711 protein-coding genes, 8 tRNA genes, 1 rRNA gene, 1 other RNA gene and 3 pseudogenes are annotated in these 778,340 nt (G+C 67.2%); 388 read left to right on the forward strand and 336 right to left on the reverse strand.

All coding sequences use genetic code 11. The features are described from left to right. The 17 genes from rrf to der form a co-directional block, all read left to right on the forward strand. A 5S ribosomal RNA gene (gene rrf, locus ASC66_RS09750) occupies positions 1-88 on the forward strand; the annotation flags it as partial. A gap of 110 nt (positions 89-198) precedes the next feature. After that, positions 199-2,523, forward strand: a complete 2,325-nt coding sequence (locus ASC66_RS18320) for a dermokine domain-containing protein (RefSeq protein ID WP_200944800.1) — start codon at positions 199-201, stop codon at positions 2,521-2,523. Continuing rightward, positions 2,498-3,598, forward strand: coding sequence for an HAD-IIA family hydrolase (locus ASC66_RS09760; RefSeq protein ID WP_055838531.1), 1,101 nt, complete (start codon positions 2,498-2,500; stop codon positions 3,596-3,598). The genes ASC66_RS18320 and ASC66_RS09760 overlap by 26 nt, the downstream gene beginning before the upstream one ends. After that, a complete protein-coding gene (locus tag ASC66_RS09765) occupies positions 3,595-3,798 on the forward strand; it encodes a hypothetical protein (protein WP_055838534.1) in 204 nt (67 codons plus the stop codon). The genes ASC66_RS09760 and ASC66_RS09765 overlap by 4 nt, the downstream gene beginning before the upstream one ends. Further along, positions 3,798-4,610, forward strand: coding sequence for a TlyA family RNA methyltransferase (locus ASC66_RS09770; RefSeq protein WP_055838537.1), 813 nt, complete (start codon positions 3,798-3,800; stop codon positions 4,608-4,610). Before ASC66_RS09765 ends, ASC66_RS09770 begins: the two co-directional genes overlap by 1 nt. 4 nt (positions 4,611-4,614) lie before the next feature. Then, the gene (locus tag ASC66_RS09775; protein WP_055838539.1) at positions 4,615-5,535 is read left to right on the forward strand and encodes an NAD kinase; all 921 of its coding nucleotides are present in this window, start codon (positions 4,615-4,617) and stop codon (positions 5,533-5,535) included. Continuing rightward, a complete protein-coding gene (gene recN, locus ASC66_RS09780) occupies positions 5,528-7,243 on the forward strand; it encodes a DNA repair protein RecN (protein ID WP_055838542.1) in 1,716 nt (571 codons plus the stop codon). The genes ASC66_RS09775 and recN overlap by 8 nt, the downstream gene beginning before the upstream one ends. Before the next feature lie 14 nt (positions 7,244-7,257). Next, entirely contained in the window at positions 7,258-8,949 is a 1,692-nt protein-coding gene (pyrG, locus tag ASC66_RS09785) for a CTP synthase (protein WP_082492235.1), read from the forward strand. Between the two features lie 18 nt (positions 8,950-8,967). Further along, positions 8,968-9,651 carry an NUDIX domain-containing protein gene (locus tag ASC66_RS09790; RefSeq protein ID WP_055838553.1) on the forward strand — a complete coding sequence of 228 codons (684 nt, stop codon included), beginning with the start codon at positions 8,968-8,970 and terminating at the stop codon, positions 9,649-9,651. 32 nt (positions 9,652-9,683) lie between these two features. After that, a complete protein-coding gene (gene xerD, locus ASC66_RS09795) occupies positions 9,684-10,625 on the forward strand; it encodes a site-specific tyrosine recombinase XerD (protein ID WP_055840242.1) in 942 nt (313 codons plus the stop codon). 123 nt (positions 10,626-10,748) lie between these two features. Beyond that, positions 10,749-11,663 (forward strand): ParA family protein, encoded by a 915-nt coding sequence (locus ASC66_RS09800; RefSeq protein ID WP_082492315.1) that lies wholly within the window; start codon positions 10,749-10,751, stop codon positions 11,661-11,663. Continuing rightward, on the forward strand, positions 11,647-12,486 hold the full coding sequence (locus ASC66_RS09805) for a segregation and condensation protein A (RefSeq protein ID WP_055838557.1): 840 nt from the start codon (positions 11,647-11,649) through the stop codon (positions 12,484-12,486). The genes ASC66_RS09800 and ASC66_RS09805 overlap by 17 nt, the downstream gene beginning before the upstream one ends. Beyond that, positions 12,479-13,156, forward strand: a complete 678-nt coding sequence (scpB, locus tag ASC66_RS09810) for an SMC-Scp complex subunit ScpB (RefSeq protein WP_082492316.1) — start codon at positions 12,479-12,481, stop codon at positions 13,154-13,156. Before ASC66_RS09805 ends, scpB begins: the two co-directional genes overlap by 8 nt. Next, positions 13,143-13,988: a pseudouridine synthase gene (locus tag ASC66_RS09815; protein ID WP_055838560.1), complete on the forward strand. Its 846-nt coding sequence runs from the start codon at positions 13,143-13,145 to the stop codon at positions 13,986-13,988. The genes scpB and ASC66_RS09815 overlap by 14 nt, the downstream gene beginning before the upstream one ends. After that, a complete protein-coding gene (locus ASC66_RS09820) occupies positions 13,988-15,118 on the forward strand; it encodes a prephenate dehydrogenase (RefSeq protein ID WP_055838563.1) in 1,131 nt (376 codons plus the stop codon). The genes ASC66_RS09815 and ASC66_RS09820 overlap by 1 nt, the downstream gene beginning before the upstream one ends. A 3-nt stretch (positions 15,119-15,121) precedes the next feature. Beyond that, a complete protein-coding gene (gene cmk, locus ASC66_RS09825; protein ID WP_055838566.1) occupies positions 15,122-15,826 on the forward strand; it encodes a (d)CMP kinase in 705 nt (234 codons plus the stop codon). A gap of 109 nt (positions 15,827-15,935) precedes the next feature. Continuing rightward, on the forward strand, positions 15,936-17,444 hold the full coding sequence (der, locus tag ASC66_RS09830; protein WP_055838569.1) for a ribosome biogenesis GTPase Der: 1,509 nt from the start codon (positions 15,936-15,938) through the stop codon (positions 17,442-17,444). A gap of 298 nt (positions 17,445-17,742) precedes the next feature. On the opposite strand, the gene crcB is transcribed toward der, so the two are convergent. The 5 genes from crcB to ASC66_RS09855 all read right to left on the reverse strand — a co-directional run bounded on the left by crcB (position 17,743) and on the right by ASC66_RS09855 (position 20,419). After that, the gene (crcB, locus tag ASC66_RS09835) at positions 17,743-18,120 is read right to left on the reverse strand and encodes a fluoride efflux transporter CrcB (RefSeq protein WP_055838572.1); all 378 of its coding nucleotides are present in this window, start codon (positions 18,118-18,120) and stop codon (positions 17,743-17,745) included. Beyond that, positions 18,117-18,572, reverse strand: coding sequence for a fluoride efflux transporter FluC (locus ASC66_RS09840; RefSeq protein ID WP_200944801.1), 456 nt, complete (start codon positions 18,570-18,572; stop codon positions 18,117-18,119). The genes crcB and ASC66_RS09840 overlap by 4 nt, the downstream gene beginning before the upstream one ends. Then, positions 18,569-19,090 carry a universal stress protein gene (locus tag ASC66_RS09845; protein ID WP_055838575.1) on the reverse strand — a complete coding sequence of 174 codons (522 nt, stop codon included), beginning with the start codon at positions 19,088-19,090 and terminating at the stop codon, positions 18,569-18,571. Before ASC66_RS09845 ends, ASC66_RS09840 begins: the two co-directional genes overlap by 4 nt. A gap of 129 nt (positions 19,091-19,219) precedes the next feature. Beyond that, positions 19,220-19,732 carry a hypothetical protein gene (locus ASC66_RS09850; RefSeq protein WP_055838578.1) on the reverse strand — a complete coding sequence of 171 codons (513 nt, stop codon included), beginning with the start codon at positions 19,730-19,732 and terminating at the stop codon, positions 19,220-19,222. A gap of 87 nt (positions 19,733-19,819) precedes the next feature. Continuing rightward, a complete protein-coding gene (locus ASC66_RS09855; RefSeq protein ID WP_055838581.1) occupies positions 19,820-20,419 on the reverse strand; it encodes a GNAT family N-acetyltransferase in 600 nt (199 codons plus the stop codon). Between the two features lie 253 nt (positions 20,420-20,672). Here ASC66_RS09855 and ASC66_RS09860 point away from each other — a divergent pair. Continuing rightward, positions 20,673-20,749, forward strand: a tRNA-Pro gene (locus ASC66_RS09860). 404 nt (positions 20,750-21,153) lie between these two features. On the opposite strand, the gene ASC66_RS09865 is transcribed toward ASC66_RS09860, so the two are convergent. Next, positions 21,154-22,587 carry a CCA tRNA nucleotidyltransferase gene (locus ASC66_RS09865; RefSeq protein WP_157509746.1) on the reverse strand — a complete coding sequence of 478 codons (1,434 nt, stop codon included), beginning with the start codon at positions 22,585-22,587 and terminating at the stop codon, positions 21,154-21,156. Between the two features lie 442 nt (positions 22,588-23,029). Here ASC66_RS09865 and ASC66_RS18125 point away from each other — a divergent pair, with 442 nt between their 5' ends. After that, a complete protein-coding gene (locus ASC66_RS18125; protein ID WP_157509747.1) occupies positions 23,030-23,989 on the forward strand; it encodes a hypothetical protein in 960 nt (319 codons plus the stop codon). A gap of 158 nt (positions 23,990-24,147) precedes the next feature. On the opposite strand, the gene ASC66_RS09880 is transcribed toward ASC66_RS18125, so the two are convergent. Continuing rightward, positions 24,148-24,609: an SRPBCC domain-containing protein gene (locus ASC66_RS09880; RefSeq protein ID WP_055838591.1), complete on the reverse strand. Its 462-nt coding sequence runs from the start codon at positions 24,607-24,609 to the stop codon at positions 24,148-24,150. Between the two features lie 351 nt (positions 24,610-24,960). On the opposite strand from ASC66_RS09880, the gene ASC66_RS09885 reads away from it, so the two are divergent. Then, positions 24,961-26,403 (forward strand): glycosyltransferase family 2 protein, encoded by a 1,443-nt coding sequence (locus ASC66_RS09885; protein WP_235496844.1) that lies wholly within the window; start codon positions 24,961-24,963, stop codon positions 26,401-26,403. Further along, positions 26,400-26,627 carry a hypothetical protein gene (locus ASC66_RS09890; RefSeq protein ID WP_235496846.1) on the forward strand — a complete coding sequence of 76 codons (228 nt, stop codon included), beginning with the start codon at positions 26,400-26,402 and terminating at the stop codon, positions 26,625-26,627. The genes ASC66_RS09885 and ASC66_RS09890 overlap by 4 nt, the downstream gene beginning before the upstream one ends. On the opposite strand, the gene ASC66_RS09895 is transcribed toward ASC66_RS09890, so the two are convergent. The 3 genes from ASC66_RS09895 to ASC66_RS09905 form a co-directional block, all read right to left on the reverse strand. Then, a complete protein-coding gene (locus ASC66_RS09895; RefSeq protein ID WP_162243502.1) occupies positions 26,619-27,521 on the reverse strand; it encodes a WD40/YVTN/BNR-like repeat-containing protein in 903 nt (300 codons plus the stop codon). The genes ASC66_RS09890 and ASC66_RS09895 overlap by 9 nt on opposite strands. Positions 27,522-27,607: 86 nt before the next feature. Beyond that, positions 27,608-27,829: a hypothetical protein gene (locus tag ASC66_RS09900; RefSeq protein ID WP_157509750.1), complete on the reverse strand. Its 222-nt coding sequence runs from the start codon at positions 27,827-27,829 to the stop codon at positions 27,608-27,610. A 23-nt stretch (positions 27,830-27,852) separates the two neighbouring features. Continuing rightward, entirely contained in the window at positions 27,853-28,200 is a 348-nt protein-coding gene (locus ASC66_RS09905) for a hypothetical protein (RefSeq protein WP_055838601.1), read from the reverse strand. A gap of 338 nt (positions 28,201-28,538) precedes the next feature. Here ASC66_RS09905 and ASC66_RS09910 point away from each other — a divergent pair, with 338 nt between their 5' ends. Genes ASC66_RS09910 through ASC66_RS09930 form a run of 5 tightly spaced genes read left to right on the forward strand, consistent with a single transcriptional unit; the run spans position 28,539 to position 33,534 of the window. After that, on the forward strand, positions 28,539-29,579 hold the full coding sequence (locus tag ASC66_RS09910) for an ABC transporter substrate-binding protein (protein ID WP_235496848.1): 1,041 nt from the start codon (positions 28,539-28,541) through the stop codon (positions 29,577-29,579). Further along, a complete protein-coding gene (locus ASC66_RS09915) occupies positions 29,576-30,397 on the forward strand; it encodes an ABC transporter ATP-binding protein (protein WP_235496850.1) in 822 nt (273 codons plus the stop codon). The genes ASC66_RS09910 and ASC66_RS09915 overlap by 4 nt, the downstream gene beginning before the upstream one ends. After that, entirely contained in the window at positions 30,390-31,241 is an 852-nt protein-coding gene (locus ASC66_RS09920) for an ABC transporter permease (RefSeq protein WP_082492239.1), read from the forward strand. The genes ASC66_RS09915 and ASC66_RS09920 overlap by 8 nt, the downstream gene beginning before the upstream one ends. A gap of 56 nt (positions 31,242-31,297) precedes the next feature. After that, positions 31,298-32,653 carry an NtaA/DmoA family FMN-dependent monooxygenase gene (locus tag ASC66_RS09925; protein WP_082492240.1) on the forward strand — a complete coding sequence of 452 codons (1,356 nt, stop codon included), beginning with the start codon at positions 31,298-31,300 and terminating at the stop codon, positions 32,651-32,653. After that, entirely contained in the window at positions 32,653-33,534 is an 882-nt protein-coding gene (locus ASC66_RS09930) for a ribokinase (protein ID WP_055838607.1), read from the forward strand. Before ASC66_RS09925 ends, ASC66_RS09930 begins: the two co-directional genes overlap by 1 nt. On the opposite strand, the gene ASC66_RS09935 is transcribed toward ASC66_RS09930, so the two are convergent. Beyond that, positions 33,524-34,144, reverse strand: a complete 621-nt coding sequence (locus ASC66_RS09935; RefSeq protein WP_055838610.1) for a PadR family transcriptional regulator — start codon at positions 34,142-34,144, stop codon at positions 33,524-33,526. The genes ASC66_RS09930 and ASC66_RS09935 overlap by 11 nt on opposite strands. Before the next feature lie 105 nt (positions 34,145-34,249). Between ASC66_RS09935 and ASC66_RS09940 the strand changes: the two genes are divergently transcribed. The 5 genes from ASC66_RS09940 to ASC66_RS09960 all read left to right on the forward strand — a co-directional run bounded on the left by ASC66_RS09940 (position 34,250) and on the right by ASC66_RS09960 (position 37,172). Beyond that, the gene (locus ASC66_RS09940) at positions 34,250-34,753 is read left to right on the forward strand and encodes a flavin reductase family protein (protein ID WP_055838613.1); all 504 of its coding nucleotides are present in this window, start codon (positions 34,250-34,252) and stop codon (positions 34,751-34,753) included. After that, on the forward strand, positions 34,750-35,178 hold the full coding sequence (locus tag ASC66_RS09945) for a riboflavin kinase (RefSeq protein ID WP_082492241.1): 429 nt from the start codon (positions 34,750-34,752) through the stop codon (positions 35,176-35,178). Before ASC66_RS09940 ends, ASC66_RS09945 begins: the two co-directional genes overlap by 4 nt. A 15-nt stretch (positions 35,179-35,193) precedes the next feature. Continuing rightward, positions 35,194-36,009, forward strand: a complete 816-nt coding sequence (locus ASC66_RS09950; protein WP_157509751.1) for an HAD-IIB family hydrolase — start codon at positions 35,194-35,196, stop codon at positions 36,007-36,009. A gap of 170 nt (positions 36,010-36,179) precedes the next feature. Continuing rightward, the gene (locus tag ASC66_RS09955) at positions 36,180-36,488 is read left to right on the forward strand and encodes a hypothetical protein (RefSeq protein ID WP_055838620.1); all 309 of its coding nucleotides are present in this window, start codon (positions 36,180-36,182) and stop codon (positions 36,486-36,488) included. A 237-nt stretch (positions 36,489-36,725) separates the two neighbouring features. Beyond that, complete coding sequence (locus ASC66_RS09960; RefSeq protein WP_055838623.1) at positions 36,726-37,172, forward strand: hypothetical protein; 447 nt, start codon at positions 36,726-36,728, stop codon at positions 37,170-37,172. 5 nt (positions 37,173-37,177) lie between these two features. Here ASC66_RS09960 and ASC66_RS09965 read toward each other — a convergent pair whose 3' ends face one another. From ASC66_RS09965 to ASC66_RS09975, 3 genes are all read right to left on the reverse strand, one after another. Further along, positions 37,178-37,702: a VOC family protein gene (locus tag ASC66_RS09965; protein ID WP_082492242.1), complete on the reverse strand. Its 525-nt coding sequence runs from the start codon at positions 37,700-37,702 to the stop codon at positions 37,178-37,180. 84 nt (positions 37,703-37,786) lie between these two features. Beyond that, complete coding sequence (locus ASC66_RS09970) at positions 37,787-39,202, reverse strand: MFS transporter (RefSeq protein ID WP_055840270.1); 1,416 nt, start codon at positions 39,200-39,202, stop codon at positions 37,787-37,789. A gap of 223 nt (positions 39,203-39,425) precedes the next feature. Continuing rightward, entirely contained in the window at positions 39,426-40,802 is a 1,377-nt protein-coding gene (locus tag ASC66_RS09975; RefSeq protein WP_055838630.1) for an NAD-dependent succinate-semialdehyde dehydrogenase, read from the reverse strand. 327 nt (positions 40,803-41,129) lie between these two features. On the opposite strand from ASC66_RS09975, the gene ASC66_RS09980 reads away from it, so the two are divergent. Next, entirely contained in the window at positions 41,130-41,750 is a 621-nt protein-coding gene (locus tag ASC66_RS09980) for a hypothetical protein (protein ID WP_055838633.1), read from the forward strand. Beyond that, entirely contained in the window at positions 41,747-42,517 is a 771-nt protein-coding gene (locus ASC66_RS09985) for a PspA/IM30 family protein (protein ID WP_082492243.1), read from the forward strand. The genes ASC66_RS09980 and ASC66_RS09985 overlap by 4 nt, the downstream gene beginning before the upstream one ends. Positions 42,518-42,578: 61 nt before the next feature. Here ASC66_RS09985 and ASC66_RS09990 read toward each other — a convergent pair whose 3' ends face one another. Continuing rightward, positions 42,579-43,490: a cation diffusion facilitator family transporter gene (locus tag ASC66_RS09990; protein WP_055838636.1), complete on the reverse strand. Its 912-nt coding sequence runs from the start codon at positions 43,488-43,490 to the stop codon at positions 42,579-42,581. A gap of 85 nt (positions 43,491-43,575) precedes the next feature. Beyond that, positions 43,576-44,244, reverse strand: coding sequence for a GAP family protein (locus ASC66_RS09995; protein ID WP_055838638.1), 669 nt, complete (start codon positions 44,242-44,244; stop codon positions 43,576-43,578). A gap of 278 nt (positions 44,245-44,522) precedes the next feature. Between ASC66_RS09995 and ASC66_RS10000 the strand changes: the two genes are divergently transcribed. The 3 genes from ASC66_RS10000 to gadC all read left to right on the forward strand — a co-directional run bounded on the left by ASC66_RS10000 (position 44,523) and on the right by gadC (position 49,163). Beyond that, on the forward strand, positions 44,523-45,833 hold the full coding sequence (locus tag ASC66_RS10000; RefSeq protein ID WP_055838642.1) for an ion channel protein: 1,311 nt from the start codon (positions 44,523-44,525) through the stop codon (positions 45,831-45,833). 345 nt (positions 45,834-46,178) lie between these two features. After that, positions 46,179-47,519, forward strand: a complete 1,341-nt coding sequence (gad, locus tag ASC66_RS10005; RefSeq protein ID WP_502691616.1) for a glutamate decarboxylase — start codon at positions 46,179-46,181, stop codon at positions 47,517-47,519. 12 nt (positions 47,520-47,531) lie between these two features. Continuing rightward, a complete protein-coding gene (gene gadC, locus ASC66_RS10010; RefSeq protein WP_055838648.1) occupies positions 47,532-49,163 on the forward strand; it encodes a glutamate/gamma-aminobutyrate antiporter GadC in 1,632 nt (543 codons plus the stop codon). A gap of 9 nt (positions 49,164-49,172) precedes the next feature. On the opposite strand, the gene ASC66_RS10015 is transcribed toward gadC, so the two are convergent. Further along, entirely contained in the window at positions 49,173-49,850 is a 678-nt protein-coding gene (locus ASC66_RS10015) for a TetR/AcrR family transcriptional regulator (protein WP_055838651.1), read from the reverse strand. A gap of 106 nt (positions 49,851-49,956) precedes the next feature. On the opposite strand from ASC66_RS10015, the gene ASC66_RS10020 reads away from it, so the two are divergent. Next, positions 49,957-51,591, forward strand: coding sequence for an amidohydrolase (locus ASC66_RS10020; protein WP_055838654.1), 1,635 nt, complete (start codon positions 49,957-49,959; stop codon positions 51,589-51,591). Between the two features lie 74 nt (positions 51,592-51,665). Continuing rightward, on the forward strand, positions 51,666-53,132 hold the full coding sequence (locus ASC66_RS10025) for a Na+/H+ antiporter NhaC family protein (RefSeq protein WP_055838657.1): 1,467 nt from the start codon (positions 51,666-51,668) through the stop codon (positions 53,130-53,132). 86 nt (positions 53,133-53,218) lie between these two features. Here ASC66_RS10025 and ASC66_RS10030 read toward each other — a convergent pair whose 3' ends face one another. After that, positions 53,219-54,958, reverse strand: a complete 1,740-nt coding sequence (locus ASC66_RS10030) for an L-aspartate oxidase (protein ID WP_055838658.1) — start codon at positions 54,956-54,958, stop codon at positions 53,219-53,221. A 70-nt stretch (positions 54,959-55,028) separates the two neighbouring features. Here ASC66_RS10030 and ASC66_RS10035 point away from each other — a divergent pair, with 70 nt between their 5' ends. After that, positions 55,029-55,973 (forward strand): LysR family transcriptional regulator, encoded by a 945-nt coding sequence (locus ASC66_RS10035; RefSeq protein ID WP_082492244.1) that lies wholly within the window; start codon positions 55,029-55,031, stop codon positions 55,971-55,973. Here the strand turns inward: ASC66_RS10035 and arr are convergent. The 3 genes from arr to ASC66_RS10050 form a co-directional block, all read right to left on the reverse strand. Continuing rightward, the gene (arr, locus tag ASC66_RS10040) at positions 55,960-56,382 is read right to left on the reverse strand and encodes an NAD(+)--rifampin ADP-ribosyltransferase (protein ID WP_055838661.1); all 423 of its coding nucleotides are present in this window, start codon (positions 56,380-56,382) and stop codon (positions 55,960-55,962) included. The two genes, ASC66_RS10035 and arr, sit on opposite strands and share 14 nt — an antisense overlap. A gap of 49 nt (positions 56,383-56,431) precedes the next feature. After that, positions 56,432-56,968, reverse strand: a complete 537-nt coding sequence (locus tag ASC66_RS10045; protein WP_055838664.1) for a dihydrofolate reductase family protein — start codon at positions 56,966-56,968, stop codon at positions 56,432-56,434. Between the two features lie 166 nt (positions 56,969-57,134). Next, a complete protein-coding gene (locus ASC66_RS10050; RefSeq protein ID WP_055838667.1) occupies positions 57,135-58,583 on the reverse strand; it encodes an MFS transporter in 1,449 nt (482 codons plus the stop codon). A gap of 286 nt (positions 58,584-58,869) precedes the next feature. Here ASC66_RS10050 and ASC66_RS10055 point away from each other — a divergent pair, with 286 nt between their 5' ends. Continuing rightward, a complete protein-coding gene (locus ASC66_RS10055; RefSeq protein ID WP_055840273.1) occupies positions 58,870-59,826 on the forward strand; it encodes a DUF8832 domain-containing protein in 957 nt (318 codons plus the stop codon). Between the two features lie 48 nt (positions 59,827-59,874). After that, positions 59,875-60,111 carry a YHS domain-containing protein gene (locus ASC66_RS10060; protein WP_055838670.1) on the forward strand — a complete coding sequence of 79 codons (237 nt, stop codon included), beginning with the start codon at positions 59,875-59,877 and terminating at the stop codon, positions 60,109-60,111. Positions 60,112-60,216: 105 nt separating this feature from the next. Here ASC66_RS10060 and ASC66_RS10065 read toward each other — a convergent pair whose 3' ends face one another. From ASC66_RS10065 to cls, 3 genes are all read right to left on the reverse strand, one after another. Continuing rightward, complete coding sequence (locus ASC66_RS10065) at positions 60,217-60,558, reverse strand: hypothetical protein (RefSeq protein ID WP_502691598.1); 342 nt, start codon at positions 60,556-60,558, stop codon at positions 60,217-60,219. Between the two features lie 103 nt (positions 60,559-60,661). Next, positions 60,662-61,330 carry a GAP family protein gene (locus tag ASC66_RS10070; protein ID WP_055838676.1) on the reverse strand — a complete coding sequence of 223 codons (669 nt, stop codon included), beginning with the start codon at positions 61,328-61,330 and terminating at the stop codon, positions 60,662-60,664. Between the two features lie 17 nt (positions 61,331-61,347). Continuing rightward, complete coding sequence (cls, locus tag ASC66_RS10075) at positions 61,348-62,820, reverse strand: cardiolipin synthase (RefSeq protein ID WP_055838679.1); 1,473 nt, start codon at positions 62,818-62,820, stop codon at positions 61,348-61,350. A gap of 264 nt (positions 62,821-63,084) precedes the next feature. On the opposite strand from cls, the gene ASC66_RS10080 reads away from it, so the two are divergent. The 5 genes from ASC66_RS10080 to ASC66_RS10100 all read left to right on the forward strand — a co-directional run bounded on the left by ASC66_RS10080 (position 63,085) and on the right by ASC66_RS10100 (position 69,445). Further along, positions 63,085-65,226, forward strand: coding sequence for an MMPL family transporter (locus ASC66_RS10080; RefSeq protein ID WP_055838682.1), 2,142 nt, complete (start codon positions 63,085-63,087; stop codon positions 65,224-65,226). Continuing rightward, the gene (locus ASC66_RS10085; RefSeq protein WP_055838685.1) at positions 65,189-66,463 is read left to right on the forward strand and encodes a sensor histidine kinase; all 1,275 of its coding nucleotides are present in this window, start codon (positions 65,189-65,191) and stop codon (positions 66,461-66,463) included. The genes ASC66_RS10080 and ASC66_RS10085 overlap by 38 nt, the downstream gene beginning before the upstream one ends. Positions 66,464-66,465: 2 nt before the next feature. Next, positions 66,466-67,086: a response regulator gene (locus ASC66_RS10090; RefSeq protein WP_055838689.1), complete on the forward strand. Its 621-nt coding sequence runs from the start codon at positions 66,466-66,468 to the stop codon at positions 67,084-67,086. 89 nt (positions 67,087-67,175) lie between these two features. Then, complete coding sequence (locus ASC66_RS10095) at positions 67,176-67,718, forward strand: PadR family transcriptional regulator (RefSeq protein WP_055838692.1); 543 nt, start codon at positions 67,176-67,178, stop codon at positions 67,716-67,718. Positions 67,719-67,723: 5 nt separating this feature from the next. After that, positions 67,724-69,445: an AarF/UbiB family protein gene (locus ASC66_RS10100; protein WP_082492246.1), complete on the forward strand. Its 1,722-nt coding sequence runs from the start codon at positions 67,724-67,726 to the stop codon at positions 69,443-69,445. 32 nt (positions 69,446-69,477) lie between these two features. Here the strand turns inward: ASC66_RS10100 and ASC66_RS10105 are convergent, their stop codons facing one another. Beyond that, a complete protein-coding gene (locus tag ASC66_RS10105; RefSeq protein WP_055838698.1) occupies positions 69,478-70,125 on the reverse strand; it encodes a DUF2461 domain-containing protein in 648 nt (215 codons plus the stop codon). An 83-nt stretch (positions 70,126-70,208) separates the two neighbouring features. On the opposite strand from ASC66_RS10105, the gene ASC66_RS10110 reads away from it, so the two are divergent. Then, positions 70,209-71,903, forward strand: a complete 1,695-nt coding sequence (locus ASC66_RS10110) for an MFS transporter (protein ID WP_055838701.1) — start codon at positions 70,209-70,211, stop codon at positions 71,901-71,903. Positions 71,904-72,056: 153 nt separating this feature from the next. Then, a pseudogene (locus ASC66_RS18435) lies at positions 72,057-72,395 on the forward strand (DUF2652 domain-containing protein); the annotation flags it as partial. A 116-nt stretch (positions 72,396-72,511) separates the two neighbouring features. Here the strand turns inward: ASC66_RS18435 and ASC66_RS10120 are convergent. Next, positions 72,512-73,528: a methyltransferase family protein gene (locus tag ASC66_RS10120; RefSeq protein ID WP_082492248.1), complete on the reverse strand. Its 1,017-nt coding sequence runs from the start codon at positions 73,526-73,528 to the stop codon at positions 72,512-72,514. Between the two features lie 130 nt (positions 73,529-73,658). Between ASC66_RS10120 and ASC66_RS10125 the strand changes: the two genes are divergently transcribed. Further along, the gene (locus ASC66_RS10125; protein ID WP_055838707.1) at positions 73,659-74,039 is read left to right on the forward strand and encodes a YybH family protein; all 381 of its coding nucleotides are present in this window, start codon (positions 73,659-73,661) and stop codon (positions 74,037-74,039) included. A 40-nt stretch (positions 74,040-74,079) separates the two neighbouring features. Here the strand turns inward: ASC66_RS10125 and ASC66_RS10130 are convergent, their stop codons facing one another. Both ASC66_RS10130 and ASC66_RS10135 read right to left on the reverse strand, forming a co-directional pair. Beyond that, positions 74,080-74,634: an RNA polymerase sigma factor gene (locus ASC66_RS10130; RefSeq protein ID WP_235496851.1), complete on the reverse strand. Its 555-nt coding sequence runs from the start codon at positions 74,632-74,634 to the stop codon at positions 74,080-74,082. 4 nt (positions 74,635-74,638) lie between these two features. Then, entirely contained in the window at positions 74,639-75,325 is a 687-nt protein-coding gene (locus tag ASC66_RS10135; protein WP_055838710.1) for a DNA alkylation repair protein, read from the reverse strand. 201 nt (positions 75,326-75,526) lie between these two features. Here ASC66_RS10135 and ASC66_RS10140 point away from each other — a divergent pair, with 201 nt between their 5' ends. Beyond that, positions 75,527-79,681 carry an SdrD B-like domain-containing protein gene (locus tag ASC66_RS10140; protein ID WP_055838713.1) on the forward strand — a complete coding sequence of 1,385 codons (4,155 nt, stop codon included), beginning with the start codon at positions 75,527-75,529 and terminating at the stop codon, positions 79,679-79,681. A gap of 49 nt (positions 79,682-79,730) precedes the next feature. Here the strand turns inward: ASC66_RS10140 and ASC66_RS10145 are convergent, their stop codons facing one another. Then, positions 79,731-80,912 (reverse strand): hypothetical protein, encoded by a 1,182-nt coding sequence (locus ASC66_RS10145; protein WP_055838716.1) that lies wholly within the window; start codon positions 80,910-80,912, stop codon positions 79,731-79,733. 231 nt (positions 80,913-81,143) lie between these two features. On the opposite strand from ASC66_RS10145, the gene ASC66_RS10150 reads away from it, so the two are divergent. Beyond that, positions 81,144-82,016: a pentapeptide repeat-containing protein gene (locus tag ASC66_RS10150; RefSeq protein WP_055838719.1), complete on the forward strand. Its 873-nt coding sequence runs from the start codon at positions 81,144-81,146 to the stop codon at positions 82,014-82,016. Positions 82,017-82,025: 9 nt separating this feature from the next. Here the strand turns inward: ASC66_RS10150 and ASC66_RS10155 are convergent, their stop codons facing one another. Next, positions 82,026-83,369: an MFS transporter gene (locus tag ASC66_RS10155; RefSeq protein WP_055838722.1), complete on the reverse strand. Its 1,344-nt coding sequence runs from the start codon at positions 83,367-83,369 to the stop codon at positions 82,026-82,028. 163 nt (positions 83,370-83,532) lie between these two features. Here ASC66_RS10155 and arfB point away from each other — a divergent pair, with 163 nt between their 5' ends. Then, complete coding sequence (gene arfB, locus ASC66_RS10160) at positions 83,533-83,955, forward strand: alternative ribosome rescue aminoacyl-tRNA hydrolase ArfB (RefSeq protein WP_055838725.1); 423 nt, start codon at positions 83,533-83,535, stop codon at positions 83,953-83,955. On the opposite strand, the gene ASC66_RS10165 is transcribed toward arfB, so the two are convergent. From ASC66_RS10165 to ASC66_RS10195, 7 genes are all read right to left on the reverse strand, one after another. Then, on the reverse strand, positions 83,952-84,479 hold the full coding sequence (locus tag ASC66_RS10165) for an O-acetyl-ADP-ribose deacetylase (protein ID WP_055838727.1): 528 nt from the start codon (positions 84,477-84,479) through the stop codon (positions 83,952-83,954). The two genes, arfB and ASC66_RS10165, sit on opposite strands and share 4 nt — an antisense overlap. Then, positions 84,476-84,970, reverse strand: coding sequence for a P-loop nucleotide/nucleoside kinase family protein (locus ASC66_RS10170; RefSeq protein WP_200944802.1), 495 nt, complete (start codon positions 84,968-84,970; stop codon positions 84,476-84,478). Before ASC66_RS10170 ends, ASC66_RS10165 begins: the two co-directional genes overlap by 4 nt. 10 nt (positions 84,971-84,980) lie before the next feature. Beyond that, positions 84,981-85,946: an alpha/beta fold hydrolase gene (locus ASC66_RS10175; RefSeq protein WP_055838731.1), complete on the reverse strand. Its 966-nt coding sequence runs from the start codon at positions 85,944-85,946 to the stop codon at positions 84,981-84,983. A gap of 144 nt (positions 85,947-86,090) precedes the next feature. Further along, complete coding sequence (locus tag ASC66_RS10180; protein ID WP_235496852.1) at positions 86,091-86,813, reverse strand: response regulator; 723 nt, start codon at positions 86,811-86,813, stop codon at positions 86,091-86,093. Then, a complete protein-coding gene (locus ASC66_RS10185) occupies positions 86,774-88,003 on the reverse strand; it encodes a sensor histidine kinase (protein WP_055838735.1) in 1,230 nt (409 codons plus the stop codon). The genes ASC66_RS10180 and ASC66_RS10185 overlap by 40 nt, the downstream gene beginning before the upstream one ends. After that, entirely contained in the window at positions 88,000-91,599 is a 3,600-nt protein-coding gene (locus ASC66_RS10190) for an efflux RND transporter permease subunit (RefSeq protein ID WP_055838738.1), read from the reverse strand. Before ASC66_RS10190 ends, ASC66_RS10185 begins: the two co-directional genes overlap by 4 nt. Positions 91,600-91,726: 127 nt before the next feature. Further along, complete coding sequence (locus ASC66_RS10195) at positions 91,727-94,132, reverse strand: ATP-binding cassette domain-containing protein (RefSeq protein ID WP_055838741.1); 2,406 nt, start codon at positions 94,130-94,132, stop codon at positions 91,727-91,729. Between the two features lie 128 nt (positions 94,133-94,260). On the opposite strand from ASC66_RS10195, the gene ASC66_RS10200 reads away from it, so the two are divergent. Both ASC66_RS10200 and ASC66_RS10205 read left to right on the forward strand, forming a co-directional pair. Continuing rightward, entirely contained in the window at positions 94,261-95,184 is a 924-nt protein-coding gene (locus ASC66_RS10200; RefSeq protein WP_055840280.1) for a pseudouridine synthase, read from the forward strand. 201 nt (positions 95,185-95,385) lie between these two features. Further along, positions 95,386-97,275 carry an FAD-binding monooxygenase gene (locus ASC66_RS10205; RefSeq protein WP_055838743.1) on the forward strand — a complete coding sequence of 630 codons (1,890 nt, stop codon included), beginning with the start codon at positions 95,386-95,388 and terminating at the stop codon, positions 97,273-97,275. Between the two features lie 59 nt (positions 97,276-97,334). On the opposite strand, the gene ASC66_RS10210 is transcribed toward ASC66_RS10205, so the two are convergent. Beyond that, entirely contained in the window at positions 97,335-100,196 is a 2,862-nt protein-coding gene (locus ASC66_RS10210; RefSeq protein ID WP_055838746.1) for an FAD-binding and (Fe-S)-binding domain-containing protein, read from the reverse strand. A 161-nt stretch (positions 100,197-100,357) separates the two neighbouring features. After that, entirely contained in the window at positions 100,358-101,071 is a 714-nt protein-coding gene (locus ASC66_RS10215) for an IclR family transcriptional regulator (RefSeq protein WP_055838748.1), read from the reverse strand. Positions 101,072-101,252: 181 nt separating this feature from the next. On the opposite strand from ASC66_RS10215, the gene ASC66_RS10220 reads away from it, so the two are divergent. Further along, entirely contained in the window at positions 101,253-101,783 is a 531-nt protein-coding gene (locus ASC66_RS10220) for a hypothetical protein (protein ID WP_055838751.1), read from the forward strand. Positions 101,784-101,810: 27 nt separating this feature from the next. Here ASC66_RS10220 and ASC66_RS10225 read toward each other — a convergent pair whose 3' ends face one another. From ASC66_RS10225 to ASC66_RS10235, 3 genes are all read right to left on the reverse strand, one after another. Then, positions 101,811-102,212, reverse strand: a complete 402-nt coding sequence (locus ASC66_RS10225) for a hypothetical protein (protein WP_055838754.1) — start codon at positions 102,210-102,212, stop codon at positions 101,811-101,813. A gap of 17 nt (positions 102,213-102,229) precedes the next feature. Continuing rightward, positions 102,230-104,596 carry an arylsulfatase gene (locus ASC66_RS10230; RefSeq protein ID WP_055838756.1) on the reverse strand — a complete coding sequence of 789 codons (2,367 nt, stop codon included), beginning with the start codon at positions 104,594-104,596 and terminating at the stop codon, positions 102,230-102,232. Between the two features lie 165 nt (positions 104,597-104,761). Continuing rightward, complete coding sequence (locus ASC66_RS10235) at positions 104,762-105,151, reverse strand: SHOCT domain-containing protein (protein WP_082492250.1); 390 nt, start codon at positions 105,149-105,151, stop codon at positions 104,762-104,764. Positions 105,152-105,400: 249 nt separating this feature from the next. Between ASC66_RS10235 and ASC66_RS10240 the strand changes: the two genes are divergently transcribed. Continuing rightward, on the forward strand, positions 105,401-105,721 hold the full coding sequence (locus ASC66_RS10240) for a carboxymuconolactone decarboxylase family protein (protein WP_055838760.1): 321 nt from the start codon (positions 105,401-105,403) through the stop codon (positions 105,719-105,721). A 12-nt stretch (positions 105,722-105,733) separates the two neighbouring features. Here ASC66_RS10240 and ASC66_RS18555 read toward each other — a convergent pair whose 3' ends face one another. Next, complete coding sequence (locus ASC66_RS18555; protein ID WP_055838762.1) at positions 105,734-107,977, reverse strand: winged helix-turn-helix domain-containing protein; 2,244 nt, start codon at positions 107,975-107,977, stop codon at positions 105,734-105,736. Positions 107,978-108,160: 183 nt separating this feature from the next. Between ASC66_RS18555 and ASC66_RS10250 the strand changes: the two genes are divergently transcribed. Next, entirely contained in the window at positions 108,161-110,014 is a 1,854-nt protein-coding gene (locus tag ASC66_RS10250; protein ID WP_055838776.1) for a glycoside hydrolase family 15 protein, read from the forward strand. Positions 110,015-110,105: 91 nt separating this feature from the next. Beyond that, complete coding sequence (locus ASC66_RS10255) at positions 110,106-110,480, forward strand: VOC family protein (protein ID WP_055838779.1); 375 nt, start codon at positions 110,106-110,108, stop codon at positions 110,478-110,480. Positions 110,481-110,524: 44 nt separating this feature from the next. Here ASC66_RS10255 and ASC66_RS10260 read toward each other — a convergent pair whose 3' ends face one another. The 3 genes from ASC66_RS10260 to ASC66_RS10270 form a co-directional block, all read right to left on the reverse strand. Next, a complete protein-coding gene (locus tag ASC66_RS10260; protein WP_082492252.1) occupies positions 110,525-111,673 on the reverse strand; it encodes an alpha/beta hydrolase family protein in 1,149 nt (382 codons plus the stop codon). Positions 111,674-111,844: 171 nt separating this feature from the next. Further along, the gene (locus ASC66_RS10265) at positions 111,845-113,347 is read right to left on the reverse strand and encodes a S8 family serine peptidase (RefSeq protein WP_055838785.1); all 1,503 of its coding nucleotides are present in this window, start codon (positions 113,345-113,347) and stop codon (positions 111,845-111,847) included. A 250-nt stretch (positions 113,348-113,597) separates the two neighbouring features. Next, on the reverse strand, positions 113,598-113,987 hold the full coding sequence (locus tag ASC66_RS10270; RefSeq protein WP_055838787.1) for a DUF1622 domain-containing protein: 390 nt from the start codon (positions 113,985-113,987) through the stop codon (positions 113,598-113,600). A gap of 127 nt (positions 113,988-114,114) precedes the next feature. Here ASC66_RS10270 and metH point away from each other — a divergent pair, with 127 nt between their 5' ends. After that, complete coding sequence (metH, locus tag ASC66_RS10275; protein ID WP_055840282.1) at positions 114,115-117,729, forward strand: methionine synthase; 3,615 nt, start codon at positions 114,115-114,117, stop codon at positions 117,727-117,729. Positions 117,730-119,016: 1,287 nt separating this feature from the next. On the opposite strand, the gene ASC66_RS10280 is transcribed toward metH, so the two are convergent. The 5 genes from ASC66_RS10280 to ASC66_RS10300 form a co-directional block, all read right to left on the reverse strand. After that, positions 119,017-119,877: an ECF transporter S component gene (locus tag ASC66_RS10280; RefSeq protein ID WP_055838790.1), complete on the reverse strand. Its 861-nt coding sequence runs from the start codon at positions 119,875-119,877 to the stop codon at positions 119,017-119,019. Then, complete coding sequence (locus tag ASC66_RS10285; RefSeq protein ID WP_055838793.1) at positions 119,874-121,823, reverse strand: ATP-binding cassette domain-containing protein; 1,950 nt, start codon at positions 121,821-121,823, stop codon at positions 119,874-119,876. Before ASC66_RS10285 ends, ASC66_RS10280 begins: the two co-directional genes overlap by 4 nt. Next, positions 121,824-122,369, reverse strand: coding sequence for a hypothetical protein (locus tag ASC66_RS10290; protein WP_055838796.1), 546 nt, complete (start codon positions 122,367-122,369; stop codon positions 121,824-121,826). Positions 122,370-122,482: 113 nt separating this feature from the next. Then, a complete protein-coding gene (locus ASC66_RS10295; RefSeq protein ID WP_055838798.1) occupies positions 122,483-123,439 on the reverse strand; it encodes an intradiol ring-cleavage dioxygenase in 957 nt (318 codons plus the stop codon). 154 nt (positions 123,440-123,593) lie between these two features. After that, positions 123,594-125,342, reverse strand: a complete 1,749-nt coding sequence (locus tag ASC66_RS10300) for a 2-isopropylmalate synthase (RefSeq protein ID WP_502691602.1) — start codon at positions 125,340-125,342, stop codon at positions 123,594-123,596. Positions 125,343-125,522: 180 nt separating this feature from the next. Between ASC66_RS10300 and ASC66_RS10305 the strand changes: the two genes are divergently transcribed. Further along, positions 125,523-126,209: a FadR/GntR family transcriptional regulator gene (locus tag ASC66_RS10305; RefSeq protein WP_055838804.1), complete on the forward strand. Its 687-nt coding sequence runs from the start codon at positions 125,523-125,525 to the stop codon at positions 126,207-126,209. Between the two features lie 984 nt (positions 126,210-127,193). On the opposite strand, the gene ASC66_RS10310 is transcribed toward ASC66_RS10305, so the two are convergent. Further along, positions 127,194-129,002, reverse strand: a complete 1,809-nt coding sequence (locus tag ASC66_RS10310; protein WP_055838807.1) for a DEAD/DEAH box helicase — start codon at positions 129,000-129,002, stop codon at positions 127,194-127,196. A gap of 197 nt (positions 129,003-129,199) precedes the next feature. Here ASC66_RS10310 and ASC66_RS10315 point away from each other — a divergent pair, with 197 nt between their 5' ends. Then, positions 129,200-129,577, forward strand: coding sequence for an MmcQ/YjbR family DNA-binding protein (locus ASC66_RS10315; protein WP_055838810.1), 378 nt, complete (start codon positions 129,200-129,202; stop codon positions 129,575-129,577). A gap of 12 nt (positions 129,578-129,589) precedes the next feature. Here ASC66_RS10315 and ASC66_RS10320 read toward each other — a convergent pair whose 3' ends face one another. After that, positions 129,590-131,287 carry an ABC-F family ATP-binding cassette domain-containing protein gene (locus ASC66_RS10320; protein WP_055838813.1) on the reverse strand — a complete coding sequence of 566 codons (1,698 nt, stop codon included), beginning with the start codon at positions 131,285-131,287 and terminating at the stop codon, positions 129,590-129,592. Positions 131,288-131,668: 381 nt separating this feature from the next. Between ASC66_RS10320 and ASC66_RS10325 the strand changes: the two genes are divergently transcribed. The 3 genes from ASC66_RS10325 to ASC66_RS10335 all read left to right on the forward strand — a co-directional run bounded on the left by ASC66_RS10325 (position 131,669) and on the right by ASC66_RS10335 (position 134,591). Further along, positions 131,669-133,102, forward strand: coding sequence for a trimethylamine monooxygenase (locus ASC66_RS10325; RefSeq protein ID WP_502691604.1), 1,434 nt, complete (start codon positions 131,669-131,671; stop codon positions 133,100-133,102). A gap of 104 nt (positions 133,103-133,206) precedes the next feature. Continuing rightward, on the forward strand, positions 133,207-133,779 hold the full coding sequence (locus ASC66_RS18130) for a hypothetical protein (RefSeq protein WP_157509752.1): 573 nt from the start codon (positions 133,207-133,209) through the stop codon (positions 133,777-133,779). Positions 133,780-133,793: 14 nt separating this feature from the next. Then, positions 133,794-134,591 (forward strand): hypothetical protein, encoded by a 798-nt coding sequence (locus tag ASC66_RS10335; RefSeq protein ID WP_157509753.1) that lies wholly within the window; start codon positions 133,794-133,796, stop codon positions 134,589-134,591. On the opposite strand, the gene ASC66_RS10340 is transcribed toward ASC66_RS10335, so the two are convergent. Continuing rightward, positions 134,548-135,249 (reverse strand): HAD-IA family hydrolase, encoded by a 702-nt coding sequence (locus tag ASC66_RS10340; RefSeq protein WP_082492255.1) that lies wholly within the window; start codon positions 135,247-135,249, stop codon positions 134,548-134,550. The genes ASC66_RS10335 and ASC66_RS10340 overlap by 44 nt on opposite strands. 69 nt (positions 135,250-135,318) lie before the next feature. Between ASC66_RS10340 and ASC66_RS10345 the strand changes: the two genes are divergently transcribed. The 4 genes from ASC66_RS10345 (at position 135,319) to ASC66_RS10360 (ending at position 138,377) form a co-directional block, all read left to right on the forward strand. Beyond that, on the forward strand, positions 135,319-135,822 hold the full coding sequence (locus ASC66_RS10345) for a nitroreductase family deazaflavin-dependent oxidoreductase (protein ID WP_055838821.1): 504 nt from the start codon (positions 135,319-135,321) through the stop codon (positions 135,820-135,822). A gap of 459 nt (positions 135,823-136,281) precedes the next feature. Continuing rightward, entirely contained in the window at positions 136,282-137,214 is a 933-nt protein-coding gene (locus ASC66_RS18325) for an aggregation-promoting factor C-terminal-like domain-containing protein (protein ID WP_055838824.1), read from the forward strand. Between the two features lie 146 nt (positions 137,215-137,360). Continuing rightward, positions 137,361-137,837, forward strand: coding sequence for a VOC family protein (locus ASC66_RS10355; RefSeq protein ID WP_055838827.1), 477 nt, complete (start codon positions 137,361-137,363; stop codon positions 137,835-137,837). Between the two features lie 39 nt (positions 137,838-137,876). Further along, positions 137,877-138,377 carry a glutathione peroxidase gene (locus ASC66_RS10360; protein WP_055838830.1) on the forward strand — a complete coding sequence of 167 codons (501 nt, stop codon included), beginning with the start codon at positions 137,877-137,879 and terminating at the stop codon, positions 138,375-138,377. A gap of 103 nt (positions 138,378-138,480) precedes the next feature. Here ASC66_RS10360 and fliW read toward each other — a convergent pair whose 3' ends face one another. The 4 genes from fliW to flgN are packed head-to-tail and all read right to left on the reverse strand — an operon-like array spanning position 138,481 to position 141,651. Next, positions 138,481-138,855, reverse strand: a complete 375-nt coding sequence (fliW, locus tag ASC66_RS10365; RefSeq protein ID WP_055838833.1) for a flagellar assembly protein FliW — start codon at positions 138,853-138,855, stop codon at positions 138,481-138,483. Further along, entirely contained in the window at positions 138,852-139,736 is an 885-nt protein-coding gene (gene flgL, locus ASC66_RS10370; protein WP_055838836.1) for a flagellar hook-associated protein FlgL, read from the reverse strand. Before flgL ends, fliW begins: the two co-directional genes overlap by 4 nt. A gap of 3 nt (positions 139,737-139,739) precedes the next feature. Further along, positions 139,740-141,155 carry a flagellar hook-associated protein FlgK gene (gene flgK, locus ASC66_RS10375; protein ID WP_055838839.1) on the reverse strand — a complete coding sequence of 472 codons (1,416 nt, stop codon included), beginning with the start codon at positions 141,153-141,155 and terminating at the stop codon, positions 139,740-139,742. Between the two features lie 10 nt (positions 141,156-141,165). Further along, entirely contained in the window at positions 141,166-141,651 is a 486-nt protein-coding gene (gene flgN, locus ASC66_RS10380; protein ID WP_055840287.1) for a flagellar export chaperone FlgN, read from the reverse strand. A gap of 306 nt (positions 141,652-141,957) precedes the next feature. On the opposite strand from flgN, the gene ASC66_RS10385 reads away from it, so the two are divergent. From ASC66_RS10385 to ASC66_RS10465, 17 genes are all read left to right on the forward strand, one after another. Continuing rightward, complete coding sequence (locus ASC66_RS10385) at positions 141,958-142,770, forward strand: sigma-70 family RNA polymerase sigma factor (RefSeq protein ID WP_055838842.1); 813 nt, start codon at positions 141,958-141,960, stop codon at positions 142,768-142,770. 123 nt (positions 142,771-142,893) lie between these two features. Next, complete coding sequence (locus ASC66_RS10390; protein ID WP_055838845.1) at positions 142,894-143,730, forward strand: flagellin N-terminal helical domain-containing protein; 837 nt, start codon at positions 142,894-142,896, stop codon at positions 143,728-143,730. A 143-nt stretch (positions 143,731-143,873) separates the two neighbouring features. Beyond that, the gene (gene fliD, locus ASC66_RS10395; RefSeq protein WP_055838848.1) at positions 143,874-145,250 is read left to right on the forward strand and encodes a flagellar filament capping protein FliD; all 1,377 of its coding nucleotides are present in this window, start codon (positions 143,874-143,876) and stop codon (positions 145,248-145,250) included. Then, complete coding sequence (locus tag ASC66_RS10400; RefSeq protein ID WP_353612522.1) at positions 145,247-145,777, forward strand: flagellar export chaperone FliS; 531 nt, start codon at positions 145,247-145,249, stop codon at positions 145,775-145,777. The genes fliD and ASC66_RS10400 overlap by 4 nt, the downstream gene beginning before the upstream one ends. Beyond that, positions 145,770-146,129, forward strand: a complete 360-nt coding sequence (locus ASC66_RS10405) for a hypothetical protein (RefSeq protein ID WP_157509754.1) — start codon at positions 145,770-145,772, stop codon at positions 146,127-146,129. The genes ASC66_RS10400 and ASC66_RS10405 overlap by 8 nt, the downstream gene beginning before the upstream one ends. A gap of 149 nt (positions 146,130-146,278) precedes the next feature. After that, a complete protein-coding gene (locus ASC66_RS10410) occupies positions 146,279-146,620 on the forward strand; it encodes a flagellar basal body rod protein FlgB (RefSeq protein WP_055838854.1) in 342 nt (113 codons plus the stop codon). 14 nt (positions 146,621-146,634) lie between these two features. Further along, positions 146,635-147,024, forward strand: a complete 390-nt coding sequence (locus ASC66_RS10415; protein ID WP_055838857.1) for a flagellar basal body rod protein FlgC — start codon at positions 146,635-146,637, stop codon at positions 147,022-147,024. Further along, a complete protein-coding gene (fliE, locus tag ASC66_RS10420) occupies positions 147,024-147,350 on the forward strand; it encodes a flagellar hook-basal body complex protein FliE (protein WP_055838860.1) in 327 nt (108 codons plus the stop codon). Before ASC66_RS10415 ends, fliE begins: the two co-directional genes overlap by 1 nt. Continuing rightward, positions 147,350-148,936 (forward strand): flagellar basal-body MS-ring/collar protein FliF, encoded by a 1,587-nt coding sequence (gene fliF, locus ASC66_RS10425; RefSeq protein ID WP_055838863.1) that lies wholly within the window; start codon positions 147,350-147,352, stop codon positions 148,934-148,936. The genes fliE and fliF overlap by 1 nt, the downstream gene beginning before the upstream one ends. Continuing rightward, on the forward strand, positions 148,933-149,955 hold the full coding sequence (gene fliG / locus ASC66_RS10430; RefSeq protein WP_055838866.1) for a flagellar motor switch protein FliG: 1,023 nt from the start codon (positions 148,933-148,935) through the stop codon (positions 149,953-149,955). Before fliF ends, fliG begins: the two co-directional genes overlap by 4 nt. Next, entirely contained in the window at positions 149,939-150,598 is a 660-nt protein-coding gene (locus tag ASC66_RS10435; protein WP_055838869.1) for a FliH/SctL family protein, read from the forward strand. The genes fliG and ASC66_RS10435 overlap by 17 nt, the downstream gene beginning before the upstream one ends. A gap of 2 nt (positions 150,599-150,600) precedes the next feature. Then, on the forward strand, positions 150,601-151,953 hold the full coding sequence (locus tag ASC66_RS10440) for a FliI/YscN family ATPase (RefSeq protein WP_055840296.1): 1,353 nt from the start codon (positions 150,601-150,603) through the stop codon (positions 151,951-151,953). After that, complete coding sequence (locus tag ASC66_RS10445; protein WP_055838874.1) at positions 151,950-152,399, forward strand: flagellar FliJ family protein; 450 nt, start codon at positions 151,950-151,952, stop codon at positions 152,397-152,399. The genes ASC66_RS10440 and ASC66_RS10445 overlap by 4 nt, the downstream gene beginning before the upstream one ends. Next, positions 152,396-153,076 carry a C40 family peptidase gene (locus ASC66_RS10450; RefSeq protein WP_235496853.1) on the forward strand — a complete coding sequence of 227 codons (681 nt, stop codon included), beginning with the start codon at positions 152,396-152,398 and terminating at the stop codon, positions 153,074-153,076. The genes ASC66_RS10445 and ASC66_RS10450 overlap by 4 nt, the downstream gene beginning before the upstream one ends. Beyond that, entirely contained in the window at positions 153,073-154,464 is a 1,392-nt protein-coding gene (locus tag ASC66_RS10455; RefSeq protein ID WP_157509755.1) for a flagellar hook-length control protein FliK, read from the forward strand. The genes ASC66_RS10450 and ASC66_RS10455 overlap by 4 nt, the downstream gene beginning before the upstream one ends. An 11-nt stretch (positions 154,465-154,475) precedes the next feature. Beyond that, on the forward strand, positions 154,476-154,943 hold the full coding sequence (locus ASC66_RS10460; protein ID WP_055838881.1) for a flagellar hook assembly protein FlgD: 468 nt from the start codon (positions 154,476-154,478) through the stop codon (positions 154,941-154,943). A 30-nt stretch (positions 154,944-154,973) separates the two neighbouring features. Further along, positions 154,974-156,143, forward strand: a complete 1,170-nt coding sequence (locus tag ASC66_RS10465; RefSeq protein WP_055838884.1) for a flagellar hook protein FlgE — start codon at positions 154,974-154,976, stop codon at positions 156,141-156,143. 87 nt (positions 156,144-156,230) lie between these two features. Here the strand turns inward: ASC66_RS10465 and ASC66_RS10470 are convergent, their stop codons facing one another. Next, complete coding sequence (locus ASC66_RS10470; protein ID WP_082492256.1) at positions 156,231-157,661, reverse strand: DUF1254 domain-containing protein; 1,431 nt, start codon at positions 157,659-157,661, stop codon at positions 156,231-156,233. Positions 157,662-157,838: 177 nt separating this feature from the next. Between ASC66_RS10470 and ASC66_RS10475 the strand changes: the two genes are divergently transcribed. Next, positions 157,839-158,240, forward strand: coding sequence for a DUF7144 family membrane protein (locus ASC66_RS10475; protein ID WP_055840302.1), 402 nt, complete (start codon positions 157,839-157,841; stop codon positions 158,238-158,240). Positions 158,241-158,293: 53 nt separating this feature from the next. Here ASC66_RS10475 and ASC66_RS18330 read toward each other — a convergent pair whose 3' ends face one another. Continuing rightward, the gene (locus ASC66_RS18330; RefSeq protein ID WP_200944803.1) at positions 158,294-158,455 is read right to left on the reverse strand and encodes a hypothetical protein; all 162 of its coding nucleotides are present in this window, start codon (positions 158,453-158,455) and stop codon (positions 158,294-158,296) included. Position 158,456: 1 nt separating this feature from the next. Further along, entirely contained in the window at positions 158,457-158,915 is a 459-nt protein-coding gene (locus tag ASC66_RS10480) for a DUF6325 family protein (protein WP_055838887.1), read from the reverse strand. Between the two features lie 188 nt (positions 158,916-159,103). Here ASC66_RS10480 and ASC66_RS17855 point away from each other — a divergent pair, with 188 nt between their 5' ends. The 15 genes from ASC66_RS17855 to ASC66_RS10555 all read left to right on the forward strand — a co-directional run bounded on the left by ASC66_RS17855 (position 159,104) and on the right by ASC66_RS10555 (position 172,197). Beyond that, on the forward strand, positions 159,104-159,433 hold the full coding sequence (locus tag ASC66_RS17855; RefSeq protein ID WP_082492257.1) for a flagellar FlbD family protein: 330 nt from the start codon (positions 159,104-159,106) through the stop codon (positions 159,431-159,433). After that, positions 159,433-160,197 (forward strand): motility protein A, encoded by a 765-nt coding sequence (locus ASC66_RS10490; protein ID WP_055838890.1) that lies wholly within the window; start codon positions 159,433-159,435, stop codon positions 160,195-160,197. Before ASC66_RS17855 ends, ASC66_RS10490 begins: the two co-directional genes overlap by 1 nt. Beyond that, positions 160,194-161,087 carry an OmpA/MotB family protein gene (locus ASC66_RS10495; protein WP_055838893.1) on the forward strand — a complete coding sequence of 298 codons (894 nt, stop codon included), beginning with the start codon at positions 160,194-160,196 and terminating at the stop codon, positions 161,085-161,087. The genes ASC66_RS10490 and ASC66_RS10495 overlap by 4 nt, the downstream gene beginning before the upstream one ends. 125 nt (positions 161,088-161,212) lie before the next feature. Further along, a complete protein-coding gene (locus ASC66_RS10500) occupies positions 161,213-162,118 on the forward strand; it encodes a flagellar motor switch protein FliM (RefSeq protein ID WP_055838896.1) in 906 nt (301 codons plus the stop codon). Then, entirely contained in the window at positions 162,115-162,888 is a 774-nt protein-coding gene (fliN, locus tag ASC66_RS10505) for a flagellar motor switch protein FliN (protein WP_235496854.1), read from the forward strand. Before ASC66_RS10500 ends, fliN begins: the two co-directional genes overlap by 4 nt. Next, positions 162,889-163,350 carry a FliO/MopB family protein gene (locus tag ASC66_RS10510; protein WP_055838902.1) on the forward strand — a complete coding sequence of 154 codons (462 nt, stop codon included), beginning with the start codon at positions 162,889-162,891 and terminating at the stop codon, positions 163,348-163,350. Continuing rightward, entirely contained in the window at positions 163,350-164,147 is a 798-nt protein-coding gene (fliP, locus tag ASC66_RS10515) for a flagellar type III secretion system pore protein FliP (RefSeq protein WP_055838906.1), read from the forward strand. Before ASC66_RS10510 ends, fliP begins: the two co-directional genes overlap by 1 nt. Next, positions 164,147-164,422 (forward strand): flagellar biosynthesis protein FliQ, encoded by a 276-nt coding sequence (gene fliQ, locus ASC66_RS10520; protein WP_055838910.1) that lies wholly within the window; start codon positions 164,147-164,149, stop codon positions 164,420-164,422. Before fliP ends, fliQ begins: the two co-directional genes overlap by 1 nt. Continuing rightward, entirely contained in the window at positions 164,422-165,183 is a 762-nt protein-coding gene (locus ASC66_RS10525; protein ID WP_055838912.1) for a flagellar biosynthetic protein FliR, read from the forward strand. Before fliQ ends, ASC66_RS10525 begins: the two co-directional genes overlap by 1 nt. Further along, positions 165,184-166,302, forward strand: coding sequence for an EscU/YscU/HrcU family type III secretion system export apparatus switch protein (locus tag ASC66_RS10530; protein ID WP_055838915.1), 1,119 nt, complete (start codon positions 165,184-165,186; stop codon positions 166,300-166,302). It begins immediately after the preceding gene. Continuing rightward, entirely contained in the window at positions 166,299-168,341 is a 2,043-nt protein-coding gene (locus ASC66_RS10535) for a flagellar biosynthesis protein FlhA (protein WP_055838917.1), read from the forward strand. Before ASC66_RS10530 ends, ASC66_RS10535 begins: the two co-directional genes overlap by 4 nt. Before the next feature lie 82 nt (positions 168,342-168,423). Then, a complete protein-coding gene (locus tag ASC66_RS10540; RefSeq protein WP_055838921.1) occupies positions 168,424-169,326 on the forward strand; it encodes a hypothetical protein in 903 nt (300 codons plus the stop codon). Further along, positions 169,326-169,574 carry a carbon storage regulator gene (locus tag ASC66_RS10545; protein ID WP_055838923.1) on the forward strand — a complete coding sequence of 83 codons (249 nt, stop codon included), beginning with the start codon at positions 169,326-169,328 and terminating at the stop codon, positions 169,572-169,574. The genes ASC66_RS10540 and ASC66_RS10545 overlap by 1 nt, the downstream gene beginning before the upstream one ends. Before the next feature lie 60 nt (positions 169,575-169,634). Continuing rightward, positions 169,635-170,681 (forward strand): LLM class flavin-dependent oxidoreductase, encoded by a 1,047-nt coding sequence (locus tag ASC66_RS10550; protein WP_055838925.1) that lies wholly within the window; start codon positions 169,635-169,637, stop codon positions 170,679-170,681. A gap of 100 nt (positions 170,682-170,781) precedes the next feature. After that, positions 170,782-172,197 (forward strand): glyceraldehyde-3-phosphate dehydrogenase, encoded by a 1,416-nt coding sequence (locus ASC66_RS10555; protein ID WP_235496903.1) that lies wholly within the window; start codon positions 170,782-170,784, stop codon positions 172,195-172,197. Between the two features lie 214 nt (positions 172,198-172,411). Here ASC66_RS10555 and ASC66_RS10560 read toward each other — a convergent pair whose 3' ends face one another. Both ASC66_RS10560 and ASC66_RS10565 read right to left on the reverse strand, forming a co-directional pair. Beyond that, a complete protein-coding gene (locus ASC66_RS10560) occupies positions 172,412-173,212 on the reverse strand; it encodes a lysophospholipid acyltransferase family protein (protein WP_055838930.1) in 801 nt (266 codons plus the stop codon). A 51-nt stretch (positions 173,213-173,263) separates the two neighbouring features. Continuing rightward, on the reverse strand, positions 173,264-173,641 hold the full coding sequence (locus ASC66_RS10565) for an RNA-binding S4 domain-containing protein (RefSeq protein WP_055838932.1): 378 nt from the start codon (positions 173,639-173,641) through the stop codon (positions 173,264-173,266). 118 nt (positions 173,642-173,759) lie between these two features. On the opposite strand from ASC66_RS10565, the gene ASC66_RS10570 reads away from it, so the two are divergent. From ASC66_RS10570 to ASC66_RS10595, 6 genes are all read left to right on the forward strand, one after another. Continuing rightward, a complete protein-coding gene (locus ASC66_RS10570; RefSeq protein WP_082492258.1) occupies positions 173,760-174,317 on the forward strand; it encodes a hypothetical protein in 558 nt (185 codons plus the stop codon). After that, positions 174,314-174,796 carry an NUDIX hydrolase gene (locus ASC66_RS10575; protein ID WP_055838935.1) on the forward strand — a complete coding sequence of 161 codons (483 nt, stop codon included), beginning with the start codon at positions 174,314-174,316 and terminating at the stop codon, positions 174,794-174,796. Before ASC66_RS10570 ends, ASC66_RS10575 begins: the two co-directional genes overlap by 4 nt. Positions 174,797-174,806: 10 nt before the next feature. After that, positions 174,807-175,388, forward strand: a complete 582-nt coding sequence (locus ASC66_RS10580; protein ID WP_055838938.1) for a CDP-alcohol phosphatidyltransferase family protein — start codon at positions 174,807-174,809, stop codon at positions 175,386-175,388. 109 nt (positions 175,389-175,497) lie between these two features. Beyond that, positions 175,498-175,953: an FHA domain-containing protein gene (locus tag ASC66_RS10585; RefSeq protein ID WP_055840306.1), complete on the forward strand. Its 456-nt coding sequence runs from the start codon at positions 175,498-175,500 to the stop codon at positions 175,951-175,953. After that, positions 175,953-176,651, forward strand: coding sequence for a transcriptional regulator FtsR (gene ftsR, locus ASC66_RS10590; RefSeq protein WP_055838942.1), 699 nt, complete (start codon positions 175,953-175,955; stop codon positions 176,649-176,651). Before ASC66_RS10585 ends, ftsR begins: the two co-directional genes overlap by 1 nt. Positions 176,652-176,764: 113 nt before the next feature. After that, positions 176,765-177,316, forward strand: coding sequence for a MerR family transcriptional regulator (locus ASC66_RS10595; RefSeq protein ID WP_055838944.1), 552 nt, complete (start codon positions 176,765-176,767; stop codon positions 177,314-177,316). Positions 177,317-177,772: 456 nt separating this feature from the next. Here ASC66_RS10595 and ASC66_RS10600 read toward each other — a convergent pair whose 3' ends face one another. Continuing rightward, a complete protein-coding gene (locus tag ASC66_RS10600) occupies positions 177,773-178,585 on the reverse strand; it encodes a ParA family protein (protein ID WP_055838948.1) in 813 nt (270 codons plus the stop codon). 76 nt (positions 178,586-178,661) lie between these two features. Between ASC66_RS10600 and ASC66_RS10605 the strand changes: the two genes are divergently transcribed. The 3 genes from ASC66_RS10605 to def (ASC66_RS10615) are packed head-to-tail and all read left to right on the forward strand — an operon-like array spanning position 178,662 to position 183,984. Continuing rightward, positions 178,662-182,066, forward strand: a complete 3,405-nt coding sequence (locus ASC66_RS10605) for a pyruvate carboxylase (protein ID WP_055838951.1) — start codon at positions 178,662-178,664, stop codon at positions 182,064-182,066. Between the two features lie 41 nt (positions 182,067-182,107). Next, positions 182,108-183,484: a MinD/ParA family ATP-binding protein gene (locus ASC66_RS10610; RefSeq protein ID WP_055838954.1), complete on the forward strand. Its 1,377-nt coding sequence runs from the start codon at positions 182,108-182,110 to the stop codon at positions 183,482-183,484. 8 nt (positions 183,485-183,492) lie between these two features. Beyond that, entirely contained in the window at positions 183,493-183,984 is a 492-nt protein-coding gene (def, locus tag ASC66_RS10615; protein WP_055838957.1) for a peptide deformylase, read from the forward strand. A gap of 63 nt (positions 183,985-184,047) precedes the next feature. On the opposite strand, the gene ASC66_RS10620 is transcribed toward def (ASC66_RS10615), so the two are convergent. Then, positions 184,048-185,877, reverse strand: coding sequence for an AMP-dependent synthetase/ligase (locus tag ASC66_RS10620; RefSeq protein ID WP_055838961.1), 1,830 nt, complete (start codon positions 185,875-185,877; stop codon positions 184,048-184,050). A gap of 174 nt (positions 185,878-186,051) precedes the next feature. On the opposite strand from ASC66_RS10620, the gene ASC66_RS10625 reads away from it, so the two are divergent. From ASC66_RS10625 to ASC66_RS10635, 3 genes are all read left to right on the forward strand, one after another. Beyond that, a complete protein-coding gene (locus ASC66_RS10625; RefSeq protein WP_055840309.1) occupies positions 186,052-186,996 on the forward strand; it encodes an ROK family glucokinase in 945 nt (314 codons plus the stop codon). Positions 186,997-187,026: 30 nt separating this feature from the next. Beyond that, on the forward strand, positions 187,027-187,716 hold the full coding sequence (locus tag ASC66_RS10630; RefSeq protein ID WP_055838965.1) for a lysophospholipid acyltransferase family protein: 690 nt from the start codon (positions 187,027-187,029) through the stop codon (positions 187,714-187,716). Between the two features lie 127 nt (positions 187,717-187,843). Further along, entirely contained in the window at positions 187,844-189,178 is a 1,335-nt protein-coding gene (locus ASC66_RS10635; protein ID WP_157509756.1) for a class II 3-deoxy-7-phosphoheptulonate synthase, read from the forward strand. A gap of 278 nt (positions 189,179-189,456) precedes the next feature. Here the strand turns inward: ASC66_RS10635 and pknB are convergent, their stop codons facing one another. Further along, entirely contained in the window at positions 189,457-191,412 is a 1,956-nt protein-coding gene (gene pknB, locus ASC66_RS10640; RefSeq protein ID WP_055838971.1) for a Stk1 family PASTA domain-containing Ser/Thr kinase, read from the reverse strand. A gap of 100 nt (positions 191,413-191,512) precedes the next feature. Then, on the reverse strand, positions 191,513-192,775 hold the full coding sequence (locus tag ASC66_RS10645; protein ID WP_055838974.1) for a LysM peptidoglycan-binding domain-containing protein: 1,263 nt from the start codon (positions 192,773-192,775) through the stop codon (positions 191,513-191,515). A gap of 238 nt (positions 192,776-193,013) precedes the next feature. Here ASC66_RS10645 and ASC66_RS10650 point away from each other — a divergent pair, with 238 nt between their 5' ends. Then, positions 193,014-193,355, forward strand: a complete 342-nt coding sequence (locus ASC66_RS10650) for an Rv2175c family DNA-binding protein (RefSeq protein ID WP_055838977.1) — start codon at positions 193,014-193,016, stop codon at positions 193,353-193,355. 103 nt (positions 193,356-193,458) lie between these two features. Here the strand turns inward: ASC66_RS10650 and ASC66_RS10655 are convergent, their stop codons facing one another. Further along, complete coding sequence (locus ASC66_RS10655) at positions 193,459-194,583, reverse strand: polyprenyl synthetase family protein (RefSeq protein ID WP_055838979.1); 1,125 nt, start codon at positions 194,581-194,583, stop codon at positions 193,459-193,461. Positions 194,584-194,659: 76 nt separating this feature from the next. On the opposite strand from ASC66_RS10655, the gene ASC66_RS10660 reads away from it, so the two are divergent. From ASC66_RS10660 to dnaE, 21 genes are all read left to right on the forward strand, one after another. After that, positions 194,660-195,037 (forward strand): SCO2097 family morphological protein, encoded by a 378-nt coding sequence (locus ASC66_RS10660; RefSeq protein ID WP_055838982.1) that lies wholly within the window; start codon positions 194,660-194,662, stop codon positions 195,035-195,037. Positions 195,038-195,310: 273 nt separating this feature from the next. After that, positions 195,311-195,742, forward strand: a complete 432-nt coding sequence (gene mraZ, locus ASC66_RS10665) for a division/cell wall cluster transcriptional repressor MraZ (RefSeq protein WP_055838986.1) — start codon at positions 195,311-195,313, stop codon at positions 195,740-195,742. A gap of 99 nt (positions 195,743-195,841) precedes the next feature. Continuing rightward, entirely contained in the window at positions 195,842-196,837 is a 996-nt protein-coding gene (gene rsmH, locus ASC66_RS10670) for a 16S rRNA (cytosine(1402)-N(4))-methyltransferase RsmH (protein ID WP_055838990.1), read from the forward strand. Then, positions 196,834-197,481, forward strand: coding sequence for a cell division protein FtsL (gene ftsL, locus ASC66_RS10675; RefSeq protein WP_055838993.1), 648 nt, complete (start codon positions 196,834-196,836; stop codon positions 197,479-197,481). Before rsmH ends, ftsL begins: the two co-directional genes overlap by 4 nt. Positions 197,482-197,529: 48 nt before the next feature. Then, positions 197,530-199,332, forward strand: coding sequence for a peptidoglycan D,D-transpeptidase FtsI family protein (locus ASC66_RS10680; RefSeq protein WP_235496855.1), 1,803 nt, complete (start codon positions 197,530-197,532; stop codon positions 199,330-199,332). A 13-nt stretch (positions 199,333-199,345) separates the two neighbouring features. Then, positions 199,346-200,884, forward strand: coding sequence for a Mur ligase family protein (locus tag ASC66_RS10685; RefSeq protein ID WP_055838996.1), 1,539 nt, complete (start codon positions 199,346-199,348; stop codon positions 200,882-200,884). Continuing rightward, positions 200,884-202,290 carry a UDP-N-acetylmuramoyl-tripeptide--D-alanyl-D-alanine ligase gene (locus tag ASC66_RS10690; protein WP_055840314.1) on the forward strand — a complete coding sequence of 469 codons (1,407 nt, stop codon included), beginning with the start codon at positions 200,884-200,886 and terminating at the stop codon, positions 202,288-202,290. The genes ASC66_RS10685 and ASC66_RS10690 overlap by 1 nt, the downstream gene beginning before the upstream one ends. After that, positions 202,284-203,381 carry a phospho-N-acetylmuramoyl-pentapeptide-transferase gene (gene mraY, locus ASC66_RS10695; RefSeq protein ID WP_055839000.1) on the forward strand — a complete coding sequence of 366 codons (1,098 nt, stop codon included), beginning with the start codon at positions 202,284-202,286 and terminating at the stop codon, positions 203,379-203,381. Before ASC66_RS10690 ends, mraY begins: the two co-directional genes overlap by 7 nt. Continuing rightward, the gene (murD, locus tag ASC66_RS10700) at positions 203,363-204,895 is read left to right on the forward strand and encodes a UDP-N-acetylmuramoyl-L-alanine--D-glutamate ligase (protein ID WP_055839003.1); all 1,533 of its coding nucleotides are present in this window, start codon (positions 203,363-203,365) and stop codon (positions 204,893-204,895) included. Before mraY ends, murD begins: the two co-directional genes overlap by 19 nt. Further along, entirely contained in the window at positions 204,870-206,180 is a 1,311-nt protein-coding gene (ftsW, locus tag ASC66_RS10705) for a putative lipid II flippase FtsW (RefSeq protein ID WP_082492260.1), read from the forward strand. The genes murD and ftsW overlap by 26 nt, the downstream gene beginning before the upstream one ends. Then, positions 206,181-207,290, forward strand: a complete 1,110-nt coding sequence (locus ASC66_RS10710) for a UDP-N-acetylglucosamine--N-acetylmuramyl-(pentapeptide) pyrophosphoryl-undecaprenol N-acetylglucosamine transferase (RefSeq protein WP_055839006.1) — start codon at positions 206,181-206,183, stop codon at positions 207,288-207,290. Between the two features lie 64 nt (positions 207,291-207,354). Further along, entirely contained in the window at positions 207,355-208,767 is a 1,413-nt protein-coding gene (murC, locus tag ASC66_RS10715; protein ID WP_055839009.1) for a UDP-N-acetylmuramate--L-alanine ligase, read from the forward strand. A 19-nt stretch (positions 208,768-208,786) separates the two neighbouring features. After that, positions 208,787-209,971 carry a cell division protein FtsQ/DivIB gene (locus ASC66_RS18140; RefSeq protein WP_157509757.1) on the forward strand — a complete coding sequence of 395 codons (1,185 nt, stop codon included), beginning with the start codon at positions 208,787-208,789 and terminating at the stop codon, positions 209,969-209,971. Positions 209,972-210,155: 184 nt separating this feature from the next. Then, entirely contained in the window at positions 210,156-211,340 is a 1,185-nt protein-coding gene (gene ftsZ / locus ASC66_RS10725; RefSeq protein WP_055839012.1) for a cell division protein FtsZ, read from the forward strand. Positions 211,341-211,347: 7 nt separating this feature from the next. Beyond that, the gene (locus tag ASC66_RS10730) at positions 211,348-212,052 is read left to right on the forward strand and encodes a YggS family pyridoxal phosphate-dependent enzyme (protein ID WP_055839014.1); all 705 of its coding nucleotides are present in this window, start codon (positions 211,348-211,350) and stop codon (positions 212,050-212,052) included. A gap of 48 nt (positions 212,053-212,100) precedes the next feature. Continuing rightward, positions 212,101-212,574: a cell division protein SepF gene (locus ASC66_RS10735; protein WP_055839017.1), complete on the forward strand. Its 474-nt coding sequence runs from the start codon at positions 212,101-212,103 to the stop codon at positions 212,572-212,574. Positions 212,575-212,581: 7 nt separating this feature from the next. Next, positions 212,582-212,884 (forward strand): YggT family protein, encoded by a 303-nt coding sequence (locus ASC66_RS10740; protein WP_055839020.1) that lies wholly within the window; start codon positions 212,582-212,584, stop codon positions 212,882-212,884. A 184-nt stretch (positions 212,885-213,068) separates the two neighbouring features. After that, positions 213,069-213,731, forward strand: a complete 663-nt coding sequence (locus tag ASC66_RS10745) for a DivIVA domain-containing protein (protein WP_055839023.1) — start codon at positions 213,069-213,071, stop codon at positions 213,729-213,731. Next, positions 213,721-214,320, forward strand: coding sequence for a signal peptidase II (lspA, locus tag ASC66_RS10750; protein ID WP_055839026.1), 600 nt, complete (start codon positions 213,721-213,723; stop codon positions 214,318-214,320). Before ASC66_RS10745 ends, lspA begins: the two co-directional genes overlap by 11 nt. 2 nt (positions 214,321-214,322) lie before the next feature. After that, on the forward strand, positions 214,323-215,240 hold the full coding sequence (locus tag ASC66_RS10755) for an RluA family pseudouridine synthase (RefSeq protein ID WP_055839029.1): 918 nt from the start codon (positions 214,323-214,325) through the stop codon (positions 215,238-215,240). Between the two features lie 102 nt (positions 215,241-215,342). Further along, entirely contained in the window at positions 215,343-218,819 is a 3,477-nt protein-coding gene (gene dnaE, locus ASC66_RS10760; RefSeq protein WP_055840317.1) for a DNA polymerase III subunit alpha, read from the forward strand. A gap of 89 nt (positions 218,820-218,908) precedes the next feature. On the opposite strand, the gene ASC66_RS10765 is transcribed toward dnaE, so the two are convergent. Both ASC66_RS10765 and ASC66_RS10770 read right to left on the reverse strand, forming a co-directional pair. Continuing rightward, on the reverse strand, positions 218,909-220,330 hold the full coding sequence (locus ASC66_RS10765; RefSeq protein ID WP_055839032.1) for an HNH endonuclease signature motif containing protein: 1,422 nt from the start codon (positions 220,328-220,330) through the stop codon (positions 218,909-218,911). A gap of 676 nt (positions 220,331-221,006) precedes the next feature. Continuing rightward, positions 221,007-221,567, reverse strand: coding sequence for a flavin reductase family protein (locus ASC66_RS10770; RefSeq protein ID WP_082492261.1), 561 nt, complete (start codon positions 221,565-221,567; stop codon positions 221,007-221,009). 91 nt (positions 221,568-221,658) lie between these two features. Here ASC66_RS10770 and hisD point away from each other — a divergent pair, with 91 nt between their 5' ends. After that, on the forward strand, positions 221,659-222,963 hold the full coding sequence (gene hisD, locus ASC66_RS10775) for a histidinol dehydrogenase (RefSeq protein ID WP_055839035.1): 1,305 nt from the start codon (positions 221,659-221,661) through the stop codon (positions 222,961-222,963). 37 nt (positions 222,964-223,000) lie between these two features. Here the strand turns inward: hisD and ASC66_RS10780 are convergent, their stop codons facing one another. After that, positions 223,001-223,678, reverse strand: a complete 678-nt coding sequence (locus ASC66_RS10780) for a hypothetical protein (RefSeq protein ID WP_157509758.1) — start codon at positions 223,676-223,678, stop codon at positions 223,001-223,003. A gap of 44 nt (positions 223,679-223,722) precedes the next feature. On the opposite strand from ASC66_RS10780, the gene nrdR reads away from it, so the two are divergent. Together nrdR and ASC66_RS10790 are read left to right on the forward strand one after the other, a co-directional pair. Then, positions 223,723-224,196, forward strand: a complete 474-nt coding sequence (gene nrdR, locus ASC66_RS10785) for a transcriptional regulator NrdR (RefSeq protein ID WP_055839041.1) — start codon at positions 223,723-223,725, stop codon at positions 224,194-224,196. 56 nt (positions 224,197-224,252) lie between these two features. Beyond that, positions 224,253-225,290: a quinone-dependent dihydroorotate dehydrogenase gene (locus tag ASC66_RS10790; protein WP_055839044.1), complete on the forward strand. Its 1,038-nt coding sequence runs from the start codon at positions 224,253-224,255 to the stop codon at positions 225,288-225,290. Between the two features lie 22 nt (positions 225,291-225,312). On the opposite strand, the gene ASC66_RS10795 is transcribed toward ASC66_RS10790, so the two are convergent. Beyond that, complete coding sequence (locus ASC66_RS10795) at positions 225,313-226,383, reverse strand: App1 family protein phosphatidate phosphatase (protein WP_055839046.1); 1,071 nt, start codon at positions 226,381-226,383, stop codon at positions 225,313-225,315. A 143-nt stretch (positions 226,384-226,526) separates the two neighbouring features. Between ASC66_RS10795 and ASC66_RS10800 the strand changes: the two genes are divergently transcribed. The 5 genes from ASC66_RS10800 to ASC66_RS10820 are packed head-to-tail and all read left to right on the forward strand — an operon-like array spanning position 226,527 to position 230,329. Further along, positions 226,527-227,147: a TetR/AcrR family transcriptional regulator gene (locus ASC66_RS10800; protein ID WP_055839049.1), complete on the forward strand. Its 621-nt coding sequence runs from the start codon at positions 226,527-226,529 to the stop codon at positions 227,145-227,147. A 44-nt stretch (positions 227,148-227,191) separates the two neighbouring features. Beyond that, on the forward strand, positions 227,192-228,004 hold the full coding sequence (locus ASC66_RS10805) for an ABC transporter ATP-binding protein (protein ID WP_055839052.1): 813 nt from the start codon (positions 227,192-227,194) through the stop codon (positions 228,002-228,004). Beyond that, positions 228,001-228,639 carry an ABC transporter permease gene (locus ASC66_RS10810; protein ID WP_055839055.1) on the forward strand — a complete coding sequence of 213 codons (639 nt, stop codon included), beginning with the start codon at positions 228,001-228,003 and terminating at the stop codon, positions 228,637-228,639. The genes ASC66_RS10805 and ASC66_RS10810 overlap by 4 nt, the downstream gene beginning before the upstream one ends. Beyond that, the gene (locus ASC66_RS10815; protein ID WP_055840321.1) at positions 228,636-229,355 is read left to right on the forward strand and encodes an ABC transporter permease; all 720 of its coding nucleotides are present in this window, start codon (positions 228,636-228,638) and stop codon (positions 229,353-229,355) included. The genes ASC66_RS10810 and ASC66_RS10815 overlap by 4 nt, the downstream gene beginning before the upstream one ends. Positions 229,356-229,372: 17 nt before the next feature. Further along, positions 229,373-230,329 (forward strand): ABC transporter substrate-binding protein, encoded by a 957-nt coding sequence (locus ASC66_RS10820; RefSeq protein ID WP_055839058.1) that lies wholly within the window; start codon positions 229,373-229,375, stop codon positions 230,327-230,329. Between the two features lie 31 nt (positions 230,330-230,360). Here the strand turns inward: ASC66_RS10820 and ASC66_RS10825 are convergent, their stop codons facing one another. From ASC66_RS10825 to ASC66_RS10835, 3 genes are read right to left on the reverse strand one after another with little or no spacing between them, the layout of a single operon-like run. After that, positions 230,361-231,077, reverse strand: a complete 717-nt coding sequence (locus tag ASC66_RS10825; protein ID WP_055840326.1) for a DedA family protein — start codon at positions 231,075-231,077, stop codon at positions 230,361-230,363. Between the two features lie 41 nt (positions 231,078-231,118). Next, entirely contained in the window at positions 231,119-232,108 is a 990-nt protein-coding gene (locus tag ASC66_RS10830) for a M56 family metallopeptidase (protein WP_055839061.1), read from the reverse strand. A 17-nt stretch (positions 232,109-232,125) separates the two neighbouring features. Further along, positions 232,126-232,503 (reverse strand): BlaI/MecI/CopY family transcriptional regulator, encoded by a 378-nt coding sequence (locus ASC66_RS10835; RefSeq protein WP_055839064.1) that lies wholly within the window; start codon positions 232,501-232,503, stop codon positions 232,126-232,128. Positions 232,504-232,596: 93 nt separating this feature from the next. On the opposite strand from ASC66_RS10835, the gene ASC66_RS10840 reads away from it, so the two are divergent. The 5 genes from ASC66_RS10840 to ASC66_RS10860 are packed head-to-tail and all read left to right on the forward strand — an operon-like array spanning position 232,597 to position 239,976. Further along, positions 232,597-234,009, forward strand: a complete 1,413-nt coding sequence (locus ASC66_RS10840; RefSeq protein WP_055839067.1) for a cytochrome ubiquinol oxidase subunit I — start codon at positions 232,597-232,599, stop codon at positions 234,007-234,009. A gap of 9 nt (positions 234,010-234,018) precedes the next feature. Further along, on the forward strand, positions 234,019-235,059 hold the full coding sequence (gene cydB / locus ASC66_RS10845; protein ID WP_055839071.1) for a cytochrome d ubiquinol oxidase subunit II: 1,041 nt from the start codon (positions 234,019-234,021) through the stop codon (positions 235,057-235,059). Between the two features lie 11 nt (positions 235,060-235,070). Beyond that, positions 235,071-236,738 (forward strand): thiol reductant ABC exporter subunit CydD, encoded by a 1,668-nt coding sequence (gene cydD / locus ASC66_RS10850; protein ID WP_055839074.1) that lies wholly within the window; start codon positions 235,071-235,073, stop codon positions 236,736-236,738. Continuing rightward, positions 236,731-238,470, forward strand: a complete 1,740-nt coding sequence (cydC, locus tag ASC66_RS10855) for a thiol reductant ABC exporter subunit CydC (protein WP_055839079.1) — start codon at positions 236,731-236,733, stop codon at positions 238,468-238,470. The genes cydD and cydC overlap by 8 nt, the downstream gene beginning before the upstream one ends. Before the next feature lie 39 nt (positions 238,471-238,509). After that, the gene (locus ASC66_RS10860) at positions 238,510-239,976 is read left to right on the forward strand and encodes an anthranilate synthase component I family protein (RefSeq protein WP_055839083.1); all 1,467 of its coding nucleotides are present in this window, start codon (positions 238,510-238,512) and stop codon (positions 239,974-239,976) included. On the opposite strand, the gene ASC66_RS10865 is transcribed toward ASC66_RS10860, so the two are convergent. Continuing rightward, positions 239,960-240,658: a potassium channel family protein gene (locus ASC66_RS10865; protein WP_055839086.1), complete on the reverse strand. Its 699-nt coding sequence runs from the start codon at positions 240,656-240,658 to the stop codon at positions 239,960-239,962. The genes ASC66_RS10860 and ASC66_RS10865 overlap by 17 nt on opposite strands. Beyond that, positions 240,651-241,925: a TrkH family potassium uptake protein gene (locus ASC66_RS10870; RefSeq protein WP_235496904.1), complete on the reverse strand. Its 1,275-nt coding sequence runs from the start codon at positions 241,923-241,925 to the stop codon at positions 240,651-240,653. The genes ASC66_RS10865 and ASC66_RS10870 overlap by 8 nt, the downstream gene beginning before the upstream one ends. Positions 241,926-242,106: 181 nt before the next feature. Between ASC66_RS10870 and ASC66_RS10875 the strand changes: the two genes are divergently transcribed. The 5 genes from ASC66_RS10875 to holA all read left to right on the forward strand — a co-directional run bounded on the left by ASC66_RS10875 (position 242,107) and on the right by holA (position 250,324). After that, positions 242,107-243,384: a low temperature requirement protein A gene (locus ASC66_RS10875; protein ID WP_235496858.1), complete on the forward strand. Its 1,278-nt coding sequence runs from the start codon at positions 242,107-242,109 to the stop codon at positions 243,382-243,384. Positions 243,385-243,478: 94 nt separating this feature from the next. Beyond that, the gene (gene leuS, locus ASC66_RS10880) at positions 243,479-246,010 is read left to right on the forward strand and encodes a leucine--tRNA ligase (protein ID WP_082492264.1); all 2,532 of its coding nucleotides are present in this window, start codon (positions 243,479-243,481) and stop codon (positions 246,008-246,010) included. 119 nt (positions 246,011-246,129) lie between these two features. Beyond that, positions 246,130-246,828, forward strand: coding sequence for a ComEA family DNA-binding protein (locus ASC66_RS10885; protein ID WP_082492265.1), 699 nt, complete (start codon positions 246,130-246,132; stop codon positions 246,826-246,828). Further along, entirely contained in the window at positions 246,825-249,260 is a 2,436-nt protein-coding gene (locus tag ASC66_RS10890) for a ComEC/Rec2 family competence protein (RefSeq protein WP_055839096.1), read from the forward strand. The genes ASC66_RS10885 and ASC66_RS10890 overlap by 4 nt, the downstream gene beginning before the upstream one ends. Before the next feature lie 26 nt (positions 249,261-249,286). Then, entirely contained in the window at positions 249,287-250,324 is a 1,038-nt protein-coding gene (gene holA / locus ASC66_RS10895; protein ID WP_055839099.1) for a DNA polymerase III subunit delta, read from the forward strand. Between the two features lie 489 nt (positions 250,325-250,813). On the opposite strand, the gene rpsT is transcribed toward holA, so the two are convergent. The 4 genes from rpsT to ASC66_RS10915 all read right to left on the reverse strand — a co-directional run bounded on the left by rpsT (position 250,814) and on the right by ASC66_RS10915 (position 253,873). After that, positions 250,814-251,074: a 30S ribosomal protein S20 gene (rpsT, locus tag ASC66_RS10900; RefSeq protein ID WP_055839103.1), complete on the reverse strand. Its 261-nt coding sequence runs from the start codon at positions 251,072-251,074 to the stop codon at positions 250,814-250,816. A 121-nt stretch (positions 251,075-251,195) separates the two neighbouring features. Then, positions 251,196-251,954 (reverse strand): alpha/beta fold hydrolase, encoded by a 759-nt coding sequence (locus tag ASC66_RS10905; RefSeq protein ID WP_055839105.1) that lies wholly within the window; start codon positions 251,952-251,954, stop codon positions 251,196-251,198. Positions 251,955-251,963: 9 nt separating this feature from the next. Then, positions 251,964-252,608 carry a response regulator gene (locus ASC66_RS10910; RefSeq protein WP_200944804.1) on the reverse strand — a complete coding sequence of 215 codons (645 nt, stop codon included), beginning with the start codon at positions 252,606-252,608 and terminating at the stop codon, positions 251,964-251,966. Beyond that, complete coding sequence (locus ASC66_RS10915; RefSeq protein ID WP_235496860.1) at positions 252,605-253,873, reverse strand: sensor histidine kinase; 1,269 nt, start codon at positions 253,871-253,873, stop codon at positions 252,605-252,607. Before ASC66_RS10915 ends, ASC66_RS10910 begins: the two co-directional genes overlap by 4 nt. A 132-nt stretch (positions 253,874-254,005) precedes the next feature. On the opposite strand from ASC66_RS10915, the gene lepA reads away from it, so the two are divergent. The 4 genes from lepA (at position 254,006) to hemW (ending at position 258,843) form a co-directional block, all read left to right on the forward strand. Then, positions 254,006-255,856 (forward strand): translation elongation factor 4, encoded by a 1,851-nt coding sequence (gene lepA, locus ASC66_RS10920; protein WP_055839111.1) that lies wholly within the window; start codon positions 254,006-254,008, stop codon positions 255,854-255,856. 3 nt (positions 255,857-255,859) lie between these two features. Beyond that, positions 255,860-256,396, forward strand: coding sequence for a DUF1990 domain-containing protein (locus tag ASC66_RS10925; RefSeq protein ID WP_055839114.1), 537 nt, complete (start codon positions 255,860-255,862; stop codon positions 256,394-256,396). Between the two features lie 564 nt (positions 256,397-256,960). Next, positions 256,961-257,608 carry a DUF1990 domain-containing protein gene (locus ASC66_RS10930; protein ID WP_055839117.1) on the forward strand — a complete coding sequence of 216 codons (648 nt, stop codon included), beginning with the start codon at positions 256,961-256,963 and terminating at the stop codon, positions 257,606-257,608. Between the two features lie 5 nt (positions 257,609-257,613). Then, a complete protein-coding gene (gene hemW, locus ASC66_RS10935; protein WP_055839120.1) occupies positions 257,614-258,843 on the forward strand; it encodes a radical SAM family heme chaperone HemW in 1,230 nt (409 codons plus the stop codon). 11 nt (positions 258,844-258,854) lie between these two features. Here hemW and ASC66_RS10940 read toward each other — a convergent pair whose 3' ends face one another. Together ASC66_RS10940 and ASC66_RS10945 are read right to left on the reverse strand one after the other, a co-directional pair. After that, positions 258,855-259,229: a DUF4870 domain-containing protein gene (locus ASC66_RS10940; RefSeq protein ID WP_055839122.1), complete on the reverse strand. Its 375-nt coding sequence runs from the start codon at positions 259,227-259,229 to the stop codon at positions 258,855-258,857. 75 nt (positions 259,230-259,304) lie between these two features. Next, positions 259,305-259,775 carry a DUF4870 domain-containing protein gene (locus ASC66_RS10945; RefSeq protein ID WP_055839126.1) on the reverse strand — a complete coding sequence of 157 codons (471 nt, stop codon included), beginning with the start codon at positions 259,773-259,775 and terminating at the stop codon, positions 259,305-259,307. A gap of 136 nt (positions 259,776-259,911) precedes the next feature. Here ASC66_RS10945 and hrcA point away from each other — a divergent pair, with 136 nt between their 5' ends. The 13 genes from hrcA (at position 259,912) to leuA (ending at position 273,211) form a co-directional block, all read left to right on the forward strand. Beyond that, positions 259,912-260,934: a heat-inducible transcriptional repressor HrcA gene (gene hrcA, locus ASC66_RS10950; RefSeq protein ID WP_055839129.1), complete on the forward strand. Its 1,023-nt coding sequence runs from the start codon at positions 259,912-259,914 to the stop codon at positions 260,932-260,934. Between the two features lie 72 nt (positions 260,935-261,006). Further along, positions 261,007-262,116, forward strand: a complete 1,110-nt coding sequence (gene dnaJ / locus ASC66_RS10955) for a molecular chaperone DnaJ (protein ID WP_055839132.1) — start codon at positions 261,007-261,009, stop codon at positions 262,114-262,116. 4 nt (positions 262,117-262,120) lie between these two features. Continuing rightward, entirely contained in the window at positions 262,121-262,861 is a 741-nt protein-coding gene (locus tag ASC66_RS10960; RefSeq protein WP_055839135.1) for a 16S rRNA (uracil(1498)-N(3))-methyltransferase, read from the forward strand. Positions 262,862-262,880: 19 nt separating this feature from the next. Next, complete coding sequence (locus ASC66_RS10965) at positions 262,881-263,261, forward strand: HIT domain-containing protein (protein ID WP_055839136.1); 381 nt, start codon at positions 262,881-262,883, stop codon at positions 263,259-263,261. Further along, a complete protein-coding gene (locus ASC66_RS10970) occupies positions 263,248-264,351 on the forward strand; it encodes a PhoH family protein (protein WP_082492266.1) in 1,104 nt (367 codons plus the stop codon). The genes ASC66_RS10965 and ASC66_RS10970 overlap by 14 nt, the downstream gene beginning before the upstream one ends. Before the next feature lie 13 nt (positions 264,352-264,364). Next, positions 264,365-264,826, forward strand: a complete 462-nt coding sequence (ybeY, locus tag ASC66_RS10975; RefSeq protein WP_055839138.1) for an rRNA maturation RNase YbeY — start codon at positions 264,365-264,367, stop codon at positions 264,824-264,826. Next, entirely contained in the window at positions 264,827-266,134 is a 1,308-nt protein-coding gene (locus tag ASC66_RS10980) for a hemolysin family protein (protein WP_286145591.1), read from the forward strand. Then, the gene (era, locus tag ASC66_RS10985) at positions 266,131-267,060 is read left to right on the forward strand and encodes a GTPase Era (RefSeq protein ID WP_055839141.1); all 930 of its coding nucleotides are present in this window, start codon (positions 266,131-266,133) and stop codon (positions 267,058-267,060) included. Before ASC66_RS10980 ends, era begins: the two co-directional genes overlap by 4 nt. Beyond that, positions 267,061-268,308, forward strand: coding sequence for a sensor histidine kinase (locus ASC66_RS10990; RefSeq protein WP_055839144.1), 1,248 nt, complete (start codon positions 267,061-267,063; stop codon positions 268,306-268,308). Continuing rightward, the gene (locus tag ASC66_RS10995) at positions 268,305-268,967 is read left to right on the forward strand and encodes a response regulator (protein WP_055839146.1); all 663 of its coding nucleotides are present in this window, start codon (positions 268,305-268,307) and stop codon (positions 268,965-268,967) included. The genes ASC66_RS10990 and ASC66_RS10995 overlap by 4 nt, the downstream gene beginning before the upstream one ends. An 80-nt stretch (positions 268,968-269,047) precedes the next feature. Continuing rightward, entirely contained in the window at positions 269,048-269,809 is a 762-nt protein-coding gene (locus ASC66_RS11000) for an ABC transporter ATP-binding protein (RefSeq protein ID WP_055839150.1), read from the forward strand. Continuing rightward, a complete protein-coding gene (locus tag ASC66_RS11005) occupies positions 269,809-271,206 on the forward strand; it encodes an ABC transporter permease (RefSeq protein WP_055839153.1) in 1,398 nt (465 codons plus the stop codon). Before ASC66_RS11000 ends, ASC66_RS11005 begins: the two co-directional genes overlap by 1 nt. A gap of 217 nt (positions 271,207-271,423) precedes the next feature. Next, positions 271,424-273,211, forward strand: a complete 1,788-nt coding sequence (leuA, locus tag ASC66_RS11010; protein ID WP_055839156.1) for a 2-isopropylmalate synthase — start codon at positions 271,424-271,426, stop codon at positions 273,209-273,211. 659 nt (positions 273,212-273,870) lie between these two features. On the opposite strand, the gene ASC66_RS11015 is transcribed toward leuA, so the two are convergent. Both ASC66_RS11015 and ASC66_RS11020 read right to left on the reverse strand, forming a co-directional pair. After that, complete coding sequence (locus tag ASC66_RS11015) at positions 273,871-274,530, reverse strand: trimeric intracellular cation channel family protein (RefSeq protein WP_055839159.1); 660 nt, start codon at positions 274,528-274,530, stop codon at positions 273,871-273,873. Positions 274,531-274,571: 41 nt separating this feature from the next. Further along, on the reverse strand, positions 274,572-275,306 hold the full coding sequence (locus ASC66_RS11020) for an SDR family oxidoreductase (RefSeq protein WP_055839162.1): 735 nt from the start codon (positions 275,304-275,306) through the stop codon (positions 274,572-274,574). A gap of 87 nt (positions 275,307-275,393) precedes the next feature. Between ASC66_RS11020 and recO the strand changes: the two genes are divergently transcribed. Both recO and ASC66_RS11030 read left to right on the forward strand, forming a co-directional pair. Continuing rightward, positions 275,394-276,128, forward strand: a complete 735-nt coding sequence (gene recO / locus ASC66_RS11025) for a DNA repair protein RecO (protein WP_055839165.1) — start codon at positions 275,394-275,396, stop codon at positions 276,126-276,128. Beyond that, entirely contained in the window at positions 276,125-276,928 is an 804-nt protein-coding gene (locus ASC66_RS11030; protein ID WP_055839168.1) for an isoprenyl transferase, read from the forward strand. Before recO ends, ASC66_RS11030 begins: the two co-directional genes overlap by 4 nt. A gap of 1 nt (position 276,929) precedes the next feature. Here the strand turns inward: ASC66_RS11030 and ASC66_RS11035 are convergent, their stop codons facing one another. Next, complete coding sequence (locus ASC66_RS11035) at positions 276,930-277,550, reverse strand: HEAT repeat domain-containing protein (RefSeq protein ID WP_055839172.1); 621 nt, start codon at positions 277,548-277,550, stop codon at positions 276,930-276,932. A gap of 74 nt (positions 277,551-277,624) precedes the next feature. Here ASC66_RS11035 and ASC66_RS11040 point away from each other — a divergent pair, with 74 nt between their 5' ends. The 3 genes from ASC66_RS11040 (at position 277,625) to ASC66_RS11045 (ending at position 279,166) form a co-directional block, all read left to right on the forward strand. Further along, the gene (locus ASC66_RS11040; protein ID WP_055839175.1) at positions 277,625-278,299 is read left to right on the forward strand and encodes a DsbA family oxidoreductase; all 675 of its coding nucleotides are present in this window, start codon (positions 277,625-277,627) and stop codon (positions 278,297-278,299) included. Continuing rightward, on the forward strand, positions 278,296-278,418 hold the full coding sequence (locus ASC66_RS18560) for a hypothetical protein (RefSeq protein ID WP_286145592.1): 123 nt from the start codon (positions 278,296-278,298) through the stop codon (positions 278,416-278,418). Before ASC66_RS11040 ends, ASC66_RS18560 begins: the two co-directional genes overlap by 4 nt. A 352-nt stretch (positions 278,419-278,770) precedes the next feature. Next, positions 278,771-279,166 carry a VOC family protein gene (locus ASC66_RS11045; RefSeq protein ID WP_055839178.1) on the forward strand — a complete coding sequence of 132 codons (396 nt, stop codon included), beginning with the start codon at positions 278,771-278,773 and terminating at the stop codon, positions 279,164-279,166. Positions 279,167-279,170: 4 nt separating this feature from the next. On the opposite strand, the gene ASC66_RS11050 is transcribed toward ASC66_RS11045, so the two are convergent. After that, positions 279,171-279,587, reverse strand: coding sequence for an immunity protein CdiI family protein (locus tag ASC66_RS11050; RefSeq protein WP_055839181.1), 417 nt, complete (start codon positions 279,585-279,587; stop codon positions 279,171-279,173). Positions 279,588-279,591: 4 nt separating this feature from the next. Further along, complete coding sequence (locus tag ASC66_RS11055; RefSeq protein ID WP_055839184.1) at positions 279,592-280,086, reverse strand: aminoacyl-tRNA deacylase; 495 nt, start codon at positions 280,084-280,086, stop codon at positions 279,592-279,594. 42 nt (positions 280,087-280,128) lie between these two features. Here ASC66_RS11055 and dusB point away from each other — a divergent pair, with 42 nt between their 5' ends. Genes dusB through ASC66_RS18335 form a run of 3 tightly spaced genes read left to right on the forward strand, consistent with a single transcriptional unit; the run spans position 280,129 to position 282,781 of the window. Further along, complete coding sequence (gene dusB / locus ASC66_RS11060) at positions 280,129-281,289, forward strand: tRNA dihydrouridine synthase DusB (protein WP_055839189.1); 1,161 nt, start codon at positions 280,129-280,131, stop codon at positions 281,287-281,289. Further along, on the forward strand, positions 281,279-282,553 hold the full coding sequence (locus ASC66_RS11065; RefSeq protein WP_235496861.1) for a deoxyguanosinetriphosphate triphosphohydrolase: 1,275 nt from the start codon (positions 281,279-281,281) through the stop codon (positions 282,551-282,553). Before dusB ends, ASC66_RS11065 begins: the two co-directional genes overlap by 11 nt. 57 nt (positions 282,554-282,610) lie before the next feature. Next, complete coding sequence (locus ASC66_RS18335) at positions 282,611-282,781, forward strand: hypothetical protein (protein ID WP_200944805.1); 171 nt, start codon at positions 282,611-282,613, stop codon at positions 282,779-282,781. A 21-nt stretch (positions 282,782-282,802) separates the two neighbouring features. Here ASC66_RS18335 and ASC66_RS11070 read toward each other — a convergent pair whose 3' ends face one another. Next, entirely contained in the window at positions 282,803-284,461 is a 1,659-nt protein-coding gene (locus ASC66_RS11070) for an amidohydrolase (protein WP_157509759.1), read from the reverse strand. A gap of 95 nt (positions 284,462-284,556) precedes the next feature. Here ASC66_RS11070 and ASC66_RS11075 point away from each other — a divergent pair, with 95 nt between their 5' ends. From ASC66_RS11075 to ASC66_RS11125, 11 genes are all read left to right on the forward strand, one after another. Then, positions 284,557-285,450 carry a hypothetical protein gene (locus tag ASC66_RS11075; RefSeq protein ID WP_055839197.1) on the forward strand — a complete coding sequence of 298 codons (894 nt, stop codon included), beginning with the start codon at positions 284,557-284,559 and terminating at the stop codon, positions 285,448-285,450. Continuing rightward, positions 285,450-285,845, forward strand: a complete 396-nt coding sequence (locus ASC66_RS11080) for a GntR family transcriptional regulator (RefSeq protein ID WP_055839200.1) — start codon at positions 285,450-285,452, stop codon at positions 285,843-285,845. The genes ASC66_RS11075 and ASC66_RS11080 overlap by 1 nt, the downstream gene beginning before the upstream one ends. Positions 285,846-285,854: 9 nt before the next feature. After that, complete coding sequence (gene dnaG, locus ASC66_RS11085) at positions 285,855-287,735, forward strand: DNA primase (RefSeq protein WP_055839203.1); 1,881 nt, start codon at positions 285,855-285,857, stop codon at positions 287,733-287,735. A 202-nt stretch (positions 287,736-287,937) separates the two neighbouring features. Next, positions 287,938-289,584: an ABC transporter substrate-binding protein gene (locus ASC66_RS11090; RefSeq protein ID WP_055839207.1), complete on the forward strand. Its 1,647-nt coding sequence runs from the start codon at positions 287,938-287,940 to the stop codon at positions 289,582-289,584. A 112-nt stretch (positions 289,585-289,696) separates the two neighbouring features. Beyond that, positions 289,697-290,785, forward strand: coding sequence for an ABC transporter permease (locus ASC66_RS11095; RefSeq protein WP_055839211.1), 1,089 nt, complete (start codon positions 289,697-289,699; stop codon positions 290,783-290,785). A gap of 1 nt (position 290,786) precedes the next feature. Then, positions 290,787-291,887: an ABC transporter permease gene (locus ASC66_RS11100; RefSeq protein ID WP_055839214.1), complete on the forward strand. Its 1,101-nt coding sequence runs from the start codon at positions 290,787-290,789 to the stop codon at positions 291,885-291,887. Then, a complete protein-coding gene (locus ASC66_RS11105; RefSeq protein WP_055839217.1) occupies positions 291,884-293,572 on the forward strand; it encodes a dipeptide ABC transporter ATP-binding protein in 1,689 nt (562 codons plus the stop codon). Before ASC66_RS11100 ends, ASC66_RS11105 begins: the two co-directional genes overlap by 4 nt. Positions 293,573-293,577: 5 nt before the next feature. Next, positions 293,578-294,399 (forward strand): ATP-binding cassette domain-containing protein, encoded by an 822-nt coding sequence (locus ASC66_RS11110; protein ID WP_055839220.1) that lies wholly within the window; start codon positions 293,578-293,580, stop codon positions 294,397-294,399. Continuing rightward, complete coding sequence (locus ASC66_RS11115; RefSeq protein ID WP_055839223.1) at positions 294,389-294,715, forward strand: TfoX/Sxy family protein; 327 nt, start codon at positions 294,389-294,391, stop codon at positions 294,713-294,715. Before ASC66_RS11110 ends, ASC66_RS11115 begins: the two co-directional genes overlap by 11 nt. Then, the gene (locus tag ASC66_RS11120; protein WP_235496862.1) at positions 294,712-295,713 is read left to right on the forward strand and encodes a D-isomer specific 2-hydroxyacid dehydrogenase family protein; all 1,002 of its coding nucleotides are present in this window, start codon (positions 294,712-294,714) and stop codon (positions 295,711-295,713) included. The genes ASC66_RS11115 and ASC66_RS11120 overlap by 4 nt, the downstream gene beginning before the upstream one ends. Before the next feature lie 116 nt (positions 295,714-295,829). Then, a tRNA-Asn gene (locus ASC66_RS11125) sits at positions 295,830-295,902 on the forward strand. Between the two features lie 656 nt (positions 295,903-296,558). On the opposite strand, the gene ASC66_RS11130 is transcribed toward ASC66_RS11125, so the two are convergent. Next, positions 296,559-297,839, reverse strand: coding sequence for a TetR/AcrR family transcriptional regulator (locus ASC66_RS11130; protein ID WP_055839227.1), 1,281 nt, complete (start codon positions 297,837-297,839; stop codon positions 296,559-296,561). A 138-nt stretch (positions 297,840-297,977) separates the two neighbouring features. On the opposite strand from ASC66_RS11130, the gene ASC66_RS11135 reads away from it, so the two are divergent. The 8 genes from ASC66_RS11135 to ASC66_RS11170 all read left to right on the forward strand — a co-directional run bounded on the left by ASC66_RS11135 (position 297,978) and on the right by ASC66_RS11170 (position 305,938). After that, entirely contained in the window at positions 297,978-299,285 is a 1,308-nt protein-coding gene (locus ASC66_RS11135) for an MFS transporter (protein ID WP_055839229.1), read from the forward strand. A 4-nt stretch (positions 299,286-299,289) separates the two neighbouring features. Then, complete coding sequence (locus ASC66_RS11140) at positions 299,290-301,119, forward strand: glycoside hydrolase family 3 protein (RefSeq protein WP_055839232.1); 1,830 nt, start codon at positions 299,290-299,292, stop codon at positions 301,117-301,119. Positions 301,120-301,557: 438 nt separating this feature from the next. Further along, on the forward strand, positions 301,558-302,772 hold the full coding sequence (locus tag ASC66_RS11145) for a sensor histidine kinase (RefSeq protein WP_055839242.1): 1,215 nt from the start codon (positions 301,558-301,560) through the stop codon (positions 302,770-302,772). Next, positions 302,769-303,431 carry a response regulator gene (locus ASC66_RS11150; RefSeq protein WP_055839246.1) on the forward strand — a complete coding sequence of 221 codons (663 nt, stop codon included), beginning with the start codon at positions 302,769-302,771 and terminating at the stop codon, positions 303,429-303,431. Before ASC66_RS11145 ends, ASC66_RS11150 begins: the two co-directional genes overlap by 4 nt. Positions 303,432-303,600: 169 nt before the next feature. Then, complete coding sequence (locus ASC66_RS11155; protein ID WP_157509760.1) at positions 303,601-303,903, forward strand: SHOCT domain-containing protein; 303 nt, start codon at positions 303,601-303,603, stop codon at positions 303,901-303,903. A 114-nt stretch (positions 303,904-304,017) separates the two neighbouring features. Beyond that, positions 304,018-304,923 carry a sensor histidine kinase gene (locus ASC66_RS11160; RefSeq protein ID WP_055839249.1) on the forward strand — a complete coding sequence of 302 codons (906 nt, stop codon included), beginning with the start codon at positions 304,018-304,020 and terminating at the stop codon, positions 304,921-304,923. Then, complete coding sequence (locus ASC66_RS11165; protein WP_055839252.1) at positions 304,920-305,636, forward strand: AzlC family ABC transporter permease; 717 nt, start codon at positions 304,920-304,922, stop codon at positions 305,634-305,636. Before ASC66_RS11160 ends, ASC66_RS11165 begins: the two co-directional genes overlap by 4 nt. Next, a complete protein-coding gene (locus ASC66_RS11170; RefSeq protein WP_055839255.1) occupies positions 305,633-305,938 on the forward strand; it encodes an AzlD domain-containing protein in 306 nt (101 codons plus the stop codon). Before ASC66_RS11165 ends, ASC66_RS11170 begins: the two co-directional genes overlap by 4 nt. 199 nt (positions 305,939-306,137) lie before the next feature. Here ASC66_RS11170 and def (ASC66_RS11175) read toward each other — a convergent pair whose 3' ends face one another. After that, on the reverse strand, positions 306,138-306,704 hold the full coding sequence (gene def, locus ASC66_RS11175; protein ID WP_055839258.1) for a peptide deformylase: 567 nt from the start codon (positions 306,702-306,704) through the stop codon (positions 306,138-306,140). 40 nt (positions 306,705-306,744) lie between these two features. On the opposite strand from def (ASC66_RS11175), the gene ASC66_RS11180 reads away from it, so the two are divergent. From ASC66_RS11180 to ASC66_RS11200, 5 genes are all read left to right on the forward strand, one after another. Then, on the forward strand, positions 306,745-307,662 hold the full coding sequence (locus ASC66_RS11180) for a DMT family transporter (RefSeq protein WP_200944806.1): 918 nt from the start codon (positions 306,745-306,747) through the stop codon (positions 307,660-307,662). A gap of 151 nt (positions 307,663-307,813) precedes the next feature. Beyond that, positions 307,814-309,073, forward strand: coding sequence for a glycosyltransferase (locus ASC66_RS11185; protein ID WP_502691608.1), 1,260 nt, complete (start codon positions 307,814-307,816; stop codon positions 309,071-309,073). A gap of 27 nt (positions 309,074-309,100) precedes the next feature. Next, positions 309,101-309,174, forward strand: a tRNA-Ile gene (locus ASC66_RS11190). A gap of 171 nt (positions 309,175-309,345) precedes the next feature. Further along, on the forward strand, positions 309,346-309,582 hold the full coding sequence (locus ASC66_RS11195) for a helix-turn-helix transcriptional regulator (RefSeq protein WP_055839264.1): 237 nt from the start codon (positions 309,346-309,348) through the stop codon (positions 309,580-309,582). Next, a complete protein-coding gene (locus tag ASC66_RS11200; protein WP_055839266.1) occupies positions 309,582-310,769 on the forward strand; it encodes a tyrosine-type recombinase/integrase in 1,188 nt (395 codons plus the stop codon). Before ASC66_RS11195 ends, ASC66_RS11200 begins: the two co-directional genes overlap by 1 nt. Positions 310,770-311,050: 281 nt before the next feature. Here the strand turns inward: ASC66_RS11200 and ASC66_RS11205 are convergent, their stop codons facing one another. The 11 genes from ASC66_RS11205 to ASC66_RS11255 form a co-directional block, all read right to left on the reverse strand. Next, on the reverse strand, positions 311,051-317,161 hold the full coding sequence (locus ASC66_RS11205) for an ATP-binding protein (RefSeq protein ID WP_157509761.1): 6,111 nt from the start codon (positions 317,159-317,161) through the stop codon (positions 311,051-311,053). Positions 317,162-317,757: 596 nt separating this feature from the next. Further along, positions 317,758-318,324, reverse strand: a complete 567-nt coding sequence (locus tag ASC66_RS11210; RefSeq protein ID WP_502691617.1) for a hypothetical protein — start codon at positions 318,322-318,324, stop codon at positions 317,758-317,760. Between the two features lie 8 nt (positions 318,325-318,332). Continuing rightward, complete coding sequence (locus ASC66_RS11215) at positions 318,333-318,791, reverse strand: single-stranded DNA-binding protein (protein ID WP_055839272.1); 459 nt, start codon at positions 318,789-318,791, stop codon at positions 318,333-318,335. A 97-nt stretch (positions 318,792-318,888) separates the two neighbouring features. After that, positions 318,889-320,700: a type IV secretory system conjugative DNA transfer family protein gene (locus ASC66_RS11220; RefSeq protein ID WP_055840345.1), complete on the reverse strand. Its 1,812-nt coding sequence runs from the start codon at positions 320,698-320,700 to the stop codon at positions 318,889-318,891. 29 nt (positions 320,701-320,729) lie between these two features. Beyond that, positions 320,730-321,725, reverse strand: coding sequence for a DNA-processing protein DprA (gene dprA / locus ASC66_RS11225; RefSeq protein WP_235496866.1), 996 nt, complete (start codon positions 321,723-321,725; stop codon positions 320,730-320,732). A 53-nt stretch (positions 321,726-321,778) separates the two neighbouring features. After that, complete coding sequence (locus tag ASC66_RS11230; protein WP_055839277.1) at positions 321,779-323,266, reverse strand: putative type IV secretion/conjugal transfer ATPase; 1,488 nt, start codon at positions 323,264-323,266, stop codon at positions 321,779-321,781. Continuing rightward, positions 323,263-323,703, reverse strand: coding sequence for a hypothetical protein (locus tag ASC66_RS11235; protein WP_055839280.1), 441 nt, complete (start codon positions 323,701-323,703; stop codon positions 323,263-323,265). The genes ASC66_RS11230 and ASC66_RS11235 overlap by 4 nt, the downstream gene beginning before the upstream one ends. A gap of 273 nt (positions 323,704-323,976) precedes the next feature. After that, positions 323,977-325,128: a hypothetical protein gene (locus ASC66_RS18145; RefSeq protein WP_235496867.1), complete on the reverse strand. Its 1,152-nt coding sequence runs from the start codon at positions 325,126-325,128 to the stop codon at positions 323,977-323,979. A 296-nt stretch (positions 325,129-325,424) separates the two neighbouring features. Beyond that, the gene (locus ASC66_RS11245; RefSeq protein ID WP_055839286.1) at positions 325,425-326,888 is read right to left on the reverse strand and encodes an SCO6880 family protein; all 1,464 of its coding nucleotides are present in this window, start codon (positions 326,886-326,888) and stop codon (positions 325,425-325,427) included. Between the two features lie 2 nt (positions 326,889-326,890). Next, positions 326,891-328,273 carry a TrbL/VirB6 family protein gene (locus ASC66_RS11250; RefSeq protein ID WP_055839289.1) on the reverse strand — a complete coding sequence of 461 codons (1,383 nt, stop codon included), beginning with the start codon at positions 328,271-328,273 and terminating at the stop codon, positions 326,891-326,893. Between the two features lie 25 nt (positions 328,274-328,298). Then, complete coding sequence (locus ASC66_RS11255; protein WP_055839292.1) at positions 328,299-328,592, reverse strand: DUF6112 family protein; 294 nt, start codon at positions 328,590-328,592, stop codon at positions 328,299-328,301. Positions 328,593-328,857: 265 nt separating this feature from the next. On the opposite strand from ASC66_RS11255, the gene ASC66_RS11260 reads away from it, so the two are divergent. The 3 genes from ASC66_RS11260 to ASC66_RS11265 all read left to right on the forward strand — a co-directional run bounded on the left by ASC66_RS11260 (position 328,858) and on the right by ASC66_RS11265 (position 330,599). Next, entirely contained in the window at positions 328,858-329,400 is a 543-nt protein-coding gene (locus tag ASC66_RS11260) for a hypothetical protein (RefSeq protein WP_055839294.1), read from the forward strand. A gap of 302 nt (positions 329,401-329,702) precedes the next feature. Continuing rightward, positions 329,703-329,879 (forward strand): hypothetical protein, encoded by a 177-nt coding sequence (locus ASC66_RS18150; protein ID WP_157509763.1) that lies wholly within the window; start codon positions 329,703-329,705, stop codon positions 329,877-329,879. A 75-nt stretch (positions 329,880-329,954) separates the two neighbouring features. Next, complete coding sequence (locus ASC66_RS11265) at positions 329,955-330,599, forward strand: uracil-DNA glycosylase (RefSeq protein WP_055839297.1); 645 nt, start codon at positions 329,955-329,957, stop codon at positions 330,597-330,599. Positions 330,600-330,827: 228 nt separating this feature from the next. Here ASC66_RS11265 and ASC66_RS11270 read toward each other — a convergent pair whose 3' ends face one another. Genes ASC66_RS11270 through ASC66_RS11280 form a run of 3 tightly spaced genes read right to left on the reverse strand, consistent with a single transcriptional unit; the run spans position 330,828 to position 332,925 of the window. Continuing rightward, entirely contained in the window at positions 330,828-331,094 is a 267-nt protein-coding gene (locus tag ASC66_RS11270; RefSeq protein WP_055839299.1) for a DUF6112 family protein, read from the reverse strand. Between the two features lies 1 nt (position 331,095). Beyond that, on the reverse strand, positions 331,096-332,262 hold the full coding sequence (locus ASC66_RS11275) for a M23 family metallopeptidase (protein WP_055839303.1): 1,167 nt from the start codon (positions 332,260-332,262) through the stop codon (positions 331,096-331,098). A 9-nt stretch (positions 332,263-332,271) separates the two neighbouring features. Then, the gene (locus tag ASC66_RS11280; RefSeq protein ID WP_055839307.1) at positions 332,272-332,925 is read right to left on the reverse strand and encodes a hypothetical protein; all 654 of its coding nucleotides are present in this window, start codon (positions 332,923-332,925) and stop codon (positions 332,272-332,274) included. Between the two features lie 192 nt (positions 332,926-333,117). On the opposite strand from ASC66_RS11280, the gene ASC66_RS18155 reads away from it, so the two are divergent. After that, complete coding sequence (locus tag ASC66_RS18155; protein WP_157509764.1) at positions 333,118-334,029, forward strand: hypothetical protein; 912 nt, start codon at positions 333,118-333,120, stop codon at positions 334,027-334,029. A 14-nt stretch (positions 334,030-334,043) separates the two neighbouring features. Here ASC66_RS18155 and ASC66_RS11285 read toward each other — a convergent pair whose 3' ends face one another. The 6 genes from ASC66_RS11285 to ASC66_RS11310 form a co-directional block, all read right to left on the reverse strand. After that, positions 334,044-335,123, reverse strand: a complete 1,080-nt coding sequence (locus ASC66_RS11285) for a ParB/RepB/Spo0J family partition protein (protein WP_055839310.1) — start codon at positions 335,121-335,123, stop codon at positions 334,044-334,046. After that, a complete protein-coding gene (locus ASC66_RS11290; protein WP_353612523.1) occupies positions 335,120-335,815 on the reverse strand; it encodes a hypothetical protein in 696 nt (231 codons plus the stop codon). Before ASC66_RS11290 ends, ASC66_RS11285 begins: the two co-directional genes overlap by 4 nt. 182 nt (positions 335,816-335,997) lie before the next feature. Then, positions 335,998-336,405 (reverse strand): hypothetical protein, encoded by a 408-nt coding sequence (locus tag ASC66_RS18160; RefSeq protein ID WP_157509765.1) that lies wholly within the window; start codon positions 336,403-336,405, stop codon positions 335,998-336,000. Continuing rightward, positions 336,398-337,069, reverse strand: coding sequence for a DUF2637 domain-containing protein (locus ASC66_RS11300; RefSeq protein WP_235496868.1), 672 nt, complete (start codon positions 337,067-337,069; stop codon positions 336,398-336,400). The genes ASC66_RS18160 and ASC66_RS11300 overlap by 8 nt, the downstream gene beginning before the upstream one ends. Further along, positions 337,057-337,983 (reverse strand): bifunctional DNA primase/polymerase, encoded by a 927-nt coding sequence (locus ASC66_RS11305; RefSeq protein WP_055839317.1) that lies wholly within the window; start codon positions 337,981-337,983, stop codon positions 337,057-337,059. The genes ASC66_RS11300 and ASC66_RS11305 overlap by 13 nt, the downstream gene beginning before the upstream one ends. Further along, positions 337,983-339,044, reverse strand: coding sequence for an ArdC-like ssDNA-binding domain-containing protein (locus ASC66_RS11310; protein ID WP_055840349.1), 1,062 nt, complete (start codon positions 339,042-339,044; stop codon positions 337,983-337,985). Before ASC66_RS11310 ends, ASC66_RS11305 begins: the two co-directional genes overlap by 1 nt. A gap of 323 nt (positions 339,045-339,367) precedes the next feature. Here ASC66_RS11310 and ASC66_RS11315 point away from each other — a divergent pair, with 323 nt between their 5' ends. From ASC66_RS11315 to ASC66_RS11345, 7 genes are all read left to right on the forward strand, one after another. Next, positions 339,368-339,805, forward strand: a complete 438-nt coding sequence (locus ASC66_RS11315) for a hypothetical protein (protein ID WP_055839321.1) — start codon at positions 339,368-339,370, stop codon at positions 339,803-339,805. Between the two features lie 64 nt (positions 339,806-339,869). Next, positions 339,870-340,334 (forward strand): ImmA/IrrE family metallo-endopeptidase, encoded by a 465-nt coding sequence (locus ASC66_RS11320; protein ID WP_055839324.1) that lies wholly within the window; start codon positions 339,870-339,872, stop codon positions 340,332-340,334. Further along, on the forward strand, positions 340,331-341,353 hold the full coding sequence (locus ASC66_RS11325) for an MAB_1171c family putative transporter (protein WP_055839327.1): 1,023 nt from the start codon (positions 340,331-340,333) through the stop codon (positions 341,351-341,353). Before ASC66_RS11320 ends, ASC66_RS11325 begins: the two co-directional genes overlap by 4 nt. Positions 341,354-341,481: 128 nt before the next feature. Beyond that, positions 341,482-342,513 carry an alpha/beta hydrolase family protein gene (locus ASC66_RS11330; protein ID WP_235496869.1) on the forward strand — a complete coding sequence of 344 codons (1,032 nt, stop codon included), beginning with the start codon at positions 341,482-341,484 and terminating at the stop codon, positions 342,511-342,513. 250 nt (positions 342,514-342,763) lie between these two features. Beyond that, positions 342,764-343,696 carry a hypothetical protein gene (locus ASC66_RS11335; RefSeq protein ID WP_055839335.1) on the forward strand — a complete coding sequence of 311 codons (933 nt, stop codon included), beginning with the start codon at positions 342,764-342,766 and terminating at the stop codon, positions 343,694-343,696. 436 nt (positions 343,697-344,132) lie between these two features. Further along, entirely contained in the window at positions 344,133-347,681 is a 3,549-nt protein-coding gene (mobF, locus tag ASC66_RS11340; protein WP_055840351.1) for a MobF family relaxase, read from the forward strand. 107 nt (positions 347,682-347,788) lie between these two features. After that, entirely contained in the window at positions 347,789-348,199 is a 411-nt protein-coding gene (locus ASC66_RS11345) for a sulfate permease (protein WP_200944807.1), read from the forward strand. Between the two features lie 393 nt (positions 348,200-348,592). Here the strand turns inward: ASC66_RS11345 and ASC66_RS11350 are convergent, their stop codons facing one another. Then, complete coding sequence (locus ASC66_RS11350) at positions 348,593-349,573, reverse strand: LacI family DNA-binding transcriptional regulator (RefSeq protein ID WP_162243504.1); 981 nt, start codon at positions 349,571-349,573, stop codon at positions 348,593-348,595. Positions 349,574-349,741: 168 nt separating this feature from the next. On the opposite strand from ASC66_RS11350, the gene ASC66_RS11355 reads away from it, so the two are divergent. The 6 genes from ASC66_RS11355 (at position 349,742) to ASC66_RS11380 (ending at position 357,739) form a co-directional block, all read left to right on the forward strand. After that, positions 349,742-351,262, forward strand: a complete 1,521-nt coding sequence (locus tag ASC66_RS11355) for an ABC transporter substrate-binding protein (protein ID WP_055839346.1) — start codon at positions 349,742-349,744, stop codon at positions 351,260-351,262. Positions 351,263-351,314: 52 nt separating this feature from the next. After that, positions 351,315-352,256: an ABC transporter permease gene (locus ASC66_RS11360; RefSeq protein ID WP_055839349.1), complete on the forward strand. Its 942-nt coding sequence runs from the start codon at positions 351,315-351,317 to the stop codon at positions 352,254-352,256. 62 nt (positions 352,257-352,318) lie between these two features. Then, entirely contained in the window at positions 352,319-354,058 is a 1,740-nt protein-coding gene (locus ASC66_RS11365; protein WP_055840353.1) for a dipeptide/oligopeptide/nickel ABC transporter permease/ATP-binding protein, read from the forward strand. Further along, positions 354,055-354,885, forward strand: a complete 831-nt coding sequence (locus tag ASC66_RS11370; RefSeq protein WP_055839351.1) for an ATP-binding cassette domain-containing protein — start codon at positions 354,055-354,057, stop codon at positions 354,883-354,885. The genes ASC66_RS11365 and ASC66_RS11370 overlap by 4 nt, the downstream gene beginning before the upstream one ends. Before the next feature lie 29 nt (positions 354,886-354,914). Continuing rightward, entirely contained in the window at positions 354,915-356,135 is a 1,221-nt protein-coding gene (locus ASC66_RS11375; protein WP_055839354.1) for a family 1 glycosylhydrolase, read from the forward strand. After that, positions 356,132-357,739 carry a DUF5597 domain-containing protein gene (locus tag ASC66_RS11380; RefSeq protein WP_055839359.1) on the forward strand — a complete coding sequence of 536 codons (1,608 nt, stop codon included), beginning with the start codon at positions 356,132-356,134 and terminating at the stop codon, positions 357,737-357,739. Before ASC66_RS11375 ends, ASC66_RS11380 begins: the two co-directional genes overlap by 4 nt. A gap of 78 nt (positions 357,740-357,817) precedes the next feature. Here the strand turns inward: ASC66_RS11380 and ASC66_RS18165 are convergent, their stop codons facing one another. Together ASC66_RS18165 and ASC66_RS11390 are read right to left on the reverse strand one after the other, a co-directional pair. Further along, positions 357,818-358,054: a hypothetical protein gene (locus ASC66_RS18165; RefSeq protein WP_157509767.1), complete on the reverse strand. Its 237-nt coding sequence runs from the start codon at positions 358,052-358,054 to the stop codon at positions 357,818-357,820. 524 nt (positions 358,055-358,578) lie between these two features. Continuing rightward, on the reverse strand, positions 358,579-359,538 hold the full coding sequence (locus tag ASC66_RS11390) for a LacI family DNA-binding transcriptional regulator (RefSeq protein ID WP_055839365.1): 960 nt from the start codon (positions 359,536-359,538) through the stop codon (positions 358,579-358,581). Between the two features lie 110 nt (positions 359,539-359,648). Here ASC66_RS11390 and ASC66_RS11395 point away from each other — a divergent pair, with 110 nt between their 5' ends. From ASC66_RS11395 to ASC66_RS11425, 7 genes are read left to right on the forward strand one after another with little or no spacing between them, the layout of a single operon-like run. Next, positions 359,649-362,093, forward strand: coding sequence for a glycoside hydrolase family 2 TIM barrel-domain containing protein (locus tag ASC66_RS11395; RefSeq protein WP_055839367.1), 2,445 nt, complete (start codon positions 359,649-359,651; stop codon positions 362,091-362,093). Positions 362,094-362,130: 37 nt separating this feature from the next. Continuing rightward, positions 362,131-363,453: an MFS transporter gene (locus ASC66_RS11400; RefSeq protein WP_082492271.1), complete on the forward strand. Its 1,323-nt coding sequence runs from the start codon at positions 362,131-362,133 to the stop codon at positions 363,451-363,453. A 9-nt stretch (positions 363,454-363,462) separates the two neighbouring features. After that, positions 363,463-365,754, forward strand: coding sequence for a glycoside hydrolase family 3 N-terminal domain-containing protein (locus ASC66_RS11405; protein ID WP_055839370.1), 2,292 nt, complete (start codon positions 363,463-363,465; stop codon positions 365,752-365,754). After that, the gene (locus ASC66_RS11410) at positions 365,741-367,801 is read left to right on the forward strand and encodes a hypothetical protein (protein WP_055839372.1); all 2,061 of its coding nucleotides are present in this window, start codon (positions 365,741-365,743) and stop codon (positions 367,799-367,801) included. The genes ASC66_RS11405 and ASC66_RS11410 overlap by 14 nt, the downstream gene beginning before the upstream one ends. Further along, positions 367,792-369,039 carry a glycoside hydrolase family 1 protein gene (locus ASC66_RS11415; protein WP_055839377.1) on the forward strand — a complete coding sequence of 416 codons (1,248 nt, stop codon included), beginning with the start codon at positions 367,792-367,794 and terminating at the stop codon, positions 369,037-369,039. Before ASC66_RS11410 ends, ASC66_RS11415 begins: the two co-directional genes overlap by 10 nt. Then, positions 369,036-369,533: a glycoside hydrolase family protein gene (locus ASC66_RS11420; RefSeq protein WP_055839380.1), complete on the forward strand. Its 498-nt coding sequence runs from the start codon at positions 369,036-369,038 to the stop codon at positions 369,531-369,533. The genes ASC66_RS11415 and ASC66_RS11420 overlap by 4 nt, the downstream gene beginning before the upstream one ends. Before the next feature lie 39 nt (positions 369,534-369,572). Beyond that, the gene (locus ASC66_RS11425; RefSeq protein WP_055840360.1) at positions 369,573-370,586 is read left to right on the forward strand and encodes an SDR family NAD(P)-dependent oxidoreductase; all 1,014 of its coding nucleotides are present in this window, start codon (positions 369,573-369,575) and stop codon (positions 370,584-370,586) included. A 178-nt stretch (positions 370,587-370,764) separates the two neighbouring features. Here ASC66_RS11425 and ASC66_RS11430 read toward each other — a convergent pair whose 3' ends face one another. Further along, positions 370,765-371,754 carry a LacI family DNA-binding transcriptional regulator gene (locus ASC66_RS11430; RefSeq protein ID WP_082492272.1) on the reverse strand — a complete coding sequence of 330 codons (990 nt, stop codon included), beginning with the start codon at positions 371,752-371,754 and terminating at the stop codon, positions 370,765-370,767. A gap of 57 nt (positions 371,755-371,811) precedes the next feature. Further along, complete coding sequence (locus tag ASC66_RS11435; protein WP_157509768.1) at positions 371,812-372,447, reverse strand: TetR/AcrR family transcriptional regulator; 636 nt, start codon at positions 372,445-372,447, stop codon at positions 371,812-371,814. A 123-nt stretch (positions 372,448-372,570) separates the two neighbouring features. Here ASC66_RS11435 and ASC66_RS11440 point away from each other — a divergent pair, with 123 nt between their 5' ends. Next, positions 372,571-373,833, forward strand: a complete 1,263-nt coding sequence (locus ASC66_RS11440; RefSeq protein WP_162243505.1) for an MFS transporter — start codon at positions 372,571-372,573, stop codon at positions 373,831-373,833. Between the two features lie 231 nt (positions 373,834-374,064). On the opposite strand, the gene ASC66_RS11445 is transcribed toward ASC66_RS11440, so the two are convergent. From ASC66_RS11445 to ASC66_RS11495, 11 genes are all read right to left on the reverse strand, one after another. After that, the gene (locus ASC66_RS11445; protein WP_055839391.1) at positions 374,065-374,961 is read right to left on the reverse strand and encodes a dihydrodipicolinate synthase family protein; all 897 of its coding nucleotides are present in this window, start codon (positions 374,959-374,961) and stop codon (positions 374,065-374,067) included. Further along, a complete protein-coding gene (locus tag ASC66_RS11450) occupies positions 374,958-375,308 on the reverse strand; it encodes an antibiotic biosynthesis monooxygenase family protein (RefSeq protein WP_055839394.1) in 351 nt (116 codons plus the stop codon). The genes ASC66_RS11445 and ASC66_RS11450 overlap by 4 nt, the downstream gene beginning before the upstream one ends. Positions 375,309-375,313: 5 nt before the next feature. Next, the gene (locus ASC66_RS11455; protein ID WP_235496870.1) at positions 375,314-376,186 is read right to left on the reverse strand and encodes an EamA family transporter; all 873 of its coding nucleotides are present in this window, start codon (positions 376,184-376,186) and stop codon (positions 375,314-375,316) included. 14 nt (positions 376,187-376,200) lie between these two features. Further along, positions 376,201-376,956, reverse strand: coding sequence for a B3/B4 domain-containing protein (locus ASC66_RS11460; protein WP_353612524.1), 756 nt, complete (start codon positions 376,954-376,956; stop codon positions 376,201-376,203). After that, positions 376,922-377,527, reverse strand: a complete 606-nt coding sequence (locus tag ASC66_RS11465; RefSeq protein WP_055839400.1) for a helix-turn-helix domain-containing protein — start codon at positions 377,525-377,527, stop codon at positions 376,922-376,924. Before ASC66_RS11465 ends, ASC66_RS11460 begins: the two co-directional genes overlap by 35 nt. Positions 377,528-377,871: 344 nt before the next feature. After that, positions 377,872-379,089 carry a MalY/PatB family protein gene (locus ASC66_RS11470; RefSeq protein WP_200944808.1) on the reverse strand — a complete coding sequence of 406 codons (1,218 nt, stop codon included), beginning with the start codon at positions 379,087-379,089 and terminating at the stop codon, positions 377,872-377,874. Positions 379,090-379,582: 493 nt separating this feature from the next. Then, positions 379,583-380,758, reverse strand: coding sequence for a glycoside hydrolase family 1 protein (locus tag ASC66_RS11475; RefSeq protein WP_055839409.1), 1,176 nt, complete (start codon positions 380,756-380,758; stop codon positions 379,583-379,585). A gap of 7 nt (positions 380,759-380,765) precedes the next feature. Next, complete coding sequence (locus ASC66_RS11480) at positions 380,766-382,346, reverse strand: DUF5597 domain-containing protein (RefSeq protein ID WP_055839412.1); 1,581 nt, start codon at positions 382,344-382,346, stop codon at positions 380,766-380,768. Positions 382,347-382,393: 47 nt separating this feature from the next. Further along, positions 382,394-383,200, reverse strand: coding sequence for a carbohydrate ABC transporter permease (locus ASC66_RS11485; protein ID WP_157509770.1), 807 nt, complete (start codon positions 383,198-383,200; stop codon positions 382,394-382,396). Between the two features lie 44 nt (positions 383,201-383,244). After that, positions 383,245-384,081 carry a carbohydrate ABC transporter permease gene (locus ASC66_RS11490; RefSeq protein ID WP_055839415.1) on the reverse strand — a complete coding sequence of 279 codons (837 nt, stop codon included), beginning with the start codon at positions 384,079-384,081 and terminating at the stop codon, positions 383,245-383,247. A gap of 98 nt (positions 384,082-384,179) precedes the next feature. After that, positions 384,180-385,487 carry an ABC transporter substrate-binding protein gene (locus ASC66_RS11495; protein WP_055839417.1) on the reverse strand — a complete coding sequence of 436 codons (1,308 nt, stop codon included), beginning with the start codon at positions 385,485-385,487 and terminating at the stop codon, positions 384,180-384,182. A gap of 156 nt (positions 385,488-385,643) precedes the next feature. On the opposite strand from ASC66_RS11495, the gene ASC66_RS11500 reads away from it, so the two are divergent. Continuing rightward, entirely contained in the window at positions 385,644-386,258 is a 615-nt protein-coding gene (locus tag ASC66_RS11500; protein ID WP_055840366.1) for a TetR/AcrR family transcriptional regulator, read from the forward strand. Positions 386,259-386,408: 150 nt separating this feature from the next. Here ASC66_RS11500 and ASC66_RS18620 read toward each other — a convergent pair whose 3' ends face one another. Next, complete coding sequence (locus tag ASC66_RS18620) at positions 386,409-386,786, reverse strand: hypothetical protein (RefSeq protein WP_353612525.1); 378 nt, start codon at positions 386,784-386,786, stop codon at positions 386,409-386,411. A gap of 1,187 nt (positions 386,787-387,973) precedes the next feature. Here ASC66_RS18620 and ASC66_RS11505 point away from each other — a divergent pair. The 4 genes from ASC66_RS11505 (at position 387,974) to ASC66_RS18170 (ending at position 398,576) form a co-directional block, all read left to right on the forward strand. After that, positions 387,974-391,531 carry a hypothetical protein gene (locus ASC66_RS11505; protein ID WP_055839419.1) on the forward strand — a complete coding sequence of 1,186 codons (3,558 nt, stop codon included), beginning with the start codon at positions 387,974-387,976 and terminating at the stop codon, positions 391,529-391,531. Between the two features lie 240 nt (positions 391,532-391,771). Beyond that, positions 391,772-392,572 (forward strand): inositol monophosphatase family protein, encoded by an 801-nt coding sequence (locus ASC66_RS11510; RefSeq protein WP_082492275.1) that lies wholly within the window; start codon positions 391,772-391,774, stop codon positions 392,570-392,572. A 562-nt stretch (positions 392,573-393,134) separates the two neighbouring features. Continuing rightward, entirely contained in the window at positions 393,135-394,889 is a 1,755-nt protein-coding gene (locus ASC66_RS11515) for an ATP-dependent nuclease (RefSeq protein WP_055839422.1), read from the forward strand. Positions 394,890-396,509: 1,620 nt separating this feature from the next. Beyond that, on the forward strand, positions 396,510-398,576 hold the full coding sequence (locus ASC66_RS18170) for a hypothetical protein (protein ID WP_157509771.1): 2,067 nt from the start codon (positions 396,510-396,512) through the stop codon (positions 398,574-398,576). A gap of 839 nt (positions 398,577-399,415) precedes the next feature. Here the strand turns inward: ASC66_RS18170 and ASC66_RS17860 are convergent. Then, a pseudogene (locus ASC66_RS17860) lies at positions 399,416-399,610 on the reverse strand (helix-turn-helix domain-containing protein); the annotation flags it as partial. Positions 399,611-399,828: 218 nt separating this feature from the next. Between ASC66_RS17860 and ASC66_RS11520 the strand changes: the two are divergent. Together ASC66_RS11520 and ASC66_RS11525 are read left to right on the forward strand one after the other, a co-directional pair. Next, positions 399,829-400,218, forward strand: a complete 390-nt coding sequence (locus tag ASC66_RS11520) for a DUF8051 family protein (RefSeq protein ID WP_157509772.1) — start codon at positions 399,829-399,831, stop codon at positions 400,216-400,218. Next, on the forward strand, positions 400,215-400,820 hold the full coding sequence (locus ASC66_RS11525; protein ID WP_055839427.1) for a TetR/AcrR family transcriptional regulator: 606 nt from the start codon (positions 400,215-400,217) through the stop codon (positions 400,818-400,820). Before ASC66_RS11520 ends, ASC66_RS11525 begins: the two co-directional genes overlap by 4 nt. A gap of 808 nt (positions 400,821-401,628) precedes the next feature. On the opposite strand, the gene ASC66_RS11530 is transcribed toward ASC66_RS11525, so the two are convergent. Continuing rightward, positions 401,629-402,612, reverse strand: coding sequence for an AraC family transcriptional regulator (locus tag ASC66_RS11530; protein WP_055839431.1), 984 nt, complete (start codon positions 402,610-402,612; stop codon positions 401,629-401,631). Between the two features lie 1,161 nt (positions 402,613-403,773). On the opposite strand from ASC66_RS11530, the gene ASC66_RS18175 reads away from it, so the two are divergent. From ASC66_RS18175 to ASC66_RS11535, 3 genes are all read left to right on the forward strand, one after another. After that, positions 403,774-404,520, forward strand: coding sequence for an SGNH/GDSL hydrolase family protein (locus tag ASC66_RS18175; RefSeq protein WP_157509773.1), 747 nt, complete (start codon positions 403,774-403,776; stop codon positions 404,518-404,520). A 295-nt stretch (positions 404,521-404,815) separates the two neighbouring features. Further along, positions 404,816-404,941 carry a hypothetical protein gene (locus ASC66_RS18565; protein WP_286145593.1) on the forward strand — a complete coding sequence of 42 codons (126 nt, stop codon included), beginning with the start codon at positions 404,816-404,818 and terminating at the stop codon, positions 404,939-404,941. After that, the gene (locus ASC66_RS11535; RefSeq protein WP_055839433.1) at positions 404,938-405,663 is read left to right on the forward strand and encodes a Type 1 glutamine amidotransferase-like domain-containing protein; all 726 of its coding nucleotides are present in this window, start codon (positions 404,938-404,940) and stop codon (positions 405,661-405,663) included. The genes ASC66_RS18565 and ASC66_RS11535 overlap by 4 nt, the downstream gene beginning before the upstream one ends. A 21-nt stretch (positions 405,664-405,684) precedes the next feature. On the opposite strand, the gene ASC66_RS11540 is transcribed toward ASC66_RS11535, so the two are convergent. After that, positions 405,685-406,161 carry a nitroreductase/quinone reductase family protein gene (locus ASC66_RS11540; protein ID WP_286145594.1) on the reverse strand — a complete coding sequence of 159 codons (477 nt, stop codon included), beginning with the start codon at positions 406,159-406,161 and terminating at the stop codon, positions 405,685-405,687. Positions 406,162-406,357: 196 nt separating this feature from the next. Here ASC66_RS11540 and ASC66_RS11545 point away from each other — a divergent pair, with 196 nt between their 5' ends. Further along, on the forward strand, positions 406,358-407,311 hold the full coding sequence (locus ASC66_RS11545) for an NAD(P)-dependent alcohol dehydrogenase (protein WP_055839440.1): 954 nt from the start codon (positions 406,358-406,360) through the stop codon (positions 407,309-407,311). Here the strand turns inward: ASC66_RS11545 and ASC66_RS11550 are convergent. Both ASC66_RS11550 and ASC66_RS11555 read right to left on the reverse strand, forming a co-directional pair. After that, a complete protein-coding gene (locus ASC66_RS11550; RefSeq protein ID WP_157509774.1) occupies positions 407,298-407,567 on the reverse strand; it encodes a DUF5652 family protein in 270 nt (89 codons plus the stop codon). The genes ASC66_RS11545 and ASC66_RS11550 overlap by 14 nt on opposite strands. A gap of 187 nt (positions 407,568-407,754) precedes the next feature. Next, positions 407,755-409,200 (reverse strand): DUF1254 domain-containing protein, encoded by a 1,446-nt coding sequence (locus ASC66_RS11555; RefSeq protein WP_082492326.1) that lies wholly within the window; start codon positions 409,198-409,200, stop codon positions 407,755-407,757. A 211-nt stretch (positions 409,201-409,411) separates the two neighbouring features. Here ASC66_RS11555 and ASC66_RS11560 point away from each other — a divergent pair, with 211 nt between their 5' ends. From ASC66_RS11560 to ASC66_RS11575, 4 genes are all read left to right on the forward strand, one after another. Continuing rightward, the gene (locus tag ASC66_RS11560) at positions 409,412-409,882 is read left to right on the forward strand and encodes a DUF6325 family protein (protein ID WP_055839446.1); all 471 of its coding nucleotides are present in this window, start codon (positions 409,412-409,414) and stop codon (positions 409,880-409,882) included. 375 nt (positions 409,883-410,257) lie between these two features. After that, on the forward strand, positions 410,258-410,635 hold the full coding sequence (locus ASC66_RS11565; RefSeq protein ID WP_055839450.1) for an SHOCT domain-containing protein: 378 nt from the start codon (positions 410,258-410,260) through the stop codon (positions 410,633-410,635). Positions 410,636-410,660: 25 nt separating this feature from the next. After that, positions 410,661-411,095 carry a DUF6325 family protein gene (locus tag ASC66_RS11570; protein ID WP_055840371.1) on the forward strand — a complete coding sequence of 145 codons (435 nt, stop codon included), beginning with the start codon at positions 410,661-410,663 and terminating at the stop codon, positions 411,093-411,095. 75 nt (positions 411,096-411,170) lie between these two features. Then, the gene (locus ASC66_RS11575; protein ID WP_200944810.1) at positions 411,171-411,485 is read left to right on the forward strand and encodes an SHOCT domain-containing protein; all 315 of its coding nucleotides are present in this window, start codon (positions 411,171-411,173) and stop codon (positions 411,483-411,485) included. A 132-nt stretch (positions 411,486-411,617) separates the two neighbouring features. On the opposite strand, the gene ASC66_RS11580 is transcribed toward ASC66_RS11575, so the two are convergent. From ASC66_RS11580 to ASC66_RS11590, 3 genes are all read right to left on the reverse strand, one after another. Beyond that, on the reverse strand, positions 411,618-413,294 hold the full coding sequence (locus tag ASC66_RS11580) for a SulP family inorganic anion transporter (protein ID WP_055839455.1): 1,677 nt from the start codon (positions 413,292-413,294) through the stop codon (positions 411,618-411,620). A 215-nt stretch (positions 413,295-413,509) separates the two neighbouring features. Further along, positions 413,510-415,747: a LuxR family transcriptional regulator gene (locus tag ASC66_RS11585; protein WP_055839458.1), complete on the reverse strand. Its 2,238-nt coding sequence runs from the start codon at positions 415,745-415,747 to the stop codon at positions 413,510-413,512. Positions 415,748-415,926: 179 nt separating this feature from the next. Beyond that, the gene (locus ASC66_RS11590; RefSeq protein ID WP_235496871.1) at positions 415,927-416,973 is read right to left on the reverse strand and encodes an ion transporter; all 1,047 of its coding nucleotides are present in this window, start codon (positions 416,971-416,973) and stop codon (positions 415,927-415,929) included. Positions 416,974-417,066: 93 nt separating this feature from the next. Here ASC66_RS11590 and ASC66_RS11595 point away from each other — a divergent pair, with 93 nt between their 5' ends. The 4 genes from ASC66_RS11595 (at position 417,067) to ASC66_RS11610 (ending at position 419,048) form a co-directional block, all read left to right on the forward strand. Continuing rightward, positions 417,067-417,549: a YciE/YciF ferroxidase family protein gene (locus ASC66_RS11595; RefSeq protein WP_055839464.1), complete on the forward strand. Its 483-nt coding sequence runs from the start codon at positions 417,067-417,069 to the stop codon at positions 417,547-417,549. Positions 417,550-417,598: 49 nt separating this feature from the next. Then, complete coding sequence (locus ASC66_RS11600; protein WP_157509775.1) at positions 417,599-417,775, forward strand: hypothetical protein; 177 nt, start codon at positions 417,599-417,601, stop codon at positions 417,773-417,775. A gap of 138 nt (positions 417,776-417,913) precedes the next feature. Then, on the forward strand, positions 417,914-418,633 hold the full coding sequence (locus ASC66_RS11605; RefSeq protein ID WP_353612526.1) for a histidine phosphatase family protein: 720 nt from the start codon (positions 417,914-417,916) through the stop codon (positions 418,631-418,633). A 34-nt stretch (positions 418,634-418,667) separates the two neighbouring features. Then, positions 418,668-419,048 carry a DUF5655 domain-containing protein gene (locus ASC66_RS11610; RefSeq protein WP_055839473.1) on the forward strand — a complete coding sequence of 127 codons (381 nt, stop codon included), beginning with the start codon at positions 418,668-418,670 and terminating at the stop codon, positions 419,046-419,048. A 7-nt stretch (positions 419,049-419,055) separates the two neighbouring features. On the opposite strand, the gene ASC66_RS11615 is transcribed toward ASC66_RS11610, so the two are convergent. Together ASC66_RS11615 and ASC66_RS11620 are read right to left on the reverse strand one after the other, a co-directional pair. Then, positions 419,056-419,931, reverse strand: a complete 876-nt coding sequence (locus tag ASC66_RS11615; RefSeq protein WP_055839476.1) for a carbon-nitrogen hydrolase family protein — start codon at positions 419,929-419,931, stop codon at positions 419,056-419,058. A gap of 2 nt (positions 419,932-419,933) precedes the next feature. Further along, on the reverse strand, positions 419,934-421,499 hold the full coding sequence (locus tag ASC66_RS11620; RefSeq protein ID WP_082492278.1) for an APC family permease: 1,566 nt from the start codon (positions 421,497-421,499) through the stop codon (positions 419,934-419,936). 145 nt (positions 421,500-421,644) lie between these two features. Between ASC66_RS11620 and ASC66_RS11625 the strand changes: the two genes are divergently transcribed. Beyond that, entirely contained in the window at positions 421,645-422,241 is a 597-nt protein-coding gene (locus ASC66_RS11625; protein WP_055839479.1) for a TetR/AcrR family transcriptional regulator, read from the forward strand. A gap of 90 nt (positions 422,242-422,331) precedes the next feature. Here ASC66_RS11625 and ASC66_RS11630 read toward each other — a convergent pair whose 3' ends face one another. Together ASC66_RS11630 and ASC66_RS18450 are read right to left on the reverse strand one after the other, a co-directional pair. Continuing rightward, positions 422,332-423,063 carry an NADPH-dependent F420 reductase gene (locus ASC66_RS11630; protein ID WP_055839482.1) on the reverse strand — a complete coding sequence of 244 codons (732 nt, stop codon included), beginning with the start codon at positions 423,061-423,063 and terminating at the stop codon, positions 422,332-422,334. Between the two features lie 23 nt (positions 423,064-423,086). Beyond that, the gene (locus tag ASC66_RS18450; RefSeq protein WP_235496872.1) at positions 423,087-423,407 is read right to left on the reverse strand and encodes an ArsR/SmtB family transcription factor; all 321 of its coding nucleotides are present in this window, start codon (positions 423,405-423,407) and stop codon (positions 423,087-423,089) included. Positions 423,408-423,847: 440 nt separating this feature from the next. Here ASC66_RS18450 and ASC66_RS11640 point away from each other — a divergent pair, with 440 nt between their 5' ends. Next, on the forward strand, positions 423,848-424,312 hold the full coding sequence (locus ASC66_RS11640; RefSeq protein WP_502691611.1) for an MmcQ/YjbR family DNA-binding protein: 465 nt from the start codon (positions 423,848-423,850) through the stop codon (positions 424,310-424,312). A 55-nt stretch (positions 424,313-424,367) separates the two neighbouring features. Then, on the forward strand, positions 424,368-425,681 hold the full coding sequence (locus ASC66_RS11645; protein ID WP_055839497.1) for a replication-associated recombination protein A: 1,314 nt from the start codon (positions 424,368-424,370) through the stop codon (positions 425,679-425,681). A gap of 25 nt (positions 425,682-425,706) precedes the next feature. On the opposite strand, the gene ASC66_RS11650 is transcribed toward ASC66_RS11645, so the two are convergent. From ASC66_RS11650 to ASC66_RS11670, 5 genes are all read right to left on the reverse strand, one after another. Continuing rightward, a complete protein-coding gene (locus ASC66_RS11650; protein ID WP_055839500.1) occupies positions 425,707-426,375 on the reverse strand; it encodes an SDR family oxidoreductase in 669 nt (222 codons plus the stop codon). A gap of 83 nt (positions 426,376-426,458) precedes the next feature. Continuing rightward, positions 426,459-427,568, reverse strand: a complete 1,110-nt coding sequence (locus ASC66_RS11655; RefSeq protein WP_055840375.1) for an NADH:flavin oxidoreductase/NADH oxidase — start codon at positions 427,566-427,568, stop codon at positions 426,459-426,461. Between the two features lie 16 nt (positions 427,569-427,584). Then, positions 427,585-428,010, reverse strand: coding sequence for a VOC family protein (locus tag ASC66_RS11660; protein ID WP_055839503.1), 426 nt, complete (start codon positions 428,008-428,010; stop codon positions 427,585-427,587). A gap of 90 nt (positions 428,011-428,100) precedes the next feature. Next, the gene (locus ASC66_RS11665) at positions 428,101-428,460 is read right to left on the reverse strand and encodes a hypothetical protein (RefSeq protein WP_055839506.1); all 360 of its coding nucleotides are present in this window, start codon (positions 428,458-428,460) and stop codon (positions 428,101-428,103) included. Positions 428,461-428,680: 220 nt separating this feature from the next. Next, positions 428,681-429,628: a GlxA family transcriptional regulator gene (locus ASC66_RS11670; protein ID WP_055839509.1), complete on the reverse strand. Its 948-nt coding sequence runs from the start codon at positions 429,626-429,628 to the stop codon at positions 428,681-428,683. Between the two features lie 103 nt (positions 429,629-429,731). Here ASC66_RS11670 and ASC66_RS11675 point away from each other — a divergent pair, with 103 nt between their 5' ends. Further along, positions 429,732-430,388, forward strand: coding sequence for an isochorismatase family protein (locus tag ASC66_RS11675; RefSeq protein WP_055839512.1), 657 nt, complete (start codon positions 429,732-429,734; stop codon positions 430,386-430,388). Here ASC66_RS11675 and ASC66_RS11680 read toward each other — a convergent pair. The 3 genes from ASC66_RS11680 to ASC66_RS11690 all read right to left on the reverse strand — a co-directional run bounded on the left by ASC66_RS11680 (position 430,375) and on the right by ASC66_RS11690 (position 432,938). Then, positions 430,375-430,977 (reverse strand): TetR/AcrR family transcriptional regulator, encoded by a 603-nt coding sequence (locus tag ASC66_RS11680; protein WP_055839515.1) that lies wholly within the window; start codon positions 430,975-430,977, stop codon positions 430,375-430,377. The two genes, ASC66_RS11675 and ASC66_RS11680, sit on opposite strands and share 14 nt — an antisense overlap. 102 nt (positions 430,978-431,079) lie before the next feature. Continuing rightward, positions 431,080-431,934: an alpha/beta fold hydrolase gene (locus ASC66_RS11685; RefSeq protein WP_055839519.1), complete on the reverse strand. Its 855-nt coding sequence runs from the start codon at positions 431,932-431,934 to the stop codon at positions 431,080-431,082. Then, on the reverse strand, positions 431,931-432,938 hold the full coding sequence (locus ASC66_RS11690) for an NADP-dependent oxidoreductase (protein ID WP_055839522.1): 1,008 nt from the start codon (positions 432,936-432,938) through the stop codon (positions 431,931-431,933). Before ASC66_RS11690 ends, ASC66_RS11685 begins: the two co-directional genes overlap by 4 nt. A gap of 241 nt (positions 432,939-433,179) precedes the next feature. Here ASC66_RS11690 and ASC66_RS11695 point away from each other — a divergent pair, with 241 nt between their 5' ends. Next, positions 433,180-434,229 carry a LacI family DNA-binding transcriptional regulator gene (locus ASC66_RS11695; protein WP_055840377.1) on the forward strand — a complete coding sequence of 350 codons (1,050 nt, stop codon included), beginning with the start codon at positions 433,180-433,182 and terminating at the stop codon, positions 434,227-434,229. Between the two features lie 28 nt (positions 434,230-434,257). On the opposite strand, the gene ASC66_RS11700 is transcribed toward ASC66_RS11695, so the two are convergent. Beyond that, entirely contained in the window at positions 434,258-435,367 is a 1,110-nt protein-coding gene (locus ASC66_RS11700; RefSeq protein WP_286145595.1) for a LacI family DNA-binding transcriptional regulator, read from the reverse strand. A gap of 176 nt (positions 435,368-435,543) precedes the next feature. Between ASC66_RS11700 and ASC66_RS11705 the strand changes: the two genes are divergently transcribed. The 7 genes from ASC66_RS11705 to manA all read left to right on the forward strand — a co-directional run bounded on the left by ASC66_RS11705 (position 435,544) and on the right by manA (position 444,447). Then, the gene (locus tag ASC66_RS11705; RefSeq protein ID WP_055839529.1) at positions 435,544-436,863 is read left to right on the forward strand and encodes an ABC transporter substrate-binding protein; all 1,320 of its coding nucleotides are present in this window, start codon (positions 435,544-435,546) and stop codon (positions 436,861-436,863) included. A 79-nt stretch (positions 436,864-436,942) separates the two neighbouring features. Further along, entirely contained in the window at positions 436,943-437,926 is a 984-nt protein-coding gene (locus ASC66_RS11710) for a carbohydrate ABC transporter permease (protein ID WP_082492280.1), read from the forward strand. After that, on the forward strand, positions 437,923-438,741 hold the full coding sequence (locus tag ASC66_RS11715; RefSeq protein WP_055839534.1) for a carbohydrate ABC transporter permease: 819 nt from the start codon (positions 437,923-437,925) through the stop codon (positions 438,739-438,741). Before ASC66_RS11710 ends, ASC66_RS11715 begins: the two co-directional genes overlap by 4 nt. A 32-nt stretch (positions 438,742-438,773) precedes the next feature. After that, complete coding sequence (locus tag ASC66_RS11720; protein ID WP_055839536.1) at positions 438,774-441,233, forward strand: glycoside hydrolase family 2 protein; 2,460 nt, start codon at positions 438,774-438,776, stop codon at positions 441,231-441,233. Next, positions 441,230-442,198 carry a glycoside hydrolase family 113 gene (locus tag ASC66_RS18460; RefSeq protein ID WP_502691612.1) on the forward strand — a complete coding sequence of 323 codons (969 nt, stop codon included), beginning with the start codon at positions 441,230-441,232 and terminating at the stop codon, positions 442,196-442,198. The genes ASC66_RS11720 and ASC66_RS18460 overlap by 4 nt, the downstream gene beginning before the upstream one ends. Further along, entirely contained in the window at positions 442,195-443,139 is a 945-nt protein-coding gene (locus ASC66_RS11730; RefSeq protein WP_235496875.1) for an N-acetylglucosamine kinase, read from the forward strand. Before ASC66_RS18460 ends, ASC66_RS11730 begins: the two co-directional genes overlap by 4 nt. A 27-nt stretch (positions 443,140-443,166) precedes the next feature. Further along, a complete protein-coding gene (manA, locus tag ASC66_RS11735; RefSeq protein ID WP_082492282.1) occupies positions 443,167-444,447 on the forward strand; it encodes a mannose-6-phosphate isomerase, class I in 1,281 nt (426 codons plus the stop codon). A gap of 161 nt (positions 444,448-444,608) precedes the next feature. Here the strand turns inward: manA and hxlA are convergent, their stop codons facing one another. Further along, entirely contained in the window at positions 444,609-445,232 is a 624-nt protein-coding gene (hxlA, locus tag ASC66_RS11740) for a 3-hexulose-6-phosphate synthase (RefSeq protein WP_055839542.1), read from the reverse strand. Positions 445,233-445,272: 40 nt separating this feature from the next. Further along, complete coding sequence (gene hxlB / locus ASC66_RS11745; RefSeq protein ID WP_055840382.1) at positions 445,273-445,857, reverse strand: 6-phospho-3-hexuloisomerase; 585 nt, start codon at positions 445,855-445,857, stop codon at positions 445,273-445,275. A gap of 99 nt (positions 445,858-445,956) precedes the next feature. On the opposite strand from hxlB, the gene ASC66_RS11750 reads away from it, so the two are divergent. Further along, a complete protein-coding gene (locus ASC66_RS11750; RefSeq protein WP_055839545.1) occupies positions 445,957-446,787 on the forward strand; it encodes a helix-turn-helix transcriptional regulator in 831 nt (276 codons plus the stop codon). 27 nt (positions 446,788-446,814) lie between these two features. Beyond that, the gene (locus ASC66_RS11755) at positions 446,815-447,177 is read left to right on the forward strand and encodes an iron chaperone (RefSeq protein ID WP_055839548.1); all 363 of its coding nucleotides are present in this window, start codon (positions 446,815-446,817) and stop codon (positions 447,175-447,177) included. 1 nt (position 447,178) lies between these two features. Here ASC66_RS11755 and ASC66_RS11760 read toward each other — a convergent pair whose 3' ends face one another. Beyond that, positions 447,179-448,180, reverse strand: coding sequence for a LacI family DNA-binding transcriptional regulator (locus ASC66_RS11760; protein WP_235496880.1), 1,002 nt, complete (start codon positions 448,178-448,180; stop codon positions 447,179-447,181). 140 nt (positions 448,181-448,320) lie between these two features. Here ASC66_RS11760 and ASC66_RS11765 point away from each other — a divergent pair, with 140 nt between their 5' ends. From ASC66_RS11765 to ASC66_RS11780, 4 genes are read left to right on the forward strand one after another with little or no spacing between them, the layout of a single operon-like run. After that, positions 448,321-449,667, forward strand: a complete 1,347-nt coding sequence (locus tag ASC66_RS11765; RefSeq protein ID WP_082492283.1) for an MFS transporter — start codon at positions 448,321-448,323, stop codon at positions 449,665-449,667. After that, complete coding sequence (locus ASC66_RS11770; RefSeq protein WP_055839554.1) at positions 449,664-452,183, forward strand: glycoside hydrolase family 78 protein; 2,520 nt, start codon at positions 449,664-449,666, stop codon at positions 452,181-452,183. Before ASC66_RS11765 ends, ASC66_RS11770 begins: the two co-directional genes overlap by 4 nt. After that, complete coding sequence (locus ASC66_RS11775; protein ID WP_055839557.1) at positions 452,180-454,486, forward strand: glycoside hydrolase family 3 C-terminal domain-containing protein; 2,307 nt, start codon at positions 452,180-452,182, stop codon at positions 454,484-454,486. The genes ASC66_RS11770 and ASC66_RS11775 overlap by 4 nt, the downstream gene beginning before the upstream one ends. Positions 454,487-454,536: 50 nt before the next feature. Beyond that, positions 454,537-455,352: an alpha/beta hydrolase gene (locus ASC66_RS11780; RefSeq protein ID WP_235496906.1), complete on the forward strand. Its 816-nt coding sequence runs from the start codon at positions 454,537-454,539 to the stop codon at positions 455,350-455,352. Here the strand turns inward: ASC66_RS11780 and ASC66_RS11785 are convergent. Next, positions 455,342-455,707, reverse strand: a complete 366-nt coding sequence (locus ASC66_RS11785; protein ID WP_157509777.1) for a hypothetical protein — start codon at positions 455,705-455,707, stop codon at positions 455,342-455,344. The genes ASC66_RS11780 and ASC66_RS11785 overlap by 11 nt on opposite strands. 128 nt (positions 455,708-455,835) lie before the next feature. Next, entirely contained in the window at positions 455,836-457,284 is a 1,449-nt protein-coding gene (locus ASC66_RS11790) for an MFS transporter (RefSeq protein ID WP_055839564.1), read from the reverse strand. Between the two features lie 173 nt (positions 457,285-457,457). Between ASC66_RS11790 and ASC66_RS11795 the strand changes: the two genes are divergently transcribed. From ASC66_RS11795 to ASC66_RS11805, 3 genes are all read left to right on the forward strand, one after another. Beyond that, the gene (locus tag ASC66_RS11795; protein WP_157509778.1) at positions 457,458-457,667 is read left to right on the forward strand and encodes a hypothetical protein; all 210 of its coding nucleotides are present in this window, start codon (positions 457,458-457,460) and stop codon (positions 457,665-457,667) included. 58 nt (positions 457,668-457,725) lie between these two features. Beyond that, positions 457,726-458,334, forward strand: coding sequence for a GNAT family N-acetyltransferase (locus tag ASC66_RS11800; RefSeq protein WP_055839571.1), 609 nt, complete (start codon positions 457,726-457,728; stop codon positions 458,332-458,334). Between the two features lie 90 nt (positions 458,335-458,424). Beyond that, complete coding sequence (locus tag ASC66_RS11805; RefSeq protein ID WP_055839573.1) at positions 458,425-459,531, forward strand: hypothetical protein; 1,107 nt, start codon at positions 458,425-458,427, stop codon at positions 459,529-459,531. Here the strand turns inward: ASC66_RS11805 and ASC66_RS11810 are convergent. Further along, complete coding sequence (locus ASC66_RS11810) at positions 459,528-460,547, reverse strand: NAD(P)-dependent alcohol dehydrogenase (RefSeq protein ID WP_055839575.1); 1,020 nt, start codon at positions 460,545-460,547, stop codon at positions 459,528-459,530. The genes ASC66_RS11805 and ASC66_RS11810 overlap by 4 nt on opposite strands. 130 nt (positions 460,548-460,677) lie before the next feature. Between ASC66_RS11810 and ASC66_RS11815 the strand changes: the two genes are divergently transcribed. Genes ASC66_RS11815 through ASC66_RS11825 form a run of 3 tightly spaced genes read left to right on the forward strand, consistent with a single transcriptional unit; the run spans position 460,678 to position 463,201 of the window. Beyond that, the gene (locus tag ASC66_RS11815; RefSeq protein ID WP_082492284.1) at positions 460,678-461,385 is read left to right on the forward strand and encodes a DUF2306 domain-containing protein; all 708 of its coding nucleotides are present in this window, start codon (positions 460,678-460,680) and stop codon (positions 461,383-461,385) included. Positions 461,386-461,405: 20 nt separating this feature from the next. Further along, positions 461,406-462,533: a sensor histidine kinase gene (locus ASC66_RS11820; RefSeq protein WP_157509780.1), complete on the forward strand. Its 1,128-nt coding sequence runs from the start codon at positions 461,406-461,408 to the stop codon at positions 462,531-462,533. Further along, positions 462,530-463,201, forward strand: coding sequence for a response regulator (locus ASC66_RS11825; protein ID WP_055840390.1), 672 nt, complete (start codon positions 462,530-462,532; stop codon positions 463,199-463,201). Before ASC66_RS11820 ends, ASC66_RS11825 begins: the two co-directional genes overlap by 4 nt. Positions 463,202-463,229: 28 nt before the next feature. Here the strand turns inward: ASC66_RS11825 and ASC66_RS11830 are convergent, their stop codons facing one another. Further along, a complete protein-coding gene (locus ASC66_RS11830) occupies positions 463,230-464,153 on the reverse strand; it encodes a PfkB family carbohydrate kinase (protein WP_055839581.1) in 924 nt (307 codons plus the stop codon). Then, on the reverse strand, positions 464,150-465,145 hold the full coding sequence (locus tag ASC66_RS11835; protein WP_055839584.1) for a LacI family DNA-binding transcriptional regulator: 996 nt from the start codon (positions 465,143-465,145) through the stop codon (positions 464,150-464,152). The genes ASC66_RS11830 and ASC66_RS11835 overlap by 4 nt, the downstream gene beginning before the upstream one ends. 174 nt (positions 465,146-465,319) lie before the next feature. On the opposite strand from ASC66_RS11835, the gene ASC66_RS11840 reads away from it, so the two are divergent. The 5 genes from ASC66_RS11840 to ASC66_RS11860 all read left to right on the forward strand — a co-directional run bounded on the left by ASC66_RS11840 (position 465,320) and on the right by ASC66_RS11860 (position 469,159). After that, entirely contained in the window at positions 465,320-466,420 is a 1,101-nt protein-coding gene (locus tag ASC66_RS11840; protein WP_055839586.1) for a substrate-binding domain-containing protein, read from the forward strand. 88 nt (positions 466,421-466,508) lie between these two features. Then, on the forward strand, positions 466,509-467,555 hold the full coding sequence (locus tag ASC66_RS11845; RefSeq protein ID WP_055839589.1) for an ABC transporter permease: 1,047 nt from the start codon (positions 466,509-466,511) through the stop codon (positions 467,553-467,555). Then, positions 467,552-468,361, forward strand: coding sequence for an ATP-binding cassette domain-containing protein (locus ASC66_RS11850; protein ID WP_055839592.1), 810 nt, complete (start codon positions 467,552-467,554; stop codon positions 468,359-468,361). The genes ASC66_RS11845 and ASC66_RS11850 overlap by 4 nt, the downstream gene beginning before the upstream one ends. Further along, positions 468,358-468,681 (forward strand): putative quinol monooxygenase, encoded by a 324-nt coding sequence (locus ASC66_RS11855; protein ID WP_055839595.1) that lies wholly within the window; start codon positions 468,358-468,360, stop codon positions 468,679-468,681. The genes ASC66_RS11850 and ASC66_RS11855 overlap by 4 nt, the downstream gene beginning before the upstream one ends. Positions 468,682-468,781: 100 nt before the next feature. Further along, positions 468,782-469,159 carry a hypothetical protein gene (locus tag ASC66_RS11860; protein WP_162243507.1) on the forward strand — a complete coding sequence of 126 codons (378 nt, stop codon included), beginning with the start codon at positions 468,782-468,784 and terminating at the stop codon, positions 469,157-469,159. A gap of 24 nt (positions 469,160-469,183) precedes the next feature. Here ASC66_RS11860 and ASC66_RS11865 read toward each other — a convergent pair whose 3' ends face one another. Beyond that, a complete protein-coding gene (locus tag ASC66_RS11865; RefSeq protein WP_055839600.1) occupies positions 469,184-469,666 on the reverse strand; it encodes an ATP-dependent zinc protease family protein in 483 nt (160 codons plus the stop codon). A 24-nt stretch (positions 469,667-469,690) separates the two neighbouring features. On the opposite strand from ASC66_RS11865, the gene rimK reads away from it, so the two are divergent. The 4 genes from rimK to ASC66_RS11885 all read left to right on the forward strand — a co-directional run bounded on the left by rimK (position 469,691) and on the right by ASC66_RS11885 (position 474,392). Then, positions 469,691-470,881 carry a 30S ribosomal protein S6--L-glutamate ligase gene (gene rimK, locus ASC66_RS11870; protein WP_055839603.1) on the forward strand — a complete coding sequence of 397 codons (1,191 nt, stop codon included), beginning with the start codon at positions 469,691-469,693 and terminating at the stop codon, positions 470,879-470,881. Between the two features lie 26 nt (positions 470,882-470,907). Then, a complete protein-coding gene (locus tag ASC66_RS11875) occupies positions 470,908-471,678 on the forward strand; it encodes a nucleotidyltransferase domain-containing protein (RefSeq protein WP_055840392.1) in 771 nt (256 codons plus the stop codon). A gap of 89 nt (positions 471,679-471,767) precedes the next feature. Continuing rightward, positions 471,768-472,610, forward strand: a complete 843-nt coding sequence (locus tag ASC66_RS11880) for a class II glutamine amidotransferase (RefSeq protein ID WP_055839606.1) — start codon at positions 471,768-471,770, stop codon at positions 472,608-472,610. Positions 472,611-472,655: 45 nt separating this feature from the next. Continuing rightward, positions 472,656-474,392, forward strand: coding sequence for a threonine/serine exporter family protein (locus ASC66_RS11885; protein WP_082492285.1), 1,737 nt, complete (start codon positions 472,656-472,658; stop codon positions 474,390-474,392). A 5-nt stretch (positions 474,393-474,397) separates the two neighbouring features. On the opposite strand, the gene ASC66_RS11890 is transcribed toward ASC66_RS11885, so the two are convergent. Both ASC66_RS11890 and ASC66_RS11895 read right to left on the reverse strand, forming a co-directional pair. Next, positions 474,398-475,522, reverse strand: coding sequence for an aminopeptidase P family protein (locus ASC66_RS11890; RefSeq protein ID WP_055839612.1), 1,125 nt, complete (start codon positions 475,520-475,522; stop codon positions 474,398-474,400). Positions 475,523-475,591: 69 nt separating this feature from the next. Next, complete coding sequence (locus tag ASC66_RS11895) at positions 475,592-476,359, reverse strand: putative protein N(5)-glutamine methyltransferase (protein ID WP_353612527.1); 768 nt, start codon at positions 476,357-476,359, stop codon at positions 475,592-475,594. 153 nt (positions 476,360-476,512) lie between these two features. Between ASC66_RS11895 and ASC66_RS11900 the strand changes: the two genes are divergently transcribed. Beyond that, a complete protein-coding gene (locus ASC66_RS11900; RefSeq protein ID WP_055840394.1) occupies positions 476,513-478,267 on the forward strand; it encodes a bifunctional 3'-5' exonuclease/DNA polymerase in 1,755 nt (584 codons plus the stop codon). A gap of 8 nt (positions 478,268-478,275) precedes the next feature. Here the strand turns inward: ASC66_RS11900 and ASC66_RS11905 are convergent, their stop codons facing one another. Then, on the reverse strand, positions 478,276-478,824 hold the full coding sequence (locus tag ASC66_RS11905) for a PadR family transcriptional regulator (protein WP_055839616.1): 549 nt from the start codon (positions 478,822-478,824) through the stop codon (positions 478,276-478,278). Positions 478,825-479,065: 241 nt separating this feature from the next. Here ASC66_RS11905 and ASC66_RS11910 point away from each other — a divergent pair, with 241 nt between their 5' ends. After that, the gene (locus ASC66_RS11910) at positions 479,066-480,997 is read left to right on the forward strand and encodes a PKD domain-containing protein (RefSeq protein ID WP_055839619.1); all 1,932 of its coding nucleotides are present in this window, start codon (positions 479,066-479,068) and stop codon (positions 480,995-480,997) included. Positions 480,998-481,112: 115 nt separating this feature from the next. Further along, positions 481,113-481,634: a DUF3145 domain-containing protein gene (locus tag ASC66_RS11915; protein ID WP_082492287.1), complete on the forward strand. Its 522-nt coding sequence runs from the start codon at positions 481,113-481,115 to the stop codon at positions 481,632-481,634. 96 nt (positions 481,635-481,730) lie between these two features. Here ASC66_RS11915 and ASC66_RS11920 read toward each other — a convergent pair whose 3' ends face one another. From ASC66_RS11920 to aceE, 6 genes are all read right to left on the reverse strand, one after another. Further along, entirely contained in the window at positions 481,731-482,966 is a 1,236-nt protein-coding gene (locus ASC66_RS11920) for a beta-ketoacyl-[acyl-carrier-protein] synthase family protein (protein WP_055839621.1), read from the reverse strand. A gap of 93 nt (positions 482,967-483,059) precedes the next feature. Next, positions 483,060-483,308, reverse strand: a complete 249-nt coding sequence (locus tag ASC66_RS11925) for an acyl carrier protein (protein ID WP_047410294.1) — start codon at positions 483,306-483,308, stop codon at positions 483,060-483,062. Between the two features lie 68 nt (positions 483,309-483,376). Next, on the reverse strand, positions 483,377-484,381 hold the full coding sequence (locus tag ASC66_RS11930) for a beta-ketoacyl-ACP synthase III (RefSeq protein WP_055839624.1): 1,005 nt from the start codon (positions 484,379-484,381) through the stop codon (positions 483,377-483,379). Between the two features lie 37 nt (positions 484,382-484,418). Continuing rightward, on the reverse strand, positions 484,419-485,336 hold the full coding sequence (locus ASC66_RS11935) for an ACP S-malonyltransferase (RefSeq protein ID WP_055839626.1): 918 nt from the start codon (positions 485,334-485,336) through the stop codon (positions 484,419-484,421). A 93-nt stretch (positions 485,337-485,429) separates the two neighbouring features. Further along, positions 485,430-486,647: a PucR family transcriptional regulator gene (locus tag ASC66_RS11940; RefSeq protein ID WP_055839629.1), complete on the reverse strand. Its 1,218-nt coding sequence runs from the start codon at positions 486,645-486,647 to the stop codon at positions 485,430-485,432. Between the two features lie 6 nt (positions 486,648-486,653). After that, on the reverse strand, positions 486,654-489,380 hold the full coding sequence (aceE, locus tag ASC66_RS11945) for a pyruvate dehydrogenase (acetyl-transferring), homodimeric type (protein WP_055839632.1): 2,727 nt from the start codon (positions 489,378-489,380) through the stop codon (positions 486,654-486,656). A 221-nt stretch (positions 489,381-489,601) separates the two neighbouring features. Here aceE and ASC66_RS11950 point away from each other — a divergent pair, with 221 nt between their 5' ends. Then, entirely contained in the window at positions 489,602-490,066 is a 465-nt protein-coding gene (locus tag ASC66_RS11950) for a peroxiredoxin (protein ID WP_055839635.1), read from the forward strand. Here ASC66_RS11950 and ASC66_RS11955 read toward each other — a convergent pair. Further along, on the reverse strand, positions 490,063-490,785 hold the full coding sequence (locus tag ASC66_RS11955; protein WP_055839638.1) for a DUF1345 domain-containing protein: 723 nt from the start codon (positions 490,783-490,785) through the stop codon (positions 490,063-490,065). The two genes, ASC66_RS11950 and ASC66_RS11955, sit on opposite strands and share 4 nt — an antisense overlap. Before the next feature lie 100 nt (positions 490,786-490,885). On the opposite strand from ASC66_RS11955, the gene ASC66_RS11960 reads away from it, so the two are divergent. Then, positions 490,886-490,958, forward strand: a tRNA-Val gene (locus tag ASC66_RS11960). 136 nt (positions 490,959-491,094) lie between these two features. Beyond that, complete coding sequence (locus tag ASC66_RS11965) at positions 491,095-492,009, forward strand: CHAD domain-containing protein (RefSeq protein WP_055839641.1); 915 nt, start codon at positions 491,095-491,097, stop codon at positions 492,007-492,009. A gap of 19 nt (positions 492,010-492,028) precedes the next feature. Here the strand turns inward: ASC66_RS11965 and ASC66_RS11970 are convergent, their stop codons facing one another. Next, positions 492,029-492,673, reverse strand: coding sequence for a GyrI-like domain-containing protein (locus ASC66_RS11970; RefSeq protein WP_200944812.1), 645 nt, complete (start codon positions 492,671-492,673; stop codon positions 492,029-492,031). Beyond that, positions 492,673-492,909: pseudogene (locus ASC66_RS18645) on the reverse strand (AAA family ATPase); the annotation flags it as partial. The pseudogene ASC66_RS18645 and the gene ASC66_RS11970, both read right to left, overlap by 1 nt. A gap of 232 nt (positions 492,910-493,141) precedes the next feature. Here ASC66_RS18645 and ASC66_RS11975 point away from each other — a divergent pair. The 4 genes from ASC66_RS11975 to ASC66_RS11990 all read left to right on the forward strand — a co-directional run bounded on the left by ASC66_RS11975 (position 493,142) and on the right by ASC66_RS11990 (position 498,829). Further along, the gene (locus ASC66_RS11975; RefSeq protein ID WP_055839648.1) at positions 493,142-494,479 is read left to right on the forward strand and encodes an HNH endonuclease signature motif containing protein; all 1,338 of its coding nucleotides are present in this window, start codon (positions 493,142-493,144) and stop codon (positions 494,477-494,479) included. A gap of 181 nt (positions 494,480-494,660) precedes the next feature. After that, positions 494,661-495,347, forward strand: coding sequence for a hypothetical protein (locus ASC66_RS11980; protein WP_162243508.1), 687 nt, complete (start codon positions 494,661-494,663; stop codon positions 495,345-495,347). 126 nt (positions 495,348-495,473) lie between these two features. After that, a complete protein-coding gene (locus ASC66_RS11985) occupies positions 495,474-497,123 on the forward strand; it encodes an AbgT family transporter (RefSeq protein ID WP_055839654.1) in 1,650 nt (549 codons plus the stop codon). A 50-nt stretch (positions 497,124-497,173) separates the two neighbouring features. Then, complete coding sequence (locus ASC66_RS11990; protein ID WP_200944813.1) at positions 497,174-498,829, forward strand: MFS transporter; 1,656 nt, start codon at positions 497,174-497,176, stop codon at positions 498,827-498,829. Here the strand turns inward: ASC66_RS11990 and ASC66_RS11995 are convergent. Further along, positions 498,813-499,178, reverse strand: coding sequence for a hypothetical protein (locus ASC66_RS11995; RefSeq protein WP_055839657.1), 366 nt, complete (start codon positions 499,176-499,178; stop codon positions 498,813-498,815). The genes ASC66_RS11990 and ASC66_RS11995 overlap by 17 nt on opposite strands. 85 nt (positions 499,179-499,263) lie before the next feature. On the opposite strand from ASC66_RS11995, the gene ASC66_RS12000 reads away from it, so the two are divergent. The 4 genes from ASC66_RS12000 (at position 499,264) to rnpB (ending at position 503,196) form a co-directional block, all read left to right on the forward strand. Next, positions 499,264-501,078, forward strand: a complete 1,815-nt coding sequence (locus ASC66_RS12000; RefSeq protein ID WP_055839660.1) for a lipase family protein — start codon at positions 499,264-499,266, stop codon at positions 501,076-501,078. A 26-nt stretch (positions 501,079-501,104) separates the two neighbouring features. Beyond that, a complete protein-coding gene (locus ASC66_RS12005) occupies positions 501,105-501,929 on the forward strand; it encodes a Nif3-like dinuclear metal center hexameric protein (protein ID WP_055839663.1) in 825 nt (274 codons plus the stop codon). 87 nt (positions 501,930-502,016) lie between these two features. Next, a complete protein-coding gene (locus ASC66_RS12010; protein ID WP_055839669.1) occupies positions 502,017-502,763 on the forward strand; it encodes a zinc ribbon domain-containing protein in 747 nt (248 codons plus the stop codon). Positions 502,764-502,805: 42 nt separating this feature from the next. Next, an RNA gene (gene rnpB / locus ASC66_RS13295) (RNase P RNA component class A) lies at positions 502,806-503,196 on the forward strand. Between the two features lie 27 nt (positions 503,197-503,223). On the opposite strand, the gene ASC66_RS12015 is transcribed toward rnpB, so the two are convergent. The 9 genes from ASC66_RS12015 to map form a co-directional block, all read right to left on the reverse strand. After that, positions 503,224-503,919, reverse strand: coding sequence for a response regulator (locus ASC66_RS12015; RefSeq protein ID WP_055839673.1), 696 nt, complete (start codon positions 503,917-503,919; stop codon positions 503,224-503,226). Then, positions 503,916-506,417 (reverse strand): DUF4118 domain-containing protein, encoded by a 2,502-nt coding sequence (locus ASC66_RS12020; RefSeq protein ID WP_055839675.1) that lies wholly within the window; start codon positions 506,415-506,417, stop codon positions 503,916-503,918. Before ASC66_RS12020 ends, ASC66_RS12015 begins: the two co-directional genes overlap by 4 nt. Beyond that, entirely contained in the window at positions 506,417-507,040 is a 624-nt protein-coding gene (gene kdpC, locus ASC66_RS12025) for a potassium-transporting ATPase subunit KdpC (protein ID WP_055839678.1), read from the reverse strand. The genes ASC66_RS12020 and kdpC overlap by 1 nt, the downstream gene beginning before the upstream one ends. Positions 507,041-507,078: 38 nt before the next feature. Next, positions 507,079-509,244 (reverse strand): potassium-transporting ATPase subunit KdpB, encoded by a 2,166-nt coding sequence (gene kdpB / locus ASC66_RS12030; protein ID WP_055840400.1) that lies wholly within the window; start codon positions 509,242-509,244, stop codon positions 507,079-507,081. Between the two features lie 18 nt (positions 509,245-509,262). After that, entirely contained in the window at positions 509,263-510,939 is a 1,677-nt protein-coding gene (gene kdpA / locus ASC66_RS12035) for a potassium-transporting ATPase subunit KdpA (RefSeq protein WP_055839681.1), read from the reverse strand. Continuing rightward, positions 510,940-511,029: a K(+)-transporting ATPase subunit F gene (kdpF, locus tag ASC66_RS18185; protein ID WP_157509782.1), complete on the reverse strand. Its 90-nt coding sequence runs from the start codon at positions 511,027-511,029 to the stop codon at positions 510,940-510,942. Positions 511,030-511,292: 263 nt separating this feature from the next. Beyond that, a complete protein-coding gene (locus tag ASC66_RS12040) occupies positions 511,293-512,726 on the reverse strand; it encodes a serine hydrolase domain-containing protein (protein ID WP_055839684.1) in 1,434 nt (477 codons plus the stop codon). Continuing rightward, the gene (gene ppgK / locus ASC66_RS12045; protein ID WP_055839686.1) at positions 512,726-513,511 is read right to left on the reverse strand and encodes a polyphosphate--glucose phosphotransferase; all 786 of its coding nucleotides are present in this window, start codon (positions 513,509-513,511) and stop codon (positions 512,726-512,728) included. The genes ASC66_RS12040 and ppgK overlap by 1 nt, the downstream gene beginning before the upstream one ends. A gap of 24 nt (positions 513,512-513,535) precedes the next feature. Next, positions 513,536-514,411 (reverse strand): type I methionyl aminopeptidase, encoded by an 876-nt coding sequence (gene map, locus ASC66_RS12050; RefSeq protein ID WP_055839689.1) that lies wholly within the window; start codon positions 514,409-514,411, stop codon positions 513,536-513,538. Between the two features lie 12 nt (positions 514,412-514,423). Here map and ASC66_RS12055 point away from each other — a divergent pair, with 12 nt between their 5' ends. Then, positions 514,424-514,609: a hypothetical protein gene (locus ASC66_RS12055; protein ID WP_055839692.1), complete on the forward strand. Its 186-nt coding sequence runs from the start codon at positions 514,424-514,426 to the stop codon at positions 514,607-514,609. 83 nt (positions 514,610-514,692) lie between these two features. On the opposite strand, the gene panB is transcribed toward ASC66_RS12055, so the two are convergent. Continuing rightward, the gene (panB, locus tag ASC66_RS12060; RefSeq protein ID WP_055839694.1) at positions 514,693-515,547 is read right to left on the reverse strand and encodes a 3-methyl-2-oxobutanoate hydroxymethyltransferase; all 855 of its coding nucleotides are present in this window, start codon (positions 515,545-515,547) and stop codon (positions 514,693-514,695) included. A 100-nt stretch (positions 515,548-515,647) separates the two neighbouring features. On the opposite strand from panB, the gene glnA (ASC66_RS12065) reads away from it, so the two are divergent. Beyond that, on the forward strand, positions 515,648-516,985 hold the full coding sequence (glnA, locus tag ASC66_RS12065; protein ID WP_055839697.1) for a type I glutamate--ammonia ligase: 1,338 nt from the start codon (positions 515,648-515,650) through the stop codon (positions 516,983-516,985). 15 nt (positions 516,986-517,000) lie between these two features. Further along, positions 517,001-520,030, forward strand: coding sequence for a bifunctional [glutamine synthetase] adenylyltransferase/[glutamine synthetase]-adenylyl-L-tyrosine phosphorylase (locus ASC66_RS12070; RefSeq protein ID WP_055839700.1), 3,030 nt, complete (start codon positions 517,001-517,003; stop codon positions 520,028-520,030). A gap of 46 nt (positions 520,031-520,076) precedes the next feature. On the opposite strand, the gene ASC66_RS18340 is transcribed toward ASC66_RS12070, so the two are convergent. After that, positions 520,077-520,226 carry a hypothetical protein gene (locus tag ASC66_RS18340; protein ID WP_199677186.1) on the reverse strand — a complete coding sequence of 50 codons (150 nt, stop codon included), beginning with the start codon at positions 520,224-520,226 and terminating at the stop codon, positions 520,077-520,079. 226 nt (positions 520,227-520,452) lie between these two features. Here ASC66_RS18340 and ASC66_RS18190 point away from each other — a divergent pair, with 226 nt between their 5' ends. Together ASC66_RS18190 and ASC66_RS18195 are read left to right on the forward strand one after the other, a co-directional pair. Further along, complete coding sequence (locus ASC66_RS18190; protein ID WP_157509783.1) at positions 520,453-520,623, forward strand: hypothetical protein; 171 nt, start codon at positions 520,453-520,455, stop codon at positions 520,621-520,623. Between the two features lie 45 nt (positions 520,624-520,668). Then, positions 520,669-520,845 carry a hypothetical protein gene (locus ASC66_RS18195; protein ID WP_157509784.1) on the forward strand — a complete coding sequence of 59 codons (177 nt, stop codon included), beginning with the start codon at positions 520,669-520,671 and terminating at the stop codon, positions 520,843-520,845. A 69-nt stretch (positions 520,846-520,914) separates the two neighbouring features. Here the strand turns inward: ASC66_RS18195 and glnA (ASC66_RS12075) are convergent, their stop codons facing one another. Beyond that, positions 520,915-522,339, reverse strand: coding sequence for a type I glutamate--ammonia ligase (gene glnA / locus ASC66_RS12075; RefSeq protein WP_055840402.1), 1,425 nt, complete (start codon positions 522,337-522,339; stop codon positions 520,915-520,917). Between the two features lie 137 nt (positions 522,340-522,476). Here glnA (ASC66_RS12075) and ASC66_RS12080 point away from each other — a divergent pair, with 137 nt between their 5' ends. Beyond that, the gene (locus ASC66_RS12080) at positions 522,477-522,929 is read left to right on the forward strand and encodes an RDD family protein (protein ID WP_055839704.1); all 453 of its coding nucleotides are present in this window, start codon (positions 522,477-522,479) and stop codon (positions 522,927-522,929) included. An 86-nt stretch (positions 522,930-523,015) separates the two neighbouring features. On the opposite strand, the gene ASC66_RS12085 is transcribed toward ASC66_RS12080, so the two are convergent. Then, positions 523,016-523,723 carry a DUF4191 domain-containing protein gene (locus tag ASC66_RS12085; protein ID WP_055839707.1) on the reverse strand — a complete coding sequence of 236 codons (708 nt, stop codon included), beginning with the start codon at positions 523,721-523,723 and terminating at the stop codon, positions 523,016-523,018. 146 nt (positions 523,724-523,869) lie between these two features. Here ASC66_RS12085 and ASC66_RS12090 point away from each other — a divergent pair, with 146 nt between their 5' ends. Beyond that, a complete protein-coding gene (locus ASC66_RS12090; RefSeq protein WP_055839710.1) occupies positions 523,870-525,387 on the forward strand; it encodes a serine/threonine-protein kinase in 1,518 nt (505 codons plus the stop codon). A 38-nt stretch (positions 525,388-525,425) separates the two neighbouring features. Here ASC66_RS12090 and lipA read toward each other — a convergent pair whose 3' ends face one another. The 5 genes from lipA to ASC66_RS12115 form a co-directional block, all read right to left on the reverse strand. After that, on the reverse strand, positions 525,426-526,415 hold the full coding sequence (lipA, locus tag ASC66_RS12095; protein WP_055839713.1) for a lipoyl synthase: 990 nt from the start codon (positions 526,413-526,415) through the stop codon (positions 525,426-525,428). Next, the gene (lipB, locus tag ASC66_RS12100) at positions 526,412-527,056 is read right to left on the reverse strand and encodes a lipoyl(octanoyl) transferase LipB (protein ID WP_055839716.1); all 645 of its coding nucleotides are present in this window, start codon (positions 527,054-527,056) and stop codon (positions 526,412-526,414) included. The genes lipA and lipB overlap by 4 nt, the downstream gene beginning before the upstream one ends. A 91-nt stretch (positions 527,057-527,147) precedes the next feature. After that, positions 527,148-528,584: a 2-oxoglutarate dehydrogenase, E2 component, dihydrolipoamide succinyltransferase gene (gene sucB / locus ASC66_RS12105; protein ID WP_055839719.1), complete on the reverse strand. Its 1,437-nt coding sequence runs from the start codon at positions 528,582-528,584 to the stop codon at positions 527,148-527,150. Between the two features lie 62 nt (positions 528,585-528,646). Then, a complete protein-coding gene (lpdA, locus tag ASC66_RS12110) occupies positions 528,647-530,020 on the reverse strand; it encodes a dihydrolipoyl dehydrogenase (protein WP_055839722.1) in 1,374 nt (457 codons plus the stop codon). Between the two features lie 159 nt (positions 530,021-530,179). Further along, positions 530,180-531,745, reverse strand: a complete 1,566-nt coding sequence (locus ASC66_RS12115) for a leucyl aminopeptidase (protein WP_055839725.1) — start codon at positions 531,743-531,745, stop codon at positions 530,180-530,182. A 107-nt stretch (positions 531,746-531,852) separates the two neighbouring features. Here ASC66_RS12115 and ASC66_RS12120 point away from each other — a divergent pair, with 107 nt between their 5' ends. From ASC66_RS12120 to ASC66_RS12140, 5 genes are all read left to right on the forward strand, one after another. Further along, a complete protein-coding gene (locus tag ASC66_RS12120; RefSeq protein ID WP_055839727.1) occupies positions 531,853-532,782 on the forward strand; it encodes a proteasome assembly chaperone family protein in 930 nt (309 codons plus the stop codon). Positions 532,783-532,804: 22 nt separating this feature from the next. Beyond that, positions 532,805-534,136, forward strand: coding sequence for an MFS transporter (locus tag ASC66_RS12125; RefSeq protein ID WP_055839730.1), 1,332 nt, complete (start codon positions 532,805-532,807; stop codon positions 534,134-534,136). Positions 534,137-534,364: 228 nt separating this feature from the next. After that, positions 534,365-535,687 (forward strand): RNA polymerase sigma factor, encoded by a 1,323-nt coding sequence (locus ASC66_RS12130; RefSeq protein WP_055839733.1) that lies wholly within the window; start codon positions 534,365-534,367, stop codon positions 535,685-535,687. 4 nt (positions 535,688-535,691) lie between these two features. Beyond that, entirely contained in the window at positions 535,692-536,966 is a 1,275-nt protein-coding gene (locus tag ASC66_RS12135; RefSeq protein ID WP_055839735.1) for a MurT ligase domain-containing protein, read from the forward strand. After that, positions 536,963-537,724, forward strand: coding sequence for a type 1 glutamine amidotransferase (locus ASC66_RS12140; protein WP_055839738.1), 762 nt, complete (start codon positions 536,963-536,965; stop codon positions 537,722-537,724). Before ASC66_RS12135 ends, ASC66_RS12140 begins: the two co-directional genes overlap by 4 nt. Positions 537,725-537,746: 22 nt before the next feature. On the opposite strand, the gene ASC66_RS12145 is transcribed toward ASC66_RS12140, so the two are convergent. After that, a complete protein-coding gene (locus ASC66_RS12145; RefSeq protein WP_055840404.1) occupies positions 537,747-537,983 on the reverse strand; it encodes a DUF7455 domain-containing protein in 237 nt (78 codons plus the stop codon). A gap of 174 nt (positions 537,984-538,157) precedes the next feature. Between ASC66_RS12145 and ASC66_RS12150 the strand changes: the two genes are divergently transcribed. Next, positions 538,158-540,242 (forward strand): DNA gyrase/topoisomerase IV subunit B, encoded by a 2,085-nt coding sequence (locus ASC66_RS12150; RefSeq protein ID WP_200944814.1) that lies wholly within the window; start codon positions 538,158-538,160, stop codon positions 540,240-540,242. A 157-nt stretch (positions 540,243-540,399) separates the two neighbouring features. On the opposite strand, the gene ASC66_RS12155 is transcribed toward ASC66_RS12150, so the two are convergent. Both ASC66_RS12155 and ASC66_RS12160 read right to left on the reverse strand, forming a co-directional pair. After that, a complete protein-coding gene (locus ASC66_RS12155; RefSeq protein ID WP_055839744.1) occupies positions 540,400-541,401 on the reverse strand; it encodes a hypothetical protein in 1,002 nt (333 codons plus the stop codon). Positions 541,402-541,639: 238 nt separating this feature from the next. Further along, positions 541,640-544,123: a DNA gyrase/topoisomerase IV subunit A gene (locus tag ASC66_RS12160; protein WP_055839747.1), complete on the reverse strand. Its 2,484-nt coding sequence runs from the start codon at positions 544,121-544,123 to the stop codon at positions 541,640-541,642. A 66-nt stretch (positions 544,124-544,189) separates the two neighbouring features. On the opposite strand from ASC66_RS12160, the gene ASC66_RS12165 reads away from it, so the two are divergent. Continuing rightward, the gene (locus ASC66_RS12165) at positions 544,190-545,332 is read left to right on the forward strand and encodes an alkaline phosphatase family protein (RefSeq protein WP_235496883.1); all 1,143 of its coding nucleotides are present in this window, start codon (positions 544,190-544,192) and stop codon (positions 545,330-545,332) included. Between the two features lie 62 nt (positions 545,333-545,394). On the opposite strand, the gene ASC66_RS12170 is transcribed toward ASC66_RS12165, so the two are convergent. Continuing rightward, on the reverse strand, positions 545,395-545,982 hold the full coding sequence (locus ASC66_RS12170) for a DUF3043 domain-containing protein (RefSeq protein ID WP_055839753.1): 588 nt from the start codon (positions 545,980-545,982) through the stop codon (positions 545,395-545,397). 37 nt (positions 545,983-546,019) lie between these two features. Between ASC66_RS12170 and ASC66_RS12175 the strand changes: the two genes are divergently transcribed. From ASC66_RS12175 to ASC66_RS12200, 6 genes are all read left to right on the forward strand, one after another. Then, positions 546,020-547,474 carry a dipeptidase gene (locus ASC66_RS12175; protein WP_055839755.1) on the forward strand — a complete coding sequence of 485 codons (1,455 nt, stop codon included), beginning with the start codon at positions 546,020-546,022 and terminating at the stop codon, positions 547,472-547,474. 79 nt (positions 547,475-547,553) lie between these two features. Beyond that, positions 547,554-547,910 (forward strand): iron-sulfur cluster insertion protein ErpA, encoded by a 357-nt coding sequence (erpA, locus tag ASC66_RS12180; protein WP_055839758.1) that lies wholly within the window; start codon positions 547,554-547,556, stop codon positions 547,908-547,910. Positions 547,911-548,118: 208 nt separating this feature from the next. Beyond that, on the forward strand, positions 548,119-549,006 hold the full coding sequence (gene ctaC / locus ASC66_RS12185) for an aa3-type cytochrome oxidase subunit II (RefSeq protein WP_055839761.1): 888 nt from the start codon (positions 548,119-548,121) through the stop codon (positions 549,004-549,006). Positions 549,007-549,009: 3 nt separating this feature from the next. Further along, on the forward strand, positions 549,010-550,737 hold the full coding sequence (ctaD, locus tag ASC66_RS12190) for an aa3-type cytochrome oxidase subunit I (RefSeq protein ID WP_055839764.1): 1,728 nt from the start codon (positions 549,010-549,012) through the stop codon (positions 550,735-550,737). Continuing rightward, the gene (locus ASC66_RS12195; protein WP_055839774.1) at positions 550,738-551,154 is read left to right on the forward strand and encodes a cytochrome c oxidase subunit 4; all 417 of its coding nucleotides are present in this window, start codon (positions 550,738-550,740) and stop codon (positions 551,152-551,154) included. A gap of 29 nt (positions 551,155-551,183) precedes the next feature. Then, positions 551,184-551,945 (forward strand): GNAT family N-acetyltransferase, encoded by a 762-nt coding sequence (locus tag ASC66_RS12200; RefSeq protein ID WP_162243509.1) that lies wholly within the window; start codon positions 551,184-551,186, stop codon positions 551,943-551,945. Here the strand turns inward: ASC66_RS12200 and ASC66_RS12205 are convergent. The 5 genes from ASC66_RS12205 to ctaE form a co-directional block, all read right to left on the reverse strand. Continuing rightward, positions 551,932-552,789 carry a putative RNA methyltransferase gene (locus tag ASC66_RS12205; RefSeq protein WP_055839779.1) on the reverse strand — a complete coding sequence of 286 codons (858 nt, stop codon included), beginning with the start codon at positions 552,787-552,789 and terminating at the stop codon, positions 551,932-551,934. The genes ASC66_RS12200 and ASC66_RS12205 overlap by 14 nt on opposite strands. 104 nt (positions 552,790-552,893) lie before the next feature. Further along, positions 552,894-554,525 carry a cytochrome bc1 complex cytochrome b subunit gene (gene qcrB, locus ASC66_RS12210; RefSeq protein WP_055839782.1) on the reverse strand — a complete coding sequence of 544 codons (1,632 nt, stop codon included), beginning with the start codon at positions 554,523-554,525 and terminating at the stop codon, positions 552,894-552,896. Then, positions 554,522-555,601, reverse strand: a complete 1,080-nt coding sequence (gene qcrA, locus ASC66_RS12215) for a cytochrome bc1 complex Rieske iron-sulfur subunit (RefSeq protein WP_055839785.1) — start codon at positions 555,599-555,601, stop codon at positions 554,522-554,524. Before qcrA ends, qcrB begins: the two co-directional genes overlap by 4 nt. 37 nt (positions 555,602-555,638) lie before the next feature. After that, on the reverse strand, positions 555,639-556,451 hold the full coding sequence (gene qcrC / locus ASC66_RS12220) for a cytochrome bc1 complex diheme cytochrome c subunit (RefSeq protein ID WP_055839788.1): 813 nt from the start codon (positions 556,449-556,451) through the stop codon (positions 555,639-555,641). 23 nt (positions 556,452-556,474) lie between these two features. Continuing rightward, positions 556,475-557,149, reverse strand: a complete 675-nt coding sequence (gene ctaE / locus ASC66_RS12225) for an aa3-type cytochrome oxidase subunit III (protein WP_082492290.1) — start codon at positions 557,147-557,149, stop codon at positions 556,475-556,477. 124 nt (positions 557,150-557,273) lie between these two features. On the opposite strand from ctaE, the gene trpD reads away from it, so the two are divergent. Then, positions 557,274-558,326, forward strand: coding sequence for an anthranilate phosphoribosyltransferase (gene trpD, locus ASC66_RS12230; protein ID WP_055839793.1), 1,053 nt, complete (start codon positions 557,274-557,276; stop codon positions 558,324-558,326). A 20-nt stretch (positions 558,327-558,346) separates the two neighbouring features. Here trpD and glpK read toward each other — a convergent pair whose 3' ends face one another. Continuing rightward, positions 558,347-559,861: a glycerol kinase GlpK gene (glpK, locus tag ASC66_RS12235; protein ID WP_055839796.1), complete on the reverse strand. Its 1,515-nt coding sequence runs from the start codon at positions 559,859-559,861 to the stop codon at positions 558,347-558,349. A gap of 118 nt (positions 559,862-559,979) precedes the next feature. Further along, positions 559,980-560,756 carry an MIP/aquaporin family protein gene (locus ASC66_RS12240; protein ID WP_082492291.1) on the reverse strand — a complete coding sequence of 259 codons (777 nt, stop codon included), beginning with the start codon at positions 560,754-560,756 and terminating at the stop codon, positions 559,980-559,982. 220 nt (positions 560,757-560,976) lie between these two features. Here ASC66_RS12240 and dhaK point away from each other — a divergent pair, with 220 nt between their 5' ends. The 8 genes from dhaK (at position 560,977) to ASC66_RS12280 (ending at position 565,892) form a co-directional block, all read left to right on the forward strand. After that, positions 560,977-561,978, forward strand: coding sequence for a dihydroxyacetone kinase subunit DhaK (gene dhaK, locus ASC66_RS12245; protein WP_055839803.1), 1,002 nt, complete (start codon positions 560,977-560,979; stop codon positions 561,976-561,978). Then, positions 561,978-562,625 (forward strand): dihydroxyacetone kinase subunit DhaL, encoded by a 648-nt coding sequence (gene dhaL / locus ASC66_RS18470; RefSeq protein WP_055839814.1) that lies wholly within the window; start codon positions 561,978-561,980, stop codon positions 562,623-562,625. Before dhaK ends, dhaL begins: the two co-directional genes overlap by 1 nt. After that, a complete protein-coding gene (gene dhaM / locus ASC66_RS12255; protein WP_055839819.1) occupies positions 562,622-563,344 on the forward strand; it encodes a dihydroxyacetone kinase phosphoryl donor subunit DhaM in 723 nt (240 codons plus the stop codon). The genes dhaL and dhaM overlap by 4 nt, the downstream gene beginning before the upstream one ends. Positions 563,345-563,410: 66 nt before the next feature. Further along, entirely contained in the window at positions 563,411-563,737 is a 327-nt protein-coding gene (locus ASC66_RS12260) for a hypothetical protein (protein WP_055839822.1), read from the forward strand. 32 nt (positions 563,738-563,769) lie between these two features. After that, positions 563,770-564,066 (forward strand): hypothetical protein, encoded by a 297-nt coding sequence (locus ASC66_RS12265; protein ID WP_055839825.1) that lies wholly within the window; start codon positions 563,770-563,772, stop codon positions 564,064-564,066. Positions 564,067-564,153: 87 nt separating this feature from the next. Beyond that, positions 564,154-564,912, forward strand: coding sequence for a YidC/Oxa1 family membrane protein insertase (locus ASC66_RS12270; protein ID WP_055839828.1), 759 nt, complete (start codon positions 564,154-564,156; stop codon positions 564,910-564,912). Between the two features lie 26 nt (positions 564,913-564,938). Then, on the forward strand, positions 564,939-565,388 hold the full coding sequence (locus ASC66_RS12275) for a MarR family winged helix-turn-helix transcriptional regulator (protein WP_055839833.1): 450 nt from the start codon (positions 564,939-564,941) through the stop codon (positions 565,386-565,388). A gap of 63 nt (positions 565,389-565,451) precedes the next feature. Then, positions 565,452-565,892, forward strand: a complete 441-nt coding sequence (locus ASC66_RS12280) for a DUF1801 domain-containing protein (RefSeq protein ID WP_055839836.1) — start codon at positions 565,452-565,454, stop codon at positions 565,890-565,892. 235 nt (positions 565,893-566,127) lie between these two features. Here the strand turns inward: ASC66_RS12280 and ASC66_RS12285 are convergent, their stop codons facing one another. The 6 genes from ASC66_RS12285 to ASC66_RS12310 all read right to left on the reverse strand — a co-directional run bounded on the left by ASC66_RS12285 (position 566,128) and on the right by ASC66_RS12310 (position 572,511). Beyond that, positions 566,128-567,549: an HNH endonuclease signature motif containing protein gene (locus tag ASC66_RS12285; protein WP_055839839.1), complete on the reverse strand. Its 1,422-nt coding sequence runs from the start codon at positions 567,547-567,549 to the stop codon at positions 566,128-566,130. A 369-nt stretch (positions 567,550-567,918) separates the two neighbouring features. Next, positions 567,919-568,977 (reverse strand): YihY/virulence factor BrkB family protein, encoded by a 1,059-nt coding sequence (locus ASC66_RS12290; RefSeq protein WP_082492293.1) that lies wholly within the window; start codon positions 568,975-568,977, stop codon positions 567,919-567,921. Between the two features lie 51 nt (positions 568,978-569,028). Next, the gene (locus ASC66_RS12295; RefSeq protein ID WP_055839846.1) at positions 569,029-569,250 is read right to left on the reverse strand and encodes a helix-turn-helix domain-containing protein; all 222 of its coding nucleotides are present in this window, start codon (positions 569,248-569,250) and stop codon (positions 569,029-569,031) included. Then, on the reverse strand, positions 569,250-569,729 hold the full coding sequence (locus ASC66_RS12300; protein ID WP_055839849.1) for a DUF2975 domain-containing protein: 480 nt from the start codon (positions 569,727-569,729) through the stop codon (positions 569,250-569,252). The genes ASC66_RS12295 and ASC66_RS12300 overlap by 1 nt, the downstream gene beginning before the upstream one ends. Positions 569,730-569,797: 68 nt before the next feature. Continuing rightward, the gene (locus tag ASC66_RS12305; protein ID WP_055839852.1) at positions 569,798-571,312 is read right to left on the reverse strand and encodes an FAD-dependent oxidoreductase; all 1,515 of its coding nucleotides are present in this window, start codon (positions 571,310-571,312) and stop codon (positions 569,798-569,800) included. Positions 571,313-571,323: 11 nt separating this feature from the next. Beyond that, positions 571,324-572,511 carry a zinc-dependent alcohol dehydrogenase gene (locus ASC66_RS12310; RefSeq protein ID WP_055840406.1) on the reverse strand — a complete coding sequence of 396 codons (1,188 nt, stop codon included), beginning with the start codon at positions 572,509-572,511 and terminating at the stop codon, positions 571,324-571,326. A gap of 180 nt (positions 572,512-572,691) precedes the next feature. Here ASC66_RS12310 and ASC66_RS12315 point away from each other — a divergent pair, with 180 nt between their 5' ends. The 5 genes from ASC66_RS12315 (at position 572,692) to ASC66_RS12335 (ending at position 575,966) form a co-directional block, all read left to right on the forward strand. Next, positions 572,692-573,756: an iron-containing redox enzyme family protein gene (locus tag ASC66_RS12315; protein ID WP_082492295.1), complete on the forward strand. Its 1,065-nt coding sequence runs from the start codon at positions 572,692-572,694 to the stop codon at positions 573,754-573,756. A gap of 20 nt (positions 573,757-573,776) precedes the next feature. Further along, entirely contained in the window at positions 573,777-573,986 is a 210-nt protein-coding gene (locus tag ASC66_RS17880; protein ID WP_353612530.1) for a CDGSH iron-sulfur domain-containing protein, read from the forward strand. Positions 573,987-574,007: 21 nt separating this feature from the next. Continuing rightward, positions 574,008-574,574, forward strand: a complete 567-nt coding sequence (locus ASC66_RS12325; RefSeq protein ID WP_055839858.1) for a dihydrofolate reductase family protein — start codon at positions 574,008-574,010, stop codon at positions 574,572-574,574. A 100-nt stretch (positions 574,575-574,674) separates the two neighbouring features. Further along, positions 574,675-575,370, forward strand: coding sequence for a hypothetical protein (locus ASC66_RS12330; protein WP_055839862.1), 696 nt, complete (start codon positions 574,675-574,677; stop codon positions 575,368-575,370). Between the two features lie 53 nt (positions 575,371-575,423). After that, positions 575,424-575,966, forward strand: a complete 543-nt coding sequence (locus ASC66_RS12335; RefSeq protein WP_055839865.1) for a putative immunity protein — start codon at positions 575,424-575,426, stop codon at positions 575,964-575,966. A gap of 282 nt (positions 575,967-576,248) precedes the next feature. Here the strand turns inward: ASC66_RS12335 and ASC66_RS12340 are convergent, their stop codons facing one another. After that, positions 576,249-576,689 (reverse strand): iron chaperone, encoded by a 441-nt coding sequence (locus ASC66_RS12340; RefSeq protein ID WP_055839867.1) that lies wholly within the window; start codon positions 576,687-576,689, stop codon positions 576,249-576,251. Between the two features lie 203 nt (positions 576,690-576,892). Here ASC66_RS12340 and ASC66_RS12345 point away from each other — a divergent pair, with 203 nt between their 5' ends. Further along, a complete protein-coding gene (locus ASC66_RS12345; RefSeq protein WP_055839870.1) occupies positions 576,893-577,498 on the forward strand; it encodes an HdeD family acid-resistance protein in 606 nt (201 codons plus the stop codon). 73 nt (positions 577,499-577,571) lie between these two features. On the opposite strand, the gene ASC66_RS12350 is transcribed toward ASC66_RS12345, so the two are convergent. Next, on the reverse strand, positions 577,572-578,330 hold the full coding sequence (locus ASC66_RS12350; protein WP_055839874.1) for an SDR family oxidoreductase: 759 nt from the start codon (positions 578,328-578,330) through the stop codon (positions 577,572-577,574). Between the two features lie 194 nt (positions 578,331-578,524). Here ASC66_RS12350 and ASC66_RS12355 point away from each other — a divergent pair, with 194 nt between their 5' ends. The 4 genes from ASC66_RS12355 (at position 578,525) to ASC66_RS12370 (ending at position 581,245) form a co-directional block, all read left to right on the forward strand. Continuing rightward, positions 578,525-579,004, forward strand: a complete 480-nt coding sequence (locus ASC66_RS12355; RefSeq protein WP_055839878.1) for an NfeD family protein — start codon at positions 578,525-578,527, stop codon at positions 579,002-579,004. Beyond that, positions 579,001-579,984, forward strand: coding sequence for an SPFH domain-containing protein (locus tag ASC66_RS12360; protein WP_055839880.1), 984 nt, complete (start codon positions 579,001-579,003; stop codon positions 579,982-579,984). The genes ASC66_RS12355 and ASC66_RS12360 overlap by 4 nt, the downstream gene beginning before the upstream one ends. A 44-nt stretch (positions 579,985-580,028) precedes the next feature. Then, complete coding sequence (locus ASC66_RS12365; protein ID WP_235496884.1) at positions 580,029-580,748, forward strand: glycerophosphodiester phosphodiesterase family protein; 720 nt, start codon at positions 580,029-580,031, stop codon at positions 580,746-580,748. A gap of 131 nt (positions 580,749-580,879) precedes the next feature. Beyond that, entirely contained in the window at positions 580,880-581,245 is a 366-nt protein-coding gene (locus ASC66_RS12370) for an RNA polymerase-binding protein RbpA (protein ID WP_055839886.1), read from the forward strand. A 15-nt stretch (positions 581,246-581,260) separates the two neighbouring features. Here the strand turns inward: ASC66_RS12370 and ASC66_RS12375 are convergent, their stop codons facing one another. The 11 genes from ASC66_RS12375 to ASC66_RS12425 all read right to left on the reverse strand — a co-directional run bounded on the left by ASC66_RS12375 (position 581,261) and on the right by ASC66_RS12425 (position 592,204). Further along, complete coding sequence (locus ASC66_RS12375; protein WP_055839887.1) at positions 581,261-582,016, reverse strand: polyprenol monophosphomannose synthase; 756 nt, start codon at positions 582,014-582,016, stop codon at positions 581,261-581,263. Then, positions 582,009-583,589, reverse strand: a complete 1,581-nt coding sequence (lnt, locus tag ASC66_RS12380; protein WP_235496885.1) for an apolipoprotein N-acyltransferase — start codon at positions 583,587-583,589, stop codon at positions 582,009-582,011. Before lnt ends, ASC66_RS12375 begins: the two co-directional genes overlap by 8 nt. A 9-nt stretch (positions 583,590-583,598) precedes the next feature. Continuing rightward, entirely contained in the window at positions 583,599-586,037 is a 2,439-nt protein-coding gene (locus ASC66_RS12385) for a DEAD/DEAH box helicase (RefSeq protein WP_055839891.1), read from the reverse strand. A 4-nt stretch (positions 586,038-586,041) separates the two neighbouring features. Next, complete coding sequence (gene tatC, locus ASC66_RS12390) at positions 586,042-586,839, reverse strand: twin-arginine translocase subunit TatC (RefSeq protein WP_353612528.1); 798 nt, start codon at positions 586,837-586,839, stop codon at positions 586,042-586,044. 3 nt (positions 586,840-586,842) lie between these two features. Further along, on the reverse strand, positions 586,843-587,052 hold the full coding sequence (tatA, locus tag ASC66_RS12395; protein WP_055839897.1) for a twin-arginine translocase TatA/TatE family subunit: 210 nt from the start codon (positions 587,050-587,052) through the stop codon (positions 586,843-586,845). Beyond that, positions 587,045-587,386: a hypothetical protein gene (locus ASC66_RS12400; RefSeq protein WP_055839900.1), complete on the reverse strand. Its 342-nt coding sequence runs from the start codon at positions 587,384-587,386 to the stop codon at positions 587,045-587,047. Before ASC66_RS12400 ends, tatA begins: the two co-directional genes overlap by 8 nt. Before the next feature lie 2 nt (positions 587,387-587,388). Next, positions 587,389-588,381 (reverse strand): helix-turn-helix transcriptional regulator, encoded by a 993-nt coding sequence (locus ASC66_RS12405; RefSeq protein WP_055839903.1) that lies wholly within the window; start codon positions 588,379-588,381, stop codon positions 587,389-587,391. Beyond that, the gene (locus tag ASC66_RS12410; protein ID WP_055839906.1) at positions 588,378-589,394 is read right to left on the reverse strand and encodes a helix-turn-helix transcriptional regulator; all 1,017 of its coding nucleotides are present in this window, start codon (positions 589,392-589,394) and stop codon (positions 588,378-588,380) included. The genes ASC66_RS12405 and ASC66_RS12410 overlap by 4 nt, the downstream gene beginning before the upstream one ends. A 5-nt stretch (positions 589,395-589,399) precedes the next feature. Continuing rightward, positions 589,400-590,365, reverse strand: coding sequence for an FKBP-type peptidyl-prolyl cis-trans isomerase (locus ASC66_RS12415; protein ID WP_162243510.1), 966 nt, complete (start codon positions 590,363-590,365; stop codon positions 589,400-589,402). Positions 590,366-590,432: 67 nt separating this feature from the next. Then, positions 590,433-591,518 carry a tRNA (adenine-N1)-methyltransferase gene (locus tag ASC66_RS12420; RefSeq protein WP_082492299.1) on the reverse strand — a complete coding sequence of 362 codons (1,086 nt, stop codon included), beginning with the start codon at positions 591,516-591,518 and terminating at the stop codon, positions 590,433-590,435. Beyond that, a complete protein-coding gene (locus ASC66_RS12425; protein WP_235496886.1) occupies positions 591,515-592,204 on the reverse strand; it encodes an HAD family hydrolase in 690 nt (229 codons plus the stop codon). Before ASC66_RS12425 ends, ASC66_RS12420 begins: the two co-directional genes overlap by 4 nt. A 68-nt stretch (positions 592,205-592,272) precedes the next feature. Between ASC66_RS12425 and ASC66_RS12430 the strand changes: the two genes are divergently transcribed. Together ASC66_RS12430 and ASC66_RS12435 are read left to right on the forward strand one after the other, a co-directional pair. Next, positions 592,273-593,259 carry a proteasome assembly chaperone family protein gene (locus ASC66_RS12430; protein WP_055839912.1) on the forward strand — a complete coding sequence of 329 codons (987 nt, stop codon included), beginning with the start codon at positions 592,273-592,275 and terminating at the stop codon, positions 593,257-593,259. An 18-nt stretch (positions 593,260-593,277) separates the two neighbouring features. Continuing rightward, complete coding sequence (locus ASC66_RS12435) at positions 593,278-594,117, forward strand: alpha/beta fold hydrolase (protein ID WP_055839915.1); 840 nt, start codon at positions 593,278-593,280, stop codon at positions 594,115-594,117. 7 nt (positions 594,118-594,124) lie between these two features. Here the strand turns inward: ASC66_RS12435 and ASC66_RS12440 are convergent, their stop codons facing one another. Beyond that, a complete protein-coding gene (locus tag ASC66_RS12440) occupies positions 594,125-594,979 on the reverse strand; it encodes an undecaprenyl-diphosphate phosphatase (RefSeq protein WP_055839916.1) in 855 nt (284 codons plus the stop codon). 18 nt (positions 594,980-594,997) lie between these two features. Beyond that, positions 594,998-596,326 carry a M20/M25/M40 family metallo-hydrolase gene (locus tag ASC66_RS12445; RefSeq protein WP_055839919.1) on the reverse strand — a complete coding sequence of 443 codons (1,329 nt, stop codon included), beginning with the start codon at positions 596,324-596,326 and terminating at the stop codon, positions 594,998-595,000. A 131-nt stretch (positions 596,327-596,457) separates the two neighbouring features. On the opposite strand from ASC66_RS12445, the gene ASC66_RS12450 reads away from it, so the two are divergent. From ASC66_RS12450 to ASC66_RS12465, 4 genes are all read left to right on the forward strand, one after another. After that, a tRNA-Leu gene (locus ASC66_RS12450) sits at positions 596,458-596,541 on the forward strand. 156 nt (positions 596,542-596,697) lie between these two features. After that, the gene (gene imuA', locus ASC66_RS12455) at positions 596,698-597,405 is read left to right on the forward strand and encodes a DnaE2-dependent mutagenesis accessory factor ImuA' (RefSeq protein ID WP_055840416.1); all 708 of its coding nucleotides are present in this window, start codon (positions 596,698-596,700) and stop codon (positions 597,403-597,405) included. Positions 597,406-597,431: 26 nt separating this feature from the next. Further along, positions 597,432-599,087: a DNA polymerase Y family protein gene (locus tag ASC66_RS12460; RefSeq protein ID WP_055839922.1), complete on the forward strand. Its 1,656-nt coding sequence runs from the start codon at positions 597,432-597,434 to the stop codon at positions 599,085-599,087. 15 nt (positions 599,088-599,102) lie between these two features. Beyond that, entirely contained in the window at positions 599,103-602,543 is a 3,441-nt protein-coding gene (locus ASC66_RS12465) for an error-prone DNA polymerase (protein WP_055839926.1), read from the forward strand. 3 nt (positions 602,544-602,546) lie between these two features. On the opposite strand, the gene ASC66_RS12470 is transcribed toward ASC66_RS12465, so the two are convergent. Continuing rightward, entirely contained in the window at positions 602,547-602,957 is a 411-nt protein-coding gene (locus tag ASC66_RS12470) for a VOC family protein (protein ID WP_055839929.1), read from the reverse strand. Positions 602,958-603,040: 83 nt separating this feature from the next. On the opposite strand from ASC66_RS12470, the gene ASC66_RS12475 reads away from it, so the two are divergent. The 3 genes from ASC66_RS12475 (at position 603,041) to ASC66_RS12485 (ending at position 605,043) form a co-directional block, all read left to right on the forward strand. Beyond that, positions 603,041-603,877 (forward strand): DUF3097 domain-containing protein, encoded by an 837-nt coding sequence (locus ASC66_RS12475; protein WP_055839931.1) that lies wholly within the window; start codon positions 603,041-603,043, stop codon positions 603,875-603,877. A 286-nt stretch (positions 603,878-604,163) separates the two neighbouring features. Beyond that, positions 604,164-604,622, forward strand: coding sequence for a helix-turn-helix transcriptional regulator (locus tag ASC66_RS12480; protein ID WP_055839933.1), 459 nt, complete (start codon positions 604,164-604,166; stop codon positions 604,620-604,622). A gap of 10 nt (positions 604,623-604,632) precedes the next feature. Beyond that, the gene (locus ASC66_RS12485) at positions 604,633-605,043 is read left to right on the forward strand and encodes a VOC family protein (RefSeq protein WP_055840418.1); all 411 of its coding nucleotides are present in this window, start codon (positions 604,633-604,635) and stop codon (positions 605,041-605,043) included. 16 nt (positions 605,044-605,059) lie between these two features. On the opposite strand, the gene ASC66_RS12490 is transcribed toward ASC66_RS12485, so the two are convergent. Continuing rightward, a complete protein-coding gene (locus ASC66_RS12490) occupies positions 605,060-606,181 on the reverse strand; it encodes a VIT1/CCC1 transporter family protein (RefSeq protein WP_055839936.1) in 1,122 nt (373 codons plus the stop codon). Between the two features lie 154 nt (positions 606,182-606,335). Continuing rightward, complete coding sequence (locus ASC66_RS12495) at positions 606,336-606,818, reverse strand: hypothetical protein (RefSeq protein WP_055839940.1); 483 nt, start codon at positions 606,816-606,818, stop codon at positions 606,336-606,338. 45 nt (positions 606,819-606,863) lie between these two features. On the opposite strand from ASC66_RS12495, the gene ASC66_RS12500 reads away from it, so the two are divergent. Next, positions 606,864-607,697, forward strand: coding sequence for an MBL fold metallo-hydrolase (locus tag ASC66_RS12500; protein WP_055839942.1), 834 nt, complete (start codon positions 606,864-606,866; stop codon positions 607,695-607,697). Here ASC66_RS12500 and ASC66_RS12505 read toward each other — a convergent pair. Continuing rightward, a complete protein-coding gene (locus tag ASC66_RS12505) occupies positions 607,687-608,169 on the reverse strand; it encodes an Lrp/AsnC family transcriptional regulator (protein ID WP_055839946.1) in 483 nt (160 codons plus the stop codon). The two genes, ASC66_RS12500 and ASC66_RS12505, sit on opposite strands and share 11 nt — an antisense overlap. Positions 608,170-608,288: 119 nt before the next feature. Between ASC66_RS12505 and ASC66_RS12510 the strand changes: the two genes are divergently transcribed. After that, positions 608,289-609,539, forward strand: a complete 1,251-nt coding sequence (locus tag ASC66_RS12510; RefSeq protein ID WP_235496887.1) for a trans-sulfuration enzyme family protein — start codon at positions 608,289-608,291, stop codon at positions 609,537-609,539. On the opposite strand, the gene ASC66_RS12515 is transcribed toward ASC66_RS12510, so the two are convergent. Next, the gene (locus ASC66_RS12515) at positions 609,495-611,309 is read right to left on the reverse strand and encodes a DEAD/DEAH box helicase (protein ID WP_055839949.1); all 1,815 of its coding nucleotides are present in this window, start codon (positions 611,307-611,309) and stop codon (positions 609,495-609,497) included. The two genes, ASC66_RS12510 and ASC66_RS12515, sit on opposite strands and share 45 nt — an antisense overlap. 60 nt (positions 611,310-611,369) lie before the next feature. Between ASC66_RS12515 and ASC66_RS12520 the strand changes: the two genes are divergently transcribed. Next, on the forward strand, positions 611,370-612,272 hold the full coding sequence (locus tag ASC66_RS12520; protein ID WP_082492302.1) for an SGNH/GDSL hydrolase family protein: 903 nt from the start codon (positions 611,370-611,372) through the stop codon (positions 612,270-612,272). 534 nt (positions 612,273-612,806) lie between these two features. On the opposite strand, the gene ASC66_RS12525 is transcribed toward ASC66_RS12520, so the two are convergent. Both ASC66_RS12525 and ASC66_RS12530 read right to left on the reverse strand, forming a co-directional pair. After that, entirely contained in the window at positions 612,807-614,036 is a 1,230-nt protein-coding gene (locus tag ASC66_RS12525) for a D-alanyl-D-alanine carboxypeptidase family protein (protein WP_055839951.1), read from the reverse strand. A 9-nt stretch (positions 614,037-614,045) separates the two neighbouring features. Further along, on the reverse strand, positions 614,046-614,867 hold the full coding sequence (locus ASC66_RS12530; RefSeq protein ID WP_055839954.1) for a TrmH family RNA methyltransferase: 822 nt from the start codon (positions 614,865-614,867) through the stop codon (positions 614,046-614,048). Between the two features lie 141 nt (positions 614,868-615,008). Between ASC66_RS12530 and ASC66_RS12535 the strand changes: the two genes are divergently transcribed. Both ASC66_RS12535 and ASC66_RS12540 read left to right on the forward strand, forming a co-directional pair. Beyond that, the gene (locus ASC66_RS12535) at positions 615,009-615,791 is read left to right on the forward strand and encodes a Sir2 family NAD-dependent protein deacetylase (RefSeq protein ID WP_235496907.1); all 783 of its coding nucleotides are present in this window, start codon (positions 615,009-615,011) and stop codon (positions 615,789-615,791) included. A gap of 39 nt (positions 615,792-615,830) precedes the next feature. Then, complete coding sequence (locus ASC66_RS12540; protein ID WP_055839959.1) at positions 615,831-616,403, forward strand: histidine phosphatase family protein; 573 nt, start codon at positions 615,831-615,833, stop codon at positions 616,401-616,403. Here the strand turns inward: ASC66_RS12540 and ASC66_RS12545 are convergent. Then, positions 616,393-617,463, reverse strand: a complete 1,071-nt coding sequence (locus ASC66_RS12545) for a glycosyltransferase family 4 protein (protein ID WP_055839962.1) — start codon at positions 617,461-617,463, stop codon at positions 616,393-616,395. The two genes, ASC66_RS12540 and ASC66_RS12545, sit on opposite strands and share 11 nt — an antisense overlap. Beyond that, positions 617,460-618,389 carry an alpha/beta fold hydrolase gene (locus ASC66_RS12550; protein ID WP_055839966.1) on the reverse strand — a complete coding sequence of 310 codons (930 nt, stop codon included), beginning with the start codon at positions 618,387-618,389 and terminating at the stop codon, positions 617,460-617,462. The genes ASC66_RS12545 and ASC66_RS12550 overlap by 4 nt, the downstream gene beginning before the upstream one ends. Before the next feature lie 69 nt (positions 618,390-618,458). Here ASC66_RS12550 and treS point away from each other — a divergent pair, with 69 nt between their 5' ends. Then, the gene (treS, locus tag ASC66_RS12555) at positions 618,459-620,168 is read left to right on the forward strand and encodes a maltose alpha-D-glucosyltransferase (protein WP_055839969.1); all 1,710 of its coding nucleotides are present in this window, start codon (positions 618,459-618,461) and stop codon (positions 620,166-620,168) included. A gap of 40 nt (positions 620,169-620,208) precedes the next feature. Then, entirely contained in the window at positions 620,209-620,901 is a 693-nt protein-coding gene (locus ASC66_RS12560) for an exonuclease domain-containing protein (protein WP_055839971.1), read from the forward strand. A 1-nt stretch (position 620,902) separates the two neighbouring features. Here ASC66_RS12560 and ASC66_RS12565 read toward each other — a convergent pair whose 3' ends face one another. The 4 genes from ASC66_RS12565 to glgA all read right to left on the reverse strand — a co-directional run bounded on the left by ASC66_RS12565 (position 620,903) and on the right by glgA (position 623,947). Beyond that, positions 620,903-621,487 carry a dihydrofolate reductase family protein gene (locus ASC66_RS12565; protein WP_055839974.1) on the reverse strand — a complete coding sequence of 195 codons (585 nt, stop codon included), beginning with the start codon at positions 621,485-621,487 and terminating at the stop codon, positions 620,903-620,905. 83 nt (positions 621,488-621,570) lie between these two features. Further along, positions 621,571-621,822 (reverse strand): type B 50S ribosomal protein L31, encoded by a 252-nt coding sequence (locus tag ASC66_RS12570; protein WP_047410596.1) that lies wholly within the window; start codon positions 621,820-621,822, stop codon positions 621,571-621,573. 130 nt (positions 621,823-621,952) lie between these two features. Continuing rightward, the gene (locus ASC66_RS12575; RefSeq protein WP_055839977.1) at positions 621,953-622,735 is read right to left on the reverse strand and encodes an ABC transporter ATP-binding protein; all 783 of its coding nucleotides are present in this window, start codon (positions 622,733-622,735) and stop codon (positions 621,953-621,955) included. Between the two features lie 30 nt (positions 622,736-622,765). Beyond that, positions 622,766-623,947, reverse strand: a complete 1,182-nt coding sequence (gene glgA, locus ASC66_RS12580) for a glycogen synthase (protein ID WP_055839979.1) — start codon at positions 623,945-623,947, stop codon at positions 622,766-622,768. An 80-nt stretch (positions 623,948-624,027) separates the two neighbouring features. Between glgA and ASC66_RS12585 the strand changes: the two genes are divergently transcribed. Then, positions 624,028-625,269: a glucose-1-phosphate adenylyltransferase gene (locus ASC66_RS12585; RefSeq protein WP_055839984.1), complete on the forward strand. Its 1,242-nt coding sequence runs from the start codon at positions 624,028-624,030 to the stop codon at positions 625,267-625,269. Next, entirely contained in the window at positions 625,266-625,910 is a 645-nt protein-coding gene (gene serB / locus ASC66_RS12590) for a phosphoserine phosphatase SerB (RefSeq protein ID WP_055839987.1), read from the forward strand. The genes ASC66_RS12585 and serB overlap by 4 nt, the downstream gene beginning before the upstream one ends. A 22-nt stretch (positions 625,911-625,932) precedes the next feature. On the opposite strand, the gene ASC66_RS12595 is transcribed toward serB, so the two are convergent. Beyond that, positions 625,933-626,643 (reverse strand): beta-ketoacyl-ACP reductase, encoded by a 711-nt coding sequence (locus tag ASC66_RS12595; protein ID WP_055839989.1) that lies wholly within the window; start codon positions 626,641-626,643, stop codon positions 625,933-625,935. A gap of 107 nt (positions 626,644-626,750) precedes the next feature. On the opposite strand from ASC66_RS12595, the gene ASC66_RS12600 reads away from it, so the two are divergent. Genes ASC66_RS12600 through ASC66_RS12610 form a run of 3 tightly spaced genes read left to right on the forward strand, consistent with a single transcriptional unit; the run spans position 626,751 to position 628,094 of the window. Then, positions 626,751-627,023: a DUF3099 domain-containing protein gene (locus ASC66_RS12600; RefSeq protein ID WP_082492304.1), complete on the forward strand. Its 273-nt coding sequence runs from the start codon at positions 626,751-626,753 to the stop codon at positions 627,021-627,023. Next, entirely contained in the window at positions 627,016-627,252 is a 237-nt protein-coding gene (locus tag ASC66_RS12605) for a hypothetical protein (RefSeq protein ID WP_055839992.1), read from the forward strand. Before ASC66_RS12600 ends, ASC66_RS12605 begins: the two co-directional genes overlap by 8 nt. Further along, positions 627,249-628,094 (forward strand): SURF1 family cytochrome oxidase biogenesis protein, encoded by an 846-nt coding sequence (locus ASC66_RS12610; protein WP_055839995.1) that lies wholly within the window; start codon positions 627,249-627,251, stop codon positions 628,092-628,094. The genes ASC66_RS12605 and ASC66_RS12610 overlap by 4 nt, the downstream gene beginning before the upstream one ends. Here the strand turns inward: ASC66_RS12610 and ASC66_RS12615 are convergent. Next, positions 628,091-628,714, reverse strand: a complete 624-nt coding sequence (locus ASC66_RS12615; RefSeq protein WP_055839997.1) for a nitroreductase family protein — start codon at positions 628,712-628,714, stop codon at positions 628,091-628,093. The two genes, ASC66_RS12610 and ASC66_RS12615, sit on opposite strands and share 4 nt — an antisense overlap. 130 nt (positions 628,715-628,844) lie before the next feature. On the opposite strand from ASC66_RS12615, the gene ASC66_RS12620 reads away from it, so the two are divergent. Then, positions 628,845-631,367, forward strand: coding sequence for a transglycosylase domain-containing protein (locus ASC66_RS12620; protein WP_055839999.1), 2,523 nt, complete (start codon positions 628,845-628,847; stop codon positions 631,365-631,367). A gap of 1 nt (position 631,368) precedes the next feature. On the opposite strand, the gene ASC66_RS12625 is transcribed toward ASC66_RS12620, so the two are convergent. Next, positions 631,369-631,980 carry a response regulator transcription factor gene (locus ASC66_RS12625; protein ID WP_157509786.1) on the reverse strand — a complete coding sequence of 204 codons (612 nt, stop codon included), beginning with the start codon at positions 631,978-631,980 and terminating at the stop codon, positions 631,369-631,371. A 91-nt stretch (positions 631,981-632,071) separates the two neighbouring features. Between ASC66_RS12625 and ASC66_RS12630 the strand changes: the two genes are divergently transcribed. Beyond that, positions 632,072-632,584: a GNAT family N-acetyltransferase gene (locus ASC66_RS12630; RefSeq protein ID WP_055840005.1), complete on the forward strand. Its 513-nt coding sequence runs from the start codon at positions 632,072-632,074 to the stop codon at positions 632,582-632,584. A 6-nt stretch (positions 632,585-632,590) separates the two neighbouring features. Here the strand turns inward: ASC66_RS12630 and ASC66_RS12635 are convergent, their stop codons facing one another. Beyond that, positions 632,591-634,189: an ABC-F family ATP-binding cassette domain-containing protein gene (locus ASC66_RS12635; RefSeq protein WP_055840008.1), complete on the reverse strand. Its 1,599-nt coding sequence runs from the start codon at positions 634,187-634,189 to the stop codon at positions 632,591-632,593. Positions 634,190-634,328: 139 nt separating this feature from the next. On the opposite strand from ASC66_RS12635, the gene ASC66_RS12640 reads away from it, so the two are divergent. Genes ASC66_RS12640 through ASC66_RS12650 form a run of 3 tightly spaced genes read left to right on the forward strand, consistent with a single transcriptional unit; the run spans position 634,329 to position 637,086 of the window. After that, positions 634,329-635,438: a winged helix DNA-binding domain-containing protein gene (locus tag ASC66_RS12640; RefSeq protein WP_082492330.1), complete on the forward strand. Its 1,110-nt coding sequence runs from the start codon at positions 634,329-634,331 to the stop codon at positions 635,436-635,438. A gap of 15 nt (positions 635,439-635,453) precedes the next feature. Beyond that, positions 635,454-636,479, forward strand: coding sequence for an FUSC family protein (locus ASC66_RS12645; protein WP_353612529.1), 1,026 nt, complete (start codon positions 635,454-635,456; stop codon positions 636,477-636,479). After that, on the forward strand, positions 636,472-637,086 hold the full coding sequence (locus tag ASC66_RS12650) for a TMEM175 family protein (protein ID WP_055840016.1): 615 nt from the start codon (positions 636,472-636,474) through the stop codon (positions 637,084-637,086). Before ASC66_RS12645 ends, ASC66_RS12650 begins: the two co-directional genes overlap by 8 nt. On the opposite strand, the gene ASC66_RS12655 is transcribed toward ASC66_RS12650, so the two are convergent. From ASC66_RS12655 to ASC66_RS12665, 3 genes are all read right to left on the reverse strand, one after another. Continuing rightward, on the reverse strand, positions 637,087-638,022 hold the full coding sequence (locus tag ASC66_RS12655) for an endonuclease/exonuclease/phosphatase family protein (protein WP_055840019.1): 936 nt from the start codon (positions 638,020-638,022) through the stop codon (positions 637,087-637,089). It lies immediately after the preceding gene. An 84-nt stretch (positions 638,023-638,106) separates the two neighbouring features. Continuing rightward, the gene (locus ASC66_RS12660; protein ID WP_055840022.1) at positions 638,107-638,667 is read right to left on the reverse strand and encodes a YceI family protein; all 561 of its coding nucleotides are present in this window, start codon (positions 638,665-638,667) and stop codon (positions 638,107-638,109) included. 98 nt (positions 638,668-638,765) lie between these two features. Continuing rightward, entirely contained in the window at positions 638,766-639,983 is a 1,218-nt protein-coding gene (locus ASC66_RS12665) for a glycoside hydrolase family 3 N-terminal domain-containing protein (protein ID WP_055840024.1), read from the reverse strand. Positions 639,984-640,040: 57 nt separating this feature from the next. On the opposite strand from ASC66_RS12665, the gene ASC66_RS12670 reads away from it, so the two are divergent. Together ASC66_RS12670 and ASC66_RS12675 are read left to right on the forward strand one after the other, a co-directional pair. Next, a complete protein-coding gene (locus tag ASC66_RS12670; RefSeq protein ID WP_235496888.1) occupies positions 640,041-640,853 on the forward strand; it encodes an oxygenase MpaB family protein in 813 nt (270 codons plus the stop codon). Further along, the gene (locus tag ASC66_RS12675; RefSeq protein ID WP_286145596.1) at positions 640,850-641,941 is read left to right on the forward strand and encodes an NAD(P)H-dependent flavin oxidoreductase; all 1,092 of its coding nucleotides are present in this window, start codon (positions 640,850-640,852) and stop codon (positions 641,939-641,941) included. Before ASC66_RS12670 ends, ASC66_RS12675 begins: the two co-directional genes overlap by 4 nt. Before the next feature lie 15 nt (positions 641,942-641,956). Here the strand turns inward: ASC66_RS12675 and ASC66_RS12680 are convergent, their stop codons facing one another. After that, on the reverse strand, positions 641,957-642,487 hold the full coding sequence (locus ASC66_RS12680; RefSeq protein WP_157509787.1) for a hypothetical protein: 531 nt from the start codon (positions 642,485-642,487) through the stop codon (positions 641,957-641,959). 185 nt (positions 642,488-642,672) lie between these two features. Continuing rightward, positions 642,673-644,094, reverse strand: a complete 1,422-nt coding sequence (locus ASC66_RS12685) for an HNH endonuclease signature motif containing protein (RefSeq protein WP_055840030.1) — start codon at positions 644,092-644,094, stop codon at positions 642,673-642,675. 443 nt (positions 644,095-644,537) lie between these two features. Between ASC66_RS12685 and ASC66_RS12690 the strand changes: the two genes are divergently transcribed. Beyond that, positions 644,538-645,290 (forward strand): putative endonuclease domain-containing protein, encoded by a 753-nt coding sequence (locus ASC66_RS12690; protein ID WP_055840033.1) that lies wholly within the window; start codon positions 644,538-644,540, stop codon positions 645,288-645,290. Here ASC66_RS12690 and ASC66_RS12695 read toward each other — a convergent pair. Beyond that, positions 645,265-646,551 (reverse strand): MFS transporter, encoded by a 1,287-nt coding sequence (locus ASC66_RS12695; RefSeq protein WP_082492307.1) that lies wholly within the window; start codon positions 646,549-646,551, stop codon positions 645,265-645,267. The two genes, ASC66_RS12690 and ASC66_RS12695, sit on opposite strands and share 26 nt — an antisense overlap. Before the next feature lie 90 nt (positions 646,552-646,641). Between ASC66_RS12695 and ASC66_RS12700 the strand changes: the two genes are divergently transcribed. Next, positions 646,642-647,325 (forward strand): GntR family transcriptional regulator, encoded by a 684-nt coding sequence (locus ASC66_RS12700; RefSeq protein ID WP_055840035.1) that lies wholly within the window; start codon positions 646,642-646,644, stop codon positions 647,323-647,325. On the opposite strand, the gene ASC66_RS12705 is transcribed toward ASC66_RS12700, so the two are convergent. The 10 genes from ASC66_RS12705 to paaA all read right to left on the reverse strand — a co-directional run bounded on the left by ASC66_RS12705 (position 647,322) and on the right by paaA (position 657,075). Beyond that, positions 647,322-649,367: an ABC transporter ATP-binding protein gene (locus ASC66_RS12705; protein ID WP_055840037.1), complete on the reverse strand. Its 2,046-nt coding sequence runs from the start codon at positions 649,365-649,367 to the stop codon at positions 647,322-647,324. The genes ASC66_RS12700 and ASC66_RS12705 overlap by 4 nt on opposite strands. Before the next feature lie 2 nt (positions 649,368-649,369). Beyond that, positions 649,370-651,106 carry an ABC transporter ATP-binding protein gene (locus tag ASC66_RS12710; protein WP_055840039.1) on the reverse strand — a complete coding sequence of 579 codons (1,737 nt, stop codon included), beginning with the start codon at positions 651,104-651,106 and terminating at the stop codon, positions 649,370-649,372. A 77-nt stretch (positions 651,107-651,183) separates the two neighbouring features. Beyond that, a complete protein-coding gene (locus tag ASC66_RS12715; protein WP_082492308.1) occupies positions 651,184-652,032 on the reverse strand; it encodes an endo alpha-1,4 polygalactosaminidase in 849 nt (282 codons plus the stop codon). Then, positions 652,029-652,529 (reverse strand): MepB family protein, encoded by a 501-nt coding sequence (locus tag ASC66_RS12720; protein ID WP_055840041.1) that lies wholly within the window; start codon positions 652,527-652,529, stop codon positions 652,029-652,031. Before ASC66_RS12720 ends, ASC66_RS12715 begins: the two co-directional genes overlap by 4 nt. A gap of 63 nt (positions 652,530-652,592) precedes the next feature. After that, on the reverse strand, positions 652,593-653,384 hold the full coding sequence (locus ASC66_RS12725; protein WP_055840043.1) for an enoyl-CoA hydratase/isomerase family protein: 792 nt from the start codon (positions 653,382-653,384) through the stop codon (positions 652,593-652,595). A 14-nt stretch (positions 653,385-653,398) separates the two neighbouring features. After that, positions 653,399-654,517, reverse strand: a complete 1,119-nt coding sequence (gene paaE, locus ASC66_RS12730) for a 1,2-phenylacetyl-CoA epoxidase subunit PaaE (RefSeq protein WP_055840045.1) — start codon at positions 654,515-654,517, stop codon at positions 653,399-653,401. Continuing rightward, positions 654,517-655,035, reverse strand: a complete 519-nt coding sequence (gene paaD, locus ASC66_RS12735) for a 1,2-phenylacetyl-CoA epoxidase subunit PaaD (RefSeq protein ID WP_055840047.1) — start codon at positions 655,033-655,035, stop codon at positions 654,517-654,519. Before paaD ends, paaE begins: the two co-directional genes overlap by 1 nt. Next, positions 655,029-655,796 (reverse strand): 1,2-phenylacetyl-CoA epoxidase subunit PaaC, encoded by a 768-nt coding sequence (gene paaC / locus ASC66_RS12740; RefSeq protein ID WP_055840049.1) that lies wholly within the window; start codon positions 655,794-655,796, stop codon positions 655,029-655,031. The genes paaD and paaC overlap by 7 nt, the downstream gene beginning before the upstream one ends. After that, on the reverse strand, positions 655,793-656,101 hold the full coding sequence (paaB, locus tag ASC66_RS12745; protein WP_055840050.1) for a 1,2-phenylacetyl-CoA epoxidase subunit PaaB: 309 nt from the start codon (positions 656,099-656,101) through the stop codon (positions 655,793-655,795). Before paaB ends, paaC begins: the two co-directional genes overlap by 4 nt. Beyond that, the gene (paaA, locus tag ASC66_RS12750) at positions 656,098-657,075 is read right to left on the reverse strand and encodes a 1,2-phenylacetyl-CoA epoxidase subunit PaaA (RefSeq protein WP_235496891.1); all 978 of its coding nucleotides are present in this window, start codon (positions 657,073-657,075) and stop codon (positions 656,098-656,100) included. The genes paaB and paaA overlap by 4 nt, the downstream gene beginning before the upstream one ends. A 115-nt stretch (positions 657,076-657,190) precedes the next feature. Between paaA and ASC66_RS12755 the strand changes: the two genes are divergently transcribed. Next, positions 657,191-657,820: a TetR/AcrR family transcriptional regulator gene (locus ASC66_RS12755; RefSeq protein WP_055840054.1), complete on the forward strand. Its 630-nt coding sequence runs from the start codon at positions 657,191-657,193 to the stop codon at positions 657,818-657,820. A 231-nt stretch (positions 657,821-658,051) separates the two neighbouring features. Here the strand turns inward: ASC66_RS12755 and paaZ are convergent, their stop codons facing one another. Genes paaZ through ASC66_RS12775 form a run of 4 tightly spaced genes read right to left on the reverse strand, consistent with a single transcriptional unit; the run spans position 658,052 to position 662,947 of the window. Continuing rightward, positions 658,052-660,118, reverse strand: a complete 2,067-nt coding sequence (paaZ, locus tag ASC66_RS12760; RefSeq protein ID WP_055840056.1) for a phenylacetic acid degradation bifunctional protein PaaZ — start codon at positions 660,116-660,118, stop codon at positions 658,052-658,054. Further along, positions 660,118-661,008, reverse strand: coding sequence for a 3-hydroxyacyl-CoA dehydrogenase family protein (locus tag ASC66_RS12765; RefSeq protein WP_055840058.1), 891 nt, complete (start codon positions 661,006-661,008; stop codon positions 660,118-660,120). The genes paaZ and ASC66_RS12765 overlap by 1 nt, the downstream gene beginning before the upstream one ends. Beyond that, positions 661,005-661,763: an enoyl-CoA hydratase/isomerase family protein gene (locus ASC66_RS12770; protein ID WP_055840061.1), complete on the reverse strand. Its 759-nt coding sequence runs from the start codon at positions 661,761-661,763 to the stop codon at positions 661,005-661,007. The genes ASC66_RS12765 and ASC66_RS12770 overlap by 4 nt, the downstream gene beginning before the upstream one ends. After that, positions 661,763-662,947, reverse strand: a complete 1,185-nt coding sequence (locus tag ASC66_RS12775; RefSeq protein ID WP_055840063.1) for an acetyl-CoA C-acyltransferase — start codon at positions 662,945-662,947, stop codon at positions 661,763-661,765. Before ASC66_RS12775 ends, ASC66_RS12770 begins: the two co-directional genes overlap by 1 nt. 155 nt (positions 662,948-663,102) lie before the next feature. On the opposite strand from ASC66_RS12775, the gene paaI reads away from it, so the two are divergent. Further along, positions 663,103-663,501 carry a hydroxyphenylacetyl-CoA thioesterase PaaI gene (paaI, locus tag ASC66_RS12780; protein WP_055840065.1) on the forward strand — a complete coding sequence of 133 codons (399 nt, stop codon included), beginning with the start codon at positions 663,103-663,105 and terminating at the stop codon, positions 663,499-663,501. Between the two features lie 14 nt (positions 663,502-663,515). Then, positions 663,516-664,838: a phenylacetate--CoA ligase PaaK gene (gene paaK / locus ASC66_RS12785; protein ID WP_055840067.1), complete on the forward strand. Its 1,323-nt coding sequence runs from the start codon at positions 663,516-663,518 to the stop codon at positions 664,836-664,838. Here paaK and ASC66_RS12790 read toward each other — a convergent pair. The 12 genes from ASC66_RS12790 to rplU form a co-directional block, all read right to left on the reverse strand. Next, a complete protein-coding gene (locus ASC66_RS12790) occupies positions 664,817-666,298 on the reverse strand; it encodes an MATE family efflux transporter (protein ID WP_055840069.1) in 1,482 nt (493 codons plus the stop codon). The genes paaK and ASC66_RS12790 overlap by 22 nt on opposite strands. A 112-nt stretch (positions 666,299-666,410) precedes the next feature. Then, positions 666,411-666,486 (reverse strand) — tRNA-Ala (locus ASC66_RS12795). 136 nt (positions 666,487-666,622) lie between these two features. Beyond that, positions 666,623-666,698 (reverse strand) — tRNA-Ala (locus ASC66_RS12800). A gap of 75 nt (positions 666,699-666,773) precedes the next feature. After that, a complete protein-coding gene (gene rsfS / locus ASC66_RS12805) occupies positions 666,774-667,151 on the reverse strand; it encodes a ribosome silencing factor (RefSeq protein WP_055840071.1) in 378 nt (125 codons plus the stop codon). Between the two features lie 53 nt (positions 667,152-667,204). Next, positions 667,205-668,116: a hypothetical protein gene (locus ASC66_RS12810; protein ID WP_055840073.1), complete on the reverse strand. Its 912-nt coding sequence runs from the start codon at positions 668,114-668,116 to the stop codon at positions 667,205-667,207. A gap of 38 nt (positions 668,117-668,154) precedes the next feature. Beyond that, positions 668,155-668,757, reverse strand: a complete 603-nt coding sequence (nadD, locus tag ASC66_RS12815; protein ID WP_157509788.1) for a nicotinate-nucleotide adenylyltransferase — start codon at positions 668,755-668,757, stop codon at positions 668,155-668,157. 11 nt (positions 668,758-668,768) lie between these two features. Continuing rightward, positions 668,769-668,984: a hypothetical protein gene (locus ASC66_RS12820; protein WP_055840077.1), complete on the reverse strand. Its 216-nt coding sequence runs from the start codon at positions 668,982-668,984 to the stop codon at positions 668,769-668,771. 56 nt (positions 668,985-669,040) lie between these two features. Beyond that, on the reverse strand, positions 669,041-670,327 hold the full coding sequence (locus ASC66_RS12825; protein ID WP_055840079.1) for a glutamate-5-semialdehyde dehydrogenase: 1,287 nt from the start codon (positions 670,325-670,327) through the stop codon (positions 669,041-669,043). 9 nt (positions 670,328-670,336) lie between these two features. After that, entirely contained in the window at positions 670,337-671,143 is an 807-nt protein-coding gene (gene proB / locus ASC66_RS12830; RefSeq protein ID WP_055840080.1) for a glutamate 5-kinase, read from the reverse strand. Between the two features lie 2 nt (positions 671,144-671,145). After that, entirely contained in the window at positions 671,146-672,708 is a 1,563-nt protein-coding gene (obgE, locus tag ASC66_RS12835; RefSeq protein ID WP_055840082.1) for a GTPase ObgE, read from the reverse strand. Between the two features lie 128 nt (positions 672,709-672,836). Next, positions 672,837-673,094, reverse strand: coding sequence for a 50S ribosomal protein L27 (gene rpmA / locus ASC66_RS12840; RefSeq protein WP_047410683.1), 258 nt, complete (start codon positions 673,092-673,094; stop codon positions 672,837-672,839). Between the two features lie 20 nt (positions 673,095-673,114). Beyond that, a complete protein-coding gene (rplU, locus tag ASC66_RS12845; protein ID WP_047410686.1) occupies positions 673,115-673,423 on the reverse strand; it encodes a 50S ribosomal protein L21 in 309 nt (102 codons plus the stop codon). A gap of 329 nt (positions 673,424-673,752) precedes the next feature. Here rplU and ASC66_RS12850 point away from each other — a divergent pair, with 329 nt between their 5' ends. Beyond that, a complete protein-coding gene (locus ASC66_RS12850; protein ID WP_055840086.1) occupies positions 673,753-674,025 on the forward strand; it encodes a DUF4031 domain-containing protein in 273 nt (90 codons plus the stop codon). Positions 674,026-674,060: 35 nt separating this feature from the next. Here ASC66_RS12850 and ASC66_RS12855 read toward each other — a convergent pair whose 3' ends face one another. Beyond that, positions 674,061-676,655, reverse strand: a complete 2,595-nt coding sequence (locus ASC66_RS12855) for an Rne/Rng family ribonuclease (RefSeq protein WP_055840088.1) — start codon at positions 676,653-676,655, stop codon at positions 674,061-674,063. A 278-nt stretch (positions 676,656-676,933) separates the two neighbouring features. Between ASC66_RS12855 and ASC66_RS12860 the strand changes: the two genes are divergently transcribed. Beyond that, positions 676,934-677,533 (forward strand): vitamin K epoxide reductase family protein, encoded by a 600-nt coding sequence (locus ASC66_RS12860; RefSeq protein WP_055840090.1) that lies wholly within the window; start codon positions 676,934-676,936, stop codon positions 677,531-677,533. Positions 677,534-677,546: 13 nt separating this feature from the next. Further along, positions 677,547-678,095, forward strand: coding sequence for a GNAT family N-acetyltransferase (locus ASC66_RS12865; RefSeq protein ID WP_055840092.1), 549 nt, complete (start codon positions 677,547-677,549; stop codon positions 678,093-678,095). 33 nt (positions 678,096-678,128) lie between these two features. Here the strand turns inward: ASC66_RS12865 and ndk are convergent, their stop codons facing one another. The 4 genes from ndk to ileS are packed head-to-tail and all read right to left on the reverse strand — an operon-like array spanning position 678,129 to position 683,676. Further along, on the reverse strand, positions 678,129-678,548 hold the full coding sequence (ndk, locus tag ASC66_RS12870) for a nucleoside-diphosphate kinase (RefSeq protein ID WP_055840094.1): 420 nt from the start codon (positions 678,546-678,548) through the stop codon (positions 678,129-678,131). Positions 678,549-678,596: 48 nt separating this feature from the next. Beyond that, a complete protein-coding gene (locus tag ASC66_RS12875; protein WP_162243511.1) occupies positions 678,597-678,965 on the reverse strand; it encodes a DUF4233 domain-containing protein in 369 nt (122 codons plus the stop codon). Beyond that, on the reverse strand, positions 678,962-680,335 hold the full coding sequence (locus tag ASC66_RS12880; protein ID WP_055840099.1) for a bifunctional folylpolyglutamate synthase/dihydrofolate synthase: 1,374 nt from the start codon (positions 680,333-680,335) through the stop codon (positions 678,962-678,964). The genes ASC66_RS12875 and ASC66_RS12880 overlap by 4 nt, the downstream gene beginning before the upstream one ends. After that, positions 680,332-683,676 (reverse strand): isoleucine--tRNA ligase, encoded by a 3,345-nt coding sequence (gene ileS, locus ASC66_RS12885; protein WP_055840101.1) that lies wholly within the window; start codon positions 683,674-683,676, stop codon positions 680,332-680,334. Before ileS ends, ASC66_RS12880 begins: the two co-directional genes overlap by 4 nt. Before the next feature lie 609 nt (positions 683,677-684,285). On the opposite strand from ileS, the gene ASC66_RS12890 reads away from it, so the two are divergent. Further along, positions 684,286-685,692 (forward strand): HNH endonuclease signature motif containing protein, encoded by a 1,407-nt coding sequence (locus ASC66_RS12890; RefSeq protein ID WP_055840103.1) that lies wholly within the window; start codon positions 684,286-684,288, stop codon positions 685,690-685,692. Positions 685,693-686,292: 600 nt separating this feature from the next. Here the strand turns inward: ASC66_RS12890 and ASC66_RS12895 are convergent. Continuing rightward, positions 686,293-687,231 carry a DUF1648 domain-containing protein gene (locus tag ASC66_RS12895; protein ID WP_162243512.1) on the reverse strand — a complete coding sequence of 313 codons (939 nt, stop codon included), beginning with the start codon at positions 687,229-687,231 and terminating at the stop codon, positions 686,293-686,295. Between the two features lie 71 nt (positions 687,232-687,302). After that, on the reverse strand, positions 687,303-687,653 hold the full coding sequence (locus ASC66_RS12900) for a GntR family transcriptional regulator (RefSeq protein WP_055840107.1): 351 nt from the start codon (positions 687,651-687,653) through the stop codon (positions 687,303-687,305). Positions 687,654-687,790: 137 nt separating this feature from the next. On the opposite strand from ASC66_RS12900, the gene ASC66_RS12905 reads away from it, so the two are divergent. From ASC66_RS12905 to ASC66_RS12935, 7 genes are all read left to right on the forward strand, one after another. Further along, positions 687,791-689,458 (forward strand): ABC transporter substrate-binding protein, encoded by a 1,668-nt coding sequence (locus tag ASC66_RS12905; protein WP_055840109.1) that lies wholly within the window; start codon positions 687,791-687,793, stop codon positions 689,456-689,458. Next, positions 689,436-690,398, forward strand: coding sequence for an ABC transporter permease (locus ASC66_RS12910; protein WP_055840111.1), 963 nt, complete (start codon positions 689,436-689,438; stop codon positions 690,396-690,398). Before ASC66_RS12905 ends, ASC66_RS12910 begins: the two co-directional genes overlap by 23 nt. Next, the gene (locus ASC66_RS12915) at positions 690,395-691,243 is read left to right on the forward strand and encodes an ABC transporter permease (protein WP_055840113.1); all 849 of its coding nucleotides are present in this window, start codon (positions 690,395-690,397) and stop codon (positions 691,241-691,243) included. Before ASC66_RS12910 ends, ASC66_RS12915 begins: the two co-directional genes overlap by 4 nt. After that, complete coding sequence (locus ASC66_RS12920) at positions 691,240-692,862, forward strand: dipeptide ABC transporter ATP-binding protein (RefSeq protein WP_200944815.1); 1,623 nt, start codon at positions 691,240-691,242, stop codon at positions 692,860-692,862. The genes ASC66_RS12915 and ASC66_RS12920 overlap by 4 nt, the downstream gene beginning before the upstream one ends. A gap of 69 nt (positions 692,863-692,931) precedes the next feature. Further along, positions 692,932-695,523 (forward strand): valine--tRNA ligase, encoded by a 2,592-nt coding sequence (gene valS, locus ASC66_RS12925; protein ID WP_055840115.1) that lies wholly within the window; start codon positions 692,932-692,934, stop codon positions 695,521-695,523. Between the two features lie 10 nt (positions 695,524-695,533). Further along, entirely contained in the window at positions 695,534-695,995 is a 462-nt protein-coding gene (locus ASC66_RS12930; protein WP_055840120.1) for a GNAT family N-acetyltransferase, read from the forward strand. Next, positions 695,995-696,276, forward strand: coding sequence for a hypothetical protein (locus ASC66_RS12935; RefSeq protein ID WP_055840122.1), 282 nt, complete (start codon positions 695,995-695,997; stop codon positions 696,274-696,276). Before ASC66_RS12930 ends, ASC66_RS12935 begins: the two co-directional genes overlap by 1 nt. 67 nt (positions 696,277-696,343) lie before the next feature. Here ASC66_RS12935 and ASC66_RS12940 read toward each other — a convergent pair whose 3' ends face one another. From ASC66_RS12940 to sufB, 6 genes are all read right to left on the reverse strand, one after another. Continuing rightward, positions 696,344-697,192 carry a class I SAM-dependent methyltransferase gene (locus ASC66_RS12940; RefSeq protein WP_235496894.1) on the reverse strand — a complete coding sequence of 283 codons (849 nt, stop codon included), beginning with the start codon at positions 697,190-697,192 and terminating at the stop codon, positions 696,344-696,346. 82 nt (positions 697,193-697,274) lie between these two features. Continuing rightward, the gene (locus ASC66_RS12945; RefSeq protein ID WP_055840124.1) at positions 697,275-697,604 is read right to left on the reverse strand and encodes a metal-sulfur cluster assembly factor; all 330 of its coding nucleotides are present in this window, start codon (positions 697,602-697,604) and stop codon (positions 697,275-697,277) included. Positions 697,605-697,608: 4 nt separating this feature from the next. Next, the gene (gene sufC / locus ASC66_RS12950; protein WP_055840126.1) at positions 697,609-698,373 is read right to left on the reverse strand and encodes a Fe-S cluster assembly ATPase SufC; all 765 of its coding nucleotides are present in this window, start codon (positions 698,371-698,373) and stop codon (positions 697,609-697,611) included. Positions 698,374-698,437: 64 nt separating this feature from the next. Next, on the reverse strand, positions 698,438-698,764 hold the full coding sequence (locus ASC66_RS12955; RefSeq protein WP_055840128.1) for a non-heme iron oxygenase ferredoxin subunit: 327 nt from the start codon (positions 698,762-698,764) through the stop codon (positions 698,438-698,440). Continuing rightward, positions 698,764-699,960, reverse strand: coding sequence for a Fe-S cluster assembly protein SufD (sufD, locus tag ASC66_RS12960; protein WP_082492331.1), 1,197 nt, complete (start codon positions 699,958-699,960; stop codon positions 698,764-698,766). Before sufD ends, ASC66_RS12955 begins: the two co-directional genes overlap by 1 nt. Before the next feature lie 30 nt (positions 699,961-699,990). Continuing rightward, positions 699,991-701,409 (reverse strand): Fe-S cluster assembly protein SufB, encoded by a 1,419-nt coding sequence (sufB, locus tag ASC66_RS12965; protein WP_055840131.1) that lies wholly within the window; start codon positions 701,407-701,409, stop codon positions 699,991-699,993. Between the two features lie 284 nt (positions 701,410-701,693). Between sufB and ASC66_RS12970 the strand changes: the two genes are divergently transcribed. Further along, positions 701,694-702,632 (forward strand): COX15/CtaA family protein, encoded by a 939-nt coding sequence (locus tag ASC66_RS12970; protein WP_055840433.1) that lies wholly within the window; start codon positions 701,694-701,696, stop codon positions 702,630-702,632. A gap of 80 nt (positions 702,633-702,712) precedes the next feature. Here ASC66_RS12970 and ASC66_RS12975 read toward each other — a convergent pair whose 3' ends face one another. Together ASC66_RS12975 and ASC66_RS12980 are read right to left on the reverse strand one after the other, a co-directional pair. Further along, positions 702,713-703,285 (reverse strand): P-loop NTPase family protein, encoded by a 573-nt coding sequence (locus ASC66_RS12975; protein ID WP_055840133.1) that lies wholly within the window; start codon positions 703,283-703,285, stop codon positions 702,713-702,715. Between the two features lie 7 nt (positions 703,286-703,292). Beyond that, complete coding sequence (locus tag ASC66_RS12980) at positions 703,293-704,213, reverse strand: heme o synthase (protein ID WP_055840135.1); 921 nt, start codon at positions 704,211-704,213, stop codon at positions 703,293-703,295. A 269-nt stretch (positions 704,214-704,482) separates the two neighbouring features. On the opposite strand from ASC66_RS12980, the gene tkt reads away from it, so the two are divergent. Genes tkt through pgl form a run of 6 tightly spaced genes read left to right on the forward strand, consistent with a single transcriptional unit; the run spans position 704,483 to position 712,613 of the window. Further along, the gene (gene tkt / locus ASC66_RS12985) at positions 704,483-706,576 is read left to right on the forward strand and encodes a transketolase (protein ID WP_055840137.1); all 2,094 of its coding nucleotides are present in this window, start codon (positions 704,483-704,485) and stop codon (positions 706,574-706,576) included. Between the two features lie 25 nt (positions 706,577-706,601). Further along, positions 706,602-707,714, forward strand: coding sequence for a transaldolase (gene tal, locus ASC66_RS12990; protein ID WP_055840139.1), 1,113 nt, complete (start codon positions 706,602-706,604; stop codon positions 707,712-707,714). Then, positions 707,711-709,315 carry a phosphoglucose isomerase-related protein gene (locus tag ASC66_RS12995; RefSeq protein ID WP_055840140.1) on the forward strand — a complete coding sequence of 535 codons (1,605 nt, stop codon included), beginning with the start codon at positions 707,711-707,713 and terminating at the stop codon, positions 709,313-709,315. The genes tal and ASC66_RS12995 overlap by 4 nt, the downstream gene beginning before the upstream one ends. Before the next feature lie 36 nt (positions 709,316-709,351). Continuing rightward, positions 709,352-710,893, forward strand: coding sequence for a glucose-6-phosphate dehydrogenase (gene zwf / locus ASC66_RS13000; RefSeq protein ID WP_055840142.1), 1,542 nt, complete (start codon positions 709,352-709,354; stop codon positions 710,891-710,893). After that, a complete protein-coding gene (locus tag ASC66_RS13005; protein WP_055840144.1) occupies positions 710,890-711,846 on the forward strand; it encodes a glucose-6-phosphate dehydrogenase assembly protein OpcA in 957 nt (318 codons plus the stop codon). Before zwf ends, ASC66_RS13005 begins: the two co-directional genes overlap by 4 nt. Continuing rightward, entirely contained in the window at positions 711,843-712,613 is a 771-nt protein-coding gene (gene pgl, locus ASC66_RS13010) for a 6-phosphogluconolactonase (RefSeq protein WP_055840146.1), read from the forward strand. Before ASC66_RS13005 ends, pgl begins: the two co-directional genes overlap by 4 nt. 83 nt (positions 712,614-712,696) lie before the next feature. On the opposite strand, the gene ASC66_RS13015 is transcribed toward pgl, so the two are convergent. From ASC66_RS13015 to coaE, 12 genes are all read right to left on the reverse strand, one after another. Then, entirely contained in the window at positions 712,697-713,065 is a 369-nt protein-coding gene (locus ASC66_RS13015; RefSeq protein ID WP_055840149.1) for an RNA polymerase-binding protein RbpA, read from the reverse strand. A gap of 74 nt (positions 713,066-713,139) precedes the next feature. Then, positions 713,140-713,391, reverse strand: coding sequence for a preprotein translocase subunit SecG (gene secG, locus ASC66_RS13020; protein ID WP_055840151.1), 252 nt, complete (start codon positions 713,389-713,391; stop codon positions 713,140-713,142). Positions 713,392-713,512: 121 nt separating this feature from the next. Then, complete coding sequence (gene tpiA, locus ASC66_RS13025; protein ID WP_055840153.1) at positions 713,513-714,301, reverse strand: triose-phosphate isomerase; 789 nt, start codon at positions 714,299-714,301, stop codon at positions 713,513-713,515. Continuing rightward, positions 714,295-715,506: a phosphoglycerate kinase gene (locus tag ASC66_RS13030; protein ID WP_055840156.1), complete on the reverse strand. Its 1,212-nt coding sequence runs from the start codon at positions 715,504-715,506 to the stop codon at positions 714,295-714,297. Before ASC66_RS13030 ends, tpiA begins: the two co-directional genes overlap by 7 nt. A gap of 11 nt (positions 715,507-715,517) precedes the next feature. Continuing rightward, positions 715,518-716,525 carry a type I glyceraldehyde-3-phosphate dehydrogenase gene (gene gap, locus ASC66_RS13035; protein ID WP_055840158.1) on the reverse strand — a complete coding sequence of 336 codons (1,008 nt, stop codon included), beginning with the start codon at positions 716,523-716,525 and terminating at the stop codon, positions 715,518-715,520. A gap of 96 nt (positions 716,526-716,621) precedes the next feature. Next, positions 716,622-717,248: a superoxide dismutase gene (locus ASC66_RS13040; protein ID WP_055840161.1), complete on the reverse strand. Its 627-nt coding sequence runs from the start codon at positions 717,246-717,248 to the stop codon at positions 716,622-716,624. A gap of 104 nt (positions 717,249-717,352) precedes the next feature. Next, positions 717,353-718,333 carry a DNA-binding protein WhiA gene (whiA, locus tag ASC66_RS13045; RefSeq protein ID WP_055840163.1) on the reverse strand — a complete coding sequence of 327 codons (981 nt, stop codon included), beginning with the start codon at positions 718,331-718,333 and terminating at the stop codon, positions 717,353-717,355. A gap of 58 nt (positions 718,334-718,391) precedes the next feature. Further along, positions 718,392-719,267 carry an RNase adapter RapZ gene (gene rapZ, locus ASC66_RS13050; RefSeq protein WP_055840164.1) on the reverse strand — a complete coding sequence of 292 codons (876 nt, stop codon included), beginning with the start codon at positions 719,265-719,267 and terminating at the stop codon, positions 718,392-718,394. Between the two features lie 62 nt (positions 719,268-719,329). Continuing rightward, complete coding sequence (gene uvrC, locus ASC66_RS13055) at positions 719,330-721,207, reverse strand: excinuclease ABC subunit UvrC (RefSeq protein ID WP_055840167.1); 1,878 nt, start codon at positions 721,205-721,207, stop codon at positions 719,330-719,332. 16 nt (positions 721,208-721,223) lie between these two features. After that, complete coding sequence (gene uvrA, locus ASC66_RS13060) at positions 721,224-724,130, reverse strand: excinuclease ABC subunit UvrA (protein ID WP_055840168.1); 2,907 nt, start codon at positions 724,128-724,130, stop codon at positions 721,224-721,226. A gap of 78 nt (positions 724,131-724,208) precedes the next feature. After that, positions 724,209-726,275: an excinuclease ABC subunit UvrB gene (gene uvrB / locus ASC66_RS13065; RefSeq protein ID WP_055840170.1), complete on the reverse strand. Its 2,067-nt coding sequence runs from the start codon at positions 726,273-726,275 to the stop codon at positions 724,209-724,211. A 9-nt stretch (positions 726,276-726,284) separates the two neighbouring features. Next, on the reverse strand, positions 726,285-726,908 hold the full coding sequence (coaE, locus tag ASC66_RS13070; protein ID WP_055840173.1) for a dephospho-CoA kinase: 624 nt from the start codon (positions 726,906-726,908) through the stop codon (positions 726,285-726,287). A gap of 51 nt (positions 726,909-726,959) precedes the next feature. Here coaE and ASC66_RS13075 point away from each other — a divergent pair, with 51 nt between their 5' ends. Beyond that, positions 726,960-727,568: a DUF4126 domain-containing protein gene (locus tag ASC66_RS13075; RefSeq protein WP_055840175.1), complete on the forward strand. Its 609-nt coding sequence runs from the start codon at positions 726,960-726,962 to the stop codon at positions 727,566-727,568. Here the strand turns inward: ASC66_RS13075 and ASC66_RS13080 are convergent. From ASC66_RS13080 to polA, 6 genes are all read right to left on the reverse strand, one after another. Then, the gene (locus ASC66_RS13080) at positions 727,522-728,274 is read right to left on the reverse strand and encodes a class I SAM-dependent methyltransferase (protein ID WP_055840177.1); all 753 of its coding nucleotides are present in this window, start codon (positions 728,272-728,274) and stop codon (positions 727,522-727,524) included. The two genes, ASC66_RS13075 and ASC66_RS13080, sit on opposite strands and share 47 nt — an antisense overlap. Before the next feature lie 125 nt (positions 728,275-728,399). Continuing rightward, positions 728,400-729,854 carry a 30S ribosomal protein S1 gene (gene rpsA / locus ASC66_RS13085; protein ID WP_055840178.1) on the reverse strand — a complete coding sequence of 485 codons (1,455 nt, stop codon included), beginning with the start codon at positions 729,852-729,854 and terminating at the stop codon, positions 728,400-728,402. Between the two features lie 129 nt (positions 729,855-729,983). Continuing rightward, a complete protein-coding gene (locus ASC66_RS13090; RefSeq protein ID WP_055840180.1) occupies positions 729,984-731,027 on the reverse strand; it encodes a DUF2207 family protein in 1,044 nt (347 codons plus the stop codon). After that, positions 731,024-731,989 carry an epimerase gene (locus ASC66_RS13095; RefSeq protein WP_055840183.1) on the reverse strand — a complete coding sequence of 322 codons (966 nt, stop codon included), beginning with the start codon at positions 731,987-731,989 and terminating at the stop codon, positions 731,024-731,026. The genes ASC66_RS13090 and ASC66_RS13095 overlap by 4 nt, the downstream gene beginning before the upstream one ends. A 275-nt stretch (positions 731,990-732,264) precedes the next feature. Further along, positions 732,265-733,938: a DUF885 domain-containing protein gene (locus ASC66_RS13100; protein WP_055840185.1), complete on the reverse strand. Its 1,674-nt coding sequence runs from the start codon at positions 733,936-733,938 to the stop codon at positions 732,265-732,267. Positions 733,939-733,983: 45 nt separating this feature from the next. Beyond that, positions 733,984-736,662, reverse strand: a complete 2,679-nt coding sequence (gene polA, locus ASC66_RS13105; protein ID WP_055840187.1) for a DNA polymerase I — start codon at positions 736,660-736,662, stop codon at positions 733,984-733,986. A gap of 70 nt (positions 736,663-736,732) precedes the next feature. Between polA and ASC66_RS13110 the strand changes: the two genes are divergently transcribed. Further along, on the forward strand, positions 736,733-737,158 hold the full coding sequence (locus ASC66_RS13110) for a hotdog fold thioesterase (RefSeq protein WP_055840189.1): 426 nt from the start codon (positions 736,733-736,735) through the stop codon (positions 737,156-737,158). Positions 737,159-737,236: 78 nt separating this feature from the next. Here ASC66_RS13110 and ASC66_RS13115 read toward each other — a convergent pair whose 3' ends face one another. Next, entirely contained in the window at positions 737,237-737,842 is a 606-nt protein-coding gene (locus ASC66_RS13115; RefSeq protein WP_047410793.1) for an ANTAR domain-containing response regulator, read from the reverse strand. Between the two features lie 38 nt (positions 737,843-737,880). On the opposite strand from ASC66_RS13115, the gene ASC66_RS13120 reads away from it, so the two are divergent. Next, positions 737,881-737,961 (forward strand) — tRNA-Leu (locus tag ASC66_RS13120). Positions 737,962-738,000: 39 nt separating this feature from the next. Here ASC66_RS13120 and ASC66_RS13125 read toward each other — a convergent pair. Continuing rightward, complete coding sequence (locus ASC66_RS13125; protein WP_055840191.1) at positions 738,001-739,290, reverse strand: DUF222 domain-containing protein; 1,290 nt, start codon at positions 739,288-739,290, stop codon at positions 738,001-738,003. A 101-nt stretch (positions 739,291-739,391) separates the two neighbouring features. On the opposite strand from ASC66_RS13125, the gene ASC66_RS13130 reads away from it, so the two are divergent. Continuing rightward, entirely contained in the window at positions 739,392-740,558 is a 1,167-nt protein-coding gene (locus ASC66_RS13130; protein ID WP_055840193.1) for an epoxide hydrolase family protein, read from the forward strand. Here the strand turns inward: ASC66_RS13130 and ASC66_RS13135 are convergent. From ASC66_RS13135 to pyrR, 31 genes are all read right to left on the reverse strand, one after another. Further along, positions 740,555-742,129 carry an AMP-binding protein gene (locus ASC66_RS13135; RefSeq protein ID WP_055840194.1) on the reverse strand — a complete coding sequence of 525 codons (1,575 nt, stop codon included), beginning with the start codon at positions 742,127-742,129 and terminating at the stop codon, positions 740,555-740,557. The genes ASC66_RS13130 and ASC66_RS13135 overlap by 4 nt on opposite strands. A gap of 143 nt (positions 742,130-742,272) precedes the next feature. Further along, positions 742,273-743,718, reverse strand: coding sequence for a pyruvate kinase (gene pyk / locus ASC66_RS13140; protein ID WP_055840196.1), 1,446 nt, complete (start codon positions 743,716-743,718; stop codon positions 742,273-742,275). An 88-nt stretch (positions 743,719-743,806) separates the two neighbouring features. Then, positions 743,807-745,264 (reverse strand): glutamate synthase subunit beta, encoded by a 1,458-nt coding sequence (locus ASC66_RS13145; protein WP_055840198.1) that lies wholly within the window; start codon positions 745,262-745,264, stop codon positions 743,807-743,809. Further along, complete coding sequence (gene gltB / locus ASC66_RS13150) at positions 745,257-749,834, reverse strand: glutamate synthase large subunit (protein WP_055840200.1); 4,578 nt, start codon at positions 749,832-749,834, stop codon at positions 745,257-745,259. The genes ASC66_RS13145 and gltB overlap by 8 nt, the downstream gene beginning before the upstream one ends. Positions 749,835-749,946: 112 nt before the next feature. Further along, positions 749,947-750,915: a prolipoprotein diacylglyceryl transferase gene (gene lgt, locus ASC66_RS13155; protein ID WP_082492311.1), complete on the reverse strand. Its 969-nt coding sequence runs from the start codon at positions 750,913-750,915 to the stop codon at positions 749,947-749,949. A gap of 44 nt (positions 750,916-750,959) precedes the next feature. Beyond that, a complete protein-coding gene (trpA, locus tag ASC66_RS13160) occupies positions 750,960-751,745 on the reverse strand; it encodes a tryptophan synthase subunit alpha (RefSeq protein WP_055840201.1) in 786 nt (261 codons plus the stop codon). Then, positions 751,742-752,992, reverse strand: a complete 1,251-nt coding sequence (gene trpB / locus ASC66_RS13165; RefSeq protein ID WP_055840203.1) for a tryptophan synthase subunit beta — start codon at positions 752,990-752,992, stop codon at positions 751,742-751,744. The genes trpA and trpB overlap by 4 nt, the downstream gene beginning before the upstream one ends. Further along, complete coding sequence (gene trpC / locus ASC66_RS13170) at positions 752,993-753,763, reverse strand: indole-3-glycerol phosphate synthase TrpC (RefSeq protein ID WP_055840205.1); 771 nt, start codon at positions 753,761-753,763, stop codon at positions 752,993-752,995. A gap of 3 nt (positions 753,764-753,766) precedes the next feature. Beyond that, positions 753,767-753,997, reverse strand: coding sequence for a DUF6704 family protein (locus tag ASC66_RS13175; protein ID WP_055840207.1), 231 nt, complete (start codon positions 753,995-753,997; stop codon positions 753,767-753,769). A gap of 93 nt (positions 753,998-754,090) precedes the next feature. Continuing rightward, entirely contained in the window at positions 754,091-754,681 is a 591-nt protein-coding gene (locus ASC66_RS13180; protein ID WP_055840209.1) for a Trp biosynthesis-associated membrane protein, read from the reverse strand. 2 nt (positions 754,682-754,683) lie between these two features. Next, positions 754,684-756,207, reverse strand: coding sequence for an anthranilate synthase component I (locus ASC66_RS13185; RefSeq protein WP_055840211.1), 1,524 nt, complete (start codon positions 756,205-756,207; stop codon positions 754,684-754,686). 26 nt (positions 756,208-756,233) lie between these two features. Continuing rightward, the gene (hisI, locus tag ASC66_RS13190; protein WP_055840213.1) at positions 756,234-756,602 is read right to left on the reverse strand and encodes a phosphoribosyl-AMP cyclohydrolase; all 369 of its coding nucleotides are present in this window, start codon (positions 756,600-756,602) and stop codon (positions 756,234-756,236) included. Beyond that, positions 756,599-757,363 (reverse strand): imidazole glycerol phosphate synthase subunit HisF, encoded by a 765-nt coding sequence (hisF, locus tag ASC66_RS13195; protein ID WP_055840215.1) that lies wholly within the window; start codon positions 757,361-757,363, stop codon positions 756,599-756,601. The genes hisI and hisF overlap by 4 nt, the downstream gene beginning before the upstream one ends. A gap of 10 nt (positions 757,364-757,373) precedes the next feature. Next, entirely contained in the window at positions 757,374-758,213 is an 840-nt protein-coding gene (gene hisG / locus ASC66_RS13200; protein ID WP_055840437.1) for an ATP phosphoribosyltransferase, read from the reverse strand. A 68-nt stretch (positions 758,214-758,281) separates the two neighbouring features. Then, entirely contained in the window at positions 758,282-758,545 is a 264-nt protein-coding gene (locus ASC66_RS18200) for a phosphoribosyl-ATP diphosphatase (RefSeq protein ID WP_055840216.1), read from the reverse strand. Between the two features lie 12 nt (positions 758,546-758,557). Further along, on the reverse strand, positions 758,558-759,226 hold the full coding sequence (rpe, locus tag ASC66_RS13210) for a ribulose-phosphate 3-epimerase (RefSeq protein ID WP_055840218.1): 669 nt from the start codon (positions 759,224-759,226) through the stop codon (positions 758,558-758,560). Positions 759,227-759,474: 248 nt separating this feature from the next. Beyond that, positions 759,475-759,777: a GIY-YIG nuclease family protein gene (locus ASC66_RS13215; protein ID WP_055840220.1), complete on the reverse strand. Its 303-nt coding sequence runs from the start codon at positions 759,775-759,777 to the stop codon at positions 759,475-759,477. Positions 759,778-760,373: 596 nt separating this feature from the next. Next, on the reverse strand, positions 760,374-761,804 hold the full coding sequence (locus ASC66_RS13220) for an RsmB/NOP family class I SAM-dependent RNA methyltransferase (RefSeq protein WP_082492312.1): 1,431 nt from the start codon (positions 761,802-761,804) through the stop codon (positions 760,374-760,376). Next, a complete protein-coding gene (gene fmt / locus ASC66_RS13225) occupies positions 761,801-762,718 on the reverse strand; it encodes a methionyl-tRNA formyltransferase (RefSeq protein WP_055840223.1) in 918 nt (305 codons plus the stop codon). Before fmt ends, ASC66_RS13220 begins: the two co-directional genes overlap by 4 nt. Beyond that, positions 762,719-764,734 carry a primosomal protein N' family DNA-binding protein gene (locus ASC66_RS13230; RefSeq protein WP_055840225.1) on the reverse strand — a complete coding sequence of 672 codons (2,016 nt, stop codon included), beginning with the start codon at positions 764,732-764,734 and terminating at the stop codon, positions 762,719-762,721. A 2-nt stretch (positions 764,735-764,736) separates the two neighbouring features. Further along, on the reverse strand, positions 764,737-765,930 hold the full coding sequence (metK, locus tag ASC66_RS13235; protein WP_055840227.1) for a methionine adenosyltransferase: 1,194 nt from the start codon (positions 765,928-765,930) through the stop codon (positions 764,737-764,739). A gap of 83 nt (positions 765,931-766,013) precedes the next feature. Next, the gene (coaBC, locus tag ASC66_RS13240) at positions 766,014-767,234 is read right to left on the reverse strand and encodes a bifunctional phosphopantothenoylcysteine decarboxylase/phosphopantothenate--cysteine ligase CoaBC (protein ID WP_055840229.1); all 1,221 of its coding nucleotides are present in this window, start codon (positions 767,232-767,234) and stop codon (positions 766,014-766,016) included. An 8-nt stretch (positions 767,235-767,242) separates the two neighbouring features. After that, the gene (gene rpoZ, locus ASC66_RS13245; RefSeq protein ID WP_047410830.1) at positions 767,243-767,500 is read right to left on the reverse strand and encodes a DNA-directed RNA polymerase subunit omega; all 258 of its coding nucleotides are present in this window, start codon (positions 767,498-767,500) and stop codon (positions 767,243-767,245) included. A 42-nt stretch (positions 767,501-767,542) separates the two neighbouring features. Continuing rightward, positions 767,543-768,466, reverse strand: a complete 924-nt coding sequence (gene gmk, locus ASC66_RS13250; protein ID WP_502691619.1) for a guanylate kinase — start codon at positions 768,464-768,466, stop codon at positions 767,543-767,545. Between the two features lies 1 nt (position 768,467). Next, entirely contained in the window at positions 768,468-769,343 is an 876-nt protein-coding gene (gene pyrF / locus ASC66_RS13255; RefSeq protein ID WP_082492314.1) for an orotidine-5'-phosphate decarboxylase, read from the reverse strand. Then, complete coding sequence (gene carB, locus ASC66_RS13260; RefSeq protein ID WP_055840231.1) at positions 769,340-772,627, reverse strand: carbamoyl-phosphate synthase large subunit; 3,288 nt, start codon at positions 772,625-772,627, stop codon at positions 769,340-769,342. The genes pyrF and carB overlap by 4 nt, the downstream gene beginning before the upstream one ends. Further along, entirely contained in the window at positions 772,627-773,829 is a 1,203-nt protein-coding gene (gene carA, locus ASC66_RS13265) for a glutamine-hydrolyzing carbamoyl-phosphate synthase small subunit (RefSeq protein ID WP_055840233.1), read from the reverse strand. The genes carB and carA overlap by 1 nt, the downstream gene beginning before the upstream one ends. Further along, on the reverse strand, positions 773,826-774,377 hold the full coding sequence (locus ASC66_RS13270) for a PH-like domain-containing protein (protein ID WP_055840235.1): 552 nt from the start codon (positions 774,375-774,377) through the stop codon (positions 773,826-773,828). The genes carA and ASC66_RS13270 overlap by 4 nt, the downstream gene beginning before the upstream one ends. After that, the gene (locus ASC66_RS13275) at positions 774,374-775,729 is read right to left on the reverse strand and encodes a dihydroorotase (RefSeq protein ID WP_055840237.1); all 1,356 of its coding nucleotides are present in this window, start codon (positions 775,727-775,729) and stop codon (positions 774,374-774,376) included. Before ASC66_RS13275 ends, ASC66_RS13270 begins: the two co-directional genes overlap by 4 nt. Then, positions 775,726-776,679, reverse strand: a complete 954-nt coding sequence (locus tag ASC66_RS13280) for an aspartate carbamoyltransferase catalytic subunit (protein WP_055840238.1) — start codon at positions 776,677-776,679, stop codon at positions 775,726-775,728. The genes ASC66_RS13275 and ASC66_RS13280 overlap by 4 nt, the downstream gene beginning before the upstream one ends. Then, on the reverse strand, positions 776,676-777,215 hold the full coding sequence (pyrR, locus tag ASC66_RS13285) for a bifunctional pyr operon transcriptional regulator/uracil phosphoribosyltransferase PyrR (protein ID WP_055840240.1): 540 nt from the start codon (positions 777,213-777,215) through the stop codon (positions 776,676-776,678). The genes ASC66_RS13280 and pyrR overlap by 4 nt, the downstream gene beginning before the upstream one ends. A 399-nt stretch (positions 777,216-777,614) precedes the next feature. Between pyrR and ASC66_RS13290 the strand changes: the two genes are divergently transcribed. Next, positions 777,615-778,340: DUF222 domain-containing protein (locus ASC66_RS13290; RefSeq protein WP_157509790.1), on the forward strand; the 726-nt coding region annotated here is incomplete at its 3' end.

The following is a 778,340-nucleotide window of genomic DNA, read 5'->3' on the forward strand; positions in this document are numbered from 1 at the left end:
CGGTTACATTCCGAACCCGGAAGCTAAGACTCTCTGCGCCGATGGTACTGCAGGGGGGACCCTGTGGGAGAGTAGGACACCGCCGGACTTACTTTGGAAAATGGCCACCCCTCACAGGGTGGCCATTTTTCGTTAAGTCATAATTGCCTAGGGATGCCGCGTTTCGCGGCGCCCATTAACAGAGAACAGGAATGCACCGTGAGTGATTCTTCATCCCAGGGTCAGGGACCCGAGCGCGAGAAGCGTCCTTCGCGGGACACCCGAAGCAATGAGACACGAGGCGGTTCCGCACGTCCGCCGCAGCGCGATGGGGCGCAGCAGAAGCCGTGGGAGAAGCGCGATTCCGCACCGAGCGGCGACCGTCGCCCAAGCAGCTCTGGCGACCGCAAGCCGTGGGAGAACCGCGGAGGTTCCTCCTCCGGTGGCGACCGTCGCCCGGCCGGCTCAGGTGAGCGTCGACCGGCATCCTCTGGCGACCGCAAGCCGTGGGAGAACCGTGGAGGTTCCTCCTCCGGTGGTGGTGACCGTCGTCCGGCCAGCTCCGGTGAGCGCAAGCCGTGGGAGAACCGCGACAGCGGTGACCGTCGCCCGGCATCGTCCGGTGAGCGCAAGCCGTGGGAGAACCGCGACAGCGGTGACCGTCGCCCAGCATCGTCTGGCGACCGCAAGCCGTGGGAGAACCGTGGAGGTTCGTCCTCCGGTGGAGACCGTCGCCCGGCCGGCTCTGGTGAGCGCAAGCCGTGGGAGAACCGTGACGGGGGAGACCGTCGTCCGGCCAGCTCTGGCGACCGCAAGCCCTGGGAGAACCGTGACGGCGGTGACCGTCGTCCGGCGTCGTCCGGTGAGCGCAAGCCGTGGGAGAACCGTGGAGGTTCGTCCTCCGGTGGAGACCGTCGCCCGGCCGGCTCTGGCGACCGCAAGCCCTGGGAGAACCGTGACGGCGGAGACCGTCGTCCGGCATCGTCCGGTGAGCGCAAGCCGTGGGAGAACCGTGGAGGTTCGTCCTCCGGTGGCGACCGTCGTCCGGCCAGCTCCGGCGACCGCAAGCCGTGGGAGAACCGCGACAGCGGTGACCGTCGTCCGCCGCGCGATGGCGACCGTCGACCCCCGCGTGCCGGTGGCGACAAGCTGTGGACCCGTGATGGCGCTCCGGCGCGCAACGACCGTGAGGCCGAGCGCGAGGCACGCTACGACGAGGAGATGACCGAGGAGCAGCGGAGGCAGCACGAGCTGCGCATGGTTCGCCCGCGTCACGATGACCCGGAGCTTCCCGATGACGTCTCGAGCTCCGACCTCGATCGCCTTGCACGCAACGAACTGAAGACGCTCACCAAGGACAACGCCGAGTGGGTGGCCAAGCACCTCGCCATGGCCGCCCGACTGATCGACGAAGACCCCGAACTGGCGCACCGCCACGTGACGTCGGCCGCACGCCGTGCCGGCCGCATCGCCATCGTGCGCGAGACGCTCGCCGTGACCGCGTACGCGACCGGTGACTTCGCGCTTGCTCTGCGCGAGCTGCGCACCTACCGCCGGATCTCGGGCAAAAATGACCAGATCGCGCTCATGGTCGACAGCGAGCGTGGAGTCGGACGCCCTGACCGCGCCCTTGAGCTCGGCCGCAGCATCGATCGCAGCACCCTGCCCGACTCCGTGCAGGCCGAACTCGCCATCGCGATGTCGGGTGCACGCCTCGACCTCGAGCAGCCCGAGCTCGCACTCGTGGAGCTCGAGATTCCGCAGCTGAACCCGAACACGGCGTTCAGCTACAGCCCGCCGCTCTTCGCTGCCTACGCCGAGGTGCTCGAGGAGCTCGGCCGCGACGCCGACGCCGCCGAGTGGCGCGCCCGCGCCAACCGCGCTGCCGCAGCGCTGGGTGCAGCGTACGGCGACGACGGCACCGAGACCATCTCGGTGTACGAGGAGGACTACGACTACATCGAGCTCGGCGACGAGAGCGTTGCCGAGGGCATCGTGCTCGAGGATGACGCCAGCGACGACAGCGGCCACAGCGAGGCCGACGCCGTTGACGAGGTGTCGTCGGATGACGCCGCGCCCGCCGAGGCCGAGCCGGCCGCTGACGCCGACGTGACCGTCGACGTTGTGGACGAGGCCCCGGCCGAGGACGCACCGACGAAGGCTGCACCGAAGAAGGCTGCACCGAAAAAGGCCGCGAAGGCGGTCAAGGAGCCCAAGGCCGAGAAGCCGGCGAAGGCCGCAGGGGCAGTCAAGGCTGCCAAGGCTGAGAAGCCGGCGAAGGCTGTCAAGGCTGAGAAGCCGACGAAGGCCGCCAAGGCCGAGACGAGCGAGACCGCCGAGACCGCCGAGAAGCCCGCCAAGGCTCCGAAGGCCGCCAAGGCCGCAAAGAGCGAGAAGCCCGCAAAGATCGAGAAGGCTGAGAAGCCCGCGAAGGCGGCGAAGGCTGCCCCGGTCGAGGAGTCCGCGCCCGCCGTCGCGAAGAAGACCGTGAAGAAGGCGAAGGCCGAGTTGGTGGACGATGGCGCTGTTCAGCCGGAAGCCTAAAGCCGTGGCATCCGCAACACCGCTCGACGGTGTCGACGTGCTCCTCGCCGACCTGGACGGCGTCGTTTACGCCGGCCCGCACGCGATTCCCCACGCCGTGGAGAGCCTCAACCGGGCGAGTGGCTCGGCCAGGGTCGGCTACATCACGAACAACGCCTCGCGTTCTGACCGTTCCGTCGCAGAGCACCTCAGCGAACTCGGCCTGAACGTGCAGCCGGACGACGTCGTGACCTCGCCGCAGGCGGCGATGCGTCTGCTCTCCGGGCTCATCGGGCCCGGCGCGCTCGTGCTCGTCATCGGTGGCGACGGGCTGATCGTCGAGGTCGAGAAGGCCGGATACCGCGTCACGCGCTCGGCCGAGGACCTTCCGGATGCCGTCGTGCAGGGTTTCACGCCCGAGATCGGTTGGACCCAGCTCGCTGAGGCGGCGTTCGCGCTCGCCCCGACCGGGCCCGGCGCCGACATCCCGTGGGTGGCCACCAACACCGACTGGACGATCCCCGTCGCCCGCGGTATCGCGCCGGGCAACGGCACGCTCGTCTCCGCCGTGCACACCGCCGTCGGGCGCCTGCCGCTCGTCGCCGGCAAGCCGGAGGTGCCGATCTTCGAGGTCGCCCAGGACCGCTTCGGCGCGCACAAGGCGCTCTTCATCGGCGATCGCCTCGACACCGACATCCTCGGTGCGAACCGGGCCGGCATCGACTCCGTTCTCGTGCTCACCGGCATCGACAAGGCCAAGCAGGCACTGGCGGCCGGCGCCGACATGCGCCCCCGCTATCTCCTGAACGACCTGCGCCAGCTGCACGAATCGTACCCGGAGACCGTGCTCTCGGCCGATGGTGGCCAGGCGAGCGTCAACGGCGCCGTGGTGCGCCTCCGCGGAAACGACGTGCAGATCGTGAAGCCGGGCGACGGCGGGATCGACCTGCTCCGCGCCGCCTGCGCCGTGATCTGGGCCTCGGGCCGCGCGATCTACGGCCTGAACGTTCCGGAGTCGCTGTACACGGATGCCGCCGTCAGCGATGGGAGCGCCTCGGCGCCCGTGTCGGTCGCCGGCGGTAACGTGGCCGTGTGAGCACATACGACGAACAGCAGGGCGAGCGCGACGAGTCGGCGACCACACCGGCGACTCCCGCCGATGACGCCCTTCTTCCGCGCCTGCGCGTGATCGAGCACCAGCCGCTGGCGCAGCGCGCAGACGCATACGTGCAGCTCCACGATGAGATGCGCGACCGACTCGAGGGCGGCGACGCCCCGCGAACGCAAGGCCGGTAATGACCGATCACAACGCAGGCATCCGTCTGGATGCCGCTCTGGCGGAGCGCGGCATCGCTCGTTCGCGCACCCACGCGGCGACGCTCATCGCCGATGGGCTCGTCACCGTCAACGGCAAACCGGTCATGAAACCGGCCACCAAGGTGTTTCCATCGCAGCGCATCGAGGTTGCCGGCGCGGACCACTACGTGAGCCGCGCAGCGCACAAGCTCATCGCAGCACTCGACGCCTTCCCCGTCACGATCGACGGTGCCACCGTGCTCGACGCCGGAGCATCCACCGGGGGATTCAGCCAGGTGCTGCTCGAACGCGGCGCGGCCAAGGTGCTGGCCGTCGATGTCGGCCACGGCCAACTCGCGCCTGAGCTCGCCGAGGAGGAACGGCTCACCCTCGTCGAGGGCTACAACGTGCGCTACATGAGCGCCGAGTCACTCGCCGCAGCCAGCCGCTGGCCGGAACGACCGAGCGTCGTGGTCGCCGACCTCTCCTTCATCTCGCTGCTCACCGTGCTGCCGGCCTTCGTCGAGACCGCCGAGCCGGGCGCCGACTTCGTGCTGCTGGTCAAGCCGCAGTTCGAGGTGGGGCGCACCGGCATCCGTGAGGGTGTCGTGAAGAACCCCGGCCTCCGCGCGGAAGCGGTCAACGGTGTGCTGTGGGCAGCCCACGATCTCGGGCTCCGCACGGCGGGTCTCGTGGCTTCCCCGATTGCCGGCGGATCGGGAAATCACGAGTATCTGGTCTGGTTGAGCGCCACAGAGGGCGCTGATCCGTCAGAATGGATCGACCGAGTAACAGCCACGACGGGAGCATGACGTTATGACGCCTGTGCAACGCCCCATCCTCGTCGTTGCGCACACCGGGCGCCGTGACGCGCTCGAGGCCGCCGTTGCCACCTGCGAGCAGCTGCGCGCGGCCGGTGCCACCCCCGTGATTCCCGCGGACCAGGGCGACGACCTGCGCGACTTCTTCCCCGATCACGGCGGCTCGCTGCTGCTGCTCGGCGTCGACGTGCAGCCGCAAGACCTCGAACTCGTCGTCGTGCTCGGCGGCGACGGCACCATCCTGCGCGCGGCGGAGCTCGTGCGCGGGGCCTCGGCGCCGCTGCTCGGCGTGAACCTCGGCCACGTCGGCTTCCTCGCCGAGAGTGAGCGCGACAACCTCAGCGAGGCGATCGCCCGGGGCCTCCAGCGCGACTACCTCGTCGAGGAGCGGATGACGCTCTCCGTGCGGGTCAAGGTCGACGAGACGGTCATCTACGAGACGTGGGCACTCAACGAGGCCACAGTCGAGAAGGCGAGCCGCGAACGCATGCTCGAGGTCGTCATCGAGGTCGACGGCCGCCCGCTCTCCACCTTCGGCTGCGACGGGGTCGTGATGTCGACCCCGACCGGCTCGACGGCGTACGCCTTCTCGGCCGGCGGGCCGATTGTCTGGCCGACGCTCGACGCCATGCTCCTCGTGCCGCTCAGCGCGCACGCCCTCTTCGCGCGCCCCCTCGTCGTCGGCCCGGATTCCTCGCTGGCCGTCGAGGTGCTGGCGCGCACCGATGCCTCCGGCGTGCTCTGGTGCGACGGGCGCCGCGCCCATGACCTGCCGCCCGGCGCGCGCGTCGTCGTGCGCCGCAGCCCGGTTCCCGTGCGCCTGGCCCGGCTGCACCAGGCGCCGTTCACCGACCGCCTCGTGAACAAATTCGAACTGCCGGTCACCGGCTGGCGGGGGCCGATCGGCCGTGATTGAAGAACTGACGATTCGTGACCTCGGCGTGATCGCCGAGGCGACCCTCCCGCTCAGCCCCGGCTTCACCGCAGTCACCGGCGAGACCGGTGCGGGCAAGACCATGGTCGTCTCCGCGCTCGGCCTGCTGCTCGGCGAGCGGGCGGATGCCGGCGCCGTACGCCAGGGGCAGCCACAGAGCTGGGTCGAGGGACGCTGGCTCGTTCCGGAGAACGGCGCCGTCGCCGAGCGCGTGCGGGAGGCCGGGGGAGACCTCGACGGCCCGGAGCTGCTGCTCGGGCGCTCGGTGTCTGCCGAGGGACGCAGCCGTGCCATCGTCGGAGGGCGTTCGGCGCCCGCCGCCGTTCTCGCCGAGCTCGCCGACCACCTCGTCGTCGTGCACGGGCAGTCCGAGCAGATGCGTCTGCGTTCGGCCACTGCGCAGCGCGAGGCGCTCGACCGTTTCGCCGGCCCGGACTTCGCCGCCGTGCTCGCCGACTACGGCCACGCCTACCGGCGCTGGCAGGCCAACCACGAGCAGCTCGAGCTGCTCCTGACCGAGCGGGACCGACGCGCCCGCGAGGCCGAGGAACTGCGAGCGGCCCTCGCCGAGATCGAGACCGTTGCGCCCCTGCCCGGCGAAGACGTCGAGCTGGCCGAGCGCGCCGAACGCCTCAGCAACCTCGAGGAGCTGCGCCAGGCGGCCATCATCGCCCGCGAGCACCTCTCGGCCGAGAACGAGGGCGGCAGCGACGACGCCCCGGACGCCGTCGCGCTGCTGAACGCGGCCAGACGCGCCGTCGAGCGCGTCGCCGCGCACGATGCGGCACTCGGCCCGATCGCCGAATCCATCGCGAACATCGAATTCCTGCTGGCGGATGCCGCCGGCGAACTCTCCAGCTACCTGGCCGGCCTCGACGCCGACGGTGCCAGGGAGCTCGAGATCGTGCAGGAACGGCGCGCGGAGCTCGCCCTGATCGTGCGCAAGTACGGCAGTTCCCTCGACGAGGTGATCGAGGCGCTCGAACTCGGCAGCAACCGGCTGTTCGAACTCGACGGCGACGCCGAGCGCATTGCAGAGCTCGAGGCCGATGTCTCGGCCGACAGCGATCTGCTGCAGCGGCTGGCATCCGACCTCAGCTCACGCCGCGAGAGCGCAGCAGAACGACTCGGCCGCGAGGTCACCGCGGAGCTCGGGGCCCTGGCCATGCCGGACGCCGCCCTCGTGGTGGAGGTGAGCCGGCGCGACGCGCTCGGCTCCAGCGGCGGCGACGCCGTCTCGATCCTGCTGAAGCCGCATTCCGGCGCAGAACCCCGCCCACTCGGGCGCGGGGCCTCCGGCGGCGAACTCTCGCGGGTGATGCTCGCCATCGAGGTCGTCGTGGCCGGAACCGATCCGGTGCCGACCTTCGTCTTCGACGAGGTGGATGCCGGCATCGGCGGCGCGGCCGCCATCGAGATCGGGCGCCGACTCGCCCGGCTGGCGGAATCCGCGCAAGTCATCGTTGTCACACATTTGGCCCAGGTCGCCGCCTTCGCCGAGAACCACCTGCGCGTCGTCAAAGACGGCTCCGGGTCGGTCACGGCGAGCAGCGTTCAGCTGTTGCAGGGCCAGGAGCGGGAGGCCGAGATGGCCCGCCTGCTCTCTGGACTGCCCGACTCGGAGAGCGGTCTCGCTCACGCCAGAGAACTCATTGAACTCGCCCAGGCTGCACAGCCTGCAAAGCACTGATAGGATGGAAGCCCGTGGTGGATATTAGCGCGGACAACTCGAACGGCACGACTCGGCATATCTTTGTGACCGGTGGTGTCGTTTCTTCTTTGGGCAAGGGCCTCACGGCCGCGAGCCTGGGCAACCTTCTGACGGCGCGTGGTTTGCGCGTCGTGATGCAGAAGCTTGACCCCTATCTCAACGTGGATCCGGGCACGATGAACCCGTTCCAGCACGGCGAGGTCTTCGTGACCGACGACGGGGCTGAGACCGACCTGGACATTGGTCACTACGAGCGTTTCCTGGACATCAACCTGAGCCAGGCCGCCAACGTGACGACCGGCCAGATCTACTCGACGGTGATCGCCAAGGAGCGTCGCGGCGAGTACCTCGGTGACACCGTGCAGGTCATTCCGCACATCACCGACGAGATCAAGCGCCGCATGCGCCTGCAGGCCACCGAAGAGCCGCAGCCCGACGTGATCATCACCGAGGTCGGTGGCACGGTCGGTGACATCGAGTCGCAGCCCTTCCTCGAGGCCGCACGTCAGGTGCGCCACGAGCTCGGCCGCAAGAACGTGTTCTTCGTGCACGTCTCCCTCGTGCCGTTCATGGGCGCCTCCGGTGAGCAGAAGACCAAGCCGACGCAGCACTCCGTGGCAACGCTGCGCTCGATCGGTATCCAGCCGGATGCCCTCGTGCTCCGCAGCGACCGCCCGGTGACGGAGAGCAACAAGCGCAAGATCGCGCTGATGTGTGACGTCGAAGAGGAAGCCGTCATCAACACGCCGGACCTCCGCAGCGTCTACGACATCCCGACCGTGCTGCACGCTCAGGGCCTCGACGCCTACATCATCGAGCAGCTCGGCCTGAACAAGGCTGGCGATGTGAACTGGGATGGCTGGCAGACGGTGCTCGACGCCGTGCACGAGCCCAAGCACGAGGTGACGATCGGCCTGGTCGGCAAGTACATCGACCTTCCGGATGCCTACCTCTCGGTGACCGAGGCGCTGCGCGCCGGCGGATTCGCCCAGCAGACCAAGGTCAACATCAACTGGATCCCCTCCGACGAGTGCGAGACGGAGGAGGGTGCCGCGCGCAACCTCGCCGAGCTCGACGCCATCTGCGTGCCAGGCGGCTTCGGCGTGCGCGGTATCGAGGGCAAGCTCGGTGCGCTGAAGTTCGCGCGTGAGAACGGCATCCCGACCCTCGGCCTCTGCCTCGGCCTGCAGTGCATGGTCATCGAGTACGCCCGGAACAAGGTGGGCCTCTCGGGTGCATCGTCGACGGAGTTCGACCCGGAGACCGCGTTCCCCGTGATCGCGACGATGGAGGAGCAGGTCGAGATCATCGCAGGGGGAGACCTGGGCGGAACCATGCGCCTCGGCCTCTACCAGGCCGCACTCGCCGAGGACTCCCTGGTCGCCGAGCTCTACGGCTCGACGCTCATCACCGAGCGCCACCGTCACCGCTACGAGGTGAACAACGGTTACCGCGAGCAGATCTCGGCCGCCGGCCTCTCGTTCTCCGGTACCTCGCCCGACCGCCAGCTCGTCGAGTTCGTCGAGCTGCCGCGCGATCAGCACCCGTTCTACGTGGCCACCCAGGCGCACCCCGAGCTGCGGTCGCGCCCGAACAACGCGCACCCGCTGTTCCGCGGCCTCGTCTCCGCCGCACTCGACCGCCAGCAGGCCAGCCGCCTGTTCGAGGTCAAGGACGCCGAGTAAGACGAGGGCGCATCGCGCATGACGAACAACGATGAGCACCGCGAACCGCCTGCCGCCTCGGCAGTGGCCGCTTCGCCGCTGGCTGACACGCCGCAGGCGGTCGAGGTGCTCTCGTCCAGCACGGTCTTCACCGGCCGTGTCTGGGACGTGCGCCGCGAGAGCTTCGAGTACAACGGCGCGGTCATCGAGCGCGATTTCGTCGACCACACCGGTGCCGTCGCCGTGCTCGCGATCGATGAGGCGGAGCGGGTGCTGCTGATCAAGCAGTACCGGCATCCGGTGCGCACGCGGGAGTGGGAGATCCCGGCCGGGCTGCTCGATGTGCGTGGCGAGAGCCCGCTCCTCGCCGCACAGCGTGAGTTGGCAGAGGAAGCCGATCTCGAGGCGAGCGAGTGGAGCGTGCTCAGCGAGTTCTACACCTCGCCGGGCGGCAGTGACGAGGCGATCCGGATCTACCTCGCCCGTGGCTTGAGCGCCACCGCCGAGGCCTTCGCGCGCAGCGACGAGGAGGCAGACATCGAGCTGCGCTGGGTCACGCTGGACGAGGCCGTCGACGCCGTGATGGCCCGCGAACTGCAGAACCCGTCGCTCGTCGTCGGCGTGCTTGCGGCCACGGTGGCCAGATCCCGCGGATGGCGGGGCCTGGAGGCCGGCGACGTGATCTGGCCCCGGCATCCGAAGAGTGAGGCGTTCGGCGCGTGACGGCCGAGCCGGAATCCGCGGCGACCGCCGTGATTGCGGTTCCCCACACAGCCCCGGCGACCCCGCCGAGCGACGTCGAGCGCGCCGTGCAGAACTACCTGCGCCACGTCACCGTCGAACGCGGGCTCTCTGCCAACACCGTCGCCGCCTACCGCCGCGACCTCGCGCTCTACACGCGCTGGCTGGCCGATGAGGGCATCAACGACCCCTCCGCCGTCACGAGCAACCACGTGAGCGACTTCGTGCGCCACCTCGGCACGCGCGAGGAGGAGCCGCTGAAGGCCTCCTCGATCGCCAGGGTGCTCTCCTCCGTGCGCGGCTGGCACCGCTTCCTGCTCGATGAGGGCACGACAGAGACGGATGCCGCCCACGAAACGAAACCGCCCAAACTCGGCAGCCGGCTGCCCAAGGCCATCACGATCGAACAGGTCGAGGCGCTGCTGGATGCGACCCGCGGCGACGAGGTGCAGCAGCTGCGCGACCACGCACTGCTCGAGCTGCTCTACGCGACCGGGGCGCGCGTCTCTGAGGCGGTGGACCTGAACGTCGACGATGTGATCGACCGCGAGGTCGTGCGGCTGCTCGGCAAGGGCGGCAAACAGCGCATCGTTCCCGTCGGCAGCTTCGCCAGGGCGGCCATCGACGCCTACCTCGTGCGTGCCCGCCCCGTGCTCTCCCGGCGTGGCACCGCGACGCCTGCCCTCTTCCTCGGTTTGCGCGGCCAGCGCGTGTCGCGGCAGAACGCCTGGCTCATCATCCGGGCCGCCGCCGCTCGCGCCGGGCTCGAGGTCGAGGTGTCCCCGCACACGCTGCGGCACTCCTTCGCGACCCATCTGCTGGCCGGTGGCGCTGATGTGCGCGTCGTGCAGGAGCTTCTCGGTCACTCCTCTGTCGCCACCACGCAGATATACACATTGGTCACAGCCGATACACTCCGCGATATGTACACGAGTGCCCACCCTCGCGCTCGCTAGAATCGAACACGTGCTTCCGGCGACTCCGGTGGCACCGTCGGGTCCACGAATTCACCGGGCACGATGTTTGTTGGGCAATGTTTGATGGGCGCAGGCCCAGACCAGGAGATCAGCGTGGCGAGTATGCGAGACAACTCGGCGGAACTTCCCCTCGCTGAACTTTCCGCCCTGGGCCGACCGGCGGCGGGTGCGGCAGGTGCAGGCCTCGGCCCGACCAACCGCCCGCAGACCGATTTCCCGGTTCCGGCCCCGCTGAAGGGCCACGGACCGGCCAGGGTCATCGCCCTCTGCAACCAGAAGGGCGGCGTCGGCAAGACCACGACGACGATCAGCCTCGGTGCCGCACTGGCCGAGTACGGCCGCCGCGTGCTCGCCATCGACTTCGACCCGCAGGGCGCCCTCTCGGCCGGCCTCGGCGTTCCCACGCACGACGTGCCCACGATCTACGACCTGCTGCTCTCGCGCTCCGTCGACCCGCGTGACGCGATCCAGAAGACCAAGGTGCCGGGGCTCGACGTCATCCCGGCCAACATCGACCTGTCTGCCGCCGAGGTGCACCTCGTTAACGAGGTCGCCCGCGAGCAGATCCTCGCCAGCGTGCTGCGCAAGGTCAGCGACGACTACGACGTCGTGCTGATCGACTGCCAACCGTCCCTCGGCCTGCTGACCGTCAACGCCCTCACCGCCAGCCACGGCGTGCTCATCCCGCTGGAGTGCGAGTTCTTCGCGCTCCGCGGCGTTGCACTCCTGATCGAGACCATCGACAAGGTGCGCGACCGCCTGAACCCCGCCATCGAGCTCGACGGCATCCTGGCCACCATGTACGACTCGCGCACCCTGCACTCGCGCGAGGTGCTCGAACGCGTCGTCGACGCCTTCGGCGACAAGGTGCTCGAGACGGTCATCGGCCGCACGGTGAAGTTCCCGGACGCCAGCGTCGCCGGTGCCCCCATCACTCAGTTTGCGCCGGAGCACGCGGCAGCGCGCGCCTACCGGCAGCTCGCGCGGGAGCTGGTCAGTCGTGGCGCAGTCGCCTAGCGCGGCCGCGCCCGCTCAGCCCATCGACGCCGGCTTCAGCGTCGCCCTCAGCAACTTCTCCGGCCCATTCGACCTGCTGCTCAGCCTCATCTCGAAGCACGAGATGGACATCACCGAGGTCTCGCTCAGCCGGGTGACCGACGAGTTCATTGCCTACCTGCGCGGCCTCGACTCCGAGAAAGAGCTCGACCAGGCCAGCGAGTTCCTCGTCGTCGCGGCCACCCTGCTCGACCTCAAGGTCGCCGGGCTGCTTCCACAGGGTGAGCTCGTCGACGCCGAGGACGTGGCCCTGCTCGAGGCCCGCGACCTGCTCTTCGCCCGCCTGCTGCAGTACCGCGCGTTCAAGGAGGCCTCCGCCTGGTTCGGCTCCCACCTCGAGCTCGAGTCCAGCAGGCACGCCCGCACGGTGCGCCTGGAGGAGAAGTACCGCCAGCAGACCCCGGAACTCGTCTGGACGCTCTCCGCGGCCGACTTCGCGGCGATCGCGACGCTCGCGTTCACCCCCCGCGACATCCCCGTCGTCGGCCTCGACCACCTGCACGCCCCGCTGGTGAGCATCCGGGAGCAGGCCGCCCACATCGTCGCGGTGCTGCGCGGGGGAGAGCCGACGACCTTCCGCCAGCTGATCAGTGGCCTCGACCACGAGTCCGGCAGCCAGAAGGGCATCGTCATCGCCCGCTTCCTGGCCGTGCTCGAGCTCTACCGGCACGCGGCGATCGCCTTCGAGCAGCTCGAGCCGCTCGGAGAGCTCACCCTGCGCTGGACAGCGGAATCCTGGACCGACGACAGCCTCGCCAACCTCGGAGCCGATTATGATGCCTGAAACTGAGACCGTGCCCGACACCGACGCGGAGACGTCGACCGACACCGCGCCCGAAACCGAGACAGCGACGGCGACTGCCACTGTGCGCGAGCTCGACAAAGACATCGACATTGAGCGCGCGCTGGAGGCGATCCTGCTCGTCGCCGACGAACCGCAGGGCCTCGTACACCTCGCCACCGCGCTCGGCCGCCCCGTCGCCGAGACCGCGGCCGCCGTCGCCCGCCTCGTCAACGACTACGACGGGCTCGACGAGAACGGCCAGCCAGCCGGCATCCGGCGCGGCTTCGAGCTGCGCGAGGTCGGCGGAGGCTGGCGGTTCTACGTGCGCGCGGAGTATGACACCGTCGTCGCCGATTTCGTCGTCACCCAGAACCCCAGCAAGCTCTCCCAGGCCGCGCTGGAGACGCTCGCGGTCATCGCATACAAGCAACCCATCAGCCGCGGCGCCATCGCCTCCATCCGGGCCGTGAACGTCGACTCCGTCGTACGCACGCTGCTCGGCCGCGGACTCATCACCGAAGCTTTCACCGACGCCGAAACCGGCGCCATCAACTACGCCACGACCGATCTGCTCCTGACGCAGCTCGGCGTGAACTCCCTCGACGAACTGCCGCCGATTTCTCCTCTGCTCGAGGACGGCGCGGAAGGATTCAGCCATGACCTACGATGACGACTTTCCCCCTCTGACCCCGGATGCCGGCCCCGACGGCGTTCGTCTGCAGAAGCTCCTCGCCGCAGCCGGCATCGCCTCCCGGCGTGTGATCGAGCAGTACATCGTCGAGGGCCGCATCGCGGTGAACGGCGTGACGGTGACCGAGCTCGGCACCCGCGTCAACCCGGAGACCGACCTCGTGTCGGTGAATGGTCTCGGCGTGCAGCTGGACGCGACCAAGCGCTACATCATGCTGAACAAGCCGACCGGCGTCGTCTCCTCGATGAACGACGAGCAGGGCCGCCCCGACCTCAGCTACTTCACGAAGGACTTTTCCGAGCGCCTCTTCAACGTCGGCCGCCTCGACGCCGAGACGAGCGGGCTGCTCATCCTCACCAACGACGGCGACCTCGCCCACACCCTCGCGCACCCCTCCTTCGGCGTGACGAAGACCTACGTCGCCAAGGTCCGCGGCAAGATGACGGCACAGACCGTCGCACTGCTGCAGCGGGGGATCGAGCTCGACGACGGCCCGATCAAGGCCGACAAGGCCCGAATCCTCTCCGACCCGGCCGGCTCGCAGACGCACAGCGTCGTCGAGATCACCCTGCACTCCGGGCGCAACCGCATCGTGCGCCGCATGCTGGCCGAGGTCGGCCACCCCGTCGTCGACCTCGTGCGCCGCCAGTTCGGCCCGCTCAGCCTCGGCACGCTGCCGATCGGCCAGATGCGTGAGCTCACCAAGGCCGAGCTCGGCCAGGTGCTCACCATCTCGCGCGACGGCGCGGAGGCGCAGCAGAGCCACGCCGTGCGCACCGCGGACAAGAGCCCCAAGCGGAAGGGACTCTGATGGCGGCGGATCCCACGGCAGAGACCACAGCGCAGACCCCGACGCCGGAGCTGGAGAGCCGGCTCAGCGGCCCGGTGCGCATCGTAGGCGTCGGCCTGCTCGGCACCAGCATCGGCCTCGGGCTCCGCGCCCGCGGCATCGAGGTGCTCCTGGCGGACGCGTCGCCGACGGTGGTCAGCATCTCCTCCGACCTCGGCGCCGGGCGCGCCGCGGCATCCGGAGACCGGCCGCAGCTCATCGTCGTCGCCGTCCCGCCGGACGTCACGGCCGAGATCGTGGCCCGCGAACTGGCCGACTTCCCGGACGCGATCGTCACCGACGTCGCCAGCGTGAAGCTGCAGATCCTGCAGAGCCTGCGCGAGCGCGGTGCCGACATCTCCCGCTACATCGGCTCGCACCCGATGGCCGGCCGGGAACGCGGCGGCCCCCTCTCCGGGCGCGCCGACCTCTTCGTCGGCCGCCCCTGGGTCGTCGCGGCACACGACGCCATCTCGTACAAGCGCGCCAGCGCGATCGATGACCTGATCCTCGACCTCGGTGCGACGCTCGTCGAGATGAGCCCGGAGGAGCACGACCGCGGTGTCGCGCTGATCTCGCACGTTCCTCAGGTCGTCTCGAGCCTGCTGGCCCGACGCCTCGTCGACGCCCCGAGCTCCGCCGTGAACCTCGCCGGGCAGGGCGTGCGCGACGTGACCAGGCTCGCCGCGAGCGACGCCGAACTCTGGGTGCAGATCCTCGGCGCCAACGCCGCGCCGGTGCGCGAGATCCTCTCCGCCTACCGCGAGGACCTCGACCGCTTCATCGACGCCCTCGACGACGTCGACGCACCGGGCGCGCGCCGCCGGGTAGCGGAGGAGATCGCCGGGGGCAACACCGGTGTCGCCCGGCTGCCAGGCAAGCACGGCATCGACAAGCGTTTCGCGACCATGATCGTGATGGTCGACGACAAGCCGGGCCAGCTGGCCAGACTCTTCAACGAGATCGGCGAGATCGGCGTCAACCTCGAAGACGTGCGCCTCGAGCACTCGCCGGGTGTGCAGGTCGGCCTCGCCGAGATCTCCATCGTTCCTGAGGCCGTCGAGCGCCTCACCACCGAGCTGGTCGCCCGCGGCTGGCGGATTGCAGGCTGAAGCATGACAGAGTCCACCCCGAACCCCACGGTGAACAGGCCCGTCCTCGTGGCGATCGACGGCCCGGCCGGCAGCGGCAAGTCCAGCGTGAGCAAGGCCGTCGCCACCCGGCTCGGCTACGGATTCCTCGACACCGGCGCCGCCTACCGTGCGCTGGCCTGGCTCGTGCTCGAGCGCGGCATCGACCAGAACGATGCGGATGCCGTCATCCGCGCCCTCGCCGACTTCGACTACGAGATCGGCACCGACCCGGCCGGGTACTACGTGCGCGTGGGCGAGAACGACGTCACGGACGCGATCCGCGAGCCCCGGGTGAGCGCTGCGGTCAGCGCGATCGCCCGCGTTCCCGAGGTGCGCAGCCACCTCGTCCAGCTGTTCCGGAGCATCGCCGCCGGTGTCGACGCACCCGGCGTGGTGGTCGAAGGCCGCGACATCACGACGGTCGTCGCACGCGATGCGCCCGTGCGCATCCTACTCACAGCATCCGAAGAGGCTAGAATGGCCAGACGGTCTGCCGAGCTGCACGATGACGCCGCCGCAACCGCGGGAGCCGAGCTCAAGAAGCGCGACCAGGCCGATTCGCGCGTGGTCGACTTTCTGAATGCCGCAGAAGGCGTGACCACGGTCGATTCGACCGACCTGAACTTTGCCGAAACCGTCGATGCCGTCATCGCGGTGATCGCCGCCACCGACACCACCGCTGATTGATCAGCTACGTAAAAACCGCTGATTGATCAGCAACGCAAAAGCCGCTGATTGAGCAGCCACAGCCAGAACCGCTGATTGAGCCTGTCGAAATCAGCACGAGGAGACATTCATGACTGATATCGACACCGACGAGTTCGACGCGAACGACGACCTCGCCGAGCGCATGAACACGCTCGACGAGGACCTCGCCGTCCAGCGCGCGCACTCGCTGCGCGCCGGCCTGGCCGACTACGAGCTCGAAGACGAAGACTTCGACGTGCTCGACGCGGCGACCGAAGACCCCGACGCCATCAAGTACCTGCCGGCCCTGCCGGTGATCGCCGTCGTCGGCCGCCCCAACGTGGGCAAGTCGGCGCTGATCAACCGCATCCTCGGCCGCCGTGAGGCCGTCGTCGAGGACACCCCCGGCGTGACGCGTGACCGCGTCTCGTACAAGGGTGAGTGGAACGACCGCCGCTTCACGCTCGTCGACACCGGCGGCTGGGAGCCCGACGCCAAGGGCATCGACGCCTCCGTCGCCGCCCAGGCAGAGGTCGCAATCGACCTCTGCGACGTCGTGCTCTTCGTCGTCGACTCCAAGGTCGGCGCCACGTCGACCGACGAGCAGGTCGTGCGCATGCTCCGCAAGAGCGGCAAGCCCGTCTTCCTGCTCGCCAACAAGGTGGACGACTCCCGCCAGGAGCCGGATGCCGCTGCACTCTGGTCTCTCGGTCTCGGCGAGCCGTACCCCGTCTCGGCCCTGCACGGCCGTGGCGTCGCCGACATGCTCGACGAGGTTCTCAAGAAGCTTCCGCTGATCTCGGCCGTCGCCAAGGAAGAGGTCGGCGGACCGCGCCGCGTCGCGATCCTCGGTCGCCCGAACGTCGGCAAGTCCAGCCTGCTCAACAAGGCGGCGGGCGAAGAGCGCGTCGTCGTCAACGAGCTCGCCGGCACCACCCGTGACCCGGTCGACGAGCAGGTTGAGCTCGGCGGCAAGATCTGGCGATTCGTCGACACCGCCGGCATCCGTCGTCGTGTGCACCTCGCCCAGGGCGCCGACTTCTACGCGTCGCTCCGCACCAGCACAGCCCTCGAGAAGGCCGAGGTCGCCATCGTCGTCCTCGACGTGAGCGAGAAGCTCAGCGAGCAGGATGTGCGCATCATCGACCTCGTGCTGGAATCCGGCCGCGCGCTCGTGCTGGCGTTCAACAAGTGGGACCTGCTGGACGACGACCGTCGCCGCTACCTCGAGCGTGAGATCGAGCAGGACCTGGCCCACGTGGCGTGGGCCCCGCGCGTGAACATCTCCGCCCGCACCGGCCGCCACCTCGAGAAGCTCGTTCCCGCGCTGGAACTCGCCCTCGAGTCGTGGGACACCCGCATCGCGACGGGCAAGTTCAACGCCTTCCTGGCCGAGCTCACCGCGGCACACCCGCACCCGGTGCGCGGAGGCAAGCAGCCGCGCATCCTGTTCGGAACGCAGGTCTCCAGCCGTCCGCCGACATTCGTGCTGTTCACGACCGGATTCCTCGACCCGGGCTACCGCCGCTACATCCAGCGCCGCCTGCGCGAGATCTACGGCTTCGCCGGAACGCCGATCTTCGTCAACATGCGCGTCCGCGAGAAGCGGGCCCGCTAAGAGCCCAGCGCAAAGACGCTCCTGCAACGCGTCCGGCCCTTCGGTCGGGCGCGTTGCGTCGTTAACGGCCACTCCCGCCGGTCGAGTAGCGAGGAACGAGCGTATCGAGGCCTCACGGGCTCGAGCCTTCGCACGGACCTCGGTCTCGATACGGCCGCAGGCGGCCTACTCGACCAGCAGAGTTCTGGCAGTTTGCCGCTCGAGCTCGTCCGGCGGGAGTGCCCGCACAGTTTGCCGGTCGAGTAGCGAGGAACGAGCGTATCGAGACCTCGCGGGCACCGTCGTCAGCGCAGGCCGCCTACAGCGAGCTCCCGAGCCACAGCCCGAGGCTCGCGGCCGCCACGCAGAGCACGAGCATGAGCAGCCCGCTGAGCAGCGAGGCGCCGTAGCGCCCCTGCCGGATCAGCTGCACGGTCTCGTAGCTCGCCGTGCTGAAGGTGGTGTACCCGCCGAGGAAGCCGGCGCCGAGCACGACGCTCAGCTGCTCCGGCAGCAGGTGCGCGGCGGTGAGTCCGGTCAGCACGCCCAGCGCGAGCGATCCGGATAGGTTGATCACCGTCGTCGCCCACGGGAAGGCCGTCTTCAGCCGGCTGCGGATCACGCCGTCCAGGATGAAGCGTGCGGCGGCTCCGGCCCCGCCCGCAAGCGCCAGCAGCGCGAACAGCAGGGGAGTCACGACGTCGCTCCCTGCTGCGCCGCGGCGTGCGGCATCCGGGCGGCGATGGCGTGGCCAAGTGCGATGCCGCCCCAGGTGGCGCAGGCGCCGAGCAGCACGGTGCCGAGGGCGTAGCCGGCGGCAATCCTCAGCTGCCCGTCGCCCAGGAGCAGCGCGGTGTCGACGGCGAGTGCGCTGTACGTCGTGAAGCCGCCGCAGAAGCCGGTGCCGAGCAGCAGGCGGAGGGTGCGGGCAGCGGGACGCTCGCCGTCGGGGCGGGTGAGTGCCTCGTAGAGCACGCCGAGCAGGAAGGCCCCGAGCAGGTTGACGAGCCCGATGGCCAGCGGCAGGGCGCCGAGCGACGGGACGAGGAGCGTGAGCGCCTCACGGGCGGCGACGCCGACGGTCCCGCCGAGCGCGACCAGTGCGATGGGCGCCGCACGCAGGTGTGGCGGCCGGATGCCGGGCGTCACTCGGTCGGCCGAGAGTGCGAGCCGGCTTCGTCGGCGGTGTGGGTGGGGATGACGACGACGGGGCGTGACTGGCGGCGGGTGAGGGCCAGTGCGACGGATCCGGTGAAGAAGTCCTGAAGGCTGCCGCCGAGGGTGTGCGGGTGGCCGCCGACGATGATCATCGACGCGTCGAGGGTGTCGGCGAGGTGGGAGAGGGCCGTCGGCACGTCGCCGGCGAGGGCCAGGGTGCGCCAGTGGATCCCGCTGCCATCGAGCAGCACGGCCAGCCCGGCGGCCAGACGGGCGTCGAACGCGGCATCGCGCTCGTCGGCGAAGTCGGGATCGAGCGGCGCCGTCAACACCGAGCCGTCCGGGGACTCCGCCGTGTCGAAGCGCCCGGGGTTCACATGCGCGCAGACGAGCTCCGCGCCGAACCGGGCCGCGAACTGCGCGGCCTGCTCGACGACCTGCGGCGGCTGTCCGGCGGAGACACCGACCACAACCGGGTGCGGCTGCTCAGATTGTGCGTGCGTGCCCATGCACCGACCATACTCCCGCGGCATTCGCGACGCGGAACGCCCCTCCGAAAATGACTCTGGCGCCGAACGGCGAGGCCGGTCGGCGCCAGAGCGCGGGTCACAGCGCTGTGCGCACTGCTGTGACGGGAATTAAGAAGCGGGCGTCGCCGGCTTGGTGTCGGCGGCCGGGGCCTCGTCGGCGGCATCCGCCACGACGATGACCTCTTCCTCGACGACCTCAACGACCTCGACGACCTCAACGGGCTCGGCAACAGTGGCCTTGGCGGAGGTCGCGTCGGCCGGGGTGCTCGTGCTGTGCACGATCTCGGTCTCGTCGAAGTCGGCGCCGAACTCGTCGAAGTCGTCAACCATGAGGGCGGCCTGGGCCTGGGCGAGCGCGAAGTTGTGCGCGTGCACGGCGAGGGCCAGCAGCAGGCCCAGCACGCCGACGCCGATGAGCGTCGTGCCGAGCGTGGCGCCGGACTGGCCGGTGAGCATGGCGTGCACGTCCTGTGAGCCGGCGGCGTAGAGCTCGGCCTGGGCGTTGATCGAGTTCGTCATGATGAGGTAGCCCACCGCGGCGGCGGCAAGCGAGGCCACCCATAGCAGGATGACGGGGAAGTTGGTGGCGCGAGTGGCGCGGGGTGCAGCGGTGCTGGACATGATTTCCTTGCGTTCGGGGTGCCGGAGCGGTCGATTGACACTACCGGCGATTGCTATGAACGAGCTATGAGCTGGCGCGGCGTTGTCTCAGTCGCCGACTCGTAGCTGCACCACCGAGCGGTCCGGGCTCGGCCGCGCCACCTCGGCGAAGCCGGCCCCGAGGAACAACGAGAAGGTGCCGTGATAGAGATCGGCCGAGCTGGTCTTGCCGCGCACGGCCACGTCGACCGGGTAGCCCTCGATCACGCGGGCGCCGAGTGTGCGCGCCTGCTCGACGGCGCCCCGCAGCAGCGCGCCGCCGATGCCGCTGCGGCGGTGCCCCACCCGCACGACGAAGCAGGTGACCGCCCACACGCCGTCGTCGTCCGGATCCTCCGGGCTTCCTCCGGCGACCACGCGGCTCCGCGCCAAGCGGCTGTAGTTCGGGCGCGGCTCCACGGCGCACCAGCCCACCGCCTCGCCGTCGCGGTAGGCGATGACGCCCGGCGGGGGAGCGGCGGCCCGCACCTGCTTCTCAAGCAGGGTCTTGCACTCGGCGGGCTCCGCGTCGGTCCACGCGGCGTTGGACAGCTTGAAGTACTGGCACCAGCAGCCCGCCGGGTCACCGCGCGTGCCGAACACGCGCTCGACGTCGCCCCAGGGCGCGTCGGAGACGGACACGATGCTCACCTCGCCGAGTTCGCTCATGAGAAAACACTAGGTCGCGGCACCGACCCGGCGCTACAGATGCCGCGATCTCGCCGTTGATCCGGGCTTTGCCAGCGGCGCCACGCGTCGTGGTCGTGCGGACTATTGCGCGGCGGCATCCGGAATCCGAGCGGAACACGCCCGGCGGATTCAAAGTGGCAAGCGGCAGCCGAACTTCGCGCTATTATTGACAAGTTGTCTTCGGGCGAAGCGCCAGCTGAGGTTACTCACGCTGGCGGCCAACCAGAGACTACGGGCTGTAGCGCAGCTTGGTAGCGCACCTGACTGGGGGTCAGGGGGTCGCAGGTTCAAATCCTGTCAGCCCGACCAGAAAGTCCCGGAAACCTGAGGGTTTCCGGGACTTTTTAGGTTAAGAGATTTGATCCTCCCATCGAAAACCCATCACTTTCACTTCTGCAGCACCTCTGATCCGGACTTCCCATCTGAGATGGCCGTGTCGTCATCGGATCAGGGGCTTTTGGCGGTGGTGGCGAATCGCCGCCACCACGTGATCAGGGCTTTTTCTCTTCGAGGAGCAATCGTTAACCGAACTGCGCTGCCTGACTTGGACGGCATCGTCGAGACGACGAGTACGGCCCGGATCTTTCCCATAACAGATAGGTGTGTATCCGCTCCCTCGTGATCCTCTTCCGGTGAGAGGTGCTCACGCCCTGGATCCCGCGAGCAGCGATGTGAAGACGTACCTAGTCCATGCGGGTCAGGATTGGAAGCGGCTATCTCTCGATGTGATTCGCTTCGTACTCGTCGAGCCAGGCGAGTGCGCTGGCTTCGTCGTGGATCGAGCCGTCGTCTTGGGCGTCAAGCGCGGCGGCGAGCAGTGGTGTGAACTCGGGTCCGGGAATGTATCCACGAGCGATGAGGTGCTCGCCGGTAAGGATGCCTTTGCGTGGCGTGTCGCCGACGGTCGTGTTTGCGGCGACGTCCAGCCACCGGTTCGCCGGGCTCGGCTTCGCGGACGGTCCGCGGCCGGCGCAGTCGGCATCGACGACTCGGGCCCAGTCGTGAATGGTCGCACCGGCTCCGTTGGCGTCGAGTCGACGGATCAGCCGGCGTACCTGGGACGGGGTCGGCTGATCGATGCCGATGTGGGACATGTGCTCGCGCACGATCGGGGCGATGCGGGTGATCAGGTAGTGCGGGGCGCCGATGCTGCGGAGGAACGCGGTCGCGGGGGCCACCCCGGCTGCGGCGTGACCCCGGCTGGTGATCCGCCCATCGGTGTTCTGCGTGTGGGTGACCTTTCCGAGGTCGTGCACGAGGGCGCCGAGCACGGCCACCTCACGGTCTGTTCCGGACAGGCAGTCGCGCTCAGCGTTCAGCGCTGCCTGCTCAGCGGCGAGGGCGAGGTGGGTCCATACGTCGCCCTCCGCGTGCCAGCCTGGATCCTGCTCGACGCCGCGGGTGGCGGCCAGTTCCGGGTAGAACTGGATCAGGCCGGTGTCGACGAGTGCGTCCATCGCATTCGTCCAAGCTAGGCCGCGACGCGCGAGCTTGCGCCATTCCTGCCAGACCCGCTCAAACGACACAGCGTTACGCAGTCCTCCGCTGCGGGCGATCGCAGCGGTGATGTCGCAACACTCGACGACCGTTTCCGGGGCGAGAACGAACCGGAACCGGCCAGCGAATTGAACCGCGCGAAGCACGCGCAGTGGATCATCCCGGAACGAAGCTGTGGTGTGGCGGAGGATCCCGGCACGGAGGTCGGCTGCGCCGTCGTACGGGTCGATGAGCTCGCCGGTGAGTGGGTCCCAACCCATCGCGTTGATGGTGAAGTCGCGACGACCGAAGGCTTCCTCCACGGAGATGTTCGGGTCGACATCGATCTCAAACCCGCGAGCGCCCGCGCCGGCAATCGAGTCCCGGCGCGGGAACGAGATGTCGAAGTCCTGACCATCGACCTTGATCGCCAGCACGCCGAACGCCTGGCCGCGGTGATCGACATGACCGAGGACCGAGAGTCTTCCCGTGACCTCGGCGACACTCGTGTGTCCATGAACCTCAAGGTCGACGTCCTTGCCCCGACGGTCCAGAAGGGCGTCGCGAACAGAGCCGCCAACCACCAGTGGACGACCGCCGGCCGCGGCGATGGCTTCGACCACTGCGATCGCTGCGGGCGTCAGCGATACGAGGCTAGTGCTGTCCGTCACCACGGTCTCCTGATGTCTCTCGTCACGACACTCAGCGCCTACGAGACGCTGGCCCCGGCGAACAGCCAGTGCGCCAGCTTAGAGCACGCCAGGCCCAGCGAATAGTCCGCAGCCACGGTGGTGCCGGTTCGCGCCGCACCGAATTGAAGATCGCTCGGAAGCGCGGGACTTGTCTAAGCGGCGCTACTCTTGCGAAGAACCCGCCCAAGGCGCATCTACCCGGTAAGGATGCGTCCTGCCCGCAGTCTGGTGAGGGTGGCCGCCCGTTCGAGCCGGGCCGGGTCCGGGAAGCTCACCGCGCTGCGGGCGCGATCGGGGCTTCCACCAGCGCGGACAGCGTTGGTGCGCTCAGCGATCCTCGAGCGGGCGACGGCGTGATCAGGGGTGCTCGTCGCGGGTGGCCCTTTGAAGCGAGCGCAGCCCGAGGCCGACGATAGAGTTTGTGGATGCAAGGTATCCCGAGCTACCGCCGGTGACAAGTGCGTTCGGCGTCGGCTCCCGTAAAAGTCTCGAATTGCATGAACTCGCCGGGATACGGGTGAAGCTGACGCGCGCGCTCCGCGCTGGCAAGAAGTTGCAGCGTGATTTTTCACGCTGGCGAGCAGAAACCACGCTCGCAACGATCGCTACACGAGTCCCCGGTGACGACCGCCGGCTATCGGTTTCGGTCTCGAGCACCAGGTTGTTTCCGCACGACGCTGGGTCAGCTTCGCTTGGCGAACTCACCCTTAACACCCGCAGCGCGCTGAATCAGCTCAACCAGCTCATGTTCACACGATTCGGCGCGGCCGACTTCGACGCTCGCCGAGTAGAGTTTCCACTGACCGACAACGGCAAGGACTGGCGGAGCTGGAAGCAGGGGCATCGGGCTGCCCCAGAATGGCTACGCGATCGATACGAGCGAATTCAGCCGCTCCGCGGTCCTTATCGAGGGTTGCTCGGGCTTCGTGAGCTCAATGACGAAGACAAGCATCGCGAGCTCTCTTCAATACACGTTGCTCTGGTCGGCTCGCTCGGCGCGGGCAGCATCACCGTCGACGGCCCGAACCGGGAGATTCGTCCGAAGCTGGATGCGGGTGACAACTTATTGCATCGCGACACGAAGTCCGTCCGCGTCGGGACGATGACTTGGCCGACTAGGGTCATCGACTTCGAGGCAGAGATAGTAAGCAAGGCTGAGGTAGAGCTTCAGTTCGATATCGGCGACGGCTTCTACGCCATCGTCGGCGCGAGCGCGCTCGGACCGGTCCCAAAGCTGGCGGCTCAGCCACGCGATACTGCTCAAGCTCGTAGCGCGCTAGTGGCCGCCAAGCGGATCGTGGAGGAGCAGGACACCTTTGCGGTTCCGCGCGCGGGTCGTGCGCGTCCGCAGGTGATACCCAATGACCGCAACAGGCTTTAATGGGCGTCCTGGCGGGTTGTTCCTGAGGCCCACAGGCCGCTTGAATCACTGGACGATTTTTCGGGACTTTCGCGCACACCCTCTGCGCCCTGCCAAATAGTCCTCTACCGGCCGAGCAAGGTGGCCAACTCGTCGAGCGACTCCCTCGTAATCGTGAACTACTCGGTGACACCCTTGAACAGGAGTGCGAGCTCGTCGAGTTCGACGTCCCAGCCCTCTCGGTTCTGCTCAAGACGTTCGCGACGGTAGCGGGTACCGCCGGGGAGTGTGTCGAAGCCCGATTCGATCACCGTGACATCGGTCCCGGTGCCAGCGTCGGAGATGGTGAAGCGTACATGCGTCGAGTACTCGTCGAGCTCCTCGGCGGGGATTCCCGACCAGCGGAAGCCGAACGAGCTTTCGGGCACCACTTCGGTGATTTCGATCGGGAAACTGCCGTAGCCATCCCAGTCGATGCTGCCAGTAGCACCGGGCTCGAGCGCGGCGAACCTCACACCGTCTCCGAACCACTTGACCATCACCTCGGGGTCGGTCAGAGACTTCCAGACGCTCGCGCGTGAGGCCTCGAGGCGCACGGTGCGGGTCACGATGTGGCCTTTGATTCTTGCGCGATCAGACACGGTGTTTCCTTTTCGTTCGAGCTGAGTGCGACGGGTCACTGCCCGCCGAGCGGCACGTCAAATGCAATGCGCCTCAATGAGCGTACCCATCATTGCGACTCGCGTTCGGGCGAGAGAACCCTTGCCGGGACTTTCTGTTCCCGGGGAGTCGTTGAGATTGACTCGACGGCGCATCCGGGCTGGCCACGCCCGCGCGCGGCGACACGCCGGCCGGCTGGGCCGCTAGGCTACTCAGGTGCCACGCAGACTGCAGCGCACCTAGCCAGATTTCTCGATCTGATGCGAAGAGATGCTGGCCGAAGATGACAACACGCCACGTGAACCCGATCACGATCTTTCGAGGGTTCAATTGTGAAGAAGTGGAACTTTAGCCGCTGGGCTGGCCTCAGCATTGCCGCGATAGTGAGCCTGGCTGGCGTCCTGCTGTGGTTCGCTGTGGCAGCCGAGGTGCAGGACGACGGAGGGGCAGCGACGTCCGAAGGGCTGCTTCTCGGCCTCTGGAGTGTCCTCTACGACACTCAGGCCCCCAGCCTGAGCGCGATGCTCGCGGCTGTCGCGTTGGCCCTGTTGCTGGCGGCCGGTATCGCCATCATCGAGCGGCGCATCACCTCTCGCTATCGGCGCTCAACTGATCAGACGTCGACGCCGCTGGCGCCCAAGATCATCATGGCCGCCACTCGCGGCGTCTTCGCCGGTCCCATCACCATCACGGTGCTGATTCCCGCGCACAATGAGGAGGCATCGCTCCCAGACACGCTGGCTTCGCTGCTCTCCCAGTCGCAACCACCGGACCGGGTGATCGTCGTGGCAGACAACTGCACCGACGGCACCGAGCACATCGCTGCCGCCCATGGGGTGGAGGTCCTCAGATCCGTTGGGAACGCCAACAAGAAGGCCGGAGCGTTGAACCAGGCCCTGGCCATGCTCCTTCCCGGCCAAGGGGACAACGACGTTGTGATGATCATGGACGCCGACACGCAGCTCGACGCTGGCTTCCTGGCAGCAGCGGCTTCACGATTCGCGAACGACCGGGCGCTGATGGCCATCGGCGGCCTGTTCTACGGGGAAGCGGGCCATGGGCTGATCGGGCAGTTCCAGCGCAATGAGTACATTCGGTACTCGCGCGAACTGAAGCGCCGACGCGGCCGGGTCTTCGTTCTGACTGGCACCGCGTCATTGTTCCGCGCGGTCGGGCTTCGGACCGTGGCCGCCGCCAGGGGAGGGTCGTTGCCCGGAATCCCCGGAGACGTGTACGACACCGCTGCACTGACCGAGGACAACGAGCTGACGATCGCCTTGAAATCGCTCGGTGCCTTGGTTATCTCCCCGTCGGAGTGCACCGTGGTGACGGAGTTGATGCCGACGTGGCGCACCCTGTGGAACCAGCGCCTGCGCTGGCAACGCGGCGCCCTGGAAAACCTCGGGGCCTACGGAGTCAAACCGCAGACCGCGCGCTATTGGGCGCAGCAGTTGGGCATCGGCTACGGGGTCATCGCGTTGTTCGGCTACCTTGCGCTACTGCTCGTCATGGCCCTTTCTTTGGACAGCTGGGTGTGGTTCCCATTCTGGCTGGGGATCGGGGCAGTGTTCACACTCGAGCGCGTGGTCACCGTCTGGAAAGGCGGATGGCGAGCCAGAGGGCTGGCCGTGCTGCTGATCCCCGAACTGTGCTTCGACATGTTCTTGGACTTTGTGTATCTCAAGGGCATTTTCGACAGCGCCGTCGGACGTCGCGCAGCGTGGACACACTTGCAACACGAAGCACAACCTGACCCGGAAGAGGTGGGACGTTGAGCGCTTCCCTGCCCAGTGGCCTTCTCCTGCCCGAAGCGGTGCTCTACAGTGACTGGTTCGCCGTGTGGGCCACCTTCGTCGCGATCAACACTCTGATGTACGCGGCGCTGTCGGTCGCGAAGATCCTGCCGAAGATCTACCCGTCGGACTTGACCCACAGGCGAAACCGCCGCACCGAGACCCGCGGCATCTATCCCGATGCGGAGACTGGTCGGTCAGAGTAACTCGAGGCGGGCGACCCGCCCGTGCTCGCCCGAGGCCCAGAAGGTGCCGTCCGGCGCGACCTCAACGGCATCGAAGCCGTCGCCGAGTGCGTGCCAGCTTCCTCCACCATCGGTGGTGTACTCGCTGCCGCCGGGGCCGACGACGACAATCGTATCCGGATCGATCGGGCTGAACGCCGCCGCGGAGCGGAACCCGCACGGCAACCCTCTCGACTCCTCTAGGGTCGGGATCGTCCACTCCTGGCCGCCCGTCGTTGTGAACGCCACGGCGGAGTGCGAGGCGCCTTGGTCGTTGTGGTTGCCCCCGACGGCGATTCCTCGCTCCGCATCCGCAAACGCGAGACCGAAGATTCCGGTCATGACGCCGGACGGGAGCCCGGTCTCGTGCGATTGCCACGACGATCCGCCGTCGGTTGAGCGCAGAACGCGTGCGTGCTCGGCGCCGCCCGTGCCGATCCAGACAACGCCGTCCGCGACAACGAGGCAGCTGCCGCTCGCCGCGAACAGGCCGTCACCGATGAGCGCTGTCGGCGCAGAGGCGCCGGTGTCGCTCCACGTTCGTCCGCCATCCGACGTTCGCACAATCGCGAAGGCGCCATCAATGGGGTCGCCGACGGCGAACCCGGAGTCGGGGTCGAGGAACGCGACGGTGTTGAGGAAGAGCTCCGGGTCGGTCGCCTGAAAGCTCAGGTGCCAGCTGCTTCCGCCGTTGTCTGTGCGATAGACGCGGGCGCCCTCTCCCGGACCGCACGCCATGGCGTGCGCGGTGAGATCGTCGAGCCCGACGATGCTTCGAAACTGCAGTCCCGCGGTGTTGGGTGGAGACACGTCGACCCAGCTGTCGCCTCCATCGGCGGTGCGGATGACGGTGCCGTCGCATCCGCCCAACCACACGGTCGTCGAATCGACTACGCAGAGCCCCCGGTACCGGTCGGTTGTGCCGGTTTCGATGTGGCGCCAGGCGGAGCGCAGCGTCTCAGTCAGCGGGTGCTCCTTGAGCTCGATGGGCCGTTCGCTTGCAACTGCGGCAGGCCGGCGATGAAGCGCTCAGGCCCGAACTCGAATGCAGCCTCGTTCTCGGATGCGACCTCTCCGTCGGTGAGGGCGAGAGCTGACCCCCGTGCCGCGATGTTGATGAAGTCGAGGATCTGGTCGGCGAATGCCACGGGAACACCCCACCTGCGCCCGCGTGACAGCATCATTCGGTTAGCTTCTCACGATCGCGTCACGTGCCGGCGAGGATTTGGATGACCTCGACGGGCGGCTGAGGTGTGGGATGCTCCTCGGGGAAGGCTACCCACACGATGCCGTGCTCGTCCTTGCGCATTCCTGAGCTCAGAGCGCCGATCGGCTCGGCGAGGTTGAGCGCCACATCTCGGGCGTATCCCTCGATGGTGCCGTCCGCGTCGCCCACATGGAAGCGGAGTTCGCGCCCGAGGGTCACCGTGGGATCAATGGTCCGGCGGTACACCACGCATGCTGTGGCCGGCCCCTCCTCCCACGTGCCGAGCACCCGCACGTCCTCGGCCCAGTAGCGGTTGACGGTGTCCTGTATGTGTCGAGCCAGGCTCATGGTTCACCCATCCATTATCGGATTTGCGCCGTCTTCAGCACAGCGCCCGGCTGATCCCGAAGCACCTCTGTCTTCTCGAATCGTGCCACAGCACGGCCGCGTACCGAGCGTTGACGCTATTTGGTGACCCGCAGAGGGCGGACATCACCGACCGAATCCGTTCCGTGACCGAGACGTTACATTCACCTCTTGGACTAGTCGTTGTGTAATCAATCAAACTTGACTACTCTTTTGAAAACCAAGCCATCAATGACGAAAGGCGAATGATTTTGATCAATCGGAAATCGAGAGGGCGTCGCACTGCGGCCCTCGTCAGCGCTGTTATCGGAGCGACCGTATTGGCCGGCTGCAGTGGTGCAGACGTCGGATCGGCACCCGACTACGACGAGGCTGCGATCAGCAAGGCGGCCTGTGACGCCAACGCTGCGGCCGGCCCCATCACGTACATCTCCGGGTACGGCTACTCGGCCAGCGCCGGCCAGTTGGACGTGTTCATCGCGGACGAGCTCGGCTACTTCGATGACCTCTGCCTCGACGTGGAGATCAACGCCGCGGGCGGCAACGGCCAGCAGCTCGTGTCGTCCGGCAAGGGGCAGTTCACGGAACTCGGCTCCGCGGAGGACGTGCTCATGGCGGCAGCCAACAGCAAGAACCTGACGGCCGTCGCCACCTACGGAACCACGTCGCCGTTCTGCATCTTCGCGAACAAGGACATCAAGAGCCTGAAGGATCTCGAGGGCGGAAGCCTCGGATACTTCATCAACCTGACGCCGACCGCTGGCGCGATGCTCGACGCCGCCGGCGCAGACGTCGACCAGATCGAGTTGATCAAGATGACCAACTACGACCCGACCGTCGTGCTCCGTGGCCAGGTCGACGCTGTCGTCGGCTACGCGTCCAACCAGTGCGCGACTCTCGAGGCGATGGGGGAGGAGTTCTCCCAGTTCCTGCCGTCTGACCTGGGCGTGACGGGCACCTACAACGTCATGGAAACCAACGCCCAGTTCCTGAAGGAGCACCCGGAGGCGGCATCCGCCTTCATGCGTGCAAGCCTCAAGGCCCTCGAGCACTGCCTCGCAGACGAGGACGACTGCGTGGACATCATCACCGAGCTGGCTGAAGAGGGCGGGCAGGGCAAGGCATTCCCGCGTGAGCAGCAGGCACGCACCTGGGCGATTGAATCGCAGTGGGTGCGCGACAGCCAGGCGGGTCCCCCCGGCGTGCAGACGATCGCGCAGTGGCAGGGCGCGTCCGACATCGTGAAGCAGTTCGGAACCGTCACGGAGATTCCTCCGGTCGAGGACATCATCGACATCGACATCGTCGCCGACCTCTACGACACGAACGGCGAGCTTATCTGGCCCGGAGACGCCAAGTGACCGCGCTTCTCGCCGAGAATGTGAAAGCGACCGGGCACGGCGTCGAGATCTCGCATCTCGTGAAGAAGTTCGGCCGGCCCGGGCAAGAGATGCTCGCTCTGGATGACGTCAGCCTCACCGTTGCGCCTGGCGAGTTCGTCTCGGTCATCGGCCCGAGCGGCTGCGGGAAGTCGACGCTGCTGAAGGTGGTCGCCGGCCTGCTGGAGGCCGACGGCGGCTCCGTCACGATCGGCACGGACTCCGTCCGCGAGGCGACGAAGCGCAAGCTCATCGGGCTGGTGCCGCAGGCGCCCGCGCTCCTGCCGTGGCGCTCGGTTCGCGACAACGTCAGGCTTCCCCTGCAGATCAACCCGGACGCCAATGCCGGACGGGCGCTGCGCGACCCGGACGAGCTGTTGACGTCCTTCGGCCTCGGCCACGCGCTGGAGAAGTTTCCCAAGCAGCTCTCCGGCGGGATGCAGCAGCGGGTCGCGATCGCGCGTGCGTTCGCGTTCGATCCGGCGCTGCTGTTGATGGACGAGCCGTTCTCCGCGCTGGACGAGATCAACCGCGACCAGCAGCGCCTCGGCCTGCTCGATTTCTGGCAGACGCACCGCAAGTCGGTCATGTTCGTCACGCACTCGGTGCCCGAGGCGATCGTGCTCTCGGACCGCATCGTGCTGATGGCGGCACGCCCCGGGCGGATCGCGGAAATCATCGACGTCAACCTTCCCCGCCCGCGCACCGAAGACGACTACGCGAGTGACGCCTTCCGCGAGCTCGAGGGCTATGTGCGACGGCGTCTCTCCGAGGTCATGCAGGAGGTCTCCAATGACTAGCCACACCGAAGTCTCGGCAACCCGGGCAATCGCCACCCAAGAGGCGCGCAACTCACGTGCGTCCACGAGCAGCGTCGCCCGCTGGCTGAACCCACGCGTGTGGGGGCCGACCGCGATCGTGTTCGTGGTCGTGGCGGTGCTCTGGCAGATCATCGCCTTCACCAACCCGTACATCCTGCCCTCCCTCGGCGAGGTGGCCGCAAGCCTCCTCGAGGATCCGGCCATGTACTGGCAGAACTTCCTGATCACCCTGCAGGAGGTTGTGGTGGGCGCCGGGGCAGCGATCGTGCTCGGCTACCTGCTCGCGGTGATCATGAGCGAGTTCGAGATCGTCGAGCGGGCGATCATGCCGCTGATCATTCTCATCATGGTCACGCCGGTCATCGCGATCGCGCCTGCCCTTGTCGTGGCCTTCGGCTTCGGCATGATGCCGAAGTACATCGTCACCGGAATCGTCGTGTTCTTCCCGGTGCTGGTGAACTCGCTCGCCGGGCTCCGCAGCGTCGACCCGCGAGCGATGGACGTGTTCCGTACCCTGCACGCCACCCGGTGGGAGACCTTCCGCAACCTCCGGTTCCCCGGTTCGATGCCGTACTTCTTCGCCGGATTGCGCATCAGCCTGCCGCTCGCCGTCGTCGGCGCGGCCGTCGCGGAGTTCGTTGCCGCGGGTACGGCGGCCGGCCTCGGATCGCTGGTCACCACCTCTGCGGCGCAGGCGAACCTGCCGGTCACGTGGGCAGCCATCTTCATGCTCTGCCTGATGGGAATCCTGCTGATCGTCGTGCTCGCGATCGTGCGCAAGCGCGTCCTCTGGTGGAGCGACGGAGAAGTCACCGCGCGATAGCGCGCGGCCAACACAGTATTGCGGCCCTCGGAGAGGGCCAGAGAAAGGAAAGCATCGTGAAGCAGCTTCACTTCGGACTGTTCGAGAACGCACAGGCCAACGACACCGGCAGGGCAACCTGGCGCCACCCCGACAACGAACGCGTCAACTACGACACCCTCGAGTACTGGACCAAGATCGCCGAGGTCTGCGAGACCGGCGGCCTGGACTTCCTGTTCCTCGCGGATGCCTGGGGCTGGGCCGAGGTCGACGGCGTCCGTCCGGACGTGGCCTCGATCGAGGGGCTCGACCTGCCTCGCCTCGATCCGTTCATCGTCGCCTCCGCCATCCTGGCGCGGACGAGCTCGCTCGGCGTCGTCATGACCGGCTCCACCTTGCTGGAGCAGCCGTACGCGTTCGCGCGGCGCATGGCGACCCTCGACCAGCTGTCCGGTGGCCGGATCGGGTGGAACATCGTCACGACGGGCACCGCCGACACCGCGGTCAAGGCCTTCGGCGTCCCGATGGTCGCGCACGACGAGCGCTACGCCATGGCCGATGACTTCGCAGAGCTCGTCTACAAGCTGTGGGAGGGGGCCTGGGAACCCGACGCCCTGACGAAGGACAAGAACGGCAACTTCGCCGACCCGGCCAAGGTGCACACCATCTCGCACGACGGCCCCTACTTCAAGAGTGAGGGGTACGGAAACTCCGCGTACTCGCCCCAGGGCACGCCCGTGCTGTTCCAGGCCGGGTCCTCTCCCGCCGGACGAACCTTCGGTGGACGTCACGGCGAGTGCATGTTCGTCGGCGGTGGCTCGGTCGAACAGCTCGCCGAGCACAGCCGCGCCATCCGCGCCGCCGCCGTCGACGCCGGCCGGAGCGCGGACTCTGTGAAGGTGATGGCCGAGTTCCGCTGCGTCGTCGGCGAGACCAAGGAAGACGCCGAGCGCCTCTACCAGGTGGTGCTTGACTCGCAGACCCCCGACGTGACGGTCGCCTCCTACGCCTGGTTCACCGGCCTGGACCTCTCGTCCTACGACCCGCAGACCCCGATGACGGATCTGCACACCGAGCTCTCGCAGTCGCAGGTGTCGCGCTTCGCCGGCAAGACCGTCGGCGATGTGCTGAAGGATTGGCACGAGCACGGCGCCGGATCGACGGCCTTCCTCGGGAGCCCGGAAGAGATCGCCGACCGGATCATCGAGCTGGCCGACGGCGCCGACCTTGACGGTTTCCTGCTCGCGCCCGTGATCCAGCCGGGGTCGACGATCGACTTCGTCGAGCGGGTCCTGCCCATCCTGCGTGAGCGCGGGGTCGTTGGTGAGAGCAACGGCGGCTCGCTGCGGGAGCGGCTCGTCGGCTCGGATCGCGCCACCCTGCCCGACAATCACCCGGCGGCACGCTACCGGGCAACGGTGGCCGTCGCGTAATGACGACAGCAACCGTCTGCGTCGTCGGCAGCATGAACGCGGACCGCTACCTCGGTCTCGCCCGCGTACCTCAACCGGGCGAGACCATGCTCGGCTCGAACCTCGGCCTGTACCCGGGCGGCAAGGGGCTCAACCAGGCGGTTGCTGCGGCGCGGTGCGGAGCCAGCGTGCGCTTCTGCGGAGCCGTCGGCTCCGATATCGAGGCGGAGTTCTTGCGCGACGCCCTCGCCGTCGTCGAGATCAGCGGCGAATATGTCGCGACCGCCGCGGGCCCGAGCGGTGCGGCCTACGTGTTCTCACTGCCGGGCGGCGAGAACAGCATCGTGGTGGCGCAGGGGGCGAACGCGCTGCTGGCCGCTTCGGATGTCGTCTCGGCGGTGCGCGGGGCGAGCGTCGTGCTGACCCAGCTCGAGATCAATCCGGATATCGCGGCGACCGCGCTCCGTGAGGCGAGAAAGTACAGCGCCACCACGGTGCTGAACGCGGCGCCCGCCCACCCGGCGACCTGGGAGATGCTTCCGGATGTCGACATCCTGATCGTCAACGAGACCGAGGCGGCCTCCCTGGGAGGCTTGGACGCGCTGCGGCCACATGTGACGGTCGTGTACACGCGCGGCGCCGACGGCGTGACCGTTTACGAGCGTGGCGGGGGAGCGATCGAGGTGGCCGCATTTGTGGTCGATCCGATCGATACGACGGGGGCCGGCGATGCCTTCTGCGGCGGCTTCGTCGCGGCGGTGGCCCGCGGCGCGAGCCTCGAGGCGGCGGCACGCGAGGGCGCGGCCGCCGGAGCGGTCGTTGCCGAGCACCGCGGCGCGCAGACCGCCGCGCTCAGCCAGGAGGCCGTGCGTCGGCTGGTGGAGCAGCGGGTCAGCGCGTAGCCACGTTCTCCGCGTCGCTGGTGCCGGCATCCCCGTCGGCGCCGGCTTCGCCGGCGAAGTGGTACTCACCGGCCTTGACGCGCGAGACCAGCTGTTGTGCCCACTGCTGCTCGGCACGGAGCCGCGCCGAGGCCAGTTCGAACACCTCGCGCACGTACTTCGGGGTCGTCTCCGAGCGCATCGTGTCCTCAATGTGGAAGCTGTTGCTGGTGACGAGTGCATCGATCTTGCTGATTCGATGGGCCAGGCCAGCCACAACCTCTTCCCTGCTGAGGAAGAACATGAACGAGGTGAGCGCCAGGGCGGCCCTGGTGTCGAAGGTCTCGACCTCCCACAGGGTGTCACGCAGCATCCTGAGCAACTCCACCTCGCCCGTTGCCGAGATGCTGTACCGGGTGCGCGCCGGGTAGCTGCCCTCGGATTCGGTGTCGACCTCGGTGATGTAGCCGTCGCGAACGAGCGTCTTCAGGGCGTTGTAGATCGAGCCAGGACGCGTGTTGGCCCACTCGTCGGCATGCCAGGTCGCCAGCTCCCGTCGCAGGAAGTAGCCGTGAACCGGCTGGAACTGTTTGACCGCGCCGAGAACCATCAGCGTCGTATAAGTGCGCATGCCCCCATGCTACGGAGCAAGCGGCACGAACTGCTGGTGAACCAGTCCACGGCGTGTTAGTTTTCATCTAGACAAGTTTGACTAATCAAAGAAGGAGGATCGACGATGATCCGGAATGACTCGATTGACATCGCCATGGACGTGCGCCTGCGCCGCGCGTTCTCGACCTTCCCGACGGGAGTGGTGGCCGTGTGCGCACTGGATTCCGATGGTGTGACGCCTCTCGGAATGGCGGTGAACTCCTTCACCTCGATCTCGCTCGAGCCTGCACTCGTGGCAATCAGCGTCGCGAACACCTCCCGCACCTGGCCGGGACTCTCGCGTTCGACATCCCTCGGCCTGAGCGTTCTCGGCAGCGGCCACGAACAGGTGAGCCGTTCCCTGTCCGCGCGAGACGGTGATCGCTTCCAGCAGCTGTCCTGGGTGGCGGAGGACAGCGGCGCGATCCACCTCAACGGCTCGACGCTCTGGCTCAGCTGCCACCTCGAGCAGACGATCGAGGCCGGCGACCACTCGATCGTGCTTCTGGCGATCGACGATCTGGTGCACTTCGATGACGTCGAGCCGCTCGTCTTCCACCAGAGTCGCTACCGCTCTATCGGCGCATGACCGTGTACATCGCGTGGTTGTCTGGGGTCGTCATCCACGGTGACGGGCGCGGCAACGCTCTCGGCTTCCCGACGGCGAACCTCGACGTGCCCGCGAGCGGATGTGCGGATGGCGTGTACGCGGCGTGGGCCCGCATCGGCGATGAGCCGCGGTGGCGGCAGGCGACTGCCAGCATCGGCGACAACCCCACCTTCGGTGATGTCACCGAGACCAGGGTCGAGGCGCACATCCACGATTTCGCCGGCGACCTCTACGGGATGCGGGTGGAGCTGGCGCTCGTTGCTCTGATTCGTGAGATGACCGCTTTCGACGATGTCGAGACGCTGATCTCGCGGACGGCGGATGATCTGATCGTCTCCGAGCGCCTGCTCGCGACGATCGCACCCCCAGCGCGCGCCGCTACAATCAGTGACTCTGCGAACTGAGGAGTGATCGACCCCGTGACGAAGCCCGTGGCGCCCCTGTTGGTGGCGACCGACCTGGACGGCACGCTGGTGCCGAACGCGAGCATGGGTGTGCCGGAGTTCACCGCGCGGGTCTTGAGGCGGCTGGATGACGCGGGAGTTCCGGTCGTCTTCGTGACCGGCCGGCCGCTGCGGTGGATGAGCCCGTTCTGGCCGCACGTGGGCAAGCACGGCCTCGCGATCGTCTCCAACGGTGCCATCACCTTCGATGCGCACGCGCAACGGGTGGTCACGATCGCGGGCATCGACGCGGAGCCAGGGCTCGAGCTCAGCCGGTCCATTGCCGCGGCGGTCCCCGATGCGAACTTCGCGATCGAATGCGTCGATGGCATCCGCTTCGACCCGGACTTTCCGGAGCGCGGCGCGTCACGAGAGGGTGTGCGCCGCGGCGCGTTGGCCGAGATATGGGACCAGCCGGTCGCAAAGCTGCTTGTCCGTCACTCCGCGGTCGAGTCCAACGACATCTTCCAGGAGCAAGTCACGGCTGCTGTCGGTGATCGGGCGACGGTGACCTGGTCGGTTCCCGGGCTCGCCGAGATCAGCGCGGCGGGAGTCACCAAGGCCTCCGCTCTGGCCCGGCTCTGTGAACGTCGCGGCATCCTGCCACGCGACGTGATCGCCTTTGGCGACATGCCGAACGACATCGCGATGCTCGGCTGGGCCGGCACGGCCTACGCGGTGGCGAATGCGCACGAGAGCGTTCGCGCGATCGCCCACGACGTGGTGCTCTCGTGCATGGAGGAGGGCGTCGCGCACGCCCTCGACCGCCTGGTGCCCGCCCCCGAGGCATGATCGGGCACCGGTCAGCAACGAGCCGCTGAGTCGCTGACTTAACCCCCCAATCGGGGGGTTATCGTCACGCGGGCCGAGGAGTACCTTCGGGGGCGTCGGTGGCCTTCGGTCGCCTTGCGCTCGACGGCTTCGATACGAAACCCGAAATACACCACAGAGAGGTGGAGCGTATGAAAAGAGCGATCATTGGATGCCTCATCGCATCCGGTCTTGTACTCGGCGGCGCCGGAGCGGCGTTCGCTGGCGAGACCAACGGCAATGGAGACCCCATTCCCGGTGCGCAGAACGCCAGTTCGGCGTGCGCCTTCTCGGGTCAAGACCTGCCCGACTCCATTGAAGGCAACCCGCCCGGGTTCGATGACGACTTCGTCACGAATGGGCATGTGCAGAGCTATGGCAAGTACGTGAGCCATGGGTTGAAGGGCGTCGTGCCGTCGCCGGGCATGGCCTGCCGCGGCAACGCAGGATTCGAAGAATAGTCGACCCGCATTCCGATTCGCCCGAATCGCTCCTGATCGGAATCAGGGGCGATTCTCATTGTTGGCTGCGGCGAGCGACCACGACGACTGCGAGTGCCATGCCACAACGTAGACCGCATCCACCTTGTCAAGCCGTACCGGCAGAATCGATCAGGATTCGAGAAGTGCGCCCGGGCTGCGAGTCGTATCGTGATCGTAGGCCGGGAACGGTCACCATACATCGACAAGGAGCAGGACATGGCTGAGAAAACCGCTGGGCTATCTACCGAGGAGCGCGAGGCCGTCAAGCAGCGTGCTGCCGAGCTGCGAGCACAGGAGAAGGCCGGCAAGAGCCGTGCCGCGGGGGAGCAGGCGGTCCGGGAGGCGATCGCCGCACTCCCGGATGATGATCGAGCTCTCGCCGAGGGGATCGATCGGATCGTCTCCGAGGTTGCCCCGCATCTCATTCCGAAAACCTGGTACGGGTTCCCGTCCTACGCCGACGCGGATGGGAAGGTCGTCGTATTTTTCAAGGCCGCCTCGAAGTTCACCACGCGCTACGCAACGCTCGGGTTCGAGGAGTCAGCACACCTTGATGACGGCGACCTCTGGGTCACGTCATTCGCTGTGGTTGCACTGACTCCGGAGACGGAGCGAACGATTGCAGAGCACATCCGCAAGGCAGCTGGCCTGGAACCAGAGTAATTCGGTCAGCGGGTTGGGCGCTGTGGCGCGCTCGCTACCCCCGTGTCGCGACCGCTGAGCTCGACATCCAGGGTTTCTTGGGCCATGCGCATTGCAGCGGCGTACTTCGGCTCGGACATCCGCTGCCAGGCACGTTCTGGTGTGACCGACTCGGCCCGGCTCATCACCCACCAGATGTTACCGAACGGGTCGCGGATCCGGCCGCCGCGGTCGCCCCAGGCGGAGTCAGCAGCCTCGGTCACAATCCGTGCGCCGTGCGCAACGGCGGCGGCCATGGCAGCATCCGCGTCCGGCACATAGACCCGCAAGAGTGAGGGGATCACCGGCCAGTCGGGTCGCCGGTCAAAGGCCAGCACCACAGTGTCACCGACTCGGATCTCCCCGTGACCAATAGTGCCGTCCTCTACCGCCACTCGCGCAAGCTCCACACCGTCGAACGCGGCCGTAATGAAGTCGAGCAGCGCACCGGTGTCGTCGGTAACAACCCACGGCGCGACGCTGGTATATCCCTCGGGTGCAGAGTGATTCATCGGTCTCATCCCTTCTCATGATTTCCTGTGATCGATCGACACCAGGATCCGTCTAGGACGGATCCAGTCGAAGAGCCCGCCGGTTCAACCTCGCAGCTGCGCCTCCGTCGTCGAATCCTCAGCGCCCTCAGCCGGCACCGACTCGCCCTGGTCGAGGTACTGCGCCGAGATGCGGCGGTACGACCTCGTGAAGAACGCACCGATGGCCGCGACAACCATCACGATTCCCGCGATGAGGAACACGAGCGCGATGCCCCGCGCGTCGCCGTCTCCCAGAAGCCAGCCGAGGCTTTGACGTCCCGCATCCGAGTTCATGAACGGGATGATGATGAACTCGGCGATCGGCGCGATCAGGAACGCGGTGATGGGGGCCGCCCCCGACTCGAATGCTGCAGCGAACCCGAACACGCGCCCCTGCTCGCGGAACGGCACCACCTTCTGGATGACCGTCTGTTCCGACGCCTCCACGGCAGGGATGAGCATCATGTAGAGCCAGATGCCTCCGGCGTACAACCACCACCAGTCACGAATCGTGAACAGCGCGCCGAGCGCACCCATGAGGATGACGAACAGCAGCATTGTGCGGACAGGGTTGCGTCCGAGTCCGAACTTCGCGATCAGCAGGCCACCGATGATGAACCCGGTCGACGTGACACCGAGCACAATTCCCCACAACTCGACGGGGAAGAGCTCGAGGCCGTACGGGTCCATCAGCGCCAGGTAGACGCCGCCGATGAAGTTGTTGAACGTCGAGAAAATGATGAGTGCGAACAGCCCCGTTGCCGCCTTCACTGCCGTAATGCTGCCGCGCAGGTCGATGAGCGGACGCCGCTCGCCATCCTGCTGTGGTTGTTCCTCTGGGATGCGTAGGAACAGCAGGTGCAGGAGGGCCGCCGCCGAGAGGGCGGTCGCAATGACGAGCGTCCACCCCATGCCCAGAAGCCCGATCGCGAGTCCGCTGAACACGCTCGTCACCATGAAGGCGAGTCCCTGCACCGTGCCGACGAGACCGTTCGCATTCGCATGCCGCTCGGTCGGGATCAGTAGCGTGACGATCGTCGACAGTGCAATGTTGCGCATGTTCTCAATGACGGCCCCGAAGAGGATGACTCCGCTGAACAGCCAGAACATTGGCGCACCGATGTCGAGCAGCGTGGACTCCGGGAACAGAAGATACAAGCCGCCCCCGATGCTGAATGCGATCAGGGTTACCACGCCCGCAAACACCATCACGAGGTGCTTGCGGTGCCGGTCCACGATCGTGCCGAACGCCATCGAGAACACGGCGACGAGCAGCATGTACGCTCCGCCGATGACGCCGGTCGCGAGCACCGAGCGCGTTTCCAGATAGACCCAGAACGTGAGGGCAAACCAGAGGAAACTCGTCGTGACATTCGCGACCGCCGTGTTCACAAGCACCTGCGCGAACGTGCGTGAGCCACCGGGTGGCGGAACGTGGTGAGACCGGGATGCGGCTGGGTCGTTGCTCGTGCTGCTCACGTGATCGCCCTTCCCCGGGACGCTCAGAGTCGCCGTCGCGAATCCGAAGGGTCGCCGCTCCAATCGACAGTCTCAGCCAGATGAAGGCCGTTGGCTCCATTGTATGAAGACACAGCGGACATGTCGGGGGTGATCGTTCCGTGCGAGTACGCGCATGCGCGCCGCGCAAGACAGAACGAGGGCCGCAGGAATCCTGCGGCCCTCGAACTCATACCGCTGCCGGTTATGCGGAGACGAAGAACAGTCGCTTGTTGGCGAACTCGCCGATTCCGATCGGACCCATCTCGCGACCGAAGCCGGACTGCTTCACGCCGCCGAACGGCAGCTCTGCCGACTCCGCGGCGATCGTGTTCACGTGCGACATGCCGACCTCAAGCCGGGATGCGACGCGTGCCGCGCGTGCCTCATCGGTCGAGAAGACGGAGCCGCCGAGGCCGAGAGCGCAGTCGTTCGCGAGCTCCAGGGCTTCCTCATCACTCGACACCTTGTAGACGGTCGCAACCGGCCCGAAGATCTCCACACCGTACGACTCCGAGTCGCGCGGCACGTCGGTCAGCACGGCCGGCGAGTAGTACGCGCTCGGTCCGTCGGAGAGAACGCCGCCCGCCACGAGCGTCGCTCCCTCGGACACGGCCTTCTGCACCTGGGCATGAACCGTCTCGGCTGCGGCGCGCGACGAGAGCGCAACGAACTCGCCCTCGGCGAGGTTGAACTGATCGCCCGGCACCAGACCCGTGGCCAGCTTCTTCAGCTCTGCGACGAACTCGTCGTAGATGTCGTCCATGACGATCAGGCGCTTGTTCGAGTTGCACACCTGGCCGACGTTGTAGACGCGGAAATCCCACGCCTGCTTGGCCACGGCTGCGACATCGTCGGAGTCGAGTACGACCATCGGGTCGATGCCGCCGAGTTCCAGGACAGCCTTCTTGAGGTTGGCGCCTGCCTGCGCACCGATGATCGCGCCGGCGCGCTCGGATCCGGTGAGCGAGATGCCCTGCACGCGGGGGTCCGCGATGATCGTGGCGATCTGATCATGCGAGGCGAAGACGTTCTGGTACCCACCGACGGGCACACCTGCCTCCTCCATGATCGCCTGGATGGCGAGGGCGGAGCCAGCGCAGATGTCTGCGTGCTTGAGCAGGATCGTGTTGCCGAGCACGAGGTTCGGCGCGGCGAAACGGGCAACCTGGTAGTACGGGAAGTTCCACGGCATGACGCCGAGCAGCGCGCCGACCGGGCGGTGTTCGATGTATGCCTTGCCCGGGACGGTGCTCGGGATCTCATAGTCGGTGATCAGGCTCGGGCCGTGCACCGCGTAGTAGTCGATGATGGATGTCGCGAACTCGACCTCGTCGATGGACTCGGCGAGTGACTTGCCCATCTCGAGCGCGATGAGGCGCGCAAGTTCTTCCTTGCGTTCCTCAAAGAGCTCGGCAACTCGTTTGACGACGGCGGCGCGCTCCTGCACGCTGCGCTCGCGCCATTCTTGGTACACGGCATTGGCGCTGGAGAGCGCCTCTTCGATCTGCGCATCGGTCGCGTTCTCGAACGTCTCGAGAACTTCGCCCGTGGCAGGATTCTGCACCCGGTACTTGGACATGCTGTATCTTTCCTCCAGTTAGGGAATGGCGGCACGCGTGACAGGGGACGCACCGTGACTGTCACCGTCGCGGCCGCTTCTCTGCGGCTGCACATGCTGGGCGTGCCGGTAGCTCGAGATTAGCGTGGAGAACCGCCTCGGCTCCGCAACCGCCGCCTCTTTCCTCACCCACGTTCGCTGAGGATCTGTCGAGACTGCTTTCCTTGGGGCGCCTGCGAGCGTAACTTGAGTTATATCGCGTTTGCGGCGCTGGGGCCGCGGCGGAGACTTCACGGAGGTGCAGCTCATGGATTTGACGCTCACGACGAGGTGCGGGAGGTGGCGGACATGGACGTCCTGTTCGGCGTGCTGATCTCACTCGCCGCCATCGCCGCCCTCTCGGTGGTCACCTTTTTCCTGATCGTGCGGATGCTGTATCGCCGCGTTCGGCGCAGTCGCACGGTGAACGGGGCGGTACTGAAAAGCCGCGCACAGTTCAGCCGGGGTCCACGACGCCAGGTCTTCGCGCTGCAGTCGAAACTCGATGAGGCCATCGACAGCGGGCGGGCCGCGATCGACCTCGCCGTCCGCAGCAACGGCCGGCGCGGCGACCTTCCCCGCCTGTTCCGCCGCATCGAGGCGGAGGCGACTGTGCTGCGGGCGCAGCTGCACCTGATGGAGAGCGAGACGGATCCCGGGGCACTGAACGACGCTTTGCCAGCGGCTGGCTTGGCGGTCGACCAGATCTCCGACATGATCCGCGACGTGCGGGCATCCGTCGCCGACGGACTCGGGGACCCCACCGGGGCCGCGCTCTCCTCCCTTCATGCCGAAGTCGACCTCGAGGTGGCAGCCCTGCACGCTGGACTGGTGGAGCTCGCGCACCTGAACGGCGGCGACCGACGCGACGTCGCCACAACCCGGTACAAGTCAAATGATCGCTTCCAGACCAGAGGAGTTCAGTCATGAGCGACAACACCGCACGGATCCGCACCATCTTCCGCACCAAGACCTCCAAGGCGCTCAGCCACATGGAGGACCCGCGTGACGCACTCGACGACAGCTACGAGCAGCAGGTGAAGCTGCTCCACCAGGTGCGCGAGGCCGTCGCCGAGGTTGCAACGGCGAAGAAGCGCATCGAGCTGCAGGGCGAGGAGATGGGTGCGCGCTACGGGCGCCTGGGAGCGCAGGCCCGTGAAGCCATGGAGCAGGGCCGGGAGGATCTCGCTCGCGCCGCCCTGGAACGCCGCGCCGCCCTCGAGAGCCAGGTGGGCAAGCTGCAGGCGCAGCACGATTCCCTGCAGAAGCAGACGGCGCAGCTGCAGGAGCGCGAACGTCGGCTGGCCGAGCAGATCGCCGCCTTCCGCATCGAGAAGGAGACAATGAAGGCCACCTACAGCGCCTCCGCGGCGCAGGTGCGGGCGAATGAGGCCGTTGCGGGCATCGGTGCGAACATGAACGACATCGGCGTCAGCCTCGACCGTGCACGTGATCGTGTCGCCCAGATGCAGGCCCGCGCGCAGGCCACCGACGAGCTGCTCTCCAGCGGCGCCCTGCAGGATCTGACGGCCGCGCCGGACGCGGACATCGAACGCCAGCTGGCCGAGTTGGCGTCGAGAGCCGACATTGAGCGGCAGCTGAACGCGATGAAGTCGGATGGCACTGCCGGCACCTCGGGCGCATCGGGTGGCGGGGCAGGATGGCTCAGCATCGGTCAGGTGCCGCCGACGTCGTGACGCCGGTCCGTGGACGATGGGCGTCCGGCATCCGTGGGTGCCGGCGCCGACCTCCTACCCGCTAGTCGACGAGGTCGCGGTCCGTGGTGAGCGCGACCGCGGCCCACACCTCGAAGCCGAGGGGTGCGAGCCCGTCGATGACGGCGTGCCGCACGGCGTCCTCCTCGCTCACGTCCCACTGCGCCGCGGCGACGACGAAGTCGACCTCGACGTAGAGCTTCCGACCCACCTTGCTCGACCGGATCGTCGGCTCACTGAGCAAGAAGCGCTCTTGGACCGCCCCGACGACTCGCGCGATCTCCTCCGTGGTCGCTTGCGGCGGTGCTCCCTCGAGCAACTCGTTCAGCCCGGACCGGACCAACCGGACAGGGATCGGCGCGAGGATCGCACAGGCGATGAGCACGAGGGCCGGGTCGATGTAGCGGATGACGTCGCGAAACTCGGTCAGCTCGATCAGCAGGGCGGCGATCGCCCCCGCCGTCATGACGATGCTGAGCACCGCGCCCGCCCGCCATTGGGCGGATTCGGCCGCGACCAACTCCGAACGCGGGGCGACGCGCGGCAGCCACCAAGCGACGGCCGACCCGACCACGGCAGTGAGACTGCCGTAGATCGCGATGACGACGGGGTTCACCTCCGTGCCACCGTCGCGGATGATCACGAGGGCGTCGCCGGCAGCGAACAGCAGTGTGCCGGCGATCGCGACGCCCTGGATCGCGACCACGAAGGGAGCGAGGGCGTCTCGCCCGAACGGGAACCGACGCGTGGGTCCGGCGGCCATGGCGGTGGACGCCCGCAGAGACGCCCACGAGAGAAGGAGGCCAATGAGCATGTATGCGCCGTCGAAGATGACGATGCGTGTGCCGGAGACGACGCCGACGAGGAGAGCGATGACGGCCAACGCGATGGAGAACACGATCGACAGGCGCAGGCTGCGCAGCTCCGCCCGTTCGTGGTCTCCGGTCCCGGTCATGGTCTGGCCCGCTGTCGATTCCGATCACCGAGCGCTAGCGGTTCACGGTGTCGGGCGTCCATCGCACTTCGCATGCGCCCGCGCCTCAGAACCGTGCCAGGCCGCTGCCGATCACAGCGAATGCGACGACGAGCAGAATGAGGCTCGTCATCGCGCTGCCGTTCGACCTGAGCCACGCATGAGCGGAACGGAGACGTGGCTCCATCCGACCCGGATCAGCCACCGCCGCGATGATCGGCACGACAACGGTTGAGGCGGCGATCGCCGTGTAGATCGCGATCGTGATGACCGACTCGTCGAAGGCGAGGCTTTCGGCGTGGAGTGCCAGACCGGCCGCGACGGCGAGCAGGATCGCCTTGGGACGGACGTTCAGGAGCAGCCCGAGACCGAAGACCGCTCCGGGGTGGAGCGTCCCGACCTTGTTCAGCCACTTCGGCGTCTCCGCCTCCGGCTCCCTGCGAGCGCGCCGCCACGACAGGACAGCGACGACAGCGAGCGCGAGGCCGGCCACAATCTCGGCGACGCCCACTGCGTCATCCTGTTTGCGAGGCCCGGCGGGTGTCGGCAGCAGCTGCGCCGCGATCGTGCAGACGGACACGACAACGGCGATCCCGACCACCCAGGAGATCAGGTACGGAATCGAGGTTCGCGAATGCTCTGGCGACAACAGGATGACGAGCGTGGCCAGAATCGGCACCGAGCTGATCGCAGCAGCGAGAGCGATCGGGAGGATGTGACCGATCGCTTGGAGCATCCGTCGCCTCGCTTTCTACTCGAACCCAAGGGGCGGCGAGCGACTCCGTCGAGCTGCGCAGCCGATGCCCGTCGCCGATGCCGGTGCACGCCGGAGACCCCGTCTTCTGACGATATGGGCCACCGGCCGTCATGCATCACATGAAGTGAGTGAATTGTCGGCGATCGTGGGGCGGACTGGTCGTGCACTGATCTCAGGCGCTACGATCATCGCGGACGACGGGCGAGCTGGGCCCCATGGATCGTGGCGCGCTACTCCCCGTCTGGGAGGAGCCCACGATGAGCCTTGCGAGAACACCGTCCGATGGCCCGGCCTCACCCCGCCAGATGCCGTTGCTCGCGATCCCCGCGATCCTGCTCGGTGCCTTCGCCGCACTGCTGCTGTGGGCGCTGGAGCAACTCGCCGACCTGCTGAGCGGCGTGCTCTGGGACACGCTCCCCGGCGTGCTCGGGGTCGACCCCTCCGGGTGGTGGATCGTGCTGATCCTCACGCTCACCGGGCTCGCGGTCGGCATCGGGCTTCGCTACCTCCCCGGTCACGGCGGGCCCGATTCGGCGACCACCGAGCTGATCTCCCCGCCGCTCAGCCTGCGGGTGCTGCCCGGCCTGGCGGTGGTGACGGTGTTGAGCCTCGCGGGCGGCGTCAGCCTGGGCCCGGAGAACCCGATCATTGCGATCAACGTGGGCATCGCGGTCACGCTGTTCGCGCGGTTTCTCCCCGGCGTCTCTCCGCAGATCGCGGTGCTGATCGCCGGTGCCGCGACGGTCGGAGCGTTGTTCGGCACCCCCGTCGCCGCGGCCCTGCTCTTCACCGGGATCGTGGCTGCCGCCAAGGGCGGCGGCTCGCTGTGGGATCGGTTGTTCCTTCCGGTTGCCGCCGCCGGCGCCGGCGCGATCACGATGCGCCTGCTCGGCTCGCCGTCGATGGAGTTCGACCTGCCCGCGTATGGCAGCCCGCACGCCATCGACGCGCTCACCGGCGCGCTCGTCGCCTGCGGTGCCGTCGGCATCAGCCTGGCCGCGCTCGCCGTATTCCCCGTGCTCTGGCGCGCGCTGCATGCGCTGCGGCATCCGATCCTCATCCCGCTCGTCGGCGGCTTCGTGCTTGGCATCCTCGGCCTCATCGGCGGCCCGATCACCATGTTCAAAGGCCTGGACCAGATCGGCGAGCTGCTGCAGGACCCGGACGGCTACGATGGCACTCAGCTGGCGGTGATCGCTGGGATCAAGATCCTGGCGCTGCTCGTGGCGGCCAGCGCGCTCTTCCGCGGCGGCCGGATCTTCCCGGCCACATTCATCGGCGTCGCCCTGGGCATGCTCGGGCACGTGCTGATCCCCAGCCTGCCGCTCGGGCTCGCCGTGGGCTGTGGCATCCTCGGCGTGGTGCTGGTCATCGGCCGCGACGGATGGCTCGCGATCTTCCTCGGTGTCGCGATCCCCGGCGACATCACGCTGCTCCCGATGCTCTGCCTGATCATCCTCCCGGCCTGGCTGCTCGTCTCCAGGGCGCCGGAGTTCCGCATCGTTCCGCCCGCGACCGAGCCGGCATTCGCGCCGCCCTCGCACGCGCCCGATGGGACCGCGCGGTAAGAGCCGCGGCAGGACCGTCGGGCGGCCGACTCTCGGTTTCGGCGAGCTGCTCGAGCCGCCGCCCGCCATTGGCGCAGTGAATTCTTCATGGAAAACGGATGATTGCATCGCTTTTCGCTTGCCACCGCGATGCACGCGGTCCACACTGGTCAGGTTGAAGCGCCCGAAGCCCGGAAAGTTCCGCCAGAGGATCGGCCTTACGCATTCCGGTTCGCACGCTCCGTTCATAAATCAGGGGTAGGAGCAGGATCAATGACCGTTTCCCAGCCGAAGAGCACAGCCCTCAAGCCCAGTGAATCGCCCAGTGGGTTCACCGGGACGAGCGACCGAAATCAGCTCAATCCGATGTTCGCCCGAGCGGGTGAGGCGACGGACTTCCCGACCGACCGGCTCCCAGACCAGGAGTCACTCGCCGAGACCGCGTATCAGATCGTGCACGACGAGGCGATGCTCGACGGCAATGCGCGGCTGAACCTGGCGACCTTCGTGGGCACCTGGATGGACCCGTACGCCGCGAAGCTCTACGCCGAGTCCGCCGACAAGAACATGATCGACAAGGACGAGTACCCGCAGACCGCGGCGATCGAGACGCGCTGCTGGATCATGATGGCGAGCCTCTGGAACGCCCCTGACCCCAAGAATGCGATCGGCACCTCGACCATCGGCTCCTCCGAAGCCTGCATGCTCGGCGGACTTGCGCTGAAGCGGCGCTGGCAACTCGCCCGCAAGGCCGAGGGCAAGTCAACGGAGAAGCCGAACCTCGTGCTCTCCAGTGCCGTGCAGGTGTGCTGGGAGAAATTCTGCAACTACTGGGATGTCGAGGCACGCTACGTGCCGATCACCGACGACCACAAGGTGCTCGACGGCTTCGAGCTGGAGAAGTACGTCGACGAGAACACGATCGGCGTCGTCGCGATCATGGGCGTGACGTACACGGGCATGTACGAGCCGGTGGCCCAGATCGCCGCAGCGCTCGACAAGATCCAGGCCGACACCGGCCTCGACGTCAAGATCCACGTCGACGGTGCATCCGGCGGCATGATCGCCCCGTTCCTGCAGCCTGACCTGGAGTGGGACTTCCGCGTCGAGCGCGTCGTCTCGATCAGCACCTCGGCTCACAAGTACGGCCTGGTCTATCCGGGCCTCGGCTGGGTGGTCTGGCGCACCGTCGAAGACCTGCCGAGCGAGCTCGTATTCGACGTCACGTATCTCGGCGGCCACATGCCGACCTTCGCCCTCAACTTCTCCCGCCCCGGCGCACAGGTGCTGCTGCAGTACTACCTGTTCCTCCGACTGGGCTGGGACGGGTACTACAAGGTGCAGAAGGCCTCCCAGGATGTCGCGGTGTTCCTCTCGGGCGAGATCGCGAAGATGCCGGCATTCGACCTGTGGAATGACGGCACGGATATTCCCGTGTTCGCGTGGCAGCTGACGCCGGGCCACACCGAGAACTGGAATCTCTACCACCTCTCTGAGCGGCTCCGCCTCAAGGGTTGGCTCGTTCCGGCCTACCCGATGCCAGACAACCTCTCGGACCTCACCGTGCAGCGCATCGTCGTGCGCAACGGACTCAGCCGCAACCTCGCCGAGTCGCTCATCGAGGACATCAAGGAGGCCGTCGATTACCTCGACCTCCTCGAGTCGCCCATGCCGACCGAGGGCCAGAAGTCCTCCTTCACCCACTAAGAGGAGGGCGCCATGACGTCCATCGACGATCGGCCGGCGGCCTCGGCAGCCGCTCCCAAACGGGCGGACGGGACCGTTGCACCGACCCCGGAACATGTGAAGCCGCATCCGTTCGATGCGGTGCCGCACAAACCGGCCATCGGTTCGCCGGGAACGACGGCCAGCAAGTTCATGAGCCTCACGCAGCTGGCGATCCTCACGGTCGTCGCGGTTGCGTCACTCCGCAGCCTGCCGGCCATGGCCGGCTTCGGCCTCGGCGCCATCACCCTGTTCATCATTCCGGCGATCTTCTTCCTCGTGCCGACGGCGCTCGTCGCGGCCGAACTCGCCACCGGGTGGAAGGGCGGCGTCTTCACCTGGGTGCGCGAAGCCTTCGGCGAGCGCTGGGGGTTCCAGGCGATCTGGCTGCAGTGGGTGCAGAACGTGGTCTGGTATCCCACGCAGATCGCCTTCATCGCTGCATCGCTCGCGTTCGTGTTCCTCAACCCGAACCTGGCAAACTCCGGGCTCTACACGGCGATCATCATCCTCGTGCTGTATTGGTTCTCGACCTTCATCACCCTGAAGGGCGGCAATCTGTTCGCCAAGGTGGGGTCGTGGAGCGGCCTCGCCGGCACGATCTTCCCCGGCCTGCTGCTGATCATCTTCGGTGTCTTCTGGGTCGCGAGTGGGCAGCCGAGTCAGATTCCGCTCACCGCGGCGTCGGTGATCCCACCGTTCACCGGGCTGGCGTCGATCGTGCTCATCGTCTCCAACGTGTTGGCGTACGCCGGCATGGAGGTCAACGCGGTTCACGCAAACGACCTGAAGAACCCGGGCAAGCAGTATCCGAAGACGATCCTCATCGCCTCGTTCCTGATCCTGGGCATCTTCATCGTGCCCACGATCGCGATCGGCCTCGTGGTTCCGAGCGACCAGCTCGGGCTCACCACCGGCATCAATCTCGCCTTCAAGGCCTACTTTGATGCGTTCGGGGTGTCGTGGCTCACGCCGGTGCTCTCGCTGCTGATCGCCCTCGGCGCCTTCGCATCGGTCGTGACCTGGATCGCCGGCCCGTCCCGCGGCCTCCTCGCCGCAGCGCGCAGCGGCTACCTGCCGGTGTTCCTGCAGCGGAGGAACAAGGCGGGAGTGCAGGTCGGAATCCTCACCGTGCAGGGCATCGTGGTGACACTGCTCGCGTCGCTGTTCATCTTCGTGCCGAACATCAACACGGCGTTCATCCTGCTCGTCGACATGGCGGCCGCGCTCTACCTCATCATGTACATGATGATGTTCGCGGCGGCCATCCGACTCCGCTCGAAGCAGCCCCACGTGGTGCGCTCCTACCGGGTGCCGGCCATGACGCTGATCTCGAGCGTCGGCTTCCTCGCCTGCCTGGCCGCGTTCTGCCTGGGCTTCATCCCGCCCGATGGGTTCGGCGGCGGCGCACCCGGCTGGGTGTATCCGGTGCTGGTCGGAGGAGTTGTGCTCCTGCTCGGAGTGCCGCCGTTGATCTTCTACGCGCTGCGCAGACCCGGATGGGATCAGCGCACAGCGGAGGAGAAGGCGACGTTCAACAATGTGCTCGTGAACCCGCCGGCCACCGCCGGGACGCCAGCGCCCCCGCCCGCGGCCCCACCCGCGGTTCCGCCCACTGCCGTGTGACGGTCGGCCCTACGACAGGCCGGCCGTGCCGCGAAGGCCGGTCAACAGGGCACTGATCCCGACGGAGAAGGCGTGGTCGCTCGCACGGATGTCGCGCTCTGCGGCGTCGCGCACGCGACGAGCTTCCGCCCGGGCGAAGTGCGGGGCGTCGGCTGCGCTGGCCCCCGGGGACATGATGTCCTCGGGGGCCAGTGCGTCGAGGGCCGAACCGAGGATGTACGACTCCATCACCACGATCGCGTCGACGATGAGGCTCTCCGGCCAGCCGTCCCTGAGGAAGGCGACCGTCATGGCCTCGTAGTTGGCCACGGAGCGTTCCTGGCCGTCGATCGCTGTTGTCGCGAGTAACGCGATGCCCGCCGGGTACGAGAGGAACGCCCTCCGGTACGAGTGCGCCCAGCGGAGTACGGCGTCGGTGAATGCGGCGGATCCGTCGGCCGGTTCGGTGGTGAACCCGCTGACGTCGATCATGTCTGCGATCCGCCCCCGCATCGCGCGCACGACCTCGTCTTTGCCCGTGAAGTAGTGGTAGAGCGCGGGTGGCTGCACGGAGAGTGCGCGCGCGAGCCCGGTCATCGTGAAGCCGGTGGGTCCAGCGGTCCGCACCAGGTCGAAGGCCGCGTCGATGATCTGCTCCGCGCTCAGCACGCTGATGCGCGGCCGTCCTGCGGTGCGGGGGGAGCTCACGATGTTGGCCTCTCGGGATTGTGCGTGAATCGTCTCGGGTGTAGCTTAGGCCCAGCTTATTTAATGGCATTAAATAAATGTCGCTTCGCCTGAAAGGTCATCGCGCATGGATCGCGTGTTCGCCGACACCATTCTCGTCAATGCGCGCGTCATCACGCTCAACCCACGCCAGCCATTCGCCGAAGCGATCGCCGTCAGGGGCGGCCGGATCATCGCCGTCGGAGAGGCGTCGTCGATGGCGGAGTATCGCGGCGCGTCGACGCGGATGCTCGATGCCCGGGGCGGGGTCGCGACACCGGGCATCATCGATGCCCACATGCACCCGATCCAGGGCATCGAGCTCGCGGTCGGTGTGGACGCCGGGGGAGTGAAGGCGCCAGAGGCGTTCCTCGCGCTGCTGCGCGCCGAGGCCGAGCGGGTGCGCACGGAGGAATCCGGCGACTGGGTGCGGGTCTGGAACGTCGACTACGACGTCTTCAGCTCACTGCCGATGACCGCTACGGCGATCGACGGCGCCGTCGGCGGACTCCCCGCGCTGCTGATGTTCTTCGACGGCCACACCGCGCTGGCGAGCAGCGCCGCGCTCGCACGGGCGGGGATCACCGGCGCGCGAACCTTCACAGACACCTCCGAGATCATCGTCGACGAATCCGGTCGGCCCACCGGGGAACTCCGCGAGGACTCCGCCTTCGACATCGTGCTGAAGGCGGCGCCCCAGCTCACGACCGCCGAGACGGCCGCGGAGGTGCAGCGCATCCTGGGCTCGCTCGCGGCGACGGGCATCACCGGCGGCTGCATCATGGACGGCAAGCTGGCGTCCCTCGACCTCCTCGACGAGATCGACGCCACTGGCGCTGGGCTCCCGGTGCGCATCGTGTCGGCCCTCGCCCACAATCCAGGCTACGACGAGGAGACGACGCAGTCCTACCTCGCCCAGCTGGGCAGGCGCGGCGCGCGCTGGCGTGGCGACCTCATCAAACTCTTCAACGACGGCGTGATCGACACCGGAACGGCCTGGCTCTACGAGCCCGATCTGCAGGGCGACGGCGGGGTCTCCTTCTGGCAGGATGCCGGCGAATTCGAGCGGGTCGTGGAGCGCTACAGCTCCGCCGGTTTCCAGATCGCCACGCACGCGATCGGCGACCGCGCCGTCGGCACCACGATCGACGCGTACACCAAGGCGGGCGTGCACTCGCGGCGCGGCGCCCCGCACCGCATCGAACACCTCGAGCTCGTCGCGGACCGCGACGTGGCCCGGCTGGGCCAGGCGGGCATCACGGCGTCCATCCAGCCCCTGCACCTGCAGTGGCGCAAGGCGGATGCGAGCGACTTCTGGGCGGCCCGGCTGGGGCCGGAGCGCGCCGCACGCGGATGGCGGGTGCGCGACATGATCAACGCCTGCGCACCCATCGCGCTCGGCTCCGACTGGCCGGTGGCGCAGCTGGATTCGCGCATCGGCATGGCCTGGGCTCGCCTTCGGCGGGAGCCCGGCAATCCGGACGCCCCCGTCTTCGACCCCGGGCAGATCCTCACCCCGCTCGAGGCCCTGCTCGGCTACACGCGCTGGGCCGCCGAGGCCCAGGGCGACCGCGATCTCGGGGTCATCGCCCCCGGGTATCGAGCCGACTTCGTCGTCTGGGAGGACAACCCTCTCGACGTCGGCGCCGACGAACTGTTGCAGCTGCCCATCCGCACGACGGTCATGGACGGCAATCCCGTGTACGAGGCCGCATACTCCTGACCCGGGAGTGCCACGCACGCGAACCTTCCGCGCCCGTCGGGCCGGGATCACCGTCCTACCCCCCTGAGGAAAACATGCAAGACGTAGGCGCTTGGGCGCTCCTTCCCGTCGTCACAATCCTGGTGGTCGCCGTCGCGACGCGACGCACCCTGTTCGCCATGCTCTGCGGAACCATCGTCGGTGCCGTACTGCTCGGCGGCTGGGCCTTCTTCGATTCGTGGGTCGAGTACCTCGGTACGGCGATGGCCGACGCGACGCTGCAATGGCTCGTGCTCGTCGTCGTGCTCTTCGGCATCCTGATCACCCTGTTCGAGCGTTCCGGCGCCGTCAGCGAGTTCGCGTCCTGGACCGAGCGGTTCGTGAACTCCCGGCGCAAGTCGCTGGTGCTCTCCTTCGTGCTCTCGGTCGTGCTGTTCGTCGATGACTACCTGAACGTGCTCACCGTCGGCACCTCCATGAAGAGTGTGACCGACCGCTACCGGGTGCCGCGCAGTCAGCTCGGCACGATCATGAAGATGACCGCGGCTCCGATCGCCGTCATCGTGCCGTTCTCGACCTGGGCACTGTTCTTCTCCGGCCTCCTCGAGGCGCAGGGTGTGACCGTCGACGGCTCCGGTTTCGGCGCCTACCTGCAGGCCATCCCGTACATCTTCTTCGGCTGGATCGCCATCATCATCGCGATCCTGCTCTCGATCGGCGCCTTCCCGAAGCTCGGCTCATTGAAGAAGGACATCCGGCGTGCCGAGGAGATCGGGGACGTGTTCCCCGCCGGAACCAGCGATGAGGAACGCGAGGCCGAGGGCGGCCTGCCGCTGCAGCCCGAGATCGTCGAGATCGCCGAGATCGGCATCCAGGGGGATGACGGCACCCTCGCCGTGGCCTCCCCGGTGGCCGTCGCGACGCGCGCATCGAGCATCGCAACGCCGCGCCCGTACAACTTCCTGGTGCCGATCGTTGTCATGATCGCGGTCACCATCCTCACCGAGGTCGATGTGCTGAAGGGCACAGTGGCCGCGCTGATCGTGGCGATCATCATGTATGTCGCGCAGCGACGGATGCGCATCCGCGAGGTGTTCGACGCCGCGTTCGCCGGTGTGGGCAGCATGATGTTCGTCATCGTGCTCACCGCGCTCGCCTTCATGGTGCAGCACATGAACATCGACCTCGCGCTGGCCGACTTCGTGATCGCCTCGACCCAGCCGTACATGAGCGGCGCGCTGCTGCCGGCCGTGGTGTTCCTCGTCTGCGGCGTCTACGCCTACGCGACGGGCTCATTCTGGGATCTCGCCGCCGTCATCACGCCGATCGTCATCCCGCTCGCCTTCGCGATGGACGTCGACCCGATCATCGCCGCAGCCGCGGTGTTCTCTGGCGCGGCGCTCGGCTCGACGACCTGCCTCTACGGCGACGGCATCATCCTCGCGTCGCGTTCGACCGGCATCAAACCGCTCACGCTGATGAGCGCGATCCTGCCCTACGCGGGGATCGCCGCCGGGCTGTCGTTCGTGTTGTACCTGATCGTCGGCTTCGTCTCGCAGTAGCCGACCGTCTCGGTAACCAACCGCGGAGCGCGCCGCCCGAGCTCGGGCGGCGCGCTCGTGTTGCCTGTAGAGATCGGCGGCCCCGGCTACTCGACCAGTTTGCCCAGCGTTGAGACCTCGGTGATCAGCTCCGCGATCTCCTCTGGAATCTCGGGGATCGACTCGCGAACGACGCCGGCGCTCGGCGACCACACGAGGTTCAGCTGCAGCGCGGGGTCCATGTCCGGGTAGTCGCTGCGGTTGTGGCATCCGCGTGTCTCTCGGCGTTCGACCGCCGTCTCCAGCGTCGCCCGGGCCGCGAGTGCCGAGGCCTTGAGGTCGAAGGCGTGCGCGAGGTCGTGGTAGCCGGCGATGTCGGGGTGGATGCCGACGCGGAGCATGCGCTCCTCGATCACGTCGAGCTTCGCCAGGCCGGCCAGCAGGCCGTCCTCGTCGCGCACGACGCCGGCATGCTCGGTCATCATGTTGCGGATGGCGCGCTGCAGCGCACGCACATTCTCGTGCCCGTCCGCGGCGAGGAGGTCGTCGATCTCGGCTCGCGCCCGAGCCAGGGCGTCGGCTGACCGCGGCTGTGCCTCCAGCGATGCCGAGAACGCGGCCGCCGCGTGGGCAACGATGCGGCCGAACACCATCAGCTCGATCAGCGAATTGCCGCCCAGGCGATTGGCGCCGTGCAGGCCGCTGGATGCCTCGCCGATGGCGTAGAGGCCGTCGACATCCGTGCTGTGATCCTCTGGGCGAACCCAGACTCCGCCCATCGAATAGTGCGCGGTCGGCGCGATCTCGATCGGCTCCGTAGTGATGTCGAGCATCTGCGCCTCCATCATGGTCTGGTAGACCCGGGGCAGCCGGTCCATGATGACCTCGCGCGGCAGGTGCGAGACGTCGAGCCAGACGCCGCCGTTCGGCGTCCCGCGACCCTCCTTGATCTCGGTGAACGCGGCGAGCGCCACCCGGTCGCGGGTGGAGAGCTCCTTGCGCACCGGGTCGTAGCGCTCCATGAAGCGTTCACCGAGAGCGTTGCGCAACACACCGCCCTCGCCGCGTGCGGCCTCGGAGATCAGGGTGCCCGCGGCGTTCTCCGGCTCGATGATGCCGGAGGGGTGGAACTGAACGAGCTCGGGGTCGCGCAGCCGGGCGCCGGCGTCCACCGCCAGGCGGAAGGAGTCTCCCGTGTTCTCGTCGCGGCGGGAGGAGGTGCGGCGCCAGATGCGGTTGTGGCCGCCCGCGGCGAGCACCACGGCATCCGCATGGATGAGGTAGCGGGTGCCGGTGTTCAGGTCGAAGCCGTACGCACCGAACACCTGGTTGTTCTTCACGAGCAGACGGGTGATGTAGACCTCGTCGAGGATGGGGACGTTCAGCTGGTGGGCTCTGGCGACGAGGCTGCGCTGAATCTCGAGGCCGGTGTAGTCGCCGGCGAAGGCTGTGCGGCGAAACGTGTGCGCCCCGAAGAAGCGTTGCGAGATGCGCCCGTCCTCCTCGCGTGCGAATCCCATTCCGTAGCGCTCCAGATCGTGGATGCCCTGGGCCGCCCCGCGGGCGACGATCTCCACGGTGTGGGGGTTGGCCAGGAAGTAGCTCTCCTTGATCGTGTCGGCGGCGTGCTGCTGCCAGCTGTCGCCCTCGTCCATGGTTCCCAGTGCGGCGTTGATGCCGCCGGCGGCGAGCGACGTGTGCGCGTCGCTGCGGGGACGCTTGCCCACCGCGAGCACATCCACGCCCATCTCGGAGAGTTCGATGGCTGCCCGGAGGCCCGAGCCGCCGGTGCCGATGACCAGGACCGTCGTGGAAATCTGCTTCTCAACTGTGTGCGATGCGCTCATGCCTCCACGCTAAGAATGAGAGCGCGATTAGTCCAATGCATCATCCGATTCATTTCAATGCGGATACGCTATGCACATGAACCTGGAACAGCTCCGCAGTTTCGTCGAGGTCGCCCGCATCGGCCACTTCACGCGCGCGGCCGCGCAGCTGCACCTGGCTCAGCCGTCGCTCAGCCGGCAGATTTCGGCGCTTGAGTCGGATCTCGGTGCCACGCTGTTCCACCGGGCGCGGGGCAACATCAGCATGACAGCAGCCGGCGAATCGCTGCTTCCGCTGGCCATGCGCATGCTCGCTGACGCCGAGACCGTGCGCTTCGAGATGCAGGAGCTGGCCGGGCTGCGGCGAGGGCGCGTTCGTCTCGGGGCGACGCCGACACTCTGCATCAGCCTGGTCGCCGAGGTCTTGACGGCGTTCCACGCCGCCCACCCCGGAATCGAGCTGCACCTGACCGAGAGTGGATCCCTGGGCCTGTTGGAGGAGCTCGCGGGCGGCACTCTCGACCTGGCGCTGATCACCACCGCCGATGACGGCACCGCGCCCACCGCAAGTCTCAAGCGGCTGCCGATCCTGAGCGAGGAACTCGTCGTCGTCGCCTCGGCGAAGAGCGCCGTGTTCGACGGCGTCGACGCGCTCTCGCTCGCGCAGCTGGCCGCGCTGCCGCAGATCACCTTCCACGAGAGCTACGAGCTGCGGGCAACGACGATGCAGGCGTTCCGGGATGCCGGCCTGACCCCGACGATCGTGCTCGAGGGTGCGGAGATGGATGCGGTGCTGCGCTGCGTGGAGCGCGGGCTGGGTGTCGCCGTGGTGCCGGCCATGGTGATGGTGGACCGACCAGGGCTGCGCTCGGTCCGGCTCACCGCGCCACGACTGGCCCGTTCAGTCAGCCTCGCCCATCGCAACGACGTCGCACTGACGCGTGCCGCCCAGGCGATGCAGAATCTCATCATCGAGACGGCGGACATCCTGTCCTCCGCCCATGTCGGAACGGACAGCCTCATCAGTCGTCGATGACGTCCAATCCGCGCGTCGAGAGCTCGGCGAGTGATCGCCGCATGGCCAGAATCTGCTCCGGGCTGTGACCGTCCCAGTCGATGAGTTCTCCCACCACCCGAACGGGCTCACGGGTCCGGTAGGACAGTGTCGGATTCCCCGGGAAGCGCTTGTCGGTCACGTTCGGGTCATCCTCGAGCGGGCCGGTCGGCTCGACGAGGTAGATGTGGCCGCGCCCATCGCCCGCGGCGAGTTCGGCGCCCCATGCCGCCGCGTCGAGGGTCCTCGTCACGTAGATGTGGTTGGCGGTGCGGTCATCGCCGTAGTTCGATCGCCGGCCGGGCTGCAACACGTCGCCAACGCGCAGCTCCGCCTTCGTGCCGTGGAGCAGGGCACCGGATTCGTGGGCCACGAAGGGGATGGGCGTCATCCATGCCCCCGGGCCACGCCATGGTGATGCCGGATGCCGCGGGCCGCGCTCATCGGATCGGCGCGTATCTGGCCGCGATCACGCCCGACTCGTAGCGCTGCACGCCGAGCAGGTGGAGGCCGAGCAGGTGCGGTGTGCGCAGGCGGATCTCGGCGTCGCCGACGATGAAGGGGTGGATGCCCACGTGGATCGAATCGACCAGGTCCGCGTCGATGAGCGTGGCTGCCAGCTCACCGTAGCCGTGCGAGATGATCGAGTCGTGGCGCTCGCGCAGCCCGCTGACCGCCTCGGCGACGTCCCCCTCGATCAGCGTCGCGTTCCAATCCAGCGGTCCGGAGAGAGTGCGGGATGCGACGTACTTGGGGAGCGCGTTGTAGTACGCGGCGAATCCCCGGTCGTCGCTCTGTGCTGGCCAGTACTCGCGGAAGAACTCGTAGCTCTCCCGGCCGAGCAGCACGGCGTCTGCGCCGAAGACGAGGTCGTCGGAGGCGCGCTGCACCCCCGGATCGTCCGGGTTGAACCACTGCTCCATCTGGTCGAATACACCGTCAAGCGTCATTTCGAATGAGATCGTGAGCTGTCCCATGCGCCCAGTATGCGCCGTCGTCCGCCGGATGTCACTGCCAGAGGGCTCCGGAGCGCTGCCTCTGAGTGCGCGGAGGTCGGTGGACTGTGTGTGGCGCGCCGCTCGGTCCGGGTACGCCGACGAGCCCCTCGGTCTGATGCTCCGAGGGCCCGCCGGGCCGGTCGCCTTAGTGCGTGCCCACCGTCTCTCGGCCAATGGAAGAATCGGATGCCGATGCGGATGCCCGAGGCGTCGTCATGGCAATCGCGGTGACGATCGCTCCCAGCAACGCGAGGATGCCCGCGCCGATGAAGGCGGCGGAGTACCCCGCGGTCAGCTCGACCGCGGAGGCGTCGGCACCGGAGATGCCGTAGACGATTGCCGTGAGCACCGCCAGGCCGAGTGCGGATCCGATCTGGTAGCTGGTGCTGACCAGTCCGGAGGCGACGCCGGTCTCTGCGGGCGGCGCCGCGCTGATGGCGGTTCCCAGAGACGGGACGAAGGCGAGCGACATCCCGAGGGCGGCGACGAGGGACGCGGGCAGTACGTCGACCACGTAGTTGCCGTCGGGGCGGATGAGGGAGAGCCACCCGAGCCCGGCCGCCAGCACGAGCAGTCCGCTGACGATCAACGCCTTCGCGCCGAACCTCGCCTGCAGTCGCGGCGCCACGGCGATCATCACGAGAACCACGAGACCCGTCATGGGCAGGAGCGCGGCGCCGGCGGCGAACGCGCTCACGCCGAGTACCTGCTGCAGGTAGAGGTTGAGGAAGAACCACATCGACACCCAGGCGGCGCCCAGTAGGAGCTGTGCGCCATTGGCGGCGCCGAGCAGCGGCTCGCGCAGCAGACCGAGACGCAGCAGCGGGTTGCGGCTGCGGGCCTGAATGATGAAGAAGATCACCAGCAGAATGATGCCGGCGGCCAGCACGCCGAGCGTTGCCAGGGTGAGCCAGCCGACCTCGGGAGCGTTGACGATCGCGTAGACGATGGCGGCGAGCCCTGCGGTGACCGTGACGGCGCCGGCGATGTCGATCGAGCCTGACGCCTTGCGCGTCGTGCGGGGGAGTGCCGTCGCCGTGAAGGCGAGAACGATGAGTGCGATCGGGATGGTCACGTAGAACACCCAGGGCCAGCTCGCGTATTCGGTCAGCACCCCGCCCAGGAACACCCCGGCGGTGCCGCCGATGGGTGCTGCGGCGCCGTAGACGGCGAAGGCCTTGGGCAGATCGGATGTGCCGCCGAAGATCATCATCAGCAAGGTCAGCGCCGCCGGTGCGATCAGTGCGGAACCGGCGCCTTGAACTGCGCGCCCGGCGAGCTCGAGCGCGACGCTGTCGGCAGCCCCGGCCAGCAAGGATCCCGCAATCAGGATGATCCAGCCCAGCGCGAAGATCTTACGCGCGCCGAATGCATCCGACAGGCGTCCGCCCAACAGCAGCAGCCCGCCGAAGGCGACGACGTAGGCGTTGAACACCCACGAGAGAGATTCCGGCGTGAAACCGAGATCGTGCTGGATGTCGGGGAGGGCCACGCCAATGATCGAGGTGTCCATGATGACGACGAACTGTGCGGTAGCGATCAGCGCGAGGCCGAGCCACCGCTTCGCCGGCGAGAGTGGCGGATGGGTAGACATGTGATTTCCTCCTGAGAACACGGCCGGGGATCCCCCGGCGGAGCTCAGCGTATACCCCCGGGGGGTATCTGTGTCAAACGCGACCCTCGGGGCGCCGTCGCCGATCACCACGCGCTTGTCCACGAGGTTGCGGTATACCCCATAGGGGTATACGTTGAATCCGGTACATACCCAGTGGGGGTATTCCAGCGCGAAAGGCAGTGGCGATGATCGCGAACGAGGATCCGATGGCCGGAGTGCCCTGCGGGGCATGCGTGGGAGCGAAGCACTCGATGGTGCAGACCGCATGAGAACCGGCGCACGTCTCGCCCTCTATGGGCTCGGACTGGTGCTCGTATTCGGTGGCGCGTTCGGAATCGCCGGCGCGGTCGCGCCAGCCGGCACAGCAACAGCGTGGGTGAAAGGAACCGAGATGAACGATCATGACCAGGGCCACAGCTCCGCGAGCGCCGCTCCAGCGGCAACCGCGGCGGACGCGGTGAAGGGTCTCGCGTCGGCGAGCGGCGGCTATCTGCTCTCCCCGGTAGCGGCGCCGTCCACCGTCGGTGCAGCCGGCGAGCTGAGCTTCCGGATTCAAGACGCGACGGGCGCTGCGGTGACGGAGTACGCGAGCTCGCACGAGCGCGATCTGCACCTGATCGTCGTGCGAGCGGACGGCAGCCGGTTCCGTCACGTCCACCCGGAGCTCGATGGTGTCAGCGGCACCTGGTCCATTCCGTGGGAATGGGCGGAAGCCGGCAGCTACCGCGTCTTCGCGGACTTCACACCGGCCGGCGCCGGGGCGCCCGCTCTCACACTCACGAGCACCGTGCACGTGACGGGGCAGTTCGGTGCCGTGACCCCCGAGCCGACACGGAGCGATCTCATCGACGGCTTCACCGTGTCCGTCGACGGCGAGCTGGTCGCGGGCTCGTCGAGCGAACTCACCATCTCCATCACCCGGGACGGCAAACCGGTCACTGCGCTCGAGCCCTATCTCGGAGCGTTCGGGCATCTCGTCGCCTTGCGCGAGGGCGACCTCGCGTTCCTGCACGTGCACGCCGACGGTGATGACCCGCGGGCCGGAGAGACGGCGGGCCCGACGATCCGGTTTGCCGCGGAGGCACCAACGCCCGGCCGCTACCTCCTCTACCTGGATTTCAAAGTCGACGGCGCGGTCCACACCGCCGAGTTCGTGCTGGACGCCGCCGAGGGCGCGACGTCGGCGGGCGCCGGGAGCACGCCGCATCCGGCCGGGCATTGACACCCAGATCTCACACCCGAGAGCACACAACGAAAGGAATCATTCACCATGACCAACACGCCAGAGGCACCCGTCAGCTCCTGCAGCTCCGCAGCAGCATGGCAGGGTGCGAGTGACGACATGACCACCTGCCCGGTCATGGCGGGCAGCCCCGTCAACAAGGCGGCCGCTGAGGCGGTCGGACTCTACCGCGACTACGAGGGCGAGCGGTATCACTTCTGCTGCGCGGGGTGCGGGCCGGCGTTCGACTCCGACCCTGCCAAGTACGCCGCCAGCATGGCCTGAGCGCGCATGGGACGGGCCCGCGGCGCTTCGGCGACGCGGGCTCCGTTCGTCTGACCGGACGCCGTCGACTGACCGCGGCGCTCATGCATCTCGGTTCGGAGCCGCTCAGGCGTCGAAGAAATCCACCTGAAGCACGCCGGCATCCGCGGCACTCATCAACCGCAATGAGGCCGGTGCGGGGAACGGCAGGGAGAAGTAGCGCTGTGGTGCACCGATGTCGCCGAAGTCGTCCTTCTTCACGGTGATGCCGGCCGGGCTCACCTCGGCGATGCGGACGCGGAGGTCACTGCCGTTCTCCAGAGTGAGCACGTAGATGTCGGCGAGGTATCCGATGCCGAGCGCGTCGAGCGCCTCCTCGGCGCCGAGCCAATCGACCGGGCCTCCGCGCTCGCGGCCGAGCAGATCGACGACGACGAAGTCGTCACCACGCGGGATGATCCATCCCACACGCTCGCCATCGCCACGTCGATGCTCTATCCACTCGTTCCCCACCATGGCGACAGGGTAGCAGCGGGGGAGCGCCGCCTCGGAATCGCCTCCGGGCCGGGCGTCAGAACCGCGCCAGGCCGCTGCCGATCACAGCGAACGCGACGACGAGCAAGATGAGGCTCGTCACCGCGCCGCCGTTCGCGATGAGCCACTCCTGAGTGGAGTGCAGGCGGGGCTCCATCCGTGCCGGTGACGCCAATGTCGCGATGATCGGCACGACAACCGTTGACGCGGCAATCGCCGTGTAGATCAGGATGGTGATGGCGGACTGGCCGACAGCGAGACCTTCGGCGACGACCGCGAGGCCGGCCGCGACGGCGAGCAGCAGGGCCTTGGGGCGCACATTCAGCAGCAGGGCGAGACCGAACACCGCTCCCGGCCGGAGCGTCCCGACCGTGTTCAGCCACTTCGGCATCGCCGCCGCTGGGTTCTTGCGGGTGCGCCGCCACTCCAGCACGGCCATCACGAGGAGCGCCAGGCCGGCCACCAGCTCGGCGACGCCGACCGCGTCATCCTGTTTGCGGGGACCGGTTGGGGTGGGCACCAGCGTCGCGCCCAGCGTGCAGACCGACACGACGACGATGATGCCGATCACCCAGCCGATGAGGAACGGGATCGCGGTTCGCGAGCGTTCCGGCGACAACAGGATGACGACGGTGGCCAGGATCGGCACCGAGCTGATCGCCACGGCGAGCGCGATCGGGAGGATGTGACCGATCGCCTGCAGCATCCCTCGCCCCCCGCCGTCTACTCGAGCGCCGAGGTGAGCCGAGCGACGCCGTCGAGGAAGGTCGCCGAGGCCGGCTGACGTTCCCATTCCTCGAGGGTGAGCTCGCGACCGGCCGAGCGGTACCCGTCTTCGACCTCCCGCATCGCGGTGACGAACGTCTTCCCGTACACCAGCAGCGAGATCTCGAAGTTGAGGTTGAAGGAGCGGATGTCCATATTGCTCGAGCCGATGACGGCGACCTCGTCATCGATCGACAGGTGCTTGGAGTGCAGGATGTAGGGCGCCGGGTACATCCAGATGCGCACACCCGCCCGTAGCAGCTGGCCGTAATAGGAGCGCTGCGCGTGCCAGACCATGCCCTGGTCGCCGATCTCGGAGACGAACAGCTGCACGTCGAGGCCCCGGAAGCGCGCCGAGGTGATCGCGTAGAGCATCGCCTCGTCTGGAACGAAGTACGGGCTGGTGATGATCACCTTCTCCTGTGCGGCGTTCACCAGGCCGAGGAAGAGCCGGAGGTTGTTCTCGAGCTCGTACGCCGGGCCGCTCGGCACGACCTGGCAGACCAGGGCATCCGGAGACAGATCCTGCGGAACCTGGGCGATGGGCAGGTGCTCTGCGGTGAGCAGGTTCTCGTCCGTCTCGGAGTACCAGTCGGAGAGGAAGACCGCGTTGATCGCAGCGACCGCCGAACCGGTCACCCGCGTCACCAGCTCCTGCCACATCAGGCCGCGCTTGAGGTTCTTCGGTGAGTCGTAGCTGCGGTGGATCAGGTTCTGCGACCCGGTGTAGCCGACCAGCCCGTCGATCACGACGAGCTTCCTGTGATTGCGGAGGTCTGGCCGCTGGTACTTCTTCTTCAGCGGCTGCACCGGCAGCAGGTAGTTCCACGCCACGCCGATCCGATCAAGCTCCGCGATCGTCTCCTTGTGGATCGGGACCTTCGCCGAGGAGATGTGGTCCATGAGCAGCCGCACCGTGACCCCGCGCTGCACCGCCCGTTCCATGGCGGCGAAGAATCCGCGGGTGGTCTCGTCGAAGGCGACGATGAAGTACTCGACGTGCACGAAGTGACGCGCCGTGTCGATGTCCGCGGCGATCCGGTCGATCGACAGCTGGTAGTCACCGATGAGTTCGGCGCGGTTGCCGCCGGTGGCGGGCAGCGCGCCGAGCACCCTGTTCTGCTCGGTGAGTGTGCGGAACCAGGTCGGCCATGCCGCGCTGTCCGTTCCGAGGTCGACATTCTGAGCGCGCTGCTCGATCATGGCGTTGATCTCGCGCTGCCGTTCCATCCGCTTCTTCGGCAACTTCACATTGCCGATGACCAGATACAGCAGGATGCCCACGAAGGGGATGAGGAAGATCGCGAGCAACCACGCCATCGCGGCCGTTGGCTTCCGTTCCCGCGGGATGATGATCAGGGCCACGATCCGGATCGTCAGATCCGCCAGGATCAGAATGACCCCGAGCAGATTCGCCAGTTCGGCGCTCACAGCAGGTCACCGGTGCAATGCCACATGTATTCTCCAGACGACGAGGAACGATCAGGCTCTCGATCTCAAGCGCACGGAGGCGGCCACGCCGGACCCCGTCCTCTGAAGATAGGGGCATTGCGGGCCGAGCGCACCACGTTATGTACGTGATTCTTCCGGCGCGTCGCCACTTTCTGCGCTCGCCTCCTCATCAACCAAAGGGTTGAGACGAAGTTCAACCACCCGCGCGATTCTCCGGCACCGCCTCGATGCTGAAGTGGAATCATGTCTGATTCTCGGCCTCGTCCTTCCCTACCAGAGCGCCTGACCTCGCGTCGCGGCGCCTGGGTGTCGCTCGTCCTCGTCCTGCTCGCCATCGTGGCCGCCTTCGGGCTGCTCCGCGGAGTGGAGGCACCGGGAGGCAACGCCATCGCACCGTCCACCTCCGAATCGGCGGAGGTCACGGCGCTGACGGATCAGTTCGCCGGCAGCGACGAGGGCTCGGTGCTGATCATCGCCACCCGCGACGACGGGGCCGAGCTGACGGATGCCGAGCTGGCATCCGTCTCGGCACTCGTGCCAGAGATCGACGCCACGACGGGCCACACCGCCTCGCAGCCTTTCTCCAGCGAAGACGAGCAGGCTGCCGTCATCCAGACCGGGATCGCGCTCGGTGACGACAACACGGCCACGGCCGACGAGGTGAAGGCGCTCCGTGCCACGCTGGCGGAGAACCCGATCGATGGCATGACCGTGCTCGTCACCGGCGGCTCCGCGTTCGGCGCCGACATCGCCGGTGCCTTCGAGGGCGCCGACTTCACCCTGCTCATGGTGACGATCGGCATCGTCGCACTGCTGCTGATCCTGACCTACCGCTCGCCGATCCTCTGGATCATCCCGTTGACCGTGGTCGCCATCGCCGACCGTATCGCCAGCCTCGCCACCAATGCGGTGGGCGGCGTGCTCGGCCTGCGGTTCGACGCCGGCATCATCAGCGTGCTCGTGTTCGGCGCCGGAACGAACTATGCCTTGCTCTTGATCTCGCGCTACCGCGAGGAGCTCCTGACCACCGACGATCACCGCCGCGCACTGGCGACGGCCTGGCGCGGCACGGCCCCGGCGATTCTCGCCTCGAACGTGACCGTCGTGCTTTCCCTGCTGACGCTGGTCTTCGCCGTCATCCCCGGCACCCGCGGCCTCGGTATCTCCTCGGCGATCGGCCTCATCATCGCCCTCCTCGCCGTGCTCTTCGCCCTGCCGCCGCTCCTCGCGGTCTGCGGTCGCGGCATCTTCTGGCCCTTCGTCCCGCGACCCGGCCAGCCCACGGGCGGCCGCCGCGTGTGGGGCACTGTCGCCGGCCGCGTCGTGCGTCGCCCCGTCGTCGCGCTCGTCGCCGGCGGCTCGCTGCTGGCGATCATGGCCCTCGGCCTGTTCGGCACCTCGATCGGCCTGACCCAGACCGAGAAGTTCCGCGTCGCATCCGAGTCGGCCACAGGGCTCGACACTCTCTCGGAGCACTTCCCGGCCGGCGAGTCGCAGCCCATGATCGTGATCGCGGGCAGCGACTCGGTCGACGAGGTGGCCACGGCAGCCGCCGACATCCCCGGGGTCGTGCGGGTCACGCCGCTCGGCGAGTCGGAGGACGGCGAGCTCGGCAAGCTGATGGTCACCGGTGAGCCCGGCCCGGGAACGCCCGAGAGCCTGGCCCTCGTCGAGGAGCTCCGCACGGTCGTGCACGGGGTCGACGGTGCGGATGCCCTGGTCGGCGGCGCCGTCGCGGAAGACGTCGATGCCCGCGCCGGAAATGTGCAGGACCTGCTGCTGATCGTTCCGCTCGTGCTTTCGGTGAGCTTCATCGTGCTGCTCGTGCTGCTGCGCTCCCTCGTCGCCCCCGCCCTGCTGCTCGTGGTGAACGTCGTCAGCGCCGTCGCGGCGATCGGCGCCGGGTCGTGGCTCAGCCGCGTGCTGTTCGGCCAGGACGCGCTCGACCTGCAGGTGCCGCTGCTCTCGTTCCTGTTCCTCGTCGCGCTCGGCATCGACTACACGATCTTCCTGGTGCACAGGGCCAGGAGCGAGGCGGCCGCCCACGGAACGAAACAGGGCATGGTGCGTGCCGTCGCCAACACCGGCGGCGTGATCACGAGCGCCGGGATCGTGCTGGCCGCGGTCTTCGCCGCCCTCGGCATGCTGCCGCTGGTGACCCTCGGCCAGCTCGGACTGATCGTCGGACTCGGCGTCATCGTCGACACTCTCGTCGTGCGCACGGTGATCGTGCCCGCACTCTTCAGCCTGCTGGGCGACCGCATCTGGTGGCCGTCGAAGGCGCCGAAGGCCGGGCCGCCCAGCGGTGCACCGCACGAAGACGGGCCCCAGGGGAGAGAATCGGAGCATGACGCGCCCCACTCCGATCCCGTCCTCGTCGGTTAGCGTGGGGGAGAAGGGTGCGCGGCGCACGCCGCGCACCCTCAGCGCGACCATCCGCTCCATGCAGATCGGGCTGCACATCATCACCGCGGCGCTCGTCGTCGTCGCCGCGGCCCGCGCCATCATCGACGAGGTGCCGCCGGCGCTGGTGCTGAGCTGCGCCGTCGTCTTCTCCGCCTGGTACCTCGGCGGGGTCATCCTGAGCGGCCGCGTGCAGAACCGTCAGCTCTCCGGCTGGTGGCTGGCCGGGCTCGCCGTGATCTGGGTCGGGGCGGTCGCGGCATCCGCCGAGTTCGTCTGGCTCGCGTTCTCGCTCTGGCTGCTCGCCGGCTACATTCTGCGGCTGCGCTGGGCGGTACTGTTCTCGGTCGCGGTGTTCGCGGTGGTCATCGCCGCGCCGATCCTGCAGCACGGCAGCACGAGCTACGCCAACGTGATCGGCCCGCTGATCGGCGGCGCCTTCGCGCTCAGCATCGCGCGCGGCTACGTGCAGCTGGTCCGCGACCTGCAGGAACGCCAGCGCCTCGTCGCCTCACTCGTGCAGGCGCAGGCTGAGATGGCCGAGCTGCAAGACGAGCTCGCCAACACGCAACGGCTCTCGGGCGCGGAGGAGGAGCGCACCCGGATCTCGCGCGACATCCACGACACCATCGCCCAGGGCTTCTCGTCGATCTCGCTGCTCGCGACGGCGGCCATCGAGCACGGGCAGGCCGAGCGGATGCCGCGCACCCTGCGGCAGATTGATGCCCTGGCCAGGGAGAGCCTCGTCGACGTGCGCCGGATCGTCGCCGCCTTGGCGCCGTCCGAGCTGGAGGAAGGCGCACTCGCCGGTGCAATCAGACGCATGCTCGAACGCCTGACCGAGGAGAGCGGGATCGACACGGAGTTCCGCGTCGACGAGAGCGTGCCTGCACTCGCGACGACCGTCGAGGTCGCCCTGCTGCGCACGGCGCAATCGGCGCTGGCGAATGTGCGGCAGCACGCCGGGGCCAGCAGGGTCGTGGTGAACCTGGCGGATGCCGGCGACTCGGTGCGCCTGGACATCGTCGACAATGGCAGCGGCTTCGATGCCGGCGCGTGGGATTCGGGGCCCGGCACTGCTGGCGGCTACGGGCTGCATTCGATGCGCGCTCGGCTCCGTGAGCTCGGCGGCGGGCTCGACGTGGAGAGCGCACCGGGCGAGGGCGTGGCGCTGTCCGCGCATGTTCCGCTGGCGCGGCAGCCGAGAGAGGGCAACTAGACATGCAGATCACCGTGCTCCTGGTGGACGACCACCCCGTCGTGCGCACCGGCCTCCGGGCCCTGTTCGAGCGCAACGACGACGTTCTGGTGGTGGGGGAGGCGGCCTCCGGTGAGGAGGCGATCGCGCTGGCCGAGCACCTGCATCCGGATGTCGTGCTCTGCGATCTGCGGCTCGGCGGCGGCATCGACGGTGTCGAGACCACGGCGGCGCTCCGAGCGCAGCGGCCGGCCCCGGCCGTGATCATCCTCACCACCTTCGACCGCGACGTCGAGATCCTGCGCGCCATCGAGGCCGGTGCGGCCGGCTACCTCCTGAAGGACGTCTCGCCGGCGACCATCGTCTCCTCGTTGAAGGAAGCCGCGCGCGGCGGCATGGTGCTGGCCCCCGAGATGGCGCAGCGCGTTGTCGACGGCATGCGGCAACCCCGGCCGAGGCTCACCGATCGCGAACTGGAGGTGCTGCGGCTGCTCGACACCGGGGCGTCGAACCGCGAGATCGCCCGCGAACTCGTCGTCACCGAGGCCACGGTCAAGACGCACCTGGTGCATATCTTCAGCAAGCTCAACGTCGAGAGCCGCGCCAAGGCCGTGACGCTGGCCCGCGAGACGGGACTCATCTAGGTGCGGATGCTGACCGGATTTCCGGCGAACACCCCTATCGTTCACGGCCATCGCGATATATCGTTGAGTATCGTTCGAAGGAGGACATCATGGGTGGTTCATTTCCGGCCGGCGGGTTCGGCGCCGGCAACCACGCCGAGGGCGTGTGGCAGATGATGGAGCAGTTGCGCTCCGGTTTTGAGAAGCGGGCCGGCACTCGCGTGAGCCGCGGAGATGTGCGGGCAGCGGTGCTCGCGCTGCTCGCCGAGCAGCCGATGCACGGCTACCAGATCATCCGCGAGATCGAGGAGCGCAGCGGCGGGAGCTGGAAGCCCAGCGCCGGCTCGGTCTACCCGACACTGCAGTTGCTCGCCGATGAGGGGCTCATCAGCGCGGAGGAGTCGAACGGTCGCAAGACCTACGCCCTCACCGAGGATGGCACGGCCGAGGCTGCCAAGGCAGGCGCGGCGCCCTGGGCGACAGCGGGCGCGAGCGAGAACAGCGCATTCACGGCGCTTCCCAAGGCGGGCATCGAGCTCGCCCAGGTGGCGGCGCAGGTGGGCCGAACGGGGTCGCCGGAGCAGGTACAGCAGGCCGTGGCCGTGCTCGATGAGGCGCGTCGGCGGCTCTACTCGATCCTCGCTCAGGACTGACGAGGGTGGCGTCGCGTCAGGACCGTCGTGGAGGCCACGGGCGAGCATCGGTGCCGGGCGCGGGCAACACCCGCGCCCGCTACCGCCGCATCCTGCGTTTCGCCGCCTGGCATCTCACGGTGACGTGGTGGTTTGAGCTGTTCCTGCCGCGCATCGGGCTCGCGAGCCTCGCGAGCCGTTCGCGATCGAAGCGAATGCGGCAATTCGCGGAGCGCTTCCACCGGCTCGCGGTGGAACTCGGCGGGCTGATGATCAAGGTCGGCCAGTTCATGTCGTCGCGACTCGACGTGCTGCCGCCCGAGATCACCTCAGAGCTCGAAGGGCTGCAAGACGAGGTGCCGCCCGTGCCATTCGCCGCCATCCGAGTGCTCGCCGAGGCGGAACTCGGCGTGCCACTCGAGCACGCCTTCGCGACGGTCGACGAGGACCCGGTGGCAGCGGCATCCCTCGGCCAGGCCCACCGTGCCACCCTGGCACCGCTCGCCGCCGCCGACACCGGCCTGCACGCGGTGGTGATCAAGGTGCAGCGGCCGGGCATCGACGAGATCGTCGATGTCGACCTGGCCGCGCTGCGCAAGGTGGGCGGTTGGCTGAGCCGGGTGCGCCTGGTGTCTGACCGGGTCGACATGCCGGCCCTCGTCGAGGAGTTCGCGCACACGAGTCTGGAGGAGATCGACTACCTGCACGAGGCAGCCAGCGCCGAACGCTTCGCTGAGGACTTCGCCGGCGACGAGCGGGTGGCGGTTCCCGCCGTCGTGTGGGAGCGCACGACGCGGCGCGTGCTCACCCTCGAAGATGTCACCGCCATCAAGATCACGGATGCCGATGCCCTCCGCGCGGCGGGCATCGACCCGGCCGAGGTCGCTCCGGTCTTCGCCGCGGTCATGTTCGACCAGTTGTTCACTCGGGGCTTCTTCCACGCCGACCCGCACCCCGGCAACATCTTCGTCACCCCGCTCGCCGAGCCCGACGGTCGGCCGTGGAAGCTGACGTTCATCGACTTCGGCATGATGGGGGAGATCTCCACCAGCACCCGCAGCGGGCTGCGCAAGCTGCTCATCGCCGCGGCGTCCCGCGACGGCAAGGGCCTGGTGGACGCGATGCGCGACGTCGGCGTGCTGCTGCCGTCGGCCGAGACACAGGAGCTCGAGCGGGCGATGGTGCAGCTGTTCGCCCGCTTCGGCGGAATGGGCTTCGCGGAGCTGCGCGATGTGGATCCGCGCGAGTTCCGTGACTTCGCCGTGCAGTTCGGTGAGGTGGTGCGCTCGCTGCCGTTCCAACTGCCCGAGAACTTCCTGCTCGTCATCCGGGCGATGTCGCTCACCTCGGGTGTGTGCAGCGCGCTCGACCCCGAGTTCAACGTCTGGGACTCCATCGAGCCCTACGCGGCGCAGTTGCTGCGCGACGAGGGCGGCAACGCGGTGAAGGACTTCGCGCGCGAGGCGGTCGACATCGCCGCGGTGGCGTTGAGGCTGCCGAAGCGCGTGGATGCCGTCGTCACCCGGATCGAGGACGGCTCGGTGGCGGTGCGCAGCCCGGAACTTGAACGGCGGGTCACGCGCTTGGAACGGACCGCCAGACGGCTCGTGTCGGCCATGCTCTTCGGCGCGCTGCTCATCGCCGGCGCCGTCGTTCTGGCCGAGGACGCTGTGCTCGGCGCGGTGCTGATGATCGGCTCGATCGTGCCGCTGCTGCACGCGCTATTCGCCGGCGGCCGGGGCCGCTAACCGGGGCCGCCGCTGACCGGGGCGGCCGCCCCTCAGCGCCGACGTTCGAGGGTCGAGTCGCCCACGTTCGCATCGAGCCACTCGACCAGCGATTGTGAGGCGCGCAGCGCCCCGACGATGTGCTCCTTCGCGGCCGCGCTGTGCAGCCACGGCTCGGTGGCGGGCCACTGCCTCCACGCCGCGAGGTCTTTGTTGCGCAGCAGTTCGACCCGCGGGTGCTCCGTGGAGTAGCCGCGGGGTGCGGTCTTCAGGTGGTCGTGCGTTGCGATCCCGATGCCGGCATCCGCGAGCGCCGCGATCACGCGCAACAGCTCCGCGCCGCGTGCATCGTCGGCGACGGCGATCCGATAGCGCTCAAGCTGGTCGGGTGCCATGGTGTGGCAGCCAGCTCCGACGCCGATACCCTCCGCGGAGAACTGTACGCAGCCACGGCCGAGCAGCGCGCCGATCGCGGTCTTGTACGGTGACTTGTCTGCGCTGAAGCGGATGTCGCGATGCGGCCGGAAGATCTTGCCTTCACCGAATTCGTCGCTGAGTTCGCCGAGCAGTGCCTGCATCGGTGCGAGCACGGCCTCGGCATAGACAAGCTTGTTCTCGCTCCAGTAGGCCTTCGAGTTGTCGGCTTCGAGGCCGCGGTAGAACGCCACCGCCGCCTCCGGCCACCCGGTGAATGTCGACATGGCTGCTCGCTGACCCTTCTTGCCCCTGGCGTCACAGTACGCCTGTCTGTCCGTCGGCGGCATCCGCCACCTAGAATCCCCTCATGGAAGGCGACGGACGCCGGAACAGGCTCGGCCAGGCGGTCGCCGCCTTCACGAGCAACGCGCGCAACCCGAACCTGCGGCGCGCCCAGCTCAGCTTCCTCGGCGCCTGGACGGCGGAGTGGGCCTTCACCGTCGCGCTCGGCATCGTGGCCTACCGTGACGGCGGCGCGGCCGCCCTCGGCCTGGTCGGACTGCTGCGCATGGTTCCGTCCGCGATCCTCGCACCGCTGCTCTCTCCCATCGCCGACCGTGGGCGCCGGGAGCGCGTGTTGATCCTCGTGTCCAGCGTTCGGGGGATCGCGACGGCCGCTGCCGCCCTGGTTGCCGCGGTGGCGGGGCCGCCGATGATCATCTACGCGCTCGCCGTGTTGTCGACGATCGCCGCGACGCTCTATCGCCCCGCGCATTCCGCCCTGCTGCCCTCGCTCTGCCGCTCGGGTTACGAGCTTGCCAGCGCCAACGTGGTGCGTGGGCTGCTCGACTCGGCTGCGACGCTCATCGGCCCCCTGCTGGCGGCGGTGTTGCTGCAGTTCACCGGCGTGTCGGTCGTGTTCGCGGTCGCCGCGGCCGCCTCCTTCTGGGCGGCCGCGTTGCTCGTGCGCCTCCGCTACGAGGCCGCACCGCGCCCCGCTGCGCCGACGCGGCCCAATCTGCTCAGCGAGGCGGCGGAGGGGATTCGGGCGGTCGCGCGGGATCGTGACCTGACCCTGATCCTCGGCTTGGCCGCCGCCCAGGCGCTCACCCGTGGCGCGCTCACCGTTCTCTCCGTGGTGGTGGCGATCGAGTTGCTCGGCACCGGGGAGCCGGGGGTCGGTGCGCTGATGGCCGCCGTCGGCGTCGGCGCGGTTCTCGGATCGCTCGCGGCGTCGCTGCTGGTCGGCTCCGGTCGGCTGGGCGCCTGGTTCGCCGTCGGTGTCGGGCTGTGGGGGCTGCCGCTGACCCTCGTCGGCCTCGTTCCACAGGAGTCGGCCGCGCTCGGGATGCTCGCATTCGTCGGGGTCGGCAACGCGCTGATCGACGTCGCCGGTTTCACGCTGATCGGCAGGAAGGCGCCCGACGAGGTGCTGGCACGGGTCTTCGGCGTTTTGGAGAGCCTGGTCACCGTCTTCATCGGCATCGGCGCGATCGTCGCCTCGCTGCTGGTGGGGTGGTTCGGCATCCAGACCGCGCTCGTGGCGATCGGGCTGCTCTGCCCGGTGCTCGCCGCCGCCGCGTGGCGGCGCTTGCGCGCGCTCGACCGCGCCGTCGACGTGCTGAACACGGATGCCGCGCTACTGGGGGGCGTGCCCATGTTCGCCACCCTGCCGCTCCCCGCCGTCGAGCAGCTCAGCCGGGGCCTCGTGCCCGTGACGGTGGCAGCGGGCGCGGCGGTGTTCCGGCAGGGTGAGGTGGGCGATCGCTACTACCTGATCGTGTCCGGCGAAGCCGAGGTGCTCGGCGACGGCCGGCTCATAGCGACGCTCGGCCCCGGCGAGGGTTTCGGCGAGATCGCCCTGCTCCGCAGCTCCCGCCGGACGGCCACGGTGCTGGCCAGGAGTGAGCTCCAGCTGCAGTCGCTGGACTCCGACCGCTTCCTCCCGGTCGTGCTCGGCTACACGCCGAGCGCCAGGCAGGCGGGCGTCGTCGTCGACGCCATGCTGCACCGGTACGAGCCGAAGGAGTCATCCGGCGAACCGCCTGCGGAATCTGCTTAGTCCAATCGGTTGAGCGCAGACTGTTCTGGTGACATCCTTGGCCCCATGGAATCTGGGCGTGCGGTCCTGTTGATTGCGGACATCGGTGGGTACACCGACTACATGAGTTCCCATCGGATGAGCCTCGCGCACGCCGAGGTGAACACCGCCAGGATGCTCGACAAGATGATCGACGCCGCGCCGGGGTACGAGCTGATCGAGATCGAGGGCGATGCGGCGTTCCTCTCGCGGCAGGCCGATGGGCGCGAGGCCGACACGGCGGTCACAGGGATCCTGCAGATTGCCGCCGCCATGCACCGGGCCTTCCACCTGGAGCGGCAGAACGTCGCGACGAACCTCTGCCCGTGTTCCGGCTGCAAAGAGGCAGGCAACCTGAAGCTGAAGTTCGTGGCGCACATCGGCGACGTGGCCTCCCAGACCATCCGTGACAGGCGCAAGCTCGTCGGGATCGACGTCATCCTCGTGCATCGCCTGCTGAAGAATCCGGTGACCATTCCCGAGTACGTGCTGCTCTCCGAGGAGCTCTACGACACCGGCACGGCCGCGCTGCCCGGCCCGGTGGAGCAGATCTCCGACGAGCTCGAGGGCATCGGAACCGTGCGCGCGTACTACCTCGATGTGGGTGATCTCGACGGCTCGCTGCCACCGCTGCCCGCACCGAAGTGGTCTGGGCGTCTCGGCCGCACCTTCGCGGCAGCGGGCCTGGGGCTGCCGTACATGTTCGGCTGGCGCCAGCCTCGCGGCGAACGCGGAACCCAGCAGCGCACCGCGTCGCGGTAGCGGCGGAAGTCGGCGCCGAAGCGCCGTTCGAGATCGGCCTCCTCCTGCGGTCGGATGGCGTAGTTCCACACGAGCGAGCCGACGACCGCGTAGACGATCACGAGCCACGACGACAGGATCAGCCCGACGGCGATGCCCTGGGCAATGCCGGAGACCGCCATCGGGTTCCGCACCCAGCGGTAGGGGCCGGCGACCACCAGGCTGTTGGGCATCGCCGTCGGCAGCGGCGTGCCCCGCCCGTGCGTCGACATCACGACGGCCGAGGCGATGCCGAGCGCACTGGCGGCGACGAGGATGACGACGCCGAGCGGCCCGGCGAACGCCGGGAACGGCAGCGCAACAGCCCACCGTTGCTCCAGGGCCGAGATGACGAGCGGGATCACCACCAGACACATGCCCCAGAAGACCACGATCTGCCCGAACGTCGCGGCCAGATACGTCGAGGTGGCCGAGAGCGCGGCGGGGCGGAAGACGAACGGGCCGCGGACGATCCACTCGGTCGGCACCCGCCCCAGCACCACGAGGCTCGCCGCACCGGCGGAGCCGAGCGCCGCCGCAACCATGATGAGCACGCCCCAGCCCGCTTCGGTCGTGACCGTGGCGTAGAGGGCCAGTGCGGCGGCGACGAAGGTCGTCCAGCACGTGCTGAGCACAGCCGCGCTCGTCACGCCGAATGCCGCGACCGCCGAGGCGACGACGAACAGTGGGATGTCGAGGCTGGCGACGACGACGGGGTCGAGGCTTCCGAGTGTCAGCTCGCGCACACCGGGAACGGTGAACACGGCGATCCACCACAGCGCTCCTGCTATCGCCTGCACGGCGAAATATGTCTGCCCCCATCGCATGTGCTCACCCTAGCGGCGGCCGAGCGCCGACATCCCTTCGCCGGTGTTGTCACACTTTCTCGTCGGCGACGTCTTCCATAGTGAGGCCCACGATCCGGGCCACACTCCACCCCGTGAAAGGACACCCGCGATGACTTCCATCGTCACCGAACTGAACCAGCTGAACGCCGCATTCGCAGAGCGCTTCAACGCCAACGACCTCGACGGGCTCATGGCGTTGAACACCGCGGAGGTCGTGTTCGTGCCGGCACCCGGGCAGCCCGTCACCGGTCAGGCCAACGTGCGCGCGGCGCTCGGGCAGTTCCTCGCGCTCAAGCTGCCGATCAGCATGAACGTGCGCACCGTCTTCCAGAGCGGCGACACCGGCCTCGCGGTCGCCGACTGGACGATCACCGGCACCGGCCCGGACGGCAGCGAACTCGCCCTCGCGGGAACCACGGCGGATGTCGCGCGCTTCGACGAGGAGCACGGCTGGCGCTACGTGATCGACAACCCGTTCGGAACCGCGTAGTCGCCGAGCGCGGGGCCGGCCTCGTGTGAGGCCGGACCCGTCAGGCGTGGGCGTCGGCCGACATCCCCGAGTGCTTGCACGCGGCGAGCGACCTGCGCGCACGCGCGATCCGCTGCCGGACCGCGCCCGGGGTGCTGCCGAGCCTCGCGGCGATCTCGTCGGTGGAGAGCCCATCCACCACGCTCAGCAGCAACGGATCACGCAGGCTCGCCGGCAGTGCCCTGATCGCTTCGAGGGCGCCATCGAGCACGTGGCGAATTTCGGCCTCCGAGGCGACATTCGCCGAGTCGGCGGTCTCGCCGTCCAACTCGTCGGCCGGGCGCCTGATGCTCTGGCGCGCGAGGTCGGTCGCGGCATTGCGGGCGATCGAGTCGAGCCAGGAACACATCTGCCCGGGCTCGGGCGATTCGAGCTGCTCGATGGACCGCCAGGCGCGCAGCAGAGCGTTCTGGGCGACGTCATCCGCATCGCTGAACGGCACACCGAGCGACAGGCTGCGGCGCCGTAAACGCTGTGGGTCGTCGCCGATCATCTGGGTCAACCGGGCGCGGCGCCCGTCATCAATCGGCGGCTGCATGGCGATCTCGATGCTCATCGGTTCAGGCGAGGCTCTGGCGCCGCACGATCTCGTTGATCCAGATCGGCGCGAACGGCGAGGTGCAGTTCGGGGGAGTCGGGTAGTCCTTCAGCACCTCCAGGCGCTCACCGATGTCGAGGGCGCGGGCACGGAGCGCCGGGTGCGAGATGCCGATCTGCGCCAGGGCGTGATTCATCTCCCACTGCAGACGATCGGGGGCGTCCTTCATCTCGGCCTCGATGATGTCGAGCAGCCCGGGAAGGTCGAGGCCCTCCGGCTTCTTGGCCACGCGGTCGGTGGTCAACACCCAACCGGCGCTCGCCACGATGGGGTCGGGGTCGGAGAACCACGCGAGGCGGAGCGCCTCGGCATCCGCATGCTTCTTCACCACGTAATTGACGAGCCAATCCTGCACCTTGGGCGTGCGGGCATCCCGCAGCATGGCGTCGAGCTCGTCCCGCTCGAAGTCCTTGGGGCGGCAGATGAGGAGCGACAGCAGCCGGGCAGCCGTGACCTCGGTGCGCCACAGCTCGCGCGAGAGCTCCTGCTGGGTCTTCAGGCGTTTGGCGATCGCGCGCAGCTTGCCGAGATTCACACCGAAGTCGTCGCCGTGTCTGGCATTCACCTCCCGGGCGCGTGGCTCGTCGAGCGCGTCCAATTCGGCCAGCAACTCCGTCACCGTTGCATCGGTCACCGTCGTCTGAGTCACTTCGACCTCCCGCTCATCGTGTCTGCCACCAGCCTACGGCGAAGAGCATCCGGGCGGACGGCAGCCCGCGGTGCCCTCGAACGGGGACTGTTTGGCGGAGTCAGGACGATGCTACTTTCGCAGAATGCCGGACTGCGTCCAGATTTTTCCGCTCGCCGTGCACTGAGTTTTGACCCGAACGACAACGAAGGACATATCTACGTGAAGGCATCGAAGCGCTTGGCGCGTTCTCTGGGCGCGGGGGCTCTCGCTCTCGCCGTTGCTGCAACCACCATCGTGGCGACCGCCCTCCCGGCCGAAGCGGCGGTCGTGCGAGCATTCACGCTGAACTACAACGCCGAGGTGTTCGGCGACTTCATCCTCGCGGGCAATGGCAACTCGGCCTGCCCGGGAGCAAGCAATCCGACAGACCCCTTCGGAGAACCGAAGACCGGATGCGCTTCCTCGCAGGATCGCACAAACGGCACGCCAGTGGGCATCAACGATTCCTACTACATGACGTGGGCAGACGTGGACTCCAGCGTGGCCACCTACAACTCCAGCGCGGCGTCGATCACCATCCCGAGCGGGGCAACCGTCGCATCCGCCCGCCTGACCTGGAGTGGTGACACCGGAACGATCCGGCTCGCGGACGGCACGGTCTCGGCGCTGGCCGGGTGCAACACGCGCCAGTTTCTAGCGGGTGCCGGCACAGCCGTGTTGCCGGCGGGCACCCCCGAAAGCACCTCGACCCGGTTCTCCGTGGGCGGGGCGGCCGCCGTCGCGGTTGCGCCGCAGGTGATCTCCCGCGACGCGCTCGCGAACGTACCTGCCTCCCAGCCACAGTTCTATGCCGCACACGCCGATGTCACCGGCCACTTCGCCGGGGCGGCGACCGGTGCCCCGCTTGCGCTGACCCTCGGGAACGTCTGGACGCCGCAGGGCTTCGGATGCTATTCGGGTTGGTCGCTCGCGCTCGTTTACAGCTACGCCGAAGCCAACGTCAACGCGCCGGCCAAGAAGAAGGTCTTCATCTACGACGGCCACGTGCGGCAGTCGTCCATTGACCCGACCACGACGATCAACCCCTCTGGGTTCCGCGCCGCGGGTACCGCCGCCCGCGTCGGCGTCACCGGTTTCGAGGGTGATTTCAACATCGCTGGCGACCAGTTCCTGGTCAACGGCGCGAGCGTGGTGGAGCCGAACACGGGGTCGGCAACAAACTTCTTCAACTCCAGTACCGACTTGGCTGTGAACCCGGCTGTGCCGAACAACATGAGCATCGACGCGAAGACGGTTGACGCGGCTATCCCGGCTGGGGCGACGTCGGCGACGCTGTCTTTCGCGACCAGCGGCGACACGTTTCTGGCCGCGAACGTTGCCGTCTCAGTACCGATCGCCTCGCTGAACGTGACCGCGACGGCGAGCCCGATCGGGCCGTACCGGGTCGGCGACGCGATCACGCACACGGTCACGGTCGACGCGCTCGGAAGCGCGGCAACGGGTGTCACGGTGGACAGCACGCTCGACGCGTGCGACCGGAGCCTCGGCAACTTCGCGACTGGCGGTCAGCAGCAATACACCTGCACCGCGATAGCCGGCAGCGATGACGAGACGGTCACCATGAGCGTCAGTGGTGTGGACGCGTTCGGCCAACCGCTCGGCTCCACGGCCACGACGACGATCGATGTCATCAACCCGGCGGTCGAGATCATGACGACAGCCGACCGACCGAGCTACTCGGTCGGTGACACGATCACCTTCACGATCCGCGTCGAGAACACGGGCGATACCCCGCTCGCGAATGTCGTCGTCACTGACGCGACCGTCCCGTTGTGCGACCGCACCACTGCCACCCTTGCGGTGGGGTCAGTCCCGATCGAGTACACCTGCACGGCTGTGGCTCCCATCGTGGGTGATTCGAACACCGCGAGTGTCGTGGCCAACTACTCGGCCACCAGCACGGTGAGCGACTCATCGACGGTGTCCGTTCCGACGTACGGCGTCGTCAGCGGGCGGGTGTTTGCCGACAGAAACAACAACGGGGCAGTCGATTCAGGCGAGCACGGCATCAGCGGGGCGGCAATCGCGCTGGTCGGCTCGACGGCGGGCGGCAGTGCGGTGACCCGCTCAACCACCACGGACGCACTGGGCGACTACTCGTTCACCGACGTTCCGGCCGGCAGCTACCTTGTCTCCGAGACTCAGCCGGCGGACTACGACGACGGCATCGACACGGCGGGCAGCAACGCGACCGGCGCAGGCAACGATGCCGTCTCGGTCACGCTCTCCCCGGCCCAGAGCAGCACGGGTACCCTGTTTGCCGAACGGCCGACGTCGAGCCTCGCTGGCGCGGTGTACCTCGACGCCAACGCAAACGGTGCCCGCGACGCCGGTGAACCCGGGCTCGCTGGTGTCACTGTGACGCTCGGCGGGCAGGACTCAGACGGCAATTCGGTCTCGTACACCGCGGTGACAGCAGCCGGAACCGGTGCCTACGTCTTCTCTGGGCTTCGACCGGGCACGTACGAGCTCGTCGAGTCCCAGCCGGCCGGTCACGGTGAAGGAACCGACAGCATCGGCACGGCCGGCGGCGTTCTGGCATCCGCCAACACCGTCACCGACATCGCTCTTGCCGCACACACGAACGCCACCGGATACCTGTTCGGTGACACCGTCGGGGCGCTGTCCGGCGCGGTCTACGCCGACCTCGACGGCGATGGCGCCCGCTCCATCGGCGAGCCGGGCATCGGCGGCGTCGTCGTGACGCTGACGGGAACCGATGCGAGCGGGGCGATCACCCCCGTCGCCACGTTCAGCAACAGCGACGGCAGCTACGCATTCGCTGGGTTGCTCGCCGGCGAATACACCATCACCGAGACACAGACACCCGCCTATGGACCCGGGACAGGCACCGTGGGTACGGCCGGGGGAACCGCGGGGGCGAACTCCTTCTCCGCTATTCCGCTGGCGGCCGGAGCCTCTGCGTCCGGCTACCTGTTCGGTCAGACGCCGGCGCGCATCAGCGGTGCGGTGTTCCACGACGTCGACGCGAACGGCACACGCGAGGCGAGCGATCCCGGTCTGGGTGGTGTGACCATCACACTGACGGGCACCGACCTCCACGGCAACGACGTTGAGCACGCGTCGACGACGACCGCCGACGGCGGCTTCGCCTTCTCCGGCCTGCTGGCCGGCGACTACACTCTCACCGCCGCCCAGCCGACCGGCTTCGCCGACGGCGTCGAGATCCTCGGCTCGGCCGGCGGTGTGATGAAGGCCCCGCGCTCGATCGCCGACATTGAACTGGATGGCGGAGAGAGCGCGTCCGGATACTTCTTCGGCGCTGAGCGCGGTTCGCTCGGCGGTCGGATATGGCTGGACGCCGACGGCAATGGCATCGCGGATGCCGGCGAACCGGGCGCGAGCGGCGTCACGGTGAACCTTCACGAGGACGGGGCGCTGATCGCGAGCGTCCAGAGTTCCGCCGATGGCGAGTATGCCTTCGGCGACCTGCCCTCCGGCACGTACCAGATCGGTGTCGACCCTGGCGCGGGACGAGTGCTGACGACGCCCGGTCAGGGAACGGGCGAGACCGGGTCGGACGTCGACTGGTTGAGCGGGATGAGCGGCGGCCTCGTGGTCGACATGACGGGCGGCACGAGTACCAGACACACGCATGTGGACGCCGGCATCCTCGAGCGCGAGGATGACCTGGCCGTCGCGTTGCGCGCAGGGAACACGCGCGTCACCGTCGGCTCTGCCGTGCAGTTCACCGCGACGGTCACCAACCGTGGCAATGCTCCGGTGGCGGGTGCCGGCGTGGCGATCACGGTGCCGGATGGAGTGCGGCTCGACTCGATAGATGGCGTGCGGCTCGAGTCGCGGGCCGGCGTGCAGTTCGGCGCACGGGGCGGCGCCGGCTGGCGCTGCACGACGTCGGCACAGACCGCCACATGTGTGTCATCGGATGTGGTTCTGCCCGGGGCCTCCTTCTCCCCGGTCACCGTGTCGGGAGTGGCGTTGGCGGTGGGCAGTGGCTCGGCATCGGCCGTGGTCACGTTCGCCGACGGCACGATCGACGGCGGGCAATCGGACAACACAAGCAGCGAGTCGATCACCGTCGATGCGGTCGTGATTCCGCCGACGATTCCACCGACGATTCCGCCGACGACCCCACCGAGCTCGTCGCCGACGACGCTGCCGACCACTCCGCCGAGCTCGTCGCCGACGGGAACGCCGTCGGCGTCGAGCGGTGCCCTGCCGACGACGGGGTTCGGTCTCGGGCCGGCAGTGGGCCTCAGCGTGCTGCTGTTGCTCGCCGGCGGACTCGTCCTGGCCTTCCGCCGTCGCCGCGGCGATCAATCGGCACACTGACGGAAGCCGCACACGGCGGATAGGGGAGTAGCGAACGTCGGCGACCGGGTCAGCCGGCCTGGATCCGGAGCACCTCGGAGATGATGCCGGCGGCGAGTAGCACCGCCATCGGCAGGAACCAGATGAGGAAGCCGCGGAGCCTGCCGGGACGGAGCCGCCTTCCAGCTTTCGCGACGCCGCCGGGGCCTCGGCCGTGCGCCGAGGTGTTCCCGGCGGTGGTCCCGGCGGTGGCCGCCGGCCAGAGCGCGCTGAGCTGTGGCGGGGAGGCCGGTGTGCGCACCGGCTGATCGACGCGGTCATCACGCCAGCGTTCCCAGCGGTCCAGCTTCGCACCGAGAGCCGCCACGGCATCCAACACCCCGACCCAGTCCGTCGGATCGAGGGTGACGACCTCGGTGTTGTTGACGAGGAACAGCCAGTCGTCGATGATCTCAACGTCGAAACCGTGGACGTCGTCTATCAGGCGCGCCATCACGTCGGGAGTGAACAGGTAAAGCGCGTCCCGCTCGTAGCCCTCCGGGCAGTACAGCGAGAAGTGCTCGTCGAAGTCGCCCTCGAGTGGGAGACCCTGCGCGCTCGCCGGCACGGCAAGCCCGGTCAGCGCGCGCGGAGTGCCGGTGCGTGCGAGCACGACGATGTGCGGCAGAGGCGCCTCGAGCCGCACCGCGCAGTAGCCGCCGAACTGGGTGTCCTGGCTTCCCCATGGCCCGTATCGGAGCCGATAGTTCGCGAATTCGACCGCGCGCTCCGACGCGGGGCGGATGACGCTGCTGAGCGTGAGCTGCCCGCGATCGGCCCACGGCGCGACGTGGTCCCCGTCGACGGGCCCAGGCTCGTAGCTCATTCCGTTGTCGGCCGCGAAGTGCGCCAGCCGGTAGTGGCGCAGCGGGGTGCCGCGGCGAACCGTCACGCGGATGAACACCCAGAGGATCACGATCGCAGCGAAGAGCATCAGGCCACCGACGGCGCACATGCCGATCAGCTGGGCGACCATGTCGGGGGCGCCCTGCGTGATCTCCTGGACGATTCCGAATCCCATGGCGAACAGGCCGATGACCGTGACCACGACCACAAGGCCCCACGCGAAGCGCTGCGCGGGCTCGAGGCGGCTGCCGACTGCCGGGTGCTCAACGGAGAAGGCGCGGAAGAACGTCTTCACATCGCGCCGTCGCACTCGCGACGTCAGCGCATCGGTGTTCAGGCTCTGATCAAGCCCCATCGTCATCTGCATGCGCAGCCCCCTTCGCGGGGCACACGAAACTCGACCCCACTAGAGGGTAGGTGCTTCGGCGTGGGTTAGCCTGATGGCAGTGATTCTTCATACATCTCTGTGACCCAGAGCGCTTCTAGCGATTCCAGTTCGCTCCGCATCCGAGGAGCGGTGATTCAGTGCGCCCGCGCAGGGAACTCCACCGGGAGTTCCCCTCCACCGGCCCACCATCGGACTCACCACTGGAGACTCATGAACACCGCACCAAACCACTCAGGCGACCCGTCGTCGCCCGCGCAGGATCGCCGTTCGCTGCGCGCGGACTGCGGCAACTGCTTCGCCCTCTGCTGCACCGCCTTCGGATTCGCGCGCTCGGCAGACTTCGCCGTCGACAAGCCGGCGGCTACGCCCTGTCAGAACCTCGCCGCCGACTTCTCGTGCACCATCCACGACCGTCTCAGACCGCGCGGCTTCCGCGGCTGCACGGTGTTTGACTGCTTCGGAGCCGGCCAGCATGTCTCGCAGCAGCTCTTCGCGGGGCGCAGCTGGCGCGAGCACCCGGAGACGCGGGAGGAGATGTTCGCCGCCTTCGCCGTGTCACGGCAACTCCACGAGGCACTCTGGCACCTCACCGAGGCCGAGCGCCGCAGCCTCGACCCGGATCTCGTCGAGCAGGCCGGCCAGCTGCGGCTCGCCATCGGGCAGGCCGTCGATGGCGAGCTGTCGAGCCTGCTGGTGCTGGATGTCGCGGCACTCCACGCGCGTGTGCGGGAGGTGCTGATGGAGGTCAGCGCCGAGGTGCGCGCGTATCACTCGGCGTCCGGCGACGGCCGGTTGGAGTCATCGCTGCGCCCAGGGGCTCAGCTGATGGGCGTGAATCTGCGCGCGCGGCTGTTGTGCGGGGCCGAGCTCCGCGGCGCATACCTCATCGCCGCAGACCTGCGGGGGAGCGATCTCGCCGGGGCGGACCTGCTCGGAGCCGACCTTCGTGATGCGCGGCTCGACGGTGCCGACCTCTCGCGGGCGCTCTACCTCACGCAGCCGCAAGTCAACGCGGCCATCGGCGACAGGGAGACACTGCTGCCGCCCGACCTCGCGGTGCCGCCGCACTGGGAACCGCGCTGAGGGAGGGGCCTAGCCGGGCTCGGCGGCGGTGAGGGCGGACGCGAGTTGTGGGTGCGCCGGTGTCGTCGGGACGCCGGCCGTCGGAATGCCCGCGGTGGTGGCATCCGTCACACGGGACGTGATGAACCAGTTCGCCACGCCGGCGCCGAGCACGATGAGTGCGGCGCAGAGCGGTACGAACAGGGCCAGCTGGGCTCCCGCGTTCTCGGCGATGAGCCCGGCGGTCGCCGAGGAGATGGCCTGGCCGACGATGATCGCCGAGCCCGCCATCGTCATGGCCGTGGCCGAACGGCCGTGCGGGGTGCGTGCCGCGACGAGCGCGTAGGCCGTCACGAGGGTCGGCCCGACACCGATGCCGGCGACGGCGAGCGCGAGGAGCATGACGGGGATCGTCGTGGCGGACGCCGCGAGGGCGGCTCCGGCTGTCAGTGCGCCGGCGAAGACGAGCCACCGGGCGCGGAGCGAGAAGCGCGGCGAGAACGCCGCAACGCTGAGCGCGAGGATCGCGGAGCCGATGCCGAGCACACCGTAGAGCAGCCCGGCCTCCTCTGCGCGCGCCACCTCGCCCATGAACGCGGTGAGGGAGGTGAGCATCGAGCCGAAGAAGAGACCCATGCCGAGCACGCCGAGCAGCACGACGAGCATCCGCGGGCGCAGCAGTGCGCGCAGCGGCGCCGGCGCGGCCGTTTCGGTGGCGTGGTCGGGTGCGACGCGCGCGCTCCTGTGGAAGGCGAACGCGGTCACGAAGATCATGGTCAGCACGGCCGCGCCGACGATCGGTGCCGCCGGGTTCATGGTCGTCGCGAGCAGCCCGACGATCACGGGTCCGAAGACGAAGACCACCTCGTCGGCCGCCGATTCGTAGGCCATCGTGCCGTTGAGGGTCTTCGCCCGGATTCCGCGGGGCAGCCGGGACGAGATGATGCCGACCAGGCGGCTGCGGGAGAGCGGCGAGACCTGGGGTGCCGTGGCGCCGACGAGGAAGGCGACGCCCAGCAGGACGAGGTCGGAGACGGGCGCGAACGCGGCCCAGGCGAAGGCGAGGAGGGCCAGGCTGTTGCCGATGGCGGCGACGAGTACGACGCGGCGCTGGCCGAAACGGTCCACGGCGAGGCCGAGCAGCGGCCCGACGAGTGCCGTTCCGAGGCCGACCGCTGCGGAGGTGATGCCGCCGAGTGAGATCGATCCACGTGCCGCGACCACGAGTGTCAGCACGCCGACCACCATCATCGCGAACGGCAGCCGGGCGACGAATGCGATCGGGAAGTACGAGACGCCCGCGGCGTGGATCAGTCGGGTCGGCTCCGGTCGTGCCGGTGCGTCCGTTTCGAGTTGTGTGTTCTGTTCTGCCATGGTGGCTCTCCTCCCGGGCGGCCGAGCCGCGACGGTTCGTGCCGCCGTTTTCGCCGGAGAGCGAATGGTAGATACACCTCATTTCGTGCCGTTCCGTGAACGACACATCAGAGCATTTTACGCCATGGATGCTGACAGCGGCCTGTCGTGCGAGTCTTGAGGCATGGATCTGGAGGTGTCGCCCGCGCTCAGCATCCCGGCATCCGAGCTCGCCTGGCGTTTCTCGCGCTCCTCCGGGCCGGGCGGCCAGCACGTCAACACCTCCGACAGCCGCGTCGAACTCTCGTGGGATCTCGCGGGGTCGGCTGCGCTCTCCGAGCAGCAACGCGAGCGCCTGCTGGAACGCCTCGGACGGCGGCTGGTCGGCGGTGTGCTGACCGTCACCGCCTCCGAGCAGCGCTCTCAGCTGCGCAACCGCGAGATCGCCCGGCGCAAGCTCGCGCTGCTCATTGCGGACGCTCTGGCCCCGGATGCCGCCGCCCGGCGCGCCACCAAGCGCACCCGTGGCTCCGATCGCCGCCGCCTGGACGCGAAGCAGCAGCGTTCCGCGACCAAGCAGCAACGGCAGCGGCCCTCCGCGGACTAGGCGGTGGCCGGCCCCTGCCCGACCTGGCCCTCCAACCGCCGGCGCACCGCCTCATAGTTGTCACGGCCGAAGGCCACGATCCGCACCTCGGCGACCCGGGTGTCGGCCGCGGCGATCGTGTCGACGGCCGCCGCGATGGCGTCCTCGCGCGGCCAGCCGTAGACGCCGGCGCTGATGAGCGGGAACGCGACGCTTCTCGCGCCGAGCTCATCCGCGATCTGCAAGGAGCGGCGGTAGCAGCTCTGCAGCAGCGAGCGATCCCGCTGCCCGGCCGCGTAGTTCGGCCCGACCGTGTGGATCACCCAGCGCGCCGGAAGCTCGCCAGCCGTTGTCCAGCCGGCGTCCCCGGCGGCCAGGCCATCGGGGAAACGATCGATGCACTCCCGCAGGATCGACGGGCCGCCCGCGCGATGGATCGCCCCGTCAACCCCGCCCCCTCCGCGCATTGCGGTGTTCGCGGCATTGACGATCGCGTCGACCCGTTGCCCGGTGATGTCTCCGAGCACGGCGGTGATGGCGGTCACGAGCTCAGTCCGCTGCTCGCGCCTCCGCGGCCGTCGATGACGCGCAGGGGACCCTCCTGAGTGCTTGGCACCTCGAATCTGTCAAAGTATGTGGCGGCAAGCGCTTCGCTGAGTCGAACGTCGTTGGCGGCGCGACCTGTCCGCATGCGGACGCGGGCAAGCACGACTGCGCGCGGCGTGGCGAGATAGAACGTCTCCGGCTCGATCCCGAGCGGGCGGAGCAGCTCGCGATACTCGTCGCGCATCCGTCTCGACCAAAACGAGTAGTCGAGCACAACATCCGTTCCGGTCAGAACCAGGTCAAGCAGTCGTACTCGCAGCGCTTCCTCGATCTGTCGGCGGGTGTCATCGGCGAGGGGTTGTTCCCGGATGCCGCGTCGCCACGCCTCCTCGTCGAAGGACAGCCGCGTGATGCCGGTCGACTCGAGCTCACGCGCGATCGTCGACTTGCCCGATCCGGCGGGGCCGCACATGAAGATCACCCGAGTCATGGCGTTGATTCTAGAAGGAGTCGGGTGCGGGCGCCGCGACCGGGGGGAGCTCGGAGAGGAACCGCGCGGTGTCCACGGCGATCTCGCTCGAGCGCGTGTGGTGCAGGTAGTGGCCGGCGTCGAGGAAGACGACCTCGCCGTGCTCGACGCTGGCCGCCTGCTCCTCGTGCAGCTCGGCCCACGTGGCGATGTCCGGGCTGTCCGCCTGCGCGAAGAGCAGCACAGGGAGGTCGTGCGGGAACGTCGTATCGGCGGCCGCGGCGAAGTTCTCCGCGATGTGCTCCATCTCGCTCACGTAGCTGGCGGAGAGGGAGTTCTGGAAGGAGAGCATCGTCATTTGCTCCCGTGTGGTCTCCTCGAAGTCGAGGCCGGCATAGGGGTCGCCGATCGAGCTGAGCACGCGCATGAGGCCGAGCGCCTTCGCGGTCTGCATCGCGCCGACCGGCAGCTCCTCATCCATGCCCGGCTGACCGGGCACGCTGCTGTCGATGCCGACGAAGGCGGTGACCTCGTCGCGGTACCGCTCGGTGTAATCGAGGGCATAGATGCCGGCGATCGAATGCCCCATCAGCACGTAGCGGTCGATGTCGAGGGCCTGCAGCGCCTCGTGCACCTCGCTCACGATGTTCTCGGTGGTGCGTGGCGTGTCTGCGCCGTCGCTCAGGCCGTAGCCGAACGGTTCGACCGCGACGACGCGGTAGTTTGCGGCGAGCTCGGTGATCAGCGGCGTGAAGTCGAGGGCGGGTGCGGCTGTGCCGAAGCCGGGCAGGAGCACGATGGTCTCATCGCCGGACCCGCTGACCAGCACGTTCATCTCCTTGCCGTCGACCGGCACACGCTGGCCGTAGCTCTCGATGCGCTCGGCCTCCGCACTCGTGGCCGCGACGTTGACGACGGCCGTGGTGGCCAGGGCCAGCGCGAGCACCGCCACGATGACGCCGATCGTCTTGAGGGTGACTCTGAGGAACTTCTTCATGACTGTCCATTTCTTGGGTGGATGGTGGATGCCGGCGCGCCGTGTGGGCGCGCAGACGGAGCGAGTGGGCGTGGCGCCGACACGGGCGCCGAGGCAGCACGGAGCGACCGCCCCTGGCCCGGGGCGATGGGAATGGGGGAGCGGCTAGATCACACCGCTGCGGAACGCGAACACGACGGCCTGCACGCGGTCGCGCATGCCGAGCTTCTGCAGGATGCGGCCGACGTGGGTCTTGACCGTGGACTCCGAGAGCCAGAGCTGCTGGGCGATCTCCGCGTTGGAGAGACCGAGCACGAGCGCGTCGAACACCTGCCGCTCGCGGTCGGTGAGCGCCCGCAGTCGTTCGAGCGCCGACAGGCGCTCGGCTGCGCGCCGCGCCTCGGCCCCGGCGTCCGGCACCTGCTTGAGCTCGCCATAGCGCCGCAGCAGCTCCGACGTCACGCGGGGCGCGAGCACGGCGTCGCCCGCCGCGACCGCGCGCACGGCCGCGAGGATGTCGGCGCTCTCCGAGTCCTTGAGCAGGAAGCCGCTCGCGCCGGCCTCGAGGCCACCGAAGGCGTAGGCATCGATGTCGAAGGTCGTCAGGATGATCACCCGGCTGCTGCCGCTGTGCCCGGTGATCTCCCTGGTTGCCTCGAGGCCGTCCATACGCGGCATCTGCACATCCATCAGCACGATGTCGGGATTGAGTGCCGCGGCGAGCGCCACCGCCTCGATGCCATCGGCGGCCTCACCGACGACCTCGATGCCGTCGCTCGCGCCGAGCACCATCGAGAGCCCCGTGCGGATGAGGGCCTGGTCATCGGCGATCAACACCCGGATGCCCGTCATCGGCCAGCCCCCGGAAGAATCAATCGGACTGTCCATCGTCCTTCTCCGTCTGGGCCGGCCGCGAGCGATCCGCCATAGAGGGCGGCGCGCTCGTGCATCCCGACGAGGCCGCGGCCGACGTGGCCATCGGGCTGGATGGTCGGCGGCGCCCCGTCGTTCTGCACCGTCACGCCCACGTCGTCGTCCGTCTCGACGAGCACGCTCACGGTCGTCGGCGCCGATGCGTGGCGAAGCGCGTTGGTCAGCGCCTCCTGCACGACGCGGAACACCGCCACCTGCACGCCAGGCTGCGGCGGGGCGTCACCGCTCAGCTGCAGCTCCACGGGAAGGCCGATGCCCCGGTAGACCTCGATGAGGCGGGGGAGATCGTCGAAGCCGGTTCCGGCCTGTGGCGCGGCCGAGTTCGGTGTCGATTCCAGCACTCCGATGACGCGCCGCATCTCGGTGAGGGAGGAGCGGGCGACGCCGCCGAGCTGGCCGATCGCCTCCTTGGCGCGCTGCGGTTCCCGGTCGAAGACCGCGCTGGCGCCGTCGGCCAGGCGCACGATCACCGAGAGGGAGTGCGAGACGATGTCGTGCACATCACGGGCGATGCGAGATCGCTCGGCGAGCGCGGCGAGTTGAGCCTGCTGATCGCGCTCGCGTTCCAGGTGCCTGGCATGTTCGAGCAGTCCGGCGATGTAGCGTCTGCGATTGCCCGAGTTCTGCCCCCAGAGCAGCGCGACCAGCAGCACGAGCAGGCCGGTGACCGCGTACGCGATCACATCGCCGATGCGGGAGGTGCCGACGCCGGGCATGGAGAGCGGCGGGTCGACGAACAGGTACGTCACACTGACCAGCACGGTCACCGAGGCGGATGCCGCCGCCGCCAGCCACGCCCTCCGCACGGAGTCGTACACGGCGATCGCGAACACGCAGTAGGCGGCGGCGAGATTGAGCAGGTCGGGGCTGACCACGGCCAGCGGCAACGTGATCACGAAGGTGACCCAGAAGGCGAACAGTGGGCGGCGCCGGCGGAACAGCACGAGGCAGACCGCGACGAGGATCACGACGCTTCCGAACGCCACACCGGCGACCCAGCCGAAGGTGGGCGTTGACGCGGTGAGGAGCAGCGTCGGCGTCGTCATGAGCACCCAGCTGACGGCGACCAGGACATCGACGAGCCGCGGGTGGCGTTGCCCGTAACGAGCGGCCACCCCGAGACTGCGCGGCATGGTCGTGGTCACGGTGCCAGTCTCCCATGTGTCGTCTGCACCACATCATCGTCGAGCCCGTTCTCGTCCACTGCCGCGTCGAAGAGATCGGCGGCGCTCGCCGCGTCATCCGCGTCCGAGTCATCCGCGTCCGTGGGCTCGGCGCGTGCGCCCCGCTTCGCCGCGCGCCGCTCGATCCGGCGTTCGTGCAGCACGTACAGCGCGGGAACGAGCAGCAGCGTCAGCAGCGTCGACGACACGAGACCACCGATGACGACGATCGCCAGCGACTTCGAAATGAAGGCGCCACCGCCGGTCAGCCCGAACGCCATCGGCAACAGGGCGAAGATCGTCGCGCAGGCCGTCATGATGATCGGCCGCAGGCGCAGCCGCGCCCCGTGGGTCACCGCCTCATCGATGCCGGAGCCGTTGCGGCGGTACTCGTTGATGAGGTCGATCAGCACAATCGCATTCGTCACGACGATGCCGATCAGCATCAGCATGCCGATCATCGCCGGGATGCCGAGCGGGGTCCCGGTGATGAGCAGCGCGAGAATCGCACCGGTCGCCGCGAGGGGGATCGAGACGAGCAGCAGCAGCGGCTGCACCAGTGAGCGGAAGGTGCCGACGAGCACGATGTACACCAGCGCGATGGCGATCAGCATGGCCAATCCGAGCTGGGCGAAGGACTCCGTCTGCTCAGCGGCCGCTCCGCCCTGGTCCAGGCTCACGCCCTCCGGCAGATCGATCTCCGCGACCGCGGTGTCGACGGCGAACGCCGCGGCGCCCAGGTCCCCGCCCTTCGGCGTGGCGGCGATGGTGACGGCGCGCACGCCGTCGATGCGGGTGATCGTGGCGGGAGCATTCACGACGGCGATGGTCGCGACGTCCCCGACACTCACCGCGCTCGCCCTGACGTTCTCAATGTCGCGCTGAGCCTGCGCGAGCCGCTCGGACTCGGCCTGCTGCGTCGCCCCCTCGGCGATGGCGTCGCGGGCGGCGGCGATCTGCTCGTCCATGGCGGTCAGGCCGGCCTCGGCGCCGCTGACCGCCGCACCGAGCTCTGCCACCATTTTCTGGTGCTCGATCGCGCCGAGCACGCCGCCGGTCACGGGGCTCGGGTCCGCCGGGGGCGGGCTGGCGATCAGCGCGGCGAGCTGCTGTCGGAGTCCAGCCAGATCCCGGCCGGATTGTTCCCGCGCCTCCACGAGCTTGGAGACCTGGTTGTCGGCGGAACGGTTCGCCTCGGCCCTGGCGTCGTCGGCGAGTGCCTGCTGCTCGGCGGTCAGTGCGTCCACCGCGCTCTTCTGGGCGCGTTGCTGCTGCAGGGCGGTGACGGGCAGGGGGAGGGCGGCAATCGCCGCCGGATCGCTTGCCGTGGTCTGCGAGCGGAGCACGAGGTCGTGGCTCGCACCGTCGACGGTCACGGAACCCAGCCGCTCGCCCTCGACGGCCGCGGCGATCGCCGACCCGACCTCGACAACGCTGAAGCCTTGTGCGGCCGCAGCGGTCTGGTCGACAGACACGGAGAGCACCGGCTGCTCCGCGGCGAGATTGCTCGTCACCTCGGTGATCTCCGGCAACGCGTCGAGCTCGGCGGCGATCGCGTCGGTGGCGCTGGTGAGCGCGGCCTCGTCACTGCCCATCACGATCACATCGATCGTCGAGCTCGTGGTCTGGGTGGCCTGGGTGGAGACCGTGATGTCCTCGCTGCGGGGAAGATCAGCGACGGCGTCGCGGATGCCGGCCAGCGCTGCATCCGGATCGACGTCCGTCTTCAGCACGAGGTCGAGCCGCACCGGCACACCGTGGGCCCCGACCGTCGTCTGGTATGACTCGACGTCGTCGACGGCAGCGACCGCCTTCTCGAGCACGACGGCCGCGGCATCCGCGGACTCGAGGGTCGAGCTCATCGGCATGGTCTGCTGCAGTTGCACGGCCCTGGCATCGGCAAAACTCCCGAGCATGTCGGTCTTCAGGAATCCGGCCGCGAACAGCGTTCCGGCGAAGACCACGACGGCGACGAGCACCATCGTGACCGGGCGGCGGAGCGCCAGCCCCAGCGCGGGCAGGTACGAGCGCTGCATCGTCGTGAGGCGCTCGGCCTCCTCCGTCTGCGTGTCCGCTCCGGCTGCGCTGCCGTGGAGGGCGGATTTCGACGGCTTGCGCATGAACCAGTAGGCGAGCACGGGCACGATCGTCAGCGACACCACGAGGGAGGCGAGCAACGCGACGGAGACCGTGACGGCGAAGGGGCGGAACAGCTCGCCGGAGACGCCACCGACGAAGGCGACGGGCAGGAACACCGCGACGGTCGTGAGGGTGGATGCCGTCACGGCACCGGCCACCTGCGCAACCGATTCGCGCACGCCATCGACCGTGAGTCCGCCGGACCCGCGGCGCCTGGTGATGTTCTCGATCACCACGATCGAGTCGTCGACCACCCGGCCAACGGCGACGGTGAGGGCGGCCAGCGTGAAGATGTTGAGGGTGAAGCCGCCGAGGCGCAGTGCGATGACGGCGATGAGCAGCGACATCGGGATCGAGATCGCCGTGATCACCGTTGCCCGTGGCGAGAGCAGGAAGATCAGGATGACGAGCACGGCGAAGAGCAGGCCGAGGCCGCCCTCGACCGAGAGGTCGTGGATGGACTGCTCGACCATCGTCGACTGGTCGAAGATCGTGTGCATCGCCGCGCCAGCGCCGAGCTGGGCGAGCGTCGCCTCGACGGCGGCCGACACGGCGTGGGACACCTGCACCGCATTCGCATCGGGAACCTTCGTGATAGTCAGCCCGATCGACGGCCGACCGTCGGCGCGGGAGAGCGAGGTCTGGTCGACGGGGAGCAGCTCAACGGCCGCAACGGCGGAGAGCGGCACCGGCCCGGCGAGGGTGGGGATGGGGATCGCCGCGATGTCGTCGATGCCGGCGCTCTCCTGGCCGACCTCGATCGCCAGGGACTGCTCGCCGTCGACGCTGGTGCCTGCGGGCACGACGGTGCCCGCCGTGCGGAGCAGGGCGCCGACGGTGGCCTGATCGATGGAGTGCTCCGCCATGGCAGCGGGGTTGGCCGTCACCAGCACCCGCTGTTGGGTCTTCCCGGCAAGCTGCACATCGCGCACGCCGGGAACGTTGGTGATGGCGGGCAGGAGCACGGCGTCGACACGCTCGGCGAGGGCATCCGGGTCGGCATCACTCGTCAGGGCAAGGGCCAGGACGGGGATGTCGCTGGTGTTGCCCGCGAAGACGTTCGAGACGACGCCGTCCGGCGCCGCAGCCAGCGCGCTCGCCGTCGCCGCCTTGATGTCCGCGAGGATCTTGGCGCTGTCGGCGCCGAAGCCCCACATCACGCTGAGTTCGGCCGAGCCGCTTGAGGTGTTCGAGCGCACCTCGTCGACGCCCGGGATCGCCGACAGTGCATCGGAGAGTGGCACGACAACCTGGCGGTCAAGCGTCGCCGAGGACGCGCCGGGCTTGGCGAGCGCCACGACGGCGGCCGGTTGTTCGATCGCGGGCAGCAGCTCCTGTTTCATCGAGCCGGTGGCCCAGAGGCCGATCGCGACGATGAGCAGGCTGAGCAGCGCGACGATGGCGCGGTTGGCCAGGCTCAGGCGGGTGAGCAGCGACATGGCGGGGATTCCTTCGATCGGCAGTCTTCGAGCGTTTCCACGCTAGGAGAGTGCCCATCGGCCGCGCGTCCCCACGATGGCCCATATGCGCGGCGCGCATATGGGCCTCAGGTACTACACGGCCTCGTTAGCCGGCGCTGCCGACGTAGCCGGCGAGGTGCTGGCCGGTGAGGGTGGCCCGGCTCGCGACGAGCGCGGCCGGGGTGCCTTCGAAGACGATGCGCCCGCCATCGTGACCCGCGCCGGGGCCGAGATCGATGATCCAATCGGCGTGTGCCATCACGGCCTGGTGGTGCTCGACGACGATCACGGACTTGCCCGAATCGACCAGTCGGTCGAGCAGGCCGAGGAGGTGCTGCACGTCGGCGAGGTGTAGGCCCGTCGTCGGCTCGTCGAGCACGTAGATCTCGCCCTTCTCGGCCATGTGCGTGGCCAGCTTGAGGCGCTGGCGCTCCCCGCCGGAGAGCGTCGGCAGTGGCTGGCCGAGGCGCAGGTAACCGAGCCCGACGTCGACCAGGCGGTGCAGAATCGCGTGGGCGGCCGGCGTGCGGGCGTCGCCGACGCGGAAGAACTCCTCGGCCTCCGCCACCGACATCGACAGCACCTCGCTGATGTCGCGGCCGCCGAGGTGGTAGTTCAGCACGGATGCCTCGAAGCGCTTGCCCTCGCACACCTCGCAGGTCGTGGCGACACCGGCCATCATGCCGAGGTCGGTGTAGATCACGCCGGCACCGTTGCAGTTGGGGCAGGCTCCCTCGGAGTTGGCGCTGAACAGGGCGGGCTTGACGCCGTTGGCCTTGGCGAAGGCCTTGCGGATCGGCTCGAGCAGGCCGGTGTAGGTGGCCGGGTTGCTGCGGCGGGAGCCACGGATGGCGCTCTGGTCGATCGACACGACGCCGGCACCCGCGGGGATCGAGTCGTGGATCAGCGAGCTCTTGCCGGAGCCGGCGACGCCGGTGACGACGCAGAGCACGCCGAGCGGGACCTCGACATCCACATTCTTCAGGTTGTGCGAGGTCGCGCCCCGGATCTCGAGCGTGCCGTTCGGCGTGCGCACCTTCGGCTTGACGGACACGCGGTCGTCCAGGTGGCGGCCGGTGAGGGTGCCGCTTGCGCGGAGCGCCGCCACGGTGCCCTCGAAGCAGATCGTGCCTCCTGCGGTCCCCGCACCGGGGCCGATGTCGATCACGTGGTCGGCGATCGCGATCATCTCCGGCTTGTGCTCGACGACGAGCACGGTGTTGCCCTTGTCGCGGAGGCGCAGCAGCAGCTCGTTCATCCGCTGGATGTCGTGCGGGTGCAGCCCGATGGTGGGCTCGTCGAAGACATAGGTGACGTCGGTGAGGGCCGAACCGAGGTGGCGGATGAGCTTGGTGCGCTGCGCCTCACCGCCGGAGAGCGTGCCGGACGGGCGATCGAGCGAGAGGTAGCCGAGCCCGATCTCGACGAAGGAGTCCAGGGTGCGCCGCAGAGTGGAGAGCAGCGGGGCCATCGACGGCTCATCCAGGCCGTTCACCCACGCGGCCAGGTCGCTGATCTGCATCGCGCAGGCATCCGCGATGTTGACGCCATCGATGCGGGAGGAGCGGGCGGCCTCGCTGAGGCGGGTACCGCCACAGTCCGGGCACGCCGTGTAGGTGACCGCGCGGTCGACGAAGGCACGGATGTGCGGCTGCATCGCCTCGCGGTCCTTGGAGAGCATCGACTTCTGGATCTTGGAGACCAGGCCTTCGTAGCTCATGTTGATCGACTGGACCTTGACCTTGGTGGGCTCCTTGTACAGGAAGTCGTGGAGCTCGGTCTCGCTGTAGTCGCGGATGGGCTTGTTCGCGTCGAGGAAGCCGGACTCGGTGTAGATGCGCACCATCCAGCCGTCGGCCGTGTAGCCGGGGATCGTGATCGCACCCTCGGCGAGAGATTTGCCGTCGTCGAAGAGCTGGGCCAGGTCGATGTCGGTGACCATGCCCATGCCCTCGCAGCGCGGGCACATGCCGCCGGTGACCGAGAACTCGCGCCGCTCCTTCACCGTCTCCCCGGCCTTCTCCATGGTGATGGCGCCGGCGCCGCTGACCGAGGCGACGTTGAAAGAGAACGCCTGCGGGGAGCCGATGTACGGCTGGCCGAGCCGGCTGAACAGGATGCGCAGCATCGCGTTGGCGTCGGTGACCGTTCCGACCGTTGACCGTGGGTTGGCGCCCATCCGCTCCTGGTCGACCAGGATCGCCGTCGTCAGGCCTTCGAGCATGTCGACATCCGGCCGTGCCAGCGTCGGCATGAAGCCCTGCACGAAGGCGCTGTAGGTCTCGTTGATCATCCGCTGGGATTCCGCGGCGATCGTGCCGAAGACGAGCGAACTCTTGCCGGAGCCGGAGACGCCGGTGAAGACCGTGAGCCGGCGCTTCGGGATGACGACGCTGACGTCCTTGAGGTTGTTCACCCTGGCGCCGTGGACGCGGATCAGGTCGTGGCTGTCCGCGCTGTGCCTGCCCTCGTCCTGTGCCGAGCTCGCGTGCGTGTCCGTCGTCATGGTCATGAGATCTCCAACTGTCGTGCGGGGTGCCGCGCCGCTGCAGGCGTCGCTGGTCGCGGCCGGTTTCGAGCTTACTTCGGAGCACTCGGCGCCGTCACGGCATCCGCAGTTCTGGCGCGTACGATCAGGTGGTGCCCCCACGTTCCCCTCTGCCGCAACGAAACGGGCTGGATGCCGCCTGGCTGCGCACTCCGGACCGGAACCCGGCATGGCCGGAGCCGTGGCCGCACATGGGCGCATGGCTGCACGAGCGGCTGTCCGAGCACATCGACGTCCCCGACTTCCTGAACCAGGGGCGGATCGTCTACGAGTCGGGGGAGCCGGCCCGCTGGGGCGACGACTACCGCTCGCACACCTTCGTCTGGTTCCACCGCGACCTCTCGGAGGAGAAGGTCGTTCCCGGGCAGATCCACGTCGTGCACCGGGACGAACGGATCGTCGTGATCGACAAGCCGGCGTTCCTCTCGTCGATCCCGCGCGGCAAGCACGTGCAACAGAGCGTCGTCGTGCGGCTCCGCGCCGAATTGGGGCTGCCCGAGCTCTCTCCGCTGCACCGGCTGGACCGGGTGACCTCGGGCCTGCTGGTGCTGGCGACAGAGAAGCGCTGGCGCGCCGCCTACCAGACGATGTTCCAGCGCGGCGAGATCGACAAGGGCTACCGCGCGCTCGCGCCCGACCGGCCGGAACTCGCCGAGGCGGTGACCGTGCGCAATCACCTCGCAAAGGAACGCGGGAAATTGCAGGCCGAGGTCGTGCCGGGAGCCCCGGTCAATGCCGAGTCGAGGATCGAACGGGAAGCGGTGCTCGGTGACTCGGCCGTGTACCGACTGACGCCGAAGACCGGGCGCACACACCAGCTGCGGATGCACATGCTCGGCCTCGGGGCGCCGATCGACGGCGATCCGCTCTATCCGGTCGTTCGCGGGGTGGGCGTCGATGACTTCTCCACCCCGCTGCAATTGCTGGCCAGCGACGTGGTGTTCACCGACCCGATCGACGGCGGCGCACGGCGCTTCGCCAGCGTGCGCACCCTCCCGCTGTACTCCGAGGCCTGAGCCCCGCGGCGCCGCGCCGCGCGCCCTGTCGGCGCCGAGCGGGGGCGTGTGCACAGTCGCGCGCTCGAACACGGCGCAGAGACCCCCCGCTCGGCGCCCGCTTGTCGCACGGCGTGCGCCGACGTATGATTCATCGAGCGATAGTTGAATCGCCAGTTCTATAATCGAACACCAAGCACCGCACAGAGAAGTGAGGAAGCCGTGCAGTTCCACCACCACGGATACGTGTCAACCGACCCGCGCGTCGAGCCGGCCGCAGGGGTCGGCATCGAGCGACCGGATGAGCTGCCGGACTACGTCGACGTGCTCATCGTCGGGACCGGCCCCGCCGGCGTCGTCGCCGCCGCGCAGCTGGCGCAGTTCCCCGGCGTCACCACCCGCATCGTCGAGCGCCGCGGTGAACGCCTCGCGATCGGGCAGGCCGACGGCATCCAGGCCCGCAGCGTCGAGACGTTCCAGGCCTTCGGCTTCGCCGAGCGCATCATCGCCGAGGCCTACCGGATCACCGAGATGGCGTTCTGGAAGCCGGACCCCGAGACGCCGCGCAACATCGTGCGCGCGGCTCGCACCGTCGATGACCCGACCGGGATCAGCGAGTTCCCGCACCTGATCGTCAACCAGGCCAGGGTGCTCGACTACTTCGCCGAGTTCGCGGCCAATTCGCCCGCGCGCATTCGGCCGGATTACGGCTTCGAGTTCCGGGGGCTGGAGGTGACCGGCGAGGGCGAGTACCCGGTGACGGTGACCCTTGAGCACAGCGCGGGCGAGCGTGCAGGGCAGCAGAAGATCGTGCACGCCAAGTACGTGCTCGGCGCCGACGGCGCCCGCAGCGCGGTCCGCGAGGCGATCGGGGCGCAGCACATCGGCGGCCAGGCGTTCCACGCCTGGGGCGTCATGGACACGCTGGCCGTCACCGACTTCCCCGACATCCGCACCAAGTGCTCCATCCAGTCCGAGGCGGGCAACATCCTGCTGATTCCGCGCGAGGGCGGCTACCTGTTTCGCATGTACGTCGACCTCGGCGAGGTGCCGGCCGAGGATCACGGGGCGATCCGTGCGACCAGCCTCGAACAGATCATCGCGAAGGCGAACGAGATCCTGCACCCCTACGTGCTCGACGTGAAGAACGTGCCGTGGCACAGCGTCTACGAGGTGGGTCACCGCGTGACCGACCGCTTCGACGACGTGCCGGTCGAGGAGGTCGGCACGCGCACGCCCCGCGTGTTCATCGCCGGCGATGCCTGCCACACGCACAGTGCGAAGGCCGGCCAGGGTATGAACGTCTCGATGCAGGATGGCTGGAACATCGCCTGGAAGCTCGGCCACGTGCTCTCGGGGCGCAGCCCGGAGAGCCTGCTCGCCACCTACTCCGCCGAGCGCCACGTCGTGGCCAAGGACCTGATCGACTTCGACCGCCAGTGGTCGACGCTCATGGCCAAGAAGCCGGAGGAGTACGACAGCCCGTCGGAGCTCGAAGACTTCTACGTGCGCACCGCGGAATTCCCCGCCGGCTTCATGACGCAGTACGCCCCGTCGATGATCATTGCCGAGGACACCGAACAGGGCCTCGCGACCGGTTTCCCGATCGGCAAGCGCTTCAAGTCGGCGCCCGTGACCCGGGTCTCGGACACGAACCCCGTGCAGTTGGGGCATCACCACCGTGCAGACGGCCGTTGGCGCATCTACGCCTTCGCCGATGCCGCGCGAGCCGGCGAGAGCTCCCGGCTCGCCGACTGGGCGGAGTGGCTGCGGAGCGCGCCGGAATCACCGCTGCTGGTGCACACGCCGGAGGGCGGCGACATCGACAGCGTCTTCGACGTCAAGGTCGTCTATCAGCAGCCGCACACGGAGGTCGACCTCGGCGGCGTGTCACCGGTGTTCCTGCCACGAACCGGTCCGTTCGGGCTGATCGACTACGAGAAGGTGTACGCGACCGATCCGGAGCACGACATCTTCGAGCTGCGCGGCCTCGACCGAGGCGGTGTGGTCGTGGTCGTGCGCCCCGACCACTACGTGGCGGATGTGCTGCCGTTCGGCGCAACGGCGGAACTGGCCGCGTTCTTCCGGCAGAACCTGCTGCCGGCCACCTGACGCGCCGACCCGCTGCCCGGCCGATGAACAGGTCGGGCAGCGGCTCGCTCAACGCTCACTCAGCGCGTCGCGCGTTCCAGCAGCTCCAGGATGTGCACATAGGACTCGCCGGTGGCGCGCGTCATGCCGATCTCGCAGGTGCGGTTGCAGGAGGCGTGTGCGTCGAAATCGCCGCCGGCGATCTCGGCCGCCTCGGCGGCGGTGGCCGAGGCGGTGAGCTCCGGGTGCAGCATCCCGCGATCACCGGCGAAGGCGCAACAACCCCAGGCATCCGGCACGACCGCCTCGACGGCGACGGCTCCGGCGAGCTCCCGCAGGTGATCGTTGGAGCCGAGCCGGGTGCTTGAGCACGTCGGGTGCAGCGCCAACGAGGCGATCTGTTCCGTCACGTCGAGCCCCGGCAGCAGACGCTCGGCGGCGAAGTCGACGGCGTCGATGATGCTGAGTGACACCGGGTGACCGTCGAGCTCCGTCACGTTCTCCAGCGCGTGCACCAGACCCTCCGTGCACGAGGAGTTGTCGCAGACGATCGGCAGGACGCCGCCCCCGGATGCCGCGAGCAGCGCCCGCACGGTCTTCTCGATCGCCGTGCGGTAGCCGTCGGCGAGGCCCTTGGACTTCCACGGCGTGCCACAGCAGAGCGAGTCGATCCGCTCGGGGGTCACCAGCCGAACACCGGAACGCTCGCAGAGCAGGCGGAACGCCTCCGCGGCACCGATGCCGCCATCGGCCGGGCCGAACATCGATCCGACGCACGCGGAGAAGAACACGGCATCGCCGGTCTCGGGCGAGCTGTGGGCGCGCTTGGCCCCGCCGCGCGGCAGGTCCCCGCTCCACTGCGGCACGACGTCGCGGCCGAGCACCGCCCGCCCGGCGGCGCTGGCCATGGTTGCGACCGGCGGCGCGAGCTTCGCCGCGCTGAGTGCGACGGATGCGCCGCGGCTGACGCCGCCCCAGATGCTCGCAACCCCGGCCGCGATCGTGCGCGTCGGCGCGTTGGCGTCCTGTTCGCGCAGTCGGCGCACCAGGTCACCGGTGTTGATCAGCACCGGGCACGCGGTCTGGCACATGCCGTCGGCGGCGCAGGTCTGCACCGAGGAGTACTCCTCCGCGGCGGCGAGCGTGGCATCCAGGGCCGCGTCGCCGTCGGCGCGGGCCGCTGCCCGCGCCCGGCGCACGGCGATGCGCTGCCGGGGCGTGAGCGTCACGTCCTTGCTCGGGCAGACCGGCTCGCAGTAGCCACACTCGACGCAGCGGTCGACCTCCGGCTCCACCTCCGGCGTCAGCTTCAGGTGTTCGAGGTGGGAGGTGGGGGAGTCGGTCAGCAGCACGCCCGGGTTCAGCACGCCCAGCGGGTCGCACAGCCGCTTCACCTCGCGCATGACCGCGTAGAGCTCGCCGCCGAACTGGCGCTCGACGAACGGCGCCATGATCCGGCCGGTGCCGTGTTCGGCCTTCAGCGTGCCACCGGCGCCGAGCACGAGCTCGACGAGGTCCTCGGTGAAATCCGCCTGGCGCGCGATGGCGCCGTCCGCGGTGAAATCCTCGGTGAGCAGGAAGTGGATGTTGCCGTCCTTGGCGTGCCCGAAGATGACCGCATCGTCATAGCCGTGCCGCCGGAACAGCAGCTGAAGCGAAGCGCACGTGTCGGAGAGCCGCTCGACGGGAACGGCGATGTCCTCCAGCAGTGCGGTGGTGCCGGGCTTCCTGGCGCCGGCGATGGCCGCGTACAGGCCTTTGCGGAAGTGCCAGAGGCGAGCGCGTTCCTTCGCATCGCGGGTGATGGCAAGGGCGGGTGCTCCGGCATCGGCAATGGCCAGCCCGGCGCTCTCGATCTGTGCGGCGAGGTCGGCGTCATCCGCGCCGTGGTACTCCACCAGGAGCGCGGCGTGCTCGGCGATCACGACGTCATCGATGATGCCGGCCGCCGTCGGGTCGGCCTGGACGACGCGGAGCGAAGCCGCATCCATCAGCTCGAGCGTTGCCGCGCCGGTGGCGACCAGGACGGGCAGGATGCCGGTCGCCGCGTCGAGGCTGTCGAACACGAGCAGGGCGGTGCCGATCGCCGGCGCGATCGGCACAGTGTCGAAGACGGCCTCGGCGACGAAGCCCAGAGTGCCCTCGCTGCCGACGAGGAGGTGGGCGAGGATCTGTACCGGCTGGTGGAAGTCGAGGAAGGAGTTCAGGCCATAGCCCATCGTGTTCTTGCCACGGTACTGGCGCTCGATCTCGGCGACGAGGTCGGCACGGCCACGGATCTCGTCGCGCAGCCGCTTCAGTCCGGAGTGCAGGGCGGGCTCCGCGGCGGCGAGCCGTGCATCGGCGTACGGCAGCGCGGTGTCGACGACGGTGCCGCTCGGAAGCACGACGGTCAGCGCGGCGAGCGTGCGGTAGCTGTTGTGATGCGTGCCGCAGGCCATTCCGCTGGAGTTGTTGGCGATGACGCCGCCGATGGTGGCCGCGATCTCGCTGGCCGGGTCCGGGCCGAGCTTGCGGCCGTGCCGGATCAGGCGGGCGTTCACCTGGCGCACGGTCGCGCCGGGCTGCACGCGCACCCTGGCGCCGCCGTCCTCGACCGTGATGCGCCGGAACGCCGAGCGCGTGTCGAGCAGGATGCCGTCGCCGGAGGCCTGACCGGAGAGGCTGGTGCCGCCGGAACGCACCGTCACGTGCCGGCCCGTACTCGCCGCGTACCGGAGAACGGCGGCGACATCGTCCGCATTCTGCGGCGTGACCACCGCCTCTGGCGTGAGCAGAACGTGCGAGGCGTCGACGCCGGCCACGATTCGATCGAACTGGGCGACCGTCACGGTGCGGTCGCCCTCGCCGCGCTGGCCGCCGAGAGCGCTCCAGAGTCCGGTTGCGAGCGACTCGTCGCCGGGGGAGACTGCGGATCGGGCGGCGGTTGCTGATGGAGTCATGCGCGGGGGATTCCTGACGTGTGGTGGTGCCGCGGCGCGGGGCGGACTCCGTTGAACACGCAGTGGACGACCATGAGGTGGGCGATCCTGCCCCGAGCGGTGCATGTAACTTTGTTACAGGAATAGCCTACATGGTGAAACTTTATGCCCCACCGGGGTGCTCAGACGCCGTAGGCGCGTGCCACGCTCTGCGCGCCGAGCTTCAGCCGCTCGGCGATCTCTCCCTCGGTGCCGGGAATGACGACGTGGATCACCGCGATCGACGCCGGCGGCTGTCCGGGCAGCATCAGCGGCACGGCGACCGACTTCAGCGAGGGCACGACCTCGTCGTGGCTGGAGGCGTAGCCGCGCGCCCGGCTCTCGGCCAGCTCCGCCCGCAGTTCCGCGCTCAGTTCGGCCGGCCATGCGCTCTCCGGAAGGCCGAGCAGGATCGCCTTGCCGGGGCCGCCGCGGCTGATCGGGTGCCGGTAGCCCGGGCGGTACGCCACAACGGCGACGGTCTGGCGCGGGGCGGCGCTGACCAGCGTGACGGCCTCGCCGCTGTCGAGCATCACCGCGAGCAGGCAGGTCATGCCGAGCTCATTTGCGATCTCGTTGAGCACGGGGAGCGCGGCCTGCTGCAGATTGCGCGCGACCCCAGAGTTCAACGCCGCAAGGCCCGCGCCCAGGCCGACGTGGCCCGCACCGTCCCGTGTGACGAGATCGTGTTCCTCGAGAGTGCGCAGCAGACGGTAGGCGACAGAACGGTGCACATCCAGCGCGCTGGCCAGTTCGGCGATCGAGAGATTGCGGTCGGCGCCCGCGAGGATCTCGAGCAGTCGGATGCCGCGACTCAGCGTTTGCGAGCCGGCCTGCGGAGCAGCCAGTTTCTCCATCGCTCGTCCAGCCTCTCTGCTCGTTTCCACGCGGCGGCACGGCATGTGATCACCGTGTTCGATATTAGGACACAATCGGCATTTTCTGGAGGACCGGGGTCTGTTCCCCGGCGCCGTTCCGTGTGATCCTGAAGCACCGAGCCTGTCGCCGCGGGTGACTCCATCGAGGAAGCGAGTGGCCATGAGTGAGCGTGAGGAGGTTGCCGCCCCGGGCGAGATCCGGCCGTGGTGGCGCCGTCGGCGCGAACTCGTCACCCCGGAGCTCATCTCCGGCACCGTGCTCGTGAGCGCAGTCATCGCCGTTGCCGACGAGAGCGGGCACGCCATCAGCACGACGGGGGTCACCGTCATCACCATGCTGGTGCTGTGGGTCTCGCAGTTCTACATCGTCGCGATCGCTGCTCAGGCCCGCCGGCCGGCGGGGGAGCCCGTGCATCCGGCCCGCTCGATCCGTGTCGGGCTCGAGGGCTCGGTCGGGCTGTTGATCGCGACCCTCCCGCCGCTGCTGCTGCTCCTGCTCGGCGACCTCGGCCTGCTGTCGGTGAACGTGTCCTACTGGTCTGCGCTCTGGGCGGGCGTGGTCGTGCTGGCATTCCTCGGCTGGATCGCGTTCAGCGGGCGGCGGGTCGCGTGGTACTGGCGGCTGTGTGGCACCTGTGCCACCGCCGGATTCGGCGTCGTCGTCATCCTCCTGCGGATCGTGATCGACTGAGGCAGTGACGGGGCCGGCGGCGGGGACTCAGTTGCGGAAGAACGCGTTCGATCGCCGCAGATAGAGCAGCACCAACGCGGTGATCGACAACAGGATGCTGATCACCGCGAGCCAGAGCAGCCAGGGCGCCGTGATCGACAACACGATCGCGGCCACGATCGACAGGCATTGGAACACGGTCGCGACCACTCTGGCCCCGTAGCTGCCACCGAACAGCCCTCCGGCGACGATCAGTGTGACGGCGCCGAGGATCGCGATGGCGACGGCGAAGACGATGAGCGGGCCGCCGCCGCCGATTCGCTGCACCAAGTCCTCGTTGCCCGTCTGGAAGAGCAGCAGCACGCCGGTGATCACATTGAGCGCCCCGGAGACCCAGAGCGTGATGGCGACGGCCGTGACGCCGCCGGGGCGGGGGTTCTCTGTGGACACGGTGTGCTCCCGTCGCTTCACTGCCTGGCCATGATGACGCGCAGGCGCTCCGCCGGGTCGATGAGATGGTCGTGATCGTCGTCGCCGATGTCGATCTGCACCCACTGGATCGTGCCGGTGAAGCGACTGGTCTGCGGCGTGTATCCGGAGGCGACGGCCGTACCGGACTCGAATCCCACATCGGTGGTCTCGTCGGCGGAGAAGATCATCGCCTGGGTGGCGCCCACGCGGCCGGTCCCCGCAGCCGTGCCGTCGTAGTACAGCGTGACGTCGCCGCCCTTGCCGAGCCCGCCGCCGTCGTAGGCGAACTCCATCCGCACCTGGTGCCTGCCGGCCGGCACGGGTGAGCCCGCCGTCGTCGTGAACTCCTGGATGCCGAGCACGTTGTAGGTGAACACCGCCGCACCGTCCTTGAGGTAGAGACTCCACCCGCCGAAATGGCCGCCCTGGGCGATGATGACCCCGTCGGCGCCGCCATCCGGGATGTCGATCTCGGCGGTGACAGAGAACGACTTGTTCTTGATGCTGACGACGCTGTTCTCCGACAGTCGGCCCATGCCCGCGTAGAGCAGCTGGCTGGTGCCGTGGATCAGCGTCGGCCGGCCGGCGACCTCGGGCGTCGCACGTTCGATGCCACGATCGTCGATCGGCAGCACGTTGTACTTCGTCGCCTCGATCAGCCAGAGCCGTTGGAGTTTTGCCAGCATGGTCGGATTCGCGGCGGCGAGGTCACGTGCCTGGCTGAAGTCGCTGCCGCCGTCGTAGAGTTCCCAGACGTCGTCGTCGAAGGCGCGCAGGGTGCCGCCGACCATCTCCCACGGCGTACGGTGTTTCGTCACCGCGCTCCAACCCTTGTAGTACAGGCCGCGGTTGCCGAACATCTCGAAGTACTGCAGATCGTGGCGCTCGGCGGCATCCGGCTCGGTGAAGGTGTAGAGCATGCTGGTGCCCTCCATAGGCGACTGCTGCACGCCGTTGACCATGGTCGGTTCCGGCAGCCCTGCCGCCTCCAACACGGTCGGCGCCACGTCGATGACGTGCGTGAACTGGCTGCGCAGCGCGCCCTTCTCGGCGATGCCGCGTGGCCACGACACGATGGCGCCGTTGCGGGTTCCGCCCCAGTGCGATGCGACCTGCTTCGTCCATTGGAACGGGGTGTCCATCGCCCAGGCCCAGCCGACCGCGTAGTGGTTGTATGAGCTCGGCGTGCCGAACTCGTCCATCCTGGATACCAAGTACTCCGGGGTCTCGAGGGCGGCCATGCCGTTGAAATTGGCCATCTCGTTGAACGCGCCGTTGAGGGTGCCCTCTGCGGACGCCCCGTTGTCGCCGATGATGTAGTAGATCAGTGTGTTCTCCAGGGCGCCGAGCTCCTCGATCGTGTCGAGCACGCGGCCGACGTGGAAGTCGGTGTGTTCGAGGAATCCTGCGTACACCTCCATCTCGCGCTCCAGCACGGGCTTGAGCTCGGCCGGCATGTCATCCCATGCGGGGATCTCGGCGTGCCGCGGGGTCAGCTCGGCATCCGCCGGGATGACTCCGAGTTCCTTCTGCCTGGCGAAGGTCTTCTCCCGCTGGGCGTCCCAGCCGTCGGCGAACGCGCCCTTGTACTTGTCGGCCCACTCCTGCGGCACGTGGTGGGGCGCGTGCGTGGCTCCGGGAGCGAAGTACACGAAGAACGGCTTGTCGGGCATGAGCGCCTTCTGGCTGCGGATCCAGTTGCAGGCGTGATCGGCCAAGTCCTCGGTGAGGTGGTAGCCCTCTTCGGGCGTCGCCGGGGGTTCGACGGGCGTCGTGCCGTCGTAGAGCGCCGGATCCCACTGGTTGTTCTCGCCGCCGATGAAGCCATAGAACTTCTCGAAGCCGCCGCCGGCCGAGGGCCAGGCGTCGAACGGCCCCATCGGGGAGGACTGCCAGACCGGCACCTCGTGGCACTTGCCAAACTGGGCCGTCGAGTAGCCGTTCAACTTCAGGGTCATCGCCAGCGGTGCCTTGGTGTTCGGGCGCAGCGAGCTGTTGCCAGGCGCCGACGTCGCCGTCTCGGTGATGCTGCCCATGCCGACGGAGTGGTGGTTGCGCCCGGTGAGCATCGCCTGCCTGGTCGGTGCGCAGAGTGCCGTCGTGTGGAAGCGGTTGTAGCTGAGGCCGGCGGAGGCCAGCCGCTCGGCGTTGGGCGTGGCGCAGGGCCCGCCGAAAGCGCTCGACGCCCCGAAGCCCACGTCGTCCAGCAGCACGATCAGCACATTGGGTGCTCCGGCCGGCGGGAGCAGCGGTTCGATCGGCGGATACGCGGTGTCCGGATCCTTGGCGTCATAGGTGGTCAGTGTCGGCGCCGGACGGTCGGGGATCGGAAGCATTGCGCGTGCGTGACGATCGGGGTTCATGGCTGCTCTCTCTGCTCACTGGGTCTGCTGGTGCACGCTAACCCCGGAGCAACCTGCTCGCCTCACCCGATCTGCGTGATGCCGCAACGTGCCGGCACGTCGGCGCACGAACGAGGCGGGGCACGGCCACAATGGCCGGGCCCCGCCTCGGGAGCTGCGTCGTGCTCAGGCCGCGGCCAGAGCCTTCGCCTTGAGCGCCTCGAACTCGGCCGGGCTCAACGCGCCGGAGTCGAGTAACTGCTTCGCCTTCTCGATCTCGGCGGCCGGCGAACTGCTGCTGCTGCCTGCGACGCCGCGGATGTACTCGTCGTTCTGATAGCGGGCCTGACGGTACTCGTCCATGCGCCGCTCCGACATCTGGCGCCCGCGTGCGATCAGATAGACGAAGGTGCCGAGGAACGGCACGAACACCAGGAACAGCACCCAGATGGCCTTCATCCAGCCGTTCAACGTGTGGTCGCGGAACACATCGACGATGACGGTGATGAAGATCCAGATGCACGCGATGGTGATGTAGACCCAGAACAACCAGATCAGATAATCCCAGAAACTCATGCTCGTTCCGCCTTCCAGCATGCGGTGTGCCCATCACCCCGCGGTCGAGTCGACGCTATTGCCCGGCTCGTGCGCCGACATCATCCCGATGGCATGAACTCCGCACACCGTACGCAGAGCGGTGTTCACCCCATCCGCGTGAGGCGCTTTCCCCGCGGTTGTCGTCCACTTGGAGGGAAGGACAGGCCCCGGGTTGCCGCCGCAGTGCGGGCAGACCGATTGGGGCTCGCCTGCGGAAGGGGTGGTGTCGTGGATTACAGGCAACGGCTGCGCCGGATGGCGATCAACGAACAGGGAGTCGTCGAGAGCGAGGCCGGCCTCAGCGAGCTCGGCGTACTCGATCCCAAGACCCTCGCGCTCGCTCGTCTGGCAGCGTTGGTGGCGATCGGAGGCGCTGGACCGTCGTTCGGTGAGCAGGCGACGGCCGCCGTGAGCGCCGGAGCCTCCGCAGACGAACTCGTCGACGTCATCGTGGGAGTGGCCTCCATCGTCGGTGTCCCGCGTGTCGTTGCCGCTGCACCACGGCTAGCACTGGCGCTCGGATTCGACGTCGAAGACTCCGTCGACTGACGAGACTGGCGCTCAGCCGCCCAGCAGCCCGATGGCCATCGCCCGCTCGACGGCTTCCGCCCGAGACGAGACGCCCAGCTTGCGGTAGATCGACCCGACCTCGGTGCTGACGGTGTTGCGCGACACGAACAGGCGCGCTCCGATCTCCGGCACGGTCAGGTGCGTCTGCAGATAGGGCAGGAGCCGCAACTCGGCCGGGCTGAGCGGCGAGGCCCCGACGGCGCCGGTCGTCGGTGAGGAAATGATCGATTGGAGCGCGGCGATGTCGTCCAGCAGAGTGCCGAGCTCTGGTCGATGAAGCAGGATGTCGTCGATCTCCCGCATCAGGTGCCTGGCCGTTGCGTGGTCGCCGAGCGCGAAATGCGCCTGAGCCAGCTGTAGGCGCACCCGGATCGCGAGGGCGGGAAACGCCCACGTGCAGACCGGGCGGGCGCGCATGGCCCTGGTGAGGTCTCGCTGGGCGGCTTTCAGATCGCCACGATGCAACGTCAGCCTGGCCGCGCCCGCCAGCGCGAGCACGGCGGTCGCGTAGTCCTCAAGGTGCTGCTCGTCAACCGTGCGCAGCGCCGACGCGAGGAGGGCGTCGGCCTCCGCCCAGAGACCGCGATCCATGGCGATGATCGCGCGTTCGGAGTCGCAGAGGACCTGACCGTCGCTGTTGCCTACGCTCGTGGCCAGCTCGGACGCCTCGGCGAAGTGGCGATCGGCCGTGTCGGCGTCCCCGAGCAGCAGCTCTGCCTCCCCGGCCAGACTCAGGGCCCGGTCCCGCCACGTACTCCACACGGGCTCCAGGTCCAGCGCCAGCCGGGCGTCGGCGAGTGCGCGCTCTGGCCCGGCCGCGCACATCACCGACCGCAACATCGCACGATCGGACTCGAATGACGCTGAGCCGTCGAACGGCGCGGAATCGAAGGATGCCGCCTCGAGCGTGGCGGCCAGCCGCTCCGCGGCGCTTGCCTGCCCGGAGATGACGGCGATCCACCCGGCCAGTACCCCGAAGGGTGGATGGCTCTCGATCGCGGAGCCTCCGAGCTTGGTGATCCACCGCTGCACCGTGTCCAGCTGCCCGGCTTGATAGGTGGGCAGGGCCAGCTCAGAGACCAGGCGCACGGATTGCTCGCGTGCGGGGGTCTGCAGCAGGTGTTCGATGGCGTTCGCCGCGCTCCCATTCGCCTCGTACCACTCGGCAGCCCTGAGATGCAGCCCGTCGATCAGCTCTGGGTTGACGCGGCGAAGCTCGCTCAGCAAGAACTCCCGAAACAGTGGGTGGTAGCGAAACCATTCCCGACGGCGATCGAGGGCGATCAGAAAGACGTTGGACGCCTCCATCTCCCGCAGCCGCGCCTGCGAGCCCGCCTCGCCGAGCAGCGCGTCGCAGAGCCCGGCAGAGAACTGCTCGAGCACGGCCGTGCACCGCAGGAAGTGCTGGGCGTCGTCGGAGAGTGTCGCCATCGACTCGCGGTAGAGGTAATCCGAGATGTAGCGGTCGTCTCCAGAGACGGCGGCCACGCCGCCGTGACTGTCGCGGGCAATGAGCGCGGCCAGGTACAGCCCGACCGGCCAGCCCTCCGTACGTTCCGTGATGTCGGCGGCCAGATCCGCGCTCAGGGGCACCTGAGCCTGCGTGAAGATCTGCACGGCCCCGCTCGCGTCCAGAGCGAGGCTCTCGGCGGAAATCTCCAGGACCGTGCCGTCTGCGCGGAGTCGTGCGAGGTCCGAATGTTCGTGCCGGCTCGCCGTCACGATCTGGGAGCCAGGCGGGACACCACCCAACACAACACCCAGTACGTCCTGGCAGCCGGGCGAACTGATCACGTGAAGGTCGTCGACAAGGATGACGAAGTCGACGGGGCTCGTCCGCAGCGCCATGGCCAGGCGCGGGGCAGCGCGGCCGAGCGCCGAGGCGCCGTGTCCGTGCATGTTGGTGATCAGGGCGGGATCCGCCCCGGTCGCCTGTACGAACGCCGAGGCGAGAAGGGTGAGCAGCGTTACGGCGTCATCGTCGAAACGATCTAGCGTCACGTAGGCGACGGCGCGGTCCTCCGACGCGGCCCACTGGGCCAGCAGACTCGACTTGCCGTATCCGGACGGTGCGGTGACGGCCACGATCCGGCACTCGCTCTTGCGGGCAGTACTGATGAGCGCTGAACGACTGACGAACCCGGCCCTGGGGGCGGGGATCGCCAGCTTTGTTTCCAGAAGCAGCCGATCCAGCTCGAGTACGCTCGGGGCTGCGACCTGAGGTGACTCGGCCACGATCGCATACTAGGCCCGCCGATGCCAGACACTCAAGCGCCACGCACGCGTGTGCGCAACTGTGACGTCATCTGCACGGCGGTGGGGTGGACAGCGGAACGCCGCCGTCGTAGCGTGCACAGTAGGCCCGGCATCCCTCGCCGTGCGACAGCAGCTGGACAACTCGCAGCAGGGAGCATTCCGATGACCTTCCCCCCGATTGCCGACTACGCATTCCTCTCCGACTGCGAGGTGAGCACCCTGATCGCGCCGGATGGGGCCGTCGAGTGGCTGTGCCTTCCGCGCCCCGACGCGCCGAGCGTGTTCGGTGCATTGCTCGACCGGGCGGCCGGGAGCTTCCGTTTCGGGCCGGCGAACACCGCCGTTCCGCAGCAGCGGCGTTACCTGCCTGGAACGATGGCTCTGGAGACGACCTGGCACACGGCAACGGGGTGGCTGACGGTGACCGATGTGCTCGTGCTCGGCGCGGTCGATGACGCGCGTCGCAGCGCATCGCGGCGCTCGCCGGGGGATGCGATGTCCGGGCGAACGCTGCTCAGGATCGCGACGTGCTTCGATGGCAGGGTCGAACTCGATCTCAGTTGTTTCCCGCTCTTCGACTATGGCCGGGTGCAGGGGGAGTGGGCGTACGAGGGCTCCGGATTCGCTCAGACGAGCGTCACGGCCGGCGATGTCACTCTGACGCTCACCAGCGACATCCCACTGGGTCTGATGGGAGCCCGTAGCTATGGCAGGAGGACTCTGACCGCCGGGGAGTCCGCGTTCGCGGCGCTGAGTTGGGGCGAGCACGTCACGGCGGATCTCGATGAGGCTCGCGAGCAGCTGCGATTCACCGAGGAGTTCTGGCGGGAGTGGATCAGCATGGCCACGATTCCCGACCATCGCTTCCGCCCGTACATCGAACGCAGCGCACTGGCGCTCAAGGGGCTGAGCTACGCGCCGACCGGGGCGATCATGGCCGCCGGGACGACCTCGCTGCCTGAAACACCGGGGGGAGAGCGGAACTGGGACTACCGCTTCACCTGGATCAGGGACACGGCGTTCATGCTGCGTGCGTTGCACAGTCTCAGACTCGACTGGGAGGCATTCGAGTACTTCGCCTTCATCATCGACGCCGTGTCGGAGACCGACCCGTCGATCCCGTGGTCACTGCAGATCATGTATGGGATCGGCGGCGAGCGGGACCTGACCGAGCACACTCTCGACCATCTCTCCGGCTACCGCGAGTCTCGCCCGGTGCGCACGGGCAACGGCGCGTTCGACCAGCACCAGCACGATGTGTGGGGGATGCTGCTCGACGCCGTCGAAGAACACCTGCAAGGCGGCGGGCAGCTGGCCCCCGCGATCTGGGGCCGCCTGTGCACGCTGGTCGACACGGCGATCGAGCGGAGCAGCGAACCCGATCAGGGGATCTGGGAGATGCGGGGCGCTCCGCAGCACTTCGTCGCGTCCAAGGTGATGTGTTGGGTGGCCGTGGATCGCGGCATCCGCATTGCGCGCGGCCGGGGCGACACGGAACGCGCCGCTCGGTGGCAGAGCGCTGCGGACGAGTTGAAGACCGAGATCTGCACGAGGGGCGTCGACGAGCGCGGGGTGTTCACCCAGCACTATGACACGACGGAACTCGACGCCTCGCTGCTGCTGTTGCCGCTGATGGGCTTCCTGCCGCCGGACGACGAACGGGTGCGGGCGACGGTGCTCGCGATCGCCGACGAACTCACCGAGCAGGGGCTGGTGCTGCGCTACCGGGTCGACCGTACCGAGGATGGCCTGAGCGGGGAGGAGGGCACCTTCTCGATCTGTTCATTCTGGCTCGTGTCGGCGCTCGCCGAGATCGGCGAGCTCGACGCCGCCTCCGCCCTGTTCGAGAAGATGCTGAGCTTCGCCGGCCCGCTCATGCTCTACGCGGAGGAGATCGATGCGACGACGGGGCAGCACCTCGGCAACTTCCCGCAGGCATTCACCCACCTCGCCCTCATCGATGCGGCGAATCGGCTGATCGCCGCCGAGCAGTCCGTGCGCCGTCGGAATCCCTGACCTGGGGCGTGCCGCCGTCGATGCAACACCTGACGCAGCAGCACAGAAAGCAATCAGCACAGAAAACAACCAGCACAGAAAGCAGGACAGCATGGACCTCGGGGCATTCTCCGTCAGCCTGAGCGTCGCGGATCTCGCGGCCTCCCGTGCCTTCTACGAGACGCTCGGCTTCGAACACGTCATGGGAGACCAGGCGGAGAACTGGCTGATCCTCCGCAATGGCCAGACGACGATCGGCCTGTTCCAGGGCATGTTCGAGGGCAATCTGCTCACCTTCAATCCCGGATGGTCGCCCCTCGCCGAGCCGCTCGCCGATTTCGAGGATGTCAGGAGCCTGCAGAAGAGGTTCGCGGCAGACGGGCTTGAGCTCCTCGCCGAGGTCGACGAGACGACGAGCGGGCCGGGCAGCTTCATGCTGCGCGATCCGGATGGCAACGTCATCCTGTTCGATCAGCACGTCGGCTGAGCGCCCCGGCGGTCCCACGCGGTGGTGCCGGCCGAACGAGCCGCTCAGTCGGCCTGACGCGACGAGAACTGGCCGATGAAGTCGCCGAGGTGCTTCTCATAGGCGGCTGGGTCGACGTTCCAGCTCTGGATGTGGCCGGCGTCGGCCACAGGCACGTACAGGGCGTTCGGCAGCGACGCGGCGAAGGCGGCGCTCTCCGCCGGCGGAACCAGTGGGTCGGCGAGCCCCTGGAACAACAGGATCGGCAGCGTGTCGAATGGGCCCGTCTGGTCGAGCTCGTCGAGTACGCCGAGGTCGATGTCGCCGCGCCAGGACACCGCCGACTGCAGCGCGCCGCCCAGGAAGCCCAGGTGGAAGCGGTCGGCCTGCCCCTGGAGCACACCGGCCCAGTCGAGCACGGGCGCGTCGAGCACCATGCCGAGTACCTTCGACGCGTGCGGTGATTCGTGCATGAAACGCGTGACGATGCTGCCGCCCATCGAGTCGCCGTAGAGCACGAAGCGGGTGGCGCCCTGGCTCAGCGCATAGTCGGCCGCCGACTCGAGGTCTCGCCACTCCGTCTGGCCGAGTGAGATCAGGCCGGTCGGGCTCTGCGGGGCGTCGGCGTCGTTGCGGTAGGTGATCAACAGCGTCGGCAGGCCTGCGTCGACGAGCGTCGGCAACGGCCGGAGCCCGCTCTCACGCATGCCGTCGATGCCGTGCACGAACAGCACCCAGGTGGAGCCGTCGCCATCGACCTGCCAGGCCGGCATCGGGCCCAGTTCGCCGTCGACGGCCACGTTCGTGAACGGGATGCCGAGGCTCGTCTGCGGGTCGCCGTCGTAGATGTTGGGGTTGAGCTGCACGGCGGTGCCGGCGCTGAGTTCTCCGGAGATGTTCGAGATGGGGCGGATGACGGTGGAGCCCGTGGTTCTGACGGTCGGCCCGATCGTCGCAGTGCCCGTGCCGGCATCCGTATTCCACACCAGGCCGTAGGTGCCGACGCGTTCGGTGGCGGCCATCTTCGTGAGGGTGATCTCACCGTCGGCGACAGCGACGACGTCGCCGGCGGGGGTCGACGTATTGTGATGCGGCGTGAGGAGGAGTTGTGCGCCGCCGAAGACGACGAGACCGCATCCGAGTACGGCGATCAGCACGATTCCACCCAGTGTGATCCAGGGCCACCGGCGGCGTGTTCGAGGTCGTCGTGCCATTCGGTCACTTTAGCGGGCGCCGTGGTGCAGGCCGGTGCGGCGCGGGTCAGCCCGCCGCGGTCGACGCGGAGACGACTCTGGGGCGTGCCGGCAGCGCCGACACGCCCCAGAGCGGTGTTCACGTCAGGTGAGTGACGTCAATCAGATCCGTTCAGTTCAGATCGGTCCCGATCAGTTGACTGCCTCGAGCGCGTCGACCAGACCTTCGCCGAAGAAGGCGTTGTCCGTCGCCGGTCCGGTGCACAGCGCCGATCCGGTCGGGCAGGCAACATCGTTGGCCTGTGTGTAGAGCACATCGCCGAGTGCGAGACCGGAGTACTCCGGGTGCACCGACTTCAACAGAGCGGCAACGCCGGCGACGTGCGGGGACGCCATCGAGGTGCCGGAGGAGGTGCCATAGCCGCTGCCGGTGACGGTCGAGAGGATCGCCGAACCGGGCGCCGCGATGTCGATGACGTTGAGGCCGTAGTTGGAGAAGCCCGACTTGGCACCCGTCGACGTGGTGGAGGAGACCGTCACGACGCCGTCAAGCTCGGCGGGGATGTCGTGGCAGCTCGCATCGATCGGCCGTGTGACCGGGACCGTGTCGTTGGGGCTGGCCGAATCGACAGTCTTGTTGGCGAGGTCCAGCGCGGAGTTGCCCGCGGCTGCCACGTTCAACACGCCCTTGCCCTGCGAGTACTGCACGGCACGGTTCACCGCGGTCTTCACAGCGCTCTGGTCGGCGTTGTTGTCGCACCAGAACTCCCACGGGTCGATGTAGTAGCTGTTGTTCGTGATGTCAGCGCCGGTTTCCGTCGCGTGCATGAAGCCACAGATTGCCGCCTCCGGGTAGATGAATCCGTCGTCGTTGACGACCTTCACCGCCGACACGCGAACGTTCGGCGCGACACCGACGATGCCGACGCCGTTGCGGGCTGCGGCGATCGTTCCGGCAACGTGCGTGCCGTGGGAGCTGGTGGTCGGCTGCCACGATTCGTAGCTCGTGTCGGCCACGCCGCTCAGGCAGCTCGCCGAGGCGTCCACGTCGATGTTCGCGGCCAGGTCGGGGTGGTCACCCTGGATGCCGGAGTCGATCACGGCGACGAGCACGTCGCGGCTGCCGTCGGTGATCTCGTGCGCTGCGACCGCACCGATCGCCGCCATGTCCCACTGGCGGCTCTCCGACGGGTCGGGGATGACGGTCACTTCGGCTTCGACGCCGGAGTCCTTGGTCGTCGCGGCGGCGGCGGAGCGACGGTTGCCCGACTCGCCGGGCGCCAGCGGGTCGCTGACTCCGAACGTGGCATCGGTCTCCGCGACGGGGGCGGTGCGGGTCGCGCCGACGGAGAGCACGGCCTTCTCCTTCGCCACCGATGCGGCGAACGCGGCGTTGTCGGACTGAGCGAGTACGACGCCGATCTCGGCGTACGACTCGATGACGCTACCGCCCGCCGCGGCAACGGCACGCTCGACCTTGAGCGTCTGTCCGCGGTTGACGATGCCGACGTTGATGGCGTAGTTCATGAGCGGGCCGGGAACGACCTCGACCGAGGCGGGGCCTGCGGCGTTCGGTGCGGCCATGGCGGCGCCGGGTGCGAGAACTGCGGCGCAGAGGGCCGCCGATATCGCGATCCCTGCTGTGACGGCGCGTCTGCGCGGAATGCCGCTCGTGCTTGTACGGAGAGTGAACATCGTGCTCCTGATTCTCTGTGGCTTCGATTAAGCCGGTTCGGCTCCGTGCCCCGCACGCCGGATTGTGGTGCGACGGCGAGACACGAAGCGAGGGCGGAATGAGTGCACGGCCCAACCCCGATCGATGCAGTGATGTGAAGCGACCGAGGTCTGATGTGCATTCCGCCCTCTGGCTCCGAAGCCTATGAATGCGCCGTCGGAGGCGATAGTCGGCATAAAGGGGGACACCCCCCGCTCGGGGGAGACTGAATCAGGTGACGGATGCGGGAGACGCGTCATCCACAGCGTCATCCGCAGCGGCATCCGGTGCCTTCTGCCACGGCCAGCGCCCGGTGATCTCCAATTCGAGCGAGAAGCTGAGGAAGGTACGGATGAGCACGATGCCACCGAGCACCGCGACGTTCTGCAGCGTCGGGGTCAGCGCAACCGTCTTGATGATGTCGGCGGCGACGAGAAGCTCAAGCCCGAGCAGGATCGAGCGCCCGAGCGAGCGGCGGAAGGGCACGTACACCGGGCCGGTGCGCTTGGCGATGCCGTACAGGGCGATCACCGTCGCCGCGAGCGCGCCGATCACGATCGCCGCGACACCTGCGATGTCGATGATGGTGCCAATGAGCTCGATCACTGCGTGGAAGTCCATGCTCTGTTAGTACACTGCGTGGCAAGCCGTGGCAAGGGTGCCGCTCGCCCCTGCAGCGGGGCGTCATGCAGGCGCCATGGCCGAATCTGCTCGGTACGATGAGCGGGTGACTGACGCGCCCGCACCGATCGACACCCCCGCACCCACCGGCACCGACATCTCCGCCGCGGTACGCCCGGCGCGTGCGCAGGCGCTGCTGGATGCGCTCGCCTCTCGGGTCGTGATCGCCGACGGCGCCATGGGCACGATGCTGCAGGAGCACGAGCCGACGCTCGAGGACTACCGCCAGCTCGAGGGCTGCAACGAGATCCTCAACGTCAGCCGCCCCGACATGATCGGCGCCATTCACGACGCCTACTTCGAGACCGGCATCGACGCCGTCGAGACGAACACCTTCGGCGCCAACTGGTCGAACCTCTCCGACTACGACATCGACGACCGCATCGAGGAGCTCGCCCACGCCGGCGCCGCGATCGCGCGCGAGCGGGCGGAGGCCTGGGAGGCCCGCGACGGCCGACTGCGCTGGGTCCTCGGTTCGATGGGGCCGGGCACCAAGCTGCCGAGCCTCGGCCACACCACCTACGCGCACCTCAAGGCCACCTTCGCCGAGCAGGCGCTCGGTCTCATCCGCGGCGGCGCGGACGCCTTCCTGATCGAGACCTCGCAGGACCTGCTGCAGACCAAGTCGGCGGTGAACGGATGCCGCGCCGCAATCGCGTCGAGCGGCATCCGCCTGCCCATCTTCGTCGAGGTCACCGTCGAGACCACCGGAACCATGCTGATGGGCAGCGAGATCGGCGCGGCCCTGACGGCGCTCGAGCCGCTCGGCATCGACGCCATCGGCCTGAACTGTGCCACGGGACCGGCCGAGATGAGTGAGCACCTGCGCCACCTCTCGAAGTTCGCAACCGTTCCGGTGATGTGCATGCCGAATGCCGGCCTGCCCGTGCTCGGCGCGAACGGCGCCAGCTACCCGCTCACCCCGGTCGAGCTCGCCACCGCGCACGAGCAGTTCGTCAAGGAGTTCGGTCTGGGCCTGATCGGAGGATGCTGCGGCACGACGCCGGCGCACATGCGCGCCGTCGTCGAGCGCCTGCAGGGTGCTGCGCCCGCCGAGCGCGCCCTGGAGAGCGACCCGGGCGTCGCCAGCCTCTACCAGCACGTCAGCTTCGAGCAGGAGAGCTCCTACCTCGCGATCGGCGAGCGCACCAACGCGAACGGCTCCCGCGCCTTCCGGGAGGCCATGCTCGACGGCCGGTGGGACGACTGCGTCGAGATCGCCCGCAACCAGGTGCGCGACGGTGCGAACCTGCTCGACGTCTGCACCGACTACGTCGGCCGCGACGGCGCAGACGACATGCGCCAGATCGTCTCGCGTCTGGCCAGCGCCTCCACGCTGCCGCTCGTCATCGACTCCACGGAGCCCGCCGTGTTGCAGGCCGGCCTCGAGCTGATCGGCGGCCGCCCCGTCGTCAACTCCGTCAACTTCGAGGACGGCGAGGGTGGGACCAGCCGCTTCGCCCGCATCATGCCGCTCGTCAAGGAGCACGGTGCGGCCGTGATCGCGCTGACGATCGACGAGCAGGGCCAGGCCCGCACGACGGAGAGCAAGGTCGCCATCGCCTCCCGCCTCGTCGACACCCTGGTCGACGAGTGGGGCATGCGCGTCGACGACATCATCGTCGACGCGCTCACCTTCCCCATCGCCACCGGGCAGGAGGAGACCAGGCGCGACGCCATCGAGACGATCGAGGCGATCCGCCAGATCACCGCGAAGTACCCGGGCATCAACACCACGCTCGGCGTCTCCAACGTCTCCTTCGGGCTGAACCCGGCTGCCCGCTCCGTGCTCAACTCCGTGTTCCTGCACGAGGCCGTCGAGGCGGGTCTGACGAGTGCGATCGTCGACGCCGCGAAGATCGTGCCGCTGGCATCCGTGCCGGAAGACCGCCGCAAGGTCGCGCTCGACCTCGTCTGGGACCGTCGCGAATACGATGCGGACGGCACGCTCGTCTACGACCCGCTGTCGACCATGCTCGACCTCTTCGCCGGGGTGGATGCCGCTGCGCTGAAAGATCAGCGGGCCGCCGAGCTCGCCGCGCTCCCGGTTGGGCAACGCCTGGAGCGCCGCATCATCGACGGTGAGGCGAAGGGCCTCGAAGCCGATCTCGACCTGGCCCGTGCCGGCGGTCTGAGCGCGATCGAGATCATCAACCTGCACCTGCTCGAGGGCATGAAGGTCGTCGGCGAACGCTTCGGCGCCGGCGAGATGCAGCTGCCGTTCGTGCTGCAGTCGGCCGAGGTCATGAAGAACGCCGTCGCCCTGCTCGAGCCGCACATGGAGAAGTCGGATGCAGCGGGCAAGGGAACCATGGTGATCGGCACCGTGCGCGGCGACGTGCACGACATCGGCAAGAACCTCGTCGACATCATCCTCTCCAACAACGGCTACACGGTCGTGAACATCGGCATCAAGCAGACCATCAACGAGTTCATCGCCGCGGCGGAGGAACACAACGCCGATGTCATCGGCATGAGCGGCCTGCTCGTGAAGTCGACGGTCGTCATGAAGGAGAACCTGCTCGAGCTGCAGAATCGTGGCTTCGCGAAGCGGTGGCCGATCATCCTCGGCGGTGCCGCCCTCACCCGCAGCTACGTCGAGGACGACCTCGACTCGCTCTTCGACGGCACCGTTCGCTACGCCCGCGACGCCTTCGAGGGCCTCGCGCTGATGGAACCGCTCGTCGCGATCGCCCGCGGCGCCGACCCCGACAGTGTCGGGCTCCCGGCGCTGAAGAAGCGCATCCACCGGCCGAGCCAGCTCATCGTGACCGAGCCGGAGAACCTTCCCGCCCGCTCGGATGTCGCCAGCGACAACCCCGTGCCCGCCCCACCGTTCTGGGGCACCCGCATCGTCAAGGGCATCGCCCTGGCGGAATACTCGGCGTTCCTCGATGAGCGCGCGACCTTCCTCGGGCAGTGGGGGTTGAAGCCCAGCCGCGCCGAAGACGGTGCCAGTTACCAGGAGCTCGTCGACACCGAGGGTCGCCCGCGGCTGCGCTACTGGCTCGACCGGATTCTCGCGGAGGGCATGCTCGATGCATCCGTCGCCTACGGCTACTTCCCGGTGGTCGCGGACGGCAACGACATGGTGGTGCTGCACCACGGCGACGACCCCAGCGGCACACTCGGTGCTCCCGGGCTGCTGGCACCGGACGGCGGCTCCGGCGGCGCGGTCGGAACCGAACGCCTGCGCTTCGCCTTCCCGCGGCAACGGCGCGACCGGCACCTGTGCCTCTCGGACTTCGTGCGTGCCAAGGACTCCGGACAGGTGGATGTGGTCGCCGTGCAGCTCGTGACCGCAGGGCAACGGGTGAGCGAGACCACGTCGAAGCTGTTCGCCGAGAACAAATACCGTGACTACATGGAGCTCAACGGGCTCGCGATGCAGCTCACCGAGGCACTGGCCGAGTACTGGCACTCGCGGGTGCGCGACGAGCTCGGTCTCGGCGCCGAAGACCCGACGGATGTCGCCGGGCTGTTCAAGCTCGAGTACCGCGGCGCGCGATTCTCACTCGGCTACCCGGCGTGCCCCGAGATGGAGGACCGGCGCAAGGTGGTGGAGCTGCTGAAGCCGGAGCGCATGGGAGTGGTGCTCTCCGAGGAGCTGCAGTTGCACCCGGAACAGTCCACCGATGCCTTCGTGTTCCACCACCCGGAGGCCAAGTACTTCTCGGTTTAGCCCCACCTCGCCGGTCGAGCGTGTCGAAACCCGCCCCCGTTGGTTGAGCGCCCCCGGTTGAGCCTGTCGAAACCCGCCCCCGCTGGTTGAGCGCCCCCGTTGGTTGAGCCTGTCGAAACCCGCCTCCGTTGGTTGAGCGCCTCCGCCGGTTGAGCCTGTCGAAACCCGCCCCCGTTGGTTGAGCCTGTCGAAACCGCGTCCGTGCGGGCGGGCTCGGTGGGTTCGCTCCTCAGCTCAAACAATGACGTCGCTGTTCGGGCCCCGGAACTGCAGACCGGGTTGCGCTTTCTGATCGGTGGGGCCCAAACAGCGACGTCATAACTCGACACCCCGCGAACCCACCGAGCCCTCTGCGGTCACTGCGCTTCCCACGCTGGCTTGAGCGAGCGAGTCGACGAGGAACGAGGAGGCTCGCCCGCGAAGCCCCGAGCGGTTCCGTTGACACGTCGGCCGTGCCATCCGGGGCGACTCGATCCTGCTGACGCTCAGGGCTTCGGGGGCGGCCTCGTTCCTCGGCTGCTCCCTCGAGCCCCCGTGCATAGGCACGTCGGCTGAGGTGGCGCCGGTACGCGCGCGTGCNACGCTCAGGGCTTCGGGGGCGGCCTCGTTCCTCGGCTGCTCCCTCGAGCCCCCGTGCATAGGCACGTCGGCTGAGGTGGCGCCGGTACGCGCGCGTGCTCGAGTCGGCGCATCGCGTCTGCTCGCCGGCTTGAGCAGGGCCACCGCATTTGCACGCTGGCTCGAGCGAGCGGCGCCGCGACGAAGGAGCAGCGACGCCCGCGAAGCCCTGAGCGGATCCGCCGACTCTGCAGCCGCGACATCCGGGGCGAGCCGATCCGGTCGGACGCTCAGGGCTTCGGGGGCGGCCTCGTTCCTCGGCTGCTCCCTCGAGCCCCCGTGCATAGGCACGTCGGCTGAGGTGGCGCCGGTACGCGCGCGTGCTCGAGTCGAGCCCGCACATCGTCGATGAGCTCGGCCGCCACCTCCAACGCAACGGTCACNCGCTCAGGGCTTCGGGGGCGGCCTCGTTCCTCGGCTGCTCCCTCGAGCCCCCGTGCATAGGCACGTCGGCTGAGGTGGCGCCGGTACGCGCGCGTGCCCGAGCCGGCGCATCACGTCTGCTCGGGGGGCTTGAGCAGGGCCACCGCATTTGCACGCTGGCTTGAGCGAGCGGCGCCGCGACGAAGGAGCAGCGACGCCCGCGAAGCCCTGAGCGGATCCGCGAACGCTGAGCCCGCCGAAACTCCGCTGATCGAGTAGGCCGCCCGCCGCGGGCGGCCTACTCGATCAGCGAGACCGAGATGCGTGAAGCTCGCCGGATCGGCGTCGCGCCGGCAGCTTCGCGCGGCGGAGCGCGGCCAGCACAGCGGGGCCCAGCAGCAGGATGCCGACGAGCGTCGTCACGGCCCGAACCGTGTCCCAGGTGAGCGTGGAGCTCACAAGCGAGTAGAGCGCGAACGAGGCGAGGTTCGTGCCGATCGGCGCGCCGGGCTCGTACGAGATGCCGGTTCCGGTGCCCACAGCGAAGGGCCAGAACCAGATGTTCATGAGCAGGCCGAACACGTAGGCGGCGACCACGCCGTAGCCGGCGAGCATCACGATCTCCAGCCGCGCAGCGCGTCTGGCGGCGCGGGTGGCAATGGCCGCTGAGAGCTCGGTGGCCGGATCCGTGCGCACCCTGGGCCGGATCCGCGGCAGCAGCGCGGCGCCTGCCGCGACCCACGCGCAGCCGAACATCTGGAAAGCCGTCCACGGGCCCAGACCGCCCCAGAGCAGCGAGGAGACGGCGATCGTGAGCAGCCCCAACAAGAACCCGAAGCGGGCTCCGTATGCGCGGCCGGCGAGGATCAGCAGGATGAACACGGCCTCGATGCCGCCGACACCGGCACCGGCGATGCGGATACCGGCGCCGATCGCGGCCAGCACGCCGAGCAGGGCGACCGCCTTCGCCGAGTGCATCTCACGGTCCAGGGCCAAGGCGAGCGCCACGATCACGGCGGGGACGAGCGCCATGGCCACGATGGGAGTCGCGGCCTGGGCGTCGCTCGGAACTGCGCTGGCGAGCAACGGCCACGTGAAGCCCGCAAGGGCCACGAGGCTGCCGACCGTCAGCGCGAGCGGGGCGATCAGGGAGCGTGAGAGGTTCATCGGCTCACCCCGGTGGGGGAGCGCGTGCCGTCGTCGAGAGTGCCATCGGCCAGCGTGAGCGTGCGCCCCGCGTAGCGCCGGGCGAACTCGGCGTCGTGGGTCGCGATCAGCACCGCGCGCCCACCGGATGCCGCCGCGGTGCGCAGTGCGGCGCCGACGAGTGCCCGGCTCTGCTCGTCGAGGCCGCGTGACGGCTCGTCGACGAGGAGCAGTGCGGGCTCCGGCGCGAGCTGGATCGCCAGCGCCAGGCACAGCTGCTGCCCGGCCGAGAGATCGCGCGGGTGCCGCAGCAACAACGCGTCGAGCTCACGGCCGCCGCCGAGCAGGGCTGCGAAGGTCTCCACCGTCGGCCGCTCCGGTCGGTCGGCGCGGTCGGCCCGCAGACACTCCGCCGCGACGGTGGTGTGGAAGAACAGCTCGTCGACGCGCTCCGGCACCAGCGCGACGTGGCTGCGGCGGGCGCGGGCGGGCAGCCGCGCCACGTCCTCGCCCCGCACGACGAGGTGGCCGGCGGCATCCGGCATCGCCATCGCCAGCAGCAGGCTCGACTTGCCCGCTCCGTTGCGGCCGGCCAGCGCCACGAGTTCCCCCGCGTCGAGCGTGAGGTGTGCGTCGCGCACGACGGCGGTGGCGGCGTGACTCACGGTGAGGTTGCGCAGTTCGGCCAGTGGATGCCGCGCCGCCCCGCTCACGAATTCCGCGGGCGCCACACTGTCGACGGCCACCGGCGGCGGTGGTTGGGCGGAGGCGAGTGCGCGTCCGCCGTCGAGCGCGAGCCAGCGGTCCGCGAATGGTTCCAGCGGAGCACTGTGGTGCTCGGCGACGACGACGGCCAGGCCGTGCTCGTGCGCCAGGGCGTCCAGCGTGCGGCAGACCGTGTCGCGGGCGGCGTCGTCGAGTTCGGCCAGCGGTTCGTCGACGAGCAGCAGTGCGGGGCGACCGCTGATGGCGGCGGCGATGGCGACAAGGGTGGCCTCTCCGGTGGAGAGCGCGTCGATGTCGCGGCTCAGCAGGGCGCCGATGCCGAGAGAGCGCGCGGTCTCGGCGACTCGCTCGGCAACGACGTCGGCCGGGAGGCCGCGCACAGCCAGCGCGAATCCGATCTCGTCCTGCACGGTCTGGGCGGCGAAAGCGATGCGCACATTCTGCGCGACGGAGCCGACGATGGCCGCGGTGTCCCGCGGCGGCGTTGCGGCGCGGTCGACGCCGGCGACGGTGATGCGGCCACGCTGGCGGCCGCCGTCGAAGTGCTGGAAGAGACCGTCGATGGAGCGGAGCAGGCTCGATTTGCCGGACCCGGTCGGTCCGGTCAGCACGGTCAGCGTGCCGGCATCCAGTGTCAGGGTGAGCGAGCCGAGGATCTCGGCGCTGTCGTGGGCCAGCGCGGCATCCGTCATCGCCACAACGGGCTGCGTGGCATCAGCGACGGCCGGGTGCGTCGAGGCGAAACCGCGCACCTCCATGGAGGCGGCGAGTCCGAGGGCGCGCTCGATCGTCTGCTCGAACACCGGGACGAGCAGGGCGGCGGCCCCGCGTTCTCCACGCAGCGCCGCGGCCCGGCGCACACGGCGCACCGCGTGCGCGAGAGCCGGCGCGGTCGACCATGCGATCACGAGGGAGCGGCTGATCGCGCGCAGCGGGCCGCGCGTCGAGCCGCGCACGAAGAGACGCTGCATATCGACGACGGAGCTGAGCAGGCCGAAGGCCAGGATGACGGCGGCGAAGGGCAGGGCGCTGACGGCGGCATTCCAGAGGCCTCCGCTCGTCACCGGCCCGAACAGGCTGACATGGGCGAACGGCCCGGCGAGCTGGACGCTGGGCAGATCCAGTAGCAGGATGCCGCCGCCGGAGGCCCCGCCGAACACGACGCGGTAGACCACGCGGGTCGCCACGAACACGGCGGCGACGATCGCCGCCGTGCGCAGCGGAGCCGCGTGGAATCGCACCTATTCGGCCGTCGGCGGCTGGGGGTCGGTCCCGGTGCCGGTCGTGTAGACGAGGCCGATGCTCTGGCCGGGCTCGGCCTTGAGGGTCTCGAGGCCCTCCATCGCGAAGCCCCACTCGGCGTCGGCGGCCGGCTTCACCCAGAGCGCCCAGAACGCGTAGGCGGGCGACATCGAGCTGCACGGCTCGATGAAGGGTTCCTGGCCGTCGACGGTGACCGTCTCGTCGGCGGCCGGGCGGCCGTCGACGCGGCAGACGACGGCATCGCCGTAGTCGGCGTTGCCCTCGGTGGTGATGCCGGCGGTGGCGATGGCCTCGCTCGCGAGGATTGTCCCGCTGCTGTCGACGCAGACGTCGACGGCGGGGGCGTCGAGGATGCCGAAGTCGGCGACGACGCTGACGCCGGCGCAGCCGTCATCCGAGGTCGACGCCGCATCGGTGCTGGTGCTCGTCTCGACGGGCTCAGGGGTTGACGTGGGGGAGCCGGCGGTACAGCCGCTCAGCAGCAGCGCGCCGAGGACGGCCGCGGTCAGGAGGGGGAGCTTCATGGCATCCAGCGTAGCGAGCGCGGCAGCGCCCGCCCGCCGCATGACGGCGCGTGAAGCCGGCGTGCAGCGGCGGGCGTGTCGCGGGCCTTCGGCGCCGGGACACGGGCTCCGAGTCAGGCGCTTGGCTGAGTCCCGCCCGGCCCGCCTGCGCCACCAGTCGGAGGCTGGCCACCTGATCCCTGGCCACCGGGCGCCGATCCGGCCGTTGGCGCCGTGCCCGTGTCGACGCGCACCGTGAGCGAAACCTGGTATCCGGAAGTCGCGTCCCCGGTCACGGTGGCCAGCTGCTGGGCGCCGCCGTCGTCACCGAAGACGTTGTCGGAGGCGAGGCTGAGTTGGGCGAGGTTGGCGGACCCCGAGTACTCCGAGCGTGCGTACACCGCGTCGGAGACGCCCTGTGGCAGCGCGAGCTGCGAGGTCGCGATGGCTTTCGTGGAATCGGTGATCGCGGAGACGTCGGGGTAGACCTCGAAGTGCACATGCGGCCAGCGCCCGGGGTAGCAAGCCGGGAAGATCGAGGTGAACGAGACTTTTCCCGCACCGTCGGCGACCTGCACGCCGCGGAGATACGTCTCATTCTCGAGGCCGGCGGAGTACATGGAGTAGCCGCCGGCGCTGTCGCAGTGCCAGACATACACCGCCACATCGGCGAATGGGGCGTTGTTTCCGGCCATGTCGAGGATGGTCAGGGTGAGCGCCATCGGCACCCCGCTCGCCGTTGCCCCGCCTTCGAGGCTCGAGCGGATGTCGCTGCGCACGATTCCGGACTGCTCCAGCACGTCCACGCCGTTCGATCCGTCGCCGGGGTAGGGGCCAGCGGTCTCGTCGGGGATCTCGCCGCCGGATGTCACCGCGGACGAGCCGGTCAGCGGGGTCGTCGGCGTGCAGGCGGCGAGGGCCACCGCGCCGACGCCGAGGCCCACGATGGTGAGCATGCTCCGCCGCGTCATCAGCGTGCGGATGTCGAACGCGACTCCCTGATCGACCACCTCCTCGTCGGCCCGGTCGAGCAGGCGTCCCTCGTAGCTCGGGCCGTCCGGTGTCGATTCGGGTTCTGGGATACGGATCATGATGACCTGTTTCGGGTAATGGCTGCCAGGGTGACTACCTCGAGTATTGGTCGCCACCCCATTCTTCGGCTATGAGCAGGCTGGGATTCGCCGCTGAAGCGCGCTGGCGGGCGGTGGATTCTTCGCGCGCCGCTCAGCGGCGCGCGAAGAGGTCTCAGCCAGCGGCGCGCAGCACGGCTCGAAGCGAGGACTCCATGACCGAGCCGCTGATGCCTGCGCTCCAGCCGACACCGGCGCCGGCGCGGTACTCGAGGAGGGTGAGTGCTTTGGCGGCGTTGCCATCGTCCAGCGATTGCTGGTGGAGACCGAGTATCTCGACAGGGCGTCCAACGCGGCGGAGTGCGTGTGTGAGCGCCTCGATGGGGCCGCAACCCCGTTCCTCATGGTGCGAGGACGATCCCGAAACGCCGAGAACGAGGCGGGTGCTCTCGGCGTCGTCACGCAGTTCGTGCTCCCATGACTCCAGCGTGACTGTCGGCTCGATCTCCCCGTCGATGTAGACGGTGCGGAAGATGTTCAGCAGAGCGGCCGCAGTCACCTCCTGACCGGTCTCGTCGCTGTGTTTCTGCACGTGCCTGGCGAAATCGATCTGCAGCCGACGGGGGAGTTCGATGCCGTGCTCGGCGTGCAGAAGATAGGCGATGCCTCCCTTACCCGACTGGCTGTTGACCCGGATCACCGCATCGTAGCTGCGGCCGACGTCCGCCGGGTCGATCGGCAGGTAGGGCACTTTCCACTCCAGCGCCTCCTCGGCGATCCCGAGATCGATCGACCGTTGAGCGTGCTCGGCGAAGCCCTTCTTGATCGCGTCCTGATGGGTGCCGGAGAAGGCCGTGTAAACGAGGTCACCGACGTAGGGATGGCGCTCATTGATCGGTAGCCTGGTGCAGTGTTCGACGGTCCGACGGATCGCGTCGATGTCTGAGAAGTCGATCATCGGGTCGATTCCCTGCGCGTGCAGATTCAGCGCGAGCGTCGCGATGTCGACGTTGCCGGTGCGTTCGCCGTTCCCGAAGATGCATCCCTCCACGCGTTGCGCACCGGCCAAGACGGCGAGCTCGGCGCAGGCGATCCCCGTGCCTCGGTCGTTGTGTGGGTGCACGGAGAGGATCACGGAGTCGCGCCGCGCCAGGTTCTTGTGCATGTACTCGATCTGGTCGGCGTACACGTTCGGGGTGGCGATCTCGACGGTGGCGGGCAGGTTGAGAATCACCGGACGCTCCGGCGTCGCCCCCCATAGCTCGGTGATGCGGTTGCAGATGTCGAGCACATAGTCCGGTTCGGTGAGGTTGAACACCTCGGGCGAGAACTCGAAGCGCACCCCTGGCAGGTGTCCGGCGAACTCGAGCACATCGCGACCGCCCTGCAGAATGAGCTCGGTGAGTTCGTCACAGTTCTTACCGAGAACCGTGTCGCGCCACATCGGAGCGGTCGCCGTGTACATGTGGATGACGACAGGATTTCGGATGCCTCGAATCGACTCGACCGTTCGCTCGATCAGCTCCCTCCTGGCCGGTGTGAACACGACAATGGTCACGTCATCCGGTGCCAGGTCGGTCTCCGCGATCAATCGCACGAAATCGAAGTCGGTCTGGGACGCGCTCGGGTAGCCGACCTCGATCTCCTTGTATCCCATGGTGACCATGAGCTCGAAGAATCGCCTCTTGCGTGCCGGGTCCATCGGCTCCGCCAGAGCCTGGTTGCCGTCGCGCAGGTCGACAGGCACCCAGAGCGGTGCAGCGCTGAGCGTACGACTGGGCCATTCACGCTCGGTGAGCGGAATGTCGACCCGCTCGTGCGCGCTGCGGTAGCGATGCGATGGCATGGACGAGGGGAGCTGGCGGTTCCAGCGGCTGTGGACGGTGGAGGTGGGTGGCGTTGTGGACGGTGTCATGGCTGTCATCGCTTCCGGTGAGCTGATTGATGACCGGCGCGGTCGACCGACTCCACGGCGGGGAGCCGGTCTGATCAGGCCCCGCCGTGGCAGCGAAGAAGTCGCGTGCTCCATGACATGTTCGCTAGGCTAGCCTCATTCAACTCCTCAGACAAGCTGAGGAGTATCACGGCGGCGGGAGGCATCGGGATGGTGGCGATCATCAGGCGTCTGCCGTTGGCCGAGCAGACCGCGGCGGCGATCTTGGCCGGCATCCAGTCAGGCGAATGGCCGCTCGGACACAAGCTGCCTGGCGAGACGACGCTGGCCGGGGTGCTCGGCGTCGGTCGGTCGACGATTCGCGAGGCGATCCGCGAGCTTGCGGGCAGGGGTGTGCTCGAGAGCAGGCAGGGCTCCGGAGTCTTCGTGACGGCGCTCGAGCCCCGCGAAGACTGGGACGGCGTGCTCCGTCGGGCCGGGATCGTGACCGTGATCGAAGCACGTATCGCGATCGAGACCGAGGCGGCGTCTCTCGCGGCCGGGCGACGGACGCGTTCCGACATCGCAGCCATGCGGCGGTGCCTGGACGCGCGCACGGAGCATTCCACAGATCTCGTGGCTCTCGTCGACGCTGACGCTGCGTTTCACCGAACCGTCGTCCTCGCGGCTCACAATGACCTCCTCACCGAGCTCTTCGACGGATTCATGCCGCGCACGCGCACGGCAATGATCGACATGCTCCGCATGAAGCCAGACGGCGAGCACAGCGACCATGCGAGCCATGCTGAACTTCTCAATGCCATCGTCGACGGGGATGCAGAGCGCGCATCGGTGGCGAGCCGCTCTCACCTGATGCTGCTGCGTTCCAGGCTTTCCCTCACGCGCGCTGCTCCCTGAGCGTCCTGCCGGATCGGGGCGCCCAGGTCTCGATACGGCCGCGGGCGGCCTACTCGACCAACGAGTCTGTTGATCGAGTAGCGAGGGACGAGCGTATCGAGATCTCACGGGCTGGAGTTTTCGCGTGGGCGGGGTCTCGATACGGCCGCGGGCGGCCTACTCGGCCAAACGGGAAGGACTGTGTCTGGCATGCGCTCGGGCTTCGCGTGCGTCGCTGCTCCTTCGTCGCGGCGCCGCTCGCTCGAGCCAGCGTGCATTCTCACGCTGGCTTGAGGGAGCGCCAGCGACCGAAGCCCTGAGCGTCTTGCCGGATCGGGKCGCCCWGGTCTCGATACGGCCGCGGGCGGCCTACTCGACCATCGGGAAGGACTGTTTCTGGCATGCGCTCGGGGCTTCGCGTGCGTCGCTGCTCCTTCGTCGCGGCGCCGCTCGCTCNGGTCTCGATACGGCCGCGGGCGGCCTACTCGACCATCGGGAAGGACTGTTTCTGGCATGCGCTCGGGGCTTCGCGTGCGTCGCTGCTCCTTCGTCGCGGCGCCGCTCGCTCGAGSCRGCGTGCATTCTCACGCTGGCTTGAGGGAGCGCCAGCGACCGAAGCCCTGAGCGTCTTGCCGGATCGGGTCGCCCTGGTCTCGATACGGCCGCGGGCGGCCTACTCGACCATCGGGAAGGACAGTGTCTGGCATGCTCGGGGCTTCGCGTGCGTCGCTGCTCCTTCGTCGCGGCGCCGCTCGCTCGAGCCAGCGTGCATTCTCACGCTGGCTTGAGTGAGCGCCAGCGTGCATTCTCACGCTGGCTTGAGGGAGCGCCAGCGACCGAGGCCCTGAGCGTCTTGCCGGATCGGGGCGCCCAGGTCTCGATACGGCCGCGGGCGGCCTACTCGACCAACGGGGTCGCGCTGGCACGCGAAAGGGCGGGGTGTGCGGCATCCGCACACCCCGCCCTCAGCGGTGAATCAGTTGAACGTCACTTCAGCGCGACGGCTCAGTAGCGCTCGCGCGGCTTGCGCGGCGGGCGGTCGTCGTAGCTGCGGTCGTCACGGCGCGTCGGGCCGTTGTCCGGGCGCAGCTCGATCAGCTTGCCGCTGATGCGGGTGTTCTCGAGTCGGGCCAGCGTGTCGTTGCTGAGGTTCGCCGGAAGGTCGACCAGCGAGAAGTCGGGGCGAATCTGAATCGCACCGAAGTCGTCGCGGCTGAGTCCACCCTCGTTGGCGAGAGCGCCGACGATCTGGCGCGGCTCCACCTTGTGGCGCTTGCCCACTGCGATGCGGTAGGTCGACAGGCCCTCGTTGCTGCGCGGGCGGCGCTCGGGGCGGTCGCCACGGTCACCGCGGTCGCCACGACGGTCATCGCGGCGGTCGTCACGGCCGCGCTCGTCGCGGGAGCCTCGGTCGAAGCGCTCCTCGCGGTCGAAACGCTGGGCGCGGGCGTCCTCGGGGGAGAGCAGCAACGGCGTGTCGCCCTGGGCGACGAGTGCCAGCGCTGCGGCCACATCGGCTTCCGGCACATCGTGGTGCTTGATGTAGTGGTTGACGATGTCGCGGAACTCGGAGACCCGCTCGGTCTGGCTGAGCGCCTCGGTGATGGCGCCGTCGAAGCGGGCCAGACGCGTGACGTTGACGTCATCGACGCTCGGCAGCTGCATCTGCGTGATCGACTGGCGGGTTGCCTTCTCGATCGAGGTGAGCATGCGACGCTCGCGCGGGGTGACGAAGCTGATCGCCTCGCCGCTGCGGCCGGCACGGCCGGTGCGGCCGATGCGGTGCACGTACGACTCGGTGTCGATCGGCAGGTCGTAGTTGACGACGTGGCTGATGCGCTCGACGTCGAGACCGCGCGCGGCGACATCCGTTGCCACCAGGATGTCGAGCTTGCCCGACTTCAGCTGGTTGACGGTGCGCTCGCGCTGCACCTGGGCGACGTCACCGTTGATCGCGGCGGCGGAGTAGCCGCGGGCGCGCAGCTTCTCGGCGAGCGTCTCGGTCTCGTTCTTGGTGCGCGTGAAGACGATCATGCCCTCGAAGTTCTCGACCTCGAGGATGCGGGTGAGCGCATCGACCTTCTGCGGGTACGCGACCATGAGGTAGCGCTGCGTGATGGTCGCAGAGGTGGTGGTCTTGGTCTTGACCGTGATCACCTCGGGGTCCTTGAGGTACTGACCGGAGATGCGACGGATGCCGGCAGGCATGGTGGCCGAGAACAGCGCGACCTGCTTCTCGTCGGGGGTGTCGGCGAGAATCGTCTCGACATCCTCCGCGAAGCCCATCTTCAGCATCTCGTCGGCCTCGTCGAGCACGAGGAACTTGAGCTCGGAGAGGTCGAGGGTGCCCTTGGCGAGGTGGTCCATGATGCGACCGGGCGTGCCGACGACGATGTGCACACCGCGGCGGAGCGCGGAGAGCTGGACGCCGTAGCCCTGGCCACCGTAGATCGGCAGCACGTGGACACCCTTGAGGTGCGCGGCGTACTTCTCGAAGGCCTCACAGACCTGCAGGGCGAGTTCGCGCGTGGGCGCGAGCACGAGCGCCTGCGGCGTCTTCTGCGAGATGTCGAGCTGGGAGAGGATCGGGAGCGCGAACGCGGCGGTCTTGCCGGTGCCGGTCTGGGCAGTGCCGAGCACGTCGCGGCCCGCGAGCAGCGGCGGGATCGTGGCGGCCTGGATGGCGGAAGGCGTCTCGTAGCCGACGTCCTTCAGTGCTTTGAGAACTGCGTCATCGAGCCCGAGCTCGGTAAAAGTCATAGTCGCGGGGGCAATTTCTGCCTCGCCCGTCGTGGTGGTGTCAGAAGACGTCATACTCCTAACGGTAGTCGCTCGCGGGCCGCGAGATTACAGGAACTTCGACGAATCTGCGGCATCCGGCGAAATCGACGAGAATGTGGGCCGATGTGCACCGGAACCGTGCACCGGAACCGTGCACCGGAACCGCACACCGGAACTGCTCGCTCTGCGGCGGCCGCTGCCCTGGCATCTGGAGTGTCTAGGCTGTCGTCATGACCCCGGACGAGCTCGCCGCCTTCTGCCTGAACCTTCCCCAGGCGATCGAGACGTACCCCTTCGGTGAGCAGACGACGGTGTTCAAGACCAGCGGCGCTGACCGCAATGGTGATGGCAAGATCTTCGCGCTGAGCGTTCTGGACGCCGAGCCGCTGACGGTGTCGCTGAAATGCGACCCGGAGGAGGGCAAGGCGCTGCGCGAGGAGTTCCCGACGCACATCAGCCCTGGCTACCACCTCAACAAGAAGCACTGGCTCACGCTCGTGCTCGACGGAACACTCGACGACGCGCTGATCGAGCAGCTGCTGCGCGACAGCCACGCGCTGGTGCGCCCGAAGGTGCCGCGGGCGCCGCGCGCGGCGTCGACGGCCTAGCCGCCGCCGCATCTAGGCCTCCAGACGGTCCCGCAGCTCACGGAGGCCGCCGTCGGCATCGAGTTCGAGAACCCGGTCGAGCCCGATCCGGTCGAGGAACGCATCGTCGTGGCTGACGATCAGCACGGCGCCCCGGTAGCTCCGCAGCGCGGCGACGAGTTGTTCGACGCTCTGCAGGTCAAGGTTGTTGGTCGGCTCATCGAGCACGAGCAGCTGGGGCGGCGGTTCGGCGAAGAGCAGGCGCGCCAGGGCAACACGGAAGCGCTCCCCGCCGGAGAGTGTCTGCACCGCTCGGTGAACACTGTCGCCGCGCAGCAGCAGACGGGCCAGCCGATTGCGGATGTCGCCAGGCTCGACGTTCGGCGCGACACTGCGGATGTTGTCGATGCTGTCTGAGGCACCGTCGAGCCCGTCCAGGCGCTGGCTGAGATAGCCGACGCGGCTCGTGTGCAGGATGCCGCTGGCCCGGTCGGCGGGCGCGGCATCACCGCTCACCAACTGTTCGAGCAGCGTCGTCTTGCCCACGCCGTTGGCGCCCACGATGGCCACGCGCTCCGGCCCTTGCAGGTAGAAAGTCTCGCCGCCCCCGCAGTCGGCTCCGTCGTCGTTCGCGCTGTCGCCACGGCGCAACTCGCCGCTGTGCAGCTCGGCGATGCGCTTGCCGCGCGGCACAGCGGGGTCTGGCAGCTCGAGGTGGATCGCCTCGTCATCGCGCAGGCGCGCCTCGGCGGCATCCAGCGCGTTCGTCGCCGCGTTCAACCGCTCGTCGCCTCCGCTGCGCAGTTTGCCCGCTGCGACCTGCGCGTTGGAGGCCTTCTGATTCATCACGATCTTCGCCGCAGTGCGGTTCTCGTAGTTCTTCTGCGCTGTGCGGGCGCGGCGGGCGAGCTTGGTCTCTGCCTCCGCCTTCTGCCGCTTCTCGGCGCGCACCGCCTGCTCCGCGGTGCGCACGGCCTGCGCCGCGGCGGACTGCTCCTGTTGCCGGTGCTCGAGCCACTCGCAGTAGGGCCCGCCGAATACGCTGAGCCGCCCACCGTGCAGCTCGGCGGTGGCGTCCATACACTCGAGCAGCGCGGTGTCGTGGCTCACGACGATGAGGGTTCCGTACCAGCTGCGCACGAGGTCGCGGAGGCTCGCTCGTGCTGCGCGGTCGAGGTTGTTCGTCGGCTCGTCGAGCAGCGTGATCGCCGTGCGCTGCAGCCTCAGCCCCGTGATGGCCACGAGCATCGCCTCGCCGCCGGAGAGCTCGGCGACGCTGCGATCGAGGTCGACGGCGGAGAGTCCGATCGCGCGCAACGCCTCGTCGGCGCGGGTCTCCAGATCCCAGTCGTCGCCGAGCGTGTCGAAGTGGCGCTCATCGACGTCACCGCTCTCGATGGCGTGCAGCGCGTCGAGCTTGTCGCGGATGCCGAGAAGACCCGCGACGGTGTGCGCGGCATCCAGCGTCAACGTCTGCGGCAGATACCCGACGTCGCCGTTCGTGATGATCTGCCCAGATGACGGCGTGAGCCGCCCCGCGAGCAGGCGCAGCAGCGTGGACTTGCCCGTGCCGTTCGTGCCGACGAGCCCGGTGCGGCCGCCACCGAAGCTACCGGTGAGGCCCGAGAGCGCAGGAGTGCCGTCTGGCCAGGCGAACGAGACGTCGTTCAGCGTGACGGAGGAGCGGGTGCCGGACGGGCGAGAGATGGACGAGTGTGAAGCGGATGACATGAGACTCCAGAGTGTTCAGCGGATGCGCTGAAACCGGAGCCGAGAACGGCAAGTCGACGATTGTCAGCGCACAGAGTGCGGCGCGAAACCCTCGATTGTCCTCATGTCATGACCCTTTCCTCGGCAACAAGACATCTGCAGTCTGCCAAAGGCTGCACACCGAATGCAAACTCGCTCGCGCGTGATCAGAGGCGGCTGTGTGCGCGCACAGGCCCGGAATTCCGGCCATGCTAGGGTGAAATTGTTGGGCCGCGTCTACCACGCGGTAGTCCCATTCGGCATTGGTGTTGCACATATTCTGCGACTGGCCGTCGGTGACCAACGTGTCGTTCAGCGACATCTCACGGGGAGCAGGCGATTCTGCCTGCCCATTTTCTGCCCGTGGTTAAACGAAGGCCGCAGGCCGGAGAGGAACATTTGCAGAAGCGCATCGCAATCATTGGAGCCGGACCGAGCGGCATGGCCCAGCTCAGGGCATTCGAAACGGCCAAGGAGCAGGGCCGGTCGATTCCCGAGATCGTCTGCTTCGAGAAGCAGGATGACTGGGGCGGCCAGTGGAACTTCAACTGGCGCACCGGCACCGACGCGCACGGTGAACCCGTGCACTCCAGCATGTACCGCAACCTGTGGTCGAACGGGCCCAAAGAGGCCCTCGAGTTCTCCGAGTACACCTTCGACGAGCACTTCGGTCGGCCGATCAGCTCGTACCCGCCCCGCGCCGTGCTCTGGGACTACATCAGCGGTCGCGCCGAGCAGAGCGACGTGAAGAAGTACGTGCGCTTCTCGACCGTCGTGCGTTGGGTGCAGTTCAACGAGGACACCCAGACCTTCACCGTGACGGTGGAGGATCTTGCCCGGCACACGACGGAGTCCAGCGAGTTCGACCACGTCATCGTCGGCTCCGGGCACTTCTCCTTCCCCAACGTGCCGGATTTCGCCGGCATCGAGACCTTCCCCGGCGCCTTGCGCCACGCGCACGACTTCCGCGGGGCAGAGAGCCTGGCCGACAAGGACGTGCTGCTCATCGGCGCGAGCTATTCGGCCGAAGACATCGGCGTGCAGGCGTACAAGATGGGCGCGCGCTCCGTGACGCTCAGCTACCGTTCCAAGCCCATGGGATTCGACTGGCCCGAGGACATCACCGAGGTTCCGCTGGTCGAGCGCTTCGACGGGTCGACCGCCCACTTCGTCGATGGCAGCTCGAAGCGCTTCGATGCCGTCATCCTCTGCACCGGCTACCTGCACCACTACCCGTTCCTGCCGTCTGAGCTCTCACTCAGCTCGCCGAACAACCTCTACCCGGACACCCTCTATAGAGGAGTGGTGAGCGAGGCCAACAACAAACTCTTCTACCTCGGCGCACAGGACCAGTGGTTCACCTTCAACATGTTCGACGCGCAGGCTTGGTATGTGCGCGACGTGATCCTGGGGGAGCAGACGCTTCCGGATGCCGCTGCACAACGTGCAGACATCGACTCATGGCTCGAGCGTTTGGCCGCGCTCGACAGCGCATCGGCCGAGATCACCTTCCAGGCCGACTACATCCGCGACCTGATCGAGGCCAGCGACTACCCGCTGTTCGACCTCGACGAGGTCGTGCGCATCTTCCTGGCGTGGAAGAAGGACAAGCAGCGGAACATCCTCACCTACCGCGACGCGGTCTACCCCTCTGTGATGACCGGGACAATGGGTGCCGCGCACCACACGCCGTGGCTGCAGGAACTCGATGACAGCCTCGAGCGGTACATGGCCCATCCGAAGACCGATGTCATCAAGGTGATCGTCGACGGCAGCCGGGAGGCTTCCGCGGTCTAGGAGCACGATCGGCGACGACGGGGCCCGGCGAAGTCGGGCCCCGTCGTCGTGCTCGCTGTGGATAACTTTGACGCGAGCCGCCCGTTGTGGCCTACGGTGTTCGCATGCGGAGTCTGCGGGCGCGTGTGGTGCGGGTGATGCTCGGCGCGCTCGTCGTGGCCTCACTCGCGGGCTGCGCCGCCTCGCCGGTTCCCGCGCCGACAGCGCCAGCGACGCCGGATGCCGCCGCACCGCTGTTCGCCTCGGACGAGGAGGCGCTTGCCGCGGCCGAGGAGGCGTATGGCGCCTACCAGGCGGCGTTCGACTCGGTATCAGCGTCAGGTGGGGCCGAGGTTGATGCCTTGGAAACCGTCGCCTCAGGCGTGGCCTTGGAACGCGCGCGGTCGAGCGCAGCTGATCTCTTAGCGGCTGGTGCGCGAGGCATCGGGGACACCAGCTTCTCAATTCACAAAGTCCAATCCATGGAATATGCGTCGCCTGCTGAGACCCGAATCGCATTGTACGTCTGTGACGATGTGTCGGGTGCGGACCTGTTGGACGCGAAAGGTGACTCCTTAGTGCTCCCGGATCGGCCGACTCTCGTGCCGTTTGAGATTGTGCTCGCCGCAACCGAACGTGGACTGCTCATTCTTGCGGAGAAGAACTTCTGGGCGGGCGAGAGCTATTGTTCTGGCTGACATCGACGCTGACGGTGGCTTTCTTGCTGCCCCTATTTGTAGCGACCGAGCCGGGCGCAGAGTCTGCTTGCCCAGAATGGGCCGCGGTCGCAGGCGTTTGCCCGATCGATGTCGGCGCGGAGCTTTCGCCCGGTGGCGTCGACCTGAGTGCCGGCGGCAGTTCAGGCGGCGGAGCGGGGGAGTCCGACGGCGGTTCCGAGGGCGGCGGCGCGCTGCCGCTGCCTCCCGCGCCGCCGGCGCCGCTCAGCCCGGAGGAGACAGACCCGAACGACAACCGCCCGCCGACGCGCTGCACAGACGCGCCCGATGTCTGTGATCCGCAGCTGGTGCTGACGTGGAGCGACATCGCCTCGTTCCGTGCGACGCCGCCGGTGCTGACACTGATGGAGCCGGAGGGGTGGGCGGTGAAGGGCCTTCCGATGAATCTGGTGGCCGCGGCATCCGTCGAGGAGATCGCAGGCAGCCTGCTCGGATTCCCGGCGGAGGTGCGCTTCACCCCGACGGCATTCGCGTGGGACTACGGCGATTCCCAGACGGGTCGCACGGCGACGGGTGGGGCGAGTTGGGCTGAGCTCGGCCTTCCGGATTTCTCGGCGACCAGCACCAGTCATGTTTATGGGGCGCGAGGGGAATACTCGGTGACGGTCGGCGTCGAGCTGACGGCCGAGTACCGTTTCGCCGGCGGAGCGTGGCGCCCCATCGCCGGCAGCGTCGGCGTTGCCGGCTCCGCGGCTCCCGTCGTCGTGAAATCGGCGACGACGGTCCTGGTCAGTGGCTCCTGTGTGGAGAACCCGCGCGGCCCCGGATGCTGAGCCGGAACGCGTCGCCGAGCTGCTCAAGCTGCAGCTCCGCGAAGTCGTGCACGCGGGGGAGTGCCGCCGTCTCGGCGCTCTCCAGCCCGCCGACGACGTAGGCGCGCATTCCGGCCGCGCGTGCAGATGCCAGGCCAGCATCCGCGTCTTCGAACACGACGACCTCGGTGGGGTGCAGACCGAGCTGTCGCGCCGCGCTCAGGTAGGGATCGGGCGCCGGCTTGCCGTGTACGACATCTTCCGCGGCGACGATCACCGCAGGCATCGGTGCGCCGATGATGCGCATGCGTGCCTCGGCCAGCGCACGAGGCGCCGATGTGACGAGCGCGACCCTGTCGGCGGGCAGCGAGGCCAGGAAGGCGGCCGCGCCCGGAATCTCAACGATGCCGTCGACAGCCCCCAACTCGAGTGCGACCAGTTCCGCGACGGTGGCGGCGACGTCAATGCCGGCGGACCCGAAGCGGGCGACCGTCTCCTCAGCCTTGCGTCCGTGGGAGACGGAGAGGAGCTCCTCAAGATCGGCTCCGTGCTGCCGCGCGAATCCGGCCCAGGTGGCCTCGACGACCGAGGTCGAGTCGACGAGCGTTCCGTCCATGTCAAAGAGGAAGCCCTTGGCTTCAAGAGTGTGAGTCGCGCCGGCGATCGGGTTATCGGTCATCACCCCATCTTGCCTTCCCACGCGCGCGGCGTACCGGCGGGTGTTCCGCGCAGGCGGCAGAATGCCGGTATGGCCTCCGTTGTGCACCTCGTTCGCAGCCTTGTCTCCCCGCTCACCCGCACCCGTCTGTTCCGTTGGGCGGCCCCGATCGTGCTGCCGGTTCTCGAGCGCCTGGTCACACGGCTCAGCGGCGGCCGCGCACAGCTGAGCGGCCTGCTCGTACCATCGCTCGTGCTGCACAGCATCGGCGCGAGGTCCGGTGTCGAACGCGATACCGAGCTCATGTACACGCCTGACGGGAGCGGCAACGCGATCATCGCGGGCACCAGCTTCGCGCGTGACCGGCACCCGGCATGGAGCTACAACCTGATCGCGCACCCGGATGCCGCAATCACCGTGCGCGGGCGTCGCCGGCCGGTGCGCGCCGAGCTGCTCGACGCCGCCGAGCGCGACGCGGCCTGGCGGCTGATCGAAGCGCAGTGGCCCGGCTACCGCGGATACGAGCGTGAATCGGGCCGAATCGTGCGTCTGTTCCGGCTCCGGCTCCAGCCCCACACGGCGTCGCGGAGCTAGCCTCAACCTCCGAATCGCATCAATGTGTGGTTTTCGGGCCGAATCGTCACGACGACGAATCACCTCGTCGGCCTTCGAAACTGTCCCGCGTGGATGGCGGCCGGCCACTGCGCAGGACTTCCGGCCGCGTTAGACGGCCAGCTCCACAGAGGGCGGGCAAGGTAAGCCCCGGTCAGTGCTGGTTTTCATCGTCACAGGACTGCGACCGTTTCCGCTCCACACGGTGCGCACGATGCCCCGGCGGCGTTCGCGCGAAACGCGCTCAAGCCGGCATCCGCATCGCTCGCATGCCCCCTCCCGACCGTTGTCGAACTGTGATGACATTCACAGCCAATGCGGAGGACTTGTGCAGACGCCGTCTGCATACTGTCAACTTCGCCCGCGGGGACCCCCGCCCGAGGGCCAGAGAATAAGAGTCGCTCTGTGCACGATCTCGAGCGGCTCGCTTTTGTGAAAGTCATGCCTAACTCAAATTCACCAACGATTCGCCCATCTTCTCCCTCGACCAACGGCGCCACCCGCGTTCAGAGACTGAAACGCCGCCGGGGTCGCAGCAAGATCCTCGTAGCCGGAGCAGTCGTCGCCATCAGCGCGGTCGCCGGAACCGGATTCGTCCTGCAGTCCACGGTCGTCGCCCACGCCGAGAGGGTCGCGGCCACCGCAGCCCTGAACGCCTCCACTGGGCTCGCGAGCGAGCAGCTCTCCGCGTACACCACGGTCGCAGAGGCCCACGCGGCCCGCGCCGCCTCGATCACGCTCGACCAGGCTGGCGCAGTGCTCGCCGCTGCCGAAGGCAAGACGGATGCCGGCGACCTCGCCTCCTCCGTTGCCGCCCTCAGCAACTTCGAGCTGCTCGCACCCGGCCGCGTGTTCACCCTCGTGGACTCCACGAAGGACAAGGTCGCAACCGTTCAGGCCGCAACCGCCGAGGTCGACCGCGTCGCCGCCGAGCATGCGGCCGCTGAAGCCGCAGCCGCGGCAGCAGCCGCCGCGGCCGCCGAAGCCGCAGCCGCCGAGGAGGCAGCATCCGCAGGGAGCGGCTCGTCCGGCTCCTCGTCCGGTTCCCGTCCGTCTGCCCCCACTGACCCGAGCGGCGCCCAGGCGATCGCCCGCGATCTGATGGCCGCTCAGTACGGCTGGGGCGAAGACCAGTTCGGTTGCCTCGTGGCGCTCTGGAACAAGGAGTCCGGCTGGAACGTGAATGCGTACAACGCCTCGAGCGGCGCCACCGGCATCCCGCAGGCGCTGCCGGGCAGCAAGATGGCCTCGGCCGGTGACGACTGGGCGACCAACCCGGCGACCCAGATCACCTGGGGCCTCGGCTACATTGCCGGCCGCTACGGAACGCCATGTGGCGCGTGGGACACCTCGCAGTCGCAGGGCTGGTACTAAGCGGCATCCGCTCGACACAACTCTGGGCGTGACGCCCACACTGCGCCGTCTCGATCGGCCGACAGGAATTCCTGCGGGCCGCATCGAGGCGGCGTAGCCTGTTTTGCGGGGGATTGACCATCACTTTCGATGTGAGAGGGAAAGCCATGCAGAACATCACACCCTGCCTGTGGTTCGACGATCAGGGCGAGGATGCCGCGAAATTCTACGTCTCGATCTTCGAGCGTTCGCGCATTCTCGGCGTCTCCCGCTACGGCGAGGGCGCGCCGGTTCCGGCCGGGACGGCGATGGTCGTCGAGTTCGAGCTCGACGGCCTGAGGCTCCAGGCGCTGAACGGCGGGCCGGCGTTCAACTTCACCGAGGCGATCTCGCTCTCGATCGCGGCGCCCACCCAGGCCGACATCGACCGGCTCTGGGATGCGCTCACGGCCGACGGCGGCGAGCCGGGCCAATGCGGCTGGCTGAAAGACAAGTACGGACTCTCATGGCAGGTCGTGCCGCCGCGGCTCTCTGAGCTCCTCAGCGATCCAGACCCGGCCAAGGCCGGGGCGGTCATGCAGACCATGCTGCCGATGGGCAAGCTCGAGCTCGCCGCCTTGGAAGCCGCATACAACTCCGCGTGATTCGGCCGTTCCCGCCCGAAATCCGCGTACGCTGAACTCGTGAACATTCGAGAGATTCCTCTGACCACCATCGACGGGCACAGCACGACACTGAATGAACTCGGCGACGGCGCCGTGCTCGTCGTGAACGTCGCATCGAAGTGTGGCTTCACACCGCAGTACGCCCAGCTCGAGGCACTGTACGAGAAGTACGGCCAGGACGGGCTCACCGTCGTCGGCTTCCCGTGCAACCAGTTCGCCGGCCAGGAGCCGGGCGACGGCGAAAAGATCCAGGATTTCTGCACGATCAACTACGGCGTGACGTTCCCGCTGTTCGACAAGGTCAAGGTCAACGGCAGGCACATGCACCCGCTGTACGAGGCGCTGCACGATGTCCCGGATGCCGCAGGCAAGTCCGGTCGCATCAAGTGGAACTTCGAGAAGTTCGTGATCGGTGCCGACGGCACCATGACCCGCTTCCGCTCGGCGGTCAAGCCCGATGACCCGGCCGTGATCGCGGCGATCGAGGCCGGTCTGCCCGCGAAGCGCACCGCCAACTAGCTCGCGGGACGTACGCTCGGCCGGAGATTCGGGAGAATCGCCGGCCGAGTTGCCGTCTGGGGCAGCGTGTCGCCTGGATCTCCGGCCGACGGTATGCGGGTCGCTAGGCGCCGAGCGGCGCCTGCAGCGGCCAGTCGCGGTCGTCGAGGATGACCTGGGCGGCGGCGTTCGTGGCGGCGTTCACGACGATCGGCGCGAGCAGGTTCACCGTCGTCCCGGATTCCGCGGGGTTCGCGACCACGTAGACGCGGGCGTCGTCGCCGGAGGCGAGGCCGAGCGACTCGCTCTGCGCCTGGCTGAGGCTTGGCGTGTACTCGGGCAGGTAGATCGCGGCATCCAGTACGAAGACGCGCCGAGAGTCGCCGTCGACGGCCGAGAGCGTGAACAGCCCGACGGTGTCATCGACCGCGGTGAAGCCGAACTCGATGCTGGGCTCGAAGCCGGGCGGCGGGGCGATGAAGCTCAGCGTCGCGCTCATCGCAGGAAGTCCATCAGCGTCGGCTGCAGCACGCGTGCGGTCACGCCGAGTGCCGCCTGGTAGCTGATCTCCTGGGCCTTGAGGTCGAGGATGATGCGGCTGAGCTCGATGTCCTCAACTGAAGCGCGTTGCGCTTCGAGCGATCCGGTCTTGTCCATCACTGTCTCCTCGGCGCGCATGATGAGCGCGTGGCGGCTACCGACCGCCGACTGTTCGGTGCGGAGCGCGTTCATGCGCTTGTCGATGTCGCCGAGGCTGGCGCCGATGTTGGTGCCGCCCCGCAGATCGGCGGCGATCTTCTCGACGAGGGCGAAGACGGAGTCAACGCCCTCTCCGAAGGCCGCGGCGCCGTCGCCGTCGACGCGCACGGTCGTGTCGGCGCCGATGCGGCGTTCGACGGTGCTGCCGGCCGCGCCGGTGAAGCTGAAGTCGGGGTTGAACGCGACGCCATCGCTCGAGTTGCCGGCGAAGACGCTGCGGCCGAGGTACTGCGTGTTGGCCAGGCCGAGCAGCTGCTCCTTGAGGCTGTCGAGCTCAACCGCGATCGCCTCTTTGGCCGTGGGGGAGAGGCTGCCGTCGTTCGCACCCTGCACCGTGAGGTCCCGCACGCGCTTCATGGCGTCGTTGATCTCGGTGAGCGTTGAATCGATCGTGGTGACCCAGCCGAGCCCGTTGTCGATGTTGCGGCTGTACTGGTCGTTCGCCCGCTGCTGGGCACGGATGCGCATCGCATCCGCCGCGCCGCTCGGGTCCTCGGATGCACGCGAGAACGCCTTCCGCGTCGTGGCCTGATCCTGCAGCTTGGCCAGCTGCGCGGCGCTCGACTGCAGATTGCGCTGCGCGGAGAGCATCGAGGTTTGTTGGGTGACTCGGCTGATCATTGCTTACCTTCCCACGAGTCCTGTGCGGTTGATGAGCACGTCGAGCATCTCGTCAACGGCGGTCATCACCCGGGCGGCGCCCTGGTAGGCGTGCTGGTACATGAGCAGGCTCACGTTCTCCTCATCGATGTCGACGGATGAATTCGCGAGCTGCATCCCGACGGCCGAGTTGGTTGCGAGCACGGCCAGATCGGCCTGCCTGTTCTCGGAACGGGTCGTCACGCCGAGCGCGACGACGAAGTTCGCCCAATACGAGTCTGGCGAGCCAGAGCCGTCGCCGATCTGCGAGATCGCGTCGGCGATGCTCCCGTCCAGCCCGCCGTTGCCCGGCTTGGCCGCTGCGATGCCGGCGAGGCCCGTCGGAACGATGGTGAGGCCCTGCGCGAGCGGCTTGCCGGCCGTGAAAGCGAAGAAGTCGTGCCCGGTGGTGCCATCGGCGACGGCTCCGGTGCGGTGCACGGTGTTGACGGCATCCGCAAGCTTCTGGGCGAAAGCGTCGAGCGACTCTGCGCCCGCGGCGATCGGTCCGCCGGATGCCGCAGGCGCCAGCATCGACACGGCACCGCCGAGCTCTCCGCCATCGAGGGCGATCGGCGAGCCCGGCCGGTGTGACCACTCGAGGCTCACGGGGCTTCCTGCGGAGCCGGCCATCGTGTTGGACCCGACGACGTTCACCGAGCGCGCCGTCGTTCCTGTGACCAGGGCGTTGCCGCCGATGTAGACGTCGATCGTGCCGTCGCCCGCATCGCGCACGGTGCCGCCGGCGATGGCCGCGATCGTGGTGGCGAGCAGGCTGCGCTGGTCGAGCAGTTCGTTCACCGATCCGCCGGATGCCGTTGCAGAGCGGATACGGCCGTTCAGATCGGCGAGTTGAGATGCGGCACTGTTGAGCTCGGCCGTCAGATCGCGCACCTCGCCGCGCAGCTGCGACCACTGGTTGTCGAACTCGGTGTAGGTGTTCGAGAGTTGCTTGGCGAGTGCTCCGGCCTGTTGCAACAACACGCCGGCCTGTGCGGGTTCGCCCGGGCTGTTGGCCACGTCCTGCCACGAGGCCCAGAAGTTGTCGAGCTGCGCGGAGATGCCCTTGGCACCCGGCTCGTTCAACACCGACTCCATGCCGGAGAACGCGGTCGCTCGCGCCGCACTGAAGCCGGAGACGCCGGCGGCGGCACGAACCCTGGCGTCGAGGTGCACATCGCCGAGGCGGGCGATTCCATCGATGTTGACGCCACCGCCCGGTCGCACGCCGAGCGAGAACTTGCCGGCCATGGCCGGGCCGCCGATCGCTGAGGTGGTCAGGCGCTGGCGGGTGTACCCCTCCGTGCGCGCGTTGGCGATGTTCTGGCCGGCGACATCGATTCCGGCTTTGGCGGCGGAGAGGCCTCGGTATGCGGTGTTCAGGCCGCTGAATGTGCTCACGTGCGCTGGCTCACAGTTTCTCGTCGAAAAGCAGGGAGGATGACTCCGCATGGTGCGCGGATCCGCTGGCGTCATAGGTGCCGGAGACGGTCTCGACTCCTGCAAGGGTCTCTTGCACGCCGCGGACGGCGGTGCGCAGGAACTGCTCGTTCACGTCACGCACCTCCCGGATCTGTCCGGTCAGCTCGGTCATCGCCGCGAGGTGCGCCGTGAAGATGTCCTGCCACGGCCCGGCCGGTGCTGCGCCGATGATCTCGCGCAGCGATGCGTCTTCCGAGCAGCCCCATTCCGTGGCGAGCTCTGCGACCTCGACGGAACGACCGAGCGCGGCATCCCGAAGTCGGTTCATGACCTGCTCGACCTCGCGGCTCGCGTGGCCTACCCAGCGCGATTTGCCTGCGGTGAGCAGAAGCTGCTCCTCCTCGAGCTTGAAGAGCAATAGCTCCAGTAGCTCGCGTTCGCGCCACAACACTGCGGAGAGCTCGTTGACGCCCACTGGCTCGCCTTTCTGTCGGGTGCTGTCGGGGAGGAATGCGGTGACCGTTCGGGTCACAACACACTCTCGGCAGCCTTCTCAATCATGTTAGTGAGACGGCCTTGAATCGGGCTGAAAGGGCCCCTGCCCCGAACGAGGGTCGGCATTGTGGAGGACACTCGCACTGGGGGAGTCCGGTCGCGCGTGTCGGAGGGGCGCCCCGGATACGGTTGAGAAAACCCGAGGAACTGACCCGCCTACCCGAGTCAATCGTCCAAAAAAGGTGCGTGACCCTGCACGCTGCCACAACTGCAGGAATTGATATTTGTGAATCGTGCGGAACGCAATGAACTCGTTGTCGCCAACCTCCCTCTCGTTGGCTACCTCGTCGCCGACGTCTGTGCCAGGGCAAGCCACCTCTCACGGGACGATCTTGCCTCGGCCGGTGCCTTGGCGCTGGTGAGCTGCGCGGAGAACTTTGATGAGAGCCGCGGCATCCCGTTCGGTGCATATGCGCGAACGCGAATCCTCGGCGCATTCGCCGACGAGATGCGTTCCAGCGATTGGGCGACCCGGTCAGCGCGCAAGCGCATCACCGAGGCCGTCTCGGTCCGAGAAACGCTGACCGCCGGCCTCGGGCGCACCCCCAGCGTCGACGAGCTCGCCGCGGCGATGGGCGTCGACCGCGAGACCGCGACCGCAGCGCTCACGGATGCCGCACGCACCGTGAGCACCATCGACGAGACCACCGCCGAGTACCTCGTCTCGGAGATGACCTCGCCGGAGGAATCGCTGCTCATCGACGAGCGGCAGCGCATCGTCCGCTCCGCCGTCGACGCCCTGCCGGAACGCATGGCCATGATCGTCCGCGCCATCTATTTCGACGACCGTTCCGTCAAGGAGGTCGCCGAAGAGCTCGGCATCACGCACTCGGCCGTCTCGCAGCAGCGTTCTGAGGCGATCCGGTTGATCCGCGACGGACTGGGCGCCCACTACTCCGATGAGCCCAACGCGGCAGCGGTGCCGGACGTGCGCCTGAGCGCGGCGCGTCGCACCGCCTACCTCTCGCGCTTCGAGGACCACCTCGCAGCCGGCACACGCGGCCGGCCGGCCGCCGCATTCATCAGCCAGGTCGGCTGACGCTGCCGCCGCAGAAAAACTTCCCAGACGAATCCCTAACGGATGCCGCCGAGCCGCCGATTGTTGTGAGTACTGGCCCACGGATGGGCCGGTGTACACAACCCACTCACGGAGGAATTCATCATGGGTATGCAGATCAACAACAACATCGCGGCGAACAACTCGTACCGCAACCTGTCCGTCACGCAGAACGACCTGTCGAAGTCGCTGGAGAAGCTCTCCAGCGGTCTGCGTATCAACCGTGCGGCCGACGACGCTGCCGGTCTGGCGATCTCCGAGGGTCTGCGTTCGCAGGTCGGTGGCCTCACGGTCGCCGCTCGCAACGCGCAGGACGGCATCAGCGTCATCCAGACCGCTGAAGGCGCCCTGACCGAGGTGCACTCCATCCTGCAGCGTGTTCGTGACCTCGCCGTTCAGTCGGGTAACGACTCGAACAACGCCGACTCTCGTGCAGCCATCGCCAAGGAGGTCACCGCGCTCGGTGAAGAGCTCACCCGCATCGGTGCGTCGACCAACTTCAACGGCATCAAGCTGCTCGACGGCAGCAACGCGACCCTGACCTTCCAGGTCGGTGCCGGTGGCGTTGCAGCGCAGGACCAGATCGCGATCAACCTGAACAACGTCTCGACGATCGGTGGCGTTGTCACCGGTCTTGCAACTGCTGGCTTCGCCGACAAGGCCGCTGCTCTGACGACGATCGTCGCGCTCGACGCGCAGATCACGGCCGTATCGACCGCTCGTGCCGACCTCGGTGCGCAGCAGAACCGCTTCGAGTCGACCATCAAGAGCCTCAACGTGTCGAAGGAGAACCTCTCGGCTGCCGAGTCGCGCATCCGCGACACCGACATGGCTTCCGAGATGGTCAAGTACACCCGCTCGAACGTGCTCTCGCAGGCCGGTACCGCCATGCTCGCGCAGGCGAACCAGTCCAACCAGGGCGTTCTGCAGCTCCTCCGCTAGCCGGCCGCGGCCACAAGCCGCGCCGATTGGCAACAGAGCAACATGACGATGGCCGGTGCCGGGCGCGACAATCCTGTCGTGATCCCGTCACCGGCCCTCGTGCACTCCGTACACGAAGACGATCGAAACACAGGGCAGCACTCATGGGAATCTCGCTTGACGGCCTGGTCAGTGGCCTCGACACCGCGAAGTTGATCGCATCGCTGATGGCGGTCGAGGCAATTCCGCAGAACATTCTGCAGGGCAAGTACACCTCGACGCAGAACTACCTGAAGACGCTGCAGACCCTGAACTCCTCGGTGGCGGCGCTGGCCGAACTCGGCAAGAACGGCATGAAGCCAGACGCGCTCGCCCTCTTCAGCGCCATCAGCTCCGACAAATCGGCCACCGTCACCGTCGGCAAGGGTGCCGGCGCGACGCAGCTCGACATCACCGTCGACACCCTCGCCCAGTCCCAACAGCAGGTGACAGCACCCATGACGGCGTGGCCGAGCGACCCGCCGGTGCTCACCGTCAAGGCCGCCGATGGCACCCTGAAAGAAATCACCGCAGACTCTAGTTCCATCAGCGACGTCGTGCGGGCGATCAACGCCGCGGATGCCGGCGTGCAGGCGACCCGTGTCGCGGCCGGTGTCGACCCCGGCACCGGCGACACCCTGTACCGCCTGCAGCTCACTGCGACAGAGACAGGTGCGGCCGGCGCGTTCACGATGTACGAGGGCAGCGTGGCCCAGGTCACGGCGGGCACCGCCCCGCAGTTGAGCGCCACAACCATCCGTACTGCGACAGACGCCGAAGTCACCCTCTGGAAGGGGACGCCCGCCGAGCAGAAGATCACCTCCAGCAGCAACACCTTCGCCGATCTGGTTCCCGGGGTCTCGGTGACGGTCAGTGCGACAAGCGCAACGCCGATCACCATCACCGTCGCCCGCGACGATGCGGCCATCGGCAAGGTCGCCGAAACGCTGATCGGCAAACTCAACGAGGTCTTCGAATTCATTGACTCCAAGCGCGCGCTCACGACCACGACCGGTGCCGATGGCAAACCGGTCGTGTCAGGCGGCGTCTTCAGCTCCGACAGCACCGTGCGCGAGGTCGAGCAGAGGCTGCTCGACGCGGCATCCGCCCCGATCGACGGCCGCTCGCCGTCGGAGTTCGGCATCAGCATCACTAAAGAAGGGCGGATGACGTTCGACGCGGAGAAGTTCGCCAAGTCGCTCGCCGAGGATCCCGGAGCAACGCAGAAGGCCCTCACAACCATCACGACCAGGCTTGAAGAGGCGGCTCGGCTCGCCTCGGACAAGTACGACGGCGTGATCACGTCGAAGATCACCGGGCAGACCTCGCTGTCAAAGGACATCACCGAACAGATCGCCAACTGGGATCGCCGACTCGCCTCCCGCGAGGAGACGCTCAAGCGCACGTACTCCGCGCTCGAGGTGCAGCTGAGCAAGCTGAACGCGCAGTCCTCGTGGATCGGATCGCAGTTGTCCGGCCTGAACGCAGGGAACTCGCAGTGAAACTGATCGGCATCACCCCAGACGCCACAGACACCCCAGGCACCGCGGCAAGCGCAGAGGTGCAGCCTGCGGCGGCGCCCGTCGCGTTCGCGCCCCAGCGCCCGACCGTGCCGGCCGCCGTCGATCGTGCCGCCCAACTCAACCGCGACGCCGTGCTCTCTGCGACCCCCGTGCGCCTGCTGACGATGCTCTACGACCGCCTGCTCCTCGACCTCGGCCGTGCAGAGCAGGCGCAGCTCGCCGAGAACTGGCCGGCCGCGAGCGATCAGCTTCAGCACGCGCAGGCGATCCTTACCGAGCTCAGCGGATCTCTCCGGCTCGACGTGTGGGACGGAGCAGACGGACTCCTCGCTCTCTACACCTACGTGACGAACGCCCTCGTGCTTGCCAACATCCACCGCGACATCGCCCGCACGCGAGAGGCCATCACCCTGCTTGAGCCGCTGCGAGCCGCCTGGCATGACGCCGCGGCGATCCTGCCGGCACAGCAGTCCGCGCCGAGCACGGGAGCGTTGGGCATTGCCTGATCAACAGAGCAACCCGGCAGAAATGCCCCCGCGCCAGGCCAGCGAGGCAGAACGGCTCTGGCTCGGAGTGCTCACCGAGCTGGAGAGCGCACTCACCCTCGGGGTGAACTCGGCTGAGGACGCAGCGGGCGACGCTTATGCCGGAAGCGGCATGTGGCACGCTCCCTCGCAGCTCCCCGCACTGCCCGATTCCCTGCGCGAGCGCGCGAACGCGCTGCACGAGCGCCAGCTCGAACGCGAGCGCGAACTGCGCAGCGAACGCACCCAGGTGGGCAGGCACCTCGAGGCGCTGCGCGTAGTCCCGCGGCCACGGTCGGCTGCGGCATCCGTGTACCTCGACGTCTCCGGCTAGAGCCGACAGGGCCGCGCGCACGAAAACTGCGCGCACGCACTAACGGATCGCAGGCATCGGCCGAGAGTGGGTAGTGAGCACGGATCGCTCACCTTCTTCGGCCACGGATCGGCCACCTGTCAGCAGCTTTCGCCGTCGTAAGGACGAATGTGTTCGATTCCGTGAGCCTCTCGGCACTCTCCAGTGCTCTGGACGGCCTGGCCATGCGCCAGCGCTCCATCGCCGACAACATCGCCAACGTGAACACACCCGGCTACCACGCCAAGCGGGTCGCGTTCGAGGGAGCGCTTGCCGCATCGATCGCGGGCGGCGACGGGCACACGGATGCGACGGTGGAGCGTTCGCTCGAACCGACGCGTCTGAACGGCAACAACGTCAACCTCGACACCGAGACGCTCTCCAACGTCGACACGGTGCTGCGCTTCCAGTTCGCCTCGCGCGCCATCGAGGGCCAGTTCACGAGCGTTCGCAGCGCCATGAGAAGCAATTGACGAGGGAATGACCCATGACTTTTGACGCAATCGGAATCGCCGGATCGGCGATGACCGTTCACCGCAAGTGGCTCGACGCCATCTCGGACAACATCGCCAACATCAACACCGTGACCTCGAGCGACGGAGCAGCGTTCCAGGAACGCTTCATCCTCGCCCAGGCGGGCGAAGACGGCGGAGTCTTCGTCGCCGGCACGGTGCAGGGTGATGCAGAGGGCCGGATGGTCCACGAGCCGGAACACCCCCTCGCAGACGCCGATGGCTACGTGCGGTACCCCGACATCGATCTGGGAGCCCAGATGAGCAGCCTGATCATGGCGCAGCGCGGCTACCAGGCCAATGCCGCCGTCGTCGACCGGGCCAAGGAAAGCTACCAGGCCGCACTCCAGATCGGTCGTGGCTGATGCCGATCGGAGCGATCGACGCCATTTCCGCGGGTGCAGGCGCCGTGCAGGGCGTTCGCCCGAGCGGCTACATCGACGGCGCAGCCGCACCGGCGGGCACAGGGGGAGCCGGGTTCGCCTCGGCCCTCAGCGGCGCGGTCGAGAACATGCAGCAGCTGCAGTCGACATCGAACGAGCTCGCCCTGCGCGCCGTCACGGGTGACCTCACCGACATCCACGCCGCGACGATCGCGTCGACGAAGGCGCAGGTCACGGTCGAGCTCGTCGCCGCCATCCGCAACAAGGGCGTCGATGCGTTCAACGAGATCATGAGGATGCAGGCCTGATGCCGCGCCAGGTCACCTCCTTCTTCCAACGCTTCACGGCGGGCGTCCGCGAGTTCACCGTCGCGCAGCGCACCCTCGCGCTGCTCGCCGTCGCCGTTCTCGTGCTCGGCGTCGCCGGACTCGGCATCTGGCTCAGCCGGCCCTCGTATGCGCCACTGTTCACCGGGCTGCAGGCGGCGGACGCGAACTCGATCGTCGAGCAGCTCCAGGCCGACGGCGTTCCCTATGAGCTCAGCGACGGCGGCGGCACCATCATGGTCCCGCAGGCCGATGTCTACAACGAGCGCCTCAAGGCGGCGGCCGCCGGCCTGCCCAGTTCGAGCAGCGGCGGCTACTCGCTGCTCGACGACATGGGTGTCACCACCTCCGAGTTCCAGCAGTCGGTCACGTACAAGCGGGCGCTCGAGGGTGAGCTCGCCGCGACGATCTCGGCCCTCAGCGGTGTGAAGACGGCATCCGTGCGTCTCGCCATTCCGCAGGAGACCGTCTTCGCCGACGAGAAGGCCGCCCCGACCGCGTCGGTCTTCATCGAGACCGCCAGGGGCGAGTCGCTCGATTCCGAGCAGGTGCAGGCAATCGTCCACCTGACCTCGGCCTCGATCGAGGGCATGAAGGCAACGGATGTCGCTGTCATCGACTCCTCAGGCACCGTGCTCTCCGCCGTGGGCGGCAGCCCGACGGGTGGAGCGGGCAAGCAGGCCAACGACTACGAGACCCGGGTGCGCACCGCGGTGCAGGCGATGCTCGACACCGTGGTGGGCGTCGGCAATGCGACCGTCGTCGTCGCGGCCGATGTCAGCAGCGAATCGGCCGAACGCACGGCCGAGACCTTTGTCGCCCCCGAGACGGTCACCCCGTTGAACGAGTCGCGCGAAACCGAGAGCTACACCGGGACCGGGGGAGCAGGAGCCGGAGTGCTGGGACCGGACAACATCGCCGTCCCCGGCGGTGCGGAGGGCAACGGCACGTTCAACTCGGAATCGGTGACGAGTAACAACGCCATCGACAAGGTCACGGAGACCCGCACGATCCCGGCCGGAACCCTGGCCAGGCAGTCGGTCTCCGTCGCCGTCAACGACGCCATTCCCGGCGACGTGAACATGGGCAATCTGCGCGCACTCGTGTCGGCGGCAGCCGGCATCGACGTCGACCGCGGCGATACCGTCACCGTCGAGTACATGAGCTTCGACAGCAGCAGCGCCACAGCGGCCGAGACGGCGCTGGCCGATGCCAAGGCGGCAGCGGCATCCGAGCAACTGACCGAGATCGTGCGGATGGGCATCATCGCCCTGGCCGTGTTGATCGCGCTGGTGTTCATCACCGTCATGATCAGCCGTTCCCGCCGGGCCAGCCGTGAAGCCGTCGACGAGGAGGAACTCCTCGCCGCCCGCGCCGCGCTGGAGGCCGCGCAGGAGCAGCTCGTGCTGCCCGCTCCGACCGTGCCGCTGCAACTCGAGACCGAGGTCCTGCCGATCGCGCCCGATTCCGACCGCACGCGTTCGGAGATCGAGATGCTCGCAGCGCGTGACCCGCAGAAGACCGCCGAGTACCTCCGGGCACTCATGGATGACAGGCAGCCGGTATGAACGGGGTCAAGGCCACCGCACTGAGCGGGACGCAGAAGGCCGCCGTCGTGCTCATGAACATGGACCCGCTGCGTGCAGCGGAGGTCATGAAGCAATTCGACGAGCACGAGGCGGAGGAGATCACCGCCGAGATCGTGCGGCTGCGCCGCGTCGACGCCACGGTCGCCGAAGAGACGCTGGCCGAGTTCCACGCGATGGCCACCCGCGGCACCCGGCAGACCCGGGGCGGCAAGGACTTCGCGGTCGGCCTTCTCGAAGCCTCCTTCGGCGCCGAGAAGGCGGCCGGCGTGATGAGCCGGGTCGCCTCATCGATGGCCGGGCGCGCATTCGAGTTCCTGGATGCCGCGGAACCCGGTCAGCTGCAGAGCCTGCTCGCCGCCGAGCTGCCGCAAACCGCTGCGCTCGTGCTCGCGCACCTGCGGCCGGAGCAGGCCTCCGCCGTTCTCGCCGGCTTCGAGGAGACCGTGCGCACCGACGTCGCCCACTGCATCGCCACAATGGGCAGCGCAACGCCGGAGGCCGTGCGGATCCTCGCAGACACGCTCAAGCTGCGCGCGGGCGCCGTCGTGACCAGCAGGGACAGCTTCGAGGTCGTCGGTGGTGTGCAGCCGCTCGTCGAGATCATCAACAGGGCCGACCTCGCCACGGAGCGTGCAGTGCTCGAAGGCCTCGATCTGCGCGACCCCGTGCTGGCCGACGAGGTGCGTTCACGCATGCTCACCTTCGCCGACATCGTGCGCCTCGAGCGTCGCGACGTGCAGCAGGTGCTGCGCGGCATCGACGTGCGCGTTCTCGCGATCGCCATGAAGGGCGCGACCGAACCCGTCGCCGAGATGATCCGCGGCAACATGTCCGAGCGCAACCGCGAGCTGCTGGACGACGAGATCGGAGCAACCGGCCCGCTGCGCCTCTCGCAGGTGGAGGAGGCCCGCGCCGAGGTGGTGCGTGCCATCCGCAACCTGGAGGCCGACGGCCAGATCACCGTTGCGCGTGGAGACGAAGATGCCTTCGTCGACTGATGCCCTCTTCGAGACGCTCGCCTTTCCGAGCGTCGACGGTGCCGGCACCAGCGGCGTGCGCGATCAAGAGAGCCTGCACCGAGCCGTCGAACAGGCAACGGTCCGTGGCCACGCGGCCGGCTACGCCGCGGGGCTGCGCGAGGCGGGCGTGATCGCCGCCGAACGCCTCGCCACACTCGAGGCGGAACACGCAGAGCAGGCCAGGCGGGCAGCCGTCAGGGTCGATGCCGCGTGCGCGACCCTCGCCCTGGCCGCGGCCGCCGTGCAGCGCACGGTCATCCCCGTGCTCGAGCAGAGCGATGACGCGGTGCTCGCCGCCGCACTCGACATCGCTGAGGCCGTCATCGGATCCGAGCTCAGCGACGCGGGTGCCGGAGCCTCCGCAGCGCTCCGCCGCGTGCTCGGCACCCTCGGTTCCGACGCCGATCTCCCCGGCCTGATTCTGCGCCTGCACCCCGATGACGCGGAGCTGCTCCGGATCACGGGCCAGCTCCCGTCATCGCTCAACGTGCAGTCAGACCCCGCCCTCGGCAGGGGAGACGCCGTCGCCCAACTGCCGGACGGCCTCGTCGACGCGCGCATCGGTACCGCCGTGCTGCGCGCACGCCGGGCACTCGGCACTCTCGATGGGCAGGCCCAGTGAGCATCGCAGTGTCGGCGAGCCGGGTCGAGCGCCTACGTGATGCAGCGATCGCCGCCCGCCCGGAGCGCACCGGCATGGTGTCCTCCATCGTCGGCCTCGGCGTCGAGGTCGTCGGACTCGACTGCGCCATCGGCGACCTCGTGCGCCTCGGCCACGACGACTTCCGGCACGACGGCACCGACGGTGCGCCGATCGAGGCCGAGGTCGTCGCGTCGACGCGCAGCGGCATCCGCTGCATGCCGCTCGGGCGCATGGCTGGGATCAGCGTGGGAACGCCGGTGCGTTCGCGCAACGAACCGGTGCGTGTTCCGACCGGAACTGGCCTGTTCGGCCGCGTGCTCGACGGCCTCGGCCGCCCCATCGACGGCAAGGGCCCGCTGGATGCCGACGGATACGTGTCGCTGCAGAACGAGGCGCCGTCTGCCATGCACCGGGCGCGCATCGACACACCGCTGCAGCTCGGCGTGCGTGCCCTCGACACGCTCACCACGGTCGGCAAGGGCCAGCGGATGGGGCTCTTCGCGGGCTCCGGCGTCGGCAAGTCGTCACTGCTCAGCATGATCGCCCGCGGAACCGACGCCCAGATCAGCGTCATCGCCCTGATCGGCGAGCGCGGCCGGGAGGTGCGCGAGTTCCTCGAAGACGACCTCGGAGCCGAGGGCCTGGCCCGTTCCATCGTGGTCGTGTCAACCTCCGATGAGCCGGCGCTGATGCGCCTGCGCGCCGCATTCGTCGCGACCCGCATCGCCGAATCCTTCCGGGACCGCGGCAACGACGTGATGCTCATGATGGATTCCCTGACCCGCGTCGCCATGGCGCAGCGCGAGATCGGGCTCTCGGTGGGGGAGCCCCCGGCAACGCGCGGCTACCCGCCGTCGACCTTCTCCGTACTCGCCCAGCTGCTCGAACGCGCCGGAACGGCCGAACGAGGCTCGGTCACCGGCATGTACACCGTTCTCGTCGACGGCGACGACCACAACGAGCCGATCGCCGACTCGGCGCGTTCCATCCTCGATGGCCACGTCGTGCTCGATCGCAAGCTCGCCGTCGTCGGACACTTCCCGTCGATCGATGCGCTCAGCTCGATCTCCCGCGTGGCGAGCAAGGTCACGCCGCCGGAACGCAGCGAGCAGGCAGCCGTGCTGCGCCGCGCACTCTCGGCCCGCCGCTCGGCGCAGGATCTGCTCGACGTCGGCGCCTACCGCCGCGGCACGAACCCCCTCGTCGACGCCGCTGTCGATCACGAGGGCGAGATCAACGCCTTCCTGCAACAACGTATGACCGATCAATCAACCGCGGATGACGCCTGGGCCGAACTGGCCCGGTTGAGCAGACTGTTGGGAGCACGAGAATGACACGGAATTTCGCACTGGGTGGCCTGCTCCGCCTGCGCCGCTTGGAGCAGGACGAGGCCGCAGGCGGCCTCGCCGCCGCCAACGCGGGAACGCGCGAGAGCGCGGCGCGTGAGGCAGCGGCCCGCAGCCTGCTCAGCGAGACCACGGCGACACCGGGCTCGCTCGGTGCGATGCACGGGATCGCGGCCGCGCGGGCCTCGTCTCGGAGCATGGTCGCAGAGCTCTCCGCGGTGACGGCCGAGCGTCGGCGCCGCGCAGAGGAAGCACAGGAGGAGTATTCCGCCGCCCGCAAGAACACCCTCAGCCTCGAGAAGTTGGCGTTCCGCCACTCCGAGACGGAGGCGCAGCTCGAATTGCAGGCCGAGCAGATCGTGCTCGACGAGCTGGCGGGAACCGCATGGCAGCGCGCGGCCACCCAGCACGGGGCGGAGGAGCACGCCCGATGACCGCGATGATCGAGATGATGGGCCGCGTACAGAGCATCCAGGAGGCCATCGACCAGCTGAACGGAGTCGCGTCGTCCCGCGCGGTCGCCAAGACCGATGCCGGCTCGGCGAGTTCCGCGACCGACTTCTCGAAGCTGCTCGGCAAGGCGCTCGGCACCGCAGACGCCGGCGCGGTGCAGGGCACCGGCACGCCGACAGCCGGGGTCACCGGCCAAGCGGTCACGGATGCCGCCATGAAATACCTCGGCGTTCCCTACGTGTTCGGCGGTGAGGATGCCAGCGGAATGGACTGCTCCGGGCTCGTGCAGCGCGTCTACGCCGACCTCGGCATCGAGGTGCCACGGCTCGTCTCCGGCCAGATGACGGCCGGCACCGAGGTCGACTCCCTCGCGGAGGCCCAGCCGGGCGACCTGATCGTCACGGACAACGCCGAGCACATTGTGATCTACGCGGGAGACAACAAGGTGATCCATGCGCCATACGAAGGCCGAACGGTGAGTCACGTCGAGCGCTGGTTCGACGAGTCCGACATCGTCACGATCCGTCGCATCGTGCCGCCCAACACCGCAGGCACCGCCGCCGTCGGCGCGAGCGCGATTCCGCAGGCCGACCAGGCGGCGCTGAACGAGGCCATGCTCGCCCTCGGCCGCTCCGCGATGTTCGGCGGTGCCCAGTGAGCCTCCCGGTGGCGGTGCTGAGCGCGCCGGCACGCTCCGCGACGACGTCGGCCGGCTCCGCATCCGCCGATCGCGGTGCCGGCTTCGGCGCGGCGCTGGCCGCGGCCGGGTCCGAATCCGCGGCAACGGACACCGCCACCGGGATGGGGCAGGTGGACGTCGGCATTCCATCGTCCGATTCCGGCAGCGATGGCAGCGGCGCGGAGCCGCAGACCGAGGGAACCGGCGTGACGACGCCGTCGCCCGCCGACGCTCAGCGGCCGGCATCCGTCACACCCGGGTGGGCCGCATTCTCCGGATTCGCGTGGAACGCGAACGGTGCGGGCGAGCTCGCGGCACCGGGCACCGCCTCGGCACCCTCAGCACCCACCGCAGCGATCACAGCCGACGGCGCCCACTCGGCGACTCTCGTCACGGCACAGGATGCCGCGCTCCCCGGCCCGGCCACAGCAGCCACTGCGGCGGTGGTGTCGGCATTCGCCGCCGCCGCCCCCGTCACCACCACCGTCACCGCCGCCCGCGGCCGCGGCGATGCCGCCCCGCTTCAGGCCCCGCCCGTCGCCTCGGCGCCGGCGGCGGACGGCGCGCAGCCCTCGCCGGCACCGCTCGGACTGCCGCTCGGGGCAGCGCAGCCGACTCCGGCCGCTCCAACTCCGGCCGCACCGACAACGGCCGCACCGGTCACCGCCGGCACGCGGACGATGCCGACCACGGCATCAACCCCTGTCGCACTCGCGACGACGGCGGACGAGCCCGCCCAGGCCGACACCGCGCGTCCGAACGCGCTGCCGACCGCCGCGGTCGCGACCCCGGCCGGTGCCCAGACAGCTCAGGGTGCCTCGCCGGTCGCCGCATCGCAGGCTCCGGCCCGCCCGGCGGCCGCGTCGCAGCGGCCACCGCTCGCCGGCCAGCTGGCTCGGCCGCTGCTGACCCTGGCCCACGCGGGTGATGGCAGTCACAGCATGACCATCACGGTTGCCCCCGACCGGCTCGGTCCGGTCACCGTGCAGGCGGTGGTGACGGGCGACCAGCTGCGGGTCGAACTGTTCGCTCCGAACGATGTCGCCCGTGACGCCGTTCGCGGTGTGCTCGGCGAGCTGCGCCGCGACCTCGCCGCAACCGGGATTCACGCGACGCTCGGCCTCTCGGCAGACGACGCGCCGACCAAGCAGGGCCAGGGCCAGGGCCAGAACCAGAGCGGCCAGAACGCCGCGCTGGGGCAGCCGGGCGGCCACGGCGGGCGCGAACCGCGCCCCGGCGAGCAACCACCGGCCGGCCAATCCGGCACGCAGCCCGACACCCAAGCGGGCGGCGATTCCACGCAGCCCGCCGAGCCGACGCAGCTCGGCGCGGCATCCGCCCACCCGCACATCGACCTGATCGCATAGAAGAGGACCCCGTGCCGATTGACCCCGTCACCACCGTGAACACCGGCGGCATCTATGCCACCGATCCTGTTCGCAAGCCCAAGCAGGACATGGACGGCGACGTCTTCATGTCGCTGCTGATCACGCAGCTGCAGAACCAGGATCCGAGCTCGCCGATGGACACCTCGCAGATGATCCAGCAGACGACGCAGCTGGCGATGATGGAGAAGATGAACGAGCTTGCCGTCACGAGCGGCGAGAACTTCTCGCTGCAGATGCGAGTGGCCGCCGCGTCGCTCGTCGGCCAGCAGGTGACGTATGTGAACGCGGCGGGGGAGACCATCACCGGCATCGCCGACTCCGTCTCCTATGCGGGAGCGGTTCCCACCATCTCCATCGGCGGCAAGAACATCCCGCTCGACGTGATCGCCAGTGTCACCGCCCCTCCGGCACCCGACACTCCCAAGCCCGAAACCCCCGGCGCAGCCGCCGCCGTCTGATCGCCGACCCCTCCACCGAAAGGCTCACCAATGCTCCGCTCGCTCTACTCCGGAATCTCCGGTCTCCGTTCGCACCAGACCATGCTCGACGTCACGGGCAACAACATCGCCAACGTCAACACGACCGCGTTCAAGGGATCTGCCGTGCAGTTCCAGGACACGCTCTCCCAGCTCACCCAGGGCGCCGGCGGCCCGCAGGCGCAGACCGGTGGAACCAACCCGGCCCAGGTCGGCCTCGGCGTGCAGGTCGCCGGCATCTCGACCAACTTCACGCAGGGATCGGCGCAGGCCACGGGGCGTGCAACCGACATGATGATCGCCGGTGACGGCTTCTTCGTCACAAGCATCGGCGGCGAGACCCGCTACACCCGGGCGGGCGCATTCGACCTCGACGCCGACGGCCGCCTCACCGCGCCCGACGGCTCCCTCGTGCAGGGTTGGAACGCCGTCAACGGCCAGATTCCGACCGGTGGCGGCATCGGCAACATCCAGCTCCCGCTCAAGGGCGTGTCGCCGGCATCCGCAACGACCGCGGCAACCGTCGGGGGCAACCTGCCATCGGATGCCGCCAACGGCACCGTTCTCGTGCGCGACGTCCCGGTCTACGGAGCGGACGGCAAGCCGGGCACGCTGACCCTCACCTTCACCAAGGCGGGCAATGACTGGACCGTCTCCGGCACCGACGGCGCCACCACGCAGACGGGGACACTCACCTTCACGAACGGCGTGCAGACCGCCGGCACGCTTCCCGCCATCGGCGGCATCACCGTCGACCTCTCCGGCGTCTCGGGCTTCGCCACGCTCAGCACCGTCGCGATCGAAGGCCAGAACGGTCGCCAGGCCGGAACCCTCGAGTCCTTCACACTCTCCAAGGACGGAACGCTCATCGGCCTATTCAGCAACGGCCAGAAGCAGCCGATCGCCCGTGTGGCGCTGGCCACCTTCGCCAACCCCGGCGGTCTCGAGAAGACCGGCTCCTCCGGCTACCGCGCCACCGTCAACTCGGGCGGCGCGACGTACGGCGTACCGGGCGGCGACGGCCTCGGCGTGCTGGCCGGCGGCCAGCTCGAGATGTCGAACGTCGACCTCTCGCAGGAGTTCACGAACCTGATCGTCGCCCAGCGCGGCTTCCAGGCGAACGCCCGCATCATCACCACCTCCGACGAGGTGCTGCAGGAACTCACCAACCTCAAGCGCTAACGCCGCGGGAGGCCAACGTGCCGACGGGAGGCCAGAATCGGTGATTCTGGCCTCCCGCCCTGCTTAATACCTCCGCGCTCCGGCGCTCTACTCGACGGGCTCGAACTCGTTCAGGCGCCAGCTCTGGTCGAACCACGGCTCAAGCGGCCCATAGGCCCGGAACAACGGGAACCACGACTTGCCCGGTACCGTCTCGATCCAGTTCGATTCCTTGCCCACCGGTGCGCTCGGACCGAAGTAGAGATCGTACGAGCCATCGGCATTCGCCTGCAGGGTTCCCGTGTTGCTGGCAAGAGCCGGGTACGGCGTGGAGGGGATGACGAGCAGCGAACGGGTCTGGGTGTCGTAGATGTCGATCGCCCAGAAGTTCTTCGCGGGCGCATCGGCGTCCATGCGCAGCCGGTAGCTGCGGCCGCCGTCGAGGAGATCTCCATTCGCATCGTGCACCGTGTAGGCGTAGGCGGATCCAGCACCGACCTGGGCGTGGGCCATCGCCGGGGTGATCACGGTGGCGAGGTAGTGGAACTGCGTGCGGGCGTCGAGCAGACGTGCACCCTCCCTGAGGAACTCGTAGCTGCCGCCGACGAAACCATTGCGCCATGAGCCGTAGAGCACGGCATCGGGGTCGCGCGGCTGATAGGCGATCACCCTCGCGAGACCGGCCGCGATCGGGGCAGCCTTCTCGAGGATCGCCCTGAGCCTGGCATCCGGCGCGAACGGCGCACCATGGGCGATGCCGATGGAGGCGAGTTGCCCGGCCCGCTCAGCATCGAGGGCCTCGATGGGCTCCTCCTGCACGAGCTGCGCGACCTCCTCATAGAAGCTGAAGTCGTTGGCGTGGATCGTGTTGAAGCTCAGCGCTGCCAGATTGATGAACTCGTTCGGTTCCGGATTCTCAGCCTCGGTGAGCGGGTAGATCCGGGTCCGTTTGATCGCCGGGACTCCACCGAGTGCGCGGAACACGGCGAAGTTCGTGAATGTCGGCGTTCGGTAGACGTGATACCCCTCTGGCACCTCACCCTCGTAGCCCGGCGGCAGGTACAGGTACTTGCCGCCTTCCCCACGGTCGGGCCCGGCGATGCCCATGTCGGCGACGTAGCGGAACCAGAAGTCGTCGACGACGCAGAGGGACTGTTCGGGGACCTCGACCACGGTCGGACCCCACGCCTTCAGGTCCAGCATCGTGACGCCGTAGGTGGTCTCAGTGTTCGGCGTGAGGAACAGTGCGCCCGAGTTGGCGCGCGGGTCGGTGAATCCGATCTGCCGCGGTGATGTCAGCCCGACCGAGCGGAGGCCATTGCGGAACGCCACGAGCGAAGCACCGGGCACGGCGTTCAAGAACACCTCGATGCCACGCATCAGGTCCAGCGCGTCGTAGCCGACCTCAACCGACTCCGGCAGCGGCACGCCGTCGAAGAAGGTGAGGTCACCGAACGGCGAAGTCACCGTGTCCGGTGTGCTGAGTGACGCGATTTCCCCCTCGAGTGCGCTGACACCTGCAAGATCCTGAAATGACATGCTGACTCCCCATTGACGACGTCGTTTGCACTCACTCTGGCAGCGAGCCGTCTGGAGTCGCAAGAGCTGCCCCGGGATGCCGCGGAGATCATGCCATCGGCATGATGCGCCCACTGCGGCCGCTCAGGAGTCTGGGCTCGCGGCCGAATGCCGCCGAAGGGGAAAGGTGAGAACAACATGAGTACAGTCAACGAACCAACGGGCTGGGTCGGCTGGATCGGCTTCGCCGGCATTATCCTGATCCTGAACGGCGTCTTCAGCGCGGTGCAGGGCTTCATGGCACTGCTCGGCTCGAACACGTATTACCTCGTCAGCAGTGGAACCCTGTTCCTCTTCGACATCACCGGCTGGGGATGGTGGAACATCATCATCGGCGCGCTGCTCGTTCTCACCGGAATCGCGCTGTTCGGCGGAGCCACCTGGGCGCGGATCATCGCCGTCATCCTGGCCGCTCTGAGCGCTGTGGGGCAGATGTTGCTCCTCCCCGCACAGCCGTGGTGGGCGCTCATCGTCATCGCGATCGACATTCTCGTGATCTACGCCGTCACCGCTCACGGGCGAGAAGTCAAGGCCGCCTGACACGCAACGGCCCCCTGTGCATCGTTCGGATGCGCAGGGGGCCGTTCGTTGCCTCAGATGCGGCGGCGGCGGCCCGGTGTCACGGCCGCGCCAACCACGGCGGCCTTCGCGACCGGCGCCGGCCCTGGTCGAACCGCCGCGGTCACGACGGCAGCCTTGGCTACGGGTGCTCCGATGACGCCAACGCGCCCGATACGAGCTGGTCTCAGTGGCATGTCATTCTCCTGACTTCTCGGCAGCCGCATCGGCCTCGATGGAGGCGATGATCGACTGGATGGGGATTCGTCCGTCGGCGATCAGCTGACCGCCGGCGCGCCTGGCTGCCGCCGCGAACGGAGCGGCCCACAGGTTTTCATACACGAGCACTCCGGCGACGCTGCCCGGATCCATGGCAGCGGCGAGGTGAGCGACGTCTTCGGCGGCGAGAAGCTCGGCAAGATCGGCCTCGATGCGCAGCAGATCACCCAGGTCCCCGGCATCGGAGAGCTCCATCGCGTCGATTGCGCCCTCGTCGTCCTTGGTCAGGATGAGGATGTCGATGACGCGGATGGTGCCGGCATCGACGAGGTTCACCAGTTCAGCGACAATTTCGCCGCTGAAGTTCGCCTCGCCCTTCGGGAACTCAACCACGAGGTAATCGACGGGGCCGAGCGCCTCGAGTTCGTACTCAGTCATAGTGCGGTGTCCTTTCGTCCGAACGCACGCTCCTCCTCGTCGCACGGTGGCGCATCACCCGAACAGGATGATCGGGCGGCTGCCGAGCGGCCCCGATCCGCACCCGGCTTACCGCGCGCCCATCACTGCCGATAGTGCAGCGTGACGGCCGATCGGTCGAGCACCGAGACCGGAAGCGAGGCGAGGCGATGATTGTCGTAACCCGACTCAACGACAGCCAGTTCGCGATCAATCCCGATCTGATCGAGCGCATCCACGAGAGCCCCGACACCACCCTGGTGATGTTGGACGGCGCCAAGTACATCGTGACCGAGTCGCTCGCCGAGGTGATCGCCCGCATCACGGAGTACCGCGCCCGTGTGATCAACCTCGCTTCAGCGATGCAGGACGAGTCCGAATATCAGGAACACGGCCGCCCGCAGCCCGTGCTGCGCCCGGTCGCCAGAGCGCTCGAGCTCGCCCCGGACCCGGTTGACCCGCAGCCCGGCGGTCACAGCGATTCGACGAGGAGCAAGTAATGGATCCCGCCATCCTCATCGGCCTGGTGATCGCCTTCGGCTCACTGTTCGCCATGATGACGCTCGAGGGCACCGCCGTGACGGCGATCCTCATTCCGGCGCCAATGATTCTGGTGCTCGGCGCGAGCCTCGCTGTCGGCATGGCCGGCGGCACCCTGAGCGACACGCTCTCCGCGCTCAAGGCGCTGCCCAAGGCGTTCATCGGCAAATCGGTGAAGCCCAAGGTCACCATCGCCCGTCTCGTCACCCTGGCCGAGACGGCGCGAGCCGAAGGCCTGCTCGCCCTCGAGCAGGAGGCGGAGAACGAGAGCGACCCGTTCCTGAAGCGCGCGTTGCAGAGTGTCGCAGACGGAACCGACGGCGAAGAGCTGCGCATCCTGCTCGAAGACGAGATCCACACGGCCGATCGCACCGCGCGCAACGCCGCCCGTTACTTCACGAGCGTCGGCGGCTACGCCCCGACGATCGGCATCATCGGCACCGTCGTGTCGCTCATCCACGTCCTGGAGAAGCTCGACAGCCCGGCGACGCTCGGCCCGATGATCGCCACGGCCTTCGTCGCCACCCTGTGGGGCCTGCTCAGCGCCAACTTCATCTTCCTCCCCATCGGCACCAGGCTGAAGCGCCTGGCCGAGCTCGAGAACGAGCGGATGACGCTGCTCATGGAGGGCGTGCTCGCCATCCACGCCGGCAGCCAGCCCCGCCTGCTCGGGGAGCGCCTGCGGGCGATGGTCCCGCGTGCGAAGGACTCGGAAGCGGCATGAGCCGCCCAGGCCGCCGCTCGCGCGGCACCGAACACGCCGAGGAGCACGTCGACGAACGCTGGATGGCGTCGTACATGGACATGGTCACCGTGCTGATGTGTCTCTTCATCGTGCTCTTCGCCATGTCGACCGTCGACCAGGAGAAGTTCACGGCGCTCAAGAACTCGCTGGCCACCGGCTTCGGCTCTGTCGAGGAGGGCAAGATCGACACAGCCAGCGGCGTCGTCGTGCCGCCGGACAAGGTCAGCGAGGAGGGCGACGGCTTCACCGACGCCGAGCTCGCCGTGACCGAGGTCGACACCCTGGTGAAGCTGCGCGATCAACTGCGTTCAGCGCTCGAGGCCCAGAACTTGGCCCACGCCGTCACCTTCGTCATCGATCAGCGCGGGCTGACCATCGGCCTCATCGGCTGGGAGACCTTCTTCCAACCCAACAGCATCGATCTGCAGGGGGAGGCCCTCGCCGTCGTCGACACGATCGGGCCGATCCTCGCCGCCTCCGCACACAACGTCTCCGTCGAGGGCCACGCCGACTACCGCGGCTCGCCCAACCCGTTCCCCACCGACTGGGAGCTCTCCGGCGGGCGCGCAACGCAGGTGCTGCGGCGCATGGTCGAGTCAGCCGGCTTCCCCAGCGGCCAGATCTCGGCGGTCGGATACGGCTCCGCCAGGCCCCAGCGCACGGGGGAGACCCCGGAGGACATGGCGTTCAACCGCCGCGTCGACATCGCGGTGCTCTCGCCTCAGCCCGAGGCCGTGCGTGAGCTCATCCCCGATGTGCTCGCCAACGGCGGGAAGGCGCCGGCGGAACCAGCAGCGCCGGCTGAGACCCCGGCCACCCCCGACAAGAAGGCCGACGCCGCGACAAAAGAAGCCGCAGCGAAGCACTAGATCGAAAACAGGCAGTCGGCGCCGCGACCGCCCGCCCGTGCCTGTTTTCGGTGCAACCGCGCCGAATTCACCTGTTTTGACCCCGGCGGCTTACGGCGGCGTCCACGCTGCCGATAGTCGCATTCGTGACGGTCCGAGAGAAGCAACAGCGCGCGGCATCCGCAGGGCCCCGCACCGCCCAGGTCTACGATTTCCGGCGCCCGACCACGCTCGCCCGCGAGCACTCGCGCGTACTGGAGCTCGCCTTCGAGACCTTCGCCAGGCAGTGGGCGACGCAGCTGACCGCGAAGGTCCGCGTGCTCTCGCAGGTGAGCTGCGAACAGGTGCTCATGCACAGCTACGACGAGTACGCTGCCGGGCTCCCGGCGACCACCGCGATGGTGCTGTGCTCGATCGGCTCCAGTGCGGCCAAGGCCGTCGTGCAGTTCCCGGCATCCGCCGGCCTCTCCTGGGTGGCGCGCATGCTCGGCGGCACGGGGGAGACCCAGGCGCCGGAGCGCGTCTTCACCCAGATCGAGCAGGCACTCGTGCGTCGTCTGATGGATGACGCTCTCGAAGACCTGCGCTACTCGCTCGGCGCCCTGTTGACCCATGACATCTCGATCGACGGCATCCAGTACAACTCGCAGTTCGCCCAGGCAGCCCCGACCTCTGAGCTGATGATCGTGGCGAGCTTCGACGTGCGGGTCGGCGACCACCGCTCCCGCGCGACCGTCGCCATCCCCGCCGCCGTGATCCTGCCGCAGCTCGGCGAATCGAATCCGACGAGCCCCGTCGAGAACGCGCGCGGGCTGATCGAGGCCCAGCTCGGAACGGTTCCCATCGACGTGGTGCTGCGCCTCGCACCCGCCCCGGTGCTGCCTGGCACCGTGCTCGGCCTCGCCGTCGGTGACGTCATCCCGCTTCCGCATTCCCAGCACCGCCCGCTCGACCTCGTCGTCGACGGCCACGAACTCGCCGACGCAGCCGTCGGGATCAACGGATCCCGCCTGGCCTGTGTCGTCGTCAGCACCAAGGAGACAGCACGATGACGCCCAGTATGACTCTCGAATCCGGCACAGCCGAGCTTGCTGCCGTGAACGCCCTCCTCGCGGTCCTTCCGCTTCCGGGGGTGAGCCACGCCGCCATCGCCCGCGATCTGAGCGGAAGCGAGGCCGCAGCGGCGGCCGCCGCCATGTCCGGCGCCGCGATGGCGTCGTTCGTCGGATCCCGCTCGGCAGACCTCGCCATCGCGGTGCTCGACGGCGCGGCACTGCAGAGCGCCGGCGGAAGCGACTCACCGCTGATCTCTGCGGCCGATGTGCTGCGCCCGTCGCTCGAGGCCGCGGCCGCAACGCTCGGCAACGGCCTGCTCGGCGCGAGCACCCTCGGTGACGCAGGCGGCCTCTTCGCCGATGACGAGGCCGTCGTCTTCGAGCTCCTGAACGGTGCGGATGACGACGCAGCCGTGCTCGGCTGGTTCGCCGTGCGCGTGCGCGACGCCGTCACGACTCCCGCACACGGCCGAGGCGCGGCCGCGCCGGGCTCAGCGGCATCCGACGCAGAAGTCGTCGGCAAGCTCGGCCGGATCAACAACGTCGAGATGGCGCTGACCGTCGAACTCGGACGCACCAGGATGACCGTGCGCGATGTGCTCTCGATCGAGCCCGGCGCCGTCATCGAACTCGACCGTTCCGCCGGAGCCCCCGCCGACGTGCTGCTCAACGGCCGGCTGATCGCCCACGGCGAGATCGTCGTCGTCGACCAGGACTACGCCGTACGCATCACCCGCATCCTCGACGTGGCAGACGGCGCGCTCTAGGTGGAAACCCTCTTCGTCGCACTGCGCGTCCTGCTCTCCCTCGGTGCCGTTCTGGCGCTGCTGTGGTTGCTGCAGCGACGCTTCGCGCGCGGCGGAGTCGGCTCGGCGGCGAAGGCGCGCGCCGCTAACAACCCCGCCGTCGTCGGGCGGCAGAGCGTCGGTTCCAAGGCCAACGTCGTCGTTGTCGAGCACGACGGTCGGCGCTTCCTGCTCGGCGTCACCGAGCACGGCGTGAACGTGTTGCACAGCTCCCCGATCGAACCGGTGCCCGGGCTCGACCCCGATCTCTTCGCGCGGGAGCTCGCAGCGGCCGAGCCGGCCGATGTGGCCCTCGTCACCCAACAGGCCGCACCGTCAGACACCGTCGGTGACTCACCGCTCGCCGGCTCCATGCTGGCGGGCTCGATCCTCTCCGGCGAGACGTGGAAGCAGGCCGCCGCCGTCGTTCGGAACCGGCGGTGATGCGCCGCTGGGCGATCGCGCTCGGCATTGTCTCCCTCCTCGTCGGCGTCGCCGTTCTCGTCGATGTGAGCAGCGCGATGGCCGCCCCGGTCGACCCACTGCTGCCGACCCCGCCCGCCGAGCCCGGCGGCGGAGTGCAGGTGGAGATCAACGGCCCCAACGGCACGCCCTCGTCGGCCGTCGTCACACTCATCGGCATCACGCTGCTCTCGGTCGCACCGGCGCTGCTGCTCATGATGAGCTCATTCACCAAGATCTTCGTCGTGCTGGCCATGACCAGGAACGCGCTCGCCCTGCCGACGATCCCGCCGAACCAGGTGCTCGCCGGTCTCGCCCTGTTCCTGTCGCTGTTCATCATGGCCCCCGTGCTCACCGCCATCAACGAGCTGGCCGTTCAGCCGTTCATCGCGGGCACGATCGACTTCTCACAGGCGCTCGAGGCGGCATCCGCCCCACTGCAGGTGTTCATGCTCGCCCACACGCGTGAAGAGGACATCGCCCTGATGACGCGGGCGGCCGGGCTGCCGAACCCAGAGAACGCCGCGGCCGTGCCGCTCACCACGCTCATTCCCGCGTTCATGATCTCGGAGTTGCGCGCCGCATTCATCATCGGCTTCGTGATCTTCGTGCCGTTCCTCGTCATCGACCTCGTCGTCTCGGCCGTGCTCATGTCGATGGGCATGATGATGCTCCCGCCGGTGATGATCTCGCTGCCGTTCAAGATCCTGCTGTTCATCCTCGTCGACGGCTGGGGGCTCATCATCACCTCGCTCATCACCAGTTATCGGGGTGGCTGATGGATGCCGCCGCCGTCCTCGACATCGCGATGCAGAGCCTCATCATCTCGGCCAAGCTCGCCGCTCCACTCCTGATCACTGCCCTCGTCGTCGGCTTCACGATCTCGCTGTTCCAGTCGATCACGCAGATCCAGGAGGTCACGCTCTCCTTCGTGCCCAAGGCGATCGCGGTCTGCGCCGCCCTGTTCATCTCGGGCCAGTGGATGATCTCCGAACTCATCAGCTTCACAGAGCATCTCTTCGCCATGATCCCGATGCTGATCGGCAACGCCTGATGTTCGGCGCGAGCCTGAGCCTCGGCTGGCTGGAAGCCGTCGGTCTGGCCACGGTGCGGATGACGGCCTTCCTCATGATCGCGCCGCCGTTCTCGTACCGGGCCATCCCCGCACGCGTCAAAGCGATGCTCGGAATCGGACTCGCCCTCGCCGTGTCCCCGCGGGTCACGCCGGGCTACGAACCGCTCGACACCGGCGCCTTCTTCACGGCGCTCGCCCTCGAGTTGCTCGTCGGCGCCGTGCTCGGATTCCTCGTCGCACTCATCTTCTCCGCCGTGCAGTCGGCGGGAAGCCTGATCGACCTGTTCGGCGGCTTCCAGATGGCGCAGGCCTTCGATCCAGGATCGATGGTCAACGGCGCCCAGTTCACGCGCCTGTTCCAGATGACGGCTCTCGCGCTGATGTTCGCCTCCGGGGCCTACCAGCTCGTGATCGGCGGCATCGTCCGCTCCTACGAGTCCATTCCGCTCGGAGGCGGGCTCGATCTCGGCGTCAGCGCCGAGCTGATGGTGACGGGCGTCAGCCAGATGCTGCTCGCCGCCGTGCAGATCGCCGGACCGCTGCTCGTCGTGCTCTTCCTGGCCGATGCCGGACTCGGGCTGCTGACACGCGTCGCGCCGGCCCTCAACGCCTTCGCCCTCAGCTTCCCGGTCAAGATCCTGATCACGCTCGTGCTGGCGGGGATGGTCGTCACGGTGCTGCCGGAGGTCATCGCCGCACTCACCGACGAAGCCTTCACCACGATGCGGGAGGTGAAGTAGATGTCGGACGCCTCCGAGAGATCCGAGCAGGCGACGCCCAAGCGCATGAAAGAGGTGCGCTCCAAGGGCCAGCTCACCCGCTCCCAGGACCTCGTCGCCTGGCTCGGCGTCGGGGCCGCCGCCGTCATGCTCTCCACGACGATCGCGCGGGGGACAGAGGCGGCCGAATCGCAGATGTTCGGCATCCGCGACGTCATCGCGGCCCCGAACCCCGAGCACGCGCTCGATGAGTTGGTGCAGGGGCTCGGTTCGATGCTCGGCACGCTCGGCCCGCTGTTCGCCGTCGTCGCAGCCGTCGTCCTGCTCGGCGCCGCCGCGCAGGGCGGCATCCACTTCCGCAAGTTCACCGGCCGCTACGAGCAGCTGAACCTCGTCAAGGGCGCCGGACGCGTCTTCGGCATGCAGGCGCTCTGGGAGGGCGCGAAATCGCTCCTCAAGACCCTCGTCGTGGGGCTCGTGCTCTTCCTCGTGATCCAGGGCCTCATGCCGGTGCTCACGAGCGCGGGCGGCCTGCCCGTCAGCGCGCTGCTCGCCGCCGCGGCCGACGGCTCGGCCGTGCTGCTGCAGGCGGCCGTCGCCGCCGGGCTCGTGCTGGCCGCCGCCGACGTCTTCGTGGTGATGAAGCGCAACCGCAAGAAGACGCGGATGACGAAGCAGGAACTCAAGGACGAGAACAAGAGCAGCGAGGGCGACCCGCTGATCAAGTCGCAGCGGCGCTCACGCCAGCTCGCCATGAGCCGCAACCGCATGATCGCCTCCATTGCCGGCTCGGACGTCGTTCTCGTCAACCCGACGCACATCGCCATCGCCCTGCGCTACGAGGCGGGCAAGGCCGCGCCGCGCGTCGTCGCCAAGGGGCAGGGCATCATCGCCACCCGCATCCGCGAGGAGGCCGACGCGACGGGCGTGCCCATCGTCAAGGATGTGCCGCTGGCCCGCGCGCTGCACGCCGAGTGCGAGATCGGCCACGAGATCCCGCTCGAGCACTACAACGCCGTCGCGCGCGTGCTCGCCTTCGTCATGGCACTGAAGAAGCGCGGCTCGGCGCAAGGCATCCACACACTCGTTCCACCGCACTCATCAGCACAGCCTGCAGCACCACGAAGGGCACTCTCATGAATCGAAACCTCGCCAAGCTCGCCGTTCCGATCGGCGTCGTCGGCATCATCCTGCTGCTGGTCGTTCCGATTCCCGCCTGGCTGCTCGACATCCTGATCATCGTCAACATCCTGCTGGCGCTCGTGATCCTGCTCACGACGATGTTCATCCGCAAGCCGCTGGACTTCTCGGTGTTCCCGTCGCTGCTGCTCGCCGTCACGTTGTTCCGCCTCGGCCTCAATGTGGCCTCGACCCGCCTCGTGCTCGGCGAGGGTTACGCCGGCCAGGTGATCGAGGCCTTCGGGCACGTCGCCGTCGGCGGCTCCATCATCATCGGCAGCGTCATCTTCCTCATCCTCGTCATCATCCAGTTCATCGTCGTGACCAAGGGCGCTGAGCGCGTGGCCGAGGTGGGCGCCCGCTTCACCCTCGACGCCATGCCAGGCAAGCAGATGGCGATCGACGCCGATCTGAACGCGGGCCTCATCACCGACATCCAGGCGCGGGAGCGCCGCGCCGAGGTCTCGTCGGAGGCCGATTTCTACGGTGCGATGGACGGTGCGTCGAAGTTCGTCAAGGGCGACGCGATCGCCGGCATCCTGATCATCGTCATCAACGTGATCGGTGGCATCACGATCGGCATGATCCAGCGCGGCATGGAGCTCGGCGACGCGGTGAGCACCTACACGCTGCTGACGATCGGCGACGGCCTCGTCACGCAGATCCCCGCGCTGCTGATGGCGGTCTCCACAGGCATGATCGTGACGCGCTCGACCGCCGACGCCGACATGGGCACGACCGCCGGGACCCAGCTGGCGCAGTCACGCAATGCGCTCATGATCGCCGGCTGCGCTGCCATCGTCATGTCTCTCATCCCCGGCATGCCGATGATCCCCTTCATCGTGATCGGCGCCTTCCTGATCTGGGGCGCCCAGAAGGTGAAGGCGCGCACGCTCCGCGAGGAGACCGCGGCGAAGGTTCCGGATGCCGGCCCGCCGACGCTGGCGGAGACCACAGACGATCTGATCGAACAGATGCGCGTGCACGCGCTGGAGATCCTGCTCGCCCCCGACCTCGTCGATGTCGTCTCCGGCGCATCCGACGACCTGCTCGGGCGGGTGCGCGCGCTCCGCCGCAAGATCGCGATGGAACTCGGCATCGTCGTGCCGCCCGTCCGCACCCGCGACAGCATCGAGTTGCCGGCATCCACCTACGTGATCCGCATCGCCGGAGTCGAGGCTGGCCGCGGCATCGCGCCGGGCGGGCGCGTGCTGGCTCTCGGCGACGCGCTCGGGGCCCTGCCGGGAACGGCGACGATCGAACCCGTCTTCGGGCTGCCGGGCAAGTGGGTTCCGGCCGAGCTGCGGCACAGCGCGGAGATGGCCGGTGCAACAGTGATTGATCGGGTGTCGGTGATCGTCACCCACCTTTCGTCCATCGTCACGGCCAACGCCGCCCGCCTGCTCACCCGAGAGGACGTGCGCGTGCTGAGCGATGGTGTGAAGCAGGTGAATCCGGCGGCCGTCGAGGAACTGACCCCCAGCCTGCTCTCCCTGGCCGAAGTGCAGCGCGTGCTGCAGGGCCTGCTCGCCGAGCAGGTCGCCATCAACGATCTTCCCCGCATCTTCGAGGCACTCTCGCTGCGCGCGAAGGTCTCCGCCGACCCGGAGGGGCTGATCGAGGCGGCGCGCGTGGCGCTTGGCCCCGCGCTCGTCGCCAAATACCTTGACGGGCGCATGCTGCGCGTCGTGATGATCGATCCCGGCCTCGAGCAGAGCATGCTCGAGGGGCTGCGCCCGGCAGAGCTCGGCACGCAGATTCTGCTCGACGCGCACAGCATGGAGCGCGTCATCGACTCGTTGCGCTCGGCGCTCGCGCACGCCGACGCGATCGGAACGGCCGCCGTGCTGGTCTGTGCGCCGGCGCTCCGCCCGGCGATCCACCGCCTCGTCACCCCGCAGACCGGCGTCGCCGTGCTGTCCTACAGCGAGGTCACCTCCGCCAACGTCGAGATCGAGACAGTGGGGGTGGTGCGCTCTGTCACGGCAGCTGCGGCTTGAGGGTCCGTCGCTGAACGCGCTGCATGAGCGCGTTCTGGCCGAACACGGGCGGCACGCGAAGATCGTCTCGGCCGAGCGCGTCGTGAGCGGCGGCATCCGGGGCTTCTTCGCCAAGCAGCATTTCGAGGTCACGGTCGAGCTCCCGGAGTCCGGCAGTCACGGCGTGCACAGCATGAGCCTGCCGACCCGGGTCGGCCTTGCCGCACTGCTGGAGGATGCCGACAGCGCCGAACGGCAACTACTCGACGCACCGCTCGTCGAGCAGCCATCGACGGCCAGGCCGGACTTCGCCGCGCTGCTGGCGCAGATGACCTTCGACACGGCCCAGACGATCGAGAACCCCGTCCCGCGGGCCCCGGTCGCCGGGCTGCTGCCCATCACCGCCGCCGCGTTCTCGCCGGCCTCCCCGGCGGCGATCGGGGCAGCCATCGATGCCGTGCCGGCGGCCGGTCCTCCGCCGCAGCCGCTGCAGAGCCCGGGCGACCTCGTGCTGTGCATCGGCGTGCGCGCGGATGCCGAGCTGCTCGCCCGGGACTGGGCCGAAGGCTCGGGCGCCGAACTCATCCGCTGTGCGCCGCGAGGCACGGGCGTCGTCGAGCCGGTTCCCTCCGAGCCCGTGCTCTCCGATCGCCGCGACGCCGCGGCTGCGCGGGCGCGCGGCGTCCAGCGCGGGGCGGCCTGCATCGCCGTGCTCGGCCTCGCCCCGCTCGGCGCCGATGCCGATGCCACAGCCGTGGACGGCCGCGAACGCCAACTCGGCGTCGCTGCCGGCATCCTGCCCGATCAGCTCTGGCTCGTCGTCGACGTCAGCCGCAAGCCCGAGGACACAGCCGCGTGGGTCGCCGCCTGCCGCGAAGCACTCGATGTGCACGGTGTCGTCGCGATCGGCGGCGCCGAGACCTCCACCCCGCACTCCGTCGAGGCGCTCGGTTTGCCCGTGCTGTGGGCTCACAACTCCAACACGCGAAAGGATAGGCTGAGCTGATGCTTGTCTTGACGCGAAAACCAGGGGAGAAGATCCTCATCGGTGACGACATCGTCATCACCGTTCTCGACGCGCGCGGCGACAGCATCCGCATCGGGGTGGACGCCCCGCGCGGGATCAAGATCCAGCGCTCAGAGGTCGTCCAGGCCGTCGCGGATGCCAATGTCGCGGCCACGACCGCCGGTGCCGACGACGAGCAGCGACTCGTGCAGAGCCTCGGCAAGCTCACCCCGCCACCGGCGGAATAGCCGCGCCGTCCGCGTGGTTCTTGTCGGAGGCGAACGCACTCACGAACCAAGGAGGCACGGATGACGCGGGCACTGGAACTCGGAATCGACACATTCGGCGACGTCACCTTCGACGCCGACGGGCATCCGCTCTCACACGGTGAGGTGCTGCGCAATCTCGTCGAACAGGGTGCGCGAGCCGATCTGATGGGCCTCGATTTCATCGGCATCGGCGAGCACCACCGTGCCGATTTCGCCGTCTCCGCCCCGGATGTCGTGCTCGCGGCGATCGCGGCGAAGACCGAGCGCATACACCTGGGCTCGGCCGTCACCGTGCTCAGCAGCGACGACCCGGTTCGTGTCTACCAGCGCTTCGCGACGCTCGACGGCATCTCGGGCGGGCGCGCGGAGGTGATCCTCGGGCGCGGCTCGTTCACCGAATCCTTCCCGTTGTTCGGCCTCTCGCTTGAGCGCTACGAGGAACTGTTCGAGGAGAAACTCGAACTCTTCGTCGAGCTGATCAAGCAGGGCCCGGTGAGCTGGCAGGGCACCGTCCGATCGGGGCTGAATGAGCAGAATGTGTACCCGCACACCGAATCGGGAACGCTGCGCACCTGGGTCGGTGTCGGCGGGAGCCCGGAGTCCGTCGTGCGCACGGCACGCCACGGCCTACCGCTCATGCTGGCGATCATCGGCGGCAGCCCGGCGCGATTCGCGCCGTATGTCGAGCTCTACCACCGCGCACTCGCTCAGTACGCTCAGCCGGCGCAGCCGGTCGGCATCCACTCGCCCGGTCACGTCGCCGAGACCGATGCGATCGCCCGCGAGCAGCTCTGGCCACACTACTCGGTGATGCAGGAGCGCATCGGCCGGGAACGCGGCTGGCCGCCGATGACCCGCGAACAGTTCGAGGATTCAGCCGGGCCGGACGGCGCGCTCTACGTCGGATCGCCAGAGACGGTCGCGCAGAAGATCGCGGCCGCGGTCACCGTGCTCAGCGCCGAACGCTTCGACCTCAAGTACAGCAACGGCACGATGCCGCACGCGCAGCTCATGCAGAGCATCGAACTGTACGGCAGCGCCGTCGCGCCCCGCGTTCGGGAGCTCCTCGCCGAATCGGTAGACTGAGGGGTATCCCCATCAGGCAACGAGGCCATGCACGGTGACCCCCTGCGGCCGCGCGAAGGAACCCGTGACTCAACAGTTTGACGCCCACCGCACCCACTGGATCGGCCGTGAAGAACGCGCCGAGGCGATGATCCCCATCATCGGCAGCCTCTACCGCGATCACGGGGTGGTGACCTCGGTTCATGGCAGGCGGCTGCTGAATCGCTCGGCCATCGGGCTGCTCAAGGCACACAAGTTCGCGAAGCAGGTCGACGGCGCCGAGCTCGACGTCGACGACACGATGCGGGTTCTCGAGACGCTGCGCGCGCTCCGGCCCGGCCCGGCATCCATCGACATCGCCCGTCTCGTCTCCGGCTTCGCCGAGCGCGGCGACGGGCGCACGCTCGAGGAGTTCGTTCGCGACGAACTCCAGCCCGTCCTGAACGGTGACGGCGCGCCGAGTGGCGGCACGGATGTCGTGCTCTACGGTTTCGGGCGCATCGGCCGTCTGCTCGCCCGCATCCTGATCGCACACGCCGGCCACGGCGATGGCTTGCGCTTGCGGGCGATCGTCGTGCGCAAGGGCTCGGCCAACGACCTCGTGAAGCGGGCGAGCCTGCTGCGCAGGGATTCCGTACACGGCTCGTTCGAGGGCACGATCACCGTCGACGAGCAGAACAACACGATCCTCGCCAACGGCACGCTGATCCAGGTGATCTACTCCAACGACCCGGCGTCGATCGACTACACCGCGTTCGGAATCACCAACGCCATCGTCGTCGACAACACCGGGCGCTGGCGCGATGCGGAGGGGCTCGGCCAGCACCTCGCCTGCCCCGGGGTGTCCCGCGTGCTGCTCACCGCGCCAGGCAAGGGCGCGCTGAAGAACATCGTGCACGGCATCAACCACGACGCCATCACCGCCGATGACACCATCCTCTCCGCCGCATCCTGCACCACCAACGCCATCACCCCGGTGCTCAAGGCTGTCAACGAGCGGTACGGCGTCGTGCACGGGCACGTCGAGACGGTGCACTCCTTCACCAACGACCAGAACCTGATCGACAACTTCCACTCCGGCGATCGTCGCGGTCGATCCGCGGCGCTGAACATGGTGATCACCGAGACCGGTGCAGCGCAGGCCGTGGCCAAGGCGTTGCCGGAACTGGCGGGCAAGCTCACGGGCAGCGCGATCAGGGTGCCGACCCCCAATGTCTCGCTGGCGATCCTCAACCTGCGCCTGGAGACGACGCCGAGCCGCGACGAGGTGAACGCCTACCTGCGCGAACTCTCGCTCGGATCGACCCTGCGCCAGCAGATCGACTTCATCGATTCCCCGGATGTCGTGTCCACCGACTTCGTCGGCTCGCACCGTGCCGGCATCGTCGACGGCCTCGCAACGATCGCGACCGAGAACAACCTCGTGCTCTACGTCTGGTACGACAACGAGTTCGGCTACAGCTGCCAGGTCGTTCGTGTGCTCGAGGAGATGGCTCAGACCCATCCCACCGTGCTGCCGGAGCGTGCCGCGGTCTAGCCGCGACCCCGACGGTCGAGTAGGCCGCCCGCGGCCTCCGCTGGTCGAGTAGGCCGCCCGCGGCCGTATCGAGACCGAGGCCCCTGCGAAAGCTCGTGTCCGTGAGGTCTCGATACGCTCGTTCCTCGCTACTCGACCAGCAAACCGTTCAGAACGGCGGAGCTGCTTCGACAGGCTCAACCAACGGGTGGCGGTTCGAGCGGAGCGGCGCTGCTCAGCTGTGCGGCTTGTGCTTGTCGGCCGCGCGCTCGGCGGCCTCGGCCTCGCGCCGGCGGTCACGCGCGGCGTCGGAGGCTGCGGCTTCCTCCGGCGTCGGGGCTGTTCCGCCGAGGTGTCGCGGTTGCCACCAGGCACCGGTGCCGTCGACCGGGTAGCCGGTCTGCAGCGTGTCGACCATGCTCTGCAGCTTCTGCCGCAGTCGCGTGGTGAGTTCGTGCGGTTCGTCGGTGGGGCCAGCCGTGATCGGCTCGGCAATCGCGAAACAGATCGGCACCTTGTATGCCTCGCGCAGCGTCGGCTTGTGGTTCTTCGTCAGTAGGCGGTGCCCGCCCCACACCGCGACGGGGATCACCGGAACGCCGGCCTTCTGGGCCATACGCATCGCACCGCTCTTGAGCTCACGCACGGTGAACGACGCGTTCACTCCGGCCTCGGGGAAGACGCCGACGAGTTCTCCGGCCTTGAGCGCCGCGACGGCGTTGTCGAACGCGGCGGCGCCCGCCTTCATGTTCACGGGGATGTGGTGCATGCCGCGCAGCAGCCAGCCGACGAGCGGATTGCGGAACGCGCTCTCCTTGGCCATGAAGCGCACGTGTCGTCGCGTGCCGAGGTAGACCACCCACTCGGTCAGCGCGAAATCGAGGTAGCCGAAGTGTGTGATGGCGAGGACCGCACCCCCGTCGCGCGGGATGTGCTCGATGCCGGTGACGGAGCGTCGCAGGCGTAATGCGCCGAAGAGCCCGCGGCCGATGGCGATCATCGTCGAGTAGACGGGTTCGATCCTGTGAGTGGCCATAACTGAACTGTACGGCCGCGCATATGCCGGCCGCGACATGCAGATGGGACGTTACTCCCGTTCGCCACGCAACCGTTCGATCTCACGCCTGTCACGTTTCGTGGGGCGGCCCGCCCCGCGATCGCGAACGGGCAGGAGCGCCAACTCGGACTTCGGCGGGGGAGGTGGGGTGTTGTCGGTGTAACACTCGGCGGCCACATCCGCGCCGACTCTCTTGACGAGTAGGCGTCGAGCGACCACGATCCGGTCGAAGCCGGAGATCCGAATGCGGATCTCATCGCCGATGCGAACGCCCTGCGCCGCCTTGACCCGCTCGCCGTTCACCCGCACGTGACCAGAGCGGCAGGCCGCTGTTGCTGCAGAGCGCGTTTTGAAGAGGCGGACGGCCCAGAGCCAGCTGTCGACGCGCGTCGTGCCCTCCTGTGCCATGACTCGAGCCTAGGGCCATGACTCGAACCGGGGGCCATGACTCGAGCCGAGGGCCGTGACTGGAGCGTCGGATCATGACTGGAGCATCGGGGAGCGTAGCCTTGAGCTGGAGGAACGCATGACCCTGGAATCACTCTTTCTCGCGCTCGACCGCATCGCGGGCGGGCGCACGGCGGGAATCACGATCCCCGAAGACATGAGACAGCACCCGCGCACCCGCCGCAGTTTCGTCTGGATCACGTGGCTCCTGGCCGCAGAACTTCTGATCGGCAGCGCGGCCGTGGTCGTCGCCGTCGCACTCTGGCTCGATGGCATCGAGATTCCTTTCGCCGTGTGGATGCGCTCGCTCGTCGTGCTCGCCATGACGATGACACTGTTCTATTTCGCCTGGCGTGCCCAGCGCGGCTTCTACTGGGCGTACTCGCGGCTGCGCCTGTTCAGCAAGATCTTCCCCGTTGTCACGCTCGTGATTGCGGCGATCCCCGGCCTGTACCCGCTCTGGATGGTGACGGAGCAGATCATCTTCAGTCTGATCCTCATCGGTGTCGCCGACGTCTTGGACAGCGACCACATGCGCGAGGCCTTCCCGAAACCGAAGCGGGCCGTGCAGCGTGCCGGTGCAGAGTTCCTGGGCGCAGGCTCCGCCGGCGCAGATCCCGTGAAAGCGATCGCATGAGTGTGCCGACGCGGCCGCGCGACAGTGGGGACGCCTGGGTGTTCGGGCAGGACGGCAGCAAGTTCTGGGGCCGTTTCGGTGCGGCCGGCCTGCTCGTGTGCGATCAGGCCAGGGGAGTGCTGCTCCAGCACCGCGCCGAGTGGAGCCACCACGGCGGAACGTGGGGTCTTCCCGGCGGGGCACGCCACGACGGCGAGAGCGCGACGCACGCCGCGCTCCGTGAGGCCAACGAGGAGGCCGGGGTTCCGGCTGCCGCGTTGCGCGTGCTCGGTGAATCGGTCTTCGACAAGGGCTTCTGGAGCTACACGACGGTGATCGCGGAGGTGGTCGAGCCATTCGACGCCGTGATCAGCGATCCGGAGAGCATCGCCCTCGAGTGGGTGCACCCGGCGGATGTCGAGCTCCGGCCGTTGCACCCCGGATTCGCCGCGGCGTGGCCGGCGTTGCGCCTCCGGCTTCCGAGGGCGGCTGCTGGATAGACTCGAAAGCGTGACCGGTCAGCCAGAACTCAGCAACCGTGTCTTCACGGTGCCCAACATTCTGAGCTTCGGCCGGTTGCTACTCGTGCCCGTCTTCCTCGTCCTGCTCATGCAGGGGCGGGATGCCGCAGCGCTCACCGTACTTGTCATCGCCAGCCTCACCGACTTCCTCGACGGCTACATCGCGCGCCGCTTCAACCAGATGAGCCGGCTCGGCCAGCTCCTCGACCCGGCGGCGGACCGGCTGTACATCTTCGCCGCGATCATCGGCCTCGCCTCGAGAGAATTGGTCCCGTGGTGGCTGGTCGCCGTCATCGTCGGCCGCGATCTCCTGCTGCTGGTGCTCGGCATCGTGCTCGCCAACTACGGCTATGGCCCGCTGCCGGTGCACCTGCTCGGCAAGGTCGCCACCTTCGCGCTCTTCCTCGGGATGCCGCTGATCATGCTCGGCCTCGCCGTTCCCGCTCTCGCGCCGTTCAGCCAGCCGGTGGCGTGGGCGATCACGCTCTGGGGTGCCTTCCTCTATTGGTGGGCCGGAGCGATCTACCTTATTGAAACGCTGCGTGTCATCAAGCCGGTGCCGGCAAAATGAGAGCCGGCCGTGTGGCACTGCCGCGCCAATCCGATACGCTGGATATATAGGGGAGGTTACCGTGGTTGATTCCGAGCAGGAGAACTCGAGTGATGAGAGCGCTGCGCCGTTGAATCACACTCAGGCGCACCCGAAACTGGTGGACACGACGCTGGCATTCAGCCGCGAGCTGGCCGCACAGCTGGTCGCCATTGATGGCGATATCAGCGAGGAAGAGGCAGAAGCCATTGCGGCGCTGCCCTCCGGATCGGCGCTTTTGATCGTGCGCCGTGGCCCCAATAGTGGGGCACGCTTCCTCCTCGACAGCGATGTCACGAGCGCCGGGCGCCACCCGGATGCCGACATCTTCCTCGACGATGTGACGGTGTCGCGTCGGCACGCAGAGTTCCTTCGCCACGGCACGGCGTTCGAGGTCAAAGACCTCGGCTCGCTCAACGGCACCTACTTCGACGGTGTTCGCATCGAGACCGCGCTGCTCAGCGACGGTGCCGAGGTCCAGGTCGGCAAGTTCCGACTCACCTTCTACGCCTCGCGGCTCGACCTCGCCCAGGCTGCGAGCGAATAGTGCCCGCATCCACGGCCAGGGCGCGGGTGGCTGGGTCTGCTCCGCGACTGAGCATTGGGCAGGTTCTCGCGCACCTGAATCCCGAGTTTCCGGATCTCACACCATCGAAACTCCGCTTTCTTGAGGAGCAGGGGCTCGTCTCGCCTGCCCGCACAGAGTCGGGCTACCGCAAGTTCTGCGCGGCCGATGTCGAGCGCCTGCAGCTGATCCTCTCGATGCAGCGGGACCACTACCTGCCGCTCAAGGTGATCCGCAGCCACCTGGCCGAGATCGATGCCGGGCGCACGCCGAGCCTGCCCGGCGGCGCGGTATCGGCACCCTCGATGCTCTCGGCCGTTCGGCGCTACAGCCGCGACGAGCTGGTGCGGGAATCAGGCGCGAGCGCAGCCTTGCTCGACGACGCCATCGCCGCCTCGCTGGTCTCGCCGTCCGAGGTCTACACCGACGACTCGCTGAGCGTGTTGCGCGCGCTCGTCGAGCTGCAGCGATCCGGCATCGAGCCACGTCATCTGCGTGGTTTCCGCGGTGCCGCCCAGCGTGAACTCGGACTCATCGAGTCGGCACTCGCACCACTGGCACGGCGCAAAGACCCATCGAGTCGGGCGCAGGTCATCGAGCGCGCACAGGACATCGCGGGGCAGCTGGAGGTCGTCCGCGGCAGCCTGATCCGCTCCGCGCTCACCCGTCTCGCACCGTGACCCGCACGACACGCCGAATCATTCGTGCGGATGTCGTTGCCGGGGAGCCCCGCTCTCGGTAGCGTTGCTCTGGTGGGGTGCACACACCCCGTTGACGTTTGAGAGGCAGCCGCATGAGTGAACTCAGTCGAAGCGAGAAAGACCGCTACGACCTCGGTCTGCTCTTCACCGACGGCTTGCCCGAACTCGATGACTCGGCAGGCTATCGCGGCGCCGTTGCGGCCCGCGCGGCCGGCATCAGCTACCGCCAGCTCGACTACTGGGCCCGCACTGAGCTCGTAGAGCCCACCGTGCGTGGGGCAGCAGGCTCCGGATCGCAGCGTCTCTACGGTTTCCGCGACATCCTCGTACTCAAGCTCGTCAAGCGCCTTCTCGACACCGGGATCTCGCTTCAGCAGATCCGCACGGCCGTCAACCAGCTGCGTGAAAGCGGCGTGAACGACCTCGCCCAGACCACGCTGATGAGCGATGGGGCCAGTGTCTACCTGTGCACATCGGATGACGAGGTCATCGACCTGGTCAGCCGTGGTCAGGGCGTCTTCGGCATCGCCGTCGGCAAGGTGCTGCGTGAGGTCGAGACGAGCCTCGTCGAGCTCAACGTGCAGAACGCGGATGCCGGCGACGAACTCGCCGCCCGTCGCGTCAGCCGCAAGAAGATCTCCTGACCTTCAGCGGGTTTTCGACGAAAACCCGCTGGTTGAGCTTGTCGAAACCAACTGCCCGCCACCGATGGCGAAACCCTATCCGTTGGTTGAGCTTGTCGAAACCCTGTTCGTTGGTTGAGCTTGTCGAAACCGTGACCGTTGGTTGAGCTTGTCGAAACCCTGTCCGTTGGTTGAGCTTGTCGAAACCGTGTCCGTTGGTTGAGCTTGTCGAAACCAACTGCCCGCAACCGGCGACTGCACCAGCATCGCTTGCGGCTGCCGGGGTTGCCTGAGTTTGGGCTGCCGCCTTTCGTAACGCTGCGCGTCACGCTGGTTGAGCTTGTCGAAACCGTGTCCGTTGGTTGAGCTTGTCGAAACCAGCTGCCCGCAACCGGCGACTGCACCAGCATCGCTTGCGGTTCCCGGGGTTGCCTGAGTTGAGGCTGCCGCCTTTCGTGACGCTGCGCGTCACGCGCGTTACGCGGGGTTCTCCGCGTACTTCTCGATCTTCGCGGTGCGCAGCACGCGGTCGAGCAGCTGGTCGAAGTAGCGCGAGAGTTCCTGCGCGCTGTCGCCGGGCCAGATGTGCAGCGGCTGGGCAGCGCCCTGCGCCTGCTGCAGCGATGTGCGCTCCGGCAGCTGCGGGCTGAGCACGAGCGGTCCGAACATGTCGCGCAGCTCCTTGATGCGGAACTGGTGCTCGAGGGATGCCGTGCGGGCACGGTTGACGATGATGCCGAGCGGCTGCAGGCGCGGCGAGAGGCCGCGGCGGATCTCCTCGATCGCGCGCAGTGCGCGGTCGGCTGCTGCCACGGAGAAGAGTCCGGGCTCCGTGACGACGGCGACACGGTCGCTGGCCGCCCAGGCGGTGCGGGTGAGCGCATTCAGCGACGGAGCGCAGTCGATCAGGACGAGTTCGTAATCTTTCTCAACATTCGCGAGCGCTTCTTCGAGCTTCCAGATGTCGCGGATGCTCGGGTGCGGCCCGTCGAAGTTGATGGCAGACGGGCTGCCGATCATCACATCGATGACGCTGCCTGCCCTGCCCTTGGTCCAGCCGGACGGCGCGATGGCCGCGCGCACCACCTTTTCCTTGGGAGAAGCGAGCACGTCGGAGACATTGAGGTGCCCCGCGACTTGGATATCCATGCCGGTGGAGACGTCGGACTGCGGGTCCAAGTCCACCACGAGGGTTCGGATGCCGCGCGCGAAGGCCGCCGATGCAAGACCCAGAGTCACTGTGGTCTTGCCGACGCCTCCCTTGAGGGAGCTGACAGAGAGAACGTGCACAAGAAGACACGTTACCTTCACTAGTCTTAGAGAACCTAACCGTTGGCTGAGTGCCCGGGGTGTTTGAAAGGCTTGCATGTTCCAGAAGATCCTTGTTGCCAATCGAGGCGAAATCGCCATTCGTGCATTTCGAGCTGCTGTGGAGCTCGGGGCGAAGACGGTCGCCGTCTTCCCCTATGAGGACCGCAACTCCCTGCACCGACTGAAGGCCGATGAGGCCTACCAGATCGGTGAGCCCGGTCACCCGGTGCGCGCCTACCTCGACGTCAACGAGATCATCCGCGTTGCACTGGACAGTGGCGCGGACGCCATCTACCCGGGCTACGGATTCCTCTCTGAGAACCCGGAGCTGGCCGAGGCCGCCCGTGCCAACGGCATCACCTTCATCGGCCCGCAGAAGGAAGTTCTGGAGATGGCCGGGAACAAGGTCACCGCCAAGGAGCACGCCATCGCAGCCGGCGTGCCCGTGCTGAAGTCGACGCCGCCCTCGCGCGACGTCGACCTGCTCATCTCCCAGGCCGACGACATCGGCTTCCCGATCTTCGCCAAGGCCGTCGCCGGCGGTGGCGGTCGCGGCATGCGCCGCGTCAACACCAAGGCCGAGCTGCGCGGATCGCTCGAAGAGGCGATGCGCGAGGCCGACAGCGCCTTCGGCGACGCCACGATGTTCCTCGAGCAGGCCGTGCTTCGCCCGCGTCACATCGAGGTGCAGATCCTCGCCGACGCCCAGGGTGGCACCGTGCACCTGTTCGAGCGGGACTGCTCCGTGCAGCGCCGCCACCAGAAGGTCGTCGAGATCGCCCCGGCGCCGAACCTCAGCGACGAGAAGCGTGCGGAGCTCTACGCCGACGCCATCGCCTTCGCGAAGTCGATCAACTACGTCAACGCCGGAACCGTCGAGTTCCTGCTCGACACCGCGGGCGAGCGCGCCGGCGAGCACGTCTTCATCGAGATGAACCCGCGCATCCAGGTCGAGCACACCGTCACAGAAGAGGTGACGGATGTCGACCTCGTGCAGGCGCAGATCCGTATCGCGGCGGGGGAGACCCTCGTCGATCTCGGGCTCGAGCAGAAGGACATCAAGCTGCGCGGTGCCGCACTGCAGTGCCGCATCACGACCGAGGATCCGACGGCTGGATTCCGCCCGGACACCGGCAAGATCACGACCTACCGCTCTCCGGGCGGGGCCGGCATCCGCCTCGATGGTGGAACCATCAACCCCGGTGCCCAGATCAGCCCGCACTTCGACTCGATGCTCGCCAAGCTCACCTGCCGCGGCCGTGACTTCGGTGCGGCCGTCGCCCGCTCCAAGCGCGCACTGGCCGAGTTCCGCATCCGCGGTGTCTCCACGAACATCTCCTTCCTGCAGGCCGTGCTCGAGGACCCGTCCTTCGCCGCCGGTGACCTCAGCACCTCCTTCATCGACGAGCGCCCGCAGCTGCTGCGTGGCCGCGTCTCCAAGGACCGTGGAACCAAGATCCTGAACTGGCTGGCGGATGTCACCGTCAACCAGCCCAACGGCAAGCCGATCTCCCTCGTGCACCCGGCCGACAAACTGCCCAAGCTCGACCTCTCGACGCCGGCCCCGGCCGGATCGCGTCAGAAGTTGCAGGAGCTCGGCCCGGTCGGCTTCGCTGCCGCGCTGCGTGCACAGACGGCGCTGGCCGTGACGGACACGACGTTCCGCGACGCCCACCAGTCGCTGCTCGCCACCCGGGTGCGCACCCGCGACCTCGTCGCCGTTGCCCCGTACGTCTCCCGCCTCACCCCGGAGCTGCTCTCGGTCGAGGCCTGGGGCGGTGCAACGTACGACGTTGCCCTCCGCTTCCTCGGCGAAGACCCCTGGGAGCGTCTGGCAGCCCTCCGTGAGGCGCTGCCGAACATCAACCTGCAGATGCTGCTCCGCGGCCGCAACACGGTCGGCTACACGCCGTACCCGACCGAGGTGACCGACGCATTCGTGCGCGAGGCCGCATCGACCGGCGTCGACATCTTCCGCATCTTCGACGCACTCAACGACGTGTCGCAGATGCGCCCGGCCATCGAGTCCGTGCTCGAGACCGGTCACGCCATCGCCGAGGTCGCCGTCTGCTACACCGGTGACCTCCTCGACCCGGCAGAAGACCTCTACACGCTCGACTATTACCTGCGTCTGGCCGAGCAGATCGTCGAGTCCGGCGCGCACATCCTGGCGATCAAGGACATGGCGGGCCTCCTGCGCCCCGCCGCCGCCGAGAAGCTCGTCGGCGCCTTCCGCGAGCGTTTCGACCTGCCCGTTCACGTGCACACCCACGACACGCCTGGTGGCCAGCTGGCGACGCTGTTGGCAGCTGCCCGTGCCGGCGCCGACGCGGTCGACGTGGCATCCGCCCCCATGGCCGGAACCACCAGCCAGCCCTCCGCCTCCTCGCTCGTCGCCGCGCTCGCGCACACCGAGCGTGACACCGGCATCTCGCTGGACGGCATCTCGAGCCTTGAGCCGTACTGGGAGGCCGTTCGCCAGGTCTACCGCCCGTTCGAGTCCGGCCTCGCCGGCCCGACCGGCCGCGTCTACAAGCACGAGATCCCCGGCGGCCAGCTCTCCAACCTGCGCCAGCAGGCGATCGCCCTCGGCCTCGCCGACGACTTCGAGCTCGTCGAAGACATGTACGCGGCCGCCAACACGATCCTCGGCCGCGTGCCCAAGGTCACTCCCTCATCGAAGGTCGTCGGCGACCTCGCCCTGCACCTGGCCGCCGTGCGCGCCGACCCGGCCGACTTCGCCGAGAACCCCGACAAGTACGACGTGCCGGACTCGGTCGTCGGCTTCATGGCCGGAGAGCTCGGCGAGCTGCCGGGCGGCTGGCCCGAGCCCTTCCGCAGCAAGGTGCTCGCGGGCAAGAACATCCGCATCGGCGTCACCGAGATAAGCCAGGAGGACCGCGAGGGCCTCGAGGCCGACAGCGACACCCGTCGCTCGACGCTGAACCGCCTGCTCTTCCCCGCGCCGACCCGTCAGTTCGAGCAAATCCGCGAACTCTTCGGTGACCTCTCCAGCGTCGACACCCTCGACTACCTCTACGGCCTGCGCCCCGGCGGTGAGCACGTCGTCGAGATCTCGAAGGGCGTGCGCCTCTACGCCGGGCTCGAAGCCATCGGTGAGGCCGACGACAAGGGCATGCGCACCGTCATGACCATCCTCAACGGCCAGCTGCGCCCCGTGTTCGTGCGCGACCGCAGCATCACCGTCGAGTCCAAGGTCGCCGAGAAGGCCGACGCCTCTCAGCCCGGCCAGATTGCGGCCCCGTTCTCGGGCGTCGTCACGCTGCAGCTGGAGCTCGGAGCCGAGGTCGCGGCCGGTCAGGCCGTCGCCTCGATCGAGGCGATGAAGATGGAAGCGGCGATCACCTCACCCATTGCGGGCGTGCTTGAGCGCCTCGCGATCCCCAAGACGCAGCAGGTCGATGCCGGTGATCTTCTCGTGGTTGTGCGTCCGCGCTAAACTGGAACGCTAGTTCTACCCGAAATAAGGGGAAATACACCGTGCCCAACACGAAGACGAGCAACGACGAGTACAACAGCGAGCTGCCGCCGGAATCGGTCGACAGCCTCGCCTCGTCGCTGCCGGAGAGCCTGAGCGTTCAGGTTGACCTCCCGGCTGCTCCCGCCCGCGTCATGCCAGCAGATGAGGTCGCCGTTGCGATCGATGAGGTGGCCGTCAATCCGGGCTTCGTCGACTCCACCGAGCCGACCACGACGTCCATCGAGGTAGTCACGCCGCCGCTGCGCCGCTCCAGCTACTCGGCCGTGCCGTCATCCGGAACGTCGAGCGCCTCACCGTACGACGCCCTGCTGGCGACGGACGCCGCGGCGGCAGCCCAGCACTCGCGCCGCGACCGCGTGCGCTCAGAACATGTCGACATCGGCTCGAACAGCGCGTACGAGCAGGTGGCGGAGCAGCGCCGCGGCGACGGACCAGAGGATGCGGGCATGCTCACCTCCGAGCGTCTGCTCGAAGTGAACCGGCGCACCCGCCCGGCCCCCAAGGGTGGCTGGAACCGATTCGTCTACAACGCGACCTTCCACGGCGTGAATCTCGGCGACTCGGCGAAGGTACGGGCCGAACAGGCTCTGACCGACCGCATCGCCAAGCAGTTCAACGGCGGAACGCGCTTCGTGCCGATCCTCACCCGCAAGGGCGGCGTCGGCAAGACCACCGTCACGACCCTGCTGGGCATGGCGCTGGCCGATGCCCGCGAAGACCGCATCATCGCCGTCGACGCCAACCCGGACCGCGGCACGCTCTCCGAGCGCGTCACGAAGCAGACCCGCGCCACCGTGCGCGACGTCGTCACCAAGGCGCACACCATCAACGGCTTCACCGACTTCTCCTCGCTGGTCTCCCGCGATGACACGCGCCTCGACATCCTCGCCTCCGACACGGACCCGATGCTCTCCGAGGCCTTCGACGAGAACGACTACAACGTCGTCGCCGACCTGGCCGCGCGCTTCTACTCCGTCGTGCTGACCGACTGCGGCACCGGCATCGTGCACTCCGTGATGCGGGCGACGCTGCAGCGGGCCGACTCGATCGTGATCGTCTCCGGCGGCAGCGTCGACGAGGCGCGCCTGGCATCCGAGACCCTGACCTGGCTGGAGGCCAACGGCTACGGCGACCTCGTGCGCAACGCGGTCGTCGCCATCAACACGGCGACCCAGGGCACGAACCTCGTCAAGCTTGAAGAGATCGAGTCGCACTTCCAGTCGCGTGTGCGCGAGATCGTGCGCATTCCCTACGACCCGCAGCTGGCCGCTGGCTCCGTCGTCAACTACGCCGATCTGAAGCCGCTGACGCGTCACTCCGCCCGTACCCTCGCCGCGCTCGTGGTCGAGGGGCTCCCGAGCGACAGGGCGCTGTAGGCCAGCATATGACCGTTCGCGAGATCCGCCTCTTCGGCGACCCCGTCTTGAAAACCGTTTCCGACCCGATCCGCCTGGTCGACGCCCGCGTGCGCGCACTCGTCGACGACCTGATCGACAGCGTCAAACTGCCCGGCCGTGCCGGCGTCGCTGCACCGCAGATCGGCGTGAACCTGCGCGCGTTCAGCTACAACGTCGACGGCGAGATCGGCTACATCCTGAACCCCGTGATCGAGGAGCTCTCCGGAGAACCGGAGCTCGTCGGTGAGGGATGCCTCTCGGTGCCGGAACTCTGGCACGACACGATGCGCTATCCCTTCGCCAGGGTGAGCGGTGTCGACCTCGATGGCAACGCCATCGAACTCTCCGGCAACGGGCTGATGGCGCAGGCCCTGCAGCACGAGACCGATCACCTCGACGGGATGCTCTACCTCGATCGGCTCGACAAGGAACGGCGTCGGGTCGCGATGAAGGAAGTCCGCGAGTCCGCCTGGTTCTGACCGGGCGCGGCAACGCAGAAGGGCCGGTCACGATCGTGACCGGCCCTTCTGCGTTGTGCGGAGCTACTGCTGCAGGCTGATGCCCTCAGTCGCCGGTGCTCCGGCGTACATGCTCTCGATCTCTCCCGCGAAGTCCTGCAAGATGATGTTGCGCTTGATGCTGAGCTTCGGCGTGAGGTGGCCACTGGCCTCCGTCAGTTCGAGCGCGAGGACTCGGAACTTGCGGATCGACTCGGCCCGCGAGACGGTCTCGTTGGCCGCATCGACTGCACGCTGCAACTCGGCCAGCACGGCCGGGTTGGCGCACGCCTCGTCGAGGGTCATCGCCGCGTCTTCGCCGTTGTTGTTCAGCCACACCGGCAGCATCTCTGGATCAAGGGTGATCAGCGCCGAGATGAACGGCTTCTGATCCCCGACCACGACGACCTGCCCGACGAGCGGGTTGGATCGGATCGGGTCCTCCAGCGCGGCGGGGGCGACATTCTTGCCGCCGGCCGTGACGATGATCTCCTTCTTGCGGCCGGTGATGGTCAGGAAACCGTCGGAATCGAACGAGCCGATGTCGCCCGTCTTCAGCCAGCCGTCGTTGAACGTCGCCGCGGTGGCCTCTGGATTGTTCCAGTACTCCTTGAAGACGCAGATGCCCTTCACCTCGATCTCGCCATCGTCGGCGATACGCACGGCGTTGCCGGACAGGGGCGGGCCGACGGTGCCGATCTTGGCCTTGGTCGCGAGGTTCACGGTCGCGGGCGCCGTGGTCTCGGTGAGTCCGTAGCCCTCGAGGATTGTGATGCCCAGCGAGTGGTAGAAGTGACCGAGGCGCTGGCCGAGCGGCGCGGAGCCGGAGACGGCGTACTGAACCTTGCCGCCGAGGGCGGCACGGATCTTCTTCAGAACGAGCGTGTCGTACAGCTTGAACTTGAGCGCGAGGCCGAGCGGGACCTTGCCGGCCTCGACCGCCTTCGAGTGGGCGACGGCGATGTCGGCAGCGCGGCGGAAGATCGCGCCCTTGCCGCCTGCCTCTGCCTTCTGCTCCGAGCTGTTGTAGACCTTCTCGAAGACACGGGGCACCGCAAGCAGGAACGTCGGCTGGAAGCTCGCCATCGACGGCAGCAGCTGCTTGGTGTCCGGCTGGTGACCGACGCGCACGCCGGCGTGCACGCAGAGCACCGTGATGAAACGGGCGAACACGTGTGCCGTCGTGATGAAGAGCAGGGTCGATGCTCCGCCGGGAGCGGTGAGCACCTCTTTGAGGGAGACGCCGGCGTTGCGGGAGAGCTCGAGGAAGTTCGAGTGCGTCAGCACACATCCGCGCGGCTTGCCGGTGGAGCCGGAGGTGTAGATGAGCGTCGCCATGTCCTCGCCGACGGCAAGGTTGCGGCGGCGTTCGATCTCGGCATCCGGAACCTCGGTGCCGGCCGCGATCAACTTGTCGAGGTCGCCGAGGTCGATCTGCCAGACATTGGCGACGGCGGGCAGCTCGGCGCGCACCTCGTCGAAACGGGCGAAGTGATCGGCGGTCTCGAGGATCACCGATGTGGCGCCGGAGTCGGTGAGGTTCCACCGCACCTGGCTGGGGGAGCTGGTCTCGTAGACGGGCACCAGGATGGCGCCGGCGAACCACGTGGCGAAGTCGATGAGCGTCCACTCATAGCGGGTCTTGCTCATCAGCCCGATCTTGTCACCGGGCTGGATGCCGGAGGCGACGAGGCCCTTGGCCAGAGCAACGACCCGCGCGTGGAACTCAGCGGTCGTGACGGGCTTCCAGCCCGCACCGTCCGGCAGAGAGAACAACACGAGCTCGGGTGTTGCCGCGACACGTTGGACCAGCAGGTCGGTGATATTCGCCTGAGGATCCGCTGCGACGACAGCGGGCGTTGAAAATTCTTGCACGGCAACTCCTTTGGTACCGGAAATGTATAGAACCCACTCTATCGGCGTGTGAACGCGTCACGCGGCCGAGGCGAAGACCGTCCCGGAATACTGATTGACTTACACTCTAATGTGGTGCGCGCATGCCCTTCGGGACGCCGCCGCCCTGAATTTCACGACGAAAGGCTGTTGCACGTGCACGCGATCGGAATCGACATCGGCGGAACCAAGATCGCCGGCGCCCTCGTCGACGAATTCGGTGTGATCGTGAAGAGCGAACGCGTGCCGACTCCGGCCGGCGATCCGGCGCAGATCGAAGACGCGGTCGTGCAGATGGTGCAGAGCCTCTCCGCGGGGGAGCAGGTGGCCGCTGCCGGCATCGCCGCAGCCGGATTCATCGACGCCGCGCAGTCCACCGTGTATTACGCGCCGAACATCAACTGGCGCAACGAGCCGTTCCGGGCCAAGCTCGAGGCCCGCCTCGACCTCTCCGTCGTCATCGAGAACGATGCGAACGCCGCGGGCTGGGCCGAGTTCCGCTACGGCGCGGGGCGCCTGTACAGCGACATGGTCACGCTCACGATCGGCACCGGTGTCGGTGGGGCCATCGTCAGCGCCGACAAGCTCTTCCGCGGTGGATTCGGTGCGGGTGCCGAGCTCGGCCACATGCGCATCGTTCCAGAGGGTCTGCCCTGTGGCTGCGGCGCGCGCGGCTGCATCGAGCAGTACGGCTCCGGCCGCGCCCTGCTCCGCATGGCCAACGAGTACGCGGATGCCGGCGGCATCGGTCAGACGCTGGCCGATGTGCGTGCCGCCCGCGGTGAACTCCGCGGCGAGGACGTCGCCGCGCTCATCGCCGACGGCGACGGCGGCGCGTTGGCCGCGCTCCGCCAGCTCGGGCACTGGCTTGGCCAGGCCTGCGCGAGCCTCTCGGCCGTGCTCGACCCGCAGGTCTTCGTGTTCGGTGGCGGCGTCTCCAGCGCCGGCGAGTTGCTGCTCGACCCCATCCGTTCCGCCTACTTCGACCACCTCCCGGCCCGCGGCTACCACCCGGAGCCCGAGTTCCTGGTTGCAGAGCTCGTCAACGATGCAGGAGTCGTCGGTGCGGCAGACCTCGCTAGGCTGAGTGCAGCTCAGTAAGTCGGGCCTGAGGCGAAGGAGGCGGGTGCGGTGTTCTACTGGATCATGAAACACATCGTTGTCGGCCCGATTCTGCTGGCCCTGTTCCGGCCGTGGATCATCGGGCTCGAGAACGTGCCGAAGAACGGCGGGGCGATTCTCGCCTCCAACCACCTCTCCTTCATCGACTCCATCTTCCTGCCGCTCGTCGTCGAACGCCGGATGGCTTTCCTCGCCAAGAGTGAGTACTTCACCGGCAAGGGGCTGAAGGGGTGGGCGACGAAGTTCTTCTTCACCGCAACCGGCCAGCTGCCCATCGACCGCTCGGGCGGCAAAGCATCGGAAGCCTCGCTCAACACCGGTCTGGCCGTTCTCGGCCGCGGTGAGCTGCTCGGCATCTATCCGGAGGGCACACGCAGCCCGGACGCGAAGATGTATCGGGGCCGCACCGGGGTCGCGCGCATGGTTCTCGAGGCCGGCGTCCCGATCGTTCCCGTCGCCATGATCGACACCGAGAAGGTCATGCCGATCGGCAAACGACTACCCAAGATTCGACGCATCGGCATCATCATCGGAGAGCCCCTCGACTTCAGTCGCTTCGAGGGAATGGAGGGCGACCGCTTCGTGTTGCGCTCCGTGACGGACGAGCTGATGTACGAACTGCGCGCCCTCAGCGGACAGGTCTACGACGACGTCTACGCCAGCTCCGTCAAGGAGCAGCGGGCCACGCTTTCGCGCTAGGCTGATTTTGCATTCGGCTGCCGTTCCCGGCGGCCGTTCATTCCGGTGTCGTCAGACGCCGCCTCGAGAAAACAGGAATAGTCCCGTGGTACAACCCACCGAACCGGTCGTTTTGGCAGATGCATCTGTGATTGCCGGTCTGGACTATTGGCGTACGCTTCCCATCAAGCAGCAACCGGACTGGCAGGACCCCGAGGCGACAGCCGCGGCATCCGCCGAGCTGGCCGCAATGCCCCCTCTCGTCTTCGCCGGCGAGGTCGACCAGCTGCGCTCGCGTCTCGCGGCCGCGGCAAACGGTCAGGCATTCCTGCTGCAGGGTGGCGACTGTGCCGAGACCTTCGCAGGCGCGACGGCCGATCAGATCCGTGACCGCGTGAAGACCGTGCTGCAGATGGCCGTCGTTCTCACCTACGGCGCCTCCATGCCGGTCGTGAAGATGGGCCGCATGGCCGGGCAGTTCGCGAAGCCCCGCTCGAGCGACAACGAGACCCGTGGCGACGTGACGCTGCCCGCCTACCGTGGCGACATCGTCAATGGCTACGACTTCACCCCCGAGTCGCGCCAGGCCGACCCCAAGCGCCTGATTCAGGGCTACCACACGGCCGCGTCGACGCTGAACCTGATCCGTGCGTTCACGCAGGGTGGATTCGCCGACCTCCGCCAGGTGCACAGCTGGAACCAGGGCTTCGCCGCGAACCCGGCGAACCAGCGCTACGAGAAGCTGGCCAAGGAGATCGACCGCGCGATCGGCTTCATGGCCGCGTGCGGTGCCGACTTCGACGAGCTCAAGCGCACCGAGTTCTACACCGGCCACGAGGGTCTGCTGATGGACTACGAGCGCCCTCTCACCCGGATCGACTCGCGCACGGGAACCCCGTACAACACGTCATCGCACTTCATCTGGATCGGTGAGCGCACCCGTGAGCTCGACGGCGCGCACGTCGACTTCCTCAGCCGCGTCCGCAACCCGATCGGTGTCAAGCTCGGACCGAGCACCAGCACCGACGACATGCTGCGCCTGGTCGACAAGCTCGACCCGAACCGTGAGCCGGGTCGTCTGACCTTCATCACGCGCATGGGTGCAGGCAAGATCCGCGACGCACTGCCGCCGCTGCTCGAGGCGATCAAGGCCAGTGACGCTCTGCCGCTGTGGGTCACCGACCCGATGCACGGCAACGGCATCACCACGCCGAACGGCTACAAGACGCGTCGTTTCGACGACGTCGTCGACGAGGTCAAGGGCTTCTTCGAGGCGCACCGCGCCGTCGGCACCAACCCCGGCGGCATCCACGTCGAGCTCACCGGTGACGACGTCACCGAGTGCCTCGGTGGCAGCGAGCACATCGACGAGGCGACCCTGGCGACGCGCTACGAGTCGCTCTGCGACCCGCGCCTGAACCACATGCAGTCGCTGGAGTTGGCGTTCCTCGTGGCGGAGGAGCTGGCTGCGGCCAAGCGCTGAAGCGTTCGCAACTGAGAAGAATGGATGCCGCGTCCCCTGTGGGGCGCGGCATCCGTCTTTGTGTTTCTGGTGGCGGGTGGCCTGGGCATGCTCCTCAGCTCAAACAATGACGCCTTCAGTCGGACCCCGGAGTTCGAGATGGGGTTGCGTTCCCTTGCGGGTGGGGTCCAACTGAAGACGTCATAACTCGACACCCCGCATACCCAGGCCGCCCTGTGCTCGTTTCACGGGGCTCGGTGAGAACTCCGTTGCGGGCGTCTGGGACTGAACGCTGGGCGCTAGAGGGTTACTTGGGCGGTGATGTGCACCGTGGAGTGGCGCTCGGCCTGGGTGCCGGCGACGGGATCGATCTCGACGACCTTGGCGAAGGGGAACAGCGGCTCGGGGAAGTTGTAGCTGACCTCGAACTCGGCGGCCTTCAGGGTGTCGATGGCCTCCTGCATGCCCATGCCGACCACGTCGGGGATCGCGACGAGGTCTGGGCCCTTGGAGATGGTGAGCACGATCGCGGAGCCAGGGCGGACGGGGCCCTCGTCCTGCGGGGCGGCCGAGATGACCGCTCCGTCCGGCACGTTCGAGTCGAAGACGGGGTCGGTGGTGACGGCATCCAGGTCGACGGCGTCGAGTGCGGCCGTGGCCTCGTCGACGGGGAGGCCGGCGACCTCGGGGATCGCGCCGGCCGAGACGACGAGGGTCATCGCGGCGCCCTCTGGGGCGGTGGGGCCGACGGGGTTGCCATCGGCGTCGATGAGCGCGATGACGGCGCCTTGCGGCTGCTCGGTCGTGAACTGCACGTCGGCGGCGTCCGCGACGGCGAACCGCGCCAGCTGGGCGCGTGCGTCGGCCTCCTGGGCGCCGATGACGGCGGGCACGTCGAGGATCTCCGGTCCCGTGGAGAGGCAGAGCGTCACGGTGCTGCCGCGGGCGACCGAGGAGCCGATGGCCGGATCGGTGCTCGCAACGAGCTCAGGAGCAATGGTGGGGTGCGAGCAGCTCGCCGTGGCGTCGGCGACGGCGAATCCGGCCTCGTCGAGCTCGGCGGTCGCGGCGTCGGCGCTCTGATTGCTGACGTCGGGCACCGTGGACCGCGAGCCGGGACCGGAGCCGAAGTACCACCCGGTTCCGGCGGCGAGCCCGGCGAGCAGAACGATCAGGGCGAACAGCCAGTAGCCGCGGCGCTTGCGTTTGGCGGCCGAGCTGCGCAGCAGTGCTGTGCTGTCTGCGGATGTCGCTTCGACCGGGCCGGTGCGGTGTCTGGCACTGCCGATGATCTGGGTTTCCGCGTCCGAGTCACCGGCGAAGTCGTCGGCTCCACCGGCGAGCACCATCGTCGGCGCGAGCGGGCTCGGCAACACGGTGGTTGCCGCGGTGGCACCTGCCTCTGCGGTGCCCGGCATCTCGGCGGCGATGAGCTGCAGCTGCTCGAGCATCGCGCTGGCGTCCCGCGGGCGACCCTCCGGGTCGCGGGCAGTCGCCCACAGCACGAGCTCGTCGAGCTCGCGGGGGAGCCCGGGAACCTTGAGGCTCGGTGCCGGGACGGAGTCGTTGGCGTGCTGGTAGGCGATCTGCATCGGCGCCTCGCCGACGAAGGGCTGCTCACCCGTGAGCATCTCGTACATCATGATGCCGAGCGCGTAGATGTCGCTGCGGGCATCGGCGACGCCGCGGGTGACGAGTTCGGGGGAGAGGTAGGCGATGGTGCCGAGCAGCGCCTGCCCGGTCGCGGTGTTCGCGCTCGTGGCACGGGCCAGGCCGAAGTCGCCGAGCTTGATGCGGCCATCATCGGCCAGCAGCACGTTCTCCGGCTTCATGTCACGGTGAACGATGCCGGCCTTGTGCGCAGCCGCGAGGCCGCCGAGCACAGCGGTGACGATGTCGATGGTCTGCTCGGGGGTGAGCTTGCCGTAATCCTTCAGCAGATCGCGCAGCGTGATGCCCGGCAGGTACTCCATGACCATGTAGGCCATGTCGGAATCCTGGCCTTGGTCGAAGACGTTCACGACGTTGGGGTGGGCGAGGCGCGCGGCTGAGCGTGCCTCTTGCACGAAGCGGCTCTTGAAGGTGTTGTCGTCGGCAAGGTGGCCGTGCATGATCTTGATGGCGACCCGGCGCTCGAGGCGCAAATCGGTCGCCAGATAGACCGTGGCCATGCCGCCGCGGGCGATGCGGGAGCGCACCTGATAACGGCCGTCTATCAGACGGCCGATCATCGGATCGTTCGGTGTGGAGCTCACCGTTGCAGTCTAGGAAGTCGAGACGGGGAAACACCGATAAAACACCGAGAAGCCGCGCATTGGCAGGGCAGATTATCGCTGGGGCCGATCGGATGCCGGCTCAACCGAGTTCGGTCAGCCAGCTCCGTGCCGAGGATTCCCATTTCGCATAGAAGTCGGGGTGGGCCGAGATCTGCACGGCCTGGGCCGCTTCGGTGACGCTCATGCTCTGCCAGCCATCGATGTCGAAGAGACCGGGCGGAACCACCTCGTTCGTGTTCGGCGCCTGGCCGAAGAAGGCGAGCGTTGCGTAGTGCGGATCCATCAGCTGCTCTGGGGCGCCCCAGCCGGCGCTCGGCCGCTGCTGGAACAGCCCGAGCGAGTCACGGTCGCCGTGGTCGAGGTTCTGCAGGCTGGACTCCTGGGCGGCCGTGGCGAGGGCGACGACGATGGCCTCATCGCTCGCGCCGATCGAGCGCGCAACGTCGATGATGGTGCGCGCGTTCTGCCGCATCTCCGCGCTGAGCGGCACGGTCGTGCTTGTTGCGGCGCCGCCGGGGGAGGCGACGATCTGCTGCACGACGACGGCGACCTCGAGTGCGGGGCCTCCCGGAAGTGCGAGCGTCTGCCCGGGGTAGATGATGCTCGACCAGCCGAGACCGTTCGCGTCCAGCAGCGCCTGCACTGAGACGCCGGCCGCGGCGGCGATCCCGCTGACGGTGTCACCGGTGCTCACGGTGTGCGTTCCGGCGGCGACGGGGCCGGCGGCGACGGCGACTGCCGGTGCGGCCTCCGCAACTGATGCCGTTTGTGCGGCATCCGGCAACACGATCGTCTGCCCGGCGAAGATCAGGCTCTGTGCATCGAGACCGTTGGCACGCAACACGTCGTTGCTGCTCAGGCCGTGCGCCTCCGCGATGCCGCTGATGGTGTCGCCGGCGACGACCGTGTAGCGGGTGATCTCGGCCGATGGCGCGGCGGACGGTGCCGAGACGATGACGGCGGAACCGCCGAGGCTGAGCGTCTGGCCGGGGAAGATGACGGCAGACCAGCCGAGGCCGTTCTGCGCGAGCACGGCGGCCGTGGACAGGCCGAAGCGCGCCGCGATGCCGCTGACCGTGTCGCCATCGACGACGACGTAGCTCGACGGAGCCTGGGTCGCGGCGACGGCGGTCGGGGCGGCTGTGAGCTTGGGAGTCGGAATGGCCGCACGCGGCTTGAGCGACGGCTTTGCCGGGCTGGAGGCCTCAGCGGGTGAGGCGAAATTCAAGGAGACGGCAATGGCGCTGACGACGGCGAGCGGAATCGTGAAGAACGACGAGCGTCGTTTGCGTGACGCCCGCAGCGCATCGCGGCGTGTTGTCGTGCCCTCGATCTCGTTCATCGCCCGATCAATCGCATCGCCATGGCCCCCGTCTGTGCTACCCCGTCAACCGTGGCAGAGAAGTCATCGAGAGTCAACCACCGATGCCCACGTGGCAGAAGTTCATTTCTGTGATCAAAGTGAACAAAGTTGCTGAAGTGATTTGAGTTCATGTGATCGAAACAAACTGGATGCCGAAGCTTCTCGATGTTGCGGCGCGCTGGTTTGCACAGCACGCCTGACGTGGCACTCTTAGTACGTGACCGACGTGTTTTCAGGCCGACAGTGGCTGACCATCCCCGACCTTGTTGAACTCCTCGGCATTGGCCAGAGCCGTGTGCGCAGACTCATCGAAGACAAGCAGTTGCTTGCCGTGCGTGTCGATGGCGTGCTGAAGGTTCCTGCCGACTTCCTCCGAGACGGCGAACCGCTCACCGAGCTGCGGGGCACGCTCTACGTGCTCTCCGACGACGGCTTCAGCGACGACGACGCCATGAAGTGGCTGCTGAGCGTCGAGGAGAGCCTGCAGGCTGCTCCCATCGACGCCCTCCGTGCTGGCCGCAAGGCCGAAGTACGCCGCGTCGCCCAGTCGCTGGGCTAGAACCTTCCGCTGATTGAGCAACCCCTTCCGCTGATTGAGCAACCCCTTCCGCTGATTGAGCTTGTCGAAATCCAGGTTTCGACTAGCTCAACCAACGGTGGCGTCAGGCCGAGCGGGTCGTGACGGTCTCGGCGAGTTCGCTCAGCTGGGTGATGGCACGCCTGCTGAGCGGTGATGCTCCGACGGCGGCGATCGCGGTACGCACATTGCGTGAGATCAGCGCCTCGACCTCGTCGACTGCGCCGCAGTCCGCGATCGTGTTCTGCAGCATCCGCACCTGGGCGTCATCCAGCTCGGCGTCGCCGAGCAGCTCGTCGAGCGCGCGACGGGATCCCTGCGGCATCAGCTCCCTGGCGATCGCAACGAGCACGGTGCGCTTGCCCTCGCGCAGGTCGTCGCCGCTCGGCTTGCCCGTGACCGCGGAGTCTCCGAAGACGCCGAGCAGGTCGTCGCGGAGCTGGTACGCGATTCCGAGTGGCAGGCCGAAGTCGCGCAGCGCGGCCAGCTGGGCCGGCGTGCCGCCTGCGAGCGTCGCGCCGATCAGCAGCGGTGCCTGCACGCTGTACTTCGCCGACTTGTAGACGATCACGCGCTCCGCACGTTCGCGCAGCTCTGCGTCCGGGCGGCGCAGCCACGCGCTCTCCTCGAGCACGTCCAGGTACTGGCCGGCCGTGACCTCAGTGCGCATGTGGTTGAACGCCGTGCGGGTCGCACGCGCCAGAGCCCTGTCCTCGATGAGTTCAAGCCCCTCATCGAGGAGCTCGTCGCTCCAGCCGAGCAGCAGATCGCCGAGCAGAATCGCGGCGGCCCGGCCGAACTCGCCGGGGCTGCCTGCCCACTCCGAATCGCTGTGCAGCCCTTCGAACAGGCGGTGGGCGGATGCCGAGCCGCGTCTGGTGTCGGAGTTGTCAATGATGTCGTCGTGCACGAGGGCCGCCGCATGGAAGATCTCGAGGGCGGCGGCGACGGCGACGATCGCGCTGAGATCCCGCGCCGGCTCCTGGTCATCGGCGAACGGATCGAAGCCGGAATCGACTCCGGAGACCGATTCGAACCCCCAGTAGCAGAACAGTGCGCGGAAGCGTTTGCCACCGCTGAGAAACTGCCGAGAGAAGTCCACAAAGGGGCTCAGTTCGGGGCTGATCGCGCGCACAATGGGAGCACGATCTGCGAGGAAATCTGATATGCGTGAATCGACGAGGTCGACCAGCCGGGTGCTTTCTGCCACCCGCCTAGCCTAGCCATCGAAGCGACGATAGAATGAGTTGATATCTCGACACGATCCCGAGACTGAAGGGAATGAGATGCCACTTTCTGAGCAGGAGCAAAGGCTTCTGGAAGAGATGGAGCGCAGCCTCTATCGCAACGACGCCGATTTCGTCGCCACCGTCGGGGCCTCGCGAGGGCGCCCCAGCTACCGATCGATCGCGCTCGGTGTACTGATCGCCGTTGCCGGCATCGCCGGCCTGCTTGCCGGCGTGATGCTGCATCAGCTCGTGATCGGTGTCATCGGATTCGTCGTGTTGTTCGCCGGCGTGCTGCTGGCGATCAAGCCGTCGAAGAAGATTCCGGTCGAGCCTTCGGCAGAGGCCCGCGGCAAAGCTCGTTCCACGCAGTCGGACTCCGGCTTCATGGACAAGCTGAACGACCGCTGGGACCGCCGCCAGGACGGCCAGCCCTAGTCACTCCACTTTCACCCCGGTGATCGCCTGTAGCGCGCCCAACGCGCCCTAGGCACCGTCTCCATCAGGGGCCGATCCTCACGGATCGGCCCCTTTTTTTGTGCGCTCACGCCTGCGGTGGGGAAATTCCCTCCATTTCACTCCACTGCTCCGATCCCCGTTATTCCGGGGAAGTTTGTTGAGTTTTTCGCGGATTATTCCCGGAATTCGTTGATTGGTGGAGCTTTGTGGAGTAAAGTGGAGTCCACGTAAAGCTTGAGCGGGGGTGATGGCATGTTCCTTGGAAGCTACGAGCCCAAGCTCGACGACAAGGGGCGGCTGATCCTTCCCGCGAAGTTCCGGGATGAACTCGCCGGCGGCGTCGTCATGACCCGCGGGCAGGAGCACTGCCTCTACGTCTTCAGCACGCGCGAGTTCGAGAACCTGCACGAGAAGATTCGGCAGGCTCCGGTCACGAGCAAGCAGGCCCGCGACTACCAGCGTGTCTTTCTCTCCGGAGCCAGCTCCGAGACGCCGGACAAGCAACACCGTGTGACGATCCCGGCCAACCTGCGCAGCTACGCATCGCTCGAGCGCGAGCTCACGGTGATCGGCGTCGGCAGCCGGATCGAGATCTGGGACAGCGCGGCGTGGGATCTGTACCTGAACGAACAAGAAGCCGCATTTGCAAACACGGAAGAGGAGGTGATTCCGGGACTGTTCTAGTTCCTGACGCCTGACTCCCAGCCGATTCGCCCTGGCACACTTCCCCGGTGCCAGGTCGAGCGGATGGGGATCAGGGATCAGGAGCCCTCCCTGGAAACCATGGCACTCAACGACATTCACACCCCCGTCCTGCTCGAGCGCTGCATCGAGTTGCTCGCACCGGCCATCCAGAAGCCCGGCGCGGTGCTCGTCGACGGCACGCTCGGCATGGCCGGGCACGCCGAAGCCTTCCTCACGCGCTTCCCGGACCTCACCCTGATCGGCCTCGACCGCGATCTCGACGCCCTGGCCATCGCCAAGCAGCGCCTGGCGCCGTTCGGCGACCGGGCACGCTTCGTGCACACGGTCTACGACGGAATCGTCGATGCGGTCGCGTCCCAGGGCTACTCCGAGGTCGACGGCATCCTCTTCGACCTCGGAGTATCCTCGCTGCAGTTGGACAGGGTCGAGCGGGGATTCTCCTACTCGCAGGACGCACCGCTGGACATGCGGATGGATGCGACATCCCCGCTGACCGCCGAGACGATCCTCGCGGAGTACCGCGAGGGCGATCTGCGCCGTATCTTCGAGCACTACGGCGAGGAGAAGCTCGCCGCGCGCTACGCCAGGGCCATCATCGCCGCCAGGCAGATCGAACCGATCACCCGCTCCGGCCGCCTCGTCGACATCCTGCAGGAGGCAACGCCCGGCGCGCTCAAGAACGCCGGCCACCCCGCCAAGCGCGTCTTCCAGGCGCTGCGCATCGAGGTCAACCAGGAGCTGTCGGTTCTGGAGCGGACCATTCCGGCCGCGCTCGGCTCCGTCGCCGTCGGCGGCCGCATCGTCGTGATGTCGTACCAGTCGCTCGAGGACCGCCTCGTCAAGCGAGCGTTCGCCCAGGCCTCAGCATCGACGGCTCCGGCCGGCCTGCCGGTGGAGCTGCCGGAGCACAAGCCGGAATTCAAGCTCCTCGTGCGCGGCGCGGAACTGGCCAGTGACGCTGAGAAGGCGCTGAACCCGCGGGCGACCCCCGTGCGCCTCCGCGCCGCGGAGCGTCTGTGGAAGCCCGCCGCACCGAGCGGCAGCAAGCGATCGGCACGGGGGAGCGGCGAATGAGCGACAACCTGGCACGGACCAGCGCACACTACGCGCGCCCCGCCCACCCGGCTGCGCCGTCCGCGCCCACGCGCACCCACATCGAGATCGTCCCGTCCCGCGAGCAGCGGAAGGCGCGGCCGAAGCTCGCATACGGACTCACCGCCGTGCTCGGCATCATCGCCATCATCGCGGCACAGCTGGTGCTGAGCGTCGTGACCTCGCAGGGGGCATACGACATCGCCGCTCTGCAACTGCAGCAGAAGGAGGCGACCCGTGACGCCCAGATCCTCACGGAGGACCTCGACCGCATGAAGTCACCCCAGTTCCTCGCAGCCAACGCGCAGGCGCTCGGCATGGTCACCAACGCCAACCCCGCCTACCTGCAGCTCTCCGACGGCGCCGTGCTCGGCCAACCGTTCGGTGAGCAGGGCACGAGCGCAACCGGTGCATCGGCGCTCGTTCCGAACGCGCTGCTGAGCGGTGTCCCGCTCGTGACCGAGCAGGCACCGGATGCCGCGGCGGCCGAGGCCCCCGCGCTGAAGGCGCCCGTGCTCGTGGCAGGCAATGAGTCGGATTCGGCCACGCCGAGTGCACCTGTCACCCCGCAGAACACCCCGGAGTTACCGTTGCAGAATGGCATCCCAGCGCCGAGCACGCACTAACCAGACCGAGCGACGTCGACGGAATCCCACTCACAAAGGAAACGCCTAGTGGCCCGAACAACCCGATCGAACAGGGCACGCGTCTTCAGCGCCGCCGTGATGCTGTGCGTGCTCCTCAGCGTCTTCGTCGTACGGCTCGTCGACATCCAGGTGGTACGCGCCGATGAGTTGAACGCCGCGGCGCTCGACCGACGCTCGAGCACAACGCCGATCCTCGGTGCGCGCGGGGACATCGTCGATGCGAACGGCGTCGTGTTGGCTGGCAGCGTCGAGCGCTACAACATCATCGTCTCGCCGAAGCAGGCCGTGCTGGCCTCGCGCGAGGGGATCAAGGAATCCGACCCCGAGATCGATGCGAAGTCGCGAGCCGTGCTCTCCGCCGAATCCGATCAGCTCGGCGCGGCCATCGGCCTGCCGACTGGCGCCGTGCTGGCCGTCATCGACGCCGCCATCGCCGAAGACCCGGACTCCGACTTCGCCTATGTCGCCAAGCTGGTCGACACGCGGGTGTTCCGCACGGTCGACGAGCTCGACATCCCGTGGCAATACGCGCAGTCTCAGCCCGCACGCACCTACCCGAACGGCGCCGTCGCCGGCAACCTCGTCGGATTCGTCGGGGCGGAGGGAGAGGCGCAGGCCGGCCTTGAACTCGGCCAGGACAGCTGCCTCGCCGGCGTGAACGGCGAAGAAGCCTACGAAACGGGAGCCGACTACGTGCGGCTGCCCGATACGACGCACGTCATCTCCGAGGCGAAGCAGGGCGGAACGCTCGAGTTGACGATCGACTCCGATCTGCAGTGGTTCGTGCAGCAGGCACTCGCCGAGCAGGCCCAGGCCACCGGTGCCGCGTGGGGAACGGCGATCGTGCAGGAGGTCAAGACCGGCAAGCTGCTCGCCGTCGCCGACTACCCCTCCGTCGACCCGAACAACGTCGACGGCACCGAGGACGGGGACCGCGGTTCCCGCGCATTCGCCGCGTCGTACGAGCCGGGATCGACGTTCAAGGCGCTCACCTCCGCGACCGTCATCGACGCCGGCCAGGCCGATCCGCTTGCCCAGGTCGTCGCGCCCTACCGCATCATTTTCCCCAACGGTGCCGATGTCAACGACTCCTCGTTCCACGGCGACGACCGCCTCACGATGACCGGCGTGATGATCGACTCCTCCAACACCGGCATGTCGCAGTTCGGCGAGCGGGTCAGCGACGAGGTCCGCTACGAGTCGATGAAGAAGTTCGGCCTCGGACGCGAGAGCGAGGTCGCATTCCCCTCCGAGGACTCCGGCGACCTGAACGGCGACGGACCGTCGACGTGGGACAACCAGACGAAGTACGCGACGATGTTCGGCCAGGGCCTGACAACGACGGCGATCCAGCTGGCCAGCGTCTACCAGACCATCGCCAACAACGGCGTGCGCCTGCCCGTCCAACTCGTCAATGGCTGCACTCAGTCGGACGGCTCCGTCGTCGGTCAGCCGGAGACCGCCGGCACGCAGGTCGTCTCCCCGGCGGCCGCCCGTGCGACATCGGACATGCTCGAGATGGTCTACAAGCAGGGCTGGCTCGCCGACCAGTGGAACGTGCCCGGCTACCGCGTCGGGGCCAAGACGGGAACCGCCCAGATGCCGGACGGCAACGGCGGATACTCGAAGGGCTACCTCGTCTCCATCGCAGGATATGCGCCGGCCGATGATGCGCGCTACGTGGTTTCGGTAAGCTTGGCAGACCCGGTGAACATGAACACCTCTGCCGCGCCTGCTCCTGTCTTCCAACAGATCATGAGTCAGGTGCTGAAGAAGTACCGGGTCGTTCCATCCGGCGCCCCGGCGCCCGAGTTACCAGCAAACTGGTGAGAAAGAGGGCCAAGTGACCGGACCCACGGCGCTCCGCCCGCAGCACCCCGTTTCACGATCCCTGTCTGGATTGGTCGACACCTTCGACCTCCACGTGCAGGGCGATATCGACGGAGTCGAGCTCAGCGGCGTCAGCCTGAGCACGACGACGGTGCAGCCAGGAGATCTTTATGTCGGCGTTCCAGGGCGCAATGCCCACGGCGCTGGATTTGCCGAAGCGGCGGCTCGTGCCGGCGCTGTCGCGGTACTGACCGACGAGGCCGGTGCGAGTCTCGCAGCGGCATCCGGTCTTCCTGTGCTGGTCACCCCCGACGCCCGCGCGGCGCTGGGTGATGTGGCCGCCTGGATCTACCGCACGGCAGACAACCCGGCGACCCTGTTCGCCGTCACCGGCACGAACGGCAAGACCAGCGTCGTGTACGTGCTCTACGCGATCCTCAGCCAGCTCGGCGTCGTCGCAGGCCTCACCTCGACGGCCGAGCGCCGCATCGGTGATGTCGCGGTGACCAGCAACCTCACCACGCCGGAGGCCAGCGAGTTGCACGCACTGTTGGCGCGCATGCGCGAGGCGGAGGTGCGTGCCGTCGGCGTCGAGGTCTCTGCCCAGGCGCTCAGCAGGCACCGCGTCGACGGACTCGTCTTCGACATCGCCGGCTTCACGAACCTCAGCCACGACCACCTCGACGACTACGGCGACCTCGAGGAGTACTTCCAGGCCAAGCTCGAGCTGTTCCAGCCCGACCGCAGCCGCCGTGGGGTCGTCACGGTCGACACCGAGTGGGGCGCGAAGCTCGCGCAGCAGTCCCGCATCCCCGTGACCACCCTCAGCACGGTCGCCGGTCAGAACGCCGACTGGCGCATGACCGTGCTCGAGGAACACGCGACCTTCACCCGCTTCGCCCTGGAGGGCCCGGAGGGCCGCCGTCTCGAGACCACGCTGCCACTGCTCGGCTGGTTCATGGCGGCGAACGCGGCACTGGCCATCGTCATGTTGGTCGAGTCGGGCTTCGACCTCGACGCGATCGCCCACGCGCTCGACCGCGACGGCGGCATCGACGTGTACATCCCCGGCCGTACCGAGCGTGTCTCCGGCGATCACGGCCCGACCGTCTACATCGACTACGGCCACACGCCGGACGCGTTCCTCAACGCCCTCGACGCGATCCGGCGCACGACGGCCGGCCGCGTGGTCATGGTGTTCGGCGCCGACGGCGACCGCGACACCACCAAGCGAGCCGACATGGGGGCGATCGCCGCCCGTGGGGCCGATGCCGTCGTGATCACCGATTTCCACCCGCGTTTCGAAGATCCTGCCGCCATTCGGCAGGCCCTGCTCGACGGCGCGCGCGCCGCTGTGCCGGATGCGGAGCTTTATGAAATACCCGACCCGCGTGCCGCCTTCCGTGCGGCCCTCGCCCTCGCAGGCGACGGTGACGCCGTGCTCTACGCCGGCCCGGGCCACGAGGACTACCAGGAGGTTGCCGGCGTGAAGCTGCCCTACTCTGCCCGCGACGACGCCCGCCAGGCCCTCAGAGAGGCCGGGTGGCTGTGATGATCGCCATGACCATCGCCGAGATCGCGGCCGCGACGGACGCACAGCTGCTGCGCACCCCGGACGCCGGCCTCGTCATCACCGGCCTCACCCACACCGACTCCCGCGATGTCACGCCGGGCGACGTCTTCGTCTGCAAGCCGGGCGAGTTCACCGACGGGCACCTCTTCGCCCCGGCTGCCGCCGAGGCCGGTGCCGTGCTCCTCATCGTCGAGCGCGAACTCGACATCGACGTGCCGCAGCTTCTCGTCGACGACGCCGTCATCGCACTCGGCGCCTTCGCGACCGAGCTCGTCTCCCGGGTGCGCGCACTCGGCACGCTCAAGATCGTTGCCGTGACCGGCAGCAACGGCAAGACGACGACGAAGAACCTGCTGCGCACGATCCTCAGCGCCGTCGGCCCGACCATCGCACCGCGTGCCTCATTCAACAACGAGGTCGGCGCACCGCTGACAATGCTCGAACTCACCGAGGACACCGAGTTCCTGGTGGCCGAGATGGGCGCGAGCGGCATCGGCGAGATCGCCAGGCTCATCGCCATGGCCAAGCCGGACATCGGCATCGTCTTGAACGTCGGTCTCGCCCACGCCGGCGAGTTCGGCGGCATCGAGTCCACCGTCATCGCCAAGACCGAGATGGTCAGCGAGCTCACCACGGATGACGTGGCCGTGCTGAACGCCGACGATCCCCGCGTCGCCGGCATGGCCGCATCCACCGCAGCACCCATCGTGTGGTTCGGCCTCGGGCCCAACGCGGCCGTCCGTGCCAGCGAGGTGCGCTCGGATGCCGGCGGAACCGCATTCGTCCTGACGCTCGCCAACGGCGAGAGCCGCCCGGTGCGCTTCCGCGTGCTCGGCGAACACCACGTGATGAACGCGCTGGCCGCAGCGGCCGCCGCGGAAGCGACCGGTGTCGGCATCGACGACATCGTGACCGCGCTGGAGAGCGTCGAGCTCGCCGAACGCTGGCGCATGCAGGTGCTCGGCGGACGTGACGGCGTCACGATCATCAACGACGCGTACAACGCGAGCCCCGACTCGATGGCAGCGGCGCTCAAGACGCTCGCCCAGATCCGCACCCCAGGCCAGCGCACCATCGCCGTGCTCGGCGAGATGAGCGAGCTGGGGGAGTTCTCCGGTGAGGAGCATGACCGCATCGGTCTCCTCGCCGTTCGCCTGAACATCTCGCAGCTTCTCGTCGTCGGCCAGAACGCGCGCCGCATGCACATCAGCACCATCAACGAGGGCTCCTGGGACGGCGAATCGAGCATTGTCGACACGCCCGACGAGGCGTTCGCACTGCTCGAAAAGGCCATCCAGCCGGGCGATCTGGTGCTGGTGAAATCATCGAACTCGGCAGCTCTGCGCTTCTTGGGCGATCGACTGGGAGAATTGTTCTCGTGGTAGCCCTGCTCACCGCCGGCGGCTTGTCGCTCGCGTTCACCCTGTTCCTCACGCCGCTGTTCATCAAGCTGTTCCACAAGCTGCAGTGGGGGCAGTTCATCCGCGACGACGGACCCCAGACCCACCACTCCAAGCGGGGCACGGCCACGATGGGTGGACTCGTCGTCATCGTCGGCGTGCTCGTGGCGTACTTCGTGGCGACCTGGGTCAGCCAGGAGCCGCCGACGCCGTCGGGCCTGCTCGTGCTGTTCATGATGGTCGGCCTCGGCGTCGTCGGATTCATCGACGATCTGCTGAAGACCCGCAAGCAGCAGAGCCTCGGCCTCGGCGGCTGGGCCAAGATCCTCGGGCAGGTGATCGTGGCCGGCACCTTCGCGGTGCTCTCGCTGCAGTTCCCGAACGCGCAGGGCGTCACGCCGGCATCCACGCACATCTCGTTCATCCGCGATCTGCCGATCGACTTCATGGCGCTCGGCGTTGTCGTCGGTCTCGGAGCCTTCGTGGTCTGGATCTGCCTGATCGTCGCGGCGACCTCCAACGCCGTGAACGTCACCGATGGCCTTGACGGCCTCGCGACGGGAGCATCGATCCTCTCGATCGGCGCCTTCGTCGTCATCGGCTTCTGGCAGTTCAACCAGAGCTGCTTCGGCGCCGGGCTCGACGAGGGCGACGCCTACCGCTGCTACGACGTGCGCGACCCGCTCGACCTCGCCATCGTGGCCGCGGCCATCACCGGCGCCCTGATCGGCTTCCTCTGGTGGAACACCTCACCCGCACAGATCTTCATGGGTGACACCGGATCGCTCGCCCTCGGTGGAGCACTGGCCGCTTTCGCCATCCTCAGCCACACCGAGCTGCTTCTCGTGCTGATCGGTGGCCTGTTCGTGATCGAGACCGGCTCCGTCATCGTGCAACGCGCCTACTTCAAGATCACCAAGGGCAAGCGCATCTTCCTGATGAGCCCGATCCATCACCACTTCGAGCTCAAGGGCTGGGCGGAAGTGACCGTGGTCGTGCGGTTCTGGATCATCGGCGGCCTGCTGGTGGCTGCCGGCGTCGGCACCTTCTACCTCGAATGGATCTCTCGCACGTGACACGCTTGGACACACTCACCAGCTGGAACGCCGACTGGCGTGACCTCAAGGTGGCCGTGCTCGGTCTCGGCGTCACGGGTTTCGCCGTTGCCGACACGCTCGCCGAGCTGGGCGCCGATGTGCTCGTCGTGGCATCCGCTGCCGACGACGACAGGGCCCGTCTGCTCGAGGTGATCGGCGCGCGTCTGCTCCAGCACGATCTCAGCACGGTGCCGGATGGGCTGGAGGACTTCGGTGCGGAGCTGCTGATCGCCTCGCCCGGCTTCCATCCCGACCACCTCGTGTTGGAGTGGGCGGCGGAGCGCGGCATCGCCATCTGGGGCGACATCGAACTCGCCTGGCGCCTGCGCGACAAGGTGCCGATGGCATCCGGCGAGCCGGCTCCGTGGATCCTCGTCACCGGCACCAATGGCAAGACCACGACGACGCAGCTCACCGCGACGTTCTTGGCCGAGGCCGGCCGTCGGGTCGCTCCGTGCGGCAACATCGGTGTTCCCGTTCTCGACGCCATCCGTGACCCGCAGGGTTGGGATGCGCTCGTCGTCGAACTCTCCAGCTACCAGCTCCACCACATCAAGCGGGAGGGCGCCGGCTCGCTGGAGCCGCTCGCGAGCGTGTGCCTGAACATCGCGGACGACCACCTCGACTGGCACGGCAGCGCGGAGGCGTACCGTGCGGCCAAGGCCACCGTGTACGCCAACACGCTCGTCGCCTGCGTCTACAACAAGGCCGACGCCGCGACCGAGGAGATGGTGCGTGATGCGGATGTCGCCGACGGCGCCCGCGCGATCGGCTTCGACCTGGGGGCTCCAGGCCCGAGCGACTTCGGCATCGTCGATGGCATTCTCTGCGACAGGGCGTTCCTCGACGACCGCCACCACAGTGCGATCGAACTGACGACGATCGCCGCCCTCGCCGCGCGCGGCCTCGACTCGCCGCACATCGTCGCGAACATCCTCGCGGCCAGCGCCCTCGCCAGGGCCGCAGGCATCGAGGTCGCCGCCATCACGCGTGCGCTCGGCCACTTCGAGCTCGACGCCCACCGCATCCAGACCGTCGCCGTCGCCGACGGCATCCGCTGGATCGACGACTCCAAGGCCACCAACCCGCACGCGGCGCTCGCCTCGCTCAAGGCGAACGATTCTGTCGTGTGGATCGTCGGGGGACTGCTCAAGGGTGTCGACGTCGACGATCTCGTGCGCAGCCAGGCGGAGCGCCTCCGCGCCGCCGTGATCATCGGTGTCGACCGCAGCGCCCTGCGCGAGGCATTCGCGCGACACGCCCCCCAACTGCCGGTGTTCGAGGTCGACGCGACCGACACTGGAGAGGTCATGCCGAGGGCGGTGCGACTGGCCGCGACGGTCGCGGTACCCGGGGACGCCGTTCTCCTGGCACCAGCGGCGGCATCGATGGACCAGTTCGCCGACTATGCGGAACGTGGCGAATTGTTCGCCGGCGCGGTACGAGAATTTCTGGGAGGTGGGGCGGATGAGCAATCCGCCTCGGGTCACTAGCAGGCCCCAGGCAGGCGCGGAGGGTTCTGCCCAGGACCCATCGGCCCGCGCCGCCTTGGCCCGCATCTCGTCGTCGCGCATTTCCTTGGGGCGTGTGTTCCGCGCGGAGGGCACGAACTTCTACCTCCTGCTCGGCACCACCGTCTTCCTCGTCGGCTTCGGGCTCGTCATGGTGCTCTCCTCCTCATCCGTGGAGTCATACCTCGAGAACCAGGGCTTCTTCGGCAGCTTCCTGAAGCAGAGCGCCTTCGCGCTGTTCGGCATCCCGATGATGCTCCTCGTGAGCCGGCTGCCGATCTCGTTCTGGAAGTGGATCGCGCCGTTCGCGATGATCGGATCGTCCTTCCTGCAGGCACTCGTCGTCTTCACGCCGCTGGGCGTCGAGGTCGGCGGCAACAAGAACTGGATCGACCTGGGCTTCGTGCAGTTCCAGCCGTCCGAGCTGATCAAGGTGTCGCTCGTGATCTGGCTCGGCCTCATCGTCAGCCGCAAGGAAGACCTGCTGGACGACTGGAAGCAGGGCCTGGCCCCGATCCTCATCACGAGCGGTGCGGCGATCGGCCTCGTCCTGCTCGGCGATGACCTCGGCACCACCTTCGTGCTGGCGGCCATGCTGATGGGTGGCCTGTTCTTCGCGGGGGTTCGGCTGCGCATGCTCGGCATGCTGGTGCTCGCCGGTGGGGTGCTCTTCGGCATCATGGCGGTGACGAGCCCGAGCAGGGTCACGCGCCTCATGACCTTCGCGGGCGGCTGCGAAGACGTCGCCAAGCAGATGAACGAGTGCTGGCAGAGCACGCACGGCGACTTCGCACTGGCCAACGGCGGCATCCTCGGTGCCGGGCTCGGCAACTCGAAGGCGAAGTGGTCGTGGCTTCCTGCCGCGCACAACGACTACATCTTCGCCATCATCGGCGAGGAACTCGGACTGCTGGGTGCCATCGTGGTGCTGCTGCTCTTCGTCGTGCTCGCCATCGCCTTCGTGCGCATCATGAACTCCAGCGACGACACCTTCATCCGCGTCGCGACCGCCACGACCATGTCGTGGATGATCGGCCAGGCGTTCATGAACATGGGCATCGTGCTCGGCGTGTTCCCCGTCTTCGGCGTTCCCCTCCCGCTGATATCGGCGGGTGGAACCGCCCTGCTGACCACCCTGATCGGCATCGGCATCGTGCTCTCCTTCGCCAGGCACATGCCGGAGGAGCGCGAAGCCCTCGGCATCCCGGCCAGGCGCGGGCTGCTCGGCGCCCGCCGCCCATCATCCAGACCACATGAGAGTTCCTGAGTGACCCGCTATCTTCTCGCCGGTGGAGGCACCGCCGGCCACGTGAATCCCCTCCTCGCCGTTGCGGATGCCATCCGCGCCGCAGAGCCGGACGCCGAGGTCATCGTGCTCGGCACGGCTGAAGGGTTGGAATCCCGGCTCGTGCCCGCGCGCGGCTACGAACTCGTCACCATCCCGAAGCTGCCGTTCCCACGCCGACCGAGCATGAGCGCGCTGCGTTTCCCCGGCCGGCTCCGCAGCACGGTTCGCCGGGTGCAGGCTTTGATCGCCGAGCGCGGCGTCGACGTCGTCGTCGGTTTCGGCGGCTACGTCTCGACACCGGCCTACCTTGCTGCCAAGCGTGCCGGCATCCCCGTCGTCATCCACGAGGCCAATGCGAGGCCCGGACTCGCCAACAAGCTCGGCGCACGGTCGACACCCTTCGTCGGCGTTGCCTTCCACGGCACGCCGATCCGCAACGCGCGCTTCGTCGGGATGCCGCTCCGCCCCGAGATCGAAACGCTTGACCGCGCGGCGGCCCGAGCCGATGCCCTGCGCTTCTTCGGTCTCGACGAGCTGAGGCCGGTGCTGCTCGTGACGGGCGGATCGCTCGGCGCGCGACGGATCAACGCCACGGTGCACGCCAGTGCCCAGCAGATCGTGGATGCCGGCTGGCAGATCCTGCACATCACGGGTGACAAGGCCGAGATCACCGATCCCGGCATCGCGGGCTACACGCTGCTCGCCTACTGCGACCGCATGGATCTGGCTCTCGCCGCCGCCGACTTCGCAGTCTCCCGGGCCGGAGCGGCGACGGTGAGCGAGCTGACCGCGCTCGGTCTGCCCGCCGTCTTCGTGCCATACCCTGTCGGCAACGGCGAGCAGCGTTTCAATGCCGCTGCCGATGTCGCGGCCGGCGGGGCACTCCTCGTCGACGACGCGGAGTTCCTGCCCGACTGGGTGGCCGGCACGCTGCTGCCGGTGCTCGCCGACCGCGCCGAGATTCAGGCGATGGCCGGGCGGGCGGCATCCGTCGGCGTCACAGACGGTTCGGCCAGGATGCTCGCACTGATCCGCGAGTCTCGGGCCGGCCGTGGTGGCGCGCACGAGATCCCCACCGGGGGCGCGTAACCTTGTCGCCGTGCGCGAGCACCGTGAACCAGATTCTTTTTGACGTAATGAGAGGCTCTCAGCCGTGACTATCAAGCCCGACCTCAGCATCACCGTTCCCGCCGAGTTGGGTGCTGTGCACTTCGTCGGCATCGGCGGCTCCGGCATGAGCGGCATCGCGCGTCTCTTCCTCGGCTCCGGCTACACGGTGAGCGGCTCCGATGTGCGCGACAGCGCCAACATCGCCGCGCTGCGCGAACTGGGCGCGACGATCACCGTCGGACACGACGCGGCCAATGTCGGCGACGCCGACACGCTCATCGTCACCGGTGCGCTCTGGCAGGACAACCCCGAGTACGTCCTCGCGCTGGAGCGCGGTCTCCCCGTGCTGCACCGCTCGCAGGCCCTGGCATGGCTCGTGCAGAAGCACCGCCTCGTCGCCGTCGCCGGTGCACATGGCAAGACGACCTCGACGGGCATGATCGTCACCGGCCTGCTCGGCATCGGGGCCGACCCGAGCTTCGTCAACGGCGGCGTCATCGACACGCTGGGCGTGAGCTCGGCTCGCGGTGAGAGCGAGCTCTTCGTCGTCGAGGCCGACGAATCGGACGGATCGTTCCTGCTCTATGACACGGCCGTCGCGCTGATCACGAACGTCGACCCTGACCACCTCGACCACTACGGCTCGCTCGAGGCCTTCCACGACGCCTTTGTGTCGTTCTCGGCGGCGGCGAGTGAGCTCGTGGTCGTGTCGTCGGATGACGCCGGCGCCGTCGGCGTCACAGCCAAGCTCCGCGCGAGCCACCCGGACAAGCGCGTGATCACCTTCGGTCAGGCCGAGGATGCCACCGTGCGCGTGCACTCGGTCGACACCGACGGGCCCGTCGCGTTCAGCGTGAGCTGGCAGAGCGAGGACTACCGCGCCCAGCTGCGCATTCCCGGCCTCCACAACGCCATCAACGCGGCCGGCGCGTTCGCCGTGCTCGTCGGCCTCGGCTTCGAGCCCGCAGCCTCCCTCGCGGCCATCGCCGAGTTCGGCGGAACCGAGCGCCGCTTCCAGCTGCACGGCACCGTCGGCGGCGTGAGCGTCTACGACGACTACGCCCACCACCCGACCGAGGTCGCTGCCGCCCTCTCGGCCGCCCGCACCGTCGTCGGCAATGGCCGCATCATCGCCGTGCACCAGCCCCACCTCTACAGCCGCACCCGCCTCTTCGCGAAGGAGTTCGCCGAGGTGCTCGAGACCTATGCCGACGAGACGGTCGTGCTCGACGTGTACGGCGCCCGCGAAGACCCGGAGCCCGGTGTCACCGGTGCTCTCGTCTCCGAGCGCTTCACCGACGCCTCCCACGTTGCCTTCGTGCCGGACTGGCAGGCGGCCGCAGACCACACCGCAGAGATCTCCCGCGACGGCGACTTCGTGATCACCCTCGGCTGTGGCGATGTCTACCGCATCGTTCCACAGCTGCTCGAGGCGTTGCAGCGCACGAGGGCCTGACGGGCGCCACGCGATCAGCATGAAGCGACCCCAGGGATTCGAACCGCCGGCGGCCCCGGCCGCTTCGGCGCGCCAGCGGGGTCAGGGCGAAGCGAAGGCCGCACCTAAGGCTCCGGCACCCAAGGCGCCGGCACCGAAGGCACCGATTCCCCGGGCGCCGCGCGTGCCGGCGGCCAAGCTGCCGACGGCATGGTGGATGAACAAGCAGGAGCCGGCAGCCGCGCCCGCCCCCGCGGCACAGGGCGGCCGCATTGCCGAACCGGACGCTGTCACGGAACCGATCGCGGTGCAGGGCGTTCAGCCGGCACAGCAGGCGGAACCGGCACAGCAGGCCACAACGGGACCGCTCGCACCGGTGACCGAGATCACCTCGGTGATCCCGGGTGTGCGGGCGGACGCCGAGCCGGACCCGGAGCAGGACGCGGGCCCGGAACCGGAGCCGCTTACACCGAGCAGTGCCCGTGCCAGGCTGCGCGCTGCCACGAAGGCTCGCCGCGCCTACGAGCGAGCGGAGGTGCGCCGCTTCACCCGCCACCTGCGCCGTCGGCGTGCCGCCTGGCTCACCGGGCTCGGCGCGGTGCTCGCACTCGCCATCTTCGTCGCGGTCGGCACGTTCTCGCCGCTGATGGCGCTCACCACGATTCAGGTGGAGGGAACGAACCGGCTGCTCGCGACCGACGTCTCGGCCGCGCTCGACGGCCAGATCGGCACGCCGCTGCCATTGGTGGATCTCGGCGAGGTCAAAACCGATCTGTCCCAGTTCACTCTGATCCAGAGCTTCTCCACCGAGAGCCGCCCGCCGAACACCCTCGTCGTGCGGATCGTCGAGCGCACACCGATCGGCGCGATCGCGGGCCCGAACGGCTTCGACCTCGTCGATCCGGCCGGAGTCGTCATCCAGACCACTCCGGAGCGGCCGGAGGGCTTCCCGCTGGTGGAGGCCGTTGGCGCCGACGGTCTCGCCGCCGCCGGAAGCGTCGTGCAGGCGTTGCCCGCCGAGATTCGCCCGCAGGCCGACATCGTGCGCGCCGCGAGTACCGACGACGTCAGCCTCGTGCTCGTCGGAGGGGCCAGCGTGGCGTGGGGGAGTGCCGAGGAATCGGCGTTGAAGGCCGTCGTGCTCAGCAAGCTGATGGCTGCTGCGCCCCCCGGAACGGTCTCCGTCTACGACGTCTCATCGCCCACGAGCCCCGTCGTCCGCTGACCCACAGCCGGCGACACGCCAGGCATACACGAACGCGGCGATGGATTGCGGGCAGAATTCCCGACACGCGGGCGCGCCTGCCGTGCGAATCCGAGCCTGCGCATAACTTCGAGCTTAGGAATTGCATACTCAGCATAACTTTAAGCTTCGACAAGAAGTTGAGAGTTTCCACCGGAGGCCGGACGTGTCAACAAATCAGAACTACCTTGCCGTAATTAAGGTCGTCGGTATCGGCGGCGGCGGTGTCAATGCTGTCAACCGCATGATCGAGCTCGGATTGCGTGGCGTTGAATTCATCGCCATCAACACCGATGCCCAGGCGTTGCTGATGAGTGATGCGGACGTCAAACTCGACGTCGGTCGTGACCTCACCCGTGGCCTCGGTGCCGGTGCAGATCCCGAGGTCGGCCGCCGTGCCGCAGAAGACCACGCCGAAGAGATCGAGGAAGCCCTCGCCGGCGCCGACATGGTCTTCGTCACCGCCGGTGAAGGCGGTGGAACAGGAACCGGTGGCGCCCCCGTCGTCGCCCGCATCGCCAAGTCCATCGGCGCGCTCACCATCGGTGTCGTCACCAAGCCGTTCGGCTTCGAGGGCAAGCGTCGTCAGGCTCAGGCCGAGACCGGCGTCAGCACCCTCAAGGAAGAGGTCGACACCCTCATCGTCGTGCCGAACGACCGCCTGCTGGAGATCAGCGACCGCGGCATCAGCATGCTCGACGCCTTCGCGACCGCCGACCAGGTGCTCCTCGCCGGTGTTCAGGGCATCACCGACCTGATCACCACCCCCGGCCTGATCAACCTCGACTTCGCCGACGTCAAGTCGGTCATGCAGGGTGCGGGCTCCGCGCTCATGGGCATCGGCTCCTCGCGCGGCGCCGACCGTGCCATCAAGGCAGCAGAACTGGCCGTTGCCAGCCCGCTGCTCGAGGCATCGATCGACGGCGCGCACGGCGTTCTGCTCTCGATCCAGGGTGGATCGAACCTCGGAATCTTCGAAATCAACGACGCCGCCCGCCTCGTCCAGGAGGCCGTCCACCCCGAGGCCAACATCATCTTCGGTGCCGTCATCGACGACACCCTGGGTGACGAGGTTCGCGTGACCGTGATCGCCGCCGGCTTCGATGGCGGAGAGCCGCAGACGAAGTCCTCCGACTCACGTCGCAGCAACTTCGTGACGGCCGGCGTCGGCGCTGCCGCAGCCGGTTCCACCGTCACGGCCGTTGCCGAGGAGCCCACCGCGAGTGACATCGACGCACTGGTCGAGTCCGCGTGGCACAGCGGAGAGGTCAGCGCCACCGAGGCCGCCGTCACCGACCCGGCATTCGCCGAGGACGACAACGACCTCGACATCCCCGACTTCCTCAAGTAGCACCGGCATGAGCGAGCACGGGCGGGCCGGCTCGGCCAGCGGTTCCGCCCTGGCCGAACGGCTGGCGAAGGTGCAGGCCGGCGTCGCGGATGCCGCGCGAGCGGCAGGCCGCGAGCCGAGCAGCGTCACGACCATCGTCGTGACGAAGTTCCACCCGGCATCGCTCGTCGCCGAACTGTCAGCGCTCGGCGTGCGGGACGTCGGTGAGAACCGCCACCAGGAGGCTCAGGCCAAGGCGGCGGAACTCGCCGGTCTGCCGCTCTGCTGGCACTTCGTCGGGCAGCTGCAGAGCAAGAAGGCGAAGCAGGTGCGTGCATACGCAGACGTGATCCACTCGATCGACCGGCCGGCGCTGCTGAGTGCGCTGGCCTCCGACGAGAGCACCATCGACTGCTTCCTGCAGGTCAACCTGACCGACAACGCGGAGAGGGGCGGGGTCGCTCCAGCCGAGTTGCCCGCGCTCGTCGAGCAGACGCTGGCCACCCCCGGCCTGCGTCTCCTCGGCCTGATGGCCGTCGCACCGCTGGGTGAGGAACCGCGCCGCGCTTTCGCCCGTGTGCGGGAGCTCTCCGAGTCCATTCGGGGCATCGCACCGACAGCGACGGCACTCTCCATGGGCATGTCGCAAGACTTCGCCGCAGCCATCGCCGAGGGGGCGACACACCTGCGTATTGGCACAGCCATTACCGGGAATCGCCCCCACCCCGGTTAATGTGAATTAGCCGGCTCAAACAAGACGGAACCGTACACGGAGGTAGTAATGTCCAACCCGCTCAAGAAGACCATGGTCTATCTGGGACTGGCAGACGAAGAGCTCGAGTACGACGAGCCTGCTGCCGCCGCAGCCCCGGTCGCGCAGGCCCCGGCTGCAGCGCCGACCAAGAACGCGGCACCGGTCACCCCGTTGCGCAAGGCCCCCGTTCCCAAGCAGAGCACTCAGGCGGCAGAGATGAATGAGATCCTCACCGTGCACCCGCGTCAGTACCGCGACGCGCAGATCATCGCCGAGAGCTTCCGCGACGGCATCCCGGTCATCATCAACCTCTCGCAGATGAGCGAGGGTGACGCCCGCCGCCTCATCGACTTCGCCAGCGGCCTCTCACAGGGCCTCTACGGCAAGATCGAGCGCGTCACGAACAAGGTCTTCCTGCTCTCCCCATCGCACGTCATCGTGAGCGGTGAGAACGGTGAGACCGACTCCGATGTCGATGCTTCGTTCTTTGCACAGTCATAATTAGTCTGTGACCATCGTTGCCCTGATCGCGGGGATTCTGTATTTCTTTCTGCTGCTCTACTTCTTTGCGATGTGGGCGCGGTTCGTGCTCGACCTCGTGCGCAATTTCAACCGGTCGTGGCGGCCACGCTCATTCGCCCTGATCCTGGTCGAGTTCGTGTACACGATCACCGATCCGCCGATCAAGTTCTTCCGTCGGATCCTCCCGCCACTCCGTTTCGGAGCCGTCGCCTTCGACTTCGGTTGGAGCCTGACCATGCTGCTCGTCATCATCCTGATGCCGATCGTCGGCGCATTCCGCTATGTCTAGCGAGAGCATCGGCACTCGTGCAGCATCCAATGCTGTGTACTCGGTCAGCGTCATCGGCGCTGCTGCGAGTATCCTGAATCGGTGACACCGTACGACGGTTCATCGTGCGTGAGAGCAACGACCTTTGTTAGCGTTGCTCACACGTAACCTTCTGTTCACAACCAAGTTCTAAGGGTGGAAAGCCATGGCGCTAACTCCGGAAGATGTAGTCAACAAGCGGTTCCAGCCGACCAAGTTCCGCGAGGGATACGACCAGGACGAGGTTGACGACTTCCTCGACGAGGTCGTCGTCGAGCTGCGTCGCCTGAACGGCGAGAACGAGGAGCTCCGTCAGCGCCTCGCCGCCGCAGAGAGCGGCGCACCGCAGGCAGCCGCACCGGCGCCCGCGCCCAGCTTCACCGCTCCGGAGCCGACGCCGGCCCCCGTTGCCGCCCCGATCGCTGCTCCCGTCGTTCCTTCGGCATCCGCCGAGGCCGAGGAGCAGGCCAGCACCACGAACCTCCTGCAGCTGGCTCGCCGCCTGCACGAGGAGCACGTGCGTGAGGGTGCTGAGAAGCGCGACGCACTCATCGCAGAGGGTCACGCAACCGCTGCCCGCGTCGTGGCCGAGTCCGAGGCCAAGCAGCGCGCTCAGATCGGCGCACTCGAGAAGGAGCGTTCCACGCTCGAGTCGAAGATCGAAGAGCTCCGCACCTTCGAGCGCGACTACCGCGCCAAGCTGAAGAGCTACATCGAAGGCCAGCTCCGCGAGCTTGACTCCTCGGCCGCTCAGGCGCCGACGGCAGGCTTCGGTGCTGCACAGGGCAACGACGCGCCCGCCCCGAGCTTCCAGGGCTTTGGGGTCTGATTCCCGAGGGAAGGTCAGCGCCGTCGCGCTTGTTGTCCTGGCCCTCGTCGCTCTCAGTGCCTATGGTCTCGACCAGTTCAGCAAGTACCTCGTCGTCTCAAATCTGAGTGAAGGGGAGGTGGTCCCGGTTCTCGGCAACGTTCTGCAACTGCAGTTCGTGCGGAATCCCGGGGCCGCCTTCTCCCTCGCCAGTGGGCAGACCTGGATCTTCACGATCATCGCCTCGGCCGTGATCGTGTTCATCATCTGGTTTGCCCGTCGCATCCGCTCCATCGCGTGGGCCATCGTCTTCGGGCTTCTGCTCGGCGGCGTCATGGGCAATCTCACCGATCGTTACTTCCGTGACCCCGGTTTTCCGGAGGGTCACGTCATCGACTTCATCTACACACCGTGGATGCTCCCGGCGATCTACAACTTCGCCGACATCGCGATTGTCTGCAGCATGGGTCTGTTCATGATCCTCACGCTGCGTGGCGTGGGTCTCGACGGTGTCCGCACCATCGAACCGAAGAAGAACAAGCACGACTCCACCAGCCAGACGGATGACGGCGCAGCCGCAGCATCCACCGACGAAGTACCGGCGCCGTAGACATGGAATCACGTTCTTTTCCCGTACCCGACGGCCTCGCCGGGGTACGCGTTGACGCCGGGCTGGCCAAGCTGCTCGGTTTCTCCCGCAACTTCGCGGCCGAGGTGATCGAGGCCGGCGGTGTCAGCCTCGACGGCTCCTCCGTCGACAAGTCGGACAAACTCCGCGCCGGTTCCTGGCTCGAGGTGAACTGGCAGAGCAAGTCTCCGCTGGAGATCGTTCCGATTCCCGTGCCGGATCTCACCATCGTGCACGACGACGACGACATCGTCGTGATCAACAAGCCGGCCGGTGTCGCCGCACACCCGAGCGTCGGCTGGACGGGACCGACTGTCGTCGGCGCCCTCGCCGCGGCCGGATTCCGCATCTCGACCTCCGGAGCAGCTGAACGCGCCGGAGTCGTGCACCGCCTGGATGCCGGCACGAGCGGCCTCATGGTCGTCGCCAAGTCCGAGCACGCGTACACGGAGCTCAAGCGGGCGTTCCACGACCGCGAGGTGGAGAAGATCTACCACGCCGTCGTGCAGGGCCATCCAGACCCGCTGGCCGGCACCATCGACGCGCCGATCGGCCGTCATCCGCGTGCCGAGTGGAAGTTCGCCGTCACGAGTGACGGCAAGCACTCGATCACGCACTACGAGACGCTCGAGGCGTTCCCGTACGCCTCGCTCCTCGAGATCCACCTCGAGACGGGTCGCACCCATCAGATCCGCGTGCACATGGCGGCCCAGCGCCACCCCTGTGTCGGTGACTCGATGTACGGTGCAGATCCAACGCTCTCCGCGCGTCTGGGGCTGGACCGCCAGTGGCTGCACGCCGTGCAGCTCGGCTTCTCGCACCCGGCCACGGGGGAGTGGGTGAGCTTCACCGCCCCCTACGCGCCGGAGCTGCAACACGCCCTCGACGTGCTCGCCGACTAGGCGGGGCCCAGGCAGACCATCGGCACTTCCAGTTAGTCGGAGCACTACGTGACAACATCGAACGACTCCTTCGTTCACCTCCACGTGCACAGCGAATACTCCATGTTGGATGGCGCTGCGCACATCAAGCCGCTCATGGAAGCCGTCGTCGCGGAGAAGATGCCGGCGATCGCCGTCACCGACCACGGCAACATGTTCGGTGCATTCGACTTCTGGAACCAGGCGAAGGCCGCCGGCGTCAAGCCGATCATCGGCACAGAGGCCTACGTCACGCCGGGTACCGCCCGCGGCGACCGCACCCGCGTCAAGTGGGGCAGCGGAGCGCAGGGCGAGGACGACGTGTCCGGCTCCGGCGCGTACACGCACATGACGCTGCTCTCCGAGACCACGGAGGGCATGCACAACCTGTTCCGGATGTCGTCGAAGGCCTCGATCGAGGGCTACTACTTCAAGCCGCGCATGGACCGTGAGCTGCTCGCCCAGTACTCCAAGGGCGTCATCGCCACCTCCGGCTGCGCCGGTGGTGAGGTGCAGACGCGCCTCAGACTCGGCCAGTACGAGGAGGCCAAGAAGGCGGCATCCGACTACCGGGACATCTTCGGCAAAGAGAACTTCTTCGTCGAGGTGATGGACCACGGCATCGACGTCGAGCGCCGCACGATCAGCGATCTGCTGCGGCTCGCCAAAGAGCTCGACCTGCCACTCGTCGCCACGAACGACCTGCACTACACGCACGCCCACGACGCCACGGCGCACGCCGCCCTGCTCTGCGTCCAGTCCGGCTCGACGCTGGATGACCCGAACCGCTTCAAGTTCGACGCCGACGAGTTCTACCTGAAGAGCGCCGCCCAGATGCGGCACCTGTTCCGCGACAACATCGAGGCCTGCGACAACACGCTACTCATCGCCGAGCGCTGCGATGTGACCTTCGACACGTCAACGAGCTACATGCCGCGCTTCCCCGTTCCGGAGGGCGAGACGGAGGACAGCTGGTTCACCAAGGAGGTCGACGCTGGGCTCGCCGTGCGCTACCCGAACGGCATCCCGGACGCCGTGCGCAAGCAGGCCGACTACGAGACCGGCGTCATCCTGCAGATGGGTTTCCCCGGCTACTTCCTCGTCGTCGCCGACTTCATCAACTGGTCCAAGCGCAACGGCATCCGCGTCGGACCCGGCCGTGGCTCCGGTGCCGGCTCGATGGCGGCGTACGCGATGGGCATCACCGACCTCGACCCGCTGCACCACGGCCTGATCTTCGAGCGCTTCCTGAACCCAGAGCGCGTCTCGATGCCCGACTTCGACGTCGACTTCGATGATCGTCGCCGCGGCGAGGTCATCAAGTACGTGACGGAGAAGTACGGCTCGGAGCGCGTCGCGCAGATCGTCACCTACGGCACCATCAAGGCCAAGCAGGCGCTGAAGGACTCCTCGCGCGTGCTCGGCTTCCCCTTCGGCATGGGCGACAAGCTCACCAAGGCGATGCCGCCGCCCGTCATGGGCAAGGACATCCCGCTCACCGGGATCTTCGACAAGTCGCACCCGCGCTACAAGGAGGCCGCCGACATCCGCGCGGTCGTCGAGACCGACCACGAGGCCAAGACCGTCTTCGAGACGGCGCTCGGCCTCGAGAACCTCAAGCGCCAGTGGGGCGTGCACGCCGCCGGCGTCATCATGTCCAGCGACCCGCTGATCGACATCATCCCGATCATGAAGCGCGAACAAGACGGCCAGATCGTCACGCAGTTCGACTACCCGGCCGCCGAGGCGCTCGGGTTGATCAAGATGGACTTCCTCGGGCTCCGCAACCTGACCATCGTCTCTGACGCCCTCGACAACATCGAGCTGAACCGCGGCCACCGCCTGGTGCTCGAGGAGCTCGCCCTCGACGACGTCGGAGCTTACGAACTGCTCGCCCGCGGCGACACCCTCGGCGTGTTCCAGCTGGACGGCGGACCCATGCGCGGGCTGCTCCGCCTGATGAAGCCCGACAACTTCGAAGACATCTCGGCCGTGTTGGCCCTGTACCGCCCGGGCCCGATGGGCGCGGACTCGCACACCAATTACGCGCTGCGCAAGAACGGTCTGCAGGAGATCACGCCGATCCACCCCGAGCTCGCGGACGCCCTCGAGGAGGTTCTCGGCGGCACATACGGCCTCATCATCTACCAGGAGCAGGTGATGTCGATCGCGCAGAAGGTCGCCGGCTTCTCGCTGGGCCAGGCCGACATCCTGCGCCGTGCCATGGGTAAGAAGAAGAAGTCGGAGCTCGACAAGCAGTACGAGGGCTTCCGCGCCGGCATGCACGCCAATGGCTTCACGGATGCCGCAGTCAAGGCGCTCTGGGACATCCTGCTGCCCTTCTCCGACTACGCCTTCAACAAGGCGCACTCCGCCGCCTACGGCGTCGTGTCGTACTGGACGGCGTACCTCAAGGCCCACTACCCGGCCGAGTACATGGCCGCGCTGCTGACCAGCGTCGGCGACTCCAAAGACAAGATGGCGATCTACCTCAATGAGTGCCGCCGCATGGGCATCAAGGTGCTCCCGCCGGACGTCAACGAGTCGATCGGCTTCTTCGCCGCCGTCGGCACCGACATCCGCTTCGGCCTCGGCGCCGTGCGCAACGTCGGCACGAACGTCGTCGAGGGTGTCAGGGCCGCCCGCGAGGAGAAGGGCCGTTTCGAGGGATTCCATGACTTCCTGCGCAAGGTGCCGATCCACGCGACCAACAAGCGCACCGTCGAGTCGCTGATCAAGGCGGGTGCATTCGACTCGCTCGGCTCAACCCGGCGCGCCCTCGTGGAGATCCACGAGCAGGCCGTCGAGTCTGCCGTGAAGATCAAGCGCGACGAGGAGCACGGCAACGTCGGCTTCGATTTCGACAGCCTGTTCGAAGAGGTCGGCGAGGCTCCGGCCTCCGATGTTCCCGAGCGCCCGGAATGGGCGAAGAAGGACAAGCTGGCGTTCGAGCGCGAGATGCTCGGCCTCTACGTCTCTGACCACCCGCTGGCCGGGCTGGAGGTGCCGCTCGCGAAGCACGCCAGCATCTCGATCGCCGAGCTGATGGCATCCGAGAGCATCGAAGACGGTGAGACGGTGACCATCGCCGGCCTCGTGACGAGCGTGCAGCACCGGACCGCCAAGAACTCGGGCAACCAGTACGGGATGATCACCGTCGAAGACTTCGGCGGCGAGATCACCGTGATGTTCATGGGCAAGGGCTACCAGGAGTTCGCACCGCTACTCGTCTCCGACTCCATCGCGGTGGTGCGCGGCCGGGTGAGCATGCGCGACGACGGCATGAACCTGCACGCGTTCAGCCTGATGACGCCGGAGCTCGGCCAGGACGAGGTCGAGGGCACCGTGATCATCTCGATGCCGGACAACCGCGCGACCCGAGACACCGTGACCGCGCTGGATGAGATCCTCTCGCGTCACGGCGGCGAGAACGAGGTCCGGCTGAAACTGCTGCGCGGGGGAATGGCGCGGGTCTTCGAGCTCCCGCGTCACCGCGTGAAGGTGACCGCGGACCTCTACGGCGAGCTGAAGAGCCTGCTCGGCCCGAACTGCCTGGTCTAGGGCCAAAGTAGCCACAGGAACCGCCACAGATGCTGGCACATCCGGTTCGTGAGGTCTCGATTCCTCGCACTCGACCGGCGGGAGAGTGGCTAGAACGGCGGAGTGTTCGGGTAGCGGCTGGTGGTTTCGACAGGCTCAACCAGCGGGGGTGGCTCGACCGGCAGGGGCGGCGGCTCGGCCGGTGAACCCGGCGGGGGTCTTCGGCTGCTGGGCGGGGCCGGATGCGTGTCGTAGATCCGGCCGGCCGGGCTCACCCAGCGGAGCACACCGTGCCCGAGCTGCGTGACCCGCCAGCGGGAATTGTGCTTGAGCCGGTGATGCTTCTTACACAGCACCGCGAGATTGCATTCCTCAGTGAGGCCGTCGCGCTCGAAGGGGAGGGTGTGGTCAATCTCGCAGCGCTCCGCCTTGCGGGTGCAGCCCGGGAAGCGGCAGACCTGGTCCCGGTACAGGATCCAGCGGCGCAACGCCTTCGTCATCGTGTATTTGCTTGGATCCAGCTGGAGTGGAGTGTTGTCGACTGGGTCGACGAGGATCCGGTGCAGGGTGGGGGCCTCGGCGGCGAGGCGGCGGGCCGTGTCGGCGTCGATCGGGCCGTAACCGTGCAGCTCACCCGGCTGATCGGATGGGCCGATCAGGGTCGCGTACGGGATCGTGAGTTTCGGCACGGCGACGAAGACTTCGGGGCGGGAGAACGCCAGACCCGGCATCCGCGACCTCGCGGCGCCCTCCGCGGTGTCGGAGGGCGGTGTCGGTGGAAGCAGCAGCAGTTCGGCGGCGATGTCCGCCTCCAACTGGGCGTGCGTGCCAGGGCTGAGCGCGACCTCGGTGTCGGCGAGGTGAGCGGTGTCGAGCGCCTCAGCTTGGGCGTGGTCGGCGAGGTGGCTGATCCGTTCGGTGATCGCGATCGCCTTCTCCGCCTCCAGATGCAGGTGCAACCACGCCATCCCGTCCGCGGCGGGTTCGAACCACAGCCGGCGCTCGGTGCGGCCCCTTTCCGCCCGCAGGGTGAGCGAGTCGGGGTGGAGGCGTTCCCGGATCCGGGCCGCCGTGCGGCGGAACGCGGTCGGGGTCTGTGTGGCCGCTTTCAGCAGTGCTTCGGCTTCGAAGCGGGCGTGGAGCTCCGGCGGCAGGGAGATGGCCTGGGCGAGGATCTCGCGCACGTGGCGTTGCCCGACCGTGCCCGCCGCGAGGGCCGCCAGGCTCTTGGTGAAGACGGTGCCGAGTTGCTTGGCCTCGTAGATCAGTCCCGTCATGGTGCGCTCGTGCACCCGGAGCACCAGGGCGAGCTCGGCCGTGATGCTGCGAAGCGCGAACTCCTCCTCGATCCGGCGGGTCCGACCCGTCGGGTCGGCGGTCGCAACGGCGTGGGAGCGGGCCGTTTCGATCAAGCGGTATTGCTCCGCCAGAGTGGACCCGAGCGAGGTTTGGGTGGAGGCGAGACCGGTGAGGCACTCGGTGATGACCGGGTCGGTGGCCGATCCGGGGAGCTGCAACGCTGCTTCGCTCATGTACAAAGCGTCTCACCGACCACCGACACGGAAGCCTGCAAACAAGCCCGGAATCAGGGGTTATCCACAGGAGGAGTGGACCGTGACCTAACCGTGATCAAGTGGTTTCGACAGGCTCAACCCACGGGGTGTTCGGTGGTGTCAGGGCTTCGGTCGCTGGCGCTCCCTCAAGCCAGCGTGGGAGCGGGCGAGCTTCCGGCGGTGTCAGGGTTTCGACAAGCTCAACCAGCGGAGCTGTTTCGACAAGCTCAANCGCTGGCGCTCCCTCAAGCCAGCGTGGGAGCGGGCGAGCTTCCGGCGGTGTCAGGGTTTCGACAAGCTCAACCAGCGGAGCTGTTTCGACAAGCTCAACCAGCGGAGCTGTTTCGACAAGCTCAACCAGCGTGGGCAGGGCGGGGTGTTCGGGCGGGGCAGGGCTTCGGCCGCTGGCGCTCCCTCAAGCCAGCGTGGGAGCGGGCGAGCTTCCGGCGGTGTCAGGGTTTCGACAAGCTCAACCAGCGGAGCTGTTTCGACAAGCTCAACCAGNCGCTGGCGCTCCCTCAAGCCAGCGTGGGAGCGGGCGAGCTTCCGGCGGTGTCAGGGTTTCGACAAGCTCAACCAGCGGAGCTGTTTCGACAAGCTCAACCAGTGGAGCTGTTTCGAGAGGCTCAACCGGCGGGGCGACGGCGGGGTAGGGCTAGACGATCTCGCCGGGGGTGCGGTAGGCGCGCTCGTGGTACAGCAGCGGAGCGTCATCCTCGCCCAGCTCGCCCTCCTCGATCTGCACGACCACCACGGCGTTGTTGTGCACGGAAACTCGCTCCAAGATGCGGCCGCTCATCCATGCGGTGACGTCGTTGATGACGGGCAGCCCGTGTGGGCCGACGTGCCAGTGGTCGCCGATGAAGCGTTCGGATGCGTCCTGCGCCATGATCTGGGCCACCGCGCGGTTGCGGGCACCGAGCATGTGGATCACGACCCGGTCGGTCTCGGTGATGGCCCGCCAGGCGCTGGCCGAGCGCGCCATGTTGAAGGTCGCGAGCGGCGGGACGGCAGCGAGAGACGCCAGGGAGGTCGCAGTGAATCCGACCGGTCGCCCCTCTGGGTCAAGCGCCGTCACGATTGCGACGCCGGCGGCATGCCTGCGGAACGCCTGCTTGAAAGCGTGCAGGTCGTCGGGAACGGCGGGCGAGGAGACGCCCTCCGGCGTCGAGCCGGGGGAGTTCTCGTTCGAAACGGAAGCGGCGGTGATGTTCATACGCCTGTATCAAGCTCCAAACGGGGGCGCATATTCCCGCACGGTGCCCCGCGCCGTGCGCACAAAACCGTGCAGATAAACTGAGCAGATCATGATCCAGACGATTGACCTGCGCGGTCTCCAGCCTAGCCCCGCCGAACTTCTCGCAGTCGTGCCTCGTGCGAGCACCGACGTGACCGTTGCGTTGGAGGTGGCGGCCGAGCTCATCGACGATGTGCGGGCTCGCGGGGAGCATGCTCTGCTCGATCAGGCCGAACGTCTCGACCGGGTGCGCCCTGAGTCGATCCGGGTGCCGCAGGCGCACATCGACGAGGCCGTCGCCGGCCTCGCGCCGGCCGTGCACTCCGCGATCCTCGAGACGATCCGCCGCGTGCGGCTGGCCAGCGCCGCCCAGGTGCCGCCGGCTGCCACGACCGTGCTCGCGCCCGGCGCCGAGATCATGCAGCGTTGGCAGCCGGTCGGTCGTGTCGGCCTCTACGTGCCCGGCGGCAAGGCCGTCTACCCCTCGAGCGTCGTCATGAACGTGGTGCCCGCCCAGACCGCCGGCGTGCGCTCCATCGCGCTCGCCTCGCCGCCCCAGGCGGCCTTCGGCGGCCGCGTGCACCCGACCATCCTCGCCGTCGCCGGTCTGCTCGGCGTCACCGAGATCTACGCGATGGGCGGGGCGGGAGCCGTCGGCGCCTTCGCATACGGTGTCGCGGGCATCGGCCTCGACCCCGTGCAGATGGTCACCGGACCGGGCAACGTCTACGTCGCAGCGGCCAAGCGCCTCATCCGCGGCCAGGCCGGAATCGACGCCGAGGCCGGTCCGACCGACATCCTCGTGATCGCGGATGCCGCGGCCAACGCCATGCTCATCGCCGCCGATCTGGTGAGCCAGGCCGAACACGACGAGCTGGCCGCGACCGTGCTGGTCACCGACGACACCGAGCTGGCGGCATCCGTCGAGCGGGAACTCGTGCGCCTCGCCGCCTCGACGACCCACAGCGAGCGGGTCACCGCCGCCATCACCGGCCCGCAGTCGGCCATCGTGCTTGTCGATGACCTTGCCGCCGCGGCCGATTTCAGCAACGCCTTCGGCCCGGAGCACCTCGAGATCCAGACCGAGAACCCGGAGGGCGTGCTCGAGCTGATCGAGAACGCCGGCGCCATCTTCCTCGGCGAGAACTCCCCGGTCAGCCTCGGCGACTACTCGGCGGGATCCAACCACGTGTTGCCGACCGGCGGCCAGGCCCGCTTCTCGGCCGGCCTCAGTGCTTCCACCTTCCTGCGCCCGCAGCAGGTCGTGCGCTACAGCCGTGAGGCACTGGCCGAGGTGCACCAGAACGTGCTCGCACTCAGCGACGCGGAGGCGCTGCCCGCACACGGCGACGCCATCACGGCCCGCTTCGCCTGAGCACTGCCCGCTGTCAGCTGTCTGGCCCGCCGCGCGATCACTCGATCAGCACGGTGAGGTCGGAGACCTCGATGGCCAGCAGCGCCAGGCCGGTCACGAAGGCCGCCGCGACGAGCAGAGCCGGGTGGGCCAGGCCGATCGTGACCGTGCGCAACCGCGGCCTTCGCAAGAACAGCCGCGCTGGAACGGTCGTGCTCACCGGGTGCTGCGCCCAGCCGCGAACCCGGATCAGGAACCAGGCGCAGCGCAGCATGAAGACGATCCAGAGCACCGTGATGGCCGGCAGCACGATCCCGGTCATGAGTTGGAAACCCAGCCCGAGCACCTCGTCCTCCCGGTCGGCGGCGAGCAGGTTGAGCGATGCCGAGATCGTCGAGCCGACGACGATCGAGGCCGTCCAGGCCAGGAAGCCGGCGATCACGACGAGATAGCGGGAGAAGAAATGCCCGAACACGGAGCCGTGGTTCTCGAGTGAGCGCCGCGGCGTCGCCTCGAGGACGGTGATCATCGCGGCCAGCGATGGCAACGCGGCCAGTGCGATCGCGATCAACCATGCGGGCAGCGGCCAGTCGAAGATCTCGGCGGCGAGCAGCACCGCCGTGAACAGAGCGATCCAGATCCAGCCGGCGATGAGCGGATGCCGCACGAGCCACGCCGGCAGCGCGGCATCCGCGGATCGCACCGGCTCAGAACCCTGCCCGCTTCTCGCGCTCATGCCATCACTGTAGCGGCGCCGCGGCGCGGTAGGCTTGCAGCACGATGTATTGCCCGTTCTGCCGCCACCCCGACTCCCGGGTCATCGATTCGCGCACCAGCGATGACGGGCTCTCCATTCGACGCCGACGCCAGTGCCCGGAATGCGGCCGGCGGTTCAGCACGACAGAGACCGCCAGCCTGGCCGTGATCAAGCGCAACGGCGTCGTCGAGCTGTTCAGCCGCGAGAAGGTCGTCGCCGGCGTGCGCAAGGCCTGCCAGGGTCGCCCCGTCACGGATTCCGATCTGGCCGTCCTCGCACAGAAGGTCGAGGAGACGATCCGTTCCACCGGAGCGTCACAGATCGAGGCCAACGACATCGGGCTCGCCATCCTGGCCCCGCTGCGCGAACTCGACGAGGTCGCCTACCTGCGCTTCGCCAGCGTCTACCAGGCCTTCGAGTCCCTCGACGACTTCGAAACCGCGATCGAACAGCTGCGTACAGAGCACGGCCGCCAGCCGGCCAAGCCCGTCGAATAGAGCCGAAAGCCCGCCGGTGCAGGCCGGCTGGCGCCTGCCGGTATTCTTGGTCAGGCATGTATCCTCTACTCTTCTCCCTCGTCCTGTCCAAGCTTGACCCCGAGCGCGCGCACCACCTGGCATTCGGCGTGATCAAGGCCCTGCCGACCGCCGGATTCGGCCGCCTCGTGCACCGTTACACGCGACCGCGGACCGACCTCTCCGTGCAGGCGCTCGGGCTTCACTTCGACACGCCCTTCGGCGTTGCGGCCGGTTTCGACAAGGACGCCAAGGGAGTCATCGGCCTCGGCCAGCTCGGCTTCGGCCACATCGAGGTGGGCACGCTCACCGCGCACGCCCAGCCCGGCAACGAGCTGCCGCGCCTGTTCCGCCTGGTGCCCGATCGTGCCGTCATCAACCGCATGGGATTCAACAACGGCGGTGCTGATGCCGCACGCGAGCGTCTCCGCCGCGCCAGAGCGACGGGCGGCCGCCCGGTGATCGGCGTCAACATCGGCAAGAGCCGCATCACCGCGGTCGAGGACGCGACGGCGGACTACCTGATCTCCGCGCGTGCGCTCGCCCCGCTGGCGGACTACCTCGTCGTCAACGTCAGTTCGCCGAACACTCCCGGCCTCCGCGGTCTGCAGGAGCTCGAGCTGCTGCGCCCGCTGCTCACCGCAGTCAAGGACGCCTGCGGCTCGACGCCGCTGCTCGTGAAGATCGCCCCGGACCTCCAGGACGATGAGGTCGTCAAGATTGCCGAGCTCGTCGTCGAGATCGGCCTGGACGGCATCATCGCGACGAACACGACGATCTCCCGCGACGGCCTGACGACGCCGGCATCCGTCGTCGAAGCCGCCGGTGCCGGCGGGCTCTCCGGCGCTCCGCTGGCCGCGCGGTCCCTCGCCGTGTTGCGGCTGATTCGCAGCCACGTTCCCGCTGAGCTCTGCGTGATCTCGGCCGGTGGCATCGAGACCGCCGCCGATGTCGCGGAACGTCTGGATGCCGGAGCCACCCTCGTCCAGGGCTACACGGCGTTCCTCTACCGCGGACCGCTCTGGGCGCGACAGATCAACCGCGGCCTGGACGCACTCGCCCGCGCCAAGCGGTAACGAGCGCTGTGCGTACTGGGCGCTAGAGGACGCCGAGCTCGCTGAGCTGGTCGGCCAGGCCGGAACCGTCTGGGGCGTATGCCCACGGCACGCCGCCGTATCCGTCGTCGATCTTGGATCGCCCGCCGGCGAGCACCGCCTCGCCGGGGGAGAGCTGCCGGATGGCGATCGCGGCGACGTTCTCCGGGTGCGCGAGCGCGAACTCCCGGTAGTGCTCCTCGTCGTGCTGCCCATCGTCGCCTACGAGGAGCCAGCGGATGTTCGGGAACTCCGTGGCGAGCCGGTTGAGGTTGTCGCGCTTGTGGTCGCGGCCGCTGCGGAACAAGCGGTCGGTCGTCGGGCCCCAGTCGGTGAGCAGCAGGACGCCGCTCGGGTAGAGGTTGCGTGAGAGGAACCGGCTGAGCGTCGGAGCGACATTCCAGGCGCCGGTCGAGAGGTAGACGACGGGGGCTCCCTCGTGGGAGCTGGCCAGGCGCTCAAGGAGCACAGCCATTCCCGGCGTCGGGATGCGTGCGTGCTCGTCGAGCACGAAGGTGTTCCACGCCGCAAGCAGCGGGCGCGGCAGCATGGTGACCATGACCGTGTCATCGATATCCGAGAGCACCCCGAAGGTCACGGCCGGGTCGATGATGTTCAGCGCCGCCTCGACGGGCTTGGACGTACTCGTGCGCAGGGTGGCGGTGTGCCAGCCGGGGGAGAGGTCGATCTGCACGACCGTGTCGACGACACCGCCGCGGTCGGCGACCACGTCGAAGCTGCGACCGTCGAGTTCGATCGTCACCCGCGCGGAACCGACGGGGACGCTCGTGAAACTGCGCCAGCCGCGCAGCCCCTGTTCCCGGCGACTCTCGCGGCGACGGGCACGTGCCGACTTCGGCTTGGGGTCGGCGGGCCGGGAGAGGAGCACACGGCAGAGAATACGCACCCAGCCATCGCCGCCGTATCCGGAATAGGGGATTACCGTCTCCTGGTGCCCGCGACGGCGGGCACGACGGTCGCGCCTGGCGTGGACCCAGTCCTCGATGCGGGCGGCCCGGTGGGGCGACAATGCCGAGCTCTTGGGCGCTTCATGCGCATCACTGGAGTCGACCACGAGACCAGTCTTTCACGCCCTGAGAGCCCGTCGAGCCGGAACGGGGTACAAGAGGCGCTCGGCGCGCGGATAAAGTAGTTCCGTGTGACCTTCGAGGAGGAAATGTGCCGTTAGCCAAATTGGCCGGAAATGGGGATCCAGGCATGGGGCGGGTAGTCCGTACCGAGCCGATACAGCAGYGAAGCGCCGAGAGGCTCGACGCACTGCTTGACTCGGCTGCGCAGGTAGTCGACGAGGTGGGGTTCGACAGGATCACGACCGCAATGATCGCCGAGCACGCCGGCGCATCCATCGGCACCGTCTACCGCTACTTCCCCGATCGTGTCGCCGTGCTCGAGGCGCTCCGCAGCCGCTCGATGATGCGTTTCCGCACTCGTGTGGCCGAGGACATCAAAGAATCTGACCCCCAGAACTGGTGGCAAGCCCTCGATGGGGCGATCTCGGTGTTCGTCGACCTGTACCGCACCGAGCCGGGCTTCCACATCATCCACTTCGCCGAACGGCAGACCTTCGACGGCAACAGCGACGAGTCAGGCGAGGATTCCTTCGCTGCGCGCCTCGCGACCGTGCTGAGCGACGAGTTCGGTCTCGATGGCGGCGACGATCTGTTGTTCCGCCTCGAGGTCGCTGTGGAGATCGCGGACGGCATCCTCTCTCGCGCATTCCGTCAGGATCCAGAGGGCGATTCACGATTCATCGCGGAAYGCCGGGCCGTGGTGCACGGTTACCTCGTGTCGTACTATGGCGGTCCCGGCCCGCTCTAGAGCTGGACGGGGGTCGCTGTGCCCGCAGGAGAGAGGTCGTCGCTGTGATCGAGTTCCGCTCCGTCGCGAAGACCTTCGACGACGGCACGGTGGCAGTCCGCGACTTCAGCCTCGTCATCCCGTCACACAAGACGACGGTTCTGCTTGGCTCCTCCGGTTCCGGCAAGACGACCCTGCTGCGCATGATCAACCGCATGGTCGATCCGAGCGGCGGCGCCGTCCTCATTGATGACGTGGATGTCGCGAGCCAGAATCCCGTGGCGCTTCGCCGCAGCATCGGCTACGTCATGCAAAACTCGGGGCTCCTCCCGCACCGCACCGTGATCGACAACGTCGCAACGGTCCCGATGCTGCGCGGTGTGCGCACGAGCGAGGCCAGGGCGCGTGCGCTTGAGCTGCTCGACACCGTCGGCCTGGACCGCGCGATGGCCGGACGCTACCCCAGCCAGCTCTCCGGAGGGCAACAGCAGCGCGTCGGGGTCGCACGTGGACTCGCCGTCGACCCCAACATCCTGCTGATGGACGAGCCGTTCGGTGCCGTCGACCCCGTCGTGCGGGCCGAGTTGCAGCAGGAACTCCTGCGGCTGCAGGGCGAGCTGGGCAAGACCGTCGTCTTCGTCACCCACGATGTCGACGAGGCGTTCCTGCTCGGCGACCAGATCGTGCTGCTCCGCACCGGGGGAGAGGTCGCCCAGATCGGTACCCCTGCCGAGATCCTCGCGAAGCCGGCCGACGACTTCGTCGCCAGCTTCATCGGCGCAGACCGCGGCAGGCGCGTGCTGCGAATTCGCGAGGTGGACGGCGCACGTGTCGTCGTCGACGCCCAGGGACGCGCGGCGGGGGTCCTGGAGCCGTGAGTTGGTTCCTGGCCAACATCGGCCTCGTCTGGCATCTCACCCTCGTGCATGTCGGCATCAGTATCGTGCCCATCGTCGCAGGGCTCCTGCTCTCCTTGCCGCTCGGGCTGCTCGCCCACCGCGTGCGGCCCAGCCGCGGCGTGCTGTTGGCGCTCGGCACCATTCTGTTCACGATTCCGTCACTTCCGCTGTTCATCGCGCTTCCCGCCGTGCTCGGCACCGGAATCACCAGCCCGGTCAACGTCATCGTCGGCCTCAGCATCTACGCACTCGCTCTCATGCTCCGCTCCAGCGCCGATGCCTTCGACGCGATCGATCCGGACGTGCGGTTGTCGGCCCGCGGCATGGGCTTCTCGGCATGGCAGCTGTTCTGGCAGCTGGAGCTGCCGCTCGCCGGCCCCGTGCTGCTCGCCGGCCTACGCGTCGTGTCTGCGACGACGGTGAGCCTGGTCTCTGTCGGCTCGGTGGTCGGCGTCACGAGCCTCGGCTACCTCTTCGTCAACGGCTTCCAGCGCGGGATCCCGGCCGAGGTCGTGACCGGCATCGTGGCGACCCTGCTCATCGCCGCCGTCTTCGACCTCGTGCTGGTGCTCGGCGGGCGAGTCCTGATGCCATGGCGGGGGGCCGCGCGATGAACCTCTTCTTCGATGCGATCGCGTGGATATTCAACCCGGCGCTGCAGAGCGCACCGGGCGAGCTCCCACAGCGCATCCTCGAGCACCTCGCATACACCTTCGGCGCGACGGCGATCGCCGCAGGTCTCGCCATTCCCCTCGGCTACTACATCGGCCATACCGGGAGGGGGCGAGACATCGCGGTGGCATTCACCGGCGGCATGCGCGCCCTGCCGAGCTTCGGTGTGCTGATCCTGATCGCTCTCGGCATCGGCATCGGATTCCGCGCCCCGCTGCTCACCTTCGTGCTACTCGCGATCCCGCCCGTGCTCGGCGGTGCGTATGCCGGCCTGCAGGCGATCGATCGCACGGTGATCGACGCCGCTCGCGCCGTGGGGATGACGCCGCTCCAGCTGCTGCTGAAGGTCGAGATCCCGCTGGGCCTCCCGCTGCTGATCGGCGGACTCCGCGCCGCCGTGCTCCAGGTGGTCGCCACGGCGACGCTCGCCGCCTACGTCTCCGGCGGGGCGCTCGGCGGGTATATCTTCCTCGGCTACGCGACCCGTGACTACGTCGAGATGCTGGGCGCCTCGATCGTCATCACCGTGCTCGCCCTGCTGTTGGAAGCGGTCTTCGCGCTGACACAAAAGCTCGTCACACCGCGCGGAGTGTCGGCGCAGAGTGGCAGAATCGTGAGAGCAAGCGCCCCTCGAACGAGGGCGACCGCCTCATCGTGAGAGAGAAGGAAGCACGCATGAACGTCAGCACCACGTCTCACCGCCGCGCAACCCGCCGCACACGCATCACCCTGATCGGCGCCGCAACCGCGGTCGCCATGCTCACACTCGCCGGCTGCGCCTCTGGTGATCCGCTGGACTCCGAGAGTGAGACGGACGGGGGAGCAGCGGCATCCGACACGATCGTCGTCGGCTCGCAGCAGTACTACTCCAACGAGATCATCGCCGAGATCTACGCCCAGGCGCTCGAGGCAAACGGATTCACCGTTGAGCGCACATTCAACATCGGCCAGCGCGACGCGTACATCCCATCGCTCGAGAGCGGTGAGGTCGACCTCTTCCCCGAGTACACGGGAAACCTGTTGCAGTACTACGTGCCGGAGACACCGGCGCGCACCACCGACGACGTCTACGAGGCGCTGACGGAGGCGCTGCCGGAGGGGCTGCGCGCCCTCGACCAGGCCGAGGCCACCGATCAGGACGCCTATTTCGTGACGAAGGAGTTCGCCGACGCGAACAAGCTCACGTCGATCGGCGATCTCGCCGCCGTGACGACGCCGCTCACGCTGGGCGGCAACCCAGAGCTCGCCACGCGCCCGTACGGGCCGGAGGGGCTCGAATCGGTCTACGGCGTCACCGTCGGCTTCACCCCGATCGCAGACAGCGGCGGGCCACTCACCCAGCAGGCGCTGCGCGCCAACGAGGTGCAGCTGGTGGACATGTACACCTCGGACCCCACCAGTCTGGCCGACGACCTGGTGATGCTCGAGGACCCTGAGGGACTCCTGCTGGCCTCGCACGTCGTGCCGCTGGCCGGCGACGGCGTCTCGGATGAGGCGGCCGCCGTCATCAACACGGTGCAGGGCGCGCTCAGCGTCGCCGATCTCGTTGCGCTGAACGGCCAGAGCATCAATGACGAGCTGGCCGCTCCGGAGATCGCCACGCAGTGGCTCGAGGAGAAGGCTCTCTTCTAGGCGGTTTCGCCCTGAGGTGAGCTCGCTGACGTCAGCGCAGTGGGAGGTCGTCCTCGGACGGCCTCCCACTGTCGGTGGGAAGCGTGTCCGTCGCAGCCGGATCGACTGGCTGGTGCTCCATGTGCCGAGCCTCGAAGCGGTGCAGCAGCTTCTTGCCGAGCAGGACCAGCAGCAGGAACGCCACGATGATCCCGACGAAGACGTACCCGGCAAAGTGCAGCCGTTCCGAGAGCTCGCGATAGCTGCCGGCCGCGACGGAGCCGACGGTGACGTAGGCGAAGGCCCAGATGATGCAGGCCGGCACCGTCCAGCGCATGAAGGTGCGGTAGCGCATCGCGCTCATGCCCACGGTGAGCGGAATCAGCGAGTGCAGCACCGGAAGGAAGCGCGACACGAAGACGGCGATGCCTCCGCGCCGCGCGAGGTAGCGTTCAGCCCGCTGCCAATTCGTTTCGCCGATCTTGCGCCCCAGCCAGCTGCGGCGGATGTGCGGGCCGAACCAGCGGCCGAGTGCGAAGCCGATACTCTCGCCGGTCAGCGCCCCGGCCACAACGGCTGCGACCATCGCCCAGTACTCCAGGGGTGTCGAGATCGCGGTGCTGGCGACGATGACGATGGTGTCGCCCGGCACGACGAGCCCGACGAGGATCGATGTCTCGAGCATGATGCCGATGCCGGCCAGTACTGTGCGCAGGAGCGGGTCGACGCTTTCCACGGTGTTCAGCAGCCAGTCGAGAATCTCGTTCACCTGTCCGAGCATAAACGGTCTGGATGCGTGAGCGCTGCGCCTCAAACAGGAGCGGGTGAACCGGCGAGGGCAGGGGCGATTCCGAGGGCGACGCCGAGCAGCACGGATGCCGGAATACTGACGATCAGCGCAGCCGCACTCAGCGCGAGCAGGCGCGCGAACGGTGGCAGCGGTGCCTCGGGCCGGAGAAGCCGGGAGACGCGCACGCCGAGCGGGGTGCGCGCGGCATCCGCCGGCGGCTCAAGGCGGGGCATCGGCTGCTCGCCGAGCTCGCCGCTCGCACTCGGCTGGGAGGTGCCGACCAGGGCGATCGCCCTGGCGAGCGTGTGCGGGTCGCGTTCCTTCTTCGCATCGTCGTCGGCGAGCATCTCGACCAGCAGGCCGACGGCGTTCTCTGCGCGGTTGGCGATCGGGAACCACGGCAGCGCGGCGTGCCAGGCCCGGAACGCCAACAGCACCAGGTGGTGGAACTGGCGCAGGTGCGTCCGCTCGTGCGCGAGCACCGCGTCGAGTTCGGCCGGCTCGAGCAGTTCGATCAGCCCCCCGGAGAGCACGGTGACCGTGTGCACCCCCGGCACACAGTAGGCGATCGGAGTCGGGTGGTCGAGCACGCGGGTGCGGGGTTGTTCCGGCAGGGGAGAGCTGAGCAGTTCGACGGTCGCGCGGTGGCGCCGGCGGCTTCTCTCGGTGCGCACGGCCGTGCTGATGAGGTTGAGCAGCAGGTGCACGCCGAGCAGCACCGCCCCACCGATCGCGACGATGTTGACGATGGCGAACTCGGCGGGGATCGGCCCGCTCGTGAGGCTGGCGATGAGGGCGTGGATGCCGCCGGCTTCTCCGTCGAGGGGGGCGAGCCCGAAGCTCAGCAAGGCGCCGATCATCGCCAGTCCGCCGCCGAGCGCGATCGCCTGCCAGAGGGCCAGCGCCGTGCCGGGAGCACGTGACGGCCAGCGAGCGGCGGAAAGCCAGAGCGGGATCGGCCACGCCAGCGCGATGGCGAGCAGCGCCAGGACGGCTGCGGAGGTGTACACGGCGGCTGGGCTCTGAGTTATCCGCTGGGCCGGGAGCCGAGCAGGGCGCGCAGCGTCTCGGCCTCGCGTGCGCTGACCTGGCCGACGAAACGGGCAAGCGCGGCATCGCGGTCGGGGGCCAGCTCGAGCACCTGGTGCATCAGTGTCGCCGTGTGCTCCTCGCGGCTGTTCACAGCGAAGTAGCGGTGCGGGCGCGAGCTGCGGCTGCGCGAGACGAATCCCTTTGCCTCCAGGCGGGAGAGCACCGTCAGCAGGGTCGTCGTTGCATGCTCTTTGCGGGGAGAGTCCGCGTCGGCGTTCAGCAGGCGTTCACCCAATTCGGGAGCGGACAGTCCGTCATGGGCGTCCCACAGGGCGTTCATGATCGATCTTTCCAAGACCCCGAGAGTGTTCATGATTCCAGATTACCGCTCGTAGCTGAAAATGTTCTACGCTCTGTAGAAGTTGCGAGTTCTACGCAGTGTAGAAGTCCGTTGAGGGGAGCCCCCGTGAACGAGATCCTGGACCCGCTTGCGCTTGCGCGTTGGCAATTCGGCCTGACCACGATCTATCACTTCCTGTTCGTCCCGATCACGATCGGCATGGTCACGACGACCGCGATCTTCCAGACCGCCTGGTACAGGACGGGGCACGTCCGCTACCTCCAGCTGACCAAGTTCTTCGGCCAGCTCTTCCTCATCAACTTCGCCATGGGTGTCGTCACCGGCATCGTGCAGGAATTCCAGTTCGGCATGAACTGGTCGGACTACTCCCGCTTCGTCGGTGACGTCTTCGGCGCCCCGCTCGCGTTCGAGGGCCTGCTCGCGTTCTTCTTCGAAGCGACATTCATCGGTCTTTGGATCTTCGGTTGGGACAAGCTGCCGCGCTTCCTCCACCTGCTCACCATCTGGGCGACCGCGTTCGGCTCCGTGCTCTCGGCGTACTTCATCATCGCGGCCAACGCCTTCATGCAGAACCCGGTCGGCTATGAGATGAACGTCGAGAAGGGCAGAGCGGAACTCGTCGACATCTGGGCCCTGCTGACCAATCCGGTGGCCCTCGCGGCCTTCCCGCACACGATCTTCGCCTGTTTCATGGTGTCGGCAGGCCTCATCATCACCGTCGCCGCCTGGCATCTGGCGCGCAACCAGCACCTCGAGACGATGCGACCGGCGCTCAAGCTCGGGCTCTGGATGATGATCATCGCCGGTGCGTTGACGACGCTCTTCGGCGACCAGCTCAGCCTGGCGATGGTCGCGACGCAGCCGATGAAGATGGCGGCGGCCGAGGCCACGTATCAAACCGTGTGCGGCGCTCAGGCCTCATTCTCGCTGTTCACCCTCGGCACGCCGGACGGCACGAGTGAGCTCTTCTCGATCCGCGTTCCGTACCTGCTCTCGCTGCTGTCGACGCACACATTCGACGGCTGCGTCGAGGGCATCAACGACCTGCAGGCGCAGTACATCGAGGCATTCGGCCCCGGCGACTACACCCCCATCATCTGGATCACCTACTGGGCGTTCCGCTGGATGATCGGTCTCGGCCTGCTGCACGTCTTCGTCGCCGTCGTCGGCCTCTGGCTGACCCGCGGTGGCCGTCACCCCCGGAACAAGTGGGTCTGGAAGGCCGCGATCTGGGCGTTCCCGTTGTCGCTGGCGGCCATGATCGTCGGTTGGGTGTTCACCGAGATGGGCAGGCAACCGTGGCTCGTGTTCAGCCTGCTCAAGACCGAGGACGGCGTCTCGCCGGGAGTCTCGGGCCTCGAGGTGCTCATTTCGCTCATCGCCTTCACGCTGATCTACGGCATCCTCGCCGTCGTCGAGTTCAAGCTCATCAAGAAGGCAGCCCAGAAGGGCCCGGCCGACGCGCCGGAACCGCACCCGGAAACCGGGCGCATCGAACCAGCCACCACGGTCTACTAGGAGACAATCATGGATCTCGCCACACTTTGGTTCTGGATTGTCGCAGCCCTGTTCGTCGGCTACTTCATCCTGGACGGCTTCGACTTCGGCGTCGGCATGACGCTGCCATTCCTCGGCAAGGACGACCTCGACCGCCGGGTCCTCATCAACACCATCGGACCCGTCTGGGACCTCAACGAGACGTGGGTGATCGTCGCGGGTGCCTGCCTCTTCGCGGCATTCCCCGAGTGGTACGCAACGCTGTTCAGCGGCTTCTACCTGGCACTGCTGCTCATCTTGCTCGCACTCATCGTGCGCGGCGTCTCGTTCGAGTACAGGCACCAGCGGCCAGAGTCGCGCTGGAAGGCCTGGTTCGACGGCATGATCATCGTCGGTTCCGCCGTTCCGGCACTGCTCTGGGGAGTCGCATTCGCCAACATCGTGCAGGGTGTTCCCCTGGACGCCAACCACGACTACATCGGCACCTTCTTCGATCTGCTGAACCCCTACGCGCTGCTCGGCGGCCTCACCACCCTGCTGCTGTTCTTCACCCACGGCGCGGTGTTCATCTCCCTGAAGACCGCCGGCGACATCCGCGAACGGGCCCGCAGGCTCGCCGTGCGGTCCGGCGTCATCACGATCGTGGTTGCCGCGTCGTTCCTGGTCTGGACCGCCTTCCTGGCCGAGTTCAACGTCGCCTACCTCGTGCTCGCCTCGCTGGCGGCCGTCGCCCTCATCGGGGCGTGGTTGTTCAACCTGCGGGGCGCGGAGGGCTGGTCGTTCGGCTTCATGGCCGCGACCATCGCTCTGGCGGTTTTGGCGCTGTTCACGGCCCTGTTCCCGGATGTCATGCCTGCCAGCAACGACCCGGCGAACAGCCTCACCATCGCCAACGCCTCGAGCTCCGAGTACACGTTGACGGTCATGAGCTGGACGGCACTCGTCTTCCTGCCGCTGATCCTGCTCTACCAGGGCTGGACGTACTGGGTCTTCCGCAAGCGGGTCAGCCGCGCGAGCATCCAGGCCGCGACGGGCACGGCTCCCGCCGACGCCGCCGCGCAGCCGGCGTGAGCAGCCAGGACATGGCGAGCGTCCGCCCCATCGACCCGCGCCTGCTTCGACGTGCGCGGGCGATGCGCGGCTTCCTCGCCGGGGGAGCCGTGCTCGCCCTGCTGCAGACGGTGTCGATCATCGGCTTCGCCTGGTTCGTCTCGCGCCTGATCACGGGCGCAATCGCCGGCGAGAGCCTCACGGAACTGGCTCCGGCCTTCTGGGCGCTGGCTGCCATGGTCGCGCTCCGTGCGTTCACGGTGTGGGCGATGGACGCGACGGCGGCGGCCGGCGCCGCGCGGGTGAAGAGCCAGTTGCGCGTCGCGGTGCTCGGCGCCGTCCGCCGACTCGGCCCGGATTGGGCCGCGTGGAAGGGGAGCGCGACGGCGGCGACCGTCATCGGCCCCGGCCTCGACGCTCTCGACGGCTACTTCGCCAAATACCTGCCCCAACTCGTGCTCACCGTCGTGGCGACACCGTTGCTGGTGCTCGTCGTACTGGTGAACGACTGGGTGAGCGCGCTGATCGTCGTGATCGCGTTGCCGCTGATCCCGATCTTCATGGTGCTGATCGGACTTGCGACGCAGGCCGTGCAGCGCAAGCAGTGGGAGAGCCTGCAACGGCTGAGCGGTGCCTTCCTCGACGTCGTCGGCGGGCTGTCGACCCTCAAGATCTTCGGCAGGGAGCGCCGCCAACTCGCCCGCATCCACCAAGTCACCGATGAGTATCGGGTCGAGACGATGAAGGTGCTGCGACTCTCCTTTCTCAGCGGCTTCGTGCTCGAACTGGCCGGCAGCCTCTCGGTCGCGCTGATCGCCGTGACGGCCGGGCTCCGCCTCCTTGACGGGCAGCTCGGCCTCGGCGTCGGCTTGTTCGTGCTGATCCTCGCCCCTGAGGTCTTCCTGCCGCTGCGCAATGTCGGGGCCCAATTCCACGCAGCGGCCGACGGGGTTGCGGCCTCCGAGCAGATCTTCGAGATCATCGAGGCGGCCGATGCCCTGCCGGCCGGAGAGCAGGCGGATGCCGTGCACACCGTCGCTCCGCACGGTGCCGCGCTGCGGATCGATGGCCTCGGCATCCGCCGCGGCGACCGCCAGATCGTCGACGACTTCTCGGCCAGCTTCGAGCCGGGCGCCGTCACCGTGCTCTCCGGGCGAAGCGGTGCGGGAAAGTCGAGCATCATCGCCGCCATCCAGGGTTTCCTGCCCTATGAGGGCGAGATCGTGCTCGCCGCCGCGGATGACGGCTCAGGCGCGCGCGCGCTGACCGCCGCCGACATCGCCTGGTGCGGGCAGACCCCGGGACTTGCTGCCGGAACCGTCGCCGACAACGTCGCCCTCGGCAGCCGCCTGAGTGCCCACGACCGGTCTCCACTCGTGCGGGCGAGCCTGGGGCTGGCCTCGGCTGCCGCGATCGACCCCGCCCTCGAACTCGGCGTCGCTGGCAGCGGTCTCTCCGGCGGTCAGGCGCAGCGCGTCGCCATCGCCCGCGCCTTCTACCGCCGGGTGGAACTCGGAACACCCCTGCTCATCCTCGACGAGCCGAGCTCGGCGCTCGACGCCGCGACGGAGGCCGAGCTGATTGCGTCGCTCCGCTCTGCCGCGGCCGACGGCGCCATCGTCATTGTCATCAGCCACAGGGAGGCCGTCATCGCGGCAGCCGACCGCGTGGTGAGTCTGGAAGGGGTGCGACATGCCTGAGAACACGACATCCGAGGCAGCAGCGGTGTTGCGCCGCGCACAGCCTGACGTTAAACGCTTCACGCCCGGGCTGTTCTTCGCCCTGTGCAGTGCACTCTCGGCCGTCGCGCTGATCGCCTGCTCCGGCTGGTTGATCACCCGCGCAGCCGAACAGCCGCAGATCGCCTACCTCTCCGCCGCAGTCGTCGGCGTGCGTGCGTTCGCCCTGGGCCGTGCGGCATTCCGCTACGTCGACCGCCTGTTCAGCCACGACGCCGCGTTCCGCCAACTCGCCGAGCTGCGCGGCGCGGTGTTCGAACGGCTGATCCCGCTCGCACCGGCCGGGCTCGCCAGGACCAAGCGGGGTGATCTGCTCAGCCGCCTCGTCAGCGACGTCGATGAGCTGCAGGATCTGCCGTTGCGCGTCGTGCAGCCGCTGCTCGTATCCGGAATCGTCGCCGTGCTCAGTGTGTTCGGCGTGTGGCTGCTGTTGCCGGAAGCGGCACTCACCCTCGCGATCTGCCTCATTCTGGCGTTCGTGGCCGGCACGGTTCTGCACGCGGCCGTCGCGGCGCGCGCCGAACGACGACTGGCGCCCGGGCGCGGTGCCCTGATGGAGCGCATCCTCGAACTCGTCGGATCGCTCGACGTGCTCACCGCCTTCGGCGCCGTGGACGACCGCATCGAGGAGCTGCGCCGGGCGGATGCCGCTCTCCGCCGTGACGGCGTGAAGACCGCGTTCGGCGCCGGCCTCGCCTCCTCGGCGATGACGCTCGCGGCCGGACTGGCGACGCTGCTCGCGATCCTCGTCGGTGCCCCGGCGCTCGAGGGACCGCAGCTCACGATCATCGCGCTCGTACCGCTCGCCGTCTTCGAGGTGTGCGGAATGGTGCCGCTGGCCGTCGGAGCCTGGCGCCAGGTGCGCTCCAGCGCCGAGCGGGTCGCGCGGGTCGCGCCGGCACGAGTGCCGGCCGGGATCCCGCTCGACACCGAGCCCGCTGCGCAGACGGGAGAGCGGCTCGCGCCGCGCGACGCGGCTCCGACGATCAGCTTCGCCGGGCTCTCGGCGCACTGGCCCGTGTTCGACGCTGCCGACGTGGACGCCGGAGCTGCGGCATCCGGAGCGCCGAGAGCCATCAGCGATCTCAGCCTCACGATCGAGGCGGGCGAGCGCGTGCTCGTGCGCGGCGAGAGCGGGGCGGGCAAGACGACACTGGCGAATGTGCTCGTGCGTTTCATCGACTATGACGGCAGCTTCACCCTGGGCGGCCGCGAGGCCCGCACCATGTCGCCGTCGGAGCTTCGCCGCACCGTCGGCCTCTGCGAGCAGCAACCGTGGATCTTCGACTCCACGCTGCGGCAGAACCTGCTCTTCGCCAGCGAGACGTCGAGCGATGCCGAGCTGTTGCGAGTGCTGGAGCGCGTCGGCCTCGGCGACTGGGCGGCGAGCCGTGGCGGCCTCGACGCCGAGCTGGGGGAGCGCGGAGCTCTCGTCTCCGGCGGGCAGGCCCAACGCATCGCGCTGGCTCGCGCGCTGCTCGCCGACTTCGCCGTGCTCGTCGTCGATGAGCCGACCGCGAACGTGGATGCCGCACAGGCCGCAGCGCTCATGCAGGACATCCTGGCGGCGACGGCCCCCGGGCAGGGCTCAGCTCCGCGCACCGTGATCCTCATCTCGCACGACACCGTGCCGGGCGAGCTGATCGACCGCGAGCTCGTGCTGCAGGGCGGGCGACTGGTCGGCGCCGCCTAGCGCCACGCCGTGTGGGCGGGCACGCCGTAGGCTGGGTGCGTGAAGCGCCAGAACCCCCCGACTGTGTTGCGTTCCGAGCTGGCGGAGTGGGTCGAGCCGGCCGCCGCCTTTCAGGCGCTCCACGGTGGCTCCGCGTACGCGTTCTGGCTCGATTGTGGAACGGATGCCGCCTCCGGCATCAGCTACATGGGCGCCCCGGAACCGGGCTCGCGCATCGTGACCGCCTCCGTGCTCTCCGGCACCGTCGAGGTGCGCCGCCTCGGTTCACCCGAGCCGAGCGAGCCGGCCGACACGATCGACGGCACGGTCTTCGACTTCCTGCGGAACGAGCTGCCGCTCTCAGACCGAGGCGCCACCCCCGATACCGAGCCAGCACGGTTCGAACTCGGCTGGGTGGGCTGGCTCGGCTACGAGCTCGGCGCGCAGACCGTTGGAACGCCGACGCATCCGTCATCGAGCCCCGATGCCGCGCTGCTCGAGATCGACCGCGCGCTCGCATTCGACCATGCCACCCGCACCGTCACGTTGCTCCTCCGCGGCGGGGCCGACGGCTCCGGCGCTGGTGCGCTGCAGCGCTGGCACAGCGAGGTTGAGCACGCACTGGCGGCTGCGGCATCCGCACCCCCGGCCGGCTCCCCGGCAGGCTCCCCGCCGAGAGAAGCCGCCGCGCCCGCCGTGCGCTGGCGGCACGGCCCCGACCGCTACGCCGAGCTGATCGCCGAGTGTCAGGCTGCGATCCACCGTGGCGACGCGTACCAGCTCTGCCTGACCAATGAGATCAGCGTCGACGCGCACCCCGAGCCGCTCGAGGCCTACCTCACACTGCGGGCCTCGAGCCCGACGCACCATGGGGGACTGCTGCGCTTCGGCGAGATCTCGTTGCTGAGCGCGAGCCCCGAGCAGTTCCTCGCGGTCACGGCCGCCGGGCACGTGACGACAAAGCCGATCAAGGGCACCAGGAAGCGCGCCAGTGGCCTCGCCCGCGACCTTGAGCTCCGCGCGGAACTCGAGTCGAGTGAGAAGGAGCGCGCCGAGAACCTGATGATCGTCGACCTGATGCGCAATGACATCGGCAAGATCGCCCGGCTCGGCTCCGTCGGCGTGAGCAAACTCCTCACCGTGGAGAGCTACGCGCACGTGCACCAGCTGGTCAGCACGATCGAGGCCGAGCTGGCGGAGGGCCTCAGCGGCATCGACGCCGTCGAGGCCAGCTTCCCGGCCGGGTCGATGACCGGCGCACCCAAGATCAGCGCGATGCGCATCCTTGACGGGCTCGAAGCCGGCCCGCGCGGCATCTACTCCGGCGCCTTCGGCTATGTCGGGCTCGACGGCGCCGTCGACCTGGCCATGGTCATCCGCTCGATCGTGCTGGATGCCGCGGGCGCCCGCATCGGCACCGGCGGCGGCATCACGGCGCTCTCGATCGCCGCAGAGGAGATCGAGGAGACCCAGATCAAGGCGCGTGCCCTGCTCGCCGTGCTCGGCGTGGCTACTCCAGCTGGCTGAACGCCTCCGCCTTGCGGATCTGCCCGGCGACGAGGATCGTGTCGTCCGCACGGAGCACGGTTTCTGGGGTCGCGTATGTCCACGGTTGGCCGACGCTCTTCACCGCCGTGACGGTGACGCCGAAGCGGGCTCGGATGCGGGCCTCACTGAGTGGGATTCCGACGATGCCGGCGTGCGGCGTGGTCTTGACCAGGGCGAAATCGTCGCTGATCTCGATGTAGTCCTGCATGCTGCTGCGCACCAGGTGGGCGACACGTTTGCCCATGTCCTTCTCCGGGTAGATCACGTGTTGAACGCCGAGCTGTTCCAGGATCGTGCCGTGGGCGTCGCTGACGGCCTTCGCCCAGATCTGCTTGATGCCGAAGCGGAGCAGCAGTGACGCGGTGAGGATGCTCGCCTCGATGTCGTTGCCGATCGCGATGACCACTCGATCGAACTCGGGCACCGAGAGCTGCCGTAGTGTCTCCTCGTTGGTGGCATCGCCACGGACCACGTGGGTGAGCTTGCCGTTCAGGCTCTGCACGATGGGCTCGTCGCCGTCGATGCCGAGTACCTCGGTACCGCTGGCCATGAGCTCAAGCGCGAGGGACTGCCCGAAGCGACCGAGGCCGATCACGGCGACGGAGTCCGCGCTGGCGACACCGGCGGGGTTGGTTCCGCCGAAGAGCTTGAACTTAGCCAATGATGGGCCTTTCTTTCGGGAGTTCATAGGAGAGCTGGCGCGACTTGAGGGCGAGCGCCGAGGCGAAGGTGATCGGGCCGAGGCGCCCGATGAACATCAGGACGATCAGGATGACTTGCCCGGCCTCCGGGAGCTCGGCGGTGATGCCGGTGGAGAGCCCGACGGTGGCGAACGCCGACACGACCTCGAAGAGGAGCACGTCGAGGCTGAAATCGGTGAGGATCATCAGGAGTGTGGTTCCGACTGCGACCAGGGCAACGGCGAAGAGCACGACGGTGATTGCCTGTCGGTGCACCGCCCTCGAGAGTCGCTTGCCGAAGACGTTGACCACGGTTTCGCCGCGCACCTCGGCGAGGATCACGAAGAACAGCACGGCGAAGGTGGTGATCTTGATGCCGCCGGCGGTGCCGGCCGGTCCGCCGCCGATGAACATCAGCACGTCCATGCCCAGCCAGGTCGCGCTGTCCATGGCGCCGATGTCGATGCTGTTGAAGCCCGCCGTTCGCGTCTGCACGGACTGGAAGAAGCCGGCGAGAATCCTGCTCGGCCAGTCGAGACCGCCGAGCGTCCGCGGATTGTTCCACTCCATCATCGTGATGAAGACCGTGCCGATGATGAGCAGCAACACGGTGCCCCACAGCACCAGCCGCGTGTTCATGGTCCAGAGCCGCGGATTGTCGATGTGCTTGCGCAGCTGCACGATCACGGGGAAGCCGAGCCCACCCAGAATGATTGCGACGCAGAGGGAGAGCGAGATGATCGGATCTGAAACGTACTGCATCATGTTGTCGCTGAACAGCGCGAACCCGGCGTTGTTGAACGAGGAGATCGCGTGGAACACGCCGAGCCAGAGCGCCTCGCCGAAGGGTTTGCCATAGCCGAGTAAGAACTGTGCGGAGAGCACAAGTGCGACGGCGCCCTCGATCGCCAGCGACATCTTCAACACGCCGAGCACGAGCGCACGCGTGTCGTCGAGACCCAGCCCCTTGGATTCGGTGACCGCAGTGAGCTTGGAACGCAGCGAGAGGCGCCGAGCCACGGCAAGGCTGATCAGCGAGGCGAAGGTCATGACGCCGAAGCCGCCGATTTGGATGAGGGCGAGGATGATGACCTGTCCGAACCCGGTCCAGTACGTCGCGGTGTCGACCGTCGCCAGCCCGGTCACGCACAGCGCCGACGTCGCGGTGAACAGCGCCTCCATGAATGAGGCGCCGCCGGGCCCGGCCTTCGCGATCGGCAACATCAGCAGGCCGGTACCGACAAGCATGACCGCCGCGAACCCGAGGAACACGATCTGCGCCGGATGCAGGCGACGGGCGCGGGGGGCCTTCGCGTCGGGGTTGGAGCGGGAACGGAGCTGCACCCGCCCGAGACTACGGCAGCATGCGAGCCCCCCGCCATCCGCACGCGCGGGCATACTGGGCGAGTGAAGAGATTGGTGAGCTGCGATGCACGACGATGATGACCCGCGAGATCACGTGGTGAACGACCGCACTCACCGGCTGCGGCCGATGCGGGGCAGGAACCCGCTCGAGGGGCATCGCGCGTCGACGCCACTGGAGTTGCTCTTCGACCTGACCTTCGTCGTGGCTTTCGGTGTCGCGGGCAACGAGTTCGCCCACCTCGTCGCAGAGGGCCACGTCGCCAGCGGGCTCGCCGGATTCGGCTTTGCGATGTTCGCCATCGTGTGGGCGTGGATCAACTTCTCGTGGTTCGCCTCGGCCTATGACACCGATGACTGGCTCTACCGCGTGACGACGATGGTGCAGATGGTCGGCGTGATCATCCTCGCGCTCGGCCTGCCGCAGATGTTCGATTCGATCGACCACGGCGGCGAGCTCAACAACACGGTCATGGTGTTCGGCTACATCGTCATGCGCATCGCCATGGTCGCCCAGTGGGCGCGCGCCGCAGTCGCCGACCCCGCCCACCGTGCGGCGGCGATCAGCTACATTGTGACCCTCGTGGTCGCGCAGATCGGCTGGATCGCCGTGCTCCTCGCGCCGCTCGACGCCGGCCAGACCTTCGTCTTCGGCAGCGCCCTCGTCGTGGTCGAGATGAGCGGCCCCGTGATCGCCGAACGGCTGCAGGGTGGAACGCCATGGCACGTGCACCACATCGTCGAGCGTTACGGGCTGCTCGTGATCATCACGCTCGGCGAGGGCGTCATCGGCACCGTCGCATCGATCTCGGCCGTCGTGGATCACCAGGGCTGGAGCACGGATGCCGTCCTCGTCGCTGTGGCGGGGGTCGGGCTCACCTTCGGGCTGTGGTGGATGTACTACATCATGCCCTCGGCGGAGATCCTCAGCATCGCGCGTGGCCGCTCCTTCGTCTGGGGTTATGGCCACCTGATCGTCTTCGCCGCGCTGGCCGCGGTCGGCGCCGGCCTCCACGTCGCCGCGTACTACATCGAGGGGGAGTCCGTGATCGGGCCGGTCGGCACCGTGCTCGCCCTGGCATTGCCCGTTGGCATCTACACGCTCAGCGTCTTCGTGCTGTACCGCTTCCTCGTCCGGGTCACCGACTGGATGCACCTGCTCCTGCTGCTCGGCACACTGGGCATCCTCGCGAGCGCGCTCCTGATGGCATCCGCCGGGGTGCCGATGAGCTGGTGCCTGCTCGTGGTGATGTTCGCGCCGCTCGTCACCGTGCTCGGCTACGAGAGCGTGGGCCATCGGCACCAGGGCGCGGCATTGCGCATCGAGATGCAACGCGCGAAGTGAGTACGCTAGAGCTTTGGGTCGTGTGAGCATCTGGGCACGCCCTCCAGGGCGATGGCGCTCCAACACACCGCATCCGCAATTGAATGAGAGTCACGTGGCACACGAGCAGGATTCCGCGAGCAGCAGGCACGACGACGCCGAGGTCTACGACTTCGGCGCGCTTCAGAAGAAGTGGCTGCCCATTTGGGATGAGCTCAAGCCGTTCAGCACGAGCGACCCCGACGACACGCGCCCGCGCAAGTACGTGCTCGACATGTTCCCGTACCCCTCCGGCGACCTGCACATGGGCCACGCCGAGGTATACGCGCTCGGCGACGTCGTCGCGCGGTACTGGCGCCAGCAGGGCTACAACGTCATGCACCCGATCGGCTGGGACAGCTTCGGCCTGCCGGCAGAGAATGCGGCCATCAAGCGTGGCATCGACCCGCGCGGCTGGACCTACGACAACATCGAGCAGCAGAAGCGCAGCATGCGCCTCTACGCGGCCAGCTTCGACTGGGAACGCGAGCTGCACACCAGCGACCCCGAGTACTACAAGTGGAACCAGTGGCTCTTCCTCGAGCTGTACAAGAAGGGCCTCGCCTACCGCAAGGAGAGCTGGGTCAACTGGGACCCGGTGGACCAGACCGTTCTGGCCAACGAGCAGGTGCTCGCCGACGGTACCTCGGAGCGCAGCGGCGCCGTCGTCGTCAAGAAGCGTCTGACGCAGTGGTACTTCAAGATCACCGACTACGCCGACCGACTCCTGGACGACCTCGACCAGCTCGAGGGCCACTGGCCATCGAAGGTGCTGCAGATGCAGCGCAACTGGATCGGCCGCTCCATCGGTGCAGACGTCGAGTTCGAGATCGAGGGCCGCGAGGCACGCGTCCCCGTGTTCACGACCCGCCCAGACACGCTCTGGGGTGCGACGTTCATGGTCGTCGCCCCGGACGCTGCCCTGGCGACAGAGCTCGTCGAGGGCACCAGTCCAGAGGTGCAGCAGCGCTTCGCCGACTACCTCACCGAGGTCGGCCACAGCACCGAGATCGAGCGTCAGGCGACCGACCGTGCGAAGACCGGTGTCTTCCTCGAGCGTTACGCCATCAACCCGGTCAACGGGGAGCGCCTGCCCATCTGGGCCGCAGACTACGTGCTCGCCGACTACGGCCACGGCGCCGTCATGGCCGTGCCGGCACACGACCAGCGCGACCTCGACTTCGCCCGCGCCTTCGACCTGCCCGTGCGCGTCGTCCTCGACGTGCCGAACACGAGCGACGACGACGCGAGCAACGACCCGAACGACACGGGAATCGCCCTCGCCGGCTCCGGAACCCTCATCAACTCCGGCCCGCTGAACGGTCTGAGCAAGGCCGAGGCCGTTCCGCGCGCCATCGAGATCCTTGAGGCCGACGGTCGCGGCCGTGCAACCAAGAACTACCGGCTGCGTGACTGGCTGATCTCGCGTCAGCGCTACTGGGGCACCCCGATCCCGATCATCCACGGCGAAGACGGCACCGAGCACGCCGTTCCGCTGGAGCAGCTGCCCGTTCTGCTGCCGGATGCCGCCGGCCTCGACCTGAAGCCCAAGGGCACATCGCCGCTCGGCGGCGCAGCCGATTGGGTCAACGTTCCGAACCCCGTCGACGGCACGCCGGCCAAGCGCGATGCAGACACCATGGACACCTTCGTGGACAGCTCCTGGTACTTCCTGCGCTTCCTCAACCCGACCGACGACACGAAGGCATTCGATGTCGACGAGGCCAAGAAGTGGGCGCCGGTCGACCAGTATGTCGGCGGCGTCGAACACGCGATCCTGCACCTGCTCTACGCACGCTTCATCACCAAGGTGCTGCACGACCTCGGCTACCTCGACTTCGAGGAGCCGTTCAAGGCGTTGCTGAACCAGGGCATGGTCATCCTCGACGGCGCCAAGATGAGCAAGAGCAAGGGCAACATCGTCTTCTTCACCGAAGAGGTCGACAAGCACGGCGTCGACGCCGTCCGCCTGACGATGGCGTTCGCCGGCCCGCCGGAGGACGACATCGACTGGGCCGAGGTCTCGCCCGTCGGCTCCGCCAAGTTCCTGGCCCGCGCCTGGCGCATCGCCAACGACGTCACGAGCGCTCCAGGCGTCGACCCGGCCGGCGGCGACCAGGCCCTGCGCCGCGTCACGCACCGCTTCCTCGCCGACGCCCCGGGCCTGACGGAGGCGTTCAAGTTCAACGTCGTCGTCGCGCGCCTGATGGAGCTCGTCAACGCCACCCGCAAGGCGATCGACTCCGGCGCCGGTGCGGCCGATCCCGCCGTGCGCGAGGCCGCAGAGACGACGGCGCTGGCGCTCAACCTCTTCGCGCCGTACCTGGCGGAGGAGATGTGGGAGAAGCTGGGCTTCGAGCCCTCCGTCGCCCTCGCGCAGTGGCGCACGGCCGATGAGGCACTGCTCGTCGAGGACTCGGTCACGGCCGTCGTCCAGGTCAACGGCAAGGTGCGCGACCGCCTTGAGGTGTCGCCGCAGATCACCGAGGCCGAGCTGGAAGCACTCGCCATGGCATCCGATGCCATCACGAAGGCGATCGGCGACAGCGAGATCATCAAGGTGATCGTGCGCGCGCCGAAGATCGTGAACATCGCCATCCGCGGTTAGCGCCCACTTCTCAGCACCGTCGATGGCGCCTCTCCTGCACAAGCAGGGGAGGCGCCATCGTTGTGCACAGCCGCGACGCCGAGAGCACCGGCGGGCCGGCCGGTTCCTAGGCTGCCAGCATGGAGCCCCCACCAGCGCCGTCGATCGAGCAGGAGCAGACCGCGGCACTGTCTGCGCTGGCTCCATCGGCCAGGGCACCGACCCCGCGCATTCGGCTGGGCGTCGGCGCGGCCATCGTGTTGTTCATCATCGCCTTGCTCGCCGCCGTGGCGATCACGGCCTTCGGCGGATCCGGCGTCGACGAGACGGTTCCGCCCTCGGGGCCCGAGCACTCCACGGGGCCTCCCGCGACGCCGGACGCCGCGGACGACGGCGTGCGCATCTACGTGCACGTGCTCGGTGCGGTCGGCAACGGCGGCCTCTACGAGCTCGCCGATGGGTCCCGCGTCATCGATGTGATCGCCGCGGCTGGCGGATTCAGCGATGATGCCGATCCGGCCGGGGTGAACCTCGCCCGCCCTCTCACCGACGGCGAGCAGCTGCGCGTTCCGCGGATCGGTGAGGCTCCGGCGGCGCCGCCTCCGCAGGCCGGTGCCGCGGGGACCGGGGCGGTCGGCGCGCCGCCCGCCCCGGTCAGCCTGAACTCCGCGACGCTCGCCGAGCTGGAGACGCTCCCGCGGATCGGTCCGGCGCTGGCCCAGCGGATCCTCGACTGGCGTGAGGCGAACGGCGGCTTCGCCACAATCGAGGATCTCCGCAATGTGACGGGCATCGGCCAGAAGACCTTCGACGGTCTGAAGGATCACGTGACGCCGTGACGACCAGCACCGCGACGCCTCGCACGGTGATCGTGGATGCCGTGGCGGCGCGGGCCCTGCTCCCGGCGGCGACGGCGTGGGCGGCGGCGCTGCTCGCGACGAACGTGGCCGCGTGGCCGGTCGCCCTCCTCGGCTGGGCCGGGGCGGCCGCTGCACTCGGGGCGGCACTGATTCTGCGCCGCGGCGCGCTGGTTCCCCGTGCCCAGACGGTGCTGCCGATGCTCGCGCTCTGCCTCAGCGTGCTCGCCCTGGTCGGCACGGCGGTCGCCGTGCAGGCGCCGTACCGCCAGCCGAGCGTTCTGCTGGATGCGGCGGAGGACGGGCGCCTCGTCACGCTCCGGGGCATCGTGATGTCCACGCCGGAGCGGCAGCCGTCACCCTTCTCCTTCTCCTTATCCGTCGCCGGCGACGGCACGGGCAGCGAGGTGCAGCGCGTGCGCTTCGCCCTGCGAGCCGAGAGCACGCAGCTCGGCCGCGAACCACCCGCTCCGCTCCGCGGTGTGCCCGTGCAGCTCTTCGCCGAGCTGGCTACCGACGCCGTGCCGCCCGAGATCGGCAGCGGCGTGCGCGTGACCGCCCGCCTGCAAGCGAACGGACCGGGAGATCCGAGCGCCTTCCTCGCCTTCGGCAGCGATCCGCTCGTCGTCGAGTCACCGCCGCCCTGGTACCTGGCATGGGCCGTTGCGCTCCGCACCGACTTCCGGGCGGCGGCCGAACTGCTGCCGGGCGACGGCGGCGCGCTGCTGCCCGGTCTGGCCATCGGCGACACGAGCGCGGTGAGCGTCGAGCTGGACGCCGCGATGAAAGCCAGCTCGCTCAGCCACCTGACAGCGGTGTCGGGCGCCAACTGCGCGGTTGTCGTCGCCGCCGTCATGCTGCTCGGGGCGACGCTCCGCCTGTCTCGGCGCCTCCGGGTCGGGCTCTCCCTCGCCGCGCTGCTCGGCTTCGTCGTGCTCGTGACTCCCGAGCCGAGCGTGCTGCGGGCAGGGCTGATGGCGGTGATCGTCTTGCTCGGCCTCGCGTCCGGTCGCCCGGGCGGGGGAGTGCCGGCGCTCGGCGCCGCCGTGATCGTGCTGCTCAGCCTCGACCCCTGGCTGGCCTCCAGCTACGGATTCGCACTCTCGGTGCTGGCGACGGTCGGCCTGCTGCTGCTCACCGCACCGCTGGCCGCGGTGCTCGGGCGTTGGATGCCGCGCGGCCTCGCCATCGCCCTGGCGATCCCGCTCGCGGCCCAACTGGCCTGCCAGCCCGTGCTCGTGCTGCTCAGCCCGACCGTTTCCTTGCTCGGGGTCCCGGCGAATCTGCTCGCCGGCCCCGCCGCCCCGATCGCGACGCTGCTCGGCCTCCTCGCCTGCCTGCTGCTACCGATCCTGCCCTCGCTCGGTTTCGCCGTCGCGCAGCTCGCATGGTTGCCCGCCGCGTTCATCGCGGCCGTCGCCCGCATGGTGGCCGGGATGCCGGGCGCGCGGGCGCCGTGGCTCGACGGGCTGCTCGGGGCGCTGCTGTTGGCCGTGGCGACGGCGCTCGCGCTCTGGCTGGTGCTGCGTCGGCCCGCCCGCGGCCGTGGCGGTTCGGCATCCGCCCTGGTCGCGACGGCGGCGTTGCTCGCGCTGGCCGGAGCGTACGGCGGGATGCTGCTCGGAACGGGCGTCGTGCGCGCTCTCACCCGCCCAGCCGACTGGCAGATCGCCCTCTGTGACGTCGGGCAGGGTGACGCCGTGCTCGTGCGCGATGCCGGGCAGGTCGCGCTGATCGACACCGGGCCGGAGCCCGAGCCTCTGCGTGACTGCCTGAGCGAACTCGGCGTCGGCCGGATCGACCTGCTCGTCCTCACCCACTACGACCGCGACCACATCGGCGGACTGAGCGCTGTCGTGGGCGCCGTTGACGCGGCCATTGTCGGCCGAACGTCCGGCAGCGGTGACGATACCGTGCTCGCGCTGCTGCTGCGCGGAGGCGCAAGCGTGCACGTGGCCGCCCGCGGTGATCGCGGCACGCTGGGGGGACTGCGCTGGCGTGTGCTCTGGCCGGCCGAGGCGGAGGGCGAGCTGAGCACGGGCAACCCGGGCAGCGTGGTGCTGGAGACGGAGGGCGGCGGCATCCGGGCGCTCTTTCTCGGTGACCTCGGCGAGGAGTCGGAGCGCGCGCTGCTGGCGCTCGAGCGGCCGGGCCCCGTCGACGTTGTCAAGGTCGCCCACCACGGTTCCTCGGATCAGCACGGCGAGCTCTACGAACGGCTCGCGGCACGGGTGGGGCTGATCGGGGTCGGGGCAGACAATGGCTACGGGCATCCGACCGCGACGCTGCTCGCCATGCTGCGGCAGAGCAACACGCGCGGCTACCGCAGCGATCGGAACGGCCTCGTGCTGGTCTCGCCCGCCGGCACGGGGGACGGGGCACTCCGGGTGTGGACGGAGCGCGACGACGGCTAATCTGGAACAGACGAAAAGGGGCAAGCATGGCAGTTCGGAAGCCCGCGGCGGGCAAGACGGCATCAGGCAAGAGCGCGGTGACGATCCCGCAGCTCGCCTGGAACCAGGTGCGTCCGGCACCGGTCGTGCTCGTCTCCGGAACCGAGAGCTTCCTCGCCGATCGCGCCATCCGTCGGCTCCGCGACTTCCTGAAGGGCGAAGACCCGAGCATCGAGGTCGTCGACGTCGACGCCGACAGCTACGCGGCGGGCGAGCTGCTCACCGTCGCCAGCCCGTCGCTGTTCATGGAGCCGCGCTTCATCCGCGTGAACTCCGTCGAGAAGTGCACGGACTCCTTCATCACCGAGACGCTGGCGTACCTCGAAGACCCGGCGGAGAACACCTACCTCGTGCTGCGCCACAACGGTGGCGTGCGCGGCAAGAAGCTGCTGGACGCGCTCCGCGGCGGCCTCGGCGGCGGCGTCGAGATCGTCTGCGCCGAGCTCAAGAAGGACGCGGAGAAGTACGACTTCGCGGTCGCCGAGTTCAAGACGGCCGGCCGGCGCATCACCCCGGGCGCCCTACGAGCCCTGGTCGCGGCGTTCTCCGATGACCTCGCCGAGCTGGCATCCGCCTGCCAACAGCTCATGGACGACTCCTCCAGCGAGATCACCGAGACCACCGTCGAGCGCTACTACGGCGGTCGAGTCGAGAGCAACGCATTCAAGGTCGCGGATGCCGCCCTCGCCGGTCGCCGCGGTGAGGCGCTCATCACCCTGCGCCACGCCCTCGCCTCAGGGGCCGACCCGGTTCCGATCGTCGCCGCCTTCGCGATGAAGATGCGCACGATGGCGAAGGTCTCCGGGTCCCACGGTGGCTCCGGCCAACTCGCCTCACAGCTCGGCATGGCCCCGTGGCAGCTCGATCGCGCCCGTCGGGATCTCGCCGGCTGGAGCGAGGACGGCCTCGCCCGAGCCATCGAGGCACTCGCCGAGGCGGACGCCGGTGTGAAGGGCGCCTCCCGCGACCCGATCTTCGCCGTCGAGCGCCTTATCGGCGTCATCGCCTCCCGCGGCCGCGCCTAGCCCGCCGCCCGCTCGTTCCCTGGGGTCCCGTCGCGGTACATACGGCGGTTTCGCGGCTATCGTTTCTGGCGCGCACGTGCCGTTTGTGCCGCGCGGCGAGAGGATGTCGGGGCTCCGGTGTACGCGGATCCGCTCAGGGCTTCGCGTGCGTCGCTGCTCCTTCGTCGCTGCGCCGCACGCTCGAGCCAGCGTGCATTCCCACGTTGCCTCGCGACGGCGTGAGAGCGGTCGCCGCACCCACGCCGGCTGGAGGGAGCGCCAGCGACCGAAGCCCTGGTGCGTTCCTGATCGTGTTGCCCCGGCATCCGCACCCCGCTGGGGAGGTGATCGGTGCGACGGGAGGCCCGAAGCGCGAATAGTGGCCTCCCGCGGGCACTATCGCCTCCGCCCGCGCCGCGAGGACCCAGCGCGCCGCCGACCGCACACATGGCCGCAGACGAAGAAAGGGCCCCGTCCGAAGACGGGGCCCTTTCCGAAAAACTGTGCTGGTTAGAGCGCAGCGACCTGCTTGGCGATCGAGGACTTGCGGTTAGCAGCCTGGTTCTTGTGCAGAACGCCCTTGCTCACGGCCTTGTCGAGCTTCTTGCCTGCGGTGCGCAGAGCCGACTCGGCAACAGCCTTGTCGCCGCCGGCGATCGCGGTGCGGGTCGCGCGGATAGCGGTCTTGACCTCGCTCTTGACGGCCTTGTTGCGCTCCTGCGCCTTCTTGTTGGTGCCAATGCGCTTGATCTGCGACTTGATGTTTGCCACGTTCAGTACGTCCTTGCTTAGATGTGTATTCGGAGTGTGCCGCTTGACGGTAGAGGGGCGTCTCGCGGCAATCGTGTGAAGTGGTGGGATACACACGGAAGCCAACAGGCAACTTTACCAGTTATTCGCCCGAGTCGACAATCGAGCGGCTTTCGGCCTCAAGCTCGGCCAGCGCATCGAGCACAATCACGGTGAACCGCTCGGGTTTCACGAGGCTGACGAGGTGCGTCGCACCGGGAATCAGGATGTGCCGGGTGCGCGGATTCGCCCGCACGAAGCGAGCCTCGTCCAGACGGAAGTGGTCGAGCTTGCCGTTCACGATCCAGACCGGGCCTGGATAACGCGCCAGGCCGGCGAGCGGGTCGAGTGACCCGGCCGCGGAGAGCGCGGCATCCATCACCTCGAGCGCGATGCCGCCCGCGCTGAGGTCGACGCTCCCTTCTGGCCCGACGGCGAGTCTGGCCATCGCGTTGTTCAAGGCGAGTCCGCGATCGGGCAGACGCCTGATCGCCGCGGCCAGCCCGCGGTAGCCGGCCAGGCCCACCCCGCGCGGCCTGGTCGAGCAGCTCGCGGCGATGAGACCGGCGACGCCGTTCGGATGCCGCGCCGCATACTCAATCGAGAAGTAGCCGCCGAGCGAGAGGCCGACGAGCAGCACCCGCCCGCCGAGCTCCCGCACCCCGTCATCGATGGCGGTGATCGCCGCGTCGACGCTGAACGGCTCCCCGATGCGCGCGCCGTGACCGGGCAGGTCGATGGCCAATGCGCGGTGCCCCGTCGTGTGCAGCGAGGCCAACTGCCCCCGCCACATGCTGGATGAGGTGCGGATGCCGTGCACGAAGAGCGTCGGCAGTGCGGTGGTGTCGGGTGCCTGACTCATGCGCACAGCTTAGAGAGCGCGGCTCCGTATCGCGCCGGAGGTCTGCGCCGCGGCCACGGCCGCCGTGCGGGAGGACACACCGAGCTTCGTGAAGATGTGCACGAGGTGCGATTTGACGGTCGCCTCGCTGAGGAAGAGCGCCCGCCCGATGTCGCGGTTGCTGCGCCCCTCCGCCACGAGCGCGAGCACCTCTGACTCGCGCAGGGTGAGCGGCGAGCCCGCGGCATCCGCCCGATTCTGCAGCAGCATCTCGATGGCGGGGGAGATGGCGCTCTCGCCGGCTGCGGCGGCGCGCACGGCGGCGATGAGCTCGGTGGGCGGCGCATCCTTGAGCAGGTAGCCGGCGGCCCCGGCCTCGACGGCACCGAGGATGTCGGCGTCGGTGTCGTAGTTGGTCAACACCAGCACGCGGGGCGCCCCGTCGGCGGCGCGGATGACGCGCGTCGCCTCCGCGCCCTGCATCGCGCCCCGGCCGGCCGAACCGAACTGCAGATCCATCAACACGATGTCGAAGCGCTGCTCCCTGCAGAGCTCGACGGCAGCCTCGGCGGTCTCGGCCTCCGCGAGCACCTCGATGTCGCTCTCCGAGGAGAACAGGGCTTTGAGGCCGGCGCGCACGACGGGGTGGTCATCGGCCAGCAGCATGCGGATCACGGGGAAACCTCCAGGGGTAGGGACACGGCGAGGGCGGTTCCCGCCCCGGGGGTGGTCTCGACGCTGAGCCGGCCGCCGAGTCGTTCGACGCGTTCCCGGATCGTGGCCAGCCCGAACGATTCACCGCGGTGCTCGGCTCGGCTGGCGGCCCCGGCCTCGAACCCGACCCCGTTGTCGACGATGTCGAGCGTGACCTCGTCATCCATGAATGTCAGCGTCACGGCGGCGCGTTGGGCCCGGGAATGCTGCAGCACATTGGCGAGCGAGCCCTGCGCGATGCGCAGCAGGGTCGTCTCGTGCGCCATCGGCAGCTCCGTCGGCTCGCCGCTGAGCTGGAAGCTGACCACGGTCGGGGCGTCGGGCCTGGTGGATGCCGATTGCGCCGTGATCGAGGCTGCGAGGCGGCCGAGGGCGGCAGGCAACGACTGTTCGTCGAGCGCCGGGGCCCGGAGCTCGCGGATGAAGCGCCGGGTCTCGGCGAGCCCGTCGGCCGCGGTCTGTCTGGCCTGCCGCACATGTTCGAGCGCCGTCTCGTCGCTGATGTTGCGTTCGGCGGCGTGCAGGAGCAGCTGGATGCTGGAGAGCCCCTGCGCCACGGTGTCGTGGATCTCGCCGGCCAGCCGCTGACGTTCGGCGAGGGTTCCAGCCTCCCGCGCGGTGACGGCGAGCTCTTCGCGGGCGGCAAGGAGGTCGTCGATCAGCAGATTGCGCTCTGCCGACTCCCGAAACATCGCCCGATACGCCAGGCCGAGCACGACGGCGACCGCCGCACCGGTGATCGGCCCGATGAAGATCCCGGCGCTCCAGCCGAGGTGCATGCCCAGGGCGAGGATCGACAGCAGCAGCATCGCGCCGACGACGGGAACACTCCACCGCGGCGGGAACACGTGCAGGGCCAGGAAGAACAGCGGGAACACGATGTACGCGCCGTCGGGGGTGAGCAGCGTCAGCGCCAGCCAGACGATGACGAGCGCGAGGAACCAGAGCGCCCTGGCCCACATCGGCGTGGAACGGCGGGCGAATCGCACACCGAGCGCGCAGACGGCGAGGAGCGCGACGCAGAGCGCGCCGATGAGCCACTGCATCGGCCAGGCGCCGAGCATGGCGCGCACGGCGACGACCGCGGTGAGGCCGACCATGAGCACGTGCAGCCCCAGCTGCATGGTGAGGAAGACCGGGGTCAGCGCAGAGTGAGCGCGACTCGGGGCAGCCGCACTCGCACCATGGGCGCTCATCGGCGCTGCACTCAGCGGATCGGTACTCATCGGCGCCAGCCTAGTTCGGGCCGGAGCGGGCGGCATCCGTCGAAAGTCGGAAGGCATCGGCGGGAGACGCACGCAGGGTAAAAGGGAGGTGGGTCCACCGAAGTGCGCCCGGCATGGGAGAATGGCCACACGATGTCACCACGAGCTTTGAAGGCCCTCGAGCCCGCCGCCACCGACCCCGCGTTCATCCGCAATTTCTGCATCATTGCGCACATTGATCACGGCAAGTCGACCCTCGCCGACCGCATGCTGCAGATGACGGGGGTGGTCAGCGACCGCGACATGCGCGCGCAGTACCTCGACCGCATGGACATCGAGCGTGAGCGCGGCATCACGATCAAGAGCCAGGCGGTCCGGATGCCGTGGGCGCTCGGCTCGCAGAGCTACGCGCTGAACATGATCGACACGCCCGGCCACGTCGACTTCAGCTACGAGGTCTCGCGTTCTCTCGCCGCGTGCGAGGGCGCCGTGCTGCTCGTCGACGCCGCGCAGGGCATCGAGGCCCAGACGCTCGCGAACCTCTACCTCGCACTCGAGAACGATCTGACGATCATTCCCGTGCTCAACAAGATCGACCTCCCGGCCGCCGACCCGGACAAGTACGCCAAGGAGCTCGCCAGCCTCATCGGCGGCGACCCCGACGACGTGCTGCGGGTTTCCGGCAAGACCGGTCTCGGCGTCGAAGACCTGCTCGACCGCGTCACCGAGCGGATCCCGGCACCGCAGGGTGACCCGAACGCGCCCGCCCGCGCCATGATCTTCGACTCCGTCTACGATAGCTACCGCGGCGTCGTCACCTACGTGCGCATGATCGACGGGCAGCTCTCGCCGCGCGAGCGCATTCAGATGATGTCGACCCGCGCCACCCACGAGATCCTCGAGATCGGCGTGAGCTCGCCAGAGCCGACCCCCAGCAAGGGGCTCGGCGTCGGCGAGGTCGGCTACCTGATCACCGGCGTGAAGGACGTGCGCCAGTCCAAGGTCGGCGACACCGTCACCACGCACGCGAAGCCGGCAACCGAGGCGCTGCCCGGCTACACCGAGCCGCTGCCCATGGTCTTCTCCGGTCTGTACCCGATCGACGGCTCCGACTACCCGATCCTGCGCGAGGCCCTCGACAAGCTCAAGCTCTCGGATGCCGCGCTCGTCTACGAGCCGGAGACCTCCGTCGCCCTCGGCTTCGGCTTCCGCTGTGGCTTCCTCGGCCTGCTGCACCTCGAGATCATCACCGAGCGCCTCGAACGCGAGTTCGGCCTCGACCTCATTGCGACGGCTCCGTCCGTGATCTACGAGGTCACCACCGAGGACAAGAAGACCGTCACGGTCACGAACCCGAGCGAGTTCCCGGTCGGTAAGATCTCGGCCGTGAGCGAGCCCGTCGTCAAGGCGGCCATCCTCGCTCCGAAGGACTACGTCGGCGTCATCATGGAGCTCTGCCAGGGGCGCCGCGGCATCCTGCTCGGCATGGATTACCTCGGTGAGGACCGGGTCGAGATCCGCTACACGATGCCGCTCGGCGAGATCGTGTTCGACTTCTTCGACAACCTCAAGTCGAAGACCGCCGGCTACGCCTCGCTCGACTACGAGCCCGCCGGTTCGCAGACCGCCGACCTGGTCAAGGTCGACATTCTGCTCCAGGGCGAGCAGGTCGACGCGTTCAGCGCCATCGTGCACCGCGACAAGGCGTACGCCTACGGCGTGCTGATGACCACGCGTCTGCGTGAGCTGATTCCGCGTCAGCAGTTCGAGGTGCCGATCCAGGCTGCCATCGGCGCCCGGATCATCGCTCGTGAATCCATCCGAGCCATCCGCAAGGACGTTCTGGCCAAGTGCTACGGCGGTGACATCAGCCGCAAGCGCAAGCTCCTTGAGAAGCAGAAGGAGGGCAAGAAGCGCATGAAGATGGTCGGTCGCGTCGAGGTCCCGCAGGAGGCGTTCGTCGCCGCGCTGACGGGCGACGTGGAGAAGAAGGACAAGAAGTAGGCCGTGCGGCGTACAGCGCTCGCTGACCAGCCCCTGACATACGGGCCGGTCGGTGGCACGCTGGCGCCGACGCTGCTTGACTCCCCGCCGGGCGGATATCGCGCCACGGAGAGCAGCGTGCGGATCGGATCCGGTTCAGCGCGCTTCGCCGCGGCATCCGCGGAGCTGATGAGCTGGCAGGTGCTCCGCCGCAGCGGCATCACGGTGACGGATGCCGCAGGCGCCAGCGCACGCGAGGTCACGCTCGGCGACACGGTCGTGCAGTCGCTACCGCTCGCTGGTCTGCGCTTCGCGGCGCCGATCCGCGTCGTGCGGCTGCTCCGGGAACCCCGCCGCACCGGCTACGCCGCGGGAACGCTGCCCGGTCACCCCCTGCGCGGCGAGGAACTGTTCCTGATCGAGCATCGTGCCGACGACTCGGTCTGGCTCGTGATCCGCGCGTTGTACCGCCCGGCAACCCCGCTCTACCGCGTGGGCACCCCCGCCATAGCCTTCGCGCGTCGTCGCTACTCGGCCCGTTTCCTCCGCGCCCTGCTCTAGCGTTTGCGATGGTCCCCGCGGGCTCGAGGGAGCAGCCGAGGAACGAGGCCGCCCCCGAAGCCCTGAGCGTCTGGCCGGATCGGGTCGCAGTGGATGTCGCGCCTGCAGTGTCGACGGATCCGCTCGGGGCTTCGCGGGCGTCGCTGCTCCTTCGTCGCGGCGCCGCTCGCTCGAGCCAACGTGGATTCTCACGCTGGCTTGAGGGAGCAGCCGAGGAACGAGGCCGCCCCGAAGCCCTGAGCGTCTGGCCGGATCGGGTCGCAGTGGATGTCGCGGCTGCAGTGTCGACGGGGCCGCTCGGGGCTTCGCGGGCGTCGCTGCTCCTTCGTCGCTGCTCCTTCGGCGCGGCGCCGCGCGCTCGAGCCAACGTGCGGAGCGCGCGTCGTGCCTGTGCACGCTGGCTTGAGGGAGCAGCCGAGGAATGAGGCCGCCCCCGAAGCCCCGAGCGGTCCCCGTGATCGGGTCGCCAGGGGCTGTTGCGCGGATGCCGAGCGTCGGGGCAGCGCTCTGCCAGAAACGTCGCCTACTCTGTATGAGGGGTTTTCGAGAAAGTAGTGTTTGCGCGTGCGTCGTTCCACATTCACCGATCAACCGGTCAGCTATGGCGCGATCGGCGGCACGATGGCGCCCGATCTCATGAGTTTCCCGCCGGCCGGCTACCGTCCGGCCACCCACAGCACCCAGCTCGGCAGTGGCGCGGAGCGCTTCGCATCGGCGTCCGCGGCCCTGATGACCTGGGGCGTGCAACGCGGCAGCGGCATCGAGGTGACCGACACCAACCAGGGCACGGGCGAGCAGTACCACGGCCTGCTCTTCGGCGCTGACGGCGCCCCGCTGCCCGAGCAGCCGCAGCACCACGGCGACGAGCGCTTCGGCCCGGACGGCACGCCGTACATCACGCCCGGCATGACCGCCGTGCTGCACATCACCGCGTGGAAGAAGACCGTGACGGCGCCGGTTCGCGTCGTCTTCGTCGTCGATGAGCCAGGCTGCGTCGGGTTTGGGTACGGCACCATGGAAGGCCACCCGGAGTCTGGCGAGGTCGTGTTCCTCGTCGAGCACCGGGAGGACGACTCGGTCTGGCTCGTCATCCGCAGCTTCTCGAAGCCGAGCACGCGCGGGTGGCGATTGCTCGCGCCGTTGTTGCGGGCGCAGCAGCGCGCGTACACGAAGCGCTACCTGCGGGCACTGCACCCCGCCGCCGCGGCATAGCCCGGATGGCCAGCGCACTTCCCCTCGGCGACCCGGCCCCCGCAGACGGCCTGCTGCCGGCGAGCGCAGCAGACGGCGCGGCCGAGCGCGACTTCAGCGTCTACCTGCACGTTCCCTTCTGCAGGGTGCGCTGCGGCTACTGCGACTTCAACACCTACACCGCCACCGAACTCCGCGGCGTCAAGCAGAGCGACTACGCCAGCCAGGCCGTGCTCGAGGTCGCGCACAGCGCCCGCATCCTCGAGAGCTCCGGTGTTCCGGCCCGGCCGGCCGCGACCGTCTTCTTCGGCGGCGGCACCCCGACGCTGCTCCCGGCCGAGAACCTCGCCAGGATGCTCGACGCGGTGCGGGAGCATCACGGGCTGGCCCCGGATGCCGAGGTCACCAGCGAGGCGAATCCCGACTCCGTGGATCGCGACTACCTGCAGACGCTCAAGGATGCGGGCTTCACCCGCGTCTCGTTCGGCATGCAATCGGCCGTCCCACACGTGCTCGCAACCCTCGAGCGCACCCACGATCCCGCCCGCGTGCCGCTGGTCGTCGCCTGGGCGCGCGAGGTCGGACTCGACGTCAGCGTCGACCTGATCTACGGCACGCCGGGGGAGTCGCTGGAGGATTGGCGCGCCAGCCTCGAGCACGCCATCGCCCAGCAGCCCGACCACATCAGCGCGTACTCGCTCATCGTCGAGGACGGCACGAAGCTGGCCAGGCAGATCAAGCGCGGCGAGGTGGCCCAGCCCGACGAGGATCTGCAGGCCGACATGTACGAGCTCGCCGACGAGCTGCTCGGCGCTGCCGGATACGAGTGGTACGAGGTGAGCAACTGGGCGCGCGGGGCCGAGCACCGCTCGCAGCACAATCTGGCCTACTGGCGCAGCAACGACTGGTGGGGCATCGGACCCGGCGCGCACAGCCACGTCGGCGGCGTGCGCTGGTGGAACGTGAAGCACCCGTCCGCCTACGCCGATCGCGTGCTCGTTGGTGACTCGCCGGCCGCGGGGCGCGAGAGTCTGGATGCCGCAACGCGCGAGTTCGAGCGCGTGCTGCTGCTCGCCCGCATCCGTGAGGGAATCCCGGTCGACACGCTGAGCTCCGCCGGGCGCCTCGCCGTGGCCGGTCTGATCGCCGATGAGTTGATTAACGCACGAGCCGCCCTTGCCGGATCAGTGGAACTGACCCTGCGCGGGCGGCTGTTGGCGGATGCCGTCGTGCGTCGTCTTCTGGAAGAGGACTAGCTCACGCTCGGTTAGCTGACAAACTTGATCGCGAGCGGGTACTGGTAGGCCAGCCCCTGGTTGGCCTTGACGGCGGCGATGATGCTGAACACGATGATCAGCACGCTGACCGCGGCGAGGATGATGAAGCCGATGAAGACGATCGTCAGGATCCAGCCGACGACATAGGCGATCGCCATCGTGATCTGGAAGTTGAGCGCGGTCGCCGTGTGCAGACGGATGAACGGGCCCTTGTCCTTGAGCACAAGGTAACCGACAAGCGCCGGCACGAAGCTGAAGAAGATCCCACCGACGTGGATCAGCGTCGCCCAGAGCTTCTCGTCGGCCGGGCTCAGCTGCGTCTGGCCCTGGTAGGGAGTGGCGGGGGGAGGAGGTGCGGCTGACATGTGGTGCTCCTTGATTCGTGCGAAAGTGCTCGCGAAAGTGATGCCAGTGTAGTGGGCGGGTGTACTCCGCGTCCGCTATTTGATCATGCGGATGGCGAAGGGGTAGCGGTAGCCGCGCCCGTCCTTCACCTGCATGAAGGCGATGATCGAGAAGATGACGCCGACGACCCAGATGAGCCAGCCGAGGTTGAAGCCGAAGATTCCGAAGGTGATCACGGTCAGCACGACGCTGAGAATCGCGGCGGCAACCTCGGCGATGAGCAGGGTCAACTGGAAGTTCAGCGCCTCCTTGGCCTCGGTGTTCGTGAAGCGACCGCGGTCCTTGAAGACCAGCCAGATGATCAGCGACGGCAGGAAGCTGAAGATGCCGCCGAGGTGCGCGAAGGACGCCCACTGGATGTCGGCTTCCTGGCTGAGCGGCGCACCGGGCGCGGCGGTGTTCGCGTAGGGGTTCTCCGGTGGCGTCGGCGGTGCGGGCGGCGCCGGCGGGGGCGGCGGCTGCTGCGTCGGATCGTACGGGGGAGTCGGAGCTGATGGGTCGCTCATGATTGAGCCTTTCGGTGGGACTTCTGCAGCGCGCATTGCGCTCGTTCCCAAGCTAGTCGCGATATGATTAGCACTCAACGGCAGTGAGTGCTAAGTGGTCGTACGGTCGGCCCAACGCGGTGAGGAGGTTGTGCGCATGGTTTCGGAACGAAGCCTCGAGGTTCTCCGTGTGATCGTGCAGGACTACGTCTCCTCGCGCGAGCCCGTCGGCTCGAAGTCGATCGTGGAGCGCCACTCCTTCGGCGTCTCCGCCGCAACGATCCGCAACGACATGGCGCTGCTCGAAGAGGAGGAGCTGATTGCGGCTCCGCACACCTCCTCGGGTCGCATCCCAACCGACAAGGGCTACCGGCTCTTCGTCGACCAGCTCAGTGATCTGCGCCCGCTGAGCGCCGCCCAGCGCCACGCCATCGAAACCTTCCTCGGCCAGTCGGCCGACCTCGACGACGTGCTCTCGCGCACCGTGCGGCTGCTCTCGCAGCTCACCCAGCAGGTCGCCCTCGTGCAGTACCCCTCGCTCACCCGTGCCACCGTCAAGCACGTCGAACTCGTGCGTCTCAGCACCCACCGTCTGCTCTCGGTGCTCATCACCGACACCGGGCGCGTCGAACAGCGGGTCGTCGACACGACCTCAGAGGTGACAGAGGAGTCCGTCGCCGACCTCCGCACGGTCATCAACGCCACTCTCGTCGGTTTGGGCATGACGGATGCCGCCGCAGCGGCCGGCGGCCTCGCCGATGCCGCCCCGCAGCAACTGGCCGGCGTGGCATCCGTCGTCGCCGAGACGCTCGTCGAGCAGGTGCTCGCCAATCGCGCAGACAAGCTGGTGATGGCCGGCGCCGCGAACCTCGTGCGCACGGAAGAAGACTTCACGGGCAGCATCTTCCCCGTGCTGGAAGCCATCGAGGAACAGGTCGTCTTGCTGCGCCTGTTCGGCGAGATGGCCACAGACCAACACGGCGTCTCAGCGAGCATCGGGCGTGAGAACGCCTCGTTCGGGCTCGGCGAGACCTCGGTTCTCAGCAGTAGCTACCTCTCGGCCGGTTCCGAGCTCGCCCGGGTGGGCGTTCTCGGCCCGCTCAGGATGGACTACTCCAACAACATGGCCGCCGTCCGTGCGGTCGCTCGGTACTTGTCCAGACTCTTGGGCGAAAACTAGTAGGACGAATCGCCTCGAGTTCGCCGTGCTCTGCGCGCGCAGAATGCTCGAGGCCGGAAAGGAACGGCCGGAGTGGCTGACCATTACGAAGTACTCGGCGTCTCGCGTGAGGCGACCACCGACGAGATCAAGAAGGCGTACCGCCGTCTCGCTCGTGAACTGCACCCCGATGTGAACCCGAGCTCTGAGGCGTCTGAACGCTTCAAGGAGGTCACACACGCCTACGACGTGTTGAGCGACGCGAAACAGCGCCAGAACTACGACATGGGCGGGCAGGGCGGCTTCGGCGGCGGCGGGGGAGACTTCGGCGGCTTCGGCGACATCTTCGAGACCTTCTTCGGCGGGGGTGGCGGCGGCGGCCGTCGCGGACCGCGATCCCGGCGCGAGCGCGGCCAGGATGCGCTGTTGCGCGTCGAGGTCGACCTCGACGAGATCATCTTCGGCACCCACCGCGACATCGAGGTCGACACCGCGATCCTCTGCGAGACCTGCCAGGGATCCTGCTGCGCACCGGGCACCAGCCCGGTCACCTGCGACATCTGCCATGGCACCGGCAGCATCCAGCGGGCCGTCCGCTCGCTGCTCGGCAACGTCATGACGTCGAGCCCCTGCGGCAGCTGCCGCGGCTACGGCACGATCATCGCCACCCCGTGCCTCACCTGCCAGGGTCAGGGCCGCGTACGCGCCCGCCGCACCGTTCCGGTCGACATCCCAGCCGGCGTCGACACGGGCGTCCGCCTGCAGATGCCGGGCAGCGGAGAGGCCGGCCCGGCCGGTGGCCCGAACGGCGATCTGTACCTCGAGATGAAGGTGCGCCACCACGACGTCTTCAGCCGCGACGGCGACGACCTGCTCGCCACCCTGGAGGTGGCCATGACCGATGCCATCCTCGGCACGACCACGACGCTGCACGCGCTCGACGGCGACGTCGAACTCGACCTCAAGCCGGGAACGCAGAGCGCAGAGGTCATCACAATCAAGGACCGCGGTGTCACCAAGCTCCGTGGCAACGGCCGCGGCGACCTCCGCATCGGCATCCAGGTCGTCACGCCCAGCAAGCTCAACGGCAAGGAGCGCGAGCTGATCGAACAGTTCGCAGGGATGCACAAGCACCCGAAGCCGGCGCTCAGCCAGTTCCAGCAGGGACTGTTCGCCAAGCTGCGCGACAAGTTCCGGGGCTGACACCGTGAGCTCGCTCTACCTGCGTGAAGACCTCGAGGCCGCGGCCGTCGAGGCCTCCGGCGTCGCCAGCGTCACCGGGACGGAGGCCAAGCACGCCGTCACGGTCAACCGCACCCGGATCGGTGAGCGGGTCTCGATCGGCAACGGCCGCGGTCTCATCGTGACGGGCCCCGTCATCACGGCGGACGCCGGCGAGCTCGCGATCACGGCAGAACTGATCGAGAACGTGCAGGCCGCGAGCCCCCGGATCGTGCTCGTGCAGGCCCTGGCCAAGGGCGGGCGCGACGAGATGGCCGTGCAGGCGTCGACAGAGCTCGGCGTCGACGCGGTGATCCCGTGGAGCGCCACCCGCTCCATCTCCCGCTGGGAGGGTGCCAAGGTCGCCAAGGGGCAGGAGCGCTGGGCCAGCATCGTGCGCGAGGCGAGCAAGCAGTCGATCCGCGCCTGGCTGCCCGACGTGACGGCGCTCTTCTCCGGCAAGGACCTTGAGACGCTCGCCGCCGAGAGCCACATGCTGGTGCTGGAGCCGACGGCCGACACCACGCTGACCGAGTGGGAGCCGAGCGACCCCGCGCTCGACATCGTGCTCGTTGTCGGACCGGAGGGCGGCATCGCCCCGCACGAACTCGAGCGCCTGCAGGCCGCCGGCGCGACCCTCGTGCGCCTCGGACCGACGGTGCTGCGCACCTCAACGGCGGGCGCCGCGGCGCTCTCGGTGCTGAATGCCCGCCTCGGCCGGTGGTAGTGCGCCTTAAGATGGAAGCATGACTTCAGCCGACGATCAGACTCCGACCCTGTTCAGCCGTATCGTCGCGCGCGAGATTCCGGCGCGCATCGTCGCGGAGACCGACACCGTCATCGCCTTCCACGACATCGCGCCCCAGGCGCCGCTGCACGTCGTCGTGACCACGAAGACGCAGCAGTACGCCAACGTCGTCGAGCTGGCCGCCGGTGACCCGGCGCTGCTCGCCGAGCTCGTCGCCGTCGCAACGCAGGTGGCGGAGGAGCTGGCCCCCGCCGGGCATACGCCAGGCCAATTCCGTTTGATCTTCAACACCGGACCAGAAGCCGGACAGACCATCTTCCACGTGCACGCGCACGTGCTCGCCGGAACATTCAAGGAGGGCTCGCTTGTCGGATCCTGAGCAGAGACGTTCAGACCAGAACGGTTCTGAAGAGAACCTCGAGCTGCGGCTCGTCATCGACGGCGTCGCACTGGTTCGCCTCTTCGGCGCACAGGACCGGCTCCTCGGCAGGATCGAGCAGGAGTTCCCGGATGTCGCGGTGCACGCACGCGGCAACGAGCTGACCCTCAGCGGTCCGCGGGAGCAGGTTCGGGCCGTCAGCCGCTTGGTCGAGGAACTGCAGGAGCTGATCCGCGAGGGCCAGGACCTGAGCCCTGGCGAGGTGTCGAGCTCCGCCCGCATCCTCGAAGCCGATCAGGGCGCACGTCTGAGCGATGTGCTCGGGCAGGCGATCTTGACGGCACGCGGTCGCAGCATCCGCCCCAAGACGCGCGGCCAGAAGGCCTACGTCGACGCGATCGACGAGAACAGCATCGTCTTCGGCATCGGCCCGGCCGGAACCGGCAAGACCTACCTCGCGATGGCGAAGGCCGTGCAGGCGCTGCAGCGCAAAGAGGTCGACAAGATCATCCTCACCCGCCCCGCCGTGGAGGCAGGAGAGCGTCTCGGATTCCTGCCGGGAACCCTGACGGACAAGATCGACCCCTACCTGCGCCCGCTCTACGACGCCCTGGCCGACATGATGGATCCGGAGCTCGTTCCGAAGCTGCTGGCATCCGGAACCGTCGAGGTCGCCCCGCTCGCCTATATGCGCGGCCGCACCCTGAACTCCGCCTTCGTCGTGCTCGACGAGGCACAGAACACGACGCCGGAACAGATGAAGATGTTCCTGACCCGACTCGGCTTCGGCTCCAAGATGGTCGTCACCGGCGACATCACCCAGGTCGACCTGCCGACCGGCTCGTCCGGTCTGCGCCTGGTGACCCGGGTGCTCGACGGCATCGACGACATCTACTTCGCCCGCCTGACCAGCGAGGATGTCGTCAGACACTCGCTCGTCGGCCGGATCGTCGACGCATACACCGAGTACGACGCCAAGAAGCAGGCCCAGCGTTTCGAACGCGACGAGGCCAGAGAATTCGCGAACCGTGCGGAACGTCGCGGCGGCGTGCCGCGCGATCGCCAGCCGGGCCGCAGCCCCCGCTCCTGAGAGGTACTGAAGAATGAGTATTGAGATCAACAACGAATCGGCCATCGAGGTCGACGAGAGCGCCATCCAGCGCCTCGCCGTCTTCGCGCTCGACGCGATGCACGTGCACCCAGACGCCGAGCTGGCCATCGTGTTGGTCGACGAGGGCGCCATGGAGCAGCTGCACGTGCAGTGGATGGACGAGCCGGGCCCCACCGACGTGCTCAGCTTCCCGATGGATGAGTTGCGTCCGGGCACCGAGGACGCACCGACCCCGGCCGGTCTGCTCGGCGACATCGTGCTCTGCCCGCAGGTCGCCCAGGCGCAGGCCGAGACGGCCGGCCACTCGACGATGGCCGAGCTGCAGTTGTTGACCACCCACGGAATCCTGCACCTGCTCGGATTCGACCACGCGGAACCCGACGAGGAGAAGGAGATGTTCGGGCTCCAGCGCGAGATCCTCGCCGGCTTCGCGCAGCAGGAGCGCCGTCGCTAAGTGGAGATCTTCTTCTTTCTTCTGGCCTTCGTGCTCGTCGCCTTCGGCGGGCTGATGGCTGCCGTCGACGCCGCGATCACCTCGCAGTCGCGCGCCGACATTGAAGAACTCGCCGTCGGGGCCAAGGCCAGGGTGTCGCTCCTGGCCATCGCCAGCGACCCCGGCGCGCACATCAACACCATCAACTTCATGCGAATCATCGCCGAGACGACGGCCGCGGTTCTCGTGACGCTCGCCTTCGCCTTCACCTTCGACGAGGTGTGGGTCGCCCTCGTGCTCTCGGCGCTGATCATGACCGCCGTCTCCTTCGTGCTCGTCGGCGCGAGCCCGCGCAGCGTCGGCCGCGCGAACCCCGGCGTCATCCTGCGCCTGACCGCGCTCCTGGTGCACGTCCTCCGTGTCGCGCTCGGCCCGATCGCGAACGCCCTCGTCGCCCTCGGCAACCGGGTCACGCCGGGACGGCCGAAGCTCGGAACCTTCGCCACGGAGGAACAGCTGCTCAGCATGGTCGACCAGGCGACCGAACTGGACGTGCTCGAAGAAGACGACCGTGAACTCATCCACTCGATCTTCGAGTTCAACGACACCGTCGTGCGTGAGGTGATGGTGCCACGCACCGACATGGTCACGATCTCCGGCGGGGCCGACCTCGGCACCGCGATGGGCCTCTTCCTCAGTTCCGGCTTCTCGCGGATGCCGGTGATGGCCGGAGAGGTCGACGACGTGCTCGGCATCCTCTACCTGCGCGATGTCGCCAAGCTCAGTTTCGAGCGTTCGCTCGACGCAGAGCAGCTCATGGTCGCCGAGCTCGCCAGGCCGGCGCTCTTCGTCCCCGAATCGAAGAAGGCCGACGATCTGCTGCGTCAGATGCAGCTCGAGTCGAACCACCTGGCGATGGTGATCGACGAGTACGGCGGAATCGCCGGACTCGTCACCCTGGAAGACCTGATCGAAGAGCTCGTCGGTGACATCTCCGACGAGTACGACCGTGAGGTCGTCGAGATCGAAGAACTCGGCGCCGGCCGTTACCGCGTCGCGGCCCGCCTGCCCGTCGACGAGCTCGGAGAACTCTTCGGCATCGAGCTCGACGACGATGACGTCGATTCGGTGGGTGGGCTGCTCGCCAAGGCCCTCGGCCGCCTCCCCGTCACCGGTTCCAGCGCCTCCGTCAGCGGGCTCGCCCTGACGGCGGATCGCACAGAGGGCAGGCGCAAGCGCATCAGTACCGTCATCGTTGAACGTGACCAATCACTCATCGATGCAGAAACAGCATTTCCCCCGCAGCACGACGAAGGAGCACGATCATGAGCGACGCCACCACCCCCAGCGACGCCACAACCCCCGAGGGCTACCGGGCGGGTTTCGTCTCGTTCGTCGGGCGACCCAACGTCGGCAAGTCCACGCTGACCAACGCCCTCGTCGGCGAGAAGGTCGCCATCACGAGCTCGAAGCCGCAGACGACCCGTCGCGCCATCCGCGGCATCGTGCACCGCGAGAACGGCCAGCTCATCCTGGTCGACACCCCCGGCATCCACCGCCCGCGCACACTGCTCGGTGAGCGGCTCAACAGCCTCGTGCAGTCCACCCTCGGCGATGTGGACGTGATTGGCATGTGCTTCCCGGCCGACGAGCCGATCGGGCCTGGCGACAACTTCATCAACACGCAGCTCGACGAGTTCCCCCGCGCCAAGAAGGTGGCCATCGTCACCAAGCTCGACACCACGTCGAAGCAGAAGGTCGGCGAGCAGCTGCTCGCCGTCTCGAAGCTGCGCGACTGGGCGGCGATCATCCCGATCTCGGCGATCAACGACGTCCAGCTCGACGTGCTGAGCGAGGAGCTGCTCAAGCTGCTGCCGATCTCCAGCCAGCCGCTCTACCCCGCCGATGCGATCACCGATGAGGGCACGGAGGACCGCATCGCCGAGTTCATCCGCGAGGCGGCGCTCGAGGGCGTCACCGACGAGCTGCCGCACTCCATCGCCGTCACGATCGACGACATGATCGAGCGCGAAGACCAGGACCTGCTCGAGATCTACGCGAACCTCTTCGTGGAGCGCGACAGCCAGAAGGGCATCATCATCGGCAAGGGCGGAAGCCGGCTGAAGGATGTCGGCGCGACGGCCCGCGCGCAGATCGAGCAGCTGCTCGGGCGCAAGGTGTTCCTCTCGCTGCGCGTCAAGGTCGCCAAGGAGTGGCAGCGCGACCCGAAGCTCCTCGGGCGCCTCGGCTTCTAGGTGTTCCGCGCACTGGCACGGAGACAACGCACGGCCGACCTCGTCGGCGCGTGCGTCTTCTTCGTGCTGTTCGCGCCGATCGTCTCGGCGATCGGAGTCGCGGGCCTCGGCTGGGGGCCGGCGGTCGTCGACCTGCTCATCCTCGCCGTCTACTCGGCCGCGCTGGTGTTCCGGCGGCTGTCCCCGCCGATCGCCCTCGCCCTCGCCTGGATCGGCGCGATCATCCAGATGGCGGCGCTGCGCGATGTGCAGCCGGGCAACTTCGCCATCCTGATGGTGCTCTACGCGGTCGGATGCTACGGCAACCGCATCGTGCGCTGGCTCGGGCTCGCGTCGGCCGGCATCGGCGCACTGCTCGCCGCGGCCTACCTGATGTACCTGCTGCCGATGGGCCGCGGGAGCGATGTCTCGACGGTCAGCGTCGGATCCTTCGTGTTCACCCTCGTGGCCTCGCTCGCCGTGCTGGTGCTGCCGTGGACGCTCGGACTGCTGGTCAATGCGCGCACGGCATCGCGCGAGAGCAAGGCCAGGCAGCTCGAGGCCCAGCGCGAGGCCGAACGCGCCGAATACGCCGTCGTCGTCGAGCAGGAGCGCAACCGGATCGCGCGCGACATGCACGACGTCGTCGCGCACTCGCTGGCGGTCGTGATCGCGCAGGCGGATGGGGCGCGTTACGCCGCCGCCACGAACCCGGCGACCGCTGCGCCGGCCCTCAGCACGATCGCCGCGACCGCGCGCGAGGCACTCGCCGACGTTCGCCTGCTCCTCGCCGAGCTCCGGCACTCGGAGGCCGAGGGCCCGCAACCGAGCATCCACGACCTCGAACGGCTGATCGATCAGCTGCGGGTGACCGGGCTGCAGATCGACGTCTCGTCGACGGGCGCGGTCGTGCCGATGAGCGCCAGCCACCAGATCGCGGTCTACCGCATCGTGCAGGAGGCGCTGACGAACGTGCTGCGACACGGCGACGCCAAGCGGCCGGTGACGCTCGACTTCGCCTGGAGCGCCGACGGCGTCCGTCTCACCGTTGCGAGCTCCCTCCGCCCGGCGCCGGCGGCGTCCGGGGCAACGCTGGGCCACGGCATCCCCGGCATGAGGGAGCGCGCCGTGCTGACGGGCGGCAGCTTCCGCGCCGGCGCGACGGAGGCGGGACAGTTCGAGGTCGCGGCCCGGATCCCGAGCGGGATCGCGCAACGCACACTGGATTCAGACTCGACAGCTTCAGACTCAACAGGGGGACTCTCATGACGCGGATTCGCGTTGCACTGGTCGACGACCAGGCGCTCTTTCGCGCCGGCATCCGGATGCTGATCGAATCGCAGCCGGATCTCGAGTTCGTCGGGGAGGCCGGCGACGGCGCGGCCGGTGTCGCGCTGGCCGCATCCACGGCGGTCGACGTGATCCTGATGGACATCCGGATGCCGGTGCTCGACGGCATCGCCGCAACGGAGGCCATCGTGGCCGCCGCCGCGGCTCCCTCCGGCCCGCCGCGGGTGCTCGTGCTCACCACCTTCGACCTCGACGAGAGCGCGGCACGGGCAATCCGGGCCGGGGCCAGCGGTTTCGTGCTGAAGGACGCCGAGCCGGAGTTCCTGCTCGCATCGATCCGCACCGTCCATGCCGGCAACGCCGTCATCGCGGCATCCGCGACCCGTGAGCTGCTCGAGCACTTCGCGGCGCGCGCGCCGCAGCCGGCCGCACCGGCGAGCTTCGAGACGCTCACCCCGCGCGAGGGCGAGATATTCGTGCTCGCCGCGAAGGGCCTCAGCAACACCGAGATCGCCGCGCGGGAGTTCCTCAGCGAGGCGACCGTGAAGACGCACATCTCGCGGATCCTCGGCAAGCTGGGGCTGCGCGACCGCGTGCAGCTGGTCGTCTTCGCCTTCGAGCATCGTCTCGTCGACTGATCCCAGCGTCATCCCTCCGAGGTATGCGGAGCCATCGCTGGCCTGACGCGCGGGGCCCGCGCGCTTCGTAGCGTTGAATCATGGCAATCAACACGACCGACCTCGGCCTCATCGCCAGGGTCGCACACCTCAGCAAAAGCTACGGAACCGGGCAGGGAACGGTCACGGCCCTCGACGACATCTCCATCGGCATCCGCCGCGGGGAGTTCACCGCGATCATGGGCCCGAGCGGCTCAGGCAAGTCGACGCTCATGCACATCATGGCCGGCCTCGACAGCGCCAGCAGCGGGCAGGTGTGGCTGGGCGACACCGAGATCAGCGGCATGGCCGACAGCCAGCTCACCGTGCTCCGCCGGCGCCGCGTCGGCTTCGTGTTCCAATCGTTCAACCTCGTTCCGACGCTCGACGTCATGGCGAATATCATGCTGCCGTTCGAGCTGGACGGCCGGAATCCGACCGCGAAGGAACAGGCCTGGGTCGACCATCTGATCGCATCGCTCGGCCTGTTGAACCGGCTCAGCCACCGGCCGCACGAGCTCTCCGGCGGCCAGCAGCAGCGCGTCGCCATCGCCAGGGCGCTCGGCACCCGGCCCGACCTCGTGTTCGCCGACGAGCCGACGGGCGCCCTCGATTCCCGGACGGGGCGCGAGGTGCTGACGCTGCTGGCTACGGCCGCCCGCGAGTACGAGCAGTCGATCGCGATGGTGACCCACGATCCGATCGCGGCCAGCCACGCCGATCGCATCCTGTTCCTCGCCGACGGCCGGGTGGTCGACGACCGCCCGCGCTCGTCGGCCGAAGAGATCTCCCGCATCATGCTGGGCATGGAAGCGGCGCTCTGATGGCCGCGCTCGGTGGGAAGACCCGCGACCACGGCTCGACGCTCGTCGTCGCCGCGCTGAGCTCGGCGTTCGGCGTCGTGCTGCTGCAGGCGACGGGCATCATTGCGACGGCCATCCAATCCGATGTGGTGGGGGAGTCGGCATCCGTGCGGCTCGCCCTCTCGCTCGTGACCACGGTCTTCACGGTGATCGCCTTCTACGTCGGCGCCATCGTGACCGCGAACACCTTCGGCACGATCATCGCCGGTCGGGTGCGCTCGATCGCGCTGCTGCGCCTGATCGGGGCCAGGGCCGTGACCGTGCGCAGGGCGGTGGCGACGGAGGGGCTGATCGTCGGCGCGCTCGGCGCGCTGATCGGGCTGGCGCTCGGAATGCTCATCACCCTCGGGGCCGTGGCCATCGGCATCCAGCAAGCCTGGCTGCCGGCCGTCGAGTACGCGCTGATCGAGCCGATCGTCGTGCTGCCGGTCGCCGTCGTCGCCCTCGTCACTTGGGGCGCTGCGTGGGTGGGCTCCCGGCGCGTCGTCACGGTGTCGCCGATGGAGGCGACCGGCGCAGCCGTCGAGGCCTCGCTCGAACAGAGCAGGCACCGCACCGCGCGGAACGTCTTCGCGCTGCTCCTCGTCGTGATCGGCTTCGCCATGATGGCGCTCGGCATCCTCGTGAGCCTCGCCAGCGTCTTCGGACTGCTGATCTCCTTCTTCGGCGGGCTCATCTCCTTCACCGGGATCATCCTCGGCGCCCACCTCGTGATGCCGCCCGTGCTGCGCCTCGTCGGGCGGATGCTGGGGAGTGGCCCGACCGCGCGGCTGGCAGCCGAGAATGCCGTCCGCTTCCCGGACCGGAGCTCGCGCGCGACGATCGGGCTCGTCATCGGCGTCACACTCGTCACGATGTTCGCCGTCACGATGGAGAGCTACCGCACCATGGTCGCCAGCACCTTCGAGGACGACCCGCAGATGGCCGCCGTGATCGACCAGTCCGTGACGCTGAGCACCTCGATCTTCCTCGCCCTGGTCGGTTTCAGCGCCATCATCGCGGCGATCGGCATGGTCAACAACCTCTCGCTCAGCGTGCTGCAGCGCACGAGGGAGCTGGGCTTGCTGCGGGCACTCGGATTCACCGGGCGACAGGTGCGCAGCATGATCCTGGCCGAGAGCGCCCAGATGACGGTCGCCGCGGTCGGACTCGGCCTCGTTCTTGGCATCTTCTACGGCTGGGCCGGCGCCCAGTCGCTGCTCGGATCGATCCAGGGGCAGCTCATGCCGCCGAGCCTGCCGTGGCCGATCCTCGTCTTCACGGTGCTCGCCGGTGCCGCGCTGACGCTGATCGCCTCGGTCACCCCCGCCCGCCGGGCCACGACGGTCTCTCCCGTGCTTGCGCTGGCGGTGGACTGAGCGGCGGACTGACCAGGGGTGAACCGAACACCGTCGGGGCTGCCGATTGGTAACAATCGGCTGGCACCGTCTCGCAAGTCCGCGAGACGGTGCTAGCCTGAAAGTGTGTTGCACGGTCTGCTCCTCCTTAGCTGCCGCGACGAGTCCTAATCTCAGGCCTCCCTCGTCGCGGAGTTTGTCGTTGGCTGACCACCACTCGCGAGGAGATTGAGACACCATGAAGAACAACCAAAAAGCATCCGCAATGCCGGTCCACCGTTACCGTGCGTTCCACGAGCAGATCACCGTCGAACTGCCCGACCGCACCTGGCCGACCAAGCGCATCACCGAGGCACCCCGCTGGTGTGCCGTTGACCTGCGCGACGGCAACCAGGCGCTGATCGATCCGATGAGCCCCGAGCGCAAGCGCGTCATGTTCGACCTGCTGGTCGGCATGGGCTACAAGGAGATCGAGGTCGGCTTCCCGAGCGCGAGCCAGACCGACTTCGACTTCGTGCGCAGCCTGATCGAAGAGAACGCGATCCCGGATGACGTCACCATCCAGGTGCTGACGCAGGCCCGCGACCACCTGATCGAGCGCACCTACGAGTCGATCAAGGGCGCCAAGCAGGCCATCGTCCACCTCTACAACTCCACCAGCGTGCTGCAGCGCGAGGTCGTCTTCCGCAAGGACAAGCAGGGCATCATCGACATCGCCCTGCATGGCGCGCGCAAGTGCCGCGAGATGGAGTCGCTCGTTCCCGGCACCGACGTCTACTACGAGTACTCGCCGGAGAGCTACACCGGCACCGAGCTCGAGTTCGCGCTCGACATCTGCAACCAGGTGATCGAGGTCTTCGAGCCGACGCCGGAGCGCAAGGTCATCATCAACCTGCCGGCCACCGTCGAGATGGCCACCCCCAACGTCTACGCCGACTCGATCGAGTGGATGAGCCGCAGGCTCGCCCACCGCGAGAACGTGATCCTCAGCCTGCACCCGCACAACGACCGCGGAACCGCCATCGCCGCCGCCGAGCTCGGTTACCTGGCCGGCGCCGACCGCATCGAGGGCTGCCTGTTCGGCAACGGTGAGCGCACGGGCAACGTCGACCTGGTCGCACTGGGTATCAACCTGTTCACGCAGGGCATCGACCCGCAGATCGACTTCTCCGACATCGACATGGTCAAGCGCACGGTCGAGCACTGCAACCAGCTGCCGGTGCCTGAGCGCCACCCCTGGGTGGGAGATCTGGTCTACACCGCGTTCAGCGGTTCGCACCAGGACGCCATCAAGAAGGGCTTCGAGCAGATGGCCGCGGATGCCGCGGAGCGCGGCGTCACGGTCGACGAGCTGGAGTGGGCCGTGCCGTACCTGCCCGTCGACCCGAAGGACCTCGGGCGCAGCTATGAGGCCGTCATCCGCGTCAACTCGCAGTCGGGCAAGGGCGGAGTCGCCTACCTGCTGAAGAACGACCACGCCCTGGAACTGCCGCGTCGCCTGCAGATCGAGTTCAGCGGTGTCGTGCAGGCCCGCACCGATGCGGAGGGTGGCGAGCTCACCAGCGAGCAGATCTGGAACATCTTCCGCGACGAGTACCTGCCGACCGCAGAGGCCGGCGCCGATGCTGAGCGTTGGGGCCGCTTCGAGCTGATCTCCACCGTCACCACGCACAAGGGCGATGGCGTGCACCTCGAGGTCGAGCTGCGCGACGGAAACGTCGTCGAGATCGCGCAGGGTTCTGGCAATGGACCGATCGCCGCGTTCCTCTCGGTTCTGGCCACCCGCGGGCTGAAGGTCGACCTGTTCGACTTCTCTCAGCACACGCTCTCGGCCAGCGGCGACGCCCAGGCGGCGTCGTACGTCGAGCTCGACGTCGACGGCCAGCGTCTGTGGGGCGTGGGCATCGACGGTGACACGTCCGTCGCGTCGCTGAAGGCAGTCGTGTCTGCCGTCAACCGCGCACAGCGCACAGCGGCATCCGAGATGACGACGCTCCAGAAGATCGCCGAAGCGGTCAGCGTCTAGCCTCTCGCCTCAGGTGCACGGCCCGGGATTTCCCGGGCCGTCGCCCGTTAACCAGCGCGCAGCGCCCGCCTCACGAGGGGATGTGGCTTCGGGGGCGACCTCGTTCCTCGGCTGCTCCCTCGAGCCAGCGTGCGCGGCGCGCAGCGTCGCGAAAAGCGGCAGCCCTCCTCAGGCAACCTCAGGAACCGCACGCGATGCTGGTGCGGTTTGTCCACCGGGGCGCCCCTGTGCATGCTGGCTCGAGCGGGTGGGTTTCCGGCGGTGTCTCTCGGCACGATGGCTTGAGCGAGCGGTGCCGCGACGAAGGAGCAGCGCCGCACGCGAAGCCCTGAGCGTTTCCGTCGAAACGGTGGCCCTGGCAGCTGCGGCGCCCGCCTCACGCGGGTACGTGGCTTCGGGGGCGGCCTCGTTCCTCGGCTGCTCCCTCGAGCCAGCGTGCGCGGCGCGCAGCGTCGCGAAAGGCGGCAGCCCTCCTCAGGCAACCTCAGGAACCGCACGCGATGCTGGTGCGGTTTGTCCACAGGGGCGCCCCCGTGCACGCTGGCTTGAGCGAGCGGGTCGACGAGGAACGAGGAGTCCTGCACGCGAAGCCCTGAGCGGATCCGCGCACACCGGTGCCCCTGCATCCGCCAGGCCAAGAAATTGACGAGCCGCGCGAGTCAGCTGCGGCGCCAGCGGGGCCAGCTGGCGAGGGCGCGCTGCTCCGGCAGGCTCCAGCCGAAGCGCACGGCGAGCAGCCGGATGATCGTCGTCACGCCGACACAGACGATGCCGGCGATCGTGATCTGCACGCCGACCGATGCGAGGATCACGAGCAGGGTGCAGCCGACACCGGCCGCGACCGCATAGAGGGAGCCGACGTGCATGACCGCGATCGGCAGATTCAGCATCATGTCGCGCAGAATCGACCCGCCGACGGCGCTCAGCACACCGACGAAGGCGGCAGGCACCTCCGGAACGCCGTAGGCGAGTGCTTTGGTGACACCGATCGCGCCGAAGAGGCCGATCGTGACGGCATCCAAGCCGATGATGAGCGGATTCAGTTTGTCGAAGACGCGCACGAGGGCCATGCCGATGAGGGCGGATGCCGTCGCCACCGGCAGGTACCAGTTGCTGGCCAGCGCCGCCGGCAGCTGGTTGATGAGCACGTCACGCAGCAGACCGCCGCCGAGGCCGACGGCGACACCGATGATCGCGACACCGAGCAGGTCGATGCGGCGGTCCTTCATGCGTGCCGCGAACATGGCGCCCTGAATCGCTCCGATGGCGACCGCCGTGAGGTCGAGCCAGAGGGGGATGACGAAGAGGGCGGTGCTCATGCTCCATGTATACCAAGTCGCGGAGCCCCGCGATGACGCCGTCAGCGTGCGGCGAGGAACTCCGCGAAAGTCTGCCGCCCGTACGGCGTGCCGGGAACGAGATTGTGGCCGGCGCGGAAGGCGCGAACCGTGGCACCGGGAATCGACAGCGTGCGCACTGTCCTGCGCCCCGAGTGCGCCTCCTGGTAGAGCCGGCCGAACTCGGCGGCGGTGCGCACCTCGGGGCCGCCGATGTCGGCTGCACGGCCCGTCGCGCCGGTGTGCACCAGCTCGACGAGCCGTTCGGCGACCTCGCCGGCCGCGATCGGCTGCGCGGAGAACGGGGGCGCGAGGAGCACGGGGAGCGCGCGCTGGGTGTGGAAGATCTGCTCGATCAGGGTGTGGAACTGGGTCGCGCGCAGCAGCGCGAACGGCAGCCCTGATCCCTCGATGGCGCGCTCAGCCGCCAGCTTGCCGCGGTAGTAGCCGAGCGGGATCGCGTCGACGCCGACAATCGAGATGTAGACGATCCGGGGCGCTGCGCCTGCTCTGGCTCGTGCGGCATCCAGCAGCGCCCTCGTGATGTCGAGGTCGTTGCGATAGCCCGTCGCCAGGTGCAGCACCGTGTCGATGCCGTCGAGCGCCTCGGCCAGGCCGGCGCCGCTCCGGAGGTCGCCCGTGATCAGCCCTGGCCCCTGCCGGCGGCTGAGGACGCGGGGCTCGATGTCCACGGCGCGAAGTCGTTTGACCACTGCGCGGCCCAGATTGCCGGTTCCCCCGGTCACAAGCACGTTCACGCTGCGACTCTACGCCAGCGGTGCGCCCGTACGACCGCGTGCGGCGAGGGGCGGCCCCGACACGACCGGCGCGGGGGATAATTGACTGTGCCTGTCTATCGTGATGAAGCCGTTGTGCTCCGCACCCACAAGTTGGGTGAAGCGGACCGCATCGTCACACTGCTGACCCGGCGGCACGGCAAGGTGCGTGCGGTCGCCAAGGGCGTGCGGCGCACCGCATCGAAGTTCGGCTCTCGCCTGGAACCGTTCATGGTCGCCGATCTGCAGCTGTACGAGGGCCGCACCCTGGACGTCATCACCCAGGCCGAGACGATCGGTGCGTACGGCGCGCTGATCGCCGAGGACTACCCGAGCTACACCGCGGCGACGGCGATGGCCGAGACCGCCGACAAGCTCACGGAGTCTGAGGGCTCGCTGCAGCAGTACCTGCTGCTCGTCGGCGCGCTGCGCTCGCTCTCCAAGCGTGAGCACAACTCGAGCCTCACCCTCGACTCCTATCTTCTGCGGGCGCTCTCCATGGCCGGCTGGGCGCCGAGCTTCCACGACTGCGCCCGCTGCGGTCTGGCCGGGCCGCACGAGCACATGGTGGTGCAGATTGGCGGCGTCGTCTGCGCCGACTGCTCGCCCCCCGGTTCTCCGCGCCTCGACACCGAGACGATCGGCCTGCTCGGCGCCCTGCTCGAGGGCAACTGGGCCGTCGCCGACGCGGCGCCGGAGAACACGGCATCCCGAGCCAGCGGCGTCGTCGCCGCGTACACCCAATGGCACCTGGAACGCGGGCTGCGCTCGCTCTCCCACGTTTCGCGAGAAAGCAGCGTATGACCCCGAAGCCCTTCACTCACAAGGATGCCGTCGCCTACAAGCCCCTGGATTGGACCGGCATCCACCCGCCGGCGATTCCGGCGAAGGCGGTGCCAGAGCACGTCGCGGTGGTGATGGACGGCAACGGCCGTTGGGCCAACGCCCGCGGCCTCACCCGCGTCGAGGGGCACAAGGCGGGGGAGGCGGCGCTGCTCGACGTCGTCGCCGGTGCGATCCAGATCGGCGTCAAGCACCTCAGCGTGTACGCGTTCTCGACCGAGAACTGGAAGCGCTCACCCGATGAGGTGCGCTTCCTGATGGGCTTCAACCGCGACGTGCTGCACCGCCGCCGCGACCAGCTCAACGAGTGGGGCGTTCGGATCCGCTGGGCCGGCCGGAAGCCCAGACTCTGGGCGTCCGTCATTAACGAGCTGCAGTACGCCGAGAAGCTCACCGCCGGCAACTCCACGATGACGCTCACGATGTGCGTGAACTATGGCGGCCGGAACGAGATCACGGATGCCGTGCGCGCACTGGCCGAGGATGTGGCCGCCGGCAGGCTGAAGCCCTCCGCGATCACCGAGAAGGCGATCGCGAAGAAGCTGTACAACCCGGAGATGCCCGACGTCGACCTGTTCGTGCGTAGCTCGGGGGAGCAGCGCACCTCGAACTTCCTGCTCTGGCAGTCGGCCTACGCCGAGATGGTGTTCCTGGACACGCTGTGGCCGGACTTCTCCCGGGTGGATCTGTGGCGCGCCGTCGAGCTGTACGCCGCACGCACGAGGCGATTTGGCGGGGCCGTCGACGCGCCGAGCGCCTGAGCTACTCCGACTCGGAGTTGTTGACGGTGTCGACGCTCTCGGCGCCGTCGACGGGCTCCGTGTCGGCCGAAGCGGTCGCCGGGCGGAGGCGCTCGCGCAGCACGTCGCGGGCCTGCTGGGCGGCCTGGCGCACGGACTTCTCCGGATCGCGGAGGCGCTGGGCGATCGTCTCGACGTGCTCCTCCGTGCCCTGAGCCGCGAGGGCGTGCAGGGCGGCGGCGCGGACGCGCGGGTTCTCGTCGGTCGTCAGGCGCACCAGCTTGGGCGCGACCTGCAAGTCGCGCAGCAGCACGACCTTGGCGCACATCTCGCGCACGCGCCAGGCCTGGTTGCTGAGGCCGACGACGATGTAGGGAGCGGCCGCGTCATCCCAGACGTGCAGCAGGGCGCGTGCGCCCCAGAGCTCCGGCCAGTACAGGGCGGGTGCGCCGTCGAGGATCCCGAGGGCGTGGCGCCCACCGGCGTAGAGCAGGAAGTCTTTGCCCGCGTTCTTGGCGCGCAGCAGGGCGATGGCGTTCTGGGCCACGACCTCCTCGCCGTAGTGGTCGACGGCGGCGGCGATGCGCTCTCCCGTCGGCAGGTCGAGGGGAATGTCGGGGTGCGGGTTGAGTTTGTTTGCCATGGCACTGCCAACTGTATCTGGCCGAGCTGGGTGCCGAGGGAATACAGCGGCAGCGCCGCCGGTTGGACCCTGTTGTGAGTGAACCCATCAAAATTGACGTCTGGTCCGACATCGCCTGCCCCTGGTGCTTCATTGGCAAGCGCAAGTTCGAGGGCGGTGTCACCGAGTTCCAGCAGGATGCCGATGCCCCAGAGGTGATCGTGGAGTATCACAGCTTCGAGCTGGCCCCCGATACCCCCGTCGACTTCGAGGGCAGCGAGATCGACTTCCTCGCCAAGCACAAGGGCATGCCGGCCGAGCGCGTCGGAGAGATGCTCGAGCACGTCACCGGCGTCGCGGCATCCGTCGGCCTCGAGTACAACTTCGACATCCTGCAGCACACCAACACCGTCAAGGCCCACCAGCTTCTGCACTACGCCAAGGCACAGGGCATTCAGCTGAAGGCCGTCGAGCGTCTGCTCAGCGCCTACTTCACAGAGGGCCGCCACCTCGGCCGGGTCGAGGACCTTGCCGATCTCGGCGCAGAGCTCGGCCTGGACCGCGACGACGTGATCCGCTCGCTGAACGAGGACGAGTACCTCGCCGCCGTGCGCGCCGACCAGGCGCAGGCGCAGCAGTTTGGTATCAACGGCGTGCCGTTCTTCGTGATCGACGGCAAGTACGGTCTGTCGGGCGCGCAGGATGCTGGTACTTTTGCACAAGTTCTGCAGCAGGTGCGGAGCGAACGAACCGAGGAGATTTCCGCATGAGCGAGAACACCATCACCACCGAGTCCGTTACCCGCAAGCCCCTCATTCAGCTGACCGACGTGTCGGCTGAGGCCACGGCCGAGGCCGGCTGCTGTGGCGGCGGTAGCTGCGGCGTCTAGTTCTTGATCTGAAACGGGGCATCGCCGATTCGGCGGTGCCCCGTTTTCGCGCGCGCGGGGCGTGCTCCGGATGCCGCCCGCTCTCACGGCCCGTGCGGTTTTCCCGGGCCTCGACAGGTTTGGCTTCGGGGGCGGCCTCGTTCCTCGGCTGCTCCCTCGAGCCAGCGTGAGAATGCACGTCGGTTCGAGCGAGCGATGCTTTTCCGCACGCTGGCTCGAGCGAGCGGCGCCGCGACGAAGGAGCAGCGACGCACGCGAAGCCCTGAGCGGATCCGCCAAAACCGCAGCCGCGCCTGCCAGTGCGCGCGCGACCGGCGTTGAGGCTGTCGGTGCGCGGGGCTAGCGTTGAACCATGACAGTACGTATTGACCTCATCGGATTCGTCGTCGCCGACATGGCGCGCTCACTCGAGTTCTATCGCCGGCTCGGCCTCGACATCCCGGCGGGCGCCGAGAGCGAGGACCACGTCGAGATCACGCTGCCCGGCGGCATCCGCCTCGGCTGGGACACCATCGACGTCGTGAAGAGCTTCGACCCGGAGTGGACGGCCCCCGTCGGCGGCCACCGCATGGTTCCGGCATTCCTCTGCGATTCGCCGGCCGAGCTCGACCAGCTCTTCGCCGACCTCGTCGCCGCGGGCGCCGAGGCGCACAAGGAACCGTGGGACGCGTTCTGGGGCCAGCGCTACGCGATCCTGCGCGACCCGGACGGCAACTCGGTGGAACTCTTCGCTGCGCTGCCCGAGTAACGGCCTACCCGGCTCCGAATTCCGGAAGGACTTCCGCGAAGTCCCACACCTCGCGCTGCAACCGCGCGCACATTTCCGCGCCGTCGCGCAGCCAGTCGAGCCGGGCCTGCTCCGAGCTCCACTCCGAGGAGTCGAGGCATTCGTCGTCCCAGCGTTGCTGCCAGCGTCGCAGCGCGTCGGCGAGCGGTGTGCTCAGTTCGAGATCGGCGGCGGTCACGGTGTAGTTGCCGCTTCCGTTCTCCCAGAGCGGGTAGTCGCGGCCGTAGTCGGGGAACATGCGGATGAAGCGGAGCCGGCCCGACCGCTTCATTGCGGCACGCCGGATGGCTTGCTCGGCGCTCGCGTACGGCGGCACGGCGATCTCCTCCTGCGTGACCGGGTCCACCACCCAGTGCACGTCCGAGCCGGCCACCGCGCCCATGCCGCTACTCGGGTTCGCTGATATCGGCGACGATCGCGCCGAACGCCTCGATCAGTGCATCGGCGTCGACGAAGGCGCTGAAGCCGTGGGCGCCTGCACCCATCGCCACGCGCTGGCCGGCGATGCCGGCATCCGCGTAGACGGGCCACTCGGTGCTCGAACCGAGCGGAGTGATCGTGCCGCGCTCGTAGCCGGTTGCGGTGAGGGCCTGCGTGGCATCCGGCAACTGCAGCTTGTTCACGCCGACGACGGCACGCAGCTTCGGCCAGGAGATTTTGCGCCCGCCGGGCACGAGAGCGAAGAGGAAGGTACCGTCCGCACGCTTCACGACGAGCGTCTTCACGATGCCCGACGGCTCGATGCCGAGCAGTGCGGCGGCCTCGGCGAGGCTGTTCGCGGCCGGGCGCGTGATGATCTCGACGTCGAGTCCGCGCGCCGCGGCATCCGCAGCAACCCTGTCGGTGCCACTCAGTACGCTCGAATCAGCCTGCTCGGCCATGGAGCCCCCTTCACAGAGAATTGTCTGGGAGAATCGAAGAACATGTCTGCCTCCTCCACACTAAGCCCAGCGCCCCGCCTTGCGATCGGACCGCTCGAACTCGACGTTCCCGTCGTGCTCGCGCCGATGGCTGGCATCACGAACACGGCATTCCGCAGGCTCTGCCGCGAGTACGGTGCCGGCCTCTATGTGAGCGAGATGATCACCTCACGCGCCCTCGTCGAGCGCACCCCGGAGTCGATGCGGCTGATCACGCACCACGAGAGCGAGACCACCCGCTCCATCCAGCTCTACGGTGTCGACCCCAAGACGGTCCGCGAGGCCGTGACGATGCTGGTCGCCGAGGACCGTGCAGACCACATCGACCTGAACTTCGGATGCCCGGTGCCCAAGGTCACCCGCAAGGGCGGCGGCGCCGCGCTCCCGTGGAAGCTCGAACTCTTCCGGCAGATCGTCGAGGGCGCCGTGGAGGCCGCCGGAGACATCCCGCTGACGGTCAAGATGCGCAAGGGCATCGACCCCGACCACCTCACCTACCTCGAGGCCGCCAAGGCCGCCGAGGGTGCAGGCGTCGCCTCGATCGCCCTGCACGCGCGCACGGCGAGCGAGTTCTACTCCGGCCAGGCCGACTGGTCCGCCATCGAGAAGCTCAAGAACACCATCACCGGCACGCCGATCCTCGGTAACGGCGATATCTGGTCGGCCGCAGACGCGCTGCGCATGGTGCGCGAGACCGGCTGCGACGGCGTCGTCGTCGGCCGCGGCTGCCTCGGCCGCCCGTGGCTGTTCGGCGACCTCGCCGCCGCCTTCCGCGGTGAAGACGTGCTGTTCCAGCCGAACCTCGGCCAGGTCGCGGAGGCATTCCGGCGGCACGCCGAACTGCTGGTCGAGTTCTTCGAAGACGAAGACCGCGGATGCCGCGACGTACGCAAGCACGTTGCCTGGTACTTCAAGGGCTACCCGGTCGGCGGCGAGCTGCGCGCCCGCATGGCCACCGTCGAGTCGCTGCAGTCACTCGATGACCTGCTCGGCACGTTGGATTGGGACCAGCCCTACCCGGGTGAGGGCGCGGAGGGCCCGCGCGGTCGCGCCGGAACCCCCAAGACCCCGTCGCTGCCGGACAAGTGGCTCGAGTCACGCGACATCGACGGCATTCAGCGCAGCAACCTGACCGAGGGCGAGGGTGACACCAGTGGCGGTTGAACACCTGCCGGGCAATGCCCTCTTCGGCGGATACAGCGAGTACGACTCCGAGCGCGCACTGCCGGAGCAGCACTCCTCACGGCGCAGCGACTTCGCCCGCGACCGCGCCCGCCTGCTGCACTCCAGCGCGCTCAGGCGCCTCGCCGCAAAGACACAGGTGCTGAGCCCGACCGCCGGTCTCGACTTCGCCCGCAACCGACTGACCCACTCACTGGAGGTGGCGCAGGTCGGCCGCGAGCTGGCATCCAGCCTGGGCCTCGACCCGGATGTCGTCGACACCGCGTGCCTCGCCCATGACCTCGGCCACCCGCCGTTCGGCCACAACGGCGAGAAGGCGCTCAACGTCTGGGCCGACGATGTCGGCGGCTTCGAGGGCAACGCCCAGACGCTGCGCCTGCTCACCCGTCTGGAGCCGAAGGTCTTCGGGCCTGACGGTCAGAGCTACGGGCTCAACCTGACCCGCGCGAGCCTCGACGCCAGTTGCAAGTACCCCTGGCCGGACACGAGCTCCGTCGCCGACCCGAGCGGCCGGGCCAAGTTCGGCTTCTACCGCGACGACATCGGCGTCTTCACGTGGATGCGCGCAGGCGCCCCCGAGCGCCGGCTCTCGATCGAGGCGCAGGTGATGGACCTCTCCGACGACATCGGCTACTCGGTGCACGACTTCGAAGACGCCATCGTCAACGGCTACATCGACGTCAGCGCCCTCGGTGACCGGGTCGACCACGACGCCCTCGTCACCTCAATGTACGAGTGGATCGGCGGGGCACACAGCCACGACGAGCTCATCGCCGCCTTCGACCGGCTCGACTCCCTCGACGGTTGGCCGAGCAGCTGGGATGGCAGCCGCCGCGACCAGGGCCGGCTGAAGAACCTGACCAGCCAGCTGATCGGCCGCTTCGCACACGCAGCCACCGAGGCAACCAGGGCCGCGTTCCCGATGGCCAGCCTGATCCGCTTCGACGCCGACGTCATCGTGCCCCGTGAGATCCAGGCGGAAATCGCCGTGCTCAAGGGCATCGTCGCCGCCTTCGTGATGTCGAAGAACGCCAGACAGCCGATCTACGCGCAGCAGCGCGAGGTGCTCACTGAGCTCGCCACCGTGCTCCACGACAGCGGCGAGCAGCACCTCGACACGGGATTCGCGGGGGACTGGCGCGCAGCATCGGACGATGCCGCCCGCAAGCGCGTCATCGTCGACCAGGTGGCCAGCCTCACCGACCAGTCGGCGCTGGCCTGGCACGAGCGCCTGGTGCAGCACTAGCGCAATATCCGTCTCGTGGCGGAGGCGGCCCGCCGCGGATGCCTGCAGGCTTGGCGTATGAGCCAAGCCTTCTTCACGCCGGGAGCCGAGGTGATCACACCGCGTGGACGCGGCGCGGTCATCGATGTCCGGGCCACTCCCTCCGGCAAGTTCGTCTTCGGGGTCGAGGATGTCACCGGTGAGGTGAGCTACTTCACCGAGAAGGCTCTCCGGCTCGCACAGAGCTGATATCGGCCGCGGCAACACGCTCTAGTCGGATCGTGTCGCGCGGTGGACGGTCACCCCAGCGAGGATCGTCTCCAGCACGGGGATGTCGGCGATCGCGCCGGCCGCGACATCCGTCCCCGCTCCGGCCACCAGCGGCGAGCGGCCCAGCACAACCAGATCGGCAAACTTGCCCGGTGTGATCGAGCCGATCTCGTGCTCGGAGAACAGCTGCTCCGCGCTGTTGATCGACTGTGCGCGCAGCGCCTGCTCGACGCTGATGCGTTGCTCAGGAGCGAGCACGCGGCCGCGGTTGCTGCGCCGCGTCACCGCGATCTCGATGTTGCGCAGCGGCTCTGGCGGCGTCACCTGCCCGTCGTTGTGAAACGAGATGCGCATGCCGGATGCCGCGGCCGACCCCGCCGCCGCCCACGGCGCCCCGTGCTCCGGCCCGAAGAGATCATCGACGAGCACATCGCCCCAGTAGTACAGGTGGTCGATGAAGATGCTCGCCGTGATGCCGAGCGCTGCTGCGCGTTCGAACTGGGCTGCGCTCATCGCGCCGACATGCTCCAGTCGCAGGCGGTGATCGGGCCGAGGATGCCGTTGCAGCAGCGCCTCCCACGCGTCGAGCACCGTGTCGACGGCGGCGTCGCCGTGCACGTGGCAGGCCAGCTGCCAGCCGGCGGCGAAATACGCCTCCGAGATCTCAGCGATCTGTTCCGGCGTGTAGTTGGCGTGGCCGCGGTGGCCCGGCTTCAGGCCGAGGGAGCGCGTGGCGGGCGTGTCGAGGTAGGGAAAGCTCGTGGCGATGTTGCCGACCCACGGTGAACCGTCCGCCCACAACTTGATGCCGACCTGACGCACAAGCTCGTCACCGTCGCCCGGGCGTCCTGCGCTCTGCTTCGCGGCCGTCGACATCTCGTAGAGCCGCAGCCGCACCGTGAGAGCTCCGGCCACTCTGGCCGCCGCGATGCCCGCCGCAGTCCCGGGGTTGTAGCCGAGCTCGCCGGCCGTGGTGATGCCTGCCGCGTTCAACCTCGCCGACTCGGCGCGGATCGCATCGATGAACCCGTTCGGAGTCGGCTGCAACGCCGGCCCGAAGATCATCTCGGCCGCCCCGACCTCGCGCAGGCTGCCGTCGAGCTCTCCGCTTGCGTCACGCCCGAACGAGGCTCCGACCGGGTCAGGCGTGTCGCGGGTGACGCCGACCGCTCTGGCGGCAGCCGAGTTGAAGAACGCCGAGTGTCCAGAATTGTGCAGGATCGCGAGCGGGCGTTCGGGGGAGAGGCCGTTCAACCAGCCCATGGTCGGCTCCGGCAGTCCCGTCTGCAGCAACGGATCCCAGCCATTCGCGTAGACGCCATCGGCTCCCGCGGCTTCGATCGCCGCGTGCAGACGCTCCATGACGGCGTCGGCGCTCGGTGCGACGACGGGGCGGATGTCGACGACATCGGGCCCGAGGAAGATCGCCTCGGAGAGCGGATGCCCGTGCGCCTCGACGAAGCCGGGAAGCAGTGCGGCGTCTCCCAGCTCGGTGACGGCCGTATCCGGGCCGATCAGGCGCGCGAGTTCGGTGCGGCCGCCGACCGCGAGGATGCGTTCGCCGTGCACGGCGACCCCTTCGGCCTCCGGCATTGAGTCATCCATGGTGAGGACGGTTCCGAAGAACACCCGGTCGGCGAAGTCACCCATGACAGTCATGGTCGCAGTCTATGAGCTTGCGCCCGGCGCCCGGACGACCTAGCTTGATACAAGCTTGGTACATAACCCGAGCGGTGAGAGCACGGGGGACCACAATGCCGCAGAACGCCATCTGGATACCGCTCGTCCTGGGTGCCCTGGCGCTCGGATACACGCTGATCCACCGTTCGACGGCCCCGCGGCGTCGTCCGGTTGTGGATGCCCTGATCATGCGACTCGAGTTGCCCGTCGACGACCACGTCATCACCCTGATCGACCGTCGGGTGCGCGACAACATGATCGGCACGTGCGCGGCCGGGTTCATCGCACTCGTTCTGGTCGGAGGGCTCGCTGCGGTCAACGGTGGGTTCCCCGAGGGCCAGGCGTCGACGGTTCTGGGGCTCGTCTTCGTCGCGGCGGCCTCGCTCGGCAGCGCGGCGGCCGGGGTCGGCCAGTTCTCCACGCCATCGTCTCGCGGTGCGCGCATTGCCCGGGCGAACACCCCGCGCGAGGGCGATTACGTGCACCCACTGTGGCAGTGGGCATCCGTCGGCGTGAGTGCGCTGGCCGCGCTCTGCGGCTGCGCGATCCTGCTGGGCCTCGGGCCCGAGATCGGCGGTGTCGTCGCCGGCGTACCGGTCGCCGCTGTCGTGGGCGCGACGTCTGTGGCCGTCGTCGCGCAGCTCGCCGCAGCCCTGCTCGGGCGATGGCTCGTGGACGTGCCGCAGCCGGCCCAGAACGAGCTGGAACTGCGCTGGGACGACGCCATGCGCGGCATGGCACTGCGCTCACTCTGGATCGCGGCGTTCACGCTCGGCTGGGCGGCCTGCCTCCTCGCCGGGCTCTGGCTGCTCGCCCCCGCACCCACCATCACGGCATGGCTCGGGTTCGTTGCCGTCGTCCCGATACTTCTGCTGTCCGTTCCGGCAAGCAGGCGATCCACCTGGCGGCTGTGGCCGGACGCCGCCGACACCGAGCCGGCGGCCGCGCCGGCCGTAGCAACGCCGTGATGCTCCGCATCGACTCGGAATCGGCGGCGCCGCCATTCGAGCAGCTCCGGGCACAATTCGCCGCGGCGATCGCGTCCGGGGAGCTCGCCCCCGGCACTCGTCTGCCGACGGTTCGTCGCCTCGCCGGCGATCTGGGCCTCGCGCCCAACACGGTGGCTCGCAGCTTCCGGCAGCTCGAGGTCGACGGGCTGATCGAGACACGCGGGCGCCTCGGGAGCTTTGTGGCGGCCACCGGAGATGCCCGCGAACGCGGCGCCCACGAAGCGGCGCTCCTGTATCTGCAGCGCCTGCGTGATCTCGGCGTCGACGAGGGCGATGCGGAGCCAATACTGCGCGCGGTGCTCGCCCGAACGGCACGCTCGCAATCGGCGCTCGAGGAGCCCTCGCACGCCTAAGATTGAACAATGGCCGGACGAATTCGACAAGCAGACGTTGAAGAGGTCAAGTCACGCACGAACATCGCCGACATCGTCGGTGAGTACGTCACGCTGAAGTCGGCCGGCGTCGGCTCGATGAAGGGCCTCTGCCCCTTCCACGACGAGCGCAGCCCCAGCTTCCACGTGCGCCCGCAGGTCGGTTTCTACCACTGCTTCGGCTGCGGCGAATCGGGCGATGTCTACTCCTTCGTGCAGAAGATGGACCACGTCACCTTCGCGGAGGCCGTCGAACGCCTCGCCGCCCGTGTCGCCCTTGAACTGCACTACGAAGACGGGGGAGCGGCGACCGATCACGGCAACCGCGCCCGTCTGCTGGCCGCCAACCAGGCGGCATCCGATTTCTTCACCGAACAACTCGGCACCCCCGGCGCCGACCCGGGCAGGCGCTTCCTCGGTGAACGCGGTTTCGACGCCCTCGCGGCCGAGAAGTTCGGCGTCGGCTTCGCGCCCAAGAGCTGGGACGAACTGACGAACCACCTGCGCGGCCGCGGCTTCAGCACCGAGGAGATCAGCACGGCCGGCCTCGTCTCCTCCGGCGACCGCGGCGTCTACGACCGCTTCCGCGGCCGCCTGGTCTGGCCGATCCGCGACATCACCGGGCAGACCGTCGGCTTCGGCGCGCGCAAGCTGCTCGATGACGACAAGGGCCCCAAGTACCTCAACACCCCCGAGACGCCGATCTACCACAAGAGCCAGGTGCTCTACGGGCTCGACCTCGCCAAGCGCGACATCTCCCGCAGCCGCCAGGTCGTCGTCGTCGAGGGCTACACCGATGTGATGGCCTGCCACATGGCCGGCGTCACCACCGCCGTCGCCACCTGTGGCACGGCATTCGGCGTCGACCACATCAAGGTGCTGCGCCGTGTGCTCGGCGATGCCGCCGGCGTCGGCGAGGTCATCTTCACTTTCGACCCGGATGCCGCGGGCCAGAAGGCCGCGATGCGCGCCTTCAGCGAGGAGCAGCGCTTCTCCGCGCAGACCTATGTTGCCGTCGCACCCGACGGACTCGACCCCTGCGACCTGCGCCTCCAGCGCGGCGACGCGGCCGTGCGCACTCTCGTCGACGGCAAGAAGCCGATGTTCGAGTTCATGATCAAGCAGCTGCTCTCCCAGTTCAACCTCGACACCGTAGAGGGTCGCGTCGGGGCCCTGCGCGCCGGGGCGCCGATCGTCGCCGACATCCGCGACCCCTCGATCCGCCCCGGCTACACCCGCGAGCTGGCCCGCCTGCTCGGCATGGAGCTGCACGAGGTCACGCGCGCCGTCTCGGCCGCGGGCGGCCGTGCCCAGCGTGAGAACGCCGCACCGACACGCAGCTCCGAGGCCGCCCCCGCCGCGGAAGCGGTGGATGCCCGGCCCTACTCGATCACCGACCTGCCCGGCGACCCGGCCACCCGCCTCGAGCGAGACGCGCTCATGGCCATGCTCCAGCACCCAGGGCTCGCCGGCCACGCCCTGCTCGGCAGGGCCACCCAGAGCGGCATGACGAACCCGTCGCTCGGGATCGTCTGCGACGCCATGGCCGCCGCCCTGGTGCGCTTCGATGCCACCCAGGACCTGGACACGTCGGCCTGGGCCGGCGCCGTGCTGAGCGAGCTTCCGGAGTCGGTCGTTCCGCTGGCGCAGCAGCTGCTCGTCGCCCCGATCCCCGAGCGCAGCGAGCGAGAACTCACGGTGTACGTGCGCGGCATTGTGACGGCGCTCATCGACCGCGACCTGCTTCGACACAAGGCCGAGCTGCTCGGCCGACTGCAGCGCCACGATCCGGCCGACCGCGAGACCTCGGTCACGCTGCAGCGTGCGCTGATGGCGATCGACGCCGAGCGCAATGCCCTGCGCGCCGAATAACTGCTTCTGGGCCACATTCACGAGAGATTCGTGCGTCCAAACGCATATGCCTGCGCGCGCATGTTTCGGCTCGGTAAAGAATTCCCGCACACCCGCCGCCCGGCCCTCTTCCTGTGCTAAATCTTGTGCAGCACACTGCATCGTCGCAGCGTCATCCGCTGTGCTGTGCAGATCATTCCGCACCAGGAAAGAGGAGAGGGTTATGACATCCGCATCCACGAAGGGCAAACGCGTCCTCGCTGCAGCAGCATTGAGCTCAGCGACCGCACTCATTCTCGTCGGCTGTTCTGCCGGCGGCGGGGGCGGTGGCAGCACGGATGACGCCGGCTCCGGCGGCACCATCACGATCGGCACCACGGAGCAGATCACGGCGCTCGACCCGGCCGGTTCGTACGACAACGGCTCGTTCGCCGTGATGAACCAGGTCTATCCCTTCCTGCTGAACTCCCCGTACGGCAGCCCCGACGTCAAGCCGGATATCGCAGAGTCGGCCGAGTTCACCGCTCCGACCGAGTACACGGTCAAGCTGAAGCCGGGCCTCAAGTTCGCCAACGGCAACGACCTGACCGCATCGGACGTGAAGTTCACCTTCGACCGCCAGCTGGCGATCGCCGATGAGAACGGCCCGTCGTCGCTGCTCTACAACCTCGACACGACCGACGCCGTCGACGACACCACCGTCGTGTTCAACCTCAAGGCCGCGAACGACCAGATCTTCCCGCAGATCCTCTCCAGCCCGGTCGGACCGATCGTGGATGAAGACGTCTTCGCCGCCGATGCGCTCACCAGCGACGACGAGATCGTCGACGGCAACGCATTCGCCGGGCAGTACACGATCGCAAGCTACGACTTCAACAACCTGATCCAGTACAAGGCGAACAAGGACTACCAGGGCCTCCTCGGGGCTCCGAAGACCGACACCGTCAACGTCAAGTACTACGTCGAAGCGGCCAACCTCAAGCTCGATGTGCAGGAGGGCAACATCGACGTGGCACACCGCACGCTCTCGGCCACCGACATCGAAGACCTGCGCGGCAACGACAACGTTCAGGTCGTCGACGGTCCCGGCGGCGAGATCCGTTACATCGTGTTCAACTTCAACACGCAGCCGTACGGTGCGACGACGGCAGAGGCCGACCCGGCCAAGGCCCTCGCCGTGCGCCAGGCCGTCGCCGACCTCATCGACCGCGACGCGATCTCTGAGCAGGTCTACAAGGGAACGTTCACCCCGCTGTACTCTTACGTTCCGGCCGGTCTGAGCGGCGCGACGGAGTCCCTGCTCGAGATGTACGGCGACGGCAGCGGCGGACCGGATGTCGACAAGGCGAAGGCGACGCTCGAAGCCGCCGGCGTCTCGGTGCCGGTGCAGCTGAACCTGCAGTACGTCAGCGAGCGTTACGGGCCGTCATCCGGTGACGAGTACGCGCTGATCAAGGACCAGCTCGACTCGACCGGTCTGTTCGAGGTCAGCCTGCAGAGCACGGAATGGGTGCAGTACTCCAAGGACCGTGTCGCAGACAAGTTCCCCGCGTACCAGCTCGGCTGGTTCCCGGATTACTCTGACGCCGACAACTACCTGACGCCGTTCTTCCTCACGGAGAACTTCCTCGCCAACCACTACGACAACCCCGTTGTCAACGACAAGATCCTCGAGCAGGCCGTCACGCCGGACATCGAGGCTCGTACGACGCTGATCGAGGAGATCCAGGACCTCGTCGCGGCCGATCTGTCCACCGTTCCCTACCTCCAGGGTGCGCAGGTCGCCGTCGTCGGTACCGACATCAGCGGCGCGGAGGAGACGCTCGACGCCTCCTTCAAGTTCCGCTACGCGGCGCTGTCAAAGGAGTAATCGAACGATCGAGGTCTAGGGTTTTCCTAGATTGATTCCCGGGGGTGGCCGGCGCAAGCCGGCCACCCCCAGCCTTGTCTCAGACGAGGCTCGTCACAAGCGTGAGGCAGGAATGACCACACTGGCAACGACGCCGGCTCCGGATCCCGGGGCGACAGCGCGCACATTCACCTTTCCCGGTGGCGCGCTCGGGCGTTATCTCTTCATCCGTTTTCTCCTGATCATCCCGACGATCTTCATCCTGGTGACCTTGGTGTTCATCATCATGCGCGTCACCGGCGATCCGATCACCGCCTCCCAGGGCGGGCGGCTGAGCCCCGATCAACTGGCCGCGCTCATCCACGAGGCCGGCTACGACCGGCCGATCATCGTGCAGTACCTGGAGTACCTCGGTCAGATCTTCACGGGCGACCTCGGCACGACGATCAGCACGAACCGACCGGTCGTCGAAGTCCTCACGACCTACGGCCCCGCCTCGCTCGAGTTGGCCTTCTACGGCATGCTCGTCGCCTTCGCCGTCGGCATCCCGCTCGGCCTGCTGGCCGCGTACCACCGCGACAAGGCACCGGATGCCACGTTCCGCGTCTTCGCCGTGCTCGCCTATGCGACCCCGGTCTTCTTCGCCGGCATCATGCTGAAGCTCGTCTTCTCTGTCTGGCTGGGGTGGCTTCCCGTCTCCGGCCGGGCGTCGACCGGCGCGGAGCTGCAGATGCAGCTGCTGCCCAACCCGACCGGCCTGTACACGATCGACGCGATCATGACCGGCGACCCGGCCGTGCTCTCGGACGTGCTCCAGCACGCCGTGCTCCCTGCACTCGTCCTCGGTCTGGCCACGGCCAGCATCTTCCTGCGCCTGGTGCGCACCAACGTGATCGGCACCTTCTCGACGGAGTACGTGGATGCCGCGCGCTCCCGCGGCGTGAGCGAGTACCGCCTCGTGCGCACACACGCCTACCGCCCCGCCCTCATCCCGATCATCACCGTCATCGGGCTCCAGGTCGCGATCGTGCTCGGCGGCGCCGTGCTGACCGAGACGACGTTCGAGTGGAAGGGGCTCGGCTTCATCCTCACCGAGTTCCTGCGTGCACGAGACTTCGTCGCCGTGCAGGGCATCGTCGTACTCCTCGCCATCATCGTGGCGCTGACGAACTTCATCGTCGACGTCATAGCCGCCGTCATCGACCCGAGGGTGAGGTACTGAGATGAGCACCCAGACGACTCCGGTGGCGGCGCCCACCGCGCGGCCGAAGCGCAGCCTGTGGGGCCGGCTCCCGGTCGTGCACCAGCTCCGGCAGAGCGTCGGCCTCCAGCGCGGCATGCTCGTGACGGGCCTCGTGATCTGCGGCGTGTTCATCGTGTTCGCGATCTTCGCCCCGTTCATCGCCCCCTACGGCTTCGCCCAGTTGAGCGAGGACGGTGTGCGCTTCGGCGCGCAGCAGCCGCCGTCATCCGCCCACCCGTGGGGCACGACGGTCGGCGGCTACGACGTGCTCTCCCGTGTGATCTGGGGCACCCAGACTGCGCTGCTCGTCATCATCGCCGCCGTGCTGTTCTCGATCTTCATCGGGGTGCTGCTCGGCCTCGTCTCCGGCTACTTCGGCGGCTGGCTCGACCGGGTGCTCGTGGTCATCGCCGACGCGATCTACGCCTTCCCGTCCGTGCTGCTGGCGATCGTCGTGGCGATCGTGATCAGCGGCGGCGAGTCGAGCCTGTGGGGCGGCATCCTGGCCGCGTCGATCTCGATCATGGTCGTGTTCATCCCGCAGTACTACCGCGTCATCCGTGCCGAGACCGTGCGCATCAAGTCGGAGGCCTACGTTGAGTCGGCGATCGTGCTCGGCGCCAGCAACTCGCGGATCATGTTCCGGCACGTGCTGCGGAACGCCACCCGCTCCCTCCCGCTCATCGTCACGCTGAACGCCACCGAGGCGATCCTGACCCTGGCTGCCCTCGGTTTCCTCGGCTTCGGCATCGAGCCCACCGCCGCGGCGGAGTGGGGCTATGACCTCTCGAAGGCGCTCGGCGATGTCACGAACGGGATCTGGTGGACCGGCCTGTACCCCGGTCTCGCCATCGTGTTCGTCGTGCTCGGCCTAATGCTCGTCGGCGAGAGCCTCAACGACCTGGCCGACCCGCGCCTCCGCGGCCGCCGTTCCGTCGCGCAGTCCTCCGGCACCGTGTCGGAGACCTCGGTCGTCCCCGGCGGCAGCCTCACGGCCGGGCCGGGCGGCCTGGCCGGACTGGAGAACGGTGCGGCACCGCTTGTCGCCGACAATGGGCAGGGATTCGGGGTCAAGCCATGAGCAGCGTCGTGAGAATCGAGAACCTCGGGGTGTCATTCGCCACGGATGCCGGCCCCGTCAAGGCGGTCGACGATGTCAGCCTCAGCGTCTCCCGCGGCGAGGTGCTCGCCATCGTCGGAGAGTCCGGCAGCGGCAAGACCGTCACGGCGAAGACGATCCTCGGCCTGCTGCCGGAGACCGCGACCGCCAACGGCGCCGTCGTGCTGAGCAGCCGTGACGGCAGCTCGGAGAGCAACGTGATCGCGCTCAGCAAGACGCAGTTGCGCGCGGTGCGCGGGCGCGACGTCTCCATGGTGTTCCAGGAGCCATCGACCGCGCTGAACCCCGTGTTCACGGTGGGCTGGCAGATCGCGGAAGGGCTGCGCGCACACGGCGCGTACAGCAAACGCGAGGCGCGGGCGAAGGCGATCGAGATCCTCGGCCGCGTCGGCATCCCCGATCCGACGAAGCGGGTCGACTACTACCCGCACCAGTTCTCCGGCGGCCAGAAGCAGCGCGTCGTGATCGCGATGGCCCTCGTCCTGGACCCGGGTCTGATCGTCGCCGACGAGCCAACGACGGCGCTCGACGTGACGGTGCAGGCCGAGATCCTCGACCTGTTGCGGCGCTGCCGCGACGACTTCGGCACCGCCATCGTGCTGATCACCCACAACATGGGCGTGGTCGCCGACCTCGCCGACCGCGTCGCCGTGATGTACCAGGGCAAGGTCGTCGAGGAGGCCGAGGTCAGCACCCTGTTCAGCAACCCGCAGGACGCCTACACGAAGAAGCTGCTCGCCGCCGTGCCGCACATCGGTGAGGGAACGCTGCACGCGGCCGCGCGGGCCGAGGCGCGGCCGGCGGAGTGGGTGGAGCAGAAGCCCGTCGTGCTCGCGACCGATCTCCGGATCGAGTACCCGGGGCGCCTGGGGCAGAAGGGTTTCGTCGCCGTCGACGGCGTGAGCCTGCAGATCAAGGCCGGGGAGGTGCTCGGCCTCGTGGGGGAGAGCGGCTCAGGCAAGACGACGATCGGGCGGGCCATGGCCGGCCTCACCAAGGTGACCGGCGGCTCGCTCTCGGTGCTCGGCTACGAGATGCGCGGCATCAAGGAGCGCCAGTTCAAGCCGGTGCGCAGCGACATCGGATTCGTGTTCCAGGACCCGGCATCCAGCTTCAACCCGCTGCTGAGCATCGCGGACTGTGTGGCGGAACCCCTCGTCATCCACGGCTACGCCGACCACCCGGCCGACGCCAGGGCCCGCGTGAACGAGCTGTTGGAGGCCGTGCAGCTGCCGGGCTCCTACGGCGATCGCTTCCCGCACGAGCTCTCCGGCGGGCAGCGCCAGCGGGCCAGCCTGGCCCGCGCCCTGGCGCTCAAGCCGACGCTGCTGATCGCCGACGAGCCGACATCCGCCCTCGACGTCTCGGTGCAGGCGCGCGTGCTCGAGCTGTTCGCGGAACTGCAACGCGAATTCGGCTTCGCGTCGCTCTTCATCAGCCACGACCTGGCGGTTGTCGACATCGTCGCGGACCGCATCGCGGTGCTCTACAAGGGCAAGCTCGTCGAGGAGGGAACCGGTCTCGAGGTGCTCGGAGCCCCGCAACATCCGTACACGCAACGCCTGCTCGCCTCGCTGCCCGTTCCCAACCCGGAGGAGCAAGCCGCGCGACGCACCGCACTGGCACGCCTGATTGCGGCAGACTAGGAGTCATGTCAGGCACTGCTGCTCACGGATTTCCGATCTCGACGAGCGACCTCACCATTGAATACCCGCCGCACGGCCCGAGCCCTGCCCACGTCGCCGTGCACGGGCTCAACCTGCGCGTCGCTCCGGGGGAGGTGCTGGGCCTGCTCGGCGAGAGCGGTTCGGGCAAGAGCACCATCGCCCGCGTGCTGTCTGCGGCGTTCGTCGAACCGACGGGGGAGGTCAGCCCGGTCATCACCGGCGGTGAGGCGATGATCTTCGGTGTGCCGCTGCGCGGCCTCAGCCGGCGCAAGGCTGCCAAGTTGAGCTTTGACGTCGGCTTCCTGGCCCAGGATGCCGGTTCGACGCTGGAATCGACGTCGACCGTCGCCGAACTCGTTGCCGAACCGATCCTGGTGCGCGACAAGCACTTCGACCGCAGGGAGCTCGAGGGCATCGTCGTGACGATGATCGACGCCGTGCGGTTGCCGCTCAGCATCCTCAGCCGCTACCCCTACGAGCTCAGCAGTGGCCAACGGCAGCGCGTCGCCCTCGCCTGCGCCCTCGTGCTGGAACCGGCTCTGCTCATCGCCGACGAACCCACCGCCGGCGTCGACGTGACCGTGCGCGGCGCCATCAGCGAGCTCTTCGCCGAACTGCAGCGGGAGCGCGCATTCTCCGCACTCGTCATCAGTCACGACATCACCGTCCTGCGGGCTGTTGCCGATCGCATCGCCGTGCTCCAACAGGGCGTGCTCGTCGGGCTCGGCACGATCGACGAGGTCTTCGCCGACCCCAGCCACCCCTACGTCGCGCAGCTTGCGGAGAGCCTCTCCGATGGCCACTAGAGCGGAAACGGTCGAGTTCATCGAAGACCAGCTGTCCGGGCTCCTCGTCCGCACCGCGAAGATGTTCGGCGAGTACGGCATCTACTGCGACGAGAAGGTCGTCGGGCTCATCTGCGACGACACGCTCTTCATCAAGCCATCGGATGCCGCCGCCGAGCTCTTCGCCCGCACGGAGCCGGCGCCGCCATACCCGGGCGCCAAGCTCTACCACCGGGTGCCGGGGGAGGCGCTGGAGGATCGGGAGTGGCTGATGGAGGCCGTGCAGGCGACCGCGGACGCCCTGCCGGCGCCGAAGCCGAAGAAGCCGCGCCGGTGAGCGCCGGCACGCCCAGGCACCAGGCCGTTCTCGCCGAGGCGCCGACGGCGCTGCCGGCCGGCGAACGCCCGACGCCCGGCCCCATCGCCGTGCTGCCTGAACCGCGCGACGTGTTCGTCGCCGCCGTCGAGGCGGGCGGGGGAACGGTCGCGCCGCTCTCCGCCGAGACCCGTGGGGTCGTCTGGCTCGACTACCAGCGTGCTGCAGAGCTGTCCGACGTGCTCGCCGCACACCCGCAGATCGAGTGGGTGCAGCTGCCCTGGGCCGGCGTCGACGCCTTCGCCGAGCTGATGCGCGGCACAGCACACGGCGGGCCGCTCTGGACCAGCGCGAAAGGCGCATTCGCTCAACCGGTCGCCGAACACGCGCTGGCGCTCAGCCTCGCGCTGCTGCGCTTCCTGCCCCGCCGCATTCGCGCGCAGTCGTGGAACGCGGCCCCGGACGGCGTCTCGCTGTACGGCCTGCGCGTGGTGATCATCGGGGCCGGCGGCATCGCGCTCGAACTCATGCGCCTGCTCGCGGCCTTCCGCGCCGAGATCACCGTCGTGCGACGGAGCGACACCCCGGTGCCGGGGGCGGCCCGCACCGTGACGAGTGATCGTCTGCACGATGTGCTGCCGGAGGCCGATCTCGTGATCGTCGCGGCAGCGCTCACCGACGGCACGAGAGATCTCATCGCCGCCCCGGAGTTCCAACTCATGCCATCAACGGCATACCTCGTGAACGTGGCGCGTGGTGGCCTCGTCAACACCGACGATCTGGTGCACGCACTCGCCGTCGGAACGATCGCGGGGGCGGCCGTCGACGTCACCGTTCCGGAACCATTGCCGGACGGGCATCCGCTCTGGGTCGCCCCGAACGTGATCATCACGCCCCACATGGCCGACACGCCGACGATGACGGCGCCTCTGCTCGCCGAGCGGATCAGCGTCAACACCCGCGCTTTTCTGGGCGACGCGCGCTTTGTCGGGGTCGTCGACCCCGCACGCGGCTACTGAGAGTGGGTCCGGCGTCGCAAATCCGACGCGCCCGGGTGCAGCGAATTTGGTAGATCTCAAACCTTTGCTAAAGTAGCAACGCAGCGATCAACACCGCGGCATGTGAAACACAGTAATCCTCGATAGCTCAATTGGCAGAGCAGCCGGCTGTTAACCGGCAGGTTGTTGGTTCGAGTCCAACTCGGGGAGCGAAAGGCCACCAAGGGCTCCACCCCTGGTGGCCTTTTTTGTGCCCGAACGGTGGCGTTTGGCTCGCTGGCGCGCCGGTTCAGCGGAGCCGCTCAGGGCTTCGCGTGCGTCGCTGCTCCTTCGTCGCGGCGCCGCTCGCTCGAGCCAGCGTGCGTTCTCCCGCAGGTTGAGCCTGTCGAAACCGTGCAGCTCGCTGAAACTCACGCTGGCTCGAGGGAGCAGCCGAGGAACGAGGCCGCCCCCGAAGCCAAGTTCCCCCGCGATAACGCCGCCTCGAACGCGGTGTGCGCCGCCAACGGCGCTTTGCACCGCCAACGGCGCTTTGCGCCAGTGGTTTGTGCGGCGTATCGCGGTGACTGGCGCAATCCGCATCCGCGCGAGGTGCCCGGGCGGAGGGGCGGGCGTGTGCGCGGGGCCGCTCAGGGCTTCGGTCGCTGGCGCTCCCTCAGCCGGCGTGGAAGGGGCAGCCGCACGCGGGCTCGTGGAGACTCACGCGGGCTCGTGGAGACTCACGCTGGCTCGCGGAAGCTCACGCTGGCTCGTGGAGACTCGCGCTGGCTCGCGGAAGCTCACGCTGGCTCGAGGGAGCAGCCGAGGAACGAGGCCGCCCCCGAAGCCGAGTTCACCTGCGATCACTTGTTCGCGAATGACGGCTACTAGTCGTCGGTCGAGACCAACAGCTGCTTGAGGTGCTTCTCGAGCTCGTCGCCGACGCTGACGCTCTCCGGATCGTAGAGCCACTGCAACTGCAGCCCGTCCCAGAGCGCAGTAAGCCAGACGGCCTCGAACTCGGGGTCGAGGTCTGCGCGCAGATGCCCGGATGCCGCCGAACGCGCGAAGAGCTCGGCGAAGGTGCCGATGACGCTCTCGAAGCGGCGCTCGAAGTAGTCGTGCGCCGGATGCGCCGGAGCGGCGGCCTCCGCCGAGAGCACCGCGTACAGCTCGATCAGGCCGGGCATGCGCCCGGTGTCGTGGCGGGCGGCGTCGGGCAACGCGAGCAGCGTCGCCAGCGGGCCCTGCCCCTCGCGAGTCGGCACGGCCCGGTACTGGAGGGCCGCATCGCGGTGGGCGATGACGGCGGCGAGCAGATCGTCCTTGGTCGAGAAGTGGTGCAACAACGTCGACTTGCCGATGCCGACGCACTCGGCGATTTCACGGAGGCTCGTGGCGTGGAAGCCGCGGCTGGCGAAGAGCTTCGATGCCTCCTCGACGATGCGTGCGCGCCGCTCCCTGCCGGGGGCGTAGCCGAGGTCGAGCACCCACGGCTTCTCAAAGTCGATGGCGTCGCCTGCGCTCTGCCCCTGCAAATGATGCGGTGTGTCGATGCCGTGGAGCCGACTGATGTGCGTCTCGAGCATCGCCGGCACGTCGCAGCGCTTCGGGAGATACAACGAGATCAGCTGGAGGCCGTCCCAGGCCGCGGTGAGCCGGACCGACTCCGACACGAGGTCGGAGTCGCGGGGGATCGAGCCGGAATCCACGGCGTCGTGGAAGAGTTCCGCCGACATCGTTCGGAGGCTCTCGTGCCGCTCACGGAAACGATCGTGGGCCGGGTGGGCGACGCTGGTGGCCTCACCGGCCAGCGTCGCGAAGAGCGCGATGTACCCGGGAATCTGCCCGTTCAGCCGGGCCAGCTCGCCGACGATGTCGAGCGTGTATGCGCGGTCGCCGAGCAGCTGCAGGCTCTGCTCCGACAGCCCGTCGACGACCGCGGAGAGGATGTCGTCCTTGGTCGCGAAGTGGCGGAGCACGCCGGGGTGGGAGAGCCCGGCCTGCGCGGCGATGTCGCGCACCGAGACGGCACCGAAGCCGCGCTCGATGAAGAGTTCGGTCGCCGCGGCGAGAATCGCGGCGCGCGTGCGAGCGGCCGCGAGGGAGCGGGCGGATGCCGGTGCCCCAGCGAGCGATGGAATTCTCGTGGCGATTGCGTCGTTCATGCGTCCCCCTCAGACGTGCTGAAGCCATCCTCCCACATGGCCGTTACCAAGCGGACGACATTCAGTTACCACCCGGTCTGGTTTCATGTATGCTCGTCCGCGGGCCGATGGAGGCTCGCGTTCAGTGAAAGGAACACCATGACAGAGTCGTCGGTGGCCGCAGAAGCGACCAGCACGGGCAGTGGAATCACTGCAGAGTTCCCCGGAGCACAGAAGGCTCGCGCACCGCGCGGCTACATTCTGGGTCTCGCATCCGCCAACTTCGGTGTCTACCTGGCCCTGCTGACGCCCGTCATGGTGTCGCTCGCGTTCAAGGTGCAGCACATCTCCTCCTCGGCGGAGGAGGCAACGGCCTCGCTCGGCATGATCATGGGTGTCGGCGCGCTCTTCGCCCTGCTCTGCAACCCGCTCGTCGGCCGACTCTCCGACCGCACCGTGTCCCGCTTCGGAATGCGCCGGCCCTGGATGCTCGGCGGTGCCATCGTCGGCCTCGCCGCCTTCGCTCTGATCGGTGCGGCAACCAGCACCTGGATGGTGCTGCTCGGCTGGTGCATCGTGCAGGCGGCGTTGAACGGCCTCCTCGCGGCATCCACTGCGACCGTTCCCGACCAGGTTCCGGTCGCCGCCCGCGGCAAGGTTTCCGGCATCATCGGACTCACCACGCCCCTCGGCATCCTCGGCGGCAGCTTCCTCGTGAACTTCCTCGCCGACGACTTCGCCCGGTTCGTCGTCCCCGGCGTGATCGCACTCGTGCTCGTCAGTGTCTTCGTGTTCACCCTCAAGGACCGCGTCCTCACCGAGAAGCCGGCCGAGCGCTACGGCGTCAAGGAGTTCTTCGGCTCCTTCGTCTTCAACCCGGTCAAGCACAAGGACTTCGGCTGGACCTGGCTCACCAAGTTCCTCGTCATGTTCGGCTACGCCGGCATCGCCACCTTCCTGCCCTTCTACCTCACCCAGCAGTTCGCGCTCGGCGAGCAGGAGGCCATCGGCATCATCCTCATGTCCAACCTGGCCTCGATGCTCGCCATGGCGGTGTCCGGCCCGATCGGCGGCATCCTCTCCGACAAGTTCGGCGTGCGGCGTCCCTTCGTCGCCGTCGCCGGCGGCATCATGGCGATCGGCCTGGTCGTGTTGGCGTTCGCCCCGAGCATCGAGATGGTCATCGTCGCCCAGACGATCATCGGCTTCGGCGCCGGCTCCTTCATGTCGGTCGACACGGCGCTGGCCACCCAGGTGCTGCCGAACCAGAACGACACCGCCAAGGACCTCGGCGTTCTGAACATGGCCAACGCGCTGCCCCAGTCGATCGCCCCGGCGATCGCCCCGGCCATCATCGCCTTCGGCGCCACCACGGCGCTCGGCGGCTACACCACCTATTACCTCTTCGGCGCCGTGGTCGCACTGGCCGGCGCAATCCTCGTGTACCGAATCAAGGGAGTCAAGTAACGCCATGACCGACATCACCAACACGACCTCGGATGCCGTGGCAACCGCTCCCGTCGACCCGACGTACCGCGACGCGACCCTCCCGACCGATGAGCGCGTCGAGAATCTGCTCGCTCAGATGACGCTCGAGGAGAAGGCCGGACTCTTCTTCCAGACCATGATCACCATGACGGAGGACGGCGAGCTCTCACAGGGCGACCCGAGCTTCGGCCTCCCGGCCAACGAGGTGTTCGTGATCGACAAGGGCATGAACCACTTCAACGTGATGGGGTCCGCCCCGACCGCCGAGCTCATGGCGACGTGGCACAACGCGCTTCAGCAGCTCGCGGCCACCACCCGCCTCGGCATCCCCGTGACGATCTCGACCGACCCCCGTCACTCCTTCAGCGACAACCCGCTCGCGGGCATGATGGCCGGGCCGTTCTCCTCCTGGCCCGAGTCGATCGGCCTCGCCGCCATCCGCGATGAGGACGTCGTCGAGCGGTTCGGGGACATCGCGCGTCGGGAGTACCTGGCCGTCGGAATCCGCCTCGCCCTGCACCCGCAGATCGACCTCGCCACCGAGCCGCGCTGGGGCCGTCAGGTCGCCACCTTCGGTGAGGACCCCGAGCTGACCGGCGCACTCGGTGCCGCGTACATCCGCGGATTCCAGGGCGAGAGCCTCGGCAGTGACTCCGTCGCCACCATGACCAAGCACTTCCCTGGCGGCGGGCCGCAGATGAACGGCGAAGACGCGCACTTCGCCTACGGCCGCGAGCAGGTCTACCCCGGAGACCAGTTCGAGCTGCACCTGAAGCCCTTCGAGGCGGCCTTCGAGGCCGGCACCAGCCAGATCATGCCGTACTACGGCATGCCGGTCGGCACCCCGCACGAGGAGGTCGGCTTCGGCTTCAACAAGAGCGTGATCACCGGTCTGCTGCGCGAGCGCTTCGGCTTCGACGGCATCGTCTGTACCGACTGGGGCCTGATCTCCGACTCCGAGATCATGGGCCAGCCATTCCCGGCCCGTGCCTGGGGCGTGGAAGACCTGACCCCGCGCGAGCGCATGATCAAGATCATCGAGGCCGGCGTCGACCAGTTCGGCGGCGAGGCCATCCCGGAGATGCTGATCGAGCTCGTGCAGAGCGGTGACGTCAGCGAGGCACGCCTCGACGAGTCCGCCCGTCGCCTGCTGCGCGAGAAGTTCGTGCTCGGCCTCTTCGACGCGCCGCTCGTCGATGTGGAGAAGGCCGGCCGCGTTGTCGGATCCGCCGAGTTCCGTGCCGCAGGTGAGGCCGCCCAGCGCGCCTCCATCACGGTGCTCACGAATACACTTCAGAACGCCACGGCATCGGATGCCGGCACCCCGGCGCTTCCGCTTGCGCGCGGCCTCAAGCTCTACGTCGAGGGCATCGACGCCGCGGTGGCCGCAGAGTACGGCACCGTCGTCGCGTCGCCCGCGGAGGCCGACGTCGCCGTCATCCGCATCCAAGCGCCGTTCGAGGTGCGTGACACGTTCTTCGAGAACTTCTTCCACCAGGGCTCGCTCGACTTCACCGACGAGGCGATCGCCCACGTTCGTGAGCTTGCCGCGGCCGTGCCGACCGTGCTCGACGTGCACCTGGACCGCCCCGCGATCCTCACGCCGATCATCGACGCGCCCGTCGCCGTTGTCGCCAACTACGGTGCGAACGCACGTGCCCTCCTCGATGTGCTCACCGGTGCGGCGGAGCCCAAGGGCAAGCTGCCATTCGATCTGCCGTCGAGCATGGCCGCCGTCGAGGCGAGCCGCGAAGACGTGCCGTTCGACACCAAGGACCCGCTGTTCCGCTTCGGGCACGGCCTGAGCGTCTGAGCTAACACAACGACCTCCCCGCGCGCAATGGGATTGTGCCCGGGGAGGTCGTTGTTTACTGTGCTGGCATACCTTGAGGGAGAAATCCTCAAGGCGAGTGGATCCCTGCTCGCTACCCGAAGAAGAGACGGCAGGGAACGCTCACAATCAGGTGGCCCTCCGCCCGAGAACCCCCCATTGCTGGCGGTGGGCCACCGCCACAAGGCTGAGCGGCCATGGCCGAATAGCCGCAGACCGAACAGTCGCAGACCGAATAGAAAGACCCGGACCGACGGGCATAGCCTCGAACTTCCTGGCGGGGGACGGTGGGAAGCCGCTATGCCCGTCCCTTTCTGCGCCCGTCCCGTTCTGCGGGGGCACCGGTGTACGCCGGGGGGAGTAGTCAGCTCACTCCCCGGGGCGGATGACGCTCGCAGCCTGCGTCGCTACGATCGGTTCATGATGCGCTCAGCCGGCCCCGAACAGTGGGGCGCCCCGTGGGGTTCCGGCCCGTGGCAGTGGGGCCGTGCCGAGTCCGCCCCGCCCCGTGGGGCCCGCTGGTTTCCCGTCGCGCTGTCGCTGCTGGTTCAGCTGGTCGTCATCGTCGTGCTGCTCGTTCGCGACGGAACCGGGGGAGTGTCGGCATCCGCCCCACTCCTTGCCGCCGCCATGCTCGGCTCCGTCCTCCTGCTCGGCCTGCGACGCCGGCCGGGGCCGAGTGTCGTGGCCGTCGCGCTCTGCACCTTTCCGGTGATCTTCCTGACCACCGTGCCCGTTCCCATCGCTATCCCGCTGGCCTTCGCCGTGATCGGCGCGACCGTGCGCGGCGCGCGGGTGTGGGTGTGGAGCACCGTCGGCGCCGGGCTGCTGCTCACCGTCGCACTCGCGTTCACGGTCGCCGAGCGCCCGAGCGACATCGTGCGCCCGCTCGTGGTGATGCTCGTGCTCAGCGTTCTCGTCGGGGTGGGGGAGGCCGCCCGCAACCGCCGTGACCGCTTCGCCGAGTACCGCGCGGCCGCCGTGCGCCGGCGGCAGAGCGAGGCCGAGAAGGAGCGGGTGCGCATCGCGAGGGAGCTGCACGACGTGCTCGCTCACTCGCTCTCCTCGATCAACGTGCAGGCGAGCGTGGGCCTGCACCTGATCGAGGAGCAGCCGGAGAAGGCCGCGGAGGCGCTGGCCAACATCAAGGCGACGAGCAAGGCAGCGCTCGAGGAGGTGCGCGGCGTGCTCGGCTTCCTGCGCTCAACCGTCAACGGGGCCGACGACGACGCGCCGCGCATGCCCCAGCCGGAGCTCGCCCGGCTGCCCGCGCTCGTCGAATCGGTCTCTGCGCTCGGCGTCGACGTCACGCTCTCCGGGCAGCCCCCGCTCGGCCTCGCCCAGCTCGCCGAGCTGACCATCTACCGCGTCGTGCAGGAGGCGCTCACCAACATCACCCGGCATTCCACCGCGAAGCATGCCACCGTGGCGTTCTCGGATGACGGCGGCAGCACCCTGGTCACGGTGACCGACGACGGCGCGCATCCGCCGGGTACCGAACTCGTCGAGGGTCGTGGACTGCTCGGCATGCAGGAGCGCGCAGTGCTTCTCGGCGGCACGCTGGAGTCCGGGTGGCTGCCGGACGGCGGCTTCCGCGTCGCGCTCCGCCTGCCCCGCGGCGGGGAGCTGTCGTGATCAGCGTCTACCTGGCCGACGACCAGGCGCTCGTGCGCGGAGGATTCCGGGCGCTGCTCGAGTCGGAGGCCGACCTCAGCGTGGTCGGCGAGGCCGGCACCGGGCGCGCCGTGCTCGATGGCGTGCGCGCCACCCGACCCGATGTCGTGCTGATGGACATCCGGATGCCGGACGGCGACGGCCTCTGGGCCACCGCGGCGATCAGCGCCGACCCCACCCTCGCCCACACGCACGTCGTCATGGTCACGACGTTCGAGCTCGACGATTACGTCGCAGAGGCCATCCGGGCCGGCGCCAGCGGATTTCTCGTCAAGGACACCGAACCGGTCGAGCTGATCCGGGCGGTGCGGGTCGCGGCCGCGGGGGACGCGCTGCTCTCGCCGGGTGTGACGCGACGCCTGCTCGCGCGCATGGCGGCCGGACTGAAGGACGCGCCCGACGTGGAGCAGCTCTCCGTGCTCACCGAGCGGGAGCGTGAGGTGCTCACGCTCGTCGGGCGCGGCCTCAGCAACGACGAGATCGCCGAAGCGCTCGTGTTGAGCCCCTTGACGGCGAAGACCCACGTGTCGCGGGTGATGGGCAAGCTCGGCGCGCGCGACCGGGTTCACCTCGTCGTGACGGCGTACGAGACCGGCCTGGTGCGCGCGGGCTGGAACTGAGCCGCTGGACCTGGCCCACCGGGACGGCCGGTTGGTACCGAGCGGGGCCGGCGTACTCCCGGGGGAGCAGCCGAAGTGTCTGCCGTGGGCGGATTCGCTCGCTGCGGCATCCGGCGAGGCTGAAGGAGCGGTCGCACCCGATCGCACACCACGTCGATTGGATCCCACCATGTTCACATCACTGCTCGCGGCCCCGGCCGTCTCGGCGGCCGCCGCCCACCCCTACGGCTGGGGCGGGCCGAGCTGGCTCTTCATCCTGATCCCGATCTTCTGGATCACCCTGCTCGTGTTGTTCGTCGTCTTCATGGGCCGCCGCTGGCGCGGCGCTTCCCGCGGCTACGGCCCGCACGGCTGGGCCCCGACCGTCTCCGCCGAACAGACACTGTCCGAGCGCTACGCCCGCGGCGACATCGACGAGACCGAGTACCGGGCGCGCCTGGAGGTGCTGCGGGCGAACCGTCCGGAGCGCTAGCCTCGGGCCTTCGGAGCAGGAGGAAAACGGGCGGATGCTGCTTCTCTGGCATCCGCTCGCTAAAATCGAACGCGGGCTGCACTCGGTGCGGCCCGTTTCGAGTGGAGGCAAGACATGGCCGAATGGCTGCAGAGCGACGCGTCGTCGTCGGTGCTGTTGATCGTGGCGGCGGCGCTTGTGCTCGCTCTGGCAGTGACGCTGGTGCTGTGGCTCAGGGCCGCGAGGCGGCTGCGCCGGAGTGATCGGGACTGGACGAGCGCCGAGCGCACCCGCATCGATCTGGAACTCTCGCTCGCAGAGCAGACCGGCCGCCTCGGCATCGTGCGCGAGCTGCAGGATGTCGCCGTGCACAACGTTTCCCGCCTGATCACCCAGGCCGAGGGCGCGCGCTACACCGCGGAGAGCGACCCCAGTTCGGCCGCCCGCGTGGTCGGTGCGATCGTCGAGTCGGGCCGTGAGGCCGTCGGCGACATGCGCCGCGTGCTCACCGTGGCGCGCGAGGGCGAGTCCGTCTCATCGCGTCAGCCCGGCCTGCAGTCGGCCCGCGACCTGTTCCGCGTGATGCGGGATGCCGGCCTCACCATCGTCTTCGACGAGTCGGGCGAGCGCTACGAACTCAAGCCGGGCGCCGAGCTGGCGATCTTCCGCATCCTGCAGGGCGCGCTGGCCAACGCGCTCAAGCACGGCGGAACGGGCACGGAGGCCAAGGTCTCCTTCAGCTGGACCCGTGACGGGCTGCAGCTGCTCGTCGACGACGACGGCATCCGGGCGAAGGCTCGCCGTGCCGGCCTGGATTCGGACGCGATCAACCGTGACACCGCGTACACGATCGACGACGACCTGCACGCGCTCACCTCCAACTTCTCCGGCGCCGGTCTCACCCAGATGAAGCAGCGCGCCGAGCTGTACGGTGGCGTGTTCCAGGCCCGCACCGTTCCCGGCGTCGGCTTCTCGGTGTCGGTCATCTTCCCCGCGCTGCGCTTCCACAATGGGGTGCACAGCGTCAATCTGGCGCGATGAGCGTCGCGGAGCTCGGTGAGCTCGACGAGCTCGCGGCCCGCAAGGTCGTTGTCCGTGAGGCGTGGGCCGTCGGCGTGGCCACGGCCGCGTACGGCATCTCCTTCGGAGCACTCGCCGTCGCGGCGGGCCTCGACGTCTGGCAGGCGTGCTTCCTCAGCCTGGTGATGTTCACCGGCGGTTCGCAGTACGCCCTCGTCGGCGTGCTCGCCACAGGCGGGGTCGCGGCCGGCCCGACAGCGATCGCCAGCGCGGCCCTTCTCGGCACCCGCAACGCGATCTACGGCATCCGGATGGCGCCGATCCTCGGCGGCGGCTGGTGGACCAAGCTCGCCGCGGCGTGGGGAACGATCGATGAGTCCACGGCCGTCGCCCTCGCCCAGTCGCGCCCACACCTGCGCCGCGTCGGTTTCTGGGTGACCGCCATCGTGATCTTCATCGGCTGGAACCTCACGACCCTGCTCGGCGCCCTCATCGGTGATGCGTTGGGCGACCCGCGCATCTACGGGCTGGATGCCGCGGCGGCCGCCGCCTTCCTCGGATTGCTGTGGCCGCGTCTGAAGCGCCTGCAGGCGAGCGCCGTCGCCGTGGCCGCCGCGCTCGTGGCCGTGCTGTTGACGCCGGTGCTGATGCCCGGACTGCCCGTGCTCGTCGCCGCGTTGGTTGCCGTGATCGTCGGCGCGTTCAACTGGCTGGGAACGGAGAAGCGCGCATGACGATGTGGCAGATCGTGATTCTCGCGTCGATCGCGTGCGTCATCTTCAAGCTCGCGGGCTACCTGGTGCCGCCGCGCGTGCTCGACAACCCGGCCGTGTCCCGCATTGCAGAGCTGCTCACCGTCGCGCTGCTCGCGGCGCTGATCGGTGTGCAGACCTTCGCGCAGGGCCAGGAGATCGTGATCGATGCCCGCGTGCCGGCCGTGATCGTCGCGGCCGGCCTCTTCGCGCTGCGCGTGCCGTTCATCGTCGTGGTGATCGTGGCCGCGCTGGTCGCCGCCGGCATCCGCGCCCTCAGCTGACGGCCGGTCACTCCAGATGGCCCTCCGCTGGTTGAGCCTGTCGAAACCCCGCACGCCGGCTGAGGGACGAAGTCCGGAAGCCCCGACACAGCCTGAAACTCCGTTGGTTGAGCCTGTCGAAACCCCGCACGCCGGCTGAGGCCCGAAGTCCGCAAGCCCCGACGCAGCCTGAAACTCCGTTGGTTGAGCCTGTCGAAACCTAGTCCTCGAGGTTGTCGACGCCCGGCATCCACGCGTTGCCGGGCACGCCCCAGCCGCGCTTGCGGGTGATCTTCGCGATGATGCGCTGGTAGTCATCCTCGACGCGGTCGACGTACAGCAGGCCGTCCAGGTGGTCGTACTCGTGCTGGAAGATGCGGGCGAGCCAGCCCTCGGCGACGATCTCGAACGGCTTGCCGTCGATGTCGGTTGCGCGCAGGATGACCCGGTCGGCGCGGCGCAGCGGGAACCGCTCGCCGGGGAACGACAGGCAGCCTTCCGACTCCTCGTCCTCGTCGGCGGGGCCAACGTCCATCGGGCTGAGCCACAGTTCCGGGTTGATGGCGACGCCGCGCCACTTCACACCGTCATCGTCGACCCAGCCGAAGGTGAACAGCCGCAGCGGAACACCGATCTGCGGGCCTGCGAGACCGACGCCGGGGGCGGCATCCATGGTCTCGAACATGTCGGAGACGAGCGTGCGCAGCTCGTCGTCGAATACGGTCACGGGGGCTGCGGGGGTGTGCAGCACGGGATCTCCGGAGATCCGGATGGGAAGAACGGCCATGTTCACAGAATATCGGGCCCGGTCAGGTTAGTGTCGTGGGGTGCCCTTCGAATTCAACGACCTTGCCGAGGAACTGATTCCGCAGGACCCGCGAGTCGTTTTCGGAATTGTGCTCGCGCTCATCGGCGCGGTGTTCCTCTCCCTTGGAGCGCAGTTCCAGCACCGCGGCGTCGTGAAGGTCGAGCGCAACACCCAGTACGCCGGCTCCGGCCTGAACGTCAAGCAGCTGATGCTGTTGCTCGCCCGCCCGTCGTGGGTCATCGGCACACTCATGCTCGGCTTCGCGGTCGTGCTACAGCTCGCCAGTCTCACGCAGGCCCCACTCATGGTCGTGCAACCGCTCGGCGCCGTCGCCCTCGTGATCACGGCGATCGTCAACGCGCGCGTCAGCAAGGTCGCGCTCAACCGCAAGTCGATCATCGCGATCTGCATGTGCGTGGGCGGCGTCGGCCTGTTCGTCACCATCGCAGCCTTGACGGCTGTCGACAAGCCGGTGACGGATGCCGACCTCATCACGATCCTGGTGATCCTCGCCGTGGTGCTCGTCGCGTTCGTGGTCGCGTTCATCACCCTGCGCAACAAGTTCAAGGCGCTCTTCTACATTCTCGGTGCCGGTGTGCTCTACGGTTTCGTCGCGACGCTGGCCAAGGTGATCATCAACCGCATCCAGCACCAGAATTTCGAGTGGCTCACCTTCCTCTGCCTGATCGCGCTGCTCACGGCCGCGGCCCTCGGTGCCTACTTCGTGCAGAACGCGTACGCTTCCGGCCCGCCCGACCTGGTCATCGCCGGGCTCACCGTCGTCGATCCCCTCGTGGCCGTGGCCATCGGCATCTTCGTGCTCGACGAGGCGTCACAGGCGCCGCTCTGGGCCGTCATCAGCTTCGCCATTGCCGGAGTGATCGCCATCTGGGGCGTCTTCGCCCTCGCCAGGCACCACCCACAGACGAAGGTCTGATCGCCGGCCGAGATCCGACGCTCCGGCAGACATTTGACAGTGTCACAGCCAGCCCGGTTTAGACTAGGTACATGCAGTTCCGCTTCGAGGCGGACCACTGACTTTTCGCCGGCGCACTCTTCCCGGCCCAGCACCGTGAGGGAATCTCCACTTGACTGAAACGCCAGGCTCGTCTTCCGCCGCACCCGCGGCCGGCACACGGTCCGCGCAGAAGCCATTGCGCGTGCTGATCGGCGCCGACACCTTTGCGCCCGACGTCAACGGTGCGGCTCGCTTCGCCGAGCGACTCGCCGCCGGCCTCGTCGCCCGCGGCCACGAGGTCCACATCATGGCGCCCGCCGCTTCTCGCAAGCACGGCAGCTGGATGGAGGAGCACGAGGGCCAGAAGATGATGGCCCACCGCCTCAACAGCTGGCGGTGGTACCCGCACGACTGGCTGCGTTTCGCGCTGCCGTGGCGGATCCGCCAGAACAGCGCGCGGGTCCTCGACCTGGTGAAGCCGGATGTCGTGCACTTCCAATCGCACATCATCGTCGGGCGCGGGCTCTCCGTCGAGGCCGAGAAGCGCGGCATCCGCATCGTCGGCACCAACCACTTCATGCCCGAGAATCTGCTCGAGTTCACCCTGCTGCCGAAGGCCTGGCAGGAGTGGGCCATCGGGCTCGCCTGGAAGGCCGCGCGCCGCACCTTCGGCCGTGCCGAGGCCGTGACGACTCCGACCGCGAAGGCGGCGCAGTTCCTCGAGCAGTACACCGGTCTCAAGGGTGTGCACGCGATCTCCTGCGGCATCGACGCGCACGAGTACACCCCGAACTTCGAGCCGCGTACCGGCAACACGGTGCTCTTCGTCGGTCGCGTGACCGGTGAGAAGCAGATCGACGTGCTGCTGAAAGCACTCACGCTGCTGCCGGCCGAGCTCGACACCAAGCTCCACATCGTCGGCGGGGGAGACCAGATGCGCAATCTGCAGCACCTGGCCGACACCCTCGGCATCGGCGACCGGGTCACGTTCCGTGGCTACGTCACCGAGGCAGAGCTCCGCGCCGAGTACACGGCGGCCACCGTTTTCGCCATGCCCTCGATCGCCGAGCTGCAGAGCATCGCGACGATGGAGGCCATGGCATCCGGTCTGCCGATCGTCGCCGCGAACGCGATGGCGCTGCCGCACCTGGTAGGCGACGGCCAGAACGGCTTCCTGTTCGAGCCGAGCAACCCCACCGATCTGGCCGAGAAGCTGCGCACGGTGCTCGAGATGGCACCGGCCGAGCTCACGGCGATGAAGCAGGAGTCGCTCAACCGCATCGTCGCGCACGACATCCAACGCACGATCAGCACCTTCGAGAGCCTGTATCGTGGAGAAGCTGTGACCGAACTGGTCACGAACGCTGCTCCGGCCGCATCCTCGGACTGATCTCCGAACGGATGCCGGCAGGCGCACGGGGCGGTAGCTCAGCTGGTTAGAGCATCGGACTCATAATCCGCCGGTCACGGGTTCAAGTCCCGTCCGCCCTACTGTAAAATTGATCTGATCAGGGTTTCTTGCCTAAGCACAAAGGCAGAGACTTGATACACTCAACGTTTATTCAACACTTATTCGAAAATTTCGCTCTCTCGCGGCGCCTTCACGGAGCGGTGTTCGGCCCGCCTCGATTCATCTGGGATGGCCTCGAGCACCTTGGTGTTATGAACACCGAACGCCTCTCCGGGCTCGGCCTTGAGCCGGTTCTCACCACGAGCGAACTCGCCGAGTACCTTGGCGTGCACGTGCAGGCCATCTACGATCTGCGCGCCGACGGACGCGGCCCCTCCGGCATTCGGGTGGGGCGCGAAATCCGCTACCGCGTCTCCGACGTGATCTGCTGGCTCGACGGGCTGCATGAGCCGTCCGCTGATCTGTCGCTCCGGGAGGGGGTGCGCTGATGGCTGGCCGGCCCCGCCTGCCCATCGGCACCTTCGGTGCCATCCAGACCTCGCGCCTCGCCCCCGATCGGTATCGAGCCTGGACGCGCTTCCGCGACTGGGACGGACAGACCCGGCAAGTCACCGTCACGGCGGCGAGTAGGAACGCCGCGATTACCCTGCTCAAGGCCGACCTGACGAAGCGGATGCACGCCGGTGACTCGATCGACTCGGTGAACGCTGGTTCGCCCTTCACGCTGTTGGCAGAGGCGTGGCTCGCTGACCTCAGGATGGACGTTGACCGTGCTGATAGTACGAAGGAGATCTACGAGCGGGAGCTGCGCGGCCTCGTGCTGCCGACGTTCGAGCACTTCACGGTGCGTGAGGTGACAGTCGGCCGCATCGAGCACTTCCTGAAGGTGCAGCGCGCCAAGTCGTATACGCGTGCCAAACACTCGCGCACCATTCTGAGCATGGTGCTGGGATTCGCGGTGCGACGAGAGATCATTGCCCGAAACCCCGTCAAAGAAACGTCACGCATGAAGAAGCCCAAACACATACCGAAGGCTCTCACCGCGGAGCAAATCTCGGCGATCCGGGTGGCGGCCCGCGAGCGGCGCATGGGGGAGGGTCGGATGGGCCCTCGTCCCGATGGGCAAGTGCGCGAGCTGATCGAGGTGATGCTCGGCACGGCGACGCGCATCGGCGAGACGCTGGCACTGCGCAAGTGCGACGTCGACATGGCTGCCGACCCGCCCCGTGTGCATATCAACGGCACGGTGATCGTGGGCAAGGGGAAGGGCGTGTATCGGCAGGAGCATCCGAAGACCCACGAGTCGAACCGGGTGGTCGCTGTTCCGGCATTTGCTGCTGAGGTCATTCGCCATAGGCTGGCGCTAATCGCGGGGGCGGATGCCGAACACCTGCTGTTCTTCTCCCGAAACGGCACCCCGCTCGCTCCGAACAACGTGCGGCGCATCTTTCGCGAGATCCTCAAGCTCGCCGGCCTCGAGGGCATGGAGATCACCCCGCACGCCTTCCGCCGCACGGGAGCAACGCTGCTCGCCAACGAACTTGGCATTCAGGCTGCCGCCGACATGCTCGGGCACACCTCGACGGCTACGACGAAGGAGCATTACGCGGAGCCCGATCGCACGGTGAAATCGGAGCCGGCGGATGTGCTGCAGCGGCTTGCGCCAGACGCGTAGCGGTTGGTGCCGACCGCTGCGCGGTGGCCAGGGTTCGCAGGTTCCAACCGTGTCAGCCCGACCAAAGGGGCCGTTCTCGAAACTCTTCGCAGAATTGCCCGCAAGAAATCGCTCCTGATAAAAATCATGGGCGACTTCTTGTTTCCGGAGCGGTATTGCGGTTGATGGTGCTCCGAATCGGCGTCAGAGCACTCGAATAGGACGCGGAACCGATAGTGAGCATAAACGGAATCGTGCGCATGGCCGAATGTTCAATGGCGGTCAAAGACCACACGAGGGGGTCATAGGTGAATGCGACGACTCGTCTCGCGTGCTGGCTTGCTTTCGCGTTGATCACGGCGTATTAGTACCAGCAAGAGATCGACGGGACCGACGAGAGCCTTCACTGCTTTCAAGGCGTCGGCAGAAATGACGGTAGCAAATCCCTCAGACGTTGTGTCATCGAACATCGGTCCGGAGCGACCCCACGTGCCGTCATTCCAGTCGGTCGTGTACGCGGTGACGTCCGCGCCGTGTATCCATCTTCCAATGGATCCGGCGGAGGGAACCCAGCCAAGTGACCTTGCTAGCACCGGATGAATAGCCATCCAATCGGAACGGCGCTCCATGAAAGCCATACCCTGATTCTCGACAAGCAGGCTGTCGAGCTCATCAATGGGTCCAGGAGCGCCATCCCACGCAAGATCCGACAGCTGCCCGCTAAAGAGTTCCTCAGGGCCCAGTTCTGAATCCTTGCGGGTGAGGATGCAGTAGAACTCTTCCTCAAGATGTGGCCGGTTCAGGACTGTTAGAGAGGTCTTCGCGCCGACTAGCTGCAAATCACCGGCGCGAGTCGCGGCGGCATACTCTTCAATTCGTGCGTCGATCTCCGACAACCAGCGGTCCGTGGTCTGATCGTGACCGGCCTGCGGCGCAGCGGGCATCGCTGCCGGCTTTGATGCACGAGGCATACCAACCAGCTGACTATCACCGGTACGAAGCATCCGCTCTCCGAGGATCGATAGCGTCCGAATGGCACCCGCATCTACGAGGTCTCCGAGGACACGCCCGAAGGCGCTCCTAGACGCAAGCACCACGTTCGTTGGATTGGCAAGTTTCATACCCGAACCCGACAGGGAATCGATCACTAGATCTTGAGGAGGCAGGTCGGCGAGGGCGGCACTGGCATATCGCGCGGCCACTGCATGGATGGTGGGCAACTCCAGGCCGGTGGCTTCGGAGAGAAGTTCATACCTATTCTCGAAGGGGAAGAGAAAGGGCAGTCCTTCCCCGAAGAATTCCTCCCGGCTAAACATGTCCTGATCAGGCAGTACTAAGCCGTAGCTCCCAGATAAGGGTCGATCGCGTCGGAGGGTGGCTAGCCCGGCATTTCGATGTGCAAGCCGGCGCACAATCAAATTCGGATGCGTGCGCAGAATTTCATCCGCTTCCGTAGATACTTCGCCGAGCCCGGGATGCGATTCTGCAGCCGCAAGACAGGATGCGATGGATTCCAACACATCATCACTGGCGTGGCTTGAGACTAGCCGCGCCAGTGCCGTTTCGACATCAGGTGAGCGGCGGTCGAGTGCGGCCACGATGATCCGAGCGATGCCCTCCCTGACCGGCCAAGCCGGGTGCGTAAGGTGTATTGCAGCAAGTTCACCCAGCACACCGTCGGCATTCAGCGTCGCCGTCTTCCGAGCAACTCGCATGTTGTCTTTTGCCCACCACTTGACCGTGGGGGCTGGGCGCGCTGCCGGGAGCTGCAGAAGATCTGCGTACCCTTCGAGATACTCGCGGATCTCTGGCCAGAAAGCACTGGCCGGCGCACCGTGTGACATTGCGTCGAAGATGTCATCGAGCTCAGCGTGGAGCATGTAGCTGTACCAGCGCTCCTCTGCGATGAAGGTGGCAAAGTCGAGGGCTGCCTCGCGGGAACTCAGCTTGTTTGTCGATACAAGTATTCGGATCGCGCGTCGGCGCCCGCCGTCCCGGTTGGTGGTCCACGAGTCTAGCGGCAAGTAGGAAACTGCTCTCGCGGCAAGTGAGGCGCCGAGTTCCCCATTGCCGGATTCGAGCTGAGATTCCGCAAGCCACAGAAGCACCTTTCCTAAGTGGTCGGTACCTTCGAACACCTCGGCTACTTGCTCGATGGGCTGGTCCGAGAAGTTGCTTTGGAGGACCATTTCCCACATGAATCTCGAATCTCGCTTTTCATTGGCGACGAGCGTTGCAAGCGCTGGCAAGTCCATAGTCGTGGCGAGTACCTGGCGACGAGTTAGTTTTGTTCCATCCGTCAGCTCAAGAGCGTTGTAGTCCTTGTCGTCCCCATCATCGCGCAATGGTAGGTCTGGGGGTGTGACAGAAAGTGCTTGAAGCCACGTGGATCGAGTCGTAGGTAGCGCATTGGTTTGAATTGCAGCACCGAGCGACTTGAGAACCTGTCTTGGAGCGCGGTCGCGAAGTTCATTGCCCAGAGACGGATGGGCATTGTTTCCGGCGGTGGCGACGATCTCGGCCGTGAGGTCAGCTGCCAAACGCACCGATTCGCTGTTCAACTTTCCGGTAGCCAGAAGTGCGGCAAGCAACTTGCTCAGCCCATCCGTGTGGGAAATCGCACTATTTCCGACCATGTATTCAAAGATCTCGAGAGCGAGTGCCGGGGAGGCGTGCGCGATGGCTGCAGGTAGCTCATCGCCCCCGATGCGATCGTCCGTCAAGGGTTCAGCGGCGGTCAACACCTGGGCGAGCCAGAGTGCCGTGTTGCGCAAGTCAATTTCATCGAGATCTGCTGCCGCTCGTCCAAACCACGTGATCCACGCGTGCAGCTGGTGATCGTTGCGGGACCCGAGCCCAAGAGCACACTTGGGCAGTTCGCTCGCCACACGTGCCGCTTCAGCGAGGTCGCCCAGCTCAGAGAACGCTGTGAGCAGTCGGTCCAGATCGAGTAGCGCGCCGTTGACACCCTGGGAGGGTACTTCCGCCTCGAATTTCTGGAGTGCGTCAGACAGCCAAGGGGGAGCCTGTCCTTCATTGTGCAGGGCAAGCCCAAGATCAAGTCGAATGGCCGCAGGCCATTCTCCTGGCTGGCTTTCGAATCGTCGATCGAGTGCGGCTTGATAGCGGGTCAGCAGCCCCGTACTAACTGAGGCCAAGACTTGGATCGTCAGACGGTTGAGCTCTTGCCGTTTAGCGCGAAGGCTGTGCATAGAACTCCAGTCCTTAGCATGGCGTTCGAAAGGCGGGAACAGATTCATCGTTCCCCCGAGGGCGCTCCAGACGGCTTCCTCGTCCACAGGTGAGCCAGTCTCCACTAAGGCACGGACCAGTCCGAGCGTGCGCACCAGGCGATCGATCCGGGATGCGATAAGAATCGCGTTCGAGAAACTGTGGACGGGCGCGCCCGGGGTTATGTTGTTGCCGGCTGGAGTCTTGGTACTCGGCTTGACAGATTCGATCGGGGTAAGCGGCCTCTGTACCTGGAACTTGCCCAACCCGATCTCCAAGGCGTGGCGCAACGTCCAATAGTGCAGTCGTGTACCGATCGCAGTGTCATCCCCGGACGCGCTGAGGTCGTCCAGCACCAGAGCCTTGTTGTATTTAGTGCGTAGCAGGGTCTCGAGGGATCGCTCGCTCGACATGTACTCGGCCTCTTGTTGTGCCATGTCGAGGAGGGTTGATTGGTAGACGGGCGAACCCTTGAGAGAAGCGTGAAGGTTCGCGAAGAGTTGACTCCGAATCTCAAAATTTTCATGCGATTCGACGTGCGCGGCTAACGTCCGATAGCGAAGGTCCCCCAACAGAGAGCTGAGGTGCTCTACACGGTCAGACTCCAATCCTTTTGCCTTGAGGGCGCCCACCTCGTCAACGATCAGGGCGTCCACAGCAAGGAGGTCTCCGGGCGAGGTGATCGACAGCTCGGCTACAAGTGCTTCAACGAGCTCCGCAAAGAGACGGTAGCCCACGTCGAACTGCCAAACTTTCTCACCTGGTGTCGCCGGGACTAAGTCGCGAGCTCGGGCGAGTGATATTTCGATCGGAAGGAAATGCGCTGCGCACCGGGCCCAGGCTTGAGCGACTTCCGAGTTTGTGTTGATCCCTTGTGAAAGCCCCGGCTGTTCAAGGCCGAAGTGATGGATTGACTCAAAGATCCGATATCCCGCCGGGTTCGACTGCCTTGCCAATTCTGAAGCAAGGTTGTATGCACGAGAAAGCGGTACGCGCAATGATTGCTCGTCACCTACGAAGTCGATGGCGGCGTCGACTCGCCCGGCGAGACGCAGGGCGTTGCATACATCGATCTCGTCAAGCTCATCGGCTTTGTCCTGGACCTCCGACAGAATGAGTAGGCCTCGAAGCAGAGCTGGAAAGTCCCCTTCCTCAGCCGCTGACGACAGCACCAACCTTGCATCATCGGCGATATGGGAGGCAGATCGAAGGTGCACAAACTGCCTGCGGAATTCGGCTTGCGTTCCAAGTCGAAGGACCTCGCCAAACTGGCGAGCTTGTGATCGGTGAAACAACGCCTGCCATCGAATGGCGTCGCTCGTCGAGGTCTCGCAGAGCTCCGCAGCCTCGATGTGAGCCCTAATGTCAGTCTCTTGGTCCGGTTTTCGATTTTCCCCGATAGACGTCATCTCGCGCGCGAATTGCCGGAACGAATCGTGAAAGAACTGCCAGCGCTTTCGCTCGACTCGAAAAAGGAAACGCAGGGTAGTGAGGAGTTGATGGACGGCGGAGTCAGACGCCCAAGTTCGAATCCAGTCCAACTCGAAGCCGATACGTAGGCGGCTGCAGATTCGGAGGAGACGGACTACACCAGAGTCGTGACTCAGCTGGTCCCAGACGGCTCGATATTGGCCTGCGATGTCGCCGTCGTACGCCGGAATGCCGAGCAAGTGCTCAAGCAGATCCCGACCGTCGGTCTCCTCAAGTTGGTTGAGTAAGTAGGCCAGCGCGAGCGGGTGTCCGGCGCTGCGATCAGCGATGAGCTCGTGGATGGCTTCAGGCATGTTGCCGGTCGCAGTGTCGGATCGGCATATGTCTAGGATGGCTGTCCGCGAAAGACGATGGTGCTCGAGGTTTACTTCCGAACGCCCGTGCTCGATGAATTGCTTGGCTTCGCTCGGCAGCGGCACCAAGTCTCGAGTTCCAACCAAGAAGATGATGCCCTTGGGTATTTCGGCAGGTCGTAACAGCTCTCCTGTGAGCGCATCGTTGCCCGAATAGTCGCGCTGGACATGGTCTAGACCATCTACTACCACGATCGTCTTGCGCCCTGTCGCGAGGAACTCAGCGGAGGCTGCGTCTAGCTGTTCACTTAGGAGTTGTCGCAGGTCGCTGACCGTCTCAGGGGTCAGCTGTTTTTGCCGGGAGGGCAGCCCAGCGTTGCGAAGCATGGTGCTGAGGTCATGAAGGAACCATTCAGCTGACAATCGATTGCGAGCTCCGCCGCCTGCGCCCGGAACGAAAGCGTAGTACCGCACCACGCGATCGGATACGCCAGAGAGTGTCTGGGTGAGGAGGGTCGACTTCCCAGAGCCTGGCGGTCCGGTGACTGCGACGTACCCGGTTTCGAGACGATCGAGGCTCGCTTGAAGTGATGCGATGCCTCCGGATAGTGGCGAATATCTCGAGCGGTCCACTGGAAATTCATGGATGCCCTTGAAGGACTTTCGATCCTGCCAGCGCATCTCCGCGAGGATTTGATCGCGGCTTAGCTCAACCGTGCCGCTGGCATGACTGACAATTCGAGACAGGACCGTTGAGAGGCTCGCGATGTCGTCACGACGCGAGCCGGAAGCGTCTTCGAGGGCATCGTGTTGGCCGAGATCCAATCTCACTCGGCAAAGGAAATCACGGAAGTCTGCTGGCGAAAGGCCTGCTTCCTCCTCTAATCGTTTGAGGGGAACGGCCCACTCTTTGAGCGTCCCGAGATCAACGCTGTCTTCGCGAAGAGGTTTAATAGCTCGAGCTAGAAAGGCACGAAAGTGATCCGGGCTCGGTCGCAGGCCGACTTCGACAAGATGATCGCTCGTCGACGGCACCGCTGTCATTGCTAGATGGACGGTCAGTTCTCGTTCGTCCTCCGCCCTCAGATCTGTCCATCCGCGCGCGAGAGCTTTCCAGAGCGAATCCGACGCGGCCCCTCCGGGCGTCCTTCCCGGGCGCACAAGATCAGCGAACGTCACGGTCGCTTTGCTGACACCGCTCTTGAACTGGTAGGCCGCTCGTCGACTTTCGAAGTCAATTAACAGGTCATCCACCTGACCGGCCTGTGTGGAAGCGAGTCGAATTCTCCTGAGATCTGAATCGACGATTCCGTCATACGCCAAGCGGGCGATGTGGTCGTACTGCCAGCGAAAGCCCATCAGGGCGCTTTGTTCTCCGGGAAGCGGCACTTGAACCATGATCAGCATTCTTCCCTGTCGCACGGACTTGCGGGCGCGCCGAGCCGGAGAGGGCGTCATTTGACTCTATCGACCATGAACCGTGGCGCTCCGAGTATCAGGCAGGCGGTTGTTCCAGAGCCCTGGGGAGGTGTCGGATCGAGGAGAGGCTCGATGTGATGTGGAAGATCTAGTGCCGGCCTGTATGCATGGCGCCCATGGCAAACAGCCATAGGCGGCCACGGAACTGTCCAATGACGGCCAGTGCACCTGCCGTGCGGTGGCCATATCTGCCTACTTGTTCCAAACCCCGCTCGCGTCAAGCGGTGGGTGCTCCCTTCTGGGGTTTGATCATGGTGTCTAGCCACATCAAATCTCCCGGAACGAGGCCCCGAAACGAAGTGTGACGGAGGAAACATGGACATCCCATGCTGCCTACGATCTGACCGGATCGGTTGGCGGTGCGGCCGAGCCGTCCGGCTGCTCGCAGCACACCGTTGCCCGGCACGTCGCGGCCCACGATGCGGGCAAACCGATCGCCGCGCCCGATTGCCGGGGCCGGGTCACGGTTGCGTTCATGCCCAAGGCCGAGGAATGGGTCGAGACGTCTCGGGAGATCAGAGAGAGTCGGCGCGAGCATAGAACTCGGCCTCGGCGTCACGTCGTCTGGCGACGTCGTCGACGACGAAGTGCACGAAGTCCTCGTCTCTATTGCCGATGACTACGTCTTCGGCGGGGTCGGCAGGTGTTTCTCCCGGCCAAGTGATCTGGCGAGTCAGGCGGTCTCGTTCCAGGCGGGTCCCCGACGTCGCGACCCAGTCGTGGAGTCGCTGGCGGGCGTCGGCGAAGTCGCGGTGCCAACCGAATGGGGCTGAGCCGTGCTGGTCGGGGTCGTAGGCACAGAGCCAGTGCAGGTGAAGCGCTGAGAGCTCCCAAACCAGCTCAGGGTGCCGGTGCCAGAGCGGCGGCACGATGGATGCCGGGAGCCCGTACGTGCGTCTCAGCCAGTTCACCCAACGGTTGAGCTCGATCCATTCGGTTTCGGCGTCCTCGGCGGTAAGGAGGTTCCAGTTGACTGGGTGGGGAGGCTCTGCGTTCAGAGGCGCTTCGACTTCGTCGAACGAACCTGCGTTCAGCGATGAATCCGGATCACCAGGCGTCCACTCACTTGAATATGCCGGCATCGCGAAGCTCACCGCTCGAGTGCGATCGAGCCGACACGGTATGGAACCGCCGATTGTGAAGCGTCCAGCTGCGCGATGGGCGGCTCGTGATCGGTGCTCGCGGCTTCACGGCGAGCACGGTCGACCTCGTAGTTCGTGCGTGCGAGATCGTGACCGATCTTCTTCGCGACGAACTCCTCGCGCTCTTCGGGCTCACCGTCTCGTTCGAACTGGAACGAGCGCACGTAACCTTCGGCGACGAAGCTGTCGCCCTTCACGAATCGCGTGTACGCCCTCTCCGCGGTGGCACGGTAGGCGACCAAATCGTGGAACGTTGGCTCGAGCTCTGTGAAGCCGCCGCCGTCATCGCGGCGGAAGTGCGGTTGGCCGACGCGCACGTAAAAGCGGGTGTCTCCGGTTTCAGTGACTGACTGCTGTGGTTCAGAGGCGATGAAGCCTGAGAGCGACTGCTGCGTGTGAAATGCCATGGGACTCGTCCTCCTGGTGATGGGCGGATTCACTGAGATCCGTTCCTATTGGTAGGTGCGCCATAAGGGCCACCGTTCTCTGTGCAGGCAGCGACCGTCATTCGGCGTCAGCGGCCGGCTTCTCGGTTGAGGCCTCGTGAGTCGGTACCCGCAACAGCGACTCGATCTCCGTGCGGTTCGCGCGCAGCGCTTTGGCGTCGGGGCGGCTGGTCCACAAGCGGAGTTGAGCGACAACCGGTGGAGCTGCGCGGAGCATGATCAGGCCGGTGCCGAACGGGAGGGTGCGGATCGTGTCGGGCGGCATGATCGCGACGCGGCGGATGGAGCGTTGCGATGAGCGGGAGCCGCGATCGCCGATTGTCGTCGAGTCGGTCGATTCGTCGCGCTCGCCGATGAGCGTCGACAGATCCTGTAGATCTCGCGAGTTGGATGCTCCGCCGAGCACGATCTTGACGATCGATGAGTCCCAGATGGCCCCAGCTGCATTGTCGCTCCACTTCGTTCGTGCTTGGGCGAGCGACTGCAGCACCGGCATCGTCGTGATCCCGGTGCCGCCGCCCTCCGCCATGAGGTTCGGGAGCGAGGGCAGGGGAGCGAGATTGCCGATCTCGTCGAGGGCCAGCAGCAGGGGCGGGTCGAGGCGTGCGCCGGCGTTCCGCGCGGCAATGTGGCGAGCAGTCTCGATCAGGTCTTCAACAAACGCGGAGACAAGCGCGGCGGAGTTGTTCGCGCCAGCTCCGGTGGCGAGCAGATACAGGGTGCCGTTGCTACGCAAGAAGCGCTCGGGGTCGAATCCTTCGCCGTCGCCGGGGGATACGGCATCCAGTACTCGAGGATCAGCCAGCGCACCCAACGCGAGCGAGACGCCCTGCCAGATGGAGTCGCGCGTGCGGGGGTCGGCCTCGAGCATGGACTGGAGGGAGTCGCCCCAACCGGTGGCCGCGGCCGGGGTGCTCAACAGGATGGACACGGCGTCGTGGGCCGCTGCTGGATCGAGGGTCCAACGAAAGAGTTCGCCGGGGGAACTGTGGTCGAGCGCCGCCGCGTGCAGCAGCGACTGGAGGGCGGCGCGGGTTTTGGCTTCCCAGAATCCGCCACCGTCGACGCCGCCGGCGGCCAGACCGGTTCCGGCGGCCAGCCCCGTCGCGCGGATCATCGCGGTGAGCGGGTCTTCGCAGCCGCGGATCGGCGACCAGCGCAGCCCTACCGGCACGCCCGCTGCAAGTTGTTGGGGATCGAACACCGCCACGGGGCCTAGCCGTTGCCGGGCACGGAGCGTGGCGGTGAGGTTGTCGGGGCGCGTGGAAGTGGTCACGACCGGGCCAGGGGCGTCGAGGATGGCGTTGATCACGATGTGCGCGCCCTTGCCAGAGCGTGGCGGGCCGATGACGAGGATCGAGTCCTCGACGCTTGCCCACACCGTGGTGCCGTGGGATCGGCCGATGCGGTAGCCGACATCGCCGGGGGTGGGCTTTGTGAGGGAAGGGCGAAGGTGTGCGGCGCGCTTCATGAGCGCCGTGTGTGAGGCAGCTCGGGCGACCTCGGCGCGGGTTGCAATGCCGGGGATGCGATGCGGATCGAGCTTGGTGGTGCGGCCGGGGTCACGCAGCATCCGCCAGAGCCACATTGCCGCAGTTGCGGCCGCACCGACGAGCACGGCTGCCGCCGCCCAATACGCGAACGGGTTGAGCCCCGGTGCATGCAGGGCCGCCGAGGGGTTACCCGGGTTCAAGAGCACTGAGAGTCCGGATTCCGGCCCGCTGGCGGGTTGGGCGATGCCTGTCGCCCAAGCTGCGACTGTGCCCGCTGCGCGGAGTAGCAGGGCGAACGCGGCGGCGCCGATCAGGAGCGCGATGCCGAGATTGGTGAGCTCGTCGCCGAGCGTGCCCTGAGCTCGTGTCGTGCTCATCGCAGCCGTCGCCATTCCCGTCCGGATACTCAGAGCACCCAGTCGGGGCCGACCCGAGAGGAGCTCCTGGTGGGCGAGTACGCAAACGTTCGGTCGCCGGAGAAGCCGGCTGTCGAGTCCAGCAGGTCGGTGACATCCTGGGCGTCGGTGACGATGCTCGCGATTCCTTCGTGGATCAGCCGATGGCAGCCCGCGCTCGCCGCGCTTGTCACGGGGCCGGGAACTGCACCGACTGGTCGGCCCAGAGAGTGCGCCTGGCTGGCGACGTCCAGCGACCCCGAACGGTGCCCGGCCTCAACAACTACTGTCGCGCCGGAGAGTGCCGCGAGAATCCGGTTGCGCTGCAGGAAGCGCCACCGAGTCGGCGCAGCGCCAGGCGGCAGTTCAGTGACGAGCAGGCCGCCGCTCTGTTCAATGCGCTCGAAGAGCTGCTCGTGACCGGCTGGGTAGAGCCTGTCGAGCCCGCCTGCGAGCACGGCGACGGTCGAGCCGGGGGAGGCTGCGGTGGCGGCGCGGTGCACTGCTCCGTCGATGCCGTAGGCGCCCCCGGAGAGGATCACTCGGCCTTGATACGCGAGCGCCGAGGCAAGCTCGATCGCGACATGCTCGCCATATCCCGTCGCAGCGCGGGCGCCAACGATCGTGACACGACCGGGAAGTGGGGCCAAGAGCACACGCGGATTGCCCCTGAGCCAGAGCGCGATCGGCGCACTTGCGCCGAGCTGTTGTAGCTCGCCCGGCCAATCGAGGTCCTCCGGAACGAGTAGCCGCATACCGGTGCGCTCCATGTCACCTCGGATGCGGTCGATCTGCCCCGGATTGATGCGCGGGGCGAGCCGTCGTCGCCACAGCTCACCTTCCGCGGGGTCGACGCCGTTCGGGAGACGCGCTTCGGAGCTGATGAGCTCTACGGTCTCGACCGCGCCGAGCTTGGCGATCAGCTTGCCCGTGATGACATCGCCCGGCTCCGAGAGCGCAGCCAGCGTCATCCTCGCCTCTCTCACATCGTCTACATTCGCAGCCATCGCTCGGCCTCCTCGATCTGAATGAAAGGTGCGCTCTGGCACACGCGTACCGGTCACACTCCCGCGGTCATGCGGGCCGTGGTGTCGAAGAGCGCGAGCTCATCGGGGTGCAGCTGGTGCTGCACGACGAAACTGCGATCCTTCACGCGCCAGAGCCCCTGGCCCGTGCCGAGCGCGGGGAGTAGCTTCTGCTCGGTGCCGCTGAGCCCGAGTGCGCTCGCCGTGGATCCGAGCTGGTCGGGTTCCTGGCGGTAGACGATGCGCGTCTCGGCGTTCGCGAGCAGTGACGAGGCGAGCGCGCGCATTGCGGAGCCAGAGTCGCCGACGTTGTCGAGGTCGCTGAGTTTGTGGAAGATGAGCATGTTCGCGATGCCGTAATGCCGGGCAAGGCGCCAGTGGGCATCCATGCGGCGGAGCAGCGCCGGGTAGGCCATGAGGCGCCAGGCCTCGTCGTAGATCACCCACCGTTGGCCACCCGCCGGGTCGGCGAGCGCCGACTCCATCCACGCCGACGAGCACGTCATCAACACGGAGATCAGCGTCGAGTTCTCGGCCACCCGTGAGAGGTCGAGGGAGACCATCGGCAGCGCGGGGTCGAAGCGCACCGTGGACGGCCCGTCGAAGAGGCCAGCGAGGTCACCGGCAACGAGGCGGCGCAGCGCATGGCCGACGAGGCGTCCGTCCTCCGCGAGACGGCCCTCGTCATCCTCAGGATTCGGCGTGAGAATTCGATCCACAACCATCGGCAGGATCGGTACCTCAGCGCTCCGAACAGCATCGGCGAGCGCGAGGTCGATCGCCGTGTGCTCGAGCGGGCTCAGGGGTCGATCGAGCACGGTCTCGGCGAGGGCGCCGATCAGTTCGCGGCGTCGTGCGGCCAGTTGCGCGGCCCATTCGGCGTCCGAGGCGGATGCCGCCCGGTGGCCCTCATCGAGCGGGTTCAGTCGATTGCGCAAGCCGTGGCCGAGGATGATCGCCTTGCCGCCGACGGCCTCGGCGACGGCGGTGTGCTCACCCTTCGGATCGCCGGGCACGTAGACGCGCCGGTCGAAGGGGAGCGAGCGCGTATAGAGCGACTTCGCCAGCGACGACTTACCGGAGCCGACGATACCGGCCAGCACGACGTTTGGGGCCGTGATCATCCCGCGCTGGTAGAGCACCCACGGGTCGTAGACGAAGGATCCACCCGAGTAGAGATCCTGCCCGACGAAAACGCCGGCCGAGCCGAGACCAGCCTCGGCGAGGAACGGGTAATGGCCGGACAGCGTTGCTGACGTGTCCTGGTGCTTGGGGAGGTGCAGTCGACCCGGCATCCGCAGCTGTGCGGGTCCCGCCTCGCCAGCAGCAGGGAGATAGGTCGACGCGCGTGCTTCGTCACGCTCGGCCTGCCAAAGAGTGCGTGCCTCGAGTCGCTTGGCCCGGTGGGCGTCTGATTCGATGGCGGATGCTTCACGCTTGCGTGCGCGGCGGTCGCGGCGGAGCTCGCCGTGCGGTTCGACCAGTGCGGCGGTGTGGAGTTGTTCGTCCCTGGCCCGGTTCACAACGCGACCGCGTGCCCAGTGTTGTTCGCCGACCCGACTCGGGTGCTGGCCCAGGTATCGGCGACGTCGTGTCGCCCCCGCGCGCGATGCGTGGCGGATGTCCTCGGCACGGAGACGAGCTCCAGCTCGGGGTCGGCGGTGTATCGACGCAGAAGGGATACATACCCGAACGACGCGCTGTAAGTCAGCGCATACGGAGAGTCGAGTTCTTCAATGGTCCGGTCGGTGCTCCCGGCTGGAATGTGATCGTAGACGTAGCCATTCATGAGTGCGGCGTCGACCGTTTCGTCGCCGTAGTCCCAGTGCTGCAGATGCTCGATCGCCGCAAACGGTCCGCGGTGGTCGATCAGGTCGAACAGCTCGTCGGCCTCTTCGCCCTGTAGAAAGATGACGCTGATCCAGCGGGTTGCCGGGGCATTCACGCGATCGTCGAACATGTCGACTCCAATCCGGATGCTTTGCACTTCAGGTGCGCACGCTCGCCCCGTCGGAACTGTAGAGGTCGTCACGTGCTCTGAAACGTCGATAGGTGTCCGCGGGGCATGCGTCTCCCGCTGTGCGGCAGTGGGAAACTTCCCGTCCGGCACTTGTGAAGCGCTCATTCCCGTACTGCAGTAGTCTCCGCACGTGCAACGCCATCACCCCATTTTCAGCACAGACGAAGTGAACTAGACGAGGCAATGAAATTTGGTGTCGCGAGGCGTTAGTAGCTAGACGTAAGGGGAACCCATACTCACGCTGTGGATGCTATCTGGGTTACGGACCCAATGAGCTCGTTCTGGGATGGGGGTTGGATCGTACTTAGGTGCGTTCTGCTGATTGACAACACTGGCCGGGCGAAGTGCTCGGCGACGAAGCTCCCATACGAGTTCTGCGAGCTCATGTCGCAAGTCGCGCCCGACAAGCCGTTCGTCGAGTCTTGCCGCATCTTTGGAGAGGACTTCACGATATGGGAGACCTGTCACACGAGTGAGCGCGTGGAACAGACAGACTCTCAGCTCATGGTCAATGGGTAACTGGATCGGAAGCGAAAATGGAGCCGAGGGGTAGAGCGTGAGCGCTGCTTCAACGTCAGTAGCAGCTTCGACGATCTCGGAGTCGGACCCGCCGGTTGTGAGGCGCCGATGCAGCGCAGAGAGAGATTTTTGAAGCGTATCCAGTTGTAAATCGAATGCGTTGCGTTGTCGAGCGTAGGTGGTGACGAACACTGCCGCGATGGCAACAATCACGCTTATCGTCGCGACCTGATTTTGCAGACGAGATGCGATTGCGGTTACTCCGGCCGCAGCGACGATGCACGCAACGAGCCATGCGGACAACGACCAGACGCGGGCCCGGCCAGGATGAACCTGCGTCAGCACTCCGATCAGAGGGGGGCTCGCAGACAGCGCGGCGACCGAAAGTCCAACCGCGAGCATCTGTATCGCCACGATGCCAATCAGCGTCACCGTGGAACTCGACTCTTGCATAGCAAAAAACAGCCAGATCGCGGCGCAGGCTGAGATCGCGAAGGACCCAATCCGGCACAGATTACGATGGAGCACTTCGCTAATGCGCATAGTTTTGTTGAGCACTCGCACCGAAGTATCGTCGCCTGCCCACACTGCGAGAGGCGTCCCTATGGCAATCCCCGCGATGCCTACAGACAGGACCGCGTAGCGCCAGTTCTCTCCGAGCTGCGAAGTGAATAGGTTCCCCGCCACGGTGGCGATCAGACCGGCCACTGCGAGTACAACGCCAGTGGCAGCCCAACCTCGATGCGGTCCTAAGGCCCGGCGGGGAGGAGCCGCGTTGAGAGACAGGTCTTCGGCTAGCTTCCACAAAAGTGAGTGGTGGAAGTTGGAGCGAAGGGGCATCGTCATGAGATGCAGTTTGGTGGGTGGGACTGACAGGGCGCAAATTCGGTGCTGAGCGATCATCTGGATGACGAGTTCGCCTTCGTCCGCGGGCGGTCTCTTGTTCGGGTTGGCCTGCCGGGAAGCAGAGTCAGGAGCGTGCTTACCCATCGAGGGAGAAACTCATGGTCCACGAACTAACGGACTCCGGCGCTTCCCGGAGAAGTGCGGCTGGCCGAGGCAGCGCGGCAATTCCTCACCGCAGCTTGTTGAACGGACCAGCTTTGGCCAGTGGTGCCCGCGCAGTCCATCGCAGCTGGTTTTCACACACTCCGGCACAGCGGCAGCGCCGCCGCGGTGAACGCCTGCGCTTGCTGCCCGACAAGTCGCCGTGTCTCGCAGGATGCCTGGATAGCGGCCTGCTCGATCGAGGCGACCGCCGCATCCAGGTCGTTGGCGTTGGGCGCGGTCACGCAGATGAGGCCGGTCGTGTGCAGCACGCCGTGGCCGGCGGTGAGGTCGGCCTCTTGCTGCAGCACGTCTTCGTACTCGGCGTTTGCGCTGGCATCCTCGATCTGGCCGATGCGTTTGCGCTGGTGGGCATCGCTGATCAGCTCGGTCTTCTTTTTGCGGAGGTCGCGGGCTGCCTGGTCCGCGCGAATGGGCAGGTAGTGCAGTGACACCGTGCGCAGGACGCCGTTGGTGAAGACGACGGGGGAGAGGAAGCCGGGGTACACCTGCGACCGCGGCCATTCGCTGATCCACAGCACCGCGTGAAATGCGGTGTCGGAGCGGAGCCGGTCCCAACTTTCGGTGACGGCAACCGGGCCCGCGGTGGAAAGGTCACGCCCAATTTCGCGATGGCGTTCGAGACTGATGCCAATGGCAGGGTCGTAGGCCGTTCGCAGGATGCTTGCGAGCTCGTCGGCCGTAAGCCACCCACCGACAACGAGATCCGCCGCGCGCAGGGCGCCGGTCAGAGCCGTCATCTCCTGGCGAAGCACCGTTGCCGCGCCGCGCATGCCGCCGCCCTGCGTGCGGATCTGTCGGGATGCAGCGCGGAGGTCGAGGGAGAGGCTGACCGTGGTCGCGTGGCGTTCGCCGGCCGGGCCGGCGCGCTCGATGAGGTCGCGGTAGGTCGCGGTCGCCCAACTGTCGTCCTTGATGCCGTGCTGCTCCCACCACTCGGCGAGGGCCGTGCCCGAATCGGGCAGGGTGCGTTCCGACACCTGCAGGCGGGCAATGCGCCCAGATCGGCACGCGCCGGCGAGCACGCGCCCCCATCCGGCCACGCGCCGATTCTGCTCGCCCGGGTCGAGCAGGGCGAACGCGGGGTGCGAGACCGCGACGATCGCGGTGAGGGTCTGCTCGTGCGGGTCGTGCACCATGACCGCACCGGACTCGGGATCGTTCCACTCACGCAGCGAGGCCGCGTCGCCGGGGAGTGCGAGCGTGCCGACAGGGCGGGGGCGGATGACGCGGCGCCGGTAGGTGAGTTGACCGTGTGCGCTGCGCCACATCCATCGGCTGACGATCGGCACCCACTCGACGAGTTTGCGTCCACCGATCGGGATGGCAGCGGTCAGCGCTGCGGTGCCCCAGATCGGACTCGTCCACGCGATGCCCGAGGCGCCCGCCGTGTACAGCGCGGTGACCAAGGTGAAGATGCCGATTGACATGGCGATCAGCTGAGGTACCGAGAGGCCGAGCAGGACGCCGCGTCGAGCCAGTCGGGAGAACTGCACCGGTCCGAGTTGATACTCGGCATGGTTGTTGCCTGTGATCATGGCTAGGCGTCCTTCCTTGCTCGTGCGGCCGTGGGGGACGCAGCATCCGGTGAAGGTGAAGACGGCCTCGGGCGGCGGGGGCCGACGACCCGGGGCGGGCTGCTCGGTGGGGCGGGTGCCGCGCTGTCGTCGGCGGATTGCGTGTGCGCATCGGCCGCCTGCCCGACTGTGTTGCCGACTCGCGGGCCAGCCTTGGCTGCTGTGGTGGCGACGACGGCCACTCCGGTCGGTCCCGCAGCGGCGGTTGCGCCCGCGGTGCCTGCGCTGGCGGTACTGCCACTTGCCGCGCCGGTGCTCGAGGTGCCGGTAGATCCGGCAGTGCTTGCCGAGGATGTGGCGGGGCCGCCACCGCCACTACCCGCTGTGGTGGGGGCCGTGCTGCCCCGGGCTGGCGTAGCGCTCTCACCGCCACTGCTCGGGCCAAGGATCTTCTTCGCGCTCTCCTTCATTGGTGCGCTCGGCACCGGAACGGGCCGGTTCATCGCCGATTTGGCTTCTTGCTCGCTCGACATGGCGTGGTACATGTCGAAGCCAATGAAGCTCAGGAACTTGTACGTGATGTACGGCGCGAACGCCGCGATGAACATCAGCACGATGCCCGCGATCGGATCGCTGATCGAGGCGAGATCCGCATCGATGGGTGCCGAGACCTGGGCGACAGCCACCAGGAAGATGACGACGAGCACAAGTTTCGACAGGATCAGGGCGATCACGAAGGCGACCCATTTCGTGAACCAGCCTTTCGTGGCATCCCATGTTGCACCCGCGAGGGCGATCGGGCCGAAAACGATCGCGACCAGCAGCAATGCCTTGCGGATGAGGAGCGAGAACCAGACGATCGCTGCGGCGCTGATCGCGAGCGCAGAGAGGAAGATCGTCACGATCGCGCCGACGCCGGGAGCGCCGATGCCGATCGCCGTGAGCCCACCGGCGAGCAAAGCGATGCGGTCGCCCATTCCCTCCATGGTGTTGCCGCTGGCCTGAACGACCCCGATCGTCAGCTGGTCGGTGATTTCGAGCATCAGCCCCGTGACGGTGATGAGCACGAAGGATCCCAGTACCGACTTGGCGAGGCCGAGTGCGGCCCGGGAGAGAGCGGTCGGGTCGCGGTGGACGAGCCCGGTGATGAGTTGCAGGCAGAAGAGTATGAGGGTGACGAAGACGGCGACGCCGAAGAGCACGTTGTACACGTCGATGTACCCGGGGTCGGTGACGTCGACGAGTGTGGTCGTGTCGAAGGCATTCCACACGGCCTCGAAGAGCCAGGCGGCGGCCGAGCCCATTGAACTCGCGAGCCAGTCGAACGGCGCCGCGATCAGGGAAGCAGTGCCTTCGCCGACGGTGTCGCACACCTCGGCGATGACTGGGATGTCGCAGACACTCATCGCTCTGCCCTGTCGTCTGACCGGGTCAGACGGTTTGGCCGACGTTCCAGAAGAAGTTGATGAGCGTGACAGCTGCGCCGCAGATGATCGCCGCCCCGCACGACACGAGCACGCCGAGCTTGCCGCGCGACGCCAGGTGCGGGTTTGAGGAGTTGGCGCCGAAGCCCCACACGATCGCCGAGATGATCAGGGCAAGCACGCTCAGGATCAGTCCGACGGTCATCACTGCCCCCACGATGACGCGTAGCTGCTCGATGCCGGGAAGCCCGGTCCCGTTGGGGTCGATGTCGATCACTGCGTGCTCCCTCGGTCGTGGCATGGGTACGAACGTCAGGTGCGCGCGGCGTTCCCGAGACGCGTCAGCGCCGCGAGTCGTTGAGCACTAAGTCGAAGTATCGCCGTGATGCTTGAGCGCCGATATCCCGTGGTCGGCGTTTAACGCGCCACGCAAGAATCCGAACGAGGAGGTCGGCCTTCTTTGTCGGTCGGCGGAGCACGCGCTGAGAGGCGATAGTCTTTCCGAATCCATCGTACGGAGGCCTGCAGTGTCGGAACCCCGAATCCATAGTCGGAGCTTCAGCGTTATGGGCGCAATGTTTGTCGCGGCGTTTGCCCTCGCTGGTTGCTCAAGCCCAGCGCCGACTGTAATTACCGCCGCGCCGGCGACAGGCGAGGCCCTTGTGGGAAACGGTTACGACCTTACGCTCCCCGAAGGCTGGTCTGAGCAGAGCGACGAATCGCTACTGGGCTTAGAAGACGTACCGGGCTTCGACGTGATGGCTTTCGACAAGACTGACCTCGACGGCTTCGCGGACAACCTCAACGTCATTGCATCCTCTGCGGGGGGAATGACGCCTGACCAGGCGGAGTCGCGCGCTGTGGACGAGTTTGAGGGCGCGGGCGTAAACGTGACGATACGCGACCGCATCATGGTCGCAGAAACGGAATCCGTTCACCTCTCAGCCAGGGGCTCTAGCAACGGAGCAGACTACCAAATCGAGCAGTTCCTCATCCCTGTCGCGGATTGGAATACGTTCGTCGTTACGTTCTCCTTTAGCCCGACCGTTTCCGAATCGGACCGCAACAACCTTTCGGAATCGGTGCTGGCGACCTGGATCTGGGCTTAAGAGCCGCACCGCCCCGCCGCTGGCCACTCGCCTCCTCAAGGTGGGGGCGCAAAACAGCATCGTTTTGTGAACCCGACGAGGACCACGACCTCACATCAACGGCGTGTTTCAAGCACCGGCCGTGCAGGTCCCTCCGTCGGCCGTCGAAACTTCCGTTTGTCACAGCCACCTCTCGTGCTTTCGAAGAACAGTTTCACTGTCGAAAGTTCCAAAAGCGGTGTCATGTGCACCCGAGGCGTGAACCGCATCCGATACAACGGCAGCGCGCCCCCGAATGAGCGCTTTCGGCCAAGCCGCCAGCCATGGCACCTTGGAACATGCCCAGCCAGTACACCCACGACATGTGCCGCATCTGCCGACAGAAGACCAACTGGAAGTACCTGCCGAACGAGCGGGACCAGTGGGGGCGTACCCTCATGGTCTGCACCAACTGCAACACCAGAAAATCGAAGCCCGGCCAGGAAAAGCAGAACCTCTGACGCCGCCCTCCAAGTAGCGAGCGGACATCTGGCCCCAGATGGGCACACCCAAAGAACGGCCCCTATGCTGAGCCCATGACCAACGCCGCGCAACTGTCGTTTGGGCTTGCAGATGCAGTTCTAGCAATGTCCTCGACGCTGACAGCAACCAATTTCTACCTTGACTCGAGTGATCTCGAGGGGGACTTCCTCTCGACAGCCGCGGAACGACGTGCGCGTCTGTACGAGCACCTCAATGCTGTGGAAGCCGGCGACCTCGTGCTCGTCGGCGAGGCCGCGGGATGGCAGGGGGCTCGGCAGTCCGGGGTGCCATTCACCTCAGCCGCCGCGGTAGGTCTTCGCGGCAAGATCGAGCCAAGTGCCACTGCCGTACACAAGTTGCTCGCGAGCGTCGGGGCGGGCGAACGCACTCTCCTTTGGAATGCGTTCCCGCTCCATCCGCATGATCCGGGCAAGCCTCGCACCAATCGGACTCCCACGTCGGCCGAGCTAGATAGCGGGATGGATGCCCTCCGTCTGGCGATAGCGGGTCGCCGCATAGTCTGCGTCGGCAAGAAGGCCGGGGGGAGTGTCGAGCAGCTTCTAGGCCACAAGATCCCCGACATCCACCACGCCTCTTCTGCCAGCCCGGCGATAGTCGTCCGCCACCCAAGCTACGGTGGCGCCCCGCGATTTGGCTCTGAGACCGCTGCGGCGCTCAGTATCTGGAATTTGGGGTAGACGAAGTCTGACAGTGGGAGTGTCGCCCCTGAAGGTTCATCGGGATCTGACGGCCCAGCGGGAGCGGACATGACCGCGAGACAGCATAGGCGCTATGAAGCGAGGCGGAGAGCGGCCACGGAAGATGGTCGTGAACCGACAAACTCACATCTGCAATGCAAGTTGAACCGTTCCCGGTTTCATGCCGCAGTTCTACCAGCGACGTTCTTGGTGCTGAGCAGCTGATTGTCAGAGCTGTCCGCCGACCTCCAACAGGAAGTTGACCCAGGCGATGCAGGCACCGGCGAGCACAGCAGCCCCGCACGCCACCCAGAGTCCGATTCGGGCTTTCGTGGCAGCTTGGAAGTGGCCGTTCGCTGTGGCAAGTGCCCAGGTGACCCCGCAGAGGATCATCATCAGTACCGCCACGATGAGCACGAATGTCAGCAGGGCGCCGACGATGCTCTGCAGTTCGGCGGCGCCGCCCACGGCGCCGAAGTCCGGGAAGATGTCCATATCATGCTGCCTTTCCTGGTCTGCACCCCGCCGGCGCGACCTCGGCACTGGCGAGGCCCGTTGCGCCGTGTTCGGCGAGCCACACCATTGCGTTGACGGCGGGCTCGCGCTCACCGCCCGGGTGAATCTCGACATGAAGGTGTGGGCCGGTCGATTTGCCCGCGGAGCCGACGTCACCGATGTGTTGACCCGCGACCACGCTGTTGCCCACTGCGACGTGGATGCCCTCGTCATACATGTGGGCGTAGTACGAGGCGACGCGCTCACCGCCGACTGTGTGCTCGATGACGATCAGCCCGCCGTACGTGCCACGTCGGCCGGCGAAGCTGACGACTCCGTCGGCGACTGCGAGGATCGGGGTTCCCGCAGGTGCGGCGAGGTCGCTTCCGGCGTGGAAAGCCTGCGCTCCGGTGACGGGGTCGGTTCGCCAGCCGAAGCTGTCGGTGCCGGTGTACGTGCCAGCAGGGAGCGGGAACACGATGCGTGAAGTCTCCGGAACAGCCGGATTCGCAGCATCCGCGCTCGCCGAAGTAGGTTGAGTGAGCGCAGCAAGGATCGCTTCCGCGACCGGCTGATAGTTCTGATACCGATCGGGGTAGGCGCTAACCTCCACAGCTTGCGCGGCCTCGCCCGGGTCCACGAGCTGCCAGCCGGCAATATCGAGTAGCCCGCGCGGTGATCCGGCGTTCGGCCCAGATAGTCCACCGAAGAATGCCCGTGCCTGATACTCCGGATCCATGAGTTCGGCGACGGTGCCCCAACCCGAGATCGAGCGCATTTGGAAGAGCCCCAGCGAATCGTGATCGGAGCCGAACCCGTCATTGGGGTAGCTCGCGGACTCGGGGTACGCGGTGGGATTCGCGAGCATGCGCAGCGTCGACTCCGTGAGCGCGGCCATCAGTGCGATCAGCGCTCCCTCGCGACCAACGCCGGCCGTGCGTCCTCCGACGGAGAGGATCGTCGCCGCATGGGTGAGCTGCTGTCGATTGAGGGTGATCGACTGACCGTTTCGCGTGTGTGCGGTTAGCGAGTCCGGGATGCTGCCAACGAGGAGCGATCCCGAGCCGCAGGAGATCGCAGCGGGGTTCATGAGCGCTGCGACACTCACCAGGCCAACAAACGGTCCGACCAGCACGAGCAGTGCGAGGATGCCGATGATCTTCTTCATCGCTCGGCCTCATTCCAGGGGACGGTCGAGCTGCGAGAGGCGAAGCAGCGCACACGGGTCCAGGCCCGGGCACGCGACAAACGCTGTGAACGATACCTGTCGCTCCGTACGCGTGACCTCGGTGTTCCACGTGCCCGCACGATGGCGGGTTCCCACGATGGTCAGTGCCGTGGCGCCTCGCGGGAGCTGGCCTGGCGCCGCCTGCTCGAGCGCGGTCGACCAGGCATCCGGCACGGTGACTGATTGCAGTTCAAACCACTGGAGAGTGCCGAACGCTCTGAGTTGCTGCCACATTTCGGCGATCGGCAGGTAGCCACGAACATCGGATGCCACGGCCGCCGCTTCATCCACATCGGCGGCGTCGACGAGCACTTGTGCCCACGCGGCGGGGCCACTTTCGTGGCGAGTGTCCCAGGTGAACAGGGCACGCGCGACGCTGCGGGCGAACAGCACCGGGTCTGACGTCCCGGCCACGGGCTGAGGCTGGCCGATGCGCAGCGGCAACGTCGGCGAGACGGATGCTTCGTTCGCCGGCACCTCCGTCCGGCTCGCGTTCGCTGGCCCACGGAGCAGCCCGTAGAGGCCGACTGCCATGAGTACGAGCAGCGCGATGGCGCTGCCGACGATGGCGATGATCAGCCGGCGCCGGCGAACAAAGTGCATGGTGAGCTCCTCGAGAGCGCGTCGTAGAGCCGCGCTATCTGCAAGGTGCACCCGATTGTGCTTGGTGGTGGCCGCCTGAGTTGGGCAGGGTGTGCTGGTGTCGGTGCGTTGAATCTCAATGGCGATGGGTGACGAAAACCCTCAGGCGTTGCTCGGCGCACTCAACCCAGCGTCTTGGCATATTGTCAAGCCATGACGGTTTCCGAGCGGCAGTTGCGTAGAGACGAGTTGCTCGAACGCTCGTTAGCTCTTGCCGCAAGGCTGAAGCGAGCTTTGGACGCCTTCGACGGTGGGGCCCTCGACGCTGCAGAAGATGTTTCCGCGTATACGCGCACCCTGCTGGCATCTGGGCAGGGCAACATGGTCATCTCGAGGCTCTGCCGTGAGCACAGTCTGCCTCTGCCCCAATTGGCCGTATCGGCACCGCCAGCGAAAGCGCCATCTGTGTTTCTCTCGATCGGCCTATTGCCTACTGGCGAGGATTCGAACGCAACCGAACATCGAGGAATCTCAAAAGTCATTGGTTTCCGTTCTCTCGTCGAATCACCCGCGGTTGAATCCAATGCCACGCAGCGGACTTCGAACTCCTGGGGCTACGTCGCGAACCAGTTTGGCAACACATGGGGCAGTCACATCTCTACGACAGTCCCTGAACTCTTCTCGCGCTTCGCGATGTTCGATTCGGTCGGGATTACGCTTCGTGAGTACGCTGTCCGGCAACTTGGGTGGTTGGCTGAAGAGGCACTTAGGCAGACACTGTCTAGCCACGACTCAAGTTTGGCGGCGGCGACGAGCACGCGAGGAGTCGACTTCCGTGGACTAACAATCACTCATTTGACGGTGGCCCGAAGCGATCCAGGCGCACCGTTCGATATAGCCCCGCAGTTCTCGCTCACACATATCAACGAGCCATCGACGATCATCAATTACGAACACGATGGTTATCGCACATGGCTCGGATTCAAGGACGGGTATCTGCGCATCGAGGGTAATGTTCCTCAAGGACAAATTGGGAAGCTCGCACCTCGGATTTCGTTTAGCTCCGTGCCTGGCACCAAGTTCGTCTCGGGCGCTCCTCCTCTGAAAGTGAATCGACTCCACTAGAACCGTGCACCCGGTTACGCTTCGCGAGCCACTGCGCCTGAGTCGGCGCGCAGCGCTCGGAGCTCCTCGGCGAAGGCGGTCGTGGATGCCACGGTCGCCTCGAACAGCTCCCACTGCTCGGCGGTGAGCTCGGAAGCGAGTTCGGCGCAGTCGTAGCGGAGCCACCAGTCGTGCATGTCGTTCCAGAGGAAGACGAACGCGCGGGTGGGGAGCTTCGTAGTGCTGGATGGCGACGGCGGCGGGTGAACCGGTCGCTTGTTCTTGGCCTTCGTTTCCGCTTTCACGCGCACAAGTGCTTCCCGAGCCAGTTGTTCGAGCTCGGCCACGCTCGCCGTGCGCTCAGCGGCATGCACCCGTGCGGCAGCCATCGACGATGCCTGACGGATACCCGCGGGCTGTGCGGCATCCGCTGCCAAACTTTCAAGCTCAGCGACAGCCAGCTGCGTGTTCAGGCGGCGGTGCGCGGACGTGACCGATCCGCCGTTGTCGATCACACCCAACTCGAGCTGTGCCTGCTCACGGAGGATCGAGTCGAGGCTCTCGTCACCTGCGATGCGTTGTACGTCGCTGATACGGTCGAGCGTCGTATACGAGCGCCGCCCGGTCACGAGAAGCGCCGCCTGCGCTCGGGCATAGCCATCGAGAAGCGTCACCGGTGCTGCCACCGTGGCAGCACCGTCTGAGCTGCGGTTTCCCTGCTCGGAACCGAATCGCGATGCCTCCTGACGGTGCCGCGCGTCTTCGGCCAGAAGCATCTTCACCTCGCGGTACAGGGAGGCGGCCTCGGTCGGGCCCAGGGACTTGTGCAGTGCGTTGTCGTCTTGCTCCGCGAGCAGCTGGGTCAGCCGGTCCGAAATGCCGGAACGCACCCAGACGTTGAGCTTGCGCACGCCGAGCTGCCGAAGCGCGGCCAGCCGGCGGGCACCGCAGACGAGAATCCCGTCGGGGGTCACGGTGATCGGCTGCAGCAGTCCTTGCCGCTTGATCGAGGCAGCGAGAGCCTCGATGTCGCCGAGGTCGGTGCGATGCCGCGCACCGATTCGGATGGAGTCGATCGAACGCTCCAACTCGATGTGACCCGGAGTGCTGGTCATGCCAGTACTCCCGGCACGTTGCTGGCGATATCCGAAATCAGCTCGTCGTCTCGAAGGAGAGCGTGAAGCGGTTCGCCGACGATCAACCGAAGCAGGATGCCGCGGCCGGCCGCTGTGTGTGCCTGCAGCGGGTCCGAGCATCCCAAGAGCGCTCGGAGCATCGTCATCCAGGCGCGCTGTGGAAGGTCGAGAAGTGCCCGGGCGGCGTAGTCACGCCGCAAGGACTCGTACGCAGAGGGCCGAGATGCGGCGTCCGCCAGTCGGCTGCAGATGTACTCGACGCCGTCGCGTGCGCGGTCCGGCGGCCAGCCGAGCAGGGTGAACAACGCGATCGCGTCTTCGACGGCCGAATCCACACCGAGCGGTGGTGCATCGGACGCCTCCTCGACCGGGGTGGTGCGGAACGCGGGGTGATAGTCCGGCAGCGGGTGCTCGCGATCGCTGAAGCGTTCGGCGTCGTGGTAACCAGAGAGGCGAGGACGGCGCGCTTGGTGCACAGAGCAGAGAAGACCGTGTGCGCGTTCCTCGGCGATGCAGGTCACTTGCACCGCGCGGGTGACGATCGCCCAGGGGTCATCGGCGCGCAGCACGGACGGCGCCCGCATCGCGTCGAACGCGGCGGCGGCAGCCTCCCAGGGATCCAGCCCGTGCTTGCGCGCCAGCGCCGCGTAGCGTTGCGCGGTGAAGCGCATGAGCTCGGCTGCCTCGCGATCCGTTCGCCAGGCGGAACCACCACCAGCCTGCAAGCGACGGAGCAGAGTGCGCAGGCCCTCGGAGTCTCGAAATGTCGCCGTCCCGGCATCTGGTGGCGCGTTCCAAGCCATCGCCGTGCCTGCCGCGGGTGCGGTCGAGGTCGCAGCGCCCAGCGGGGTGGTCATGGCTCGCGCCGCCCGAGGCCGTACCGCGCAACCGATGGATGCGCGTTCGGTTGCCCGAACTCGGAGAGCGGAGGAAGTTGGGCTGTGCGCTCTCGGATCGCCCGGCGGGTCGTCGCGGGCGCTCGCCGCATGCGACGGGCCAGTTCGGCCTCAAAGTCGAGTCCGCGGCCGGCAATGCGACCGGTGCCGGTGTTCAGGAGATCCGATGCGCGAATCCACACAATGCCAGGCCGCCGGGCAGGCTTGCCCATGTTCGAGGAGCCCGGGAGTGCATTACCTTTAGAGCGCCGGGGGAGTACCGAGAGGTCCGCGTGCTCGGCGTGCACCGGATGCGTGCGATCCACCTCAACGGCATCCTTGATGCGCGCTTCCAAGCGTGGTTCTTCATACTCGTGCTCATCCATCGCTTGTACCCTCGCCTACTCTCGTGGTTTGGACAGCAGGTGCGCCCGGGTGCACCCGGAACCACCGTCCGACGGTGGACGGGTGCACGCCGAAGTGACGTGCGATCGCCGAGTTCGACCAGCCGAGCGCCCGGAGCGACGAAGCGTCGGTTTGGCCCGCATCGCTCGCCGCGGCATCCGCTCGAATCGCGGTTGCCGCTGCCGGTTTGGAAACCACTTGCTCCGCGGGAGCCAAGGCGCGGCTGGCCTCGTGCCGCATGAGTACTGAGGTCAGATGCGTGATGGCGAGGAGCACGAGGGGCGGGACCGCGGATACGGATGCCGCGAGCAGGAGGGGTACATCGGTCGCTCCGGCAACGAGCGCATGGATCGCGTTTGCGGCGACCGAGATGGCGGCGCCTGCGATGAGAAGCATCCACGGGTACCATGCGGCGCGTGACCGTGTCAGCGCCACCACGGCCACCGTCGCGACGACGATGATTCCGTCGACGATGAGCGGCCACACCCACGCTCGAGCCGCGTCGATGCCCGAGCGGCGGGCGAGGTCGGTGAGCGATGTGAACGAGAGCCAGAACGCGCCTGCGGCGATGAATACGGTGCCGATGATCGCGGTGACCATCGCCAGTCGGATGCCTTCTTCGCGGGGCCGTGTCATGAGAGGCATGGCGCATCCCCATTTCTGCGCTGCTGGGGAGCGGCCCGCTCGCACCACGTCGCATCTTGTAAACCTGATGCAACCGGTGGGCTCTTTTCAGTGGACTGACGGCTCGCCGAGCGGATGGTCGCGGAGATCTCTCGCTCCGAGAGCCCGGCGCTCGCCGCAGCGGGGGAGAGCGCCGCTTCGACGTCGGTCGGCGCGAAGCCGGCCTCAGCGAGGCGGCAGGCGGCCCAAAACAAACCACTGTTTCGCTCACCCTCCTCCAGCCGGCTCACCCAGTGCGCAAGTCGGTTCGGCTCCGGCACCGTGGCAGCAGCTGGTCGTGATGTCGCTCGAGACGCCGCTTGCGATGCCTTCGGGTCGACAAAGTCGCGCAGCGCAGCAGCATCGACCGGACTCGAACCGTTGGGGGACAGCGAGACGAGGCGATAGGCAACTCGTCCGCTGTCGATCACCAGAGCAGAGGGAGGCACGACTACGTAGCCACCGTCTCCGCGGAAGTCGATGTGTGCCATGGCCGATTGCCAGCAGCGTTGCGGACGGGCCGGGTTGGCGGGGTAGTAGATGTGGAGGCCGCCAGACGGAGTGCGTACCCGGGCAATCCCATCCGGAACAAGTTCTGCCGCGCTCGCTCGGTCGAACGCGACGAAGCCCGAGCCGGCATCCGCCACGTCGATGTCAACGACGTCGATCCCCGAAACGCTGCCTGTCGGCATCCCGAGGTTTGCCTCGGGCCAGCGAGCCCACCATGTGCGCACTTGGTCGACGTCGCTGCTGGCGTCATGAAAGCCTGCGTGGGTCAGGGGGCGTTTGCCGCCACTGGCGCACGGAAAGATTCGGATGCCGGAGCGAGCGAAGGCGAGTGCGGCGTCGCGCGCGGGCATCCCGTTCGTCAGGAAGAGCACCTCAGCGACGCCCATCACAGCTTCAGCGCTCCGAGCTGCTGCGCCGGGCGGACAGGCAGTACCGCCGCGGCTGTGGCGGCGAGGCCCAGCGCAGGCTTCGATCGGTCGAGTCCAGGGGGATTACCCGCTCCGCTATGCGTAGTTGGCAGCTGGTCGAGAATGGCCACGGCTGCTCGACGCACCCGCTCGCCGGTCGACTGCACGACCTCCACTGCAGTCTTGCCCGACACCGTCGTTGCCCAGGTTGATACGTATGGGATCGTGTAGGCGCTTGTGTCCATCCCATGGGCCGCGCCGATCATCAGAGCTACCGATTCGGCTTCGACTTCGCCGATCCCGCGGTGAGAGAGCGCCTCGGCGGTGGGTTCATGCATCCGGATGTGGGCGAGCTCATGCGCGAGCGTCTTGACGCGGGCCGCGGCATCCATATTGGCTCGCACTGTGACGACGCGGCTTCCGAAGTCGGTCATGCCGTTCGCGCGACCGAGTGCCGTTGCGTCCTCCGGGGTGGACAGGCTGAACCCACCGCCGCGGACGAGTGCAGCGAGCCCGTCCCAGAGTCCGGTCGGTGCTTCGCTGCTCAACAGTTGCGGGGTGGGCCGCGCGGGGAGGGGCGTGCCATCCGTCTGGGAAACGTCCCAAACATAGGCCGGTCTGACTCCGACCATGCGCGGGCGAACGATCTCACCTGGTCGCGGCCTCTCGTTGCGGTTGAGCCTCCGCCATGAGGAAGGATCGGCCGGTGTGGATGTCGCGAAGCGCGCGTTGACCGGAGCGAAGACCATGTACCCCTTCTGGCCGGCGACGACGTGACGACCAAGTGTGTGCCACTGCTTGAACCCTGCGACGTTGCTCGGAAACGGTTCGGGAACGAGGCCGTGTCGGTAGGCGGCTTCGTGTTGAGACCAGATCAGGAGCGTGTTGTTGAACGAGCGCGACCGAAAGTGGGCGGCAAACTCCAGCGCTCGCTTCCACTCGTCGCCGGTGACGAGCGCCTCGACAGACGAGACCAGGCGCTCATGAAGCCCCGCGAGCTTCGCATCCAAATCTTGATGCGCTTGCGGATCCGTCGACACATCGATCACCTTCCCGATTGCTCGTCACGCGCATGACGCGGCTGACGCATAGGTGTGCTCTGCTGCGCACGGATGCCGCAGGCGCAGTGACGGACATCGCGAGCCCTGCGTGCGGCGATGGCGCGGACTCTGCCGGAACCTTTAGAACGTGCCAGCACTTCCTTTTGAGCATGCTCAATTTGATAGATGCATTCGTTCTAACACTTGAATTGAGCATGCGCAACCCTTGATTTGAGCATGCTCAAGGAGTAAATTGAGCCTTCACGCCGTGTGAAGACTCACAATGAGCAGACGATGGTGACGTGCCTGAGCAGAGGTGGTGAATGGTGATCCGCGACTTGACAGAGGTTGAGAGCAAAGCGGCCGCAGAGGACCTCGCGAAGCGCCTCCGGCTCTTGCTTGACGTCGCGATCGCCGAGACCGATTTCGAACCGACGTTCTCGCAGATCGCCGCATTTCTTGAGGCGCGCGGGGCGAACCTCTCGCGATCTCGATGGACGTACATGGTGAATGGCCACCGGTACGTGCAAGACCAAGCGATCTTCGAGGGCCTTGCTGAATTCTTCGACGTGGATGCCGCCTTCCTCGTGGGCGCGGAAGGCGCTGAAACGCCGGCCAGGGTGAGCGCACAGCTCGACCTAGTGCGATCTATGCGCGCCGCGCGCGTGAAGTCCTATGCCGCTCGCACCTTGGGCGACATCTCACCGAACGCGCTTCAGGCGATCAGCAAATTCCTCGACGAGGAGATCGCCCGCACATAACCAGCGGTCTGAGTACGCCGGGGACGCTGGGATCCAGACACGTCCGAAGGAGAGTGACGACATCGTGAACACCGAAGTGATCGTGTCGGCGGCGTTCAACGGCCTTGGGCTCGGCGATGCGTTTTCATTCGACGAACTGGTTGGCGCTGTGCAAGGTCGGCGCCAGCGCCGCCTGCGCATCGTCGAGCTTGCTGAACTCGGCGATCACGACGGACTGTGTGCCGTCTGGCTCATGACGGATACCGAGGATATGGTGCTTCACGCCCACAGCGACTCGGCATTGCACCGGCAGCAGTTCGTACTGCACGAGTTCGCGCACATCCTGCTCGACCATGGTGTCGACGATGATCCTGAGATGCCGGATGTCCTCCTGCCCGACATCCCTCCCGAGACCCGCCGGCGTCTGCTCCGGCGTCAGAACCTGGACACCGCCGACGAGATCGTCGCGGAGTCGCTGGCTGACAAACTGGCCGCGGCGATCAGAGGTTCGACCATGCACGGCTCCAGATTTCTGGAGATCTTCGGGTGATCCCAATTCTCGTCTCGGCCCTGATGTGGACGCTCCTCGCGTTTCTGCTCATTCTGAGACGAGGGCGCGATGAACGCAGCATCACGTACGCCGCGCTTACCATCGCGGTCGCGATGACGCTCAACATCGACCCCGTCTACGAGACGGTCGATAGCCTCGTTGGCGGCACCAACCTTGCAACCCTTGTCGCTGATCTCGCCCTGATGGTCGGCATCTTCTTCCTCGGCCGCGCAGTCAATAGGGCATCCGATCATCAGTCGTGGGCCGTTCAACTCGTACTCAGGCGTTCCACGCTCGCGATCGCCTTTGCCTGCGCGATCATCGCGTTCTTTCTCATCGATCGGGGCACCACCACCACGAACTTCATGATCGAGTTGGGGGACCAGCCCGCCGCCGCTGCCTATTCGGTCATCCACTTCCTCTACTACGGGAGCGTCGTCGCGGCGATGGCCGTGCTGTGTGCGCGACAGGTCCGAGTCAACGAGGGTGCGCAGCGGCTGCCATCGGTTTCCCTGCTGCTCGGCAGTACTCTCGGAGTCATACTGGCCGCCGTCATCATCACGATGGATCTCGCTCACGCGGCAAGAAACGACGAGCTGTTGACGTCGGCATCCGTCGCGTACGGACCGCTGAATCTGCTGACGTTCTTCTTCCTCTGTCTTGGGTTTGCCAGCCAGCCCGCAGTTCGCGCCGTGGAGCGGCGTTCGAGAGAGCGGATGACGCGGGTGCTCGTGCGGGAACTCGAGCCACTCTGGGGCGCAGCAACTACCGTGCGCCCGGGCATCAGCCAGAACGAGGCGGCCGCATTCCATGCCGATGAGCCCGAAACGCTTCTCCATCGCCAGGTCGTGGAGATCCGTGACGCGATGATCGATACGCGGGTGTCATTCGAACTGAGTGAGGCGGAGCGGGAACTCGTTGAGCGTGCCGAGCTGCACCTCCTCGGAGCCGGCTCGACCGGCACGACGAGCGCCGCTGACTCGACTGCGCCGATCGGCGAAGGGCGGAAACGCGCATGAGAATCGGCTGGGCGATAGCGGCCACGGCGGCTGCGGCTAGCATCGCCATTGGAGGACTTGGCCTGGTCATTGCAAGGCGCCTCACTGCCCCCGTGGTTCGGCGAAGCTATGAGCTCACAATTCGGGGTGTGGATACTTCGGGGGAGCGGCCGATCGTTCTCCTCGACCGCACTCCGCACACCGCCGCGCCCGGCCTCTACTGCCTCCTGCTCGAGAATGGTGGTTTAGTTCGCCTTTCGAGCGAAGTCGAAAACCATGGACCGGAGCGCATCGGCCGGGAAGTCTTGGGAACGCTCGATGAGGGCCTGAGAACTGGTGCACGAGCATCCTGGAGCGGCATCTACTTCTCCAGCCCGGAGGATGCCGGCCTTGAAGCAACGGACGTCGACGTGCAGACGGACGTCGGCACAGCGCCGGCTTGGCTCGTCACCCCGCCCGCGGGCTCTTCGTCGACGTGGGCGATCCACGTGCACGGCCTCGGAAGCCCGCGCTCAGGAACGCTTCGTGGCGTGCAGGTTGCCAACGAGGCCGGACTCACGTCGCTCGTCGTGAGTTACCGGAATGACGGCGAAGGTCCAACAGTCGGATCGGGACGATCAACGCTCGGCGCCACCGAGGTTGACGACGTGCGGGCTGCCGTGCGCTACGCGCTCGCGCACAGGGCGCGCCACGTCATCCTGTTCGGCTGGTCGATGGGTGCGACGATCGCGCTGCAACTCTCTGCCGAACCCGCGTTTCGGGGGGTCGTTGCGGGGCTCGTGCTTGAGTCGCCCGTGCTTAACTGGGGCGCGACGATCAGCGCAAACTGCACTCGATCAGGGTTGCCGGCTTGGGCGGGTGCCCTCGCCGCGCCGTGGCTCGACAACTGGCTGCTCGCTCGCGTCACTGGTCTCGGTGATTCCGTCAAGTTGCGCCGTTTCGATTGGATTGCGCGTGCCGACGAACTTGCCTTACCGACACTCATCCTCCACGGTTCCACCGACACGTCGACACCGATCTCGGTATCGGCTCGTCTCCGCGATCTCCGGCCCGACGTCGTACACCTCGAGAAGTTCGACGCTGGTCACACGATGACTTGGAACGAAGCTCCGGCGCGATGGCGTGCGACTGTGATGTCTTCGCTCGAAGACGAGATTCGACCTTCTTCAGGCATCGGCTGACAGCATCGAAGCTCCGCTCGAATGAGCAAGTACCGGGTCTCGCAGCCTCACAATCGTTTCGGCCAACGCCGACAGACAGGATCCGTTGCACGAACAAACCTTGAGCCCAGTTCCTACGAAGTCCGTGATCGGACGCTACGGTTACTCTCATCGCGTGCGCGGCATGGTGCCCTCAGTAGTTGTTGAGGAATGAGGCACAACTGCCAGACGAGGGTTCCAGCGTGGGCGACGAGATCAGATAGGTGACGGAATGAGCGACGTGGAATCCGTGTGGCACTACACGACGGCTGATGGGCTTCACAGCATAGTGAGCCGAAACGTGCTGTGGGCGACCTCCTACCGCTTTATGAACGACTCGAAAGAGCCAAAGTATGCCACCAGCGTCCTCACCGAGGCTGCCAGCGAAGTGCGGAAGGATCTCGATCCGGCGCACGTCCCTCGCTTCGATCGCCTTATGCGATTCGCGGCCCGCAATGGACTCGAGGCATTCCTGCTATGCGCCGCCCGCAAGCCTGACCTACTGACTGTTTGGCGGGGATATGGCTCGGCAGTCCCGTACGCGATCGAACTGGATGCAACGGTGGACTTGCTCCCCGTCGAGCAAGACAGCGCGAGCGCACACCCGTCTCCTCCCGCCGGGTGGGAGCCCGAGATCGTCGATGAGGATGACGAGGGTAACCCCATCTTTGGGCAAGATCCAGACGCGATACAGATCGAGATTCAACGCTGGACGGCAGTGCAATACAAAGCGAAACCAGCGCGCAAGCGGGTCGAGCGCATCGCGAAGCTCGCTGCCAAGCAGCCCAACCCGCTCAGCGAACACTTATTGCCATGGATGGAACTCGGTGGCATCGACCTACTCCAGCTTAAGCATCCTGCATTCGTTGATGAACGGGAAGCGCGCACTGTTTTTGAAGTGAATCCACGATGGAAATTCGTCAAGCACCGCGCGACCCGGTTTGGGCTCACCCCCTACATCGAAGTTTCCGCCGCCGATGACGATAATCAGTACGCGAGCAATGATCGCTTCGTGACGCATCCGGCCAAGAAATTGCCGATCCGTGCCGTGCACATTGGTCCCAGCCCGCTTGGTGAAGAATCTGTCGCCGCCCTGCGAGAGTTTCTTGAGTTCAACGGATATCCAGATTTGCCAGTTCTGAAGAGTGATACGCCGTTTAGATGAGCGGGCTCGTGCCTCGCGAGTGCCTTTTCACGTAGCAGCCGAGTAACTGCATGCAGTTGCTCGGGCCCAGTCGAAAACCTGTATTGGACGTCGCGCGCCGAGTCTCGCACGCACCGCAGAAGCGGGTCAGGAGCGCCGCCCAGGGGAGGGCGGCGTTGCACTTGGTACTGGGTCGCTGAAACCGGTCGCACGTCGACTGGTAGGTCCAGGCCGATGCCTCGGCCTTCTCCTCACCTGTCGAGGACGCTCTATACGAAGCAGGTGCACGACCGACCGTCACTTCTTGACGCTGGACCCCAGATTGACTTGTGCGGAACGGCCCAGCGATCGGGATGAACGAAGCGTTGACCAGCCGTCCATTCAGGGTCCCACGCCTCTTGCAGATCGAGGCGGCGCACCTTCTGCGCGAAGGCTGAGGTGCGCGGTGACGGTGTCGATGCGGGTGATGAGCGCGGGGGACGGGTACAAGTACCTCCTGCACACCGTCGCCGCTGCCGACGGCAACCGCTCGCTTTCGACGCCGCTCACGCGCTACTACCAGGCGAAGGGCACGCCGCCAGGGTGCTGGATAGGCGACGGCGTCCGCGGGCTGGGCGATGGCCGGATCGCTCATGGCGACGAAGTCACGGAGCCGCAGTTGCAGTTGCTGATTGGCATGGGACGGGACCCGGTCAGCGGAGAACCGCTCGGGCGTGCATACCCCGTTTACCCAAGTGCCACGGAGCGGACGGCAGCGGACGACGCCGAGCTCGACCAGGAACCCGGCCCAACAGAGCGGGCCGCGGCACCCGCAGTTGATGTGCAGGGGGAATCGGGCAGCGGGAGACGGCGGGCGGTCGCGGGCTACGACTTCACATTCTCGATTCCGAAGTCGGCGAGTGTCCTGTGGGGTATTGCGGATGCGCATATCCAGGCGACCATTGCGCGCGCCCACCACGCGGCGGTTGCCGAGGTGGTTGTGTTCATCGAGCGCGAGGTTGCGGCGACCAGGACCGGAGGTATGGCGGGCGACGGCGCTGTTGCTCAGGTCGACGTGATGGGGCTGGTCGCGACGGCGTTCGATCACTTCGACAGCCGGGCCGGTGACCCGCACCTGCACACGCACATCGTGATCAGCAACAAGGTGCAGACCGTGCTCGATGGCAAGTGGCGCTCGCTCGACGGCCGGCCGATGCACGCAGCTGTCGTTGCACTCTCCGAGTTGCACGAGGCGCTCTTCGCGGATGCGCTCACGCGCGCGCTCGGCGTGGAATGGGAGATGCGCGCGCGGGGGAGCGACCGCAATCCCGCGTGGGCGATCAGATCTGTTCCTGAAGCGCTCGTTACCGATTTCTCGACGCGGTCGCGGCACATCGACATCGAGGCCGACCGACTGATCGACGCGTACGTGAGCGAGCACGGTCACCGGCCAAACCCGACGACGATCACGAAGCTGCGCGCACGTGCAACGTTGTCTACGCGGCCAGAGAAAGAAGTGCACTCGCTCGCAGAACTGACGGCGGAATGGAGCGAGCACGCCGCCCGCATGCTGGGGACGGAGGCGACGGCTTGGGCGAGCGTTGCGGCCGCGAGCCGGCCGGTGCGCCTGTTGCGTGCAGAGGATGTGCCGCTCGACGTGATCGCTGCGACCGGGCAGAGCGTGATGAAGACCGTGAGCGAGAAACGTTCTACATGGCGGCACTGGAACCTTGCGGCCGAAGCTGCACGCCAGACGATGCACTATCGCTTCGCTGCGGCATCCGACCGCGAAGCCGTTGTGGGTCTCATCGTTGACGCCGCCGAATGGGCCTCGCTTCAGCTCACGCCACCGGAGCTGGCCACGAGCCCGGCCGCATTCCGGCGCGGTGACGGCACATCTGTATTTCGCCCGAAGCACTCCATCGTGTTCACTTCGCACGAGCTGCTCGATGCGGAAGCGCGGTTGCTCGAGCGCGCCGCGGACGAGACCGGACCACGCATCCCACTGACCGCGTTGCGTTCGACCGCCTCTCGAAAACTCGCGGGCGGGCTGGGCGATGATCAAATCGCGGCGCTGACGGCTGTCGCCGGATCGGGGCGAGTCATCGATGTGCTCATCGGACCAGCCGGCGCGGGTAAGACGACGGCAATGCAGGTGCTTCGGCGGGCATGGGAGCGCGAGCGCGGGGTGGGCTCTGTCGTTGGGCTCGCCCCTTCTGCAGCCGCCGCGAACGTGCTTGCGGAGGACATTGGCATCACGACAGAGAATTTGGCCAAGTGGTGGCAGAACCACCTGAACAACGTTCGTCCCTTCGAAGCCGGGCAGCTCGTGATCATCGACGAGGCATCCCTGGCGGGTACCCTGCAGCTGGATCGCATCACCGCGCTCGCCTCGGAAGCCGGAGCGAAGGTGCTGCTCGTGGGCGACTACGCCCAGCTGCAGTCAGTCGACGCGGGAGGTGCGTTCTCCCTGCTCGTGCACAACCGGGCGGATGCGCCTGAGCTCGTTGACGTGCACCGCTTCGTGCACGAGTGGGAGAAGGCGGCATCACTCGGATTGCGGCAGGGCATTCCCGAGGTGATCGACCAGTACGTCGCTTACGGTCGTGTGCGCGACGGCAGCACAGATGCAATGGCGGATGCCGCCTATCTCGCATGGCGCTTGGACGCCCGGGCCGGCCGGTCGACCGTGCTGATCAGCGACTCGAACGAGACGGTCGCGTCGCTCAACCTGCGCGCCCGCACTGATGGCATTCTGGACGGCCGTGTGGACGCGCTCCACGAAGTCGCCCTGCACGACGGCACGGCCGCCTCGGTCGGCGACACGGTCATCACCCGCCGCAACGACCGCCGGCTGCATACAGCCCGCACGTGGGTACGCAACGGCGACCGGTGGACGGTGCTTGCCGTGGGGCAGAAAGGCTCGATCGAGGTGCGTAGGCAAGGTCGCCCATGGGGGAGTACGGCGGTGCTTCCCGCCGACTACGTGCAGCAACACGTTGAACTCGGCTATGCCGTCACCTCCTATCGTGCCCAGGGAATCACGACCGACACCGCTCATGTCGTCGTGGCGTCGGGGACGTCACGGGAAAACTTCTACGTCGCAATGACCCGCGGACGGGAGGCGAACACCGCCTACGTCTCCGTCGACCGGCCCGATGTCGCCCATGGCGGGCCGCGCCCGGGCGACGATTCCGAGCCGTCGGCGCGCAGCATCCTGTTCGGCGTTCTGGATCACGTCGGCGCAGAGCTCTCCGCACATGAGACACTCGCGGCGGAACAGGTGGCCTGGGGATCGATCGCGCAACTCGCGGCGGAGTATGAGACCATCGCGGCGGTCGCGCAGCAAGCCCGATGGTCCTCGCTGGTGCGGAGTAGTGGGCTCACGCCAGACCAAGCCGACGCCGTCATCGACTCGGATGCATTCGGGCCCTTGGGAGCAGAGCTCCGGCGGGCCGAGGCAAACCACGTGGACGTCGAACGGCTGCTTCCGCATCTGGTCTGGGCGCGTGGGTATGACGATGCGCAAGACATCGCGGCCGTTCTGCGCACGCGAATCATGAGGGCAGTGGCGCAGGATGGTGGCGCTGGCCGCGCGCGGAGGACTCCGCAACTGATCGCAGGGCTCATCCCGACGGCCGTCGGGCCAATGGATGCCGACTTGGCTCGTGCCTTGGTCGAGCGCGGATCGCTCATTGAAGTGCGCGCAAAGGAGCTCGTCGATCACGCGCGGCGCGCGAAGGCAGAGTGGGTCCAAGCCCTTGGCGCACCGCCGCGTGCAGCGCCTGCTGCCGCGGAGTGGCAGCGACATGCCCGCACGGTGGCGGCATACCGCGATCGCTACGGCGTTACTGGCTCAGGTCCGCTTGGCCCCTCGTCGCTGACGACGGCGCAAGAGCTTGATGCCGCGCGTGCGCGTGCTGCTCTCGAGGCGTCGCGGCGGCTGGCGAGTAGCGATTCCGAACCACTGAGGGCGCCGAGCCCGACTGTCGCCGCGCACCTTCCATCCGTCGGATTGCAGGTTTAGACTGACCCCAAGCAACCTCTTATGCGCCGTCGCTCAGTGCGACGACATGACTGCCACTTTCGGACAGCCCTTCCAATGTTCTCGTTGCCGAACGCTCGGAGGGTTGCATGATGTTCGGATTCGCTTTGAGTTTCGCGTCTCACGCCCACTATCTGCTGCGTCGCTTCTTGCCGACCAATGTCTTGCTCGACGCGATCCACAGTCGCCGCGGCTTGAAATGGGGCGTCCCCGCGATGCTGCTCGCCATTCCCTACGGGCTCGCCGCGGTCTATTGCTCCGGCGCGGTCCAAGCCGGTGGCTCGGGCTGGTTGAGCGCGTTCGCGTTGCTGTTCGTATGGAACGCGTTGAGATTAGTCGTGGCCGGGCCGGTTGCCGCAACCCAACTAATCCACGTGCGCGCCTGTGAGGCGCGAGCGCGACGGCGCCCATGCGTTGGCACCGCGCGCGGACGCGCTGCGGTTGGAGATTTCGCAATGCCAGTTCGATCGCCTGCTCGCGGGGACGTCGCCATCAGGTGAGATCCCGTCTGCGATCGGAGTGGGTTTGGCCGGTGGACGTGCTTCTGGCCAATTCGAGGTGACGCGCTCTCGCTGCGCACTGCGACGTCGGCCGCGGCTCAGGGCCAAACCCACTCCTGGCTCCAATCGATACAGTGCGATGCTGGCTGCCGTCGATTCTTGCCGCCGTCACGCTCGTGATTCAAAACGGTGCAGACCATCCCCGGTCGCCTCGTTGTCATGTCCCGATAGGTGGCCGGCCCTGAGTTTCGCGCAGCGCAGCGCGCTCCGGCCCACACCGAACCGCATATTGCGCCATCAACGAGTTCGTCGACAGCATCCGGTACCGCGACGGGAGCCACACACCTTGCGGATACGCGCGGATGGGTTGTGCGACGGCTTGTGCGGCCTGAGTCAGTGGGTCCCGCCGGCGACCAACCTGAACTTTGGGGTCGGGATCGGCGGGGCGATCTGACCGTCCAAGCGAGCGCGCAAGTCACTTGCGATTCCGGAAATGAGCTCGCGGAAGCTCGTGTCGACTGACGACAATTGAGGCGACCACAGCTGCCCTACGCGGGTATTGTCGACTCCAATAATGGCTATTTCCTCTGGTACGCGGAGGCCGAGGTCGCGAGCTCCTGCTAGGAGGGCCAGGGCCACATCGTCGTTGTAACAGGCGACACCGACGGGTGCGCCCTCCGCCAGGATCTGGCGGATCGCTGCCGCCCCGCCGGGCGCATCGATCGGCACGTTGACCTGACGAGGTTCAGGAATGCCATGCTGCGCGCAGTACTCGCGTAGACCGGCCAATCTGTACGGACCATAGAGGTCGTCGCGCTGGTCAGCAATCGCGGCGAACCAGAGGGGCTTGGGGCCTTTCGCAAGTAGTGCATCCGCCTGTAGTTCTGCGATACCGCCGTCCAGCGTGCTCGTTAGAGGTCGGCGAGGCGTGATTATGGTTCCGCGATCCTCGAGATAGTCCCGGTCTTCGGGTGAAAGCACGCCGAGATCCACCAGAGCGAGGGGGCGTAGCGCCAGAACGGCGTCCCTAGTTGCTTTCGGTGTTTCGCTCGCGAATCGCACAACCACGTTGCCCGCTCTGGGGCCGGTGGATTCCACGACTTGGTCTACCGCGTCCTGCAGGTTGCTTCCGAACGTCGTGTTCGGTAACAGCACGACAATCGTGTCCGAGCGACCGCTCTTGAGGGATCGGCCAGCAAGCGACGGGCGATAGTCCAGAGCCGTCGCCGCAGCAAGCACGCGCTGATGCGTGGCATCGGGATAACGCTCACCCTTGCCGTTCAGGATGTTGCTCACCGTCGAGCGTGAGACGCCTGCCTGACGAGCAACGTCATGGCTGGTCACGGCACGTCGCGCCTCTTCAATCCGCTCCACTACGCCATCATCGCACATCTCATTTCGGTCTCAGCGGTCGTAGTTGGAGATTGTTGGTGGATTTAGGCACACGTGTGCCTTAGAGTTAGGTGTCGCGCGTCACTAAGTCGAGTACTCGACGACATGACCTCATCACTACACGCTTCCGTGCAAGACAAAGGAGTCACAATGAAGTTCCACACACCCGCCAGGCTGACGGCTATCGCCGTCGCCGCGGCCCTGCTGCTCGCCGGTTGTTCTGCCGGCGGATCACCCCCTTCGGAGCAGGGGCCGACCACACTTCGACTCGCCATTCAAGCTCCGCCGGCCTCGTTCGAGATCGGTAACTGGTCAGGTGGAGAGTCGTACCTCCCGGTTGCGATCTTCGAGCCCATCATCAACCAGGACGTTGATGGCTCGTTCATCCCCGGCGTTGCCGAATCATGGGAGTACAACGAGGATCGGACGGTCCTGACGTTCACAATCCGCTCGGGCCAGACCTTCACCGACGGCACTCCCGTTGACGCTGCCGCTGTTGCGGCGTCGCTCGAAGCGCACCGCACCGGGCCCTCCGATTCGGCGCTGTACTCGGCGGTATCGTCCATCGAGGTCCCTGACGACACCACGGTCGTGGTCAACTTGTCACGCCCGGATGGTGCGTTCCTCTCGATCCTGACAAGCACTGCCGGCAGCATCGGCTCCGCCGAATCGCTGGGCACTGAGGAAGCGAAGCTCTCCCCGGTCGGTTCTGGACCATACATGCTGGACGAGGCAGCGACCACTGTGGGCTCGACCTATGTCTTGGAGCGCAACTCGGGCTATTGGGACGCGGACGCCTTCCCCTTCGACACCGTCGAGCTGCAAGTGATCGCGGACCGTACGGCCGTGCAGAACGCTGTGCTCGCCGGCCAGCTGGATTTCGGCTCCATTCAGCCCGACGACGCGTCACTGTTCGTTGCGGACAAGTTCACTGTGGGCGAGAACAAGCCGTCTGCATACGGCGGGCTGTGGCTCGTCGACCGAGAAGGGACGGTCATCCCGGCCCTCAAAGACGAACGCGTTCGCAAGGCCATCAACCTTGCGTTGGACCGGGAGGGCATGGCGAAAGGTCTCGGAGCGGGCGCTTCGTATCCCACGAATCAGGTCGTCAGCCCGCTCGGCGAGGCATACTCCCAGGATTTGCTGTCCGAGACGCCGTTTGACGTCGAGGAGGCCCAGCAGCTGATGGCCGATGCGGGTTACGCCGAGGGCTTCGATGTCACCATGCCGAGCACTGTGATCTCGACGCAGTTCGAGTCGACCGTCTCTCAGCAGCTTTCGGAGATCGGCATCCGCGTCGCCTGGGAGACCGTGCCGTTCCAGGACTTCTACTCGAAGGTCTTCGCGGGCAACTACGGGATGTTCTTCATGTTCAACGGTGCGAACTTCAACGACGCGCAGGCGATCACGTCGGTGCTGTCGGGAGTCTTTAACCCGTTCCAGTCGACGTCTCCCGAGCTGGAGGAACTGTTGACGACGGCCCATGCTGCGTCTGAGGACGATGCCGCAGAGGCATGGCGTGCCATCAGCGAGTACTACCTCGACCAGTCGTGGTTCGCCATTACTAACTATTCGACCGGCAGCTACGTCGTCGCCAACAACATCGACTACACCCCGCCGATGACATCATCGCTTTCGCTGCGCCCATGGACGCCCGCAAGCAGCAACTAATTTCCTTCTACCTAAGTGCGGGGGCAGTAGCCCCCGCACCCCAGGAGCACTTGTGATTGCATACATCGCCCGACGCCTCGGCTCCGGCTTGGTCCTCATCTTCGTCGTGACGGCCATCACGTTCTTCCTCACCTACGGTGCGAATCTGCCCGTCGCACGCAACATCCTCGGCCCGAACGCAGGCCAGGATCAGCTCGACGCGCTCAATGCCAAGCTGGGCCTGGATCGTCCGATCTTCGAGCAGTACTTCTCCTGGCTGGGTGGCGTCTTCCGTGGAGACCTCGGGGCGTCGTATTTCAACAGTCAGCCGGTCGTCGACGCGATGGCATCGCGACTGCCCGTCACCATGTCGGTGGTCGTTGTGGCCGCGGTGATCACCCTCATCATGAGCGTTGTCCTCGGCGTCGCGTCCGCCGCGAAGCGCGGTGCGCTTGACGTCGTACTCCAGGCGATTTCGACTATCGCGTTTGTCTTCCCCGCCATCGTGCTCGGAATCGTTCTGGTGTACGTCTTCGCAATTAGCTTGCACTGGGTCCCAGCAATCGGATTCGTGCCTTTCTCCGATTCACCCGGAGGGTGGTTCGCATCGATCATCCTGCCGGCAGTCGTGCTCTCCATCGGTGGGATCGCTGCGCTAGCGGCGCAGATTCGTGGCTCACTGATCGACGAGTTGAGTCGCGACTATGTTCGTACGCTGCGGAGCAGGGGCACGTCGGAAGGCGAGATCCTGCTGAAGCACGCGCTTCGAAATGCTGCGGGACCCGCGTTGACGACTTTCTCGCTGCAGTTCATCACCATGTTCGGCGCGGCGCTCTTCGTGGAGAAGATCTTCGCCCTCCCCGGCTACGGCAACTATGCCTTCCAAGCCACGGTACAAGGCGACCTCCCGGTGATGCTCGGAGTGATCCTCTTCAGCGTCGTGCTTGTCGTCATCGTCAATCTCCTCGTCGACCTGGCAAACGGTTGGCTCAATCCGAAGGTTCGAGTCTCATGACCACTCTCGAAATCGAAGCCACCGTGCAACCGCAGGCACGGGCGAAGAAGCGCGAAGGCGCTGTGCGGCGCCTGCTGCGCAAACCGACCGGTATCGGCTCCCTCATCGTGCTGGCCGGACTCATTACCCTCGGTCTTCTGGCGCCCGTGCTGTCGCCCCATGATGCGAACTACAGCTCGCTGGACTTCATCAACGCGCCGGTCGGATCCCCCGGCTACCTGCTCGGTGGAGATCAGTACGGCCGGGACATCTGGGCCCGAGTACTCGAATCCATCAACGTCTCGCTCATCTCAGCGCTCATCGGAGCCGGAGTGGGCATCGTGGTCGGAACGGCATTTGGTCTCATCGCCGGCTACATCGGCAAGCGCACCGACTCCATCACGTCCTGGACCTTCAACCTGATCATGACGTTCCCCGCTCTGGTGCTAGTCCTCGTACTCTCGCCTATCACTGGCAGCGACTACCGCATCATGATGGCCATCTTCGGTCTCTTCCTCGCTCCCGGCATCTTCCGACTGGTTCGCAACCAGGTGGTCGCCGTGCGCAACGAACTGTACGTCGACGCCGCTCGGGTGTCGGGCCTCAACAACGGCCGGATCCTCTCGCGACACATTTTCTACGTCGTTCGAGGCCCAATCATCATCTCGGGAGCCTTCCTCGCTGCCGCCGCCATCGGCGTGCAGGCCGGCCTGGCCTTCCTGGGTGTTGGATCTACTCAAACTCCGAGCTTCGGCGCGATGACAGCTGATGCGTTCGTCAACATTTACCGGTATCCGCTGCAGCTGGTATGGGCGGCACTGTTCCTCGCCCTGCTTAATGGCTCGTTCGTGCTTCTCGGCAACGCTTACCGGGACGCGCTTGCTGAACCAGGATCGGCTGGCACCCGACGTCGCCAGCGGAAGAGCGACCCCACGTCGGGGGAGAGCGCGGTAGGGGCCAGCGTGCAGGAGGCGGGTGCGCCAGCGGGCACACTCCTCGCTGTCCGAAACCTCCGCGTCAGCTACCCACAAGCGGACGGATCCGTGAAGCAGGTCGTTCGAGGTGTCTCCCTCGACGTCAACCCGGGAGAGATCGTCGGGGTCGTGGGAGAGTCTGGGTCGGGCAAGACTCAGACGGCATTCTCCATCCTCGGTCTGCTTCCGCCGGACGCCCAAGTTACGGCTGACGTGATGTCTGTCGCTGGAGACTCGCTGCTCGGGAAGGAATCGAACGCCTTGCGGCGAATGCGAGGCAACGTAATTTCTTACATACCGCAAGAGCCGATGTCGAATCTTGATCCTTCCTTCACCATCGGCAGCCAGCTGGTGGGGAACCTCACCAAATCGATGAGCCGGCGCGAAGCCACGGCCACAGTTCTGGCGCTCCTCGAACGCGTAGGAATCGCCGACCCGCTCCGGGTCTATAGGTCCTACCCCCATCAGATCTCCGGGGGCATGGCGCAGCGCGTGCTCATCGCAGGCGCTGTCGCCCCGCGCCCGAAGCTCCTCATCGCTGACGAACCCACCACGGCACTGGACGTCACCGTCCAAGCGGAAATCCTCGACCTTCTGCGCGACCTCCAGGGCGAGCTCGGCATGGGCGTGTTGTTGGTCACCCACAACTTCGGCGTTGTCGCTGACCTCTGTGACCGCGTTCTGGTCATGCGCCAAGGAGAGCTTGTGGAAGAGGGCGACGTTCGCTCCATCTTCCACAATCCCTCTCATCCATACACTCAGCAGCTCATCGGCTCCATCCTCGACGAGGACACTGTTCGCCAGGACGCTCGCTGGATCGCTGAAGGCACGCTCGAGGAGATCCGATGACCGCCCTGCTGGAGATACGCGACCTGCGGCTGCGCTACACAGGCAAGGGCCTGAAGAAGTCTCCTGAAGTGCTCCGCGGCATCTCCCTCCATATCGAACCCGGGGAAACGCTCGGGCTGGTCGGAGAGTCCGGCTCGGGAAAGACCACCATCGGTCGAGCCGTTCTTGGGCTCGCTGAACCGACGGGTGGCAGCATCGAGCTGGACGGGCGCGACATCACCCACCTCAACGGCGCTCGACGCCGTGCTCTCGCTCGTGATATGCAGGTCATCTTCCAAGACCCGTATACATCGCTGAATCCTGCGATGCAGATCTCGGACATCCTGGCCGAGCCGTTGGCCGCGCAGGGCATGAAGTCGATCGAGGCGCAGTCCATCGTGACGGGGCTACTGGACAAGGTCGGTCTTCCGTCCGACGCGAAGGATCGTTACCCGCGCGAGTTCAGCGGCGGTCAACGTCAGCGCATCGCAATCGCCCGTGCTCTCGCCCTGTCACCGAGGCTCATCGTGTGCGACGAGCCTGTTTCCGCCCTGGACCTGACCACTCAAGCGACTGTGTTGGACCTACTCATGAGCATCCAAAACGAGACCGGCGTCTCCTACTTGTTCATCACCCACGATCTGGCGGTCGTCCGGCACATCAGCCACCGAGTCGCCGTCATGTACCGAGGTGAGATCGTCGAGACCGGCCCGGTCGCCGAGGTAACCTCCAACCCAGCTCACCCATATACGCGCAACCTCCTCCTCGCCGCTCCCACCGCCGACCCGGATCGCCAACGCGAGCGCCGAGAGATGCGCCGTCGCATCCTTGCCGCAGCGTCCTCCTAAACGCCCAGCCACAACGAAAGAAGAGCCCAGTGATTCGATTCCCTGACGGATTCCTCTGGGGTGCAGCCAGTGCGCCCCACCAGATCGAAGGAAACAACACCAACAGTGATTGGTGGGCGAGGGAGCAACGCAGCCCCGGAATGGAGCGCAGCGGCGACGCGCTCGACAGCTACCACCGGTACGCCGAGGACATGCAACTGCTGGCTGACGCCGGACTGAACTCGTATCGCTTCGGCATCGAATGGGCAAGGATCGAGCCAACCCCAGGGCACTTCTCCAGGGCGGAGCTTGCTCACTATCGCCGCATGATCGACAAGGCCCTCGAACTTGGCCTCACTCCGGTGGTGACACTCCACCACTTCTCCAGCCCGCTCTGGTTCGACGAGGAGGGGGGCTGGATGAGCGAACGCTTCCTCGAGCGTTTCACGGCCTACGTCACCGAGGTCACCAGCATTCTCGACGGCGTCGAGTGGGTATGCACGATCAACGAACCCAACATGCTCGCGTTCATGGTTCGAATGTTAAAAGACCACCTTGCTCGTCAGAACGAGGGTTGGACGAGCCCGACCGTCGAAGACCCGCGCCGGACTCATCTGCCAGACCCTGACCCCGAAGCCACTCGAAACCTCATCGCGGCGCACCACGCCGCACGCGCCATCCTTCGCGAGCGGACCTCCGCGAAGGTGGGGTGGACGGTGGCGAATGAAGCGCTCGTCCCGACTGCGGGCAACGAGTCGGTGTGGCAGGAGATCGTCGATGCTCGGGAAAACCCGTTCCTCATCGGTGCGCGTGGGGACGATTTCATCGGTGTGCAGTCCTACACGTCCCAGACCGTCGACGCGAACGGCATTGTTCCCCACCCCGAACTGCCCGACAACACTCTGGTCGGGACGGCGTATCGTCCCGATGCCCTCGGGATCGCCGTACGGCACGCCTGGGAGGTCACGCAGGGCGTGTCGATCATGGTGACCGAGAACGGAATAGCCACGGCCGACGACGCACAGCGAATCCGATACACCGACGGAGCCCTTCGCGCGTTGAAGGATGTGATGAATGACGGCATCACCACCGTGGGGTACCTGCATTGGAGCGCACTAGACAACTTCGAATGGGGGCACTGGGCGCCCACTTTCGGGCTCATCGCCGTCGACAGAGAGACGTTCGTGCGTACCGCGAAGCCGAGCTTGGGCTGGCTTGGTCGGATTGCTGCCACGAATGGGCGAGCACTGGACGAAGCGAGTTCCGAATGACGGCCGGGCTGCCGCGGATCAGTGGAACTCGTCTCCTCGTCGATGGTCTGCCGTTCACCGTACTCGCCGCAGAGACGCACAACTCCGCTTCCAGCACTGCCATTGCCATCGAACGGTCGTTCGCAAAGGTTGCGGCACTCGGGGCGAACACAGTCCTGGCCCCGGTGGCGTGGTCGTTGCTCGAGCCGACGGAGGGGACGTTCGACTTCTCCCTCGTGGACATCATGCTCGAAGCCGCTGAACGTTTCGACCTCAAGCTAGTTCCTCTGTGGTTCGGGTCCTGGAAGAACGGGATGTCCAGCTACATTCCCGGCTGGGTGAAGCGAGACGCAGCGCGCTTCCCGCGTGCGGAAGTCCGTGAGCAAGGGAGGATCGAGCACCTCTCGCCGTTCTCCTCTGAAGCGCGAACCGCCGATGCTGCCGCGTTCCGAGCATTCATGGCCCACCTCCGCGAGGTGGACATTGCCCACACTGCGATCATGGTGCAGGTCGAGAACGAAGTGGGCCTGTTGGGCGACTCGAGAGACCGAAGCGAGCTCGCCCAGAATGTCTGGGATGCGGCGGTGCCCGAGCGCTTCTTTCAAACCGTCGCGGCAGCTGGACTTTCGCGTCTCACGCTCGCGGGACCAAAAGTTGATGCCAGCCCAGAAGATGCGTGGGGGGCTGTCCTAGGAACATCGCAGGAGGCTGAGGAAACTTTCATGGCCTACGCCTACGCCCGCTACATCGACGAGATCGCGGCCGCGGGCAAGGCCGAGCATGACATACCAATGTTTGTGAATGTCTGGCTGGACAGCCCGCTCGAGTTGGATATGCCCAATCCGCCGGACCTCGCGTTGGCGGGCGGTATGAACCCTGGTGACTACCCCAGTGGTGGTCCGGTACCGCGAATGCTTGCTCTGTGGTGCGCTGCGGCACCGACACTGGACTTCATCGCGCCGGACTTCTATTTTGGGGACTTCTCCTCGACCATGGATACATACTCACGTGCGTCCGGCGGCCGGCTGTTCATCCCCGAGATGCGTCGAAGCGTCAGAGGAGTCGCGCAGATGTTCGTTGCTGTCGGCGCCTATCGTGCGATTGGCGTGTCGCCCTTCGGCGTGGACTCGTTCGACTCGTCCGAGCCGTCAGCCGAGGCGCTGTCCGACGCGTACGCCATTCTGGCTGTCGTCGCCGACTCCCTGCAGCAGAACGACCAGCGCGCCTCACGCGGCTTCACCTTGACCGAAAGTCAGCAGGAGCAGGAACTGATGATCGGATCGACCCTCGTCGTCGTGAAAGCGTCCGACTCCTTCCGGCAGCTTCCGCCTTTTCCCGCCTACGGCGTGTTGGTGGAGGAGAGTCCGGGCGAGATTCTTGCGGCTGGTCGCGGGTTCACGGTGTCCTTCCCAGACAGTGAGGGGAACAAGACCGGGATCGAGAGTGCATCGGAGATCGCTACTGACGGATCCGGACAGATCGTCACCGAACTGAACGGAGACGAGAGTTCGAGTGGGGCATCGATCCGGCTCCACGCGCTAGGCGCCGTAGCTCCTTCAATCTTTCCGATTGCGATCTCGACGTCGTCCACCGGCGTGGTTCGCATCAAGACCTATACATACTGACGCGCGCAAGCATTCATAGTTGCCACCACCCCTACTGCCCATCGAGCTCCCAGTCGTCGGACTGTTCGCGGATTCTGTTCAATGACGGCTGGGAGTTCCGTCGACGCACCACTGCGTTCCAGGAGCTCGGCGGTTCTGCTGCCTAGGGATGGTCGCCTGACTCTCTTCCTCCGATGCTTCCGCAAAGTACAGGTGATAGCCAAAGATCAGGCGTATGTCATCAACGACGGTACTCGCATGGATTCCCCAGTCATCGAAGCTAAATCCGCCGTCGTCGATAACGTAGCTGAGGTCGAGAAGAACCGGGGCATCCACCGGCACATTCCTATCCCGTCACTCTGCTCCCGGGTGAGCGAGCGACGGTGCAGCGGCGAGTCCACGTCCCTGAGTCGGCCTCCGGAGCACGGACTCCCCAAACCCAGTCCACCCAGGAGACAGAGACCGTCTTTCTCGGAATCCGTTTCATCCGGCGCGCTCCGCGCCACGGCTTGCGCATCAACGATGAGCTGGTCAGGTTTCGAGGCACCGGTGTTCAGTTCGACAGCGGGCCCCTTGATGTGGTGTTCGATGCAGGCAGCGGAGGAACGCAAGACTGCTCGGCTCAAGGCAGTCGGCTTCAACGCCATCCGTAGTCCGCGTAGCCCCAAGAGCACGGCGATGCTTGACGCATGCGAAAAGCTCGGAATGCTCATCATGGAATCTTCGATATGTGCACCTCCGGCAAGAGCGACTTGGACTACGCGATTTCACCGACAGGTGGTGACGCGACGTTGAAGCGATGGGCCGAGCGTTATCGCAAACAACTGGAGCCTGATGAAATGAGCCGAAGACGTTGAGGCTCAGCAGGTTTGGCGTGAGACGAGTGCGAAGTTCACATCGGCCAGCTTCCGGTCGGTCACCGGTTCGCCGATTCCGGACAAGGCTGCGGTGATCAGGTTGTACGCGGCAGCCTTCTGGTCATAGCCAATCGTCGTCAATGGCGGAATCGTTACTGCTGAGAGCGGGGTGTGGTCCATGCCGATGACGCCGAGTTCCTCGGGAACGCTCCATCCACGCGCATTGGCGGCGGAGAGCAGCGCCGTGGCGACGTCATCGTTGTAGCAGGCGATTCCCATCCCCGGCAGATCAAGGCTGTCGACGGCAATCAGGGCGGCTGTGGCACTGATGTCGAGTCGCAAGATGATCGGCTCCGGCAAGCCGTGCTCGGCGCACTGTGCACGAACGCCGGCCTCTCGCCCCTGCCCGAATGGGTCCTGGCGGGCGTCCTGCAGATGGGCGAATCCGAGTCGGCTGTAGCCGCGCTCGATCAGGTGCTGCGCTTGTAGGGCCCCGATGTCAAAGTTGGCGTCCTGCCGTGGGATCGAGGCCACAGGGTCGAATGCCTTGACTCCGCGTTCGCTGAGGAGCTCGCGTTCTGTCGGGGAGAACGGCGTGAGGGAAATGACAGCGCGCGGTTTCATACCCGTGACCACTCGGTCGAGTGAGGCAGTAGTCGGGGTCGAGAGATGGAGCAGGAGGTTGAGGCCGCGACGAGCGAGTTCCTCGGTGGCCGCTTCGAAGATGTCCTGCAGATTTCCACCGAATGTGGTGTTCGGAATGAGTGCGAGCACAATGTCGCTGGAGCCCCTGGCCAGGGTGCGGGCTGCCGCCGAGGGTCGGTACTCGAGTTCGGCTGCCGCTCTCTCAACGCGTTCCCTGGTATCGCTCGCGAAGCGTTGGCCCTTGCCGTTCAGAATCTGGCTCACCGTGGCGCGCGAGACTCCGGCGCGCTTGGCCACATCTTCGCTGGTCGCGATCATGACATCAGCCTAGCCAAAATTTGACGCGCGTTACCAATCATGCTTTGATACCATCAGTAACGCGTGATACCAACGCGACTTACTCACAACGACGTACTGGAGCCAGAGCAATGACCCGCGAGATATTCAACACCGGCTGGCGTTTCCGAACCAAGGTGACGGCGTTCATGGAGCTGGGCGGGTCGTCGGCATCCGAGTTCACCGAAGTGGTGCTTCCGCACGATGCGTTGCTCGAGCAGCCGCGCAGTGCCGACGTCACGCGGGGCGAGACGAACGGCCACTTTCCGAGCGGTGCGTTCGAGTACGTGCGTACGTTCTCGGCGTCTGAGGAACTGCGTGGCAATCGGGTTTTGCTCGAGTTCGATGGCGTCTACCGGGATGCTGCCGTGTTCGTCAACGGCAACCTGGCCGGCCAGCGTGCGTTCGGATACTCCCGCTTCTTCGTGCAGATCGACCCGTACCTGAACTTCGGAGGCGACAACGAGATTCGCGTCGAGTCCCGCACTCATCTCGATAGCCGCTGGTACGCCGGTGCCGGCATCTATCGTGACGTGCATCTCGTCGTGAAGAAGCCCACACACATCGCCACGGACGGCGTTGTCGTGACGACGCCGAACATTGAGTCCGACCGGGCGACCGTCGAAGTTGCCGTTGAGGTCGAGAACTCCGGTGCGCTGACAACGACTCTTCGGCTTGACGCAGCCGTGCTTGGCGCGGGAGGAGCGGTCGTGGCCTCCGCCACCTCGCCCGTCACGCTGATGCCCGGAACACGTGTGACCGTGCGGCACCGACTGTACGTGGCCGATCCGGAACTCTGGAGCGTCGACGCCCCCACCCTGTACAGTCTCGGGCTCACCCTCACCGACGGCGATTCGGTCGTCGACGAGCAGACGGTGGCCTTCGGCATCCGCTCACTGCAGCTCGACCCGCAGCACGGTCTGCGCATCAATGGGGAGAGCGTGAAGCTGCGTGGTGCCTGCATTCACTCCGATAACGGTCCGCTCGGCGCTGTTTCGATGCGTGCGGCAGAGGAGCGGCGCGTGGGCATTCTGAAGGAGGCCGGATTCAACGCCATCCGCAGCGCCCACAACCCGATGTCGACGGCATTGCTCGATGCCTGCGACAGACTCGGCATGCTCGTGATGGACGAGACATTCGACATGTGGACCTCGGGCAAGAGCGACTTCGACTATGCCTTCGACTTCCCTGAGTGGTGGGAGCGGGACGTTGAGGCGATGGTTGCCCGCGATATCAATCACCCGAGCGTGATCTTCTATTCGATCGGCAATGAAATCCCCGAGACTGGTAGCCCCATCGGCACCACCTGGGGGCGCCGACTGGCCGAGAAGGTGCGCTCGCTGGACCCGAACCGCTACGTCACGAACGGTATCAACGGCTTCGTCGCGATGCTCGACACGATTGTGCCGCAGATGAAGGCGCGACGGGATGCCGTGGCGGCCGAGCCGGCAGGCGGCGTGAACACGATGATGGCCGGATTCGGTCAGATGATGAGCCACATTCAGACCTCGCAGCCGGCGACGGAGCGTACGGAGGAGTCCTACGCGGTGCTCGATGTGGCCGGCATGAACTACGCGGACGCCCGCTACGAGCTCGACCGCGAGCTGTTCCCCGACCGCATCATCGTCGGCACCGAGACGTGGCCGACGTCGATCGTCGGCAACTGGGCGCTCGTCGAGGAGAACGGCCACGTCATCGGCGACTTCACGTGGACCGGCTGGGACTACCTCGGTGAGACAGGCATCGGCTCCACGCGCTACGTCGACCAAGCGCTGGGGGGAGCATCATCCTTCTCCGGAGGGTTCCCCGAACTCACCGCGTGGTGTGGCGATATCGACATCATCGGTCACCGCCGCCCCGTCTCGTACTTTCGCGAGATCGTCTTCGGCCTGCGCAGCGAGCCATACATTGCCGTCAACCCGCCGGCCAACTTCGGCCGTGCCATTGCTGTCTCGACGCCGTGGGCGTGGGGCGACGCCATCGAAAGCTGGAGCTGGCAGGGTTTCGAGGGCCAGCCGGTCACGGTGGACGTCTACAGCGACGCCGAGCAAGTCGAGCTGCAGTTGGACGGTGTCTCGCTCGGCCGCGCGGTGGTCGAAGACTTCCGGGTGGCGTTCGACACGGTCTATGCGCCGGGGGAGCTGACGGCCGTGAGTTACGTGGCGGATGTCGAAACGGGGCGGTTCAGCATCCGTTCGGCCGCGGCATGCCTTGCATTGCAGGCCATAGCTACGCGCACGGAGCTGCGTCTGGACGGCACGGACCTCGGCTTCGTCGAACTCTGCCTGAGCGACGGATCCGGCATCGTGCGCAACGACGTCGATCGCCCCATCACGGTCACGCTCGAGGGGCCGGCCACGCTGGCGGCCCTCGGTAGCGGAAACCCCGTCACCACCGAAATCTTCACCGCGGCAGAACACTCCACGTTCAATGGGCGGGCGTTGGCCGTCGTGCGTCCGACCGGTGCCGGCGAGATCACGGTGACTGCGGTCGCCGAGGGATGCCAGCCCGCCGTCACCACCCTCAGCGCCCGCTGAACCTAAACAGCTGCATCACTGACGAAGGAGTCACGACATGACAAACAATGAAACGCCCGCCGCCGAAGTGGCTGGCCTGATCGCCGACGACGCTTTGAGCGGTTCGGACGTGCTGCGTCCGCGCGTGAGCGCGGGATATATCTGGTTGCTCATCTTGGCAACTGTCGGTGGTTTCGCGGCGCTGGTTGCCCCCATCGGTCTTTCACTGTCGCTGCGGGTGCAGGAGTTGGCGCCGGACAATGTCGAGGTCCTGGGTTACGTCATCGGGATCGCAGCCGCGATCACGGCGATCGCTGGGCCCTTGACCGGCATGTGGAGCGACCGGACACGCAGTCGGTTTGGCCGTCGACGTCCATTCGCCTTCTTCGGCGCGATTATCGGAGTGCTGGGCTTGGGCTTCATCGCGGCTGCCCCCAGCATCCCGCTCCTGATGGTGGGCTGGGTCATCACCGCACTGGGCTGGAACACAGCACTGAATGTCCTGATGCTCTCGCAGGCCGACCGGCTGCCAGAAGAGCAGCGCGGTAAGGTCGCCGGACTCAGCGGCGTCGCTCAGATGATCGCATCCGTGATGGGCGTCGGACTCGCCAGCGCCTTCATTGGCAACAACTTCCTCGTGTTCCTGGTGCCCGGCGCCCTCGGCTTGATTCTTTTCCTGCTCTTCGTGCTCTTGGTGAAGGAACCGAGCAGCCTCGACCGAGTTCACGAGCAGAAGCTCGGCCTGCGCAAGGTTCTCGGCAACATGGTGTTCGACCCCCGCAAGCACCCCGACTTTGCATGGAACTGGCTCGGCCGGCTTCTGTTCAACTTCGGTGTCACATTTGCGACCACCTTCACCACGCTATTCTTCGCCTCACGGCTCTCCGAGGGCGGGCGAGTGGCAGACATCGGTGGTCTCATCACGATTCTCGCGCTTCTGGGCGTCGTAGCGACCGCCGGCGGCGCGATGCTCGGAGGCTTTCTCTCTGACAAGCTCAAGCGCCGCCGCATCTTCGTTCTTCTCGCCGGAATCGCCTTCACCGTGGGCGCGATCATCATGGCGACCGGCGGTTCGGTCACCGCGGTGCTGATCACCGGGTCGATCATCACGAGCCTCGGGCTCGGTGTCTTCTCGGCAGTCGACCAGGCGATCGTCTTGGACGTGCTTCCTGATCGCGACGCGGATGCGGGGCGATTCATTGGTATCAACGGCTACGCAACCTCGATTGCGCAGGCAGTCGCCCCCATCATTGCCGTTCCACTTCTTCTGATCGGGGTGGCAGGCAGCGACAAGAACTACGCCCTCGTTCTTCTCGTCGCGGCCGCGTGCACGCTCGTCGGCGGCACGCTCGTGATGATCTTCGTACGAGGCTCCAAGTAAGAAATCAGCATGACTAACCTTCCATACCGTGACGCCTCCCTCTCAATTGATGTCCGTGTCAGCGACCTCCTCTCGAGGCTCTCAGTGCAGGACAAGGCGGGCCAGTTGAGCCAGTACTTCTACTTTGGCGGGCTTGGCGACGTGCCCGCCGATCTCGACATCGCCTCGCTGCCGCCGGAGCAGCAGGCGTTCGTGCGGCAGCCACAGATGGTCGAAGCCGCCATCACGGCCGGGGGAGCGGGTTCGGTGCTGTTCGTGATGAAAGCGGCACAGGCCAACCGGCTCCAAAAACTGGCGGTCGAAGGCACGGACCACGGCATACCGCTGATCTTTGGGTTCGATGTTATTCACGGGCTCCGCACGATTTTTCCTGTACCAATTGCACAGGCAGCGTCCTGGGACCCGGCAGCGATCGAGGCGGCCCAGTCGGTCGCAGCCAGGGAAGCACGGGCGGTGGGAATCCACTGGACTTTCGCGCCCATGGTAGACATTGCTCGCGATCCCCGCTGGGGCCGAATCGTCGAGGGTGCAGGCGAAGACCCGTACTTGGGCTCCGTCGTCGCTGCGGCAAGCGTTCGAGGGTTTCAGGGCGACCTCGGTGCCGACCGGGTGCTCGCAGGTCCGAAGCACTTTGCCGGCTACGGGGCAGCGCGGGGCGGTCGCGACTATGACGAGGCGGAGATATCCGACTCAGAGTTGCGCAACGTGTACTTGCCCCCGTTCCAAGCGGCAATCGACGCGGGGGCAACCAACGTCATGAGTGCGTACATGGACCTCAACGGGGTGCCGGCGAGTGGCAACAGCTGGCTACTGAGCGATGTGCTACGAGACGAGCTGGGTTTCGAGGGCTTCGTGGTGTCAGACGCCAACGCCGTGAAGTCCCTCGAGCCCCAGCATTTCGCGGCCTCGCCGGTGGATGCGGCCGTTCGCGCGGTGTCCGCCGGTCTCGACATGGAGATGTGCATGTTTGATCCGGCGTTCGCAACCCTCCCGGAAGCTGTCCGCGAAGGGCTCGTCGACGAGTCGACCATCGACACGGCCGTGCGTCGCGTGTTGACCGCGAAATTCGAGCTCGGGCTGTTTGAAAACCCCTACGTGGGCGAGGATGCGTCTGCTCGTGTGCTCGACGACCCCGCGCATCGTGAGCTGGCGCGGGCGACCGCAGAGCGCACGGCAGTGCTGTTGAAGAACAATGGCGCGCTACCCCTCAACCCGGCCGGACTCAGCTCGATCGCCGTGATCGGACAGCTGGCGCACAGCAAGCGAGACACCCTCGGCCCCTGGGTCTTCGGCCACAACACGGAGGAGACCGTCAGCATTGTGGATGGCATTCGCGCTCGCGTCGCTGACGGCACTCTGGTCGACTACGCACCTGGAGCCGGGATTCCGTCCCGACTCTTCGCGTCGATGTTCGACCGTCAGGATCCGACAGTCCTGAACACTCCAGCTGACTATGACGACGATGCCGAAATCGACGCTGCTGTGACGCTGGCGGCATCCGCTGACGTGGCTGTGGTGGTCGTTGGCGAGCGGCAGAACCAGATTGGGGAGAACGCGTCGCGCTCCACGCTCGACCTGCCAGGTCGGCAACTCGAGCAGCTGCAGCGTATCGTGGCGACCGGCACACCGGTCGTGGTGCTCGTGATGTCTGGGCGCCCACTCGACCTTCGCTGGCCAGACGAGCACGTCCCGTCGATCCTGCAGGTCTGGTATCCGGGCACCCGCGGCGGTGATGCGGTTGCGGCGCTGCTCTTCGGCGACGTTTCGCCGGCCGGACGCCTGCCATTCACCTGGCCGCGCCACGTCGGTCAGGTGCCGATGATCTACTCACACCTGCGTACGTTCCAACCCGAGCAGCAAGGCGAGCGTTACTGGGACGAAGAGTCGACCCCGCTGTACCCGTTCGGCTATGGGCTCAGCTACGGGTCATTCGAGTACGACAATCCGCGCCTCGCATCTTCCGTAATCACGGTGGGCGAATCGACAACCGTATCCGTGGATGTGACCAACACCTCCGACCGGGAGGCAGATGAGGTCGTTCAGCTCTACATCCACCAGCGATACGGTACGTCGTCACGCCCCGTGCGCGAACTCAAGGGCTTCGAACGGATCACCCTTTCAGCCGGCGAGACCCGCTCGGTTGCCTTCACGCTGGGGCCAGATGAGCTGCGCCATTGGAGTGACGCGACGCGTTCGTGGGTGCAAGACGCGACGACCATCGACCTGTGGGTCGGCGGCACGTCGACCGCGCAGCTGACCCGAGTGCTCACGGTCCAGGAGGCTCTCGATGAAGTCGGGTAACGGCGACACGATCGACCGCGTCGCGGTTGTACGGCGGCACAACGTCGTGGTGACCACCGCGCATCCCGAGCACGTGCTCACCGTTGGCAACGGCGACTTCGCATACACCGCCGATATCACGGGCATGCAGACCTTCACATCGTTCCACGACCAGGCGACGGCCATCGTGCAGGGGCGCGCAGCTGTCAACACCGCAACGATGAGTTCGTGGGGCTGGCACGAGATGCCGAATCCTGAGGGCTACGTTCTCGAGGATTCCATGTCGGACCACGTCACCCGACGCGGCACTGTGCGCTACCCCGACCGGCACGACATGGAAGGGGCCATGCGCGGCCAGCTCAGCGACGAGAATCGCCCGGGAGCGTGGCTGAACGCCAACCCGCAGCGACTCGACCTCGGTCGTATCGGCTTGAGCATCGAGGGCGGCCCGGAGAACCTGGACGATGCTCGAGCGCACCTCGATCTCTGGTCGGGCAGGATCACCAGCACGTTCCGATACGAGGGTGAGCAGGTTGCGGTGCAGACCACGGCGGATCCGGATGATTCGATCGTCGCCTTCCGCATCGAATCCCCCCTACTTGCCGATGGTCGCCTGCGTATCGCCCTGCGCTTTCCGTACGCGCATGCCGGCTTCTTCCAGACCGCGGACTGGAATCGTCCTGAGGCCCACACGTCCTCCCTGACCACGTCGGGAAATGCAGCGACGATCCTGCGCACACTCGATGGTACGAGCTATCGCGTTGACCTCGAGTTCAGCAGCGGCTCTGTGCGCGAAGTCGCGCCACACACTTTCGAGCTCACGAGTTCCACCGAGCAGCTCGATCTCTTGGCGCGCTTCGCTCCGGCAGTTGCCGAACCGTTACCGAAGTTCGATACCGTCGCCGCAGCCTCGGCCGAGTCGTGGAAGCGTTTTTGGCTCTCCGGTGCAGCTGTTGATTTTGGTGGAACGAAGGATGCCCGTGCCAGCGAACTCGAGCGACGGGTCACAATCTCCCAATACCTCACCGCCGTCAACTCGTCCGGCGTGATGCCGCCAGCAGAAACCGGACTCGCGACCAACTCCTGGTCAGGCAAATCCCACCTCGAAATGCACTTTTGGCACGCCGCCCACTTCGCGACGTGGGGCCGGCCCGAGCTGCTGGAGCGGAGCCTGGGTTGGTACCTGTCGATCCTCGACAAGGCCCGTGGTATCGCGGTCGGCCAGGGTTATCCGGGCGCACGCTGGCCAAAGCAGGTGGGGCCCGACGGGCGAGAGAGTCCGGACCCGATCGGCTCTTTTCTGGTCTGGCAGCAGCCGCACGTGCTCTATATGCTCGAACTCGTCTGGCGTGCATCCTCACCCCACAAGCAGAGCGCGCTTGCGCTCGAGTTCGCCGAACTTGTCGACGCAACCGCCACGTTCATGGCTGCATTCGCTGAGGAGCGCGACGGTGCCTTCCACCTGCTCTCGCCGATCATGCCAGCGCAGGAGTTCTATGACGTGACAACCACCGAAGACCCGACGTACGAGTTGGCCTCGTGGTGGTGGGGCCTCGAGATCGCCCAGCGCTGGCGCGAGCGCTCTGGGCTCGAGCGCGAGCTGACGTGGACAACGGTGCAGGAGGGCCTCGCGAAGCCGCACATCATCGACGGCCATTACACCGCGATCGCCACAGAGCCGTTCCTCCGACGCGACGATCACCCGTCGCTGCTGATGGCCCTAGGCGTTCTGCCGCCGACCCCGGTCATCGACCCCGCAATTATGACGGCGACCTTGCTCGACGTGCTCGAGACCTGGGAATGGCCGTCGGCCTGGGGCTGGGACTTTCCCGTGATCGCGATGACGGCATCCCGCCTCGCGCGGCCCGACATCGCCATCGATGCCCTGCTGCGTGACGAGGTGAAGAACCAGTTCACGCTCGTGGGCCACAACAGCCAGATGGGATCCATTCTGCCGATCTACCTGCCCGGCAACGGATCGCTGCTCGCTGCGATCTCGATGCTCGCAACCAACGGCTTCCCCGAATCGTGGGATGTCGCTACTGAAGGGTTCGTGCCATGGCCGTAAATTCATTTCCTGCTGGGTTCCTCTGGGGTGCGTCCTGTGCTCCACACCAGAACGAGGGCAACAACGTCAACAGCGATATGTGGGCACTCGAGCAAGTGCCCGGCTCCTCCTTCACCGACCGCAGCGGCGACGCTGTCGATTTCTACCACCGCTGGAAGGAAGATATCGACCTGCTCAAGTCCCTCGGTCTCAATTCGTTCCGCTTCGGCATCGAGTGGGCAAGGGTCGAACCCACCCGCGGCAATTTCTCCGTCGCGGAGCTTGCCCACTACCGGCGCATCATCGACTACTGCCTGGCCCAGGGCGTCGAGCCCGTCGTCACCCTGCACCACTTCTCGAGCCCGTTGTGGTTTGTGAAGGAGGGCGGCTGGAGCTCGGCAGACGCCGTCGACCGCTTCGGCGACTATGTGGATGCCGTCTGCCCCATCCTGCACGGAGTGACCTGGGTTGCGACCATCAACGAGCCGAACATGTTCGCCGTGATGTACCAGATGTCTACGCCCTTGCAGTATCCGGATCCGGCAGCGGTGCTGCAGCGGATGCGCGAAGCGATGTCACCGGTGAACGGTGAGGCCGGAATCAATTCATTCTCGATGCCGGAGCCCAAGGAGGAGGCCACCCAGACTTTGGTGCGTGCTCATGCCCGAGCGCGCGACATCCTGCAGGCGAAGACGGACGTGAAGGTGGGCTGGACCATCGCCGTTCAGAGTTTGGTCGCCCGTGACGGCCACGAAGACAAGTTGGCGTACTACGAGCGCGTCTGGGAAGACACATTCCTTGAGGCCTCTCGAGCTGACGACTGGGTTGGGGTGCAGGCCTACACGAGCCAGCTCGTTGGACCCAACGGGCTCGAGGGCGCGCCGGAGGGCGCAGAGCTGACTCTGGCCGGCTGGGCCTACCGGCCAGATGCGCTGGAGATCGCGCTGCGTCGCACCGCGCTGGTCACCGGCGGCGTGCCGATGATCGTTACCGAGAACGGCATCGCCACGGCGGACGACACCCGCCGGATCGACTACACGACCGTCGCACTCGAGGGAGTTGCCCACACGCTCGGCGATGGCCTCGATGTTCGTGGGTACCTGCACTGGACCTTCATTGACAACTTCGAGTGGGTGCACGGCTACGAGGTCACCTTCGGCCTCGTCGCCGTCGACCGCACTACATTCGAGCGCACCCCGAAGGGCAGCGCTTACAGGCTGGGCGACATCGCACGGAACAACGGAGCAGGCATCCTGTGAACGATTCGTTCAAGCCTGGCCGACCTTGGCTCAACACTGACAGTACCCGCATCCAGGCGCATGGCGCCTCAATATTTGTCGAGAACGGCACCTACTTCTGGTACGACGAGAACAATGAGCAGACGACGCCCGGCAGCGACAACTGGCACTGGGGTGCGCGCGCCTACTCTTCGAGCGACCTCTACACCTGGGAGGATCTCGGCCTGATCATTCCGCCGGTGCCCGACGACCCGTCGTCACCACTGCATCCGGCACAGAAGATGGACAGCCCGCACATCATCCTCAACGAGGCGACCAACAAGTACATCGCCTGGCTCAAGGTAATGGGGGAGGGCTCACACGACACCCAGGCGTCAACCGTGCTCACCGCCGATTCGCTGCTCGGACCCTACGAGATCCGGCGAGAACACGGCGATCGCCGACTACGTATGGCTTCCTATTCGCTTCGATGGCGGCCTGCCGCGCATCGACCGGCTCGACGAATGGCGCATTGAGGATTCCGCGTGAACAAACACCGAACACAGGAGAAGAGCATGACTACCACCCCCGTCGTACTGTCCACGGAAAGTAGCATTGGAGCGTGGCTCGACCACCCCGCGGGCTCGCAGATCATCGCGGGCATTGCCGCCCAGGCGGGAATGGATGACAGCGCGATCCGGATCATGCGCAATATCCCACTCATCCGCCTGCTGTCGGCCTCCGGCAACGCGCCTGAGGGGCTCGCCCGGACACTCGAGATGCAGGTCAACGGCGGCGTGGCTCCGGACCCCGCGGCGGTCACCGGCATTGGGTGGCGGGAGCGCATCGCACCGAGCCGCTTCGACGGGCAGACCGTGATCGTGACCGGTGCCGCGTCCGGGATCGGTCGCGCCGTGGCATCCCGCATCGCGCGCGAGGGCGGCCGGGTCATCGCTGTCGACCTGTCGCAGGAGCGCCTCGATGGCTTCGCGGCATCCCTGCCCGAGGCGAACATCGTTCCGGTGGCAGGAGACGTCACCCAGCAATCCGACGTCGACACCGTCATCGCAGCATCCGGCGGCCACGTGGACGCCCTGGCCAACGTCGCCGGCATCGTCGACGACTTCTCACCCATCCACGAGGTTAGCGACGCCATGCTAGAGCGCGTCTTCAACGTGAACGTGTTCGGCGTCATCCGACTTACACGTGCCGTCATGCCGCTGATGATCGCGGCCAGGCGTGGCTCGATCGTCAACATCGCCTCAGAGGCCGCCTTGCGTGGCTCCTCCGCCGGGCTGGCCTACACCGCCTCCAAGAGCGCCGTGCTCGGAATCACCCGCAGCTCGGCCTATATGTACGAGCAGTTCGGCATTCGCGTGAACTCCGTCGCTCCCGGCGGAACTCTGACCGGCATGCGGCCGGGCAACACCAGCGAGTTCGGCCGCGCGCGCATCAACGAGCACGTGGCGGATGCGCCGATGGCGGTTCCCGAGGCGCTTGCCGCATCGATCACCTTCCTGCTCAGCGACGACGGCGTCAACATCAGCGGCGCGCTGCTCGCCTCAGATGGCGGAGAGTCCGCCTTCTAGGCGTTCCCACACTCGCGATTATCGGGCGTCCACGGGTGCGACCGGGATACTCGCGGGCCCCTTCCACGTTGGCGCGGGGGAGCGCCAACGACCGAAGCCACCTGCGCTGCCAGATACGGTATCCGACAAGAGCTCTGGGCTTCGATCGTTCCTCACTCCGCTGACGTGGGAGGGGAGCTCACGCGGTGTCGCCATGCACAAGCGTGAAGTGTCGCGCGGGTGGGGCATCCGATGCTTGCTCATTGCCGAGCCGCACGCTCAAATCGTGAGCGAGCCCCCGCACCATGCCACGAAAGTCGGTGTCCACCGTTGTGAGTCGCGGCGACCAGAGCTGGCCGAGTGCGGTGTGGTCGACGCCCACGATGGCTAGCCGGTCTGGCACGCTCGCGCCGAGCTCACGGGCGGCGGACAAGATAGCAACGGCGACGTCGTCGTTGTAGCAAGCGATGCCAGCCGGAATCATCTCGTCGACAATCGGCCGCAGCGCGGCTATCGCACCTTCAAGCTTCAGCGGCACTTCGAGGTGCCGGGGCTCCGGCAGGCCGACGCCCTCGCAATAGTCACGGAGGGCCAGGTAGCGGCGGGGGCCGTATGGGTCAAGGCGTGCATCGGCGAGGGCCGCGAACCAGAGCGGGCGCCGCCCATTCTCGAGCAAAGCCTCGGCTTGGATGCGCCCGATGCCACCGTCGGATTCCACGTTTGAGGTAGCAGTGAGGCTCGGCACGATGATCGTGCCGAACTCTTCGATGGGGGCGCGTTCGGCGCGAGAGAGCACCCCGAAGTCGACGACCGCGAGTGGGCGCAGTGCCGTAATTGCATGGATCGTGGCATCCGGCGTGCTGCCGGCGAAGCGCACGATGACATTGCCGCCAAATTTGCTGGTGCCGGCCATCATCTGGTCGACGGCGTCTTGCAGATTGCTACCGAAAGTCGTATTCGGGATCAGTACCACGACGGTGTCGCTGCGGCCGCTAACGAGCGAGCGAGCAGCGAGCGAGGGTCGATACTGCAGTTCACGAGCTGCGTCCAGTACTCGTTGCCGAGTGCGCTCAGGGAATCGTGCGTCGTTGCCGTTCAGGATATTGCTGACGGTCGATCGAGACACTCCAGCATGACGCGCAACGTCGACACTCGTGGCCGGTCGGCTCAGCCCCTCGCTTGTATCCATTCGTTCATCCTCGCATAACGCCGACGACGGTGACGGTGACGGTGACGGCGTAACGGGCTACGGCATCCGCTCGGCATCTTCTGAATCGTCGAGCGGAAAGTCGCGCACGATTCCAGCCAGAAAGCCTCGCAGCGTGCGCTCAATGTCGACGGATTCGCGGTTGTAGAGCCACTGCAGCTGCAGCCCTTCTAATAGCCCGGTGAAAGTGACGGCTAGCTCGGCGGAGTCGAGCGGGGAGACCAGCCGGCCGTCGTCCCGCAAGGCATCGAATGCCTGCCGAATGTAGAGCCGGAACGCCTCGTAGCGATTGCGATAGTGCACGTGGGCCGGGTGATCCGGCGCGACGGCCTCCGCCGAGAGGATCGTGTAGAGCTCGATGATGCCGGGGCGCAGGCTGTTGCTGGTGGAAACGCGCACCATGCCGAGAAGGGAGTCGAGTCCGCTGGTGTGGGGCACAAGGAGAGCAACTTCCTTGTCGTGGCCGGCGAGAACGGCGGTGAGCAGCTCTTCCTTCGAACTGAAATGGTGCACGAGCCCGCGGGCGCTGATGCCGGCGCGTTCTGCGACATCCTTCATCGTTGTTGCACGGTAGCCGAACTCAGCGAAGGCCTCCATGGCTGCGTCGAGGATCTTCTGCCGCACTCCTGCGGTCTTGGCGTATGGTCCGCGGCTCCCGCCGGTCGTGGCTCTCACTGTGATCTCTCCAACTTCCTCTCCCGAGAAAATACCATTGAAACGCGAATTTCGTGCTACCGTTTGAAAATCGCGCTGGAGCGGTAATTTCACAATGCGACGAGAGAGGCAGTCATGACTGAGGTGCTCCCCGAGCGGCAGGCCCAAGTCAGTGGAACAAAACTCGGCGCCTGGACAATCGTGCTGCTCGTGGCGGCAAGCTTCGGCTCCGCACTCGCATTCATGGTTCCCATGGTCTTCACGCTGGCGCTCCGAGTCGATCAGATCGACCCGGGCAATCAGGCATTCCTCGGCGTCATCATCGGCAGCGGCTCGGTTGTCACCCTCCTGGCCGCACCGCTCACGGGGATCCTCAGCGATCGCACGCGGTCGAGCTGGGGGCGCAGGCGACCTTTCACCGTTGTCGGCATGATCGTCGGTCTGGCGTCGGTGCCGTTGATGGCCTTCGCACCAGATCTCCTCACCCTGACGCTGAGTTGGGCTATCGCGAGCGTCGGTTGGGGAACAGCGATGGGCTCGATCGGCAATTATCAAGCCGACCGCCTGCCGCCCAGTCAACGAGGCATGGTCGCCGGGCTGACCGGAGTGATGGCGCAGGTGGCCCCGATCGTCGGAATTCTGCTCGTCGGTCTTGTGCCACGCGATCCGCTCATGGTGATCTTGCTGCCCGTGCTGGTGGGAACGCCGCTCGTGGTTCTCTTTGTGTGCTTTGTTCACGACGAGGACAGTCGGGGTCTGGTCTTCGATGAACGGCTCACAGCGTGGGGCGTTGTGAAGAGCTTTGGCTTCAGCCCGCGGGAGTTTCCGGCGTTCGCGTGGAACTGGCTAGGGCGCTTCGTCTTCTTTGGGGGAATCTCATTGACCACCACCTACAGCACCTTTTTCTACGCCCATCGCATGGGCATTCCGGTGCAGGACATTGCGCCGATCATCGCCGTCGTCTCAGTGCTCGGCATCGGCTCCTCGACGCTGGGAGCGTTGGTCGGTGGTTCCTGGTCGGATCGGTTGGGGCGTCGGCGACCGTTCATTCTGGGCTCATCGGTGGTCTTCGCTGTTGGCGCCGCCGTGATGGCCGTTACTGAGGCGCTTCCTGTTCTGTTGTGCGGAGCCGCGCTGTCGTCGCTCGGTGTGGCGATGTTCCTCGCCGTGAACCAGGCGATGGTTTTGGATGTGCTGCCGCATCGCGAGACGCAGGCCGGCCGGTTCATGGCCATCACTGCCTTCTCGCAGAAGATCCCCAGTGCCATCGCGCCGATGCTCGCACCATTCATTTTGGCGATCGACTCCGCGAGCGCCACCAACTACGCCGCGCTCTACCTGATCACGGGGTCGCTCGTTGTCGTGGGTGGCATCATCGTCGTGACCAAGGTGCGCTCGGTGCGTTGACCGCGAGCGCCCGACACTCGGCATGATCCCGCGGAGCAAGTGCGCGCGCCGTTTTGGTCAGTTGTACGGGGTCCGCGGTCGGCCGGGGGCAACCCATTGAGTAACAGGGCGCGTGGGACCCCGCCACCTTTGCGGTCGGGAAAACGATCAAATGCGGCCCCGGACTCAAAAGCCGTCGGCAGTTTCGCGATCTAGCCGGGGCGCAGAAGGCGAGTGGCGCTTTTCGTGCTGCTAGCCAAGGTCGAGCTTGTCCACCACGTCGGCAACCCGCGCCCGCTGAACAGTTGTGAGCCCTTGGATCGGCATCGGCAGGCACTTCTCTGGTGCGAGGCCGAGGTGCTCAGCGATCGCCGCGACTACGCGCAGGCTACCCTCGAACTCCGCGAACAGCCCCCACAGCGGGGCAAGTCGCTCGGACTCTGCCACCGCTTCAGCGGGCCGACCTTCCAATGCTGCACGGGTGATCGTCACCGCCGGGTCTGGGAGGGTGCCACCGATGACCGAGTACCAAGCATCGCAGCCTGCGTTCAGCCCACCGGCTGCGAAGGCGTCACCGGACACGCCGATTGTGACGTGCTCGGGCACCACCGCTCGAATTGCCGCGACTCGCTCACGCGTCTTCTGGGGATCAGTGGGGCCGGGGATCTTGATTGACGCGACACCGGGCAGCTCGGCGATCCTCGCATAGAGATCGGTGGTGAACGTGAAGTGGGTGGTGCCGGGGTTGTCATACACGATCACCGGCAGCCGGGTGTGTTCGGTGACCGCGCGGTACAGCTCAAACACGTCATCCGCGGTGAGAGGCTGGTACGTCATCGGTGCCAGGAGTACCCCCGCAGCGCCCGCGGTTTCGGCGTTGTCGACGTGAGCGAGGACGTGGGAAGTGCGCAGGCCCCCGACGCCAACAAAGACCGGAGTACTCCCGGCGTGTTCGACGGTGAGTCGGGCTACGCGGGCGCGCTCCTCCAGTGTGAGGTAGGCATAGGAACCAGTCGAGCCGAGAGCGGTGATCGAATCTACCCCGGCCTCCGCGAGACGCACGACCAGGCGAACGAACGCGGCCTCATCAACCGCGTCACCGTTGAGCGGGGTGAGGGGGAAGGCGCTGAGGCCGGCGAAGATGCTCATGACTTCTCCTCAAGTTCGGGGATATGTTCAAGGCCGAGAGTCGGGTTACCGTAGACGGTCTGCACCTCGGCGATCACGACGCGGTACTCGCCGAGCCATTCCCCGTACCGTGACTTCGCAAGCCGGTGAGTGTCCACATCGACGAGGTTCCGCAGGGCGTCGATGTCGGTCCAGTAGTAGACCTCGGCGTGCAGGCCGGTGTCTTCGTTGTGCCAGGCCTCCTCACCCAAGAATCCTGGGATCTGGCGGGCACGCAGCGCAATCTCGCCATAGAAGCGATGGAACTCGTCGGTGAGATCCTTCGTCTCGAAGATGAATGTCGAACTGAACTTCGGGGTCGCGGTCATAGTGCCTACTTCGTTGTCGCGGGTGTCTCGGCGGGAACGGGGTCGGTCCTTCGTGCCCCGCCGCGTTGCGCGGCGGCGCCGGCGACGATGACGAGGGCGATGCCAAGCAGTTGCACGAGAGTGGGTGCCTGGCCGAGCACCAGCAGCCCGATGAGGAGGCCGAAGGCTGGCTCGAGCGAGAGCAGCGTGCCGAATGCCGTGTGGGTCATCCGGCGCAGGGCGAGCATCTCGAGCCCGAACGCGATCACCGGGGTGATCAGAGCGATCCCCGCGGCCGCGGCCAGCACCCACCAGGTGAGGTCACCACTGATGACTTGGGGCAGCCCGATCGGCAGTGTCGCCAACGCGGCGATCGGTATCGTCAGCGACAGCCCGCTGATGCCCGAGAAGCGATCGCCGATGTGCTGTGTGAACACGTTGTACAGTCCCCAACAGGCTCCCGCAGCGAGGGCGAAGCCGACCCCGGCGAGGTCGATGTCCCCGTGCCAGGGCTCGGTCAGTAGTACCACGCCGACGAACGCGAGCAGCGACCACACGAGCGCGCTCCGGTGCTTGCTCATCAGGGCCGCCACGGTGAGGGGGCCGAGGAACTCGATCGCGACCGCGGTGCCCAGTGGGATGCGTTCGACGGCGGCGAGGAAGAATGTCGTCATGAACCCCGTGACCATGCCGAGCGCGGCCAGCGCCGGGAGGTCCTTGCGGCGGAGGGAACTGATCGCAGGGCGGGCAATCATCCAGAGGAACACCGCCCCGAAGCACATGCGTAGCCACGCGGTGCCGGCCGCCCCGACCTGCTCGATCACGCTCACCGAGAGCGCGTTCGACAACTGGACGGCGATCATTGCCGCGACCGCCATCGACCACGGAGGCACTCCCATGGTGCGCCGACCGGTCACGGGGCGCCGATTTGACGCCGCAACACACGCACCTCGCCGCCGAGACCGGTCAGGGCATCGGCGAGTGCGTCTGCCGCCTTGGTCAGGGCATCGTCTGTCATGGGTGCGAGGGCATCGAGAATGAAGAACGCCGTATCCGTGGCATCGGAAAGGGCGGTGCGTCGTCCCTGCCGCCAGTTCCAGCGACGGCACGTCCCGGCGCCATCGCACCAGATCACCTCGCCGAGTTCCGGATGCTCGATCACCGTGTCTCCGTTCGCGGCGGTGTCGAATGGTTCCTCTCCGGTGGCGCGGGTCAAGCGGGCAGCGCCGTCGTAGAGGTGGAAGTCTTCACCGCCGAGCGGAATCTGATGCAGCACGGAGATCGCGTTGTAGATGTCGGTGAGCGCGTTCACCCGCGGGAGGCCATGCTCGGCGCGGCGGGTAAGAGCTTCGAGGCTGTTGCGGTTGCGTTGCGGCTTCGCCCCGAACGCCCGATACGCCTCCCGCCACGCTGCGATATGCGGCAACTCCTCAACAAGGGAAGCAGCGAGTAGCGCGCGGGAATGAGCCTCAGCTGCCGCGACCAACGCATCGAGATGTGCACCGCCGCTCCGATTGCTCGCGTCGGGGGCGAGGCCGTCAACCACGAGCAGCATGGCCCGGTAGTCCGGGCGCAGATCGAACACGGCAGGGTCCACTGCGCTGGCGTCCAGAAACTCGATCGGGGTCATGGGGTTAGGCATTCGGGATCTCCGTTCTGTGCGCGGCACCGACGCCCGGTTCGAAGACCGTGAGCGAGAACCGGGCAGGCTCGTCATGACAGTTGATGTAGGCGTGGGCGATGTCACCGTAGAACGACAGTGCGTCGCCGGTGGCGATCTCGTAGCTCTCGCTGTCGACTTCAACGGTCAGAGCGCCGTCCTGGACGTGCAGTAGTTCCCGGGTGCCGTCGGCATGGGCTTCGCTCTCATGGCGTTCGCCCGGAGCAAGAGTCCAGTCCCACAGCTCGACCACGTCCGGCGCCTCTGTGCCCGCGACCAGCACCCCCTTCCCGCCAAGATCTCCGCTCCACAGCACTGCGCCCTCACCTCGGCGGGTGATCTTCGCGGTGCGCGCGGCGGGTGGCTCGACCAATGCAGGCAATCCAACACCGAGCGCATCCGAGAGTCGCAGCAGCGTACCGATGCTTGGATTGACCCCGCCCTGCTCCACGTTCACGAGCATGCGGCGACTCACGCCTGCTGTCGCGGCGAGCTGGTCGAGCGTCCACTCGCGACTTTTGCGCTCCTGCCTCACCCGCGCACCAATGGCTCGCGCCAGTGTCTCCGCAACTTGATCCATGTGGTGCATAATACTGCACTAACTTGGCACTGTCGATGGCTGACCAGTTCTTGCCGGATCCTTCAGAAATCAGCGGAACTGTTGTCTAGTCTCTCTGCTCAGGCCCGCATTGATCCGGCGACGAGGCAAGCATCGATGGAGGAATCGACGCGCAGACCGAGCGCAGTTCGTCAAACCGCGTCGGTGCTCTCGGCCGCGAACCGCGGCATTGCAGACATCATGAAGCTGAATGCCCAAACGCGACGCGGTCGTCGTTGACTGAGCACAGTGGATCTTTTGGCACCGTGGTCCACAGCTGTTGGACGCGCCGACCTCCACGGCACGGCCAGCGCTCGGGACCGTCGTCAGACCTTCGCGGCGGCCGCCTCGCCCATCCTTGTCAAAGCGAGGGTGAGGATCGCGCTTGAGGTCGCAAAGTTGAGCCGCACATACCCGTCTCCTCCCGAACCGAAGATGTGCCCGGAGTTGAGTGCGACTCGCGCCCTGTCGCGGAATAGCTTCGCAGGGCCGTCGATGTCGGTGGCGACCGCGAACGTCGTGCTCGCCGGGGTGGTGCGCGGAATCGCGAGCTGTCGGCAATCGAGCCAAGCCAGGTAGGTGCCTTCAGGTGGGATCCACGACAGCTGTGGAAGGTGCTCCTTCAGGAGCCGCCCGAGGAGGGCGCGGTTCGCGTCGAGGCCGCAGAGAAGGTCGTCGAGCCAGTCAGTGCCGTACCGGAATGCGGCCGTGTGCGAGATGACCCCGAGGTGGCTCGGTGCGTAGTCGATCTCGGCTGGCACGCTTCGGAGATCCGCGGCGGCCTCGGGGCCTGCAATGGCGAGTGCGGCTTTCAGCCCCGCGAGGTTCCACCCCTTCGATGCCGAGATGAAAGAAATCGCGTCCTCCGAGCCGGCGACGGTGAGGTAGGGGACGAAGTCCGCGCCGGCGAGCACCAGTGGGCCATGGATCTCGTCCGCCAACACCCGCACACCAGCAGAGCGGGCGATCACGGCAAGAGCCTCGAGCTCGGAGCGGGTGTGGACAGTGCCGGTGGGGTTGTGCGGGTTGCAGAGCAGTATGACGCATCGCCCGCCTTCGCTTTGAACTCGCTCGATCGCGGACGTGACCGCATCGGGATCGAGGCGGCCCGACGGTGTGAGTGGCGCCTCGATGACCTGACGGCCGGCGTGGGCAATGTAGGAGAAGAAGGGCGCGTAAACGGGTGACATGACGATCACAGAATCTCCCGGCTTAGTGCTGACGCGCAGCACCTCGACGATGCCAGTCATTACCTCGGCGAGCACCCGGGTGTCGGCGACTGGCAGATCTGGCCACCCCCAGCGTGCGGCGGCGAATTCCGCGACAGCCTCGGCGTAACCGTGACGCGAGGCATAGCCGGTGTCCCCAATGTCGATCGCGTGCCGGATCGCGTCCGCCACCGGCGGCGCGAGCGGAACGTCCATCTCCGCCACCCACAGCGGCAGCAAGTCGGCATCGTGCGCCTGCCACTTCTGGCTCGTGCGCCGACGCAAATCGTCCAGCGTGAGCTGCTCCAGTGGGTTCGGGCGCAGGGATGAGGTCATTTGAGCAGCCTAACTGCCGGACTCGAACGTGGACGAGGAGGCCTTGGTGCTTGCAGCCAACGATGCCAGCTCCGCCACGTGAGGGAGGCTCCCCGACGCCCACCTGCGTGTCTCGCGGATGAATGTTGCCGACTCAGTGGTTCGAGCAGGACGAATGGGTATACCTGCCGCAAACTGTCGATCAAGTGAACGTTCCTGTCGCCCGTGGTGTGCCCGCAGGGGGACACCTGGCAGCAGCAGACTTCGAAGTTGGGGAGGGTACTTCCTGGTATACCTCGGAATGCAGTCCAGTGGATTCATTCGCCCCGTCCTCTTTCACGAGTAGTCCCGGAATCGCGCGCGCGCTCAGCGATCTCGTCATTGAACCGGTGAAACTCGTCCTCGAAGGGCTTCGATTGGAATATGAAGGTGGATGTATAGATTTCAAGCCTCCGAGGGGGACGAAATGCTGCCCAAATTTGGACTCAGGTTAGACGAGGTCTGCGACCGGCGTTCAATCCGCGTCCAATGCATTCGCACGAGCAACCGCGCCCAGCCAGTGAGCGCTCGGGCGAGGGATGCGCGCGAACGTGTCCCGGTCGACTGCGACAAGACCAAACGTGGGCCTATATCCATGTGCCCACTCGAAGTTGTCCAACAAGCTCCAATAGAAGTAGCCGCGCACGTCGACCCCGTCATCGATCGCGGTGAGGACTTCGCCGAGCGCCGTGCGCACGTAGTCGATGCGTCTCCGATCGTCGGCCGCGGCGATCCCATTTTCCGTGACGATCAGCGGTACGCGCGGAGCGATGCGGTGAGCCTCCCGCAACGCGGACCCGAGCGCCTCGGGGTAGTACTCCCAGTCCATCAGGGTCCGCTCTGTTTCGTCGCTCACGGGTAGGGGACCGTCGGGGCCGACGATCGTGCGGCTATAGGCCTGGACCCCCAGCCAGTCGTCGTCGACGGCCACCTCCAGGAACCGGGTTTCCCGCTCGTAAGCGTAAGCAGCGGACAGCTCGTCCGGGCCGTCCACCCCCGAGAAGGACTGGGTCGCGACGGCCCAGCCGACCCGCGGGCCGACCTCGGCGCGAAGGGCGTCCCGCACTCGGAGGTGCGCGCGAGTCAAGCCGTCCGAGATCCGGGAATCCGGATCCGGCAGCCCCGCGGGCGCGACGTATCCGGGCTCGAAGTAGCGGGCGAACGATGCCGCGATGTTCGGCTCGTTGAACGTGCACACGTACGCCGCCTCGGTCAGCAGCGGCGCGACCGTCTCGCAGTAACGCAAGAAACGATCGGCGGAGTCGGCGCGTGCCCAGCCGCCGCCCTTGGTGAACCAGAACGGAGAAGTGAAGTGGTGCAGCGTCACCGTCGGGCGCAGACCGGCGTCGAGGACGGTCGCGATCATCCGTCGGTAATGGTCGAGCTGCACCCGCGAGAACTCGCCCGGCTCGGGTTCGATCCGCGACCACTCGATACTGAAGCGATATGAGCCGAGGCCGAGGCCGGCGACGATGGCGACGTCTTCGGGGTACCGGTGGTAACTGTCGCATGCGTCACCACTCGGCTCGGCGCACGGTCCGTCCGGTCGGTGTTCTAGCTTCCACCAGTCCGAAGCGACATTGCCGCCTTCGATCTGATGGGCCGCCGTCGCCGCACCCCAGAGGAATCCGTCAGGGAATTGTCTCGTCATGTCACCCTCAGTAATCGTAGAACTCCGCCCGGAGCATGCCCGTAGAGGTCATGATCAGGGGGATCGGAAAAAGATCTGGCGACCCTGCCACCCGGGGTGGAATCCGGACAGCGGTGCCGGATGCGGTCTCGTCGCCGTTGAGACGCCCGCACGTCTGCCAGTCCCCGTCGAAGTCAAGTTCGGTGACTGCCAGGATGCCCACCTGCCGACCGTCCCGATGAGAGGGAATGATCGAGACCCCCCGGCCAATGGCGACGAATCTCCCAGGCTCTTCTTCAACTACGGCGACGTAGCCGACCGAACCTGCACCCGTTCCGGGGAGCGACGACGGAGCGACCGTGAGCGTCAAGTCGCCGAACTCCATCATCGACGGTGGTGCAGCGTGGTCGACAATGGCGGCTCGGGATGGACGCTCCGGGTGTCCTACGAGGAGATCCGCCAGCGCGCGCACTTGACGATAGCCGTCGACGAGCGCAGATTCACCGGGCGAACCATGCTCGAGTGAGTCGACTCCGAACGGCGACACTCCGGCGGCACGGAATTCGCCGACCGCCACGAGCATCTGCGCGACCCCGAGTTCGCTGCGTCGCATCTCCGGGATGAACAGCATTCCGCTGGCCTCGAAGAACGCCGCGCAGGTTGCCGCGAAGTCTCCGAAGTAGATGTCCGGCGCTAGAAGGGCTATGGTCGGCGCGCCCACCGCCCAAATCGGAGCGACGCGGGCAACAGGCCCGCCGCTCGGGTATCCGCCGGGTTCCGCTCCGCCTGCCAATGCAATGGGCTGGCCCGCCGGCGACTCGATCTCCACCTCGGTATTGAGCCACGCATTCACAAAGTACGGCACCGGGTGCTCGGCTGCCCCTGCGGACGCGACAGCCTCGATATAGGTGGAGAAGCCCCACGCCATGAACGCCTCGTCGCCTTCGACGGAGCCCCCAAAGATCTCCGCCCAGGTGCCGGCGCTCCGTCGACCTGCGGCCGTCCACGACCGGGCCGCGGGAATATCCGGCGACGAAGCGAGGGCGTCGAGCAGCGCCTGGGGAACGGTCAGCGCCCATGCACCTTCGGCAACTGGGCTCCGGTCCCGGGAGTCACCGAGCAAGCCCACCTCGTTCTCGATCTGCACCATGACAACGCGCCCGCCGTGGTCCGACTCGCGGATGTGAGCCATGAGTTCTGCGAAAGCCGCGGCGTCGGCCTCCCGCGCCGCCCCCGAGAATGGCGACACATGCTCGACCGGGCCGGTGAGAGTGTGTGCACGCGGGAACTGGGCGGGATCAGACTTAACCCATCCGGGCACATAGCTCGACGTCGCGTTCTTCCACGAGCCGAACCAGAGGGGAATAAGCCGCACGGCCTCACGGTGAGCGGCCTCCAACATCCCGTCGATCTGGCTGAAGTCGAAGACGCCGGGGCTCGGCTCCAGAAGCTCCCAGGTCACGGGGGCGAGCACGGTGTCGGCGCCGAGCTCACGGGCGCGTCGGAACGCATGATCCGTCGCCTCTCGTGTCCGCGTACTTGAGTTGTGCACCTCACCGCCGATGACCAATGTGGGGCGGCCGTCGACAATAAGTCCTTCGGCTCCCATTCGTGGCAAGGTACTAGTCCTGTTCACGGAGCTCCTTTCGATGGTAGTCACTTGATCGCTCCGGCGAGGATCCCGGTGACGAACTGCTTCTGGAAGATGAGGAAAAGGATCATCGTTGGAATTGTCGCGATGGCGGTGCCAAGCAGGAGGACCCCGTAGTCGGCCTCGCCGAGACCGACGAGCGTGGCTAGGAACACCGGCGCAGTGTAGAGATCGGGATTCGTCAGCACTAGGAGCGGCCAAAGGAATGAGTTCCACTGAAACATGAATAGCAGCAGCCCCAGCACGGCGAGCGCCGGCCGGATCGCCGGTAGCGCGATCCGGTAGAAGATGCCGAGTTCGCTCGCGCCGTCGAGCCTGGCCGCCTCCATGAGCTCGTTAGGGAAGCCTAGGAAAGCCTGCCGCATGAAGAAGATGCCGAATGCGTTGAAGGTGAACGGCAGGATGACGGCCTGGAGTGAGTTCAGCCAGCCGAGCGTGGTCATCATCTCGAAGAGAGGGACCAGGGTCACCTGGAAGGGGACCGTCATCGTCACGATGATGACGATGAGAAGTGCCTGGCGACCGCGGAAGGGATACTTCGCGAGGGCGAACCCGGCCATCGCCGACACAAGCCCCGCGACGGTCGTGTAGACCGCGGCCACAACAAGGGACATGAGGAGGTTGCCCGCGAATGTCGTGCCCGCGAATAGATTGTCCAGATTTTCCGGTAGGAAGTCCCCCGGAAGCAGTGCCGGCGGCGCGCTGAAGATGTCGGAACTGGGCCGAGTGCCCGCCACGAACATCCAGTAGATCGGGAAGAGGCTGACGATCCCGCCGACGATCAACACGGAGTGTAGGAGGAGAGAGCGCATGCCGATCCAGCGCGCGCGCACACGCCGCGAGAGGGTCATCGAAGTCATTCGTCGTCCTTCGTCCGCAGCAGTCGCATCTGCACGATGGCGAGCGCCATCACGATGAGCACGAGCACATAGGCCATCGCCGAGGCGTATCCGAAATCGAGACTCTTGAACGCCGTCCGGTAGAGGTAGAGCACGATGGTGAGGGTGGCTCCCGACGGGCCGCCCTTTGTCAGAATGTACGCCTCGTCGAAGAGCTGCAGCGCGCCAATCGTGGATGTGGTCAGGGCGAAGAGGATGACCGGGCGGAGCAGCGGGACGGTGATCGAGCGGAAGCTCTGGAACGCGTTGGCGCCGTCGATAGAGGCCGCCTCCTTGAGGCTCGGATCGATTGCGGACAGACCCGCGAGGAAAATCACCATGTTGTAGCCGGTCCAGCGCCAAGTGACCGAGGCGATGAGGGAGACACGCGCCCAGAATGGGTCACCGAGCCAGTTGATCGGCTCGATCCCCGCGAAACCAAGAAACTGGTTGAGAACCGTTGAATCGCCGTTGAGCAGAGTTCGGAACACGATCGCGTAGGCGAGCAGCGCCGTGACCGCTGGCAGGAAGTAGACGAGACGGAAGCCCTGTTTGAATCGAACGAAGCTCGAGCGCAGCGCAACCGCTAGCAAGAGAGCGATGGTCAGCATGATGGGCACTTGGACAAGCAGGATGAGGAACGTGTTGCCGAGTGCCTGGGCGAAGTCGGGGTCGGACAGTAGTCGCGTGTAGTTGTCGACACCGTCCCAGACCATCACCCCGTCTTCACGCGTCTGGAAGCTCAGGATCAGGCTGCGCCCGATCGGGTAGATCTGGAACGCGGCGAAGAGCACAAGGGCTGGCGCAAGGAACATCAAGTGAGTGCGACGGCGCCGCAATCGACGGAAGGGTCCCCCGCGCCGGGACGACGCACGCGGCGTCGTCCCGGCGGGAGCGCTGATCGTCGTTGTCATCAGTCGATCTGGCTGGTCAGTTGTGCCGACGCGTCTTTGAGCGTGGACCTCGGGTCGGCGCCCGACACGAGGATATTGCCGATCGCGTCGATCACGATCTGATCCGCCTTGTCGTAGTCGGCCGTGAGGGGCACGGCCGGGATGTCGCTGATCGTGCTCGCAAATAACTGCCAGACCTTCTGGCCTCCGTAGTAGGGGACGTCGGTGGTGAACGCAGGCTCCGAACTGGCCGCGAGCAGCGAGGACATGTTGCCGAGCTCCATCATCGTGTTAGCCGAACTGGCCTCGCCGAGGGCGAAGGTCGCGAAGAGGTAGCCGCCCTCCGGGTTCTTGGACTTCGCCGGGATCAGGAGGTTTGAGCCGCCCTGGTTCGAGGCCCGCACTCCGCCGGCTTCGGCGGCCGGGAGCTCGATGACCCCCCACTTGCCCTCGAGTTCTGGGGCCGCACCTTCGAGGATGCCCGCGAACCAGACCGGCATGATGTGGGTGGCGACGTCGCCGGACTTCAACGACGCGAGCATGGCGTCCCAGTTATTCACGATCTCGGCGTAGCCGCCGTCGACTGCGCTCTGTAGTCGGGTCGCCGTCTCGATCGCCGCGTCGCTGGCGAGGTTGGACTCGCCGTCATCGGTGAAGTACGACTCGCCCTGCTGCTGCAGAAGGATACTGAACGCCTGCGACGTGTCCACCTCGATCGGGAACAGCTTGTAACCGTCTCGTGCGAGCAGGTCACCGGCGGCGAGGTAGTCATCCCAGGTATGGATCGACGCGGCGTCGATTCCCGCGGCTTCGAACAAGTCGGTCCGGTAGTAGAGCGCGACCGGCGCTACGTCCCAAGGCACGCCGAACAGCTGGACGTCGGGACCGGTCAGCGCGGGCCACTTCGAATCGGCCCACTCGTCCTGCCGCTCATCCAGCCCGAACACGCTGAGATCGACGAAGCCCTCCGGGAAGTTCTCGGTCACGGTCTTGACGCGCTCGCCGGTGACCGCGACAACGTCGGGGAGGTCGGCGCCGCTCTGAAGACCGACGGTTAGGCGGGTGCTGACGTCGTCGTAACCGATGACCTGGAGGTCGACCTTCAGGTTGGGGTACTCCTCTTCGAAGGCCGGCACGATCGCCTCGAGAGCGGTGTTCGCACCTTCCCAAGTGAGGACGGTGACCGTGCCGGCGACTGCTTGTGGATCGTCGATGGGACCAAGGTCTGATCCCGGTGCCGCCGCACTGCAACCGGCGAGGAGGAGGGCGGCGGCGGCAGTTGCGGCGGCGGCCGGATACAGGTGGAACCTCCGAAGCGAACGCTTCATGATGGGGAATCTCCTTTGACTCGAACTGTGGATGACTGCCGATTCCGGTGCTTCGACTGGAGCAGCGAGACGACCCTACTTCAAAAATGGGTTACCTGCTACATTTTTTTTGAACGCGGATTCCATGCGCCGCCACGGTTCCGTATGATGACACCCATGACCGCCGAGATGAGCGCCTCCGAGAAGCCTGTGGCTCSCCGCGCGTACGCGAAAACCGCGATGCGGAAGAAGCAGATCGTCGAGGCGGCGACGTCGGTCTTCGCTACGCGCGGGTACAACGGAGGCTCGCTGCGCGAGATCGCGAGCCAGCTCGACGTCGGCATGACGAGCCTCGTGCACCATTTCCCGGACAAGATCGTGCTCCTCCAGGCGGTTCTCGACCACGCGGACGACATCGGAAACGGCCCCTTTCATGAGAACTGCCGGCGATACGGGGTGCGGTTCGGCATCCTCGATCTCGCCGAGCGCAACTTCGATCACCCGGAACTCCTGCGGATGCTCGCGATCCTCGGCGCGGAATGCTCGTCGCCCGACCACCCGGGCCATCCCTGGTTCGTCGAGCGGTACGCGCGAAGCCGCGCGGATTTAGCCGCCAAGGTCCGGTACGACCAAGAGCGCGGCCTCGTCCCCGACCACCACGACCCCGCCGTCGTTGCCGAACTCATCGTGAGCGTCTGGGAAGGCGCACAGTTGCAGTGGCTTATCGACCCCTCGAGGAACAGTATGCTGCGGGTGATGGAGGTCTTCTTCGACGATCTCGGGGCTCGCTAGCTGTCCTAACACACTCGGCATCACGCCGAGGTTCGTCAGTCGCTGTCTGTGCTCGGCGCGAGCGCCTCCAGGGCGCCGTCGCCGTCGTCAAACCCTCGGTCTCGGCCGTCACGACGATTGGACCAACAGTGCTCGGGCGAACGACGGCGATCAGGCAACCTTCAAACGTGGTGTGCGAGGACGAGACGTACGCCTCCGAATGTCAGGCCGCCCGCTGCCGAGGGCCTGGAGGGAGCCTGCCCGCTCGTCTCGGACGGTCACTCGTCGCGTCTCGGAAATGACGAATGCTCCTGCCGAGTCATGGAGCGCGATCTCTATGAATGCGAGATCGTGATCGTCCGCTAAGGTCGATTCTCGGTCCACCGCGACAGCCAGACCCGCGGCGCCTTCGGGGCCCCGCAGGGGAAACGTTCCCGTCTCGACACCGCCCGCTGAAGCGACCGCGACAGTTGACGGCGACCCTCGTTTTGTGGCCAGTTGACAAACTTGCGCCCGGGGAACCGGACCAATTGAGTACGGGTGTTGCACTCGCGAGACTTGATGCGCGCACGTTTATTCAACGTTTATTCACTCCAGATCGCCCGAGGCGAGTCGAGGCATCTCGATATAATGAGAGAACGTCACGCAAGGAATCCCTAGTCAGGTCGAGATTACTCGAGGTCGAACGAGATGAATCGACTCGTGGGGGGAGGCCCGGGTGGAGCCCGCCGGTCACGGGTTCAAGTCCCGTCCGCCCTACTCTTAAATCCCTGATCAAGTGCTCTTAATCGTAATGCGTTTGCATGGGATTTGGTCACTCTTTCACATTCGGGCATGGGTTCAAGTCTCATTCCTGCGACAAGAAATTTGGCTTGATCTGGGGTTTCTCGAACAAGACTTCCGAGTCCTTTGCAGGTCGTTCAACGTTTATTCGACACGCTTTCAGTGGCCTTGACGTGGGGAGGCCGTGAAACACCCGTGTCGCTCTGCGGATCCGAGGCTGTTGACGGCAATTGACTCGGCGGCTTTCCGTGCACGTTTATTCAACACTTATTGGTTGCGATCGGGTCTCGGGATCAAGTTGGCCCGGGCGCTCATCGGAGCGTTCCGGTCTCCCGGGTGTGCGCGGCGAAACAGGGGTCGTGGAGCCAGTGGATCGCGTCGTCCGCGAGGTCCTCGCTGCGGGTGTTGCGCACCAAGTGCGGCTCAAGCTGCAATGCCTCACCGCCAAGAACTCGTAAGGAAACTCGAATCCACTATCTGATCTGGGTTGTATATCTTCGCGGGATGGTAGGGACTTTTCTTGGGGAGGATTCCCCCCGCCCCTAGGTCCCATTATGCAGTTCAGGAGCCACCCAGACCGACGGCAGCCCGTGAGCTGGAACTCGGATAGTGAGCGTTGGCGGGCAGCTGCACCTTCCTGGCTGGCACCCGTCGCCTTAGTCGGTTGTCGCGATTGGCTGTCGCCAACCGAGCGGACGGCGAATACGCCGATCGATCGCTCGCAAATCTAAGTGTGGGTGCGCGGCAAGCTTCTGTTGGCGGCGCACCGTCTGAGCTTGAAGAGTCGCGCGTCGACGGCTCCGAATTCATGACGGAACGACACGGTCAGGCTTGCCAGCGTCGCCTTCGTCGCACTGCTCTGTTCGGCTCGCCGCTCGCGCGAGTGGCACGCCGGGATACGATCGCTGCGGACAGTCTCATGTTTCGGTTGTCCCATTAAGCAAGGATTGCGAATGGCTAGCTTTGGTCCCTTCTCCGTCGATGCGGCGAAGATCAACGCCCTCGGCGGCACCTACTTCGGCGCGTTCATCAATCGTCTTCTGACGATGGAGATCGCCCGCGCCGGAATGGCTGGCTCGACGTTGGAAATCACCTATATCCAGAATCTCGGTGACGGCGGCGTCGACGCCGGTCTCCGACGTGCGCAAGCGACTCGCTGGATTCCGGAGGGCGACAGCGCTTGGCAGCTCAAAGCGGGCGACCTGACCCCGGCTGACTGCAAGGCGGAACTTCGCGGCGCCGGCGAGGCACTTGCCATTCTTCGCGCCGGAGGCAAGTACCGCCTGGTGCTTGGGGCATCACGCACTGCGAAAATGATCGCCGCCCGCAGAAAGGCGCTGCGTGACGAAGCGGTAGCCCTCAGCATCCACGTCGATGACGACACCTTCGAGGTATTTACAGCCGACACCCTCGCCACTTGGGCCGAAGACCATCCGGCACTCGCAGTCGACCCGATCCTCGGCGGTATCGGCACGTCGAGCATGACCTTCGAGGACTGGACGCAAGCGGTCCCGAGCACCAGAACAATTTGGGCAACGTCCGACGAACGAGACAAGATCATTGGCGTGCTCCGTGACGCAATCACGACGGGAACCCAGCGGGATCTGCGAGTCGAGGGCGTCAGCGGCGTGGGCAAAACCCGCCTCGTGCTCGAAGCGCTGCGAGGGCAACTCTATGAGTCACTTGTGGTCTACGTGCCGGCCGCTGACCAGTTCCATGCGCCGTTACTCAAACATCTCGCAAGCGATGGACGAACGGCGATCGTCGTTATTGATGAATGCGACCGAAAACAGCACGAGGTTCTCACGTCCGCTCTAGTCGCCGGCTCCACGACGACTCTCATCACCATCGGCGAGCCGACGTCGACCGTTCTCAGATCTTCGGCGATCACTCTGCCCGGGATGGACGACAATGCGATGGAGTCACTCCTCGCTCTCAACGCTGGCGAATTGTCGTATGAAGCCCGCCGGGTCGTCATCGAAGTCGCCGCGGGCAACGTGGATTACGCCTTACAGGCTGCGGACGCGATCGGCAGGAATCCGACATCGGCGGGCTCATATATCACTGTGGACGATGTTAAGACGTTCATCGTCGATGAGTTCCCGAAGGGCAATCTTTTCGTCGCGAGCATGGCGCTGGCGCTATTCAGCCGATTCGGCCACGACGGCGAGGTCGCTGTTGAGCTCACGACGATCGCCGAAGGCCTCGGTGTTCCAGAAACCGATCTCAGACTCGCCGCCCGCGAACTGGACAGCAACAGCTTGATGTCGAGGCAGGGGCGCTATCGGAGTGTCGGACCGTTCCCCGTCGCCGTCTATCTGGCGAAAGCGGGCTGGGATCATTTCGGCGGCCGAATCGTCTCCGACCTGATGCCCACGTTGGGCGCCGAGATCCTCGAAAGGCTCTTCCGCCGTGCCGCGGACATCGGCGAGTTCGACATTGCCGTGTCCGCGGTCTCAAGCATGCTGCCCTTGGGCGGCACACTTGCCGGCCTGGCCGCGACAGGAGGAACGAGAGTACTGCTTTCCCACTTTGCCGTGATCGCACCGGTCGAAGTCTCAGACCGGCTTGGCGCGCTGCTCGACAACGCGACGGACGCGGATCTCAGGGAACACGATGCAGTTCGTCGTGACATCGTCTGGGCATTGGGGAAACTCGCGTGGCACTCTGACACGTTCGAGCGCGCTGCGACGTCGCTCCTTCGACTCGCTTTGGTCGAGACCGAACAGTTCTCGAATAACGCCAGCGGATCGTGGGTCGATTTGTTCGGCACATTCCTCCCGTCGACGGCAGCTGCGCCCGCCCAACGCATTGCATATCTCGCCGCCGTTGCCGAGTCCGACGACTCGCAGAAACGACTTCTCGCCGCGCGGGCGGCGACCCATGCCCTCGATCTATATGGGACCATCCTTGTCTCTGGTGAACTCCAGGGCGGTCGAGTCGTCGAACCACGCGGCACGGCTACGTTCGCAGAAGCCGCCCCTTACATGTCAGCGGCCATCGACCTGCTGAGGAATTTGGCGGAAGACCCAGACGGCGCCGTGGCCGGTGCTGCGCTCAAAGCGCTAATTGAGTCGATGCCCCGTCTTCTCGATTTCGAACCTGTCCGACGCCACCTTGGCTCTGCGTTGGGCACCCTACCGTCCGCAGGCCTTCGGGCAGTGCGCGCAGAGGTCGCCAGCATGCGATCGCTATACGACGAGTCCGCGGAGGCGAGATCTCGACGCCTGCTCATTGATGAGATCGACCAGGCTCTACCCCACGCTTCGGCAACGGACGAACTCTGGGTCCTCGCACATTCGAACGCTTGGAGCTTGGAAGAAGATGCTCTCCTGGAAAAGCTGAAAAAGATCGCTGGCAAGCTGAACGATCCGGCTCAAGCGCTCATGGATCTCATTGTCATGCCGGAACCCCTAGGGGCGGCCTTCGATGTCGGGCGAGCACTAGCGGGGCTCGGTGATGACGAGCTTCTTCCGAAAATCGAGAAAGTGATTGACACGCCAAACTTTCCGGTGCTCGTTGGATTCCTCATTGGGCGCGTTGCCGCCGGCGACGCAGATGCGTTTGACCGTTTCATCGACGGAGCCGAGCTCACCGATGATCAGGCGTTGAGCGTCACCGTGAGCGGTGTGCACAGCGCCCGAGCTGATGCACGAGTCGAATCGCTAATAGGTGGAGTGAGCGTTGCCAAGGGCGCGAGAGCTCTACTCAGCTGGGCGCGCGAGTACGGCGAATCGGAGATCGCTCGGTACGTCCGAGCATGGACCCCCCGCATTGAGACCAAGGACGACTATGACGCGGTCCTGAACTTCGTTTCTCTTCACATGCGTCGACTCGGCGAAGATCTGCCGGAGCTCGACGACCTCTTGTTCCCGCTGGTCGCCCGACGCAAAGACTTCCCCGACATCCCCCGCCATCATTACCGCTGGGACAAGCTGGCGGTGAGGGCAGCAAAGAAGTTCCCGGTCGAAGTCGTCAGATTGTTCGCTGATCTCATTGAAGCCAACGGGCTTGGAATCTTGGGCGACTCAGCCGAGAGGCAGGCGTTAGAAGCCTGTGTCCGTCTCGGCGGTCCAGCCGCGTGGCTCCTGCTCATGGATCGCATAGAAGGCGGTGCGTGGCGGGTCCGAATGTTCACGGAAGGCTGGCTGGCCGACTCGACAGAGATCTCCGTAGTACGTGATTGGGTCGGTGCCAGTGTGGAGCGCGCACGGTTGGTCGCAGCCGCCGCTTCAGTCGGAGACACGGAGATCGCACCGATTGCGCGCTATCTCCTTCAGGATTTCGGCAGTGATGAAAAGGTCATATCAGCCCTCTCCTCTCAATTCTCGAGCGGCGGATGGTCGGGCAAGGAATCCGAGCACATCGCCCTTCAGCTCGATCAGCTAAATACATGGATCTCGCGTGACGGGGAATCCGCCGCCGTCAAAGGGTGGGGGAGGAAGCTATTGCTCTCGTTGCAAGGAGAGAAAAAACGCGCTGCGGAGCGCGAGGCCGAAGAACTCTGGTGATGCGTCGAAGCCGGTTATCGCTCGGGATCGCTGGACAACGACCCTCCCGGTGGCTATCTAGTTGCCCCAGGCGGGGCGCTCACCGGGCAATTTTCCGGCCAGCCTATGAAGAATCTGCCGAGCGCCCGCAGAGGTTCGGCGCAAACTGATCTTGGGTGAAGGACCCGGTCGCCGCCGTCCAATGACCGGCTCTTGCGCGCGGATGCTCGGCGAAGAGTCGGGTTCAACTGTCTTCGGATCGTGGACTACGACATGGCGCGGATCGCCGACATCGTTCGGGAGGCGGCGACGCTGCACCTTCAGCCGAGCTTCCGGGCCCTCGGGGCTGACCCGGTCTGGGAGAAGGCGCCTGGCGAGGTGGTGACGATTGCGGACGAAGCCTGCGAGGCAGCTCTGGCCCCGCGTTACGCGGCGGTGCCCGGCAGCGTGGTCATCGGCGAGGAAGCCGTTGCAGACGATCCGTCGGTGCTGCGGCAGCTGTCTGGCGAGGAACTGGTGTGGCTGCTCGATCCATTGGACGGAACGCGAGCATTCGTGGCAGGGTCGCCGGACTATGGTGTGATGGCCGCGCTGCTCCCGCGTGGCGAAACCGTGCTGGCCGTGATGCATCAACCCGAGCATGGCGCAACGTACGTTTCAGGTCGAGGGACAGGAGCATTCCATATGGAATCCGGCGCTCGGCTGTCCGTGCCGTCTCCGCCTCGTGAACATCTCTTGGGCGCGGGGATGAAGCGCTTCCTGCCGCCCGAGGTTCGTGACGCGGTAGAGGAGAACGAGCATCGGTTCACGACGCTCGAGCTGCGCACTGGTGCCGCCTGCATCGAGTATCCGTCGATCGCCGCAGGAGAACGAGATTTCATGTTGTACTGGCGGACTCTCACGTGGGATCACGCTCCGGGTGTCCTCCTGCTAGCCGAGGCTGGAGGTGTCGCGGCCCATCTGGACGGAGCCGCCTACGCGCCAACGGCACAGCGAGACGGGCTCTTGGTCGCTACCAGCGACGTCGTCTGGCACGCTGCTGCGGGTTCGCTTGGACTGTAAGGCGTCGATGGTCGCCTGCTGCCCTCAGGCCATACCGGGCGACACACGTACGTCAGGATTGCCGGTTATGCAATGCGACGACGGGTTGGGAAGGGCCTCCATTCCGGTCATCACCACGCCAAGAAGACGCCAGTGAACCGCCACATAGCTGCCACGCACCCGCCACTCCATTCTCGCCGGAGTGATCAACGCGCGTCAGGGGGCCCCAACCCTCGAGTATCCCGGCGCGCGATCCTCGGTGGTCCTCGTAGAGCGACTCGTCGCCGCTGATTCGCACATTGCTGAGTCCTGCTCGGTGTCTTGATGGTGATGTCCGTTGTTGGCTGGAGGCGCCTTCAGTGCGACCTCGAAGGCGCGCCGTCGACCGGGCGGCACGGGAGGAGGATGCTGGTGCTGAGCTGCCTCCGCCGCGCGGTAGAGCGGAAGCCAGGGTGGAACCCGACACCTGAGCGAAGGAGCTCCCAGAACTGGGGGCAGGCGCACTCCTCCCAAAACACGCCCCCTGCGTGTTCGCTGAAATGTGTGCGCTCCCCATGCCTAAGGTTTCAATAGGGAGGGTGTAGTGAAAATCACTAACGTAACAATCAAGCGGTTCAAACAGTTCAAAGATGACGAGCTTGAGCTGCGAGACGGGCTCACCATCGTGGCCGGGGGCAACAACGCTGGCAAGTCATCACTTTTGCAAGCGCTGGCTGTGTGGGAGTTCTGCAAGGTAGCCACGTTGGCAGAAAAGGGCGCTGTCGCCCTCACTGCCGGAGGCCTCGGAGCCCAGGGGTTAGGAATTGGGGACGATGAGTTTTCTCCGATCAACGTGCCGACCCTGAACCACCTCTGGACGAACCTGAGATCCTCAAAGGTGCCCGACATAGACCCGGACGGGTACACGCTTTCAATCGGGTGCCGTTGGGAGGGCGAGGGGGACAAAGAGGGACACCTCCAGTTCTCTCTGTCCCTTGCCAATGATCGTCTGTTCGTTAAAGTTTCCGATTCAAACTTGGCTGACGGAGATCCCGTTCCGACCATCGCGTATCTTCCACCCTTCGCTGGAATCTCGGCAAGGGAGGAACGAGCTACAGGTGCCATGCGACGTCGCCGAGTTGGCGAAGGTCTCGCGGGAGCTGTTCTGCGAAACCTCCTTTTGGATATGCGTCTCGCCAATACGAGAAAGCGCGACGAACTCGCAAAGGGCAAGACCAGGGTTCCAGAGAAGGACCTCGCGGATCTCAGAGAGTCGGACCCCTGGGAACTGTTACAAAGTACTCTGAGAGAAATCTTCTCCGCGGAGATTGTCATGGGCGAGTTCAACGAGGAGTACCACTCGTATATCCAAGCCAACGTCGTCAAAGGAACTGTGGATGGATACAAACTCACGCGCCACCAAGGATATAAACCGCGCGACCTAATGGTCGAGGGAAGTGGATTCTTGCAGTGGCTTAGCGTATACACGCTTGCGACGTCGCCAGCGACGGATGTCCTCCTTTTCGATGAACCAGATGCTCATCTTCACGCTGCCCTTCAAGCTCAAATGGTGGAACGACTTTCGCAACTGGCTGCACAGTTTGGGAAACAGGTTCTGTTGGCTACACACTCAACCGAAATCATCCGCGCCACACCAGCGGCGGAGATTCTGGAGGTGCGTAATCGTTCTAGCAACCGTTTCCGATACCTCGGCCAAGACGAACAAAAAGTTGGATTGATGGTCGGTATAGGTAGCGACTATGCGCCTCGCATCGACCGAGTGAGAAAAACCAAGCGAATGCTGTTCTACGAAGGGAAGTCTGATAAGCCCATCCTCGTCGCACTAGCAAAGGTGGCCGGAATAGATTGGCCGCAAAACATCGCTGACTGGCAGACGAGCGACCACGTGAAAGAGCGAAAGATCGTTTGGCGGAATCTCCGCTCGGAATTCGGCGAAGTTGAGGCACTCAGTATCCGAGACAGGGACGACGAAACCGCAGGGAGCGTGGAGTCAGACCTAACGGACAAAAACAACGGCCATGAAGAAGGCTTCATTGCATTGAAGTGGCGCCGCCGGTACATCGAGGCGTATCTGATATGGCCGGACGCGATCGCCGCGGCGGCGAAGATCGATGTCGATCAAGTCAAAGCCGATCTGGACAAAGAATTTGGGTTTGGAACAATCGGCGTGGCCTGGACCAAGAGCGACGCCGCAGACGCTTTCATGGATTGCAGGGCGAAGGAGGTGCTCGCGCATTTCAAGGTAAAACCGCTCGACGTCGCCAAACGGCTGCCAGCAGAAGCAGTTTGCGAGGATATCAAGACTTTCCTTGGCGCGTTGACCGATCTTGCTTCCTAGGCCAGTGTCGCGAACGCAGCATTGAGCCCCGCGCCACCTGCCGCTAGTTGTCACCCGGGTACGGTTCGGTGCTGTCGGTCGACGGACGCGGCGTGCCCGAGCCAACAGGTCACCTCGGCGGGCTTGAAACCAGCGGCGATCCAGATGGACGCACTCAGGTGCTGAAGGTCGTGGAGCGCATGGCGGGTAGCCCGAGTGGATCCTCTAAGTAGGTTCGGCGCACACGGACCACGCCTGCGACGCCGCTCTCGTCAAGCCGGTTGGCGCCAACGTACCGACCGGGCCAGAGTAAGGCGTCGAGGTTTCGAGAGTTCGGGCGCCTCCTTGCGTAGGCGTAGCTCTGCGATCGGCCTCTGAGCATCAGCGGACTCACCCACCGACCGCCGAGACGTCGGGATACTGAAGACCCAGCTGACGCCCAGGCAGCGGGCGCGCCGGCGTACGGGTACATGCCCAGTAAGCGAGTCCAAGTCACGGCACCCGCAGCTCAGAGTTGAGGGTTGTGTGCCACCGGTGAGAGATTTGATGCGCGCACGTTTATTCAACGTTTATTCACTCCAGACGGCTCGAGGTGAGTCGAGATATCTCGATAGCATGAACGGACATCTCGCAAGAAATCCCTAGTCAGGTCGAGATTACTCGAGGTTGATCGAGATAAAGCGGCTCGCGGGGGAGGCCTCGACGAAGCCCGCCGGTCACGGGTTCAAGTCCCGTCCGCCTACTGATCGAGTTTCGATCTCCCGCGTGTTTGCTGGGCAGAACGGCCGTCAGGTAAACAAAAGTGGAGAGTGCCAGAACCACTCTCCATTTTCACACTCCACTTTACTCAGACGTTGGTATTGGTATCGGGCCGCGGGGCGAGCAAGCGCTCCAAAAGCTCTGCGTGGTCCACGAGCTGTCCAGGCTGCTCGACGTAGTGCGCCATCGTGACCTTCATCCTTCTGCCTCGACATCTGCGCCGCCGCATCTGGTCCCGCATCCCTCCAGACGACCGTGCCGACAGTGCGCCGGAAGCTGTGCGGGGTGTCGTCGCGCGCTTCTCTCCACGCGCGTCGGATGTTCGAAGGACGAATGAAGCCACCGGCAATACTGGTGAACACGAAGTCCTCGGGTCGGTTCAGGCGGATTTGTCGTTGGAGCGCTGTCGCAACGAATGCCGGGAGCACGTGAATGTCACGGGTATCCCGGGTGGTCCCAACGTCTTCTGCCTTCGTGTGAGCTTGGTAGTGAATCGTGTCTGCCTCAATGAGAGTTCCGGAAACTACCAGCGTGGGGGATTCGCAGATGACGCTTTGTCGCAATAGTTTCGTAATCGTGAAAGATGGTTAGAGTCGCTAAGGAGAGACGGCGCCTCGGCGCCTCGGCGCCTTGGCTACAATGGCTGGCTCTGCGAAGAAAGTTGTGGGCTCTAAATCAGACGTCTATCTCGGGAAGAGAATAGTGTCTTCGAAACGTGGATCTAGGCAGACGAGAGGCCGTTGTGGCGGGGGATGACGATTCCGGCGCAATTGTCGCGCGACGAAACACTCTGCGGAGCTTGGCTGCCTGAGCGACTCCGCTACAAACGACGGCGCATTGTGCGTTGACTCTTCCACTTCTCGATCAAAGGATGTGCAGTTCGTGAGCCAAGCTCTCAATGGTCTTGACGACATTGGTTACTCCGCAGATTCGCGCAAGGTCGGATCTTTGATGGACCACGCAGCACAGGCACTCCTGGATGCCAGGTTGGAGGCGGTAGCGTTTGACTTCAATACATGGAGAAAGGTCGTGGAATCGACTCTCGCGCCAGCAGACAGGGAGTTCGATCCGTTTGGGATTGCAAACAAGGGACTTCTCCGTCGAGCGTCTGAGTTGCTTGCACCGTCGCATCGCGCTGAGCTTGCAATAGCGCTCGGCTCATTTGCAAAGACAGTCCAGTTACGATCCGCACTAGGAATGCACTCGAACAACGATTCACTTCGACTGCTCCGCGGCGCACTTTCTGCCTATTCGGCGGTGAGTTGTGACGACTTCACCCCTAGCTCATCCGGCATTCTGATGACTCCGTTGGCACTTTGGACACTCGGGCTGCTGGACCAAGACAATCTCACTCGCAGACTGCACCATCCCGACAAGTTCGGCAGATCAGAGATGAAGCAGCTAGCGCGGCAATCAGGCTGGACCGCGATGCTGGCGGCGGAGCGCGTCGCCGATGTTCGCTGGCTACTGAGGCCAGATCCGACCTTGGGGAAAACAGTAGACCTAATTCTCAATGGTGCCCCAGAGAGCGAGGCGTTGGTTGAATCAGTAGTTCTGGCAAATTCGCGGGCCGCCCACGTAGCCCACGGGCCTGCGGGTCCTGTCGTCTCGGCCCACCACCTTGATGACCCAAATGTAGCGTGGCTAGATGGGAGTGCATTCGGCCCTGATGCGATGGCGGTGCTCAAACAGCTGTCCATCATTTCTGGGGATCGCAGTGATCTGCTAATCCTGGAAAATAGTTTCATCGTGGTGGAGGCTCAGGGCTTCATGGATGCGCTACTGGCTTTGGCGGTAGGAACCGCAGATGACAAGCGGAACAGCACCTGGCATGAGCGTGCAGTGCACCGGGAAGTGCGTAAGACGTGGCGACAACGAGGGCGTGTAATCGCGAACATCGCTTGGGCTACCTCTCTGCCAGAGAACTTGATGGTCGACCCTCCAAAGGTCGCCGGCGAGTTCGACTCGCTCGTCCTCGACGATCGAATAGCAATTGATTTGCAAGCGAAGAGCTCTCGCTCGACGAGTGCTGCAAGTCGAGAGAAGCTTCCCGTGTCGGAGGCACTCAAGCAGCACGAAGGACTGCTTGCGCTCGCTGGGCAGGGCGAACCGTTTTGGCTACTAAGCGATGGGCGGAAGACGACCAAGAAGGCGAGAGCGGAGAAGATAGAGACTTCGAATCGTGAGTTCATTGCAATCACAGTAGGCACCGACGTGGTGCACCGCTGGCTGGTTGGTGGCTCGAAAGAGCGGGACGGTGTGGCGAGAGTGCTGACAACTCTCGACCACATGCGCATCGTCAACCACTACATACCGGAGCCGTTGCGCCCCGTGTATTGGTTGGATCGTTATGCACAGGAATTCGATCCAATGAGGTTCGTTGACGAAATTGACTACTTGGTGAAGTGGCACAAGTGGTTAGCGCTTGGTTCGGGCTCCGGTGGGATTCACGTTATGGAGGGATTTGTGCTGGCGACTGACTCAGAAATTGAAGCTGATATTGCGCTTCGGAACAACGTCTTGGCTGTGAAGAATCCTGACCCGCGACTTATTGACCTTCTCAATAGAAGTCGTGCACAGATTGTCAGGATGAACTCCTCACTTGAGCCGGTCTGCAGGGTGCTGGGCTTGGCTTCCGTGAGGGGGTCGAAGGATTACTGGCGTTTCGCCCGCGCGCTTGTCGGTAACCCTCCAACAGCTGTTCGCGAGGCGATGGCTTCCAAATCGCAATTCATCTTGCACGAGGGTCTTGCTCAAATCGTCGTACATCCGGGCACTTTGAGTTCAACAGCTATCCGTGAGTATCAAGCTGGCGGCGTTTCAATGGTCCTTGCCCGCGAGGGCGGTTCATGGCGCCTTGAAACTATTGAAGGGGCAGGAGCGGAACCACTAAGCTTCAGAGCCCCTAGATTTGACTCCACTTGGGCGCAGCCCCTGCCAGAGCCATGAACCTTCGAAGCCACCTTCAGTGATGCCGGGTCACGTCAAAGACAGCGCGGTCGGGTCTGCAATCGTTCCCCATACCTGATCATCTAACGAACGCGAGCCCGACCGAACGCCGTCTTCCAAGTCGCTCTCGACAAACTGCGCGAAGTCAGCGTCAGATGTCAGGTGGTCGCCCAAGCACGGATTTGATCTTCGGGAGGGCATCCTTGAGCCTGTCGACGCGAATGGGTGAGTTGAGAGGCACTACTTAGTTGGCAGCTTGGGTGCCTTCAACCAAGAGTTGTTCCGTTCTGCTGCGCGGTGATGCCTGCAGCGTCAGGATTGGGTAAGGGCCGCCGCCGAAGCCAGGCAGAACTCGGCCTCGCGAGCTCAAGTCCGCGAGCGGGCAAGCAATCCTTGGTACCGAGGTGAGCTTTTGGGCCGAGTGGAGGCTTTCGGTGGCTGAGCTCGCTGCGACCATGGTGGACATTGGCCCAAACCTTGGACCGCCTGCGCTCGAGACTTGACACATCGATGCCCCACACCAACGGCCGGTGGCCCTTGACTCGGGTGGCGCAGATGTAGCTGGCGTGAAGCTCACCGGCCAGTTATGGCGACCTGGAGCAGCTGGCGTCATAACCTCGGGAGGAGCCAATACTCACGCAGCCAATGGTGTACGAGCGACGAGTTCCAGGTTCCCGCGCACTGGGAAGTGACGACCATGGCGGTGATCGGCGTGCCGGAGGGAGATGCTCGACACCTTGCCGGTGCAGGAATGAGTCGAGAGCGGATGCCGCGTGACGTCATCACCTGGGCGCGAACTGAGTATTGACGTTGGCGCTGCTGGAAGCGCTCTGCGGACCCGGCGACAACACGGGTCGCGGGCTGCGATCCGTCAACGGCAACCCGGCCCGGTATCGACGCGACCACCTGGACGCCGTCGCCGGCGAGCACTGGAACCGCTGAGCCGCGACACGAACCGACCAACCGTGGTTCACGATCGATGAAGCAAGACGACGACGCCTTTCCGGCTTCAAGGGAGCACTGGCGTGAGACACGACAACCTCCGGTGAACAAGGTGAGGGTGGTACCCACATCGTCCCTGAGGTCTCACCTACCCCAACCGTTCACAACCTCCCGGGGAAGAACACCTGGGGCGTGTCAGGTAGGGATTATGGCCTGACACGCTGGTCCTCGGCGGTGCCGGTCGATTTGATTTGGACGTTCGTCCAAATCTATGATGAGGGTACTGTCATCCACGCCCGAGGAGCACCCTGTGGAACACTCTCTTCTGTCTACCGCTGCCGGCGCTTTCCTGATTTGGGAAGCTCTGCTGTTGATCCCCATGGTCCCCGGGAAGCTCGTGGATACGAGGGACTTCTCACCTCTGCCTCGCTGGCAGTTCAGGCTATTCAACGTCTTCCTAAGTTCCCTCGGCATTGCAAGCTTCGTTGTGGCTTGGTTTGTCCTTGAGGGGCAGCCCTGGGCTTTTGTCGCGACACTCGTGCTGGGCATCCTCTACGCTGCGGTCTTCTTCGCTGACCTCTTCGCAATCTTCCCTGTAGTCCCCGACCGTCTGCCCGTGCAGCTTCTCATCTTGGAGGCGATCTCGTTGGCATCGGCGGGCGTCGGAATCGTGATCGCGATCCAGGGGATAAGGATGTGACCCCCGATAGCCAGGCGAAGAACAGTACCCGGGACAGGATTGTCGACGCGACAGCCTCCCTCATTCCAGAACTCGGGTGGGGCGGGGTGACAAGCAGGAGGGTCGCTGATCGCGCGGGTGTGAAGCCCGGTGTAATCCACTACCACGTGGCGAGCATGGACGAATTGCTCCGTCTCGCAGCGGTGCGTCGCATTCGCAGTTTCTTCAAGGACCGCGTAGACGGCCTCCTCATTCTTGAAGATCCGGGCGATGCAATCGAGGAGCTGTTTCACAGTCTCGTTTCCGTCGATTCCCAGAACCCGGACTTTCGACTGCTGGCGGAGTCACTCGTCGCCGCAAACCGAGATCAGGAGCTACGCGTTGAGCTTGCTGATTCTCTGGCGGAGCTGCGCCGCACACTCATCGATTGGTTCCGGGCGCGTCGCGTCGCGTCTCCGGGCCCTTTGGCGGTGACTGTGGTCGCGGCCATCGATGGGTTTCTACTTCAACGGATGCTCGATCCGGATCTCGACCCCGCCCCACTCGTGGAGGCCCTTCGTGCTCTCGCCTCGCACGTCTCTTCCTCCTCCTCAGGGGTGGGGGAGGAAGCCACCCATTCCTAGCGCGTTCCTGCCGACGCCTTGGTCTTTGCCGCGACGGCGTCCAGTCGCTTGTCATGTCGAAGATTCTCAGCGCACACCGCGCCCGGACCCGAAGTGCCGGAGGTTGCGGATCGTGAACGTGGGGCCGCCCTACCATTCCGCCTCGCAGTGAAACGCGGCGTACTCCGGGATTCCGTCGAACGGCCAGCACGCTGAGCCAGTTGGCCCTCGTATAGATCGACCGACCGTGCGTGCGCCCACCTGCCGAGGACGGTGGTCTGCTTGTTGAGCCAAGGACGGGCCACGTTCGAGACTTGATGCGCGCACGTTTATTCAACGTTTACTCACTCCAGACGACCCGAGATGTCCCGATAGAATGGAGGAACACCGCGCAAGAAAACCCTAATCAGGTCGAGATTGCTCGGGGTCAATGGGAACATTCCCGATGTGGAATGAGTTCTCGGGCGTATCGCGCCAACGTTCTTCCGTTGCGATGGCCAAGATCGGACGACGAGTATCCCCGAACGTAGTCCACGTCTTTCGAGGCGGGAGTGAGTCGGTGCCGTGGCCGGCCGGCCATCCCCGCCCCGATGATGATCCCGCCAAGGACCCAGCGTTGGAGAAGCGCGTCGTGGCCGCTGCGGATTAGCCCGGCTCAGCGTGCGTGCCCTGGATGCCCGCGAGAGTGCAGGCTCCACTGCGTTCCTCTGCACCCGAGACCGGTTCGCGACCTGGCATTGTCGCCGCTCTGGCGTGTCGCGCTTTGGCGCTCCGGCTGCTCGTACGTTTGGTATGCCAGAGTCACATTACGAAATCACGCCTGGCCGATTCAGCTCCTGATTGTTTCTGATGGGCGTTCGGAGAACCGTTGCCGGTATGCGGCAGCGAAGCGGCCGAGGTGCACGAATCCCCAACGTGCTGCCACCTCCGTCACCGTGACGGATCCGGGCTCGGCGGCTAGGAGTTCTTCGTGCACGTGCTCGAGTCGGAAATCGCGAAGGTATGCCATTGGGGATGTGCCTAGTGAGCGGCGGAAGTTCTCCTGAAGGCTGCGCACGCTAGATGAAGAAGCGGCGGCAAGCTCAGCTGCAGTCCACGCGTGGGCCGGACGCGCACGCATCAGATCCACCGCCTCAACCACTGAACGTGCGCCCGCGGGGGGAGGCGTGGCCCGAAGCATGTCCGAGTAGTTGTGAGGTTGCGCGAGCAGCAGACTGTGCATCAGTACTTGTTCTAGGCGGTGCGCAGCGAGTGGGTGCTGGAGCATGCCGTCGTCTTGGTTCGACGCGGCATCGATCATTCGGAGTGCCTGCAACACTGATCCTCCGGGCGCAGAAGCCAAGTCCAGCTCCGTTGAAAACGCCAGCGGTGTCCTGAGGCTGTGTCCCAAGAGGCTCTCTAGCTCGGACTGAAGTACAGCTTTCGGAAGCATGAGGGCGATCTGGGCGAAGTCGTCATCGCAGTCGAGATCGACGGGAAGCCCTGGCGCGAAGATTGCGGCAGTCTTCGGGGTTCCGTATACGGGGTCACAGCGTCCGGCTTGCATCCTCGCCCTGCCAGCCACGGGTATGTCGACATGGAAGTTTGAGGCTTCAACGGTTTGAATTCGCAGGGCGTCCCCAAATTGCAGGTAACCGGCAGTCACGCGGCCAACCTTGACGACGTTCAGGGACATATCTAGGGACATCGAAGCGGATGCCCACGGGAACTCCATTGGCAGGTATACCTCGCTCAGCGCGCTACGCGCAACATCGAGATCTCGGGAGGAGACAACAGGATGGCGACTGAATACCTCAACAGACATCAACGACATACCGAAATTCTTACTTAAACAATGGCACCGTGGACGTCCTGCCGCTCCGCGCCGCGTTAAGGGGATGCCGTACACCGCGCTTTTCGGATTTCGCGAGAACCTTCGGACCTTTAGCTTGGAAGGAACACGCTCCGGACCCGATCAAGCGCCACTACTCGTCAGATCGGGCGCATGTCTGCGCTGGCCGGATATCCGGCACAGCCTCGTCTGAACCCGGATGTACGCCCGCCCAGTGCCAGGAATCATTCCGGCGATCACAACGAAAACACGAAAGAGGTCATGATCCAGTGCCCGAATTGTCAAGCGCGGACTCGCCTTACGGACAACGAGTTCTTTGGAGTGGGTCTTGCCGTGAACCGCTTCATTCGCATCTGCGATCAGTGTGACTGGTCGGCCCTTGTTTCCGGCGCAGGGCCAAGACTTGAGGCGGACCAGCCGGCCGCTCGCCAGTGGGACCGTTTACGGTTCGCGCTTCGACGCGCCTGGAGGTCTGCCTGGGGTGAGGGCCCACGACTGCACTGAACGCTCGCAGCTGCGCTGATACTCCTTTGCGCGTTTCACGCGGCCTGGTTTGTTGCCCCTCCCCGTAAACAGCTAGGACGACCCTCGCGTCTGCTCTGCACCGACGGTCCGGCCGCTGCTCGGACCGCCGCGCGCCACAATCACAGGCGAAAAGGCGCGCGTCCTGTCTGTCATGGTCTCCATCCGGACAGTTCCCCCACACACAGAAAATACTGACGCTGCGGGCCTCAGGCACCAGCAGCGAACTGCCTGAAAGGTTGCGGCAATGAGGTTTCGTAGTTACCCGCAGCACGCTGAGATCTTTATCCTGACCCGCTCGAATGGAAGGATCCGCGTCCCGTGTGACTGCCGCAGGAAGCTGGATCACTTCTTTGAGAAGGTCATTGCCTCACAGGGCGCCGCCGGCTGAAGAGGGCTTCCCCCATGTCGTCAGTCGACGTGGATCCCGCTTCGCCAGCCGCGAGCTGCCTGAGAATCGCATCGTCGAACCGTGGCTCCTCGACGCCTTTCACATTCCGAGCGCAACGGCATGAAAGGACTTGTGCCGAGTCGTCGACCGCCGCCATTGCACCGCACGGCGAGCATCGCCGCAGCGATCCGTTGCGCTCACGCATCGCCCCTGAAAGTTGTAGAACACCAATGGACGCACCCGAACATCAGCGATGCCGATCAGTGTCACATCGCTTGCGGCGATGGCCGCACACGGTGCTGGGTCCACTTTTCTGGGGATGGTTCAAGGCCAGGACACACGAGCAATGCGAATGGCGTTACCCAACAGGGCCAGCCGAAATCAACATTGCCGGAACCTGCCCCGCCCGCATCCTCGTGATTGGTGACGGCCCCGCAGCAGGGTGCGGCGTGCGGTCCCACCAACTGGGTATCGCCGGACATCTGGGCAGACACCTCTTTTCACACATCCAGCGCGGCGTTGTGGTGACCGTCGCTGCTCAACCCGCTGCGTCGGCGCGCTCGACCCGCAAGTGCCTCGGCGATCTTGACATCGAAGGCTATGACTCGATTGTGCTCATGCTCGCTACAACCGACGCCTTCTGTCTCACCAGTCGCCGTAGTTGGCGGCGCAACATGACTGGCCTTGTACACGCTTTGAAGTCCACGAAAGCATCGTCCGTCTTCGTGACGACCACCGCCAGTGTGCACTTGGCAAGGCGCCTGACCCCGTTCGCGCGCCGGATGACAGGCAGACACGCGCGGGCCCTCAATGTCGAAACCAGTCGAATCTGCGCTCAAACAAACACCCCGCTGATTCAATTGGATGCTGCCTCCGACCTCACATCCCGTACCTATGCAAAGTGGGGTCGCCGTATCGGAACGCACGTCGCGCGCTCTCTGCAGAAGGGAGACGCTGCAACCGCGTTCCAAACGTGAGCTACGAGCTCCACGAACTTGTCCTTGACCTCATCCACCGACTTCTGTCCGAGGTTGCGGACGCACGAGGTCGAGGCCCGGGCGTGCGGGTTCCTCGGTGGCAGTCTCAAAGGTGTGCTGCTAGTTGCCGCCGCATGTCGTGTTCGGAATGAGCGCAATGACGAAATCGCTGAAGCCTCTTGTCAGCGTGCGCGCTGCCGTCGCGAAGTGACGCTAAAGGACAAGGAGCGGCGACGGGGCCGTGCTACAGGATGCAACCAGCGCGGGACACCACCAGCTCCGGTAGCATCTTCGGATGACCTTCGATGCGCACGACGCGGGCACCGACGTTAACGGGATCCGCCGCGAGTCCCTCAGTTGGGGCCAGCTCGGCGATGCGGCGCCATCGCGTGCCGTCACGGTTGGGGATGATGCCGCGTGAGTGTGCACCTCATCGGCGGCGGCGCGACCACGAGTGCAGATGCCGCGCTCTACGCCCCGTTCGTCGCCGAAGCGACGCTGCGAGCGGGTCACGCGGGCCGCGCGCGGCCGCGCGTCGCCGTGATCTCACTGCACCCCGAGGCCGAGGAGAAGGCGGCGGCGCTCGGCGAGCTTCTGGCCGAAGCCGGAACGGGACCCGCGATCGAGCTGCGCCTGACCGCGGGGCGGCCAGGCGAGCCGATCGGGCTCGGCGCGATCGCAGACGTCGACGGCATCGCGGTTGGGGGCGGCTTCGTCGAGGACGTGCGCGCCGGGCTCGAGCCCGTGTTCGGCGAGTTGCGCCGGCTGGTCGCCGCGGGCGTGCCCTACCTCGGGGTCTCGGCCGGCGCGATGATTGCGGCGGAGGGCTCGCTTGGAAGCGGCTCGCGCATCGGCGGCGTGGTCGTCTCACCTGAGGACCCTGACGAAGCGGGCGAGGAGCTGGAGATCGACGCCGGCATCGGCCTCGTAGACGTGGCCGTAGAGGTACACGTGGCCGAGCGCGGCATGCTGTCCCGGTTGGTCGCTGCCGTCGAATCGGGGCTGGTCGCAGGCGGGCTCGGGATTGACGAGCGCACGGCCCTGATCGTGAGCGACGGCGGGCTCCGGGTCGAGGGCAAAGGAAACGTCTGGCGGGTGCTGCCGACCGGGGGCGGCGTGCTGGTCTCGACGATCGCCACGTGAAGGCACTCGTCTGGTTTCAGGTCAGAGGTTCGGACTGACCCGTGGCTCCAGGATCACAACCGCGGTCTCGGACGAACGACGCGCCGCAAGGCTGTCCAGCCCCGTATCGATCTCGCGCCACCTAGACCACAGTCGCATGCGCTCGTCGCCCCGCGCGACGCGAGCGTGCACGAGGCGCGGGCCGTCCCGAACGACCACCCTCGCATCGGGTTGGGCCTGGAGATTGAGCCACCACGCCGGGTCCGGCTCTGCCCAACCGTTCATGGCCATCGTGACGAGGTTCGGACCGTCTTCGAAGTAGCCGAGGATCACCTCTCGCTCCTCGCCGGTGCGCCGCCCTACGGTGGTCAAGTAGAGCGTGCCCCAACCTTGAGGTTTGGGGCGCCACAACCCGACTCGTCCACGGGTGATTCGGTACATGCCCCGGTGGACTCTCCAGGCGAGCCTGACGAACCAGCGAGGCGGAATCCTCGGTCGTTCCTCCCGTGCTTTCGACACGTGTGGAGTCTACTCGCCCGCGACCGCACCCACGATGGTCTCGGTGAAGCCAAGCCTGAAGCTGCGGTGGGGAGCCTGACCGTCACAGAACCCCTTCGTCGGCAGATTTCGACACGGCGCAGATTCCTCCGCGCCTCCTGCGTAGGCTTGCCTGCGTGTCCAGGTCCCTGCGTCCCGCCCTTGACGGCCGATCAACATGAGAGCCGTCGTGTACGACCGGTACGGCCCTCCCGAGGTCCTGAGGGTCGAAGAAATTCCGGTGCCATCGCCGGGCGCGAATCAGGTGCTCGTTGAGGTCGCCGCGACATCCGTCAATCTCTCGGACTGGGAGGGGCTGACGGGAACTCCAGGGTACGCGCGGATCGGGGGGCTGCGTGCCCCGGCGCACCGGGTGCTGGGCTCCGACATTGCCGGGCGTGTCGCAGCCGTCGGCTCCGGCGCCACCCGGTTCCGTCTGGGCGAGGAGGTGTACGGCGACAATCTGGGCCTCATGGGTGGTTTCGCCGAGTACGCGGTGGCACCTGAAGCGGCGCTCGCGCACAAGCCTGCGGAGCTGACGTTCGCCGAGGCCTCGACGTTGCCTCAGGCGGCCTCGATCGCGCTTCAGGGAACCGCGAGCGCACGTCGCGGGCAGCGCGTGCTGATCAACGGGGCGGGCGGCGGGGCGGGCTCGTTCGCGCTCCAGCTCGCCAGGCTCGCCGGGGCGCACGTTACTGGCGTCGACAATGCGGGCAAGCTCGACTTCATGCGGGCGCTCGGCGCCGACGAGGTGGTTGACTATCGCAGCGAGGATTTCACCCGGCTTGGACGGTACGACCTCGTGCTCGATCTCGTGGCGCGCCGATCCGTGTTCCCCTACTGGCGGGCGCTGGCGCGCGGTGGCCGCTACCTCTGCGTCGGCGGAACCGTACGAACGCTGCTGGGGGTCGCTACGGTCGGGGCCGCTCTCGGCTTGCTCTCCGGGCGTCGGCTGGGGGTCCTCCCCGTGAGGCAAGGGCCGAAGCATTTCACGCCCGCCGCCGAGCGTTGCATGGCTGGCGACCTTCGCATCCACATCGACCAGGCCTTCCCTCTCGATGAGGTGCCTCGGGCGCTCGCCTATGTCGGTGAGGGTCGCGCGCGCGGCAAGGTGGTCATCACCCTTGAGTGAGGATCTGGGCCTCCGCGCGCGACGTCCTACTGCGTGCGCCGCTGATCTTGAAGAGGTAGATGGCGTCGAGTATGCCCAGTGTGTTCGTGACGAGGAGTGCGACAAACCACGGCTTTCTGCCGTCTCTGGCAGCTTGCCACAGCGAGGCGGCTTTCCAGCCGAGACTCCAGACGAGGGCGGCTAGGAACAGGCCCCGGGCTGCGGGGGTGTGTTCGCTCATCGATTGTGCCGGTGCGTGCCGCTGATTGTGCTTCATGTCGATGCAACCTCCCGCTCTGCCGCTCCGCAGAGCGGAGCGGGCCCGGCCGACGCCGAGCTTCTCTCCATGATGCGGTGCAACGCCCTCCGATGCCACCGTCTGTGGCCCAGCGAGGGTCCGGTGCCGCACGAATCGTGTCGTGCGGCACCGGGCCGAGGCATCCATCAGCGCTGTCGCGCGGTCGTCACTCGGTGACGCGGATGATCTCCGGCAGCTGCCAGCTCATGTCGAACCACGGCTCGAGCGGGCCGTACAGGCGCAGCACCGGCCACCAGGACTTGCCGGGAAGCGTCGGGATCCAGTTGGACTCTTTGCCCGCCGGTGCGGAAGCGCCGAACCACAGCACATAGGAACCGTCGGCTTCGGCTTGGAAGTGCTCGTCCAGACTCGACAGTGCCGGGTACGGCGCCGACTGCAGCAGCGATCGAGTCTGCGTGTCATAGACGTCGATCGCCCAGAAGTTCTTCGCCGGAGCATTCGCCGGCACCGTCAGCGAGTACGTGGCGGCGCCGTCCAGCAGCGCCCCATCGGAGTCCTCCGCCGTGTAGATGTAGGCCGATCCTGCACCGACCTGCGCGTGCGCCATTGCCGGCGTGATCACCGTCGCCGCGTAGTGGAACAGCGTGCGCGCGTCGAGGTTGCGCGCCCCGCCACTCAGGAACTCGTAGCTGCCGCCGACGAATGCGTTTTTCCAGGATGAACCCTCCCAGCGGAAGCTCTCGGGGTCGCGCGGCTTGTAGAGAATCGCGCGCGACATGGCGGCGCCCGTCCGAGCGGCATCGTCAAGGATGCCGCGCAGCCGCTCATCGGGCGCGAAGGGCGTGCCGTGCACGATGCCGAGCGAGCGCAGGGTACCCGCACGCTCGGGATCGAGCGCGGTGGCCGGCTCCTCGGCCACGAGCTCCGCGATCTCCTCGAAGAACGAGAAGTCGTTGGAGTGCACGGTGTTGAGCACCTGGTCGGCGATGTTCACAAAGGTGTTCTCCGGGGCGGCGTCGGCGTCGCTGAGTCGGTAGATTCTGGACTGCTTGATGGCGGGGACACCGCCCAGAGCGCGGATCACGAGGAAGTTCGTGAAGGTCGGGCTCTCGTAGGTGAAGTACCCCTCGGGTCGCTCGCCGTCGTAGCCCGGGGGCAGGAAGAGGTACTTGCCGCCGGCACCGTGGTCGGGGCCGGGGATGCCCATGTCGGCGACGTAGCGGAACCAGAAGTCATCCACGACGCACAGCGACTGCGCGGGTACCTCGATGACCGTCGGACCCCACGCCTTCAGGTCGAGGAACCCCACACCATATGTGGTCTCGGTGTTCGGGGTGAGCCAGAGGGCTCCGGAGTTGCACTTCGGGTCGGTGTAACCGATCTTGTCGGGGGAGTCGACACCGGCGGTGCGCAGACCTTTGCGGAAGGCGACCAGCGAAGCCCCGGGAATCGTGTTCATGAACGCAGTGATGCCGCGGACCAGGTCGAGACCGTCGAAGATCGACTGCACCGACTCGGGCTTGGGTACTCCGTCGAAGAACTCGAACTCACCGAACGGCGTCGACAGCCGATCGGGTGTCGAGACGTGGGACACCTCCTCGGCGAGCTCCGCCTGCGTCAGGCCAGGGCCCTTGGTTCCTTCGATTGCCATGCTCATCCCCTCGTCGAGTGATATCCGGTGAGTCCTCGGCGTTTCTTGAACTCCTCAGCGATTCTGGCAGCGGCGGCGTGTGGACGCACCCACTCGGGACGCTCTGCGGTGAGAATCACGGAAATCGCGCTATGCATCGCTCTCGGCGGAAGACGATGCTGAACCTCGGTCCACCCCGCTCCGAGGGTCGACCGAGGATGAAAGGGTAGTCATGGCAGAAACGCCGATTGATGAACTGGGACCGGTTGATTTCGTGATCATCGAATTCCCCGCCGGGGAAGCGAACTTCACCGGCGAGATCGCCGATGAACTCGTCAGGCTCGTGGATGCCGGCACGATCCGTCTGATCGACATGCTGGTCTTGCACAAGGCCGACGACGGTTCTGTCGACGCGCTCGAGCTGGGTGATCTCGACGACCTGGGGCCGCTGACGCGCCTCGAGGCCGAGCTCGCCGAGCTACTCGCCGAAGACGATGTCGCGCACCTCGCCGCCGCAATGGAACCGGGAAGCGTGGCGGGGGTCATCGTGTACGAGAACCTCTGGGCGGCGACGTTCGGCGCCGCCGCGCGCCGCGCCGGTGGACAGTTCATCGCGAACGGCCGAATCCCCATCCAGGGCATCATCGCGTCGCTCGAAGCGGACGCGGAACCGGATGCCGAACTCGAGACGATTGGAGCCTGAGATGTTGAGAGCAGCACGAGTTGGCCGCGTCGGCGTTGTCGGCGCCCCGGTTGCACGCACGGCAGTGGTCGCGGCGGTGACGCCCGGGCGGGCGCCGATTGCCCGCACGGCAGCAGTGGCTGCAGCGGTGACACCCGGCCGACCGGTCGCACGCACGGCCGCGGTCGCGGCAGCAGTGACGCCAGGACGGCGTCGCCGAATCTGAGGCAGAGCCCCTCTTCCGGGTTCAGAGGATTGCCGCTCTGGCGTCTCATTTCCCACGATTTCCGTGATGAATGCCGACGCCGTGCTGGCTAGTGTCCTCACAGTGACAGGGCCCATCGATGGGCCCTGCGCGAAATCATCATCATCATCAACAACAACAAGGAGTATTCAATGGAATTCTGGACCTTTCTGGCGTGGATGTTTTGGGCGTACGTCTTCTTCGCGTGCATCTGGATCTTCATCTCGATCGTCATCGACATCTTCCGCGATCACACTCTGGGAGGCGGAGCGAAGGCCCTGTGGCTGATCTTCCTGGTCTTCCTGCCATTCCTCGGCGCCCTGATCTACCTGATCGCTCGTGGCCGCTCGATGAGCGAGCGCGGTGCAGCCGAGGCGAGCAAGGTCCAGCAGGCCAACAACGATTACATCCGCAGCGTCGCTGGCGCGAGCTCACCGGCTGCAGAGATCGACAAGGCGCAGCAGCTGCTTGCGAACGGCACGATCACTCAGGCCGAGTTCGATGCGCTCAAGGCCAAGGCACTCGCCTGAAGCGCCGACGAGAGGGATGCGAACGATGACTGATCTCGAATACGGGCCCGTCGAGCTGGTGCTCGCTGAGTTCGACGGCGACCTGCCCAATCCCGGCGTTATTGAGGCGATCAGTGCACTCGTGGATGCCGGAACGGTGCGCTTGCTCGACCTGGTCCTCATCGCGCGTGACGAGGACGGCACGGTGAACTACCTGGAGTTGGACGACACGGGGATCGAGTTCGGCGAGCTGAATCTTGTCGCCGATGGGATCGCGGGCGATGAGGACGTTCAGGAACTCGGTGGCCGCTTGGCGCCGGGATCCTCCGCACTGCTGCTGGTGGTCGAACTCCTCTGGGTCAAGAACCTGGCCTCCCGACTACTGGAGTCTGGCGGCCGGGTGGTGGATGCGATCCGCATTCCCGCTCCCGTGGTGAGCGCGATCGTCGCCGAAGCCATGGCCGAGTCGGTCGCCGAATAGAACAAGCGCCGGCGTTCGCACCGGCACACAACACAACGAGGAACTGAGGGACACGACATGCCGTTGATGAGAAGAATGGGCCGTCCGGGACTGATCGGGATGGCCGCCCGCACAGCGGTGGTGGCCGGCACGGCCGCCGCGGTGAGCGGCAACGTCGCGCGCCGCCAGCAGAAGCGCGCTCAGGACGACTACGAGCAGCACCAGTACGAGCTGCAGGAAGAGGCGGCCGCGATGGCCCCCGCTCCTGTCGCGGCGGTGCCGCAGGCAGCACCGGCTGCAGCGCCCGCCGGCGATGTGGTCTCGCAGTTGCAGGCGCTCGCCTCGCTCAAAGCGCAGGGCGTGTTGAGCGACGCGGAGTTTGACGCCGCGAAGGCCAAGCTGCTCGCATGATCGTGCGTCGGCGATGACCGGCGCGGAAGGGGGCGACCAGACGGCACAGCCGTCGGGTCGCCCCCGTTGGTCCCGGGCGCGGGCGGTCATCGCAGTTGTAGCCCGGCGAGAACCGCTGTGCGCTGGGCGACGTCAGGCGCCGCTCTCGTCACGGACGCGTTGCGCTGCCGCCGCCTGAACACTGCGCACGGTGTCGCCCAGCCACTCGGTGCCGCGATGCACGTGATCATCACCGATAACGGCGACGAGGCCGCCGATCCGGAGATGCGCGAGGACCCGGTCGTTGGTCACGATCACTTCAAGCGACGACCGAGCCGCCGCGAGCTCGCCGGCGTAGCGCGTGAGCACCTCGACGTGCGAGAGACCGATGTGGTCGATCCCGCGCAATCTCAGGATGACGGCGGCGTTCCCCGTGTGCTCGTCAACTTTCGGCAACTGGGCCTCGAGCACCGGGGCGCTTGCGAAGAAGAGGCTTCCATAGGGCTGGAGTACGATCACCTCGTTGGCGCCGACGGTCGCCCCGGGTGCAGATTCGCGCCGTCGGCCGTCGGGCTCGAAGTGAATCTGGCGGACCCGCAGCCGATTCGACTGCTCGGCCACGAACAGAATCGTGCCGACGCCGACCCCGATGATCACGGCGAACTGCAGCGGGACGATCAGCGTGAGCACGAACGTGACAGCCATGACGGAGGTCTGGAATGCGCCCGTGCCGGCGATCGAGCGGATCTGCGCAGGCTTGATGGTCTCGTAGCCCACCACGATGAGGAGCGCTGCGAGTGAGGGCATCGCCACCATCGACACGGGTCCGGAAGCGAACAGGATGACGAGGGCCATGACGATCGCCCCGATGATCAGACCGAATCGGGTGCGCGCTCCCGCCGAGGCGTAGAGACCGGATGCCGACATCGACCCGCCGACCGGCATGCCCCGGAAGAGGCCCGCCACGAGGTTCCCGACGCCCTGGCCGATGAAGTCGCGGCTCGCGTCGACGGGCTTGCCGTCGGTGTTGGGCACGCCCGCCGAGACCGCGGCGCCCTGGATCAACCCGACGAACGCGAGGGAGAGCGCCGGCAGCAGGAGGAAGGCCACGTCGTCGAGTGAGGGGAGCACCGGGAGTGGCAAGCTGCTGGGCACCTCGGCGATGTCCGCGACAACGGGGACGGCGAATCCGGCGAGCTCGTTGAGTAGCCAGGCCGCGCATGATCCGGCCGCCACGGCGACGACGAGCCCGAACGAGCGGAGGCGCGTGCGCGTGAGCCAGAGGATCAGGCCGAGGGTGAGGAGGCCGACGATGAGCGTCGGAAGGTCGAACCGCCGGAAGTTCAGGAGCAGATCGAGTGCCCGACTCAGCCGGTTGTCGCCGAATCCGACACCGCCCGTGAAGTTCGCCAGCTGCCCGAGCACGATGTTCACTCCGACCGCGGTCACGAAGCCCGTCATCACCGCCGTTGGCACGAATCGCAGCAGGCGGCCACCTTTGAGCAGCCCGGCGAGGAGCATGATTACCCCGGTCAGCATCGCCAGGGTGTAGAGCGCGCGGTCGGGGTCGGGCCGCGATGCGAGATCGGTGTCGCTCACGATCAGTGCCATGGCGCCGGTCGCCTGGACCGCCATGAAGGAACTGCCGGTGAACATCGCGGCGCCGGCCATGCCGAACAGGTAGGCGTAGAGCCCCGAGACCGGATTGACGCCGGCGAGGAGCCCGCTCGCGAGTCCGTCGGGCACGCTCTCGATGCCGAGCACGAGGCCGGCGACGCCGTCCTTCCGAAACGACTTGCCTCTGAGGTACCCCGTGGCACGGGTGATCATCGGGTGCTGCTCTCACGCGGCTGGTGAACGGCCGCGCGTGAATGGGCGAGGCACACAGTGGCGACGGTGAACATGCGCGAGAGCCTTTCGCGTGAGCATACGGGTCGAGAATTCGGGACGTCGTCGCATGCTACGCGAGGCCGTGGAGGGCGGCATCATGCGATTACCCTGATAGCCACTCCGGCGTAGGGGGAACGAACGCCACGCGCTCCGTCCTATCCGACGGCGGCCAGGCTCGACGTCGAACCCAGCAGCTCGAGCTCGAATGCGCGGCGCACCGCTTCCGAGCGGGTCGATACTCCGAACTTCCGGAAGATCGCACTCATCTGCGTGTCAACCGTGTTCGGAGAGACGTACAGCCGCTGTGCGATCTCCACCCGCGTGAGGTGGGTCTGCAGGTAGGGGAGCACGCGTTGTTCCGCGCCGGTGAGAGCAATTGACCCGGCCCTCAGTTCGAGCGTGCGGCTGTGCCTGCGCAGCATACTTCGGGCGGCCTCGATCCGACCATCCAGCGCCTCCCGACGAAGGCCGGGCGGAAGCAGATCCTGGACTTCATCGAGGAGCATCCGCGCCGCGTCGGCGTCGCCGACGAGAAGCTGGGCGCGGACAAGAAGAAGTCGTGTCGGAATGCCGAGCAGCGGCACGGCGCTTCCGCAGCGATCGCGTTCAGACATCGCTCTCGCCAGGTAGAGTCTTCCCGACGAGTGTCGACCGGCGTTCAAATCGACACAAGCCGCAGCGGCATGCGCGTAAGCGCTCATGACGTAACCCTCAATGCCGCCCGTCCGCATTGTTTCCAGCGCCTTCTCGACGTGTTTCCCCGCGCCCGCCCAGTCTGCACGCTCGATCGCGAGCAGCGCGAACTCGGACGCGCAGATCACCACGGAGGCGGGGTTCCCGTGTGCGTCAGCGAGGTGACTGGCCTCAGTCAGAACCTCGACTGCTCGCGCCTCGTGTCCGGCATGCAGGAGAGTGCTGCCCAGGATTTGAAGGGCCGGGTCACGCCACGGGCTGTCGAGCGGTTCGATTGCAACCGCGAACTCCGCGTCGACAAGGGCTCGTTCGATTCCATCGCGCATCATGATGGCGCGGATCATCGCCTTGGCTGACGCGATGTTGATGTCGGTCGCATCAGCATCATCTGCGACGGTCCCCAGCAGCGTGCCCCACTTGACAGCGTCCTCGTCGGTTCCAGCGAGGACAGCGAACCAGGTGATCACGACCACCGCCGACGGCATTGCGAGGAGATTCGAATCACCGATCTCACGGAGCCACCGCCCGAGTGTTGCACCTTGGCCCGTCTCGTACGCCGGCAACCCTGCAGCCGTGACCAAGGCGGTGGCGAGGCCGAAATCGCCGGCCGCGATTGCATGATCGATCGCGGCAGGGAGCTGGCCCCGCTCAACGAACCACTGTGAAGCCCGTCGGTGCAGGTCTGGAGCAATCGAGGCAAACTCGAGCTGGAGCTCACCCTGCAGGTACTCGCGGAAGACCGGGTGTATCCGATAAGAACGCTGCTCGTGGACGGCGGTCACGAAGAGTTGGCGAACTTCAAGATCGCGCAGAATCAGCGCTGAATCAGACCGCTCAAGAACCGCATCGCACAGGGCCGGAATGTGCGAGCTCAGGATCGAGCTGTGCAACAAGAATCGGCGGGTGTCTTCTGGGAGGTCCCGCATGCACTCTTGGTAGAGGTAGTCGGCGAGGACAGCGTGGTCGCCGATCGCGGCGGCCGGCCGGCTCCTCGACAGAAGGGCGCACATGTGAACTCCAGCGGCCCAGCCATCGCAGCGGTTCACCCACTCCGTGAGCGTGTCTGGGGCAACGTGCACGCCCGCCTCCTCGGCGATCTTGGCCGCCCCGGCGAGATCGATACGAAGCTCCTCGGCACCGACCTGAACCGAGGATGCGGCCACCCGCTCGCGGGCGAGGCGAACTGGCTGATGCCGGCTGGCCAACACCACCTGGGACCCGGCCGGAACCCTGGCCAGCGCGACCTCCAGCACGTCGAGACAGGTGAGGCGCTGGAGTACGTGTACATCGTCGATGAAGAGCACGAAGGGTCGCTCGCAACGGGACAGCGCCAGCGCCAGCGCGGGTGCCATCCGGCCCAACACCGCGTCGTGGGCGGTCGCGATCTGCGTGAACACGGAGTTCGCTTCCGAGGCGAACTCCGCGCACGCATGTGCCAGCAACCGTACGACGGCAGCCGGGTCATCGTCTTCTGCACCGAGAGTCAGCCATCCTGTGGCGCGTTCCTCAGCATGCTCCCATTCTGTGAGGAAGGACGTCTTGCCGTACCCGGCTGGCGCGACCACCGTCACGAGCCGCGACTCAGCCGCTCGGAGGGCATTGATGAGATCCACCCGACTAACGAACCCGGTGTTGAAGTCCGGCGCTGTGGTCTTGCTCTCCAAGAGCAGTGCCCCGAGATCGTTGGCAGCATCAAGCATCTGAACCCTTACCCCATTGTCACCAAGGGTGGATCGTGTCGACCGTGATCCACCAACAGAAGCCTGTTTGTCGCAGACTATACCAAGGCCCACGATCCACTTGAGATCGTCGCGGGCGCACTCGGTGGAGGGGGATGGCTGGCGCTGAGGGCGAAGCAGAGCTGGCGCGAGCCGATTGCTCAGCGCGTTCCATCGGGCTCTTTCGTCGTCGCCTCGGTGAGGAGAAGGCGGAGCTCGGCGGTCGTCTGCTCAGCAGCGGCGACGAGGTGCCTCAATCGATCCGAGGCGCTTGCCGTCGCATGCCCGCCGGCAGCTGCACCTACGAATCCATTCGCTGCTGCGCCGGCGCTTAGTGGACCCGAAACGTCGCTGACTTCATCAGTCCCGGCCTCGGATGGCGCCTCATGGGACGATCCGGCATCGGGCTTGCTCGGCCCGAGGAACAGGTTGGCGAGATACCCAGTGAAGGTGCCGAAGATGCCGACACCCACGACAATGATGAGCGCGCCGATGATCCGCCCGGTGTTGGTCACGGGGTACTGGTCGCCGTAGCCGACGGTTGAAATCGTGACGATCGTGTACCAAATCGCGTCGGAGGCGGACGTGATGTTCGCGTCGTTGGCGTCTTCCTCGACCGCGAGGATCGAGATGCTGCCAAATTGCAGCACCAGCACACCGAGGAGCAGCAACGTCATCAGCGTGCTGTTTGCGCGATCGTGGATCAGGGTGTTCCAGATGGTGCGTAGGCCGACCTCGCGCATGAGCCGGTATACCCGCAGGAGGCGGAAGATCCGCAGAATCTTCAGCTGCGGGAATGGCAGGCTCGCGAGGAGGTCGGCCCACCCGTATCCACGGAAGAAATACCGTCCTGCCGAGTCCGCCGTCGTGATGCGGTAAATGAAGTCGCCGAGGAAGATGGCGCTGAACAGGCCGTTCATGACCGACAGGATGACCTCGAGCGCGCTATCGCCCGGCATCGCATAGATAAGCACGAGATTGAGGATCGAGAGGATCGACAGAATGCCGATGAAGATCTCGTACGCGGTGTTCTTCAGTTCAGTGCGTGCTTTCGTACGTGACGCGCGCATGGAGGCTCCTCGTGGATCGGGGCGAGCGGTGACCAGATGTGCCGTCGGGCAACATGTCGCCGAGCATATCGGGCAGGTCGAGATGAGCCGCGAGCTGCTTACGCTGCGCACGTAGAGCGAAGACCGCTGCAGATGCAACCCCTGTACACGCGTGAAGTGATGGCAACAGTGTTGGAGACACAACGAACGCAGTGAAGGCGTCTAGCGAACGCCACAGTGAAAGGACAGGACATGGTTCAACAGACCCTTGAGAGCCAGACCGATCTGCTCCACTTCCAGCTCCGCACGGCGCTGACGATGGAGAACGATTCCCTGGCAGCGCTTGGCGAACTCGCCAAGGCGGCGAAGTCCGCCGAGATCAAGCAGCTCTTCCGACACCACGCCGACGAGACGAAGGAGCAGCTCGCGAACCTGCAGAAGGTATTCCAGCTGCTCGAGCTCAAGGAGAGCACTGCGCCCTCTCCAAGCACGAAGGGCATCTCGAAGCAGGCGGCATCCTTGCTCGAGCGAAGCGCTCCAAAGCTCCGTGACCAGGTCGCGCTCTCGAGTGCCCTCGGCAACGAGCACTACGAGATTTCCGCATATCAGGGTTTGATCATTCCAGCCTCGACGATGGGGCTCAGCGAGGTGGTGGGGCTCCTGCAGGCCAACCTGGATCAAGAGGTCCACACCAGCGAAGAGCTGAAGACCACGCTCGAGAAGTTCCTCGCCTGACCGAGTTCACCAATCGCGGAAAGAGAGACTCATGTCCAACCCTGATCCCATGCCCGCCAATACGGATCGCGCCGATGAAATCGTGAACCCTGAAGACCTCCCCGCGCAGATCGAGGTCACGGAGCACGATGGTGTGACCCGCATCGACATCGCGGCCGACGCGACCGTGCGTCCCGGAGATCCCAGTGCTCCCCGGGGGCCGGAGGAAGACTCCGGCAGCAGCTGAGCGTAGGCATGCTTCCATCACAGGGCTCGAGGCTGTGTCGGCTGTCGCCCCCGGACTACTGAACGAGGCGCCCGGAGAATTCAGGTGAGTTGCTGAGACCCCTCGACTGCAGCGGCCATCGCCGAGGTCGTAGGAGGGGTGCGCGCCTTCGTGTATCGGCGAACCCCCACCGAAACCGGGGCGGAATACTACTGTTGCCGTATGTTCACGAACGATCCGCTGCCCGACCGCCCCGCTCCGGACAACCCGTCGGGGAAGCTGATTCTCTTGCGCCATGGGGAGACGGAGTGGTCGAAGAATGGCAAGCACACTGGGCTCACGGATATTCCGCTCACTGCCCGGGGAGAGGAACTTGCCCGCGGCGCGGGCCGGTTGGTGGCCGGATATGATTTCTCGCTCGTGCTGACATCGCCGCTGCAGCGTGCGCGACGCACCGCTGAGCTCGCCGGCCTTGACGCCGAGGTAGATCCGCTTCTCGTCGAATGGGACTACGGCGGGTACGAGGGGCGCACGACGCGCGACATCCGCAGCGAACTCGGCTACAACTGGAGCGCATTCACCCACGGCGTGATCCGTGGTCATACGCCCGGTGAGACGGTCGAAGAGGTTGCCGCCCGCGCATCGCGGGTGCTCACGCGCGTGCTGCCTGCCATGGAAAAGGGAAATGTCGCTCTCATCGCGCACGGCCATTTCCTGCGCATTCTGACCGCGGTGTACCTCCGAATGGCCCCTCGTTTCGGTGCCCAGATCACACTGGATGCCGGATCAGTCTCCGTGCTCAGCTTCTACCGTGAGCAGCCGGCCATCGTGTCGTGGAACTATGGCGCCGAACTGCCCGTGGTGCCCTCAGAATCCTAAGCTGCGAGCCCAACTGTTGAAGGCTTGAGGCACTATGACCAGGCGTGGCACGCAGATCCCACTCGAGCAGTACTTCGCCGGTAGCGACGTCCGCTCTCGTGAACTGTTCGAAGTCGTGCGCTCGGCAATCGCATCCGTCGGACAATCTGACTTGCGAGTGACCAAGAGTCAGATCGAGTTCCGCCATCGAGAAGGCTTCGCGTGGGTCTGGATGCCCGCCCAGTACGTGCGCGGGACCGTTGCTCCGTTAGTTCTCACGATCACACTGAGCCGTCGCGACGCCTCGCCGAGGTGGAAGGAAGTTGTCGAACCCCGGCGCGGCCACTTCACCCACCACCTCGAGCTGCACTCGAGTGAGGATGTCGACGAGGAAGTCCTGAACTGGATCCGCGAGGCATGGGATCAGTCCGGATAGCCGTTGACTACTCCAGAGCTGTCGCCCAGGCGGGTGCGACGATCTTCGCCCCGCCGAACATGGGGTACTCGACGAGCGCGCATTGGTCGGCTAGTTGCGCCCACGGCCGGTTCAGGCCGAAACTGCCGTAGTCGCGAACCTGGGTGACGCGGTCGAGGTCGAGCACCGCAAAGATCACTTCCTCGCCTTCGGACGCGCGCTGCAGAATGGTGCCCTCGGGGTCGACGAGCACGCTCTCGCCCACGCCTGAGGGTGCGGCGCCGTTCAGGTTGACGACGAAGACCTGGTTTGCGAATGCGTTGGCTCTGGCCATCACGACCTCCATCTCGCGGTCGCGCGTCGTGGTGAGGGTCGGCTGGATGATTACCTCGGCGCCGAGCCAGGCGAGCTGCCTGGCGACTTCGGGGAAGCTGCCGTCGAAGCAGATCGCCAGCCCAACGCGCCCGACGCCGGGGATGTCGAAGGTGGTGAAGTCACGCCCCGGGGTGAGCTCCTCGTATGGCCGCCACGGGAAGAGCTTGCGGTAGCGAGCGACCACTTCACCGTCGGGGGAGATCGCGACGGCTGTGTTGTACAGCCGGTTGTCGACGCCCCGTTCGACGAGGGATCCGGGCACGAGCCACACGCCGAGCTCCCGCGCGAGGGCGCCGAGTTTGTCGGTCAGCGGCCCGGGGATCGTCGTCGCAGCCCGCTCGTCGAACTCGGGGTCATCAACGAGGAATGGGGCGGGAGCGGCGAGAAGCAGTTCGGGCACAACGACAAGGTCCACGTGCGGTTGGATCGCGACGACCTTGCGCACCTGCGCCTCGAACTGCGCCCAGGTGGCGGCTAGATCGCGAGCGACTGCGGCGGTCTGGATGGCGGCGATGGATAGGGTGCGCATGGTCAGCGTTCCTCTCGGTTGAAGTCGATGGGGTCGGATTCCCCGGCGGGGTCCGCTATGACGAAGTTGTCGTTCATGACATTCCCGACTGGGATGGTGCGGCGGCCGAAGAACTCGGGAAAGGCGGGTCGGAGCGAGAACGTGACGACCACGCCGAGCAGGAGGGCGCCAACGCCGATCCAGAACACGGTGCCGACCCCGAGGATCGATACGCCGACGTAGTCGGGCTTCGCCATATCGAGCGCGCTCACGACGAAGGCGACGATCATGAATAGCGCCCCGAGCAGGGGCAGGATGCCGGCGACGAGCAACTGGCCGGGGCTGCGACGAAGCTCCGGGGCGAAGTAGACGACGGCGGCGATCGCGGTGACCGCGTAGTACGCGGCGACCATGAGTCCGATCGCGAGGATCGCGAGCCCGATGAAGTCGGCTGAGATGACGGTGAGCAGCACGATTGTCGCGGCGCTGAGGCCCGCCCACCACCAAGTTGCAACGATCGGCGTGCGGCGGGTCGGGTGCACTGTGGTGATCGCGGCCGGCAGCGCACGGTACGTCGCCATGCTGAGCCAGGTCCGCGGGGTGCTCACGGCGACAGTGAACAGCGCGGCGAGCGCCGAGAAACCGATGGCGATGGTGATCACCCGTCCGAAGACCTCGCCAGTGGCTTGCGGCCCCAGCACCGAGAGCACGTCGTCAATCGCCGCATCGGAGGTGATGAGGTCGACTCCGCCGTAGCCGACGGCGGCTACCGATGCGCCGCAGTAGAGCACGAGAAGGATGACGGTGGAGATGACGACGGCGCGACCCGGCGTCTTCGAGCGATCGGTGGTCTCCTCGTTCACGGAGATGAGCGCGTCCCAGCCCCAGTAGATGAACAGGCACAGGATAACGCCGGCGACGAGCCCGGCGGGGTCACCCAGCGCGAATGGGTTGAACCAGTCAAGACTCGGCGATTCGCCGGTGGACGGCGCGGTTCCGGCGGCCATTGCACCGAATGCGCCGATGCAGAAGCCGCCGATTGCAACGATCTGGAGGGCGATGAGCGCATACTGCACCCAGGCGGCGAGCTCGATTCCGCGCACGGCCACGGCCGCGCTCAGCGCGATGAGTCCGACGGCGATCGAGAGGACGGCGACCGGGCTCTCGGTGACGGCCTCGAGCCCGACTGCGGTGAGCAGATAAACCGTCGCGACCTGCGCAAGCGCGGCGGTGGCGATGAAGGTGGCTACCTGGGGCACCCACCCGCCAAAGAACCAACCCGAGACCGGGCCGAGCGCGCGGGAGATCCAGACGAAGACGCCGCCGCAGTCAGGCATGGCACGGTTCAGGTCGCGGAACGCGAACGCCGTGAACAAGATCGGCACGAATCCGAGGATGAACGCTGCCGGGGTGTGCACGCCGACCGCGCCGACCACGTAGCCGAGGGTGACGGCCAAGCTGTAGGCCGGGGCCACGGCGGCGAGCCCGAGGGCGACGATGCGGCCGAGGCCCAAGGCATTCGGGCGCAGCCCTTTGCCGGGGGCGAGCGGGGCGGCGGCCGCGCCCGTGTCGAGCGGGGTGTGGCTCATCGGGTCTCCTTTGACTGGATGATGCGAGGTTATTTGAATTGCATTCAAACAACCCTGATCCGGGATGTCAAGAGTTTTCTGTACGACCTTCAGATATCCCGCTTGGGACGCTCGGATTCACACTCGATTAGGGCAGTATGTAGAGATGCCCCGCCCCAACCGCCGCGCCGAACGCCGTCTCGCGATCCTCGAGGCTGCACGCGACGTCGCCGTGCACGAAGGTGCCGAGGGCACGACGCTCAGAGCCATTGCGACCGCCGCTGGCATGGAGCCCTCTGCTGTGCTCTACTACTTCGACGGCCTGGATGAGCTGATCCGCGAACTGGTGTACGCCGCGAGCGACCGCTTCATCGAGACGATCCACGCGGCGGTGGCTGAGGCCCCCACCCCGGCGGCGCGGCTCGTTGCGGCGATCGAGGCCGGCTCGACCGGTGGTCTGGCGGGCGACGAGTCCCGAATCCTCTACGAGTTCTGGTCGCTCGGCCTGCGCGACCCCTTGCTCAACGACGCCGATCATGCGCTCGACCGGCGCCAGGCCGCGATCTACGGCGAGATCCTCGACGAAGGGGTGGCCGCCGGGGTCTTCCGGCCGCGCCTCGACGTCGAAGGGGTGGCCTGGGCGCTCGTCGCCCTCGAGGATGGCCTCGTCATGGACATCCTCGCCGGCACGAAGACCCGGGAGGACGTTACGGCGTTGATCCGCTCAGTCGCGGAGTCGATGCTCGACGCCAGCCTGTCCTGATGCGCTATGCCGGTCACAACTCAAGCCGAGGATTTTGGCGAGAGTTCAGCCAAGCCGGCATCCTGAGAGTCGCGATCCGCGCCGCTGTCGTCAGCGTGCCGCGCTATGCGAGCGATCAGAACTGTCGCGCCGCACGTCAGGCTGGTGCGATTCGGCCAGCAGCTCGCTGAGGCGGGCCGCGGGAAGAGCGGCACCCCGATCGGCTAGGTAGTCTGCAGCGAAACCGTCCTCGCTGGCAGCGTAGATCACAGTGTAGGCACCGGATGCCGGTTCGAAACTCCACGACTCTGCGAGAGTGCCTGCATCGACGGTGTCGAACCCCAGTGCGTTGACCAGGCGGGAGACGCTGGCTTTCGCTTCGATGTCGTCACCCGCGACGGGCAGCGCGGTGCGTGGTTGGGAATTCGCCAGAAGTGGGATGTGGTGGGCAACGATGTTGTTGAAGGCCTTCACGATGTGAGTGTCGGGAAGGAGTGTCTGTTCATACTCGGCTGTTGTGGCCTGCCGGGTATCCAGCTGCGCGATGCGCGCGTCGCGATAGGGGTAATAGTTGCCCGTGGAGAGAACTGTCCTCCCCGCTAAGACGTCGGAAGGCAGCGTGGCGTATGCGTTCAGGGGGACCGCGAGTACTGTGATGTCGCCGAACACGGCGGCATCTCGCGCCTCAGCGGCCTTGGCGAGCGGCCCGAGCTCCGCCAGGAGGCCCGCGAGTGACTCCGGGCCTCGGGAGTTCGCAATCATGACGGTGTATCCCGCGTTGACTGCGAGGCGGGCCACGGCCGCCCCGATCGCTCCGCTGCCGATGATTCCGATGCGCTTCATGTCTATTTCCTTGCTGTTTGTGGTCAGTCGCGGGTGTCTGGCGCGGAGGTGAAATCTGGATGCTGCAGCACGAGATCCAACAGACCGGGGAAGCGCCGGTCGATTTCCTCGCGACGCAGCCAGTTGCGATGGCGCGTGCCGTCCACCTCCTGGCGGATGAGTCCCGCCTCGCGCAAGAGACGCCAGTGGCGAGTCAATGCGGACTTTGAGACGCCGAAATCCGAACTGCTGCATGAGGAACCCGGGTTCCGTGCGATATTTGCCACGAGGGCCCTCCGCACAGGATCCGTCAGAGCACCCATAACCGAGAACAACTCAATCTCGTCCTCGTTGGGGATGCTCAACGGGTGCGCCAACCTGCTAGCCATCACCGAAACCTCCTCGACGTGCTCTCCGAAAAACTGTATGTACAGATTGGAGCGTACATCACTATGTTCACGATTCCGTGTACAAAGTGCGTACACAGGCTTCGAGGAAGCGCAGTCCTTGCCGACTGCCGCCTGCTGTGCGGCAGCGCCACAGAAATCAGCCGAGCAGACCCGCGCGAATGGCGGCGATCACGCGGCCGAACTCCAAGGACGAACGCGGTGCCGGTGAGGTCGAGCTCAGGAACCAGCTGCGTTGCAGGCTTGAACGGGGGAGACGTTGGCGGCGATGAGCCCCCGAGTGACATCGTCGAGTGCTGCGGCGGCGCCGGCCGGTGCTGCGATGGAATCGCGATCCGGGATGTCAATCTTCCTGGTGGTGACTAAGCTGCGCGAGAAGATCCGGGTTCGGCTCCTCAATGTCAGATGATGTGCGTACCGTGGTGAGCAGAACTCGAACTCGTCGAGATGGTCAGCGACCCCAGGGGGACGACATGCAGGGCGACACACTCCAGCAGCACGCGCGCAACCGCGTCGAGGAGCTCCCGGGCGCAGGCCTTGAGTTCCCCTTCGGGCCAGACTGGGAAGTGTTCAAAGTCCGCGGCAAGGTGTTCATGCTGATGACCCACATCACCGGCGAGCCGATCGTGATCGTCAAGGTGGACCCCGAAGACGGCAAAGCTCTCCGCGAGCAGCACAAGGACATCACACCGGGGTACCACATGAACAAGAAGCACTGGATCTCCTTGAACCCGGGCGGGAAGCTGGAGACGTCCCTCGTCGATGAACTCGTCACAGAGTCCTACCTACTCGTGGTCGAGAATCTGCCCCGCGCGAAGCGGCCGGTCGATCCGGCGGTTTTCGGCAAGCGGAGCCGCCTGTGATGCTGTCAGGAAAGCAGGAGCACGCGCGCGAGATCGCGGGATCGAGAGGGCAATCATGAGTGAGACACCGTCGCTGTTCGAGGTCGACGATGCCGCGCGCCCGCTGGCTGATCGGCTCCGGCCGCGCACCCTGCAGGATGTCGTCGGGCAGGACCACGTTCTCGGGGCGGACTCGCCGATCGGGCGCATGGTCGACGCTCAGAGGCTCGTCTCGATGGTGCTGTGGGGACCGCCCGGGTGCGGGAAAACCACGATTGCCCGGCTCCTCGCCGAGCAGACCGACCTTGCGTTCGAACCGCTCTCCGCCACCTTCTCCGGTGTCGCGGACCTCCGAAAGGTGTTCCAAGCCGCACAGCGACGCAGGGAGGTTGGGCAGGGCACGCTACTCTTCGTCGACGAGATCCACCGCTTCAACCGCGCCCAGCAGGACTCCTTCCTGCCGTACGTCGAGGACGGCACCGTCATCCTCGTCGGTGCAACGACCGAGAACCCCAGCTTCGAACTCAATGGCGCACTGCTGTCCCGCACCCAGGTGTTCGTCCTGAAGCGCCTGGACGACCTCGCGCTGAGCACCCTCATCACCCGCGCCGAAGCGCTCATCGGCCACCCGTTGCCGCTGACCGATGATGCTCGCCAGGCATTGATCGCGATGGCAGACGGTGACGGTCGCTACCTGCTGAACATGATCGAGCAGATCCACGCCCTGCCCGCGCCCGTCGACCCCGCTGCCCTCGCCGCCGCCGTGCAAAAACGGGCACCGTTGTACGACAAGGCGCAGGAAGGCCACTACAACCTCATCTCCGCACTCCACAAGTCGATGCGCGGTTCCGACCCAGACGCAGCCCTGTACTGGCTGGCACGGATGCTCGAGGGCGGTGAAGACCCGCTGTTCATCGCCCGTCGCATCACCCGATTCGCCACCGAAGACATCGGCATGGCCGACCCGAACGCCGTCCAACAAGCCCTCGCCGCATGGGATGTCTACGAGCGCCTCGGATCACCGGAAGGCGAACTGGCGATCGCGCAGGCGGTCATCTACCTTGCGACCGCTCCGAAGTCGATCGGCGTGTACCGCGGCTTCAACAAGGCCCGCGCCGCGGCGAAACGCACCGGGTCTCTGATGCCTCCCACGCACATCCTCAACGCCCCGACCCGGCTGATGAAGAACCTCGGTTACGGCGCCGGCTACCAGTACGATCCGGACACCGAGACCGGGTTCTCTGGCGCGAACTATTTCCCAGACGACATGCCGCGGCAGACCTTCTACGAACCCACCTCTGGCGGATACGAGCGTGCCATCACGGAACGGTTGCGCCACTGGGCACAGCTCCGCGATGGCGATACACCCCTCGAGTCCGACACGGACTGACGGTTCACAATCGCGAGACCGTCTGCTAGCGGAGCGTTCCTGTGGACGCGGCGACATGGGTAACCGCCGCGGTCACCGAGGTCACGCCGTCAGTGAGTTCCACGATCACCCGCGACAACGTCGGATCGTGGAGGGCCGCATCGATGAACGCGGCGACATTGTCACGGCGCACGTCGCCGTACTCGATTGCGACGCCGGCGGTGACGCGGCCGTCGCCGGGTTCGTCACGCAAGCGGCCGGGACGCACGATGAGCCAGTCCAAGCCAGTGTGGCTCAGGTAGACGTCGGCGGATTTCTTCACCCGCATGTAGTGCTCGAATCCCTCACCGAGTCCCGTGCCGCGTTCGGAATCCGGAAACGCCGACACCAGTACGAATCGTGACACTCCGGCCTTCAGCGCGGCGTCGGCGGCCTTTTCCAGCCCCTGCCCGTCGATCAGCGTGGTCTGGTCGTGCCCTGTGCCATGGGCGCCAGCAGAGAACACGACCGCATCGTGCCCGAGCATCTTCTCCGCCAGTTCGTCGACGCTGTCGGCAATAAGGTCGCCGATCACCGGGACTCCGCCGGCCCCGCGGATCGTGTCCGCTTGCGCGGGATTGCGGTGCATGCCGGTGGTGTGGTCGCCACGGCTGGACAGCAGTGTGGAGAGACGTCGCCCGACGCCTCCGGCGGCACCGATCTGGAAGACCTTCATGGTGATGCTCCTTTCATTGTCGGAGGTTTCATTGTCGGAGAGGCGCGTGCTGCCCGTCTCCTCCGACTGGGTCGTGGGCTGAATCAGAGCGTGTAGGCATACTGCTCGATGAATCGAGGGCTGGATCCGAGTTCACGAGCCGCGTCATTCGCCCAGGACGGGTTGCGCAGTAGCGGGCGACCGAGGAAGATCGCGTCTGCCTGACCAGAGGAGATCAGCTTCTCGGCGAGTGCTGGGCTGTCGATGCGGCCGACCGCTGCGACAGGGATGCCGGTCTCCGCTCTCACTGCGGCGGCGTTTCGGGTCTGGTAGTCCCGGTCCAGGGGGATCTGGACGATGTCGATACCTCCGGACGATGCGTCGATGAGGTCGACGCCGCGCTCGACTGCCCAGCGCGCGAGCTGGATCGTTTGATCCAGAGTCCAGGATTCGCGGACGTCGCTGGCGCTCTCGTGGATCCAATCGGTCGTTGAGACTCTGAGGAAGACCGCCTTGGACGACGGCCACACGGCGCGGATGGCGTCAATCACCTCGAGCACGATCCGGGCGCGGTTCTGTAGTGACCCACCGTATTCATCGGCGCGCACATTCGCGACGGGGGACAGGAACGAGTGCAGCAGATAGCCGTGCGCCGCGTGGATCTCAACCACGTCGAACCCGGCGGTGTCCGCACGGCGGGCCGCCGATGCGAATGCTTGTACGATTCCCGCGATGTCTGATCGAGTCAACTCCTGGGGGACAGGAGAGCCAGGGAACGCACGCGGTGACGAAGACACCGGCATCCAGCCGTAGCTGTCCTTCCCGGCTTCATCCACTTCGCCGACAACGGTTCCACTCGACCACGGCCGATCGTTCGACGCTTTCCGGCCCGCGTGCGCGAGTTGCACGGCGGGCACCGCGCCGCCGCTCCGGATTCCTCGGACGACGCGTGCGAAGTGCTCGACCTGGCCCTCGTCCCACAAACCCAAGTCGTACGGCGAGATCCGCCCCTCCGGACTCACCGCAGTCGCTTCGACCATCACGAGTCCGAGGCCACCGTTCGCGCGGGCCGCGTAGTGCGCGTAGTGGAAATCCGTTGGCTTGCCTGCCAGTGCCGGCTGTGGCTCGGCCGTGTAGGTGCACATCGGCGACATCCACATCCGGTTGGGGATCTTCACGCCACGGATCTCGATCGGGTCGAACAGAGTCGTCACAGTCACAAGCTCCACTTCACAGCGATGCTTCCTGACTTTGGTGCTCGGGGAGTACAGCAAACAGCGAATGGATATTCCCCTCAGGGTCCGCGAAGAACGCCGTGAAATGACCCCAGCTCATCTCCGTCGGCGGCGCAATCGGAGTCGCGCCGTGCTCCACGAAGCGTGTGTAGGTCAGTTCGACGTCTGCTGGAGTGGGGCATCGAAAGTTGAGCTCAAACGTCTGGCTTCCTCGCGCTGCTCGAAACGACGCATGGTCGAAAGTGTTCGGCCCCATGAGGTGGCGCCTGAAGATGGCCAAACGGATCCCCTCGCCCTCGAACTCGACGTAGTGTTCTTCACGGACTGCAACCGTCATGCCGATAGCCTGCTCGAAGAACACGGCGAGCCGGTCCACGTCGTCAGCTAAGACGGTAATGCCTTCGAGCGCAACAGGCGACATTGGACCAATGTAGCGCGACGCGCGAGCCGACCAGATGTCGATGGCAGAGCAGCACGGTGCCCGGCCCAGGAGCCGGGCACCGGCGAGGGATCAGAGGTAGAACCCCCCGTAATATGTTCCGACGCTGTCTCGATAGGTGGGGTCGTCGAAGGTGGTGCTCTCGTCCAAATCCGGAGAGTTCTTGATTTGGTCTTTGGTCAGGTCGACGTAGACCTTCTGGTCGGCGTCATCGACGCGTTCCACGACTCCGGCGGGAAGGATCACCTTCCGGCCGAAGATCCACGGGCCGGTGTCGACAACGATATTGCTCTCGCCGACCTGGTCACTGGCCTCGTCGATCTTGCCGATGTCGCCGTCAGTGGCGTGCACGTGGTAGCCGACCAAGCTGGCGGACCCGGGCGTACGTGTGGCGGACTCGCGGTACGACCATGGTTCCCATGCGGTAGTCATCTCTGCTCCTTCGTCGTCATTTACTGAGCTGGTTGTGGCCCGGGCGCTCTGGCGACATCACCCACCGATGTGGACCGGCCGTCATCCGAGCGTCTGAACCGCTGCATCGTCAAGCTTCGCGCGCCCGGGGCACGGCTTCGACCCCTAGCCAAACCTTGCGAACAGGCGTAAAACGGAAAGGTGGTCGGCCGGCGTGGATCGTCGACCGATCGGGCGGAGGCTAGCGATCGGTGAAGCGGTTCCGGTACGAGGTCGGGGTCGTGGAGTATGCGGCGACGAAGTTCTGGCGGAATGTCACCGCGCTGCCGAAGCCACAGGACTCGGCAATTCGCGTGACGCTCCAGCGGGTGGTTTCCAGTAGCTGGCGCGCATCGTCCAGCCTCCGGCCAAGCACCCAGCGGGCCGGGGACAGGCCGGTGACCTCCTTGAACCTGCGGCTGAAGTTCCTCGTGCTCATGGTGGCGTGCGCAGCCATTGCCTCAACCTCGAGGTCTTGGTCCAAATTCGCCAGCGCCCACTGGATTGTCCGCCCCAGCGGCCCGTCCACCTCGGGATCCGGCAGCGGCCTGGCAATGTACTGGGCCTGGTCTCCATCGCGGTGCGGGGCGACGACGATCTGGCGCGCCACCGCCGCCGCTGCCGCCGAGCCGATACGCGTGCGCACGATATGCAGACAAGCATCGAGAGCGGAAGCCGTTCCGGCGGACGTGAGCACATCTCCGTGATCGATATACAGGGCCGAGTCGTCGAAATCCACGGCGTTCGCCAAGGCGGACACGTCCCCGGCGGCCCGCCAGTGCGTCACCGCGGTGCGGCCGTCCAGCACGCCGCTACACGCCACCGCAAATGCGCCCAAGCACAGACCGGCGATGGTGGCTCCCCGTTCGTGGGAACCTCGCACCAGCCGAAGCAAGGCGTCGGAGGGCTCCGGCAGGTGATTCAGCCAGGACGGGAACACCACGAGCTCGGCATCAGCGGCGCCAGCCGGCCCTGCGACGTCACCGATCAGATAGCCCTCGGCGCTGCGCACCGGGAGGCCAGTTTCGGTGAACACCGTCGTCTCCCAGCCCTCGGCCAGACCGAGTCGCCCGACCTCACCGAAGACGAGAAGCGGTACCGCAAGGTGGAACATGGTCATGCCGTCGAAGGCGTGGATGGCGATCTTCAGCTTGGCTCATTTCCATCGAAGATGTGCATATACGCCACTCACTGTAGCCGAGGGCACGGTGGCATCGTGGAATCACCACAAACACCCAAGGAATGGAGCCCCCATGGCTGATCCGCGCCGCGCACTCGTCATCGTCGACGTGCAGAACGAGTACTTTGCCGAAGATGGACCCCTGGCGATCCAATACCCGGAACGCAACGGGTCGTTGAGCAATATCACCCGGGCGATCGACCTGGCCGAGGCACAGGGGATGCCAATTGCCGTCGTGCAACACCAGCACCCGGCCGGCGCGCCGGTGTTTGCCGAGGGCTCCGTGGGATGGGACCTGCACCCGGACGTCTCTTCACGGTGCACGGACTCCTGGAAGCACATCATCAAGAGCTATGCCAGCGTCTTCGCCGGCACCGACTTCGAGTCCTGGCTCCGTGAGAAAGACGTCGACACGATCACCGTGATCGGCTACATGACAAACAACTGCGACCTCGCGACCGCCGCGGCCGCCGAGCCACTGGGTATCACCGTCGAGATTCTCTCCGATGCCAGCGGCGCGATCCACCTGGCGAACGAGATCGGACAGGTGGACGCGCAGCAGCTGCACGAGACCCTGCTCGTGCTGCTGCACTCCAACTTCGCCACCGTCGCCACCACGGCCGACTGGGCACGGGCCGTTGACGCCGGCACCGCGCTTCCCCCGGGCGACCTGGGATTCTCTGCGATCCGAGGACGGGTCGCCTTCGCGCCGACGTTCAGCGGGGCATGATCGCGGTGATCTGACCGCGGATGCTCTCGATGATCTCTTCAGTGCTTGCGAGTCTGGCCGCACCGCCGGCCATGCTCAGGAACATGATCGACGAGACGACCTGGGCAAGAGTGACGGCGCGGGCGTCGTCGATGGCTTCGTCGCGCCCGAGAATGGCGGCGACGGCTTGCTCTGTCTCAGTGACGATGCGGAGCGCTTCAGCGTGATGCGGCTCACTGGCGTCCCCGAAAACCATCTCGCGCAGGTAGGTGCGCCCGTTGTCGACCTGCACGCGGTTGCATTCCACGATTGGCCTGACGATTGCAAGCACGGCGTCGAGAGTGCCGGGCGTCTTCTCCGCGGCGGCCCGGCCGGTGGCCAGCGCTGAGGCATAGTGGGTGTTCTGAACGAGCAGTAGCAGCTCGCCCTTGGTTTTGGCATAGAGGAAGAGTGTGCCGGCGCCGATGTCGGCCTTGTCGGCGATCTGCTGAGTCGTGACCTCATCGACGCCCTGCGTGGCGAACAGTTCGCTGGCGGCTGCTGTGATGCGTTCGAGCTTGTCCTGCTTGTTCCGCTCGCGTCGACCGAGCGGCTGGGGAGCGAGTGTCATGGGAATGCCTCCAGCAAAAAACTCAGACCACACCCGGCCATGGGTAGAGGTCACTGTCGTGCGGGCTCGAATGTGCTTGGGCTCATTCTCGCATGGTGATAGTCAGGGGGAGAGGAACCTCGCGGCAACGGGTGCGAACGTCTCGTGGAACTGGAAGATCCCGCCGTGGCCGGAGTCCGGATAGATGATCAGCTCGCTGCCCGGGATGCGTCGGTGCAGCTCCTCGGAGAGAATTGAGGGGACCATGCGGTCGTTGTCTCCATTGGCGATGAGTGTCGGCTGGGTGATGACCGACAGATCCGACGGCGTGCCGCGGCCGAAGCGTTGGATGGCTTTCAGCTGCGCCCGGAACGCCGTCGTGGTGATCGACTTGTCGCGGTCGATGCTGCGTTCCTTGAGCCGCTCGATGAACGCCCGAGCTGCCGCTTTGCCCGTTGCGTTGCGATTGAAGAAGAGGAACTCCTTCGGGTCCGATCCGGTGAGAGCGGCGCGCAGAATGTCGTAGTAGGTGGTGCCGACCACCTTGTCCATGTCGCGCCCTCCGCGCGGCCCGGTTCCGGTCAGGACCAGCTTGCGAACCAGCTCTGGGTGTGCGGCGACGAGGTCCTGCGCGATCATGCCGCCCATGGAGAAGGAGAAGATGTCGACCAGGTCGAACCCGAGGGAGGTGATGAAGGCGTATGCCTGCTCTGCGGCCTGTTCGAGCGTACCGGGGAACGTACCACTCGAGGCGCCGACGCCGGGCTGGTCGAAGGTGATCACGTGACGGTGTGCCGCGATCGGGTCGATGACGCGTGGATCCCAGTTGTCCAGAGTGGCCGCCAGATGAACGAAGAAGACCACGGGGATCCCGCCCCTCGGGCCGAGCTCTCTGTAAGCGTAGGTGGTGTCGCCGACGGTGACCGTTGTGGTGGGCGCCTTCGCGTATGAGGTGATGACGGGCTCGGCGGGGCTCATGATGGGTCTCCTTGTGTGGTGATGACGACTTTGCCGCGGATGCCGCCCCCGGCCAGCGATGCCAACGCCTGAGGCGTTTCATCGAAGGGGAACGTCTTCCCGACGATGGGGCGGAGCGCGCCGTCAGTGACGAGCTGTGTGATCTGGCGAAGTTGATCGCCGCTGGCGTGCATGAGCAGGAACTCGTATCGGACGCCGAGCTTCGTGGCCAGCGTGCGGATTTTGCGGCTCAGGCCGATGATCGCCAGCCGCAGGATCGGATTCAGGCCAGCCGCCCTGGCGAAGGCGGGGTCCGGTGGCCCGGAGATGCCGATCGCCTTCCCACCGGGCCGCAGGACACGGAGGGACTTCTCGAGGTTCTCGCCGCCGAGGCTGTCAAGCACGAGGTCATAGCCGGAGAGCTCTGTCTCGAACTCCTGCGTGCGGTAGTCGATCACGACATCGGCACCCAGCTCACGAACGAAATCGGCGTTGGCCGCGCTGGCGGTGGTGGCGACGTGGGCGCCCAGGTGCTTGGCGAGCTGGATCGCGATTGATCCGACCCCACCGGCGCCGGCATGGATGAGAACCTTCTGTCCGGCTTGAACGTTGCCGCGTTCGACGAGCGCCTGCCATGACGTCAACGCGACGAGGGGGAGGGACGCGGCCTCAACGGCGGTGAGTGAGGAGGGCTGGATGGCGAGATCGGATTCGTCGACCGCGATCCGCTCGGCGAGCGTGCCGATGCGTCCGTCGCGGACGCGCCCGTAGACCTCGTCGCCCGGCGCGAACGCCGTCACTTTCGACCCGATCCGGATCACGGTGCCGGCAACGTCGTGGCCGAGGCTCAGGGGGAACGAGTAGGGGAGGATCTGCTTGAATTCCCCGGCGCGGATCTTCTCATCCAGTTGATTCACGCCCACGGCCACCACCCGAACGAGAACGTCCCTGTCCCCAATGGTGGGCTCGGGGACATTCGTCTCGTGAAGCGGACCCGTGTACCGGTCGACGACGAATGCTCGCATGACGTTGTTCTCCTTCAATGCTGTGATCTGGATTGGCGCGCGAATGCCAGCTGCGCAGAATCGGATTAACCGAGTCACCTCAATTATGAGCAGCCTCAGAATAATTGTCAAGAAGGATCGACATGAAGCCGCGCCTGCTTCATGGGTCTCGTGAGCGGGCCGGGGGACAGCCGCAGAAGGAAGTGCAGATGAGAGCGGATGCCGGCTGCTCCGCGTGGGCCAATCCGACTATCCTGCATACATGAGCAATCCTGGGGGCCCGCAGCGGCGGGTGACGATTGCGGACATCGCCGAGCGGGCAGGGGTCTCAATCGGTGCGGTCTCCTTCGCATTGAATGGTCGCCCGGGAGTCTCTGAGGCGACGCGAGATCGGGTACTCGGGATCGCGGAGGAACTGGGGTGGGCGCCCGCAAGCGCAGCCCGCTCCCTGGCCGGGGCAACGACGGAGACCGTCGGTCTCGTTCTTGCCAGGGACCCACGAAACCTCGGTGTCGAGTCGTTCTACATGCGGTTCATTGCCGGATTGGAAGCCGAGCTCGTGAAGCGGTCATTCGGCCTGCTGCTGCAAGTCGTACCGGATGCGGCCGCCGAGCTCAGGACCTTGAAGAAGTGGCGGGCCTCCCGGGCCGTCGACGGAATTCTGTTGGTTGACCTGACTGTTGGCGACCCCCGAGTTGCTGTCTCCCGCGAGCCGGGCGCGCTGCCAACCGTGGTCGTGGGTGACCATCGTGTCGCCAACGGACTGACGAGCGTATCAACGGATGACGGCACCGCAATGAGACAAGCGGTGAGGCGCCTGGCGGAGCTCGGGCACCACCGCATCACCCGCGTGGCCGGGCTTGAGACGCTCGCTCACACGCAGGATCGCGATGCGGCATTCATCGCGGAGTGCGTCACTCTCGGACGTGAACCGACGGTGGTTCGAACCGATTACACCCTGGAATCCGGCGCGCGAGTGACGCGCCAGGCGCTGCGAAGCACGCGCCCACCGACCGCGCTGCTGTACGACAACGATGTGATGGCGGTCGCGGGGCTGTCTGTTGCATTGGAGTTGGGGATCAGGGTTCCCGAGCAGCTGTCGATCATCGCCTGGGACGATTCTGTGCTCTGCGAGCACACCTTCCCCAAGCTCAGCTCACTGAGCAGGGACGTCGTTGGCCTCGGCTCTCACGTGGCGCGTCGCCTGTTCGAGCTCATCGATGGAGCGGCGCCCGCAGCCTATTTCGATGCCACACCGACCCTGATCGAGCGAGGATCGACCGCTGTGGCCGCTGAATCACTGCCAGTCTGAAGCGGCCGCGATTCAGGGTGTCCAGCAGTCAGAGAGGTGGGCGCTCCCCGCTTCCGCGTGGGACCAGGCGCGTGGGGAGTTCGACCTGAGTCGTGAAGCCAGTTGGGTCGCCCATGCGCTCAAGCGTGAGCCGTGCCGCGCGGCGACCCATCTCAAGTGGGTCGTGGCTGATGACGCTCACTCCGAGGATGTCGGCCGTGTCAAAATCGTCGAACCCGATGAGTGCAGGTGGGGTATCCATCTCCCGGATGGCGCGGAGCGCACCGATGCAACAGCGATTGTTGCCGGCCACGATCGCTGTCGGGGCGTCTGGTCGGCTCACGAGTTCACGGATCACCTCCTCCGGCGCGACGCTGGGGTCATCGAGTAGCCGCTCCCATCGTTGCGAGTCCGAAACCCCCGCGACGGCGAGCGCCTCCCGGTAGCCTCTGACGCGCTCGGCCTGCGTGTAGGTCGATGCCGGATTGCACACATACGCGATTCGACGGTGTCCGTACGAGATCAGTGATGCGGTCGCTTCGAAAGCGCCATGCCGGTTCTCCAGCACCACGGAATCGGCGACGAGATTGCGCGCCGGCCGGTCGATCGCGATCACGGGGGTGCCCAGCTGACGTTCGCCTTCGAGATAGGACTGATCTTCGCCAACCGGGATGAGCATGAGGGCGCTCACGCGCTGCGCGAGAAGGGTGTCTGCGACACGCTCCTCGCCCTCAGCCGAGTCGTCCGTCGTTGCAACGATCAGGGTGAAGCCGCTGGCGGAGAGCTCGCTCTCGATGCCCGCCGCGACCGTGTAGTAGAACGGGTTGAGAAGTTCACCCATGATGAATCCGACAGTCGTCGAGCCGCCTCCCCGGAGATTCCGCGCGATGCTATTGGGCCGAAATCGCAACCGCTTTGCGGCCGAAAGCACGCGCTCGACCGTCGGAAGAGCAACCTTGTCCCGATGCGAATAGACCCGGGAAACGGTCTTTGGGCTCACACCGGCGAGTCGTGCAACGTCGTCGAGGGTGGCCCTCTGTTGAACGGTCACGGTGTCTCCAAGCTGAAATACGGACGGAAAAGCGACGTGGCGTACCCGTGACTCACGTAGGACATTTTGTGGACATTCTCTTCTCAATCGTTGTCTATCGGCGCACATAAGTCCAGATCAACGACAGTTATATGTACCCGCGCCCACAAGTGACACGGCTGGTCAGCGTTGCCATCAGTGTATTGCTAAAGCGCTTCAGTTTGTCGTACGCTATCCACGCATCCCCGACGGTGAGGGCAACTCCGCCGAATACCGCGGGGCACCCACATCCAAGGAGAGTTCACATGGCATCATGCAAGGCAATCGCCAGCCTTGCCGCTCTCGCCGCCGCAACGTTGCTGCTGACGTCGTGCGCCGCGAGCGGATCTGGCGACACCGGAGATTCAGGCGAGGTCGAGGGCGACATCACCTTCCTCACCAACCGCACGGACCTTGAGCAAGACGGAACCTGGGACAAGTACACCGCCGCATTCCAGGAGGAGTACCCCGAGGTGACGGTCAAGATCGAGGCCATCACAAACTACGAAGATGACGTCAAGACCCGCATGAGCACCCCGAACGGTTACGGCGATGTGCTGTTGGTGCCGAATGGAGTCGCTCCCGCGCAGTATGTCGATTTCTTCGAACCGCTCGGTCAGTCGGCTGACCTCGCGGCGACGTATCGCTTCCTTGCGCCGAAGACGGTTGACGGCGTGCAGTACGGCCTCGCGCTCGGCGGGAACGCCAACGGCATGTTGTACAACACCGAGGTCTTCGCCGACGCAGGCATCACGGAGCTTCCCACCTCGGAAGAAGACTTCCTCGCGGCACTCGAGACGGTGAAAGAGAAGACCGGTGCAACCGGTCTCTACACAAACTACAAAGACGGGTGGCCTCTCGGCGGCCAGTGGACGAATATCATCGGCGGGGTCAGCGGTGACCCCGCAGCTCAGACCGTCATGGCGCACGATGAGGCACCGTGGGTCGAGGGTACCGACATCCACGCACTCGACTCGCTCCTGTTCGCTGCCGTGCACGACGGGCTCACCGAAGCTGATCCGCTGACGACCAACTGGGAACAGTCCAAGGGCGATTTCGCCACCGGCAAGATCGCGACCATGGTGCTCGGCTCATGGGCCATCTCGCAGTTCCAGACCGCGGCCGAGGATGCCGGCGAATCGAAGGAGGCCGTTGGCTTCATGCCGTTCCCGACCAACATCGACGGCAAGCAGTACGCCACAATCGCCGGCGACTACTTCCTTGGCATCAACAAGAACTCCTCGAACACGGCCGCGGCAGAGGCATGGCTCGACTGGCTCATCGAGGAGTCGGGTTTCACCGAGACTCAGGGCATGATCTCCGCGGTCAAGGCTGCCGAGCTGCCTGCGAACCTGTCGGGTCTGGAGAGCAGCGGGGTCGAGCTCGTCGAGCTGCAGGCTGCACCAGCCGGTGAGGAATCGCTCTTCAGCGACACGGCCGATACGTCACAGGTCGATGTCTGGGGCAACATCTACCGCCAGAAGTTGATCGACATCGCCCGCGGCCAGGCCGACGGTGACAAGGACAGCTACTTTGCCGAGCTCAACGACCGTTGGGGTGCAGCGGTCGTCGACCTGAGCGAGTAGCGCCCCCAACACCACCGATCTACACCGCAACGAATCTGTCCCGGTACGGGGCCGGAGCTTTCACGAAGGAGTCATCAACATGTCCGTCTCAACGACAGGACCCGATCCGGTTGGAATCTCTGGCCCCCTACACGGGGTTGCCGCTGCGGATCCGGCGTCGCGCCCGCGCACGGGCAACAGCATGCGCAGGCGGCCCAGAACGCTGAGCGGCAGGCTCACGCCGTACCTCTTCGTCGGCCTCGCGGTCGCGCTGCTCCTGCTGCTGACCTATCTGCCCGCGGCCAACATGCTCTGGTACAGCATGACCGACTGGAACGGCCTTGGGCCGATCAAGAACGTGGTCGGGCTCGACAACTACGTCGAAGTCTTCACGAATCCCCGGATCTTCTCCGTCTTCGGCGTGAGCCTCTACTACTTCGTCGGCGCGTTCATCCAAATGGCTCTGGCCCTCTACTTCGCAACGCTGCTGAGTTTCAAGACACGATTCTCCGGCTTCTTCCGTGGGGTGATCTTCTTCCCCTACCTGATCAACGGCGTTGCGATCGGATTCGTCTTCCTCTATCTCTTCCAGCCAGGGGGGACACTGGACACCGTGCTCGGCTGGTTCGGCATGAGCGAACCGCCGCAGTGGCTCGGCGACGCGTCGATTGCGAACTATTCACTCGCCGGCACCTCGATCTGGCGGTACACCGGCCTCAACTTCATCCTGTTCCTCGGCGCGATCCAGTCGATTCCGGGTGACCTCTATGAAGCAGCGGAGCTCGACGGTGCGACGCGCTGGCAGCAGTTCAAGCACATCATCTTTCCCGGCATCCGACGCATCATCGGCCTCTCGTTCATTCTGGCGGTGGCCGGCAGCCTGTCGGTGTTCGAAATTCCGTTCATCATGACGGGCGGCGCCAACGGAACCGCAACGTTCGTGATTCAAACCCTGCAGACGGCGTTCACCTATCGCAGCGTCGGGCTCGCCTCGGCGATGGCGGTGATTCTTCTGGTCATCGTGCTGGTTGTCACCGGCATTCAGCGCAAGATTTTCCCCGACGAGAAGGTAGACCTCACGTGACCCGCGCAATTCCCGGAGTACTGAAGTACGGCTCCCTCATTCTGGCGGTCGTCTTCGTGGCGCTGCCGCTCTCGGTGATGGTCTTCGCCAGCCTCAAGACGAAGGGCGAGTACAGCACCACCGGCCCGCTCGACCTGCCGCAGAATTGGCTGAACTTCGACAACTTCGCCACGGCGTTCACCCAAGGCGGGATGGTCGAGGGCTTCATCAATACGACCATCGTCCTGCTCGTCTCGCTCGCCGGAACGATCCTCATCGGCACCATGGCCGCCTACGCGATCGACCGCTTCGCGTTCCGCGGCAGAAGGCTCGTCATGGGCCTGTTCCTGGTGGCGACCCTCATTCCCAGCGTGACCAGCCAGGTCGCAACCTTCCAGATCATCGCCGGCCTGGGGCTCTTCAACACCAAGGCCGCGCTGGTCCTGTTGTTTCTCGGCACCGACATCATCGCGATCTACATCTTCCTGCAGTTCATGGCGAGCATCCCCATCTCACTCGATGAGGCCGCGATGCTCGACGGCGCCAACCGCTGGACGATCTATTGGCGGGTGATTCTGCCGCTGCTGAGGCCCGCGATCGCGACGGTGGTCATCATCAAGGGCATCGCGATCTACAACGAGTTCTATCTTCCATTTCTCTATCTGCCGTCAGAGGGCATGATCTCGACATCGCTCTTCGACTTCAAGGGGCCGTTCGGTGCCCAGTGGGAGGTGATCGCTGCGGGCACGATTCTCGTGATCGCACCGACGCTCGTCGCATTCTTGTTCCTGCAGCGATGGATCTATAAGGGCCTTGTGGCCGGGGCAGTGAAGTAATGCATTCAACACACGTGAGAGAGACAATCGCAATGACCGCAGAGAAGACCATCCGCACCCTGCACTCGGGATGGACGGTGCGCGCTGCCTCCGGGCCGGCGCCCGAGTTCATCGCATCGCGCACGGTGGCGGCGACCGTACCGGGCGTTGTGCACCTGGACCTGCTCGCTGCCGGTCTCATCCCCGACCCATATCTCGACGACAACGAGGCCTTGCTCGCGTGGATCGGCCTTGTCGATTGGACCTATGAGACCCGATTCGCGCTGAGCCAAGCCGATCTCGAGTCAGCCGTGCGCCACGAGCTCGTGTTCGACGGGCTGGACACCGTTGCAACCGTCTCGTTCAACGGCACCGTTCTCGCCGACGTCGCCAACCAGCACCGCGTGTACCGCTTCGACGTCACACGGCTTCTCCGCGAGGGCGACAACGAACTCGTCGTCGCCTTCCGCAGCCCGATTCGCTATGCCAACGAGCAGAGCATCGCGCTCGGCGTTCGTCCGCGCCCGTACCCCTTGCCTTTCGACGCGGTGCGCAAGTCGGCCTGCAGCTTCGGTTGGGACTGGGGCATCGCGACGTTCACCAGCGGGATCTGGCGAGACGTGCGTCTTGAATCGTGGTCGACGGCCCGGCTGGCGAATGTGCGCCTCCATGCGAGCGTGCTGGGCGAAGGCGGGGCCGTCGACGTGACGGTGGACATTCCGCGTACCTCGGATGCCGCCCCGCTGCAGTTGCGGGTCGAGCTCGACGGGCAGCAGGCAACGGTTGCCATCGCGGAATCGGTAGGCCGCGCATCCGTGCGCCTCGAGATTGCCGATGTCGATCGTTGGTGGCCCGTCGGCTACGGCGAGCAGCCGCTCTACGACGTGCGGGTCTCACTACTCGAGGGGGAATCCGTGCTCGACACCACCACCCGACGTGTGGGGTTCCGCGAGCTGCGATGGAACACCGAAGCGGACGCAGACGGCACGCCTTTCCAGCTGTTCGTCAACGGGCAACCGATCTTGGTCAAGGGGGCCAACTGGATTCCCGACGATGCGTTCCCGGTGCGGATCGACCGGGCACGCTACCGCCGACGGCTTGAGCAGGCGGGCGCCGCCGGCCTCAACTTGATTCGAGTCTGGGGCGGCGGCATCTATGAATCCGACGACTTCTATGAGTTGTGCGACGAGCTGGGCCTGTTGAGTTGGCAGGACTTCCTGTTCGCCTGTGCAGCGTATGCCGAAGAAGAGCCGCTGCGCTCTGAAATCGAGGCCGAGGCGCGTGACAACGTCACACGCCTGGCCCACCATGCTTCGCTGGCTCTGCTCACCGGCAACAACGAGAACCTCTGGGGTTACGAGGATTGGGATTGGAAGCGCCGCCTCGATGGGAAGACCTGGGGCGAGTTCTACTACTACGAGCTCTTTCCGAACGTCATCGCCGAGCTCGCCCCGCACGTGCCGTACGCGCCAGGCAGCCCGTTCAGCCCCGATGGGCAACACCCCAATGACCCTCGGCACGGCACGAAGCACATCTGGGACCTTTGGAACGAGCTCGACTGGCCGCACTATCGCGACCAGAGCCCGCGCTTCGTCGCGGAGTTCGGTTGGCAAGGGCCGCCGAACTGGTCGACACTCACCCGGGCAATCAGCGATTCCCCTCTGACGCCGGAGTCGCCGGGCATGATCGTGCATCAGAAGGCGATGGAGGGCAACGTGAAGCTCACCAGCGGCTTGGTGAATCACTACCGTGTGCCGGAAGACATGGAGACCTGGCACTGGGCGATGCAACTCAACCAGGCCAACGCCATCAGCTGCGCGCTCGACCACTACCGCTCGCACGCGCCGCACACCTCTGGCGCCGTAATCTGGCAGCTCAACGACTGCTGGCCGGTCACGTCCTGGGCAGCGATCGACGGTGACGGGCGAGAGAAGCCCCTGTTCTTCGCCATCAAGAACGCCTTCGCCCCGCGAGTCGTCACGGTACAGCCCCGTGGGGATGGACTTGTTGCCGTCGTCGGCAATGACACGGGCGACGCCTGGGCGGGCGAGCTCGTACTCAGCCGCCGTGACTTCGCCGGGCAGGTACTCGCCCGCTTCGCGGCATCCGTTGATGTGGCGCCGCGAGGCTCCGGCACGGTGGATATTCCGCGCGAGATCGGCACGGCGAACGTTGCCGCCGGCGAGTTCGTCGTCGCCGAGATCGGGGCCGAGCGCGGCCTCTGGTACTTCGCAGAACCGAGGGACTCACTGCTGGCGGCCCCGCAGCTGGACATCGAGGCGGTACGCGATGGCGACGGCTGGGCGGTGACTGTGACGGCGCGGAACGTCGTGCGCGACATCCTGTTGCTCGTCGACAAGGTCGCTCCCGACGCCACCGTCGATCACGGGCTCGTCACCCTGCTGCCCGGCGAGAGTACGGTCTTTCTGGTGCGGGGCGCGTCAGGCGCCGACGCGGCGACGTTCGCTGAGCCTCGGGTGCTGCGCAGCGCCAACCAGTTGGTGGCATCGTGAGTGCCGCGGCCGAGCTGCTCGGCACGGCCGTGTGTGGGATGACGTGGGGCTGGGTGGGGACCAGGGGGAGCTGGGCGACGCCCGCCGCGCGCACCTCGATGCAGGCCATGGCCGAACACTCGGTGAACTGGACGGCAATCGCATACGCGGCAGAGCAGGCCACCCCCTTCTCCACCGAGATCCCATTCACCGAAGAGCCGACGGTGACGGATGTCGAGATCGTCTCCGCCATCCGCCACGCGCATGAGCTCGGACTGCAGGTGTGCCTGAAGCCCGTCGTCAATGTGGCAGACGGCACCTGGCGGGCCAACATCGGATTCTTCGACTGGGACGTCCCCGGCGAGCCGAGCTGGACCGAGTGGTTCGAGTCCTACCGTCGGTTCATCCTGCACGCAGCCGCCATCGCGGAGGCCGAGCGGTGCGCGATGCTGTGCATCGGCTGCGAGATGGTGCGGGCCGAGGGCCAGGAGACGCACTGGCGCAGCTTGATCGCGGCGGTGCGCGGGGTCTACTCGGGGCCCATCACCTACAACTGCGACAAGTACCAAGAAGACCGCGTCACCTGGTGGGATGCCGTCGACGTGATCTCGTCCAGCGGTTACTACCCGATTGATGCCTGGGAAACTCAGCTCGACCGCATCGAGACGGTTGTGAGGCGATTCGACAAGCCCTTCTTCTTCATGGAAGCCGGATGCCCGTCGCGAGAGGGCTCCGCCCAACTGCCCAACGACTGGAATCTCGTCGGCGCGCCATCCGGCGCCGAGCAGCTGCGCTACTACGAGGCCATGTTCGGTGCCTGCACGAGACGACCATGGGTGCGTGGGCTGATGCTCTGGGATTGGCCGGCCGAGCTCTACAGCCTCGAGCACGCGGCAGACAACGACGACTACTGCCCCTACGGCAAGCCGGCCGCGGCCTACATGGTGCAGCAATACTCGGCCTGGGCCTCGGAGAGCCGCGCGTGAGCACAGTCGCAATCGACGCGGGCCAGACCGGCATGAAAGTGCGCATCTCGGATGCCGGGGGAGCGGCATCCGAAATGCTGCTGCCCGGCGTCCGTACGCATGAGCCGTTGCTTCCACAGCTGGTCTCGGCTGTGCGGGCCATTTCGGAGCGCAGCGGGCGCCCCATCGAGGTGGCATCTTTCGGCGTTTCGGGCCTCACCGACAGGGACGCCGACGCCGAGGAGGTGCTGCGCGATCTCCACGAGGTCGGGGTGCGCACGGTGCTGCTCGCGCACGACTCGGTGACGTCATTCCTCGGCGCGCTCGGCGACACCCGCGGGGCGGTCATCGCGGCCGGCACCGGCGTCGTCACGCTCGGCGTCGGACGCAGCGCTGTCGCCAGGGTCGACGGCTGGGGCAACATCATGGGCGATGCTGGCAGTGGCTACTGGATCGGCCGGTCCGCCCTTGAGGCGGTGATGCGCGCCCACGATGGGCGGGGCCCGTCCACCCTGCTCACCGACGTGGTCAGCGAACGCTGGAGCAACATCGAGGACGCGTACATCGAGCTTCAGGGCTCGCCCGAGCGAGTGAGCATCGTGGCGAGCTTCGCTCAGCATGTGGCCGAGTTGGCCGCAGCGGATCCGGTGGCCCACGGCATCGGCATCGCCGCCGCACGAGAACTCGCGCAGTCGACCCTCACGGCCCTGCGTCGGGTGGCGGACCATGCCGATGACGGCGAGCAGCACGTGTGCGCAATCGGTGGCGTGTTCCGGGCCGAGTTCATCACTCGCCAGTTCGAGACACTCGTCAGCTCGGATGTCGCACATGTGCGGATCGAACCCGCGCGTGGAAGCGGCCTCGATGGCGCTGCGGCATTGCCGGGGCTGGCGGCCGGGCATCCATTGCACACCTTGATTGCCGCCGCATCCGTGGCTGCTCAGTGCACGCCCGTGCACTGATAGAGCCACTCAGAGAGGACGCGCAGCGTGTTTGTGAAAATCGACAACACCCCGAGGGCGTACTCATGGGGTTCGCGAACCGGCATCGCAGAGTTTCGGGGCACCGCGCCATCAGGCGAACCCGAGGCCGAACTGTGGCTGGGAGCCCATGCCGGTTCGCCCGCCCGCATCATCGGCGGAGGGTCACATACGCCCCCATACGATGACCTCGCCCGTTGGATCGAGGCCGAGCCGATCCAGGCGCTGGGTGCCGACCTCGCCGCGGCGCGCGGGCGCCTGCCGTTCCTGTTGAAGATCCTCGCTGCCGACTCGGCGCTGTCGCTTCAGGCGCACCCGACGACGGAACGCGCACGCATCGGGTTCGCTCTCGAACAGGCTGCCGGCCTCGCGATCGACGCGCCGAACCGCAACTACAAGGATGACTCCGCGAAGCCGGAGGTCATCGTCGCGGTGAGCGAGAGATTCGAAGCGCTCTCGGGCTTTCGACCGCTGCACGACGTCCTCGCGATCCTCGACGTACTCCGCACTGCCCACGCGGCCTCCGCCGACGCGGCTTCTGCCGAGGGGAGTACAGACGCGGGTGCAGACAGTCTCGAGTTCCTGCAGTCTCTACTGCTCGACAGCGAACCGGTGCGTGCCACGGTGTCATGTCTGCTCGCCGCCGATCGCACGGAGGCGGTCGTCAAACTCATCGATCGGGTGAGCGTGCTTGCCGCATCGGTGGAGGCCACATCCTCGCCGTTCGCGGCATCGTTCGAGACGGTGACGGTTCTTGCGGAGGCCTATCCCGGTGACCCCGGCATCCTGATCTCGCTCCTGCTGAATCGCGTGACCTTGCGCCGGGGAGAGGCGCTCTTTCTGGATGCGGGCAATGTGCATGCATACTTGGGCGGGGTGGGGATCGAACTGATGTCCGCCAGTGACAACGTCTTGCGCGGGGGACTGACGCCCAAGCACGTGGATGTGCACGAGCTTGTCGAAGTGCTTGATTTCTCGCCGATCGCTCCGCCGTACCTGATGCCGCGGGCCGCGGCAGCCGGTGTGAAAAGCTACGACGCCGGCGTCGACGACTTCGTACTGCACCGCCTACAGGCGCCGGCCGCTCTCACAGTCGACGGGCCGGCAATCGTGCTCATTGAGACCGGTTCGGTGCGCATTCGAGGCGGAGTCAACGCCATCGACCTCACGCGTGGGGAGGCGGCCTTCGTGACGCCCGACGAGGACGTGCTCTCAATCACGGGTGACGGGGCGGTGTGGATTGCCTGTGTACCGCCGCAGCGCGAGCTCCCATTCCTCGCTGCTGACTGACGTCGACGCGGGCATTGGTAGGCCCGGTCAGCGGCAGCTCTGCGGCCGCCGGCATCCGCATGCTCGTCTGGCGAGCCGTCGGGCCGTGCAACGAGATGGGAATAGCACCGGGGCATCTGCCCCGGTGCTCTGTGTCCAATGCTCTCTGTGTCAACCGCTTTCTAGGCGATGGCGGAACGGAGTTCCGCGGCGGCGGCTCCGACATCCGGTGCGCCGTAGATGGCGCCGCCGGCCACAGCGACCGCGGCGCCCGATGCCTGCACGGATGCGATGGTGGAGGCGTTGATGCCACCGGCAACCGAGAACGTGACGCCGGATTCCTTGCCATCGCGCAGCAGCTTGCTGAACGTGAAGCCTGCCTCGGCCTGCTCGTCAAGACCGGCGTGCATCTCGACGAAGTCGACGCCGAGGGCGACGACTTCCTGGGCCCGTGCGGGCTTGTTCGCAACGCCGATGAGGTCGACGACGATGCCCTTGCCATGCTTCTTGGCGGCCTTGACCGCTCCCACAATGGTGCTGTCGCCGGCGGATCCGAGCACGCTGACCAAGTCGGCTCCGGCGGCGAAGGCGATGTCGGCCTCGAGCTCGCCGGCATCCATGGTCTTGAGATCGGCGAAAACGATCTTGTCGGGGTGCGCGTTCTTGATCGCGGTGACGGCCGAGAGGCCCTCGCTCTTGATCAGCGGCGTTCCGAGCTCGAGGATGTCGACGTGCGGAGCCGCTGCCTTGGCGAGTGCAAGAGCATTCTCGGTGGTCAGCGTGTCCATGGCGAACTGCAGTTTCATAGCGTTCCTTTGTGTTGGGTCGTGTCGTGGTGATGAATGGCTATTCGAGGTTTGCGTGGAGGCTCCAGAGTTCGTCGGCGCTGCTGCCGCCGCGCTGCCACAGTGTGTGGAACAGGGCGTCGCCGATGACGACGACGAGCTGTTCAAACAGGCTTCCGGAGTACTGCGATGAGGCCGAGCCGGAGCGGTCCAGCTTTCCTGCCGCGGGAACAACGACGAGAGTCGCGGCCAGTGCGGCGAGGGGCGACGAGGCGGCGGTGGTGATCGCGGCGACGCTCGCTCCAGCGTTCACCGCGGACTGCGCTGCCCGCACAATCCCTCCGGTGGTGCCAGAACCACTCGCTGTGAGCAAGACGTCGCCGGAGCGGATGGCCGGCGTGGTGACATCGCCGACGACGTGGACTGAGAGACCGAGGTGCATCAGCCGCATCGCCGTCATTCGAAGGGCGAGCCCCGAACGGCCGGCGCCGACGAGGAAGACGCGGTCGGCGTTGGCGACGGACTCGGTCAGCGCACTCAGCTGCGCGGCGGTATCGATGTCGCCGGCGAGGCGCGCGGCGACGGACGAGAGTTCCCGATCGATCAGGATGAGGGCATCCGTGACGGCTACCGTGTTCGTGTGCATGTCTTCATCATCGGAGACACGCACGCGCTCTGACACCCGGCGGACGGCGGGGTTGCCTACCCGAAAGGATGGGCCCTTATTCTCGAGTAGGTTACGTGCATGGACAACACGAGTGAGATCCCGTCACCGGCGTCACGAAAACGAGTTCTCGACCATGCCAGGACGGTCGCCGAGCTCGCGGATCGGCATGCCGTCACCCTGGAATCGATTCTGGCCGTGCTGCGCTCGGACCGGGTCGATGACCGCGCGGCCAGAAACATCGCAATCGACGCAGCAACGTCCGCGCTCGTTGAGCTGAGGACAGAGACCGATCATCAACGCAGCAGCATGGTCGAGCCGGTCGTCGGAGCTTTCGCCCGGTTGCAAAGCGACCTCCGCCCGTTCGTGCGGTTCGGCGGCCTCGATGTGCAATTCGTCGAGCCGCCCGCAACGGGCCGAGCGCTCCCCGGCGAGGTGGCCTACGCCGCCAGGGCGATCGTGCGCAGCGCGGTTCTGGCCATCGTCGATGCGGGGGAGGCGCGTCGCGTGCGCATCCAGTGGGACTGCGACGGCCTCAACCTTCTGATCGGGATCCGCGACAACGGTGCGGGGGAGACCGCCGCGCACGACGACTCTCTGCGGCCGATCGTCGAGCGAGTCTCCGCGCTGAACGGCGAGTTCACGCTCTCGGCGACGCCGGGGTGGGGCTCGGCGCTGTCGGTCAAGATCCCCCTGGACGCTCCAATGGAGTCGGAGTTCGTCGACGATACCGTTCAGCTGAGCCCGCGTGAGCGCGAGGTCCTTCGGCTCGTCGCATCCGGTGCCCGCAATCGAGCCATCGCCGAGCGCCTGAACGTGAGCGAGAACACGGTGAAGTTCCACGTCTCCAACTTGCTGCGGAAGGTGGGGGCCTCGACGCGATCGGAGCTCGTTGCGCTCTCGCGGCGTTGACAACGGGCGTCGCGCTAACCTCAGTTCATGGCTGACAAGGCGAAGAGCATCGACGAGTATCTCTCTGCGCTCGACCCCGCGTACCGGGCCGAGCTCGAACGGATCCGCGCGCTCGTCACTGAACTTGTGCCGGACACCGAGGAGACCATCAGCTACGGGATGCCGACGCTCAAGTACAAGAACCGAGCCCTTGTGTACTTCACCGCCTCCAAGAAGCATCTGAGCTTCTACCCGTCCTCATGGGCGATCGACGAGCTGAAGGACCAGCTCGAGGGCTACAAGACCACCGAGCACGCGATCCAATACACGCTGGACAAGCCCCTGCCGAGCCGCTTGGTCGAAGCTCTTGTTCGCGTGCATATCCGCGACATCGACGCCAACAGGCAGTAGCTCAGGCGGGTCGGGCGGAGAGGGCTTCCGTTGAGGCGCGGGGGACGAGCGCGAGTCGCAGTTCGGGGCCGGCGCCAGACACGCTCCGTTCCTCAACGGCACTGAGGGCGAGCTCGGCCAGGTAGCGGCCCAGGCCCACCGTGTTCATGCTGATCGTGGAGAGGCGCGGCTCGAACATGGACGCGAGCGGGGTGTCGTCGTGGCCGATGACGGACAGCTCGCCTGGCACAGAGATGCCGGAACGAAGCGCGGCACCGACGATCGCCGCGGCGACGTCGTCGTTGTAGGCGGCAACGGCCGTGACGCCGGCCGATAGCCACTCCTGGATGGCCGCGTGCGCGGAGGCATCCGTGAGCTCGACATCGGCCGTGATGAGCGGAGCGAGGCCCAGCTCCTTCGCGGCCTGAGCCGCGCGCTGACGGCGCAGCGTCACGAGGTCCGCCACGCGCGGGTCGGCCGAGCCCGCGAACGCGATCGAGTGATGCCCGAGATCGAATAGGTGCTGTAACTGGAGCACCGGACCATCCTCGGAGTACTCCTCGGCGATCGGGCTCTCTGGATCGGGGATGAGACGGGTCACGCCGGAGGCGCGGATCGATTCGGCGACACCCGGTGCGAATGCCGCCATCGACATCACGACGTCGGGCTGCAGGGTCTCCCAGAGCGGGCGAGAGTGGCCGGTCGGGTGCGGCGTGTAGGTGATGAGCGCATAGCCGGCTTCATCCAGGGCGAGCGACGCCTCTTCGATGTTGCGGCGCAGATTGAAGTCGAGCGGCCAATCAGGTAGCACGAGCAGCACGATGCGGCTGCGACCACTCGCCAGTGCCCGTGCGGCAATGTGTGGGCGGTAGCCGAGTCGCTTGGCCTCGTCGAGGACCCGGGCGCGCGTCGGACCCGAGATGGTCTGACCGGGGGTGTCGTTGAGTACGAACCCGACTGTCGCCCGAGAAATGCCGAGTGAGCGAGCGATATCGGCCGCCGTGACGCGGTGGGTGCTACTCATTTGGGGCATCCGTTCGCCTTTCGTCCGCGATGCTGCTTGCGCGCGCTAGTTTTCCTAATGTAGCATCGACGCCAGTCACTAGCCCGCGCTAGTGATTCCTTGAACGCAACACTGCCCTTCCCTTCAGACAACGGAGTCCCATGCGCAACGACGCCCGCGATGACGAACCACTCGTCGTCCCCGTCCCTTCCCCGCTTCCCACCGCGACCGTCGATCCCGGCGTGATCGCCGTCGACGAGTCACCGGCAGCGGTGCTGCCGAAGGTCGGCCCGAAGTACATCTGGCTCATGGTGCTCGCCCAGTTCGGCGTGTTCGTGGCATTCATCACGCCGATTGCCATCTCGCTGGCGATCCGCGTGAACGAGCTCGCGCCCGACAATCAGGAGTACCTCGGCTTCATCACCGGCGCCGGGGCCCTCGCAGTCATGATCTCCGGACCATTCCTCGGCGTTGCGAGCGACCGCACCCGCACCCGCCTTGGCCGCCGCCGACCGTTCATGATCGTCGGCACCCTGCTCGGTGTCGTCGCCCTCGTCGTGATGGCGCTTGCCCCGTCGGTGTTGCTGCTCGGCTTCGGTTGGATCCTCGCGCAGCTCGGCTGGGGCCAGGTTCTCGCCAATCTGCAGATTTCCACCGCCGACCGCTTGCCAGAGTCGCAGCGCGGCAAGGTCGCCGGCCTCACCGGCTTCGCCACCCAGGTCGCGCCGGTGTTCGGCGTCGTGATCGCGGGTGGCCTCGCCGCCGACGCCCTCCTGTTGTTTCTCGTGCCGGGTACGGTCGGCGTGATCTTCGTGGCGTTGTTCGTGTTCCTCGTGCACGAGGATGACAGTCGTGGGAACGTGTTTGCCGACCGGATCACGCTTCGCAGCCTGCTGGGCAAGTACCTCTACAACCCGAGGCAGTTCCCCGACTTCTCCTGGAATTGGCTCGGCCGATTCCTCTTCTACTTCGGCCTGACGCTCAACACGACCTTCACCGCGTTCTTCTTCGCGTCACGCCTCGGCATCGAGGTCACCGAGGTCGCGGGCATCATCGCCGCGCTCGGAGGGGCCGGCGTGCTCGCGACGACGCTCGGGGCCATTGGCGGAGGATTCCTCTCCGACAAGCTCCGCCGACGCAAGCTCTTCGTGGTGCTGTCCGGATCGATGATGGCCATCGGAATGGTCACCATGGCGTTCTCCACTGACCTCTCCGTGCTGATCGCTGGATCGCTCATTGTCTCCGTCGGTCTCGGTGGCTTCGCGGCGGTCGATCAGGCACTGCTGCTTGACGTGTTGCCGGAACGCGAGACCGACGCGGGCCGTTTCATGGGCATCACCGGCTTCGCCACCTCGATCCCTCAGGCCATCGCCCCCTTGATCGCACCCCTGTTCCTCGCGATCGCGGTGACCGGTGGCGAGAAGAACTACACCGCGCTGTTCGTCGTCGCGGCCGCGTGCGTGTTCGCCGGCGGCTTGGTCGTGCTGCGCATCAAGTCCGTGCGATGACCCGCCCCGCCCCGAAACTCCAGGAGAACCCGTTGCCAGAGACCACCTTCATCACGCCCATCGCCGACAGCGGGCGTGACGGCGACCCCGCGCCGTATTTCAGGCGGGCTTTCACAGCCTCCGGTGGGCTGCACCGCGCCACATTGCGCATCACTGCGATCGGCGTCGTGGAGCCATGGTTCAACGGCACTCGCGTCGGTGACGAGGTGCTCGCCCCGGGCTGGACCTCCTACCGGCACCGCCTCGCGGTATCGAGCCATGACGTCACCGCGCTCGTCCGTGAGGGCGAGAACGTGCTGGGCGCGATCGTCGGTGAGGGCTGGGCGCTCGGCCGTCTCGGCTGGGAGAATCGGCGCAACCACTACAGCGACCGACCGGCAGTATGGGCGGAGCTCGTGCTCGAGTATGCCGACAGGGTCGAGACGGTGGTGACGGATGACGCGTTCCGCACCGCGTCCGGCGCCATCCGTTCCTCGAGCATCTACGACGGCGAGGTCGTCGACGCGCGACTCGAACCCGTGGGCTGGAGCGAGCCGGGATTCAACGACGGCGAGTGGGCCGGAGTCGAATCGCTCGACTGGCCGGGCGATGCACTGTTCGATTCGGCCGCAGAGCCGATCCGCCGTGTGGAAGAACTTGCGCCGGTGTCGATCGAGACACGCCCCGGCGGGCGCACCATCGTCGACTTCGGCCAGAACATCTCGGGCTGGGTGCGCTTCACCGTGCATGCGGCATCGGGCGATGTGATCACTATTCGGCACGCGGAGACGCTCACCGACGGTGAACTCGACATTGAGACGATCCGTACGGCGAAGGCCACCGATGTCTACACGGCGCGCGGCGGGAAGGCCGAGACGTATGAGCCGCGGTTCACCTTCCACGGCTTCCGCTACGTCGAGATCGACGGATGGCCGGGCGAGCTCGCGGCCGATGACCTGCGCGCGATCGTGGTGCACAGCGACATGACGCGCACCGGCTGGTTCGAGACCTCGAACGAGCTTGTGAACCGCCTCCACGAGAACGTCGTGTGGTCAATGCGGGACAATTTCGTCGGCGTGCCGACCGACTGCCCGCAGCGCGACGAACGCCTCGGCTGGACGGGGGATCTCAACGCCTTCGCGCCAACGGCGGCATTCCTCTACGACGTACGCGGCGTGCTCGGCTCGTGGCTCGATGACCTCGCCGCCGAACAACGCGACAAGGGTTTCGTGCCGTGGGTCGTACCCGACGTACTCTCGACGCCGTCCTCACCGACGGCGCTCTGGTCGGACGTCGCGGTCAGCCTGCCGTGGGCGCTGTACCAGGAGTACGGCGAGCTCGAGATCCTCCGCCGTGCGTACCCCTCGATGACCGCGTTCATCCGCAGCGTCGAACCGCTGCTCGACGAGCACGACCTGTGGTCGAGCGGATTCCAGTACGGCGACTGGCTCGACCCGGACGCCCCCATTGACAACCCGGCCGGTGGCAAGACCGACCGTCACCTCGTCGCGAGCGCCTACCTCTGCAAGACGACGCGGGAACTCGCCGCAACGGCGGCGCTGCTCGGCGAGCACGAGGACGCGGCGCACTTTGCCGCACTGGCAGACCGGGTGCGAGCGGCGTTCCGCCGCGAGTACGTGACCGAGGCCGGTCGCATCGTGAACGAATCGGCGACCGCCTATGCGCTTGCCATCGTCTTCGGCATCCTCGAGCCGGCGCAGCGGCAGCACGCCGGCGAGCACCTGGCGAAGCTCGTTGCGAAGGCCGGCTACACGATCTCGACTGGGTTCGCCGGAACGCCGCTCGTGACGGACGCGCTCTCGAGCACAGGTCACCTCGATGAGGCCTATGCGCTGCTCATGGAGAAGCGCTGCCCGTCCTTCCTCTATCCCGTGACCATGGGGGCGACGACGATCTGGGAGCGGTGGGACTCGATCCGTCCCGACGGCACCATCAACCCCTCCGGAATGACATCGCTCAATCACTACGCGCTCGGCGCGGTCGCGGCGTGGCTGCACCGCGTCGTCGGTGGCATCGAGGCGATCGAGCCCGGGTATCGTCGGGTGCTGATCGCGCCGAAGCCGGGTGGCGGCCTCACCTCGGCCCGCACCCGTCATCAGTCAGCGCACGGCGAGATCATCGTCGACTGGCGTATCGACGGCACCGAGGTGACGCTTGACCTCACGGTGCCCGCCGGTGTCGAGGCCGACGTTGTGCTGCCACTGCACCCGGATGGCACGACCACCACGATCGGTGGTGGCACGCACTCCTGGCGCTATGAACTGCCGAGCGTGGAACGGACCGTCTACTCGATGGACACCACGCTCAGCGTGCTCGCGGCCGATCCACTCGTCTGGCGCGACATCACCACGGTGTTCGCGAAGCACCTGCCCGGAATCCCCATCGACGGCACCGCACCGGAGGCCGCAGCGATGAGCCTCGCGATCGTGCTCGGGTACATACCGGGGGCATCCGACGACCTGCGCATCGACCTTGAGCGCGCCGTAAACCAGAACCCTGAAGGGGCACTCGCATGACCGATATCCGCGATGAGACGCACGATCCCACCCACGCTGCAGACGATTCGGCCTTCGAGGAGCTCGCCGCCCTGCTGAGTGGACGCGACTTCTGGTCGACACGCGCAGGCGGCGGCATCCGCTCGATCGTGATGGTCGACGGGCCGCACGGCGTGCGTCGGCAGGCCGGCACCGCCGACAACCTCGGCTTTCACCAGAGCATGCCGTCGACCTGCTTCCCGCCCGGAGCAGGAATCGCGTCGAGCTGGGATCCTGCGCTCATGCGCGAGGTCGGCGAGGCGCTCGGCCGCGAGGCGCGTGCACTGGATGTCGACATGCTGCTCGGCCCCGCGATCAACATCAAGCGGTCACCGCTCGGCGGTCGTACCTTCGAGTATTTCTCTGAAGACCCGCGCCTGACCGGAGCGCTGGCCGTGGAGTACGTGCGCGGCGTGCAGAGCACCGGTGTCGGCACCTCGCTGAAACACTTCGCCGTGAACAGCCAGGAATCGGATCGCATGCGGGTCAGCGCCGAGGTCGATTCCCGCACCCTCCGCGAAATCTACCTGCCCGCCTTCGAGCGCGTCGTGAAGGAGGCCGCCCCGACGTCGGTGATGAGCGCGTACAACGCGATCAACGGGGTCTTCTCCTCGGAGAACCACTGGCTGCTCACCGAGCTGTTGCGCGAGGAGTGGGGCTTCGACGGGCTGGTCGTCTCCGACTGGGGCGCGATCAAAGACCGCGTTGAAGCGCTGGCCGCCGGACTCGACCTCGAGATGCCGGGCACCGGCGACTCCGGAACCGAGGCGATCCTGCAGGCGGTCAGAGACGGGCGACTCGAACCCGCGCTCGTCGAGGCGAGTGTCGAACGGTTGCAGCGGCTCGCCGAGCGCACGGCACCGGCACCGGATGCCTTGACACCGGATGCGTCGGCAGGCTTCGACCCGGTCGCGCACCACGCGCTCGCCCGACGCGCGGCCGCGGCGTCCGTGGTGCTGCTGCGCAATGAACAGCACACGCTGCCGTTGCGCCCCGGGCAGACGGTCGCCGTCATCGGCGAGTTGGCCGTCGCACCGCAGTATCAGGGCGGTGGCAGCTCTCACGTGAATCCCACCCAGGTCGACCTGCCACTCGACGAACTCCGGGCGGCGCTCGGCGGCGAGCGCGTCTCCTATGCGGCCGGATACTCGAAGGGCGCGGACGCAGCAACGGCCGACGCGCTGTTGTCCGAAGCACGGGCCGCCGCAGCATCCGTCGATGTGGCCGTCGTCATGGTCGGACTGTACGAGGAAGACCAGTCGGAAGGCTTCGACCGGGAGCACCTCGATCTGCCCGACGCGCATGTCGCGCTCATCGAGGCGGTCGCGGGTGTCGCCCCGCGCACCGTCGTCGTGCTCTCCAATGGCGGTGTGGTCACGCTCGAGCCCTGGCACGACCGCGTCGATGCGATCGTCGAGGGATGGGCTCTCGGCCAGGCCGTCGGCGGCGCGCTCGCTGACGTGCTGACCGGTGCGGTGAACCCCTCCGGGCGCCTCGCCGAGACGATCCCGCTCGCGCTGGCCGACACACCGGCGTACCTCAATTTCCCGGGGGAGCAGGAGCTCGTTCGGCATGGCGAGGGTGTCTTCGTCGGCTACCGCTACTACACGAGTGTTGACCGCGCCGTGCGGTACCCGTTCGGCCATGGCCTCAGCTATACGAGCTTCAGCATCGACGACTTCGAGGTCGATGGGAGCGGCACGGATGCCGCAGTGGCCCGCGTGACAGTGCGGAACGCGGGTGACGTCGCGGGTGCCGAGGTCGTGCAGCTCTACATCGCGCCGGCGCCGTCGGCGGTTCGCCGACCGGTACGCGAGCTCGGTGCCTTCGCGAAGGTCTCGCTCGAACCCGGCGAGACGACGACGATCTCGCTGGAACTGGAGCGACGTTCCTTCGCCCATTGGGATGCGCGCGGCTCGCGCTGGTGGGTCGACCCCGGCAGCTACAGGGTTGAACTCGGCCGCTCGGCCAGCGACATCATCGCGTCGCGCGAGGTGACCCTTGCGGGTGATGTCGAGCGGCCCGCTGCGCTCAACCTCGACTCGACCGTGAAGGAATGGTTCGGGCACTCTGTTGTCGGGCCGGTGCTCATACAGACCATGATGGCGAACGCGACAGCGGGGCAGCAGGCGGCCGCCGAGGCGAACGCCAACGCGCTCAAGATGGTCGAATCGATGCCGATGGGGCAGTTCGCGAGATTCCCCGGAGTGGAGATCCCTGCCGAAGCGCTCGAGCAGCTCATTCTCTTGAGCGGTGCATCGGAGCGCACGGAGTCCGTGGCGTGAACGAGCCGCACTCGCCCGTGGCGGAGGACGCACGGTATCGCAACGACACGGTGGCCGGGCGTCACGGCCGGATACCGCTGCGCCGCTATCGACCACGGGCGGCTGCCCCTCGGTCCTCGTCGCTCATTGTGTGGCTCCATGGTGGGGCGTTCTCGCACGGCGATCTTGACATGCCCGAGGCTCACGGCGTGGCGCTCGCTCTTGCCGAGGCCGGGCATCCCGTCGTCACCGTCGACTACCGGCGCGTCCCGTCGTGGAGCTGGTGGGCGCGCCCGCGCCCCGGGGTACTCGGCGGCGTGCGCTACCCGGTCCCCGTCGATGATGTCAGCGACGTGATCGGCCAACTTGCCGGGGAGGCGGCGGCCTCCGGTCACTCTCTCGTGCTCGGCGGCGCGAGCGCCGGGGCGTGTCTGGCGGCGGGGGCCACGCTCCGAGCGCTGCGTGAAGGTCGTGCGGCATCCAGACGGCTGCTGCTTGCATACGGGACCTTCCACGCGGTGCTGCCGCCGGCCTCGCCCGAGTTGCGTGCCCGGATCCGGGGGCGGCACGGTCTGGCGCAGTTCCGCCCGGCGACCGTCGAGCGGATGAACAGGAACTACGCCGGGCGCATCGAGGCGATGGCCGATCCATTCGCCTTCCCTGGCGGCCACGACCTGGCCGGGATGCCGCAGACGCTGCTGCTCGACGCGGATCGCGATTCGCTCCGAGCATCGGGCGAACACTTTGCGAGAGAACTGCGGGCCGACGGGGTCGATGCCACACATCACGTTGTGGCCGGATCCACTCACGGCTTCCTGAACCGACCCGGGGAGCCCGCATTCGACGAGGGAATCGCGCGCGCCAAGCGCTGGCTGGTCAGCGCTTGATCAGTGCACCCGCCCCGCGCATTGCGGCGAGGTCCTTGAGCTCGGATTCGGTGAGCGATGGACGCGGGGCCGCGGGAGGCGCAGCGGGTGGGGCCGCTGGAGGGCCCGGCGGTGTTGTGTTCTGTGTGGCGTTCTGCGCTGGGTCGAAGCGCACCAGCGCGTTGGCCTTCTCGAGCGAGTCGTGCATGCCTCGGAGCACGCGCTTGGCCGGGTCGACGTCCCACTTGTAGAGCAGGTAGCGGTCGCCGTCCGGGGTGTGCACGCGCTGAATCGAGGCCTTCGGCGTCACCGCATCGTTGCGCATGCAGATCCACATGTCGACGTCTACACGTATCGGTTGGGGGAGGGTGGACATTGCTTGCTCCTGAGGATGCTCACGGTGCGCCGGCTCGCACACCATCAACACTATGCGCATGCGCGGACAACGCACGATGGCTCACCGGGTCAACTCGGCAACAGGGTTGACCCGGTGTCTGGTGTCCGTCAGCCCACGTGCGCCATGGCGACGGCGTCACCCTGGGGGAGCAGCTCCGACTTCTCGCCACGAATGAACACGGCGGCGATGACCGATGCCAGAACCATTCCGACTGCGGCGGCAAGGAATGTCGCCGAGTAGCCGCTCGTGAAGGCCTCGAGCAGCGCCGTACCGGTCAAGCCGCTGGTCGCTCCCGCCGTTGCCGCATAGATCGCCGTGAAGATCGAGAGGCCGATCGAGCCGCCGATCTGCATCGCGGAGTTGGCGGTGGCGGATGCCGCGCCGGCATCGTGCGGGGCGACACCGCTGAGCGCGAGGTTCTGCAGCGGCACGAAGACGAAGCCCATGCCGAATCCCATCAGCACGAGTGCGGGCAGGACCTGCACGAAGTAGTCCCCGTCGGCCGTGATCCGGCTGAGGTAGACGAGGCCGACCGCCACCAGCAGCGGGCCGCCGATCATCATCGGGCGCGGACCGCTGAGCGGCAGCAGCTTCGTGGCGATCGGCGCCACGATCATGATGGCGACGGTCAGGGGCAAGCTCGCCAGTCCCGAAGCGAACGGTGCCATGCCCAGCACGATCTGCAGGTGGAAGGTGAGGTAGAGGGTCGCTCCGATCATGACGCTGCCGGTGACGGCCTGGATCAGGAATGCCCCGCCGCGCACCTTGTTCGCCACGATACTCAGAGGCAGTAGCGGCTGGGCGACCCGCGATTCGATCCACACGAACAGTCCGAGCAGTACGACGCCGATCGCGAGGAATCCGATCGTGTCGGCCGAGCCCCATCCGCCTTCGGCGAGACTGAAGCCGTAGACGAGCGAACCGAGGCCGAGGATGACCGTGATGGCGCCCCAGACGTCGTAGCGGTTGTCGCCGTCCGCCTTGCTCTCGGTCAGGAACAGGATGCCGCCGATGAGACCGAGGATCACGAAGAACACGTTCACGAGCAGGCACCAGCGCCAGTCGGCGAACTCGGTGAGTGCGCCGCCGAGGAGGAGGCCGATGGCCGCGCCTGCGCCGGCGATCGTGCCGAAGACGGCGAACGCCGTGTTGCGGTCTTTGCCGTGCGTGAAGGTCATCGTGAGCAGTGCGAGGGCGGCCGGAGCCAGCATCGCGGCGAACAGACCCTGCAGACCGCGCGCGGCGATGAGTTCAGTCCCGTTCTGAGCCATACCACCGAAGACCGAGGCGGCGCCGAAGCCGACCATGCCGACGAGGTAGGTGCGCTTGCGGCCCCAGTAGTCGGCGATCCTGCCGCCGAGCAGGAGCAGTGCGCCGAACGCCAGGGCGTAGGCCGTGACGACCCACTGCCGCTCGCTGTCGGAGAGCCCGAGCTCGATCTGAGCTTGCGGCAGCGCGATGTTCACGATCGTTCCGTCGAGAACGACGACGAGCTGGGTGAGCGAGAGCACGACGAGGGCACACCAGCGATTGGGTGAGCGAAGAGGGGTGGACATGGAGAAACCTCCGGTTATCAAAAGGATGCCGGAGGTTTCAAGCCTCGGACCGAACGCGCGATGTGCGCTCGACCACAGTGGCCACGTAGCCAATCAGGTGACCAGATTATCAGACCGCTCGGAGGCCTGCGGCAGCGACTGCAGGCGATCGACACGTGTTGCAGACTGGGGGAGTGAGTGACGAATGGGTGGATGACGACAGGGTGGATGACGCCAGGGTCGATGACGACAGCGTGGATGAATACAGCGCTCTCTTCGATGGCCCGCCCTGCCCTGCCTGCGGCGTGGAGATGCATCCGGATGGCGTCGACACGGTCGAGGGTCTCGAATCCTGCCATCGCTGTCCGCGCTGCAAGATGGTGCTCGTCATCCCAGGCTACTGAGCCGCGGAAGCGTCATTGGCTCGAGGGTGAGGAAAGTACCGCGAAGTAGAGTTGCCCCATGGCTCGGATCTCCCCAGTAACCCTCCGCGGACACTACGTCACCCTCGAACCACTGAGCGAGGATCACCACGACGGACTCGTCGAGGCGGCATCCGATGGCGAGCTGTGGAACCTCTGGTACACCTCGGTGCCGCGACCCGAGCACATGCGGGATGAGATCCGGCGACGGCTGGCCATGCAGGAGGACGGCTCGATGGTGCCGTTCACCACTCGTCTGAACGACCCCGTCTCCGGTGAGCCAGGCACGATCATCGGCATGACCACCTACTGCGACATCAACGCCGAGCTGCCACGCCTGGAGATCGGCTACACCTGGAACGCAGCGAGTGCGCAGGGAACGGGAACGAATCCGGACAGCAAGAGGCTCCTCCTCGGCCACGCATTCGAGACCCTCAACTGCGTTGCCGTCGAGTTCAGCACGCACTGGATGAACATGCAGTCCCGCGAGGCGATCGCTCGCCTGGGGGCGAAGCAGGATGGAGTGCTGCGGGCGACGAGCCGCATGGCCGACGGCTCACTCCGCGACACCGTGATCTTCTCGATCATTGCCTCGGAGTGGCCGCAGGTTCGAAGCGGGCTGGATCTGCGACTCGCGAAGAAGCGCTGATCCGGGGGCCGGTCGCGCCACCGCATTTGTGGGTCGAACGGCCACTAGAATGGGCTGACGCAGCTGCCAACGGAGAGAGCGCGAGTGCCCATGCCGCAAGACGATGCTTCGCGACCCGGTGAATCTGGCCCCGAGGTACCCCAACGATCGCGCAGACGACGGCTCGTCGTCATCGCCGGCATCGTGGCCGCACTCGTCGTCGCAGGAGGCGGCATCGCTGTGGCTGCAGCCAGCAGCCACGCGGAGCACGAGCAGGCTGTCGAGGATGCTCAAGCCGCGCTGGACGCCAACGGTGTGGCAGAAGAAGACAACGCCGACGCCCGCGCCGGCCTCGTGGGGGCTGTCGAACGCTCGATCGAGCGGGATGCCGTGCTGGGGTCGATTGCAGCATCGACCGTGCTCGCCCCCGAGATCGTGGCACCAGTGCGGGAAGCACTGACCGCGCTCAACGACTTCACCTCGCGGATCGCTGGGCCGGGTGAGAGCGTGGTGTTGCTCTCGGCGGCCCCGGTGGGCACCATCGAGGTCCGAGTGGATGCCGATACCGACCGGGCAGCGATCGACGAGGAGACGGCCAGGACCGAGCTCGCAACCGCGGCGATCCAAGACGATACGGCGAGAATCCTCGCCGACACCGCTGAGCTCGCCGACCTCGCGCGGGCGGTTGACGTCGCACTCGCAGGCATCGCCGAGCGCTCCGCCGAGGACTCCGCGTCAACGCTGACCGCGCACCCGAGTGCTGCGCAACCCGAGCGCGATGCGTTGACGGCGGCCATTGATGCGCTGAGCAAAGCTGGTGCGCCTCTCGATCAGACGGTGGCGGCGTACCTGACCACGCTGCAGGCTGTGAAGGATTCGCACGCGGCAGTCGAGGCGCAGAAAGCGCAAGCCGCGGCCGATGCCGCCGCCGAGGCGGCCCGGGACGCAGCCGAGTCCCATGCTGGCGGGGGCGATTCCGGCAGCAACGGGGTTGGCGGCACCCCGATTCAGTGGGGGCCCACCGGGCTTCGCAGCTACCAGCCGCCGCCGTTCGATCCGAGCGTCGTCAGAGACGGTAACTTCTGGGACGGCTGCCGTGGCCTGCCAGCCAGCGGTTTCACCGAGAACGGCGTTGAGCTGCCGGTCTTCGAGTGGCCGTGGACCTACTGGGTCGAGGGCGGGACCGTCTACTACGTGCGGTGCATCGAACCGCTCTAAGGTCGCGAGGCCCCATCATTGATCCGCAGAACCACGTTGCCGCGCTTGCGCCCGGTGTCGACGTAGCGGTGCGCCGCGACGACGTCGGCGAGGTCAAAGCTGCAGTCGATGACGGCGCGGAAGCGGCCAGAATCCGCGAGACTGACGAGGTACGCGAGGTCCTCGGCGCTGGGCTTGCCGACGTTGTAGGTCACGAGCTTTTGCGACGTCCGGCTCTGGCGTCGGCTCCGCAGCATCCCTCTGAGGTCCGCGATCACGAGCAGGAGTGCACCGCCGGGTCTGATGGCGCCGCCGACCTTCTCGAACGGGGCGTTGCCGACACACTCGACGATCACGTCGTAGCTGTCGGCTGATGCCGTGAAGTCCTGCTTCGTGTAGTCGATCACGCGGTCGGCGCCGAGTGACGTGACCAGTTCTGCGTTCCCCCCGCTGGTCACGGCGGTGACGTCGGCGCCCAGCTCTTTCGCGAGCTGGATGGCGGCGGTTCCGACGGCGCCGGATGCGCCGTTGACGAGCACCGTGGTGCCCCGCCCGATGGTGACGTTCCTGAAGAAGCCGAGGGCGGTGACGCCGCCGAACACCAGTGTGACCGCCTCCTCGAAGCTCATTGTCTCTGGGGCGCGCGTGATCGCGCCGTCCTGGTGGATGCAGACGTACTCGGCGTGCCCGCCGAAGGCGCCGCCCGTCATGGCGATGACCCTGTCGCCCGGAGCGAAGGCGGTGACGCCGGCGCCGACGGCCTCGACGACGCCCGCGGCATCCATGCCGAGGATGCGGCGGCTCGGCCGGAACACGCCGAGCCCGAACGCGGCGAGCATGCCGAGGCCGGCCGGGATGTCGCGGCTGCGGGCTCGGTGGTCGGCGACGCCGACGGTACTGGCGTGAACCCGGATGAGCACGTCGCCTGGTCCCGGGGTGGGGATCGGGAGGTGCTCGAGACGGATGACGTCCGGTGCGCCGAAGTGGCGGTACACGGCGGCGGTCATGGTGGGGCGGGTGCCGGTTGTGGTTGTCATGCTTCGATGTTCGTCGCGGCACGAGCCCCGGGCATCGGCGGAATGGCTTGAATCGGCTCGGCCGAAAGTACGGTCTCCCGTCGTCCGCTCCGCCGATGCCGTGCAGCGCGGTTCGGGCGAGCATCGAATCATGACCTCAGCCACCGCCATCACCCACTCCAGTACCGGCCGACCGCGGCGTCCACGCGGCGGATGGCTCGTGCCCGCCGGGCTGATCCTGCTCAGCCTGATCCCGGTGATCGGCGGCGCCTTCCGCCTCACCGAGTTGAGCGGCGGAGCGGCCATCACGCCGGACAATGCGCGGTTCTTCGCCGCGCCTGTCCCGATCATCGCCCACATCGTCGGCGCCACCCTCTACTGCCTGCTCGGCGCCTTCCAGTTCGTGCCCGCGCTGCGGGGGAGGCGAAGCTGGCATCGCATCGCCGGGCTCGTCCTGATCCCCACCGGGCTGATCGCGGCCCTCTCCGGGCTGTGGATGGCGGTCTTCGTCGCCCCCGCCCCGGGCGCCGGTGGCGCTCTCCTCGTTGTGCTCCGACTCGCCTTCGGTTGGGCCATGGTGGCGTGCATCCTGCTCGGAATCGTCGCGATCCGTCGGCGGGACTTCAGCGGGCACGGCGCCTGGATGACGCGCGCCTACGCACTGGGCGTCGCCGCCGGAACCCAGGCGATCGTGTTCGCGATCTGGGTCATCGGCGGCGGCCCCACCGACGAGCTGACCACGTCCGTGATGATGGGAACGGCGTGGGTGATCAACGTGGCGGTGGCCGAACTCGTCATCCATCGGCGTTCTCGGCGCACGGGCGCGGCTCGCTCCTCGGGCCGCCTCACCGTGGCGTGATGGCCTCGTATCATGAAGGGGTGATCGGACTCCTGCGCTCCGCGTGGAACATGCCGAGTGCCGTCCCCCCGCCACCACGCCGGGTGTGGCGGGACTGGGTGCTCGTGGCGCTCGTCGCCGCCTCCGCGGTCATGGAGGGTCTGATCAGGGCCGCCGAGCTATCGCTGCCGTTTCTCTCGGTCGCGATCCTGCTTGCGGTCACGCCGGCCTTCCTCTGGCGTCGCACCAAGCCCCTCCTCATGCTCGTCATCGTCTTCATCGCGATGGCACCCCTCGAGGCGTTCGTTCCCGATTCGATCCTCTACACGGGTCTGTTCGTCATCGTGCTGCCCTACGCGCTCTTCCGCTGGGCATCGGGGCGCGAACTCGTGATCGGGTCGTGCGTCATCCTCGGCAGCCTCGCTCTGAGCTTCGTCCGCGGCGGCGGCCTCGACGACCTGATCGGCGGTTTCGCGCTCCTGCTCTCAGTCGCGCTCCTCGGAATGGCGTTCCGTTACCGGGCGAGCTCCCGGCGGCGCCAGCTCGAGCGCATCAAGGTGCTGGAGCGGGAGGGCCTGGCCCGCGACCTGCACGACACCGTCGCCCACCACGTCTCGGCCATCGCGATCCGCGCCCAGGCTGGGCTCGCCGTGGCGGCGCACGATCCGGATGCCGCGACGGCCGCACTCGAGGTGATCGAGGCCGAGGCGGCGAAGACTCTGAGCGAGATGCGGTCGATGGTGCGGGTGCTGCGCCAGGGGGAGTCGGCCGAGCTCGCGCCCAGCCCGCGGCTGGCCGACATCGAGCAGCTCGCCGGCATCCGCCCGGGGGGCGCGACCGTCGCAGTGCGGGTCGGCGGCGACGCCGAGAGCGTGCCGCCGACGGTGGCCGCCGCCGTCTACCGCCTGGTGCAGGAGTCCGTGACCAACGCCCTCCGGCACGCGCGCAAGGTCACCCGGATCGACGTGACCGTGCAGGCGGATGCCGGCGGTGTGCAGATCGCGGTGGCCAACGACGGCGAGGTCGCAGCGTCGCCGACGCCTGGCTACGGCATCACCGGCATGATTGAGCGCGCTGCCCTGCTCGGCGGCACCTGTCAGGCCGGTCCCGTGCCGGGCGGCGGGTGGAGTGTCACCGCGGTGCTCCCTCGTGTTGGATGGACCTCATGACAATCCGTGTGCTCATCGCCGACGACCAGGAGCTCGTGCGCACGGGGCTCAGCATGATCCTCGGTGCCCAGCCCGATATCGAGGTGGTCGGCCAGGCCTCGGACGGCAACGAGGCGGTGGCGCTCGCTCAGAGCCTCCGCCCCGATGTCTGCCTCTTCGACATCCGGATGCCGGGGCTTGATGGCATCGAGGCCACAAAGGCCATCGCCGGGCCAGGCGTGGAGAACCCGATGGCTGTCGTGATCATCACCACCTTCGACCTCGACGAGTACGTCTACGCGGCGCTCCGGGCCGGCGCGCGCGGATTCCTGCTCAAGGATGCCGGTTCGGCGCTGCTCGGCCAGGCGGTGCGCGCGGCCGCCGACGGTGATGCGCTGATCGCCCCCAATGTGACCGTGCGACTACTCGAGGCGTTCGCCGGTGCGGCGCCGGCGGAGCAGTCGGCGCCACCCGCCCAGCCGATCGAGCCGCTCACCCACCGTGAGGAGGAGGTGCTCGCCAAGGTGGCGGTCGGGCTCAGCAACGGCGAGATCGCGAGCGAGCTGTTCATCACCCTCAGCACCGTGAAGACCCACCTCGCAAGCCTGATGAGCAAGATCGGCGCGCGAAATCGGGTGGAACTCGCCATCTGGGCGCACCAGACCCGGCCGATCTCGGATCGACCGTGACATCACCACCACGCGGCGGCGAATCCCGCTAGGCGATCGGCTGCCGCCGCGCGGGGTGCGGTTGCAGCAGCGCGCCCTCAACACGGCAGGTGGCGGCGGCGGTGTCCATTGCAAAACCGAGCAGGCGTGACCAGCCGTCCTCCTGCCCCGGAACCCCGTCATGCACGAGCGCGCTGACCGCTGCCGCCAGCGTCGCGTCGCCTGCCCCCATCGTGTCGATTACCTCGCCCGGCATGTCAGTGATTCCGGATGCGGCGGTGACACCGGTTCCTGTCGTGATCGTCGCGCCGTCGCGGCCGGCCGTGGCGAGAACAGCTCCCGTGCCCGCAGCGATCAGCCGATCACGCAGCTCGGTGAGCGACGAGCCGTAGAGAAGCTGAGCGTCTTCGTCACCCACCTTGGTCAGCAAGCTCCGTGCGGCCAGCGCCTCGAAGTGCTCGACGAAGGCGTCCTTGTCGGCGAGCATGCCCTCACGGGGGTTGGGGTCGATCACCAGCCGAGACTCCGGCGCCCGCACACTCGCTGCGAGTGCCGCAGCCTGCGCGGGGTTGTCGAACGGAAAGCAGCTGACGACGACGAGCGTTGCGGCGTCGATCGCGTGCATGACCTCAGGCGTGAACGCGATTTCGCGGTGTTGGGCTGCCGTGTTGAACGCATAGCGGGGCTCGCCGTCGACCCGCTCGGAGAGCGCGACGGAGGTTCCCAGCGCAGCGGGAGAGGCGATCAGTGCGACGTCGTGGCCACGGAGGTAGTCCCGCACACGGGTACCGCCGGCATCCGCCCCCAGCGTGGCGATGAGGGTGGTCCCGACGCCGAGCGTGCGGAGGCCGACGGCGACGTTGAGCCCCGCCCCTCCGACGAATTCTCGGTGTTGGGTGCCGTCGACGATTCGGTCGATCAGGGCGTCGCCGATCACGACGACGTGCGCTGCGGTGGTGGAGTCGACGCTCATGACGGGGTGATCTCTCCGGATCCGCGAATGATGAGTTGGGTCGGCACCGCGTAGCTGCGTGCCGGCGATGCGTCGCCGTCGAGGCGGGCGAAGATCCGCTCTGCGGCCAACTCGCCGATCCGCTGCGGGTTCTGGGCGACGACGGTGATGCCGGGCTCGAGGAGGTCAGCGAGAGGAATGTCGTCGAAGCCGACGATCGCCACGCGATGCTGCGCGCCGCGCTCCCGTAGGGCGCGCACGGCGCCGATCGTCACGAGGTTCTGGCTGCTGAACACGGCAGACGGTGGATTCTCCGAATCCAGCAGCGCGAGCAGCGCGGCGCGTGCCGTCTCCTCATCATGCAAGCCATCGATCGCGGGGATGTCCGAGGTGGCAACGCCCGCGCGGCCCAGCTCCTCGAGGAATCCGCGGCGGCGCTCCTTGGCGCTCTGAATGTCGACCCGGTCGCCCAGGTAGGCGATGCGGCGATGCCCGTGCTCAAGCAGGTGCCGCGTCGCGACCGCCGCGCCGGCCGCACCGTCACTCGCCACAACATCGGCTTCGACGCCCGCAGGCTCGCGGTCGACGAAGACGACGGGGGTGCCGCGGCGCAGCTCCGGGAGCAGGTAGGCCTGGCTGCGCGAAACGGTGGTGAGAATCAGACCGTCGACCCGCCGCCGAAGAAAGGCATCAACCATCGACTCCTCGCGTTCTGGGTCGTCGTCGAGGCTGGAGGCGAAGACGGCGATGCCCCTGGCGAGTGCCGCCTCTTCGACGGCGCGGTGCAGCGCGCCAGAGAACGGGTTCGCGACACTACCGACCAGCAGGCCGAGCGTCTTGGTGCGCCCATCGGCCCTGCGCAGGTTCCCGGCGTGCAGATCGGGCTGGTAGTTGAGGCTTGCCGCGGCCTTCATGACGCGCTCGATCGTGGCCTCTGAGACGTTGGGCTCGCCGTTGATCACCCGCGAGACCGTCTTGATTCCGACGCCGGCCAGGGCGGCGACGTGCTTCATTGTTGGCCGAGTCCGCGCATCGCCAGGCTCAGGAAGAATTTTTGACAACGATGTCACGATTGTTTCTCCAATGTGCTGAATGGACTTGACTCTAACAGCATTAATGGCTTAGAACTACGTATGACATCGTTGTCATGGAGCACAGCTCCATTCAAACCAAGGAGAGATTCACCGATGAATCGCACAGCAAACAATCGATTCGCCAAGCGCCTTCTCGTGGCCGGGTCGATCACGGCAATTTCAGCACTCGCGTTCACTGCCTGTTCCTCAGGCACGTCGGATGCCGGCGCTGGAGCCGGATCAGACTCGGACGCCGTAGGCGTCTCCCTCATCGTCAAGACCACCGCCAACCCCTTCTTCGTCGCGATGCAGGACGGCGCGAAGGCCGCGGCCGAGTCTGCTGGAGTCGAACTCACGCTCGCCGCCGGCAAGAGCGATGGAGACGAGGACACGCAGATTCAGGCGATCGAGAATGCGATCTCCAAGGGTGACGCCGGCATCTTGATCACTCCGAACGGCCCTGGTGTCGAAGATGCCCTCGTCAAGGCACGCGACGCCGGACTCTACGTGATCGCGCTCGACACGCCACCGTCCAACCCCGACTCCGTCGACATCACCTACGCCACCGACAACTTCCTCGCCGGCCAGTACATCGGTCAGTGGACTGCCGCCAAGCTCGGTGGCGAGAAGGCGACCATCGCCATGATCGACCTCTTCGATGACAAGATCGTCTCCGTCGACGTGGACCGCGACCAAGGCTTCCTCGACGGCATGGGAATCGACCTTGCCGATCCCGCGAAGAACGGTGATGAGGCCGAGAGCGGAAGCTATAGCGGCGGCGAGTACGAGATCGTCGGCAACGCGGCCTCGCAGGGCGCTGAAGACGGGGGTCGTTCGGCCGCCGAGAACCTGATCAGCAAGAACCCGGACATCAACGTCGTCTACACGATCAACGAGCCTGCTGCCTACGGCGCCTCTCAGGCGCTCAAGGCCGCGGGGATCACCGATGCACTCATCGTGTCGATTGATGGCGGTTGCGCCGGCGTCGGCCAGGTCGAAGAGGGCATCATCAACGCCACCAGCCAGCAGTACCCGGTGAAGATGGCCGAGCTCGGTGTGCAGGCGATTGTCGACCTCGTCGCCGACGGCACCAAGCCGGAGGTCACAGAAGGCCTCGACTTCTACAACACGGGTGTCGCCCTCGTCACAGACGACCCGCAGACCGGCGTCGACTCGATCGACTCCGCAGAAGCACTGACCATCTGCTGGGGCTAGGCCGCCCCTCACCACAGCAGCGGGTCGGGGCGCCGCGCCCCGACCCGCTTGCCCCACTACCACCGCACGAGACCATCGGAGTTTTCACGTGAGTCAACAGACAAGCTCGGTAGCACCAGACACCGCAGCTCTTGACCTGGCCGAGGAGTTCCTCGACCGCACCACGCCCCTCAGCCGCATCCGCAACGCGCTGCACCGCTATCCGGCAATCAGCCCGGCCATCGTTCTCGTGCTCGCCGTGATCGTCTTCGGCCTGCTCAACGAGCGCTTCCTGAATCCGGCCAACCTCTCGCTGATCACCCAGCAGGTCGCGGTTGTCGGCACGCTGGCCATCGCTCAGACCCTCATCATCTTGACCGCCGGAATCGACCTCTCCGTCGGAGCGGTGATGGTGCTGAGCTCCATGGTCATCGCTCAGAGCACCGTGCAGGCAGGGCTGCCGGCCATCCTCGGCCTCGCAGCCGGTCTGCTCGTCGGCCTCGCAGCCGGAGCACTCAACGGATTCTTGGTGACCAAGTTCCGCCTCCCACCGTTCATCGTCACCCTCGGTACGCTCAACATCTTCGTCGCGCTCACGCTGCTCTACTCCTCGGGTGCCACCATCCGCGGCGCCGAGATGCCCGCACTGCTCACCTGGACGGGCGAGACCTTCCAGGTCGGGGGCGTGAACTTCACCGTCGGTGTCGTGCTCATGCTCGCGGTCTACCTCGTCGTCGCCTTCGTGCTCGGCCGCACCGCCTGGGGGCGCCACGTCTATGCAGTCGGTGACGACAAAGAGGCCGCGCGTCTCGCCGGCATCAGCGTGAACCGCGTGTTGATGAGCGTGTACCTGGCCGCCGGCGCGATCCTCGCGATCGGCGCCTGGATCCAGATCGGTCGCAGCAATGCGGCATCCCCGAATGCCGGCCTCGACCTCAACCTCGACTCCATCACCGCCGTCGTGATCGGAGGAACCAGCCTCTTCGGTGGCCGAGGCACCGTCTGGGGAACCCTGCTCGGCGCCCTCATCGTCGGCGTCTTCCGCAATGGCCTCTCTCTGGCCGGGCTTGATGTGCTCTGGCAGACCTTCGCGGTCGGCGTGCTCATCGTCGTCGCGGTTTCGGTCGACCAGTGGATTCGAAAGGTACGCAAATGACACTCAGCGCTCCCACCCAGTCGGCATCGAATGCCGCGGCGGCAGAGACTCGCACGCCCATCCTCCAGGCCAAGCGCCTGGTCAAGACCTTCGGTCGCGTAGTCGGCCTCGACGGTGTGAGCCTGGAGCTCTATCGCGGCGAGGTGCTCGCCATCATCGGCGACAACGGTGCGGGAAAGTCGACTCTCATCAAGTGCCTGACCGGTGCCGAGATCCCCGACGAGGGTGAGCTCTACCTCGAAGGCCAGCGCGTCAACTTCAAGCGCCCGCAAGACGCTCGCGGAGCCGGGATCGAGACTGTCTACCAGAACCTCGCCGTCTCACCGGCGCTCGACGTCGCCGCGAATCTGTACCTCGGGCGCGAGATTCGGAAGGCCGGCGTTCTCGGCTCCCTGTTCCGGATCGTCGACACCAAGGGCATGCGGCAGAAGGCGCGCGCCGAGCTCAGCGAGCTCGGAATCACCACGCTGCAAGACGTGACCGTTCCGGTCGAGAACCTTTCCGGCGGCCAGCGGCAAGCCGTCGCCGTCGCCCGCGCAGCCGCCTTCGGCTCCAAGGTGGTCGTGCTCGATGAGCCGACGGCCGCGCTCGGTGTGCGTGAGTCAAACCAGGTGCTCGAGCTGGTGAAGAGGCTGCGCGATCGAGGTATTCCCGTCATCCTCATCAGCCACAACATGCCCAACGTGTTCGAGGTCGCCGACCGCATCCACATCCAACGCCTCGGCAAGCGTGCCGCCACGATCACCCCGCAGTCACATTCGATGACGGATGCCGTCGCCATCATGACCGGGGCCCAGCGCGCGTGAACACGGCAACATCGACCGGAGCGGTCGCACTCTACGCAGAGTTCGCGGCCGCCCCGGGGCGCGGCAAAGAGGTCGAGAAGCTGATCGCCGACTTCGCCGAGCAGGTCCGCGCCGAACCGGGCAACCTCGTATTCGACGTGTACTGCCGGGCCGATGAGCCCGAACGGTTCTTCGTCTACGAGATCTACCGTGACCAAGCGGCATTCGACGCACACATCGCGGCGGAGCGCGGCGCGACATTCAACTCCGCCCTGAAGGAGCTCACGGTGGGCGATGGTTCGACGCTCACCTTCTTGCGCTCGGTGGCCGCGCTGCCGTGAGTCGGACGAGGCACCCCGTTGATATTGCGCAGGAACGGGAGTTGACTTGAGCCCTCCCATCGCGCAGAGAGGCGGAACACTCATGGATACCAACGTTCTCGTGTGGATCATCGTCGGCGTGATTGTGCTACTCATCGTTGTCGGGGTCGCCGTGTACTTCTCGCGGCAGCGGCGCGAAGCACAGGCGGCGAGCGATCGCCAGAAGGCACAAGAGGTCCGAGTCCAAGCGCAGGATGACGCCTTGGCGGCCCGGCAGCACGAGGCAGACGCGAAGCGCGCCGAAGCCGAGGCCGAGCAGGCCCGGATCGACGCAGAGCGCATACAACGGGAGGCCGACGCGCGCCAGGCAGATGCTGCCGACCTCCGTTCGAAGTCAGAGGAACAGCTTCGCCGGGCAGACGACATCGATCCGGATGTCGATGCCTCGCGCGGCGATGAGGCGGCGACGGGGCGTCAGCGCCCCGATACCACTCTCTGAGCTCGCCGCGGCGTGCCCGCCGCGCTAGGCGCGCCCGCGGTTGCGGCGGCGAACCTCCTGAGGGGCGCGACCGCCGAGGAAGGACTTGTCCGAGTCCACGAGGAAGCCTTGTCGCAGGGCCTCACGGCCGATGAGCATCCGGAACCCCATCTGATCGCGGTTGCTCAGGGTGGTCTCGGCGGTGACGGTGCGGCCGAACAGCTGCACATCGATGAGCACGACGATGCGTTCTTCGCTGTGCCCGGAGGAGCTGCGCACGGAACGCCGGTCGTGCACGGGGCATTCCACCGTGATCGCACCGTTGTCGGTGTGCTGCCACGGTCGAACCTGGAACCGCACGTGCGGGGCGCCGTCCGCACTCGAGAACTCCTCGATGCCGAATGCGTGCAGCGCAGAGCTGCGGGCGCCGGTGTCGAGTTTCGCTTTGATCCACGGAATGCCGATGCTGGGAAGGCCAACCCACTCACGCCAGCCGGCGACAGTGCTTGAATAGGTAGGTTCTCTCACTCCTTTATCTTGGCAGGGTCATCGATGAAACTGGCTATTCTTTCGCGCGCGCCTCAGGCATATTCGACGCAGCGGTTGCGCGCAGCCGCACTCCAGCGGGGCCACCGGGTAAAAGTTCTGAACACTCTGCGATTCGCGATCGATCTGTCGGGCGCCGAACCCGACCTGCAGTATCGGGGCAAGCTGCTCTCCGACTACGACGCGATCCTGCCGCGCATCGGTAACTCGATCACCTACTTCGGCACCGCCGTGGTGCGCCAGTTCGAGCAGATGGACGTGTACACGCCCAACACGGCAACGGGCATCACAAACTCGCGCGACAAGTTGCGCGCCACTCAGATCCTCTCGCGCCACGACATCGCCATGCCGGCGACGGCCTTCGTTCACGCCCGCGCCGACGTGCGCATGGCGATCGAACGCGTCGGCGGCGCCCCCGTCGTCATCAAGCTCCTCGAAGGAACCCAGGGCATCGGCGTCATCCTCGCCCCCGAGGTGAAGATCGCCGAAGCCATCATCGAAACGCTGCACTCCACCAAGCAGAACGTGCTGATCCAGAGTTTCGTCTCGGAGAGCAAAGGCCGCGACATCCGAGCCCTCGTTGTGGGCGACCGCGTCGTTGCCGCGATGCGGCGCGTCGCCACCGGTGACGAGTTCCGTTCGAACGTGCACCGCGGCGGCAGCGTTGAGGCGGTCGAGTTGACGCCCGAGTACACGCGCGCAGCGGTGCGCGCCGCCCAGATCATGGGGTTGCGGGTTGCCGGCGTCGACATGCTCGAGGGCAACGACGGCCCGCTCGTGATGGAGGTCAACTCCTCGCCGGGGCTCGAGGGCATCGAGCGGGCGACCGGCCTCGATGTGGCCGGTGCGATCATCGACTACATCGCCGGCCAGGTGGCGTTCCCCGAGATCGACGTGCGCCAGCGGCTCAGTGTGTCGACGGGTTACGGCGTCGCCGAGATCGTCGTGCACAGCGATGCAGACCTGGTGGGCAAGCGCCTCGCGGATTCCATGTTGAGCGACCTCGACGTCACGGTCCTCACCGTGCACCGAGGCACCGCGGTCATCCCGAACCCCAAGCGCGACGTCGTGCTCGAGGCCAACGACCGGTTGCTCTGCTTCGGCAAGCTCGAGGACATGCGCTCGATGATTCCCGAGCGCCGTCGGCGCCGGGCTCGGGTGCGCAAGCTCCCGAAGGAGCCGATCCCCGAGGGGTGATCGGCGGCCGCCACTACGCTGAGCGGATGCATGATGACGTGTTCTTGGAATCGGTGACCGCCGCACTCTCGACCATTCCCGGAGTGCGGGGTGTCGCGCTCGGCGGATCTCAGGCGCGCGGCGTCCAACGGCCGGACAGCGACTGGGATCTGGCGGTCTACTACCGCGACGCGCTGGACGTCGAGCAGATTCGTGCACTCGGCTGGCCGGGGGAGCTGACCGAGCTCGGAGGGTGGGGGAGCCTGTTCAACGGCGGCGGCAAGGTCACGGTCGACGGGAGGGATGTCGACATCCACTACCGCGACCTCACGGAGATCGAGCGCATCCATGAGGATGCCGAGCAGGGGCGCTTCTACATCGACGGGCTGCTCTTCCACCAGGCAGGGATCCCCAGCTACATCCTCCTTGCGGAGCTCGGCATCAACCGCCCGTTGTGGGGCGAGGTTCCGCGGTGGGGGTACCCGGACGCGCTGCGGACGAGCGCAAGCGCGGAATGGTGGGCGACGGCGGACATGACACTGGTCTACGCGGACGGGCACGCCCGCCGTGGACGAGTCGCGCAGTGCGCGGGGCTCATGAGCGAGGCGGCCTGCCGCGCCGGCCACGCCATTCTCGCCGCACGCGGCGAGTGGGTGACGAACGAGAAGGGGCTGCTCGCGCAGGCCGGTGTCGACGGCGTCGACGAGCTGGTGCTCGGGTTGAGCGCCGATCCGGATGCACTTGTGGACACCGTGCGCGCAACGCGCGAGTTGCTGAGCCGCGCTGCGCGAGAAGCCGGCGTCGCAGTCGGGGCGTGACCTTCACCCCATCCGGGTGAGGTCGGTCACGGCGACGCGGGGCTAGGGTCTGGGCAAAGCAGTCCGCGCAACGAAAGACAGGTGCAGAGATGTGTCGATGGCTGGCCTACTCGGGCGAAGCGCTCCAAGCATCCACGGTCATTTTGGATGCCCAGCATTCGCTGGTCGCACAGTCGCTGAATTCGCCGCTCGGCAACGAGACGGTCAACGGCGACGGATTCGGGTTCGGCTGGTACCCGGAGAACAATGAGCCAGGGTCCCAACCGGCGTTCTTCCATAGCATCGAGCCGGCGTGGAACGACCAGAACCTGCGGGAGCTGACCCGCAGCGTGCGGAGCCCGCTGTTCTTCAGCCACGTCCGCGCGGCCGCCGGTCCGCCGATTCAGCAGACCAACTGTCATCCATTCCGTCACGAGAACTGGATGTTCATGCACAACGGCTTCCTCTCGGACTTCGGCAAGATGAAGCGCGATCTGACGTACGCCGTCGATCCGTCGCTCTACCCGCACATCCTGGGCACGACGGACTCCGAGGTGTTGTTCAATCTCGCCCTGACGCTCGGGCTGAAGGATGACCCCATCGCGGCGATGGCGTCGGCGATCCGCACGGTCGAGTCCGTCGGGCACGAACACGGGATCGACTACCCGATGCAGGGCACGGTCGCCGTCACGAACGGTGCAACGATCTGGGGATTCCGCTACTCCTCGCAACGGCGCAGCCGCACGTTGTTTCACTCCACCGACATCGACACCCTGCGGGAGATGTACCCCGATGCCGAACGACTGAAGCTGTTCGGGTCCAACGCCCGCGTCATCGTGTCCGAACCGCTCAACAACCTGCCCGGTGCCTTCAACGAGATACCCGAATCGACGGCACTGATCGTGGATTCATCCGGCTATCACCAGGAGCCGTTCCTCGCGGAGGGCGCGTGAAGGCTGAGCGCGTCCAGAGATGAGGCGAAGTGGGGGGTCGGGTGCATGACGTCTCGCACTGGAGGGCGCGCACAGGCGGCCGTCCTCATGGCGGTCACCATCGCCTTCGCTGGCGGAGTCGGCCCGGTAGGGGCCGTCTGGGCCGCCGTCGCATCCACCACGGCGAGCGGCATCTCAGGGCCGCAGGCGCCCACCCCTGTGTCGACAACGCCCGCTCCGCCGACCCCAACGTCAAGTCCTGACCCGTCGACTGACGAGCCCGAACCTCCGGAGCCCACCGAGACGGCGGTGCCCCCGACGCCCGAGCCCACCGTCACCGACGAGGTGGTTCCCCCCAGCGAGGAGCCCACTCCCGAGCCCGCTCCGGTGGACGATTCGGATGACACGGAGCTCGCCCCGATCGAACCGGCGTACGCGAACCCGGATGTCGATCCGGCGTCGTGGATAATTGCCATCGCCGTGCTGCTGGCCGGCACAGCGGTCCTGTTCATGATCCACCGCAGGGTGCCTCGCCGCCCTCCGGTCGACGTGGAGCTACCGCACGTCTCACCCGAGGTTCATGCCGAACCGGCCGTCGTGTTGGGCGCCTTGGAATCGAGCGGCGAGGCGATGATCGATGCCGGCTACTCGGTGGTGAGTGTGACGGAGGCGCTCTCGGACATTGCCGCCGTGAACGGCTACCCGACCGCAGAAGTCGTTGTCTTCCCGACCGCACTGTTCATTTCGGCGAGCGCGGACGGACAACTTCGAACCGGAGTGGTCTCCAGCGGTCACAGCGCACTGCTGCTCCACCAGGTGGAAGAGCTCAATGACACGATCGAGTCGGCCCAGAGCGGAGCGCTGCCCGCTGCCGCCGTTCCGTCGCGCGTCGCGGCGATTCGGCGCCTGCCGCGTCCGTACAGCACGGCACAACGCGTCATCGCCTACATGTTCCTCTCCGGGGGAATCTCGATGCTGCTCGGCGCGTCCTGGGCCGGCGTGCTCGTCTCGGCGGTACTCGGCGTGATCGTGGGGGCGCTCCTCCTGGCCGGTGCGCGAGCAGCCCGGCAGTATCAGGCGCTGATCACCGTCGGCGCGTCGTTCCTGGTGGGCGTGTCCGTCTTCCTGCTGATTCGCACCGAGATCGAACCCGGCGTCCTCCCGGCCCTGATCGCACCGCTGATCATCCTCCTGCCCGGTGCGTTGCTGACGACAGGCGTCGTGGAGCTGTCGACCGGGCAAATGATGGCGGGGGCCGGCCGTCTCGCGGCCGGGTCGATGCAGCTGATCCTCCTCGCCGTGGGGATCGTTGCGGCTGCAGGCGTTGTCGGGGTTCCCGCACGCGACCTCACGCCGGCGCAGGAACCACTCGGAGCGCTGGGGCCTTGGCTCGGTGTGGCAGCGTTCGGGGTGGGAATCGTCGTCTATCAATGTGCCCGCCCCGCGTCCCTGGGCTGGATCCTGCTGGTGCTGTACGTCGCATACGGAGCCCAGGTGCTGGCCGACGTGTTCCTCGGCGGTGTGCTGTCGGCCTTCGTCGGAGCGTTGGCCATGACCCCGGTGGCGGTGCTCGTCGCCCGGCAGCGATCCGGCCCACCGGCGATCGTAAGCTTTCTGCCGGCATTCTGGTTGCTGGTTCCTGGAGCGTTGGGACTCGTCGGCGTTGCCAGCGTTCTCGGAGGGGACAGCGGCGGCGTCAGCTCCCTCGTGACGACGGTGTCGACGATGGTCGCCATCGCTCTGGGCGTGCTCGCCGGCACCGCCATCACCGGCCGACTGCGGAGCGGGCCCGGTGCCATCTGATGACGCTACTCGACGACCTGTAGGGCCTGATCGGTGTTGTTGAAGCGCGTGCCGCCGGAGGCGGTGACGCTGACGATGTCTTCGATGCGCACGCCGAAACGTCCCTTCAGGTAGATTCCGGGTTCGATCGAGAAGCACATCCCTGGCTGGAGGAGTTGTTCCTCTCCCTCGACCATGTACGGCGGTTCGTGGGTCGTCACGCCGATTCCATGACCGGTGCGGTGAATGAACCGCTCGCCGTACCCGGCCTCCGCAATCACCGCCCTGGCGACCCGATCAATCTCCTGGCACGGCACCCCCGGCCGGACAGCCTCGAATGCCGCCTGTTGTGCCCGCCGGACGATCTCGTGGACCTCACGCAGCTCACGCGAGGGCTCTCCGACGCTGACCGTACGTGTGGTGTCTGACCCGTATCCGTGCATGAGACCGCCGAAGTCCAGCACGACCGCGTCTCCCCGCTCGATCACGCGATCGCCCGCCTCGTGGTGCGGATTGGCCCCATTGGGGCCGGACCCCACGACCGTGAAGTCGACCTGCTCGTGCCCACACTCGCGCAGCAGCCTAGCCAGGTCCGCCGCGACATCCGTCTCGCGCCGACCGGCGAACCGCACCTTCAGGATCTCCTCGAACGTCGCATCTGCGGCGGCACCTGCCAGGGAGAGGCGGCCGAGCTCGTTGTCGTCCTTGAGCGCCCGCATCATCGGAAGGCGCTGGCTCAGCGCGCCGAAACGGGTGTCGGGCAGTGCGCTTTGGAGGCCGAGCAGGTGCATCGCCCAGGCCGAGTCGGAGATCCCGAATCGCCCGTCCGGCTGCAGCAGCCGACTCGCCGCCTCATACGGGTCGGTGCCGTCGACCCAGTCGGTCATCCCGATCGCGGAGGCGCCGTCGGCCGCCTCGGCATCCGGCCGCTCCAAGATGGGCACCAGGAGCGTCGGGCGCATGTTCGGGGCGACGAACAGCATCGTCAGCCGCTCGGTCACGGCGGTCGGCCGGTAGCCGGTGAGCCACACCAGGTCCGGCCCGGGAGTCACGATGACGCCATCGAGTCCCGCATCGACGGCCTGATCGACGAGCCGGGCCATTCTGGCCGCGTAGTCCTCACTCGTGAACGGGACGGGTACAGCCTGCATTCCTGCCTTCACGGCGCCTCCTCGGTGTTTCTCTCAGGATCGCACGCCGCGGGACACGGCGCTGGAGGATCAGGAGGGCCCGCCCTCTGCTGAGCGCCGGGCGACGACGACCGTGGCGTCGCGGCTGTCGTCGCTCGCAATGAGGGTGGCGAAGCCCTCGGCCTCGAACAGCGCGGCGGAGGCCGGCGCCTGTTCCGCGCTCGCCTCGATGAGCAGCGTGGCTCCCGAACGCAACCACGTGCCGGCATCCGCGGCCACCCGTCGGTGGACGTCGAGCCCGTCGAGACCGCCGTCGAGGGCGCTGTGCGGTTCGTGCAGGCGGGCCTCGGGCGGCATGCGGGCGATCGACGCACTCGGCACATAGGGCGCGTTCACCGCGAGGATGTCGATTCCACCGCGCAGTGTGCCCGGGAGCGCCGCGAAGAGGTCGCCCTGCACCACGGTCGCGCGATCGCCGAGGTTGCGCCGCGCGCACCGAACGCTCGCGGCTGTGACGTCGCTGGCCCAGAGCCGTGCGGTGGGGACGGCCGCCAGAACGGCGGCGCCGATGGCACCCGAGCCGCAACACATGTCAACGATGACGGCGTCGGGGGAGCATGCCGCGATGGCGAGCTCGGCCAGGAGCTCCGTGCGGCGCCTCGGCACGAAGACGCCCGGCTCGACACCGACACGCAGCCCGGCGAATTCCGCCCAGCCGAGCAGCTGCTCGAGCGGGATGCCGGTGACACGACGCCCGAGCAGCTCGCTCAGGCGCATGGGGTCTCCTGCCGCAGCCTCAACGAGCAGGGCCGCCTCGTCTTCGGCGAACACCGATCCGCACGCTCGGAGCGCATGCACGAGCTCGGGAGTTGATGGGGAGGCGGTCTGTGGCAGGGCTGGGTCCTCTCGACGCCGTCGAGCCTAGCCCCGCCCGAGCGGCTGGCGCCAACGAATCGTCACGGTGGCAGAGTCGTGGCAGGTGATGTCGGCGGTGGCGGGGAGAATGGTGCGGTGGCCATCGTTCTCTCTCGCACCAACCCGACCTCGGTGACGGCGAGTACCGTCGACGAGCGCGGAGAACTCGTTGCCGCACCCATCGCGCTGGAGTTCGCGAAGCTGGCGGCCTTCGTCGCCGAACGCGAGCGCGCGCAGGCGGCTGCAGGCGCTGCCGCGGAACGCTGGGTGTGGAGCGACAGCTCCCGCTGGTACGGCGATCTGCTGAACGCCGGCGTGCGGGTGCAGCGATGCCACGACCTGCGCCTGAGCCACGTGATCCTGCGCAATTCCACCCTCGCCGCGGCCACGGATTTCGCGCGTGCGGCGCCCAGCGACTGGAGTCGGCCGGCCGAGCCGCTCACCGCAGCCGTCGCGCCCGTGCACAGCGCCCTGTTCGATCTCGCCGACACGATGGCATCCGGGCGTAGCGCCGTCGCCGAAGACAGCGTCGCCGAATACCGGCGCCAGCTGGAGGCGATCGCCGCGGTGCCGGATGCCGGCAGGCTCAGGCTCCTGCTCGCCGCCGAGTCCGTCGGGGCACTCATCGCCGCCGAGATGCGCAATGCCGGGCTGCCGTGGCGCACCGAGGTGCACGACGCGATCCTCACCGAGGAGCTCGGGCCGCGGGTGCCGTACGGCACCCGGCCGGCCAAACTCGAGGCGTTGGCCGGCCGCATCCGGAACCTTCTGGGTGACAACACCGTCAACCCGGACTCCCCGCAGAGCATGCTGAAGGCGTTGAACCGGGCCGGGCTCATGATCACGTCCACGAGCCGCTGGGAGCTCGCCGAGTACACCCACCCCGTGATCGCGCCGTTGCTCGAGTACAAGAAGCGGGCGCGCCTGCTCACCGCCAACGGCTGGACCTGGATGGACCAGTGGATCATCGACGGTCGCTTCCACCCCGACTACGTCCCTGGCGGGGCCGCGACGGGGCGCTGGGCCACCAGCGGAGGAGGGGCGCTGCAGCTGCCGCGCCAGATCCGCGCGGCCGTCACGGCCGATCCTGGTTGGAAGCTGGTCGTTGCGGATGCCGCCCAGCTCGAGCCGCGCATTCTCGCGGCGCTCTCGGCCGACACCAGCATGGCAGCGGCCGGCCGCGGCGTCGACATGTACGCGGGCATCGTTGCCAGCGGCGTCGTCGAGACACGGGACCAGGCGAAGATCGCCATGCTTGGTGCCATGTACGGCGCAACGACGGGGGAGAGTGGCCGTCTGATGCCGAAACTCACCCGCGCGTACCCGCGCGCCATCCGGCTCGTCGAGCAGGCCGCCCGTGCCGGGGAGCGGGGTGAGCTCGTCACCACCTGGCTCGGGCGATCCTCTGCGCCTCCCGGCGAGGACTGGCGCGAGGCGCAGCGTCGGGCGAGCCAGCCGGGCGCCAGCACCGCCGAGGAGTCGAGGGCGCGCAGCCGGGCACGGGACTGGGGGCGCTTCACCCGCAACTTCGTCGTGCAGGGCAGTGCGGCGGAGTGGGCGCTCTGTTGGATGGCGGAGCTCCGCAAGGGGCTGCTCGGGATCGAGGCCAGGAACCCGCAGGCGCCAGGGCACCGCGCCGCGGCATCCGGTCCCGTCTTCGACAGGGTCCCGCACCTGGTCTTCTTCCTGCACGATGAGATCATCGTGCACACGCCGGCCGAGCACGCCGAGGAGGTCGCCGCGCTCGTCACCGACGCGGCCGCCACCTCCGGTCGTTTGCTCTTCGGCGACTTCCCCGTGGACTTCCCGCTGGGGATCGCCACCGTGGAGCGCTACTCCGACGCGAAGTAGCCGGGCAGTCAGGCGGCCGGGCGACGGCCACGGCGCGGCCGCGCGTCGCTGAGGGGCCGACTGATCGCCGTTGCGCTCTCGGCGGCGCGTTCGCAGGCGTCGAGCCAGCGCAGCGCGGCTGCGCGCAGCTCGTCCTCCGACGCGGTGGCCAGCGCGTCCTGCACCGACTCCTGCTCCACCTGCTGCAGCAGCGGCGCCGCCCACAGCTCGCGGTGCTGTGCGAGCAGCGTGTCGAGATTGACTCCGGGCAGCGAGGATGCCACCAGCAGCTGGTCGAGCATCTCGTTCCAGTCCAGCTGCGCCGGGCCGACGACGCTCAGCCACTCCCTGGCGGCAAGGCGGCCGGCCGAGGTGAGTTCGTATAGCGGCAGGCCGTCGCTCGTCGTGCCGCTGTCGCGCACGAGGGCGTTCTTGCCGAGCCGATCGAGTGTCGCATAGATCTGGCCGACGTTGATGTCGCGGCGGTGGCCGAGTCGGGAGAGGAGTTCCGCGTGCAACTGTGCCCCGTAGGCGGGCCCGAGCGTGAGCACGGCGAGCAGGCTCTCGCGTACCGACATGTATTCTCCTCTCGTACCGCCGACAGGGCTACTCGCGGGGAGTGCCTCTGCGCTTGAGCATAATGAGCCGAACCATCGACGCGGCGGTGCCACGCTGCTTTCGGTGATTCCCCCCTGTTCAGGGCTGGTGCGATCGGGTAGCCTGCAGCCAAGACGCCGAAGGCCGCTTGCCCAGCCCACCGGAACCCGGCCATTCCCCGCCTTGCCACGATTACATACCCGACGTGCAAGGAGCAGGCTCATGCGTGCAATGAGATCGATGTTGGCCGGAGCGGCGGGGGCCTCGCTCGTGATCGCGGCGTTCGCGGCCGGAGCCGTACAGCCGAAGATGGCGGCGGTGCCGGGTGAGGTGCGCTTCACGGCCTCCGGAGACTTCTCCGCCCGGAATGAGACGGGGGCGGTGCTCAGCCAGATCGGCGCACTTGACCCCGATCTGCACCTCGCGCTCGGCGATCTCTCCTACGGCGTCACCGGGCAGGAGTCGACGTGGTGCGACTTCGTGACGACGCGTGTCGGCGCCGGCTTCCCCTTCGAGCTCTTGGCCGGCAACCACGAGAGCAACGGCCAGAACGGCAACATCAACGACTTCTCCGCCTGCCTGCCGAACCAGGTCCCTGGCGTGGTCGGCACCTACGGCCGCGAGTACTTCGTGGACGTTCCGGCAGACGCCCCGCTCGTGCGCTTCATCGCGATCTCGCCGGGGTTGACCTTTCCTGGCGGGAGCTGGTCGTACGCCTCCGGCACGCCGCACTACCAATGGACGGTGAACGCGATCGACCAGGCGAGGACCGCCGGCATCCCGTGGGTGGTCGTCGGCATGCACATGCCCTGCCTCTCGGTCGGCGAATACGCGTGCGCATCCGGTGTCGACATCAACAATCTGATGATGAGCAAGCGCGTCGACCTCGTTCTGAACGGGCACGAGCACCTGTACGCGCGCACGAAGCAGCTCGCGACCGGGCCAAACTGTTCCGGCCTGACCGCGGGCAGTTACACGGCCGGTTGCGTCGCGGATGCCGACAGCACCCTGGTCAGGGGAGCGGGAACCGTCTTCGCGACCGTCGGCACCGGCGGCGTCGCGTTGCGCGACGTCTCCACCACCGACCCCGAGGCACCGTACTTCGCCGCGACATCCGGTGCCAACCAGAATCCCAGCTGGGGCAACCTCGACGTCGTGGTCAACGCCGACAGCCTGACCGCGAACTTCCGCCGGGCAGCGGGCGGCACGTACGCCGATGCCTTCACCATCGGTGCGGCGGCCGGCAACACCCCGCCGACGGCTTCCTTCACCGCCTCCTGCACCAACCGCGACTGCACGGTCGACGCGAGCGCATCCACCGACGCCGATGGCACGATCACCGGCTACGCCTGGGACTACGGCGACAGCACAACGGGAACGGGCAACCCCGCCGCACACAACTACGCGACAGCCGGCAACTACACGATCACGCTCACGGTGACCGACAACGCCGGAGGCACGAACACGACAACCCGACCCGTCACCGTGACCAACCCGCCCGGCCCGGCGGCGCTGGCCGCCGACACCTTCGGCCGCACGGTCGCGTCCGGCTGGGGGAGCGCCGATACCGGCGGCGCCTGGCAGCTCGCCGGCGCGACATCCAGCTTCTCCGTGGCCGACGGCGTCGGCAAGTTCCGGCTGCCGACCGCCAACGGAACACTCAACGCCTTCCTGAACGGGGTGTCGTCGACCGCAACCGATCTGAGCCTCACCCTGGCCACCGACAAGATCCCGGCCGGGAGCGGCTCATACGTGTGGGCATACGGGCGGCGTATCTCCGGCGGCGGTGCGTACCTCGCGAAGCTCAACCTGCGGGCGGGCGGCGATGTGCGCCTCTCACTGGTCCGCGCCGACTCCAACGGCAACGCCGAGGTGGCGCTCACCGCGACGAGCACGGCCGGCGGTGTGACGTACGCGGCGGGGGAGAAGCTGAGCATGCGCGTGCGGGTGACAGGAACGTCGCCGAGCACCATCCAGGCGAAGGTGTGGAAGACGGGCACCACGGAGCCGGCCGCCTGGCAGCTGACGGCAAGCGACAGCACCGCGTCGATCCAGGCAGCCGGCGGCATCGGGCTGAAGAGCTACCTCTCCAGCACGGTGAGCAATGTTCCGATCGTGGTGAGCTTCGACGATCTCCTCGCGGTGACTCCATGAGCCCGTCATCCGTTGTGTGAACCCCACTTCTGGGGCATAATCGTGTGAGTGCCGGTCATGGCACCCGTTTCACAGGTCGTTGGGGAAGACGCACCTCACACGAAACGGAGAGATCATGACGGCAACACCTGCCCGTCTGGCGCCTGCCGCACGGGGAGTAATTTATGTCCACTCGGCACCGCGCGCGCTCTGCCCGCACGTCGAGTGGGCGGCTGGTCGCGCCCTCGGGCGCGCGGTGTACTTCGATTGGGCTGATCAGCCCGTGATCGACGGATGCCAGCGCGCCGAGTTCTACTGGGAGGGCGAGCGTGGAACAGGCGCCGCCATCGCCTCCGCACTGCACGGCTGGGAGCACCTGCGCTTCGAGGTGACCGAGGACCCGAGCAACGGCTCAGACGGGGCCCGCTGGATGCACACCCCAGACCTCGGAATCTTCTGTGCCCAGGTCGACAGCGTCGGCAACATGGTTGTGCCCGAAGATCGGATCCGGGCCGCCATGCAGCAGGCCGGCACCAATGTCCTCGAACTCCACCGGGAGCTGCGGCTCGCGCTCGGCCAGGAATGGGACGACGAGCTCGACGTCTTCCGCTACGCGAGCGACCACTCCCCGGTGATCTGGCTGCACAAGACCGGATGAATCACTGGCCGATCCGAGCGGTCGGCCCCACAGACACAGAAGGCCCGCACGGAATACCGAGCGGGCCTTCTGAGTGTGTCGAAACCGGTTACCGGATCAGACGCTCCGGAATGCGATGACGGCGTTGTGCCCGCCGAATCCGAAGGAGTTGCTGATCGCCGTGAGCGAGCCGGTGCCGAGGGCACGCGGCGACGTGACGACGTCGAGCGCGATAGCCGGGTCCTGCTCGGTGAGGTTGATCGTCGGCGGAGCAACACGCTCGTGCAGTGCCTTCACCGTGAACAGCGCCTCGATCGCGCCGGCGCCACCGAGGAGGTGACCGGTCGATGCCTTCGTTGCCGACACCGGGATGCCGTCGAGGAGGTCACCGAAGACGCGACGCAGCGCGTTGTACTCGGCGATGTCACCGACCGGCGTGCTCGTGGCGTGGGCATTGATGTGCGAGACCTCGCTCAGCGAGACGCCCGCGTTCTGCAGGGTCGTGAGCATCGCACGGGCCGCAGCGGATCCCTCGGGGTCCGGAGCTGTGATGTGGTACGCGTCGCTCGTGACCGTGCCGCCGAGGAGTTCGGCGTAGATGCGAGCACCACGGGCCAGGGCGTGCTCCTCGGTCTCGACGACGAGCGCGGCAGCGCCCTCACCGAGCACGAAGCCGTCGCGGCTGACGTCGTAGGGGCGCGAGGCCGTCTTCGGGTCGTCGTTGCGCTTGGAGAGCGCCTGCATGGCCGCGAAGGACGCGATCGGCAGCGGGTGGATCGCGGCCTCTGAACCGCCGGCGATCACGATGTCGGCCAGGCCGCGCTGCAGGTGGTCGTAGGCGTTGGCGAGGGCCTCGGTGCTGGAGGCGCAGGCCGAGACGACGGTGCGGATGCCGGCACGGGCGTGCAGGTCCATTCCGATGGCCGCTCCCGGGCCGTTCGGCATGAGCATCGGAACCGTCATCGGCAGCACTCGGCGGGGGCCGCGTTCGCGCAGGGTGTCCCACGCGTCGAGCAGCGTCCAGACGCCGCCGATGCCGGTGGACCAGTCGACGGCGAGGCGCTCGGGGTCGACCTCGGGGGAGCCGGCATCCGCCCACGCTTCACGCCCGGCGATCAGGGCGAACTGGCTGGATGGGTCGAGACGCTTGGTCTCGTGACGCTCCAGCACCTCGCTCGGCTTCACGCGCGCCTGAGCGGCGAAAGTAATGGGGATCTGAGTCTCTTCGACCCAGGGGTAGTCGAGGGTGCTCGCACCGGACTCACCGGCGAGCAGGCCCGACCAGGTGTCCTGGGCGTTGCCACCGAGCGGCGACGTCGCGCCGATACCGGTGATCACAATCTTTTTGGTCATAACGTCAAACTCTCCACGCAGTGAGGGGATCAAGCGGGCATGCCCGGCCCGGCGAGCCGACGGTTGTCGACCCGCCAGACGGGAAAGGGGGTCTTAAGCCTGGGCTCCGACGATGAAGGTGACAGCGTCACCAACGGTCTTGAGGTTCTTGACCTCTTCGTCCGGAATCTTGACGTCGAACTTCTCTTCAGCGTTGACGACGATCGTCATCATCGAGATGGAGTCGATGTCGAGGTCGTCGGTGAACGACTTGCCCAGCTCAACCGTGTCGGTCGCGATGCCAGTCTCGTCGTTGATGAGCTCGGCCAGGCCGGCAAGAACTTCTTCGGTGGACAATGCCATGTTGTTTTCTCCTTGAGGGGGGTGTTTCGTTTGACCGCCACCCAGTTTAGGGGTGCGGCAGGACTTTGTTAGGGAAGGACGACGACCTGCGCGCCGAACACGAGGCCGGCACCGAAGCCGATCTGCAGTGCGAGGCCGCCGCTCAGCTCGGGGTTCTCCTCGAGCAGACGGTGCGTCGCCAGCGGGATCGACGCGGCAGAGGTGTTGCCGGTGGTCGCGATGTCGCGGGCGATCACGACGCTCTCCGGCAGCTTCAGCTGCTTGGCGAACTCGTCGATGATGCGCATGTTCGCCTGATGCGGGATGAAGGCGGCGAGGTCGTCGGCGGTGATGCCGGCGGCCGCGAGGGCCTGCTTGGCGACCTTGGCCATGTCCCAGACGGCCCAGCGGAAGACCGTCTGGCCCTCCTGGCGGAGCGTCGGCCACTCGGCGGCGCCATCGCGGTACTCCACGAGGGTGCCGTTCATGCCGACCGCGTTGGCTTTGGATCCGTCGGAACCCCAGACGGTGCTGGAGATTCCCGCGTAGTCGCTCGGGCCGATGACGACGGCGCCCGCGCCATCGCCGAGCAGGAAGGAGATGCTGCGGTCGGTCGGGTCGACGATGTCCGAGAGCTTCTCGGCGCCGATGACGAGCGCGTAGTGGGCGACACCGGTGCGAACCAGGGCGTCGGCCTGCGCGACGGCGTAGGCGTATCCGGCGCAGGCGGCGTTGATGTCGTAGGCGGCGGCGGGGTTCGCGCCGACACGGTCGGCGACGACGGCGGCCATCGACGGAGACTGCTGCACATTGCTGATCGTGGCGATGATGACGGCGTCGATGAGCTCGGGGGCGATCCCGCTGCGCTCGATCGCCTCGCGGGCGGCATCCGTCGCCAGGTCGAGCGCCGAGACGTCGCTCGTCGCGCGGGTGCGGGTGATGATGCCGGTGCGCTGCTGGATCCACTCGTCGGAGGAGTCGATCGGTCCGACGATGTCGTCGTTGGGCACAGCGACCGCGCCGCGCGCCGCACCGACCGCATAGATGCGGGTGTACGCGGGGCCGTGCGACTGCTGCAGGGTGGGACGGGTCATAGTTCGTATGCCGATCTGCTGGAGGGCGAAAAAGTGGTTAAGCCTGGTCGATGAGCTCGAAGGCGGCGGCGAGGTCATCCGGCGTCTTGATGGCGACGCTCGGGATGCCGCGCATGGCGCGCTTGGCGAGGCCGGTGAGTGCTCCGGCCGGGGCGAGCTCGATGATCCCGGTCACACCTGCGGCGAGGAAGGATTCCATGCAGAGGTCCCAGCGCACGGGGGAAGAGACCTGGCCGACGAGCAGTTCGACGAAGCGGCTGCCGCTGGCGACCTGCGTGCCGTCGTTGTTCGTCCAGATCGGCAGTGTCGGGTCTGAGGGGCTGAGCGTGACGGCGACCTCGCTGAGGTGGGCAACGGCCGGCTTCATGTACCGGGTGTGGAAGGCGCCGGCGACCTGCAGCGGAACGACGCGAGCCTTGGCCGGCGGATTCTCGGCGAGTGCCGCGAGGGCGTCGAGAGCGCCGGCGACGACGATCTGGCCGCCACCGTTGTAGTTGGCGGGCTCCAGGCCCAGCTCGGCGAGGCGGGCGAGAAGCTCGGTCTCGTCACCGCCGAGTACTGCGCTCATGCCGGTCGGCTCGAGCGCTGCCGCGGCGGCCATGGCCGTTCCGCGTTCGCGGACGAAGCGCATGGCGTCGGCGTCGTTCAGGATCCCTGCGCCCGCTGCCGCGGTGATCTCACCGACGGAGTGACCCGCGATCGCGCCGATCTTCTGGCGACGGCCACCGTCGAGCAGAGCCTCGAGGGTGAGGATGCCGGCTGCCACGATGAGTGGCTGGGCGACGGCCGTGTCGCGGATGGTGTCGGCGTCACTCGTCGTGCCGTGCGCGACGAGGTCGATGCCTGCGGCATCCGAGATGGAGCGGAGGCGCTCGGCGAAGCGTGGCTCGGCGAGCCAGGGTTCGAGGAAGCCGGGAGTTTGGGAGCCCTGTCCAGGGCAGACGACGACGATCACTTCTCTAGTTTGCCAATCTGGGTCCGGAGACGAATGTGGATGACAAACAGCGTATCGGCGAATCTCTTGTGCGGGACGCACAGAAAGTAGCACTCAGCGACGCCGGCGGAGCCCGTCGTGATCGCTGATCGAGCCGATGATGAGCGCGGCCTGCAGGATGAGCGCCTCGCGCGCACCGGTGGCATCCCAGCCGATGACCTCGGAGACGCGCTTCAGGCGGTAGCGCACCGTGTTCGGGTGCACGAAGAGCTCGCGAGCCGTCGCCTCGAGCGAGCGTCCGTTGTCGAGGTAGCACCAGAGGGTGGTGAGCAGCTCGGTCGAATGTGCCTGCAGCGGGCGGTAGATGCGGTGGATCAGGGTGGCGCGGGCCAGCGGGTCGCCGGCCAGGGCGCGCTCGGGGAGCAGGTCATCCGCCTGCACCGGGCGGGGAGCGTGGCGCCAGGAGTGAGCGACGGCGAATCCCGCCAGTGCGGCCTTGGCGCTCTTGGAGGCATCAACGAGGTTGGGGACCTCGTGGCCGAGCACCAGGTGCCCTTGCCCGAAGTGCGGTTCGAGCTGCACGGCCATGTCGAGGAAGCTGATGACGTCCTCCGCGGATGCTGACTCATCCTCGGGCTCGGGATTGGCGCCGGGGGAGGGCTGCGAGCGGCCGATCACCAAGACGAGGCGGTTGCCCTGCACTCCGATCAGCACGTCGGCGGCCATGTGCCTGGCCGCGCGGCGCAGCTGATCGACGTCGAGCATGCGCGGCGTCGTTCCGACGAGCACGGCGACCTCGCCGTGGCCGTGCCAGCCGAGTGCCGCGATACGGCTCGGCAGCTCGTCGTCGTATTCTCCGGCGAGGATCGAGTCGACGACCAGTGCCTCGAGGCGCGCGTCCCAGAGGCCGCGTGCCTCAGCCGCGCGGGCGTAGACGTCGGCGGCGCCGAAGGCGATCTCGCGGGAGTACAGCAGGATGGCCTCGTGCAGGCCCTCGCCGCGGTCCTTGACGCGCTCTTCGACGACCTCGACGACGACGCGGATCAACTGGAGCGTCTGCTGCAGGCTGACGGAGCGCAGCAGTTCGCGCGGAGCGGCCCCGAACACGTCGGCGGCGATCCACGGTGTCGAGGCCGGGTCGTCGTACCAGGAGATGAACGAGGTGATGCCCGCTTGCGCGACGAGGCCGACGGCGGAGCGCCGCCCCGGTGGCATGTCGCCATACCAGGGCAGCGTCTCCTCGAGACGTTTCAGTGTTGTCGTGGACAGCTCACCGGAAATGGTGCGCAGCCACGCCAGCGTCTCTTCTCGTGTCTTCGGCCTCGTCGCCACGGTGACTTAGCTCTCGCCCCCGGCTGAGCCCGTCGTACCGGCGTTGACGTCGTGCAGACGGTACTTCTCGATCGCGAGCGCCGGAGCGTTGCGGTCAACCTCACCGCGGGCGGCCAGCGCCTGCAACGTGCGGACGACCATCGACGGTCCGTCGATCTTGAAGAAGCGACGAGCAGCGGCACGGGTGTCGCTGAAACCGAAGTCGTCGGCACCCAGCGTCGCGTACGTTCCGGGAACGAAGGGGCGAATCTGGTCGGGAACGCTGTGCGAGAAGTCGGTCACGGCGATGAACGGGCCCTGAGCAGCGCCGAGCTTCTCCCAGACGTATGGCGTGCGCGGCTCGGCCTCCGGGTTGAGGAAGTTGTGCTCGTCGGCGGCCAGGCCGTCGCGGCGCAGTTCGCTCCACGAGGTGACCGACCAGACGTCGGCCGAAACACCCCAGTCGTTCGCAAGCAGCTCCTGCGCCTCGAGCGCCCAGGCCACCGAGACACCGGATGCCAGCAGCTGCGCCTTCGGGCCGGCGATCGTGCCGTCCTTGAGCTTGTAGATGCCGCGAACGATGCCGTCAACGTCGAGGTTCTCCGGCTCGGCCGGGTGGATGATCGGCTCGTTGTACACGGTGATGTAGTACATGACGTTCGGGTCTTCGTGCTCGCCGCCGTACATGCGCTCGAGACCGCTGCGCACGATGTGCCCGATCTCGTAGCCGTACGCCGGGTCGTACGAGAGCACGGCCGGGTTGGTGGCGGAGAGAACGAGCGAGTGGCCGTCGGCGTGCTGCAGGCCCTCACCGGTCAGGGTGGTGCGACCGGCGGTCGCGGCGATCATGAAGCCGCGGGCCATCTGGTCACCGGCGGCCCAAATGGCGTCGCCGGTGCGCTGGAAGCCGAACATCGAGTAGAACACGTAGACCGGGATCAGCGGTTCGCCGTGCGTGGCGTAGCTGGTTCCGATGTTCGTGAACGATGCGAGCGCGCCGGCCTCGTTGATGCCGACGTGGATGATCTGGCCCTGCGGGCTCTCCTTGTAGGCGAGCAGCAGTTCACGGTCGACGGAGGTGTAGTGCTGGCCGTTCGGGTTGTAGATCTTCGCCGTCGGGAAGAAGGCGTCGATACCGAAGGTGCGGGCTTCGTCGGGGATGATCGGCACGATGCGGTGGCCGAAGTCCTTGCTGCGGATCAGGTCCTTCAGCAGACGCACGAACGCCATGGTGGTGGCGATCTCCTGCGTGCCGGAGCCCTTCTTCGCGATCGCGTACGCGGAGTCATCCGGCAGCGAGATCGCCGTGTGGGCGGTGCGGCGCTCCGGCAGGTAACCGCCGAGCTCTCGACGACGCTCGTGCAGGTACTCGATCGCCTCGTCGTTGTCTGCCGGCTTGTAGTACGGCGGCAGGTACGGGTTCTCTTCGAGCTGTGCGTCAGTGATCGGGATGTGCATGGCGTCGCGGAACGTCTTGAGGTTGTCCAGCGTCATCTTCTTCATCTGGTGGGTCGCGTTGCGGCCCTCGAAGCTCGGTCCGAGGCCATAGCCCTTGACGGTCTTCGCCAGGATGACGGTGGGCTGGCCCTTGTGCTCGGATGCCGCCTTGAACGCCGCGTAGATCTTGCGGTAGTCGTGGCCACCGCGCTTGAGGCCCCAGATCTCGTCGTCGCTCAGGTCCTTGACGAGTTCGAGCGCGCGCGGGTCGCGACCGAAGAAGTTCTCACGCACGTAGGCGCCGTTCTCGGCCTTGTAGGTCTGGTAGTCGCCGTCGGGGGTGACGTTCATCAGCGTGCGCAGAGCGCCGTCGGTGTCGCGGGCAAGGAGATCGTCCCACTCGCGGCCCCAGACGACCTTGATGACGTTCCAGCCGGCGCCGCGGAAGAAGCTCTCGAGCTCCTGCACGATCTTGCCGTTGCCGCGGACGGGGCCGTCCAGGCGCTGCAGGTTGCAGTTGATCACGAAGTTGAGGTTGTCGAGCCCCTCGTTGGCTGCGACCTGAAGCTGGCCGCGGCTCTCGACCTCGTCCATCTCGCCGTCGCCGAGGAACGCCCAGACCTGCTGGTCGCTCGCATCCTTGATGCCGCGGTTGGTGAGGTACCTGTTGGTCTGCGCCTGGTAGATCGCGTTGATCGGGCCGAGGCCCATCGAGACGGTCGGGAACTGCCAGAACTCGGGCATCAGGCGCGGGTGCGGGTAGGAAGAGAGACCGTGCGGGGCCTGGGACTTCTCCTGGCGGAATCCGTCGAGCTGCTGCTCGCTCAGTCGGCCCTCGAGGTAGGCGCGTGCATAGGTTCCGGGGGAGGCGTGGCCCTGGATGAAGATCTGGTCTCCGCCGCCCGGGTGGTCCTGGCCGCGGAAGAAGTGGTTGAAGCCGACCTCGTAGAGCGAGGCGGCGCCGGCGTAGGTGGAGATGTGTCCACCGACCGAGATGCCCGGGCGCTGTGCGCGGTGCACCATGACGGCGGCGTTCCAGCGCAACCAGGCGCGGTAGCGGCGTTCGATTTCCTCATTGCCGGGGAACGGAGCCTCGTTCTCGGGGGCAATGGTGTTGATGTAGTCGGTGGTCGGAACCATCGGGACACCCAGGTGAAGCTCCTTCGAGCGCTTCAACAGGCTCAGCATGATCTCGCGACCACGTTCGTGCCCATGAGCGGCGACGAGAGCATTGAGTGATTCGGCCCACTCTGCTGTTTCCTCCGGATCGGAGTCCAGGTTGTTGACCGAGTACGGGTCCTGGTCGTTGACAGTCACAGTCGACCTCTCTCTATGTGTTTGAACCGATCGCGTGTGCAGACCAAGCCGTGTCGGCGTGCTCAAAAGTCGAACTTCACACATGCGAAGACCTGGTCGGGTCGCGACCGGGCACAATCAGTCATCCTATTGATTCTATTTCGACCGTGTGTGCACCGGGGCCGTTACGATCGATGCTGGCATTCGACGACTCGCCGTCGAATCGGAACAGGAGTCGCACAATGACGCTGCAGATCGGCACACCAGCCCCCGATTTCGAGCTGCTGAATCAGTGGGGGGAATCCGTGCGGCTCAGCCAGTTCCGCGGCGAGAAAGCCGTCGCGATCGTGTTCTTCCCGCTCGCGTTCTCCGGCACGTGCACGGGGGAGCTCTGCGAGCTGCGCGACAATCTGGCGATGTTCGATGACGAGGATGTCGTTCTGCTCGGAATCTCCGTCGACTCGAAGTACTCGCTCCGGGCGTGGGGTGAGCAGGAGGGCTACGGCTTCCAGCTGCTCGCCGACTTCTGGCCGCACGGCGGCGTCGCGCGCGAGTACGGCGCGTTCTCCGAGGAGCGCGGTTACGCGACCCGGCTGACCGTGCTGATCGACCGCGAGGGCGTCATCCGCGCGTCGTTCCACGCTGCCCCCGGTGGGGCCCGCCCGCTCTCCGACTATCGCGCGGCGCTGGAGACGCTCCGCGCCTAGGAGCCCGGGTCGCCCAGGATATTGACGGCGCGGGAGATCACGAGCGCGAGCAGCACGAAGCCGGTGAGGGCCTGCACGGCCATGATCATCTTGGTGCGGGAACGCATCGGCATGGCATCCGTGGGGCTGAACGCCATCATGTTCGTCAGCGAGACGTAGAGGTAGTCGACGAAACCCGGGCGCCAGTCGGCGCGCGTCGAGGAGATGCGGCTGATCTCGTCGACGTCGTCTCCGCTCTCGTCTTGCGGGAACTTGAAGTCGGGTACGCGCAGCTCGGTTCTGGCGAGGTTGCCGCGGGCCACGGGCCCGCCGCGATCGAGATCCCAGTAGAGCAGGCCGAAGGCGATGACATTCGTGATCCACACCTGCAACGCCGTGAGCAGTAGTTGCGTGCCGTTGGCCGAGCCCTCGATGAGCGAGCGGATGACGAAGGCGACGTTGACCTGATTGGCGACGACGAGTAACACGGTGAACGTGATCGACAACCAGCGTGACCACTCGGACTGTCGGGTGAGGCGGTGCGGATTCTCGACGAGCAGCGGCAGGAACATCAGGATCAGGATGACCGTGGCAATCTGTCGCAGCAGGGCCGTGTCGGGGTTGGGAACGAGCAGATAGAGCACCAGGGCGACGACGAGGCCGGCGAAGGCCGGCCAGCGCGTCTCGGACCGGCGCTCCTCCGCGTCTCGGTCATCGGCCACCGCTGGCGATCTGCTCATGAGGCGAGTGTATGGACGCGCCCGGGCGCCGGGGCCGCGGCGCGCGGCATCCGAAAATCCCTATAAGATAAATGAGTCGTTGCGGGCTGATGCGCGCAATGGGCCTTTAGCTCAGTTGGTAGAGCGCCACGTTTACACCGTGGATGTCATCGGTTCGAGCCCGGTAGGGCCCACAGCTGGGAATGGTCAGAGGCGGTATTTTCGCCTCTGACCATTCCTGTATCCGGAGGCGATTGTGGCTCCTTCCATTGCTGTGTCAGTGGTGACGCTGTCCTCGCGCCGGAGTCGAAACGCGGTCATCATGGATACATGACGACAGTCGCCGAGTCACCCACACCGCCACGCGCGGACTCGGCTGGCGATGTGTTGCTCAGCTACGTCGCGGAGCACCTTCAGAGGCTCAAGCTGCAAGAGCCCCGCATACGTCGCGAAGAGCCGGATGCCGTGCATCAGATGCGCGTCGCAAGCCGCCGGTTACGGTCGGCCCTGGCCACCTACCGCCCGCTCCTGGAAGGCGAGACGGCGAGCCGTCTTCGGTCTGACTTGCGCTGGCTGGCCGGCGTGCTCGGATCTTCCCGTGACATCCAGGTCATTGAGGAAGGCCTCTCTGACCGTCTGGCGGCCGAGCCTCCCCACCTCATCGTCGGACCAATCACGCAACGGATCACCGACAAGCTTGATGCCGATTTCGAGGCGGCCCGGCAGCAGAGTGCGGCAGCGCTCGATTCCGTGCGGTTTCGACGACTCATCGCCGCCCTCGATGCTTTTCTGGCCGCACCGCCGCTGACGGAGGAGGCGAGTGAGCCGGCGCGCCGAATTGTTCCCCGGCGAATTCGCACAGAGTGGGAGAAGTTGGAGAAGCTCGTGCACGTCGCCGAGGAGACCCAGCCGGGAAGCCAGGACCGCGACCTCGCCCTGCACGAGGTGCGCAAGCGCACGAAGCGTCTCCGATACGCGGCCGAGACGGCCATTCCGGTACGTGAGAAGCCCGCCCGCGATCTGGCCGACGCCGCCCGGGACCTACAATCTTCGCTCGGGACCCTCCAGGACAGCATCGTCGCGCGGGACCTCCTACTGCGCCTGGCCGTCTCGGCGCAGCTGCACGGAGAGAGTGCGTTCAGCTATGGGCGCTTACACGCCCTGGAACAGAGCCGAGCGGCAGCATCTGAGGAGGCGTTCCACCGGGCCTGGAAGAACTTCGACACACCCTCGATCATCGACTGAAGCGACTCGGCTGAGTCGCTCAGCGCCGACGGACGGGTTGCCTCAGAACGGTCTTGAGCTTGGCGGGCTCGGTGCGGCGTGCATCACTGATGTAGATCTCGTGATGGTCACCGTTGAAGTCGAGGCCGTTCGCGGGCAGGTACTCATGATGCAGCCGGTCGAGCGTCGGCGCCTCGTCATCGTAGGAGCCGATGTGCAGGATCTGGACGCTCAGGCCCTCATTGAGCGTCAGCAGGCGCAGCTCATCGATGGCGGCAAGGGGCTTCTTCGACTTCAGCTTCGCGGTGGCGGCGGCGACCATTTCGGCGGTGATCCAGTCCGGTTGGACGATCATCGCCGTCCAGGCCCAGGAATCCTTGTCGCGGGAGGTGAACGCGGTCATGTCGGCGGCTCGCCACAACGCCTCAAGCGGGCCGACGACGAAGTCTCGCCCGAGTGCATTCTTGCTCTCGAACTTGAGCGTGTACGAGACCCCGTAGAGCGCCTCGATCGCATCCGCATAGGCGGGTGCGGTGTTCGGGTCGCCGTGTCCGTCGATGGCGAGGTAGTGCAACTCCGGCACGTCGACGAGCGTGAAGTCCGCGGATGACGGCGCGTAGAGCGCCTTGTGCGCCCGCTTGATGTCGTACTTGTCCAACAGGGTCCCCCTGGTCCTCGTGCTCATCAACCCGTGAGGATCACGAGTCGTTGGGTCGAGCGGGTCATGGCGACGTAGCGGTCGACAGCCCCTTCGATGTCCGTGCCGAAGGTTTCGGGATCGATGAGCACGACGAGGTCGAGCTCGAGACCTGTGGACAGTTCCGGCGTGAGTCAGCGTACTCGGGCGGTCGGCGGAAGCGGCGGTTGCGCGCTACTGGCGGCGCCGATGACGCAGGACTCGGCTGGACACTCGTCGCCCCACGCTGGCTTGAGGGAGCGCCAGCGACCGAAGCCCTGACACGACCGAACACTCCGCTGGTTGAGCCTGTCGAAACCCCTCCGCTGGTTGAGCTTGTCGAAACCTCTCCGCTGGTTGAGCTTGTCGAAACCACTTGATCACGGTTGGGTCACGGTCCAGGTCGCCTGTGGATAACCCCTGATTCGGGGCCCGTTTACGCCAGGCAGTGTCGGTGGTTGGTGAGACGATCTACCCATGAGCGAAGCAGCGTTGCAGCTCCCCGGATCGGCCGCCGACCCGGTGATCACGGCGTGCCTGACCGGCCTCACTGAGTCCCAGTCGTCGATCGGCGCTGCGCAGGCCGAGCAGTACCGCTTCATCGAAACGGCCCGCTCCCACGCCGTCGCCACCGCGGACCCGATGGGCCGGACCCGCCGGATCGAGGAGGAGTTCGCGCTCCGCAGCATCACCGCCGAGCTCGCCCTCGTCCTCCGCGTCCACGAGCGCACCATGACAGGACTGATCTACGAGGCGAAGCAGCTCGGCACCGTCTTCACCAAGAGCCTGGCCGCCCTTGCGGCCGGCACGGTCGGCCAACGCCACGTGCGCGAGATCCTCGCCCAAGCCGTCACCCTCCCGCCGGAGCTCCACGCCCGCTTCGAAGCCGAAGCACTGGCACAGGCGGCCACACAGACCCCGACGGCGTTCCGCCGCACCGCCGCCCGGCTCCGGGAGCGCCTCCACCCCGACTCCCTGACTTTGCGGGCGGCGCAAGGCCGCACGGAGCGGCGGCTCTGGTTCGAACCCGCCGCCGACGGCATGGCGTGGCTGCACCTGCACTTGGAGGCGGAGAAGGCGATCGCGATCACCGAACGCATCAGCGACCTCGCCGACCACGCCCAAGCTGAGGCGCTCGACACCGCTCACCTCGCAGACACCGAGGTCGCGCTCAGCCCTGGCACGCACGCCCAGCTGGAGGCGGACATCGCCGCCGAACTACTGCTGATCCCACCCGCTGCGCCCGCAGAGGGCGCCGCGAGGTCGCGGATGCCGGGGCTGGCATTCTCCCGCCCCGAAGTCTTCGTGGCCGTGCCCAAGCTGACGATCCCGTACGCGACCCTGATCGGCCAATCCGATCAGCCGGGCGAGCTGCACGGCTACGGACCGATCGACGCCAACACTGCCCGCCGCCTCGCCGCCCAGGCCCCCACCCTGCACCGGATCCTCGTCGACCCGGTCGACAACACCCCGCTCCAGCTCGACCCGACCAGGTACACCCTCAGCAAATCAATCCGGCGGTGGATCCTGTACCGGGACCAGATCTGCCGCTTCCCCGGCTGCACGCGCCCAGCGGAGCGGTGCGAGATTGACCACACCCACCCCTTCGAACACGACGGCCTGACCGTGGAGCGCAATCTCGCGGTGCTCTGCAAGAAGCATCACCGGCTCAAGCACAACTCCCGCTGGCGGGTCACGCAACTCGGCCACGGTGTGCTCCGCTGGACCAGCCCGGCCGGCCGCCCTACGACACCCACCCGGCTCCACCCAGCAGCCGAAGACCCCCGCCGGAGCCGCTGCTCGACCCGACCCTGATGTCCCAGCCGCAACCCCCGCTGGTTGAGCCTGTCGAAACCACCACCACCCCGGACACCCCGCCGTTCTAGGCCGCATCGGCTGCGCCCTTGACCGGATGCAGAATGTCCGCCACCATCGAGCAATGCCCAGCCCCAGTACTCGACGCACTGCCATCGCTCGGTGCGTCATCGCAGGCGCCGTGCTCCTTGCGCTCGTCGGTTGCACGGCTGCGGTGGAGCCAGGGACGACACCGGGCTCGATGAAGGAGCCGGCCCGAGTCGCGGTTTCTCTCGAGCTCCCCGACCTGGGTGTTCTGCCTGTCGCTGACCCTCCGCTTACTGACGCAGAGTCCGAGAAGGCCCGCCTCGAGCAAGCCGAGGAAGCGTGGCAGCAACTCCTTGTGCGCTACCCGACCGCAGTGCGTCCTGAGGTCTCCTTCGGCTATGTCACCGACGAGACGCGCGTCGAGATCATGCGTGCGTGCTTGTCCGCGGCAGGGCTCCCGATCGACGAGGGGCGTGACGCCGACGGGCATGTGGTGTCGATCGGCACGTCGACAACGAATGAAGCCGAAGCCATCGCCCAGTACAGCTGTGTCACCGCTCATCCAACGAGGATTGTTTGGGCGGGCCCGAATGAGGCAGAGCGTGGCTGGTTCTATGACTATCTGACCGAATTCTCCGCGCCGTGCCTCGCTGCCAACGGGATCGAAACGGAGCCTCCGCCCACCCGGGAGGAGTTCATCGCGACGTGGCCGAACCAGGGATGGTACCCGGCGGTGGGCATGAGCGCCGATGCCGCCTGGGACGCATCTCTCGAGGCGGCATGCCCGTCCGCGAACGGAACCATCGCCGACATTCTGGCGGCCCACGACACACGACGCTGACAACGTGTCGTGACCGCGGTTGCCTCAAAGTCGGGCCGGTGCCCACTATGTTGAGAGCGACAGCCGCGTCCGACTGTCGGGGAGTCGATTCAGCTCAGTGAGTCGGCACGCACGAAGGTGAGCACGATGTCGTCAACAGCAGCGCCCAAGGTCAAGGAATCCGGCCGGTTCCTCGATGCCATCGAGAAGCTCGGCAACAAAGTGCCGAACCCGACGATCATGTTCGTCTACCTGATCGCCTTCATCGCACTTCTCTCCGCCGTGCTCTCCTGGATCGGCGTCAGCGTCACCGATGAGGTGATCACCCCGGTGCCGATCGAGCAGCTCGAACAGCTCAATAACGCGCTCGGCGGCACGATCATGCCGTACGACACCTCTACGGGCGCGTTCGTCGACCTGCCCGAGTTCACGACCTCCGAGCAGACCTTCGCGGTGCGCAGCCTGCTCTCCCCGGATGGCATCGAGTTCTTCTTCTCCTCCTTCGTCGACAATTTCGCCGGGTTCGGGGTCGTGGCCGTCACCCTCGTCGCCATGGCCGGAGTCGGCGTCGCCGAACACGCGGGCCTTATGGGCGCCCTCATCCGCAAGATCGTCAAGGTCGCCCCGCGCTGGTCGCTCGCCTTCATCCTGATCTTCGTCGGCGTGCTCTCCTCTGTTGCCTCGGATGCCGGCTACCTGATCCTGATCCCGCTGGCGGCCGCCGCGTTCCTCTCGGTCGGGCGCCACCCGCTGGCGGGCATGGCCGCGGCGTTCGCCGGGGTCGGCGCGATCTTCTCGGTAAACGTGCTGATCACCCCGGTGGACTCGATGCTCACCGAGATCACCAACGAGGCGCTCGGCAGCCTCGGTCTGCAGCCGCTCACGGTCACCGCGAACCTGTTCTTCGCCATCGTGTCCTCCGTGTTGATGGCGCTCATCGCCGTCGTCGTGACGATCCGCATCGTCGAGCCCCGCCTCGGCAGCTACGAGATGGTCGAACCCGTCGACGCGACCACCGGCGAGGCGGTCGATGAGAAGGGCGAGGCCCGTGGGCTGCGCTTCTCGCTCTGGGGCCTGCTGGTCGTCGCGGTCATCGTGCTCGCACTCACCCTGCCGCCCGGAGCGCCGCTGCGTGACAACGAGACCGGCGAGCTCATCGGCGCGACGCCGTTCATGGCCAGCCTGATCTTCATCATCTCGCTCGGGTTCCTCGTCTGCGGCGTCTGCTACGGCATCGGTGCCAACACCATGCGCGGCGGCAACGCCGTCGTCGGCGCCATCGGCAAGACTTTCGGCAGCCTCGGCGGCCTGCTCCTGATGTTCCTGATGATCTCCCAGTTCATCGCCCTGTTCAACTGGACCCACCTGCCGACCGTCGCAGCCGTCGAAGCCGCACATCTGCTCGAACAGGCCAACGTGCCTGCGGTGGTCCTGCTCGTCGCCTTCGTGCTCGTGATCTTCGTCCTCGACATGATCCTGCCCGGCGTCGTGCCCAAGTGGGCGATCTTCGCGCCGATCTTCGTTCCGATCTTCGCCGCACTCGACGTCGCCCCGCAGACGCTGCTCGCGGCCTACCGCGTCGGGGACTCGCCCATGAACGTGCTGACCCCGCTGATGGTCTACCTGCCGTTCATCGTCACGATCGCCCAGCGCTATAAGAAGGATGCCGGCATCGGCACGATCATCGCCCTGATGGTTCCGTACACCGTCTGGATCCTCGTCGGCTGGATCGTGCTCTACGCAGGCTGGTTCCTCCTCGGGATCCCGTGGGGCCCGGACTCACCGGTGAGCCTGTAACAAGCGCGGCGGCCGCTCCAGGCGGCCGCGTGGGGGAGAAGGGGAATCCCATGACGGAACTCGAGGACGAGGCGACGCCACCGACGCGTCGCGAGTGGCTGGGCCTCGCCGCCCTGTCAACGGCGCTCGGCATGATCGTGCTCGACGGCACGATTGTCGGTGTCGCGCTGCCGACCATCATCCGCGACCTTGACCTGGATCTGACTGACGCGCAGTGGGTGAACAGCATCTACGCCGTCGTCCTGGCTGCACTCCTGCTCTCCTCCGGTCGTCTCTCCGATCGACTCGGTCGACGGCGCATGCTCCTCGTCGGCCTCGTGCTCTTCATGGTCGGCAGCATTCTGGCCGCGCTCTCGGATGCCGCGAGCCCGCTGATCTGGGCGCGCGTCGTTCAAGCGCTCGGAGCCGCGCTGATCATGCCCGCAACCCTGTCGACGGTGAACGCCACCTTCCGCGGGCGCTACCGGGCCGCGGCCTTCGGGGTCTGGGGCGCGGTGATCTCCGGTGCGGCAGCCGTCGGCCCCCTCGCCGGTGGTGCGCTCACGCAGTACGCGTCGTGGGAATGGATCTTCATCGTCAACATTCCACTCGGCCTGATCGTCATGGTGGCGACGGTGATGTGGGTGCGCGAGACGCGCGGCGGCGACAACCGCCCTGGCGTCGACGTCGACGGTGCCCTGCTCAGCGGCATCGGCTTCGGTGCGCTCGTCTTCGCCATCATCGAGGGGCCGAATCTCGGCTGGTGGAAACCCACAACGGACTTCACGGTCTTCGGCCTGACCTGGCCGGCGACCGCGCCGATCTCAATCGTGCCCATTCTGCTGCTGGTCGGCATCGCGGCGCTGGTGCTCTTCGTGCTCTGGGAACGTCACCGCGCGCGCAACGGCCGCTCTGCGATCCTGGACCTCACGCTGTTCAGCCTGCCCACCTTCGCCTGGGGCAACGTGACCGCGGCGATGGTGGCCGTCGGCGAGTTCGCGATCATCTTCGTGCTGCCGCTCTACCTGATGAACGTTCTCGGGCTCGATGTGATGATCTCGGGGCTGATCCTCGCCGCGATGGCCGTCGGCGCCTTCGTCTCCGGTGCCTCTGCCCGACACCTGGCGGCGCGTTTCGGCGCCCCCGGCGTCGTGCTGCTCGGGCTCTTCCTCGAGGTGGCCGGCGTGCTCGTGCTCGCGCTGTTCATCAGCTCGACCAGCTCGGGGTGGCTGATCGCGGCGGTGCTCGCGGTCTACGGCCTCGGCCTTGGTCTGGCATCGGCCCAGCTGACCAGCACCGTGCTGCGCGATGTCCCACCGAAGCAGTCCGGTCAGGGCTCAGCAACCCAGAGCACCGTACGGCAGGTCGGATCCGCGCTCGGCACGGCGTTCTCCGGTGCGGCTCTCTCCGTGGCGCTGGCCATCACGCTCCCCAATGCGCTCGCGCGGGGCGGGATCACGGGCGATGCGGCAACGCAGGTGGCGGACGAGACCAGGCAGAGCGCCGGAACGACGATCGAGATCCTTCGGCAGCGGGGCACGTCGAGCCCGTTCGGCGCTGACACGGACGCGGTCGTGCAGGCGCTGGCCGACGGCTTCAGCGATGGCACGAGAGCGGCGATGCTCGTCGCGGTGATCTTCCTCGCGCTCGGCGTGCTCGGCGCCGTGCGCGTCTGGGTGGTCGCCCGTCGCTCAGTGGGTGCAGAGGAGCCTAGCGGCGCACGATGATCTCGGTGGGGAGCCAGCGCGGCGACTCGTAGCGGCCACTGATGCCGGCCGGCCCGATCGCGGGGAACGGGCCCTCGAAACCGGCGGTCTGATAGGCGGCCTCGCTGCTCGGAACGACCTCGGCCCTGTCGTCGGCGATGAGGGCATTGAGGGCCGCGACCGCGTCGTCGCTGAGGCCATACCAGGCCACGATGTTCTCGCCGAACATCATCGCGTTGTCGCCGTCGACGGCGACACCGTGGCGGGCGAACAGAGCGACCACCTCGGGGATCGTGCGGCCGCCGCTGCCGCGCAGCTCGGCGATGACAGCTTCGGTGATGGCGGCGTCGTCGAATGTCCCGGCTTGCATCGATCTCTCCTCATAGGCGGGCGGAGGTGCCCGCCCACTAGCTAATCAGAAATGCCGTGTGCCGCCATGCCCCTACTCTGTTCAGATGAGCGACGTGGTGACTCCGGGTAGAGCGAGTGTTCTGAAGCGAGCACGCGCGATTCCTGGCCTGATCGCACGTGCACCGTGGTGGCTGCTGCTCCTGGTCGGTCTCGCCTGCGTTGCACTCGGTGCGCTGCTGGTGCTGCGACCGCTCAGCTCACTCTCGCTTCTCGCCGTCTACATCGGGCTGAGTTTCGTCGTCTCGGGCTTCGGTGATCTGCTGGCGGCGTCGCGGAGCGCGAACCCGCGCGCGGCGAACGCGATCGGCATCGCCTGGATCGCGGCGGGCGTACTGGTGCTCTCCTGGCTCGGGGTCGCGATCGATGTGCTGCCGGTGTTCCTGGCCGTCACGCTCATCGCAACCGGTGTGCTCGGAATCGTCGCGGTCTTCCGCGGCACCCGGGATCAGCGCGCCGCCGCCGTGCTGTTCTCCCTTGCCGACATCATCTTCGGCGTGCTGGCGCTGCTCTGGCCCGACGTCACGCTGCTCGTCGTCGCCGTACTCTTCGGCGTTCGCACCCTGGTCTTCGGGCTCGGCACCGTCTGGAGCGCGATCCTGCGCGCACGGGGCGCGGATGCCGCGGCAGCCGAATCCCGGCCACGCTTCGCCCGCTGGCTGCGGCTCATCGGCGCCGTCGCGGCGATCGTGCTCGCCGTCGCCGCCAGTGGGCTGGCCTGGGCGTTCCAGCCCGGAACGGCCCGCGCGGATGCGTTCTACTCCGCGCCGACGGAGCTGCCGAGCGAGCCGGGTCAGCTGCTCAAGGTCGCACCGTTCGAGCGAGCCGTTCCGGCCGACGCGCTCGCCTGGCGCATCCTGTACACGACGACGGACGCGGACGGCGCTCCCACGGTCGCGAGCGGGATCGTGCTGACGAAGCTCGGCGGGTCCGAGCCGCGCGACGCGATCGCGTGGGCGCACGGCACAACCGGTTATGCCACGAACTGTGCGCCGTCGCTGCTGGACGATCCGTTCACGGCCGGCGCCCTGCCTGCACTCGAGCACATCATCGACGCGGGCTGGGTGCTCGTCGCCACCGACTACGCCGGGCTCGGCACCGCCGGCGCGCAGCCATATCTGATCGGCGAGGGGCAGGGTCGTTCGGTGCTGGATGCCGTGCGGGCAGCGCAGCAGATGAGCGAGGTCACGCTGAGCGGCCAGACCACGATCTGGGGGCACTCGCAGGGCGGCCACGCCTCGTTGTGGGCCGGCCAGATCGCCGCCGACTACGCGCCCGAGCTCGACATCGCCGGCGTCGTGGCGCTGGCTCCCGCGAGCGACGCGATCGGCCTGGTCGAACACCTGCCGACGGTCACCGGCGGCAGCGTCTTCGCCTCCTTCGTCGCCGAGGCGTACTTCGCGCACTACCCGGATGTCCGGCGCTCCGACTACATCGAGCCGGCCGCCCGCACACTCGTGCGCGAGATGTCGACCCGATGCCTCTCGGAACCGGGTGTGCTCGTCTCGGTGCTCTCGGCCCTGTCGATCGACAAGGACAGGAGCATCTTCCGCAGGGACCCGACGCGGGGTGCCCTCGGCGAGCGGCTGCGGCAGAACACGCCGGGCGGTGACATCGTGGCCCCTCTCTTCGTGGGGCAGGGCGGCGCCGACCCCCTGGTGGACCCGGGGATGCAGCGCAGATACCTGGCCGGGCGGTGCGCGGCCGGTCAGGAACTCGAGTATCACGAGTATGCGGGCCTCGACCATATGGGCGTCGTCGACGCGGAGTCGCCACTCATCGAGGAGCTCCTCGACTGGACGACTGCGCGCTTCGCTGACGAACGGTTCACCCCGAACTGCGACACAATCCGAGCAGACTGAACGCCCAGCGCCGGTAGGCTGGGAGGGTGCCAACAACTCTCACCGACGTCATCCGCGTAGCCCACGAATTGTGGCCACTGGATGGCGCCGAATCCTGGGACGCCCCCGGCCTGGTCAGCGGCGATGGCGCCGCCCCCGTACGGCGCATCGTGCTGGCCGTCGACGCGGTGGCCGACACCGTCGACGAGGCGATCGAGCTTGGCGCCGATCTGCTGATCGCCCACCACCCGCTGCTGCTGCGCGGCGTGACGAGTGTTGCCGAAGACCGCTACAAGGGCTCCCTGCTGCGTCGCCTGATCAAGGCCGACTGCGCGCTGCTCACCGCACATACCAACGCCGACGTCGTCATGGACGGCGTCTCCGATGTCATCGCCCAGAGGCTTGGCCTCACGGATGCCGTCGCCATCACGTCCAATCTCCGTGACCCACGCGTCGGCATCGGCCGCGCCGGGACCGTGCAGGAACCGACGACGCTCGGCCGACTCGCCCGCACCCTGGCCGAACTGCTGCCGGCCACTGCCGGCGGAGTGCGCGTCTCCGGCGACTACGACGCCGTGGTCAACACGGTGTCGCTCTGCGGCGGCGCGGGGGACTCGTTGCTCGCCCAGCCGGCCGTGCTGGGATCCGATGTCTACATCACGAGCGATCTGCGCCACCACCCGGCATCCGAGGCCCGCGAGCAGGCGAAGCTGAACGGCCGCGGACCGGCGCTGATCGACGTCTCGCACTGGGCCAGTGAATGGCTCTGGCTCGACTCGGCCGCGCGCCAGCTGCGCGTCGTGCTGCCGGGCGTCGAGATCATCGTCAGCGAGCTCAACACGGACCCATGGGATTTCGTGGTCACTCAGTGACCGATCTGGTCTGAGCTGCCCACTCATTGTCATCAACTTCATCACCATCTGCAGCACCACGATCTGCACCACCAAGAGGAGACCCACGTGAAGGCACGCGAAGCGGAACAGAAGAACCTGCTGCGGCTGCAGGAAGTCGACACCCGACTGCAGCAGCTCGCCCACCAGCTGAAGAATCTGCCGCAGGAAGCGACGCTCTCGACTCTCGCCAAGACGCTTGAGGAGGTGCGCCGCCGCTTCGCCATCGCGTCGGGCGAGGTCGACGACGCGCGCACCGAACTCGGCCGGCTCGAGTCGGACGTCGCGGTTGTCGAGGCACGCATCAAGCGGGACTCCGATCGCATGCAGCAGAGCTCATCGACGAAAGACCTGCAGGCCCTCGAGTCCGAGCTGGCGTCGCTGAACAAGCGCAGGGGAGATCTCGAGGAGATCGAACTGACCGTGATGGAACGCGTCGAGGAGAAGGAGAATGCGCTGGCCGCCCTCCTCGCCGAGCGTGACGGGGTGCTCGACCAGGTGAGCGTCGTCGAGCAGGAGCGCGACCGCGCCGCTGCCGAGCTGGTCGCGCAGCAGGCGGATGCCGAGCGCGACCGCTCCGCCGTGGCGAAGACGGTCGGCGACGATCTGCTGGACCTCTACGAGAAGCGCCGCGTCATCGGCGGCGGCATCGGCGCCGCACTGCTGCGTGCGCGCACCTGCCACGGCTGCAACATGACGCTGACCGGCGCCGACCTCGAGGCCGTGCGTCAGTCGTCGTGGGACGACGTGCTGTTCTGCCCGGAGTGCGACCGCATCCTGATCCGCACCGACGAGTCCGGCATCCCACTCAACTGAACCTCGGCAGGATCGGGCGTCAGGTAGGCTTGAGCCTGCGAATGGGTCGGCAAGACGGTCGCGTCACACGATCGCATTCTTGAATGCGGTCGTGTGCCGAGGAACGTCCGGGCTCCGTAGAGCAGGGCGGTGGGTAACACCCACCCGGGGCAACCCGCGAGACAGTGCCACAGAAAACAGACCGCCTCGAACTTCGGTTCGCGGTAAGGGTGAAACGGTGGTGTAAGAGACCACCAGGGGCCAGGGTGACCTGGCCTGCTCGGTAAACCTCGTCCGGAGCAAGGTCAGACAGAGAACGATGCGGCTGCTCGTCGCGTTCTCGGGTAGACCGCTAGAGGGCTGCGGCAACGTAGTCCCAAGATAGATGGCCGTCCAGCGTCGCATCCTCGTGATGCGGCGGGGACAGAACCCGGCGTAATAGCCGGCCCATTCGCACCAATCCGGGTTTATGCCTCGCGGTTCATACGTCGTCAGGCATGAAGCGGTAGCCCATGCCAGACTCGGTGAGCAGGTAGCGCGGCTGCGAGGGCTGCGGCTCGAGCTTCTTCCTCAGCTGCGAAAGATAGAGCCGCAGGTAACCGGTGTCGTTCGTGTACTGCGGACCCCACACCTCGGTGAGCAGCACCTGCCGAGTCACGAGGCGGCGCGGGTTCCGCACGAGAACCTCGAGCACCTGCCACTCCGTCCGCGTCAGCCGCACGATCTCCTCAACACCGGTCGAAACGCGGCGGGTCACCTGACGGGCGGCGAGGTCGACGGTGACGTCACCGAAGCGGACGACGGGTTCGTCGCTCGCGGCCGGTGTGCGCCGGGTGAGCGCCCGAATGCGCGCAAGCAGCTCGTCCACGGCGAACGGCTTCGTCACGTAGTCGTCGGCGCCGGCATCCAGCGCGTCCACCTTGTCGGCCGAATCGCTGCGCCCGGAGACGACGAGGATTGGCGCGGAGCTCCAGCCGCGCACCGCCTCGATCACCTGGATGCCGGTGAGCACCGGCATCCCGAGGTCGACCACGAGCAGTTCGGGGTGCTGGCTCGTCGCCAAGCTGATCGCCTCCCGGCCGTCGCGGGCGACGATCACCTCGTAGCCGTGAGCGGACAGGGTGATCTGCAGCGCTCGGAGGATCTGCGGGTCGTCGTCTGCGATCAGGATCTTCACTCTGCGGCTCTCTCGGATTGGGGTGATGTGGATGCCGGCAGCGTGACGACCATCGTCAGGCCGCCGCCGGGGGTGTCGTCGGCCTCGAGCGTTCCGCCCATACCCTCGACGAAGCCCTTCGAGAGCGCGAGCCCCAGGCCGATCCCGGTGAGGTTGTCGATGTCACCGAGGCGTTGGAACGGCACGAACATGTCGCTCTTGCGCGCCTCGGGAACGCCGGGTCCGTGATCGCTCACGCGCAGCTGCACGGTGCCGCCGAAGGTGCTGGCCGACAACAGTGGCGGCTGGTCATCGGGGGAGTAGCGCACGGCGTTGGCGATGATGTTGACGATCACGCGCTGCAACAGGCCCTCGTCGGCGCGCGCGGCCGGAAGATCGGCTGGCAGGTCGATCTCGATTGCTCCGGGGTGCAGCGCGAGCTCGTCGAGCGCTGAGGGCAGCAGGTCGTCGATCTCCACGTCGGTGAGGCTCACCGCGAGCACCCCGGCCTGCACCCTGCTGACGTCGAGCAGGTTCGTGACGAGGGCCGCGAGCGCGTCGAGGCTCTCCGCCGCCGTTGCGAGCAGCGTGGATCGGTCCGCATCACTCAGTGCGATGCCGTGTGACTGCAGGCTCGTCACGGCGGCCGTCGCCGCCGCCAGCGGACGGCGCAGGTCGTGGCCGACAGCGGCAAGAAGAGCACTGCGCACCCGGTCGGTCTCGGCGAGCGGTCCGATCTCCTGTGCCGTCGCGGTGAGGTCGGTGTGCTCAAGCGACGCGTCGATCTGCGCCACGATCACGGCGAGAAGCCGGCGGTCGCTGGCCTCGAGGTCGCGGCCGGAGAGTTCCAGCGTGGCCCGATCGCCGACCGGCAGCATGGTGGTGTGCTCCGAGTCGGCCGGTTCGCCATCGGTGTAGAGCACCTCCTCGCCGGCGAGAAGGCGCACACCGTTCAGCCCGAACGCTTCCCTGGTGCGCGAGATGAGCGACTGCAGGGCGTCCTCGCCGCGCAGCACGCCGCCGGCGATCGTGGCGAGGAGCTCCGACTCCGCGGCGGCGCGGCTGGCGATGCGGCTGCGTCTGGCCGCCTGGTCGACGACGAAGCTCACGAGCGCCGCCACGATCATGAACAGGCCGAGGGCCAGCAGGTGCAGCGGGTGCGCGATCGTGATCGTGTAGAGCGGAGCGACGAAGAAGAAGTCGAGGGCGAGCCCGGAGAGCACGGCCGCGAACATCGCAGGCCAGAAGCCACCGATCATCGCGACCACGACGACGAGCAGCTGGAATGCGAGAACGTCGCTGGCCATCGACTCGATGGAGCTCGTCGCAGACAAGCCCCAGGTGAGCAGCGGGCCGACGATGAGCGCCGTGGCGAAACCCGCGATGCGGCGGCGCCGGGTCAGGCCGCCGGTCAGCCGTGGCAGCGCGAAGCGCATGCCGGCGTGGGCATGCGCGACGATGTGCACGTCGATGTCACCCGATTCGCGAATGACGGTGGCGCCGATGCCGGGGCCGCTGAGCAGTGCTGCCAGGCGCCCGCGCCGGCTCACTCCGATCACCAGCTGACTGGCGTTGCTGCCACGGGCGAAGTCGACGAGGGCCGTGGGGATGTCATCGCCGATCACCTGGTGGTAGCTGCCGCCGAGCTGTTCGACGAGGGCCCTCTGCCTCGCGAGGGCCTCCGGGTTCGCCGCGCGCAGCCCGTCGTGGCTGGTCACGTGCACGGCCAGAAGCTCGCCGCCGGAGGAGCGGGCGGCGATCCGCGCGCCGCGGCGAAGCAGCGTGTCGCCCTCCGGGCCGCCGGTCAGCGCCACGACGACGCGCTCCCTCGCCTCCCATTTGGCGTCGATGCCGTGTTCCGCGCGGTAGCGCTGCAGCGAGCTGTCGACCTCGTCGGCGAGCCACAACAGCGCGAGCTCGCGCAGTGCCGTCAGATTGCCGAGGCGGAAGTAGTTCGAGAGCGCCGCGTCGATCCTGGTCGCCGGGTAGACCTCACCCTCGGCAAGGCGGTCGCGCAGCGCCTGTGGGGCGAGGTCGATGACCTCGATCTGGTTGGCGCTGCGCAGCACGGCATCCGGGATCGTCTCCCGCTGCGGCACACCGGTGATCTGCTGCACGACGTCGTTGAGCGACTCGATGTGCTGGATGTTCACCGTCGAATAGACGTCGATGCCGGCGTCCAGCAGTTCGGCGACGTCCTCCCAGCGCTTCGCATTGCGCGTGCCGGGCGCATTCGTGTGGGCGAGCTCATCGACGAGGGCGATCCGCGGATGCCGTGCGAGCACGGCATCCAGATCCATCTCGTCGAGGGTGACCCCGCGGTGCTCAATCACGGCGCGGGGAACGACCTCAAAGCCCTCAACGAGCGCCGCTGTGCCTGCTCGGCCGTGGGTTTCCACGACCGCGACGACGACGTCCTTGCCGGCCGCGCGGAGCCGGCGCCCCTCGTCGAGCATGGCAAAGGTCTTGCCCACGCCCGGAGCGGCGCCGAGCAGCACCCGCAAACGACCCCGTGACACTAGTTCTTCGCATCCATTTCTGCCTGGGCCAATTCCTCGAGGGCCATATTCAGTGCGAGCACGTTGACGCTCGGTTCGCCGAGATAGCCGAGATCCCGTCCCTGAATCATAGACTCGAGCAGCCCGGCGACGGCCGCCCGGTCGAGGCTCCGCGCGTCGGCGACCCGATCGATCTGCAGCCGCGCGTACTCGGGGCTGATGTGCGGGTCGAGGCCGGAGGAGGACGCGGTGACGGCGTCGGCCGGGATCGCGGCGAGTGTCGCACCGTCCAGATCCGCGATCGCCGCCTGGCGGTCGCCGATGGCCGCGATGAGATCCGGGTTCTCCGGACCCTGGTTGCTGCCGCCGGACGCAGCGGCGTCGTAGCCGGCGGCAGAGGGCCGTGGCTGGAACCACTGCGGAAGCTGGACGCCGTCGGCATCCGTGAAGGATTGCCCGATCAGGCGTGAACCGACGACCTCCCCGTTCGTGCTGACCATGGATCCGTTGGCCTGCACCGGCAGCGCGAGCTGGCCGATCAGGGTGATGCTGAGCGGGTAGAGCACGCCGAGGAGCAGCGTGAGCACGAGCAGTGCTCGCAGGGCGACGCCGTACTGGCGCAATGTGCCGCGTGATGCAGGCATGATGTCGTCTTTCTTTCTCTGAGGTAGAGGTCTGTGGGTCAGAAGCCGGGCAGCAGGCTCACGACGATGTCGATGAGCTTGATTCCGATGAAGGGTGCGATCACGCCGCCGAGGCCGAAGATCAGCAGGTTGCGGCGCAGGATCTGTGAGGCGGATGCCGCACGGTAACGCACGCCGCGGAGGGCCAGCGGGATCAGGGCGACGATGACGATCGCGTTGAAGATCACCGCGGAGAGGATCGCGGATGCCGGCGAGCTCAGCCCCATGATGTTGAGCACGGCCAGGCCGGGAAACGCGCCGGCGAACATCGCCGGGATGATCGCGAAGTACTTGGCCACATCGTTGGCGATCGAGAACGTGGTCAGCGAGCCACGGGTGATCAGCAACTGCTTGCCGATGCGCACGATGTCGATGAGCTTGGTGGGGTCCGAGTCCAGGTCGACCATGTTGCCGGCCTCCTTGGCGGCCGAGGTGCCCGTGTTCATCGCGACACCGACATCGGCCTGAGCGAGCGCCGGGGCGTCGTTCGTGCCGTCGCCGGTCATCGCGACCAGGTTTCCGCCGGCCTGCTCCCGCTTGATCAGCTCCATCTTGTCTTCCGGCGTCGCCTCGGCCAGGAAGTCGTCGACACCGGCCTCTGCGGCGATCGCCCGCGCGGTCAGCGGATTGTCGCCGGTGATCATGATGGTGCGGATGCCCATGCGGCGTAGCTCGGCGAAGCGCTCGGCCAGGCCGGTCTTCACGACGTCCTTCAGATAGATCACGCCGAGTACCCGGGTCTCCCCGGCCGCCGAGCGTTCCGCGACGACGAGCGGCGTGCCGCCGGCCTCCGAGACGCGACGCACCTCGGCGTTCAGCTCGTTCGCTGCGCGAGTTTCTGCCGCGCTGTCGCCCGCGCCGTTGTCGGCGGCCCAGGTGGCGACCATGGAGCCTGCACCCTTGCGGAGCTGGGCGCCGTCGGCGTAGTCGACGCCGCTCATCCGGGTCTGCGCGGTGAACGGCACAATCTCGTGCCTGCGAGATTCCTCGCGCGACAACATCGGGTCGAGACTCTCTGCGAGCTCGACGATCGACTTGCCCTCCGGCGTCGGGTCGGCCAGTGATGCGGAGTGTGCCGCGGTAACGAGGGCGGCACGGGTGGCGCCGCCGACGGGGATGAACTCGGCGGCCTGTCGGTTGCCGTAGGTGATCGTCCCGGTCTTGTCCAGAAGCAGTGTGGTGACGTCGCCGGCGGCCTCCACGGCACGACCGGAGAGGGCGAGCACGTTGTGCTGAACCAAACGGTCCATGCCCGCGATGCCGATCGCCGAGAGCAGCGCGCCGATCGTGGTCGGGATGAGGCAGACCAGCAGGGCGACCAGCACGGGCACGCTGGGGGCGGCATCCGAGTAGCCGGCCATCGGACCGATCGTCACGACGACGACGAGGAAGATGATCGAGAGCGTCGCGAGCAGGATGTTGAGCGCGATCTCGTTCGGGGTCTTCTGTCTGCTCGCGCCCTCGACGAGGCGGATCATCCGATCGACAAATGTCTCACCCGGCTTGCTGGTGATGCGCACCACGATGCGGTCGGAGAGCACGCGGGTGCCACCGGTGACCGCGCTGCGGTCGCCACCGGATTCGCGCACGACCGGGGCCGATTCTCCGGTGATGGCGGACTCGTCGACGGAGGCGATGCCCCAGACGATGTCACCGTCGCCGGGGATCAACTCGCCGGCCGTCACGACGACGACGTCACCGAGGTGCAGATCAGCGGATGCCACGGGCACGCTCTCCGCGTGTTCGGCGCCGGCATCCGCCTCGGAGTATGCGCTCACCCGGTGCGCGATCGTGCTGGTGCGGGTGGCGCGCAGGCTCTCCGCCTGGGCCTTGCCGCGGCCCTCGGCCACGGACTCGGCCAGGTTGGCGAAGATCACCGTGAGCCAGAGCCAGATGGCGATGCCAGCGGTGAAGGACGGAGCCATGGCGGCGCCACCCGACTCCTCAGCGCCGCCGAGGAAGGGTTCCGTGATGGCGAGGAGGGTGGTGAGCGCAGCGCCGACCTCGACGATGAACATGACGGGGTTCCGCCACATCTGCTTCGGGTGCATCTTGCGGAGCGCACCGGGCAGGGCCGCGATGAGCTGCTTCGGTCCGAAGGCCGTCGCAGTCTTCGGGGGATGTGGGTGGTTCTGATGAGTGGGTGCTTCGAGTGTTGTCGACATGGATGTGTTGGACATGAGCTACAGCAGTCCTTCCGCCAGGGGGCCCAGCGCGAGTACGGGAAAGTAGGTGAGGGCGGAGACGATGAGCACGGTTCCGCAGAGTAGGCCGACGAAGAGCGGCTTGTGGGTCGGTAGGGTGCCGGCCGTGACGGGAACCTTCTCCTGCGCCGCGAGGGATCCGGCGAGTGCCAGCACGAACAGGATCGGCAGCAGTCGGCCGAGCAGCATTGCCACGCCGAGCGCGGTGTTGAACCACGGCGTGTTGGCGGTGAGGCCGGCAAACGCCGAACCGTTGTTGTTGGCAGCCGAGGTGAAGGCGTACAGCACCTCCGAGAAGCCGTGCAGCCCGGGGTTCAAGATCGAGGTTCCGATCACGTCGTCCCGCACGGCGGGGATGCCGAAGCTGAGCGCGGTCCCGGCCAAGACCAGGGTGGGCGTCGTCAGAATGTAGAGGCTGGCGAGCTTGATCTCGCGGGCGCCGAGCTTCTTGCCGAGGTACTCGGGCGTTCGACCGACCATGAGGCCGGCGATGAAGACCGCGAGTACAGCGATGACGAGCATGCCGTAGAGGCCGGATCCGACGCCGCCGGGCGCGAGCTCACCAAGCATCATGTTGAGCATCGCCATCCCGCCACCGAGCGCCGTGAAGCTGTCGTGCATCGAGTTGACGGCACCGGTGGACGTGAGCGTGCTCGTCGTGCCGAACAGAGTGGAGCCGAGTTCGCCGAAGCGCTGCTCCTTGCCCTCCATGGCCCCGCCGGCCAGGCCTGGTGCGGTTCCATTGGCGCTGAGCTCGAAGAATGTCATCGCCGAGAGGGAGAGCACGAAGAACGTGCCCATTGCGGCGAGGATCGCGTAACCCTGGCGGTTGTCACCGACGATGCGCCCGAAGGTGCGGGGCAGCGCGAAGGGGATCACGAGCATGAGCAGCACCTGCACGACGTTCACCCAGGCTGTGGGGTTCTCGAAGGGGTGCGAGGAGTTGGCGTTGAAGAAGCCGCCGCCGTTGGTGCCGAGCAGCTTGATCGCCTCCTGCGAGGCGACCGGGCCACCGGGGATGGACTGGGTTCCGCCGCTGAGCGTCGTCACCTCCTGGAAGCCGTTGACGTTCTGGATGACGCCACCGATGATGAGCACGACGGCCGAGACCGCGGCGATCGGCAGCAGGATGCGGAGCGAACCTCGCACGAGGTCGACCCAGAAGTTGCCGATGGTGGGGCTCACCCGGCGGGCGAGGCCGCGCACCAGGGCGATGGCCACGGCGATGCCGACGGCGGCGGAGACGAAGTTCTGCACGGCGAGGCCGAGCAGCTGCACGCTGTAGCCCATCGTGACCTCGGGGGAGTACGACTGCCAGTTCGTGTTGGCCACGAAGGAGATCGCGGTGTTGAACGAGAGCTGCTCACTGACGGCGGGCAGGCCGAGCGACCACGGCAGGAACGCCTGCAGGCGCTGCAGACCGTAGACGATCAGGATGCCGACCGCCGAGAATGCGAGGACGCTGCGGAAGTAGATCGGCCAGGTCTGCTCGGCATCCTGGTTGACGCCGATCACCCGGTAGATGCCGCGTTCGACCAGACCGTGCCTGGCGCTCGTGTACACGCCGGCCATGTAGTCGCCGAGCGGGCGATAGAGCACCGCGAGCACGAGGGCCACGGTGGCCAGCTGCAGGATGAAGAACATCAGCGGGGCCATCTAGAAGCGCTCCGGTTTCAGCAGGGCGTACACCAGGTAGGCGATGGCGGCCACGGCCAGTGCGGCGCTCAGGAGGTCGACGAAGCTCACAGCTTCTCCACCCCCCTGGCGATGAGGGCGACGAGTGCGATAAGCAGCACGATCGCGCCGATGAAGACGATGTCGATCACGAGAACTCTCCCGGTAGGGCGGTGCCGGGAGGCAGGCCGCCCGGCAGTGGCCGGTGGCCACAGGGAGAGTCAAGTGCGTTCGCGCAGCCTGGTTCGGGCTCCTTACGCTTTCCTCACGGAGCGCGCCGGAATCCTCACGGCGGCCTCGCAGCCGGCGTTCGGGATGCGTGCCGGCCGGTGCGGCTAGCGGCCGGCGCGGTCGGCGGCGATGCGGAGGGTCTGCACGCGCGGCGTTGCCTCCGGCGTCATCCGAATCTCGACGCGCAGGCGGCCGCTCTGGCCGGGAATGAACCAGACGAGGTGCGCCGGGCCCTCCGACGTTTCAGCTGCGGGCACGGCATCACCATCCAGGCCGCCGATATCGGCAACGGCCAGCCGGAGTGCGGAGCGGCGACGGGCCAGCGGCTGGTCCAGTTCGACGTTCTCGGAGAAGAGCGCCGTGTCCAGCGGCTCGGCGAGCGCGTCGGCCGCGGTGAGGATGTCGGTGATGCTGCGCTGCGCGGCGCGGGTCTCCGGCCACAGGGGGAGCGCCGACACCGCGGTTGCCGCTGTCTCCCGCTCGCGGGCCGCGAGCAGCGCGTCGAACGCCTCCGTCGTGACCTCGGAGACGCGCGAATAGGTGGCGCTCTCGAAGGCGATCAGGCCGAAACGGTGCTCCAGCGACCAGCGCATGTGCGCCGAGAAGCCGGGGTAGCCGCCCGAGTGGGAGATGACGCGGCTCGTCGGCGAGTACTGCTCGACGAAGAGTCCGAAGCCGTAGCCGGTCGGATGCCCCGTCACATCCTGGTCGAGGCGGTGCAACTGCTGCATCTCCCGCCGAGACGCGGCGCTGAGCACGGCGTCGTCTGCGTCATCCGCAGCGGCGTCGGTATCGAATGCGCGCGCCAGCCAGCGTGCCCAGCTGGCGAGGTCCGCGACGGTGCTGAACAGCCCGCCGATCGGCGAGAACGCGCCGGGCCCGCTGAGCGGGAGCGGCTCCCACGAGCCGGCGTGCCGGCGGTGACCGATCACGATGCCGCCGGCGGCCGACACGGTCTGGTCGAAGCCGGTGCCCACCAGACCGAGGGGCTCAAGCAGGCGCTGCTCGACAACGCGGCGGTACGGCTGCCCGGCCGCCGCCTCGATCACCCGCCCGAGGATGGCGTAGCCGAGGTTCGAATAGGCGAAGCGGGTGCCGGGCTCCGATTCGAAACGCACCCCCGCGGAGAGGAGCACGTCGAACTCGTCGGCACTCAGGCTCTCCTGGCGGTCGCCCCACGGGTCGTCGGTCGGTAGCCCGGCCGACATGGTGAGCAGCATCCGCAGCGTCGGTATCGCCGAGCGGGGCGAGGGGAGCCGCTCCAGGTTCAGCGCGGGCACAAAGCGGGTGATGGGGTCGTCCAGACCGAGCAGGCCATCGTCGCGGAGGGCCAGCACGGCGGCGGCGGTGAAGCTCTTGGTGCACGAGGCGATGCGGAAGGCGGCATCCGGCGCTGCACCGGCACTGTTCAGCTGCTGCAGCCCATCGGCGTCGAATACGCCCCACGCGGCGGCCGGCGCCGCCCCGCGCGCGAGGTGCGCTGTGAAGAATGCATCCGTGACGGCATCCGTGGCGGTATCGCCTCTGCCGGCTCTCATCACACGCTCTGCGCCGTGTGCCGGCCTGCGCTCATGCCGGCGGCGGCCAGATCGGCCGCGCCGAGAATCCCGGCGTTGTTGCGGTGCACGGCCGGGATGATCGGCGTCTTCAGATCGAGCAGCGGCAGGAAGTCGGCGTGGTTCTTGGAGACGCCGCCGCCGACGATGAACAGATCGGGGGAGAACAGCAGCTCGAGGTGGCTGTAGTAGCGCTGCAATCGCGCAGCCCACTCCGCCCAGCTGAGCCCCTCGCGTTCCTTCGCCGAGTAGGCCGCGCCCTTCTCGGCATCTCGGCCGTCCAACTCGAGGTGACCGAGCTCGGTGTTGGGGATCAACACGCCGTTGTAGAGCAAGGCGGTGCCGATGCCGGTGCCGAGGGTCGTGAGCAGCACGACGCCGTCGCGGTCCTTGGCGGCTCCGAAGCGAACCTCGGCGTGGCCGGCGGCATCCGCATCGTTGACGAAGTGGATCGGCACCCGGAGGCGTTCCTCGAACAGCGATTCTGCCGGGAGGCCGATCCACTCCTCGGAGATGTTCGCGGCGGAGAGCGTGTGACCGCCCTTGACGACGGCGGGGAAGCAGACGCCGACGGGCAGTGCGCCGAACTCCTCACGGAGCCCGTCGAGCATCCGATCGCTCGCATCGAGGATGTCGGCAGGCCGGCCGCCGGCGGGGGTGGGCACCTTGCGGCGATCCGACAGCAGCGCTCCCGTGCCGAGATCGACCACCGCTCCCTTGATTCCCGTTCCGCCGATGTCGATGCCGATAGCCGTACGCGCAGTCATACTGACGAATCTACTGGGTTTGCTCTACGGGGTGCTCGGCAGCGTGAGGATGTCCGCACCGCGTTCGGTCACTACGAGGGTGTGCTCGAACTGGGCGGTCATGCTCTTGTCCTTGGTCGTCACCGTCCAGTCGTCGGCCCAGAGATCCCACTCGTGCGTGCCGAGGGTGAGCATGGGCTCGATCGTGAACACCATGCCGATCTCCATCACGTCGTTGTACTCCGGCGCGGAGTCGTAGTGCGGGATGATGAGCCCGCTGTGGAACGCGGAGCCGACGCCGTGCCCGGTGAAGTCGCGCACGACGCCGTAGCCGAATCGCTTCGCGTAGGACTCGATGGTGCGCCCGATCACGTTGACCTCGCGCCCGGGAGCCACTGCCTTGATCCCACGGGCCAGCGCCTCGCGGGTGCGTTCGACGAGCAGCGTGACGTCCTCGCTCGCCTCGCCGACGATGAAGCTGTGGTTGAGGTCGCCGTGCATGCCGTTCCTGAAGGCGGTGACGTCGATGTTGACGATGTCGCCGTTCTCCAACACGGTGTCGTCGGGGATCCCGTGGCAGACCACCTCGTTCACCGAGGTGCAGCTCGACTTCGGGTAGCCGCGGTAGCCGAGCGTCGACGGGTAGGCGTCGTGGTCGAGCAGGTACTCGTGGATGAGCGCATCCAGCTGCTCTGTCGTGACACCGGGGGCGATGATGGCGGATGCCGCGGCGATCGCGTCGGCCGCGATGCGACCGGATTCCCGGATCAGCTCGACCTGCTCCGGTGTGTAGATGTTGCTGCCGGTGTACTCGGCGGGGGCAGCCTTGCCGACGTACTCGGGGCGGGCAATGCGACTCGGCACGGGACGCTGGGGCGAGAGTCGCCCCGCAATCAGGTGACCATTGGAATCCTTGGGCATAGGATCAAGCTTATGACCGAGCGTGGAGACAAACAGTTCTGGTACAACCTGAAGACCGGCGCCGTGGAATTCGGTTACGCGTCCCCGTCCGTCGATCGTGTGGGCCCGTTCCCCACGCATGAGGCCGCGGAGCACGCGCTTGAGAAGCTGCGCGCGAACTCCGACAAGTGGGCCGCTGAAGAGGCCGCCGAGGACTAGGCCCCCACCGCGCGGTAGAAACCGCGTACCCGCGGTAGAAACGTCTGGCGCACAGCCGTTGTTTCTACCGCGTACCCGCGGCGTTACTCGTAGCTGTGCTCGGGCGCCGGGTATGCGCCGGCGTCGACGTCGTCGCGGAACTCCGTGACGGCGTCCAGCAGCACCTGGCGCACATTGGCGTACTGCCGGACAAACTTCGGCACGCGGCCGTCGCTCATGCCGGCGAAGTCGGTCCAGACGAGCAGCTGACCGTCGACATCCGGACCGGCGCCGACGCCGATGGTCGGGATGCTGAGCTTGGCGGTGACCGCGGCGGCGGATGTCGCAGGCACCATCTCGAGCACGACGGCGAACGCGCCGGCATCCTGCACGGCCAACGCGTCACGCAGCAGCTGCTCCGCCCCGGCGCCGCGGCCCTGGATCATGTGGCCGCCCAGGCCGTGCTCGCTCTGCGGGGTGAAACCGATGTGCGCCATGACCGGGATGCCGGCCTGCACGATCCGTCGGATCTGCTGCGCGCTGCGCTCACCGCCCTCGAGCTTGACGGCGTGGGCGCCGGTCTCCTTCATGAAACGGATGGCCGTGTGCAGGGCGTCTTCCGGGCCCACCTCATAGGAACCGAACGGCAGGTCGGCCACGACGAATGCGCGGCGGACGGCGCGGGCCACGGCCCGGGTCATGGGGATCAGCTCGTCGACGGTGACGGGCAGGGTGGTGTCGTAGCCCAGCACGTTGTTGCCGGCCGAGTCGCCGACGAGCAGGAAGTCGATCCCAGCCTCGTCGAAGATGCGCGCCGTGAGCTGGTCGTAGCTGGTCAGGCCGGTGATCTTGATGCCCTGATCCTTGGCGTTCTGGAAGTGGCGGGTGCGCACACGCTTCGGGCCGGTGGTGCTGGATCCACCGTAGGGATTGACAACTTCAGCTGCGTGATCAGACATGCGGCTCAGTCTAATCATTGGCCCGTCACGCTCACTGGCCAGTCGGCCAGCCCGGAGCCCGCCGAAGCACTACTCTGGAATCCAGCGAGAAAGGGCATGAATGGACAAGCAGCGTGACTTCGTTCTTCGAACCATTGAGGAACGGGGCGTCAAATTCATTCGCCTGTGGTTTACCGACGTCGTCGGCACGCTGAAGTCGGTCGCCATTGCGCCGGCAGAGGTGGAGGGCGCCTTCAGCGAGGGCCTCGGCTTCGACGGCTCAGCCATCGAGGGCCTCACCCGCACCTACGAGTCGGACCTGCTCGCGCACCCGGACCCCAGCACCTTCCAGATCCTGCCGTGGCGCGGCGACGTCGACCCGACCGCCCGCATGTTCTGCGACATCAGCACGCCCGACGGCGTTCCGGCCGTCGCCGACCCGCGCAATGTGCTCAAGCGCACGCTGGAGAAGGCGGCCGACCGCGGCTTCACCTTCTACACGCACCCCGAGATCGAGTTCTACCTGCTCAAGTCGTCCAAGTACGGCAAGAACGGCCCGATCCCCGTCGACTCCGCCGGCTACTTCGACAACGTGCCGGGCGGCACCGCGCACGACTTCCGCCGCCGATCCGTGCGGATGCTGGAAGACCTCGGCATCTCCGTGGAGTTCAGCCACCACGAAGCCGGCCCGGGCCAGAACGAGATCGACCTGCGTTACGCCGACGCGCTGACGACCGCCGACAACATCATGACCTTCCGCACCGTCATCAAGGAGGTCGCGATCGAGCAGGGCGTCTACGCGACGTTCATGCCGAAGCCGTTCTCCGACCACCCCGGATCCGGCATGCACACCCACATGTCGTTGTTCGAGGGCGACGCGAACGCCTTCTACGAGCCGGGCGCCCAGTACCAGCTCTCCAAGACTGGCCGCCACTTCATCGCCGGCCTGCTCAAGCACGCGCCCGAGATCACGGCCGTGACGAACCAGTTCGTCAACTCGTACAAGCGGCTTTGGGGCGGCGACGAGGCGCCCAGCTTCGTCTGCTGGGGCCACAACAACCGTTCGGCGCTGATCCGGGTTCCGCTCTACAAGCCCAACAAGGGCCAGAGCGCCCGCATCGAGTACCGCGCGATCGACTCGGCCGCGAACCCGTACCTCTCCTACTCGCTCATGCTGGCCGCCGGCCTCAAGGGCATCGAGGAGGAGTACGAGCTTCCCGAGGAGGCCGAGGACAACGTCTGGAGCCTCAGCGACACCGAGCGCCGCGCGCTCGGGTACGCACAGCTGCCGGCCAGCCTCGACCACGCCATCCAGTACATGGAGGAGTCGGAGCTCGTCGCAGAGACGCTCGGTGAGCAGGTGTTCAACTACGTGCTCATGAACAAGCGCAAGGAATGGCGCGAGTACCGCACGCAGGTGACGCCATTCGAACTGCGCAACAACCTCGAGATCCTCTAGGACGTCGCCGGCCTGATGAGCTCTGACCGATTCAGCCTCACCGAACTCGCGCGCACCGGCTTCCTCGATCTCGGCAGCGCGGCGAGCGGCCTGGCCGAGTTCGAGGAGCTGAGCGGGACATCGGCCCGCGCTGTGCTGCCGGTCTTCGCGACGGCAGCCGACGTCGACTCTGCCCTCGCGAGCCTGATCGCGCTGCTGCGCCAGGCCCCGGAACAGACACTCGCGGTGCTGCACGAGTCGGATGCCGCCAGGCGACTGATCCGGGTGCTCGGCGCCTCGGAGGGCTTGGCCGAGTTCTTCCTGCGCCGGCCCGACGAGATGAGCGCGGTGGCACAGCCGCTGCTGGCGCCCCCGGCCGAGCGCGAGCTCGCGGCCGACATGCTCGCGGCCGTGCAAGGCAGCGCGCTCGGCGACACCGCAGGAGACGAGGCGGCATGGACCCGCCTCCGGGTGCGCTACCGCTGGTGGCTGACCCGTCTCGCCGCCTACGACCTGGAGCAGGGCGATCCCGTCGCCGGACTCGACGGCGTCGCCCGCGCCCTCGCCGATCTCGCCGGCGCGACCCTGGAGGCCTCCCTCGCCGTTGCCCGCCGCGCCGTCACGCTCGCCGACAAGCCGGGCTTCGGCCTCTTCGATGCCGCGCAGGTCGACGCCACCCGGCTCAGCGTCATGGGCATGGGCAAGGCCGGCGCGCGCGAACTCAACTACGTGAGTGATGTCGACGTCATCTTCATCGCCGAGGCGGATGACGGCCTCGACAGCGCGCGTGCCGTCGAGATCGCCACCCGCCTCGCCATGCTCACCATGCGCGGCATCTCGGAGGCGCTCATCGAACCGCCGCTCTGGGAGGTGGACGCGAACCTGCGCCCGGAGGGCAAGGACGGCGCCCTCGTGCGCACCCTCGATTCGCACCTGGCCTACTACGAACGGTGGGCGAAGAACTGGGAGTTCCAGGCGCTGCTCAAGGCGCGCCCGCTGGCCGGCGACCGCGATCTGGGGGAGCGTTACGTCGCCGCACTGGCCCCGGCCGTGTGGAACAGCTCCGCCCGCGAGGGCTTCGTCGAATCGGTTCAGCGCATGCGCGAGCGTGTCACGGCGCACATTCCCGACGATGAGGTCGACGTGCAGCTGAAGCTCGGCCCCGGTGGGCTGCGCGACATTGAGTTCACCGTGCAGTTGCTGCAACTCGTGCACGGGCAGAGCGACGAATCGGTGCGCCAACTCGGCACGCTGCCCGCGCTCGTCGCGCTGGCGGATGGCGGCTACATCGGCCGCGTCGAGGCCGCCGAGTTCTCACAGGACTACCGCATGCTCCGCCTGCTCGAACACCGGCTCCAGCTGCAGCGGCTGCGCCGTACTCACCTGATGCCGCGCGACGCCGACGCCCTGCGCGTGCTGGCGCGGGCAAGCGGTCTGGCGTCCACCGCGAGTGAGCTGAGCGCGCTCCGGGCATCCGGCAAGCTCCGCGTGCGCGGCCTGCACGAGCGACTCTTCTACCGCCCGCTGCTCTCCGCGGTCGCCGCGCTTCCGGCAGAGGGGCTCAACCTCACGAGTGCGCAGGCCGAGGCGCGCCTGGCCGCGATCGGCTTCCTCGACCCCCGCGGGGCGCTCGCCCACATCGCGGCGCTCACGGCCGGAGTGTCGCGGCGCGCGACGATCCAACGTCATCTCCTGCCCGTGATGCTGCAGTGGTTCGCCGACGGCGCCGACCCCGACTACGGCCTGCTCGCCTTCCGTCGCCTGAGTGACAGCCTGGGCGGAACGCACTGGTTCCTGCGCATGCTGCGCGATTCCTCCGGGGCCGCCGAACGGCTGACGAAGGTGCTCTCCGGATCGCGTTTCATCGGTGAACTCCTCGAGCTCACCCCTGAGTCCGTCGCCTGGCTCGAGGACGAGGACGATCTCCGCCCGCGCACGCGCGCGGCCCTGGCCGACGAGACGCGCGCGGTGCTGGCGCGGCACGCGAATGCGGATGCCGCGGCGGCGGTGCTGCGCGGCATCCGCCGGCGTGAGGTTCTGCGCCTCGCGTTCTCGGCCACCCTCGACCTCTGCACTGTCGAGGAGCTCGGACTCGGGCTCAGCGACGTCACCGAAAACCTCATCGACGGGGTCGTCCGTGCGGTTCGCGCTCCCGCGAACCGCACCATCACGGGCGTCGCCGACGACGGCATCGAGTTCGCGGTCATCGCAATGGGGCGTTTCGGCGGCCAAGAACTCGGTTTCGGCTCCGACGCCGACGTGATGTACGCCTACCGGCCGGCCGGGCTCGCCCCCGAACAGGCACAGTACCGTTCACAGCACATCGTCGCCGAACTCAAGCGCCTGAGTGAAGACAGCCGGTTGCCGCTCGACCTCGATGTCGGTCTGCGACCCGAGGGTAAGAACGGCCCGGTCACGCGCTCACTCGACTCCTACAAGGCCTACTACGCGCGCTGGTCGCTCACCTGGGAGGCCCAGGCGCTTCTCCGGGCCCGCGGCGCCGTCGGCGATTCGGCGCTGCTCGAGGATTTCATTGCCGTGGCGGACGCCGTGCGCTACCCGCAGGCGATCGCCGAGACCGCGGTGCGCGAGGTCAAGCGCATCAAGGCCAGGGTCGAGAGCGAGCGTCTGCCCCAGGCCGCCGACCCGCTGCGCCACCTCAAGCTCGGGCGCGGCTCGCTGAGCGATGTCGAGTGGTTCGTACAGCTGTTGCAGCTGCAGCACGGCTGGGCGATCCCGGCTCTGCGCACCCCGTCGACCCTGATCGCCTTGGCGGAGGCGACGGATGCCGGCCTCGTGCCGGCCGCGGATGCCGCAACGCTTCGAGCCGCCTGGCTGCTGGCATCCAGGGCACGATCGGCGATGACGCTCTGGACCAACAAGACCAGCGACATTCTGCCGCGCGACCGCACGCAGCTGGGCGGTGTCGCCCGGCTGCTGAACTACCCGCCCGGTGCGGCCAACCAGTTGGAAGAGGACTACCTGGCGCTCACCCGCCGGGCGCGGGCCGTCTTCGAGCGTGAGTTCTACGGCATCCCCGAGCGAGGAACGCCCAGAACCGGCTGAATCTTCAGAACCGGCTGAATCGTCAGGTCCGGCAGACGCCGGTCCGCTATTTGTCGGTCTTGTGAATGGCGTCGGACGCCGAGTTCATGTCGAGACTGGGGTCGTGGTGCTTGGCATGCTTCTCGGCGCGTTTCTGTTTCAGGGTCTTGGCCGGCGCCTTCTTGGCGTGGTGTGAGTGTGGCGACTTGTCAGGCATTGTTCTCTCCGAATCACATGAGTTTTCTTCAGGTCTACACCGCCGGGCCGCGGACGGCAACGGCACGCAGGAAGTACACAGCGCGCCCGGTTCACACGCAAAGCCGTTGCATCCGGGCTCCGAAATGCGCATGAGAAGGGGCTTGTCTGCCGGGTCCCGTCGACCTATCCTCGGCATTCGAGAGCGCAATCGGGAGCGCCATCGAGAGAGCGTGGAGGTGCCTGAAATGAGCGATTTCGCCGCAGACGACGATGTCGAAACCATCGACGTCGAAACCATCGGTCCGGATGGTGTGTTCGACGACGTCGGTGAGGACGCGGAGCCCTACGACGAAGATGACCTGGAAGCGTGGGATGAAGACACTGAGGCCTTCGATTCCGAGCGGCAGGGGGAGTGAGATTTCACTCTCGCGGGCGGCTGCACTGGGGAGTAAATTGTCCCTATGACTCATGAAGCGAAGCGTGAAACTGGATCAGGGCTCGACCCGAAGTTGGAAGCGGAAATTCAGGCCGACGAGATTGAGGCCGAAGAGCTTGAGGAACTCGAACGGGGGCAGAACTCCAGCTACTCGGGCTTCTTCCCCGGCGAGAGCAACCTCCACGAGATGGGCGGCCTGTAGGCCGCCACGGACATGAAGAAGGGCCCGCATCCTGATGGATGCGGGCCCTTCCTCATGGAGCACTAGGGCTTAGACGCCGTAGTAGAGCTCGAACTCGAAGGGGTGCGGGCGCTGCTGCAGCGGCTTGATCTCCTTCTCGCGCTTGTAGTCGAGCCAGGTCTCGATGAGCTCCGGCGTGAAGACGTTGCCCTGCAGCAGGAAGTCGTGGTCGGCCTCGAGTGCGTCGAGCGCCTCCTCGAGCGACCCGGGCAGCTGCGGGATCGCCTTGGCCTCCTCGGGCGGAAGCTCGTAGAGGTCCTTGTCGACGGGCTCGTGCGGCTCGATGCGGTTCTTGATGCCGTCGAGGCCGGCCATCAGCTGGGCGGCGAAGGCGAGGTACGGGTTGCTCGCGCCATCCGGAACACGGAACTCGATGCGCTTGGCCTTCGGGTTCGTGCCGGTGATCGGGATGCGGATGCAGGCGGAGCGGTTGCCGGCCGAGTAGACCAGGTTCACGGGAGCCTCGAAGCCGGGCACCAGGCGACGGAAGGAGTTGACGCTGGGGTTCGTGAACGCGAGCACAGCGGGAGCGTGCTTGAGCAGGCCGCCGATGTACCAGCGGGCGATGTCGGAGAGTCCGCCGTAGCCGGACTCGTCGTAGAACAGCGGCTCGCCGTTCGCCCACAGCGACTGGTGCGTGTGCATGCCGGAGCCGTTGTCGCCGAAGAGCGGCTTGGGCATGAAGGTTGCCGTCTTGCCCCACTGGTTGGCGGTGTTCTTGACGATGTACTTGAACTTCAGGATGTCGTCGGCCGCGTGCACCATGGTGTCGAAGCGGTAGTTGATCTCACCCTGGCCGGCGGTGCCGACCTCGTGGTGGCTGCGCTCGAGGATCAGGCCGGCGTCGATCAGCTTGAGGCTGATGTCGTCGCGGAGATCGGCGTGCTGGTCGACGGGGCTGACGGGGAAGTAGCCACCCTTGAACGGCGTCGTGTTACCGAGGTTGCCGCCCTCGACCTGCTTGCCCGAGTTCCAGGCACCCTCGCTGGAGTCCACCGAGTAGAAGCTGGTGTGCTGGTTGACCTCGTAGCGCACGTCGTCGAAGATGTAGAACTCGGCCTCTGGAGCGAAGAACGCGGTGTCGGCGATGCCGGTCGATGCCAGGTACTTCTCGGCCTTCCGGGCAACCTGACGCGGGTCCTTCGAGTAGATCTCGCCGTTGCGCGGGTTGTAGATGTCGAAGAGCATCACCAGGGTGAGCTCCTTGCGGAAGACGTCGATGTACGCGGTGGTCACATCGGGGATGAGCTGCAGGTCCGACTCGTGGATCGACGCGAAGCCGCGGATCGAGGAGCCGTCGAAGAGCTGGCCGACGGTGAAGAACTCCTCGTCGACGGTGGATGCCGGGATGTTGAAGTGCTGCTGCACACCGGGCAGATCGGTGAAACGGATGTCAAGGAACTTGACGTCGTTCTCCTTGATGTAGCTGAGCACCTCAGATGAATCGCTGAACATGTAGGACTTCTCCCAGATCTGGAACCGGACGGCTGCTCCGCGCAACCTTCCCCGAGAGTATGGCCGGAGAATTTCCCGCGGGTGACGCGAATGTTTCGAACATGTTACAGATGCCACCTCTCGATAGACTGATCAGGATGTCTGCCTCTTCCTCCTCCCGCAACTCCGCCCGCCGCACTTTCGGCGAGCTTCCGCCGAGCCGCTGGCCGGGTGAGCGACTGGGTCTGCCCAATGAGGGCGCCCACTCCGTCGCACGGGCGGGGCGTCGCATCGGCGGTATCGCGATCGACTGGGCCATCGCGATGGGCATCTCACTCCTCATCGCGCCCTATGAATCGCTTGCGTACTCCTTCGCGACGATGTGTGTCTTCGCGCTCCTGCAGATCCTCACGATTGCGACGATGGGCGGCAGCATCGGGCACCGCATCTGCGGTATGCGCCTGATCACCCTGGACGGAGCGCGTGTTCCGCTCTGGCGTGCGCTGGTGCGCACCCTGCTGCTCGTCGTCGTCCTCCCGGCGCTCGTCTGGGATTCAGACCAGCGCGGCTTCCACGACAAGGTCGCCGGAACTGTTTTGATCCGCGCCTAGCGCCTGAAGCCGGACCGTTAACGACGAGACGGATGCCGCGCTCTGCGGCATCCGTCATCGAATTGTCTGTGTCGACCGGCTGGGTCCTAGCGGCCGCGCTGCGGACGAACCTTGAAGGGGTCGATGCCCTTCGGGATGGGCAGCTGCGTTCCGAGCGAGCTCAGGCGGTTGTTCACCGCGAGCACCTCGGCCTTGGAGAGGGTGTTCTTGATGCCAGACAGGCTGCGCGGCAGCTTGTGCAGCGGCACATCGCCGTCTTCGCGACCGACGTGCACGAAGGTGACGGGAACGTTCGGGAGGATGCGCACGATCTTGCGCTTCTCGTCGTCGAGCATCCGGCCGGTGCGCGATGCGGCGCCCTCGGCGATCAGCACGACGCCGCCGCGGCCCACAGCGCGGTAGACGGCATCCTGCGTCTTGCCGTTGACGGCGACGGGCATCTCACTGCCGATCCAACCGCGGCGCAGCGAGCTGCGCAGCACCGCACCGACAGCGCCAGGCTGGCCCTCGATCTGCGAGTAGGCGGCCTTCTCGGCCAGGCGGCCGAGGATGATCAGCGCGATCAGGACACCGGCGAGTACACCGGCGACGATCCAGAGCGCGATGGTGAAGCCGTTGCCTGCGCCGAGCCAGATGCCGAGCGCGACACCGACGATGATCGGGGCGAGGAACCCGAGAAGCATGAGCCACTGCGCGCTGGAGTCGTAGCGGCGGGTCATTTGGAAGACCTGCCACATCTGCTTGAAGCGACCAGGTTGCTTGGGGGTGGAAGACTTCTCCGAGCTGCGTGCCATGCTCTCTAGAATACCGAGTCCGCGAGCCCTGTGATGACCGTCTCGTGACGTCCCGTGTGTTGTGCACAGCCACGCCGCCTCCGCGGCTTGTGCACAGGGCGAAACCCGCTCGCGCGGGCGCGCTCAACCGGGTGCAGGCTGGCGCTGTGAAGCGACAGAGACGAGCACAGCGAGACGGTCCGGAGCTCGATCCTGCATTCGGAGCGGTCGCGCCGCGCGAGGCACGCCGCGGCGATGACGCACTCACCGTCATCGCCGGGTACCGGGTCGTGCGCCGCCTCGCCGTCGGGCGGAGCGCGGCCGTCTACCTCGGGCATGCGGCCTCCGACGGTGAGACGGTGGCGCTGCGCGTCTTCCACGCCGACACCGCTGCTGAACGCATCGACCGTGAGATCGCCGTGCTCACCACGCTCCCGAGCGGGGTCTCGGCTGCGCTCCACGATGTCGTGAGCCTGCCGGATCGGCGGCTCTGTCTGGTGATGGAACGGGATGACGGCCCGACCCTGGCCGAATTGCTCTCCCGGCGCGCCCAGCTTCGGGCGGGCGAGGTCGTGACGATTCTGGCCCCGCTGACCGTCGCCATCGCCAGGCTGCACGCGGCCGGCCTGAGCCACGGAGCACTCGGCGCCGCCACGGTGCGTTTCGATGCCGGCGGCCGGGCGCGTCTCACCCGCTGGGCGAGCGCACGACCGCTGGGGGAGGGCGCCGAGCGCACGCAGGCACTCCGTGCCGAGTACCAGGCGCTCGGTGCGCTGGTTCACGAGCTGTGCGCGGTGATCGATCGTGACAGCGTCGCACCGCACGAACTCGAGGATCTGCTCGACTGGCTCGACGCCCGTCTGAGCGCCCACCCCTTCCTGCCGCTCGCGCAGGAGCTGGAGCGGCGCCTCTTCACTCTCGCCCGCGCACTGGCGGTGCGAATGCCGGGTGATGCCTCCGATGGCGGCCCACCGGCCCGCGTCGAGACCACCAGACCCGGCGCAACGGCGCAGACCGCGGACGAGCCAGAACGGCCGCCATCCGCGTGGAGGCGCTGGGGCGTGCCCGAGGCGCTCAGCTCGGCGCTGGGCGACGCCACGGCGGAGTCGCTCGGCGGCCACAGCATCACAGCACTCCGAGCTGCGCTCGGCGCGCGGATCCGACGCCATCGACGACCGATCATCGTCGCCGGCGCGCTGGCTGCTGCCCTGTTCGTGCTCGCGATCACCGTGCTTCCGCCCGGCGGGCCGCGGAGCCAGGCGGCGCCACCGGAACCCCCGCCGAGCCAGAACACGGCGGAGCAGACTGCGCCGGTCGACCCGGTGCCCTCCGAGGCAGAGGGGGCTGACCCGGTACAGGGGGCTGATCCGGTGCAGGCGGCAACCCTTCTGCTCCCGCTTCGGGAAGGCTGCTTCCGGGAGTCATCGCTGCTCTGCCTCGACGAGGTCGACGACCTCGGCAGCCCGATCGCCGATGCGGATGCCGCCGGCATCCGTCGTGCCCAGCAGAGCGGGACGGCCGAACTGCCGGCCGCCTACGACCTCGCGAGCATCATGCTCATCGAGCAGAACGGTGGTGCGGCCCTGCTGTCGGCAGAGCAGCAGGGCGAGGAGACGAAACCGGCCTCACTCCTGTTGATCAGGAGCGAGGCCGGATGGCGACTCAGGGAGATCTTCGATTACTAGGGCTCGTCGATTACTGGAGTCCCGCGCGGTGCCCGTCGCTAGGAGACGGCCTGCGCGAATCCGAGCGAGGCGTCGGCGAGGTGTTGCAGTTCGGCAGGTATCGCGCGGCCCGTTGCCCGCATCGACTGGGCCCACAGGCGCCCGGCGCGGTACGACGAACGCACCAGCGGCCCGGAGAGCACGCCCAGGAAGCCGATCTCGCCCGCCTCCTGGTTGAGTTCAACGAACTCCTCCGGCTTCACCCAGCGCGCAACGGGCAGGTGGCGCGCGCTCGGGCGGAGGTACTGCGTGATCGTGATGATGTCGGTTCCCGCCGCGTACAGGTCTCTCAGGGCCTGAGACACCTCGGCGCGATCCTCGCCCATGCCGAGAATCAGATTCGACTTGGTGATGAGCCCCGCAGCGCGGCCCTGCGAGATCACGTCGAGTGACCGTTCATAGGTGAACGCCGGCCGAATGCGCTTGAAGATGCGCGGCACGGTCTCGACATTGTGCGCGAACACCTCGGGCCGGGCGGAGAAGACCTCACCCAGATACTCGGGGTTGCCCGAGAAGTCCGGAACCAGAATCTCCACGCCGGTCCCGGGGGCCTGCCGGTGAATCTCGCGAATCGTCTCCGCGTAGAGCCACGATCCCTCGTCGGGGAGGTCGTCACGGGCTACACCGGTCACGGTCGCGTAGCGCAGCTGCATCCTGAGCACCGACTCGGCGACGCGACGCGGCTCATCGATGTCGTAGTCAGCCGGCTTGCCGGTGTCGATCTGGCAGAAGTCGCATCTTCTGGTGCACTGGGCGCCGCCGATGAGGAACGTCGCCTCCCGGTCTTCCCAGCACTCGTAGATGTTGGGGCAGCCTGCCTCCTGGCACACCGTGTGCAGGTCCTCGCTCTTCACGAGGGCCTGCAGCTGGGTGTACTCCGGGCCCATCTTCGCCCGGGTCTTGATCCAGTCCGGCTTGCGCTCGATCGGTGTCTGGGCGTTGCGCACCTCGAGGCGCAACATCTTGCGCCCGTCGGGAGCCGCGTTCACAGGAGCACCTGCTCGCGGGCGAAGGCCCGGAGGAGAGCTGCTTGCATGGGCTCGACCAGTTCTTCCGGGGAGACCGTGCGGCCGAGCACGGCACTCACCGTGGTGACGCCGGCATCAGCGATGCCGCAGGCGACGATGTGGTCGTAGGCCTCGAGCGAGTTGCTGCAGTTGAGCGCGAGGCCGTGCATCGTCACCCCCTCTGCCACGCGGATTCCGATGGCTGCGAGCTTGTCGCATCGACCGCCCTCGGTGAACCAGACGCCGGAGCGCCCGTCGACGCGGTGCGCCGCGACGCCGAGATCGTGCAGAACCTCGAGCAGGATGCTCTCGAGCGTGCGCACATAGCCGACGACGTCGATGGGGTCAGGGAGATGAAGAATCGGATAGACCACGAGCTGGCCAGGGCCATGCCAGGTGATCTTGCCGCCCCGATCGACGTCGACGACTGCGACGTCTCCGATCGGGCGTTCCTCGGGGAGGGTGCGTTTGCCTGCGGTGTAAACGGGATCGTGCTCAAGAAAGATCACGGTATCCGGGCGATCACAGGAGACGACGGACTGATGGACGGCGCGCTGAAGGGCAAGGCCCTCGAGATACGGCACGGAGTTGGCGCTTAGCCCCGCGACGACAAAGTCGAGCATTCGGTCAGTCTAGGGGGAGCACCGAGCGGCGAACGAAACCGGCCCCGCCCCTGAGAATCAGGAGCGGGGCCGGTTGGCGTTTGTCGGACGACTAGAGTCCCAGCTGTCCTTCGAATGCTGCACCCTCGAGGCGCGCCTTCACCGTGGTGAGGAAGCGGGCCGCGTCTGCGCCATCGACGATGCGGTGGTCGTAGGAGAGCGCCAGGAACACCGTGGAGCGGATCGAGATGGCGTCGATGCCGTTGTCGCTGACGACGACGGGCTTCTTGGCCACGATTCCGGTGCCGAGGATGGCGACCTGGGGGAGGAACACCAGCGGGGTGTCGAACAGCGCGCCGCGCGAACCCGTGTTGGTCAGCGTGAACGTGCCACCCGCCAGCTCGTCCGGCTTGAGCTTGTTCTCGCGGGTGCGGCCGGCCAGATCAGCGATCTGGGCTGCCAGCTCGGCGATGTTCAGCGAGCTTGCATCACGCACGACGGGGGTGAGCAGACCGCGCTCGGTGTCGACGGCGATGCTGAGGTTCTCGTGGTCCGGGTAGACGATCGAGTCGCCGTCAACGGTCGCGTTGATCACCGGGTAGGCCTTGAGCGCCTCGACGGCGGCCAGTGCGAAGAACGGCATGAACGAGAGCTTGTTGCCCGTCTTGGCGAGGAACTCGGCCTTGACCTTGTCGCGCAGCATGGCGACGCGGGTCACGTCGACCTCGACGACGGTCGTGAGCTGAGCCGTCGACTGCATCGAGATGACGGCGCGCTCTGCAACAACCTTGCGCAGACGCGACATCGGCTGAACTGTGCCACGCAGCGGGGAGACCTCGACCACGGGAGCTGCCGCAGGCGCGGAGCCTGCCGGAGCCTGGGCGGAGAGCACATCCTGCTTGCGGATGCGGCCGCCGACACCGGTGCCGGTGAGCGTGCTGAGGTCGACGCCCTGCTCGTTGGCGAGCTTGCGAACGATCGGGGTCACGTATCCGCTGGTGGATGCGTGCGATCCGGATGCCGCGGCGGGAGCCTGGGCAGCGGGGGGAGCGGCGGGTGCGGGTGCCGGAGCTGCGGCGGGTGCAGGTGCAGCGGCGGGCGCGGGTGCCGGGGCAGCCGGAGCCGGGGCGGCAGCAGGTGCCGGTGCAGCCGGTGCGGGTGCGGCAGCAGGTGCCGGAGCGGCAGCAGGTGCCGGAGCGGCAGCAGGTGCCGGAGCAGCGGCCGGCTCGGGAGCCGCGACGGGCTCGGGAGCCGCAGGTGCCTCGGCGGCAGGCGCCTCAGCGGCAGGTGCCTCCGGCGCAGCGGCGGCCGAGCCATCACCGATGGTGACGAGCGCGGTGCCGACCTCGACGGTCTCGTCCTCCTGGACGAGGATCGCCTCGATCACACCGGCGATCGGCGACGGGATCTCGGTGTCGACCTTGTCGGTCGAGACCTCGAGCAGCGGCTCATCGACCTCGACGCGGTCGCCCACGTTCTTCAACCAACGGGTGACCGTACCCTCTGTGACACTCTCACCGAGTGCCGGGAGGCTGACGGATTCGCTCATGCGATTGTCTCCTTCAAAGCGTTATTCATTCTGAGCTTATTGCAGTCGTGAGTGCGCGCGGCCTAAAGGGCGTGCAGCGGCTTGCCGGCCAGGTAGAGGAATGCCTCGCCCATGGCCTCGTTCTGGGTGGGGTGCGCGTGGATCAGCGGTGCGATGTCCTCCGGGTAAGCCTCCCAGTTGACGGCCAGCTGGGCCTCACCGATGAGCTCGCCGACGCGCGCGCCGATCATGTGCACGCCGACGACGGGGCCGTCGTTGACGCGGACGACCTTCACCGATCCGGCGGTGCCGAGGATCGAGCTCTTGGCGTTGCCGCCGAGGTTGTAGTCGTAGCTGCTGATCTGGTCCGCACCGAACTTCTCCGCGGCCTTGGCCTCGGTGTAACCGACGGAGGCGACCTCGGGGTCGCAGTACGTGATCTTCGGGATGTTGACGTCTTCGACGATGATCGGGTTCAGGCCCGCGATCTCTTCCGCGACGAAGATGCCCTGCTGGAAGCTGCGGTGCGCGAGCTGCAGGCCGGGGACGATGTCGCCGATCGCGTAGACGCCGGGAACGTTGGTGGCGAGGCGCTCGTTCGTGATGACGAAGCCGCGGTCCATGGTGATGCCCTGTTCCTCGAAGCCGAGGCCGGCGGTGGCCGGGCCACGACCGACGGCGACGAGCAGCAGCTCTGCTTCGATGGTCTTGCCATCTTCGAGGGTCACGACGACGCCGGACTCGTTCTGGGCGACGCTCTGGAAGCGCACGCCGAGCGAGTACTCGATGCCGCGCTTGCGGAACGCGCGCTCGAGCTGCTTGGAGATGGACTCTTCCTCGTTCGGCACGAGGTGCGGAAGCGCCTCAATGATCGTGACGTCGGCGCCGAAGGACTTCCACACGCTGGCGAACTCGACGCCGATGACGCCGCCGCCGAGCACGGCGACCTTCTTCGGGATGTAGTCGAGCAGCAGTGCCTGCTCGCTCGTGATCACGCGACCGCCGAGCTCGAGGCCGGGCAGCGAGCGCGAGTAGGAGCCGGTGGCGAGGATGACGTGCTTGCCGACGATCGTGTCGGCGCCGACCTGGACGCTCGTCGGGGAGGCGAGACGACCCTCACCCTCGATCACGGTGATGCCGCGCGCCTTGATGAGGCCCTGCAGACCCTTCCACTTGCTCGTGACGATGCCGTCACGGTGGGCGTTGACAGCCGTCATGTCGATGCCGTTGAGAGTCGCGTTCACACCGTACTTGGCGGCGTCGCGGGCAACGTCGGCAACTTCTGCGGTGTGCAGGAGCGCCTTCGTCGGGACGCAGCCGCGGTGGAGGCAGGTGCCGCCGAGCTTGTCCTTCTCAATCAAGGCAACGGTGAAGCCGAGCTGTACCGCTCGCAATGCGGCCGCGTAGCCGCCGCTTCCTCCACCGAGGACGACAATGTCAAAATTCTGCTCGGACACTCAGTAACTCCCTTGTGCATCAGGTCGATCGGCCTGTTCTGCTCCGCGGATTTGTGACCCACGAGCAGGCGTGTGGGCAAGCAATTCTTGCCCATACAACCCTACTATGGGCTGGCCACTGCTATGGGCGGCCCCTGCTTCATTCGGGCCGGCCATGTTTCATTCGGGGCGGGAAAACTCCTCGGCCAGCGTGAGCAGGGTGCGCACGGTCACGCCGGTCGGGCCGGCTCCGGTCGCGCCGTACGCTGCGCCCTCGTTGTGCGATGGCCCAGCGATGTCGAGGTGGGCCCACGGAATCGGGGTCTCGCCGTCGGCACGCTTGCCGACGAACTCCTGCAGGAACACGCCGGCGAGCAGCATTCCGCCGGCCGGGTTGCCGATCTTGGCGTTGGCGATGTCGGCGACATCCGAGTCGATGGTCGCCCGCAGCTCCTCGGGCAACGGCATCGGCCACAGCTTCTCGTCGGCGTTCTCCGCGGCCCGCAGCACACGCGCGAGCAGCGAGTCGTCGCCCATCACCGCGGTGTAGCGGCTGCCGAGGGCCACGATCTGGGCTCCGGTCAGGGTGGCGACGTCGACGATCGCATCCGGCTGCTCCTCGGATGCCGCGACGAGGCCGTCGGCCAGGACGAGCCGCCCCTCAGCATCCGTGTTCAGCACCTCGACGGTCTGTCCTCCGCGAATGCGCAGCACGTCGTTCGGGCGTGTCGCCGTGCCCGACGGCATGTTCTCGGCCAGGCAGAGCCACGCGGTCACGCGCACGGGCAGCGCGAGCTGCGCGGCGGCGAGCGTGACGGCGAGCACGGTGGCCGCTCCCGTCATGTCGTACTTCATGCCGACCATCGACGCTCCCGGCTTCAACGAGATTCCGCCGGTGTCGAAGGTGATGCCCTTGCCGACGAGGGCGAGGTGCTTCACGGCGTCCTGTCCATCGGGTACAGCGGGGGAGTAGCTCACCTTGACCAGGCGGGGCGGGCGGGAGGAACCCTGTCCGACACCGAGGATGCCGCCGAAGCCGTCCGCCGCGAGTTCGGCCTCGTCCCAGATCTCCAGCTCGACGGGCAGTTCGGCCGCCGCGGCGACGGCGCGGTCGGCGAAACTGGCGGGGAACAGGTCGGACGGCGGGGCGTTGACGAGGTCCTTGACGAGTGCGAAGGCCTCGCCAACCGCGGCGGCGCGGGCGAGCAGAGCGTCCGTGTCGAGCTCGAGCGGCGCCGGGGCGTCGTCGACCTCGTCCTCGTCTACCGGCTCGGAGACCGCTGCGTGCTGCTCCAGGTGCACCGTGATCTGCTCTGCGGGGGTCTTGGTGCGCTCGAGCGTGCTCTGGCGGTACTCGGTGTACGAGTAGCTGCCGATCGTCGCTCCCTCGAGCACGGCTGCGGCCTCGGCCGAGTCCGCCACGGGGATGGCCACGGCGACGCTGTCGATGCCGACGAGGCGGCGAACGGCCGAAGCGGTTGCGGAGCGGAGGCTCTCCGTCGACACCGTCTTGCCGAGGCCGACGATCGCGATGCTGCGTGCGGAACCGACGGTGGCCGGGATGCGCACGAGCTGCTCCGAGGCGCCGGTGAAGCCCAGCGCCGCGAGCTGCTCGTCGAGCTCGGCGAATTCGGCCGTGGCCCGCATGAAGGCCGCGCCGTCAACGGTGACAGCGGCGAGCAGCAGGACATCGGCCTCGGAGCTTGTGGCGGGGGCAGACGAAACGGCGAGCGAAGAGAAGGTCATGTCTCGATGTTAGTTGCGTGCCGCGCGTTGCACCGGGAATAGCGTGTTCGCTCACGGCATGGCCGCCTCGCCGTGCCCGCGACAGCCGACGCGAATAGCATGAGGGTATGCGTGACGCGAGTGAACTGTATCGATTGACGCCGGATGCCGCGAGCGTGCCGGAGGGGCTTCACCTCGTCGCCGGGCTCACGGGCTTCGCCGACGCCGGCGGGGCGGTCGGTCAGTTCACCGAGTACCTGCTCGGCACCATGAACCACGTCGTTGTCGCGGAGTTCGATGCGGATCTCCTGCTGGACTACCGTTCCAGGCGCCCCATCATCTACTTCGACGAGGACCACCTCACGGACTACCAGCCGCCGGCGCTGCGGGTGCACCTGGCGCGCGACGAGCTGGGCCAGCCGTTCCTCATGCTCGCCGGCTTCGAACCCGATTTCCGCTGGGAGCAGTTCAGCCACGCACTGCTCGACCTCGTCGAGCGCTTCGGGGTTGCAGGGACCACCTGGGTCCACTCCATCCCGATGCCTGTTCCGCACACCCGCGCCATCGGCGTGACCGTCAGCGGCAATCGGGATGAGCTGACCTCGGCCATGTCGGTGTGGCGTCCGCACACCCAGGTCCCGGCCAACGCGCTGCACCTGGTCGAGTACCGGCTCACCGAGCAGGGGAGTCCGACCGTCGGCTTCATCCTGCTCATCCCGCACTATCTCGCCGACACCGAGTACCCGGCCGCCGCCATTTCGGCGCTGGAGAGCGTCAGCGCGGCGACGGGACTCATCTTCCCGACCGACCGACTGCGCGAGGCCAACCGCGAGTTCGTCTCCAAGATCGATGCGCAGGTGGCGGAGAACGGCGAGCTGGCCAAGCTGGTCGGCACGCTCGAGGAGCGCCACGACAGCTATATGGCCGGCACGACACTGCGCTCACCGCTGACGGATGAGGACGGCGAGCTGCCGACGGCCGACGAGATCGCGGCGGAACTCGAGAAGTTCTTGGCGTTCAAACGTCGCAACGACGGTGAGCCCCCGCTGACTCCGTGACCGTGGCGGTTAGGCTCGGTGAGTGAATTCTCGTCGTGCCTGGCTGATATTCGGGATCGGCGCCTTCCTCTATCTCGTCGCTGTGCTGCAGCGAACCTCCCTCGGAGTCGCCGGCGTTGCGGCATCCGAACGTTTCGACAGCTCTGCTGCCGCGCTCTCGATGCTGGCGGTGCTCCAGCTCGTCGTCTACGCGAGCCTGCAGATCCCCGTCGGTGTGCTGATCGACCGGTTCGGCCCGCGTGCGCTCATGCTCGTCGGCACGGCGCTCATGGGCATTGGGCAGATCGTCGTCGCGTTCTCTCCGAGCATCACGGTCGCCGTGATCGGCCGTGTGCTCGTCGGAGCCGGCGACGCCGCGATCTTCATCTCGTTGATCCGCCTGATCAGCTCCTGGTTCAGCGGGGCGATCGTCCCGCAGCTCTCGCAGTGGGTCGGCAACATCGGCCAGCTCGGGCAGGTGCTCTCTGCCGTGCCGTTCGCCTGGGCTCTGCTCTACTTCGGCTGGACCCCCGCGTTCGTTGCGGCGGCATCCGCGTCGGCGCTTGCGCTGTTCCTCGGCATCCTCTGCCTGCGTGACCGCCCGCGCGACGCGCCGGATGGGCGGCACACCGGTTCGCTGCGCACGGCCATGCACCATCTGCGCGCCGCCATGAAGCGCCCCGGGACCCAGCTCGGATTCTGGTCGCACTTCGTCTCGCAATCCTCCGGCACCGTGTTCACGATGTTCTGGGGAATCCCGTTCCTCGTGTTCGGCGTCGGGCTGAGCTCGCAGACGGCGGCGCTGATGATCCTGCTGCTCGTCGGCTCCGGCATGGTGGCCGGGCCCATCCTCGGACTGCTCACCGCACGGTTCCCGCTACGCCGCAGCAGCCTCGTGCTCGGCATCGTGTACGTGATCGGCCTGGTCTGGAGCGCGGTGCTGCTCTGGCCGGAGCAGCCGCCGCTCTGGCTGATCGTGCTGCTCGTCGTCGTGATGGGCGTCGGCGGGCCCGGCTCGCTGATCGGGCTCGACTTCGCCCGCACATTCAATCCGATGCGCAGCCTCGGTTCGGCGAACGGCATCGTGAACATGGGCGGCTTCGTCGCCAGCTTCGTGATGATCTTCCTCGTCGGCGCGATCCTCGACGTGCTCGATCACGCGCGGGTCGCGGCGGGCGAGCCGAGCGACCTCTACGCCTATGATTCGTTCCGACTGGCCTTTCTCGTGCAGTACATCGTGATCGGTTTTGGAGTGGTGATGCTGCTGCACGCGCGGCGCCGCACGCGCCGCCAGATGAAGCACGAAGAGGGAATAGAGGTGGCCCCCATTTGGGTTGCACTCTCCAGGCGCATGCGCCGCCACCGAGGCGAATGACGCGGCGCCGGAGCCCGTGCGGCATCCGGCCCTCGGAATTCGTGCAATAATCGAGAGCGGACCCGTTCTTGACTTGGGTTTCCTGTGCTCGCGCGCAGGAAACGGACTGAGACTTGACATGGGTCCTCGTAATGTCCATTTGCGGCTTTGTCGCGAGTGGAACGTCGACGAGCGGCTCACTTCCTGCGATGGGAAGGCCCGCCGCTCGCCCGTCTGAGAGGTGCTCGAATGGCAACCCGATCCACAAAGCCCGAAGCGAGCGAAGACACCGCTGCTGAGGCTGTTGCCCCTGCCGCCAAGGCGCCTGCGGCCAAGAAGGCTCCCGTCCGCAAGGCCGCCGGTGCCGCCGCCGCGAAGCCGGCAACCGAGAAGGCCGCGCCGCGCAAGCGCGCAGCAACCAAGAAGACCACCGCGGCCGCCGCAGAGGGCGACGAGGAAGAGCCCGGCGAGGTTGTCGTCGTCGATGAGGCCGTTGTCGAAGCCCCCGATGCCGCAGCCGACGACGCCGACGAGGAGGACGAGGACGGCAAGCCCAAGCGCGCCGTCGTCACGGAGCCGCTGCCGACCGGCGCGCTCGTGCTCTCCATGGTCGACGACGAGGACGAGGTTCCCGTCTACTCCAGCGCCATCACCGGCGCGACGGCCGACCCGGTCAAGGACTACCTGAAGCAGATCGGCAAGGTCGCGCTTCTGAACGCGGCCGAAGAAGTCGAGCTGGCCATGCGCATCGAGGCCGGCCTCTTCGCCGAAGACAAGCTCTCGCACATGAGCGACGCTGAGAAGAAGTCGCAGCTCGGCCGCGAGCTGCAGTGGGTCGCCAAGGACGGCGCCCGTGCCAAGAGCCACCTGCTCGGCGCGAACCTCCGCCTCGTCGTCTCGCTGGCCAAGCGTTACACCGGCCGCGGAATGCAGTTCCTCGACCTGATCCAGGAGGGAAACCTGGGCCTCATCCGTGCCGTCGAGAAGTTCGACTACACCAAGGGCTTCAAGTTCTCCACCTACGCCACCTGGTGGATCCGTCAGGCGATCACCCGCGCCATGGCCGACCAGGCCCGCACGATCCGCATCCCCGTGCACATGGTCGAGGTCATCAACAAGCTCGCCCGCGTCCAGCGCCAGATGCTGCAGGACCTCGGCCGCGAACCAACGCCGGAAGAGCTCAGCCGCGAACTCGACATGACGCCGGAGAAGGTCGTCGAGGTGCAGAAGTACGGCCGCGAGCCGATCTCGTTGCACACCCCACTCGGTGAAGACGGCGACAGCGAATTCGGTGACTTGATCGAGGACACCGAGGCTGTCGTTCCGGCGGACGCCGTCGGCTTCACGATGCTGCAGAAGCAGCTCGAGTCGCTGCTCGACTCGCTCTCCGAGCGTGAGGCCGGCGTTATCCGCATGCGCTTCGGCCTGGGCGACGGCATGCCGAAGACCCTCRACCAGATCGGCGACACCTTCGGGGTCACCCGCGAGCGCATCCGCCAGATCGAGTCGAAGACGATGGCAAAGCTTCGCCACCCGAGCCGCTCGCAGTCGCTGCGCGACTACCTCGAGTAGGCCGGTGGGAATCCGCTACGCCCCCGCGATCCTCATCGGTCGCGGTGTCCGCCTGCTTGCGCGCCTGCGCAAGCCGGGCGGAGGTTCGGCCATCCCCGGGCTCGTCGTCAACAAGATCGCGCCCGGCTTTCTGACCACGACGCTCAACTCCTTCCCGGAGGGGCTCGTCATCGTCTCGGGCTCCAGCGGCAAGTCGACCACGACGAAGATGCTCGTCGCTGCCCTCCGTGGCCACGGCAAGAAGGTCTTCACCAACCCGTCGACCGCGAACATCACCCAGGGCCTGACCTCGGCACTCCTCGAGGAGGCCAGCCTGGGCGGACGCATCGCGGGCGACATCGCTGTGCTCGAGATGGACGAGGGCCACGGCGCCCTCATCGCCGATGCGCTGAAGCCGCGCGTCGTCGTGCTCACCAATGTGATGGTCGACCAGATCGACCGTTTCCATGACTCCGAGATGGTCGCAGCGATGCTGGAGAAGATCGCGCTGCGTGCCAGCCAGGCCGTTGTGATCAACGCCGACGACGCGTTCCTTGAACAGCTCGTCTCGCGGCTGCACGGCACCGTCGACACTCCGCGCTTCGGCGTGAGCGTCGACGTTCTCGAGCAGAACCCGCGCGGCCTGGGCCTCGCATCCATGACCGAGCGTCGGATGCCGTCCGAGGCAGGCGTGCTCGTGCGCTCGGTCTCGGGCCGCTCCAGCGAGGTCACCATCGACGGTGGACCGCTCACGACCGTGCGGCTACCCGCCCGCGGAACGCACTACGCGGTCGACGCGGCCGCAGCGCTGGCCGGCGCCCGCGCCGTGCTCGGAAGCCGTTTCGACCCGGCGATCGCCGTCTCGACCATCGGGTCGATTCCGCCGGTGTTCGGCCGCGGAGAGACGCTGCAGGTGCGCGGCAAGACGGTCGAGTTCGTGCTCGTGCAGAACCCGGCCAGCTTCCAGCTGAACATCGATCACCTCGACCCGGCCACCGAGCAGATCCTGTTCGCGCTCGGCTCCGATGTGCGCGACCCCAGCTACTTCTGGCCGGTCGACACCTCCGGTCTCGGGCACGTCGACATCGTCTCCGGTTCCAAAGCCGATGAGCTCGCCTTGCAGCTCAGCTACGACAATGTTGAGATCGGCCGCATCGTGCACGATCTCGGCGCGGCCGTCGACGAGTTCCTGGCCTTGCCGGATCCGTCGCGGGGCGTCAAAACGGTCATTTTTTCCGCCGACTCGATGCGGCGCACCCGTGCGCACCTCGGGCTGAGCGCCGTGGAGGCACCCGAATGAGCGCCACTCAGCCAAGCAATCTCACCATTGTCACCCTGTTCCCGAGCCTGCTGAACAGCAACGGCGACGCCGAGAACGCCCGCGTGCTCGCGCGCCGCGCCGAATGGGCCGGTGCCACCGCCCGCGTCGTCGCCATCGAGGATGCGGCCGAGCTGCCGGACCACATCGACGCCGTCGTGATCGGATCCGGCTCAGACACCGACCTCGTCGCAGCGCGCGACAAGCTGCGCACGCTGATCGATGAGCTGCGGCGTTGGGGCACGGAGGGCGTGCCGATGCTTGCGATCGGCACCGGCTGGGAGCTGCTCAGCCATGGGATCGAGCTCGCCGGCACAGCCGGCACCCCCGTGCAGTCCATCGAGGGCATCGGGATCCTGCCCGGGCGAGCGATTCCGCGCGACGTGCGCGTCACCGATGATCTCGTGGTGAAGACGAAGTTCGGCCGTCTGGTCGGCTTCGAGAACCACGCCCGTGACTACAACCACGCCGAGGCGTCTCCGCTCGGTCGGGTGCTCTCCGGCAGCGGCAACGGCCAGGGCTCCAGCCAGGAGGGCGTCGTCATGGGCGACGTCTTCGGCACCCATCTGCACGGTCCGGTGCTGGCGAAGAACCCGTCGCTCGCCGATGAGCTGCTCACCCGCATGTTCCGACGCGCGGGCGCGGAGTACATTCGCGGGGAGCGCGCGGCATCCGTCGACGAAATAGCACGAGCCGCACGCAATCAGATTGCGGTGCGGCTCGGGCTCGAGAGCGAGTAGGGCTGGCTCAGCTCTAGTCGGCTCAGCTCTTCTTGTCGTCCAGAAGGCGGCTCGACTCATCGTGCCAGCTGTGTGCGAGCGCCGAGAGCTTCTCCTGGTGCTTGCGACCGTGGTGAGCGCAGAACAACAGCTCGCCGCTGCTGACGACCACGCGGATGTACGCCTGAGCGCCACATGCATCGCATCGGTCAAGCGCCGTGAGCTGGTGTGGGGTTTCGAGCTCGTCGACCGCACTGTTCGGGCTGGTGATCTGTGACATGGGCTCCTCCTCCATTGCTGATATTCAATGTAAACACGAGAGGCCTTGAACTATGCCTCTTTCGCGTGCTATTTCGCTCACCGCGTAGGCTTTGACGCCCAAGTCGTGACCTAACGGCATTGCGCAGTGTTTCGATCCCGGGGGAACGCCCCGTGATTACTAGGATTGGACCTCGTGAGTTCTGACTATTCCGCCCGCCATCTCTCCGTCCTCGAGGGCCTCGAGGCCGTGCGCAAGCGCCCGGGCATGTACATCGGCTCCACCGACTCGCGCGGCCTCATGCACTGCCTCTGGGAGGTCATCGACAACTCCGTCGACGAGGCCCTCGCCGGGCACGGCACGGAGATCGCCATCGTTCTGCACGCCGACGGCAGCGTCGAGGTGCGCGACAAGGCTCGCGGCATCCCCGTGGACATCGAGCCCAAGACGGGCCTGAGCGGCGTCGAGGTCGTCTTCACCAAGCTGCACGCCGGCGGCAAGTTCGGCGGCGGCTCCTATGCGGCATCCGGTGGCCTGCACGGCGTCGGTGCCTCGGTCGTCAACGCCCTCTCGGAACGCCTCGACGTCGAGGTCGACCGCGGCGGCAAGACCTGGGCGATGTCGTTCCACCGCGGCGAACCCGGCATCTTCGCCGATGCCGACCCGAAGAACCCCAGTCCGGACGCCCCGTTCACCCCCTTCGAGAAGAAGAGCGAACTGCGCGTGGTCGGCAAGACGGCGAAGGGTGTCACCGGCACACGCGTGCGCTACTGGGCGGACCGCCAGATCTTCACCAAGGGCGCCGGCTTCCAGGTCGAGGATCTGCTCGGCCGCGCCCGCCAGACCGCGTTCCTGGTGCCCGGCCTGGCACTCGACATCATCGACGAGACCGGCCCGGAGACCCACACGACCTCGTTCCAGTTCGAGGGGGGCATCTCGGAGTTCGTCGAGCACCTTGCGACGGATGCCGCGCTCACCGAGACCTGGCGGCTGAGCGGCACAGGGCACTTCACCGAGACCGTTCCCGTGCTGAACGAGCACGGCGCCATGCTGCCGACCGAGCTGCAGCGAGACTGCGTCGTCGACATCGCCCTGCGCTGGGGGACCGGCTACGACACCGTCGTCAAGAGCTTCGTCAACATCATCGCGACCCCCAAGGGCGGCTCGCACCAGCTCGGCTTCGACCAGGGGCTGCTCAAGTTCCTGCGCCAACAGGTGGAGTTGAACGCGCGCAGGCTCAAGGTCGGCAGCGACAAGCTCGAGAAGGACGACGTGATGGCCGGCCTCACCGCGGTCATCACGGTGCGCCTGCCCGAACCGCAGTTCGAGGGTCAGACGAAGGAGGTGCTCGGCACGCCGGCCGTGCGCAGCATCGTCGCGAACGTCGTCGCGAAGAGCATGGCCGCGCGGTTCTCGTCGCCCAAGCGCGACGACAAGGCGCAGTCGGCACTGCTGCTCGACAAGGTCGTCGCCGAGATGAAGTCGCGCATCTCCGCACGGGCCCACAAAGAGACGCAGCGCCGCAAGAATGCGCTTGAGAGCTCGTCGCTGCCTGCCAAGCTCGCGGACTGCCGCTCCAACGACGTTGCCAACAGCGAGCTGTTCATCGTCGAGGGCGATTCAGCCCTCGGGACCGCGAAGGTCGCCCGCGACAGCGAGCACCAGGCGTTGTTGCCGATCCGCGGCAAGATCCTCAACGTGCAGAAGGCCAGTGTCTCCGACATGCTGAGCAACGCCGAGTGCGCATCGATCATCCAGGTGATCGGCGCCGGCTCCGGCCGCAGCTTCGACATCTCGACGGCCCGCTACGGCAAGGTCATCATCATGAGCGACGCCGATGTCGACGGCGCGCACATCCGCACGCTGCTGCTCACTTTGTTCTTCCGCTACATGCGCCCGATGATCGAGGAGGGGCGCGTCTTCGCGGCCGTGCCCCCGCTGCACCGGGTCATCGTGATGAACCCGGGCTCCAAGCCGAACGAGACGATCTACACCTACTCCGAGGCGGAGTTGCAGGGCGTTCTCGCCGGGCTGAAGAAGCAGAACAAGCGCTACCAAGACCCGATCCAGCGTTACAAGGGCCTCGGCGAGATGGACGCCGACCAGCTCGCGACAACGACGATGGACCGTCGCCACCGCACGCTCCGCCGCATGAACCTCAGCGATGCCGAGAACGCCGGCCGCGTCTTCGAACTGCTCATGGGCAACGAGGTCGCCCCGCGCAAGGAGTTCATCGTCGAGAGCTCCGACACGCTCTCACGCGACCGCATCGACGTCTAGCGCGTCGGCGCCGCCCGCGGCGGCCGCTCTGCCACTTGCGGTGGCTCCGCGCCACTTGCTGAGCCCAGAGCCACATCATGTGGCGCTGGGCTCAGCAACTGGCGCAGAGCGGGCAGTGCGCCGCCGTGTGACGCCGCTCGCGGGGCTGTCACTGCGGTCAGCGGCGCCGTTGCGGCCCGTTCTGGGGGCGGAGCTGGGGCCGACGGGTGATCGGCAGTCCTGCCTCGAGAAGTATGGCGCGCAGGAGCGGCAGTCGCGTGCCCTCGTCCCAATCCCAGCGGCCACAGTTCCAGCCCGTGACGGCCCGCACCTCGTTCTCGCGCCGTTTCTCCGCCAGCACGATCTGGGCAACCGTGCGGGTATCCCCGGTGCTCAGCGCGTTGCCCAGATACTTGCCATCACCGTCGGCCTCGCCCCAGACGCCGTACTTCGGCCACGCGAGATCCAAGTTCACGGTCCGCCCGCTCCGCGGCAGCACCACCGGGTACTGCAGAACCGGCTCCGGAAACCCCAGCTGCTCGGCGTGCATGCGGCTGACGGTCTCGAGCACACTCTCGACAAGCGTCGTGCACCGTTGGAGAACGGCGAGTACTCTGGCGCTGCCGGGAAAGGGCAACCGCCGTGCGTACACGGCGATCAGCTCCTCCTCTGTGCACCACTGTGGTACGCCGCTGAAGCGCGCGCGGTGGAGCGCGGCATCCACCATCACCATCGCTGTCATCATCGGCATCGTGCGGGCGACATCGATCAGTGTGTCCGGCAGTGAAGTGAGCGCGAGCCCGTTGTGCTCATCGAGCTGAATGCCGTCGCGTCGAGCGAACTCGACGACACCGTTGCGGCGCCGCCCCGACGCGCCGGCCGCCAACAGATACACCTCGGCGGGGATCGGCCGCACGACCGGCAGCCCCCAGAGCACGGCCGCCGAGAACCCGGCGAACACGGGCTGCCGGCGCTGATGCCCGGCCGCGAGCACCGTGGCCCGGTAGCGATCGACCGCGGTCATCGCGGCCGCCTGCTCGCGCGATGCGTACACACCGCGGCGTAGCGGCAGGAGTTGCCCGGCATGCCGCGCCGCGACGAAGCGTGCATGCAGGCCGTTGGCCTCGGCATCGCGGCTGAGGTGAAGTCCGTCGGCCGCGCTGGGAAGAGAATCGCGCATACCGGGATTCTCCTCGGGGTGGGCGCCGGCCGAGAGTCCGATTGCGGCTTGTGGAGAGGGCGGCATCCTGAGTCGCCTGTGCACAACAGTGTCGAGAATGGCGTCGACCCGCTGGGTGCCGCGTGGGCGCACCGCCCCCGGTAACGCGCTGCGCCAGTTGCTGAGCCCAGCGCCACATGATGGGGCGCAGGGCTCAGGAAGTGGCGCAGGGGGCGGTGCGGCGGGCGGATGCCGGGGGCTAGCCGATCTGGCGGCCGACCGCGCCGATCACCGAGTCGAGCGGGGTGCCGGAGGCGTCACGCTTGGAGCCGCCGTCCGGCAGGGCGCGCACCGAACCGTCCGGTCCGACGGCGAGGGCCGGCGGSGAGCCGATCCAGCCGAGCGTGAGCTCGTCCTCGCCCTTCAGGAAGCGCTGGGCGCGCACGCCGCCGGTGGCGCGTCCCTTCGCGGGGAACTCGCTGAAGTCGCTGACCTTCGCGCTGCCCGGATCGATGCCGAGCAGAGTCTGGTTTCCGGCAGCGATCGTGACGACGACCGCCTCGTCAACGGCATCCGGCGCGATGCTCGTGAACGAGATCGCGTGGGTGTCGCTGCCGAGGTTGATGCCGGCCATACCGCCGGCCGGGCAACCCTGCGGGCGCACGGATGCCGCGGCGAAACGCAACAGCTGCGCGTCGGAGGTGACGAACACGAGCTCGTCCTCCTCCCCGCCCTGCACGGCGCCGACGACCTCGTCCTTCGGCTTCAGACCGATGATCTCGAAGTCGGGCTTGTTCGGGTACGCACCGACGGCGACCCGCTTCACAATGCCCTGCTTGGTGCCGAGCGCGATCGAACGGTCCGACTCGAGCGACACGATCGCGAGCACCTTCTCGTCCCTATTGGGCAGCGAGAGGTAGTCGCCGATCTTGACGCCGGCGGCCAGCTGCACCGAGGTCGGCGGCAGCATCGGCAGGTCGACCGGGGTGAAGCGGATCAGGCGACCGAGGCTCGTGACGGCGCCGATCTCGGCGCGGCTCGTCGTGTCGAGACTGCTGCGGATGGCGTCGTGCTTGCTGCGGCGGGCCGGGGGAGTGATCGTGGCCTGCCCCTCCTCGCCGACCGGCAGGTCGACCCTGGCGATGCGGCCCGTGGTGCTGAGGAACACCCGGCACGGCACGTCGGCGACCTCGAGGATCGCGGCGGCACGCTTGGCCGCGGCCCCGGCGATGCTCGGCCTGGCGTCGGTGAGCAGCGTGCGGCGTGGGGTGCCGAAGCGCTCGGCGACCTCGGCGAGCTCGTGCGAGACGAGGGCCTTGATGGCCGGCTTGCTGGCAAGCAGCGCGAGGAGCTCCTCGATCTCGGCCCGCAGCTTGCTGGCTTCCGCCTCGAGCTCGATCAACGAGAATTTGGTCAGGCGGCGCAGCTGCAGCTCGAGGATGTAGTCGGTCTGGATGAGGCTGAGGTCGAAGATGTCCATCAGGCGCGTGCGCGCCTGCGCCGTGTCATCGCTGCCGCGAATGATCTGGATGACCTCGTCGATGTCGAGGATCGCGACGAGAAGGCCCTCGACCAGGTGCAGACGCTCGCGTCGCCGGGCGAGGCGGTACTCGGAACGCCGAGTGACGACCTGCACGCGGTGGTTCACGTAGACGAGCAGCAGTTCGCGCAGGCCGAGGGTCTGCGGTCCGCCGTCGACGAGCGCGACGGCATTGATGTTGAAGGAGTCTTCGAGCGGCGTCAGCCTGTACAACTGCTCCAGCACGGCCTCCGGGCTGAATCCGGTCTTGATGCCGATGACCAGGCGCAGGCCATTGGTGCGGTCGGTGAGGTCGGTGACATCCGAGATGCCGCTGATCTTCTTGGAGTTGACGCCGTCCTTGATCTTCTCGATGACCTTCTCTGGCCCGACGAGGTAGGGGAGCTCGGTGACGACGAGGCCGGTCTTGCGTGCGGTGATCGACTCGACGCTGACGCGTGCGCGGGTCTTGAAGCTGCCGCGCCCGGTCGCATAGGCGTCCTTGATGCCGGCGAGGCCGACAATGGTGCCGCCGGTCGGGAGATCGGGGCCCGGCACGAATTCCATCAGCTCGTCGAGCGTCGCATTCGGGTGGGCGAGGAGGTGGCGGGCAGCGCCGATGACCTCGATGAGGTTGTGCGGCGCCATGTTCGTGGCCATGCCCACCGCGATGCCGCTCGCGCCGTTGACGAGCAGGTTCGGGTAGGCGGCCGGCAGCACATCGGGCTGCATGAACTGGTTGTCGTAGTTCGGCACGAAGTCGACGACGTCTTCGTCGAGGCCCTCGGTCATCGCCAGGGCGGGCGCGGCCAGGCGCGCCTCGGTGTAACGCGACGCTGCCGGTCCGTCATCCAGCGAGCCGAAGTTGCCGTGACCGTCGATCAGCGGCACGCGCAACGTGAACGCCTGCGCCATGCGCACGAGCGTGTCGTAGATCGCGGTGTCACCGTGCGGGTGCAGCTTTCCCATCACCTCGCCGACGACGCGGGCAGACTTGACGTGGCCCTTGTCCGGACGCAGACCCATCTCGGCCATCTGGTAAAGGATGCGGCGCTGTACCGGCTTCAGGCCGTCGCGCGCGTCGGGCAGGGCGCGGGAGTAGATCACCGAGTAGGCGTACTCGAGGAACGAGCCCTGCATCTCGGTGGCGACATCGACGTCTTCGATGCGTTCGGTGAAGTCTGCGCCGGCGGTGCCGGGTGTGTTGGTGCTGTTGCGCGTCATCCGTGATTTCTCGTCGTACCGGGGCAGGGGGCAGGTGCCGCCCGGCGTTATGTCAGACTGGGCGCGATGCCCATGCTACCCGCCCGTATTTCCCGTGGACCTCGCCTTGCCGATGTTCTGCAAAGTTCGCTGCAGAGCGTGCTCGGCGAGGCGAATGCCCTCGCCCTCCCGCACAGCACCCACGCCGTCGTCCTGCTGGTCGACGGCCTCGGCGCCACCGCCCTCCGCAGCCGCGCCGGCCACGCCCGCTTCCTCGCTTCCCGCCTGGCCAAGAGCGACGTCATCGAGGGCGTTTTCCCCTCGACGACCGCCTCCGCCATTGCCACGCTCACCACCGGGGTGGCGCCCGGCCGACACGGCATGGTCGGCTACTCGGTGCTCGACGCCGACAACGACCGCCTCGTCAACCAGCTGAAGGGCTGGGATGCGCAGATGCGCCCGGAAACCTGGCAGTTGCAGCACACGATCTTTGAGACGGCACGGGATGCCGCGGTGCCCGCCTTCGCGATCGGCACCGCGCGCTACGCGGCCTCCGGGCTCACCGACGCCGTGCTGCGCGGAGCGGAGTACGTGAGCGCCGACACGCTCGAGGAGCGTTTCGCGGCCGCGCGAAGCGTGATCGAGAGCACGGAGCGCGCCATCATCTACGTCTACGTCGCCGAGCTCGACATGGCCGCACACGCCAGGGGCTGGGAGTCCGACAAGTGGCTGGGCGAGCTGGAGAAGCTCGACGCCGCCGTCTCCGACTTCGCCCGGGTGCTGCCGAAGGGGGTCGGCGTGCTGGTGACGGCCGACCACGGAATCGTCGACGTCCCGCCGGAGAAGCACGTGCTCTACGACGCGGTGCCGGAGCTCATCGCCGGCGTGCGCCACGTCGGCGGCGAGCCGCGCTGCCTGCAGCTCTACCTGGAACCTGGACTGCCGGCATCCGCCGCCGACGACCTCGCCGAGAGCTGGCGCAGCATCGAGGGCGATCGCGTCTGGGTCTCGACCAGGGCCGAGGCGATCGCCGACGGGATCTTCGGCGATGTGGACCAGCGGGCCGTACCCCGTATCGGCGACGTGATTGTGGCCGCACGCAAGCTCGTCGCCTACTACGACTCGCGCGACATCACCATGGCGGGCCGCAGCATGGTCGGCCAGCACGGCTCGCTGAGCGACGAGGAGATGCGCATCCCCCTCCTGCGGCTGGGGGCGTTCTCGCGCTGAGCGCTGCGGAACGAGAAAGGGGCGGTCGCATCAGCGACCGCCCCTTTCACAACTCCCGTGCTCTAGCTGGGGAACTGGAAACGCTTGACCTGTGGCTTCGGCAGGCGCATGGCGCGCAACTGCAGGGCACGCATCGCCGCGTACCAGCGCACCTTCTCGACCTTGTCCTTGCCGTACTTGGCCGCGAGCTTGCGCGTGAGGCTGAAGCCCAGGATGACGCTGTCGACGACGGCGATCAGGAAGAAGGCCCAGAGAGCGAGGATGCCGTAGGTCTGTACCTCTGGGCTCGGGATGAAGGTGAGGATGATGACGAGGAACATCACCGGGATCATGAACTCACCGATGCTGAAGCGGGCGTCGACGTAGTCGCGCACGTAGCGCTTCTGCTCGCCGCGGTCGCGCATCGGGAGGTACTTCTCCTCGCCGTTGGCCATGCCGATACGGGCACGCTCGCGCGCCTCGGCCGACTTCGCCCGGGCGGCCTTCGCGGCCTCCTTGCGGTCGCCTGGAACGAGGGGCCGCTTGTTGGCGGCCTCCTGCTGCTTGCGGGTCGGCGTCGGGGCGCCCTTGCCGACCGCCGAAACGGTCTCTTCCGTGGATTCGTCGCTGGTCACGGGATCGCTGCCATTGCTGGCCTGGTTCTTTGGCACATCAAGTCCTTGGGTTGGTTCCTTTAAGATTAGTCGTATGAGCGACACCACGCAGACGCCCCCGCAAACTCCCACCGGCACCTCTCACAGCCAGGCAGAGATCGAAGCGGCGGTGCGAGAGAGCGTCGAGCTCGACCTGCCCCGCACGATCGCAGAGCTCTCCGCCCTGGTGCGCATTCCCTCCGTCGCATGGTCGGCCTTCGACCCGGCCAACGTCCAGGCCAGCGCCGAGGCCGTCGCCGCGCTCGTACGCGAGCTCGGTGTCTTCGAGACCGTCGAGATCAAGCGTGCGGCCATCGAGGCCGAGGCGGGCGATTCGGATGCCGGCGAGCTCGGCCAGCCGGCCGTGCTCGCCACCCGGGCTGCCCGCAACGGCCGCCCGACCGTTCTGCTCTACGCGCACCACGACGTACAGCCCCCCGGCGACGACGCCGACTGGGAGTCCGAGCCCTACCAGCCCGTCGTCCGCGGCGACCGTCTCTACGGCCGTGGTGCCGCAGACGACAAGGCCGGGATCATGGCGCACGTGGCATCCGTCCGCTCGCTGATCGAGGCCGTCGGCCCCGACTTCGACCTCGGCATCGCCTTGTTCATCGAGGGGGAGGAGGAGTTCGGCTCCCGCTCCTTCGCGAACTTCCTCCGCGACAACCGGGACGCCCTCGCCGCCGATGCGATCGTCGTCGCCGACTCCAGCAACTGGGACATCACCACCCCGGCACTCACGGTCGCCCTCCGCGGCAACGTCACCTTCAAGCTCACCGTGCGCACCCTCGAGCACGCCTCGCACTCCGGAATGTTCGGGGGAGCGGTGCCGGATGCCATGCTCGCCACGATCCGCCTGCTGGCGACGCTGCACGACGCTGACGGCTCCGTCGCCGTCGACGGCCTCCGCAGCCACGAGACCGTGACGCCGGAATACTCGGAACAGCAGCTCCGCGCCGAGACCGGCCTGCTGCCGGGTGTCTCACCGATCGGGCGCGGCACGATCCTCAGCCGCATCTGGGCGCAGCCGACCGTCACCGTGACCGGCATCGACGCGCCGAGCGTCGCCAACGCCTCCAACACCCTCGCGCCGGTCGTGAGCGTGCGGATCAGTTCCCGGGTGGCCCCAGGGCAGCCGGCATCCGAGGCATTCGCCGCCATCGAGGCGCACCTGCGCGCACACGCGCCGTGGGGCGCAGAACTCACGATCAGCGAGGTGGACAAGGGCGAGGCGTTCCTCGTCGACACCAGCGGCTGGGCCGTGCGCGAGGCCAAGCAGGCCATGGCGGACGCCTGGGGTGTCGAACCGGTCGACACCGGCATCGGCGGCTCGATCCCCTTCATCTCCGACCTGGTGCGCGAGTTCCCCGAGGCCGAGATCCTCGTCACGGGCGTCGAAGACCCCGACTCGCGTGCGCACAGCCCGAATGAGTCACTGCACCTCGGCGTCTTCAAGCGGGCGGTGCTCAGCGAGGCCCTGCTCCTCGCTCGGCTGAACGCTCGGGAATGATCCCAGCCCGCACGGAGTTGACCGGGGTAGAATCTGAACAGATTTCACGACCATTTGGTCTCAGAGGCTGAGGAGCAGCATGACCGACACAAGCACCACGACCGTCGCCGAGCACGGAGTCGGCCTCTCTGAGGCCGCAGCCGCAAAGGTGAAGAGCCTCCTCACGCAGGAGGGTCGCGACGACCTGCGCCTGCGCGTCGCCGTGCAGCCAGGCGGCTGCTCCGGCCTCATCTACCAGCTCTACTTCGACGAGCGTCAGCTCGACGGCGATGCCGTCGTCGACTACGACGGCGTCGAGGTCATCGTCGACAAGATGAGCGTGCCCTACCTCGATGGTGCATCCATCGATTTCGAGGACACGATCCAGAAGCAGGGCTTCACGATCGACAACCCCAACGCCGGCGGCAGCTGCGCGTGCGGTGATTCGTTCCACTGATCCAGCGAGTTATAACGCATCTTCCTCGGGAGGGCATCCAAGCGGATGCCCTCCCGAGGCGGTTTAAGCGGGTTCTGCCCCTGTTTTTTGCGAAATGACTGATGCAACGCCGTACGAATGCACAATCGGGCGCCGCGAGCGGAGTAGGCTAGAAACGGTCAATGGCACTTCCCTGTGAAGTGTCTTCGAGTCTCCCGAAAGGTCACCGGTGCGCAACAATCGCCGACTCCGATGGGCTGCAATTCCAATCGCAGCGACGCTAGCCGTAGTTCTTGCCGGGTGTACCCAGGCACAGCTCAACGGCTTCCTCCCAGGATTCGTGGAGGGTGAAAACCCTGTCACGTCGAACACCTCAATGGTGAGTGGTCTCTGGACCACATCCTGGATCGTGCTGCTTATTGTGGGCCTCATCACATGGGGGCTCATCATCTGGGCCGTCATCGTCTACCGCCGTCGGAAGGGCCAGACTGGCCTGCCCGTACAGCTGCGCTACAACATGCCGATCGAGATCTTCTACACGATCGTTCCCCTGATTCTCGTGCTGGGCTTCTTCGCCTTCACCGCACGTGACCAGGCGGCGATCGAGGCTCCGTACGCCGAGCCCGATGTTGAGATCCAGGTCATGGCCAAGCAGTGGGCGTGGGACTTCAACTACATCAACGAGGACGTCTACTCGCCCGGGATTCAGGCTCAGCCCGAACTCGACGGCGAACCGGGCGCGATCAACGAGGAAGAGCTGCCGACACTGGTGCTCCCCGTTGACCAGAAGATCGAGATCGCTCTCGACAGCCGCGACGTCATCCACTCCTTCTGGGTCATCGACTTCTTGTACAAGAAGGACATGTTCCCCGGCAAGACGAACTACATGTACGTGACCCCCACCAGGGAGGGAACGTACAAGGGCAAGTGTGCCGAGCTCTGCGGCGAGTACCACTCGCTCATGCTCTTCAACGTCGAGGTCGTCTCTCAGGACGAGTACGACGACTACATCCAGTCGCTGCGCGACGCCGGTCAGGAAGGCCAGCTCGGCTTCGAGTACGACCGCAACCAGAACCTGCCCGGCACCGGGGCGCCCGAGCTCAAGGAGGACCACTAGGCCATGAGCACCACCACAGCACCCGCACCGACCTCGACGCCACTCGGCGCTTCGAAGGTCGAGCGCAAGGGCAACATCCTGGTCAAGTGGATCACCTCCACCGACCACAAGGTCATCGGGTACATGTACCTGATCACCTCGTTCATCTACTTCTGCATCGGCGGCGTGATGGCTCTCATCATCCGCGCGCAGCTGTTCGCTCCCGGCCTCGAGATCGTGGCCACCAAGGAGCAGTACAACCAGCTGTTCACGATGCACGGCACAATCATGCTGCTCATGTTCGCGACCCCGCTCTTCGCGGGCTTCGCCAACGTGCTGATGCCGCTGCAGATCGGCGCCCCCGACGTGGCGTTCCCGCGTCTGAACGCCTTCGCATACTGGCTGTTCAACTTCGGTAGCCTCATGGCGGTCGCCGGATTCCTCACCCCGCAGGGTGCGGCATCCTTCGGCTGGTTCGCCTACCAGCCGCTGGCATCAACGACGTTCTCGCCCGGTATCGGCGGAAACCTCTGGATGCTCGGCCTCGGCCTCAGCGGTTTCGGTACCATCCTCGGTGCCGTGAACTTCATCACGACGATCATCACGATGCGTGCCCCCGGTATGACGATGTTCCGCATGCCGATCTTCACCTGGAACACGCTCGTCACCTCGATCCTCGTGCTGATGGCCTTCCCGGTGCTCGCCGCCGCGATGCTGGCTGCAGCCGGCGACCGCGTCTTCGGGATGCACATATATGACCCGGCCAACGGCGGTGTCATCCTCTGGCAACACCTGTTCTGGTTCTTCGGCCACCCCGAGGTCTACATCATCGCCCTGCCGTTCTTCGGCATCGTGTCCGAGGTCTTCCCGGTGTTCAGCCGCAAGCCGATCTTCGGTTACAAGACGCTCGTCTACGCGACGATCTCCATCGCGGCCCTCTCGGTCACGGTGTGGGCTCACCACATGTACGTCACCGGCTCGGTGCTGCTGCCCTTCTTCTCGCTGATGACGATGCTCATCGCCGTGCCGACGGGTGTGAAGATCTTCAACTGGATCGGCACGATGTGGCGAGGGTCGTTGACCTTCGAAACACCGATGCTCTGGGCGATCGGCTTCCTCGTCACCTTCACCTTCGGTGGTCTCACCGGCGTGATCCTGGCTTCGCCGCCGCTCGACTTCCACGTGTCAGACACCTACTTCGTTGTCGCGCACTTCCACTACGTCGTCTTCGGCACCGTCGTGTTCGCCATGTTCAGTGGCTTCTACTTCTGGTGGCCCAAGTGGACAGGCAAGATGCTCAACGAGCGCCTCGGCAAGTGGCACTTCTGGCTGCTCTTCATCGGCTTCCACACGACCTTCCTCGTGCAGCACTGGCTCGGCGTCGTCGGCATGCCGCGTCGTTACGCCAGCTACCTGCCGAGCGATGGCTTCACCTGGATGAACGAGCTCTCCACGATCGGCTCCATGGTTCTTGCCTCCTCGATGATCCCGTTCTTCCTGAACGTGTACATCACGGCGCGCAACGCTCCCAAGGTCACCGTCAACGACCCCTGGGGTTACGGCGGATCGCTGGAGTGGGCCACCTCGTGCCCGCCGCCGCGTCACAACTTCACGTCGATCCCGCGCATCCGCTCCGAGCGGCCCGCATTCGACCTGAACCACCCCGAGGCTGCCCTGCCCATCGGTGTCGGCCCGGCCAAGGACGCTCCTGATGCGCCCACCTTCGATGCCGCGTCGGAGAGGATCAAGTAAATGCGCGTCAATTCCGTACTGTTCTGGATCCTGACCGTCTTCTTCGTGGTCGTCGCAGCGATCTACGGCTTCTGGACCGTCATCGACACCGGTCACCTCGAGTGGGTCGGCACGATCGCCATCGCCCTCTCCGGCATCCTCTCCGGGTTCATCGCCTTCTACCTTGACCGCGTCTTCGCGGCCCAGGGCGGCGACCTCCCCGAGGACCGCCTCGACGCCAACATCGACGACGGAGACGCCGAGCTCGGCTTCTTCAGCCCGTGGAGCTGGTGGCCGATCATGCTCGGTGGCGCACTGGCGCTGTTCATGCTCGGTCTGGCCGTCGGTTTCTGGATCTCCTTCATCGCCGTCGGAATCCTGGCCATCAGCATCGTCGGATGGGTCTACGAGTACTACCGCGGTCTGTTCGCACGCTAAGCACGCAGCACACAGAGGAGGCCTCGCGCATGTCACAACGGCGCGGGGCCTCCTCTGTTGTATCCGCCGTTGTGTCCGCGGACTCCGCCTTCTGGACGGCGTCGTGGATGCCGCACGAGCGCGCCGAGACGGCGTCGTGGCTGCTCCGCGCTGACCGTGGTGTGACGAACCGGGCGAACTCCGCCGTGCCGCAGGAGCCCGCCACCACGGCGATCGAGGAGCTCGAGGCCTTCTACGCCGAACGGTCCCTCCCTGCCGTTGCCCAGATCCCGAAACACCCTCGGTTCTCAGAGCTCGACGGCGAGCTCGCCGCGCGCGGCTACACGCTGCACACGCCGACTCTCGTGCAACTGCTGCGGCTGCGGCCGGAGCACTCCGGCGTCAGCGGCGCGGCGGTCACCGCTGAACCGTCAGCGGAATGGACGGCACGCTATCTCGCCACCGATGGCCGCGGCGATGAACGAGCCGACGCGGTTCAGCTGGAGATCGTCACCCGAACGCCGGCACGGTACCTGATGAGCGCGGACTCAGACGTCGCCGTCGCCCGGTTGAGCGTGCATGGCGACATCGCCGTGCTCAGTTGCATGAGTGTGGCCGGCGCCCACCGCGGCCGCGGCCATGGCGGAATGCTGCTTCGCGCGGCAGTGGGAGAGGCTGCGGCGCTCGGCTGCAGACACGTCGCCCTCCAGGTGGCCGCGGACAACGTCGCCGCCCTCCGCCTGTACGGCGCGGCCGGCTTCGCGACGGTTGACCGATACCACTACCGGGTCGGGCCTGCTACCGGAGAATAGGGCGAAAGAGCAGGACGTCGACGCTGACGGTCGTGGAGATCAGCTCGCTGGCGCCGGCGACGGGGGAGTCGGCCATGGGGGAGTCGGCTGCGTGGTGGGCCGATGGCCCCATCGAGACGAGCTGATCCGCTTCCGTCGCGCTCAGCACTGCCGCGTACTCGACCCGCTCCCTGCGTTCCAGGGCGAACAGCGCCGCGGCGTCGTCGACGAGTCGCTCGGCCTTGTCTGCCGGGATGTCCAGCGCGCGGCCGTCGGCACGGAGCTCCCGGATGTGCGCGGCCGTCGGAACGACGACGAGCAGGGCACCCTCCGGGTCGAGCACCCGGTGGAACTCGGGCAGGTTCCGCGGCGCGAACACGGTCATGACGAGCCCGGCAACGGCATCCCGGACGGGAAGCGGCTGCCACGTGTCGGCGACGAGCCCGTCACAGCGCGCGCCGATGCCGCGCACCGTGCGGGCGACGGCATGGGGGGAGATGTCCATGGCGAGTGCCGAGGCTTCGTCGCCCTGTGAGGCCAGCACACCGTCGAGGTAGTACCCAGTGCCACATCCGGCGTCGAAGACGCTCCGAGGGCCCTTCGCGAGCCCCGCGGAGCCGAATGTGGCAACCGACTCGCGCAGCGGCGCATAGTGGCCGCCGTCGAGGAATGCCTGCCGGGCGTCGAGCATCGCGGGGGAGTCGCCGATCATCCGGTTGCCGGATGCCAGCATGTTCACGTAGCCGCGCTTGTTGACGTCGAAGCTGTGACCGTTCGGGCATCGCACGGTCAGCGGTGGTTGCGGCAGCACGGCTTCACCGCAGTGTGGGCACCGCAACCACGCGGCGAGACTCTCGAGGGTCACGGCGTTCCTTCCGGCACAGCTGACGCTGAACACAGCAGCTACTGAAACGAGAAGGGCGTTGGAGACGCGTGTACGTCTCCAACGCCCTGATCAAGCGGTTCTCGCTAGTGGTGCTCTCCGTGCGACTGCTCGATCTCCGCCTTGCTGACGGGAGCGATGCGGTCTTCGAAGAACCAGCGCGAGAGGGCAGCACGCAGGTGCTGGCCGGGGGTGATCTTGCCCTTGGCGTTCGGGCGGATCATCAGCGGCTTGTAGTCCTTGTAGTCGACCAGGCGCCAGCGCTCGTACTCGTCGAGGGGCTCGTGCACCTCGATGAACTCGCCGCCGGGCAGCTTCACGATGCGGCCGGACTCGAAGCCGTGCAGGACGATCTCGCGGTCCTTCTTCTGCAGGGCGATGCAGACGCGCTTCGTGATGAAGTACGCCACAAACGGTCCGAGGATCAGCATGGCCTGGAGGCCGTGGATCACGCCCTCCATCGTCAGCTTGAAGTGCGTCGCGATGATGTCCGAGCTGGCCGCTGCCCAGAGGGCGGCGTAGAACGTGACACCGGCTGCGCCGATCGCCGTGCGGGTCGGTGCGTTGCGCGGGCGGTCGAGCACGTGGTGTTCGCGCTTGTCGCCGGTGATCCAGGCCTCGATGAACGGGTAGATCAGGACCAGCACGATGAAGATGCCGATGATGATCAGCGGAGCCAGGATGTTGAACGACCAGGTGCGGTCGAACAGCACGAACTCCCAGCCCGGCGGAACGAGGCGCAGCGCGCCGTCAGCGAATCCGATGTACCAGTCAGGCTGGGTACCGGCGGAAACGGGTGACGGGTCGTACGGGCCGTAGTTCCAGATCGGGTTGATCGTGAACAGCGAGGCGATCAGCGTGACGATACCGAAGACGATGAAGAAGAATCCACCGGCCTTCGCGGTGTACACCGGAAGGATCGGGTACCCGACGACGGTCTGCTCGTTCTTGCCGGCGCCCGGGTACTGCGTGTGCTTGTGCACGACGACGAACAAAAGGTGCAGCGCGATGAAGAGCACGACGATCGCGGGCAGCAGCAGGATGTGCAGCGTGTAGAGGCGGCCGACGATCTGGTCACCAGGGAACTCGCCGCCGAAGAACAGGAACGACGTCCAGGTTCCGATGACGGGGATGCCCTTGATGATTCCGTCGATGATGCGCAGGCCGTTTCCGGAGAGCAGGTCATCGGGGAGCGAGTATCCGGTGAAGCCCTCGGCCATGGCCAGGATGAACAGCACGAAGCCGATGACCCAGTTGAGCTCGCGCGGCTTGCGGAACGCACCGGTGAAGAAGATGCGGAGCATGTGCAGGCCGATGGACGCCACGAAGAGCAGGGCAGCCCAGTGGTGCACCTGGCGCATCAGCAGTCCGCCACGGATGTCGAAGGAGATGTCCATCGTCGACGACATCGCCGCCGACATGGCGACACCCTTGAGCGGCACGTAGGAGCCGTCGTAGTGCACCTCGACCATGGAGGCCTGGAAGAAGAACGTCAGGAACGATCCCGAGAGCAGGATGACGACGAAGGAGAAGAGCGCGACCTCACCGAGCAGGAACGACCAGTGGTCGGGGAAGATCTTGCGACCGAACTCCTTGACCGCACCGGAGACGCTGGTGCGTTCGTCAAGATAATTCGCTGCGGCGGCCGTGAACCCACCGGGCTTCTGCGCTGCCGAATCCGAAGACTTCGGTGCGCTCGTGGTAGTTGCGGTGCTCAATGACGCTCCCAGAAGCTCGGGCCGACAGGTTCAGTGAAGTCGCTCTGTGCGATGAGGTAGCCCTCGTCGTCCACCGCAATCGGCAGCTGTGGCAACGCACGAGCGGCCGGTCCGAAGATGACCTCACAGTGGTTGGACACGTCGAACTGCGACTGGTGGCACGGGCAGAGCAGGTGGTGCGTCTGCTGCTCGTACAGAGCGACAGGGCAACCAACGTGGGTGCAGATCTTGGAGTACGCGACGATGCCGTCGTACGACCAGCCGGCACGCTCGGGAAGCTCGTGGAGATCCTCGGGCTTCAGGCGCATCAGCAGAACGACCGCCTTCGCCTTCTCCTCGAGGTAGCCCTCACCGTGACCGAGGTCGGTGAGGCCCTCGGGGATCACGTGGAACGCGCTGCCCAGCGTGACGTCGGAGGCCTTGATCGGAGCACCGCTCGGGTCACTCGCGAGGCGGGTTCCCTTCGCCCACATGGTGTGCGAGAGCAGTTCGACCGGGTTCTGGTCCTGCGGAGCCAGGCCGCGGAAGAGAACGACGGCGGGGAGCGGGAAGGCGACGAGCGCACCGATCAGCGTGTTGCGGATCAGGGTGCGACGGCCGAAACCGGACTCCTCGTTGGCTTCCTCGAAGATCTCGACCGCGCGGGCGCGGGTCTCTTCGGTGCCACGGGTGGCGTGACGGACGTCGATGCCCTCTTTGTCGGACATGAGCGCCTTGGCCCAGTGCACTGCACCGATGCCGATGGCGAGGAGCCCGAGGGTGATGCCGAGGCCGACGAACATGTTGTTCAGGCGCACGTCTCCGACGTCGTTCGACTCCATCGGGAACAGCATGTAGGCGGCGACCGCCCAGATGCTGCCGACGATCGACAGGTAGAAGAGTGTGTAGACGGTGCGCTCTGCGCGCTTCTCAGCCTTCGGATCGACATCCGTGACTCGCGCGCGGTGCGGCGGCAGTCCGGGGTCGGTCAGGGCGTCGCGCGTGATGACGGCGAGGCCTGCGGATTCTTCCGCATGGGCGAGGCCCGACGAATCGGCAGCGGTGATGTCCTTACCGCCGTTATCGTCCTGTGCCATGGTTCTCCTTTGTACGCTGTGTCATTGCTTGCGTAGATCAGTTGGACTTTGCCGTGATCCACACGGTCAGGGCAACAATCGCGCCGAGACCAAAGATCCAGATGAACAGACCCTCTGAAACGGGGCCGAGCGCACCGAGCTCGAATCCGCCGGGGGAGCGGTTGTCCTGCACGTACTTCAGGTACGTGATGATGTCGCGCTTGTCTTCGGGGGTGATGTTCATGTCGCTGAAGACGGGCATGTTCTGCGGGCCGGTGACCATGGCCTCGTAGATGTGCGTTCCGGAGACGTCGGTCAGCGCCGGGGCGAACTTGCCCTCGGTGAGAGCTCCACCTGCGCCGGCCACGTTGTGGCACATCGCGCAGTTGATGCGGAACAGCTCAGCGCCGTTCGCCGCGTTTCCGCCGCCGTCAACGAGTTCGGGGTCCGGAATTCCGGGGCCGGGGGCCGTGGAGGCGACGAAGGCGGCGAGTGCCTTGATCTGCTCCTCGGTGAACTGGACGGGCTTCTCTTCGGCCTGCGGTCCGTGCATCTGCATCGGCATGCGGCCGGTTCCGACCTGGAAGTCGACAGCGGCAGCGCCGACACCGATCAGGCTGGGTCCGTCGCCGGTGCCCTGGGCCTCGAGGCCGTGGCAGGTTGCACAGTTCGCCTGGAAGAGCTTCTTGCCCTCGTCGATTGTCTGCTGCGAGGTGATGTCGGTCTCTGCCGACGCGGTGCTCGCACTGAAGGCGGTGTATGCGCCGCCGGTGAAGACCAGTCCGATTGCGAGCAGTGCGACGGTCGCCAGGGGGTGGCGACGACCAGTCTTGCGCGCTGCGCGCTTCGTGGGCTTGGGGTTCTCGGTCATGGGAAGTGATCCGCTCCTGATTGCTATTTGAGAACGTAGATGACCAGGAAGAGCCCGATCCAGACGACGTCAACGAAGTGCCAGTAGTAAGAAACGACGATGGCGCTGGTGGCTTCGCGGTGACCGAAGTTGCGGCCCTGTACCGAGAAGAAGCGACCGATCACGAGCAGGAAGGCGAAGAGGCCCGCCGTCACGTGGATGCCGTGGAAGCCGGTGGTGATGTAGAACGCCGATCCGTACGCGTTGGAGGAGAGCGAGATGCCCTCGGACACCAAGGTGGCGTACTCGAAGATCTGACCGGCGACGAAGATCGCGCCCAGCGCGTAGGTGAGGAAGAACCACTCGACGGTGCCCCACTGCGTGGGCTTCCAGCCGGTGGAACGTGCCTGCATCCTCTCGGCCGCGAAGACACCGAACTGGCACGTGAACGACGACGCGATGAGGATCAGCGTGTTCGTCAGCGCGAAGGGGAAGTTGTGACGCGCGGTCTCAAACTCCCACAGCTCTGGGCTCGTGGAGCGCAAGGTGAAGTAGATGGCAAAGAGGCCAGCGAAGAACATGACTTCGCTGCCCAGCCAGACGATGGTGCCCACCGCCACGGTATTGGGCCTGTTGATGGCGGGCGCGCTGGCCGGCTGAGTAATTGAAGTGCTCGTCACTCCTCCATTATGGCCGAAATACTCGCAGGGTTTTCCCATTCAGGGCGGACTGTCGTCGAAAACTTTGGTTAGGGGAGCCTTAGTTTCAAGGCCAGAACGCTGAGAATCAGCGGTGAATCACAGTGGATCCGCAGGGAATCCCCGTGCTCCTAGGATTGAGCACATGCTTGAGATTCAGTCGTGGCCATCCGTTCTCACTTCGCTGCTCGCCGGCGAAGACCTGAGTGTCGCGGATGCCGCCTGGTGCATGGATCAGGTCATGATCGGCGAAGCGAGCGAAGCTCAGCTCGCCGCGTTCCTTGTCGCACTGCGGGCGAAGGGCGAGACCGTCAACGAAATCGTCGGTTTCCGCGACGCGATCCTGGATCACGCGGTGCCTCTCGAAGTCGATTCCATGGCGCTGGACATCGTCGGAACGGGCGGTGACCGCTTCGGCACCGTGAACGTGTCGACGATGGCCTCGGTCGTGTCGGCCGCGGCCGGCATCCCCGTGATCAAGCACGGCAACCGTGCTGCCAGCTCGGCATCCGGTTCCTCCGATGTGCTCGCGGCCCTCGGAATCGACCTCACCCTCTCTGCTGGGCGTGTCGCCGAGATCCTCGCCGAGGCCGGCATCACCTTCGCCTACGCGGCGGCGTTCCACCCGGGCTTCCGGCATGCCGGAGCCGTGCGCAGCCAACTCGGCATTCCCACGGTGTTCAACTACCTGGGCCCTCTCTGCAACCCGGCCCGTCCGGAGGCATCGGCCGTCGGAGTCGCGCAGCTGGACCGGGTGCCGCTCTTCGTCGGCGTCTTCCAGACGCGTGGAGCCACCGCACTCGTGTTCCGCGGAGACGACGGCCTCGATGAGATGACGACGACCGGCCACAGCCACGTCTGGGAGGTGTCGCGCGGTCTCGTGACCGAGCACGACATCGACCCCCGGGATCTGGGCGTCAAGCGGGCGAGGATGAGCGATCTGCTCGGTGGCGACGCCGAGCACAACGCCGCCGTCGTGCACCGCATCTTCGCGGGGGAGACTGGGCCCGTGCGCGACATCGTCCTGCTGAACGCGGCAGCCGGTCTCGTCTCCTTTGACCTGGCCAACGATCCGGCCCAGAGTCAGATCAGCATCCTCGAGCGCTTCAGCGCGAAGATGGCCATCGCAGCGGAGACGATCGACTCCGGCGCGGCCGCGAACAAGCTGGCCCAGTGGGTCGAGGCGTCCAAGGGGTAGACGCCCCGACCCGGCTGGCGCTACTTGACGTCGTCGTCGACCCAATCGAGGGTCTTCGTGACGGCCTTCTTCCAGTTGCGCAGGAGTCGCGCGGCCTCCTCCGGATCCATCTGCGGGGTCCACCGGCTGTCTTCCTGCCAGTTCGCGCGCAGTTCATCGAGTCCGCTCCAGAAGCCGACGGCGAGTCCGGCGGCGTACGCCGCGCCGAGCGCCGTGGTCTCGGCGACGACGGGTCGAACGACAGGCACTCCGAGGATGTCCGCCTGGAACTGCATCAGCAGGTTGTTGGCGATCATGCCGCCGTCGACCTTCAGCTCGGTCAGGTCGACCCCGGAGTCGGCGTTGACGGCGTCGAGCACCTCGCGGGTCTGGAACGCCGTCGCCTCGAGGGCGGCACGCGCAATGTGCCCCTTGTTGACGTAGCGGGTCAGGCCGACGAGCGCGCCGCGGGCGTCTGCACGCCAGTACGGGGCGAACAGGCCGGAGAACGCCGGCACGAAGTAGGCGCCGCCGTTGTCGTCGACCGTGCGTGCGAGCGCCTCGACCTCTGCGGCGGAGCTGAACAGCCCGAGGTTGTCGCGGAGCCACTGGATCAGCGAACCCGTCACGGCGATCGAGCCCTCGAGCGCGTAGTGCGGTTTCGCGTCGCCGAGCTTGTATCCGAGGGTCGTCAACAGACCGTTCTTGGAGTGGACGATCTCCTCACCCGTGTTGAAGATGAGGAAGTTGCCGGTTCCGTAGGTGTTCTTCGACTCTCCGGTGTCGAAGGCGGCCTGACCGAACGTCGCGGCCTGCTGGTCGCCGAGGATGCCGGCGATCGGGGTCTCGCGCAGCAGCGAGTTCTCGTGCGCGTGGCCGTACACCTCAGACGAGGAGCGGATGTCGGGCAGCATCGAGCGCGGCACATCGAACGCGGCGAGGATCTCGTCGTCCCACTGCAGGGTCTCGAGGTCCATGAACAGGGTGCGGCTGGCGTTCGTCACATCGGTCGCGTGCACGCCGCCGTCCACGCCGCCGGTCAGGTTCCACAGAACCCAGCAGTCGGTGGTGCCGAAGAGCAGTTCGCCGGCATCCGCCGCCTCACGGGCACCGGGCACGTTCTCGAGGATCCAGACGATCTTCGTGCCGGAGAAGTAGGTGGCCAGGGGCAGGCCGACCTGCTGCTTGAAGCGCTCGACACCGCCGTCGGCCGCGAGGCGGTCGACGATCGGCTGGGTGCGGGTGTCCTGCCAGACGATGGCGTTGTAGACGGGCCTGCCGGTGTTCTTGTTCCACACGACAGCCGTCTCGCGCTGGTTGGTGATGCCGACCGATGCGATGTCGTGGCGGGTCAGATTCGCCTTGCCGAGGGCCTGGCCGATCACTTCGCGCACGTTGTCCCAGATCTGGGTGGCGTTGTGCTCGACCCAACCGGCCTGCGGGAAGATCTGCTCGTGCTCAAGCTGCCCGGTCGAGATGATCGATCCGGCCTTGTCGAAGATGATGGCGCGTGAGCTCGTGGTGCCTTGGTCAATGGCGAGTACATAGTCAGCCATGGGGGTGCTCCTTTTGAGAGAGTCGGTGAAGCGAGTGGATTGAGGGTTCCGAAAAGAACCTGGGGGGCCTGAAAAGAATGAGGGCCGACTCGGCGATGCCGAGCCGGCCCAGTGGGGGTCAGGTGAGGAGAGGCAGTAGCACGATCGCCGACCAACCTGCGATCAGGCCACCGATGATGGGGCCGACGACGGGCACCCAGGAGTAGCTCCAGTCCGATGCACCCTTGCCCTTGATCGGCAGGATGAAGTGCGCGATGCGTGGGCCGAGGTCACGGGCTGGGTTGATGGCGTAGCCGGTCGGGCCACCGAGGGAGGCACCGATACCGATAACGAGGAGAGCGACGGGGAGAGCGCCGAGCGCGGCAAGGCCGCCCTCGCCCTGTCGACCGCCACCGAAACCGATCACGACGAACACCAGCACGAAGGTGCCGATGATCTCGGTGACGAGGTTCCAGCCGTAGGAGCGAATGGCGGGGCCGGTCGAGAACACACCGAGCTTGTTGGCCGGCTCCGGTTCTGCGTCGAAGTGCTGCTTGTACGCCAGCCACACGACGATGGCACCGATGATGGCACCGATCAGCTGTGCGGCGATGTAGGTGAGAACCGAGACGGGGTCGACAGGAACGGCGATCCCGGCTGCAGCGTTACCGAACTCCGTCGCGCCGTTCGCGACGAGGCCGAGCGTCACAGCCGGGTTGAGGTGGGCGCCGGAGGCATACGCGACGATGACGCCGGCGAAGACCGCGAGGCCCCAGCCGATGTTCACCATCAGGAAGCCGCCACCGAGACCCTTGTTCTTGGCCAGCGCGACGTTGGCGACAACGCCACAGCCGAGCAGCACGAGCATCGCGGTGCCTACCAACTCTGAAAGAAATACAACTCCGAGATTGTCCACGTTGACCTTTCTTGTTCGTCGCTGCGCGGCCGATCAAGGGCGTTGCAACGCTCCGATGCCTAACAACATAGTGCTGGGCGGCTCGGATGGGAATGCCCTGCCCCAAACCCTGCCCCTCGGGCTACCGCGGGCGCGCTTTTAGCCGTAGTTTGAGCTGAGTAGCCGAGTGATTCGCCGTCGCCGCACCGTTGCGCGGGGGCCTTCAACGGAAGGAAAGCTTGTGAAGAAACTCATCAATGACCCGAAGAACGTCGTCACGGAGGCGGTGAGCGGGTTCGCAACCGCGCACAGCGACATCGTCCGCGCGGAACTCGACCCCGTCTTCGTCGTGCGCAGCGATGCGCCGCGCGCCGGCAAGGTCGGAATCGTCAGCGGTGGTGGCAGCGGCCACGAACCCCTGCATGCGGGATTCGTTGGCTTCGGCATGCTGGATGCCGCAGTGCCCGGTCCCGTGTTCACCTCGCCGACCCCCGACCCCATCGTGGCCGCGACGAAGGCCGTCGACGGCGGAGCCGGCGTGCTCCACATCGTGAAGAACTACACCGGAGATGTGCTGAATTTCGAGACGGCCGCCGACCTGGCGGCCGCTGAGGGCATTGAGGTGGCATCCGTCATCGTCGACGACGACGTCGCCGTGAAGGATTCGCTCTACACGGCCGGCCGCCGCGGCGTCGCCGGAACGGTGCTGGTCGAGAAGATTGCGGGCGCTGCAGCCGAGCGCGGCGATGATCTTGCCGCGGTCAGCGCGATCGCCACGAAGGTCAACTCCCGGGTGCGCACCATGGGCGTCGCACTGACCGCCTGCGTCGTGCCGCACGCCGGTGAACCGAGCTTCACACTCGCCGACGACGAGATCGAGATCGGAATCGGCATCCACGGCGAACCTGGCCGCGAACGCATCAAGCTCGAGCCGGCAGACGGCATCGTCGATCGACTGCTCGGCGCCGTTCTGGAGGACATGCCGTTCGAGGCGGGGGAGGACGCCCTGCTTCTCGTCAATGGAATGGGTGGAACGCCCCAGGTTGAGCTGTACATCGTCTACCGTCGTGCGGCCGAGATCCTCGCCGAGCGCGGGGTGACCGTCTCCCGCTCGCTGGTCGGCAACTTCACGACGTCGCTCGAGATGCAGGGCGTGTCGATCTCGGTGCTCAAGCTCGATGACGAGCTCACTGCGCTCTGGGATGCCCCCGTGCACACCGCGGCGCTGCGGTGGGGACGCTGATGGGGGAGAGCCTCGGAGCGGACTGGGCCAGGGCCTGGATCATCGCATCGGCCGAGGTGCTGGCCGACAACCGGGTGGCCCTGATCACACTCGATCGAGAGATCGGCGACGGCGACCACGGCGAGAACATGGACAGAGGTTTCCAGGCGGCGCTCATCAGACTCGATGACCTGCCGGACACCGCCACCCCCGGCGACGTCTTCAAGGTCGTCGCGACGACGTTGATCTCCACCGTTGGCGGCGCCGCCGGTCCGCTCTACGGCACGGCCTTCCTGAAGGCCTCGCTCGCGGTCGGCGCCGCGGAACGGCTGGACGGTCCGGCGCTCGTGCTTGCGCTCACCGCCGCCAGAGACGGCATTGTGCTGCGTGGCAAAGCCGAATCGGGCGACAAGACGATGATCGACGCATGGACGCCGGCCGTCGATGCGGCAGCGGCCGCCGTGGAGGCCGGAGCGAGCCCGCACGACGTGCTGCGGGCGGCGGCGGATGCCGCCGAACGCGGCGCGGAGGCCACAGAGCCACTCGTCGCCCGCAAAGGACGCGCCAGCTACCTGGGGGAGCGGGCGATCGGCCACCGCGATCCGGGAGCACAGTCGAGCGCGTTGCTGTTGCGCGCGGCAGAGCAGGTCGCCGGAGCCGCGTCGTGACGGCCGGCGCCGCCGCATCCACCGCCCGGGTCGGCCTCGTCTTCGTCTCGCACAGCGACAAGATCGCCGACGGTCTGCGGGAGCTCGCCGCGCAGATGGCGCAGAACGCGCCCATGGCAGCGGCCGGTGGCACGGATGACGGTCGGATCGGGACGAGCTTCGACAAGGTGACCGCGGCCATCGCCGCCGTCGACCAGGGTGTCGGTGTCGTCGTGCTGTGCGACCTGGGCTCGGCGATCCTGACCGCGGAGACCGCGCTGGACTTCCTGGACGATTCCGTGCGCGAGAAGGTGCGCATCGTGGACGCGCCGCTGATCGAGGGCGGCGTCGCCGCTGCGGTCGCGAGCGAGGTCGGCGGAACGTTGCACACGGTCATGGAGGCGGCGGAGTCCGCGGGCGGCACGACTGCCTTCAGCGCCGGAAGCCTGGAGCCGGCGGAGCCAGCAGAGCCGGCTCCGACCAGCGGCTACTCGCGCACCGTGACGCTGATCAACAAGGACGGCCTACATGCGCGCCCCGCTGCCGACTTCGTCAAGCTCGCGAACACCTTCCCCGCACGAGTGACGGTGAACGGCACCGATGCGCGCAGCCTGCTCGGCATCATGGCGATGGGTCTGGTCAAGGGAACGACTGTTGTGCTCGCCAGTGAGGACCCGGTCGGGTCCGACGCGGTCGACGCACTCGCCACCCTCGTCGAGTCGGGCTTCGGCGAGGCCTGATCACGCTCAGCGGCGCGCTCGGATTGACTCTGTTGACGAGCGACGCGGCGGGCGTAGTATGACGCCATGAGCCGCGACGATGTCACGCAGGCCGAAGAAAATGCCTTCGTGCGATTCTTTGAACGAGTGAACAAGCAGGTCGAGAAGGCCATTGGTTCTCCTCCGATCTCCGTGGGTGCAGCGGAGGAGATTCCGGTCGCCCTCCGGCTGTGCCCACTGTGCGGGCATCAGATGCGAGAGCACAGCATTGACGAGTCCACCGCGAACGTGCTCGTGCACTGCCCGGTACCCGATGAGGAGCGCCGGCCGAGCCCCGCGCGCCACGAGCCGCTGGGGGAGCTGGGCATGCCGGCATCCGCGCATCGGCTGGAGAAGCTTGCCAAGCGCGAGTGAATGCCGGAGCCGGGGCGGGTAGGCTCGCACTCATGAAGGCGCTGCAGGAACGAATGGCGGTCACACTGACCGTCGCGTTCGTTGCGTACGCGCTGGTCGTGCAGGCACCACCGGATGCCGCGCTGCTCACCACCGCTGTGATGCTGGCCGCCGCATTCACCCTCGGTGCCCGCTACCTCGCCGTCGGCATCGCGGCTGGGGAGTTGCGCATCGGTGCCCGTTCCCGGGCGCACAGCGAGGTGCTCTCACGCGCCATCGAGCCACAACACCCGAACACCGCGGGCAGACCCCGCACCAGGGCGCCGGCCCAGGCAGAGGCGACCGCGTAATCAGCGTGCCGCGAATCGACGATTCGCAGGCAGCGGCGCGGTCGCATATGTGACCGCACATCCCTCTGCCTGATTGGAATTCCCCTCGTGGACCTCTACGCTTTCGCGCCCATCGCGGCGCTGCTCGAACTCGCCTCAGTGGCCGTCAACGGCCTCGCCTCCCTCTTCACGCCGTTCGCCGGCGCCTCCGCGATGGCGCTGGCCATCGTCGCCCTCACCGTTCTCGTACGCATCTGCCTGATCCCACTCGGCGCCGCCCAGGCGCGGGCCGAGGTCACTCGACGCCGAATCGCGCCGAAGCTGCGCGAACTCCAAACCCGCCACAAGAAGAACCCGGAAAAGCTCCAGCGCGCGACCCTGGAGTTGTACGCAGAGGAGAAGGCGTCTCCGTTTGCCGGCATGCTCCCCGCTCTTGCGCAGGCCCCGGTGCTCTCCATCGTGTACGGGCTCTTCATCCTCGCCACTATCAACGGCCACCCCAACGCGCTGCTGCACGAGACCCTCCTCGGCGTTCCGCTCGGCACCAGCTTCCTCTCCGTTGTCAACGGGAGCGCAGCGTGGCCGGGGGCGGCCGTCTTCCTCGGCATGTTCGCGGCGATCGCCGCTGTCGCGTACACCTCGCGCCGCGTGATGCTCGCCCAGCAGGCGCAGTCGTCGGAGGAGATGCCGGCCACGATGGCGAGGGTCAGCGGTGTGCTGAGCTGGATGCCTTTCATCACGGTGATCTTCGCCGCGATCGTGCCGCTGGCTGCCGCGATCTATCTCACAGTGACGACGGCCTGGACGCTCGGCGAGCGGCAAATTCTGCGCCGTCGCGCGGAACGGCGGGCCTTAATCACTGAATGATCAACATAATGAAGTAACATCACAGTGTGTCTGACTCCGCATCCATCGCTGCTCTCGACCGCCTGTTGCAGCTCACCGTGCTCCTCGGGCGCGACATGGACGAGAGCCTGGCGCGCGACGGAATCTCCCGGTCGCGCGCGCCCGTGCTGTGGGTGATTTCGGCGGCCGGGCCGCGAACGCAGCGCGAGCTCGCCGATTCGCTGCACGTGAGCCCGCGCAACATCACCGGACTCGTCGACGGCCTCGTTGCCGACGGTTTCGTGAGCAGGCAGCCACACCCGCGCGACCGGCGTGCTGCACTGGTGACATTGACCCACGCCGGGGAGGCGCTCGTCGCGAAGCTGGCGGCCGAGCAAGAGCAGTTCACACGGCAGCTCTTCGGTGAGTGGAAGCCGAGCGAGTTGGCCGCGTTCTCGCGAGGTCTGGATCGCACCGTCATCCGTCTGCAGCATCTCATCGAGACGGAGGCATCGTGACGCGGCCGAGGCTGCGCCTCGCTGCCGGGCGACAGGCTCGCCTCGGCTTCGTACACTGTGACTGTGAGCACTGATCCCTCGAACTCGGAATCTGCAGCGCTGGAGTATGTCGCCGCTGTCGCGAACACCCTGCGTCGACGGGATGCGCAGACGCTTCTCGAGTTGTTCGGGCGGATCACGGGGGAGTCGCCGGTGCTGTGGGGGCCATCGATCGTCGGATTCGGGCAGTACCACTACACGTACGCCAGCGGGCGCGAGGGTGATGCCCCAGCCGCGGGCTTCTCGCCGCGCAAAGCCGCGATGTCGATCTACCTGGCGGACGGCATCGGCGCGCACGAGGACGCTCTCGCGCGGCTCGGAGCGTTCACGTCAGGCGTCGGGTGCCTCTACATCAAGGATCTGGACACGGTCGACCTCGCCGTTCTCGAGTCGATCGTCCGGGCGTCTTACGCGACGCTCACTGCGGGTGACTACGGCCTTCGTGCCCGGGAGAGCGGCGAGTAGCTGCCGCTGCGTCCGCTGATTCCGCTGCGTCCGCCGTTCCGCTGATTCCGCTGATTCCGCTGATTGAGCCTGTCGAAATCATTGCTGTTCCGCTGCTTGAGCATGCCGCCTGCGGCCGAACTGGAACCGACATTCAGACGGCCCGAGCGACGGTGGCAGTTCCTGAGGCTCCGTGGGCTGGGTTGCAACTTCTCGCAAAGCTGAGCGTCGCGCTACTCGACCGGCGAACAGGAGGCTAGAACGGCGGAGTGTCCGGGTATCGCATCCGGGTTTCGACAGGCTCAACCAGCGGGAGTGGCTCAACCGGCGGGGGCGGCGGCTCGTCCGGTGAACCCGGCGGGGGTCTTCGGCTGTTGGGCGGGGCCGGGTGGGTGTCGTAGATCCGGCCGGCCGGGCTGGTCCAGCGGAGCACACCCTGGCCGAGTTGCGTGACCCGCCAGCGGGAATTGTGCTTGAGCCGGTGATGCTTCTTACACAGCACCGCGAGATTGCACTGCTCGGTCAGACCGTCGTGTTCGAAGGGGTGGGTGTGGTCAATCTCGCAGCGCTCCGCCTTCCGGGTGCAGCCGGGGAAGCGGCAGATCTGGTCCCGATAGAGGATCCAGCGGCGCAACGCCTTCGTCAGGGTGTACTTGCGCTGGTCCAGCTGGAGCGGGGTGTTGTCGACCGGGTCGACGAGGATGCGGTGCAGGGTCGGGGCCTCGGTGGCGAGCCTGCGGGCCGTGTCGGCGTCGACTTGGCCATAGCCGTGCAGCTCGCCCGGCTCGTCTGATTGGCCGATCAGGGTCGCGTACGGGATCGTCAACTTCGGCACGGCGACGAAGACTTCGGGGCGGGAGAACGCCAGACCCGGCATCCGCGACCACTGCGTGCCCTCCGCGATGTCGGAGGGCGGTGTCGGTGGGAGCAGCAGCAGTTCGGCGGCGATGTCCGCCTCCAACTGGGCGTGCGTCCCCAGGCTGAGCGCGACCTCGGTGTCGGGCAGCCTGGCGGTGTCGAGCGCCTCAGCCTGGGCGTGGTCGGCGAGGTCGCTGATGCGTTCGGTGATCGCGATCGCCTTCTCCGCCTCCAGATGCAGGTGGAGCCACGCCATGCCGTCGGCGGCGGGCTCGACCCAGAGCCTGCGCTCGGTGCGGCCCTGCGCCGCGCGCAAAGTCAGGGAGTCGGGGTGGAGGCGTTCTCGGATCCGGGCCGCCGTGCGGCGGAACGCGGTCGGGGTCTGTGTCGCCGCGTGCAGCAGTGCTTCGGCTTCGAAGCGGGCGTGAAGCTCCGGCGGGAGGGTGACCGCCTGGGCGAGGATCTCGCGCACGTGGCGTTGGCCGACCGTGCCGGCCGCGAGAGCGGTCAGGCTCTTCGTGAAGACGGTGCCGAGCTGCTTCGCCTCGTAGATCAGTCCCGTCATGGTTCGCTCGTGCACCCGCAACACCAGGGCGAGCTCGGCCGTAATGCTGCGGAGCGCGAACTCCTCCTCGATCCGGCGGGTCCGGCCCATCGGGTCGGCGGTCGCGACGGCGCGGGAGCGGGCCGTTTCGATGAAGCGGTACTGCTCAGCCAGAGTGGACCCGAGCGAGGTTTGGGTGGAGGCGAGGCCGGTGAGGCACTCGGTGATGACCGGGTCGGTGGCCGACCCGGGAAGCTGCAGCACTGCTTCGCTCATGGGTAGAGCGTCTCATCGACCACCGACACGGAAGCCCGCAAACAGCGCCGGAATCAGGGGTTATCCACAGGAGGAGCGGACCGTGACCTAACCGTGACCTTCGGGGTTTCGACAGGCTCAACCAGCGGGGTGTTCGGGGTTTCGACAAGCTCAACCAGCGGAGTGTTGGGTGGTGTCAGGGCTTCGGTCGCTGGCGCTCCCTCAAGCCAGCGTCGGAGCGGGCGAGGTTCGGCGGTGTCGGGGTTTCGACAAGCTCAACCAACGCGAGGGGTTTCGACAGGCTCAACCAGCGGAGTGTTCGGGGGGTGTCAGGGCTTCGGTCGCTGGCGTTCCCTCAAGCCAGCGGGGGAGCGGGCGCTGTCGGGCGGGTCAGTCGGTGTGGTCGGCGCCGGCACGACGCGCTTCGTCCTTGATAGCCCGGCCCTCGATCACGTCGTGGAGCTCCACATTCTGCGCCATGTCCACCGCGGAGGTGTTTCGCAGTTGGACGAAAATATTCGCCTCCGCCGCTCGGCCGCTTCGCAGCTGGCGCATCCTCTCCAGCTCCGCATCGAACTCGCCGCCGAGCAGGAGAGCAAAATTGCTCAGCCACAGCCAGATCAGGAAGACGAGTGCGCCGCCGATCGCCCCGTAGCTGCGGTCGAAAGAGGAGAAATTGGCAAAGTACAGGGTGAGCCCGAGCGATGCGAACACCCAGACGGTCAGTGCGCCCGCCGCGCCGACGCTCATCCACCGCAGTCGCGGGTGCTTGATGTTGGGGGAGAAGTAGTAGAGCAGCGCGATCACGGTCGCGGCCAAGACACAGGCGAGTGGAACACGGACAATGTTCCAGGCGAGCACCGCCGCGTCGCTCAGATCCAAGTCGCTGAGCATCTCGCCGCTCAGAAGCAGCGCCGCGGCGGAGAGGAGCAACAGCAACACCAAGAGCGCTCCGAGCGGAATGACGGCGACGCGCAGCTTCCACGCCGTTCTGCCCTCTGAGACCCCGTAGATGCTGTTCATCGCCCTGCCGAACGCCGTCACATATCCGGATGCCGACCACAGCAGGAGGACGAGGCCGAGCGCGAACGCATAGCCCGCCGGCGCCTTCGCCAGCTCCGCGAAGAGCGCCCGCACGCTGTCTGCGGTCTCGTCGGATCCCAATGATGAGATGGCATCGACCGTGAAGCGCATCACTCTGCTCGTCTCGCCGAGCATGCCGAGCAGAGACACCAGGACGAGCATGGTCGGAAACGTCACGAGTGCTGAACGGAACGCCAGAGCAGCGCTCTGGTCCAGGCAGCGGTCGCGGCGGAACTCCTTCACGCTCCGAGCGAGTACGTAGCGCCATTGTGCGCGACTGAGCGCCGTCGGACTGTGCGGAGCCGCTTCATCGGGTCGCTCGCCGTGCTCGCCTGGCTGGTGCGCCGGATGTGTGCGGGTTGTCATCCCCTCAGTAGACCCTGCGAGGCGGCTGCGAGCAAGCCGCTTGCGCAGGCGTCAGGGGGACGGACGTTCGTCAGGCACCCACCGCAGCACATCGCCCGGTTGGCACTCGAGCACGCGGCAGATGGCGTCAAGCGTTGTGAAGCGCACCGCTTTCGCTCGGCCATTCTTCAACACAGCGATGTTCGCGACCGTGATGCCGACGGCACCCGCGAACTCGCCGACGGACATCTTGCGTTTGGCGAGTTCGACGTCGATGTCGACGATGATCGCCATCAGACCACCTCGTCCAGTTCGCTCTGCAGGCTCGTCGCAGAACGGAGGAGCCCGCGCATGATGATCATGAGCAGCACGCCGGCGGCGCCCGCGAGCACGATGCCCGTCAGCAGGATGCCGAGCGGCGGCCCCCCGGCGTCAACAATGCCCAGCAGGTGGAACTCGAAGCCGAACACGAGCAGCGTGGCGGTCGCGCCCGCGATGATGATCAGATCGACCCAGCGGAACGCGTTCTCGGCGAAGATCGCCCCGCGCCGAACCTTGGACAGCAACACCCACAACGCCACGAAGACGAGCTGCGCGCACACGAACACCAGGATCCACAGCACCGTGTACGGAGCTGCGAGGTACGCGAGCTCCGGCGCGCTCCGGGCGACGTCGCCAGCGAGCTGCGGAACGAGCCACAGCTGAGCGAAGAGGCAGCCGAGGGCCAGGAACACGAGAAGCACACGCAGTGCGAGGACGCTGAAGCGATTCATGCTATTGATTTTCGATCGAAAACCATCGTTTGTCAATATTGTGAGGCGGATTCTAAGCCGGTGCGGCGTCAGGGCTGCTGGTTCTCGTCACGGGGAGGGGCGGCAGTGAGATCGCCGCGCGCCGGACCCTCGATACGAGTCCCGTCCGGAGCGAAACGTGAACCGTGCAGTGGGCAATCCCAGCTGAGTTCCGCCTCGTTCCATGCAACGATGCCTCCGAGGTGCGGGCACACGGCAGAGACGCGGTGGTCGACGCCGCCAACGGTGCACCGGGCCACCGGCCTCACGCCGTCGAGCTCGACGAGTGCGGCATGCCCGCTCGGCGTGCTGTCGTCGTGGGCGCCGAGCACACGAGCAACGCCGCGCGCGGATTCGGCCGCGACGGCGAGGTTCGTTCGCGCCATCTGAGTGATATTCCTGGGCGGCCAACCGCGCCGCCGGTACAGGGTGTGCGCCCAGCTGAGCCCCTCACCGTGGACCAAGGCGGCCAGAGCGAGGCCGGCGGCGGCCGCGTTGGCGATGCCCCACTTCGCGAAGCCGGTCGCGACGAGGATGCCGCGCTCGCCCGGGTGCAGCGGGCCGACATAGGGTGCGTCATCCAGCGTGCTGTAATCCTGCGCCCACCACCGACTGCGCGGTGTCGCTCCGGGGAAGTGCTCAGCGGTCCAGTCATCCACGGCTTCGACGCTTTCGGATGCCGCCTGTTCTCGGCCGACGACCTTCGCCGCACCGCCAACGAGAAGAAGGGGCTCGCCATCGACGAGGTCGGTGGTCAGAACGGAGCGGCGCGGCTCATCGAGCGTGAGATACATGCCCTCGACCGCGGAGCCGGGCGTGCTGTACGCCGTCAGCGACGAGCGCTGCGCGTCGCCGCGGGCAAAGTGGCCGCCACGCGAGAGGAAGGGCGTGCCCGTCGCCGCGATGACGCGCTCGGCCGTGACCTCGCCCCGCGTCGTCTGTGCCGAATAGCCGTTGGGACGCGGGCTGACGGCCGTCGCCGTGCAGTCACCGATGACCCGCACGCCCAGTGCGCGACACTCGGCGAGGAGCGCCTGGACGAGTGACATCGGGTTCAGGTGGATCTGTGCGTCCAATCGAAGTGCGAGGCCGCGTTCCCACGCCAGCTCGGTTTCGCGCACCCGCTGCAGAGGCAAGCCGGCCGCGCGGCCGAGTATGTACTCATGCTCGAGTCGATCGATGGCAGCGGGGGATCGCGCCAGGCTGTACGCGGGGCGCTCGGAGAATCTCACCGCTCGGCTGCGAATGAAGGTGACGAGCCAGTTCTGGCCAGCGCGATTCGCGTCGACATACGCCCGCACCACTTCTTCTGGCTGGTGGCGCGCGATGTCGCTGAGCCGCGCACCCTGCAACAGACTGAGTTTCCCGGTCGAGCCGCCACTCGCCAAGGCGCCTGGATACAGGGCATCGATGACGAGAACCTGATCGCCGGCGCGGGCGAGCAGGCACGCGGTAATCAGGCCGGTGAGGCCGGCCCCGACGACAAGCACTCCGGTCCGCTCGCCGGGCTGGAACGAGCCGCTCTCAAAGGGGAGGCGGGACTGCCGCCACAGTGATTCACTCATCGCGGATTCACTCATCGCACTGCCTGCGGTTTCAGCACGACTTTGACGCAGCCGTCACGTTTGTCCCGGAACTGCTCATACATGTCGCTTGCGCGCTCGAGCGGAGCTCGGTGGGTGACAAGGTCCTCGAGCCCGAGTGGGTCGTGGGCGGCTTCTGCGAGCGGCAGGAGATGCTCCCGCCATGCGTGCACATTGCATTGGCCGCCGCGAAGCGTGAGCTGCTTGTCGAACAACGACATCATCGGCATCGGGTCGACGGCGCCCGAATACACTCCGGCGATGGAGACCGTTCCGCCGCGCGCCACCGCGTCTATGGCCAGATGCAACGCGCCGAGCCGATCGACGCCGGCCTTCGTCATAACGGTCTGTGCGACGGATTCCGGCAGGGCGCTGACAACGGTCTGTGTTGCCGCAACGGCAGGGTTTCCCTTCGCTTCCATACCGACAGCGTCGATCACCGAGTCGGGTCCACGCCCGTCCGTCAGATCGCGCAGCCGCGCGAGGACATCATCGTCGAAATCGAGCGTCTCAACGCCATATCGCTCCGCCAACAGCCGCCGCTCCGCGATCGGTTCAACGGCAATCACACGATGGCCGAGATGGCGGGCGATTCTCGCCGCGAGCTGACCGACGGGTCCCAATCCCATTATTCCGAGCACGCCATCATTGCTCAGATTCGCATAGCGCACCGCCTGCCAGGCGGTCGGCAGAATGTCGCTGAGGAAGAGGTAACGCTCGTCGGGCAAGTCCTGGCCAACCACCGTGAGATTGGCGTCGGCACGCAATACCCGGAGATACTCAGCCTGACCTCCCGGAACGGAGCCGTAGAGCTCGGTGTACCCATAGAGCTGCGCGCCCGTGCCGCCGGCCCGATTCTGGGTCGTTTCGCACTGGGTGGTCAGACCCTTCGTGCACATTCGACAGTGACCGCAGGCGATGACGAAGGGGACGACAACACGGTCTCCGACCTTGACCCGGGTGGTCTCATTCCCCACCGCCTCGACGATGCCCATGGCCTCGTGCCCCAGGATGTCGCCGCGCTTCAGAAAAGGGCCGAGCAGGCCATAGAGGTGGAGATCGGAGCCACAGATCGCCGTGGACGTCACGCGAATGATTGCGTCATCCGGGCGTTCCAGTGATGGATCCGGGACGGTCTCAACCCGCACATCGCCGCGTGAGTGCCACGTCACAGCGCGCATGATGACCGCCAGTTTCGCTGCATTCTTCTGTGCCCATCGATCGTGCGCATGACACCACTCCGCTTCCCATCTCTTCATCTCGTCGCGCATCTTAAGAGGATCGGGCGACGCTACTCGGGAAGCCGGACGCGTACAAGCCCCTTGCCGTTGTGCGTCGTCGCTTCAAAGCTGTGAAGCACGATGACCACGACGACAGCAGCGAAGACGACAACATCACCTCCCCAGCGCCGTGCCTGGCCGATGCCGATGCCGGAGGCTCGCGGCCCCGTTTCTGCGTTGCTCGGCGAGTGGCTGTTGGCAGGGCCGGGGGAGCGGCCAGCATCCGTCATGGGTGAGGTGCGGCGTGCGGTCCGGCGGAGCGAATCGCTGTTGGATGACGACGACCTCCAGCTCTCCCTGTTCATGCTCTACGAGCTGCACTACGGCGGGATCGCCGATGTTGACGACCGCGTCGAGTGGGATCCCCAGCTTCTGGAGTTGCGGGCCGTCGTCGAGGCCGCGTTCGAGGCGGAGCTTCGCCGCACCGTGCGGCAGCCCCATGCGCGCCGCGGGGTGTCGGAGGCGCTCTTCGAACTCGTTCGCGGCGATGACGGGCCCAGCCTCTCGAGGTTCGTTGAAACGGAGGCGAGTCTCGAGCAGTACAGCGAGGTGCTGGTCAATCGCTCGATTTACACGCTCAAGGAAGCCGATCCACACAGCTGGGGCATCCCGCGCCTGCACACCCGGGCGAAGGCGGCGCTGGTCGAGATCCAGGCCGACGAGTATGGCGGAGGGCGACCGGATCGCCTCCACGCCACGATCTTCGCGCGTTGCATGGAGGAGCGTGACCTCGACAGCAGCTACGGCGCCTACGCGGACCACGTGCATGCGAACGTATTCGCCTCGCTCAACACCATGTCGATGTTCGGGCTGCACCGGCGGCTGCGCGGTGCGATCGTCGGGCACCTCGCCGCCTATGAGATGACATCGTCGCTGCCCTGTCGCGCATACGCCAGCGGCATCCGTCGTCTGGGGCTCGGCCCGGAGGCCAGTGACTACTTCGACGAACATGTCGAGGCGGATGCCGTGCACGAGCAGATCGCCGCGCGCGACCTGGCCGGGGCACTGGCCGCGGACGAACCCGAGCTCGTCGACGACATCCTCTTCGGCGCGGCAGCCTGTCTGACCGTGGACGGGATGCTGTGGGGGAGCGTGCTGCAGGCATTCACCGAGGGGCGCTCGTCGCTGCGCCTGGCGCTCTCGTGACCACGTCGAGCGAGGTGTCGGTGACCGCGTGCCCGAATGGGCCGCTGATCGTGCGGGGCGAGGTGGAACTGCGCGACGAGAACGGCGATGTGTTGCCGCGATCGCGAAAGACGGTCGCGCTCTGTCGCTGCGGAGCGTCCACGATTCGCCCCTTCTGCGATGGAAGCCACACGCTCATTGCCTTCCGCACGGAGCGACCGCCGTCGTCACCGGCCATCGAGTTCGAGTGAACGCTCGACGACGGTGACAGCATGCGCAAGCTCATCGTGCAGCAGTGGGTGACAGTCGACAACGTCGCGGCTGAAGACGACGGCGGGCTCAGTTTCGTGCCGGGGGAACCATTCGATGACGCCGTCACGACGCCGTTCAAGACCAGCCTGATGGGCTTCATCGACTCGGTGGACACGATGATCCTCGGCGCGAACACCTACAAGCAGTCCAAGGACTACTGGCCGCACGCTGCCGAGCAGGGCGAGTACGGCGAGAAGCTCAACGCACTCACCAAGTACGTCGCATCCACGACGCTGCACAACGCACCGTGGGGCGACTTTCCCGCGGCGACCGTGACGGGCGACCCTGTCGGCACGATCCGCAACCTGAAGGGGCAGAGCGGCAGGGACATCTGGCTGTGGGGGAGTCTGACGCTGATGCACTGCCTGTTGGATGCCGGCATCGTCGACGAAGTCCGGCTACTCGTCTGCCCGGCATCCCGTGGCACCGGCAGCCGCGTCTTCGAGGACTCCAGAGGCCTGCGCCTGCTTGAGGCCACCGCGTTCGACAACGATGTGGTGCTCCTGCGCTACGCGATCACGACATAGGCGACCGAGCTCCGCCGCGATACCGGATCTCTGGCCGCCGCCATGGCTGCTAAGCTCGCGATTTGTGCCCATTTGGTGGGCCACGAACGGGGGAGATGTCATGTCGTTGAAGAATGTGCGCATCGGATGTGCGGGACTGCTGGTGCTCGCACTCGCTGGATGTGCAAGCGGCGGGGCTGAGCAGACGGCTGCCGAGTCGACGCCGACCGCGACCTCAACACCCGAGAGCGTGAGCACCGCCGCACCATCGACTCAACTCACCGACGAGGAGCTTGCGGCTGTCTTCACGGAGTTGCAGTTCGTCCCGGCACAGTACGCCGACGCGGGGGAGTTGCTCGACTCCATCTACCCCGGCCTCGTGGCATCCGATCTCAGCTGCCTGACGCCGTTCGGAGTGGGCTGGGACGCGGCGCAGCCGGACGCGGCACAGGAATTCGGTGCCAGCAACGACCGCAGCATGACGGCCGTCGTGAGCAGCGTCGGCGATGACGAACTCGCCTCTGAGCTCATCTCCGAGTCGGCGGATGCACTCAGCCGCTGCGCCCAGGGGAGTGATCTCTTCACGATGCAGGGTCAGCCGGTGCAGACGCAGGTCGAGACCTTCGACGCCGAGCTCACCGGTGCCGACGAAACCGTCGCTTTTCGGGTCACGGGCGATGTCGGGGGCTCTGCCTTCACGCTCGTCGGGATGACGGCCCGCGTGGGCGGCAACGTTGTCGCGCTCGTCGGATGGGACCCGGCCACGAATGAGGCGTACGTTCCGGCCGCCACACAGATGTTCGTCGACGCCCTGTAAGACGTCCGCCCCCGGCTGGATCGACCAGCCGCTCGGTGTGGCAGGCTGGCAGCATGGTTTCACCGCAGGCGCTCAGCGAATCCGATCGTCGCCGGGTCGCGGCGTGGGCGGCCGACTGCGCGGAGCGGGTTCTGCCACTCTTCGAGGCGGAAGCGCCCTCCGACGGTCGTCCACGTGACGCCATTGCGAGAGCTCGGGCGTTTGCTCGCGGAGAGCTTCCGGCCGCCGGTGAGATCCGCCGACGATTCGTCGCCGGCCGGGCCGCGCATGCGGTGGATTCTCCCGCGGCCGTGGCCGCCGCGCGGGCTGCAGCACAAGCCTCAGGCGTCGCTCACATGGGCGCGCACGCTCTCGGCGCGGCCGCCTATGCGGCGAAGGCGGCCGGACTGGCCGCTCCAAATAGGCCAGAGGCCGTCGACGAGGAGATCGCCTGGCAGCTCGAGCAGCTCACCGCGCAGACGACGTCCGCGCTGCGACAGCTGCCCCTGCTCGGCGAGAACTCTGCCGGGCCGCTCGGCCCAGGGCTTCTCGCGTCTGGTGCCCTCGGATCGAGCATTCGGGAACTTCAATCGGCGATAGCCGCCTCAGCGCCGTGATGCGCCGGTGGACGGCCGGGGAGCGTTCAGGATCAGCGACTTGACATAATGTGCATTATCAGCGCAATGCCGGTGGGGGCAGAATGGGCAGGTTTCGGCCACAGAAACGCACCGCGTGAGTCCTTGCGTTGAGAAGTTCTCTACGCAGCGAGAACCGCAGTGGCAGCGCTGTGAGTTCGCCTGCGCGAGGCAACAGCGCCGCGATCGCGGACTCCTTCCGCGGCACTGCTTCGGCCGAATTACTTGACATAACGCAACGCGTTGCGCTCGTCGCTCTCCCTGCTAGCCGGCGGCGCGCTTGACGAGATCGGCGATGAACGCCTCGTTCTTCTCGTCCAGCTGCGTCAGGGCGTATGCCGTCGGCCACATCGTGCCGTCGTCGAGCAGGGCGTCTTCGTTGAAACCCAGCGTCGCATAGCGCGTCTTGAACTTCTCGGCGCTCTGGAAGAAGCAGACGATCTTGCCGTCTCGCGCGTAGGACGGCATGCCGTACCAGAGCTTGGGAGCGAGCGTCGGTGCGTTCTCCACGATGATCGTGTGCACTCGCGCGGCCAGCGCTCGATCCGCCGGAGGCATCTCCGCGATCATGTCGACGACGGCCTTCGCCGCCTCCTCGCGGTTCGCAGAGGCCTTCAGCTCCTTCGCGCGCTCCCTCATCGCCGCGCGCTCCTCGGCGGAGAAACCGGATTTCGTCGTTGATCGGGTCTTGGGGGTCTCGCTCATCACACGCTCCTCATCGTTGTTGCGCTCTCGTGGGTGCCGTCATGACCGACACTACCGACGTGGGATGGCGGTGTCTTCTCCATATCTGCTCGTCGTCGACCGCGTCTCAATCGGACTCGCGGCGTGACATATCCCCCGGCGCCGCCCCGGAGCGCTACTCTGGGGCCGTCAACAGTCCTGTACGAACCGAGAGGCGCATCACAATGTCTACCCCTGAACAGAGCGCATATTTTGCCGCTTTCTCCCTCGATGGAAAAGATCTCACGAAGTCGGCCGTCAACGGCGTCCGCATCGCGCTGGGCGTCTCCGGCGCCGCCGCGCTCATCATCGGCCTGATCATCACGTTCTCGCCGCAGACGGCCGCAGCGGGTATCGCCCTGCTGCTCGGCATCTACCTGCTCATCGCCGGTCTCGCCTACCTCGGCATCGGCATCTTCTCCAAGGGCATCAGCGGCGGCGCGCGGACACTCGACATCATCCTCGGCCTGCTCTTCGTCGTCGGCGGCGTGCTCGCCTTCGCGAACCTCAGCAGCACCGCCGCGTTCCTGGCGGTCTTCCTCGGCGTGCTCGTCGGAATCGCGTGGATCATCGAGGGCATCGTCTCGCTCGTGCAGATCGGCGACTCGCGCTCGAAGGGCTGGACCATCTTCTTCGGCCTGCTGAGCCTCATCGCCGGTATCGTGCTGCTCTTCTCCCCGATCTGGGGCGCCGTGATTCTCTTCCTCCTGACCGGCATCAGCCTGATCATCCTGGGCATCATCCAGATCGTGCGTGCCTTCACCTTCGGCAAGGGCCTCGTCACGGCGTAGTCGTCGGCAACCGCCTCAACAACACAGAAAGGGCCCGCCGAATCGGCGGGCCCTTTCTCGTCTGTTCGAAGCGTCAGCTGAAGTCGGAGATGTCGCCGACGTAGCGGGTGTTGTTGGCCGGCACAGGTTCAACGGCCGCGAGAGCGACCTCCGCGGCGAACTCCCCCACGTTGTAGAGCTTGCCTGCGGAGTCCTTCCGGGCCGAGATGGCGCCCGGGTTGGCCCGCTCGAGCAGCGTGGCGGTGATGGTGCCCTCGATCATGTCGCCGGAGACGACGACGAACTCGACACCCGCAGCGGCGAGCTCCGGCAGCTTGGCGCGCAGTGCGTCCTCGCCTGCGCGCTTGCTGCGGGCGACCGGCTCGTACTCGGGCATCGTCGGCGTGTTGTTGATGAAGTGCGCCTGGTGGCTCGTGACGAACACGACGCGGGCGCCGGGGTTCAGCGCCGGAAGGGCCGTCTCGAGCAGGTTCAGCTGCGAGTCGCGGTTGAGCACCATCGCGTAGTCCTCGGCCATGCCGGACTCCATGCCACCGGAGGCATTCATGACGAGGATGTCGATTCCGCCGTACTCGGCCTTCACGGTGTCGATCATCTCGGCAACGGATGCCGGGTCGGTGAGGTCCGCACCGACGGTGATCGCCGTGGCACCATCGGCCCGCAGCGCGTCGGCGAGCTTGATGGCGCGCGCCTCCTTGTTGCGGAAGTTGATGACGACCTTGGCGCCGGCCTCGGCGAAGTAGCGCACGGTGTCGGCGCCGATGCCACGTGAGGAGCCGGTGACAAGCGCAGTCTTGCCGGCCAAGAGCTGCGGGGTGAGTGGATTGGTCACAGAGGTCTCCTGAGGGTCGTGTTGCTGAAGAACGGTGCGCGAGAGCGCCGCATCGAGACTACCAATCCCCCGGCACTGATTCGTCGGCCCGGATTCACAATTGCGGCGCGACTCTCAGCGAGACTCAGGCGCTTTTCGCCCCTGAACTGGTAGTTTCGAATCAGGCATCGTGAGAGCGGTCGAGAGGAACGGTCATGGATGACTTCGTCGCTTCGTATGGCTGGATTGTCTGGCTGGTGCTCATCCTCCTGTTCCTCACGGTCGAGGTCGTCACCCTTGAGCTGACCTTCCTGATGATCGCGTTCGGCAGCGTCGGCGGCCTGATCGCCGGCCTCTTCGGCGCTCCATGGTGGCTGCAACTCGTGATCGCCGCCCTGCTGGCCGTCGCGCTTCTGGTGTTGATCCGCCCACCACTGCTCCGCCTGCTGAAACGCGGCGGAGATCCCGCCCGCAGCAACGTCGATGCTCTGCTCGGCACGGACGGCACGGTCGTGGCATCCGTCGGCGGTGAATTCGGCACGGGCCAGGTCAAGCTCTCCAACGGTGAGACGTGGACGGCTCGCCTCTCCCCCCTCACCGAACAGCGCGTTGTCGCCGCGGGTGAACGCGTGCTCGTGACCAGCATCGACGGCGCAACCGCCGTCATCGTCCCGGCCGAAAGGATGCAGCCATGAACGTGCCAGCAGAGACGATCACCCAGATCATTGTCGGGACGGTCATCGTCGTCATCGTCGTCTTCGTCCTCGTCGTCCTATTCCGCTCGATCCGAATCATCTCCCAGGCGAATGCCGGCGTCGTCGAGCGCCTCGGGCGCTACCACAAGACACTGCAGCCCGGCCTGAACCTGCTCGTGCCCTTCGTCGACCGGGTGCACCGCATGGTCGACATGCGAGAGCAGGTGGTGTCATTCCCGCCGCAGCCCGTCATCACCGAAGACAACCTCGTCGTCTCGATCGACACCGTCGTCTACTTCCAGGTGACGGATGCCAGGGCGGCCACCTACGAGATCGCCAACTATCTCGGCGCGGTCGAACAACTGGCCACCACGACACTCCGCAACGTGGTCGGCGGGCTCAACCTCGAGGAGGCGCTGACCAGCCGCGACAACATCAACGGTCAGCTGCGGATCGTGCTCGACGAGGCGACAGGCAAATGGGGAATCCGCGTCAACCGCGTCGAGCTGAAGGCCATCGATCCGCCGCACTCCATCCAAGACTCGATGGAGAAACAGATGCGAGCGGAGCGAGACCGTCGCGCGCTGATCCTGACGGCGGAGGGCACCAAGCAGTCGGCCATCCTCACCGCAGAGGGCGCACGGCAGGCCGCGATCCTCAGTGCAGAGGGCGATGCCAAGGCAGCGGTGCTGCGTGCCCAGGGCGAGGCGGAGGCGATCATGACCGTCTTCCGTGCCATCCACGAGGGAGACGCAGACCCGAAGCTGCTCGCCTACCAGTACCTGCAGACGCTGCCGAAGCTCGCCGACAGCCCATCCAATAAGCTGTGGATCATCCCCAGCGAACTCACCGAGGCGCTCAAAGGGCTCAGCAGGGCGTTCATCGCCCCGAGCGGTGACGGCGCGACAGCGGCAACGACACCGCTCTCCCCTCCCCCTGCCACTCCCCGACCCCCAGCACAGTCAGGCCCAGCACTCTGAATCTCGACGCCCCGAAGCCCTACCTGCACGGCGCCGGACCCCGCGTGTTCGCGCACAGAGGTTTGGCCGTCGCCGCACCCGAGAACTCGCTGCTCGCCTTTGCCAACGCACTCGCGGCCGGAGCCAGCCATGTCGAAACCGACGTCCAGTCCAGCAGGGACGGTGTCGCCGTGATCTGCCACGACGCCGATCTCAGCCGCGTCGCCGCGCGTGCGGAGCGGGTGGGTGAACTGAGCTTCGCCGAACTCGCAGAGATCGATCTCGGCGATGGCCAACGACTCGTCTCGCTCGCCGATGTGCTGGCCGCCTTTCCCGACGCCCGCTTCAACATCGACGTCAAGGATGCCGCAGCGGTCGGCCCGACCGCGGCTGCCGTGCGCGCGGCCGGCGCAACCCACCGCGTGCTCATCACCTCCTTCTCCGAGCGACGCCGACGCGCAACGACGCGGTTGCTGCCCGGCGTCGCGAGCTCGGCCTCTGCGCCCCGCTTCACGCTGGCGCTGCTCGCCGCCAAGCTCGGCCTCTCCCCCGTCGTGCGCTGGGCGCTTCGCGGGGTCACCGCCGTGCAGGTGCCGCAGAGCGCAGGGCCGATCCGCGTCACGACGCCCCGCGTCATCCGCGCCATGCATCGCGCCGGTGTCGAGGTGCACGTCTGGACGGTGAACGAGGAGAAAGACATGTCCAGGCTGCTCGACCTCGGTGTCGACGGACTCGTCACCGACCGCGCCGACCTGGCCGTGCCCCTCATCGCCGCGCGCGGCTGAGCGCCGCCGCACTCGAAGCTGAGAGTTTCCTGACAAGCGGCATCCCGCTCCCCCTCGCCACGCCGTCCGACAAGCGAACGCACAGCTTGGAGCGCTATAACTGAGGATGCATCGCGAGAGGAGACCACACAATGGCAGATCGTAGTTTGCGTGGAATGAGACTGGGCGCACAAAGCCTGCAGAGCGAAGAGGGTGTCAGCTTTTCACCACGCGTCAACCACAGCTACCGCTGCGGCACGTGCGGTCGTGACACCGTCATGACGTTCTCTGCTGAAGCCGAGGCCCCCGAGGCCTGGGAATGCAAGCACTGTGGCCACGAGGCCAGCCTGATCGTCGACTCCAAGCCGGTCGTCATCGACCACTCGGAAGACAAGGTCGCGCGCACCCACTGGGACATGCTGCTCGAGCGCCGCACTCGCGAGGAGCTCGAAGAGCTGCTTGAGGAGCGCCTCGTTGCACTCCGGGCCCGCCGTGGCACCAGCAAGGTCGGCGTCTAACGCGCCGTCACTGCACTAATCGGATCGCCGGGCTTGGGGGCCCGGCGATAGCCGTTTCTGCACCCCCCACACGGTGACCCGCCAGAGCGCCTCCGCCACGATGCCGAGGTGCATCTTGGAGACACCCTCCGCCCGCTCCTCGAAGGTGATCGGGTGCTCGCGGATCGTGAGCCCGGCCCGCTCGGCGTGCCAGGCCATCTCGATCTGGAAGCAATAGCCCTGGCTCGAGGTCGGTTCCTCCAGCAACAGGCGCAGCGTCTGTGCGCGGAAGACCCGGAAGCCGGCTGTGATGTCGCGCAGCTGCGAGCCGAGCATGAAGCGGGAGTACTGATTGCCCGCGCGGGAGATTGCCTGCCTGGTCTTCGACCAGTTGCTGACGCCGCCGCCCGGCACCCAGCGGGAGCCGATCACGAGATCCGCACCGGACGCCGCGATCTCCAGCATGCGCGGGAGCTCAGCCGGATCGTGTGATCCGTCCGCGTCGATCTCCACGACGTAGTCGTAGCCGTTGTCGAGGGCGTAGCGGAAACCGGAGAGGTAGGCGCGGCCGAGGCCGCTCTTGTCCGGGCGCACCAGCACGGCCAGCCGCTCGTCGTCCCTGGCGAGCAGGGACACGATCTGCGCCGTGCCGTCCGGGCTGTTGTCGTCGACGACGAGGATGTTTGCCGCCGGCAGGGCTGCGCGGATCCGCGCGAGGATGGAGCGGATGCTGGCGCTCTCCTGGAAGGTCGGCACGACGACGAGGGTGCCACGCCCGACCGGCTCAACCATGCGAGGCCTTCACGCTCGAGCCGCGCGAGCTGCGGGAGCGCGCGGCGGCGAGCACCGCGAGAACGAAGCCGGCGAGCCCGAGACCGGAGACCAGCCATTCGATGCCACGCCCCGCGGCGATCGCGGGCGTCACCGTCGTGCTGAGCGGCACCTCCTCGACCATCGATCCCGCCGTGAAGTCGGGAATCGAGGCGATCGTGCTGCCGTCGGGAGCGATGATCGCGCTCGAGCTCACGGTGGAGATGTTCACGACCGTGCGCCCGGCCTCGATCGCACGCATCCGGGCGATCGCGAGCTGTTGGATGCTCTCGTCGGTGTAGCGCTCGGCGCTGCCGAAGTCGGCGTTGTTGGTCTGCGCGAGGATGAGCTCCGAGCCTCCGGAGATCATCTCCTTGACGAGTTGATCGTCTGCGATGTCGAAGCAGATGGCGATGCCGGCGAGGATGCCGTTGATGTCGAAGATGTTCGACTGCGTGCCGATCTCGTAGTCGCGGCTGATCAGGTCGATCAGCTCCGGGGCGAACGGACGCCAGAACTCGCGGTCGGGCATGTACTCGGCGAACGGGACGGGGTGCACCTTGTCGTAGACCTGCACAGCACCCTCCCCCGCCTTCCACAGCAGGGAGCTGTTGTAGTACTTGTCGTCGCGCAGGGTGATGGTGCCGACGACGAGCGGGGCCTGCATCCGCTCGCTGATGCTGTCGAGTGTCCTCGCCGCCAGATCGCTCCGCAGCGGGTCGATGTCGGAGCCGTTCTCGGGCCACACGACCATGTCGACGTCCTCGCCGACCAGGGGCAGCGTCTCGCTGACGTGGTTGGCGAGGATCTCGCCAGGCACGTACTCCGCGAACAAGCCGGCGTTCGCGTTGCCCTGCACGGCGGCCAGGCGAGTCGTGCCCGACTGCAGCACCGGCCAGGCCGGGATCGCGATCAGCAGCGCGACCGCGGCGACGGCGATGCCGCCGCGCCAGCTGAAGGACAGGGTGCGTTCACGGAGCAACTGCACGCCGAGCGCGGCCAGCCATGCGATCAGGAAGCTGAGCCCGGAGGCGCCGACCAGGCTGAGCAGCCCGGCGAACGGGCCCTCGGTCTGGGAGAGAGCGAGCCTGCCCCAGGCGAAACCGCCGTACGGCCAGACCGCGGCGATGGCCTCCCTGGCCGTCCACAGGCCGGCGACGACCAGTGGGACCATGCCGAGACGGCCGAGCCTGGACGGCCACACGCGGGGCCCCCAGCGCAGCACGACCGCGATCATGGCGACGCCGATCGAGAAGAAGATCGCCTGCAGCACGGCGAGTGCGACCCAGGGCAGCGGCCCCAGGTACAGCGTCAGCCAGTGAATGTGGGTCAGCCAGAACGCCAGCCCGGCGATGAGCCCGAGCAGCCACCCCGCCCAGGGTCCGCGGCCGAGCAGGGTCGTGAAGAGCAGCGCGACCGCGAGGGGCGCGAGCGGCCAGACCCCGGTGTCCGGGAAGGCGCCGTCGAGCAGCGCGCCGGATGCCGCGGCCAACGGCATCGCGAGCCAGATCGGATACAGAGGCACGGCGCGCACATCGATACCCTTCGTTACCACCTGCACAGCCTATGCGACCGAGGAGTAGGCAACGATGCCGCGCCGGATGGAGTCCATCGCGTGGCGTGCAGTGGCCGCAACCGGGTTGTCGGCGACGACGGAGAGCTGGTCGAGGAGGTCGATCGTCTGCTTCGTCCACCGCACGAAGTCACCAGCCGCCATGTCGGCGTCGCTGAGCACCTCGCCGAGCGGCGCGCCCTTCGCCCACTTCCACATCGCCAGGGCGAGTCCGGTCGCCGGCGGCTCGCTGCCGGGAAGCTTGTGCTCGCGCTCGAGGTCGTCCAGATCGCTCCACAACGTTCCCGTGGCGTCGAATGCCTCGAGGAATGCACCGCGCGGCAGGTAGCGCTCGGAGAGCGTTCCCTCGTCCCGGCGCGGCTCGTAGACGAGCGTCGTCGCCATCGCGGCGAGGCTGGGGGCGTCGAGCTTGTCCCAGAGCCCGCGGCGCAGCGACTCGGCGACGAGCAGGTCGCGTTCGCCGTAGATGCGACGCAGCACGCGACCGCTCTCGCTCGCGCTCAGCTTGCCGCTGGCATCCCGCACGAGGTAACCGAAGCCGAGCAGCAGATCGGTGACCCGATCGAAGACGCGGGCGACGGCGCCGGTCCGCGAGCGGATCTGCGACTTCAGCGCCTCGTTCTGCTTCGAGAGCTTGAACCAGCGCTCGGCCCAGCGGGCGTGCACCTCGCGGTCGGGGCAGCTGTGGCATCCGTGCGCCCGCATCTTCTTGCGCAGCGCGTTGAGCTCATTCTGCAGCTTGTCGCGGGCGGCCCTCGACTGCTGGTCGGCGCGCGAGGCCTGCTTCTCGAGATCACTGAGGGTGCGGCGGATGCCGGCGTACTCCACGAAGTCGCCCAGGTGGCAGGTCATTGACTGGGCGTAGCCGTCGAGCGATTCCTGCTGCTGCCTGGCGGTGCGGGCGAGGTCGACGACGGCACGGTCGGCCTGGAACTGGGCGAAGGACGATTCGAGGATGTCGCGGGCGCGCGAACGCCCGAATTGCTCGATCAGGTTGACGGCCATGTTGTACGTCGGCCGGAAGCTCGAGTTCATCGGGTAGCTGCGCCGCGAGGCGAGCGAGGCGACGGCCTGCGGGTCGAGTCCGTCCTGCCAGTGGATGACGGAGTGCCCCTCGACATCGATGCCGCGGCGGCCGGCACGCCCGGTGAGCTGGGTGTACTCCCCCGGCGTGATCGGGACCCTGGCCTCGCCGTTGAACTTCTCGAGCTTCTCCAGCACCACGGTGCGGGCGGGCATGTTGATGCCAAGCGCGAGGGTCTCCGTGGCGAAGACGGCCTTGACGAGCTTGCGCTGGAACAGCTCCTCGACGACCTCCTTGAATGCGGGCAGCATTCCGGCGTGGTGGGCGGCGACGCCGCGCTCGAGACCCTCCAGCCACTCCCAATAGCCGAGCACCGCGAGGTCCTCGTCGAGCAGGGTGCGGCAGCGATCCTCGACGATCGCGCGAATTTCGTCGCGCTCGTGCGCCTCGGTCAACCGCACTCCGGCGCGCAGCACCTGGCGCACGGCCTGGTCGCAGCCGACGCGGCTGAAGATGAAGAAGATCGCCGGAAGCAGGTTCTTGCCGTCGAGCATCGCGACGACGGCCGAGCGGTCGAGCTTGTGCGCCGATGCCGGCGGCTGGTTGAAACCGCCGCGGTCGTGGCCGCGCCGGCCTCGGGTCGAGCGGGAGTTGATGGAGCGGGATCCGCCCTTGGCCAGCTGCACCAGTTCGGGGTTGACCCGGTTCGTCGCGGCGACGCCGGAGGAGTCGAAGAGATCGACCATGCGGCCCCTGGCGAGCACGTGTTGCTCCAGCGGAACGGGGCGTTCCTCCGAGACGATGACGTCGGTGTCGCCGCGCACGGCCTGCAGCCAGTCGCCGAACTCCTCTGCATTGGACACGGTCGCACTGAGAGCGACGAGCTTCACCTCGCTCGGCAGGTGAATGATCACCTCTTCCCAGACGGCGCCGCGGAAGCGGTCGGCGAGGTAGTGCACCTCGTCCATCACGACGAACGCGAGGTCGGACAGCAGGTCGGAGTCGGCGTAGAGCATGTTGCGCAGCACCTCGGTGGTCATCACCACGATGCGTGCACCGGAGTTGATGTTGGTGTCACCGGTGAGCAGTCCGACATTCTCGGGGCCGTAGTCTGCGACGAACTCCTGGAACTTCTGGTTGCTCAGCGCCTTCATCGGCGCGGTGTAGAAGACCTTCGCCGATGGCTCCTGCATCGCCTGGTACACCGCGAACTCGGCCACGATCGTCTTGCCAGCACCGGTCGGTGCAGCGACGAGGACGCTGCGCCCGGCCTCCAGCGACGAGCACGCCGCCTTCTGGAAGGGGTCGAGGTCGAAGCGCTGCAGTTCGCGGAACGCCTGTACGAGGGGCGTCCGCTGATTCAGACGAGAGGCCGCGTAACGCTCGGCCGGGGAGAGTGTGCTCACGCCCCTAGCCTAGATCGGCGTACTCGGCCTCCAGCGCAGCCGCGCGCTTGGCCGCCCGCCGATCATGCAGATACGCGATGCCGTAGGCCAGGAAGTAGAGCAGCACCATCGGGATGGCGAGCATGAACATGGAGACGACGTCGGCGGCCGGGGTCGCGATGGCCGTGAACAAGCAGATGACCAGGATCGCGATCCGCCACGACTTGATGATGGAGGCCGCGCTCAGGATGCCGGCGAAGTTCAGCAGGACGATGAAGACCGGCAGCACGAAGGCCACACCGATGGCGAGCATCAGCTTCAACACGAAGTTGAAGTAGGCGGTCGCCTCGAAGTAGGTGACGGTGTCGGTCGGCGCGAAGCTGGCCATCAGACCGACGATGTTCGGCAGCACGATCCAGCCGGCAGCGCAGCCGACGAAGAACAGCGGGACGGCGGTGAAGAAGAAGCCGAAGGTGTAGCGCTTCTCCTTGCCGGTGAGGCCGGGCGTCAGGAAGGCGAAGATCTGGTACAGCCACATCGGGCTGGAGAGGATCAAGCCGGAGTACAGCGAGATCTGCAACCGCAGGTCGAACGCCGAGGTGATGTGCGGGTAGTTGATCTCGGCCTTGCGGTGCTGGGCCTCGGCCATCGCGGTCACGGGTTCCCGCAGCTGCTCCCAGATCCACTCGGAGAGCACCCAGCCGATGGCCGCGCCGATGACAACGCCGATGGCAGCGAGAAAGAGCCGCTTGCGCAGCTCAAGGAGATGAGCGCCAAGCGGCATCTTGCCTTCGCGGCTGCGGCGCGTGTCGCGTTCAGACACTCGTTATGGCTTGGGAGTTGTGTCGGATGCCGCGGGCTCTGCGCCCTCGGTCGACGCGTCCTTCGCTGCGGCATCCGGCTTGATCTCAGACTTGAGGATCTTCATCGACTGACCGAGGCTGCGCGCCAGGGCGGGAAGTTTGGGTGCGCCGAAGAGAAGCAAGATCACCACGAGGATGATGATTGCGTGCCATCCGGTGAGGTTGTTAAGCATGTGGTTGAGTCCAATTCTCGGCGGAGCGTACGAGTAGTTTACCCCGCGCAATGCGCTTGTCGCGGTTGCTCTGCCGCTTTTCCGCCCGAACGACGCGGTTCTGTTGCACAACGACGGCGAGCTCCGCGCTCGGCTGGAAGACGGCTGAGGGCGTGCGGCCCGGTGCCAGATCGTCCAGCTGCGCATCGAGCACGCTGAGTGCGTCGCCCAGAGCGCTGAGCTCCTCGGCGGCGGCCATCGTCTTGCGGAACAGCACGACCGCGAAATACGCGAGCATGCCGAGCAGTCCGAGGATGAGTCCGCCCCAGATCAACCACCAGCTCCACCACGGCATGCTCAGTCCTCGTCGCCGTCGTACTGCGCGGAGCCCGCGGCCGCCCACTCGGCGACCACGCGACGTGCCTCATCGGGCGCGATGACCGTGACGAGCCCCGGCAGCCCCGCGACGAGGCGCTTCAGGCCGTGGTAGTGCGAGACACGGATGGTGACGCGCACGCGGTCGCCGTCGCGCTTCGTGCGGGCGCCGGGCGTGAGGTAGTCACTCAGAACGGGCAGAGCGTCACTCGGCAGCTCGAGTTCGACACGCAGATCGTTCTCGGAGACGGCGAACAGGCTGCTCGGCAGCACGACGTCGTCCCCGTGGCGCGAGACGGGCTGTTCCGTGCCCCGCAGCTCGGTGATGCGGTCGAGCCGGAAGGTGCGGACGGCGTTGCGCAGGTGGCACCAGCCGCGCAGGTACCAGTCCTGGTCGACGGACTCGATGCGCAGCGGGTCCACCCGCCGCGATTCCCGCTCCCCGCGGGCGTTGAGGTAAGAGAATTCGACCTGGGTTCCGCGGCTGACGGAGGTCTGCAGGATGTCCAGCTGCTCGACGCCGGCGTCTGCCGCCGTCGCCGTCTCGCTCACGGCGAGCTGGCTGGGCGCTGCAGACGCTCCGCGGGTGAGCTTGGCCATCAGGGTCGCGATGGCGTCCCGCTTGCCATGTTCCGGCAGGGCCGCGAGGTACTGCAGGCCGGCGATCAGCGCCGCGGCCTCACGGGCCGAGAAGCGCGGTGCATCGTCGAGGGCGACCTGGTGCGTGAGCACGATCGTGTCGTGGTCGAGGAACTCGTCCCAGGCGATGTCGAAGAGGTCGCCGTGCTGGTACTGCTTGGTCTCCCCGGGCACGCCCGAGACGGCGATCAGCGAGACGGCGTCACGGATCCGTTCGGGCTCGACCCCGAAGTGGGCCGCGGCATCCGTCACGCTCACCCTGTCGTGATCGAGCAGGTAGGGAACGAGCGCCAGCAGAAGCGCCAGCTTGTCCTGGGCGCGGAACACGGCGCTCATGCGCTCGCCCCTGAGCTGTGCTGCGCACGCACCTGGATCAGGCGTCGCCGCACGGCCTCGCGCAACGGGGCCGGGGTGAGAACAAGGACCTCTGGGCCGAAGCCGCTGAGCTCGTCCGCGAAGATGTCGAGGTCGGTGAAGTGCACCGCGTACTCCACTGTTTCTGCCTGCCCCGTCGCGGTCGACTCGCTGCCCGGGCGTTTCGCCAGGCGGAGCTCGGCGTCGCTGCCGGGAAGCACCCGCAGCGTTGCGACGTTGCCCTGCCAGACGCGCTCGAGTTCCGCGAGCGAGTTCTCGGCCTGCCCGGGGCCCGGCACCTCGAATGGCGCGCCTGGAACGACCTCGACGGCTCCGACGATGCGTGAGAGCAGGAAGGTACGGGGCGCTCTGGCCCGCTGGTCGAAGGCGCTGAGGTGCCAGCGCCCCTCGTGAACGACGAGTGCGCGTGGTTCGACGGTGCGCAGCAACGGCTTCTTCTGGCCCGGCTTCAGATAGAGGAAGCGCACGCGCTGATGCCGGTCGAGCGCCTGGGTCAGCGGGGTGAACGCCGCCTCGCGCACACGCAGCCGCGGCGCGTAACCGATGACAGCGTCATCCGTGTCGATGCCGAGGGAACGGAGCTTGGTGATGGCGCGGCGGGAATCCTCGGAGAGCGAACCCTCGCGCCAGACGGCGGCCGCGAGCCCCAGAAGCGTGATCTCCTCCGAGGAGAAGGTGATGTCTGCCGGCAGCTCGTAGAGAGCCTTCGGGATCCGATACCGTGCGGCCTGGGTGTCACCCGGCCGATCGGGCGAGTCAATGGTCTCCAAGGGGATCCCGAGCTCGCGGATGTCGTCCTTGTCGCGCTCGAACTGGCGCTCGAGGCTCGCGTTGTTGCCGCCGAGGACATAGCGCTGCCGATAGCCCTGCACGGTGGAGAGGATCTCCGCCTTGCCGAGGCCCTGCTCGCTCGCGAGCAGGGCGAGGACCAGGCTGAACAGCCGTTCCTCGACCGAGACCGCGCTGGCGTCCATGATGCTTAGGCGATGCCGAGGATGTCGACGACGAACACGAGGGTCGCGTTCGGCGGAACCGCGCCGTTGCCCTGCTCGCCGTAGCCGAGCTCTGGCGGGATCACGGCGATGATCTGCGACCCGACCTGCTGGCCGATGAGCGCGTCGGCGAAGCCCTTGATCACGCCGTTCTGCACCGTCTCGGAGCCCTCCGCCGCTGCGAAGGATGCCGGGGCGCCGCGGGTCCAGCTGGAGTCGAAGACCTCTTTGGTGTCCCAGAGCACACCGGTGTAGTGGACGACGACCTGGTCGCCCTCTTCGATCGTCTCGCCGTCGCCCTGCTTGAGCACGGCGACCTTGAGGTCGGTCGGCGCGGCAGAGGAGGGAATCGTGATGCCGGGAACACCGTCGGCGTCGAGCACAACGGACGGCATGCCTTCCGCGGCGGCCTTCGGGGTGCCGTTGGCGCGCGGCAGGTAGCTGTGGTTCACGTCGATGACGAAGACGAGGGAATCCTCTGGCTCGACACCCAGCTGTGGGTTGCCTGCCTCGCCGAATGCATCCTCCGGCGGCACGACGAGCGTGACGCGGGAACCCTCGGTGGCGCAGAGCAGGCCCTGCTGCACGCCGGGCATCAGCTGACCGTCGACGAGTGCGAAGGAGAGCGCCTGCGAGCCGTCGTACGCCGACTGCTCGATGAGTTCGCCGCTCGTGCCGTTGTAGACACTCCAGTCGATGCTGACCTGCTGCCCCTCGACCGTGCCGGGACCCTCGCCCTCGCGCACGACGGTGCGCTCGGTGCTGGAGACCTTGAGCGGGGTCGGGAAGTCGACGGTGGGCTTTGCGCCCTCGTCGCCGCTGACCTTCACGATCGTCGACGACTCGCCAGACGGCACCGCGCTCTCGCAGCCAGGGCCCGTGCTGGGCGCGCAGGCCGTCAGGCTCACGGCGAGCAAGCCGGCGGAGATGAGCAGTGCGGGGATCTTGCGCACGAGTCCTCGTTTCGATGCAGTGGGTGTCGTGGAACGGTTGGTGCGGGTCTGGCGACCCTGCACAAGTTTAGTCAGCCTCGGCCTCGGGCTCGGCGTCCGTCTCTGTGCCGTCTGCCTCGCGCGCCTTGGAGAGCTCTGCGCCCGCCGTCGCGGCGCGCACGCGCTTGCGCAGGCTCTTCGCGCTGACGCTGCGCTCACCCAGGCTGCCCGGCGTCCACAGCTCGACGTCCTCCTCGCTGAAGTCGGTCTTGGAGGGTCGGCGCTTGAGCTCGGGAAGCACGGCGCCCGGAGCGAGGCGACGGGCGGTGAGCAGGAATCCGGTGTGCCCGATCATGCGGTGGTCAGGGCGGACGGCCAGACCCTCGACGTGCCAACCGCGCACCATCGTCTCGCTGGAGTCGGGGTTCGTGTAGTCGCCGGTCGCCCGGATCGCCTCGGCGACACGGGAGAGCTGGGTGACGGTGGCCACGTAGCAGAGCAGCACGCCGCCGGGCTTCAGGGCGAGCGAGACGGCGGGCAGGCACTCCCAGGGGGCGAGCATGTCGAGCACGACACGGTCGACACTGCCGGGCTCAGTGACCTCGGGCAGCGCGTCGGAGAGGTCGCCGAGGGTGATCGACCAGTTCTCCGGGTCGTAGCCGAAGAAGGTGGCCGCGTTGCCGCGGGCGACCGTGGCGAAGTCCTCGCGACGCTCGAAGGACTTGAGCGTGCCACTCGGCCCGATCGCGCGCAGCAGCCAGAGCGAGAGGGCGCCGGACCCGACGCCGGCCTCGACGACGGTCGCGCCGGGGAAGATGTCGGCCAGACCGATGATCGCCTGGGCGTCCTTCGGGTAGATGATGGCGGCGCCACGCGGCATCGCCATGACGAAGTCGTTGAGCAGCGGGCGCAGCGCGAGGTGCTCGATGCCGACGTTGTTGACCACGATGGAGCCGTCGGGCTGGCCGATGATGGCGTCGTGCGCAAGCAGACCGCGGTGGCTGTGGAAGACCTTGCCCGGCTCGAGCATGAAGGTGTTCAGCTTGCCCTTGGGCCCGGTGAGCTGCACGCGGTCGCCCGCGCGGAACGGTCCGCTGTTCTGCGGACGGCTGGCCTGGGGCTGGGCGGGCTGGGGCTCGCTGGCCTGGGGCTGAGCTGCGGAGATATCGGTCATGGGGTCACCACTTCTGAATTGGAGATGTACTCGACAAACACGGTGGCGATGTCGGCAAGTGTGCGCCCGGCCAGGGTCGCCCAGAGCGTGTAGCCCGGGTCGTCCGGGAGCGAGATGATGTGCGGCACTGCGATGGTGACCGCTCCGGATGCCGCTGCGCTCGCCACACCGGGGACGGAGTCCTCGAAGGCGACGCAGTGCTCGATCGGCACGTCGAGGAGTGCTGCGGCGCGCAGGTACGCCTCCGGGTGCGGCTTGGGGTTCTCGACGTGGTCGCCGGAGACGATGACGTCGAAGGCGTGGAAGCCGATCAGCTCGACGATCTTCCTGGCCATCGTTTCCATCGACATCGTGACGAGTGCGGTGGGGATCTCCCGCTCCCGCAGTTCGGCGAGGAGCTCGCGGGCCCCCGGCCGCCACGGGACGCCGTCGGAGACGAGCAGTTCCTCGACTCGGGCGGTGAGCCTGGCGATGATCTCGTCCGTGTCGAGCAACACGCCGGCCTTCTGCAGGATGGCGGCGGACACGCTGAGCCCGTTTCCGACCATCTGCAGGCCGTCCTCGTGAGTCCAGACGCCCCCGAAGCTCGTGACAAGCTCGGTTTCGGCCTGCATCCAGTACGGCTCGGTGTCGACGATGGTGCCATCCATGTCCCAGAGAACGGCGGCAGGAGAGTGTGTAGTCACGGGGATCAAGTCTAGAGGAGTGGGTGCGGGCATATCCTTAGAGGCGGGTCGGAGTGACCCTCTGGTGAATGAGCGGAGACGTTTCGGTGACGACGAGCAGCAGAATCCTGGGTGGTCGCATCTTGGTGGTCGCGTTCGAGGGTTGGAACGACGCCGGCGAAGCGGCATCCGGTGCGGTTCGCTCGCTGAAGGAAGAGCTCGAACTCACCGAGATCTTCGCCGTCGACCCCGAGCTGTACTTCGACTACCAGTTCAACCGCCCGACGATCGGCATCGACGACGACGGCAAGCGCCTGCTGACCTGGCCGAGCACCGTGATGTACGGCCCGAGCGTTCCCGGTGAGCCGAGCGAATCGCTGGCGGCGGATGCCGAGATGCAGGTGAGCGGAGCCAACGACGGCAATATCTACCTGCTGCTCGGAACCGAGCCGTCGCGCACCTGGAAGGGTTTCACAGCCGAGGTCATCGACGCCGCCCTCGCGGCCGACATCGGCGGGATCGTCTTCCTCGGAGCCATGCTCGCCGACGTGCCGCACACGCGACCGATCTCGATCTTCACCTCGAGCGACAACGCGGAGGTGCGCGCGGAGCTCGACATCGAGCGGAGCAACTACGAGGGGCCGATCGGCATCCTCAGCGTCATCGCCGATGCCGCAGAGCGTGTCGGCATCCCGACGCTTTCGATCTGGGCCTCCGTTCCCCACTACGTGCACCATGCACCGTCGCCGAAGGCGATGCTCGCCCTGATCGACAAGCTCGAGGAGCTGACGGACGTCACGATTCCGCGCGGCGATCTGGTGAGCGAGGCGGCGGTCTGGGAGGCCAGCATCAACGACCTCGCCAGCGAGGACGAGGAGATGGCCTCCTACATCGTGCAGTTGGAGCAGGCCCGCGACACGGTGGACTCCCCCGAGGCCAGCGGTGAGGCGATCGCGCAGGAGTTCGAGCGCTACCTCCGCAAGAGCAACACCGACGGCAAGGCCGGAGACGGGCGCGACGGCAAACCGGGCGACGGCCGGGGCGATGAGCCCTGGCGGCCGCCGTCCGCCGGCTGAGCGGCGTAGCCTGAGGGCATGACGGATCGGGATCTCCGAACCAACCCCTACGCGCTGCCTGGCGCGGAGCAGCCGCGTGTCGGCCTCTACACCGTCGGCGGGTGCTCGCTCTATGCCGAGGTGCGCGGCGCCGGGCCTCCGATCCTCCTGATCGGGGCCTCCAGCGATGACGCCGAGATGTTCCGGCCGATCGCCGAACGCCTGAACGGTTTCACCGTCGTCAGTTATGACCGCCGCGGCACCCTGCGCAGCGATCGCGACGGCTGGCCGTGCGATTCGGCCAGGCATGCGGATGACGCGGCAGAGTTGATCGCCGCACTCGGGCTCACCGACCTCGGTGGCTCCGGCGTCGATGTGTTCGGGGCATCGGCCGGCGGGATCGTGGCCGTCCAGCTTGCGCTGCGGCATCCGCGTCTCGTCCGGCGCGTGTTCGCATTCGAGCCGGGCTACCTGCTCTACTCCGCGACGGGCACCGCCATGAGGAGACGCGTGACGGCATCCGTCGACCGCCATTTGGACGCCAACCCCGGCGACTGGACGGGCGCGATGGGCGCGGCATCACTCGGACTGCTCGATGACCCGCCCGGCCTCGACTGGTACGGAGAGCGCGGTCGGGCACTCGCCGAGAACTTCATCTCCGACGACATTCCGGCCACCGGCGAGCTCGCCGACCTCGACGCGCTGGCCGCGTCCGGCGTCGAGCTGCGATTCTCCTACGGCAGCGCCTCGCAGCCCGCGTTCAGAGACATCGCCATGGCGCTGAGCCGGCGCGCCCCCGATCGGATCGAGGGCGCAGGCCACATCGCGTTCCACACGCCGGAGCTCTTCGCCGACTATCTCCGGCTGCGGTGCGGCTGATGCGGAATCAGGCCGCGATGACGCCGGCGCCGAGGAGCCAGAAGAGCAGGCCGCCGAGCACGATGCGGTAGATCACGAACGGCATGAAGCTGCGCTTGGAGATGTAGCTCATGAAGAACGCGATCACGACGAGCGCGACGAAGAAGGCGATGACGGTGGCGACGAGGGTCTCGAACGGTCCGAACACCTCGGGCAGGCAGCCGCTGGCTCCCTCGACACAGGGGTCGGTGATCGAGTTGTAGACCTGGTAGAAACCGCTGCCGAACACGGCGGGGATGGCCAGCAGGAAGGCGTAGCGGGCGGCAGCCGCACGCTCGTAGCCGAGGAAGAGCCCCATCGTGATGGTGCCGCCGGAGCGCGAGACGCCGGGAACGAGGGCGAGTGCCTGCGCGAAACCGAACGCGATGCCGTGCGGGTAGGTGAGCTGGTCGAGCTTGCGCTTCTTCGCCCCGACGTAGTCGGCGATGCCGAGCAGGATGCCGAAGACGATCAGCATCGTCGCGGTGATCCACAGGTTGCGCAGCGTCGTCTCGATCTGGTCCTTGAACACGATGCCGAGGATCGCGATCGGCAGCGAGCCGATGATGATCAGCCAGCCCATCCGGGCATCCGGGTCGTTTCGCGGGACCTTGCCGGCGAGCGACTGCGCCCAGCGCGCGATGATGCGCACGATGTCGCGCCAGAAGAAGATCACGACGGCGAGCTCCGTGCCGATCTGGGTGATGGCCGTGAATCGCGCCCCTGGGTCCTCACCGGTGCCGAGGAAGGAGCCGACGATGCTGAGGTGGGCGCTCGACGAGATCGGCAAGAACTCGGTGAGCCCCTGCACGAGACCCAGGATGATGGCGTTGATGAGATCCAAGTTGAGGTACTTCCGTCGCTAGTAGTTCAGAAGCAGGTCACCGAGAACCCGCCTGCCAAAGACTAATGCGTCGAGCGGAACCCGTTCGTCGACGCCGTGGAACATCGCCGGGAAGTCGAGCTCCGCCGGGAGCTTGAGCGGAGCGAATCCGTAGCCGGTGATGCCGAGCAGGCTGAGCGCCTTGTTGTCCGTGCCGCCGGAGAGCAGATAGGGCAGAACGGGGGCGCCGGGGTCGTGCCGGTGCAGCGTGTCGGTGACCGCGTCGACCAGGCCGCCGCTGAACGGCGTCTCGAGCCCGATGTCGCGGTGCATGATCACGATCTCGATGTCGGGCCCGACGATCTCCTGCACCTCGGCCAGCACGGCTTCCTCCTCGCCCGGCAGGGTGCGGATGTCGATGAGGGCTTCGGCCAGATCGGGGATGACGTTGTGCTTGTATCCGGCGCTCAGCAGTGTCGGGTTCGTCGTCGTGCGGAGCGAGGCCAACAGGAATCCGGATGCCGAGCCGGTCGCCAACGCGAGCTCGTCCGGCCCGACGCGCTGCGGGTCGGCGTCGAGGATCCGCGCGATCTCTGCGAGAAGCAGGGTCGTCGTGTCCGTGAGCTTGATCGGCCACTCTCGACGGCCCAGTTTCGCGACGGCCTCCGCCAGCTTGGTGATGGCGTTGTCATGGATCAGGCGGGAGCCGTGGGCCGCGCGTCCGCGCGCGACGAGCTTGATCCAGAGCAGAGCCTTCTCCCCCGTCTGCAGCAGGTAGGAGCGCTTGTCGCCGATCGAGATCGAGTAGCCGCCGACCTCGCTGATGGCCTCGGTCGCGCCGGAGAAGAGCTCCGGGTGGTTCTGCACAAGGTGGTGCGAGCCCTGGACTCCGCCGGCCTCCTCATCGGCGAAGAAGGCGACGACGAGGTCACGCTCCGGCTGATTGCCGGCGCCGAGGATGTCCTGCAGCGCGGTGACGATCATGGCATCCATGTTCTTCATGTCGACGGCGCCGCGGCCCCAGAGCAGGCCGTCCTTGATCACGCCGCCGAAGGGGTCGACGGACCAGTTGGCTGGATCAGCCGGAACGACGTCGAGGTGGCCGTGCACGACGAGGGCCGGTTTGTCTGAATTGCGCCCCCGCACGCGGGCGACGACGCTCGTCCGACCCGGGTCGGCCTCGAACAGCTCCGGCTTCAGGCCGAGCGCCCGCAGGTGACCGGCCATGTACTCGGCGGCCTCTGTCTCGCCGTTCGCCCTGCCCTCCCCGTAGTTCGACGTGTCGAAGCGGATCAGATCCCGCGCGATGACGGCGGTTGCATCGAGTTCAGAAAGGTTGCCTGCAGAAGAATCACCGGGTTGGGCCATGGATTCACGCTACCCGACCACTCGCGTGCTCGGCGTGTCGCAGCGCCGGTGACACGCACGCTCAAAACGAGCTCAGATTTCGTGCTAATCTCGTCTTCGGCCGCTGAGAGATCAGCTGCCGAGAAACACATGCGCGGGTGGCGGAATTGGCAGACGCGCTAGCTTGAGGTGCTAGTGCCCTAACGGGCGTGGGGGTTCAAGTCCCCCTTCGCGCACACTGTGTTGAGACAGTCTGTTTCGTAGGAAGCAGAGAAGAAAAGGGCCGGATCGAGAGATCCGGCCCTTTTCTGTTCCCCCGGGGCAACAGGATTGACTTAATAGAACATAAGTTCGACACTTAAAGAGTGTCCATGCTTGCCGAGAATCACCAGATGATTGAGCACGCCGGGGCGAACGCCCGGGTGCTCGAGCTTCAGGCGCGCATTCACAGCATGCAGGCGACGACGCTCGACGAGCGGGCACTGCCGACGCTGCCGGCCCTGGCATCCGTGCTGCCGGGCGGAGCGCTGCGACAGGGCTCCGTCTACTCGGTCGCCGGTTCGACGACGCTGGCCATGGCCATGCTGGCCGCGCCATCGGCCGGCGGCGCCTGGTGCGGGGTCGTCGGCGTTCCCGATTTCGGCGTCGAGGCCGCCGCACGCCTCGGCATCGAGCTGGAACGGCTCGTGCTGGCCCCATCCCCCGGTGATCAGTGGCTCACCGTCACCGCCGCGCTCGTCGACGTTCTCACCGTGGTCGTGACGCGGCCACCCCGCCGGGTCGGTGATGCGGATGCCGCGCGCCTCAGCGCCCGGCTGCGCCAACGCGGCGCGACCCTCGTCGTGCTCGGCGACTGGCCGCAGAGCGAGGCGACGCTGCGCATCGACGACAGCAGCTGGCGCGGGCTCGGCGCGGGGCACGGGCACCTCTCCGGTCGGGAGGTGACGGTCACCGCCGGTGGGCGCCCGGGTGCGGGCCGCCCGCGGAGCGCCAGACTCTGGCTGCCTGACGCCCACTCCGGGGTTCGACAGAGCGGTCAGGGCGGAATGCGCGATGTCGCGCCGCTGCGACGCGCCGCCGCGCGAGCGGGATTGACTTAATAGAACAAAGATTCGAGACTTGTTCCATGCCCGAATCGGAGAACCTCGGCTCGGAGAAGATCGGCTCTGAGAAACTCAGCCGGACCATCGTGCTGTGGCTGCCGGACTGGCCGATCACCGCGGCCATTCAAGCCACGGAGGGCGATCCGCTTGCGCCACTCGCCCTGATCGAGCACGGTCTGGTCTTCGCCTGCTCCCCCGCCGCGCGGGCCGCCGGGGTGCAGCGCGGACTCAAGCTGCGCGAGGCACAGTCGCGCTGCACCGATCTGATCGCGCTGCCCTACGACCCAGCGCACGATGCTCGGGCCTACGAACCGGTTCTCGCGCGGCTGGAGCAGCTGGTTCCCGGGGTGCAGCTGATGCGGCCCGGCACCAGTGCGATCCGGGCCCGCGGACCCGTGCGCTTCTACGGCGGGGAGGAGCAGGCGGCTGCCGCCCTGCTCGACGGCCTGACCGTGCATGGCCTGCTCGGGGCAGCCGGCGCGCGCGTCGGCATCGCCGACGGCCCGTTCGCGGCGGAGCAGGCGGCCCGCGCCACGAGCGACAGCCACCCGGTGCGCCTGATCCCCTCCGGCCAGTCCGCCGCCTTCCTCGCGCCATTCCCGATCGGGATCCTGGTCGACACCCGCATGGCCACGCTGCTCAGGCGCCTCGGCGTGAGCACCCTCGGCGAGTTCGCCGCGCTGCCCGCCGTCGATGTGCACCGGCGTTTCGGCGCGATCGGGGCGGAGGCCCACGCCCTGGCCGGGGCGGCGGACGGGCGCGTCGTCGTCGCCAGAACCCTGCCGAAAGACTTCGACGCGGTGATCGAGTTCGAGCCGGCACTGGAGCAGGTCGAGCAAGTCGCGTTCGGCATCCGTGCGGCCGCGGATGAGTTCGTGGCCGCGCTGACCCGTTCCCGTCTCGTCTGCACGGCCATTCAGGTGCAGCTCGTCAGCGAGCGCGGCAGCGTCTCTGAGCGCAGCTGGCTGCACCCGCGCTGGTTCACCGGCGCCGACGTCGTGGACCGGGTGCGCTGGCAGTTGCAGGGCGCGGCCTCGGCCTCGTCGTCGGCCTCGTCGTCGGCGGAGAAGGGCCTGCGCTCCGGCATCGTGCGGGTGCGGGTGAGCCCGGAGCGGGTGGATTCGACGGGCAACCACGAGCAGGGGCTGTGGGGAACGGGGCCGGACGAACGCATCCACCACGGGCTCACCCGGGTGCAGAGCATGCTCGGCCACGAGGGCGTCGGAACGGCGGTGATCGCCGGAGGGCGTCTGCTCGCCGAGCGCACCGTGTTCGTGCCGTGGGGTGACGCGCCGCCAGCAGCAGCGCCAGGCTCGACCGGCGCACCGTGGCCGGGCAATCTACCCCCTGTCGCTCCTGCGACCGTGTACAGCACCAGGCCGCCGGTGACCGTGCTCGACGAGCACGGCGACGGCCTCGACGTCGACGCGCGCGGCATGCTGAGCGGCGTACCGGCGAGCCTGCGCATCGGCGAGCAGGCTGAGCGGGGTGTCAGCGCCTGGGCCGGCCCGTGGCCGGTCGTCGAACGCTGGTGGGATGCGGCATCCGCACGCCGCCTGTACCGCTTCCAAGTCGTTGACTCCAGCGGCATGGCCTGGCTGCTCGCCTACGAGATCAACGACGCCGCGATCGACAGCGGAACCGACGCCCTGTGGTGGGCGGAAGCGAAGTACGACTGATGAGCCGGGGACAGCATGGGTTGGAGTAACCCACCGAAATCGTGGGCCGAGATGGAGCGCACCCTCTCCGGCCAGCCTCCCCTGCGTGCCCCGACAGCGCCGCCGGAGAGCCCGCTCTCCCGCAAGCGCGAGCCCTACCAGCCGCGCCGCATCGAGACCGAGCATGCCGACACCATCGTGCCGTACGCCGAACTGCACGTGCACTCCCACTACAGCTTCCTCGACGGCGCCAGCTCGCCCGAGCAACTGCTCGAGGAGGCCAAGCGACTGGGCCTTCACGGCATCGCGCTCACCGACCATGACGGCTTCTACGGTGTTGTGCGCCTGGCCGAGACGGCCGAGAGCTACCCGGAGGTGAAGACGATCTTCGGCGCCGAGCTCTCGCTCGGCCTGAGCGGCCCGCAGAACGGCGTCGCCGACCCGGAGGGCAGCCACCTGCTGGTGCTGGCGCGCGGCGAGGGCGGCTACCACCGGCTGGCAGCCGCGATCACGGCCGGGCAGCTCGCCGGGGCAGAGAAGGGCCGCCCGATCTACGATCTCGAGCAGCTCGCCGAGGCGGCAGGCGGTGAGTGGCTGATTCTGAGCGGATGCCGGAAGGGCGCCGTCCGGCAGGCGCTGGCCGCCGCGGCGACCCCGGCAGAGGGCGCGGAAGCCGCCGCGGCCGAGCTCGCCGAACTCGTGCGCCTGTTCGGCGCAGGCAACGTGGCCGTCGAACTCTTCGATCACGGCCACCCGATGGACAGCACGACGAACGACGTGCTCGCCGAGCTGGCCGCCGCCGCCGGACTCCCCGTGGTGGCGACGAACGTCGTGCACTACGCGACGCCATCCGAGCACCGGCTCGCCTCGGCGGTCGCGGCCGTGCGGGCCAGGCGCAGCCTCGATGAGATGGACGGCTGGCTTCCGGCATCCGACGGGGCACACCTCCGTTCCGGCGCCGAGATGGCCGTGCGCTTCGCCCGCTTCCCCGGAGCGATCGAGCAGACGGTGCGCTACGCGGAGGAGCTCGCCTTCACCCTGCGCAGCGCCCGCCCCGGGCTGCCGAAGCAGGACGTTCCGCCCGGGCACACGCCGATGAGCTGGCTGCGGGATCTCGTCTGGAAGGGTGCGGCCAGGAAGTACCCCGACATGACCGATGCCATGCGCAGCCGCATCGAGCGGGAGCTCGAGGTGATCGAGCTGAAGGACTTCCCCGGCTACTTCCTGATCGTCTACGACATCGTGCGGGAGGCGCGCAGCCGCGGCATCCTCTGCCAGGGGCGGGGCTCGGCGGCGAACTCGGCCGTCTGCTACCTGCTCGACATCACCGCCGTCGACTCGATCTTCTTCGACCTGCCGTTCGAACGATTCCTCTCCAGCATCCGCGACGAGGAGCCGGACATCGACGTCGACTTCGACTCCGACCGGCGCGAGGAGATCATCCAGTACGTCTACGCCAAGTACGGCAGGCACAACGCGGCGCAGGTCGCCAACGTCATCAGCTACCGGCCCAAGGTGGCCGTGCGCGACATGGCCAAGGCGCTCGGCTACAGCCCCGGCCAGCAGGACGCCTGGTCGCGTCAGATGGAGGGCTGGGGCCGCACGGTGACGCCGAGCGACCCGGAGACCGTGATCCCGGATGCCGTCACCGACCTCGCCACGCAGCTGCTCACCTTCCCGCGTCACCTCGGCATCCACTCCGGCGGCATGGTGCTCACCGACAGGCCGGTCGGCGAGGTGTGCCCGATCGAGCACGCCCGCAAAGAGAACCGCACGGTTCTGCAGTGGGACAAGGACGACTGCGCCTGGATGGGCCTCGTCAAATTCGACCTGCTCGGCCTCGGCATGCTCGCCGCCCTGCAGTACGCCTTCGACATGGCGCGTGATCTGCTCGGCGAGGAGTGGAGCCTCGACACCATGCCCAAGGAGGAGGCCGGCGTCTACGACATGCTCTGCCGGGCCGACTCGATCGGCGTGTTCCAGGTGGAGAGCCGGGCCCAGATGGGCACGCTCCCCCGGCTGAAGCCGCGCCGCTTCTACGATCTCGTGATCGAGATCGCCCTGATCCGGCCCGGCCCCGTGCAGGGTGGCGCCGTGCATCCGTACATCAGGCGAAAGACGGGCAAGGAGGAGGTGACGTATCTGCACCCGAAGCTGAAGCCGGTGCTGGAGCGCACCCTCGGCATCCCGATCTTCCAGGAGCAGCTCATGCAGATGGCCGTCGCCGTCGGCAACTGCTCGGCCGAGGACGCCGATCTGCTGCGCCGGGCCATGGGTTCCAAGCGCGGCGTCGAGAAGATTGGCCGGCTGAAGGCCAAGCTCTACGCCGGCATGGCCGAGAACGGCCTCGATGAGGCGACCGCCGATGTGATCTACGCCAAGATCGAGGCCTTCGCCAACTTCGGCTTCGCCGAGAGCCACTCGCTCAGCTTCGCGCTGCTCGTCTACGCCAGCTCGTGGATCAAGCTGCACTACCCCGGCGTCTTCCTCGCCGCCCTGCTGCGTGCCCAGCCGATGGGCTTCTACTCACCGCAGACCCTGACCGCGGATGCCAGGCGCCACGGCGTCGAGGTGCGGCGTCCAGACATCCTCCGCTCCGGCGTGCACGCCGTGCTCGAGCGGGTGGATCTGGACGCGGCGGATGCCGCGCCGGATGCGGCGCCGTTGCTGACCGGCCGACCGAGCTGTGTGCAGCGCCAGCAGCCGGCTGTGCCGGAGACCTTCGAGCGGAGCCAGGCCGACGAGACCGCCGCCCACCGCCGCGACGGCGCCTATGCCGTGCGGCTCGGTCTCGCCGATGTCTCCGGCATCGGAGAGGCGCTGGCGGAGCGCATCGTGGCGGAACGCGCGGCATCCGGGCCCTATCGCAGCATGGCCGACGTCTCGCGCCGGGTCGGCCTCGACACCGCCCAGCTGGAGGCGCTCGCCGCCGCCGGGGCCTTCTCTGGACTCGGCCTGGAACGCCGGGAGGCGCTGTGGAGCGCCGGTGACGCGGCGCAGGACCGCGCCCAGTACCTCGAGGGTTCCGTCGTCGTGCTGCAGCCGCCGCTGTTGCCGATCCTGAGCGCGGCGGAGCAGGTGGTCTACGACCTCTGGGCGACGGGCATCTCACCGGACGACCATCCCGTGCGGCACGTGCGCGAGCAGCTGGACCGCCGCGGCGCGCTGGCCGTCGCCGCGATGCAGACGGCGGAATCCGGGCGGCGCGTCGAGGTCGGCGGCGTTGTCACCCACCGGCAACGGCCGGGGACGGCCGGCGGCATCACCTTCCTCAACATCGAGGACGAGACGGGGACCCTCAACGTGATCGCGAGCGTCGGCGTGTGGACGCGCTACCGGCGCATCGCCCGCGAATCCCCCGCGCTGATCGTGCGCGGCATCCTGGAGCGCACGGAGGAGGGCGTCGTCAACTTGCTCGCCGATCGCTTCGAGACGCTCGGGGTGAGTGCGGCGCAGCGCTCCCGCGATTTCCGCTAGGACTCAGCTGGCGACCGTCGTGCGCGGCGGGTTGTACATGAACTCGAGTCGGATGCCGTTGTCGTCTTCGACGAATGAGGCGTAGTAACGGTCCGTGAACCGAGGGTACTTCTTCGGCTCGCGCACCGCCGACCAGCCTGCGCCGAGCGCGATCGAATGCAGATGATCGACCTCCGCCGGCGAATCGACGGCAAAAGCGAGGTGTTGCCAGCCGACCCGCCCGTGCTCGTGCGGCCCGGTGTCCGTTTCGCGGGCGGGAAAGAGGATCAGTTCCGGCTCGCCATCCCGCTGCCAGGCGACCGAGCCATCCGCGTCCTGTCGGCTGAAGCCGAGTGCTTCCAACACCGGATGAAACTGCGCAACGGAGCGGGCAAGGTCGTCAATGGTGATGCCGAGATGATCAAAAACAGCCATGCGGTCAGTTTTGCAGACGCCTCCACCGTTGTCGAAAACGTGCGCCGGGCGGGCTGGTCCACATCGCCTAACATCGAGAGGTGATGAACGACCGCTACGGCTCCGATGTACTGGCGGGTGACTGGCGCAAGGCCGGCCGCCCCGTGATCCCCGAACAGGCCGCAACGAAAGACCTCGTGATCGAGGAGGTCGCGACCGGCTTCTGCGGCGCTGTCGTGCGGATCGAGAAGAACATCGTCACCCTCGAAGACCGCTTCGGCAAGCTCCGGTTGTTCCCGCTCGGGCCCGGCTTCCTTCTGGACGGCAAGCCCGTCGTGCTGGTGGCGCCGCAGAAGGCGGCACCGGCCGGGCGGGGGCGCACGGCATCCGGCTCCTTCGCCGTCGAGAACGCGGCTGCGCGGGTCGCCCTGCCGAGCCGCATCTTCGTCGAGGGCAGGCACGACGCCGAACTGGTCGAGAAGGTCTGGGGCGCCGACCTCCGCATCGAGGGCGTCGTCGTGGAGTACCTCGAGGGCGTCGACGACCTCGACGCGATCATCCGCGACTTCAAGCCGGGCCCCGGCCGCAAGGTCGGCGTGCTCGTCGACCACCTCGTGAAGGGTTCCAAAGAGAGCAGAATCGCGGATGCCGTCGCCGCCGGCCCGTACGGCAAGCACGTGCTCGTCGTCGGCCACCCCTACATCGACATCTGGCAGGCCGTGAAGCCGGCGCGCCTCGGCATCGAGGCCTGGCCGAACATCCCGCGCGGAATCGAGTGGAAGAAGGGCATCTGCGCGAGCTTCGGCTGGCCGCACGATGAGCAGGCCGACATCGCCCGCGCCTGGCAGCGCATCCTCGGGCAGGTGCGCACCTTCGCCGACCTCGAACCGGCGCTGCTCGGTCGCGTCGAAGAGCTGATCGACTTCGTCACCACCCCGTAGCTCGACCTCGCCCGTCCCGCCGCCACCGGCCCCGCCGGTTGAGGCGCCCCAGCTTGTTGAGGCGCCCCCGCTGGTTGAGCCTGTCGAAACCACCACCGACTACTCGGACACTCCGCCGTTCTGAACGGTTTGCCGGTCGAGTAGCGAGGAACGAGCGTATCGAGACCTCACGGACGTAAGCTTCCGCAGATACCTCGGTTTCGATACGGCCGCGGGCGGCCTACTCAACCAGCGGGGTTGCAGGGGGTGCTGTTGCACCAAAACTCCCCGGTGCTAGCGTGGAGGCATGACGCCGCAGGAGCTGGAGAACCTCGCATGCCTGCGCCGCGCCCGCGACCTGATCGACCGCGACTACGCCGAGCCGCTCGACGTTCCGACGATGGCGGCGAAGGCTCTCATGTCGCCAGCCCATTTCTCGCGGAGCTTCCGGGCCGCATACGGCGAGACGCCATACAGCTACCTGATGACCCGCAGAATCGAGCGCGCCATGGCGCTGCTCCGCGCGGGCGTCAGCGTGACCGAGGCGTGCATGGCCGTCGGCTGTACCTCGCTCGGCTCGTTCAGCTCCCGCTTCACCGAGATCGCCGGCGAGACCCCGAGCGCCTACCGCGGCCGCTCGCACGCCGCCGTGACGGCCATGCCGGCCTGCGTCGCGATGGCGACCACCCGCCCGACTCGCGCTCCAGCGACAAGCACCCTCGCATCGAGCAGAAATGGAGAAGCGAGCGACACGTCCGCGGCGTAAATTCGTGGTCATGACAATCGCACTCCAGTACACCAACATCACCGTCAACGACGTCGACGAGGCGCTCGGTTTCTACCGTGACGCTCTCGGCCTCGAGGTACAGAACGACGTCTCATCCGGCGAATACCGCTGGGTCACCCTGGGCAGCGCGGAACAGCCCGGCCTCGGCATCGTGCTCTCGGCCCCCCACGCCGGGCGCTCCAAGGCCGATGGCGACACAATGCAGGAACTGCTCACCAAGGGCGTTCTGCCGCTGACCGTCTTCCGCACGGATGACGTGGACGCCCTCTTCGAGACCGTGCGCGCCAGCGGTGCCGAGGTGCTGCAGGAGCCGATGGACCAGGGCTGGGGGCCGCGCGACTGCGCGTTCCGCGACCCATCAGGCAACACCGTGCGCGTCGCGCAGGCACCGGCAGCCTGAGCCAGAACCCTCGGCGCTACCCGATCGTGGTGCCGAAGGCGAGGCCGAGCACGTAGGTGACCGCGGCCGCTCCCAGACCGATGCCCAGCTGGCGCATGGCACGGCGGAGGGGCGGGGCGCCGGAGAGCAGACCGACGACCGCGCCGGTCACGAGCAGCGCGATGCCGACGAGCACGACCGCGACGATCACGGCCGCGAGCCCCTCCAGGCCGAAGATGTACGGCAGCACGGGGATGATCGCGCCGGAGGCGAAGAAACAGAAGCTCGAGAGCGCCGCTCCCCACCCGGTGCCGATCGCCTCGTGGTCGTCGATGGTTCCGACCGGCCCGGTCATCGGGGCGCCCTGGGCGTGGATTCGCGTGATCACGAGGGCGGCGTGGCGTTTCGCCTCGGCTTCGTCCATGCCGCGGGCGCGGTAGACCAGCGCGAGCTCGTTGGCGTCGACGTCGAGGTCGGGCAGTGCCTTGTCGGCATCCGGGTCGGGGTTGGACGCCTCGAGCAGCTCACGCTGGGAGCGCACGGAGACGTACTCCCCCGCTCCCATCGAGAGCGCACCGGCGAGCAGTCCCGCGATGCCGCTGAACAGCACGAACGCGCTGGAGACCCCCGTCGCTCCGATGCCGAGAACGAGGGCCAGGTTCGAGACCAGGCCATCGTTGGCGCCGAACACGGCCGCCCGGAACGTGCCGGAGAGCCGCAGCCGGCCGCGGGCGGCGAGGCCGCGCACGACCTCCTCGTGGATGCGCTCGTCTGCGGCCATCGCCGAGGTGGCGTGCGGATCGCTGGCGTACGGCGATGCGCTCTCCGCCCGCTGAGCGAGCGCGAGCACGAAGATCGAGCCGAAGCGCCGGGCCAACCAGCCCAGCGCGCGGGTGCGGATGTCGGCGCGCACCGGCGTTCCGGCCTCCTCGCCGAGCAGCTCCCGCCAGTGAGCCTCGTGGCGGCCCTCGGCATCGGCCAGGGCGAGCAGAATCTCGCGTTCCTCGCCGTCGCGGTGCGCGGCCAGCTCGCGGTACACCGCGGCCTCCGCCCGCTCATTCGCCAGGTACTGGCGCCACCGCTTCAGCTCGGCCTTGCTCGGCAGCGGTGCGCCGACGTTCGCGCGAGCCGATGGGGTGTCTTCGTGGAACTGTGACATGCGGGGCTGGGTCTCCGAGGTGAGGTGATGGGGCTTGGTTGCGCAACCCTGAGCATCCGCTGACAAGGCTATCGATCGGCCGGGACCGAGGGCCCGGAAACGCCGCTATTGACAGCATTTCGGGGCCCCGAACGGCCAACGCGTGTGTCTGTGCTCAGCGGCGAATCTCGATCAGGATCACCCACGACGAGACGACCGAGAAGACCACGGCGAGCAGGATGCCGGCAGCCACCCAACCGAGCCCGGCCCCGGCGTCGAACATCACCAGCAACCCGCCGACGACGGCGAGGAGCGCCGGCAGCAGCCCGAAGGCTCCTTTGACGACGGCCTCGCCGAGCGAACCGACGCGTGAGCGTACGAGCAGGGCCAGGGACCGTGCCGCGAGCAGCGCCGCCACGAGCCCGGAGAACACGACGAGCGAGCCGTAGCCCAGCGCCGAGATGCGCGGGATCAGCGCACAGAGTGCCACGAGGGTAGACATCACCAGCACGGCGATCGCGACCCCGGCCCTCGAGGCGATTCCGGGAATCGCGATGACCCGATCGACGTCGCCGCTGACGGCCACGATGATGAGTCCGGCCAGGGCGGCGGCGGCCCCGGCGGAGGCGACGAAGAAGTCGGTCCACTCGTTCAGCACGACGCCATGCTACTCGGCCGTGCGCGGCATCAATAGGATCAGACCATGACTGACTGGACCGAGGTTGCCGACGGTGTGTGGCATGCGCGCTACCAACCGATCGACATCTCAACCGTGCTCGTGCGCGGCAACGACGGGCTCCTCCTCGTCGACACCCGCTGCAATCCCCGCGAGGCCGCGGAGCTCGCACGTGATGTCGAGGCGATGCAGATGGGGCCGATCCGCTGGGTCGTGAACACCCATGCACACTACGACCACAGCTTCGGCAACCAGGAGTTCGCCGGCTCGGCTACCATCTACGGGCACCACCGCATCCCGGCGCATTTCCGCGACTTCGAGCAGCCGCGCCTGAGCGGCTGGGCCGCCGATCCCGCCGCGCAGCCGCAGTATGACTGGACGGATGTCGCGCTCACCCCACCGCACGTGCTGATCGACGAAACGCTCGAGCTGGATCTCGGTGGCCGCGCGGTGCGCCTCATCCCGCTTCCCCCCGGCCACACAGACACCGATCTGGTCGTGCACGTTCCGGATGCCGGCTGCTGGATCGTCGGTGACATCGCGGAGGAGTCCGGGCCGCCGATGTTCGGCTCCGGATCATTCCCCTTCAGCTGGCCGCAGGTCATCCGCGATCTCGCCGGGCACGTCGGCGAGAATGACATCGTCATCCCAGGCCACGGGAAGGCGGTGGATCGGCAGTTCATGCTCCGGCAGGCCGGCGAACTCGGCGCCGTCGCGGATGCGATCACCGACGCGCACGCGCGGCAGCTCGACGTCACGGCGGCGACGACACGGATCATGGCCGGATCCGGGCTCCCGAAGGAGATCGTCGAACCGGCCGTGCGCCGTGGCTTTGCACTGCTGGCCGGCGCTACTCCTTGACGAGCTCGTGCCAGCCATCACCGTCGGCGTGCTCGAAGATGAGGTTCGTCTCGGTGTGAGCAACGGCCGGGTGGCCGGTGAGGTGCGTGAGCACGAAGTCGCGCAGCTCGGACGCGTCGTGGGCGGCCACGTGCAACAGGTAGTCGTCGGCGCCGGCCATGTGGAACAGCCCGATCACGCCGGGCAGGTGCGGTGCGGCATCCCGGAACGAATCGATCTCGCCACGGGCGTGCTTGACGAGGCGCACCGAGATGAGCGCCTGCAGCGAGGCACCGAGCGCGGCCAGGTCGATATCGACACGGAAGCCCCTGATGTAGCCGAGCGTCTGCAGACGACGCAAGCGCAGCGACACGGTCGATTCTGCAACGCCGACCTCCGCGGCCAGCGCCGCGCCGGATGCCCGCGCGTTCGTCGACAGCGCTCGTAACAGTGAACGGTCGACGCGGTCGAGTTCGGCCTTCTTCGAATCCACTGGGTGCCTCTGCTTTCTTTGTGAAGAACATTTCAAGAATACCAGCCTTTTACACAGGATCCTTGACGCTATTGAGTCGTGGTGAGAGCTTCAACTACGTTCAAGCCATGGAGTCAACGATGCCTCAGTCACATTTGCCCACCCGTCACATCGAAACCCTCGCCGTCCACGGCGGCATGGCCGGTGTGCGCGAGTCGGGATCCCACGTACCGACGATCGACCTGTCGACCACGAACCCGCTCGTCGGGGTCGAGAGCGGTGGGGCGAGCTACGAGAACCTGGCAACGGGCGGCGACCTCGAACCGGGCGCATCGGCGGTCTACCAGCGCCTCTGGCAGCCGGGCGTCGCCCGCTTCGAGGAGAGCCTCGCCGCGCTGGAGGGCACGGAGGGCGCCGTCGCATTCTCCACGGGCATGGCCGCTCTGGCCGCCTGTCTCCTGGCGACCGCCGCGGCAGGCAGGCCGCACATCGTCGCCGTGCGGCCGCTCTACGGCGGAACCGACCACGTGCTCGCCGCCGGGCTGCTCGGCACAACGGTGGCCTGGGCGGATGCCGACGGCATCGCGTCCGCGATCACGCCGGAGACCGGTCTCGTGATCATCGAGACGCCGGCCAACCCGACGCTCGAACTCCTCGACATCGCAGCGGTGTGCGCGGCGGCCGGCGACGTGCCGGTGCTCGTCGACAACACATTCGCCTCCCCCGTGCTGCAGCAGCCCGCCCTGCACGGTGCAACCCTCGTGCTGCACAGCGCCACCAAGTACCTCGGCGGGCACGGCGATGTGATGGGCGGAATCGTCGCCACGAACCGGGAATGGCTGGAACGACTGCGCCAGGTGCGCGCGCTCACCGGCGGCCTGCTGCATCCATTCGCCGGCTATCTGCTGCACCGCGGCCTCCGCACTCTGCCCGTGCGCGTGCGCGCCCAGCAGGAGACGGCCGAGAAGCTCGCATTCCTGCTCGACGGCCACCCGGCGCTGAAGCGCGTGCACTACCCCTCGCTGCCCGGCCAGGACCCGCTCGGCCTGCTCGGCCGCCAATTGCACGGGCCGGGGTCGCTCATCGCCATCGAGCTCGTCGGAGGTTACGAGGCGGCCGCGGCCTTCACGGAGGCCTGCCGCCTGATCACCCACGCCGTCTCGCTCGGCGGCGTCGACTCCCTGGTGCAGCATCCCGCCTCGCTCACGCACCGCCCGGTCGAGGCGAGCGCGAAGCCCAACGCCGGTATCGTGCGCCTGAGCATCGGTCTCGAGCACGTCGACGACCTGGCCGCCGACATCCTGCAGGCCTTGGATGCCGTCGACGCCACGGACGTTGAGGAAGGACTAGTGCGTGCTGCCCAGGCGCTTCCGCAGGAGCAGAATGCGTGATTGCAGCTGGGTCACACTGGCCTGAGCGACCGCCGGCCCGCCGCACAAGCGGCGGAGCTCGGCGTGCACGATGCCGTGCGGCTCGCCGGTGAGCTTGGCCCACATGCCGACGAGACTGTTGAGCAGCGCGCGCTGTTCCTTCAGGGTGCGGTAGAGGGCCTGCGGTGTCTCGGCGGCGATCTCCTCCGCCGGGCGGTTCTTCTGCCGATCGGCGGCTCGGCGGGCTTGCTTGGCCTGCCGTTGCCGCAGCAGGTCGCTCACCTGCTCGGGTTCGAGCAGCCCGGGGATCCCGATGAAGTCGAATTCCTCGTCGCTGCCCGGCTCGGCCAGGGTGCCGAATTCGTGGCCGTCGAAGAGCACCCGGTCGAACGTCGCGGCCGAGCCGAGCGCCTGGAAGCTGAACTCGCTGGTGAGCGCGTCCGAGGCCTTGTCGTCCTTGTTCGCGGCGGCGACCATCGCGTCTTCCGGGTTGTAGATGTCGCCGTCGTCGTCCTTGCTGATGCGGTCGAGCGCGTGGTCGCGCTCGAGCTCCATCTGCGAGCCGAGTGCCATCAGCTGCGGAACATTGGGCAGGAAGACGGATGCCGTCTCACCGCGCCTGCGGGCGCGCACGAAGCGGCCGATGGCCTGGGCGAAGAACAGCGGCGTCGCCGAGGAGGTGGCGTAGACGCCGACGGCGAGCCGCGGAACGTCGACGCCCTCGGACACCATGCGCACGGCCACCATCCAGCGGCTGCTTCCGGCGGAGAAGGTGTCGATGTTGTCCGAGGCCTCCTTGTCATCCGAGAGCACGAGGGTGACCGGCTGGCCGGTGATGCCCTCGAGGATGACGGCGTACGCCTTCGCCGCGAAGTGGTCGGTCGCGAGCACGAGCCCTCCGGCATCCGGAATGCCCTGCCGGACCTCGGTGAGGCGCTTGTCCGCCGCCTGCAGCACGGCCGGGATCCACTCGCCGCCCGGGTCGAGCGCCGTGCGCCACGCCTGGGAGGTGATGTCCTTGGTGTTGTCCTCGCCGAGCTTGGCCTCCATCTCGTCGCCGGTGCTCGTGCGCCACTTCATGTGGCCGGAGTAGACCATGAACATGACGGGGCGCACGACGCCGTCTTCGAGGGCGCGGCCATAGCCGTAGTTGTAGTCGGTGATCGAGGTGCGGATGCCCTGGTTGTCGGGCGCGTACTCGACGAACGGGATCGGGGCCGTGTCGGAGCGGAACGGCGTTCCGGTCAGCGAGAGTCGTTTGGTGGCGCTGCCGAAGGCCTCGCGGATGGCGTCGCCCCAGCTGAGCGCGTCGCCGCCGTGGTGCACCTCGTCGAGGATCACGAGGGTGCGGTTGCTGAGGGTGATGTCGCGATAGAGCGAGGCGCGCACGGCGACCGCCGCGTAGGTGACGGCGACCCCGTGGTAGTGCTTGCCGAAACGGCCGTGCGCGTTCTTGAACTCGGGGTCGAGGCGGATTCCGACGCGGGCCGCGGCCTCCGCCCACTGCTTCTTCAGATGCTCGGTCGGGGCGACGACGATGATGGTGTCGATCTCGCGGCGGCCGCGGAGCTCCGCGGCGAGGCGCAGCGCGAAGGTCGTCTTGCCTGCGCCCGGCGTTGCCGCGGCGAGGAAGTCGCGAGGCATCTTCTCGAAGTACTTCTCCAGCGCCTCGGCCTGCCAGGCGCGGAGCTTGCTGGCGGTACCCCATGCGGCCCTCTCGGGGAACGACGGGGAGAGATGCTCCGCCGCCGAGGTGCCCGGGTGGGCTGGGGAGGCTTGCGGAGTAGTCACTGGCTCAAGTTTAGCGGCTCGCTGGGACACACTTCGCTGGCCGCTGATTAGGGTGGAGTCATGGCTGATGACACCGCGAAGCACAAGGGACTCTGGTTTCGCCTCTCGCGACGACGTGAACAGCCCGGAACCCCCGGCCCCGCCGACTCCCGTTCCGAGGCCACGACACCGTGGCCCGTTCACCCCTGGCAGCGCTATGTCGCCCTCGGGGACTCATTCACGGAGGGCATCGGAGACCCGGAACCCAGCGTCCCCGGCGGCCACCGTGGGTGGGCCGACCGCGTCGCGGAGGTCCTGAGCGACGGCACCGACGACTTCGCGTACGCGAACCTCGCCGTGCGCGGCAAGCTGATCCAGCAGATTCTCGACGAGCAGGTCGAGCAGGCGCTCAGCCTGCACCCGGATCTCATCACGATCTCCGGCGGTGGCAACGATGTGATCAGGCCGGGCAGCGATCCGGATGCCGTGTCGGCCGTCGTCGAGCAGGCGATCGCGAAGCTCACCCGCGACAAGGCGACGGTGGTGCTGTTCACCGCGACCGATGTCGGCTTCTCGCCGGTGTTCCGCGGCATCCGCGGCAAGGTCGCCATCTACAACGAGAACCTGCGCACGATCGCCGCGAAGTACGACTGCGTCGTGGCCGACCAGTGGCCGCTCAAAGAGATCCAGGACACCCGCTTCTGGGCGCCGGACCGGCTGCACCTGAACCCGCTCGGCCACCACGAGATCGCCCGGCTCGTGCTGGCGGCGCTCAACGTGCCGAACGAGCTGAAGCCGGCCGAACCGGAGCCCGCTCCCGTCCGATCGTGGCGGGCGGCCCGCAGCGAAGACCTCAGCTGGGCCAGGGAGTACCTGGTGCCGTGGGTGCTCCGCCGTGTGCGGCACCAGTCCTCCGGAGACCTGGTGACGGCAAAGCGCCCGGATGCCGCGCCCTTCGTGCTCCCGGAGCCCGACGACGACTAGACGTGGTGCTGACGAGCCCCACGTATCCGCGGAAGCGCTCAGGGCTTCACGAGCGGGCCTCCTTCGTCGGCTCGTTCGCTCGAGCCACCGTGCGGAGAGGCGCGGGCCGCATCCCACGCTGGCTCGAGGGAGCAGCCGAGGAACGAGGCAGCGACCGAAGCCGGCGTGCCGGGGCGCCGTCTCCGCGGAAGCGCTCAGGGCTTCACGAGCGGGCCTCCTTCGTCGGCTCGTTCGCTCGAGCCAACGTGCGGAGAGGCGCGGGCCGCACCCCACGCTGGCTCGAGGGAGCAGCCGAGGAACGAGGCAGCAACCGAAGCCGGGCTCCCCGATGACGCGCTGCGCGGATGTCGGCGAACCGTCTCCGCGGGAGCGCTCAGGGCTTCGCGAGCGGGCCTCCTTCGTCGGCTCGTTCGCTCGAGCCACCGTGCGGAGAGGCGCGGGCCGCATGCCACGCTGGCTCGAGGGAGCAGCCGAGGAACGAGGCAGCGACCGAAGCCGGGCTCCCCTGCGGCACCTAGCGCTACGTCGCAGCTGCTAGCGGGGGTTGCCGAGCTTCCACCACACGCCGGGGTCGCCGAGCGCGCCGTTGGCCGTGATCGGCACGCTGGTGCTCTGGCCACCGGCGGTGAAGGTCACGCTGCCGATCTCGGCACCGTCGTCGACGAGGGCGACATCGGGCAGCTCAAGGCTCGTCTCGATGGGGGTGTCAGACCAGACGAGCAGCGAGGCGGATGCCGCGCTCTCGGCCGATGCGGCGTCGCCCCACTCGGTCGAGTAGCCGGCCCACTGCTGGCCCGCCGTGGTGAGCGGCACGGTGTGGAAGCCGGCGAACACGCTGTCGAGCAGTGTGCCGACGGCGTCGTTGAGCTCCGAGTGGGTGTCTGCGCCGAGCGTCGCACCGACGAGCGTCACCGACTGGCCGTCGATGACGGCATCCGCGGTGTACAGCAGGCAGGCGCCGGCCTCATCGGTCGTTCCGGTCTTCATGCCGGTGACGCCGTGCTTGCCGAGGAGCTTGTTCGTGTTGGTGACGGTGCCGATCGTGGGGAGCTCAGCCGATTTCATGGCGATGATCTCGGCGATCGCCGGCTGCGCGATGGCGAGCTTGCCGATCTCGACGAGATTCGCCGGGCTGCTCACGCTGCCGGCGGAGAGCCCGCTGGCGTCGACGACGTGGGTGTCGGCGAGCCCGTGCTCGGCGATCCAGGCGTTCGCCGCCTCCAGGTACGCGTCCATCGATCCGAACGCCCAGACGGCGAGCGATTCGGCGTAGTTGTTGGCCGACGGCAGCAGCAGCGCGATGAGGGTCTCCCGCTGGCTGAGGCTCATGCCGGCCACAACGGGCGCGGAGGAACCGTTCTCGGCGATCGTCTCCCAGTAGATGTCGACGTCGGCCTCGGTGTAGTCGATCTCCGGGCCGGCCTCGCCGGCGCCGAGCGGGTGCTCATCGAGCACGACGAGCGAGGTGATCACCTTGGTGATGCTCGCGATGGGTCCGCTGGACTGCTCGCCCTCGCTGGCCAGGAGTCCTGGAGAACCGAGCTGGCCGACCGCGGTGCGACCGAAGCCGGGCCACTCGACCGGTGCAGCCGCCTGCGTGAGCACCGGCACCTCGCCGCGGGCGATGGAGGTGGCCGGAAGCGGGGCCGCGAGGGCATTCACGCCGTAGAACAGCATCGAGAGCACGGCGATGAGGGCCACACCGGCAACGCTGAAGACGACGATCCTGCGACGTCGATAGATCTGGCGTCGGTTGAGGGTCACGAAAAGAGCCTAAGCGGTCTCGGCTGGACGAACGCGCAGCGCGTACAGTGCGACGGCGCTCGCCGCCGCGACATTGAGCGAGTCGACGCCGTGCAGCATCGGGATCGTGACCGTGGTGTCCGCGGAAGCCAGCGCGGCCCGGCTCAGGCCGTCGCCCTCGGAGCCGAGCACGATGGCGAGCTTCTCCGGCGGGTTCTTCTCGAAGTCCTCGAGGCTGACGGCATCGGGAGCCAGCGCGAGCGCGGCGATGTGGAAGCCGTGCGCGTGCAGCAGCGGCGTCGCATCGCTCCACTCCGGCAGCCGCGTCCACGGCACCTGCAGCACCGTGCCCATGCTCACCCGCACGCTCCGGCGGTACAGCGGGTCTGCGCAACGCGGCGTGATGAGCACGGCATCCGCACCGAGGCCGGCGACGGCCCTGAAGATGGCACCGACGTTGGTGTGATCGACGATGTCTTCGAGGATCACGATGCGCCTGGCATCACGGATGAGTTCCTCCACGGATGCCAGGGCCGGCCGTTCCATCGCGGCCAGGGCACCGCGGTGCAGGTTGTAGCCGGTGAGCTGCTCGAGCACCTCCGGCTCCCCCACGTACACGGGGACGTCGGGGAAGTCGGCCAGCAGCGGCTCGATGTCGGCCAGCCACTGCTTCTGCAGCAGAACGGAGCGCGGGATGTGCCCGGCGCGCAGCGCCCTGGCGATCACCTTGCTCGACTCGGCGATGTACAGGCCACCCTCCGGTTCGCTGACGCGGCGCAGGGCGACATCGGTGAGCCGGGCGAAATCGGAGGCACCGCCGACGGTGAGTTCGGTGATGGGAATGATCTGCATCCCTCTAGCCTGACAGGCTCGGAAACATTCTCGAAACCAAATGGGTTGATGATGGGTGTAGATCACAAAGGAGACCCCGTGCAGGCAGAGTTGGCCTTAGGGAACGCGAGCGCGACGCAGCTCGAACAGCTCGCGGATCTGATGCGCGGCAAACGCACGGCCGTTCTCACCGGCGCCGGCATCAGCACCGATTCCGGCATCCCCGACTACCGCGGTGCAGGCGCGCCGGTGCGCACCCCGATGACGGTGCAGGAGTTCCTCCGCGACGAGAGCCGGCGCAAGCGCTACTGGGCCGGCAGCCACCTCGGCTGGCGTCACTTCGGCGGCGCCAAGCCGAACTCCGGCCACCACACGCTCGCCCAGTTGGAGGCCGGCGGTCTCGTCTCCGGCATCGTGACGCAGAACGTCGACGGGCTGCACACCCGCGCCGGCTCTCGCAAGGTCGTCGAACTGCACGGCTCGATGGACACCGTCAGCTGCCTGGATTGCGGGCAGGTCTTCGCCAGAGCGTCCGTCGCAGAACAGCTCGAGCGTGCAAACCCGTGGATCGACACCGAGGGCGCCGTGCGGCTGGCGCCGGACGGCGACGCGGATGTCGATGAACTCGACCGTTTCGTGCTCCCCGTCTGCACGGTGTGCGGCGGCCGGCTGAAGCCGGACGTCGTCTTCTTCGGCGAGCTCGTTCCCTCGTCGAAGTTCGCGCTCGCCGCCGCGCTGGTGGCCAGCTCAGATCTGCTCCTGATCGTCGGATCCTCGCTGACCGTCAACTCCGGCATCCGCCTGATGGAGCAGGCGAGACGGCGCCGACTCCCGATCGTCGTCGTGAACCGCGGCACGACGAAGGGTGACACACGAGCAGCACATAAGCTGGATGCCGGGGCTTCAGAGACACTCACGGCGATCGCCGAACGACTCCTGTACTGAGTCGCTGGGAACCTGAGCCCGCACTCTTGAGGGGGATGGATGACGACGTTCGGCATTGTTCGGCACGGTGAGACTGAGTGGAACGCGCAGCAGCGCGTGCAGGGGCGCACCGACATCCCGCTGAACGACACCGGTCGGGCGCAGGCCGCGGAGACCGGAGCACGGCTGCGTGCAGAGCAGGTGACGGAGGGCCCATGGGATGCCATCGTCAGCAGCCCGCTGAGCCGGGCGCACGAGACGGCCCGCATCATCGCCGCTGAGCTCGGTCTGCCAGAGCCGGAACTCGTCGCTGAACTCGCCGAGCGCGCCCACGGCGAGATCGAGGGACTGAGCTTCGAGGAGCGCGCGGCGCGCTTCGCCGGTGGCGTCCCGGTTCCCGGGCTGGAGTCGCGTGAGGAGGTGCTGGATCGCGCACTGCCCAGCCTCGAGGCGCTTGCGGCACGGCACCCGGACGGCCGGGTGCTCGTGGTCAGCCACGGCGGCGTGATCAGCACCCTGCTGCACCACTCCAGCGGCGGCGCGATCGACGGTCCGGGCCGGAGCATCCCGAACGGCTCCGTGCGGGAGTTCCGTTGGGGGCTCGGCGGCCTGGTGCTGCGCTCTACCGTCTAGCGGTCTTCTCCAGCAGCGCCAACAGCTTCTCGGCCGAGGCCTTCCACGTGAAGCGCGCCGACTGGGCACGACCGAGGTCGGAGCGTCGCTCCCACTCCCCCTGGCTCGTGAGCGCCGTGACGGCTGCGACGAGCCCGTCGGCGGATGTCGGGGCGAAATAGAGCGCGGCATCCCCACCGATCTCGCGGAAGATCGGGATGTCACTGACGATGATCGGGGTTCCTGCCGCCATCGCCTCGACCAGCGGGATGCCGAAGCCCTCGTCGAGCGAGGCGGTGACGAGCGCGGTCGCCGAGCGGAGCGCCTGCTGGTACTCCTCGTCGCTCGCACCGTTGTGGAAGACGAGCTCGGCCTGCGGGGCGAGCTGGCTGAGGCGCGTGCGTTCGGACTCGCTGACCCGGCTCATCAGATGGAGCTCGGCACCCGGCATCATGGCGACGGCCCGCACGAGCGTCTCGACGTTCTTGTACGGCATGAACGAGCCCATGTAGACCAGGCGCAGTGTGGTCGGAGCGATGCGGGGCTCCTCGGTGCCGACGGCGCTGACGCCGGCCGCGTTGGGGACGACGGTGACCGGGCGGTGCGTCAGGCTGTGCTCGGCGATCAGCCCGGCCGTCGTCTCCGACACTGTCACGACGCCGTCCGCACGGTTCAGCAGCATCCGCTGCGGCCACCACGCGAGGTGGTAGAGCCGCCAGAGCCCCCGGATGGGAGCGGCGAGATCGCGCGGAGGCGTGCGGTTGCGGTAGTAGATCAGGTCGTGCACGGTGAGCAGCAGCTTGTATCTGCGTCCCCACGAGCCCATCGTCTGCATCGGCGTGAAGACGACATCCGGCTTGAGTTTGTTGACGGTGAGTGCCACGAGTGGTTCACGCACGCTCGTCGGCGCGCTGACCAGCTGCCAGGGCAGCGTCGGCAGCATGTCGAGCTGACGGTGGTCGTTGATCAGCATCGTGACGGGGTGCAGCTTGCCGAGCTCCTCGACGAGGCTCGCCGTGTAGCGGCTGATGCCGTCATGCCTGTCGATGCGGGTATAGCGGCAATCGAAGACGATCCTCATGCCCCGGCCGTCTCATTCGAGCTCGGCAGGGTCGCCAGCAGCCCGCGGATCTGGGCGGCGGCCTCGACCGGCTTCTCGTAGTGGATGAGGTGGCCGACGCCGTGGATGACGTACAGCGTCGCCTGCGGGAACAGCGCCTGCAGCGTGTGCTGCGCGGCGATGGGGGTGATGTCGTCGCGGTCGGCCGCGATCAGCAGCGTGCGCGGCGTGATCGACGCGGCGAACTCGCTCACGTCGTTGCCGACCGATGCGCGGAAGGCGTCGAGCACGACCTCGCGGTTGCTGAACGCCGAGAAGTAGCGGTCGTGTTCCTCGTGGATCCAGCGCTTCAGCGTCGGATCCGTGGTCTTGGCCATCGTCACGCTCATCACGCGCACGATCAGGCGGGAGCGCAGCAGCGCGAAGCCGAGCTTCTCCGGCAGCTTCGCGGCCGCCCAGTAATAGAAGACGGCGAGCCTGGTCATGATGCCGCGCGGGCCGGCGAGTGCGGGGGCAGCGATCGGATTGACGAGGATGACGGCATCCGCCGCCAGGCCGCCCGCCAGCGCGGCGGAGGAGACGATCGAGCCGAAGGAGTGGCCGAGGATCACGACGGGGCCATTCAGTTCGAGGGCGGCAACGAATCCACGCAGCCAGGCGGCGTAGCCGTCGAGGTCGTGGCTGAAGCCCGAGTCGGCACCGAGCGGCGTCGACTCGCCGAAGCCGGGAAGGTCCGGCGAGATGATGTGCACACCGGGGAGCTGGGCGACGACGGGCTCGAGGCCGTGGTGGTCTCCGCGGAATCCGTGGACCATCACGACGGTCGGCGCACCGGCGACCGCGGCCCCGTACTCCCAGTAGCGGCTGCTGCTGCCCAGGACGGAGACCGTGTTCTCGCGCACGGGGATGCCGGCCAACTGCGACGCGTAAGGGGACTCGATGCTCATCGACTCAAGTTTAGGTGAGCTGCCACCCAAGACTGGACAGCAGCGGCAGGGAACTGCTTAGACTCAGGAATGAGTTTTACCGCGCCTATCCAACTGCCTGGTCTCATTCTCGATCCCCAGTGGTACCGCAGGGCCGTCTTTTACGAGGTGATGGTGCGCTCCTTCGTCGACAGCAACGGCGACGGCACCGGCGATCTCGGTGGCCTCATCTCCAAGCTCGACTATCTGCAGTGGCTCGGCGTTGACGCGCTCTGGGTGCCGCCGATCTTCACCTCTCCCCTGCGTGATGGCGGCTATGACGTGGCCGACTACCGCTCGATCCTTCCCGAGTTCGGAACCCTCGACGAGTTCCGCGAACTCGTCACGAAGGCGCACGAACGCAACATGCGCGTTGTCATCGACCTGCCGCTCAACCACACCTCCGACCAGCACGAGTGGTTCCAGCAGTCCAGAGCCGATCCGGACGGTCCGTACGGCGATTTCTACGTCTGGAGCGACACCGACGAGAAGTGGCCGGACATTCGCATCATCTTCACAGACACCGAGGAGTCGAACTGGGCGTTCGACCCGGTGCGGCGGCAATTCTTCTTCCACCGTTTCTTCTCGCACCAGCCCGACCTCAACTTCGAGAACCCGGCCGTGCACGAGGCCGTGTTCGATGTCGTCCGCTTCTGGCTCGACCTCGGCGTCGACGGCTTCCGGCTCGACGCGATCCCCTACCTCTACGAGTCGGATGAGGGCAACGGTGAGGGCGAGCCCCCGACGCACGAGTTCATCAAGGCACTGCGGGCGATGGTCGACAGGAGCTACCCCGGCCGCGTGATGATCGCCGAGGCCAATCAGTGGCCGCGTGAGGTCGCCGCGTTCTTCGGCAGCGAGGAGGAGCCGGAGTGCCACATGGCCTTCGACTTCCCGGTGATGCCGCGCATCTTCTACGCACTGCGCTCGCAGCGGGCCGACGAACTGGTGGCGGTGCTCTCGGAGACCACCGACATTCCAGATGGCGCGGGCTGGGGCATCTTCCTGCGCAACCACGACGAGCTCACCCTCGAGATGGTCTCGGAGGAGTACCGGCAGGCCATGTACGGCTGGTACGCCTACGACCCGCGGATGCGGGCGAACGTCGGCATCCGGCGCCGCCTGGCGCCGCTGCTCGACAATGCGCGCGCCGAGCTGGAGCTGGCGCACGCGCTGCTCTTCGCGCTGCCGGGCAGCCCGTTCCTGTACTACGGCGACGAGATCGGCATGGGCGACAACATCTGGTTGCCCGACCGCGACAGCTCCCGTACGCCGATGCAGTGGACCCCCGATCGGAACGCCGGATTCTCGGCCGCCGACCCCGGCAAGCTGTACCTGCCGGTCGTGCAGTCGCTCGTCTACAACTACGGGCACGTGAACGTGGAGTCGCAGCTTGCGCAGTCGCGCTCGCTGCTGCACTGGGTGCGCAACGTCATCCATGTGCGCAAGGCGCACCTCGTCTTCGGCCTGGGCGACATCCAGGTGATCCCGACCAACAACGACTCGGTGCTGGCGTTCGTGCGGCGCTATGCCGGATCCGGGCTCTCCGGCAGCACGCACTACAACGAGCAGCCGGAGTCGGTGCTCTGCGTGTTCTCCTTCGCGCACAATCCGGTCGCGGTCACAATCACGGCGGAGGACATGGCTGGCACGCGTCTCTATGACCTCTTCGGCGGTGGCGTGTTCCCGAGCTTCGACGAGAACGGCTCGCTCACGCTGACGATGGCCACGCAGAGCTTCTTCTGGCTGCACTGCGGCTGAGCCTCCCGGTTGTGTCGGTGCGTGGCCATAGAGTGATGGCATGAACGCACTCAGCTGGTCCGCAACGCTCGCCGTCTTCGATCTGGAGACGACAGGAATCGATGTGGAGACGAGTCGCATCGTCACCGCGAATGTCAGCGTGATCGACGCGGACGGCGCGGTGCAGGAGCGCAGCGACTGGCTTCTCGACCCCGGCGTCGAGATTCCGAGCGGTGCTACGGCCGTGCACGGCATCACGACGGCGCGCGCCCAGGCAGACGGGATGCCGGCCGCCGAGGGCGTCGGCCAGATCGTCGAGCGCATCCGCGCGCTGCTCGCGCAGAACGTGCCCGTGGTCGTCTACAACGCCCCGTACGACTTCACGATCCTCAACCGCGAGGCGCTCCGGCACGGGCAGAACATTCTCGGTGCCCCGAGCCCCGTCATCGATCCGCTGGTGATCGACAAGGCGGTCGACCGCTACCGCAAGGGCAAGCGCACGCTCGAGGCCGCTGCCGCCTTCTACGGTGTGCCGCTGGACGACGCGCACGACGCCGGCGCCGACGCCATCGCGGCCGGCCGTGTCGCGCAGGCGATCGCCCGCGAGCACGGCGCCGCCCTCCCCGCCACCGCAACGGCTCTGCACGAGCAGCAGGTCACCTGGGCGGCGGAGCAGGCCGCCAGCTTCCAGCAGTACATGCGCGCCAACCGCGACCCCGGCTTCACGGCCGACGGCTCCTGGCCGCAGCGCTGAGTCAGCGAGGGCTCACTCGATACTGCAGGTGCAGCACCCGGTTGCCCTGGATCACCACGTCTGGACCCTCCAGCAGCTGTTGTGCGTTGACCGACCCGAAGTAGCGCTTGCCGGATCCGAACACGACGGGCGCGACGTCCATGCGCACCTCGTCGACCAGGCCGGCGGCGAACACCTGGCCACCGACGTCCCCGGCTGCGACCTCGACGATGCGCTCACCCGCGAGCTCCTGCGCCGTGGCCATGGCTGCCTCGACGCCGTCGACGAAGTGGAACGGCGCGCCCGGGTCCCACCCCTCCGGCTGCGGCCGGTGCGTGACGACGACCACGTGGTCGATCCCGCTGGGCGGTTGTCCGTCCCAGCCGTCCGTCATGTCGAAGACGTGACGGCCGACGACGGTCACCCCGATCTGATCCCAGTACGGCCGGGTGTGGTCGTATGACGCCTGCGAGACCGTCAGCTCGCCGCTCTCGTCCAAGGGGACGTCACCGCTGGTCAGCCAGTCGAACAGTGGCCCAGGCTGGTCGTTCTCATCCGCGATGAAGCCGTCCGCCGACACCGAACCGTACATGACCACCTTGCCCACGGTGCACTCCTCTGCTTGCGTGCCCCCATTAACGCACAACAGGGCAACCGGCGAAAGCCGATTGCCCTGTTGTGATTGGCGTCTTAGGCGCCGAAGCCCTTGAAGCGCTGGTTGAACTTCTCGACGCGTCCGGCCGAGTCCATGATGCGCTGCTTGCCCGTGTAGAACGGGTGCGACTCCGAGGAGATCTCCACGTCGATGACGGGGTAGGTGTTGCCGTCTTCCCACTCGATGGTCTTGGCGCTGCCGACCGTCGAACGGGTCAGGAAGGTTGCACCCGAAGCAAGGTCGCGGAACACGATCGGTGCGTAAGTGGGGTGGATTTCAGACTTCATCGAATTTCCTAGCGTTGAAAGTTATTTGTGTGTTGAGACTGGTGTGATCTGTCTTGCCGATCACAGTCCGATCAGGCGAGAAAGCTTGCGGCCCGGGGGCCAGCTACCGAGCTTAGCAGAATTCGAGCTGTCAGACCGCACGTGCGCCGAAGCGCCCGTCCTGTTCGCTCAGCTCGATGCCGAGGCCGAATGCTTCGGTGAGCACCTCGGAGGTGAGCGCCTCGGAGAAGGGACCCGCGGCGACGACCCGACCGGCAGCGATCACGAGGGCGTGCGTGAAGCCGAGGGGAATCTCTTCCGCGTGGTGGGTGACCATGACGATGGCCGGGGCGTTCGGCGACTGGGCGTAGCCACCGAGCAGGTGCAGCAATTCTTCGCGCGCACCGAGGTCGAGGCTGGCCGCCGGCTCGTCGAGCAGCAACAGCTCGGGGTCGGTCATCACGGAGCGCGCGATCTGCACGCGCTTCTGCTCGCCGTCGCTGAGGGTGCCGAACAGGCGCTCGGCCAGGTGGTCGAGCTTCCACTCGGCCAGCACCCGCTGCGCACGACGGGTGTCGAGCTCGTCGTACTCCTCGTTCCAGCGTCCCGTCACCGAGTACGCGGCGGTCAGCACGACGTCCAGAACCTTCTCGTTCTTCGGGATCGTCCTGGCCATCGCGGTCGACGCGAATCCGATCATCGGGCGCAGTTCGAACAGATCGACCTTGCCGAGCTGTTCCTCGAGCACGAGGGCTGTGCCGCTGCTCGGGTGCAGAGCAGCCGCTGCGATGCGCAGCAGCGTGGTCTTGCCCGCGCCGTTTGGACCGAGCACCACCCAGCGTTCGTCGGGATTCACCGTCCAGTTCACCGAGTCGAGGATTGTGTTGCCGTCGCGAACGACGGAGACGTCTGTGAGCTGAAGAACGCTGGCCATGCTCCTATGCTACCGAGCCTCGGCGCCCGCTCAGAGCAGGCCGGCGTAGATCTCGCGGGTGCGCGCCGCGATCTGCGTCCAATCGAATTCCTTCTCGGCCCGCTCCCTGCCCGCCGCGCCCATCACGGCGGCGCGTGCGGGGTCGCTCACAACCTCGGTGAGTGCCGCGGCGAGATCCGCCACGAACCGCTCGGGATCGATCGGCGTTCCCGTGCCGTCGTCCAGCTGCTCGATCGGCACCAGGCGCCCGGTCACCCCGTCGACGACGACCTCGGGGATGCCGCCTGTCGCTGTTCCGACGACGGGAAGCCCGCACGCCATCGCCTCGAGGTTGACGATTCCGAGAGGCTCGTAGACCGAGGGGCAGACGAAGGCCGTTCCCGCCGTCAGCACCGCGGAGAGTTCGTGTTGGCTGAGCAGCCGGTCGATCCAGACGACGCCGGCGCGCTCGCGCTGCAGCGTCTCGACGCCGGCACTGACCTCGGCCATGATCTCGGCCGTGTCCGGCGCTCCAGCGCAGAGCACGAGCTGCACGTCCGCCGGCAGAAGCCGCGCCGCACGCAGAAGGTAGGGCAAGCCCTTCTGCCGCGTGATGCGCCCGACGAAGACGATCGACGGCCGATCGGGGTCGATGCCGAGCGCGCGCACGGTGTCGCTGTCGTGCAGCGGCTTCCAGCGGTTCAGGTCGATGCCGTTGTAGACCACGTGGACGCGCTGCTCGTCGAGCGACGGGTAGGAGCGCAGGATGTCGCGGGCCATGCCGCCGCTCACCGCGATGACCGCGTCCGCGGCCTCGAATGCCGTCTTCTCGACCCAGCTCGACACCCGGTAGCCGCCGCCGAGCTGCTCGGCTTTCCATGGCCGGAGCGGCTCGAGGCTGTGCGCGGTGACCACATGGGGAACATCGTGCAAAAGTTTGGCGATGTGACCCGCCCCGTTTGCATACCAGGTGTGGGAGTGCACGAGGCTGGCACCGGCGACATCCTGCGCCATGGCCAGGTCGACACCGAGCGTGCTGAGGGCGGGGTTGGCGTCGGCCAATGTCGCGGGTGCGGCGTACGCGACGGTGTCCGGGGCGTTGCGCTCGGCGCCGAAACAGCGCACGACGACGTCGATGTCTGTGCGCAGCGCGCGGACGAGCTCCGCGACGTGCACTCCGGCACCGCCGTAGACCTCGGGTGGATACTCCTTGGTGAGCAGATCGACTCGCATGGGGCAACGCTAGCGCAGCCGCGCCGACACAGAGCGGAATGCGTCTAGGAAGTGTCATTCGGCTGCCCTAGGGTGAAGTCATGAAGCCCAAGAAGATCTTCGGAATCGTCCTCGCCGGTGGCGAGGGCAAGCGACTGATGCCGCTCACAGAAGACCGTGCAAAGCCCGCCGTTCCCTTCGGCGGGCATTATCGCCTCGTGGACTTCGCACTGTCGAACCTGATCAACTCCGGGCTCTCGCAGATCGTCGTCCTGACGCAGTACAAGTCGCACAGTCTCGACCGTCACGTCTCACAGACGTGGCACGTCTCCGGCGTCGTGAACTCGTACATCGCCTCCGTGCCCGCGCAGCAGCGCCTGGGCAAGCGGTGGTTCAGCGGATCGGCCGACGCGATCCTGCAGAGCCTCAACCTGTTGCGCGACGAGAAGCCGGACATCGTCGTGGTGGTCGGAGCGGACCACGTCTACCGCATGGACTTCAGTCAGATGATCGAGGCGCACATTGCCTCCGGCGCGAAGGCGACCGTCGCCGCCATCCGCCAGCCCATCGACCAGGCCGACCAGTTCGGCGTCATCGACGTCGACCCGGACGCGCCGGAGTCGATCCGGGCGTTCCTCGAGAAGCCGCAGAACCCGGTCGGCCTCGCCGACGCCCCGCACGAGGTGCTTGCATCGATGGGCAACTACGTCTTCGACGCCGATGCCCTGATCGAGGCCGTGCTGCGCGATGGTGAGCGCACCGATTCCAGCCACGACATGGGTGGCGACATCATCCCCGACTTCGTGGCGCGCGGCGAGGCCGGTGTCTACGACCTGCGACGCAACGACGTGCCAGGCTCGACCGATCGCGACCGCTTCTACTGGCGCGATGTGGGAACGATCGACTCCTTCTTCGACGCGCACCAGGACCTCATCTCCGCGCTGCCCGTCTTCAACCTCTACAACGAGGCGTGGCCGATCTTCACCCAGCAGCGCAACTCCCCGCCCGCCAAGTTCGTCCGCGACGCGCACGGCGCGCTCGGCACGATGATCGACTCGATCGTCTCGCTCGGATCGCTCATCTCCGGTGCCCACATCGAACGCAGCGTGCTCGGTCCGTGGGTGCACGTCGACTCCGGCGCACAGGTGGTCGACTCGATCCTGTTCGAGCGCGTGCGCATCGAGGCCGGCGCCCGCGTCCTCCGCGCCGTTCTCGACAAGGACGTCGTCGTCGAGGCGGGAGCGACGGTCGGGGTCGACCTCGATCACGACCGGGCGCGCGGCTTCAGCGTGACGGCCTCGGGAATCACCGTCGTCGGCAAGGGTGTTACAGTCGCCGCATGAGCTCGCCGCGTTTCCTTGTTGTCCTCGATGCCGATTCCACCCTGATCCAAGACGAGGTCATCGAACTTCTGGCGGATGCCGCAGGCTCCCGTGAACTCGTCGCCGACGTCACGGAGCAAGCCATGCGCGGGGAACTCGATTTCGCCGAGAGCCTGCGCGCCCGCGTCGCGACGCTCGGCGGCCTGCCGGAGAGTGTCTTCGCCGAGGTCGGGGCCCTCATCCGGCCGACGCGGGGCGTGCACGAGCTGATCGCCGGGGTGCAGGCGGCAGGCGGACTCTTCGGGGTCGTCTCCGGTGGCTTCCACGAGCTCCTCGACCCGCTGGCTGCCCAGTTCGGCCTCGACAGCTGGCGTGCGAACCGTCTGGAGCTGGAGGACGGGAAACTCACGGGTCGCGTGTCCGGGCCGATCGTCGACGCGGCTGCGAAAGCGCACGCGCTGCAGGAGTGGGCCGATGCCGCCGGCATCCCGCTCAGCCGCACGGTCGCCGTCGGCGACGGCGCCAACGACCTCGCGATGATGGCCATCGCCGGCCTCTCGGTCGCGTTCAACGCCAAGCCGCGGGTGCGGGCGGAGGCCGACGTCGCCATCGACGTCGCCGACCTCGGCCAGGTGCTGCCGCTGCTCGGCCTGCGCGGCTGAACCGCTCAGGCCGCGATCGGGGCTAGTGCCCCATGCCGAGGCCGCCGTCGACCGGGATGACGGCTCCGGAGATGTAGGCTGCCTCGTCGCTGCCGACCCAGGCAACGACCTTGGCGACCTCGCTCGGCGTTGCGAAACGGCCGGCCGGGATGTTCTTCTTGTACTCCGCCTGCTGCTCGGCGGGGAGCGCGGCGGTCATGTCGGTCTCGATGAATCCGGGAGCAACGACATTCGCGGTGATGCCGCGGGCACCGAGTTCGCGGGTGATGGAGCGGGCCATGCCGACGAGGGCCGCCTTGGAGGCGGAGTAGTTGACCTGGCCGGGGCCGCCGTAGAGGCCGACGACGCTGGAGATGAGCACGATGCGGCCGTAACGGGCCTTGAGCATGCCCTTCGATGCCCGCTTCACGACGCGGAACGCACCGGTGAGGTTGGTGTCGATGACGTCGACGAAGTCCTCCTCGCTCATGCGCATGAGCAGCGTGTCGCGCGTGATGCCGGCGTTGGCAACGAGCACCTCGACCGGGCCGAGCTCTGCCTCGATCGCGGTGAAAGCGGCGTCGATCGATGCGGCATCCGTCACATCGGCTTGCACGGTGAAGGATCCGGCGGGCCCCTCACCGGAGCGCGCGGTCACGGCGACGCGGTGGCCTTGCGCCACGAACTCCTCGGCGATGGCGAAACCGATACCGCGGTTTCCTCCGGTGACGAGTACGGTGCGGGGCGTGGTCATGGTGTGGTCCAATCGGGCAGTGCTGACGAGCGAGGCGAACGGGCAAATCTGACCCAGTTTAGAGCGTCCTCACCGCCCCTCAGGAGACGTAGGCTTAAGGCAGAGCCATGAAGCAGCCATCGATCACCTCACTTCCCGTCTCCCCCGAGGTGGAGCGGCGCAATCGCATGCTCAAATACACGCTCGCGATGGGGATCCGCGTGCTCTGCGTGCTGTCCATGTTGTTCCTGGAAGGCTGGTGGCTGCTGCTGCCTGCGATCGGGGCCGTGGTGCTGCCGTACTTCGCGGTGGTCATCGCCAACGTCCCCTCGAAGGCGAAGTCGTCGAACATCCTGCGCCCCGGCGCTATCGAAAGGGCCTGGAAGCGCAAGAATGACTGACCTGATCGGGATGGGCCTCCTCGGCGGAGCGCTGCCCCGCGAAGCCTGTTCGCGCGCCGCGTGCTCGGCGGACGCCACGTGGCGCATCGACTGGCGCAACCCGCGCATCCACACCGGTGAACGGTTCAAGACCTGGTTGGCCTGCGACGAGCACATCGACTATCTGCGTGACTTCCTCGCGGCCAGGGAATTCCCGCTCACCGTGAGCGCCCTCGAGGACGCCCCGTGAGCGGCTGGCGTTTCCTGATCAGCAAACGCTGGGCCGGTTATCTGGCCCTCACCGTGCTCTTCGCGGTCGTCTGTGTCTTCCTCGGCAACTGGCAGCTCGCCAGGCGGGCAGAGGCCCAGGCCGAGATCCACCGCGTCGACAACAACTGGTCGGCCGAACCGGTTCCGCTCACCGAGGCCCTGCCAACGCTCGAGAGCTTCGATGAGTCCCAGAAGTGGCTCCCCGTCGTGATGGAGGGCAGCTACCTCCACGACGACGAGTTGCTGGTGCGCACGCGCCCGCGCGCGGGAATGCCCGGTTTCGAGGTGCTCACTCCCCTGCAACTGCCAGACGGCACCGTCTTCATCGTCAACCGTGGCTGGCTTCCGACCGGTTCAGCCCAGGATGCCCCGGATGTCGTGCCCTCCGCCCCGGAGGGCACCGTCACTGTCGTCGCCAGGCTCAAGGCCGGAGAGCCATCGCTGGCCGGCCGCAGCTCGAGCGGCAACCAGATCTCGACGATCCAGCTCAACGAGATCTCGGAACGACTCGGAACAGACAACTACACCGGTGCGTACGGGCTGATGATCTCGGAGAGCCCGGAGGCGATCGATCCGCGCCCGCTCGCCGTGATCAAGCCGCCACGCGATGAAGGCCCGCACCTCTCCTACGCCTTCCAGTGGTACGTGTTCGCGATCATGGCCTTCATCGGCCTGGGCTGGGCGGCCCGTCAGGAGTTCCGCGCGGTCAACATCGACGACCCGGCCGAGCGCAAGCGGGCGGCGGCGCGCGCGAAGAAGCAGTCGCTCAAGACGCGGAGCGATGCCGAGGTCGAAGACGAGATCCTCGACAACGCCCGCTAGGCGCGAGGCGTCTGCCAGCCGCCGCGATGCACGAGCGCGGCCGCGTCTTTCCGTGCCCGCCGGGTCGGCGAGCCGCTTGCCGCCGCGCTCCTGTCCGGGTGCCCGATCGTCATCGCGCCGACCGGTGTGAACTCCTCTGGGACGCCGAACTCGAGCCGGAATGCGTCAAGTCGCTCGCGGGGGATGCCGAAGAAGCACGCCCCGAGCCCCTCGTCCACAGCGGTCTGCAACACGAGCAGTGAGGCCATCCCGGCATCCACGTGCCAGTACGGAACACCCCACCTGGGCTCCTCGGCATCCGACCAGCCCTTGTCCGGCTGGGAGTAGCGCTCACGGTACGCGGCCTGTGACGACAGCGGCACAATGACAACGGGAGCACTCCGCATGCCGCTCAGCCAGCGGCTCTCGCCGGTGTTGCGGTCGTTCGGCGTCGTCGATGACCAGAAGCGCGCGACATCCTCTGCGGTGTCGAGGACGAGGAAGGCCCACCCCTGGGTGAAGCCGGCGTTCGGCGCGCGCACGGCGTTGCGCAGCATCCGGTCGACGGCCTCGGCGCTCACCGGCTCCTCGGAGTAGGAGCGAACCATGCGGCGGCCGTTCACGATGTCTTGGAAGTCCATGAGTACATGATCGCGGATTCGACGAGGAGCCCATCGCGAAGCTGGGAGAACGCCGGAATGGACTGTGTCTAAAGTCACATTTCCCGAGGAATCGCCCGGTTGCGCCCCCGCCCGCCCATAGCCTCTCCCCATGGCTGACGACGACCGTACACTCCTCGGCGCAACGGGCGCGTTCCTCTCCTTCGTTGCGGTGAGCGCCGTCGCAGCCGTGTTGGTCGCAGCGGCCATGACGCCGGCTGTCGCCGTTGCCGGTGTCGCGGCGACTGGCTCGATCGACATGTTCGAGAGCCTGCCGGACTACGTGGCGATCGGCGAACTGGCCGAGGGCTCCAACATCTACGCGACGAACGCCGACGGCACCTTCCACAAGCTCGCGACCTTCTACGAACAGAATCGCGAGGAGGTGGGTTGGGAGGCGATGTCCCAGTTCGCCAAGGATGCCGCGGTGGCCGTGGAGGACCCGCGCTTCTACGATCACGGCGGCATCGATCTGCAAGGCACGGTGCGCGCAGTGGCGCTCACGCTTCTCGACAACGAGGATCCGCAGGGCGGCTCCTCGATCACCCAGCAGTACGTCAAGAACGTGCGGGTGCAGAACGCGGTGATGGCTCCCGGCACCGAGGAGGAGCGCGAAACCGCGGTCGCGGCGGCGATCGAAACCACTCCCGAGCGCAAACTGCAGGAGATGCGCATGGCGATTGGTCTCGAGAAGAAGTACTCCAAGGACGAGATCCTGCGTGGCTACCTCAACATCGCCTACTTCGGCGGCACCGTGTACGGCATCGAGGCCGCGAGCAAGTACTACTTCGGCGGTGTCAGCGCGAAGGACCTGACCCTGGAGCAAGCGGCGAGCCTCATCGCCATCGTGAACAATCCGGAGAAGTTCCGGCTCGATCGTCCGGACAACGAGAACAACGGCACGGCCAACGCGTTCGGCGCCAATCACACGCGCCGGGACTACATCCTCGACAAGATGCTCGAACACAAGAAGATCACCGCGGAGCAGCACGCGGCCGCGATCGCCGTTCCCGTCGTCCCGGCCATCACGCCACCGAGCACCGGATGCCAGGCGGCCGGTGGATCCGGATTCTTCTGCGACTACGTCTACTGGACGATCCGGAACGACAACGCCTTCGGGGCGACCCCCGAGGAGCGCGACGAGCGGCTTCGCCGTGGCGGCCTCGACATCTACACCTCGCTCGACCTGGAGCTGCAGGTCACGACGGAAGCGGCCGTGAACGAGAACGTGCCGAGTGTCGACCCGCGCTTCGATGTCGGGGCGGCGGCCGTGACCGTGCAGCCGGGGACCGGCCGTGTGCTCGCCATGGCGCAGAACAAGGTCTTCAGCAATGATCCAGAGGTGCTCGCGGCGAGCGGCCCCGGCTGGACCTCCGTCAATTACAACACCGACATCGACTACGGCGGGTCGAGCGGGTTCCAGCCCGGATCCACGTACAAGGTGTTCACACTCGCCGAGTGGTTGAACGCGGGCCACTCGCTGCGGGAGTCCTTCGACGGGCGGAAGCGCGCATTCACGCGCTTCCCGGACAGCTGCGTCGGTGACTGGTCTGGCAGCTACGAGCCGCGCAACGACGACGGCCGCATCGCGAGCAACGCCGTCAACGCCACCAAGTGGTCGGTGAACTCCGGCTTCATGGCGATGGCGGCTCAGCTCGATCTCTGCAAGATCAAACAGACCGCCGAGGCCTTCGGCATCCATCGCGCCGACGGCGACCCGCTGCAGATGAACCCCGGCGATGTTCTCGGCAGCCAGGAGGTCGCCCCGATCACGATGGCCGCCGCATTCGCCGGTATTGCCAACGGCGGGCTCACCTGCTCCCCCATCGTGATCGACCGGATCCTTGACCGCACGGGCGCCGAGGTCACGCCGCCCGCGTCCACGTGCCGGCAATCGGTTGAGCCCTCCGTGGCAGCGGCGATGGCCTACGCGATGCAGGAGACCTTCTCCGGCGACGGCACCGCGGTTGCGTCGAACACGTACTCCGGCGTGCCGCACATCGGCAAGACCGGCACGACCGACTTCGCCAAGGACACCTGGATGATCGGGTCGAGCACGGTTGCCGCAACGGCGGTGTGGGTGGGCAACGTCAACTACGACGCGAACTTGCGCGAGCTGCGCTTCGAGAGTGGTGCCGCGGCGACGGCGCGCCACCGCATCTGGCCGCGGATCATGGCGAACGCCGATGCGCGCTGGGGCGGGGCGGCATTCGCGGAGCCGGACGACTCTGCCTTCCGCGTCGTCCTGGCCGACATCCCTGACGTTCGAGGCAAGACGCTCGACGAGGCACGTTCGCTCATCGAGGACGCGGGCTTCGGCACGGAGGATGCGGGGCCGCAGGATTCCGAGCTGCCCGCCGGTCAGGTGTCTGGCACAACCCCATCCGGCAGTGCCCCACGCGGCTCCGTCGTCGGGGTGCACACGAGCAACGGGGCGCTGGTGCTGATGCCCACTGTGATCGGCATGAAGGAGAAGGACGCGCGTGCCGCGCTCTCCGCCTTCGCTGTTACAACCTCGGTTCAGCCCGTCACCGTTCCCTCACAGGATGGCACGGTGTCCGCGAGCAACCCCGCGGGCGGCACGCCGATCAGAGCGGGCAGCGCGGTGACGATCACCGTCGGGAAGCTCCCCTAGATCAGGCCATGTCCAGCTGGCCGACCGTTCGGGCCAGATTGATCGCGTCGATGCGAGAGCGCGCGCCCAGCGCGACGAAGGCGTCGGAGAGGTGGCGCTTCACGGTTCCGACGGAGATGTAGAGCTGTTCCGCGATCTGGGCGTTCGACATCCCACCGGCTGCGAGGGAGAGCGTCTGGGCCTGTCGAGCGGTCAGGAGCGGCGCCGGTGCCCGCCGTGGGCCCGCGGTCTCGACCAATGAAGCCACGGCGGCAAGGAGCAGGGCCGGACTCGCGTCGTGGTGCAGCACAGCGCCACGCGGCCGGCCGTTGATCACGCGGACCGCCTCGGACATGCGGGGCGCGTCGAAGCCGAGCACCGCCGCGTCGGGCCCGACATCGCTGATGACGCGTTCGATCGCGGAAAGCCGGTCAGGGATGTCCAGATCGAGCAGCAGGAGATCCGGTGCGGACTCGGCAATGAGAGCCCGCGCACCGCTGAGCGTTGCCGCCTGCGCCACCACGGTGACGCGTGTGTTGTTTGACAGGATCGTGACCATCGCCACGCGCAACAACGCGCGCGGCGAGACGAGCACCGCCCGCACATCCCCGCCGTTTCCCCCCGGAACCGTCACTGCCACTCTCCCCCGAGTACTGGTGAGAGGAATCTATCCTCCTTTTCGAGTGGGCGCCAGCCAGCGCCCCGCCGGCTGAGAGGATGGAGACATGCTGATCGATCTCGTCCTCCCGGCAGTCCTCGACACCCGCACGGGAGGCCTCACCCTGCGGCGGGCGAGCGCGCGCGACCTCGACGCGCTGATGACGCTGCTCTCCGATGACCCGATCAGCAGTTCGCGAGGTGACACCGCCGACGTCGGTGACCGCGACGCCTACCAGGCGGCGCTGGAGCAGATCCTCGCGGATGCCGCGAACGAGCTGCTCGTGGTCGTCGATGGCTCAGATGTGCCCATCGCGACGATGCAGCTGACGCGGATCCCCGGAATGGCGCGCCGCGGTTCGACGCGCCTTCTCGTCGAGGCGGTGCGGGTGAGCAGCGCGCTCCGCTCAGCCGGAATCGGCGGTGCGATGATGCGCTGGGTCACCGACACGGCGGCTCCGACGCTCGGATCCACCCTTGTGCAGCTCACCTCGGACGCCGCGAGGACCGACGCGCACCGATTCTACGAGCGGCTCGGCTTCATCGGCTCCCACGTGGGGTTCAAGTACCCCGTCGGCTAGCCGCGCCTAGGCGAGGGCGATGAGGTCGGCGTAATCCTTGTTCCAGTGGTCCTCGACACCGTCGGGAAGAATGAGCACGCGCTCGGGGTTCAGCGCCTCGACGGCACCCGGGTCGTGGCTGACCAGGACGACGGCGCCCTCGAAGTGCGCGAGCGCGTCGAGGATCTCGAGGCGGCTCGCGGGGTCGAGGTTGTTTGTCGGCTCATCGAGCAGCAGAACGTTGGCGCCGGAGACGACGATCATGGCCAGGGCCAGACGCGTCTTCTCGCCACCGGAGAGCACGCCGGCCTTCTTGTGGCCGTCGTCGCCCGTGAACAGGAACGAGCCGAGCACCTTGCGGGCCTCGGTTTCGGTGATGTTCGGCGAGGAAGACACCATGTTCTCGAGCACGGTGCGGTTGACGTCGATCGTCTCGTGCTCCTGCGCGAAGTAACCGATGCGCAGGCCGTGGCCGGGCTGGATCGAGCCGGTGTCCGGCTGGTCCGCTCCGCCGAGGATACGCAGCAACGTCGTCTTTCCCGCACCGTTCAAACCGATGATGACGACCTTGGAGCCGCGGTCGATCGCCAGGTCGACGGCGGTGAAGATCTCCAGCGAACCGTAGCTCTTGCTGAGGTTCTCCGCCATGAGCGGAGTCTTGCCGCAGGCTGCCGGTGTCGGGAAGCGGAGCTTCGCGACGCGATCGGCGACGCGCACCTCGTCGAGGCCGGCGAGCAGCTTCTCGGCGCGGGCGACCATCTGGTGCGCGGCGGCGGCCTTGGACGCCTTGGCGCCGAAGCGGGCGGCCTGCATCTGCAGCACGCCTGCCTTCTTCTCGGCGTTGGAGCGTTCCTTCTTGCGACGCTCCTCGTCGGCTGCACGCTGACGCTGGTAGTTCTTCCAGTTCATGTTGTAGGTGTCGATCACCATGCGGTTGGCGTCGAGGTAGAACACCCGGTTCACGGTCTCGCCGACGAGCTCGATGTCGTGGGTGATCACGATGAAGCCGCCCTTGTAGTTCTTCAGGAACTCGCGCAGCCAGACGACGGAATCGGCGTCGAGGTGGTTCGTCGGCTCATCGAGGATCATCGTGCCGGCATCCGAGAACAGGATGCGGGCGAGCTCGATGCGGCGGCGCTGACCACCGGAGAGGGTCTTGAGAGGCTGCTCGAGGATGCGGTCGGGCAAGTTGAGGTTGCTCGCGATGGACGCGGCCTCTGCCTCTGCGGCATAGCCGCCGAGCGCCTGGAAGCGGTCGGTGAGGTTGCCGTACTTCTTCATACCGGCAGCGGCGACGGCCTCGTCGCCGCTGCCCATGTCGATCGTGGCCTGCTGCATCTCCAGCACGATGGTGCCGAGGCCGCGGGCGTCGAGGATGCGGGTGCGGGCCAGCATCTCCGGGTCGCCCGAGCGCGGGTCCTGCGGCAGGTAGCCGATCTCGCCGGTGCGTTCGATGGTGCCGCCGGTCGGCAGGGTCTCCCCCGCGAGGGTCTTGGTCAGCGTGGTCTTGCCTGCACCGTTGCGGCCGACCAGCCCAATCTTGTCACCGGCGGATACGCGAAAGCTCACGTTCTCCATGAGTACGCGCGCTCCGACGCGAATCTCGAGGTCTTGAACGTTCAGCACGGCGCATCCGTTTCGATTGAGGACAAGCGATGTCCGGGAGGTGTGGGGGTGGGTGCGCACGGTCATCCGAAATGAGGCGCAACTCACCATTCTACCGAAGCTCACCCTGCACAAGTGCCCGATGCAGAATACTGGGGTGATGGCACGGCCAACCGCCCAGCGTGAGCTCACGTTTCTGCGTGCCAGAGCGCAGGGGCTTTTCCCCGCCGATGCCGCGCAACCGGCTGTCGTCACTGACCGCTTGCTCGCGCTCCAGGCACAGGATCTCGCGGCCGCGAAGTGGGCGCTCGGAGCCCGGATCCCAGGTGCGACGCTCGCATCGATCGACTCGGCGATCGACAGCGGCGAGATCGTGCGCTCCTGGCCGATGCGCGGAACACTGCACCTGGTGCCCGGCATTGACCTCGCGTGGATGCTGCAGTGCACGACCGAGCGCCTGCTGCACCAGGCCAGGCTCACGCACGAGCGGCAGGGCCTGACCGGCGCGGTCTACGAACGGGCGCGGGAGCTGGCCGTCGAGGCGCTCTCTGGCGGCCGAAGCCTGACCCGCGACGAGTTCCAGGCGCTGCTGGAACGCCACGGCATCGCGACCGCCGACGGACGCGGCTACCACCTGATCTGGTACCTCGCGCAGACGGGAACGCTGTGCTGGGGGCCGACGGTGGGCAGCGCACAGGCGCTGGTGCTGCTGGACGAGTGGGTTCCCGGGCCCCGGACACTCGATCGCGATGAGGCGCTGGCGGAGTTCCTGCTGCGCTACGTCCGCGGGCACGGCCCGGCAACCCTGCAGGATTTCGTGTGGTGGAGCAAGGTGACCGTTGCCGAGGCGAAACGCGGGCTGGCGGTCGCACGACCGCTGCTGGCCGAGCGGCGCTTCGGGGAGACGAGCTACTGGGTCGCGGCGGAGGCGGATGGGGTTGTGATCGATGAGGCCGAACGGCGCCGCTTCGCGGCATCCGTGTGGCTGCTGCCGGCATTCGACGAGTACTTCCTCGGGTACCGGGATCGGGAGCCGGCGGCCGACCTCGAGCACCACGGACGCATCGTGCCGGGCAAGAACGGCGTGTTCCAGCCGATCATCGTCGCCGGCGGCCGCGTCGTCGGAACGTGGAAGCGGCGGGCGAGCGGTGGCTCTCGGCTGCAGGTCACGGCCGAGCCCTTCGCCGAGCTGAGCGCGGGGCAGCTGGCCGGCGTCCGACGGGAGGGGCGCCGCTACGCGCGCTTTCTGGGGCTCACCCTGCAGGACTAGCCTGAGGGGGTGCGAATGACTTCTCGCATCCAGGCCCCGAGCCGGGTGCCTCTGCTGCAGGTGACGAAGGTGGCCGTCGCGTCGGTGCTCGCCTGGCTGGTCGCACAGCTGCTGCTGCCGACCGACATGCCGATCTTCGCGGCGATCGCCGCGCTGCTCGTCGTGCAGCCGAGCGTCAACCAGACCCTCGGCCGCGCCATCGAACGCTCCGTCGGGGTCATCGCCGGCGTCATCATCGCCACCGTCATCGCCCAGCTGTTCGGCGAGAGCGAGTGGATCATCCTGGCGAGCATTGTCGTGGCGATCTTCATCGGCTGGGCGTTGCGGCTCACCCCGGCATCCGCGAACCAGATCCCCATCAGCGCGATGCTCGTGCTCGCACTCGGCACCACGACGCCAGGCTATGCAGTCGAGCGCATCATCGAGACCCTGATCGGCGCGACGATCGGTTTCATCGTGACGATCAGCATCGCCCCGCCCGTGCTGCTGGCACCGGCCCAGGACAGCGTCGCGGCCCTCGGCCGGGAGGTGGCAGCGACGATCGATCGACTCGCGGTCGCGCTCGAGAAGCCGCTACGTCCTGCCGAGCTCGAGGAACTGCTGCTGAACGCCCGGCTTCTCCGCCCGATGCAGGCGAAGGCGGCCGATGCCGTGAAGCAGGGCAGGGAGAGCCTGTCGTTCAACCCGCGCCGCTCGCGGCTCGGCAGCGCCGTCGAGGCGGAGGCCGCGATGCTCGACCGGCTCTCGCCGTTGGTCAACCGTGTGCTCGGCATGACCAGGGCGGTGCGTGACCACTACGACGACAGCCTGCGGCAGGAGCCGACGGTGCGCGCGATCTCCGTCGAGCTCAAACGCGCGGCCCACGACCTGCTCCTGCTCGTCGAGCCGAGCGGGGACGCCCTCTCGGCCCGCGAGGTCGTTGAACCGCCCATGCTCACCGCTCCCCTGGTGATCGCCACCCCACATCCGGAGCACTGGATTCTCATCGGATCGTTGATGGAGGATCTGCGGCGGGTCCGCGAGGAGATCGTCGGTGAGTGATCAGCCGCGCCTGCTCTCGCCCCGACGCCTCGAGGCGTTTTCCGATGGGGTGTTCGCGATCGCGGCGACGCTTCTGGTGCTCGACCTCTCGGTCGACCACCTCGGGTCCATCGGCAGCAACGACCAGCTGTGGCGTGCACTCGGCGCCATCTCAGAGAGCGTGCTCAGTTTCGTCATCAGCTTCCTGCTGTTGTGCATGCTGTGGATGGTGCACGCGCGGCAGTTCGAGCATGTCAGGCGCGTCGATGACACCGTGCTCTGGCTCAACTCCTTGCGTCTGCTCGGCGTCGTGCTCATCCCGTTCACAACGAGCCTGAACGCCGACTTCAGCGAGCTCCTGCTCGGCCGGCTGGTGCTGCCACTGAACTTCTTGTGGGTGTTGCTGTTCGACTGGGCGCTGTGGCGCTATGTCACGACGTCGCCTCGCGGTCTGCTCGGCGAGCTGTCGACGGAGGAGGTGCGCGCCAGCAGCAGGAGAGCGCTCGGCGCTGTCATCATCGGACTCGTCGTGGTTCTGCTCGCACCCGTCATCGGGTCGTGGGCATTTCTCGCGTTCGCGGTCGCTCCGCTCGCGGACGCAGCCCTCAGCCGGCGCCGACGGGGCTGATCACAGCAGGAAGCTGGTGAGGACGGCCAGATGGTCGCTCTCCCCCGCCTCCATGACGGAACTCTCCTGTGCCTCGAGCCCGTGCTGGAAGATGTGGTCGATGCGAGCGATCGGCATTCCGCTCGGCCAGGTGAAGCCGAGTGACGCCGTACTGCGGTTGGGCTCGGACACGCTGCGCTGCAGCGCGCGCAGAGCCGGGTCGGTGCTCGTGGCGTTGAAGTCACCCATCACGAGCACTCGCTCGTTCTCGTCACGCTCGACGATTGCGGCCAGTTCCGTGAGCATCCCGTCCCGATCGCTCTGGGCGCCCGGCCGCAGCGACGCGGCGTGCACGACGTAGACGCTGACCAGACCGGATGGGGTCTCCAGATCGGCGGCCAGCGCTCGGTTCCAGCCGAGATCAAGGTCAAGCGGTTGTTCGTTGACGATCGGGTACCGACTCCAGAGCCCCACAGTGCCGACGGCGTAGGAGTACGGGTGAGATTCGTTCAGCGCCTCGGAGGCCGCTTCCCTGGCGGCACCATCGAGCTCTTCGAGTGCGATCACATCGGCGTCGGCACCCGCCAGAGCCAGCGCCGACTCTGCGGCCGTCCCGGAGCCCGCCTGCACGTTCTGGCTCGCCACGGTGAGCGTCTCCGGTGCCGTGTCGGCGGATGCCGGTGCCGCCAGGGGCAGCAGCAGCGGCCCGATCACGACCAGCCAGGCGAGCAGCGGCACTCCGGCGACAAGCCACGCCCGGCGGCGTCGGGTCAGCAGCGCTGCGATGACGAGCACGGGAACCAGCAGCACGAGCCACGGCAGCGCCGTGGCGATCGCGGTGCCTATGGCCCCGGGGATCAGTGGGTGGGCCAGGAATGCGACGGCCAGCAGTACGGCCGCAACGGCGATGAGGCGCGCTGCGGCGCGCGCGCCTGGGGCCGTGCGGGTCTGTGCCATATTGTCCATCCTGAGCGAGAGCGCATGTGAGAAAACCGAGAGGGGGCCGTGGCATCAGCCACGGCCCCCTCTCGGTGCACGGAATTACGCCTCGAGCTGCGCCTGGAGCTCGAGCGAAATCGTGACGGTGTCGCCGAGGAGCATGCCGCCGGTCTCGAGGGCCGCGTTGTACGTCAGGCCGAAGTCCTCACGGTTGACCACTGCCTTCGCCGTCGCGCCACCCTTGTAGTTGCCGTAGGGGTCGCCGCCGAAGCCGCCGAAGTCGAACTCGAAGGTGACCGGCTTGGTGACACCCTTCATGGTGAGGTCGCCGTCGACGAGGAACTCGCCCTTGACGACGCGCACGCCGGTCGACACGAAGTCGATCGTCGGGTAGGTCTCGGCCTCAAAGAAGTCGCCCGTGCGCAGGTGACCGTCGCGGTTCGGCTCGTTCGTGTTGATCGACGCGACCTCGGCGGATGCCGTGACGGAGGAGTCGAGCGGGTTCTCACCCGTGACGAAGGTCGCGTTGAAGCGCTCGAACTTGCCCTTCACCTTGCTGATCATCAGGTGACGGATGCTGAATCCGACCTCGCTGTGGGTGGGGTCAATGGTCCAGGTTCCCGCGCGGTATCCGGGAATGGTGGTTTCGAGCGTTGCAGTCATGTGACTTCCTTCTACGTGGTTGGGGGCCGGGTTCACGGCCGTGATACATGCAAACGCATTGTCTTTCGCGGGTATTCCGCGTTGTCCGAAAGTTTTTCTCAGATGTTCTCGCGCAGGCGGAGTGCTGCGAGGGCATCGGTGTCGATCTGCTCGGCCGAGATGTGACCGGAGCGCACGGCATCCGCGGCGCCGCTGATGAGCGCATCGATGTCGACCCCGATCGTGGCCGGATCGGCCGGCAGCGTGTACAGCACGATGCTGGTGCCGGCGGCGAAAGCCGCGATCACGTTCTGCACCGGGTCGGCGTAGCGCGGGTCGCCGGAGTCCTGCAGCATGCGCATATCGTCGGAGATGCTGAGCCCGGTGAAGCCGAGTTGTTCGCGCAGAATGTGGTGCCAGGCCGAGGAGAGACTCGCCGGCTGTGCATCGACGGCCGGATACGCCAGGTGCCCGAACATCACGAAGTCGGCGCCCGCGTCGATTCCGGCACGGAACGGTGCCGCCTCCTGCCGCTGCCAGTCGACGTAACGCATCTCAGTGCTCGGGATGCCGACATGCGAATCTCCGGGGGCGGCTCCGTGCCCGGGGAAGTGCTTGAGCGTGCTGAGCACGCGGTCGCCTTCGCCGGTGACGGCCGCGGAGACGCGCGCGCCGGCCGATGCGGCATCGCCGCCGAGCGAACGGCCGTAGATGAACGACGACGGGTCGGCGCTGATATCGGCGACCACGCCGAAATTGATGGAGACCCCGGCTGCGGCCAACACGGTCGATCGCGCCTGGAATGCCGCTTCCGTCGCCTCGACGGGGAGCCCGCGGAGCTGGTCGGCGCCCGGCGCAGGGTCGGGTCCGACGCGCACGACCTCCCCGCCCTCCTGATCGATGCCGATGAACGGGGGAAACTCGTCATCACCGCGAATGGCCGCCGTCATCGCAGCGAGAGCGGCCGTGTCACTCGTCTCTGTCCCGCCCGGGATGTTGGCTCCCATGAGGATCACCCCACCGAGCCCGTATCGATCGACGAATGCGCGCTGCGCCGCCCCATCCGTTCCCGGCGTGTGCAAGATCATCAGGCTGGCGATCTTCTGCTCCAGCGTCATGGCGGCGAGTGCGGCTTCCGCCGGATCCGGCGCCGCACTCGGGCTCGGGGTGGCGGTCGGCACCGTGTCAGCGGGCGTCGGCCGCTCCGCAGAGGGCCCGGCGCCGCTCATGCACCCGGAGACGCCCAGCAGGAGCACCGGCGCGAGCAGCACAGACGCCAGTCGCGCGATCCGGATTCGTGGGGCGCTGCCGGATCGGGCCGTTGATGCTCTGCTCATTGTGAGGAGTGTAGCTCGCTGCTCTGACGCTCAGCCGGGAGGAGTAGCGTGCTGCCTGTGACGACTCCCACTCAGCTTCCCCTTCGCCTGAACGATGTCGCCGGTGAAGCGGCGCTGCTCGGGGGCGGCGGAGCCGCGATCCTGCTGCAGCTCGCGCACCCGGCGGTCGCACGCGGCGTGGCCAGGCACAGCGACTTCTCCGAGCGCCCGCTCGACCGCCTCTTCGGAACGCTCGACTACGTGTACACGATCGCGTTCGGAGACGAGGAGATGGTGGCATCCGTGGTGCGCCGGGTGAACAGGGCGCATGGCCCCGTGCACGGCAAGCGCGCTGAGCCCGCGTACAACGCCGTCGACCCCGAACTGCAACTGTGGGTGGCGGCGACACTGTATTACGCGGCGATGCAGGTGCAGGATCGTCTGCTCGGCAGCCTCGACGACGCCTCAGCCGAGGCCGTCTACCTCGACTACGCCGCGCTCGGGGCCCGTTTGCAGATGCCGGCGGAGCTCTGGCCGAGCGACCGCGACGGGTTCGAGCGCTATTGGGAGGGGATGCTCGCTCAGCTGGAGCCGAGTCACGAGAGCCGCACGGTGGTGCAGGCGCTGATGCATCCGCGCACGGTTCCATTCGCCGCACGGGCTGCGATGCCCCTGATTCGACTCGTCAGCACTGGACTGCTCCCGCCCGCCGTCCGCGCGCTGCACGGGCTGCACTGGGACTCCCGGCGACAGCTGCGCTTCGACCGGGTGTTCCGGATCACCCGCTTCGTCTACCCTCGGCTGCCCAGGAACGCTCGCGTGTGGCCCCGCGAGCGTTCGCTGGCGCGGGTACGCCGCGCGATGTCAGAGCCGCGCGGAGGTCGGCGGTGACCGGCGCGTGGCGGGACACCGCTCTGACGCGGGCTCTCGGCATGGAGCTGCCGATTGTGCTCGGGGCGTTTGGCGGCCTGTCGTCTGTGGCACTCACCGCCGCCGTCAGCAACGCCGGAGGGCTCGGCAGCTTCGGCCTCTACGGCTACGACGCTGAGCGCATCCGAGCGACGGCGCTGGCCCTGCGCGAGCACACCGGGCGCCCCTTCGTCTTGAACCTGTGGCTACCGAGCGGAGACCAGAACCCACAGACGGACGACAGCTCGTTCCGCGCCTGGCTCGCACCGCTGGAACCGTACTTCGCCGAACTCGGAATCGCGCTGCCGATCCAGCCGCCGCGCTACCTTCCCGACTTCGATGAGCAGTTCGATGCGCTGCTGAACGCTCGACCGGCGGTGGCCAGCTTCGTGTTCGGCGTTCCTTCCGAACGCCAGATCGAACAGCTGCACTCGGTGGGAACCAGGGTGATCGGAACGGCGACGACCGTTGCGGAGGGTCGTGCGCTCGCTGCGGCCGGGGTCGACGCGGTGATCGCGACCGGCTTCGAGGCCGGCGGTCACCGCGTCTCATTCCTGGCCGAGCCGGAGAACTCACTCATCGGGCTCCTCGCCCTGGTGCCGCAGCTCGTCGATGCCGTCGACGTGCCCGTGATCGCGGCCGGTGGCATTGCAGATGCACGCGGGGTCGCTGCGGCTCTGACGCTCGGGGCATCCGCCGCGCAGCTGGGCACGGCCTTCCTGGTCTGCACCGAATCGGCGATTTCTGATGCGCACCGTTCGCGCATCCTCGGTGCGGATACAGAGAGCACGGATGCCGAGAGCACGGTGCTCACGCGCTTTTTCAGCGGGCGGCTGGCCCGCGGCATCCCGAATCGCATGCTCAGAGAACTGGAGTCATCTGGCACAGCGCCGGCGCCGTTCCCTGTTCAGAATTGGCTGACGGCACACGTGAAGGCCGAGGCGGCGAGGCGCGGCGATTCCGAGCTCATGTCGCTGTGGGCGGGGCAGGCCGCACCACTGGTGCGGCAACGGGACGCGGCCGAGCTGGTTGGCGCGCTCGCACGCGGCACCGACGCACTCCTGCCATAGCTCTGGGCCCGTGGCTCAGAAGAAGTCGGCGTCGACTCCGGCTGCTCGTTCGACATCCCCGGTCGAGATGCGGGCGGCGTCAAGTTTCACCTTGGCCACACGCAGTGCGGACTCCAGCTGAGCCGCCCAGACATCGGATTCGCGGGCGGCGGCCTCGGCGGCGGCCACACGCTCGATGGCGAGCTCTCGCTCGCGTTGGGCGGCGCGCACCTGCTGCATGCTGAGCGTGATGCCGTAGTAGGCAGCGACGATGGACGCGATCGGGGTTGCGATCACGGCGAGTGCGGCGACGGTGGCACTTGTGGGACTGAAGATCGCCAGCAGGCCGAACGCGAAAAACAGCGCGACGACGCCGACGATGACCACGAGCATCAGACGGATGTTCTGATCGGCGGTCAGGCGCGGTTTCGGCGCCGTGAGATCCTCGGGCGACTCGGCCTGCGCGGCCTGCGCGTACCCGCCCGGCGCTGCAGTCGGATCGGGCTGCACGGCGTTCTCTGACCACACTGCTGCGGTGTCGCGTTGGATCTCGTGCGGATCGCTCATCATTGGCCTTTCACCGAGTGACACCGATCGCGCCACGTGCCCATTGTGCGGTGGCCCCTGTTCGGGGTCAAGTGCACACGCCGCGCACGTCCGTCCTGCGGGCCCTGCCGGGGAGGCTGCCGTGGACTGGGCTGCCGCCTTACGCGACGTTACGCGTCGCGCTACTCGACCGGCGGCGAACGTGATCAGAACGGTGCGGTGTTCGGGTAAGCGGTGGTGGTTTCGACAGGCTCAAACAGCGGGGGCGGCTCAACCAGCGGGGGCGGGGCTGGTGACTGGTCGGGCGGAGGTCTTCGGCTGCTGGGCGGGGCCGGATGCGTGTCGTAGGTGCGGCCGGCCGGGCTGGTCCAGCGGAGCCCGCCGTCGCCGATCTGGTGCACCCGCCAGCGGGAGTTGTGCTTGAGCCGGTGATGCTTCTTGCAGAGCACCGCCAGGTTGCACTCCTCGGTGAGCCCGTCGTGCTCGAAGGGGTGGGTGTGGTCAATCTCGCAGCGCTCCGCCTTGCGGGTGCAGCCCGGGAAGCGACAGATTTGGTCCCGGTACAGGATCCAGCGGCGCAACGCCTTCGTCATCGTGTATTTGCTTGGATCGAGCTGGAGCGGACTGTTGTCGACCGGGTCGACGAGGATGCGGTGCAGGGTCGGGGCCTCGGCGGCCAGCCGGCGGGCGGTGTCGGCGTCGATCGGTCCGTAGCCGTGCAGCTCGCCCGGCTCCTCCGACTGCCCGATCAGGGTCGCGTACGGGATCGTCAGCTTCGGCACGGCCACGAAGACTTCGGGGCGGGAGAACGCCAGACCCGGCATCCGCGACCTCGAGGTGCCCTCGGTTTTGACATTCTCGGACGGTGTTGGTGGGAGCAGCAGCAGTTCCGCGGCGATGTCCGCCTCCAGCTGGGCGTGCGTTCCCGGGCTCAGCGCCGCCTCGGTGTCGGCGAGGTGAGCGGTGTCGAGGGCCTCGTGTTGGGCTTGGTCGGCGAGGTGGCTGATCCGTTCGGTAATCGCGATCGCCTTCTCCGCCTCCAGGTGCAGATGCAGCCACGCCATGCCGTCCGCGGCGGGTTCGAACCAGAGCCGCCGCTCCGTGCGGCCTTGCGCCGCCCGCAAAGTCAGGGAGTCGGGGTGGAGGCGCTCCCGGAGCCGGGCCGCCGTGCGCCGGAACGCGGTCGGGGTCTGTGTCGCCGCCTTCAGCAGTGCTTCGGCTTCGAAGCGGGCGTGAAGCTCCGGCGGGAGGGTGACGGCCTGGGCGAGGATCTCGCGCACGTGGCGTTGCCCGGCCGTGCCGGCCGCGAGAGCGGCCAGGCTTCTGGTGAAGACAGTGCCGAGTTGCTTGGCCTCGTAGATGAGTCCCGTCATGGTGCGCTCGTGGACGCGGAGGACCAGGGCGAGCTCTGAGGTGATGCTGCGGAGGGCGAACTCCTCCTCGATGCGGCGGGTCCGGCCCATGGGGTCGGCGGTCGCGACGGCGCGGGAGCGGGCGGTTTCGATGAAGCGGTACTGCTCAGCTTGGATGGCTCCGGCTTGGGCGACGCCCGAGGCCAGGCCGGTGAGGCACTGTGTGATGACCGGGTCGGTGGCCGATCCGGGAAGCTGCACCACTGCTTCGCTCATGACTAGAGCGTCTCATCGACCACCGACACGGAAGCCCGCAAACAGGCCCGGAATCAGGGGTTATCCACAGGCGGAGCGGACCGTGACCTAACCGTGACCTTCGGGGTTTCGACAGGCTCAACCAGCGGAGTATCCGGTGGTGTCAGGGTCGCTGGCGCTCCCTCACGCCAGCGTGGGCAGGAGCGGGGAGTTCGGGGGTGTCAGGGCTTCGGTCGCTGGCGCTCCCTCAAGCCAGCGTGGGAGCAGGGCGGGGTGTTCGGGGGTGTCAGGGCTTCGTGGGCAGGGGCGGGGTGTTCGGGGTGTCAGGGCTTCGGTCGCTGGCGCTCGCTCAAGCCAGCGTGGGCAGGGGCGGGGCGGAGCTGTTTCGGCACGCTCGAGCAAGGGCAGCGGTGGGTGTCGGTGGGGCGGCGTAGGGTGCTGGCAGACGCGAAGGGAGCGAGAAGATGGTCGCCGTGCGATTCCGCTGCGGGCACGGGGCAGCTGCCGCTGACGACGGGGTGCTCACGCTGCAACGAGCGTGCCCGCTCTGCATGCTGATCGCCGAAACGCACCGATCGCGCGAGGAACTCCTGCGCAAGGTCATCGCGCCGGAGCGTGAGGCGCTCGCCAGGGAGACCCGTGTCGGCGCCGAGTACAGCTGGGTATGCCCCCGCGGCCACGACCGCTACCGGGCGACCGTTCTGGCGGTGCTCAGCGGGCCGAGCTGCGCCAAGTGCATCCGAAACGCCGCGACCGTGTCGCCGGAAGCCGGTGTCGCCTCGATGAACCCCGGGCTCCGCACCCGCACATCGCTCACAGAGCAGCGACTGCGCATGCTGCTCGCCGAACGCATCACGCTCCCCCACGGTGTCAACACGATCCGCCTGGCGCGTATGTTCTATGGCAAACAGGAAGCCTGGCCCGACATCGTCATTCCGGCGCTGCGGATAGCCGTCGAGTACGACGATCCAGGACGCAGCCGGCGGGCCCATCGCGGCCTCAAGGCGGCATCCGATCGGGAGAAGGACGATGCGCTGGCAGAGGTCGGGTGGGAGGTGATCCGCATCCGCGCCGGCGGCCTGGAATCACTCGGGGCCAACAGCGTCGTCTGCGCCACGCTCAACGCGGGCGCCGTCGATGCGGCCATCGCCCGGATGCGGGAGATCCGCGGCGACGCCGCCGTCGACGCGATCAGCGTGCCACAGCCGCAGCCGTAGCGGCACCAGCCGTGGCTGGACCGGTCGTGGCGGGCCCACCAGTGGCGGGCGGCGCAACAATGACGTCGTGATCGCGGCGCGGTACGAGCGGGATCGCGAGCATGGGGGCGATCGCCACCGCCGCGAATGCGAGCGGGAAGCCGATGACGCCGATCAGTGCGCCGACCACGGGCCCGACCGCCGTGGCCGCGATGTACTGCCCGGTGTTGTGGATGCCGAATGCGCGGCCGGCCCAGGCGCTGCCAGCTCCCTCCGCCACCGAGGTGAAGGTGAGGCCGTTGTCGGCGACCGTGATGGTCGATGCGATGACCAGCATCAGCGCGACCACGACCGCCGCGCCGGGCAGCCACGCGGCGACGCCGCCGAGCAGCACCATCGCGGCCGCGGCGGCCAGTGCCACCAGCCGCAGCAACCACACCCTGCTTCTCGCCTTGTCGCTGACGGCGCCGAGCACGATGCGCCCCATCGCCCCGACGAATTGGGCGGCGGCGATCGCGATTCCGGCAGCGAGCGGGGTCCAGGCGAGATCCGACACCAACCACACCAGGCCGAATGTCGTGAGCGTGAACTGCGGAATCACGAGCAACAGCGCGACGGCGTGGATCCGCCAGAGGAAGCCGCTGGCGCGATACGGCGACACGGGCGCCGGCGCCGCCGCCGCATTCGCTGCGGTCGCGCGCGGCGGGTTCACGATTCCGAGCCAACAGGCGACGGCGAGCACCGCGAGCAGGGAAAGGGGCGGCAGCACGGCGCTCGCGATGCCCCCGCCGGCCGCCAACGTCGGAACCGTCAACGCGGCGACGGTGACGCCGAGCGGCTGCGCGATCTGGCGCACGCCCATCGCGAATCCGCGACGATCCCGGTCGAACCAACCGACCACGACCCGCCCACTCGCCGCATTCGTGCTCGCCGCCGCCATGCCACAGAACACGAACATGACGCCGAGCATCGGCACGCTGCCGCTGAACATCACGCCCGCCGTGGCGACGGCGGTCAGGGCGAGGCCGAGCGCCAGCACGATCCGTTCCCCGAACCGGTCGGCGATCGCTCCCCAGGCGACGAGCGTGATCACCAAGCCGAGCGTCGGGGCGGTCGCCAGTGCACCCGCCTGGGCGAGGCTCAGTCCGAACTCCGCCTGCAGCTGCGGGATGAGGAATGCCGGAACGCTGACGATGATCGTGCCAGAGGTTTGCGCCGCGACCCCGAGCGCCAGCATGCGCCACGGGCGCACCCGGCCGCCGCGCACCGACACTATCGTCATGGACTTCCTGCTTCCTCGTCACCTGCACCGCTTTGGTATACCAATCAGGTATACCATTAACGGGACGACGCGAATTGCGAGGGAGTCACGATGACCCAGACGAACCAGATCTACGCTCAGCTGCGCCAGGCGATCCTCACCCTCGAGTTGCCTCCCGGCTCCCCGATGACCGAACGTGAGCTCGAAAGCGAGTTCGGCGCATCGCGGACCCCGGTGCGTGCCGCCCTCCTGCGACTCGACACGGAAGGCCTCGTGCGGCGGCAGGGCCGCGGATTCATCGTCGCGCCCCTCGACCTGGACGAGATCGGGATGCTCGCGGAACTCCGTGAGGCGATCGAGACGGCCGCGGTGCGGCTGGCCGTCGCCCGCGCATCCGAAGACGACATCGCGGCGCTCCGTCAGCTGGTCGAAGACGAGCGCGCCAGCTCAGAGGCCGACCGGGTGCTGAATGCAAGCAGCGCATTTCATGCGCAGCTCACCCAGCTCTCCGGCAACACGCTCATGGCGGAGTCCATCGGCGGTGCGATGGCCAGACTCGCGCGCACCCGCTGGCTGGAGACCCAGAGCAGCCAGTCGCGTGAGAACGCCTGGCGCGAGCACCTCGAGATGATCGAGGCGATCGAGGCCCGGGATGCCGACAGGGCGGCTGAGCTGGTCGGAGCCCACATCCGGGGCACGACCGAGAGGCTCGTCGCACTGCTCAATGACGAGCGCCAACGCCTGCGCGGCGCGGGCATGGCGATCGTCGGCCGCGATGCGGTGAGCCGGAGCTAGACCGGCTCCCCCGCAGCCTCCGGCACGGCGTCCGCATCTGCCTCGTCCAGCTCGCCGCCGAGGAACTGCGCCTGATACAGGTTGAAGTAGGCGCCGCGCGTGGCGAGCAGCTGCTCGTGGTTGCCCTGCTCGACGATGCTCCCCTGTTCCATGACGAGGATCGTGTCCGCATCCCGGATCGTCGAGAGCCGGTGGGCGATGACGAAGGAGGTGCGGTCGGAGCGGAGCACCGCCATGGCCTGCTGCACGAGCAGCTCCGTGCGGGTGTCAACCGACGACGTCGCCTCGTCGAGGATCAGCAGTGATGGATTGGCGATGAACGCACGCGCGATCGTGATGAGCTGACGCTCGCCCGCCGAGACGCTGCCGCCGTCGGCATCCAGCACCGTGTCGTAGCCGTTCGGCAACTGGCGCACGAAACGGTCGACCATCGTCGCCTTCGCGGCCGCGACGACCTCGTCGTCGCTTGCGTCGAGCCGGCCGTAGCGAATGTTCTCCCGGATGGTGCCCTCGAAGAGCCAGGCGTCCTGCAGCACCATCCCCACCTGGGAGCGCAGCTCCGCCCTGGAGAGGGTGTGCACATCGACGCCGTCGAGCAGGATGCGCCCCCCGGTGAGTTCGTAGAAGCGCATGACCAGGTTCACGAGGGTGGTCTTGCCCGCGCCGGTCGGCCCGACGATCGCCACCGTGTGGCCCGGCTCGGCCGAGAAGGAGAGGTCGTCGATCAGCGGCACATCGGCGCTGTAGCGGAAGGATACGTGGTCGAACTCGACGTGACCGTCGGTCGGCTCCGGAAGCTCGGCGGTCGCCGTGTCGGCCTCCTGCTCATCGGCGTCGAGCAGCTCGAAGGTGCGCTCGGCCGAGGCGACACCCGACTGCAGCATGTTGGCCAGGCTCGCCATCTCGCTGATCGGCTGCGTGAACTCGCGGGAGTACTGGATGAACGCGGTGGCATCACCGAGCGTCATCTGACCGGATGCCACACGCAGCCCGCCCGCGACGGCGATCATCACGTACGAGAGGTAGGAGACGAAGGTCATCGCCGGCATGATCATGCCCGAGACGAACTGGGCGCCGAATGAGGCCGCGTAGAGCTTGTCGTTGCGGCTGTCGAACTCCTCGAGCATCTCCTTGTCGCGGCCGAAGGCCCGCACGATCTCCTGGCCGGAGAAGGTCTCCTCGATGTGACCGTTCAGCGACCCCGTGTTCTTCCACTGCGCCGCGAAGAGCTTCTGGGAGCGCACACCGATCACGCCGGCGATGATGGCCGAAAGCGGCAGCGAGATCAGCGCGATCAGCGCCAGCTGCCAGGACACGATGAACATCATCGCGGCGATGCCGACGACCATGAGCAGCGACTGCACGAGTTGGGAGAACGCCTGCTGCAGCGCAGCCTGCACGTTGTCGACGTCGTTCGTGACGCGCGACATCAGGTCGCCGCGCTGGCGGGTGTCGAAGTAGCTCAGCGGCAGCCTGTTCAGCTTCTCCTCGATGTCTTGACGCAGCTTGTAGACGATCCGCATGACGAGGCCGTTGAGGATGAAGCCCTGTGCCCACATCAGGAAGGAGGCGACGAGGTAGAGACCGAGCACGATGAAGATCAGGCGGGAGAGCTCGGTGAAGTCGATGCCCTCGCCCGGAACCACCGTTGTGCCCTGCAACATGTCGGCGAACTGATCATTGCCCTCTGCCCGCAGGCCGGCGATGACCTGGTCCAGCGTGAGGCCGGCCGGCATCTGCATGCCGAGCACGCCGTTGAAGATCACGTCCATCGCCTCGCCGAGCACCCTCGGCGCGATGACGGTGAAGATCACCGAGATGATCACCAGCAGCACAACGAAGGCCATCTTCACGCGCTCCGGCCGGAGCAGGCCGAGCAGGCGCTTGGCCGACGGCCAGAAATGCTGCGCCTTCTTCGCCGGCGCACCGCCGAACATGTCGCCGTCTGCCTCGCTCGGCGCGTACTCGTACTCGAGCTCGTCGATCACGTCGGGCGTGGCCGGCGTTGCGGGGGTCTTCTTCTGTCGATCGCGCTTGGCCATGGTTACGCCACCTCCTCGACGCTGAGTTGAGACTGCACAATCTCGCGATAGGTTTCACTGCTCTCGAGCAGTTCGTCGTGGGTGCCTCTGCCGACGATGACGCCGTCGTTGACGACGAGGATCTGGTCGGCATCCGTGATCGTCGACACCCGCTGGGCCACGATGATCACGGTCGCGTCGCCCGTCGCATCCGCGAGCCCGGCCCGGAGCCGAGCATCGGTGGCGACATCGAGCGCCGAGAAGGAGTCGTCGAAGAGGTACACCCGCGGCTGGGCGACAAGCGCCCTCGCGATGCACAGGCGCTGTCGCTGACCGCCGGAGACGTTCGTTCCGCCCTGGGCGACGACGGATGCCAGCCCCTTCTCCTTCTCGCGCACGAAGTCCTCCCCCTGGGCGACCCGCAGCGCCTCCCAGAGTTCCGCGTCGTCGGCATCCACCCGGCCGAAGCGCAGATTCGACGCGACCGTGCCGGAGAACAGGTACGGCTTCTGCGACACGAGCCCGACGACGCTGGAGAGCTGCGCGCGGCTCAGATCGTTCACGTCGACACCGTCGATGAGAACCTCACCCTGCTGCGGGTCGTAGAGCCGCGGGATGAGGTTGATCAGCGTGGTCTTGCCGGCACCGGTGGATCCGACGATCGCCGTCGTCTTGCCCGGCTCGGCCGTGAAGCTGACGCCGTCGAGCACGGGACGCTCTGCGCCGGGATAGCCGAAGGTGACATTGCGAAACTCGACCTTGCCGTGACGTGGGGTCGGCAGCTCCGGACCGGTTGCCAACTTCTGACTGGATTCGGTGTCAAGCACCTCCCCGATGCGCTCGGCGCAGACGACGGCACGCGGGATCATCATGACCATGAAGACACCCATCATGACGGCGGTCAGGATCTGCAGGAGGTACTGCAGGAACGCCGTGAGGGATCCGACCTGCATTTCCCCGGCGTCCACACGTTGCCCGCCGAACCAGAGCACCGCGGCAGTGGCCAGGTGCAGGATCATCATGATGATCGGGAACATCAGCACGAAGATATTGCCGACCTTGACGGACACCCGGGTGAGTGACTCGTTGGCGAGACGGTAGCGCTCGGACTCGAACGGCTCGCGCACGAAGGCACGCACGACGCGGATGCCGATGATCTGTTCCCGCAGCACGCTGTTGATGCCGTCGATGCGGTCCTGCATCTGGCGGAACAGCGGCATCAGAAGGTAGACGAGGATGCCGACGATGAGGAAGAGCAGGGGAACGGAGACCCAGAGCAGCCAGGACAGGCCGGGATCCTCGCGGAGGGCCATGATGATGCCGCCGATGCACATGATCGGCGTCGAGACCATGAAGTTGAGCGTCATCAGCACGAGCATCTGCACCTGCTGCACGTCGTTCGTGCCGCGTGTGATGAGGGTTCCGCTGCCGAAGCGGTTGAGTTCGAGCGCACCGAGCGAGTCGACCTTGCGGTACACCTCGCGGCGGAGGTCGCGCCCGATGGCCATGGCCGTGCGCGCGCCAAAGTAGATCCCGCCGATCGCGGTGAAGACTTGCACGAAGCAGACCATGAGCATGGTCATGCCCGTGGACCAGATGAAGTCGGTGTCGCCGGTCGCGATGCCGGTGTCGATGATCTGGGCGTTCAGGCTCGGTAGGTAGAGCGCGGCCATGGTGGAGATCAGCTGCAGTACGACGACCGCGGTGATCCAGACCTTGTATGGCTTCGCATGCCGGAGCGTGAGGGAGAGCAGAACCACGTAAGAGACCTCACTGTGACGGCGATCGGGGGGACTTTTTCACCCTACAACGCAGCACCGACAGGGTGCCATCCTCCTCAGGGAGGATCCTGGCACTGCCCGTAGGCGTAGCCGGCGCGGTCGGGAGTGGCGAGTGGCCGGTCTCGCAGAATCGTCAGCGGGGCGCGATCCGCTGAGGCGCACACGACATCGAAGCCCGTCGGCAGATTGTCCGTGTACTCGATCTGGAGTACGTGCTCCCCGTAGACGTCGCGGTAGGCGGCGCACTCGCCGTACGCCGCGCACCCCTCGGCCACGGCGAAATCGAAGCCGATCTCCCGTCGCCCGACGTCGGCCATCTCCGCCGCATTCTTCTGCCCGATCGCCAGCCCCTCCTCGTGGGCGCGTCGCACATACATGCCGGCCAGGGCGAAGACCCCTGCCTGCGTGACACGGCCGCTCGCGGCATCCGTGAATCGACTTGCGATGTCGAGGTTGTCGAGGTCGACGGCGTCGAACCCCTTCTCGGCGCACTCGCTGATCAACGGAGCGAGAATGGCGAAGATGGCCAGGCGCGACGATTCGGATGACGGGTCGAGGATGTACTCATCCGGCCAGTTCGGGTCGATCACGACAGCGCCGTCGCCGTCGCGCAGCAGGAGCTCACCGCGCTGCTCCGTCCACAGCTCCGCCTCGCCGGGTTGGGTCTGGAAGCCGTTCACGTAGCAGATGTTGTATGCGCCGGGCAGGGGTTCGGCCGTCACATCGCGCACGACGACGGCTGCGGCTTCGCTCGGGGCGTATGCGCCGCCCAGTTGATAGTCGAAGCCTCCGCTGCTCGGAGGCAGGCGGACGGCGGTTGCGGCATCCGGCGCGGTGTTACACGCCGTCAGTGCGAGCAGACAGAGCGCTGCCAGCGCGAACGACCGTGTGCGGCTCGCGCTCACTGGGGAACCGAAGAGGCGCTCGCGATGGTCTCGAAGTATCGCTGCTGCCACTGCTGCGTGCGCCTGGCCTGGGCGTTCGTCGTGGTCGACCACGATGGATAGAGCCGGAAGCCACGCTTGCCGCCCGCCCCGGCGACGGAGAGGACGCCGTGTTCGCGCAGCGCCTCCCTCGGGAAGGTGAACAGTCCGAGCCGGGCGCCGTCACGCACGATCACGAGCAGCAGCTCGGTGTCGCCCTCGACGGCGAACGGCCGGGTCGTTCCATCGTCTGCGCGTTCCCACACCGCGACGAAGAGTCCGACCTTGCGTGGCGTGACCCGCCCGATCCGGAGCCGAGCCGTGCGCCCGTCGATGGTGAGCTGCTGCGCGCCGTAGTCGGCGTTCGTCGCATCGGCGTGGATCTCCGAGCACAGGGAGTGCCTGGCGCGAAGCACGCGCATCACCGTCAGGACATCGGCGGGCAGCTCGGAGCGGAGGGAGGCGTCGTGGATGGTCACAGTGCTTCAGGCTAGCGCGAGCGACCCCGGCCACATTCCGACGCCGACCGTTCCGATCGCCGCTCAGCGGGCCGGCGTCGGCGCGGCGCCGGTGAATACCGGGCGGCGTTTCTCCTGGAACGCCGCGAAACCCTCGCGGTAGTCGTCGCTGGCGCAGAGTTCCCCCTGGGCGGCGTTCTCGTCGGCGAGGGAGTCCCAGAGTCCGATCCGCTCGTCGCGGAGGCGCGCGACGAGCGCCTTGCTCGCCAGGAATGCATTCGTCGCACCCGTCGACACCCGGGTGACGCGTTCGCGGGTGAAGGCGAGCAGCTCGGCCTCCGGCACGACGCGGCTGAACAGGCCGGCCGCAACGGCCTCCGTCCCGCTCATCAGTTCGGCCGTGTAGATCAGGTCGAGCGTGCGGTGCGCGCCGAGGCGCTCGACGAAGAGGGCGTGGCCACCCGAGTCGAGCGTCGCACCGAGATTTGCGAACGGGGATCCGATCTTGGCCGTGTCGGCGACGTAGACGACATCCGTGGCGATGAGCAGGCCGAGCCCGACACCGAGACAGGCGCCGTGGGCCGCGGCGAAGGTCGGAGCCGGGAACGCGGCCAGGCGGCGGAGCAGCGGCGTGACGACTCCGTGCAGGTAGCCGTGGGCGTCATCCGTCGCCGGGTCGACCGCCGAGATGTCGCGCCCGGCGCAGAACGCCCGCCCCTCGCCGCGCAGCAGCAGCGCCCGCACGCCGGCGGCCTCCGCCGCGTCGAGCGCGCCGGAGAGCCCCGAGATCGCAGCCTCGTCGAGGGCGTTGAGTTTGGCCGGGTCGTTCAGGACGATCTCGGCGACACCGCCGGAGATGCTGCATTCAACGGGCATGATGCTCCTTACGCTCACACGTCGTAGTTGACGCTGACCTTCTCGCTGGTGGGTACGGCCTGACAGGTGAGCACGTAGCCGCGGGCGAGCTCCTCCGGCTCGAGCGCGTAGTTCTCGGCCATCTCGACGGTGCCGCCCGTCACGACGGCTCGGCAGGTGCCGCACACTCCGCCCGCACAGGCGAACGGCACGTCGCCGCGGACCCGCAGCGCGGCGTTGAGGATCGACTCGTTGCTGTGGACCGGGCTCGTCACCGTCGCCGTTGTGCCGTCGAGCACGAAGGAGATGGTGTGCACCTGGTCATCATCGCGCGGCGTCACGGGGCGCCCGGTCTGGCCGGTCGGGTTGTCCGGGCGGTCGCTCGTGAAGAGCTCGTAGCGAATCGCCGACACGTCGACACCCAGCTCGGCGAGGGTGTCGCGGCAGAGCTGCACCAGGTCGAACGGGCCGCAGATGAACCACTCATCGACATCGGCCGGGCTGATCAGGGCGTCGAGGATGGCGCGCACCTTGTGGGCGTCGAGGCGCCCGGAGAGCAGCTCGGAGCTGCGGCGTTCCCGGGTGAGCACGTGGTAGAGCGCCAGCCTGGACGGGTAACGGTCCTTCAGATCGGCGAGTTCGTCGACGAACATCGTGTCCATCGCGGTGCGGTTGGAGTAGACGAGCGAGAAGGTGTTGCCTGGCGACGCCTTGAGGGTGCCCTCGATGAGTGCCATCACCGGCGTGATGCCCGAGCCGGCGGCGATCGCGACGTAGTGTGCGTTCGCGCGCACCGGGGGCCGCGCGGTGAAGCGTCCCTCCGGGCTCATCACGTCGATCGTCATCCCCGGGCCCAGATTCTCGATCGCCCAGGCGGAGAAGAGGCCGCCGAGGTCGCGTTTGATCGCCACCTTCAGTTCGCCGACGACGGGGGCCTGGCAGATGGAGTAACTCCGGCGCACCTCCTCGCCCCCGAGCGAGGTGCGAATCGCGATGTACTGACCAGGAGCGTAGTCGTACTTGCCGGCCAGCTCCTCCGGCACGGCGAAGCTGACCTCGATCGAATCCGCCGTCAGGTGGCGCACCCCGGTCACGGCGAGCGGATGAAAGCTCGCGCGACGTCGGGTCGTGGCGGTGGTCGCGGTCTCCGTCATCAGTGCGCCTTGAAGTAGTCGAACGGCTCGTGGCAGCGCTGGCACTCATACAGCGCCTTGCACGAGGTTGAGCCGAAGCGCGAGACCTCCCGGGTGTGCAGCGACCCGCAGCGCGGGCAGCGGATGCCGAGCCCGAGGCTCACGGCGCCGCCCGGTTGACGCGGCGCGGGGGCCGCGATGCCGTACTCCTCGAGCTTCGCCCTTCCCGCATCGCTCAGCCAGTCGGTGGTCCAGGCCGGGGCGAGCACAACGTCCACCCGCACTCCGGTGTACCCGTGCAGCGTGAGGGCGGTCACGATGTCGTCGCGCATCGCGTCGACGGCCGGGCAGCCGGAGTAGGTCGGGGTGATCTGCACGATGACGGTGTCCGCGGAGACGGAGACGCTGCGGAGGACCCCGAGGTCCTCGATCGTCAGCACCGGGACCTCCGGGTCGCACACCGTGGCCGCGATCGCCCAGGCGGCGCGGTCGGCGGCGTTCGTCGGGAGCGGCCGGGCCTCGGTCTCGAGCGTCACCATGATGCTCCCGGGTGCGCGCGGGCGAGCACCTGCATCTCGGCGAGCAGCGGGCCGAATGCCTCGGAGTGCACGCCGTCGCGGCCACCGCCGCGGGCGGGCGCCGCCGTGGGCACGCTCAGGCCGGCATCCGTGATGAGAGTGGGAACCAGCGCGTCGAACGCTGCTCGCATCCGCTCGGAATCCGCGGCGATTCCGGGGAGGGCGCCGGCCTGGGGCTCCTCGCGGAAGAGTTCGTCGGCGAACGGCCACATCGCATCGAGCCCGCGCTGCATCCTGCGGTGCGATTCCTCCGTGCCGAGGCCGAGTCGCAGCAGCCACTGGGTGCTGTGGTCGAGGTGGTAGTCGACCTCCTTGACCGCCTTGGCCGCGATGGCCGCGAGCGTTGCATCGGCCGACGCCATCAGCTGGCGGTAGAGCTGGTCGAAGTAGACCGAGGCGATGAGTTGGCGCGCGATGGTCTGGGCGAAGTCGCCGTTCGGCTGCTCGAACAGCTGCCGGCAGCGGAACTCGGCCTCATCGCGGAAGTAGGCGAGATCGTCTTCGCTCGTGCCCAACCCCGAGCCGGCATAGCCGAGCAGCCCACGGGCATGGCCGAGCAGGTCGAGTGCGATGTTGCCGAGGGCGATGTCCTCTTCGATCTCCGGCGCGCTCGCGATCCACTCCCCCAGCCGCTGCGCCAGAATCAGCGCGTCGTCGCCCAGCCCGAGGGCGTACTCGGCGACAGCCCGGTCCGTTCCGGCCTTCTTCGGCTGAACGCTCATAGGTGCGGCACCGATTCTGAGGCCGTGTAGTAGCTGGCGTGGCGGTAGTCCTTGCCCTGTGGCGACTCGAAGAACGCGCCCTTCGCGTCGGGGTCGGATGCCGTGATCGCCGCGGCGGGCACGACCCACACCGAGACGCCCTCACCGCGTCGGGTGTAGAGGTCACGCGCATTGCGGACGGCCATGATCTCGTCCGGCGCGTGAAGCGAGCCGGCGTGCACATGGGACAGGCCGCGGGAGGAACGGATGAACACCTCCCACAGCGGCCACGTCTCGCGTTGTCCTGAGTCTCCGGGGCTGGTCATGATGCGATCCTCTGCGTCTGCTGTTCCGCTCGGATGGCGGCCTGCTTGTCGGCGTAGGCGCGGGCGGCCTCTCGCACCCATGCGCCACCCTCGTGAGCGTCCCTCCTGCGGTTGACGCGCACCGTGTTGGCCTGGCCGCGCCCCGCCAGCACCTCGTGGAACTCCTCCCAGTCGAGCTCACCGAAGTCGTAATGGCCGCGCTCCTCGTTCCAGGCGAGGTCGGTATCCGGCAGGGTGATGCCGAGGATCTCCGCCTGCGGAACGAGCATGTCGACGAAGCGCTGGCGCAGCTCGTCGTTGCTGAACCGCTTGATGTTCCAGGCCATGCTCTGCTGGGAGTTCGGCGAATCGGCGTCAGGCGGCCCGAACATCATCAGCGCCGGTGCGTACCAGCGGTTGACCGATTCCTGCGCCATCGCCCTCTGCTCGTCGCTGCCGTTCATCAACGCGAGCAGGATCTCGAATCCCTGGCGCTGGTGGAACGATTCCTCCTTGCAGATCCGCACCATGGCGCGGGCGTACGGCCCGTAGGAGGCGCGGCAGAGTGGGACCTGATTGCAGATCGCCGCGCCGTCGACGAGCCAGCCGATCGAGCCCATGTCGGCCCAGCTCGGGGAGAGGTAGTTGAAGATCGACGAGTACTTGGCGGTTCCCGTGATCAGCTGATCGAACATGACCTCCCGGTCGACGCCGAGCGTCTGGGCGGCGGAGTAGAGGTAGAGCCCGTGGCCGGCCTCGTCCTGCACCTTGGCCATCAGGATCGCCTTGCGCTTCAGGCTCGGCGCCCGGGTGATCCAGTTGCCCTCCGGCTGCATGCCGATGATCTCGGAGTGGGCGTGCTGCGAGATCTGACGGACGAGCGTCTTGCGGTAGGCGGCCGGCATCCAGTCGGTCGGCTCCACCCGGGTGTCCGCCGCGATGATCTCGTCGAAGCGGGCCTGACCCGCCACATCGACGTCGACTGCGCTGTTCACGGGAGGCCTCCTTGCCACGTCACACAATCGGGGAATGCACTTACCGATCGTTCAGTAAAACTATCACGCCGAATCACGCCGATCAAGATCGGCCGTCGGATAGAGTCGAGTTCTCATGACTTCCTCAGCAGAGACCGCATCGCCGGGCGGCAATGGTCGGAGCGGCCGGGCCCCATACGACCTGCCCGCCGTGCTGGACATCGCCGTCGCCGCGTTCAACGACTACGGCTACGACGCCACGTCGATGGGGCTCCTCGCGGAACGCCTCGGCACGAGCAAGTCGGCCGTGTACTACCACGTGAGCAGCAAGGAAGACCTGCTGCGGATGGCGCTGGAGCGCGCGCTCGGCGAGCTCGAGGCCATCCTGGAGCAGCCGGCCGCGCAGACGGGTGCGGCCGATGAGCGCCTCACCTTCGTGCTGCGCAGCGCCGTGCGGGTGCTGACGGACGAGTTGCCCTACGTCACCCTGCTGCTGCGCCTCCGCGGCAACACCGAGCTCGAACGCGAGGCGCTTGCCCGGCGACGCGCCTTCGACAACGCGGTCTCCGCGCTCGTCGAGCAGGCACGCAGCGACGGCACGGTGCGCGCCGACGTCGACGCGCGCACGACGACGAGGCTGCTCTTCGGCATGATCAACTCGATCGTGGAGTGGTACAAGCCGGGCGGGGCGCTCAGCCAGGACCAACTGGCGGATGACGTGATCACGGTGGCCTTCGACGGCATCCGCGTGCACCCGGGCAACTAACGGGATTCTCCGGGCGTGGGCCGTCGACCGGGGACTCGTGCATAGTTGCGGAGCATTTCACTGCGTGGAGGCTCCCGCTTGGTGCGCGGATCCGCCCTGAGTTTCCGTGGAGGGTGTGGCCCGGGCAGCCGGGGCGACCGGATCCCGCACGGAACTTGGCTTCGGGGGCTGCCTCGTTCCTCGGCTGCTCCCTCGAGCCAGCGTGGGTTTCTCGGGGGCGGCCCGCTGCAACTAGTCCTTCGCGACCAGCGTCAACACGTCGTAGCTCGCGACGATCTCGTCGTTCTGGTTCGTCAGCACCGCGTCCCAGCGCACCTCGCCGTACTCGTCGGTCTCCCGCGGCGTGATCTGCTTGGCGGTCAGCGTGACGCGCACCCTGTCGCCCGGCGAGACCGGCGTGATGAAGCGCAGATTCTCGAGGCCGTAGTTGGCGAGCACGGGGCCCGGTGCCGGGTCGACGAAGAGTCCGGCCGCGAAGGAGAGCAGCAGGTAGCCGTGCGCCACCCGCCCGGGGAAGAACGGGTTGGCCGCAGCGGCCTCCTCGTCGGTGTGGGCATAGAAGGTGTCGCCCGTGAATTCGGCGAAGTGGCCGATGTCCTCGAGCGTGATCTCCCTGGCCTCCGAGGCGACGGCGTCACCGATGCGCAGCCGCGACAGCGGCTTCCGGAACGGGTGCTCATCGCCCGCGACGCTGGGCGCGCCGGAACGCCACTGCCCGGTGAGCGCGGTGAGCACCGCCGGGGAGCCCTGCACCGCCGTCCGCTGCATGTAGTGCAGCACCGAGCGGATGCCGCCGAGCTCCTCGCCCCCGCCCGCACGGCCGGGCCCGCCGTGCACGAGGTGCGGAACCGGAGAACCGTGCCCGGTGCTCGTGCGCGCGACGCTGCCGTCGAGCACCAGCACGCGGCCGTGGAAGGGCGCGATGCCGCCGAACAGGGCGGCGACGGTGTCCGGATCTGCGCTGGCGATCGTGGCGACGAGCGAGCCGCCGCCCCTGTTCGCCAGGCGCACGGCATCCGTGACGCTGTCGTAGCCGATCAGCGCGGCCACGGGTCCGAATGCCTCGATGTCGTGCACCGCGTCGGCATCGGCATCGTCGAAGCGCAGCAGAACCGGCGACATGAATGCCCCGTCGGGTGCGGGGGCGACGGTGCCATCGATGTGCAGCACGGCCGGACGGTCCAGGGTGCCCCAGGCGATCTCCCCGCCGCCGGCGAGCAGCGCCGTGATGCTCTTCTGCACCTCGGCGAGCTGATCGAGACTGGCCAGCGGCCCCATCGTGACACCCTCCGCGCGTGGGTCACCGAGCACGACGCGCTGCTCGAGCCGCGCCCCGACCGCCGCCGCGACGGCGTCCATGCGCTCCCGCGGCACGATCACGCGCCGGATGCTCGTGCACTTCTGGCCGGCCTTCGCGGTCATCTCGGTGACGACGGATGCCACGAATGCCGTGAACTCGGCCGTGTCGGGAGCGGCGTCCGGGCCGAGGATCGCGGCGTTCAGAGAGTCGGTCTCGCAGCTGAGGCCGACCCCGATCTCGAGCACGTGGGGGTGGCCGGAGAGGGACCTGGCCGTGGAGGCCGAGCCCGTGAAGCTGACCTTGTCGCGCACATCCAGCTCATCGAGGAAGCCACGCACCGAGCCGGTGATCAGCTGCAGCGAGCCCTCCGGAAGCAGGCCGGAGTCGATGATCGCCCGCACGCAGGCCTCGGCGACGAACGCCGTCGGCGTCGCCGGCTTGACGATGCTCGGGACGCCGGCGAGGAAGGCGGGCGCGAACTTCTCGAGCATGCCCCAGACCGGGAAGTTGAATGCGTTCACCTGGAAGGCGACGCCTGGCACCCTGCTGTAGATGTGCTGGCCGCCGAAGGAGCCGTCGCGGGCCAGGTTCTCTGGCGCCCCGTCGACGTAGACGGTGCTGTTGGGCAGTTCGCGGCGCCCCTTCGAACCGTAGGTGAAGAGCACGCCGATGCCGCCGTCGATGTCGATCATCGAGTCACGCCGGGTGGCCCCGGTCTGGTCGCTCACCGCGTAGAGCTCGTCCTTGAGGGCGTTGAGGTGGCCGGCGATCGCCTTGAGGATGAGCGCGCGCTGGTGGAAGGTCAGTTCGCCGAGGGCCGCCTGGCCGACCGAACGTGCGTAGTCGATCGCCCCGGCCAGGTCGACTCCGTCGGCGCCGACGTAGGCGATGAGATCCCCGGTGGAGGCATCGCGCACGGGGACTCCGCTCTCCGGCGCCCACCATGCTCCCTGCAGGTAGCTCGAGAGCACTCGAGTTGTGGTGTCTGTCGTGGTCATCAGTGATCCTTCGTGGGTTGCAGCTCATCTGCGGATGTCGGCTCCGGCCAGGTGAAGAAGCCCTCGCCGCTCTTCCGCCCGAGCAGCCCTGCGGCCACCTTCTCGCGCAGCAGCGCGGGTGGGGCGAAACGCTCGCCGAGGGTGCCGTGCAGGTACTCGGCGATCCCGAGCCGCACGTCGAGGCCGACGAGGTCGGTCAGGTGCAGCGGGCCGATCGGGAACTTGTAGCCGAGCACCATGGCGGTGTCGATGTCGGCGGCCGATGCGACGCCGTCCTCGAGCATGCGGATCGCCTCGAGGGCGACGACGACGCCGAGCCGGGAGCTGGCGAAGCCCGGCGAGTCATTGACGACGATCGGGGTCTTGCCGATCGTGTGCACCCAGTCGCGCGCGGCATCCGTCGTGGCATCGCTCGTCTGGGCGCCTCGAACGATCTCGACCAGGGTCGAGCTCGGCACCGGGTTGAAGAAGTGCAGTCCGCAGAATCTCTCCGGCCTGGCGAGGCGGGCGGCGAGCAGTCCGATCGACAGCGAGGAGGTGTTCGTGGCCAGCCAGGCGTCGTCGGCGAGAACGGCCTCCACCCGTCCCAGCATGGCGATCTTCAGCTCCGGGTCCTCGGGAACGGCCTCGACGGCAAGTCCGACCCCGGCGAGCCGCTCCACCTCGGTCGTGACGGCGCAGCGCTCGAGCAGGGCCACGGCATCCTCGCCTGTGCTGCCGCGCTCGACGCTGCGGCGCACGGCCGATGCGAGGGTGGCCAGCGCGCGCTCGGCGGCCTCGGCATCCCGTTCCAGGATGACGGTGCTCGCGCCGGCGAGCAGGAACGCGTGGGCGATGCCGACACCCATCCGGCCGCCGCCGACGACGCCGACCTCGTTCGGAACGGTCATCGCTTCGTCCTCGCGTTTCTGCTCTCGAGGAATGCGGTCATCCTGGCGAACTTCTGCTCCGACTCGAACAGCACCGCCTGGGCCTCGTTGTCGGCCAGCGGATGCGCGTCCCGTGGGGCGCGCATCAGCGCCTTGGTGTACTGGAGCGCGAGCGGGTCCGCGGCCATGATCCGATCGGCCAGCGCGTGCGCCGCCGGGATCAGGGCGTCCGCGTCGTGCACGTCCGTCACGAGCCGAACCGCGAGCGCTTCCTCCGCGGTCAGGATGCGTCCGGCCAGCAGGATCTCCTTGGCCAGCGGCTCCCCCACCAGCTCGGCGAGCCGCCAACTGGCGCCGGCCGCGGCCGCGATGCCGAGGCTCACCTCTGGGTTCCCGATCCTGGCCGTGGTGCTCGCCACGCGAAAGTCTGCGGCGTAGGCGAGCTCGGCCCCGCCGCCGAGTGCCCAACCGTCGATCGCGGCGATCACGGGGAGGGGCAGGGCGGCGATCCGCACGAACAGGGCGGAGTTGATTCCGGCCAGTGCATCGTCGCTCCGGCGTTCGCGCAACTCGGCGATGTCGGCGCCGGAAGCGAATACTCCGCCCGTTCCCGAGAGGATCAGCACCCGGGGGCGCTGTTCGAGATCCGAGCAGACGGCGTGCAGCTCGTCGACCATGGTCTGGTTGATCGCGTTCTTGGACTCCGGTCGGTTCAGGCGGATGTGCAGGCGGTCGGCGGCATCCGTGTCGACCAGCAGGCTCCTGTACTCCGCCATCAGACGGCCTCGATCGCGAGCGCCGCACCCTGGCCGACACCGACGCACATGCTGGCGAGGCCCCTGGCTGCGCCCTCCCGCTGCATGCGGCCCAGCAGGGTGACGAGGATCCGGGTGCCCGATGCGCCGAGTGGGTGGCCGAGGGCGATCGCGCCGCCGTCGGCGTTGACGATCTCCTCGCGCAGCTCCAGTCGGCGCATGACGCCGATGGCCTGCGTCGCGAAGGCCTCGTTGAGCTCGATCGCGTCGAAGCTCGACAACTCTGAGCCGGTCCGCGCCATGAGCTTCTCGATCGCCGGCACCGGGCCGAGGCCCATCACCTCGGGCGAGACGCCCGCGGATGCCCCACCGATCACGCGGGCCCTCGGCGACAAGCCCAGGCGCGCGATCGCGGATTCGCTGGCGACGAGGATGGCGGCTGCGCCGTCGTTCAGCGACGACGCGTTGCCGGCCGTGACCAGCATTCCGCCCCGCACCACCGGGCGCAGGCCGGCGAGTGCCTCCATCGTGGTGGTGGAGCGCGGACCCTCATCGGCGGTGAAGCGTCCGCTCGGCGTCTCCACGGCGACCAGCTCCTCGTCGAATCGACCGGCGGCCGCCGCCGCGACGGCCCGCTGGTGCGAGCGCAACGCGAAGGCATCGGCGTCCTCTCGGCTGATGCCTTCCTGCACCCCGACCTCCTCACCCGTCTCCGGCATGGTGAAGGTGTACTTGTCGCGGGCGGCGAGCTTCGGGTTCGTGAAGCGCCAGCCGATGGAGGTGTCGACGATCTCCCCCGGCTTGGCGAAGGCCTTCTCTGGCTTCGCGAGCACCCACGGCGCGCGCGTCATCGATTCCACACCGCCGGCGATGACGACATCCGCCTCACCAGACTTCACCATGCTCGCGGCCAGGTGCACGGCGGAGAGGCCGGATGCGCAGAGCCGGTTGACGGTGATGCCCGGAACCGTGACGGGCAGGCCGGCGAGCAGAGCAGCCATGCGTGCGACGTTGCGGTTGTCCTCGCCGGCCTGGTTCGCGGCGCCGAGGATGACGTCGTCGATCGCTGCCGGGTTGACTCCAGTCCGGGCGACGAGCTCGGCGATGACCAGCGCGGCCAGATCGTCCGGGCGTACCTGGGCCAGCGCTCCCCCGTATCGGCTGATCGGGGTGCGCACTCCGCCGACTACAAATGCTTCCGCCATGGCTCCGTCACCTTGTCGCGAACCTACTGACCGTTCGTTCTGTACAGCGTGCCATGCGTGGTGCATCGCGTCAACCGGCCGCGCAACTACTTACCGATCGTTCAGCTTGGGCTATAGTCGTGCTCACCACCCAGCGCACTCAACGAGGAGTCACGATGACGGATGCGAAGCCGATGCGCGTCATGATGCAGCGCGACAAGGCGGCATCCGCCCTGGGCATGGTCGTGGAACGTGACGAACCCGGCGTGGCCGTGGTGTCGATGCTCGTGCGGGAGGACATGACCAACGGGTTCGCGATCACCCACGGCGGGCTGGTGTTCACGCTCGCCGACACGGCGTTCGCCATCGCGTGCAACGAAGACGAATCGGTCACCGTCGCCGCAGGGGCCGACATCACCTTCCTCAAGTCCACGCGCGCCGGGCAGACGCTGACCGCGACGGCCGTGCGCCGCACCCGTAGCGGCCGCACCGGCCTCTACGACGTGAGCGTCACCGACGAGACCGGCGACGTCGTCGCCGAGTTCCGCGGGCGCAGCTTCACCACCAACCGCTAGCGAGGAACCAGCCGATGTCACCGACGACTACCGCACTGCGCGCCCCGAGCCCGGCCGAACTCGACGGCGCTGAGCGCATGAGCCGCGCCGAGATCGAGGCCCTGCAGCTCGAGCGACTGCAGTGGACCGTCGCCCACGCCTACGAGAACGTGCCGCTGTACACCGCGAAGTTCGATGCGGCCGGCGTGCACCCGCGCGACATCCGTTCACTCGCGGATGTCGCGCGGTTGCCGTTCACGACCAAGGCCGATCTGCGTGAGACCTATCCGTTCGGCATGTTCGCGGTCCCGATGGAGCGGGTCGCGCGCATCCACGCGTCGTCGGGGACGACGGGGCGCCCGACGGTGGTCGGCTACACGGCGGGCGACCTGGAGAACTGGGCGACACTGGTGGCGAGGTCGCTCCGTGCCTCCGGTATCCGCGCGGGCATGAAGGTGCACAACGCCTACGGCTACGGGCTGTTCACCGGAGGCCTCGGCGCCCACGCCGGCATCGAGGCGCTCGGCGCCACCGTCATACCGATGTCGGGCGGGCAGACGGCTCGGCAGGTCCAGCTGATCGTGGACTTCGAACCGGATGCGATCCTCTGCACGCCCAGCTACCTGCTCACGATCGCTGATGCCATGGAGTCCGCCGGCATCGACCCCCGCTCGACCAGCCTGAAGGTGGCCGTGCTCGGAGCGGAACCGTGGACGAACGAGATGCGGCTCGAACTGGAGCGCCGACTCGACATCGACGCCCTCGACATCTACGGCCTCAGCGAGGTGATGGGGCCGGGTGTCGGCAACGAGTGTCTGGAGACGAAGGACGGGCCGCACATCTGGGAGGACCACTTCCTGCCCGAGATCATCGACGGCGAGACCGGTGCGAGCCTGCCGGACGGCGAGATGGGCGAGCTCGTCTTCACCTCGCTGACGAAGGAGGCCTTCCCCGTCATCCGCTATCGCACGCGCGACCTCACCCGGCTGCTGCCCGGCACCGCGCGGCCGGGCATGCGCCGGATCGAGAAGATCACCGGGCGCAACGACGACATGATCATCCTCCGCGGTGTGAACCTCTTCCCCACCCAGATCGAGGAGATCGTGCTCGGCATCGAGACACTCACACCGCACTTCATCCTCGAGCTCACCCGCAGCGGCCCGATGGATGCCATGACGGTGCGCATCGAGCGGCATCCGGATCTCAGCGTCGAGGTCTGCCAGGCCGCGACGATTGTGCTGGCGCAGCGGATCAAGACCCACATCGGCTCAACCGTCGAGGTGCGCCTCGAAGAACCGGGCACACTCCCGCGGAGCGAGGGCAAGTTCCAGCGCGTCTATGACCTGCGGAAGCTCTGATCCCGCTCGGCCTCGCGGAACTCCTGCACGGGGATTGACCCGGTCACCACCGCGTCGACGTTCATGGAACCGTCGACGGGACCGACGATCGCGATCGGTGTTGTCGGCGTCGGCGCCAGCGGCCGCACGCGCATCTTCCCGAGCCGCCGATGCTCGATGACGTAGGCGGGAACGAGCAGCGCGATCGCGCCGAACCAGGCGAGCGGATTGCTCCACACGACGCCGACGAAACCGAACGCGGAGCCGAGTACGATCGCGGCGCCCACGCGCATGACGAGCTCGACGACACCGGTCACCGTCGGTGCCACCGTGCGGCCGAGCCCCTGCAGCACGCCGCGCAGCACGAACAACACGCCGAGCGCCGCATAGGTATAGCCGTCGACGACGAGCATGTACGCCGCGGCGTCGACGACCGTCTCCGAGCCGTCGCCGACGAACACCCGCACGAGTTGCTCGCTGAACACGATGATCGGCACGCCGATCGCCACAGCGGCGCCGATCGACATCCACGTCGCTTGCACGACACCCCGCCGGATTCGATCCGGCCGCTGTCCGCCGAGGTTCTGTGCGGCGAACATCGACGCGGCGAGGCCCAGCGAGGAGAGGAGCGCCACCGCAATCGAGTCGACACGCGATGCGGTCGTGTACGCCGCCACGGCGTCGGCGCCCAGTTCGTTCAGTGCGACCTGAACCGTGAGAGTGCCGATCGCGATGATCGAGGTCTGGAAGCCCATCGGCATTCCGAGGCGCAGGTGCAGCGCGACCGAGGCCCGTGACACCCGCCAATCGGATCGCCGCACGTGCAGCGCCGGAATCCGCCTGCGGATGAAGTCCAGGCACAGCACGACGGACACCGCCTGCGCGACGACCGTTGCGAGTGCGGCGCCGGCGACGCCCCAGCCGAGCGGGCCGACCATGAGCAAGACGAGACCGATGTTCAGCAGACAGGACAGCGTCAGGAAGATGAGCGGCGTGCGCGAGTCGCCGATCGCCCGGATGATCGCAGACAGGTAATTGAAGAACATCACAGCGGATGCACCGAGGAAGCTGATCTGGGCGAACACCGTCGCCTCGGCGAGCAGCTCGTCGGGCGTCTGGAGCAGCCGCAGCGTCGGCGCTGCGATCAGCGGGGCACCGATCGTGAGCACGATGCTCATGGCACCGGTCAGGATCGTGCCGGTGGCGACCGAGCTGCGCACGGCATCCAGGTCTCGCGAGCCGAACGCCTGCGCCGTCGGGATCGCGAAGCCCGAGGTGACGCCCCACGCGAATCCCAGCAGGAGGAACAACAGCGAACCGGTTGCCCCGACAGCGGCGAGTGAATCGATGCCGAGCTGCCTGCCGACGACGATCGCATCGACCACCTGGTAGAGCTGCTGCACCACATTGCCGATGAGCAGCGGAACCGCGAATACGAGAATGACCCGCCAGGGGGCGCCGGTGGTCAGGGATCGTGCCAATGTGCTCTCACGGGGTGCGAAGGTGGACGGGGATGTTTGCGTTGCCAACGATCATAGGCGGTCGGCCGCGGACGACGAAAGCCCGGCACATCGTGCCGGGCTTTCGTCGCGGTGGTGGATCTGGGGAGACTCGAACTCCCGACCCCCTGCATGCCATGCAGGTGCGCTACCAGCTGCGCCACAGACCCGAAATCACTTCCGATTCCTCCGAAGCAACTTGTCCACTGTACTACATTTCGCGCACGTGGTCCGTGCGGAGCCGCGGCATCATCTCGAGGCCCTGACGACGAAAGCCCGGCACAGTGTGCCGGGCTTTCGGTGAGGTGGTGGATCTGGGGAGACTCGAACTCCCGACCCCCTGCATGCCATGCAGGTGCGCTACCAGCTGCGCCACAGACCCTCAGTTGTTCCCGATTCCTCCGGAGCAACTTGATTAGATTACTACACGATCAACTCGCGTGTAAAAACGGCTGCGTCACTCGCGCGTGTCGCGCTCCGGCAGCTCGATCGAGACGACGGGGCAGTCCTTCCAGAGGCGCTCGAGCTGGTAGTAACCGCGCTCCTCCTCGTGGAAGACGTGCACGACGAGGTCGCCGAAGTCGAGCAGAGCCCAGCGGCCCTCCGAGCGGCCCTCGCGGCGGAGCGGCTTGGCGCCGGCGCGGATCAGCTCGTCCTCAACCTCGCTGGCGATGGCGACGACGTTGCGCTCCGAGTTGCCGGTGACGAGGAAGAAGATGTCGGTCAGCGGCAGCGGCTGCGTGACATCGAGGGCGACCAGGTCGGTCCCGCCCTTGGAGTCAGCGGCGCGTGCGGCCACCTGGAGAAGTTCAATGGCGTGTGAAGTTGCAGTCATCTGGAATGTGTCCTGTTTGTGAGAAGCATGGGTGCCGACCGGTGGGCGCGGCACTAAAAAATCTTGAAGATGTATCCGCCGATGAAGAGGCCGATGACACCGAGTGCCAGCACGGCCGCCGTGATGGCGAGCACCGTCGGCACGTTGAGTCCGCCCTGCTTGGGCGGGGTGAGCGTGTCGCGGGTGGAAGTGTGGGTGCTCACGGCACGGCTCGCCCGAACGGGCTGCGCGCTCGTCGCCGGGTGAGCGTCGTCGACCTGATCGAGAAGCCGGTCGACATCGGGCGAATCCAGAAGATTCGGGTGCGCTCCGGTATCACCGAGGCTCGGCAGGTCAATCGAGCCGGTCACCAGCATCTCGCCGCCGGCGATCGGATTCGAGTCGCCGCCCTGCTGCGGGATCATCGGCAGGATGAGCGCATTCGTCGTCGTCGGCACGCCGCCGGCGCCAACCCCACGAGAGAGGACCTGGTCGAAGCTCTGATCGTCGGCGTCGTCCTCGACATCGATATCGAGCGACCAGTGGCCGATCGGCGGCTGCGGTGCGACGGCATCAGCTGTGTGAGCGTCGTCGGTCGAGGACTCTGGCAGCTCGTCGATCTGCTCGCCCCGAGCCGCTGCCTGGGCTGCGAGCAGCGCACGGAGCTCACGGCGGGTGAGCGTGCGTTCCGGCACGCCGATGAAATCGCCGAAGTCGTTGTCGTCGTCAGCCTCCGGCATCGAGGCATCGACATCGGCCTCTGCATCCCCGGCAAACGGCGCCGCGGGGGTCTGTGCGGACTTCGGAGCCCAGGCGGCCGCATCTGCCTCGGCGCGCTTGCGCTCGGCGGCGGCTTGCTCGGCCGGGTCAACGGTCGGGGCCTGCTCGGCGCCTGGCTGCTCCGGGTTGCTTTGATCTGAGGTGCTCGGATCTGCGGGGTCGACTGAGGTCGCTTCCGGTTGACGCGAGCGTTCGCTCTCGCGCATTTGACGCCTCGTCAGCGGTTGCTCGTCGGGCAACGCACTCATGCCACACTCCGATACAGATGGTGTTTGGAGATGTACTGCACGACGCCATCGGGCACCAGGTACCAGACGGGGTCGCCGCGCTCCACACGGGCCCGGCAGTCGGTCGACGAAATCGAGAGGGCCGGAACCTCCAACAAGCTTACGTCGCCCTCGGGCAATCCCGAAATACTGAGGTCATGCCCCGGCCGACTCACAGCTACGAAGTGAGCCAGGTCCCAGAGTTCACGCACGTCTTTCCACGTGAGGATCTGGGCGATCGCGTCGGCGCCGGTGATGAAAAACAGCTCGGCGTCGGGGTGTTCGGCGTGGACATCGCGGAGCGTGTCGATCGTGTACGTCGGCCCGTCGCGGTCGATGTCGACGCGGCTGACGGTGAAGCGCGGGTTGGAGGCGGTGGCGATGACCGTCATGAGGTAGCGGTGCTCCCCCGGACTGACGGCGGGCTTCTGCCATGGCAGGCCGGTTGGAACGAAGATGACCTCATCGAGGTCGAAGGACTGCGCCACCTCGCTCGCCGCGACCAGGTGGCCGTGGTGAATGGGGTCGAAAGTGCCGCCCATCACGCCAATGCGCGGGCGGCGTTTCGACGCACTCGTCACAGGCAGTTCGTTCAGTGGCCCGACGGGGCGTGCGCTCCGCCGTGGGCGGCTGCGTATGCGTCACCCTTGGCCTTGTGGCGGTTTGCGACATCGCGGAAGCTCCAGGTGACAAAACCGAACGCGGCAAAGATCACGAGTGCGATGGCGCCGTACATGATCGGCTCGATCGGCAGTTCAACGGCGTGCACGGTTTCGGACGACGCAACCACGGCGGTCAGCAAAGACATCACATTCTCCATTCAGGTGGCGGGAGGTGCATCCGCCACAACGATTCTAGCGGGCGCTACGGCCGAAGCTGTCCGTTGCCACGCACAATCCACTTGGTGCTGGTGAGTTCTTGCAGACCCATCGGGCCGCGCGCGTGGAGTTTCTGGGTCGAAATCCCGACTTCGGCGCCGAAGCCGAACTCGCCGCCGTCGCTGAAACGCGTCGAGGCGTTGACCATGACGGTTGCCGAGTCCACGCGGTTCAGGAAGTACTCGGCGTTGCCGAGATCGTTCGTGATGATCGACTCGGTGTGCTTGGTGGAGTACCGGCGAATGTGCTCGATCGCCTCGTCGAGGGTGTCGACGACGCGCACGGCGATGTCGAGGCTCAGGTACTCGGTCTCCCAGTCGTCCTCCGTGGCGGGCACGGCGTCGGGCAGCAGCACACGGGCGCGCTCATCGGCGTGGATCGTCACACCGGATTCCACGAGCTTCGCGCCGACGGCCGGCAGCACGCGGTCGGCGGCTCCGGCGAGCACGAGCACGGTTTCGACCGTGTTGCAGACGCTGGGGCGCTGGGTCTTGGCGTTGTGCACGATGTCGACGGACCACTGCACGGGCGCGGTGTCGTCCAGGACGATGTGCACGACGCCGGCTCCGGTCTCGATCACGGGCACCTTCGACTCGGTGACGACCGTGTTGATGAGCGAGGCGCTGCCGCGCGGGATGAGCACGTCGACCTGTCCCCTGGCCTGCATCAGTGCGCGCGCACCCTCGCGGCCGAACTCGTCGATCGACTGCACTGCCGCCTCGGGGATGCCGTGAGCCGCGATGGCCCGCTGAATCAGCGAGACCAGGACCTGGTTGGAGTTCTGTGCGGCACTCCCGCCGCGCAGAACGGCGGCATTGCCGCTCTTCAGGGCGAGGGCCGCGATGTCGACGGTGACGTTGGGCCTGGCCTCGTAGATCGCGCCGACGACGCCGAATGGGACGCGCACCTGGGCGATCTGGACGCCGTTCGGCAAGGTGCTGCCGCGCACGTTGTCGCCGATCGGGTCGGCGAGGCCGACGATCTCGAGCACGGCGACGGCGAGCGACTCGATCCGCGCAGGGTTGAGGGCGAGGCGGTCCAGGAGCGCGTCGCTCAGGCCGTTGGCCCGCCCGGCGTCGATGTCACGCTGGTTGGCCTCGACGATCTCGGACACGTGGGCGCGCAGCGTCGCAGCGATCTCGACGAGCGCCTCGTTCTTCTTCTGGGTCGTCGTGGCGCCCAAGTCGAGCGATGCGGCGCGGGCGGCATCCAGCTTCGCGGAGAACGCGTCGAGATCGATGCCGGTGGTCGAGGGGGTGTTCAGCAGGGACATGGCCCTAGTTTAGGCGTGCGCAGGCACCGTGTTACGGCTTTGCGCATCGAACCAGGTGCCGACATCCTCGCCGAGGAGAGCCTCGTTGACGAGGCCGGTCGCCGTGACGAGCACGGCCGTTCCGGACTCGGCTGCATGCCTGGCGGCGGAGGCCTTGGTGACGGCGCCACCGGTGCCGACGCCCGCACGCCCGGCCGAGCTCAGCTCGACTCCGGCCAGTGCGTCGCCGTATGGCACGCGCGCGATGCGCTCGGCTCCCGGCTCGTGCGGCGGACGTGTGTAGAGGGCGTCGACGTCGCTGAGCAGGATGAGCACGTCGGCGGCGATCAGGCTGGCGACGAGCGCGGCGAGCCTGTCGTTGTCGCCGAAGCGGATCTCGTGCGTCGCGACGGTGTCGTTCTCATTGACGATGGGCAGGATCCGCAGGTCGAGCAGCCGCTCCATCGCCCGCTGCGCATTGCTGCGCGGCGTCGCGTTCTCGAGGTCGCCGGCGGTGAGCAGCACCTGACCGGCAACGATGCCGTAGCGGTCGAGGCTGTCCTGGTAGCGGAAGATCAGCAGGTTCTGACCGACGGATGCCGCAGCCTGCTGCGTCGCGAGGTCGGTCGGGCGCTCGGAGAGGCGCAGGTACGGCAGGCCGGTCGCGATCGCGCCGGATGAGACGAGGACGATCTCGGTGCCGCGGCCATGCGCGGCGGCGAGGGCGTCGACGAGTGGCGCGATCTGGCCGGCATTGTCACCGCTGATGGACGATGAGCCCACCTTGACGACGATCCTCTTTGCCGAGGCGATGCCGGCCCGATCACGCACGCTCACTGCTACTCGCTCTCCTCGCCCGATTCCGCGAGGGCGTCGCGTTCTGCGCGGGTCATGTCGACTCCGCCGTCTTCCTGCCAGATGCCGGATGCCCGCTCGTTGAGCAGTTCGGCACGCGCTGCGGCCTTGGCGTCCATGCGGGCGAAGTAGTCTTCGCGACGCTCGTTGCGCGTCGCACGGCCGGCGCTGTCCAGACGCGCGTCGGTTCCGCGCGGCGCGGTGATGAGCTCGGCGGTCGAGGTCAGCGTCGGCTCCCAGTCGAAGACGATGGAGCTGCCAGGGCCGATGATGACGGTGGAGCCGGCGACGGCGCCCGCCTTGAACAGCTGGTTTTCGACGCCGAGCTTGGCCAGGCGGTCGGCGAGGAAGCCGACGGCCTCATCGTTGGCGAAGTCGGTCTGGGCGACCCAGCGCTCCGGCTTGGCGCCGATGACGCGGTACACGTTGCCGAAGCTTCCGCCCTCGACCTTCACGACGAAGCCACCCTCGTCGACGGCCTTCGGGCGGATGACGATGCGCTCCTTGGTCGGCTTGGCCGCAGCCTCGGCGCGGCCCTGCTCGACGAGTTCGGCCAGCGCGTAGCTCAGCTGGCGCAGTCCTTCGTGGGTCGCAGAGGAGATCTCGAAGACACGGTAGCCGCGCTCCTCGAGTTCGGGGCGCACGAACTCGGCGAGTTCCCTCGCCTCCGGCACATCGATCTTGTTGAGTGCGATGAGCTGTGGGCGCTCGAGCAACGGCTTCTGGCCCTCGGGAACGGGGTACGCGGCGAGCTCACCGAGAATCACGTCGAGGTCGGTGATCGGGTCACGGCCCGGGTCCATGGTCGCGCAGTCGATGACGTGCAGCAGCGCCGTGCAGCGCTCGACGTGGCGCAGGAACTCGAGCCCGAGGCCCTTGCCCTCGCTCGCACCCTCGATCAGGCCGGGAACGTCGGCGATGGTGTAGCGGTTGCCTCCGGCCTCGACGACGCCGAGGTTCGGGTGCAGCGTGGTGAATGGGTAGTCGGCGATCTTCGGCCGGGCCGCGGAGAGCGCGGCGATCAGGCTGGACTTGCCGGCGGAGGGGTAGCCGACGAGTGCGACATCCGCGACGGTCTTGAGTTCGAGGTAGACATCACCCTCCCAGCCGGGGGTTCCGAGCAGTGCGAAGCCGGGGGCCTTGCGCTTGGTGGTCGCCAGCGATGCATTGCCGAGGCCGCCGAGGCCGCCGGGCGCGACCGTGAAGGAGACGCCGGGTTCGCTCATGTCGATGAGCTCGTTGCCGTCGGCATCCTTCACGACGGTGCCGACAGGAACGGGCAGCTCCATCAGCTCACCGTTGCCACCGGCACGGTGGTCGCCCATTCCGGGCCCGCCGTTCTGGGAGCTGCGGTGGGGCGCGCGGTGGTAGTTGAGCAACGTCGTGACCTGAGGGTCTGCGATGAGCACGATGTCGCCACCGTGGCCGCCGTTGCCGCCATCGGGGCCGGCAAGCGGCTTGAACTTCTCGCGGCGCACGGACACACAGCCGTTGCCGCCGTGACCGGCACGCAGGTGAAGCGTGACGTGGTCAACGAATGTGGCCATGGCTGGTCTCCTTGGTGATGCTTGTGTTGGTGGTGCTTGTACTTGTGATGCGTCGCACCGGCGATGGTGCGGGTGAAATACGTCAGGGCGAGCCGAAGCTCGCCCTGACGATTACTGCATGTGGATGCCTATTCGGCAGCCACCAGAATGTTGACGACCTTGCGGCCACCCTTGTTGCCGAACTGAACGGCTCCGGCCTCGAGGGCGAAGAGCGTGTCGTCGCCACCGCGACCGACGTTGACGCCGGGGTGGAAGTGGGTGCCACGCTGACGGACGATGATCTCGCCTGCGCTGACAACCTGGCCACCAAAGCGCTTCACGCCGAGGCGCTGAGCGTTGGAGTCGCGACCGTTGCGAGTGGAGCTCGCTCCCTTTTTATGTGCCATTAGCTTCTCTCCTCAGGCCGTTACTTGATGCCAGTGACCTTGACGCGCGTGAGCTCCTGACGGTGCCCCTGACGCTTCTTGTAACCGGTCTTGTTCTTGTAGTGCTGGATGACGATCTTCGGGCCGCGGAGGTCCTCAAGAACCTCGGCGGTGACAGTGACCTTCTCGAGGGACTTGGCGTCCGAGGTGATCTTGTCTCCGTCAACAAGCAGCACAGCGGCCAGCTCGACGGTGCCGCCCTTAACGGCCTTGATCCGGTCCATCGTCACGATGGTGCCGACCTCGACCTTTTCCTGGCGGCCACCGGCGCGCACAACTGCGTAAACCACTTTACGTACCTCACTCTGGGGGGCTACCTAGCCCCAATTCCTAATACTCGGGAAGTCACTGGATTGACGCGGTCAGACGGACCGGTCTCAATCAGAAAACCTTGGCGAACGTGCGGATGATTCCGACACACACCAACGATCGAGTTTAGCTGATCGAATGCGCGCGGTCAAACGGGCTCGCCCGGCACGATGTGCGCCGTGCTCACGGAAGTGATCTGGCGCGACGTGCAGGGAACAGTTTACTAGTGCGAAGCAGTGAAACTGCACCACGGCGTGCAGCGTGTCGAAAATCGGCCGTGTCGCGCGGTCCGCTCCGTAGACTCTGAGCCATGACAGTGCTCATCGATCAGGCCATCTGGCCGGCCCACGACACCGTCTGGGCCCATCTTGTCAGCGACTCGAGTCTCGACGAGCTGCACGCGTTCGCCGAGGCGCAGCAGATCCCCCGGCGCGGATTCGATCTCGATCACTACGACGTACCGCTGGAGCGCTGGCAGGCGTTGGTGGATGCCGGTGCGCTGCCGGTCAGCGGACGCGAGCTCGTCACCCGTCTGCGCGCGAGCGGTCTCAGGGTGAGCGCACGAGAGCGCCGTGGCCTCTAGGGCCACGGCGCTCTCGAACAGACTGTGAGGTGCTGCTACTCGCTGTCTGAACTGCTCGCAGTTCCGGTGACGATCGGCATGACGGGCGTCGTTGACAGCGCGGCCGTCGAGACACGGCGGCTGCGCGAACGACCCTGACCGGGCTGCTTCGGCTGCGGGAGCGCTTCCAGGACCGAGCCCAGCAGCTCTTCGGCCGCCTTCGTGTTCACGGCACGCGCCTGACGCGGAGCGACCTCGACGGGGATGTCAAGGATGGCAATCGGCTCGGCCTTGGTCTCGGCACGCACCGGCTCCGGCTTCGACTCCGGCAGGACATCGGCCGCATTCGACGTTGTCGCTGCTGCGACATCATCCGAACGCTCCGCAGACTGCTGGGAACGGCCGCCACGCGACTTGCGGTTGCGTGAACGCGGGCTGCGGCCCTCGCTCGGAGCACCGTTCTGCTGCGAGCCGTGCTGCTGTCCATTGTTCTGCTGCCCGCCACCCTGCTGTGCGTTGGCCTGGGCTGCCGGCTCGTCGACCTTGGCGGCGTCGACCGGGTGGGCCAAGGTGCTCGCGGCGATCTGTGCGAGGGCGTTCTTGGCGTCCTCGGTGATGCCGTGGGTGCCATTCGGCTTCTCGGCCGCCGGCGTCTGGGGCTGCTGCTGCGTCTGCTGACCGGACTTGGCCGAGCGGCGACGCTCCTGCTGCGGCGCCTGCTGCGGCGTCTGGCGGTGCTTGACCACCGGATCGTGGTGCACGATGATTCCGCGGCCGGCACAGGCCTCACAGTTCTCGCTGAAGGATTCCAGCAGACCGAGGCCGAGCTTCTTGCGGGTCATCTGCACGAGGCCAAGCGAGGTGACCTCTGCGACCTGGTGCTTCGTGCGGTCACGGCTCAGGCATTCGATGAGACGGCGCGAGACGAGGTCGCGGTTCGACTCCAGGACCATGTCGATGAAGTCGACGACGATGATGCCGCCGATGTCGCGCAGTCGCAGCTGGCGCACGATCTCCTCGGCGGCCTCGAGGTTGTTCTTGGTGACCGTCTCCTCGAGGTTTCCGCCGGAACCGACGAACTTGCCGGTGTTGACGTCGACGACGGTCATCGCCTCGGTGCGGTCGATCACGAGCGAACCACCGGACGGCAGCCAGACCTTGCGGTCGAGGGCCTTCTCGATCTGCTCGGAGATGCGGAACTCGTCGAAAGCATCCTTCTCGCCCTCGTAGCGCTCGACGCGCTCGAGCAGGTCGGGGGCGACGCCGCGCAGGTAGCTCTCGATGACCTCCTGGGCGTCATCGCCGGAGATGATCATCTTCTGGAAGTCCTCGTTGAAGACATCGCGCACGATCTTGATGAGCAGGTCGGGCTCGGAGTGCAGCAGCGCGGGAGCCTGCACGGTCTGCAGCTGCGAGCTGATGCTGGCCCACTGGCTGATCAGGCGCTGCACGTCGAGCGTGAGCTGCTCCTCGGTCGCACCCTCGGCCGCGGTGCGCACGATGACGCCGACGTTGTCGGGGAGCACCTCCTTGAGGATCTTCTTGAGGCGCGCACGCTCGGTGTCAGGCAGCTTGCGGCTGATGCCGTTCATCGACCCGTTCGGAACGTAGACGAGGTAGCGACCGGGCAGCGAGACCTGGCTGGTCAGACGCGCACCCTTGTGGCCGACCGGGTCCTTGGTGACCTGGACGAGGACCTTGTCGCCCGGCTTCAGTGCGAGCTCGATGCGGCGCGGCTGGTTGGCTCCGGGGTTCTCGGCCGCTGCGGCCTCCCAGTCGACCTCGCCGGAGTAGAGCACGGCGTTGCGGCCGCGCCCGATGTCGATGAATGCGGCCTCCATGCTGGGGAGGACGTTCTGCACCCGACCGAGGTAGACGTTGCCGATGAGGCTCGCCTCCTGGTTCTTGGCGACGTAGTGCTCGACCAGCACGCTGTCTTCGAGCACGCCGATCTGGATCTTGTTGTTCTTGGCGCGCACGACCATGCTGCGGTCGACCGACTCGCGGCGGGCGAGGAACTCGGCCTCGGTGATGACGGTGCGACGGCGCCCGGCATCCCGGCCGTCACGACGGCGCTGCTTCTTTGCCTCGAGACGCGTCGAGCCCTTGATCCGCTGCGGCTCGGTGATGAGCTCTGGCTCGCGCGGGGTGCGCACCTTGACGACGGTGTTCGCCGGGTCATCGGAGCCGGAACGGCTCTCTTCGCCCGTACGACGACGCGCGCGACGACGCACGGTCGATGCGTCATCCGCATCGCGGTCGAACTCGCGCTCGAAGCCGCGCTCACCGGCCGGGCGTGGAGGCAGCGGAAGGATGTCCGGCGCGTGGAAGATCAGGGATGTCGTGCTCAGCTGCGACGGGATGACCGGCGCGGGCGCGGGTGCCTCATCGGCCACTGGAGCCTCCTCTTCGGCTGCGGCGGAAAGCACGGGAGCCTCCTCAACGGGGTGCTCTGGCTGCTGCGGCTGCGCCGGCTGCTCGGCCGGAGCCTGGGCAATGACCGGCTGCTCGGCGATCGGCGGCGTCACCGGGGTCTCCTCGCCGCGCTTCTTGCGCGCGCCGAAGATCCGTGACCGCTTCTTCGCCGGAGTCTTCGTCGAGTCCGATGCAGCGCCGCTCGTGTTCGTGTCGTTGCTTGCTTTGTCCACCATTGCTGGGGTTACTCCTTGACCGGTGCGGGCAACCGCGCCACCCGCTCCGGGTACTCTCTCGAGCGAAGATCCGCTTCGCGAACCCCCGCAAATCTATTTGGTACGCAACCGGCTCGTGGCTCTGGTTGCTACTTCTCTCGGTGCGCGGACCGAATCATCGTGGATGCTGGGCACCCGTTAAGCCTTCTTGACGTCTGTTCGGGCACTGCCAGAACGACTGAGGCAATTATCGCATGCAATCGCGAAATGGCGCGCGCCACGCGTGGGATAATCCGTGTATGCCCGAAACTGCATCTACGCGTACCTCCGTGGCCCAGGGGGTCGTGTTCGTCATTCTGGGCGCAATCGGCCTGCTTGCAGCGTTCGCACTCACGCTGGAGAAGTTCCATCTGTTGCAGAATCCCGGCTCCGTCCCGAGCTGTGATTTCAGCCTGCTCGTACAGTGCGGAGCCAATCTGAACTCCCCGCAGGGCTCGATCTTCGGCTTCCCGAACCCCGTGATCGGGTTGATGGCGTGGCCGGTCGTCATCACGATCGGCGTCGCGCTGATCGGCGGCAGCCGCTTCCCGCGCTGGTTCTGGCTCGGACTGAACCTCGGCGTCGCCGGTGCGCTCGCCTTCGTGATCTGGCTCATCGGCACGAGCATCTTCGCTCTGGCGACGCTCTGCCCCTGGTGCATGGTGACGTGGAGCGTCGTGATCCCGCTGTTCTGGATGGTCACCTTCGACAACCTCCGCACCGGGCGGCTCCCCCTCGGCTCGGCGATGCGCCGTTTCGCGGAATCCGCGTACAGCTGGATTCCGCTGATCACGCTCGGCTGCCTGGTCGTGATCGCCGTCATCGCCCAGCTGCGGCTCGACCTCCTCAACTACCTGTAGGCGCGTCGACGTCATGGCCGTGGCGCGCAGCATCAGATTCGCGACAGCGCCGGACCTCGCGGCGTTGCAGGAGATTGAACGGGCAGCCGATGGGCTCTTCGAGGAGTTCTTCGGGCCGGAGCCGTTCGGTGCGGACTCGGCGCCCGCTGGGGCGGACCGGGCGGCCGAGCGCGGGTTCCTCTTGGTCGTCGCCGAGAGCGAGGACGGTCCAGCCGTCGGATTCGTCCACGTGCTCGAGCTTTCCGGCACAGCGCACCTTGAGCAGCTCGCCGTGCACCCTGATCATCTGCGCCGCGGGCACGGGCGGGCGCTCGTCGAGGCGGCTGTCACGGTAGCGTCCGCACGTAACCACGAGCAGCTGACACTTCGCAGCTACGCGGACATCCCGTGGAATCGGCCGTTCTACGAGGCCTGCGGATTCGTGGTGATAGGGCCGATCGACTCGCCGTTCCACGATGGGCTGGTCCGCGTCGAAGAGGAACTCGGCCTCTTCGAGCACGGACGCCGGGTGCTCATGGCCCGGGACGTTTCCCCGGGAACGACGGATGCCGCCCAACACTGAGTGTTGGACGGCATCCGGGACCTTCTGTTGTGACTAGCTGAACCAGAGCTTCAGCTCGCGCTCGGCCGACTCGGTCGAGTCGGAACCGTGCACCAGGTTCTGCTGAACCTTGAGGCCCCAGTCGCGTGCGAGGTCGCCGCGAATCGTTCCGGGCGCCGCCGTCGTGGGGTCGGTGGTGCCGGCGAGCGAGCGGAAGCCCTCGATCACGCGGTTGCCCGCGACACGCACGGCAACGATGGGCCCGGACTCCATGAATTCGACGAGCGGCTCGTAGAACGGCTTGCCCTCGTGCTCTGCGTAGTGCTCGGCGAGGAGCGAACGCTCGGCCTGCAGCATGCGGATGTCGACGATCGAGTAGCCCTTGGCTTCGATGCGGCGCAGGATCTCGCCGCTGAGGCTGCGAGCAACGCCATCCGGCTTGATCAGGACCAGAGTCTCTTCGATGGTGCTCATGTGTTTTCTCTCCTTGGGATTTCTGCGGATGAAGTCGTTGTGGTCGGTTCAGTGCTGTGACGCCGCGTGCGCCGCCTTCTGACGGTCGAGTCGGGCGCCGGTGATCATGCTGTAGGCCCACATGCCGGCGAACAGCGCGCCGATGAAGAACATGGCCGGGTTGAAGAAGCCGCTCAGCACGACGACGCCCTGCACGATCCAGCCGAGCACGTAGGCCCAGTCGTGACTCAGGAGGCCGATCGTGGCGATCGCGAGCAGGCAGACGATGCCGCCGACGGTGAGCATCACCCAGGGCGGAAGCACCGCACCGGGGCCGAATGCGATCACGAGGGCGGCGAGGAAGATCACGACGAGCTCGAAGCCGAGCACGATCGACGCGAGCGAGCGCTTCACGGAGTTGCCGCGCGCGGCGCTCACGGGTTCATCCAATCGCCGGCGGTGGCCAGGCTCAGGGTCTCACCGACGAGGGTGATCGAGCCGGTGACGACCACGGCGCGCCGCGGAGCCTCTGCCGCCCAGCGGCGGGCCTGTTCGATGGCCGTCTCGAGATCGTCGAAGCGGAACGTCGTGTCCTCGCTGCCGATGTCGAGCACCGTGTCGGCGAGCTCGTCGACGCCGATGGCGCGGTCGGAGCTCGATCGCGTCACGTGGATGCGCTCGGCGGCCGGAACGATCGCGCGGATGATGCCTGCCGCATCCTTGTCCTCCAGGATGCCGAGGACGAAGACGATCTCATCGAAGTCGAAGAAGCTCTTCATGGCGGCGACGAGCGCTTCGGCCCCGTGCGGGTTGTGTGCGGCGTCCACGATCACGGTCGGCTCGATGCCGACCAGCTGCAGCCGGCCGGGCGACGTCACTCCGCTGAGACCCTCGGTCAGGATGTCGTCGGCGATCGCCTGCGAGCCGCCGCCGAGGAACGCCTCGACCGCTGCGATCGCGACGGCCGCGTTCTGCGCCTGGTGGCTGCCGTAGAGAGGCAGGAACTGCTCGGTGTAGCTGCCGGCTAGGCCGCGCACACTGATCAGCTGCCCGCCGACGGCCATCGTGCTGTTCAGCAGCTCGAAGCCGGTGGGCTCGCCCTGAACGGCGAGCGTCGACTCGGTGAGATCGACCGCACGCTGCAGCTCGGCGAGGGCCTCGGCGCTCTGCGCGGCCGAGACGACGGCGGCGGACGGCTTGATGATGCCCGACTTCGTCCTGGCGATCTCGGCGATGTCGTTGCCGAGGCGGCCGATGTGGTCCAGGGCGATCGGGGCGAAGACGGCAACCTGGCCGTCGGCCACATTGGTCGAGTCCCACTCGCCGCCCATGCCGACCTCGACCACTGCGACATCGACGGGGGCGTCGGCGAAGCAGGCGAATGCCAGCACGGTGAGCGTTTCGAAGAAGGTCAGCGGCACGTCGCCAGCGGCGACGAGCTCGGTGTCGACCATGGCGATGTAGGGCGCGATGTCGGCCCAGTTCGCGGCGAGGGCCTCGTTGCCGAGGGGCTCGCCGTCGATCATGATGCGCTCGTTGAAGCGGACCAGGTGTGGGCTCGTGAGGAGGCCGGTGCGCAGGCCGTGGGCACGCAGGATGCTCTCGATCATGCGGCTGGTGCTGGTCTTGCCGTTGGTTCCGGTGACGTGGATCATCGGGTAGGAACGCTGCGGGTCACCGAGGAGCTCCATGGCGCGGCGGGTCGGCTCGAGGCGTGGCTGCGGGTTCACCTCGCCGATGCGCTCGAGGAGCGCGCGGTAGACGGCGTCTGCCGCCTCCTCGAACTCGTCGTAGATGTTCTCGCTCATGCCTTCTCCACCTCAATTGTCACGGCGGCGCCCCCGGCGAGCTGCAGCAGCGCTGCGCCCTCGGCGGCCCCGTTGACGGAAACGTCCGTCGCGAGGGTCTCCCCCGCGATCAGCTCCGCGTGCTGTTGCACGGCGGCGTGTCCGTCCTCCGACACGCCCAGCTTCAGCCGAATCCGGTCGCTGACCTCGAGCCCTGCGGCCTTGCGGGCATCCTGGACGGCACGGATGACGTCGCGGGCCAGGCCCTCGGCCTCGAGCTCCGCGTTCGTGGCCGTGTCGAGCAGCACGAATCCGCCGCCGGGAAGCAGCGCGAGAGCCTGGTCGGCTCCCCCGGATGCCGTCTCGAGCACGAGTTCGTACTCGCCGGCGACGAGCTCGACTCCTCCGGCGGTCACGACGCCATCGGCCTCGCTCCAGTCGCCGTTGCGCGCGGCCTGGATGACCTGCTGCACCCCCTTGCCGAGGCGCGGTCCGGCCGCGCGGGCGTTGACGGTCAGCTTGCTCGTGATGCCGTATGCGGCGGCGCTGTCATCGGCGAGCTCGACGAACTCGACCGTCTTGACGTTGAGCTCCTCACGCACGATCGCGGCGAACTCGGCGAGATCGGCGGTGGCGGATGCCACGACCGTGAGCTTCGCGAGCGGGAGGCGCACGCGCAGACCCGACTGCTTGCGCAGCGAGAGGGCGGCACCGGAAATGGCGCGCACCTGGTCCATCGCGGCGACGAGTGCGTCGTCGGCGGGGAACGATGCGGCATCCGGCCAGTCCTCAAGGTGCACGCTGCGGCCGCCGGTGAGGCCCTGCCAGATCCGCTCGCTGACGAGCGGCAGCAGCGGAGCGGCGACCCTGGTGTACGTCTCGAGCACGGTGTACAGCGTGTCGAAGGCCTCGCTGTTGCTGCCGTCCGCACCGACGCCGGCCCAGAAACGGTCACGCGAGCGACGCACGTACCAGTTGGTGAGCACATCGGCGAAGTCGCGCAGCTTGGCCGCGGCCATGGTGCTGTCGAGGGCGTCGAGGTCGGTCGTCACGTCTTCGATGAGTGCGCGCGTCTTGGCGAGCAGGTAGCGGTCGAGCACGTCGGTGGACGCCGTGCTGAGCTTCGCGTCGTAGCCGCCGGCATCCGAAGCGTTGGAGGCATTGGCGTACAGGCTGAAGAAGTACCAGGTGCTCCAGAGCGGCAGCATCACCTGGCGGACACCCTCGCGGATGCCCTCCTCCGTCACGACGAGGTTGCCGCCGCGCAGCACAGAGCTCGACATGAGGAACCAGCGCATGGCGTCGGAGCCGTCGCGGTTGAACACCTCGGAGACGTCAGGGTAGTTGCGCAGCGACTTCGACATCTTCTGGCCGTCGCTGCCGAGCACGATGCCGTGGCTGATGACGTTCTTGTACGCGGGCCGGTCGAACAGCGCCGTGGAGAGCACGTGCATGACGTAGAACCAGCCGCGGGTCTGCCCGATGTACTCCACGATGAAGTCGGCCGGGTGGTGCTCGTCGAAGAACTCGACGTTCTCGAAGGGGTAGTGCACCTGGGCGAACGGCATCGATCCGGAGTCGAACCAGACGTCGAGCACGTCGGAGATGCGACGCATCGTCGACTGGCCGCTCGGGTCGTCGGGGTTCGGCCGGGTGAGCTCGTCGATGTACGGGCGGTGCAGATCGGGCTCTCCGGCCGCGTTCAGCGGCAGACGGCCGAAGTCGCGCTGGATCTCCTCGAGCGAGCCGTAGACATCGACGCGCGGGAACTCGGGGTTGTCGCTCTTCCACACCGGGATCGGGGAACCGAAGTAGCGGTTGCGGCTGATCGACCAGTCACGGGCGTTTCCGACCCACTTGCCGAACTGTCCGTCCTTGACGTTCTCGGGCACCCATTCGATGCCCTCCTGGTTCAGCTCGACCATGCGGTCGCGGAACTCGGTCACGCGCACGAACCAGCTCGTGACCGCCTTGTAGATCAGGGGGTTGCGGCAGCGCCAGCAGTGCGGGTAGCTGTGCTCGTAGCTGGCCTGACGGATCAGGCGGCCCTCGGCCTTGAGCAGCTGGGTGAGCGGCTTGTTGGCGTCCATCCACAGCTGCCCGGCGACATCCGTCACCGCGGGCAGGAACTTGCCGCCGTCGTCGAGCGAGAGGATGACGGGGATGCCGGCAGCCTCACAGACCTTCTGGTCCTCCTCGCCGTAGGCCGGAGCCTGGTGCACGATTCCGGTGCCGTCAGATGTGGTGACGTAGTCGGCCACGACAAAGCGCCAGGCCTTCTCCGTGCCCCACTCCTCGGTGTCGGCGTAGTAGTCGAAGAGGCGGTCGTAGCTGACGCCTTCGAGCTCTGAACCACGCACGGTGCGCGAGACGGCCGCGATGGCCTCCTCTGCACTGTCGTAGCCGAGATCCTTGGCGTAGCCGCCGACGAGGTCGATCGCCAGCAGGTACTCGCCGCCGAGCACCTCGGTGTGCGGGGCGAGACCGGCGGCCTCCTCGCGGAGAACGGTCGCGTCCGGCGTGCCGTTCGGGCCGGCCGGGACCACGGCGTACTCGATCTCGGGGCCGACGGCCAGCGCGAGGTTCGTCGGGAGGGTCCACGGCGTCGTCGTCCAGGCGAGCGCCCGCACGGCGGTGAGGCCGAGCGACTCCGCCTTCGGGCCGGTGAGCGGGAAGGTGACGGTGACCGTCTGGTCCTGGCGCATCTTGTAGACGTCGTCGTCCATACGCAGCTCGTGGTTCGAGAGCGGGGTCTGGTCACGCCAGCAGTACGGCAGCACTCGGTAGCCCTCGTAGGCGAGGCCCTTGTCGTGCAGGCGCTTGAAGGCCCAGATCACGCTCTCCATGTAGGTCACATCGAGCGTCTTGTAGTCGTTCTCGAAGTCGACCCAGCGCGCCTGACGGGTGACGTACTCCTGCCACTCCTTGGTGTAGCGCAGCACGGACTCGCGCGCTGCACCGTTGAAGGCCGCGAGGCCCATCTCTTCGATCTGGCTCTTATCGGTGATGCCGAGCTGACGCTCAGCCTCCAGCTCGGCTGGCAGGCCGTGGGTGTCCCAGCCGAAGCGGCGGTGCACCTGCTTGCCGCGCATGGTCTGGTAGCGCGGGAACACGTCCTTGGCGTAGCCGGTGAGGAGGTGTCCGTAGTGCGGCAGTCCGTTGGCGAACGGCGGGCCGTCGTAGAAGACCCACTCCGGCTGTCCCTCGCGGTTGTCGATCGACGACTGGAAGGTGCCATCCTGCTTCCAGAATTCGAGAACGTCTTCCTCGATCGCAGGGAAGCTGGGCGACGGGGTGACGCCGAATGCGGCGCCTGCGGCGCTCTCGCTGGGTGATGCGGGGTTCGAACCTTTGGGGTACAAGTGTGTCTCCTGGACGGCTGACGGATGCTGTTGGCCACTTCCACGAGGACGGAGAGCCTGAACTCTGCCGCGGTACCACCTCGCTTGCTCTCCTCGACCATCCTCGGCCGGCGGAGAACCGCTTGTTCCTTGGCTATGACGGGCCAGCCCCGCTCGGTTCTACGGCGATCGGATGCCGCGGCACCCGTTCGTTTTCTTCCGAGGACTCCCCGGTGATGGCCGGTTCACAGTCTGTGCTCCCCAGAATAGCGTGTCTCCCCCTGTGCACGCTCCGTGTCGCCCGCCTCCGCCGCTTGAGCCACGCGAATCCCGCACTCCCTCGCTGCTCGAGCTTGTCGCAACCCTCCGCTGGTTGAGCCTGTCGAAACCCCGTCGGTTGAGCCTGTCGAAACCAACCGAGACTCGCCCCATCTCGTTGGTCGAGTGGCGCGACGCGCAGAGTCGCGAAAGGCGGCAGCCCCTCCTTCGGCGCCCCCGGGAACCGCCACCGACGCTGGTGCGGCTTGCCTTCGCGGGCACCTCTCCTCCACAGGCACGCGGGCCCGGAAACTTATCCACATCAGGCATTTTCCCTAGGTGAACCGCTCCCACCGGGGTAAAATTGAACCCATGGGAACCCCAACGGAAGCACTCCGAGAGGCACACGCCCTGCTGCTCTCCGCCCTGACTGATCCCGATGCTCGGCTGCTGCACCACGACGCCCTGCTGGAGTTCACCGCCTCCGCCGAAGCCGTCGGCCGCCTCGCCGATGCCCTCCGCATCCGGGCCGCCGGTGAGGTGGCATTCCACTCCCGGCCGGAGCTCGGCGACGACCGTTTGTCGGCGAAGAAGGGCTGCCGCAACGCGGTGGAGCTCCTCGCCCGCATCACGCTGGCGTCCGAGCGGACCCTGACGCAGCGAATGCGGCTCGGCGAAGCCACCCGCCCCCGAATGGCGCTCAGCGGGGAGACCATGCCATCCCGCTTCGACCACATCGCCAACGCCCTCAGCTCCGGCGCGATCGGCTACGACAGCGCGACCGCCATCATCGGCACCCTGGACCCGATCCGGGGCCGGGTCGGTGACCTCAACGTGGAACACGCCGAAACCGCCCTGGTCGAGGCCGCGACCGGACCGACCGTGGAGTCGCCGCTGCCGTTCGCCGCCGACGAGGTCCGCGGGCAGGCCCGCGCCTGGGAAAGCGTGCTCGATGAGGACGGCACGGTCCCGGCCGAAGAACGCGCCATGCAAGCACGCGGGATCAGCGCCGGGTTCACCCGGGACGGGGTCGTGCACCGCAAGATGACGTTGCTGCCCGAGATTGACGCGAAGTTCGAAACCTTGATGAACGCATACCTGAACCCGCGCAGCAAACCCACCTTCGCCGACCCCGACCCTGAGGCGCCGAAGGACCCGCGGGCCACCGCGCAGGCCCGGCACGACGTGTTCGCCAGCCTGATCGACGGGGCGGCCCGGTGTGCGGCATCGCCGTCGATCGGCGGGGCGGCCCCGACCGTGCTCGTCTCCGTTCGACAGAGCGACCTCGACGCCGGCACCGGAGCCGGGTTCATTGAGGGCTGCGAGGCGCCGATCTCGATGGCATCGGTGGAGCAGTTCATCTGCGCCGGCGGACAACAACACGTGGTGATCGGCCCGGATGGCACGATCAACGCGATCGGCAACAACGACCGCCTGTTCAATGCCACCCAGCGGCGGGCGATCAGCCTCCGTGACGGCGGTTGCATCATCCCCGGCTGCTCCATCCCCGCCGCGTGGAGTGAGATCCACCACGTGAAAGAGCACCACGGCGGCGGCGAGACGGAAACCTGCAACGGAGTCCTCCTCTGTTGGTTCCACCACCACACCATCGACACAAGCGGGTGGCAGATCATGATGATCGGCGGCGTCCCGCACGTGAAACCGCCGCCCTGGCTCCGCGGCGGCCGCTCCGACGCCGACACCCCGTGGCGCAGGTCAACGAAGTCCCGCACCCAACAAGCCGACTTGCTCGACAAGAAGCGCCAACTGGTCGAGTAAGCCGCCCGCGGCCGTATCGAGACCCGGGCGACCCGATCCGATCAGACGCTCAGGGCTTCGGGGGCGGCCTCGTTCCTCGGCTGCTCCCTCAAGCCAGCGTGAGAATGCACGCCGCTCCGCACGATGGCTCGAGCGAGCGGCGCCGCGACGAAGGAGCAGCGGCGCACGCGAAGCCCCGAGCGTGTGCCCGAAGCCGGAGCCCCGGCATCCGCGACACCGACGAGATCCGCGACATTCATGTCGAGTAGGCCTCCCGCGGCTGTATCGAGACCCGGCGACCTGATCGATCCGGTCAGGCGCTCAGGGCTTCGGTCGCTGGCGCTCCCTCAAGCCAGCGTGGGAATGCACGGTGGGGACGCACGACGTCTAGCTGCGGCGTGAGGACGCACGACGACTGCCTGCGGCGCCACTCCGCACGCTGGCTCGAGCGAGCGGCGCCGCGACGAAGGAGCAGCGACGCACGCGAAGCCCCGAGCGGATCCGCCGACACTGCTGCTGCGACATCCACAGCCACTCGTTCCGGTGAGGCGCTCAGGGCTTCGGTCGCTGGCGCTCCCTCAAGCCAGCGTGCATCTGCACGTCACTGCCGCCTTCGCGGCGCTACGCGTCGCGCTGGGCGAGGGCTGCCTGCAGCACGGCGACGGCGGTCTCGGCGTCGTTGACTGGCACGACGAGCACCTTGCCGGAGCTGCGGGTGACCTCGATGGCCGGCCCGGCCTGCATGATGATGCCTGTCCGGCCACCGGCCCAGCGCCACCCCCAGCCTCCGAAGTCACCGACGGGGTTGACCTCGATCAGGCGCACATCGGCGATCTCGGCCAGAGGGATGCGGATTGCCGGCCATCCGGCGAAGGAGACGACGGATGCCCCATGCTGCCCGACGCTGACCCTCCAACGAATCGTGGTGAGCGCGATCGCGAGCAGCACGAACACCGGCAGCAGGATGAGCACGATTGAGTCCGCGCCATTCAGCGCCGCGGCCACGGAGCTTGCGATGACAAGTGCAACCACGGCCAGAATCAGAAACGCGACACCACGGGTGATGCACACCGTCCCGGTCCAGAATGCGCGCTCGGCCGGCCCGACGTTGAGCGGTTCGACCTCGATCGCGTACGGAGGCGTGCGATCTGCGCGCGGAAGGAGAAACCAAGCAGCCGCGGCCGCAAGCAGACCGAGGGCAGCGCCGAGCAGGAGCCCCGGCAACGGATCTGGGGCCTCGCTGACATCACTCAACCCCCGCTGGGACGACACAGACGCCGCGATGCCGACGCTGAGCATGACGGATAGCCCCAGCGACGTCACCGCAAGAACCTTCTGATTGAGCCTCGGGCGGCCGCTGCCGGCAAGATCCGCCACTGAGAAGGCCATGATGCCGCTGAAGAGCCCGACCACGCCAAGCACTGTGGCGATCAGTTCCCATGGACTGCCGTACCCATCGACGCCGTCGGACCCCCAGTGGATCGCGACGACCTTGGGGAGCGAGGGAATCCAGCTGATGATCAACAGGGCGGCTGCGACGGCGATCAGAATTGGCAGCACGACAGAAACCACGAGGAGCCGGGTACGGGTCAACGCCCCTTGCTCCGGGTTAGCGTTCTGGGTGGACTCGATCACTTATAGGCCTCTCGGATGAGCGAGAGCAGAGCGCTCTCGGAAACGTTGCGCAGCTTGGCCTCGTCGACCAGGTCGTGGATGGCTCCGGCGAGCGCCGCGTGCTGACCGATGCGGCCGGCGACGATCGCCCCGCGACCGGGGCGCATATCGAGCAGCCCCTCCTCGCGGAGGATCTGATACGCCCGGAGCACGGTGTGCACGTTGATGTCGAGCGCTTCCGCCAGCTGCCGCGCGGGCAGCAGTCGCTCGCCGACCCCGAGTCGTCCGTCGATGATCGAGGCGCGGATGCTCGTCGCGAGCTGCTCGAACAGCGGCATGGAGAGCGTGGGGTCGATGCGAATCAGCACGATCTGATTCTATTGTTATAGCTGAACTATAACAAGTTGAGGTCCGGGGTCCGATTCCGGTGCCATGATGGCAATGGCGTGCGAGAACACCCCGCCGCCCGCGCCTCTCTGCCTACTCCCCCAGCAAGGATTCCTGCATGCCCGCGTCTCCCACCACAGCCTCAACGCTGCGTCGTTCGCTGCTGCCGCTCGCGGCATCCGCCGTTCTCCTGCTCACCGCCTGCACCGCACCGGGCGGCGACGCCCAGAGCACCGCGGGCGGCGAGCCCGTGGAGGGCGGCACGCTCGTCTACGCCAGCGGCGACGCCGAGCCGGACTGCCTTGACCCTCACGTCGGCGGCAACTACCCGCAGGCCCTGATCGCCGGCCAGTACCTCGAGTCGCTCGTCTCCATCGACGAGAGCGGAGAGATCATCCCGTGGCTCGCAAGCGAGTGGACGAGCTCCGACGATGGCCTGAGCTGGGAGTTCACGCTGCAGGATGACGTGCTCTTCAGCGACGGCAGCCCGCTCACCGCCGCCGACGTCAAGGCGACCGTCGAGCACATCCAGGACCCGGCCACGGGCTCATCCACCGGCTACCTGGCGCTCGGCAAGGTGACCGGCGTCGAAGCCGTCAGCGACACCGTCGCCCGCTTCACGCTGAGCGCACCGGATAGCGCCCTGCTCGAGTCGCTGAGCATGCCGTGGCTGGCCATCGAGTCGGCAGCCGGCATCGCGCGCGGCATCGACGAGAACTGCCTCGCACCGATCGGCACCGGTCCGTTCGTCGTCGATGAGTGGGTCAAGCAGGACCGTGTCTCGCTCGTGCGCAATGACGACTACACCTCACCGCCGGCCGACGCCGCGCACAGCGGTCCGGCACACCTCGAGGCAATCGACTGGCGCTTCCTGCCGGACTCCGCGTCGCGCTACGCCGCGCTGCAGGCGGGCCAGGTCGACGTGATCGACAACGCGCAGCCGGATACGCTCGCCGCGGCATCCGATGCCGGAACCTTCACCGAGATCGACGCACCCCGCCCCGGCGCCTCCAACCGTCTGGAGCTGAACTCGGGCAAGGCACCGTTCAACGACCCGCTCGTGCGCGAGGCCTTCATCCGCGCCGTCGACGTCAACGACGGCATCGACGCGCTGTTCTTCGGAACGGCCGAGCGTTCATACTCCGCCCTCTCCAGCGTCGAAGCTCTCGGCTACTCCGACGAGGCACTCTTCACCCACGACCTCGAAGCCGCGGAGGCGCTCCTCGACCAGGCGGGTTGGACCGAGAAGGATTCCGACGGCTACCGCGTGAAGAACGGCGAACGTCTCTCCCTCGCATTCCCGGTCAGCACGAACCAGTCGATCCCGGCCGAGCAGTCGCTGTTCGAACAGGTGCAGGCCACGGCGGCAGAGGCCGGCTTCGAGGTCACCATCTCGCCGCTCGACCTCTCCAGCTGGTACGGCGCGCTGTTCAGCAACGACTACGACGTCGTCAGCGCGCCGTACACCAAGGTCGGCCCGGACGTGCTGCGGATCCTCTACCACTCGGCCAGCATCACGCCGGCGCCGAGCGGCTACTTCGCCAACCTCGCCCAGCTGAACGATCCGGAGCTCGACGCCCTGCTCAGCCAGGCATCCGCCAGCCTCGACGCCGACGAGCGTGCCGCCCTCTACGCTGAGGCGCAGGAACGAATCCTCGGCAGCTTCACCGTTCTGCCGCTCTACGACCAGCAGAACCACTTCCTGCTGGGGAAGCAGGTGCAGGGTGCCAGGGCGATCAACACGGTGTCGACGCCGAACTTCTATGACGCCTGGCTCAGCGAATAGGGTTCTCCTCCGAGTCGCCGGCGCCGTCTTCGTACTCTGGGCCGTCGCAACGCTGACCTTCTTCGCGATGCGGCTGATCCCGGGCGATCCGGCGCTGGCGATTCTCGGTGGCCCCGGCTCGCAGGCCTCGCCTGAGGCGCTGGAACAGGCCAGGCGCGAGTACGGCCTCGATCAGCCGATCGCGGTGCAGTACGTCGCGATGCTCGGACGCCTGCTCTCCGGCGACCTCGGCACGTCCTATGCGCTCAAGGTCCCCGTAGCCGATCTGCTCGCCGCGCAGCTGCCCGGCACCCTGCTGCTCGCGGTGTGCTCACTGCTGGTGGCGTGGGTGGTCGCCATCGCGCTCGCGCTGTTCTCGACCGGGGCCGGGCGGATCGCGGCATCCGTCGGCCACGGCATCGAACTCGCCGGGGCCGCCCTGCCGCACTTCTGGCTGGCCACGGTGCTGATCGCCGTGTTCAGCACGAGCCTCGGCTGGCTGCCCCCGGTCTCCTCCGGGGATCTCAGCGGCCTCGTTCTGCCCGTGCTCACCCTCGCCATCCCGCTGGCCGGCTTTCTCGCCGCCATCATGCGGGAGAGCATGCTCGACGCGCTCGCCCAGCCCTTCGTGGTGTCGGCGCGGGCGAGAGGAGAGAGCGAGCTGGGCATCCGGGCCAGGCACGCAATCCGCCACGCCGCCATCCCCGGCGTCGCGCTCTCTGGCTGGGCACTCGGCTCGCTGCTCTCCGGCGCCGTGATCGTCGAGACGATCTTCGCGCGCCCCGGGCTCGGCCGCACCCTGATGCAGGCCGTGACCGTGCGCGACGTTCCCGTCGTCACCGGCGTCGTGCTCGTCGTCGCGCTCATCTACGTCTTGATGACGTTGGCGAGTGATGCGGCATCCGCTCTCGTCGACCCTCGCCAGAGGGCACAGCCCGCCGTGAAGGCGACACAGTCATGAGCGAACTCGAACTCCGCAGCGTCGTCGCCGGCCGTGCGCCGCGCGGCCGCATTCGCATCGGAACGCTGCTGGCCGGGCTGTTCGCGCTGTACCTGCTGGCCGCCTGCCTGTTCCCGGATGCCGTCGCAACGGCCGACCCGAACCAGATCTCGCCGAAGGAGGCGTTCTCGGGCCCTTCCCTCGCGCACTGGTTCGGCACAGACGAATCCGGGCGCGATGTCTACAGCCGCGTGGTGTTCGGCACCGCGAACTCCCTCCTCATCGGCCTGACCGCGACCGCGATCGGACTCCTGCTCGGGCTCATCCTCGCCGTGCTCGCCGCGTTCGGCGGGCGCTTCTTCGACTTCACGGTCAACCGCACGGTCGAGGTGCTCTTCGCCTTCCCCGGGCTGCTGCTCGCGCTCCTGGTCATCGTCATCGCCGGGCCCGGCCCGGTCACGGCCACTCTCGCGGTCGGGCTCTCGACGGCGCCCGGCTACGCCCGGATCATTCGCGGACAACTCGTCGGCATCCGTTCCTCGGGCTACGTGGAGTCGGCGCGCGTGCTCGGCCACCCGCCCACCCGGATCCTGGGACGGCACATCCTGCCGAACGCCCTTGCGCCGCTGCTCGTGCTCGCCACCCTCGGCATCGGCCAGGCCATCGTCTGGGCCTCGGCGCTCAGTTTCCTCGGACTCGGTGCGCTGCCACCGACGGCGGAGTGGGGCGCCATGCTCTCGGCCGGCCGCACCTACATCGGCACGGCGTGGTGGCTCACCGTCTTCCCCGGCCTGATGATCGTGCTCACCACCATCGCCAGCACCGTGCTCGGCCGGGCACTGACCCGAATCGGAGGCCGACCGTGAGCACGACGCCCGTGAGCGCAGTTCCCATCAGCGCAGCGCCCCTGATCGATGTGGTCGGCCTCAGCGTGAGCTTCGGGCAGAGCACCGTCGTGCACGGCGTCGACCTCCGCCTGCGCGCCGGCGAATGCCTCGCGATCGTCGGAGAGTCCGGCTCGGGCAAGAGCGTCACCGCGCGCGCCATGCTCGGACTCGCCGGGCCGAACGCCGAGGTGCGGGCGGAGCGCCTGGAGCTGCTCGGTACCGATCGCCTGGGCGCGAGCGAACGGGCGTGGCGCGGCATCCGCGGCCGCGAGATCGGCCTCGTGTTGCAGGACGCCCTCGTCTCGCTCGATCCGCTGCGCCCCATCGGCCGCGAGATCGGCGATGCGATCCGATTGCACGAGAACCCGGGCGCCGCCGAGACCCACGCGAGGGTGCTGCGCCTGCTGAAGCGCGTGGCGATGCCCCACCCGGAGCGCGCGATCCGTCAGCGCTCCGGCGAGCTGAGCGGCGGCCTGCGTCAGCGCGCCCTGATCGCGGCGGCGCTGGCGCTGAACCCGCCCGTGCTGATCGCCGATGAGCCGACGACGGCACTCGACGTCAGCGTGCAGGCCCGGATCCTCGCCCTCCTGGGCGAGATCAAGGAGCAGGGCACCGGCATCCTGCTGATCAGCCATGACCTCGCGGTCGTCAACCAGCTCGCCGACCGCATCATCGTGATGCGCGGTGGCCGCGTTGTCGAGGAGGGGCCGACACGGCAGCTGCTCGACGAACCGCAGCACGCCTACACCCGCGAGCTCATCGCGGCGATCCCCCGTTCCGCGCCCCGTCCGGCCACGCCAACGACCACCATGCCCACGGCGACCCCGCTCACCGCGCCCGGTGTCCCGCTCGGAGCATCACCGCTGCTGCAGGCGCGCGGGCTGAGCAAGGCGTTCCGCGTGCCGGGCGGGCGCCTCCAGGCGGTCGATGACGTCTCGCTCGAGCTGCAAGCCGGGCAGACGCTCGGCCTGGTCGGCGAGTCTGGCTCAGGCAAGAGCACGCTTGCCAGACTGTTGCTCGGCCTCGACACAGCGGATGCCGGCACCGTCACCCTCGACGGGGAGCCGTGGTCACCGCTGCCCGAGAAGGCGCGCCGCTCACGCCGCCACCGCGTCGGCGCGATCTACCAGGACAGCCTGGGCTCCTTCGACCCGCGCTGGAGTGTCGGCCGGATCGTGCGGGATGCGATCCGTGGACCGGAGACCGTCACCTCGCTGCTCGGGCAGGTCGGGCTCGCGCCGGAGCTGGCGACGCGGAATCCACTCACCCTCTCCGGCGGGCAACGCCAGCGTGTCTCGATCGCCAGGGCGCTCGCCGCGGAACCGGAGTTGCTCATCTGCGACGAACCCGTTTCCGCCCTCGACGTCACCGTGCAGGCGCAGATCCTGGCACTCCTCGCGCGGCTGCAGCGGGAGCGCGGCCTCAGCATGCTCTTCATCTCGCACGACCTCGCCGTCATCCGCCAGCTCAGTGACACGGTCGCGGTCATGCGCGACGGCAGGATCGTCGAGCACGGCACCGCGGAATCACTGTTCACCGATCCGCAGCACGAGTACACGGCGCAGCTGCTGGCCGCTGCCCCGCGCCTCGTCGGGTAACCTTGGTCACAGCTGACATTCAGGCACCTCACCACCGACACGGTGCCGCCCATAACGAACCGGAGCCTCATGACTACCCCCGATCGCGTTCCAGACAAGCCCGTCCTCGAAGGGCTGGAAGCCAAGTGGGGCCCCGTCTGGGAGACCGCGGGCACGTACGGCTTCGACCGCGCCAACGCCACGCGCGAGAAGATCTACTCGATCGACACGCCGCCGCCGACCGCATCCGGCTCGCTGCACATCGGTCACGTCTTCTCCTACACGCACACCGACGTCGTCGCCCGGTTCCAGCGCATGCGCGGCAAGAGCGTCTTCTACCCGATGGGGTGGGACGACAACGGCCTGCCCACCGAGCGCCGCGTGCAGAACTACTACGGTGTGCGCTGCGACCCGACGCTCCCGTACACGGCCGGCTTCGTCCCGCCGTTCGAAGGCGGAGACGGCAAGAGCACCAAGGCTGCCGACCAGCAGCCGATCAGCCGTCGCAACTTCATCGAACTCTGCGAACGCCTCACCGTTGAGGACGAGAAGCAGTTCGAAGAGCTCTGGCGCACCCTCGGCCTCTCGGTCGACTGGAAGCAGAGCTACCGCACCATCGGAGACGAGGCGCTCTTCACCTCGCAGCTCGCCTTCATCCGCAACGTCGAGCGCGGCGAGGCCTACCAGGCCATGGCCCCGACCCTCTGGGACGTCACCTTCCGCACCGCCGTCGCCCAGGCCGAGCTCGAAGACCGCGAGCAGCCGGCCGCGTACCACCGGGTGAGCTTCCACAAGCCGGACGGCGGCACGATCGAGATTGAGACGACTCGTCCAGAGCTCCTCGCCGCCTGCGTCGCCCTCGTCGCCCACCCGGATGACGAGCGCTACAAGCCCCTCTTCGGCAGCACCGTCACCACCCCCATCTTCGGCGTCGAGGTGCCCGTGCTCGCGCACCACCTGGCCCAGCCGGACAAGGGCTCGGGCATCGCCATGATCTGCACATTCGGTGACGTCACCGACGTGGTCTGGTGGCGCGAGCTCCAGCTTCCCAACCGCGCGATCATGGGCTTCGACGGCCGCATCATCAGCGAGGCGCCCGAGGCCATCACGAGCGAGGCCGGCCTCGCCGCGTTCGCCGAGATCGCCGGCAAGACGGTGTTCTCCGCGAAGCAGGCGATGGTCGATCTGCTGCAGGCCAGCGGTGAGATGATCGGCGAGCCGAAGAAGATCCAGCACCCGGTGAAGTTCTTCGAGAAGGGCGACAAGCCGCTCGAGATCGTCTCCACCCGGCAGTGGTACATCGGCAACGGTGCCAAGGACGAGGCGCTGCGTGAGCGCCTGATCACCCACGGCACCGAGCTCAACTGGAACCCAGAGTTCATGCGCGTTCGCTACGAGAACTGGGTCGGCGGCCTCACCGGAGACTGGCTGATCTCGCGCCAGCGCTTCTTCGGAATCCCGATCCCCGTCTGGTACCCGCTGGATGCCGACGGCAACCCCGTCTTCGATCAGCCGATCATCGCCGGCCGCGAGATGCTGCCCGTCGACCCGTCCTCCGATACCGCGCCCGGCTTCGAGGAGGCACAGCGCGGCGTCGCCGGCGGCTTCATCGGCGAGCACGACGTCATGGACACCTGGGCGACCTCCTCGCTCACCCCGCAGCTCGCCGGCGGCTGGGAGCGCGATCCGGAGCTCTTCGACCTCGTCTTCCCGTACTCGCTCCGCCCGCAGGGCCAGGACATCATCCGCACCTGGCTGTTCTCCTCCGTGCTGCGCGCCGAGCTCGAGCACGGCGTCGCCCCGTGGAAGAACACGAGCATCTCCGGCTTCATCGTGGACCCGGACCGCAAGAAGATGTCCAAGTCCAAGGGAAACGTCGTCACTCCTGCCGACATACTGGAGCAGCACGGATCCGACGCCGTCCGCTACTGGGCGGCTTCCTCGCGCCTCGGAACCGACGCCGCCTTCGACCCGCAGAACCCGACCCAGATCAAGATCGGCCGTCGCCTGTCGATCAAGATCCTGAACGCGGCCAAGTTCATCCTGAGCTTCGAGCAGAGCGATGACGCCGCTGCGGCTGGACTCGCCGCCGTCACCGAGCCGCTCGACCTCAGCATGCTGGCCGCGCTGCACACCGTGATCGAGCAGGCAACCGCCGCGTTCGAGAACTACGACCACGCCCGCGCCCTCGAGGTGAGCGAGAGCTTCTTCTGGACGTTCTGCGACGACTACCTCGAGCTGGTCAAGGAGCGTGCATACGCCGACGGCCCCACCCAGGCCTCGGCAACGACAGCGCTCCGTGTTGCGCTCTCCGCGCTGCTGCGCCTGTTCGCGCCGTTCGTGCCGTTCGCCACCGAGGAGGCCTGGTCCTGGTCGAACGATGACAGCGTGCACACGGCCGCATGGCCGGTGCCGACGGATCTGACCGGAGCCGACCCGCGCGTGCTCGCCGCCGCCGGCCAGGCGCTCATCGGCATCCGCCGCGCCAAGACCGACGCCAAGGCATCGCAGAAGACTCTCGTTGCCTCGGCTGTTATCGTTGCTAATCCAGACCAGCTCGAACTGCTCAGGCAGGCAGCAGCTGATCTGAAGGCCGTAGGCCGTATTGAGGAGTTGAGTTTTGTCGAGGGCGCAGAGATTGCCGTCACCGACATTGTGTTCGCTCCGGTGAACGAGAGCTAGGAGAACCAGCATGACTGTGCAGATTCGCCCCATTGCCGATGGTGACTTCTTCAATTGGATCGGCCTCTTCGAGGGCTACACCACCTTCTACAAGCGTGAATTCACCGACCAGCAGGCCCTCATCGTGTGGAGCTGGCTGAGCGACAAGAACCACGAGACCTTCGGTTTCGTCGCGGAGCGCGACGGCGAGCTGATCGGCCTCGCGCACCTGCGCGAGTTCGCGCAGCCGCTTGAGGCCACCCGCGGGCTCTTCCTCGACGACCTCTTCGTCGCGGAGTCGGCCAGGGGCACCGGTGTCGGGACAGCGCTGCTCGAGACGGCCAGGGAGTATGCCAAGGAGCACAAGCTCAGCGGCGTCAGCTGGATCACGGCCGCCGACAACGAGGTTGCACAGGTGCTCTACGACAAGGTCGCGAAGCGCACCGAGTGGATCACCTACGAGATGGATGTCAACCAGGGAAGCGACGCCTGATGCAGCTCGGCAAGCGTTGGGCATTCGGCGAGAGCGCCCCGAGCACTCTGCCCGAGGTCGTCCTCGTGGCGATCGAGGCCGTCGAGAGCGATGCTCCGGATGCCGCGGTCGACCGTTCGAGCTGGCGCTGGACGCTGACCTGGCTCGAGGGCAAGCCCGTGCTCGAGCTCGACGACGGCACGGTGATCCGCTACGACGCCGAGGCAGACAGCGCCACGATCACGCAGCGCATCCCGGCCAGCACGAGCGACTTCGCCGAGAGCGACGACGACGACTGGTAACCGGCACGCTGGTTGAGCCTGTCGAAACCCAGCGGGAACCGGCGGTTGAGCCTGTCGAAACCCCGGGTCACTTCACCGCGATGATCTCGCCGTGGGGCATGCCGAACCAGCCATCGGCGTCCTCGGCCCAGTAGCGCCAGCCGTCTGCCATCGCACGCAGATCGCTCAGGGACGCGGCCCCGGTCTCGATCGCCTGCGCCGCGAAGCTCGACTCGAGCGCGCGTTCTGCCCAGCTGCTCCCCCACCAGTCGCGCTCGGCATCCGTGGCGAAGCACCACATCGACGCCGAGCTCGTCACGGAGGCGAAACCGGCGTGCCGCGCCCACGCCTTGAGCGAGCGGCCGGCGTCGGGGTCTCCGCCGTTGCCGCGGTGCACGGTGAGCAGCGTCTGCAGCCAGTTGTCGAGCGCCGGCAGCGCCGGATACCACGAGGTGGAGCCGTAGATGACGTCGCGCGCGGCGAACACTCCACCGGGCCTCAAGACGCGTCGGATCTCGCGCATCGCATCGATCGGGCGGGCGAGGTGCTGCATCACCTGGTGGGCGTGCACCACGTCGAAGCTGTTGTCGGCGAAGTCGAGGGCGTAGACGTCGCCGACGCTGAAACTCACCGTGTCGACGCCGCTGTCGTGGGCGAGCCCCGCCGCCTGCTCGACGACCTCCGCCGACGCGTCGATGCCGACGACCGTGCCCGGCGCGACGCGGCGGGCGATGTCAATGGAGATCGTGCCCGGACCGCTCCCGACGTCGAGAACGCGTTGGCCGGCGGCGAGGTGCGGCAGTAGATAGGCGGCGGAATTCAACACCGTGCGCCACGAGTGCGATCGCAGGACGCTCTCATGGTGCCCGTGAATGTAGCGCTCGCGCGGGGCGATCTCGCTGCGATCGGCGTCGGGATTCATGAATGCACTGCCCATGATGCGAGCCTACTGCGACGACGAACGGCCCGCCTCCTTCGGGAGACGGGCCGTTCTGTGTTCGATCAGGCGTGTGGGCCGATCACATCGCGAAGCCGAGTGCGCGCATCATGTCGCGGCCGTCATCGGTGATCTTCTCCGGACCCCACGGCGGCATCCACACCCAGTTGATGCGGAACTGCTCGACAACACCGTCCAGTGCCTCTGCTGTCTGCTCCTCGAGCACATCGGTGAGCGGGCAGCCGGCGCTGGTCAGCGTCATGTGGATAACGAGGGCGTCGTTCTCGTCATCCCAGCCGAGGTCGTAGATGAGCCCGAGGTCGACAATGTTGATGCCGAGCTCCGGGTCCATCACGTCCTTGAGCGCCTCTTCGATCTCGTCGTAACGAGCCGGCGCGAGTGTGCTGGTCATAGAACTAGCCTACGTTCGTGCCGGTGAGAAAGCGATCGTAACCCTCGTCTTCAAGGCGATCTGCAAGCTCACGGCCACCCTGCTCCGCGATGCGGCCGTTGACGAAGACGTGCACGAAGTCGGGCTCGATGTAGCGGAGGATGCGGGTGTAGTGCGTGATCAGCAGGATGCCGAGGCCCGTGTTCGCCTTGGCGCGGTTCACGCCCTCCGAGACGATCTTCAGCGCGTCGACGTCGAGGCCGGAGTCGGTCTCGTCGAGAACGGCGAACTTCGGCTTGAGCAGCTCGAGCTGGAGGATCTCGTTGCGCTTCTTCTCGCCACCGGAGAAGCCCTCGTTCACGTTGCGCTCTGCGAAGGAGGAGTCCATGCGGAGGGCGTCCATGGCGGTGCGGACGTCCTTGATCCAGTGACGGATGCTGGGAGCCTCACCCTCGATGGCGGTCTTCGCCGTGCGGAGGAAGTTGGTGTTGCTCACACCGGGCAGCTCGACCGGGTACTGCATCGCCAGGAAGAGGCCGGCACGGGCGCGCTCGTCGACGCTCATGTCGAGTACCTCGACGCCGTCGAGGAGGATGGATCCACCCTCGACGTGGTACTTGGGGTGGCCGGCGATCGTGTACGCCAGGGTCGACTTGCCGGAGCCGTTCGGCCCCATGACGGCGTGGATCTCGCCCTCGTTGATGGTCAGGTCGACGCCGCGCAGGATCTGCTTGGTGCCCTGGTCGGTCTCAACGTTGACGTGCAGGTCCTTGATTTCAAGAACAGACATAGTGTTCAATCTCTTTCGTTTTCGGCGCGCCAGCGCCGGTCAAGTGGGTGCGGTGCCTGAAAGGTCAGACGGCCAGCGTGACGGCCGTGTCGATGTAGATGTCGCCGTCGACCAGTTCAACCTGGTAGACGGGGACCGGCTCGTAGGCCGGGAGGGTGATCGGCTTGCCCGTGCGCAGCGAGAACTGCGAGCCGTGTGCCCAGCACTCCAGCGTGTCATCCTCGACGAAGCCCTCCGAGAGGGAGATGTCGCCGTGGGTGCAGGTGTCGCCGATGGCGAACACCTCCCCGGCGGCATCCTTCACGAGTGCGATGGAGACGCCATCGATGTCGACCTTGACGGCCTGGTTCGTTTCGAGCTCGTCGAGCGCGCAGATCCTGCTCGCGACCATCAGAGCACCGGTCCCGTGAGCTCGGCCTCGAGGACGGCCTGCAGGCGTTCCTCGAGCGGGGCGGACCCGATCTGCTGGATGATCTCGCTGAGGAATCCGCGGACGACGAGGCGGCGGGCCTCCTCCTCCGGAATGCCGCGCGACTGCAGGTAGAAGAGCTGCTCGTCGTCGAATCGACCGGTTGCGCTGGCGTGGCCGGCGCCGGCGATGTCGCCGGTCTCGATCTCGAGGTTCGGGATCGAGTCTGCACGCGTTCCCTCGCTGAGGACGAGGTTGCGGTTCTGCTCGTAGCTGTCGGTGCCGGTGGCCTTCGGGCCGATGAGCACGTCGCCGATCCAGACGGTGCGGGCACCCTCGCCCTGCAGTGCGCCCTTGTAGTTGACGCGCGAGCGCGAGTGCGGCGCATCGTGGTGCACGTACACCTGCTGCTCGAGGTGCTGGCCGGCATCGGCGAAGTACAGGCCGAAGGCCTCGACATCGGAGCCGGACTCTGCAAGGTGGGTCGTCGGGTTCACCCGCACGACCTCACCGCCGAGGGAGACGACGATGTGCTTGAGCTTGGCGTCACGGCCGACACGCGAGAAGTGGTTGGCCAGGTGCACGGCACCGTCGTTCCACTGCTGCACGCTGATGACGCTGAGGTTGGCCGATTCGCCGACGAGGATCTCGACGTTCTCGGTGATGCGAGCGTCGCCGGCGTTCTCGAGCACGATGCGCGCGTTGCTGAACGGCGCGGCCTCGATCACGATGTGGGCGGCGCGGGCGGCTGCCCCGAGCGTGCTGCGGGTGAGCGTGAGCTCCTTCGCATCCTCGCCGGTCACCGAGATGAGCAGTGCCTTCTCGAAGTTGGTCCACGCGTTGGCGGATGCCCGCTCCTCCGGCTTGCCGGCGGAACCGATGCGGGCGTCGTCGCGGTCGATCCAGCTGACGGTGACGCCTGCGGCCTCGGCCGCGCTGAACTCGAACGGCGAACCGTCGAGCTCGCCGTCGAGCAGATCGGCGAACTTGGCAACCGGGGAGAGCTTCCACACGGCCTCACGGCCGGTGATGACCGGGAAGTCACTGTGCTCGAAGGAGGCGAAACGCGCCGAGCGGGTCTGCACGGGGGCGAGCCCCCAGCCTCCGTCGCTGTGCTTCTTCAGGCCGTGCTGGCCGGGTTCGACGAGGCTCGCGGTCGGCGTCTCGGAAGTGGGCATGGTTGTACTGGGTGTCGAGGCGGCGGTCATTTAGCCGACGGATCCTTCCATGCCCATTTCGATGAGCTTGTTGAGTTCAAGGGCGTATTCCATGGGCAGCTCGCGCGCGATCGGCTCGATGAAGCCGCGCACGATCATGGCCATGGCTTCGGTCTCGTCGATTCCGCGGCTCATCAGGTAGAAGAGCTGCTCTTCGCTGACCTTCGAGACCGTGGCCTCGTGGCCGAGCTGCACGTCGTCGACGCGGATGTCGATGGCTGGATAGGTGTCGGAACGCGAGATGCTGTCGACCAGCAGGGCGTCGCAGACGACGCTGTTCTTCGAGTGGTGGGCGTTGGCGGCGATGCGCACCTCGCCGCGGTAACCGGCACGGCCGCCGCCTCGGGCGATCGACTTGGAGACGATCGAGGACTGCGTGTACGGAGCCATGTGCACCATCTTGGCTCCGGCATCCTGGTGCTGGCCGGGGCCGGCGAAGGCCACGGAGAGCGTCTCACCCTTGGCGTGCTCGCCCATCAGGAAGATGGACGGGTACTTCATGGTGACCTTGGAGCCGATGTTGCCGTCGACCCATTCCATGGTCGCGCCCTCTGCCGCGGTCGCCCGCTTGGTGACGAGGTTGTAGACGTTGTTCGACCAGTTCTGGATCGTCGTGTAGCGAACCCGGGCGTTCTTCTTGACGATGATCTCGACCACGGCGGAGTGCAGCGAGTCGCTCTTGTAGATCGGCGCGGTGCAGCCCTCGATGTAGTGAACGTAGCTGCCCTCGTCGGCGATGATCAGGGTGCGCTCGAACTGGCCCATGTTCTCCGTGTTGATGCGGAAGTAGGCCTGCAGCGGGATCTCGACGTGCACGCCGGGCGGCACGTAGACGAAGGAGCCGCCGGACCAGACGGCCGTGTTCAACGCGGCGAACTTGTTGTCGCCGGAGGGGATGACGGTGCCGAAGTACTCCTCGAAGAACTCCGGGTGCTCCCTGAGCGCCGTGTCGGTGTCCATGAAGATAACGCCCTGTGCTTCGAGCTCTTCGTTGATCTGGTGGTAGACCACCTCTGACTCGTACTGGGCCGCGACGCCGGAGACGAGGCGCTGACGCTCGGCCTCGGGGATTCCGAGCCGCTCGTACGTGTTCTTGATGTCGTCGGGCAGGTCTTCCCAGGTCTGGGCCTGCTTCTCGGTCGACCGAACGAAGTACTTGATGTTGTCGAAGTCGATCTCGCTGAGGTCTGCACCCCAGGTCGGCATCGGCTTGCGGCCGAAGAGCTCGTATCCCTTGAGGCGACGTTCGAGCATCCAGGCCGGTTCAGATTTCAGGGCCGAAATGTCGGAGACAACCTCCTTCGAGATTCCTCGACGAGCGGATGCGCCTGCGGCATCCCCGTCATGCCATCCGAACTCGTAGACACCAAGTGACTCGAGCTCGGGGCGGTCGATGAGCACGTCCGACATTCTCTACCTCATTCTCCTGCCCGCTATAACCGGATATCAGTCCGGCTCATTCCCGTGCCGAGCGCGAATGCGTCTGGCATCGATGAACGATTGTGCGGGTGGCTGCATTGCGTACCTAAGATGTTCAAGGACCAACTATCGGAGCGCGCGGCTCTGCGTCGTGTGACGCATCGGCGCGTGACAGCGGTTCTCAAATCAATTTGATTCTACAGCCACAAGGCTGGGGATCGGCGTGCGTGACGCTCAGCTTCACGCAAAGCATCAATCATGAAGGCGAATACACGGTGAAGCGCATCTACAACTGGCTGCCAACTCAGGTCGACGGGCGCGTGCGGCTCTTCGCATGGCTCTCATTCATCACGGAGCTGGTGATCATCGTCACCGGCGGCGCCGTGCGCCTGACCGGCTCCGGGCTCGGCTGCCCCACCTGGCCGCTGTGCACTCCGGAATCGTTGGTTCCGACACCGGAGATGGGAATCCACGGTGTGATCGAGTTCGGCAACCGCATGATGTCCGGCGTCGTCGGCATCATCGCCGTGATCATGGTGCTCCTCGTGCTGCGCATGCGCAAGGAGCGCCGTGAGCTCTGGGTGCTCTCCCTCGTGCTGCTCATCGGCGTCGTTGCCCAGGCCATCGTCGGCGGCATCACCGTCCTCACGGGTCTCCACCCCTTCATCGTCGGCTTCCACTACACGGCATCGCTCGTCATGTGCTGCGTGGCCGCCGCGTTGATCGTCCGCGCATACGCGGTGCCGGGCCCCCGCGAATACGCCGTTCCGCGCTGGTTCATGATCACGGCGCACGTCACGACGTTCTTCGTCGCACTGACGATCGCCATGGGTGTGCTGACGACGGCATCCGGCCCGCACTCCGGCGACCTCGACGCCGCCCGCACCGGTTTCAACGCCGAGTTGTTCGAGCACCTGCACGCGTGGCCCGCGTACGCCACCTTCGCGCTGACGTTGTTCCTGGCGATCGCGTCGATCAACTTCCGCGGCACCGCTGTGCACCGCTGGACCCTTTACCTGCTGGCGGTGGAGGTGCTGCAGATCGCCGTCGGCCTGATCCAGGCGAACACCGGGCTGCCGGAGGCGCTCGTTGCAGCGCACATGCTGCTCGCCGCCCTGCTCGCCTCGGCGATGACCGCGGTCGTGCTCAGCCTCAAGAAGCCGGTCGCCGTCGCGGTTCCGGTCACGGAGAGCTCCCCGGTCGCCGTCGCCTAACGGACAGATCGAATCAGTGGAAACGGCCCCCTTCCGACGCGGAAGGGGGCCGTTTCGTCGAGCGCGGAGCGCTCGAGCGCTCAGCGGGGAGCCAGCGCGGCGGCCAGCGGTCCGGCGAGCCAGTGCTCCAGCTGCCGCTGACCGCCGATCCGCACCAGCTGTAGCGGCGGCGCCTCGCGCTCGAGTCCCGGCACCACTCCGCGAAGCAGCGCGTGCGTCTTCATCTCCCAGCGGATGATGTTCTCGTCCGGATTGGTGAAGAAACTGTGCAGCGGCCGCTCACGGTTCCCGTTCCAGAGCGTCTCCGCGCTGAAGCGGCGCCGGACCGTGCGCCGCAGCAGCCGGGGCAGGGCCACGCGACGCGGGTAGTCCATCCAGACAAGGGTGTCGGCGCGCGCGAGCATGCGGTCCTTCACCGTGTGGTACTGCCACTCGCTCACCCAGCGCTGCCCGGAGATCACGGCTTCGACGTCGCGTTCGAAGTCGGGCAGGACGCTCCACTCTGGGCCATGGTGCAACGAGTCGAGCTCGACGTAGGCGAACCCTGCGGCATCCGCCAGGCGCCTGCACAGCATGGTCTTGCCGACGCCCGTGACGCCGGCGACGAGCACCCGCTCAGGGATGTGCCGAAGCTGCGCCCGGAAATCGAGCATTGCACGCTTAGAAGGGCAGCAGCGGGTCGACGCCGACGGCGACGAAGAGCAGCGTCAGGTACGCGATTGAGCCGTGGAAGACCCGCATGGGCGAGACCTCGCTGTGGCGGATCGCGTGGCTGTACAGGCGGTGGGTCTCGAAGATGAACCAGCCACCCGTCACCAGCGCGACGGCCGTGTAGAGCAGGCCCATGCCGGCAACAGGGACGAGCAGCAGGGAGCACGCGACGGTCGCCCACGCGTACAGGATCGTCTGCAGCCCGACCTGCGCGCGGCCACGCACAACCGCGAGCATCGGCACGCCGGCCGCCTTGTAGTCGTCGCGGTACTTCATCGACAGCGGCCAGTAGTGCGGCGGCGTCCAGAGGAAGATGATCGCGAACAGGATGATCGGGGGCCAGGTGATGTCGCCGGTCACGGCGGCCCAGCCGATGAGCACGGGCATGCAGCCGGCGACGCCGCCCCAGACGATGTTCTGGGCGGTGCGGCGCTTGAGGATCAGGCTGTAGAAGACGACGTAGAGCAGGATGGCGCCGAGCGAGAGCGCCGCGGCGAGCCAGTTGGTCGTGAGCCAGAGCCAGATGATGGACGCAGCGCCCAGGCCGTAGGCGAAGACGAGGGCCTCGCGGTCACTCAGCTCCCCCGTGACGAGCGGCCGGTTCTTGGTCCGCTTCATCACGCGGTCGATGTCGCGGTCGATGTAACAGTTGAACGCCCCCGCGGATCCGGCGCTCATCGCGCCGCCGATCAGGGTCGCCAGCACGAGCCACAGGCTCGGGATGCCGTTCTGCGCCAGAATCATCGTCGGAGCGGTGACAACGAGCAGCAATTCGATGACGCGCGGCTTCGTCAGCGCCCAGTAGGCCCGGAGCTTGCGCCGCAGATCGGGTCGCTGACTCTGGGTGCGATTCTCTAGTGCGACGTCCATTGCTCCTCTTACAGCCGGGTTCTCAGCCAATTCTAGGCCACGAATGCATAACGGGTTGCAGCGAGCATTCGTCACATCACGGCATGTGGCTGAGTGCTGTCTCTATACTGAAGAAGCTCGCCGGTCTCCAGCGTGCGCACAAGGATTTCGGCCCGTCTGTGGCGAGTTGTGCACGTCGGGGATGAGCCAACGACGATTTCGGCGCGGCATACCTCAACGGGAGCAGGCGCGGAACGCGCTGCCCCAACGCTTAGAAGGGTCAGTATCCAGTGGCAGATCTGCAATGGGATTCCATTGATAACAAGGCAGTTGACACCGCCCGCATTCTCGCGGCAGACGCAGTGGAGAAGGTCGGCAACGGCCACCCGGGAACGGCCATGAGCCTTGCCCCCGCCGCGTACCTCCTCTTTCAGAAGGTGATGCGCCGTGACCCGTCCGACCAGCACTGGCTCGGTCGCGACCGCTTCGTGCTCTCCGTCGGCCACAGCTCGCTGACCCAGTACGTACAGCTGTACCTCGGCGGCTACGGCCTCGAGCTTGACGACCTCAAGTCGTTGCGCACCTGGGGATCCAAGACCCCCGGCCACCCCGAGTTCGGGCACACCGACCACGTCGAGATCACCACCGGCCCGCTCGGCCAGGGCCTCGCCTCCGCCGTCGGTTTCGCCTACGCCGCCCGCTTCGAGCGCGGCCTGTTCGACCCGGATGCCGCCGCGGGCACGAGCCCGTTCGACCACTTCGTCTACGTGATCGCCGGCGATGGCGACCTGCAGGAGGGTGTCACCAGCGAGGCGTCATCGCTCGCGGGCCACCAGCAGCTCGGCAACCTCATCGCGATCTACGACAGCAACCAGATCTCCATCGAGGACGACACCCAGATCGCCTTCACCGAGGACGTTGCCAAGCGCTACGAGTCCTACGGCTGGCAGGTGCTCACCGTCGACTGGAAGAAGACGGGCGAGTATGTCGAAGACATGATCGAGCTCAACGCCGCCATCGAGGCCGCCAAGGGCGAGACGGACAAGCCGAGCCTCATCGTGCTGAAGACCATCATCGGATGGCCGAGCCCGAAGAAGCAGAACTCGGGCAAGATCCACGGTTCCGCACTCGGTGCAGACGAGCTTGCCGCCGTCAAGGAGGTGCTCGGCTTCGATCCCGCCGAGAGCTTCGCCGTCTCCGACGAGGTCATCGCGCACACCCGCAAGGCCGTCGAGCGTGGCGCAGAGCAGCACGCCGAGTGGCAGAAGGGCTTCTCCGAGTGGGCAGCAGCGAACCCGGAGCGCAAGGTTCTCCTGGACCGCGTGCTCAGCGGCGAGCTTCCCGACGAGGCCGAGTCGGCCCTGCCCGTCTTCGAGGGGGGCACCTCTGTGTCGACCCGCGCGGCATCCGGCAAGGTCATCAACGCCCTCGCCGGCGTCATCCCCGAACTCTGGGGCGGCTCTGCCGACCTCGCCGAGTCGAACCTCACGACCATCAACGGTTCGGCCTCCTTCGTGCCGAGCGAGCACTCCACCCACGAGTGGACGGGCAACCCCTACGGGCGCGTGCTGCACTTCGGCATCCGCGAGCACGCCATGGCGTCGATCATCAACGGCATCGTCCTGCACGGCAACACCCGCGCATTCGGCGGCACCTTCCTGATCTTCAGCGACTACATGCGCCCGGCCGTCCGTCTGGCCGCCCTGATGAAGGTCCCGTCGATCTTCGTCTGGACTCACGACTCGGTCGCCCTGGGCGAGGACGGCCCGACCCACCAGCCGATCGAGCAGCTCGCAACGCTGCGCGCGATCCCGGGTCTGGATGTCGTGCGCCCCGGTGACGCGAACGAGGTCAGCTACGCCTGGCTCGAGATCCTCAAGCGTCGCGGTGGTCCGGCCGGTATCGCGCTGACCCGCCAGAACATCCCCGTGTTCGAGCGTGGAGACGGCGAAGCATCCGGTGACGTGCTGGCCTCGGCCACGAACGTCGCCAAGGGTGCATACGTGCTCGCGGATGCCGCAAACGGCTCCCCCGACGTCATCATCATCGCCACCGGCTCCGAGGTGCAGCTTGCCCTCGCCGCCCGCGAGGAGCTCAAGGCCGATGGCGTTCACGCCCGCGTCGTCTCGGCTCCCAGCCTCGAGTGGTTCCAGGAGCAGCCCGCCGAGTACCGCGACTCGGTTCTGCCGAAGAATGTCACGGCCCGGGTATCGGTTGAGGCCGGTCTGGCGTTGACATGGAATAGCTACATCGGAGACCAGGGTCGCGCCGTGTCGATCGAGCACTACGGTGCATCGGCCGACTACCAGACACTCTTCACCAAGTTCGGTATCACGACCGAAGCCGTCGTTGCCGCCGCCAAGGAATCGATCGCGTCGGCGTAAGCCGCGCAAAGGAGTATTGAACACAATGACTGAAGCAACTCCCCTCGCCCAGCTGTCCGCGGCCGGCGTCAGCATCTGGCTCGACGACCTCTCGCGTGAGCGCATCGTCTCCGGTGGCCTGCAGAAGCTGATCGACGAGAAGAACGTCGTCGGCGTCACCACGAACCCGACGATCTTCGCCAGCGCGCTGGCGAACGGCCACGCCTACGAGGCGCAGGTCGCCGAGCTCGCGGCATCCGGCGCCAGCGTCGACGAGGCGGTCTTCGAGATCACCACGCGCGACGTCGCCGACGCGAGCGACATCTTCCGCCCGGTCTACGACGCCAGCAACGGTGTCGACGGCCGCGTGTCGATCGAGGTCGAGCCCGGCCTCGCCCACGACGCAGCCGGCACCATCGCCCAGGCCAAGCAGCTCTGGGCCAAGGTCGACCGCGCCAACGCGATGATCAAGATCCCGGCGACCATCGCCGGCCTCGAGGCCATCACCGAGACGATCGCCGCGGGCATCAGCGTCAACGTGACCCTCATCTTCAGCCTGGCCCGCCACCAGCAGGTCATCGACGCCTACATCGCCGGACTCGAGAAGGCCAAGGCCGCCGGTCACGACCTCTCCACGATCCACTCGGTCGCCTCCTTCTTCGTGTCGCGCGTCGACACCGAGATCAACAACCGTCTCGACGCGATCGGCAGCGACGAGGCCATCGCACTGAAGAGCAAGGCCGGCGTCGCCAACGCGCAGCTCGCCTACGACGTCTTCATCAAGGCATTCGAGACCGAGCGCGCGGCCGCACTGCTCGCCGCCGGCGCCAACGCGCAGCGCCCGCTCTGGGCCTCGACCGGCGTCAAGGACCCGAGCCTGCCCGACACGCTCTACGTGACCAACCTGGTCGCGGCGAACGTCGTCAACACCATGCCGGAGAAGACGATGGAGGCGACGTTCGACCACGGCGTCATCACCGGCGACACCGTCACAGGCTCCTACGCCGACGCTCAGGGCGTTCTCGACGCGCTTGCAGCACTCGGCGTCTCCTACGACGAGGTCACCGAGCTGCTCGAGTCCGAGGGCGTCTCCAAGTTCATCATCTCGTGGGGCGAACTGCTCGAGACGGTCAAGGTCGCCCTCGAGGCAGCCAAGTGACCATCAGCATCGCGGTGAGCGGCGCGGCAGCAGATGCTGTGCGCCGCCACCTCGGCGCCCTCGTCGCCGATGAGGTCGCGTCCGGGATCACCGCGTTGAACCCGACGCTGTGGGGCCCGGACGCCGAGGCCGAGTCGGCGATCCGACTCGGCTGGACCGAGTCCGTCGCGATCTCGCGCCCCTTGGTCCCCGAGATCGTCGCCCTGCGCGACGAGCTGCGCGCCCAGGGCGTCAGTCACATCGCCCTCGCGGGCATGGGCGGCTCCTCGCTGGCCCCGGAGGTCATCACCAGGACGATGGGCGTCGAGCTCACCGTCCTCGACTCCACCGACCCCGGCCAGGTCCTCGCGGCCCTGAACGACCGCCTCAGCGAGACGGCGATCGTCGTCTCCTCCAAGTCCGGTTCGACCGTCGAGACCGCCAGCCAGCGTCGCGTGTTCGAGAAAGCATTCGCGGATGCCGGCATCGACCCCGTCACCCGCGTCATCGTCGTCACCGACCCCGGTTCGCCGCTGGACGTCTCGGCCAGAGCCGCCGGCTACCGTGTGTTCAACGCGGATGCGAACGTCGGTGGCCGCTACTCGGCGCTGACCGCGTTCGGCCTCGTGCCGTCCGGCCTCGCCGGCGTCGACATCGCGCAGCTCCTCGACGAGGCGGAGGCGATCTCGCTCCCCCTCGCCGTCGACAGCGAGGAGAACCCCGGACTCATCCTGGGTGCCGCGATCGCAGGAACGTCGCCGCTGCGCGACAAGCTCGGCCTGCTCGCGGACGGAACGCACATCGTCGGTCTGCCCGACTGGGTCGAGCAGCTGATCGCTGAGTCGACCGGCAAGCTCGGCACCGGCCTGCTCCCCGTCGTCCTCGATGAGGATGCAGCGGAGATCACGGCGGATCTCGATGACTTCCTGCTCGTCCGCCTGGTCGACGAGGCCGGTCACGAGCTCTTCCCCGGCGGAGACGCCAACGAGGTGCGTGTGAGCGGAACGCTCGGCGCGCAGTTCCTCGTCTGGGAGTATGCGACCGTCGTCGCGGGTCGCCTGCTCGGCATCAACCCCTTCGACCAGCCAGACGTCGAATCGGCCAAGATTGCCACCCGTGGCCTTCTGGACGCACGCCCGGAGCCCGCTCCGGCCGCCTTCGTCTCCGAGGGCATCGAGGTGCGCGGCACCCCGGAGGTCATCGGAGCGGCCAGCGACCTGCAGTCGGCGATCGACGTGCTGATCGAGGAGGTGCCGGAGGACGGCTACATCTCGATTCAGGCATATGTCGATCGTCTGGCTCTGCCGCAGCTCGCCGAGCTCCGCGCGATCCTCGCCGAACGCAGCGGACGCCCGGTCACCTTCGGCTGGGGACCCCGGTTCCTGCACTCGACCGGCCAGTTCCACAAGGGCGGTCCGGCGGTCGGCGCATTCCTGCAGATCCTCGCCACCCCGGCGGAGGACCTGGAGATCCCCGAGAGCCCGTTCACCTTCGGTGAGCTCATCCAGGCCCAGGCCAGTGGAGACGCCAGCGTGCTGGCGGCCCACGGACGCCCCGTCCTCACTCTCACGCTGACGGATGCCGCGGCAAACGTGAGCACCCTGTTCGACGCCGCCCGCTAAACGCGAGCACTCCATCTCATCTCTTCGAGGAGCTTCATGGCACCGGTGAACATCACCGCGGATTCCAACCCACTGCGGTCGCCGGCCGACTACCGCTTGAACCGCATCGCCGGTCCAAGCGGGCTCATCATCTTCGGCGTGACAGGCGATCTGTCCCGCAAGAAGCTGATGCCGGCCGTCTACGACCTGGCGAACCGCGGCCTGCTGCCGCCCGGCTTCGGTCTCGTCGGCTTCGCCAGACGCGACTGGGCCGACCAGGACTTCATGCAGGTCGTGCACGATGCCGTCAAGGAGCATGCACGCACCGAGTTCCGTGAGGAAGTCTGGCAGCAGCTGGCGCAGGGAATCCGTTTCGTCCCCGGCACCTTCGATGATGAGAATGCGTTCGCGCAGCTCAAGGAGACGATCGACGAGCTGGATCGAGAGCGTGGAACCATGGGCAACCATGCGTTCTACCTCTCGATCCCGCCGAAGGCGTTCCCCCAGGTCACCGAGCAGCTGAGCAAATCCGGCCTGGCCGCCGGCAAGGACGGCGCCTGGCGTCGCGTGGTGATCGAGAAGCCGTTCGGCAGCGACCTGAAGACGGCGCGCGAGCTGAACGCGGTCGTCGAGTCGGTCTTCCCGGCCGACTCGGTGTTCCGCATCGACCACTACCTCGGCAAGGAGACCGTCCAGAACATCCTGGCGCTCCGCTTCGCCAATCAGCTCTACGAGCCGATCTGGAACGCCAACTACGTCGACCACGTGCAGATCACCATGGCCGAGGACATCGGCGTCGGTGGGCGTGCGGGCTACTACGACGGAATCGGCGCGGCCCGCGATGTCATCCAGAACCACCTGCTGCAGCTGCTCGCCCTCACCGCGATGGAGGAACCGATCTCCTTCGACGCCTCGGCGCTCCGCGCCGAGAAGGAGAAGGTGCTCGCCGCCGTTCGTCTGCCGGAGGATCTCGGCACGGGAACGGCCAGGGGCCAGTACGGCGGCGGTTGGCAGGGCGGCGAGAAGGTTCTCGGCTTCCTCGATGAGGACGGCATGAACCCGGAGTCGCTGACCGAGACCTACGCGGCCATGAAGCTGACCATCGGCACCCGCCGCTGGGCGGGCGTTCCGTTCTATCTGCGGGCAGGCAAGCGCCTCGGCCGCCGTGTGACCGAGATCGCCGTCGTGTTCAAGCGCGCCCCACAGCAGCTCTTCGCCGACAGTCAGACCTCCGAACTCGGCCAGAACGCCCTCGTCATCCGCGTTCAGCCCGATGAGGGTGTCACGATCCGCTTCGGCTCCAAGGTTCCCGGCGCCGGCATGCAGGTGCGCGACGTCACCATGGACTTCGGCTACGGCCACGCCTTCACCGAGGCGAGCCCTGAGGCGTATGAGCGCCTCATCCTCGACGTGCTCCTCGGCGACCCGCCCCTCTTCCCCCGGCACGAAGAGGTCGAGCTCTCCTGGAAGATCCTCGACCCGATCGAGGAGTTCTGGGAGACCCAGGGCCAGCCCGAACAGTACAGCCCCGGCAGCTGGGGTCCCAGCTCGGCCGATGAACTTCTGGCCCGCGACGGCCGTGTCTGGAGGCGTCCATGATCATCGATCTGCCCAACACCACCATCAGCCAGGTCTCCAAGGCCCTCGTCAAGATGCGCGAGGAGAACGGCGTCGTCGCCCTCGGTCGCGTACTGACACTGATCATCTCGGCGTCAACGGGAACGGAGGAGGTGGCCATCGAGGCCGCCAACGACGCGTCCCGTGAGCACCCGATGCGGGTGCTCGTCGTGTGCGCCAACCCCGACTCCGCCCTCGAGGCCCGCCTCGATGCCGAGATCCGCGTCGGCGGCGACGCCGGCGCGAGCGAGGTCATCATCCTGCGCGCCAGCGGAGAAGCGGCCAGCGACGAGCAGAGCCTCGTCATGGGACTGCTGCTGCCCGATGCCCCCGTGGTCACCTGGTGGCCAGGCGCCGCACCGGTCGTGCCGGGCCGCGCACCGCTCGGCCGCATCGCGCACCGTCGCATCACGGATGCCTCGGCGCAGCCCGACCCGCAGGCGGCGCTCGCGCAGCTCGCCGAGAACTACATGCCGGGAGACATCGACTTCGCCTGGACCCGCCTGACGCTGTGGCGCGCCCAGCTGGCCGCCGTCCTCGACCAGCCGCCGTACTCCCCCGTCACCTCCGTGCACGTCGAGGGCAGCGACGACTCACCGTCGACGACGTTGCTCAGCGCATGGCTGCACTCGGCGCTCGAGGCGCCGACCGCGTACGTGCTGACCCCGGGAGCGACATCGCACGGCATCCACAGCGTGCGCATGGAACGCTCGACGGGCGCGATCGACCTCACCCGCTCCGTGGCCGGTGTCGCCGTGCTGACCCAGCCGGAGCAGCCGACGCACAGCCTCGCCCTGCCCCGCCGCAATCTGCGTGATTGCCTGGCCGACGAGCTCCGCCGCCTCGACCCGGACGAGCTCTACGGACAGGTCATCACGGTTGCTCTCGCTAGACTCGGTGCATCACAGCCGATCACGACGGGAAGCGCCGCATGACCAATGAACGCCGGGTGCTCGTGCACCCTGACAAGCAGGCACTTGCCGGCTCTGTCGCCGCTCGATTCATCACCAAGACGCTCGACATCCTCGACGACCTCGGCAGCGCGAACATCGTGCTGACGGGCGGCTCGATGGGCTCGGGCGTGCTTGCCGCCGTCAATGAGTCCAGTGCGCGCGACACGCTCGACTGGTCCCGCATCCACTTCTGGTGGGGCGACGAGCGCTGGCTCCCGGCCGGCGATCCGGAGCGCAACGACCAGCAGGCCTTCGACGCGCTGCTCAGCCACATCGACATTCCTGCCGAGAACATTCACCGCTTCCCGGCCTCCGATGGCGCCCTCGACCTGGACGCGGCGGCGGACTCCTACGCCGCCGAGCTCGCCGCCCACGCCGACGAGGGCTCTGAGCTCCCGCGTCTCGACATCACCTTCCTCGGTGTCGGGCCGGACGGGCACGTCGCATCGCTGTTCCCGCACCGCTCCGGCATCCAGGTGAACGACCGCTCGGTGATCGCCGTGCGCAATTCGCCGAAGCCCCCCGCGGAGCGCCTCAGCCTGACACGTCCGGTGCTGAACCACTCGGACCGCGTCTGGATGGTCCTCGCCGGGTCCGACAAGGCGTCGGCGCTCGGTCTGGCCCTGGCCGGAGCGAGTCGTGACGAGGTTCCGGCGGGTGGGATCAAGGGGCGCAAGCGCACCGTGTTCTTCATCGACCGTGACGCCGCGGCCGAGGTCCCCGAGTCGCTCATCGCTCCCTCATACTGAGTACGGCAACAAGAAAGCCCCAGCCGGCTCGGCTGGGGCTTTTCTGTTGTAGACAGCAGTTGATGCTGGCTAGCTGGTGCTGACTAGTTGGTGCTGGAGACCTTGCCCCGGCGCACGCGAAGCTGCTCAAGCGCCTCTTCGAGGAGCTGCTCAGCCTCTTCCTCAGTACGACGCTCCTTCACGTATGCGAGGTGCGTCTTGTACGGCTCGAGCTTCGCCAGCGACGGCGGGTTCTCCTTGTCGCGGCCGGCCGGAAGACCAGACTGCGGAGAGTCGATCGTCAGTGGAATCTCTTCGTCGGGCAGGATCGCCGAGAAGTAGCGGATGGTCTCGTTGCCGAGAGCATCCCAATATGAAACGGCCACGCGGTCCGCGTGGTACCCGCGGTCCTGTTCGCCCATGGGGCCGGCGCCGACGCGCGATCCCCGAATTGCACTGCCACCCGATGCCATGGCTGCCTCCGCTGCTGTGTTGAATGGAGCTGTGAAATGTTGCTGTGTGGTGGTGCCGCAGAGGCGGCACCGTGTTAGAGCCCTGTGTCGAACTTGGTGATCAGGCCGAGCACGATGATGCTCGAGACCCAGACGAGACCGAGGATGACGGTGATCCGGTTGAGGTTGCGCTCCGCAACACCCGATGCACCGAGGTTGCTGGTCATGCCGCCACCGAACATGTCGGAGAGACCGCCGCCGCGACCCTTGTGCAGCAAGATCAGCATGGTCAGCAGCAGGCTCGTCAAACCGAGAATGACCTGCATTACTACCTGGAGAATTTCCACGAGAAACCTTTCACAATGCGAAGCAGGAACGCCGCGCCAAGACCACAGACAAGTATAGCCCGGCGCGGCGCCCGATCATCGGATGCCGCGCCGGGGCCGTTGTCGTTCCGACCGTTTCGGCCTAGAGACCGACGTGCTGCTTGAAGCGGCAGATGCTGGCGAACTCGTTGATGTCGAGGCTCGCACCGCCGACGAGCGCGCCGTCGACGTTCGGCTCGCGCATGAATCCGGCGATGTTGCCCGACTTGACCGAACCGCCGTAGAGGATGCGGGTCTTCGCGGCGACATCGTCGCCGAGCAACTCGACGAGGACTGCGCGGAGCGCCGCAGCGACCTGTTCGGCCTGCTCGGGCGTTGCAGCCTGACCGGAGCCGATGGCCCAGACGGGCTCGTACGCGACGACCAGATCGGCCGCACCGCTCACGCCGGCGAGTGCCGCGCGGAGCTGGGCGACGGGCACGGCGCTCGGGCCGTGCTTCTCCAGGTCTTCCGCCGTCTCGCCGACGCAGATGATCGGTGCGATGTCGTGCGCGAGAGCGGCTGCGACCTTGGCCGCGACCTGCTCGTCGGTCTCGCCGTGCAGCGTGCGCCGCTCGGAGTGGCCGATGATCACGTAGCGGCACTCGAGCTGGGCGAGGAACGCGGCGGAGATCTCACCCGTGTATGCGCCGGAGACGTGCTCGGAGACATCCTGCGCACCGAAGGCGAGCGGGAGCTTGTCTGCCGAGACCAGGGTCTGCACGCTGCGCAGGTCGGTGAACGGCGGGAACACGGCAACCTCGACGCTGCCGAAGTCGTGCTTGGCCTCCGTGAGGTTCCAGGCCAGCTTCTGCACGAAGGCGATCGCCTGGAGGTGATCCAGGTTCATCTTCCAGTTGCCTGCGATGAGGGGAATTCTGTTGGCTACCATCCGAGTACCTCCAGACCGGGAAGTCGCTTGCCTTCGAGGAACTCGAGGCTGGCACCTCCGCCGGTCGAAATGTGACCAAACTGGTCATCGTTGAAATCGAGTGCGCGTACGGCTGCGGCTGAGTCGCCACCGCCGACGACGCTGAGGCCGGTGACCTCGGTGAGAGCCTCTGCAACCGTACGGGTACCTGCTGCGAAGGGGGCGAGCTCGAAGACGCCCATCGGGCCGTTCCAGAACACGGTCGTCGAGGCACGGATGACCTCGGCGAACCGCGCGGCGGTGTCCGGTCCGATGTCGAGCCCAAGTCCGGATGCACCGAACGGGGTGTCTTCGATGGCGTCGGCCGGGCGCACCAGAACCTCGGCGTCCGCGCCGAACTTCGAGGCGACGACGACATCCGTCGGGATGACGATCTCAACGCCAAGACGCTCCGCCTCGGCGAGGTAGCCCTTGACCGTGTCGATCTGGTCGACTTCGAGCAGGCTCGAGCCGACCTTGTGGCCGAGGGCCGCGAGGAAGGTGAAGAGCATGCCGCCGCCGATGAGCAGCGAGTCGACGCGCGGCAACAGGTGGCCGATCACGCCGAGCTTGTCGGAGACCTTGGATCCGCCGAGGACGACGGCGTACGGCCGCTCGGGGTTCTCGGTCAGGCGGTCGAGCACATCAAGCTCTGCGGCGATCAGCAGGCCGGCGGCGCTCGGAAGCAGCTCAGCCAGCTCGTAGACACTCGCCTGCTTGCGGTGCACGACGCCGAAGCCGTCGGAGACGAGGGCGTCCCCGAACGCGGCGAGCTCGGCGGCGAAGGCCGCCCGCTCCTCCGCGACCTTGGAGGTCTCGCCCGCGTTGAAACGCAGGTTCTCGAGAACGGCGATCTCGCCATCGGCGAGGCCGGCGACAGCGGCCTGCGCCGAAGCGCCGACCGTGTCGGTGGCGAAGGCGACAGGCTTGCCCAGCAGCTCGCCGAGACGGCGGGCGACGGGAGCGAGGCTGTAGCGCTCATCCGGTGCCCCCTCAGGGCGCCCGAGGTGTGAGACGACGCTCACGCGGGCACCCTGCGAGAGCAGAGCGTTGAGGGTGGGCAGAGACGCTCGCACACGGCCGTCGTCTGTGATCTGGCCGTCCTTCAGCGGAACGTTCAGGTCGCAGCGCACAATGACGTGCTTGCCTGCGAGCGGCCCGAGGGAATCAATCGTGCGCAGCGTCACGCCCTACCCGCTTAGAGGGTCTCGGAGACGAAGACGGTGAGGTCAACCAGACGGTTGGAGTAGCCCCACTCGTTGTCGTACCACGACGCAACCTTGACCTGGTCGCCGATCACCTTGGTGAGGCCGGCGTCGAAGATCGAGGAGTGCGGGTCGCCGACGATGTCGCTGGAGACGATCGGGTCCTCGGTGTAGCTGAGGATGCCCTTGAGGGGACCCTCTGCCGCAGCCTTGTACGCAGCGTTGACCTCTTCGACGGTGACGGGGCGCGAAGCGGTGACCGTCAGGTCGGTGATGGAGCCGGTGGGGATCGGAACACGCAGCGCGTAGCCGTCGAGCTTGCCGACGAGCTCGGGGATGACGAGGCCGAGGGCCTTGGCAGCACCGGTGGAGGTCGGAACGATGTTCACGGCGGCTGCACGGGCGCGACGGAGGTCGCTGTGCGGGCCGTCCTGCAGGTTCTGGTCGGCCGTGTAGGCGTGAACGGTGGTCATGAGGCCACGCTCGATGCCGAAGTTGTCGAGGAACACCTGAGCCAACGGCGCGAGGCAGTTGGTGGTGCAGGACGCGTTGGAGATGACGTCGTGCGTCGCAGCGTCGTAGGTGGACTCGTTCACACCGAGAACGATGGTCGCGACGTTCTCGCCGGTGGCGGGAGCGGAGACGAGGACCTTCTTGGCGCCGGCCTCGATGTGCTTGCGGGCAAGCTCTGCCTTGGTGAAGAAACCGGTCGACTCGATGACGATGTCGACACCCAGCTCGCCCCAGGGGAGGTTGGACGGGTCGCGCTCGGCGAGAACCTTGATGGCCTTGCCGTTGACGACGATGCTGTCGCCCTGGAGTTCGACGGTGGCGTCGAGGCGCCCGGCGACAGAGTCGTACTTCAGCAGGTGAGCCAGGGTCTTGGGATCGGTGAGGTCATTGACCGCAACAATCTCGATGTCGCTGCCCTTGGCGAGGGCGGCGCGGAAGTAGTTGCGGCCAATACGGCCGAATCCGTTGATACCGATCTTTACGGTCACGAAAGTACTCCTGTTACTGAGGCGCAAAGCGCGTGGGATGGACGAAACAAGAATGAGACGACGGTGTCCCCGGACGGTGCCCGGGGACACCATCCGCTATGACAGTATCAGCAGCCCGTTGGTCTTTACGCGCGCGGCCTCGAAGCGTGCCTGCACGTTGGACCAGTCGACGATGTTCCAGAAGGCCTTGACGTAGTCGGCCCGAACATTGCGGTAGTCGAGGTAGTAGGCGTGCTCCCAGACATCGAGCATCAGCAGCGGAACCGTGCCGACGGCGAAGTTGGCCTGCTGGTCGAAGAACTGCTGGATGATCAGCTGCTGGCCGATCGAGTCCCAGGCCAGAACCGACCAGCCGGAGCCCTGCACACCGAGCGCGGTCGCGGTGAAGTGCGCCTGGAACTTCTCGAAGGAACCGAAGAAGTCGTCGATGGCGGCAGCGAGCTCGCCGACCGGCTTGTCGCCACCGTTCGGCGACATGTTGGTCCAGAAGATCGAGTGGTTGACGTGACCGCCGAGGTTGAAGGCGAGATCCTTCTGCAGCTTGTTGACGTTGGCCAGGTTGCCGTTGTCACGGGCCTCGGCGAGCTGTGCCAGCGCGGTGTTCGCACCGGTCACGTACGCCTGGTGGTGCTTGCTGTGGTGCAACTCCATGATCGCACCGCTGATGCTCGGCTCGAGTGCCGAGTAGTCGTAGGCGAGTTCAGGCAGCGTGTATTCAGCCATTGATTTTCTCCTCTTTCGTGACCGCGAGATTCGCGACCGATTGCGACATTTTCAGTCTACTGATGGCAACCGTGGGGCCGCCGATACTGTTCCGCGCCTGTGGATCACACGTCGTCTAGGTCGGCGGGCAGGTTGGCGTCGGTTCCCGGGATGCCGAGATCTGCTGCCTTCTTGTCTGCCATCGCGAGCAGTCGGCGGATGCGGCCGGCCACGGCGTCCTTGGTCATCGGCGGCTCTGCGTGGTGCCCGAGCTCGTCGAGGCTGGAATCGCGGAAGCGCAGTCGAAGCTCCCCCGCGTACTTCAGGTGGTCCGGGATGTCGGCGCCGAGGATCTCCATGGCGCGCTCGACCCTGGCGCATGCGGCGACGGCGGCCTGCGCGCTGCGGCGCAGGTTCGCGTCATCGAAGTTGACCAGGCGGTTCGCGGTGGCCCGCACCTCGCGGCGCTGGCGCAGCTCCTCCCAGTTGCGCACCGTCTGCTCGGCACCCATGTGCACGAGCATCGAGCTGATGGCGTCGCCGTCGCGGATCACAACGCGGTGGACTCCGCGCACCTCGCGGGCCTTCGCGGCGATGCCGAGGCGGCCGGCGGCTCCGACGAGGGCCATGGCGGCCTCGTTGCCCGGGCAGGTGATCTCCAGCGCTGCGGAGCGGCCGGGATCGGTCAGGGTGCCTGCTGCGAGGAACGCTCCGCGCCAGACGGCGGCGATCTCCTCGCGCGAGCCCGTGGTCAGGCGGTTCGGCAGGCCGCGGATCGGCCGACGGCGGGCGTCGAGCAGGCCGGTCTGGCGGGCGAGGGTCTCGCCTCCCTCCAGCACGCGGACGAGGTAGTTGTTGGTGCGGCGGAGCCCGGAGGCCGCGATCACCGAGACATCGCTGCGCACCCCGTAGAGTTCGGCGAGATCCTTGCGCACGCGGCGCGCGAGCACGGTTGAGTCGAGCTCGGATTCGACGGCGATGCGGCCGGAGATCATGTGCAGACCTCCGGAGAAGCGCAGGATCGTCGCGAGCTCGGCCGCCCGGACCGTGGTCTTTGCGACCTCGACCCGGGAGAGTTCTTCTTTAACGTCGGCGGTGAGAGCCAATCGTGTTTCCATTCTTTGCAGTGCCAAAAGGCGTGGACAGGCAGCCGGGTGCGGCTGCCTATTCGCGTCCGAGGTCCCGATGCCTCACGCTCACTGCCACCCGGGGAAGGGCGCCGATCAATGTCGACAGCTCCTTCACCATGGCGACGGAGCGGTGCTTGCCGCCGGTGCAACCGACGGCAATCGTGACGTGACGTTTATTCTCGCGCTGGTAGCCGGCGAGCACTGGCTCGAGTGCGGCTGCGTAGCGTTCGAGGAATTCTTGGGCGCCCGGCTGACCGAGCACGTAATCGGCGACATCGCCGTCGAGGCCGGTGTGCGGGCGCAGCTCCGGCACCCAGAACGGATTGGGGAGGAAGCGGGCGTCGGCCACCATATCGGCATCCGTCGGAACGCCGTACTTGAAACCGAAGCTCAGCAGCGTCACGCTCACGCCGGCGATGTCATGCTCTGAGAATCGTTCCCGCGTTGCCGTCGCCAGCTGGTGGATGTTCAGCTCGGTGGTGTCGATGAGGATGTCGCTCGCCCCGCGGATCGCCGCGATGCGCGCCCGCTCGGCCGCGATGCCATCCAGGAGCGTGCCATCGCCCTGCAGTGGGTGGGGCCTGCGCACAGACTCGAAGCGGCGCACCAGCACGTCGTCCGAGGCGTCGAGGAAGACGACGCGCAGCTCAGTTCCGCCGGCGCGGAGCGCCTGGATGATCTCCTGCAGCTCGGAGAAGAAGTTGCCACCGCGGATGTCGACGACCGCCGCGATCTTGGGCAGGCTCGATCCGGCGCGCCCCGCAAGATCCACGAAGGGGCGCAGCATCTGCGGGGGGAGGTTGTCGACAACGTACCAACCGAGGTCTTCAAGAGCGTTCGCTACGGTCGAACGACCGGCTCCGGACATTCCCGTGACGATCAGCATCTCGTGCTGCCGGGCATCCGCCATGGCAGATTCTCACCTTCGGTAGAAGAACTGGTGGGACTCTAGCCTACCGAGCGCCGAGCGGTTCAGGCACGCAAGTGCTGGTGGATCGCCTGCGCGAGTGCCGGGCCGACCCCGCGAACCTCGGCAATCGCCTCGGGGCTGGCCTGTTTCAGCTGCGAGACGGAGCCGAAATGCTTCAGCAGCACGGAGACCCTGGCCGGGCCGAGCCCGGGGATCTCGCCGAGCACGGAGTTGATGTCCCGCTTGCGGCTCGCCCGTTGGTGCGTGATGGCGAAGCGGTGCGCCTCGTCGCGGATGCGCTGGAACAGGAACAATGCGTCACTGTTGCGCGGCAGGATCACCGGGTAGTCGGAGTCGGGCAGCCAGATCTCCTCCAGCCGCTTGGCGATTCCGCAGAGTTGGATTCCCTGCACGCCAGACTCCCGCAGCGCGCGCGCGGCGGCCTCCACCTGCGGCTGCCCGCCATCGACGATGAGCAGATTCGGCGGGTAACTGAACCGGCGGCGCTTCTCCCCCGCGCTCTCCTCCGCTGCGGGATCGGCAGCCGGCTCGGCGGCCTCCTCGCGCAGGTGCGCCAGCCGCCTGGTGAGCGTGCGATAGATCGAATCGGTGTCGTCTGTGGATTCGGGGATGTTGAAGCGCCGGTACTGGTCCTTGCGCGGCAGCCCGTCCTCGAACACGACCATGCTCGCGACGATGTTGGTCCCGCCGAGGTGCGACACGTCGTAGCACTCCATGCGCAGCGGCGCCTCCGTCATCCCGAGCGCCTCCTGGATGTCTTCGAGCGCCTTGGAGCGGGCCGTGAAGTCGGAGCTGCGCCGCGTCTTGTAGAGCATCAGCGAGTGGGCGGCATTCTGCGTCGCCGTGGCCAAAAGCGCCGCCTTCTCGCCGCGTTGTGCCGCGCGCACCTGCACCTTGGCTCCGGCCATTCCCCGCAGCCACTCCTCGAGGGCTGCGGCGTCGTCCGGCAGCTCGGGAACGACGATCTCCCGCGGCGGTGGGTTGTTCTCGTTGTAGACGGTCTGCACGATCGAGTCGACGAGTTCTCCCATCGACGCGTCGAGGCCCTTGTCGACGACCCAGCCGCGCACACCGCGGATGCGGCCGCCGCGCACGACGAATTGCTGCACGGCCGCGGCGAGTTCATCGTGCACGATGCCGAAGAGGTCGATGTCGACGGAGTCACGCAGCACGACGGCGCTCTTCTCGAGCACCGCCTCAAGGGCCGCGACCTGGTCGCGCCTCTTCGCCGCGAGCTCGAAGTTCATCACGGCGGATGCCGCCTTCATCTCCTGGGTGAGCTCGTTGATCAGCTTGCGGTCCTGGCTGCCCATGAAGCTGACGAAACGTTTGACGATCTCGCGGTGTTCCTCGATGCTGACGAGCCCAGAGCACGGCCCGAAGCAACGACCGATCTGGCCGGCGAAGCACGGCTTTCCCGACTGCATGGCGCGCTTGTAGTCGGAGTCCTTGCAGGTGCGGATCGGGAATGCCTTGAGCATCAGCTCGATGGTGTCGTAGACCGCCCACACCTTGGGGTACGGCCCGAAGTACCTGGCGCCCTTGATGCCCGTTGTACGCGTGACCAGGGCGCGCGGCGCCTCCTCGGCGAGGGTGACGGCCAGGTAGGGGTAGGACTTGTCGTCCTTGAACATGACGTTGAACGGCGGATCGAATTCCTTGATCCAGTGGAACTCGAGCTGCAGCGCCTCGACCTCGCTGCCGACGACCGTCCATTCGACGCTCGTCGCCGTCGTCACCATGCGCCTGGTGCGCTCGTGCAGGCTCTCCAATGGCGCGAAGTAGTTGCTGAGGCGCGCGCGCAGGTTCTTCGCCTTGCCGACGTAGAGCACCCGCGAATTCTGGTCGCGGAAGCGGTAGACCCCCGGCTCGGTGGGGATCTCCCCCGTCTTCGGCCGGTAACTCAGCACATTCGCCATCGATGGACCGCGTCGCTCAGCCCGCGATCGCCGCGGCCCGGCGATCCGCTGATGCGACGTCCGCCGCGAGGACTTCTTTCAGGAACACACCGGTATGGCTCTTCTTGTTCGCGGCGACCTGCTCCGGGGTGCCCGTCGCGATGACCTTGCCGCCGCCAGAGCCGCCCTCCGGCCCGAGGTCGAGGACCCAGTCCGCGCTCTTGATCACGTCGAGGTTGTGCTCGATGACGATCACGGTGTTGCCCTTGTCGACGAGGCCGTTGAGCACGATGAGGAGCTTGCGCACGTCTTCGAAGTGCAGGCCGGTCGTCGGCTCGTCGAGCACGTAGACGCTGCGCCCGTTGGAGCGCTTCTGCAGCTCCGTGGCGAGCTTGACACGCTGCGCCTCACCGCCGGAGAGGGTCGTGGCGCTCTGGCCGAGCGTCACATAGCCGAGGCCGACCTCGACGAGCGTCTTCAGATAGCGGTGGATCGCCGAGATCGGTTCGAAGAACTCGGCGGCCTCGCTGATCGGCATCTGCAGCACCTCGGCGATGTTCTTGCCCTTGTAGTGCACGGTCAGGGTGTCGCGGTTGTAGCGCGCACCGTGGCAGACCTCGCAGTCGACGTAGACGTCGGGCAGGAAGTTCATCTCGATCTTGATGGTGCCGTCGCCGGAGCACGCCTCGCAGCGGCCCCCCTTGACGTTGAAGCTGAAGCGGCCGGGCAGGTAGCCTCGCGTCTTCGCCTCGATCGTCTCGGCGAAGAGGTTGCGGATGCGGTCGAAGACGCCCGTGTACGTGGCGGGGTTCGACCGGGGAGTGCGACCGATCGGGGCCTGGTCGACGTGGATCACCTTGTCGAGGTGGTCGAGGCCCGTGACCCTGGTGTGCTTGCCAGGCAGCTTGCGGGCGCCGTTGAGCTTGTTGGCGAGCACACGGTAGAGGATGTCGTTGACGAGCGAGGACTTGCCGGATCCGCTCACGCCGGTGACGGCCGTGAAGGTGCCGAGCGGGAAGTCGGCGCTCACCTTGCGGAGGTTGTTCGCCTGCGCGCCGATGACGGAGATCTGACGCTCCGGATCGATGGGGCGACGGGTGTGCGGGGTGACGATCTGCCGTCTGCCTGCCAGGTAATCGCCGGTGAGCGACTCCGGGTTGGCGAGCAGCGCGTCGTAGGAGCCGGAGTGCACGACCCGGCCGCCGTTGACGCCGGCGCCCGGCCCGATGTCGACGATCCAGTCGGCGGTGCGGATCGTGTCCTCGTCGTGTTCGACGACGATCAGCGTGTTGCCGAGGTCGCGGAGCGCGACGAGTGTCTCGATCAGGCGACGGTTGTCACGCTGGTGCAGTCCGATGCTCGGTTCGTCGAGCACGTAGAGAACACCGGTCAGGCCGGAACCGATCTGGGTGGCCAGGCGGATGCGCTGCGCCTCACCGCCGGAGAGCGTTGCCGCGGCACGGGCGAGGTTCAGGTAGTTGAGGCCGACCTTGACCAGGAAGTCGAGGCGCAGCTTGATCTCGCGCAACACCTGCGCCGCGATCGCCTGCTCGCGATCGGTGAGTTCGAGCTTGTCCATGAAGCTGCGGGCATCGCTGAGGCTGAGCTCACAGACATCCGCGATGCTCTCCCCGTGGATGTGCACGGCGAGCACCTCCGGCTTGAGCCGCTTGCCGTTGCAGACCTGGCAGGCCACCTCGCGCAGGTACTCGGCCCAGCGGGCACGCTGGTTGTCGGTCTCCGCCTGGGCGTACTGCCGCTCAATGTAGGGAACGACGCCCTCGAAGCCGGAGGTGTAGCTCACCTCACGGCCGTAGCGGTTCTTCCACTTCACCTTGACCTCGAAGTTGTCGCCGTTCATCACGGCGGCGCGCACGTCGGCCGGCAGCTTCTGCCACGGGGTCGTGAGGTCGAAGTCGAGGTCGCGGGCGAGACCCTCGAGCAGCTTCTCGTAGTAACTGAAGAGCCCCTTGCCCTGCGTCGTCCACGGCAGGATGACGCCCTCGGCGATGCTGAGCTCCGGGTCGCCGAGCAGCAGGTCCTCATCGACCGACATGCGCGTGCCGAGGCCGGAGCACTCGGGGCAGGCGCCGAATGGGGCGTTGAACGAGAAGGTGCGCGGTTCGATCTCGGTGAGCTGGATCGGGTGGTTGTTCGGGCAGGAGAGCTTCTCAGAGAAGGTCTGCCACGCCTCATCGCCCTCTTTGTCGACGAAATTGATGCGCACGAGGCCGTCGGTCAGCCGCAGCGCGGTCTCGAGCGAGTCGGTGAGGCGGCTGAGCAGCTCGTCGGCGGCGACGAGACGGTCGACGACGACCGAGATGTCGTGCCTGATCTGCTTCTTCAGCGTCGGCGGCTCGGAGAGCTGGATCTGCTCGCCATCGACGATGGCGCGGGAGTAACCGGATGCGGCGAGCTCCTTGAACAGGTCGACGAACTCGCCCTTCTTCTGCGAGACGATGGGGCTCAGCACCTGGTACCGGGTGCCCTCCGGCAGCTCCATGAGCTGGTCGGCGATCTGCTGCACCGTCTGGCGCTGGATCTTCTCGCCGCAGACGGCGCAGTGCGGAACGCCGACGCGAGCCCAGAGCAGGCGCATGTAGTCGTAGATCTCGGTGATGGTGCCGACGGTGGAGCGCGGGTTGCGGTTCGTCGACTTCTGATCGATCGAGACGGCGGGGCTCAGGCCCTCGATGAAGTCGACGTCGGGCCGGTCCACCTGCCCGAGGAACTGGCGCGCGTATGCCGAGAGCGACTCGACGTAGCGGCGCTGACCCTCGGCGAAGATCGTGTCGAATGCGAGCGAGGACTTCCCCGAGCCGGAGAGGCCGGTGAAGACCACGAGCGAGTCGCGCGGGATCTCCAGATCGACATTGTGGAGGTTGTGCACGCGGGCGCCGCGAACACTCAGCTTGGACGTGGATTCGACTCGAGAAACTGACACCAGACGAGTCTACGAGAAAAGCAGGGAATTCGAAGACTCGTTCTACACGCTCGCGGCGAACACTCAGCCCTCACGGGATCAGTCGAGGTGGCCGGCCTTCTCCATCTGGCGGAGCTCCCGCTTGATCTCGGAGAGTTCGTCGCGGAGGCGGGCCGCCAGCTCGAATTTGAGCTCCCCCGCCGCCTGCAGCATCTGCTCATTGAGATCGGCGATCAGCGACTCCAGCTCGTTGCCGCCGGCCGAGGCGATTCCCTCCCGGCGCAGATTCGGCACAGGCGACTTCTTGCGGCCCTCGCGCCCGGCCAGGAGCTCGGCGGTGTCGGCCTCCTCGCGCGCCAGCACGTCGGTGATGTCGGCGATGCGCTTTCGCAGCGGCTGCGGATCGATGCCGTTGGCCAGGTTGTACGCGACCTGCTTCTCGCGGCGCCTCGTCGTCTCCTCGATGGCCTTCGCCATCGAGTCGGTGACGCGGTCGGCGTACATGTGCACCTCGCCGGAGACGTTACGGGCCGCACGGCCGATCGTCTGGATGAGCGAGGTCGCCGAGCGCAGGAAGCCTTCCTTGTCGGCGTCGAGGATCGCCACGAGCGAGACCTCTGGCAGGTCGAGGCCCTCACGGAGCAGGTTGATGCCGACGAGAACGTCGTAGACGCCCTGGCGCAGCTCGGTGAGCAGCTCGACGCGGCGGAGGGTGTCGACGTCCGAGTGCAGGTAACGCACCCGAACACCGGATTCTGTGAAGAAGTCGGTGAGCTCCTCGGCCATCTTCTTGGTCAGAGTCGTGACGAGCACACGCTCGTCCTTGGCCGCGCGCAGGCGGATCTCCTCGAGCAGGTCATCGATCTGGCCCTTGCTCGGCTTCAGCACGATGGCGGGGTCGATGAGACCGGTCGGGCGGATGATCTGTTCGACGATGCCGTCGGCGATGCCCATCTCGTACTTGCCCGGCGTCGCCGAGAGGTACACGGTCTGGCCGACGCGGTTCTTGAACTCGTTGAACTTGAGCGGCCGGTTGTCGAGGGCGCTCGGCAGCCGGAATCCGTGCTCGACGAGAGTGCGCTTGCGCGAGGAGTCCCCCTCGTACATGGCACCGATCTGCGGAACCGTCACGTGCGACTCATCGATGACGACGAGGAAGTCGTCGGGAAAGTAGTCGAGAAGGCAGTGCGGGGCCTCGCCGACGGCACGCTGGTCGATGTGCCGCGAGTAGTTCTCGATGCCGGAGCAGAAGCCGATCTGTTCCATCATCTCGAGGTCGAAGTTCGTGCGCATGCGCAGCCGTTGGGCCTCAAGCAGCTTGCCCTCGCGCTCGAGCTGCGCCAGACGCCACTCGAGCTCCTCGCGGATCGTCACGATGGCCTTCTGCATCACCTCGGTGCTTGCGACGTAGTGCGAACCGGGGAAGACGGCGATGGAGTCGAGCTTGCGCACGACGTCGCCGGTGAGCGGATGCAGGCTGTAGAGCGCCTCGATCTCGTCGCCGAACATCTCGATGCGGATCGCGAGTTCTTCGTACATTGGGATGATCTCGATGGTGTCGCCGCGCACCCGGAAGTTTCCGCGGGAGAAGTCGATGTCGTTGCGCTGGTACTGCATCGAGACGAACTTGCGCACGAGCCAGTCGCGACTCACCTTCTGGCCCACCTGCAGAGCCACCATGGCGTTCATGTACTCGTCCGGCGTGCCGAGTCCGTATATGCAGGACACGGTCGACACCACGATCACGTCGCGCCGGCTGAGCAGCGAGTTCGTCGTGGAGTGGCGCAGGCGTTCGACCTCGGCGTTGACCGAGCTGTCCTTCTCGATGAAGGTGTCCGTCTGCGGCACGTACGCCTCTGGCTGGTAGTAGTCGTAGTACGACACGAAGTACTCAACGGCGTTGTTCGGCATCAGCTCGCGGAACTCGTTGGCCAGCTGGGCGGCGAGGGTCTTGTTGTGCGCGAGCACCAGCGTCGGGCGCTGGACGGCCTCGATCAGCCACGCGGTGGTCGCCGACTTTCCCGTTCCGGTTGCACCGAGCAGCACGACGTCCGTCTCACCGGCGTTGATGCGGGCGGAGAGGTCGGCGATCGCGCCGGGCTGGTCACCGCTCGGTGTGTAGTCGCTGACGACCTCGAACGGGCGAACGGCGCGGGTGGGTTCCATGGATCAAGTCTACGGACGCCCACCGACAGTGCGCTCGGCCAGCACCCGCATCCAGAGGTCATCGACCTGGCTCATCGTGTGGGCGAGGCTCTCGTCGGTGTCGATCACGACATCGGCGACGGCGCGTCGCTCCTCGTCGCTGGCCTGGGAATCAACGCGGGCGTTCGCGTGCGCGGGGTCGAGGCCCCGCTCCTCGACCAGCCGGGCGACCCGCGTCTTCTTCGGCGCCTCCACCACGACGATGAGGTCGAATGGCTCTGTGGCGCGCCCGGCCTCCACGAGCAGTGGGATGTCCTGGACCACGATGGCGTCCGGGTCGGCTGCTGCGGCCTCGGCCTTGAGCTTCTCGCCCAGCTCGCGAACCGCCGGGTGCACGATGGCGTTCAGCCTGGCCCGCGCGTCGTCGTCGTGGAAGATCACGGCGCCGAGCTTCTCGCGGTCCAGCGAGCCGTCGGCGTGCAGGACACCGTCGCCGAACTCCTCGCGGATGCGGGCGAGCGCCGGCGTACCCTGCTCGACGACCTTGCGGGCGAGGACGTCCGAGTCGATCAGGATCGCGCCATGTTGAACGAGACGGCGGGCGACCGTCGATTTACCCGAGGCGATGCCGCCCGTCAATCCGATGAGATACACAGTCAGAGTCTAGACGTGCCGGGCAGCGGGCATCCATGTCAGACTCGGCACATGCTCGAGTTCCTCACCGGAAGCGCTCTGGCCGCATCCGCCGGCCTGAATGCCTACATCCCGCTGCTTCTCATCGGGCTCGGCTCGCGCTTCACCGGCCTGATCGAGCTGCCGCCGAACTGGGTTTGGCTGCAGAACGAGTGGGTGCTCGGCATCCTCGCCGTGCTCCTCGTGCTCGAGATCCTGGCGGACAAGGTGCCGGGGGTCGACTCGGTGAACGACATCGTCCAGACCGTCGTCCGGCCGACATCCGGTGGTCTCGCCTTCGGCTCCGGCAGCTCGGCGACGACGGTCGCCATCACCGATCCGGCCGCATTCTTCAGCTCGAATCAGTGGGTGCCGATCGTGATCGGCGCCGTGATCGCCCTGGCCGTGCACCTGGCGAAGCTCAGCGTGCGGCCTGTCGCCAATGCGCTCACGGCCGGTCTCGCCGCGCCCGTTCTCAGTACCGCGGAGGATGTCAGCAGCGTCGTGATCTCCGTGCTCGCGATTCTGGCCCCCGTCCTCGCGCTGCTCGCGATGATCGGCGGCGTTGTACTGCTCGCACGCTGGATCGCCCGGCTCAGGCGCACTCGCCGAGCCACGGTGCAGCAAGCCAGCTCTCCGTAACGTAGGGGAGCAGAATCGTCGCGGCCCGTGTCTCCGGGTGCGCATCCAGCACGGCCTCGATCCGCGCGATCATGGCGGCCCGCTCCGACTCACCCGCGACCAGGTAGTAGCTGCGCGTCGTCGCGAGCTTCAGGATGCCGGCCCGGTCCGTGCGCTGGGTCCAGCGCTCGACCTTCCGCCCGAGGACCGTCATGCCGGCGCCCAGCGTCGGCACGAAGGCGGTGCCGTTCAGATCGGCGTTCATCGCCGTCGACAGCGCCGCCACCCAGGGAATGCTGTCGTCGCGGCTGTTCCAGATCAGCCCGAGTCTGCCCCCTGGTCGCAGCACCCGGACCACCTCGCGCGTCGCGAGCTCCTCGTCCATCCAGTGCCAGGCCTGGGCGACCGTCACCAGGTCGACGCTGGCGGCCGGCAGCGGGATCTGCTCGCCGCTGCCGACGATGGTCGTGAGTTGCGGCATCCGCTCGGCGGCGACGCGCAGCATGTCGGCGGAGGGATCGACAGCGGTGACCCTGTCGCCGAGCGCGAGCAGGGCGGCGCTCAACTTGCCCGTCCCGGCCGCGAGGTCGAGAACATCCTGCGGGGCGGATGCCGCACCGCGGAGCCACCGAACGCTCTGCTCCGGGTAGCCGGGGCGGTGTCGGTCGTAGCCGTCGGCGCCGTGCTGGAAGGACTCTGCGTGCTGCTGGAGGCGTCCGATCTGCATGGGACCAGCCTAGGCACGGCCGGCGGTCGCTGCGACGGGTCAACGACGAAACGGGCCGGTCCAGAAGGACCGACCCGTTTCGCTGCGTTCAACCCCGCGTTGCGGCGTGGTGAGCGCTGGTGATGCTAGTTGCCGCCAGAGAGCTTCTCGCGCAGTGCGGCGAGGGACTCGTCATCGGCAAGCGTGCCACCGGTGGCGGACTCGCTCGAGAAGGTGGAACCGGCCGCAGCGGCTTCGCCGGCAACGGCAGCCTCTTCGTTCGCGGTTGCAACCTGCTTCTTGTGGGCCTCCCAGCGAGCCTGGGCGGCAGCGTACTGCTGCTCCCACACCTCGCGCTGGGTGTCGAAGCCCTCGCGCCACTCGTTCGTCTCCGGGTCGAAGCCCTCGGGGAACTTGTAGTTGCCCTGGTCGTCGTACTCGGTGAGCATGCCGTAGAGGGCCGGGTCGAACTCGGTGCCCTCGGGGTCGACGTTCTCGTTGGCCTGCTTGAGGCTCAGCGAGATGCGGCGACGCTCGAGGTCGATGTCGATGACCTTGACGAAGACCTCGTCGCCGACCGAAACGACCTGCTCAGCAAGCTCAACGTGCTTGCCGGAGAGCTCGGAGATGTGAACGAGGCCCTCGATGCCCTCTGCAACGCGAACGAACGCGCCGAAGGGGACGAGCTTCGTGACCTTGCCCGGTGCAACCTGGCCGATGGCGTGGGTGCGGGCGAAGACCTGCCACGGGTCCTCCTGCGTTGCCTTGAGCGACAGCGACACGCGCTCGCGCTCGAGGTCAACCTCGAGGATCTCGACGGTGACTTCCTGGCCAACCTCAACAACCTCGCTGGCGTGCTCGATGTGCTTCCAGCTGAGCTCGGAGACGTGCACGAGGCCGTCAACGCCGCCGAGGTCGACGAACGCACCGAAGTTGACGATCGAGGAGACGACGCCCTTGCGGACCTGGCCCTTCTGAAGGTTGTTCAGGAAGGTGGTGCGGCTCTCAGACTGAGTCTGCTCAAGCAGGGCGCGACGCGAAAGCACAACGTTGTTGCGGTTCTTGTCGAGCTCGAGGATCTTGGCCTCGATCTCCTGGCCGAGGTACGGCGTGAGGTCGCGGACGCGGCGAAGCTCGATGAGCGAAGCCGGGAGGAAGCCACGGAGTCCGATGTCAACGATGAGGCCACCCTTGACGACCTCGATGACCGAACCGGTGACAACGCCATCGGCGTCCTTGATCTTCTCAACGTCGCCCCACGCACGCTCGTACTGTGCGCGCTTCTTGGACAGGATGAGACGACCTTCCTTGTCCTCCTTCTGGAGAACGAGGGCCTCGACGGTGTCGCCAACGTTGACGACCTCGCTGGGGTCAACGTCGTGCTTGATGGACAGCTCACGCGAGGGAATGACACCCTCGGTCTTGTAGCCCACGTCGAGGAGAACCTCGTCGCGGTCGATCTTCACAACGGTGCCCTCGATGAGGTCACCGTCGTTGAAGAACTTCAGAGTCTTTTCGACCGCGGCGAGGAAGTCTTCAGCAGATCCGATGTCATTGATGGCGACCTGCTTGGGTGCCTTGGCGGTCGTTACGATTGTCATGTAGTAGATGCTCCAGTACGGACAAGTTCGGGCCACTCACAGCGGTAGAGCTGAATGGGATACTGCGAGGGGCATACGGATAGATCGTCACAAACGTGACGTTCTAGCTTAGCCGTTTCCCCGCTGCAGCTACAAGTCGAAGCTGAGGTCTGACAGGTCGATGCCAGCCAGATCGATTCCGTCGAGCAGCGACACGTCGAGCTCGGCGATGTTCAGCCCGAAATCGACGATGAGATGCGCGGTGTGCAGGACGTCCAGCAGGTCCAGCACATCGAGTGGGTCGAGCCTCCCCGATTCCGCGAGCTCCCTGTGCTCGGTCTCCAGCACCCTCGCCCACTCCCGCTCCTGACCGAACAGCACCGCATACGGCAACAGCTTCTCATTCAGCACGAACGCCTCCAGCCGCCCATCCGGGGTGTCGATTCCGTGCCGCAGCGCACCATCGGGCGATTGCAGGAAGCGCAGCCGATCGGCCTCGGCCAGTTCGATGTAGTCGCGGAGGCCGGCCAGGTGATCGCGCAGCTCGAAGGATGCGGGCGAGACGCTGCGCCACTCGGCAGGCATGGCCCCGATCGCCGTGACCGTCATGGCGGCGGCCGGCAGGCTCAGAAGCAGCCACAGCCCGGTCCCTGGCCCGACGAGCGCAGCGATCACGAAAATGATGAGGCCGAGAACGGCGACAAGGCGCAGCACGATCGCCGGCCAGCGTCGCAGCGGTCCGACCAGTCCTGCCTGTTCGAGGCGACGGGCAACGCCCTGCCGCACGCTCCGGAGCGCCCGGCCGAGCTTCGCGTCGCGCCGCAGCACACGACGCACGCGTTTCGACGAGCGAGACGCGCCGAAGAGGGTGACGAGCAGTTCGTGCTGTTCCGCGTCCAGCGGCGGACCGTCGAGCAGCTCGATCCGCAGCGCGCCCCTCGCCTCCGTCTGTGCTCGGCCGGCGTCCGGGGCGATGAAGCGGATGTTCCGCCGCACGGCGAGGTTCACCAGCTCGGCCGCGACGGCCCGCTTCTCCGTGCGGTCGAGCACGGCGGCGGTGAGCAGATTCATGCCGCTGGGAGCGCTGTACTGCGCAATGCGGCCAGGCCGCCGCCGCAGATCGAACCGCACCAGGAGCGCGGCGGTCGCGGTGGCAGCCAGCAGAACGAGGCAGATCAGGGCGACGCCGTTCATCGCGGCTGCCGCTCGGCGACGATTGCGCGGATCGCCGGCTCGAGCTCTGGGTACGCGAACTCGTAGCCGTGCTGCTGCAGCCGCTCCGGCAGCACCCAGCGGCTCTTCAGCACGAGTTCGGTCTCGGTGCGGATCGCCGCCGAGCCGAGCTCCAGCATCCACCGGCTGGTCGGCAGCCCGAACGGCGCACCGACGATGCGGCGAAGCGCCAGCATCACGGTGGCGTTGTCGCTCACCGCCGGGGCCGAGACGTTCACGACGCCGTCGATCTCCGGATGCCGTTCCACGAAGTCGATGGCGCCCGCAACGTCATCGATGTGCACCCAGCTGAATTTCTGGCGGCCCGCCGTGTGACGGTTCTCGTGGAACGTTCCGGCGGCCCTGCGCTTCGCCGTGGCCGGCCACCGCCCGTCGTGCTGCGCCCCGCCGAGTCCGAATCGGGCCAGGTTCACCAGCGGGATGAGTGCGCTGCCGTCCCCGAGCACGATCGCCATGCGCAGCGCGACCCGTCGCGTGTTCGGCAGCTCCGCGGCGAAGAAGGCGCGCTCCCATGTCGTGGCGATCGACACGGAGAAGCCGGTTCCGATCTCTCCCCCGGTCTCCGTCATGGGCCGGTCGTCGGCGTGACGGTAGATCGTCGCGGTCGAGGAGTTGACCCAGAGCGTCGGCGGCCGCACGCAGGCCGCGACCGCCTCGCAGAGTTCCCGCGTCGTCTCGACCCGTGAACGGAGGATCTCGGCGCGGTTGACGGCCGTGTAGCGGCAGTTGACGCTCTTGCCGGCCAGGTTGATGAGCAGATCGGCGCCGTCCAGCAGCGCGGCGATCGCCGCGGCGTCGCCCCATGCGGCATCCGCCCCGCTGCGCCCGATCGTCGCCACGTGATCGCCGGCGGCGCGATACTTCGCGCTGAGGTACTGCCCGATGAAGCCGGAAGCCCCCGCGATGACGACACGCCTGCTCATCGCTCCCCGTCCCTCGAGCGGCTCTCGTAGTGGAACGAGCCCGAATACTCGTAGAGCCTACCGAGCAGCGGCGCACTCAGTTCCACGACACGATGCCATCGCAACCGCTTCGACGGATCCGCTCAGGGCTTCGCGGGCGACGCTGCTCCTCCGTCGCGGCGCCGCTCGCTCGAGCCAACGTGCAGAGAAGCGCACCGCACCCAACGCCGGCCGCCAAAACCCCACGCTGGCTCGAGGGAGCAGCCGAGGAACGAGGCCGCGACCGAAGCCGAGTGTCAGGCGAGGAGGCTCGCCTTGAGTGTGTCGAGGCCGACACCGCCCAGGTCGAGCGCGCGCTTGTGGAACTCCTTGATGTCGAAGCCGGCACCCGCGCGGGCGGCGGCGTCATCGCGCAGCTGCTCCCAGATGCGTTGCCCCACCTTGTACGACGGCGCCTGCCCCGGCCAGCCGAGGTAGCGGTTCACCTCGAATCGCACGAAGCCGTCGTTCATGTTGACATTCTCGCGAAGGAACTCGAATGCGTACTCCGCCGTCCACGCCCCGTTGCCGTCGGGCCGCTGCTTGCCGAGGTGCACGCCGATGTCGAGCACCACGCGCGCAGCGCGCATGCGCTGCCCGTCGAGCATGCCGAGGCGGTCGGCCGGGTCATCGAGGTAGCCGAGCTGTTCCATCAGCCGCTCCGCGTAGAGGGCCCAGCCCTCTGCGTGCCCGGAGGTGCCGGCGAGCTGCCTGCGCCAGGTGTTCAGCGTCGCCCGGTTGTAGACGGCCTGGCCGATCTGCAGGTGATGGCCCGGAACGCCCTCGTGGTACACGGTCGTGAGCTCGCGCCAGGTGTCGAACTCGGTGACGCCCTCCGGCACCGACCACCACATGCGGCCAGGCCGGGAGAAGTCGTCGGTGGGCTGCGTGTAGTAGATCCCACCCTCCTGCGTCGGCGCGATCATGCACTCCAGGGTGCGGATCTCCTCCGGAATGTCGAAGTGGCTGCGCCCGAGCTCGGCGACGGCCCGATCGCTCGTCTCCTGCATCCAGCGCTGCAGCGCCTCCGTGCCATGGAGCTTGCGGCTCTGGTCGGTGTCGAGGAAGGCGATGGCCTCCTCGACGGAGGCGCCGGCCTTGATCTCGTTGGCGATGCTCTTCTGCTCTGCGACCATGCGGGCGAGCTCGTCGATACCCCACTCGTATGTCTCGTCGAGGTCGATCGTCGCGCCGAGGAAGTGCTCGGACTGCAGTGCGTAGATGTCACGGCCGACGCCGTCGACGGGCGTTGCCGCATCCGCCAGCTCGTGCGCGAGGAAGTGGCTGAGCTTGTCGTAGGCGAGCAGGGACACACCGGCGCCGTCGCCGAGATGCTTCGCCAGCGATGCCGGCAGCTCGCCCGATGCGAGCGAGGCACCCGCCGCGAACTCGGTGAAGAAGCCGTCGACGGCCGCGTACTTGGCTGTCTGGGCCGCCACCTCACGCACCTGGCGCACGGCGGGTGTGACACCGGCAGCGATACCGGCGCGCAGGGTCTCGATGTAGCCGTCGACCGCGGCCGGAACCGCGGCGAGACGCAAGCTGATCTGCTCCCAGTCCTCCACCGTCGCGGTGGGCATGAGGTCGAAGATCTCGCGGATCTCCTGGGCCGGCGATGCGATCACATTGACATCTCGCAGCGGGAGCTGGGCATCGATGCTGCGCAACTGCAACGCGAGGGTGGCGCGCAGATCGGTCTTCGTGACCTCGTCGACCGCGTCGACGGGCGTCTCGGCGTCGAGCCGGCCGATCACCGTGCTGGCGGCGGCCGCCAGCTCGTCGTGGCCGGCCGGCGAGTAGTCGCCGAAGCGGCCGTTCCCCTCATTGCGGCCGATGAAGGTGCCGATCGTCGGCTGTAGCGCGACCAGGGTGTCGACCCAGTCCTCGGCGATCTGATCGATCGTCGACGGCGTGCGTGCTTCGGTACTCATCTCGTGGCTTTCCATAGCTCCGGCTCTCCGTGAAGTCTGTGCGGCCTAGTGCGCCGCGCTGTCCCAGTTGGCGCCGTGGCCCATCTGGACGTCGAGCGGCACGAGCAGCTCTGCCGCTCCCCCCATGCCATCGCGCACAATCTTCTCCAACGCATCGGCTTCACCGGGCGCGACCTCGAAGATCAACTCATCGTGTACCTGCAACAGCATGCGTGAACGCAGCTCCTGGGTGACGATCTCGTTCTCGATGGTGATCATGGCGCGCTTCATGATGTCGGCGGCCGATCCCTGGATGGGCGAGTTGAGCGCCTGGCGTTCCGCAGCCTCACGGTGCACCCGGTTCGGGCTGGCGAGGTCGGGGAACGGGCGTCGCCGGCCGAAGAGGGTCGTGGTGTAGCCGTCGACCTTGGCCTGCTCGACGACGTGACGGAGGTAGTCGCGCACGGCGCCGAAACGGCTGAAGTAGTCGGTCATGAGTTGCTTGGCTTCTGCCGTGTCGATGCGCAGTTGCTTGGAGAGGCCGAAGGCGCTGAGCCCGTAGGCGAGGCCGTACGACATGGCCTTGACCTTGTTGCGCATAGCCGGGGTGACGTCTTCCGGTTCGACGCCGAAGATGCGCGCGCCGACGAAGCGGTGCAGGTCTTCTCCGACGTTGAACGCCTCGATCAGCCCGGCGTCCTCGGAGAGGTGCGCCATGATGCGCATCTCGATCTGCGAGTAGTCGGCGGTGAGCAGCGTCTCATAGCCGTCGCCGACATGGAAGGCGGCGCGGATGCGGCGGCCGTCTTCCGTGCGGACGGGGATGTTCTGCAGATTGGGGTCGTTCGACGCGATACGCCCCGTCGCCGTGCCGACCTGCACATAGTTGGTGTGGATCCGGCCGGTCTCGTCGATGGACTTGTCGAGCGTCTCGACGATCTGACGCAACTTCGTCGCGTCACGGTGCTCGAGGAGCAGCCCCAGGAAGGGGTGCGGGTTGCTCTGCTGCAGATCGGCGAGGGCGCCGGCATCCGTCGAGAAGCCGGTCTTGGTCGCGCGTGTCTTCGGCATGCCCAGCTCGGTGAAGAGCACCTCCTGCAGCTGCTTGGGCGAACCGAGGTTGACCTCACGCCCGATCTCGGCGAAGGCCTTCTCGGCGATTCTCGCCGCGGTCTCCCCCAGCTCGCTGGAGAGGGCGGCGAGTTCGTCGTGGCTGACCGCGACGCCGCGCAGTTCCATCTCGACGAGCACGGCCAGCGTGGGCATCTCGATGGTCTCAAGCACGCTGCGCGAGCCCTCGTCGAGCTGGGCCACGACGACCGGGGCCACCCGGAGCGCGTACCAGGCGTCGACGGGGGCGCCGGAGGGCACAGCGTCGTCTGGCACGAGCTGGTTGAGATCGGGTTGTGGAACGGTCTCATCGAGGTGGCGGGAGACGAGGTCGGAGAGGGTCTTCTCCTGCCCGCCCGGTCGCAACAGCCAGCCGGCAACGAGGGCGTCGACAGCGAGACCGTCGAAGGCGAGACCGGCGCGGCGGATCGCCTTCAGCTGGGACTTCGCGCCGCACATGATCTTCGGCGCATCACTGGCGAGCCATTCCTCGAATGGCTCGTAGTCGCTGCGGCCGGTGATCCAGGGCAGGATCACCGCCTCGGTCTCGCTGGCAACGCCGAACCCGATGGGCAGGCCGTCGATGATCTCGACGCTCAGGCCGAGCCCACCCGGGTGGGTGGCGGTGACGCGGTTCAGCCAGCCACGCAGCTCCTCGTCGAGCAGCGTTTGGGCCGTCGGGGTCGCCGGGATGTCAATGACAACGGCATCCGGCTCGGCGCCGGCCACGGCCTCAGCGCCCTCGGCGAGCTCCTGCTTGAGAACCCGGTCGAGCAGGGTGCGGAACTCGAGGCGGGCGAAGATGTCGCGAACGGCCTGCTCGTCGATCGGACCACGCTCGAGCTCCGGAACCGCGACAGGCAGTTCGAGGTCGGTGACGAGTCGGTTGAGCCGACGGTTGCGGATCGCGTTCTCTTTCTGCTCGCGCAGATTGTTTCCGACGACACCCTTGATCTCGTCGGCGTGTTCGAGGATGCCGTCGAGGCTGCCATAGAGGCCGAGCCACTTGACGGCGGTCTTCTCGCCGACCTTGCTGATGCCGATCAGGTTGTCGCTGGACTCACCGACGAGCGCCGCGACATCGGGGTACTGCTCCGGGCGGATGCCGTAGCGCTCCACGACGGCGGCCGGGTCGTACCGCTTCAGCTGTGAGACGCCCTGGGTGTTGGGGTAGAGCAGGGTGACGTCATCGTTGACGAGCTGGATGCTGTCACGGTCGCCGGAGACGACGAGCACACGGTAGCCCTCCTCCGTGCCGCGCACGGAGAGGGTGGCCAGGATGTCGTCGGCCTCGAAGTCTTCCTTCGTGATCGTGACGATGTTCATCGCGGCGAGAGCCTCCTGCAGCAGCGGGATCTGGCCGATGAACTCGGACGGGGTCTCGCCTCGCGTTCCCTTGTACTCGGGGTACTCCCGGGTGCGGAACGAGAACCGGGAGATGTCGAAGGCGACGGCGATGTGCGTCGGCTTCTCATTCTTCAACAGGTTCAACAGCATCGAGATGAAGCCGTGGATGGCATTGGTGTGCTGCCCGTCCCTGGTCTGAAAACTATCGACCGGCAGGGCGTAGAACGCCCGGAACGCCAGCGAATGGCCGTCAATGATGAGGAGGGTAGGCTTTTCTGAATCCGACACAGACACAGCCTACAAGCCGCCGCCGACAGGCATCAGGCTTGACCCGCGCTGGCCGAAATCAAAGGTGACCATGACACAGACGACCCAAGACGCCCTCGACTGGGTGTTGCAGCGCGGAATCGGTGCCCTCGCCGAGAAGATGGGCATCGAGTTCACCGAGTTCAGCGTCGAGCGGGCCGTCGGCCGCATGCCCGTCGAGGGCAACACGCAGCCGGCGATGTTGTTGCACGGCGGTGCCTACGTCGTGCTCGGCGAGTCGCTCGGTTCCATGGCGGCGAACCTTTGGGCCGGGGCGGGCCGCCTGGCCGTCGGCATCGAGATCAATGCGACGCACACCCGCTCGGCCACCTCCGGTTTCGTCACGGGCGTGTGCACGCCGATCCACCTCGGACGCACGCTGACGACGCACGAGATCGCTGTAAGCGACGAGCAGGGTCGCCGCTGCTCCACGATCCGCATCACGAACCTCATCAAGGAGCTGCCGCAGCAGGCCTAGCCGATCCGGGGTTAACGAACGAAGAGCGGATGCCATCGGCATCCGCTCTTCGCGTGAAAGTCGTGTTGCTCGGCGCCGTTACTTCTTGGCGCTGAGCTGCTCGATGATCGCCTGTGCGACGTCGTGCATGGTGAGGCGGCGATCCATGGACGCCTTCTGGATCCAGCGGAACGCCTCGGGCTCGGTGAGGCCCATCTTCTCGTTGAGCAGGCCCTTGGCGCGGTCGACGAGCTTGCGGGTCTCGAAGCGCTCGACGAGGTCGGTGACCTCGGCCTCGAGGGCGATGATCTGGGCGTAGCGGGCCAGGGCGATCTCGATCGCCGGCAGCAGGTCGTTCGGCGTGAACGGCTTGACGACGTAAGCCAGGGCTCCGGCCTCCGTCGCGCGCTCGACGAGCTCCTTCTGGCTGAACGCGGTCAGCAGGACGACGGGCGCGATGTGGCCCTTGCTCAGGCGCTCGGCCGCGGAGATACCGTCGAGCTGGGGCATCTTGACGTCCATGATGACGAGGTCAGGGCGCAGTTCGGTTGCCAGTGCGACCGCGGTCTCACCATCACCGGCCTCGCCTACGACCTCGAAACCGTTGTCACGCAGAATCTCGACGATGTCGAGACGAATCAGGGACTCGTCCTCTGCGACGACGACGCGGCGGGGCGGAGCTGGGGTGTTGTCTGTGTCGGTCACGGGTTCAAGCTTACGGTATTCTGATCGAGGTCTTGTGCGCCGGTGTGGCGGAATGGCAGACGCGGAGCACTCAAAATGCTTTGTCGAGAGACGTGTGGGTTCGAGTCCCACCACCGGCACAATACAAATTTCACCCTGTCACGGCCGGGCCCTGCCCGCTAGAACGGCGGCGGATCCGGGTACGTCGATTCGCCCGCCGGCGGTCGGTCCGGCCGAGTATCGAGCGGCGGGCCCGCTCGTGCGCCGCGGGTGCAGCCGATCGTGCTGGCCGGGGCTGTCACGACGCCGTGCCCCGTCGGCGAGAGCCGTCGAAGTGTGCCGTCATCGCCCTGCCAAGCACGCCAGCGGACATGAGGCTGACGTTCCGGTGGTGCGGTGAGGCCCGGGAACAGTTCGCGCATGCGGCGCGGGTGAGGATCCAGTGCCAGCGGGGTGCCTTCAGCAGGGTCGACGAGCACACGACGGAACGTCTTCGCTTGGATTGCGAGGCCGCGCGCGACGTCGGCGGGAATCGAACCGTAGCCGTGGAGCACGGCCGGCTCATCCGACTGCCCGATGAGGCTGTGCACCCCTATGGTGATCTGCGGCACAGCAACGAAGACCTCAGGACTGCTGAACGCCAGCGCCGGCATCGCGGTCGCCGGGGTGCCGTCGATGAGTGTTGGCGCCGGCCGGCCGAGCAGCAACTCCACGGCGACGTCGGCCTCGAGCTGCGCGTGGGTGCTCGATGCGGAGATCGCCGCGAGTCGCTCGTGGTCGTCCGCATCGGCGGCGTCAGCGGCATCTCGCTCCGCCTGATCGGCCAGGTGGCTGACGCGCTCAGCAACCGACCACGCCTTGTCTGCCTCCAGGTAGAGCTTCAGCCAGGCCATGCCGTCCTCGGCTGGCTCGAACACGACGCGGCGTTCTGCGCGGCTGTGCGCGGCACGCACCGCCAGCGCTTCCGGGCTGATCCGCTCCTGGAGTCGTCTCACGCTCTGCCGGAACTGTGTCGGAGATTGGACGCGGGCCTTCGGGAGTGCAGCTGCCTCAAAGCTCGCGTGCAGCTCCGGCGGCAGGGTGACCGTTCCGGCGAGGAACTCACGCGCGTGCCGCTGGCTGATGTCTCCGGAGGCGAGCGCGATCAGCGTGCTCGGAAAGACATTGACGAGTTGTTGGGCCTCATACATCAACGAGTGCAGAGTGCGTTCGTGCATACGAAGAACGAGAGCGATCTCGGCGATCAGGCTGCGCCGGGCGAATTCCTCGTCCAGTGAGCGCCGCCCGCCCAGTGGGTCGGCGATCGCACGAGCCCGCCGTCTGGCCGCCTCGATCACACGGTACGTTTCGGCCTGTGCATAGCCGAGGTATGCGTTGGCCTCCCCCAGCTCGAAGAGGAACTCGCCGAGCACGGGGTCGCCGGATATGGCATCCTGCCCACTCGGCTGGCCCTCGACGACGTCGTCCATGACTTGAGCATCGCATCGACCACCGACACGGCTTTGTGCGCGTGAGGTTTGAGCGATGCCGGGCTGGGGCGATGTCGGGGACCGCGTGTAGCGTCGGGGAGATGGAAGACGTGCGCGACTTCACCATCAGCATCCCGGATGCCACGCTGCTCGATCTGCGTGAGCGACTCGAGCGCACGCGTTTCGCGCGGCCGATCGGCTCCGAGTGGGATGGCGGAACCGACCCGGAGTATCTCGCCCGCTTCGTCTCGTCCTGGGCACGCGATTACGACTGGCGAAACAGCGAAGCGACCCTGAACCGCTTGCCGCAGAGGCTCGTCCGCGTGTCGGGCACCGACATTCACGTCATCCACGTCGGTGCACGGCCGACATCAGATCAAGCGCCTGCACTCCCCCTGATCCTCACTCACGGCTGGCCGAGCTCCTTCTTCGAGTTCCTCCCCGTGATCGGCCCGCTGACCGATCCCGCGGCGCACGGTGGTGACGCGGCGGACGCCTTCGACGTCATCATCCCCTCGCTCCCCGGGTTCGGCTTCTCGTCTCGACTCGCAGCGGGCCCAACGGAGCCATCGCGGATCGCCGAGCTCTGGGTCGAACTCATGGACAAGCTCGGCTACGGCCGCTTCGGCGCCTACGGCGGCGACATCGGATCGCACGTCACCAACTTCCTCGGAGCCAGGCACGCCGATCGCATGATCGGCGTGTTCACGCACCACCCGAACCTGCACCCGGACATCGACCCGGCGGTCCCCCTGTCGCCCGCCGAGGAGCGCTACCTCCGGCAGCGCGGCGAGGATCGCGGTGACACGGATGACAGCTATGCGGCGATACAGGCTGCGCGACCCGACTCGCTCGCTGCTGGACTCTCCGATTCGCCCTCCGGCCTCGCCGCCTGGTTGATCGAGAAGTACCGCGAATGGAGTGATTGCGATGGACGGCTCGACTCGGCGATCGACCGCACGACCCTGATGGACATCATCACCCTGTACTGGGTCACCAACTCAATCAGCAGTTCGTTCCTGCCCTACCGCGACGACGCGGCATCGCCGTCGCTGCCCCCGGTCACCGCCCCGGCCGGGCTGATTCTCTCACCAGAGGATGCCGCATATCCGCGCGAGTTCGCGGCCAGGACCTACCGCGACATCCGCCTCTGGCGGGGGCCGGAAGCCGGCGGTCATTTCCTCGCACTCGAACGGCCGGACCGCCTCATCCGAGACCTCCGCGACTTCTATCGACCATTCCGCGCGACGCTGGCCGAGCGGGGCTAGCGCCCCCGCAGCTCGCGCCGCAGGATCTTTCCGGCGCTCGACTTCGGGATGGCATCGATGAACTCGACAACGCGCACCTTCTCGTGCGGCGCGACACGACCGGCAACGAACGCGATCACCTCATCGGCGCTGAGCGCAGCACCGGGCTGCAACACGACGAATGCCTTCGGGATCTCCTGGCCGTCCTCGTCGTCGGCCCCGACGACCGCGGCATCCGCGATGCCGCCGTGCTGCAGCAGGATCGCCTCGAGCACCGCGGGGGCCACCTGATAGCCCTTGTACTTGATGAGTTCCTTGAGCCTGTCGACGATGCGGTAAATCCCCTCGGCGTCAACCGTCGCCAGGTCACCGGTGTGCAGCCAGCCGTCCTCGTCGATGGTCGCGGCCGTCTCGTCCGGCTTGCCGAGGTAGCCTGCCATCACCTGCGGGCCACGCACGAGCAACTCCCCTGGCTCGCTCTGCCCTGCATCCGGCACCACGACGTCCTGGCCCGTCTCGGGGCCGATGACGCGCGACTCGGTGTTCGGCAGCGCGAACCCGACGCTCGAGCGGTCGATGTCGGGGCGGGCGAGCGGGATGACGTGCGTCGCCGGGCTCGCCTCCGTCATGCCGTAGCCCTGCGCGACGATGCACCCGAGCCGCGTCGCGACCGCCTCGGCCAGCGCGCCGTTCAGCGGGGCCGCCCCCGAGAAGACGACCTTCACGCTGGAGAGGTCGTAGGCGCTGACAACCGGGTGCTTGGCCAGTGCGACGGCGATCGGCGGAGCGATGAAGAGCCAGTTGCAGCGGTGCTCGCTGGTGATGCGCAGGAACTCCACCAGATCGAAGCGCGGCATCGTGACGAGCACCGCGCGCAGGGTGAGCGCGTAGTTCAGCAGCACGGTCAGGCCATAGATGTGGAAGAAGGGCAGCACGGCGAGCACCCGCTCGCCCCTCTCGACGCCGATGGCGCCGATGCCCTGCGCGACGTTCGCGACGAGGTTCGTGTGAGTGAGCATGACGCCCTTGGGACGCCCCGTCGTGCCGGAGGAGTACGGCAGCACGGCGATGTGGGTCGCCGGGTCGAAGCTGATCTCCGGCGCCGGCTCCCCCGCCGTCAGGAGGTCAGGCAGCGACGGATGACCCTCTGCACCGTCGAGCACGACGATCCGCTCGACTGGGATGCCGGCCTCGGCCGCCGCGGCGGCCGCACCGGCGAGCAGCGGCGACACCGTGAAGATCCAGCTCGCACCGGAATCCTTCAGCTGGGCGCCGATCTCTTCCGCCGTGTACAGCGAGTTGATCGTCGTCACGGTCGCGCCGGAACGCAGAATGCCGTGGAAGACCGAGGCGAACGCCGGGATGTTCGGGCAGAGGAGCCCGATCACGTCACCGAGCACGACGCCCCGCGCGGCCAGGGCCCCCGCGATGGCGTTGACGTGGGCGAGCAACTCTCCGAAGGTCGTTTCGGCCCCCGACGCCCCATCGATGATCGCGACGGAGCCGCGATCCTCCTCACTCAAACCTCCGAACACCGATTCATACACGCTGACCGCCGGAATGTGCACATCGGGCAAGAGGCTTGCTGGCATCGCTGTCTCCTTTGAGAGTGATGAAGCTGTGCGCACACGCTATCGTGCGATGCCGGGCATGCGAAAGGCCCGATTGCCTGCGAAAGGCCCGATTACATGCGAAAGGCCCGGCTCTCTCGAACCGGGCCTTCCCGAGCGGCGAACTAGCTGCGCTTGTACGCGGGAGCCGCCTCGTTGTGGACATCGCCGACGACATGCACACGGATGTCGTTGGTCGAGCCGACGATTCCGGGAGGGGATCCGGAGATGACGACGACCTTGTCACCGACCTCTGCGAGGCCCTGGCCGAGCAGCACATCGTCGACCTGACCGATCATCTGGTCGGTGTGGGTGACGCGGTCGACCAGGTAGGTCTGGATGCCCCAGGTCAGTGCCAGGCGGCGGCGGATGCCGGGCTCCGGCGTGAACGCGACCATGGGGATCTTCGAGCGGATGCGCGACATGCGGCGGGCAGAGTCACCGGACTCGGTGAAGACGCAGAGGAACTTGGCGTCGACGAAGTCGGCGACATCGGCGGCGGCGAGGGTGATCGCCCCACCCTGCGTGCGGGGCTTGACCGTGAGCGGCAGGATGCGCTCCAGGCCATGCTCCTCGGTCGAGTCCACGATGCGTGCCATGGTCTGCACGGTCACGACCGGGTACTCGCCGACGCTGGTCTCACCGGAGAGCATCACGGCGTCTGCACCGTCGAGGACGGCGTTGGCGACGTCCGAGGTCTCTGCACGGGTCGGAACCGGGCTGGAAATCATCGACTCGAGCATCTGCGTGGCGACGATGACCGGCTTGGCCATGCGGCGGGCCAGCTCGACGGCGCGCTTCTGCACGATCGGCACGGCCTCGAGCGGAAGCTCGACGCCGAGGTCGCCACGGGCGACCATGATCGAGTCGAAGGCGTCGACGATTCCCTCGAGGGCCTCGACGGCCTGCGGCTTCTCGATCTTGGCGATGACGGGAACGCGGCGTCCCACCTCGTCCATGATCTCGTGCACGCGAGTGATGTCTTCTGCGTTGCGCACGAAGGAGAGGGCGATCAGGTCGGCGCCGAGCTCGAGGCCCCAGCGCAGATCGTCTTCGTCCTTCTCGGAGAGTGCGGGCACGTTCACGGCAACGCCGGGCAGGTTGATGCCCTTGTTGTTCGAGACGGTGCCGGCGACGATCGTCTTGGTCGTGACGACGACGCCGTCGGTCGAGACGACCTCGACGCGCACCTTTCCGTCGTCGATCAGCAGGAAGTCGCCCGGCTTCACGTCGCCCGGGAGTCCCTTGTAGGTGGTTCCACAGATCTCCTTGGTGCCGAGGATGTCCTCGGTGGTGATCTTGAAGATGTCGCCCTCTGCGAGCTCGTGCGGCCCGTCAGAGAACTTTCCGAGTCGGATCTTGGGGCCCTGCAGGTCGACCAGCACGGCCACGGCGCGGCCGGAGTCGTTGGCGGCCTTGCGCACGTTCTGGTAAACGCCCTCGTGCACGTCGTAGGTGCCGTGGCTCAGGTTCATGCGGCAGACGTCGACACCGGCATCGATGATCGCTCGGATCTGTTCATAGCTGGACGTTGCCGGTCCGAGGGTTGCGACGATTTTCGCGCGTCTCATGTTTTGTACTCCGTACTTTGTGCCCGAATGGGCTCAGATGGGTTCTTGTCCGCGGCGGAGCGTTCGTTGGCTCCGCCGCGGAAAGTATTTAGAGGCTGAAGCCTCGGTCGGTCGGTTTGACCGGGGAGGGGAGCAGCGTCTCCCCTTCAAGGTACCGGTCTACGGCTGCGGCCGCAGCTCGGCCCTCTGCGATGGCCCAGACGATCAGAGATTGTCCGCGTCCGGCGTCGCCGGCGATGAAGACGCCCTCGTGGCTGCTCTGGTAGTCGGACTCACGGCTGAGGTTGCCGCGCTCGTCGAAACCGAGCTCCAGCTGTGGGCTGATGAGGTCCGTCTCCGGCCCGGTGAAGCCGAGGGCCAGGAGTACGAGGTCAGCGGGGATCTCGCGCTCGGTACCCGACTTCGGCACCCGACGGCCGTCGACGAACTCGGTCTCCGCCACGCGAACCGCGCGCAGCTGGCCGTCCTCGTTCGCGAGGAACTCGACGGTCGACGCGAGGTACTCACGGCTTCCGCCCTCCTCGTGGGCACTCGAGATCTCGAAGACCAGCGGGTCCATCGGCCACGGCTGGTGGCTGGGCCTGCTGTGCCCTGGCTGCTTGCCGATGGCCAGGTTGGTGACGGATGCCGCACCCTGGCGGTGTGCGGTGCCGATGCAGTCGGCACCGGTGTCGCCGCCTCCGAGCACGACGACATGCTTGCCGTCGGCCACGATCTGGTTCTCGACGCTGTCGCCGGCGCCGACGCGGTTGGCCTGCACCAGGTACTCCATCGCGAAGTGCACGCCGGGCAGGTCGCGCCCCGGGATCGGCAGGTCGCGCGGAACGAGGGCGCCGGTTGCGACCACGACGGCGTCATAGCGCCGGCGCAGTTCGTCCCAGCTGATGTCGACACCGATGTTCACGCCGGGGCGGAAGCGCGTGCCCTCGGCGGTCATCTGCGCGAGGCGCGCCTCGATGTGGCGCTTCTCCATCTTGAAGTCGGGGATGCCGTAGCGCAGCAGGCCGCCGATGCGGTCGTCGCGCTCGAAGACGGCGACGGTGTGACCGGCACGGGTCAGCTGCTGGGCTGCGGCGAGACCGGCCGGACCGGAACCGACGACGGCAACGGTCTTGCCGGTCAGGCGGCCGGGCAGGTGCGGCGTCACCCAGCCGTTGTCGAAGGCCTGGTCGATGATCGACACCTCGACCTGCTTGATCGTGACGGCCGGCTGGTTGATGCCGAGCACGCAGGCCGATTCGCAGGGCGCGGGGCAGAGCCGGCCGGTGAACTCCGGGAAGTTGTTCGTCGCGTGCAACCGCTCGCTGGCCGCGTGGCCCTCACCGCGGTACATCAGGTCGTTCCACTCCGGGATCAGGTTGCCGAGCGGGCAGCCCTGGTGGCAGAACGGAACACCGCAGTCCATGCAGCGGCCGGCCTGCCGGCGCAGCTGGGTCGGGTCGCCCTGCTCATAGACCTCTTTCCAGTCCATGAGGCGCACCGACACGGGGCGCCGCGCGGGGAGCTCACGCTCGGTCGTCTTCAAGAAGCCTTTGGGGTCAGCCACCGGTCACCTCCAGGATGCGTGTCCAAACGAGGTCGCCGTCGGGGTCGAGGCCCTCGGCTTCCGCGTTCTTTCGAGTTTCGAGAACCGCTGCGTAATCGCGCGGCAAGACCTTGACGAAGCGGGATGCCGTCTGGTCGAAGTCGTCGAGCATGCGCGCTGCGACGGGTGAATCGGTCTCGGCGAGGTGCCGTTCGAGCAGGTCGCGCACGATCTCACGATCGGCGCTGCCCAGCTCGAGCAGCTCGAGCTCGCCGCTCGCGAGGGAATCGCGGTTGACGCGCTCACGCTTGAGCTCGTAGACGTAGGCGGTTCCGCCCGACATGCCGGCGCCGAGGTTGCGCCCGGTTCCGCCGAGGATGAGCGCGAGGCCACCTGTCATGTACTCGAGGGCGTGGTCGCCGACGCCTTCGACGACGGCGGTCGCACCCGAGTTGCGCACGAGGAAGCGTTCGCCGACGATTCCGCGGAGGAACAGCGAGCCGCTGGTGGCGCCGTAACCGATGACGTTGCCTGCGATGACGTTGCGTTCGGCCGCGAACAGGCTGCGGCGGTCCGGACGCACCGTGATCTGACCGCCGGAGAGTCCCTTGCCGACGTAGTCGTTGGAGTCACCCTCGAGGCGCAGCGTGATGCCGCCTGGTAGGAACGCACCGAGCGACTGGCCGGCCGAACCCGTGAGGGTCACCTCGATCGAGCCGCTCGGCAGACCGTTGACGCCGTGGCGCACCGTCACCTCGTGGCCGAGCATGGTGCCGACCGCGCGTTCCGTGTTGCGGATGGGCAGCTCGATCTCGACGTGTCCGCCGTGTTCGAGCACGTCGGCCGCGCGAGCGATCAGCTGGTTGTCGAAGTGCGCCTCGAGCTCGTGCTCCTGCTCCCGTGCGCTCTGGCGCGGTTCGGAATCCGAGAAGTCCGGCCCGACGAGGATCGGCGTCAGGTCCATGCCCGATGCCTTCCAGTGATCGAGTGCCGCGGCGGTGTCGAGGAGCTCATGGTGGCCGACGGCCTCGCCGAGGCTGCGGAAGCCCAGCTCGGCCAGGTACTCGCGCACCTCCTGGGCGATGAACTCGAAGAAGTTCACGACGAACTCAGGCTTGCCCGTGAAGCGCTTGCGCAGTTCCGGGTTCTGCGTCGCGACGCCGACGGGGCAGGTGTCGAGGTGGCAGACCCGCATCATGATGCAGCCCTCCACGATCAGCGGCGCCGTGGCGAAGCCGAACTCCTCGGCACCGAGCAGCGCGCCGATGACGACGTCACGGCCGGTCTTCAGCTGTCCGTCAACCTGCACGACGACGCGGTCGCGCATGCCGTTGAGCATGAGCGTCTGCTGCGTCTCTGCCAGCCCGAGCTCCCAGGGGGTTCCGGCGTGCTTGAGCGAGTTGACGGGGCTGGCGCCGGTTCCGCCGTCGTGGCCGGAGACCAGGATGACGTCGGAGAGCGCCTTCGCGACACCGGCTGCGACAGCGCCGATGCCGGACTGGCTGACGAGCTTGGTGTGGATGCGGGCCTTCGGGTTCGCACGCTTCAGGTCGAAGATGAGCTGCTTGAGGTCTTCGATCGAGTAGATGTCGTGGTGCGGGGGCGGCGAGATGAGGCCGACACCCGGCGTGCCGTGGCGGGTGCGCGCGACCCAGGGGTAGACCTTGGTCGACGGCAGCTGGCCACCCTCGCCGGGCTTGGCGCCCTGGGCGAGCTTGATCTGGATGTCATCGGCGTGCGTGAGGTACATGCTCGTCACGCCGAAACGGCCGGAAGCGACCTGCTTGATGGCGCTGCGGCGCTCCGGGTCGAGCAGGCGGTCGAGATCCTCGCCACCCTCACCGGTGTTCGACTTCGCGCCGAGGCTGTTCATGGCGATGGCGAGGGTCTCGTGTGCCTCCTGCGAGATGGAGCCGTAGCTCATCGCGCCGGTGGAGAAGCGCTTGACGATCGACGCGACCGACTCCACCTCCTCCAGCGGAACGGCCGGGCGACGGCCGGTGCGGAGTCCGAACATCCCGCGCAGCGTCATGAGCGTCTCTGCCTGGTCGTCGACGAGCTTCGTGTACTCGCGGAAGATGTCGTAGCGGCGGGTGCGCGTCGCGTGCTGCAGGCGGAACACCGTCTCCGGGTTGAAGAGGTGGGGCGATCCGTCACGGCGCCACTGGTACTCGCCGCCGGTCTGCAGGCGCTCGTGCACCGTGACGGCTGCATCCTCCGGGTAAGCGGCGGTGTGCCGCTGCAGGTTCTCCGCCGCGATGACCTCGAGCCCGACGCCGCCGAGCTTGGAGGTGGTCCCGGTGAAGTACTGCGCGATGAACCCCTCGTCGAGGCCGATGGCCTCAAAGGCCTGGGCGCCGGAGTAGGAGGCGATCGTGGAGATGCCCATCTTCGACATGATCTTCAGGACGCCCTTGCCGAGCGCCTTGATCACGTTGGCGACGGCCTTCTCCGGAGTGACGTCGGTGATGATGCCGCTGCGCACGAGGTTCTCGCAGCTTTCCATCGCCAGGTACGGGTTCACGGCCGATGCGCCGTAGCCGATCAGCAGCGCGACGTGGTGCACCTCGCGCACATCGCCGGCCTCGACGATCAGGCCGACCTTCATGCGGTTCTCTGAGCGGGTGAGGTGGTGGTGAACGGATGCCGTCATCAAGAGCGACGGGATCGGGGCGAGGTCCTTGTTGGAGTCGCGGTCGCTCAGCACGATGAAGCGGGCGCCGGCGTCGATGGCCGCGTCGACCTCGAGGTTGAGCGCCGCCAGGCGGTCACGCATGGCGTTGACACCCTCATCGAAGCGGTAGAGGCCCCGAATGGTGACGGTGCTGCGGCTGCCGGGGTACGGGTCGATGTGCTGGATCTTCGCCAGCTCGTCGTTGTCGATCACCGGGAAGGTGAGCGAGACCTGGCGGGCGTGCTCCGGTCCGGCCTTGAGCAGGTTGTGCTCCGGTCCGACGGAGCTGCCGAGCGAGGTGACGACCTCTTCGCGGATCGAGTCCAGCGGCGGGTTCGTCACCTGGGCGAACTGCTGCGTGAAGTAGTCGAAGATCAGCCGGGGGCGCTCGGAGAGCACGGCGATCGGCGTGTCAGATCCCATGGCGCCGAGCGGCTCAGCGCCGAAGCGCGCCATCGGCGTGAGCAGCAGGCGCACCTCCTCCTCGGTGTAACCGAAGGTCCGCTGGCGACGCACGACGGATGCCGGCGGGTGCACGATGTGCTCGCGCTCCGGCAGCTCGGCGAGCTTGATGCGGCTCTCCTCGAGCCACTCCCCCCACGGCTCAGATGCCGCGAGCTCCGCCTTGATCTCGTCGTCCTCGATCAGCCGGCCGGCGACCGTGTCGACGAGGAACATCTTGCCTGGACGCAGGCGCCCCTTGCGCACGATGGTGGCCGGGTCGAAGTCGAGCACGCCGATCTCGCTGGCGAGCACGACGAGGCCGTCGTCGGTGACCACGAAACGTCCGGGACGCAGGCCGTTGCGGTCGAGGGTCGCGCCGACGAGTGATCCGTCGGTGAAGACGATCGCCGCCGGGCCGTCCCACGGCTCCATGAGCATCGAGTGGTAGTCGTAGAAGTCACGACGCTCGGTGTCGATCTCGCTCTGGTTCTCCCACGCCTCAGGAACCATCATCATGACGGAGTGCGGCAGCGACCTGCCGGAGAGCGTGAGCAGCTCAACGACCTCGTCGAAGGAGGCGGAGTCGCTGGCGCCGGGGGTGACGATGGGCAGCAGCGGGGCGAGGTCGCCGAGCAGCTCGGACTCGAGCTGCGACTGCCGTGCACGCATCCAGTTGCGGTTCCCCTGGATCGTGTTGATCTCACCGTTGTGCGCGATCATGCGGAACGGCTGCGCCAGCGGCCACGACGGGAAGGTGTTCGTGGAGTAGCGCGAGTGCACGAGGGCGAGCTTGGAGGTGAAGCGCTCGTCGGACAGGTCCGGGTAGAACGGCTCGAGCTGAAGCGTGGTGACCATGCCCTTGTAGACGAGGGTGCGGCACGACAACGAGGCGAAGTAGATCTCAAGCTCTCGCTCGGCACGCTTGCGCAGCCGGTAGGTCTGGCGGTCCAGCTCGATGCCGGACAGCGGTGCCCCGCTCGCGGCGGTACGTGCGCTCTGCACGTAGAAGGCCTGAATGGCCGGCATCGCGGCGCGGGCCAGCGTGCCGACCTCGTCGGGCCGCACGGGCACCTCGCGCCAGCCGAGGACGCTGAGGCCCTCTTCTTCCGCGATCGCGGCGAGCGAGCGCTTGATGGCTGTGCGCGCGGTCGGGTCGGTGGGGAGGAACGCGTTTCCGACGGCGTAACGGCCGGCGGCGGGAAGCTCGAAGTCCGTCACCGCCCGGAGGAAGGCATCCGGGATCTGGGTGATGATGCCTGCGCCGTCACCGGTTCCCGCATCGGAACCGATGGCGCCACGGTGCTCGAGGTTGCGCAGCGCGTCGAGCGCCGCCGTGATGATGTCGTGGCCGGCTGTGCCACGCAGCGTTGCGACCATGGCGAGGCCGCACGCGTCCTTCTCATGAGCAGGGTCGTAGAGACCCTGCCGACCCGGGATTTGACTGAACCTCGTAAAGGTGGATTGAGAAGTCACGACTGACCGTCCTCACGAATGATGTGCAAGGGGACGCCATCGGCCCGTGGGTGGGATTGTGCCGCCCCCTTGATGCGAGGGGTATTCAGCAGGACTCGGAAGTGACGAGCCTCTAGGGAAGGGGGCCGCTAGTGCTTGTGGCAGCGGCGGCAGGCTTCTGGACATCCGCGGCGCCGTTGCCGTCTTCGTCGTCTTCGAAATCTGCGTTGTCAGATTCTATATCAGCGTCGGCCGCACTCCATTCACGTCCGGGCACATAAGGGCTGATCTCGACCCCGGTGTGCCGGCGCGACTGCACGATGAAGATGACGACACCGACCGCGATCGCAACCCAGGCAGCCCAGATGTTGGTGCGTACGCCGAGGAACATCTCACTCGGGTCAACCCGGATGGCTTCGAAGAAGCTACGGCCAAGGCCGTACCAGATCAGGTATACAGCGAATGCCTTGCCCCAGCGCAGCGAGATCTTGCGCTCGAGGAACAGGATGACGGCGACGCCGAGCACGTTCCAGAGGATCTCGTAGAGGAATGTGGGGTGGAAGAGGGTGCCCTCCGGAAGACCGACGGGGAATGCCGGATTGTCCGAAGAAATTTCCAGGCCCCACGGCAAAGTCGTCGGCAAACCGTAGAGTTCGGCGTTGAACCAGTTGCCGAGACGGCCCATGGCCTGGGCCAGGAGCATGCCGGGAGCCAGCGCGTCTGCGAAGGTCCAGAAGCGGATGCCGGTCATGCGGCATCCGATGAACGCACCGACCGCGCCGCCGAGGAGGGCACCGAAGATGGCGTTGCCGCCCTCCCAGATGTACAGGGTGCGCAGCAGATCGGCTCCGGCGTAGAAGTAATCGCCCGGGTGGGTGAGCACGTGGTAGATGCGCGCGCCGATGATGCCGAGCGGCACGGCCCAGAGGATGATGTCGAGCACGATTCCCGGCTCTGCACCACGCTTGGTCAGTCGCATGCTGGTCATGATCGTCGCGGCGACGATGCCGGCCAGAATGCACAGGGCGTAGGCGTGGATGCGGAACGGACCGAGGTCGAAGTAGCTCCACTCAGGACTCGGAATGCTCAACGGTGCAAACACCAGTACTACCCTTTCGTTGGTTTCTGTGAGTCTAGACGGCGCGGCTAGGCGGCGGACTTGCCTGCAGCGAGCTGCAGGGCGAGGGCGCCGACGGCGTCGACTCCCCCGTCGGCCAGTGCCTTGACGAGAGCGGAGCCGACGATCGCGCCGTCGGCGTAGCCGAGCACCTCGCGCACCTGCTCCGGCGTCGAGATGCCGACTCCGACGCATGCGCTGGTCGAACCGGCCGCGCGTAGGCGCTCGATCAGGCCGCGGGCGGCCGCGTCGACGTCGGCGCGGGCACCGGTGATGCCCATCGTCGAGACGGCGTAGACGAAGCCGCGGCTGGCGTCGACGACGCGCCGCAGGCGTTCGGGGGTGGAGGTCGGTGCGGCTAGGAACACGCGGTCGAGACCGGTGCGCTCCGAGGCGGCGATCCAGTCAGCTCCCTCATCGGGGATGAGGTCCGGCGTGATCAGGCCGGCGCCGCCCGCCGCGGCGAGGTCGTCTGCAAAACGCTCGACGCCGTACTGCACGACGGGGTTCCAGTACGTCATGATCAGCACCGGCGCCTTCACCTGGGCGGTGATCGCCGAGATGGCGGTGAAGCCGTCGCGGAGGCGAAAGCCGTCGGCCAGCGCACTCTGGGTGGCGGCCTGGATGACGGAGCCGTCCATCACGGGATCGGAGTACGGCAGGCCCATCTCGAGGATGTCGACACCGTTCTCGACGAGGGCGACGGCGGCATCGACGCTCGCGCCGAGGCTCGGGAATCCGACCGGGAGGTAACCGATGAGGGCCCCGCTGCCGGCGTCGACCCTGGTGCGGATTGTCGCTTCGACCGAACTCATGACTGCTGTGCTCCCTGGTCGATCAAGTTGAAGTAGCGTCCGGCCGTTTCCATGTCCTTGTCGCCGCGACCGCTGAGGTTGACGAGGATCGTCGAGTCCGGGCCGAGTTCACGGCCGAGCTCGAGGGCGCCGGCGAGGGCATGGGCGGACTCGATGGCCGGGATGATGCCCTCTGTGCGGCTGAGGAGCATGAGCGCGTCCATGGCTGCGGCATCCGTCACCGGTCGGTACTGGGCGCGACCGATGCTGTTCAGCCAGGCGTGCTCCGGGCCGACGCCCGGGTAGTCGAGGCCGGCGGAGATCGAGTGGGACTCGTAGGTCTGACCGTCCTCGTCCTGCAGCATCATGCTGCGCGCACCGTGCAGAACGCCCGGACGACCCTTGGTGATCGTGGCGGCGTGCTTCGGCGTGTCTGCGCCTTCGCCAGCGGCCTCGTAGCCGTAGAGGGCGACGGAGGGGTCGTCGAGGAAGGCGTGGAAGATGCCCATGGCGTTGGATCCGCCGCCGACGCAGGCCGCGACAGCATCCGGGAGGGAGCCGGTGAGCTCGAGAACCTGCTCGCGCGCCTCTTCGCCGATGATCTTCTGGAAGTCACGGACCATGGCGGGGAACGGGTGGGGGCCCGCGACGGTGCCGAAGATGTAGTTGGTGTTCTCGACGTTGGTGACCCAGTCACGCATGGCGTCGTTGATGGCGTCCTTCAGCGTGCGGGAGCCGGCCTTGACGGCGACGACCTCCGCGCCGAGCAGGCGCATGCGGGCGACGTTCAGCGCCTGACGCTCCGTGTCGACCTCGCCCATGTAGACGACGCACTCGAAACCGAACAGGGCGGCGGCCGTCGCGGTGGCGACACCGTGCTGGCCTGCGCCCGTCTCGGCGATGACGCGGGTCTTGCCGATGCGCTTGGTGAGCAGCGCCTGGCCGAGCACGTTGTTGATCTTGTGCGAACCGGTGTGGTTCAGGTCCTCGCGCTTGAGGATGATGCGGGCGCCGCCGGCGTGCGCGGCGAAACGCGGCACCTCGGTGATGATCGACGGACGACCCGTGTAGCTCCGGTGCAGCTCGGTGAGCTCGGCGGCGAAGGTCGGGTCCTTCTTCGCGATGTCGTAGGCGAGCGTGAGCTCATCGAGCGCCGCGACGAGCGACTCCGGGACGAAGCGGCCGCCGAAGTCGCCGAAGTACGGGCCGAGCTCGTCGCGCAGCTTGCCGGTGGGTTCTGTGGACGTGGGCTCTGTGGAATCAGACATCTAGACCGCCAGGAATTCGGAGAGGGTTCGGATGGGGTCGCTCGTGACGAGCGCTTCGCCGACCAGGACGACATCGGCGCCCGCCGCGCGGTAGTGCGCGACATCCGCCGCAGAGAGCACCGCGGACTCGGCCACCTTGATCGTGCCGGCCGGGATGCGCTCGGCCAGGGTGCCGAAGAGGTTCTTGTCGAGCTCGAAGGTGGAGAGGTTGCGCGCGTTGACACCGATCAGGGAGGCCCCGAGGTCGATGGCCCGATCGAGCTCGTCTGCACTGTGCGTCTCCACGAGCGGCGTCATGCCGAGCTCGAGGATGAGTGCGTGCAGCTCGGCCAGCAGCGGCTGCTCGAGCGCGGCGACGATGAGCAACACGAGGTCGGCGCCTGCTGCGCGGGCCTCGAGCACCTGGTAGGGCGTCGCGATGAAGTCCTTGCGCAGAACGGGCAGGCTCACAGCGGCGCGCACGGCCTCGAGGTCGGCGAGGGAGCCGCCGAAACGGCGCTCCTCGGTCAGCACGCTGATGGCGCTGGCGCCGCCGGTCTCGTATGCCGCGGCCAACGCCGCTGGATCGCGGATCTCGGCGAGCTTGCCGCGCGACGGGCTCGCCCGCTTGACCTCCGCGATGACCTTGACGCGCTCGGCCGGGGCCAGTGCGCGCAGGGCGTCGATCGCGGCCGGGCGCGCAAGCGCCGCAGCCTCGACGGTGGCGTATGGCCGACTCAGCCGACGCCGTTCGGCGTCTTCAACGGAACCGGCGGTGAGCTCGGAGAGCACTCGCTAGTGCGCTTTCGGAGCGTACTTCGGGCCGTTCGTACCGTAGCCGGCCTTGGCGAGCACCCAGCCGACGATCAGACCGACGAGCAGCAGACCCGCCGACGCCCAGACGAGCCACTGCAGGTCGAGGAAGAACGCGACGGTGCCGATCAGGAAGGCGATGAGCATGATGAAGACCGAGGTCCATGCGGCCGGCGAGTGGCCGTGGCCTGGATCAACTGACTCTGTACTCATGGTGCTCCTTAAAAAGTTCTGAAGGGGGTGATGGAAAGTCTAGCGGTTCCGGGGCTCTGGCCCGGGACTACCGGCCGGGGGTACCGCCAGGGCTCACTGCTCCGTGGGGTCGCTGCCGCGGCTGAGTTCGTCCCAGTTGTCGATCGCAGTGTCCTTGGCGCTCTGCGGTGCCGCATCGGCGTTCGCCAGACGCACCGCCTGGTACTTGCGGCCGGGGCCCGGCCAGCGCCTGGAGGTCACGAGCACACCGATTCCGGCCGCTGCGAACAGCACGCCGGAGACGACGCCGACCCAGGGCCAGAGGGTTGTCGTGGCATCCGTGATCAGCGCGAGCACCGAGTTGTCGCCCGCGACGCCCGTGAGCGTGCTGACGCTCGCGATCGCGGCTCCCGCCGGGTCGAGGATGGCCGAGAAGGAGGCGAGCACGACGGAGAGGCCGAGCAGCACCTCGAGCGCGCCGAGCACGACGCGGAACACGGGACCGGCGATCGTCAGCGCGCCGCCGAGGGCGAGCCCGGCGAGGGCCAGCGCCGAGAGTGCGGGCGCCGCCGCCGCACCGTCGATCTCGACCGGGTTCACACCGATGTGTGCGATCACCCATATCTGCGTCCACGCCAGCATGGCGAGCACGGCGGCGAGGAGCCCGGCGAGCACGAAACTGAGTTTGATCCGCGATGCGCTCATGGTCACTGCACCCGTCGCAGTGCGTTCGCGATCGCGACGGCCCGCAGCGGAGCGGCCGCCTTGTTCTGCGACTCCTCGAACTCCGACTGCGGAACCGAGTCGAGCACGAGCCCTCCGCCCGCCTGCACCCTGGCCACGCCGCCCATGATGGTCGCGGTGCGGATGGCGATGGCGAGGTCGGCGTCGCCGGCGAAGCCGAAGTAGCCGACGACTCCCCCGTAGACGCCGCGCTGAGCCGGCTCGAGGTCGTCGATGATCTGCAGGGCGCGCGGTTTCGGCGCACCGGAGAGCGTGCCCGCCGGGAAGGTGGCGCGGAACACCGAGATCGCGTTCTTGCCTGCCACGAGGTCACCCTCGACCGAGGAGACAATGTGCATGATGTGGCTGAAACGCTCGACCCGCATGAACTCGGTGACCTCGACGCTGCCGGGGGTGCAGACCTTGGCGAGGTCGTTGCGGGCCAGGTCGACGAGCATGAGGTGCTCTGCGCGCTCCTTGGCGTCGGCCAGCAGCTCGGTCTCGAGCTCGTTGTCGGCATCCGGGGTCGCGCCGCGGGGCCGGGATCCGGCGATCGGATTCGTGAACACCCGCTTGTTCGAGACCTTGACCAGCGCCTCCGGCGAGGAGCCGACGATCCAGTACGGCTCGTCATCCGGGGTCTCGAGGCTGAGCAGGTACATGTAGGGGCTCGGGTTGAGGCTGCGCAGCACCCGGTAGACGTCGATCGGCGTCGCGGTGCAGTCCTCCTCGAAGCGCTGCGAGATGACGACCTGGAAGATGTCGCCGTCACGGATGTGCTCCTTGGCCGTCTCCACGGAGGCCAGGAAGTCCTCGCGCTCCGTGCGCGAGCGCGCCGACGAGTTCGTGTTCATGTCGACCTCGGCCAGCCAGGCCTCGGAGGGCTGGGCGAGCCGCTGCTGCAGGCTGTCGAGCCTGGCCTGCGCGTCGGCCCAGAGCTCGTCGGCGCCCTCGCGACCGTCGTTCAGGACGTTGGCGATCAGCTGAACGGTTCCGTACTTGTGGTCGATGGCGACGAGGTCGGCGACGAAGCTGAATGCCTGACCCGGCACGGCGTTCTCGGCCGGCGGGCGGTTCGGCAGGCGCTCGAGCTGCCGGATCGCCTCCCAGCCGATGAAGCCGACGAGTCCACCGGTGAGCGGGGGGACGTCTGGCAGCCTGGGCGTCTTCCAGCGTTCGAAGAGCTGCTCGAGGGCGGCGAGGGGGGCGAGCTGTGCCGCGTCGCCGAGCACACGCTCGGCCGATTCGCCGTAGTCGATCCAAGCGACGGCGTCATCCGTCTGGGTGAGCACACCGAAGGAGGAGACGCCGACGAAGGAGAATCGCGACCAGATGCCGCCCTGCTCCGCCGATTCGAGCAGGAAGCTGCCCGGGCGGCCTTCCGCCAGCTTGCGGTAGATGTTGACGGGGGTCTCGCCATCGGCGAAGAGCTGACGCATCACCGGGATCACCCGGTGCTCTGCGGCGACGGCGTCGAAGCTCGCGCGGTTCGTGGTTCCGGTGCTCATCGGAAGGGGCTCCGTTCGGACAATCTCTAGGACGGCAGGATGAAGGGCTGGAGGGGGTCGACGTCGAAGCAGCTGTGCGCTCCGGTGTGGCAGGCTGCGCCGATCTGCTCAACCTGCACGAGCAGGGTGTCGGCGTCGCAGTCGAGGGCGGCACCGCGCACGAACTGGGCGTGCCCGGAGGTGTCGCCCTTGCGCCAGTACTCCTGGCGGGAGCGGGACCAGAAGGTGACGCGCCCCTCGCTGAGAGTGCGGCGGAGCGCCTCGGCGTTCATCCAGCCCATCATCAGCACCTCGCCGCTGTCGTGCTGCTGGATGATCGCGGGCAACAGCCCGTCGCCGTTGAACACGGCGCGTTCGATCACGCCGTCGATGTCCATGTCGCTCCGCTCGCTCATGCGCGCACCGGCATTCCCTCGGCTGCGAGGGCCGCCTTGACGTCGCCGATGCTGAGTTCACCGTTGTGGAACACGGATGCCGCCAGCACGGCGTCGGCCCCTGCGGTGATCGCAGGGGGGAAGTGCGCCGCGGCCCCCGCGCCGCCGGAGGCGATCACCGGCACGGTGCTCAGCTCCCGGATGGCGCGGATAAGCTCGAGGTCGAAGCCCTGCTTCGTGCCGTCGGCGTCGATCGAGTTGACGAGCAGCTCGCCTACACCGAGCTCGATGGCCTGCCTCGCCCACGCGAGCGCGTCGAGGTCGGTCTCCGTGCGGCCGCCGTGAGTGGTCACGACGAAGCCGGACTCCGTGCGCTCGCTGCGCTTGATGTCGAGCGAGAGTACGAGAACCTGGGAGCCGAAGCGGTCGGCGATCTCGGCGATCAATGCGGGGCGGGCGATCGCGGCACTGTTCACGCCGACCTTGTCCGCGCCGTTGGCCTGCAGCTTCGAGACGTCCTCGACGCTGCGGATGCCGCCGCCGACGGTGAGCGGGATGAACACCTGTTCGGCGGTCGCCCGCACGACGTCGTAGGTCGTCGAGCGGTTGTCGACGGTCGCGGTGACGTCGAGGAAGGTGAGCTCGTCTGCGCCCTGCTCGAAGTAACGCTTGGCGAGCTCGACCGGGTCGCCCGCGTCGCGCAGGTTCTGGAAGTTGACGCCCTTGACGACGCGGCCTTCGGCCACGTCGAGGCACGGGATCACGCGAACGGAGAGAGACATCGCCGCCGCCCTAGAGTCTGGCTGCGTGGATCGAGCTGACGAGGATGGCGCGGGCGCCGATCTCGTAGAGCGCGTCCATCATGTGGTTCGTCTCGGCACGCGGGATCATGACCCGCACGGCTGCCCACTCCGGGTCGTGCAGCGGCGAGACCGTCGGCGACTCGATGCCGGGGGCGACACGGGTCGCCTCCTCGAGCAGGGCGACGGGGATGTCGTAGTCCATGATCACGTACTGGCGGGCGACGAGCACACCCTGCAGGCGGCGCAAAAGCGTTGCGACGCCCGGCTTCTCGTCCTCAGAACGGATCAGCACGGCGGTCGACTCGAGCAGCACCGGGCCGAAGATGTCGAGCCCGGCCGCGCGGAGCGTCGCCCCGGTGGAGACGACGTCGGCCACGGCATCCGCGACCCCGAGGCGCACGGCGGATTCGACGGCGCCGTCGAGCTTGACGAGCTCGGCCTCGATGCCCGCTGCGCGGAGGAAATCGCCGACGAGGCCCGGGTAGCTGGTCGCGACGCGCACACCGGCGAGGTCGCCCAGCTGGCGGAAGCGGTCGGCGGGGCCGGCGAAGCGGAAGGTGGACGCGGCGAAGTCGAGCTCGTGCACCTCGACGGCCGGCGAGCCGGAGTCGAGCAGCAGGTCGCGACCGGTGATGCCGACGTCGAGGGCACCCGAGCCGACGTAGGTGGCGATGTCGCGCGGGCGCAGGTAGAAGAACTCCACGTCGTTGCGGGGGTCGGGCGTGTGCAGCTCGCGCGGGTCGCGGCGGCCGGTGTAGCCAGCCTCGAACAGCATCTGGGCGGCGGTTTCAGACAGTGAGCCCTTGTTGGGCACGGCAATTCTCAGCATCGGGGTGGTGCTCTCTGGATCGTTTCTCACGGACATCGGTTCGTCGGGACTGCGCAGGGCGCAGCGGATCAGAGATGTCGGTAGATGTCGGCGGGGCTGAGCCCCTTCGCGACCATGAGCACCTGCAGGTGGTACAGCAGCTGCGAGATCTCCTCGGCCGTTTCTGCGTCGCTCTGGTACTCGGCGGCCATCCAGACTTCGGCGGCCTCCTCGACGATTTTCTTACCAATGGCGTGTACGCCGGCGTCGAGTTCACGAACGGTTCCCGAACCTTCTGGGCGGGTCCTGGCCTTCTCAGTGAGCTCGGCGAAGAGTTCGTCGAAAGTTTTCACGTCTACAGGTTACTAGTGCTGGTGAGCGGATGACGCCGCGGCGGCGCGCAGGGCAACAATCTGCTCCTCCGGCTCCCCCACGTTGAACACGGCCGAGCCGGCGACGAAGGTGTTCGCGCCGTTCTCCGCTGCGATGCCGATCGTGTCGAGGCTGACGCCGCCGTCGACCTGCAACCAGATGTCGAGGCCGGATGCCGCGACGGCATCAGCGGTGCGGCGGAGCTTCGGCATCATCTCGGTCATGAAGCTCTGCCCGCCGAAGCCGGGCTCGACGGTCATGATGAGGATCTGGTCGAACTCGGGCAACAGCTCGAGGTACGGCTCGATGTCGGTTCCGGGCTTCAGCGCGATGCCGGCTCGGGAGCCGATCTGGCGGAGCCGCCTGGCGAGCGCAACCGGGTCGCTCGCCGCCTCGGCGTGGAAGGTGACGGAGAACGCACCGGTCTCGGCGTAGCCGGGCGCCCAGCGGTCGGCGTCGTCGATCATCAGGTGCACATCCAGCGGGATCGGCGAGACCTGCTGCAGCCGGTTCACCATCGTCGGACCGAAGGTCAGGTTCGGCACGAAGTGGTTGTCCATCACGTCGACGTGCACGAGGTCGGCAGTCGCGATGCGCCCGAGCTCATGCTCGAGGTTCGCGAAGTCGGCTGTCAGGATGCTGGGGTTGATGCGGGTCGACATGCTCCCCATGCTATCGAGCGCCGCGCACCCGCCCGCGATGCGGAACGTCTCAGCGCGTGTCAGGGCTTCGGTCGCTGGCGCTCCCTCCAGCCGACGTGACAATGCCCGCGAGGCCCGAGCGGCGCCTCCCTGCACGCTGGCTCGAGCGAGCGTCGCCGCGACGAAGGAGCAGCGACGAAGGAGCAGCGACGCCCGCGAAGCCCTGAGCGGGTCCGCCGACACAGTCCCACGGCGGCGGAGCGCTGTGACTAGCCCTGGTCACCCCGGAGCGCTGGAATATGCTCACCGCTCGGCAGCACGCGCATGCCGGGGCCTCCGGCGATGAGCGCGTCCTTGCGCGAGCGGAGCCACCCCTGCACGGTGTGTTCGCGCGCAAAGGCGGTGGCGATACTGTCGAACTCCTCGTAGTAGATCAAGCGCACGGGAAGCCTACGCGCCGTGTACTTTGCGCCGCGGCCGCTCTGGTGCTGCTGCAGGCGACCGTCGATGTTCCAGGTGCTCCCGGTGTAGAGCGAGCCGTCTCTGCAGAGCAGCATGTACATGAAAGGCATGCCGTCAGTGTCACCGACGGCCTACGCCGAGCGCTGGATCCATCCGGAGGCGGTGGAGAACGTGTGCGTTGACGTGAGCTGTGCACAACTCTGCCGAGCGGGAACACTGCTCAACGGCGTCGCTCAGGGCTTCGGTCGCTGGCGCTCCCTCAAGCCAACGTGAGACAGCACGCCTGCTTGAGCGACGCCGCGCCGCACGACGGCTTGGGCGGCGCTGCGCCGCACGCTGGCTCGAGCGAGCGGCGCCGCGACGGAGGAGCAGCGACGCACGCGAAGCCCTGAGCGGACCCGCCAAAACCTTCGCCCGACAATCGGAGCAACTCGACCACGCAAACGCTCAGGGCTTCGGTCGCTGGCGCTCCCTCAAGCCAACGTGAGAAGAGCGACGTCGCGCCGCACGCCGGCTCGAGCGAGCGGCGCCGCGACGAGCAGCGACGCACGCGAAGCCCTGAGCGGATCCGCCGACACCGTCGCCCCACCATCCGAGCAACTCGATCACGCAAACGCTCAGGGCTTCGGTCGCTGGCGCTCCCTCAAGCCGACGTGAGAAGAGCGGCGTCACGCCGCACGCTGGCTCGAGCGAGCGGCGGCGCGCGCTAGCGCTTGCGGACGAGGGCGATGAACATGGCGTCGGTGCCGTGGCGGTGTGGCCAGAGCTGGGCGGTCAGGCCGTTGCCGCCGATGTCGAGCGGATTCGCGGCGATGCCATCGAGGATGTCGCGCGTCGGGAGCTGCTCCAGCGCGTCACCCCAGCGGGCGACTGCGCCGTTGAGCGTTCCGAGCGTCTCGCCGAGGTGCGGGGAGCAGGTCACGTAGGCGAGGATGCCGCCGGGCTTCAGCGCCTGGAAGGCGGCGTCGAACAGCTTGCCCTGCAGCACGCTCAGCTCGGCGACATCGCCAGGCGACTTCCGCCAGCGGGCCTCCGGGCGTCGGCGCAGGGCGCCCAGCCCGGTGCACGGCGCGTCGAGCAGGATCCGGTCGAACTCGGCCGGATGGACCGCACCGATCGTCGTGCCGTCGAGTTCCCAGACGGGGACGTCGCCTGGAACGCCCGCGAGGGCGTTGCGGACGAGCCCCGCGCGGGCGGGAACGAGCTCGTTTGCGATGAGCGTCGCCTCGCCGAGGCGCGCCTCCGCTGCCAGCAGCGCGGCCTTGCCGCCCGGTCCGGCACAGAGGTCGAGCCAGCGCTCCCCCGGCTGCACGGGCTCCGCCCGGCTGAGCGCAAGCGCGGCCAGCTGCGAGCCTTCGTCCTGCACGCGCACGGCGCCGCCGAAGCGATCGGTGACCCCGAGTGGGTCGCCACCGGAGAGCTCGAAGCCGATCGGCGAGAAGTGGTTGGCGTCACCGAGCCCCGCGGCATCCGCGGACTCGACGAGACCGGGAAGTGCGGCCAGGTTGACCTTCGGCGCGGCGTTGTCGGCCTCGAGCAGCTGCTCAAGCTCTGCGCCGCGGCCCTCAGCCTCCAGCGCGGTGCGGAGCGCCCGAACGACCCAGGCCGGGTGGGAGTGCAGCACGGCGAGCTTCTCGTCCGTGCCCTCCGTCTCGTCCTGCACCCAGCCGCGCCACTCCTCGAGCGAGCTGCGCGAGATCGTGCGCAGCACACCGTTGGTGAAGCCGGTCGCCGAGCGGGAGGCGACCTGGCTGGCCAGGGCAACGGACTCGTTCACGGCCGCATGGGTGGCGACGCGGGTCGCCAGCAGCTGGTGGGCACCGAGGCGGAGCACGTCGAGCACGGCCGGGTCGATCTTGTCGACGGTACGGTCGGCGACGAGCTCGATCACCTTGTCGTAGAAGCCCTGCATGCGCAGGGTGCCATAGGTGAGCTCGGTCGCCAGTGCCGCGTCGGCGCTGTTCAGCCTGGCGCGCTGGATGCGGCTCGGAAGCAGCAGATTGGCGTAGGAGTCGGACTCGCGTACGGCGGCGATCACCTCGTAGGCGACGAGCCGGGCCGGCTGAACGCTCTGCTGCGGGCGCGGCGCACGCGCCGGACGCGCGCTGTTGCCGGAATTCTGTCTGCGATCGCTCATTCGGCGATCACCTCCTCTGCTGCGATTCCACGCCACCAGTCGCTGGCGTTCATCGGGGTCTTGCCCGCCGGCTGCACACGCAGCAGCTCGAGCGGGTGGCTGGCGGTGCCGACGAGCACACGGCCGTCGTCTGCACGGATGTGGCCGGGTGCCAGCGGAGTGGCATCCTCGGCATGGCGCATCTCGTGAATCTTGAAGCGGGCGCCGTCGATCAGTGTGAATGCGCCGGGCTCGGTGGTGACGCCCTGATAGCGGTGGAACACGGATGCCGCGGGCTCAGCCCAGTCGAGCCTGGCGTCATCGATGCTGAGCTTGGCCGCGGGCGTCGGTTCCCCGCTCTGCGGGGTGGCGACGGCGCTGCCGTCGGCGAGGCCGTCGACGACGCGGCCGAGCAGCTCCGCGCCGGAGACCGCCAGCTCGCTGAGCAGCGTCGCCGCCGTGCTCTGCTCCGTGATGGGGTGCTCGATGCGGCCGAAGACGTCGCCGGCGTCGAGCGCCGGAACCAGCTGGAAGACGTCGGCGCCGGTCACGGCGTCGCCGGCGATCAGCGCGCGCTGCACGGGGGCGGCACCGCGCCACCGCGGCAGCAACGAGAAGTGCAGATTGATCCAGCCGAGCCGCGGGGTGCTGAGCAGCGGCTCACGCACGAGTCCGCCGTAGGCAACGATCACGCCGAGGTCGACGCCGAGCGCGGCGATCTCGGCCGTCACGGCCTCATCGAGCCGGTTGGCCTTGATGACGGGCAGCCCGAGCTCGACGGCGGCCTGCGCGACGGGAGACGGCGTCAGAACGCGCTTGCGTCCGAGCGGTGCGTCGGTGCGCGTCAGCACCGCCACGATCTCGTGCGGTCCGGCGGCGAGCAGGCGCAGGCTCGGAACGGCCGCATCCGGCGTTCCGGCGAAGACGAGTTTCATTTAGAAGATCTCCGGGTCATCGAATCGAACTCTCAGTGTAGGCGCGGGCCGGAAGGCCCCACCCTTGGGCGGGCGGCGGCGCGCGCTGGCGACGGCCACGATCCCGGCGCGCAGGCGCCTGGCGACCTCGGCGCCCGCACCGTAGTCGAAACGCACGATCGCGCGCAGGAGGCCGTCGGATGTCGGCGCAGCACCGGGCGCGACCGGAGCCGGCACGGGGCCGAGGATGTCGACGCCCTCCAGCTCGCGCAGCTCGGCCAGGGCCGTCTCCAGCACGGCGGGGGCCGCCGTGACGGATGCCGTGCGCACGGCCGGCGGGAAGCGGAGGGCTCGGCGATCGGCGAATTCACTCGCCGCCCAGCCCGCCTGCTGCCAGGTGGCCAGCGCCGTGGCGAGTGCGCCACCGACACCGGCCAGCAGCACGGGCGCTCCCGGTGTGGCGAGGGCGGCGGCGTTGGACCACCAGCGCAGTGCGTCCTCTGCAACCCGCAGCGACTCGCGGCCGAGGATGCGTTCGCCGTCGAGCAGGAGCACAGCCGCGTAGCCGCCGTCGGCCACCGGCTCCGCGCCCCTGGTTGCGATGACGAGCGCCGGCCTGCCCGCGACATTGAGGATCGGGTTCTCCCCGTCGGCGACGATGACGAGGGCGCCGGGAAAGGCACGGCCGAGTTCTTCCGCGGTGCGCCCGGCGCCGATGCGCACCGTGCGCAGGGCGTGCCCGCCGCAGGTGCCGCAACTCCAGTTGGCGGCGATCGCCCCACACCAGCGGCAGCTGGGCGCCGCGCCGGCCGCGCTCTGGCCGAGCGGCCCCTGGCAGCGTGCGCAGTGTGCGGCCTCCCGGCAGCCGGCGCAGGCGACGACGGGCGCGTAGCCAGGGGACGCGACCTGCACGAGAACCGGGCCGGTGGCCAGGGCCTGCTTGGCCTCGCGCCAGGCGGTCGACGGGATGCGCGCGGCTTGCGCCTGTGGGTCAGGAGAGCCCTGCTGCGCGGTGGCGATGACATTGGGGCGCGAGAAGCGCTCCGGCCCGAGCTCGTGCAGCCAACCGATCTCGACGAGGCGCTGCGCCTCGATGCTGCGGGCGTGGCCGAGCAGCACGAGGGCGCACTCGGTGACGCCCTGGCGGATGAGCGCGACATCGCGGGCGTGCGCGTACGGACTCAACGATTCGGCGTAGAGCGGGTCGCCGTCGTCCCACATCGCGATCAGTCCGAGCCGCGCGGCCGGGGCGTAGACGACGGAACGGTTGCCGACGATGACGCGCGGCTCGTCGTCGAGGCAGGCCAGGAAGGCGCCGTAGCGCTCGCTCGTGGTCTGCCGCGCGTCGAAGCGCGAAATCTTCTCGGCCGGAAGCAGCGCGTGCAGTGCGGCGAGGAGCTGGTCCTGGTCGCGGAAGTCAGGAACGGCGAGCACAGCGCTCCGCCCCGTCGCGAGGGTGCGCACGGCCAGCTCGGCCATGGTCACGGCCCAGTGGCCGACCCAGATGCCGCCGGGCCCCTCGAGCAGGCGCGGGATCGCGGTCAGAGCGACCCGGCCGTCCGGGTCGATGGCCCCGGCGAGCACCTCCGCGGAATAACCGGTCACTGTCGGCAGCTCGGATGCCGGGGCTTCGGGAGCTGCAGCGACCGAGTTCTCGGCTCGCTCAGCGATCCACTTCTTCTCCACCCGCACGGCACGCGGCGGGACGGCGAGCCGCACCACGTCGATCGCGCTGCCCGCACCGCGGTCGGCCACCCGGCGGGCGAGCGCGTAGACCTCCGGGGTGAGCACGGGCACGACGGAGACCAGCGATTCGATCTCGCTCAGTTGCCCGGAGAAGTCGGCGCTGGCTCGGTCGACGAGTTCGACGATGTAGCCGTCGATCACGCGCCCGCCGGAGCGGAACGGCACCTTCACCCGCTGCCCGACGCGCACATCGGCGCGGAGCGCCTCCGGCACGCTGTAGTCGAAGAGGTGGTCGAGCTGAGGAAGTGGATTGTCGATCAGCACCCGCGCGACCACGCCGGCTGATGACATGATCAGAGCCCGGCTGCGCTTCTCAGATCGTCGACCCGGTCCAGCTTCTCCCACGTGAAGTCGGGCAGTTCGCGGCCGAAGTGGCCGTAGCTGGCCGTCTGGGCATAGATCGGGCGGAGCAGATCGAGGTCCCGGATGATCGCAGCCGGACGGAGGTCGAAGACCTCGCGGATCGCGCGGGTGATGTCGGCGTCCGACATCGCACCGGTGCCGAAGGTCTCGACGTAGAGCCCGACGGGGGCCGCCTTGCCGATGGCGTAGGCGATCTGCACCTCGAGGCGCTCGGCGAGGCCGGCCGCGACGGCGTTCTTGGCGACCCAGCGCATGGCGTATGCGGCCGAGCGGTCGACCTTGGACGGGTCCTTGCCGCTGAACGCACCGCCGCCGTGACGGCTCGCGCCGCCGTAGGTGTCGATGATGATCTTGCGACCGGTGAGGCCGGCGTCGCCCTGCGGGCCGCCGATCTCGAACTTGCCGGTCGGGTTGATCAGGGTCTGGGCCGCGGCGGTGTCGAGCTCGACCAGGTCGAGGACGGGGCGGATCACGAGCTCATTCATCTCCTCGCGGAGGCGCTCCTGCGTGACGCGGGGCGAGTGCTGCGTCGAGAGCACGACGGTCTCGACGGTGCGCGGGATCTGGCCGTCGTAGCCGATCGTCACCTGCGTCTTGCCGTCGGGCCGGAGGTAGTCGACGAGACCGGCCTTGCGCACCTCGGCGAGGCGCTCGGCGAGGCGGTGTGCGATCCAGATCGGGATCGGCATGAGCTGCGGCGTCTCGGTCGTTGCGTAGCCGAACATGATGCCCTGATCGCCGGCACCCTGCTTGTCGAGCATCTCGTCGCTGGAGAGCTCGCGGCTCTCGTAGGCGTTGTCGACGCCCTGGGCGATGTCGGGCGACTGGCCGCCGATCGAGATGGAGACGCCGCAGGAGCGGCCGTCGAACCAGACGTCGGAGGAGTCGTAGCCGATCGAGGTGATCCGCTCGCGCACGATCGACGGGATCTCGACGTACGCCTCGGTGGTGACCTCGCCTGCGACGTGCACGAGGCCCGTCGTCACGAGGGTCTCCACCGCGACGCGGCTGTGCGGGTCGAGCGCCAGCATGGCGTCGAGGATGCTGTCGGAGATCTGGTCACAGATCTTGTCTGGGTGCCCCTCGGTGACCGATTCCGATGTGAATAGCCGAAGCTCGCTCATGTGACCTGTCTGTCTGTTCTTGTGAACTGCTTGCTCGTGTGAACTGCTCGTTCTGGTGACGTGCTGGCTGGTGTGCCGCAGGATCACAGTCGTTCTGCGATCACATCAAGGATGCGGTGAGCCACCGACACCTTGCTGCCCGCGAATTCCAACACTATATCTGCGGTGCTGTCGAGCACCGTGATCTCGTTGCGTTCCGTTGCGAAGCCTTCGTTCCACCCCACCCGGTTCAGCACGAGCAGATCGGCGCCCTTGCGCGCGATCTTGGTGCGGCCGAGTTCGAGCTGGCGGGCCCGATCGGACTCCGTCTCCGCTGCGAAGCCGACAATGACCTGCCCGTCACGCTTCGCGGCGGCGAGGCCGGCCAGGATGTCTGGATTCCGCACGAGCTCGAGCGTCATCGAGTCGCCACGGTCGTCCTTCTTGATCTTGCCCTCGCTGACCAGGGCCGGCCGGTAGTCGGCAACGGCGGCGGCCATGACGATGACGTCGGCGTCTGCGGATGCGGCGACTGCTGCATCCTGCATCTGCAACGCCGTCGAGACCTCGCGCAGTTCGACGCCAGCGGGCGGCGGCACCTCGAGGTGGGCCGCGATCAGCACGACATCCGCACCGCGGGCCGCTGCGGCCTCGGCGATGGCGATGCCCTGGCGGCCGCTCGAGCGGTTGCCGAGGAAGCGCACGGGGTCCAGCGGCTCGCGCGTTCCACCGGCCGTCACGATGACACGGGTTCCGGCCAAGTCCTGCACGGGGCCGGCCGCGACGACCGCGAGTGCGCCGCGGACGATCGCATCGGGATCTTCGAGACGCCCTGGGCCGGAGTCGGCGCCGGTGAGTTGGCCGACGGCGGGGCCGATCACGGTGACGCCGCGGGAACGCAGCGTGGCCACATTGGCAACCGTAGCCGGGTTCTGCCACATCTCGGTGTGCATCGCCGGGGCGATCACGAGCGGGGCCGTGCTTGCAAGAACCGTGTTGCCGAGCAGGTCGTCGGCGATGCCGGCCGCCAGCTTGGCAATGGTGTTGGCCGTCGCCGGTGCGATCACGATCAGATCGGCCGATTGGCCGATCGCCACGTGCCGCACCTCTGCGACGCCCTCATAGAGCTCGCTGTGCACGGGGTTGCGCGAGATCGCTTCGAGGGTCGGACGACCGACGAAGCGCAGCGCGGCCTCCGTTGCGACAACGTGAACCGAATGGCCCGCGAGCACGAAGGCCCGCACGACATTGACAGCCTTGTACGCCGCAATTCCGCCGCTGATGCCGACGACGATCGTGAGCGGCGACGACTGTGAGGCTGCCACGGTCGCGGCTATTCGGCGTTCGGGCGAACCGTCAGCTTGTCTTCGTTGATCTCGTGCATCGCGATCGAGAGCGGCTTGTCCTCGATCGACGAGTCGACGAGCGGGCCGACGTTGTCGAAGAGGCTGCCTTCGTGCAGGTCGGCGTAGTAGTCGTTGATCTGGCGCGCACGCTTGGAGGCGAAGATCACGAGGGCGTACTTGGAGTCGACCTTCGAGAGAAGCTCGTCGATGGGCGGGTCAATGATGCCGGTGAGCTTGTCAGCCATGTGGGAACTCCTGTGGTGTTGGGGTGCAAAGGGCGCGCTTGATCAGCGCTTCGCCTTGCGAGTCTTCATCAAGTCTACGACTTCTTGCGCGGCCTCGCCCACGTCGTGGTTGACGACCTGGTAATCGAACTCGTCGACGGAGGCCAATTCGACCTTCGCCGTCTCGAGTCTGCGGGCCTGTTCGCTGGCATCTTCCGTGCCCCGACCGATCAGACGGCGCACGAGTTCTTCCCAGCTGGGAGGTTGCAGGAAGACGAGCCTGGCCTCTGGCATCGCGCGGCGCACCGACCGGGCTCCCTGGATGTCGATCTCAAGGAGCACGCTGTTTCCTGCGGCGAGTGCGGCCTCGACCGGGCCGCGCGGAGTGCCGTAACGAGAGGCGTTGTGCACGGTCGCCCACTCGAGCAGTTCGCCGTCGGCGACCATGCGGTCGAACTCCGCGTCGTCGACGAAGTAGTAGCTCACGCCCTCGACCTCGCCGGGGCGGGGCGCCCTGGTCGTCGCAGACACGGAGAGCAGCACGTCAGGGTAGTTCTCGCGGATGTGGCTGGCGACGGTGCCCTTGCCGACGGCCGTCGGGCCGGCGAGCACGATCAGACGGGCCGGGGTCGGCGTGCGCGCGGCGAGGCGGTCACTCAGGTAGTCGCGCAGACGGTGGCGCTGGTGACGGCCGAGTCCGCCCAGCCGCTTGGCCGGTGAGATGTCGAGGTCGTCCATGATGCGGTGCATCTTGGTGACGCCGATGGCGGGGATGCTGGTGAGGAATTCCGTGACGCGCAGCTTGCCCTCAGTGCCGAGCGGCTCCTCGAACGCGGTCCGCATCACGTCGAGCGGATTGCGCTCCCCCGCCGCGATGGCGGCCTTGACGGCGGCTCTGGCACGGCGGGCGGCGACCGCGGCCCGCGAGGCGGCGACCCGGTCGACGTCCGGTGGGTTCAGGTGCTTGGGGATGTCGGATCCAGCGATCTCAGCCACGCTTGGCCTCCACTTCTTCTGCTCGCCGCGCAATGGCGTCGGCGATTCCATCTGGTCCGGCGCCGAGCAGGCCCCGGGACTCCGACACGATGACTCCGGGTGTGAGCGCACCGTACACCCGACGGGTCTCGCTCACCTCTGCTCCTTGGTGGCCGAAGCCGGGTGCGAGCACCGGGACGGCCGGGCCGTGCTGTTCCTCATCGACTCCGATACCGAAGTCGGAGAGCTCGAGCGTGGCGCCGAGCACGACGCCGATCGAGCCGAAGCGACGTTCACCGGAATCCTTCTGCGCGTTGTTCCAGGCGGAGACCCCGGCGAGCATGCTCGCTGCGACGGTGCGCTCGGTCTCGACGACGCGGGCGGTCTGCACACCGGCGGCCTCCGGGTTGGAGGTCGCGGCGAGCACGAACACACCCTTGCCCGCTGCCTCTGCAAGCTCGAGCGAGCTCTGCAGCGAACCGAGACCGAGGTAGGGGCTGAGGGTCACGGCATCCGATTCGAGCGGGGATCCCGGCCGAAGCCAGGCCTCGCCGTATGCCTGCTGGGTCGAGCCGATGTCGCCGCGCTTGGCGTCGGCGATCACGAGGATGCCGGCTGCGCGCGCCTCGGCGATGACCCGTTCCAGCGCCTGGTAGCCGGCGGAGCCGAAGCGCTCGAAGAACGAGACCTGCGGCTTGACGATTCCGGCGCGGTTCCACGCCGCCTCGACGACGCGGAGACCGAACTCGCGGGCGCCGTCAGCCGAGTCCTCGAGACCCCAGCGCTCGAGCATCCACGAGTGCGGGTCGATACCGACGCAGAGGTGCCCGGAGCGGTCGAAGACCGCCCCGAGCTTGTCGCCGAATGTCAGCGGTTCTGCTTGGCTCACGCGTTCGCTGCTCGCTGGATGGCGTACTCCTGGAGGCTGGTGACCTCGAAGCCGGTGCGCACGGCGTCGAGCGAGGCCACGGCCGCGCTGAGCTCGGCGATGGTCGTGAACAGCGGGATGTCGGCTGCGACGGCCGCCGCGCGGATCTCGTAGCCGTCAGCCCTGGCCGAGCGGCCGCTCGGCGTGTTGATCACGACGTGCACGTCACCGCGGTGGATGAGCTCAACGATCGAGGAGTCGGACGCGTCCGTCTTCTCGGAGAACTTCTGCACCTGCTCGGCACGGATGCCGTTCCTCCGCAGTACCTCGACGGTGCCCTCGGTCGCGACGATGTCGTAGCCGAGCTCCTGCAGGCGCAGTGCCGGCAGGATGATCGAGCGCTTGTCGCGGTCGCTGACCGAGACGAACACGGTGCCGGAGAGTGGCATTCCGCCGTACGCGGCGAGCTGGCTCTTGGCGAAGGCACGGGGGAAGTCCTTGTCGATGCCCATGACCTCACCGGTCGAGCGCATCTCCGGGCCGAGCACGGAGTCGACGACCGTGCCCTCCTTGGTGCGGAAGCGCTTGAACGGCAGCACGGCCTCCTTGACGGAGACGGGCGAGTCCAGCGGCACCCGGGAGCCGTCGTTGACGGGGAGCAGGCCGTCGGCCTTGAGCTCGGCGATGGACTTTCCGACCATCACGAGCGATGCGGCCTTGGCCAGCGGGATTCCAAGCGCCTTGGACACGAAGGGAACCGTGCGGGAGGCCCGCGGGTTCGCCTCGAGCACGTAGAGCACGCCGGCACCGATCGCGAACTGCACGTTCAGCAGGCCGCGCACGCCGATGCCCTCGGCGATCGCCAGGGTCGCCTCGCGCACCTTGTCGATCTGGCCGCGGCCGAGCGTGACGGGCGGCAGGGTGCAGCTCGAGTCACCGGAGTGGATGCCGGCCTCCTCGATGTGCTCCATGACGCCGCCGATGTAGAGCTCGGTCCCGTCGTAGATGGCGTCGACGTCGATCTCGATCGCGTCGTCGAGGAAGCGGTCGACCAGCAGCGGGTGCGACGGTCCGACGATGACCTGGCCCTCGATGCGGCCGAAGTAGTCGGCGAAGGATGCGCTGTCGTAGATGATCTCCATGCCGCGTCCGCCGAGCACGAAGCTCGGGCGCACGAGCACGGGGTAGCCGATCTCCTCCGCGACGGCGATCGCGCCAGGGGCGTCCGTTGCCGTGCCGTTCCGCGGGGCGACGAGGCCTGCGGCATCCAGGATGCCGGAGAACAAGCCGCGCTCCTCGGCCAGGTCGATCGCGGAGGGGCTCGTGCCGAGGATCGGAATGCCGGCGGCCTCGAGCCCCTTGGCGAGGCCGAGGGCGGTCTGACCGCCGAGCTGCACGACGACGCCGACGAGCTCTCCGCTCTGGCTCTCGGCGTGGATGACCTCGAGCACGTCTTCCAGCGTGAGCGGCTCGAAGTACAGCCGGTCGGAGGTGTCGTAGTCGGTGGAGACCGTCTCGGGGTTGCAGTTGATCATGATGGTCTCGAAGCCGGCATCCGAGAGCGCGAAGGACGCGTGAACGCAGGAGTAGTCGAACTCGACGCCCTGGCCGATGCGGTTCGGGCCGGAGCCGAGGATGACGACCTTCCTGCGGTCGCTCGGGATGACCTCGGTCTCGGCGTCGTAGCTCGAGTAGTGGTACGGCGTGAGGGCAGGGAACTCGCCCGCGCAGGTGTCGACGGTCTTGAACACGGGACGGACGCCGAGGATGTGACGCACCTCGCGCACATCGGCCTCGCCGAATCCGCGGAGTTCGCCGATCTGCACGTCGGAGAAGCCGTGGTCCTTGGCGTAGAGGAGCACATCGGTGTCGAGGGTGTCTGCGTTGGCGATCGTGTCTGCGACCTCGTTGATCAGCACGATCTGGTCGATGAACCACGGGTCGATCTTGGTGGCCTCGAAGACCTGCTCGATCGTCGCGCCCCTGCGGAGCGCCTGCTGCACCGTCACGATGCGACCGTCGGTCGGAACCTTCGAGATCTCAAGCAGCTCCTCCATGGAGCGGCTCTCCTCGCCCCAGTGGAACGACGAGCCCTTCTTCTCCATCGAGCGGAGCGCCTTCTGCAGCGCCGTCGCGTAGTTGCGGCCGATGGCCATGGCCTCGCCGACCGACTTCATGGTGGTGGTCAGCGTGGCGTCTGCGGCCGGGAACTTCTCGAAGGCGAAGCGGGGAACCTTGACGACGACGTAGTCGAGGGTCGGCTCGAAGCTCGACGGCGTGACCTTGGTGATGTCGTTGGGGATCTCGTCGAGACGGTAGCCGATGGCGAGCTTCGCGGCGATCTTGGCGATCGGGAAGCCGGTCGCCTTGGAAGCCAGCGCGGAGGAGCGCGAGACGCGCGGGTTCATCTCGATGACGATGATGCGCCCGTTGGCCGGGTCGATGGCGAACTGGATGTTGCAGCCACCGGTGTCGACGCCGACGGCGCGGATGATGTCGATGCCGATGTCGCGCAGCTTCTGGTACTCGCGGTCGGTCAGCGTGAGCGCAGGTGCGACCGTGATCGAGTCGCCGGTGTGCACGCCGACGGGGTCGACGTTCTCGATGGAGCAGACGACGACCGTGTTGTCGGAGGTGTCGCGCATGAGCTCGAGCTCGTACTCCTTCCACCCGAGGATCGATTCCTCGAGCAGAACCTCGCTGGTCGGGCTCTGGTGGATGCCGTCGCCGACGATGCGGCGGAGCTCCTCCTCGGTGTACGCGAAGCCGGAGCCGAGGCCTCCCATGGTGAAGGACGGGCGCACGACGAGCGGGTACCCGAGGTCCTGCGCCTGCTCGACGGCCTGCTCGACGCTGGTCGCGATGTAGGAGCGGGCGACGTCGGCACCGGCGGCGATGACCAGGTCCTTGAAGATCTGGCGGTCCTCGCCCTTGTTGATGGCCTCGAAGTTGGCGCCGATGAGCTCGACGTTGTACTTCTCGAGGATGCCGTTGGTGTGCAGGTCGATGGCGGCGTTCAGCGCCGTCTGTCCGCCGAGCGTCGGCAGGATGGCATCCGGCTTCTCCTTGGCGATGATCGTCTCGATGATCTGCCAGGTGATCGGCTCGACGTAGGTCGCGTCGGCGAAGTCGGGATCGGTCATGATCGTGGCCGGGTTCGAGTTGACCAGGATGACGCGCACGCCCTCCTCGCGCAGCACGCGGCAGGCCTGGGTGCCCGAGTAGTCGAACTCACAGGCCTGACCGATGACGATCGGGCCGGAGCCGATGACCAGAACGCTCTTGATGTCGTCTCTCTTGGGCATTACTTGCTTCCGTTCTGCTGGCTGGGGTCGTTCTGCTGCTGCGCCATGACCATGTCACGGAAGCGGTCGAAGAGGTAGTTGGCGTCGTGCGGGCCCGAGGCGGACTCGGGGTGGTACTGCACGGAGAACGCGGGGATGTCGAGGCAGTTCAGGCCCTCGACGACGTTGTCGTTGAGGTCGTAGTGGCTGACCTCGACGCGGCCGAAGCCCTCGCTGGACTCGCTGATCTGGTCGATCGGAGCCTCGACGGCGAAGCCGTGGTTGTGCGCGGTGATCTCGACCCGGCCGGTGGCCTTGTCGAGCACGGGCTGGTTGATGCCGCGGTGGCCAAACGGCAGCTTGTAGGTGTTGAAGCCGAGCGCACGGCCGAGCAGCTGGTTGCCGAAGCAGATGCCGAAGTACGGCACGCCAGCGCGCAGCACGTCGCGCAGCATCTCGACATGGCGGTCGGATGCGCCGGGGTCGCCAGGACCGTTCGAGAAGAACAGGGCGTCGGGAGCCAGTTCGAGGATCTCCTCGGCCGTCGTCGTCTGCGGCAGCACGACGACATCGAAGCCGCGGTCGGCCAGGAAGTTGAGCGTTGAGGTCTTGACGCCGAGGTCGAGCACGGCGACGCTCCCGACCCGCTCGCTGGTGGCCGGCAGTTCGTAGCGCTCGGTGGTGGAGACCGCACCGGAGAGGTTCTGGCCGGCCATCTGCACGCCGGAGCGCACGAGGTCGAGCTGCTCACCGTCGGAGAGGTCGAAATCCGCACCGGAGAAGATGCCGGAGCGCATGGCGCCGACCGAGCGGATGCGGCGGGTGACGGCGCGGGTGTCGATGCCGCTGATGCCAACGACTCCCCCGGCAACGAGGTCGTCGTCGATGCTGCGTTCCGAGCGGAAGTTCGACACGATGCGCGACGGCTCCCGCACGATGAAGCCGGCGACCCAGATACGGGCCGACTCCATGTCCTCGTCGTTGGCGCCGGTGTTGCCGATGTGCGGCGCGGTCATCAACACGATCTGGCCGGCGTAGCTCGGGTCGGTCAGCGTCTCTTGGTAGCCGGTCATGCCGGTGGCGAACACCGCCTCACCGAAGGTGCGGCCCGTCGCGCCGTATGCGCGGCCGACGTAGCGGCTGCCGTCTTCGAGCACCAGGACGGCGCGTGCCGGCAGCCCGTTCGAGCCGGTTGCCGAATCTGTCACAAGCTGGTCTGTCATTTCTGTGCCTCACTGTTGGCGCCGGCCGCAGTGGCCGGAAGAAGGGTGGAAATCGCGGAGACGAGCACTGCGCGCTGCGCAGGATCGATCACGCGGAAGAAGCTGTCTGCGATGGTGTCCGTCTGCTCGGATGCGTCTGGCGTCCGCTGCATGAGCCAGCTCACGCAGCTGAGACCGTCGCTCTCCACGGCACGGTCGATGGCCCACGTCGTCTCGGAGACCTCACGCAGCGCGCTGCGCGGGATGAACAACGCGTCGCCGCCGGCCAGATCGATGGTCAGACCATCGGATGCCACGGCGAGCGTGCCCTGGGCCCGGAACCTGAGGCCGGCAGGAAGCAGGCGTTCAAGCGGCAGTTCGTGCTTGGTCGTCGCAACGTAGGCGACGGGCACGACGAGTGTCTGCTCGGCCGGCGCGGCCGGTACCGCGTACGCGGAGAGTCCGTTGTCGCGGTTTCCGCGACGCTTCCAGCTGCGCAGCATCAGGAGGAGGAGTGCGAGAACGACGACCGCGAGCAGGGCGGCGAGCAGCGTGCGCTCGACGCTCATGAGGCCCCGCCGCTCTGCAGAGCGGCCGAGCGGGCCACCTGCTCGGCCGGAAGCACCGCGCCGCCCAGCACGGTGGCGTACCCGTGGCGGAACGTCGCCTCGACGCTGCCCGGCAGTGTCATCGCCAGGTACGGCGAGTTGACGCCCTTGCCCGCGAGGTTCTGCGTGCTGAACTCGCGCGTCGCGTTCGGGTCGTAGAGCACGATGTCGGCAACGGCTCCGACGACGAGCTCTGCGCTGTGACCGGCCAGACGACCGATCTGCGCCGGGGCACCGCTCAGCACGCGGGCGACGTCGTTCCAGCCGAGCAGCCCGTTCTGCACCACGGAGGCGTGCACGACGGAGAGCGCGGATTCGAGCCCGACCATGCCGTTCGCGGCTGCATCCCACTCGCAGTCCTTGGCCTCGACCGGGTGCGGCGCGTGGTCGGTGGCGACGATGTCGATCGTGCCGTCTGCGAGGGCCGCGCGCAGCGCCTCGACGTCTTCACGGCGGCGGAGCGGCGGGTTCACCTTGTAGCGCGCGTCATAGCTGGCGACGAGCTCCTCGGTGAGCAGCAGGTGGTGCGGGGTGACCTCGGCGGTGACGGCGATGCCGCGGGCCTTCGCCCAGCGGATCACGTCGACGGAGCCGGCGGTGGAGACGTGGCAGATGTGCAGACGGGAGCCGACGTGCTCGGCGAGCAGAACATCGCGGGCGATGATCGACTCCTCGGCGACGGCCGGCCAGCCGGTCAGCCCGAGCTCGCCAGAGAGGGCGCCCTCGTTCATCTGGGCGCCGACGGTGAGCCGGGGTTCCTGGGCGTGCTGGGCGATCACGCCGTCGAACGCCTTGACGTACTCGAGCGCGCGACGCATCAGCAGCGGGTCGGACACGCAGAAGCCGTCATCCGAGAACACGCGAACCTGGGCGCGCGATGTCGCCATTGCGCCGAGTTCGGCCAGCCTCTCGCCGGCCAAGCCGACGGTGACGGCACCGATCGGGCGCACGGTGGCGTACGCGGCCTGCTCACCGAGCGAGAGCACCTGCTCGACGACACCGGCGGTGTCGGCGACCGGCGAGGTGTTCGCCATGGCGAAGATGCTCGTGAAGCCACCGGCCGCTGCGGCGCGACTGCCGGTCAGAACGGTCTCGCTCTGCTCGTAGCCCGGTTCGCGCAGGTGCGTGTGCAGGTCGACGAGTCCGGGCAGCGCGAGCAGGCCGTCCGCGTCGACCACCGTCGCGCCTGCGGAGCTCAGCCCGCTGCCGGTCTCGGTGATGCGCCCGTTCTGAAGCAGCAGATCGCTGCGGCTGCCGTCGGCCAAGGTCGCACCGGTGATCAGTGTGGCAATGCCAGCGGAACTCGTACTCATCGGGACACCTCACGTTCACCGGAAAGCAAGAGATACAACGCGGCCATTCTCACCGAAACTCCATTCGCTACCTGCTCGAGCACCGTCGACTGCGCCGAATCTGCCGCGGCGGAGGAGATCTCCAGGCCACGGTTCATCGGGCCGGGGTGCATGACAATGCTACTCGGCGCGAGGCGCCGAAAACGATCGTCGTCAAGACCCCATGTGCGGGAATACTCCCGGCTGTTGGGGAAAAACGCCGCATTCATGCGTTCAGCCTGAATGCGTAACATCATCACGACGTCGGGCGCGGCGTCGATGGCCGCGTCGAGGTCATAGCTGATCGTCGCCGGCCAGGCTCCGGTGTCGACCGGAACGAGGGTGGGCGGGGCGACCAGGGTGACGCTCGCACCGAGGGCGTCGAGCAGCCAGACATTGGATCGGGCGACCCGTGAGTGCAGGATGTCGCCGACGATCGTGACGGTGACGCCGTCGAGGTCGCGGCCACGCGATGCGGCGCCGTGCAGACGCCTGCGGATCGTGAACGCGTCGAGCAGCGCCTGCGTCGGGTGTTCGTGCGTTCCATCGCCGGCGTTGATGATGCCGGCGTCGATCCAGCCGCTCGCCGCCAGCACGGCCGGGGCGCCGGAGGCGCCGTGGCGGATGACGACGCCGTCCGCGCCGATTGCGGCGAGGGTCTGCGCCGTGTCTTTCAGGCTCTCGCCCTTGGAGACGCTCGAGCCCTTGGCGCTGAAGTTGATGACATCCGCCGAGAGTCGCTTGGCTGCGGCCTCGAAGGAGATGCGGGTGCGGGTCGAATCTTCGAAGAAGAGGTTGACGACCGTCTTGCCGCGCAGGGTCGGGAGCTTCTTGACCTCGCGCTGCTGCACATCGGCCATGTCCTCGGCGATATCGAGGATCTCGATCGCGGCCTCGCGGCTCAGCTCGCGGGTGGAGAGCAGGTGCCTCATGCGAGTGCCTCGATGCTGACGGAGTCTTCGCCGTCGATCTCCTGCAGGCGCACGTTGATGCGCTCATCGGTCGAGCTCGGCAGGTTCTTCCCCACGAAGTCGGCGCGGATCGGCAGCTCGCGGTGGCCGCGGTCGACGAGCGCCGCCAGCCGCACGGCGCGAGGGCGCCCGATGTCGTTGATGGCGTCGAGGGCCGCACGGATGGTGCGGCCGGAGAAGAGCACGTCGTCGACCAGCACGACAGTCTTGCCGTCGATCGAGGTCGGCAGTGCCGTCGGCGCCGGGGTGCGCGTGCGGGTGCGGGAGAGATCGTCGCGGTACATCGTGACGTCGAGCGATCCGGAGAGTGCCGCGGGGGCGTCCGGGTCGATGCCCTGGATGATGCCGGCGATGCGATGGGCCAGCGTGACCCCGCGGGTCGGGATGCCGAGTAGCACCAGATCCTGCGTGCCCTTGTTGGATTCGATGATCTCGTGGGCGATGCGAGTGAGTGCTCGCGTGATGTCAGCTTGATTGAGCACGGTACGCGCCATCAAACGAACTCCCTTCTCCGTCTCTCTGGACGGCGTTAAAGGTTGTTGTGTTTCGTCCACCCTATCAAAGCGTGAACACGCGCTTCGCTTCCCGGCCATGGTCCGATCCGCTTGTCGCTTGCGTCGAACCCGATGGTTCGGCCTGTCGAAACGCCCGCCGGCTGGGTCTGTCGGAACCCGCGCGCTCCCGCTGGGTGAGTTTGTCGAAACCAGATCGGCACCGCTTGCGATTCCCGAGGGCGCCTGGCAGCCCATTCTTCGGCAACCCAGGGAACCGCCACCGATGCTGGTGCGGCTTCACTTCGCGACCACCTGTCCTCCACAGGCACGAATCCCCGGAAACTTATCCACATCAGGCATTTTTCCTAGGCGCACAGGGCTTGCCGGGGTAAAATTGATCCCATGGGAACCCCAACGGAGGCAGTCATCGACGCACACGCCCTGCTGCTTTCCGCCCTGGCTGATCCCGACGCCAGGATGCTCCACCACGATGCCCTGCTGGAGTTCGCCGCCGTCGCCGAGGCCGCCGGGCGTGCTGCCGATGCCCTCCGCATCCGGGCCGCGGGCGAGGTCGCGTTCCACTCCCGCCCGGAGCTCGGCGAGGACCGCCTCTCGGCGAAGAAGGGCTGCCGCAACGCGGTGGAACTCCTCGCCCGCATCACGCTGGCGTCCGAGCGCACGCTGACGCAGCGGATGCGGCTCGGCGAAGCCACCCGGCCGCGCCTCGCGCTCAGCGGGGAGACGATGCCGGCCCGCTTCGACCACGTCGCCAACGCCCTCAGCGCCGGCACGCTCGGCTACGACAGCGCGACCGCCATCATCGGCACGCTCGACCCGATCCGGGGCCGGGTCGGCGACCTCAACGTGGAACACGCCGAGACCGCCCTGGTCGAGGCCGCGACCGGACCGACCGTCGAGTCGCCGCTGCCGTTCGCCGCCGACGAAGTCCGCGGGCAAGCCCGCGTCTGGGAGAGCGTGCTCGACGAGGACGGCGTCGTCCCGGCCGAAGAACGCGCCATGCAAGCACGCGGGATCAGCGCCGGGTTCACCCGGGACGGGGTCGTGCACCGCAAGATGACGTTGCTGCCGGAGATCGACGCGAAATTCGAAACCTTGATGAACGCCTAT

It is taken from the genome of Leifsonia sp. Root4 (assembly GCF_001425085.1).
Classification (GTDB): Bacteria; Actinomycetota; Actinomycetes; order Actinomycetales; family Microbacteriaceae; genus Microterricola.

What these genes read in the sequence shown, in the direction of transcription:
- ASC66_RS09760 (WP_055838531.1), top strand. Translation starts at nt 2,498, where the DNA reads ATGGCGCTGTTCAGCCGGAAGCCTAAAGCCGTGGCATCCGCAACACCG.
- ASC66_RS09770 (WP_055838537.1), top strand. Translation starts at nt 3,798, where the DNA reads ATGACCGATCACAACGCAGGCATCCGTCTGGATGCCGCTCTGGCGGAG.
- ASC66_RS09775 (WP_055838539.1), top strand. Translation starts at nt 4,615, where the DNA reads ATGACGCCTGTGCAACGCCCCATCCTCGTCGTTGCGCACACCGGGCGC.
- ASC66_RS09790 (WP_055838553.1), top strand. Translation starts at nt 8,968, where the DNA reads ATGACGAACAACGATGAGCACCGCGAACCGCCTGCCGCCTCGGCAGTG.
- ASC66_RS09800 (WP_082492315.1), top strand. Translation starts at nt 10,749, where the DNA reads ATGCGAGACAACTCGGCGGAACTTCCCCTCGCTGAACTTTCCGCCCTG.
- scpB (WP_082492316.1), top strand. Translation starts at nt 12,479, where the DNA reads ATGCCTGAAACTGAGACCGTGCCCGACACCGACGCGGAGACGTCGACC.
- ASC66_RS09815 (WP_055838560.1), top strand. Translation starts at nt 13,143, where the DNA reads ATGACCTACGATGACGACTTTCCCCCTCTGACCCCGGATGCCGGCCCC.
- ASC66_RS09820 (WP_055838563.1), top strand. Translation starts at nt 13,988, where the DNA reads ATGGCGGCGGATCCCACGGCAGAGACCACAGCGCAGACCCCGACGCCG.
- cmk (WP_055838566.1), top strand. Translation starts at nt 15,122, where the DNA reads ATGACAGAGTCCACCCCGAACCCCACGGTGAACAGGCCCGTCCTCGTG.
- der (WP_055838569.1), top strand. Translation starts at nt 15,936, where the DNA reads ATGACTGATATCGACACCGACGAGTTCGACGCGAACGACGACCTCGCC.
- ASC66_RS09845 (WP_055838575.1), bottom strand. Translation starts at nt 19,090, where the DNA reads ATGGGCACGCACGCACAATCTGAGCAGCCGCACCCGGTTGTGGTCGGT.
- ASC66_RS09850 (WP_055838578.1), bottom strand. Translation starts at nt 19,732, where the DNA reads ATGTCCAGCACCGCTGCACCCCGCGCCACTCGCGCCACCAACTTCCCC.
- ASC66_RS09855 (WP_055838581.1), bottom strand. Translation starts at nt 20,419, where the DNA reads ATGAGCGAACTCGGCGAGGTGAGCATCGTGTCCGTCTCCGACGCGCCC.
- ASC66_RS09900 (WP_157509750.1), bottom strand. Translation starts at nt 27,829, where the DNA reads ATGATGCTGTCACGCGGGCGCAGGTGGGGTGTTCCCGTGGCATTCGCC.
- ASC66_RS09905 (WP_055838601.1), bottom strand. Translation starts at nt 28,200, where the DNA reads ATGAGCCTGGCTCGACACATACAGGACACCGTCAACCGCTACTGGGCC.
- ASC66_RS09920 (WP_082492239.1), top strand. Translation starts at nt 30,390, where the DNA reads ATGACTAGCCACACCGAAGTCTCGGCAACCCGGGCAATCGCCACCCAA.
- ASC66_RS09930 (WP_055838607.1), top strand. Translation starts at nt 32,653, where the DNA reads ATGACGACAGCAACCGTCTGCGTCGTCGGCAGCATGAACGCGGACCGC.
- ASC66_RS09935 (WP_055838610.1), bottom strand. Translation starts at nt 34,144, where the DNA reads ATGCGCACTTATACGACGCTGATGGTTCTCGGCGCGGTCAAACAGTTC.
- ASC66_RS09940 (WP_055838613.1), top strand. Translation starts at nt 34,250, where the DNA reads ATGATCCGGAATGACTCGATTGACATCGCCATGGACGTGCGCCTGCGC.
- ASC66_RS09945 (WP_082492241.1), top strand. Translation starts at nt 34,750, where the DNA reads ATGACCGTGTACATCGCGTGGTTGTCTGGGGTCGTCATCCACGGTGAC.
- ASC66_RS09955 (WP_055838620.1), top strand. Translation starts at nt 36,180, where the DNA reads ATGAAAAGAGCGATCATTGGATGCCTCATCGCATCCGGTCTTGTACTC.
- ASC66_RS09960 (WP_055838623.1), top strand. Translation starts at nt 36,726, where the DNA reads ATGGCTGAGAAAACCGCTGGGCTATCTACCGAGGAGCGCGAGGCCGTC.
- ASC66_RS09965 (WP_082492242.1), bottom strand. Translation starts at nt 37,702, where the DNA reads ATGAATCACTCTGCACCCGAGGGATATACCAGCGTCGCGCCGTGGGTT.
- ASC66_RS09975 (WP_055838630.1), bottom strand. Translation starts at nt 40,802, where the DNA reads ATGTCCAAGTACCGGGTGCAGAATCCTGCCACGGGCGAAGTTCTCGAG.
- ASC66_RS09980 (WP_055838633.1), top strand. Translation starts at nt 41,130, where the DNA reads ATGGACGTCCTGTTCGGCGTGCTGATCTCACTCGCCGCCATCGCCGCC.
- ASC66_RS09985 (WP_082492243.1), top strand. Translation starts at nt 41,747, where the DNA reads ATGAGCGACAACACCGCACGGATCCGCACCATCTTCCGCACCAAGACC.
- ASC66_RS09990 (WP_055838636.1), bottom strand. Translation starts at nt 43,490, where the DNA reads ATGACCGGGACCGGAGACCACGAACGGGCGGAGCTGCGCAGCCTGCGC.
- ASC66_RS09995 (WP_055838638.1), bottom strand. Translation starts at nt 44,244, where the DNA reads ATGCTCCAAGCGATCGGTCACATCCTCCCGATCGCTCTCGCTGCTGCG.
- ASC66_RS10000 (WP_055838642.1), top strand. Translation starts at nt 44,523, where the DNA reads ATGAGCCTTGCGAGAACACCGTCCGATGGCCCGGCCTCACCCCGCCAG.
- gad (WP_502691616.1), top strand. Translation starts at nt 46,179, where the DNA reads ATGTTCGCCCGAGCGGGTGAGGCGACGGACTTCCCGACCGACCGGCTC.
- gadC (WP_055838648.1), top strand. Translation starts at nt 47,532, where the DNA reads ATGACGTCCATCGACGATCGGCCGGCGGCCTCGGCAGCCGCTCCCAAA.
- ASC66_RS10020 (WP_055838654.1), top strand. Translation starts at nt 49,957, where the DNA reads ATGGATCGCGTGTTCGCCGACACCATTCTCGTCAATGCGCGCGTCATC.
- ASC66_RS10025 (WP_055838657.1), top strand. Translation starts at nt 51,666, where the DNA reads ATGCAAGACGTAGGCGCTTGGGCGCTCCTTCCCGTCGTCACAATCCTG.
- ASC66_RS10030 (WP_055838658.1), bottom strand. Translation starts at nt 54,958, where the DNA reads ATGAGCGCATCGCACACAGTTGAGAAGCAGATTTCCACGACGGTCCTG.
- ASC66_RS10035 (WP_082492244.1), top strand. Translation starts at nt 55,029, where the DNA reads ATGCACATGAACCTGGAACAGCTCCGCAGTTTCGTCGAGGTCGCCCGC.
- arr (WP_055838661.1), bottom strand. Translation starts at nt 56,382, where the DNA reads ATGACGCCCATCCCCTTCGTGGCCCACGAATCCGGTGCCCTGCTCCAC.
- ASC66_RS10045 (WP_055838664.1), bottom strand. Translation starts at nt 56,968, where the DNA reads ATGGGACAGCTCACGATCTCATTCGAAATGACGCTTGACGGTGTATTC.
- ASC66_RS10050 (WP_055838667.1), bottom strand. Translation starts at nt 58,583, where the DNA reads ATGTCTACCCATCCGCCACTCTCGCCGGCGAAGCGGTGGCTCGGCCTC.
- ASC66_RS10055 (WP_055840273.1), top strand. Translation starts at nt 58,870, where the DNA reads ATGAGAACCGGCGCACGTCTCGCCCTCTATGGGCTCGGACTGGTGCTC.
- ASC66_RS10060 (WP_055838670.1), top strand. Translation starts at nt 59,875, where the DNA reads ATGACCAACACGCCAGAGGCACCCGTCAGCTCCTGCAGCTCCGCAGCA.
- ASC66_RS10070 (WP_055838676.1), bottom strand. Translation starts at nt 61,330, where the DNA reads ATGCTGCAGGCGATCGGTCACATCCTCCCGATCGCGCTCGCCGTGGCG.
- ASC66_RS10080 (WP_055838682.1), top strand. Translation starts at nt 63,085, where the DNA reads ATGTCTGATTCTCGGCCTCGTCCTTCCCTACCAGAGCGCCTGACCTCG.
- ASC66_RS10085 (WP_055838685.1), top strand. Translation starts at nt 65,189, where the DNA reads ATGACGCGCCCCACTCCGATCCCGTCCTCGTCGGTTAGCGTGGGGGAG.
- ASC66_RS10090 (WP_055838689.1), top strand. Translation starts at nt 66,466, where the DNA reads ATGCAGATCACCGTGCTCCTGGTGGACGACCACCCCGTCGTGCGCACC.
- ASC66_RS10095 (WP_055838692.1), top strand. Translation starts at nt 67,176, where the DNA reads ATGGGTGGTTCATTTCCGGCCGGCGGGTTCGGCGCCGGCAACCACGCC.
- ASC66_RS10105 (WP_055838698.1), bottom strand. Translation starts at nt 70,125, where the DNA reads ATGTCGACATTCACCGGGTGGCCGGAGGCGGCGGTGGCGTTCTACCGC.
- ASC66_RS10110 (WP_055838701.1), top strand. Translation starts at nt 70,209, where the DNA reads ATGGAAGGCGACGGACGCCGGAACAGGCTCGGCCAGGCGGTCGCCGCC.
- ASC66_RS10120 (WP_082492248.1), bottom strand. Translation starts at nt 73,528, where the DNA reads ATGCGATGGGGGCAGACATATTTCGCCGTGCAGGCGATAGCAGGAGCG.
- ASC66_RS10125 (WP_055838707.1), top strand. Translation starts at nt 73,659, where the DNA reads ATGACTTCCATCGTCACCGAACTGAACCAGCTGAACGCCGCATTCGCA.
- ASC66_RS10130 (WP_235496851.1), bottom strand. Translation starts at nt 74,634, where the DNA reads ATGAGCATCGAGATCGCCATGCAGCCGCCGATTGATGACGGGCGCCGC.
- ASC66_RS10145 (WP_055838716.1), bottom strand. Translation starts at nt 80,912, where the DNA reads ATGCAGATGACGATGGGGCTTGATCAGAGCCTGAACACCGATGCGCTG.
- ASC66_RS10150 (WP_055838719.1), top strand. Translation starts at nt 81,144, where the DNA reads ATGAACACCGCACCAAACCACTCAGGCGACCCGTCGTCGCCCGCGCAG.
- ASC66_RS10155 (WP_055838722.1), bottom strand. Translation starts at nt 83,369, where the DNA reads ATGGCAGAACAGAACACACAACTCGAAACGGACGCACCGGCACGACCG.
- arfB (WP_055838725.1), top strand. Translation starts at nt 83,533, where the DNA reads ATGGATCTGGAGGTGTCGCCCGCGCTCAGCATCCCGGCATCCGAGCTC.
- ASC66_RS10170 (WP_200944802.1), bottom strand. Translation starts at nt 84,970, where the DNA reads ATGACTCGGGTGATCTTCATGTGCGGCCCCGCCGGATCGGGCAAGTCG.
- ASC66_RS10175 (WP_055838731.1), bottom strand. Translation starts at nt 85,946, where the DNA reads ATGAAGAAGTTCCTCAGAGTCACCCTCAAGACGATCGGCGTCATCGTG.
- ASC66_RS10180 (WP_235496852.1), bottom strand. Translation starts at nt 86,813, where the DNA reads ATGGACAGTCCGATTGATTCTTCCGGGGGCTGGCCGATGACGGGCATC.
- ASC66_RS10190 (WP_055838738.1), bottom strand. Translation starts at nt 91,599, where the DNA reads ATGTCGCTGCTCACCCGCCTGAGCCTGGCCAACCGCGCCATCGTCGCG.
- ASC66_RS10195 (WP_055838741.1), bottom strand. Translation starts at nt 94,132, where the DNA reads ATGACCATGACGACGGACACGCACGCGAGCTCGGCACAGGACGAGGGC.
- ASC66_RS10210 (WP_055838746.1), bottom strand. Translation starts at nt 100,196, where the DNA reads ATGACTCCATCAGCAACCGCCGCCCGATCCGCAGTCTCCCCCGGCGAC.
- ASC66_RS10215 (WP_055838748.1), bottom strand. Translation starts at nt 101,071, where the DNA reads ATGGAGAAACTGGCTGCTCCGCAGGCCGGCTCGCAAACGCTGAGTCGC.
- ASC66_RS10220 (WP_055838751.1), top strand. Translation starts at nt 101,253, where the DNA reads ATGAGTGAGCGTGAGGAGGTTGCCGCCCCGGGCGAGATCCGGCCGTGG.
- ASC66_RS10230 (WP_055838756.1), bottom strand. Translation starts at nt 104,596, where the DNA reads ATGAACCCCGATCGTCACGCACGCGCAATGCTTCCGATCCCCGACCGT.
- ASC66_RS10235 (WP_082492250.1), bottom strand. Translation starts at nt 105,151, where the DNA reads ATGAGTTTCTGGGATTATCTGATCTGGTTGTTCTGGGTCTACATCACC.
- ASC66_RS10250 (WP_055838776.1), top strand. Translation starts at nt 108,161, where the DNA reads ATGACCTTCCCCCCGATTGCCGACTACGCATTCCTCTCCGACTGCGAG.
- ASC66_RS10255 (WP_055838779.1), top strand. Translation starts at nt 110,106, where the DNA reads ATGGACCTCGGGGCATTCTCCGTCAGCCTGAGCGTCGCGGATCTCGCG.
- ASC66_RS10260 (WP_082492252.1), bottom strand. Translation starts at nt 111,673, where the DNA reads ATGGCACGACGACCTCGAACACGCCGCCGGTGGCCCTGGATCACACTG.
- ASC66_RS10265 (WP_055838785.1), bottom strand. Translation starts at nt 113,347, where the DNA reads ATGTTCACTCTCCGTACAAGCACGAGCGGCATTCCGCGCAGACGCGCC.
- ASC66_RS10270 (WP_055838787.1), bottom strand. Translation starts at nt 113,987, where the DNA reads ATGGACTTCCACGCAGTGATCGAGCTCATTGGCACCATCATCGACATC.
- ASC66_RS10280 (WP_055838790.1), bottom strand. Translation starts at nt 119,877, where the DNA reads ATGAACCTCTCACGCTCCCTGATCGCCCCGCTCGCGCTGACGGTCGGC.
- ASC66_RS10290 (WP_055838796.1), bottom strand. Translation starts at nt 122,369, where the DNA reads ATGAAGCTCCCCCTCCTGACCGCGGCCGTCCTCGGCGCGCTGCTGCTG.
- ASC66_RS10295 (WP_055838798.1), bottom strand. Translation starts at nt 123,439, where the DNA reads ATGATCCGTATCCCAGAACCCGAATCGACACCGGACGGCCCGAGCTAC.
- ASC66_RS10300 (WP_502691602.1), bottom strand. Translation starts at nt 125,342, where the DNA reads ATGACAGCCATGACACCGTCCACAACGCCACCCACCTCCACCGTCCAC.
- ASC66_RS10305 (WP_055838804.1), top strand. Translation starts at nt 125,523, where the DNA reads ATGGTGGCGATCATCAGGCGTCTGCCGTTGGCCGAGCAGACCGCGGCG.
- ASC66_RS10310 (WP_055838807.1), bottom strand. Translation starts at nt 129,002, where the DNA reads ATGACGTCTTCTGACACCACCACGACGGGCGAGGCAGAAATTGCCCCC.
- ASC66_RS10315 (WP_055838810.1), top strand. Translation starts at nt 129,200, where the DNA reads ATGACCCCGGACGAGCTCGCCGCCTTCTGCCTGAACCTTCCCCAGGCG.
- ASC66_RS10320 (WP_055838813.1), bottom strand. Translation starts at nt 131,287, where the DNA reads ATGTCATCCGCTTCACACTCGTCCATCTCTCGCCCGTCCGGCACCCGC.
- ASC66_RS18130 (WP_157509752.1), top strand. Translation starts at nt 133,207, where the DNA reads ATGCGGAGTCTGCGGGCGCGTGTGGTGCGGGTGATGCTCGGCGCGCTC.
- ASC66_RS10340 (WP_082492255.1), bottom strand. Translation starts at nt 135,249, where the DNA reads ATGACCGATAACCCGATCGCCGGCGCGACTCACACTCTTGAAGCCAAG.
- ASC66_RS10345 (WP_055838821.1), top strand. Translation starts at nt 135,319, where the DNA reads ATGGCCTCCGTTGTGCACCTCGTTCGCAGCCTTGTCTCCCCGCTCACC.
- ASC66_RS18325 (WP_055838824.1), top strand. Translation starts at nt 136,282, where the DNA reads ATGCCTAACTCAAATTCACCAACGATTCGCCCATCTTCTCCCTCGACC.
- ASC66_RS10355 (WP_055838827.1), top strand. Translation starts at nt 137,361, where the DNA reads ATGCAGAACATCACACCCTGCCTGTGGTTCGACGATCAGGGCGAGGAT.
- fliW (WP_055838833.1), bottom strand. Translation starts at nt 138,855, where the DNA reads ATGAGCGCGACGCTGAGCTTCATCGCCCCGCCGCCCGGCTTCGAGCCC.
- flgL (WP_055838836.1), bottom strand. Translation starts at nt 139,736, where the DNA reads ATGATCAGCCGAGTCACCCAACAAACCTCGATGCTCTCCGCGCAGCGC.
- ASC66_RS10390 (WP_055838845.1), top strand. Translation starts at nt 142,894, where the DNA reads ATGGGTATGCAGATCAACAACAACATCGCGGCGAACAACTCGTACCGC.
- fliD (WP_055838848.1), top strand. Translation starts at nt 143,874, where the DNA reads ATGGGAATCTCGCTTGACGGCCTGGTCAGTGGCCTCGACACCGCGAAG.
- ASC66_RS10415 (WP_055838857.1), top strand. Translation starts at nt 146,635, where the DNA reads ATGACTTTTGACGCAATCGGAATCGCCGGATCGGCGATGACCGTTCAC.
- fliE (WP_055838860.1), top strand. Translation starts at nt 147,024, where the DNA reads ATGCCGATCGGAGCGATCGACGCCATTTCCGCGGGTGCAGGCGCCGTG.
- fliF (WP_055838863.1), top strand. Translation starts at nt 147,350, where the DNA reads ATGCCGCGCCAGGTCACCTCCTTCTTCCAACGCTTCACGGCGGGCGTC.
- fliG (WP_055838866.1), top strand. Translation starts at nt 148,933, where the DNA reads ATGAACGGGGTCAAGGCCACCGCACTGAGCGGGACGCAGAAGGCCGCC.
- ASC66_RS10435 (WP_055838869.1), top strand. Translation starts at nt 149,939, where the DNA reads ATGCCTTCGTCGACTGATGCCCTCTTCGAGACGCTCGCCTTTCCGAGC.
- ASC66_RS10445 (WP_055838874.1), top strand. Translation starts at nt 151,950, where the DNA reads ATGACACGGAATTTCGCACTGGGTGGCCTGCTCCGCCTGCGCCGCTTG.
- ASC66_RS10450 (WP_235496853.1), top strand. Translation starts at nt 152,396, where the DNA reads ATGACCGCGATGATCGAGATGATGGGCCGCGTACAGAGCATCCAGGAG.
- ASC66_RS10465 (WP_055838884.1), top strand. Translation starts at nt 154,974, where the DNA reads ATGCTCCGCTCGCTCTACTCCGGAATCTCCGGTCTCCGTTCGCACCAG.
- ASC66_RS10470 (WP_082492256.1), bottom strand. Translation starts at nt 157,661, where the DNA reads ATGTCATTTCAGGATCTTGCAGGTGTCAGCGCACTCGAGGGGGAAATC.
- ASC66_RS10475 (WP_055840302.1), top strand. Translation starts at nt 157,839, where the DNA reads ATGAGTACAGTCAACGAACCAACGGGCTGGGTCGGCTGGATCGGCTTC.
- ASC66_RS18330 (WP_200944803.1), bottom strand. Translation starts at nt 158,455, where the DNA reads ATGCCACTGAGACCAGCTCGTATCGGGCGCGTTGGCGTCATCGGAGCA.
- ASC66_RS10480 (WP_055838887.1), bottom strand. Translation starts at nt 158,915, where the DNA reads ATGACTGAGTACGAACTCGAGGCGCTCGGCCCCGTCGATTACCTCGTG.
- ASC66_RS17855 (WP_082492257.1), top strand. Translation starts at nt 159,104, where the DNA reads ATGATTGTCGTAACCCGACTCAACGACAGCCAGTTCGCGATCAATCCC.
- ASC66_RS10490 (WP_055838890.1), top strand. Translation starts at nt 159,433, where the DNA reads ATGGATCCCGCCATCCTCATCGGCCTGGTGATCGCCTTCGGCTCACTG.
- ASC66_RS10495 (WP_055838893.1), top strand. Translation starts at nt 160,194, where the DNA reads ATGAGCCGCCCAGGCCGCCGCTCGCGCGGCACCGAACACGCCGAGGAG.
- fliN (WP_235496854.1), top strand. Translation starts at nt 162,115, where the DNA reads ATGACGCCCAGTATGACTCTCGAATCCGGCACAGCCGAGCTTGCTGCC.
- fliP (WP_055838906.1), top strand. Translation starts at nt 163,350, where the DNA reads ATGCGCCGCTGGGCGATCGCGCTCGGCATTGTCTCCCTCCTCGTCGGC.
- fliQ (WP_055838910.1), top strand. Translation starts at nt 164,147, where the DNA reads ATGGATGCCGCCGCCGTCCTCGACATCGCGATGCAGAGCCTCATCATC.
- ASC66_RS10525 (WP_055838912.1), top strand. Translation starts at nt 164,422, where the DNA reads ATGTTCGGCGCGAGCCTGAGCCTCGGCTGGCTGGAAGCCGTCGGTCTG.
- ASC66_RS10530 (WP_055838915.1), top strand. Translation starts at nt 165,184, where the DNA reads ATGTCGGACGCCTCCGAGAGATCCGAGCAGGCGACGCCCAAGCGCATG.
- ASC66_RS10535 (WP_055838917.1), top strand. Translation starts at nt 166,299, where the DNA reads ATGAATCGAAACCTCGCCAAGCTCGCCGTTCCGATCGGCGTCGTCGGC.
- ASC66_RS10545 (WP_055838923.1), top strand. Translation starts at nt 169,326, where the DNA reads ATGCTTGTCTTGACGCGAAAACCAGGGGAGAAGATCCTCATCGGTGAC.
- ASC66_RS10550 (WP_055838925.1), top strand. Translation starts at nt 169,635, where the DNA reads ATGACGCGGGCACTGGAACTCGGAATCGACACATTCGGCGACGTCACC.
- ASC66_RS10560 (WP_055838930.1), bottom strand. Translation starts at nt 173,212, where the DNA reads ATGGCCACTCACAGGATCGAACCCGTCTACTCGACGATGATCGCCATC.
- ASC66_RS10565 (WP_055838932.1), bottom strand. Translation starts at nt 173,641, where the DNA reads ATGGCACAGGAGGGCACGACGCGCGTCGACAGCTGGCTCTGGGCCGTC.
- ASC66_RS10570 (WP_082492258.1), top strand. Translation starts at nt 173,760, where the DNA reads ATGACCCTGGAATCACTCTTTCTCGCGCTCGACCGCATCGCGGGCGGG.
- ASC66_RS10575 (WP_055838935.1), top strand. Translation starts at nt 174,314, where the DNA reads ATGAGTGTGCCGACGCGGCCGCGCGACAGTGGGGACGCCTGGGTGTTC.
- ASC66_RS10595 (WP_055838944.1), top strand. Translation starts at nt 176,765, where the DNA reads ATGAGTGAACTCAGTCGAAGCGAGAAAGACCGCTACGACCTCGGTCTG.
- ASC66_RS10605 (WP_055838951.1), top strand. Translation starts at nt 178,662, where the DNA reads ATGTTCCAGAAGATCCTTGTTGCCAATCGAGGCGAAATCGCCATTCGT.
- def (WP_055838957.1), top strand. Translation starts at nt 183,493, where the DNA reads ATGACCGTTCGCGAGATCCGCCTCTTCGGCGACCCCGTCTTGAAAACC.
- ASC66_RS10645 (WP_055838974.1), bottom strand. Translation starts at nt 192,775, where the DNA reads ATGAACGAGATCGAGGGCACGACAACACGCCGCGATGCGCTGCGGGCG.
- ASC66_RS10660 (WP_055838982.1), top strand. Translation starts at nt 194,660, where the DNA reads ATGCCACTTTCTGAGCAGGAGCAAAGGCTTCTGGAAGAGATGGAGCGC.
- mraZ (WP_055838986.1), top strand. Translation starts at nt 195,311, where the DNA reads ATGTTCCTTGGAAGCTACGAGCCCAAGCTCGACGACAAGGGGCGGCTG.
- rsmH (WP_055838990.1), top strand. Translation starts at nt 195,842, where the DNA reads ATGGCACTCAACGACATTCACACCCCCGTCCTGCTCGAGCGCTGCATC.
- ftsL (WP_055838993.1), top strand. Translation starts at nt 196,834, where the DNA reads ATGAGCGACAACCTGGCACGGACCAGCGCACACTACGCGCGCCCCGCC.
- ASC66_RS10690 (WP_055840314.1), top strand. Translation starts at nt 200,884, where the DNA reads ATGATCGCCATGACCATCGCCGAGATCGCGGCCGCGACGGACGCACAG.
- murD (WP_055839003.1), top strand. Translation starts at nt 203,363, where the DNA reads ATGGATCTCTCGCACGTGACACGCTTGGACACACTCACCAGCTGGAAC.
- ftsW (WP_082492260.1), top strand. Translation starts at nt 204,870, where the DNA reads ATGAGCAATCCGCCTCGGGTCACTAGCAGGCCCCAGGCAGGCGCGGAG.
- ASC66_RS18140 (WP_157509757.1), top strand. Translation starts at nt 208,787, where the DNA reads ATGAAGCGACCCCAGGGATTCGAACCGCCGGCGGCCCCGGCCGCTTCG.
- ASC66_RS10730 (WP_055839014.1), top strand. Translation starts at nt 211,348, where the DNA reads ATGAGCGAGCACGGGCGGGCCGGCTCGGCCAGCGGTTCCGCCCTGGCC.
- ASC66_RS10735 (WP_055839017.1), top strand. Translation starts at nt 212,101, where the DNA reads ATGTCCAACCCGCTCAAGAAGACCATGGTCTATCTGGGACTGGCAGAC.
- ASC66_RS10745 (WP_055839023.1), top strand. Translation starts at nt 213,069, where the DNA reads ATGGCGCTAACTCCGGAAGATGTAGTCAACAAGCGGTTCCAGCCGACC.
- ASC66_RS10755 (WP_055839029.1), top strand. Translation starts at nt 214,323, where the DNA reads ATGGAATCACGTTCTTTTCCCGTACCCGACGGCCTCGCCGGGGTACGC.
- dnaE (WP_055840317.1), top strand. Translation starts at nt 215,343, where the DNA reads ATGTTGGATGGCGCTGCGCACATCAAGCCGCTCATGGAAGCCGTCGTC.
- ASC66_RS10765 (WP_055839032.1), bottom strand. Translation starts at nt 220,330, where the DNA reads ATGAGCGAAGCAGCGTTGCAGCTCCCCGGATCGGCCACCGACCCGGTC.
- ASC66_RS10770 (WP_082492261.1), bottom strand. Translation starts at nt 221,567, where the DNA reads ATGAACATCACCGCCGCTTCCGTTTCGAACGAGAACTCCCCCGGCTCG.
- hisD (WP_055839035.1), top strand. Translation starts at nt 221,659, where the DNA reads ATGATCCAGACGATTGACCTGCGCGGTCTCCAGCCTAGCCCCGCCGAA.
- ASC66_RS10780 (WP_157509758.1), bottom strand. Translation starts at nt 223,678, where the DNA reads ATGAGCGCGAGAAGCGGGCAGGGTTCTGAGCCGGTGCGATCCGCGGAT.
- nrdR (WP_055839041.1), top strand. Translation starts at nt 223,723, where the DNA reads ATGTATTGCCCGTTCTGCCGCCACCCCGACTCCCGGGTCATCGATTCG.
- ASC66_RS10790 (WP_055839044.1), top strand. Translation starts at nt 224,253, where the DNA reads ATGTATCCTCTACTCTTCTCCCTCGTCCTGTCCAAGCTTGACCCCGAG.
- ASC66_RS10815 (WP_055840321.1), top strand. Translation starts at nt 228,636, where the DNA reads ATGAACCTCTTCTTCGATGCGATCGCGTGGATATTCAACCCGGCGCTG.
- ASC66_RS10820 (WP_055839058.1), top strand. Translation starts at nt 229,373, where the DNA reads ATGAACGTCAGCACCACGTCTCACCGCCGCGCAACCCGCCGCACACGC.
- ASC66_RS10835 (WP_055839064.1), bottom strand. Translation starts at nt 232,503, where the DNA reads ATGAACACTCTCGGGGTCTTGGAAAGATCGATCATGAACGCCCTGTGG.
- cydB (WP_055839071.1), top strand. Translation starts at nt 234,019, where the DNA reads ATGGATCTCGCCACACTTTGGTTCTGGATTGTCGCAGCCCTGTTCGTC.
- cydD (WP_055839074.1), top strand. Translation starts at nt 235,071, where the DNA reads ATGGCGAGCGTCCGCCCCATCGACCCGCGCCTGCTTCGACGTGCGCGG.
- cydC (WP_055839079.1), top strand. Translation starts at nt 236,731, where the DNA reads ATGCCTGAGAACACGACATCCGAGGCAGCAGCGGTGTTGCGCCGCGCA.
- ASC66_RS10870 (WP_235496904.1), bottom strand. Translation starts at nt 241,925, where the DNA reads ATGCTTGTCGGTACCGGCCTGCTGATGTTGCCGATCGCGAAGGCCGGG.
- ASC66_RS10875 (WP_235496858.1), top strand. Translation starts at nt 242,107, where the DNA reads ATGCACGACGATGATGACCCGCGAGATCACGTGGTGAACGACCGCACT.
- ASC66_RS10885 (WP_082492265.1), top strand. Translation starts at nt 246,130, where the DNA reads ATGGAGCCCCCACCAGCGCCGTCGATCGAGCAGGAGCAGACCGCGGCA.
- holA (WP_055839099.1), top strand. Translation starts at nt 249,287, where the DNA reads ATGGCAGTTCGGAAGCCCGCGGCGGGCAAGACGGCATCAGGCAAGAGC.
- ASC66_RS10905 (WP_055839105.1), bottom strand. Translation starts at nt 251,954, where the DNA reads ATGAGTCAGGCACCCGACACCACCGCACTGCCGACGCTCTTCGTGCAC.
- ASC66_RS10915 (WP_235496860.1), bottom strand. Translation starts at nt 253,873, where the DNA reads ATGAGTACCGATCCGCTGAGTGCAGCGCCGATGAGCGCCCATGGTGCG.
- lepA (WP_055839111.1), top strand. Translation starts at nt 254,006, where the DNA reads ATGTCACCACGAGCTTTGAAGGCCCTCGAGCCCGCCGCCACCGACCCC.
- hemW (WP_055839120.1), top strand. Translation starts at nt 257,614, where the DNA reads ATGGCCAGCGCACTTCCCCTCGGCGACCCGGCCCCCGCAGACGGCCTG.
- ASC66_RS10940 (WP_055839122.1), bottom strand. Translation starts at nt 259,229, where the DNA reads ATGTCAGCCGCACCTCCTCCCCCCGCCACTCCCTACCAGGGCCAGACG.
- ASC66_RS10945 (WP_055839126.1), bottom strand. Translation starts at nt 259,775, where the DNA reads ATGAGCGACCCATCAGCTCCGACTCCCCCGTACGATCCGACGCAGCAG.
- hrcA (WP_055839129.1), top strand. Translation starts at nt 259,912, where the DNA reads ATGGTTTCGGAACGAAGCCTCGAGGTTCTCCGTGTGATCGTGCAGGAC.
- ASC66_RS10965 (WP_055839136.1), top strand. Translation starts at nt 262,881, where the DNA reads ATGACTTCAGCCGACGATCAGACTCCGACCCTGTTCAGCCGTATCGTC.
- ybeY (WP_055839138.1), top strand. Translation starts at nt 264,365, where the DNA reads ATGAGTATTGAGATCAACAACGAATCGGCCATCGAGGTCGACGAGAGC.
- era (WP_055839141.1), top strand. Translation starts at nt 266,131, where the DNA reads ATGAGCGACGCCACCACCCCCAGCGACGCCACAACCCCCGAGGGCTAC.
- ASC66_RS10995 (WP_055839146.1), top strand. Translation starts at nt 268,305, where the DNA reads ATGACGCGGATTCGCGTTGCACTGGTCGACGACCAGGCGCTCTTTCGC.
- ASC66_RS11000 (WP_055839150.1), top strand. Translation starts at nt 269,048, where the DNA reads ATGGCAATCAACACGACCGACCTCGGCCTCATCGCCAGGGTCGCACAC.
- ASC66_RS11005 (WP_055839153.1), top strand. Translation starts at nt 269,809, where the DNA reads ATGGCCGCGCTCGGTGGGAAGACCCGCGACCACGGCTCGACGCTCGTC.
- leuA (WP_055839156.1), top strand. Translation starts at nt 271,424, where the DNA reads ATGAAGAACAACCAAAAAGCATCCGCAATGCCGGTCCACCGTTACCGT.
- ASC66_RS11015 (WP_055839159.1), bottom strand. Translation starts at nt 274,530, where the DNA reads ATGAGCACCGCCCTCTTCGTCATCCCCCTCTGGCTCGACCTCACGGCG.
- ASC66_RS11030 (WP_055839168.1), top strand. Translation starts at nt 276,125, where the DNA reads ATGACCCCGAAGCCCTTCACTCACAAGGATGCCGTCGCCTACAAGCCC.
- ASC66_RS11035 (WP_055839172.1), bottom strand. Translation starts at nt 277,550, where the DNA reads ATGGCAAACAAACTCAACCCGCACCCCGACATTCCCCTCGACCTGCCG.
- ASC66_RS18560 (WP_286145592.1), top strand. Translation starts at nt 278,296, where the DNA reads ATGAGCGAGAACACCATCACCACCGAGTCCGTTACCCGCAAGCCCCTC.
- ASC66_RS11045 (WP_055839178.1), top strand. Translation starts at nt 278,771, where the DNA reads ATGACAGTACGTATTGACCTCATCGGATTCGTCGTCGCCGACATGGCG.
- ASC66_RS11050 (WP_055839181.1), bottom strand. Translation starts at nt 279,587, where the DNA reads ATGGGCGCGGTGGCCGGCTCGGACGTGCACTGGGTGGTGGACCCGGTC.
- ASC66_RS11055 (WP_055839184.1), bottom strand. Translation starts at nt 280,086, where the DNA reads ATGGCCGAGCAGGCTGATTCGAGCGTACTGAGTGGCACCGACAGGGTT.
- dusB (WP_055839189.1), top strand. Translation starts at nt 280,129, where the DNA reads ATGTCTGCCTCCTCCACACTAAGCCCAGCGCCCCGCCTTGCGATCGGA.
- ASC66_RS18335 (WP_200944805.1), top strand. Translation starts at nt 282,611, where the DNA reads ATGAGCCAAGCCTTCTTCACGCCGGGAGCCGAGGTGATCACACCGCGT.
- ASC66_RS11070 (WP_157509759.1), bottom strand. Translation starts at nt 284,461, where the DNA reads ATGACTGTCATGGGTGACTTCGCCGACCGGGTGTTCTTCGGAACCGTC.
- ASC66_RS11075 (WP_055839197.1), top strand. Translation starts at nt 284,557, where the DNA reads ATGCCGCAGAACGCCATCTGGATACCGCTCGTCCTGGGTGCCCTGGCG.
- ASC66_RS11080 (WP_055839200.1), top strand. Translation starts at nt 285,450, where the DNA reads ATGCTCCGCATCGACTCGGAATCGGCGGCGCCGCCATTCGAGCAGCTC.
- dnaG (WP_055839203.1), top strand. Translation starts at nt 285,855, where the DNA reads ATGGCCGGACGAATTCGACAAGCAGACGTTGAAGAGGTCAAGTCACGC.
- ASC66_RS11090 (WP_055839207.1), top strand. Translation starts at nt 287,938, where the DNA reads ATGACATCCGCATCCACGAAGGGCAAACGCGTCCTCGCTGCAGCAGCA.
- ASC66_RS11095 (WP_055839211.1), top strand. Translation starts at nt 289,697, where the DNA reads ATGACCACACTGGCAACGACGCCGGCTCCGGATCCCGGGGCGACAGCG.
- ASC66_RS11100 (WP_055839214.1), top strand. Translation starts at nt 290,787, where the DNA reads ATGAGCACCCAGACGACTCCGGTGGCGGCGCCCACCGCGCGGCCGAAG.
- ASC66_RS11105 (WP_055839217.1), top strand. Translation starts at nt 291,884, where the DNA reads ATGAGCAGCGTCGTGAGAATCGAGAACCTCGGGGTGTCATTCGCCACG.
- ASC66_RS11110 (WP_055839220.1), top strand. Translation starts at nt 293,578, where the DNA reads ATGTCAGGCACTGCTGCTCACGGATTTCCGATCTCGACGAGCGACCTC.
- ASC66_RS11115 (WP_055839223.1), top strand. Translation starts at nt 294,389, where the DNA reads ATGGCCACTAGAGCGGAAACGGTCGAGTTCATCGAAGACCAGCTGTCC.
- ASC66_RS11130 (WP_055839227.1), bottom strand. Translation starts at nt 297,839, where the DNA reads ATGAACGACGCAATCGCCACGAGAATTCCATCGCTCGCTGGGGCACCG.
- ASC66_RS11135 (WP_055839229.1), top strand. Translation starts at nt 297,978, where the DNA reads ATGACAGAGTCGTCGGTGGCCGCAGAAGCGACCAGCACGGGCAGTGGA.
- ASC66_RS11140 (WP_055839232.1), top strand. Translation starts at nt 299,290, where the DNA reads ATGACCGACATCACCAACACGACCTCGGATGCCGTGGCAACCGCTCCC.
- ASC66_RS11145 (WP_055839242.1), top strand. Translation starts at nt 301,558, where the DNA reads ATGATGCGCTCAGCCGGCCCCGAACAGTGGGGCGCCCCGTGGGGTTCC.
- ASC66_RS11155 (WP_157509760.1), top strand. Translation starts at nt 303,601, where the DNA reads ATGTTCACATCACTGCTCGCGGCCCCGGCCGTCTCGGCGGCCGCCGCC.
- ASC66_RS11160 (WP_055839249.1), top strand. Translation starts at nt 304,018, where the DNA reads ATGGCCGAATGGCTGCAGAGCGACGCGTCGTCGTCGGTGCTGTTGATC.
- ASC66_RS11165 (WP_055839252.1), top strand. Translation starts at nt 304,920, where the DNA reads ATGAGCGTCGCGGAGCTCGGTGAGCTCGACGAGCTCGCGGCCCGCAAG.
- ASC66_RS11170 (WP_055839255.1), top strand. Translation starts at nt 305,633, where the DNA reads ATGACGATGTGGCAGATCGTGATTCTCGCGTCGATCGCGTGCGTCATC.
- def (WP_055839258.1), bottom strand. Translation starts at nt 306,704, where the DNA reads ATGGCCGTTCTTCCCATCCGGATCTCCGGAGATCCCGTGCTGCACACC.
- ASC66_RS11195 (WP_055839264.1), top strand. Translation starts at nt 309,346, where the DNA reads ATGAACACCGAACGCCTCTCCGGGCTCGGCCTTGAGCCGGTTCTCACC.
- ASC66_RS11200 (WP_055839266.1), top strand. Translation starts at nt 309,582, where the DNA reads ATGGCTGGCCGGCCCCGCCTGCCCATCGGCACCTTCGGTGCCATCCAG.
- ASC66_RS11205 (WP_157509761.1), bottom strand. Translation starts at nt 317,161, where the DNA reads ATGGTTCAAGTGCCGCTTCCCGGAGAACAAAGCGCCCTGATGGGCTTT.
- ASC66_RS11210 (WP_502691617.1), bottom strand. Translation starts at nt 318,324, where the DNA reads ATGCCGGCATATTCAAGTGAGTGGACGCCTGGTGATCCGGATTCATCG.
- ASC66_RS11215 (WP_055839272.1), bottom strand. Translation starts at nt 318,791, where the DNA reads ATGGCATTTCACACGCAGCAGTCGCTCTCAGGCTTCATCGCCTCTGAA.
- ASC66_RS11220 (WP_055840345.1), bottom strand. Translation starts at nt 320,700, where the DNA reads ATGAGCACGACACGAGCTCAGGGCACGCTCGGCGACGAGCTCACCAAT.
- dprA (WP_235496866.1), bottom strand. Translation starts at nt 321,725, where the DNA reads ATGGCTGCGAATGTAGACGATGTGAGAGAGGCGAGGATGACGCTGGCT.
- ASC66_RS11235 (WP_055839280.1), bottom strand. Translation starts at nt 323,703, where the DNA reads ATGTTCGACGATCGCGTGAATGCCCCGGCAACCCGCTGGATCAGCGTC.
- ASC66_RS18145 (WP_235496867.1), bottom strand. Translation starts at nt 325,128, where the DNA reads ATGACGATGCCCCTTCGCTCCAACTTCCACCACTCACTTTTGTGGAAG.
- ASC66_RS11245 (WP_055839286.1), bottom strand. Translation starts at nt 326,888, where the DNA reads ATGATCACAGGCAACAACCATGCCGAGTATCAACTCGGACCGGTGCAG.
- ASC66_RS11250 (WP_055839289.1), bottom strand. Translation starts at nt 328,273, where the DNA reads ATGAGTGTCTGCGACATCCCAGTCATCGCCGAGGTGTGCGACACCGTC.
- ASC66_RS11255 (WP_055839292.1), bottom strand. Translation starts at nt 328,592, where the DNA reads ATGCCACGACCGAGGGAGCACGCAGTGATCGACATCGACCCCAACGGG.
- ASC66_RS11260 (WP_055839294.1), top strand. Translation starts at nt 328,858, where the DNA reads ATGGGCGCAATGTTTGTCGCGGCGTTTGCCCTCGCTGGTTGCTCAAGC.
- ASC66_RS18150 (WP_157509763.1), top strand. Translation starts at nt 329,703, where the DNA reads ATGGCACCTTGGAACATGCCCAGCCAGTACACCCACGACATGTGCCGC.
- ASC66_RS11265 (WP_055839297.1), top strand. Translation starts at nt 329,955, where the DNA reads ATGACCAACGCCGCGCAACTGTCGTTTGGGCTTGCAGATGCAGTTCTA.
- ASC66_RS11270 (WP_055839299.1), bottom strand. Translation starts at nt 331,094, where the DNA reads ATGGACATCTTCCCGGACTTCGGCGCCGTGGGCGGCGCCGCCGAACTG.
- ASC66_RS11275 (WP_055839303.1), bottom strand. Translation starts at nt 332,262, where the DNA reads ATGAAGAAGATCATCGGCATCCTCGCACTGCTCGTGCTGGTCGGACCG.
- ASC66_RS11280 (WP_055839307.1), bottom strand. Translation starts at nt 332,925, where the DNA reads ATGCACTTTGTTCGCCGGCGCCGGCTGATCATCGCCATCGTCGGCAGC.
- ASC66_RS18155 (WP_157509764.1), top strand. Translation starts at nt 333,118, where the DNA reads ATGACGGTTTCCGAGCGGCAGTTGCGTAGAGACGAGTTGCTCGAACGC.
- ASC66_RS11285 (WP_055839310.1), bottom strand. Translation starts at nt 335,123, where the DNA reads ATGACCAGCACTCCGGGTCACATCGAGTTGGAGCGTTCGATCGACTCC.
- ASC66_RS11290 (WP_353612523.1), bottom strand. Translation starts at nt 335,815, where the DNA reads ATGCGCTTCACCGCGCAACGCTACGCGGCGCTGGCGCGCAAGCACGGG.
- ASC66_RS18160 (WP_157509765.1), bottom strand. Translation starts at nt 336,405, where the DNA reads ATGGATGAGCACGAGTATGAAGAACCACGCTTGGAAGCGCGCATCAAG.
- ASC66_RS11300 (WP_235496868.1), bottom strand. Translation starts at nt 337,069, where the DNA reads ATGCCTCTCATGACACGGCCCCGCGAAGAAGGCATCCGACTGGCGATG.
- ASC66_RS11305 (WP_055839317.1), bottom strand. Translation starts at nt 337,983, where the DNA reads ATGGGCGTCGCTGAGGTGCTCTTCCTGACGAACGGGATGCCCGCGCGC.
- ASC66_RS11315 (WP_055839321.1), top strand. Translation starts at nt 339,368, where the DNA reads ATGGTGATCCGCGACTTGACAGAGGTTGAGAGCAAAGCGGCCGCAGAG.
- ASC66_RS11335 (WP_055839335.1), top strand. Translation starts at nt 342,764, where the DNA reads ATGAGCGACGTGGAATCCGTGTGGCACTACACGACGGCTGATGGGCTT.
- mobF (WP_055840351.1), top strand. Translation starts at nt 344,133, where the DNA reads ATGCGGGTGATGAGCGCGGGGGACGGGTACAAGTACCTCCTGCACACC.
- ASC66_RS11345 (WP_200944807.1), top strand. Translation starts at nt 347,789, where the DNA reads ATGATGTTCGGATTCGCTTTGAGTTTCGCGTCTCACGCCCACTATCTG.
- ASC66_RS11355 (WP_055839346.1), top strand. Translation starts at nt 349,742, where the DNA reads ATGAAGTTCCACACACCCGCCAGGCTGACGGCTATCGCCGTCGCCGCG.
- ASC66_RS11370 (WP_055839351.1), top strand. Translation starts at nt 354,055, where the DNA reads ATGACCGCCCTGCTGGAGATACGCGACCTGCGGCTGCGCTACACAGGC.
- ASC66_RS11380 (WP_055839359.1), top strand. Translation starts at nt 356,132, where the DNA reads ATGACGGCCGGGCTGCCGCGGATCAGTGGAACTCGTCTCCTCGTCGAT.
- ASC66_RS11390 (WP_055839365.1), bottom strand. Translation starts at nt 359,538, where the DNA reads ATGATCGCGACCAGCGAAGATGTGGCCAAGCGCGCCGGAGTCTCGCGC.
- ASC66_RS11395 (WP_055839367.1), top strand. Translation starts at nt 359,649, where the DNA reads ATGACCCGCGAGATATTCAACACCGGCTGGCGTTTCCGAACCAAGGTG.
- ASC66_RS11400 (WP_082492271.1), top strand. Translation starts at nt 362,131, where the DNA reads ATGACAAACAATGAAACGCCCGCCGCCGAAGTGGCTGGCCTGATCGCC.
- ASC66_RS11405 (WP_055839370.1), top strand. Translation starts at nt 363,463, where the DNA reads ATGACTAACCTTCCATACCGTGACGCCTCCCTCTCAATTGATGTCCGT.
- ASC66_RS11410 (WP_055839372.1), top strand. Translation starts at nt 365,741, where the DNA reads ATGAAGTCGGGTAACGGCGACACGATCGACCGCGTCGCGGTTGTACGG.
- ASC66_RS11415 (WP_055839377.1), top strand. Translation starts at nt 367,792, where the DNA reads ATGGCCGTAAATTCATTTCCTGCTGGGTTCCTCTGGGGTGCGTCCTGT.
- ASC66_RS11425 (WP_055840360.1), top strand. Translation starts at nt 369,573, where the DNA reads ATGACTACCACCCCCGTCGTACTGTCCACGGAAAGTAGCATTGGAGCG.
- ASC66_RS11430 (WP_082492272.1), bottom strand. Translation starts at nt 371,754, where the DNA reads ATGGATACAAGCGAGGGGCTGAGCCGACCGGCCACGAGTGTCGACGTT.
- ASC66_RS11445 (WP_055839391.1), bottom strand. Translation starts at nt 374,961, where the DNA reads ATGAGCATCTTCGCCGGCCTCAGCGCCTTCCCCCTCACCCCGCTCAAC.
- ASC66_RS11450 (WP_055839394.1), bottom strand. Translation starts at nt 375,308, where the DNA reads ATGACCGCGACCCCGAAGTTCAGTTCGACATTCATCTTCGAGACGAAG.
- ASC66_RS11455 (WP_235496870.1), bottom strand. Translation starts at nt 376,186, where the DNA reads ATGGGAGTGCCTCCGTGGTCGATGGCGGTCGCGGCAATGATCGCCGTC.
- ASC66_RS11465 (WP_055839400.1), bottom strand. Translation starts at nt 377,527, where the DNA reads ATGGATCAAGTTGCGGAGACACTGGCGCGAGCCATTGGTGCGCGGGTG.
- ASC66_RS11470 (WP_200944808.1), bottom strand. Translation starts at nt 379,089, where the DNA reads ATGACCTCATCCCTGCGCCCGAACCCACTGGAGCAGCTCACGCTGGAC.
- ASC66_RS11475 (WP_055839409.1), bottom strand. Translation starts at nt 380,758, where the DNA reads ATGACGAGACAATTCCCTGACGGATTCCTCTGGGGTGCGGCGACGGCG.
- ASC66_RS11480 (WP_055839412.1), bottom strand. Translation starts at nt 382,346, where the DNA reads ATGGGAGCCGAAGGACTTATTGTCGACGGCCGCCCCACATTGGTCATC.
- ASC66_RS11485 (WP_157509770.1), bottom strand. Translation starts at nt 383,200, where the DNA reads ATGCGCTCTCTCCTCCTACACTCCGTGTTGATCGTCGGCGGGATCGTC.
- ASC66_RS11490 (WP_055839415.1), bottom strand. Translation starts at nt 384,081, where the DNA reads ATGTTCCTTGCGCCAGCCCTTGTGCTCTTCGCCGCGTTCCAGATCTAC.
- ASC66_RS11495 (WP_055839417.1), bottom strand. Translation starts at nt 385,487, where the DNA reads ATGAAGCGTTCGCTTCGGAGGTTCCACCTGTATCCGGCCGCCGCCGCA.
- ASC66_RS11505 (WP_055839419.1), top strand. Translation starts at nt 387,974, where the DNA reads ATGGCTAGCTTTGGTCCCTTCTCCGTCGATGCGGCGAAGATCAACGCC.
- ASC66_RS11530 (WP_055839431.1), bottom strand. Translation starts at nt 402,612, where the DNA reads ATGTCGTTGATGTCTGTTGAGGTATTCAGTCGCCATCCTGTTGTCTCC.
- ASC66_RS18175 (WP_157509773.1), top strand. Translation starts at nt 403,774, where the DNA reads ATGGACGCACCCGAACATCAGCGATGCCGATCAGTGTCACATCGCTTG.
- ASC66_RS18565 (WP_286145593.1), top strand. Translation starts at nt 404,816, where the DNA reads ATGACCTTCGATGCGCACGACGCGGGCACCGACGTTAACGGGATCCGC.
- ASC66_RS11545 (WP_055839440.1), top strand. Translation starts at nt 406,358, where the DNA reads ATGAGAGCCGTCGTGTACGACCGGTACGGCCCTCCCGAGGTCCTGAGG.
- ASC66_RS11550 (WP_157509774.1), bottom strand. Translation starts at nt 407,567, where the DNA reads ATGAAGCACAATCAGCGGCACGCACCGGCACAATCGATGAGCGAACAC.
- ASC66_RS11555 (WP_082492326.1), bottom strand. Translation starts at nt 409,200, where the DNA reads ATGGCAATCGAAGGAACCAAGGGCCCTGGCCTGACGCAGGCGGAGCTC.
- ASC66_RS11560 (WP_055839446.1), top strand. Translation starts at nt 409,412, where the DNA reads ATGGCAGAAACGCCGATTGATGAACTGGGACCGGTTGATTTCGTGATC.
- ASC66_RS11565 (WP_055839450.1), top strand. Translation starts at nt 410,258, where the DNA reads ATGGAATTCTGGACCTTTCTGGCGTGGATGTTTTGGGCGTACGTCTTC.
- ASC66_RS11570 (WP_055840371.1), top strand. Translation starts at nt 410,661, where the DNA reads ATGACTGATCTCGAATACGGGCCCGTCGAGCTGGTGCTCGCTGAGTTC.
- ASC66_RS11575 (WP_200944810.1), top strand. Translation starts at nt 411,171, where the DNA reads ATGGGCCGTCCGGGACTGATCGGGATGGCCGCCCGCACAGCGGTGGTG.
- ASC66_RS11580 (WP_055839455.1), bottom strand. Translation starts at nt 413,294, where the DNA reads ATGATCACCCGTGCCACGGGGTACCTCAGAGGCAAGTCGTTTCGGAAG.
- ASC66_RS11585 (WP_055839458.1), bottom strand. Translation starts at nt 415,747, where the DNA reads ATGCTTGATGCTGCCAACGATCTCGGGGCACTGCTCTTGGAGAGCAAG.
- ASC66_RS11595 (WP_055839464.1), top strand. Translation starts at nt 417,067, where the DNA reads ATGGTTCAACAGACCCTTGAGAGCCAGACCGATCTGCTCCACTTCCAG.
- ASC66_RS11600 (WP_157509775.1), top strand. Translation starts at nt 417,599, where the DNA reads ATGCCCGCCAATACGGATCGCGCCGATGAAATCGTGAACCCTGAAGAC.
- ASC66_RS11610 (WP_055839473.1), top strand. Translation starts at nt 418,668, where the DNA reads ATGACCAGGCGTGGCACGCAGATCCCACTCGAGCAGTACTTCGCCGGT.
- ASC66_RS11615 (WP_055839476.1), bottom strand. Translation starts at nt 419,931, where the DNA reads ATGCGCACCCTATCCATCGCCGCCATCCAGACCGCCGCAGTCGCTCGC.
- ASC66_RS11620 (WP_082492278.1), bottom strand. Translation starts at nt 421,499, where the DNA reads ATGAGCCACACCCCGCTCGACACGGGCGCGGCCGCCGCCCCGCTCGCC.
- ASC66_RS11625 (WP_055839479.1), top strand. Translation starts at nt 421,645, where the DNA reads ATGCCCCGCCCCAACCGCCGCGCCGAACGCCGTCTCGCGATCCTCGAG.
- ASC66_RS11630 (WP_055839482.1), bottom strand. Translation starts at nt 423,063, where the DNA reads ATGAAGCGCATCGGAATCATCGGCAGCGGAGCGATCGGGGCGGCCGTG.
- ASC66_RS11640 (WP_502691611.1), top strand. Translation starts at nt 423,848, where the DNA reads ATGTCAGATGATGTGCGTACCGTGGTGAGCAGAACTCGAACTCGTCGA.
- ASC66_RS11645 (WP_055839497.1), top strand. Translation starts at nt 424,368, where the DNA reads ATGAGTGAGACACCGTCGCTGTTCGAGGTCGACGATGCCGCGCGCCCG.
- ASC66_RS11650 (WP_055839500.1), bottom strand. Translation starts at nt 426,375, where the DNA reads ATGAAGGTCTTCCAGATCGGTGCCGCCGGAGGCGTCGGGCGACGTCTC.
- ASC66_RS11660 (WP_055839503.1), bottom strand. Translation starts at nt 428,010, where the DNA reads ATGTCGCCTGTTGCGCTCGAAGGCATTACCGTCTTAGCTGACGACGTG.
- ASC66_RS11665 (WP_055839506.1), bottom strand. Translation starts at nt 428,460, where the DNA reads ATGACTACCGCATGGGAACCATGGTCGTACCGCGAGTCCGCCACACGT.
- ASC66_RS11675 (WP_055839512.1), top strand. Translation starts at nt 429,732, where the DNA reads ATGGCTGATCCGCGCCGCGCACTCGTCATCGTCGACGTGCAGAACGAG.
- ASC66_RS11680 (WP_055839515.1), bottom strand. Translation starts at nt 430,977, where the DNA reads ATGACACTCGCTCCCCAGCCGCTCGGTCGACGCGAGCGGAACAAGCAG.
- ASC66_RS11685 (WP_055839519.1), bottom strand. Translation starts at nt 431,934, where the DNA reads ATGAGCCCCGCCGAGCCCGTCATCACCTCATACGCGAAGGCGCCCACC.
- ASC66_RS11690 (WP_055839522.1), bottom strand. Translation starts at nt 432,938, where the DNA reads ATGCGAGCATTCGTCGTCGACCGGTACACGGGTCCGCTTCACGAGACG.
- ASC66_RS11695 (WP_055840377.1), top strand. Translation starts at nt 433,180, where the DNA reads ATGAGCAATCCTGGGGGCCCGCAGCGGCGGGTGACGATTGCGGACATC.
- ASC66_RS11700 (WP_286145595.1), bottom strand. Translation starts at nt 435,367, where the DNA reads ATGTGCGCCGATAGACAACGATTGAGAAGAGAATGTCCACAAAATGTC.
- ASC66_RS11705 (WP_055839529.1), top strand. Translation starts at nt 435,544, where the DNA reads ATGGCATCATGCAAGGCAATCGCCAGCCTTGCCGCTCTCGCCGCCGCA.
- ASC66_RS11710 (WP_082492280.1), top strand. Translation starts at nt 436,943, where the DNA reads ATGTCCGTCTCAACGACAGGACCCGATCCGGTTGGAATCTCTGGCCCC.
- ASC66_RS11720 (WP_055839536.1), top strand. Translation starts at nt 438,774, where the DNA reads ATGACCGCAGAGAAGACCATCCGCACCCTGCACTCGGGATGGACGGTG.
- hxlA (WP_055839542.1), bottom strand. Translation starts at nt 445,232, where the DNA reads ATGAAACTGCAGTTCGCCATGGACACGCTGACCACCGAGAATGCTCTT.
- hxlB (WP_055840382.1), bottom strand. Translation starts at nt 445,857, where the DNA reads ATGCACACGAACACGGTAGCCGTCACGGATGCCCTCATCCTGATCGAT.
- ASC66_RS11750 (WP_055839545.1), top strand. Translation starts at nt 445,957, where the DNA reads ATGGACAACACGAGTGAGATCCCGTCACCGGCGTCACGAAAACGAGTT.
- ASC66_RS11755 (WP_055839548.1), top strand. Translation starts at nt 446,815, where the DNA reads ATGGCTGACAAGGCGAAGAGCATCGACGAGTATCTCTCTGCGCTCGAC.
- ASC66_RS11760 (WP_235496880.1), bottom strand. Translation starts at nt 448,180, where the DNA reads ATGAGTAGCACCCACCGCGTCACGGCGGCCGATATCGCTCGCTCACTC.
- ASC66_RS11765 (WP_082492283.1), top strand. Translation starts at nt 448,321, where the DNA reads ATGCGCAACGACGCCCGCGATGACGAACCACTCGTCGTCCCCGTCCCT.
- ASC66_RS11770 (WP_055839554.1), top strand. Translation starts at nt 449,664, where the DNA reads ATGACCCGCCCCGCCCCGAAACTCCAGGAGAACCCGTTGCCAGAGACC.
- ASC66_RS11775 (WP_055839557.1), top strand. Translation starts at nt 452,180, where the DNA reads ATGACCGATATCCGCGATGAGACGCACGATCCCACCCACGCTGCAGAC.
- ASC66_RS11785 (WP_157509777.1), bottom strand. Translation starts at nt 455,707, where the DNA reads ATGTCCACCCTCCCCCAACCGATACGTGTAGACGTCGACATGTGGATC.
- ASC66_RS11790 (WP_055839564.1), bottom strand. Translation starts at nt 457,284, where the DNA reads ATGTCCACCCCTCTTCGCTCACCCAATCGCTGGTGTGCCCTCGTCGTG.
- ASC66_RS11800 (WP_055839571.1), top strand. Translation starts at nt 457,726, where the DNA reads ATGGCTCGGATCTCCCCAGTAACCCTCCGCGGACACTACGTCACCCTC.
- ASC66_RS11805 (WP_055839573.1), top strand. Translation starts at nt 458,425, where the DNA reads ATGCCGCAAGACGATGCTTCGCGACCCGGTGAATCTGGCCCCGAGGTA.
- ASC66_RS11810 (WP_055839575.1), bottom strand. Translation starts at nt 460,547, where the DNA reads ATGACAACCACAACCGGCACCCGCCCCACCATGACCGCCGCCGTGTAC.
- ASC66_RS11815 (WP_082492284.1), top strand. Translation starts at nt 460,678, where the DNA reads ATGACCTCAGCCACCGCCATCACCCACTCCAGTACCGGCCGACCGCGG.
- ASC66_RS11825 (WP_055840390.1), top strand. Translation starts at nt 462,530, where the DNA reads ATGACAATCCGTGTGCTCATCGCCGACGACCAGGAGCTCGTGCGCACG.
- ASC66_RS11830 (WP_055839581.1), bottom strand. Translation starts at nt 464,153, where the DNA reads ATGAGCGTCGACTCCACCACCGCAGCGCACGTCGTCGTGATCGGCGAC.
- ASC66_RS11835 (WP_055839584.1), bottom strand. Translation starts at nt 465,145, where the DNA reads ATGAAGCACGTCGCCGCCCTGGCCGGCGTCGGAATCAAGACGGTCTCG.
- ASC66_RS11840 (WP_055839586.1), top strand. Translation starts at nt 465,320, where the DNA reads ATGAATCGCACAGCAAACAATCGATTCGCCAAGCGCCTTCTCGTGGCC.
- ASC66_RS11850 (WP_055839592.1), top strand. Translation starts at nt 467,552, where the DNA reads ATGACACTCAGCGCTCCCACCCAGTCGGCATCGAATGCCGCGGCGGCA.
- rimK (WP_055839603.1), top strand. Translation starts at nt 469,691, where the DNA reads ATGAAACTGGCTATTCTTTCGCGCGCGCCTCAGGCATATTCGACGCAG.
- ASC66_RS11875 (WP_055840392.1), top strand. Translation starts at nt 470,908, where the DNA reads ATGCATGATGACGTGTTCTTGGAATCGGTGACCGCCGCACTCTCGACC.
- ASC66_RS11880 (WP_055839606.1), top strand. Translation starts at nt 471,768, where the DNA reads ATGTGTCGATGGCTGGCCTACTCGGGCGAAGCGCTCCAAGCATCCACG.
- ASC66_RS11885 (WP_082492285.1), top strand. Translation starts at nt 472,656, where the DNA reads ATGACGTCTCGCACTGGAGGGCGCGCACAGGCGGCCGTCCTCATGGCG.
- ASC66_RS11890 (WP_055839612.1), bottom strand. Translation starts at nt 475,522, where the DNA reads ATGCAGGCTGTACCCGTCCCGTTCACGAGTGAGGACTACGCGGCCAGA.
- ASC66_RS11905 (WP_055839616.1), bottom strand. Translation starts at nt 478,824, where the DNA reads ATGTCGGTACGCGAGAGCCTGCTCGCCGTGCTCACGCTCGGGCCCGCC.
- ASC66_RS11910 (WP_055839619.1), top strand. Translation starts at nt 479,066, where the DNA reads ATGCGTGCAATGAGATCGATGTTGGCCGGAGCGGCGGGGGCCTCGCTC.
- ASC66_RS11915 (WP_082492287.1), top strand. Translation starts at nt 481,113, where the DNA reads ATGACGGCAACACCTGCCCGTCTGGCGCCTGCCGCACGGGGAGTAATT.
- ASC66_RS11920 (WP_055839621.1), bottom strand. Translation starts at nt 482,966, where the DNA reads ATGACCAAAAAGATTGTGATCACCGGTATCGGCGCGACGTCGCCGCTC.
- ASC66_RS11925 (WP_047410294.1), bottom strand. Translation starts at nt 483,308, where the DNA reads ATGGCATTGTCCACCGAAGAAGTTCTTGCCGGCCTGGCCGAGCTCATC.
- ASC66_RS11930 (WP_055839624.1), bottom strand. Translation starts at nt 484,381, where the DNA reads ATGACCCGTCCCACCCTGCAGCAGTCGCACGGCCCCGCGTACACCCGC.
- ASC66_RS11950 (WP_055839635.1), top strand. Translation starts at nt 489,602, where the DNA reads ATGACGCTGCAGATCGGCACACCAGCCCCCGATTTCGAGCTGCTGAAT.
- ASC66_RS11955 (WP_055839638.1), bottom strand. Translation starts at nt 490,785, where the DNA reads ATGAGCAGATCGCCAGCGGTGGCCGATGACCGAGACGCGGAGGAGCGC.
- ASC66_RS11965 (WP_055839641.1), top strand. Translation starts at nt 491,095, where the DNA reads ATGACGACAGTCGCCGAGTCACCCACACCGCCACGCGCGGACTCGGCT.
- ASC66_RS11970 (WP_200944812.1), bottom strand. Translation starts at nt 492,673, where the DNA reads ATGAGCACGAGGACCAGGGGGACCCTGTTGGACAAGTACGACATCAAG.
- ASC66_RS11975 (WP_055839648.1), top strand. Translation starts at nt 493,142, where the DNA reads ATGAGCGAAGCAGCGTTGCAGCTCCCCGGATCGGCCGCCGACCCGGTG.
- ASC66_RS11985 (WP_055839654.1), top strand. Translation starts at nt 495,474, where the DNA reads ATGTCGTCAACAGCAGCGCCCAAGGTCAAGGAATCCGGCCGGTTCCTC.
- ASC66_RS11990 (WP_200944813.1), top strand. Translation starts at nt 497,174, where the DNA reads ATGACGGAACTCGAGGACGAGGCGACGCCACCGACGCGTCGCGAGTGG.
- ASC66_RS11995 (WP_055839657.1), bottom strand. Translation starts at nt 499,178, where the DNA reads ATGCAAGCCGGGACATTCGACGACGCCGCCATCACCGAAGCTGTCATC.
- ASC66_RS12000 (WP_055839660.1), top strand. Translation starts at nt 499,264, where the DNA reads ATGAGCGACGTGGTGACTCCGGGTAGAGCGAGTGTTCTGAAGCGAGCA.
- kdpC (WP_055839678.1), bottom strand. Translation starts at nt 507,040, where the DNA reads ATGCCTGCATCACGCGGCACATTGCGCCAGTACGGCGTCGCCCTGCGA.
- kdpB (WP_055840400.1), bottom strand. Translation starts at nt 509,244, where the DNA reads ATGTCGACAACACTCGAAGCACCCACTCATCAGAACCACCCACATCCC.
- kdpA (WP_055839681.1), bottom strand. Translation starts at nt 510,939, where the DNA reads ATGGCCCCGCTGATGTTCTTCATCCTGCAGCTGGCCACCGTGGCCCTC.
- ASC66_RS12040 (WP_055839684.1), bottom strand. Translation starts at nt 512,726, where the DNA reads ATGAGAGCCGGCAGAGGCGATACCGCCACGGATGCCGTCACGGATGCA.
- ppgK (WP_055839686.1), bottom strand. Translation starts at nt 513,511, where the DNA reads ATGACTGCGCGTACGGCTATCGGCATCGACATCGGCGGAACGGGAATC.
- map (WP_055839689.1), bottom strand. Translation starts at nt 514,411, where the DNA reads ATGCCCAAGGATTCCAATGGTCACCTGATTGCGGGGCGACTCTCGCCC.
- ASC66_RS12055 (WP_055839692.1), top strand. Translation starts at nt 514,424, where the DNA reads ATGACCGAGCGTGGAGACAAACAGTTCTGGTACAACCTGAAGACCGGC.
- panB (WP_055839694.1), bottom strand. Translation starts at nt 515,547, where the DNA reads ATGTCTGATCACGCAGCTGAAGTTGTCAATCCCTACGGTGGATCCAGC.
- glnA (WP_055839697.1), top strand. Translation starts at nt 515,648, where the DNA reads ATGGACAAGCAGCGTGACTTCGTTCTTCGAACCATTGAGGAACGGGGC.
- ASC66_RS12070 (WP_055839700.1), top strand. Translation starts at nt 517,001, where the DNA reads ATGAGCTCTGACCGATTCAGCCTCACCGAACTCGCGCGCACCGGCTTC.
- ASC66_RS18340 (WP_199677186.1), bottom strand. Translation starts at nt 520,226, where the DNA reads ATGCCTGACAAGTCGCCACACTCACACCACGCCAAGAAGGCGCCGGCC.
- ASC66_RS18190 (WP_157509783.1), top strand. Translation starts at nt 520,453, where the DNA reads ATGAGCGATTTCGCCGCAGACGACGATGTCGAAACCATCGACGTCGAA.
- ASC66_RS18195 (WP_157509784.1), top strand. Translation starts at nt 520,669, where the DNA reads ATGACTCATGAAGCGAAGCGTGAAACTGGATCAGGGCTCGACCCGAAG.
- glnA (WP_055840402.1), bottom strand. Translation starts at nt 522,339, where the DNA reads ATGTTCAGCGATTCATCTGAGGTGCTCAGCTACATCAAGGAGAACGAC.
- ASC66_RS12080 (WP_055839704.1), top strand. Translation starts at nt 522,477, where the DNA reads ATGTCTGCCTCTTCCTCCTCCCGCAACTCCGCCCGCCGCACTTTCGGC.
- ASC66_RS12085 (WP_055839707.1), bottom strand. Translation starts at nt 523,723, where the DNA reads ATGGCACGCAGCTCGGAGAAGTCTTCCACCCCCAAGCAACCTGGTCGC.
- lipB (WP_055839716.1), bottom strand. Translation starts at nt 527,056, where the DNA reads ATGCTCGACTTTGTCGTCGCGGGGCTAAGCGCCAACTCCGTGCCGTAT.
- sucB (WP_055839719.1), bottom strand. Translation starts at nt 528,584, where the DNA reads ATGAGCGAATCCGTCAGCCTCCCGGCACTCGGTGAGAGTGTCACAGAG.
- ASC66_RS12115 (WP_055839725.1), bottom strand. Translation starts at nt 531,745, where the DNA reads ATGACCTTCTCTTCGCTCGCCGTTTCGTCTGCCCCCGCCACAAGCTCC.
- ASC66_RS12120 (WP_055839727.1), top strand. Translation starts at nt 531,853, where the DNA reads ATGCGTGACGCGAGTGAACTGTATCGATTGACGCCGGATGCCGCGAGC.
- ASC66_RS12140 (WP_055839738.1), top strand. Translation starts at nt 536,963, where the DNA reads ATGAGCGCCACTCAGCCAAGCAATCTCACCATTGTCACCCTGTTCCCG.
- ASC66_RS12145 (WP_055840404.1), bottom strand. Translation starts at nt 537,983, where the DNA reads ATGTCACAGATCACCAGCCCGAACAGTGCGGTCGACGAGCTCGAAACC.
- ASC66_RS12155 (WP_055839744.1), bottom strand. Translation starts at nt 541,401, where the DNA reads ATGCGCGATTCTCTTCCCAGCGCGGCCGACGGACTTCACCTCAGCCGC.
- ASC66_RS12165 (WP_235496883.1), top strand. Translation starts at nt 544,190, where the DNA reads ATGCCCATGCTACCCGCCCGTATTTCCCGTGGACCTCGCCTTGCCGAT.
- ASC66_RS12175 (WP_055839755.1), top strand. Translation starts at nt 546,020, where the DNA reads ATGAGCGACACCACGCAGACGCCCCCGCAAACTCCCACCGGCACCTCT.
- erpA (WP_055839758.1), top strand. Translation starts at nt 547,554, where the DNA reads ATGACCGACACAAGCACCACGACCGTCGCCGAGCACGGAGTCGGCCTC.
- ctaD (WP_055839764.1), top strand. Translation starts at nt 549,010, where the DNA reads ATGAGCACCACCACAGCACCCGCACCGACCTCGACGCCACTCGGCGCT.
- ASC66_RS12195 (WP_055839774.1), top strand. Translation starts at nt 550,738, where the DNA reads ATGCGCGTCAATTCCGTACTGTTCTGGATCCTGACCGTCTTCTTCGTG.
- ASC66_RS12200 (WP_162243509.1), top strand. Translation starts at nt 551,184, where the DNA reads ATGTCACAACGGCGCGGGGCCTCCTCTGTTGTATCCGCCGTTGTGTCC.
- qcrA (WP_055839785.1), bottom strand. Translation starts at nt 555,601, where the DNA reads ATGGCACAGGACGATAACGGCGGTAAGGACATCACCGCTGCCGATTCG.
- qcrC (WP_055839788.1), bottom strand. Translation starts at nt 556,451, where the DNA reads ATGACCGAGAACCCCAAGCCCACGAAGCGCGCAGCGCGCAAGACTGGT.
- ctaE (WP_082492290.1), bottom strand. Translation starts at nt 557,149, where the DNA reads ATGGGAAAACCCTGCGAGTATTTCGGCCATAATGGAGGAGTGACGAGC.
- trpD (WP_055839793.1), top strand. Translation starts at nt 557,274, where the DNA reads ATGCTTGAGATTCAGTCGTGGCCATCCGTTCTCACTTCGCTGCTCGCC.
- glpK (WP_055839796.1), bottom strand. Translation starts at nt 559,861, where the DNA reads ATGGCTGACTATGTACTCGCCATTGACCAAGGCACCACGAGCTCACGC.
- dhaL (WP_055839814.1), top strand. Translation starts at nt 561,978, where the DNA reads ATGGGGGAGAGCCTCGGAGCGGACTGGGCCAGGGCCTGGATCATCGCA.
- ASC66_RS12260 (WP_055839822.1), top strand. Translation starts at nt 563,411, where the DNA reads ATGAGCCGCGACGATGTCACGCAGGCCGAAGAAAATGCCTTCGTGCGA.
- ASC66_RS12265 (WP_055839825.1), top strand. Translation starts at nt 563,770, where the DNA reads ATGAAGGCGCTGCAGGAACGAATGGCGGTCACACTGACCGTCGCGTTC.
- ASC66_RS12285 (WP_055839839.1), bottom strand. Translation starts at nt 567,549, where the DNA reads ATGAGCGAAGCAGTGCTGCAGCTTCCCGGGTCGGCCACCGACCCGGTC.
- ASC66_RS12290 (WP_082492293.1), bottom strand. Translation starts at nt 568,977, where the DNA reads ATGACAACCCGCACACATCCGGCGCACCAGCCAGGCGAGCACGGCGAG.
- ASC66_RS12295 (WP_055839846.1), bottom strand. Translation starts at nt 569,250, where the DNA reads ATGGCGATCATCGTCGACATCGACGTCGAACTCGCCAAACGCAAGATG.
- ASC66_RS12300 (WP_055839849.1), bottom strand. Translation starts at nt 569,729, where the DNA reads ATGAATCGCTTCAGCGTCCTCGCACTGCGTGTGCTTCTCGTGTTCCTG.
- ASC66_RS12305 (WP_055839852.1), bottom strand. Translation starts at nt 571,312, where the DNA reads ATGAGTGAATCACTGTGGCGGCAGTCCCGCCTCCCCTTTGAGAGCGGC.
- ASC66_RS12310 (WP_055840406.1), bottom strand. Translation starts at nt 572,511, where the DNA reads ATGCGCGCTGTGACGTGGCACTCACGCGGCGATGTGCGGGTTGAGACC.
- ASC66_RS12315 (WP_082492295.1), top strand. Translation starts at nt 572,692, where the DNA reads ATGACCACGACGACAGCAGCGAAGACGACAACATCACCTCCCCAGCGC.
- ASC66_RS12325 (WP_055839858.1), top strand. Translation starts at nt 574,008, where the DNA reads ATGCGCAAGCTCATCGTGCAGCAGTGGGTGACAGTCGACAACGTCGCG.
- ASC66_RS12330 (WP_055839862.1), top strand. Translation starts at nt 574,675, where the DNA reads ATGTCGTTGAAGAATGTGCGCATCGGATGTGCGGGACTGCTGGTGCTC.
- ASC66_RS12335 (WP_055839865.1), top strand. Translation starts at nt 575,424, where the DNA reads ATGGTTTCACCGCAGGCGCTCAGCGAATCCGATCGTCGCCGGGTCGCG.
- ASC66_RS12340 (WP_055839867.1), bottom strand. Translation starts at nt 576,689, where the DNA reads ATGAGCGAGACCCCCAAGACCCGATCAACGACGAAATCCGGTTTCTCC.
- ASC66_RS12345 (WP_055839870.1), top strand. Translation starts at nt 576,893, where the DNA reads ATGTCTACCCCTGAACAGAGCGCATATTTTGCCGCTTTCTCCCTCGAT.
- ASC66_RS12355 (WP_055839878.1), top strand. Translation starts at nt 578,525, where the DNA reads ATGGATGACTTCGTCGCTTCGTATGGCTGGATTGTCTGGCTGGTGCTC.
- ASC66_RS12360 (WP_055839880.1), top strand. Translation starts at nt 579,001, where the DNA reads ATGAACGTGCCAGCAGAGACGATCACCCAGATCATTGTCGGGACGGTC.
- ASC66_RS12370 (WP_055839886.1), top strand. Translation starts at nt 580,880, where the DNA reads ATGGCAGATCGTAGTTTGCGTGGAATGAGACTGGGCGCACAAAGCCTG.
- ASC66_RS12375 (WP_055839887.1), bottom strand. Translation starts at nt 582,016, where the DNA reads ATGGTTGAGCCGGTCGGGCGTGGCACCCTCGTCGTCGTGCCGACCTTC.
- tatA (WP_055839897.1), bottom strand. Translation starts at nt 587,052, where the DNA reads ATGCTTAACAACCTCACCGGATGGCACGCAATCATCATCCTCGTGGTG.
- ASC66_RS12400 (WP_055839900.1), bottom strand. Translation starts at nt 587,386, where the DNA reads ATGCCGTGGTGGAGCTGGTGGTTGATCTGGGGCGGACTCATCCTCGGA.
- ASC66_RS12405 (WP_055839903.1), bottom strand. Translation starts at nt 588,381, where the DNA reads ATGAGCGCCGTGTTCCGCGCCCAGGACAAGCTGGCGCTTCTGCTGGCG.
- ASC66_RS12410 (WP_055839906.1), bottom strand. Translation starts at nt 589,394, where the DNA reads ATGGACGCCAGCGCGGTCTCGGTCGAGGAACGGCTGTTCAGCCTGGTC.
- ASC66_RS12420 (WP_082492299.1), bottom strand. Translation starts at nt 591,518, where the DNA reads ATGACCGATATCTCCGCAGCTCAGCCCCAGGCCAGCGAGCCCCAGCCC.
- ASC66_RS12430 (WP_055839912.1), top strand. Translation starts at nt 592,273, where the DNA reads ATGAGCGGAGACGTTTCGGTGACGACGAGCAGCAGAATCCTGGGTGGT.
- ASC66_RS12435 (WP_055839915.1), top strand. Translation starts at nt 593,278, where the DNA reads ATGACGGATCGGGATCTCCGAACCAACCCCTACGCGCTGCCTGGCGCG.
- ASC66_RS12445 (WP_055839919.1), bottom strand. Translation starts at nt 596,326, where the DNA reads ATGGCCCAACCCGGTGATTCTTCTGCAGGCAACCTTTCTGAACTCGAT.
- imuA' (WP_055840416.1), top strand. Translation starts at nt 596,698, where the DNA reads ATGATTGAGCACGCCGGGGCGAACGCCCGGGTGCTCGAGCTTCAGGCG.
- ASC66_RS12460 (WP_055839922.1), top strand. Translation starts at nt 597,432, where the DNA reads ATGCCCGAATCGGAGAACCTCGGCTCGGAGAAGATCGGCTCTGAGAAA.
- ASC66_RS12465 (WP_055839926.1), top strand. Translation starts at nt 599,103, where the DNA reads ATGGGTTGGAGTAACCCACCGAAATCGTGGGCCGAGATGGAGCGCACC.
- ASC66_RS12470 (WP_055839929.1), bottom strand. Translation starts at nt 602,957, where the DNA reads ATGGCTGTTTTTGATCATCTCGGCATCACCATTGACGACCTTGCCCGC.
- ASC66_RS12475 (WP_055839931.1), top strand. Translation starts at nt 603,041, where the DNA reads ATGAACGACCGCTACGGCTCCGATGTACTGGCGGGTGACTGGCGCAAG.
- ASC66_RS12480 (WP_055839933.1), top strand. Translation starts at nt 604,164, where the DNA reads ATGACGCCGCAGGAGCTGGAGAACCTCGCATGCCTGCGCCGCGCCCGC.
- ASC66_RS12485 (WP_055840418.1), top strand. Translation starts at nt 604,633, where the DNA reads ATGACAATCGCACTCCAGTACACCAACATCACCGTCAACGACGTCGAC.
- ASC66_RS12490 (WP_055839936.1), bottom strand. Translation starts at nt 606,181, where the DNA reads ATGTCACAGTTCCACGAAGACACCCCATCGGCTCGCGCGAACGTCGGC.
- ASC66_RS12500 (WP_055839942.1), top strand. Translation starts at nt 606,864, where the DNA reads ATGACTGACTGGACCGAGGTTGCCGACGGTGTGTGGCATGCGCGCTAC.
- ASC66_RS12510 (WP_235496887.1), top strand. Translation starts at nt 608,289, where the DNA reads ATGCCTCAGTCACATTTGCCCACCCGTCACATCGAAACCCTCGCCGTC.
- ASC66_RS12520 (WP_082492302.1), top strand. Translation starts at nt 611,370, where the DNA reads ATGGCTGATGACACCGCGAAGCACAAGGGACTCTGGTTTCGCCTCTCG.
- ASC66_RS12530 (WP_055839954.1), bottom strand. Translation starts at nt 614,867, where the DNA reads ATGCAGATCATTCCCATCACCGAACTCACCGTCGGCGGTGCCTCCGAT.
- ASC66_RS12535 (WP_235496907.1), top strand. Translation starts at nt 615,009, where the DNA reads ATGCGCGGCAAACGCACGGCCGTTCTCACCGGCGCCGGCATCAGCACC.
- ASC66_RS12540 (WP_055839959.1), top strand. Translation starts at nt 615,831, where the DNA reads ATGACGACGTTCGGCATTGTTCGGCACGGTGAGACTGAGTGGAACGCG.
- ASC66_RS12545 (WP_055839962.1), bottom strand. Translation starts at nt 617,463, where the DNA reads ATGAGGATCGTCTTCGATTGCCGCTATACCCGCATCGACAGGCATGAC.
- ASC66_RS12550 (WP_055839966.1), bottom strand. Translation starts at nt 618,389, where the DNA reads ATGAGCATCGAGTCCCCTTACGCGTCGCAGTTGGCCGGCATCCCCGTG.
- treS (WP_055839969.1), top strand. Translation starts at nt 618,459, where the DNA reads ATGAGTTTTACCGCGCCTATCCAACTGCCTGGTCTCATTCTCGATCCC.
- ASC66_RS12560 (WP_055839971.1), top strand. Translation starts at nt 620,209, where the DNA reads ATGAACGCACTCAGCTGGTCCGCAACGCTCGCCGTCTTCGATCTGGAG.
- ASC66_RS12570 (WP_047410596.1), bottom strand. Translation starts at nt 621,822, where the DNA reads ATGAAGTCTGAAATCCACCCCACTTACGCACCGATCGTGTTCCGCGAC.
- ASC66_RS12575 (WP_055839977.1), bottom strand. Translation starts at nt 622,735, where the DNA reads ATGGCCAGCGTTCTTCAGCTCACAGACGTCTCCGTCGTTCGCGACGGC.
- glgA (WP_055839979.1), bottom strand. Translation starts at nt 623,947, where the DNA reads ATGCGAGTCGATCTGCTCACCAAGGAGTATCCACCCGAGGTCTACGGC.
- ASC66_RS12585 (WP_055839984.1), top strand. Translation starts at nt 624,028, where the DNA reads ATGAAGCCCAAGAAGATCTTCGGAATCGTCCTCGCCGGTGGCGAGGGC.
- serB (WP_055839987.1), top strand. Translation starts at nt 625,266, where the DNA reads ATGAGCTCGCCGCGTTTCCTTGTTGTCCTCGATGCCGATTCCACCCTG.
- ASC66_RS12595 (WP_055839989.1), bottom strand. Translation starts at nt 626,643, where the DNA reads ATGACCACGCCCCGCACCGTACTCGTCACCGGAGGAAACCGCGGTATC.
- ASC66_RS12600 (WP_082492304.1), top strand. Translation starts at nt 626,751, where the DNA reads ATGAAGCAGCCATCGATCACCTCACTTCCCGTCTCCCCCGAGGTGGAG.
- ASC66_RS12605 (WP_055839992.1), top strand. Translation starts at nt 627,016, where the DNA reads ATGACTGACCTGATCGGGATGGGCCTCCTCGGCGGAGCGCTGCCCCGC.
- ASC66_RS12615 (WP_055839997.1), bottom strand. Translation starts at nt 628,714, where the DNA reads ATGGACTTCCAAGACATCGTGAACGGCCGCCGCATGGTTCGCTCCTAC.
- ASC66_RS12620 (WP_055839999.1), top strand. Translation starts at nt 628,845, where the DNA reads ATGGCTGACGACGACCGTACACTCCTCGGCGCAACGGGCGCGTTCCTC.
- ASC66_RS12630 (WP_055840005.1), top strand. Translation starts at nt 632,072, where the DNA reads ATGCTGATCGATCTCGTCCTCCCGGCAGTCCTCGACACCCGCACGGGA.
- ASC66_RS12640 (WP_082492330.1), top strand. Translation starts at nt 634,329, where the DNA reads ATGGCACGGCCAACCGCCCAGCGTGAGCTCACGTTTCTGCGTGCCAGA.
- ASC66_RS12645 (WP_353612529.1), top strand. Translation starts at nt 635,454, where the DNA reads ATGACTTCTCGCATCCAGGCCCCGAGCCGGGTGCCTCTGCTGCAGGTG.
- ASC66_RS12655 (WP_055840019.1), bottom strand. Translation starts at nt 638,022, where the DNA reads ATGGCACAGACCCGCACGGCCCCAGGCGCGCGCGCCGCAGCGCGCCTC.
- ASC66_RS12660 (WP_055840022.1), bottom strand. Translation starts at nt 638,667, where the DNA reads ATGACTGCAACGCTCGAAACCACCATTCCCGGATACCGCGCGGGAACC.
- ASC66_RS12665 (WP_055840024.1), bottom strand. Translation starts at nt 639,983, where the DNA reads ATGAGCAGAGCATCAACGGCCCGATCCGGCAGCGCCCCACGAATCCGG.
- ASC66_RS12680 (WP_157509787.1), bottom strand. Translation starts at nt 642,487, where the DNA reads ATGAGCGATCCGCACGAGATCCAACGCGACACCGCAGCAGTGTGGTCA.
- ASC66_RS12685 (WP_055840030.1), bottom strand. Translation starts at nt 644,094, where the DNA reads ATGAGCGAAGCAGTGGTGCAGCTTCCCGGATCGGCCACCGACCCGGTC.
- ASC66_RS12690 (WP_055840033.1), top strand. Translation starts at nt 644,538, where the DNA reads ATGGTCGCCGTGCGATTCCGCTGCGGGCACGGGGCAGCTGCCGCTGAC.
- ASC66_RS12695 (WP_082492307.1), bottom strand. Translation starts at nt 646,551, where the DNA reads ATGACGATAGTGTCGGTGCGCGGCGGCCGGGTGCGCCCGTGGCGCATG.
- ASC66_RS12700 (WP_055840035.1), top strand. Translation starts at nt 646,642, where the DNA reads ATGACCCAGACGAACCAGATCTACGCTCAGCTGCGCCAGGCGATCCTC.
- ASC66_RS12705 (WP_055840037.1), bottom strand. Translation starts at nt 649,367, where the DNA reads ATGGCCAAGCGCGATCGACAGAAGAAGACCCCCGCAACGCCGGCCACG.
- ASC66_RS12725 (WP_055840043.1), bottom strand. Translation starts at nt 653,384, where the DNA reads ATGCCCGTTGAATGCAGCATCTCCGGCGGTGTCGCCGAGATCGTCCTG.
- paaE (WP_055840045.1), bottom strand. Translation starts at nt 654,517, where the DNA reads ATGACGGAGACCGCGACCACCGCCACGACCCGACGTCGCGCGAGCTTT.
- paaD (WP_055840047.1), bottom strand. Translation starts at nt 655,035, where the DNA reads ATGGTGACGCTCGAGACCGAGGCCCGGCCGCTCCCGACGAACGCCGCC.
- paaC (WP_055840049.1), bottom strand. Translation starts at nt 655,796, where the DNA reads ATGAGCGTTCAGCCGAAGAAGGCCGGAACGGACCGGGCTGTCGCCGAG.
- paaB (WP_055840050.1), bottom strand. Translation starts at nt 656,101, where the DNA reads ATGACCAGCCCCGGAGACTCAGGACAACGCGAGACGTGGCCGCTGTGG.
- ASC66_RS12755 (WP_055840054.1), top strand. Translation starts at nt 657,191, where the DNA reads ATGACTTCCTCAGCAGAGACCGCATCGCCGGGCGGCAATGGTCGGAGC.
- paaZ (WP_055840056.1), bottom strand. Translation starts at nt 660,118, where the DNA reads ATGACCACGACAGACACCACAACTCGAGTGCTCTCGAGCTACCTGCAG.
- ASC66_RS12765 (WP_055840058.1), bottom strand. Translation starts at nt 661,008, where the DNA reads ATGACCGTTCCGAACGAGGTCGGCGTCGTCGGCGGCGGCCGGATGGGT.
- ASC66_RS12770 (WP_055840061.1), bottom strand. Translation starts at nt 661,763, where the DNA reads ATGGCGGAGTACAGGAGCCTGCTGGTCGACACGGATGCCGCCGACCGC.
- ASC66_RS12775 (WP_055840063.1), bottom strand. Translation starts at nt 662,947, where the DNA reads ATGGCGGAAGCATTTGTAGTCGGCGGAGTGCGCACCCCGATCAGCCGA.
- paaI (WP_055840065.1), top strand. Translation starts at nt 663,103, where the DNA reads ATGACGGATGCGAAGCCGATGCGCGTCATGATGCAGCGCGACAAGGCG.
- paaK (WP_055840067.1), top strand. Translation starts at nt 663,516, where the DNA reads ATGTCACCGACGACTACCGCACTGCGCGCCCCGAGCCCGGCCGAACTC.
- rsfS (WP_055840071.1), bottom strand. Translation starts at nt 667,151, where the DNA reads ATGACTGCAACTTCACACGCCATTGAACTTCTCCAGGTGGCCGCACGC.
- ASC66_RS12810 (WP_055840073.1), bottom strand. Translation starts at nt 668,116, where the DNA reads ATGCGCGAGAGCGAACGCTCGCGTCAACCGGAAGCGACCTCAGTCGAC.
- ASC66_RS12820 (WP_055840077.1), bottom strand. Translation starts at nt 668,984, where the DNA reads ATGTCTTTGCTGACCGCCGTGGTTGCGTCGTCCGAAACCGTGCACGCC.
- ASC66_RS12825 (WP_055840079.1), bottom strand. Translation starts at nt 670,327, where the DNA reads ATGTCCCTGCTGAACACCCCCTCGACCACCGGCATCGATCTCGACGCG.
- obgE (WP_055840082.1), bottom strand. Translation starts at nt 672,708, where the DNA reads ATGGCCACATTCGTTGACCACGTCACGCTTCACCTGCGTGCCGGTCAC.
- rpmA (WP_047410683.1), bottom strand. Translation starts at nt 673,094, where the DNA reads ATGGCACATAAAAAGGGAGCGAGCTCCACTCGCAACGGTCGCGACTCC.
- ASC66_RS12850 (WP_055840086.1), top strand. Translation starts at nt 673,753, where the DNA reads ATGACAGTGCTCATCGATCAGGCCATCTGGCCGGCCCACGACACCGTC.
- ASC66_RS12855 (WP_055840088.1), bottom strand. Translation starts at nt 676,655, where the DNA reads ATGGTGGACAAAGCAAGCAACGACACGAACACGAGCGGCGCTGCATCG.
- ASC66_RS12860 (WP_055840090.1), top strand. Translation starts at nt 676,934, where the DNA reads ATGCCCGAAACTGCATCTACGCGTACCTCCGTGGCCCAGGGGGTCGTG.
- ASC66_RS12865 (WP_055840092.1), top strand. Translation starts at nt 677,547, where the DNA reads ATGGCCGTGGCGCGCAGCATCAGATTCGCGACAGCGCCGGACCTCGCG.
- ndk (WP_055840094.1), bottom strand. Translation starts at nt 678,548, where the DNA reads ATGAGCACCATCGAAGAGACTCTGGTCCTGATCAAGCCGGATGGCGTT.
- ASC66_RS12880 (WP_055840099.1), bottom strand. Translation starts at nt 680,335, where the DNA reads ATGAGCGAGAACATCTACGACGAGTTCGAGGAGGCGGCAGACGCCGTC.
- ASC66_RS12890 (WP_055840103.1), top strand. Translation starts at nt 684,286, where the DNA reads ATGGGAACCCCAACGGAAGCACTCCGAGAGGCACACGCCCTGCTGCTC.
- ASC66_RS12905 (WP_055840109.1), top strand. Translation starts at nt 687,791, where the DNA reads ATGCCCGCGTCTCCCACCACAGCCTCAACGCTGCGTCGTTCGCTGCTG.
- ASC66_RS12910 (WP_055840111.1), top strand. Translation starts at nt 689,436, where the DNA reads ATGACGCCTGGCTCAGCGAATAGGGTTCTCCTCCGAGTCGCCGGCGCC.
- ASC66_RS12915 (WP_055840113.1), top strand. Translation starts at nt 690,395, where the DNA reads ATGAGCGAACTCGAACTCCGCAGCGTCGTCGCCGGCCGTGCGCCGCGC.
- valS (WP_055840115.1), top strand. Translation starts at nt 692,932, where the DNA reads ATGACTACCCCCGATCGCGTTCCAGACAAGCCCGTCCTCGAAGGGCTG.
- ASC66_RS12930 (WP_055840120.1), top strand. Translation starts at nt 695,534, where the DNA reads ATGACTGTGCAGATTCGCCCCATTGCCGATGGTGACTTCTTCAATTGG.
- ASC66_RS12935 (WP_055840122.1), top strand. Translation starts at nt 695,995, where the DNA reads ATGCAGCTCGGCAAGCGTTGGGCATTCGGCGAGAGCGCCCCGAGCACT.
- ASC66_RS12940 (WP_235496894.1), bottom strand. Translation starts at nt 697,192, where the DNA reads ATGGGCAGTGCATTCATGAATCCCGACGCCGATCGCAGCGAGATCGCC.
- ASC66_RS12945 (WP_055840124.1), bottom strand. Translation starts at nt 697,604, where the DNA reads ATGACCAGCACACTCGCGCCGGCTCGTTACGACGAGATCGAAGAGGCG.
- sufC (WP_055840126.1), bottom strand. Translation starts at nt 698,373, where the DNA reads ATGTCTGTTCTTGAAATCAAGGACCTGCACGTCAACGTTGAGACCGAC.
- ASC66_RS12955 (WP_055840128.1), bottom strand. Translation starts at nt 698,764, where the DNA reads ATGGTCGCGAGCAGGATCTGCGCGCTCGACGAGCTCGAAACGAACCAG.
- sufD (WP_082492331.1), bottom strand. Translation starts at nt 699,960, where the DNA reads ATGCCCACTTCCGAGACGCCGACCGCGAGCCTCGTCGAACCCGGCCAG.
- sufB (WP_055840131.1), bottom strand. Translation starts at nt 701,409, where the DNA reads ATGTCGGACGTGCTCATCGACCGCCCCGAGCTCGAGTCACTTGGTGTC.
- ASC66_RS12975 (WP_055840133.1), bottom strand. Translation starts at nt 703,285, where the DNA reads ATGCTCGATTTCCGGGCGCAGCTTCGGCACATCCCTGAGCGGGTGCTC.
- ASC66_RS12980 (WP_055840135.1), bottom strand. Translation starts at nt 704,213, where the DNA reads ATGGACGTCGCACTAGAGAATCGCACCCAGAGTCAGCGACCCGATCTG.
- tal (WP_055840139.1), top strand. Translation starts at nt 706,602, where the DNA reads ATGACTGAAGCAACTCCCCTCGCCCAGCTGTCCGCGGCCGGCGTCAGC.
- zwf (WP_055840142.1), top strand. Translation starts at nt 709,352, where the DNA reads ATGGCACCGGTGAACATCACCGCGGATTCCAACCCACTGCGGTCGCCG.
- ASC66_RS13005 (WP_055840144.1), top strand. Translation starts at nt 710,890, where the DNA reads ATGATCATCGATCTGCCCAACACCACCATCAGCCAGGTCTCCAAGGCC.
- pgl (WP_055840146.1), top strand. Translation starts at nt 711,843, where the DNA reads ATGACCAATGAACGCCGGGTGCTCGTGCACCCTGACAAGCAGGCACTT.
- ASC66_RS13015 (WP_055840149.1), bottom strand. Translation starts at nt 713,065, where the DNA reads ATGGCATCGGGTGGCAGTGCAATTCGGGGATCGCGCGTCGGCGCCGGC.
- tpiA (WP_055840153.1), bottom strand. Translation starts at nt 714,301, where the DNA reads ATGGTAGCCAACAGAATTCCCCTCATCGCAGGCAACTGGAAGATGAAC.
- ASC66_RS13040 (WP_055840161.1), bottom strand. Translation starts at nt 717,248, where the DNA reads ATGGCTGAATACACGCTGCCTGAACTCGCCTACGACTACTCGGCACTC.
- rapZ (WP_055840164.1), bottom strand. Translation starts at nt 719,267, where the DNA reads ATGGCGGATGCCCGGCAGCACGAGATGCTGATCGTCACGGGAATGTCC.
- uvrC (WP_055840167.1), bottom strand. Translation starts at nt 721,207, where the DNA reads ATGGCGAATGTGCTGAGTTACCGGCCGAAGACGGGGGAGATCCCCACC.
- uvrB (WP_055840170.1), bottom strand. Translation starts at nt 726,275, where the DNA reads ATGGAACCCACCCGCGCCGTTCGCCCGTTCGAGGTCGTCAGCGACTAC.
- ASC66_RS13075 (WP_055840175.1), top strand. Translation starts at nt 726,960, where the DNA reads ATGCTCGAGTTCCTCACCGGAAGCGCTCTGGCCGCATCCGCCGGCCTG.
- ASC66_RS13080 (WP_055840177.1), bottom strand. Translation starts at nt 728,274, where the DNA reads ATGCAGATCGGACGCCTCCAGCAGCACGCAGAGTCCTTCCAGCACGGC.
- rpsA (WP_055840178.1), bottom strand. Translation starts at nt 729,854, where the DNA reads ATGACAATCGTAACGACCGCCAAGGCACCCAAGCAGGTCGCCATCAAT.
- ASC66_RS13090 (WP_055840180.1), bottom strand. Translation starts at nt 731,027, where the DNA reads ATGAACGGCGTCGCCCTGATCTGCCTCGTTCTGCTGGCTGCCACCGCG.
- ASC66_RS13095 (WP_055840183.1), bottom strand. Translation starts at nt 731,989, where the DNA reads ATGAGCAGGCGTGTCGTCATCGCGGGGGCTTCCGGCTTCATCGGGCAG.
- ASC66_RS13100 (WP_055840185.1), bottom strand. Translation starts at nt 733,938, where the DNA reads ATGAGTACCGAAGCACGCACGCCGTCGACGATCGATCAGATCGCCGAG.
- ASC66_RS13110 (WP_055840189.1), top strand. Translation starts at nt 736,733, where the DNA reads ATGACACAGACGACCCAAGACGCCCTCGACTGGGTGTTGCAGCGCGGA.
- ASC66_RS13125 (WP_055840191.1), bottom strand. Translation starts at nt 739,290, where the DNA reads ATGGACGACGTCGTCGAGGGCCAGCCGAGTGGGCAGGATGCCATATCC.
- ASC66_RS13130 (WP_055840193.1), top strand. Translation starts at nt 739,392, where the DNA reads ATGGAAGACGTGCGCGACTTCACCATCAGCATCCCGGATGCCACGCTG.
- ASC66_RS13135 (WP_055840194.1), bottom strand. Translation starts at nt 742,129, where the DNA reads ATGCCAGCAAGCCTCTTGCCCGATGTGCACATTCCGGCGGTCAGCGTG.
- pyk (WP_055840196.1), bottom strand. Translation starts at nt 743,718, where the DNA reads ATGAGACGCGCGAAAATCGTCGCAACCCTCGGACCGGCAACGTCCAGC.
- trpA (WP_055840201.1), bottom strand. Translation starts at nt 751,745, where the DNA reads ATGAGTTCGGTCGAAGCGACAATCCGCACCAGGGTCGACGCCGGCAGC.
- trpB (WP_055840203.1), bottom strand. Translation starts at nt 752,992, where the DNA reads ATGTCTGATTCCACAGAGCCCACGTCCACAGAACCCACCGGCAAGCTG.
- ASC66_RS13175 (WP_055840207.1), bottom strand. Translation starts at nt 753,997, where the DNA reads ATGAGTACAGAGTCAGTTGATCCAGGCCACGGCCACTCGCCGGCCGCA.
- ASC66_RS13180 (WP_055840209.1), bottom strand. Translation starts at nt 754,681, where the DNA reads ATGAGCGCATCGCGGATCAAACTCAGTTTCGTGCTCGCCGGGCTCCTC.
- ASC66_RS13185 (WP_055840211.1), bottom strand. Translation starts at nt 756,207, where the DNA reads ATGAGCACCGGAACCACGAACCGCGCGAGCTTCGACGCCGTCGCCGCA.
- hisI (WP_055840213.1), bottom strand. Translation starts at nt 756,602, where the DNA reads ATGAGCGAGCGGAGCGACATGGACATCGACGGCGTGATCGAACGCGCC.
- hisF (WP_055840215.1), bottom strand. Translation starts at nt 757,363, where the DNA reads ATGTCTCTCTCCGTTCGCGTGATCCCGTGCCTCGACGTGGCCGAAGGC.
- hisG (WP_055840437.1), bottom strand. Translation starts at nt 758,213, where the DNA reads ATGCTGAGAATTGCCGTGCCCAACAAGGGCTCACTGTCTGAAACCGCC.
- rpe (WP_055840218.1), bottom strand. Translation starts at nt 759,226, where the DNA reads ATGTCGACCCGCATCAACCCCAGCATCCTGACAGCCGACTTCGCGAAC.
- ASC66_RS13215 (WP_055840220.1), bottom strand. Translation starts at nt 759,777, where the DNA reads ATGCCTTTCATGTACATGCTGCTCTGCAGAGACGGCTCGCTCTACACC.
- ASC66_RS13220 (WP_082492312.1), bottom strand. Translation starts at nt 761,804, where the DNA reads ATGAGCGATCGCAGACAGAATTCCGGCAACAGCGCGCGTCCGGCGCGT.
- fmt (WP_055840223.1), bottom strand. Translation starts at nt 762,718, where the DNA reads ATGAAACTCGTCTTCGCCGGAACGCCGGATGCGGCCGTTCCGAGCCTG.
- ASC66_RS13230 (WP_055840225.1), bottom strand. Translation starts at nt 764,734, where the DNA reads ATGTCATCAGCCGGCGTGGTCGCGCGGGTGCTGATCGACAATCCACTT.
- metK (WP_055840227.1), bottom strand. Translation starts at nt 765,930, where the DNA reads ATGAGCGAGCTTCGGCTATTCACATCGGAATCGGTCACCGAGGGGCAC.
- rpoZ (WP_047410830.1), bottom strand. Translation starts at nt 767,500, where the DNA reads ATGGCTGACAAGCTCACCGGCATCATTGACCCGCCCATCGACGAGCTT.
- carB (WP_055840231.1), bottom strand. Translation starts at nt 772,627, where the DNA reads ATGCCCAAGAGAGACGACATCAAGAGCGTTCTGGTCATCGGCTCCGGC.
- carA (WP_055840233.1), bottom strand. Translation starts at nt 773,829, where the DNA reads ATGACAGACCAGCTTGTGACAGATTCGGCAACCGGCTCGAACGGGCTG.
- ASC66_RS13270 (WP_055840235.1), bottom strand. Translation starts at nt 774,377, where the DNA reads ATGAGCGTCGAGCGCACGCTGCTCGCCGCCCTGCTCGCGGTCGTCGTT.
- ASC66_RS13275 (WP_055840237.1), bottom strand. Translation starts at nt 775,729, where the DNA reads ATGAGTACGAGTTCCGCTGGCATTGCCACACTGATCACCGGTGCGACC.
- ASC66_RS13280 (WP_055840238.1), bottom strand. Translation starts at nt 776,679, where the DNA reads ATGAGGCACCTGCTCTCCACCCGCGAGCTGAGCCGCGAGGCCGCGATC.